Origin of the sequence: Planomonospora sp. ID91781 (assembly GCF_015711595.1) — a bacterium.
In the GTDB taxonomy this organism is placed as follows: domain Bacteria; phylum Actinomycetota; class Actinomycetes; order Streptosporangiales; family Streptosporangiaceae; genus Planomonospora; species Planomonospora parontospora.
In genome coordinates this window covers 616,985-1,270,000 of sequence record NZ_JABTEY010000002.1, presented here as the reverse complement: position 1 = coordinate 1,270,000, position 653,016 = coordinate 616,985, and the positions used below count along the sequence as shown (strand labels likewise).

General features: G+C 73.1%; 567 protein-coding genes, 2 rRNA genes, 14 pseudogenes and 3 riboswitches (2 of these 586 only partly in view). Of the genes and pseudogenes, 329 read left to right on the top strand and 254 right to left on the bottom strand.

From position 1 onward, the window contains the following. The 4 genes from HS048_RS24995 to HS048_RS24980 form a co-directional block, all read left to right on the top strand. Positions 1–2,988 (top strand): 23S ribosomal RNA (locus HS048_RS24995); it begins 136 nt to the left of the window's first position. Between the two features lie 136 nt (positions 2,989–3,124). Then, positions 3,125–3,241 (top strand): 5S ribosomal RNA (rrf, locus tag HS048_RS24990). A gap of 823 nt (positions 3,242–4,064) precedes the next feature. Continuing rightward, positions 4,065–5,318, top strand: coding sequence for a hypothetical protein (locus tag HS048_RS24985; RefSeq protein ID WP_196468845.1), 1,254 nt, complete (start codon positions 4,065–4,067; stop codon positions 5,316–5,318). 14 nt (positions 5,319–5,332) lie between these two features. Further along, the gene (locus HS048_RS24980) at positions 5,333–6,328 is read left to right on the top strand and encodes a hypothetical protein (protein ID WP_196468844.1); all 996 of its coding nucleotides are present in this window, start codon (positions 5,333–5,335) and stop codon (positions 6,326–6,328) included. A 57-nt stretch (positions 6,329–6,385) separates the two neighbouring features. On the opposite strand, the gene HS048_RS24975 is transcribed toward HS048_RS24980, so the two are convergent. Further along, positions 6,386–7,339: an MBL fold metallo-hydrolase gene (locus HS048_RS24975; RefSeq protein ID WP_068898979.1), complete on the bottom strand. Its 954-nt coding sequence runs from the start codon at positions 7,337–7,339 to the stop codon at positions 6,386–6,388. Positions 7,340–7,423: 84 nt separating this feature from the next. Here HS048_RS24975 and HS048_RS24970 point away from each other — a divergent pair, with 84 nt between their 5' ends. Continuing rightward, positions 7,424–7,801: a single-stranded DNA-binding protein gene (locus HS048_RS24970; RefSeq protein ID WP_196468843.1), complete on the top strand. Its 378-nt coding sequence runs from the start codon at positions 7,424–7,426 to the stop codon at positions 7,799–7,801. Between the two features lie 99 nt (positions 7,802–7,900). Here the strand turns inward: HS048_RS24970 and HS048_RS24965 are convergent, their stop codons facing one another. Further along, positions 7,901–9,253: a DUF1015 domain-containing protein gene (locus HS048_RS24965; RefSeq protein ID WP_196468842.1), complete on the bottom strand. Its 1,353-nt coding sequence runs from the start codon at positions 9,251–9,253 to the stop codon at positions 7,901–7,903. A gap of 110 nt (positions 9,254–9,363) precedes the next feature. Between HS048_RS24965 and HS048_RS24960 the strand changes: the two genes are divergently transcribed. After that, positions 9,364–9,804: a M48 family metallopeptidase gene (locus HS048_RS24960; protein WP_068898983.1), complete on the top strand. Its 441-nt coding sequence runs from the start codon at positions 9,364–9,366 to the stop codon at positions 9,802–9,804. 52 nt (positions 9,805–9,856) lie between these two features. Then, positions 9,857–10,891: an HAD-IIA family hydrolase gene (locus HS048_RS24955; RefSeq protein ID WP_196468841.1), complete on the top strand. Its 1,035-nt coding sequence runs from the start codon at positions 9,857–9,859 to the stop codon at positions 10,889–10,891. Positions 10,892–11,142: 251 nt separating this feature from the next. On the opposite strand, the gene HS048_RS24950 is transcribed toward HS048_RS24955, so the two are convergent. Then, complete coding sequence (locus HS048_RS24950; protein WP_068898988.1) at positions 11,143–11,490, bottom strand: SCP2 sterol-binding domain-containing protein; 348 nt, start codon at positions 11,488–11,490, stop codon at positions 11,143–11,145. Between the two features lie 460 nt (positions 11,491–11,950). On the opposite strand from HS048_RS24950, the gene HS048_RS24945 reads away from it, so the two are divergent. From HS048_RS24945 to pssA, 12 genes and pseudogenes are all read left to right on the top strand, one after another. Then, positions 11,951–12,133 (top strand): hypothetical protein, encoded by a 183-nt coding sequence (locus HS048_RS24945; protein ID WP_068898990.1) that lies wholly within the window; start codon positions 11,951–11,953, stop codon positions 12,131–12,133. Next, positions 12,130–12,948 carry a TlyA family RNA methyltransferase gene (locus tag HS048_RS24940; protein WP_196468840.1) on the top strand — a complete coding sequence of 273 codons (819 nt, stop codon included), beginning with the start codon at positions 12,130–12,132 and terminating at the stop codon, positions 12,946–12,948. The genes HS048_RS24945 and HS048_RS24940 overlap by 4 nt, the downstream gene beginning before the upstream one ends. 128 nt (positions 12,949–13,076) lie before the next feature. Further along, a pseudogene (locus HS048_RS24935) lies at positions 13,077–13,976 on the top strand (NAD kinase); the annotation flags it as partial. 134 nt (positions 13,977–14,110) lie between these two features. Next, on the top strand, positions 14,111–15,823 hold the full coding sequence (gene recN / locus HS048_RS24930) for a DNA repair protein RecN (protein ID WP_068898995.1): 1,713 nt from the start codon (positions 14,111–14,113) through the stop codon (positions 15,821–15,823). 115 nt (positions 15,824–15,938) lie between these two features. Beyond that, positions 15,939–17,150, top strand: coding sequence for a putative cytokinetic ring protein SteA (steA, locus tag HS048_RS24925; protein WP_068898997.1), 1,212 nt, complete (start codon positions 15,939–15,941; stop codon positions 17,148–17,150). Next, complete coding sequence (locus HS048_RS24920; RefSeq protein WP_196468839.1) at positions 17,147–18,184, top strand: copper transporter; 1,038 nt, start codon at positions 17,147–17,149, stop codon at positions 18,182–18,184. The genes steA and HS048_RS24920 overlap by 4 nt, the downstream gene beginning before the upstream one ends. A gap of 4 nt (positions 18,185–18,188) precedes the next feature. Continuing rightward, positions 18,189–19,055: a hypothetical protein gene (locus HS048_RS24915; RefSeq protein ID WP_196468838.1), complete on the top strand. Its 867-nt coding sequence runs from the start codon at positions 18,189–18,191 to the stop codon at positions 19,053–19,055. Next, positions 19,052–20,770 carry a murein biosynthesis integral membrane protein MurJ gene (murJ, locus tag HS048_RS24910; RefSeq protein WP_196468837.1) on the top strand — a complete coding sequence of 573 codons (1,719 nt, stop codon included), beginning with the start codon at positions 19,052–19,054 and terminating at the stop codon, positions 20,768–20,770. The genes HS048_RS24915 and murJ overlap by 4 nt, the downstream gene beginning before the upstream one ends. Beyond that, positions 20,763–21,857, top strand: a complete 1,095-nt coding sequence (locus HS048_RS24905; RefSeq protein WP_196468836.1) for a glycosyltransferase family 4 protein — start codon at positions 20,763–20,765, stop codon at positions 21,855–21,857. The genes murJ and HS048_RS24905 overlap by 8 nt, the downstream gene beginning before the upstream one ends. Before the next feature lie 405 nt (positions 21,858–22,262). Continuing rightward, positions 22,263–23,255 carry a TerC family protein gene (locus tag HS048_RS24900; RefSeq protein WP_068899003.1) on the top strand — a complete coding sequence of 331 codons (993 nt, stop codon included), beginning with the start codon at positions 22,263–22,265 and terminating at the stop codon, positions 23,253–23,255. A gap of 164 nt (positions 23,256–23,419) precedes the next feature. After that, positions 23,420–24,031, top strand: coding sequence for a phosphatidylserine decarboxylase (locus tag HS048_RS24895; RefSeq protein WP_068899004.1), 612 nt, complete (start codon positions 23,420–23,422; stop codon positions 24,029–24,031). After that, complete coding sequence (gene pssA / locus HS048_RS24890) at positions 24,018–24,848, top strand: CDP-diacylglycerol--serine O-phosphatidyltransferase (RefSeq protein ID WP_084008581.1); 831 nt, start codon at positions 24,018–24,020, stop codon at positions 24,846–24,848. Before HS048_RS24895 ends, pssA begins: the two co-directional genes overlap by 14 nt. Positions 24,849–24,938: 90 nt before the next feature. Here pssA and HS048_RS24885 read toward each other — a convergent pair whose 3' ends face one another. Together HS048_RS24885 and HS048_RS24880 are read right to left on the bottom strand one after the other, a co-directional pair. Further along, the gene (locus HS048_RS24885) at positions 24,939–25,580 is read right to left on the bottom strand and encodes an MBL fold metallo-hydrolase (protein WP_068899008.1); all 642 of its coding nucleotides are present in this window, start codon (positions 25,578–25,580) and stop codon (positions 24,939–24,941) included. After that, complete coding sequence (locus HS048_RS24880; RefSeq protein ID WP_196468835.1) at positions 25,577–26,380, bottom strand: maleylpyruvate isomerase family mycothiol-dependent enzyme; 804 nt, start codon at positions 26,378–26,380, stop codon at positions 25,577–25,579. Before HS048_RS24880 ends, HS048_RS24885 begins: the two co-directional genes overlap by 4 nt. A 270-nt stretch (positions 26,381–26,650) precedes the next feature. Here HS048_RS24880 and uvrA point away from each other — a divergent pair, with 270 nt between their 5' ends. From uvrA to whiA, 7 genes are all read left to right on the top strand, one after another. Next, positions 26,651–29,491, top strand: coding sequence for an excinuclease ABC subunit UvrA (gene uvrA / locus HS048_RS24875; protein WP_196468834.1), 2,841 nt, complete (start codon positions 26,651–26,653; stop codon positions 29,489–29,491). Between the two features lie 186 nt (positions 29,492–29,677). Then, a complete protein-coding gene (locus HS048_RS24870) occupies positions 29,678–30,103 on the top strand; it encodes a Rieske (2Fe-2S) protein (protein WP_084008582.1) in 426 nt (141 codons plus the stop codon). A gap of 173 nt (positions 30,104–30,276) precedes the next feature. After that, positions 30,277–30,756, top strand: coding sequence for a Rieske (2Fe-2S) protein (locus HS048_RS24865; protein ID WP_068899016.1), 480 nt, complete (start codon positions 30,277–30,279; stop codon positions 30,754–30,756). Between the two features lie 130 nt (positions 30,757–30,886). Next, positions 30,887–32,914 (top strand): excinuclease ABC subunit UvrC, encoded by a 2,028-nt coding sequence (gene uvrC / locus HS048_RS24860; RefSeq protein WP_068899018.1) that lies wholly within the window; start codon positions 30,887–30,889, stop codon positions 32,912–32,914. A gap of 112 nt (positions 32,915–33,026) precedes the next feature. Next, entirely contained in the window at positions 33,027–33,899 is an 873-nt protein-coding gene (rapZ, locus tag HS048_RS24855; protein WP_084008583.1) for an RNase adapter RapZ, read from the top strand. Next, entirely contained in the window at positions 33,896–34,864 is a 969-nt protein-coding gene (gene yvcK / locus HS048_RS24850) for a uridine diphosphate-N-acetylglucosamine-binding protein YvcK (RefSeq protein ID WP_084008584.1), read from the top strand. The genes rapZ and yvcK overlap by 4 nt, the downstream gene beginning before the upstream one ends. A gap of 93 nt (positions 34,865–34,957) precedes the next feature. Then, positions 34,958–35,938 (top strand): DNA-binding protein WhiA, encoded by a 981-nt coding sequence (gene whiA, locus HS048_RS24845; protein ID WP_068899020.1) that lies wholly within the window; start codon positions 34,958–34,960, stop codon positions 35,936–35,938. A 176-nt stretch (positions 35,939–36,114) separates the two neighbouring features. Here the strand turns inward: whiA and HS048_RS24840 are convergent, their stop codons facing one another. Next, positions 36,115–36,615, bottom strand: coding sequence for a hypothetical protein (locus tag HS048_RS24840; RefSeq protein WP_196468833.1), 501 nt, complete (start codon positions 36,613–36,615; stop codon positions 36,115–36,117). Between the two features lie 228 nt (positions 36,616–36,843). On the opposite strand from HS048_RS24840, the gene gap reads away from it, so the two are divergent. The 5 genes from gap (at position 36,844) to HS048_RS24815 (ending at position 40,692) form a co-directional block, all read left to right on the top strand. Next, positions 36,844–37,851, top strand: a complete 1,008-nt coding sequence (gene gap / locus HS048_RS24835) for a type I glyceraldehyde-3-phosphate dehydrogenase (RefSeq protein WP_068899024.1) — start codon at positions 36,844–36,846, stop codon at positions 37,849–37,851. Further along, positions 37,848–39,035: a phosphoglycerate kinase gene (gene pgk / locus HS048_RS24830; RefSeq protein ID WP_196468832.1), complete on the top strand. Its 1,188-nt coding sequence runs from the start codon at positions 37,848–37,850 to the stop codon at positions 39,033–39,035. Before gap ends, pgk begins: the two co-directional genes overlap by 4 nt. 79 nt (positions 39,036–39,114) lie before the next feature. Beyond that, positions 39,115–39,900, top strand: coding sequence for a triose-phosphate isomerase (gene tpiA, locus HS048_RS24825; protein WP_068899028.1), 786 nt, complete (start codon positions 39,115–39,117; stop codon positions 39,898–39,900). A gap of 132 nt (positions 39,901–40,032) precedes the next feature. Next, the gene (gene secG, locus HS048_RS24820) at positions 40,033–40,263 is read left to right on the top strand and encodes a preprotein translocase subunit SecG (RefSeq protein ID WP_068899030.1); all 231 of its coding nucleotides are present in this window, start codon (positions 40,033–40,035) and stop codon (positions 40,261–40,263) included. Between the two features lie 81 nt (positions 40,264–40,344). After that, positions 40,345–40,692, top strand: a complete 348-nt coding sequence (locus tag HS048_RS24815; RefSeq protein WP_084008585.1) for an RNA polymerase-binding protein RbpA — start codon at positions 40,345–40,347, stop codon at positions 40,690–40,692. Between the two features lie 154 nt (positions 40,693–40,846). Here the strand turns inward: HS048_RS24815 and HS048_RS24810 are convergent, their stop codons facing one another. The 3 genes from HS048_RS24810 to HS048_RS24800 form a co-directional block, all read right to left on the bottom strand. Next, positions 40,847–41,824: a sugar kinase gene (locus HS048_RS24810; protein ID WP_196468831.1), complete on the bottom strand. Its 978-nt coding sequence runs from the start codon at positions 41,822–41,824 to the stop codon at positions 40,847–40,849. Next, positions 41,821–42,666: an IclR family transcriptional regulator gene (locus HS048_RS24805; protein ID WP_307832624.1), complete on the bottom strand. Its 846-nt coding sequence runs from the start codon at positions 42,664–42,666 to the stop codon at positions 41,821–41,823. The genes HS048_RS24810 and HS048_RS24805 overlap by 4 nt, the downstream gene beginning before the upstream one ends. Positions 42,667–42,794: 128 nt before the next feature. Then, entirely contained in the window at positions 42,795–44,411 is a 1,617-nt protein-coding gene (locus tag HS048_RS24800) for an amidohydrolase family protein (protein ID WP_231647455.1), read from the bottom strand. Positions 44,412–44,762: 351 nt separating this feature from the next. Between HS048_RS24800 and HS048_RS24795 the strand changes: the two genes are divergently transcribed. Continuing rightward, positions 44,763–44,969 carry an EF-hand domain-containing protein gene (locus HS048_RS24795; RefSeq protein ID WP_068899038.1) on the top strand — a complete coding sequence of 69 codons (207 nt, stop codon included), beginning with the start codon at positions 44,763–44,765 and terminating at the stop codon, positions 44,967–44,969. Between the two features lie 232 nt (positions 44,970–45,201). On the opposite strand, the gene HS048_RS24790 is transcribed toward HS048_RS24795, so the two are convergent. Continuing rightward, positions 45,202–45,465 (bottom strand): dsRBD fold-containing protein, encoded by a 264-nt coding sequence (locus HS048_RS24790; RefSeq protein ID WP_068899040.1) that lies wholly within the window; start codon positions 45,463–45,465, stop codon positions 45,202–45,204. Between the two features lie 271 nt (positions 45,466–45,736). On the opposite strand from HS048_RS24790, the gene HS048_RS24785 reads away from it, so the two are divergent. The 3 genes from HS048_RS24785 (at position 45,737) to HS048_RS24775 (ending at position 47,637) form a co-directional block, all read left to right on the top strand. Beyond that, the gene (locus HS048_RS24785) at positions 45,737–46,906 is read left to right on the top strand and encodes a glycosyltransferase (protein ID WP_068899042.1); all 1,170 of its coding nucleotides are present in this window, start codon (positions 45,737–45,739) and stop codon (positions 46,904–46,906) included. Between the two features lie 142 nt (positions 46,907–47,048). After that, the gene (locus HS048_RS24780; RefSeq protein WP_196468829.1) at positions 47,049–47,309 is read left to right on the top strand and encodes a hypothetical protein; all 261 of its coding nucleotides are present in this window, start codon (positions 47,049–47,051) and stop codon (positions 47,307–47,309) included. A 100-nt stretch (positions 47,310–47,409) separates the two neighbouring features. Then, the gene (locus HS048_RS24775) at positions 47,410–47,637 is read left to right on the top strand and encodes a DUF2277 domain-containing protein (protein WP_068899046.1); all 228 of its coding nucleotides are present in this window, start codon (positions 47,410–47,412) and stop codon (positions 47,635–47,637) included. Between the two features lie 168 nt (positions 47,638–47,805). Here HS048_RS24775 and HS048_RS24770 read toward each other — a convergent pair whose 3' ends face one another. Next, the gene (locus tag HS048_RS24770; RefSeq protein ID WP_068899048.1) at positions 47,806–48,573 is read right to left on the bottom strand and encodes an ABC transporter permease; all 768 of its coding nucleotides are present in this window, start codon (positions 48,571–48,573) and stop codon (positions 47,806–47,808) included. An 83-nt stretch (positions 48,574–48,656) separates the two neighbouring features. Beyond that, positions 48,657–49,622: an ATP-binding cassette domain-containing protein gene (locus HS048_RS24765; protein ID WP_196468828.1), complete on the bottom strand. Its 966-nt coding sequence runs from the start codon at positions 49,620–49,622 to the stop codon at positions 48,657–48,659. A 565-nt stretch (positions 49,623–50,187) separates the two neighbouring features. On the opposite strand from HS048_RS24765, the gene HS048_RS24760 reads away from it, so the two are divergent. Both HS048_RS24760 and HS048_RS24755 read left to right on the top strand, forming a co-directional pair. Beyond that, positions 50,188–50,943 carry an ABC transporter ATP-binding protein gene (locus HS048_RS24760; protein WP_068899057.1) on the top strand — a complete coding sequence of 252 codons (756 nt, stop codon included), beginning with the start codon at positions 50,188–50,190 and terminating at the stop codon, positions 50,941–50,943. Continuing rightward, entirely contained in the window at positions 50,928–52,712 is a 1,785-nt protein-coding gene (locus HS048_RS24755; RefSeq protein ID WP_196468827.1) for a hypothetical protein, read from the top strand. The genes HS048_RS24760 and HS048_RS24755 overlap by 16 nt, the downstream gene beginning before the upstream one ends. A gap of 16 nt (positions 52,713–52,728) precedes the next feature. On the opposite strand, the gene HS048_RS24750 is transcribed toward HS048_RS24755, so the two are convergent. Both HS048_RS24750 and HS048_RS24745 read right to left on the bottom strand, forming a co-directional pair. Further along, on the bottom strand, positions 52,729–53,886 hold the full coding sequence (locus tag HS048_RS24750) for a lysozyme (protein WP_196468826.1): 1,158 nt from the start codon (positions 53,884–53,886) through the stop codon (positions 52,729–52,731). Positions 53,887–54,139: 253 nt separating this feature from the next. Further along, positions 54,140–55,135 carry an NAD(P)-dependent alcohol dehydrogenase gene (locus HS048_RS24745; protein WP_230882126.1) on the bottom strand — a complete coding sequence of 332 codons (996 nt, stop codon included), beginning with the start codon at positions 55,133–55,135 and terminating at the stop codon, positions 54,140–54,142. A gap of 203 nt (positions 55,136–55,338) precedes the next feature. Between HS048_RS24745 and HS048_RS24740 the strand changes: the two genes are divergently transcribed. Next, positions 55,339–56,337 (top strand): aldo/keto reductase, encoded by a 999-nt coding sequence (locus HS048_RS24740; protein WP_307832623.1) that lies wholly within the window; start codon positions 55,339–55,341, stop codon positions 56,335–56,337. A gap of 18 nt (positions 56,338–56,355) precedes the next feature. Then, on the top strand, positions 56,356–56,943 hold the full coding sequence (locus HS048_RS24735) for a TetR family transcriptional regulator (protein WP_196468825.1): 588 nt from the start codon (positions 56,356–56,358) through the stop codon (positions 56,941–56,943). Between the two features lie 134 nt (positions 56,944–57,077). On the opposite strand, the gene HS048_RS24730 is transcribed toward HS048_RS24735, so the two are convergent. The 5 genes from HS048_RS24730 to HS048_RS24710 form a co-directional block, all read right to left on the bottom strand. Then, positions 57,078–59,255, bottom strand: a complete 2,178-nt coding sequence (locus HS048_RS24730) for a hypothetical protein (RefSeq protein WP_196468824.1) — start codon at positions 59,253–59,255, stop codon at positions 57,078–57,080. A gap of 108 nt (positions 59,256–59,363) precedes the next feature. Continuing rightward, the gene (locus tag HS048_RS24725; RefSeq protein ID WP_196468823.1) at positions 59,364–60,620 is read right to left on the bottom strand and encodes an ADP-ribosylglycohydrolase family protein; all 1,257 of its coding nucleotides are present in this window, start codon (positions 60,618–60,620) and stop codon (positions 59,364–59,366) included. Between the two features lie 102 nt (positions 60,621–60,722). Beyond that, positions 60,723–61,130 (bottom strand): hypothetical protein, encoded by a 408-nt coding sequence (locus tag HS048_RS24720; protein ID WP_196468822.1) that lies wholly within the window; start codon positions 61,128–61,130, stop codon positions 60,723–60,725. Next, a complete protein-coding gene (locus tag HS048_RS24715) occupies positions 61,127–61,507 on the bottom strand; it encodes an SgcJ/EcaC family oxidoreductase (RefSeq protein WP_196468821.1) in 381 nt (126 codons plus the stop codon). The genes HS048_RS24720 and HS048_RS24715 overlap by 4 nt, the downstream gene beginning before the upstream one ends. Positions 61,508–61,623: 116 nt before the next feature. Next, entirely contained in the window at positions 61,624–62,226 is a 603-nt protein-coding gene (locus HS048_RS24710) for a PadR family transcriptional regulator (protein ID WP_068899076.1), read from the bottom strand. Positions 62,227–62,455: 229 nt separating this feature from the next. Between HS048_RS24710 and HS048_RS24705 the strand changes: the two genes are divergently transcribed. Both HS048_RS24705 and HS048_RS24700 read left to right on the top strand, forming a co-directional pair. Continuing rightward, positions 62,456–63,619, top strand: coding sequence for a DUF418 domain-containing protein (locus tag HS048_RS24705; RefSeq protein ID WP_196468820.1), 1,164 nt, complete (start codon positions 62,456–62,458; stop codon positions 63,617–63,619). A gap of 59 nt (positions 63,620–63,678) precedes the next feature. Continuing rightward, positions 63,679–64,086, top strand: coding sequence for a VOC family protein (locus HS048_RS24700; RefSeq protein WP_068899081.1), 408 nt, complete (start codon positions 63,679–63,681; stop codon positions 64,084–64,086). A 79-nt stretch (positions 64,087–64,165) separates the two neighbouring features. Here HS048_RS24700 and HS048_RS24695 read toward each other — a convergent pair whose 3' ends face one another. From HS048_RS24695 to HS048_RS24685, 3 genes are all read right to left on the bottom strand, one after another. Beyond that, entirely contained in the window at positions 64,166–64,714 is a 549-nt protein-coding gene (locus tag HS048_RS24695) for a hypothetical protein (protein ID WP_196468819.1), read from the bottom strand. A 136-nt stretch (positions 64,715–64,850) separates the two neighbouring features. Further along, complete coding sequence (locus HS048_RS24690; protein ID WP_196468818.1) at positions 64,851–66,632, bottom strand: PD-(D/E)XK nuclease family protein; 1,782 nt, start codon at positions 66,630–66,632, stop codon at positions 64,851–64,853. Positions 66,633–66,867: 235 nt separating this feature from the next. Next, the gene (locus HS048_RS24685; protein WP_196468817.1) at positions 66,868–67,689 is read right to left on the bottom strand and encodes an NAD(P)H-binding protein; all 822 of its coding nucleotides are present in this window, start codon (positions 67,687–67,689) and stop codon (positions 66,868–66,870) included. Positions 67,690–67,966: 277 nt separating this feature from the next. Here HS048_RS24685 and HS048_RS24680 point away from each other — a divergent pair, with 277 nt between their 5' ends. Continuing rightward, positions 67,967–68,431, top strand: a complete 465-nt coding sequence (locus HS048_RS24680; protein WP_307832622.1) for a MarR family transcriptional regulator — start codon at positions 67,967–67,969, stop codon at positions 68,429–68,431. Positions 68,432–68,630: 199 nt separating this feature from the next. On the opposite strand, the gene HS048_RS24675 is transcribed toward HS048_RS24680, so the two are convergent. Beyond that, positions 68,631–69,656, bottom strand: a complete 1,026-nt coding sequence (locus HS048_RS24675; RefSeq protein ID WP_196468816.1) for an endonuclease/exonuclease/phosphatase family protein — start codon at positions 69,654–69,656, stop codon at positions 68,631–68,633. A gap of 130 nt (positions 69,657–69,786) precedes the next feature. Here HS048_RS24675 and HS048_RS38960 point away from each other — a divergent pair, with 130 nt between their 5' ends. Next, positions 69,787–70,266: a TIGR00725 family protein gene (locus tag HS048_RS38960; protein ID WP_196468815.1), complete on the top strand. Its 480-nt coding sequence runs from the start codon at positions 69,787–69,789 to the stop codon at positions 70,264–70,266. A gap of 252 nt (positions 70,267–70,518) precedes the next feature. Here the strand turns inward: HS048_RS38960 and HS048_RS24665 are convergent, their stop codons facing one another. The 3 genes from HS048_RS24665 to HS048_RS24655 are packed head-to-tail and all read right to left on the bottom strand — an operon-like array spanning position 70,519 to position 71,947. Beyond that, positions 70,519–71,130 (bottom strand): TIGR03086 family metal-binding protein, encoded by a 612-nt coding sequence (locus HS048_RS24665; RefSeq protein ID WP_196468814.1) that lies wholly within the window; start codon positions 71,128–71,130, stop codon positions 70,519–70,521. Then, entirely contained in the window at positions 71,127–71,600 is a 474-nt protein-coding gene (locus tag HS048_RS24660; protein ID WP_196468813.1) for an SRPBCC domain-containing protein, read from the bottom strand. Before HS048_RS24660 ends, HS048_RS24665 begins: the two co-directional genes overlap by 4 nt. Next, a complete protein-coding gene (locus HS048_RS24655) occupies positions 71,597–71,947 on the bottom strand; it encodes a helix-turn-helix transcriptional regulator (RefSeq protein WP_196468812.1) in 351 nt (116 codons plus the stop codon). Before HS048_RS24655 ends, HS048_RS24660 begins: the two co-directional genes overlap by 4 nt. A gap of 263 nt (positions 71,948–72,210) precedes the next feature. Here HS048_RS24655 and HS048_RS24650 point away from each other — a divergent pair, with 263 nt between their 5' ends. Then, positions 72,211–73,143, top strand: coding sequence for an HNH endonuclease (locus tag HS048_RS24650; RefSeq protein ID WP_196468811.1), 933 nt, complete (start codon positions 72,211–72,213; stop codon positions 73,141–73,143). A gap of 341 nt (positions 73,144–73,484) precedes the next feature. Here the strand turns inward: HS048_RS24650 and HS048_RS24645 are convergent, their stop codons facing one another. Beyond that, a complete protein-coding gene (locus tag HS048_RS24645; protein ID WP_196468810.1) occupies positions 73,485–73,898 on the bottom strand; it encodes an SRPBCC family protein in 414 nt (137 codons plus the stop codon). Between the two features lie 601 nt (positions 73,899–74,499). Here HS048_RS24645 and HS048_RS24640 point away from each other — a divergent pair. The 3 genes from HS048_RS24640 (at position 74,500) to HS048_RS24630 (ending at position 78,546) form a co-directional block, all read left to right on the top strand. Continuing rightward, positions 74,500–74,955, top strand: coding sequence for a hypothetical protein (locus HS048_RS24640; RefSeq protein WP_196468809.1), 456 nt, complete (start codon positions 74,500–74,502; stop codon positions 74,953–74,955). A gap of 181 nt (positions 74,956–75,136) precedes the next feature. Further along, positions 75,137–77,323 carry an McrB family protein gene (locus HS048_RS24635; RefSeq protein WP_196468808.1) on the top strand — a complete coding sequence of 729 codons (2,187 nt, stop codon included), beginning with the start codon at positions 75,137–75,139 and terminating at the stop codon, positions 77,321–77,323. Continuing rightward, on the top strand, positions 77,320–78,546 hold the full coding sequence (locus HS048_RS24630) for an McrC family protein (protein WP_196468807.1): 1,227 nt from the start codon (positions 77,320–77,322) through the stop codon (positions 78,544–78,546). Before HS048_RS24635 ends, HS048_RS24630 begins: the two co-directional genes overlap by 4 nt. A 68-nt stretch (positions 78,547–78,614) precedes the next feature. On the opposite strand, the pseudogene HS048_RS39185 reads toward HS048_RS24630, so the two are convergent. After that, positions 78,615–78,695, bottom strand: a pseudogene (locus HS048_RS39185) (SEC-C metal-binding domain-containing protein); the annotation flags it as partial. 18 nt (positions 78,696–78,713) lie between these two features. Continuing rightward, positions 78,714–79,277, bottom strand: a complete 564-nt coding sequence (locus HS048_RS24620; protein ID WP_196468806.1) for a M48 family metallopeptidase — start codon at positions 79,275–79,277, stop codon at positions 78,714–78,716. A gap of 99 nt (positions 79,278–79,376) precedes the next feature. On the opposite strand from HS048_RS24620, the gene HS048_RS24615 reads away from it, so the two are divergent. After that, entirely contained in the window at positions 79,377–80,537 is a 1,161-nt protein-coding gene (locus HS048_RS24615) for a winged helix DNA-binding domain-containing protein (RefSeq protein WP_196468805.1), read from the top strand. Positions 80,538–80,676: 139 nt separating this feature from the next. Here the strand turns inward: HS048_RS24615 and HS048_RS24610 are convergent, their stop codons facing one another. After that, positions 80,677–81,000, bottom strand: coding sequence for a helix-turn-helix domain-containing protein (locus tag HS048_RS24610; protein ID WP_068899138.1), 324 nt, complete (start codon positions 80,998–81,000; stop codon positions 80,677–80,679). A 66-nt stretch (positions 81,001–81,066) separates the two neighbouring features. Between HS048_RS24610 and HS048_RS24605 the strand changes: the two genes are divergently transcribed. After that, entirely contained in the window at positions 81,067–81,954 is an 888-nt protein-coding gene (locus HS048_RS24605) for an SDR family oxidoreductase (RefSeq protein WP_196468804.1), read from the top strand. 24 nt (positions 81,955–81,978) lie between these two features. Here HS048_RS24605 and HS048_RS24600 read toward each other — a convergent pair whose 3' ends face one another. Then, entirely contained in the window at positions 81,979–82,998 is a 1,020-nt protein-coding gene (locus HS048_RS24600) for a YafY family protein (RefSeq protein ID WP_196468803.1), read from the bottom strand. Positions 82,999–83,125: 127 nt separating this feature from the next. On the opposite strand from HS048_RS24600, the gene HS048_RS24595 reads away from it, so the two are divergent. Continuing rightward, positions 83,126–83,812 (top strand): alpha/beta fold hydrolase, encoded by a 687-nt coding sequence (locus HS048_RS24595; protein ID WP_196468802.1) that lies wholly within the window; start codon positions 83,126–83,128, stop codon positions 83,810–83,812. On the opposite strand, the gene HS048_RS24590 is transcribed toward HS048_RS24595, so the two are convergent. Further along, positions 83,757–84,668: an MBL fold metallo-hydrolase gene (locus HS048_RS24590; RefSeq protein WP_196468801.1), complete on the bottom strand. Its 912-nt coding sequence runs from the start codon at positions 84,666–84,668 to the stop codon at positions 83,757–83,759. The two genes, HS048_RS24595 and HS048_RS24590, sit on opposite strands and share 56 nt — an antisense overlap. A 257-nt stretch (positions 84,669–84,925) precedes the next feature. Between HS048_RS24590 and HS048_RS24585 the strand changes: the two genes are divergently transcribed. Beyond that, on the top strand, positions 84,926–86,854 hold the full coding sequence (locus HS048_RS24585; protein ID WP_196468800.1) for a serine/threonine-protein kinase: 1,929 nt from the start codon (positions 84,926–84,928) through the stop codon (positions 86,852–86,854). Next, positions 86,854–88,833, top strand: coding sequence for a serine/threonine-protein kinase (locus HS048_RS24580; protein ID WP_196468799.1), 1,980 nt, complete (start codon positions 86,854–86,856; stop codon positions 88,831–88,833). The genes HS048_RS24585 and HS048_RS24580 overlap by 1 nt, the downstream gene beginning before the upstream one ends. A gap of 110 nt (positions 88,834–88,943) precedes the next feature. On the opposite strand, the gene HS048_RS24575 is transcribed toward HS048_RS24580, so the two are convergent. The 3 genes and pseudogenes from HS048_RS24575 to HS048_RS24565 all read right to left on the bottom strand — a co-directional run bounded on the left by HS048_RS24575 (position 88,944) and on the right by HS048_RS24565 (position 93,072). Beyond that, positions 88,944–90,539: a hypothetical protein gene (locus tag HS048_RS24575; protein ID WP_196468798.1), complete on the bottom strand. Its 1,596-nt coding sequence runs from the start codon at positions 90,537–90,539 to the stop codon at positions 88,944–88,946. Positions 90,540–90,776: 237 nt separating this feature from the next. After that, a pseudogene (locus HS048_RS24570) lies at positions 90,777–91,147 on the bottom strand (transposase family protein); the annotation flags it as partial. Between the two features lie 377 nt (positions 91,148–91,524). Further along, positions 91,525–93,072: a hypothetical protein gene (locus HS048_RS24565; RefSeq protein WP_196468797.1), complete on the bottom strand. Its 1,548-nt coding sequence runs from the start codon at positions 93,070–93,072 to the stop codon at positions 91,525–91,527. A gap of 881 nt (positions 93,073–93,953) precedes the next feature. On the opposite strand from HS048_RS24565, the gene HS048_RS24560 reads away from it, so the two are divergent. Beyond that, positions 93,954–94,811, top strand: coding sequence for an SAM-dependent methyltransferase (locus HS048_RS24560; RefSeq protein WP_196468796.1), 858 nt, complete (start codon positions 93,954–93,956; stop codon positions 94,809–94,811). A gap of 64 nt (positions 94,812–94,875) precedes the next feature. Here the strand turns inward: HS048_RS24560 and HS048_RS24555 are convergent, their stop codons facing one another. Continuing rightward, positions 94,876–96,483 (bottom strand): amidohydrolase, encoded by a 1,608-nt coding sequence (locus HS048_RS24555; RefSeq protein ID WP_196468795.1) that lies wholly within the window; start codon positions 96,481–96,483, stop codon positions 94,876–94,878. Positions 96,484–96,531: 48 nt separating this feature from the next. Continuing rightward, positions 96,532–97,932, bottom strand: coding sequence for an FAD-binding oxidoreductase (locus HS048_RS24550; RefSeq protein WP_196468794.1), 1,401 nt, complete (start codon positions 97,930–97,932; stop codon positions 96,532–96,534). 168 nt (positions 97,933–98,100) lie between these two features. Here HS048_RS24550 and HS048_RS24545 point away from each other — a divergent pair, with 168 nt between their 5' ends. Beyond that, complete coding sequence (locus tag HS048_RS24545; RefSeq protein WP_196468793.1) at positions 98,101–99,135, top strand: GNAT family N-acetyltransferase; 1,035 nt, start codon at positions 98,101–98,103, stop codon at positions 99,133–99,135. A 318-nt stretch (positions 99,136–99,453) separates the two neighbouring features. Here HS048_RS24545 and HS048_RS24540 read toward each other — a convergent pair. Together HS048_RS24540 and HS048_RS24535 are read right to left on the bottom strand one after the other, a co-directional pair. Then, positions 99,454–99,868, bottom strand: a pseudogene (locus tag HS048_RS24540) (Clp protease N-terminal domain-containing protein); the annotation flags it as partial. 194 nt (positions 99,869–100,062) lie between these two features. Further along, positions 100,063–100,644, bottom strand: coding sequence for a TIGR03086 family metal-binding protein (locus tag HS048_RS24535; protein ID WP_196468791.1), 582 nt, complete (start codon positions 100,642–100,644; stop codon positions 100,063–100,065). A 301-nt stretch (positions 100,645–100,945) separates the two neighbouring features. On the opposite strand from HS048_RS24535, the gene add reads away from it, so the two are divergent. Next, on the top strand, positions 100,946–101,956 hold the full coding sequence (gene add, locus HS048_RS24530; protein ID WP_196468790.1) for an adenosine deaminase: 1,011 nt from the start codon (positions 100,946–100,948) through the stop codon (positions 101,954–101,956). Between the two features lie 119 nt (positions 101,957–102,075). Here add and HS048_RS24525 read toward each other — a convergent pair whose 3' ends face one another. Continuing rightward, positions 102,076–102,483, bottom strand: coding sequence for a nuclear transport factor 2 family protein (locus HS048_RS24525; protein WP_196468789.1), 408 nt, complete (start codon positions 102,481–102,483; stop codon positions 102,076–102,078). A 60-nt stretch (positions 102,484–102,543) separates the two neighbouring features. On the opposite strand from HS048_RS24525, the gene HS048_RS24520 reads away from it, so the two are divergent. After that, a complete protein-coding gene (locus tag HS048_RS24520; RefSeq protein WP_068899164.1) occupies positions 102,544–103,140 on the top strand; it encodes a TetR/AcrR family transcriptional regulator in 597 nt (198 codons plus the stop codon). Positions 103,141–103,286: 146 nt separating this feature from the next. Here HS048_RS24520 and HS048_RS24515 read toward each other — a convergent pair whose 3' ends face one another. From HS048_RS24515 to tkt, 14 genes are all read right to left on the bottom strand, one after another. Further along, complete coding sequence (locus HS048_RS24515; protein WP_231647460.1) at positions 103,287–103,760, bottom strand: gamma-glutamylcyclotransferase family protein; 474 nt, start codon at positions 103,758–103,760, stop codon at positions 103,287–103,289. 65 nt (positions 103,761–103,825) lie between these two features. Next, positions 103,826–104,554 (bottom strand): ABC transporter permease, encoded by a 729-nt coding sequence (locus HS048_RS24510; protein ID WP_068899165.1) that lies wholly within the window; start codon positions 104,552–104,554, stop codon positions 103,826–103,828. Positions 104,555–104,556: 2 nt separating this feature from the next. After that, positions 104,557–105,447 (bottom strand): ABC transporter ATP-binding protein, encoded by an 891-nt coding sequence (locus HS048_RS24505; RefSeq protein WP_196468788.1) that lies wholly within the window; start codon positions 105,445–105,447, stop codon positions 104,557–104,559. Between the two features lie 522 nt (positions 105,448–105,969). Then, positions 105,970–106,851: an alpha/beta fold hydrolase gene (locus HS048_RS24500; protein WP_196468787.1), complete on the bottom strand. Its 882-nt coding sequence runs from the start codon at positions 106,849–106,851 to the stop codon at positions 105,970–105,972. 158 nt (positions 106,852–107,009) lie between these two features. Beyond that, a complete protein-coding gene (locus tag HS048_RS24495; RefSeq protein ID WP_196468786.1) occupies positions 107,010–108,194 on the bottom strand; it encodes an FAD-dependent monooxygenase in 1,185 nt (394 codons plus the stop codon). A gap of 78 nt (positions 108,195–108,272) precedes the next feature. Then, entirely contained in the window at positions 108,273–108,929 is a 657-nt protein-coding gene (locus HS048_RS37515; RefSeq protein ID WP_374058792.1) for a tetratricopeptide repeat protein, read from the bottom strand. A 198-nt stretch (positions 108,930–109,127) separates the two neighbouring features. Next, complete coding sequence (locus HS048_RS37510) at positions 109,128–109,988, bottom strand: hypothetical protein (RefSeq protein ID WP_230881866.1); 861 nt, start codon at positions 109,986–109,988, stop codon at positions 109,128–109,130. Further along, entirely contained in the window at positions 109,931–110,800 is an 870-nt protein-coding gene (locus tag HS048_RS37505) for an AfsR/SARP family transcriptional regulator (RefSeq protein ID WP_230881865.1), read from the bottom strand. The genes HS048_RS37510 and HS048_RS37505 overlap by 58 nt, the downstream gene beginning before the upstream one ends. Positions 110,801–110,870: 70 nt before the next feature. Next, positions 110,871–111,647, bottom strand: a complete 777-nt coding sequence (pgl, locus tag HS048_RS24485) for a 6-phosphogluconolactonase (protein WP_068899172.1) — start codon at positions 111,645–111,647, stop codon at positions 110,871–110,873. A gap of 151 nt (positions 111,648–111,798) precedes the next feature. Further along, a complete protein-coding gene (locus HS048_RS24480) occupies positions 111,799–112,710 on the bottom strand; it encodes a glucose-6-phosphate dehydrogenase assembly protein OpcA (protein ID WP_068899173.1) in 912 nt (303 codons plus the stop codon). A 1-nt stretch (position 112,711) separates the two neighbouring features. Then, on the bottom strand, positions 112,712–114,319 hold the full coding sequence (gene zwf / locus HS048_RS24475) for a glucose-6-phosphate dehydrogenase (protein WP_084008596.1): 1,608 nt from the start codon (positions 114,317–114,319) through the stop codon (positions 112,712–112,714). Next, a complete protein-coding gene (locus tag HS048_RS24470; protein WP_068899174.1) occupies positions 114,320–115,945 on the bottom strand; it encodes a glucose-6-phosphate isomerase in 1,626 nt (541 codons plus the stop codon). It abuts the gene before it with no gap. 5 nt (positions 115,946–115,950) lie between these two features. Continuing rightward, positions 115,951–117,054 (bottom strand): transaldolase, encoded by a 1,104-nt coding sequence (tal, locus tag HS048_RS24465; RefSeq protein WP_068899175.1) that lies wholly within the window; start codon positions 117,052–117,054, stop codon positions 115,951–115,953. Positions 117,055–117,056: 2 nt separating this feature from the next. Continuing rightward, entirely contained in the window at positions 117,057–119,090 is a 2,034-nt protein-coding gene (tkt, locus tag HS048_RS24460; RefSeq protein WP_230882118.1) for a transketolase, read from the bottom strand. Positions 119,091–119,488: 398 nt separating this feature from the next. On the opposite strand from tkt, the gene HS048_RS24455 reads away from it, so the two are divergent. Further along, positions 119,489–120,442 carry a heme o synthase gene (locus tag HS048_RS24455; RefSeq protein WP_068899179.1) on the top strand — a complete coding sequence of 318 codons (954 nt, stop codon included), beginning with the start codon at positions 119,489–119,491 and terminating at the stop codon, positions 120,440–120,442. Positions 120,443–120,540: 98 nt separating this feature from the next. Further along, complete coding sequence (locus HS048_RS24450; RefSeq protein WP_196468785.1) at positions 120,541–121,746, top strand: PrsW family intramembrane metalloprotease; 1,206 nt, start codon at positions 120,541–120,543, stop codon at positions 121,744–121,746. 21 nt (positions 121,747–121,767) lie between these two features. Here the strand turns inward: HS048_RS24450 and HS048_RS24445 are convergent, their stop codons facing one another. The 6 genes from HS048_RS24445 to HS048_RS24420 form a co-directional block, all read right to left on the bottom strand. Then, on the bottom strand, positions 121,768–122,466 hold the full coding sequence (locus tag HS048_RS24445; protein WP_196469480.1) for an ElyC/SanA/YdcF family protein: 699 nt from the start codon (positions 122,464–122,466) through the stop codon (positions 121,768–121,770). A 148-nt stretch (positions 122,467–122,614) separates the two neighbouring features. After that, positions 122,615–123,613 carry a heme A synthase gene (locus HS048_RS24440; protein ID WP_196468784.1) on the bottom strand — a complete coding sequence of 333 codons (999 nt, stop codon included), beginning with the start codon at positions 123,611–123,613 and terminating at the stop codon, positions 122,615–122,617. Between the two features lie 145 nt (positions 123,614–123,758). Continuing rightward, positions 123,759–124,664, bottom strand: a complete 906-nt coding sequence (locus tag HS048_RS24435; protein WP_068899185.1) for a DMT family transporter — start codon at positions 124,662–124,664, stop codon at positions 123,759–123,761. A 108-nt stretch (positions 124,665–124,772) separates the two neighbouring features. Then, a complete protein-coding gene (locus HS048_RS24430) occupies positions 124,773–125,546 on the bottom strand; it encodes a hypothetical protein (protein ID WP_196468783.1) in 774 nt (257 codons plus the stop codon). 202 nt (positions 125,547–125,748) lie between these two features. Continuing rightward, positions 125,749–126,534: an ABC transporter permease gene (locus HS048_RS24425; RefSeq protein ID WP_196468782.1), complete on the bottom strand. Its 786-nt coding sequence runs from the start codon at positions 126,532–126,534 to the stop codon at positions 125,749–125,751. Continuing rightward, on the bottom strand, positions 126,531–127,439 hold the full coding sequence (locus tag HS048_RS24420; protein ID WP_068899490.1) for an ABC transporter ATP-binding protein: 909 nt from the start codon (positions 127,437–127,439) through the stop codon (positions 126,531–126,533). The genes HS048_RS24425 and HS048_RS24420 overlap by 4 nt, the downstream gene beginning before the upstream one ends. A gap of 202 nt (positions 127,440–127,641) precedes the next feature. Between HS048_RS24420 and HS048_RS24415 the strand changes: the two genes are divergently transcribed. From HS048_RS24415 to HS048_RS24365, 11 genes are all read left to right on the top strand, one after another. Then, positions 127,642–128,415: a VOC family protein gene (locus tag HS048_RS24415; RefSeq protein WP_153054366.1), complete on the top strand. Its 774-nt coding sequence runs from the start codon at positions 127,642–127,644 to the stop codon at positions 128,413–128,415. A 197-nt stretch (positions 128,416–128,612) separates the two neighbouring features. Further along, complete coding sequence (locus HS048_RS24410; protein WP_196468781.1) at positions 128,613–129,887, top strand: multidrug effflux MFS transporter; 1,275 nt, start codon at positions 128,613–128,615, stop codon at positions 129,885–129,887. Between the two features lie 105 nt (positions 129,888–129,992). Then, complete coding sequence (locus HS048_RS24405) at positions 129,993–130,712, top strand: metalloregulator ArsR/SmtB family transcription factor (protein ID WP_068899193.1); 720 nt, start codon at positions 129,993–129,995, stop codon at positions 130,710–130,712. Further along, positions 130,709–132,121 (top strand): Fe-S cluster assembly protein SufB, encoded by a 1,413-nt coding sequence (gene sufB / locus HS048_RS24400; RefSeq protein ID WP_068899195.1) that lies wholly within the window; start codon positions 130,709–130,711, stop codon positions 132,119–132,121. The genes HS048_RS24405 and sufB overlap by 4 nt, the downstream gene beginning before the upstream one ends. Continuing rightward, positions 132,121–133,242 (top strand): Fe-S cluster assembly protein SufD, encoded by a 1,122-nt coding sequence (gene sufD / locus HS048_RS24395; protein WP_196468780.1) that lies wholly within the window; start codon positions 132,121–132,123, stop codon positions 133,240–133,242. Before sufB ends, sufD begins: the two co-directional genes overlap by 1 nt. Further along, positions 133,239–133,556: a non-heme iron oxygenase ferredoxin subunit gene (locus HS048_RS24390; RefSeq protein ID WP_196468779.1), complete on the top strand. Its 318-nt coding sequence runs from the start codon at positions 133,239–133,241 to the stop codon at positions 133,554–133,556. The genes sufD and HS048_RS24390 overlap by 4 nt, the downstream gene beginning before the upstream one ends. Beyond that, positions 133,557–134,303 carry a Fe-S cluster assembly ATPase SufC gene (gene sufC / locus HS048_RS24385; protein WP_068899211.1) on the top strand — a complete coding sequence of 249 codons (747 nt, stop codon included), beginning with the start codon at positions 133,557–133,559 and terminating at the stop codon, positions 134,301–134,303. A 40-nt stretch (positions 134,304–134,343) separates the two neighbouring features. Then, entirely contained in the window at positions 134,344–135,648 is a 1,305-nt protein-coding gene (locus HS048_RS24380; RefSeq protein WP_374058803.1) for a cysteine desulfurase, read from the top strand. Between the two features lie 73 nt (positions 135,649–135,721). Beyond that, positions 135,722–136,156 (top strand): Fe-S cluster assembly sulfur transfer protein SufU, encoded by a 435-nt coding sequence (gene sufU / locus HS048_RS24375; protein ID WP_068899213.1) that lies wholly within the window; start codon positions 135,722–135,724, stop codon positions 136,154–136,156. A gap of 64 nt (positions 136,157–136,220) precedes the next feature. Next, a complete protein-coding gene (locus HS048_RS24370; RefSeq protein ID WP_068899216.1) occupies positions 136,221–136,589 on the top strand; it encodes a metal-sulfur cluster assembly factor in 369 nt (122 codons plus the stop codon). A 373-nt stretch (positions 136,590–136,962) separates the two neighbouring features. After that, positions 136,963–138,765 carry a DEAD/DEAH box helicase gene (locus tag HS048_RS24365; RefSeq protein ID WP_196468778.1) on the top strand — a complete coding sequence of 601 codons (1,803 nt, stop codon included), beginning with the start codon at positions 136,963–136,965 and terminating at the stop codon, positions 138,763–138,765. A gap of 221 nt (positions 138,766–138,986) precedes the next feature. On the opposite strand, the gene HS048_RS24360 is transcribed toward HS048_RS24365, so the two are convergent. Then, positions 138,987–140,006 (bottom strand): LacI family DNA-binding transcriptional regulator, encoded by a 1,020-nt coding sequence (locus tag HS048_RS24360; protein ID WP_068899218.1) that lies wholly within the window; start codon positions 140,004–140,006, stop codon positions 138,987–138,989. 461 nt (positions 140,007–140,467) lie between these two features. Here HS048_RS24360 and HS048_RS24355 point away from each other — a divergent pair, with 461 nt between their 5' ends. From HS048_RS24355 to hisG, 8 genes are all read left to right on the top strand, one after another. Next, positions 140,468–142,219, top strand: a complete 1,752-nt coding sequence (locus HS048_RS24355) for an ABC transporter substrate-binding protein (RefSeq protein WP_196468777.1) — start codon at positions 140,468–140,470, stop codon at positions 142,217–142,219. A gap of 68 nt (positions 142,220–142,287) precedes the next feature. After that, positions 142,288–143,283, top strand: a complete 996-nt coding sequence (locus tag HS048_RS24350) for an ABC transporter permease (RefSeq protein WP_068899222.1) — start codon at positions 142,288–142,290, stop codon at positions 143,281–143,283. Beyond that, positions 143,280–144,176, top strand: a complete 897-nt coding sequence (locus tag HS048_RS24345; protein WP_191895048.1) for an ABC transporter permease — start codon at positions 143,280–143,282, stop codon at positions 144,174–144,176. The genes HS048_RS24350 and HS048_RS24345 overlap by 4 nt, the downstream gene beginning before the upstream one ends. Continuing rightward, positions 144,173–145,114 carry an ABC transporter ATP-binding protein gene (locus HS048_RS24340; RefSeq protein ID WP_196468776.1) on the top strand — a complete coding sequence of 314 codons (942 nt, stop codon included), beginning with the start codon at positions 144,173–144,175 and terminating at the stop codon, positions 145,112–145,114. Before HS048_RS24345 ends, HS048_RS24340 begins: the two co-directional genes overlap by 4 nt. After that, entirely contained in the window at positions 145,114–145,995 is an 882-nt protein-coding gene (locus HS048_RS24335) for an ABC transporter ATP-binding protein (protein WP_068899227.1), read from the top strand. Before HS048_RS24340 ends, HS048_RS24335 begins: the two co-directional genes overlap by 1 nt. Before the next feature lie 216 nt (positions 145,996–146,211). Further along, positions 146,212–148,707, top strand: a complete 2,496-nt coding sequence (locus HS048_RS24330) for a glycoside hydrolase family 2 protein (RefSeq protein WP_196468775.1) — start codon at positions 146,212–146,214, stop codon at positions 148,705–148,707. 122 nt (positions 148,708–148,829) lie between these two features. Further along, positions 148,830–149,093, top strand: coding sequence for a phosphoribosyl-ATP diphosphatase (locus HS048_RS24325; RefSeq protein ID WP_012892448.1), 264 nt, complete (start codon positions 148,830–148,832; stop codon positions 149,091–149,093). A 62-nt stretch (positions 149,094–149,155) separates the two neighbouring features. Next, positions 149,156–150,001 (top strand): ATP phosphoribosyltransferase, encoded by an 846-nt coding sequence (gene hisG, locus HS048_RS24320; RefSeq protein WP_068899238.1) that lies wholly within the window; start codon positions 149,156–149,158, stop codon positions 149,999–150,001. A 94-nt stretch (positions 150,002–150,095) separates the two neighbouring features. Here hisG and HS048_RS24315 read toward each other — a convergent pair whose 3' ends face one another. Together HS048_RS24315 and HS048_RS24310 are read right to left on the bottom strand one after the other, a co-directional pair. Then, a complete protein-coding gene (locus HS048_RS24315; protein WP_196468774.1) occupies positions 150,096–150,938 on the bottom strand; it encodes a siderophore-interacting protein in 843 nt (280 codons plus the stop codon). 131 nt (positions 150,939–151,069) lie between these two features. Next, positions 151,070–152,020 carry an AraC family transcriptional regulator gene (locus HS048_RS24310; protein WP_068899241.1) on the bottom strand — a complete coding sequence of 317 codons (951 nt, stop codon included), beginning with the start codon at positions 152,018–152,020 and terminating at the stop codon, positions 151,070–151,072. A gap of 129 nt (positions 152,021–152,149) precedes the next feature. Here HS048_RS24310 and HS048_RS24305 point away from each other — a divergent pair, with 129 nt between their 5' ends. From HS048_RS24305 to HS048_RS24275, 7 genes are all read left to right on the top strand, one after another. Further along, complete coding sequence (locus HS048_RS24305; protein ID WP_068899243.1) at positions 152,150–152,635, top strand: DUF1772 domain-containing protein; 486 nt, start codon at positions 152,150–152,152, stop codon at positions 152,633–152,635. 245 nt (positions 152,636–152,880) lie between these two features. Then, a complete protein-coding gene (locus HS048_RS24300) occupies positions 152,881–154,176 on the top strand; it encodes an EAL domain-containing protein (protein WP_307832620.1) in 1,296 nt (431 codons plus the stop codon). A gap of 126 nt (positions 154,177–154,302) precedes the next feature. Then, positions 154,303–154,959 (top strand): acVLRF1 family peptidyl-tRNA hydrolase, encoded by a 657-nt coding sequence (locus tag HS048_RS24295; RefSeq protein ID WP_196468773.1) that lies wholly within the window; start codon positions 154,303–154,305, stop codon positions 154,957–154,959. Between the two features lie 357 nt (positions 154,960–155,316). Continuing rightward, positions 155,317–156,915 carry an ABC-F family ATP-binding cassette domain-containing protein gene (locus tag HS048_RS24290; RefSeq protein ID WP_068899246.1) on the top strand — a complete coding sequence of 533 codons (1,599 nt, stop codon included), beginning with the start codon at positions 155,317–155,319 and terminating at the stop codon, positions 156,913–156,915. Between the two features lie 114 nt (positions 156,916–157,029). Next, positions 157,030–157,245 (top strand): helix-turn-helix domain-containing protein, encoded by a 216-nt coding sequence (locus HS048_RS24285; protein ID WP_068899248.1) that lies wholly within the window; start codon positions 157,030–157,032, stop codon positions 157,243–157,245. A gap of 130 nt (positions 157,246–157,375) precedes the next feature. Beyond that, complete coding sequence (locus HS048_RS24280) at positions 157,376–158,179, top strand: enoyl-CoA hydratase/isomerase family protein (RefSeq protein WP_068899250.1); 804 nt, start codon at positions 157,376–157,378, stop codon at positions 158,177–158,179. Between the two features lie 87 nt (positions 158,180–158,266). Next, complete coding sequence (locus HS048_RS24275; RefSeq protein WP_068899252.1) at positions 158,267–160,144, top strand: ABC transporter ATP-binding protein; 1,878 nt, start codon at positions 158,267–158,269, stop codon at positions 160,142–160,144. 109 nt (positions 160,145–160,253) lie between these two features. Here HS048_RS24275 and HS048_RS24270 read toward each other — a convergent pair whose 3' ends face one another. Further along, positions 160,254–161,135 carry a sulfotransferase gene (locus tag HS048_RS24270; protein ID WP_196468772.1) on the bottom strand — a complete coding sequence of 294 codons (882 nt, stop codon included), beginning with the start codon at positions 161,133–161,135 and terminating at the stop codon, positions 160,254–160,256. Between the two features lie 30 nt (positions 161,136–161,165). Here HS048_RS24270 and HS048_RS24265 point away from each other — a divergent pair, with 30 nt between their 5' ends. From HS048_RS24265 to HS048_RS24250, 4 genes are all read left to right on the top strand, one after another. Next, complete coding sequence (locus HS048_RS24265) at positions 161,166–162,134, top strand: LD-carboxypeptidase (protein WP_068899255.1); 969 nt, start codon at positions 161,166–161,168, stop codon at positions 162,132–162,134. A 40-nt stretch (positions 162,135–162,174) separates the two neighbouring features. Continuing rightward, positions 162,175–163,167, top strand: a complete 993-nt coding sequence (locus HS048_RS24260) for a hypothetical protein (RefSeq protein ID WP_084008600.1) — start codon at positions 162,175–162,177, stop codon at positions 163,165–163,167. Positions 163,168–163,424: 257 nt separating this feature from the next. Further along, positions 163,425–165,980, top strand: a complete 2,556-nt coding sequence (locus tag HS048_RS24255) for an Hsp70 family protein (RefSeq protein ID WP_196468771.1) — start codon at positions 163,425–163,427, stop codon at positions 165,978–165,980. A 315-nt stretch (positions 165,981–166,295) separates the two neighbouring features. After that, positions 166,296–167,099: a DUF2382 domain-containing protein gene (locus HS048_RS24250; protein ID WP_196468770.1), complete on the top strand. Its 804-nt coding sequence runs from the start codon at positions 166,296–166,298 to the stop codon at positions 167,097–167,099. A gap of 216 nt (positions 167,100–167,315) precedes the next feature. Here the strand turns inward: HS048_RS24250 and HS048_RS24245 are convergent, their stop codons facing one another. From HS048_RS24245 to HS048_RS24235, 3 genes are read right to left on the bottom strand one after another with little or no spacing between them, the layout of a single operon-like run. Continuing rightward, the gene (locus tag HS048_RS24245; protein WP_068899258.1) at positions 167,316–169,244 is read right to left on the bottom strand and encodes a dynamin family protein; all 1,929 of its coding nucleotides are present in this window, start codon (positions 169,242–169,244) and stop codon (positions 167,316–167,318) included. Between the two features lie 10 nt (positions 169,245–169,254). Then, positions 169,255–171,132, bottom strand: coding sequence for a dynamin family protein (locus HS048_RS24240; protein ID WP_196468769.1), 1,878 nt, complete (start codon positions 171,130–171,132; stop codon positions 169,255–169,257). Then, complete coding sequence (locus tag HS048_RS24235) at positions 171,129–171,455, bottom strand: hypothetical protein (protein ID WP_153054367.1); 327 nt, start codon at positions 171,453–171,455, stop codon at positions 171,129–171,131. Before HS048_RS24235 ends, HS048_RS24240 begins: the two co-directional genes overlap by 4 nt. A gap of 135 nt (positions 171,456–171,590) precedes the next feature. Between HS048_RS24235 and HS048_RS24230 the strand changes: the two genes are divergently transcribed. Further along, positions 171,591–172,139, top strand: coding sequence for an RNA polymerase sigma factor (locus HS048_RS24230; protein WP_068899263.1), 549 nt, complete (start codon positions 171,591–171,593; stop codon positions 172,137–172,139). Between the two features lie 26 nt (positions 172,140–172,165). Here HS048_RS24230 and HS048_RS24225 read toward each other — a convergent pair whose 3' ends face one another. The 4 genes from HS048_RS24225 to HS048_RS24210 form a co-directional block, all read right to left on the bottom strand. Beyond that, complete coding sequence (locus HS048_RS24225) at positions 172,166–173,338, bottom strand: nucleotide exchange factor GrpE (RefSeq protein ID WP_196468768.1); 1,173 nt, start codon at positions 173,336–173,338, stop codon at positions 172,166–172,168. Between the two features lie 128 nt (positions 173,339–173,466). Continuing rightward, complete coding sequence (locus tag HS048_RS24220; RefSeq protein WP_068899266.1) at positions 173,467–173,712, bottom strand: hypothetical protein; 246 nt, start codon at positions 173,710–173,712, stop codon at positions 173,467–173,469. A 145-nt stretch (positions 173,713–173,857) separates the two neighbouring features. Beyond that, positions 173,858–175,621 (bottom strand): glycoside hydrolase family 15 protein, encoded by a 1,764-nt coding sequence (locus HS048_RS24215; protein WP_196468767.1) that lies wholly within the window; start codon positions 175,619–175,621, stop codon positions 173,858–173,860. A gap of 186 nt (positions 175,622–175,807) precedes the next feature. Further along, the gene (locus HS048_RS24210) at positions 175,808–176,428 is read right to left on the bottom strand and encodes a YitT family protein (RefSeq protein WP_230881863.1); all 621 of its coding nucleotides are present in this window, start codon (positions 176,426–176,428) and stop codon (positions 175,808–175,810) included. Positions 176,429–176,503: 75 nt separating this feature from the next. Here HS048_RS24210 and HS048_RS24205 point away from each other — a divergent pair, with 75 nt between their 5' ends. Continuing rightward, on the top strand, positions 176,504–177,937 hold the full coding sequence (locus tag HS048_RS24205; protein WP_068899271.1) for a PLP-dependent aminotransferase family protein: 1,434 nt from the start codon (positions 176,504–176,506) through the stop codon (positions 177,935–177,937). A gap of 12 nt (positions 177,938–177,949) precedes the next feature. Here HS048_RS24205 and HS048_RS24200 read toward each other — a convergent pair whose 3' ends face one another. Then, a complete protein-coding gene (locus tag HS048_RS24200; protein WP_068899273.1) occupies positions 177,950–178,564 on the bottom strand; it encodes a trimeric intracellular cation channel family protein in 615 nt (204 codons plus the stop codon). A 209-nt stretch (positions 178,565–178,773) separates the two neighbouring features. On the opposite strand from HS048_RS24200, the gene HS048_RS24195 reads away from it, so the two are divergent. Next, entirely contained in the window at positions 178,774–180,612 is a 1,839-nt protein-coding gene (locus HS048_RS24195; protein ID WP_196468765.1) for a long-chain fatty acid--CoA ligase, read from the top strand. A gap of 121 nt (positions 180,613–180,733) precedes the next feature. After that, a complete protein-coding gene (locus HS048_RS24190) occupies positions 180,734–181,489 on the top strand; it encodes a hypothetical protein (RefSeq protein ID WP_196468764.1) in 756 nt (251 codons plus the stop codon). Positions 181,490–181,642: 153 nt separating this feature from the next. On the opposite strand, the gene HS048_RS24185 is transcribed toward HS048_RS24190, so the two are convergent. From HS048_RS24185 to HS048_RS24160, 6 genes are all read right to left on the bottom strand, one after another. Continuing rightward, a complete protein-coding gene (locus HS048_RS24185; protein ID WP_196469478.1) occupies positions 181,643–182,218 on the bottom strand; it encodes a TetR/AcrR family transcriptional regulator in 576 nt (191 codons plus the stop codon). A gap of 173 nt (positions 182,219–182,391) precedes the next feature. Continuing rightward, positions 182,392–183,726: an MFS transporter gene (locus tag HS048_RS24180; protein WP_196468763.1), complete on the bottom strand. Its 1,335-nt coding sequence runs from the start codon at positions 183,724–183,726 to the stop codon at positions 182,392–182,394. Positions 183,727–183,732: 6 nt separating this feature from the next. Next, entirely contained in the window at positions 183,733–184,206 is a 474-nt protein-coding gene (locus tag HS048_RS24175; protein ID WP_196468762.1) for a hypothetical protein, read from the bottom strand. 392 nt (positions 184,207–184,598) lie between these two features. Beyond that, on the bottom strand, positions 184,599–185,612 hold the full coding sequence (locus HS048_RS24170) for an NAD(P)/FAD-dependent oxidoreductase (RefSeq protein WP_068899279.1): 1,014 nt from the start codon (positions 185,610–185,612) through the stop codon (positions 184,599–184,601). Continuing rightward, positions 185,609–186,157: an isoprenylcysteine carboxyl methyltransferase family protein gene (locus HS048_RS24165; RefSeq protein WP_068899501.1), complete on the bottom strand. Its 549-nt coding sequence runs from the start codon at positions 186,155–186,157 to the stop codon at positions 185,609–185,611. The genes HS048_RS24170 and HS048_RS24165 overlap by 4 nt, the downstream gene beginning before the upstream one ends. Before the next feature lie 12 nt (positions 186,158–186,169). Continuing rightward, on the bottom strand, positions 186,170–187,234 hold the full coding sequence (locus tag HS048_RS24160; protein WP_307832618.1) for a 3-oxoacyl-[acyl-carrier-protein] synthase III C-terminal domain-containing protein: 1,065 nt from the start codon (positions 187,232–187,234) through the stop codon (positions 186,170–186,172). Between the two features lie 93 nt (positions 187,235–187,327). On the opposite strand from HS048_RS24160, the gene HS048_RS24155 reads away from it, so the two are divergent. The 3 genes from HS048_RS24155 (at position 187,328) to HS048_RS24145 (ending at position 190,904) form a co-directional block, all read left to right on the top strand. Continuing rightward, the gene (locus tag HS048_RS24155; protein WP_307832616.1) at positions 187,328–188,194 is read left to right on the top strand and encodes a UbiA family prenyltransferase; all 867 of its coding nucleotides are present in this window, start codon (positions 187,328–187,330) and stop codon (positions 188,192–188,194) included. 154 nt (positions 188,195–188,348) lie between these two features. Then, positions 188,349–189,536: an RtcB family protein gene (locus HS048_RS24150; protein ID WP_196468760.1), complete on the top strand. Its 1,188-nt coding sequence runs from the start codon at positions 188,349–188,351 to the stop codon at positions 189,534–189,536. A 261-nt stretch (positions 189,537–189,797) separates the two neighbouring features. Then, positions 189,798–190,904: a DUF4328 domain-containing protein gene (locus HS048_RS24145; RefSeq protein WP_196468759.1), complete on the top strand. Its 1,107-nt coding sequence runs from the start codon at positions 189,798–189,800 to the stop codon at positions 190,902–190,904. 92 nt (positions 190,905–190,996) lie between these two features. Here HS048_RS24145 and HS048_RS24140 read toward each other — a convergent pair whose 3' ends face one another. Further along, on the bottom strand, positions 190,997–191,404 hold the full coding sequence (locus HS048_RS24140) for a VOC family protein (RefSeq protein WP_068899286.1): 408 nt from the start codon (positions 191,402–191,404) through the stop codon (positions 190,997–190,999). A gap of 207 nt (positions 191,405–191,611) precedes the next feature. Here HS048_RS24140 and HS048_RS24135 point away from each other — a divergent pair, with 207 nt between their 5' ends. The 3 genes from HS048_RS24135 (at position 191,612) to moaA (ending at position 194,178) form a co-directional block, all read left to right on the top strand. Continuing rightward, positions 191,612–192,256, top strand: coding sequence for a hypothetical protein (locus tag HS048_RS24135; RefSeq protein WP_068899292.1), 645 nt, complete (start codon positions 191,612–191,614; stop codon positions 192,254–192,256). 102 nt (positions 192,257–192,358) lie between these two features. After that, the gene (locus HS048_RS24130; protein ID WP_196468758.1) at positions 192,359–192,925 is read left to right on the top strand and encodes an NADAR family protein; all 567 of its coding nucleotides are present in this window, start codon (positions 192,359–192,361) and stop codon (positions 192,923–192,925) included. A gap of 263 nt (positions 192,926–193,188) precedes the next feature. Next, positions 193,189–194,178 carry a GTP 3',8-cyclase MoaA gene (gene moaA / locus HS048_RS24125; RefSeq protein WP_084008603.1) on the top strand — a complete coding sequence of 330 codons (990 nt, stop codon included), beginning with the start codon at positions 193,189–193,191 and terminating at the stop codon, positions 194,176–194,178. Positions 194,179–194,255: 77 nt separating this feature from the next. Here the strand turns inward: moaA and HS048_RS24120 are convergent, their stop codons facing one another. Next, positions 194,256–194,456, bottom strand: a complete 201-nt coding sequence (locus HS048_RS24120; RefSeq protein ID WP_196468757.1) for a hypothetical protein — start codon at positions 194,454–194,456, stop codon at positions 194,256–194,258. Positions 194,457–194,605: 149 nt separating this feature from the next. Between HS048_RS24120 and HS048_RS24115 the strand changes: the two genes are divergently transcribed. Together HS048_RS24115 and HS048_RS24110 are read left to right on the top strand one after the other, a co-directional pair. After that, positions 194,606–195,661 (top strand): alpha/beta hydrolase, encoded by a 1,056-nt coding sequence (locus HS048_RS24115; RefSeq protein ID WP_196468756.1) that lies wholly within the window; start codon positions 194,606–194,608, stop codon positions 195,659–195,661. Continuing rightward, the gene (locus HS048_RS24110) at positions 195,658–196,527 is read left to right on the top strand and encodes an alpha/beta hydrolase (protein ID WP_196468755.1); all 870 of its coding nucleotides are present in this window, start codon (positions 195,658–195,660) and stop codon (positions 196,525–196,527) included. The genes HS048_RS24115 and HS048_RS24110 overlap by 4 nt, the downstream gene beginning before the upstream one ends. Here the strand turns inward: HS048_RS24110 and HS048_RS24105 are convergent. After that, positions 196,458–196,682: a hypothetical protein gene (locus HS048_RS24105; protein WP_196468754.1), complete on the bottom strand. Its 225-nt coding sequence runs from the start codon at positions 196,680–196,682 to the stop codon at positions 196,458–196,460. The genes HS048_RS24110 and HS048_RS24105 overlap by 70 nt on opposite strands. A 327-nt stretch (positions 196,683–197,009) precedes the next feature. On the opposite strand from HS048_RS24105, the gene HS048_RS24100 reads away from it, so the two are divergent. After that, positions 197,010–197,747, top strand: a complete 738-nt coding sequence (locus HS048_RS24100) for a hypothetical protein (RefSeq protein ID WP_196468753.1) — start codon at positions 197,010–197,012, stop codon at positions 197,745–197,747. Positions 197,748–197,934: 187 nt separating this feature from the next. Beyond that, positions 197,935–199,704 carry a hypothetical protein gene (locus HS048_RS24095; protein ID WP_196468752.1) on the top strand — a complete coding sequence of 590 codons (1,770 nt, stop codon included), beginning with the start codon at positions 197,935–197,937 and terminating at the stop codon, positions 199,702–199,704. A 197-nt stretch (positions 199,705–199,901) separates the two neighbouring features. Here HS048_RS24095 and HS048_RS24090 read toward each other — a convergent pair whose 3' ends face one another. Beyond that, positions 199,902–200,858: a TIGR01777 family oxidoreductase gene (locus tag HS048_RS24090; RefSeq protein ID WP_196468751.1), complete on the bottom strand. Its 957-nt coding sequence runs from the start codon at positions 200,856–200,858 to the stop codon at positions 199,902–199,904. 315 nt (positions 200,859–201,173) lie between these two features. Here HS048_RS24090 and HS048_RS24085 point away from each other — a divergent pair, with 315 nt between their 5' ends. The 4 genes from HS048_RS24085 (at position 201,174) to HS048_RS24070 (ending at position 205,017) form a co-directional block, all read left to right on the top strand. Beyond that, entirely contained in the window at positions 201,174–202,037 is an 864-nt protein-coding gene (locus HS048_RS24085; protein ID WP_196468750.1) for an LLM class flavin-dependent oxidoreductase, read from the top strand. A gap of 273 nt (positions 202,038–202,310) precedes the next feature. After that, on the top strand, positions 202,311–203,969 hold the full coding sequence (locus tag HS048_RS24080) for a methyl-accepting chemotaxis protein (RefSeq protein WP_196468749.1): 1,659 nt from the start codon (positions 202,311–202,313) through the stop codon (positions 203,967–203,969). Positions 203,970–204,181: 212 nt separating this feature from the next. Next, positions 204,182–204,763, top strand: a complete 582-nt coding sequence (locus HS048_RS24075; protein ID WP_196468748.1) for a molybdenum cofactor guanylyltransferase — start codon at positions 204,182–204,184, stop codon at positions 204,761–204,763. Further along, positions 204,760–205,017, top strand: coding sequence for a DUF6457 domain-containing protein (locus HS048_RS24070; RefSeq protein ID WP_196468747.1), 258 nt, complete (start codon positions 204,760–204,762; stop codon positions 205,015–205,017). The genes HS048_RS24075 and HS048_RS24070 overlap by 4 nt, the downstream gene beginning before the upstream one ends. 188 nt (positions 205,018–205,205) lie before the next feature. Here the strand turns inward: HS048_RS24070 and HS048_RS24065 are convergent, their stop codons facing one another. Beyond that, positions 205,206–205,481: a DUF3099 domain-containing protein gene (locus tag HS048_RS24065; protein ID WP_231647464.1), complete on the bottom strand. Its 276-nt coding sequence runs from the start codon at positions 205,479–205,481 to the stop codon at positions 205,206–205,208. 110 nt (positions 205,482–205,591) lie between these two features. Between HS048_RS24065 and HS048_RS24060 the strand changes: the two genes are divergently transcribed. Then, positions 205,592–205,804, top strand: coding sequence for a dodecin (locus HS048_RS24060; RefSeq protein WP_068899322.1), 213 nt, complete (start codon positions 205,592–205,594; stop codon positions 205,802–205,804). 90 nt (positions 205,805–205,894) lie between these two features. Here the strand turns inward: HS048_RS24060 and HS048_RS24055 are convergent, their stop codons facing one another. Further along, positions 205,895–207,286, bottom strand: coding sequence for a metallopeptidase TldD-related protein (locus tag HS048_RS24055; RefSeq protein ID WP_230881861.1), 1,392 nt, complete (start codon positions 207,284–207,286; stop codon positions 205,895–205,897). Further along, the gene (locus tag HS048_RS24050) at positions 207,286–208,785 is read right to left on the bottom strand and encodes a TldD/PmbA family protein (RefSeq protein ID WP_196468746.1); all 1,500 of its coding nucleotides are present in this window, start codon (positions 208,783–208,785) and stop codon (positions 207,286–207,288) included. The genes HS048_RS24055 and HS048_RS24050 overlap by 1 nt, the downstream gene beginning before the upstream one ends. A gap of 77 nt (positions 208,786–208,862) precedes the next feature. Between HS048_RS24050 and HS048_RS24045 the strand changes: the two genes are divergently transcribed. Both HS048_RS24045 and fabI read left to right on the top strand, forming a co-directional pair. Beyond that, positions 208,863–209,567 carry a beta-ketoacyl-ACP reductase gene (locus tag HS048_RS24045; protein WP_068899325.1) on the top strand — a complete coding sequence of 235 codons (705 nt, stop codon included), beginning with the start codon at positions 208,863–208,865 and terminating at the stop codon, positions 209,565–209,567. A 107-nt stretch (positions 209,568–209,674) separates the two neighbouring features. Continuing rightward, positions 209,675–210,439 carry an enoyl-ACP reductase FabI gene (gene fabI / locus HS048_RS24040; protein WP_068899326.1) on the top strand — a complete coding sequence of 255 codons (765 nt, stop codon included), beginning with the start codon at positions 209,675–209,677 and terminating at the stop codon, positions 210,437–210,439. Between the two features lie 115 nt (positions 210,440–210,554). Here fabI and HS048_RS24035 read toward each other — a convergent pair whose 3' ends face one another. Continuing rightward, positions 210,555–211,430, bottom strand: coding sequence for a hypothetical protein (locus HS048_RS24035; protein ID WP_196468745.1), 876 nt, complete (start codon positions 211,428–211,430; stop codon positions 210,555–210,557). A gap of 183 nt (positions 211,431–211,613) precedes the next feature. After that, the gene (locus HS048_RS24030) at positions 211,614–212,558 is read right to left on the bottom strand and encodes an aldo/keto reductase (RefSeq protein ID WP_068899330.1); all 945 of its coding nucleotides are present in this window, start codon (positions 212,556–212,558) and stop codon (positions 211,614–211,616) included. 65 nt (positions 212,559–212,623) lie between these two features. Between HS048_RS24030 and HS048_RS24025 the strand changes: the two genes are divergently transcribed. From HS048_RS24025 to mshC, 5 genes are all read left to right on the top strand, one after another. Next, complete coding sequence (locus HS048_RS24025) at positions 212,624–213,322, top strand: histidine phosphatase family protein (RefSeq protein WP_196468744.1); 699 nt, start codon at positions 212,624–212,626, stop codon at positions 213,320–213,322. Positions 213,323–213,331: 9 nt separating this feature from the next. After that, entirely contained in the window at positions 213,332–213,907 is a 576-nt protein-coding gene (locus HS048_RS24020; protein WP_068899333.1) for a DUF3090 domain-containing protein, read from the top strand. Further along, the gene (locus tag HS048_RS24015; protein ID WP_068899335.1) at positions 213,904–214,665 is read left to right on the top strand and encodes an SCO1664 family protein; all 762 of its coding nucleotides are present in this window, start codon (positions 213,904–213,906) and stop codon (positions 214,663–214,665) included. The genes HS048_RS24020 and HS048_RS24015 overlap by 4 nt, the downstream gene beginning before the upstream one ends. A 140-nt stretch (positions 214,666–214,805) precedes the next feature. Further along, entirely contained in the window at positions 214,806–215,522 is a 717-nt protein-coding gene (locus tag HS048_RS24010; RefSeq protein WP_196468743.1) for an NRDE family protein, read from the top strand. A gap of 89 nt (positions 215,523–215,611) precedes the next feature. Further along, positions 215,612–216,835: a cysteine--1-D-myo-inosityl 2-amino-2-deoxy-alpha-D-glucopyranoside ligase gene (gene mshC, locus HS048_RS24005; RefSeq protein WP_196468742.1), complete on the top strand. Its 1,224-nt coding sequence runs from the start codon at positions 215,612–215,614 to the stop codon at positions 216,833–216,835. A 235-nt stretch (positions 216,836–217,070) separates the two neighbouring features. Here the strand turns inward: mshC and HS048_RS24000 are convergent, their stop codons facing one another. Together HS048_RS24000 and HS048_RS23995 are read right to left on the bottom strand one after the other, a co-directional pair. Beyond that, entirely contained in the window at positions 217,071–217,274 is a 204-nt protein-coding gene (locus HS048_RS24000) for a cold-shock protein (RefSeq protein WP_068899339.1), read from the bottom strand. Between the two features lie 318 nt (positions 217,275–217,592). Next, positions 217,593–218,072, bottom strand: a complete 480-nt coding sequence (locus HS048_RS23995) for a peptide deformylase (RefSeq protein ID WP_196468741.1) — start codon at positions 218,070–218,072, stop codon at positions 217,593–217,595. A 240-nt stretch (positions 218,073–218,312) separates the two neighbouring features. Between HS048_RS23995 and HS048_RS23990 the strand changes: the two genes are divergently transcribed. The 7 genes from HS048_RS23990 (at position 218,313) to HS048_RS23960 (ending at position 228,125) form a co-directional block, all read left to right on the top strand. Next, positions 218,313–219,635, top strand: coding sequence for an MFS transporter (locus HS048_RS23990; RefSeq protein ID WP_196468740.1), 1,323 nt, complete (start codon positions 218,313–218,315; stop codon positions 219,633–219,635). 128 nt (positions 219,636–219,763) lie between these two features. Next, on the top strand, positions 219,764–221,878 hold the full coding sequence (locus HS048_RS23985; RefSeq protein ID WP_068899512.1) for a molybdopterin oxidoreductase family protein: 2,115 nt from the start codon (positions 219,764–219,766) through the stop codon (positions 221,876–221,878). Then, complete coding sequence (locus HS048_RS23980) at positions 221,875–223,287, top strand: FAD-dependent oxidoreductase (RefSeq protein ID WP_068899343.1); 1,413 nt, start codon at positions 221,875–221,877, stop codon at positions 223,285–223,287. The genes HS048_RS23985 and HS048_RS23980 overlap by 4 nt, the downstream gene beginning before the upstream one ends. Before the next feature lie 29 nt (positions 223,288–223,316). Continuing rightward, positions 223,317–225,764 (top strand): nitrite reductase large subunit NirB, encoded by a 2,448-nt coding sequence (gene nirB / locus HS048_RS23975; protein ID WP_068899344.1) that lies wholly within the window; start codon positions 223,317–223,319, stop codon positions 225,762–225,764. A 53-nt stretch (positions 225,765–225,817) separates the two neighbouring features. Then, positions 225,818–226,183 carry a nitrite reductase small subunit NirD gene (gene nirD, locus HS048_RS23970; RefSeq protein WP_068899346.1) on the top strand — a complete coding sequence of 122 codons (366 nt, stop codon included), beginning with the start codon at positions 225,818–225,820 and terminating at the stop codon, positions 226,181–226,183. Beyond that, on the top strand, positions 226,180–227,376 hold the full coding sequence (locus HS048_RS23965; RefSeq protein ID WP_230881860.1) for a uroporphyrinogen-III synthase: 1,197 nt from the start codon (positions 226,180–226,182) through the stop codon (positions 227,374–227,376). The genes nirD and HS048_RS23965 overlap by 4 nt, the downstream gene beginning before the upstream one ends. Beyond that, complete coding sequence (locus HS048_RS23960) at positions 227,373–228,125, top strand: sirohydrochlorin chelatase (RefSeq protein ID WP_196468739.1); 753 nt, start codon at positions 227,373–227,375, stop codon at positions 228,123–228,125. Before HS048_RS23965 ends, HS048_RS23960 begins: the two co-directional genes overlap by 4 nt. Here HS048_RS23960 and HS048_RS23955 read toward each other — a convergent pair. The 3 genes from HS048_RS23955 to HS048_RS23945 all read right to left on the bottom strand — a co-directional run bounded on the left by HS048_RS23955 (position 228,029) and on the right by HS048_RS23945 (position 230,293). Beyond that, positions 228,029–228,628 carry a hypothetical protein gene (locus HS048_RS23955; RefSeq protein WP_153054371.1) on the bottom strand — a complete coding sequence of 200 codons (600 nt, stop codon included), beginning with the start codon at positions 228,626–228,628 and terminating at the stop codon, positions 228,029–228,031. The two genes, HS048_RS23960 and HS048_RS23955, sit on opposite strands and share 97 nt — an antisense overlap. A 293-nt stretch (positions 228,629–228,921) precedes the next feature. Beyond that, positions 228,922–229,773, bottom strand: coding sequence for a PAC2 family protein (locus HS048_RS23950; protein WP_068899351.1), 852 nt, complete (start codon positions 229,771–229,773; stop codon positions 228,922–228,924). A gap of 64 nt (positions 229,774–229,837) precedes the next feature. After that, the gene (locus tag HS048_RS23945) at positions 229,838–230,293 is read right to left on the bottom strand and encodes a universal stress protein (protein ID WP_068899352.1); all 456 of its coding nucleotides are present in this window, start codon (positions 230,291–230,293) and stop codon (positions 229,838–229,840) included. Positions 230,294–230,394: 101 nt separating this feature from the next. Here HS048_RS23945 and metH point away from each other — a divergent pair, with 101 nt between their 5' ends. The 9 genes from metH (at position 230,395) to HS048_RS23900 (ending at position 243,468) form a co-directional block, all read left to right on the top strand. Then, positions 230,395–233,859, top strand: a complete 3,465-nt coding sequence (gene metH / locus HS048_RS23940) for a methionine synthase (protein WP_191895098.1) — start codon at positions 230,395–230,397, stop codon at positions 233,857–233,859. 50 nt (positions 233,860–233,909) lie between these two features. Continuing rightward, entirely contained in the window at positions 233,910–234,593 is a 684-nt protein-coding gene (locus HS048_RS23935; protein ID WP_068899356.1) for an HAD family phosphatase, read from the top strand. A gap of 92 nt (positions 234,594–234,685) precedes the next feature. After that, positions 234,686–235,222, top strand: coding sequence for a cellulose synthase (locus HS048_RS23930; RefSeq protein ID WP_196468738.1), 537 nt, complete (start codon positions 234,686–234,688; stop codon positions 235,220–235,222). A gap of 267 nt (positions 235,223–235,489) precedes the next feature. Continuing rightward, positions 235,490–236,491, top strand: a complete 1,002-nt coding sequence (locus HS048_RS23925) for an ABC transporter permease (protein ID WP_068899359.1) — start codon at positions 235,490–235,492, stop codon at positions 236,489–236,491. A 59-nt stretch (positions 236,492–236,550) separates the two neighbouring features. After that, entirely contained in the window at positions 236,551–238,326 is a 1,776-nt protein-coding gene (locus HS048_RS23920) for an ABC transporter substrate-binding protein (RefSeq protein WP_196468737.1), read from the top strand. Between the two features lie 82 nt (positions 238,327–238,408). After that, on the top strand, positions 238,409–239,422 hold the full coding sequence (locus tag HS048_RS23915; protein WP_068899361.1) for an ABC transporter permease: 1,014 nt from the start codon (positions 238,409–238,411) through the stop codon (positions 239,420–239,422). Continuing rightward, positions 239,419–240,456 (top strand): ABC transporter ATP-binding protein, encoded by a 1,038-nt coding sequence (locus HS048_RS23910; RefSeq protein ID WP_068899362.1) that lies wholly within the window; start codon positions 239,419–239,421, stop codon positions 240,454–240,456. Before HS048_RS23915 ends, HS048_RS23910 begins: the two co-directional genes overlap by 4 nt. Then, positions 240,453–241,511: an ABC transporter ATP-binding protein gene (locus HS048_RS23905; protein WP_196468736.1), complete on the top strand. Its 1,059-nt coding sequence runs from the start codon at positions 240,453–240,455 to the stop codon at positions 241,509–241,511. The genes HS048_RS23910 and HS048_RS23905 overlap by 4 nt, the downstream gene beginning before the upstream one ends. Positions 241,512–241,791: 280 nt before the next feature. Further along, positions 241,792–243,468, top strand: a complete 1,677-nt coding sequence (locus tag HS048_RS23900; protein ID WP_196468735.1) for an ABC transporter substrate-binding protein — start codon at positions 241,792–241,794, stop codon at positions 243,466–243,468. Between the two features lie 48 nt (positions 243,469–243,516). Here the strand turns inward: HS048_RS23900 and HS048_RS23895 are convergent, their stop codons facing one another. Continuing rightward, positions 243,517–244,341 (bottom strand): GNAT family N-acetyltransferase, encoded by an 825-nt coding sequence (locus HS048_RS23895; RefSeq protein ID WP_068899368.1) that lies wholly within the window; start codon positions 244,339–244,341, stop codon positions 243,517–243,519. 79 nt (positions 244,342–244,420) lie between these two features. On the opposite strand from HS048_RS23895, the gene HS048_RS23890 reads away from it, so the two are divergent. Continuing rightward, on the top strand, positions 244,421–245,275 hold the full coding sequence (locus HS048_RS23890; protein ID WP_196468734.1) for a LysR family transcriptional regulator: 855 nt from the start codon (positions 244,421–244,423) through the stop codon (positions 245,273–245,275). Positions 245,276–245,361: 86 nt separating this feature from the next. Here HS048_RS23890 and HS048_RS23885 read toward each other — a convergent pair whose 3' ends face one another. From HS048_RS23885 to HS048_RS23870, 3 genes are all read right to left on the bottom strand, one after another. After that, positions 245,362–246,045, bottom strand: a complete 684-nt coding sequence (locus tag HS048_RS23885; protein ID WP_068899371.1) for a response regulator transcription factor — start codon at positions 246,043–246,045, stop codon at positions 245,362–245,364. After that, positions 246,042–247,388, bottom strand: coding sequence for a sensor histidine kinase (locus tag HS048_RS37490; protein WP_307832614.1), 1,347 nt, complete (start codon positions 247,386–247,388; stop codon positions 246,042–246,044). Before HS048_RS37490 ends, HS048_RS23885 begins: the two co-directional genes overlap by 4 nt. Positions 247,389–247,597: 209 nt before the next feature. Further along, a complete protein-coding gene (locus HS048_RS23870; RefSeq protein ID WP_196468733.1) occupies positions 247,598–248,467 on the bottom strand; it encodes a RecB family exonuclease in 870 nt (289 codons plus the stop codon). A gap of 169 nt (positions 248,468–248,636) precedes the next feature. Between HS048_RS23870 and HS048_RS23865 the strand changes: the two genes are divergently transcribed. From HS048_RS23865 to HS048_RS23850, 4 genes are all read left to right on the top strand, one after another. Next, positions 248,637–249,728: a site-2 protease family protein gene (locus HS048_RS23865; protein ID WP_084008609.1), complete on the top strand. Its 1,092-nt coding sequence runs from the start codon at positions 248,637–248,639 to the stop codon at positions 249,726–249,728. A gap of 257 nt (positions 249,729–249,985) precedes the next feature. Next, the gene (locus HS048_RS38255; protein ID WP_196468732.1) at positions 249,986–251,521 is read left to right on the top strand and encodes an FHA domain-containing protein; all 1,536 of its coding nucleotides are present in this window, start codon (positions 249,986–249,988) and stop codon (positions 251,519–251,521) included. Positions 251,522–251,692: 171 nt separating this feature from the next. Continuing rightward, entirely contained in the window at positions 251,693–252,610 is a 918-nt protein-coding gene (locus tag HS048_RS23855; protein WP_196468731.1) for a carbohydrate kinase family protein, read from the top strand. Between the two features lie 21 nt (positions 252,611–252,631). Next, positions 252,632–253,867, top strand: coding sequence for an aminotransferase class III-fold pyridoxal phosphate-dependent enzyme (locus HS048_RS23850; protein ID WP_196468730.1), 1,236 nt, complete (start codon positions 252,632–252,634; stop codon positions 253,865–253,867). Between the two features lie 67 nt (positions 253,868–253,934). On the opposite strand, the gene HS048_RS23845 is transcribed toward HS048_RS23850, so the two are convergent. Both HS048_RS23845 and HS048_RS23840 read right to left on the bottom strand, forming a co-directional pair. Next, positions 253,935–254,519, bottom strand: a complete 585-nt coding sequence (locus tag HS048_RS23845; protein WP_068899381.1) for a hypothetical protein — start codon at positions 254,517–254,519, stop codon at positions 253,935–253,937. Positions 254,520–254,722: 203 nt separating this feature from the next. Then, positions 254,723–255,823, bottom strand: coding sequence for a GNAT family N-acetyltransferase (locus HS048_RS23840; protein WP_307832613.1), 1,101 nt, complete (start codon positions 255,821–255,823; stop codon positions 254,723–254,725). 102 nt (positions 255,824–255,925) lie between these two features. Here HS048_RS23840 and HS048_RS23835 point away from each other — a divergent pair, with 102 nt between their 5' ends. From HS048_RS23835 to HS048_RS23805, 7 genes are all read left to right on the top strand, one after another. After that, positions 255,926–256,792: a tRNA (adenine-N1)-methyltransferase gene (locus HS048_RS23835; protein ID WP_068899385.1), complete on the top strand. Its 867-nt coding sequence runs from the start codon at positions 255,926–255,928 to the stop codon at positions 256,790–256,792. 286 nt (positions 256,793–257,078) lie between these two features. Next, positions 257,079–258,842 (top strand): proteasome ATPase, encoded by a 1,764-nt coding sequence (gene arc / locus HS048_RS23830; protein ID WP_068899386.1) that lies wholly within the window; start codon positions 257,079–257,081, stop codon positions 258,840–258,842. Between the two features lie 176 nt (positions 258,843–259,018). Then, positions 259,019–260,179: an acyltransferase gene (locus HS048_RS23825; RefSeq protein ID WP_196468729.1), complete on the top strand. Its 1,161-nt coding sequence runs from the start codon at positions 259,019–259,021 to the stop codon at positions 260,177–260,179. A gap of 86 nt (positions 260,180–260,265) precedes the next feature. Then, on the top strand, positions 260,266–261,783 hold the full coding sequence (dop, locus tag HS048_RS23820) for a depupylase/deamidase Dop (RefSeq protein WP_068899390.1): 1,518 nt from the start codon (positions 260,266–260,268) through the stop codon (positions 261,781–261,783). A gap of 144 nt (positions 261,784–261,927) precedes the next feature. Next, positions 261,928–262,077, top strand: a riboswitch (cobalamin riboswitch). A gap of 469 nt (positions 262,078–262,546) precedes the next feature. Then, positions 262,547–264,790, top strand: a complete 2,244-nt coding sequence (locus HS048_RS23815; RefSeq protein WP_196468728.1) for a VWA domain-containing protein — start codon at positions 262,547–262,549, stop codon at positions 264,788–264,790. A gap of 190 nt (positions 264,791–264,980) precedes the next feature. After that, a complete protein-coding gene (cobO, locus tag HS048_RS23810; RefSeq protein ID WP_068899392.1) occupies positions 264,981–265,583 on the top strand; it encodes a cob(I)yrinic acid a,c-diamide adenosyltransferase in 603 nt (200 codons plus the stop codon). A 40-nt stretch (positions 265,584–265,623) separates the two neighbouring features. Continuing rightward, positions 265,624–267,132 (top strand): cobyrinate a,c-diamide synthase, encoded by a 1,509-nt coding sequence (locus HS048_RS23805; protein WP_230881858.1) that lies wholly within the window; start codon positions 265,624–265,626, stop codon positions 267,130–267,132. Between the two features lie 65 nt (positions 267,133–267,197). Here the strand turns inward: HS048_RS23805 and HS048_RS23800 are convergent, their stop codons facing one another. The 3 genes from HS048_RS23800 to HS048_RS23790 form a co-directional block, all read right to left on the bottom strand. Beyond that, positions 267,198–268,082, bottom strand: a complete 885-nt coding sequence (locus HS048_RS23800; RefSeq protein ID WP_068899396.1) for a serine/threonine-protein kinase — start codon at positions 268,080–268,082, stop codon at positions 267,198–267,200. 190 nt (positions 268,083–268,272) lie between these two features. Then, complete coding sequence (locus HS048_RS23795) at positions 268,273–269,067, bottom strand: serine/threonine-protein kinase (RefSeq protein ID WP_068899398.1); 795 nt, start codon at positions 269,065–269,067, stop codon at positions 268,273–268,275. A gap of 99 nt (positions 269,068–269,166) precedes the next feature. Continuing rightward, a complete protein-coding gene (locus HS048_RS23790; protein WP_196468727.1) occupies positions 269,167–269,571 on the bottom strand; it encodes a hypothetical protein in 405 nt (134 codons plus the stop codon). 216 nt (positions 269,572–269,787) lie between these two features. Between HS048_RS23790 and HS048_RS23785 the strand changes: the two genes are divergently transcribed. Further along, the gene (locus HS048_RS23785; RefSeq protein WP_068899400.1) at positions 269,788–269,997 is read left to right on the top strand and encodes a ubiquitin-like protein Pup; all 210 of its coding nucleotides are present in this window, start codon (positions 269,788–269,790) and stop codon (positions 269,995–269,997) included. Positions 269,998–270,111: 114 nt separating this feature from the next. Here the strand turns inward: HS048_RS23785 and HS048_RS23780 are convergent, their stop codons facing one another. Then, on the bottom strand, positions 270,112–273,084 hold the full coding sequence (locus HS048_RS23780; RefSeq protein ID WP_196468726.1) for a glycoside hydrolase family 38 C-terminal domain-containing protein: 2,973 nt from the start codon (positions 273,082–273,084) through the stop codon (positions 270,112–270,114). A 249-nt stretch (positions 273,085–273,333) separates the two neighbouring features. Between HS048_RS23780 and prcB the strand changes: the two genes are divergently transcribed. The 8 genes from prcB to HS048_RS23740 all read left to right on the top strand — a co-directional run bounded on the left by prcB (position 273,334) and on the right by HS048_RS23740 (position 281,031). Then, positions 273,334–274,182: a proteasome subunit beta gene (gene prcB, locus HS048_RS23775; RefSeq protein WP_084008610.1), complete on the top strand. Its 849-nt coding sequence runs from the start codon at positions 273,334–273,336 to the stop codon at positions 274,180–274,182. Between the two features lie 42 nt (positions 274,183–274,224). Then, positions 274,225–275,049: a proteasome subunit alpha gene (gene prcA, locus HS048_RS23770; RefSeq protein ID WP_084008611.1), complete on the top strand. Its 825-nt coding sequence runs from the start codon at positions 274,225–274,227 to the stop codon at positions 275,047–275,049. 134 nt (positions 275,050–275,183) lie between these two features. Then, positions 275,184–275,696, top strand: a complete 513-nt coding sequence (locus HS048_RS23765) for a hypothetical protein (RefSeq protein ID WP_196468725.1) — start codon at positions 275,184–275,186, stop codon at positions 275,694–275,696. Between the two features lie 247 nt (positions 275,697–275,943). Then, positions 275,944–277,302 (top strand): Pup--protein ligase, encoded by a 1,359-nt coding sequence (gene pafA / locus HS048_RS23760; protein ID WP_068899405.1) that lies wholly within the window; start codon positions 275,944–275,946, stop codon positions 277,300–277,302. A gap of 212 nt (positions 277,303–277,514) precedes the next feature. After that, positions 277,515–278,468, top strand: coding sequence for an FKBP-type peptidyl-prolyl cis-trans isomerase (locus HS048_RS23755; protein ID WP_068899406.1), 954 nt, complete (start codon positions 277,515–277,517; stop codon positions 278,466–278,468). Positions 278,469–278,634: 166 nt separating this feature from the next. Then, on the top strand, positions 278,635–279,537 hold the full coding sequence (locus HS048_RS23750; protein WP_196468724.1) for an FKBP-type peptidyl-prolyl cis-trans isomerase: 903 nt from the start codon (positions 278,635–278,637) through the stop codon (positions 279,535–279,537). Positions 279,538–279,691: 154 nt separating this feature from the next. After that, positions 279,692–280,468, top strand: a complete 777-nt coding sequence (locus HS048_RS23745; protein WP_196468723.1) for a metalloregulator ArsR/SmtB family transcription factor — start codon at positions 279,692–279,694, stop codon at positions 280,466–280,468. Positions 280,469–280,500: 32 nt separating this feature from the next. Further along, positions 280,501–281,031 (top strand): DUF3291 domain-containing protein, encoded by a 531-nt coding sequence (locus HS048_RS23740; RefSeq protein ID WP_068899411.1) that lies wholly within the window; start codon positions 280,501–280,503, stop codon positions 281,029–281,031. Here the strand turns inward: HS048_RS23740 and HS048_RS23735 are convergent. Then, complete coding sequence (locus HS048_RS23735) at positions 280,977–282,044, bottom strand: DUF3866 family protein (RefSeq protein WP_068899413.1); 1,068 nt, start codon at positions 282,042–282,044, stop codon at positions 280,977–280,979. The two genes, HS048_RS23740 and HS048_RS23735, sit on opposite strands and share 55 nt — an antisense overlap. Before the next feature lie 41 nt (positions 282,045–282,085). Between HS048_RS23735 and HS048_RS23730 the strand changes: the two genes are divergently transcribed. The 9 genes from HS048_RS23730 to HS048_RS23690 all read left to right on the top strand — a co-directional run bounded on the left by HS048_RS23730 (position 282,086) and on the right by HS048_RS23690 (position 289,912). Then, positions 282,086–283,045 carry a YafY family protein gene (locus HS048_RS23730; protein ID WP_068899415.1) on the top strand — a complete coding sequence of 320 codons (960 nt, stop codon included), beginning with the start codon at positions 282,086–282,088 and terminating at the stop codon, positions 283,043–283,045. Further along, complete coding sequence (locus HS048_RS23725; RefSeq protein WP_157237488.1) at positions 283,042–283,194, top strand: hypothetical protein; 153 nt, start codon at positions 283,042–283,044, stop codon at positions 283,192–283,194. Before HS048_RS23730 ends, HS048_RS23725 begins: the two co-directional genes overlap by 4 nt. Further along, positions 283,191–284,150: a YafY family protein gene (locus tag HS048_RS23720; protein WP_068899417.1), complete on the top strand. Its 960-nt coding sequence runs from the start codon at positions 283,191–283,193 to the stop codon at positions 284,148–284,150. Before HS048_RS23725 ends, HS048_RS23720 begins: the two co-directional genes overlap by 4 nt. Positions 284,151–284,255: 105 nt before the next feature. Continuing rightward, positions 284,256–284,444, top strand: coding sequence for a hypothetical protein (locus HS048_RS23715; protein WP_068899419.1), 189 nt, complete (start codon positions 284,256–284,258; stop codon positions 284,442–284,444). A 65-nt stretch (positions 284,445–284,509) separates the two neighbouring features. Beyond that, entirely contained in the window at positions 284,510–284,833 is a 324-nt protein-coding gene (gene tatA / locus HS048_RS23710; RefSeq protein WP_068899421.1) for a Sec-independent protein translocase subunit TatA, read from the top strand. Between the two features lie 54 nt (positions 284,834–284,887). Further along, complete coding sequence (tatC, locus tag HS048_RS23705) at positions 284,888–285,823, top strand: twin-arginine translocase subunit TatC (protein ID WP_084008612.1); 936 nt, start codon at positions 284,888–284,890, stop codon at positions 285,821–285,823. A gap of 17 nt (positions 285,824–285,840) precedes the next feature. After that, complete coding sequence (locus HS048_RS23700) at positions 285,841–286,719, top strand: diacylglycerol kinase (RefSeq protein ID WP_196468722.1); 879 nt, start codon at positions 285,841–285,843, stop codon at positions 286,717–286,719. A 116-nt stretch (positions 286,720–286,835) separates the two neighbouring features. Beyond that, complete coding sequence (locus tag HS048_RS23695) at positions 286,836–289,565, top strand: RNA helicase (protein ID WP_068899425.1); 2,730 nt, start codon at positions 286,836–286,838, stop codon at positions 289,563–289,565. Positions 289,566–289,744: 179 nt separating this feature from the next. Continuing rightward, the gene (locus tag HS048_RS23690) at positions 289,745–289,912 is read left to right on the top strand and encodes a hypothetical protein (protein WP_189236313.1); all 168 of its coding nucleotides are present in this window, start codon (positions 289,745–289,747) and stop codon (positions 289,910–289,912) included. A 194-nt stretch (positions 289,913–290,106) separates the two neighbouring features. Here the strand turns inward: HS048_RS23690 and HS048_RS23685 are convergent, their stop codons facing one another. Next, entirely contained in the window at positions 290,107–290,925 is an 819-nt protein-coding gene (locus HS048_RS23685; RefSeq protein WP_196468721.1) for a DUF4386 family protein, read from the bottom strand. 162 nt (positions 290,926–291,087) lie between these two features. On the opposite strand from HS048_RS23685, the gene HS048_RS23680 reads away from it, so the two are divergent. Further along, positions 291,088–291,720, top strand: coding sequence for a TetR/AcrR family transcriptional regulator (locus HS048_RS23680; protein ID WP_196468720.1), 633 nt, complete (start codon positions 291,088–291,090; stop codon positions 291,718–291,720). Positions 291,721–291,979: 259 nt separating this feature from the next. On the opposite strand, the gene HS048_RS23675 is transcribed toward HS048_RS23680, so the two are convergent. Then, complete coding sequence (locus HS048_RS23675) at positions 291,980–293,380, bottom strand: MFS transporter (RefSeq protein WP_196468719.1); 1,401 nt, start codon at positions 293,378–293,380, stop codon at positions 291,980–291,982. Between the two features lie 9 nt (positions 293,381–293,389). Between HS048_RS23675 and HS048_RS23670 the strand changes: the two genes are divergently transcribed. Next, a complete protein-coding gene (locus HS048_RS23670; protein ID WP_307832611.1) occupies positions 293,390–294,211 on the top strand; it encodes an SAM-dependent methyltransferase in 822 nt (273 codons plus the stop codon). Positions 294,212–294,356: 145 nt separating this feature from the next. Then, complete coding sequence (locus tag HS048_RS23665; protein WP_196468718.1) at positions 294,357–295,043, top strand: (2Fe-2S)-binding protein; 687 nt, start codon at positions 294,357–294,359, stop codon at positions 295,041–295,043. A 223-nt stretch (positions 295,044–295,266) separates the two neighbouring features. Here the strand turns inward: HS048_RS23665 and HS048_RS23660 are convergent, their stop codons facing one another. From HS048_RS23660 to HS048_RS23635, 6 genes are all read right to left on the bottom strand, one after another. Further along, the gene (locus HS048_RS23660; protein ID WP_196468717.1) at positions 295,267–296,484 is read right to left on the bottom strand and encodes a Dyp-type peroxidase; all 1,218 of its coding nucleotides are present in this window, start codon (positions 296,482–296,484) and stop codon (positions 295,267–295,269) included. Further along, entirely contained in the window at positions 296,481–297,122 is a 642-nt protein-coding gene (locus HS048_RS23655) for a copper chaperone PCu(A)C (RefSeq protein ID WP_196468716.1), read from the bottom strand. The genes HS048_RS23660 and HS048_RS23655 overlap by 4 nt, the downstream gene beginning before the upstream one ends. A 202-nt stretch (positions 297,123–297,324) precedes the next feature. Then, positions 297,325–297,924, bottom strand: a complete 600-nt coding sequence (locus HS048_RS23650; protein WP_230881856.1) for an MFS transporter — start codon at positions 297,922–297,924, stop codon at positions 297,325–297,327. Between the two features lie 101 nt (positions 297,925–298,025). Further along, a complete protein-coding gene (locus tag HS048_RS23645) occupies positions 298,026–299,417 on the bottom strand; it encodes a PepSY domain-containing protein (protein ID WP_196468715.1) in 1,392 nt (463 codons plus the stop codon). Between the two features lie 208 nt (positions 299,418–299,625). Then, positions 299,626–300,171 carry a hypothetical protein gene (locus tag HS048_RS23640; protein ID WP_153054374.1) on the bottom strand — a complete coding sequence of 182 codons (546 nt, stop codon included), beginning with the start codon at positions 300,169–300,171 and terminating at the stop codon, positions 299,626–299,628. Positions 300,172–300,403: 232 nt separating this feature from the next. After that, complete coding sequence (locus HS048_RS23635; RefSeq protein ID WP_196468714.1) at positions 300,404–300,835, bottom strand: sensor histidine kinase KdpD; 432 nt, start codon at positions 300,833–300,835, stop codon at positions 300,404–300,406. A 148-nt stretch (positions 300,836–300,983) separates the two neighbouring features. Here HS048_RS23635 and HS048_RS23630 point away from each other — a divergent pair, with 148 nt between their 5' ends. Beyond that, on the top strand, positions 300,984–303,353 hold the full coding sequence (locus HS048_RS23630) for a bifunctional diguanylate cyclase/phosphodiesterase (protein ID WP_196468713.1): 2,370 nt from the start codon (positions 300,984–300,986) through the stop codon (positions 303,351–303,353). A 247-nt stretch (positions 303,354–303,600) separates the two neighbouring features. Here the strand turns inward: HS048_RS23630 and HS048_RS23625 are convergent, their stop codons facing one another. From HS048_RS23625 to HS048_RS23610, 4 genes are all read right to left on the bottom strand, one after another. Further along, positions 303,601–304,389 carry an ABC transporter ATP-binding protein gene (locus HS048_RS23625; RefSeq protein ID WP_196468712.1) on the bottom strand — a complete coding sequence of 263 codons (789 nt, stop codon included), beginning with the start codon at positions 304,387–304,389 and terminating at the stop codon, positions 303,601–303,603. Then, the gene (locus HS048_RS23620; protein ID WP_307832610.1) at positions 304,386–305,474 is read right to left on the bottom strand and encodes an iron chelate uptake ABC transporter family permease subunit; all 1,089 of its coding nucleotides are present in this window, start codon (positions 305,472–305,474) and stop codon (positions 304,386–304,388) included. Before HS048_RS23620 ends, HS048_RS23625 begins: the two co-directional genes overlap by 4 nt. Beyond that, a complete protein-coding gene (locus tag HS048_RS23615) occupies positions 305,471–306,238 on the bottom strand; it encodes a trans-aconitate 2-methyltransferase (protein WP_196468711.1) in 768 nt (255 codons plus the stop codon). Before HS048_RS23615 ends, HS048_RS23620 begins: the two co-directional genes overlap by 4 nt. 114 nt (positions 306,239–306,352) lie before the next feature. Next, entirely contained in the window at positions 306,353–307,219 is an 867-nt protein-coding gene (locus HS048_RS23610) for an ABC transporter substrate-binding protein (protein ID WP_196468710.1), read from the bottom strand. 440 nt (positions 307,220–307,659) lie between these two features. On the opposite strand from HS048_RS23610, the gene HS048_RS23605 reads away from it, so the two are divergent. Genes HS048_RS23605 through HS048_RS23590 form a run of 4 tightly spaced genes read left to right on the top strand, consistent with a single transcriptional unit; the run spans position 307,660 to position 311,855 of the window. Then, positions 307,660–308,787, top strand: a complete 1,128-nt coding sequence (locus tag HS048_RS23605; RefSeq protein WP_307832608.1) for an iron ABC transporter permease — start codon at positions 307,660–307,662, stop codon at positions 308,785–308,787. Between the two features lie 2 nt (positions 308,788–308,789). Beyond that, positions 308,790–309,584, top strand: a complete 795-nt coding sequence (locus tag HS048_RS23600; protein WP_196468709.1) for an ABC transporter ATP-binding protein — start codon at positions 308,790–308,792, stop codon at positions 309,582–309,584. Positions 309,585–309,586: 2 nt separating this feature from the next. Continuing rightward, entirely contained in the window at positions 309,587–310,585 is a 999-nt protein-coding gene (locus tag HS048_RS23595; RefSeq protein ID WP_196469468.1) for an ABC transporter substrate-binding protein, read from the top strand. Positions 310,586–310,631: 46 nt separating this feature from the next. Continuing rightward, entirely contained in the window at positions 310,632–311,855 is a 1,224-nt protein-coding gene (locus HS048_RS23590; RefSeq protein ID WP_196468708.1) for an MFS transporter, read from the top strand. 124 nt (positions 311,856–311,979) lie between these two features. On the opposite strand, the gene HS048_RS23585 is transcribed toward HS048_RS23590, so the two are convergent. After that, the gene (locus tag HS048_RS23585; RefSeq protein ID WP_068899460.1) at positions 311,980–312,609 is read right to left on the bottom strand and encodes a TetR/AcrR family transcriptional regulator; all 630 of its coding nucleotides are present in this window, start codon (positions 312,607–312,609) and stop codon (positions 311,980–311,982) included. Positions 312,610–312,921: 312 nt separating this feature from the next. On the opposite strand from HS048_RS23585, the gene HS048_RS23580 reads away from it, so the two are divergent. From HS048_RS23580 to HS048_RS23560, 5 genes are read left to right on the top strand one after another with little or no spacing between them, the layout of a single operon-like run. Then, on the top strand, positions 312,922–314,688 hold the full coding sequence (locus HS048_RS23580; RefSeq protein ID WP_196468707.1) for an ABC transporter ATP-binding protein: 1,767 nt from the start codon (positions 312,922–312,924) through the stop codon (positions 314,686–314,688). Then, positions 314,688–316,445 carry an ABC transporter ATP-binding protein gene (locus HS048_RS23575; RefSeq protein ID WP_084008616.1) on the top strand — a complete coding sequence of 586 codons (1,758 nt, stop codon included), beginning with the start codon at positions 314,688–314,690 and terminating at the stop codon, positions 316,443–316,445. Before HS048_RS23580 ends, HS048_RS23575 begins: the two co-directional genes overlap by 1 nt. Beyond that, a complete protein-coding gene (locus HS048_RS23570) occupies positions 316,442–317,059 on the top strand; it encodes an MptD family putative ECF transporter S component (RefSeq protein ID WP_196468706.1) in 618 nt (205 codons plus the stop codon). The genes HS048_RS23575 and HS048_RS23570 overlap by 4 nt, the downstream gene beginning before the upstream one ends. Next, positions 317,056–317,793, top strand: coding sequence for an energy-coupling factor transporter transmembrane protein EcfT (locus tag HS048_RS23565; protein WP_196468705.1), 738 nt, complete (start codon positions 317,056–317,058; stop codon positions 317,791–317,793). Before HS048_RS23570 ends, HS048_RS23565 begins: the two co-directional genes overlap by 4 nt. Further along, the gene (locus tag HS048_RS23560) at positions 317,790–319,238 is read left to right on the top strand and encodes an ABC transporter ATP-binding protein (protein ID WP_196468704.1); all 1,449 of its coding nucleotides are present in this window, start codon (positions 317,790–317,792) and stop codon (positions 319,236–319,238) included. Before HS048_RS23565 ends, HS048_RS23560 begins: the two co-directional genes overlap by 4 nt. A 42-nt stretch (positions 319,239–319,280) precedes the next feature. Here HS048_RS23560 and HS048_RS23555 read toward each other — a convergent pair whose 3' ends face one another. From HS048_RS23555 to rpmG, 6 genes are all read right to left on the bottom strand, one after another. Further along, positions 319,281–319,697 carry a trans-aconitate 2-methyltransferase gene (locus HS048_RS23555; protein ID WP_196468703.1) on the bottom strand — a complete coding sequence of 139 codons (417 nt, stop codon included), beginning with the start codon at positions 319,695–319,697 and terminating at the stop codon, positions 319,281–319,283. A gap of 90 nt (positions 319,698–319,787) precedes the next feature. Then, positions 319,788–319,952, bottom strand: coding sequence for a 50S ribosomal protein L32 (rpmF, locus tag HS048_RS23550; protein ID WP_068899466.1), 165 nt, complete (start codon positions 319,950–319,952; stop codon positions 319,788–319,790). Position 319,953: 1 nt separating this feature from the next. Beyond that, positions 319,954–320,253: a 30S ribosomal protein S14 gene (gene rpsN / locus HS048_RS23545; protein ID WP_068904649.1), complete on the bottom strand. Its 300-nt coding sequence runs from the start codon at positions 320,251–320,253 to the stop codon at positions 319,954–319,956. Continuing rightward, complete coding sequence (gene rpmB, locus HS048_RS23540; RefSeq protein WP_196468702.1) at positions 320,253–320,489, bottom strand: 50S ribosomal protein L28; 237 nt, start codon at positions 320,487–320,489, stop codon at positions 320,253–320,255. The genes rpsN and rpmB overlap by 1 nt, the downstream gene beginning before the upstream one ends. After that, positions 320,489–320,734, bottom strand: a complete 246-nt coding sequence (locus tag HS048_RS23535) for a type B 50S ribosomal protein L31 (protein WP_196468701.1) — start codon at positions 320,732–320,734, stop codon at positions 320,489–320,491. Before HS048_RS23535 ends, rpmB begins: the two co-directional genes overlap by 1 nt. A 4-nt stretch (positions 320,735–320,738) precedes the next feature. Beyond that, positions 320,739–320,903: a 50S ribosomal protein L33 gene (gene rpmG / locus HS048_RS23530; protein WP_196468700.1), complete on the bottom strand. Its 165-nt coding sequence runs from the start codon at positions 320,901–320,903 to the stop codon at positions 320,739–320,741. A 122-nt stretch (positions 320,904–321,025) separates the two neighbouring features. Here rpmG and HS048_RS38955 point away from each other — a divergent pair, with 122 nt between their 5' ends. The 5 genes from HS048_RS38955 to HS048_RS23505 all read left to right on the top strand — a co-directional run bounded on the left by HS048_RS38955 (position 321,026) and on the right by HS048_RS23505 (position 324,165). Next, positions 321,026–321,760 carry a GTP-binding protein gene (locus HS048_RS38955; RefSeq protein WP_307832607.1) on the top strand — a complete coding sequence of 245 codons (735 nt, stop codon included), beginning with the start codon at positions 321,026–321,028 and terminating at the stop codon, positions 321,758–321,760. After that, a complete protein-coding gene (rpsR, locus tag HS048_RS23520; protein ID WP_196468698.1) occupies positions 321,757–321,984 on the top strand; it encodes a 30S ribosomal protein S18 in 228 nt (75 codons plus the stop codon). Before HS048_RS38955 ends, rpsR begins: the two co-directional genes overlap by 4 nt. An 81-nt stretch (positions 321,985–322,065) precedes the next feature. Next, entirely contained in the window at positions 322,066–322,416 is a 351-nt protein-coding gene (locus tag HS048_RS23515) for a Fur family transcriptional regulator (protein ID WP_230881855.1), read from the top strand. A gap of 107 nt (positions 322,417–322,523) precedes the next feature. Beyond that, positions 322,524–323,243 (top strand): class I SAM-dependent methyltransferase, encoded by a 720-nt coding sequence (locus HS048_RS23510; protein ID WP_307832606.1) that lies wholly within the window; start codon positions 322,524–322,526, stop codon positions 323,241–323,243. Continuing rightward, a complete protein-coding gene (locus HS048_RS23505) occupies positions 323,236–324,165 on the top strand; it encodes an NAD(P)/FAD-dependent oxidoreductase (protein ID WP_196468696.1) in 930 nt (309 codons plus the stop codon). The genes HS048_RS23510 and HS048_RS23505 overlap by 8 nt, the downstream gene beginning before the upstream one ends. A 51-nt stretch (positions 324,166–324,216) precedes the next feature. Here the strand turns inward: HS048_RS23505 and HS048_RS23500 are convergent, their stop codons facing one another. From HS048_RS23500 to HS048_RS23470, 7 genes are read right to left on the bottom strand one after another with little or no spacing between them, the layout of a single operon-like run. Beyond that, complete coding sequence (locus tag HS048_RS23500; protein ID WP_196468695.1) at positions 324,217–326,676, bottom strand: methyltransferase; 2,460 nt, start codon at positions 326,674–326,676, stop codon at positions 324,217–324,219. Beyond that, positions 326,666–328,099, bottom strand: coding sequence for an ATP-binding cassette domain-containing protein (locus HS048_RS23495; RefSeq protein ID WP_307832605.1), 1,434 nt, complete (start codon positions 328,097–328,099; stop codon positions 326,666–326,668). The genes HS048_RS23500 and HS048_RS23495 overlap by 11 nt, the downstream gene beginning before the upstream one ends. 11 nt (positions 328,100–328,110) lie before the next feature. Continuing rightward, positions 328,111–328,887: an ABC transporter permease subunit gene (locus HS048_RS23490; RefSeq protein WP_068897437.1), complete on the bottom strand. Its 777-nt coding sequence runs from the start codon at positions 328,885–328,887 to the stop codon at positions 328,111–328,113. Next, positions 328,884–329,846 (bottom strand): ABC transporter permease, encoded by a 963-nt coding sequence (locus HS048_RS23485; RefSeq protein ID WP_196468693.1) that lies wholly within the window; start codon positions 329,844–329,846, stop codon positions 328,884–328,886. The genes HS048_RS23490 and HS048_RS23485 overlap by 4 nt, the downstream gene beginning before the upstream one ends. Next, positions 329,836–331,401 (bottom strand): ABC transporter substrate-binding protein, encoded by a 1,566-nt coding sequence (locus tag HS048_RS23480; protein ID WP_230881854.1) that lies wholly within the window; start codon positions 331,399–331,401, stop codon positions 329,836–329,838. The genes HS048_RS23485 and HS048_RS23480 overlap by 11 nt, the downstream gene beginning before the upstream one ends. 8 nt (positions 331,402–331,409) lie before the next feature. After that, positions 331,410–337,862 carry a type I polyketide synthase gene (locus HS048_RS23475; protein WP_196468692.1) on the bottom strand — a complete coding sequence of 2,151 codons (6,453 nt, stop codon included), beginning with the start codon at positions 337,860–337,862 and terminating at the stop codon, positions 331,410–331,412. Next, on the bottom strand, positions 337,859–341,863 hold the full coding sequence (locus HS048_RS23470) for a non-ribosomal peptide synthetase (RefSeq protein ID WP_196468691.1): 4,005 nt from the start codon (positions 341,861–341,863) through the stop codon (positions 337,859–337,861). Before HS048_RS23470 ends, HS048_RS23475 begins: the two co-directional genes overlap by 4 nt. Positions 341,864–341,990: 127 nt before the next feature. On the opposite strand from HS048_RS23470, the gene HS048_RS23465 reads away from it, so the two are divergent. From HS048_RS23465 to HS048_RS23455, 3 genes are read left to right on the top strand one after another with little or no spacing between them, the layout of a single operon-like run. Further along, positions 341,991–343,133 (top strand): bifunctional 2-polyprenyl-6-hydroxyphenol methylase/3-demethylubiquinol 3-O-methyltransferase UbiG, encoded by a 1,143-nt coding sequence (locus HS048_RS23465; RefSeq protein WP_068897434.1) that lies wholly within the window; start codon positions 341,991–341,993, stop codon positions 343,131–343,133. Continuing rightward, positions 343,130–345,091, top strand: coding sequence for a phosphopantetheine-binding protein (locus HS048_RS23460; RefSeq protein WP_196468690.1), 1,962 nt, complete (start codon positions 343,130–343,132; stop codon positions 345,089–345,091). Before HS048_RS23465 ends, HS048_RS23460 begins: the two co-directional genes overlap by 4 nt. Next, positions 345,091–346,167, top strand: coding sequence for a saccharopine dehydrogenase NADP-binding domain-containing protein (locus HS048_RS23455; protein ID WP_196468689.1), 1,077 nt, complete (start codon positions 345,091–345,093; stop codon positions 346,165–346,167). The genes HS048_RS23460 and HS048_RS23455 overlap by 1 nt, the downstream gene beginning before the upstream one ends. A gap of 64 nt (positions 346,168–346,231) precedes the next feature. Here the strand turns inward: HS048_RS23455 and HS048_RS23450 are convergent, their stop codons facing one another. Next, positions 346,232–346,621, bottom strand: coding sequence for a metalloregulator ArsR/SmtB family transcription factor (locus HS048_RS23450; protein ID WP_068897431.1), 390 nt, complete (start codon positions 346,619–346,621; stop codon positions 346,232–346,234). A 65-nt stretch (positions 346,622–346,686) separates the two neighbouring features. Between HS048_RS23450 and HS048_RS23445 the strand changes: the two genes are divergently transcribed. Beyond that, complete coding sequence (locus HS048_RS23445; protein WP_307832604.1) at positions 346,687–348,699, top strand: heavy metal translocating P-type ATPase; 2,013 nt, start codon at positions 346,687–346,689, stop codon at positions 348,697–348,699. A 207-nt stretch (positions 348,700–348,906) separates the two neighbouring features. Here the strand turns inward: HS048_RS23445 and HS048_RS23440 are convergent, their stop codons facing one another. The 3 genes from HS048_RS23440 to HS048_RS23430 are packed head-to-tail and all read right to left on the bottom strand — an operon-like array spanning position 348,907 to position 351,043. Then, on the bottom strand, positions 348,907–349,725 hold the full coding sequence (locus tag HS048_RS23440; RefSeq protein ID WP_196468688.1) for a TIGR03943 family protein: 819 nt from the start codon (positions 349,723–349,725) through the stop codon (positions 348,907–348,909). After that, the gene (locus HS048_RS38950) at positions 349,722–350,021 is read right to left on the bottom strand and encodes a hypothetical protein (RefSeq protein WP_068897428.1); all 300 of its coding nucleotides are present in this window, start codon (positions 350,019–350,021) and stop codon (positions 349,722–349,724) included. The genes HS048_RS23440 and HS048_RS38950 overlap by 4 nt, the downstream gene beginning before the upstream one ends. Further along, positions 350,018–351,043: a permease gene (locus HS048_RS23430; RefSeq protein ID WP_196468687.1), complete on the bottom strand. Its 1,026-nt coding sequence runs from the start codon at positions 351,041–351,043 to the stop codon at positions 350,018–350,020. The genes HS048_RS38950 and HS048_RS23430 overlap by 4 nt, the downstream gene beginning before the upstream one ends. Before the next feature lie 363 nt (positions 351,044–351,406). Between HS048_RS23430 and HS048_RS23425 the strand changes: the two genes are divergently transcribed. Further along, positions 351,407–352,027: an AraC family transcriptional regulator gene (locus tag HS048_RS23425; protein ID WP_196468686.1), complete on the top strand. Its 621-nt coding sequence runs from the start codon at positions 351,407–351,409 to the stop codon at positions 352,025–352,027. 86 nt (positions 352,028–352,113) lie between these two features. Here HS048_RS23425 and HS048_RS23420 read toward each other — a convergent pair whose 3' ends face one another. Continuing rightward, entirely contained in the window at positions 352,114–353,592 is a 1,479-nt protein-coding gene (locus HS048_RS23420; protein WP_196468685.1) for a diguanylate cyclase, read from the bottom strand. A gap of 312 nt (positions 353,593–353,904) precedes the next feature. Between HS048_RS23420 and HS048_RS23415 the strand changes: the two genes are divergently transcribed. Next, positions 353,905–354,078 carry a hypothetical protein gene (locus HS048_RS23415; RefSeq protein ID WP_157237476.1) on the top strand — a complete coding sequence of 58 codons (174 nt, stop codon included), beginning with the start codon at positions 353,905–353,907 and terminating at the stop codon, positions 354,076–354,078. A gap of 449 nt (positions 354,079–354,527) precedes the next feature. Here HS048_RS23415 and HS048_RS23410 read toward each other — a convergent pair whose 3' ends face one another. Genes HS048_RS23410 through HS048_RS23400 form a run of 3 tightly spaced genes read right to left on the bottom strand, consistent with a single transcriptional unit; the run spans position 354,528 to position 356,991 of the window. Beyond that, the gene (locus HS048_RS23410) at positions 354,528–355,067 is read right to left on the bottom strand and encodes a hypothetical protein (RefSeq protein WP_196468684.1); all 540 of its coding nucleotides are present in this window, start codon (positions 355,065–355,067) and stop codon (positions 354,528–354,530) included. 56 nt (positions 355,068–355,123) lie between these two features. Further along, on the bottom strand, positions 355,124–355,810 hold the full coding sequence (locus HS048_RS23405) for a response regulator transcription factor (protein ID WP_196468683.1): 687 nt from the start codon (positions 355,808–355,810) through the stop codon (positions 355,124–355,126). Then, complete coding sequence (locus tag HS048_RS23400) at positions 355,807–356,991, bottom strand: HAMP domain-containing sensor histidine kinase (RefSeq protein ID WP_230881853.1); 1,185 nt, start codon at positions 356,989–356,991, stop codon at positions 355,807–355,809. Before HS048_RS23400 ends, HS048_RS23405 begins: the two co-directional genes overlap by 4 nt. A 121-nt stretch (positions 356,992–357,112) precedes the next feature. Between HS048_RS23400 and HS048_RS23395 the strand changes: the two genes are divergently transcribed. Both HS048_RS23395 and HS048_RS23390 read left to right on the top strand, forming a co-directional pair. Then, complete coding sequence (locus tag HS048_RS23395) at positions 357,113–357,295, top strand: hypothetical protein (protein ID WP_196468682.1); 183 nt, start codon at positions 357,113–357,115, stop codon at positions 357,293–357,295. Then, entirely contained in the window at positions 357,295–358,845 is a 1,551-nt protein-coding gene (locus tag HS048_RS23390) for a hypothetical protein (protein WP_196468681.1), read from the top strand. Before HS048_RS23395 ends, HS048_RS23390 begins: the two co-directional genes overlap by 1 nt. A gap of 271 nt (positions 358,846–359,116) precedes the next feature. On the opposite strand, the gene HS048_RS23385 is transcribed toward HS048_RS23390, so the two are convergent. Beyond that, the gene (locus HS048_RS23385; RefSeq protein WP_307832603.1) at positions 359,117–360,547 is read right to left on the bottom strand and encodes an RNB domain-containing ribonuclease; all 1,431 of its coding nucleotides are present in this window, start codon (positions 360,545–360,547) and stop codon (positions 359,117–359,119) included. 236 nt (positions 360,548–360,783) lie between these two features. After that, positions 360,784–362,097 (bottom strand): RNA-guided endonuclease TnpB family protein, encoded by a 1,314-nt coding sequence (locus tag HS048_RS23380; RefSeq protein ID WP_196468679.1) that lies wholly within the window; start codon positions 362,095–362,097, stop codon positions 360,784–360,786. A 72-nt stretch (positions 362,098–362,169) separates the two neighbouring features. Here HS048_RS23380 and tnpA point away from each other — a divergent pair, with 72 nt between their 5' ends. Then, on the top strand, positions 362,170–362,586 hold the full coding sequence (gene tnpA, locus HS048_RS23375) for an IS200/IS605 family transposase (RefSeq protein ID WP_196468678.1): 417 nt from the start codon (positions 362,170–362,172) through the stop codon (positions 362,584–362,586). A gap of 252 nt (positions 362,587–362,838) precedes the next feature. Here the strand turns inward: tnpA and HS048_RS23370 are convergent, their stop codons facing one another. The 3 genes from HS048_RS23370 to HS048_RS23360 all read right to left on the bottom strand — a co-directional run bounded on the left by HS048_RS23370 (position 362,839) and on the right by HS048_RS23360 (position 365,431). After that, positions 362,839–363,213: a hypothetical protein gene (locus HS048_RS23370; protein WP_196468677.1), complete on the bottom strand. Its 375-nt coding sequence runs from the start codon at positions 363,211–363,213 to the stop codon at positions 362,839–362,841. A 188-nt stretch (positions 363,214–363,401) separates the two neighbouring features. Continuing rightward, the gene (locus HS048_RS23365; protein ID WP_068897419.1) at positions 363,402–364,304 is read right to left on the bottom strand and encodes a 5'-3' exonuclease; all 903 of its coding nucleotides are present in this window, start codon (positions 364,302–364,304) and stop codon (positions 363,402–363,404) included. 125 nt (positions 364,305–364,429) lie between these two features. Continuing rightward, positions 364,430–365,431, bottom strand: coding sequence for a helix-turn-helix domain-containing protein (locus HS048_RS23360; protein WP_068897418.1), 1,002 nt, complete (start codon positions 365,429–365,431; stop codon positions 364,430–364,432). 99 nt (positions 365,432–365,530) lie between these two features. Between HS048_RS23360 and HS048_RS23355 the strand changes: the two genes are divergently transcribed. After that, positions 365,531–366,562: a saccharopine dehydrogenase NADP-binding domain-containing protein gene (locus tag HS048_RS23355; RefSeq protein ID WP_196468676.1), complete on the top strand. Its 1,032-nt coding sequence runs from the start codon at positions 365,531–365,533 to the stop codon at positions 366,560–366,562. Between the two features lie 474 nt (positions 366,563–367,036). Here HS048_RS23355 and HS048_RS23350 read toward each other — a convergent pair whose 3' ends face one another. Then, a complete protein-coding gene (locus HS048_RS23350; protein WP_196468675.1) occupies positions 367,037–367,372 on the bottom strand; it encodes an Lsr2 family protein in 336 nt (111 codons plus the stop codon). A 323-nt stretch (positions 367,373–367,695) separates the two neighbouring features. On the opposite strand from HS048_RS23350, the gene HS048_RS23345 reads away from it, so the two are divergent. Beyond that, a complete protein-coding gene (locus HS048_RS23345; RefSeq protein WP_196468674.1) occupies positions 367,696–369,744 on the top strand; it encodes a methyl-accepting chemotaxis protein in 2,049 nt (682 codons plus the stop codon). A 47-nt stretch (positions 369,745–369,791) separates the two neighbouring features. Here HS048_RS23345 and HS048_RS23340 read toward each other — a convergent pair whose 3' ends face one another. Then, entirely contained in the window at positions 369,792–370,997 is a 1,206-nt protein-coding gene (locus HS048_RS23340) for an MFS transporter (RefSeq protein WP_196468673.1), read from the bottom strand. 72 nt (positions 370,998–371,069) lie between these two features. Between HS048_RS23340 and HS048_RS23335 the strand changes: the two genes are divergently transcribed. The 7 genes from HS048_RS23335 to HS048_RS23305 all read left to right on the top strand — a co-directional run bounded on the left by HS048_RS23335 (position 371,070) and on the right by HS048_RS23305 (position 379,054). Then, entirely contained in the window at positions 371,070–372,041 is a 972-nt protein-coding gene (locus HS048_RS23335) for a GlxA family transcriptional regulator (RefSeq protein WP_196468672.1), read from the top strand. A gap of 252 nt (positions 372,042–372,293) precedes the next feature. Next, positions 372,294–373,904 carry a methyl-accepting chemotaxis protein gene (locus HS048_RS23330; protein ID WP_196468671.1) on the top strand — a complete coding sequence of 537 codons (1,611 nt, stop codon included), beginning with the start codon at positions 372,294–372,296 and terminating at the stop codon, positions 373,902–373,904. A 137-nt stretch (positions 373,905–374,041) separates the two neighbouring features. After that, positions 374,042–375,157, top strand: a complete 1,116-nt coding sequence (locus HS048_RS23325) for a Xaa-Pro peptidase family protein (protein ID WP_068897488.1) — start codon at positions 374,042–374,044, stop codon at positions 375,155–375,157. Positions 375,158–375,294: 137 nt separating this feature from the next. Beyond that, entirely contained in the window at positions 375,295–376,437 is a 1,143-nt protein-coding gene (locus tag HS048_RS23320; protein ID WP_196468670.1) for an acyl-CoA dehydrogenase family protein, read from the top strand. Positions 376,438–376,670: 233 nt separating this feature from the next. Further along, positions 376,671–377,021: a YciI family protein gene (locus HS048_RS23315; protein ID WP_068897408.1), complete on the top strand. Its 351-nt coding sequence runs from the start codon at positions 376,671–376,673 to the stop codon at positions 377,019–377,021. 4 nt (positions 377,022–377,025) lie between these two features. Next, positions 377,026–378,291, top strand: coding sequence for an RNA polymerase sigma factor (locus HS048_RS23310; RefSeq protein ID WP_196468669.1), 1,266 nt, complete (start codon positions 377,026–377,028; stop codon positions 378,289–378,291). A gap of 130 nt (positions 378,292–378,421) precedes the next feature. Continuing rightward, positions 378,422–379,054, top strand: coding sequence for a maleylpyruvate isomerase family mycothiol-dependent enzyme (locus tag HS048_RS23305; protein WP_068897487.1), 633 nt, complete (start codon positions 378,422–378,424; stop codon positions 379,052–379,054). A 148-nt stretch (positions 379,055–379,202) separates the two neighbouring features. Here HS048_RS23305 and HS048_RS23300 read toward each other — a convergent pair whose 3' ends face one another. Next, positions 379,203–379,688, bottom strand: a complete 486-nt coding sequence (locus tag HS048_RS23300; RefSeq protein WP_068897406.1) for an SRPBCC family protein — start codon at positions 379,686–379,688, stop codon at positions 379,203–379,205. Next, the gene (locus HS048_RS23295) at positions 379,685–380,023 is read right to left on the bottom strand and encodes a helix-turn-helix transcriptional regulator (RefSeq protein WP_068897405.1); all 339 of its coding nucleotides are present in this window, start codon (positions 380,021–380,023) and stop codon (positions 379,685–379,687) included. Before HS048_RS23295 ends, HS048_RS23300 begins: the two co-directional genes overlap by 4 nt. A gap of 227 nt (positions 380,024–380,250) precedes the next feature. Between HS048_RS23295 and HS048_RS23290 the strand changes: the two genes are divergently transcribed. After that, entirely contained in the window at positions 380,251–380,718 is a 468-nt protein-coding gene (locus HS048_RS23290; RefSeq protein ID WP_196468668.1) for an Lrp/AsnC family transcriptional regulator, read from the top strand. 117 nt (positions 380,719–380,835) lie between these two features. Here HS048_RS23290 and HS048_RS23285 read toward each other — a convergent pair whose 3' ends face one another. The 6 genes from HS048_RS23285 to HS048_RS23260 all read right to left on the bottom strand — a co-directional run bounded on the left by HS048_RS23285 (position 380,836) and on the right by HS048_RS23260 (position 387,670). Beyond that, the gene (locus tag HS048_RS23285) at positions 380,836–381,807 is read right to left on the bottom strand and encodes an N-acetylglucosamine kinase (protein ID WP_196468667.1); all 972 of its coding nucleotides are present in this window, start codon (positions 381,805–381,807) and stop codon (positions 380,836–380,838) included. Positions 381,808–381,887: 80 nt separating this feature from the next. After that, positions 381,888–383,150: a 6-phospho-beta-glucosidase gene (locus tag HS048_RS23280; RefSeq protein WP_068897403.1), complete on the bottom strand. Its 1,263-nt coding sequence runs from the start codon at positions 383,148–383,150 to the stop codon at positions 381,888–381,890. Continuing rightward, complete coding sequence (locus tag HS048_RS23275) at positions 383,147–384,043, bottom strand: carbohydrate ABC transporter permease (protein ID WP_068897402.1); 897 nt, start codon at positions 384,041–384,043, stop codon at positions 383,147–383,149. Before HS048_RS23275 ends, HS048_RS23280 begins: the two co-directional genes overlap by 4 nt. Then, positions 384,040–384,978 carry a carbohydrate ABC transporter permease gene (locus HS048_RS23270; protein ID WP_196468666.1) on the bottom strand — a complete coding sequence of 313 codons (939 nt, stop codon included), beginning with the start codon at positions 384,976–384,978 and terminating at the stop codon, positions 384,040–384,042. Before HS048_RS23270 ends, HS048_RS23275 begins: the two co-directional genes overlap by 4 nt. Before the next feature lie 6 nt (positions 384,979–384,984). Further along, a complete protein-coding gene (locus HS048_RS23265) occupies positions 384,985–386,328 on the bottom strand; it encodes an ABC transporter substrate-binding protein (protein WP_196468665.1) in 1,344 nt (447 codons plus the stop codon). A 121-nt stretch (positions 386,329–386,449) separates the two neighbouring features. Further along, entirely contained in the window at positions 386,450–387,670 is a 1,221-nt protein-coding gene (locus tag HS048_RS23260) for an ROK family transcriptional regulator (RefSeq protein ID WP_196468664.1), read from the bottom strand. Positions 387,671–387,889: 219 nt separating this feature from the next. On the opposite strand from HS048_RS23260, the gene HS048_RS23255 reads away from it, so the two are divergent. From HS048_RS23255 to HS048_RS38245, 6 genes are all read left to right on the top strand, one after another. Then, positions 387,890–390,220 carry an ATP-binding domain-containing protein gene (locus HS048_RS23255; protein ID WP_196468663.1) on the top strand — a complete coding sequence of 777 codons (2,331 nt, stop codon included), beginning with the start codon at positions 387,890–387,892 and terminating at the stop codon, positions 390,218–390,220. A gap of 682 nt (positions 390,221–390,902) precedes the next feature. After that, positions 390,903–392,636: an apolipoprotein N-acyltransferase gene (gene lnt, locus HS048_RS23250; protein ID WP_196468662.1), complete on the top strand. Its 1,734-nt coding sequence runs from the start codon at positions 390,903–390,905 to the stop codon at positions 392,634–392,636. Continuing rightward, positions 392,636–393,379: a polyprenol monophosphomannose synthase gene (locus HS048_RS23245; protein ID WP_068897398.1), complete on the top strand. Its 744-nt coding sequence runs from the start codon at positions 392,636–392,638 to the stop codon at positions 393,377–393,379. The genes lnt and HS048_RS23245 overlap by 1 nt, the downstream gene beginning before the upstream one ends. 184 nt (positions 393,380–393,563) lie before the next feature. Further along, positions 393,564–393,980, top strand: a complete 417-nt coding sequence (locus tag HS048_RS23240; protein WP_153054252.1) for a hypothetical protein — start codon at positions 393,564–393,566, stop codon at positions 393,978–393,980. Positions 393,981–394,068: 88 nt separating this feature from the next. Next, positions 394,069–398,748, top strand: coding sequence for a cation-translocating P-type ATPase (locus HS048_RS23235; protein ID WP_230881850.1), 4,680 nt, complete (start codon positions 394,069–394,071; stop codon positions 398,746–398,748). A gap of 106 nt (positions 398,749–398,854) precedes the next feature. Then, on the top strand, positions 398,855–398,980 hold the full coding sequence (locus tag HS048_RS38245) for a hypothetical protein (RefSeq protein WP_255529728.1): 126 nt from the start codon (positions 398,855–398,857) through the stop codon (positions 398,978–398,980). 34 nt (positions 398,981–399,014) lie between these two features. Here HS048_RS38245 and HS048_RS23230 read toward each other — a convergent pair whose 3' ends face one another. From HS048_RS23230 to HS048_RS23190, 9 genes are all read right to left on the bottom strand, one after another. Beyond that, positions 399,015–399,773: a cyclopropane-fatty-acyl-phospholipid synthase family protein gene (locus HS048_RS23230; RefSeq protein WP_068897395.1), complete on the bottom strand. Its 759-nt coding sequence runs from the start codon at positions 399,771–399,773 to the stop codon at positions 399,015–399,017. 296 nt (positions 399,774–400,069) lie between these two features. After that, positions 400,070–401,023 (bottom strand): cation diffusion facilitator family transporter, encoded by a 954-nt coding sequence (locus HS048_RS23225; protein WP_196468661.1) that lies wholly within the window; start codon positions 401,021–401,023, stop codon positions 400,070–400,072. Positions 401,024–401,055: 32 nt separating this feature from the next. Further along, the gene (locus tag HS048_RS23220) at positions 401,056–401,754 is read right to left on the bottom strand and encodes an isoprenylcysteine carboxylmethyltransferase family protein (RefSeq protein WP_196468660.1); all 699 of its coding nucleotides are present in this window, start codon (positions 401,752–401,754) and stop codon (positions 401,056–401,058) included. Positions 401,755–401,803: 49 nt separating this feature from the next. Then, positions 401,804–402,145, bottom strand: a complete 342-nt coding sequence (locus HS048_RS23215) for a helix-turn-helix transcriptional regulator (protein WP_068897392.1) — start codon at positions 402,143–402,145, stop codon at positions 401,804–401,806. Positions 402,146–402,451: 306 nt separating this feature from the next. Then, positions 402,452–402,904, bottom strand: a complete 453-nt coding sequence (locus tag HS048_RS23210; protein ID WP_068897391.1) for a DoxX family protein — start codon at positions 402,902–402,904, stop codon at positions 402,452–402,454. A 1-nt stretch (position 402,905) separates the two neighbouring features. Continuing rightward, complete coding sequence (locus tag HS048_RS23205; protein ID WP_068897390.1) at positions 402,906–403,640, bottom strand: lytic polysaccharide monooxygenase; 735 nt, start codon at positions 403,638–403,640, stop codon at positions 402,906–402,908. Between the two features lie 324 nt (positions 403,641–403,964). Beyond that, the gene (locus tag HS048_RS23200) at positions 403,965–407,216 is read right to left on the bottom strand and encodes a M20/M25/M40 family metallo-hydrolase (protein WP_196468659.1); all 3,252 of its coding nucleotides are present in this window, start codon (positions 407,214–407,216) and stop codon (positions 403,965–403,967) included. A gap of 209 nt (positions 407,217–407,425) precedes the next feature. Further along, positions 407,426–408,388 (bottom strand): LysR family transcriptional regulator, encoded by a 963-nt coding sequence (locus HS048_RS23195; protein ID WP_068897389.1) that lies wholly within the window; start codon positions 408,386–408,388, stop codon positions 407,426–407,428. A gap of 365 nt (positions 408,389–408,753) precedes the next feature. After that, entirely contained in the window at positions 408,754–408,927 is a 174-nt protein-coding gene (locus tag HS048_RS23190; RefSeq protein WP_196468658.1) for a hypothetical protein, read from the bottom strand. A gap of 206 nt (positions 408,928–409,133) precedes the next feature. Here HS048_RS23190 and HS048_RS23185 point away from each other — a divergent pair, with 206 nt between their 5' ends. The 3 genes and pseudogenes from HS048_RS23185 to HS048_RS23175 form a co-directional block, all read left to right on the top strand. Next, positions 409,134–409,733: a hypothetical protein gene (locus HS048_RS23185; RefSeq protein WP_196468657.1), complete on the top strand. Its 600-nt coding sequence runs from the start codon at positions 409,134–409,136 to the stop codon at positions 409,731–409,733. After that, positions 409,715–409,918 (top strand): hypothetical protein, encoded by a 204-nt coding sequence (locus tag HS048_RS23180; RefSeq protein ID WP_196468656.1) that lies wholly within the window; start codon positions 409,715–409,717, stop codon positions 409,916–409,918. The genes HS048_RS23185 and HS048_RS23180 overlap by 19 nt, the downstream gene beginning before the upstream one ends. A gap of 49 nt (positions 409,919–409,967) precedes the next feature. Further along, a pseudogene (locus HS048_RS23175) lies at positions 409,968–410,322 on the top strand (transposase); the annotation flags it as partial. Between the two features lie 233 nt (positions 410,323–410,555). Here the strand turns inward: HS048_RS23175 and HS048_RS23170 are convergent. Both HS048_RS23170 and HS048_RS23165 read right to left on the bottom strand, forming a co-directional pair. Then, a complete protein-coding gene (locus tag HS048_RS23170) occupies positions 410,556–411,410 on the bottom strand; it encodes a hypothetical protein (RefSeq protein ID WP_196468655.1) in 855 nt (284 codons plus the stop codon). Between the two features lie 390 nt (positions 411,411–411,800). Then, a complete protein-coding gene (locus tag HS048_RS23165) occupies positions 411,801–412,193 on the bottom strand; it encodes an ATP-binding protein (RefSeq protein ID WP_068897483.1) in 393 nt (130 codons plus the stop codon). 433 nt (positions 412,194–412,626) lie between these two features. On the opposite strand from HS048_RS23165, the gene HS048_RS23160 reads away from it, so the two are divergent. After that, positions 412,627–412,971, top strand: a complete 345-nt coding sequence (locus HS048_RS23160; RefSeq protein WP_196468654.1) for an STAS domain-containing protein — start codon at positions 412,627–412,629, stop codon at positions 412,969–412,971. A 242-nt stretch (positions 412,972–413,213) separates the two neighbouring features. On the opposite strand, the gene HS048_RS23155 is transcribed toward HS048_RS23160, so the two are convergent. Both HS048_RS23155 and HS048_RS39180 read right to left on the bottom strand, forming a co-directional pair. Further along, positions 413,214–413,642 (bottom strand): hypothetical protein, encoded by a 429-nt coding sequence (locus HS048_RS23155; RefSeq protein WP_196468653.1) that lies wholly within the window; start codon positions 413,640–413,642, stop codon positions 413,214–413,216. A gap of 74 nt (positions 413,643–413,716) precedes the next feature. Next, positions 413,717–415,003 (bottom strand): ATP-binding protein, encoded by a 1,287-nt coding sequence (locus tag HS048_RS39180; protein WP_374058791.1) that lies wholly within the window; start codon positions 415,001–415,003, stop codon positions 413,717–413,719. A gap of 536 nt (positions 415,004–415,539) precedes the next feature. Between HS048_RS39180 and HS048_RS23145 the strand changes: the two genes are divergently transcribed. Next, positions 415,540–415,785: a hypothetical protein gene (locus tag HS048_RS23145; protein WP_153054251.1), complete on the top strand. Its 246-nt coding sequence runs from the start codon at positions 415,540–415,542 to the stop codon at positions 415,783–415,785. 351 nt (positions 415,786–416,136) lie between these two features. Further along, positions 416,137–416,670: a DUF6817 domain-containing protein gene (locus HS048_RS23140; RefSeq protein WP_196468651.1), complete on the top strand. Its 534-nt coding sequence runs from the start codon at positions 416,137–416,139 to the stop codon at positions 416,668–416,670. A gap of 178 nt (positions 416,671–416,848) precedes the next feature. On the opposite strand, the gene HS048_RS23130 is transcribed toward HS048_RS23140, so the two are convergent. The 3 genes from HS048_RS23130 to HS048_RS23120 all read right to left on the bottom strand — a co-directional run bounded on the left by HS048_RS23130 (position 416,849) and on the right by HS048_RS23120 (position 419,198). Then, complete coding sequence (locus HS048_RS23130; protein WP_230881849.1) at positions 416,849–417,292, bottom strand: DUF4158 domain-containing protein; 444 nt, start codon at positions 417,290–417,292, stop codon at positions 416,849–416,851. Positions 417,293–417,781: 489 nt separating this feature from the next. Beyond that, positions 417,782–418,417 carry a CueP family metal-binding protein gene (locus HS048_RS23125; RefSeq protein ID WP_196468649.1) on the bottom strand — a complete coding sequence of 212 codons (636 nt, stop codon included), beginning with the start codon at positions 418,415–418,417 and terminating at the stop codon, positions 417,782–417,784. Between the two features lie 391 nt (positions 418,418–418,808). Continuing rightward, positions 418,809–419,198, bottom strand: coding sequence for a response regulator transcription factor (locus tag HS048_RS23120; protein ID WP_196468648.1), 390 nt, complete (start codon positions 419,196–419,198; stop codon positions 418,809–418,811). 407 nt (positions 419,199–419,605) lie between these two features. Here HS048_RS23120 and HS048_RS23115 point away from each other — a divergent pair, with 407 nt between their 5' ends. The 3 genes and pseudogenes from HS048_RS23115 to HS048_RS23110 form a co-directional block, all read left to right on the top strand. Beyond that, on the top strand, positions 419,606–421,255 hold the full coding sequence (locus HS048_RS23115) for a PAS domain S-box protein (RefSeq protein ID WP_196468647.1): 1,650 nt from the start codon (positions 419,606–419,608) through the stop codon (positions 421,253–421,255). A 458-nt stretch (positions 421,256–421,713) separates the two neighbouring features. Then, positions 421,714–421,992: pseudogene (locus HS048_RS37460) on the top strand (DUF4158 domain-containing protein); the annotation flags it as partial. Between the two features lie 18 nt (positions 421,993–422,010). Next, positions 422,011–422,877, top strand: a pseudogene (locus HS048_RS23110) (Tn3 family transposase); the annotation flags it as partial. 99 nt (positions 422,878–422,976) lie between these two features. On the opposite strand, the gene HS048_RS23105 reads toward HS048_RS23110, so the two are convergent. Then, a complete protein-coding gene (locus tag HS048_RS23105; RefSeq protein WP_196468645.1) occupies positions 422,977–423,162 on the bottom strand; it encodes a hypothetical protein in 186 nt (61 codons plus the stop codon). 80 nt (positions 423,163–423,242) lie between these two features. Beyond that, complete coding sequence (locus HS048_RS23100) at positions 423,243–423,473, bottom strand: hypothetical protein (RefSeq protein WP_196468644.1); 231 nt, start codon at positions 423,471–423,473, stop codon at positions 423,243–423,245. Between the two features lie 290 nt (positions 423,474–423,763). Between HS048_RS23100 and HS048_RS23095 the strand changes: the two genes are divergently transcribed. Beyond that, a complete protein-coding gene (locus HS048_RS23095; protein WP_196468643.1) occupies positions 423,764–424,408 on the top strand; it encodes a recombinase family protein in 645 nt (214 codons plus the stop codon). Positions 424,409–424,892: 484 nt separating this feature from the next. Here HS048_RS23095 and HS048_RS23090 read toward each other — a convergent pair whose 3' ends face one another. Both HS048_RS23090 and HS048_RS23085 read right to left on the bottom strand, forming a co-directional pair. Next, positions 424,893–425,924, bottom strand: a complete 1,032-nt coding sequence (locus HS048_RS23090) for a hypothetical protein (protein WP_196468642.1) — start codon at positions 425,922–425,924, stop codon at positions 424,893–424,895. Between the two features lie 197 nt (positions 425,925–426,121). After that, the gene (locus HS048_RS23085; RefSeq protein WP_196468641.1) at positions 426,122–426,277 is read right to left on the bottom strand and encodes a hypothetical protein; all 156 of its coding nucleotides are present in this window, start codon (positions 426,275–426,277) and stop codon (positions 426,122–426,124) included. A 79-nt stretch (positions 426,278–426,356) separates the two neighbouring features. Here HS048_RS23085 and HS048_RS23080 point away from each other — a divergent pair, with 79 nt between their 5' ends. Next, positions 426,357–426,731: a hypothetical protein gene (locus HS048_RS23080; RefSeq protein ID WP_196468640.1), complete on the top strand. Its 375-nt coding sequence runs from the start codon at positions 426,357–426,359 to the stop codon at positions 426,729–426,731. A gap of 451 nt (positions 426,732–427,182) precedes the next feature. Continuing rightward, positions 427,183–427,587: pseudogene (locus HS048_RS23075) on the top strand (transposase); the annotation flags it as partial. On the opposite strand, the gene HS048_RS23070 reads toward HS048_RS23075, so the two are convergent. Next, on the bottom strand, positions 427,553–429,091 hold the full coding sequence (locus HS048_RS23070) for a methyl-accepting chemotaxis protein (RefSeq protein WP_196468639.1): 1,539 nt from the start codon (positions 429,089–429,091) through the stop codon (positions 427,553–427,555). The pseudogene HS048_RS23075 and the gene HS048_RS23070 overlap by 35 nt on opposite strands. A gap of 276 nt (positions 429,092–429,367) precedes the next feature. On the opposite strand from HS048_RS23070, the gene HS048_RS23065 reads away from it, so the two are divergent. Continuing rightward, a complete protein-coding gene (locus HS048_RS23065; protein WP_196468638.1) occupies positions 429,368–430,327 on the top strand; it encodes a transposase in 960 nt (319 codons plus the stop codon). Between the two features lie 72 nt (positions 430,328–430,399). On the opposite strand, the gene HS048_RS23060 is transcribed toward HS048_RS23065, so the two are convergent. Continuing rightward, the gene (locus tag HS048_RS23060; RefSeq protein ID WP_068897482.1) at positions 430,400–431,263 is read right to left on the bottom strand and encodes an SDR family oxidoreductase; all 864 of its coding nucleotides are present in this window, start codon (positions 431,261–431,263) and stop codon (positions 430,400–430,402) included. A 183-nt stretch (positions 431,264–431,446) separates the two neighbouring features. Between HS048_RS23060 and HS048_RS23055 the strand changes: the two genes are divergently transcribed. Beyond that, a complete protein-coding gene (locus HS048_RS23055) occupies positions 431,447–431,821 on the top strand; it encodes a helix-turn-helix domain-containing protein (protein ID WP_202609808.1) in 375 nt (124 codons plus the stop codon). A gap of 161 nt (positions 431,822–431,982) precedes the next feature. Here HS048_RS23055 and HS048_RS23050 read toward each other — a convergent pair whose 3' ends face one another. Then, positions 431,983–432,846, bottom strand: a complete 864-nt coding sequence (locus HS048_RS23050; RefSeq protein ID WP_230882064.1) for an IS3 family transposase — start codon at positions 432,844–432,846, stop codon at positions 431,983–431,985. 86 nt (positions 432,847–432,932) lie between these two features. Then, a pseudogene (locus tag HS048_RS37455) lies at positions 432,933–433,148 on the bottom strand (transposase); the annotation flags it as partial. A 470-nt stretch (positions 433,149–433,618) separates the two neighbouring features. On the opposite strand from HS048_RS37455, the gene HS048_RS23040 reads away from it, so the two are divergent. After that, positions 433,619–435,022 (top strand): amidase, encoded by a 1,404-nt coding sequence (locus HS048_RS23040; protein ID WP_196468635.1) that lies wholly within the window; start codon positions 433,619–433,621, stop codon positions 435,020–435,022. A gap of 140 nt (positions 435,023–435,162) precedes the next feature. After that, positions 435,163–435,735 carry a hypothetical protein gene (locus HS048_RS23035; RefSeq protein ID WP_196468634.1) on the top strand — a complete coding sequence of 191 codons (573 nt, stop codon included), beginning with the start codon at positions 435,163–435,165 and terminating at the stop codon, positions 435,733–435,735. A gap of 7 nt (positions 435,736–435,742) precedes the next feature. Here HS048_RS23035 and HS048_RS23030 read toward each other — a convergent pair whose 3' ends face one another. Both HS048_RS23030 and HS048_RS23025 read right to left on the bottom strand, forming a co-directional pair. Next, on the bottom strand, positions 435,743–436,612 hold the full coding sequence (locus tag HS048_RS23030) for an alpha/beta hydrolase (RefSeq protein WP_230881847.1): 870 nt from the start codon (positions 436,610–436,612) through the stop codon (positions 435,743–435,745). A gap of 137 nt (positions 436,613–436,749) precedes the next feature. Next, positions 436,750–437,364, bottom strand: coding sequence for a DUF1707 domain-containing protein (locus tag HS048_RS23025; protein WP_068897481.1), 615 nt, complete (start codon positions 437,362–437,364; stop codon positions 436,750–436,752). A 175-nt stretch (positions 437,365–437,539) separates the two neighbouring features. Here HS048_RS23025 and HS048_RS23020 point away from each other — a divergent pair, with 175 nt between their 5' ends. Continuing rightward, positions 437,540–438,757 (top strand): GAF domain-containing sensor histidine kinase, encoded by a 1,218-nt coding sequence (locus HS048_RS23020; protein ID WP_196468633.1) that lies wholly within the window; start codon positions 437,540–437,542, stop codon positions 438,755–438,757. Positions 438,758–438,807: 50 nt separating this feature from the next. Here HS048_RS23020 and HS048_RS23015 read toward each other — a convergent pair whose 3' ends face one another. Beyond that, the gene (locus HS048_RS23015) at positions 438,808–440,238 is read right to left on the bottom strand and encodes a serine hydrolase (protein WP_196468632.1); all 1,431 of its coding nucleotides are present in this window, start codon (positions 440,236–440,238) and stop codon (positions 438,808–438,810) included. A 199-nt stretch (positions 440,239–440,437) separates the two neighbouring features. Between HS048_RS23015 and HS048_RS23010 the strand changes: the two genes are divergently transcribed. The 4 genes from HS048_RS23010 to HS048_RS22995 all read left to right on the top strand — a co-directional run bounded on the left by HS048_RS23010 (position 440,438) and on the right by HS048_RS22995 (position 442,860). Continuing rightward, positions 440,438–440,938, top strand: coding sequence for an NUDIX domain-containing protein (locus HS048_RS23010; RefSeq protein ID WP_068897370.1), 501 nt, complete (start codon positions 440,438–440,440; stop codon positions 440,936–440,938). A gap of 101 nt (positions 440,939–441,039) precedes the next feature. Beyond that, positions 441,040–441,384, top strand: a complete 345-nt coding sequence (locus tag HS048_RS23005; protein ID WP_068897369.1) for a helix-turn-helix domain-containing protein — start codon at positions 441,040–441,042, stop codon at positions 441,382–441,384. Positions 441,385–441,473: 89 nt separating this feature from the next. Continuing rightward, a complete protein-coding gene (locus tag HS048_RS23000; RefSeq protein ID WP_196468631.1) occupies positions 441,474–442,145 on the top strand; it encodes an NADPH-dependent F420 reductase in 672 nt (223 codons plus the stop codon). A 160-nt stretch (positions 442,146–442,305) separates the two neighbouring features. Then, a complete protein-coding gene (locus tag HS048_RS22995; protein ID WP_196468630.1) occupies positions 442,306–442,860 on the top strand; it encodes an FxsA family protein in 555 nt (184 codons plus the stop codon). A gap of 78 nt (positions 442,861–442,938) precedes the next feature. Here the strand turns inward: HS048_RS22995 and HS048_RS22990 are convergent, their stop codons facing one another. Together HS048_RS22990 and HS048_RS22985 are read right to left on the bottom strand one after the other, a co-directional pair. Continuing rightward, a complete protein-coding gene (locus tag HS048_RS22990; protein ID WP_196468629.1) occupies positions 442,939–443,382 on the bottom strand; it encodes an SRPBCC family protein in 444 nt (147 codons plus the stop codon). A gap of 160 nt (positions 443,383–443,542) precedes the next feature. Next, on the bottom strand, positions 443,543–444,139 hold the full coding sequence (locus HS048_RS22985; RefSeq protein WP_230881846.1) for a snapalysin family zinc-dependent metalloprotease: 597 nt from the start codon (positions 444,137–444,139) through the stop codon (positions 443,543–443,545). Positions 444,140–444,393: 254 nt separating this feature from the next. Here HS048_RS22985 and HS048_RS37450 point away from each other — a divergent pair, with 254 nt between their 5' ends. The 5 genes from HS048_RS37450 (at position 444,394) to rph (ending at position 449,120) form a co-directional block, all read left to right on the top strand. Beyond that, on the top strand, positions 444,394–444,588 hold the full coding sequence (locus HS048_RS37450; protein ID WP_230881845.1) for a hypothetical protein: 195 nt from the start codon (positions 444,394–444,396) through the stop codon (positions 444,586–444,588). Positions 444,589–444,715: 127 nt separating this feature from the next. Continuing rightward, positions 444,716–445,159 (top strand): sigma factor, encoded by a 444-nt coding sequence (locus HS048_RS37445; RefSeq protein ID WP_307832601.1) that lies wholly within the window; start codon positions 444,716–444,718, stop codon positions 445,157–445,159. Next, positions 445,156–445,323 (top strand): hypothetical protein, encoded by a 168-nt coding sequence (locus HS048_RS22975; protein ID WP_157237473.1) that lies wholly within the window; start codon positions 445,156–445,158, stop codon positions 445,321–445,323. The genes HS048_RS37445 and HS048_RS22975 overlap by 4 nt, the downstream gene beginning before the upstream one ends. Positions 445,324–445,396: 73 nt before the next feature. Continuing rightward, on the top strand, positions 445,397–446,332 hold the full coding sequence (locus HS048_RS22970; protein ID WP_196468627.1) for an FAD-dependent oxidoreductase: 936 nt from the start codon (positions 445,397–445,399) through the stop codon (positions 446,330–446,332). A 172-nt stretch (positions 446,333–446,504) separates the two neighbouring features. Continuing rightward, a complete protein-coding gene (gene rph, locus HS048_RS22965) occupies positions 446,505–449,120 on the top strand; it encodes a rifamycin-inactivating phosphotransferase (RefSeq protein WP_307832600.1) in 2,616 nt (871 codons plus the stop codon). 97 nt (positions 449,121–449,217) lie between these two features. Here rph and HS048_RS22960 read toward each other — a convergent pair whose 3' ends face one another. From HS048_RS22960 to HS048_RS22925, 8 genes are all read right to left on the bottom strand, one after another. Further along, the gene (locus HS048_RS22960; protein ID WP_084008338.1) at positions 449,218–450,300 is read right to left on the bottom strand and encodes a YihY/virulence factor BrkB family protein; all 1,083 of its coding nucleotides are present in this window, start codon (positions 450,298–450,300) and stop codon (positions 449,218–449,220) included. Between the two features lie 146 nt (positions 450,301–450,446). Next, positions 450,447–450,791, bottom strand: coding sequence for an RNA polymerase-binding protein RbpA (locus tag HS048_RS22955; RefSeq protein ID WP_068897362.1), 345 nt, complete (start codon positions 450,789–450,791; stop codon positions 450,447–450,449). Positions 450,792–450,938: 147 nt separating this feature from the next. Then, the gene (locus HS048_RS22950) at positions 450,939–452,294 is read right to left on the bottom strand and encodes an MFS transporter (protein WP_068897361.1); all 1,356 of its coding nucleotides are present in this window, start codon (positions 452,292–452,294) and stop codon (positions 450,939–450,941) included. Between the two features lie 162 nt (positions 452,295–452,456). Then, positions 452,457–453,254, bottom strand: a complete 798-nt coding sequence (locus HS048_RS22945; protein WP_068897360.1) for a glycerophosphodiester phosphodiesterase — start codon at positions 453,252–453,254, stop codon at positions 452,457–452,459. Between the two features lie 221 nt (positions 453,255–453,475). Beyond that, positions 453,476–454,651: a zinc-dependent alcohol dehydrogenase gene (locus tag HS048_RS22940; RefSeq protein WP_068897359.1), complete on the bottom strand. Its 1,176-nt coding sequence runs from the start codon at positions 454,649–454,651 to the stop codon at positions 453,476–453,478. Beyond that, on the bottom strand, positions 454,648–455,133 hold the full coding sequence (locus tag HS048_RS22935; protein ID WP_196468626.1) for a hypothetical protein: 486 nt from the start codon (positions 455,131–455,133) through the stop codon (positions 454,648–454,650). Before HS048_RS22935 ends, HS048_RS22940 begins: the two co-directional genes overlap by 4 nt. A 392-nt stretch (positions 455,134–455,525) precedes the next feature. After that, entirely contained in the window at positions 455,526–455,801 is a 276-nt protein-coding gene (locus HS048_RS22930; RefSeq protein WP_374058790.1) for a WhiB family transcriptional regulator, read from the bottom strand. Between the two features lie 127 nt (positions 455,802–455,928). Continuing rightward, positions 455,929–456,930, bottom strand: coding sequence for a DNA topoisomerase IB (locus HS048_RS22925; RefSeq protein ID WP_068897358.1), 1,002 nt, complete (start codon positions 456,928–456,930; stop codon positions 455,929–455,931). Between the two features lie 178 nt (positions 456,931–457,108). Between HS048_RS22925 and HS048_RS22920 the strand changes: the two genes are divergently transcribed. The 6 genes from HS048_RS22920 (at position 457,109) to HS048_RS22895 (ending at position 462,968) form a co-directional block, all read left to right on the top strand. After that, positions 457,109–457,507 (top strand): TIGR03618 family F420-dependent PPOX class oxidoreductase, encoded by a 399-nt coding sequence (locus HS048_RS22920; protein WP_196468625.1) that lies wholly within the window; start codon positions 457,109–457,111, stop codon positions 457,505–457,507. A 211-nt stretch (positions 457,508–457,718) separates the two neighbouring features. After that, positions 457,719–458,120 (top strand): pyridoxamine 5'-phosphate oxidase family protein, encoded by a 402-nt coding sequence (locus HS048_RS22915; protein ID WP_196468624.1) that lies wholly within the window; start codon positions 457,719–457,721, stop codon positions 458,118–458,120. Beyond that, complete coding sequence (gene cbiE / locus HS048_RS22910) at positions 458,113–459,366, top strand: precorrin-6y C5,15-methyltransferase (decarboxylating) subunit CbiE (RefSeq protein ID WP_196468623.1); 1,254 nt, start codon at positions 458,113–458,115, stop codon at positions 459,364–459,366. The genes HS048_RS22915 and cbiE overlap by 8 nt, the downstream gene beginning before the upstream one ends. Continuing rightward, positions 459,363–460,109 (top strand): precorrin-4 C(11)-methyltransferase, encoded by a 747-nt coding sequence (cobM, locus tag HS048_RS22905; RefSeq protein ID WP_191897442.1) that lies wholly within the window; start codon positions 459,363–459,365, stop codon positions 460,107–460,109. The genes cbiE and cobM overlap by 4 nt, the downstream gene beginning before the upstream one ends. A gap of 279 nt (positions 460,110–460,388) precedes the next feature. Beyond that, complete coding sequence (locus HS048_RS22900; RefSeq protein ID WP_196468622.1) at positions 460,389–462,743, top strand: bifunctional diguanylate cyclase/phosphodiesterase; 2,355 nt, start codon at positions 460,389–460,391, stop codon at positions 462,741–462,743. Positions 462,744–462,785: 42 nt separating this feature from the next. Beyond that, the gene (locus HS048_RS22895) at positions 462,786–462,968 is read left to right on the top strand and encodes a hypothetical protein (protein ID WP_196468621.1); all 183 of its coding nucleotides are present in this window, start codon (positions 462,786–462,788) and stop codon (positions 462,966–462,968) included. Between the two features lie 3 nt (positions 462,969–462,971). On the opposite strand, the gene HS048_RS22890 is transcribed toward HS048_RS22895, so the two are convergent. Beyond that, entirely contained in the window at positions 462,972–464,045 is a 1,074-nt protein-coding gene (locus HS048_RS22890) for a cobalt-precorrin-5B (C(1))-methyltransferase (RefSeq protein WP_196468620.1), read from the bottom strand. A gap of 116 nt (positions 464,046–464,161) precedes the next feature. On the opposite strand from HS048_RS22890, the gene HS048_RS22885 reads away from it, so the two are divergent. Beyond that, positions 464,162–464,911: a cobalt-precorrin-6A reductase gene (locus HS048_RS22885; protein ID WP_196469458.1), complete on the top strand. Its 750-nt coding sequence runs from the start codon at positions 464,162–464,164 to the stop codon at positions 464,909–464,911. A gap of 149 nt (positions 464,912–465,060) precedes the next feature. Here HS048_RS22885 and HS048_RS22880 read toward each other — a convergent pair whose 3' ends face one another. Genes HS048_RS22880 through HS048_RS22870 form a run of 3 tightly spaced genes read right to left on the bottom strand, consistent with a single transcriptional unit; the run spans position 465,061 to position 468,991 of the window. Further along, positions 465,061–466,722 carry a precorrin-2 C(20)-methyltransferase gene (locus tag HS048_RS22880; RefSeq protein WP_230881844.1) on the bottom strand — a complete coding sequence of 554 codons (1,662 nt, stop codon included), beginning with the start codon at positions 466,720–466,722 and terminating at the stop codon, positions 465,061–465,063. 5 nt (positions 466,723–466,727) lie between these two features. Beyond that, complete coding sequence (locus tag HS048_RS22875; protein WP_191897447.1) at positions 466,728–467,354, bottom strand: precorrin-8X methylmutase; 627 nt, start codon at positions 467,352–467,354, stop codon at positions 466,728–466,730. Further along, positions 467,351–468,991 carry a precorrin-3B synthase gene (locus HS048_RS22870; protein ID WP_307832599.1) on the bottom strand — a complete coding sequence of 547 codons (1,641 nt, stop codon included), beginning with the start codon at positions 468,989–468,991 and terminating at the stop codon, positions 467,351–467,353. The genes HS048_RS22875 and HS048_RS22870 overlap by 4 nt, the downstream gene beginning before the upstream one ends. 73 nt (positions 468,992–469,064) lie before the next feature. Beyond that, positions 469,065–469,189: riboswitch (cobalamin riboswitch) on the top strand. Between the two features lie 98 nt (positions 469,190–469,287). Here HS048_RS22870 and HS048_RS22865 point away from each other — a divergent pair. Continuing rightward, a complete protein-coding gene (locus HS048_RS22865) occupies positions 469,288–473,085 on the top strand; it encodes a cobaltochelatase subunit CobN (RefSeq protein ID WP_196468619.1) in 3,798 nt (1,265 codons plus the stop codon). A gap of 91 nt (positions 473,086–473,176) precedes the next feature. On the opposite strand, the gene HS048_RS22860 is transcribed toward HS048_RS22865, so the two are convergent. Then, positions 473,177–474,793 carry a methyl-accepting chemotaxis protein gene (locus HS048_RS22860; protein WP_196468618.1) on the bottom strand — a complete coding sequence of 539 codons (1,617 nt, stop codon included), beginning with the start codon at positions 474,791–474,793 and terminating at the stop codon, positions 473,177–473,179. Positions 474,794–475,135: 342 nt separating this feature from the next. Here HS048_RS22860 and HS048_RS22855 point away from each other — a divergent pair, with 342 nt between their 5' ends. The 4 genes from HS048_RS22855 to HS048_RS22840 all read left to right on the top strand — a co-directional run bounded on the left by HS048_RS22855 (position 475,136) and on the right by HS048_RS22840 (position 478,364). Beyond that, positions 475,136–475,729 carry a TetR/AcrR family transcriptional regulator gene (locus HS048_RS22855; protein WP_196468617.1) on the top strand — a complete coding sequence of 198 codons (594 nt, stop codon included), beginning with the start codon at positions 475,136–475,138 and terminating at the stop codon, positions 475,727–475,729. Further along, complete coding sequence (locus HS048_RS22850; RefSeq protein ID WP_230881843.1) at positions 475,726–476,592, top strand: alpha/beta fold hydrolase; 867 nt, start codon at positions 475,726–475,728, stop codon at positions 476,590–476,592. Before HS048_RS22855 ends, HS048_RS22850 begins: the two co-directional genes overlap by 4 nt. 120 nt (positions 476,593–476,712) lie before the next feature. After that, the gene (locus tag HS048_RS22845; protein WP_307832598.1) at positions 476,713–477,147 is read left to right on the top strand and encodes a MarR family transcriptional regulator; all 435 of its coding nucleotides are present in this window, start codon (positions 476,713–476,715) and stop codon (positions 477,145–477,147) included. Next, positions 477,144–478,364, top strand: coding sequence for an epoxide hydrolase family protein (locus HS048_RS22840; protein ID WP_196468616.1), 1,221 nt, complete (start codon positions 477,144–477,146; stop codon positions 478,362–478,364). Before HS048_RS22845 ends, HS048_RS22840 begins: the two co-directional genes overlap by 4 nt. Before the next feature lie 135 nt (positions 478,365–478,499). On the opposite strand, the gene HS048_RS22835 is transcribed toward HS048_RS22840, so the two are convergent. Beyond that, positions 478,500–479,393, bottom strand: coding sequence for a LysR family transcriptional regulator (locus HS048_RS22835; RefSeq protein ID WP_196468615.1), 894 nt, complete (start codon positions 479,391–479,393; stop codon positions 478,500–478,502). Between the two features lie 349 nt (positions 479,394–479,742). On the opposite strand from HS048_RS22835, the gene HS048_RS22830 reads away from it, so the two are divergent. The 3 genes from HS048_RS22830 to HS048_RS22820 are packed head-to-tail and all read left to right on the top strand — an operon-like array spanning position 479,743 to position 482,667. After that, positions 479,743–480,123, top strand: coding sequence for a hemerythrin domain-containing protein (locus tag HS048_RS22830; RefSeq protein ID WP_196469453.1), 381 nt, complete (start codon positions 479,743–479,745; stop codon positions 480,121–480,123). Continuing rightward, positions 480,120–481,085 carry an SDR family oxidoreductase gene (locus HS048_RS22825; protein ID WP_230881841.1) on the top strand — a complete coding sequence of 322 codons (966 nt, stop codon included), beginning with the start codon at positions 480,120–480,122 and terminating at the stop codon, positions 481,083–481,085. Before HS048_RS22830 ends, HS048_RS22825 begins: the two co-directional genes overlap by 4 nt. 46 nt (positions 481,086–481,131) lie before the next feature. Then, the gene (locus HS048_RS22820; RefSeq protein ID WP_196468614.1) at positions 481,132–482,667 is read left to right on the top strand and encodes an FAD-dependent monooxygenase; all 1,536 of its coding nucleotides are present in this window, start codon (positions 481,132–481,134) and stop codon (positions 482,665–482,667) included. 22 nt (positions 482,668–482,689) lie between these two features. Here the strand turns inward: HS048_RS22820 and HS048_RS39175 are convergent. From HS048_RS39175 to HS048_RS22805, 3 genes and pseudogenes are all read right to left on the bottom strand, one after another. Beyond that, positions 482,690–482,815, bottom strand: a pseudogene (locus tag HS048_RS39175) (helix-turn-helix transcriptional regulator); the annotation flags it as partial. Between the two features lie 627 nt (positions 482,816–483,442). After that, positions 483,443–484,969: an alpha/beta fold hydrolase gene (locus HS048_RS22810; protein ID WP_196468612.1), complete on the bottom strand. Its 1,527-nt coding sequence runs from the start codon at positions 484,967–484,969 to the stop codon at positions 483,443–483,445. A gap of 313 nt (positions 484,970–485,282) precedes the next feature. Then, on the bottom strand, positions 485,283–485,924 hold the full coding sequence (locus tag HS048_RS22805; protein WP_196468611.1) for a gamma carbonic anhydrase family protein: 642 nt from the start codon (positions 485,922–485,924) through the stop codon (positions 485,283–485,285). Between the two features lie 168 nt (positions 485,925–486,092). On the opposite strand from HS048_RS22805, the pseudogene HS048_RS22800 reads away from it, so the two are divergent. Then, positions 486,093–486,967, top strand: a pseudogene (locus HS048_RS22800) (IS5 family transposase). Between the two features lie 20 nt (positions 486,968–486,987). Here HS048_RS22800 and HS048_RS22795 read toward each other — a convergent pair. After that, positions 486,988–487,938: an NAD(P)-dependent alcohol dehydrogenase gene (locus tag HS048_RS22795; protein ID WP_230882051.1), complete on the bottom strand. Its 951-nt coding sequence runs from the start codon at positions 487,936–487,938 to the stop codon at positions 486,988–486,990. 158 nt (positions 487,939–488,096) lie between these two features. Here HS048_RS22795 and HS048_RS22790 point away from each other — a divergent pair, with 158 nt between their 5' ends. Continuing rightward, entirely contained in the window at positions 488,097–488,735 is a 639-nt protein-coding gene (locus HS048_RS22790) for a TetR/AcrR family transcriptional regulator (protein WP_230881840.1), read from the top strand. Between the two features lie 118 nt (positions 488,736–488,853). Here HS048_RS22790 and HS048_RS39170 read toward each other — a convergent pair. After that, a pseudogene (locus HS048_RS39170) lies at positions 488,854–489,219 on the bottom strand (IS5 family transposase); the annotation flags it as partial. A gap of 369 nt (positions 489,220–489,588) precedes the next feature. Here HS048_RS39170 and HS048_RS38940 point away from each other — a divergent pair. Both HS048_RS38940 and HS048_RS22775 read left to right on the top strand, forming a co-directional pair. After that, positions 489,589–490,359, top strand: coding sequence for an aminoglycoside phosphotransferase family protein (locus HS048_RS38940; RefSeq protein ID WP_196468609.1), 771 nt, complete (start codon positions 489,589–489,591; stop codon positions 490,357–490,359). Positions 490,360–491,190: 831 nt separating this feature from the next. After that, positions 491,191–491,376: a hypothetical protein gene (locus HS048_RS22775; RefSeq protein ID WP_196468608.1), complete on the top strand. Its 186-nt coding sequence runs from the start codon at positions 491,191–491,193 to the stop codon at positions 491,374–491,376. An 87-nt stretch (positions 491,377–491,463) separates the two neighbouring features. Here the strand turns inward: HS048_RS22775 and HS048_RS22770 are convergent, their stop codons facing one another. Continuing rightward, positions 491,464–492,888, bottom strand: a complete 1,425-nt coding sequence (locus tag HS048_RS22770; protein WP_196468607.1) for a VCBS repeat-containing protein — start codon at positions 492,886–492,888, stop codon at positions 491,464–491,466. A 162-nt stretch (positions 492,889–493,050) separates the two neighbouring features. On the opposite strand from HS048_RS22770, the gene HS048_RS22765 reads away from it, so the two are divergent. Together HS048_RS22765 and HS048_RS22760 are read left to right on the top strand one after the other, a co-directional pair. Further along, positions 493,051–493,233: a hypothetical protein gene (locus HS048_RS22765; protein WP_196468606.1), complete on the top strand. Its 183-nt coding sequence runs from the start codon at positions 493,051–493,053 to the stop codon at positions 493,231–493,233. A 187-nt stretch (positions 493,234–493,420) separates the two neighbouring features. Next, positions 493,421–495,052, top strand: coding sequence for a methyl-accepting chemotaxis protein (locus HS048_RS22760; RefSeq protein WP_196468605.1), 1,632 nt, complete (start codon positions 493,421–493,423; stop codon positions 495,050–495,052). On the opposite strand, the gene HS048_RS22755 is transcribed toward HS048_RS22760, so the two are convergent. From HS048_RS22755 to HS048_RS38240, 3 genes are all read right to left on the bottom strand, one after another. Continuing rightward, on the bottom strand, positions 495,033–495,935 hold the full coding sequence (locus tag HS048_RS22755; protein ID WP_230881839.1) for an IS30 family transposase: 903 nt from the start codon (positions 495,933–495,935) through the stop codon (positions 495,033–495,035). The genes HS048_RS22760 and HS048_RS22755 overlap by 20 nt on opposite strands. Positions 495,936–496,040: 105 nt before the next feature. After that, on the bottom strand, positions 496,041–496,487 hold the full coding sequence (locus HS048_RS22750) for a hypothetical protein (protein WP_196468604.1): 447 nt from the start codon (positions 496,485–496,487) through the stop codon (positions 496,041–496,043). Between the two features lie 393 nt (positions 496,488–496,880). Then, positions 496,881–497,006, bottom strand: a complete 126-nt coding sequence (locus HS048_RS38240; RefSeq protein ID WP_255529727.1) for a hypothetical protein — start codon at positions 497,004–497,006, stop codon at positions 496,881–496,883. 48 nt (positions 497,007–497,054) lie between these two features. Between HS048_RS38240 and HS048_RS22745 the strand changes: the two genes are divergently transcribed. From HS048_RS22745 to HS048_RS22725, 5 genes are all read left to right on the top strand, one after another. Next, complete coding sequence (locus HS048_RS22745; protein ID WP_196468603.1) at positions 497,055–498,761, top strand: diguanylate cyclase; 1,707 nt, start codon at positions 497,055–497,057, stop codon at positions 498,759–498,761. Between the two features lie 455 nt (positions 498,762–499,216). Next, the gene (locus HS048_RS22740) at positions 499,217–499,543 is read left to right on the top strand and encodes a hypothetical protein (protein WP_068897330.1); all 327 of its coding nucleotides are present in this window, start codon (positions 499,217–499,219) and stop codon (positions 499,541–499,543) included. Between the two features lie 129 nt (positions 499,544–499,672). After that, the gene (locus tag HS048_RS22735) at positions 499,673–499,954 is read left to right on the top strand and encodes a response regulator transcription factor (protein WP_196468602.1); all 282 of its coding nucleotides are present in this window, start codon (positions 499,673–499,675) and stop codon (positions 499,952–499,954) included. Between the two features lie 625 nt (positions 499,955–500,579). Further along, the gene (locus HS048_RS22730) at positions 500,580–503,054 is read left to right on the top strand and encodes a bifunctional diguanylate cyclase/phosphodiesterase (protein WP_196468601.1); all 2,475 of its coding nucleotides are present in this window, start codon (positions 500,580–500,582) and stop codon (positions 503,052–503,054) included. A gap of 12 nt (positions 503,055–503,066) precedes the next feature. After that, the gene (locus HS048_RS22725) at positions 503,067–503,474 is read left to right on the top strand and encodes a hypothetical protein (protein WP_196468600.1); all 408 of its coding nucleotides are present in this window, start codon (positions 503,067–503,069) and stop codon (positions 503,472–503,474) included. 523 nt (positions 503,475–503,997) lie between these two features. Here HS048_RS22725 and HS048_RS22720 read toward each other — a convergent pair. Further along, a complete protein-coding gene (locus HS048_RS22720; protein ID WP_196468599.1) occupies positions 503,998–504,528 on the bottom strand; it encodes a hypothetical protein in 531 nt (176 codons plus the stop codon). 63 nt (positions 504,529–504,591) lie between these two features. Between HS048_RS22720 and HS048_RS22715 the strand changes: the two genes are divergently transcribed. The 5 genes from HS048_RS22715 (at position 504,592) to HS048_RS22695 (ending at position 508,195) form a co-directional block, all read left to right on the top strand. After that, entirely contained in the window at positions 504,592–505,068 is a 477-nt protein-coding gene (locus HS048_RS22715; RefSeq protein WP_196468598.1) for a MarR family winged helix-turn-helix transcriptional regulator, read from the top strand. A 591-nt stretch (positions 505,069–505,659) separates the two neighbouring features. Continuing rightward, positions 505,660–505,845: a hypothetical protein gene (locus HS048_RS22710; protein WP_068897324.1), complete on the top strand. Its 186-nt coding sequence runs from the start codon at positions 505,660–505,662 to the stop codon at positions 505,843–505,845. Between the two features lie 284 nt (positions 505,846–506,129). After that, a complete protein-coding gene (locus HS048_RS22705; RefSeq protein ID WP_196468597.1) occupies positions 506,130–506,303 on the top strand; it encodes a hypothetical protein in 174 nt (57 codons plus the stop codon). 249 nt (positions 506,304–506,552) lie between these two features. Beyond that, a complete protein-coding gene (locus tag HS048_RS22700) occupies positions 506,553–507,026 on the top strand; it encodes a carboxymuconolactone decarboxylase family protein (protein ID WP_196468596.1) in 474 nt (157 codons plus the stop codon). A 128-nt stretch (positions 507,027–507,154) separates the two neighbouring features. Next, positions 507,155–508,195: an RNA polymerase sigma-70 factor gene (locus tag HS048_RS22695; protein ID WP_230881837.1), complete on the top strand. Its 1,041-nt coding sequence runs from the start codon at positions 507,155–507,157 to the stop codon at positions 508,193–508,195. 245 nt (positions 508,196–508,440) lie between these two features. Here HS048_RS22695 and HS048_RS22690 read toward each other — a convergent pair. Together HS048_RS22690 and HS048_RS22685 are read right to left on the bottom strand one after the other, a co-directional pair. Continuing rightward, positions 508,441–509,677: pseudogene (locus HS048_RS22690) on the bottom strand (IS256 family transposase). 132 nt (positions 509,678–509,809) lie between these two features. Further along, complete coding sequence (locus HS048_RS22685) at positions 509,810–510,142, bottom strand: YkvA family protein (RefSeq protein ID WP_230881836.1); 333 nt, start codon at positions 510,140–510,142, stop codon at positions 509,810–509,812. Positions 510,143–510,596: 454 nt separating this feature from the next. Here HS048_RS22685 and HS048_RS22680 point away from each other — a divergent pair, with 454 nt between their 5' ends. Both HS048_RS22680 and HS048_RS22675 read left to right on the top strand, forming a co-directional pair. Beyond that, positions 510,597–511,832, top strand: coding sequence for a GAF domain-containing sensor histidine kinase (locus HS048_RS22680; RefSeq protein WP_196468595.1), 1,236 nt, complete (start codon positions 510,597–510,599; stop codon positions 511,830–511,832). A 121-nt stretch (positions 511,833–511,953) separates the two neighbouring features. Then, positions 511,954–512,946 (top strand): tyrosine-type recombinase/integrase, encoded by a 993-nt coding sequence (locus HS048_RS22675; RefSeq protein WP_196468594.1) that lies wholly within the window; start codon positions 511,954–511,956, stop codon positions 512,944–512,946. Between the two features lie 492 nt (positions 512,947–513,438). Here the strand turns inward: HS048_RS22675 and HS048_RS22670 are convergent, their stop codons facing one another. Both HS048_RS22670 and HS048_RS22665 read right to left on the bottom strand, forming a co-directional pair. Further along, complete coding sequence (locus HS048_RS22670) at positions 513,439–513,813, bottom strand: hypothetical protein (protein WP_068897319.1); 375 nt, start codon at positions 513,811–513,813, stop codon at positions 513,439–513,441. A 335-nt stretch (positions 513,814–514,148) separates the two neighbouring features. Next, complete coding sequence (locus HS048_RS22665) at positions 514,149–514,355, bottom strand: hypothetical protein (protein ID WP_196468593.1); 207 nt, start codon at positions 514,353–514,355, stop codon at positions 514,149–514,151. A 238-nt stretch (positions 514,356–514,593) separates the two neighbouring features. On the opposite strand from HS048_RS22665, the gene HS048_RS22660 reads away from it, so the two are divergent. After that, positions 514,594–515,376 carry a tectonin domain-containing protein gene (locus HS048_RS22660; protein ID WP_196468592.1) on the top strand — a complete coding sequence of 261 codons (783 nt, stop codon included), beginning with the start codon at positions 514,594–514,596 and terminating at the stop codon, positions 515,374–515,376. A gap of 157 nt (positions 515,377–515,533) precedes the next feature. Here HS048_RS22660 and HS048_RS22655 read toward each other — a convergent pair whose 3' ends face one another. Beyond that, a complete protein-coding gene (locus tag HS048_RS22655; RefSeq protein ID WP_196468591.1) occupies positions 515,534–515,716 on the bottom strand; it encodes a hypothetical protein in 183 nt (60 codons plus the stop codon). A 184-nt stretch (positions 515,717–515,900) separates the two neighbouring features. Between HS048_RS22655 and HS048_RS37425 the strand changes: the two are divergent. Then, positions 515,901–516,635, top strand: a pseudogene (locus HS048_RS37425) (IS630 family transposase); the annotation flags it as partial. On the opposite strand, the gene HS048_RS22640 reads toward HS048_RS37425, so the two are convergent. From HS048_RS22640 to HS048_RS37420, 4 genes are all read right to left on the bottom strand, one after another. Beyond that, positions 516,601–517,020 carry a hypothetical protein gene (locus HS048_RS22640; protein WP_196468588.1) on the bottom strand — a complete coding sequence of 140 codons (420 nt, stop codon included), beginning with the start codon at positions 517,018–517,020 and terminating at the stop codon, positions 516,601–516,603. The pseudogene HS048_RS37425 and the gene HS048_RS22640 sit on opposite strands and share 35 nt — an antisense overlap. Before the next feature lie 53 nt (positions 517,021–517,073). Further along, positions 517,074–517,325 carry a transposase gene (locus HS048_RS39165; protein WP_196468587.1) on the bottom strand — a complete coding sequence of 84 codons (252 nt, stop codon included), beginning with the start codon at positions 517,323–517,325 and terminating at the stop codon, positions 517,074–517,076. A 129-nt stretch (positions 517,326–517,454) separates the two neighbouring features. Continuing rightward, complete coding sequence (locus tag HS048_RS22630) at positions 517,455–518,396, bottom strand: siderophore-interacting protein (RefSeq protein WP_196468586.1); 942 nt, start codon at positions 518,394–518,396, stop codon at positions 517,455–517,457. Positions 518,397–518,446: 50 nt separating this feature from the next. Then, entirely contained in the window at positions 518,447–519,193 is a 747-nt protein-coding gene (locus HS048_RS37420) for a CHAP domain-containing protein (protein WP_153054242.1), read from the bottom strand. Positions 519,194–519,424: 231 nt separating this feature from the next. On the opposite strand from HS048_RS37420, the gene HS048_RS22620 reads away from it, so the two are divergent. Further along, on the top strand, positions 519,425–519,874 hold the full coding sequence (locus HS048_RS22620) for a hypothetical protein (protein ID WP_196468585.1): 450 nt from the start codon (positions 519,425–519,427) through the stop codon (positions 519,872–519,874). A gap of 126 nt (positions 519,875–520,000) precedes the next feature. Here HS048_RS22620 and HS048_RS22615 read toward each other — a convergent pair whose 3' ends face one another. Further along, positions 520,001–521,539, bottom strand: coding sequence for an FAD-dependent oxidoreductase (locus HS048_RS22615; protein ID WP_196468584.1), 1,539 nt, complete (start codon positions 521,537–521,539; stop codon positions 520,001–520,003). A gap of 175 nt (positions 521,540–521,714) precedes the next feature. On the opposite strand from HS048_RS22615, the gene HS048_RS22610 reads away from it, so the two are divergent. Together HS048_RS22610 and HS048_RS22605 are read left to right on the top strand one after the other, a co-directional pair. Beyond that, positions 521,715–522,458 carry a TetR/AcrR family transcriptional regulator gene (locus tag HS048_RS22610; RefSeq protein WP_196468583.1) on the top strand — a complete coding sequence of 248 codons (744 nt, stop codon included), beginning with the start codon at positions 521,715–521,717 and terminating at the stop codon, positions 522,456–522,458. Positions 522,459–522,477: 19 nt separating this feature from the next. After that, positions 522,478–523,743, top strand: a complete 1,266-nt coding sequence (locus HS048_RS22605) for a cytochrome P450 (RefSeq protein WP_196468582.1) — start codon at positions 522,478–522,480, stop codon at positions 523,741–523,743. Between the two features lie 54 nt (positions 523,744–523,797). On the opposite strand, the gene HS048_RS22600 is transcribed toward HS048_RS22605, so the two are convergent. Beyond that, on the bottom strand, positions 523,798–525,174 hold the full coding sequence (locus HS048_RS22600; protein WP_196468581.1) for a glycoside hydrolase family 16 protein: 1,377 nt from the start codon (positions 525,172–525,174) through the stop codon (positions 523,798–523,800). A 322-nt stretch (positions 525,175–525,496) separates the two neighbouring features. Continuing rightward, positions 525,497–527,125, bottom strand: coding sequence for a family 16 glycoside hydrolase (locus HS048_RS38935; protein ID WP_307832597.1), 1,629 nt, complete (start codon positions 527,123–527,125; stop codon positions 525,497–525,499). 529 nt (positions 527,126–527,654) lie between these two features. On the opposite strand from HS048_RS38935, the gene HS048_RS22590 reads away from it, so the two are divergent. From HS048_RS22590 to HS048_RS22575, 4 genes are all read left to right on the top strand, one after another. After that, positions 527,655–528,710 carry a polysaccharide lyase family 1 protein gene (locus HS048_RS22590; RefSeq protein WP_196468580.1) on the top strand — a complete coding sequence of 352 codons (1,056 nt, stop codon included), beginning with the start codon at positions 527,655–527,657 and terminating at the stop codon, positions 528,708–528,710. Positions 528,711–528,775: 65 nt separating this feature from the next. Then, a complete protein-coding gene (locus HS048_RS22585; protein ID WP_196468579.1) occupies positions 528,776–529,819 on the top strand; it encodes a polysaccharide lyase family 1 protein in 1,044 nt (347 codons plus the stop codon). A 170-nt stretch (positions 529,820–529,989) separates the two neighbouring features. Further along, positions 529,990–530,610, top strand: coding sequence for an L-threonylcarbamoyladenylate synthase (locus HS048_RS22580; RefSeq protein ID WP_068897306.1), 621 nt, complete (start codon positions 529,990–529,992; stop codon positions 530,608–530,610). A gap of 188 nt (positions 530,611–530,798) precedes the next feature. After that, positions 530,799–532,034 (top strand): AI-2E family transporter, encoded by a 1,236-nt coding sequence (locus HS048_RS22575; protein ID WP_196468578.1) that lies wholly within the window; start codon positions 530,799–530,801, stop codon positions 532,032–532,034. A 271-nt stretch (positions 532,035–532,305) separates the two neighbouring features. On the opposite strand, the gene HS048_RS22570 is transcribed toward HS048_RS22575, so the two are convergent. After that, positions 532,306–533,877 (bottom strand): polysaccharide lyase family 1 protein, encoded by a 1,572-nt coding sequence (locus HS048_RS22570; RefSeq protein ID WP_196468577.1) that lies wholly within the window; start codon positions 533,875–533,877, stop codon positions 532,306–532,308. 115 nt (positions 533,878–533,992) lie between these two features. On the opposite strand from HS048_RS22570, the gene HS048_RS22565 reads away from it, so the two are divergent. The 5 genes from HS048_RS22565 to HS048_RS22545 all read left to right on the top strand — a co-directional run bounded on the left by HS048_RS22565 (position 533,993) and on the right by HS048_RS22545 (position 539,834). Then, the gene (locus HS048_RS22565) at positions 533,993–534,202 is read left to right on the top strand and encodes a hypothetical protein (protein ID WP_196468576.1); all 210 of its coding nucleotides are present in this window, start codon (positions 533,993–533,995) and stop codon (positions 534,200–534,202) included. Positions 534,203–534,643: 441 nt separating this feature from the next. Further along, a complete protein-coding gene (locus HS048_RS22560) occupies positions 534,644–535,177 on the top strand; it encodes a hypothetical protein (protein WP_196468575.1) in 534 nt (177 codons plus the stop codon). Between the two features lie 178 nt (positions 535,178–535,355). Continuing rightward, entirely contained in the window at positions 535,356–536,624 is a 1,269-nt protein-coding gene (locus HS048_RS22555) for a cytochrome P450 (protein WP_196468574.1), read from the top strand. A 305-nt stretch (positions 536,625–536,929) separates the two neighbouring features. Next, on the top strand, positions 536,930–538,336 hold the full coding sequence (locus tag HS048_RS22550) for an MFS transporter (protein WP_196468573.1): 1,407 nt from the start codon (positions 536,930–536,932) through the stop codon (positions 538,334–538,336). Between the two features lie 64 nt (positions 538,337–538,400). Further along, a complete protein-coding gene (locus HS048_RS22545; protein ID WP_196468572.1) occupies positions 538,401–539,834 on the top strand; it encodes a M20/M25/M40 family metallo-hydrolase in 1,434 nt (477 codons plus the stop codon). 39 nt (positions 539,835–539,873) lie between these two features. Here the strand turns inward: HS048_RS22545 and HS048_RS22540 are convergent, their stop codons facing one another. Together HS048_RS22540 and HS048_RS22535 are read right to left on the bottom strand one after the other, a co-directional pair. Then, positions 539,874–542,312, bottom strand: coding sequence for an N-6 DNA methylase (locus HS048_RS22540; RefSeq protein WP_230881835.1), 2,439 nt, complete (start codon positions 542,310–542,312; stop codon positions 539,874–539,876). 139 nt (positions 542,313–542,451) lie between these two features. Further along, positions 542,452–542,871 carry an STAS domain-containing protein gene (locus HS048_RS22535; protein ID WP_196468571.1) on the bottom strand — a complete coding sequence of 140 codons (420 nt, stop codon included), beginning with the start codon at positions 542,869–542,871 and terminating at the stop codon, positions 542,452–542,454. A 466-nt stretch (positions 542,872–543,337) separates the two neighbouring features. On the opposite strand from HS048_RS22535, the gene HS048_RS22530 reads away from it, so the two are divergent. The 5 genes from HS048_RS22530 (at position 543,338) to HS048_RS22510 (ending at position 549,117) form a co-directional block, all read left to right on the top strand. Continuing rightward, positions 543,338–544,600, top strand: a complete 1,263-nt coding sequence (locus HS048_RS22530; protein WP_231647343.1) for an extracellular solute-binding protein — start codon at positions 543,338–543,340, stop codon at positions 544,598–544,600. 99 nt (positions 544,601–544,699) lie between these two features. Then, the gene (locus HS048_RS22525) at positions 544,700–545,605 is read left to right on the top strand and encodes a carbohydrate ABC transporter permease (protein WP_068897298.1); all 906 of its coding nucleotides are present in this window, start codon (positions 544,700–544,702) and stop codon (positions 545,603–545,605) included. A gap of 64 nt (positions 545,606–545,669) precedes the next feature. Further along, on the top strand, positions 545,670–546,560 hold the full coding sequence (locus HS048_RS22520; RefSeq protein WP_084008326.1) for a carbohydrate ABC transporter permease: 891 nt from the start codon (positions 545,670–545,672) through the stop codon (positions 546,558–546,560). A gap of 204 nt (positions 546,561–546,764) precedes the next feature. Next, a complete protein-coding gene (locus HS048_RS22515; RefSeq protein WP_196468570.1) occupies positions 546,765–548,672 on the top strand; it encodes an N-6 DNA methylase in 1,908 nt (635 codons plus the stop codon). A 13-nt stretch (positions 548,673–548,685) separates the two neighbouring features. Then, a complete protein-coding gene (locus tag HS048_RS22510; protein ID WP_068897467.1) occupies positions 548,686–549,117 on the top strand; it encodes a GNAT family N-acetyltransferase in 432 nt (143 codons plus the stop codon). Between the two features lie 31 nt (positions 549,118–549,148). Here the strand turns inward: HS048_RS22510 and HS048_RS22505 are convergent, their stop codons facing one another. The 4 genes from HS048_RS22505 to HS048_RS22490 form a co-directional block, all read right to left on the bottom strand. Continuing rightward, on the bottom strand, positions 549,149–550,861 hold the full coding sequence (locus tag HS048_RS22505; RefSeq protein WP_196468569.1) for an HAD family hydrolase: 1,713 nt from the start codon (positions 550,859–550,861) through the stop codon (positions 549,149–549,151). A gap of 100 nt (positions 550,862–550,961) precedes the next feature. Beyond that, positions 550,962–551,963, bottom strand: a complete 1,002-nt coding sequence (locus tag HS048_RS22500; RefSeq protein WP_196468568.1) for a DUF418 domain-containing protein — start codon at positions 551,961–551,963, stop codon at positions 550,962–550,964. 168 nt (positions 551,964–552,131) lie between these two features. Continuing rightward, complete coding sequence (locus HS048_RS22495; protein WP_230881834.1) at positions 552,132–553,031, bottom strand: DUF3152 domain-containing protein; 900 nt, start codon at positions 553,029–553,031, stop codon at positions 552,132–552,134. A 169-nt stretch (positions 553,032–553,200) separates the two neighbouring features. After that, a complete protein-coding gene (locus HS048_RS22490; RefSeq protein ID WP_196468567.1) occupies positions 553,201–554,100 on the bottom strand; it encodes a dienelactone hydrolase family protein in 900 nt (299 codons plus the stop codon). Between the two features lie 307 nt (positions 554,101–554,407). Here HS048_RS22490 and HS048_RS22485 point away from each other — a divergent pair, with 307 nt between their 5' ends. Then, positions 554,408–556,822: a bifunctional diguanylate cyclase/phosphodiesterase gene (locus HS048_RS22485; protein WP_196468566.1), complete on the top strand. Its 2,415-nt coding sequence runs from the start codon at positions 554,408–554,410 to the stop codon at positions 556,820–556,822. A gap of 55 nt (positions 556,823–556,877) precedes the next feature. Here HS048_RS22485 and HS048_RS22480 read toward each other — a convergent pair whose 3' ends face one another. After that, entirely contained in the window at positions 556,878–557,465 is a 588-nt protein-coding gene (locus tag HS048_RS22480; RefSeq protein ID WP_196468565.1) for a DUF4328 domain-containing protein, read from the bottom strand. 20 nt (positions 557,466–557,485) lie between these two features. Here HS048_RS22480 and HS048_RS22475 point away from each other — a divergent pair, with 20 nt between their 5' ends. Next, positions 557,486–558,316, top strand: a complete 831-nt coding sequence (locus HS048_RS22475; RefSeq protein WP_196468564.1) for an ATP-binding cassette domain-containing protein — start codon at positions 557,486–557,488, stop codon at positions 558,314–558,316. A 53-nt stretch (positions 558,317–558,369) separates the two neighbouring features. Here the strand turns inward: HS048_RS22475 and HS048_RS22470 are convergent, their stop codons facing one another. The 8 genes from HS048_RS22470 to HS048_RS22435 form a co-directional block, all read right to left on the bottom strand. Beyond that, entirely contained in the window at positions 558,370–558,747 is a 378-nt protein-coding gene (locus tag HS048_RS22470) for a GntR family transcriptional regulator (protein ID WP_068897289.1), read from the bottom strand. Continuing rightward, a complete protein-coding gene (locus HS048_RS22465; protein ID WP_068897288.1) occupies positions 558,744–559,568 on the bottom strand; it encodes a hypothetical protein in 825 nt (274 codons plus the stop codon). The genes HS048_RS22470 and HS048_RS22465 overlap by 4 nt, the downstream gene beginning before the upstream one ends. Then, a complete protein-coding gene (locus HS048_RS22460) occupies positions 559,565–559,816 on the bottom strand; it encodes a hypothetical protein (RefSeq protein WP_196468563.1) in 252 nt (83 codons plus the stop codon). Before HS048_RS22460 ends, HS048_RS22465 begins: the two co-directional genes overlap by 4 nt. 51 nt (positions 559,817–559,867) lie before the next feature. Continuing rightward, positions 559,868–560,476: a dihydrofolate reductase family protein gene (locus tag HS048_RS22455; RefSeq protein ID WP_196468562.1), complete on the bottom strand. Its 609-nt coding sequence runs from the start codon at positions 560,474–560,476 to the stop codon at positions 559,868–559,870. A gap of 841 nt (positions 560,477–561,317) precedes the next feature. After that, entirely contained in the window at positions 561,318–561,854 is a 537-nt protein-coding gene (locus tag HS048_RS22450) for a S26 family signal peptidase (RefSeq protein ID WP_196468561.1), read from the bottom strand. Further along, complete coding sequence (locus HS048_RS22445; RefSeq protein WP_196468560.1) at positions 561,851–563,713, bottom strand: ABC transporter ATP-binding protein; 1,863 nt, start codon at positions 563,711–563,713, stop codon at positions 561,851–561,853. Before HS048_RS22445 ends, HS048_RS22450 begins: the two co-directional genes overlap by 4 nt. 4 nt (positions 563,714–563,717) lie before the next feature. After that, positions 563,718–564,281, bottom strand: coding sequence for a hypothetical protein (locus HS048_RS22440; RefSeq protein ID WP_196468559.1), 564 nt, complete (start codon positions 564,279–564,281; stop codon positions 563,718–563,720). Positions 564,282–564,596: 315 nt separating this feature from the next. Next, a complete protein-coding gene (locus HS048_RS22435; protein WP_196468558.1) occupies positions 564,597–564,821 on the bottom strand; it encodes a hypothetical protein in 225 nt (74 codons plus the stop codon). A gap of 194 nt (positions 564,822–565,015) precedes the next feature. After that, a riboswitch (cobalamin riboswitch) is annotated at positions 565,016–565,211 on the top strand. A 130-nt stretch (positions 565,212–565,341) separates the two neighbouring features. Between HS048_RS22435 and HS048_RS22430 the strand changes: the two genes are divergently transcribed. Genes HS048_RS22430 through HS048_RS22420 form a run of 3 tightly spaced genes read left to right on the top strand, consistent with a single transcriptional unit; the run spans position 565,342 to position 568,234 of the window. After that, complete coding sequence (locus tag HS048_RS22430; protein WP_196468557.1) at positions 565,342–566,337, top strand: ABC transporter substrate-binding protein; 996 nt, start codon at positions 565,342–565,344, stop codon at positions 566,335–566,337. A gap of 20 nt (positions 566,338–566,357) precedes the next feature. Then, on the top strand, positions 566,358–567,395 hold the full coding sequence (locus tag HS048_RS22425) for an iron ABC transporter permease (RefSeq protein ID WP_307832595.1): 1,038 nt from the start codon (positions 566,358–566,360) through the stop codon (positions 567,393–567,395). Then, entirely contained in the window at positions 567,392–568,234 is an 843-nt protein-coding gene (locus tag HS048_RS22420) for an ABC transporter ATP-binding protein (RefSeq protein ID WP_196468555.1), read from the top strand. The genes HS048_RS22425 and HS048_RS22420 overlap by 4 nt, the downstream gene beginning before the upstream one ends. On the opposite strand, the gene HS048_RS22415 is transcribed toward HS048_RS22420, so the two are convergent. After that, the gene (locus tag HS048_RS22415; RefSeq protein ID WP_196468554.1) at positions 568,176–568,517 is read right to left on the bottom strand and encodes a hypothetical protein; all 342 of its coding nucleotides are present in this window, start codon (positions 568,515–568,517) and stop codon (positions 568,176–568,178) included. The two genes, HS048_RS22420 and HS048_RS22415, sit on opposite strands and share 59 nt — an antisense overlap. A 333-nt stretch (positions 568,518–568,850) precedes the next feature. After that, complete coding sequence (locus HS048_RS22410; RefSeq protein WP_307832594.1) at positions 568,851–569,462, bottom strand: SDR family oxidoreductase; 612 nt, start codon at positions 569,460–569,462, stop codon at positions 568,851–568,853. A gap of 12 nt (positions 569,463–569,474) precedes the next feature. Between HS048_RS22410 and HS048_RS22405 the strand changes: the two genes are divergently transcribed. Further along, on the top strand, positions 569,475–569,774 hold the full coding sequence (locus tag HS048_RS22405; protein ID WP_374058802.1) for a hypothetical protein: 300 nt from the start codon (positions 569,475–569,477) through the stop codon (positions 569,772–569,774). A gap of 78 nt (positions 569,775–569,852) precedes the next feature. Here HS048_RS22405 and HS048_RS22400 read toward each other — a convergent pair whose 3' ends face one another. The 3 genes from HS048_RS22400 to HS048_RS22390 form a co-directional block, all read right to left on the bottom strand. Continuing rightward, entirely contained in the window at positions 569,853–570,677 is an 825-nt protein-coding gene (locus HS048_RS22400) for an ion transporter (RefSeq protein WP_307832593.1), read from the bottom strand. 543 nt (positions 570,678–571,220) lie between these two features. After that, on the bottom strand, positions 571,221–571,607 hold the full coding sequence (locus HS048_RS22395) for a VOC family protein (protein ID WP_196469447.1): 387 nt from the start codon (positions 571,605–571,607) through the stop codon (positions 571,221–571,223). Beyond that, positions 571,607–571,903, bottom strand: a complete 297-nt coding sequence (locus HS048_RS22390; RefSeq protein ID WP_196468552.1) for a helix-turn-helix transcriptional regulator — start codon at positions 571,901–571,903, stop codon at positions 571,607–571,609. Before HS048_RS22390 ends, HS048_RS22395 begins: the two co-directional genes overlap by 1 nt. 171 nt (positions 571,904–572,074) lie before the next feature. On the opposite strand from HS048_RS22390, the gene HS048_RS22385 reads away from it, so the two are divergent. Then, complete coding sequence (locus HS048_RS22385) at positions 572,075–572,851, top strand: Clp protease N-terminal domain-containing protein (protein ID WP_307832592.1); 777 nt, start codon at positions 572,075–572,077, stop codon at positions 572,849–572,851. A 284-nt stretch (positions 572,852–573,135) separates the two neighbouring features. Here HS048_RS22385 and HS048_RS22380 read toward each other — a convergent pair whose 3' ends face one another. The 3 genes from HS048_RS22380 to HS048_RS22370 all read right to left on the bottom strand — a co-directional run bounded on the left by HS048_RS22380 (position 573,136) and on the right by HS048_RS22370 (position 577,718). Then, positions 573,136–576,111, bottom strand: a complete 2,976-nt coding sequence (locus HS048_RS22380) for a LuxR family transcriptional regulator (RefSeq protein WP_196468551.1) — start codon at positions 576,109–576,111, stop codon at positions 573,136–573,138. Between the two features lie 86 nt (positions 576,112–576,197). Continuing rightward, positions 576,198–577,082, bottom strand: coding sequence for a hypothetical protein (locus HS048_RS22375; protein ID WP_196468550.1), 885 nt, complete (start codon positions 577,080–577,082; stop codon positions 576,198–576,200). Between the two features lie 318 nt (positions 577,083–577,400). Continuing rightward, the gene (locus HS048_RS22370) at positions 577,401–577,718 is read right to left on the bottom strand and encodes a hypothetical protein (protein WP_068897272.1); all 318 of its coding nucleotides are present in this window, start codon (positions 577,716–577,718) and stop codon (positions 577,401–577,403) included. Positions 577,719–578,121: 403 nt separating this feature from the next. Between HS048_RS22370 and HS048_RS22365 the strand changes: the two genes are divergently transcribed. From HS048_RS22365 to HS048_RS22355, 3 genes are all read left to right on the top strand, one after another. Beyond that, on the top strand, positions 578,122–579,855 hold the full coding sequence (locus HS048_RS22365; RefSeq protein WP_196468549.1) for a Calx-beta domain-containing protein: 1,734 nt from the start codon (positions 578,122–578,124) through the stop codon (positions 579,853–579,855). 306 nt (positions 579,856–580,161) lie between these two features. After that, complete coding sequence (locus HS048_RS22360) at positions 580,162–580,926, top strand: 4'-phosphopantetheinyl transferase superfamily protein (protein ID WP_196468548.1); 765 nt, start codon at positions 580,162–580,164, stop codon at positions 580,924–580,926. A gap of 23 nt (positions 580,927–580,949) precedes the next feature. Then, positions 580,950–581,825, top strand: a complete 876-nt coding sequence (locus HS048_RS22355; RefSeq protein ID WP_196468547.1) for an alpha/beta fold hydrolase — start codon at positions 580,950–580,952, stop codon at positions 581,823–581,825. A gap of 16 nt (positions 581,826–581,841) precedes the next feature. Here HS048_RS22355 and HS048_RS22350 read toward each other — a convergent pair whose 3' ends face one another. Continuing rightward, positions 581,842–582,993 (bottom strand): helix-turn-helix transcriptional regulator, encoded by a 1,152-nt coding sequence (locus HS048_RS22350; RefSeq protein WP_196468546.1) that lies wholly within the window; start codon positions 582,991–582,993, stop codon positions 581,842–581,844. A gap of 729 nt (positions 582,994–583,722) precedes the next feature. On the opposite strand from HS048_RS22350, the gene HS048_RS22345 reads away from it, so the two are divergent. Next, positions 583,723–584,601: a winged helix-turn-helix transcriptional regulator gene (locus HS048_RS22345; protein WP_230881832.1), complete on the top strand. Its 879-nt coding sequence runs from the start codon at positions 583,723–583,725 to the stop codon at positions 584,599–584,601. Between the two features lie 310 nt (positions 584,602–584,911). Here the strand turns inward: HS048_RS22345 and HS048_RS22340 are convergent, their stop codons facing one another. Then, entirely contained in the window at positions 584,912–586,318 is a 1,407-nt protein-coding gene (locus HS048_RS22340; protein WP_196468545.1) for an NAD(P)/FAD-dependent oxidoreductase, read from the bottom strand. A 259-nt stretch (positions 586,319–586,577) separates the two neighbouring features. Between HS048_RS22340 and HS048_RS22335 the strand changes: the two genes are divergently transcribed. Next, positions 586,578–587,933 carry an extracellular solute-binding protein gene (locus HS048_RS22335; RefSeq protein WP_196468544.1) on the top strand — a complete coding sequence of 452 codons (1,356 nt, stop codon included), beginning with the start codon at positions 586,578–586,580 and terminating at the stop codon, positions 587,931–587,933. 77 nt (positions 587,934–588,010) lie between these two features. Here the strand turns inward: HS048_RS22335 and HS048_RS22330 are convergent, their stop codons facing one another. Next, a complete protein-coding gene (locus tag HS048_RS22330; RefSeq protein WP_196468543.1) occupies positions 588,011–589,006 on the bottom strand; it encodes a hypothetical protein in 996 nt (331 codons plus the stop codon). A gap of 118 nt (positions 589,007–589,124) precedes the next feature. Beyond that, on the bottom strand, positions 589,125–590,666 hold the full coding sequence (locus tag HS048_RS22325; RefSeq protein ID WP_068897461.1) for an acyl-CoA carboxylase subunit beta: 1,542 nt from the start codon (positions 590,664–590,666) through the stop codon (positions 589,125–589,127). Between the two features lie 453 nt (positions 590,667–591,119). Between HS048_RS22325 and HS048_RS22320 the strand changes: the two genes are divergently transcribed. The 10 genes from HS048_RS22320 (at position 591,120) to HS048_RS22275 (ending at position 605,660) form a co-directional block, all read left to right on the top strand. Further along, on the top strand, positions 591,120–591,686 hold the full coding sequence (locus HS048_RS22320) for a hypothetical protein (protein ID WP_068897266.1): 567 nt from the start codon (positions 591,120–591,122) through the stop codon (positions 591,684–591,686). Then, on the top strand, positions 591,656–592,174 hold the full coding sequence (locus tag HS048_RS22315; RefSeq protein ID WP_196468542.1) for a hypothetical protein: 519 nt from the start codon (positions 591,656–591,658) through the stop codon (positions 592,172–592,174). The genes HS048_RS22320 and HS048_RS22315 overlap by 31 nt, the downstream gene beginning before the upstream one ends. A gap of 213 nt (positions 592,175–592,387) precedes the next feature. Further along, positions 592,388–593,380: a DUF1702 family protein gene (locus HS048_RS22310; RefSeq protein ID WP_068897265.1), complete on the top strand. Its 993-nt coding sequence runs from the start codon at positions 592,388–592,390 to the stop codon at positions 593,378–593,380. Between the two features lie 175 nt (positions 593,381–593,555). Next, the gene (locus tag HS048_RS22305) at positions 593,556–594,560 is read left to right on the top strand and encodes a DUF1702 family protein (protein WP_196468541.1); all 1,005 of its coding nucleotides are present in this window, start codon (positions 593,556–593,558) and stop codon (positions 594,558–594,560) included. A gap of 3 nt (positions 594,561–594,563) precedes the next feature. Next, positions 594,564–596,516, top strand: a complete 1,953-nt coding sequence (locus tag HS048_RS22300; protein WP_196468540.1) for a CRTAC1 family protein — start codon at positions 594,564–594,566, stop codon at positions 596,514–596,516. A gap of 2 nt (positions 596,517–596,518) precedes the next feature. Beyond that, entirely contained in the window at positions 596,519–597,523 is a 1,005-nt protein-coding gene (locus tag HS048_RS22295) for an enediyne biosynthesis protein (RefSeq protein ID WP_196468539.1), read from the top strand. Beyond that, positions 597,520–603,288 carry a type I polyketide synthase gene (locus HS048_RS22290; RefSeq protein ID WP_196468538.1) on the top strand — a complete coding sequence of 1,923 codons (5,769 nt, stop codon included), beginning with the start codon at positions 597,520–597,522 and terminating at the stop codon, positions 603,286–603,288. Before HS048_RS22295 ends, HS048_RS22290 begins: the two co-directional genes overlap by 4 nt. A 3-nt stretch (positions 603,289–603,291) precedes the next feature. Then, positions 603,292–603,738: a thioesterase family protein gene (locus HS048_RS22285; protein ID WP_196468537.1), complete on the top strand. Its 447-nt coding sequence runs from the start codon at positions 603,292–603,294 to the stop codon at positions 603,736–603,738. A 15-nt stretch (positions 603,739–603,753) separates the two neighbouring features. Further along, on the top strand, positions 603,754–604,305 hold the full coding sequence (locus HS048_RS22280; protein WP_084008319.1) for a flavin reductase family protein: 552 nt from the start codon (positions 603,754–603,756) through the stop codon (positions 604,303–604,305). Then, positions 604,302–605,660, top strand: coding sequence for a cytochrome P450 (locus HS048_RS22275; RefSeq protein WP_196468536.1), 1,359 nt, complete (start codon positions 604,302–604,304; stop codon positions 605,658–605,660). Before HS048_RS22280 ends, HS048_RS22275 begins: the two co-directional genes overlap by 4 nt. 222 nt (positions 605,661–605,882) lie before the next feature. Here HS048_RS22275 and HS048_RS22270 read toward each other — a convergent pair whose 3' ends face one another. Next, the gene (locus tag HS048_RS22270; protein WP_068897258.1) at positions 605,883–606,641 is read right to left on the bottom strand and encodes an AraC family transcriptional regulator; all 759 of its coding nucleotides are present in this window, start codon (positions 606,639–606,641) and stop codon (positions 605,883–605,885) included. 431 nt (positions 606,642–607,072) lie between these two features. Between HS048_RS22270 and HS048_RS22265 the strand changes: the two genes are divergently transcribed. The 10 genes from HS048_RS22265 (at position 607,073) to aroF (ending at position 620,294) form a co-directional block, all read left to right on the top strand. Then, on the top strand, positions 607,073–607,498 hold the full coding sequence (locus HS048_RS22265; protein ID WP_196468535.1) for a hypothetical protein: 426 nt from the start codon (positions 607,073–607,075) through the stop codon (positions 607,496–607,498). After that, complete coding sequence (locus HS048_RS22260; protein ID WP_307832591.1) at positions 607,495–609,789, top strand: TOMM precursor leader peptide-binding protein; 2,295 nt, start codon at positions 607,495–607,497, stop codon at positions 609,787–609,789. Before HS048_RS22265 ends, HS048_RS22260 begins: the two co-directional genes overlap by 4 nt. 56 nt (positions 609,790–609,845) lie before the next feature. Then, entirely contained in the window at positions 609,846–611,405 is a 1,560-nt protein-coding gene (locus HS048_RS22255; RefSeq protein WP_196468534.1) for a SagB family peptide dehydrogenase, read from the top strand. 73 nt (positions 611,406–611,478) lie between these two features. Then, positions 611,479–614,043: a sensor histidine kinase gene (locus tag HS048_RS22250; protein ID WP_196468533.1), complete on the top strand. Its 2,565-nt coding sequence runs from the start codon at positions 611,479–611,481 to the stop codon at positions 614,041–614,043. 235 nt (positions 614,044–614,278) lie between these two features. Continuing rightward, positions 614,279–614,893: a DNA-binding response regulator gene (locus HS048_RS22245; RefSeq protein WP_255529726.1), complete on the top strand. Its 615-nt coding sequence runs from the start codon at positions 614,279–614,281 to the stop codon at positions 614,891–614,893. Between the two features lie 131 nt (positions 614,894–615,024). After that, positions 615,025–615,588 (top strand): DUF5987 family protein, encoded by a 564-nt coding sequence (locus HS048_RS22240; RefSeq protein WP_068897254.1) that lies wholly within the window; start codon positions 615,025–615,027, stop codon positions 615,586–615,588. Further along, on the top strand, positions 615,585–617,243 hold the full coding sequence (locus HS048_RS22235) for an FAD-dependent oxidoreductase (protein WP_196468531.1): 1,659 nt from the start codon (positions 615,585–615,587) through the stop codon (positions 617,241–617,243). The genes HS048_RS22240 and HS048_RS22235 overlap by 4 nt, the downstream gene beginning before the upstream one ends. A gap of 5 nt (positions 617,244–617,248) precedes the next feature. Further along, positions 617,249–618,319, top strand: a complete 1,071-nt coding sequence (locus HS048_RS22230) for a carboxymuconolactone decarboxylase family protein (protein ID WP_196468530.1) — start codon at positions 617,249–617,251, stop codon at positions 618,317–618,319. A 46-nt stretch (positions 618,320–618,365) separates the two neighbouring features. After that, positions 618,366–619,169, top strand: a complete 804-nt coding sequence (locus tag HS048_RS22225; protein WP_196468529.1) for a TIGR03084 family metal-binding protein — start codon at positions 618,366–618,368, stop codon at positions 619,167–619,169. Between the two features lie 57 nt (positions 619,170–619,226). Next, complete coding sequence (gene aroF, locus HS048_RS22220; protein ID WP_196468528.1) at positions 619,227–620,294, top strand: 3-deoxy-7-phosphoheptulonate synthase; 1,068 nt, start codon at positions 619,227–619,229, stop codon at positions 620,292–620,294. Between the two features lie 287 nt (positions 620,295–620,581). Here aroF and HS048_RS22215 read toward each other — a convergent pair whose 3' ends face one another. Next, positions 620,582–620,890 (bottom strand): DUF6052 family protein, encoded by a 309-nt coding sequence (locus tag HS048_RS22215; protein ID WP_196468527.1) that lies wholly within the window; start codon positions 620,888–620,890, stop codon positions 620,582–620,584. Beyond that, entirely contained in the window at positions 620,874–622,199 is a 1,326-nt protein-coding gene (locus HS048_RS22210) for a phenylacetate--CoA ligase family protein (protein WP_196468526.1), read from the bottom strand. The genes HS048_RS22215 and HS048_RS22210 overlap by 17 nt, the downstream gene beginning before the upstream one ends. Before the next feature lie 293 nt (positions 622,200–622,492). Between HS048_RS22210 and HS048_RS22205 the strand changes: the two genes are divergently transcribed. The 14 genes from HS048_RS22205 (at position 622,493) to HS048_RS22140 (ending at position 640,134) form a co-directional block, all read left to right on the top strand. Beyond that, the gene (locus HS048_RS22205; protein WP_196468525.1) at positions 622,493–623,935 is read left to right on the top strand and encodes an acyltransferase; all 1,443 of its coding nucleotides are present in this window, start codon (positions 622,493–622,495) and stop codon (positions 623,933–623,935) included. A gap of 24 nt (positions 623,936–623,959) precedes the next feature. Then, positions 623,960–624,631, top strand: coding sequence for a flavodoxin family protein (locus HS048_RS22200; RefSeq protein WP_068897246.1), 672 nt, complete (start codon positions 623,960–623,962; stop codon positions 624,629–624,631). After that, positions 624,628–626,028 carry a phenylacetate--CoA ligase family protein gene (locus tag HS048_RS22195; RefSeq protein ID WP_196468524.1) on the top strand — a complete coding sequence of 467 codons (1,401 nt, stop codon included), beginning with the start codon at positions 624,628–624,630 and terminating at the stop codon, positions 626,026–626,028. The genes HS048_RS22200 and HS048_RS22195 overlap by 4 nt, the downstream gene beginning before the upstream one ends. Positions 626,029–626,046: 18 nt before the next feature. Next, positions 626,047–627,663, top strand: coding sequence for an anthranilate synthase component I family protein (locus HS048_RS22190; protein WP_196468523.1), 1,617 nt, complete (start codon positions 626,047–626,049; stop codon positions 627,661–627,663). Next, on the top strand, positions 627,656–628,285 hold the full coding sequence (locus HS048_RS22185; protein ID WP_307832590.1) for an aminodeoxychorismate/anthranilate synthase component II: 630 nt from the start codon (positions 627,656–627,658) through the stop codon (positions 628,283–628,285). The genes HS048_RS22190 and HS048_RS22185 overlap by 8 nt, the downstream gene beginning before the upstream one ends. Before the next feature lie 155 nt (positions 628,286–628,440). Beyond that, a complete protein-coding gene (locus tag HS048_RS22180; RefSeq protein ID WP_068897243.1) occupies positions 628,441–629,583 on the top strand; it encodes an epoxide hydrolase family protein in 1,143 nt (380 codons plus the stop codon). Beyond that, on the top strand, positions 629,580–630,584 hold the full coding sequence (locus HS048_RS22175) for an NAD(P)-dependent alcohol dehydrogenase (protein WP_068897242.1): 1,005 nt from the start codon (positions 629,580–629,582) through the stop codon (positions 630,582–630,584). Before HS048_RS22180 ends, HS048_RS22175 begins: the two co-directional genes overlap by 4 nt. A gap of 276 nt (positions 630,585–630,860) precedes the next feature. Next, the gene (locus tag HS048_RS22170; protein ID WP_068897241.1) at positions 630,861–632,174 is read left to right on the top strand and encodes an MFS transporter; all 1,314 of its coding nucleotides are present in this window, start codon (positions 630,861–630,863) and stop codon (positions 632,172–632,174) included. Positions 632,175–632,228: 54 nt separating this feature from the next. Then, positions 632,229–633,410, top strand: coding sequence for an acyl-CoA dehydrogenase family protein (locus tag HS048_RS22165; RefSeq protein ID WP_196468522.1), 1,182 nt, complete (start codon positions 632,229–632,231; stop codon positions 633,408–633,410). A gap of 52 nt (positions 633,411–633,462) precedes the next feature. Next, positions 633,463–633,876 (top strand): SgcJ/EcaC family oxidoreductase, encoded by a 414-nt coding sequence (locus tag HS048_RS22160; protein ID WP_068897239.1) that lies wholly within the window; start codon positions 633,463–633,465, stop codon positions 633,874–633,876. 174 nt (positions 633,877–634,050) lie between these two features. Then, positions 634,051–635,166, top strand: coding sequence for a serine hydrolase (locus HS048_RS22155; protein ID WP_068897238.1), 1,116 nt, complete (start codon positions 634,051–634,053; stop codon positions 635,164–635,166). A 127-nt stretch (positions 635,167–635,293) separates the two neighbouring features. Next, positions 635,294–636,433 carry a methyltransferase gene (locus tag HS048_RS22150; protein WP_307832589.1) on the top strand — a complete coding sequence of 380 codons (1,140 nt, stop codon included), beginning with the start codon at positions 635,294–635,296 and terminating at the stop codon, positions 636,431–636,433. 103 nt (positions 636,434–636,536) lie between these two features. Next, positions 636,537–638,810: an excinuclease ABC subunit UvrA gene (locus tag HS048_RS22145; protein WP_196468521.1), complete on the top strand. Its 2,274-nt coding sequence runs from the start codon at positions 636,537–636,539 to the stop codon at positions 638,808–638,810. Between the two features lie 91 nt (positions 638,811–638,901). Continuing rightward, the gene (locus tag HS048_RS22140) at positions 638,902–640,134 is read left to right on the top strand and encodes a cytochrome P450 (RefSeq protein WP_196468520.1); all 1,233 of its coding nucleotides are present in this window, start codon (positions 638,902–638,904) and stop codon (positions 640,132–640,134) included. A 113-nt stretch (positions 640,135–640,247) separates the two neighbouring features. Here HS048_RS22140 and HS048_RS22135 read toward each other — a convergent pair whose 3' ends face one another. The 3 genes from HS048_RS22135 to HS048_RS22125 all read right to left on the bottom strand — a co-directional run bounded on the left by HS048_RS22135 (position 640,248) and on the right by HS048_RS22125 (position 643,745). Further along, on the bottom strand, positions 640,248–640,778 hold the full coding sequence (locus HS048_RS22135; RefSeq protein WP_196468519.1) for a pyridoxamine 5'-phosphate oxidase family protein: 531 nt from the start codon (positions 640,776–640,778) through the stop codon (positions 640,248–640,250). A gap of 112 nt (positions 640,779–640,890) precedes the next feature. Next, entirely contained in the window at positions 640,891–641,955 is a 1,065-nt protein-coding gene (locus tag HS048_RS22130; RefSeq protein ID WP_196468518.1) for a glucose-1-phosphate thymidylyltransferase, read from the bottom strand. An 83-nt stretch (positions 641,956–642,038) separates the two neighbouring features. After that, complete coding sequence (locus HS048_RS22125) at positions 642,039–643,745, bottom strand: MFS transporter (protein WP_307832588.1); 1,707 nt, start codon at positions 643,743–643,745, stop codon at positions 642,039–642,041. Between the two features lie 353 nt (positions 643,746–644,098). Here HS048_RS22125 and HS048_RS22120 point away from each other — a divergent pair, with 353 nt between their 5' ends. After that, positions 644,099–645,505, top strand: coding sequence for a nucleotide disphospho-sugar-binding domain-containing protein (locus HS048_RS22120; protein WP_068897232.1), 1,407 nt, complete (start codon positions 644,099–644,101; stop codon positions 645,503–645,505). Between the two features lie 31 nt (positions 645,506–645,536). After that, positions 645,537–646,409, top strand: coding sequence for an alpha/beta fold hydrolase (locus HS048_RS22115; RefSeq protein WP_196468517.1), 873 nt, complete (start codon positions 645,537–645,539; stop codon positions 646,407–646,409). Here the strand turns inward: HS048_RS22115 and HS048_RS22110 are convergent. The 3 genes in view from HS048_RS22110 to HS048_RS22100 are tightly spaced (at most 1 nt apart) and all read right to left on the bottom strand, a layout consistent with a single transcriptional unit that may run on beyond the window. Continuing rightward, a complete protein-coding gene (locus tag HS048_RS22110) occupies positions 646,390–648,507 on the bottom strand; it encodes an FAD-dependent monooxygenase (RefSeq protein ID WP_196468516.1) in 2,118 nt (705 codons plus the stop codon). The genes HS048_RS22115 and HS048_RS22110 overlap by 20 nt on opposite strands. A 1-nt stretch (position 648,508) precedes the next feature. Then, a complete protein-coding gene (locus HS048_RS22105; RefSeq protein ID WP_196468515.1) occupies positions 648,509–650,152 on the bottom strand; it encodes a (2,3-dihydroxybenzoyl)adenylate synthase in 1,644 nt (547 codons plus the stop codon). Next, positions 650,149–653,016 carry the 3' portion of a type I polyketide synthase gene (locus HS048_RS22100; protein ID WP_196468514.1) on the bottom strand. Its footprint extends 2,418 nt past the window's final position, so the window shows 2,868 of its 5,286 coding nt (coding positions 2,419–5,286); the start codon falls outside the window, past its right edge — the gene reads right to left on this strand; its stop codon occupies positions 650,149–650,151. The genes HS048_RS22105 and HS048_RS22100 overlap by 4 nt, the downstream gene beginning before the upstream one ends.

Below are 653,016 nucleotides of genomic sequence, written 5' to 3'. Positions count from 1 at the left end.
CGTCATGGGGTGTTGCCTCCGCCTGAATGTATAGGGCGGTTGGTGGTAACGCGGGGAAGTGAAACATCTCAGTACCCGTAGGAAGAGAAAACAACATGTGATTCCGTGAGTAGTGGTGAGCGAAAGCGGATGAGGCTAAACCGTATGCGTGTGATAGCCGGCAGGCGTTGCGTGTGCGGGGTCGTGGGACCTTCCGGGAGGAGCTGCCGCTCCTTCGAGCAGTGAGAAATCCAGTGGGTAGTCGAAGTCTCTGGGAAGGGACGCCGTAGACCGTGAGAGCCGGGTAGGCGAAACCTGTTGGACTGCTGGAGGGGATCCCAAGTAGCACGGGGCCCGAGAAATCCTGTGTGAATCTGCCAGGACCACCTGGTAAGCCTAAATACTCCCTGATGACCGATAGTGCACTAGTACCGTGAGGGAAAGGTGAAAAGCACCCCGGTGAGGGGTCGTGAAATAGTACCTGAAACCGTGTGCCTACAAGCCGTAGGAGCGTGCACAGCTTGCTGTGCGTGATGTGACTGCGTGCCTTTTGAAGAATGAGCCTGCGAGTTATGGTGTGTGGCGAGGTTAACCCGTGTGGGGGAGCCGTAGGGAAACCGAGTCTGAATAGGGCGTTTGAGTCGCATGCTGTAGACCCGAAGCGGAGTGATCTAGGCATGGGCAGGTTGAAGCGTGGGTAAGACTGCGTGGAGGACCGAACCCACCAGGGTTGAAAACCTGGGGGATGACCTGTGTTTAGGGGTGAAAGGCCAATCAAACTCCGTGATAGCTGGTTCTCCCCGAAATGCATTTAGGTGCAGCGTCGCGTGTTTCTTGCCGGAGGTAGAGCACTGGATGGCCGATGGGCCCGACAAGGTTACTGACGTCAGCCAAACTCCGAATGCCGGTAAGTGAGAGCGTGGCAGTGAGACTGCGGGGGATAAGCTCCGTAGTCGAGAGGGAAACAGCCCAGACCACCGACTAAGGCCCCTAAGCGTGTGCTAAGTGGGAAAGGATGTGGAGTCGCAGTGACAACCAGGAGGTTGGCTTAGAAGCAGCCACCCTTGAAAGAGTGCGTAATAGCTCACTGGTCAAGTGATTCCGCGCCGACAATGTAGCGGGGCTCAAGTGCACCGCCGAAGTCGTGGCATTCACACATTGAGCCTGGCAGCGTGAGCTGTCTGGGTGTGTGGATGGGTAGGGGAGCGTCGTGCGGCCGGCGAAGCAGCCGAGTGATCGAGTTGTGGAGGCCGTGCGAGTGAGAATGCAGGCATGAGTAGCGAATCAGAAGTGAGAAACTTCTGCGCCGGATGACCAAGGGTTCCTGGGCCAGGCTAATCCGCCCAGGGTAAGTCGGGACCTAAGGCGAGGCCGACAGGCGTAGTCGATGGACAACGGGTTGATATTCCCGTACCCGTGGTGATGCGCCCATATCGAATCCAGTGATACTAAGGGTCCTTAACTCGATCGTCCCTTCGGGGATGGTGTCAGAGTGAACGCCTGGCCTGATCTGGTAGTAGGTAAGCGATGGGGTGACGCAGGAAGGTAGCCCATCCCAGGCGATGGTAGTCCTGGGGTAAGCAGGTAGGGAGAGAGGTAGGCAAATCCGCCTCTCATGTATCCTGAGATGTGATGCCGAGCCGATTGTGGCGAAGTGGGTGATCCTATGCTGCCGAGAAAAGCCTCTAGCGAGCATCAGTGCGGCCCGTACCCGAAACCGACTCAGGTGGTCAGGTAGAGAATACCAAGGCGATCGGGTGAACTGTGGTTAAGGAACTCGGCAAATTGCCCCCGTAACTTCGGGAGAAGGGGGGCCTTCGCTGGTGACGGGACTTGCTCCCCGAGCTGGTGGGGGCCGCAGTGGCCAGGGGGAAGCGACTGTTTACTAAAAACACAGGTCCGTGCGAAGTCGTAAGACGATGTATACGGACTGACGCCTGCCCGGTGCTGGAACGTTAAGGGGACCGGTTAGCGGGCGCAAGCCTGCGACGCTGAGAACTTAAGCGCCAGTAAACGGCGGTGGTAACTATAACCATCCTAAGGTAGCGAAATTCCTTGTCGGGTAAGTTCCGACCTGCACGAATGGCGTAACGACTTCCCCGCTGTCTCAACCGCAGACCCGGCGAAATTGCACTACGAGTAAAGATGCTCGTTACGCGCAGCAGGACGGAAAGACCCCGGGACCTTCACTACAGCTTGACATTGGCGTTTGGAGCGTCTTGTGTAGGATAGGTGGGAGACTATGAGGCTCGGACGCTAGTTCGGGTGGAGTCATTGGTGAAATACCACTCTGGTCGTTTTGAACGTCTAACTTCGGTCCGTGATCCGGATCAGGGACAGTGTCTGGTGGGTAGTTTAACTGGGGCGGTTGCCTCCTAAAGGGTAACGGAGGCGCCCAAAGGTTCCCTCAGCCTGGTTGGCAATCAGGTGTCGAGTGTAAGTGCACAAGGGAGCTTGACTGTGAGACCGACGGGTCGAGCAGGAGCGAAAGCTGGGACTAGTGATCCGGCGGTGGCATGTGGAAGCGCCGTCGCTCAACGGCTAAAAGGTACCCCGGGGATAACAGGCTGATCTTCCCCAAGAGTCCATATCGACGGGATGGTTTGGCACCTCGATGTCGGCTCGTCGCATCCTGGGGCTGGAGTAGGTCCCAAGGGTTGGGCTGTTCGCCCATTAAAGCGGTACGCGAGCTGGGTTTAGAACGTCGCGAGACAGTTCGGTCCCTATCCGCTGCGCGCGCAGGAGACTTGAAAGGGGCTGTCCCTAGTACGAGAGGACCGGGACGGACGAACCTCTGGTGTGCCAGTTGTTCCGCCAGGAGCACGGCTGGTTGGCTACGTTCGGAAGGGATAACCGCTGAAAGCATCTAAGCGGGAAGCTCGCCTTGAGATGAGGTCTCCCACCCGTGAGGGGTAAGGCTCCCGGTAGACGACCGGGTTGATAGGCCGGAGGTGGAAGCGCAGTAATGTGTGGAGCTGACCGGTACTAATAGGCCGAGGACTTGACCTCAAAGTTTATGCTTGGTTTCTGCAGCGCTCTGTATCCTCGCCGGGTCCGGAGCAGCGCGAAACCGGGGTTCTTGCTCGCGTCCACTAGGCAATTCTGAGACGGCAAACGGGTTTCCTGTTTGATTGTTTCATGGGGTTACGGCGGTTATGGCGAAGGGGAAACACCCGGTTACATTCCGAACCCGGAAGTTAAGCTCTTCAGCGCCGATGGTACTGCACTCGGGAGGGTGTGGGAGAGTAGGTCGCCGCCGGACATTTGTTGAGTGAGGGCCGCCCTTCGGGGCGGCCCTTTCTTGTTTTCTATGGTGCTGTTTCCGGGGTGGTGCGGGGCGGGCCGGGTCGTCCTTCAGGGGCGGTCGGTGATCGTTATCCGGTGTGCAGTGCGAAGGTCTCCGGTCACCGTGGTACGGCTGCGAGCCGGGCAACTCGCCCCAGGCGTACTGCCGAGGCCAGTGGAAGACCCCGGCGGTCTCGTAGAACTCGATGCGCCGGCTCTCGTAGCGGGCCAGACAGTGATCGAGTTCCTCAACAGGGTCTATAGGGTCTGGGGACTTTGGGTGACTTGCTAGGCTGGAGAGGCCGGGCCACCCCCACCGCGGGTGGCCTTCGTCGCGCCAGACCACGATAGGGCGGGGCAGCGATAGCGAACGGGGCGCACCCCGCGGCCGGAGACCGCCCGTACAACGATTCGTCCCGCGAAGCAAGACGGGACGCGCTCGCCAAATGAGCAAACGAATGGACCAGAAGTGAACAGTGACAACGGGCGTGACGGCGAGGGCCGCCGCGAGGAGAGCGAGAACCGCGGATCGGGCGGTCAGGGGGGCTACCGCGGTGATCGCATGAACCAGGGCGGACGCCCCGGCGACGGTCCGCGATACGGAGAGCGGCGAGAGGGCCGTTCCGGAGGAACATACGGTTCGCGGGATCGAGGTGACCGTCCGTTCAACCGTGATGATCGTGGTGGTCAGCGTTCGTACGGTGATCGGGATCAGGCGCGGGGTCAGTACGGTTCGCGGGACCGGGGGGATCGTCCGTCGTTCGGTCGTGAGGGCGGTCCGCGTCCCTATGGTGACAGGGGTGACCGTCCGGGGGGTCGCCCTTCGGGGGATCGTCCGTCGTTCGGTCGGGATGACCGGCCGCGTGGTGGTGGGTATCGGGATCGGGACGATCGTGGTGGGGAGCGTCGTCCGTTCAACCGGGACGACCGTCCCGGCGGTCGGCCTTACGGTGACCGGGACGGCGGCTTCCGCGGTCGTGATGATCGTGGTGGTCAGCGTTCGTACGGTGATCGGGATCAGGCGCGGGGTCAGTACGGTTCGCGGGACCGGGGGGATCGTCCGTCGTTCGGTCGGGATGACCGGCCGCGTGGTGGTGGGTATCGGGATCGGGACGATCGTGGTGGGGAGCGTCGTCCGTTCAACCGGGACGACCGTCCCGGCGGTCGGCCTTACGGTGACCGGGACGGCGGCTTCCGCGGTCGTGATGATCTTGGTGGTCAGCGTTCGTACGGTGATCGGGATCAGGCGCGGGGTCAGTACGGTTCGCGGGATCGCGGGGATCGTCCGTCGTTCGGTCGGGATGACCGGCCGCGTGGTGGTGGGTATCGGGATCGGGACGATCGTGGTGGGGAGCGTCGTCCGTTCAACCGGGACGACCGTCCCGGCGGTCGGCCTTACGGTGACCGGGACGGCGGCTTCCGCGGTCGTGATGATCGTGGTGGTCAGCGTTCGTACGGTGATCGGGATCAGGCGCGGGGTCAGTACGGTTCGCGGGATCGCGGGGATCGTCCGTCGTTCGGTCGGGATGACCGGCCGCGTGGTGGTGGGTATCGGGATCGGGACGATCGTGGTGGGGAGCGTCGTCCGTTCAACCGGGACGACCGTCCCGGCGGTCGGCCTTACGGTGACCGGGACGGCGGCTTCCGCGGTCGTGATGATCGTGGTGGTCAGCGTTCGTACGGTGATCGGGATCAGGCGCGGGGTCAGTACGGTTCGCGGGATCGCGGGGATCGTCCCTCGTTCGGTCGGGATGACCGGCCGCGTGGTGGTGGGTATCGGGATCGGGACGATCGTGGTGGGGAGCGTCGTCCGTTCAACCGGGACGACCGTCCCGGCGGTCGGCCTTACGGTGACCGGGACGGCGGCTTCCGCGGTGAAGGCGGCTCCCGCAGCCGTTACAGCCGTGATGAACCGAGCGGTCGCCGCAACGACGAGGCGCCGGCGCGAGAGCGTGAGGAGCTGCCTCCGCTCGCTCCGGACATCACCGCCGAGGAGCTCGACAAGGAGATTCGCGAGGAACTGCGCTCTCTCCCCCTCGACCTCGCCGATCTGATCTCCCGTCACCTGGTGGCGGCGGAGCGGGCTCTCGGGGAGGAGGACGCCGAGCAGGCGTACGAGCACACCAAGGTCGCCCGCCGCTTCGCCGCCAGGATCGGTGTGATCCGCGAGGCCGTCGGCATCGCCGCCTATCGGGCAGGGCATTTCGCGGAGGCGCTCAGTGATCTGCGTGCCGCTCGCCGGATGACGGGGTCGGAGTCGTTCCTACCGATCATGGCGGACTGCGAGCGCGGTCTCGGACGCCCGGAGCGGGCTCTCGATCTGGCCCGCTCCAAGGAGGCCGAGCGCCTCGACCGGGTGGGAAAGATCGAGATGGCCATCGTGGAGTCCGGTGCACGCCGGGATCTCGGCCAGAAGGACGCTGCGGTCATCACCCTTCAGCGGCTGCCCGAGCTGCGTGACGAGCGTCCTCAGCCCTGGTCGGCGCGGCTGGCCTTCGCCTACGCCGATGCCCTGGCGGACGCGGGACACGAGGGTGCGGCCACGGAGTGGTTCGGTCGCGCGATGGCCTTCGACGAGGACGGCGAGACCGACGCGGCCGAGCGTTACGCCGAGCTCACCGGTGCCGTCATCGAGGACCTCGAAGAGGACGGCGAAGAGGGCTCTGCGGATTCAGAGGACGCGGAGACCGACGTGACCCGTGACGGCGTGACCCGTGATGCGGACGCCGACGAGGCCCCCGAGGACGGTACGGACATCGGGCTCGAGAGCTTCAGCGTGCTGGACGAGCAGATCGAAGATGACGACGATCTCGACGGGGACGACGAGCGGGTCATCGACGAGATCGCGGAGGAAGAGTCCCCCACGGTCGAGGAGCCGACCCGTGAGGAGGACGTCACGGAGCGGAAAGCCGTGCAGAAGCCCGAGACCGGTGTCGGTCCGGCCTTCATCGAGCCTGATTTCGGTGACATCCTCGATGACTCCGTCGAGGCCGACGACGACCGAGGCGGCGAGCACGAGGCCGACGAGGACGCCGAGAAGGACGCCGAGGACGGGAAGAAGTAGTCCTTGATCGGTCGGGGGGCGAACCATCCCGGTTCGTCCCCCGACCGATTCGGCGTCTCAGGGCTGGACCCGGTCCAGCCAGTGCATGATGCCGGCGACGTTGGACGGGGCTCCGCTCAGCAGTTCGAACTGCTCGGCGGTCGCGTCGTCGCTCCTGAGCGCCGCGTAACGCTCCTGCGTGCGTTCCCTGACCATGGCCACCGCATGGTCCAGGTCCATGCCCTCCGAGCGGGCCTGCCGGGTCAGATCGACCCAGATCCGGAGTTCCTCCGCAGAGCGCCCCAGGGTCTCCGCCACGTCGGTGACCGGGCCGTAGTGGCTGAACAGCAGGCGCTGCGGGCGGAGGTCCTCGAACAGCGCGATGGAGTCCAGGGCGGTGTCCAGGTCGAAGTCCGGTGGAGGGGTGGCGGGACGCAGGTCGCCGGTCTGCGGGAGGTAGACGCCCGCGGCGTCTCCGACGTAGAGGTCCCCGGTGCCGGAGTCGATGAGCCCCACGTGATGCTTGGCGTGGCCGGGGGAGTAGTGGCTGTGCAAGGCCCGGCCGTTGCCGAGGTCGACGGATCCGCTGTCGCCGAGCGCGCGGATCCGGGAGGCGTCGGTGGCGGACAGCTCACCGAACAGGACGTCCAGCTTGTCCCCCCAGACCATCCGGGCGCTCGCCATGAGCCGTGACGGGTCGGCGAGGTGCCGCGCGCCTTTCTCGTGCACCACGATCTCCGCCTCGGGGTAGAACCCCGCGATGTCCCCGACACCGCCGGCGTGGTCCAGATGGATGTGCGTGACGACGACCGTCGCGAGATCGCGGGGACCGACCCCCAGTGAGGTCAGGGCGTCCCTGACCACCGGGGCCGAGGTGGAGGTCCCCGTCTCCACCAGGCAGGGACGATCCCCGAGGATCAGGTAACCCGCCGTTATGCCGGAGTATCCGGCCATTCTCGTATCGATCTCGTAGACGTCCCCGCCAAGATCGGTGATGTTGTCCACAGGCCACCTCGGAACTGGAACCGGCATCCCCAGAATGACCTTCCAGCCATCCCGGCACAGCTCTCATCGTAGAGAGTCGTCCTCGGTCAGCAGAGATCGAAGGAGGATCCGATGGATCGCAATGAGGTCGTCCTGGCGGGCCGTCTGCCCGAGACCGTTCAGGTCAGGTCGTTGCAGAGCGGCACCAGGTTCGGCACCTGGCGGCTGGTCGTCCGGAGACGGCAGCAGCAGGGGCGCGGCATCCGCGTGGACACCATCCCGTGCGTGGCGTTCGAGCCCGGTGTCGTCGAGACGGTGACCGGGTGGAGTCCCGACGACATGGTCGAGGTCGTCGGCTCCCTGCGTCGGCGGTGGTGGGGGAAGGACGGGGCGAAGGCATCCGGCTACGAGGTCGAGGTCCGTTCGGTGAGACGGCTCGAACATCGGCCCCCGGAGGCCTGCGACCAGCACGAGAGCGTCTCCGCCGGTGCTGCCCCCGCTCGCGGCTGAACCCTCCGGTCCCGTGACGGTGACACTCCGCCGACCGGCGGAGACCTGATCGCCGGGGCTCCGATACCGGTCGGCCGGTTCCTCCGATCCCGTGCCCCTCTACCGGGGCGGGCCGCCCGGCGAGGGAGACCCGTCCTCTCCGGAAGGCCTGGGCCTCCGGTCCGGCTGCACGGTGAGCAGGCGCAGGATCAGGCCGGTGCGGGGCTTGGGGCCGAAGGAGGTGGACTTGCGCGGGACCCGCTCGTTCTGCGCGGCGACCGCGAGCACGTCGTCGACCGCGAGGGGGTTCAGCAGCACGGCGGTCCCCCCGCTGTCACGGGCGAGCCGTACCGCGGCCTCGGGGTCGTGGTGCACGATGCGCACCGAGTGCTCGTCGTCCTGCATCCCCCAGACCTTCGGCAACAGGAACTCCGTGAGGACCGAGGTGTTCAGCGCACGCCACCGGGCGGAGCGGTCCGCGGGCATGGCGTGCTCGAGCTGGCAGGGGTCGGGATCGGTGAGCAGGTGCGTGGGGCCTCCGTCGGACAACAGGAAGGCGGGGCCGGTGGCCTCCTCCAGCGCGGCGAGGCCCTTGGCCAGGTCGGCGTGCTCGTGGACCTGCCAGGCGCCCCTCGCACGGGCGACGGCCTCGCCGAGCGGCAGGCCCGGGATGACCCGGTGGATGGCCTTCAGCTCCGGTGGGTAGGCCTCGACGTCCACCAGGAGGGCCAGGCCGAAGTCCCAGGGCCCGGGCTCGTCCCTCCCGGTGCGGGAGCCGGCCGCGTGGTGCTCCGCCTGCAGTGCGCGGTAGGTGGCGTAGCGGTGGTGACCGTCGGCGATGAGGGCGCTGCGGTCGCGCAGGTCGTCGTCGAGTTCGGAGAGCTCGGCGGGGTCGGTCACGGCCCAGAGCCGGTGGCGCACCCCGTCCCGTGTCTCGGCTTCGGTCAGCGGCGGGCGGGTGGCGGCGACCCGGTCGACGAGACGGGTGGCGGCGCCGCCCCGGCCCTCGTAGAGGAGGAAGATGGGTTCCAGGTTGGCCTCGGTCGTGCGCATGAGTGCGAGGCGGTCGGCCACCGGGCCGGGCATGACGTCCTCGTGAGGCAGGATCACCCGCTGCCCGGGGGCGGCCAGGCCCACGTCTCCGATGAGCCCTCGCTGGAGCACCCCCTGCCCGGCCTGCTCGTAGACGTACACCGCGGGTGCCGCGTCGACGACCAGCACCCCGGAGGAGAGCCAGGACCCGAGGATCTCACGGGCCTCGGCGTAGCGGTGGCGGTCGGCTCCGGGAAGGATCAACCGCACGACGTTGTTGGGGTGGGAGTCGAGAAGCTCGCGCACGTCGTTCTCCGCGATGAGATCGTAAGGCGGCGAGGTCACCTCGGCCAGATCGTCGACCGCGAACCGCACGCCGTGGAACGGACGCAGCACCAGTCCGTCGGGTATCGGCAGTTCAGGATTGGCCATACGGGGCATGCTGCCATAAGGCCTGGAACGTCCGGATATCGCCCTGCGGGTGTGGCGGTGCCGCTCCCACCAGGGAAATCGGTCGGATCTGCCGCCTGTCGATGAAGGAGGCCTTGGCAATGGTCGAAGGACGCGGTCCGTCTGATTCCCCCGATTCCGGCCTCGGATCCGAGGCCGGTGCGCCGGCGGGGAACGTCTACGAGTGGTTCCAGCGCGGGATGAGACTCCTGGCCGAGGGGAGCCCCGCGGCCGCCGCCGCGCTGCTGGAGCGCGCCGCCGACGCCGAGCCCGAGTCGCGGAGCATCCGCGAGGCGCTCGCCCGCGCCCAGTTCAACTCCAGGCGCTACGCCGAGGCCGTCGACAGTTTCCGCTGGATCGTCGATGCCAACCCGACCGAGGACTACGCCTACTTCGGACTGGGCCTGGCCCTGTGGCGGACCGGGGACATGGAGGCCGCCCAGGAGCCCCTGGCCATCGCCGTCGCGATGCGGCCCGACCAGCGCCATTACGTCTCGGCGCTGAAGAGCGTCCGCGCGACGCTGCGCGCCCGCCGGACGTGACCGGGAACGAACTCCTGAGGGGCGCGGCCGGGGCGGATGATGGAATGATCCGGTGGACTCACAGACGCTGATCGACGCCTATGACACCCTCCTGCTGGACCTGGACGGGGTCGTGTACCTCGGCCGGGGCGCAGTGCCCGGGGCCCCTGAGGCTCTGCGGCGGGCGGAGGAACGCGGCGTACGGCTCGCCTACGTCACCAACAACGCCTCCCGCACCCCCGCCGCGATCGCCGGTCATCTGAGCGAGCTCGGCGCCCCCGCGACGCCCGCCGACGTCGTCACCTCGGCGCAGGCGGCGGCGCGGCTGGTCGCCGAGCGGGTCGCCCCGGGGTCGGCGGTCCTGGTGGTGGGGGGCATGGGGCTGCGTGCCGCACTGCGCGCCCACGGCCTGCGCCCGGTCAGCACCGCCCTGGAGGAGCCGGCGGCGGTGGTGCAGGGCATCGCGCCCGACCTCTCCTACGGCCTGTTGTCGGAGGGCGCGCTGGCCGTACGGCGGGGGGCCCTGTTCGTCGCCGCGAACGCGGACTCGACCATGCCGACCGGCCGGGGAGAGCTGCCGGGCAACGGCGCGATGACGCGGGTGATCGCCGCCGCGACGGGGGTGGAGCCGATCGTTGCCGGGAAGCCGGAGCCGCCGCTGCACCGTGAATCGATGATCCGGACCGGTGCGGCCCGGCCGCTCGTGGTCGGAGACCGGCTCGACACCGACATCGAGGGGGCCCGCAACGCCGGGGTGGACAGCCTGCTGGTGCTGACCGGCGTCGCGGGCCCCCTCGACCTGCTGACCGCCGGGCCCGGGCAGCGGCCCACCTACCTCGCCGCCGACCTGTCCGCGCTGCACCGGCCGTACACCGCCCCGGGACGGGACGGCGGAGGATGGACCTGTGCGGGCTGGGCCGCCCGGTGGGCCGGGGGGAGGCTCCGGCTGGAGGGCGGGGGCGAGCCCTCCGACGGGCTGCGGGCGGCCTGTGCCGCCGCGTGGGAGGCCGCCGGGGACGAGCGGGCGGACGAGGACGCGGTGAAGGACGTGCTCGCCTCCCTGCTCCGGGGCGACGCGCTCTCCGGGGGGCCCGGTCTGCGCGGGTGACCCGGGATTCCGGGAGATCGACCCCGCGGTTCCGGGCGGCTCGGGTCTCCTGTGCACCCCGGGCCGCTCGGACCACCCGGGTCGGCCGGATCACCCGGGGCGCGCAGGGGACCGGCTGACCGGCCCACCGGGACCGGACCGTCCGAACCCCTGCCGACCGGACGGCCGGGGATCAGACCGTCCGGCCCCCGGGTGTCCGGACGATTCCCGGGTGCCCGGACGCTCCCCGGGCCGCCGTGCCGTACGGGCGCTCAGAGGAGTTTGCGGAGGCGCATGAGGTCGCCGAAGCTGGCGTCGATCTTGACCCGTCCGCCGAAGACGGCGCGTCCCATGTCGAGCTCGCCGTTGACGAGCGCGACCAGGTCGTCGCTGCCGATGGTCAGCTTCACCGCGGGGGAGGCGCCGTCGGCCGGAGGGCTGTCGTCGAAGGGGCCGAGGCCGCCGTGGTGGATGCGGCCGTGGAAGGTGACTCCCAGGTCGCTGACGTGGCAGCTGATGGTGCGCTCGACCACATGCTTCGCGCGGTCCTCCGGGGCGATCTCGTCGAACTGCTCGCCGAGCTTCCGAAGTGCCGCCCGGCACTCGTCGATGGTCGCCATCGAGTGGCGCTCCTTTCTCCTTGAGGACCGGCCCGGATCCCATTCCCTATGGACGGTAGCGTTCCACATGGACGCGGTGCGCGATCCGGTGCGGCGGGCGCGCCGGGGACCGGCCCGTCCCCGCCCGGGCCGTCGCAGGACGCGGGAGCGGCCGGCGGCTCCGTCGGGATGACAACGAGCGGGGCATGCGCGATAGTTCGCGGGCGGCTCGGTTCGGGTAGGCCCGATCCGCTCCGCCCGCACGGCGGAGCGCGGACGGAGCGGGTTCCGGCCGGGACCCGGGGGCGGGGTCCGGGGGCGGGGTCCGGCCTCCCGGGAACCGCCCGTGCCGCGGTGATCGAGGAGGTATGGTTGTGTCGATCGAACATGTGATCGATTACCGGCTCGCCGGCCGGATCCCCCCGTCCCGGTGTGCCCGGAAGGGCGCCGCGACGGCGAAGAGCACCTCCGGAGGGGGCGCATGACGGACCTGCGGGATCTCTCGGAGAAGACCGGGGACGAACGGGTGGACACCGCGCTGCGCGGCCTCGCCGTGCTCGGCGACGTGCCGGTGGCGGCGCACGTGGGCGTGTTCGAAGAGGTCCTCGCCGGGCTGGAGGACGCACTCGCCTCGGCGGACGACGCCCAGGGCGGTTCCCGATGAGCCGGCGGGCACGCCTCGACAGCGAGCTCGTCCGCCGGAAGCTGGCCCGCTCCCGTGAGCAGGCGGCCCAGCTCATCGAGGCGGGCCGGGTGACCATCGGAGGCCGGACGGCGGCCAAGCCCGCCACGCAGGTCGACACCGCCTCGGCGATCGTGGTCACCGAGGCGGAGGAGGGGCCCGACTACGTCTCGCGGGGCGCGCACAAGCTCGTCGGGGCGCTGGCGGCGTTCGGCCCGGAAGGGCTGAGCGTCCGGGGGCGGCGCTGCCTGGACGCCGGCGCGTCGACCGGCGGGTTCACCGACGTGCTGCTGCGCGAAGGCGCGGCGCACGTGCTCGCCGTCGACGTCGGGTACGGCCAGCTCGCCTGGTCGCTCAGGACCGACGAGCGGGTCACGGTCATGGAGCGGGTCAACGTCAGGGACCTGACTCCCGAGATGGTCGGCGAGGCCCCCACGCTGGTCGTCGGCGACCTGTCGTTCATCTCCCTGCGGCTGGTGCTGCCCGCCCTGGCCGCCTGCGCCGCCCCGGAGGCGGACTTCGCGATGCTGGTCAAGCCGCAGTTCGAGGTCGGCAGGGAGCGGGTCGGCGCGGGCGGCGTCGTCCGCGACCCGGTGCTGCGCGCGCAGGCCGTACGAGACGTCGCCGAGGCCGCGCAGGCGCTCGGCCTGGTCGTGCGGGGCGTCACCGCCAGCCCCCTCCCGGGCCCCTCGGGCAACGTCGAGTACGTGATCTGGCTGGGCAAGGGGGAGGGCGCTCCGCCGGTGGAGGACATCGACGCGGAGATCGCGCGCGCGGTGGCGGAGGGTCCGCAGTGACCGCGCGGCCCCATGCCGAGCCCCCGGCGACTCCCGGGACGGGCCCGTCGGCCGGTTCCCGGGCGGCGCAGGCGGCCGGGTCCTCGTCCGGGTCCTCGGCCGAACCCTCCGCAGGACGGGCCGCGGCGTCGAAGCGCACCGTGCTCGTCACCGCCCACACGGGGCGGGAGGCCGCCGTCGACAGCGCCCGGATGGTGATCGGCCGGCTCGTCGAGGAGGGCCTGACCGTGCGCGTGCTCGGCGCCGAGGCGGAGGCCGTCGCCTGCCCGGGGGTCGACGTGGTGCCCACGGGCCTGTCCGCGATCCAGGACGCCGAGATGATGATCGTCCTCGGCGGCGACGGCAGCCTCCTGCGGGCCGCCGAGCTGGCCCGCCCGGCCGGGGTCCCGCTGCTCGGGGTCAACCTCGGGCACGTGGGCTTCCTCGCCGAGGCCGAGGTGGAGGACCTGGCGGCGGCGGTGGACTGCGTGGTGCAGGGGCGCTACGACGTCGAGGAGCGGATGACGATCGAGGTCACCGCCCGCCTCAACGGGCAGGTGCTGGCCGACACGTGGGCGCTGAACGAGGCCACCGTGGAGAAGCGCGAGCGCATGCTCGAGGTGGTCGCCGAGATAGACGGGCGGCCGCTGTCGCGGTGGGGGTGCGACGGGGTCATCTGCGCCACGCCGACCGGTTCGACCGCGTACGCGTTCTCCGCCGGAGGGCCGGTCGTCTGGCCCGAGGTGGAGGCGTTGCTGCTGGTGCCGATCAGCGCGCACGCGCTGTTCGCCCGGCCGCTGGTGGTCTCGCCCCGCTCCGCCCTGGCGCTGGAGATCCAGCCGCAGACCGCGGGCGCGGTGCTGTGGTGCGACGGCCGCCGCCGGTTCGACCTGCCCGCCGGGGCCAGGGTCGAGGTCCGCCGGGGCGAGGTTCCGGTACGGCTCGCCCGGCTGCACGGCGTGGAGGACACCGGGGCGCCGTTCACCGACCGGCTGGTGGCCAAGTTCGACCTCCCCGTCCAGGGGTGGCGCGGCCGTACGAGGCCCTAGAGTCCGTCCGCGGACCCATGTTCTGCCGCGCGGCCCCGGGGTCGCGCGTCCGGGCGGTGGCAGGTGCGAGCGCGTAGGATCGTGCCCGCGCACCGCACTGATGTTCGGTCGATTCGATGTGACGGGAGGGACCAGTGCGACCCAGGGTCGAGGAGGTCCGCATCCAGGGGCTCGGCGTGATCGACGAGGCCGTCCTGGCGTTGTCGCCGGGATTCACCGTGGTCACCGGTGAGACCGGTGCGGGCAAGACCATGGTGGTGACCGGTCTCGGGCTGTTGTTCGGCGGCCGGGCCGACCCCGCCCGGGTCCGTCCCGGGGCCGACAAGGCCACCGTCGAGGGCACCCTCGTGGTCGACCCGCGGGGCCGGGTGGCCCAGCAGGTCGAGGACCTCGGCGGCGTGGTCGAGGACGGTGAGCTGATCGTCTCGCGCACGGTCTCCGCCGAGGGCCGCAGCCGGGCCTGGCTGGGCGGGCGCGGCGTCCCGGTGGGCACGCTCACCTACCTGGCCGAAGACCTGGTGGCCGTGCACGGGCAGATGGACCAGCAGCGGCTGCTGCAGCCGGGCCGCCAGCGCGCCGCGCTCGACCGCTACGCCGGTGACGAGCTGGTCAAGCCGTTGCGCGCCTACGAGCAGGCCTACAAGCGGCACCGGGAGGTCGCCGAGCAACTGGCCGAGCTCACCACCAGGGCCAGGGAGCGCAGCCAGGAGGCCGACCTGCTCAGGTTCGGGCTGGAGGAGGTCGAGAAGGCCGATCCCAAGCCGGGGGAGGACGCCGGCCTCCTGGAGGAGGAGGAGCGGCTCTCCCACGCCGACGCGCTCAGGACCGCCGCTGAGACGGCGCACACCGCGCTGCTCGGCGACCCCATGTCCGCCGAGCAGGCCGTGCAGGACGCCGCCTCGCTGGTCGGGCAGGCGCGCGCCGCGGTCGACGCGGTCCGCGACTTCGACCCGGCGCTGGCCGGGCTCGCCGACCGGCTCGCCGAGGCCGGCTACCTCATCTCCGACATCGCCACGGAACTGGCCGGCTACGCCGAGTCGATCGAGGCCGATCCGGCGCGGCTGGCGGCCGTCCAGGAGCGCCGGGCCGTCCTCACCCACCTGGTGCGCAAGTACGGCGAGGACACCGCGGCGGTGCTCGGCTGGGCCGAGCAGGCCGCGCGCCGCCTGGCCGAGCTGGAGGGCGACGACGACCGGATCGGCGACCTCACCCGCGAGCAGGAGGAGCTCACCGGCCGCCTCACCGAGCTGGCCGCCGAGCTGACCCGGATCCGCAGGGCCGCCGCCGAGCGGTTCGGACGGGCCGTCACCGAGGAGCTCACCGCCCTGGCCATGCCGCACGCGCGCGTCGTGGTCGAGATCGGCGAGGCGGCCGACTTCGGCCCGCAGGGCGTGGACGAGGTCGAGCTGCGCATGTCCCCGCATCCGGCGTCGCCGCCGCTGCCGCTCAACAAGGGGGCCTCGGGCGGTGAGCTGAGCCGTGTCATGCTGGCCATCGAGGTGGTGTTCGCCGGTGCCGACCCGGTGCCGACGTTCGTGTTCGACGAGGTCGACGCGGGGGTCGGCGGCAAGGCCGCGGTCGAGATCGGGCGGAGGCTGGCCCACCTCGCCCGCACCGCGCAGGTGATAGTGGTCACACACCTGCCGCAGGTCGCGGCCTTCGCCGACCAGCACCTGGTCGTGGAGAAGGCCGACGACGGCAGCGTGGTGCGCAGCGGCGTGGTGGCCCTGGACCGGGACGGCCGGATCCGCGAGCTCTCCCGCATGCTGGCGGGTCTGGAGGACTCCGAGCTCGGCCGGGCGCACGCCGAGGAGCTGCTGGCCGCGGCGGCCGCGGCCAAGGAATGAGCGGTCCGTCCGCACGTCCGGGCGGGCGCGTCCGGACGGCGGCGCGCGGCGCCGGGGTTGACACGCCGCCCGGTACGGGACTCTCCCGCTCTCTCCCTCTGGCAGGATGGACACGATGAAGGTTCCGACTGACGGGCTGCAACGCAGGCTCAACGGATACCTCCGCCGCAGGAAGGTCACGGACCTTCCCGGGGTGACGGCAGTGGCGAGGATCGACCGGCGGACCAAGAGGCTGACAAAACGCCTCCAGGCCGGGGAGATCGCAATCATCGATCACGTGGACGTCGACCGGGTGAGCGCGGAGGCGCTTGTCGCGTGCGGCGCGGCGGGCGTGGTCAACGTCGCCGCGGGCATCAGCGGCCGCTACCCCAACATGGGGCCGCAGATCATCATCGAGGCGGGCGTGCCGTTCGTCGACAACGCCACCTCCGAGCTGTTCGAGCGGATCAAGGACGGCGACCTGGTCCGCCTGCACGAGGGCGCGGTCTACCTCGACGACGAGCTCGTGGGCAAGGGCGAGGTGCAGACGGCCGAGTCCGTCGAGGCCGCGATGGCCGAGGCGCGGGCCGGCCTGACCGTCCAGATCGAGGCGTTCGCCGCGAACACCATGGAGTACGTCCGCCGTGAGCGGGACCTGCTCATCGACGGGGTCGGCGTGCCCGACATCCGGACCGACATGGAGGGGCGCCACGTCCTCATCGTGGTCCGCGGTTACCACTACAAGGAGGACATCGCGGCCCTGCGCCCCTACATCCGGGAGTACCGCCCCGTGATGATCGGCGTCGACGGCGGCGCCGACGCGCTGCTGGAGGCCGGATACATGCCGGACGTCATCGTCGGCGACTTCGACTCGGTCTCCGCCAAGGCGCTGTCGTGCGGCGCGGAGCTGGTCGTGCACGCCTACCGGGACGGCCGGGCGCCGGGCCTGGAGCGGGTCGAGCAGCTCGGGCGCGAGGCCGTGGTCTTTCCGGCGATCGGGACCAGCGAGGACATCGCGATGCTGATCGCCGACGACAAGGGCGCCGAGCTGCTCGTCGCCGTCGGCACGCACTGGACGCTGGAGGAGTTCCTGGACAAGGGACGGTCCGGCATGGCCAGCACCTTCCTCACCCGGTTGCGGGTGGGCAGCAAGCTCATCGACGCGAAGGGCGTCAGCCGGCTCTACCGCAGCCGGATCTCCACTCCGTCCCTGCTCCTGCTCGTCGCCACGACGCTGATCACCATGGGGGTCGCGATCTTCGTCTCCCCGGTGGGCAAGATCTGGATCGACAGCCTCCGCGACGTCTGGAGCAGCTTCACCTTCTGGCTGGTCGGACTCTTCTCGTGATCGATTTCCGCTATCACCTCGTCTCCATCGTCGCGATCTTCCTCGCGCTCTCGGTCGGCATCGTGCTGGGCACCACCCTGCTGGAGGAGCCGGCCATCAAGACGGCCGAGACCCTCGCCGACCAACTCAGCAAGGGCAACACCGAGCTCCGCGACCAGCTGGACGTCCTGCGCAAGCGCGAGGCCGGAAACGACGCCTTCGCCGCCGCCCGCACCCCCGAGCTGGTCCGGGGCGGGCTGGCCGGGCAGAGCGTCGTGATCGTCGAGGCCCCCGGCGCCACCGCGGCCGTCCGCGACGCGGTGCAGCAGACGATCTCCGACGCCGGGGCGACGGTGACCGGCCGGGTCACCCTCACCGAGAAGTACGTCGACGCCGAGCAGTCGGGCTTCATCGACCGGCTCGCCCTCGCGGTCAAGCCGGCGAGCGTGGTCTTCCCCGCGGAGGACACGCCGTACGACAAGGCCGCGGCGGTGCTGGCCAGCGCGATCGTGACCGCCGATCCCACCCAGACGGGCAAGGAGAACCCGGAGGCGGGAGGGATCCTCGACGCCTTCGAGCGCGCGGGGCTGCTCAGCGTCACCGGGACGGCCGCCACGCCCGCAGCCGACGGCCGGGAGGCCTCCGCGGCGCCGGAGGGGCGGCTCTTCCTGGCGGGCGCGGCGGTGCTGATCGCACCCGCGGAGCCGTACGCCGGGGAGAGCGCGGCCGCGCAGGCGGACGCGCTCGCGGCGACGGCGCTCGGCCTGGACGAGGGTTCCCGGGGGAGCGTGCTGACCGGCACCGCGGCCGCCACCGCGGCCGGCGGGGCCCTGGCCGCGCTGCGTGAGAACACCGTGGCCGCGGAGAAGGTCTCCAGCGTGGACACCGCCGATATGTCCGCGGGCCGGGTCGTGGTGGTCTACGCTCTGCGGGAGCAACTGGCCGGCGGCGTCGGCCAGTACGGCATCGGCACCGGCGCCTCGGCCTTCGAGCCCACCGCGCCGACCCCGGCGCCGTCGGCCTCCCCGCCCCCCACCGCCGATTCCGGAGGATGATCCGATGGCTCGTCGCGCTCTTCTCGGAGCCCTCGCCGGTGCCGTGCTCGGCGCCGCGGCGGCCCGGGCCGCCTATGCGGCGTTCACCCGCAGGCCGCCGGTCGGCGACGCGGAGACCTGGAACCGGACCAACCACCGGGGCGAGCCGATCACGCTGCTCGAAGGGCCCGCGTTCGTCGCGGGCGCGGGTACGGCGGCCGCGGTGCTCCCCGGCCTCCCGGTACGGCTGCGCGCGGCCGCGCTGCTGGCCGTCGCGGGCGGCGGCGGGTTCGGCGGCTACGACGACCTGTACGGGGTGACGTCCTCCAAGGGGTTCAAGGGCCACCTGACCGCCCTGTCCAAGGGCGAGGTCACCAGCGGCGCCGTGAAGATCATCGGGATCGGCGCGACCGGGCTGGCCGCCGCCGCGCTGACCTCCCGGGGCGTCGCCGACACGGTGGTCAACGGCGCGCTGGTCGCCGGGAGCGCGAACCTGGCCAACCTCTTCGACCTGCGCCCCGGCCGGGCGATCAAGGTCGGGCTGCTCTGCGGCGCGCCGCTGCTCGCGGCCGCGGTCCGGCGCGACGACCCCGTCCGGGCCGGACTGGCCGCGCTCTCGCTCGGCGCGGCCGCCGCGCTCCTGCCCGAGGACCTGGGCGAGCGGGCGATGCTGGGCGACGCCGGGGCCAACGCGCTGGGCGCGCTGCTCGGCCTGGCCGCCTCCGTCACCCTCGGCCGCCCGGGCCGCCTGGCCGTGCTCGGCACGGTCGTGGCGCTGACCGCCGCCTCGGAGAAGATCAGCTTCACCAGGGTGATCGCGGGCAACCCCGTGCTCCACAGGATCGACATGCTCGGCCGCCGCCCCGTGGAGCAGGCGCCCGGCCACCGATGACCACGAGGATCGGTCAGGGGGTCGCGGGAGCGGCGCTCCTCATCGGAGCGGTGACCGTCGCGGCCCGGATCGCCGGCTTCGGCAGGTACTACGTCCAGTCGCACACCGTCGGCAACGCGTGCCTGGGCACCGCCTACACCACCGCCAACTACGTGCCCAACATCGTCTTCGAACTGGTGGCGGGGGGCGCGCTGGCGGGCATGGTGGTGCCGGTGCTGGCCTCGGCGGCCGCCCGGTCCGGTGACGATCCCCGGGCCAGGGCGGAGGCCGGACGGATCACCTCGGTGCTGCTCACCTGGACGATGCTGGCCCTGGTGCCGCTGACCCTGCTGGTCGCGGTGCTCGCCGGGCCGGTCGTCGCCCTGCTGGTCAGGCTGCCGGAGGGCTGCGACGCCGTGCAGGTCGTCGAGGTCGGCACGCGCATGCTGGTCGTCTTCGCCCCCCGGGTGATCTTCTTCGGGCTCGCCGTCGTCCTGTACGGCGTGCTCCAGGCGCACCGGCGCTTCATGGGACCCGCCCTCGCGCCGCTGGTCTCCAGCCTGGTCATCGTCGCCTCGCACCTGCTGTTCGCCCGGCTCGACGGGGACGCGGCCGGGAACCTGGGCGCGCTGGACCCGGCCGGGGAGCTGACCCTCTCGCTCGGGGCGACGGCGGCGGCCGCCGTGATGGTGCTGACCGTGATCGGCCCGGTGGCCCGGCTCCGGCTCCGGCTGCGCCCGGCGCTCTCCTTCCCGCCGGGCGTGGCCGCCCAGGCCAGGCGGCTGGCCACGGCCGGTCTCGCGGTGCTCGTCGCCCAGCAGGTCGCGCTGACCGTCGTGGTCGTGCTCACCAACGAGTTCGGCGGAGAGGGCAGGATCACCTTCTACACCTACGCCTGGGCGCTGTACCAGCTGCCGTTCGCGGTGCTCGCCGTACCGGTGGCGACCAGTTCCTTCCCCACGCTGTCCGTGCGCGCGGCCGACGGGGACCGTTCGGGCTTCGACGCGCTGGCCGCCTCCACCACGCGGATCATCGTGCTGGCGATGGGGCTGTCGGCGGGCGTGATGGCCGCGGTCGCCCTGCCCGTCTCCCGGCTCTTCCTGGAGGACACCCCGGGCGGTGAGGGCGGGAGACCGGGGGAGATGGCGGAGGCCGTGGCGCTGTTCGCGCCGGGGCTGATCGGCTACGCGCTGGTGTTCCACCTGGCCCGGGTGCTGTACGCCTGCGGCCGGGGCCGTTCGGCGGCCCTCGCCTCGGTGGCGGGATGGGCCGTGGCGCTGGTCGCGCAGACCGTGCTCGCGAGCACGGCGGAGGACCCGGCCGACGTGGTGGGGCGGCTGGCGCTGGGCAGCACGATCGGGATGACCGCCGGCGGCGTGCTGCTGGCCGGCGCGGTGCTGCGGGCCCGGGGTGCCGCGGCGCTCGCCGGGACGTGGCGCGCGCTGCTCGCCGCGCTGGCGGGCGGGGGCGCGGGGTACGGCGCCGGGCTGGCCGTGGCGACGGCCTTCTCCGATGTGCCGAAGTGGATGTGCCCGGTCACCGGGACCGGGGCCGCGCTGGCCGCCGCGGCGGTGTTCGCCGCCGTGGCCGCGGCGGTCGACGGGCCGGACGCCAGGGCACTGCTCGCCCGGCTGCCCGGAGCCGGGAAGTCCCGCGGCGGCGAGCCGGGTGCGGCGGGTGGACGGTCCGCGGGCGGGGCGCCCCGCGGAGACGGGAGGGAACGGGCCGATGGCTGAGACGGGGACGCGGGTGGCGCTCGTGCTGGGGACCAGCGCGGGCGGGGTCGGGCGGCATGTGGCGATGCTGGCCGGCGGGCTGCTCGGCCGGGGCTGCCGGGTGGTGGTGGCCGGGCCGCCCGATACGGACGCGGTCTTCGGGTTCGCGCGGCTCGGTGCCAGGTTCGTGCCGGTGCCGATCTCCGACCGGCCGCGCCCGGGCGGGGACCTGCGGGCCGTACGGGCACTGCGGGGACTGCGGGGGGCGGACGCCGTGCACGCGCACGGGTTGCGGGCGGGCGCGCTGGCGGCGCTGGCCCTGAGCGGGACCGGCACGCCCCTGGCGGTGACCCTGCACAACGCCGCCACGGCCGGAGGCGCGATCGGCGCGGTCTACCGGGTGCTGGAGACGATCGTCGCCCGCCGCGCCGACCGGGTCCTGGCGGTCTCGCCCGACCTGGGGGAGCGGATGACCGCGCTGGGGGCACGGCGGGTCACGGCGGCCGTGGTCCCCGCACCGGTCCTGGCCGCCTCGGGACGGTCACCGGAGGAGGTCCGGGCGGGACTCGGCGCGGGGGACCTGCCGGTCTTCCTGACCGTCGCCAGGCTGGCCCAGCAGAAAGGGCTGGAGACGCTCCTCGACGCGGTGGCCCGCCTCGCCTCCGGTCCGTCGCCGCGGGCGCTGTTCCTCGTCGCGGGCGACGGGCCGCTCCGGGAGGGGCTGCAGCGGCGGATCGACCGGGAGGGGCTGCCGGTGCGGCTGCTGGGCAACCGGGACGACGTGGCCGACCTGCTCGGGGTGGCACGGGCGCTGGTCGTGCCCAGCAGGTGGGAGGGGCAGCCGCTGAGCGTGCAGGAGGCGTTGCGGTCGGGCACGCCGGTGATCGCCACCGCCGTCGGGGGGATCCCCGGGATGGTCGGTGAGGGCGGGCTGCTGGTGCCGTACGGCGACGCCGCCGCGCTCGCCGACGCGGTCGCCCGGGTGCTCGGCGACGACGGGCTCGCCCGCAGGCTGGCAGGGGAGGCCGTCCGGCGGGGCCGCGAACTGCCGGGGGAGCAGGAGGCGCTGGACGCTGCGCTGGAGGTCTACCGGGGGTCGTGGCGTTGACAGGAGGCGCTGGGAGTCTGCCGCGGGTCGCGGTGTCGACAGGAGGCGCTGGATGCGGCACCGGAGGTCTGCCGCGGCCGTGGTGTCGGTCGGAGCCCGGGCGGAGAAGCGGCCGGGGAGCAGGGACGGAGGCTCTCAAGAGTGGTGCTCGAAACGGGCGAATTTCAAGAAACCGGGAACAAGCGCCCCTGCTCATGGGTTGGATTAGGTGCCACCCAGCCGGATCCTTATACTGGCTTGGTTAGGGGGGGAGTATCCCTTCGTGACAGTCTCGTCATCACGGTGCCGCCTCGATCCACGAGGCCCCCGGGGCTGTCGGTCCACGCGTGATCCGCAGATGCGATCCGTGCCGGGCGGGAGAGACCTCCGGCATTCAGCCATGCGCGCCGGAGGGTTAACAAGAACATGACTGTACCCACGTGGGCCTGGATCGCCGTGATCGGCGGTCTTCTCCTGGTCCTCGCCTTCGACCTGTGGATCGTCGACCGGGGCGAGCCCCGGGAGTTCTCCATGCGGCAGGCGAGTTTCTGGGTCGGCTTCTACGTCACCCTCGCCGCCGTCTTCGGCGTCGTCCTGTGGATCTTCGCGGGGCCCACGCCCGCAGGGGAGTTCTTCGCCGGCTACCTCACCGAGTACAGCCTGAGCATCGACAACCTCTTCGTCTTCTACATCATCATGACCCGCTTCGCGGTGCCCAAGATCCACCAGCACAAGGTGCTGCTGGTCGGCATCCTGCTGGCGCTGGTCATGCGCGGCATCTTCATCGCCGTCGGCGCCGCCGCCCTGCAGAACTTCGGCTGGCTGTTCTACATCTTCGGCCTCTTCCTCATCTACACCGCGGTCCAGCTGGTCCGCCAGCACGGCCACGACGACGAGGAGTTCACCGAGAACGCGGTCCTGCGCTGGGCCCGCCGGGCGCTGCCGCACACCGACGACTACGTGGGCTCGAAGGTCTTCGTCAGGATCGACGGCAAGCGCCTGGTCACCCCGATGCTGATCGTCATGATCGCCATCGGCACGACCGACCTGCTGTTCGCGCTCGACTCCATCCCGGCGATCTTCGGTCTCACCACCGACGCGTTCATCGTCTTCACCGCCAACGCGTTCGCGCTGATGGGGCTGCGCCAGCTCTACTTCCTGCTGGGCGGCCTGCTGCAGCGGCTGGTCTACCTCAGCTACGGCCTGGCGTTCATCCTCGGGTTCATCGGGGTTAAGCTGATTCTCGAGGCGCTGCACTCCAGCGGCGTCTCGTGGGCACCCGAGGTGCCGATCTGGATGTCGCTGTCGGTCATCGGCGTCACCATGGTGATCACCACCGTGGCCAGCCTGGCCAAGTCGCGGCGTGATGTGCGCAAGGGCAACCAAATCGCCACCTCTGCGGAGAGCAAGCAGGTCTAGCGGATTGGTGCGGAAGGCGCTTTGCTTGTCTCGTCGCGCCGTAAAAGGGCTGAGAGATCGGTAGCATCCTCCCCCAGAGCGGGTAGACATACCGGTCTAACGCCGCAAGACATCACAAAAGGTTCCCTGTGTCCCACGATTCAGCAAGCCAACCGTCAGGCCGCATGCGGCTGGCGCGTGGCGTCTCTCCGTGGCTGCTCCCGACGGTGGCGGCCTCTGCCGTGACCTCGCTGCTCAGCCGCCGTGACAGGCGCTGGGCGCTGGCGGCGGTCCCGCTGACCGCGCTCACCGGCGGCATGCTCTGGTTCTTCCGAGACCCGGAGCGCACGCCCGGTCCCGGGCGGATCCTGTCGCCCGCGGACGGCGTGGTGCAGAGCATCGACCCGTGGCCGGACGGCCGCACCCGGGTGGCCATCTTCATGAGCCCGCTCAACGTGCACGTCAACCGCGCGCCGCTGGCCGGCACCGTCACCTCGGTGGAGCACGTGTCCGGCGGGTTCCTGCCCGCCTTCGACAAGGACAGCGACAAGAACGAGCGGGTCGTGTGGCACCTGGACACCGCGCTCGGCGACCTGGAGCTCGTCCAGATCGCGGGCGCGGTCGCGCGCCGCATCGTGCCCTACCTGGCGGCGGGAGCCAAGGTGGCCAGGGCCGAGCGCATCGGGCTGATCCGGTTCGGCTCGCGAGTGGACGTCTACCTCCCCGAGGGGATCGCTCCCGCGGTCTCCGTCGGGCAGAAGACCGTCGCAGGGGTGACCGGCCTTGACCGCGGCTGACGCGGGCTGGTCGATGGGCGGGGCGGACGACGAGCCCCAGGGTCCCGTCGGCAAGGCGTTCCGGCTCTCGGCGGCGGACTCGCTCTCGCTGGGCAACGCGCTCTGCGGCTTCCTCGCCGTCTGCGTGCTCGCCTGGTCGGCGATCACCTCCCTGCAGCAGACCAGCAAGTTCGAGGCCAACCCGCAGTTCTTCGGCACCGCGGTGGTGCTGCTGCTGCTCGGCGCCACCTGCGACCTGTTCGACGGCCTGGTGGCCCGGCGGTTCCGCGCCTCGGCGATGGGTGCCGAGCTCGACAACCTCGCGGATGTGATCAGTTTCGGCTTCGCCCCCGCGTTCATGGTGGTCATCTGGGGCGGGTTCAACCCGCGGGTGCCGTTCCTGATGGTGATGGCCGCCGCGGCGTCGGTGCTGCTGGCCGGTGTCATCCGGCTCGCGCGCTTCGCCTGCGTGAAGACCAAGAGCGGCGACTTCATGGGCCTGCCCATCCCGATGGGCGCCATGACCGTGATCGCGATCGTGCTGCTCTTCGAGCCGTCGGTCGGGGCCGTGCTGCCGATCTTCGGCATCGCCTACCTCATGGTGAGCCGGATCGAATACCCCAAGCCCAAGGGGAACGTGGCGGCCGTGGTGCTCGCCTGGATGATGATCAACGTTGCCTGCCTGACCATCTGGGCCGCGGGGCTGGCCGGAGGCGACACCCTCATCAAGGTCGGCGCCGTCATGCAGATAACGATCGTGGCGGCGATCCCGCTGCGCATCCTGATGTTCAAGCGGGAGCAGCGCAAGGAGCGCAAGGAGTCCGAGCGCGTCGGCTGACGCGCCTGCCGGTCCCGCGGCGCGCGCCGCGGGACCGGACCGCTCGTCCTACGTCCGGCCGGCCCCGCAGGCCGGGGCGGTACGGGTGTCCTACCAGCCGCGGGCGCGCCACTCCGGCAGGGAGGGGCGCTCGGCGCCGAGCGTGGTGTCCCTGCCGTGGCCCGGGTAGACCCAGGTCTCGTCCGGGAAGCGGTCGAAGATCCGCTCGGACACATCCGTGAAGAGCTGCTCGAAGCGCTCCGGGTCCTTGTTGGTGTTGCCGACCCCGCCGGGGAAGAGCGAGTCGCCGGTGAACAGGTGCCCGTTGTAGTGCAGGGCGATCGAGCCGGGCGTGTGACCGCGCAGGTGGATGACCTCCATGCTGACCACGCCGACGGTGACCCCGTCGCCGTGCTCGACCGTCAGGGTCGCCGGGACCGGCAGCGCCGGGGCGTCCAGCGGGTGGGCGATCACCATGGCGTCCGTGGCCGCGGCGACCTCCTCCAGGGCCTGCCAGTGGTCACCGTGCTGGTGCGTGGTGACGATCTTGCTGATGGGCATGCCGCCGATGAGCTCCAGCAGCCGGTCGGCCTCGGCCGCGGCGTCGATCAGCAGCCCGTCGCCGGTGTCGTTGCAGCGCACCAGGTAGGCGTTGTTGTCGAACGGGCCCACGGCGAGCTTCGAGATCGTCAGGGCGGGCAGCTCCCGCACGTCGGCGGGACCGCCCACGTGCACGTCGCCGGTGTAGGTCACGGGTACTCCTCGGGAGGCGTCCGGGGAAGACCGGGGGGCGCGGACTGGCCCGGCCATGGCGGCGGTGCGGGCACCGGCCCGGCCGAGGGCTGGTTGCCCGTGCTCCCCTCCGGCATCACCCTGAGCCCGCCCCCCTGCGTGCGGCCGGTGACCCAGCACAGCAGCGCCCACGGGTCGCCCTGGACCACCGGGCCGGAGCCCAGGTCGCGCCAGACCTGGTGGTGCAGGTAGTCGTCTATCGTCTCCTCCACCACGATCTCGCTGACCGGGCTCTGCTCCCTGGGCCAGCACACCATCGCGTCGTGCAGTTCCCGGCGCACGAACGCCTCGGGCCAGTCGGCCGCGGTGTAACCCGCGCCGAGGTCCACGTGGTGGACCTCCGTCTCGCGCAGCCGGCGGACCAGGACGTACCACGCCGGGTGCTCGGGCGGCCGGGTCCCGCTCACCATGGCGGACCAGGCTTCGGCGGGCAGGCCCCGGAAGGCGGCGGCCAACCTCGCCGAGCTCTCCTCCAGGTCGGCGAGCTGCTCCTTGGCGGAGCGGGCGGCGCCCGCCTCGATCTCGGCCTCCCGGCTCTGCGGGTCGGGGTACTGCGGGGTCTCGACGCCCGTCCTGGCCCACTCGGTCAGGTTGACCAGGCTGTCGGCGTTGCGGGCGAGATGGGTGAGCAGGTGGCCCCGGGTCCAGCCGGGAAGGCGGGAGGGCTGCGGGACGTCGGCGTCGGAGAAGGAGGCCGCGGTGCCGAGGAGGCGCTCCGTCGAGGCCGAGAGCTCGGCCTGAAGTTTCTCTAGCAGATCCATTCCCCTACTCCATCATTGCGGCGGCGGCCGCGCCAACATCCCCGGCGGCGCCATGCCCGGGCATAAAAGAACCGGTTCACGCGGTTGAAACGGGAAGCGGCCCGTCGGGCGCGGGCGGAGGCCGTACTCTGGGGCGAGCGGGGAGCCCCGGGTTCCGGGCGCCCGCGCCGGGAGACCGCCGGGCGAGATCGCCGGCGGGAAACTGTCGGACCCCGTCGCTAGTCTTCCCGCGACCGCTTCTCAACCCTCTACACCGATGTCGGGACTGCTGTGGCTGACCGCCTCATCGTGCGTGGCGCACGTGAACACAACCTCAAGGACGTCTCGCTGGAACTGCCGCGGGACTCGCTGATCGTCTTCACCGGGCTCTCCGGCTCGGGCAAGTCCAGCCTGGCCTTCGACACCATCTTCGCCGAGGGCCAGCGGCGCTACGTCGAGTCGCTCTCGGCGTACGCCCGCCAGTTCCTCGGGCAGATGGACAAGCCCGACGTCGACTTCATCGAGGGCCTCTCGCCCGCGGTGTCGATCGACCAGAAGTCGACGAGCCGCAACCCGCGCTCGACCGTCGGCACGATCACCGAGGTCTACGACTACCTGCGGCTGCTGTGGGCGCGGGTCGGCAAGCCGCACTGCCCGAAGTGCGGCCGGGCGATCGCCAGGCAGAGCCCCGAGCAGATCGTCGACCGGGTGATGGAGCTGGCGGAGGGCACCCGCTTCCAGGTGCTCGCCCCGGTGATCCGCGGACGCAAGGGGGAGTACACCGAGCTGTTCGGCCAGCTCCAGGCCAAGGGATACGCCCGGGCCCGGGTCGACGGCGCGGTGATCAGGCTCGACGAGCCGCCGAAGCTGAAGAAGTACGAGAAGCACGACATCGAGGTCATCGTCGACCGGCTCTCGGTGAAGGAGGGCTCGCGCAGCCGCCTCACCGGTTCGGTGGAGACCGCCCTGCAGCTGTCGGGCGGCACCATCACGCTGGAGTTCGTCGACCTGCCCGAGGACGACCCGAACCGGGAGCGCTTCTACTCCGAGCACCTCTACTGCCCCTACGACGACCTGTCGTTCGAGGAGATGGAGCCGCGCTCGTTCTCCTTCAACTCGCCGTTCGGCGCCTGCCCGGACTGCACCGGCCTGGGCGTCCGGATGGAGGTCGATCCCGACCTGGTCGTGCCCGACCCGGAGAAGACCCTGGGCGAGGGCGCGCTGGCCCCCTGGGCGGGCGGCCACACCAGCGACTACTTCGAGCGGCTGGTCGAGGCGCTCGGCAAGGCGACGGGCTTCAACCTCGACACCCCCTGGGAGCGCCTGTCGAAGAAGGCGCAGAAGGCGCTGCTGCACGGCCACGACGAGCAGGTGCACGTCCGCTACAGCAACCGCTACGGCCGCGAGCGCTCCTACTACACCACCTTCGAGGGCGTCATCCCCTGGGTGCAGCGCCGGCATGCCGAGTCCGAGAGCGACGGCATGCGGGAGAAGTACGAAGGCTACATGCGGGAGATCCCGTGTCCCGCCTGCAACGGCGCCCGGCTCAAGCCGGTCTCCCTGGCGGTCACGGTCGACGGCCGCTCCATCGCCGACGTGGCCTCCCTGTCGATCGCCGACTGCGCGGAGTTCCTGGCCGGCCTGAAGCTCTCCGACCGGGACATGCAGATCGCCGAGCGGGTGGTCAAGGAGATCAACGCCCGGATGGGCTTCCTGCTGGACGTCGGCCTCGACTACCTGACCATGGACCGCGCGGCCGGCACCCTCGCCGGCGGCGAGGCCCAGCGCATCCGGCTGGCCACCCAGATCGGCTCGGGACTGGTCGGCGTGCTCTACGTGCTCGACGAGCCCTCCATCGGCCTGCACCAGCGGGACAACCAGCGGCTGCTGGAGACGCTGATCCGGCTGCGCGACATGGGCAACACGCTGATCGTGGTCGAGCACGACGAGGACACCATCGCCGCCGCCGACTGGGTGGTGGACATCGGCCCCGGCGCGGGCGAGCACGGCGGGCAGGTCGTCGTCTCCGGGACGGTCTCCGAACTGCTGGCCTCCGAGGAGTCGCTGACCGGCGCCTACCTGTCGAGCCGCAGGAGCATCGCGGTCCCGTCCGCGCGCCGCAAGCGCGACCGCAAGCGGCAGATCACCGTCAAGGGCGCCCGGGAGCACAACCTCCAGGGCGTGGACGTGGAGTTCCCGCTCGGCGTGTTCACCGCGGTCACCGGCGTCTCCGGGTCCGGCAAGTCCACCCTGGTCAACGACATCCTCTACAGCGCCCTGGCCAAAGAGCTGAACGGCGCGCGCACGGTCCCCGGCCGGCACTCGCGGATCAACGGCATGGACCAGGTCGACAAGGTCGTGCACGTCGACCAGTCGCCGATCGGCCGCACCCCGCGCTCGAACCCGGCGACCTACACCGGCGTCTTCGACAAGGTGCGCGACCTGTTCGCCCAGACCACCGAGGCCAAGGTCCGCGGTTACGCCAAGGGCCGGTTCAGCTTCAACGTCAAGGGCGGCCGCTGCGAGGCCTGCTCGGGCGACGGCACCATCAAGATCGAGATGAACTTCCTGCCGGACGTGTACGTCCCGTGCGAGGTCTGCCACGGGGCGCGCTACAACCGGGAGACCCTGGAGGTCCACTACAAGGGCAAGACGATCTCCGAGGTGCTCGACATGCCGATCGAGGAGGCCCTCGGCTTCTTCGACGCGATCCCGTCGATCCGGCGCTACCTGCAGACGCTCAACGACGTCGGCCTCGGCTACGTCCGGCTGGGCCAGCCCGCCACCACCCTGTCCGGCGGCGAGGCGCAGCGCGTCAAGCTCGCCGCGGAGCTGCAGCGCCGCTCCACCGGCCGGACGATCTACGTGCTGGACGAGCCCACCACCGGCCTGCACTTCGAGGACATCCGCCGGCTGCTCGGCGTGCTCGGCAAGCTGGTGGACGGCGGGAACACGGTCATCGTCATCGAGCACAACCTGGACGTGATCAAGACCGCGGACTGGATCATCGACATGGGCCCCGAGGGCGGTTCCCGGGGCGGGACCGTGGTCGCCACCGGGACGCCGGAGGACGTCGCACTGGTCGAGGCCAGCCACACCGGCCGCTTCCTGCGCAAGATCCTCGGCGGCTGAGAGCGCCTGCGGACCGCCGAGGACCCCGGGCCCCGCTGGAGCCGCGGCTCCGGGTGCGGTGTCCGGGTGCGGGACGCGGTTCCCCTTCGCCGGACACCGCAAACCCGGATTCGGGACCGGGCTCCCGCCTCAATACCCTTGAGGCGGAGCCCGGTTTGGACGGGGGACGTTGCGAGAAGGGCCGCAATGAGCAGCAGTGATGGTTCCGCCATGCCCACGCGCAGGCACGTGATCGGCGCCGCGGGGGCCGTGGCGTGCGGTGCGGCGCTCGCCGGCTGCGCCGCCGGGCCGCCCGGCCCGGCCGTGGTACCGCCGGGCGTCAAGGGTCAGGTCGTCGCGAAGGTCGCCGACGTCCCGGTGGGCGGGGGCATGGTGCTCACCAAGTGGAAGATCGTGATCGCCCAGCCGACCGCGGGGGTGTTCAAGGCGTTCAGCGCGAGCTGCCCGCACCGGGGCTGCGCGGTCAGCCGCCCCGCCGAGGGCGTCATCCGCTGCCCCTGCCACGGCAGCGAGTTCGACGCCGTCTCCGGAAAATGCCTCAAGGGCCCGGCCGAGGCGCCCCTGGCCGAGTTCGCGCTGAGGGTCGAGGGCGACGGCATCGTCATGGTCTGAGACGGAGTCTCCGCAGGGCTGCGGCCAAGGTGTAAATCTTCACAGTCTCCTGATGCCCGGTACGGCATGCTGGCCCGCATCGGAGTGACGGCCGGGGACGGCCGGGGACGGCCATGGGCGCCCCCGGCCGGCCATGGGCGCGGATACGGATGCGGACCCCTGGGAGGGTGACCATGACGGACACGACACGGCGTGCGGTGATGCTGGGTGCGGGAGGGGCGGGGCTCGCCGCGGTGCTGACCGCGTGCTCCGGCTACGGCGAGCCGACGGCGGACGACGCGGGCTCCTCCAGCGCGGCCCCGTCGGCGGCCCCGTCAGCGGCGGAGACCGGCTCGGAGACGGCGGCCGGCTCCGGTGACTCCGCGGCGAACGCGCTGGCCAAGACCTCCGACATCCCCGTGGGCGGCGGCGAGGTGTTCAAGGACGCGAAGGTCGTCGTGACCCAGCCGAAGGCGGGGGAGTTCAAGTGCTTCAGCTCCGTCTGCACCCACCAGGGGTGCGACGTGGGCGGAGTCGAGGGGACCGACATCGTCTGCCCCTGCCACAACAGCAGGTTCAGCATCACCGACGGGTCCGTCACCAACGGCCCCGCCAACAAGCCCCTGGAGGAGAAGGCCATCAAGGTCGACGGAGACTCGATCACGCTGGCCTGACCGGTGCGGTCCGCCGTACCGGTGTCCCCGGCGAGGGGCGGCCGGGGTGCCGGTACGACGGGTCGCGGGCCCGGCGGGGCAGGACTCCCTGTCGGTGGGGCCCGATAGGCTTCGGGACGTGGCGAGATCTGTGCACGGTCCGGCGAGTTTCCGGCCGAAGCCGGGGTCGATCCCCGAGTCCCCGGGCGTCTACCGGTTCAGGGACGCCGGAGGCCGGGTCATCTACGTGGGCAAGGCCAAGAGCCTGCGCCAGCGGCTCAACTCCTACTTCGCCGACTTCGCGGGACTGCACCCGCGCACCCAGACCATGCTCACGACCGCGGCCGGCGTCGACTGGACGGTCGTGGGCACCGAGGTCGAGGCGCTCCAGCTCGAATACTCCTGGATCAAGGAGTACGACCCGCGGTTCAACGTCAAATACCGCGACGACAAGTCCTACCCCTACCTCGCGGTCACGATGGGCGAGGAGTTCCCCCGCGTCCAGGTGCTGCGCGGCGCCAAGCGCAAGGGCACCCGCTACTTCGGCCCCTACTCCCACGCCTGGGCGATCAGGGAGACGGTCGACCTGCTGCTGAGGGTCTTCCCGATCCGGAGCTGCTCGTCGGGGGTGTTCCGGCGCGCCGCCCAGATCGGCCGGCCCTGCCTGCTGGGTTACATCGACAAGTGCTCGGCGCCGTGCGTCTCCAGGGTCACGGCCGCGGAGCACCGCGCGCTCGCCGAGGACTTCTGCGACTTCATGGCGGGCAACACCGGCCGGTTCATCAGGCGGCTGGAGGGCGAGATGCGCCAGGCCGCCGCCGAGGAGGAGTTCGAACGGGCCGCCAGGCTCCGGGACGACGTCCAGGCGCTGCAGCGGGCGATGGAGAAGCAGGCCGTCGTGCTGGGCGAGAACATCGACTGCGACGTGGTCGCGCTGGCGGACGACCCGCTGGAGGCGGCCGTCCAGGTGTTCTACGTCCGGGCGGGGCGTGTGCGGGGCCAGCGGGGCTGGGTGGTCGACAAGGTCGAGGAGACCGGCCCCGGCGAGCTGGTCGAGAACTTCCTGCTGCAGATGTACGGCGAGGCCGCTCCCGAGGCGCTGCCCCGGGAGGTGCTGGTGCCCGCCCTGCCGCCGGACGCCGGGGCGCTCGCCGAGCTGCTGAGCGAGCGGCGCGGGGCCCGGGTGGAGATCCGCGTCCCGCAGCGGGGCGACAAGAAGTCGCTGATGGAGACCGTCGAGCGCAACGCCAAGGAGTCCCTGAACCAGCACCGGATCAGGCGCGCCAGCGATCTGACGACGCGGAGCAGGGCGCTGCAGGAGGTCGCCGACGCGCTCGACCTGGACCAGGCGCCGCTGCGCATCGAGTGCTACGACGTCTCCCATCTGCAGGGCACCAACGTGGTGGCCTCGATGGTGGTGTTCGAGGACGGCCTGGCCAGAAAGAGCGAATACCGCAGGTTCTCCGTCCGCTCCGCCGAGGGCGACGTCGCGTCCATCCACGAGGTGATCTCGCGCAGGTTCAAGCGCTACCTGGAGGAGCGCTCGGCCACCGGCGAGCTCGACCCCGGACCGGAGGCCGGGCCCGGTGACGGACCGGACGCCGGACCGGGCGGAGGACCCGCCCTCCCCGCAGCCGCGGACGGCGCCGGCACCGGGGCGCCCGCCGCTCCGGACGCCGGACCGGAGCCGGCGCCGGGCATCGACCCCGAGACGGGCCGGCCGCGGAGGTTCGCCTACCCGCCCAACCTGGTCGTGGTGGACGGCGGCCCGGCCCAGGCGGCGGCCGCCCAGCGGGCGCTCGACGAGCTCGGCGTGGACGACGTCGCGGTCTGCGGCCTGGCCAAGCGGCTGGAGGAGGTGTGGCTCCCCGGCGAGGACCTGCCGGTCATCCTGCCCCGGGCGAGCGAGGCCCTCTACCTGCTGCAGCGGGTCAGGGACGAGGCCCACCGGTTCGCCATCGCCTACCATCGGTCGAAGAGGTCGAAGAGCGTGCGGGAAAGCGCCCTGGACGAGGTCCCCGGGCTCGGTCCGGCGCGCAGGCAGGCTCTGATCAAGCATTTCGGATCGGTGAAACGGCTGCGGGAGGCGACCGCCGCCGAGATCCGCGAGGTTCCCGGGATCGGCCCTGCGACGGCTGAGGCGATCGTGTCGGCGTTGAAGGGGGAGAACCCAGCGTGAGAGCGGACCACGGGCGCGGCGGTGTCGTTCACGCGGCCGGCGGAGGAGGGCACGTGAACGAGCGAGCCATGGGCGCGGCGGTGTCGCGCCCGCGGCCGGCGGAGGAGGACGCGTGAGAGAGCGGGAGCCCGCGTTCGTCATCGTCACCGGCATGTCGGGGGCGGGACGGAGCACGGCGGCCAAGGCACTGGAGGACCTGGGCTGGTTCGTCATCGACAACCTGCCCCCGGGGCTGCTGTTCGCCATGGCCGAGGAGGCCGGGCGGGTCAAGCTGGCCGCAGACAAGGTGGCCGCGGTGGTCGACGTGCGCAGCCTCGCCTTCACCACCGACCTCAACGCCGCGATCGAGGAGCTGGACGGGCGCGGCGTCGCCGTACGGGTGGTGTTCCTGGAGGCCAGCGACGAGGGGCTGGTCCGCAGGTTCGAGAACGTCCGGCGTCCCCACCCGCTTCAGGGGGACGGCCGCCTGGTCGACGGGATCGCCCGCGAACGCGGCATCCTGCGCGACGTCCGGGCCAACGCCGACCTGGTCATCGACACCTCCAACCTCAACGTCCACGAGCTCCGCGGCAAGATCGTCGCCTTCTTCGGCGGCGAGGACCGGCCGGGCCTGCGGGTCAACGTGGTCTCGTTCGGGTTCAAGTACGGCCTGCCCGTGGACGCCGACCTGGTGGTGGACTGCCGCTTCCTGCCCAACCCGCACTGGGTGCCCGAGCTGCGCCCGATGAACGGGACCGACGCCGCCGTGCGGGATTACGTCCTGGAGCAGGCGGGCGCCAAGGAACTGCTCGACGCCTACGAGGAGGTGGTCGGCATCATCTCCGCCGGATACGCCCGCGAGGGCAAGAGCTACGCGACGCTGGCCGTCGGCTGCACCGGCGGCAAGCACCGCAGCGTGGCCATGGCGGAGCAGATCGGTGCGCGCCTGCGCGACCGGGGCGGCATGGACGTGCAGGTGAGCCACCGGGATGTGGGCCGCGAGTGACCGGAGGTCTCAACGGCGGGCCGGGCGGGCCGGGGGGCGGACCCGGGGCCGTGGCGCTGGGCGGGGGGCACGGGCTCTACGCCTCGCTCTCCGCGCTGCGCAGGGTCACCTCGCAGCTGACGGCCGTCGTCACCGTGGCCGACGACGGCGGGTCCAGCGGGCGGCTCCGCCGGGAGCTGGGCGTGCTGCCCCCGGGAGACCTGCGGATGGCCCTGGCGGCCCTGTGCGGAGACGACGAGTGGGGGCACACCTGGAGCGAGGTCGTCCAGCACCGGTTCCGCAGCGAGGGCGAGCTGCACGGCCACGCGGTCGGCAACCTGCTCATCGTGGCGCTGTGGGAGAAGCTCGGTGACACGGTCGCCGGGCTGGACTGGCTCGGGCGGCTGCTGGGCGCGCACGGCCGGGTGCTGCCGATGTGCTCGGTCCCGCTGGACATCGCCGCCGAGGTCGAGCTGGACGGCGAGATCAGCACGGTGCGCGGCCAGGTGGCCTGCGCCCTGACCCCCGGCCGGGTCCGGGCCATCTCGCTGGTCCCGGAGGACCCCCCGGCCTGCCCGGAGGCGGTCCGGGCGGTCCTGGACGCCGACTGGGTCGTCCTCGGCCCCGGCTCGTGGTTCACCAGCGTCCTGCCGCACCTGAAGGTGCCCGAGCTGGCCGACGCCCTGCACTCCACCCGGGCCCGGCGCCTGGTCACGCTGAACCTCGCGCCGCAGCCGGGGGAGACCGACGACTTCTCCCCCCAGCAGCACCTGGAGGTGCTGCGGCGGCACGCACCCGCCCTGGAGATCGACGTGGTGCTGGCCGACACCGGCGTGGTCGACGACCGGGACGAGCTGGAGAAGGCCGCCGCCGCGCTGGGCGGACGCCTCGTGCTGGCCGACGTGGCGGCCGCCGACGGCTCGCCGAGGCACGATGCACGACGTCTTGCCTCGGTCCTGGACGAGATTTTCCATGAGAAGCGTTGATCCTGGTAAGCCCGGCCCAGGAGTGCGAGAAACTTCTGTGAGCCTGATGTATCTCGGGCCGCAGGGGGTTCACATGGGGGAGGACGAACGCGCATGGCGATGACAGGTGTGGTGAAGGACGAGCTGAGCAGGCTGCCGGTCCTGAAACCCTGCTGCCGGAAGGCCGAGGTGTCGACGCTCCTGCGGTTCGCGAGCGGGCTGCACCTGGTGGGCGGGCGGATCGTGATCGAGGCGGAGCTGGACACCAACGTCACGGCGCGGCGGCTCATCAAGGACATCGGCGAGGTGTTCGGCCACAAGGCCGAGGTGCTGGTCCTGGCCCCCGCCGGACTGCGCAAGGGCTCCCGCTACGTCGTCCGGGTCTACCGCGACGGCGAGGCCCTGGCCCGTCAGACCGGGCTGATCGACAACCACGGCCGCCCGGTCCGCGGCCTGCCGCGCCAGGTGGTCGCCGGGGCCACCTGCGACGCCGAGGCCGCCTGGCGCGGCGCGTTCCTGGCCCACGGCTCCCTCACCGAGCCGGGCCGCTCGATGTCGCTGGAGATCACCTGCCCGGGACCGGAGGCGGCCCTCGCGCTGGTCGGGTCCGCCCGGCGGCTGAAGATCCACGCCAAGGCCCGCGAGGTGCGCGGCGTCGACCGGGTGGTGGTCCGCGACGGCGACGCGATCAGCGCGCTGCTGACCCGGCTGGGCGCCCACGACAGCGTGCTGGCCTGGGAGGAGCGGCGCATGCGCCGGGAGGTGCGCGCGACGGCCAACCGCCTGGCCAACTTCGACGACGCCAACCTGCGCCGTTCGGCCCGGGCCGCGGTCGCCGCGGGCGCGCGGGTCCAGCGGGCCCTGGAGATCCTGGGGGACGACGCGCCCGAGCACCTGGTGATCGCCGGCCGGCTGCGAGTGGAGCACAAGCAGGCGTCCCTGGAGGAGCTCGGCCAGCTCGCGGACCCGCCGCTGACCAAGGACGCCATCGCCGGCCGGATCCGGCGCCTGCTCGCCATGGCGGACAAGCGCGCCCAGGACATGGGCGTGCCCAGCACCGAGGCGAACCTCACGGTGGACATGCTGACCACCTGACCGCCCCGCGACGGCGGGCGCGCCGCCACCGCGGGACGACGGGCGGCCGGTGCGCGGGGCGGGCGGTGACGGCGGGCGCCGCCGCGTGACGGTCCCGGACATGACGAGAGCCGGGCCCGGGTCGGGGCGCCGGCTCTCGTCATGTCCGGGACCGGGGTCCGGAAGGCGCGGAAGGACTACGCCGGGTTGTGCGGCTTGAAGTAGTCCACCGGCGCCTCGTCCTGCTGCGGGGAGGACGGGGCGGCCAGGGACTCCCGGGCGGCCTTGACGCGGCTGTTCACGAAGCTGAAGCCCGCGGCGCCGGCGATCGCCCAGAAGAGCAGGGTCACCGGATCCTGGGCGACGAGGTCGGGGAACTCCTGGGCCATGGGCAGGAGCTCGCTGAGGGGCGATCCTCCGGGGTTGACGAAGGGCTCCCAGGCGTAGCCGATGAAGACGCCGAGACCGGCTCCGGCGAAGGAGAACACCGCGGCCAGGGCGGGCAGCACCGGGCTGGTCGGGCGGACGGCCATCATCGCCAGGCCGACCAGGACGCCGACGCCGATCGCGGCGATGCCGATCTCGTAGTTGGTGACGCCGATGACGGCGCCGTAGACGGCGGCGCCCACGAGCGCGGCGACCAGGCCGGCGACGGAGCCGAGGACGAGACCGCTTCCGGATCTGGAGGTGGAGGTCATTGCAGGTCCTTGCAGGGATGGGATGTGTTTACCGTGACGAGTCGGGCACTTTACTGCAAACGTGCGTGAAGGACTCGCGATTTACGGGAGAGTCCGAAGAAAGCGAACGGGGGACCGCAAGTGGTCTAAACCAATTGGGGTCCGATAGGGTTCGCTCTTGAGGTACAAGCCCGTCCCAAGTCGCCGGTCCACGCGGCCGGCGCAACGACGTACGAGGAGATCGGCACAGTGAGCATCCGCGTAGGCGTCAACGGATTCGGCCGCATCGGCCGCAACTTCTGGCGTGCGGTCGCTGCCAGCGGCAAGGACATCGAGATCGTTGCGGTCAACGACCTGACCGACAACGCCACGCTCGCCCACCTGCTCAAGTACGACAGCATCCTCGGCCGCCTGCCGTACGAGGTGAAGAGCAGCGCCGACGAGATCACCGTGGACGGCAAGGCGATCAAGGCCTTCGCCGAGCGCGACCCGGCCAAGCTGCCCTGGGGCGACCTGGGCGTGGACGTGGTCGTGGAGTCCACGGGCTTCTTCACCGACGCCGACAAGGCGCGCGTGCACGCCGAGAACGGCGCCAAGAAGGTCATCATCTCGGCCCCGGCCAAGAACGAGGACGTCACCGTCGTCATGGGCGTCAACCACGACACCTACGACCCGGCCAAGCACACGGTGATCTCCAACGCCTCCTGCACCACCAACTGCCTGGCCCCGATGGCCAAGGTCATCCACGACACCTTCGAGATCAAGAAGGGGCTGATGACCACCATCCACGCCTACACGCAGGACCAGAACCTGCAGGACGCCCCGCACAAGGACCTGCGCCGCGCCCGCGCCGCCGCGCTGAACATCGTGCCGACCTCCACCGGCGCCGCCAAGGCCATCGGCCTGGTGCTGCCGGAGCTCAAGGGCAAGCTCGACGGCTACGCGCTGCGCGTGCCGATCCCCACGGGCTCGGCCACCGACCTGACCGTCGAGGTCGGCCGCGACACCAGCGTCGACGAGGTCAACGCCGCGCTCAAGGCCGCCGCCGAGGGCGCGCTCAAGGGCTTCCTGACCTACACCGAGGACCCGATCGTCTCCTCGGACATCGTCACCGACCCGGCCTCCTGCATCTTCGACGCCGGCCTCACCAAGGTGACCGGCAACCAGGTCAAGGTCGTCGGCTGGTACGACAACGAGTGGGGCTACTCCAACCGCCTCGTCGACCTCATCGAGCTCGTGGGCGCCGACCTGCGATGAAGGACCTGTCTCAGCTCGACGTGAAGGGTCGGCGCGTGCTCGTGCGCGTCGACCTCAACGTCCCCCTGGACGGGGACGTCATCACCGACGACGGCCGCATCCGCGCCTCGCTGCCCACGATCCGGGACCTCGCCGGCCGGGGCGCCAAGGTCGTGGCCTGCGCCCACTTGGGCCGCCCCAAGGGCTCGCCGAACCCGAAGTACTCCCTGGCCCCCGTCGCGCGGCGGCTGGGCGAGCTGCTCGGCGCCGACGTGGCCTTCGCCTCCGACGTGGTCGGCGAGTCGGCCCGGGGCGTGGTGGAGGGTCTGCAGGACGGCCAGGTGGCCCTGCTGGAGAACCTGCGCTTCGAGCCGGGCGAGGAGTCCAAGGACGACGCGCAGCGGGCGGAGTTCGCCCGGAAGCTGGCCGATCTGGCCGAGCTCTACGTCGGCGACGGCTTCGGCGCGGTGCACCGCAGGCACGCCAGCGTCTACGACGTGCCCGGGCTCCTGCCGCACGCGGCGGGCGGACTGATCACGACCGAGGTCGACGTGCTCAGGCGCCTGACCGAGGACCCGGCCCGACCGTACGCCGTGGTGCTGGGCGGCGCGAAGGTCTCCGACAAGCTCGGCGTCATCGCCAACCTGCTGACCAAGGTCGACCGCCTGATCGTCGGCGGCGGCATGGCCTACACCTTCCTCAAGGCCCAGGGCTTCGAGGTCGGCAGGTCCCTGCTGCAGGAGGACCAGCTCGACAAGGTGCGCGGCTTCCTCCAGGAGGCGGCCGAGCGCGGGGTGGAGCTCGTGCTCCCGGTCGACGTGCTGGCCGCCACCCACTTCGCCGAGGACGCCGAGTACGAGGTGGTCGACGCCACCGCGATCCCGGCCGACCGGGAGGGTCTGGACATCGGTCCGCGCACCCGCGAGCTGTTCGCCGCCAAGCTGGCCGACGCCAGGACCGTCTTCTGGAACGGCCCGATGGGCGTCTTCGAGTTCGAGGAGTTCTCCGGGGGAACCCGCGCGGTCGCCGAGGCGTTGATCGGCTCGGAGGCCTTCACCGTCGTCGGCGGCGGCGACTCCGCCGCGGCCGTGCGCCGGCTGGGCCTGCCCGAGGACGGCTTCTCGCACATCTCCACCGGTGGCGGGGCCAGCCTCGAATACCTGGAGGGCAAGACCCTGCCCGGACTCGCCGCGCTGGAGGCGTGAGGGTGGGCCGAGGCAGCCGGCGGGGCACCCCGCACGGGACGAGCGCTCCGCGGAGCGGGCGAGGAGCGGTGGGAGACAGATGACTGCAGGACGCAAGCCTCTCATCGCCGGCAACTGGAAGATGAACCTCAACCACCTCGAGGCCATCGCCACCGTCCAGAAGCTGGCGTTCGCGCTGAACGACAAGGACTTCGACCGGGCCGACGTCGCCGTGCTGCCGCCGTACACCGACCTGCGCAGTGTGCAGACGCTGGTGGACGGCGACAAGCTGCGGATCCTGTACGGCGCGCAAGACCTGTCGCCGTACGACGGCGGGGCCTACACCGGGGAGATCTCCGGGGCGATGCTGGCCAAGCTGGGGTGCACCTTCGTCACGATCGGGCACTCCGAGCGGCGGCAGTACCACCGCGAGGACGACGAGCTGGTCAACGGCAAGGTGCTGGCGGCCCACCGGCACTCGCTCACGCCGATCCTGTGCGTGGGGGAGGGCCTGGAGGTCCGCCGGTCCGGAGGCCACGTGGCGCACAGCGTCGCCCAGCTCGAGGGGGCGCTGCGCAAGGTCCCCGCCGAGCAGGCGGCCTCGATCGTGCTGGCCTACGAGCCGGTCTGGGCCATCGGCACCGGTGAGGTGGCGACCCCGGCCGACGCGCAGGAGGTCTGCGGGGCGCTGCGCTCCAGGCTCGCCGAGCTGTACGACGGCGAGGTGGCCGCGGCCGTCCGCATCCTCTACGGAGGATCGGTCAAGTCCGACAATATCGCCGGCATCATGGCCCAGCCCGACGTGGACGGGGCCCTGGTCGGCGGGGCGAGTCTGGACGCGGCCGAGTTCGCCAGGATCTGCCGGTTCGGGGAAACATCCGGCTGAGTGAGCCGTTCGGAGGGTACGACTTGACAGCAGGTCGTACCCTCTTAGAGCAGGTTTGAATCGTCACGCCTCTGGCGTCATACAGGGATCGCGCCCGGACGCGGGTCGCGCACATTAGGAAACAGGTCAACGGTGACAATCGGAATCTCCATCGCCCTCATCCTGTCGAGCATGCTGATGATCTTGCTCGTGCTGCTCCACAAGGGCAAGGGCGGCGGTCTGTCGGATCTGTTCGGCGGCGGGTTCTCGTCGTCGTTCGGCGGCTCCTCCGTGGTGGAGCGCAACCTCGACCGGCTCACCATCATCACCGGGGTGGTCTGGTTCGTGTGCATCATCGCGCTGGGCCTGCTCCTGAAGCCCTGATTCGGCTTGCCGGAAGCATGACAGTGGTACAGCCCTTCCCCGTATCCCGAGCGGGAGGGCCATCGAGCGAGGAGTACATCCGTGGGTAGTGGCAACGCGATCCGTGGCAGCCGTGTCGGCGCCGGCCCGATGGGAGAGGCGGAGCGTGGCGAGGCGGCTCCCCGTGTAAGGGTCCCGTTCTGGTGCGCGAACATGCACGAGACGCGTCCCAGCTTCGCCAGCGACGCGGCCATCCCGGAGTTCTGGGACTGCCCCCGCTGCGGCCTCCCGGCGGGTCAGGACGAGGCCAACCCGCCGGCTCCTCCTCGTAACGAGCCGTACAAGACGCACCTCGCCTACGTGAAGGAGCGTCGCAGCGACAAGGACGGCGCGCAGATCCTGGCCGAGGCCCTGGAGCGCCTGCGCTCCTCCTCGCGTCCGATCTACTAGCCGTCGAGGCGGTCGCGTCCCGGCTCCGGCCGGGACGCACGCGCGCGGAAGGCCCCCGGGGGTGACACCCCCGGGGGCCTTCCGCGTCGTAGCCGTTCGCGCCGTACCGCGGCCGCGTCTCCGGCCGTTCGCGCCGCCGATCGGCGGCGCGGGGCTACCGGTCGACCGCGTCGGCCATGCCCGCCGTACCGGTCAGGCGGAGCAGTTCCAGGTCCGCACGGCGGGGCAGGCTCTCCCAGTCGCCCTGCGCGGTCACCGCGCACGCCCCGGCGGCGCAGGCGGTGGCCAGGCGTCGTTCGGGCGAGGCCCCGTCCAGCCAGTCGGTCAGCCAGCCCGCGGCGAAGGCGTCACCGGCCCCGACGGGGTCGAGCTCGGCGACCCGGTACGGCTCGGCGCGCCGTACCTGTCCGTCGGAGAACTCCAGCGCGCCGCGGGCCCCGAGCTTGACGAGCACGTGGCGCGGTCCCAGCGCGGCGAGGGCCCGGGCCGCTTCGGCGGGATCCCCGCCAGGGGCGGCCTGCCCGCCGGTGAACAGGCGGGCCTCGGCCTCGGTGGCGAACAGCACGTCGGCGGCCTCGACGGTCTCGCGCAGCACGGCGGCGGCCCGCTCCGGCGGCCAGAGGGCGCGGCGGTAGTTGACGTCCATCGAGACGGGCACCCCCGCCGCGCGCGCCTCCGCCACCGCGGCCCGGACCGCCTCGCGGGCCGACGCCGAGAGCGCGGGGGTGATCCCCGTGATGTGCAGGACGCGGGCCGAGCGGATCAGCTCCGGGTCGAGGTCGTCCGGGCAGAGCCGGGAACCCGCGCTCGCCGCCCGGTAGTAACGCACGTCCACCGCCTCGGAGGTGCGCCGTCCCTTGACCATCAGACCGGTGGGCGCGTCCGGGTCGACCACCGCCCGGGAGACGTCGACGTGCTCCCCGGCCAGGGCGGAGCGGACCATCTCGCCGAACTCGTCGGCGCCCACCCGGCCGATCCAGGCCGCCCGCAGGCCCAGCCGGGTGACGCCGATCGCCGCGTTCGACTCGGCGCCGCCCACACCGAGGTCGAAGTCGCGGGCGTGCCGGAGCAGGCCGATACGGCGGGCGGTGAACAGGGCCATGGTCTCGCCGAGGGTCACCAGGTCGGTCATCGGGGGGCTCCCAGCTTTCTGGAGATCACCAGGGCGGCCCGCGCCACCATCGGCCCCAGGTCGCGCACCCGCGCGGCGGTGATCCGCGAGGTCAGACCGGAGACGGAGACGGCGGAGACCGCGCTGTCGTCGTGGTTGAAGATCGGTGCGGCCACGCAGCGGACCTCGGGCTCGTTCTCCCGGTCGTCGACCGCGTAGCCGCGCTGCCGGATCCGGGCCAGCTCACCGCGGAGCCGGTCGGGGTCGGTGATCGTGTGGCGGGTCAGGGCGGGCAGCCCGGCGGCGACGACCCGCTCGACGCCCTCCTCAGGCTGCCAGGCGAGGATCGCCTTGCCGACCGCGGTGCAGTAGAGCGGGCTCCGGCTGCCGATCCGGGAGGCCATCCGGACCGTCGCCTCGTTCTCCACCTTGTCGATGTAGACGACGTACGGCGGGTCGTGGACGACCAGGTGGACGGTCTCGCGGACCTGGAGCATCAGCCGGCGCGTCTCCTCCGCGGCCACGGTCCTCAGGTCGAGCGTGGACAGGTAGGCCTGGCCGAGGCGAAGCGTGCCGTGGCCCAGCCGGTAGGCCCCGCTCCTGCGGTCGCGTTCCAGGAGCCCGGCCTCCAGCAGCGGGACGGTCAGGCGCAGCACGGTGCTCTTGGACAGGCCGAGCGCCTCCGCCAGCCGCGACAGCGAGAGCCCCTGGCCCGCGCCCGCGTGGTCGCGCACGTACTCCAGTACGGCCAGCGCCCGCCGGAGCGAGGCCGACTGGTTGCGCTCCCCGCCGCCCGTCCTGCCCTGACCCGGTCCCGCGCCGGGGCTCCGCTCGTGGTCCCGGGCGGGACTCTGCGCCTGCACCTGTTTCCGTTCCTGTTCTCGTTCCCGGTCGTGTTCGCGGCTCCGGGCGGGACTCTGCGCCTGCATCTGTTTCCGTTCTCGTTCTCGTTCCCGGTCGTGGTCGCGGCTCCGGCCGGGACCGGGGGCGTTCACCGCGGCCTCAGCGGGCGGCCGGGGCGGGCCCCGGTGAGGGCACCGCCCGCCAGCACCGGCACGCCGCCGACCAGTACGTCGTCGATTCCCTCGGCGAGGAGACGCGGCCGAGAGTAGTCGGCGGTGTCGGCCACCTTCCCGGGGTCGACCACCACCAGGTCCGCGGCCATGCCGGGACGGATCTCCCCCCGGTCCGGCAGCCGGAAGCGGCGGGCCGGACCGGAGGACAGGTGCGCGACCGCCTCCTCCCAGGTCCAGTCGCCGAGTTCGCGGACGTGGCGGCCGAGGAAGCGGGCGAAGGCGCCGAAGGCCCGGGGATGAGGGTGGCCGCCGATGTGGATGGCGTCGGATCCGCCGAGGTGGGCGGGGTGCCGCAGCAGCAGCCGCATGGAGGCGTCGTCGTTGCCGGGCGGCTGGGCGAACACGCAGCTGGCGGCCAGCCCGGTCGCGATCAGCAGGTCCGCGCAGAAGTCGGCCGGTCCGCGCCCGGCTTCGGCCGCGGCCTCGGCCAGCGTCCTGCCCTCGGTCCAGGCGAACTCGGCGGCGGGGACGTGCGCGAGCACGGCGCGCCGCCAGAGCGTGGGGTCGGTCTCACGGGCCAGGCGGCGCCGTACCGCGGGATCGTGCAGCAGCGCCACCGTGCGGTCCAGGTCGGGGCGCGCGGTCCCGTCTCCGGCCCCGCCGGGTGTCCCACCGGGGCCGTCGCCGGTCCGGCCGTCCGTCCCGGGGCCGGGGACGCCGGGGCCGTCGAGGTCGCGGGGAAGGGCGACCATCGCCAGGATGCTGAACCCGCTGAGATAGGGATAGCTGTCGAAGGTCACGTCCAGGCCCGCCGCGAGGGCGCGGTCGACCATCCCGGCGAGCCGTTCGCCGGGACCGTGGTAGTGGGAGACGTGCAGCGCGACCCCGGCCCGCTCGGCGATCGCCCGTGCCTCGGCCATGCCCGTGGCGGCGGCCTCCTCGTACCCCCGCATGTGGGTCACGTAGGGCAGACCGGCCCGGGCGACGGGCGCGCACAGCGCGGCGAGTTCGGCGGCGTCGCCGTACCGCCCGGGGACGTACTCCAGGCCGCTGGACAGGCCCGCGGCCCCGTCCTCCAGCCCCTGCTCCACCAGGCGGAGCATCGCCGACGGATCGCCGCAGGCCGCGTGGCGGACCGTCCCGTGCGGGACGAGGTAGACGGTGTTGAGGGCGGTCGCGCGGTCGTAGGACGCCAGCAGGTCCGCCACGCTCACCGGCCCGCCACCCAGGGCCGGATGCGCGCCGTTGATCGCGGCGAAGTAGCGGGTCACGAAGCGCAGCGTCTCGGGACCGGAGGGGGCGAAGGAGAGGCCGTCCTGCCCGAGCACGAACGTCGTGACGCCCTGCCGGAGCGCCGCCAGCTGCACACCGGGATCGAGCACGGTCGCGTCGCCGTGGACGTGGGCGTCGATGAAACCGGGGACCACCAGCCGTCCGGCGGCGTCGACCGTGGCCGCGGCGGGACGGGCACCCCCGGAGGACAGGTCGCCGACCGCTTCGATCCGGCCGTCGCGGACGCCGATGTCGGCGGGGTAGGGCGGGGCGCCGGTGCCGTCCACCACCCGGCCGCCCTCGATGAGCACGTCGAACACGGTGGACACGGTAGAGGGCCCGTGCGCGCGTTACCACATTCGCGGCACGGCGTTGTGCACTGCACAATATGCTGAGAGAAGCCTTCCGCTCACCGCCGCCCGCTCACCGCTGCCCGGTCGACGTCCGGGCGATGTCAGGTCGACGTCCGGCGGCCTGCGGGGCCGGACGGAGAAGAAGTCGCAGGGAGGACCGCGCTCCGGGGCCGGGGTGAAGGGGAGGGGACGGCGGGAGGCCCGCGTCCCGGAGTCGCGGGGAGGAGCACGCTTTCCGGACGGGCACCCGTCTTCTCTCCCGGCGGGGGCTCCCGTAGGTTGTCAGCCGGAACGGACACGAGGAAAAGGCGGGACACCATGTCGGCGGAGCGGTTGACCGAGCTCAGGAGCGAGTTCTCCGCCATCGACACCGATGGCGACGGTTTCATCACGGAAAGGGAGCTCGCGGGGCGCTTCCCGGACCTCCCCGCGGAGGCGATCGGTTCGCTGAACCGCGACGCCGACTCCGACGGCGACGGGCGGTTCTCCTTCGAGGAGTTCGTCAGGCTGATGTCCCGGGACTGACGACCGGCCGCGGACGCGGACCGGCCGGTCGGGACCGCCGACCGGCCGGTCCCCGATCGGATCGCAGGTCCCGGACCCGGACGGAGGTCCCGGACCCGGACGGAGGTCCCGGACCCGGACGGAGGTCCCGGACCCGGACGACGATCGTCCGGGCCGCGCCCTCCGGGAGACCCTGGAGTCCGGGAGGCCCGGCGTCGGAGCCGTCCGGGAGACCGGGGATCCGAGGCCGTCCTCACCTTCTCCTGAGCTCTGCCTCCTCCATCACATCGGCCGCCGCGTCGCCCATCAGCCTGCCGGACAGGTCGGCCAGCACGCGGCCGGCGGCCAGTTCGTCGCCGATGTCCGGCACCGGGCGGTCGGTCGGGTTGCGCCGTGCGTACTCGACGCTCTCGTACCTGCGGCCATCGGGGATGTCCAGCACGGCCTGGGCCGAGGTGACCCGGTCGTTGTCGTCCTCGACGATGGTGATCTCTACGTTCCACTGCTTGGTCTGCATGGTGCATCCCTCCTCGTGGGCGGTGCTTCTTCCGAGGTCCCGCTGGGACGGTGAATCCCCTCGCGCAGCCATTTACGCGAAATATGGCTTTCGTGCGGGTTTGTACCCGATTGCGGCATACTTCTACCTTGGCTTCCCGGTTCGGCGGGTGGTGGGCGGACTCGGAGCAATTGGATCTTTATCGGGACTCCCGGTAGCGTGCCCGAGGTCGCCCGGCACCTCGGCCGCGGCCGGGAGCCCGACGATCGCGATCTGTGGAGGAAACGCACGCATGAATGCCGGAAGCCGCCAGCCCCTGCGCATGCTCGTCACCGGGGGCGGGACCGGCGGTCACACCTACCCCGCGCTGACCACCGTCGCCACCGTCCGCGAGCAGGCCGCCGCGCACGGGTACGACCTGGACGTGCTCTGGGTGGGTACGGCGAGCGGCCTGGAGGCCCGCGTCGCCGCCGAGAACGGCATCCCCTTCCGCGCGATCAAGACGGGGAAGCTGCGGCGTTCGCCGAACCCCAGGGAACTGCTGGCCAACCTCGCCGACATGTTCCGCATCCCGGTGGGGATCCTCCAGGCCTTCGGCATCGCCGCCCGCTACCGGCCGGACGTGGTGCTGTCCACGGGAGGGTACGTCTGCGTGCCGCTGGGGCTGGCCTCCCGTATGCTCCGCCGCCCGCTCGTGATGCACGAGCAGATCACCGCGCTCGGTCTGGCCAACCGCATCCTGGCGCGCTTCGCCACCCGGATCGCGCTCACCCACCCCTCGTCGGTGGAGCACCTGCCCGCTCCGGCCCGGGAGCGGGCGGCCGTCACCGGCAACCCGGTCCGGCCCCACCTGCTGCGCGGGAACGCCCCGTCCGGCCGCTGGCACTTCGGCTTCTCGCCGGAGGTGCCCCTGGTGTACGTCACCGGAGGGGCGCAGGGCAGCCGCCAGATCAACACGCTGATCGAGGGGATCCTGCCCTCGCTGCTGGAGCGGGCACAGGTGCTCCACCAGTGCGGCCCCGACTGGATCGACCAGCTCACCCGGACCGCCGAGGGCCTCCCGGAGCACCTGCGGGAGCGTTACCGCCCCGTCCCCTACGTCGGCGAGGAACTGGCCGACGTGCTGGCCGCGGCCGACGTCGTGGTCTCCCGCAGCGGGGCCGGCGCCGTCGCGGAGCTGACCGCGGTGGGCAAGCCGTCCGTGCTCGTCCCCCTGGTGCCCTCCGCCGGGGACGAGCAGCGCCAGAACGCCCGCTACCTGGCGGAGTCCGGAGCGGCCCGGGCGCTCCTGGAGAACGGTCCCGAGCCGGAGCTGCTGCTCGCCGAGCTCGACGCCCTCCTGGCGGACCCGCGGCTGCGCGCCGACATGTCGAAGGCGGCCAAGTCGCTCGGCCGGGTCGACGCGGCCGGGGCTCTGGCCGGGATGGTCCTGGAGGAGGCGGGCGTCTTCGGGTTCAGGTGACTCGGGTTCAGGTGACCGGGTCGCGGCCGCCGGAAAATGTCGGTGGCGGGAGGCATGCTGGTGGTGTGAGCCCAAGCTGGACGATTCGAGGAGCCCGCGCGATCCCACCGGGTCCCGCGGCCTCCGGGGAGAGAGGCACACGATGCCCACCACCGTGATGAGCATGTCCGACCTGGCCGACGTCCTGTTCGCCTCCACGCTGCAGGCTTCGGACGACCCCTCGCCGGAGCAGGTGCGCGCCGCGATCGAGGACCGGTTGCGCGTCTGCCGGCGCGACATCGGCGACTGCGTGGCCTGCGTGGCGCAGGAGGCCGGAGACCACCCGGAGACCTACCGCGAGCGGATGCGCTGGGCGCTGCACGCGGTCGACCGGGTCGACCCGGCCACCCTCGTCGGAGCCTGACCGGTTCCCGGCGCCGATCCTTCCCGGTGGCCGCTCCGCGGGAGCGGTACTGACCACCGGGAGGCATGGGCGCCGGGCATGGATGAAGTGAGGTCCTGTCATGTGCCGGAGCATCAAGACCCTCCGGGAGCCCTACGCCAGCGACGTGACCGGTGAGGACGTGCACGCCGCCGCCCTCCAGTACGTCCGCAAGATCTCCGGGTTCCGTGCCCCGTCCGCGCGCAACGCCGAGGCGTTCGAGCGCGCGGTGGCCGCCGTGGCCGCCGCCACCCAGGCGCTCCTGGAGGACCTCGAGCTCAGACAGCCGCCCCGGAGCCGGCCGTCCTGACGCTCGCCGTGCCACCCGGTGTCGACCGCGGCCCTGACGTTCGCCGTACCCCGAGCCCGCGGTCGACGCGCTCCGGCGGAGGGACCGGGATCCTGGCGGGTCCCGGCATCGCGCCGGGACCCGGGACGGCGGGTGGGGTCGGACGCCGCAGGATCAGACGCCGCGGGATCAGACGCCGCGCCGCATCGACCGGGTGCCCAGCGCCAGACCCGCGGCGGCGACGGCGCAGGCCGAGAGCGCGCCGTACAGCACCGGCGCGTCGGCGAACCGGCCGGAGAACAGCGCCCGCTCGGCCTCCACGATGTAGGTGACGGGGTTGAACGCGGCGGCGGCCTGCAGCCACGCCGGGCCGAAGTCCATCGGCAGCAGCATGCCCGACAGCAGCAGCAGCGGGAACATCACCAGCTGGGTGACCCCGTAGAACAGCTCGCCGCCCGGCTGGGAGGCGATCGCCAGCGCGAACGAGAGCGCGCCCAGCCCGATCCCGAACACGGCCAGCAGCACCAGCCCGGCCAGCACCCCGGCGAAGTGGAGCCGGAAGCCCAGCGGCACCGCCAGGGCGATGATCAGTACGGCCTGCGCCAGCAGGATCGCGAACTCCTTCAGGGTCCGGCCGACCAGCATCGCCGTCCGGTTCAGCGGGGTGACCATCATCCGCTCCAACGAGCCGCCGATCAGCTCGACCAGGAGGTTGTATCCGGCCATCATCGGCCCGGACAGGCACATCATGACCAGGATGCCGGGCACGAACCACTGCCACGGGGAGTCCCCGCCCGTCCCGCCGAAACCCGGCGTGCCCGCCAGCAGCGGGCCGAACAGGAAGAGGAAGAGGAGGGGCTGGCCCATGGTGAACAGCAGGCCGAGGGGCTCGCGCGGCACGGGCGCGAACTCCCGGGAGAAGACGGTCGCGGTGTCGCGGGCGAATCGCAGGTCCATGTCAGGCCTTTCCTGAGCGGTGGGGGCGGGTGTCGGTTCTCCCCGGGGCGGGGAATGGGCGGCGGATCGTGGAGTCGGAAGGCTCACGCGGCGGCGCCTTCGCCCTCCCGCAGCGTGCGACCGGTGAGGGCGAGGAACACGTCGTCCAGCGTGGGGCGGGAGATCTCCGCGGTGGCGGCCTTCACCCCCGCCGCCTCCAGGGCCCGCAGGTACTCCGGCAGGGCGGCGTCCGCGCGGGGCACCCGGAGCCGCACGGTCACCCCTTCGGCGCTCACCCCGTCCGGCGCGGCGATCCGCCCGGCGACGGCGGCCGCCCGCGCGGTGTCGGCGGCGTCGTGGACGGTGATCGTGACCTGGTCGCCGGCCAGGTCGTTCTTGAGCCGGGCGGCGGTCCCGTCGGCGATGATCCGGCCGTGGTCGATGACCACCACCCGCTCGGCCATGGTGTCGGCCTCCTCCAGGTAGTGGGTGGTCAGCAGGATCGTCGTGCCGTACTCCGCGCGCAGCCGCAGGATGTGCTCCCAGACGTCGGCGCGGCTCTGCGGGTCCAGCCCGGTCGTCGGCTCGTCCAGGAAGAGCAGGCCGGGCCGGTGGACGAGTCCCAGGGCGATGTCGAGGCGGCGGCGCTGCCCGCCGGAGAGCGTGCCGGGCCTGCGCGCCGCCAGCGGCCGGAGCTCCAGACGGTCGAGTACCTCGTCGGCCCGCCGGTCGGCCTCGGCGCGGGTCAGGCCGTAGCAGCGGCCCTGGGTCACCAGTTCGTCGCGGACGCGGAAGTTCTCGCCGGCGCCGTTCTTCTGCCCGACGTAGCCGATGCGGGCGCGCACCCCGGCGGGATCCGCCACGATGTCGCGGCCCGCCACCGTGGCGGTCCCCGACGTGGGCGGCAGCAGGGTGGTCAGCATGCGCAGGGTGGTGGACTTCCCGGCCCCGTTCGGGCCGAGGACGGCGACGAGCCGGCCGGCCTCCACGTCGAGGTCGATGCCGCGCACGGCGTCGACGGTCTCCCGCTTGACTGCGAACTTCCGGGTGAGTCCTCGGGCATGGATCATGATCCCCTCCTCGGGGCGGAGCGCGGACGGTGCGGGCGGGATGCGGGCACGCCGAAGAGACCCCGGACGGGGGTTCGGCGGTGATGCGTTCATCTTCAGCCAGGGCATCCGGGCCTGGCAAACGTGAAAGGTGTGTTCATGTTTGCTCTGACCTGGGAAAACGTCTTCTCCTTGAAGGTCCCGGTAGGGGTGGGGGCGACGTTCTTCCGGGGCGCGGAGCCCGGCTGAAGTGGGGTTTCCCGCTCCGTTCGGGGAGGAGCCGGAAAAATGTCCCGGTCGCCGACCGCCGACCGCCGGTCGCCGGTCGGTGGAGGGGTGGAGGAGCGGCGGGACTGCGGAGAGGTGGAGAGAAGGGAGGTGGAGGAACGGGGGGAGCGGAGGGCGGAGGCCCGGGCAGGGCGGCGGTCACCGGTCCGCGGCGGAAGCGCGGAGGCCACCGTTCCCGTACCCGCCGGTGCCGGGCGGGAGCACTGGACAGAGAGTCGGCCTGCATGATCGAATTTCCCGGCCGCCGGATGAAAGCCTTTTCCCGGCCCCTCCCCGCCAGTGATCACGAGAGACCCCCATGACTCCAGCGCTAGAGATCGTCGGCCTGACCAAGACCTTCGGTGAGAAGGTCGCCGCCGACCACGTCGACCTGACCGTCCCACCGGGTTCCTTCTACGGGCTGGTCGGCCAGAACGGCGCCGGCAAGACCACCACGCTGTCCATGGCCACCGGCCTGCTCCGCCCCGACGGGGGCAGCGCCCGGATCTTCGGCGCGGACGTCTGGTCCGACCCCTCCCACGCTCTGGCGATGGTCGGCGTGCTGCCCGACGGCCTGGCGATGCCGGAGCGGCTGACCGGCCGGGAGGTGCTCACCTATCTCGGCCTGCTGCGAGGGCTGGCCAAGGACGTCGTCGCCGCCCGCGCGCAGGAGCTGCTGTCGGTGCTGGAACTCGACCGGGCCGAGAAGACCCTGGTGATCGAGTACTCCACGGGCATGCGCAAGAAGATCGGACTGGCGGCGGCGCTGCTGCACGCCCCGCGGCTGCTCGTGCTGGACGAGCCCTTCGAGGCCGTCGACCCCGTCTCGGCTGCCACGATCAAGACCATCCTGCGGGGGTTCGTCGCGGGGGGCGGGTCCATCGTGCTGTCCAGCCACGTCATGGCCCTGGTCGAACAGCTCTGCGACCACGTCGCGGTGATCGACCAGGGCAGGGTCGCCGCCGCCGGGCCGCTGGAGCAGGTCCGGGGCGACCGTTCCCTGGAGGACACCTTCGTCGGGCTCGTCGGCGCGTCCGACACCGGGTCGAGGGGGCTGTCGTGGCTGTCGCGCTGACCGTTCCCCGGACCATGGCCGCGATGAAGCTGGCCGTGCTGCGCAACTCGATGAGCGGGCAGAAGGCCGGTTCCATCGTGATGGGCGGGGTGCTCGGGCTCGTCCTGGCGGGCGGCACGCTGTACGCCGCGTTCCAGACCGGGGACCTGCTCGCCGCGGCCTACGCGGTCTGGATGCTCGGCTGGATCTTCGGCCCGGTCTTCGCCGGGGGCGGGGACGAGACGCTCCGCCCCGAGTACTTCACCTCGCTCGGCCTCCCGCCGCGCCGCCTGGCGGCGGGCCTGCTGGTCTCCGCCTTCGTCGGGGTCGCCCCCGTGATCAGCCTGCTCGCCCTGTCCGGGCTGGTCGTCTTCGGGGTACGGCAGGGCCCGGCGGCCGTGCCGGTCGCGCTGCCCGCGATGCTCCTGCAACTGGCGGTCTTCGTCCTGCTCTCGCGGGTCGCGGTCGCCGTGATGGGCCTGGCCCTGCGGTCGCGCGCGGGCGCGGTCGGCGCCGGCCTGGTCAACGGCGCGATCCTGGCGGCGCTCGGCCAGGGCTGGGTCTTCGCGGTCGCGCTGGGGCAGACCGGCGGGATCCCGGCCGGGGCGTCGGCGGCGGTGCGCTACCTGCCGTCCGGCTGGGGTCTGGCCGCGGTCGAGGCCGCCGGAACCGGGGCCTGGGGCCGCGCGGGCCTCACGCTGGGCGCGCTCGCGGTGCTCGTCGCGCTGCTGCTGGCCGCCTGGGCCGCGCTGCTGGCCCGGCGCGCCGGCTCGGTCAAGGCGTCCGCCCGGGGCCGGCGCCCGATGACCGCCGCCACCGCGACGGGCGCCGTGGTGGCCAAGGAACTGCGGACCTGGTCGCGCGACCTGGTCCGGACCCATCAGCTGACCTTCGCCGTCGCCTACGGCGTGTTCTTCGCCGCCGCCCCGCTGGTCCTGGGCTGGACCGCCATGCTGCCCTGGGCCGGGCCGATCTTCATCATCATGGCGGCCGCCATGTCGGCCAACCTCTACGGCGTCGACGGCACCGCGCTCTGGCTGACCCTGCTCTCCCCGGGCGCGGCCGACGTGCGGGGCAGGCAGCTGGCCTGGCTGCTGGTCGTCGGGCCGGTGGCCGCCGCGCTGACCCTGGGCCTCACCTCCGTGACCGGCGGACCCTGGCCCATGGTGCTCGCGCTCACCGCCGCCCTGCTCGGCGGCGCCGCCGGGATCGTGCCGCTGATCTCGGTCTACGCGCTCGTGCCCGGCATCGACCCGCACCGGCGGGGCAACAACCCGCTGCGCTCCAGCGAGGACGACGGCGCGATGACCGGCCTGGCCTACGCCGTACTGGTCCTGGTGGCGCTCACCGGGGCCCCGGCGGCGGTGACGGCCGCGCTGTACGGCTGGGCGGGCGTCGCCGTCGGCGTGGCGACCGGCGGCCTGTGCCTGTGGGGCTTCGGGCTGCTCGCCCAGCGGCGGCTGCACGCCCAGGGGCCCGAGCTGCTGCACACGATGCGGACGGGCAAGCGGCCCCCGGCCAAGCCGGGGAGCTGGGCGAAGTTCGACGACCTGCCGAAGCGCGAGCAGATCATCACGGCCCTCTGCTGGTCGGTCGGCGCGATCCCGCTGTTCCCGCAGGGCATCGTGGCGGGCTTCCTCAAGGCCAACGGGACCGAGGACCGGAGCTGGTTCCTCGCACTCCACATGCCCGAGGGGCTCCAGTGGCCGGTGATCGTCTTCATGGTCCTGCTCGGCCTCGGCGTCTACGGCCTGGGCCTGTGGATCCCCTACCGCCGCCGGACGCCCTGACGGGTCCTCCTCCCGGTCACCACCACCGGCCGGTGCGCACGTCGACGTAGTCGCTGCCGCTCCGGGCGGCCAGGCGCAGCGCGTCCCCGTTGTAGACCGCCTGCCAGGTGCCGTCCCCGGCGGCCCGGAACGTCCGGCGGAACGTCCCGCCGGAGGCGGTCACGGCGGTGCCCGCCGTCCGCCAGACGGTGGAGCCGCGCGGCCGGAACCTGATCAGGACCCGCTGCCCGGCGACGGCGCGCCGGGTGCCGGTGGCCAGCCGCAGGGTGCCGGAGACCGTCAGCTTCCGGCCCTTTCCGACCGGCTCGGGACCGGCGTTCAGCGAGGAGACGCGGGTGGCGGCCCTGACCGGCTTGCGCGCGGGCGCTTTCACGGAAACCTTCGGGGACGCGTCCACGGGCACGTTCACGGGCGCCTTCACCGGGGCCGCGGCGCTCCGGCCGGCGGCCAGCAGCTTCAGCTGCTCGTAGGTGCCGTTGAAGACGTTCTGGTCGCCGGGGAAGACGCCGGAGTCCGCGTGCTGCCAGATGGCGTGGGCCGTCCAGCCCGCCGGGAGGGCTCCGACGGCCGAGGCGTAGCGGGCGAGCCAGAGCGGGTGGTCGCCGAAGGCGGCGCTGCCGCCGGTGCAGGTCTGCCACCAGTAGGTGTTGGTGTAGACGGCGGGCCGCCGGCCGGCCAGGGCGAGGTAGCGATCGCTGAAGTCGCGGATCCAGCTCACCATCCGGGCGGGGGACAGGCCGTAGCAGATGTCCAGGCCGTTGGAGGACTGGTACGGGTTGAACTCGATGTCGAGCACGCCCGGCAGGGTCCAGCCGTCGGAGGTCCAGCCGCCGCCGTTGCGGAAGAAGTAGTCGGCCTGGGCGGCGCCGCCGGACTTGTGCGGCAGGGCGAAGTGGTAGGCGCCCCTGATCAGACCGGCCTGCCGGGCCCCCTGGTACTGCTCGGCGTAGCGGGGGTTGCGATAGGTGGTCGACTCGGTGGCCTTGACGTAGGCGAACCGTGCTCCGTCCCGGTACACCGCGGGCCAGGACACGCCGGGCTGGTGCGAGCTGACGTCCAGCCCCCGGACACCGGGCGGCACCGGCGCGGCGGCGGCCGCCGGGAGCGCGGTGGTGCAGGAGGCGAGGGCGACGGCCAGGCCGCCGCCGAGGAGGAGTCGGGGGAGGCGTTCCATTCGTCCTGTCCCTCACGGGACGCCGTACGCCGTCCCGGGTGGACGGACGCCTGCGGCGTCGGCTTCCTCCTGCCGATCGGCGGCCTGCGGGTCCGGGTGAGGGTTCGGTCGTGTGGTACAGGTCACTTCACGGCGCCGGGTCCGGTCTTTCCGACGCCGCACCGGGGAAGGCGTCCCTCCCTCCGTGGCGGCCGTTTCCGTGCCGGCCGGTCCTGCCGCCGTTCCTGCCCGCCGGCCGGTCTTCGTCCGCGCCTCACACGGTGACGACGACCTTGCCGGCCGCGCGGCCGCTCCTCAGGTGCAGGAGCGCCTCCGGGAGTTCGCCCAGCGGGTACGTCCGGTCGACGACCGGTGTGATCTTCCCGCTCTCGAGGAGCTCTCCCAGCAGCCGGAGGTCCTCCTCCCGCCCCGTCGACATCAGTCCGCGCAGGTGCTGGCCCACGAACGGCGAGAGCATCACCGCCCGGAGCTGGCGGCCCGCGCCCTGCGTCCACCGGCCGCCTCCCCGGCCGCTCCCGCCGGAGCCGACGATGACGAGGGTCCCCCGGGGGGTGAGGAGCCGCCGGAGGCGCGACAGCGAGCGGTGCCCGCCGGTGTCGAGGACGAGGTCGTAGCGACGCGACCCGTCCGCGACGTCCTCGCGGGTGTGGTCGACGACCTCGTCCGCGCCGATGGACCGGACCAGGCCCGTCTTGGCCGTGCTGCACACGCCGGTGACGTGCGCGCCGAACGCCCTGGCCAGCTGCACCGCGAACGTCCCCACGCCGCCGCCCGCCCCGATGACCAGCACCCGCTGCCCGGCCCGGATCCCCCCGGCGTCGCGGAGCCCCTGGAGGGCGGCGAAGGCGGAGGTCGGGACCGCAGCCGCCTGCTCGAACGTGAGGTTCGCGGGCTTGGGCGCGAGCCTGGCCTGCGGAGCGCACGCGTACTCGGCGAGGGCGCCGTCGCAGGTGCCGAACACCTCGTCGCCGGGGCGGAACCGGGTGACGCGCTCGCCGACCGCCTCGACGGTCCCCGCGACGTCCAGGCCCGGGACGGGGACCTTCGGCCGGAGCAGCCCGAAGCCCGCGAGGCGGATGAGATACGGCAGGCCCGTGACGAGCTGCCAGGTGCCCTGGTCGACGCCCGCCGCGCGGACCCGCACGAGCACGTCGCCGGGTCCGGCGACCGGCCTGCCGACGTCGCGGAGCTCGAGCCGGTCGGGCGGGCAGTAGGCGTCCCGGAACATCGCCCTCATGGTCGTCGTCATCGTCGTCACAGCGCCTCCGTGTAAAACAAAGTTGACATTCATAAAGGTAAAACACCGCGGACATGATGTCAAAGATTATTTACTCCACTTGATCGCGGGAATGTCGGGTCACTATGGACTGACAGATATTGAAATCTGTCAGTCCATAGTGCATAGTGATCGTGCAAGCGGATCCCGTACCGACCACCTCCAAGGAGCACACCGTGCACGACCGCACCCTCGGCGCCTCCGGTCCCGTCGTCTCCGCCCTCGGCCTGGGCTGCATGGGCATGTCCGCCCTCTACGGCGAGGCGGACCGGACCGAGTCCGTCGCCACCGTCCACGCCGCCCTCGACGCCGGCGTCACCCTGCTGGACACCGGCGACTTCTACGGGATGGGCCACAACGAGCTGCTCATCGGCGAGGCCCTGCGCACCGCCGGGGCCGGCGCCCGCGACCGGGTGGTCCTCAGCGTCAAGTTCGGCGCCCTGCGCGACGCCGGCGGCGGCTGGAACGGCTACGACGGCCGTCCCGCCGCGGTGAAGAACTTCCTGGCCTACACGCTGCAGCGGCTGGGCACCGATCACGTCGACGTCTACCGCCTCTCCCGCCTCGACCCGGCCGTGCCCGTCGAGGAGACCGTCGGCGCCATCGCCGAGGAGGTCGAGGCCGGCCGCGTGCGCCACATCGGCCTGTCCGAGGTCGGCGCGGAGACCATCCGGCGGGCCGCCGCCGTGGCCCCCATCTCCGACCTGCAGATCGAATACTCCCTGTTCTCCCGCGACATCGAGGCGGAGACCCTGCCCGTCTGCCGGGAGCTCGGCATCGGCGTCACCGCGTACGGCGTGCTCTCCCGCGGCCTGCTCGGCGGCCACTGGACCCGGGACCGCGCCCTCGCCCCCGGTGACTTCCGCGGTCTGAGCCCGCGCTTCTCCGGCGAGAACCTCGACCGCAACCTCGCCCTGGTCGAAGCCCTGCGCGCGACCGCCGAGCAGAAGGGTGTTACGGTGGCGCAGGCCGCCATCGCCTGGGTGCTCTCGCGCGGCGAGGACATCGTCCCCCTGGTCGGCGCCCGCCGCCGCGACCGCCTCGCCGAGGCCCTGGGAGCCGTCGACGTCGCCCTCGACGCCGCCGACCTGGCCGCGATCGAGGACGCGGTCCCGGCGGACGAGGTCGCCGGGACCCGCTACCCGGAGGCGCTGATGGCCCACCTGGACAGCTGACGGCGCTGAGAGGACACGATGGCCGCGGGTGCACTGACCGCCGAGGAGATCCTGGCCGCCACCGAGGGCGTCCTGCGCCGCTACGGCCCGGCCAAGGCCACCGTGGTCGACGTGGCCAGGGCCCTCGGGGTCAGCCACGGCAGCGTGTACCGGCACTTCCCCACCAAGGCGGCGCTGCGCGCCGCGGTCACCCGGCGCTGGCTCGACCGCAACCACGCAGGGCTGGCCGAGCTCGCCGCCGAGGACTCCCCGGCCCCCGAGCGGCTGCGCCGCTGGCTGGCGGCCCTGTTCGAGGCCAAGCGGCGCAAGGCCCTCGACGACCCGGAGCTCTTCGCCACCTACACCGTGCTCGCCGGTGAGAGCGACACCGTGGTCGCCGAGCACATCGACGCCCTGCTCGGCGAGATCGCCCTGATCATCGCCGACGGCGTCGCGCAGGGCGCGTTCGCCCCGTGCGATCCGCAGGTCACCGCGCGCGCGGTGCTGGACGCGACCGGCCGCTTCCACAACCCGCTCTACGCCGCCGAATGGTCCGCCCCGGAGATCGACACGGCCTTCGGCGCGGTCTGCTCACTGGTGCTCGCGGGCCTGCGGGCGACCGGCTGACGGTACGCGCCCGAGACCCGCGGACCCGCGGACCTCCGGCCTGTGGACCCGCAGGCTGCGGTCGTACGGGATGCCGCGGTCGTGCGGGGTGCCGCGGCGGTGCGGACGGGTGCGCGGGCGGGGTCCCGGGCGCCTCAGTTGGTTCGGGTGTTGGGGAGGTGGTCCCCGAGGTAGCCGATCCAGACCTTGCCGCTGGCGCCGCCGGAGTCGTCGTGGAAGTACATCCGCGGCGCCGGATAGCCGACGGGCCGCAGCTTCACGTGCGCCTCCATCAGGAGCCGTCCCGCCGGATGCACCTCCTGCGGCACGGCGAAGACCCTGGGCTCGCTGAACTTGGCGCTGCCCGTCACGCTCCTGGACTCGCGCATGGCCAGCATCCCGGTGGGGATGGTGCGGCGGCCGTCCGCACCGTTGGCGCACCAGTCGTAGAACCCGCCGGAGAACGCCCCCGAGGAGCGCGCCCCGGCGAAGTCGTCCAGCGCGCACAGGGCGTCCCACGCCTTGGCCGCCCAGGTGCGGCAGAGCGCCGGATGGTCCAGGTCCAGCCGGGCGGCCGGGCCGTCGGTGTCGCCGACCGAGACGTGCCGCAGCGTCGCCCGGGCCCTGACCAGCACGTCCACCAGACCGGTCGGCTCGAAGACGTCCTCCTCGGGGGCCGCGCCGTAGGCCGGGTGACCCGCCTCGGTCAGCATCCGCTCCAGCCGGCGCACCTGCCAGGCCAGCCTGCGGGCCTCTGCGGCGGAGTCGGCGTACTCCTTCTGGAGGAACAGGTGCTCGCGGCGGAGACGCCCGGCCCCACCCTCCACGCGTGTCTCCGCCGGTGCCCCGGGCTCGCCTTCCGCCCGCGTCCTCGTCCGTGCCCCGGGCTCGTCCTCCGCCCGTGTCCCCGCCCGTGTCTCCGCCGGTGCCCCCGCCTCCCCGGCCACCGGGGGAGGACCGTCCCGCCACCGCTCGGCGACGATGTCGCGGAGCCCGGCCACGTGCGCGCCGAGAATGCGGATCTCGCGGAGCAGCAGACCCGGCTCGTCGTCGGGGGAGGCGGACGACGCGGCCAGGTTCAGCGCACTCTCCAGCTCACCGCGCAGCTCCTTGACCACCGCGTCCGCCACCGCCCGGACGAGACCGGCCACGTCGAGCGCCGGAGCGCCGCCGACCGGCCCGGCCGCCGGAGAAGGGCCGGGGGAGGAGCCCTGCCCGGCGGCCGGTCGGGTTCCCGGGGCGGCGGTTCCGGAGGCGCCCGGACCCGCGGCCCCGGGCCGCGCGACGGCGGACTGCGCGGTGGAAAGCGGTGCGGCGGCGGACCGCGCCGAAGCCGTCTCCGAGGCCGTCTCCGGGGCGGCGGGCGGCACCGGCTGCCGGGTCAGGGCCATCATCCCGCGCCGCAGCTCCTCGCGGCTGAGGTCGACCGGGGCGGGCACCGGGGCCGCCGCGGCGGCGATCGCGCTCAGCTCGGCCGTGCCGGACAGGACCCGGCGCACGGCCCCCATCGTCCGCCGGACGTCGTCCGGGAGCTCGGCGCGGGCGGTCCTGCCGAGCGCCCCCTCGACGACCACACCGAGGGCGGCGGCGCCCTGGGCGCGGAGCCGGGGACCGCCCATGGTCAGGTGCCGCTCGGGGTAGCGCTCCCCGGCGGGGTCGAACGGCGTGACGTAGGTGCGGACGCCGCCGCCGTACACGCCGAGCCGTTCACCCAGCGTCTCGTTGAACCGGTCCTGGGCGCGCAGATCCGCCAGGCGCACCACCAGGGCCGCCCCGGTGAGGGCGGCGGCCAGGTGGTCGGCGCGGGCACGGCCCGCCTCGGGCCGCTGCGCGTCCACGGAGACGACCACGGCCGGAACCCGGCGGCGGGGATCGGCCAGCGTCCGGACGAACCGGTCCACCTCGGTCTCGTCGAGCACCACCGGCCCGTCCTCGACGTGCACGGCGCCGTCGGTGATCCGGGCGGTGCGCAGGTACGCCGGGAGGAAGCCGGGGGCGGTGACCGCCTCCGGTTCCCGGCCGCCGTGCTGCTCCACGGTGACGACGACCCACCCGGTCATGCCCGGCACGGACTCGGCGTAGGTCACCTGCGTGCGCAGGACCCCGCCCGCGACCGGCTCGCCGAGCGTGTAGCGGCCGCAGCCGCCGCCCCGGCGCTCCATGACCAGGCGGGCCCCGCCGGCCTCGTGCTCGGTCCGGGCCCGGGCCGCGCTCGCGGGAGGGAAGCCCTTCGCCTCGGTCCACTCGGAGAAGGTACGGCGCAGCCGGATCGAGATCGGCGGTTCCCGGTCACGCAGCACCGCCTGGTACAACCGCGTCACCTGAGATGCCATGGGCAGAAACCGCCTTCGAACGGGGGAACGTACGGCCGGCACTCCGCAAATCAGGGGTGAAGCGTATCCGACGAGGATCTGCAGCGTTCACATAAGCGTAGGGTTACCTCACCCTCTGTGTCGATCGCCTCTGCCGGGCCGGCCGGTCCATCGGTCCGCGGGGTAGCGGGCGGCGAGGTCCCGCGCCGGACCCTCGAAGGCGGTGACGAGGTCGTCGGCGATCCGCAGGACGGTGTCGCGGCCCTCGACGATCGCGGCCCAGTCGGCGGGCAGCGCGGCCTCGCCGTACGCCGCGCCGACGATGTTGCCGCAGACGGCGCCGGTGGAGTCGGCGTCACCCGAGTGGTTGACCGACAGCAGCAGGGCCCGGCGCGGGTCCGGCTCGGCCAAGGCGCAGTAGACGGCGATGGCCAGCGCCTCCTCGGCGATCCAGGCGCCGCCCAGGGCCTCCACCTTCTCCGGCGCGGGACCGCCCGCCTCCGCCAGCCGCCGGGCCGCGCGCAGCGCCTCGCGGGTCTCCCGGTGCTCTGGCCCGTGCCCGTCCAGGGCGGACAGCATCCGGTCGGTCGAGTCGACGGCCTCGGGCAGCGGTTCCCCGCCGACGAGCCGGCCGATGAGGTGGGCCAGAGCACCGGAGGCGATGGCGGCGGTGGGGTGGCCGTGGGTGATGCGGGCGGCGGCGGTGGCCAGGGCGACCGGATCGGCCGCGGCGGAGGAGATGGAAGAGGCGGAGGAGGTGGAGGAGGCGGAGGATGCGCGGCCGGGACCGGTGCCCGGGGCCGGGCCGACCGCGGTGGCGGAGGCGGGGTCGGCGGCCGCGGCGGGGGCGTCCGTGGGGAACGGAGCCTTCGTGCCGCGGACGAGACCGAAGGGGGCCGAGCGCATCACGGTGCCGCACCCCTTGGAACCGGGGTTGACGGGCCCATGGCCGAGGGGCGTCTCGGGCGGGGGAGGGGCGATCCCGGAGCGCAGGCCGGACAGGCAGGCGTTGCCGGGGGCGCGCCGGGCGTACAGCCACCGCTCGGTGCGCAGCCATCCGGTGCGGAAGCCGTCGTCCTCGGGACGCGGCGCGGTGTGGTTCTGGGTGTCGAGCCAGCGCAGGTAGGCGCCGTGCACGCCCGCCAGCGGATCGCCGCCGTGCAGCCGGGCGCGAATCAGGCCCTCGGCGGTGAACAGGGTCATCTGGGTGTCGTCGGTGATCTCGGTCTCGACCATGCCGGTGAGCCCGGCCGGGCCGAACCTCGCACGGATCTCCGCCAGGGACATGAACTCGACGGGGTTGCCGAGCGCGTCACCGACGGCGCCGCCGAGCAGGCAGCCCCGGACTCGGGAGGGGTACGGGACGGTGGTCGCGGAATCGTTCATGATCGGGTTCCTCGTCTGCGTCTGCGTCTGCGTCTGCGTCTGTGTCGGTGGCGGATGGGGGCCTGCGGTTCTCGTACTCCCGGCCGAGTGGAAGGCGCGGTCTCAACGGGGTGCCATCAGATGGACCGGACAACCCAGGCGATGCCCCATCTGGACGAGGTTGTCGGCGAACCCCCGTCGCGTGTCGGCGGCGAAGCCGACGAAGAAACGGTTGGCCAGCGGTACGCCCCACCGCATCCTCTGGGCGACGTTGAAGACCCGGTGCACGAGCAGCGCGCCCCGGGGATGCGGTTCGACGCTCCACTCGCCCCGATACCACCAGCCGCCCTGGACGGAGATGGTGTGGCCGGTGACCTCCACGGTGGAGGTGTGACCGGGCAGATCCTCGACGGTGAAGCGGCCGGTGCGCGTGCCGCCGGGCAGCAGCGCGCCGGCCAGGTCGTCGAAGACCGCGGTGGGCGGCGCTTCGACGATCCCGGTGACCTCGGCGATCGGCTTCTCCTTCCTCACCGTGCCACCCGCGTGTTCTGGAAGGAGGTGAACCGCCACCCTTCGGGCGTGCTGACCGCGGTGAAGGAGACGATCGACTCGCGGAACTCGCCCGCCACCGCGGTGCCGCCTTTCGAGATCACCAGGACCGCTCCGTCGGCGAGCGGTTTGACCTTGATCCGGCCGTTCGGGGCGGCCATGGCCGATCCCCGGAGCGGGCCGTCGAACAACCAGCGGTGCGAGGCCTCGATGGCCGCCCGCCCCTCGCTGTGCATGCCGTTGAAGGCGATGTAGTCGGCGTCCTCGGTGAAGAGGCCGCCGTAGGCGGTGGCGTCGCCCGCGTTCCATGCGTCGGCGAGGCGGGTGAGCAGACCGGTGATCTCCGTGTTCACGGACATGGCGCGATTCCTTCTGGTCGTGGCGCCTATCCTGGAGGTTGCGAGTCCAGGCAGGGCAGGCGCCTTGTTCGGATGTCCGGCTGCCAGGGTGTTGGCGCACTCTGGCAGCCGCTTGCTCATGGTTCGCCGAGCAGCTGCGACAGCAGGTCCTGCCGGACGGTGCCCGACCAGCCGAGCTCGCCCGATTCCAGGCGGGCGACGATGCGCTGCACCCAGGCCAGTTCGGCCTCGTTCAGCGTGCGCTCGTAGTCGACCTCGATCATCAGGATGTCGGGCAGGCCGTTGTCCTTCATGGCGCGCAGGTGGGCGTCCGTCCCGGCCAGCAGTCCTTCGAGCGCCGCGGCTCTGGTGCGCAGGGCGCGCAGCGCGTCGGGCACCGGCAGGGTGCCGATGAGGGAGACGGCGGCGGTGAACGTCCGGCGATCCGGGTGAGGGCTCTCGAGGAGCGCGCGGAGCCTGGTCGACAGTTCACTGCGGCCCTCGTCGGTGATCTCGTAGACGGTGCGCTCCGGCCGGCGCCCCTCTCTGCTGGTTTCGACCGGGGCGATCAAGTCCTCGCCCGCGAGTCTTTCGACCGCGTGGTAGAGGCTCCGAGGAAGCCCGGTGACGTAGTCCTTGTGGGTGTCGATGATGAAGCGGTGGAGCTCGTAGGGGTGGCTGGCGCGCACCGCGAGCATGGCCAGCACGGTCAAGCCGACCAGATCGGGACGTCGCGCCATAATGATGCCTCCTTCTATATTGCATTATGCACTATAGCGGAGCCGGGGGAAGGTTCCGAGGCTGACGGGCGGATGGTCGGTGATCGGCGCCGCGCCGCCGCTGCCGGGGGACCGGCCCGCACCGGGCCCGCGGCCGCCGTGCCGGTGGCCCGCCGCCGTCGACTTTGGTCGCGGAACCCCCGTCCGAAGTCCGATGTGCGCCGTACATCGGATTCCTAGCATCGAGGGCATGACCCAGACCGCAGCGCCGGCGTCCAGGCGCATCCACGAGATCGACGCCGTACGGGGCTTCGCGCTGGGCGGCATCCTGGTCGCCAACATCGGCTTCTTCGCCGACCCCGGATACGCCGTCGGCATCGGCACCCTGCCCATGAGCGAAGGCCCCGTCGCCCTCGTGGTCAGCACCCTGGTGCTGACCAAGTTCTACGTGATCTTCTCGTTCCTGTTCGGCTACTCCTTCACCCTGCAGATGCGCTCGTGGGGCGAGAAGGTCAAGTCCCGCATGGTCCGCCGCTGCCTGGGCCTGTTCGTCCTGGGCGTGGCGCACGGGTTCCTGCTCTGGATCGGCGACATCCTCACCCTCTACGCCGCACTCGGCCTCCTGCTGCTGACGATGCGCGACATCAGGCCCAGGACCGCCGTCAAGGCCGGCTGCTGGATCATCGGCGTGATGTCGGTGATCTGGCTCGCGCTGGCCGGGCTCGTCCTGCTCGACCCGGGCGGCGCGGTGGCCCCGGTCGCCGACACGGCCGCCGCGGCGCGGGCCGAGGCGCTGGTCACCGGCGGGCCGCTGGACTTCCTGCGGTTCCAGGTCGAGACCTACCCGATGCTCGCGGCGTTCGTGTGGCTCGGCCAGGGCCCGATGGCGATGGCGCTGTTCCTGTTCGGGCTGGCGGCCGGGAAGTCGCGCCTGCTGGAGGAGAGGGAGCGCTGGGCCCACCTGGTTCCCAGGATCCTGTGGCTGGGCTACGGCGTCGGCCTGCCCGCCGCGGTCTTCTTCACCTGGTCGTCGCAGACGGGCGGCGCCGCGGAACTGGTCGGCCTGGCGGTCAACAACGTGGCCTCCCCGCTGCTGTCGGCCGCCTACGTGGTCACCCTGCTGGCGCTGGTGAAGCGGTTCCCGGCGGTCGCCGGCGCGCTGGCCCCGGCCGGGCGGACGGCGGCCTCCAACTACATCGGCCAGTCGGTGCTGGCCTGCCTGGTCTTCACCGGGTACGGCCTGGCGCTGGCGGGGGAGCTGCCTCCGATCGCGGTGATGGGAGTGGCCGCGGTGATCTACGCGCTCCTGCTGGCACTGAGCGCCTGGTGGCTGCGCAGCCACCGGCAGGGCCCGGTCGAATGGGCGCTGAGACGCTTCACCCTGCTCTCCGCGGCTCCGCAGCGGTCCCGGTGATCTCATCGTCCTGGCGGTCCTGTCGGTCCTGTCGGTCCCGAGTGGCAGGATGACGCGCCATGGACTGGAAACTCGAAGTGGTACCCGTCCCGGTGACGGACGTCGACCGGGCGAAGGGCTTCTACGCCGAGGGACTCGGCTTCGCCGTCGACCTCGACATCCAGGTGGGCGACGGAGCACGCATGGTGCAGCTGACACCCCCCGGATCGGGCTGCTCGATCCATCTGAACACCGGGATCACCGGACCGCCGCCGGGCTCGCTGCAGGGCCTGCAGATCGTCGTGCCCGACATCGAGGCCGCCCGCGCCGAACTGGCCGGCCGCGGCGTGGAGGTCAGCGGGATCCGGCACTACGGCGAGGACGGCGCCCTGGCCGACGGGCCGGGCGGCAGGTGGAACTCGTTCGTCTTCTTCTCCGACCCCGACGGCAACGGCTGGGTCCTGCAGGAGCGGCCCGCCGGCGGGTGACGCCCGCGCTCCGGCGGGAGATCCCCGAAGCCTCGGCGCTCACAACCCGACGAGGGCGCTCACATCCCGACGAGGGTGCTCACGTTCCGACGAGGAAACCGACGACCATCACGACGAGGAGGGGGAGTCCCAGCGCCCCCGTCCAGACGGTCGCCTTCCTGGCGCGCATCATGAGGGCGGAGAGGAACGCGATGAGGACCAGCCCGAACGGGAGCGCGGCGAGCTGGAACAGCGCCCGCCACACGCCCCGTGCCCGAGTGGGCAGCACCCGGTCACCCTCGGGGGTCAGAACCGCCGGGAAGACCTCGCCCACCTCCACGTCCGGGACGGTGCCGGCGACGACCGACTGCCCCGGCTGCTCGTCGGGCACGAAGCGGGCCTCGCAGTCGCGGTTCGTGCGCTTCGACCGGCCCGTGCCCACGGTGTAGGACTCGCAGGACACGACGGTCGCGGTGCCGGGCGTGCCCGTGCGGCCGAGGGCGGCGCCCAGCTCCGGCGTGACGACCCCGACGATCGTGACCACCAGCCAGACGAGCAGCGCCCCCGGGACGAGCAGGCACAACGCCGTCCAGACGGCCATCCCCGTGCCGGACCGCGCCGCAGGCACCTGCTCCTGCTCACGAGGCATGGTCCTTCTCGGCGACCGGTCGACGGCTTCCCTGCGGGGACGCCGGGTCCGGCTCCTGGTCTTCTGCGTGCGGGTCACACCGGCCACTCTGCACACAGGCGCTTGGAAGCCACCTGCGACCGACTGGTGCCGGGTCTCAGAAGGGCGGCTCGTCGTCCTCCGCCCCGGCGAGCGCGCCGGTGACCGCCTCGACCCGGCTGGTCGTGCAGCCCGGCGACTCCAGGATCTCGCCGGTGACCGGGTCGATCACCAGGCCGTCGACCGTCATGAAGGGCCCCTCGTCCGCCCGGGAGGCGTCGCCGCACCAGCGGGAGACGGGGCAGAACCGGCACCAGGGCCCCGGGGTCGCCCGGAAGGCGGTGTCCCGGTGCCAGGGACCGGCCAGCTCCGCCAGGACGGCCCGCGCGGCAGTGACCACCCCGGGGTCGGCCGCGTCGAGTTCGATCACCGTGCCCGAGGCCGGGGTGAGCTGCTCCAGCTCGACGGTCCCGGCGGTGTCCCCGAAGACGCCGCCCGCGATCAGGCAGACCGCCAGGGCGAGCTGCGGGACCAGCTCCAGGGCGTTCTCCGCGGTGATGCCGCGGTCCGTCAGCGAGGTCTTCTGCTCCCGGTAGACCAGGCGGCCGTCCACCCGGCGCAGCAGGTCGGGGTTGGCGACGACCACGACGTCGGCGGTGGAGTCGTAGGCGGCCACCCTCGGCTCCGGCATGACGGCGGTGACCTCGCCGGGACCGCGCAGCGGGCACACGTCCACGTGCTGGATCAGGTAGGGCCAGATCTGCTGGTATTCGTCCCAGTTCATCATCCGCTCGGCCAGGCCGTGGAAACTCCCGGTGGGGTCGGGCAGGTCGTCGAGCGTGCACGGCCGCTTCCGCGGCCTGCCGTGGGCGGTCTCCAGCCACTGGTGCACCAGCAGCCCGCGCCGGACCGCCGAGCCCGCGGCCTCCTCCGCCGGCAGGTGCAGGTCGCGCAGGTGCGACTGCGCGGGGCAGACCTGGTACTGCCGGGCCGTGGTGACCGACCAGGTACGGCGGTGCGTCCCGGGACCGGGCAGCCCGAGCAGCCCCGGCGTCCGGGTGAGCGCCTCGCAGGAGCCGAACAGCCTGCACCCGGCGCAGTCGGAGCCCGGAGCCCGGCGGTCGTCGGTCAGCAGCCGCGCGGCCACCGGCCTGACGGAGTCCAGGTACGCCTGCCGTACCTCCTCGGGGGCCGCGTCGACGAGCACCCGGGCGTCGGCGTCGGTGAGGCCCATCTCGACCACCCGGATCCGCTGCGGCCGCACCCCGCCGTGCTCGACCGGGATGGGAACGGCCTGGTAGACGTCGCGGGGGTGGACGACCCGGTCCCCGGCCGCCGCGACGTACGCCATGGCGAGCGTGGAGTGGTCGCTCTTGCGCCCCGTCGGACGGCGCAGCCGCAGCCGGCGGAACTCGACGACCGAGCCGTCCGGCGAGGCGTACCAGCGGCCCCACGCGGTCAGCGCGCGCATCTCCACCGCCGAGGCGCCCCGCGTGCCGTGCTGCACGACGCGGGGCCGCCCGTCCAGGTGGAGCTCGACCCCCTCGGCGGCCAGCTCCGCGGCCAGGCTCTCCGACGTCTCCACGTAGGTGCGGCAGGCGTGCCGGATCCAGCGGGCCACGCCTCGGTGCACCGGATCGCGGCTCTCCTCGACCGCCATCTCGGCCGCGACGTCCGGGTCGTAGCCGTCGCACTCGACGAAGTCCAGCGCCGAGATGACCAGACCGAGCGGGAAGGAGGCCCACGGCGGATAGCGCCGCCGGTCGCGGACGACCGGCCGCATCGCGGGATAGGCCTTGGCGGCGGCGGACGCGGGGCAGTCCCGCTCACGGCGGTCGAGGGCGCTCGCCGAGAGCCGGACGACGTCCGGATTGCCGGTGAGCTCGGTGCGGAGGGGCATCGGGTCTCCTGTGGATGACGTTCCGTAAGATCTATAGCACCTCTTGTACTCGTGTCGGGGCTCCCCTGGGGATGACGTACGGGAAACGAGGGTGCAGCCGTGGGCCGTGCCGGGCCGGGCCGTTCCCGCCGGACGCGCCTTCCACGACGGCGGCGGTGACAGCGGTGGCCGGGGCGCGCACGACGGCGGCGGGTGACGGCGGTGGCCCGGGCGCATACGACCGCGGCCCGTCCGCTCAGGGAGTGAAGGCGGCCGCGTGCTCCTGCGCCCAGGTGGCGAACGTACGGCGGGGCCGTCCGATCAACCGCTCGACGTCCGCGGTGATCTCGGTCGGAACGCCGTCGTTCGACCGCTGCCAGTCCAGCAGCGCGTCGGCGATGGGCCCGGACAGGTATCCGGCCGTCTCCGCTTTCCACTCCTCGCGGGTGACGGTGCGGAAGGCGATGTGCCGGCCGGTCGCGCGACCGAGGATGTCGATCTGCTCGGCGCAGGTGAGCGATTCGGGGCCGGTCAGGGTGTACGCCCGGCCGCCCAGGGCGGGGTCGGCCAGGACGGCGGCGGCCGTTTCGGCGAGGTCGGCCTCGTGGATGGGATCGCTGTACGACCCCGGGTAGGGCAGGCTCACCGGAGCGCCGCTCTTGACGGGCCAGGACCACGCCAGGGCGTTGCCGGCGAAGGCGCCGGGACGGAGCAGCGTGCTGCGGACGGGGGCGTAGGCCAGGGCGTGCTCGACGTCCGCGTGGGTCTTGGCCAGGGGGTTGGCCTCGGCTTCGGGGGCGAGCACGGCGGAGGACGAGAGCAGCACGATGTGCTCGACTCCGGCGGTGACGGCCTCGTTCACGAAGGCGTCGATGTGCGACGGCTCGGCGTACAGGAAGACCGAATCGACACCCTCCAGGGCGGCGGGGAAGGTGGACGGGTCGGTGAGGTCGCACCTGACGGTCGCCGGTTCGCCCGGACTGCTCGAGGCCGGGCGGACGAGCAGGTCGCGCCGGCGCAGGAGGGAGATGAGCTCGGTGGCCACGGCGCCACGAGCGCCGGTGACGAGGATGGTCATGTCAGGACATGCCTTTCTGCTGATGGAACCCGGGCCGTGAAGGGCCGCGGACGGAGTGGTGCGGACGGAGTGGCTTGGCGCGCTGCGGCTTGGCGTGGCGCGGCGCGGACGGTGGGAGGGGCTTGGCGTTGCGCGGCGCGGACGGTGTGAGGCGGACGGGCGCCGGTATGCGGCCCCCTTCCAGGAGGCTGCGAAGGGTAAGATTCAGGCGCGACACGAAATCAGTGTCACGCAAAATTTGTGCGACGCAATAAAATGTGAGGGGTAGGACCGTCCGGTGTCAAATCGAGCCGAAACGCTGAAGCGGATCATGGACGAGAGCCGGCGGCACTATGCGGCGTACGTGTTGTTCAACCAGGCGCTGGCCGACCATCTGCAGATGCACTCCACCGACCTGCAGTGCGTGGCGCTACTGGATCAGGAGCCGGGGCCGGTCAGCACCGGTGACATCGCGCGGCTCACCGGTCTGACGCCCGGCTCCGCCACCCGCCTGGTGGACCGGCTCGAGAAGGCGGGTCTGGTGGAACGGCGCTCGGACCCCGCCGATCGCAGGCGGGCCCTGGTCGCTCTGGCGCCCTCGGCGCGGGAGAGGATCAGCGAGGTCTGGGATCTGCCGGGCAGGGCGTTCACCGAGGTGCTGGAGAGGTACGGGGACGCGGAACTGGCCGTCATCGCCGACTACCTGCACCGAGCCGCCGAAGTGGGCCGCGCCCAAGCCGAACGCCTCACCGGGGGGAGCTGAGGGCGCGACGCCGCCGTCGTCCCGGGGCCGAGCCGGCTTTCCCGTGACTCCCCGGAGGCGGCCTGTCGACGACGGTGTCACCAGGCGCAGCGGTACGTTCCCGGCGCACTCCGGTCGCCTCCGGGCAGGCGTGAGACGGCCGTGGTCCCCGATCCGGGGCAAGCGTGAGACGGCCGCGGTCCGCGATCACCGGTGGGTGTCAGAACTTGATGCGGGCGGCGACCGCCAGATGGTCGCTGCCGGTGGCGGGCAGGGTCCAGGTGGTGACGGGAGTCGCGGCCCGGGTCATGACGTGGTCGATCCGGGCCACGGGGAAGACTGCGGGCCAGCTGAAGCCGAAGCCCTCCTCCGCCGGGGTCAGCCGGGAGGTGACCGGCGCCAGTCCCCGGTCGTCGAGGGTGCCGTTGAGGTCGCCCAGCAGAACGATCCTGTCCTGCTTCTCCGCGGCGATGGCCGCGCCCAGTGCGGCGGCGCTCTCGTCCCGCCGGCCGGTGCCGAAGCCGTCCGGCAGCCGGATGCGGACCGAGGGCAGGTGGGCGACGTACACAGCCGCCTCGCCGTACGGCGTCCGCACGGTGGACCGCATCCCCCGGCTCCAGTCTCCGGTGACCTCCACGGGCTTGATGTCCACCGGCCGGGTGTCCGCGAGGGGATACCTGGACCAGAGTCCGACGGTGCCCACGACCGCGTGGTGGGGATGGCCGGAGGCGAGGGCGGACTCGTAGACGGGCAGGGCGCCGGGCGTCAGCTCCTCCAGGGCGATGAGGTCGGCTCCGGCCTGGGCCAGGGCTCGCGCGGTGCCTTCGGGATCGGGGTTCTCGTCATTGACGTTGTGCTGGAGCACGGTCAGGTCGTGAGCCGTTCCCCGATCACCGGGTAGCAACCGCTCACCGAAGAGGGCGGCCCAGACCGCCGCGGGCAGCACCAGGGACACCATCGCGGTGACCGAGCGACGCAGCAGGGCCAGGACCGTCAGCACGGGAACGGCCAGGCCGCCCCAGGGCAGGAAGGTCTCCAGCAGGCCACCGGGATTGCCCGCGGCGTCGGGCACGGCGCCGGGGAACGCCAGCAGCCCGGCCACCAGCACCGCGACCGCCGCGAGGACGCGCCCACGCGTCCAGGACCAGGACGTCCGGCCGGGCGCGCCCACCTCGCCCCGGTGCCACCGGCCGACGCGACGAGGGCGCTTCCCCGCAGCGCGAACCTTCCGATCTCCGATCTCCATACGCCCGACCGTACGGGTCACCGGTTGTCCTCGTGCACCGCCCGGCCAGGGGCAGGGGCCAGGAGGCGGGGCAGGGGGCGGAGGGCCGGGGGCAGGGGCGGTGATCGCCGTTCGCTGGCAGGATCTCGATGTGGCGATCCAGGTGTCGGTGTGCGGTCCGCGCGACTGCACGAGCGAGGACGAGTCCAATGCCCGCGAGGTCGGCCGGTTGCTGGCGGAGCGCGGCGCGGTGGTGATCTGCGGCGGTTACACCGGGGTCATGGCCGCCGTGGCGGCCGGGGCCCGGTCGGCGGGCGGGACGGTGGTGGGCATCCTGTCCCGAGCGGACAGACAGGACGCGAACCCGGACCTCTCCATCGTGATCCCGACCGGTGTCGGGGAGGCGCGCAACGGCATCATCGTCAACTCGGCTGACGCCGTGATCGTCATCGGCGGATCGTGGGGCACGCTGTCGGAGCTGGCGCTCGCGATGCGCCGCGGCCGCACGCCCGTGGTCCAGCTCGGCGGCTGGCGGATCCTGGACCGGGACGGGCGCCCGCTCCCCGGTGTCGAGCACGCTTCGACGCCGGAGGAGGCGCTGGCGCGCACCGGGCTCTGGCCCAGTCGCTGACCTCCAGGACGGGCCTGTCAGGTAGGACAGGCCCGTCAGGAGCCGGTGCCGCCGACCTTTGGGACAGGGTCGGTCGGGAGCCGGTGCCGATGACCGGGACGGGTCCGTTGGGAGCCGGTGCCGCCGGCCTTCGGGACGGGTCGGTCGGGAGCCGGTGCCGATGACCGGGACGGGTCCGTTGGGAGCCGGTGCCGCCGGCCTTCGGGGCAGGCCGGTCGGGAGGCGGTGCCGCCGGCCTTGGGGACAGGCCGGTCAGGAGCCGCTGCCGCCTGGTCGCCAGTGGGGATCGCGGCCGGTGAGCCCGAGCAGCCGGTCCAGCGGCGGCGCGTCACCGGGCACGGGCACCGGCGGTCCGAACAGTCCGGGGCTGCCCTCCGGGCTCTGCTCGACGACGGATCCGGCCCACCGGTACGCGATGGTGATGGACTCGGCCAGGGCGGGGTCGGAGCCGGGGTAGGGCCGGCCTGTCGCGACGGCGAGGTCCCAGCCGTGCACGATGACCTCGTCGAGCGCGGCCGCCCCGGCGGCCTCGGCCGGCAGCCGGATGCCGCCGGCCTCGGTGGTGCCGGTCCACGCCGACGCCTGCCGCCACGCCCGGGCGAGCTCGTCGAGGCGGGCCGGGATGCGGTGGCGCCAGTCGCCGCCCAGCCGGGACGCGTCGGGCACCGGGGCGCGGCCGCCGCCGTCGAGGGGCGTCTTGGCGGCGGCCGCGGTGAACGCGACGCAGAGGCTGTCGACGTGGTCGAGCAGCTCGCCGACGGTGATGCCGCCGCAGGGCGTGGGCGCGGTGAGCTGATCGTCGCGGACCTGCCCGATGAGGGCGGCGAGCACGTCGGTCGCGGGGAGCAGGTCGGCCGCCGTCATCGGACCGTCTCCGCGAGCCGGTCGAGGACGCCGTCCCAGCCGTCGCCGACCTGCTCGGCGACCTGGGGCAGGGTGGCGGCCAGCGCGCCGAGCCGCTCGTGCACCAGGGTCAGGCGGGTGCCGCCCTCCGGTGCCTCGTCGAGGGTGACGGTGAGCAGCGAGTCGAACACCGGACCGGCGTCGCGGTCGGGGCCGATGAAACTCCAGCGCCACACGATGCGCCGGTCCGGCACGAGCTCGAGCAGCTGCGCGTCGAAACCACCGACGGGCTGGTCGGAGTCGGTCTGCCGGATGAGGTACCGGCCGCCTGGGCGCTCGTCGACCTCCGCGCGCACGCCTTCCAGGGATCCGGGCGCCAGCCACCGCTGCAGGATCGCGGGGTCCAGCCAGGCCCGGTAGACGGCGTGCACGGACGCGGACAGGACGCGCTCGCGCCGTACGGCGGGAAAGGCTGCGAGGTCGGTCGTCATGGTGCCTCCTCATGGACGGACGGGTGCGGCGGGTCGAGGACGTGCTGCAGCGCGTCGAGCCGGGCGTCCCAGAACCCCTCGTAGAAGCGCAGCCAGGCCACCGCGTCGGACAGCGGACGGGGCCGGAGCCGGCAGACGTGCCGGCGCCCGGTGACGGTGCGTTCCACCAGCCCCGCCTGCTCGAGCACCTTCACGTGCTTGGACGCCGCGGCCAGGGACATGCGCAGCGGTTCGGCCAGCTCGCCGACCGAGAGCTCCCCGGCGGCGAGACGGCGCAGCATGCCGCGCCGCGCGTCGTGAGCCAGGGCGTGGAACACCGCGTCCAGCGCCCCGTTTCCCTCAACCATATGGTTGAGGATAGAGGTCACTCTTCTGATATACAACCAAAAGGTTGATAATTAGCTGTCCCGACTTGGTGGCCGTCGGTCGGATGCCGCCGTGGTCCGGCGCGCACGCTCTCCCGGAAGGGCCGGATTCCGGCCCTTCCGGGTGGCGGGTACGGCCTCGGCCGTCCACCGCGTGAGAAGGGCCGGGGGATGGGACCGCTCATCGGCGGCGAACTTCGGGATCGCCTGGCGCGGGTGATCTTCAGGGGTGCACAATCACCGGTGTGAAGGCATATGTCGGGGTGACCGACGCCGCGTGGCACCGCTTCCTGGCGGCCCGCCCCGAGGTGGGCGAGGTCAACTTCTGGCGCCCGTCGAGCGCACGGGAGTTCAAGGTCCTCAGCCATGGCGAGCCGTTCTTCTTCAAGAGCCACTACCCGCACAACCGCGTGGTGGGCGGCGGCTTCTACAGCGGCTTCGCCCAGCTCCGGGTCTCGGAGGCGTGGGAGTTCTTCGGCGAGGGCAACGGCGCGGCGAGCCTGGCGGAGCTGCGCGACCGTGTCGGCCGCTACCGCAAGGAGCCGATGGGACCCGGCGACGACCCGGTGATCGGCTGCGTCATCGTCCGCGATGTCTGCTTCTTCCCCGAGGGGGCGGACGCGGGAGCGCCGCCGGACTTCGCCTCCAACATCGTCCAGGGCAAGGGCTACGACCTGGCTGTCCACCCCGAAGCCGCCTACTTCCACGGATTGCTCGACCGCATGGGCATCGGGGTGGAGGTCGACCTGTCGGAACCGTGGCACCTCGACGGTCCGGTCTACGGCGATCCGCGGCTGGCCCCCCGGCGGCTCGGCCAGCGGGCGTTCCAGGCCGTCGTCCTGCAGGCCTACGAGCGGCGCTGCGCCGTCACCGGGGACAAGATCCGGCCGGTCCTGCAGGCGGCCCACATCCGTCCCGTCGCCGCGGGAGGCCAGCACTGTCTGGACAACGGGCTGCTGCTCCGCTCGGATGTGCACACCCTGTTCGACCGGGGCTACCTGGCGGTGGATCCGAAGTACCGGCTCCGGGTCAGCCCCCGGCTGCGGGAGGAGTTCGGCAACGGCGAGGAGTTCTATCGGCGGGCGGGAACGCAGATCGCACTCCCGCGCCAGCGACGCGACCGGCCCAGCACCGAGGTGCTCGAATGGCACCTCGACGAGGTCTTCCTGGCCTCCTGAGGAGCCGGCCGCGCCGAGTCGACTTCGCCGTCTCACTGACCGATCGTGGTCGACCTGGCGGAGTCCGAGCTGGCCGGAGAGCCGGAACCGGACGCCGAGTCCGTGGGGAGCGGGAATGGCATTTCCTGCGGTAGCTCAACGAGCAGGGCGGCCCGCAGGCCACCGGCGCGGTCCAGCACGTGCTGGACCACTGGCGCGCACAGCGCGGAGAGGTGCAGTACGGCACCGCGGCGGGGGCCTCGTGTGCTCCCGTCATCAGGGTCAGCGGCCTTCGCGGCCTGATCACCACACCGAAGGCGTCCGCCGAAGCGGAGCAAGCTCATCAGTACGCCGACCCGGGTTCACCCACATGCCGCAGCCTCGATCGCCTGCTTCATCTCCTTCGCGCCGCGCTCGACGCGAATCCGGATCTCGGCGGCGAGCGCGTGCGGCAGGACGTCGGTGGTCCAGATCAGCCGGCCCGCCCGGTCGCCTTCAGAGCGGACTTCGAACGAGGCGTGGTGGTGCTCGATCGCCGGCCGCGCGCCCTCGACGACGGAGTAGGCCAGGCGGCGGGCGTCGTCGTCGATCGCGACGATCAGCTCACGGATCACGTGCCCATCGGGAAAGGTCAGGAAGCGCTGGTCGCCCTCGAGCCGGGTGCCGGTGACGCGGCCGGGCAGCAGTCGTTGGTGTACGGCGCCGACGTCGCGCAGCGCGTCCCAGATGTGCTCGGGGGACGCGTCGATCACGATTTCGTGGCGGATGGAGGCCATGGTGCTGGGGATTCCTCTCAAGAGAAGTCGATGATCGACATACGTGGAGTATCTCCGAGTCCAGCGCCCGGTCGCACCATGGTGTTTCGCGGCAGCGGCGGAACGACAGTGCTCCGTGAGGGGCCACGGTGACCCGGGGCGGTCGCTTGTGGCGGAGTCTGTGCGGCTTCTCGGGATGAACGGAGCTCGTTGAGCGCTCCGAGAGGCGACCGGCAGCCGAGCACCGAGTGCGGGCGCCACCGGTTGCGGACCTCTCGATACAGCGGATGACCTGCCGTTTCGCTCTGTCCCCGGTGGCGAGGACGAACTGGCCGGACCATTCGTTCTTGATCGCGGTGAAGAAGGACTCCGCCGTTGCGTTGCCGAGGAGACCCCGGTACGGCCGACCGAACGGCGGATGCCCGGGACGCTCGGGGAACGGCCGAATTCCGCTGAGGTGTGGTTCTTGGTGTCAAGGAGTGCACGGCGCGACGGATGACGATCGGGGGCGCTGAAGGGTCTGCCGTGACGTTCCCGGATGTCTGCTCCCGCCGCCATTCGTGGTGGCCGGATCCTGCGCCCCGGATCTTCAAGGAGATCACACGGATGAGAAGATCACCGCATGACTGTTCGGACCGGGCGTTGGATCGCCTGGGCGGCGATCGGCTGGACGTCGCTCTACGTCGTGTCCAAGGTCCACTTCGCTCTCGAAGGGCGCCTCGGCGTCACCGGCGGTCCCCGTGTGGCCCCGGAGGAGTACCTCGGCTACGGGCCCGGACAGGTCGCACTGGCCCAGTGGGGCAACGCCGCGTCCGGCCTGATCATCATCTCCCTGCTGGCGGTCTCCCTGGCGCCGGTCCGACGGCGGCTGTGGCGGCGGATGCTGCTGGTGCTGCTGTGGGTGTGCGCGGCGATGGCCGCCGCGGGGGCGGTCGGCATGACGGGCGGCGCCCTGCTCTCGGACCGCGGCGGTGCGCTCTTCGGCGCGTACTGCGTCGTGTGGGCCGTCCTCCTCGGCCTGGCCGCTCTCGCCTTCCAGCGCCGTGGACAGGTGCCGTCGGCACAGGAACCGGAGTGAGCGGACGCGGCCCGACAGGGGGCCTCCTCCGCGGCACGGCAGCCTGTGCCGACCGGGCACCCGGTCGGTACAGCCGCCCCCGCTGACCGACGCCCGGTTCGGACCGTTCCTTGGTGTGTCGCCTGCGTTCTCGTAGGGTGCTCATGACCGGACGCTGAGTGATCGACGAGATGGAGGTCTGATGAGCGCCGAACGGCACGCGATCGTCTGCACCGCCGCGCAGCAGGTGTTCAGGACCGGCATCCTCACCGGCCGGTCGGCCTTCGCGCCGGGGCTGGAGGCCTGGACGCTCCCGGCCGCGCGGGAGCTGCTCCACCGGTTCGTCGAGAACTACGACGGCTCGGCGGACGAGTTCCTGGTCAAGCTCAAACGCCAGATCTCGGATGCCTCGGACGAGGCCGTCGTGCTCGCGGCCGAACTGCTGTACGTCAACCTGGTGCCGCTGAACGCCGGGACGGTCGGCCCGGACCGCAAGTTCGAGATCATCGAGACCGTCCTGTCGTGGACGCCCCGCCGGGCCGCGATCCCCGCCGACCTCGCCGAGGCCGCCTCCACCGGCTCCATCAAGGGAGGGCAGGCGTTCCTCAACTACCGGTGGGCGCAGTTCGCCTTCCTCATCCGGGTCACCGTACGGCTGCTGGAGTCGCCGGCCGCGGAGCGGGAGCGTCTGCTGGGCGACCCGTGGGCCTTCCGCGACCTGGCCCGGGAGGTGTTCGCCGACCACGACGGCAAGTACCGCGCCCGGTCCCAGCTGCACATCCTGCTCTTCCTGCTCTTCCCCGACACCTACGAGCCCATCGCCAGCGAGCGGCACAAACAACTGATCCGCGACGCCTTCGCCGACCGTCTCGCCGGGCCCGCTGGGGACGTCGACCGCGACCTCGCCGAGATCCGCAGGAGGCTGGAGCAGGAGAGCGGCCGCCCGGTCGGCTTCTACGCCGAACCCTGGCGGTCGAAGTGGCACCCTCCGGAGCAGCCCCGTCCGCAGAAGGGCTGGCTGGTGCGGGGCGCCAACGTGAAGGATGTCAACGTCATCCCCCGCTGGCTGGAGGAGGGGTTCTGCTCCGTCGCCTGGGCCGAGGCCGACGAGATCGCCGCCGGGGCCTCCCGGGAGGAGATCGGGGCCGTGGTCACCACGGCGTACCCGGACGCCGTGAACGAGAGCAGGTCCGCCCACGTGCGCCAGCTCTCGCGGTTCCTCACCGAGATGCAGCCCGGTGACCTCGTCGCCACCGTGGACGGGGACACCGTCTATGTCGGGAAGGTCACCGGCGACGCCTTCTACGACGACACCGACGGCCGTGACCTGGCACGGCGGCGGCCGGTCGAGTGGAGCACCGAGAGCCCACTGAGCCGGCGCCGGTTGTCCGAGGCGGCCCAGGCGCGGCTGCGCGACCGCCGCACGGTCGTCGATCTCACCCGGGTGATGGCCGAGCTGGCGGCCGAGGCCGGCCTGGACGACGAGGTCACCGACGACGTCAAGATCGTCGATGAGACGCAGGCACTGGTGATCCCCATGCTCACCGAGGCGTTCGCGGACGACCTGCTGATGCCGCCGGACTGGCTGCGGGAGACCGCCGACCTGCTGGTGGCCAAGCGCCAGCTCATCCTCTACGGCCCGCCCGGCACCGGCAAGACCTTCCTCGCCATCCGCCTCGCCGAGGAGCTGGCCGGTCCCGAGCGCACCGACCTGGTCCAGTTCCACCCCTCCTACGGCTACGAGGACTTCGTCGAGGGCTTCCGGCCCCGCCCGGCGGCGAACGGCACGATCGGCTTCGAGCTGGTCCCGGGCCCGTTCAAGCGGGCCGTCGAGGCGGCCGAGGCCGAACCGGGCAAGCCGTTCGTGCTGGTGATCGACGAGATCAACCGGGCCGACCTGGCGAAGGTCTTCGGCGAGCTGTACTTCCTGCTGGAGTACCGCAACCGGGAGATCAGCCTGCAGTACTCCCCGCACGACAAGTTCAAGCTGCCGGAGAACGTGTTCGTCATCGGCACGATGAACACCGTCGACCGCTCGGTGGCGCTCGTCGACGCTGCCATGCGCCGCCGCTTCGCGTTCCGCGCGCTCGCCCCCGACCGGCCGCCCGTCGACGGCCTGCTCCGCCGCTGGCTGACCCGCGAGAACCTCCCCGACGCCCCCGCCCGCCTGCTCGACGAGGTCAACCGCCGCCTCGCCGACCCCGACCGGGCGGTCGGCCCGTCCTACCTGATGACCCGCCAGGCGGCGCACCGGCGCGGGCTGGAGCGGATCTGGGCGACCGAGATCCTCCCGCTCCTGGAGGACCAGCTCTACGGGAGCGGCATCGACGTCGAGCAGGAGTACGGCCTGGCCGCGCTCCTGGAGGCGCTGGGGATCGACCTGCCGTGAACGCCGCCGGGACACCCGTCGAGACCGTCCCCGTCGTCGAGCTGACCGAGACGTCGGCGGCGGTGCTCCCGCTGACCCCGGCTCAGGTGGCGACGCTGGTCGCGGTCCCCGAGCTCGTCGCCGTCACCCCGGACCGCTCCGGACGGTGGCGGGCGGCCGGGCGGCAGCGAGTCGGGACGGTACGGATCGGCGTCGGCGACGGCGCGCTGGAACTGCGCCTCCACCCCAAGATCCCGGTCGGCCACCTGCTGGGGCTGATCGGCCACGCGGGCGGCGCCCCGGTCTGGCGGCGGGGCCTGGTCCAGGTCGCCGAGGCCGAGACGCTGGTGGCCGCCGTCGCGGACGCCTTCGCGCACCTGGCGGAGCAGGCCCTGAACGGCGGGGTGCTGCACGGTTACGTCCACCGGGAGGAGGCGCTCACCGTCGTGCGCGGCCGCGTCCGCACCGGCGCCCAGCTCGGCCGCAGGCTCGGCATGCCCGTGCCGCTGGAGGTGGCCTTCGACGACCACACCGCCGACATCGCGGAGAACCGCATCCTGCTCGGCGCCCTGGAGCGGCTGCGGAGCGTCCCCGGTGTCACCGCCGGCACGGCCGGGCTGCTGCGCCACCTGTCGGCACGCCTCGTCGGCGTCGTCCCGGTCCGGCCCGGCGCCCCGCTGCCGAGCTGGCGGGCCACCCGGCTCAACGAGCGGTACGTGCCCGCCCTGCGCCTCGCGGAGCTGATCCTCGCCGGCTCGTCACTCCGGCAGGCCGGGTCGCCCGCCGTACGGATCGACGGGTTCGTCCTCGACCTGGCGCAGGTCTTCGAACGCTTCCTCACCGCCCGGCTGCGCGACCTGCTGACACCGTACGGCGTGCGCTGCGAGGCCCAGCAGGGGAGCCACCGCCTGGACCGGGACGGCCGGGTGCGGTTCCGGCCCGACGTCACCGCCCACCGCCGCGGCCGGCCGGTGACGGTGGTCGACGCCAAGTACCAGGTGCTGGAAGGGGACCCGCCCGCCGGGCACCTGTTCCAGCTGATCTCCTACTGCACCGCCCTCGGCCTGGAGCACGGGCACCTGGTCTACGCCGCGGGGAGGGCGCCCGCCGGGCCGTACCGCATCACCGGCTCCGGCATCACCGTCACCGCGCACGTCCTCGACCTCGGACTGCCGCCCGACCGGCTCGACAGGAGAACACGGGAGCTCGCGGAGCGGATCGCTCTCACCACGCCGAGCGGGTGAACGGCGATTGCGTCGAGGTGCTGCCACCACGGTGGAACACTGCTCACGCCTCCCCTCCTGCCTGGAGCTCAGGCGGGGGAGGCGAAACCGCGGGGGCGGCAGCACTGCTTGTACTTGCGGCCGGAGCCGCACCAGCAGGGGGCGTTGCGCTCGGGCGGCCAGGGGGATCAGCTCGCCGGCGGTCCCGGCGGGAGAGTGGTGTCGGGGAAGCCCATGGCCCGCCGTACCCGGTTGACCGCCGCGGCCAGCTGCTCGGTGCCGAAGCCGTCTCCGGCGTCGCGGGACCGGGCCTCGCCGGAGGCGAAGAGCTTCAGCGCGCCCGCGAGGTCGCCGGTCTCCTCGACGGCCTCACCGTAGATCTCGTAGGCGCTCCAGTCGTCCCGGCCGGCCTGCCGTACCTCATGGAAGACCTCGGCGGCCTCGTCGGTCCGGCCGAGCTTGACCAGCAGCGCCGCGATCCAGACCTTCGGCTCGGTCGTGTCGTCGCGAACGCCCTCGGCGTCGGCCCGCTTCAGGGTGGCCAGCGCCTCCTCCAGGCGGCCGAAATCCTCCAGGACCCCGCTCACCGCGACCATGGCGAAGGCGGGTTCGAAGTCGTCGTCGCGGAGGGCGGGATCGTCCACGGCCGCGAGCAGGCGGGCGACCACCGGGTCGGGGGAACCCGCCTTGAGGGCGTCGGGCAGGGCGAACTCGATGTCACCGAGTGATACGAGGTCGTTCTTCGCGGGCATGCGGAGACCTTACGCCCCGGCCGGAGCTCAGGGCGGCCGTATCGGGGTATCCGCCCGTACCTGCCGTGGGCTGTCAGGCACGGGCGGCACGATGGGGGCATGGAGACCCTCACGACACGGCGGCTGAACCGTGCGACGCTGGCCCGGCAGATGCTGCTCGCCCGGGAGAAGAGCGACGTCGTCGCGGCGGTGGAGCGGCTCTGCGGCATGCAGGCGCAGGAGCCCCGGCACCCCTTCACCGGGCTGTGGACGCGGCTGGAGGACTTCCGCCGCGAGGATCTGCACCGGGCGCTGCACGAGCGCTCCGTGGTCCGCGCGACGATGATGCGGGCCACGCTCCACCTGGTGAGCGCGGCCGACCACGCGAGGTTCCGGCCGGTCCTCGCGCCGTCGCTCGCCGCCGCCCTGCGCGGGCGCGGCGAGCTCACCGCCGGGCTGGACCTCGACGCGCTGCTCCCGGTCGCCCGCGCAGTCCTCGCCGAGGGGCCGCGGGACTTCACCGAGCTGCGCGCCCTGCTCCAGCCGCACTTCCCCGACGTCAACGAGCGCGCGCTGGGCTACGCCGTACGGATGAGCCTCCCGCTGGTCATGGTCCCCACCGAGGACCGCTGGGCCTTCCCGCCCGCAGCGAAGTTCGCCCTGCCCGAGGCCCTGCCGGGCGCCCCGTCCGAGACCTCGCCGGGCGCCCCGTCCGGTGCGGGGGCCGGGCAGGTGGAGGAGCCGGGGGAACCGGGAGGGCCGGAGGGCCCGGCGGGAGAGCTGGTGCTGCGCTATCTGGCGGCCTTCGGCCCGGCCACCGCCGCCGACGCGCAGACCTGGACCGGGCTGAAGGGGCTGCGCGCCGTACTGGACGGGCTCCGTCCCCGGCTGGCCGTCTTCCGCGACGAGAAGGGCAGGGAGCTGTTCGACCTGCCCGGCGCCCCGCGGCCGGACGAGGACACGCCCGCCCCGGCGCGGTTCCTGCCCGACTTCGACAGCCTGGTGCTCGCCCACGCCGACCGCACCCGGCTGATGGCCGAGGAGTACCGCGGGCGCGTCACCACCAAGAACCTCCGGGTGCGGGCCGTGTTCCTGTGGGACGGCACCGTCCGCGGCACCTGGCAGGCGGAGGTCAAACGGAAGGCGGCCGTCCTGCGGCTGACCCCCTTCGAGCCGCTGCCGGGGGAGGCGTTCGCCGAGCTGACCGCGGAGGGCGAGGCGCTCCTGCGCTTCCTGGAGCCGGACGCCGCCGCCTTCGAGGTGCGGACCGAGGGGGCGTGACACCAGGAGGAGACCTGACGCCGGGAGGAGACCCGGCCGTGGGGGAGGGCCGAGGTGGGAAGACCCGGCTCCGAGGGGAGGGCCGGTGCGGGGAGGAGAGCCGCCGCCGGAGGACCTGTGCCGGGCGCGCGGCGGGACGTCAGGACTCGGCCCAGGCGGCGATCGAGTCGAGGATCTCGCCCAGCTCGCGGCCGCGCCGGGTCAGCGCGTACTCCACCCGCGGCGGTTTGTCGGGATGGACGGTCCGGGTGAGCAGTCCTTCGCCTTCGAGGGTCTGGAGCCGGTCGGCGAGCGTCTTGGGGCTGATGCCGGGCAGCAGGTGCTGCAGCTCGCCGTACCGCTTCGCGCCGGGCAGCAGATGGAAGATCACCAGCGGCGTCCACTTGCTGCCGACGAACGAGAGCGTCCGGGTCACCGAGCACGTCTCCGGCGTCACGGGGGAGTCGACCTGTGTGCTTCCCATGCTTGAAGTTCCTACAGGAAAAGTGCGTACTTCACAATATGAAGTAGCTTCCCTAACGTCATCGGCATGACATCACTCTCCGCTGCACCGTCCGCCCCGCCCTCCGCGTCGCTCTCCGTCGCGGTCCACGGCGCCACGGGCACCCAGGGCTCGCACATCGCCCGCCGCCTCCGCGCGGCCGGGCACGACGTCCGGCCGCTGGACTCCCGCTCCCTCGACCTGGCCGACGCCGACTCGATCGTCCGGGCGTACGGCTCGGCGGACGCGGCGGTGGTGCAGCTGCCGCTGGTGTTCGGCCCGGCGGCCCTCACCCACGCCGAGACCCTGCTGACCGCGCTGGCCAAGGCGGGCCCGTCCCGGGTGGTGTTCAATCCCGGCATGGCGCTGCCGCCGGAGCCGGTCGGCGTGCCGTACGTCGACGCACGCGTCCTGCTGGCCCGCCGGCTGCCCGGAGCGGTCGAGACGGCGTCGGTGATCGGCCCGGCCGGGATGTACCTGGAGAACCTCCTGATGCCCTGGTCGGTACGGAGGGTCGCGCAGGAGGGCGAACTGGCCTATCCGCTGCCCGCGGCGGCTCCCGCGTCGTGGACGGCCCTCGACGACCTCGGCGACGCCGTCGCCGCCCTGCTGCGCGAGGACGCCCCCGCGGCCGTGGGCCTGCTGTCCGCCCCGCCGCTCACCGGTGACCAGGTCGCCGCGGAGGTCGCCGCCGCCGCGGGCCGGGACGTGCGCTGGATCCACCTGGATCCCGCGGAGTACGGGCGGTTGATCGCACCGGTGATCGGAGACGCCGCCGCGGCGGGCGTCGCCGCCGTCTACGAGCAGGCCGCCGCCGCGGCGCCCCCGCCTCCTCCGCCCGCCGGGATCCTGCGGCCCGCCCCCACCGGCGTGCGGGAGTGGGCCGCCCGGCAGCGCTGGGTCGTCACTGAGTCGGGCGGGGCCGTCACCGGATAGGGCGGGGTCGCCGCCGAGCCGGGCTCAGAAGACGTCGGATGATCGATCTGTACCGCTCTGCGGCCACCGGGTGACGTCGTCCACGGGCCGGACCGCCAGGGCGGCGGCGAGACGTGAAGCGAGTGCCGCGACCGCGGCGCGCAGTTCCGGCCCGCCCTCGACGCGGAAGGGGAACGGCACGTTCGGCAGCCACTCCTGCGCGTACATCGCCGGGTTGCTCGTGCTGCCGATGAGCACGCACCCGTCCTCCGACGGTTCGAGCCGTCCCATGGGCGGCCGGATCCAGGGCGCCACCTCGGAGAAGGGGGCACCGAACACGACGCGCGTGGCGAACTCCCACCCGGTGCCCAGGTTCTCCTCCAGCGCGGCCACCGGGTCGAGGCCGGCGGGCGGCTCGAACGCGTGCGTGCTCCGCCGGACCCGGCGGACGCGGTCGACCCGGTAGGTGCGGACGGCATCCGCGCGGTGGGAGTGGCACAGCAGGTACCAGCGCCCGTGGCGGACGACGACCGCCCAGGGGTCCACCTCGGCCTCCCACTCGTTGCCGGACTCGCTGCGGTAGGCGACCACCACGCGCCGCCGGTCCGCGATGGCCGCCACGAGCGCGCCGGTGGTGGCGGGATCCGGACGGGCCGAGAACCGGTCGGGCGCCGCCGACGCATGCTCGCGCAGCGCGGCGGCCTGCCGGCCGACGTTCTCGGGCAGGGCCCGGATGACCTTCTCCAGAGCGGTTCCGACGAGATCGCCGACGTCGGTGGACGCAGGGTGGCCGTTGAGCACCGCCATGACCAGGCCGAGCGCCTCGGGCTCGGTGAAGGCGACCGGAGGCAGCCGAGTCCCGCGCCCGAGCCGGTATCCCCCGTAGGGGCCGCGGGCCGACTCGACGGGGATGCCCGCCTCGCGAAGGATCCCGACGTACCGGCGCGCGGCCCGCTCCGTGACGCCCAGGCAGGCGGCGAGCTCGCCGGCCGTCACGCCGGGGCGGGCCCGCAGGATCTCCATCGCGCGCAGGGCCCGCGCGGTGGGGCTGGGTTCGGCCGGCACACGAGCACATTAGGAGGTTGCGGGACGAACAGGAAGTAGAACGTCCGGAATCGGTCCTAGCCTGGCGTCCTGCCCGAGGCTCGCGGGCAGGACGCCGCCGTGACACGCTGAGGAAAGAGAACCGATCATGGACATCCTGCTCATCGCCGGACTGTGGCTCGACGGGTCCGCGTGGAACGGCGTCGTGCCCGCACTCGAGGCGCTCGGCCACCGCCCCGTACCCGTCACCTTGCCCGGGCAGGGCGACGGGTCCGCCTCGGCCACACTGGACGACCAGGTGGCGGCCGTTCTGTCCGCCGTGGACGCGGCGTCCGGAAGGCCCATGGTGGTGGGGCATTCCGCCGCCTGCACCCTGGCCTGGCTGGCCGCCGACGCGCGCCCGGAGCGGGTCGCCAAGGTCGCGCTCGTCGGCGGCTTCCCGGCCGCCGACGGCCGGCCCTACGCCGACTTCTTCGAACTGGAGGACGGCGCCATGCCCTTCCCCGGCTGGGCTCCGTTCGAAGGGCCGGACTCGGCCGACCTCGGCGAGGAGGCCCGCCGGGACTTCGCGGCCGCGGCGATCCCCGTCCCCGCGGGGGTGGCCGAGGGCGTGGTGCGCCTGACGGACGAGCGGCGGTTCGACGTCCCCGTCCTCGTCGTGTGCCCCGAGTTCACCCCCGCCCAGGCTCGGGAGTGGATCGCCGCCGGCGACGTGCCCGAGCTGGCCAGGGCCGGGCACGTCGACTTCGCGGACATCGACTCGGGCCACTGGCCCATGATCACTCAGCCGGCCGGGCTCGCCCGGCTGCTGGCCGCGGCGACCCCTGAGCCCTGACCTGCGGCCCCCCGGTCCCGCCGTCGTCCGGGGAGGAGCCGCCGGGGGAGGAGTCGTCCAGGGCGAAGGAGAGGTAGCGGTCGGCGGAGCGGCGGACGGCCTCGGTGCCGTCGGTGCGCACGACCCGCTTCCACCAGCCGCCGTAGACGCGCTCGAACGGGTACGGCTCCAGCAGCGACAGGGCGCGGCGGACCGTCCGGGGGCGCTCGGGGATGAGGTTCGGATAGCTGTACATGAAGCTCACCCAGCGGCGGTCGGCGACCACCTGGAGGATGTCGCCGGACAGCAGCGCGCCCCCGCCGTCCCCGCCGTCGCGCCAGTGCAGCACCTGGCCGCCGGCGAAGTGCACGCCCGCGTTGACCAGCGTCAACCCGTCGAGGATCTCGCAGGTGTCGCCCTCCCAGAACACCACCGAGTCGTCCGGCCGGGCCACCCACTCCCGGTCGGCGGCGTGGATGTGGACCGGCGCGTCGAAGGCGTGCGCCCACTCGACCATCGAGCCGTAGAAGTGCGGGTGGCTGACCGCGATCGCGTCGATCCCGCCGAGCTCGCGGACCTCCCGGATCACGTCGTCGTCGAGGTGGCTGACCATGTCCCACAGCACGTTCCCGGCGGGCGTGCGGACCAGCAGGGCCCGCTGGCCGATGGCGGTGGCGGGGTCGGTGCCGATGCCGACCACCCCGGGGCCCTCCTCGGCGGCCTTCAGCCGGTGCCCGGCGGCGCGCAGCCCGTTCAGGGAGGTCCAGCGCTGGCCCTCCCAGCCGACGTACTGCCGCTCGTCCTCGCAGATCGGGCAGTTCTCGCGCGGGGCGCCGTACTGGACCCCGCAGGTCACGCAGATGGGCAGATCGTTCACGGCGCCTCCCCGGCGAGGTCGTTCTCCTGCGGGGAGCGTACGGCACGGCCACGGCTTCCGGCGGACCCACCGGGCGGGCCACCGTGGTGAACGGCCGGTCGTGGGGTGGCGGCGTGGGGCGGCGCGGTGAGCGGTCCGCCATCGGACGAGCGGAGGTGTTCTTGGATGTTCGAGAGCATCGGTGAAAAATCCACCGGCTTGTCGGTCATGATCTCCATAATTGTGATCCGCCGCCAAGTCGCCAGGGGAGATCCACCATGCCGGACATCAGGCCGATCGGCCCGCAGGACCCCGGCCGCGTGGGCGGTCACCGGATCACCGGCCGGTTGGGCGGTGCGGTCTACCTCGCGGAATCCCCGGCCGGGGAGCGGGTCGTCGTCCGGCTGCTGCCGACCGGCCTCGACGGGGAACGTCTCCTGGCCGCGGTGGAGCCGCTCCGGCAGGTCTCGGCGTTCTGCACCGCCGAGATCCTGGACACCGGGACGGCGGACGGACGGCCGTACATCGTGAGCGAGTACATCGACGGCCCCACGCTGAAAGAGGCGGTCGTCGCCGACGGGACCCTGCACGGGGCCGCGCTGCACCGGCTCGCCGTCGGTACGGTGACCGCGCTGGTCGCCGGCCACCAGGCGGGCGTGACGCACGGCGGCATCCGGCCGGAGAACGTGATCCTCGGCCCGGACGGGCCGCGCGTGATCGACTTCGGGGTGGCCGGGGCGTTCCCGGACTCCGGCTCCGGCGCCACCCGCCCGGTCGGCGTCCCCGCGTTCACCGCCCCCGAACTGCTCCACGGCGCCGACCCCGCGCCGCCGTCCGACCTGTTCGCCTGGGCCGCGACCCTGGTCTACGCCGCGACCGGCCGCTCCCCCTTCGACGGCGGGTCGACGGCCGTGACCGTCAACCGCGTCGTCCACGACGAGCCCGTCCTGGAGGCGGTCCCCGACGACCTGCGCGGCGTCGTCGCGTCCTGCCTGGCCAAGGACCCCGCCGCCCGTCCGGCCGCGAGCGACGTCCTGCTCAAGCTGATCGGCGAGCTCCTCACCGCCGACCTCGGTCCCGCCCCGTCCCCGGCTCCCGCCGCGCGGCGGAGCCGCGGACTGCTCCTGGGCGCCGGCGCGGTGGCGATCGCGCTCGTCTCGGCGGGCGCCGTGTACCTGACCGTCCCGGAGCGGGCGATCCCGGCGGCGGCCTCGCCGCCCGCGGAACGGTCGGCCTCCCCGGCGGGGGAACCGCTGCCCGCCGCCACCGCCACCGCCACCCGCGAGACGGTGCTCTACCCGCTGGAGGAGGTGGCGAAGGCGTCGAAGGACGTCACGCTGCCCGGCGTCGGCGTCACCCTGCACGAGCACCCCGAGGACCCGGTACGGCTCGGCGCCTACGTCCGCCTCACCCGGCCGGCCGCCACCTTCGCCAGGGAGAAGGGCAAGGACACCTTCCGGGAGGTGGACCCCGGGACGCTGCCGGTGCTCTCCCCGGACGAGCGGTTCGCGGCGCTCAACCCGTCGGAGAAGTTCACCCAGTCGGACATCGACTACCTCAAGATCACAGAAGTGGCGACCGGGGAGGCCTTCACGGTGCCGACGGTGAAGCAGCCGTTCGAGGGCTTCTCCCAGCCCATGTGGTCCGCGGACGGTTCCACGGTCCTGCTGTCGATCCGCGAGTCGGCCAAGAGGGTGATAGCCGGTTTCGCGATCGTGGACGTGCGGGCGCGCAAGTCCACCTTCGTCGTCACGGAGCACATCGGCGGAGAGAACGACCTGTTCACCTTCGCTCCGGGCGGCCTCGTCGCCCGGCGCTACTTCGACGGGAAGAAGACCGGCGCCGACTTCTTCGACCTCGAGGGCCAGGTCGTCCGGACCATGCACTGGGTGGGGGACCCCCGCGGGATCGACTGGTTCTCCCCCTCCGGGAAGCTCTTCTACACCGTCTGCCCGAAACGGGAGCAGGGCCTGTGCGTGTGGGACACGGCGACCGGCAACCGCCGCCAAACCGTCCCCCTCGGCCACGAAGGGCTCCGCGTCCTCGGCTGGTTCAACGAGAACCACCTGCTGGTGCAACGGCCCGCAGGGAAGAACCGGCAGGTCCAGGTGGTCGACTTCACCGGCGGCGTGCAGCGGGTGCTCGCCGGTCTGGAGGCCGGTGAGGAGAAGGCGTACCTGCGCTTCACCCGAAGGCAGGCGTCCTGATGGCCGCCGGTCCGCTGCTGACCGGCGACCCCGAGCGGATCGGCGCCCACCGGCTCGTCGGCAGGCTCGGCACGGGCGGGCAGGGCGTCGTCTACCTGGCCGAGACCGCCTCGGGGGAGAAAGTGGCGGTGAAGCTCCTGCGCTCCGGGGCGGACGAGGACTCCTCGGCCGCGTTCGGCCGGGAGATCGAACTGGTCCTCCGGGTCAAGGACTTCTGCACGGCGCGAGTGCTGGAGCACGGTGAGTTCGGCGGCGCGCCGTACCTCGTGAGCGAGTACGTCGACGGCCCCAGCCTGGCGCAGGCGATCTCCGGGCGGGGCCCGCTGCGCGGCGCGGAGCTGCGCAGGCTGGCGACCGGCATGCTGACCGCGCTGGCCGCGATCCACCGGGCGGGGGTGGTCCACCGCGATCTCAAACCGGCCAATGTGCTGCTGGGCCGCGACGGCCCCAGAGTGATCGACTTCGGGATCGCCCGGGCGGCCGACGCGGCGGACACGGTGACCGGACGTCTCGTCGGCACCCCGCCGTACATGGCGCCCGAGCAGTTCAGCGGAGTGCGGGCCGGACCGGCCTCCGACATGTTCGCCTGGGCGGCCACCGTGACCTGCGCGGCGACCGGGACGCCGCCCTTCGGGACCGGGCCGGTGCCGGTGACGGTCCACCGGATCCTGTCCGCCGAGCCGGATCTGGGGGAACTCGACGGCGAACTGCGGGACCTGGTCCTGCAATGCCTGTCCAAGGATCCGGCCGCGCGGCCGACCGCCACGGCCGCGCTGCTGCGGCTGCTCGGGCACGCCGAGGCGTCGCGGCGCCTCCCGGCCGAGAGGCCCGATCCGGCGGCTCCGCCGGACGCGGGCGGCACGCGCCCGGTCCCCCGGACGCGGAACCGGCGCCGGATCGCCGCGGCCATGGCGGCGGCGGCGCTCGTCCCGGTCTGCTGGGCCGCGGTCCAGCCGGCGCGGACGGCGGACGGGCCGCCGCGGGGCGATCCGGCGACGGCCCGGCGGACGGCGGGCGGCCCGGCGCGGCCCGGGGCGACGGGACCGACCGGCCGGGGGAGGGCCGAGGGGACCATGGCTCCGGCGTCGACGGCCACCGTGCGGATCCCCGGGACCGAGGTCTTCCTCCACGAGGATCCGGGGGACTCCTGGCACGTCGCCTCCTACCAGTCGTACCGGGAGGACCGCACGTGGGGGCCCTCGTACCTCCGGGCCCGCGGCGGGACCTCCTTCGAGCGGATCGGCGGCCTCCAGGAGGTCGTGGTCTCCTCCACGGGCGCCCACGCCGTGGTCAGCCCGCACGTCAAGACGGACCTGGGGACGTTCGACCAGGTCCGGATCCTGGACCGGGCCACCGGGAAGGAGATCACGGTGCAGACGGCCGAGCGGCCGACGCAGACCCGCTATCCCCGCTGGTCGCCCGACGGCGCCAGGGTGCTTCTCACCGCCTTCCGGACGGAGGGGCAGGTGCGGATGGGGCGCAGCGAGGGTTTCGTGATCGTTGACGCGGCGGCGGGCAGCGCGCGGATCGTCCGGGTCGCCGACGACAACGACGGCCCGCACCCGTACGCCTGGGGGCCCGACGGGACGACCGTGATCCAGCGGGCCCCCGGCGGGGCGGTCCGGGTCCGGAACCTGGACGGGACACTCGTCCGCACGCTGAGCGCGGTCGGTGAGGCGACCGGGGACGACGTCGCGGTCTCCCCGCTGGGTCCCGTGGTCACCACCGTCTGCCCCGGCGAGCCGGGACGGATCTGTCTGTGGGACTACACCACCGGGGCGCGCAGGGCCGCGGTGCGGCTCCCCGGGGGAGCGGTGTTCGGCGGCTGGCTGGGCGGGCGGAACCTCCTGGCCACCAGGACCAGGCGGGGAACCGGGGAGGTGGTCATGCTCGGCCTGGACGGCGCGGTGGTGCGCGTCCTGGCGCGGGGGCCCGCCGCCGAACTCCGCAGGACCGCCCTCTCGTTCGCCTCCGTCTGACGGCCCGGTCCCCGCCGGCCGGACGGGTCACGACCGCTCCCGGCGTGCGAGGGCCGCCGCTCCCGGCGCGCGCCGGGAGCTCGGCGTGCGCGAAGCCCGCCGCGTCGCGGTCAGGAGCCGTTCAGCCGCCCGGACACGCCGCGGATCGCGTTCTGCAGCCCGGCGTCGCCCGGCACCTCCTGGACGAAGTACCACCAGAAGCCGCCGCCCAGGCTCCACTCGTAGCCGAGTGCGGCCGCGTAGTAGTGCCCGGCCAGCGCCCGCCGGGCCGCCGCGGTGTCGGCGGCGTCGAACGCCCAGTACGCCTTGGTGGTGTCCGCGCTCCAGTACCCGAGCTCCCCGAGCGCGACCTTCTGCTCCGGGAACTCGGCGTGCAGGGCGTTCATCACCTGGTCGAAGGCGAGCCCCAGCGGCGCGTCCTCGGCGTAGACCGAGAGCGCCACCACGTCGACGTCCTTCCGCACCGAGGCGGGCAGGTTCTCCCGGGCCCAGGTGAAGACGGACCACCGGGCGGCGTCGGTGCCCAGCTGCCAGTAGAGCGTCACGACGACCTTCGCCTGCGGCCGGGCCGCGCGCACGTAGGCGGCCGCGTCGGCGACCTTGTTCGTGATCCGGTCGTCGTCCGCCACCGGCCGCTGGCCCCGGCAGCCGCCGTCCACCCAGCAGCCGTTGACCTCGTTCCCCACCTCCCACGCCTCGATCTCCGGGTAGGCGTCGACGTAGGCCTTCATCCGGGCCAGGTAGGCGGCGCGGGTGTTCTCCCGGGCGAAGGCCGAGTCCAGCGGCTGGCCGAGCACCCTCAGCCCGGCGGCGCGAGCGGCCTGCACCGCGGCCCGGTAGTGCTCGGGGTCGCCCCGGTCCTCGTCCGGCTCGAAGACGATCCGCACCCAGCCGTCCGGCCCGGTCAGCCAGCGCGCCAGCTCCGGCCGCCCGCGGTGCCCGGCGACCTCGGTCACGGTCAGGCCCGTCCAGGTCTCGGCGCCGCGCGCCGCCGCGGAAGCGGGGCCGTACTCGCTGAGCATCAGGTCGTTCGCGGTGTGCAGGGCGTCCAGTGCGCGCTGGCCGTACCGGCCCCGCTCGGCGTCGGAGGCGGCGGCGCGGGCCCGGTCCAGTTCGGCGGCGGCCGCGGCGTAGGCGCGCTCGAACTCCGCCGAGCGCCGGTAGCCGCCCCGTACGGCCAGCGCCGCGTCGAGCCTGCGCCGGGCGTCCAGCGCCGCCTGGAGGTTGAAGACGACGGTCCCGCGGCCGGTGAAACCGGTCCCGCCGTTGTCCACGACCACGGTGGAGTAGCCGCGCGAGGTCGGCCAGTTGACGGCGAAGGCCACCGCCCGGCCCGGGACGTCGAACCGCCAGCGGCCGGGCGGGCCCTCGGCGTACAGCGGCCACTCCCGCACGACCTCGAGGGTCGCCGGGTCGAGCAGCGCGTCGCTGTCGGAGCCGCCGCTGCCGTGCATCACCTTCTTGACGGCCTCGCCGGTCAGCTCGGTGCCCTTGCCTGCCGCGTCGTAGAACTTCAGGACGACGGCGTCGTCACCGGCGCGGGTGAACACCACCACCCCCGCGAGAAGGAGCAGGGCGAGCAGGGGCGGGCGCGGCCCGGACCGCCGCGCGCCTCCGCCCGCACGGCGGCGGTGCCGGGGCGCACGGGAGGCCTCCGGGGCCTGCTCGCAGCGGGCGGCGGGATGCGGGGAGCGGTGTTCGCACATGCACTTCTGTTCCAGGATCGGCGGTTACCGCTGCATGCTATGCGCCCATGGCGTTTCATCCTATTTATCACCTTTATCGCATTCGACGGATCTTGACGGCGCGGCCGTCGGTGTGAGGCGGGAGAGGTTGCGGCGGCCTTCGGTGTCGGTGTCGGGGGTTGCGCGCCGGAGCCGGGTGGAACGAACCTGATGAGAGCTGACGGGCCTGCCTCGGGCAGACTCGAACCTGGAGCGTTTTCATCCTGAGTAGCGGTCCTCTTCGATGAGCTGTAGGACGAGGACGGCCTGGGCGATCGCGGTGGCGCGGTGCGGGCAGCAGCGGAGCCGGACCAGCACCTTCCATGCCTTCAGGGGGTCGCGGCGGCGCGTTCCCCGATCGCCCGGATACGGGCATGGGAGCGGTTGACGGCCCTCTGGTTGCGCGGCCGGTGCCGATGGTGCTTGAACGGGGTCCGGATCGTGCCGCCCGCACCCTGGCACCCCCGATCGGCGAAGACCTGGACGTCGGCATTGCCGAAGGCGTCGATCAGGTCGACGCTCTCCTGCACGTAGCGCCAGGCGGTGGTGGTGCCGATGGCGAACCCGCCGGCCAGGCGGGCGTAGGTGTCGCGGCACGGTATGACAGCGACGAGGCTCCCGGTCGGGGCATCGGATCTTGGTCGACTGCTGTCTTACCGGGGGCCTCATCTCACCTCAACCCGGCTCCCCCTGCACCCACGTTGACCGGCGCCGTCAGGTTGAAAAGGGCTCGAGGTACCGCCAGAGCAAGAATAACGAGAGTTTTCCGGCCTGTCATCGCAGCTAGGCAGAGTGATCTCCCCGTTGAGGAGGCCACTCCATGAAAAGGTATTTCTGCATCTCCGTTCGATCTGCCTCTTGTTGATCAGGGTTAGGGCTGCAGGCCTGTCAACTATCATTATTCTCTGGAATGGGAGGCGTCCTGCCGGCCGCCTCCCGGGAGAAATCCACTGCTTTCGGTGTTGCCCTAGTAGACGTTGACGTATCCTACGCAATTAGTGTCAGGCTGACCAATGACCTTCCATTTGAAGCCAATTTTCACATATGGCTTATGTGATTTGTGGATGTATATCCTGCCGATGTAGTCCTCGATGTTCCAGTATGCGTAGTGATAGTTCACCCTCCTCCAGAAGTAGGTGGATTTACCTCCGTCCCCGCGCCAGGCCGCGTACTGCGTCTCCTTGGTGCCGAGTTTCTCGTCATACCCGTTGACCTTGACCCAGCGGAGACGCGTCTTACCGTTGTTGTAACGCCTGAAGTTCACCCAGAAGGGTGCCGGCTGAACGTGGAGCGTGTTGTAGCAGTAGATGGGACCGCGGGTGTAGTCCTTGTACGTGCGACGGGCGGCGGCGCCGACCTGGCCGTCTTCCGGGGGCACCAGTTCCTCTCCCTCGCCGTCGAGTGTCTCCGGGACGTCGGGGATGACCTCCGGGTCCTTGTGGATGTAGAACCCGCGCGCGGTGACCTGCAGGTGGACCGTTCCGCTGCTGTGGTTGGTGATGTGGATTCTTCCGTCGGAGGACGGGATCGCCAGGTCGAACCCGTTGGTGCTCTCCCCGGCCTCGTCGAAGTTGACGCTGGAGATGCCCGGATCGTCCTCGTCGGCGGGATAGACCGACAGCCAGCCCTGGTGGGTGGGGCGGCGGGCGTTGATGTTCAGCGCGACCGCCGACACCGCGTCGCTGGGAGCGCCGGAGGCGGTGGTGGCGTCGAACGCCAGTGTGGCGCCCGCCGCGAGCGGTTGCGTGCTGCCGTTCTCGGTTCCGAGTCCGGTGAGGGTTTCGACGAGCTTGATGTACTCCACCGACCTGTACGGCAGGCCTCCGTCCCCCGTCGCGGCACTGAAGAAGCCGCGCGCGGTGACCGAGATGTGCACAGGGCTGGTCCCGTGGTTGTCCACCGTGATCTGACCGGTGCCGGTCAGCCGGACGACCTCGAAGCTGCTGTCGGTCTCTCCTGGAACGTAGTCGACGCTGGAGATCAGGGGGTCGGGTTCGTCGGAGGGGTGGAGCGACAGCCAGCCTCGCGCGGTCTGCCCCGTGGCGATCATGTTGACGGCCACCGCTGTCACGTCGGTGGCGGGAATGTTGTTTCGACCGGCGACCTGGAAGGTGACCGAACCGTTGGCGGGGACGGGCGTCGTGCGAGCGGGGCTCCCCGCACTCAGGGAGGGCCGGGTGTCGTAGATGTACGTGGTGGACAGCGGGTAGTACTCATCACCCGCGCCGGTGCCGGTCGTGTCGGAGAAGTAACCGTCGACGGCCACGGAGATATGCACGTCCCCGTCGCTGTTGTTCACGACGGTTATCTCGCCGGTGGACGTGAGGCGCGTGAAGTCCTCACCGGCCGCGCTCTCCCCGGCGTGGAAGGTCAGGGTCGACACCGTCGTCGGAGCGTCGGACGGATGGACGGTGAACCACCCGAACGCGACCGGGTTGATCGCGATGAGGTTGAGCGCGACGGCCGAGACTCCCGAGGCGGGGACACCGCCCCGGCCGGCGACCCGGAACGTCACCGATCCGTGTGCCGCAACTCGCCCCGGGCCCGAAGTGCCAGTGCCGTTGCGGGTGTCGAGCAGAGAGGCCGGTGGCAGGGGGATGAAGCGGCTCTCGCCTCCGGCGTCCGCGTGTGCCGATCCCACCGGTGGCACCACGATGAGGGCGGTCGGCGCCAATACCAGCGCCGCCGTCAGGATAGCGATCCGTCTAAGCCGACCGGGCCATTTCCACATGATGCGAGATAGCATTCCGTCCTCGATCTCCGCATTCCTTGGGCATGTCGGGACGAAGACTATTTTCGGCGAGTTCCAGTGACGTCAATTAAAGGTTCGATCTCCAGGTAAACTCTGGCGGTACGGAACCCGGCAGTTGCAACTGCCGCAGTACGCGGAGACCGGATCTGTTGTGACGCAGCACCGGATCCGCAGCTATGTGAAGCACGAGAACAAGACCATGAGCGTTTTCCATCTCGAGGGGCGGTCCGCCCCGACGGCTTCCAGACGAGGAGGGCCCGTACGATCGCGGAGGCGCGATGAGGGCGACGACGCGGCCGGGTCGGGATGTTTCGGGCTTTCCGGGCCGCCGCGACGCGTCCGCCGATCGCTCGGATGCGGGCACGGGCGCGCTTGACGGACTTCTGAACGAAGCTCCCGGCCGGGGCGTCGGATCTCGGTCGGCTGCTGCCCCGCCGGGGACCTCGTCTCATCTCCTACCGCCTTCTGCAGGCCCGCCACGACCTGGGCCATCAGGACGAAAAAGCGTCAATGGGCGAGAATATGTTACTGATTCCTTATTCATAAGATATATGGAAGTTATTTATATATGATATGATTGACGAGACAGATATTATTTTTGTTTACCATTGTCGTTCCCAGCGCCGAGAGAGGAACGACGGTTCATGTACGAAGCACAGCCGAGCCAGACCGCGATCATGGCGGCGGCCGCCCGCGCGGCCCACCTCGTGGTGGACCAGGAGCCCTTCATCTTCCGCGACACCGAGGCCGCGCCCCTGCTCGGCCCGCTCGCCGAGGAGATCATCGGCTACCACCGGGCGTACGGCGACCACCTCATCCTGGCGGGCACCCGCGCCCAGGTGACGGCGCGCAGCCACTACACCGAACGCCGCCTGGCCGAGCTGGCCCGCGGCGGCCTGGAGCAGTACGTGGTGCTCGGCGCCGGCCTCGACACCTTCGCTCGGCGCTCCGGGCCGGCGGGCCGGGTCGAGGTCTTCGAGGTGGACCACCCCGCCACGCAGCAGTGGAAGCGGGAGCTGTTCTCGGCCGCGGGGATCGACCGTCCGGAGGGAACGTTCGTGCCGGTGGACTTCGAGACCGGTGATCCGGTGACCGGTCTGGTCTCCGCGGGGTTCGATCCGTCCAGGCCGGCTCTGGTGAGCTGGCTGGGAGTGTCCATGTACCTCACCCGGGACGCGATCGAGGCCACCCTGGCCGCCGTCGGCCGCTTCGCCCCCGGCACGGAGCTGGTCATGGAGTACGCCCTGCCCCCGGACCTGCGCGACGAGCGGGGCGGCGCCTACGCGGACTTCGCCCTCCCCGCCGCCGCCGAGCGCGGCGAGCCCTGGCTGTCCTTCTTCGCCCCCGGCGACCTGTCGGCCGTACTGGACCGGCACGGTCTCGCGACGGCCGGGCACGTACGGCAGGCCGACAGCGTCGACCCCGCGCTCTGGCGCCGCTCCGACGCCCTGCGCCCGGCCGACCTGTGCCGGCTGGTCCGGGCGACCGTGCCCGCCCGCTGAGTCGTCGGCGTCCCCTGACCGGCCGCGGCGCGGGTCAGGGGACGCCGGAGCGCCGGGCCGCGGGTCAGTGCACCTGCTCGCCGCCCACGAAGGTCATGGCGGCCCTCGTGCGCCAGATGTCCTCCTGCGGCCCGGCGAACGGGTCGCGGTCCAGCACCACGAGGTCGGCGCGGTTGCCGGCCGTGATCGTGCCCGCGTCGTCGTCGTGGTTGATCCACGCCGACCCGGCCGTGTAGGCGGTCAGCACGGTGGCCAGGTCGATCGCCTGCCCCGGCAGGAACGGCGTCTGCGCCGTAGGGTAGTCCGCGTGCACCGAGCCGCCCGGCTCGGTGCGGTTGACCGCCACGTGCATGCCCTGGAGCGGGTCGGCGTTGGAGACCGGCCAGTCGCTGCCCGCGCAGAACCGGGTGCCCGCGCGCAGCAGGTCGGCGAAGGGGTACTGCCAGGACGAGCGCTCCTCGCCCAGGAACGGGATGGTCAGCTCGTCCATCTGCGCGTGGTGGGTGGCCCACAGCGGCTGCAGGTTGGCCGTGACGCCGAGCCGGGCGAAGCGCGGCACGTCGGCCGGGGTGACGATCTGCAGGTGCGCGATGTGGTGGCGGTTGACCGGGTCGGTGCCCTCCAGCGCGTCCAGCGCCTCGCGCACGGCCCGCTCGCCGATCGCGTGGAAGTGCACCTGGAAGCCGTGCCGGTCCAGCTCGGCGACGTACCCCTTCAGCGCCTCGGGGTCGACGTAGGACAGGCCCGTCCCGCCGCAGCGGCAGTAGGGCTCGATCACCGCGGCGGTGAAGTTCTCGGTGATGCCGTCCTGCATGATCTTCACCGAGCCGGCCCGGAACGTCTCCAGGCCCTCGGCGGCCTTACGGCGCTCCAGCAGCTCGTCGATCTGCTCGGCGCCGCGTGCCCGGTCCCACCAGAGCGCGCCGGTCACGCGGGCCTTGAGCCTCCCGGAGGACGCGGCGGAGACGTAGGTGGGCAGCTGGTCGTCCGAACCGGCGTAGGAGCCGACGATGGCGTCCTGCCAGCCGGTGATCCCCAGGGAGAACAGGTGGGACTGGGCGTCCAGCAGCGCCTCCAGCAGGTCCTGCCCGGTCGGCCGCGGGGCGAGCAGCCCCACCAGGTCCATCGCGCCCTCGTGCAGCACGCCGCTCGGCGCGCCGTCGGCGTCGCGCTCGATCCGGCCGTCGGCCGGGTCGGGGGTGTCGCGGGTGATCCCGGCGATCTCCAGGGCTCGGCCGTTCACCCAGGCGGCGTGGTGGTCGCGCTGGATCAGGTAGACGGGCCGGTCGAGGAAGTCGAGCTGCGAGCGGTGCGGCAGGCCGCCGGGGAAGGCCGACATGTCCCAGCCGCCGCCGTCGATCCACTCCCGGTCCGGATGGGCGGCGGCGTAGCCGACGATCTTCTCCAGGTACTCCGGCAGCCCGTAGACCGCCGACAGGTCGCACCTGGCCCGCTCCAGCCCGGCCTGGACCGGGTGCATGTGGGCGTCGGTGATCCCCGGGACCAGCAGGCCGCCGCCCAGGTCGACGGTCTCGCAGCGGGGGGCGGCCAGCCGCGCCAGCTCGGCCTCGGCGCCGACGGCGGCGATCCGCCCGTCGCGGACCAGTACGGCCTCGGCGAAGGAGCCGGCGGCCAGGAAGGCGCGCCCGCCCCGGAAGAGCAGGTCCGTCATGCGTTGATCCTCTCTGGATCTGCGGTCGTCGTGTCAGCGGTGGTCGTGTCAGCGGCCGGTGATGGAGTCGGCCAGCCGGGCCAGCACGGAGGTGCGGCCGAGCCCGGCCCGCTCCCGGGCGTCGGCCCGGCGGTACAGGTCGTACATGGCGTGCACCCCGATCCAGCGCAGCGGTTCGATCTCCCAGCTTCGCACCTTGCGGTCCACCCAGGGCAGGGAGACCAGCTCGGTCTCCTCGCGCAGGACCAGATCCCGCAGGGTACGGCCGGCGAGGTTGGCCGCGGACACCCCGTGGCCGGTGTAGCCGCCCGCCCAGCCGATCCCGGTGGCGTGGTCCACGTGCACGGTCGCGCACCAGTCGCGCGGCACGCCCAGCACCCCCGACCAGGCGTGGGCCACGCGCGAGGCCCGCACCGCGGGGAACATCTGCGTCAGCAGCTCCCACAGGGCCTCGACCGTCCAGGCGTGCGTGCGCCCCCGGTCGTCCACCCGCGAGCCGTACAGGTAGGGCTTGCCGCGACCGCCGAACGCGATCCGCCCGTCGGCGGTCCGCTGCGCGTACATGTAGTAGTGGGCCAGGTCGCCGAGGAGCTCGCAGCCCTCCCAGCCGATCTCGTCCCACAGCCCGCCCAACGGCTCGGTGACGATCATCGAGCTGTTCATCGGCAGCCAGGCCCGGTGGTACTGCCGCATCTCCGCGGTGAACCCCTCGGTGGCCCGGATGACGTAGTCGGCGCGGACCGTCCCGTACGGCGTGCGCGCCGTGCGCGGCGCGATCCCGGTCACCGGGGTGCGTTCGAAGACCTCCACCCCGAGCCCCCGGACGGTCTCCGCCAGGCCGCGGACCAGCTTGGCCGGCTGGACCCTGGCGCAGTGCGGGCTCCAGACCGCGCCGACCGCCCCGCCGACCCGCAGGCGGCGCTCCCTCTCCTCCGGCTCCAGCAGCCGCAGGTCGTCCTCGGTCCAGCCCCAGTGGCGCGCGTGGGCGACCAGCTCGTGCAGGCGCCGCTCCTGGGCGGCGTTGGTGGCGACGGTGGTGACGCCGCCCTTGACGACGTCGGCGTCGATCCGCTCGTCCCGGGCCACGGCGACGACCTCGTCGACCGTCTCGAACATCACCCGCTGGAAGCGCCGGGCCGCGTCGTCCCCGTGCGTGCGCGCGTAGCGCTCGGGGGTCCCGGCCAGCTCGCCGACCAGCCAGCCGCCGTTGCGCCCGGACGCGCCGTACCCGGCGAACTCCTTCTCCAGCACGACGACGCGCAGGGCCGGGTCGGCCTTCTTCAGGTAGTACGCGGTCCACAGCCCGGTGTAGCCGCCGCCGACGATCACCACGTCGGCGTCGCGGTCGCCGTCGAGGGGCGTTCCCGCCTCGGGGGCGCCGAGGGAGCGGAACCAGAAAGAGACGTCACCGTTGACGAAGTCATCCGAAAGAGGGACACGCGTACTCATGGCCCAATATCCTGCTATATCCGTCAGTCGAGCCGCGCGTTCCGACGGAAACCGTTGCGCAACCGCGTCATGAGTGATCTTTGTCGATGTAACGGGCACCTCACCCGCGCGTAGCAGCGCTGTAACGGGACTCCGTCAGGCTCTGTGCCAGACGGAGGGAGCGTTCCGATGGGGTTCTTGCGGATTCGTACGACGGTGGACGAGCGGCCGGGACGGCTGGCGTCGCTGGCCACCGCGCTCGCGGAGAAGGGCGGCAACATCCTCGGCCTGAGCGTCCACCCCGACGCCGACGGCACGGTGGACGAGTTCGTCGCCGAGATCCCGGCGGCCCCCGAGGCGGTTCGGGAGGCGCTGGAGGCGGTCGGCGGGCGGCGGGTCCAGGTCGTGCCCGCCGGCGCCCACGAGCTGACCGACGAGCCCACCCGGGCCCTGCTGCTCGCCTCCCGGCTGCGGACCACGCCCTGGCGCCTGCCGGAGCTGCTCAAGGAGCTGCTGCGCGCGGACGACGCCCGCTGGGTCTACGGTTCCGATATGAGTGACCTGCCCGATCCGACCCTCCTCACCCTGCCCGTGGCCGACCGCCGGGCGATCCGGGTGCGCCGCGGCGACCTGCCGTTCACGCTGACCGAGGCGGCCCGCGCCGCCTCGTTCGTCCGGCTGGCCCAGCCCCCGGCCGAGGAGATCGACCCGGCCGAGCGGTCCGTCAAGCTGGCCGACGGCACCGAGACCGAGGTGCGGCCGCTCACCCGCGTCTACCGGGAGGCCGTGCGCGACCTGCACGACCGCTGCTCGCCGGAGAGCCGCCGCTTCCGCTACTTCACGGCGATGCCCACGCTGCCCGAGCGCGTCTTCGACCGGCTCTGCGACCGGGAGCGCGGCCACTCGATCGTCGCCGGGCGCGACGGGCAGGTGGTCGCGCTGGCCAGCCTGGTGTTCACCCCCGACCCGGGGATCGCCGAGCTGGCCTTCCTGGTCGAGGACCGCTGGCAGGGCAGGGGACTGGGCGCCGCCCTGGCCCGGATGCTCGTCGCGGAGGCCCGCGACCTGGGCTTCGCCGAGGTGAAGGCGACGCTGCTCTCCGACAACGTGCGGATGCGCAGGCTCCTGGTCTCGCTCGGCGCGACGCTCGGCTACACCGACGACCCCGGCGTGGTGGAAGCCAGGCTGGCCCTAGGCGTGATGGCGACGGCGTCCCCGAGCTGAACCCATCACCCGGTCCTCCTGGTTCGAAGGGAGCTCAGGGCCCTTCGAACCGGGGGGATCACCCCTCCCGCCCGGCGGCCCCGGCCTCCGGCGGCTCCGCCGCCGGCCGTGCCGCCGCCGTGCCGTCCGGCGCCTGCCGGGCGCCCGGAGCATCGGGTGCCTGCGGGGCGCCCAGGGCGTCCAGCCGGCGCTCGATCCGGTCCAGGCTCTCCTGGATCCGGTCCAGCTTCCCGCCCAGCGACGGCCCCAGCCCGGTGAGCACCTCCTCGGCGGTGACCAGCCGGCCCCGGTCCCCGCCCCGGCCGTCGAGCACCGCGACCACATGGGCGCGCACGGCCTCCAGCCGCGCTCCCCGCTTGGTCAGCACCTGCGCGGCGAGCCCCTCGCCCTCGCGGATCAGGCCCAGCAGGATGTGCTCGGTGCCGATGTAGGTGTGGCGCAGGTCGAGCGCCTCCCGCAGCGACAGCTCCAGCACCTTCTTGGCGCGGGGGGTGAACGGGACGTGCCCGGGCGGCGGGGCCGAACCCTGACCGATGATCTTCTCGATGTCGCTGCGGACCTGCTCCAGGCCGATGCCGAAGGACTGCAGCGCGCGGGCCGCGACGCCGTCCTCCTCCCCGAGCAGGCCGAGCAGGACGTGCTCGGTGCCGATGTGGTCGTGGCTGAGCCGCCGGGCCTCCTCCTGGGCCAGGACCACGACGCGGCGGGCACGGTCGGTGAAGCGCTCGAACACGAAGGGCCTCCGATGGGGCGTCGAGTTGCTCTTGACCCCACTATGCGCCAGGCCCTCCGGTCAGCGGGAGGACATATCTCCACAGATCTCCGGCGGACTCCGCGAGCCGGCCGGGCCCCCGAAGCCACACCGGGTCGCGGAGCGGCTCCCCTCGGTCGCACACGGGATGCGCCGGAGATCCCTGCCGGCCGTCCTCAGGGGGTCCAGTGCGGGTCGCGGCCCAGGTGGCGCAGCAGGGCCGCGACCTCGTCGTCGCCGGGCTCGGGGGCCAGCGCGGCGGCGTAGGCGAAGCCGCGCACCGGCTCGGCGGTCTCCCGTGCCACCACCAGCAGCTCCCGCGCCAGCTGCGGGGTGAGCGGGGACGGCCGGCCCGTGGCGACCGCGATGTCCCAGGCGTGCACGGCCGCGTCGAGCGCGCACGCGCCCGCGCCCAGCCAGGGCGCCATCTTGTTCGGCGGCATCGGCACGGGCACCTCGGCGGCGTCCCTGTCGACCGCCGCCCACGCCTTGGCCGAGCGCTCCATGGCGGCCTCCACGTGGGCCAGCGGCTCGCCGCTCAGCGAGCCGGACGGAGCGAAGGGGTTCTCCTCCGGGCCGGGCTCTCCGGTCAGGAAGGCGGCGTAGGCGACCTGGTCGCCCGCGGCGTGCTGGATCACCTGGGTGACGTTCCAGTCGGTGCAGGGGGTGGGCAGCTCCATGGCGTCGGCGGGGAGGCCGGCCACGACCGTGCGGAGGGCGTCGTGCGAGGCGTCGAGCAGAATCCAGCCGGAGTTCATCTCATGTCCTTTCGTCTCCTCCAGTATAGCGGAATGGAATGCTTTATTCCACTATTTGGGCGGATGGACAGGAGGGTGGACCGGGCAAGCCGGCAAGGGCGACGCTCTGGAGTGAGACTCGTTCCGGTGCCGGAGCGGAAGTTCCGGCACAGGTCCTCCGGCGACCGGCAGTCGAAGCCGTCTCGCCGCTCTCCGCGGGGCGGAGGATCCCGGGCCGACGAAGAATAGAATTTGACATTCTCATGTGAGATTCATGCCCGATCTCTACCCGGCACCGCCCCGGCTGCCTAAGGTCGGCCGCATGACGATCCACGACTTCATCGACGCGCTGCCCAAGGCCGAGCTCCACGTCCACCTCGTCGGCTCGGCCTCGGTGCCCACGGTCCTCGAACTGTCCCGCCGCCACCCCGGCGGCGGGGTGCCGACCACCGAGGAGGAGCTGCGGGCGTTCTACCGGTTCCGGGACTTCGCCGAGTTCGCCGTCGCCTATGGCGCGGTCAACGCCCTGGTCCGCGAGCCCGAGGACGTGGCCACCCTGGTCACGGGCCTGGCGCGGGACCTGGCCGCGCAGAACGGGCGCTACGCGGAGGTGACCGTCACGCCGTACGCCCACCACGTCGTCGGGATGCCGCCGAGGGAGGTCACCGAGGCGCTGGACCTCGCCGCCCGGCGGTCCCTGGACGAGCACGGCGTCCGGGTCGGCTACATCTTCGACATCCCCGGCGAGTACGGTGCCGAGGCCGCCCGGATCACCCTGGACCACGCTCTGCAGGAACCTCCCCAGGGATTGGTAGCTTTCGGCCTGGCCGGGATCGAGCAGGAGAGGATCCACCACCGCGACGCCTTCCGGGACGCCTTCCGCGCGGCCACGGCCGCCGGTCTGCGCAGCGTGCCGCACGCGGGGGAGATGACCGGCCCCGAGACGATCTGGGAGGTCGTCGACCACCTCGGCGCCGAGCGGATCGGGCACGGCATCTCCTGCCTGGACGACCCCCGCCTCGTCGACCGGCTGCGGGACGAGCGCATCTGGCTGGACGTCTGCCCCACCTCCAACGTCCGTACCGGCCAGGTCACCCGGATCGAGGACCACCCGCTCCCGCGCCTGCTGGCCGAGGGGCTGTCCGTCACGCTGGGCAGCGACGACCCGCCGATGTTCGCCACCACGCTGACGAACGAGTACCGCGTCGCCGCCGACGTCTTCGGCCTCGACCGCCCGGCCCTGGCGGCCCTGGCCCGCAACGCCGTCACCGCCTCCTGCCTCGACCCCGCCGCCAAGCGCTCCCTGACCGCCGAGATCGACGCCCTGCTCTGAGAGCGCCCGGCGGGACGGTCTCCGCCGCGCGTCCGGGCTCGGGCTCCGGCCTCACCGGCGGACCCAGGGCCTGCCGGGGCGCTGCGGACCCGGCCGGCTCCGCGGGGTCGCCGGAGCCGTCAGCCGCCGAGCGCGGCCAGGACGGCGTGCAGGTCCCAGTAGGCGCGCAGCGAGACGATCCGCCCGTCGCCGCCTGCCCGGTAGACGAAGACGCCGTCGTAGGCGGCGGAGCCGCCGGTGGGGAAGCGGGCGGAGACCGAGGCCACGACCGCCGCCTCGTCGCCCGCCGGATGCACCGCGGCGATCTCGAAACGCACCTCGTTGGCGGCGACGGTGAGATCCCAGAAGCGTTCGAGGGCGTCCGTCCCCCGCAGCCCGGTGCCGTCGGGGTCCAGCGGAGAGCCGCCGACCGGGTCGTGGAGCACGGCGTCCGGCGCGTAGCAGGCGAGCCAGGCGTCCCGGTCGCCGGCGCCGACCGCGCCCATCGCGGTGAGCGCGGCGGCGACCGCCGGGTGGGTGGTGTCCATCGGGTGTCTCCTCGGGACTCTTCTGCTTGACGCGTGTCAAGCTAGAGCTATGCTTGACGCGTGTCAAGCACGCGATCGCGCATCCTGGAGACCGCCCGGCGGCTCATCACCGAGCAGGGCCCCCGGGCCTCGATGGCCGACGTGGCCCGCGCGGCCGGGATCTCCCGGCAGGCGGTCTACCTCCACTTCGCCTCCCGGGCGAGCCTGCTCGTGGCCGTCGTGCGGGACATGGACGAGCGCGACGGGATCCGCGCGCACTGCGAGAAGGCGCTGACCGGGGAGGAGCCCGTCGAGGCGTTCCGCGCCTTCCTGCGCGTCTGGCTGCGCTACGCGGCGGTGATCCATCCGGTGGCCTCGGTGCTGCTGGCCTCCCGCCGTGACGACCCCGACGCCGCCGCGGCCTGGAACGACCGGATGGGCGAGCTCCACGAGGGGTTCCTCCTCGCCGCGCGCCGGCTGGGGACCGCCGGGCGGCTGAGGCCCGGCCTGGCCCCGGACGTCGCCGCCGACCTGGCGTGGGCGATGACCTCGGTCCCCGTCTGGGAGCAGCTGACGGCCGACCGGGGCAGGAGCGCCGGCGAAGTCGAGGAGCACCTGGTCGGCGCCGTGATCGCCGCCCTCACCGGCGACCCGCCGCCGGAGGCCGCCCGCGCGTGAGCGCCGCTGATGTCCGAGGGCCGTTCATGTCTGGGGGCCGTTCATGCCTGAGCGCCGCCGGCGCCTGGGGGCCGCCCGTGCCTGAGGCCATCCATGCCTGGGGCCATCCGGGCCTGAGCGCCGCCCAGGCCCGGCAGCACCCGGCGCTACCCGGCCCGTCCGTCCTCGGTCGCCCAGCCGGCGCACTCGCCCAGATAGGCGCTCAGGTGCTCGGCCGCGAAGCGGCCGGCGTCCCAGTCCTCGGCGGACGCCGCCGACGGGTCGGCGCTGATGTAGGCCCGGCCCCGGCGTCCGTCCGTCAGCACGACCGGCCGCAGGTCGTACAGCGGCCCCTCGTACTCGTCCAGGACGCGCCACTCGCCGGCGGTCAGGCCGGTGAGCAGCAGCCCGCGCGCCGTACCCGTCTCGGCGGGCACGAGCACCGGGTAGACGTGACCGGGCAGGCGGGCGGCCCGCCACCCGGCGACGGCGGCCGGGGCGCTTTCCGGAACCCGGCCGAGCAGCGCCCGCAGCACCTCGGGGAACATCAGCGTCCCGTAGACGAACAGCGCCCCCTCCTCCGCCGGCGACGGACCGTCCGGGAGCACCCGCCGTACGGTCCCCGCGCCGCCCACGTCCACACGTGCCTCCCGGGTCCGACTCCGACCGGCATTCTAGGCCCCGTACGCCGCCCCCGGACCCCCGCCTACACCCTGGCCGCGTCGCGGCGGTAGAGGCCGATCACCAGGGCCAGGGCGACCAGGAACCACGCCGCCATCACCCCGGCGCCCAGCAGGTCGAACGCCGCCCCGGTGAGCCGGTCACGGGTGATCTCCGCGAGCCAGTAGCTCGGCAGCGCCTTGGCCAGCGAGGCCATGAAGCCCGGCAGGATGTCCACCGGCATCCACAGTCCGCCGAGCATGGCCATCGGCAGATAGACCGCGAGGCCGATCGGCTGCGCCGAATCCGGCTTGACGGCCATCCCGATGAGCAGACCGAGTACGGCGAACGGCAGCGAGCTGATCCAGCAGGAGAGGACGACCGCCAGCCACTGCCCGGCGGTGAGCTCGATGCCCTTGATCAGCAGTCCGGCCAGGAAGACGAGCAGCACGGCCGGAAGCGCGAGGATCATCGCCACCGAGATCTTGACGGCGACGTATCCCCAGCCCGGCAGGGGGGTGAGCCGCAGTTGCCTGTTCCATCCGGCCTGTCGCTCCAGGCCGACCCGGGGGCCCACGGCGAACGCCACCGACATGGCGCCGAACGCCGCCATGCTGATCATCATGTAGGTGTCCATGTCCAGTCCGCCGGCCCGATCCGAGCCGAAGACCTCCGACATGACGAGGAAGAACACCATCGGGAACGCGATGGTGACGACGAGGAACTCGATCGACCTGGAAAGGACCTTGAGCTCGGTCCAGATCAGCGCGCCCATGGTCAGACCTCTTCCACGACAGGTTCGTCGGCGGTCAGCGCCACGAACGCGTCCTCCAGCGACATCGCCGTCACCGAGATGTCACGCGCGCGGGGATGCTCCGCCAGCAGCGCGCGCAGCGCGGCGTCGGAGTCGGAGCAGTGCAGCTCGGCCTGCCCGCCGCGGAGCCGGGCGGTGCCCACCCCCGGCAGGGCGGCCAGCAGTTCGGCGCTGGTCCCCTCGACCGTCGCCCTGATGGTGCGCCCGTCGACCTTGGCGACGATCGCGTCCACCGAGCCGTCGGCGACGATCCTTCCGTGCCGCATCAGCACCACGCGGTCGGCGAAGTCCTGCGCCTCGGCCAGATAGTGGGTGGCGAACACCACGGTGCGTCCCGTGGTCGTGTAGTCGCGCATCGCCGCCCAGAACTCCTGGCGGCTCTGCACGTCCATCGCCACGGTCGGCTCGTCCAGCACCAGCAGGTCGGGGTCGCACACCAGGGCCGCGGCGAACCGCGTCCGCTGCTTCTGGCCGCCGGACAGCCCGCCGTACTTGAGCCTGGCGTACTTCGTCACCCCCGCCCGGGCGATGGCGTCGTCCACCTTCATCGCCTTGGGGTACTGCGCGGCCATCACCTGGACGATCTCCCGGCTGGTCATCTCGCTCAGGAAACCGCCCGACTGGAGCATCGCGCCGACCAGCCCGTCGGCCGCGGCCCGGCGGGAGGGCCTGCCGAACAGCTCGACCTCCCCGCTGTCCGGGGTGGTCAGGCCGAGCAGCATCTCCATCGTGGTGGTCTTGCCCGCCGCGTTCGGTCCCAGCAGGGCGACCACCTCGCCCGCCGCGATGCGCAGGCTCAGATCATCGACCGCCCGCACTTCACCGAAGGTCTTACGCAAGCCCTTCAGGCTCACCGCCGCATCCGTTGTCGCCGTATCAGCCATGACTTCGACTATCGCAAAGACAACGGATCATGTCTGTTTTCATATGTCTCGATAAAGAAACACTGGGGCTTTTCGTGCGCCCTGCGGAACGGAAAGGCGAAGCCTTGGCGCGGCGATGGACCTCGTTGTTCGTACACCCGTCGTCGCCTGCCGGTGAAAGCCCGGTCGAGGCGATCGTCGGGAGGCCCGGCGGCAGACCGGGGGCTTCGCCGGGAAACGGACCGGTCCGGAGCCCCACGGCAAAGGCCCTTTCAAGGGGGACCGGATATTCGGTCGTCAGTATGAAGCGAAATCTGCGGCGCTGTTATTCGGTCGCGCTTCGGGGCGGGGGATTTCCGATTCTCCCGGAATCGCGTGAAGCCGTACCGGAGGTGGCCGTACCCCTCGGCGTCGACCGGCTGGGTGCTGCCGGCCGGAAGGTCATCGACGCTCCGGCCGGCGGTGTATGCGTTTCGCCTGCACTTCGCTCCGTGACGTCCCGGCTTCGTAGGACTAGGCCCCGGTGGCGCCTCGGAGCAGTGAGCGGAGGATCTCCGCCGAGTGGGTCCACAGCAGCGAGCCGCCCGCCTCGGGGACGACGCGGCGGCGGGCGGTGGGGATGCGGCGGGCCAGGGTGGCGCCGAGGTCGGGGGAGTGGACCGGGCTGGTGTCGTGCGGGCCGTACCAGAGGTCGACCGGGACGGTGACGTCCGCGGGATCGAACGGCCAGCGGCCCGAGGCCAGGACGGTGTCGCGGGCGTACCCGGCGGGTCCCTGGGAGAACGCCTCGGCCATGGCCCGGCGGTAGGCCCGCTCGAACGGCGGCTGCAGGTAGACCTCGCGGTCGACGGAGGAGGCGCCCGCGATGGCGATCTGCCACATCGTCTCGGGGTTACCGAAGCCGGCGAAGGACGCCTCCGCTGCGGCGGGATCGCTCGCCACGGCGTCCACCATGCCCCGGACCTGGGGGACCAGCGCGTCGGCGAACCCGGGCGCGGCCAGCTCGTCGGTGCCGGAGACGATCGCCGCGGACGTGGCGAGCCCCGCCGCCGCGCACGCCAGGGCGAAGGGCGCGCCCTGCGAGTAGCCGACGACCGCCAGACCGTCCAGCCTGCGGTCCACGGCGAGGTGGCGCACGTCGTCCGCCCAGTCCTGCAGCGTCCGGCCGGGGGCGGGATCGGAGGCGCCGAGGCCGGGACGGTCCACCGAGACGAGGCGGACCCCGAGGTCGTCCAGGACGTCCGCGCCGAACCCCAGCCACCGGCTCGTGGCCGCGCCCGGGCAGAGCAGCACCGGTGCCCCGCCCGTCGGCCCCCACTCGGCCCAGCCCAGCGACCGGCCGTCGGGAAGCCTGCTCCGTCCCAGCCGCTCCGGCTCCGTGATTCTCGCATCCATGACCGAAATGATGCCTAAATCAACAGATAGTGCGCATCCGAATTTCCGTCCCGAGGTCGGTCCCGCGCCCCGCCGTCGATCCAGCGGCGGCTACAGTGCCGAGACCGCCTACGCCCGGCTGACCGCCTACACCCCGGACGTGCGGGCTCCGGCCGGGTTCAGGCCGTGACGGAGGATCCGGGTGCCGCGGTGTAGTCGGGCAGCTCGACGTCCGTGGCGAACCCGTCTGCCGCCCTCAGCATCATGCGCAGCAGGAACCGGTGCCGGAACATGAGGTTGCGCATGCCGATCCCCCGGCGCGTCGCCGGGGCGAGGAAGGAACCGGCGCTGGCGCTCCGGGCCACCTTGGCGTAGCGGTGGAGCACCTCCTCGTACCGCCGGAACGCCGTGCGGTGGTCACCGCCCGCCGCGACCAGCTCGCCGGCCAGCACGTACGCCCCCACGACGGCCAGTCCGGTGCCGAAGCCGCCCAGGGTGTTGCCGTAGGCGGCGTCGCCGAGCAGCACCACCCGCCCCTCGGCGTAGCGGTCGATCTCGACCTTGCTGATCGAGTCGAGATAGAGGTCGCGGGCGCCCGGCAGCGCGGCGAGCAGTTCCGGGACCCGCCAGCCCGCGCCCCGGTAGACCTCGGCCAGGATCCGCTTCTGCGCCTCGGTGTCGTAGCGGTCGTAGTCGAGCGGCCCGGAGGCGAAGACGAAGAACGCGGGAGACTCGGGGCCGCCGAGAGCGGCCATCCGGCCCGGCTCGTTGTACATCGCGCCGCCGGAACCGGTACCGGGATCGAGGCCGGCGCCGAGGTCGGCCAGCGCGTAATAGTGGCCGAGGAAGCGCACGTGGTCCGATTCGGGGCCGAAGGCCAGCCGCCGCACGTTGGAGTGGATGCCGTCCGCGCCGACGACGAGGTCGAAGGTGCGCGGCGCGCCCCGCTCGAAGGTCACGTGCACGCCGCCGGCCGCCTCGGTCAGTGACGTGATGGAGTCGCCGAAGACGTACTCGCAGTCCGCCGCGGTCCGCTCGTACAGCAGGGCGGCGAGGTCGCCGCGGAGGATCTCGACGTCGCCGCCGGTGAACTCGCCCGGGATGACCGCCAGCGTACGGCCGTCGGCGTCGACGACGGTCTGGTCGGTGCCGCCGGTCTGGCGCCGCCGCACCTCCGCCAGGATGCCCATGCGCTCCAGCACGGCCAGGTGGGCCGACCCCTTGAAGTCGACGGCCTGGCCGCCCGCCCGGAGTGCGGGCGCCTTCTCGACGACGGTGACGGCGCAGCCGTGACGGCTCAGCCAGTGGGCGAGCGCGGGGCCGGCGATGCTCGCGCCGGAGATGAGGACGTTGCTGTTCTTCATGCCCCGAAGCATCGCCGGGACCATCGACAACCCGTCGACGGCCCGCTGACACCCGCCGGCCCGCACCGCCGGGCGCTGTCAGCCGGCCGGGCCGCCGGCCTTCTGGTACGGCAGAGCCTCCTCCGCCGCGGTCGGCGCTTCCTCCTTCAGCACGCTCAGCGCCGCCTCGTGGCTCAGCGCGGCCCCGCGGGAGAACTCCGCCGCGAACGCCTCCGCACCGGTGAGGCGGCGCGCGGCCTCGGCGGTCCGGGCGGCGTCGCGGTCACCGGCGGCGACCGTCCCGCGCAACGCCACCGCCACGCCCAGCAGCAGCGCCGCCCGCCCGCCCGCGTCCTCCAGCAGCGCGGCCCCGGCCAACCCTTCGGCGGCGTCGGCGAGGTCCACCGGCAGCGACGAGTCCAGCGCGCAGGCCACCGCCCACCGGTGGCGGAGCCGGGCCTCGGCGGGCCTGCCTTCGGCCGAGGCCAGCCGCCCCAGCGCGGTGAGCACCCGCGCCCGCGTCCCCTCGGCGCCGAACAGCCCGGTCTCCGCGCTCCGCAGCGCCGCTTCGAGCAGGCGGCGGGCCTCCGCCAGGTCACCCTCGAACCGTGCGATCTCCCCCAGTCCCAGCAGGATCGCGGCGGGCACGTCCGGCCGGCCCGCCGCGCGGGCGAGCTCCGCGGCCCGCCGGTAGTCGGCGGCGGCGCCGGCCAGATCACCCGAACGGACCAGGGCCTCGGCCCGGTGCCCCAGCACGTCGGCGCTCTCCTCGCCGGCGCCGAGCTGCTCCAGCAGCTCCAGGGACTCCCGCCACAGGTCGCCGGCGCGGGCCCACTCGCCGCGCCGGCCCGCGCACAGGGCGAGCGAGTCCAGGCACTGGGCCGTCCCCCAGCGTTCTCCCAGGGAGCGAAGACCGCCGCCGTCTCCTCCAGTTCCCGCTCGCCCCGGTCCGGATCACCGCCCAGCAGCGCCAGCAGGGCCCGGCCCAGCCGTCCCAGGGCCGGCCCAGCGGAGCGCGGCCGCCAGGTCGGCGTGGTCCGCGGAGAGCCGGGCCAGCCACCGCAGCTGCCCGGCCCCGCGCAGGTGCGGGTCGGCGCGCTGCGCCAGACCGAGGAAGAAGCGGGCGTGGGCGCCGCGCAGCCGCTCCGGTTCCCCGGCCTCGTCCAGCCGCTCGGCGCAGAACAACCGGATCGTGCTCAGCATCCGGTAGCGGTCGCCGTCCCGCTCGACCAGCGACCTGTCCACCAGGTCGGCCAGCGTCCCGGCGGCGTCGGCCACCCCGCACACCGCCTCGACCGCCTCCAGGGACACGCCTCCCGCGAACACGGCGAACCGCCTGGCCACGACCTGCTCCTCCGGCGTGAGCAGGTCCCAGCTCCACTCCACCGCCGCGCGCAGCGTGCGGTGCCGGACCGCCGCCGTACGGTCGCCCCGCGACAGCAACCGGAACCTCCCGTGCTCGGCCAGGCGGGCGGCGACCTCCTCGGCGGTGAACGACCGCAGCCGCGCCGCCGCCAGCTCCAGGGCCAGGGGCAACCCGTCCAGCGCGGCGCAGATCCGCACGACCGCCTCCACGGTGTCCGGGCCGATCTCGAAGCCGGGCCGCACGGCCGCCGCCCGGTCGGCGAAGAGCCGCACCGCGGGATGGGCCGCCGCGACGGCCGGCGAGGACCCGGGCGGTGGTACGGCCAGCGGTGCCAGCGGCACCAGCACCTCACCGGTGAGGCCGAGAGGCTCGCGGCCGGTGGCCAGGACGCTCACCCCGGGGCAGGCGTCCAGCAGCCTGCGGACCAGCCCGGCGGCGGAGGCGACCACGTGCTCGCAGTTGTCCAGGACGAGCAGGAGCTCCTGCCCGGTGAGCGCCGTGACCAGGCGCTCGGCCCCCGCCGCGCCGCAGGTGCGGGCTCCTCGGCGCGCAGCACGGCCAGATGCGCCGCGGCCAGCTCGGGGGAGGGGTCGGCGCCGAGCTCCTCGGCGAGCACCCGCCGGGTCTCGGCGAACGCCGCCAGCGCCTCGCCCCGCCGCCCCTCCGCGTGCAGGGCCCGCACCAGCTGCCCGGCGAACCGCTCCCGCAGCGGGTGCCCGGCCACCAGCCGGCGCAGCTCCGCCACGGACGTGCCCCCGGGGAGGGCGAGCTCCGCTTCGACGAGGTCCTCGGTCGCCGCCAGCCGGAGCTCTTCCAGCAGGGCCGCCCGCGCCCGCCCGGAGGGCAGGTCGGCCAGGGCCGGTCCGCGCCACAGGCCGAGCGCCTCCCGCAGCGGGCCGGTCGCGGCCTCGGGCCGCCCGGCCGTCAGCGCTCGCCGCCCCGCGCGGGCGAGGTCCTGGAACCGGTGGGCGTCGACGTCGCCGGGATCGACCGCGAGCCGGTAGCCGCCGCTGCCGTGGAACTCCAGCAGCCCGGCGGGCAGGGCGCGGCGCAGCCGGGAGACCTGGGCCTGCACCGCGCCCACCGCGTCGGCCGGAGGGGTCTCGCCGTACTGGCCGTCGACCAGCTCGTCCAGCCCGACCGCCCGGCCCGCGTCGAGCAGCAGCATCACGAGCAGCGCCCGCGACCGGGGCCCGCCCACGGAGACCGCCGCACCGTCGGGAGAGCGCACCTCGAGGGGGCCGAGAATGGCGAACCGCATACCGCGATCATCCCGCACCTCCCCGGTGGAGCGGGACCCGCCGGCTCCTCCGGGTCCGCCCCAGGGTCCCTCAGGGGGAGGAGATCCGGCTCAGGGAGGCGGGGATCTTCGACGCGGAGGCGCGGTCCAGCAGGAACAGGGTGCGCCGCCGCCCCCGGGCCCCGGCCGCCGGGACCTGCACCGGTCCCGAGTCGTCCGACAGCGCCAGCCGTACGGCCCCCGCCTTGTCCGCGCCCGCCGCGACCACCCACACCTCGCGTGCGCCCTGGATGACCGGCATCGTCAGCGAGATCCGGGTGGGCGGCGGCTTGGGGGAGCCGTGCACGGCGACCGCCGGCCGGGTGTCGTACAGCGCGGGCATCCCGGGGAACAGCGACGCCACGTGCGAGTCCGGGCCCATGCCCAGCAGCAGCACGTCGAAGGAGGGCGCCGGGCCGTGGTCCTCGTGCCGGGCGGCGCCGCGCAGCTCCTCGGCGTAGGCGTCCGCGGACTCCTCGGCGGTCATGCCGGAGTCGGGGCCGCGCATCACGTGCACGCGCGCCGGGTCGAGATCGACGTGGTCCAGCAGCGCCTTGCGGGCGCCGGTCTCGTTGCGGTCGGGGTCACCGGAGGGCAGGAAGCGCTCGTCGCCCCACCAGATGTCCAGGTTGCGCCAGTCGACGGCGTCGCGGGCCGGGCTGGCGGCGATCTCGGCCAGGGTGGCGATGCCCACGGTGCCGCCGGTCAGGACCAGGGAGGCCGAGCCCTTGGCCGACTGCGCGTCGACCAGGCGGGTGATCACCCGGGCGGCGACGGCCTTGGCCAGCATGTCGGCGTCGCGGTGGACGACGACGTTGGGAACACTCACAGCGCGCTCTCTCTGACTCGTGGAATCGGAAGACCCGCGGAGTCCCGGCGGGACCGGAAGACCCACGGGAGCCTCGGAGGACTCGAAGGATCCGGGGCCGGAACGCCCCGGCGGGAGGGCGCCCCGCGGACCCGCCGCGGGACGCCCTCCGTCAGGACTTGCTCGTGCGGGCGACCCGCCGGACCGCGGCCTCGTAGACCTCGTCCGGGTCCAGGCGGCGCAGCTCCTCGGCGAGCAGCTCCGCCGTCGGACGCCGGGTCAGGGCCACCTGGCGGTCCGGCTGCCCCGGGCGGGACAGCGTGGCCAGCCGCGCGTCGGAGCGGGTGATGACGATGTCGCCCTCGACGGTGGTCAGCTTGACCGTGGTCAGGCCGGGGCCGCCGGACTCCGCCACCTTCACCGGGACGCCCAGCCGCTCACCGAGCCAGGCGGCCAGCAGCGGGGCGCTGGAGTGGTCGGGCGAGGCCTCCACCACGCCCTTCCTGACCCTGCCCACCGGCTGGTCGAACGCGGCGGCCAGCAGGCTCCGCCAGGGCGTCAGCCGGGTCCACGCCAGGTCGGTGTCGCCCGGCACGTAGCTCCGGGCCCGGCTCGCGATCGCCCGCACCGACGGCGTCGCCGCGCGGGCGTCGACGATCCGGCGCTGGGCGAGCGCCCCCACCGGGTCCTCGGCCGGGACCTCCGGGGACTCCTTCGGCCACCAGGCGACCACCGGTGTGTCGGTGAGCAGCAGGGGGCTGACCACCGAGTCGGCGTGCCGGGTCAGCTCGCCGTACAGCCGGAGCAGTATCACCTCGCCCGGCGTGCTCTCCCCGACCCGCAGCTCCGCGTCCAGCCGGTTCGGCTCGGTCTCGTCGCGGGTGATGACGACCAGGATCCGCGAGGGGTGCTCGCGGGCGGCCTCGGTCGCGGCGCGCACCGCGTCGTACTGGCTGCCCTCGTCGCAGACCACCACCAGGGTCAGCACCATGCCGACCGCCGGGCTGCCCAGCTGGTGGCGGAGGTGGGTGAGCTGGGAGGAGATCTTCGACGCGGTCGTGTCGGTGAGCATGAAGCTCGTCATCTCAGAGTCTCCTCCAGACGCGCCCGTCGCGGGCCATCATCTCGTCGGCCGAGGCCGGGCCCCAGCTGCCCGCCGGGTAGTCCTCCGGCGGCCCCTGCGAGGCCCAGAACTCCTCGATCGGGTCGAGGATCTTCCACGACAGCTCCACCTCGCGCTGGTGCGGGAAGAGCGGCGGGTCGCCGATCAGCACGTCCAGCAGCAGCCGCTCGTAGGCCTCGGGGGAGGACTCCATGAACGACTCGCCGTAGGCGAAGTCCATCGAGACGTCCCGGACCTCCATCGCGGTGCCCGGCACCTTGGAGCCGAACCGCACCGTGATGCCCTCGTCCGGCTGGACCCGGATGACCAGGGCGTTGTGCCCCAGGATCTCGGTGTCGTCCTTGCTGAACGGCAGGTGCGGCGCCTTCTGGAACACCACGGCGACCTCGGTCGTCCGGCGGCCCAGCCGCTTGCCGGTGCGCAGGTAGAACGGGACCCCCGCCCAGCGGCGGTTGGCGATCTCCAGCTTGATCGCGGCGTAGGTCTCGGTGATCGAGTCGGCGGGGATGCCCTCCTCCTCGGTGTAGCCCACGACCGGCTCACCGCCCTGCCAGCCCGCGGCGTACCGCCCGCGGGCGGTGGACAGCGACAGGTCCTGCGGGAGCTGCACCGCCTTGAGCACCTTCTCCTTCTCCCGGCGCAGCGAGTCGGCGTCGAAGGAGGTCGGATCCTCCATCGCGACCAGCGCCAGCAGCTGGAGCAGGTGGTTCTGGATCACGTCGCGGGCCGCGCCGATGCCGTCGTAGTAACCCGCCCGGCCGCCGATGCCGATGTCCTCGGCCATCGTGATCTGGACGTGGTCGACGTAACCGCGGTTCCAGATCGGCTCGAACAGGTTGTTGGCGAAGCGCAGCGCCATGACGTTCTGGACGGTCTCCTTGCCCAGGTAGTGGTCGATGCGGAACACCGAGCTCTCCGGGAAGACCGCGCTGGTGATCGCGTTGAGCTCGTGGGCGCTCTTCAGGTCGTGCCCGAACGGCTTCTCGATGACCACCCGGCGCCAGGCCCCCGCGGGGCCGTGCGCCAGGTCGGTCCGCTTGAGCTGCTCGACCACGACCGGGAAGAACCTCGGCGGCACCGACAGGTAGAACCCGTAGTTGCCGCCGGTGCCCCGGGTCTCGTCGATCTCCTTGAGCATCATCGCCAGCGCGTCGAACGCGCCGTCGTCGGTGAACTCGCCGGGGCAGAAGAAGATGCCCTCCGACAGCTGCCTCCAGACCTCCTCGCGGAACGGCGTGCGCGCGTGCTGCTTGACCGCGTCGTACGTCAGCTTCGCGAAGTCCTGGTCGGCCCAGTCGCGGCGGGCGAAACCGACCAGGGAGAAGCCCGGGGGCAGCAGCCCCCGGTTCGCCAGGTCGTAGATCGCCGGGAGCAGTTTCTTGCGCGCCAGGTCACCCGTCACGCCGAACAGGACCAGCACGCACGGTCCCGCCACACGCGGCAGGCGCTTGTCGCGGGGGTCGCGCAGCGGGTTGGCCGCCACGACCTCCTCGGTGGTGCCGGTGACCGCGGCCGCCGAGGCGGCGGCCACGGACTCCTCGGGACGGGTCGGCTGCTCCTGCTCGGCCATTCAGACCTCCCGCGCTGCCGCGAGCAGGCGCGCGACCCCGGCCGCGCGGTCGGTCAGGTGCAGCCGCACGGTCGGGCGGGCCCGGCCGGTCAGCGCGCCCTGGTCGCCCAGCGCCTGCGCCATCTGGAGCCGGCCCAGGGTGTACGGCTTGCCCGGCACCTCCAGGTCGGCCTCGACCGCCCCGGTGATCTGCAGGAACACGCCGTTCTGCGGGCCGCCCTTGTGGTACTGGCCGGTGGAGTGCAGGAACCGGGGCCCCCACCCGAAGGTGACGGGCCGGTCGGTCCGCACGGCGAGCAGGCCGCGCAGCGTGGCCGGGTCGGCCGCGCTCCACGCGTCGGTCATGGCCTCGAACGAGGCGTCCTCGGCCACGGGGACGTCGAAGGCCGCCTCCCGGTCGAGGTAGGCCATGACCGCCAGGTAGCCGTCGTCGTCCGGGATGTCCTGCAGCAGCCGGGTGAACACCTCGGACAGGTCCTTGGCGTCCTCCAGGCCCTCGCCGTACACCTCGACGGGGCCGTCGACCAGCGCCGGCGCGCCGACCGGCAGCTCGCCGGCCGCCAGCAGCCGGTTGGTGTTCTCCTTGGACTCGGTCACGTTCGGCTGGTTGAACGGGTCGATGCCGAGGACCCGGCCGGCGACCGCGGTGGCGTACTCCCAGACGAGGAACTGCGCGCCCAGCGGGCCGGCGACGGTCACCGAGCCGTCGGAGTCGATTCCGGCGACGAGCTCGTCGTCGGAGTCGTTCGGGTCGGCGCCGACGACCGGCAGGATGCCCTTGCCGGACTTGCCGGTGGACTCGGCGACCAGCTGCTCGATCCAGTCGGGCAGGCCGTTGATCTCCGACATGCTGTCCTCGAGGACCAGCTTGTCGCGCCCGGCCAGCGCGGCGGCGCCCAGGGCGGCGCCGAGCTCCAGGCCGGGGTTGCCCTCGGCCTGCGCGAGCAGCGGCTGCACCGCGGCGGCGTCGTCGAGCAGCTTCAGCACGTCGGCCCCGGCCAGCGCGCTGGGCACCAGGCCGAACGCCGACAGGGCGCTGTAGCGCCCGCCCACGTTGGGGTCGGCGAGGATGACCGGGTAGCCCGCCTCGATGGCGGCCTGCTCCAGCGGCGAACCCGGGTCGGTGACCACGACGATCCGCTCGGCCGGGTCGATCCCGGCGTCGCGGAAGGCCTGCTCGTAGATGCGGCGGTGGCTGTCGGTCTCGACCGTGCCGCCGCTCTTGCTGGCCACCACGACGATGGTGCGCTCCAGCCGGTCGGCCAGGGCGCGGCGGACCTGGGCCGGGTCGGTGGTGTCGAGCACCGTCAGCGGCACGTCGGCGGTGGTGCAGATGACCTCGGGGGCGAGCGAGGAGCCGCCCATGCCGGCCAGGACCACGTGGTCCAGGCCCTGCGCCCGGGCCCGCTCGACCAGGATGCCGATCTCGGGGAGCAGCTCCCGGCTGGTGAGCGGGAGGGTGAGCCAGCCCAGCCGGACGGCCGCCTCGGCCCGGGCCTCCTCGCCCCACAGCGCGGCGTCGCCCGCGGCCAGGCGCTCGTGCACCCCGTCGGCGACGAGCGCCCGGACCGTCTCGGCGGCCTGCTCGGCCAGGCGATCCTCGTTGAACGTCACGGAGACTGCCATGGGGCTCACGCCTTCCGCAGCTCGGCGGTGACGGTGGCCAGGAGCTCGTTCCAGGAGGCCTCGAACTTCTCCACGCCCTCCTCCTCCAGCACCCGCACGACGTCGTCGTAGTCGATGCCGGCCTCCTTGAGCGCGGCCATGGTGTTCCAGGCCTGCTCGTAGAAGGGGCGGATCGTGTCGCCGGTGATCCGGCCGTGGTCGGCGGCGGCGTCGAGGGTCTTCTCCGGCAGGGTGTTGACCGTCCCGGCGGTGACCAGCTCGTCGACGTAGAGGGTGTCGGGGTAGCTCGGGTCCTTGGTGCCGGTGGAGGCCCACAGCGGGCGCTGGGGACGCGCCCCGGCGGCCTGCAGCGCCTGCCAGCGCGGCGAGTTCATGACCTCCTCGAAGGCGGCGAAGGCCAGGCGGGCGTTGGCGACCGCCGCCTTGCCCTTGAGCGCCTTCGCCTCGGGGGTGCCGGCCGCCTCCAGGCGCTTGTCGATCTCGGTGTCGACGCGGCTGACGAAGAAGGAGGCGACGGACTCGATGCCGGCCAGGTTCAGCCCGGCGGCCTTGGCCTGCTCCAGACCGGTCAGCCAGGCGTCCATCACGGCGCGGTAGCGCTCCAGGGAGAAGATCAGCGTGACGTTGACGCTGATGCCCTCCGCGATGGCCTGGGTGATCGCGGGCAGGCCCTCGAGCGTCGCCGGGATCTTGATGAACAGGTTGGGCCGGTCGACCATCCACCACAGCGCGCGCGCCTCGGCGATCGTCTTGTCGGTGCTCCTGGCCAGGCGCGGGTCCACCTCGATGGAGACCCGGCCGTCCACGCCACCGGTGACGTCGTAGACCGGGCGCAGCACGTCGGCGGCCCAGCGGATGTCGTAGGTGGTGATGGCGCGCACCGCCTCCTCCACGTCCACGCCGCGCACGGCCAGGTCGTGCAGCTGCGTGTCGTAGGCGTCGCCCTTGCTCAGCGCCGAGGCGAAGATCGTCGGGTTGGAGGTGACTCCGACCACGCCCTTGTCCCGGATGAGGGACTCCAGGTTGCCGGTGCGCAGGCGCTCGCGGCTGATGTCGTCCAGCCAGATGGAAACGCCGTGGCCGGAGAGGCTCTTCAGGATCTCGCTCATGATCAGTTTCCCGTCGTCTCGCCCTTGTCGGCCCCGGTCTTCGCGAGGCTTCCCTTCGCTGCGGCCACCACGCGCTCGGCGGTGAGGCCGAACTGCTGGAAGAGGGTGCGGTAGGGGGCCGACGCGCCGAAGTGCTCCAGGCTCACCACTACCCCGTCGTCCCCGACGAACTCCCGCCAGCCCAGCGCGATGCCCGCCTCCACGGCGACGCGCGCGCGCACCGCCGGCGGCAGCACGGTCTGCCGGTAGGCGGCGTCCTGGGCGTGGAACCACTCGACGCACGGCATCGACACGACCCGCGTCGGCACGCCCTCGGCCTCCAGGACCTTGCGCGCCTCGACGGCCAGCTCGACCTCCGAGCCGGTGGCGATCAGGATCACCCGGGGCTGGCCGTCGGAGGCGTCCTGCAGGACGTAGCCGCCCTTGGCGACCTTGCAGGAGTCGGCGGTGCCCTCGTAGACCGGCAGGTTCTGCCGGGTCAGCGCCAGCGCGGCCGGGCGGTCGGTGTGCTCCAGCACGACCCGCCAGGCGGCGGCGGTCTCGTTGGCGTCCGCCGGGCGGACCACGTCCAGGCCCGGGATCGCGCGCAGCGCCCACAGGTGCTCGACCGGCTGGTGGGTCGGGCCGTCCTCGCCCAGGCCGATGGAGTCGTGCGTCCACACGTAGGTGACCGGCAGCTTCATCAGCGCCGCGAGCCGTACGGCGGGGCGCATGTAGTCGCTGAAGACCAGGAACGTGCCGCCGTAGGGGCGGGTGCCGCCGTGCAGCGCGATGCCGTTGAGGATCGCGCCCATGCCGTGCTCGCGGATGCCGAAGTGCAGCGTCCGGCCGTACGGGCCGCCCGGGAAGGCCTTGGTCTGGTGCTCCTCGGGGATGAAGGACGGCTCGCCCTTCATCGTGGTGTTGTTGGACTCGGCCAGGTCGGCCGAGCCGCCCCACAGCTCGGGCAGGACCGGTGCGAGGGCGCTGAGCACCTCGCCGGAGGCCTTGCGGGTGGCCACCGAGGAGCCGGTCTCGAAGGTCGGCAGCGCCTTGTACCAGCCGTCCGGGAGCTCCTTCCGGGAGATCCGGTCGAACAGCTCGGCGCGCTCGGGGGCGGACTCCCGCCAGGAGGCGTAGGCCTTGTCCCACTCGGCGCGGGCGGCGCGGCCGCGCTGGACGACCCGCCGGGCGTGCTCCAGCACCTCGGCCGGGACGTCGAAGGACTTCTCCGGGTCCATGCCCATGATCTTCTTGGTCGCGGCGATCTCCTCGTCGCCGAGCGCCGCGCCGTGGATCTTGCCGGTGTTCTGCTTGCCGGGCGAGGGCCAGCCGATGATGGTCCGCAGCCGGATGAAGGACGGCTTGTCGGTGACGGCGCGGGCCGCCTCCAGCGCGTCGTACAGCTCCTGGACGTCCTCGACGTAGTCGCCCGTCCGGGTCCAGTCGACGGTCTGCACGTGCCAGCCGTACGCCTCGTAGCGCGCCAGGACGTCCTCGCTCAGCGCGATCTGGGTGTCGTCCTCGATGGAGATGTGGTTGCTGTCGAAGACGACGACCAGGTTGCCCAGCTTCTGGTGGCCGGCCAGCGCGCTGACCTCGTGGCTGATGCCCTCCTCGATGTCGCCCTCGGAGGCGAAGCACCAGACCATGTGGTCGAACGGCGAGGCGCCCGGCGCGGTGTCCGGGTCGAACAGGCCGCGCTCGCGGCGGGCGGCCATGGCCATGCCGACCGCGTTGCCGATGCCCTGGCCGAGCGGGCCGGTGGTGGTCTCCACACCGGCGGTGTGGCCGTGCTCGGGGTGGCCCGGGGTGAGGCTCTCCCACTGGCGCAGCATCTCCAGGTCGTGCAGGGTGAGCCCGTAACCCGACAGGTAGAGCTGGATGTACAGGGTCAGGCTGGAGTGGCCGCAGGACAGCACGAAGCGGTCCCGGCCGACCCATGCCGGGTCGGAGGGATCGTGTCGCATCACGTGCTGGAAAAGCAGGTATGCGGCGGGGGCCAGGCTCATCGCGGTGCCGGGGTGGCCCGACCCCGCCTTCTCTACCGCGTCCATCGCCAGGGCCCGGACGACGTCGACCGCACGGCGGTCCAGGTCGCTCCATTCGAGGGCTGGCACGAGTTCGCTGCTCAAGTGCTCGATCTCCGGATCTAGTCGTGTTGGTGGCGCCGGTTGGCATTTCCCGCCCACAACGGACCCTAACGGTTCGACCTTGCTACCGTGGCGTAGGCCCAGCCGGAGCGCGGTCGCGGGAGTCGTGAGCGGCACCGGTGACCTACCCAGCGGAAGGGATCCCATCGCGGCACCCCGGCGGGCTTCGCACCCCCGTGCCGGGACCGCCCCCTGCTGCAACTACAGTGAGTCCACAAGCTGGCTGGTGCCCGCATTCACGGACCCGCGTCGTCGATCACGAGGTTGAGCAGTTGACCCCGCACGTGCTGGAAGCGCCCTAGATGGTGCTGACCGACAAGCAACCGACGGCCCCGCTCCAGGAGAGCGCGGCACCGGGCGCCGCGCCGCGCTCGCTCGGCGACGTGGTCAAGGCCTACGTTGCGCTGACCAAGCCGCGGATCATCGAGCTGCTGCTGATCACGACGCTGCCGGTGATGTTCCTGGCGGCCAAGGGCCTGCCGCCGCTGTGGACCGCCGTCAACACGCTGGTGTTCGGCACCCTCTCGGCGGGCAGCGCGAACGCGCTGAACTGCTACATCGACCGCGACATCGACGCCGCGATGCGCCGCACCCGCCGCCGCCCCCTGGCCCGCGACCAGGTGCCGCCCGGCAACGCGCTGGTCTTCGGCGTCGTCCTCGGCGTCGTGTCGACCCTCGGCCTCGGCCTGACGGTGAACTGGCTGGCGGCCGGGCTCTCGCTCGCCGCGAACCTCTTCTACGTCCTCGTCTACTCGATGATCCTCAAGCGGCGCACCGCCCAGAACGTGGTGTGGGGCGGCATCGCCGGCTGCATGCCGGTGCTGATCGGCTGGGCCGGGGTCACCGGCCGCCTGGACTGGGCGCCCGTGGTGCTGTTCGGCGTGGTGTTCTTCTGGACGCCCCCGCACACCTGGACCCTGGCCATGCGCTACAAGGAGGACTACGCCGCGGCGAAGGTCCCGATGCTCCCGGTGGTCGCCACCGAGCGCCGCGTGGTGCTGGAGAGCATCGTCTACACCTGGGCGACTGTGCTCTGCTCGCTGCTGCTGTGGCCGCTCGCGGGCACCACCCCGCTCTACCCCGCGGTGGCCGCCGTGCTCGGCGCCGCCTGCCTGTGGGAGGTCCACAGCCTGCTGGGCCGGGTCAACGCCGGCAAGACCGGGGTGGACCTGCGCCCGATGCGCTTCTTCCACTGGTCCAACGCCTACCTGGCGCTGCTCTTCCTCGCCGTCGCGATCGACTCGATGCTCGTCTGAGCCGGCCGCGCCCCGCCGAGGGCCCCCGCCGGCGGCAGGGCCGCAGGTGAACGGGCGGGCGGGGGGACAGCCTCCGGCTGATCGGTTACCGTTGCCCCATGGCGAGCCGCGATCCCCGATGGGTGTTCAAGGACCGCCCGTCCGTCGGGCTGATCGCCGGGCTCGTCGCGACCGGGCTGTGCGCGCTGGTCTCGTTCTCCTTCGACCTGCGCGACGGCGACCCGGTGCACTTCCTCATCGCCCTGGCCCTGGCGCTGGCCCCGGTCCCGGTGCTGCTGGCGGCGGTGCTCGCGCTGGACCGGATGGAGCCCGAGCCGCGCGGCAACCTGGTCTTCGCCTTCGCCTGGGGCGCGGGCGTGGCCGTCCTGGTGGCGGGCGTGGTCAACTCCCTGAACCTGCTCTACCTGTGGCAGTCGGCGATGCTGGAGCAGACCGAGGCGCGCAACCTCGCCGCGACGTTCGGCGCCCCGGTGGTCGAGGAGACCATGAAGGGCCTGGTCCTGCTGGGCCTGCTCAGGTTCAGGCGGGCGGAGCTGGACGGGCCCACCGACGGCGTCATCTACGCCAGCATGGTCGGCCTCGGCTTCGCCATGAGCGAGAACGTCAGCTACTACGTGACCGCCCTCGGCGAAACCGGCGCGCGCGGCCTGGCGGTGACCGCCGTGCTGCGCGGCGTGCTCTCGCCGTTCGCGCACCCGCTGTTCACCTCGATGATCGGCGTCGCGGTGGCCTACGCCGCCCAGCGCAACCGTCCGGGGCAGGTGAGCGTCATCGCGGCGGGCTGGGTCGGCGCGATGCTGCTGCACGGCATCTGGAACGGCTTCACGCTCTACGCCGGGCTCACCGGGCTGGCCGGCGCCTACCTGCTGCTGATGGTCGTGCTGCTGGTGCTCATCGGCGTGGTGGTGCGCGACCGCAGGCGCATCGTCGGCCTGATCCAGAACTACCTGCCCGCCTACCAGGCGACCGGGCTGGTCGCCCCGCAGGACGTCTACATGCTCTCCTCGCTGCCCGGCCGCCGCCAGGCCCGGCACTGGGCCAGGACGAACGGCGGGCGCGCGGGGCTGCGGGCGATGACCGACTACCAGCTCGCCGCCACCGAGCTCGGCCTGCTGCACGAGCGGGCCGCGCACCGGACGATCGGCGAGCAGACCTTCAACGAGGAGCAGTACGCGCTGCTGCAGTGCATGGCCGAGGCCCGCCGCAACTTCCCGGTGGCGGCGGCGCCGGTCCCGGCCCGGGGGCAGGCGCCCGAGGCGACCCCCTGGAGCCGCCCGCCCGGCGGGCAGGCCCCCTCCCCGTAAGGCTCCGCAGGGCTCCGCAGATCAGCCCCCCGCGCGGAGCGCGGCGTCCAGGGTGGTCTCCCGGGGACCGGGGAAGACCGGCTCGGAGCGCAGGACCACGGCGTCCAGGAAGCCCTTCGCCGCCGCCCCGAACTCGCGGACCGCGTAGGCGTAGGTGGTCGAGGCCCACCGCCGGGCGGAGTCGTCCCCGGCGCCGGAGGCCTCCAGGCCCGCCGCGCGGCACAGCGCCACGGCCCGGGGCAGATGGAAGACCTGGGTGACCACGGTCAGCCGGGTGGCGCCGAACACGTCGCGGGCGCGCACGCAGGAGTCCCAGGTGTCGAAGCCCGCGTAGTCGAGCACCAGGGCGCGGCCGGGCACCCCGCGGGCGAGCAGGTAGTCGCGCATCGCGGTCGGCTCGTCGTAGCCGCGGCGGCCGTTGTCGCCGGAGAGCAGCAGCGCCCGCACCCGGCCCGCCCGGTACAGCTCGGCGGCGATGTCCAGCCGCCTGGCCAGCATGGGGGAGGGGTGGCCGCCGTGCACGGCCGCGCCCAGCACCAGCGCGACGGGCGCCTGCGGCACCTCGGCGGTCCAGCCGGAGGAGGAGCCGGCCACCACCCGGTGGCCGGAACTGGTCAGCCACGCCCAGGTGAGCGGGGCGACCGCCAGCACGCTCAGCGCCACCGCCGCCTGGTAGCAGCGGCGCAGCGCCGTGCGGGACACCCGGACGGACGCGGGCAGGGACGTCGGCAGGGACGTCGGCAGGGACGTCGGCAGGGACGCGGCGCGCGCGGCCGTACGGCGCAGCCACCGGACCGGGGCGCCGGACCGGGGCGCAGAAGGGGGTGCAGAAGGGGGCGCGGGCCGGGGCACGGGTCCGTCTCCGGGGTCACGCACGTACGGCGTCCGGCGCGGACGCCCCGGCGGGCGCGGCGGCGGGCGCGTCCGCCGGGCCCCGGGAGCGGAGCGCGAAGACCACCCGCAGGGTGCAGATCCACACCAGGGTCGAGCCGAGCACGTGCAGGCCGACCAGGAACGCGGGCACCGCCAGGAAGTACTGGACGTAGCCGACGACCCCCTGGGCCAGTTCCACGGCCAGCAGCGTCAGCGCCGCCCGCCGCGCGGGGCCGGGCGCGCCGGTCACATGCAGCGCGAAGGTCAGCGCGAAGGTCAGGCCCACCACGAGGTAGGCGGCGTCGGCGTGGATCCTGGCCACGGTCTCGATGTCGAAGGGGAACCGGGAGGCCAGCTCGTCCCCGGAGTGGGGGCCGGTGCCGGTCACCACCATGCCCGCGACGATCAGCGTGAGCACGGCGCCGACCAGGACGGAGCCGAGCGTGCGGATGCGGGGGTGGACCAGCGGCTCCGGCGGGGCGTCGCCCTCCCCGGCGCGGGCGTACAGCAGGCAGGCCGCGGCCATCATCCCGACGGAGAACAGGAAGTGCACGTTCACGGTGACCGGGTTGAGCGCGCTGTGCACCACCACGCCGCCCCAGAAGGCCTGGACGGCCACGCCGAACGGCTGGATCCAGGCCAGCCGGACCAGGCCGCTCCGGCGCTCCGGCAGGCGGCGCGCGGCGATCACGCAGGCCACCGCCACGACCAGCACCAGGAAGGTCAGCAGCCGGTTGCCGAACTCGATCGCCGTGTTGAGCGGCGAGATCCCGTCGTGGGCGGCCGGGACGAAGCTGTCCGGGGTGCAGCGGGGCCAGGTGGGGCAGCCCAGCCCCGACCCGGTCACCCGCACCACCGCGCCCGTCACCGTGATGCCCGCGTTGACGGCCACCGCGGCCAGGGCCCACAGGCGCATGGTGGCGGCCGTGGGCGACCACAGGCTCAGGAAGGGGTGCACGGCACGCCGGGCGGGCCGGTCGGGGAGCTCTTTCACGGGTCACATGGTAGGCGGCGGGTGCGGTGGTCCCGCCTCTGGCCCTGCCGGGCCGCCCGGCCGCGGTACGGCTGCGCGGGACCACGACCGGGACCGGCGGGACCGCCGCGTGCGGGGGCCGGACCGGACCGTCCGCTCCCCGGGGTCAGCGTGCGGCGCGGGTGGCGCCCACGCTGGCGATGACCACGCAGCCGATGGCGGCCCACTCGCGCACGTCGAGGATCTCGCCCAGGACGAGCAGCCCGACCAGGGCGGCCATGGCCGGCTCCAGGCTCATCAGGATGCCGAACACCCGCTTGGGCATCCGGCGCAGCGCCTCCAGCTCGATCGAGTAGGGGATGACCGACGACAGCAGCCCGACGCCCAGGCCGATCAGCAGCAGCTCCGGCTGGAGCAGGTCGGCGCCGCCGGCGGCGACGCCGAAGGGGGCGGACAGCAGGAAGGCGACGAGCATGGCGAAGGACACCCCGCCGGTGCCCGGGAAGCGCTGCCCCACCGCGGCCGAGAGCAGGATGTAGGCGGCCCAGCAGGCCCCGGCTGCCAGGGCGAAACCGATCCCGACCCAGTCCAGCCCGGACGCCTGGCCCCACGGGGCCAGCAGCGCGATGCCCGAGGCGGCCAGCGCCACCCAGAACAGGTCCAGGCGGCGCCGCGAGGCGGCCACCGCCACGCCGAGCGGGCCGAGGAACTCGACGGCCACCGCGATCCCCATCGGCAGCCGGGCCAGCGCCTCGTAGAACGTCATGTTCATCAGACCCAGCGCCGCGCCGAACGCGACCCCGACCCCCAGGTCGGCCCGGGTGAGCCCGCGCAGCCGGGGCCGGGCCACCACGCACAGGACCAGCGCGCCCATCCCGATCCGCAGCAGCACCACGGCGCTGGGCGGCAGGTGCGCGAAGAGCTCCTTGGCGAAGCCCGCGCCGGTCTGGACCGACAGGATGGCCAGCAGCACCAGACCGGAGGGCGGGACGGCGTCGGAGGCGGCCCGCAGCAGGGCTCCCGGGCCGCGCCGGCCCGGCTCGGCGGCTCCTGGCAGGGCTTCGGCGGTCATCGCACTCCTCAGGGGCTATATGGCTGTATGCACCTTACTGGTCCGGGAGGTGCGCCGTCCCGCCGGTTTCCGCGACCCGGCCGGGAGCCCGCCGACGGACGGCCGCGCTCAGCCGCCGGAGGGCGGCCGCCTGGCGTACAGCGCCACGGTCATCCCGGGCACCCGGCCGGTGCGCCAGGCCTTGACCCGGGTGAATCCGGCCCCGACCAGCGCGTCGACCCTCCCGGCCCGCGCGGTGGCCTCGGGGCCTCCGGGCCAGACGACCCATACGCGCCGCCGTTCCCCGACCGCCGCGGCGACGTCGTCCCGCTCCGGGTAGCCGAAGGAGTCCGGCAGGGGTGCGGTACCGCTGAGCAGCACGTCGTCGGGGAGGCGCTCCCCGCCGTAGTAGAGGAACCCCTCCCGCAGCCGGGAGCGCCCGTAGACGATCGCGTCGCCGGGCCGCGCCCCCTGCTCGACGATCCGCACCGCCCGGGGGAAGTTCTCGTGGCGCCCGTCCGGCCTGCGGAGGTCCAGGTGTCCCAGGTGCCCGGGGACGGCGCCCGCGACGAGGCCCGCCGGGGCGAGCAGCGCGGCGGCCCGGGGGAGCGAGGCGAGCGCGAGACCGGCCAGCAGCGCGTACGCGGGCACGGTCGCGAACAGGTAGCGGTCGACGTAGACCGCGGCGGCCGGCAGTCCCGCGGGCAGGGAGTGCAGCCGGCGGCCCAGGTCGGCCACGAGCACCGCGGCCGCGCCGGTGGCGAGAGCCGACGGCAGGCGCATCCACCACTCGGCCTGCCCGAACTCCAGCCACAGGTGCATGAACGCGTAGTAGGGCAGGAAGTGCCCGTCGATGTGCTGGGCCAGCTCCCACAGACCGGCCGCGCCCCCGGCGGGCGGCACTGTGGGTGGCCAGTTCGTCCGATGACAGGGAGGCCGTCGATGAGCCGACGACGGCGACGACCGTTGCAATGATCCCCACGGCCGCGTACGGCCGGAAAACTCGTCCCGTGTGTCGTGCCGCCGGAGCGGCCGCGCGCCGCGTTCCGGTGATCACCACTGAGGGATGATGAAAGGTCTTTCCTGCCCCCGCGGAGTGATCACGCTATTCCCAGCGGAACGTCCGCGAGGCGAGACCCAGGGTGAGGGCCGCCCAGACCGCCAGGACGGCCGCCGCGGCGACGGGCGGGCCCGAGCCGTCGGCCAGCGCCGAGCGGAGCCCGCCGGCCAGCGCGGAGATGGGCAGCAGCTCCAGCGCCGGCTCGACCGCGTCGGGGAAGGCCGAGAGCGGGAAGATCACCCCGCCGCAGCCGAGCAGGAGCAGGTAGACCAGGTTCGCCCCGGCGAGGGTCGCCTCCGCGCGCAGCGTGCCGGCCATCAGCAGGCCGAGCCCGCTGAACGCGGCGGTGCCCAGCGCGATCAGCGCCAGCGCCGCCAGGGGGGAGCCGCCGGGCCGCCAGCCCAGCGCGAACGCCACCCCGGCGATGACCGCGACCTGCACGGCCTCGACCGCCACCACCGCGAGCGTCTTGGCCAGTAGCAGACCGGTCCGGGACAGCGGGGTCGCGCCCAGCCGCTTGAGCACGCCGTACCGGCGCTCGAAACCGGTGGCGATGGCCTGGCCGGTGAAGGCGGTGGACATCACCGCCAGCGCGAGCACGCCGGGGGTGGTGAAGTCCACCCGGGAGCCGCCGCCGACGTCCACCAGCGGCGCGCTGGAGAAGCCGACGAGCAGCAGCACCGGAATGATCATCGTGAGCAGCAGCTGCTCGCCGTTGCGCAGCATGGCCCGGATCTCCGCGCCCGCCTGGGCCAGCACCATGGCGGGCAGCGGCGCGGCGGCGCCGGCGGGCGTCAGGTCCAGCCCCGGCGCGGGGGTGTTCGTGGTCATCGCAGCTCCCGGCCGGTCAGTTCGAGGAAGACGTCCTCCAGGGTGCGGCGCTCGATGCTGAGGTCGTCGGCGGTGACGCCCTCGGCGGCGCACCAGGCCGTCACGGTGGCCAGCAGCTCGGGGCCGACCTGCCCTTCGATGATGTAGTGCCCCGCCGGGGACTCCTTGGCCGCGCTGCCCGCGGGCAGCGCGGTGAGCAGCTCGTCCAGGGCGAGCCCGGGGCGGGCGCGGAAGCGCAGCTGCCGCTCGGCGCCGGTGAGCGAGGCGGGCGTGCCCTCGGCCACCACGCGGCCGTGGTCGATGATCACCACGTGGTCGGAGAGCTTCTCGGCCTCGTCCATGTGGTGGGTGGTGAGCACCACCGACACCCCCGCGGCCCGCAGGTCGCCGACCAGCTCCCAGCAGGCGTGGCGGGCCTGGGGGTCCAGCCCGGCGGTCGGCTCGTCGAGGAAGACCAGCTCGGGGCGGCCGATCACGGCCGCGGCCAGCGAGACGCGCTGCTGCTGCCCCCCCGACAGCCTCCGGTACGGCGTGCGGGCGTGCTCGGTCAGCCCGAGCCGGTCCAGCAGCGCCGCGGGGTCGAGCGGGTTCGCGTAGAAGCGGGCCGTCAGCCGCAGCCACTCGCCGCAGCGAATGGCCGGGGGCACGCCCCCGGACTGGAGCATCACGCCGACCCGGGCCCGCAGCTCGGGCCGGGCCGGGTCGAGGCCGAGCACGCTGACCGTGCCGCCGTCCGGGCGCCGGAACCCCTCGCAGATCTCGACGGTGGAGGTCTTGCCCGCGCCGTTGGGGCCGAGGACGGCGGTGACCGCGCCGCGGCCGGCGCGCAGGCTCAGGCCGTCGATCGCGGTCGTTCGGCCGTACCGTTTGACCAGATCGATGATCTCGACGGCTGGGGAGTCCATGGCCACGAGTTTAGGGACTCCTCCGGGCGGTCCTGTTCGCGCCCTGTCCGCCCCGGGCGGTGCGCGCCCGGCGGGCGGTGGGCCGCCACGCCCGGTAAAAGGCTTCGGGCGGATCCCGCCAAGTCCCCCGGCGGCCCGCCGGGCCGTCCTCGCGCGCATGTCAGGCTGGGCGCGTCCGAGTCATGACCGACGGGGGGTCGGAGTGTCCGAGCGGAGCGGCTACCGGTCCGGCGTCCCGTGCTGGGTCGACCTGTCGAGCACCGACGTCGCCCTGTCGGCGCGGTTCTACCGGGAGGTCTTCGGCTGGGAGGTGGTCTTCGACCCGCGCCCGGACTCCGGCGGCTACGGGCGGTTCACGCTCGGCGGCAGGGCGGTGGCGGGGGTGGGGCCGAGCTTCGGCGAGGGCGCGCCCTCGATGTGGAACGTCCACGTGGCCGTCGACGACGTCGCCGCCACGGCCGCGAAGGTGCGCGCCGCGGGCGGCGGGGTCGTGCTGGAGCCCGTCCAGGTCTTCGAGCACGGCTGGACCGCCGCCTTCCGGGATCCCTCGGGCGCCTTCTTCATGGCCTGGCAGGCGCTGGAGATGCAGGGCGCCGAGCTCGCCGGCGAACCGGGCGCGTTCGCCTGGAGCGAGCTGGCCACCCGCGACACCGCGGCGGCCAAGGTCTTCTACCCGGCGGTCTTCGGCTGGGAGGTCCGGGACGGCGGCCCGGGCGCCGTGGAGTACACCGAGTGGCGGGCGGGCGGCCGGTCCGTGGCCGGGATGGCGCCGATGGACCCGCAGGCGCCGCCGGACGTGCCGCCGCACTGGCTGACCTACTTCATGGTCGCCGACCTCGGCGCCACCGTGGCGAAGGTCCGAGAGCTGGGCGGTTCGGTCCTCACCGAGCACGTGAGCACGCCCCGGGGGCCGGTCGCGGTGGTGGCGGACCCGGAGTTCGCCCCCTTCGCGCTGATCGCCCCCGACCGGCGCTGATCGCTCCCGACCGCTCCCGGCCCTCCCCGGCCGCCCCGACCGCCTGACCTGCCCGGACGACGTCTGTGCGACGCCCGGGTGACGCAGCGCACTTCCCTTAAGAAAATCCGATATGTGGAATATCGGATGACCTGATCTCGTTGGGGACTTCCGGCCCCTATGGGCCCACTGTGGCCTGTAAGGGAACGGAGAACAGGATGACCACGGCCGACGTCGCACCGGAGGAGTCCGCACGCCCGGAGGCGGGACGGGAGGCCGCGCGCCCGGCGGCGGGGCGGCGCGGGGGGCTGCTCCTGCTGCTGGTCCTGGGCGCCCTCTCGGCGATCGGGCCGCTCTCCATCGACATGTACCTGCCCGCGCTGCCCGCCATCACCGCCGAGCTCGGCACCGGTCAGGCGCAGGTGCAGCTCACCCTCACCGCCTGCCTCATCGGCGTCTCCGCCGGTCAGATCGTGGCCGGTCCGCTCAGCGACATGTTCGGGCGGCGCAGGCCGCTGGCGATCGGCGTCGCCGCCTACGCCGCGGCCTCGCTGCTGTGCGCCTTCGCCCCGTCGGTCGAGGGGCTGATCGGCTCCCGCCTGCTCCAGGGGATCGCGGGCGGCGCCGCGCTGGTGATCGTGCGCGCCGTCGTCCGCGACCTGTACGAGGGCGCCGCCATCGCGCGCATCTTCGCCACCCTCCTGCTGGTCAGCGGGCTCGCCCCGATCCTGGCCCCGATCCTCGGCGCGCAGCTGATCGCGCACACCTCCTGGCGGGGCATCTTCGCCGTGCTGAGCGTCGCGGGGCTCGTGCTGCTGGCCGCGGCGCTCCTCGGCGTGCGCGAGACGCTCCCGGCCGGCAGCCGGGAGCGCGGCGGGCTGCGGCAGACCCTGGTCACCTTCGGCCACCTGCTGCGCGACCGCTCCTTCATGGCCTGCGCGCTCGCCGGCGGCCTGGGGTTCGGCGCCCTGTTCGCCTACATCTCCGGTTCCCCGTTCGTGATCCAGGAGGTGTACGGGGCCTCGCCGCAGACCTACTCGCTGGTGTTCGCGCTCAACGCGCTGGCCCTGACCGCCGCGGCGCAGGCCGGCGGGCGGCTCGCCGGGCGCCGGGCGACCCCCGTCCGGCTGATCCTGGCGGGGCTGTTCCTCTACGTGGCCGGAGGCGCGGCGCTGGTCGTCGTGGCCGTCGCCGGACTGCCGCTCGGCGCGCTGGTGGCGGGCCTGTTCACGATGATGTGCGGCGCCGGCCTGGTGCTGCCGGGCACCGGTGCGCTGGCGCTGGCCGACCAGCCCCAGCAGGTCGCCGGGAGCGCCTCGGCGCTGCTGGGCGTCCTGCAGTTCGCGCTCGGCGGCCTCGCGGCCCCGCTGGTGGGCATCGGCGGCGGCGGATCGGCGCTGCCGATGGCCCTCGTGCTGGCGGTGTTCGCCGTCGCGGCGCTGGCCTCCTTCACCGGCCTGCGGAGGCCCGGCCGGAGCGTTTCCGCAGCTTAGGTAAGGCTTGCCTGAGTGATGCATGCCATTGGCAAGGAATGTCCCTCCGGTTTGGCAGGGGGGAAGTAATTACGCCACACTGATGTTGTGAAATACGTGAACCGGATGCCGGACACTCGGGAGGCCGCCGAAGCGCGGCATTCCGGCGTGCCCGCCGAGAGCGGCACGCGGGCGCGCGTCGCCCGGCTCATCCTGGAACACGGACCCATCACCGCCGCCGCCCTCGGCGAACGGCTCGGGCTCACCCCCGCCGCCGTCCGCCGCCACCTGGACGCGCTGCTCGCCGACGGGATGATCGAACCCCGTACGGCGCGGCCCCGCGGACAGCGTGGCAGGGGACGGCCGGCGAAACTGTTCGCCATCACCGACGCCGGGCGCAGCGCCTTCGAGCACGCCTACGACGGCCTGGCGGGGAGCGCGCTGCGCTTCCTCGCCGACCGCCTGGGCGAGGAGGCCGTGGCCGACTTCGCGCGGTCGCAGGTGTCCGGCCTGGTCGGCCGCCTGCGCCCCGGGATGGACGAGGTCCCCGCCGACCAGCGGGTCCGCGTCCTGGCCGAGGCGCTCTCGGCCGACGGCTACGCCGCCTCGGCGAGCAAGGCCGAGGTCGGCGGCGAGCAGCTGTGCCAGCACCACTGCCCGGTGGCGCACGTGGCCGCGGAGTTCCCGCAGCTGTGCGAGGCCGAGACGGAGGCGTTCGCGCAGATCCTCGGCACTCCCGTGCAGCGGCTCGCGACCATCGCCCACGGCGACGGAGTGTGCACCACCCACGTGAGTCCGCCCCGTCATAGAACGATCGACGAATCGAGCAAGGAGACCGGAAGGTGACTGTCACCGACCGCCCGGAGCTGGAAGGCCTCGGGAATTACAAGTTCGGCTGGGCCGACTCTGATGTGGCCGGCGCCGCCGCGAAGCGAGGCCTGTCGGAGGAGGTCGTCCGCAACATCTCCGCGCTCAAGAACGAGCCGGAGTGGATGCTGGACCTCCGTCTGAAGGGGCTGCGCCTCTTCGGCAAGAAGCCCATGCCGACCTGGGGCTCCGACCTCTCGGGCATCGACTTCGACAACATCAAGTACTTCGTGCGCTCCACCGAGAAGCAGGCGGCCTCCTGGGACGAGCTGCCCGAGGACATCAAGAACACCTACGACAAGCTCGGCATCCCGGAGGCGGAGAAGCAGCGCCTCATCGCCGGCGTCGCCGCCCAGTACGAATCCGAGGTCGTCTACCACAAGATCCGTGAGGACCTCGAGGAGAAGGGCGTCATCTTCGTCGACACCGACACGGGCCTGCGCGAGCACGAGGAGCTCTTCAAGGAGTACTTCGGCTCGGTCATCCCGGTCGGCGACAACAAGTTCGCCGCGCTGAACACCGCGACCTGGTCCGGCGGCTCCTTCATCTACGTGCCGCCGAACGTCAACGTCGAGATCCCGCTCCAGGCCTACTTCCGGATCAACACCGAGAACATGGGCCAGTTCGAGCGGACCCTGATCATCGTGGACGAGAACTCCTACGTCCACTACGTCGAGGGCTGCACCGCGCCGATCTACTCCTCCGACTCGCTGCACAGCGCGGTCGTGGAGATCGTCGTGAAGAAGGGCGCCCGCTGCCGCTACACGACCATCCAGAACTGGTCGAACAACGTCTACAACCTGGTCACCAAGCGCGCCGTGGCCTACGAGGGCGCGACCATGGAGTGGATCGACGGCAACATCGGCTCCAAGGTCACCATGAAGTACCCGGCCGTCTACCTGATGGGCGAGCACGCCAAGGGCGAGACGCTGAGCGTCGCCTTCGCCGGCGAGGGCCAGCACCAGGACGCCGGCGCCAAGATGGTGCACCTGGCTCCGCACACCTCCTCCACCGTCATCTCCAAGTCCGTCGCCCGCGGCGGCGGCCGCACCTCCTACCGGGGCCTGGTCCAGATCGAGGAGGGCGCGCACGGCAGCGCCAGCACGGTCAAGTGCGACGCGCTCCTGGTCGACCAGATCAGCCGCTCCGACACCTACCCCTACGTCGACGTCCGCGAGGACGACGTGTCGATGGGGCACGAGGCGACCGTCTCCAAGGTCTCCGAGGACCAGCTGTTCTACCTGATGAGCCGCGGCCTGGACGAGGACGAGGCGATGGCGATGATCGTGCGCGGCTTCGTCGAGCCGATCGCGCGCGAGCTGCCGATGGAGTACGCGCTGGAACTGAACCGCCTGATCGAGCTGCAGATGGAAGGGGCCGTCGGCTGATGGGCCTGGAAACCAAACCCCTGTCGAGCCTGCACGCGAAGTCGTCCTACGACCCGGCCGACTTCGAGGTTCCGACCGGCCGCGAGGAGGAGTGGCGCTTCACCCCGCTCTCGCGGCTGAAGGGCCTGCACGACGGCACCGCCGCCGCCTCCGGCAACGTGCTGGTGACCGTGGACGCGGCCCCCGAGGCCGCGGTGGAGACCGCCGGCCGCGGCGACGCCCGCATCGGTACGGCCTACGTGCCGGCCGACCGGGTCAGCGCGCAGGCCTACGCCTCCTTCGAGAAGGCGACCGTGGTCACCTTCCCGCGCGAGGCGGTGGCCTCCGAGCCGACCGTGATCACCTTCACCGGCTCGGGCGAGGGGGCGGCCTTCGGCCACACCGTCGTCGTGCTGGAGCCGATGGCCGAGGCCGTCGTCGTGCTGGAGCACACCGGCAGCGCGGTCTACGCCGACAACGTCGAGTTCGTCGTCGGCGACGGCGCCACGCTGAAGGTCGTCAGCCTGCAGGACTGGGCCGACGACGCGGTGCACGTCTCCCACCACCACGCCCGGCTGGGCAGGGACGCGACCTTCCGCAGCTTCGTGGTCACGCTCGGCGGCGACCTGGTGCGGCTCTCGCCGTCGGTCGCCTACACCGCCCCCGGCGGCGACGCCGACCTGACCGGCCTGTACTTCGCGGACGCCGGCCAGCACCTGGAGCACCGCCTGCTGGTGGACCACTCGCAGCCCAACTGCAAGAGCAACGTGGTCTACAAGGGCGCGCTGCAGGGCGAGGGCGCCCACGCGGTCTGGATCGGCGACGTGATCATCCGGGTCGAGGCCGAGGGCACCGACACCTACGAGCTCAACCGCAACCTGCTGCTCACCGACGGCGCCCGCGCCGACTCGGTGCCGAATCTGGAGATCCTCACCGGCGAGGTCGCCGGGGCGGGCCACGCCAGCGCCTCCGGCCGCCTGGACGACGAGCACATCTTCTACCTGCAGGCCCGCGGCATCCCGTTCGACGAGGCCCGGCGCCTGGTCATCCGGGGCTTCTTCGCGCAGCTGCTGGAGAAGATCGAGCTCCCCGAGCTCCGCGAGCGCGTGTTCGCCAGGGTCGAGGCGGAGCTCGAGCGGTGACGTTCGAGACCGTCTGCAAGCTCGCCGACATCCCCGACGGGGGAGTGCTCGGCGTCGAGGTCGGCGACACCCCCGTCGCCCTGGTCCGCCAGGGCGGCGAGGTCCACGCGCTGCACGACGTGTGCTCCCACGCCGAGGTCAAGCTCAGCGAGGGAGAGGTCTACGACGGCAGCCTGGAGTGCTGGCTGCACGGCTCGTGCTTCGACCTGCGCTCGGGCAAGCCCACCGGCCCGCCCGCCAACAAGCCCGTTCCCGTTTACCGAGTCAAGATCGACGGCGACGACGTCCTCGTCTCGCTCTCGAAGGAGTCATAAGTGTCCACTCTTGAGATCCGTGACCTCCAGGTCGCCGTCGAGGACAAGCAGATCCTGCGCGGCGTCAACCTGACCGTGAAGGCCGGCGAGACCCACGCCATCATGGGCCCCAACGGCTCCGGCAAGTCCACGCTCGCCTACGCGATCGCCGGGCACCCGAAGTACACCATCACCGGCGGCCAGGTCCTGCTGGACGGCGTCGACCTGCTCGAGCTCTCGGTGGACGAGCGCGCCCGCGCCGGCCTGTTCCTCGCCATGCAGTACCCCGTCGAGGTCCCCGGCGTCTCCGTCTCCAACTTCCTGCGCTCGGCGGTCACCGCCGTGAACGGCGAGGCCCCCAAGCTCCGCCAGTTCGCCAAGGACCTGAAGGCCGGCATGGACGCCCTGTCCATCGACGCCGCCTTCGCCCAGCGCAACCTGAACGAGGGCTTCTCCGGCGGTGAGAAGAAGCGCCACGAGATCCTCCAGCTCGAGCTGCTCAAGCCGAAGATCGCCGTCCTCGACGAGACCGACTCCGGCCTGGACGTCGACGCCCTGCGCGTCGTCTCCGAGGGCATCAACCGCTTCCGCGCCTCCGGCGAGACCGGCGTGCTGCTGATCACCCACTACACCCGCATCCTGCGCTACGTGAAGCCGGACTTCGTCCACGTCTTCGCCGCCGGCCGGGTCGTCGAGGAGGGCGGTCCCGAGCTCGCCGACAAGCTCGAGGCGGAGGGCTACGAGGCGTACACCAAGGCCTCTGCGTGAGCGGATCGACAGGACGGGCGGGGACGCGGCGGTGACCGACGTGACGACGGCGACGACCAGGACAGGGGGCGGTGAGCGGCCGGTGAGCACTCCTGCGTTCGACGTGGACAGGATCAGGAAGGACTTCCCGATCCTCTCCCGCGAGCTGCCCGGCGGCAGGCCGCTGGTCTACCTCGACTCGGGCAACTCCTCGCAGAAGCCCGTCCAGGTGATCGAGGCCATGCGCGAGCACCTGTCGATGCACTACGGCAACGTCGGCCGTGCCATGCACGCGCTGGGAGCCGAGTCCACCGAGGCCTACGAGGACGCCCGGGACAAGGTCGCCGCCTTCGTCGGCGCGCCGGACCGCGACGAGATCATCTTCACCAAGAACGCCTCCGAGGCGCTCAACCTGGTGGCCCACGCTTTCGGCAACCCCACCAACTCCGACCCCAGGTTCACCCTGGGGCCCGGTGACGAGATCGTCATCTCGGAGATGGAGCACCACTCCAACATCGTGCCCTGGCAGATGCTGGCGGCGCGCACCGGCGCGACCCTGAAGTGGTTCCCCGTCACCGACGAGGGCCGCCTGGACCTGTCGGGCATCGAGGAGCTGGTCACGGAGCGCACGAAGATCGTTTCGGTTGCGCACCAGTCGAACGTGCTCGGCACGGTCAACCCCGTCGACCGGATCCTCGCCCGGGTCCGGCAGGTCGGCGCCCTGCTCATGCTGGACGCTTCCCAGTCGGTCCCGCACAAGCCGGTCGACGTGGCCGCGCTGGGCGTCGACTTCCTGGCGTTCACCGGGCACAAGGCCGTCGGTCCCTCCGGGATCGGCGTGCTGTGGGCCCGCGCGGAACTGCTGGAGGCCATGCCCCCGTTCCTGGGCGGCGGCGAGATGATCGAGGCGGTCTGGATGGACCGCTCGACCTACGCGCCCGCGCCGCACAAGTTCGAGGCGGGCACCCCGCCGATCGTCGAGGCCGTCGGCCTCGGCGCCGCGGTGGACTACCTGTCCGCGGTCGGTCTGGACGCGGTGGCCCGCCACGAGCGCGAGCTGACGGCCTACGCCCTCCAGGCGCTGCGCGAGCTGCCCGGCCTGAAGGTGATCGGGCCGGAGGACCTGGAGGACCGGGGAGGCACGGTCTCCTTCACCCTGCAGGGCGTCCACCCGCACGACGTCGGCCAGATCCTGGACGACGAGTTCGGCGTGGCCGTGCGGGTGGGGCACCACTGCGCCCGCCCCCTCCACCTGAGGTTCGGGATCCCCGCCACCACGCGGGCGTCCTTCTACCTGTACAACACAACGGCCGAGATCGACGCCCTGGTCCGCGGCCTCCACCACGTGCAGAAGGTGTTCGCCTAGTCATGCCGGTGCAGCCGAACCGGTGGGCCGGCGGCCTGTCGTGCGCAGCGAACGAGAAGGTGAGCGCGACTCCATGATCGCCGAGTCCATGTACCAGGAGCTGATCCTGGAGCACTACAAGCACCCGCAGGGGCGCGGTCTGCGCGACCCCTTCGACGCCGAGGTCCACCACGTGAACCCGACCTGCGGCGACGAGATCACCATGCGGGTCAAGCTGGGCGACGGGGGCAAGGTCGAGGACGTCTCCTACGACGGCCAGGGCTGCTCGATCAGCCAGGCCGCCGCCTCGGTCCTGCACGAGCTGGCCACCGGGTCGACCGTGGAGGAGACGCTGGCGGTGGTGGACGAGTTCACCCGGCTGATGCAGGGCAGGGGCAAGGTGGAGGCCGACGAGGACGTGCTGGGCGACGCGGTGGCGTTCGCCGGGGTCGCCAAGTTCCCGGCCCGGGTGAAGTGCGCGCTGCTGGCCTGGATGGCCTACAAGGACGCGGTCGCGAGGAGCGCGTGACCATGAGCGAGCCAGTCACGAACAGGGGAGTCCGTCTCTTTCGGACACCGGAGAAGGAGGCCCGATGAGCAGGCCCGTGGAGACGCCCACCGGGGCGTCGTACGACGGGGAGACGACCCTTGACGAGGTCATGGAGGCCCTCAAGGACGTCGTGGACCCCGAGCTCGGGATCAACGTGGTGGACCTCGGCCTGATCTACGGGGTCAACCTCGACCCCGCGGAGGCCGGGGCGCCGCCGGTCGCGACCATCGACATGACGCTGACCAGCGCGGCCTGCCCGCTGACCGACGTCATCGAGGAGCAGGCGCACTCGGCGCTGGACGGCATGGTCTCCGACGTGAAGATCAACTGGGTCTGGCTCCCGCCGTGGGGACCCGACAAGATCACCGACGAGGGCCGTGACCAGCTCCGGATGCTCGGTTTCAACGTCTGAGCGACCTCGTCTCCGGTACGGCTCGCGGCTTCCGGGTTGCGGGCCGTACCGAAATGTGTGAGAGAATGCCATGCGCCGGGAAGAAACGCCCGGTGCGGAGCGTTGTCTCCACCGACGGACAAGCGCTCGCCCCCAATGGCGGGCGCCCCGACCGCCCCGGCACTGCGAACGCCGGGAATGCTTGATCGTGGTTTGACTGCGTGCGGGTAAGCTACACCCGCCCCGTGCGGTGCGCCTCGACTTGCACCGCACCACCGCCCCTCCGAAGCGGGCGTCGATCGAGCGCGGCCTCACGGCCGCGCGCTCCAGGCTCGTCCTTTCGCAGAAGTGACGTGCCCCGTTCTTCTACCGAAAGGCACGAATCTTCGTGACCATGCTTGACGCTGCCCTGCCCGAGAACATCGATGTCCTCGAGGTCCCCGAGATCCCCGACGGCGTCTCCGAGTTCACCCTCCTCGGTCTGCCGAAGCCCCTGGTGACCGGCCTGTCCCGGCAGGGCATCCACAGCCCCTTCCCGATCCAGCGCGCCACCATCCCCGACATCCTGTCCGGGATCGACGTGCTCGGCCGCGGTCAGACCGGATCCGGCAAGACGCTGGCCTTCGGCCTGCCCATGATGGCCCGCATCGCCGGGCGCAAGGCCCGCCCGGGCCACCCGCTCGCCGTCGTCCTGGTGCCGACCCGCGAGCTGGCCATGCAGGTCACCGACGCGCTCGAGCCCCTCGGCCGCGGCCTGTCCCTGCGGATGAAGACCGTCGTCGGCGGCATGTCCATGGGCCGCCAGATCGAGGCGCTGCGCCGCGGCGTCGAGGTCGTCGTGGCGACGCCCGGCCGGCTGACCGACCTGATCCAGCAGGGCGAGTGCACCCTGGACGAGGTCCAGGTGAGCATCCTGGACGAGGCCGACCACATGTGCGACCTCGGCTTCTTCCCGGTGGTCAGCGCGATCCTGCAGCAGACCCCGGCCGACAGCCAGCGCCTGCTGTTCTCCGCCACCCTCGACGGCGACGTGGACAAGCTCGTCCGGCGCTTCCTGACCGACCCGGTCACCCACTCGATGGCCCCCGCGGCCTCCTCGGTGGACACCATGGAGCACCACGTCCTGGAGGTGCACCGCGACGACAAGTTCCCGGTGACCGCCGAGATCGCCAACCGCGAGGGCCGGACGATCATCTTCGTCCGCACCCAGCACGGCGTGGACCGCCTGTGCAAGCAGCTCGCCCAGGTCGGCATCAAGGCCGGCGGCCTGCACGGCGGCAAGCGCCAGAACCAGCGCACCCGCATCCTGGCGGAGTTCAAGGAAGGTGCGATCAACGTCCTGGTCTGCACCGACGTCGCGGCCCGCGGCATCCACGTCGACAACATCAGCCTCGTGCTGCACGTCGACCCGCCGCAGGACCACAAGAGCTACCTGCACCGCGGCGGCCGTACGGCCCGCGCCGGGGAGAAGGGCACCGTCATGACGCTGGTGCTCCCCAACGAGCGCCGCTCCACCGACGCGATGACCCGTCGCGCGGGCATCAAGCCGTTCCGCCTCAAGGCCACCCCCGGCCACCCGCGCCTGGAGGAGATCGCCGGGGCCCGGCAGCCCAGCGGCGAGCCGATCCCGGTCTGGGAGCCCTCGGCCCCCGCCGCCAAGCAGCGCCAGCGCCGTGAGGGCTTCGGCGGTGGCGGCGGCCGCGGCCCGCGCCGGTTCCGCGACCGGTCCGAGGGCGAGGGCCGTCCGGCCCGCGAGCGCTCCTTCGGCGACGACAACCGCGGCGGCGAGCGCGGCGGCGACCGTCCTTCCGGCGGCTACCGCTCCGACCGTCCTTCCGGCGGCTACCGGGGTGGCGACCGCCCCTCCGGCGGCGGCTACCGTTCCGAGCGTCCGGCGGGCGAGCGTGACTCCTTCCGCGGCGACCGCCCCTCGGGCGGCTACCGGGGCGGCGAGCGGCGTGAGCCGTTCCGCTCCGACCGCCCGGCCGAGGGCGGCTACCGCAGCGAGCCGTTCCGGGGGGACCGTCCCTCCGGCGGCGGTTACCGCGGTGAGCCGTTCCGTTCGGACCGTCCCGCGGGCCAGGGCGAGTTCCGCGGCGGCGAGCGCCGCTCGGAGCGTTCCGGCGGCGGCCCGCGCGGCGGAGGCTTCCGCGGCGGGCGCGGCGACCACTCCGGCGGATCGCGCTACGGCCGCTGATCACCGCATGACCCCGTGAAGGGCCGGTACGGCATCGCCGTACCGGCCCTTCCGCATGTCCGGAGGCCCGCGTCCGCCCGCCGCGCGGTGACCGTGCGGCGGGCCGGCCCGCCCGGTGCCGGGGTTCGCGCCGGGTGCCCCTCCCGGTCCTCGGCCCGGGGGCGGGGGAATCGTTCAGGGGGGCTCGCCGACCGGGACCGGGGAGACGGCCGGGGCGGGGCTCAGCCGGCCGGGGGCGGGGCGGTGCTGCCCCGGGGGACGAGCCGGGCCGCCTCGTCCTCGAAGGCCTCGGCCTCCTCGCCGGCGATCAGCGCCAGCAGGGTCCGCGCGGCCTGGGCGCCGTAGGAGGGGATGTCGCGGGTCAGCGCGGTCAGGGCGGGCCGTACGACCTGGGAGAGCGGCGAGTCGTCCCATGCCACGACGGACAGGTCCCCCGGCACGTCGAGCCGCATCTCCTGGGCCACCGACAGGCCGGCCACGGCCATGATGTCGTTGTCGTAGACGATCGCGGTCGGCCGGGAGGGGGAGCTGACCAGGCGCCGGGTGGCCCGCGCGCCCTCCTCCCCGGTGTAGTCGGTGTGCGTGATGGTGTACGCGGTCAAGCCGAGATCCTCGCAGGCGGCGATGAACGCCTGGTCGCGCAGGACGGTGTGGACCAGCTCGGGCAGCCCGGCGACCCGGGCGATCCTGCGGTGCCCGAGCGCCACGAGGTACTCGACGGCCTCGCGGACGGCGGCGGTGTCGTCGGACCAGACGGGCACCAGCGAGCCGGCCTCCGATGGGTGGCCGACCACCACGGCGGGCAGGCCGAGGTCCTCCAGCTCGGTGATGCGCGGGTCGGAGAAGCGCAGGTCGACCAGGATCGCCCCGTCCACCCGGCGCTCGCCCCACCAGCGGCGGTAGACCTCCATCTCCTGCCCGGGGTCGGCCACCACCTGGAGCATCAGCGCGTACGACCGGGCGGAGAGCTCGCCCTCGATCCCGCTGATCAGCTCCATGTAGAACGGCTCCACGCCCAGGATGCGGGCCGGGCGGCAGACGGTCAGGCCGACGCTGTTGGCGCGCGCGCCGTTGAGCGCCCGCGCCGCGCTGTTGGGCCGCCAGCCGATCTCCTCGGCGATGGCCTTGATGAGGGCGCGCTTGGCGTCGGAGACCCCCGGGCGGCCGTTGAGCGCGTAGGAGACCGCCACCTTGGAGACGCCCGCCTGACGGGCGATGTCGGCGATCGTCGGTCGCTTCACCGAGCCCCCTGATTGAACCGGTTAGCCACTGTGTCGAGCTGACCTTACCGCCTGGGCGCACCCCCGGACGCCGGTCCGTGACAGCGGCGGGTTCCCCGGGTCGCCCTGCCGGTACCTGCGGGTTCGGCCGCCCTTCGGAGGAGGAGGTCATATCGTGCGGACGCCGCAGAGCCGTACGTATCGAACGCGTCACGACTATTGACGTCGGGGTTACCCGGAATTTACGTTCGCCGTACTTATCCGGTTCAGTTAAGTCTGGCGGAGCGGGGCGCGGACGGCCGGTCGGCACGGCGCGCCGCGGCACGCCGGCGGTGGCGGCCGGCTCGAGAGCGGGGTGCGTCTGCCCCGCAACGAATGGGAGCGCTCCCAGGTCCGGAGGGACACATCCCTCCGGACCTCTCTATCGGGGTCTGTGACGACGTTCGGACCTCCGCCGCACCGGCGGGGGAAGGAGAAACGCAATGCGAAACCGGATGCGGATCGTTGTTCCGCTCCTGGCGGTCGGCCTGGCCGCCGCGTGTTCGAGCGGTGGGTCCACGCCGGCCCCGCAGGGCTCCCAGGCGGGGAGCGCCCCCGCGGCCGCCCCGGGCGACGGCGGCGCGCTGCCCCGCAACGAGACGCTGTACACCAGCGGCACGCAGTGGGGCCCGCCGGCGAACTTCAACCCCCTGCGCGAGTGGGACTACGCGACCGGCACCGAGGGCCTCGTCTATGAGTCGCTGTTCCACTTCGACGGCAGCGCCGGGAAGATGGTCCCGTGGCTGGCCCAGAGCGGCACCTGGGCCGACGACAAGACCTACGAGCTGAAGCTCCGCCAGGGCGTCACCTGGTCGGACGGCAAGCCGTTCACGGCCAAGGACGTCGTCTTCACCTTCGAGCTCGGCAAGATGGAGACGGTCCCCTACCACAACATCTGGGAGTGGCTGGAGAAGGCCGAGGCGGTCGACGACCAGACGGTGAAGTTCACCTTCTCCAAGGCCAACTACCAGGAGTGGGACTTCCAGATGTACAGCCGGGCGATCGTCCCGCAGCACGTCTGGCAGGGCCGCTCCGAGCAGGAGGTGCTGGACGGCAAGAACGAGAACCCGGTCGGCACCGGCGCCTACACCTACAAGAGCCACGACCAGGACCGCGTCGTCTGGCAGCGCCGCGACGACTGGTGGGGCAAGACCGGGCTGAACATGGAGCCCAAGCCGAAGTACATCGTCGACATCGTCAACTCCAGCAACGAGGTGGCGATGGGCCTGCTGCTGCAGAAGGGCATGGACCTCAGCAACAACTTCCTGCCCGGCGCGGCCAACCTGGTCAAGGGCAACTTCGGCATCACCACCTACTACCCCGAGCCGCCGTACATGCTCTCGGCCAACACCGCCTTCCTGGTGCTGAACACCACCAAGAAGCCGATGGACGACCCGGCGTTCCGCAAGGCGCTCGCCAGCTCGATCGACACCAAGAAGATCGTCGAGGGCGTCTACGGCAACCTGGTCAAGGCGGCCAGCCCCACCGGCCTGCTGCCCCAGTGGGAGCAGTACATCGACCAGCAGGTCGTCGCAGACAAGGGCTTCTCCTTCGACACCGCCAAGGCCAAGAAGCTGCTGGCCGACGCCGGCTACAAGGACTCCGACGGCGACGGGTTCGTGGAGAACAAGGACGGCTCGAAGATCGAGCTGGACATCATCGTCCCGTCGGGCTGGACCGACTGGATGGAGTCGATCCGGGTCATCGCCGCCAGCGCCAAGGAGTCGGGGATCAACATCACCCCCGACTTCCCGGACTTCAACGCCCTGGTGGACAAGCGCAGCAAGGGCGACTTCGACATGCTGATCAACAACGAGCGGCAGCTGTCGAACACCCCCTGGACGTACTACGACTACATGTTCCAGCTCCCGGTGCGGAAGACGCAGAACACCGTCAACTTCGGCCGGTACGAGAACAAGGAGATCTGGAAGCTCGTCCAGGAGCTCGACCAGGTCAAGACCGACGACGCCGAGGGCATGAAGCAGGTCATGTCCAAGATCCAGGCGATCCACCTGGACGAGATGCCGATCATCCCGCTCTGGTACAACGGCCTGTGGTCCCAGGTGAGCAACGCCTCCTGGACCAACTGGCCCTCCTCGGTCGGGGACACGCCCAAGACACCGCCGACGATGTGGCGCAACTGGCTGGAGCTGGGCGGCTTCGAGACGCTCACGCAGATCAAGCCGGCCTCCTGACCGGATGAGCACCGGCCCCCTCCCCCCGCCGGGCGGCGGGGGGAGGGGGCCCTCTGGGAGGGTTCCCCTTGCGTCAATACTTCGGTCGGAAACTGCTGGTCTACGGCCTGACGTTCTTCGTCGCCGTCACGATCAACTGGATGGTCCCGCGCTTCATGCCCGGCGACCCGGTCTCGAGCATGGTGGCCCGGGCGGGTGTGAGCAACCCCGGCGCCGTGGAGACCATGCGCACCTACTACACCAACCTCTTCGGCTTCGACCAGCCGCTGTGGAAGCAGTACGCGAACTTCTGGGCGGCCCTGTTCCAGGGCGACTTCGGCATCAGCATCTGGGTGTTCCCCACCCCGGTGAGCGAGGTCATCATGGGCGCGGTGCCGTACACGCTGGGGCTGATGATCCCCTCGGTGCTGCTGAGCTGGGTGGTGGGCAACTGGGCCGGCGCCTTCGCCGCGCGGCGCAGGCTGCTGGACAACACGGTGCTGCCGGTCGGCTACGTCCTGACGGCCATGCCGTACATGTGGCTGGCGGTGCTGCTGGCCTGGGGCCTGGGGGTCGTGGCGGGGATCTTCCCGGTCGCCGGCGGCTACAGCTTCTCGCTGCAGCCCAGCCTGTCGGTGGAGTTCGTCGCCGACCTGCTGCACCACTGGGTGCTGCCGTTCCTCTCGCTCTTCCTCGTCGCGCTGGGCGGGTGGGCGATCGGCATGCGCAACATGATCATCTATGAGCTGGAGTCGGACTACTCCAACTACCTGTCCGCGCTGGGGGCCCCGCAGCGGCTGATCCGCCGCTACGCCTTCCGCAACGCGGTGCTGCCCCAGATCACCGGCCTGGCCCTGCAACTGGGCGTGCTGGTGGCCGGAGCCCTGGTCACCGAGATCGTCTTCTCCTATCCGGGGCTGGGCAGCCTCATCCTCAAGGCCATCCAGAACCAGGACTTCTTCCTGCTCCAGGGCACCTTCATGTTCATCGTCCTCGGCGTGCTGATCGCCAACTTCATCATCGACATCGTCTACGTCGTGGTCGATCCGCGGACGCGGGCCGGAATGGCGGGTGCGCAGGCATGACGGCGATCCAGGAGACCCCCGCCCAGGACGTCGCCGCCGGCGCCGGGGTGCGCCGCGAGGCGCTGTACTTCGCGGTGCGCAACGGCAAGCTGCTGGTCGGCTTCGGCATCGCGTTCCTGCTCTTCCTGCTCGGCTTCGCCGGCCCGCTGGTGCTGGACGCCGTCGACCCCAACGCGTACGGCACCAAGCCCATGTCGCCGCCCTCGGGCGAGCACTGGTTCGGCACGACGACGTTCGGCCAGGACGTGTTCTCGCAGTTCGTGTACGGCCTGCAGACCACCTTCATCGTGGGCGCGCTCGGCGGCGGCATCGCGGCGGTCATCGCGATGGCGGTCGGCTTCACCGCCGGCTACCGGGGCGGTCTGGTCGACGAGATCCTCAACATGTTCACCAACATCGTCCTGGTCATCCCGACGCTGGCCGTGCTGCTGATCATCAACGCCTACCTGGGCGTGCGCAGCGTCCCCGCCCAGGCCCTGTTCATCGGCCTCACCTCGTGGCCGTGGGCGGCGCGGGCGATCCGGGCGCAGACGTTCTCGCTGCGCACCCGGGACTTCGTGGCGCTGGCCAGGCTCAGCGGCTCGAGCACGCGGAAGATCATCATGCGCGAGATCGCGCCGAACATGAGCTCCTACCTGTTCATGATGTTCATCCTGCTCTTCGGCGGCTCGATCCTGATCGCGTCCTCGCTCGACTTCATCGGGCTCGGCCCCACCGAGGGCATCTCGCTCGGGCTGATGCTGCAGAACGCCAACCAGTGGAGCGCGATGCAGCTGGGCATGTGGTGGTGGTTCCTGCCCCCGGGCGCCGGGATCACCGCGATCGTCGGGGCCCTGTACGTGGCCAACGTCGGGCTCGACGAGGTCTTCAACCCGAAACTGAGGGAGACATGAGTCTGCGGGTCAGCGAGCTGAGGGTGTACTACCGGACCCTCAAGGGCGACGTGAAGGCGCTCGACGACGTCTCCTTCGCGATGCGGGACGGGGAGATCCTCGGCCTGGCGGGGGAGTCGGGCTGCGGCAAGACGACGCTGGGCAAGAGCCTCATCCGGATGGACGGCCGGATGCGGCACATGGGCGGCACGGTGGAGCTCGACGGCCGCGAGCTGCCCATCGGCGACGACCGGCGGATGAACGAGTTCCGCTTCCACGAGGTCTCCCTCATCCCGCAGTACTCGATGAGCGCGATGAACCCGACCCGCAAGATCGGGAAGATGGTGGGCGAGCTGCTCGGGTCCCGGGGCGTGGCCCTGGACCGGGCCGAGCTGGAGTCCCGTCTCGACCTGGTCGAGCTGCCGCGCAAGGTGCTGGACAACTACCCCATCGAGCTGTCCGGCGGCATGAAGCAGCGGATGGTCATGGTCATCTCCACGCTGCTCAACCCGTCGCTGCTCATCGCCGACGAGGTCACCTCCGCGCTCGACGTGTCCACGCAGAAGGCGGTCGCCAAGGCCCTGATCGGCTTCCGCGACGCCGGGTTCGTCAAGAGCATGATCTTCGTCACCCACGACCTCGCGCTCACGTCGCACATCGCGGACACGATCATGGTCATGTACGCGGGGAAACTCGCCGAGAAGGCGCCCGCCAAGGTCATGGTCACGGCGCCGCGCCACCCGTACACCAAGCTCCTGATCAATTCGCTGCCCGAGGTCGGCGTGCGCCACGCCGACAAGAGGCTGTCCGGCATCGCCGGCAGTCCGCCCTCGCTGCTCGACCCGCCGGCCGGCTGCCGCTTCCGGGCCCGCTGCCCGGTGGCCGGCGACGAGTGCGGGCAGGAACCGCCCGTGGTCGAGGTCGAGCCCGACCACTTCGTCGCGTGCTGGAAGGCATGATGCTGCAACTCGACAACGTCACGAAGGTCTACAAGGTCGGCGCGTTCGGCGGGAAGACCTTCGCGGCCGTGGACGGCGTGAGCTTCGACGTGCGCTCCGGCGAGGTCGTCTCCCTCATCGGGGAGAGCGGCAGCGGCAAGAGCACGATCGGCAAGATGATCCTCGGCCTCACCTCGATCACCGCCGGCTCGATCACCGTCGACGGCGTGCCGGTCAAGGCCGCCAAGGAGTACTACCGGCACGTGCAGGGCGTCTTCCAGGACCCCTTCAGCTGCTACAACCCGGTGTTCAAGGCCGACCGCGTCTTCCAGCTGATCAAGGAGTCCTATTACCCGCAGGTCTCCGCCGCCGAGTGGGACGGGCGCGTGCGCTCCGCCATCGAGGACGTCCGGCTCGACCCCGGCCAGGTCCTCGGCCGCTACCCCCACCAGCTCAGCGGCGGCCAGCTCCAGCGCCTGCTCATCGCGCGGGCGCTGCTGCTGGACATCAAGCTGCTGGTCGCCGACGAGATCACCAGCATGCTCGACGCCTCGACCCGCATCGACGTGCTCAACCTGCTGGCCGAACTCAAGGAGCGCGGCCTCGGCGTGCTGTACGTGACCCACGACCTGTCGCTCGGCAACTACCTGGCCGAGCGCACCGTCGTGCTGCGCAACGGCACGGTGGTCGAGATGGGGCTGACAGACAAGGTCTTCGGCGACCCGCTGCACCCCTACACCCGCAAGCTGCTGGCCGCCGTGCCCCGGCTGAACGCCCCCTGGGAGGACGCCGAGCCGACGGACACCTGCCACTACCACGCCGGCGGGGCGTCCGGCGCGCTGTTCGAGGCGGACGCGGGCCACTTCGTGGCGTGCGCCCGGTTCGACGGCTGCCCCCGATGACGGTCCCCGTGCCGGTCCAGGCGACGTGACGGTCCCCGAGACGGTCCGGGCGACGGACGATCCGGGTGACGTGACGGTCCCTGTGACGATCCGGGTGACGTGACGGTCCCTGAGACGGTCCGGACGACGGTTCACGGGACGCCTCGCCCGGCGTTCCACGAGACACCGCGCGGGGCGTCCCCCGACACCCCGCGCGGCCGCTAAGGAGAGATCTACTTGAGTTCGTACCGTCCGCTGCACGACGGCTGGACCCTCACGGCCGTCCCGCAGGACACCGGGGTGGCGGGCGTGACCGCGACCGTCCCCGGCTGCGTGCACACCGACCTGCTCGCCGCCGGGATCATCGACGATCCCTACCTGGACGACAACGAGACCCGGCTGGCCTGGATCGGCCGGACCGACTGGGTCTACCAGACCACCTTCGACTGGGCCGGCGACGACCACGAGCGGACCGACCTGGTCTGCGAGGGCCTCGACACGGTCGCCACGGTGATCCTCAACGGCGTCCAGGTCGCGACCACCGCCAACCAGCACCGCTCCTACCGCTTCGCCGTGCGGCACCTGTTGCGGCCGGGCGCCAACACCCTGACCGTGCGCTTCGACTCGGCCTACGCCTACGCCGAGGCCCAGCGGGCGGCCCTCGGCGAGCGGCCGAGCCCGTACGACGAGCCGTACCAGTTCATCCGGAAGACGGCCTGCAACTTCGGCTGGGACTGGGGGCCGACCGTGGTCACCGCGGGGATCTGGCGGCCGATCGGGCTGGAGTCCTGGAGCGGCGCCCGGCTGGCCGAGGTGCGCCCGCTGGTGACGATGGACGGCGCCGACGGCAGGGTGCGGGTGCACGTCCGCGTCGAGCGCACCACCGAGGCGCCGCTGTCGGTGCGCGCCGCCGTCGCGGGCGTCTCCGCACGGGCGGAGCTGGCGCCGGGCGAGCGCGAGGCCGTACTGGAGCTGACCGTGCCGGAACCGGAGCGCTGGTGGCCGCGCGGGTACGGCGCGCAGCCGCTGCACGAGCTGACCGTCACCCTGGACGGCGGAGGGCCCGGGCACGGTGCGGGAGACGGCGCGGGCGGCGGTGCGCGGCACGGCGCGGGCGGAGACGACGGGCGGCACGGCGGGGACGACGGGTCCCGCGGGCGGCGCTGGAGCGGGAGGATCGGCTTCCGCACGGTCGAGCTGGAGCGCGACGGCGGAGCCTTCACCCTGGTCGTCAACGGCGTGCCGGTGTTCGTGCGCGGCGTCAACTGGATCCCCGACGACTGCTTCCCCAACCGGGTCACCCCCGACCGGCTGGCCGCCCGGTTCGCCCAGGCGGCCGAAGCCGGCGTCAACCTGCTGCGGGTGTGGGGCGGCGGGCTGTACGAGAGCGACGACTTCTACGGCCTGGCCGACGAGATGGGCCTGCTGGTCTGGCAGGACTTCCCGTTCGCGTGCGCGGCCTACCCGGAGGAGGAGCCGTTCCGGTCGGAGGTGGAGGCCGAGGCGCGCCAGAACGTCACCCGGCTGGCCGGCCACGCGAGCCTGGTGCTGTGGTGCGGCAACAACGAGAACCTGGAGGGCCACGCCGACTGGGGCTGGCAGGAGAAGCTGGCCGGGCGGAGCTGGGGTGCGGGCTTCTACTACGACCTGCTGCCCTCGGTCCTGGCCGAGCTCGACCCGACCCGCCCCTACTGGCCGGGCAGCCCCTACTCCGGCGCGCCGGACCTGCCGCCCAACGACCCCGCGCGCGGCACCGTCCACATCTGGGACGTGTGGAACCGCGAGGACTACACCCGCTACGGCGCCTACACCCCCCGGTTCGTGGCCGAGTTCGGCTTCCAGGGCCCGCCGGCGTACGCCACCATGCGCCGCGCGATCAGCGGCGAGCTGGCCGCCGACGCCCCCCTGGTGCTGCACCACCAGAAGGCGATCGACGGCAACGCCAAGCTCCTGGCCGGTCTGGGCGACCACCTGCCGCGGCCGGAGACCTTCGACGACTGGCACTACCTGACCCAGCTCAACCAGGCCCGTGCGATGGCCTTCGGCATCGAGCGGTTCCGGTCGCTCGCGCCGCACTGCATGGGCACGGTCGTCTGGCAGCTCAACGACTGCTGGCCGGTCACCTCCTGGGCCGCCGTCGACGGCGACGGCCGGCGCAAACCGCTCTGGTACGCGCTGCGCCGCGTCTACGCCGACCGGCTGCTGACCGTGCAGGACGGGGAGGTCGCGGTGGTCAACGACGCCCCCGAGCCGTGGCGCGGCGAGCTGTCGCTGGTCCGGTGCGGCCTGGACGGCGAGCCGCTGGCCGAGGAGGTCGCCCGGGTCGAGGCGGGGCCGCGCTCGGTGGTCCGGATGCCGCTGCCGGAGGCGGTCGCGGTGCCCGGTGATCCCGCCTCGGAGGTGCTGGTGGCCGGCCTGGGCGGGAGCCGTGCGGTCTCCTTCTTCGCCGAGGACACGGCGGTGGCCCTGCCCGAGGCGGCCTACGACGCCTGCGCCGAGCCCGTCGAGGGCGGTTACCGGGTGACGGTGACCGCGCGCACGCTCCTGCGCGAGCTGGCGCTGTTCCCGGACCGGCTGGACCCGGACGCCTCGGTCGACGACATGCTGGTGACGCTGCTGCCGGGGGAGAGCGCGGTCTTCCACGTCGCGACCGGACGGGAGCTCGATCCGGCGGCGCTGCTCGCCCTCCCGGTGCTGCGCTGCGTGAACGAGGCCCGGCCGGGACGCGGATGAGGCTCGCGGCCCCGCGGAGGCCGGGGCCCGTGCGGGCGGTTCCGGTGGGTGGACGGGCGCGCGGTCACGTCGGCCGGGCCGTTAGGCTGGGTGCGCATATCCGGACGACGCCGAGAGAGACGATGAAGACCTTCGAAGAGCTGTACGCCGAGCTGTCCGACAAGGCGCGCACCCGCCCCGAGGGGTCGGGGACCGTGGCCGCGCTGGACGCCGGAGTCCATGCCATCGGCAAGAAGGTCGTGGAGGAGGCCGCCGAGAGCTGGATGGCGGCCGAGCACGAGTCGAACGAGCGGGCCGCGGAGGAGATCTCCCAGCTCCTCTACCACGTGCAGGTCCTCATGATCGCCAAGGGGATCGGGCTGGACGAGGTCTACAAGCATCTCTGAGCCGGCGTGCCCGGCTCCCGTGCGAAGGCCCTCCCCGCCCGAGAAGAAGGACTCCTCCCGCCATGCTCCGTCTCGCCGTACCCAACAAGGGCGCCCTCGCCGAGGGCGCCCAGACGATCCTCAAAGAGGCCGGATACCGCGTCCGCAAGGACAGCAAGGAGCTCGTGGTCATCGACCCCGACAACTCCTGCGAGCTGTTCTTCCTGCGGCCCAAGGACATCGCCGTCTACGTCGGCGAGGGCACCCTGGACGCCGGGATCACCGGCCGCGACATGCTCCACGACTCGGGCGCGCGGGTGGAGGAGATCCTGCCGCTCGGCTTCGGCCGCTCCACCTTCCGCTTCGCGGCCAACCCGGGCGAGTTCGCCTCCGTCGCCGACCTGAAGGGCCGGCGGATCGCCACCGCGTACGCCGGGCTGCTGGAGGGCTACCTCACCGAGCAGGGCGTCGAGGCGAGGGTGATCAAGCTGGACGGCGCGGTGGAGACCGCGATCCGGCTGGGCGTGGCCGACGCCGTCGCCGACGTCGTGGAGACCGGCACCACGCTGCGCAACATCGGGCTGGAGGTGTTCGGCGAGCCGATCGCCCGCTCCGAGGCCGTGCTGATCCAGCGCCCGGACGCGGTGGAGAGCCAGGGGCTCGACCAGCTGGTGCGCCGGCTGCAGGGCGTGCTGGTGGCCCGCGACTACGTGATGATGGACTACGACATCCGCGCCGAGCGGATCGAGGAGGCCATCGCGCTCACCCCCGGCATGGAGGGGCCCACCGTCTCGCCGCTGCACCGGGAGGGCTGGGTCGCGGTCCGCGCGATGGTGCCGCGCAAGGGGCACCAGCAGGTGATGGACCAGCTCTGGGAGCTCGGTGCGAAGGCCATCCTGGTCACCGCCATCTACGCCTGCCGCCTCTGACGCCTCCCGTCCGCCGGCGGCGCCCCTCCCGGGATGAGCGCCGCGTCGCCGCCCGAACGCCCCGGTCGCGACGGGCGGCCGGGGGCGCCGCGGGTCACGAGGCGAGGGAGGCGGCCTCCTCCTCCTCGATCTGCCGGTTCCACTCGCGCTTGGAGGACTGCCAGCCGTCCTCGTCGCGGCCGATCCGCCAGTAGCCGGAGATGGACAGCGCCGAGAGCGGGACGCCGCGCTCGGTGCGCAGGTGGCGGCGGAGCTCCTTGACGAACCCGGCCTCGCCGTGGACGAAGGCGTGCAGGACGCCCTCGGGGAAGTCCAGCTCGCGGACGGCGGTGACCAGGCGCTCGCCGATCGGCGCCCCGCCCCGGTGCAGCCAGACGATCTTCGCCTCGCCGGGGGAGTCGAGCGGCTGCTCCTCCTCGGGGCCGGCCACCTCGACGAGGACGTGGGCCGGGGCCCCGGCGGGCAGGCGCTCCAGGGAGGCCGCGATGGCCGGCAGCGCGCTCTCGTCGCCCGCAAGCAGGTGCCAGTCCGCCTCGGCGGAGGGTGCGTAGGCCCCGCCGGGGCCGAGGAACCAGATCTCCTCGCCCGGCTGCGCCCGGGCCGCCCACGGGCCGGCCAGGCCGCTGTCGCCGTGGTGCACGAAGTCGAGGGTGAGCTCGCCCGCCTCGGCGTCCCAGGCCCGGACCGTGTAGGTCCGGGTGGTGGGCTGCTGCTCGCGGGGCAGGTCGCGGCGGACCGCCTCCAGGTCGAGCGGCTGCGGGTACGTCACCCCGGGGGGAGCGAACAGCAGCTTCACGTAGTGGTCGGTGAACTCGCCCACGGGCAGGTCGCGCAGGCCCTCGCCGCCGAGCACCACCCGGATCATGTGCGGGGTGAGCCGCTCGGTGCGCACCACCTCGCCGCGTCTTGCCCTGCGCACGGGCCTGCCTTCTGCCATGAGCCGCTCCCGATGTGATCAACTTAGGTATACCTAAGTAATAGCATACGCGCAGGCCGGGAGCCGCCGTTCCGGGTCCGGTCGGGCGACCAGTGAATCTACGTTGTAAAGCAGTAGGCCGGGGACGCGGATCAGTCCCGGAGGGGGGCGGAGAGCGCGGAGCGGTGGTCGCGGGGGCTGACGCCGTACACGCGCTTGAAGGCGGCGCTGAGCGCGAAGGGGCTGCCGTAGCCGACCTGCCCGGCCACCGCCTCGACCGTCGCGCCCGGGTCGCGCAGCAGGTCGGCGGCGAGGGCGAGCCGCCGGTTCGTGAGGTACGTCATGGGCGGCTCGCCCACCAGCTCGGTGAAGCGGCGGGCCAGCGCCGCGCGGGAGGCGCCCGTCCTGGCGGCCAGCCCGGCCACCGTCCAGGGATGGGCCGGGTGCTCGTGGAGCAGGCGCAGCGCCGGGCCCACGACGGGGTCGCCGTGCGCCCGGTACCAGCCGGGGGCCTCGCCCCCGGGACGGGAGAACCAGGCGCGCAGGACGGCGACCAGCAGCAGGTCCAGCAGGCGGTCCAGCACGGCCTCCTGGCCGGGCGCGTCCCTGGCGATCTCCTCGTGGAGCAGGGGGACGAGCGGGGAGTCCCAGGAGTCCGCGGGGAGGACGAGCAGCCGGGGCAACGTGGCCAGCAGCCGCCGGTCGACCTCGCTGCGCATCCGGTACGTCCCGGTGAGCAGCGTCGTGGAGCCGTCCGCCGCGCCGCCCCAGGTGCGCACGCCCAGGTCCAGCGCGTCGCACAGGTCCTCGCCCTCCGGCGTCGTGGCGCAGCCCCCGGAGCGGACGACGGCCCGGGGCGGCGTGGCCGGGTCGTCGGCGACGGTGTAGGGATCGGGACCGCGCACCACCGCGACATCCCCGGTGCGGAGCCGCGCCTCCCCGGCGTCACCGGGCACGATCCACGCCTCGCCGCGGACCGCGGCGACCAGGGTGAGCGGTGCCCGGTCCTCGATCCGCAGCGACCAGGGCGGCTCCAGGATGCTGCGGAGGAGGAACGCCCCCCGGGCCCTCGGCCCGTCCAGCAGGTCCGCGAACGCGCTCATCGATCACCTCCGGTGTGGGACTCCGGCCTCCCGGCCGGGATCCCCGGCGCCGCCGATTCTAGACAGCCGCGCATGGAACGGAGATCGTCGCACATGGCCCGGTGCACCGGACGCCGGTTGACTGGAGGCATGACGGAGAGCACGCAGTTGTTGCGGGTCGCGGTCCTGATCGGGGCCACGGTGTCGACAGGGCTGATGGCGGGCCTGTTCTACGCCTTCGCGGTGGCGGTCATGCCGGGGCTGGGCCGCGCCGGCGACCGGACGTTCGTGGAGGCGATGCAGCGGATCAACGTGGCGATCCTCAACGGCTGGTTCGCCGCCGCCTTCGCCGGGGCCGCGCTGCTGACCGCCGCGGCGGGCCTGCTCCACCTGGGGCGCCCCGAGCTGCCGTGGATCGCGGCGGCCTTCGTGGCGTACGGCGCGGCGCTGGTCGTGACGTTCCGGATGAACATCCCGCTCAACGACGCGCTCGACGCGGCCGGGGAGCCCGGCCGCATCCCCGACCTCGCGGCGGTGCGCGGGCGGTTCGAGGCGGCGTGGGTGCGCTGGAACGTGGTCCGCGCGCTGGTCTGCACGGCCGCGCTGGCCCTGCTGTCCTGGGCGCTGGCCGTGTAGCCGGCCGTACAGGAGGGTGGGCGCGGGGACCGGCCGGTCCCCGGCCCCTCGCCGTGCCGGTCCTCCGGTGATGCGGCCGTTCTCCTCCGTATCCTGAGGTGAAATCATGTTTCGTGCAGAGGAGTGATCGGAAGGTCGGCGCGGTGGGCGCCGTGCCGTACCGGCCGCTCAACGAACGGCGAAATGTCGGTGAACATCACCGCGCATCGCTCATGTGGCGGTCAGGGGGGAGTCATCCTCGATACGTGCCGACCAACACGCACCTCCTGCCGCCGGCCGCCGCGGCGCCCGCGGGCGCCCCGGCCGCGTCGTTCACCGCACCGGCCGCCGCCTCCTTCCCGGGGGCGGTTCCGGGGGCCGCGCCGGGTCCCATGCCGGGGCCCATGTCGGGTTCCGCTCCGGGGAGCGTCCCGGGTGTCGCCCCGATCGTCGACCTCGACACCGGGGGCGTCATCGCACTCCAGGCCGCCGCCGGTGACCTGGGGGAGGGCGGCTCGGGCCACGGGGACGTCGTCGTCCTGGCCAGGACCGTCCTGGAGGTGTCGCGGAGCGAGGCGCTGCTGCCCCTGGTCCTCGCCATGCCCGCCCGGGCGGTGGTCAGCGGTTCGGCCGCCCTGGCGCCGCTCCACGAGGCACTGCGGGTCTCCGGGCGGCGGCCCCGGGAGATCATCCTCGTGCTCCGGGGCGGTTTCGCCGAGGGGGACCGCCGGGCCCTGCTCGCCGGGCTGGAGGGACTGCGCGCCATCGGTTACCTGATCGCGGTGGGAGACCTGGGCACCGCGCACGTCCCGCCGGACCTGCTGGCCGACGCCTCGCCGTACCTGGTGGTGCTCTCGGCCGGGCTGATGGCGCGGGTGGGGCGCGACCCCCGCCGGACGGCGCTGGCCGAGTCGCTGGCGGAGCTGGCCCGGAACGCGGGCGCCCACGTGCTGGCCCCGGGCGTGGCGGAGGAGGCCCAGCTCGCCGCGGTCCGCAGGTGGGGGGTGCGGCTGGCGCAGGGCCCGCTGCTGGTGCCCGGTCCCTCCGGCCGGGTCCGCGTGCCGCTGCCGGTCGCCGAACCGGAGCCGGCCTGGCTCCTGCTCGGCCCGAGGGTCCAGGAGTTCCTGCTGCCCGCGGTGACGCTCCCCTACGAGGCGACCGCGGAGGAGGCCGTGGAGACCTTCAGCGGCGAACCCTCGATCACCAGCGTGATCCTGGTCGACGAGTACCAGCGCCCCAAGGGCAGCCTGGACCGCAGCCGCTTCCTGCTCGCCATCGCCAGCCGGTACGGCCACGCGCTGCACGGCAGGAAGCCCGCCGCCCGCCTGGCCGACCCCGTCCGCGCGGTCCCGAAGACCACCCCCGCGATCGCCGCCATGCAGGTCGCGGGCCGCGACGCCGAACGGGTCTACGACGACCTGGTGGTCACCGACGAGGTGGGCCGGTGCATGGGCATCGTGCGGGTCTCGGACCTGATCCGCCAGGTCGCGGGCATGCAGGGGACGCCCGGTGCGCAGGGGCCTCGGACGGCCCCGGTGACGCACGGGACGCGGCTGCCCTGAGCCGGCCGACCGGGGCGGGCGGTCCTGCCGCCGGAGCGGGCGCCGCCGGTGCTCCCGGACCGGGCCGGGCGGGGATCGCACGCCCTCCCGGGCCGACGCGGGCCCGGTCCGGGTAGGGTCCCGGGCATGACGTCACGACCGGCCGCCGGCGGGGGCCGCTGGGTCTCGGTTGGGCCGGAGCGGCTCGGCCGCTGGATCGACGGCTTCGCCGACCGGCACGGCCCCCTGGAGGCCGCCGCCTCCGACGAGGTCGTCCGGATCGAGGCCGCCGACGGGGCGGTGGCCGAGTGCCGGGTGCCCTTCCCCCCGCTGACGGCAGGCGGCGGCGGCCCGCTGGCCCGGCTGACCACCCACGTGCGCCGGGAGCGCAGGGTGGGCGTGCTGCTGGTACGGCTCGGCGGCCACGCGGCCGGGATCTTCCAGGGGGACGAGCTGGTCTCCTCCAAGGTCGGCTCGCGGCAGGTGCACGGCCGCAGCGCGGCGGGCGGCTGGTCGCAGCGGCGCTTCGCCCGGCGCAGGGAGAAGCAGGTGGACCAGGCGCACGAGGCGGCGGCAGAGGTGGCGCTGCGGATCCTGGGCCCGCACACGGACGGGCTGGAGGCGGTCGTCCTGGGCGGCGACCGGCGGGCGGTGGACGCGCTGCGGGCCGACCGCAGGCTCGCTCCGGTCTTCGCGCTGGAGACCGAACCCTTCCTGACGGTCCCCGACCCCCGCCTGGCGGTGCTCACCGCGACCCCGGCCCAGTTCCGCGCGGTCAGGATCAGGGTCGTCGACCCCGCCTGACCCGCTTGACCGATCCGGCCGGCCTGAGACCGCCCGGCCCCGCCGGCCCTGTGGCCCCGCCCGGCCTCGGGCGCTCTCGGTGCGGGCCAGGGTGGTCTCGGTGCGGCCCCGGGACGGGAACCGGACGGGAGCCGGACGGCGTCCGCGACGGGTGCGGACCGGGTGCGGTGCCGGGAACAGGGCGGGCGCAGGTGCGCGCGAGCCGTACACTGATCCGTATGCGCACTCCCGACTGACGCCGCCCGCGACGGGGCGGGACGGCCGAGCCGAGAGCCGGGAGACACAGGGCGCGGCGGGTTCGGCCACAGCGCCATGGTGAGCCCGTGTATCCCCCAGCCTGGGAGTGTTCCCCCAAACATGATCATCGCTTCTGACATCGAACTCCGCGCCGGAGCCCGGCTGCTCATCGAGGGCGCGTCGTTCCGGGTGAACCCCGGTGACAAGATCGGTCTCGTCGGGCGCAACGGCGCCGGGAAGACGACGCTGACCAAGGTGCTCGCGGGCGAGGCGCTGCCGGCGTCGGGCACGGTCACCACCACGGGCGCGGTGGGCTACCTGCCGCAGGACCCCCGCACCGGCGACCTGCAGGTGATCGCCCGCGACCGCATCCTGTCGGCGCGTGGGCTGGACGAGGTCCTGCGCGAGCTGCGCGAGGCCGAGCTGGGCATGTCCTCGGCCGACGAGCGCACCCGCGACCGCGCGGTGCGCGCCTACGGACGCCTGGAGGACCGGCTGCACGTCCTGGGCGGATACGCCGCGGAGTCGGAGGCGGCCTCGATCGCCTCCAGCCTGGGGCTGCCCGACCGGGTGCTCGGCCAGCCGCTGGAGACCCTCTCCGGCGGTCAGCGCCGGCGCGTGGAGCTGGCGCGGATCCTGTTCAGCGGGGCGGAGACTCTCCTGCTCGACGAGCCCACAAACCACCTCGACGCGGATTCGATCGCGTGGCTCCGTGACTTTTTGCGATCCCATCAAGGTGGTTTGATCATTATCAGCCACGACGTGACGCTCCTTGAAGCGACGGTAAACCGGGTCCTGCACCTGGACGCCAACCGCGCGGTGATCGACACCTACAACGTCGGCTGGAAGGCCTACCTGACCCAGCGGGAGACCGACGAGAAGCGCCGCAGGCGCGAGCGCGCCAACGCCGAGAAGCAGGCCTCGGCGCTGATGTCGCAGGCCGACAAGATGCGCGCCAAGGCGACCAAGGCCAAGGCGGCGCAGGACATGCAGCGCCGCGCCGAGCGGCTGCTGTCCGGCCTGGAGGTGGAGCGGCGCAGCGACAAGGTCGCCAAGCTGCGCTTCCCCCAGCCGGCCCCCTGCGGGCGCACCCCGATCACGGCGACGGACCTGTCCAAGTCCTACGGCTCGCTGGAGGTCTTCACCGACGTCAACGCGGCCGTGGACCGGGGTTCCCGGGTCGTCATCCTGGGCCTGAACGGCGCGGGCAAGACCACGCTGCTGCGCATCCTGGGCGGCATCGAGAAGCCCGACACCGGCGAGGTCCGGCCGGGGCACGGGCTCAAGCTGGGCTACTACGCCCAGGAGCACGAGACGATCGACCCGGAGCGCACGGTGCTGGAGAACATGCGCTCGGCCGCGGGCGACCTGGCCGACGTCGAGCTGCGCAAGGTCCTGGGCTCGTTCCTGTTCACCGGCGACGACGTGGACAAGCCCGCCGGGGTGCTCTCCGGCGGTGAGAAGACCCGGCTGGCCCTGGCCACCCTGGTGCTGTCGGCGGCCAACGTCCTGCTCCTGGACGAGCCCACGAACAACCTCGACCCGGCCAGCCGGGAGCAGGTGCTCACGGCCCTGAGGTCCTATTCTGGGGCGATTGTCCTCGTAACGCACGATGAGGGTGCTGTGGACGCTCTGCAACCGGATAGGGTGATCTTGCTGCCGGACGGAGTTGAAGACGCGTGGAGCGACGAATTTTCCGATCTTGTGGCACTTGCCTGATCTCAATTTGAGCGGGTACGGATCTTTTCCCTGGGAGTAGGTAGCCGATCCCGCAGAAATGACTGATCATGGCGGAGTAACGCTGCGGAAGTCTGGCACTACAGGAGGTAGCTCGTGGCCGAGACTCTCAAGAAGGGCACCCGGGTGACCGGGGCCGACCGTGAAAAACTGGCCGCCGATCTCAAGAAGCGCTACAGCTCGGGTGAGAGCATCCGTGCGCTCGCCGCTTCGACCGGCCGGTCGTACGGGTTCATCCACCGCATCCTGAGCGAGTCCGGTGTGACTCTGCGCGGGCGCGGCGGCGCCACCCGGGGCAAGACCAAGCGCTGAGCCGCCTCGGAACGCGCGACCGCAGCCGCTCGTCCTCAGCTCGTCCGTCCGCCCGGGTCTGCCGAACCTCATTCTAGAAGAGTCGGTAGGCTCGGGCGTGACAGACGGCGAACGCAGGGGAGAGCGAGCGATGGCGGAAGTGGTGCACGGGGGGAGTGCGGAGGAGATCTCTCTTGCGGAGGTCGGACTGCGCTTCGAGGTGGACGGCGAGATCGCGACGATCACGCTGGCGCGGCCGGAAAAGCGGAACGCTCAGACGTTCGCCACCTGGTCGGCGCTGGCTCGAATCGGTGACGACCTGCCGCAGCAGGTGAGGGTCGTCGTGGTCCGAGGTGAGGGGCCGTCCTTCTCGGCGGGCATCGACCTGCGGATGTTCACTCCGGAGGGGGTTCCGGGGCAGGGATCGTTCGCGAGCACCGCCACGCTCCGGGGCGAGGCCTTCGACGAGCGGATCGCGCAGGCCCAGCAGGGCTTCATGTGGCTGCGGCGGCCGGACATCGTCTCGATCGCGGCGGTCCAGGGCCACGCCGTCGGCGCCGGCTTCCAGCTGGCGCTCGCCTGCGACCTGCGGATCCTGGCCGACGACGCCAAGCTGTGCATGAAGGAGCCCGCGCTCGGCCTGGTCCCCGACCTGACCGGGACCAAGCCGCTGGTCGACCTCGTCGGCCTGTCGCGGGCCGTGGAGATCTGCCTCACGGCCCGGACCGTGGGCGCCGAGGAGGCGGCCAGGATCGGCCTGGCCGAGCTGGTCGTCGCCCCCGGCGACCTGACGCAGGCCGTACGGGACTTGGCGGCCGCGCTGCTGGCCACGAACCGCGACGCCGCCACGGCGACCAAGCGGCTGCTCCAGGGCGCCTCGGGGCGCACGCTGGAGGAGCAGTGCGCGGCCGAGCGGCAGGAGCAGATGGCGCGCATCAAGGCCCTGTTCGGCTGAGAGAGCAGGTCGGATGCGGTGTTCGCCCGGAGCTGATCCGGGAATCACCCCGCCTCTCCCGGCGCTCGGATCGGGAGAGGAGGCCAGATGGCGATGATGGGCGGGGGCTTCGGCCCCCAGGCGATGCGCTCGCTGCGGCGCGACAGCTCGGTGACCAAGGAGCGGCTCGCGCCGGGCACGGTCAAGCGGATCGTGCGCTACTCGAGGCCGTTCTCCCGGCAGATCGCCGCCTTCCTCGCCCTGGTCGTCCTCGGTTCGGTCATCGTGGTGGTCAACCCGCTGCTGATGCGGGCGATCATCGACGACGGCATCGAGGGGCGCGACGCCGGGCTCGTCGTCGGGCTCGCGCTGGCCATCGCCGGACTGGCGGTGCTGGACGCCGGCCTCGGGCTGGCCCAGCGCTGGTTCTCCGCCCGCGTCGGCGAGGGCCTGATCTACAACCTGCGCACCGAGGTCTTCGACCACGTGCAGCGCATGCCGGTCGCGTTCTTCATGCGGACGCAGACCGGCGCCCTGGTCTCCCGGCTGAACACCGACGTGATCGGCGCGCAGCGGGCGCTGACCAGCACGCTGTCGTCGGTCGTGTCCAACGTGGTCATGCTGGTGCTGGTGCTCGGCACCATGGTCGTGCTGTCCTGGCAGATCACCCTGGTGGCACTGGTGCTGCTGCCGGTCTTCGTCCTCCCGGCCAAGTGGGTCGGGCGGAAGATGTCGGGGCTCACCCGCGAGCAGATGGAGCTCGACGCCGAGATGAGCTCCATGATGACCGAGCGCTTCAACGTGGCGGGCGCCATGGTCGCCAAGCTGTACGGCCGGCCGGGCGAGGAGGCGGACGCCTTCGCCGCCCGCGCCGGGCGGGTGCGCGACGTGGGCGTCACCGTCGGCATGTACGGGACGGTCTTCCGGGTCGCCCTCGGCCTGGTCGCCTCGCTGGCCACCGCGCTGGTGTACGGCGTGGGCGGCGTGCTGGCCGTCGACGGCGCCTTCCAGGTCGGCACCCTGGTCGCGCTCACCGCCCTGCTGATGCGCCTGTACGGCCCGCTGACCAGCCTGTCCAACGTGCACGTGGACGTGATGACCGCGCTGGTCAGCTTCGACCGGGTCTTCGAGGTGCTCGACCTGGAGCCGATGGTGGCCGAGCGGCCCGGCGCGCGGCCCGTCCCGGCCGGGCCGGTGACGGTCGAGTTCGACGACGTGCGCTTCCACTATCCGGCGGCCTCGGAGGTGTCGCTGGCGTCGCTGGAGTCGGTGGCCCGCCCCGACACCGGGCAGAGCGGCGAGGTGCTGCGCGGGATCGGCTTCACCGCCCGCCCGGGCGAGCTGGTCGCGCTGGTCGGGCCCTCGGGCGCGGGCAAGACGACGATCACCTCGCTGGTCTCCCGGCTGTACGACGTGAGCGAGGGCGCGGTCCGCGTCAACGGGCTCGACGTGCGCGAGGCCACCCTGGAGTCCCTGCGCGACACCGTCGGCGTCGTCATGCAGGACGCACACCTGTTCCACGACACCATCGGGGCCAACCTGCGCTACGCCCGGCCCGGCGCGACCGACGAGGAGATCTGGGAGGCCCTGCGCGCCGCGCAGATCGCCGAGCTGGTCGAGTCCCTGCCCGAAGGGCTGGAGACCGTGGTGGGCGACCGGGGCTACCGGCTGTCCGGCGGGGAGAAGCAGCGCCTGGCGCTGGCCAGGCTGCTGCTCAAGGCGCCCCGGGTGGTCGTCCTGGACGAGGCCACCGCGCACCTGGACTCCGAGTCGGAGGCCGCCGTGCAGCGGGCGCTGAAGAGCGCGCTGGCCGGGCGGACCTCCCTGGTCATCGCGCACCGCCTGTCCACGATCCGGGAGGCCGACCAGATCCTGGTGATCGCCGACGGCCGCGTCGCCGAGCGGGGCCGTCACGAGGACCTGCTGGCCGCCGGGGGCGTCTACGCCGAGCTCTACCGCACGCAGTTCAGCGCGCAGTCACGGTGACGGGCCCGGCCGCGACGCACGCGGTTCAGCGCGCGGTCACGGTGGCGGGCCCGGTCGCGATGCGCATGGTTCAGCGCGCGGTCACGGTGGCGGCCGGCGGGGCGGGCGGTCACCGGTAGCCCAGGCGGGCGAGCTCCTCGCGGGCGACCTTCTCCACGAGCTCGACGTCCTCGCGGCGCAGGCGGGTGCGCCAGGCGCCGACCTTCGGGGCGTTCCTGCCGTACAGGGCGACCTTGGAGACGCGGGTCTCCAGGAAGCGGGAGAGGATCTCCACCGTCTCGGTGGGCGAGGCCGCGAGCTCCTCGTAGCGCAGGGTCAGCAGCTGCTCGCGCGGGAGCTCGCGGTGCAGCTCCGCGGCCAGGCGCACGGCCCCGCGCCAGCGCAGCGCGCACTTGCCCGCCGTGGACATCGCCTTCCACCGGTCGATGTGCTCGGCGGACTTGACGCCGAGGAAGGGGTTGGGGAACTCGGTGTCGTCGCTCACCCGGACCGGCTTGAACCACGACAGGGCCGCCGGGTCGGCCATCATGTCGGCGGCCACGTCCCGGCCGTCGCGGATCAGCTGGACGAACCTGGCGTCGGGGAAGGCCTGGAGCAGCACCGGGGCGCTGTAGAGCAGGTCGGGGCTGGCGTCGCCGAACCGGGCGACCGCCCCGGCGGTCGCGCACGGGCCCGTACCGGTCACGCCGCCCGCCTCCCGGCAGACGTCCGGGCACTCGCGGCACGCTCCCGGGAGGATCTGCCAGGACTCGGCCATGGCGTCCCGGAGCACGCGGATGGCGCCCAGGCCCCGGCGGGCGATGGAGGGCCGCCGGGCGAAGGCGTGCACGACGTGGGTCACGGCGGCCCGGCCCATCGTGACGTGGAAGCCGGGCGAGCGTTTGAGGGCGCGGCCCAGCAGGTCCGCGCCGGAGTGCGGGGCGGCGAGCACGAACACCGGCCGACGGACCTTGATGCCGTTGACCACGAGGATGTGGGGCGGAGGTCGCATGTCTGACCCCAGTGTGGCACCGTTTGCGGAGTGAACGAACCGGCCACGCCCAGGCACGCCGGGACGGGTTCCGCCGTCCCGCGCCCGCTGCGTCCGGGCGACACGGTGGCCGTCGTGGCCCCGTCCGGGCCGGTCGACCCGGTACGGCTGGCCCGCGGCACCGCCGTGCTCGCCGGGCTGGGGCTGAAGGTCGTCACGGGCGCCCACGTGCTCGACCGCGACGGCTACCTGGCCGGGTCCGACGCGGCGCGGGCGGCCGACCTCCAGCGGGCCTGGTGCGATCCGGCGGTCGCCGCGGTGCTGTGCGCGCGGGGCGGTTACGGCGCGACGCGGATCCTGGACCTGCTCGACTGGGAGGCCATGCGGGCGGCGGGGCCGAAGACCCTGGTCGGCTCCAGCGACGTCACCGCCCTGCACCGGGCGCTGGAGGTCCGGCTCGGCCTGGTCTCCTGGTTCGGCCCCATGCCCGCCTGCCCGCTGCTCGCCGATCCGGGCGGGCCCGAGCCCCGGAGCCTGGAGCGGCTCTCGGCCGCCCTGTTCGGCGGCGCCGGGTCCGCCATCGGGCCCGTCGCCGGATCCGTCGCCGGGGACCGGGCGATCGTCGCCGGGAGCGCCGCGGGCCCGATCACCGGGGGGAACCTGTCACTGCTGGCGGCGCTGTGCGGCACGCCGTACCGGCTGCGGGCGGAGGGGCGGATCGTCCTGCTGGAGGACGTCGGGGAGGCTCCCTACCGGATCGACCGGATGCTCACGCAGTTGCTGGGAGCCGGGGCGCTGGACGGGGCGGCGGGGTTCGCGCTGGGCTCGTGGACGGGCTGCGGCGACCCCTGGCCGGTGCTGGAGGAGCGGCTCGGGGCGCTCGGAGTGCCGGTGGTCGCCGGGCTCCCGGTCGGCCACGGAACGCCGCAGTTCAGTGTGCCTATGGGGGCACTTGGTGGTATTGATGCTGAATCGTGCTCCCTGACCTGGTCGATCCGCTATCCCGACGGGGCACTCTAAGGAGACCAGAGAGAGGAAACCCGGCAGAGGGGACGCACGCGTGAGGCTGAGGCTCTTCCGGCTCCGGCGGCATCGTGACCGGCGGGCAGACCGGCGGGCGGGGCCGCCGCCGCGCCCGGTGGAGGATGTCGACCTCGACTCCCTGCTCGGCCTGGTCGCCGGTTCCCTCGGCTACACCTGCTCCTTCGCCCCCGACGGCGGCACGCTGACGCTGTCCTGGACGCCGTCCGGGGCGCCGTCCGAAGCGCCGCCCGGCCCGGACACCGTCACGGTCCGGCTGGCGGGGCTGCGCGCCGAGGCCGGGCGCCACTCGCGTGAGGACTGGCCGACGCTGGTCTCCGAGCACCTGGCCCACACCCTGGCCACGCTGGACGAGCCGCTGGACGCCTGCGACCTCGCCCAGATCCGTCCCCTGCTGCGCACCCGGATCCGGCTCGACGACGACCTGGGCCCGGCCCGCGTGGTCGGCCGCCACCTCACCGCGGACCTGGTCGAGGTGCTCACGATCGGATACGGGCGCGAGGGCCGGCCGGTCCGCCCGGAGGAGGTCGGCTGCTGGCCGATCACCCCCGCCCAGGCGCTGGAGCTGGCCGCCGACAACACCCGCAAGGACGAGCGCCTCTCGGCGACCCGGGAGGACCTCGGCGGCGTGGCCGTCCGGCGGCTGACCGGCTCGACCGCCTGCGCCGCCACCCACCTGCGCCATCTGGAGGACTACTTCCCGGTGCCCGCGGACGGGGCGCTGGTCGTCCTGCCGGACCCGGCGACGCTGGTCGTCCACCTGGTGGAGGGCCTGGACGTGGTGCGTGCGATCGAGCGGCTGCGCACGTTCGCCCAGCGGGAGTTCGAGCGCGCGGCCGATCCGCTGAGCCCGCAGGTCCACTGGTGGCACCGGGGCCGTCTCAGCCTGATCAGGGCCGACCTGGTCAACCAGGACGGGCAGACCCGGCTCGTGGTGGCTCCGCCGCAGGAGTTCGCCCGCGTCCTGGCCTCCCTGGCCGGGCGGTCCGGCGGCGGGACCGGCGGAGCCTGAGGACGGCCCGGGGCCGGTCGTGGCGGGAACCTGAGGGCCGCACCGGGGGGCGGACGGTGAAACCGGTGCGAACAGTACGCTCCTTCGGCAAACCAAACGTCATGCGGCCACGACAAACCATAGGAAGATGATTTCTGTCCCGCGCTCGGCCCGATGATCCTCAGGTGCGTCCTGGACCGTTCCCCGCGTGCCCGTCGCGACCGGGCCGCGGCCGGCGGAGGCGGGCTGATCGGGTTCGTGCTGACGAGGAGTGAGAAATGGCGCAGTGGTGCCTCGGTGTCGATCTCGGGACGAGTTTCTCCGCCGGGGTGATAGCCGCCGAAGGCCGCTTCGACGTCCTGGAGGTCGAGGGGGAGCGGCGCATCCCCTCCGCCGTCATGCTGGACGAGCGCGGGACGCTGGTGGCCGGCCGGATCGCCCAGCGGGGCATCGGCGTCAGCCCCGAGCGCGTCGAGCGCAACCCCAAGCGCTACGTCGGCCGGGGCCGGATGCTGCTCGGCGGGGTCCCGGTGGACGTCACCGACGCCATGGCGGCGCTGCTGGAGCTGTTCGTCAGCGAGGGGCGGCGCCGGTTCGACGGGGCCGACCCCGACTGCATCGCGCTGACCCACCCGGTGGCCTGGAGCGCCGAGCGCAAGGCGGTGCTGCTGGCGGCGGCGAAGAAGGTGGTGCGCGGCGTGCGGATCGCCTTCGTCGACGAGCCGGTCGCCTCGGCCCGCTACTTCGCCTCCTCCGGGCGCGTGCCGAGCGGGTCCCACCTGGCCGTCTACGACCTCGGCGGCGGCACGTTCGACGCGGCCGTGCTCACCGCCGACGGGAGCGACTTCAAGGTCGTGGGGGAGCCGGGCGGCAGCGACGAGATCGGCGGCGAGGGCTTCGACGAGCAGGTCTTCGCCTTCTTCGGCACGCAGCTGGAGCGCATCGACCCCGAGTGGTGGACGCAGGTGACCACCAACCCGGAGCGCCGCTACGTCAGCTACGCCGCCGACCTGCTGAAGACGGCCAGGGAGGCGAAGGAGACCCTGTCGAAGTTCGAGACCTCCTCCCACTACGTGGTCGGCGTCAACGAGGACGTGCAGATCGACCGGGCCGAACTGGGCGGTCTCATCGGTGAGGAGATCACCAGGACGGCCGACATCCTGGAGGAGACGATCCGCGGCGCGGGGATCGGCCCGGACGAGCTGGCCGCGGTGTTCATGACCGGCGGCGGCAGCCGGATGCCCTCGGTCCAGCAGGCCGTGCGCGACCGCTTCGGGGACAAGGTGCGCACCTACGACGACCCGAAGATCGTCGTCGCGTACGGCGCCGCGCAGCTCGCCTGGAAGCTCAAGGTCGAGCACCGCGAGCCCGGCCGGACGACCGGCCCCCACCTGGCCGGCGGGCCCTCCCTGCGGCCCGCCGGCACGACCGGCGGGCACCCCGTCCCCGTCCTCCCCGTCGCGCCCGCCCCTGCCCCGGCTCCCGCCGCTCCCGGGGCGGCCGGGGACCCGGCCGCAGGGCACCGGTCCTCCACCGGGCCGATGCACGTGCCCGCCGGGCACCGGGCGGCCTCCGGCGGCGCCCCGGCCGTGGACGGCCCCACGGTCAAGGGCGTGGAGAAGGTGATGGACCACGTGCTGGAGGCGCGGGCCGCGGGCGGCCGCGTCCTCGTCCACCAGGCGTTCGAGGGCGGCCACTTCCTGCGCAGGCTCGACGGTGTGGAGGGCCGCCACGACCGCGAGCTCCACTTCGGCCGGCTGGTGGAGTGGGCCGCCTCGGGCGAGGGCGTCGTCACGACGGAGCAGGTCGGACCGGCGCAGCTCCTGGTGCGCGCGCTCACCCCTGAGCTGGGCATCCGCTCCACCCATCCGCTGCAGACCTGGGGCAACCCGACCGTGCTGGCGCACGGCCGCACCGGGTGGGTGTTCTACCAGTCCCGGCAGACCGTCGCGGTCGACGCCGCGGTGGGCCTGCCGTGGGGGGAGACCGGGCAGCTGGCGATGATCGAGCTCGATCTGGGAGGCGGCTTCTTCTTCCAGGAGCCCCAGCCGCGCGACCTCGGACCCTACGCCCAGTGGTTCGTGAACGAGGACAACAGGGTGCGCCGGCTGGTCGACCAGGACTCGCCCAGCGGCACCGACCCGGCGCTCTCGGTCGGGGCCCCCGGCTGCACGGTGGTCCTCGGGCAGTTCAGCAGCAACAAGCCGCTGTTCGCCAACCGGCACCAGGACTTCCGGCCGTGGCAGGTGCTGTGCCTGGTCGATCCCGGCGGCGTGGTCCGGCCGACGATGCGCGAGCCGGGCCGGAGCTGGCTCCACCAGGTCGTCCTGCACAACGGCAGGTGGTTCACGGCCAGCTCGGCGGGACTGGAGGCGGACACCGCCGCCGGCCGCCCCGCGCTGGTCGCGCCGCGTCCCCCGGCCGGGGCGCTGCGCTGGGTGCCTGCGGGCGGCAGCCTCTACGCGGTCGGTGCGGACCAGGTGAGCCCCGCCAGGGGCTGGTCGGTCAGCATCCTCGACGAGCGGTCCGGCGCGCTGCGGTTCCTGATGGGCAAGAAGTCGGCGGCCCTGGCGGGCCACCTCACCTCCCGGTACCGCTGGGAGCGCCCGCGCCTGGTGGCCGACGGCGACTCGCTCTGGCTGACCATGCTCGACGCGGGCCGGAGCAGGCTCGTGCACGTCACCCCCGAGGGGGCGCGGGAGGTCCACCGCGCGGCGGGCACGTTCGAGCCGGTCGTCCGGGTCCCCACGGGCCTGCTCTGCCTGCACCGCCCCGCCGACCCGGCCGGGGCCACCCGCGACCATCCCGCCACCCTGGTGCACCTGCCCCTCTGACCCTCCACGCCTCCGCTCCGGCCTCCCCCTCGGTACGGTCACCCGGTTAGGTCCTTGTCACCCGAAAGTTAGGGTCAGGTGAGAATCCCCAGGTCGAAGGGCATTTCCCGGCACGGCGGGGCCGTGCCGCCCGAAGACGGCTTTTCCGCGTCCGACCTGGGGAAGAGGGGCCGTTCGCGTGACCTCGGGGTGACCTACCGTGATCTCCGCAGTCGGGACGGATTTCGGTCTGCAGGTTTCCATCGCAGCGAGGCGGTTATTCATCGGTCACGAAAGGAACAAGAAGAACGAACGGATTAAAGGGGGATAAACCGGATGATCACTCAGGAGCAGATCCGTACGGTGCTCGACCAGGACGTCTACGACGCCAACGGCGAGAAGATCGGCGAGGTGAAGCACGTCTACCTCGACGACGCCACCGGCCGGCCCGAGTGGCTGTGCGTCAAGACCGGCCTGTTCGGCATGCGGGAGACCTTCGTCCCCGTCCAGGCGGCCGACGTGGTCGCCGACCACGTCGAGGTCGCCTACGACAAGGACCGGGTCAAGGCGGCCCCCAACGTGGACGTGGACGCCGGCGGCCACCTGTCGGCGGAGGAGGAGCGCGAGCTGTACCGCTACTACGGCATCGACTGGGCGGACTCCTGGCGGCAGGCCAACCAGCCCGGGGAGAGCGGCTGGGCGCACAGCGGCGGTGCGCGCGAGCGCGAGCGGCTGGGCCGCGGCGACGAGGCGATGACCCGCTCCGAGGAGCAGCTGACCGTCGGCACCGAGGCGCACGAGGCGGGCCGGGCCCGGCTGCGCAAGTACGTGGTCACCGAGGAGCAGCAGGTCAGCGTGCCGGTGACCCGCGAGGAGGTGCGCGTCGAGCGCGAGCCCATCACGGACGCCAACCGGGACGCGGCCCTGGCCGGTCCGGAGATCAGCGAGGCCGAGCACGAGGTCGTCCTGCACGAGGAGCGGCCGGTGGTGGACAAGCAGGCCGTACCGGTCGAGCGGGTGCGCCTGGGCAAGGAGCGGGTCACCGAGCAGGAGACCGTCTCCGGGCAGGTCCGCAAGGAGCGCATCGACGTCGACGGGGGCACCGACGGCGACATGGACGACTCCCGCCGCGCCTTCTGACCGCCCACCGGCGCGTACGGTCCCGCGTCCCGCCGCCTCCGGGTTCACGCCCGGGGCGGCGGGACGCGGGCTTTTCGGGGCACCGGTCCCCGGGGCACCGGCTCTCAGGATGCCGGTCCTCAGGATGCCGGCTTTCGGGAGGACGGCGCTCCGGGACGCCGTCTCCCGCGGGAGCCGGGCCCTCCGGGAGCCGGGCCTTCCGGAGCGCGGGTCATCTCACGGTGCGGCCGGGGACGCCTCCTGCCCGGCGCCCAGGGCGGCGACCGCGGTCGCGAGTTCCCGGCGCAGCTCCTGGCCGCGCCTGGTGAGGGTCTCGATCGCGGCGATCCGGTCCTGACCGGACTCCCGCGCCTTGCGGCGGTCGGCGGCCGAACGGGCGGAGGCGGCCTTCAGCTCGGCGCGCCTGCCCTCCAGTTCCTTGCGCCGCTTCATCAGACTCTCGTCGGCGGCCTGCTCGACGCCGACCCGCCAGGTCGCCACCATGCGCTCCAGGTCGAGCGTCATCTCCCGGGAGACCGCCGCGAACTGGTCGCGGAGCGCCCCCCGGATCGCCGCCTGGTTGCGCTGCACCTTCTCCATCGAGCGCCGTCCCATGAAGATGGCCGCCCCGATGGCCGGGGCGACCAGCAGGAAGCCGACCGGCCCGAGCAGGGATGCGGCGAAGCCGCCCAGGGAGAGCCCGATCGAAGCCGACGGCAGCACGTCCCGGACCATGTCCACCTCGCCGGGGACGTCCGCGGAGGCGTCCTTCCTGACCTGGACCTGCGAGAGGTTGGGCATGGCGCTCGGGTCGGCGGCGAACTCGACGGGGTCGAGGCCGAGGTCGCGGGCGAAGGCGTCGAGCGTCCGGCGGGCCAGGCTCTCCACGTCGTAGACGATCTGCGACCAGGCCGCCTCCAGCGAGCGCTGCACGCTCATCGGCAGCTCCGCCATGTACCGGTCGACCTGCTCCTGCTTCTTCAGCGTGGCGATCGCGTTCTCGTACGGCTGGCGGATCTCGGCCACCCGGGCCGCCACGATCCCCGCGACCTCGCGCCCGAGGAAGGTGTTGGCCACCGCGCCCGCCCGGCGGCGGGCGGCCAGCTCGGTGAGGCCCTCCAGGTCGGCCTCGACCTGGGCGAGCCGGGCGGTCACGTCGCCCTCGTCGTCCGAGCCCGCGGCCACGTCGTCCTGCGCGGTGGTCGACAGTGAACTCAGCACCGACAGCGCGGCGGCCACCACGGTGGCGCCCCGCGCCGACTCCCTGCCCTCGGCGAAGGCGCGCAGGTGCCGCTCCAACGCGTCCATGCCGCTGCGCGCCCGCAGCGCGTCCGCCCGCTCCAGGCGGCCCTCCCGCCGCTTGGCCTCGGCGGCCTCGGCGAGCTTGGAGCTCACCGGGATCCAGGGGGCCGACAGCAGCGGGGTGAGGGTCACCGCCCGGGCCGGGTTCTCCGCGACGGCCTCGGTGACGAAGGTCCTCAGCCGGGCCTGGTTCTCCTCCATCAGGGTCCGCCAGTTGGCGGAGTCCTCCACCTTGGTCAGCACGAACGCGATCGCCTGCACCCGCTCGGCCGCCTCGGCGAGGAACTCCAGTTCGTGCCGGAGCACGGGCTGGTCCTGTGCGCTGAGCGTGAACAGCAGCGCGTCGGCCCGCTGGAGCATGGCCACCGTCACCTGCCGGTGCCCCACGGTGAGGCTGTCCACGCCGGGCGTGTCGAGCAGCCGCAGGCCGTCCAGGAGCGGGTTGTCCAGGGTGATGTCCACGCTGACGACGTCGCGCCGCTTGCCGGCGTCGCCGCGCATCGAGGCGTAGTCGGGGATCGACTCGACGGTGATCGGGAGCTGCACGGGCCCGGCGTCGGTGCTGCGGTGCACGACGGCGGTCAGCTTGGGGCCGCGCCGCAGGGACAGGAAGCAGTTGGTGGCGACGTCGGCGTCGACCGGGACCAGGTCGGGGTGGCCGACGAGCGTGTTGAGCAGGCGGCTCTTGCCCCGTTTCTGCGCTCCGGCGACCACGATGTCGGTGCACTCGTCCTTCCAGCGGGCGGCGCAGGCGGCCAGCACCTCCGCCAGGTCCTTCCTGCCGCACCGGCCCGCCAGCGCGTGGACCTCGTTGGCGTAGCGCAGCAGCCGCGCCACGGGGCCGTTCGGGTCGGGGGTCGTCATTGTTCTCCTCTCACGCGCCGTGGTGGCGCGCCCAGATGTCCTCGTAGGCGTCGCAGATCCGCTCCGCGGCCCGGCGCTGCCGCAGGGTGAGCGGCCGGTGGGTCAGGACGCGGAACCGGGCACCGAGGGCGGCGGCGTAACCGGCGAGCTCGGCGTGCGGGCTGCCGGGCGGCGCGCCCAGCTGGACCGCGAGCTCGGTCCCGGTGAGCAGCAGCTCCAGCGCCCGCCGGTCGTCGGCCGGCACCGCCGGGCAGGCGCGCAGGGTCTCGACCGCTGCGGCGTCCACCCGGACCGGGGGGAGCGGGGTCCCGCCCCCGGAGCCGCCCCCGGCTCCAGTACCGGATCCGGCCTGGGCGTCCAGAGCCGCGATGACCAGGTCCTCCAGGACGGTCAGCACGTCCCGGGCCCGGTGCCCGGCGGTGCGCCCCTCGTTCATCATGGCCAGGGCGCGCCAGCGCGTCGACGCGGCGGTGGCGGCGGCGGCGATCTCCTCCGGCGGCGCCCCGGCGGGCAGGCCGAGCTGCTCGGCGGGGTCGTCGTGGCGGGCCAGGCGGAGCAGCTCACCGGCCATCTCCTCGCCCAGCACCAGGGTGCCGCGGCCGAGCGCCTCGGCCGCGGCGAAGATGCGCAGGCCCGCCAGGGCGGCGGCGATCGGCCGGTTCTCGTCGAGCTGCGCGGCCAGCGCGTCCAGGGTCGCGCGGTCCGAGCCCAGGGCGGGCGTCCGGGCGATCCGGCGGAGCCGGGTCAGCGCGTCGAGCGCCTTCAGCTGGTCGGCGCGGCGGGCGAAGTGGGCGATGCCCGCGGCCACCGAACCCGTCGAGGCGCGGCCCGCGGAGGCGTACCCCGAGCGCTGGAGCAGCCAGGCCGTGAGCGTCGAGGGGTCGGCCGCCTCGCCCCGGCGCAGCGCGTCCACCGCCGTGCGGATGCCGTACCGGTGCAGCCGCTCCACCAGGCGGTGCCGTACCCCGGTGGGGACGGGCAGGTCGGGCGCGGTGCGGAAGTCCTCCAGGTCGAGGAGGTAGTCCTCCAGGTCGTCGGGGTCCAGACCGGCCAGGGCCGACAGGGCCGCGAACTCCTCGGCGTCCAGCGGGCGGGCCCGCGCGGTCTCGGCGAGCAGGCCGATCACCGGGACCACGTCGAAGACGGAGGTCCGCAGGTCGGCGTAGCCGCCGGCGGCCAGTCGGCGGGCGGTCGGCCAGGGGTCCTCCTCGTCGCCGCGCCGGTCGATCTGACCGAGCACGGCGAGGGTGTTGACGCAGCTCAGGCCGCACGCGCCGGTAAGGCCGCGGAACTCGGCGAGGGTGGTGTCGTCGAATTTCTGCACGTAACGCAGTACGTAGATCATCGCCTGCGCGCGGTCGTCCTCCTCGCCGGAGCCGAACAGCATGCTGCGGGCGGCCCGCTCGTTGACCGCCGTCACCGTGTTCATGCCGGGGGTGTCGACGATGGTGACCGTGCGCAGCGACGGCAGGTCCAGCGAGACGCGCAGACGGCGGATCCGGGCCGTGTCCACCCCGAGGTCGGCGGGGAGCCGGTGACCGGGCAGCAGCCGGGAACGGGCCGTGGTGCCGTCGGTCAGCTCGATGGTGATGAGCCCGTCGTCGGGGCCGTACTCGTACTGGGTGACGACGAAGGTGCACTCGCCCGCGTCCACCGGGGCGACCGGAAGTCCCAGCAGCGCGTTGACCAGCGTGGACTTCCCGCTGCTCACCGCGCCCGCCACCGCGACCCGCAGCGGCGAGTCGAGGCCGGCGCGCACCTGCGCCACCAGCTCGCGCAGCTCCGCCCCGGCGAGCCTGGCCGCGGTGGTGTCGCACAGGCGGCGCAGCAGGTCCGCGGGGGAGGCGGGAGCGGCGGGGGAGACGGGGGGAGCGGAGGAGGCCGTCACACGTCACCGCCGAAGAGCGGGTCCCAGCCGTCGTGGGAGTCGTCGTGGAGGTCGTGGCCGTCGTCCGGGTGGTGGCCGCCGGGATCGTCGGCGCCGGAGAGGTCCCAGGGGTCGTCCTCCGGCCCGGTCGCGCCGAACGGCCCGGAGCCGGCGTCGTCCGGAGCCGGATCGCCGTCTCCGCCGCCCGGCCCGAAGACGTCCGGTCCCGGCAGCAGGGACAGGTCGGCCTCCGCCGAGGAGAAGGTCTGCGCGAACATGTCCAGGGACTCCTCCTCCGTGGGTCCCGGGACCGTCCCGAAGAGGAGTTGACGCAGCTCAGCCAAGTCCTCTGACTCGTTTCCGGATGATCCGGCTTCCGTATTGTTACGGTCCAATATCATGGCTTGCTACCTCATACCCGGACGATCGTGCGGCGTGCTGTCATGGGGTGGTTTCCATCTCGGGAGAAAGCGTGACCGATGACGAGCGGGTCCCTGAGCAGGGTCGTCGAGGACGAAGGTCTTCTCCTGGCCGCGGCGCGGGCGGGTGACGAGCACGCCTTCGCCGCGCTGTGGGCGACCGCCCAGCGCCAGGCCTTCGGGGTCTGCTACCACCTGACCGGCAACCGCGCCGACGCGCTGGACGCGCTGCAGGAGACGCAGCTGGCCGCGTGGAAGGGGCTGGACTCCTTCGCGGGCCGGGCCCCCTTCCGCGCCTGGGTCCTCGCGATCGCGCGCAACGCCGCCCACACGGTGGTCCGGCGCCGCGCTCCCGGCGGGGCGCTCTTCTCCGAGGTGGAGGAGGAGACGGTGGTCACCGGGCCGTTCGAGGACACCGTGGCCGAGCTGGCCGACCTGCGCCGGGCGCTGACCGCGCTGCCGGAGTCCCACCGGGAGGCGCTGCTGCTGTGGGCGGGCGGGCTCACCTACGAGCAGACGGCGGCCGCGCTCGCGGTGCCGCTCAACACCGTGCGGGTCTGGATCCACCGGGCCAGGAAGCGCCTGCAGACCGAGCTCGCCGGGGATTGAGGGCACCGCCGGGAACGCACGGGTGCTCATCGCGGCGTCCCGTCTCCGGGCCGCTCGTGGCGGTAGACGGCGACCTGCGGCACGCGGATGACGTGCTCGCCCTCGGCGTAGCCCTGCTTGACGGTCTCGGCGACGACGTCGTGCAGCTCCGGCCGATCGGTCGGCTCGGTGCCGAACGCCTCGTGCAGGCGCGGGTCGAAGCGCTGCCCGTCCGCGAGGATCTCCCGGACGCCGGCCCGGTTCAGCCCGTCCAGCAGCATGCCGGACAGCCGGGGATGCCGTTCGTCGATCTGGTCCCGGCAGTCGATGCAGGCGTCGAGCAGCGCCTGCCGCCCCGGATGGCCGTCGGCGAACAGGCGCTCCACCCGCTGGGCGAGAGCCGGGCTGATCCCGCTCCGCGCGACCTCGGTCAGCGCGTCCGCCAGCGGATCGGACTCCGCGGGCCCGGGGAGGGGACCGGGGCCGGACGCGGCGAAGCCCGGCTGCGGCGGCGGACCTTCCGGTCCTCCGGGCGGCGCGGGCGGTACGGGTGACGCTCCGGTGGGTACGGCGGGCGGCGCCGGAGAGGCCGCGGGCGGTGACCCGGGCGGTGCGGCGGGTGGTGTGGCGGGCGGCATGGGGGAGGTCATGGTCGGTGCTCCGGTCGGTGCTCCGGTCGGTGCTCCGGTCGGTGCTCCGGTCGGCATGGTCGGTGCTCCGGTCGGTGCGGCGGGCGAGGGGGACCCGCCCGGAGCCGGGGACGGCGGCGCGGTGGGCGGAGGGCCCGCGGCGACCGGGAACTCCGCCGGTCCGGGGCCGCCCTGCCAGGCGGCGGGGGCGGTCCGGCCGCGCTGCCGCAGGTAGAGCGCGGCGGCCACCGCGAGGAGGGCGCCGGCGGCCGGCACGAGCAGCAGCGGCAGGGGGAAGGGCAGGCCGAGACCGCTCACCGGTCCCGTCTCCCCCACCTCCGCGGGGCCGTCGCCGCCGCCTCCCTCCCGGCCGGGCTCGCCCTCGCGGGCCGGGGGCTTCAGCGGAGCGTCGCCGTCCTGGCCGCCGCCGGAGGCCGGCAGCGGGGAGGCGATGACCGCCCCGTCCGAACCCGCGGCCACCCTGCCGAGGCCCGGCGACTCCCCGGCGGAGCCGGCCGTCACCGGGGCGCAGCCGGTCAGCGCGAGGAAGGCCGCGAGCAGCAGGGCGGGGAGAGCCCGTGCGTCTTTCATGATCACCTTTCGTCGGCGGCCCGGGCGGTCCGGAGCCCGCGCGGGCCCGGGCCCGCCGGAAGGCGGGCGCGGGCTCACGGGTGTGCTCCCGGGCCCGAGGTCGTCCGGGCGCGTGCCGGACCCTGGGGTCAGGCCGAGAAGGGGCCCGAGGTCTCGGTGTAGTCGGACACGCCGTCACCGTCGAGGTCGACGCGGGTCTCGTCGATGACGCCGTCGCCGTTGTGGTCGTAGTCGACGACGTCGGTGACGCCGTCGCCGTCGACGTCGTAACGCGCCTCGTCGGCGTAGCCGTCGCCGGTGGTGTCGATCAGTTCGGCGTCGGTGTAGCCGTCGCCGTTGCTGTCGACGAACTCGGTGGTGACGAAGTCGCTCATTTTCCCGATCCTCTCGTTGTGCCGTTCGCCAGATGAGAGTCGGGTCCGAGGCGTTTTGTTACAGCGGGACCGGAAGTTTTTCCGCGGGCTCTGCGGGAGGGGCCGGGAAGGGCGGCCCCGGCCCCTCCCGGCCCGGCCGGGTGGGTCAGCTGAGCGCGCTGGCCACGTGGATCAGCGGGACGTGGCTGAACGCCTGCGGGAAGTTGCCGACCAGGCGGCCGTACCGGGGGTCGTACTCTTCGGCGAGCAGCCCGACGTCGTTGCGGAGGGCCAGCAGCCGCTCGAACAGCTCGACCGCCTCGTCCCTGCGCCCCACCATCGCGAGGGCCTCGGCCAGCCAGAAGCTGCACGCCAGGAAGGCGCCCTCGCCGCCGGGCAGGCCGTCCACGTCGTTGTCCTTGGCCACCGGGTAGCGCAGCACGAACCCGTCCACCAGCAGCTCGCGCTCGATGGCCTCGATGGTGCCGATCACGCGCGGGTCGGTCGCGGGCAGGAAGCCGACGATCGGGATGAGCAGCAGGGCGGCGTCCAGCTCGTGCGAGCCGTACGACTGCGTGAAGGTGTTGCGCGTGCTGTCGAAGGCCTTGGCGCAGATCTCGGCGTGGATGCGGTCGCGCAGCGCCTTCCACCGCTCCACCGGGCCGGTGCGGCCGAACTCCTCCACGGCCCTGATCACCCGGTCCAGCGCCACCCAGCACATCACCTTGGAGTGGGTGAAGTGGCGCCGGGGGCCGCGGACCTCCCACAGCCCCTCGTCGGGCTCGTCCCAGTGCGCCTCGAGGTAGTCGATCAGCTGCCGCTGGATGGTCCAGGCGCGGTTGTCCGGCGACAGCCCGGAGGCGCGGGCCAGGTAGAGGGAGTTCGAGACCTCGCCGTAGACGTCGAGCTGGAGCTGGTTGACCGCACCGTTGCCGATGCGGACCGGCCGGGAGTCCTCGTAGCCGGGCAGCCAGTCCAGCTCCATCTCCGGCAGGCGGCGCTCTCCCGCGACGCCGTACATGATCTGCAGGTCCTCGGCGCGGCCCGCGATGGCGCGCAGCAGCCACGCGCGCCAGTCGGCGGCCTCCTCCAGGTAACCCGAACCGATGAGGGCGTCCAGGATCATGGTGGCGTCGCGCAGCCAGCAGTAGCGGTAGTCCCAGTTGCGCACGCCGCCCAGGTCCTCCGGGAGCGAGGTGGTGGGGGCGGCGACGATGCCCCCGGTGGGGGAGTAGGTCAGGGCCTTGAGCGTGATGAGCGAGCGGACCACGGCGTCCCGCCACGGGCCGGTGTGGGTGCACCTGTTCGCCCATTCGGTCCACAGCGCCTCGGTCTCGGCCAGCTGCTCGAAGGGGTCGATCTCGGTCGGGCGCGGCTCGTGGGAGGGGTGCCAGGTGAAGACGAACGGCAGGCGGTCGCCCGCCGAGACGCGGAAGGCCCCGTGGTGCGTGTAGCCGCGGCTGCGCAGCGGCACCGGGGAGTGCAGCCAGATCGAGTCGGGGCCGCCGACCGCGTGGAGCAGGCCGCCGTCGGTGCGGCGCACCCACGGCACGATCCGCCCGTAGTCGAAGCGGATGCGGATCTCGGTGGACATCTCCACCGAGCCCGAGACGCCTTCGACGATCCGGACCAGGTCCGGGTTGGCCTGCCGGGGCGGCATGAAGTCGATCACGCGGACCGTGCCGCCCGGCAGGTCCCACTCGCTCTCCAGCACCAGGGTGTCGCCCCGGTAGCGGCGCCGGGTGGCGGAGGGCCGCTCGCCGCCGGCCGGGCCGATCCACCACTGGCCGTGGTCGGTGTCGCCGAGCAGCGCGCCGAAGCACGACGGCGAGTCGAAGCGGGGCAGGCAGAGCCAGTCGATGGAGCCGTCCCGGCCGACGAGGGCGGCCGACTGCATGTCGCCGATGAGGGCGTAGTCCTCGATGCGCATGGATCCGACGCTAATACCTCGGCCGCGTCCGGGCGGCACCCGGGACCGGTCCGGTTCCGCGCGGCGGTCCGCTCCGCGGTCCCGGACGGTGCGGGGCGGGGCTCCGGGCGGCGCCGGGGCCGGGGCCGGGGCCGGGGCTTCGGGCGGCGCCGGGGCGGGCCTCCGGGTACCCGCCCGGAGACCCGGTCAGCTCCGGGCGGCCGGGCGGGTGAAGCTCATCCGCGGCATGAAGAACTGGGTGAGGAACCCCACGGCCAGGGCGAAGACCACCGTGCCGACGCCCACGGTGCCGCCGAGCAGCCAGCCGGCCGCCAGCACGGTCAGCTCGATGAGCGTGCGGGCGGCGCGGACCGAGAGCCCCAGGCGGACCAGGCCGGTCATCAGCCCGTCCCGCGGGCCGGGGCCCAGGCCGGCGCCGATGTACAGGGCCGTCGCGGCGGCGGTGGCCACCACGCCGGACAGCAGGAAGGCCCACCGGGCGGCGAGGGGGTCGGGCGCGGGCGCCAGCCACATCGCGGCGTCGGCGAACAGGCCGAGGAAGACGACGTTGCTGATCGTGCCGACGCCGGGCCGCTGCCGCAGCGGGATCCACAGCAGCATCACCAGTGCGCCCACCAGGATGATCCAGGTCCCGACGGACAGGCCCAGGTGGATGGAGAGCCCCTGGTGGAAGACGTCCCAGGGGCTGCCGCCGAGGCCGGACTCGATCTGCAGGGCGACGCCGACGCCGTAGAGCGCCAGGCCCGCGTAGAGGCGGACCAGGCGGTTGGGGAGGGAGCCGAGGGCGGTCAGGGAGAGTTCGCTCATGATGTCCTGAATCATCCTGGCCGTAACCACCCCGGCAAAGGGCCAATCACTGAAAGTGGTCTTATAGTGGCCTGCATGGACCGGTATCTGAGCGGACCCCAGCTCGCCCGCCTCGTGGTGATCGACCCCGGCACCAGGCCCTACTACCGGGCCCTGGCCGGCCGGATGCGCGCGCTGATCCTCGACGGGCGCCTCCCGGTGCGCGTGCGCGTCCCGGCCGAGCGGCACTTGGCCGAGGCCCTGGGCGTCAGCCGCACCACCGTGACCGCCGCCTACGACCGCCTCCGCGAGCAGGGCTACCTGGACAGCAGGCAGGGCGCCGGGAGCTGGACCGCGCTGCCCGACGTCGGCGCGCTCGGCGCGGAGAACCCGTGGATCGCCTCGGGCGACGACGGCCTGCTGCCGATGCACTGCGCCGCACCGCACGCCACCTCGGCGCTGCCCGCGGCGATCGCCCACGCGGGCGAGCACTACCCGCGCTACGCGCTCGGCATGGGCTACGACCCGACCGGGATCGCCCCGCTCCGCGAGGCGATCGCCGCCCGCTACACCGCCCGGGGACTGGCCACCCGGCCCGAGCAGATCCTCGTCACCACCGGCGCCCAGCACGCGCTCCACCTGCTGGTCATGACGCTGCTGTCGCCGGGCGACCCGATGATGGTTGAGTCGCCCACCTACCCGCACATCCTCGACGCGGCCAGGCTGCGCGGCGCCAGGATCGTCCCGGTCGGCGTCCCCTCCGGCGGCTGGCACCTGGACCTGCTCACCTCCGCGATGCGCCAGTCGGCCGCCCGCCTGGCCTACGTGATCCCGGACTTCCAGAACCCCACCGGCCACCTGATGGACGACGCCACCAGGGCCGGGCTGGTCGGCGCGGCCCGGGACTGCGGCACCACGCTGGTCGTGGACGAGACCTGGAGCGAGCTGGCGATCGACGAGGTGCCGCCGATCGCGCCCCTGGCCGCGTTCGACACCGACAGCCGGGTGATCTCCGTCGGGTCGGCCTCCAAACTCTGGTGGGGCGGCCTGCGCATCGGCTGGATCCGCACCACCGCGGCCATGGTCCGCCGCCTGGCCGCGTTCCGCTCGGCGGTGGAAATCGCCAGCCCGCTCCTCGAGCAGCTGGTCGTGGCCCGGTTGTTCGAGGACATCGAGGAGACGAGGGCCGAGCGCCGCCGTACCTTCGGAGCCTCCCGGGACGCCCTGGCGGCCGCGCTGGAGCGGCGCATGCCCGACTGGTCCTTCGCCGTCCCCAAGGGCGGCGGGTCGCTCTGGATCCGGCTGGAGGGCGCGTCGGCCACCGCGCTGGCCGACGCCGCCGCCTGCCACGGCGTACGGCTCGCCCCCGGCGCCTGGTTCGGCCTGGACGGCACCCTGGAGGGCCGCCTCCGCCTGCCCTTCACCCAGCCGCCCCAGGTCGTCACCGAGGCGGTGGAGCGCATCGCCGAGGCCCGCGTCAGGGGCCCGTACGGCGTCCGCCGCCCGGCCGGGCCGCTCACCAGGGTCTGAGACCGGCGGGGGTCAGTCCGGCGCCGTGACGCCCCGGGCGAGCGGGGCGCGGAGCCGGAAGCGCACGGCGGCGATCCGCAGCCCGAAGGCCAGGACGGCCGCGGCGAGGGTGGCGGTCCAGCCGTGCAGGTCGAGGACGTAGAGCACGGCCATCACCGCCGAGCCGAGCATGGCCGGCACCGCGTAGAACTGGCGGTCGTAGAGCAGCACGGGGATCTGGCCGGAGAGCATGTCGCGCAGCACGCCGCCGCCGACCGCCGTGGTCACCCCGAGCAGGACGGAGTGCAGCGGGCTGAGACCGGCCACCAGCGCCTTCTCCGTGCCGACGGCGCAGAACAGTCCCAGGCCCGCCGCGTCGAACACGTTCACCACCGGCATCACCCGCTGGACGTGCGGGTGCCAGAAGAACACGATCACCGTGGCGGCCAGGGGCACCACCACGTAACCGACGCTGAAGAAGGCGGCGGGCCGTACGTTGAGGATCAGGTCCCGCAGGATCCCGCCGCCCAGCGCGGTCACCGAGGCGAGGACGGCCATGCCGACCACGTCCAGCCGTCTGCGCACGCCGACGAGCGCTCCGGAGAGCGCGAAGACGAAGATTCCGACGAGGTCGAGCACCTGGGTCACCGGGAAATGATCCCATGACCGGCCCTATGCCCTCCTGGGCCGGGGCCCGCCCGGGTCCGCGTCGCCGGGGCGGCGGGAGGCCGCGCGGGCGGGCGGCGCGCCTGCGGGGAACGGTCCGGTTCCTTATTCCGGCAAGGTCTTGTCTGCGCCGACCCGGTGTGGTGCGATGCATCCCAATCGTGCAAGTGAGCACTTTCTGGAGGCGCGTCATGGGTGAGGTCCTTGAGGTGCGCGCCGCGATCGAGCGGGAGATCGCGGGCCGTACCGTTTGCGCACAGCTGAAGGAGACGGCGGAGCAGAACCCCGACGCGCCCGCCTATTCCGACCCGGTCGAGGGCGGCTGGTCCACCCTCACCTACGCCGAGGCCCGGCAGCGGGTCCTGGAGATCGCGGCCGGGTTCGCCGCCCTCGGGGTGGAGCCCGGCGACACCGTCGCGCTGATGATGATCAACCGCAGCGAGCACGTGCTGGCCGACCTGGGCGCCGTGCACGCCGGGGCGGCGTCGTGCTCGGTCTACTCCACCTTCGCCCCCGACCAGGTCGCCTTCGTCGCGGACAACGTCGGCGCGAAGGTCGCCGTGCTGGGCGGCGCGGCCGAGCTGGCCCGCTGGGAGCCGATCCTCGGCGAGCTGCCGCGCCTGAGCCGGATCGTGATGCTGGGCGACGTCCCCGCCGACGACGACCGCTTCCTCGGCTGGGACGCCTTCCTGGAGCTGGGCCGCGAGCGCCTGGCCGCCGACCCGGCCGCGGTCGACGCCCGCTGGCAGGCGGTCCGGCCCGACGACGTCCTGACGGTCCTCTACACCTCCGGGACGACCGGCAACCCCAAGGGCGTGCCGCTCACCCACGCCAACGTGCTCTACGAGGTCGGCGCCACCGACCGGATGACCTCGCTGCCCACCCACGGCACGCAGATCTCCTACCTGACCTACGCGCACATCGCCGAGCGGGTGCTCAGCCTGTACCTCCCGCTGTTCAAGGTCTCGCACGTGCACTTCTGCACCGACCTGGCGAACCTGGGCGCGACGCTCGGGCAGGTCAAGCCGGTGATGTTCTTCGGCGTCCCCCGTGTGTGGGAGAAGATGATGGCCCGCCTGCAGTCGCTGCTGGCGACCCAGCCGGAGGAGCAGCAGGAGAACGTGCGCAAGGCCATGGCCGCCGGACTGGCCTTCGTCGAGGCGGGCCAGCACGGGCGGACGGTCACGCCGGAGGTCCGGCAGGCCTACGACGCCGCCGACGCCGCGCTGCTCTCGATCATCCGCTCCATGATCGGCTTCGACAACGCCGGCTGGCTGGCCACCGCCGCGGCCCCGATGCCGATCGAGGTCCAGCGGTTCTTCGCCGGCCTCGGCCTGAAGATCCTCGACGTGTACGGCATGACCGAGACGACGGGGGCGTTCACCGCCAACAGCCCCGAGAGCTACAAGCTCGGCACCGTCGGCCGCGCCGAGCCCGGCGTCGAGGTCCGCATCGCCGAGGACGGCGAGATCCTCACCCGCAGCCCGCTCAACACCCGCGGCTACCTGAACCGCCCCGAGGCCACCGCCGAACTGATCGACCCCGACGGCTGGCTGCACACCGGGGACGTGGGCTCCGTCGACGAGGACGGCTTCGTCAGGATCGTCGACCGGAAGAAGGAGCTCATCATCACCGCCGGCGGGGAGAACATCTCCCCGGCCAACATCGAGAACCACCTCAAGGAGCACCCCCTCATCGGGCAGGCCCTCGCCTACGGCGACGGCAGGCCGTACCCGGTGGCGATCCTCACCCTCGACGGGGAGGCCGCCCCCGGCTGGGCGCAGGCGCACGGGATCGGGCCCGCGACCCTCGCCGAGCTCGCCGAGCACCCCGACGTCCTCAAGGCCGTCGAGGCCGCCGTCGCCGCGGCCAACGAGAAGCTGGCCCGGGTCCAGCAGGTCAAGCGCTGGCGCCTGCTGCCGGTGGAGTGGACGCCGGAGACCGAGGAGCTCACCCCGAGCCTGAAGCTGAAGCGCCGCGTCGTGCACGCCAAGTACGCCGCGATCATCGACGAGATGTACGCCGGCTGACGGCACCGGAACCGGAAGGCGTCCGTCCTCGGGAGGGGGGCGGGCGCTTTCCCGCCTCTTGCCCGTTCGCGGGCCTGTCGCCGCCACGTCCATTGCCAGGCGATATCTAGCGTTCCTGGTCATGACCTTCAGAGCTTTTCTCATCTCCCTGACGGCCGGGGCGTGCGCCCTGCCGATGCTGGTGGCCACGGCCGCGCCCGTCGCCGCGGACGACCACGTGGCGATCCGCTCGATCACCCTGCGCCCCGCCTCCCCGGTGGTCCACCCGGACCGGCCGGTGCGCCTGATCATCGAGGTGGTCGCCCGCGGGGTCTCCGGCCGGGACGGCGTGACGATCAAGGTCGAGCCCGGCGCGCCGCCCGTCTCCTCGCCGTCGGCCGGTTCCCCGCAGGACCGCCGGCCCGGGCAGGAGGGCGCGCAGCGCCTGCCGGAGCCGGGCTGGCGGACCTGGCGGTTCCTGCCGGAGCGGCGGCTGAACCGCTGGTACCCCACCGGGCTCTGGACCGTCACCGCCACCGCGAAGGGCGAGGACGGCTCCCGGGTCGTCCGGCACGCCGGGTTCCGGCTCCGGCACGCCACCGACTTCAGCGCGCTCCAGCTCCGCCGGGCGGACAGGGGCGTGCAGGTCAGAGGCGTGCTGAACCGGATCGACCCGGAGGGCTACCTGGACTACGCCCCCTTCCCCCGCCAGCGGGTGGAGATCCTGCACCGGCCGGAGCAGGGGGAGGAGTGGACGAGGGTGGCCACGGCCACGACGGACCGCGGCGGGCGCTTCATCCGCAAGGTGCGGGGGTACCGCGGCGGGGAGTGGCGGGTCCGCTTCCCCGGAACGAACCGGCACGCCCCGGAGGCGGAGACCGTCCGCCGGGCCGCCTGACCTCGGACACGGTTCCCGCCGGCGTCCGCCATGCGGTTCCCGGCGGGGATCTCCCGCCGTGGTTCCCGGTCGGATGCGGCCCTCGCCGCGGCGGGAACCACGGCTGGAGGCTGACGGCGGGGCAGCCGGCCGACGCCGGATGCCGTCGCACCGTCAGCGCCCGGTACGGCCGTCTCCCGTGGGGTCGAGGATGAGGTCGCCGGCGCGGGCCATGACCTGCTGGCGGGTCCGTCCGGCGTGATCGGCTGCGAGGAGATGGCTGCCGATGGCCATGCAGAAGGCGAGCAGGCTCCATGCCTCGACCTCGTCGGGGTCCGTGCGGATCGTGCCGATGGCGTCGCGCAGTAACTGCATTCGCCGGTTGTCCACCCTGCGCAGGCGCTCGGCCACGGCCGGGTCGCGGCGGGCCCAGTCGCGGACGGCCAGGTCGATGGGGAGCAGCCGGTCGCTGGAGAAGGTGAGCTGCCCGGCGAGCCGGGCCTTCCGCAGCACGTCGTCGCCCTCCTGCTCGATCCGGTCGAGGACGTCGTCGACGCTCTCGCGCTCCCAGGCGTCCAGGATCGCCTCCAGTAACGCGGCACGGTCGGCGAAGTAGCCGTAGAACCCGCCCTTGGTCACCCCCAGCGCCTTGGCGAGCGCTTCCACCCGAACGGCGTCCACGCCACCGGCACCCAGCACCCGCAGTCCTTCTTCGACCCACTTCTCGCGTGGTGTGCGCAACGCGCCCATGATCCTGGACAACCTCATTTCGTCCAAGGGCTTGTACGGTGCCGTACAACATGCTCGGTTCTGTCTATACGTCATCGTATAAGGCGAGTGGGGCCACGATGCCGAACAGGCTCCCGGAAACTGAGCACACCAGCCGCCCAGGGCGGATCCACGGGGCCGTCCCCGGCTCCCGGTCAGGGCGAGCTGCCCTGGGCGGACCGGCCGCCGGGCCTCCACCGGCCATCGGGCTGCTTCGCCGGGTGCTCGGGCCGAAGGGGAGCCGCCCTCAAGGCGCGCACCTGGGGGGCGCAGACTGTGAACGCGGCGGCCGTGCAGACGAGCACGGCACACCCCGCGAGGGTGGGCCGCAGACCGAGTTCGCGCGCCCCGATCCCGGCCGCCGCCGCCGTCATCGGAGCGAGCGCCAGCGATCCGAACCAGTCGTAGGCGCTCACCCTCGACACTGTGTGAGCGGGAACGTGCTGCTGGATGACCGTATCCGCGAGGACCATCAGCAGGCCGTTGCCGACACCGGAGACGACGGCGCCGGCGACCGCGACGGGCACCGGTGATGCGGCCGCCAGCAGCGCGATGGGGACGGCTCCGGCGGGTAGGAGCAGCGCCGCGACGAGGGCGGGACGGCGGGGCCGGATCCAGCGGGCGATGACCGCACCGGCCAGGGCGCCGACGGCCTGACCGGCCAGGATCGCGGACCAGGCCCGGGGCCCGCCCAGATAGGACTGGGCGGCCGACGGCCCGAGGACTCCGGTGACGGCGGCGGCGACGGCGTAGCCGACTGAGTGGCCCGTGACGAGGACCCAGAGCCACTGGCGGCCGGTGAACTCCCGCCACCCTGCGGCGAGCTCCCTGCCGACACCGGCCCTCGGCGCCGGCGCCGCGGCGGGGGCGGCCGGCCGCAGAGCGGCCAGGAGCACGGCCGCCAGCAGGTACGTGGCGGCGTCGATCGCCAGCGCCCAGCCGGCGCCGGCCCACGCCACCGCCGGACCGGCGAGAGTGAGGCCCGCGGTCCGCGCCGTGTACGTGGCGGACCGCAGCACGGAGTTCGCCCGGGGACGCTCGGATGCGGGCACGACGTGCACCACCATCCCGGTCAGCGCCGGCCCCACCGGGGCGGCCGCCGCACCGGTGACGACCGCGCAAGCCGATAGCAGGAGCAGGGGTGCGGCGCCGGTGCCCACCATGGCCGCCATGGCGCCCCACGCGAGGCCGGCGGTCACTTCGGAGGCGGCCAGCAGGACGGCTCGCGGGAGACGATCGGCGAATACCCCGCCGAGGAGGACCAGGAGCAGCTGAGGAAGCGTCTGGCAGGCCACGACCAGCGACAGCGTGCCGGCGTCGGCTCCGGGTAGGCCGAGGACGCCGAACCCGAGCGCGATCGGGCCGAAGCCGGTGCCCGCGGAGGAGACGATCCGCGCGGCGAGCAGCAACCGGAAGTCGCGCCGCCACCTCTCCGCATCCGGCCGCCGTGGCGGCTGCCCGCCGAAGTCATCGTGTTGGTGTCGCCTCACGACGGTTCAGATCGCCACCCGGGCCGCGGCGTCGCGGAGCACCCGGGGCGCCAGCCTGCGGTGAATGACGGCCAGCGGGGGCCATACGACGTGGCCCAGGCGCCGGTCGTAGTGCAGGAAGGTCGTCAGCGACACCTGTCCGCCGGCTGCCTGGATCAGGAGGTTGCAGGTCAGAAACCAGGATGCGGCCTCAAGCCGGATCCAGCCGCCGCCACGGCCGCCGATCCGCCATCCGGCCACGGTGGCCGGTGATCGTCCCGAGCTGAGTCGCAGACCGAGGAAACCGCGCCAGATCAGTAGTTCCGCGGCACTGGGGACGTCGCCGAACATCGCCCGAGCCCACGCCTCCGGGGACGCGTCCGCGTCGGTGGAGAGGGTGAACCGGTCGGCGTAGTCGATGGCGGGCAAGGAGCTGAGCGCGCGGACGGGCTCGGGGATGTCGGACGTCCCTATCGTGCTGCCGATGAAGCCGACGGGCATGTCACTGCCTCCACTCGTGTATACGGTGCCGTATAGAGTGAGGTTAACTCATTTATACGGTGGCGTATACACGAGAGTGGCCGCATGGCGGGTGCGATTCGTACGCCGCGGGACAGGTGGATGGGCAAGGGCCGCAGGCACTGACCGGTTCCCGCCCGCCCTCTCAGAGCGGCGTGCAGGTCAGGTCGAGCAGCGGGCCGAACGGCACGCACGACGGCCCGTCCGCGTGCGCCTGGTCGATGCCGACCGTCCACTGGGCGTCGGTCAAGGACGTGTCGTAGGCGGGCTTACATGCGCAGACACACGTACCGGTGATCCTGGCGCAGCCGTAATCCGCAAGGATCACCACCCGATGGATACAGTCCGAATCCGGTCGATTACCCAACACTTTCTCAGGCCAGTGCCTGCACCGCCGCGCCGAACACGGCGGGCAGGCGCCGCGCCGCCGGGACGATCAGCCGGGCCGACGCCCGGTGCCGCCGGGCCGCCAGGAGGGCGCCGGTGAGCAGCCGGTGCCGCCGCGACAGCCGCAGCCAGGCGGACTCGTAGGCCTGCGGCGTTCCCGCGCGCAGGCAGCGCACCAGCGCCTGCGCCGACAGCAGCGCGAGCGACACGCCCTCGCCGGTCAGCGCGTCGGTGTAGCCGGCCGCGTCGCCGACCAGCAGCACCCGCCCGGCGACCCGGGCGCGGACCCGCTGGCGCAGCGGCCCGGCGCCGCGCACCGGCGTCGCGGCAGGGCAGTCCAGCCGCTCCAGCAGCGCGGGGAACTCGCTCAGCCGCTCGGCGTAGCCGCCGCGCCGGGAGGTCAGCACCGCCACGCCCACCAGCCCGTCGCCCACCGGGGTCACGTACGCCTCGCCGCCCGCCGCCCAGTGCACCTCGACGAAGTCCGACCAGGGCGCGGTCGCGTAGTGCCGCCGCAGGCCGTACCGGCGCGGTCCCGCACCGGGCAGCTCCAGCCCGAGCGCGGCCCGCAGCGGCGAGTGCAGGCCGTCGGCGGCGACCAGCCAGCGGGCCCGGAACCCGGCCGCCTCGACGCCGTCGTCGTGCTGGCGCAGCTGCGACACCCGCCCGGGGACGACCCGCACGCCCAGTTCGGCCGCGCGCCGTGAGAGCGCCGCGTGCAGCGCGGTGCGCCGCACTCCCAGCCCGGTCCCGCCGCGGAAGGCGGCCTGCGCCTGGTGGCGCCCGTCCAGGTAGCGGATCCCGCGCAGCGGCCGACCGGCCGGCTCGACGCCCATGGACCGCAGGACGGCGGCGCCGGTGGGCATCAGGCCCTCGCCGCACGCCTTGTCCACCGGTCCGGGCCGGGGCTCGACCACCACCGCCTCCATCCCGGCCCGCGCCGCGTGGATGGCGGTCGCCAGACCGGCCGGTCCGCCGCCCGCGACCAGTACGTCGATCATGCCGGCGCCCGTCCCGGCGCCGGGGCGAGCGCCGCCAGGGCGGCGTCCTCGCACCGGATCCGGACCGCCATCAGCACGGCGTTGCAGGCCGTGAAGACCGCGGCGGTGACCCACGCCCCGTGCACCAGGGGGAGCGCCGCCCCCTCCACCGCCACCGCGACGTAGTTGGGGTGGCGCAGGAACCGGTAGGGGCCGCCGGTGACCGCCGTCAGGCCCGGCACCACGACCACCTGGGTGTTCCACTGCGGCCCCAGGGTGGTGATGCACCACCAGCGCAGCGCCTGCGCGGCGAGCACCAGGGCCAGCATCGGCCAGCCGAGCGCCGGGACGAAGGGCCGGCCGGACAGGCCCGCCTCCGCCAGGCAGGCGGCCAGCAGGCCCGTGTGCAGGAGCACCATCCACGGGTAGTGGCCGCGCCCGGAGACCACTCCGCCGCGGGCCAGGCTCCACCGCAGGTTGCGGCGGGCGACGACCAGCTCCGCGAGCCGCTCGACGGCGACCAGCAGCACCAGCAGCAGGTACCACGACGACAGCTGCCACGACATCACGGCCACCCCCTACCAGCGCAGCAGGACGAGTTCGGAGCAGAAACCGGGGCCCATCGCGATGACCAGGCCCGGCGTGCCCGGCGGCGGCCGCAGCGCGATCGTGTCGCGCAGGACGTGCAGCACCGAGGAGGAGGATAGGTTCCCGACGTCGGCCAGGGAGCGCCGGGTGACGTCGAGCGCGCCGGGCGGGAGCCGGAGCGCCTCGGAGACCGCCTCCAGGACCTTGGGTCCTCCGGGATGGCACACCCACGCCGTGACGTCGCCGGCGGTCAGGCCGTGGTCGGCCAGGAAGCCGTGCACGTCGTCGGCCAGATGGGTCCTGACCACGTCGGGGACGCTCGCGTCGAGCACCACCCGGAAGCCGGTGTCGCCGACCTCCCAGCCCATCACCCGCTCGGAGCCGGGGTACAGGCGGCTGCGGGTGGCGACCACCTCGGGTCCCCGCGCCGGAGGTTCGTGCCCGTCGCCGCAGAGCACCACCGCCGCCGCGCCGTCGCCGAACAGCGCCGAGGCCACCAGGTTGGCGACCGAGGCGTCCCCGCGCTGCAGGGTCAGGGAGCACAGTTCGACCGAGAGCAGCACGGCCACGTGGTCGGGCCAGCCGCGCAGGTAGTCGTGGACGCGGGCGATCCCGGCCGCCCCGGCGACGCACCCGAGGCCGAAGACCGGCACCCGCTTGACGTCGGGGCGCAACCCCAGCCGGCCCGCCAGACGGGCCTCGATCGAGGGCGCGGCGACGCCCGTCACGGACGTGCACATGATCATGTCGACGTCCTCCGGAGCGAGCCCCGCCTCCTCCAGCGCGCCGCCCACCGCCTGGGTGCCCAGCTCGAGGGCGGTGTCGATGAAGACGTCGTTGGCCGCCCCGAAACCGTCGAGCTTGTCGTACCGGTCGAGCGGCAGGCTCAGGTGGCGGTGGCCGACCCCCGCGCTCGCGTGGAACCGGTTCAGGAGCAGGCGGTCGGTCCCCTCCGGCAGGCACAGCCGCGCGAACGCGTCCGTGATCTCGTCCTGGGAGTGGCGGTTCGGGGGCAGCACGCCATGGACGGCGGTGATACGGCTCAATCTGGACACTCCCGGCTCGCGGAGGGGGACTACCCGATCTCTGCCCGCGGGGGCGGGCGCCATGCTTCGCCGAGCCGATCACCGGCGTCTAGGATCGCGTCCGTGACGACGAGCGGGACACCGCGCAGTGAGAGCCGCCCCCGCCTTGCGGCGCTCCTGGCCGGGCTGGTGCGGGCCTGCCACCCCGGGCCGACCGTCGCGGTCACCGCGCTGACGACCGCGCTGGCCGCGGCGAGCGGGCGCGACGCGGCCGGCTGCGCCCTGGTGGCCGCGGCCGTGCTGGCCGGGCAGCTCTCGATCGGCTGGTGCAACGACGCGGTGGACGCCGGGAGAGACCGCGCCGCCGGGCGTACCGGCAAGCCGGTCGCCGACGGCGCCGTGGGCGCCCGGACGGTGTGGACCGCCGCGTTCACCGCGCTGGCGGCGTGCGTGCCGCTCTCCCTGGCCTCCGGTACGGCGGCCGGCGCCGTCCACCTCGCCGGCGTCGCCGCCGCCTGGGGGTACGACCTCGGGCTGAAGGCCACGGTGCTGTCCTGGGTCCCCTACGCCGTGGGGTTCGGCTCGCTGCCCGCCTTCGTCGCGCTCGGCCTGCCCGGGCGGCCGTGGCCCGCCTGGTGGGCGGTGCTCGCGGCGGCGCTGCTCGGCTGCGGGGCGCACCTGGCCAACGTGCTGCCGGACATCCCCGGCGACCTGGCCACCGGGGTCCGCGGCTGGCCGCAGCGGCTGGGTCCGGACCGGGTCCGCGCCCTGGTCCCGGTGCCGCTCCTGGCGGCCACCTGCCTGCTCGTCCTGGCCCCTCCGGAGCCGCCCGGGCCCGGAGGCTGGGCCGGTCTCGCCGGAGCCGCCGTGCTCGCGGGCGCCGGCCTGCTGCTGGGCCGCCGTTCGCCGCGCGCGCCGTTCGCCGCGGCCGTCGCCGTCGCGGCGGTCGACGTCCTGCTCCTGCTGTCCCAGGGCACCGCGATCACGTAGGTCACGCGGATCGCGGGAAGATTGCGCGTCGTTCCGGCCGTTCATCCGAGTGAGAGCCGTTAATTGGGTTGCGGCGGATGATCCGGTTCTGGCGTCATTGACCTTGTTCGCAATGGGGTTCGCAAGCGACTCGCCGGAGGGAGGCGACGTGGGGATGACGTACAGAGAGGTGCCCGGAGGCCGTGCGCCGATCCGCATGTGGGCCGACCCCGATGAGGTCGAGACGAACGTCATGCAGCAGCTGCGCAACGTGGCGAACCTGCCGTGGGTGCAGGGGGTCGCGGTGATGCCGGACGTGCACCACGGCAAGGGGGCCACCGTGGGTTCGGTCATCGCCATGCGGGACGCGGTCTCGCCGGCGGCGGTGGGCGTCGACATCGGGTGCGGGATGACCGCGGTGAAGACCTCCTACACGGCGAGCGGCCTGCCCGACAACCTGGCCTACCTGCGCTCGAAGCTGGAGCAGGCGGTGCCCGTGGGGTTCGGGCACCACAAGCGTCCGGTCGACCCGACGAAGCTGCACGGCCTCAAGACCGCCGACTGGGCGGACTTCTGGAAGGACTTCGACCGCCTCGCCCCGTCCGTGCGGGGCAAGCGGGAGCGCGCCGAGGTCCAGATGGGCACCCTCGGGGGAGGGAACCACTTCCTGGAGGTCTGCGCCGACGACGAGGGCGCGGTCTGGATCGTGCTGCACTCCGGGTCGCGCAACATCGGCAAGGAACTGGCCGAGCACCACATCGGCGAGGCGCGGAGCCTGCCGCACAACCAGGACCTGCCGGACCGGGACCTCGCGGTGTTCGTCGGGGGCACGCCGCAGATGGACGCCTATCGGCGGGACCTGTTCTGGGCGCAGGACTACGCGCGCCGCAACCGGGCGGTCATGATGGCCCTGGCCTGCGACGTGCTCCGGCGCCACCTTCCGAACATCACCTTCGAACAGCCGATCTCCTGCCACCACAACTACGTGGCGGAGGAGCGGTACGACGGCGTGGATGTGCTCGTCACCCGCAAGGGCGCGATCCGCGCGGGATCCGGCGAGTTCGGCATCATCCCCGGCTCGATGGCGACCGGCACCTACATCGTGAAGGGCCTGGGGAACGCCTCGGCGTTCAACTCGGCCTCGCACGGTGCCGGTCGCCGGATGAGCCGGAACAAGGCCAAGCGGACGTTCACGCTGGCGGACTTCAAGGCCCAGACCGAGGGCGTGGAGTGCCGCAAGGACACCGGGGTGATCGACGAGATCCCGGCCGCCTACAAGGACATCGAGTCGGTCATGGCCGCCCAGTCCGACCTGGTGGAGGTCGTCGCCCACCTGCGCCAGCTCATCTGCATCAAGGGTTGACCCGGTCCGGGAGCCCGCACCGCGCGACGGCGGGACCCTCGCCGGCCTGCGGTGCGGGCTCCCGAGGGGCCCCCTCACCTCGAGTGCGCGTGGGTGATGGCCGGTACCGGAGCGGCACCGTCACCGGAGCCGGGCATGCCGGAGAGCCGGTATGTCGTATGCGGCGGCGGACCGCGCAGCGTTCCGTACCGTCGCGCCGTGATCACCGTCACGTCGTGATCCGCGATACTGGCAGGTGTCGTCCCCCGGCGAAAGACCCTCATGACTTCGAGCACGTCCCCCACGCCCGTCCGCTCCCTGCGCCCGATCCGTCCGTTCGCGATGGTCGCCGTCGCGTTGATCGCCGCGGTCACCGTCGCGTCCGCCGTCGGCTCGGTCCTCCACCTCGGCGGCTGGTCGTGGCCGGATACCGACGGGTGGGTCGCTCTGAACTCGGCCGCCCGCCTCCTGCTCCTGTACACGGCCGTTCACCTCCTGGCGGGGATCGCCTTCGTGTGCTGGCTGTTCCGTGCCCGGTCCAACGCGTACGCGATCTCTCCCGGGGTGGCGCACTCGTACGCCGCGCCGTTCCTGGTGCTCGGATGGTTCGTCCCCATCGTCAACCTGTTCGTCCCGAAGGGGATCGTCGACGACGTCTGGGCCACCTCGCGGCCCGGTGGCCTCCGCCCGGGGACGAACCTCCTCCAGATGCGCCGTCCGGGCCTGGTCTGGGCATGGTGGCTGACCTGGATCGGGGCGGGGTGCGCCGACACGCTCGCCGCGGTTCTGACGGCCGTGGGCACGGAGATGGACGCGGAGGAAGAGGAGAGGGCGGCCGAGCTGGCGTCCGGGCTGGGAGCCGCGGCCGCGGTGGCGGGCGTCCTGCTCGCGCTCGCCGCGGGCCTGCTCGCCATCCGGATCGTCCTGGTGATCACCCGGCTCCAGGAGGCCGTCCGCGCCGCCGGTGGTCCCGCGCCCTCCCGGCACCGGACGTCGTACCTCGGGCTCGTCTCCCTCGTCGTGCGCGACCACGACGAGGCCGTCGGGTTCTACACCGGAGTCCTGGGGTTCGAGCTGCTGGAGGACACGGACCTGGAGGACGGGGGGCGCCGGGTGGTCGTCCGTCCTCCCGGCGCCGAGGAGGCGGCGCTGCTGCTCGAGCGCGCCGCCACCCCCGAGGAGGCCCGTGCCGGGGACCGGACCGGCGGCGGGCCCGGCCTGTTCCTGTACACCGACGACTTCCCCCGCGACTACGAGCGGATGAGGTCGGCGGGCGTCGTCTTCGAGGAGACCCCGAGGCGGGAGCCGTACGGTGCGGTAGCGGTCTTCCACGACCTGTACGGCAACCGCTGGGGCCTGCTCCAGCCCTCCTCGGCGGAGGGCGTCTGAACGGAGCCGCGCTCCGTTCCGCCCGCGCCGCCGCTCCTCCCGGCGGTCCGGTCCGAGAGGCGCTCCGGCCGGGCGAACGCGACGGCAGGGCTCTAACCCTTCCCCGGAACGGGACCGGAACGCCGCCCTTCGACGCAGAACCGGTTGCCCTCGGGGTCGGCGAGCACGACGTACGCCGGTTCCCCGGGCCGGGGAGCCTTCGGATAGTGGGGCCAGTCGACGCGCCGCGCACCGAGCGCCACCAGCCGGTCGACCTCCTCGTCGAGGTCGCGGTCCCCCGCCTTGAGATCGAGATGCGTCCGGGGGAACTCCTCGGCGGGGCTCTCGCTCACGTCCATGGCGATCGCGACTCCGGGCGTCCCCGGCGGAGGCTCCAGGACGATCCACTCGTCGCCCTCGTAACGCGGCGGCCGCCGTACGTATCCGAGGGCCCGGCGCCAGAATTCCGCCGCCCGCACGTCGTCCGTCACGCCCAGCGAGATCTGCCCGATCGTCGTCATCCGGCGAGGCTACCAAGATCCTGACCGGCCGGAGGGCCGCCGCCGGGCGGCCCGGCGGGGGAGCGCGCAGCACGGTGAAGCCCGCGCAGGGCGACGTTGCGGGGCGGTGCAGAGGAAACCCGAGAGCAGTGCTCTTTAAATCGCTGATCTGGTATGAGATCATCGCTCTCGAAATGGAGCATAGATTCTTCCTCTCTGGAGCCCTCCGTGAACCGTGCCCGGCTGACCGCCCTGTCCCTCGCCGTCGGCGGCGTCCTGTTCCTCCTCTATCAGGCCGTCAGGCCCTACGCCGACGAGACCGCCCTGGAGGGGGCGGCGGCGATGGCCTCTCCTGCCTGGGTCGCCGCCCACCTGTCCGCCGTCGCCGGGTTCGTCCTCGTCGCATCGGGTCTGCTCGGCCTGCACCTCGCGCCCGGCGTGCGCCTCGGCCTGCCTCCGGTCGTGACGTTCTGGATCGGCACCGGCCTGGTCCTGCCCTACTACGGCGCCGAGACGTTCGGGCTCCAGGTGATCGGTGCGCGTGCCGTACACGATCGGGACGCCACCCTGCTGGAGCTGGTCGATCAGTTCCGCTTCGCGCCCGTGCCCGCGGCGATGTTCCTGGCCGGTCTCGTGCTGCTCGCGGCGGGCGCCGTCGCGGTCGCGGTCCGCGTCCGGCGCTCCGGTGCCGGACGGCGGTGGAGCGGCGTCCCGCTGGCGGCCGGGTTCGTCCTGTTCGTTCCGCAGTTCTACGGCACCCCCGCGATGCGCGTCGCCCACGGCGCGCTGCTGGCCGCAGGCGGGCTCTGGCTGGCGTACGACCTGTGGCGGGCGGGCGACGGGACCGCACCCGCCCGCCGGGCAGGAGCATGACGACCTCGCTGCCGAGGATCTGTTCGTAGAACCCGGACGGGCCTTGCCGGGGCGCGGAAACCGGCTGGCGGCCCGCCGCGGGGATCTGGAAGGGTGCACGGCATGGCTGAGGCGAGGGACGTGCGCGACGTGGCGGCGCTGACGGCGGCGGTGGAGCGGGGCGAACAGGTCAGGTACCTGATGTTCTGGGGGCACCGGCCGCCGCGCTCCGGCGGGGTCGGGGCCGGGTGCCTGTCGCAGTGGTGGCCGGCGGACTTCACCGTGGACGGGGTGGTCTACCGCACCGCGGAGCACTTCATGATGGCGGGCAAGGCGCGGCTGTTCGGCGACGGGGAGACCGCGGCGGAGATCGTGGCGGCCGGGCACCCGAAGCAGGCCAAGGACTTGGGGCGCAGGGTGCGCGGCTTCGACGAGCGGGCATGGGAGGCGGCCCGCTTCGACCTGGTCGTCCGCGGCAACCTCGCCAAGTTCGACCAGCACCCGGAGCTGGCGGAGTTCCTGCTGGGGACGGGGGAACGGGTGCTGGTCGAGGCGAGCCCGCTGGACCGGGTCTGGGGGATCGGGCTCGCGGCCGACGACGAGCGGGCCGCGCGCCCCGGGTCGTGGCGGGGGCTGAACCTCCTCGGGTTCGCCCTGATGGAGGTACGGCAGGCGCTGCGGGAGCGGTGACGGCCGGTCGCCCCCGCGGGCGGCGACGGGCCCGGCGGGACGGACCGCCACCCGCGCGGGGCGGAGCCGGGGCGGGACGTCGAGACGCTCCACCGTCGGCTGACCGCCACCCGCGCGCGGGGCGGCGCCGGGACGTCCCCGGGAGGGGAATCATCCGTACGGCGCGGCTGTTGTCAGGCGATGGAGCCCGTTTTTGGGCGGAGGAGGGGGGCGGCCTTAGGCTGGCCCCCTGCTCGAATGACGACGGATGAGGGGTGACGCCCGTGTTGCGCGACTCGTTCGGCCGAGTGGCGACCGATCTTCGGGTGTCCCTGACGGACCGCTGCAACCTGCGCTGCTCGTATTGCATGCCGCCCGAGGGCCTGGACTGGCTTCCCAAGCCCGAGCTGCTGACCGCAGAGGAGATCGTCCGGCTGGTCGCCATCGGGGTGGAGCGGCTCGGCATCACCGAGGTCCGCTACACCGGCGGCGAGCCGCTGCTCCGCCGCGAGCTGGTCGACATCGTGGCCCGCACCACCGCGCTCGCCCCCCGGCCGCAGGTCTCGCTGACCACCAACGGCATCGGGCTGGCCCGGCTCGCCGGGCCGCTCGCCGCGGCCGGCCTCGACCGGGTCAACGTCTCCCTGGACACCCTGGACCGCGAGACGTTCGTCAAGCTCGCCCACCGCGACCGGCTGGCCGACGTGCTGGCGGGCCTGGCCGCGGCCGAGGCCGCCGGACTGCGCCCGGTGAAGATCAACGCGGTGCTGATGCGCGGCGTCAACGACCACGAGGCGGTCCCGCTCCTGCGCTACTGCCTCGACAAGGGCTACGAGCTCCGCTTCATCGAGCAGATGCCGCTGGACGCCCAGCACGGCTGGCGCCGGGAGAACATGATCACGGCCGACGAGATCCTCGCGACGCTGCAGGCCTCCTTCGACCTGACCGACGCCGACCCGGCGGAGCGGGGCAGCGCCCCCGCCGAGCTGTTCCTCGTCGACGGCGGGCCCGCGAGGGTGGGCGTGATCGGTTCGGTCACCCGCCCGTTCTGCGGCGCCTGCGACCGGGTACGGCTCACCGCCGACGGCCAGATCCGCAACTGCCTGTTCGCGACGGACGAGTCCGATCTGCGGGCGGCGATGCGCTCCGGGGCCTCCGACGACGAACTGGCCGAGCGCTGGCTGGCGGCGGTCCGGATCAAGAAGGCCGGGCACGGCATCGACGACCCCGCCTTCCTGCAGCCGTCCCGCCCGATGTCGGCCATCGGCGGTTAGCGCGACAACGACGGGTCGTGATCTGAGGCCGTGCGGTAGACGATCCGGTCATGCAGGCGGGGACGGCGGCCGGGTGGTCACCAGGCGGCGTACGGCTCACCCTCGCCCGGGGGCTCACCGCCCTCGATCCGCACCGTCCCGGTGGAGCCGTCGGTGAGGTCGACCCGGTAGCCCTGCCACCGGTACAGGTGGAGCAGTGGGCTTGGTCCGGTCTGACGGGCATCCGAGGTCAGGGGCTGGTCCCCGGCGGGATGTCCGCCGAACCGGATCGGGCCCACCGGCGCAGGATGCCCCACCCGCGGGGTCCGGAGACGACGCCGCCGAAGACGGTGTCGCCGAAGACGGTGTCGCCGGCCGACATGCGGCGGAGAAAGGTGTGTCGCCGGACCACACTGCCGGACGGAGCCCTCCTTGGCAGGATTCATGCATGGAACTCACTGTTCGTGGTCTGCGGCACAACCTCCTGGTCCGCGGACCCGTCGACGGCCCGCCCGTGCTGCTGATCCACGGCAACTGCTCCTCCGCGGCGTTCTGGGAGCCGCTGGTACGGCTGCTGCCCGAGCACTGGCGGATCGTCGCGCCCGACCTGCGCGGTTACGGAAGCACCGACGCCGCTCCGGTCGACGCCACTCGCGGGCTGCGTGACTTCGCCGACGACCTGGCCGCGCTGCTGGACGCGCAGGAGGTCTTCCCGGCCGGCACCCGTCCGGTCGTGGTGGCTCACTCCATGGGCGGCGGCGTGGCGATGCAGCTTCTGATCGACGCCCCCGAGCGGATCGCCGCACTGCTGCTGGAGGCGCCGCTGTCGCCGTACGGCTTCGGCCTGGGCGGGGCGGGCGCCGCCAACCCCGACTTCGTGGCCCGCCTGGAGGCCGGTGACCGCGGCGACGACTCGCCCGCCTGCCCCCGGACGATCCTGCGCACGTACTACGTGGCCGATCCGGCGAGCCTGGGCGCGGACGAGGAACTGCTGCTCGACACGGTCCTGTCCACCGCGACCGGCGAGGGCAACTACCCGGGCGACGCGGTCGCCTGCGACGACTGGCCGGGCATGGGAGCCGGCCGGCGCGGCGTGCTCAACGCCATGGCACCGCAGTGGTTCGACGTCGCCGACGACCTGGTCGCGGTTCCCGGCAAGCCGCATGTGACCTGGGTGCGGGGTGCCGCCGACCAGATCGTCTCGGACACGTCCCTGTTCGACCTGGCCTACCTCGGTAAGCTCGGCGCGGTTCCCGGCTGGCCGGGTGAGGAGCTCTGCCCGCCCCAGCCGATGGTCACCGAGACCAGGGCGGTCCTCGACCGCTACACCGAGGCCGGGGGATCCTACGAGGAGATCGTCTACGAAGGGGTGGGGCACAGCCCGCACATCGAGCGCACCGCCGACTTCGCCGCGATCGTGACCCGCGTCGTGGCGGATACGGCGGCGGGCAGCGTGACGGTGGGCAGCGTGATGGGCGCCGCGGCCGACGCGCCGGGCCGGTGAGCGGGCCGGCCTACCGCCGGGAGCGGATACCCGTCCGGGGCGGCGCGTTGCGGGCGGGGGTGTGGGGCGAGCGGGGGCCGCTGGTCGTCGCCGCCCACGGCATCACCTCCTCCCACCTGGCGTGGACGCTGCTCGGCCCGGACCTGGGGCGCGACCACCGCTTCGTCGCGGTGGACCTGCGCGGCCGGGGCGGCAGCCGGGACCTGCCGGAGCCGTACGGCATGGCCGCGCACGCCGACGACCTCGCCGCCGTGATCGAGCACCACGGCGGCGGGCCGGCCCTGCTGGCCGGGCACTCGATGGGCGGGTTCGTCGTGGCCGAGACCGCCCGCCGCCACCGGGACCTGGTGGACCGGCTCGTCCTGGTGGACGGGGGAGCGCCGCTCCCCCTGCCCGCGGGCGCGGGCACCGTACGGGAGGCGATCGAACGCACGGTGGGGCCGATCGTGGCGCGGCTGGAGCGGACGTTCGCGACCCGTCAGGAGGGCCGGGACCTGTGGCGCGCGCATCCGGCCTTCGCCGACTGGACCGGGGCGTGCGCCGCGTACGCCGACTACGACCTGGTGGACCTGGGCGACCGGTTCGAGGCCGCGTGCCGGATGGAGGCCGCGCTCGCCGACGCGCCCGAGGTGTACGCCCTGCCCGGCGCGGTCCCCGAGCCGCTGCCGGTGCCCGCCGTGTTCCTTCGGGCGGCCCGCGGCATGCTGGACGAGCCGGACCTGCCGCTGTACTCACCCGGCCGGGCCACCGAGTGGCTGCCCGGCGTCGCGGAGTCCACCGTGGAGGGCGTCAACCACTACACGATCACCCTGTCCCCCCGGGGCAGCGCGGCGGTCGCCACCGCCGCACGCGCTCTCGCGCACTGACCCGCGGGACTCCGTACGGCCGGCAGGGTCTCTTCAGCGGCACCGGTGACGAAGAAGACGTAGACGTCCCCGAACTCCTCGCCGTCGTCGAGCTCCTCGGCCCGGCCCTGCTCCTGCAGGTGCCCGAGCAGCGCCGTCTCGTCCCTGCAGCGCACGAGACGGACCGGCGGGCGCCCCCTGAAGCGGTGCCGACCGGAACGACGGCCGGCACCATCTCGCCTTCCCCGCCTCTCCGAAGCGAGTCGCCAGGGCTCGGTACGGCGCACCTGCCGTCCCGTGGCGGGGCTCACACCGTCCTGCGAACCCGGCCCGGCTCAGGGCGACACCGAGCCGGTGCGGCTCGGGTGGTTCGGGCGGTAGGGTTCACGCGTGCGTTGATCTTCCGGGCGGCGGCCACGTGCCGCCGCGGACGGTGCGGGCGGTCCCCGGCAGGCGGGACCGCCCCGACAGGCATATCCGTCACCATCCCCCGGGAGAACACGATGCCCGCTCCACAGTCCCTCACCTACCATGCGTTCGTCGAGCTCGCCGCCGCCGACCCCGCCGTCGTCGGCCTCATCCTCAAAGGCTCCCGCGCCCACGACGGCATGACCACCGAGCACTCCGACCACGACCTGTACGTCGTCCTCGCCGACGACGCGGCAACGGATCTCATCCGGTTCACCGGACACCGCACCCCGCAGCTCGACCTCGCCGTCATCACCTTGACCGAGTTCCGCACGGCCGGCATGCCCGGGTTCGAGCGCTACGCCCTCGCCCGCGCCAAGGTCGTGCTGGACCGGCTGGACGGAGGCATCGCCCGCATCCTGGCCGCCAAGGCACGGCTCGACACGGGCGAAGCCTTCCGGAGCTCCGCTGAATGGCTCGACGCCTACGCCAACTCCCTGTACCGCTCCGTCAAGAACGACCGGGACGGACATGCGCTCGCCGCTCGCCTCGACGCCGCCGACAGCGTCCGGTTCCTGCTGGAACTGCTCTTCGCGCTCGACCGCCGCCCCCGTCCCTACAACAAGTACCTGCAATGGGAGCTCGCCCGATACCCGCTGCCGGGCTGGGACACCGGCAGGCTGCTGGAGGTCGTGGACCGCATCTCGGCAACCGGCGACGTGCCCCTGCAGCGGCGCCTGTTCGCCCGTATCGAGACAGCCGCCCGGCGCGCCGGTCACGGCGCGGTGCTGGACGCCTGGGGCGAGGACCTCGACCTGATGCGTCCGCGCTAGCTGATCACGTGCAGGACAGGCCCGCATGGTGCGGCACTTCCTGCCACCCGCGTGCGAACCGCTGCGGGCCCGATCGTCGCCAGCGGTCATGCGCCCCGCCGGCGCCGGTGAGCGGAGGCCGGGTGCCGTCACTCCCGGCCGGGCTCCTGGAAGCGCTGACAGTCGCACCGCACTAAGATCACACTCCGTGTTTTCGGATGGCTTGTGGCGGATCATCAGGATCGGATCAGTAGGTCTGGTCCTTGCGGCGACGGCTGCGGGCCTGGTGCTCGGCGACGCCTGGCTCTGGATCGCCGTCGAATGGTCTCCGCCGACCTGGTTCCGCCCGCACGACGGGTTCGACACCCCGACGACCGTGGCGCTGCTCGTGGCCGCCCTGGTGAAGGCCGCGTTCCTGTGGCTGATCCTGCGCACCCCCGCGCCGGGACCGCTGGACCGCCGGGCCAGGGCGCTGCGTCGGCTGCTGTATCTGGCGGCGGCGTACACCCTCGTGCTGTGGTACCCGATCGCGATGCTCCCCGACGCGGTCGACGCGGTGATCTGGCTCGTGCTGTGGACCGCGATCGACGTCCTGTACCTGCTTGTCATCCGCTGGCGGTCCCGCGTGCTGCGCGCGGCGGCCGGAGCGGTGTTCGCGGTCGAACTGGCCGGGATGGCCAACGAACTGCTCGACGAACTCGACCTCCCCGAGCTCGGTCCGGGCGGCGTCGTCGGGCCGGTCCTGATGCTGGCCGGAGTGGCGGCGACCGTCCTCACGGTCGTCGGGCAGCGGCGCGACGGCCGGTGGAGCCGCGGCACGCAGATCGCCGGGTGGTCGTCGGTGGGCGTCTACGCGCTGGCGATCCCGCTCAACGTTCTTCTCTTCGGAAGGATCCCCGGCGGAGGTCTGGCGATATCGGTCGTGATGGACGCGGCAGGGCTCGTCAGCACCGTGTGGATCGCGGCTACCGCCCGCGAACTGCCTGTCGGTGGGCACCGGGCGGACCCTCCGCCCGCGCGGCGGCGCGTGATCCGCGTCGCGGTGGCGACCGCGGCCGTGCTGCCGGTCATCGCACTGATCCACCCGGAGCAGACCCCGCACCTCACCTACACCGGCTGGTCGATGGGCTGCTATGACCGGCCCGACTTCGGCGACCTGAAACCCGCCGAACGCGACGCCGCGTTCCTGTGCCGGGCGCGGGGCACGGACGGCGGAGTCCCGCCGATGTTCCCCGACAGCCTGTCGGACCAGCAGATCCTCGCGTACGGGCGGATGCTGTGCCGGGCGAAGGACCGCACCGAGCAGGAGGCGCTCCTGAAGCGGGCGGGGAGCGCGCGGTCCGGCTGGAGCGTGGACCCGTGGGACCTCGTCTACGTCTGTCCGGAGGTCGTCGGCGCGACCCACCCCGAGCTGCTGTGGTCGGCCGAGCAACGGGAGGCGGCGAACACCTCCTACATCACCGAGGCGAACGCGAGGTGCCGCGACCCGTGGCCCCGGACGAAGGGCGTCGCCCAGGCCACGGCCAACTACTTCCTGTTCGCCGACGGCGACCACGGCTATCTGGTCCACGACCCCCGGGACGAAGCGGGCGAGGAGGCGGCGGAGCGTGCGATCGACGAGCTCTACGACGACAACGCCCTAATCGGGACGGCCGGCAGCGCGGTGCTCGTCGGGCACATCGAGGACGTCGCCGATCTGTGCCTCACCGTGAAGGCCTTCCGCACCGCGCCGCCACCGCGGACGGCCGGGTGGGACCAGGTCACCGAGGTGCCGGTCGTCAGCCGCAGCGGCCTGCTCACCGTGCCGGAGATGGACGGCGGAGACGTGGGCGCGGGCGCCCCGATGCCGAACCTGGCGATCGCGGGCAAGGGCCGCTACCGGGTCCGGGTCTACGTGCGGGTCGGCGACGCGGGGGAGGAGCACTTGGTCGTCGTGTTCCCGGGCGAGTCGAGGAGAAGGCTCAAGCTGAAACGGTGAGCGGCGGCGGGGTGCAGCACGGTGGTGGTGCGCCACTCGTCGAACGGCCGCCCGTCCTCGAGAACCGGCAGCACCTCGCCGCAAGGCGCTCGGCCAGGAGCGGCTCCAGGAACGCCCGCACCCGGGGTGGGACCGGCAGACGGTCGGTGCGGAATGCGAAACGGCGAGGTCGTTGACGATCGGCAGGAGCCGAAGGCTCACCCGGTGAAGTCAGACCCGCCGCGCACACGCCGCACGAGATCCCTGGCGGCCTCCGGCCACTGGACATAGCCGAAGGAGAAACCCGCTTCGAGCAGGCGGCCGGGGACGACCCGGCGGCTTTTCAACAGGAGTTCGGTGTCGGAGCGCAGCGCGAACGCGCCGAGCTCGGCCATCCACTTCGTTGCCGGCAGGCCCACCGGAACACCCCACGCGGCGCGCAGCACGCGCATGAACATGCGCTGCGGCAGAGGAACGGGAGCGGCGAGGTTCACCGGCCCGGCGAGGTCGTCCCGGCCGATCAGGAACTCGACGGCGCGGACGAAATCGCGGTCGTGGATCCAGGACACGTATTGCGCACCGCCCGCGACCGGGCCGCCGAGGCCGAGCCGCGCCAGCCGCAGCAAGACGTCGAAGACGCCGCCGCGATCGGGGCTCATCACCATGGCGGAGCGCATGGCGACCTTGCGCGTGTGTGGGGTTTCGGCTCGCTCCTGCGCCTGCTCCCATGCTTTTGCGATCTCGACACTGTAGGCCCAGTAGCCCGGGACGCCGGGTTCGGTGCCGCCGAGCACGCCGGTCGCCTCGTCGTTGGGCGCGTCGAAGCGGTGAGAGTAGACGGTGGCGGTGCTCATCTGCAACCAGACCCGGGGAGGCCGCGCGGCGGCTGCGATCGCCTCACCCACGATCCGGGTGGAGTGCACCCGCGAATCCATCATGGCCTGCAGATTGGCCGGAGTGTAGCGACAGCTGACGCTGCGTCCGGCCAAGTTGATCACGATGTCGCTGCCGTCGATCTCCTCCGCCCACGGACCCAGGGTCTCGCCGTCCCAGCGGACTTCACGACCGCGTACCGGCCCTCTGGTCAGGACCACGACTTCATGGCCTGCGGCGGTCAGTGTGTGATTCAGGATCGTGCCTACCTGCCCGGCTCCCCCGGGTATCACTATCTTCATCGGGCTTCCCCCAGGCGTGTGGGAAGAGCCTAGCGCAGGGAGTTGAACGCATTCAAAAAGGGGTCGGTGCTGGAAGCGGGCGCGTCCGGCTTCGCGCCGGCCTCATCCATGATCGCCCGCCGGCTGACTCGGGAGCAGGCCTGGGCGGCGGGGCACTCGAGCCGCAGGCGGCCGCTGAGCCCACCTCGCACCCGGCCCCTCCGGCCGGCCGCGGACAGCGCGCAGTACCGTGTCCGGCAGCCTCCCCAGACCACGTGTCGCGGCCGGGCCGGAGTGCGGCCGGGTCCGTGACGCCAGATGAGAACGGTGATCGTCGTGAACCTTGATGTGATCATGTGGCCGGACTCGCCATGGCCGGCGATGCGGCAGGAATGGCTCAGAGCGGAGGAGTTCGGCCTCGGCCGGGGCTGGTTGTACGACCATCTGAATCTGAACGGCCGCCCGATATGGCATGAGGCCTATACCACGCTCGCCGCCGTCGCGGCGGCCACCTCGCGCATCGGTGTGGGCACCATGGTGACCGCCCCGAACTTCCGTCATCCCGTCACCTCCGCCAAGACCGCGCTGAGCCTCCACGCCCTCTGCGAGGGCCGGTTCGTGATGGGCGTCGGCGCCGGAGGGCCAGGAGGAGACTCCGACGCCTTGGGGGGCGGTCCGCTCAGCCGCGCCGACCGCACGGCGAGGTTCGCCGAATGGGTCCAGCTCGTCGACCTGCTGCTGACCCGGGCCGACACCGACTTCAGCGGCCGCTACTTCACCGCTCGCCAGGTCGCCCTCGGCGGCGGCGAGCCCCGCACGCCGCCACTGGCGATCGCCGCCACCGCCGAACGCGGCATGGAACTGGCCGCGCGCTTCGCCGACTTGTGGATCACCCAGGACGTCGGCCAGAACCCGGCCGTCTACGCCGGTACGCCCCACGCCGAGGTGCGGCGGCAGATCACCCTGCTGGACGAGATCTGCGCGGAGCAGGGACGCGACCCCGGCACGCTGCCCCGTCTGGCGGTGCTGGGATACGGCGGTGAGTGCCCACTGGACTCGATCGAGGCGTTCCGCGACTGCCTGGGTCGGTACGCGCAACTCGGCATCACGACGCTGGCGGTCCTGTGGCCCCGCGGGGACCGGTCCCGTGCCCGGCTGGCGGTGTTGGAACAGGCCGCCGCCGAGTGCCTCCGGTCGTGAACGGGCACTGAGCGCACGCCCTCACCCGGCCGAGGTGCTCCAGACGCGATCGGGAAAGCCGGTGGTCCCGGGCCGAAGACGACCGGATTCCCGATGGCGGCGATGTGCCGTCCCGCCCGGGATCGTCGCGGGCGCCCGTCCACGGCTCAGCGGATCCAGGCGGAGCGAGCCGTCCATCGGCTCATGTACCGGCCTCGGGTGCCGATGGACAGACGCAGCCTCACGGGCTGCCTAGCTCTCGCGGCCACCGGTCGCTCTGGAAAGGATCTGATCGTGACCGAGTCATCTGCCGGTATCGTGCGTCCTGCGGTGACTGTGCGCCGCAGCCGGGTGCTCGGCTGGTTCGCCGACCGCCGTATCAGCACCAAGATCCTCATCGTCGTGCTGCTCATGGCCGGGATGGGCGCAGGCGTCGGTACGGTGGCGCTCACCCGCATGAGCGGGCTGAACGACGACCTGAACACCGTCAAGGACGGCAACGTCGAGCGTCTCGTCCATCTCGGCAACATGCGCGGCCACATGACGGACATGATGGACGCCACCCTGGGCTACAGCACCATCCCCGATCCGCAGATCAAGGCCGGTGCCAAGAAGAACATCCAGGACTACACCGCGGCGGTGACCCGCGAGTTCGAGGCCTACCGGGCCGCCGCGGTAGCGGATCCCGTCTGGGAGAAGGCCGTGGCGGACTTCGACGAGGCATGGAAGCGGTATCGGTCTCTGCGGGATGCCTCCATGACCGAGTCGAACGCGGCGATGGCGGACGCCGCCCCCGCCGACCTCGAGAAGATGCTCGCCGAGTTCGGTGAGGTGACCACCGCGTTCAAGGAGACGCTCAAGCGGCTGGTCGACTACGAGCAGACGGCCACCGAGACGGTCACCGCCGCGGCGTCCGGCCGATACGACAGCGCCCGTACCCTGATCTTCGTGCTGCTCGGCGCGGGCCTGCTGTTCGCCGTTGTGCTGGCGCGGGTCTTCTCCCGCCAGATGGCACGGTCGGTGGACGCGCTCTCCCGGGCGCTGGAGGCCTCGGCCCGGGGTGACCTGACGCAGAGTGCCGAGGTGACCTCCCGCGACGAGATCGGCCAGATGGCGGCAGCGGTCAACCGGGCCAACGCCTCCACCCGGCAGACCATCGCGGAGCTGGCGAGCAGCGCCGACAGGCTGGCGGCCAGCTCCGGTGAGCTGTCGGGCGTCAGCGACCGGATCGCCGCCTCGGCCGACGAGGCCTCCACCCAGGCCCACAACGTCGCCTCGGCCGCGGGCGAGGTCTCGCAGAGCGTGCAGACCGTGGCCGCGGGCTCGGAGGAGATGGGCGCCTCGATCCGGGAGATCGCGCACAACGCCAACGAGGGCGCCACCGTGGCCTCCCAGGCGGTGGCCGTGGCCACCTCCACCAACGAGACCGTCGCCAAGCTCGGCGCCTCGTCGGCGGAGATCGGCAGCGTGATCAAGACCATCACCTCGATCGCCGAGCAGACCAACCTGCTGGCCCTCAACGCCACCATCGAGGCGGCGCGCGCGGGAGACGCGGGCAAGGGCTTCGCGGTGGTGGCCGGCGAGGTCAAGGACCTGGCGCAGGAGACGGCCAAGGCGACCGAGGACATCTCCAAGCGGGTCGAGGCGATCCAGGCCGACACCGAGAGCGCGGTGGCGGCCATCGCGGAGATCTCGACGATCATCGGGAAGATCAACGACTACCAGCTGACCATCGCCGGCGCGGTGGAGGAGCAGAGCGCGACCACCAACGAGATGAACCGCAGCGTGGCCGAGGCCGCGCAGGGCAGCGCGGACATCGCCACCACCATCTCGGTGCTGGCCGACGCCGCCCACGTGACCGCGGAGGGGGTGGGCGAGAGCCGGCGAGCCGCGGCCGACCTGGCCGAGCTGTCGACCCGGCTGCACCAGCTGGTCTCCGGCTTCCGCTACTGAGGGACCCGGTGAACCGCTGGCTCAGGAGCCGCCCCTGGTGAAGCGACCGTCGTGACGCCCCCGATCGGACAGGCGGCGTCACGACGGTCGCTTCGACCAAGCGGTCCTGCGGAGTCGGCCGATCAGGCGGGTGAGGGCCACGCCCCCGGGAAGGTCGCCGGAGGCGGCGTCCGGATCCGGGCACCACACCGATGTGAGCTAGCCTCATCTCCATGAGCGGTTACGACGCGCTGATCCTCGCCGGGGGACGGGCCTCCCGGCTCGGCGGGCGGGACAAGCCCGGCCTGGAGGTGGGCGGTGTGCCGCTCATCGAGCGCGTGGCCGCCGCCGTGCCCGGCGCGGGCCGCCTCGTCGTGGTGGGGCCCGCCCGGCCGGGACTCGGCCGGGCGGTCTTCCGTACCGAGGACCCGCCGGGCGGAGGACCGGTCCCGGCGCTGCGGGCCGGGCTGGCGGAGGTGACCGCCCCCCGCACGGTCCTGCTCGCCGCCGACCTGCCGTTCCTGCGCGCCCGGCACGTCGAGGCGCTCCTCGACGCGGTGGGCGGCGGAGAGGAGGGGTGCGAGAAGGGCACGCCGGGCGCGGGCGCCCTGCTCGTCGACGACGACGGCCGTGAGCAGTGGCTGGTGGGAGCCTGGCGTACGGCGGTGCTCGCCGAGGCGCTCTCCGCCTACGGGGGAGGGTCCCTCCGGGGGCTGCTGGCCCCGCTGGACCCGGTCAGGCTCCACCTGCCCGGGGAACCGTGGTTCGATTGCGACACGCTGGACGATCTGACGCATGTGAGGAGCAGGACGTGAACGTGCTGGAGGAGTGGACCGCCCTGGTCTGCAGGGAACTCGGCGTCGACCCCGCGCAGGTGGACCGGGACGCGCTGCTCGACCTCACCAAGGACGTGGCCCACGGCGTGGCCCGCCCGGCCGCACCGCTGACGGCCTACGTGCTGGGCCTGGCCCAGGGGGCGGGAACGGCGCCGGCCGACGCGGTGGAGCGGGTGACGGAACTGGCCCGCAACTGGGAGCGGGCGACCACGGAGATGCTGGGCGACGCGTAGGGAACCCGGCGCGACGCAGGGGATCCGGGAAAAGGGCGACGCCGGGTGGTTACGGGGGCAAACCACCCGGCGTCGCTTCATCGGCGTTCCGACGGGGGCCCGGAACGCCGGCACCAGTGCCCCGACGGGGGACCAGGGCACTTGGTTAAAGCGTACACCTCCAACCCGGAGGATGCGTCAAGACTTCGTCACGACCCGATCTCGCGTCGGTGCCTCGGGATCTCGTTCTGTCCCGGGTCGGTAAAGCCCGGGTCGGCGGGCGCCCCGCCCCGGGGGGCGTTGGCCCCCACCACGGCGATGTACGGCAGGAAGATCGCTCCGGCGAAGAGCAGGATCTTGATCGCCATGGGTGCGGGCACGGTGAAGGCGAGGACCAGGCAGACCAGCCGGATCCCCATCTTGATCAGGTAGTTTCGCTCACGCCGCCCGATGTCCTCGCTCAGCGAGGGCCGGGCGTCGGTCACCTGATGAACCGTCTCGCGCCTGCGCCATCCCCTCACGCCTTCCAACGTAGACCTCGGATCGATCGGATGCGAACGGTCATGTGATCATGACTTCCGGGTAGGACGGGGGCATGACGGATCGAACGTACCGGGTGACCGAGATAGTCGGCACGTCGGGGGAGAGCATCGAGGCGGCGGTCCGCAACGGCGTCCGCCGCGCCGCACAGACCCTGCGGCACCTCGACTGGTTCGAGGTGACCGAGGTCCGCGGGCACATCGTCGACGGGGAGATCGCCCACTTCCAGGTCGGCATGAAAGTGGGCTTCCGCCTGGAGGACGGCTGACCGGCAGGAGACCCGCCCCCGGCCCGCACGGCGGCGGACCGGCGCCGTGCGGGCCTGCGCGCTCGCCCGGCGCCGGTCCGCCGTGCCGGATCAGCTGGCCTGGCTGACCGTCGACATGTTGAAGTCCGGCACTCGGACCGGGGGCATCACCGTGCGGGTGAAGTAGTCGTTCCACTCGCGCGGCAGCGTCTGCTCGCTCGCCCCGATCTCGGTGACGCGGCCGAGGAGGTCGACCGGGCTCTCGTTGAAGCGGAAGTTGTTGACCTCGCCCACCACCTCGCCGTTCTCCACGAGGTAGACGCCGTCGCGGGTCAGCCCGGTGAGCAGCAGGGTCTGCGGGTCCACCTCGCGGATGTACCACAGGCAGGTGAGCAGCAGGCCCCGCTCGGTCGAGGCGATCATCTCCTCCAGCGACCTGCCCCCCGCCGGTCCCTCCATGATCAGGTTGTCGATCGCGGGGGTGGCGGCCAGGTTCGTCAGCTCGGCCGAGTGCCGCGTCTGGATCAGGTTCGCCAGCGCGCCGTCGGCGATCCAGTCGGTCGGCGCCAGCGGCAGGCCGTTGTCGAACACCGAGCTCTGCCGGCTGGAGGCGTGCGCGACCACGAACGGGGCGGACTCCAGGCCCGCCGCGGCCGGGTCGCTGCGCAGCCGTACCGGGAGGGAGGCGAGGGTCTCTCCGACGCGGGTGCCGCCGCCGGGCCTGGAGAAGACCGTGCGGCCCTCGAAGGCGTCGCGGGCTCCGGCCGTCCAGTACAGGTAGATCATCAGGTCGGCGACGGCTCCCGGCGGGAGCAGCGTCTCGTACCGGCCCGCGGGCAGGTCGATCCGGTTCTTGGCCCATTCCAGCCGTCGGGCCAGCGAGGCGTCCAGCGCCGCCACGTCCACGTCGGAGAAGTCGCGGGTGGCCACGCCGGTCCAGGCCGAGCGCTTCATGTCCGGGGACTTGGCGTTGAGCTCCAGGCGCCCGGTGGGCTGGACGTGCCGGAGGCGGGCGCCGGTGGAGGTGCCCACGAACGTCGTGGTGACGCTGTGCTCGGCGAAGCCGTACAACCTGCGCCCGCCCGCCTCGGCGGCGGCGAAGGCCTCGCCCAGCGCGGGGGCGAAGGCGCCGAACACGCCGATCGAGGTGGGCTCGGCGGGGGCGTCCCAGTCGGCGGAGACGGCGCCCCCGACCAGCGGCCGGGCGTCCTCGGAGGGGCGCGCGTCCTCCGCGGCGCGGTCGGCCGCGGCGACGACGTCGGCCAGCTCCTCGGGCCGGACCGCCGCCCGGGACACCACGCCCACACCCTGCCCGGCGATCGAGATCACGGTCAGCTGGGCGGAGCGGGAGACGCCGTTGGTGGTGAGGGTGTTGCCCGCGAACCGCAGGTTGGCGCTGGAGCCGGAGTCGGCGATGACGACGGTGTCGTCGGCCGTCGACAGCTCCAGGGCCCGCTCGACCATCTCCTGCGGGCTCATCCGGGGACTCGGCTGAGAGGTCATCACTTGCCGCCTTCCTGCACGGTGTTGAGGACGCGCACGCCCCGGAAGAGCGCCGAGGGGCAGCCGTGGCTGACCGGCGCGACCTGGCCGGGCTGGCCCTTGCCGCAGTTGAACGCGCCGCCCAGCACGTAGGTCTGCTCGCCGCCGACGGCCTCCATCGAGCGCCAGAAGTCGGTCGTCGTGGCCTGGTAGGCGACGTCGCGGAGCTGACCGGCCAACCGGCCGTTCTCGATGCGGTAGAACCGCTGCCCGGTGAACTGGAAGTTGTAGCGCTGCATGTCGATCGACCAGCTCTTGTCTCCGACGACGTAGACGCCCCGCTCGACGCCCGCGATGAGCTCGTCGGTGGAGGGGCCGCCGGGCGCCGGCCGCAGCGAGACGTTGGCCATGCGCTGGATCGGCATGTGCCCGGGGGAGTCGGCGAAGGCGCAGCCGTTGGACGCGCCCAGGTCCTTCATCCGCGCCATCCGCCGGTCGAGCTGGTAGCCGACCAGGACGCCGCCGGAGACGATGTCGAACTCCCTGGTGGCCACGCCCTCGTCGTCGTAGCCGATGGTGGACAGGCCGTGCACGGCCGTGCGGTCGCCGGTCACGTTCATCGCCGGCGAGCCGTACACCAGGCTGCCGAGCTGGTCGAAGGTGGCGAAGCTGGTCCCGGCGTAGGCCGCCTCGTAGCCGAGCGCGCGGTCCAGCTCGGTGGCGTGCCCGATCGACTCGTGGATGGTCAGCCACAGGTTGGACGGGTCGATGACCAGGTCGTAGACGCCGGCCTCGACGGAGGGGGCCCTGAGCTTCTCCTCCAGCAGCTCGGGGAGGACGGCGAGCTCGGCGGGGAAGTCCCAGCCGGTGCCGGTGAGGTACTCGTAGCCGCGGCCGACGGGCGGGGCCAGGGTGCGCATCTCCTCGAAGCGGCCCTCGCCGACCTTCATGGCGTCCAGCACCGGGTGCACGCGCACCCGCTGCTGGGTGGTGCGGGTGCCCGCCGTGTCGGCGTAGAACTTCTGCTCCTTGACCTGCATCAGGGAGGCCTGGACGTGGTCCACGCGCGGGTCCTTCAGCAGGCCGCCCGACCAGTCGGCCAGCAGCTCCACCTTGTCGCGCAGCGGGACGTCGAACGGGTCGACGTCGTAGGCCGAGACCCAGGTGACGTCCGCGTGGACCGGCTCGGGGGCCAGCTCGATGGGCTCGCGGTTGACCGCGGCGGAGACGACGGCCACCTCGACGGCCTGCTCGGCCACGGCGGCCGCGGCCTCGGGCGTGAGCTCGATGCCGGAGGCGAAGCCCCAGGTGCCGTTCTTGACGACCCGTACGGCGTAGCCGAGGTCGTCGGCGTCGATGGAGCCCTCCAGCCGGGCGTCCGACAGACGCAGGGTCTCCGCGCGGACGCGTTCGAGCCGGAAGTCGGCGTGCTCGGCACCGAGGTCACGGGCACGCTGCAGGGCCGCGTCCGCCATCCGCCTCATGGGCAGGGCGAGGAAGTCGGGATCGATCTGGCGCATGTCCACGATCCTAGACCTGCGATCTTGTCCCACACGGATAACCGGTCTACTGGCAAGTAACGGATACCGTCGGCTTCATGGCTCGATCTGTTCTCGTAACCGGCGGCAATCGCGGCATCGGCCTCGCGATCGCCCGCGAACTCGCCAGGGCCGGCGACGCCGTCGCCGTCACCTACCGCTCCGGAGAGCCCCCCGAGGGGCTCTTCGGCGTGCAGTGCGATGTGACCAGCACGGCCGATGTCGAAGCGGCGTTCGGGAAGGTCGAGGCCGAGCAGGGCCCGGTCGAGGTGCTCGTCGCCAACGCGGGCATCACCAGGGACACGCTCCTGCCGATGATGAAGGAGGAGACCTTCACCGACGTCATCGACGCCAACCTGACCGGCGCCTACCGCGTGGCCAAGCGGGCCACCCGCGGGATGCTGCGGCTCAAGCGCGGCCGGATCGTGCTCATCTCCTCGGTCGTGGCGATGCTCGGCTCGGCCGGGCAGACCAACTACGCCGCCTCCAAGGCCGGCATGATCGGCTTCGCCCGGTCGGCCGCCCGCGAGCTGGGCTCGCGCGGCATCACCGTGAACGTCGTCGCCCCGGGTTTCGTGGAGACCGACATGACGGCCGCGCTGGACGAGTCCTACCAGGAGCAGATCCGCAAGAACATCCCGCTGGGACGGCAGGCCCGGCCCGAGGAGATCGCCAAGGTCGTCGCCTTCCTGGCGGGCGAGGACGCCGCCTACATCACCGGGGCCGTGATCCCCGTCGACGGCGGCCTGGGCATGGGGCACTGAGCCCCTCCCCGCAACCACCGCAAGAGCCGGAACGGCCGGACGCGCCGGGCACCCGGGCGCGAGCCCTCGGACTCGTCCGCGGGAGCACTTCACAAAGGACGGTATTCATGGGAATCCTCGACGGCAAGCGGATCCTGGTCACCGGCGTCCTGACCGACGCCTCGATCGCCTTCTCCGTGGCCAGGCTGGCCCAGGAGGAGGGTGCCACCGTCGTGCTGACCGGTTTCGGCCGGCTCAGCCTGGTCGAGCGCATCGCCCGGCGGCTCCCCGAGCCGCCGCCGGTGATCGAGCTGGACGTGCAGAACACCGAGCACCTCGACTCGCTGGCCGAGCGGGTGGGCGAGCACGTGGGCGGGCTCGACGGCGTGGTGCACTCCATCGGCTTCGCCCCGCAGAGCTGCCTCGGCGGCAACTTCCTGAACACCCCGTGGGAGGACGTCGCGACCGCGGTGCACATCTCGACATACTCGTTCAAGTCGCTGGCGGTCGCCTGCCTGCCCCTGATGAAGCAGGGCAGCTCGGTCGTCGGCCTCGACTTCGACGCCACCAAGGCCTGGCCGGTCTACGACTGGATGGGCGTCGCCAAGGCGGGGCTGGAGTCCTGCTCCCGCTACCTGGCCCGCGACCTCGGCAGGCACGGCATCCGGGTGAACCTGGTGGCGGCCGGGCCGCTGCGCACGATGGCGGCCAAGAGCATCCCGGGGTTCAAGGAGTTCGAGGACAGCTGGCCGGAGAAGGCCCCGCTCGGCTGGGACCTGTCCGACACCGTCCCGGCGGCCAAGGCGTGCCTGGCGCTGCTGTCGGACTGGTTCCCCGCCACGACCGGAGAGATCGTGCACGTCGACGGAGGGGTGCACGCCATCGGCGCCTGACCGCCGGTCTCCCGGGCCCGGACGACCGCGGGGTCCGTACCCGGCCCGGACGACCGCGGGGTCCGTACGGTCGGCCCGGCGCCCCGCACGGTCCCCGGAGGACTCCGGGCGGTCTCTAGGCGACGCGGTGCCGTCCCATCCGGAACGGCTCGAACGGGATGGATTCTTCCTCGGCCCGCCTGGCGTGCACCAGCCGGACGGCGAGGACCGCGGCGGCCAGCAGGGCCGCGGTGAGGGCGGTGCCCAGCGGGTCGGACGAGCGGGTGGGGGTGACGGCCCGCTCGCCGGGCATCCGCTGCTGCAGCTCCTGGGTGAGGGGCCCGGGCCAGAGAGGGTCCACCCGCGGAGCCTCGACGTCGACGGCGAACGGCTCGGGAAGCACCGGGTCCCGCACCTCGGTGGTGTGCGTCCGCGTCTCCGGCGGGCGCGGAGAGACCGGCCGGAACGGGATCCCCTCCTCCCGGTCCTCCTTCTGCGGCCTGGCCGGCCTGCGGCTCTCGGCGGGGGAGGGGGTGGCGGTCGGCCGTACGGCCCGGTCGGGTACGGAGGCCGTCGCGGCGGAGGCCGCACACTCGGGGGAGCGCACCAGCGGGAGGCAGACGTCGCTGAGGACCTCGGGCAGCAGTCCTTCGTCCTTCTTCTCACCCGAGCCGCCCGAACCGTGCGGCGGGGCGTCGGAGGAGGAGCCTCCACCGGTTCTCGGCCGCTCCGCCGGCGCGAGCTCGCCGACGGGCTCCAGCGCCTTCTCCGCGGTGGCGTCGAGCCCTCCGGTCACCGGTGTCAGGGAGGAGCCGGTCAGGCCGTCCACGGCGTCGGTGACGCCGTCCACCGTCTGGCAGAGCCCGCTCGTGACCCCGCCGAGCAGCCCGCCGCCCTGAGGGCAGTCCGCCGCCCGGGCGACGCTTCCGGATGCGGCCGCGACCACGGGGACCAGGGGGATCCCGCCGCCCAGCGCCAGCGCCAGCGCGCCGGCCGAGATCGCAGATCGCATCGTTCCCCCCTCGTGTGCCGGCGGCGAAGCCTCGCCGACGCCTGCCTGAACCCCGTCTGCCACGCGAATGACAGTTTTGTGCGAAGGCCGTGTTTTTCCACGGAAAGTTGCGATTCGGTATCGACTAGTGACATGCGAGAAAGACTCTCGTTCTATATGGGCGCCCCGTGCAGATCCGGGTTCTCAGTCCGCCGACACGTCGTCGAGAGCCTCCCTGATCTCCACCGGGAGTGCCAGGTCCTCGGCCTCCAGGACCCCGGTCAGCTGGGAGCAGGTGCGGGCGCCGACGATGGCCGCGGCCACCCCCGGCTGGTCGCGGACCCACGACAGGGCCACCGACAGGGGGGAGACGCCCAGTCCCTCGGCGGCGGTCGCCACCGACTCCACGACCCGGCGGCACCGCTCGTCGAGGTAGGGCGTGACGAATTCGGCCAGGTGGGGGGTGGCCGCCCGGGAGTCGGCGGGGATGCCCGTGCGGTACTTGCCGGTGAGCACCCCGCGCCCGAGCGGGGACCAGGCCAGCACCCCGGCGCCGACGTGCTCGGCGGCGGGCAGCAGGTCGCGCTCGGGCTCCCTGGCCAGCAGGGAGTATTCGACCTGGGCGGCGACGACCGGCGTCCGGCCGGGAACCGCCTGCTGGGTGACGGCGGCCGCGGCGAGCTGCCAGCCGGTGTAGTCGCACACCCCGGCGTAGGCCGCCCGGCCCGAGGAGACGATGGCGTCCACCGCCGCCAGGGTCTCCTCCAGGGGCACCTCGGGGTCGAAGGCGTGCAACTGCCACAGGTCGACCTCGTTGACGCCCAGACGGGTGAGGGAGGCGTCGACGGCGGCGATCAGGTGCCTCCGGGAGGCGTCGCGCGGCCGCCGCCCCGAAGGGGTCAGCACGGCCTTGGTGGAGAGCACCAGCTCCGAGCGGGGCACCGTGTCGCGGATCAGCCGCCCGAGCAGCCGCTCGGCCTCCCCGCCCGTGTAGACGTCGGCGGTGTCGATCAGGGTGCCCCCGGCGTCGGCGAAGGCGCGGAGCTGCGCCGCGGCGTCCTCGGCGCCGGTGTCGCGCCCCCATGTCATCGTCCCGAGCCCGAGACGGGACACCGACAGGCCGCTCCGGCCGACATAGCGCTGCTCCATGATCCGGCCAGGTTACCGCCCGGACAGGTGAAAACGAGGGAACGACTGCTGCAAGACTTGGAGCCGTGACGACGCTGTTGCTGGCAAGACACGGCCTTACCCCTCTCACCGGCCCGGTGCTGGCCGGGTGGACCCCGGAGGTGCATCTCAGCGACGCCGGCCGGGCCCAGGCGGAAGCCCTGGCCCTGCGGCTGGCCCCCCTGGAACTGGACGCCATCGTCTCCAGCCCGCTGGAGCGCTGCCGGGAGACCGCGCAGGCGATCGCCGGCGGCCGCGGCGCGCAGGTGCTGACCGACGAGCGGTTCGGCGAGTGCCGCTACGGCGACTGGACCGGCCGGCCGCTCGCCGAGCTCGCCGAGGACCCGCTCTGGCCCGTGGTGCAGACCCATCCGAGCGCGGTGACCTTCCCCGGGGGGGAGTCCCTGCCCTCGGTCCAGCACCGCGCGGTGACCGCGGTCAGGGAGTGGAACGCCCGCCTGGGACCCCGGGCCGTCTACCTCGTCTGCAGCCACGGCGACGTGATCAAGTCCATCGTGGCCGACGCCATGGGCCTGCACCTGGACCAGTTCCAGCGGATAGCGGCCGACCCCGCCTCCCTCACAGTGATCCGCTACACCCCCATGCGTCCCTTCGTCCTCAGGCTCAACGACGTGGGCGGAGATGTGACCGGATTGCGACCCCGGGAGGGTTCGGAGGAAGAAGACGGGGGAGAAAATCCCACCGGGAGCGATGCCGCAGTCGGCGGCGGATCCGGGACCACGTAAGGTCGGGCTATGCCGGTGTTCGACTACGACCCACCTGAGAGGTTCGTGGCTGGTGCGGTGGGACAGCCGGGTTCGCGGGCCTTCTTCCTGCAGGCCCGGGGCGAGGGGCGGCTGACCACCGTCGGGCTGGAGAAGTTCCAGGTGGCCGCGCTCGCGGACCGCCTCGAGGAGCTGCTCGACGAGGTGCTGCGCCGCAGCGGCGGCACCGCCCACGTGCCGGCCGTCGCCCCCGAGGCCCTGACCGACAACGACCCCCTCGACATGCCGATCAGCGAGGACTTCCGGGTCGGCACGATGGCCCTCGCCTGGGACCCCGAGGCGTCCCAGGTGGTGATCGAGGCACAGGAGGTCGTCGCGGAGGACGAGGAGTTCGAACCGTCCCTCCTCGACGAGCCCGCCGTGCTCCGGGTCCGCATCAGCCCCGCCGCGGCCAGGGCCTTCACCCGGCGCGCGATGGCCCTCGTCGCCGCGGGCCGCCCGCCCTGCCCGCTGTGCGCCCAGCCGCTCGACGCGGAGGGGCACGTGTGCGTACGGCTCAACGGTTACCGAGGCAGTGCGACTGCATCCGGTGGAGGAGGCGAATGAGTGCCGAAAGCGAGCCCACGCTGAGTGCGCCGCCCGCGACCGGGCTGGACGACGAGGCCGCTCTGCGACTGCTCCGCGAAGGTCACCTCGAGGTCGCCGGCCGGCTGGTCGAGGCGACGAACATGACGCTCTACTGCTCGGTCCGGCTGGGCGGTCTCGCCGCCGCCTGCGTCTACAAGCCGGTGCGCGGTGAACGGCCTCTCTGGGACTTCCCGGACGGGACCCTGGCCGCGCGCGAGGTCGCCGCGTTCGAGCTCTCGGCCGCGACCGGCTGGCGCATCGTCCCCCCGACGGTCTACCGGGACGGGCCCTTCGGCCCCGGCATGTGCCAGCTGTGGGTCGACACCGACCCCGAGGCCGACCTGATGGCGCTGATCCGCAGCCGTCAGCCCGCCCTGCGGCGGATGGCCGTGTTCGACGCCGTCGTCAACAACGCCGACCGCAAGGGCGGACACCTGCTCCCGCTCGCCGACGGGCACGTCCACGGGGTGGACCACGGGGTCTGCTTCTCCACCGAGGACAAGCTCCGCACCGTGCTCTGGCAGTGGCGCGGCAAACCTCTGCCCCGGGAGGCGATGAACGTCCTGGCCCGTCTGGAGCGGGAGCTGGAACGGGGCCGCCTGGGCCGCCGCCTCCGGGAGCTCCTCACCCTCGCCGAGGTGGAGGCCACCTGGGCGCGGGTCCGCAAGCTCCTGGACACCGGCCTGCACCCCCGCCCCTCACAGGACTGGCCCGCCATCCCCTGGCCCCCGATCTGAGGCCCCCGATCTGAAGCTCTGATCCGGATCCCGGCCTGAGGCCCCCGGTGCGCCCCGCCGGTCCTCCGGCTTGCGGTCCGGCGTGCCCGGCCGTCGGCCCACCCCGTCGGCTCCGCCGGATCTGCCGTAGTCTGCCGGACATGTGCACGGCTGTCGTCAGCGTCGCCCCCGGCGCCGAGATCCCCCTGATCCTGATCGGTGTCCGGGACGAGTTCACCGGCCGCCCCTGGGCCGCCCCGGCGGAGCACTGGCCCGGCCTGGTCGGCGGCAGGGACCTGCTCGCCGGCGGGACCTGGCTGGCCGTCGACCCCGGAGGCGGCCGGGCCTGCGCGCTGCTCAACGGCCACGGTGTGCCCGCACCGGAGCCGATCCGCCGCTCCCGCGGCGAGCTGCCGCTGCTGGTCGCGGCGGGAGACGGCCCCGCGGACCTGGAGCTGGCCGGCTACGACCCCTTCCACCTCGTGCTGGCCGATGCCGCGGGCGCCCGCCTGTGGAGCTGGGACGGCGCCGCCCTGGACGGTACGGAGCTCCCGGCCGGGACCCACATGATCGTCAACAGCGGATGGGAGCGTGGCGCGGACAACGAGCGCGTCGCGTTCTTCCGCCCCCTGTTCGACGGGGCCCGGCGGCCCACCGCGCTGGACGGCCCCTGGGACGAGTGGGCGTTCCTGGCCACCGGGGCGGGCCTGCCGACAGACGATCCCCGCGCGCTGATCATCCGGCACGAACTCCCCGACGGCCGGGTCTTCGCCTCGCTCTCGGTCACCCTGCTCGCCTTCTCCGCCGACGGGATCCGCTACGACTTCACCGGTGACCCCGGTGACCCCCGGGCGTTCCACCGGGTCCTGCCGGAATGAGCCGGCCGGTCCCGGTGGTTGTGATGGACGCCCCGAATCCACCGCCCCGGGGTGATCGGGGCGGTCCGTCCCCTGGATAGGCTCACTACATGAGATCGTGGTCTGCGCCGAAGGTTCCTCGGCTCCCTGGTGCTGGTGCTCCGCTGCGGTTGTTCGACACCGCCGCCGGAGAGGTCGTCCCCACGCAGCCGGGGCCCGTCGCGCGGATGTACGTCTGCGGCATCACGCCCTACGACGCCACCCATCTGGGCCATGCCAACACCTACCTCGCCTTCGACCTGGTCAACCGGGCCTGGCGGGACGCCGGCCACGAGGTCCACTACACCCAGAACGCCACCGACGTCGACGACCCGCTCCTGGAGCGCGCCGAGCAGACCGGTCAGGACTGGCAGGAGCTCGCCGAGCGCGAGATCGAGCTGTTCCGCACCGACATGGAGGCGCTGCGCATCCTCCCGCCCCGGGAGTACGTCGGCGTCACCGAGTCGATCGACCAGGTCGCCGAGCTCATCGTGAACCTGCGCGACAAGGGCGCCACCTACGAGCTCGACGGCGACGTCTACTTCGACGTCGCCGCGGCGCCCAAGTTCGGCGCGGTCTCCGGCTACCCCGAGGAGCTGATGCTCACCCTGTTCGGCGAGCGCGGCGGCGACCCCGGGCGGGACGGCAAGAAGCATCCGCTCGACTGGCTGCTGTGGCGCGCCGAGCGTCCGGGTGAGCCGTCCTGGCCCTCCCCGTTCGGCCGGGGGCGGCCCGGCTGGCACATCGAGTGCACCGCGATCGCGCTGGCCAACCTCGGCACCGGCTTCGACGTCGCGGGCGGCGGCTCCGACCTGATCTTCCCGCACCACGAGTGCGGCGCCCACGAGGGCCACGTCGGGGCGGGGGAGTGGCCCTTCGCCAGGGCCTACGTCCATGCGGGCATGGTCGCCCTCGACGGCGAGAAGATGTCCAAGTCCCGGGGCAACCTCGTCTTCGTCTCCCGGCTCCGCCAGGAGATCGACCCCATGGCCGTCAGGCTGGCCCTGCTGGCGCACCACTACCGGGACGACTGGGAGTGGACCGCCGACCAGTCGGCCTCCGCCGAGGTACGGCTGGCACGCTGGCGCTCGGCCGCAGGCCTGGAGACGGGGCCCCGGGCGGACGCGGTGCTCGCGGACGTCCGCGCCCGGATCTCCGACGACCTGGACGCCCCCGGGGCGCTGGCCGCCATCGACGGCTGGGCGGAGCGGGCGCTCTCGGAGGGCGGCACCGACCCGCAGGCGCCCGCGCTCGTCAGGGACGTGGCGGACGCGCTGCTCGGGGTCCGGCTCTAGCCCGCACCGGAGGCCGGCCGGGGGCGCCCGTCGCAGGCGGGCCGCCCCCGCTGCTCCGCCCGTGCCGGAGGTCCGGAGCGCGGGCGGAAGCCCGGGAAGGCACCGGATGGAAGCCCGGGAGAGCAAAGCTCGCTAAGGCACCAGGAAGCTCGGGAAAGCACCAGGAGGCCTGGGAAAGCACTGAGCCCCGTACCGCTGGTGCGGTACGGGGCTCAGGTGGAGCTGCTAACCGACGTCAGAGGGGCTGAACCTGCTCAGCCTGGGGGCCCTTCTGGCCCTGGGTCGTGACGAAGCTGACCCGCTGGTTCTCCTCCAGGCTGCGGTAGCCGCTGGAGTTGATAGCCGAGTAGTGCACGAAAACATCGGCGCTACCGTCGTCCGGAGCGATGAATCCGAAACCCTTTTCGGCGTTGAACCACTTAACGGTGCCTTCAGACAAAACTACTTCTCCTCATTGGGAGCCTCACCGAAACGCCAGGTCGGCGCACCGGGGCTGCACTGCGGACCCTACCATGCATCCGCGGAGACCATCCGGAGAAAGCTGGAACGCCCGCTGTCGACGGACTTCTCAAACACTTGCGGTGACAAGCTACCTGAAAACTGCGACGGCAACTTCTTCAAGCTACCGGATGCCGGGGCGCCTGGCAAACATCCGCAGGCGCGCCCCTTTTCGCGCCGCCCGCCGTATCGAGGGCCGTGCGCCGCGGAGAGGGAGCGAACGGTATGCGGACTTTGCCTGCTAATTGGGATAAAACACTCAAAATGGGACATTCTTCAGGAAGTGTTCACGATCCTCCGCGGGGAGCCGGTCGGCGAAGAGCATGCCGTCGAGGTGGTCGGCCTCGTGCTGGAGCACGCGGGCGAGCATGCCGAGGGCGCGGACGGTGACGGGCTTGCCGAACATGTCGCGGCCCCGCGCGGTCACCATGTAGGAGCGCTCCAGCGGCCACCACAGGCCGGGTGCGGACAGGCAGGCCTCGTCGGCCGTGACCTTCCGCTCGGACAGCTCCAGCCGCGGGTTGACGAGGTGACCGGAACGGCCGTCGAGCTCGTAGACGAGGACCCGGAGCGGGACGCCGATCTGGGGGGCGGCCAGGCCCGCGCGGCCCGCGCCGGCCCGCAGGGTCAGCTGGAGGGTCCTGACGAGCCTGCGCAGCTCGCGGTCGAACGTGGTCACCGGATCGGTCACGGTCCGTAGCACAGGGTCGCTGAACATGCGGATCGGCTGGACGGTCACGCGTACTCCCCGAGGCGGCGGGCTGATGTGCCTACGATTCCCGGCGGTACGGATTTCCAATCCAACCTGGAAATCCGGTCATGTTTCCGCAATGTTGCGGACGTGCGACGTGTGCATTGCACATTTCAGCGGTTAGCCACACGTAACCGGTGCACCATCACACAACGTGAATGTGCGTAACGCCTCACTCCTAGATTTTCCGGGACCGGATCCCCGAAGAACCGAGCAGGAGGAGGAACGATGGCGAAGCGCTGGATCACCGAATGGCGGCCCGACGACCCCGGTTTCTGGGAGCAGAGTGGAAAGAGGGTCGCCCGGCGGAACCTGCTCTTCTCCGTCTTCGCCGAGCACCTCGGCTTCACCGTCTGGACGGTGTGGAGCATCGTGGCGGTCAAGCTCGGCTCCTACGAGTTCTCCACCGACCAGCTCTTCTGGATCGTCTCCCTGCCGAACCTGGTCGGCTCGGCGCTGCGCATCCCCTACACCTTCGGCCCGGCGAAGTTCGGCGGCCGGAACTTCACGGTGGTGAGCGCGCTGCTCCTGCTCGTCCCGGCGGCGCTGCTGGCCGTCGCGGTCAGCGACCCCGCCACGCCGTACTGGGTGTTCCTGGCCATCGCGGCCACCGCGGGTCTGGGCGGCGGGAACTTCGCCTCCAGCATGGCCAACATCACCTACTTCTACCCGCAGGCCAAGCAGGGCTCGGCGCTCGGCCTCAACGCCGCGGGCGGCAACATCGGCGTCAGCTCCGTGCAGCTGTTCATGCCGCTGGTCATCGGCGCGTTCGGGCTGGCCGCCGCCGGGTTGTTCTGGATCCCGTTCATCCTGGCCGCCGCGGCCGGCGCCTACTTCTTCATGGACAACCTGACCGTCGCCAAGGCCGACCCGAAGGCACAGCTGAAGATCGCCGGACGGGCCCAGACCTGGATCATGGCGCTCCTCTACATCGGCACCTTCGGTTCCTTCATCGGCTACTCCACCGCCTTCCCCCTCCTCATCAACAGCCAGTTCCCCGAGCAGGCCTCCCTGGTCACGCTGGCCTTCCTCGGCCCGCTGGTGGGCTCGCTGATCCGCCCCGCGGGCGGCTGGCTCGCCGACCGGATCGGCGGCTCGCGGGTGACGCTGGTCAACTTCGGCGCGATGGCCGGCGCGGTGGCACTGGTCTGGCAGGGACTCGTCCAGCAGAGCTTCGCCCTGTTCTTCTGCTCCTACATGCTGCTGATCGCCACCACCGGCGTCGGCAACGGCTCCACCTACCGGATGATCCCGGCGATCTTCCGGGCCAAGGCCACGGCCGGGATCCCGGCGGGCACGCCCGCCTACGAGGCGGCGCTGGCCGTCGGCAAGCGCGACGCCTCGGCCGCGGTCGGGCTCATCTCCGCGATCGGCGCGTTCGGCGGGTTCTTCATCAACCGCGGGTTCGGCAGCTCCATCGCCGCCACCGGGGGAGCGGGCGCCGCGCTGGCGTCCTTCGCCGGCTTCTACGTGCTGTGCGCGTTCATCACCTGGGCCTGCTACCTGCGGACCGCCGGCCGGGTGCCGAGCCTGGCGGCCGCCCGCGTCTGACCGCGCCCGTCCATCCCGGCCCGCCTCACGTCCGGGTGAGGGCGAACGTGAACACGGTTAGAGGCTTGTAGCACAGCGGTAACAGGAGGGACCCAGCGGTGAAACCGCTCGAAAGCACCATCGGACGCATGCCGCTCTCACTTCCCGTCGCAGCGCCTGTGAAGGCGCCGGTGGCGACGCACTGCCCCTACTGCGCCCTGCAGTGCGGCATGAACGTCGCCGCAGGCGCCGACGCCGGGACCGGCACGGTGGCGATCACCCCGCGGCAGGACATCCCGGCCAACGCCGGGGGACTCTGCCAGAAGGGCTGGACCGCCGGGGAGCTCCTCACCGGAGGTGCGCGGCTCACCACCCCGCTCCTGCACGGCGAGCCGGTCGAATGGGACGAGGCGCTCGACTTCGTCGCCGACCGGATCCGCGCGCTGCAGGCAGAGCACGGCCCCGACGGCGTGGCCGTGTTCGGCGGGGGCGGCCTCACCAACGAGAAGGCCTACCTGCTGGGCAAGTTCGCCCGGGTGGCGCTGCGGACCAGCCAGATCGACTACAACGGCCGGTTCTGCATGTCCTCGGCCGCCGCCGCGTCGAACCGGGCCTTCGGCATGGACCGTGGGCTGCCCTTCCCGATCACCGACCTGGCCGCGGCCGACGCGGTGCTGCTGGCGGGCGGCAACATGGCCGAGACCATGCCGCCGTTCGTCCGCCACCTGACCGCGATGCGGGACCGGGGCGGCCGCCTGATCGTCATCGACCCCCGCCTCACCGCGACCGCCCGCCTGGCCGACCTGCACCTGCAGCCCACCCCCGGCACGGACCTGGCGCTCGCCCTCGGCCTGCTCCACCTCGTGGTCGCCGAGGGCCGCGTGGACGAGGACTACGTGGCCGCGCGGACGAACGGCTTCGCGGCGGCGGCCACCTCCGTGGCGGCCTGGTGGCCGGAGCGGGTGGAGCGGATCACCGGCGTCCCCGTCGCGCAGATGCGCCTGGCCGTGGAGATCCTCGCGGACGCGTCCCGCGCCGCGATCCTCACCGGGCGCGGCGCCGAGCAGCACGCCAAGGGCACCGACACCGTGACCGCCTTCATCAACCTGGCCCTGGCCCTGGGGCTGCCCGGCCGGCCCGGCTCGGGCTACGGCTGCGTGACCGGCCAGGGCAACGGGCAGGGCGGCCGCGAGCACGGCCAGAAGGCCGACCAGCTCCCCGGCTACCGGAAGATCGACGACCCCGCCGCCCGCGCGCACGTCGCCCGCGTCTGGGGCGTCGACCCGGACGAGATCCCCGGCCCCGGCCGCTCGGCCTACGAGCTGCTCGACGCCCTCGGCACGGCCGGCGGCCCCCGCGCGCTGCTGCTGTTCGGCTCCAACCCGGTGGTCTCCGCGCCCCGCTCCGGACACGTCACCGAACGGCTGAAGGGCCTGGACCTGCTGGTGGTCTCCGACCTCGTCATGTCGGAGACCGCCGCCCTGGCCGACGTGGTGCTCCCGACCACCCAGTGGGCCGAGGAGGAGGGCACGATGACCAACCTGGAGGGACGGGTCCTGCTCCGCCGCAGGGCGGTCGCCGCGCCCGAGGGGGTCCGCAGCGACCTGGAGGTCCTGCGCGGCCTGGCCGTACGGCTGGCCGGGCCGGACGCGGACGGGCCGCGCGGCGCCGCCGGGTTCCCGACCGACCCCCGCGAGGTCTTCGAGGAGCTGCGCCGGGCGAGCGCCGGCGGGACCGCCGACTACGCGGGCATCACCTACGAGCGGATCGCCGCCGAGACCGGCGTCTTCTGGCCCTGCCCCGCCGAGGACCACCCCGGCACGCCGCGGCCCTTCCTGGACGGCTTCGCCACCCCCGACGGCCGCGCCCGGTTCGTCCCGGTCGAGCACCGCCCGCCGGGGGAGGACGTCGACGCCGACTACCCGCTGTACCTGACGACCGGCCGCGTGCTGGCCCACTACCAGAGCGGCGCCCAGACCCGCAGGATCGCGGCCCTCAACGCGGTCGTCTCCGAGACGTTCGTGGAGATCCACCCCGACCTGGCCGAGCGCCTGGAGGTGTCACCGGGCCAGCGGCTCCGGGTGGTCAGCCGCCGGGGCGAGACCGAGGGCGCGGCCAGGGTCAACCCGGCGATCCGCGCCGACACCGTGTTCATGCCGTTCCACTGGATCGGAGCCAACGTGCTGACCAATCCCGAACTCGACCCGGTGTCGAGGATGCCGGAGTTCAAAGTGTGCGCAGTGAGAGTGGAGCGTGTCGGATGACCCGGCTGGTGGTGGTGGGCAACGGGATGGCGGGCTCCCGCCTGGTGAACGAGGTCCGCGCCCGGGACAAGGACATGAAGGTGACCGTCTTCGGCGCCGAGGACTGGCAGCCGTACAACCGGGTGCTGCTGTCGAACGTGGTGGCCGGGACCATGCTCCCGGACCAGGTGCGGCTGCTGGACCCGTCCTGGTACGCCGACCACGGGGTGACGGCCATGCCGGGCGTCGCGGTGACGGCGATCGACCGGGAGGCGCAGGCGGTCGTCACCGCCGACGGCGGGCGGGAGCCGTACGACGTCCTGGTGCTGGCGACCGGGAGCGAGGCCGTGGTGCCGCCGGTGCCCGGCGCGGAGCGGGCCGTCACCTTCCGGACGCTGGACGACTGCCAGGCGATCCTGGAGGCCGCCGCCACGGCGCGCGGTGCGGTGGTGGTCGGCGGCGGGCTGCTGGGCATCGAGGCGGCCCGGGGGCTGGCCGGCCGCGGACTGCCGGTGACGCTGCTCCACCTGGCGGGACACCTGATGGAGCGCCAGCTCGACGCCGAGGCGGGGCTGGTGCTCCAGGAGACGCTGACGGAGCTGGGCGTGCGCATCCGGACCGGCGTCGTGGTGGAGGAGATCGAGGAGCACGGCGTACGGCTGGCCGGCGGCGAGACGGTCGACGGCGACCTGGTGGTGCTCGCCTGCGGGGTCCGCCCGGTGACCTCCCTGGCCAGGGACGCGGGCCTGGAGGTGGCGCGCGGGATCGTGGTGGACGCCGAGATGCGCACCGACGACCCGTCGATCTTCGCGATCGGCGAGTGCGCCGAGCACGAGGGCATGGTCTACGGTCTCGTCGCCCCCGCCTGGGAGCAGGCGGCGGTCGTCGCCGACCTGGTGACCGGCGCCGACAAGACGGCCCGCTACCGCGGGTCGCGGCTGGTGACCCGGCTGAAGGCCAAGAGCGTCGAGCTGGCGGCGATGGGCGAGACCCACGTGGACGAGGACGCCGACCGCTCGACGGAGGTGGTGCGGTTCAGCCACCGGGCCCGCGGCACCTACCGCAAGCTCGTCATCCGCGACGGCCGGCTGGTCGGGGCGATCCTGCTCGGCGAGACGGCGGCGGTGGGCACCCTCACCCAGCTCTTCGACCGGGGCGCCCCGGTCCCCGGCGACCGGGCGGGGCTGCTCTTCCCCGGCCTGAGCGGCACGCCGGTGGCCGACAGCCCGGTGCGGATGCCGGACGCGGCCAAGGTGTGCCAGTGCAACAACGTGACCAAGGGCCAGATCCGGGCCTGCTGGGAGTCCGGGGCCCGCGACGTGGAGGCCGTGGCGGCCGCCACGCGTGCCACGACCGGCTGCGGCGGCTGCCGCGACGCGGTCGAGGGCATCGTCGGCTGGCTGTGCGAGCAGGAAGGGGTCTCGGCGTGACGGACGTGGCGGAAGGAAGGGGCGCGCAGATGACGCGGCTGGTAGTGGTGGGACACGGGCCGACGGCCTACCGGCTGGTCGAGACGCTGACCGACCGCGGCTTCGGGGGGCGGATCACGATCCTGGGGGAGGAGCCCCGGCCCGCCTACGACCGGGTGGCGCTGACCTCCTACCTGGCCGGCAAGAGCGCCGAGGACCTCACCTACCCGGTGCCCGACGGCGTCGTGCTCCGGCTCGGCTCGGCGGTCACCGCGATCGACCGGGACGGCCGGACCGTGACGACGGCCGACGGGCACGCCGAGCCGTACGACGTGCTGGTGCTGGCCACCGGCTCCAGCCCGTTCGTGCCGCCGGTGCCCGGCAAGGACCTGGACGGCTGCTTCGTCTACCGCACCATCGACGACCTGGACGCGATCCGGGAGGCGTCGGCGGGCGCCACGGCCGGCGTGGTGATCGGCGGCGGGCTGCTCGGCCTGGAGGCCGCCGACGCGCTGCGCGGGCTGGGCCTCGAGACGCACGTCGTGGAGATGGGCGGCTGGCTCATGCCCCGCCAGGTCGACGAGGGCGGCGGCGCGGTGCTGCGCGGCCACATCGAGTCGCTCGGCCTGGGCGTGCACACCGGCGCCGGGGTCAAGGAGATCGCCGCCGACGACGCCGGGCGCGCGTCGGGCCTGGTCAAGCCGGACGGCGAGACGATCGAGGCGCAGGTCGTGGTCTTCTCGGCCGGCGTGCGCCCCCGCGACGAGCTGGCCCGCACCTGCGGCCTGGCGGTCGGCGAGCGCGGCGGCATCGCCGTCGACGACGGCATGCGCACCAGCGACCCGGCGATCTACGCGATCGGCGAGTGCGCGCTGCACCAGGGCATGGTCTACGGCCTGGTCGGGCCGTGCTTCACCATGGCCGAGGTCGCCGCGGACCGCATCCTCGGCGGCGAGGCGGCCTTCACCCCCGCGGACATGTCGACCAAGCTCAAGCTGCTCGGCGTGGAGGTCGCCCAGTTCGGCGCGATGGACGGCGCGCTCGACGTGACCTTCATGGACCCGGTCACCGGCGTCTACCAGAAGCTGTTCGTCAGCGACGACGCCCGCACCCTGCTCGGCGGGATCTGCGTCGGCGACGCCACGCCGTACAACACGCTCAAGCCCTTCGTCGGCCGCGAGCTGCCGGGCTCGCCGAGCGAGCTGCTGTTCACCGGCGGCCCGGCGAACATGGAACTGCCCGCCGAGGCGGTGGTCTGCTCCTGCAACAACGTCACCCACGGCCAGATCTGCTCCGCCATCGCGGACAAGGGCCTGACCGACGTGGCGGAGATCAAGGCCTGCACCCGCGCCGGCACCACCTGCGGCAGCTGCGTCCCGATGCTCAAGCAGATCCTGGTGAAGTCCGGCGTCGAGGTCTCCAAGGCCCTGTGCGAGCACTTCACCTACAGCCGGGCCGAGCTGTTCGACATCGTCCGGGTGCGCGGCATCACGACGTTCTCCCAGCTCATCGCCGAGCACGGCACCGGGCGCGGCTGCGACATCTGCAAGCCCGTCGTCGCCTCCATCCTCGCCTCGCTCGGCAACGGCCACATCCTCGACGGCGAGCAGGCCGCGCTGCAGGACACCAACGACCGCTACCTGGCCAACATCCAGCGCAACGGCACCTACTCGGTCGTGCCGCGCATCCCCGGCGGGGAGATCACCCCCGACAAGCTCATCGTGATCGGCGAGGTCGCCCGCGACTTCGGCCTCTACACGAAGATCACCGGCGGGCAGCGGATCGACCTGTTCGGCGCGCGCGTCGAGCAGCTCCCGCTGATCTGGAAGCGCCTGGTCGACGCCGGCTTCGAGTCCGGCCACGCGTACGGCAAGGCGCTGCGCACGGTCAAGTCCTGCGTCGGCTCCACCTGGTGCCGGTACGGCGTGCAGGACTCCGTCGGCCTGGCCATCGCGCTGGAGCTGCGCTACCGGGGGCTGCGCTCGCCGCACAAGCTGAAGTCGGCCGTCTCCGGCTGCGCCCGCGAGTGCGCCGAGGCGCGCGGCAAGGACTTCGGCATCATCGCCACCGAGCTGGGCTGGAACCTCTACGTCGGCGGCAACGGCGGCTTCACCCCGCGGCACGCCGACCTGTTCGCCTCGGACCTGTCCACCGACGAGCTGATCCGGGTCATCGACCGCTTCCTGATGTTCTACATCCGCACCGCCGACCGGCTCCAGCGCACCTCGGTCTGGCTGGAGAACCAGGGCCTCGACTACGTCAAGGAGGTCGTGCTGGAGGACTCGCTGGGCATCTGCGCCGAACTGGACGCGCAGATGGAGCGGCACGTCGCCGGCTACGCCGACGAGTGGCGCGCGGTCCTGGACGACCCCGAGCGGATGCGGCGCTTCGTCTCCTTCGTCAACGCGCCCGGCACCCCGGACCCGTCGATCGCCTTCGCCCCGGAGCGGGACCAGGTCAAGCCGGTCCTGATCCCGCTCGAGGCGGTCCGATCCTGACCACCGCGACCCTCGACCTCACACCGACCGGAGAAGAAGGAGGGGTTTCCCCGATGACCATCCTGCGCGAGAACCTGGACACCGCCCTGGAGACCGCCGGCTGGACCGCGGTCTGCGCCTACACCGACCTGCTGCCCGAGGAGGGGGTGTGCGTCCTGGTGGACGGGCACCAGATCGCGGTGTTCCGCACCTTCGACGGCGACCTGTACGCGACCGGCAACCTCGACCCGTTCAGCGGGGCCTGGGTCCTGTCGCGGGGCATCGTCGGGACGCGCGGCGCGGAGCCGACCGTGGCCTCCCCCATGCACAAGCAGGTCTTCTCGCTGGTGACCGGCCGCTGCCTGGACGACCCGGCGACGGCCGTGCCGACCTATCCGGTCCGCCTGTCCGGCGGCGCGGTGGAGGTGAGGGTCCCTTGAGCTCCCCGGCCCCCCTGATCCCGTCGCAGGCCCCCTCGCGGGGGCCCTCTCCGGGGTCCCCGGAGACGGAGCCCGACGCGCTGGCCGGGTTCACCATCGGGGTCACCGCCACCCGGCGGCGCGAGGAGTTCTGCGCGCTGCTGGAACGGCGGGGCGCCCGGGTCGTGCAGGCCCCGGCGATCCGGCTGGTGCCGCTGGCCGAGGACGCGGACCTGCTGGCCGCGACCCGGGACGTCCTGGCGGGCCCGATCGACGACGTGGTGATCACCACGGGGGTCGGCTTCCGCGGCTGGACGGCCGCCGCCGAGGGGTGGGGGCTGTCGGGGGAGCTGTCGGCGCACCTGGCCGCCGCCCGGCTGCTGACCCGGGGCCCCAAGGCCCGCGGCGCGGTCCGGGCGGCGGGGCTGAACGACCACTGGACGCCGGCCACCGAGTCGTGCGAGGAGGTCAAGCAGCACCTGCTCGCCCAGGACCTGCGGGGCCGGCGCATCGCGGTGCAGCTGCACGGGGAGCCGCTGACCGGCTTCACGGCGGCGCTGCGCGAGGCGGGGGCCGAGGTCATCGAGGTGCCGGTCTACCGGTGGCTGCCCTACCGCGATCCGTCGCCGCTGCGCCGCCTGATCAGCCAGGCGGTCTCCGGCGGGGTGGACGCGGTGGCCTTCACCAGCGCCCCGGCGGTCCTGGCCATGCTCGGCGCGGCCCGCGCGGACGGGCTGGAGGAGGCTCTGCTGGCGGCGTTCGCCGGTCAGGTCGTCGCCGCCTGCGTGGGGCCGGTGACCGCCGCGCCGCTGGAGGAGCGCGGGGTGCCCGTGGTGCAGCCCGAGCGCGCCCGCCTGGGCGCGCTGGCCCGCACGCTCGCCACGCACCTGCCCGCCCGCGGCGTCACCCGGCTGGTCGCGGGCGGCCACGCACTGGAGATCCGCGGCCACGCCGTCGTCGTCGACGGCGAGCTCAAGCCGCTGCCGCCCGCCCCGATGGCGGTGCTCAAGCGCCTGGCCGACAAGCCCGGCCACGTGGTGGCCCGCTCGGAGCTGCGGACCGTGCTGCCCGGCGGCCCGTCCCGCGACTCGGCCGAGCACGCCGTGGAGATGGCGATCACCCGCCTGCGGCGGGCCCTCGGGCCGGCGGGCATCGTCGAGACGGTCGTCAAGCGCGGCTACCGCCTGGCGTGCGAACGCGGCGAGGGCGCGTGACGACGCTCGTCCTGGCCGCGCACGGGACGCGCAGCGCCGCGGGGGAGGAGACGCTCGCGGGCCTGCGCGACCTGGTACGGCGGGCCCGCCCCGGACGGCGAGTGGAGCTCGCCTTCCTGGAGATCAGCTCGCCCCTGCTGGCCGACGTGCTGCCCGGTCTGCCCGGCCCCGTGGTGGTGGTCCCCCTGCTGCTGGCCGGCGGCTACCACGTGCACATCGACCTGCCGGCGGTGGTCGCCGCCGCGCGCCCGGACGCGACGGTGGCCGCCCCGCTCGGGCCGCACCCGCTGCTGACCGCGGTGCTGGCCAGGAGGCTGGCCGCTGCGGGCCTGCGGCACACCGACGCAGTGGTGCTGGGCGCGGCGGGGTCCTCCGACCCGGCGGCGCTGGACGACGTGCGCGCGGCGGCGAGGCTGCTGTCGGCCCGGCTGTCGCGCCCGGTGCGGGCCGCGTTCGCCTCGGCGGGCAGCCCGACGGCGGCCGAGGCGGTGGAGGGGCTCAGGTCGGCGCCCGCACCGCGGATCGCGGTCGCCTCGTATCTCCTGGCCCCCGGCTTCTTCCAGAGCCGCCTGGAGGCCCTCGGCGCCGACCTGGTCGGCGCCCCCCTGGGGGTGGACCCCGATCTGGCGGAGCTGGTGTGGCGCCGCTTCGATCAGGCCGCGTGGGACTCCAGCCTCAGCTCCCGGATGATCTCCTCGGCGCTCTCGTCCCGGGAGGGCACGAAGTCGGTGCCGACGAAGAGCTCGTAGTAGGCGTGCCGGAAGCACCCGGCCAGCAGCAGCCGGGCGGTGGCCACCGGGTCCACCCGGGGTGAGACGCGGCCCGCGCGCTGCTCCGCCGCGAGGTAGTCCGTCAGCGGCACGACCTCCGACATCGGGCTGAGCCGGGTGTCCTTCATGGCCTCGCGGAACCGTACGGTGACCGAGGGGGAGGTGAAGGCGGGCAGCGCCACCGACTGGACCTCCGCGTAGTAGTCGATGCCCGCCCGGGCGATGGGCAGCAGGTTGTCGGCGACGCTGCCCTTGCCGACCAGGTGCATCAGGTCGTCGAGGATCTTCAGCCAGACCGGGAGCCTGTCCTGGAGCAGGGCGAGGAACAGGTCCACCGACTGCCCGGGAGCGGCGGAGCCCCGCATCTCCGGGTGGAGGAGGGCGTTCTCGCCGTCCTGGCGTTTCATGAACATGCCCATCTCGAGAACGCGGCGCCGCGTGTCCTGTGCTTTCTGGTACGGGTCGAGCCGGGGAGTCGCCATGGTTGCCCTTACGTGCGCAGTCACAGGGACAAGGTTCGGCGTGGGGGTGACGCCATCGGCCGGTGTTTGCCGAGCCGTGTTTCTCCTGGGTGTGCAATCGTTGCGAGTCCGCGATCTCCGCCGGGTGCGTTCCGGTGGAAATCCGGTGAGGACTGATTATTACCCGAAATCAGTGAGAAATGGGGTAAATAACGGTAACTCTGCGCTGTGTGTCTCAGCCGTCTCCGTCACGGCCGTGCGCCTCGGCCGTGACGGTCACGACCGTGCGCCTGTCTCCGTCACGGCCGTGCGTCTCAGTCCCCGTCGCGGTCGCGGCGGCGCAGGTAGCGCTCGAACTCCGCGGCGATGGCGTCGCCGCTCGCCTCCGGCAGCTCGGTGGCGTCCTTGCGCTCCTCCAGCTCCCGGACGTACTCGGCGACCTCGGTGTCCTGGGCGGCCAGCTCGTCCACGCCGTGCTCCCAGGCCCTGGCCTCCTCGGCCAGCTCGCCCAGGGGGATCGGGACGTCGAGCAGGTCCTCCATCCGGCTCAGCAGCGCCAGGGTCGCCTTGGGGTTGGGCGGCTGGGCGACGTAGTGCGGGACCGAGGCCCACAGGGAGACCGCGGGCAGCCCCGCGGCGCCGAGGGCGTGCTGCAGGACGCCGACGATGCCGGTCGGGCCCTCGTAGCGGCTCAGCTCCAGGTTGATCGCCCGGGCCAGCCCCTCGTCGGTGGCCGAGCCGACGATCGGCACCGGCCGGGTGTGCGGCGAGTCGTTGAGCAGCGCGCCGAGCAGCACCGCCAGCTCCACGCCCACCGCGCGGCAGACGCCGACGATCTCGTCGCAGAACGAGCGCCAGCGCATGTTGGGCTCGATGCCCCGCAGCAGGACCACGTCACGGGCGGAGCCGGGCGGCCGGGCCACCGACAGCTTGGTGGTGGGCCAGGTGAGCGACCTGGTCAGGCCCTCGCCCATCTCGACGATGGGCCGGGTGACCTGGAAGTCGTAGTAGTCCTCGGGGTCGAAGGAGACCAGCTCGGTGGCCTTCCACTCGGTCTCGAGGTGGGCGATCACTCCGCTCGAGGCCTCGCCCGCGTCGTTCCACCCCTCGAACGCGGCGATCAGCACCGGGTCGACGAGCTCGGGCAACCCCTCGAGTTCGATCACGCGCCGCCTCCTTGTCCCGCCTCTTTGCCTCCGGCTAAGCCTATGCGCTCGAGGCGGTCCCGCGTCACCTCCCGGAGGTGGTGCGGACGATCAGCACGTCGCACTCCGCCCGCTGCGAGACGCTCGACGGGACCGAGCCGAGCAGCCGCCCGGTGAGGCTGTTGAGCCCCCGGTTGCCGACCACCAGCAGGTCGGCGCGGAACCGGCCGGCCAGGGAGACCAGCACGTCGACCGGGTCGCCCTCCTCGGCGGCCAGCTCGATCGCCGGGGCGCCCGCGGCGACGGCGTGCCCGCGGGCGGCCCGCAGCGCGTCCTCGGCCGGGGTGGAGCCGCTCACCTTGTAGGACAGCTCGCCGAGCAGGTCGGCGGCCGCGCTGCGGTCGCGCTCGCGCATGGGGAGGTAGGCGCAGGCCAGCACGAGGGTGGCGCCGGTCGCGGCGGCCAGGGAGGCGGCGGCGGAGACGGCGCGGAAGGAGGAGGGGGAGCCGTCGGTGCCGACGACGACGGTGCGGTAGGCCATCGGGATGACACCTCTCGTAACGGGACGGGAATAATTGGACGGAAAGTGCAATTGCCACCGTGAACGATAGCCGCCGCGCGGTTCCCAGTAAGCTTCCGCCTATGACAAACGCACCGTCTTTCCGTGACGTCCTGGCCGAGCGCGTGATGGTCGCCGACGGGGCCATGGGAACGATGCTGCAGGCCCACGACGTCACCCTCGACGACTTCGAGGGCCACGAGGGCTGCAACGAGGTGCTCAACGCCACCCGCCCCGACATCGTCCGGGCCGTGCACGACGCCTACTTCGAGGTCGGCGTCGACTGCGTGGAGACCAACACCTTCGGCGCCAACCTCGCCGCGCTCGGCGAGTACGACATCGCCGACCGCGTCTTCGCCTACTCCGAGGCCGGCGCCCGCGTCGCCCGCGAGGCCGCCGACCACTGGTCCACCCCGGACCACCCCCGCTTCGTGCTCGGCTCCATCGGACCCGGCACCAAGCTGCCCACCCTCGGGCACAAGCCGTACGGCGAGCTCCGCGACGCCTACTACGACAACGCCGCCGGCCTGGTCTCCGGCGGCGCCGACGCGCTGATCATCGAGACCTCCCAGGACCTGCTCCAGGTCAAGGCCGCCGTCACCGGCGCCAGGAGGGCCATCGCCGACGCGGGCCGCGACGTGCCGATCATCGCCCAGGTCACCATCGAGACCAACGGCGCGATGCTGCTCGGCTCGGAGATCGGCGCGGCGCTCACCGCGATCGAGCCCCTCGGCGTCGACGTCATCGGCCTCAACTGCGCCACCGGCCCCGCCGAGATGAGCGAGCATCTGCGCTACCTGGCCCGCCACGCCCGGGTGCGCCTGTCGTGCATGCCCAACGCCGGGCTGCCCGTGCTGACCTCCGACGGCGCCTACTACCCGCTCAGCCCGGACGAGCTGGCCGACGCGCACGACACCTTCACCCGCACCTACGGCCTGTCGATCGTCGGCGGCTGCTGCGGCACCACCCCCGAGCACCTGCGCAAGGTCGTCGAGCGCGTCCGGGGCCGCGAGACCGCCGCCCGCCGCCCGCACCCCGAGGCCGGCGCCTCCTCGCTCTACCAGCACGTCCCCTTCCGGCAGGACACCTCCTACCTGGCGGTCGGCGAGCGGACCAACGCCAACGGCTCCAAGGCGTTCCGCGAGGCGATGCTCGCCGGCAACTGGGAGGAGTGCGTCGAGATCGCCCGGGCCCAGGCCCGCGACGGCGCGCACATGCTCGACCTGTGCGTCGACTACGTCGGCCGCGACGGCACCCAGGACATGCGGGAGCTGGCCTTCCGCTTCGCCACCGCCTCCACGCTGCCGATCATGCTCGACTCCACCGAGCCCGCCGTGCTGGAGGCCGGCCTGGAGATGCTCGGCGGCCGGGCGATCCTCAACTCGGTCAACTACGAGGACGGCGACGGCCCCAACTCCCGCTTCACCAGGATCATGAAGCTGGCCCGGGAGCACGGCGCCGCCGTGGTCGCCCTGACCATCGACGAGGAGGGCCAGGCCCGCACCGCCGCGGACAAGGTGCGCATCGCCACCCGCCTCATCGAGGACCTGACGGGCAACTGGGGGATGAGGGTCGAGGACATCGTCGTCGACGCCCTCACCTTCCCGATCGCCACCGGCCAGGAGGAGACGCGGCGCGACGGCCTGGAGACCATCGAGGCCATCGCCGAGCTCAAGCGGCGCTACCCGGCCGTGCAGACGATCCTGGGCCTGTCCAACATCTCCTTCGGCCTCAACCCGGCCGCCCGCGTGGTGCTCAACTCGGTCTTCCTCAACGAGTGCGTCAACGCCGGGCTGGACTCGGCCATCGTGCACGCCTCCAAGATCCTGCCGATGGCCCGCATCCCCGAGGAGCAGCGCCAGGTCGCGCTGGACATGGTCTACGACCGCCGCCGCGAGGGCTACGACCCGCTGCAGCGCTTCATGGAGCTGTTCGAGGGCGTCGACAGCGCCGCCACCGCCCTGTCCCGGGCCGAGGAGCTGGCCGCGCTGCCGCTGTGGGAGCGGCTCAAGCGGCGCATCATCGACGGCGAGAAGAAGGGCCTGGAGGCCGACCTGGACGAGGCGCTCGCCCAGCGCCCGGCCCTGGAGATCGTCAACGACGTGCTGCTGGACGGCATGAAGACGGTCGGCGAGCTGTTCGGCTCCGGCCAGATGCAGCTGCCCTTCGTGCTCCAGTCGGCCGAGGTCATGAAGGCCGCCGTGGCCTACCTGGAGCCGCACATGGAGCGGGTCGAGGGCGAGACCAAGGGCCGCATCGTGCTGGCGACCGTCAAGGGCGACGTGCACGACATCGGCAAGAACCTGGTGGACATCATCCTGTCCAACAACGGCTACGAGGTCGTCAACCTCGGCATCAAGCAGCCGGTCTCGGCGATCCTGGAGGCCGCCGAGGAGTCCGGGGCCGACGTCGTCGGCATGTCCGGCCTCCTGGTGAAGTCCACGGTCATCATGAAGGAGAACCTCGAGGAGATGAACTCCCGGGGCATCGCCGGAAAGTACCCCGTGCTGCTCGGCGGCGCCGCGCTGACCCGCGCCTACGTCGAGCAGGACCTCGCCGAGCTGTTCGAGGGCGAGGTCCGCTACGCCCGCGACGCCTTCGAGGGCCTGCGTCTGATGGACGCCTTCATGGCGGTCAAGCGCGGGGTGGAGGGCGCCAGCCTGCCGCCGCTGCGCGAGCGCCGGGTCAAGACCGGGGCGACGCTGACCCGCACCCCGGTGGAGGAGCTGCCCGCCCGCTCCGACGTGGCCGCCGACAACCCCGTCCCGGCCGCGCCGTTCCTCGGCGACCGCGTGGTCAAGGGCATCCCGCTCGCCGACTACGCCGCCTTCCTCGACGAGCGGGCGACGTTCATGGGCCAGTGGGGCCTCAAGGCCGCCCGCGGCGGCGACGGGCCGTCCTACGAGGAGCTGGTCGAGACGCAGGGCCGCCCCCGGCTGCGGATGTGGCTGGAGCGGATGCAGACCGAGGGGCTGCTGGAGGCGGCCGTGGCCTACGGCTACTTCCCGTGCGTCAGCGACGGCGACTCGCTGATCATCCTCGACGACGCCGGCAACGAGCGGACCCGGTTCACCTTCCCGCGCCAGCGCCGCGACCGGCACCTGTGCCTGTCCGACTTCTTCCGCTCCAAGGACTCCGGCGAGGTCGACGTGGTCGCCTTCCAGGTCGCCACCATGGGCGGCCGGATCTCCGAGGCCACCGCCGAACTCTTCGCGAAGGACGCCTACCGCGACTACCTGGAGCTGCACGGCCTGTCGGTCCAGCTCACCGAGGCGCTCGCCGAATACTGGCACGCCCGGGTCCGCTCGGAGCTGGGGATCGGCGGCGACGAGTCGCTGGAGGACATGCTCAAGGTCAACGTCACCGGCTGCCGCTACTCGTTCGGCTACCCGGCCTGCCCCAACCTGGAGGACCAGGTCCAGCTCGTGGAGCTGCTCGACCCCGCGCGGATCGGCGTGAAGCTGTCGGAGGAGTTCCAGCTCCACCCCGAGCAGTCGACGTCCGCGCTGATCGTCCACCACCCCGAGGCCGGCTACTTCAACGTCTGAGAACGGCTGAAAACGTCTGGGAACGGCTGAGGCGGAGGGGGCACCCGGGGATGGACGCGGTCCTGTTCGACATGGACGGGCTTCTCGTGGACAGCGAGAAGGTCTGGTTCGAGGTCGAGACCGAGGTGATGGCGCGGCTGGGCGGCGACTGGGGACCGCAGGACCAGGAGCACCTGGTGGGCGGCTCCATGCCGGCCACCGTCGCCTACATGCTCAAGGTCTCCGGGTCGCCGGCCGACCCCGCGGACGTGGCGGCCTGGATGCTCGAGGGCATGATCGGCCGCCTGTCCGGCGGGGTGGAGCTCATGCCGGGCGCCGCCGAACTGCTGGCGGCCGTACGGCGGGCGGGGCTGCCCGCCGCCCTGGTCACCTCCTCCTCACGGAAGATCGCCGACGCCTGCCTGCAGAGCATCGGCAGGCACCACTTCGACCAGGTGGTGACCTGCGACGACGTGGAGCGGACCAAGCCCGACCCCGAGCCCTACCTGACCGCGGCCCGGCTGCTCGGCGCGGACCCGGCCCGCTGCGTCGCGCTGGAGGACTCCCCCAACGGCGTGACCGCGGCCACCGCCGCGGGCTGCCGGGTGGTGGCGGTGCCGAGCGTGCTGCCGATCCCGCACGCGCCCGGCCGCCTGGTCGTGGGGTCCCTGCGCGAGGTCGGCGTCGAGCTCCTGCGGGCGCTGTCCGAGGGCGACGCGGAGGCCCTCCCCGAGGCGCGGAGCTTCGACCCCTAAGGGATGATCCCTCCCTGAGAAGGAGGATCGCCCGCGGATTCGCGTGCCAGGATGGAAATCCGGGTACACGACGACGAGGGGGACGATCCGCCATGACATTCGACCAGATCGCATGGTTGCCGGTCTGCGCCGGGCTGACCGGTGCGGGACTGGTGCTGAGCTTCCTGCTGCTGCGCCGCAGAGGGGCCGCGGCGGGGCTGCGCGCCGCGGCCTGGGCGCTGCTGCCGCTCGCCGCCTACCTGACCGGCGCGCTGCCGACCCTGTGGCAGATCGGCACGGCGGTCACCGGGTTCGTGACCGGCCTGGTGCTCAACCCCACCGTGTGGGCCGGGGTGGCGGTGGCCGGGGTCTCGGTGCTGCTCTTCCTCGTCTCGGGCTTCATGCGGGGACGGCGCCTGGCGGCCGCGCGCGGGGCGGCCCCGGCCGCGACGGCGGCCCCCGGGGCTCCCGCGGTCCAGAGCGCCGCCGCGGGACAGGGCGCCGCCGCGGTCACCCAGCCGCTGCCGAAGCGCACGCCCGCGACGGCCAGGCCGGCTCAGAAGCCCGCCGCGAAGCCCGCCGCCCAGCCCGTGGCCGACGACGACTTCTCCGACATCGAGGACATCCTCAAGCGCCGAGGGATCGGGTGAGGCCGTGGATCGGTCCTGGTTGTGTCACAAAACCAAGACATAACCGGAACGCCACTCAGACATCCACGTCAAGATCAGAACGAATGAATTTCACGTAAATCACAGTTAAGCCACATAGCCCCCCAACGGACTAGTCACCGCAGATCAGCCCATAGATTCTGCGAGGCGGGACCGCGGAAAACGGGCCCGTAGACTTCAGGGCGCGACACCCCGGACCGGGGCACGCGCCCGTCGGACAACGTCGTCTGGGACCCAGGGGGCCACTGTATGACCGCACCGCTCGACGCGCCCGGCAAGGCTGCCGAGGCCGAGCCGGAGGCCGTAGTCGCGGGCGTGAGCGGGAAGGCCATCCAGGGCCGCTCGCTCGGCCAGATCGCGTGGATGCGTCTCAAGCGCGACAAGGTCGCGCTCACCGGCGCCGGTGTCGTCGTCTTCCTGATCCTCGTCGCGACCTTCGCGCCACTGATCGTGGGCTGGTTCGGCCATCCGCCGAACGAGTTCCACCAGGAGATGATCGACCCCTCCACGATGACGCCCAAGGGCGGCTCCGGCATCAGCGGGGAGTTCCTGTTCGGCGTGGAGCCGCTCAACGGCCGCGACCTGTTCAGCCGCGTCGTCTACGGCGCGCGGATCTCCCTGCTCATCGCCTTCCTCGCCACCGTGCTCTCGGTGGTCATCGGCACCGTCATGGGAGTCATGGCCGGCTACTTCGGCGGCTGGGTCGACACCGTGATCAGCCGGCTGATGGACATCTTCCTGGCCTTCCCGCTGCTCGTCTTCGCGATCGCCCTGGTCGGCGTGCTCGGCCAGTTCGAGCAGCAGCTCGGGGTGCAGGGCGACACGCTCCGCATCCTGCTCCTGATCTTCGTGATCGGCTTCTTCAACTGGCCCTACATCGGCCGGATCATCCGGGGGCAGACGCTCTCGCTGCGTGAGCGCGAGTTCGTCGACGCCGCCCGCAGCCTCGGCGCGCGCGGGCCGTACATCCTGTTCAGGGAGATCCTGCCGAACCTGATCGCGCCGATCCTGGTCTACGCCACGCTGCTGATCCCGACGAACGTGCTGTTCGAGGCGGCGCTGTCGTTCCTCGGCGTCGGCATCCAGGCGCCCACGGCGACCTGGGGCGGCATGCTCGCGCAGGCGGTGAAGTTCTACACCGTCCCGCACTTCATGTTCTTCCCGGGCATGGCGATCTTCATCACGGTGCTGGCGTTCAACCTCTTCGGCGACGGGCTGCGCGACGCGCTCGACCCGAAGTCCTCGCGCTGACCCGGCTCACACACCGACCGCTCCTGTTCCATCTCCCTATCCATCAAGGGGTGCAAGCAATGAAAAAGGGATCCGCACTGGGCCTCACGGCCGCGGGCGTCGTTCTCACCGTGGGCCTCGCCGCCTGCGGCGGCGGCAGCAGCGAGGGCAACAAGGCCGGCCAGACCGGCGGCGACAAGGCGAGCGCCCCGGCCGCGCAGGAGGCGTTCAACGCCGGCGTGGACAAGGTGTTCAACCCGTCCGACGCCAAGGGCGGCACGCTGAAGTTCGCCATCTCCGAGGACTGGGACTCCGTCGACCCGGGCGACACCTATTACGCCCTGTCGTGGAACCTCGTCCGGATCTACGGACGCTCGCTGGTGACCTACACCCCGGCGCCCGGCGCCGAGGGCCGCAAGCTCTCCCCGGACCTGGCCGAGAGCCTGGGCGAGTCGAGCGACGGCGGCAAGACCTGGACCTACAAGCTCCGCGCCGGCGTGAAGTTCGAGGACGGCACGCCGGTCACGTCCAAGGACGTGAAGTACGCGGTGCTGCGCTCCATGGACAAGGAGACCTACCCCAACGGCCCGACGTACTTCAACGACTGGCTGGACCTGCCGAAGGACTTCAAGAGCGTCTACAAGACCCCGGACGTCAACACCGACTCCGCGATCGAGACGCCGGACGACCAGACGATCGTCTTCCACCTGAAGGAGCCCTACGCCGGCTTCGACAACTTCGCCGCCCTGCCCGGCACCATCCCGGTGCCCCAGGCCAAGGACACCGGCGTCAAGTACCGCGAGCACGTGATCGCCACCGGCCCCTACAAGTTCGAGAAGGTCGAGGCCGGCAAGCAGTACACGCTGGTCCGCAATGAGAACTGGGACCAGGCGACCGACCCGGTCCGCAAGGCCCTGCCGGACCGCTACGAGATCACCCTCGGCGTCAACGCCGACGACCTCGACAACCGGATCATCTCCGGCGACCTGCACGTCGACCTGGCCGGCTCCGGCGTGCAGCCGGCCGCGCTCGGCCGCGTGCTGAGCGACCCGGCGATGAAGGCGCGGGTGGACAACCCCACCGGCGCCCGCACGTGGTACACCTCGATCATCGGCGACGTGGCCCCGCTGGACAACGTCGACTGCCGCAAGGCCGTCATCTACGCGGCCGACCGGGTCGGCCTGCAGAACGCCTACGGCGGCGAGTTCGCCGGCGGCGAGATCGCGACCGGCCTGATGCCCCCGTCGATCGGCGGCTGGAAGAAGCTCGACCTCTACCCGACCGGCACCGGCGACGCGGCGAAGGCCAAGGAGGCCCTGGCCGCGTGCGGCAAGCCCGAGGGCTTCGAGACCACCATGGCCTACCGCGCCGACCGCCCGAAGGAGAAGGCGACCGCCGAGTCGCTCCAGCAGGCGCTGGCCAAGGTCGGCATCAAGCTGACCCTCAAGGGCTACCCGACCAGTGACTACTTCACCCTGTACGCCGGCAAGCCGGAGTTCGTGAAGAAGAACGGCATCGGCCTGGCCACCAACGGCTGGGGCGCCGACTGGAACGACGGCTTCGGCTTCATGTCCCAGATCGTCGACAGCCGCACGATCCGCGCCTCGGGCAACTACAACCTGAGCGTCAAGGACAAGGAGGTCGACGCGCTGGTCGACAAGGCCAAGCTGGAGACCGACACCGCCAAGCGCGACGCGATCTGGGCCCAGATCGACCAGCTGGTCATGGAGCGGGCCTACGTGCTGCCCTCCGTGTGGTCCAAGAGCGTGCTGGTCCGCCCGCAGGGCGCGAGCAACGTGTTCGTCACCGGCGCGTTCGACATGTACGACTACCTGGGCATGGGCGTCCAGCAGTAAGTCCTGCCGGAAACCCGTTCAGACGAAAGCCAAGGCGTAAGGGGGCCGGCCCACAAGGCCGGCCCCCGGAGCCGGGGGGACTGTGGTCACATACATCATCAGGCGCCTGATCGGCGCCCTGCTCATGCTCGTCATCGTGAGCATGGTCACATTCTCGATCTTCTTCGTGGTTCCCCGGATGGCGGGCGCCACGTCGGAGGACTTCGCCAACCGCTACCTGGGCAAGGCCGCGACGGCGGAGATGGCCGCGGTGGCGGCGGAGAAGCTCGGGTTCAACGACCCGGTCCCGGTGCAGTACGGGCGCTGGATCAAGGGTGTCTTCGCCGGCGCCGAGTACGACACCGGCGCCTCGGTCGAGCAGTGCCCCGCTCCCTGCTTCGGCTACTCCTTCGTCAAGCGGCAGCCGGTCTGGCCGGAACTGGTCGACCGGATCCCGGTGACGCTCTCGCTCGCCGTCGGCGCGTCGGTCATCTGGCTGATCGGCGGCGTCGCGGTCGGCGTGCTCTCCGCCCTCAAGCGCGGCTCGTTCTTCGACCGCGCCGCGATGAGCGTCGCGCTCGCGGGCGTCTCCCTGCCGATCTTCTTCACCGGCATCGTCTCCCTGGTGGTCTTCAGCTACGGGATGGGCATCACCGCTCCCGGCGGCGCCTACACGCCGTTCGAGGAGAACCCGGCGGAGTGGGCCTACAACCTCCTGCTGCCCTGGATCACCCTGGCCTTCCTCTACGCGGCCTCCTACGCCCGGCTCACCCGCGCGGGCATGCTGGAGACCATGGGCGAGGACTACATCCGCACCGCCCGGGCCAAGGGCCTGCCCGAGTCCACCGTGATCTCCAGGCACGGCCTGCGCGCCGCGCTCACCCCGATCGTGACGATCTTCGGTCTGGACCTGGGGCTGCTGCTCGGCGGCGCGGTGCTCACCGAGAGCACCTTCTCGCTGAAGGGCATCGGCGACTACGCCGTCCAGGCGATCATGACGAACGACCTTCCGAAGATCATGGGCGTCACCATGGTCGCGGCGCTCTTCGTCGTGGTGGCGAGTCTGATCGTCGACCTGCTGTACGCGGTGGTCGACCCGAGGGTGAGGCTGGGATGAGCACTCCGACGAGCTTCCTCGAACTGAGGGACCTGCGCATCCACTTCCCGACCGACGACGGTCTGGTGAAGTCCGTGGACGGGCTCTCCTACAAGCTCGAGCGCGGCAAGACCCTCGGCATCGTGGGCGAGTCCGGCTCCGGCAAGAGCGTGACCTCGCTGGGCATCCTGGGCCTGCACAAGGGCACCCGGGCGAAGATCTCCGGCGAGATCTGGCTGGACGGCGAGGAACTGGTCAGCGCCTCCGCCGAGCACGTGCGGCGGCTGCGCGGCAAGAAGATGGCGATGATCTTCCAGGATCCGCTGTCGGCGATGCACCCCTTCTACACCGTCGGCCAGCAGATCATCGAGGCGTACCGGATCCACCACAAGGTCAGCAAGAAGGTCGCGCGCAAGCACGCGATCGACATGCTCGGCCGGGTGGGGATCCCGCAGCCGGAGCGGCGCGTCGACAGCTACCCGCACGAGTTCTCCGGCGGCATGCGTCAGCGCGCCATGATCGCGATGGCCCTGTCGTGCGACCCCGAGCTGCTGATCGCCGACGAGCCGACCACCGCGCTCGACGTGACCGTGCAGGCGCAGATCCTCGACCTCATGCGGGACCTGCAGCGCGACTTCAACGCGGCGCTCATCATCATCACCCACGACCTGGGCGTCGTGGCCGAGCTCTCCGACGACATCCTGGTGATGTACGGCGGCAAGTGCATCGAGTACGGCACCGCCGAGGACATCTTCGAGCGTCCCGAGCACCCCTACACCTGGGGTCTACTGGGATCGATGCCCCGCCTGGACCGCGAGCCGACCGAGCGGCTGCTGCCGATCAAGGGCAACCCCCCGTCGCTGATCAACGTGCCCTCGGGCTGCGCCTTCCATCCGCGCTGCGCCTTCGAGGGCCGCACCGGCGGCAAGGCGAAGACCGAGGTGCCGGCGCTGCTGGAGTCCTCGGGCGGCCACCTGGTCCGGTGCCACATGCCGCCGGAGCTCAGGCGGGACATCTGGGAGAACGAGATCAAGCCGAGTCTGGAGTCCTCATGAGCGAGCCGCTGCTGTCGGTGCAGGGGCTGGAGAAGCACTTCCCGGTCACCAAGGGCCTCTTCAAGCGCCAGGTCGGCGCGGTCAGGGCGGTGGACGGCGTCAGCTTCGACGTCTTCAAAGGCGAGACGATCGGCCTGGTGGGCGAGTCCGGCTGCGGCAAGACCACGACGGGCCGGCTGATCACCAGGCTCATCGAGCCGACGGGCGGGAAGGTCGTCTTCGAGGGCAACGACATCACCCACATGTCGCAGTCGAGGATCCGGCCGCTCCGCCGCGACATGCAGCTGATCTTCCAGGACCCGTACTCCTCGCTGAACCCGCGGCACACGGTCGGCGCCATCGTCGGCGCGCCCTTCCGCATCCAGGGGGTCAAGACCGAGCAGGGGATCAAGAAGGAGGTCCAGGACATCCTCGCCCTGGTCGGCCTGAACCCCGAGCACTACAACCGCTACCCGCACGAGTTCTCCGGCGGCCAGCGCCAGCGCATCGGCATCGCGCGGACCCTCGCGCTCAAGCCCAAGCTGATCATCGCCGACGAGCCGGTCTCCGCGCTGGACGTGTCGATCCAGGCCCAGGTCGTCAACCTGCTGGAGGACCTGCAGAACGAGCTGGACCTGACCTACGTGGTCATCGCGCACGACCTGTCGGTGGTCCGGCACATCAGCGACCGGGTCGCGGTGATGTACCTCGGTAAGATCGTCGAGCTCGCGGACCGCAAGAGCCTGTACGACGCGCCGATGCACCCGTACACCAACGCGCTGCTGTCGGCGGTCCCCATCCCCGACGTCAAGCACCGGGGCGACCGCGAGCGGATCCGGCTGCAGGGCGACGTGCCCAGCCCGCTCAACCCGCCGCCCGCCTGCCGCTTCCACACCCGGTGCTGGAAGGCCCAGGTGGTCTGCAAGACGGAGGAGCCGCCGCTGGTGGAGCTGGCCCCCGGCCACCAGGTGGCCTGCCACTTCCCGGAGAACGCCGACAAGATCTCGGCTCCGGCGGCCGCGAAGGTCGCACAGAACGTGCAGGACGCGCAGCACCCGAAGGGCACGATCGCCTGAGCGCGGCCCGGCCGCCCGAGGGACGCCCGGCGGGGCACGGCTCGCACGAGCCGTGCCCCGCCGGGCGTTCCCGTACCGCGGGCCGGACGCTCCCCGCCGGGAACGCCGGGAACGCCAGGAGGGCCCGGCGGTGCCATCCGGCGACCCACTGTCACATTTCTGCCACATCCTCTCACCGAGGGTGGTCAGCCGCGCCGCCCCCGGTGGATCCTTCGATCACCGGAGAGCCGGTCCGCGCGGGCGGTCGCGATCCGGCGGTGAGACGGCTATGAGGTGCAGCATGCGACGAGACGGTGTGCCCCTGCGCAGGACGGCGGCGGTGATCGCGGGTTCGGCCCTGGTCCTGGCCGCCGCGGCGTGCGGGGACGATCCGGCCCCGGGGACCCCCCGGGCGGCGACCGCGGAGGAGCCGGTCCTGGTCTTCGCCTCCTCGGCCGACCCCGCCATCCTCGACCCGGCCTTCCACAGCGACGGCGAGTCCTCCCGGGTGACCAGCCAGATCTTCGAGACGCTCGTGATCACCGAGCCGGGCGGCACCGGGGTGGCGCCCGGCCTCGCGGAGAGCTGGAAGGTCAGCGAGGACGCCGACACCTACACGTTCACGCTCCGCCCGGGCGTGCGGTTCCACGACGGCGAGCCGCTGACCGCCGCGGCGGTCTGCGCCAACTTCGAGCGCTGGTACAACTTCACCGGCCTGGCCCAGTCGGACTCGGTCTCCTACTACTGGGTGACGGTCTTCCGGGGCTTCGCGAAGAACGAGTCCGGCACCCTCCGCAAGAGCCTGTACGGCGGCTGCGCGGCACCGGACGACAGGACCGTCGAGCTGCGGCTCACCGAGCCGTCCGCCGCCGTGCTGTCGGCGTTGACGCTGTCGTCGTTCGGCATCGCCAGCCCCAGGGCGCTCAAGGCGTACCGGGCCGACGAGGTCGCCGGGACCGCGGACTCGCCTCGGTTCACCGGGACCTTCGGCACCCGGCACCCGATCGGCACCGGCCCGTTCAGGTTCGCCCGCTGGATCCGCGGCGACCGGCTGGAACTGGTGCGCAACGACGACTACTGGGGCGAGAAGGCCAAACTCAGCAAGATCGTGTTCCGGCCGATCGAGAAGGCCGCCGACCGGGCCCGGGCGCTGCTGGCCGGCTCGGTGCACGCCTTCGACTACGCCGACCCGGCCGACCTGGAGGCGCTCAAGCGAGCCGGCGCGCAGGTGCTGGAGCGGGCGTCGTTCAACATGGGGTACCTCGGCTTCAGCCAGAAGACCGAGATCATGCGCAACCGGAGGATCCGCCAGGCCATCGCCCACGCGATCGACCGCGACAGGATCGTCGGCACGCGGTACGGCCCGGGCGCGAAGGTCGCCCAGGCGTTCATGCCGGACAGCATGTGGGGCCACAGCGAGGACTTCGCCGGATACGGCCACGACGTGGCCGAGGCCCGGCGGCTCGTCGCCGAGTCCGGGGTCTCGGAGCCGACCCTGGAGTTCTGCTACCCCAGCGGGGTCAGCCGCGCCTACATGGTGGACCCGGAGGGCAATTTCCGGTTGATGAAGGCCGACCTGGAGGCCGCGGGCTTCACGGTGAGGCCGAGGACCCTGCCGTGGAGCCCCGGCTACCTCGACGCCGCCCGGGCCGGTGACTGCCCGCTGTACCTCCTGGGCTGGAACAGCGACTTCGGCGACCCGGACAACTTCCTCGGCACGTTCTTCCAGTCGTTCTCCAACCAGTGGTCGTTCCGGAACGAGAAGATCTTCGAGGTGCTGGACCGGGCCGAGAAGGAGCCCGAGCAGGCCGTGCGGGAGAAGCTGTACAGGCGGGCGAACGCGCTGCTGGCCGACTTCGTGCCGGGCGTGCCGTACGCGCAGAGCCCCTCGTTCTCGGCCGCGGCCAGGAACGTGACCGGCTGGACGCCGAGCCCGGTGCTGCCCAGCGACTCCTTCGCCAGGGTCGCGCTGAGGTGACCGGCCGCGCTCCCGGCGCCCTCTGCGCCGGAGTCGGGATCCTCACCGTCAGCCCAGGGCGGACATGACGGGAGCGAAGAACCGGCTCCGGTCCCCGGGGAGCGGCCCGGCGCCGAGGACCATGTCCGAGGTCCGCATCCCCGCCGCCACGCCCCGGGCCTCCAGCCACGCGGCCAACTCCGGGCGGTCGTCGGCGACCTCGACGCGGACCGGCCCCGGCGTCCGGGCGGCGAGGTCGGCGATCAGCGCCCGGGCGGTGCCGGGGTCCGCCGCGATCACCGGCCCGACGACGGTGTTGGCCACGTTGCGCCACCGCCCGGCGTAGCCGGCGATCCCCCCGCGCCCGTCCTCGACCACCCGCAGCTCCTCGGCGAAGTCCGCGTACCTCTCCAGCATCGCCGACCTGTCGGCGCCGGCGACCTCCGCGTCCAGGTCGGCGATCGCCTTCAGGTCCTCCGGCGCGGCCGCGCGGGAGGACCCCGCCGCCTCCCCGCCGAAGACGCCGACGTGCATGGCCGCCGCACCCGTCACCCGGAAACCGAGGCGTTCGTACAGGGGGCGGCCCATCGCGGTCGCGTTCAGGAACACCGTCGCGCCGCCCGCCCGCTCCACCGCGTGCCGGACCAGGCGGCCGGCCAGTCCCCGGCGCTCGCGCCGCTCGGCCACCAGCACCATGCTGACCGCCGCGGTGCGGGAGCCGTACCGGGTCAGGACCGTCGTGGCGACGAGCGTGCCGTCCGGATCGGTGATCCCGTAACCCTCGCCGCCCTCCAGCAGGAAGCGCCACTTGCGCTCCTCGCGCCCCCACCGCCGGCTCTCGGCCAGGTCCAGGCAGGCGTCCAGGTCGTCGGAGGTCAGTTCACGGATCAGCATGAACCGATCATGCACGCCGCGGGCCGCGGCGGTCCGATAGTTTCCGGGCATGCCGATAGCCGATGGCTATTGTGGCTGTATGAGCGTGACACTGCCCGCCGTACGGGCGTTCGTCGAGGTCGCCAGGGCCGGTTCCTTCCGGGAGGCGGCGGCCTGCCTCGGCGTCAGCCAGCCCACCGTGAGCGCCGCCGTCAGACGCCTGGAGGCGGCGGCGGGGGAGCGGCTGCTGGTGCGGGACCGCGACGGGGTGCGGTTGACCGAGCACGGCGTCAGGGTGCTGGCGCACGCGGCGAGTGTGGTCAGCGCCGCCGACGGGCTGGAGGCGGAGCTGGCCGGGCGCTCGCCGGGGCTGACCGTGGGCTTCATGGGAGAGGCGGCGGGCGCGCTCACCGCCGGGCTGCTCGACGAGGTGCGCCGCGTCTCCGGCCGCGAGGTACGGCTGCGCCGCTTCGACTTCGACGACCCGTCCTGCGGCCTGCTGACCGGGGTCAGCGACCTGGCCGTGGTGTGGCCGCCGCTGACCACCGGGGACGCCCTGGAGGTCCGGCCGCTGGGCACCGACCGGCGGGCGGTCGCGGTGCCGGCCGGCGACCCGCTGGCCCGGCGGGCGGAGGTGGACCCCGCCGAGCTCGGCGGGCGCGTCTGGGTGGTGCCGAGCAGTCCCGACCCCGTCTGGCGGGCCTTCCGCCACCCCGGCTCCATCGGGGTGCCCGACGTGGTGGGAGAGGTCGGCTCCGGCGCGATCGAGGAGACGCTGGAGCTGGTCGCGGCGGGCCGGGGCGTCGCCCTGCTCTCGGAGAGCACCGACGAGCACTACGCCCGCACCGGGGTGGTCTTCGTCCCGCTCCCGACCGACCACCGGTGCGCCACCGCCGTCGCCTGGCGGCGCGGCGACACCCGCCCGGTGCTGACCGGCGTCGTCGCGGGGCTCTGACGCCCGAGGTGCGGGCGGGTCCGGGACCCCCGAGGCGAGTCGCGGCGGGGCTCTGACGGTGTCCGGGACCCGCCGAGGGGTGCGGCCTAGGAGAGGGCGCCCGGTGTGATCAGGCCGGTCTCGTAGGCCAGGACCACGGCCTGGACGCGGTCGCGCAGGCCGAGCTTGGTGAGCACGTTGCCGACGTGGGTCTTGACGGTCGTCTCGCTCACCACCAGCTCGGCGGCGATCTCCGCGTTGGACATGCCGCGCGCGATCAGCTTCAGCACCTCCAGCTCGCGGTCGGTGAGCCGGTCCAGACGGGCGGGGGTGGACTGCTGGTGGACCGAGGGCAGGCGGGCGCCGAACCTGTCCAGCAGCCTCCGGGTGACGCTCGGCGCGACGATGGCGTCCCCCGCCGCGATCACCCGGATGGCCTGCACGAGCTCGTCCGGCGGGACGTCCTTCAGCAGGAAGCCGCTGGCCCCGGCGCGGAGCGCCTCCACGATGTACTCGTCCAGGTCGAAGGTGGTCAGCACCAGGACCCTCGGCACGTGCGCGCCGCCGGTGGCCTCGCGCACGATCCGGCGGGTCGCCTCGATGCCGTCCACGCCCGGCATGCGGATGTCCATCAGCACCACGTCGGGCAGCAGCGCCCGCGCCTGGTCCTGGGCGACCTTGCCGTCACCGGCCTCGCCGACCACCGTGATGTCCGGCTCGGCCTCCAGGATGAGGCGGAAACCGGTGCGCAGCAGCGGCTGGTCGTCCACGAGCAGCACCCTGATCGTCATCGTGCATCCTTGAGGGGGAAACGGGCGTCGACCTCGAATCCGCCCTCCGAACGCGGGCCGATCCTCAGGATTCCACCATAGAGTGCGACGCGTTCGCGAATGCCGACCAGCCCGTGGCCGCTCCGCTCCCCTTCGGGGACGGGCACGGGGCCCCGGCCGTCGTCCTCGACCCGGACGGTCAGCTCACCGGGGCCGCGCCGTACGGTCACCCAGGCGCGGGCGCCCGGTCCCGCGTGCCGCAGGGAGTTGGTGAGCGCCTCCTGGACCAGCCGGTAGGCGGCCAGGTCCACCCCCGGCGGCAGCGGGGGCGCATGCTCCTCCCCGTCCCCGTGCCTGTCCCCGCTCCCGACCCCGACCCCGTCGGGGCCCGCGTCCCCGTCCCCGCTCCTGACCCCGTCGGGGCCCGCGTCCCCGTCCTCCTCCGCATCCACGCCCGTGCAGGAGCGGACCCGCCCCGCCCCGTCGACCTCCTCGAACCGCAGCCGCGTGCGCAGGCCCGCCTCGGACATCTGGGCGGCCAGGGCGGGGATCGAGCGGACCCCCGGTCGCGGCTCCCGCTCGGCGGGGGTCGACTCGGTCCTCAGCACGCCCACGATGCCGCGCATCTCGGCCATCGCGGCCCGGCCCGTGTGCTCGATGGCCGACAGCGCCTCGCGGGCCCCGTCGGGGTTGTTCGCCAGCACCCGCCGGGCCGCGGCGGCCTGCACGGTCATCACGCTCACGTGGTGGGCGACCACGTCGTGCAGCTCCCGGGCGATCCGGGAGCGCTCCTCGGCCCTGGCGGCCCGGGTGTCGGCCTCCCTGGCGCGCTCCAGCCGGTCCGCGCGGTCGCGCAGCTCCGCCAGGTAGGCGTGGCGCAGCCGGAGGCTCCGTCCCACCAGCCAGCACGTCACGGTGAGGACGACCTCGAACAGCTGGGAGGTCCAGTCGGCGAGGTCGCCCCGCGCCGCCGCGGCGACCAGCCGGCCCGCGAAAGCCGCCGTCAGCGCGCCCAGGCTGAGCGCCAGGCCGCGCCGGGCGGCGACGGTGTAGACCAGCCAGAGGGCGGCGAACCCGAGCACCGGGCCGTCCTCGCCGAGCAGGGCCAGCGTCAGGTCGGCGGTGAGGACCAGGCCGAGCGCCGGCAGCGGGCGGGAACCGCGCAGCACCGTGGCCAGGCATCCCAGCACGAGCAGGGTCAGGGCCGGCCAGCCGGGCGCCCCCGCCCCGGTGGGACCGTCCTGCGCGAGGGGGAGGTGGACGGAGGAGACCGCGGCGGCCGCCAGCAGCACCGCGACGACCGCGTCCGCGAGCAGCGGCCGGTCGTGGAGCCAGGGCCGCAGGCCGCCCAGGGTGTTGCGCACACAATCAATCTAGGCGTCCTGCCCGGAGCTCCACCCTGCTGGAGGGGGAGATCGGCCTCATCCCTGCGGACGAGCCCGCGGGGCGCCGCCCGGGAGCGGACCCGGCGGCCGCGCGCCCGCGCGGCGTGCGGCCGGTGCCGTACGGACGGGGACGAGTCCGCGGGGCGCGCCGCCCGTACGGCGTGCGCCCGTGCCGGGCCGTACGGCGCTCAGACCTCGTCGGTGGCCTCCTTGACCGCGCGGCGGGTGCTGCGCACGGTGTCGCCGGGCTGGCGGGTCGGCAGGGGCGGGGGAGTGCCGCCGAACTCGGGGCACAGCTCCTTGTAACTGCACCAGTCGCACAGGCGGCTGGGCCGGGCGACCCACTCGCCGCTGTCCAGCGCCCGCTCGATGGCCGTCCACAGGGCCTGGACCTTGCGCTCGGTGGCCCGCAGGTCCGCCTCGTCGGGGGAGTAGCGCAGGATCTCGCCGCCGCCTCCGAGGTACATCAGCTGGAGCAGGCGGGGCACCGAACCGTGCAGCCGCCACAGCACCAGCGCGTAGAACTTCATCTGGAACAGAGCCCTGCCTTCGAAGGCGGGGCCCGGCGCGCTCCCGGTCTTGTAGTCGACGACCCGGACCTCGCCGGTGGGCGCGACGTCCAGCCGGTCGATGTAGCCCCGCAGCATCAGGCCGCTGTCGAGCACCGCCTCGACGTACAGCTCCCGCTCGGCGGGCTCCAGCCGGCTGGGGTCCTCCAGGGTGAAGTAGCGCTCCAGCAGGGCGCGGGCCTGGGCCAGCCAGCGCGCCTGCTCCTCCTCCCCGTCGAACATGCCGGCGTAGGCGGGCTCCCGCTCCAGCAGCCGCCGCCACTGGGGCTCCAGCAGGTCCAGGGCCGCGGCGACGGTGCGCGCGGGCGCCGGCAGGTCGTAGAGCCGCTCCAGCACCGCGTGGACCACCGTGCCGCGCACGGCGGCGGGCGACGGCGGCTCGGGCAGCTGGTCGATCACCCGGAACCGGTAGAGCAGCGGGCACGTCATGAAGTCACCGGCACGGGACGGCGACAGCGCTCCGACGATCGTGGGCTCGGTCAGTGACATGTCCGCACTGTAGGCCACCCCGGTGACAGTTCGCGCTCGAGACGGCCGCTCGGAGCCGACGGACCCGCCGCCGGCGCGTAGCATCGAGGCCGGGAAGCGGTGTGCGACGAGGAGTGGTGAGCCAGCGGTGAGCAGCGACAGCCCGCGCCAGGACAGTCCGGGTCTGCGGATGGGGCGCCCGTTCGGCGTCCCGGTCTACGTCTCGCCGACCTGGTTCCTGGTGGCGGCGTTCATCACCTTCACCTTCCAGCCCGTCGTGGTGTCGCGCCTGCCGGAGCTGAGCACCGGGCTCTCCTATCTGGTGGCGCTCGCCTTCGCGGTGCTGCTGTACGTCTCGGTCCTGCTGCACGAGCTGGCGCACTGCGTGGTCGCCAAGGCGTACGGCCTGCCGGTCCGCCGCATCACGCTCTACCTGCTGGGCGGCGTCTCGGAGATCGAGCGCGAGCCGGAGACCCCCGGCCGGGAGTTCATGGTCTCCTTCGCCGGGCCGCTGCTCTCGCTGGGCCTCGGCGGCGCGGGTTACGCCCTCGAGCGGTTCCTGGACCCCGGCACCGTGCTGAGCGTCCTGACCTTCCAGCTCTGGTTCGCGAACCTGATCGTCGGAGTCTTCAACCTGCTGCCCGGCCTGCCGCTGGACGGCGGCCGGATGCTCCGCGCCGGAGTGTGGAAGCTCACCCGCAACCCGGGTTCCGGGACGGTCGCGGCGGCCTGGGCCGGCCGCGTGCTGGCCGTGCTGCTGGTGGTCTGGCCCGCGGGCCTGTCGCTGATGAGCGGGCAGGAGCCGAGCTGGAGCATGCTCATCTGGTCGGTCCTGCTGGCCTCCTTCATCTGGTTCGGCGCCACCCAGGCGCTGCGCGGAGCCCGGATGCGGGCCCGCATCCCGAAGGTCAGCGCCCGGGCCCTGGCCAGGCGGGCCGTCCCGGTCACCGCCGACGTGCCGCTGGCCGAGGCGCTGCGCCGGGCGGCGGAGGCGCAGGCCGGCGCCCTGGTCGTGGTGGACCACGAGGGCGGCCCGACCGGGATCGTCAGCGAGGTGGCGGTGGAGGCGACCCCGGAGGCCCGCCGCCCCTGGGTGACGGCCGGCTCGCTGGCGCGCAGCCTGGAGCCGTCCCTGGTGCTGGCCGCCGACCTGGAGGGGGAGCCGCTGATCGAGGCGATGCGCGGCGCCCCCGCCGGGGAGTACCTCCTGGTCGAGCGCGGCGGGGAGATCTTCGGCGTGCTCGCCACCGCGGACGTGAACCGGATGTTCACCGGGGTCTGAGCGCGGGCCGCGGGCGGGCTCCGCCAGTTCCGGCGGGTGAAGGACTGGCCTACCCTGTTCGGACTGCTCACCCTCGTTCCCGAGGGCTGGGTGCTGTACTTTTTACTACGGTCTGGTGCGATCGATGTCATCGGGCCGATTCCAGCGGGCACCTTCTGGACGCACTTCACCGTGGTCTGGGTATGCATGTGGCTGGTGGCGAACGGGCCGATGCGTGTGCCGTTCATCCGGTGGGGTTTCCGGGGAGGGAGAGTTCTGTGACCGACCAGGGCTTCGGGGCGGTGCGTCCGCTGCCGGGCAACGGGCTGGTCGCCCATGTGGGCGGGCTGCTGCTGGTGTGCGACGCGGCCGAGGCCGTCATGGAGGACCTGCTGGGGGCGCTGCGGGAGACCGCCGCCTCGGGCGGTGACGGGCGGGCGCTGGCCCGCCGGGTCGCCCAGGTGCTGGCCGCCATGATGGGCGAGCCCGTGGCGTGCGCCGTGGCCGGGCCCGTGCCCGAGGGCGTGGCCGTGCTGGTCAGCGGCCCGGCGTCGGCGTCGGTCACCGGTTCGGCCGGTGAGGTGCGGCTCGCCGGGCGCGACGCGCTCACCTGGTCCGACCGGCTGGTGCCGGGCCCGGTCACCCGGGTGGAACTGCGCCTGCCCGAGGCGGGCGCGGCGCAGCGCCTCACCCGGCTGGACGGCGGTGTGGTCGTCGGCGGCGGCGTCGAGTGCGACCCGTCGGCGGAGGGCGGGGCGCCGCCGCCCGCGCCGCAGGCCCGCTCCGCCCAGCCGGAGCCGGAGATCCGCACGCCCGCGCCGGCCCCGATGGCGCAGCCTCCGGTGGAGGCGCCCGTCGCGCTCCCCGCCGCGCAGTCCGACTGGTCGCCGTTCTCCTCGGAGCCCTCAGCGCCCGCAGAGCCCTCCGGGCCCGCCGCGGCGCCCATGGCCCCCGCGCACTCCGAGTGGTCCGCCCCGCCGGTCGAGCCCGTGCAGCCCGCGCCGCCGTACCCGATGGGTCCTCCCATGAGCCCGGCGGGCCCGCCGGACCACTACGCGCAGCCTCCCGTGCCGCCGATGGAGCCGCAGGCCCCCGTCCCGCACCCGTGGGACTCCGGGCCGATGCCGGCGGTCCCCGCGCAGGGGCAGGGCCCGCTCTCCGGCCCGGCCTTCACCTCGCAGGAGGACGCGGAGACCGCCCGGGCGAACGGGATGGGCGGCGACCCCCTCGGCCCCGGCGACCTGCGCAACGAGTCGTTCGAGTACGAACTGCCGGTCCCCGGCGGCCCGCCGAGCTCGCCGGACCTCATGCCGCCCGCGGCGGCCGAGCCGGAGTCGCGGCCGCTGGTCCACGGCGTGGACTGCAAGAACGACCACTTCAACGACCCGCGGGTGCCCTACTGCGCGGTCTGCGGCATCGCCCTGGTGCAGCGCACGCTCGTCCCCTACAAGGGGCCGCGCCCGCCGCTGGGCGTGCTCCTGCTGGACGACGGCGTGACGCTCCGCCTCGACGCCGACTACCTGCTCGGCCGCGACCCGGAGCGGGCCCCGGAGGTCGCCGACGGCTCGGTCCGCCCGGCCAAGGTCACCAGCCCGGACGGCTCGGTCTCCCGCCGCCACCTGCGGGTGGCACTGGACGGCTGGGACGTCAACCTGATCGACCTGGGCTCGGTCAACGGCACCCAGATCCAGCCGCCCGGCGACCCGAACTTCTACGACATCCCGCCGAACGAGCCGGTCACGATCATGCCCGGCACGACCGTGCGGATCGGCGTCTCGCGCACCATGCGCTACGAGTCGCACCGCAACCGGTAGGCGCGGCACCCGCTCTCGGTCCTGCGCCGCCGGAGGGGTGACCGGCCGCCTCCACGCCCTGCTCCCCAACGCCCGCGCCGTCCCGGATCCGGGACGGCGCGGGCGTTGACAGCGTGTCCGTGGGGCCGTCTATCATCCGCTCAGGCGCGCAAAACATGAGGAGGGCTCGCCATGGCCGTCGTCGCTCTCGGAGTGCACATCGTGGACGTGCTGGCCCGGCCGGTGGAGTCCATCCCCGCGGGGCAGGACACCCACCTGCTGGAGCAGATCCGCATCACCGCGGCCGGCGCGGCGGCCGGCACCGCCGTCGATCTGGCGAAGCTGGGCGTCCCGGTCGCCTCCGCCGGCGCGGTCGGCGACGACGAGCTGGGCGACTTCCTGCTGATGGTGATGGGGCGGCACGGGGTGGACGTGACCGGGGTCGTCCGCAGGCCCGGTGAGCAGACCGCCGCCTCGATCCTGCCGATCCGCCCGGACGGCGGGCGCCCGTCCTTCCACGTGCCCGGCGCCAACCTGGGCCTGTCGGCGGCCGACCTGGACCCGGAGCGGCTGCGGGCGGCCCGGGTCCTGCACCTGGGCGGCATGGACGTCACCTGGGGCCTGCACGACCCCGCCTTCTTCGCGCTGCTGGACGAGGTGCGGGCGGCGGGGACGGTCGTCACCATGGACCTGCTGTCCAACATGCCCGACCTGGTACTCGGCGCGAAGGCCTTCCTGCCGCACGTCGACTACGTCCTGCCCAACGAGGAGCAGGCGCTGATGATGAGCGGCCGGGGCGGGGCGGACGAGGCCGCCGCCGCGCTGCTGGCCGAGGGGCCGCGCGGGGTGGTGGTCACACTGGGCGGAGAGGGCAGCCTGGTCGCCACCGCCTCGGAGACCGTACGGCTGCCCGCGCTCGACGTCGCGGTGGTCGACACCACCGGCTGCGGTGACGCCTACTGCGCCGGGTTCATCGCGGGACTGGCCGGCGGGCGCGGAGTCCTCGACGCCGCCCGGCTCGGCACCGAGGTCGCCGGCCGGGTCGCCGGCGGCCTGGGCTCCGACGCGGGCCTCGACGACCTCGCCGGCCTCGACCTGCCCCGGTTCTGACGCGGAAGGATGTTCCCTGAGATGTCGATCGACGCGAGACTTCGTGAACGGGCCGCCCGGGTCGTGCCCGGCGGCATGTACGGCCACCTCAACGCCGCCCTGCACGGGTCCGGATACCCGCAGTTCTTCGTGCGCGGCGAGGGCTGCCGCCAGTTCGACGCCGACGGCCGCGAGTACGTCGACCTGATGTGCTCCTGGGGGCCCATCATCCTCGGCCACCGCCACCCGGCCGTGGAGGCCGCCGTGTCGGCCAGGCTCGCCGAGGGCGACTGCCTCAACGGCCCCGGCCCGGTCTACGTGGAGCTCGCCGAGCTGATGGTGGAGACCATCCCGCAGGCCGACTGGGTGATGTTCTCCAAGAACGGCACCGACGCCACCACCCAGGCCCTGATGGTCGCCCGCGCGGCCACCGGCCGGGCCAAGGTCCTCGTCGCCCACGGCTCCTACCACGGAGCCGACCCCTGGTGCACGCCGAGCACGGCGGGCACCACCCCCGCCGACCGGGCCGACCTGGTCGAGTACACCTACAACGACCTGGCCAGCGCCGAGGCCGCCGCGGCCCGGGCCGAGGGGCCGGCCGGCTCCGACGTCGCCGCGATCATCGTCACGCCGTTCAAGCACGACTCCTTCGAGGACCAGGAGCTCGCCGCGCCGGAGTTCGCCCGCGGGCTGCGGGCGCTGGCCGACCGGCTCGGCGCCGCCCTGGTCATCGACGACGTGCGCGGCGGCTGGCGGCTGGACCTCGGAGGCTCCTGGGAGCCCCTGGGCGTCCGGCCCGACCTGTACGCCTTCAGCAAGGCCATGGCCAACGGCCACCCGATCGCGGCCGTCACCGGGGTGGACGCCCTGCGCGACGCCGCCCAGACGATCTACTCCACCGGCTCGTTCTGGTTCAACGCCGCCCCGATGGCCGCCGCGAAGGCGACGATCGAGACCCTGCACGCCGTGGACGGCGTCGCGCTCATGGAGCGGGCCGGCACCCGGCTGCGGGAAGGGCTGGCCGCGCAGGCCGCCGCCCACGGCTTCACGGTCAACCAGACCGGTCCGGTCCAGATCCCGTGGCTCTCCTTCGCAGGCGACGCGACCCTGGAGAAGGGCATGTTCTGGTCCTCGGCCTGTCTGGAGGAGGGCGTCTACCTCCACCCCTGGCACAACTGGTTCGTCTCGGCCGCCCACACCGACGCCGACATCGACCGGGCCCTGCAGGGCACCGACGCGGCGTTCGCCAGGCTCAGGGCCAGGTTCGGCGCGGACTGACCGCCGGTCCCGGAAGGAGCCCCGCCGGGCCGGGCGGCGCCTCCCCGCGGCGGCGCCCGGCCGGAGGTCAGCCCTCCAGCACGCGAGCCTGCGCCGCCGCCTCCCGGCCGGAGGGGAACCGGGCGAACGCGTGCACCGAACGGAGCATCCGGGTGGCGGCCTCGAATCCCTGGGCCGCCTCCAGCGCGCGCCCGGCGGCGGTCGCGAAGCGGACCAGCAGGTCCTCGTCCCGGTGGTCGAAGCGCCGCCCGGCCACCCACAGGTACGCCTGGCCGCGGGAGGCCAGGGGCACCGGGACGGCCAGGAACCCGGGCTGTCCCGTCCGCTCCTCCCGGGGCAGCCGCAGCGGGTCGGAGCAGGCCGCCAGAGTCGTGAGCACCGTGCCGTCGCGCAACCACCGCAGGACCGCCAGCGGATCACCGGGCGGCGCGTGCATGTGGACCGGCCGGGCGTTCTCCGCCACCGGGCCGACCTCGACCAGGCCGGCGTAACCGGCCGAGCACACCGCCGCCGCGGCCGCCACCACCTGTTCGACGAGGTGGTCGGCGCCGGGTCCGGCGAAGGTCTCGATCAGGCCGCGCAGGCGGTCTCCGGACCCGCCGTCCGGGAGGACGGAGCCGGAGGCCGGCCCGATCTGCTGGATGGTGCTCATCCCTTTCCCCTCTCTTCGTGGAGCCGGGTGCCCGCGCCGAGGTGGCGGGCGGGGTAGCGATTCGGAGTATTACCTCCAGAACCCTGCTTGACCAGCCCTCGGTGTCTCATATGGGGTGAATGGGACGGGCGAATCCCCGGTGTCGCCAGGGGAGCGGGTGAAACCCGGTGGTCGCGAGGGGACCGCCGGAGGACTACCGGGGACTACCGGGGACGCAGCCGGTACCACTGGAGGTCGTCGTGGCGGCTGCCGTCCGGGGCGGGCAGCAGCCCGTGCAGCAGGGCCTCCCGCGCGAAGCCCGCCTTCTCCAGCACCCGCTGCGAGGCGGTGTTGTCCAGCGCGGTGCCCGCCACGACGCGGGCCACCGGGGTGTGCGCGAAGGCCCAGCCGACCAGCAGCTCCACCGCGCGCGGGGCGAACCCCCGGCCGCGGAACTCCGGCAGCATGCTGTAGCCGACCATGGCCTGGCCCAGCGGCGGGACGATGTTGCCGAGCTGGACGTGCCCGGCGAACGCGCCGTCGGCGGCGTCGCGGATCGCGGCCTCCACCCGGGTGCCCGCGAGCCAGTGCATGCCCGCGTCGCGGCAGAACGCCTCGCTCTCCTCCGGGTCGAGGGGCTCCGGCGGGACGCTGCGCGCCACGGTGTCGGGCAGGTTCCGCAGCGCGTGGTAGTCGTCGGCGTCCTCGGCGGTCAGCGGCGTCAGCCGTACCGTGCCGTCGGTCAGCGACCCGCCGGGGAAGGGCGGCAGGTACGGGGAGGTCCGCTCGCCGGAGTCGGTGCTCAGCCGGGCGAACGACACCAGGTCGCCGCGGGTGCCGTCGCGCCGGGGCTCGGCCGCGCGCTGGACGCCCTCGCGCCGGAACCCGGAGGCGAGCGCCACCCGCTGGCTGGCCAGGTTCTCCACGTCGGCCAGGAGCTCCATGCGGCCCACCCCGCGGGCGAAGGCCCACTCGGTCAGCGCCCTGGTGGCGGCCGTGGCCACGCCGCGGCCCCGGGCCCAGGGCGCGATCAGGTAGCCGATCTCGCCGTTGCCGCGCGGGTCGAGCGCCTTGAGGCCGATGTTGCCCAGCCACTCGCCCGTGGCGGGGTCGGCGACGGCGAAGGAGGCGCCGCCCGCCTCCCAGAGCCGTTCGGCCAGATTGAGGTACTGGACGGCGTCGTCCCTGCCGTACGGGACGGGCACGGTGGGGATGAACCGTATGATCTCGGGGTCGGCGCAGGCGCGGACCATCGGCTCGACGTCGGAGCCGGCGAGCCCGCGCAGGACGACGGGCCCGGCGGGGATCACGTCTCGGGTGAACACCCTCCAGTGCTATCAGGTGGCGGCGGAGGGGGGCCAATCCGCTCCGCCGGCGGGCCAAGGACCGGAACCGGCCACGGCTCGCGCGCCGATACCCTTGCGGGCATGGGTTTTCGCAGGCATGGGCCGTTTCAGGCCGGGGATCAGGTTCAGCTCACCGACCCCAAGAACAAGCGCCACACGGTGACGCTGAAGGAGGACGGGGTCTTCCACACGCACAAGGGGTTCATCCCGCACAGTGACCTGATCGGGCAGCCCGAGGGCTCGGTGGTCCGCTCCTCCGGCGGCACGCAGTACCTCGCCTTCCGCCACCTGCTGTCGGATTACACGCTCTCCATGCCGCGCGGCGCGGCGGTCATCTACCCCAAGGACTCCGCGCAGATCGTCGCGATGGCCGACGTGTTCCCGGGCGCCCGCGTGGTCGAGGCGGGCGTCGGCTCCGGCGCCCTGACCTGCTTCCTGCTGCGCGCCGTCGGCCCGGAGGGGAAGGTCACCTCCTACGAGCGCCGCGAGGACTTCGCCGAGGTCGCCACGAAGAACGTGGAGAAGTTCTACGGCGGGCCGATGGACCAGTGGCGCCTGGTCGTGGGCGACTTCGTGGGCTCACTCGACGAGAGCGACGTCGACCGGGTCATCCTGGACATGCTCGCCCCGTGGGAGTGCGTGGACGCGGCCGCCAAGGCCCTCACGCCGGGCGGTGTGATCTGCTGCTACGTGGCGACGACCACCCAGCTCTCCCGCACGGTCGAAACTTTGCGGGAACATGGAAGTTTCACCGAGCCCCATGCGTGGGAGACCCTGGTTCGCGACTGGCACGTCGAAGGGCTCGCCGTACGGCCCGACCACCGGATGGTCGGCCACACCGGCTTCCTCGTCACGGCCCGTCGCATGGCGGACGGGGTGACACCACCACCCCGGCGCAGGCGTCCGGCGAAGGGGGCATATGGCGAGGAGTCCACGACCACACCGTGACCCTCACCGCGATCCTCACTGTGACCTTCGTTGCGAGCCCCTCCGAGACGCCCTCCGCGGCTCTCGGCGTGATCTCCGCCACATGACGATTAGGCCACGACGGACGTCGGGCATGACACGGGAACAGAGTGTCGTGTTCTTATGCTGACAGTGCTAAACGCGATATAAGGGATTAATCACTGCGCACTTAATGTAGTCATACGAATACCGCCCGGCCAGGTAACGGACAGCCCCCAGATGGGTAGGGTCTTGAGTAGTCGGTCTCGACTGGGAAGGAGGTGACGGCGTGGCAGCTCGCGACGACGCTGAGGCTCGAGCCGCGCAGCGCGAACGGGAGGTCGCCGACCTCACAACACAGGTCGCCTTCCTGCAGGAGGAGATCACCGCGCTGCGTCGGAAGCTGACGGAGTCTCCCCGGCAGGCCAGGGTCCTCGAAGAGCATCTCCACGAGGCACAGGCGAAACTAGCGGCCGTCACCGGCCACAACGAGCGTCTGGTCGCGACCATCAAGGAAGCCAGGGACCAGATCGTCGCGCTCAAGGAGGAGGTCGACCGGCTGGCGCAGCCGCCGTCCGGGTTCGGCGTCTTCCTGGAGGCCAGGGACGACGGCACGGTGGAGGTCTTCACCGGCGGGCGCAAGCTCCGCGTGAACGTCAGCCCGGCGGTGGACGCCGAGCAGCTGAAGCGCGGCCAGGAGGTCATGCTCAACGAGGCGCTCAACGTCGTCGAGGCCCTGGGCTTCGAGGACGTCGGCGAGATCGTGATGCTCAAGGAGCTCCTGGAGGACGGCCAGCGCGCGCTGGTCATCTCGCACGCCGACGAGGAGCGGGTGGTGAAGCTGGCCGAGTCGCTGCTCGACCAGCCGATCCGGGCCGGCGACTCCCTGCTGCTGGAGCCGCGCTCGGGCTACGTCTACGAGCGCATCCCCAAGTCCGAGGTCGAGGAGCTCGTCCTGGAGGAGGTGCCCGACATCTCCTACGAGGAGATCGGCGGGCTCATGCGGCAGATCGAGCAGATCCGGGACGCGATCGAGCTGCCCTACCTGCACGCCGACCTCTTCCGCGAGCACAAGCTCCGCCCGCCCAAGGGCGTGCTGCTGTACGGCCCGCCCGGCTGCGGCAAGACGCTCATCGCCAAGGCCGTCGCCAACTCCCTCGCCAAGCAGGTGGCGGAGAAGACCGGCCAGTCCGGCAAGAGCTTCTTCCTCAACATCAAGGGTCCCGAGCTTCTCAACAAGTACGTCGGCGAGACCGAGCGGCACATCCGCCTGGTCTTCCAGCGGGCCCGCGAGAAGGCCTCCGAGGGCACCCCGGTGATCGTGTTCTTCGACGAGATGGACTCGATCTTCCGGACCCGCGGCTCGGGCGTCTCCTCCGACGTCGAGAACACGATCGTCCCCCAGCTCCTCTCCGAGATCGACGGAGTCGAGGGCCTGGAGAACGTCATCGTCATCGGCGCCTCCAACCGCGAGGACATGATCGACCCGGCGATCCTGCGGCCCGGCCGCCTGGACGTCAAGATCAAGATCGAGCGGCCGGACGCCGAGGCGGCCAAGGACATCTTCTCGAAGTACCTCACGGCGGAGCTCCCGCTCCACCCCGAGGACCTCGCCGAGCACGGCGACAGCCGGGAGGGCACCATCGCGGGCATGATCCAGCGGGTGGTCGAGCGGATGTACACCGAGAGCGAGGAGAACCGCTTCCTGGAGGTCACCTACGCCAACGGTGACAAGGAGGTCCTGTACTTCAAGGACTTCAACTCAGGCGCGATGATCCAGAACATCGTCGACCGGGCCAAGAAGATGGCGATCAAGCAGTTCCTCGACTCCGGTCAGAAGGGCCTGCGGATCAGCCACCTGCTGGCCGCCTGCGTGGACGAGTTCTCCGAGAACGAGGACCTGCCCAACACCACCAACCCCGACGACTGGGCCCGCATCTCCGGAAAGAAGGGCGAGCGGATCGTCTACATCCGCACCCTGGTCTCCGGAAAGCAGGGCACCGAGGCCGGCCGGTCCATCGACACGGTGGCCAACACCGGTCAGTACCTCTAACCGGCACCCGCGGACGGCGCGGCTCCCCACCCCGGGGGCCGCGCCGTTCCGCGTCCGGCCGCCTGCCCGGGTCCCTCTTCTCGCAATCGTCACAGAAGCAAAACCCGCCCCGGGGAACCCAAAGGAGTGATCTACCGTCCAAGGGGCGTGCGTGAACATTCCGGACCGGTCGTCCGTTGACCGGAGCGGGGTCCCGCGAAGCGGCACGGGGAAGCGGCCGCCTCGCCGAGCTGGACCTCCTGCGTTTCGTCGCCGCCTTGGCGGTGCTGGCCTTCCACTACTTCATCGCGTTCCGCTCGGTGTGGGGGGAGACGCCGGCCGAGCTCTTCCCGGCGATCTCCACGGTCTCCGGGCTCGGCATCCTGGGCGTCGAGCTGTTCTTCATGATCAGCGGATTCGTCATCCTGATGAGCATCTGGGGCCGCGGACTCGGCGCGTTCGCGCTCTCCCGGTTCGTGCGGCTCTACCCGGCCTACTGGATCAGCGTCGGCGTCACCGCCGCACTGTACGGCCTGACCGCCGCCGAGGCGCTGGACCCCAAGCTGGAGGCGGGGGAGTACCTGGCGAACCTGACCATGCTCCAGCGCCTGTTCGAGGTCCAGGACGCCACCGGCGTCTACTGGTCGCTCTGGGTCGAGCTCCGCTTCTACCTGCTCATCTCCGTGCTGGTGGTCTTCGGGGCGACGCTGGGCCGCTGCCTGGTCTTCATGGGCGTCTGGCTGGCCGCCGCGGGCCTCTCCGCTTTCACGGGCGTCGAGAACCACTGGGTCGACCTGATCGTGATGCCCAAGTACGCGGCCTACTTCGTCGGCGGCATGTCCTTCTACCTCATGACCCGTTACGGCCCCCGCCTCGTCCTGTGGTGCACGGCCGGCATCAGCGGCGGCCTGGCCGTCGACGCCGCACTGAACCGCGTGCACGGCCGGATCGACCTGGTCGGCTACGCCGCGATGCCCGTGCCCGACTGGGCGATCGTCGCCACCGTGGTGGCCTTCTACGCGCTCATGGCCATGGTGGCGCTGGGCTGGCTGGGGTGGCTGCGCTGGCGCGGCCTGGTCGTCCTGGGTGCGATCACCTACCCGGTCTACCTGTTCCACACCGCGGGGGCCGTCCTGATCGTCCCCGCGCTGCACGACACGCTGCCGCCCTGGCTGACCGCCCTGGTCACGGTCCTGGCCACGATGGCCTTCTCCTACGCCGTCTACCGGGTGGCCGAGCGGCCCGTCCAGGAGTTCGTGAAGGCACGCCGGCGGCGCCGTACCGCCGGCCCCCTCCCGGTCCCCGCCGAACCCTCGCCGGAGGTGCCGCCGCTGGACCGGAAGGCCTCGGTGCCATAACTGTCCAAGCACTGGGCATAGTGAAGGGTCTAGGCTCGGGGATATATACGGCGGACAAGACAGCCCCGGATGAACAGAGGGTGCGCATGACGGTACGGCGGGTGATGGGCATCGAGACCGAGTACGGCATCTCCGTGCCCGGACAGCCGGGGGCCAACGCGATGGTGACCTCCTCCCAGGTCGTCAACGCCTATCTGGCCGCCTCGGCGGCCCGGGCGCGGCGGGCGCGGTGGGACTTCGAGGAGGAGAACCCCCTGCGCGACGCGCGGGGTTTCGACCTCGCCAGGGAGGTGGCCGACGCGAGCCAGCTCACCGACGAGGACCTCGGGCTGGCCAACGTGATCCTCACCAACGGAGCGCGGCTGTACGTCGACCACGCCCATCCCGAATACTCCACGCCGGAGTGCACCAACCCCAGGGCCGCGGTGCTCTGGGACAAGGCGGGTGAGCGGGTCATGCACGACGCCGCCCTGCGCGCCTCGGCGATCCCGACCAACGCGCCGATCCAGCTCTACAAGAACAACACCGACAACAAGGGCGCCTCCTACGGCTGCCACGAGAACTACCTGATGCGGCGGGCCACGCCGTTCGCCGACATCGTCAGGCACCTGACCCCGTTCTTCGTCTCCCGGCAGGTGGTCACCGGCGCCGGCCGCGTCGGCATCGGCCAGGACTCGCGCGGCGAGGGCTTCCAGATCAGCCAGCGGGCCGACTTCTTCGAGGTCGAGGTCGGCCTGGAGACCACGCTCAAGCGGCCGATCATCAACACCCGCGACGAGCCGCACGCCGACCCGGAGAAGTACCGGCGCCTGCACGTCATCATCGGCGACGCCAACATGTCGGAGATCTCCACCTACCTGAAGCTGGGCTCCACCGCGCTGGTCCTCGCCATGATCGAGGACGGCTACTTCACGCGCGACCTCGCCGTGGAGAACCCCGTCCAGGCGCTGCGCGCGGTCTCCCACGACCCCACGCTGAAGTACGAGATCAAGATGCGCGACGGCCGGAGGCTGACGGCCGTCCAGCTCCAGATGGAATACCTCGAGCTGGCCAGAAAGTACGCCGAGACCCGCAGCGGCAACGGCATGGACGAGCCCACCAAGGACGTCCTGGACCGCTGGGAGTCCGTGCTGACCCGCCTGGCCGAGGACCCGATGCAGCTGTCCGGGGAGCTCGACTGGGTCGCCAAGCTGGAGCTCCTGGAGGGCTACCGGACCCGCGACGGGCTGCCCTGGTCGCACCCGCGCCTGCAGCTCGTCGACCTGCAGTACTCCGACATCCGCCCCGACCGGGGCCTGTACAACCGCCTGGTCGCCCGGGGCCGGATGCAGCGGCTGGTGACCGAGGAGGAGGTGCAGCGCGCCGTCGAGGTGCCGCCCAGCGACACCCGCGCCTACTTCCGCGGCCGCTGCCTGAGCCAGTACAGCGAGGCGGTCGCCGCCGCCTCCTGGGACTCGGTCATCTTCGACATCCCCGGCCGCGAGTCCCTGCAGCGCGTCCCGACCCTGGAGCCGCTGCGCGGCACCAAGGCCCACGTGGGCGAGCTGTTCGACCGCTGCCGCACCGCCGCCGAGCTGGTCACCGCCCTCACCGGCGAGAAGTGAGGAACCGGAGCCGGAGGACGACCGCACGCGACCGCCCCGGGGCCTCGAGGTCACGGGGCGGTTCCGCGTACCCGGATGTGCGCCCGGACGCGGACGCGGGCGCCGCGCAGATCCGCCCCGCCCGGCGAGGGGCGTGATCTTACGAGATTGACGGGAGCGGCGGCCCCGGGATACGTTCCGGGTGTTTTGTGGCGGCGCGGGGGAAATCCGGTGAGATTCCGGTGCGGTCGCGCCACTGTAACCGGCCCTGTGGGGACGGAAGCCAGGTCACCCGGCCGCCACCGACCTACGAAAAGGGACGCGCAATCCCTGAAGGAGGTGCCCGTGAGCCGGATTCCGCCACGCCTCGACACCGGCGACGGCACGGGCCGCGTCCCCGGAGGACGAACCACTCGACGAGCGGGGACCGCGCCGCGCCGGCCTGCGGCTGCTGCCCAGGCTGGAACGGCCCGGCCGCCGTGCGGGCGCCCGGACGGCGGCGCCTGCGGACGGCCGAGGCGCTCGGCCTGCGGACCGGGCCCGGCCCGCTCCTCGCCGACCGGGACCACGGCCGCCGACGCGGCATGACGCCCGCCGAGGCCGGGACTGCCGGACCGCGGAGCTCGCCGCCCGGCTCACCGACCCGGCGGAGGCGCCCCACGGGGGCGAATCCGTGCTCGGCTTCCCCCGCCGGGTGGCCGGTCGGCTCTCCGCGGCGACGCCGGGCAGAACCGTCGCCGTCACCCGCTCCGCCCGACCCACCCGCGTGACTCACCCCGAGGAGATGCCGACGGTGCGCGACTCGCACTACCCCTTCACCGCGATCGTGGGCCTGGAGGACCTCAAACTCGCCCTGGTCCTCAACGCCGTCTCCCCGCGCGTCGGCGGCGTGCTGGTCCGGGGGGAGAAGGGCACCGCCAAGTCCACGATCGTGCGGGCGCTGGCCGCGCTGCTGCCGCCCGTCGAGGTCGTGCGCGGCTGCCGCTTCTCCTGCGACCCAGCCGCCCCCGACCCCCGCTGCCCCGACGGGCCCCACGATTCCCGTGGGCCGTCCGGGCCGGAGCCCGATGCGGCGGCCGTCCGCCCCGGTCCTCACCGGTCGTCAGGGCCGGAGCCGGGCGATGCGGCGGTCCGCCCCGCCCGGCTGGTGGAGCTGCCCGTCGGCGCCGCCGAGGACCGCCTCGCCGGCTCCCTCGACCTCGAACGCGCCCTCACCGAGGGAGTGAAGGCCTTCGAACCGGGCCTGCTGGCCGCCGCCCACCGCGGCGTGCTCTACGTCGACGAGGTCAACCTGCTCCACGACCACCTGGTCGACCTGCTCCTCGACGCGGCCGCGCTCGGCACCTGCTACGTCGAGCGCGAGGGCGTGTCGGTACGGCACGCCGCCCGCTTCCTGCTGGTGGGGACCATGAACCCCGAGGAGGGCGAGCTGCGCCCGCAGCTCCTCGACCGGTTCGGCCTCACCGTCGAGGTCAGGGCGTCGCGGGAGGTGGACGAGCGGGCCGAGGTGGTGCGCCGCCGCCTGGCCTACGACGCGGACCCGGAGGCCTTCGCCGCGGCCTGGACCGGGCAGGAGGCGGCCCTGGCCGCGCGGATCGCCGAGGCGCGGGCCCGGGTCGCCCGGGTGGCGCTGCCGGACTCCGCGCTGCGGCGGATCGCCGCCGTCTGCGCGGGCTTCGAGGTGGACGGCCTGCGCGCCGACCTCGTCACGGCGAGCGCCGCCATCGCGCACGCCGCCTGGCAGGGCCGTACCGAGGTCACCGCGGCCGACGTCCGCGAGGCGGCCCGGCTCGCTCTCCCGCACCGTCGCCGCCGCGACCCCTTCGACGCACCCGGCCTGGACGAGTCCAGGCTCGACGACCTCCTCGACGCGATCTCCGACGACGAACCGGACGGCGGACCCGGCGACGGGCCTGATGGCGGACCGGGCGGGGGGCCGGGCGGCGGACCTGCCGACGAACCGGACGGCGGCGCAGGAGGGGGCGGCCGGGACTCCGGCGGTCCCGACGGCTCCGGACCCTCCGGCGGGGCGGACGGGAGCCGGGCCTCCGGTCCCGGCGCGGACGGAGCACCGTCCGGCGGCGCGTCCGCGGACCCGCCCGGCGGGCCCGACTGCGGCACCCCGCCGCCCGGCGGACCCGGCACGCCGCGGTCCGGTACGGCGGACCCCGGCCCGGCGGCCGGGTCCTCCTCCGGAGCGGGGAGCGGCGACGCGGCACCGGAGCAGGTGGCCGAGGCCGGCCCGGCCCGCAGGGCCCGGCTGTTCACCGTGCCCGGCGTCGGAGCCGGAGCACCGGGACGGCGGTCGCGGGCCAGGACGCCCCTCGGGCGGACCACCGGTGCCCGCGCCCCCGAGGGGCGCCCCGCCTCCCTCCACCTGCCGGCGACCGTCCTGGCCGCCGCGCCGTACCAGCGGGAGCGCGGCCGGACCGGTCCGGGCCTGCTGGTGCGCCGCGGCGACCTGCGCGAGGCCGTACGGGAGGGCCGCGAGGGCAACCTGGTGCTGTTCGCCGTCGACGCCAGCGGCTCCATGGCCGCCCGCCGCCGGATGCAGGCGGTCAAGGCGGTCGTGCTCGGACTGCTGCTCGACGCCTACCAGCGCCGCGACAAGGTCGGCCTGATCACCTTCCGGGGCGCCCGCGCGGACCTCGTCCTGCCGCCCACCTCCTCCGTCGAGGCGGGCGCGGCCCGGCTGCGCGAACTCCCCACCGGCGGGCGCACCCCGCTGGCCGCCGGGCTCGTCCGGGCGGCCGAGGTGCTCCGCGTCGAACGGCTCCGCGACCCGGCCAGGCGGCCGCTGCTGATCCTGGTGACCGACGGCCGGGCCACCTCCGGCACGCTGGAGCAGGCCCACCGCGCGGCGGCGCTGCTGGCGGGGACGGCCGCGGTGGTGGTGGACTGCGAGGACGGGTACGTCCGGCTCGGTCTGGCCCGGTCGCTGGCCGCCAGGATGGGCGCCGAGACCGTGCGCCTGGACGATCTGGCCGACCTCACCGACCTGGTCCGCCGGCGGCGGACCGCCGCCTGAGCCCGGCCGCGAGCCGCAGACGGCCAGAGGCGTCCAGAGACGGCCAGAGGCTCCAGAGGAGGCCGCGGACGGCCACGGACACGGCCTCCGGACGTGACCACTCCGGACGTGACCACTCCGGACGTGACCACTCCGGACGTGACCACTCCGGACGTGACCACATAGAAGTCGACCTGCAGAAAGGCGTGACATGCCACAGGGCAGACCTGCCAGCGTGCCCGACGACGGCCTGACCACCCGGCAGCGCCGTACCCGGCCGCTGCTGATCGTGCACACCGGACCCGGCAAGGGCAAGTCCACCGCGGCCTTCGGCCTGGCCCTGCGCGCCTGGAACCAGGGCTGGCCGATCGGGGTGTTCCAGTTCGTCAAGTCCGCCAAGTGGCGCATCGGCGAGGAGCGGGCGCTGCGGGTCCTCGGCGACTCCGGCGAGGGCGGGCCGGTCTCCTGGCACAAGATGGGGGAGGGCTGGTCCTGGATCCAGCGTCCCGGCAGCGAGGCCGACCACGCCGCCGACGCCCGCGAGGGCTGGGAGCAGATCAAACGCGACCTGGCCGCGGAGACCTTCCGCCTCTACGTGCTGGACGAGTTCACCTATCCGATCAAGTGGGGCTGGATCGACGTCGAGGACGTGCTGGCCGCCCTGGCGGGCCGCCCCGGCAGCCAGCACGTCGTCATCACCGGCCGCGACGCCGACCCGCGCCTGGTCGACGCCGCCGACCTCGTCACCGAGATGGGCAAGGTCAAACACCCCATGGACGCGGGGCAGAAGGGGCAGAAGGGCATCGAATGGTGACCGCGGTCCGGGCGGCCGGCCGTACCGGGGCGGGGCGGGCATGAGCGTTCCCGCGCCCAGGCTGGTGATCGCCGCCCCCGCCTCCGGGGCCGGGAAGACCACCGTCGCCACCGGCCTCATGGCCGCGCTGACCCGCCGCGGCCTGGCGGTCTCCCCGCACAAGGTCGGACCCGACTACATCGACCCCGGCTACCACGCCCTGGCCACCGGCAGGCCCGGTCGCAACCTCGACCCGTGGCTGGTCGGGGAGGAACTCGTCGTGCCGCTGTTCCTGCACGGCGCCGCGGGGGCCGGCGTCGCGGTGATCGAGGGGGTGATGGGCCTCTACGACGGCGCGGGGTCCGGTGAGTTCGCCTCCACCGCGCACGTCGCGCGCCTGCTGGACGCCCCGGTCGTCCTCGTCGTCGACGCGGCCCGGCAGAGCAGGTCCGTGGCCGCGCTGGTGCACGGCTTCGCCTCCTACGACACCCGGCTCAGGTTCGGCGGGGTGATCCTCAACCGGGTCGGCTCGGAACGGCACGAGAGCCTGCTGCGCGAGGCCCTCGCCGAGAGCGGCGTCCCGGTCCTCGGCGCGATCCGCCGCAGCGACGCCGTCGCCGTGCCCTCCCGCCACCTCGGCCTCGTCACCGCGGCCGAGCACGGCTCCGGGGCGGCCGGGGCGATGGACGCCGCCGAGGCGCTCGTCGCGGGCTCCTGCGACCTGGACGCGCTCGTACGGCTCGCGCGCACCGCCCCGCCGCTGCCCGGCGACCCGTGGAGCCCGGACCTCGCCGTGCGCGCCGCCGCACTCACCGGCGCGTCTGCAGCGGCCACCCGTACATCCGCCGCGGTCACCGGCGCGTCCGCCGCACCGGCCGGCGCGCCCCCCGTGCGCTCCGGCGCGTCCACCGCCGCGCGGGGCGTGCCGGACCCGCGGGGCGTGCCGCAGCTGCCGGAGGGCGTCCGGATCGCCGTCGCCGGGGGCAGGGCCTTCACCTTCGGATACACCGAGCAGGCCGAACTGCTGGCCGCGGCCGGGGCAGAGCTCGCCGTGTTCGACCCGCTCACCGACGAGGACCTGCCCGAGGGCAGCCGGGGCGTCGTCATCGGCGGAGGCTTCCCCGAGGTCTACGCCGACGAGCTGTCCGCCAACGAGCCGCTCCGCCGGCGGATCGCCGCGTTCGGCGGGCCGATCGCCGCCGAGTGCGCGGGCCTGCTCTACCTCGCGCGGTCGCTGGACGGCAGGCCCATGTGCGGGGTCGTCGGCGCCGAGGCCGGGATGACCGGCAGGCTCACCCTCGGCTACCGCGACGCGGTCGCCGTCCGCGACTCGGTGCTGACCAGGGAGGGCGAGCGCTACCGGGGGCACGAGTTCCACCGCACCGCCGTCGAGCCCGCCCCGGACCGCCCGCTGTTCCGCTGGCGGGGAGGAGCCGACGGGTTCGCCGACGGCCGGGTCACCGCCTCCTACCTGCACCTGCACTGGGCAGGCCACCCCCACCTGGCCGCACGGTTCGCCGCGGAGTGCGCCCGGCCGGAGGACCGCGCGGCCGTCCGCCGAGCCGGCTGACCTCCGGGACGGGCCCGTCCCGGGGGTCCGGGGGTCGGCCGAATCCCGGACCGGGACCGTCCGGGCTACCTCGCGAACGAGTCGGGAGGCAGCCGCGCGGCCGGGAGACGGGGCGGATCCACCGCCACCCCCTCCATCCGGAGGATCGCCGAGAGCAGGCGCGCGGCGTGGTCGGCGGTGATCCGGTCCGAGGGGTCCCGCCGGAGCAGCCCTTCCAGCACCCGGCGGAGTGGGCCCGCCTTCACCGGCGGATCGGGGTCGCGGTTGACGGCCTCGCCCAGCACCGCCAGGGAGTCCGAGCCCGGGTACGGCGGGCGGCCCTCCACCGCGAAGTACAGGCTCGCGCCGAACGACCACAGGTCGGCCGCGGGGCTCGCGGTGAGGCCGCGGAGCCGCTCGGGCGCGACGTAGGCCGGCGCGCAGTGCAGCGGCACCGTGGTCGACGCGCTCGGATCCCCGTTCAGCGCCGCGATGCCGAAGTCCGCCAGCACCACCCGGTCACCCGTCAGCAGGATGTTCCCGGGGTTGATGTCCCGGTGCAGCACCCCCGCCCCGTGCGCGTGCCGCAGCCCTCCCAGCAGCTGGAAACCGATCCACGCCGTCCAGTGCACGGGCAGGTGGCCCAGGTGGGCCACCGTCTCCTTGAGGGTCAGCGCCTCCAGCAGCTCCATCACGATCCAGAGCCGCCCGCCCTCCTCCAGCAGGTCGTGCACCGCGACCACCGCCGGGTGGCTCAGCCGCGCGGCCGAGCGGGCCTCGCGCATCGCCCGCCGCCGTGCGCCGTCCAGGTCCGCGCCGTCCGCGCGGAACAGCGGCTGAATCTCCTTGATCGCCACGTCGCGGCGGAGCCGCAGGTCGTGGGCGCGCCAGATGATGCCCGGACCGTCCCGCCCGGTCGGCGAGATCAGTTGATAGCGATCCCCCAGCGGTCGCCGCTTTCCCGTTCCCATGGACCACCTGCTGCACGTAGAAACCGGGCCCCTCCGTGCATCGATGTTTTCATCTGGAACGGTGCATGACCGGGTGACGACATGTATCGCATATAACGATTAAGTTGCACGAATGGCATGGAATGCCATTCGTGCCTTTTTCCGATTTCGGTGCTGACCGGAAGCGTATTTCCGGGATGACCGGGACGGCTCAGGCCGCGCTGTGGCGGCGCAGGTTCACCAGCATCGCGTACGTCTGCTCGGACGTCAGGCGGGCCGCCGGGTCCTTGCGGAGCAGGCCCCGCAGCACCGGCTCCAGGGCCCCCGCCCGCTTCGGCGCACGCGGCGGCTCCTGCAGGGCCGCCATCAGCGCGGCCATGGAGTCCACCGTGCGGAACGGCGTCCTGCCCTCCACCGCCATGTACAGGGTCGCGCCGAACGACCACATGTCGGCCTCGCGCGTGCCGCCCCTGCCCTGCAGGGTCTCCGGCGCGATGAACGCCGGAGTGCCGCGCATCGAGGTCGTCGCCGTGCTCTCGAAGCCCGCGAATCCGAAGTCCGCCAGCACCACCCGGTCACCGGTCAGCATGATGTTGGCGGGCTTGATGTCCCGGTGGACCACCCCGCCGTCGTGCGCGTGCCGCAGCGCCTCCAGCAGCCGCCGCCCCATCTTCGCCACGAGCTCTGCGGGGAGCGGACCCGCCTGCACCACGGTGTCGTGCAGGGTCAGCGCCTCCAGGAACTCCATGACGATCCAGAGCCGCTCGGCCTCCTCGGCCAGGTTGTGCACCGTCACGATGCCCCGGTGGCTCAGGCGGGCGGCCATCCGGGCCTCCTTGACCACCCGCCGCCGCCGTTCGGCCGCGCCGGGTCCCGGAGGCAGGGCGATCTCCTTGAGCGCGACGTCCCTCTCCAGCAGCAGGTCGTAGGCCCGCCACACGACGCCTGTCGCCCCCTGTCCGACGGGGGCGACGAGCTGGTACCGGCCGGCGACGATGGTGCTCACGGGACAATGATCCCAGGGATCGGAGGCGAAGACCTAATTGGACCGCTCCAGAAGCGATCGATCGCTCCGAAAAGGCATGAATCTACGCCGTAAAGGGCATCACACGAGACCGATTCCGAGGCTGAGGGTGCCGGCTCCCAGGGAGATCCCGCCGAGCGCCACCAGCCAGATGAGCTTGCTGGGCCTGGTGTCCGAGGGGCGCACCACCGACAGGAAGAAGCCGAGGGGCATCAGGATCGGCGCGGCCACGATCAGTGTCCGCGTCAGGCTCTTCATGCCCTCGGACAGGTCGGTCTGGTCGATGTAGAGCAGGGCGACCAGGGCGAAGAGCACCAGGACGCCCGCGTGGGCGTGACCCGCCCGCCACAGGCCGCGCCGGACCGGATTGTCCAGGTAGCCGGGGATGTCGCGCATGATGTGCGCGAGCAGCGAGAGGCCGCCGAAGGCCACGGCGGGAACGGTGATGAGCAGCACTCCGGCGGTGCTCAGGGATGACGGCGACATGCGAAGGGTCTCCTTGGCTGGATAGTAGCGCTGCCCAATTATTGGGTAGTTGCACTATCCGGTCAAGCGGTGGATTTGCCCCGGAGGTGGAGGGGGAGGTTGTCTGGCGGACACGACCCGGGCGGCGGGCAAAGATCGCGGGCTGATCCGCGCGAAATGTCTGCCGGTTCGGGGAAGATACGGAGTACAGACGTCCCCCAGGCGGAGGTGCCACAGATGGCTAGCAAGGACACCGGCGGCCAGAAGCAGACCGGCCGGACCGACCGTGAGGTGGAGGAGGTCGAGGCCTCCTCGACCTCCGACGTTCAGGAGCGCCAGGAGAAGCTCTCGGACGATGTCGACTCGATCCTGGACGAGATCGACGAAGTCCTCGAAGAGAACGCAGAGGAGTTCGTGCGCAGTTACGTACAGAAGGGCGGTCAGTAATAAGAAATGTGCGAATCCACCACTCGGGCAGACCTGGGGAGGGATCGCGGACGAGGAGGCGGCCGGCATCGCCGCCGCCGGGGACGAGGCGGCGGCAGCGGCTGTCCGGCACCGTCAGCCGATCAGATGAACGGTCGCGATCTCGAAGGGGCGCAGCGGTAGCCGTACGGCGCCGCCGGTGACCTCCAGCCGTTCGCCCGCCGCGCCGAGCAGGTCGGCGCGGCGGGCGGCGGTGAAGGAGCCGCGGATCACCGCCTCGGTGGCGGCCGGATGCTCGGCGACCAGGCGGATCTCCAGTGCGTGGCCGCGCTCGCGCAGCGCCGTCAGCACCACGCCCCGGCCCTCGACGCAGAGCCGCCCGCCGGGGCCCGCCGTGGGCCCGGCCGCCGGAGAGGCGCAGGCATCGCCTCCCGAGCCCGGTACGGCCAGCAGCTCGTGGCGATACTCCTCGGCCAGGCGGGGCAGGCCCGCCTCGTCCCAGGTGCCCGCGTGCGGGAGCACGGCGAAGCGCATCGCGGTGGGGCCGGGGCACTGGGCGGCGGGGGTGGGCAGCTGTGGACCGGCGGGCCGTTCGCGGTGGGCGTTGCGGTCGCGCGACAGGTGGCCCACGGAGCGGAGCAGGGTCAGGGCGAGCTCCCCGCCGGTCAGCTCGTACTCGGTGACCTGGTCGAGCAGGACGGCGAGACCGCCCGCGGCGACGAAGCCCTCGGCGGGGAAGGTGGGCAGGGGGTGCTCGCCGCAGCCGCCCTCGGCGGTCAGGCCGCGCCGGACGACGGCCAGCTGCCCCTCGGCGAAGGACTCGGCGGCGGGCCGGGGGAGCGGGGCGTGCCAGCGGACCCGGTGGTCGCGGGCGCGGTTGTCGAAGGAGGTCTCCAGCCGCAGGTACGGCTCGCCGGCGCGGAGCTCGGCACGGGTGGTGACCGTGACGGGCTCGGTGTCCTCGGAGCGGCCGTGCTCCCAGGACTCGACGGGCCACCGGTAGGTGCGCCGGATCTCCAGCACCGACACCAGCGGCCCGGCGCAGACGCTCTCGACCTCGACGGAGACGGGGGTGTCGACCTGGAGGTCGTGGCGGGGCGGCGCGTGGTCGTAGGTGTCCCCGGCGTCGCCGCCGTCGACGATGCGGCCGACGCCGTGGGTCTGCGCGTCGCGGGAGGCGAGGGAGAGGGTGCCGTCGGGGGCGACGGCGACGCGGAGCAGCCCGTTGTCGAGGACGCCCTCGGCGGGGCGGCTCCAGCGGGGGCCGTCCGGGGCGGAAGCGGGGGAACGGGACGCGGCGGCCCCGTCCGGACGGACCGGCGTCTCCACGGCGGGGGGTCCCTGGACGGAGAGTTCCGCGGAGGGGGATTCCACGATGGAGGGTTCCGGGGTGGAGGGTTCCGGAGCGGGCCCGGACTCCGTGGTGGCGCCGGCGACGGGCGCCGCGGTCAGGACGGTGCGGCCGAGTGGCGGGACGGTGACGAGGGCTGCGACGGTGACGACGGGCTCGGCGAGGGTGCGCACGCGCCAGGGGCCGGGGCGGGCCGCCGCGCCGTCGAGGACGGCGCGGCGCAGGTCGGCGTAGTCGTACCCGGAGGAGCCGTGGCGGCCGACGACGACGGTGAAGAGATCCTCCTCGGCGCTCCAGGAGACGATCTCCTGGCCGGACGTCTCGCGGTCGTGGATCCGGCCGAGGAGCCGGGTGAGGTCGTCCACGACGGTCTCGCCGAGCAGGGTGGGGGCGAGCTCGAGCCGCTGCAGCGGCACCGGCTCCCCGCCGGGGCCGAGCAGCCGGGAGCGGGCCTCGGGGAGGTCGGCCAGGACCAGGGCGGTCCGGGTGAAGGGGGAGGGGTTGACGGCCACGAGCCGGTCGCGGCCGGCCCGGTCGGCGAGGGAGGCGCCGACCAGGTCGACGACGGCCTGGGCGGTCTGCTCGGCCTCGGCGATGCGGGCGGCGACCTGCTGGGCGGTCTCGTCGGATCCGCAGCCGGTGACGGAGTCGTGCCCGCTGCAGGCGATGAGGCGGCGCCAGGCCGCGTCGAGAAGCAGCCGCGCGGCGGAACCGGCGCCGTCCGGCCGGGCGGCACCGGAGACGTCGTCCGGGCCGGCGTCGGAGGTGCTCTGAGGACCATGGACGCCGTCGGAGGTGCCGTGGGGGCCACGGACGCCCTCGGCGGCGCCGCCGGGCAGCCAGAGGGCGGCCAGCGGTTCGGCGTAGCGGATGAGGACGCGTTCGGCGCGTGCCATGGCCCGCTTGACGGGGACCCGGGCGGAGACGACGCCGGGCAGGAGGTGGGCGCGGGCGTGGGAGCGCAGCTCGCCCTCCACGACGGGCAGGCCGTCGACGGACGGGCCGCGGGCGGCGAGGTACTCGCCGAGGGTGGCCAGGCGCAGCCCGGCCGCGGTGACTCCCGGGTCGGGGGTGGTGTGGTCGTTGCCGTACATGGCCAGCACGGGGCCGTCCGGGTGCCAGGGGCGCAGGGTCTCGGTGAGGGCGGCCAGCCGGTCGGCCAGCGCCTCGGCGGGGCCGCTGAGCAGGTGGGCGGCGTTGCCGTACCCGCCGGGGAGGTACTGGGTCCGGACGGCGGTGCCGTCCGCTCCGGTCCACGCGAAGGCGGCGCGGTCGACGCGGGCGGGCACGCCGCGCCAGAGGCAGGCGTGCTCGAACCCGGCCAGCCGGAGGATCTGCGGCATCTGGGCGCAGTGGCCGAACTGGTCGGGGAGGTAGCCGACGCGCATCGCGCCGCCGAGCTCCTCGGCGCCGCGCACGCCGTACTCGAGGTTGCGGATGAGGGTCTCGCCCGCGCACAGGAACTCGTCGGCGAGGACGAGCCACGGGCCGGCGGCGAGGCGGCCCCCGGCGACGAGGGCCTCGACCAGCGGGCGGCGCTCGGGCCGCACCTCCAGGTAGTCCTCCAGCGCGGCGAGCTGGCCGTCCATGGTGAAGCGGTGGGCGGGGTCGGCGGCCAGGGCGTCGAGGACCCGGTCGAGCATGCGGACCAGCCCGGCGCGGAAGCGCTGGAAGGGCAGGTACCACTCGCGGTCCCAGTGGGTGTGCGGGACGACGGTGATCTCGTCGATGCCGGTGACGTCGGTGTCAGGCGCCATGGGCTCCCCCGGGTGAGTCCGCTCCGATGATTCCCCGCGCGGCCACGATAGCGGCGGACCACGCGGCGGGCGCGGGGTGCGGGGATTCGGGAACCCGGGCGGACCGGGTTCGCGCTGAGCTGATCGAGGGGAGTGCATGGGGGACGGATGGGTGAGTAGGGTCAGGCGTTAGGCGAGCACACCGGTAGGGCTGTCGGCCTTGCCCTCCGGCGTCGCTCGAACATGTACGGAAGTCTTGGAGGGAGTCGCGTGGCATCGCACAGGGACCTGCCCGCCGGCATGGTGAACCACATCTTCACGAACACCGGCAACTCCTCGTTCACCGAGTTCGTCGGGTCCTACGCGCCGGAGCTGCTGCCCGGCCGCAACGACAACCTGGCGGCGCCGGTCGGCGACCAGATCGCGCACGCGACCACGATCGTCGCGGCCACCTGCGCCGGAGGCGTGGTGATGGCCGGAGACCGCCGGGCCACCTCCGGCAACATCATCGCCCAGCGGGAGATCGAGAAGGTCTTCCGGACCGACGACCACTCGTGCATGGGCATCGCCGGGGCGGCGAGCACCGGCATCGAGATGGCCCGCCTCTACCGGGTGGAGCTGGAGCACTACGAGAAGATGGAGGGCCGGACGCTCTCGGTGGCGGGCAAGGCCAACCGGCTCGCCACGATGATCCGGGGCAACCTGGCGATGGCGATGCAGGGCCTGGTGGTGGTGCCGCTGTTCGCGGCCTACGACCCCGACATCGACGGCGGCCGGATCTTCAGCTACGACGTGGGCGGCGGGCCGTACGAGCAGTTCCACCACCACGCGATCGGCTCCGGTTCGATCTTCGCGCGGGGCTCGCTGAAGAAGCTCTACCGGGAGGGGGCCTCTCCCGAGGACACCGTGATGGCGCTCATCCAGTCGCTCTACGACGCGGCCGACGACGACTCGGCGACCGGCGGGCCCGACGTGACCCGCAGGATCTGGCCGGTGGTCGCCACGATCACCGCCGACGGGTTCCGCAGGCTGCCCGACGACGAGGTCGCCGAGTACGTCCAGGCGACCGTGGCCGGCCGCATGACCAACCCCGACGGTCCCGTCGCCCCGCTGCGCTGACACGAGCCGCGCTGACACGAGAGGAAGAGCACCACGGTGTCCATGCCCTTTGGATATGCGTCCCCTGAGCAGATCATGCGGGACAAGGCGGACTACGCGCGCAAGGGCATCGCGCGCGGCCGCAGTGTGGTCGTGCTCCAGTACGAGCACGGCATCCTGTTCGTCGCCCCCAACCCCTCCCGGGCGCTGCACAAGATCAGCGAGATCTACGACCGGATCGGGTTCGCCGCGGTCGGCCGCTACAACGAGTTCGAGGCGCTGCGGCTGGGCGGCATCCGCTACGCCGACATCAACGGCTACACCTACGACCGCTCGGACGTGACCGCGCGCGGGCTGGCCAACCTGTACGCGCAGAACCTCGGGCAGATCTTCACCGAGTCGATCAAGTCGTTCGAGGTGGAGGTGGTGGTCGCCGAGGTCGGCGACACCCCGGAGACCGACGCGATCTACCGGCTGACCTTCGACGGCTCGGTCTTCGACGAGCACGGCATGGCCGTGATGGGCGGCCAGGCGGAGGCGGTGACCACCCGGCTCAAGGAGCACTACCGGGAGGGCATGACGCTGGCGCAGGCGCTGGAGGCGGCGCTGGCCGCGCTGACCGAGCCGGGCGGCGAGCGTCCGCCGGTGGGGCAGCTGGAGGTGGCGGTGCTCGACCGCAACCGCGAGCACCGCAAGTTCCAGCGGCTCGTCGGCTCCCGGCTCGAGACGCTGCTCGCCGAGGCCGCGGCGGGGCGTGCCGCGCAGGCGCCGCCCGCGGAGTCGGAGTCCGCGCCCGGGGCCGTCTCGGCTCCGGAGAGCGGCGCCGGCCCGGCGGACGGTCCGGCGACCGGCCCTGAGGGCGACATCGACACCGGCTCCGGCGGCTGACCCCTCTGGGCCGGGGGATACGGCGGGTTCCAGGCGAGGGGTACGGCGGGCCCGCCGTACCCCTCGCCGGGGGTGTGACGCGGATCACCGGCCCCTCGCCCAACCGATCACCGGGAGGCGCCGTCGTAACGGACATGAAGCGATCTCTTGCAGCGGCCTCCGCGGTGTTCGCCCTCGCCCTGGCCGGAACGACCGCGGCGGAGGCGGCGGCGGTCCCGGACCTCCCGAACCCCAAGATCTTCGGCACCTCGTTCCAGCGCGACCCCGGCCACGACTTCACCAAGCGCATCAGCCCCCGCAGGGACGGCGTCCTGCGCGGCTGGATCACCCACGTCGGCTCCCGGCACGTCGAGTACGAGCCGATCAAGTGGAAGCGCGCCAAGTACGCCGAGGGCTACTTCGTGGGCCCGCCGGAGGGCGACGTCACCGCCTACGCCTCGCCGATCGCCGGGGACGTCGTCTATCTGAGCGCCTTCGGCTGCGGAAAGGCCAGGGCCGGCACGACCGTGAGCCCGAAGACCGGTCTGGGCGTCAAGCGCTGCTCCCGCAAGGCGCTGCTGGCCAACGCCAAGAAGAGCAGGATGCCCGGACTCATCACCGTCTACAAGGGCAAGATCGTCAAGTTCCAGGAAATCTACACGCCCTGAGTCCGCTTACGCCCCCGGGCCGGGGGGCATAAGCCCCCCGACCGAAAACCCCGACGGATCCTTCCCGCTCGAGGTGCCTGGCGAATAGTGTGAGGAAGCGACCCCTCCGCTCCTTGCCGGAGCGGCTTCTCGCTTCCCTCTGCCGAGGCAGGCGACGGCCAACCCCTGACCGTTTCGAACACAAGGACCACAACAGGGAAGTGACCCCCTGCCGGGTGAACCCGACAGTCCCCTCGCTAGGAGAACGATGGACCGCCGCATCTTCGGGCTTGAGAACGAATACGGTGTCACCTGCACGTTCCGGGGGCAGCGGCGGCTGTCACCCGACGAGGTCGCCCGCTACCTCTTCCGCCGGGTCGTCTCGTGGGGCCGGTCGAGCAACGTCTTCCTCCGCAACGGCGCGCGCCTCTACCTGGACGTCGGCAGCCACCCGGAATACGCCACCCCCGAGTGCGACAACGTCATCGAGCTGGTGACGCACGACAAGGCGGGCGAGCGCATCCTCGAGGGCCTGCTCCTGGACGCCGAGAAGCGGCTCCGGGAGGAGGGCATCGCCGGAGACATCTACCTGTTCAAGAACAACACCGACTCGGCCGGCAACTCCTACGGCTGCCACGAGAACTACCTGGTCGGACGGCACGGCGAGTTCGGCCGCCTGGCCGACGTGCTGATCCCCTTCCTGGTCACCCGGCAGATCATCTGCGGCGCCGGCAAGGTGCTGCAGACGCCGCGCGGCGCGGTCTACTGCGTCTCCCAGCGGGCCGAGCACATCTGGGAGGGCGTGTCCTCGGCGACCACCCGGTCGCGGCCGATCATCAACACCCGCGACGAGCCGCACGCCGACGCCGAGCGCTTCCGCCGCCTGCACGTCATCGTCGGCGACTCGAACATGAGCGAGACGACCATGCTGCTCAAGGTCGGCGCGACCGACCTGGTGCTGCGCATGATCGAGGCGGGCACGGTGATGCGCGACCTGTCGCTGGAGAACCCGATCCGGGCCATCCGCGAGGTGTCCCACGACATGACCGGCCGCCGGCGGGTGCGCCTGGCCAACGGCCGGGAGGCGTCCTCGCTGGAGATCCAGCAGGAATACCTGGCCAAGGCCCGCGACTTCGTCGACCGGCGCGGCGGCGACGAGATCAGCCACCGGGTGCTGGAGCTGTGGGAGCGCACGCTCAACGCCGTCGAGACGGGCAACCTGGACCTGGTCGCGCGGGAGATCGACTGGGTGACCAAATACCAGCTGATCGAGCGCTACCGAGCCAAGTACGACCTGCCGCTCTCCAGCCCGAGGGTCGCCCAGCTCGACCTGGCCTACCACGACGTGCACCGCCGCCGGGGGCTGTTCTACCTGCTGCAGAAGCGCGGGGCGGTGGAGCGGGTGGCCTCCGACCTGAAGATCTTCGAGGCCAAGTCGGTGCCGCCGCAGACCACCCGGGCGAAGCTGCGCGGCGAGTTCATCCGGCGGGCGCAGGAGAAGCGGCGCGACTTCACCGTCGACTGGGTGCACCTGAAGCTCAACGACCAGGCGCAGCGGACCGTGCTGTGCAAGGACCCGTTCCGCAGCGTGGACGAGCGGGTGGACAAGCTGATCGCGGGCATGTGACGGCGGCCCGGGCGGCGGGCGGTCCGCCGTCCGCCGTCCGGGGACGGCAGGAGCGGCCGGGCGGTCCGCCGCCCGCGACGGGCACCCGGCGGGCGGTCCGTCGCGGTCGGGCGGTGCGTGTTCGCGGGGATGAACGTTTCACCGCTTATCCCTGCCGTATACGGCAGTCGGATAGTGTGGCGCGAACCTGACGTCTGCTTGAGGGATATCGAATGCGCCGCCGCAGCCTGGCCGTACTGGCCGCAGTGCCTCTGTTGTTCGCCGCAGCCTGCGGCACCGATCAGAGCGGCACCAAGCCCGCCGCCGGCAGCGGCATCAAGGTGACGGGCGACGTCGGCAAGAAGCCGACGGTGACCTTCCCGACGGGCGCGCCCGCGAAGAAGTCCGTCGAGGAGACGGTCAAGGACGGCTCCGGCACGGAGTTCAAGGTCGGCGACAACGTCATCGTCAACTACACGGTCTACACGTGGGACGGCAAGACCAACGCCGCGGCCATGTCCACCTACGACACGGGTTCCCCGGAGACCATCCCGGTCAGCGACCAGCTGCCGTCGGTCCTGAAGGAGGCGTTCGTCGGGGCCAAGCCCGGGGGCCGCCACGTCGCCGTGGTGGCCCCCGACAGCCTGTCCCCGCAGCAGCTGGAGCAGGCCAAGCAGCAGGGCCAGGCCGAGGTGACCCAGGTGCTGGTGCTGGACATGGTGGGCCTGGAGCCGCCGGCGCCGAAGCCCGTCACCGTGGACGGCAAGGCCACGGACCCCGGCGTCAAGGGCGTCAAGGTCGAGAACCCGGGCCCCGGCAAGACGCCCAAGCTGACCACGAAGACCGGTGAGAAGGCGCCCAAGGAGCTGATCTCCAAGGTCGTCATCAAGGGCACCGGCCCCGAGGTGAAGTCCGGCCAGAAGCTCATGGCCCACTACATCGGCAAGATCTGGGGCACCGACAAGGAGTTCGACAGCAGCTGGGGCCGGGGCGAGCCGGCGACCTTCCCGATCGGCGTCGGCCAGGTCGTCAAGGGCTGGGACCAGACGCTGGTCGGCCAGACGGTCGGCAGCCGCGTGCTGGTCACCATCCCGCCGGACCTCGGCTACGGTCCCGAGGGTCGCGCCCCGAACATCAAGGGCACCGACACCATGGTCTTCCTGGTGGACATCGTCGGCGCCTACTAGGCGCCGGTCCGGCCGGTCGCGACGCTCCCCCCGGGCGGGCGTCGCGGCCGGCAGGGCAGGGGCAGGCCCGGTCGCGCACGCGCGCGACCGGGCCTGCCGCATGTTACTGACATCTCCCCCAATAGCGGGTTAGGGTGGGCGCATCCACCGATCCAGGGGGAGCCGGATGCGTCCTCGGGCCCTGCTCGTCGTGCTCTCGCTCGCGCTGGCCTGCGGCTGCACCGCGGGCGGGCAGGCGGGCCCGGACATCGCCGTCGGCGGCGACTTCGGCGCCGAGCCGGAGATCGGCTTCCCCGCCGGCGGTCCTTCCGAGGACCTGCGGGTCCGCGAGCAGATGGCCGGGACCGGAGCCGTGGTGGAGCCGGGCGACCTCGTCGTCGCCCACTACACCGCGCACGTGTGGGACGGCCGGGACAACCGCCTGCTGGCTTCCAGCTTCGACCAGGGGGTGCCCGCCTCCTTCCCGCTGAACGGGGCGGTCACCGGGGTGGGCAAGGCGCTCCAGGGCCACCGGGTCGGCAGCCGCGTCGTCGCGGCGATCCCGCCGGAGGAGGGCTACGGGCCCAATCCGCCCGGCGGGATGAGCGCCGGGGAGACGCTGTTCTACGTGATCGACGTGCTCGGCGCGTTCCCGGCGGGCGCCGCCGCGCAGGGGTCCGGCGGCCCGGGGGAGCTCGCCGGAGTGAAGATCACCGGCGGTCCCGGGGAGCGGCCGGCCCTCACCCTGCCGGACGGCCGTCCCCCCGCCGGCCTGGAGACCGAGGTGCTCTTCCGGGGCAGGGGGGCGAGGACCCAGGCGGGCCGGCTCCTCGTCGTCCAGTACGAGGGCAGGGTCTGGGGGTCGGACGCCGTGCTGGACTCCACCTGGCGGACCGGGCGGCCCAAGGCCTTCCGGATCGGCAAGGGCGCCGTCATCCCCGGCTGGGACCGCGCCCTGACCGGCGTCCCGGTCGGCAGCCGCGTCGCGATGGTCGTGCCCCCGGCCCTCGGCTACCGGCAGGGGCTGCCGCCTCTGGTCAAGCCCTCCGACACCCTCGTCTTCGTCGTGGACGTGCTCGCCGCCTACTGAGGCGCCCGGTGGACCCCGGTGGACCCTGTTGGGCCGTCCGGCGGACCACCGGACGGGGCCCGCGCGCCGCCGCCTGCCGCGGCCCTGCCGTGGCCCGGGCCGGTCCGGGCGAGCGGGGCGATGGGGCGGTGGCCGGGCGGACTAGACTCCGGCCGTGAACGGCGACGATCTGAGCGCGGTGGCGGTCCTGAACGATCCCGTACGGCGGGCGGTCTACGAGTACGTGGTCGCCCAGGGACGCGAGGTGGGGCGCAACGAGGCGGCCGAGGCGGCGGGGGTGCAGCGCACGCTCGCCGCGTTCCACCTGGACAAGCTGGTCGAGGCCGGGTTGCTGGAGTCCGGGTTCAAACGGCTGGGGGAGCGGACCGGGCCGGGGAGTGGCCGGCCGGCCAAGGTCTACCGCCGGGCGCCGGGGGAGTGGCAGGTGAGCGTCCCGTCCCGCGACTACCGCACGCTAGCCCTGGTGCTGGCCGAGGCGGTCGACCTGCTCGGCGGGGACGAGCGGGCCGAGGAGGCCGCCCGGCGGGCGGGGCGCAGGCTCGCGGGCGGACGGGGCGAGCCGGGGCCGGGCGGATCGGGCGGATCGGGTGGACCGGGCGGATCGGGTGGACCGGGCGGTCAGGACCCGTCGCGCGGCCGGGAGGGGGCGGCCGGAGGGCCGGACGCGGCCGGAGTGCTCGGCGACTCCGGTGATCTCGATGACCTGCTGCGGCGGCGCGGTTACGAGCCCTACGAGGAGGACGGCCGCCTGCGGCTGCGCAACTGCCCGTTCCACGTCCTGGCCGAGGAGCACCCGCTGCTGGTCTGCTCGATGAACCTGGCCCTGTGCCGGGGACTGCTGGAGGGACTCGGACGCGACCCCGGGCGGGCCCGGTCGGATCCGCGGCCGGGGGAGTGCTGTGTGAGCCTCTCTATAGATAATGACAATTGACATAGAAGGCGCGGGGATGGTCTGCTGAGGTCATGCATCTGGCACAGTTGAACGTCGCTCGCCTCCGCGCGCCCCTGGACTCGCCCGAGATCGCTGATTTCGTCGCGCTCCTCGAACCGGTCAACAAGATCTCCGACGAGTCCCCCGGCTTCGTCTGGCGGCTCAAGGAGAGCGAGGACGACCCGCAGGCCACGGTCCAGCACGACTACGGCGACGACCTGGTGATCAACTTCTCCGTCTGGGAGTCGCGCGAGGCGCTGTGGAACTTCGTCTACCGCAGCGCCCACCTGCCGGTGCTGCAGCGGCGCCGGGAGTGGTTTCTGAGCATGGCGGAGCCGTACTCGGTGATGTGGTGGATCCCCGAAGGGCACATCCCCTCGCTGGCGGAGGGGATGGAGCGGCTGGAACTGCTCCGGCGCGAGGGCCCCGGCCCGCGGGCCTTCACGTTCAGGGACTTCCACGACGGCGGGGCGGCCGGTGACGGCGAGGGCCCCGGCGGCGCGGGCTCCTACGGCAGCAGCGAGGCCGCCAGCCTGCCCGCGGCGGCCGAGGCCAGGAAGTAGGCCCGGTCCTCCTCCAGCCCCCGCCCCATGGTGGACAGCCGCACCGGCGACGCCTCCAGCGCCTCGTGCAGCCCGTCCACGGGCACGGGCACCAGCTCGTGCCGCTCGCCCAGCGGCCGGGCCTGCTCGGCCACCCGGGCGCCGAACCCGCCCGGCAGCTCGGGCAGCGCCACCCGGGCGGGGGCCAGGGCGACCCGCCCGTAGGCGGTCAGCGAGTGGTGCGAGAGGCCGAGGTGCCGCTCGCGGGGGTCGCCCTCGCTCACCCGCAGCGCCGCGACCGGGCGGCCCGCCAGGACCGCGGCGGCGTTGACCGCCTCCCCGGCCGAGACGCCGGAGAAGCCCCACCGGGTCCCGCCGCCCAGGTTGCCCGGCCCCTGGGTGACGACCGCGACGTCGGCCGACAGGACGTGCCGGGCCGCCAGCAGGCCGGTGTGCACCGTCACCGCCTCCACGTCCCCGCCGAAGGACTGGCCCGTGGTCACCGTCCCGCACAGCCAGCCGACCTCCCGCAGCCGCGCGCACGACATGGAGAACCAGGCGGGCAGCGCGCCCCCGTCGAGCATCACGTAGGCGACCCGGACGCCGGGGCGGGAGCCGTACAGGCCGCACAGGACCGCCGGGAGGGCCGAGTGCAGGTCGGCGACGACCACCGGCATCCCGTCCAGGGAATCGGCCTCGCGCAGGACCTCGTGGTGCGGGGAGCCCTGCTCGTCGGCGCCGGGCACGGTGGCCTGCAGCGGGGTGTAGCGTGCCTTCACCAGATGTCCCGGTCCGTGTGGATCTTCCGGCAAACGGTCGGGAAGCGCCACCACCATGGCGTAACCTCCCGTACCGAGACCCATCGCGAGCGCGGTCGTGTTGAGCAGGACCGCGTCGCCGGGCTCGGGGCGTCCCACGAGGGCGGGATAGGCGAGTGCGCGCGCCTGGCCCTCCTCGGTGGCGACGTCCAGCTCCACCGCCCCCGGCCACTCGCGCCGGATCCGTACGACCTCGCCCCTGCGCCATCTGATCACGCGGGGAAGGGTAGCGTCATTTGAACAGGGAGGGAGGCCGGATGTCACGCCGGAAGACCGAGCGGCTGCTGAACCTCGTGATCTGCCTGCTCGCCACGCGGCGGCCGCTGAGCGCCGAGCACATCCGCCAGGCCGTGCCCGGCTACGACTCGGCCAACGACGAGGCCTTCCAGCGGATGTTCGAGCGCGACAAGAACGAACTGCGCGAGATCGGCATCCCGATCGAGGTCCAGAAGGACCCCTGGGAGGAGGATCCGGGCTACCGGATCGTCCGGCAGGCCTACGAGCTGCCCGAGATCACCCTGGAGCCCGACGAGGCCGCCGTCGTGGGCCTGGCGGCCCGGGTGTGGCAGCGGGCCAGCCTGGCCGAGGCGGCCAGCGGGGCGCTGCTGAAGCTGCGCGCCGGGGGAGTGGAGACCGACGAGACCGGCGGCATGCTCGGCGGCGCGCTGGAGCTGCGGGTCGACACCAGCGACCCGGCCTTCCCGGCATTGTGGGAGGCCGTGCGCGACCGGCGCCCGGTCCGCTTCCCTTACCGCGTCGCGGCCGGGGAGAGCGTGCTGACCCGGACCGTCGAGCCGTGGGGCGTGGTCAGCCGCCGCGGCCGGTGGTACGTCGTCGGCCACGACCGCGACCGCGACGCCCCCCGGGTCTTCCGGCTCAGCCGGATCACCGGGCCGGTGGTCCCGGCCGGCCGCCCCGGCACCGTGACGGTCCCCGAGGGCGTCGACATCAAGTCGATGGTGGGCTACCGCGACGACGGGCCCCTGACCCCGCGCACCGCGGTCATCAGGGCCCGCGAGGGCGCCTGCCAGGGCCTGCGCCAGGTGGCGAAGGCCGTACGGCCCGCCGGCGAGGGCTGGGACGAGCTGGAGGTCGACTTCACCGACCCCGAGAGGCTGGCCGGCTGGGTCGCCGGGTTCGCCGCCGACGCCGAGGTGGTCGGGCCGCCCGACGCCCGCGAGGCCGTCATCTGCCGCCTGAAGGGAGCGCTGGCATGATCGTCCGGACTGGACCCGGTACGGCGGGCACGGTGAGCGGGGCGGCCCCCGCGGGCCGCCCGTACGGCGAGCGGGGAGAGGCGACCCGGCGGCGCCCCGGGTGCGCCGGCGCCCTTCCGGCCACCGACGAGGGGATGGTGCACCAGTGAGCGGGACGGCCGACCGGTTGCCGAGGCTGCTGGCCCTCGTGCCCTACCTGATGTCCCACCCCGGGGCGGAGGTGCCCGAGGTCGCGAAGGTCTTCGGGCTGACCGAGAAGCAGCTCATCGACGACCTGCAGCTGGTGTGGATGTGCGGGCTGCCCGGCCACACCCCCGGCGACCTGATCGACGTCTCCTGGGACGGCGGTGAGATCGTCATCGACAACGCCGAGACCATCGCCCGCCCGCTCCGCCTGGGCGTGGACGAGGCCAGCGCGCTGCTGGTGGCGCTGCGCATGCTCGCCGAGATGCCGGAGTTCGGCGAGCGCGACGCGCTGGCCCGGGTCATTGCCAAGTTCGAGCAGGCCGCGGGGGAGGGCGCCGCCGCGGTCAGCAGCCAGGTCGCCGTCGAGGTGGACGCCACGCCCGACGCGCTGCCGGCCGTCAACGAGGCGCTGCGCCGCCGCAGGCGGCTCTCGCTCCGCTACTACGTGCCGGGCCGCGACGAGATCACCCCGCGTGAGGTCGACCCGATGCGGCTGGTCGTGGTGGACGGCCGCTCCTACCTGTCGGGCTGGTGCTACCGGGCCGAGGCGGTGCGCCTGTTCCGGCTGGACCGCATGCTCGACGTGGACCTGCTGGACGTGGCCGCCGACCCGCCCGCCGACGCGGTGCCCGACGAGGTGACGCCCGGGGTGTTCCGCCCCTCGCCCACCGACGAGCTGGTGGAGCTGGAGCTGACCGCGGCGGGCCGCTGGGTGGCCGAGTACTACCCGTGCGAGAGCGTCGAGGAACTCGGCGAGGGCCGCCTGCGGGTGGCCCTGCGGGCCCGCGACCAGAGCTGGCTGCTCCGGCTGGCGCTGCGCCTGGGCGGCACCGGCCGGGTCGTCTCCCCGGCTTCGCTCGCCGAGAGCGTGCGGGCCGCGGCCACGGCGGCGCTGGCGCGCTACGAGTCGGTCCGCTGAACCGGTGGCGGACAGGCGGCGGACGTACGGCGGGCACGCGGTCAGGGGTCGGCCTCCTGAATCGGTGGCGGACGTACGGCGGACAGGCGGTTAGGATCCGGTGACATGAGCTGGATCCTCGCCGCGGTCGGACTGGGCTTCGCGGGAGTGGCGGTCCTGGGCCTGATGGGGGCCCGGGTGCTGCTCGCCACCCGTGAGCTGGGCCGGGAGGTGGACCGGACGCGGCGGCGGCTGGAGGCCGTCCGGGACTCCTCCGGCGGACGGCCGGACGAGGACCGGGGCACGGAGGGATGAGTCTGCGCCCCGGGCAGCGTACGATCGGCACAGAGACTGCACGTCGCTCGGCTTAAGGATGTGTCATGCCCAACCTGGGACCCACTGAGCTGATCATCATCGGGTTGATCCTGGTGCTGCTGTTCGGTGCCAAGAAGCTCCCCGAGGCCGCTCGCGGGCTCGGCCGGTCGCTGCGCATTTTCAAGGCGGAGACCTCCAAGCTCCGCGAGGACGACGAGACCGCCGCGCCGACCGCCACGGTGGTGCAGGCGCAGCCCGTCGCCCCGGCCCCGCAGCAGATCGCCACGCCGGCTCCGGCCGCCGCGCCGACGGCCGAGGAGCAGGCCCGCGCCCTGGAGGAGCAGGCGGCCCGGCTGCGCGCCCAGTCGGGGGCTCCCAAGCAGCAGTAGGCTGCACGCCGTCCTCCTTCCTGAACACCTCACTCCTCGGACCGGGATTCGCGAATGGCACTGCTGAAGTGGCCCAAGCCGGGCCGTAACGGGTCCGTGCCGTCCGAGGAGGCGGCGGACGGGCGCATGCCGCTCATGGAGCACCTGCGCGAGCTGCGCAACCGCCTGGTCGTCGCGCTGCTGGGGCTGGTCGCCGGCATCATCCTCGGGTTCGTCTTCTTCGACCCGGTCTGGAACTTCGTCTCCGCGCCCTACTGCAGCCTCCAGCAGTCGCATCAGCTGCGCGGCGAGTGCACCTTCCTCGTCCTCGGCGTCTTCGAGTCCTTCTTCGTGAACCTCAAGGTCGCCGCGATGTTCGGGCTGGTCGTCACGTCCCCGATCTGGCTCTACCAGATCTGGGCCTTCGTGACGCCGGGCCTGTACCGCAACGAGAAGCGCTACTCGCTGGCCTTCCTGGGGATGGCGGTCCCGCTCTTCCTCGCAGGCGCGGCCCTGGCCTACTTCGTGATGGACACCGGCCTGGCCATCCTGCTCGGCTTCGCGCCGGAGAACGCGATCCCGACCATCACCCTCGACGAGTACCTCGGATACGCCCTGGTGCTCCTCATCGTCTTCGGCGTCTCCTTCGAGCTGCCGCTGCTGATGGTCTTCCTCAACGTCATCGGCGTGCTGCCGCGGGCCACGGTGGCAAAGCACCGCCGCATGGTCATCTTCCTGATGTTCGTCTTCGGGGCGATCGCCACCCCGGGCGGCGACCCGTTCACGATGATCGCGCTGGCGCTGCCGATGGTGATCCTGTTCGCCCTCGCCGAGGGGGTCATGTTCCTGCGGGAGCGCAGGGCCGCGGGCGGGGACGACTTCTCGCACCTGTCCGACGACGAGGCGTCGCCGCTCGCCGCCGACGACTCCCCGGTGGAGAGGGCCGCCCCGCTCGGGGACGACGATTCTGCTCTCGATTCGAGAACGACCGATACTGATTCCGCCAAATAGGCGATAAGTTCCGGTTCGTGCCCGGAGAGATCGCCGTACTCGTCAACCCCGCCGCCCGCGGCGGCCGCTCGCGCGGCCTGCTCGCGCCCGTCCTGGACCGCCTCCGGCGGACCGGCGCGGAGGTCTCGGTGATCCTCGGCGACTCCGCCGAGGACGCGCTGGAGCGCGCGTGCACCGCCGTGGCCGAGGGCCCGGACGCGCTGGTGGCCTTCGGCGGGGACGGCCTGGTCCACCTCGCCGTGCAGGCGGTGGCCGGGACCGACGTGCCGCTGGGCGTCATCCCCGCCGGGACCGGCAACGACATCGCCACCGCCCTCGGCCTGCCCGCCAAGGACGCGCTCGCCGCCGCCGATGTCGTGCTCGGCGGCCGGGTCCGCACGGTCGACGCCGTCAGGATCGGCGAGGACCACTGGTTCGCCGGCGTGCTCTGCTGCGGTTTCGACTCCCGCGTCAACGAGCGGGCCAACCGGCTCACCTGGCCGCCCGGCATGGCCAAGTACCTCGTCGCGCTGGTGGAGGAGCTGCGCGACTTCACGCCCATCCCGTTCAGGATCGAGCTGGACGGAGAGGTCGTCGAGGTCGAGGCCATGCTGGTCGCGGTCGGCAACACCCGCTCCTACGGCGCCGGGATGAAGGTCTGCCCCGGCGCGCTCCCCGACGACGGCCTGCTGGACGTGACGATCCTCGGCGCCGTGCCCAAGAGCAGGTTCCTGCGCGCCTTCCCCAGCGTCTACCGGGGCACCCACGTCGACCATCCCGCCGTCACGATCAGGCGGGCCCGCCGGGTGGCGCTGGAGGCCCCCGGGGTGGTCGCCTACGCCGACGGCGAGCGGATCGGCCCGGTCCCCCTCGTCTGCGAGGCCGTCCCCGGCGCGCTGCGCGTGCTGGTGCCGTAGGGCGGGTGCGCCGGTGCCCCGATGGCCCGGCGCGGCGGGGCGGGCCCGGCGGCCGGGGCGCAGGCCGTCCCCGGCGGAGGGCGGACCGGAATTGCGATATCGGTAGGCTGAAGATTATGACGACCCCTGCGGAACGCTACGCCGCCTTCCGTCAGAGCCAGACCGAGAGCGGACCGGCCCTGACCTCGTTCCGCGGTCTGTACGACTTCGAGCTGGACGAGTTCCAGCTGGACGCCTGCCGCGCGCTGGAGGCGGGCGACGGAGTCCTCGTGGCCGCCCCCACCGGATCGGGCAAGACCGTGGTGGGCGAGTTCGCCGTCCACCTGGCCCTGGCGCAGGGCCGCAAGTGCTTCTACACCACCCCCATCAAGGCCCTGTCCAACCAGAAGTACAACGACCTGGTCAAGCGGTACGGCGCCGCCAAGGTCGGCCTGCTCACCGGCGACAACAGCGTCAACGGCGAGGCCCCGATCGTCATCATGACGACCGAGGTGCTGCGCAACATGCTCTACGCCGGGTCGGGCACCCTGGCCGGGCTCGGCTTCGTGGTCATGGACGAGGTGCACTACCTGGCCGACCGGTTCCGCGGCGCGGTCTGGGAAGAGGTGATCATCCACCTGCCCGAGTCGGTGCGGCTGGTCGCCCTGTCGGCCACGGTCAGCAACGCCGAGGAGTTCGGCGAGTGGATGGGCACCGTCCGCGGCGACACCTCCGTCATCGTCGACGAGCACCGCCCGGTCCCGCTCTGGCAGCACATGCTCGTCGGCCACCGCATCTACGACCTGTTCGTCACCGAGGAGAACGGCGGGCGGCCGCTGGTCAACCCCGACCTGCTGCGCCTGTCCCGCGACGAGGAGCGCCAGGCGTACGGCAGGGGCCGCCGCGGCTACTCCCGCCCGCGCAGACCGGGACCGCCCAACCGGGCGGAGGCCATCGAGCGGCTCGACGCCGAGGGCCTGCTGCCCGCGATCACCTTCATCTTCTCCCGGGCCGGCTGCGACGCCGCGGTCCAGCAGTGCGTGTTCGCCGGACTCCGGCTCACCACCGAGGCCGAGCGCCACGAGATCCGGCAGATCGTCGACGAGCGCACCGCGCACCTGCCCGACGAGGACCTGGCCGTGCTCGGCTTCCTGGAGTGGCGCGACTGCCTGGAGCGAGGCCTGGCCGCCCACCACGCGGGCATGCTCCCCACCTTCAAGGAGGTCGTGGAGGAGCTGTTCACCCGCAACCTGGTCAAGGCGGTGTTCGCCACCGAGACCCTCGCACTGGGCATCAACATGCCCGCCCGCTCCGTGGTGATCGAGAAGCTCGACAAGTGGAACGGCGAGACCCACGCCGACCTCACCCCGGGGGAGTACACCCAGCTGACCGGGCGGGCCGGGCGGCGCGGCATCGACGTGGAGGGCCACGCGGTGGTCCACTGGCAGCCGGGCACGGACCCGTTGCACGTCGCCGGGCTGGCCAGCACCCGCACCTACCCGCTGCGCTCCAGCTTCCGCCCCTCCTACAACATGGCGGTCAACCTCGTCGGCCAGGTCGGCCGGGAGCGCGCCCGGTCGCTGCTGGAGTCCTCCTTCGCGCAGTTCCAGGCGGACCGCGCGGTGGTCGGCATCGCCAAGCAACTGCGCCGCCACGAGGAGGCGCTGGCGGGCTACCGCGAGGCGATGACCTGCCATCTGGGCGACTTCACCGAGTACGCCGCGATGCGCAGGGCGCTGTCGGACCGCGAGTCGGAGCTGTCGCGCCAGCGCGGCGCCGCCCGCCGCCTGCAGGCGGTGCGCTCGCTGGAGGCGCTACGGCCCGGCGACATCATCCGGGTGCCGGGCGGCCGCCGCGCGGGCCTGGCCGTCGTGCTGGACCCGGGCCTCAACTCCCGGGGCGAGGGGCCGTCCCCGCTGGTGCTGACCATCGGCAAGCAGGTCAAGAAGCTGTCGGCAGCCGACTTCCCGGTCCCGGTGGAGCCGGTCGAGCACCTGCGCATCCCGAAGAACTTCAACGCCCGCTCCCCGAAGGAGCGCGCCAACCTCGTCTCCTCCATGCACGCCAAGATCGGCCACCTCGACCTGGGCAGGCCCGACCGGGCCCGCGACCACGCCGGTGAGGACGAGGAGATCCTCCGCCTGCGGCGGGAGATCCGGCAGCACCCCTGCCACGGCTGCGACGAGCGGGAGGACCACGCCCGCTGGGCCGAGCGCTACCACAAGCTGCTGCGCGAGACCGAGGGCCTGCGCCGCCGGGTCGAGGGCCGCTCGCACGTCATCGCCCGCACCTTCGACCGGGTCTGCGGGGTGCTCGACCGGCTCGGCTACCTCGACGGGGAGGACGTCACCGCCGAGGGCCGCCGCCTGGCCCAGCTCTACACCGAGCTGGACCTGCTCACCGCCGAGTGCCTGCGGGCCGGGATCTGGGACGAGCTCGACCCGGCCGAGCTGGCCGCGTGTGTGTCGTCGCTGGTGTTCGAGTCCCGGCAGGCCGACGAGGCCCGCCAGCCCCGCATCCCCGCGGGCGGCGCGCAGCAGGCGATGGCGGAGATGATCCGGCTCTGGGGGGACCTGGAGGCGATCGAGAGCGACCACGGCCTGGCGTTCATCCGCGAGCCCGACTTCGGCTTCGCCTGGGCGGCCTTCCGCTGGGCCAAGGGGCACACCCTGGACGCCGTGCTCGGCGACGGGATCAACGGCTCGGAGCTGGCCGCGGGCGACTTCGTGCGCTGGACCAAGCAGCTGCTGGACCTGCTCGGCCAGGTCTCCGACGCGGCGCCCCGGGACAGCAGGGTCAGGAAGAGTGCGGGCAAGGCGATGGACGCGCTCCGGCGCGGCGTGGTGGCGTACTCCTCCGTCGGCTGACCGGCGTCCCCGCCCGCCTCGCGCGGGCCGATCGGCACCCACCCGCCGGTTGGCTGACCGCCCGGTCAATACCTTGTGACGGCCGGTGCGCGCAACGTAACCCCGGGGTCCGTTTTCAGAGGGATCCCACCGGAGATCCCCATACAGGAACCTGTTGGCCCGCCCCCCAGGAGGTAGGGATGTTCGCCCTCGCCGCCGCACTGCTGTTCCTGCTCGCCCTCATCTTCGAGATCGCCGGTGTCGCCGTCGGCAGCGTCGTCACCGTCACCACGCTCGGCACCGCCGGACTCCTGTGCGTCGCGCTGCACCTGATGGGCGTCGGCGCGGGCTGGAGCCTGAAGAGGTAGTCGGCACCCGCAGCGCCGCTCCCGCGGCTCCGAGGCCGCGCCCGTGCCCCCGGGCGCGGCTTCGGCCGTCCTTCGGTTCAGGAGGTCGCCCGGGGATTCCGGTGGTCTGATGGCGGCCCCCCGGCGTCCTCGGGCCGGTCGGGGGGTGCGTGTCATCGTGCCGGATGTGGCCTCTCGGCTGCCCTGACGAATTCTCAGTGATCTGGCGAGAGAAGCGGCGAGTTCTCATGCGATGTGGCGACAGCCTCCACGGCCGGTAACCATCCGGCCTGCCGCCTGGAGTCGCGCAGCAGGCCGACCCCGAACACCACCAGCCACAGGCTCCAGGCCACGTACCCGATGAAGTTCGCCAGATCGGCGCCAGGCGCTCCGAGGGGCACCAGCAGCCCGGTCAGGATCAGCGGGACGGAGAGCAGCGCCAGTCCCGCCGAGAACCGGCCGAGGACGAAGCGGTGGGGCGCGGGACGCCCGGCGCCGCCGCGGCGCAGCGCCACCACGATCAGCACCGTCCAGGCGGCGGTGAGCAGGTACCCGAACGCCTCCCCCACGATCTGGCCGAGCACGGTGTGCAGGGTGTGGAAACGATCGACCGCCGCCGCTCGGGCGGCGGCGGTGGCACCGGGATCGGCCGCGGTGGTGGCCAGGGGCGGCACCAGCAGCGGCCAGCGCAGCAGCCCCACCACTTGCACCGCGGCGGCGGCCACCCCGACCGCGGCGGAGGTTCGGGGCAGTAGGCCCGCGCCGGCCAGCCGGGCGATCCGCACCGCGATCGGGGCGAGCAGCGCAGCGCCCGTCGCCAGCAGGAGGAACAGCCCGGTGATCCGCGCCCGGTCGGCGTGGAAGCGGCGCAGCACCTCCTCGGCCGGGTACTGGAGCACGTCCGGGTAGTCGAACGCCGTCCCGAGCAGGGCGAACGCGGCGTTGACCACGACCGCCCCGACGATGAGCAGGATCGCCGTGCGGGTGCGGGCCGTGCGGGTGACCGTCGCGGGGGCACGGGTCGCGGAGTTCATACGGGCCTCCAAAGTCTGTACGCCGTATAATTTGTACACCGTACAGACTTTGCACGACGTACAGTATCTCCGTCAATGGGAGGCGACATGGAATCCGATCAGCGGGCATCAGCGCCCCGGCGCCGGCCGGGGCCCCGGCGTATCCTCTCCGAGGAGGTGATCGTGACGGCGGCGCTGCGGCTGCTGGACGAGCGGGGGGCCGAGGCCGTCTCGATCCGGGGCATCGCGGCCGAATTGGGCGTGGCGCCCAACGCCCTGTACACCTACTTCCCCGACAAGGCGGCGGTGCTGCGCACGCTGGTCGACCGGCTGATCGGCGAGCACGACGCCGAGGTGCTGGCCGACGTCGGGCGCCCGTGGCGGGAGCGCGTGCACGAGCTCGCGCTCGGCCTGCGCACCCGCCTGCTCGCCCACCCAGGCGCCGCCGCGTTGCTGCTCGGGGCGCCGATGGACGGCCCGCAGGCGCTGCTGTTGGGCGAGCGCCTGTTCGCCCTGCTCGCCGAGGCCGGGCTCGATGACGACGTCGCGATCCATGCGGGCTATGTCCTCATCGTGTACATTCTGGGCGCGATCGCACTGGAGGCGGCCGAACTGGACCCGGCCCGGCCGGCCCCCCCGGAGGCGGAGCGAATCGCCGCCCGGCGAGCCGGGTTCGCCGCCCTGCCGGCCGACCGGTACCCCCGCACGGCCGCCGGCGCCGACACGATCGCCGCCTACATCGGCACCGGCCAGTTCCGCTGGGGGCTGGACCGGGTCCTTGACGGGCTCATCCGCCCCGGCCCCGCCGGACGCTGACCCGCCGCCGACCCGGTCGACCCGCGGGCCAGGGGGCGGGCGCCCTGCGATGATCCCCGAATCGGTGCAGGCCGGTTGGGTACGTGCGGCCCGGGGCGGTTTCGGGGGCAGTCGGCACTATATTCATAGGTTCGCTTGCGGTTCTGAGAGGCGGACAGGACGCCGTCGGTCGGACAACGGTCGACGAATCCGCCGATGCAGATGTTCCCGGAGGGCGAGGGGTCCTCCGTACGCGGCGCGCTGGAAGGCACCGCCTCGATCACGGCGGTGCCGGGCGGAGGGCGGGAGCCTGTCGTGGGGCGGGCGGTTCCCCGAGGGGCGTGACGCGGCGCCGTACCAGCAGGCCGAAGGCGACGACCAGCAGCCCGGCCACGCCCGCGACCACGAACGGCGCGGCGGGACGCCACGCGTCGTAGAGGTGGCCGCCGAGACCGGAGACGACCAGGATGCCGACCGCCCCGCAGAGGGTCTGCACACCGTAGGCCGAGCCGCGCACGGCGGCGGGTGCCTGCTGGGCCAGGAGCGGCCCCGCGGTGGTGATCACGGCGATCTCGCCCAGGCCGATGAGCACGGCGACGACCATCATGCCGGAGCCGAGCGGGTCGGCGACCAGCAAGGTGGACAGGTAGGCGACAGCGGCGAGGGCCTGGGCGAGGATCACCACGTCCTGGCGGCGCATCCGGTCGCCGAGCCAGCCGACGAGGGGGGCGCCGAGCATGGCCACGGTCTGGGCGACGCCGACCACGGCCCCGGCGCGGGCGAGCGCCTCGGCGCCGGACAGGCCGCCCTCGGCGAGAGCGTGCTCGGTCACCCACAGGGACATGAACCCGGCGACCACGGCCAGGTCGGCGCGGGCGACGAACGCCGCGGCGTACGACAGGGCGATGCCGGGGTCGCGGGCGAGGGCGACGCCTTCGGCGATCAGCCGGGCCAGCGGGACCCGCTCGGCGGCGGGGGCGACCCGCGTCCTCGACAGGGTGAACCACATCAGCGCGCCGACCGCCAGCACGGCCGCGGCGATGGCCAGGAACGACAGGCGGGCGGCGGTGACCGGGGCGGTGCCGCCGCTCTCCAGGATCTGGGGCAGCCGCACCAGGGCGAGCACCGCCACCATGGCGCCGAGCCCGCTGAACAGCCCCACGAACCCGTAGGACCGGCCGCGGGAGCCGTCGCGGACGTAGTCGGCGGCGACCGTGGAGAGCATCCCGTTGAGGGCGGCGACACCGAGGGCGAAGACGACCCGGAGCGCGACGAGCACGGCGGTGGAGTCGGCGAAGGGGAACAGCGCGGTGCCGAGCGCGCACAGGACGAAACCCGCCACCGCGATGGGGCGCCTGCCGTACCGGTCGGCGAGAGCCCCGTACCAGGCCAGGCTGGCGATCATCGCGATCTCCGCGGCGACGCCGAGCAGGCCGACGGCTTTTCCCTGGTCGTAGGCGGGAACGCCGAGGACTCCGCTCAGGATGTACGGCTGCGCGGCCGGGAGGAAGGAGATGACCATGGTCGAGGCGAACGCCATGGACAGGCAGGCCCGCATGTTGCCCCGGGTGACGCCGTCGGCGAGGCGCAGGCCGAGGAGGCGGCGCGAGGGGGAGACGACCATGGCGTGATCTTGCCAGCCGTCCGGCCGCTTCTCCAGAGGTTCGGTGACTATGATCACGGTATTTCCGTGAACACCGTGATCGTGGAGCGGCCCGTGACCGACCAGACGCCTCCCGGCATCCAGACGCACGTCCCCAACGCCGCTCGGATGTACGACTACTACCTGGGCGGCAAGGACAACTTCCCCGCCGACCGCGAGGCCGCGGAGAAGGCGCTGTCGTTCGTCCCGGAGATCCGCCACAGCGTCCGGGCCAACCGCGCCTTCCTCGGCCGCGCCGTGGACTTCCTCACCCGGCGGGGCATCCGCCAGTTCATCGACATCGGCGCCGGGCTGCCCACGCAGAACAACGTCCACCAGGTCGCCGCCCCTGACGCCCGCGTCGTCTACGTCGACAACGACACCACGGTCCTGGTGCACGGCCGGGCGATCCTCGGCAAGCACGAGAACGTGTCCATCGTCGAGGGCGACGTGCGCCGCCCCCGCGAGATCCTGGAGCACCCCGAGGTCCGGGCGGCGATCGACTTCGGGCGGCCGGTCGCGGTCCTGCTGCTGGCGATCCTGCACTTCATCCCCGACGAGGAGAAGCCGGAGCGCATCGTCGCCGAACTGCGGGAGGCGCTGCCGTCCGGCAGCTACCTGGCCCTGTCGCACGTCGCGATCGATGCCCGCCCGGAGGCCGCCGAGGGCGTCACGGACGTCTACCGGCGATCATCCTCCCCGTTCGTGGCGCGGACCGGCACGGAGATCGCCCGTCTGCTCGACGGTGTCTCCCTGGTCGAGCCCGGCCTGGTGAACCTGCCGGAATGGCGGCCGGAGCCGGGCACGGTGGTCCCCTACCTGGGCATCGGCGACTACTTCCTCGGCGCGGTCGGGCATGTCGGCGGATGACCACCCGCCTCACCCGGCCAGACCCTGCCAGGGTCGCGACGCGGTAACGGTCCGTATCACCATGCTTCGGGGGTGAGCCTCCTGCTCACCAGCCGGGGCGGATCTCCCCGAGAGAGGACGGGCGTCCGTGCCTGCGTGCCCGCGCGTGCGTGAACTGGACGCTCTGGGAGGCTACTTCGCCCTCGATGAGGGGCCCGTTGGGCAGGAATGGCGGCCCGTCGCCGAGCTGATCCAGAGCGCCGATCTGATCACCGCCCGCGTCGCCGATGTCGCTGAACGGCTCGGCACTGAAGATCGCCGAGTGGCGGCCTCCATCCTGTTCCAGGGATTGGCCGCGCGGTTCGTGTCCCCGCCTGCCGGCCTGCTGGTGCTCCACGATGTCGCCGGAGGCTTCGATCCGTCACGGGTCCACTGGCGTCCGGTGCCGCACGGACCGCTGCCGTTGCGGCTGCAGGAATGGCCTTTCCTGCCCGTCCGCGGAGACGGTGCCGACCGGCTGCACCAGGAGGTCGTGGCGGGCTTTCTGGAACCGCTCGCGGATACGGTCGGCCGGGTCGTCTCGATCGCGCCGGCGATCCTGTGGGGCAACGCCGCCTCGGCACTCGCCGGGAGCATCCAGGCTCTGACCCGGCACCGGCCACAGCGCACTGCGGCAGCCCTGGCGCTGGGGCGTGAGCTGCTGGCCATGGGACATCTGCGCGGTCAGGGGATGTTCGCCGGGCAACCGTTCTACCTCCGGCGCAACTGCTGCCTCTACTACCGGGTGCCCGGAGGCGGCACATGTGGTGACTGCGTGCTGGGCCACCGGTCCGCCCGGGGAAGGAATACGTGAAAAGGATCACCGTGTGCCGGGACCGCTGCTGCGGGAGCTCCCGGAAAGCACCCGCCCTCGACCACGACGAGCAGATCCGCCGGCCGGCTCAGGTCGCCGACGTCCGGGTGACCGACTCCGCCCCTGTTGTGTGGATTCCGTGAGAGGAGCACTTCACGACGGGCAGGCGTGGCTCCCGCGCATCCCGGCCACCAGGCAGGCAGCCGGAATGCGCGGGCGAAGGTCACGACAGCAAGGTCTGGCCGATCCATCCCCCCGGCGCGCAGCCCGGCGGGATGGCGAACACGGCAGAGCCGATCGGCGTCGTCCACTCGTTCAGCAGATCGGCTTCGGCCAGGCGTTTCTGGACCGGGGTGAACTGCCGGGCGATGTCGGCCTGGTAGGAGGCGAACAGCAGCCCCGCATCGGCGTGCCCGTCGGTGGACAGGCCCTCGTCGTAGTTGTAGACCCGGCGGAAGATCCGCAGGCCCGGGTCGGCGACGTGGGCCCTGCGGATGTGTGCTTGTTCGGCGATGACGGGGAAACCCACCGGGGTGAGCCGTGCGTAGTCCGGCTCGTCGTGCTCTGTCCTCCCGGTGAGCGGGGAGCCGTCCTGGAGCCGGCGGCCCACGGTGAACTCCTTGCCCGTGCGGTCGACGGCGTCCCAGGTCTCCAGCTCCGCGCGGATGCGCCGCAGTACCAGCGTGGTGCCGCCGCGCATCCCGTCCGGGCCCTCGGATATCCATACGGCCCTGTCGAAGTCGGCGGTGCCGGGCCGGGGGTTGACGGTCCCGTCGAGCTGACCCATGACGTTGCGCTGGGTCAGGCCCGGCGCCTGCACGTGCGGCGGGCGCCGGAACCCGCGCTGGACCCACCGCACCGTCGCAAAGGCGCGGGCGTCCTTGACCGTCATGCGCAACGCGTGCGCCACGGTCAGGGCGTCGTCGGCGCAGATCTGCAGCAGCAGATCCCCGCCGCTCCACCGCTTCTGGAGCTTGTCGACGGAGAAGGCGGGCAGGGGAGCCACCGCTTCGGGCCGCAGATGCTCGGCCTTGGCGGCGGTGAACAGGCCGGGGCCGAAACCGAAGGTGATGGTCAACCGGGCCGGGAGGGTGGCCAGCTCCGGTTCGGTGTCGGCGAGCGCGGGGGTGCCCGCGGTGAGGCGGCGCGCGTCGTCGGTGAGCAGCCGCATCATCCGCACGATCGCTTCGCGGTCGGTGCCGGGCCGCAGGTCCAGGCCGACGAAGGCGGCGTGGGTCTGCGGCGCCGTGGCGATACCCGCCTGGTGGACGCCGTGGAAGGGCTCGACGGTGGTACCGGCGGACACCGCGGTGGGCCCGGTCGCGGCGACGGCTCCGGGAGCGGAGGCGGGTTCGGCCGCGCACGCCGCCACGGCGCCGACGGCCGCGGCGGCACCGCCGGTGAGCAGTCCGCGCCGGGTGAGGCGGGATCCGGCGGTCACTGGCCGTCTCCGCCCGTGTGCGCGTCCTTGCCCTTGTCGTCGTGGCCGCCCATGCCCATGCCACCGCCCATGTCACCGTCCATGTCACCGTCCATGTCACCGCCGGGCCGGTAGTCCTCCTCGCCGCCGGCGAAGTCCTTGCCGACGGCGGTGAACTCCAGGGCCGAGCCGTCGGAGAGGGTGAGGGTGAAGGCGATCTGCGCGCCGGGCTCCACCTTCTCGGTGACGCCCATCAGCATGATGTGGTCGCCGCCGGGCTGCAGGGGGTGGGTGCCGCGGGCGGGGACGGTGAAGCCGCCGGCCTTGGGACGCATGACCATCTTGCCGCCCGACTCGACGACCTCGTGCAGCTCGATCTCCGGCGACAGCGGGGAGGCGCCGGAGACGACGGTCACGTCGGTGTCGGTGTTGTTGACCAGGGTGCCGAAGGCGGCGGTCATGCCCTCCTCGGTGGTCTTCACCCACGGGTCGGTGATCGTCAGCGGGGACGGGGCGGAGGAGGAGGCGGACGGGACAGCCGATGACGCGGCCGCGGCGGGCGCCGGGACGGCCGAGGTGGTGCTCTGGGAGGCGCACGCGGTGAGAGCCACCGCGGCGGCGAGCAGAGCGGCGGCGGAACGGGTACGGCGAACGAGCATGGTGAAAGGCCTTTCTGGCACATGCGGCAGGCCGCCACGGGCGCGGAGCCGTGTTCGGAAGAACACCGGCATGAGGCCGTGCCGCAAGAGTGAGGTCACACGGATCGGGTCCGCCGGACCGCCGGTGACGGCGGTCTCGGCGCGGGCACGCACGCGCGGGCCCGTAAGCGGTGCCGAACCGCCGTGCGGTGACGCGGGAAGGTCAGCGCAAGGCGGCTGTGACCTGCCGGGGAGGACCGCGCCGGTGGACGGCGTGGCGCAGCAGCGTCGTCCGGCGCGGCGCCACCGGCTCGGCTGAGGTGGCGGTGAGGAACGGCACCGGGTCCGGGAGCCGGAACACCCGCAGGAGGCGACGCAACCGCAGCGGCAGCCGCCGCAGCAGCGCCCACAGCGCCGCCTCGCCGCGGGCCAGCCACAGCGCGGTCAGGGCCACTGCCCAGCCGTGCGCGATCAGCATGCCCAGGCTCGGTGCGAGTCCGGTGTGGGCGTGCCCGGTGATCCCGGCCACCTCGGCCGCAGGGGCGGCGTGGGTCAAGGAGGCGTGAGTCAGGGAGGCGTGGGTCAGGGAGAACAGCACGTGCAGCGCGACCTGTACCCCGGCCAGCAGCGGCAGGATCACCGCCAGCGGGCGCTCCCGCCCGGCGGCCGCCAGGCCCGCGGTGAACGCCAGCACCAGCCCGCCCGCCGCGCTCTGCGCGCAGATCGCTCCCCCGGCCAGCAGGTGTGCGGCCGTGCTCAGCCCGATGCACACCGCGGCGAAGGCCGCGGCGCGGGTGATGCGCAGGAGAGGAGAGGCGGTCATGGCGTGATCATCATGGCATGGGGTGCCGGTGCCCTGACATCGGCATCGTGCGGTGCTCGTCAGCCGGTCGCCGTCCGGGGCCAGGGAGAGGGCGGTGGTTTTCAGGCAGGGGGATCACTCTGCCGCGCCGGTGCGGTCGCCGCGCGGGCGGCGCGGACCCGGCCGAGCACCGCGTCGACGGCCAGGAAGGCGAGCAGGGAGATGCCGAGCAGCGGGATGAACACCCCCACCGCGATCGCCACGAGCCCGACCGGCAGCAGCACCGGCAGGGGCACCGCCCTCCAGGCGCCGCGCGCGTACGGGGCGGCGAAGCCCCGGGTGGGGCGGCGCTGCCACCACATCCGGTACCCCCAGACGATCATGCAGATGAGACCGGCGGCGAGCGCCATCAGCAGGATCTGGTTGGGCAGGCCGAACAGCACGCCCATGTGCCCGTCGATGCCCCACCGGACCAGCTTGGCCACCAGCGGGAAGTCGTCGAAGCGCAGTTCACCGGTGACCCGGCCGGTCGCCGCATCGACCGCGACCTGGTCGTTGCGCTGGGGCCACTCGCGGTCCATCTCCTTGACGGTGAAGGCCGCACCGGGCTCGGCCGGCCAGGCCACCTCCAGCGGCCCGGACAGCCCTGCGCCCGCCGCGGCCGCCACGATCCGGTCGGTGTCCGCCTCGGTGGTGGTGCCGCCGCCGTGCCCGGCGTGGCCGGAGTGGTCCCCGGCGGTCCCTGGCAGGGCGGGGGTGGTCCAGCCGAGCGCGGTCTGGACCTTGTCGACGTTCGCGCCCGCGTACGCCGACCAGGTCAGCCCGGTCGCCGACAAGAACAGCAGGCCGGCCGTGATCCACAGGCCGACCGAGCCGTGCCATGACAGGGTCCGCCGCAGGCCGCGGGCCTTGAGATCGGGCTTCAGCGCGCGGCGGCGGTGGCTCAGCCACAGCACGACGCCGCCGAGCGCGACCGCCCACAGCCAGCTGGCGGCCAGCTCGCTGTAGAGGCGGCCCGGCTCGCCCAGCTGCAGGTGGCGGTGGAAGGTGGAGATCCAGGCACGCACCGGGAGGGCACCCGAGCTGCCGTAGCTCTCCAGCGAGCCTCGCACCTCGCCCGTGTACGGGTCGACGAAGACCGCCAGCCGGGTGCTCTCCGGCAGGTCCGGCGCGTCCAGCAGGACCTGGGTGGTCGCACCGGGTTCGGCGGCGGGCCGTACCGCGCCGACCGTCCCTTCCGGGTGCGCGGTGCGGGCGGCGGCGATCTGCCGGGCCAGCGGGAGCATCGTCTGCCCGGCCGGGACGGGGGCGGTGAGCTCGTGGGAGTAGACGATCTTCTCGATCTGGAAGGAGGCGGCGTACAGCAGGCCGGTAGTGGCGGCCACCAGGAGGAAGGGGGCCACCAGGACGCCCGCGTAGAAGTGCAGGCGCAGCAGCAGTGCGCGCACCGCGGGCCAGGTGGCGGGGCGGGGACGTTCGGGAGCGGGTGAGAGTTCGCGCACGTCAGAGGTCATGGAAAAGGTCTCCGTTCACGGGGGCGCGCACAGCGAGGTACGCACCCCGGCGGGGGTTCGTCAGGATCGGCGCAGCCGCGATACCCCGGGGCGGCGAGCGCGGCCGTCACGACGGCGACCGGCTCGCAGCAGGGGTGTGCGGCAGTGCGGTGCGGACTCAGGCGGCCCGCACCAGCGGCGAAGGGGTGTCACGGGTCTATGGCCCGGATCAGAAGACGAACGCCCCGGCCGGCGGCCCGCGCCGGGAAACGGCCGCATCCAGCAGCCGGGCGACGAACCGGGTCCCGCCCTCCTCGACATGCGGTGGGAGGAGACGCCGTACGGCGGGTGCGGCCCGCCACACCAGCAGGGTGACCACCGCGGCGACGAGCAGGTGCAGCAGCGTGGCCAGAGCGGTCTCACCGCGCTCCAACCAGTAGGCCGACAGCAGCGCCGTCACGGCGTGAGCCAGCAGCATGCCCAGGTCCGCGGCCAGGCCGCCGTGGCCGTGCCCGGGGACCGGCGGCGGCTGCACCGCGGCCGCCGTGAACAGGTGGTGCAGGCCGTACTGGACGGCGAAGGCCGCGGTGAGCAGGGTGCCCAGCCCGCGCTGCCGCCGAGCCAGGACGAACGCCCCGCCCGTGATCAGCGGGACCACCGCGGTCGGCGTCGCCGGATCGACGGCGGCGCCTCCGGCCAGCACGTGCATGCCCAGCGACACCGTCACGCACGCCACCGCGAACACGGTGGCGCGCAGCAGGCGCAGAACGGGCATGCCCATATCGTGACAGAGATCGCGGCTCCTGCCGAGTCCGTTGAGCCGCTGTCAAGGCTGCTTTGAGGGTGGGCTTCTTCTGGTCGGGCATCAGGGAGAGTGCGAACCGGACCGGTCGGCCGAGCTCGCTGAGCAGCCATGGGCATCATCGAGATGATCGACTGGGTGGCGGCTCACCGTGGTCGCCGGAGTTCTGGGCCGATCAGGTCCGGGCGGTGTTTGCGGGCCGGTTTCAGGAGGCCGGTCCTGCGGTGGGCAGGCGGACGGTGAAGACGGTGCCGTCGCCCTCGCGCGGTGCGGCGGTGATCGCGCCGCCGTGCGCCTCCACGATCGCCTTGGTGATCGCCAAGCCCAGGCCGGTCCCCGGGATACCGGCCTCGCGGGCGGTGGAGGCACGGAAGAACCGGGAGAACAGCTGCCCGTGCTGCTCGGCCGGGATCATGCGGGCGTCGATGCTCACCCGGCCGGCTTCCAGGCGGGCCGGCTCCAAAAGATCGTCGACCAGGCGTTCCAAGTGGCCGCTCTTGCGGTCGATGATGTCGATGACCGAGCGGTGCTCATCGGCCAGGCCCGGGGCTTCGCGCAGCATCTCGGCGTACCCGCGGATGACGCCGATGGGGTTGCGCAGCTCGTGGCTGACCATGGCCACCGGTTCGTCTTTCAACGCGTCCGACTGCCGCAGCCGGGCGTCTCTGCCGAGGGGCCGCGTACGCTGCAAAAGGCCGGGAGCGCTGGAAGTCCTCATGACCGGCGGGAACGCGCCGATGGTGCGCTGTGGCCGATCCTCGGCATGTCGGTGAAACGAGGGAGAGATGAACCGCATCGCGCCCGCGGCGCTCGTCTCCGCCTGTTCGCGGCGGGTCCGCGATCCCCACGCCTGGCTGGTCTATCTTCTGGCCGGGGGCATCGTGGCCGCGGCCGCCCCGTTCGCGTTCGGCGTCTCTCCGGTCGTGGGCGCGCTGCCGTGGGTGGTGCTCCCGGGAGTCTCCGCCGCCGTCCTCATCCTCGGTGCCCACCGGTACGGCCTGGCAGGGTTGTGGCCGTGGCGGCTGCTGTGCGCCGGCGTCCTGATCGCCTGGCTGGTGACGGCGGTGGGCTGGAGCGTCGGCTGGATCTGGCTGCAGATCCCCTTCCTCCTGGACTTCTACCAGGCCGGCACCCTTGTCGCCTACCCGTTGTCGTTGATCGCCCTGGCCGGGCTTAGTCTGCGCGCCGCAGGACCGCGCGGGGTGGCGCTGCTGGATGCCGCCATCATCACCGTCGGCGTGTCCATGCCTCTGTGGGGGTTCTTCCTGCATCCGGTGATCGACCGGATCGGGCCCATCAGCGTCGATCTCGCCTTCGCGCTGTCCTTGCCCGTCATCGATGTGTTCATCGTCGGACTCGCGGTGCGGCTGGCCCTGGACAACGGCCGCGCTCCCTGGCTGGTGCTGCTGAGCGCCTCCTTCATCGCCCTGTTCTTCGCTGACAGCGCCTACCTGCTGGACCAGGCGGCCGGTCGGCCGTACGGCGTCGTCTCCACGGTCGGCTGGCTGGGCTGGTCGGTCCTGGTCGGCGGTGCGGCGCTGCACCCTTCCATGGCCGACGCCGCCCACCTGCGGGCTCCGGTGGTCTCCAACCGGGCGCGGGTGAGCGTTTTCCTGGCCCTGGCGCTGCTCAGCCCGCTGGTCTCCGGCCTGGGGCAGGCACTCACGGGCCCCGGCGCGACCGTGCAGATCCACGACAGCATGGTGATCATCGCGTTGACCGTGCTGTTGACCGTGCTGCTGGTCCTGCGCCTGGCCGTCGTCGCCCGCCTGGCCGAAGACCGCGCCGGCGACCTGGACGCCGCCCTGCACCGGCAAGAAGCCCTCCAGCGCAGCCTGTCGCACAACGCCCTGCACGACCCGCTGACCGGCCTGGCCAACCGCACCCTGCTGGGTGAGGCGCTGCAGCACGCCATCACCGCCGCCACCGCTCCCGGTGCGCGGCCGCCCGCGCTGCTGCTGCTGGATCTGGACGGTTTCAAGGACGTCAACGACACCTTGGGCCATCCGGTCGGCGACGCGCTCCTCACCCAGGTCGCCGCACGGCTGCAGGCGATCATCGACGGTGACCGCCTGCTGGCGCGGCTCGGCGGGGACGAGTTCGCCGTCGTGCTGCCCGCAGCCGACTCCGGTGACGCGCTCGCCCTGGCCCGGCGCATCCTGGCCGCCGTGCAGGCGCCGTACCACTTGGACGGCCTGCACCTGTACGTGACCACCAGCATCGGCGTGCTGGCCGGCCTGGCCGTCGCGACGCCGTCTGAGGCGCTGCGCGATGCGGACCTGGCGCTGTACGCGGCCAAGCACGCCGGAAAGAACCAGGTCTCCCTCTTCACGCCGGAGCTGCGCCGGGCCCGCCTGCAGCGTGCCGAGCTCACCGCCGGCCTGCGCCGGGCACTGGCCGACGGCGAGTTCAACTTGAACTACCAGCCGGTCGTCGATCTGGTCTCCGGTGAGATCCGCAAGATGGAGGCGTTGCTGCGCTGGAGTCCTCCGGGCGAGCGGCCGGTGCCGCCGGATGTGTTCATCCCCGTCGCTGAGGAGACGGGCCTGATCGTCGACATCGGCCGGTGGGTGCTGGACCAGGCCGTCGCCGACGCCCGCCGCTGGCATGACCGGTACGGGACCGCCGTCACCGTCAACGTCTCCGGCCGCCAGCTGCGCGAGGAGGATTTCGTCGACGTCGTGCTGGACACGCTGGCCCGGCACGGCCTGCCCGCGCGGGCACTGGTCCTGGAGATCACCGAGAGCATGCTGCTGGCCACCACCCCGGCCGAGACGACCCGCATCATCGCCTGCCTGACCCGGCTGCGCGAGCACGGAGTGCGCATCGCCCTGGACGACTTCGGCACCGGCTACTCCTCGCTGTCGTACCTGAGCACCCTGCCCGTCGACATCCTCAAGATCGACAAGTCGTTCGTCCCGGTGTCCGATCACATCGATCACCTGCGGATGCGCGCCTTCACCAAGGCCATCGTGGAACTGTCGGCGACGCTGGGCCTGGAGACCGTCGCCGAGGGCGTCGAAACGCGCGAGCAGGCGGCGCTGCTGCAGCAGCTGGGCTGCCCGCTGGCGCAGGGATATCTGTTCTCGCCTCCCGCCGCCGCCCACCGGATCGACGGCCTGCTGCACACCGCGCCCTGGGGGAACGCCGCCTGAGCACGGCGGCACACCGTTGATCCGCTCAGGACGGCGGCGGCTACCGCCTGTCCCTTCGAAAGAGCCCTTCACGGACCTGCCCACCGTGATCGTCGGCCGCAACTGCAGCCGCGTCCTGCTCGTCAACGACACACGCGGGTACGCCCCCGGGCCCCCGATCGGTGCGGGGACCGTCCTCACGCGCGTGCGCGTGAGGACGGTGCGGCAGATGTCATCTCCTTGCGCCCCGGTCGGTGTCTGTTGCGGATCATCGCGTGGGGGTGGGAATCAGCGGGGTGTAGCGCAGGTGAGGGCGTCCGTCCGGCGACAGGCTCACCGTTGCGCGGACACGGTAGACGCGTTCCATCCATTCTTCGGTCAGCACCTCGGCCGGAGGACCGGAGGCGACCAGACGTCCCGCCTCCATCAGGAGCAGGTGATCGCAGTACTGCGCTGCCAGGTTCAGGTCGTGCAGCGAGGCGACGACCGTGGTCGGAGCGTCGGCCAGCATCCGCAGCAGGTCGAGCTGATGGTGGATGTCGAGGTGGTTGGTGGGTTCGTCCAGGAGGAGCTCGGTGGGGTTCTGGGCCAGTGCGCGGGCGATGTTGACGCGCTGGCGCTCGCCGCCCGACAGCGTCGACCATCGGCGGCTTCCCCAGCCGGCCAGGCCGCATCGGGCCAGGGCCCTCTCGGTCTCCAGCACGTCGTGCGGATCGTCGTGGCTGACCATGGCGAGCCCTCTGCGGTGCGGGATGCGGCCCAGCATCACGACGTCGGCCACGGTCATGTCGATGTCGGTGGACGTCTCCTGGGCGACCACGGCCAGACGGCGGGCGACCTCGCGTCGCGGCAGCTCATCGAGGCGGCGTCCGTCCAGCAGGATCGCTCCCCTCTGTGGGGGGAGCAGTCCGGCCAGGAGCCGCAGCAGGGTCGACTTCCCGCTGCCGTTGGGCCCCAGCAGCCCGGTGAGGCGGCCCCGGGGTACCGAGACCGTGATCCCGTCGATGATGGGCGTGCCGTCGGCGCTCCAGGTGACGTCGTGGGCGTCCAGGCTCATCTCGTGGCGCTCCTTCGGCGCATGACGGCTGCGAAGACGGGCACACCGATCAGCGCGGTGAGCACGCCGACGGGTATCTCCCGCGGGGCGAACAGCGCCCGCGCGGCGGTGTCGGCCCACAGCAGGAAGACCGCTCCGTACAGGGCGCAGACCGGCAGCAGCAGGCGGTGGCGGGAGCCGGCCAGGAAACGGGCGGCGTGCGGTACGACCAGACCCACGAACCCGATGGCTCCGCTCGCGGACACCAGGGCCGAGGTGCTCAGCGCGGTGGTGACCAGCAGCGTCAGCTGCGTCCTGACCGGAGAGACGCCCAGGGAGGCCGCGGTCTCGCGCCCGAAGGCGAAGGCGTCCAGGGCGGGGGCGGCGCACCAGCAGACGGCCAGGGCGATTCCCGCGGCCGCCGCGCACAGGACGACACCGCTCCAGGAGGCCGAAGCCAGCGAGCCCAGCAGCCAGAACGTCACACTGCGGGTGCTGTGCGCGTCACCGGCCCAGATGACGATCAAACTGGTCACCGCGCTGAACAACTGCGACACCGCGACCCCGGCGAGGACGACGCGGACGGCACCCGCCGTCCCCGTGCCGGCCAGTGCGAGGACGCAGCAGAATGCCGCGATGCTTCCCGCGAAGGCCCCCGTGGTCACGGTGGCGGCGGACCCGAGGCCGAGAATCAGGACCGCCACCGCTCCGGTCGAGGCGCCGGAGGAGATCCCGAGCAGGTAGGGGTCGGCCAGGGGATTGCGCGTCAGCGCCTGGAGAACCGCCCCGCACACGGCGAGGCCGCCGCCGACCAGCGCCGCAAGCAGCACGCGCGGCAGGCGCAGCTCCCAGACGATCGCGTCCTGCAGCGGAGGGAGCGGTGACACCGGCAGACCCAGATGAGCCGCGAAACTCTGGAACACCTCACCGACCGACAGGCCCGCCGCACCGACGGTCACCGCGAGCGCCACGGACAGCGGAAGCGCCACCAGACCGGCGCCGCCCATCGAGACCGCGCCCGGCCACCGTCGGCCGCGGGCGGCGGCGGTGCCGGGCGTCGCCGGGCCGGCGGGTCCCGTCGTCCGCGGCGGTGCGTGGGAGGTCATCGCCGGGCGAAGACGACGTAGTCGTCCAGGTACTGCCAGACGGTGCCCACCTCCGTGAAACCGGCGGTCCGCAGAGCCGCGAGGTGGAACTCGAGCGACGCCAGCGGCTGCGGCGGGCGGTCGGCGAAGCGCCGCTCACGCTCGGGCAGCAAAGGAGCGAGCTCGGGGTGGCGAGCGGCCAGATCCCACCACTGCTGCCAGGTCGCGGCGCCGTCGGTGAACGCCTCCTGCTGGACGGCGGTGTCGTGCTCGGCCGACAACCGCTGCAGGGCCGGTCGGTCGTCACCGAACCGCAGGTGGTCGGCGTTGAGCAGTACGGCTCCCGGAGGCAGCAGCCGCGCCAGCTCGGTGTAGACGGCCAGCAGCTGTCCGGGAGACAACCAGTGCAGTGCCGTGGAACTGAGCACCGCGTCGAAGGCGCACGCGGGCAGGGCCGAGGACCAGTCGGCGCTCACCAGGTCGGCGTCGACCACGGTCGCGCGGTCGCCGTGTCGCGCGAGGACGGATCGGGCGATCCGCGCCAGGACCGGGTCGTAGTCGGCGGCCACCGCACGCGCCCCCGGGAAGCGGTGCAGCACCAGGTCGGCGATCGACCCGGGTCCGCAGGCCAGGTCGAGCACCGTGGGGCCGGTGGGGCAGTGCAGGCCGAGCACGTCGAGCATCACCTGGAAGCGGTTCTGCCGGTGTGCCACGTAGGCGGCCTGCTGTCGCTCCCATTGGGAGAACAGATCGTCGAAGGTCGGTGAGGTGAGGGAAACGGTCATCAGGGGTCTCCTGGGGACGGGGGCCGGAAGGCGGGAGGCTGCGGATCGGGGTAGCGAAGGTCCCGCGGTCATCGGCCCGGGCTGTACGGGCCGGGCCGGCGGCTCGGCGGCGGATCAGCCGTCGAGGTCCTGCAGGCCCTTGCTGACCTGCTCCACAGCGCTGACGCTTCTGATCGAGGGATCCATGGCCGAGCCGGGCACGATGATGAAGCGGTCGTTCTTGACGGCGGTGAGCTTGGAGGCGACGGGATCGGAGCGCAGGAACGCCTTCTTGGCCTCGGCGCTGTCGCCGTCACCGCCGCGGGTGAGGTCGGCCAGCACGATCACGTCGGGGTCGCGCTCGGCGATCGTCTCCCAGTCGCCCTCCGCCCACTGCTGGGTGATGTCGGAGAAGGCGTTGCCGGCGCCGAGGAGCGTGCTGATGGTGTCGGGGAGTCCTCCGCGACCGGCGATGGCCGGGGTCTTGGTGCCGGAGTAGTACCACATCAGCTTCACCTCCTTGCCGGTGTCGGCCGCGGTCTTGGCGGCATCCAAGCGCCGGCGCAGGTCGGCCGCCACGCTGCGGCCGCGCTCCTCGACGCCGAAGATCTTCGCGATGTCGCCGATCTCGGCGAAGATGGCGTCGAACGACACCGAGGCGGGGATCAGCGCGCGGTCCTCGCAGTCGTTGAAGGACAGGTAGGCCGGCACGCCGAGCTTGGCCAGGTCCTGGCGCGTGCCGCCGGCGTCGGGGGCGTAGGCGGAGGCGCGCATCGAGTAGACGAAGTCGGGACTGGCGGCCAGCAGGGCCTCACGGCCGGGGTACTGGGCGGCCAGGACGGGGACCTTGTCGTAGTCGCTCTTGAGCGCGTCGAGCACCGGGTCCGTCCGGTAGGCGGTGCCGGCCATCCGGTCCGCCAGGCCCAGCGTCAACATGATCTCCGTCGCGTTCTGCTCCATGGAGACCGCCCGGCGCGGCGGCGAGGTGACGCGAAGAGGCATGCCGCAGCTGGTCAGCTCGACGGCGGCATGCGTGCCGGGTGACGGAGTGCCGGTGGTACCGCTGGAGGACGCGCCACCGGGACTCGCGCAGGCGGTGAGAACCACAAGCAGGCACCCGGCCAACCCGATGGGAATGATTTTCATGTCCGGGGACTATACATGAGGAAGGCAGGAACAGAAGCGACTAAATTCCCCACGTGCCACCTTGACGGGCGAAATGGATCATCCGTTGCATATCGGTAAGGCGGCACGCACGGCGCGAGCACACGACGGCGGTGGTCGACCGCGAACCATGCCCGCCCGGCGGGACGCGCCGTCGAAACGAGCGCGCCGGGAACCTCCGGGCGCCCGCTGCGGGATCCCGGGCGGACCCCGTGAACCCGGCTCCTCCGATCACTGCTACCGTCCTGTGAAAACGGTTCTCATTATCGGAGTGTTTCGTGGGCTCGTCCCCCGCCCCGCAGCGCCCGGACCTCGACGGGCGCTCCACCTCTTCTCCTGCCCCGCCGGAGGAGACCCCCCGGCCACCGGCGCGAGCGCTGCCGATGCCCGCGGCCGTCACCCTGCTGGTCTGCGCCCTCGCCGTCTCGGTGCTGCTGGCGATCGGCCTGGGCGCGGCGGCCGTGCCACCCGGCGAGACGCTCCGCTACCTGTGGGCGGCTCTCACCGGAGGGCGGATCACCGCCGAGGAGGTGACGTCGTACCAGATCATCTGGCAGGTGCGGACCCCGCGTGTGCTCCTGGCGGCCGTGGTGGGGGCCGGGCTCAGCGCGGTCGGCGTGGCCATCCAGGCCATGGTCCGCAACGCGCTGGCCGACCCGTTCGTCCTGGGTGTGTCCTCGGGGGCCTCGGCGGGCGCGGTGCTGGTCACCGTCTCCGGTTCCCTCGCCGCGCTGGGGATCTACGCGGTGTCGGCCGGCGCGTTCCTCGGGGCGCTGCTCGTCTCGGTCCTGGTCTACCTGGTCTCGCGGGGTGCCGGGGGCCTGGCGCCGCTGCGGCTGGTGCTCACCGGTGTGGCGATGGCGTTCGGTTTCCAGGCCGTGATGAGCGTGATCGTGTACTTCGTGCCGGACGGTGAGGCGACCAGCACAGTGCTGTTCTGGTCGATGGGCGGTTTCGGAGCGGCGACGTGGGGAGCCCTGCCCGTCGTGACCGCCGCCGTGGCCGTCGCGGTCATCGTCCTGCACAGGCTCGGCCGGGGCCTGGACGTGCTCGCCCTGGGCGACGAGACCTCCGCGAGCCTGGGGGTGGACGCCCGCCGGCTGCGCAGGGGACTGTTCGTGCTGACCTCGCTGGCGACGGGGGCGATGGTGGCCGTCAGCGGCGCGATCGGGTTCGTCGGGCTGGTGCTGCCGCACATGGTCCGCCTGTGGACCGGTGCGGCGCACGCGCGGGTGCTCGTGATCACCCCGCTGGCCGGCGCGGTCTTCATGGTCTGGGCCGACCTGCTGGCCCGGACCGTGGTCGCCCCGCGGGAACTCCCCATCGGTGTGCTCACCGCACTGGTGGGCGTCCCGGTCTTCCTCGTCCTGCTGCGCCGCCGCGGCTACCTGTTCGGAGGTCGCTGACGATGACCCTTCTGCTCGATGAGATCTCGGTCTCCGTCGACGGGACCGCCCTGCTGCGCGACCTGGCGCTCACCGTCGGGCCCCGGCAGATCGTCGGCCTGATCGGCCCGAACGGCTCGGGCAAGACCACGGCCCTGAGATGCGTGTACCGGGCCCTGCGGCCGACCGGCGGCGTGGTGCGCATCGACGGCAGGGACCTGGACCGGATCCCCCTGCGTGAGAGCGCCCGGATGATCGCGGCACTCACCCAGGAGGGGGGATCCGACCTCGACTTCACCGTCGAGGAGGTCGTCGCGCTCGGCCGCACCCCGCACCTGCGCGGCAACCAGGCGCTCAGCGCGGCCGAACGCGAGCTGTGCCGCCGGGCGATGGCGCAGACGGAGGTCTCGCACCTGGCCGGCCGCGGCGTGCTGTCGCTGTCCGGCGGCGAACGCCAGCGGGTCCTGGTGGCCCGCGCGCTCGTGCAGGAGCCCCAGGTGCTGATCCTGGACGAGCCGACCAACCACCTCGACCTGCACCACCAGCTCCGGCTGCTGTCGATGCTCAAGGGCTCCGGCCTCACCGTGCTGGTCACCCTGCACGACCTCAACCTCGCCGCCTCCGCGTGCGACCGGCTGGCGGTGCTGTCCCGGGGGGGTCTCGTGACCTGCGGGCCTCCCGCCGAGGTCCTCACCGAAGCACTCCTGCGCGACGTCTTCGGCGTCGCGGCGAGCATCGTCCCCCACCCCCTCACCGGCGTCCCCCAGGTGCTCTACGACCTGGGCTCGACCCCGGCCGCGAAAGGAAACCCCGCGTGACCATGCGCTCCCCGCTCGCATCCCGCCCGCTGCGCCGCGCCGTGCCCGCCCTGGTGGGCGTCCTCCTGCTGACCGGCTGCGGAGCCCAGGTGGACGGCCCCGCAACCGCCCGGAAGGTGACGGTCAACCGGTGCGGCCAGCCGGTCGAGTACACCACTCCGCACCGCGCCGTCGTCTACGAAGGCGGCAGCGCCGACAAGATGTTCGCCCTCGGGCTCACCGAGCACGTCCACGGCTACGTCATGCCGCCCGCCAACCCGCCCGTCACCGAGTCGCCCTGGGCGGCGGAGTACGCCAAGGTGAAGTTCCTCAGCGACGACCTGCTCAACCGCGAGCTGGTCGTGGAGGCCAAGGCCGACTTCGTGGTCGCCGGCTGGCGCTCGGGCTTCAGCGACCAGCGCGGCATCACCCCGGCCATCCTCGACGGCCTGAGGATCCAGAGCTTCATGCACGCCGAATCGTGCTTCAACTACCCCGGGCATCCGGAGCGGGTGACGCCGTTCGAAGGCCTCTACACGGACCTGGAGCGCCTCGGGAAGATCTTCGGCGTCGAGGACCGGGCGCGCTCCCTGGTCGAGGGGTACCGCAAGCGCGTCGAGGCGGTGCAGGCGCAGGCGCCCAAGGACGAGCAGGTCCCCGTCTTCCTGTACGACTCGGGCACCGACAAGCCCTTCACCGCCGGCAGCCAGGTGCCGCCCAACGACATCATCCGCTTCGCCGGCGGCCGCAACGTCTTCGCCGGCCTCGACGCCCGATGGACCGAGGTGACCTGGGAAGCCGTCGTGAAGGCCAAGCCGGAGGTCATCGTCATCCTCGACTACGGGGACAAGCCCGCCCAGGAGAAGATCAAGTTCCTGAAGGAGTTCCCCGCCACCAGCAAGCTGCCCGCCGTCGTCGACGACCGCTTCTTCGTCCTCGACTACAACGAGGGCATCAGCGGGCCGCGTAACATCGACGGTTTGGAGAAGTTCGCCGTCTACCTCCGCGAGCTGGACAGATGAGCGGTCACGGCGAGACGGGCCACGCCCCGTGACCGTGCCGGCGACGATGCCCCCGGAGTCCCCCGGCGGTCGGCCGGTCTGGCGCGAACCGTCGTTCCTGCGGCTGTGGTCCGGCACCACCGCCTCGGGTCTGGCGACCTGGGCGCTGCCGTTCGTCCTCGGCCTGGCGGTGCTGGACCACGCCCTGAGCGCCACCGGGCTCGGCGTCGTCCTGGCCGCCCGCACCGCGGGCTTCCTCCTCGCGGTGCCCGTCGCCGGGGTCCTGGCCGACCGGTACTCGCGCCGGGCCGTCGTGCTGTGGGCAGGGCTGGCCGCCGCCCTGGCCACCCCGCTCATCGCGCTGGGCCTCGGCCGCTCGGTCCTGCTCATGAGCGCCGCGGCGGTGGTCGTCGGCGCCGGTCAGGGCGCGTGCAGGCCGGCCTTCCAGGCGCTGACCGCCGAAGTGGTCGACGCCGGGCGGCGCCGGCAGGCGAACGCCGCGATCACGCTGGCCGTCCGCGTCACCACCCTGGTCGCACCGGCGGCGACCGCGCTGCTGGCGACCGTGCTGAGCAGCTGGACGTTGATCGTCGGCACCGGCCTGCTCTGGCTGCTGGCCGCGATCCTGCCCCCGCCCGGACGGAGAACTCCCGCCGCCGAGCGGGCGGGGACGCTGATGCTGGCGGAGTTCGGTGAAGGCGTTCGTGAGGCGCGGCGGCATCCGTGGTTCCTCGCCGGTCTGGCCGCCCTGGCCGCCGTCATCTTCACCGGCTACTCCGCCACGGCGGTGGCGCTGCCCCTGGTCGGCCGGGACCGCTACGGGACGGAGGCGGTCCTCGCCGGAGCCCTCACCGCCTACACCGTCGGCGCGCTCGCCGGGGCCGCGCTCACGGCCCGCTGGCAGCCGCGCGCACAGGGCTGGACGGCGCTGGCCGGCCTGGCCCTGTACGGCTTCGCCCCGCTCAGCCTGCTGCTGCCGGTGCACCCGGCGGTGGTGTTCGCCGCTTACGCGGTCGCCGGGCTGGGGATCGAGCTGTTCAACGTGCCCTGGTTCACCGCCACGCAGCGCGAGGTGGACCCGCGCCTGCTGGCGCGGGTGTCCTCGCTGGACTTCCTCGTCTCCTACGGCCTGGCCCCCGTCGGCCTGGCGTTCCTGGCTCCCGCCGTGGACGCCTTCGGCTGGCAACCGGTACTGGCTCTCTGCGCTCTGGTGTGCTTCTCGGCGCCGGCCGCGGCCGCTCTGGTCCCCACCAGCCGGCACTTCTCCCGCAGCGAGAGGATTCGAGTATGAGCCGGGCGTGCTCCAGCTCTGGCAGGCCGTCTCGTCTCCCGCCGTAGTACTCATCGCCGTTTCTGCTGTTCAGATAGGTGTGCCGGATCTTCGACGGATGGATTTCCTGCATCCGTAGCAGTGCTCAGCGGGCCGCAAGCGCATCCACCAGGATTCGGAGACCGTTGACGAAGACGGCCTCGTGGTCGAAGGAACCGACGGCCCGGCGAGCGCGTCCGGGGTCGGCGACGGAGGAGGCCAGGATTTCCTCGCGGGCGGCGCGTCGTTCGGGGGCGACGCTGGGCAGGTAGCACAGGTGGCCGAGGATGTACCACCACAGCTGAGCGTACGCGTCGGCCCCCTGGTGGTCGTCCAGTCCGAGTTCGCCGAACCGGTCCAGGGTCCACATGAACAGGGCGGAGGCGCGCGGCGCGAACAGTTCGCCCTGCCGCAGGATCTCCACGACCCACACGTGCCGTGCGAGGTAGGCGTCCACCCCGGCGAACGCGGTCACGAGGCGCTCCTGTGGCGTCCCCTCCCCACCGGGCAGGGGCGGCAATCCTTTGGCCACATCGTCGAGTATCTCGATGATGAGCGCCTGCTTGTCCTCGACGTGCCGGTAGATCGCCATGGGGGCCGCACCCAGCTCGGCGGCGACTCGTCGGATGGTCAGCCCGCCGACGCCCTCGGACTCGGCGACCCGTCGCCCGGCGGCCACGACGGCCGCGCGGGTGAGGAACTGGCGACGTCTGCCGGAACTCGTAGGGGTGGCCACTCCTCAACTGTAGTGGCCTGCGCCTTCCTGCAAAGTCGGTCACCTTCGCACGCTGTGGCGCCGTCGCCGCGGGTGCCCGGCGGGAACCGGCCCGGATCGGCTCACACCGCTGCCCTGCACCGGTCGGCGTTCCGTCTTCGAACAAAGATTCGACTAAGGTTACCCTTGCTTGAGCGTACTTAGTACGCAAGAGTGTGAGTGGCGAGTTCCAGGCGAAGGCGGGGCCCGCCTGTACTTGATGATAATGATTATCGTTATTAACCTTGGCGGGTTTGCCGAACCTGCTCTGATTTCCGTCGTGAAGGGTGGAACATGTCCACGTCCACGGTGTTACCGGCACGGCGGGCGCCTTCGGTGCTGGCTCCCGCCCGTGTCACCCTGATCTCCTGCGGCATCGTGACCGGTATCAGCGCGCTCGCCGGGATGGCCCCGCTGATCGCCGCGGTGGAGATCAGCCGGCGGCTGCTGCACGGTGATGCGGATGTATGGCCGATCGTCGTCGTCGCGCTCGTGGCGCTGGCGGTCAAGCAGTTCGGCACCTTCGCCACGGGGGTGCTGACGCATCTGGCCGACATCCGGGTGTCGTTCGGCATCCGCCGGGACCTGCTGGGCAAGCTGCGCAGGCTTCCGCTGGGCTGGTTCACCGACCGCAATTCCGGCACCGTGAAGAAGATCGTCGAGGATGACGTCGCGGCGCTCCACCAGCTCATCGCCCACTCCGTGGTGGAGATCACGGCGGCTGCGGTCCCGCCGGTCGCGGCGATCGTGTACCTCCTGGTCATCGACTGGCGGATGGCGCTGGTCAGCCTGCTTCCGCTGGTCACCGGCCTGGTCATGTACCAGCGGGCGATGGCCGGCGCGGGGACGAAGTATCCGGAGTTCATGCGGTGGCTGACCCGGCTGAGCGGCGCCGCGGTCGAGTTCGTCAACGGCATCGCCGTCGTCAAGGCGTTCGGGACTCCCGGGGCCGCGAGCCGCCGCTTCCAGGAGGTGTCACGCAGCTTCGCGCACTTCTTCCTGGACTGGGCGCGGGCGACGAGCACGGCGACCGTCATTGCGGAGATCCTCCTTTCGCCGCCGAGCATGCTGGTCGTGACGGCGACCGCGGGAGGTGTACTCACCGCGGCGGGCCGGCTGCCGGTGACGAGCCTCATCGCGTTCCTGGTGTTCGGAACGGTCATCACCGCGGGTCTGATGACGGTCATGATGTCGGTGCACCCGCTGGTCACGGCCCTGAGCACGGCCCGCGGCATCCACGAGGTGCTCGCCGCTCCGGAGCTGCCCGTCCCGGCCGAGCCGGTGGTGCCCGATACGGGCACCCCGGGTCCGGTGATCCGGATGCGCGGGGTCCGCTTCGCCTACGGCGAGACGGTGGTGCTGGACGGCGTCGACCTCGACCTCGGACGGGGCACGATCACCGCGCTGGTCGGTCCGTCCGGGTCCGGCAAGTCCACCCTGGCCAAGCTGCTGCCCCGGTTCGACGACCCCCAGCAGGGCTCGGTGGAGTTGTACGGCGTGGATCTGCGCGACATCGACCCCGCCGAGCTGTACCGGCATGTGGCCTTCGTGTTCCAGGATCCGGCGCTGCTGCGCATGAGCATCCGGGACAACATCCGGCTCGCGCGGCCCGACGCCGGTGACGAAGCCGTCCGCGCGGCGGCGGCCAAGGCGCAGATCCTGGACCGGCTGGAGGAGCTGCCGCGCGGACTGGACTCCGTGGTGGGCGAGGATGCAGAGCTGTCCGGAGGCGAGCGGCAGCGGGTGTGCATCGCCCGGGCGATCCTCGCCGACCGGCCGGTGCTCGTGCTGGACGAGGCGACCGCGAGCGCCGATCCGGAGAACGAGGCACGCATCCAGGACGCGCTCAGCGAGGTCGTGCGTGAGCGCACCGTACTGGTGATCGCGCACCGGCTGAGCACGATCCGCGGCGCGGACCGGATCGTCGTGCTGGACGCCGGCCGCGTGGTCGAGCGGGGACGGCACGAGGAACTACTCGCCCGGCAGGGCCTCTACGCGCGGTTGTGGGAGCACGACGAGCGTGCCCGCGAGGGCGCTGCGGACAGGCTGGAGACCCGCTGATGATCACTATGATCCGATACCTGTCCGAACTCCTCGACGAGCGCGGCCGTCGGCATCTGCACAGCATGCTCCTCGCCCAGGCGGCGCAGGGTGTTCTGCAAGGGCTGGGATTCCTGCTGGTGGCCCCGCTCGTGGCCACTCTCACGAGCCCGCCCGTCGACTGGGGCCGGCTCTGGTTCTGGCTGGCGGCGATTGCCGCCGCGGTCGCCGCTCACCACGTGCTGCTGGCCTGGAGCACGTCGCTGGGTTACCTCGTCGGAACGGACGTCCTCACGGGCTTCCACGAGCGGATCGGCAATCATCTGGCCACGCTGCCGATCGGCTGGTTCCGCGGCGACCGGACCGGACCGATCGGGCGGATGCTCGGCAAGGGCACGATGGACGTCGCCAACATCCCCGCGCACCTGCTGCGACACGTGGTGGTCGGGGTGACCACGCCGATCACCATGATCGGCGGTAGTTTCCTGCTCGACCGGCGGATCGGTCTGGCCTTCACCGCCGGAGCGCTGCTGTGCGCGCTGGCTCTGCGGCTGCTCATGGTGATCGTGCGCCGCAACGACGACGACTACGAGTACGACATCGGCGCGACCGCGTCCCGCATCGTCGAGTACGCCCGGCAGCAACCGACGCTGCGCGCCTACGGCGTGCTCGACCGGCCGGATCTCGGCACGCTGGAGGAGTCCCTGGTCCGCCAGCAGGGATCACAGTCGCGCCTGACGATCCGCGGGGCCTGGGGGCTGATCGCGTTCTTCGGCACCCTGCAACTGGTCGTCACGGCCGTCATCGCGCTCGCGGTCGCCTTCACCCTGCAGGGCACCATGACCCTCCCGGTCATGATCGGCGTATTGATCGTCACCCTGCGCATGCTCGATCCGATCTCGCAGCTCGGTGAGCTGGCCGGGCTCGTACAGATCAACGCCGACGCCATCGGCCGGGTGCGGGCGCTGCTCGCGACTCCGCCGCTGCCCGAACCGGCTCGCTCCGCCGAACCCTCCGGCGCCGACATCGAGCTGCGCGGGGTGCGCTTCGGCTACGACGGAGGCCCCGCCGTCGTCGACGGGGTCGACGCGACGATTCCGGCCGGCTGCTTCACCGCCATCGTGGGCCCGTCTGGTGCGGGCAAGAGCACCCTGCTCAAGATCATCGCACGGTTCTTCGACGTCGACGAAGGCGCGGTCCTCATCGGCGGCCGCGACGTCCGCGAACTCGGCAGCGCGGGGGTCTCACGGCTGACGGCGCAGGTGTTCCAGGACGTCTACCTCTTCGAGGGCACGATCGCCGACAACCTGCGCATGGCCGCTCCGGGGGCGAGTCAGGCCGATCTCGATCGGGTGGCCCGCACCGCCCGGCTCGACGAGGTCGTCGAGCGGCTTCCCGACGGCTGGGACACCCGCGTCGGCGAGGCGGGCTCCACCCTGTCCGGCGGAGAGAAGCAGCGGGTCTCGATCGCGCGCGCCCTGCTCAAGGACGCCCCCATCGTGCTGCTGGACGAGGCCACCGCCGCACTCGACGCGGCCAACGAGGCCGCCGTCGCCGATGCGATCACCGAACTCGCCCGCGACCGCACCGTCATCGTCGTCGCCCACCGGCTGTCCACCGTGGTCGCCGCCGACCGCATCCTCGTCCTGGACCGGGGGCGGATCACCGAACAGGGCGACCACGACGCCCTGCTCACCGCGCAGGGCACGTACGCGCGCTTCTGGACCGAGCGGGTCCGCGCCCGCGGCTGGCAACTGGCCATGAAAGGAAACCCGTGACCGCCCTCACCCCGGCCCGGCGCCGCTTCGACGTGCGCATGAGCCCGAAGGACCTCATCGACATCGGCGTCTTCGGCGCCCTTTACCTCGTCGTCGTCTTCGGAATCAACATGCTCGGTTTCCTCAACCCGGCCGTCATGCTCGCCGCCCTCGTCGCGAGCATCGTGGCGGGAGGGGTCCCGTTCATGCTGTTCCTCACCCGGGTGTCCCACGCGGGCATGGTCACGGTCTTCGCGATCATCACCGCGGGGATCCTCATGCTCACCGGGCATCCACTGATCAGCTTCCTGATCAGTGTCGGGTGCGCACTGGTCGCGGAGGTGATCGTCCGGGTGGGCCGGTACCGCTCCCGCCGCCTGAGCGTGCTCGCCTATGCCGTGTACTCCGCCTGGTACGCCGGGCCGATGATGCCGATCTTCTATGACCGTGAGGCCTACTTCTCCGGCCCCTCGGTGCAGATGATGGGAGCCGACTACGTCAGCCAGATGCAGGCGCTGTTGTCTCCGCCGGTGCTCGTCGCGTTCGACGTGTCCACGATCGTCTTCGGTCTGCTCGGCGGGCTCCTCGGCCTGCGGCTGATGCGCAAGCACTTCGAGAAGGCAGGGCTGGCGTGAGCGCCGCCCCGGTGGCGGCCGGGGCGCGGATCACCACGGCCCGAGCCCTCCCACTGCTCCGGCTGGACCCGCGCACGAAGGTACTGCTCGTGCTCGCGACGAGCCTGGTCGTCATGGCGCCGGACGGTGCGTCGTTCATCCCCGCGGCGCTCGTCCTCGGAGTGCTGCTCGCACTCAGCGAAGGCGCCTGGGTGCGAGCCGTCGCGCTGCCGGTCGGTGCCGCCGGCATCGCGGCCGTCGCCTACCTGCTGCCGGCGGCCGTGCCGCATCCCGCCGTCGGCGTCGTCACCACCATGGCGGCCTACACGGTCCGCTTCGTCGCCGTCGGCGGCGTCGCCCTGCACCTGGTGTCCACCACCTCGCCCACCGAGCTCACCGCCGCCCTGCGCGCCGCCCGCTTCCCCCGCGCCGTCACCGTCTCCGCGGCCGTCATGCTCAGATTCCTGCCCACGATCACCACCGAGGCCCGCGCCGTGTACGACGCCATGCGGCTGCGCGGGATAGGAGGGTGGGGCGGCATGCTCCGCCACCCGGTGCTGAGCATCGAGCGCTTCACGGTTCCGCTCATCGCCTCAAGCCTGCGTGCCGCCGAGGACCTCTCGGCGGCGGCCCTGCTGCGCGGGCTCGGCTCGGTGACGCGCCCTACCGCCATGCGCCCGCCCCGTTTCGGCCCCGCCGACCTCGCAGCCGCGCTCGTCGCGGTGGTCCTGGGCGCGGCCACGGTGCTGTGGTGATCCGGATCGAGGGCGTGCGCTGGACCTACGCCGGCGCGGACGCCCCGACTCTGGACGATCTGTCGCTGCACGTGCGGCCCGGGGAAACGGTCGTGCTGTGCGGACCCAGCGGATCCGGCAAGAGCACCGCGCTCAGGCTCATGAACGGGCTCATCCCACACTTCCACGAGGGTCGGCTCGACGGCTCCGTCCACCTCGACGGGCAACCTGTCGCAGACCTGCCCCTCGATCGGCTCGGCCGCTGCACCGGCACCGTACTGCAGCATCCGCGCCGTCAGTTCTTCACCGACAGGATCGAGACCGAGCTCGCCTTCGCACTGGAGAACTTCGGTGAACCCGCCGAGCACATCCGGGAACGCGTCACCGCCGTCATCGACGAGCACGGACTGGGAGGCCTCACCGACCGGCGGCTGCACGAGCTGTCCGGCGGCCAGCAACAGCAGGTCGCCTGCGCGGCCGCCGCTGCCCACCGCCCGCCCTTGCTGCTGTTCGACGAGCCCACCTCCAACCTCTCCGTCGCCGCCGTCGAACGCTTCACCGCCGCGCTCGCCCGGCTGCGGGCCGGTGGCGCGACCATCGTCGTCGCTGAGCACCGCCTGCATTTCCTGCGCGGTCTCGCCGACCGCGTCATCTATCTGCGTGAGGGCCGGGTCGGCGCTGAATGGACAGGGGAGGAGTTCGCCGCCCTGAACGACGACACCCTGCGCGCCGAGGGGCTGCGCGGCCTCAGCCCGGTCTCCCGTCCGGCCACTGCCCGGATTCACGCGCAGGGGCCCAGCATCGATGGTGACGTCCGTCCGGCGAAAGCTCCCACGGGCTCCAGGGCCGGTGTGACCCTGCGCGGTGTCCGCTGCGCCTTCCACGGCCGCCGCGTGCTCGACGTCGAGGAGGCGTGCCTGCCCGCCGGGGCGATCACCGCGATCACCGGCCCGAACGGTGCAGGCAAGAGCACCCTCGCCCGCATTCTCACCGGCCTGCAACGGCACGACGGCGAGGTGCTCCTCGACGGCCGCCGGCTCAGCCGCGCACAGCGGCAGCGCTCCAGCGCCGTCGTCATGCAGGACGTGCAACGGCAGCTGTTCACCGACAGCGTCGAGGCCGAGCTCCAACTGGACGCATCCCGCGGCACCGCCCTCGGCGAGCGTTCCCGGGCCCTCCTGCACGACCTCGGCCTCGAGCCCTTCAGCGACCGTCACCCGCTGTCCCTGTCCGGCGGGCAGCAGCAACGCCTCGTCGTCGCCGCGGCCCGGCTCAGTGCCCGCCGGATCGTCGTGTTCGACGAGCCCAGCTCCGGCGTCGATCGCCGTCACCTTTACTCCATCACCCGGGTCATGCGCGACCTCGCCGCCGAGGGTCTCGTCGTGCTGCTCATCAGCCACGATGACGAACTCCTCGAACTCGCCGCCGATCGGGAACTCAGGCTGCGGCTCCTCGGCGGAAAGTGAGGGACCTCGTGCTCGGCAGACCGCCGTGTACCGCGTCAGAACTCATCGCACAGGGCTTGAGACGCATGTTCTCCGAAGCATCCGTGCGGCTCGGCGATACCCGCGGACGAGCAGGGCCGACCAGCCCGGCAGACGCAGGTCCGCCTCGACGAACCGCACGGCCCTCGGGCAGGCGCCGCGGGCCAGGGCCAGGAGCAGCGGATCGCTGTCGACCCCGACGACCTGCGCCGACGGCAGCCGCCCGGCCACCCGCACCGACAGTGAGCCCGGGCCGCAGCCCAGGTCCAGTACGAATGGCCGGGCGCATCCGGCAAGGGCGTGGACGAGCACGTCACCGATCACGGTGAACCGTCCCTCCCGGTCGGCGACGTACCGTTCCTGCCGGGCGTCCCACCGCCGCAGCCATGCCCGGGCGAGTTCTGCTTCCAGGGGCGGCGCGCTGACCGGGTCGGATGTCATGGGATGCCTTCCGTGTCCGTGTCGTCTGGATGTCCGTGTCGCCCCGGCGCCCGGGCTTCCGGGTCCGTCACCGGATCTAGGCGGGTCTCATCAGGGGGTGATCAGGCCGCGCCGGTAGGCGCGGACCAGGCGGCGGGGCACCAGGACCTCCCGGCCGCCTGCGATGATCGGGACCAGGTCGGGAGCCGTGGCCTTCCACCGGGAGCGGCGGTGGCGGGTGTTGCTGCGCGAGGTCCTGCGCTTGGGGACGGCCACGTCACCAGCTCGCCTTCGTGATGCCGGGCAGCTCGCCGCGGTGGGCCATCTCGCGGAAGCGGATGCGCGACAGGCCGAACTTGCTCAGGTGGCCGCGGGGGCGGCCGTCGACGGAGTCGCGGTTGCGGATGCGGGTGGCCGAGGCGTCGCGGGGCTGGCGGGCCAGCGCCCGCACGGCCCGCTCCCGCTCCTCGGCGGTGCCGGTGCGGATGATCTCCTTGAGCGCGGCGCGGCGCTCGGCGTGGCGGGCCACGACGGCCTTGCGGCGCTCGTTGGCGGCGATCTTGCTCTTCTTGGCCATCAGACCTTTCCTCCCCGGGCGCGGATGCGGGCCACGGCGGCCTCGATGCCGATCGCATCGACGGTCTTGATCGCTCTGGCGCTGAGTGTGAGCCGCACGGACCGGCCCTCGCTGGGCAGCCAGTAGCGGCGGTTGTGGATGTTGGGGTTCCAGCGGCGGCGGGTGCGCCGGTGGGAGTGGGAGACGCGGTTGCCGGAGACCGGTGCGGTCCCGGTGAGCTGGCAGTGGGCGGACATCAGGTCCTCCCGTAGCGCTGGTTGAAGCGCTGGAGGCGGCCGGCGGTGTCGAGCACGCGGGTGCGGCCGGTGTAGAAGGGGTGGCTGGCCGAGGAGACGTCGACGTCGACGAGCGGGTAGGTGTTGCCGTCCTCCCAGGTGATCGTCTTGGTGCTGGTGATGGTGGAGCGGGTGAGGAACGCGAAGTCCGCGCTCGGGTCGCGGAAGACGACGGGATGGTAGTCGGGGTGGATGCCCTTCTTCACGGGGTCATCGCTCCTCTCGGAAGAGCACGTGCTGGCGGATGGTGGGGTCGTATTTGCGCAGGGTGAGCCGGTCGGGGTGGTTGCGCCGGTTCTTGCGGGTGACGTAGGTGTGGCCGGTGCCCGCGGTCGATTTGAGTTTGATCGCGGGGCGGAGGTCGTTTCGGGCCATGGGGTTCCTTCCGTGTGGCCGACCCGTGTAATGATAATGGGAACGGTTTTCATTTCGTCAATCGATGTCCGGTCGCGGCGCCGGGAGCGTCACCGCGCCCGCGCCCGCAAAGGAGAAGTCCCGTGTCCACCCCTGTCGTCCTCATCGCGGGCCTGCACGCCACCGCCCGCACCGCCGCCGTCGAGGTGCTGGCCCGGCAGATCGAGTACGCCACCGGCCTGGTGCTGCACGGCGGCGACGCCGAGGACGACGAGCTGTCCCGCGCCGTGCTCGCGCACCTGGCCCCGCTCACTCCGGTCCACCGGGCCGCCGAGCCGCCCGAGGTCCGCGGCGGCGCGGTGTGCACCGCCGAGCTGGCCGAGCGCGTCGACCCGGCGACCGCGCGGCTGCCCGTCGACGCCCGCACCGAGGAGATCACCACGGTGGTCTGGCACCGGCTGCGCCCGCTGCATCCGGCGCGCCTGTTCGACGCCGTCGACGAGCTGGTCACCACCTCGGTCCGCTCGCGCGGCCGGTTCTGGCTGGCCACCCGGCACGAGCGCCTGCTGGCCTGGGACGCGGTCGCCGGCATCGTCTCGGTGGAGGACGCCGGCCCGTGGCTGGCCGCCCTCCCCGGAGCGGCCTGGGAGATGGTCTCCCCGGCCCGCCGTACGGCCGCCGCTCTGGAGTGGAACGAGATCACCGGTGACCGCGTGCAGCACCTGGTCTTCACCGGCCCCGACCTCGACCCCGGCCGCATCACCGCGCTGCTCGACTCCTGCCTGCTCACCGAAGCGGAACAGCAGGCAGGACCCGCGGCCTGGGCCGCCTACCCCGACCCCTTCGACCCCTTCCTCGCTCTCCGGGAGATCGCATGAAGCCCCGCCGTACCCCCCGCAAGAAGATCAACCCGCTGCACGGAGTGGACCACGTCGACTACAAGGACACCGACCTGCTGCGCAGGTTCATCTCCGACCGCGGCAAGATCCGCAGCCGCCGGGTCACCGGCGTCACCGTCCAGCAGCAGCGGCGGCTCGCCTGGGCGATCAAGAACGCCCGGGAGATGGCCCTGTTGCCCTACGCCTCCCGCCCCCGCGGCTGACACCACCCCTCACCTCCGGCGCAGCCCGCACAGGGATGATCGATGGACCACCGCGACGCCCGCGACCTCCGATCGCGGGGAATGACCGCAACCAGCAGCCGGCTGCTGGTTCTGCGCTGCCTGCGCACGCAGCGGGAGCCCAGGAGTGCCGGAGAGATCCACGCCCACCTGCGCTCCCGCGGTGACCGCGTCGGCTTGACGACCGTCTACCGTACGCTCGCCGCCCTGGTCCGCGCCGACCTCGTGCACGCCTTCGAGCGCAACGGCGAGACCGCCTACCGGATCTGCGACGAGGGCGAGCACTGCCACGTGGTGTGCCGCGCCTGCGGAGCGGTCACCGAGATCGCGGCGTCCGCTCTGCAGTCCGCCCTCGCGCACGGTTTCCGGATCGAGGAGATCCACGGGACCTGTGCGGGCTGCCTGGGGAGGTGAGCCGCCGGCCGCCCGGCGCGGCGGCGCCCGCCCTGGACCTCCCTTGACGCTGTGCCCACCGCCAATTGAAAATAGAAACCATTATCGATTCCAGTAGGACGGTGCGAGTGACTGATCCATACGAACGGTCGGCCGAGTTCGTCGACGTCATGATGGCCCCGCACTGGGAGGCCCTAGGCCCCCCGTTGGCGAAGGCGCTGCAGGCTTTCGAACCCGGCCCGGTGGTCGACCTCGGCGCGGGCGGCGGACTGGGCACCCTGGTGATCGCCGAAGCACTGCCGGACGCCGAGATCATCGCCATCGAACCCTCCCTCGCACTCCGGTCGGTGCTCACGGCCCGCATGTCCGAACGCCCCGCGCTCCGCGACCGGGTGACCGTGCTGCCCGAAGGCCTGCTTCAGGCCGCGCTTCCGCCCAGGGTGGGCGGAGTGATCGCGATGAACGTCATCGGCCACCTCACCCCCGAAGAACGGCACCGGCTGTGGGACCTCCTGGCGCCCGGCGGCCGCGCGGTGCTGAACCTGCAGCCTCCCGCCGAGCCGGTCGAGGTGCCGATGGCCCGCTTCGCCGACCTGCGGCTGGGCCGGCACCGCTATGAGGGGTGGGGCAGGGCCGAGCCCGCGGGCCCTGGCAGCGTCACCTGGCACATGGCCTACCGGGTCTACGAAGGGGAGCGGCTCATCCGCGAGATCACGACGGCCTACGCCTGGCGGGTGCTCGGAGAGCGGGCGCTGCGCGAGGAGCTCGCCGAGCACGGCCTGGCCCTGACCCCTACCGGACCGGAGGACCTCGGAATGTACATGATCGAGGAGGACGCGCATGTATGAGGTGATCGTGGCAGGCGGCGGCCCCGCCGGGTTGAGCGCCGCCCTTGTGCTCGGACGGCAGCGCCGCAGGGTCCTGGTGATCGACGCCGGCCGTCCGCGCAACGCGCCGGCCGCGGAGATGCACATGTACCTGGGACGCGACGGCGGCTCGCCGGCCCGGCTGCTGGCGGACGGCCGCGCCGAACTGTCCGCCTATCCGACGGTGGAGCTCTGGCAGGGGCGCGCCAGTACGGCGGGCGGGCAGGCCGGCGCCTTCACGGTCGCATTGGAGGACGGCAGGAGCGCGCAGGCGGCCCGGCTCATGCTGGCGAGCGGCCAGGTGGACGTGCCGCTCGACATCCCGGGGCTGGCGGAGCGGTGGGGCGCGAGCGTCTTCCACTGCCCGTTCTGCCACGGCTACGAGACCAACGGCAAAGTTCTGGCGGTCATCGGCAACGGGTTCGACGCGATGCTCGCCGCCTACGTGGCCGACCGGTACAGCACCGACGTCGTCCTGTGCACGCACGGACCCAGCGCCCTGCCCGAGCCGGTGGCCGCGGTGCTCAAGGCCAGGAGCATCCCGGTGATCGAGACTCCCGTGGCCGCGATCGAGGGGGAACCGGACGGGTTGACGATCCGGTTCGCCGACGGCACGGCCCTGGAGCGGCAGGCGGTTTACCACCGCGCACCCACCCGGCCGAACAACGACCTGGCCGTCCAGCTCGGGTGCGAGCTGCTGCCCGACGGATGCGTCAAGGTCAACGAGTACGGCCGGACCACCGTCGCGGGCGTCTACGCGGCCGGTGACCTCGCCCATCTCGAAGCCGTGCCGGAGCCGGTGACCCTGGTGGGCCCGAGCGCGGCCGACGGGGTGCGCGCGGCGGTCTGGCTGGAGCAGGAGCTGTTCCGGGCCGGGCTTCCGGTCGATCTCACCGCGAGCTGAGCGCCGGTGGGAGGGAGGCCCGGCAACGTGCCTCCCTCCCACCGGGCGGACTCAGATGCCGGTGGCCACGAACAGATGCTGCGCCGGCGCCGCCAGCGGCGACTGCGCGCCCGGCAGTTCGAGCAGCACGCGGAACCCCGCCTCCGCCAGTTCGGCGGGCAGTTCCCGGCCGGTGAGGAAGACCCGGCCGGTGCCGCCGCGCCTGTCGCCGCTGCCGAGATCCGGTGTCCCGTCCCGGGGCGAGAGCAGGAACTGCATGGTCGCCAGCACCAGGTAGTGCTCCCGTACCGCCTCGGTCGCGATCAGCAGCCCGCCGGGCGCCAGCAGTTCCCGGATCCACCGCAGCGACTGCCCGACGTTGCGGGCGCAGTGCAGGACGTTCGCGGCGAGCACCACGTCCGCGCCGCCGCCCGGGGCGCCCTGCTGCACCAGATCGGCGTCGACGTCCAGGAGCCCGTAGCGGAGCCGGTCACCGAAGCGGTCCTCGGCGGCCATGGTGAAGAACCGGGACACGTCGGTGAACAGGTAGTCCGCCTCCTCCCCGGCCAGCCCGTGCAGAGCGGCGGCGGTGCTGCCCCCGGCCCCCGCGCCCAGCTCGACCACGCGCAGCGGTACCGCACGGGTCCGGGCGGCCTGCCGCAGCACGGATCCGAAAGCGGCGTTCAGGTAGGTGTTGCTGACGTTGTTCTGATCCTTGCTCAGCGAGGTGAGCAGGTCGCCGTCGGGGAAGAGCAGCGCCTGGGCCGGGATCTCGTCGCGCAGCAGCTCCGGCAGCAGGGTGAGCGCCTCGCGGAAGAACGCCGTCATCTGAGCCGGGTAGCCCAGTGCGGCGCAGGCCTGCGCCAGGAGCGGGCCGGACGGTTCCAGTTCGGGGCGGTCGGCGACCGGCGGGAACCGGTAGCGCCCGTCCGCATCGCGTTCGGCACGCCCTTCGGCGTGCAGGACGTGCAACCACCTGCGCACGATCCACGCGTGCCGGGGTGCCGTACCCAGCCCGGCTGCGACCTGTTCGGCGGTGTGCCGGCCGTCGAACTCCCCGGCCATCAGCCGGCCCAGCGCGTGCAGCGCGACCTCGTCGAACCGGGCGACCGCGGCGGGGATCCCGTCCAGGGCGCCCGCGCCGCCGAGGGCGAGCAGGCCGGCCCGGTCGGCGGCCGCGGAGTCCCGGGCGAGGGCGACGGCGTCGTGGCCGGGCCCGTTCGGCAGCAGCGCGGTCATCTCGGCGGGTACCGGCAGTCCCGCCTTGCGCAGGGTACGGCGGGCCACCTCCACCAGGCGGGTCCTGGCGAACGCGCCGAGCGGCTCGTGCGGGCGGCTCACGCCGGCCAGGGCGTCGAGCGGGGTCGCGCCCGCCGCGGCGGGCGCGGCGACCTGGAGCAGGGCCGGGTCATCGGGGTCGATCAGGACCGCGGCGTCGTGGCCGACGAGTGCGGCACGGAGTTCGGCTCCGGTGGCCGCGTGCCGGACCTCGGGCCCGGTCAGCAGCCGGTTGGGGATGCCGCGCACGCGGACGGGGCCGCTCAGCAGACCGGTGAGTCCGGCGAGCGGGTCGGCGCCGAGGGCGTCCCACTCGTGCACGGCGGACTCGGGCACGTCCGCGGGCTCGACGTGCAGCACGGCGTCGAACCGGTAGCGGGTCAGCTCGCTGTCGGAGGTCAGGGTCTTGGCGAGCAGGCTCACCGTGATCCGTCTGCCCGAACTCGCCGCGACGGCGGCCAGGGTGGCGGGGTCCAGCAGCAGCTCGGTGTCGGATGCCGCGCGCCGCTCCGCCCGCAGGGTCAGCTCCGGTTCGGTGACGCCGGGGTCGGCCGCCTGCTCCAGCCGTCGGCAGTGGGCGCCGAGCAGCCCGGAGTGGCGGATGTCCCCGACGATCACCGTCCCTCCCGGCGTGACGAGCCGGATCGCGTCGTGCAGTACGGCCGCCAGGTACTCCACGCTCGGGAAGCACTGGGTCACCGAGTTGAGCAGCACGCAGTCCGGCCGCTCACCGAGAGCCTCGCGCACGACCGCGCCGCTCGTCTCGTGGGCGGCGGCCCGCACCACGCGCACGTTCGGCAGGCCGAGCCCGGACAACCGCTCGACCACGTGCTCGGCGATGTCGGTCCCGACGTAGCCGTCGAGGTGCGGGTGCAGGCGGTGCAGCAGCAGACCGGTGCCGCAGCCCAGCTCCAGCAGATTGCGCGGCCGGGTGCGCAGGACGAGTTCCACCGTGCGGTCCACCCATTCGGCCATGTGCTCGGCGGGCAGCGGATCGCCGGTGTCGGTCGCCCGCCAGCCGGACAGGTCGAGCAGGGGGTCCTGCGCGCCCTGGCCGGAACGGTAGGTCCAGTCGTAGACCTCGCCCCAGTGCTCCAGGTGTTCGGTCACGAGCTCGCCCAGGACGGGCGGTCCCGCCGGTCCGCGCCGAACGGTCAGCGCCTGCGGGGATGCTGTGACGACGGTGCCGTCGCGGTCCACGCGGGCGATCCACGGGTGGGCGAGCAGCGTCTGCTCGATCTGTTCACCGGACATCGGTGGTCTTCCTCCGCTCATTGATCATGGAGTGGTCGATCCGCAGGACGCGGTCGGCTCGGGCGGCCACCGTCTTGTCGTGGGTGACCGCCAGGACGGCCAGTGCCGTGTCACGGCGCAGCCTGTCGAGCAGGTCGAGGACCCGCTCGGCGGTCCCGGTGTCGAGGGCGGCGGTGATCTCGTCGGCCAGCAGCACTGCCGGGTCGGCCGCCAGCGCTCTGGCCAGGGCGACCCGTTGCCGCTGCCCGCCGGACAGGGCCGCGGGGTAGCGGTGCGCCGTGTCCGCGGGCAGGCCCACGGCGGCGAGCAGGCGGTCCGCCTCGGTGGTGGCCGCCGCGCGGCCGAGTCCCCGCAGCAGGCGCAGGGGACGCCGCAGCGCGGCCGAGACCGGGCGCGCCGGGTTGAGCGCGGCCAGCGGGTCCTGCCCGACCAGGGCCAGCGCGCGCAGGGCGCGGACGCTTCTGTCCCGCACGGGCCAGGGCAGCGGTTCGCCCAGCAGCGTGGCGCCGCCCGCTCGAACCGGGTGGAGACCGGCCAGAGCGCGCAGGAGCGTGCTCTTGCCGCACCCGGAGGGGCCGAGGACGGCGACGAATTCGCCGGGTGCGATCGTCACCTGGACTCCGCTGAGCAGGGGGGCGCCGTCCGGCCGGTCGAGGCTCAGGCCGCCCACCGCGAGCACCGCATCGGCTGGCCGCGTTCCGCACGCGCCGCCAGCGGTCACCGGGGACGTCGGCGCGGGGAACGCGGGGAGCGCGCCCAGCCGTACGACCCGGTCGGCCAGCCCGGTCACCACGGAGTCGTCGTGCGAGACGATCAGCGTCACCGAACGGCCTTCCGCCCGGCGGCGGCGTATCAGGGTGACGGCGGTCTCCAGCGCCGCCGGGTCGAGCGCGCTGGTGGGCTCGTCGAGGACGAGCAGGTCGGGGTCTGCGGCGAGTGCTCTGGCCAGGGCGACCCGTTGCGCCTGCCCGCCGGAGAGCTGGTGCGGCAGCCGGTCGGCGAACTCCGCCGGATCCAGCCCGGCCTCGGTGAGCATCCGCTCGGCACGCGCCAGTCGTGCCGGGCGGGGCCACCCGAGTGCCCGCAGGGGTTCGAGTACCGCGGCCCGCGCGGTCAGCAGCGGATGCAGGGCGGAGGAGGGGTCCTGGCCGAGGTAGCCGACGTGCCGGCGCCGCCAGCGCCGGGTGGCGTGCAGGCGCGCGCGGTCCCATTCGATGCGGCCCGCGACCCGGGTCAGACCGGGCGGGAGCTCTCCCAGGACGGCGCGCAGAACCGTCGTCTTGCCCGCGCCGGAGGGACCCGTCAGGGCGAGCACCTCGCCGCGCGCGGCGCTCAGGTCGAGATCCCGGACCACGGGGGTCCCGTCCGGGCCGGTGACGGTCAGCCCGCTCACCGTGAGCCCGTCCACGGCCCGTCCGTTCACGGCCGGCCCGCTCATGAGCGTCCCGCCAGGACGTGGGAGAGCCCTGCCACGGTACCGGCCAGCAGGGCCAGCGCCACGGCGGGGGCGAGCAGCGCGGCCGGGTTGAGGCCGATGCCCGGCAGGTTCTCCCGGAGCATCGCCGCCCAGTCGGGGGCCGGTGGAGGAGACCCGAAGCCGAGGACGTTCAGCGCGGCGGTCAGCTGCACGGCGAGCACCATCCGCTGGCCGAGATCGGCGCCGATCAGTCCGGCGTGCGCGGGGAGCACCTCCCGGCACAGCACGGACAGGCCGCGTTCACCTCTGGACAACGCGACTTCGACGTAGCCGGCGTGCCGGGTCTGGGCGGTGGCGTCGGCCACCACCCGCAAGGTCAGCGGAGTTCCGCCGAGCACCGTCCCGGCGATGACCGCGGGCGGGCCGGGCAGCACCACCACCGCCAGCATCGCCACCAGCAGCAGGGGGAGCACCAGCAGGAGATCCGACAGGGCGGCGAGCACGCGGACGGCACGGCTCCGGCTCCACCCCGCCCACAGCCCGCCCGCCACTCCCAGGGCGCAGGCGGCGGCCGCCGCGGCCAGGGCGACCAGGGTCAGCTCGCGGCCGCCGGCCAGCACTCTGGCCAGGACGTCGCGGCCCAGCGCGTCGGCGCCCAGCGGCAGGTCCGGTCCCGGAGCCGCCCACGGCATGGCGACGGTGCGGATCGGGTCCTGGCCGGCCAGTGCCTCTCCGCCCAGGGCGATCAGCAGCACGCAGCCGGCGGCGGCCGCGACCGCGCGGAGAGCTCTCACCGGGCCGCTCCGCCTCGGGGGTCCACGGCCCAGGCGACGGTGTCGGCGGCCGTCAGACCGGCTCCGACCACGGCCGTCGCGAGCATGGCCACCGCCTGCACCACGGGCAGGTCCCGGCCGCCGATCGCCGAGACCAGCAGTTCCCCCAGTCCGGCCAGGCCGAAGAGCGTCTCCACCACCGCCGTCCCGGCGACCAGCCCGCCCCCGACCACGGCGAGCAGCCGGGCGGCGGCGGGTGCGACGGCGGGAAGCGCGTACCGCAGCGCGACGGCGGCCGCCGACATCCCCCGCAGTTCGGCGTCCCGCACGAAGGGCCGGGAGACGGCGTCGGCGATCGCGCCGCGCAGCAGGGCGGCGCCGTAGGCGGCGGCGGGCAGCGCGAGGGTCAGCACCGGCAGCACCAGCAGGTCGGGACGGCTCCATGCGGGCTCGCCGACGGGGAGCAGCGAGACGGGCGGCACGAGCTTCCACGCCGCGGAGAGCACCGCCACCAGCAGTGCCGCCAGCGCGACCTGGGGCAGCGCCGCTCCGGCCACGACGAGCCCGGTGATCACCGGGCGCAGTGGTCGCGGCCCGCGCACCGCCGACCAGGCGAGAAGCGCCATGAGCGGTACGGCGAGGGCCAGCGCGGCCGCGGCCAGCATGAGGGTCACCGGGATCCGCCGGCCGATCAGCTCGGCGACCGACCGGCCGGTGAGGAGCGAGTGCCCCGGCTCGCCGGACAGCATCCCGGCGAGCCAGCTCGCGTACCGTTCGGTGAGCGGCCGGTCCAGTCCGGCGGCGGCACGCAACTGCGCCAGCTGCTCGTCCGTGGCCCGGCCGCCGCTCAGCACGACGGCGGAGTCCCCCGGCAGAGCCTCGGTGAGCAGGAAGATCACGATGGAGGCGCAGGTCAGCAGCGCCCCGGCCCGTGCGATCAGCCGGGGGACGCCGCTGAGCCGCGCCGGGTCAGCCGCCAAGAGCCACCTGGTCGATGAAGCCCGCGGAAAAGCCGATCCCCTCGGGTACCCCGGTCAGGCCGGGCTTGGCCAGGTCGAGCCTGTCGCTGAGCGCCCACACGGCGTATCCGCCCTCGTCGCGCAGCCGGGCCTGCAGCTCACCGAGCCGGGTACGGCGCTCGGCCTCGTCCGCTTCGGCCAGGGCCGCCTCCAGGCCGGCGTGCCAGGTCTTGTCCTCCCAGGCCGTCTCGTTGGTCGCAGAGCCCGGCTTCAGCGCGACGCGGACCACGTCGAGGAAGGGGATGCCGCCCAGATAACCGAGGTAGAACGGTTCCTTGCCCCACACCGTCGAGAAGTAGGTGTCGGCGGGGGCGAGTTTCACCTTCGCCCGGATGCCGATCTCCGCCAGCTGCTGAGCGATCAGCGTCGCCGCGGAGTCCATACCCGGGTAGGCGGTGGTGCTGTGGAGGGTGAGGTCGACGCCGTCGGCGTAGCCCGCCTCGGCCATCAGCTTCCTGGCGCGCTCGACGTCGCGGGTGCGCTGCGGCAGCCCGGCGGGGCTGGTGGGGTCCTTGGGGGTGAGCAGGTCGTTGCCCACCTCGCCGAACCCGAGGAAGGCGACCTGCAGCAGCTGCTCGCGGTCGAGCGTCAGCCGTACCGCCTCGCGGACGCGCCGGTCGTCGAAGGGCTTGCTGTCGGTCCGCATGACCAGCGGGTAGAGGGTCGCTCCGGGCCTGCGGACCAGCTTCACCGAGGGGTTTTCGGTGTGCTGCTTCACCAGCGCGGCCGGCACCGCCGCGGCCAGGTCCACCTGGCCGGACAGCAGCGCCTCACCCCGCGCCTGGGGGTCGGGGACCGCCCGGACCTCGATGCGGCGGCTCGGCGGCTTCGGCCCCCACCAGTCGTCGTTGCGCTCGAACGTCGCCGCCTGCGCGTCGCCGCCGGCGGGACGGAACGGCCCGGAACCGGGGACGGGCCGGGTGAAGTCGGTGCTGCCTTCGGGAACGACGAAGGTCGCGCCCTCCAGGGCCTTGCCGACCTCGGCGTAGGGCTTCTTGGTGACCAGTTCGAAGACGGTGTCGCCGAGCACCTTGGAGGCGTCCAGGTCGAACATCTCCATCCGGCCGAAGTTCTCCGCGGCCTTCTCGCTCATCCTCCGCAGGGAGAACAGCGCGTCCGCCGCCTTGACGGCCCGGCCGTCGGAGAACGTCGCGTCACCACGGATCGTGATCTTCCAGCGGGTGAGGGACTTGTCGGGTTCCCAGGCGGTCGCGAGCCTGGGCAGCGTACGCCCGTCGGGCCCGGGCAGGGTCAGCACGTCGTAGGTGAGGGCCATCCGCACCAGGTCGCTCTCTCCCGGCAGCAGGCCGTGCGGGTCGCCTGTGGCGTTGGACGGGGAGCCGGGGGCGGCGTAGCGGACCGTGTCCGACGCGGCGTGCGACGTGGTGTCCGGTGCCGTGCCGGACGCGGCGGACGGGGATGCGGCCGTGTCCGCACCGCCGGAGGAGCAACCGGTCAGCAGCGTCGCGGCCGCGACCGCCGCAGTGATCCGGCGGGAGAGTCGGAGGAACATCATGACCTTTCTCAAGGAAGCACTCGGTCGAGCTCGTTGTTGATCAGTTGGGCGATCTGCTGCAGGACGGGCGGATGCAGCAGGCTGTAGTGGTGCGCGCCGACGCCGACGACCTGAACGGGCCCGGCGAGGTACCGGCCCCAGCCGAGGTCCGCCTGGCCTGGCGGGGTGTCGTCGACGCCCATCCCGATCCCCGAGTTACGCGGGGAGGGCTTGTCCGCGCGGACGAGCAGGGTGCGCATCGCCGGGTCGGTCCCCTGGGCGGGGGTGTGCGCGGCCAGTGCCCGCAGGTGCCTGGCGAACACGCGCAGGCGTGCCCTCAGGCCTTCACCCCGTCCCAGGAGCCGGTGCGCGCGCAGCCGGTCCTCGATGGCGGCCAGGCGCTGGTCCCGCGGCAGGGCGGCGAGTGCGTCACCGGCGTCCAGGTCGATGCCGAGGAAGGCTTCCAGCGCGTGCACGTGCCGCAGCGCCACGGCCAGCTCGACCTCGTCGGCGTGCCGCCCGGGCACCGCCCGGATGAGGGCGGGATCGTTGGAGTCGAGCATCACCAGGAGCGAGACCTGCTCACCGTCCTGATGCAGCTGCCTGGCCATCTCCTGGGCGACCGAGCCGCCCATGGACCAGCCGCCCAGCAGCCACGGCCCGCGGCCGGTGGTCCTGATGGCCTGGACGTAGCGCCCGGCGATGGCGGAGATCGTCTCAGGGCCTGCGGACCCGTCTCCGGACAGCTCGGGATCGGCCACCGCCACGACGTCCACACGCGGGTCGATGAGCTTGGACAGCTCCACGTAGCACAGCACGTCGCCCCCTGAGGGGTGGGCGAGGAACAGGGTGGGGCGGGCCGCGGGCGCCGGATCCGTCCGCAGCGGGAGCAGGACGTCCTGGACCGCCGGCTGCACGTGCTCACCGGTCCACGCGCGGGGGTCGGTGGCCAGCTCGCGCACCTGGGCCACGTGGTCGGCGATCGCCGTTTCGAGTTCGTCCGCGGGGAGCACGCCTTCCAGCGCGTCCCACTGCAGGCGCAGTTCGCCGTCGTGTTCCAGCACCTGGTGGTCGAGCCACGTCTGCGGGGTCTGCGAGAGCGCGTACACCTGCTCGCCCGCCCATTCCAGTGCCCCGGGCTCCTCCAGCAGGCCGTCCATGCCCAGGGCACTGGTGAACACCACCGGTACCGACCGCACCTCGCCGGTGCGGGCGCCCTGCTCGGCGAGCACGTCCAGGGCGGAGAACCCGCGGTGGTCCAGCTCCTCGAACAGCCGGGCCTGCGTGGCCGCGACCCGTTCGGCGAAACCCGCGGCCGGAGCCGCGGGAACCTCGTGGAGCACCAGCGAGGTGAAGTCCCCGACCACCCGGTTGACGTGGGGGTGGATGGGCGGCCGGTCGAACAGGGTGAGCGTCAGGCTGAAGCCGGCCGATCCCGACCATCGGGTCAGCGCGTCGGCGTAGACGGTCAGCAGTACCGCCGTCGGCGTGACCCGGTGCTCGGCGGCCAGCTCTCGCAGGCCCGCCCATTCCGTGCGGCTCAGCCGCGCGGAACGGCGGACGAACCGTGGCCGGCCTTGCGGCTGTCCATCGGTCGGCAGCGCGGGCGGCCCGGGCAGGACGGGCAGCCGGGCGCGCCAGTACTGCGCTGCGGTGCCGTCCGTCCGGCTGTCCATCGCGTGGGCGCATTCGGCGGGGTGCACGTCGATCGGCGGCAGCTGCGCGTGCGGGTCCTGGTAGAGGGCGCGCAGCTCGGCCTCGACGATCCACCAGCTCGCCGCGTCGCAGACGAGCACGTCCACGCCGATGAACAACCGCACCTTCTCGTCCGGCAGCCGGGCGGCCTGGATCTGCACCAGCGGCCAGCGGTCCGGTGGGCCGGGCTGGGTGGAGAGGCGTTCGCGCAGCGCGGCCAGTTTGGCGGTCCGGCGCTCTTCGGGCGCCTCTGTCAGGTCGTGCGCTCTGATCCGGTAGCGGGGCAGGTCGTCGAGGACGCGGAAGCGCCCTTCGGGGGTGGTCACCGCGCGGAGCATCGGATGGCGGGCGAGCACGTTGTTCCAGGCGTCCTCGTAGCGGGCCAGGTCGAGGCCGGGGCAGTCGTACTCCAGGTAGAAGTGGCAGGGCACCTCACCCCACTGGTAGCCGCCGCCCCGGCCGACCCAGTAGGCGTGCTGCACGCGGGTCATGGCGAAGGTGCCGTCACCGTCGGGCCCCGCGGCCGGCCGGTACGGCGTGGGCGCGTCCGGTCCGGTGTGCGCCGCCGCGGAACCGCTCCTCGCCTCCACGAGCTTGGCCAGCGCCGCGACGGTCGGAGCGTCCAGCAGATCCCGCAGTCCCAGCTGCACGCCGTACCGGTCGCGCAACGCGCCGAGCATGCGCACCGCCAGCAGCGAGTGCCCGCCGAGGGCGAAGAAGTCGGCGTCCGAGGCGCCGACCTCGGCGCCGAACAGGTCGGACCACAGTCCGGCGACCGCCTCCTCCACCGCGCTCGCGGGCTCGGCGCCCTCACCGGTGACGGGTTTCCTCGGCTGTCCGCTGGCGGTGATCCGCGGGTTCAGGTCGGTCGCCGCGACGGCCACGGCGGGCGGCAGGACCCCGCGGGCGCCCGCCTCCAGCAGCCGGTCCAGTGCGCGGGTGCCGGTGGCGGCGTCCAGGGCTTCGGCGAGTACCACCGCCTCCTCGCCGACGCGCCAGCCGTCCCAGACCGCGCTGCACCACGTATCGGGCGTACCCGAGACGGCCGAAGCGGCGAAGGCGTCCATCGCGGCGTTGGCGGCGGCGTAGGCACCCATTCCGATCCCGCCCACCAGGGTGGTCACCGACGACATCAGCACCACGGTGCGCGGACGGCGATCCTCGGCAAGCGCCTCGATCGCCGTGCGGAGCGCCAGCGCACCGCCCAGCTTGGCCCGTACCTGGCCGGCGGTCCGCTCGGGATCGAGCGCGCGCACCGGGTCGAGTTCGGCGCCCGCCACGACGCCGGCCGCGTGCACGACGAGTTCCACGGGCCCGTCCTGCGACAGCTCCCGCAGCAGCTCGGTGGTGGCGCCGGGGTCGGTGGCGTCGCAGCGGCGGACCTGCACGCCCGCCTGCGTGAGCGCGGCGCCGGTTCTGGCGCCGGTCCGCGAGGTGACGACGACCCGGTGACCGCGCTCGGCGAGGTGCTCGGCGAACAACCGCCCGACCGCGCCGAGTCCACCGGTGATCAGCACGGTGCCGGTCACCGGCTCGCTGCCGGCCCCGAGACCGTTCTCCGTGGGCCGCCAGGAGACCAGCCGGCGCTGCCACCGCGTCCCGCCGCGCAGAACGGACTCCGCTCCGGCGCCGTCCCCGGCGGTGAGCGCGGTGAGTTCGCGCAGCACCGAGGACGCCTCCGCGGCGGGAGCACCGGGCGCACCGAGGTCGACGGTGGCCCACCGCAGGCCGGGGTGTTCCTGGCCGAGCACGCGCGGCAGGGTCCGGAGCGCGGCCTGCCGCGGGTCGGGAGCCGGGTCGCCGCCCACCCGCTCGCCGCGGCGGGTCACCAGGAGCACGGCGGGTGCGGTGCTCCCGGCCAGCGCGGCGGCGTGGGCGCCGAACTCCAGCAGCCCGTCGACGACCGCGCCGACGAGATCCGCGTCGGGGGAGCGGTCCGTGCCGTCCGGTTCGGCGGCGACGATCACCAGTCCGGCGAGCGGTGCCTCCTCCCGGTCGCCTGCGGCCAGGGCCGTGCGGATCGCGTCCGGCAGTTCACCCCTTCCCGCCACGAGCCAGCGGCCGGCGGGCACGTGACCGGGTTCAAGGGGCGGTACCTGCCGCCAGACGGGAAGCTGCAGCGGCTGGTCGGCGCCGACGCCGGTGTCTGCGCTCAGCGCGGCCGGTTCCTGCGGCTCGATCCACAGCCGCCGCCTCTGGAAGGCGTAGCCGGGTGCCGCCACCCGCCGCCGTCCCGCACCGGCGGGTACCGCCGGGTCCACCGGCACACCGTGCGACCACAACACGCCGAGCGCCTGCCGTACGGTGACCGATTCGGGCTCGCCGGCGGCCAGAGCGGTCACCGTGGCCCGGAGTCCGGGGAAGGTGTGCTTCCTGGCCAGCGTGGACAGCGTCGTGCCCGGCCCCGCCTCGACGAGCAGCGCGGGATCCTCGCCGAGCGCGGCGCGCAGCGCGTCGGAGTAGCGCACCGGGCTGCGCAACTGCCGCACCCAGTGCTCCGGGTCGGCCAGTTCGGCGCCGATCGGGCCGCCGGTGACCGTGCTGAAGACGGCGAGCCGCGGCACGCCGCCGGTCATGCCCGCCAGCGCGGAGCGCAGGGCGGGCAGCTCGCCTTCCATCAGCCGCGAGTGCATCGCCGCGTCCACGTGCAACGGCACGCCCCCGCCGCGCAGGCCGGCGGCGAACGCCCGGACGGCCGCCGCCGGTCCCGACACCACGCAGGCCCCGGGGGCGTTCACCGCCGCGAGATCGACGTCGGGATGACGGCGCAGCAGCTCCAGCACCGCCTCCTCGTCCAGGGGGACGGCGAGCATGGCTCCGCCGCCGGCGGCGCGGGCGGCGGCGGTGCAGCGCGCCGCGACCAGCCGGGCGGCCTCCGGCAGTGGCAACGCCCCGCTCACGGCGGCGGCGGTGCACTCGCCGAGGCTGTGCCCGACCAGTGCCTGCGGCTGCACGCCCCAGGAGGTGAGCAGCCGTGACAGCGCGAAGGAGACGGCGAACAGCGCGGGCAGCCCGAAGGCCGCGTCACGCACCCGCTCCGGGGCCAGGCCCGGGTCGAGGACGTCGCGCACATCGGCGCCGAGCAGGGGGCGCAGGAGGTCGGCGCACTCGTCGAAGGCCGCGGTGAACACCGGCTCGTCGCGGTAGAGGCCGCCGCCCATTCCCGGGTAAGGGCTGCCCGCCCCGGGGAAGGCCAGCACGACTCGCGGTGCGGGCACCAGCGCCTGGACCGGGACGGCGCGGGCCAGCCGTTCCGATCCCACGGCGGCGATGCGGTAGGGCAGCCCGGCCCGCCCGGCGGCCAGGGTGTAGGCGAGGTCGGCGGCCTGGCCCGGGGTCTCGGCGCCCGCGACGGCGGCGGCGCCCGCGGACGCGGCCTGCGGGGTGGCGGCCGAGACGACCAGGAGCTGCGGACGTGCGTCGGCGGAGCTCTGCGGGAGGTCGGGTGCGGGGCCGAGGACGGCGTGGCAGTTGGTGCCGCCGATGCCGAAGGAGCTGACACCGGCGTAGGGCGGCGTGTCCCACCCCCGCGTCTCCGTGATCACCTCGAACGGCGAGTCCGCCAGGCCGAGGTGGGGGTTGAGCGGGCGGGCGTGCAGGGAGGCGGGCAGCACCCGGTGGTGTACGGCCAGCACCGCCTTGATGAACGAGGCGATGCCCGCCGCGGTGTTGGCGTGACCGATGTTGCCCTTCACCGAGCCCAGGCCGCACCAGGCGGGACCGCTCTGGCCGAACGCCCGCCGCAACGCGGTCACCTCGATGGGATCCCCGAGCCTGGTCGCCGTGCCGTGCGCCTCGATCAGGCCGATCTCGCGCGGGGTGAGGCCGGCGACGGCCAGCGCCTCGGCCAGCACTTTGACCTGACCGCCGACCGAGGGCGCGGTGAACCCGGCCTTGTCGGCGCCGTCGTTGTTCACCGCCGAGCCGTGCAGGAGGGCCAGGATCGGGTCGCGGTCGGCCAGGGCGTCCGACAGGCGGCGCAGCGCCACCACGCCGGCGCCCTGCGTGTAGACGATCCCGGTGCCCCGCTCGCTGAACGGGCGGACCGCGCCGTCGGCGGAGAACATGCCGTCGGGCACGTGGAGGTAGCCGCGGCCCTGCGGCACGATCAGCGAGACGCCGCCGGCCAGGGCCGTGTCGCATTCCCCTGCGAGCAGGGACTGGGCGGCCAGGTGCACGGCGACGAGCGAGGTCGAGCAGGTCGAGGCCACCGCGACCGCGGGCCCGGTGAGATCGAGCCGGTAGGCGGTCTGCAGCGGCAGGTAGTCGGCCTGGGTGGCCATCGCGGTCTGGAAGCTGCCGAGCGGGTCGGCGCCGCCGCCGGTCGGGTCCCAGCGCCCGGTGAGGTTGCTGGCCAGGTAGGCGCTCTGGGCCGCGCCGGCGAACACGCCGACCGAGCCGGCGTCGCGGCCGCCCCCGTGCCCGGCGTGTTCCAGGGCGTGCCAGGCGCACTCCAGGAACAGCCGGTGCTGCGGGTCGAGCAGGGCGGCCTCGGCATCGGTGAATCCGAAGGGTGCCGGATCGAAGTCGGCCTGGCCCTCGATCAGGCCCCCGACGGGAACGAAGTGGGGGTGGCCGCGCAGTCCGGCGGGCACGCCCCGGTCGATCAGCTCCCCGTCGGTGAACCTGGTCAGGCCTTCGCGGCCGTCACGCAGCAGTCGCCAGTAGGCGTCGGCGTCGGCCGCGCCGGGGAATCGGCAGGCCAGGCCGACGACCGCGATCGGTTCTGCGGCCTCCTGGCCCGGCTGCACCGGGTTCAGCGGAATCTGCGGGCTCCGCGGGCTCATCGTGCGAGCTCCGTGGCTCGGGCCCGGGCCGCTCTGCGGGATGCGGCCCGGCCGGGGGACCCGCCGGGCGGCGCGGGAGCCGTGTCGGAGGCGGGGTCCGCGTTCGCCGCAGAGGCGGAGGCCGTGTCCGCGGCGGCCTGCTCCTGCGTCCCGCCTTCCCGGAGGGTCGTGATGAACGTGGCGAGCTCGCGGACGGTGGGGCGGGCGAACAGGTCCACCACGGTGAGATCGGCCTCCAGTTCGGCGCGGAGTCTGCGGTGCGCGAGCACGACGGTCAGCGACGAGGCGCCGAGCCGGAAGAAGGGGGTCGTCACGTCCACCGGGGCGTTGAGAAGTTCGCTGAACACCCGGGCCACGGCGCGTTCCACCTGCGGGTCCGGTCCCGCCTCGGCCTCCGGTGCGGGCGCGGGCACGGCGACCGCTCGGTGTGCGGGGGGACGGGGAGAGGTATCGGATACGGGAGCGTCGTGCGCGGGCACGGCGCCGCCCATCCCCCCGCTGGAGCCACCGGTCGTTTCGGCCGCCACGGCGAGCTCGATCAGGCCGTCGGCGGGAAGGCGCTCGGTCACGGTGAGGCCGTGCCAGGCCAGCGCCTCCTTGACCCGCCGCGCCCAGTCTCCCGCGGCCGTCAGTGAATCGCTCACCGGCAGCGTCCCGCGGGACACGGTCAGGCGGACCTCCAGCCCGGGGGCGTCGAGCAGGCCGATGAGTCCCGGATCGGAGGCGGTGGGCGTGGAGACACCGTGCGCGGGAACCGGCGGAGCCGGGCTCGTCTGCGGGATCTGCAGGGTGTCCGGGGCGGGCTCGGTCGTGCGCCGGTACGGATTGGGCAGCGCCGCATAGTCGATCTTGCCGTTGGCGGTGATCGGGAACGCGTCCATCACCAGGAACCGGTTCGGCACCATGAACGACGGCAGGTTCGCCCGCAGCGCCTCGATCAGTGTGTCGTCCGTCGGCGGGAAGCCCGGATCGGCGGGCACGTAGTAGCACACCAGCCGGGGCCGGTCGTCGGGCCCGGACACCGCGCGCGCCACGGCCTGCCGTACCGCCGGCAGCCGGTCCAGCGTGGACTCGATCTCGCCGAGTTCGATGCGGTGGCCGCGGATCTTGACCTGACGGTCCAGCCGGCCGAGGAACTCGATCGTCCCGTCGTGCCGCCACCGGCCGAGGTCTCCGGTCCGGTAGAGCCTGCGCCTGAGCACCGGATGGGTGATGAACCGCTCCGCGGTCTGCACGGGGTCGCCCACGTACCCGCGGGCCAGGCCGTCGCCGCCGATGTGCAGCTCTCCGGGGACGCCGACCGGGCATGGTCGCCCCTGCGGGTCGAGTATCTGGAAGGACTGGCCGCGCAGTGCCCGGCCGTACGGAATGCTCGGCCAGGCCGGGTCCACCTCGCCGATGGGGTGGCAGATGGACCAGATGGAGGCCTCGGTCGCGCCGCCGAGGCTCACCACCTCGGCGTGGGGGGCCAGGGCGCGCAGGCGGTCGGGCAGGGTGACCGGGATCCAGTCGGCGGACAGGAACACCAGGCGCAACGTCGACAGTGCGCGCCGGACCGTCTCCGGTTCCAGCTCGGCGTATTCGACCAGCATCTCCAGCAGCGCCGGCGCGGTGTTCCACACCGTGACCCGGTGGCGGGCCATCAGCTCCAGCCAGTGTCCGGGGTCGCGCTGGCGGTGGGCGTCGGGCAGGACGACGGCGCCTCCCTCGCCGAGCACCGAGAAGATGTCGTACACCGACAGGTCGAAGCTGAAGGCCGACAGGGCGAGCACCCGGTCGTCGCAGGACAGCGGGAACCGGTGGGCGAGGTCGTCGAGGGTGGTGCGGGCGGCGCGATGCTCGATCGCCACGCCCTTGGGCTTGCCGGTGGAGCCCGACGTGAAGATCACGTAGGCGAGGTCGTCCGGTGCGGGGCGGCGCGGTTCGGCCTCCGCGGGGAGAGTGAGGGTGCCGTCGGCGTCCAGCCGGTGCACGGTCACCTCCTGCGGCCAGACGGAGGTGTCGGTGCCGGCGGCGGCGAGCGCGTGCCGTATGCCCGCCTGCCGGCACAGGGCGGTGACGCGTGCCTGAGGCCAGGACGGCTCGACGGGCACGTATCCGGCGCCGCTGGCGAGCACCCCGAGAAGCGCGGTGACCTGCGCGTTCCCCTTGTCTGCCACCACGGCCACCAGGTCGCCGGGTCCGATACCGGCTCCGGCGAGCGCGCGGCCGGTGCGTGCGGTGCGCTCGGCGAGGGAGCCGGCGTCCACCCGGGTCGTCGCGTCGATCAGCGCCGGTGCGGCGGGGGCCCGTACGGCGGAGGCCCGCAGCGGGTCGTCCAGCAGCGGGCCCGCGCCGTCGAACGCGCCACCCGGCAGGCTCTCGTCCCGGCGGAAGGACGGGTCCCAGCCCAGTGTGGGGTCGGTCCACGCCCCGGGTTCGGTGGCGAGCAACCGCAGCAGCCGGGCGTGGGCGGTGAGCATCCCGTCCACGAAGCCGTCGGGAAGCGCACCGTCCACCGCGTCCCAGGCGATCCGGAGCCCGCCGCCCTCCTCGCGGACGATGTGGTCGAGCAGGACCTGCGGCGTCTGGGAGACGCCGAACACCTCCGTGCCGAGCCAGGCGGTGGGGGCCTCGCCTTCGCCCGCGAGTCCGATCCCGCTGGTGAAGACGACGGGATGCACCGGGACGGGCAGGCCGGTGGCCGCATCGACGGTTCGGGCGCGCTGCCCTGATTCGGTGGCGGCGCGCAGTGCCTCCATGCCCGAGACCGCGCGGTGGTCCATGTCCGCCCAGAACCGGCGGTTGACCGCGGCGGCGTAGCTCGCGAAGCCGTACCAGCCGCCGGGGTCGGCGACCGGGATCTCCACCAGCACGGTGCTGGTGAAGTCGCCGACGACGGTGTCGAGCCCCGGGGTGTCGTCGCCGACCGCGAAGTCGTCGCGGTCGAAGAGCGTGGTGTTCAGGCAGAAGGAGTCGTGGCCGCCCCATCGCTGGAGCACCAGGCCGAACGCGGCCAGCAGCAGGCCGGTGGGACTCAGGCCGTGGGAGGCGGCCTGCTTGCGCAGCTGTGCCCACTGCTCGGCGTCGATGTCGGCTTCGTGCCGGGTGAAGTGCGGCACGCCCAGCTCCGCCGGTCCGCGGGTCCAGGGCAGCCTGGGGCCGTCGGGCAGTGCGGGCGCGCGGCGCTCCCAGTACGCGGCGGCCGTCTCCCGGCGGTGCTGCTGCGCCGGGTCGTCGAGGCGGCGCCGGACGAGATCGGCGAAGGTCAGCGGCGGAGCGGGCAGATTCAGGCCGGGGTCGGCGACGAGGGCGCCCCATTCGCGCATCAACCGCATCCAGCTCATCAGGTCCAGAGCGAGCACGTCGACACCGATGAACAGCCGGGTGCGCCCGTCCGGCAGCAGCGCGGCCCGCAGGTCGAACAGCGGCCACCGGTCGGTGGGCCGCAGCTGGTGCGAGCACTCGGCCCGCAGCGCACCCAGCGCCTCCTCCACCGCCTCCGGTGCGGCGAGCCGCAGGTCGGTCACGGCGATGGTGTAGTCGGGCGCCTCGGCGAGCACACGCTGCTGAGCGTCGGGTCCGATGACCATGCGCAGCATCGGGTGCCTGCGCACCAGCCGGTTCCAGGCGGCGGTGAGACCGGCCAGGTCGACCTCGGGGTCGCCGTCGGGGGTCCGGTCGAACTCCTGGTAGAAGAAGGTGGCCACACCGCCGAGCGGGAAGGCCGGGTCGCGGCCCACCAGGTAGGCGGCCTGGATGGGGGTGAGGGGGAACGCGCCGCCGTCCGGGACCGTCCCGGCCGCGACGGTGCGCGCGGTGGCCGAGTCGAGGAACGCGGTCAGCGGGAGGTCCAGTCCGACGTCCTCGCGGAGCCGGCGGCGCAGCCGTACGGCCGTGAAGGAGTCCAGGCCGAGGGCGATGAGGTCGGTGTCCGGGTCGATCTCCTCCGGCCTGCGTTCCAGCACGTCGGCCAGGCAGGCGAGCACGTCGTCGACGGGTACGGGCTGGCTTTCACCCAACGCTGAGTCCTTCCCGAGTACGAAAACGGTTTTCATTTTTGCATCATGTTTCGGACATGTCTAGATCTTGAAAACGATTACCGTTTTGTCTAGCGTGTGCCCGTCCGCCGTCCGCAGAAGGGTTCCCATGCCAGCCGACCTGTCCGCCCGTGCGCACGCAGCGGGTTCGGCCGCGATCGCCACGTTCGACGCCTCCGTCGTCGCCGCCGCGGTCGAGGATCTCGACCGGCTCGTCCTCCTCGGGATCGCGGCCGAGCTCCACCGCGCCACCCGGCTGGGGGCCCCCGGTGCGCACCCGCCCGATCGGGTCGCCGACGACCTGGGAGCCGTGGCGCGGCACCGCTGGGTCGTCGGTCACTGGCTCGCCGCGCTGCACGAGGCGGGATTGGCGCGCCGGGACGCAGCAGGCCGCTATCACGGCCTGCGTCGCCCTTCCAGGGCCGAACTGGCCGCCGCCCGCACCCGCATGGAGAACGCCAGGGTCGTCCTCGGCTACCCTCCCGAGCTGGCCGAGCTGATGCTCCGCTCGCTGCGCCTGATTCCCGAGCTGCTGCGCGACGAGGTCGGGGTGCAGGCCCTGCTCTACCCCGACGGGGAACCGGCCACGGCCGAGGCCGTCTACCGGGACAACGCGATCAGCCGCTATCTCAATCTCGCCGCGGCCGAAGCGGTCCGCGATCTGGCCGAGCGTTCACCGCGACCGCTGCGGGCACTGGAGCTGGGCGCCGGGATCGGCGCGACCACGGCGGACCTGCTGCCCGCGCTCGCCGGAAGGCCGGTCGAGTCCTACCTGTTCACCGACCTGTCCCCGTTCTTCGTCGACGTCGCCCGGCGCCGGTTCGACGCCCCCTTCCTGCGCTACGGGCTGCTGGACATCACCGAAGAGCTCCCGGGCCGGCCGGGCGGGCTGGACCTGGTGGTGGCGGCGACCATGGCGCACAACGCACCTCACGCCGGCCGTCTGCTGGAGCAGGTGGCCCGGCTGCTCGCACCGGGCGGGCGGGTGCTGCTCATCGAAACCGTCGAAGAGCACGCGCAGTCCCTGACCACGATGCCGCCCGCCCTGTCCCCGCGCGAGGGCTCCGGCCCGCCGCCGCGGCACGACGAGCGGGCCGGCACCACCCGCACCTACCTGTCCCGCGCGGAGTGGCTGGGCTGGTTCGCCCGCGCCGGGCTGCGCGTCGAGGCGGACCTGCCCCCTGACGGTGATCCGCTCACCGCGCTCTCCCAACGCCTGTTCGTCGCCACCCCACCCATGGAGTCGTCATGACCACTGCCCCGCACAGCGTGAACCTGGAAGAGGAGCTGGCCGCCATCTGGGCGGAGTTGCTCGGCCTCACCCCCGATGCCGTACCCGCCGACGTCAGCTTCCTGCGGCTGGGCGGCGACTCCGTGCTGACGGTGCGGATGTCGGCGCTGGTGCGCCGGCGCCTCAACGTGGTGCTCGCGTTGTCGGACGTGCGGGTGGAGATCACGCTGAACCAGCTGGCCGATCTGGTGCGGCGACGCGCCTCGGACGAGCCGATGACCCGTACCCTGCCCCTGCAGGTGACCAGGCGCCCCGACCCGCATGCCGAGTTCCCCCTGCTTCCCCTGCAGCAGGGCTACTTCGTGGGCCAGCAGGACGGCTGGGAGCTGTCCTACGACTCGGCCCACTACTACCTGGACTACGCGCTTCGCGGCGTGGACGGCGACGAGGCCGGTGACGCCCTGTCCGACGCGATCGAACGGCTCGCCGTCCACCAGCCCACCCTGCGGGCCAGGGTCACTCCCGAGGGCCGGCAGCGGGTGCTGGCCGACGGGGCTCCCCTGCTGAAGGTGTACGACCTGCGCGCGTCCACCCCCCAGGACGCGGCGGCCGCGCTGGCCGAGGTACGGCAGGAGATGAGCACCCGCGGTCCCGATCCCACCAGCGGACCCGGTCTCGACATCCGCCTGACCCTGCTGCCCGAGGGCGAAGGACGGCTCCACCTCGGGTTCAGCCTGCTGACCTTCGACGGCTGGTCGTCGGGAGTGCTGAGCAGGGACCTGCTCGCCTACGCGACGGACTGGAACGCCGTGCTGCCGCCGTTGGAGGTGCACTTCGGCGACTACGTCACGGCCCTGGCCGACCTGCCGAAGACCGAGGCATGGCAGGCCGACCGCGACTGGTGGTTCTCCCGGCTGGACGAACTGCCGCTTCCGCCCGCCCTGCCGCTCGCCGCCGATCCGAAGGACGTGCGGCCCGTCACCATGGGCAACCGCGAGCACCGCTGGAGCGCCGAACGCTGGAGCGCGCTGCGCCGGGAGTGCGCCCGCCGGGAGGTGACCCCTTCCACGGCCATGCTCACCGCGTTCGCGATCGTGCTCGCCCGCTGGTCGGGACACCGCCGGATGCTGCTCAACTCCCTCCAGCTCAACCGGCTCCCCCTGCACCCCGACCTCCACCGGGTGGTCGGCGCCTTCGCCTCGACGATGCTGCTCCCCGTCGAACTCGCCCACGGCGCCACCTTCGCCGAACTGGCCGCCGCCGCCCAGAAGACCTCCGGTGAGCACGCCGCGCACAACCTCATCACCGGCGTCGAGGTGGGCCGCGAGCTGGCCCGCCGCCGCGGCACGTGGCGGCCGGTGGGCCCGGTGGTCTTCCAGAGCGTGCTGGGCGTGGACGCGGCCATGGGCAGCCGCCCCCCGGAGGAGGCCGGACCGCTCGGCCGCATCATCGCGGGCGACTACTTCCACCAACTGCGCACACCGCAGGTGGCGCTGGAAGTGCGCTGCTTCGAGATCGGCGACGAGGCGGTCGCCGTGTTCTCCCTCGTCGACGAGCTGTTCGAGGCGACGCAGGTGACCGCGGCGTTCACCGAGTTCGTCGCCCTGGTGGACGACCTCGCCGACGGCTCCGGCTGGGACCTGGTACCGCAGCTGCCGGAGACCACCGATCTCCCCGATGGGGAGGACGGACCGCGGCTGGGCCGGCTGCCCGAAACCGCATCAGGGCAGTACAGCGGCCCACCGGCGGACGACCTGGAGCAGACCGTCGCGGAGGTGTTCGAAGAACTGCTGGAAGTGCCCGTGCTGGACCGCGGCGCGGACTTCTTCGCGCTCGGCGGCGACTCCCTGCTCGCGGTGCGGACGGTGGTCCGGCTGGCCAAGGAGATCGGCGTGACCGTTCCCGTGCGCGAGTTCCTGTCCGACCCGACGGTGGCCGGCGTGGCCCACACCGCCCGCTCCAGGATGGGAGGCTCCTGATGATCGGAGTGCTGGGCGCGACCGGGGCGGTGGGCCGCACGGCCGCCGAGCGCCTGGCCGCCTCCGGGCTGGGCGGGCTGCGGCTCGGCGGACGCGATGCGGCGCGGGCCGCGGACGTGGCACGGGCGTTGCCTGCACCTGCCGAGGTCATGCGGGTGGACCTGACCGACCCGGACGAGCTCGCCCGGTTCTGTACGGGCTGCACGATCGTGGTGAACTGCGCGGGCCCCACCTACCGGGTGCTGGACACCGTGGCCCGGGCCGCGTTCGCGGCCGGCGCCGACTACGTCGACATCGGGGGTGAACTGGCTGCCAAGGACGCGCTCGCCGACGCCGCCGTACCCGGAGGGCGGACCGCGGTGTTCTCCGCCGGAGTCATGCCGGGGCTGTCCGGCCTGCTGCCCCGGCTGCTCGCCAAGGGGCGTCCACCGCGCCGGCTGGACGTCTACGTCGGAGGCGCGGCGGTGTTCACCCCGCTGTCCGCCGTGGACGCGCTCCTGACCCGCGGGCCGAGATTCGGCGTGCCGATGGCCGCCTGGCGGGAGGGCGCCGTCACACCGCTGGCGCCGCTCCACGGCGTGCGGCTGCCGGGGTTCCCGGTGCCCGTGCACGCCTGGCCGTACCTCACCACCGAGGCGCAGGCCCTGGCCGCGGAGTGCGGCGCGGACGAGGTGCGCTGCTACAACGTGTTCGTCTCCGACAGGATCCCCCAGGCGCTCTCCGCCGCGTGGGCGGACGTCCCCGACGTCCACGCCGTCCCACTCGAGACGCTCCAGCCGCATGCCTCGGAGGTGGTGAACGCCTCCCTCCTGGACAACGCCGACTTCGGGGCGTTCTACGTGATGCTGTTCACCGCCCGCCCCCATCGCGGCGCACCCGCCGGCCCCGCCCGGATGCTCCTGACCGCGGCAGACTCCTATGCCCTGAGCGGGGTGGTGATGGCGCTGGCCGCACGGGCCGTGCTCGCCGGCCGGGTCCCTGCCGGGGCCCACCTCGCGGCGGAGGCTCTCGACCCGGACGAGACGGTGACCGCGCTCAGGGACGATCCGCTGGTCACGCAGCTCACTCTGAGCTGACGGGCCCGGCCGTCTTGTCCGCCTGCCCGACCGGCACCGCCTCCCCGGGCGGGTCCGCGGACGGTCAGGAGGCGCCGGGAACCGGTCGGGCGCCGCCCGTCCCGGTGGGGGCGGCGGCCGAAGGGGACGCCTCGCCCCGGTCGATGTGGTCGGCGTGGAACAGGCCCTGGGTCAGCAGGCGGCGCACGTGCTCGTCGGCGGCGCTGTAGTAGACGAAGGTGCCTTCGCGGCGGCCCTTGACCAGTCCCGCGAGACGGAGTTTGGCCAGGTGCTGGCTGACCGCGGTGGGGGAGGCGTCGGCGAGTTCGGCCAGGCAGGCGACGGACGACTCGCCCTGCAGCAGCGCCCAGAGGACCTTGATGCGGGTGGGGTCGGACAGCAGCCGGAACGACTCGGCGGCCAGGTGCACCTGCTCCTCGCTGGGCATCTCGAAGTCGGGCAGCGAGCTGTGCATGACCCCACCATAACCCTCATCTTGTTATTTGCGTATCTGCGTGACTGCGCATATACGATGCTTCGGTGACCGAGCTGAGAACCCCTCCCCGTATCGCAGCCGCTCCGCCGGCGCCGGACGCGACGTCGTGGCGGTCCGGCGTGTGGTCGCTGCCCGAGGTACGCTGGGCGACCGCCGCCGCCGGGCTGTTCACCGCCGGCGGTCTGTGCCAGCCGGCCGGAGCCCCGCCGTGGCTGTGGTGGGGCCTGTACCTGGCCTGTTATGCCGTCGGCGGGTGGGAGCCGGGCCTGGCCGGACTGCGGGCGCTGCGCGAGCGCACCCTGGACGTGGACCTGCTGATGGTCGCCGCCGCGATCGGCGCCGCCGCGATCGGGCAGATCCTCGACGGCGCACTGCTGATCGTCATCTTCGCCGCTTCCGGTGCGCTGGAGGCCGTGGCCACCAAGCGCACCGCGGATTCGGTGCGCGGCCTGCTGGACCTGGCTCCTGAGCGGGCCACTCGGCTCACCTCCGGCGAGGACGGCCGGACGGCGGAGGAAGAGGTGGAGGCGTCTGAGCTGCGGGCCGGTGAGGTGATCCTGGTCCGGCCCGGCGAGCGGATCGGCGCCGACGGTCTGGTCGTCGCCGGGCACAGCGACGTCGACCAGGCGAGCATCACCGGTGAGGGCCTGCCGGTCGACAAGCAGGCCGGTGACGAGGTGTTCGCCGGAACCCTGAACGGCACCGGCGTGCTGCGCGTGCGGGTGACCCACCCGGCCGCCGAGAGCGTGATCGCCCGAGTCGTCGCCCTGGTGGAGCAGGCCAGTGCCACCAAGGCGCGCACCCAGCTGTTCATCGAAAAAGTCGAGCAGCGCTATTCGGTGGCCATGGTCGCCACCACGCTGGCGCTGTTCGCGCTGCCGCTGCTGTGGGGAGTCGACGTGCGGGACAGCCTGCTGCGCGCGATGACCTTCATGATCGTCGCCTCACCGTGCGCGCTGGTGCTGGCCACCATGCCGCCGCTGCTGGCCGCGATCGCCACCGCCGGCCGACACGGGGCGCTGGTCAAGTCCGCGGTCGTGATGGAACGGCTCGGCACCGCCACCCGGGTGGCGTTCGACAAGACCGGAACGCTGACCGAGGGACGTCCGTACCTGTCCGAGGTCCGCCTGCTGCCCGGCGCCGCCGCAGGCCGTACCGGGGACCTGACCGAGCAACGACTGCTGGCGCTGGCGGCCGCCGCCGAACAGCCCTCGGAGCACCCCCTGGGCCGCGCCGTGGTGAAGGCCGCCAGCGCGGCCGGCCTGCCGATCGCACCGGCGGAGGAGTTCGCTTCCGAGCCCGGCCGGGGCGTGCGCGCCCGCGTCGGCGGCCTGATCGTCGAGGTCGCCGGACCCGCCTGCCTGCCTGCCGGCGACCGCGACCAGGCCGCACGCGACGTGGTCGACGGCCTGCAGCGCGGCGGCCACACCGCCGTCGTGGTCCGCATCGACGGCACGGCGGCCGGCGTGCTGGCGCTGGCCGACCGGATCCGCCCCGGCGCCGCTGACACCGTCACCCGCCTGACCGCCCTGACCGGCACCGCGCCCGTGCTGCTGACCGGCGACAACGCACCGGCCGCCGCCCGGCTGGCCGAGCAGGCGGGCATCGGCGACGTGCGCGCCGGGCTGCTGCCCGAGGACAAGGTGAGCGCCGTGGCCGGACTGCAGGACCGCGGCGCCCGGGTGGCATTGGTCGGCGACGGCGTCAACGACGCCCCTGCCCTGGCGGCCGCGCACGTCGGCATCGCGATGGGCCGCGCCGGATCCGACCTGGCCCTGGAAACCGCCGATGCGGTCATCACCCGCGACGAGCTGACGGCCGTTCCCGCCGTCCTCGCGCTGGCCCGGCGCGCCCGCCGCATCATGATCGCCAACCTTGCCATCGCGGCCGCCTTCATCACCGTCCTGGTCGTCTGGGACCTGTTCGGCGAGTTGCCGCTGCCGCTCGGCGTGGCCGGCCACGAGGGCTCCACCGTGATCGTCGCCCTCAACGGGCTGCGCCTGCTGCGCGACGCGGCCTGGCACCGCGCCGCCGACCCCGCCCGTCCCCAGAAGTGAGCGCTCTTGGAACGGCCGTGCCCGACCGCCTCGCCGCCTATCTCCTGCGCCCGCAGCCTGGCTTCCTCCGCTTCGCCGCACCGCAGACCTGAAAGCCGGCCACGCGGAAGGGCTGTGTCGCGTCGCCGGACCGGGCAGCACCCCCGTCAGGTGGGTGGTCGGGTAGTCGGCGGATGAGCCGAACCCGGCGAACAGCAGCCCTCGGGCTCATTCGTACGGTTCGTCGGGCGCGGCTATCGGCTCGACGCGGGAAGCGGTCATCTCCGGCAGGGTGTAGGCGCCCGTTCTCCCGGTCTTCCGCGGGATCCAGGTGCCGGTGACGCGTACCCACGAGTCCGTCTCGGGCACGGGAGCGCCTTTCACCACGACCTGCATCGTGAGGGCGTCGGCGGCGCAGCAACCGATCCGCATGCGCGTGAGATGCCACGCGTCGTCCCGGCCGGACGGCACGACGAAGCCGGTCAGCCGGATGGTCTTGCCCCGCAGGGAACCGCTGGGATCGTCCCAGGCCAGGTTGGCGAACTCGAGCATGCTCAGCACGTTCACCCGGCCGTTCTTCAGCACGGTGGGGCGGGCCTCGACGATGGTGGGCGGGGGCACGTGCGAGCTCTGCTCGTCCTGCCGGACGGCGAACGAGCCGAGGGCCGGAGGAGCGACCAGGAAGATCACTACGAGCGGGATCAGCAGCAGCCACGCCACCCGGTGCCCTCCCGCATGCTCGTGTTCGTGCTCGCGTGAATGGACTGGCGCGAGGGCGATCGGATCGCGGGCGACCATTTGTGCCAGATGCGCCTCCTCGGCCGCGCGAGCGCGCAGGAGCTCTCTCTGGCGCGCCGCGTTCGTACTCCTGCGGCGGTCGAAAACCAGCGCGGCCACGGCGAGGGCGACCAGCATCGCGCCCGCCGCGATCAGCAGCGGCCGAAAGCCCGGCTTGACGTAGTTGGCGAAGTCCGCGGAGAAGACGGAGATCTTCAACAGGGCCCCGCCGAGCAGGAGGATCAGCAGGTTCTGCGTGACCCGGTTCACCGGCACACCCCTATTCGGCGGATCTGCATCCGGGGCTGATGCGAGTTCCTGCCGCCCTTGGCCGAGGCGGCCAAGCCGATCATCCTGGCCTTCCTGCCGGCGGGCGACGGCCCTGGCGGCGCGTGGGCGCACCCGATGAACCCGCCCCATGTCGGCTCCGCCACCGCGCTCTCGGTCGATGCGCTGCAAGCCGCGGTCCGGGCGAGCGTCAGCGGACTGTCGCCGTGCCCGGCGGTGAAGGCGCCGAGCGCGGGCGGGAGGATCAGCGGCATGGCGTCCCGCGCCCGGCGGCTCACAGCAGCACCCAGCCCGCCACGAAGCTGACCGCTATCGCGAGGATCAGCGTCAGCGGTGCGAACCGCCAGGCGAAGGCGCGGCCGAAGGTGCCCGCCTGCAGGGCGATGAGCTTCAGGTCGACCATCGGCCCGACCACCAGGAACGCCAGCTTGGCCGTGGGGGAGAACGCCGTGAACGACGCCGCCACGAAGGCGTCGGCCTCCGAGCAGATCGACAGCAGCACCGCCAGCAGGGCCAGGACCAGTACGGACACGACCGGCACCCCGGCCGCCGCGGTCAGCCAGTCGCGGGGGATCATCACGTTGAGGCTCGCCGCGGCCAGCGCGCCGACCACCAGGAACCCGCCGGCGTGCAGCAGGTCATGGCGCATCGCGTCCAGGAAGACGCCCGCCCTGGCCTGGCCGGCCTCGGCGGTCCGGCGAGGCGCCGGCAGCCACGCGGCACGCCCGAACCGGGCCCAGATCCAGCCGGCCAGCACGGCCACCGTCAGCGAGGCGGCGAACCTGGCGAGCACCATCGACGGGTCGTCGGGGAAGGCCACCGCGGTGGCCACCAGCACCACCGGATTGATCGCCGGAGAAGCCAGCAGGAACGCCAGCGCCGCCGGAGGCGCCACCCCGCGCGCCATCAGCCCGGAGGCCACCGGCACCGACGCGCACTCGCAGCCGGGCAGCACCGCTCCCGCCACGCCCGCCACCGGCACCGCCGCGTAGGTCCGCCGGGGCAGCGCCCGGGTCCAGAACGAGGCGGGCACGAACGCGGTGATGGCGGCCGACAGCGCCACCCCCAGGGTGAGGAACGGCAGCGCCTGCACGCACACCGCCGCGAACACGGTCGCCCAGGTCTGCAGTGCCGGATGCGTCAGGTACGGCGCGAGCAGGAGGCGTCCCGCCGCCAGCAGGGCCACCAGGACGATCAACGCCCAAGGCAGCCGGAATCCACCGGGATCCCGGCGCGTCCGGGCTTTCGGCGGCAGGTCGCTCTCCGGGACCGGCCGATCCGCGATGCTCGGCTGCGCCATCACCCTCCTCGCTCGCACGTGGACACGCGGCAGCAGACTAACCCTTCAGCCGGAGATCGGCGGTGCCGCGGTCACACGCCGACCTCAAGAGCGGATAGCAGTCAGGGAGCACCTCGACCTCGACGTGTGCGTCGATCTTCTCGAGCCCTCCGCGACGGTGATGTGCAGCAAGGACCGGCGCCGTACCGGGCGTCGGCCTCGGCCGACATCAACGCCTCGGCCATGGTCTTCACCATGGAGCGCAACAGATCCGGGTCGCTGGTCTGAATCTGCTCCGCCAGCCACGCCATCGGGTCCACACTGTTGTTCACGGCCATCGCTTTCTTCCTTCGATCTTGGTTTCGCAACCCGAAGGATCACGCGATGGCCGTCTTCATGTCCGGCGGCACGCCTGACGGATCCGGACCGCATCCGCTCCTGAACGACCTGCCCGAAGTCATCCACCTACCGACGCGGGTAGGGCGCCACAGGGAACTCCGCGCCGCGGTCGAACTCCTCGGCGTGGAACTGGACAGCGACGCCCGACCGGGCTCCGACACCGTTCTGCTCACCCTGCTGGATCTTCTCCTGCTCTACATCCTGCGCGCATGGTTCGAAGAACAGCGTGTCTCCGGTCACTCCGCCGCCGGCTGGGCCGCGGCCCTGCACGACCCCGCCGTCGCCGCCGCCCTCCGCGCCATCCACGAAGACCCCGGCCGGCCATGGACCGTCGAGGAGCTGGGTGCGCAGGCACGCCTGTCTCGCGCCGCCTTCGCCCGGCGGTTCACCCATCTGGTCGGCCAGCCACCGCTCACCTACCTGACATGGTGGCGGATGACCACAGCAGCCCGGCTCCTGCGCGCCTCCGACGCTCCCGTCAACACGATCGCCCAGCAGGTGGGCTACAGCTCGCAGTACACCTTCAGCCATGCCTTCAAGCGCCAGTACGGGTCACCGCCCGGCAGTTACCGGCACCACGCCGGCCGGAGCACAGCGCCCGCGTAGGGAGCTTCGAGGTCTGGCGGGCTGAGCGGTCACCGCGGAATCAGCGTCACCCCCGACCCCCGGCGCCGGGCGGGTAGCGGCCCGGTTCAGGCGGCCGCCGTGACCACCGCGGTATCGGACGTGGTCACGACCCGGTTGCGGCCCGATTCCTTGGCCCGGTAGAGCATCTGGTCGGCGAGGAGGGTGAGCTCGCCCGGCACGCTCACGTCCGCGGGCAGGCAAGCCACGCCGATCGACACGGTGACGGTGATGGTGACATCCCCGCCGACCGTGATCGGCTCGCTGCGAACCGCCGTGAGAATCCGGTCTGCGATCACCCGCGCGTCGTCGGGCGCCGTGTCGGGCAGCAGGACGACGAACTCCTCGCCGCCGTACCGGGCCGACACGTCGCCCCGCCGGACCGCCTGGGACAGCCGCTGCGCTACCTCGCGCAGAACCCGGTCGCCCCCGTCGTGGCCGTAGGTGTCGTTGACCCGCTTGAAATGGTCGATGTCCAGCAGGAGCACGGCGGCCCGCCGGTTGCGTCGCCCTGCCAGGCCGGACAATGCTCCGTCCAGGTAGCGCCGGGACCACAGGCCGGTCAGCGCGTCGGTCACCGCCATCCGGCGCTGAATCGCGACCAGGCCCGCCAGTCGGCCGATGACCAGCAAGAACAGCAAACCACAGGACGCGCAGATCAGCGGAACGTACAGCGGGGCGCCGCGTAGGTACTGGACCAGCAGCGCCGCCGGGGCCAGCAGCGAGGCCAGAGCGAGCATGGTCAGCCGCGCCGGTCCGAGGTCGGGGGCGGCTACGGCGCTCGGCGCGTCAACGTCCCGCATCGAGGGATGCGTGCCACACAGGCCGAGCAGAAGGCCGCCGGCCATCCACAACACGGAGACCAGGAACGTCCACCGGGTTTCCCCGGCGAGCGCGTCCAACGTGTTGAGCGTGTCCGGAATGACGGTCAGCATCACGTACCCGGCGAGGCTGTAGGCCGCTACCCCCTTGGGCCCGCCGTCCAGGAGATGCCGCGCGCAGAAAGCGGCCAGTAGGAGATCACCCAGGGGATACGCGGCCGCGACCAGTCGCGTCGGCAGTCCTGCATCGGTGTCACTGAGAATGGGGTCGATCACATAGATCCAGGACAGCAACGCGGCGGACACCGTGATGATGCCGGCGTCCAGCAGCCCGGGCAGGCTCCAGGCCGGCGTACGGCTACGCACGATGGTCATCTGCGTCCACACACCGACCGCGTAGGACAGCAGATAGAACACGTCCGCGGCACTGGGCGGCGACGCGGTGCCGGCCAGTACACCGGACGGGAAGAACCCGCCGACGACCACCAGCAGCATCCCGAGGATCAGCAGCCACGGCCATCGTGTCGCGGGCCGGTAGCGCCGGGCGCCGATGGCGACGGCGGCGAGACTGACCATCAGGGCGACCTGGCCGAGTACGATGCCCACGACCGCCGGAGCGCCGGCCAGGGTCGTGAACACGTACGCCGCCAGCAGAGCCGCGCCGGTGGCGAGGTACCACACCATGACTTCTCCGGTTCCGCCGACAACGAGGCCCGACTTGCTCAAGGTTCATCGGCCGTCTGTGAACGGACATGAGGAACTCCGGGTACACGGTCATGGGCACCCTGTTCCGTGGACAGCACTTCTCCAGGTACACGGCCATGTACTTCTTGGTCTTGCGGACATCGCAGAGGCCATCCTTGCGGCAAGGGCTCGGAGCGGCCGGGGCCTCACGATCGCCTGCGGGTGGCCGGCCATCACTCGGGGTCGGGGGCGGTCGACGGACCGGTCCCTCCTTCATTTTTTTTCAAGGCGGTCGTCGGTGGCCGTCGCGGACGATTGCCGGAAGAATCCCGGTCCTGTGGGTACACCGAGGACATGAGCAAGCAGAAGCCGACTCCATGGGACGCGAACGCCAAGAAGCGCATCCAGTCCAAGGTGGCCACGGACCCGAACAGCCCTAGCGGCAAGAACCGCTTGGACCGCAAGGCGCAGTCAGGGGCGGACAAGAACGAGTACCGGCGACGGAGCAGCAAGCGCCACGGTCACTGATGTCGGGTCTCACTTGATGCTTGACGCAACGGCATCGGATGATGCTTGACACTCCTAGCTGCTCTTTCGCTGCTTAGTATGCGCCCTGGACTTGATCCGAGTGATTTCCTGGGTCGTGGTCCGGGGCAGACCAGAGTCTCCATCGAAGCCGGAGCGGTTCACCCCACCGACTTCGAGTGCTTCTGGATCTCCCTGGGAGCCGCTCATGTGCTTCAGTCCGGCCAGGGTGTGTCACTCGGGACGCTCTTCGACCGACCGCACGCGACTACCGTCCGAATCGCCGACCCCGAGATCGAGCAAGATCCGTTGACGGAACCTGCCCTGCCCGACAGACACATGTCTGCCCCTCACGGGCACGCTTCGCCACTTGAAATTCCTCATCCCAGGTCACAGTCTCGGACCTGAGGCCGATCCCCTGACACAGGACGACTCACACCGGGCGTCTCGGGTCAGCCGAGGGTGCGTCCGGTCGCGCCGAGCGCCTCGCGAAGAATGCGGACGGCCTTCGGACCGACCCCGTGCATCGCCAGCAGTTCGGCCTCGGTCAGTTCGGCGACCCGGGCGAGAGTGGTCAGGCCGGCGCCGGCGAGCGCCTGCGTGGCGGGTCTTCCGATGGCCCTGGGCAGGTCGCCGTCCTCACCGGGAACCGCGGCGTCCGCGGCGTCCGCCTGTTCCACGGGCCGCTCCGGTGCGCAGGAGAGCCAGGCGCGGCGCACCCAGTGGTCGAGCCGCCGGCCGTCGACGTCCCCGAGCGGGACGTGTACGCCGATCGGCGTCGCGCCGCGGGTCAGCCGCTCGGCGGTGGGATGGGCCGCGAGGAACTCGTCCGCCTCCGCCGCGGGGAGGTGGAGCCGCACCTGGCCGTCCTCGCCCAGCGAGGCGAACCGCTCGCCGCGCACGGTGAACGCGGCCGTGCCGGAACGGGCGTCCTGCTCGGCCGTCCCGGGGAGGGAGAGGGCGGTCCTGCGAAGCTGGGCGGGGGTCGTCATGGCCACCTCGGCGTACCGGCTCGACGTCGGAATCCTTGATCCGGGAAGTATACGACTCAGCCGGGAGGCGCACCCCGGTCCGGCGGGCCCGCGATGCGGTAGCCCACGCCGGGGGAGGTGGTGACGACCGGGGGATCGCCGAGTTTGCGGCGCAGGCGGCCGATCGTGACGGCGACCGTGTTCGTGAACGGGTCGGCGTGCTCGTCCCACACCTGCTCGAGCAGGCTCTCGGCGCTGAGGAAGGCGGGGGAGGCGCGCAGGAGGGCTTCGAGGAGGGCGAACTCCTTGACCGACAGATCCAGCGGGCGGCCGTCGCGGGTGACCGTACGGCGCAGCGGGTCGAGCTCGAGGCCGGCCGCGCGCAGGGTGCGGGCACGGGCGGCGGGCCGGCGGCGGGCCAGGGAGCGCACACGCAGGACCAGCTCGGGGAAGTGGAAGGGCTTGGCGAGGTAGTCGTCGGCGCCCAGCGTCAGGCCGCTGACCCGGTCACCGGGGGAGCCGGCCGCGGTCAGCATCAGGACCATGGCGCGGTCGTCGCGGTCGGTGATCATCTGGCAGAGGGCGTCACCGTGGATCCCCGGCAGATCGCGGTCGAGGACGACCACGTCGTAGGGATTGAGGCTGAGCTTGGCCGCGGCCTCCAGCCCGTCGTACGCCACGTCCACCGCCAATCCCTGGTCGCGCAGGCCCTCGGCCAGGACGGCCGCCAGGGCGCGCGCGTCCTCGACCACCAGCACCCTCATGCCGGGACGTCCTCGGACGCGTCCGTCCGGGGCAGCGAGACGGCGGCCCGGAGGCCGCCCTCGGGCCGGGCGTACAGCTCCAGCCGCCCGCCGTGCGCCGAGACGACGGCGTCGACGATCGACAGGCCGAGCCCGGAACCGTCGCCGGAGCCGGTCCGGTCAGGTCCGAGCCGCTGGAACGGCCGTGCCAGCCGTGCCACCTCCTCCCGGTCGAGGACCCGGCCGCCCGTCTCCACGACGAGCAGCGCGTTCGCGTCGTCCGCGGTGGCGGCGACCCGGATCCAGCCGCCGTCGTGGTTGTGGACGATCGCGTTGTCGACCAGGTTGCCGGCCATCCGGGCCAGGAGCGTCGGGCTCCCCAGCGTCCACGCGCCGTCCCGGACGCCGCCGTCGTGGAGGGTCAGGCCCTTGGCGGCGATGTCGGCGGTCCGGGCGTCCAGGGCCGCCGACACCGTGCGGCCGAGCGAGACCCCCTCCCGGTCGGGCAGGACGCCGTGCTGGGCCCGGGCGAGCGCCAGGAGGCCCTCCAGCAGACGGTCGACCTGGTCGAGTTCGGTGCGGAGCCGGTCGGCCAGCGCGAGCGTCTGCTGCGGCACGGGCTCCGGCTTGGCCACGGCCACATCCAGCGACGCCCGCATGGTCGCCAGCGGGGTGCGCAGCTCGTGGGAGGCGTCGGCGACGAACCGGCGCTGCGCGGCGAAGGCGCCCTCCAGCCGCTCCAGCAGCTCGTCGACGGTGTCGGCCAGGTCCTTCACCTCGTCGGCGGGGCCGGGTACGGCCAGCCGCTCGTGCAGGTTGTCGGCGGAGATCCGCCGGGTGGCCGCGGTGATCGTCCGGAGCGGGCGCAGCACCCGGCCCGCGACGACCCGGCCCAGCACGACCGAGAGCACGGCCATGACGGCGAACGCGACCGCCGAGCCCGCCAGCAGCTGACGCGACTGGGTCGCCTCCGTCTCCGACAACCGCGCCTGGAGCAGCCCGATGTGCTCGAGGGCGGTCGCGAGCGTGGGCTGTGGGGGACCCGGGTCCCCGGCGGGCGCGGTCACCCGGACCCCGAGGGCCATGAGATTGACGATGGCCAGCAGTCCGGCGCCGGACAGCAGGAACAGGGCACCGTACAGGGCGGTGAAGCGCCACCGTACGGTGCGGGTCGGCAGCGCCGGGCGTCGCGGCATCCTCATCGGTCCTCTCCCGTCCCGTGCGGGACTCGCGTGGGGACTCCAGGATGCCGCCCGGGACCTAACAGCGGTATGACGGCCTCCGTTCGGCCCGCGTCACGGTCGGGTCCGTACAACCGGACGCATGACAGCAACCATCGAAGTCTCCGGGCCGCGTGAACGGTCCGGGCGGATCCCGGCGCCGGACGGCGTGTCCTTCGCCGCCGGGGCGGTGCCGTTCTCCGAAGCGGCCGCACACGGCGTGACGCCGGAGCAGACGCACCCGGACCCCACCGGGGACGCGGTCGGGTTCCGGGGCGCGGCGTGATGACAGGCGCCTCGACCCGCTCCGGGACCGGGGACCCGGTCCGTTCGCTGCGCACCGCGTGGACCGGGTTCAGGAGGGCGCGCGGCCGGGTGGCCGCCACGGCGGCGGGAGCGCTGGCCGTCGTGCTGCTCGGTCTGGCGTCGGCCGCGGGCAGTCACACGTCGTGCAGTGCCGGTGCCGTCGAGGTCGCCTGTCCCGCGCTCCCCGTGGGGCCGGGTGGCGAGGCCGTGGAGGACGAGTTCTTCTTCGTGCACCGGGCACTGACCGGGGACGGCGGCATCACCGCCCGGGTGACCTCCCTGACAGGTGTGATCCGCAAGCCCGACGCCGTCCCCGGGGTCCGGAACGTCGTCGCCGGGGTCGTGCCGTGGGCCAAGGCCGGAGTCATGGTCAAGGAGAGCACCGAACAGGGGTCGTCCTACGCAGCGGTGATGGTCACCGGCGCGCACGGGGTGCGGATGCAGCACGACTTCACCCACGACGTGGCGGGCCGTCCGGGGGGCGTGTCCGAGGAGTCTCCGCGCTGGCTGCGGCTGGTCCGCTCCGGCGACACGCTCATCGGGTACGAGTCCGCCGACGGCGCGCACTGGAGCGAGGTCGGCACCGCCCGTCTGCCCGGCCTGCAGGCCACGGTCGAGATCGGGCTCTTCGCCGCCTCTCCGGGTGATCTGACGGTGACACCGGGAGCTCTCGGCGGGTCCGCGTCACGCTTCTCCGAGGCCACCGCCGCCTTCGACCGGGTGACCCTGGAGGGCGGGACGGCCGGCGGCGAATGGCGCGAGGACGACGTCGGCGTCACCAGGGAACCCGGGGGATCGCCCCACCACCCGGGCCGCGCGAGTGAATCCGGCGGCGCGTTCAGCGTCACCGGGAACGGTGACATCGCACCGTCCACCGCGGGCCAGACCCTCGAGCGCACCCTCGTGGGCCTGCCGGCCGGACTGATCGCGGTGATCGTGGTGGCGGTGATGTCCGCCACCGCCGAATACCGGTACGGGCTCGGCCGCACCGCGCCGCTCGCCCGCCCGCGGCGCGGCCGGATGCCGGCGGCCGGGGCCGCGGTGATCGCCGCGGTGGCCTTCGCCGCCGGGCTCGCCGCCACCGCGGTCACGCTCACGGCCGGTTCCCGGATCCTGCGCGCCAACGGCAACCAGGTCCTGCCGGTGTCCTGGCTCACCGAGGTGCGCGTCGTCGTCGGTACGGCGGCGCTGTTCGCCGTCGCCGCCGTGCTCTCCTTCGCTCTCGGCGTCCTGTTCCGGCACGGCGCCGGGGCGATTCCGGCCGCCGTCGCGCTGATCGTGCTCCCGCACCTCCTGGCGACCGTCTCCGTCCTGCCCGACAGCGCGGCGCAATGGCTGCTGCGCGTCACCCCGGCGGCGGGTTTCGCGATCCAGCAGAGCATCCCGCAGTACACGCACGTGCTCGGCCACTACGCGCCGAGCGCCGGCTTCTACCCGCTGGCGCCGTGGGCCGGCCTGGGCGTGCTCGCCGCCTGGGCCGCCGTCGCGCTCCTGGGCTGCGGGTGGCTGCTGCGACGGCGCGACGCCTGAACGGCACCACCCCTGTCACGACGGCACAGCCCTCCGGCGCCTTCCGGGCTCCAGGGGCTCCGGGGGCTCCGGGCGGGCGATCGCGGCCCGGCCGGCGGCGAAGGGGGCAGCGGTCATCGTGCGCTTCGGCACGGACGAGGAAGGTGCGAGGGCGACGGTCGGCTGCCGGGGCGCCGCGGTGCGCAAGGAGGTGCGGCGCACCAGGGTCCGAGCGCGGATGCACGCATCCGGACCTGAGCGCGGATGCACGCATCCGCCGGATCGGTGGTGGTCAGGCCAGGCCGAAGCGGACCTCCCGGGTGGCCGGGTCGGCGCGAGTCAGCCGCACCCGGACCGGCTCGCCCAGCGGGAGGCGCTCGCCGTCGCAGCGGGCCACCACCGGGGGGTCGAGGAGCTGGACCTCGCCGCCGGAGCCGTCCTCGTCGGCGCCGATCACCACGGCGTCGAACGTCTGGGCGACCCGATCGCGCAGCACGAACGCCTCCACCAGGTTCACGCACTCGCGCTCCGCCGCGCCCGCGCGCCGCCCGGTGGCCCGCATGACGTCCGGCAGTTCGGGCAGGACCCGCCGGACCTCCTCGGGCACCGGCTCGCCCGCCGCGACCGCCAGGCAGATCTCGGTGGCGTAGCGGTCGACGAGGCGGCGCAGGGGAGCGGTCACGTGGGCGTACGGCGCCGCCACCGCGGCGTGGCCCGCCTCCGCCGGCGGCTCTCCGTCGAAGGCCGTGTAGCCGGCGCCGCGCAGCAGCACCGTCGACTCCTCCAGGAACGCGGCCTGCTGCGGGATCCGCGGGTCGAGGGAGTGCACGACGTCGCCGTAGGAGGCGTCCTCGGGCCACGGCACGTTCAGCGCCGCGGCCGCCCGCCGTACCCGGGCGACCGCGTCGGCCGGGGCGGGCGGCAACACCCGCAGCAGGCCGATCTCGGCGTCCAGCATCATCGTGGCGGCGGCCATGCCGGTCATCAGGGAGATCTGCGCGTTCCACGCCTCGGCGTCCAGCGGGGCGCGCAGCTCCACCCGGTAGCAGCCGTCCGCGCCGGCGACCACCTCCTGCTCCGGGACGGGCAGCGTGACGCCGTCCCTGGCCCGCTCCAGCGCCAGGCGGAGCCTGCCGATCTCGGCCAGCAGGCGCAGCGTGCCGTCGGCGGTGCCGGTGTCGACCGCCGCCTGGACGTAGTCGTAGTCGAGCCGCTCGCGGCTGCGCACCCGGGCCCGGGTGACGTCGGCGCCCACGACCTGCCCGTCGGCGTCCAGGTCCAGGCACCACAGCGCGGCCGGGCGGACCGCGCCGGGCAGCAGGCTCGCGGCGCCCTCCGACAGCACCGGCGGATGGAGCGGGACCCGTCCGTCGGGCAGGTAGACGGTCTCGCCCCGGAGCCGGGCCTCGGCGTCGATCCTCCCGCCCGGCCGGACGAACGCCCCCACGTCGGCGATGGCGTACCAGACGCGGTAGCCGCCGGGACGCTCCTCCAGGTGCAGGGCCTGGTCCAGGTCCGTCGCGCCGGGCGGGTCGATCGTGATGAGCGGCAGGTCGGTCCGGTCGAGCGCGGGCAGCCGGGGCACCTCGGCGACCCACTCCGCCTCGTCGACCACGGCGCGCGGGAACTCCTCCGGCAGCTTCAGCTCCCGGCGGATCCGCTCGAAACCCTCCTCGAGGCGAGGATGGCACTCGCCGGGCACCCGGATGCTCCTGTACGGCACGGCGATCAACCTACCGTTCCCGGCCGCGCGGGCCGTACCGGACACTCCACGCGGCGCGGTGACCGTCCGGTCATCGGCCGCGAACCCGGTCTGAGGTCATGAGTCGTGATCAATGCTGATCGATCCCTCCAGGTCGGCATCCTCTGCGCCCGGCTGCGGGAATACTGCGTCGACACCGCTGCTTCTCCAGCCTTGACCTGCTCCCCGCCCTGAAGGGACGGGGATTCCCGTGCCGCTCACGCGGCAACGCGGGGCGCGCCGCGCGCTGTGGAACGGGTGCTTGACGCTTCACCGACCCGGGCACCCCCGCAGTCTCCACGCCCTGAGACGACCGGCCCGGCCGCCTGTCCTCTGATTTTGACGCATTTGGCCGCGTTCACATCGGCGTGCTCGACCTGCCCGCAGGCGGTGCAGCGGAAGAGCGCTTGGCTCTCGCGGCTCTTCGCATCCACCCGCCCGCAGGCCGGCACCGAGCACGTCTGGGACGTGTACGCGGCCGGAACCGTACTGACGACACTGCCGGTGTAGCGGGCCTTGGCGCGCACCGCGACCTCCAGCCCGTACCAGCCCTTGTCCAGGATCGCCTTGTTCAGCCCCGACTTCTGCGCCACCCGGGTGCCCGGCGCCTCGGCCGTGCCGGATGCCGACGCGGTCATTGCCCGCACCCTCAGATCCTCGAAGACGACGTGCGCGTAGTCGCGGGTCAGCCGGTGCGCGGCCTGGGCGGTGAAATCCGCGCGCCGCCGCCGGACCCGCCCCATGATCGCCCCCAGGGCGCGCACCACCCGCCTGCGCCGGGCCGAGCCCTTCGTCGCGCGGGCCAGACGCCGCTGCAACCGCACATACCGTTCGGTCTCGCCGGGCGTCAGGTAGCCCTGCTCGGCCGCCCGCTCGGCTTTGCCCTCCTTCGGCGGCTCGGGGCAGGACACGCCGGTGGCGGTGGCGTGGCGGCGGTCGAAGAACTCCCCGTCGGAGGTGACGGCGGCGGTGATCACGCCCCGGTCCACCCCGACCGCCGTCTCGGGGCGGGCATGGACCTGCGGGGTGCACTGCCCGTCCTCGACGAGGAACGCGATGAACCAGTGGGCGCCGTCGCGGGAGACGGTCGCCGACTTCACGGTCCCGCCCAGGGGCCGCGACAGCCGGAACCGCACCCAGCCGATCTTCGGCAGGAACACCCGCGCCCACCGGCGGTTGATCGTCTGGACCGGGATGTGCTTGGGGGTGGGGAACCGGAACGACGGCCGCCAGCGGGTCCGGGTCTTCCAGCGGACCGTCCAGGTGCCGTGCCGCCGGCACGCGGCGTCCAGGTTCTTGAGCGTCTGCTGCAGCGCCTGCGCGGGCGCTTCGGCCAGCCAGGGGAAGTCCTTTTTGGCGTCGGCGAGTTGCCGGCACTGCTCGGCGTAGCCGATGAACGCGCCCCGGCGGCGGTAGGCGCGGCGCTGCTCCAGGGCGGTGTTCCACGCCGACCGGCACACGGCGGCGATCCGCTCGGCGGTCAGCTGCTGCCCGGCGTCGAACTCCAGCCGGTACTTGCGTCCGGTCAGCACGCGAAACACCTCCCCTGCCCTGCCGATGGCCCGTCTGCCACTCGCGGACTCGAACACACTAACATCCGGTCTATGACTCAGGAGGCCGAATACCGACGTGGTAGGCATGTGGTTTCCGCGCTGCATGTCCATCTGGTCTTCGTGACCAAATATCGCAGGAACGTCTTCGATGACGTGATGCTGCGCCGCTGCGAAGAGATCATGATCGAGGTATGTGACGGCTTCGAGGCCGAGCTACGTGAGTTCAACGGCGAAGACGATCACGTCCACCTACTGGTCCATTACCCGCCCAAGGTCGCCATCAGCAAACTGGTCAACTCGCTGAAGGGCGTCTCCTCGCATTACCTGCGCAAGGAGTTCACCGGCCGGATCAACCGCGCCATCATGCATGGCCACTTCTGGTCGCCCAGCTACTTGGCTGCCTCCTGCGGCGGAGTTCCACTGACCGTCGTCAAGGCCTACATCGAGCAGCAGCGCCGCCCGGCCTGACGCATGCAGGTCCGCGTTTCACGCTCCGGGATGTCCCGCCTGGCGGCGGGCCATCCCCTGACGGGGACCGCGTTCATCCCCGGCCTGAAGGCCGAGGCCTTCTGCGGACCTTCGGTAACCGGTATGAGCTGCTCATCCGCTCGATCGTTAAACCGGTAGGCCGTCTGCGGGTCGTCAGGCGCGGAACCGGGTCGTCGCGGGGCCGCATCGGAGGTCTTCCCCGTCCGCTTCCCTCCGCCTGTGCGGCCGCCGTCACCAGGCAGGGCAGTTCCGTCTCCAGCCACCGCACCGCGGCGGCGAGGCCCTGCGGGTCCGCACCGGGCTCGCGGCCTCCCCTCCGGAAGGCACCAGATACGGTTGCAGCAGACCCCGGAGCCGGCGGCAGCGGCCGAGGTACCGGTTCAGGACCCGCCCGACCGCCCGGGCGCGCTCCTCCGGCGTGTCGTGGACGGCGGCCAGCTCCGCGGCGAAGAGCCGCAGCAGATCGTGCATGCGGAACCGGCCGTCGCCGACCGGTTCGAGCAGCCGCGCCTCGGTCAGCTCGTCGAGCGCGGCCTCCGCCGCCGTCTCGTCGGCGTCGGTCAGCGCGGCGGTGGTCTCCACCCCGGCCTCGGGCACCTCCAGCACGCCGAACGGGCGGAAGGCCGCTCCCCGGCGGCATCGGGGGATCGCGGACGGGCTCCGCGGTCCGGCGGGGGAGGGCTCCGCCGGACCGCGGCCGCCGGGGAGGGCCGGGCGTCACCCGGTGACCGCGTGCGGCACCGGACGGGCCACGCGGTGACCGGGTCCGGGAGGGACCGCCGGTGACGGCGGGATCAGGCCTGCCAGCCCAGGGCGGCCGCCAGGCGCTTGAGCGGGCTCGCCAGGCCGTACCGCTCGCCGAGGGAGGCGAGGGCGTCCGGGTCTCGGGGCGCGGCGGGCAGGGACAGGTCCGTCTCCGGGACCGGCGCGTCGGGGGCCACCCGGACCACCGCCGGGGCGACGGCCAGGTAGTCGCGGGCGGCGGCGAGCCTGGCGCGCTGGGCCCTGGTCAGCGCGGGGTCGTCCCCGTCGGCGGCCTCGAGCAGCGCCGGCAGCGAGCCGAACCGGGTGATCAGTGCGGCGGCGGTCTTGTCGCCGACACCGGGGACGCCCGGCAGGCCGTCGCTGGGGTCGCCGCGCAGGACGGCGAAGTCGGCGTAGCAGCGGCCGGGGATGCCGTATCTGCCGGTGACGGCCGCCTCGTCGACGGGCTGGATGTTCTTGATTCCCCTTACTGTGTAAAGGACGCGGACCGGGCGCGCGTCGTCCACCAGCTGGAACAGGTCCCGGTCACCGGTGACGATGTCGACCGGCCCGGCGGAGCGGGCGGTGAACGTGCCGATGACGTCGTCGGCCTCGTAACCGGCGACCCCGATCCGGGCGATGCCCGCCGCGTCGAGCACCTGCTCGATCACGGTGATCTGCGGGACGAGGGTCTCCGGGGTCTCCTCCCCGCCGTCAGCGGCGAGGCGGTGGGTCTTGTAGGACGGGATGGCCGCCACCCGGAAGGCGGGCCGCCAGTCGGCGTCCATGCAGGCGGCCAGCCCGCCGGGGGAGTGCTCCCGGACCAGCGTGGCGATCATGTCGAGGAGGCCGCGGACCGCGTTGACGGGTGTGCCGTCCGGGGCGGTCACCGACTCCGGAACCCCGTAGAAGGCGCGGTAGTAGAGGGACGGGGTGTCGAGCAGAAGCAACATGGCGGCTCCACGGCGGCGGGGTAGGGGACCAGCGACACGGTAGCGCCGATGGCACGCCGGGGCGCGGCGGGCCTGTCGGTGCCGTGCTCATCGACGGGCGTGGGGACCGCCACCGCTCGGCCGGATCATCCTTCCTGCGGGCCGGGCGGGAGACCGGTGGCGCCGCCCGCCGCCGTCCGGGCGAGGCGGCTCCGTGAGCGGAAGGTGCGGCGGTAGGTGTCCGGAGGCACGCCGACCGTGCGGCCGAAGTGCCGGCGCAGTGTCGTGGCGGTGCCCATGCCGGTGGCCGCCGCGATGGCCTCGACGCCGTCGTCGGTGGTCTCCAGCAGTTCCTGGGCACGGCGGATCCGCTGGGTCAGCAGCCACCGCAGCGGGGTGGTGCCGGTCACCGACCTGAAGTGGCGGCCCAGGTTGCGCGAGCTCATGTTCGCCCGGCGGGCCATGTCCTCCACGGTCAGCGGACGGTCGAGCCGTTCGGCCACCCAGGGGAGCAGGTCCGCCAGCGGGTGGTTGTCCGGGGCGGGCACCGGGGTGGTGACGAACTGCGCCTGGCCGCCGTCCCGGTGCGGCGGCACGACGAGGCGGCGGGCGACCGTGTTCGCCACCGAGGAGCCGTGGTCGAGGCGGACCAGGTGCAGGCACAGGTCCATGGCCGCGGCCTTGCCCGCGGAGGTGAGCACGCTGCCGCCGTCCACGTACAGGACGTCCGGGTCCACGTCCACCTCGGGGTGGCGGGCGGCCAGGGCGCGGGTGTGCGCCCAGTGCGTGGTCGCGCGCCTTCCGTCCAGCAGGCCGGCGGCGGCCAGCACGAACGCGCCCGTGCAGAGGGAGGCCACGCGTGCGCCCGCCTCATGGGCCGCGCGCACCGCGTCGACCAGCTCGGCGGGCGGCTCCACGTCGACGTCGGCCCATCCCGGGACGATCACGGTGCGGGCGCGGGGGAGCCGGTCGAGGCCGTGGTCGGGTTCCAGCCGGAACCGGCCGACGCGTACGGCGCCCGGCCCGCAGACGGTGACGTCGTACCAGGGGACCGTCACGCCGTCCGGGGCGGCGGCGAAGACCTCGTACGCCAGGGAGAGCTCGAAGTGCAGCATGCCGTCGGTGGCGGCCAGCGCGACGGTGTTCATGTCCGGAATTGTATGCATGATGGCGTTCCAGACGCTCACGGTGGGACGCCGGTCCCCGACAGGATGATCGTGATGGATCACTTGAGCACGGGAGGACCCATGGGATCGGGGCAGACGGTGGCGGTGTTCGGCGCGTACGGGCACACCGGGCGGTTCGTGGTGGCGGAGCTGCAGGAGCGCGGGTTCGTCCCGGTGGCCTCCGGCCGCGACGCCGGCAGGCTGAAGGCGCTGGCGGCGTCCGCACCCGGACTGGAGACCCGCACGGCGTCGGTCGGCGACGCGGCCTCGCTCGACCGCGCACTGGCCGGTGCGGCGGCTGTGATCAACTGCGCCGGGCCCTTCGCCACGACGGCCGCCCCCGTGATCGAGGCGGCACTGCGTGCCGGGATCCCGTATGTGGACGTGGCGGCCGAGATCGAGGCCAACGCCGACACCTTCACGCACTTCGCCGGCCGCGCCCGCGCCGCGGGGGCGGTGGTCGTCCCCGCGATGGCCTTCTACGGCGGCCTCGGCGACCTGCTGACCACCGTCGCCATGGGCGACTGGAGCGCGGCGGACGAGGCGCACGTCGCCTACGGGCTGAGCAGCTGGCACCCCACCGCCGGGACGCGCGCCGCCGGCGCGGTCTCCCGGGAGCGGCGGGACGGCCGGCGCGTCGTGTACACGAACGGCCGGCTGGAGTACCGCCAGGACGACCCGCCGGTCCTGGAGTGGTCCTTCCCCGGCCCGATCGGTCCCCGGACCGTCATCGGGGAGTTCACGATGGCCGACGTCGTCACCGTTCCCAGCCACCTGTCCATCCCCGAAGTGCGCACCTACATGACGGTCGAGGCCGCCAGGGACCTCTCCGCCCCGGACACGCCGGCCCCGGTCCCGGCCGACGAGCACGGGCGGTCGGACCAGACCTTCCTCGTCGACGTCGTCGTGCGCTTCCGTGGCGACGAACGGGGCGCAGTGGCGAGCGGCCGGGACATCTACGCCGTCACCGCCCCGCTCGTCGTGGAAGCGGTCGAGCGGATCCTGACCGGACGCACCAGGACCGTCGGCGTCGCCTCCGCCGGCGAGATCTTCGACGCCGCCGACTTCCTCCGCGCGCTGTCCCCGCACGTTTCCGTGGAACCCCGGCCCTAGGGTCGGCCGCTTTCCCCCAGGAGCCGGCCAGCGGGACGGGGCCTGCGGGGCACAGAGTGGTGATCTCCTTCCGCGGGACCGGTGCGGCCTACCGGGATCCGGCCGGGGGAGTGAGGCAGGTCCGTGTTGAACCACCGTTGAAAGCGGACTTCTCCGGCAGCGGTGTGAGGCTCTCCGCCGTCAGGCGGAGGAACGCTTGATTACCCGGGCAGGAGATCGGCTCTCACGGGCGGACCGCCGTACCCGAGCGGTGATGCGGTCGGCGGAGGACGCACAGGTGTGTTCGCTCCGGCTTTTCCCCGGCGGTGCGCGGCGGTGCCCGCCGGCAAGCGCCGACGGGCACGGTTCGGTCGAAGCCGCGCAACTCCTGGCGCGGTCTCCCGCATTGCGGTGAGAACGCCAGGAAGGCCTTCATGCGGTGCCGGCCTCCCTTTGCGGGGAAACGAAGCCGGCACCGGCCTTTCCCGCGGTGGGTCAGTGCGCGGCCTCGTACTTCTCCACGATCTCGCGGGCGATGCGGCCCCGCTCGCTGACGCCGTATCCCTGCCGCTTGGCCCAGGCGCGGATGTCGGCGCTCTTTTCCCGGCTGAGTGCCCGGGTGGCGCCACCACGCCGGCGCTTGGGTGCGGCGGCGCTCAGATCCCGGCGGGCGCCGGCCACGAAGGGCGCCAGATTCTCGCGGAGCTTCTTGGCGTTGACGTCGCTCAGGTCGATTTCATAGCTGCTGCCGTCAATTGCGAAGGAGACCGTCTGGGTAGCCTCACCTCCGTCGAGGTCGTCGATGAGGATTTCCTGGATCTGCTTTGCCATGATGGGCTCCTTTAATCAAACCGAACGTGATTCACGATAGTGGGTCGACGGCGTCGATGGTGTAACGACCGCCCGGTGTTTCGCCGGCCGGGATGTGATGACGCCGTATCACGGCGAACGGGAAAGGGGGCTGACCGGCTGCGGGGCTGTTAAACCGCGATGAAGAAGCAGCCGCAGGACGCCCTCCGCCGGGCGGTGCCGGTGACGGTCCTGCCACGCCCGGCGACGGCGGTGTGCAGCGGAAACCTCCGCGACCGCCGTCGGTGATCATCCCTGCCCGGGTCGCTTCTCATGATGAGGCGGCACCGTCCGATAGGACGGGCATGAAGTCTGGTCGTCTCCATCCCGGCACCCCCCTGGCCGGTCTCGTCGTGCTGCTGGTCGTCGCACTCGGTTTCCTGGCGCAGCGGCAGATCACCGTCTCCGCGTTCGACCGCATCGAGGCCGACGAGGTGGCTCAGGACGCACGGCGCATACGCATCGCACTGGACTACGAGATCCGCTTGCTCGCCGACTACGGTGCGACCAACTCGATCTGGGACGGCTCGTTCACCGACGTGCGCACGGCCGACCGGGCCGCCTTCGAGGAGGACTTCCCGCCCCGCGACATCCAGCGCATCTACGGCGTGGACGGCGTCGTGGGCACCGGGCCGGACGGCCGGCCGCGCGTCGGCGGACTGGCCGGCCCGCAGACGGGCTTCGTCCCGCTTCCGGCCGAGCTCGCCCGGCCGGAGCTGCTGCGGCAGCTGTTCGACATCGACGGCGGCGCGGGAGCGGCCCGCTGCGGCGTCGTCCGGACCACCGGCTCGCCCTTGCTGTACTGCGGATTCGCCAGCCACCGCGGTGACGGCGGCGGCGCCCCCGCCGGCGGGCTGATCTACTTCAAGACCCTGGGCGCGACCCGTCTGGCCATGCTGGGTGAGCAGATCGGCCTGCCGGTGGAGCTGGCCGACCACGCCACCCCGGCCAACGGACGCTCACTCGTGCTGTCCGGCCGGCTGGGCGAGCTGAAGGTCACCACGGGCACCGTCGATGAGGACCACATCGGTCTGAGCGTCACCGTTCCCACCACCGCGGGACCACCGGTCCTGATCGGCGCCGTGCGCGAGCGCCCGATCCACGCGACCGCCACAGCGACACTGCGCACGGTCTTCCTCCTGACCGCTGCGGCGGCCGTGCTGCTGTTCGGCGCGGTCCTGGTCCTGGTGCGCCGCGGCGTGCGGCGGCGGGTCGGACCGCTGCTGCGCACCGCCGAGGCCGTCATCACCTCCGGCGATCGCAGCCTGCGGGTGCGTTCGGACGACCGCGGGGAGATCGGAGCGCTCGGCCGCGCCATCGACACCATGCTGGAGACGATCGCCGGCCAGGACGCGGAGCTGGAGCGCGCCGCCACCGCGCGCGAAGAGCAACTGCGCGCCGCCTACGTCGAACGGCGGCTCAACGAGCAGCAGGCCCGCCGGCGCGCCCAGGAGATGATCAACAGCAGCATCGCCACCATCATGGACGAACTCCAGGTCGTGGTCGACAAGACCGGGGAGGTGCGCGGCACCGCCGGCACCATCGACGAGCAGGTGGGCGTGACCGACACCGTCGCCCATCGCGTCGTCGAGCAGGCGCACCGGGCCAACGGCGCCATCGAGCAGCTGGAGGAGAGCCTGCACAAGGTGGACGGGATCGCCCACATCATTTCGAACGTGGCCGCGCAGACCCACCTGCTCGCGCTGAACGCCACCATCGAGGCCGTCCACGCCGGTGAGGCCGGCCAGGGCTTCGCCGTGGTGGCCGGTGAGGTCAAGGACCTGGCCGCGGCGACGACCCGGTCGACCGAGGAGATCACCGCCATCATCCGCTCGCTGGAGGACAACGCGACCGCCGTGACGGGCGCGCTGGCCGCGATGAGCGGAGGGATCGGCAGCCTCGACGAGGCGACCTCACAGGTCGGCATGATGACCCGCCGGCAGCACACCAGTGTCGACCTGCTCAACGAGTACCTGGAGCGGGCGATCGGCCGGATCTCGGCCATGGCGCGTCTGAGCGAGCAACTGGAGCGGCGCGACTCCCCCCGTGCGGCGATCAGCGCCAAGGCGTGGATCCGCGCGGCCGGACACCGCCACCCCGCCCAGCTGCTCGACCTGAGCGCCGCCGGCGCGCACCTGTCCGGCAGCCGCGGCATCCCGCTCACCACAGGTGACCACGTCGAGATCGACATCCCTCTGGAGGGGGGAGCGCCCATGAAGCTGAAGGCGGAGATCGTCCACCACATGACACGCGAGGACACCGCCGAACTCGGCCTGCGCTTCACCGAGGTCCCTCCCGCCGCGGCCGGTCGCATCCGCCACTACGTCATGGGCACCCTGGCCGGCCGGGACTGAGGCCGCAGCCCGTCCGCCGCCTGCACCGGGCCGCAGCCGGCGACCGGCTACGTCGGCGAACCGGCCGAGACCGGGATCGGCGGGACTCCGGGCACCCGGGGTTCCCGGCCCAGCCGCCGGACCGGCCTGATCGACAGCAGCGCCGCCACCACCCCGACCGTCACCAGGGCCGACCCCAGCATGAAGACACGCGGTTCGACCAGCGTGGCGACCGGGCCGGCCAGCGCCTGTCCGACCGCCATGCCCGCGACCGACCCGGCCACCTGATAGGCGTTGACCCGGTTCACCACGTCGGGTGCGACCTGCGTCTGCACGCTGGTCGACCACATCACCGACCAGAACGCCGACGCGCACCCCCCGAGCAGGTGCCCGGCCATCAGCAGCGGCAGCGGCAGCCCGAGCGCGACCGTCAGCGGCACCGCCGCGTACCCGCTCAGCGCCACCGCCCCGGCCGCCAGCGGCCTGCCCGGTCTGAGCCTGATCGCCACCAGCCCGCCCAGTACGGTGCCGAGGCCGAGCGCCGCCATCACCCAGCCGTAGTCGGCTCCGATGACCTGCGACGACAGCGGTACGGACGGCCCGATCACCAGAACGCCCCAGAACACCCAGACCAGGATCACCGACCACATCCAGCTCATGGCCTTGAACTCCCTCCAGCCCCTGCGCAGGTCGCTCAGCACGTCGGAGGGCTCCGTCCTGGGCGCGGCGACCCGGACCAGCAGCAGGCACGCCCCGCTGACCAGGAACGTCGCGGCGTCCACCGTGTAGACGACGACCGGCCCGGCGACGACGACGAGGACTCCGGCCAGTGCGGGACCCGCCAGCTGGGTGACCGCCTCGGCGATCTTCAGTGTCGCGTTGGCCCGCTGCGGATCCCCGGCGACCAGGGGGACCATGCCGTTGACGCCCGGTTCGAACATCCCGGCGGCCATGCCCGACACGGACGCCGCCACCAGCAGCAGGGCGTACGGCGGAGCGCCGTCCAGGAAGGCGACGGCCACGGCCCCCTGGGTGACGACCCTGACCGCGTCCGCGCCGATCATCAGGCGCCGGGCGCCGATCCGGTCGGCGACGATCCCGCCGAACAGCATGACCAGCACGGCCGACGCGGTCCAGAGCGCCAGCACGTAGCCGACGCCCGCGATCCCATGGACCTTCCCGATGGCCAGTGCCGAGGCGACGGGCATCATCGCGTCGCCGAGCAGCGAGATCGTGCGGGCCCCGAAGTAGAGGGTGAAGTTCTTCGTCCACATGGGCCCCAATTCTGGATTTCTCCAGATCAGAGCACCGGTGTCTCAAATGACATCATTGAGTACATTTACGCCATGCCTCTGGACTGCCCGGAAACGCCCCCGACGCCCTCCGGCCCGCATCGCGTGGTCGCCGTGGTCGCCCCGAACCAGGAGCTCTACCCGGTCACCTCCGCCTCGGCCGTGTTCGGCTACCACGGCCCCGACATCCCCCAGTACTACAGCTTCAGCCTGTGCACCGAACACCCCGGTTCCCTCCCCACCACCATCGGTGTCCCCATCCAGGTGGACCGCGGCCTCGAAGCCCTCGACGCCGCCGACACCGTGGTCATCGCGAGCTGGACCCTCACCCCCTCACCCGCCGTCCTGCAGGCGGTCTCCCACGCCCACGCCCGCGGCGCCCGCATCGTCGCCGTGTGCGCCGGCATCTTCGTCCCCGCCGCGCTCGGTCTCCTGGACGGCCGCCGCGCCTCCGTCCACTGGGAGCTCTCCGGCGAGCTCGCCGCCCGGCACCCGCGCGTCATCCCCGACGACACCGTCATCTACGTCGACCACGGCGACGTCGCCACCGCCGGAGCCTCGGCCGCCACCCTCGACCTCTGCCTGCACCAGGTCCTCCAGGAGTACGGCGCGGCCCACGCCATGCGCATCGGCCGCCAGCTCGCCGCCGGCCCGCACCGCGAGGGCTGCCAGCGCCAGTACCCTCCCCTCCCCACCACCGGTCCCATGCCGGACTCCCTGGCGCCCCTGCTCGAATGGCTCCTGTCGCGGCTGTCCGACCAGATCACCGTCGAGGACATGGCCGCCTACTCGGGCGTCTCCTCCCGCACCCTGACCCGCCAGTTCACCGACCAGCTCGGTGTCCCGCCCGCCCGCTGGCTGCTGGAACGCCGTCTGGCCGCCACCCGCGCCCTGCTGGAGGAGACCGACCTGCCCGTCGAGACCATCGCCACCCGCGTCGGTCTCTCCTCGGCGGTCAACCTCCGCCGCCGCTTCCACACCGCCCTGCGCACCACCCCGGCCGCCTACCGCCGCTCCTTCCGCTGAGCTCGAACGGGCGGCCACCGTCGACGGTCCGGGCCGGGCGGCGCCGGTCCCCGTGCTGAGTCCGGATGGCGGAGGAGCAGGGGCGGCAGGAGGCCCTGCGCCGGGAGCCGGTGCGTCCGAGGCGCGGCGGAGACCGGTGTCCATCCGGCGGGGCGATTCACTCACCCGGCGGAGGATGCGGCCGATGGTCGGAGTGCGAGCGCCGACGGCGCCCGGTGAACGGTACGGACATGACAGCGCGGGGAACCGGACATGAGCAAGATCAACGATTTGAAGGTCGGCGTGCGCCTGGGCGGCGCCTTCGCCGTGGTGGGCGTCCTGCTGTGCGGCGCCGTCGGGGTGGGAGCCGCCGGCATCTCCTCGGCACGGGACGCGGCCGCCCGGATGGACACCAGCGCGGCGGTGCGCGGTGCGGCGCTGACGGCCAAGTTCCGCACCGCCGACTTCGCCGGCTGGCAGACCGGTTACGCCTTCGACGCCCTGCGCGGCGTACCGGGCGCCGCCGATGACGCCGTCGGCCAGCGCAAGAACTTCGTGGCCTCCACCGCCGCCTTCCGCGGCGACCTGGACAAGCTGAAGAGCCTGGAGCTGACCGCCACCCAGCGCGAGGACCTGCAGCACGCCGAAGCGGCGTTCGAGGACTTCATGCGTGTCGACGGCCGCATCGTCGCCGCCTACCGCGACGGCACGCCCGCCCAGACCCGGCAGGCAGGCGACCTGGTGGCCGGCGAGGCGCTGGAGCACTTCGAGCGGGCCGCCACCGCCGTGGACGAGCTGGCCGCCGAATCCGTCGCCAACCTCACCGCCGCGGCCGCCGACGCGCGCGCCACCAGCGACCGCTCCCTCCGCATGATGCTGGGTGCGGGCGCCCTGTGCCTGCTGCTGGCCGCCGGACTGGCCGTAGCCGTGACCCGGACCATCACCCGGCCGCTGGCCGCGACCGTGCAGACCCTGCGCACCATCGCCGCCAAAGACCTGACCGTCTCCGTCGACACCGGCCGCCGCGACGAACTCGGGGACATGGCCCGCGCCCTGGCTCAGACCGTGGGCGTGCTGCGGGACGCCTTCGGCGTGATCGCCCGCCACAGCGCGGCCCTGTCCGGCGCCTCGCGCGAGCTGACCGCCGTCTCCGGGCGGATGGACACCGCCGCCACCGGCACCGCGGCCCGCTCCGACCAGGTCGCCGCCACCGCCGAACAGGTCTCGGCCAACGTGCAGACCATCGCCGCGGCCAGCGAGGAGATGAGCACCACCATCGCCGAGATCGCCGGCAGCGTCTCGGAGGCGGCCCGGGTGGCCGACACCGGCGTGCGGACGGTACGGGACGCCGGTGCCACCGTCGCGAAGCTGGGCGCCTCCAGCGCGGAGATCGGCTCGGTCATCAAGACCATCACGTCCATCGCCGAGCAGACCAACCTGCTGGCGTTGAACGCGACCATCGAGGCCGCCCGCGCCGGCGAGCAGGGCAAGGGCTTCGCCGTGGTGGCCGGGGAGGTCAAGGACCTGGCGCAGGAGACGGCCAAGGCCACCGAGGACATCGCCCGCCGGATCGAGGCGATCCAGGCCGACACCGATGCGGCGATCGCGGCCATCGGCGGGATCAGCGCGGTCATCACGACCGTCAGCGAGCACTCCACCACCATCGCCGCCGCGGTGGAGGAGCAGAGCGCCACCTCCGGGGAGATGAGCCGCAACATCTCCCAGGCCGCGGTCGGCGCCGACGACATCGCCGCCGGCATCACCGCGGTCGCCGACGCGGCGCAGACCACCACCGCCGGGGTGGCAGAGGCCCGCCGGACCGCCGGTCAGCTCGATGAGGTCGCCGCCGAACTGCACGGCATCGTGGACCAGTTCACCGTCTGAAGGTCCGGCCACCGGCGCGGGTGGCGGCCCCGTACAGGGCTGTCCCCCGCGCCGGCGGTCCTCGAGCGGGGCGCGTGAGCCGGCTCCACCGAAGCCGGGGCGGCTCACGGGAGGGGACACCCCTTAGATTGGTCGGCGTGACAACGGAGTCCTACGACCTTTATCCCGTCGCCCGCCTGGCCGCCGCGCAGGAGGCGACCGCCGCCGCCGGGCTCGACGCCCTGCTGCTCACCCCCGGCCCCGACCTGCGCTACGTGACCGGCTACCAGGCGCTGCCGCTGGAGCGGCTCACCTGCCTGGTGCTGCCCGCCGAGGGCGACGCCTTCCTGATGGTGCCGCGGCTGGAGCTGCCCGCGGCCGAGCACTCTCCGGCCGCGCGGCTCGGCATCGAGTTCGTGGCCTGGGACGAGACCGACGACCCCTACGCGGCCGTCGGCGCCCGCCTGGGCGCGGCGGCCAGGGTCGGCCTGGCCGACCGGATGTGGGCGATGCAGTCGCTGCGCTTCCGCGACGCGCTGCCCGGAGCCGAGCAGGTGCTCGCCGGGACGGTCCTGCGGGGCCTGCGGATGCGCAAGAGCGCCGCCGAGGCCGCCGCGCTGCGCGAGGCCGGAGCCGCGATCGACGCGGTCCACGCGCAGGTGCCCGGCTTCCTGAAGGCCGGGCGGACCGAGCGCGAGGTGGGCCGGGACATCGCCGAGGCGATCATCGCCGCCGGCCACGAGACGGTCGACTTCGTCATCGTCGGCTCCGGGCCCAACGGCGCGAGCCCGCACCACGAGCTGTCCGACCGGGTCATCCGGGCCGGCGAGCCGGTGGTGGTCGACATCGGCGGGCAGATGCCCAGCGGCTACTGCTCCGACTCCACCCGCGTCTACTCGGTCGGGGAGCCCCCGGCGGACTTCCTGCGCTACTACGACGTGCTCCAGCGCGCCCAGGAGGCGGCCTGCGCCGCCGTACGGCCCGGCGTGCCGTGCGAGGCGATCGACGCCGCGGCCCGCGAGGTGATCGCGGCCGAGGGCTACGGCGAGCACTTCATCCACCGCACCGGTCACGGCATCGGCCTGGAGACCCACGAGGAGCCCTACATCGTCGCGGGCAACGCCGAGCCGCTGGCCCCGGGCTTCGCCTTCTCCGTCGAGCCGGGCGTCTACCTGCCCGGGACGCACGGCGCCCGGATCGAGGACATCGTGATCTGCACCGAGGACGGCGGAGAGCGGGTCAACCACCGCCCCCGAGAGCTGGTCGTCGTCTAGGCCCGCACTCCCGCCCGGACCCCCGCCCGGGCCGGGCGGGGGTCCGCCGGCGTTCGGCTGATGCCAGAATCGGGGTGGCCGGTGATCCCTGCCACCCTTTTCCACTGTTCCACGCCCATGATCTGGAGTGTGCGGAGATGTCCGTCGAGCGCGTCCTTCCCAGCCCCGAGGCCCACGACCTGCTGGACCTGGTCCGCGACCTGGTCGGCAAGGAGGTCGCGCCCCGGGCCTCCGCCGACGAGTCCGCCGGGCGCTTCCCGCGCGAGGTGTTCACCGTCCTCGGCCGCGCCGGGCTGCTCGGCCTGCCCTACCCCGAGGAGCACGGCGGGGCCGCGCAGCCGTACGAGGTGTACCTCCAGGTGATCGAGGAGCTGGCCGCCGGCTGGCTGGCGGTCGGGCTGGGCCTGTCGGTGCACACGCTCTCGTGCTTCCCGGTCGCGGCCTACGGCACCGCCGCGCAGCGGGCCGAGCTGCTGCCGGACATGCTCGGCGGCGGGCTGCTGGGCGCCTACTGCCTGTCGGAACCGCACTCCGGCTCCGACGCGGCGGCCCTGACCACCCGCGCGGTGCCGGACGCCGGCGGCTACACCGTGGACGGGGTCAAGGCCTGGATCACCCACGGCGGGGTCGCGGACTTCTACACCCTGATGGCCCGCACGTCCGACGACGGGTCGCGCGGGATCTCCTGCTTCCACGTCCCGGCCTCCACCGCCGGGGTCTCGTCCGCCGCCCCGGAGAAGAAGATGGGCATGCGCTCCTCGCCGACCGCGCAGGTCCGCTTCGACGGGGTGCGGCTCGAGCCGGGCGCGCTGCTCGGTGCGGAGGGGGAGGGCTTCCGCATCGCGATGGCCGCGCTGGACGGCGGCAGGCTCGGCATCGCCGCCTGCGCCGTCGGGGTGGCCCAGGCGGCCTTCGAGGCCGCCACCGCCTACGCCAGGGAGCGCCGCCAGTTCGGGTCGCGCATCGTCGACTTCCAGGGCGTCTCCTTCATGCTGGCCGACATGGCCACCCAGATCGCCGCGGCCCGCGCCCTCTACCTCGACGCGGCCAGGGCGCGCGACGCGGGCCGGGCGTACGGCACGCAGGCGGCGATGGCCAAGCTGTTCGCCACCGACATGTGCATGAAGGTCACCACCGACGCCGTCCAGGTCCTCGGCGGCTACGGCTACGTGGAGGACTTCCCGGTCGAGCGGTACATGCGCGAGGCGAAGGTCCTGCAGATCGTCGAGGGCACCAACCAGGTGCAGCGCCTCGTGATCGGCCGCGCGCTGGCCGGGTGACGGGAGGCGGGTCGCCTCTCCGGCGGTCGCCTCTCCGGCTCTCCGGCGGGGGCGGGGACCGCCGGGCGGGCGCGGACCCGCCACCCGGCGGCCCTGGCCGGGAGGACCGCTCCGGCGGCCCCGTCCCGGAGAAGAAATCCCGGGGCGCTGTCGATCCGGTCGTCCCCCGTTCGTCGTCATGATGTACGGCGACCGCCGTACGGGGAACACGACAGGATCGGAACGAGACCACCATGAAGTACATGCTGCTCATCCACGCGGGTGCCGTCGACGAGAACGGCGCGGCCGCCGAGTGCACCGTCGAGGACTGGATGTCCTACGACAAGGCGGTGCGGGACGCCGGGATCCACGTCTCGGGCGAGTCGCTGGCCGACCTGGTCACCGCCACGACGGTCCGGGTCGGCCCGTCCGGCGAGCGGACCGTCACCGACGGGCCGTTCGCCGAGACCCGGGAGGTCCTGGGCGGCTTCTACGTCATCGACGTCCCCGACCTCGACGTCGCGCTCGACTGGGCGGCCCGCTGCCCCGGCTCGTGGGGCAGCGGGGCGGTCGTGGTGCGGCCGGTCGCCGACTTCGGGGCCTGACGCGATGCGGGACGACGGCCGGGGAGCCGGAGCGGACGCGGCGGTGGAGGCGCTGTTCCGCGAGGAGTACGGCCGGCTGCTGGCCTCCCTCGTGCGCCGCTTCGGCGACCTCGACCTGGCCGAGGAGGTCGCCTCCGAGGCGATCGAGGCGGCGCTGGCGCACTGGCCGGTGGGCGGCGTGCCGGACAGGCCCGGTGCCTGGCTGCTGACGACGGCGCGGCGCAAGGCCGTCGACCGGCTGCGCCGGGACAAGGCCTACGCCGCCCGGCTGGCCGTCCTGCAGATCGAGGCGGAGCGGGCCGGGCCCGTTCCGCCCCCGGAGGCCGACGGCGGCCTGCCCGACGAGCGGCTGCAGCTCTTCTTCACCTGCGCCCACCCGGCCCTGGCCGCCGACGACCGCGCGGCGCTGGTGCTGCGCTGCCTGGCCGGGCTGACGACGCCCGAGGTCGCGCGGGCCTTCCTCGTCCCGTCCGCGACGATGGCCCAGCGGATCGTGCGGGCCAAGAAGAAGATCCGCCAGGCCCGGATCCCGTTCCGCGTGCCCGGCGCAGACGAGCTGCCCGAACGCCTCCCCGGTGTGCTCCAGGTCCTGTACTCGATCTTCACCGAGGGGTACGCGGCCAGTTCGGGCGCGGACCTGCAGCGGCTCGGCCTCGCCGAGGAGGCGATCCGGCTGGCGCGGATCCTGCGCCGGCTGATGCCCACCGAACGGGAGGTCGCCGGACTGCTCGCGCTGATGCTGCTGGTCCACGCGCGGCGCGAGGCCCGGACCGGCCCGGACGGTGGACTCGTGCTCCTGGAGGACCAGGACCGGAGCCGCTGGGACCGCACGATGATCGAGGAGGGCCGGGAGCTGGTGCTCGCCGCGCTGAGCGGCGGCCCGCCGGGCGCGTACGGCGTGCAGGCCGCGATCGCCGCGCTGCACGACGAGGCGGCGGACGTCGCGACCACCGACTGGCCGCAGATCGTGGCGCTCTACGACGTGCTGCTCGCGCTCGCGCCCTCCCCGGTCGTCGCGCTCAACCGGGCCGTGGCGGTGGCGATGCGCGACGGCCCCGAGGCCGGTCTGAGGCTGCTCGACGGCCTGGCCGGTGAGCCGCGCCTGCGCGACCACCACCCGTACGCGGCGGCCCGCGCCGACCTGCTGCAGCGGCTCGGCCGGTTCCCCGAGGCCGCGGACGCCTACCGCGAGGCGCTCGGCCTGGCCGGCACCGAGCCCGAGCGAGCCCACCTGCGCCGCCGCCTGGCCGCCGTCGAGCCATCCTGCTGAGACGGCGCCTGGCCGCCGTCGAGCCATCCGGTCCGGGCGGCGCCCGGTCGCCCCGCCTCATCCCCGGCGCGCCACCGGATGGCCACGGAGAGCGACATTCGATCCACATGACGTGACCAAGGAGCCGGACATGCAACCTGATGAGATCCTCGCGATGACCGAGGCCGAATGGCTCGGTCTCGCCGACTTCCTCGACGACCTCACCGACCGGGAGTGGCGGACGGACTCCCTCTGCCCGGGCTGGACCGTGCACGAGGTCGCCGCCCACGTGAGCATGTCGGCCCGCTCGACGCTCCTGGGCACGCTCGGCGGCGTGATCCGGGCACGGGGCGACTTCAACAGGATGGTCGCCACCGAGGCCCGGGAGCGGGCGGCCCGGTTCGCGCCGGCGGCGCTCGTCGCACAGATCCGCGAGACCGCCGGATCGTCCCACCGCATGCCGGGCTCCAGCCCGTTCGACCCGCTCGTCGACGCGCTCGTCCACGGGCAGGACATCGCCCGCCCGCTCGGACGCGTACGGCGGATGCCCGCCGCACCGGTCGTGGCGGCGCTCGAGCACGCCCGCGTCAGCCGCTTCTACGGTTCCCGCAAGCGGTTCCGCGGCATGCGGCTGATCGCCACCGATCTGGACTGGTCGGCCGGTGAGGGGCCTGACGAGCTGCGCGGCCCGGCGGGAGACCTGCTCCTGGTGGCCACCGGCCGGCCTGCGGGCCTCGCGGCCCTGTCCGGCTCCGGCGTCGGGCGCCTGGCGGCCGCACTGTGACGGCTCCGGGGCCGACGGGCGAAGCATCCGGACCACGGCGAGGAACCCGGCCGGGCCCCGGGCAGGTGGCCGGTCAGAGGGACGGGGCCTCCCGGATCCGCGGCGCCGGAGCCGCCGCCCTGACGCGCCGCGGATCGGGCGCAGGGCGTCAGAGGGTCTTGGCCAGGGCGACGAGCTGGTCGAGGGCGGCGCCCCAGCCCTCGATGAAGCCCATGTCGGCGTGCTTCTTGTTGTCCTCGGGGGTCTGGTGCATGGCGATGGCCCGGTAGCGGGTGCCGCCGGAGGCGGTCGGCTGGAGCTCGATGATCGCGGTGAAGGCCATCTCGCCGGGCTGCGGGCGGTAGCCGGGGGCCAGGGCGCTGGTCCACACCAGCCGCTCTTCGGGGAGCACCTCCAGGTAGCAGCCTGCCCCGTCGAACTCCTCGCCCTCGGGGGAGCGCATCACGGTGCGGAAGATCCCGCCGGGGCGCAGGTCGATCTCGCAGTGCGGCGTCTCGTAGGGCTTGGGGGCGAACCACTGGGTGAGGAGGTCGGGGGTGGTCCAGGCCTTCCAGACGAGCGCGGGGGGCACGTCGACCTCCCGCTCGAGCTGGATGTCGAGGTCGGGGTCGAGGGTGTAAGGGGTGAACGTCATTTCTGCTCCTTGAGGGTGGTGAGGAAGTGGTCGAGCTGGTCGAGGCGGCGCTGCCAGAGGTGGCGTCGGCGGGCCAGCCAGCCGTCGGCGATCTCGAGGGTGTCAGGGGTGAGCCGGTAGGTGCGGGTCCGGCCCTGTTTGGCCGAGGTGACCAGGCCGGCCCGCTCCAGCACGGCCAGATGCTGGGTGAACGACGGGAGCGCCATGGCGAAGGGCCGGGCCAGCTCCGAGGTGGTGGCGGGACCGGTGGCGAGCCGTTCGATCACCTTGCGTCGTGTCGGGTCGGCCAGGGCCTGGAAGACCTGGTCGAGCCGGGCCTGTTCGTTTGGGCACACATCCGAGTATGGCTCCGATCGATACTTAGGTCAATACCTAAGTATCGATCGGCGGCGGTGACGGCTCCGGACGGAGGAGCGGTGATCGGGCTCCCGGTCCGCCTGCGGCGGCCGGCTTCCATCGGGTGAGCGCCCGCACCCGCCGGCGTCTCGAGGGGTGGACGGCGGGTCCGGATCGTGACCGGAGGTTGGTCATGGTCCGGGTGGGATCGCGCTACCTTGGGCGGGTGGAGGAGATCGACCGCCGGATCGTGACGTTGCTGGCCGAGGACGGCCGGATGAGCTTCACCGACCTCGCCCGCGAGACGGGCCTGTCGGTCTCGGCGGTGCACCAGCGGGTGCGCCGGCTGGAGAAGCGCGGGGTGGTGCGCGGTTACGCGGCGCTGGTGGACTACGACGAGATCGGCCTGCCGCTCACCGCGTTCGTCTCCATCAAGCCGATCGACCCGGCCGCCGCCGACGACGCCCCCGACCGGCTGTCGCACCTGAGCGCCATCGAGGCCTGCCACAGCGTCGCGGGCGACGAGAGCTACATCCTCAAGGTGCGGGTGGCCTCGCCCGTCGCGCTGGAGGAGCTGCTCAACCAGATCCGCACCGCGGCCAACGTCTCCACCCGGACCACCGTCGTGCTCAGCACGCCGTACGAGCACCGCGCGCCCGAGCTGATGGGGAAGCCTGCGGAGGAGCCCTCGTAGGTCCCGCTCGCCCGCCGCGCCCCGGCGGGTCCCGGCGGCGACGCGGGCCCCGGGTCCGGACACCCGGCCGGGACGCTCAAGCCGGGACGTCCAGGCCGGGAAGCTCAACCGGGACGCTCAGACCGGGACGCGGAACCGGTCGCGCAGGCGCGCCTTGGCCTCCTCGCTCGCGCCGAGGGCGTCCAGGCCCAGCAGGGCGGCGCCCACGACGGGCGGGAGGGCGGCGACGACCAGTTCGGCCCTGGGCGCCCGCTCGGCGAAGCGCCGCCGGATCATGGCGTCCAGCAGCGGGTCGCGGGCGGTCAGCACACCGCCGCCCAGCACCACCTCGGCGGGGGAGTCCAGCAGGCCGAGGCGGCGCAGCGCGACGACCGCGAGCACGACGACCTCGTCGGCCATGCGCGCCAGCACCGAGCGCGCCACCGCGTCGCCCGCCGCGGCCGCCGACATCAGCACCGGCACCAGCTCGTGCAGCCGGGCGTGGGGCAGGTCGCCGAAGTGCAAGCCGAGCGTCACCTCCTCGACGGTGCGGGTGCCGAAGTGCTCGCGCACGGCGCGTTCCAGCGCGGTGGCCGGGCCGCGCCCGTCCTCGGCGCGTACGGCGTGCCAGAGGGCCTCCTCGCCGAGGACGAGGCCGCCACCCCAGTCGCCGCTGATCCTGCCGAGCGCGGGGAAGCGGGCGACCTCGCCGGTGGGGGAGACGCCGACCGCGTTGACGCCCGCCCCGCAGACCACCGCCACGCCCGAGGGGCCGGAGGCCCCGGCCCGCAGCAGGGCGAAGGTGTCGTTGCCGACCACCGCCTCCCGTCCGTAGCCGCGGGCGAGGATCTCGTCGCGGAGCGTCTCCTCCTCCACCGGCAGGTCCGCGCCCGCCACGTAGGCGGCCACGTGGTCGGCGAACGGCGGGGCCGCCTGCGGGCCGAGCGCGTGCCGCACCGCGTCGCGGAGCACGTCGATCGCGGCGCCCACGCCCTCGCTCTGCGGCCGGAAGCCGTCGCCGCGGCCGGTGGCCAGGACGGTGCCGTCCTCGGCCACCAGCGCGACGTCGGTCTTGCTGTTGCCGCCGTCCACGGCCAGCACGGTCCTCACGCGCCCGCCGCCCGCGGCCGACACGGTCCCTGTGCGCCTGCCGCTCCCGGTGCGCCCGCCGTCTCCGGCCGGTACGGTCCTCACGCGCCCGCCGCCCAGGGCAGGTGCGGGCGGTTGGCCTCGACCAGGCGGCGGGCCAGGTCGCCGGAGAGGGAGGCCTGCCCGATGAGCGGGTGGGCCAGGAGCGCGTCGGCGACCCGCTCCTCGCCGCCGTGCAGCGCCGCCTCCAGGGCCAGCGTCTCGTACGCGGTGACGTGCGCGATGAGACCCGCGTGGAGCGGCTCCACGGGGTCGACCGGCAGGGCCTCGGCCCCGGCGGCGGTGATCGTCGCGGGCACCTCGACGACCGCCTCGGGCGGCAGGAACGGCAGCGCGCCGTCGTTGCGCAGGTTGACCACCTGGACGTCGCCGCGGTCGCCGAGCAGCGAGGAGATCAGCGCGACGGCGGCCTCGGAGTAGAACGCGCCGCCGCGCTCGCCCAGCAGCTCGGGCTTGGTGTCCACCGCCGGGTCGGCGTACAGCTCCAGCAGCCGGGCCTCCATCGCCGCGACCTCGGCCGCGCGCGACGGCCTGGCCCGCTGCTCGGCGACGACGCGGTCGTGCTCGTAGAAGTAACGCAGGTAGTAGGAGGGCACCACGCCGAGGCGGCGGAGCAGCGCGGCGTCCAGGCCGACGTCCCGGGCGATCCGCTCGCCGTGCTCGTCCAGCAGCCGGGGCAGCACGTCCACGCCGTCGAGCAGGACGGAGCGCTCCCAGGTCAGGTGGTTCAGCCCGACGTGGCCCAGGGAGATCCGCTCGGGCGCGACGCCCAGCGCGGCGGCGAAGCGGCGCTGGAAGCCGATGGCCACGTTGCACAGGCCGATGGCGCGGTGCCCGGCCTCCAGCAGCGCCCGGGTGACGATGCCGACCGGGTTGGTGAAGTCGACGATCCAGGCGCCGGGCGCGTGCCGGCGGACCTGCTCGGCGATGTCCAGCACCACCGGGACGGTGCGCAGCGCCTTGGCCAGACCGCCCGCGCCGGTCGTCTCCTGGCCGACGCAGCCGCACTCCAGCGGGAGCGTCTCGTCGACGTCGCGCGCGGCCTGCCCGCCGACGCGCAGCTGCAGGAGCACGGCCTGCGCCCCGGCGACCCCCTCGGGGACCGAGGCGGTCGCGGTGACCCTCGCCGGATGGCCGGCGCGGGCCAGCATCCGGCGGGCCATCCCGCCGACCAGCTCGAGGCGGGAGCCGTCCGGGTCGACCAGCGCGACCTCGGTGACGGGAAGCTCCTCCCGCAGCCGCGCGAACCCGTCGATCAGCTCGGGCGTGTACGTCGAGCCGCCCCCGACAACGGCGAGTTTCAACCCTTCACTCCTGTCAAGGTGACGCCCTCGATGAAGACTCTCTGGGCGAGGAAGAACACGATTATCACAGGTGCCATGACGAGCAGCGTGGCCGCCATGGTGAGGTTCCACTGCACGCTGTGCAGGGCCTTGAAGGACGCCAGCCCGATGGACAGCGTCCAGTTGTCCACGTTCGTGGAGGCGTACAGCAGCGGGCCGTAGTAGTCGTTCCAGCAGTAGAAGAACTGGAACAGCGCCACCGCGGCGACGGCGGGCCGGGCCATGGGCAGGACGATCCGCAGCAGCGTCGCCAGGTCCGAGCAGCCGTCGACCCGGGCCGCCTCGGTGTACTCCCTGGGGATCGTCAGCAGGAACTGGCGGAGCAGGAAGACCGAGAAGGCGTCGCCGAGCAGCATGGGCAGGACCAGCGGCCAGAGCGTGCCGGTCAGTTCCGCGCGGGCCCAGATCAGGTAGACGGGTACGGCGACCACCTGCGGCGGCAGCATCATCATCGTGATGACGGCCAGGAAGGCGGCCCGGCGGCCGGGGAAGCGGAAGCGGGCCAGCGCGTAGGCCACCGGGACCGACGACAGCAGCATGAACGCGGTGCCCAGGCCCGCGTACAGCATCGTGTTGCCGATCCAGAGCAGCAGGGGCGAGCGGGCGAACACCTCGGCGAAGTTGCCCCAGTTCCACGAGCGCGGCCACAGTTCGCTGGTCAGCGCCTGCTGGTCGGTCATGAGCGCGGTGAGCGCGATGAACACCAGCGGGGCGACGAACATGATCGCGAGCGCGATCGCGATGGAGTGGACGGCGATCCAGTGCAGGGTCCGCCGCCTGCGGAGGCTCCGGGCGGTCGGGCGGCGGGCGGCGGAGGCCGGAGCCCGGCCGAGGGTGGCGGGTGCGGTGCTCACGAGACCTCCTCGAGTCCGCGGAACCGGCGCAGCAGGACCAGGGTGAGCAGCATCGACGCGGCGAACAGCAGCAGCGCGAGCACGCACGCGTACCCCATGGAGAAGTCGCGGAAGCCCATCTGGAACAGCCACTGGGGCAGGGTCAGGGTGGACATCTCCGGGTAGCCGGGGGTGAAGCTGCTGCCGGGGGAGTCGGTGGAGCCGGAGGCGACCCGGGCGGCGATCATCGCCTGGGTGAAGTACTGCAGGGCGTAGATGACGCCGGTGACCGCCGAGAAGAGCAGCACCGGGGAGATCGTCGGCAGGGTGACGCTGCGGAACCGCCGCCAGGCTCCCGCCCCGTCGAGCGCGGCCGCCTCGTACAGGTGCCTGGGCACGTCCAGCAGGGCCGCCAGGAAGATGACCATGGTGTTCCCGGTGCCCCACATGCCGAGCAGGGTCAGGCTCGGCTTGGACCAGTCCCTGTCGCCGAACCAGTCCGGGCCGGTGATCCCGAACAGCTCCAGGAACTGGTTCATCGGGCCGGTGGCCGGGTTGAGCAGGAACACGAACGCGACCGTGCCCGCCACCGTCGGGATCAGCGAGGGCAGGTAGAAGACGGTCCGGAAGAACCCGGCCCCCGCCTTCAGCCGGGTGACCAGCCAGGCCACCCCCAGGGCGAAGAGCAGCTGGGCGGGGACCATGAAGACGACCAGCCACAGGGTGTTGCCGATCGAGGTGAGGGCCCGGTCGTCGGTCAGCAGGTAGCGGTAGTTGTCCAGGCCGACGAACTCCAGCGTGAACAGGTCGTAGCGGTGGAAGGAGAAGTAGACGGTCGCGGCGAGCGGGTAGAGGAAGAAGGCCGCGAACCCGATCAGCCAGGGCGACAGCCACACGAGGGCCCGCAGGCCCTCGCGGCGCCGCCGGGCGGGCGGCGCCGCAGGGGTGGGACTCATCGGAGATCAGCCCCCGGAGAGCTTGTGCTTGTCGTTGATGCGCTTGTCGACCCCGGCCAGGCCGGCGTCGAGGTCCTTGACGGCGCCCTTCTCCCACTCGACGAGGAAGGCGGTGAAGGCCTCCTGGTTGAAGACGCTGTTGACGTTCGGCGGGAGCGTGCTCGTCTTCGGGTGGTTGAAGATGTCGAGGAAGGTCTGGAAGTTCGCGTCCTTCTTCAGGTCGGGCGAGTCCATCGCGGCCTTGGTCGTCGGCACGTTGCGCAGCGCGTTGGAGAGCGTCACCAGGCTGCCGGTGTCGGTGGTCAGGTGCTTGACGAGCTCCCAGGCGTGCTGCGGGTGCTTCGCGCCCTTCGGCACGCCGATCACGGTGCCCGCGGTGAAGCCGCTGCCGTACAGCTCGGGCCGGTCGTCGGCGACGGGGATCGGGGCGGTGCCGTAGTCGAGGTCCGCCGCGTTGTTGGCGATCATGGCGTTGCGCCACTCGCCGTCGACCGCCATCGCGACCTTGCCCTCGTGGAAGGGGTGCTCGGCGCCCCACTCGTCGCCCAGGCCCTTGCGGAACCTGTCGAGCTTGTCGTGGCCGTACCAGTCGACGAGCTCCTTCTGCCAGGTGAGGAGCTTCTTCCAGGCCGGGTCGGAGCCGATGGCCGAGGTGCCGTCCTCGTTGTACCACTTGGCCCCGACCATCGGGCCCAGGTGGGAGGGGGAGTTCTCGTAGTACTGGAAGCTGGGGATGAAGCCGGCGACCTCGATGTTCCCGTCGGCGTCGCGGACGGTGAGCTTCTTGGCCAGCGCGGTCAGCTCCGAGAGGGTCTTCGGCGGCTGCTCGCCCTTCATCAGGGCCTTGTTGTAGTAGAGGCCGTAGGCGTCGGCGAGCATCGGCAGCGTGCAGCGCCGGCCCTCGAACTCGGTGTAGGAGCGCGCGGCCGCCGGGAGCACCGACAGGTCGACGCCGTCCTGCTCGATCACCGGGGTCAGGTCCTGGAAGACCCCGCTCCGGCACCACTGGGCCACGTTGTCGGTGGTGAAGGAGGCCGCCACGTCGGGGGCCGTGCCGCCCCGGACGGCCTGGGTGATCTGGTCGTCCTGGACGCCCTTGGTGAGTTTGACGGTGATCTGCGGGAACTTCTTCCGGAATCCGGCGACGGCGTCCTCGAACGCCTTGACCTCGCTGTCGGCGCTGAACCCGTGCCAGAGCTCGATGGTCGCCGCGGGCAGCGCCGCGGCGGCGCTCCCGGAGGGTTTCGGCTGGGATCCGAGCGCCGGCGCGCTCCGGTCGCCCGCGGTGCAGGCGGTCAGGGCCGCGGCCGCGACGGCGGCCGTGGCGAGGGTGAGAAACCGTCGGTTCACGACAGTGGCCTCCTCGATCGGGGGGTGGGATGACCGGATGAATCAGGAGAGCTGAGGGTTCCGTGGAAAGCGGAAACAGGCAGGCAGAGACAGGTGGTGACAGGTGGCGGCAGGAAGAGGGCTATGAGGGCAAGGTGGAGCTGAAGACCTCGTCGCGGGCGGCGGCGAGGGCGAGGTCGAGGGCGCCGGCCAGGACCGGGTTGCCCTCGACGGCCGAGAGCAGCAGCGGGGGCCGGGGGATGGTCAGCGCGTGCAGTTCCTCCTCCACCAGGCCGCGCAGCAGCTCGCCGCCGGCCAGGAGGGTGCCGCCGGTCAGCACGACGATCTCCGGGTCGACGACCGCGGTGATCGAGGCCAGGCCGACGGCCAGGCGGCCGGCGACGTCGCGCAGGCCCGCCAGGGCCGCCGGGGCCTCCCGCCCGCCGGATCCGGCGGCCCGCACGGCCTCGCCCACGGCGGAGGCGGGCCCGTCGCCGCGCACGCCGTACGAGCGCAGGATCCTGAGCACCGCGGAGCCGCCGCCGAGCGCCTGGTAGCCGTGGTCGCCGTAGCGCCCGGTCTGGCGGGCGGTGGGCGCGCCGGGAGCGGGCATGTATCCGATCTCGCCCGCGCCGCCGGTGGCGCCGCGGTGCAGCCGCCCACCGAGCACCAGCGCCGCGCCGAGGCCCTCGTCGGCCCAGAGCAGCACGAAGTCGCGGTGCCCGCGGGCCGAGCCGTGCGCCTGCTCGGCCTGGGCGACCAGGTTGACGTTGTTCTCCACCGAGAGCCGGACGCCCAGCCGCCGGCCGAGGGTGGCGACGAGGCCGGGCGCCAGCCAGCCGGGCAGGTCCTCGGCGGTGGCGTAGCCGAGTGTGCCGGTGCCGGGGTCCGGCGCGCCCTGCACGCCGACGACCACGTGCCGCAGGGCGGCGGGGGCGTGCGCGCCGTCGAGGGCGGCGCGCACGTTGCGCACGGCGTCCTCGGTGGCCTCTTCGGTGTCCCGGGGGCCGCGGGGGGCCGGGGTGGGCTGCCGGTACTCGCCGACCACCGCGCCGGTGATGTCGGCGACCCTGGCGTCGATGTGGGTGCGGGTGACGTCCAGCGCGGCGACGTACGCGGCGGACGGGTTGAGCCGGTAGATCTCAGCGGTGCGGCCCGGCAGCCCCTCCCGGACGCCGCCCGGCACGACGAGCCCCGCCTCCTGCAACCGGAGGAGGAGCTGTGAGGCGGTGGGCTTGGACAGGCCGGTGAGGGCGCCGATCTCCGGGCGGGTCAGCGGGCCGCGCTCCAGGAGCGCCTGGAGCGCGGCCCGGTCGTTGATGGCGCGCAGCAGGCTAGGGGTGCCCGGTGTCGGCTGAGGCACGGACCCTCCAGGACGTCGTCTTCAAGTTAGGAAAGTTTCCTAACTTGAAGGGAATCTAAGGAGGCCGGAGGCGGGCGTCAAGGAGGGCGGGCGCGCCGAGACCAAGCCGTGACGGTGACGGGGCGGAGGGCGCCCGGCGGCCGGAAAGGAGGCGGCCCGGGGAATGTGAACATCTCAACGGACCTGCTAGGGTGATGGTTTGTCATAACAACCAGCACAATGCATTTATATGGCCCGGAGTATCCTATTAGCGGCAAAGATAATGGAGCGACGGCAACCCGTCAAATCGAGCTCGCCAGGGAACAGGAGTATGTCACCTCGCTCTACGAGCGGCTCGACCTGTTGCGCGACCGCACCCAGCGGCAGCTCGACGGGGTGCTGGCCCAGGGCGGCGGCGGCACCCACCAGAACCGCTCGGAGCGCGACAGCTTCGCCGGGATGTACGCCGAGCGGCTGGCGCGGCTGTGGGCGGTGGAGAACGGCCTGTGCTTCGGCCGGCTCGACAACGCCGACCACACCTCCCTCTACATCGGCCGCATCGGCCTGGCCGACGACGACCAGCGCCGCCTGCTGATCGACTGGCGGGCACCGGTGGCGCAGCCGTTCTACCGGGCCACCCCCGCCTCGCCGATGGGCGTCACCCGCCGCCGCCACCTGCAGACCAAGGGCCGCAAGGTGATCGGCGTCGACGACGACCTGCTCGACCTCGACACCCTCAGCGACGAGGACGTGGCCACGCTCAACGGCGAGGCCGCGCTGCTGGCCTCGCTCGGCGCCCACCGCACCGGCCGGATGCGCGACATCGTGGCCACCATCCAGGCCGAGCAGGACCGCATCATCCGCTCGGACCTGTCCGGCGTGCTCGTCGTGCAGGGCGGGCCGGGCACCGGCAAGACCGTCGTGGCCCTGCACCGGGCGGCCTACCTGCTCTACACCCACCGGGAGAAGCTGGCCCGCCGGGGCGTGCTCATCCTCGGGCCCAACCTGACCTTCCTGCGCTACATCGAGCAGGTCCTGCCCTCCCTGGGCGAGACCGACGTGCTGCTGTCCACGGTCGCCGAGCTGTACCCCGGGATCGCCGCGACCGCCGCCGAGCGGCCCGAGACGGCCGCGGTCAAGGGCGACGAGCGGATGGTCCAGGTCGTGGCGCGCGCCGTACGGGAGCGGCAGCGGGTGCCCCGGCGGCCGATCGAGATCAAGCTGGACCGCTACACCCTCAGCCTCGACGGCCGCACCCTGGAGGCCGCGCGCAACCGGGCCGCCCGCTCGCGCCGCCCCCACAACGAGGCCCGCGCGGTCTTCGTCCGCCACCTGCTCAACGCCCTCGCCCGGCAGGCGGCCAAGCTGCTGGGCAAGGGCGTCATCGACGACGACGAGCTGGCCGACCTGCGCGAGGAGCTCCGCACCGAGCAGCCGGTGAAGGCCGCCCTGAACCGGCTGTGGCCCTACACCACCCCGCAGCAGCTCCTGCTGGGGCTGTTCACCTCCCGCGAGCGGCTCGAGTACGCCGCGGCCGAGCTGAGCCCGGCCGAGCGCGCGCTGCTGCTGCGCGAGCCGCCCCGCAAGGGGGAGGGCTGGTGGTCGCCCGCCGACGTGGCCCTGCTGGACGAGGCCGCCGAGCTGCTCGGCGAGATCGATCCCGGGGTGCTGCGGGCCGGGGCGTGGATGGCCGAGGAGGAGCAGGCCGCCGCCCGCGCCGCCGCGCGCGAGGAGGACAGCATGCAGCTCGCCTACGCCAAGGAGGTGCTGGAGCTGACCGGCCTGTCGGAGATCATGGACGCGGAGAAGTTCGCCGCCCGGCACCTGGGCGACGAGTTCTACCTCACCACCGCCGAGCGGGCCGCGGGCGACCGCACCTGGGCCTTCGGCCACATCATCGTGGACGAGGCGCAGGAGCTGTCGCCGATGGACTGGCGGATGGTCATGCGCCGGTGCCCCACCCGGTCGATGACGATCGTCGGCGACCTGGCGCAGACCGCATCGGCGGCCGGGGCCCGCTCCTGGGAGCGGGTGCTCGACTCCTACGTGGGCGGGCGCTGGCGGGTCGAGAACCTCAGCGTCAACTACCGCACCCCCACCGAGCTGATGGCCGTGGCCGCCGCCGTGCTCCCGCTGGTCGGTCCCGGGCTCACCGCGCCCGCCTCGGTCCGGGAGACCGGCGAGCGGCCCTGGGCGGCCTCCCCGCTGGAGTCCCTGCCCGAGGTGGTCAAGGCCGAGATCGTCGAGGGCGGCCGCCTGGCGGTGCTCGTCCCCGAGTCCCTCCGGGCCGAGCTGGGGGAGGCGGTGACCCGGGCCGTCGACGGCGCGGTCGCCGGGCCCGGCACGGCGGCCCTGGACGCCCCCGCGGCGGTCCTGAGCGTCGCCGAGGCCAAGGGCCTGGAGTTCGACACCGTCATCGTGGTCGAGCCGGACCGCATCCTGGACGAGTCCCCCCGCGGGGCGAGCGACCTGTACGTCGCACTGACCCGGGCGACGCGACGGCTCGGCGTGGTCCACGGCGCCCCGCTCCCCGCACCGCTCGCCGGGCTCGAGCGGCGCGGAGACGGCTGAGCCGCCGGGCCGCGGGGACTCCCCGCCCGGGACCGGCCCACCCGGGACCGGCCCACCCGGGACCGGCCCGGACGGTGCCGGGCCGGCCGATCGGAGGGCGTCCGCGCCCCGGAAGCCGGGCCGGGAGACCGTCCGCGCTCCGGAAGCCGGGCGGCCGCCCGCGGCGGGCGGCCGCCCGGATCCGGAGCAAGGCCGAAGGCTCCTCGGCCGGACTGCGCTAGCTGCGGAAACGGGATGTTTCCGCAGTTGGTGACGAGGTTGACATCTGAGCTGAGGCCGGTAGTTTTGCTGCCCAGTCCAGTACGGGACTGGCCGGTTGGCCGCCTCCGACATCACCGGTTCCTCGCCCCGCGGCGGAGCGTGACTCCGCCCGTACAGCCAGGCGCAGGACCGCTGGTCAGTCGGGTCGGGGCACCCCAACCGGGCGGGGGGAACGGACCCGGGAGGGGCCTGGGCACCCAGTAGACAACGGCAATCCGCGCCCGCCGCCGACGGGACGGAACCGGTCCGAAGGGTTCGTCCGGGCACTCTTTCCGCTCCCGTGCCGGCGACTGCAAGTGTCGGGGTGATCCCCAGGGCATCCGTCCGCCCTGGAGGTCACCCCGCTGCCGTGTCGGGGGTAGCGTTCGCCTAGCAGGTCCAACCAGGTCCGGCCAGGTCCGACGTCCGCAAGGAGCCCCCCGTGGTGCAGGAGAAGACGGCCCCTCCGCCGGGGGCTCCCCCGGCGGCGTCGCGTGAGGACGCCCCGGGCGGTCCCCGGTGGCGGGACCCGCTCGGCCGGACGGCCGCGGTGGCCGCCGGCGGCCTGCTGCTCTTCCTCGCCTTCCCTCCCCTCGGGTTCTGGTTCCTGGCTCCGCTCGGCGCGGCCCTCGTGATCCGGGCCGTGCACGGCGCCCGCCCCCGCCGTGCCGCCTGGCTGGGCTTCGCCGGGGGGCTCGCCTTCCTCGGCCCCGGTCTGCACTGGGTCACACCCATCGGGGTGGACGCCTGGCTGGGCCTGATCGCCCTGGAGAGCCTCTTCTACGCCGCCTGGGCCGCCGGCACCGCCCTGGTCGTCCGGCTGCCCCTGTGGCCGTTGTGGAGCGCCGCGCTCTGGGTGGCCATGGAGTGGGCGCGGGGGACCTTCCCCTTCGGCGGGTTCCCCTGGGCGCGGGTCGCCTTCAGCCAGGGCGGGTCGGTCTTCACGCCGTACGCGGCGCTGGGCGGAGCGCCGCTGGTCAGCTTCGCGGTGGTGCTCTGCGGAGGGCTGCTCGCCCTCGCCTCGCTGCGTGCGCCCGGTCCTCCGGGACGCCGCGACCGGGCGGGCGCCCCGCCGGCGGTCCCGGCGGCCGCTCCGGCTCCCGTCCCGCCCGCCGAGCGGCTCCCCGTCCGGTCCTCCGCCCGCTCCGCGGCGCTGCCCATCGCCCTGCCCATCGCTCTGCCGCTCGCCGGGGCCCTGGCCGTCCCGGCCGCGGCCTTCGCCGTGCCCCGCCCCGGCGACGAGGGCAGGAGCGTGACCGTCGGGGTGATCCAGGGCAACGTGCCCGGCCGGGGGATGACCCCGCTGGGCGACGAGCCCGCCGTGGTCCTGCGCAACCACACCGGCAAGCTCCACGAGATGGCGCGGGCCGTACGGGAGGGCGCGATGGCCCGGCCGGACGTGGTGGTGCTGCCGGAGAACTCCACCGACATCGACCCCTACCGCAGCGAGACGGCCCGCGCCGAGATCGACGCCGCGGTCAGGGACGTCGGCGTGCCCGTCCTGGTCGGAGCCGTGGTGGGCGTCGGCGAGAAGCACCGGGCCACCCGCAGCCTGGTGTGGGACCCGGTCACCGGCCCCGGTGCCTACTACGACAAGCAGAAGCTGGTGCCGTTCGGCGAGTTCACCCCGATGCAGGACCTCGTGCTCGCCCTGTTCGAGCGGGCCGGCCTGGTCGGCAAGCAGTCGGTGCCCGGCACCCGCGACGGCGACCTGAGGCTCGGGCCGGTCACCGTCGGAGCGGTCAACTGCTACGAGGTGGCCTTCGACGGCGTCGTCCGCGGCACCGTCCGGACCGGCGCCAGCCCGCTGGTGGTGCAGACCAACAACGCGACCTACGCGCTGACCGGCCTGCCCGCCCAGCAGCTGGCCATGTCCCGGTTGCGCGCCGTGGAGCACAACCGGGCGGTGGTCACCGCCGCGATCACCGGCATCTCCGCCTCCGTGACCCCGGAGGGCGAGGTGGTCTGGCGGACCCGCGAGCTGGTCCAGGACATGGCGGTGCTGAAGATACCGGTCCGCACGCGGGAGACGGTGGCCACCAGGGTTGGCGCGCTACCCGAGTGGGCCCTGATACTGGTGGGTACGGCCGCGCTGGCCGCGGTTCCGGTCCTCCGGCGACGCGTCCCGGCGCGTCCGGTGACACGCAGTGGCGATCAGCAGGTGGGAGACGTGTGATGGAGCGGATGGTCGGCCGGGTGCTCGTCATCGTCCCGACGTACAACGAGCGGGAGAACCTCCCCGTGATCGTCGAGCGGATCCGCGCGGCGGTGCCCGAGGCGCACCTGCTGGTCGCCGACGACGCCAGCCCCGACGGCACCGGTGAGATCGCCGACGCGCTGGCGGCCGAGGACGACCACGTCCACGTGCTCCACCGGCCCGGCAAGCAGGGGCTCGGCGCCGCCTACATCGCGGGGTTCCGCTGGGGCCTGGCCGAGGGCTACGACGTGCTCGTGGAGATGGACGCCGACGGCTCCCACCAGCCGGAAGAGCTGCCCAAGCTGCTGCACGCGCTGGCCGACGGGGCCGACCTGTCCATCGGGTCCCGCTGGGTGCCCGGCGGCAAGGTGGTCAACTGGCCCGGTTCGCGGGAGTTCCTGTCCCGCGGCGCGAACGTCTACACCCGGATGATGCTCGGCATGCCGGTCCGCGACGCCACCGCGGGCTTCCGCGCCTACCGGGCCTCCACCCTGGAGAAGATCGGCTTGGACGACGTCGAGTCGCAGGGCTACTGCTTCCAGGTGGACCTGACCCTGCGCACGGTCCGCCACGGGCTGCGCGTCGCCGAGGTGCCGATCACCTTCGTGGAGCGCACCGTCGGCGCCAGCAAGATGAGCCGGGACGTCATCGCCGAGGCGCTGTGGCGGGTCACCCTGTGGGGCGTGACCGGCCTGCCGCGGAGGCTGCGCCGCTCCCGCTAGTCCGCGCGCCCGCCAGTGCGTGCGCCGGCCGGTCCGCGGCCGGATCTGGCGCGCACGTTTCGGTGGGCCGGACCGGCGGAAGATACAGGAACGACCTCAGGGTCACGTACCGGCGGCCGGAGGACCTTCCGCCCTCCGGCCCACACCATGGAGAGCGCCCCCCGACTCTTTGAGAGAAGGGGCCATGACGGATACCGCTCAGACCACCCGGCGGCCGCGCGAGCGCGCACGGTCCGGAGCCGGTACGGCCGGGCGAAAGCCCGCGGCGAAGCCGATGGAAACCGTGCAGTGCGTGGACCCCGTGGGGCTCACGGGGGAGCGGCGCGCCGCCGGGGCGCTCACCCTGACCCTGCCCATGATCACGCTGGAGTTCCGGCCGCCGCGGGTCGGCGGGCGGGAGGTCGGCCGCGTCGTCGGGGCCGCCAGGGCGTTCCTGCCCGCGCTCCCGCCGCGGGAACGCCTCGCCTACTACGGGGGGCTCGGCGCGCTCGCCGCGTTCGGCCTGATCGAGTGGCCCGTGGCGGCCGCCATCGGCGTCGGAACGGTGATCGCCCGGCGCTCCCGGAACGGCGGTGGGGAGAACCTCCGCGCGCCGGTGTGACCACGGCGCCGTGACGACGCGCTCGCCGGGCCGCGACGCCGCGGCCCGGCCTTTCCCGCCCGCAGAATCCAGGTCCGCTGGAGAGTGAATGTTCCTGTCACGGTTGCTCGCCGTCCCCGCCGACGTCCTCCGGGACGTCGTACCGGACGTGCTCTCGGGCGTCCTGCCCCGCTCCCGCCGCGTGCGCGCCTGCCCCGGCGGGGTCCGGATCGACCTGCACGTGATCGGCGGACCGGGCACGGAGACGGCCGCGCGGCGGCTCGAAGCACGGCTGCGCGCGGTGGACGGAGTCGAGCGGGCGGAGGTCAACGGCGCCCTCGGCTGCGTCTTCGTCGGCACCGGTGCGGACCGGTCCGGCCACGAGGAACTGCTGTCGATCGTCACCGAACTGGACGGGGACCCGGCCGTCACCGGACCGGACGGGGACCCGGCCGTCACCGGACCGGACGGGGACCCGGCCGTCACCGGACCGGACGCGGACCCGGAGCCGGACACCGGCGGCGGAGGCCCGCACCGGCCCCGGGTCCGGGTGGCGGAGCGGCACGCACGCGCCGCGGCCCGCCTCTGCGCGGAGCTGACCGGGGCCGGGCTGGCGCTCGCCGGGAAGGCGGTGCGGCTGCCGAGGCTGTCCCCGGCGGTGCCGGCCCTGCTGCACCTGGCGGACTCCACCCCGGTCGTCCGGGAGGAGCTGAACCGCCGGATCGGCCGTCCGGCCACCGACACGCTGTTCACCGTAGGCCACCTCGTCGGCCAGACGCTCGCCCTGAGCCCGTCGGCACTGCTCGTCCACGCGGCGGGGTCGGTCGTCCACTACGCCGAGGCGCGCGCCGCGCGGTGCGCCTGGCGGAGGCTGGAACAGGACCTGGCCCGCGTCGGGGGCGCCTACCGCCACATCGCGAAGCCGTCGCTCCCGCGCCCGGCCCCCCTGCCCCGGGGCCCGATCGAGCGGTACGCGGACGTCGCGGCCCCGGTGACGCTGGGAGCCTACGCCGCGACGAGACTCCTCAGCCGCAGCGGCCGCCGGAGCCACGCCATGATGGTCGCGGCCACGCCCAAGCAGGCGAAGCTGGGCCGCCACGCCTTCGCGGGCGCGGTCGCCCGCGCCCTGGGCAGACGCGGCGCGGTGGTGCTCGACCGCCACGCCCTGCGCCGCATGGACCGCGTCGACACGGTCGTCCTCGACGCGGCGGTCCTGCTGACCGGCGCGTGGACGGTCGAGCGCGTCCTGCGGATCGCGGACCCGGCCGGTGACCCGTACGGCGCGGCGGGCGGGAGGAACCGCGCGGACGGGGCCGACCGAGCCGGCGGGGACGGCGTGAGCAGGGAAGACGGAACCGGCGGGGACGGCGCGGGCGGGGAAGACGGAACCGGCGGGGACGGCGCGGGCCGGGTGGACGACGGCACGCTGCACGCGCGGTTGCACGCCCTGCTCGACCCGGGCGATCCCGGCGCGCGCCGGGAGGACGGGGAGTGGGCCGTCCGACCGGCGACCGGCACGGGCGGGCCGGCCGCCCGGGAGATCCAGGCCTGGCGCGCCCGGGGGCTGAGGCCCGTGACCGTGACCCTGCGGGGCGAGCCGGTCGCCGTCGCCGCGCTGGCGCGGGAGCTCCACCCGCTGGCCGAGGCGCTCGTCGCCGCCGCCGGGGCCGCGGGCACCGTACTGCTGGCGGGAGGGGACCGCGGTCTCGCCGCGCGCTTCCCGGCCCGCCGGATCGCTCCCGGCGGAGCGCGGACGGCGGCCGCGATCCGCGCGCTCCAGGCCGGGGGGCACGCCGTCGCCGTGGTGTCGCGGGGCGGGTCCCGGGACCTGCGCGACGCGCTGGCCCGGGCCGACCTCGGCATCGGGGTGGCGGACCGGCCCGGCCGCGTGCCCTGGGACGCGGACGTGCTCGGCGATCTCGAGGGAGCCCACCTGCTGCTGAGCTGCCTGCCGGAGGCCGCCAGGACGAGCCGGCGGAGCGTACGGCTCGGCGTCGCCGGAGCGGGCGTCGGCGCGTTGCTGGCCGTCGCCGGACCCGAGGCGGCGTCCTCCCGCCGGGCGCACCTGGTGAGCCACTGCGTCTCGCTGGCCGCGCTCGCCCTGGGAGAGCTGTCGGGCCGCGCCGCCGGGCGGACGCCGGTCCCGGTCCGCGCCGACGGCACGCCCTGGTACGCCATGTCGGCCGCCGACGTCCTCACCCGGCTCGGCTCCTCGTCCGACGGCATCGCCGAGGAGGACGCCGCCGGGCGCAGGACGGAGGCGGCGGGGGAGGAGGAGCGGCCCGGAGGGGGGCCGCGCTCGCTGGTCCGCGCGTCCGCACAGGAACTGGCCAACCCCATGACGCCGGTCCTGGCGGCCGGGGCGGGCATGTCCGCGCTGATCGGCTCGGTACTAGACGCGCTGCTGATCGGCGGGGTGACGGTCGTCAGCGCGTTCGTGGGCGGGGCGCAGCGGGTCAGCGCCGACCGGGCGCTGCGCCGCCTCACCGAGGACTCCTCCGTCCCCGTGCGGCTGCGCCGGCCCGGCGGGCACACGCGGACCTCCGCGGCGGCGCTGGTCCCGGGCGACGTGATCGAGCTGCGCGCCGGCGACGCCGTACCGGCCGACTGCCGGGTGCTGGACGCGACGGGCCTGGAGGTCGACGAGTCGCCGCTCACCGGGGAGTCGCAGCTGGTCGCCAAGACCGCGGCGCCCACGGTGGCGTCCGCCGTCGCCGAACGCAGCTGCATGCTCTACCAGGGCACGACGGTGGCCGCGGGCGGGGGGCACGCGGTGGTCGTCGCGACGGGCGGGGCGACCGAGGCGGGCCGGGGGGCCAGGCTGGCCGCGGGGCCGCGCCCGCCGACCGGGGTGGAGCTCCGGCTGCGTGAGCTGGGCAGGAGGATCCTGCCGCTCTCCGCCGGTTCCGGTCTCGCCCTGCTCGCCGTCGACCTGCTCCGCGGGCGCCCGCTGGCGGCGGGGCTCGCGCCCGCGGTGAGCCTGGCCGTGGCGGCCGTTCCCGAAGGGCTGCCCTTCATCGCCACGGTCGCGGAGCTGGCCGCCGCGCGGCGGCTGTCGAAGCGCGCCGCGCTGGTGCGCAACCCTTCGACGATCGAGGCGCTGGGCCGGGTGAACGTCCTGTGCTTCGACAAGACGGGAACGCTCACCGAGGGGCGCATCACGCTGCGGCGCGTCTCCGACGGGCGCACCGGGTACTCCGTCGAGGAGCCGCAGGCCGGGCTGCGGCCGATCGTCGCCGCGGCGCTGCGGGCGAGCCCCCGCGCGGGCGAGGGGAGGGTCATCGCCCATCCCACCGACCGCGCCGTCGTCGACGGTGCCCATCGGCTGGGGGTGACCCCGGAGGAGGGGCTGACCGCCTGGCGGCGGGTCGACGAGCTGCCCTTCGAACCGGAACGCGGCTACCACGCCGTGCTCGGCGTGAGCGGCTCCGGGCACCTGCTGAGCGTCAAGGGCGCCCCGGAGATCGTGCTCGACCGGTGCACGACGGTGCTCCGGGGCGCGAGGGCCGTCCCCCTCGGCGAGGAGCTCAGGCTGGAGCTGGAGCGGGAGGTCGACGCGCTCGCCCGGCAGGGCCACCGGGTGCTCGCGGTGGCCCAGCGGCCCGCCTCCGACCGGCGCGACCTCGACGGGTCCCGGGTCGGCGGGCTGTGCTTCCTCGGCTTCCTGGGCCTGGCCGACCCGGTGCGGCCCGCCGCCGCCGAGAGCGTCGGGCACCTGACCCGGGCCGGCGTCCGGGTCGTCATGGTCACCGGGGACCACCCGAGCACCGCCGAGGCGATCGCCGCCGAGCTCGGCGTGCTGAACGGCCTGCGCGTCATGACCGGCCCCGAGATGGACGACGTCGACGACGAGATCCTGACGAAGGCGCTGCCCGAGGTCGCGGTGTTCGCCCGCGCCACCCCGGCGCACAAGACACGGATCGTCTCCTGCCTGCGCCAGGCGGGCGAGACCGTGGCGGTCACCGGCGACGGGGCCAACGACGCCCCCGCGATCCGCGCGGCGGACGTCGGGATCGCCCTCGGCTCCCGCGCCACGCCGGCCGCCCGGACGGCGGCGGACGTCGTGGTGACCGACGACCGCATCGAGACGATCGTCGACGCGATCATCGAGGGCAGGTCCATGTGGAGCTCGGTCCGCGACTCCCTGAGCATCCTGCTCGGCGGCAACATCGGCGAGATCGCCTTCACGGTCGGCTCCAACCTGCTCACCGGCCGCAGCGCGCTGAACGCCCGGCAGCTGCTGCTGGTCAACCTGCTGACCGACATGCTGCCCGCCCTGGTGGTGGCCGTACGGCCTTCCGCCGCGGCGAGCCCGGAGCGGCTGATGGCCGAGGGGCCGGAGGGCTCGCTCGGCGCCTCCCTGACCCGCGACATCCACCTGCGGGCCGTCACCACCGCGGCCGCCGCGGCGGCGGCCTGGCTGGCCGGCCGGCTGACCGGAACCCGCGGGCGGGCGGACACGATCGGGCTGGTCGCCCTGGTCGCGGCGCAGCTGCTGCAGACCCTCGCCAAAGGAGGGCGGGACCCGGTGGTCGTACTCGCCGCGCTGGCCTCCCTCGCCGTCCTGGGCCTCGTCGTCTCGACCCCGGGGGTCAGCCGGTTCTTCGGTTCACGCCCTCTCGGGCCCCTCGGGTGGTCCATCGGCCTCGGCGGCGCCGCCGTCGCCACGGTCCTGGGGGCGGCGGCCGAGCGGCTGCTGCGCGGCGGTCAGCCCGCGGCCCGGCGGCGGGAGGACGCCGCCGCCGGGCCGGTCGGCCCGGCGGCGCCCGCCATCGGCCGGGAGGAATGAGAAAGCACGCGCGGGCCGGTTCCACGCCGCGGACCCGGCTGCGAACCCGGCCGGGAACGCGGTCCGCGGACCCGGCCCCGAGCGGCTCCGACCCCTGGGGGTTCCCATGAGCGACTTCCTGTCATCCCTTCTCGCCAAGGCGGCGGTCATCGTGATCGAGGTGCTGACCATGCGGCTGGTCGAGGCGCTCGTCGCCTTCGTGGCGCGCCGCTTCGCCGCGCGGGCGGCCTGAGCGCCTCGCCGTTCCCCGATCCGCGGTCGCCGCCCTACGGCCGCCGCGCGACCAGGAGCAGCCGGGGACTGCCGAGCCGGAACGGCGCGCCGTCGGCGTCGCCGTACAGCCCGACGCCGGCGAACCCGGCCGCGGAGACCAGCCGGACGACCTCCGCCGCGGTGTAGACGTGCTGCACGGAGGTCCCGCGGTGCTCCTGGGCGCCCCGGCGGAAGGTGAAGGAGGTGATCCAGCGGCCGCCGGCCGCGTCGTACTCGTTGACCGAGACGGCCTCGATCCCGCCGAGCGTCATCGGCGGCTCCTCCAGGGCCAGGCCGGGCAGCAGCGACTCGGCCACGAACCCGTAGTCCAGGACCAGCGTGCCTCCCGGGACGACGAGACCGGCGAGGCCGGCGAGGAACCCCTGCGTTCCGGCGTGCTCCAGGTAGCCGAAGGCGTTGCCCATGCAGATCGCCGCATCGGCGCGGACGTCGGAGGGCAGGGCCCGCATGTCGCCCAGGCGCAGGTCGACGTCGAGTCCTTCCCGCTCGGCGGCGTGACGGGCGTACCCGACGGCCTCGGCCGAGACGTCCAGGCCGGTGACCCGGAAACCGCGCCGGGCGAGTTCGAGGGCGTGCCGTCCGCTGCCGCAGGCCACGTCCAGCACCCGCGCGCCGGGACGCAGCCCGGCCAGGCGGGTGACGAAGTCGACCTCGGCCGCGGTCGCCTGCTGCGGTACGGCCGCCCGCCAGAAGGCGTTGGGCAGCTCGGTGAAGAAGTCCGCGTACCACGCGGACAGGGAGTCGTGCGACATTCCGTGTGCTCCAGATCAGGTGCGCGGCGACCGGCGCCGCGCGGGCGAGAGGATCTCTGCATGACCGGGGCACGACGGGCGGACGCGTGTCGGCACGCACCGCACTGGCCGATGGAACGGCCGGATCGTCATCCGCCCCGGGGTGACCGGGCGGTGACCATGGCATCGCCTTCTCATGATCGGCCGGACGGGGCCGGCGGGAACGAGTACGGCCAGCGTACGATCCGCCCGGCGGCTTTTCAACGGGATAACCGGCCGCAGGGGCGGGGCCGCCGGCGCCGTGAGCGGAGCGGACGTCAGGCGTGGGCGGGTCGTTCGTGCCGGGCGTGGGCCGGCGACTCCAGCTGCAGGGTGGCGTGGTGCAGGTCGAAACGGTCCTTGAGGCACTCCTGCAGGACGTCCAGCAGCCGCGGGGCGTGGCCGTCGGTGAAGCACTCGTCGTCGATGACGATGTGCGCGCTGAGCGCGGCCAGGCCCGAGGTGACGGTCCAGGCGTGCAGGTCGTGCACGGCCCGTACGTGCGGCACCGCCAGCAGCTGCGCGCGGACCTGGTCCAGGTCCAGATGGGCGGGGGTGGCCTCCAGGAGCACGTTGACGGCCGCGTGCAGCAGCTTGAGCGCGCGCGGCACGATGAGCAGGCCGATCAGCACCGCGACGACGGCGTCGGCGCGGGTGAACCCGGTCAGGTGGGCCACGATCGCGGCGGCGATGACGCCCACGGAGGTGAGCGCGTCGGTGGCCACCTCCAGGAAGGCGCCGCGCAGGTTGAGACTCTCGCCCTGCACGCCGATCAGCACCAGCATCGAGGCCAGGTTGCCGACCAGGCCGACGACGCCGAAGAGCAGCATGGAGCCGGTGGCGAGGTGCGGAGCCTCCGCCGAGACCAGGCGGGAGACCGCCTCGTACAGCACGTACGCCCCGAGGCCGAAGAGCACCGCGGCGTTGACGGCCGCGGCCAGGATCTCGGCCCGGGCCAGGCCGAAGGTGCGCCTCGAGGTGGCCGGGCGGGCGGCCAGGACGATGGCCGCCAGGGCCAGGGCGATGCCGGCGCTGTCGGTGAGCATGTGCCCGGCGTCGGCCAGCAGCGCGATGCTGCCCGAGGCCAGTGCCCCGGCCACCTGCACGAGCATGACGGTGCCGGTGATGGCCAGCACGCCGACCAGGCGCCCGCGGTGGCGGCCGGTCGGACTCAGCTGCCCGTGGCCGTGGCCGTGGCCGTGGCCGTGGCCGGGCGCGTGGTCGGTCCCCACGAACGGTCCTCCTTCTGATCCGGGGGACGGCTTCAACGGCCGCGTGCCGGGGACGATCCGCGTGCCGGAGCGGTGGCGTCCGGGGCGGTGGCGTCCGGGGCGGTGGCGTCCGGGGCGGTGGCGTCCGGGGCGGGCAGGCGGCCCAGGCCGGGCACGAAGCGGCCCACCCGTGCGGCGTACCCCTGGTAGGCGCGGCCGTGAGCGGCCAGCAGGTAGGGCTCCTCCACCGCGCGCACCTGCAGTTCGACCGCGGCCACCAGCACGGCCAGGGCGAGTACGGCGACCGGGTTGGGCACCATCAGCGTCAGCCCGGCACTGGTGGTGACCATCGCGGTGAAGATCGGGTTGCGGGCGAGCGCGAACGGGCCGCCGGTGACCAGATCGGTGCGCTCGCCGGCGTTCACGCCGATCCGCCAGGAGGCGCCCATGGCCAGCTGGGCGGCCAGCGTGGCCGCGGTGCCGGAAAGGGCGATCACCAGTCCGGCGGCCGCCACCGCCGGGTGGTCGAGGACGGCCAGACCGGCCATGCCGGCTGTGGCTGCGACCGGCCCGGCCAGGCCCAGCGCGATCGCGGCCACGAACGCCGTCTTGGCCCACCAGGCCACCGATCCGGCCGGACCGGCGTCCAGACGCAGGCCGGTGTCGCCGGTGCGGCGCCGGTGCACCGCGGTGCGCCAGCCGAAGGCCAGGCCCATGGCCACTACATACACGATGAGCGCGGTAACGGCCATGGTCAGTCCTCGTCGTCGGTGCGGCGGGCAGGGGCGGAGAGGGCGGCCATCAGCAGCAGCCCTCGGTCTCGGCGGTGGTGCAGCTGCGTTCGGCGTCGGCGGCGACCGCGACCACGGCGGTGCGCAGGTCGTCCAGGGCGTGGCCGAGCCGGGCGTCGGCCAGTTCGTAGCGGGTGCGCCGGCCCACGGGCGCGGACACGACCAGGCCGCAGTCGCGCAGGCACGCCAGATGGTTGGACAGGCGGGTGCGGGAGATGCCCAGGGTCTCGGCCAGCTCGGCCGGATGGGCGGGTGCCTCGCGCAGCGCGAGGAGGATGCGGCAGCGGATCGGGTCGGCCAGCGCGCGGCCGAACCGGGCCAGGACCTCGATCTCGGGGGCGATCGTCAACATACCGCGATAGTACAGGAAATCCTGAATTCAGGAAATTGTGTATATTTGGACGGGGTTCGGCGGCCCGGTCATCCGCCTGCCGCGGCGGAGGGTGCGCCGTCGTGCCGCCGGCGCCTCCGCAGGCGGCGGCCGGGGCGGCGCCGCGAGCGGTCCCGGGATTCGTCCGTTCGACATCACTCTGATCATGTCGAACGGACGAGTCCCGGAAAGGCGAGGTCTCCCCATGTGCGGCGAGGGCCGGGTCCTCCATCGGGGGAGGACCCGGCCCTCGGAAGGGGACGCGGGGTCTCCGTCACCCGGAGATCCTCACCCCTCCCGGATGAGGGATGCGTCCGGGAGGGGTGGGAGCCCGTCGTTCCGGCCGGAGGCGCGGTACCTGGCGGCGAGGGCGTCCAGCGACCAGGAGCCGCCGCCGGTCACGGCCAGCAGGAGGAAGGACCAGGAGAAGAGGGCGGCGGCCTCGCCTCCGTTGACCATGGGGAACAGCCCGCCGGGCTGGTGCACGACGAAGTAGGCGTAGGCCATGGTCCCCGAGCAGAGCAGCGCGGCGGCGCGGGTGGCCAGGCCGAGCATCACCAGGCCGCCCGCACCGAGTTCGATCACCGCCGCCCACCATCCGGGCCATTCGGCGAACTCCGGGGCCCGCCCGCCGTGCGGGCCGCCGAGGACGCCGAACAGGGTGGCCGCCCCGTGACAGGCGAACAGCAACCCGATCGCCGTCCGGGCCAGCGACAGCGCCATGTCGCGGATCAGGTCCATGTCAGACCCGCTGCCAGAGCGCGGGGACGTTCGGCGGTTCCCAGCCCGCGATGGCGGTGTGCGCCTGGAGGCACCGGTAGGTCGCGCCGCCGTAGGTGACCTGGGAGCCCGCCGTGTAGGCGGTGCCCGCCTTCCAGGTCCCGCCCGGCGTCACGGTCGGTGTCGGGGTGGGCGTGGGGCTCTGCGTCGGGGTGGGCGTCGGGGTGGGCGTGGGGGTGGTCCCACCGCCACCGATCTGCAGGTCGATGCAGGCGTAGAAGGCGTTGGCGGTGTCGGCGATGTTCCAGATGGCCAGGACCTTCTGCCGGCCGCTGAACCCGGCCAGGTTCACCGCGTGCGACACGGTCGCGCCGGGCTGCCTGCCGCCGTCGTTGAAGGTGGCGATCCGGGTGTTGCCGATGTAGTACTCCCACGTGCTGGTGGCGTGGCGGGCGGTCAGCACCCAGTTGAAGGTGACGCCGGTGCCGACGGGGGTCGCGGGCCATGCCTTGCTCTCGTCGCTGAGCTGGGCGAACCGGGCGACACCGCCGTGGCAGTTGCGCTGGCCCTTGGGGCCCTCCACGCTCTGCGGCTCGTAGACGATGGGGCCGCAGCCGGTGACGCGGCCCTGGGCGCACATGGCCTGGCGGCTGGGCGGGGACGACACGTAACCGTGGGCCAGTGCCGGTGCGGCGGTGAGGACGGTGGCTCCGAAGGTGACGAACGCCGTTGCGACGATCATCGCTGTTCTTCGCATGGTTGCTCCTTGGCTGGGGGGCTGCCAGGAACATAAAGGAAAGTTTCCTAACAGTAAACCGATAGCTGACTTTTCCTGATATTTAATGTCATGAACGAACTTCGTCCCAGGTGTCCGCGCCGCCCGGAGGAAGGAAGCCCGCAGCCGGGCTGCGACGGCTTCGCCCGGGCGGGCCGCGCCCGGGGAAGCGGTGACCGCGAGGTGGAGCCGCGCTCGGGTCGCGGCGGGCGGCCGTGGCCGCCCGCCGCGGGGGTTCCCCTCTCTCGTCGTCCGGTGGATGCGGCGGGCGGCCCCGGTCTCGCCCGCCGCGAAGGACCTGTCCGGTCAGACCCGCTGCCAGAGCGCCGGGACGTTCGGCGGCTCCCAGCCGGGCAGCGAGGTGTGCGCCTGCAGGCAGCGGTAGCTCACGCCGTCGTAGGTGACCGTGTCGCCGGCGGCGTAGCTCTTCCACGTCTCCCATGAGGTCCCACCCGGCCCGCCGCCGTTCACGGTCAGGCTGAGGGTGGCGGAGCGGTCGGCGGAGGCGCCGTCCGCCCGCAGGGAGACGGTGTAGGTGTTGGGCGGAGTGCTGGCAGAGGTGGTGACGGTCACCGTGGAGGACTGGCCCGCGGTGATGGTCGGCGGGCTGAAGACCGCGGTCGCGCCGGAGGGCAGGCCGGTGGCGCTCAACGTGATGCTCTGCGCGTCACCGGAGGTGACCGTGGTGCTCAGTACGGCGGTGGCGGACCCTCCCGCGTCGATCGAGACCGAGGACGGGCTCACCGAGACCAGGTAGTCGTCCGCCGGCGTCCCGGTCCCGCCGACGGCCAGCTTCCAGATGCCGTACGCCGCGGCGTCGGCGGCCCGGTCCAGGATCGTGTCGTTGATGTTGGCGGCGGTGTCGCAGGAGGCGTGGTAGCAGGGGTCGTACGCGCGGCCCGCCGTACCGCCCCACTTGGTGGCTTGAGCCGAGGTCTTGACGGCGCTGGCCCCGGCCGCCACGCCGGAGGTGGGGATGCCCGCGTTGCGGAAGGGCGCGTCGTCGGACCGGTTGGCGCCCTCGGTGTTCTCCTCGGGCCGGAGGTTCAGTTTGTCGTAGAACTCCTTGAGCGGGGCGGCCGCCGGGGTGGTGATGTTGTTGATGAAGTAGCCGCCGTTGGGCGAGCCCACCATGTCGTAGTTGTGGTAAGCCTTGATCTTGCTCCGCTCGGTGGCGCCGATCGCGTTGACGTAGAACTCCGAGCCGTTGAGGCCCTGCTCCTCGTCGGTCCACCAGGCGAATCGCACGTGCTTGGCCATGGACGGGTTCTTCTCCGCCAGGGTGAGGGCGACCTCCAGCAGGGCCGACGAGCCCGAGGCGTTGTCGTTGATACCCGGTCCGGCCGAGACGCCGTCCAGGTGGGCTCCGGCCATGACGACCTGGTTCGGGTCGCCGCCCGGCCAGTCGGCGATCAGGTTCGGTCCCGCACCGCCGGTGCAGCCGGAGGTGCAGGTCTGACGCGTCACGGTGTAGCCGGCGGCCCGGAGCCTGCCCTCGACGTAGGACACCGAGGCGGTGTAGCCCGGTCCCGTCGCCCGGCGGTTACCGCCGTTGGACGCGGCGATGCTCTGGAACTGCTGCAGGTGGGCCTTGACGTCGGCGAGGCTGATGTCCGGCGCGTCGGTGCCCGGCTGGCCGCTGCCGACTCCCAGGGTGAAGCCGACCCGCTTGTCGGCGCTGGCGCCGTCGAGGGTGACGGTGAGCGGGTAGGACCCGGCCGGGGTGTCCGCCGAGGTCGTGAGGGTCAGCCGCGAGGTCTGCCCGGCGGAGATGACGGCCGGGCTGAAGGCGGCGGTCACGCCCGAGGGCAGGGAGTCGGTGCGCAGCGTGATGGATTGGGCGTTCCCGCTGGTCACCGTGGTGCTGATGGTGGCGGTGGCGGACTGGCCCGGTTGGACGTCCGCAGCGGCCGGATCGATCGAGGCCGAGTAGTCGTCGTTGCCGCCCTGCGGGGTGCAGGTCGGCTCGCCGGAGACCGCGGGGACGTTGACGGCGTTCCACGAGGCCTTGGTCGCCTCGAACCAGGCGCAGGTGGGGTCGAGCGCCTTGGCCGCGGAAAGGGTCTGGGAGCGCGACTGGGCGTGGGTCCGGTTGCCGGTGGTCTTCATGTTCAGCGCGGCGAGGTAGATCCGGCCGGCGTTCTGGATGCCGATGCCGCCGAACGTCCGCGGGTTCGCGCCGGAGCACACCGGGGTGGCGGGTTTGCCGCCGGTCGGGTCGGTCCCCTCGGCGAGCAGGTAGAACCAGTGGTTCTGCGGCCCGGCTGCGGCGTGCACCTCGGTGCTGGGGATGGAAGAGCTGTAGCAGTCCGGGTCGCCGTTGGTGCTCGGCCGGTACATGTACCGGATCGGGCCCTGCCCGACCAGGTTGACCTCCTCGCCGACCTGGTAGTCGGGCGGGTCGTTGGGGTTGTTCGCGTAGTGCTCCAGCAGGGCGCCGAAGATGTCACCGGTGGACTCGTTCAGGCCGCCGCTCTCGTTGCTGCTGCCCGCGCCGCCGCTGCCGGCGAACTGGTAGATCGCGTGGCCGTACTCGTGGCCGACCACGTCCATCGGCGTCGCCTGCTGGGTGCCGGCCTGGTTCTTGCCGAAGTTGGTGTAGGAGCCGTTCCAGTAGGCGTTGACCTGGTTCAGGCCGACGCGGGCGGGGAAGCCGCCGCCCTCGCCGGTGAAGCCGTTGTAGCCGAACCAGTCCCGGAGCATGTCCCATTCCTTCTGCGCCGCCCAGAGGGCGTCCACGCAGGCGGTCTCCAGGTTGGTCCCCTGGCCGTTGCCCCAGGTGTCACCGGACTTGGTGTAGGGGGAGCCGTTCTGGCCGCCGCAGGCCAGGTTGTTGCGGGTGGTGTCGCGCATCGTGTACGACGATCCGGAGCCGGAGGTGCTGATGTCCAGGCCGCCGCCGTTGTAGAAGCCGTGGCCGGTGCCCGCCCGGACGGCGTCCCACGAGCTCAGGATCCTGGCGTTGAGGGCGTCGACGTAGACGTGCTGAACGCTCGGGGCGTCCTTCGCCCGGCCGGTGACGACGACCTCCCACGCCATGCGCGGGGTGTCGGACAGCGCGTGCACGACCAGCGCCGGGGTGCTCACGCTCTCCACCTCGGTGAGCAGGGAGCGGGCCTTGAGCGCCGCCCGGTCCGCGGTCACGGTGGTCCTGGTGTCCAGCTTCAGCTCGGCGGTCTGCGCCGTGTCGACGCCGGCCACGGTGAACCCGGTGCGGTCGGTGGCGACGACCACGTCGCCGCCGTAGACGGGCACGCCCTGGTAGGCGCGCGAATAGGTGAGGAACTGCATGCCGGAGACCGAGACCGCCTTCTTCAGTGAGAAGACGTCGTCCCGGCCTCTGGCGAGGTCTCGGCGTTCGGCGGCGAGGGCGCTCTCGGCGTTGGCGATGGCACGCCGGCGCGCCTCGGGGTCCGGGGGTGCGAAGGAGGGCGGGGCGGTGGCACCGGCGGCGTTCGGCGCGTTCGCAGCCGAGGCCGAGGCGGGGACCACCGAGGTCGTGGTCAGGGCGACGGCCGCCAGCGCGGCGGTGACGCCCAGCATGAACCGGGGATTCACTGGGGGGTGACTCCTCTCGATACCCCTTGTGGGGGTGGGGGGTAAGGAGCCCTGCAGGGTGTCCGGCGCGCCGGCCCCGCTCGTGGCGGGCGGCGTCTCCGGGCGTGTCCTCGCTTCGGGCTGGACCAAAGCTGACATCGCGGGCGTGGAGCGGAGTACCCTACGAAATTCCATAACGGCGCGATATGGCGAGGCGCGGCGGCCGGGGCTCACCCGAGGGAGGGGAGAGGGCCGTGCAGCGCCAGCCAGGCGGCGTAGACCGGAGTCCTCCGCGCCTTGGCCCAGTAGTCCGCCCTGACCCCCGCGGCCAGATCGGACGCGTACGGCGCGACCGGCCCGTGTTCCGGCCAGCCGAGCAGGTGCCGGAAGCGCAGCGGGGTGCCGGCCAGCGGACGGATGGTGATACCCGGATATCCCGTGCTGAGCGCCTGGAACATGCCCACGCACCTGCCGGAGGAGATCAGGCCGACGGCGAGGCTGAGATCGGCGGCATAGGCGATGCGCGGGGTGAAGCCCGCCTCGGCGCAGGCAGTCCAGAAGTGCTCACGGTGCCCGGCCTCCGCCAGGGCGTGCAGGCCCCAGTCCTCTCCGGCGAGGTCCCGCAGTTCGATCTCGTCCGATCGGGCGAGGGGGTGCGAGGAGGCCAGTCCGACGAAGATCGGCTCGGTGGCCACACTCACATAGGTCACGCCCGTCGGCGGGAGGATCTCGTGTCCGGGATAGTCGCCGAGGGTGGCCAGCTCCAGCCGCCCGGACTCCAGCAGGCCGGGTAGCAGGTCCATGGCCTCTTCGGTCCGCGCCGTGATCTCGGCGTCGGGGATCAGCTCGCCCAGGCGGGTGATGGCGCTGATGCCCAGGTGGCTGACCATGCAGCCGACCCTGATGGCGGGTCGCGGGCAGCTCTGCCCGATGTAGCGCATGCCGTCCCGGCGCAGCTCGTCGAAGGCGGGCAGCAACGACCGCGCCCTCACCAGCACCCATGCGCCGAACGAGGTGGGACGGGTGCCGCCGCGGTCCCGGTCGAACAGCGGCCCGCCGAACATGCGCTCGATACGCCGCAGCTGGGCGGTGAGGGCGGGCTGGGACATGCCGAGCGCGACCGCGGCCCGTGAGATGCTGCCGTGTTCGGCGACCGCGCAGATCACCCGGAGATGGCGAACCTCTAGCTCCATACGACGAAGCTAATAGTAAAGTTTCTTTCCGATGAAGACCCAAAAAGGCGGCCCGCCCGGATCGCGCCCGTAGCCGCACCCGGCGTCTCCCGGGACCGGAGAACGTGAGTCCGTCCCATCGTGAAAAGTCCTTGCGCGTCGTCCCGGCTCGGCGGCTCACGGGAGTCTTCCGCTCCAGACGTGACGGCTCCAGACGTGACGGCTTCTCGGGATCGCGCACGTGGTATGCGCCGGTGACGTAGCCGCTCTCGACCCGCACCGCCGGCCGGGTGACGATCCGTACCGGGTAGGTGCGCCGTTCGCGCACGGTGGCCAGATCGACTCCCCGGCCTGCGTGCCGAACTCACCCAGCGCAGTGTGGACCGCTACCTGGCGCTCATGCTCGAGGGCTTGCGCGCCCGCCCGGACATCCGGCGACTGCCCGACAGCGCGGCTAAGGTCATGAAGATCACGCGGTCGATCACGCCGTCCTTGACGCGGTAGGAGACCAGCAGGTCGAAGTCGCCGCGGGCGGTGCCGACCGCGTGCTCGTGGTCCACCGCCCAGTCGCCCTCGGCCGTCCGGCCCAGCAGGTCGGCGTGGCAGGACTTGGCGTCGAACTGCGCCGAGTACCGTTCGCGCAGGTAGCCGGATCCCGCCGCCGCACGCCGGAGCGGCTGAGGGGACTCTCAGCGTCCCTCAGCGAAATCAAAGGTCCGGCGGAGCAGACTTCCGAAGTCTTCTTCTCCAGACCGCGGAGGCCCGCATGAGGAGCCGTTCCGGCGACCACCCGGTCGTGTCATCGGTCGGATGGTGGCGGCGGTGGGCCTCATGGGCGGGTCACGCCGAGAGGGGAGCGGCCGCCGCGTACGGCTGCGTGCTGCTGGTGGCCGCGCTCACGGGGTACCGCTCGTTCCTCGGCGTCACCGACCTCGGCCTGCCCGACGTCACGTGGCCGGGCGCGGCCGTGCTGCTCGTCGGATCCGTGGTCGCGGCCGCCACGGTACGCCCCTGGGGCGCACGGGTGCCGCCCCGTGTCGTGTCGGGCCGGAAGCATCCCGCGCCGCACGCGGCGCCCCGGGTGGTGCGGCGGATCGCCTACGCCGGCTGCTGGGTGTTCCTTCCCTACCTCGCCCTGCACGCGCTCGGCGCGGCGGGCGTCCCCGGCATCGAGCCCGGCGGATTCCGGCCGACCTGGCCCATGGTGCTGGCGGGGGTCGGCGGCGTCGGGCTCGCCGTGTTCCTGCTGCTGGACTGGTCCGGCCGTGGGGCATGGTCTTCCCCCGCTGGACGCCGTGGCTGGCGGGCCGGCGGGTGCCCCGGTTCCTGCCGCTGGCACCGGTCTGGGTGCTCGCGCCGACCCTAGCCCTGTACGGCACGGGCAGCGGGATCCTCGCCGGCGTCGGCGTCCTGGGCGACGGCCTGTTCGGCATCGGCGGAGCGGCGTCGCTGGCGTTCGGCGGGTACGGCTGGGCGCTGGCCGTCGCCGCCGTCTCCTACCAGCACCGGAGCCGGCCCCTGTGCGTGGTGACGAAAGCAGCCGCTTCCTGATACGACAACGACAGTTGTGATCTAGGGTCACGTGGTAAACGATCTGGTCATGCTGGCGGAGACGGTGGCTGAATGGCCGGCGGGGTTCACGGCGTTCGTCGGCCGGTTCGCGGGCCGGTTCCCGCGGGTGGAGGCGCGTCGCCAGATGCGCGCCTACGTGCGTGGCCTGCTGGGTGAGAGTGAGCGCAAGAGCGGCTGGACCTTGGCCGAGGCCGCCGGACAGTCCGGCCCGGAGCGCATGCGGCGGCTGCTGAACTTCTACGCCTGGGACAGCGACGGACCACGCGATGACGTGCGCCGGAGCGTGGTCGAGATCCTGGGTGATGCCCGCAGCGGGGTGCTGGTGGTCGATGAGACCGGCTTCTTCGAAGAAGGGCGTGCGCTCGGCCGGAGTGGCCCGCCAGCGCGGCGAAGCCGACGGGCCTCCGGGGAGAAGCGGACCGGGTTTTGGCGGTAGGGATCGGTCCCCGATGACGACTCGGCAACAGCGGCACGGGGTGTCGGAAGTGTTCAGCCGAGAGGTTTCCCGGCATTGATCGTCGACACGGGTCTCCGACAGCGCCCATCAGGAACAATGTGGTCGATCTGGTCGGTGTCGTCAGAGGGTCGTTTGCCGACGCTCCAAGCGACAGCGTGCTCAGCTGAGGTTGAAGGCGACATCCGTGACACGGATGCTCCGCACCCGGGAGTCGTCAAGCAGCGCGCGCAGGTCGCCCACCCGCCAGGATTCGGCGACGAAGGCGTACGCCAGGCCGTTGCCGGCCGCCTCGACCAATCGCGCGCGGCTCAGCGACAGGTCGCGCAGGCCGGCGTCGTCCTCGGGGCGCAGTTTGGCCGCCCAGGAGCGGAATGCGGCCAGGGCCTCATCCGGCTCCTTCGTACACTCCGGCTCGACAGTGTGCTCTTTCGGGCGATCTTCGAAGGGAGCCATGCGGGTGTTCCGGCTGATCGCGTTCTCATTGGTGCCGCCGAAGGGCTGATAGACGTAGGTGGTCATGCCGCAGTAGTCATCGCGGCCGGTGAAGTCGGCAACTTGGGTCGCGGTCAGCGGGTGGTCGAACTCCACCAGCGCGACCGCGTTCATGCCCGCGGGCAGGGCCTCCAGGCGCTTGCGGGTCTGGCGGCGGGCCGCGTCCTGGCTCTGGTCGCGCTCGCCGATGGCCATGAGGCTGTGGTCCAGTGCCGAGTCGCCGATGGGTGCGGCACCGATGGCGTCGATCGCGCCGAAGGGGTTCTTGGTGATCTCGTAGGTGAGGCGCTGGCTGGGGACGTCTTCGGTGATACCGTCGCTTGCCGTAAGCGGCTCGCCCACCAGGGTCAGGTGCTCGGTCCACCCGTCGCTGTCGTGGGCGAGTCCGTGGAAGTGGTGGTCGGGATTTGCGATCTTCGCGGCGGTTCCTATGACCACGGCGAAACGTTCATCAGCCTGATTCGGCCTGCGGGCATAGGCGATCATGGAGAGGGCGACACCGCCGGCCATGAACAGCAGCACGGTTACGACGATGACCTGGGCTAGGGACCGGATGGCCAGCGTCCAGTCAGGCTCCCCGGGCGCGTGGGGAGAAGGAAGTCTGGCCATGGACATGTCGCGCTCGCAGGGCACCTAGAAACGGACGAATACCCACAAAGAGTATGTTAAATTCCATCTCTCACACCCGCGATCTCACCCCGGAGAGCGTTCAGCAGCCGGGGTGCTACCGCCAAAACCCGGACCGATTCTCCCCAGATGCCGAGACCGCGACGGCCGCGACCGGGTAGGCGACGCGAGCCGTTGCGGGCAGACGAACAGAGGAAGACCGGCACCTCCAGCGGATGCGAACGCCTGGCTGCGCCCGTCAGTACCGCCGTGCTGCAGGGCCGCTCGCCGGTGCTGCGGCGCTGCTCACGGCAGCGGCAACTGCATGGCCATCCGGATCCGGGAGCCGCCCGGCTGCCGCTCGACGCTCACCTGGTCGCATACCTGACCGATGACCCACAGGCCCGCACCGCGACCGGCGCGAGGATCGGGCGGCGCGAAGGGCAGGTGCGCGGCGTCCAGCGCGCCACGCCTGTCGACGACGTCGACGATCAGGTGGCCGCTGTCTCGGCTGATGCTCACCGTGCCGGTCCCGCCGCCGTGATCCAACACGTTGGCGACGGCCTCGTAGACCGCCAGGACCAGCTCGCCCACGCGCTGGGCCTCGAGACCGGCCGCGGCCGCGTGCTCGCGCACACACCGGCGCAGCAGGCTCAGGTCGTCGTTGATCGGCCAGCGCCACTGCTGCTGAGTGGCCATGAAGTGCCTCCCGGGCACCGTGCCGGGCAGCGCCTGCAAAGGACGGGGCGTCCGCGGGTCAAGCGCGCCGGTGGTGTCCTCACCGTAGTACACGCGACCAGGTGCTGCGGTGGCACCGCAGCCGCGCCGGGACCACGGCCCGCCGTTGGCGCCTCATGGTGGGGACCGAGGCCGGGCCACGGTCCCGGACGGCCGGGCTGAGCCCGCCGCGCGCCTGGAAGGAGTGCATCCGGTCACCGCGCGCTCGTCCCCGGCGGGCGCAGGGGAAAAAGGCAGACCGTTTCCGCAGGCCAGCGGAGGAGTGGGGAAGTGTTCACGGCGCAGGGCTTGCGTGATGGCACGGTGGGAGGCATACGGTGGACGAAGCGGTCACCGCTCGTGCGTGATCCGCCCACGGGCGCAGTTCCCATCCGCTGTGAATTGAGACGCCCCGATGACCGATCTGTCGATCACCGTCACCGACCATCCCGCGTTCACGCTGATCACCTTGGACGGTGAACTCGACCGGCTGTCGGCCGGCCGTTTGGGTGAGAGCCTGGATCAGGTGCTGGCCTGCGGCCGGGTGCATCTGGTGATCGATGTGGGCGCGCTGACGTTCTGCGACTCGAGTGGCCTGTGGACGCTGATCAGCTGCCAGCGCCGGGCCACCGCTGTCGGCGGGTCGGTGCGCCTGGCGGGCGCGCACGGAGTCGTCCGGCGGCTGCTGGAGATCACCCGGCTGACCGACCTGTTCCCCCACGACGATGTCGTCCCGGCGCTCCGGCCGACGGCGCCGTAACCGGTCTCCATACCCCGGTGACGGGCGGGACAGCTCAGCCGGTGTCCAGCGCGGCGGCGGCCGCCGCCCGCGCCACCGCCTTGCTCGCCCCGGTCCCGCTCGTCATGACGACCTGCTTGCCGCCGGTGGGGCGGGTGACCACCGTGGCGGTGAACGCCGGAGCGTGCGACGGACCCGTCCGCGATGCGGGCCGCCTCCCGCTCGCCGGCCGCAGCCCCGATGCGGATCCCGGCCTCCTTCAGTCAGGTCTTCAGCGTGAACGTCGGCACGTGCAGGGAGTCGGCGGCCTGGCGGACGCTCATCCCGCCGCCCAGGAGCGTCTGGGCGACGTCGACGACGCGTTGGTGCTCCCGGCGCCGGTCCTCCTCGTTCGGCAGGTTCATCCGTTGCGCGTGCGCGGCCGCGCCGTCGGCCGGCATCTGCCCGGCGGCCACGAGGCAGGCGACGCTGCAGTACAGCCCGGGCCGGACGTGGCGGCCGCGGCCGCCGGGCGCCCGCTCCAGCGCGTACCAGCCGGCCGGCACCCACAAGCCGCGCTCGGTGCGCTGGCAGACGCGGCAGAAGAACGACCGTTCGGTTTTCTGGTGGCCGGAGCGGGTGGCGGCCAGGCCGCCGCGGCGGCGCGACGCCGGAACCTGATCGACCTGCGGGGATGGCTCGTCGATGCTCACAGCCCTCCACCCTGCCAGGTCGCAACCGATCCGGTCGCGGGAATCGGCGGCCGCACCACCCCGAGCGGGCCTTATCACCGCTGCGGGAGATCGGAGGCGGCGGGCAGGGTGAAGGTGAAGCGGGCACCGCCGCCGGGATTGTCGTCGGCGGTGATGGTGCCGCCGTGGCGCTCGATGACCCGCTGGCAGATGGCCAGCCCCAGCCCGGTCCCGGTGTAGGTGCTGGCGACGCGGTGGAACCCGGTGAAGATCGCCTCGTGCTCACCCGGCGGGATGCCGATGCCGCGGTCGGCGACCGTGATCTGTACCCAGCCGCTGCCGGCCGGCTCGCCGGTGACGTCGACGCGGGCGGCCTGACCGGCCGGGGTGTACTTGATCGCGTTGCCGATCAGGTTGTCGAACAGCTGACGCAGCAGGGGAGGGTTGCCGCGCACGGGTGGCAGCGCTCCGAGGTACACCTGCGGCACCGCCTCGGCCGTCTCGGCCGCGGCCAGGTGATCGTCGACGATCTGGCGCACCAGACGGGCCACGTCGACGTCGACGAGGGGCAACGCGGCGTCCCGGGCGGTGGCGTAGATGAGCAGGTCGTCGATCAGCCGGCTCATCTGGCCGGCGGCGGCCAGCACCCGCTGCAGGTGGCCGAGGTCCTCCCGGCGGACGCGCTGGCCGGCGAGGCTCTCCAGGGTGATCTCGGTGAAACCGCGCATCACGCTGATCGGGCGTTTGAGGTCGTGGGCGACGACGCCGGCGAACACGTGCAGTTCGGCCTCGCGCCGCCGGGTCTCCTCATACAGGCGGGCGTTGGCGATCGCCACGCCCGCCGCGGTGGCCAGCGCGGTGACCACGGCCTGGTCCTCTTCCCCGAACGGCCCGCCGCTGCGTTTCTCGGTCAGGTACAGGTTGCCGAACACCTCCTCACGCACCCGGATCGGCACGCCCAGGAAGCTGCGCATCGGCGGGTGGCCCGCGGGGAAGCCGTGGGAGGCGGGATGGTCGGCCATATCGGCCAGGCGCAGGGTCTGCGGTTTGCGCACCAGCAGGCCGAGCAGGCCCTCACCGCGCGGCCAGTGGTCGATCGCCGTGATCTGCTGCTCGCTCATGCCCACCGGGATGAACCGCTTGAGCGTGCCGCCCTCGCCGATCACGCCCAAGGCTCCGTAGCGGGCGTCGGCCAGCCGGGTGGCCGCTTCGATGATGCGGCGCAGCACGGTCTCCAAATCCAGGTCGCCGCCAATCGAGATCACGGCCTCCAGCAGGGTGTGGATACGCTCTTGGGCCGCCGCCAGCACCTGCAGGCGCTCCTGCAGCTCGGCGAGCAGCTCATCGGTCCGCATCCGCGGCAGCAACGGCTCGTCGCTCACATCCCCGCCTCCCCCAGTTCGTATACCCATTCGTTTGGGTCGTCCACTTCACTTGATTCGGGCGTCCGTTAATGGGCCGCCAGCTCGTGCTGGCCGTGGAAACCGGATGCGTGTTCGCGGGTGCTCAAGGGCCGTCCGGGCGGCGCTGTACGGTCCGCACAGCGCATAAGACGGACCGGGGGACCAGGCTTCCTCGTGAAGCAGTCCGACCTGGTGGTGCCTGCCTGCTCCCCTTCCCCGGAGGGACGGGTGGGCGCCCAAGGCGATGTCGGCCGAGACGATCGGCATCGCCCACCCGGTGAATCTACTGGCCGACCTCCTGATCCACCAGACGCGCACCGCTCCTGTGGCACCGCAACGCCGCCCTGCCCTGCCCGCCCGCACCGGTGCGCAGGCCGACGCGACGCTGGAGCGGCGGCATGCTCGCCGTCGGTGTGATCTTCCCGGGCCCGCCGGTGGGATGCCGATCCGAGAGGCCCGATGATCTCCTGGGCCGATCCGGCCCCGTCTTTCAAGGACGGTGACGATGATGAGCCATGAGTCACGACGTATCCGACCTGTCTGGTGAGCAGGCGGCTGTCTTCCCGGCCGTCTCCCGGTTGGAGAGTAATGCTGATGGGCCCAGGCACCTGCGGCAGGTCGCTCAGGAGGCCCGATTGGAGCCGGAGCGCACCGTTCAGGCGCTGGATCAGCTCACCGGCGAGCTGGGCCTGGTCGTCGCGATGGACGGTCCGTGGCATCCGGACTTCGGCCCGTTCTACCGGGTGCAGTCGCTGCGATGAACCCTCGCCCGGGACGGCTCGACGGACTACGGCGTACCCGGCTTATCCGGTGTGCGATCGTTCGGTAAAATGGCAGGCGTCCTCTGCGGTATCGGTCGAGCCGAATGCCGAGGGCGCTGCTGGACACCCGGCCCGGCTGTCCAGCAGGCTTCCGAGCCTCTGACCAGCGCTATTAGTCCTTTCCGATGTACTTGGTCTGCCACCCACCACTGGCTCCCGGGATGTGCCGTGGTGAGCACGCCGGTCCCCGCCAGTAATCAACTGGAGGCGTCCTGAGCTGGCGGTACCGCTGTGACGAATCGTGCATGCTCATGATCGGACGGCGCCCGACTCCGGTGTTACGGTGTGATCATGGACGCTGATATCGATGTGCGGACATGGTTGCGCAGTCGCGGAGCCGAGACGGTGGCGCATCCGGGCGGCACCCTGTATGCCCACCTGTGTCGAGTGCAGGAGCGCCTCGCTGAGGTCGGACATGGTGCTGTTGTGCAGTCAGCTGGCCTGACACATGCGGTCTACGGCACGGACGGCTTCGACATCGCTCTGCTCGACTGGACGGATCGAGCGCCGCTGCGTCACCTTGTCGGCGCAGACGCCGAGGCCCTGGTGTACTTGTACGGGGCCTGCGACCGGGGGCGCACCTGGCGACGGCTTGCAACGAGCGCTGAGGTCGTCGACCGCTTCACCGGCGAGGTTCACAAGCTGCGCCCCGAGCAGCTCGGATGGCTGATTGACCTGAGCATCGTCAACGAACTGGACGTCATCGACCAGGACCCATTGGTGGCCGACAGGCACCGTGCCTACTTTCGGGAGATATTCTCCGCTTGGGCGCCGTTCACGTCCGCGCCGGTCGACGCCGCAGTGCAGCGGGTCCTCAGACGGTAGGACGCCAAACCGGAACCGGCCCGCCAGCGGGCCAACATCGCGTACACCTGCCGCCGCGACACCCCCAACTCCGCCGCGGCCGTGCCGGCGGCTGCATGCCCGACCGTGGCGCTGGTGGCCAGCCGGCTGATCACCTCGGCCCGGCGCGTTGCCAGACCCCAGATCTCCGGCGGTGCAGTCAGCACACCCCGCTCAAGTAGCGCCGGCTCATCGATCCCAGCCAGTGTGCGGTGCGCGCCGGGCCCGGATCTGATTGCGGTGCCGTGATCTGATTGCGGTGCCGTTTGGCGGTGCGCCCAGGCCCCAGATCCGGCCCCACCTCTTCTCCCAGGCCCAGACAGCGCCGCGCGTGGTCGACGACGACCTCGGGAACCTCCTGCCAGGAGGAGAAACGCGCCATCTTCTGGAAGCACTTCAACGCCACGACCACGGCCGGCAGCGCCTGCGGCTCGGTGACCCGCTCCTGGGCCCAGTCGACCTCATCGGCTGTCGGAGTGAAGAACACATGCAGTGCCCGCGCCGAGGTCAAGCGCTTGAACTGCGGGTAGGCGGTCCACTCGATCGACGTCAGGCGAGCCCTTCCCGGCCGATCACTTCTAGAACCCGCACACCGTAGCGACAAGTGATCACGATGCGCCCCATTGTTCGCCGAACCGTAACCAAATCAGCGCAAATGGTCATGTTGAGACACCGTTAGGGCTGCTGACCTGCGATTGACCCCTTTCCGGCTTACTTGGTCTGCCCGCTTGGTAGGGGCGGTCGGCGAGCGATCGGGTCCCCGCGCGGAAAGCCCGTGAAGATCTCGGATTCGCCCTCACCAGGCAGGTCGCCGCTAGGGTGGATGCGAGCTGCCGGAACACCGCCGATGGGTGCCTCGATGCTGAATACGCGGCCGATCGTGATCATCCGCTGGAGTGCCATTATCAGGAGTCAGGCGCAGGAAAGCCGGCGTCGGCCGACCGAAACAGACGCGGGCCGGCTGCCTCCCGGTCCGGCGCCGCGCCCTCCTTGCGCCTGCGCGTAGGCGGCTCACGTAACTCGCAGGGCACCGTGTGGCCCAGGCGACAAACGACTTTCCTCGCCCTCATGCAAGGGAGACGGGATAGCGGGCTCAAGCGAGCCGGAGGGTCGTCAGGCAGGTCGGCGCGTCCTGGCCGGTGGAGATCTCCGCCTGGCCGGTCCTGCCGCCGTAGGCGACCGTCACGGTGCCGTCGATGCCCCGCGGCAGCCAGAACCCGGTGAACCCGTTGGCGAAGGTGGTGCGCGTCTCGTCGACCAGCACCTCGCCGCTGGCCGCATCGGTGATCGTCACCTGCATGTCCTTACCGGCCAGCTCACCGGCGCACGTGGTCAGCGAGTGGTGGAAGCACTCGTGGGTCCGGTCGGTGTAGGGCGCCACCGACAGGTAGAAGCGGTCAGCGGGCAGGGGGAGGACGACCTCCTGCCCACCGCCGGAGAGCGCCAGCTCGCCGGGGCGGACCGACGCCTTCAGGTCGGCCGGGCGCTCGGCGCCGCCCAGCCGGTCGAGGTGGTCGATGATCTGCACCGCGTCCTTGCCGGTCAGGCCGTAGGCGGACAGCAGCGTCCGGGCTGCGGCAGACGTCTGCGGTGCGGCGGAGGCCGGGGCGGACGGCGCCGGCGATGCGGTGCTCGGTGCGGTGGAGGTCGTGCCGCCGCTCTGACCTGCGCATCCGGTCAGCACCAGCGCGGAGACCGCGGCCGCGAAGAGGGTTCGTTTCCTGTTCATGTTCCTCGTATCGGCTGCCGGAAGGGCCGTTTGACGGGACTTCCGTCACAGGTCTCCGACCGCCGCGCCGCAGCCTGGTGAGAGGCCGCCCGCCGCTGCGGCCTTTCCCGCAAGAAAAGGGTTATTTCGGTTGCATCGACTGTTTTGTGCTGCTCGTGGTGGGCATCCGAAAAAGGGAGGGGACCCCGATCTGCGCCGGTCGCCGGGCAGGCGCCGCAGGCGCCGCAGGAACCGCTGGCCCGCCGACCGCCCGCACCACGGCGAGCCCGAGTCAGTCCTTGCATCGGCAAAGGAGTCCTTCCGACGGCGGCCGCGCAGGTTCCCCGGCAGGACACCGCACCCGCCCCCGCTGGTCCCGCCGCCCGCTCCCGGGGAGCGGATCAATGATCACTCATGGGCGGGGCGGGAATCGCTTGAGCAGGGCCAGGACCCGTGCGTGGAACTCCCGGTTGTTGATCGGTTTGAGGACGAAGTCGTCGGCTCCCGCCCGGGTGGCCTCCTGTGCGGCGTTGTCGACGCCGTCGTCCACCCAGGCGGTCACCATCAGCACCGCCACCTCGGCCGTCTCGGGCGCGGCGCGCAGCTGCCGGCAGACCTCCGTGCCCGGCAGGCTGGGCAGCCGCCAGTCCAGCACCACCAGGTCCGGGCGCACCTGCCGGGCCATCGGCAGGACCTGGGCGCCGTCCGCGACGGCGTGCACCCGGCAGCCGGCCTGCTTCAGCAGCAGGGCCAGGATCTCCTGGTGATCGGGATCGTCTTCGACGAGCAACGCGGCCGGCATGTCCCCTCCCGGGCCCTCCGCTCGCTCCTACCCCCTGCGGACCTCCTCATGAGTCCCGGGTCGGGGATTGCCGCGTCCCCGGCCGCTGCGGGCCGTACGGTGCGGGGGTTTCGGGGACGCTCGCCCGCTCCTTGACCCGGAGGGACGGGCGAGCGCTCCCGTGGCGGTGCCGGCCGGGGCGGCGATCGGCACCGCCACCCGGTGAATCTACAAGGTAAAGCCGTCGTCTGTGATCATTCCAGATCCCATCGGCCCGCGCGGGCGGCGATCTCGCCGCCGCCCGGTTGAACGGTAGCTCCCGGCATCCAGAGAACGCCTGTGAGCAACCATTCGGTTACCCTCGGTTGGATCACGGGGGTGGCCGTGCCGGTTCTGCGGGCACAGCTCACGACGGGGAGGTGAGGCCGGTGGCGGGCACGCAACGGGAAGCGGCGCTGGTGGCGCTGCTGGAGACCATCACGGCCGTGGCCAACACCAGCGACGACCTCGAGGACGCGGCCCGCGCGGTGCTGAGCGCGGTGTGCGAGGCGACCGGCTGGCCGCTCGGTCACCTGTGCGTGCCGGCCGACATCGGCGAGGACTTCGTCTCGGCCGACATCTGGAGCGGGCCGATCGGCGACTTCCCGGCGCTGCGCGAGATCAGCCAGGCCGTGCGTTTCTCGCCCGGCACCGGCACGATCGGCCGGGCCGCGGCCACCGGGCAGCCGGTCTGGTCGCGCGACATCGCCGTCGATCCGTTGTTCTTCCGCGCGCAGCAGGGCCGCGACCTGGGGGTGCGGGCGGCGTTCGCGTTCCCGATCGTGGCCGCCGACGGGGTCGCGGCGGTGCTGGAGTTCTTCTCCGTTCAACCGGCCGAGCCCGATGAGCCGCTGCTGCGGGTGATGGCCAGCCTCGGTCACCAGCTGGGGCGCATCGTCGACCGGCGCACGGCCCAGACGGCCGTCCAGGCGGGCCGCGACCGGCTGCGCCAGGTCATCGACACCTCGGTGGAGGGGTTCGTCTCCACCGACGCGGCCGGGCGCATCACCGAGTGGAACGCCGCGGCGACGCGCATGTTCGGCCGCTCCCGCCAGGAGGTGCTGGGCCGGATGGTGCACGAGACGATCGTGCCGGAGCGCTACCGCGGGGCCGACCAGGCCGGCCGGGCCCGGTTTTTGGCCACGGGGCAGTCGAACGTGCTCGGCCGCAGATTGGAGCTGGCCGGCGCGCGGCCCGACGGCAGCGAGTTCCCCATCGAGATCGTGGTGTGGGCCACCCGCGAGGACGGCGCGTGGGCCTTTCACGCGTTCATCCACGACATCACCGACCGGCGCCGCGCCGAGCAGGCGCTGCGCCAGGCCTATGAGGCCGAGCAGGCCACGGTGACGCGCCTGAGAGAGCTGGATGCGGCCAAGGACGCCTTCATCGCCGCCGTCTCCCACGAGCTGCGCACCCCGCTGACCTCGCTGATCGGTTATCTGGAGGTCGTGGCCGACGCCGAAGCCGGAGTGGTGGAGGCCTCGCCGCCGGGCCGGCGGATGCTGGAGGCGATGACCCGCAACGCCGCCCGGCTGCAGAACCTGGTCGAGGACCTGCTGGCGATCAGCACGCTCAACGCCGACCACCTGGAGATCGAGGCGGTGCCCGTGCCGGCCGGCGAGGTCATCGAGGCGGCGCTACGGGTGACCGGCGCCGCGGCCCGCGACAGCGGGCACGTCTTCCGGGTGCGCGTGGACGACGGCGTCGACCGCGTCGCCGGCGACCGGGATCTGCTGGTGCGGGCGGTGGGCGCGCTGCTGTCGAACGCGGTCAAGTTCTCGGCCGCCGGCACGCCGATCAGCGTGCACGCCTCCGCGACCGGGCAGCAGGTGGCGGTCGCGGTCACCGACCGCGGGGCCGGGATCGGCGCCGATGAGCTGCCGCACGTGTTCGAGCGCTTCTCCCGGACCCGGTACGCCGACGAGCACGCCATCCAGGGCGTGGGGCTGGGGCTGGCCATCGCCAAGGCGATGCCGAGGCGCACGGCGGCGCCGTCACCGCGACCAGCACCCCGGGCGAGGGGTCGACCTTCACCCTGACCCTGCCTGCCGCTGCGTCCTCCTCCTGAGCCGACATCGCCCTCCTGACCCGCCGGCCCCCACCCCCCGGAGAGCGAGGGGAGGCCGCACCGAGATCGGCGTCGACGCCCCGGAAAGTTGTTGATCTTGAATGGGTGGCCGTCGTCGACCGCCCCGGTCGGTCCTGGTCGGCCGACGTCGGTCCCTGTGCTGGTTCCTGATAACGCACCCTGCGCGGGGTAGAGGCCCGGCAGGGTGCGGATGCGACGTCAGCACACCATGATCGTTTCCGTATCGGCCCGCGAGGAGGATGAGTGCAGGAATTAGCGGTAGTTAGCTGATCTTCGTTTCGGTTCGGTGACGAGGTGGGTTTGCCCGGATGAGGGGTCGTACGTTCCGGGGTCATGCCTTTCGAATTTCTCTCTGATGAGCAGGTCGCCCGGTATGGGCGGTTCCGGTAGGAGCCGTCGGCGGCGGAGCTGGAGCAGTTCTTCCGGTTGGACCGGGTCGCGCTGGAGCAAACGGACAAACGGCGGCGCCCGGCGACGAAGCTGGGCAGGGCGGTGCAGTGGGGGACGGTGCGAATGCTGGGGGTGTTCCTGACCGAGGACCCCACGGCGGTGCCGGCCAGGGTGGCGGCGTTCGTCGCTGAGCAGCTCGGTGTGGCTCCGGAGGAGTTTGCCGAGTACGGACAGCGTCAGCAGACGGTGTACGAACACGCGTGGGAGATCCGTGAATTGCTGGGCTACCGCGACTTCGCCGAAGGAGAGGACGAATTCGGCCGCCAGCGCGGCGCGACCTGGCTGAACGTCGTCAACGACCAGGTGATGGGCATCGGCGGCCTGATCGTGCCCGGCACCCTGCGCGACTCGCTGTTCATCCTGGACGCCATCCACACCCTTGACGGCGGCCTGCGGCCGGAGACCGTGGTGACGGACACGGCCTCGTACTCCGACATCGTGTTCGGGCTGTTCGCGATCTGCGGCTACCAGTTCTCCCCGCGCATCGCCGACCTGGGCGACACCCGCCTGTGGCGCACCAACACCCGCGCCACCTACGGGCCCCTCGACGCCATGTCCCGGCACACCATCCGCCTGGACAAGGTCCGCAGCCACTGGGCCGACATGCTCCGCGTCGCTGGATCGTTGACGACGGGGGCGGTGCGGGCCTACGACCTGATCCGGATGCTCCAGGCAGGCGGACGCCCCACGGGGCTGGGTGAGGCGTTTGCACACTACGGGCGGATCTTCAAGACCCTGCACCTTCTCCAGTTCATCAGCGACGACGCCTACCGGAGGATGATCGGCACCCAGCTCAACGTCCAGGAAGCCCGCCACCGGCTCGCCCGCCGCATCGCCTTCGGTAACCGCGGACAGCTCCGCCAGCGCTACCGCGAAGGGATGGAGGACCGGCTCGGTGCCCTCGGCCTCGCCCTCAACGCCGTCGTGTGGTGGAACACCCTCTACCTGGACGCCGCCGTCAAGCAGATCCGCGCCGACGGGTTCCCGGTGACCGGCGAGATGTGTTCGCGCCTGTCACCGATCGCGTTCGAGCACATCAACTTCCTCGGCCGCTACTCCTTCACCCGCGCCGACCCCGCCGCCGGACTGCGACCGTTCCACGACCCGGCCACCGCGCCGTGACGGCCCTCCGCTCCCGAACATGTCCCCAGCCGCCAGGTAGCGGAGTGAAGGATCAAGCCTGGGTTCGGGCCGTGTGCGCGCCGGGGGCTCCGGTGGTTCTCACTGCGGCCGAACGGCGACCGAATCGGCGGAGAGCGTGACCTCGACGGTGATGTGCGGATTGTCCGGCTGAGGGAGCTGAAGCCCGCGCTTGAACTCCTCGGCATCGTCCGGCATCACCTTCGGCTGAACCGTGACCTTGACCTGGCCGGTCTCCTCATCTGAGTGCGCCATCATCGTGGCCACCTCAGGACGGGATCGGAGCCGGGAGACGGCTGTGTCCTGGGCCCGCCGGAGCTCCGAGGCCGAGAATCCCTTGCCGCCGATCAGGGTGACGAGGTAGCAGCCACCCGGGTCGCGTACCGCTTGACGACCTCCTCCAGGGATCGGCCCGACGACGCCGCCTCTCGCTTGAGCCGCTCCAGGGTGGGCCGATGCGCTTTGGGTTGATCGGCCCGCGGCAACACGATCGTCTCGGTCCCGGCCACAGTGGGCACCGGGCCAGCACCAGACTGGCCGCAGGCGCACAACGACGCGAGCAGCGCGATGACGGTCAAACGCGATCTCTTCACACCAAAGGGACGCGCCACCGGCCTGGAGGGTTCATCCAGACACCCCATCCAGCACGGCGAAGCCCGTTCATCAAAGTGCGCCTCCCACGCGGGCCTTCTCGAGGCGTCGGAATTAGAAGGTTTCCCGACATCCCGTCGAAGCCGCCCTGCACCGCCCAGGAAACCGGATATCAGAGATGAAAGCGCACCCCGAGCAGTCGCTTTCAAGCTCGGATTGACGTCAGGATTTCCCGACAGATAGAGGAGCTCATCGCCCTATTCTCGAGGAGCCTCTGGTGCGGATCGTCTACTCGCGGGTATCCACCGCGGCCCAGTCCCTGCTGCGCCAGCGCCGCATCCTCACCGAGGCCGGCCTCCTCGTGCGGACCGAAGGCGTCGCCGAGGGGTTCCGCCCGGCCGACGGGGTGCTGCTGTTTGAGGACCCGGCCACCACCTCGAAGATCCCCGCGCTGGAACGCCCCGCGTTCGGACACCTCGCCGCTGCAGCGCACCCGCGCGACGTGCTGACGGTCTCGGAGCTGTTCCGGCTATGCCGTGACCTCGTCGACATCCACAACGTCCGCAACTGGTGCGCCGCGCGCGGCGTCGCCCTGCGCGTCCTGTCCGGGCCCCTGTCGAGCTTCCACGACCTCGCCGCGAACGACGCCACCACCGCGCTGATCATCAACGTGCTCACCGCCGTCGGCCAGTTCCAGCGCGACCTGCAGAACGAACTCACCGCCGAGGGGATCGCCGCGGCCGAGGCCGAGGGGCGCTACCGCGGTCGACCTCCCGCGCTGGACGGCACCCGGCGCGAGGAGGTACGAGCGGCGTTCCGCGAGGAGGGAACCTCCATCGCGGCCCTCGCACGCACCCACGGGGTGAGCCGGGCCGCCGTGCGCACCGCGCTGGCCGGCCTCCTGCCCGGCCAGCCGGCCTGACTGGGCTCGTCACCGAACCGACACCGGGCTCAGCATTCCTGTACCAATCCTCCTCGCGGGCCCGCACCGGGCTTGTGGGTTGGCGCCGCAGCCGGTGCGCCGACCTTATGGGACGGCGCACCAGCGGCGGCTTACGACGCGCTCGGAGCCGTCCAGCCCATGCGCTCGCGCAGCTCGTCACCTCGGGGTGCCGCCGTCGCTTCGTCACGTATCGCCGGAGCGGCGGGAAGTGTGGGGTCTGCTGTCCTGCGTGATGGCCCGGGCGCTCTCACCGGTCCGGCCGGGAGCCGGGGCGCCTGTGGCGGGCAGGAGCTGCTGGGCCGCGCCTCCCCGGTCACCACCCAGGGCTACAACCGGGGACGGCGCAGACTCGACTCCCACGCCGCCTACCGGATGGCCGCCCTGCTCGGCGGCGGCACCTGGCCGGCCGGCACCGCGGCCGGCGCCCCGGTCGGGCCGCACGCACGGCCGCCGCGCCCGGCCCTCACGGCCGCGAATCTTGCTCGGGTTCGCTACCGAGGAGCTTCTCGAAGTGACCAGGGCCCGAGTCGGGCAGGACGTCTGCCGCGGCGCGGTAGCGCGCCGTCTCGGTCTCCCAGAGGTGGTAGCCGCTCATCCAGGCGGTCATGACCTCGACGTAAGCCTCCACGGCGGCGCATTGCGGGCCGGTGAGGCCGACCTGCCGGCACATGTCCGGCACCTCGGCGGCCAGCTGCCGGAATCGGGTGACGTGCCGGTGGACCTCGTCGCGGGCCGCGGCCACCGCCTCCTGGCGGGAGCAGCCGCGGGCGTGCTGGATGACCAGGACCAGGTTGTCCATGTCCCCGCGGGCTTCCTCCTTCTCCAGGGAGTACACGTCGTTGCACATCAGCGTCACGTCGACGGTGATCTCTCGCATGATTCGCAGGTGCGGGCTGTGGAAGGCCACGGCGGGCACGGTGATCGCCGCCGCGCGTTCCCCCAGCGACACCGGCAGCGCGGTGCCGGCCACGCCCCGGCGCACCTGCAGATATCGTTCCATGTCCGAGGGCACCGCCCGGCACCGGTTGACCGCCTCATGGGCGTGGGCGGCGAAGTAGTACTCCCATTCGTGCGCGGTCCGCGCCGCCCACCCGGGAGGTGCCCCGTCGGTGCTGCGCCGCCACAGGTCGGCGAACGCGGCCGAGCAGGGGTCGGCCTGGCGGCGTGGTCCGGTGCCGTGGACGATGTCGATCATGCTCTGGCACAGGCGGGCGACGTCGCGGGGAGCGCGGCTCAGGGGGCCGTCGAACTGGTCGTCGAAGAGGAAGAAGAACGCCATGGCGTCGGTGCACAGGCCGAGCTCGGGTCCCTGCGCGTAGGGGAAGCCGCAGGCGGCCAGGCGCGGCATGTCCCAGGAGCGGTACCAGGCCAGGGCCTGGTCGCCGGTCACCAGCCGGTGCTGTTGTACCCAGCGGAGATTGCGCCGCCGGGCGCCTTCCGCATCCGGACTCGTCCGCACCGGGAAAGGCAGGTCGAACGCGATGTCCTGCGGCATGGGCCCTCCGTACGGCACTTGGCCCCGTGCGCGGCGCAGGGAGCGAAGCTACCGGCTGACCAACAACGTACCGCCGGGGCGGTACACCGCACCGTCCGTGGGACCGGCTCGGCGTACGGCCGGCCCGCAGCACCTGGTCGTCACCTGTATCGGGGCTCCGCCTGGCAGGCGACCTGGCTCAAGGCGTCGGAATACCGTCAGAGCCCGTGCTTGGCCCCCTCGTCGGTGTCGGTGCCGGTGCCGGTGCAGGCCGGCGGAACGGCGCCCCTGTCGTGCCCGCTCTCGATGGCAAGCCCACCTGGGTGCTCGCTGAGCTCCCGCCATTCTGTACGTAGCTGATAGTGACACTTCATCTCGTTTGATTACATAAAGTGACATATGGGTATGAAGCCGGTGACCGAAATCATCTATTTCATGACATGGAGGACAATCATGTCCGGTACCCGTCGTCTCGTCGCCCTGGCGGCGCTGACCGTTCCCCTGGCCCTGACCGCGGTGCCTGCTTCGGCCGCGCCCACGGCCGATCCGGCGGCCACCTACACCTGCCAGCGGGAACTGCCGGCACCGCGCGTCTACCCGCCGTGGGCGCACGGCGAAGGCTGCACCGCCTCGGCGGGCGCGCCCACCCGGGAGGGGGAGGTCTCGGGGCCGGTCGACGTGGTCTTCCAGGACGCCCGCTACTCCGGCCAGGCCCGCTACCGCTGCCAGGCGGTCGCCGTCTACCCCGAGGACGACTCCACGCGTCTGAGGGTCTTGGGCAAGAGCTGCCTGCCCCCCGATCAGTACGCGCAGCACCTGGCATCGTAGGCCCGATCTTCGACCTTTCCCCGCGAGCCGCGGTCACTCGGCTGCCGGGCACCTGGCCGTCGAAGTCGACCCCGGCGACTGACCGACCCCTGTGGCGCCCCGCCCGGCGCGAGCTTGGGTTCTAATGATCGTCGCAACACCCGAACCCCGGGAACGCGATGGTTTTCAGAACAGCACCAGGTCGACCTCTGGTTGAGGCGCGACGAAAGTTCCTTGAGCTCGTTCGCGAGGGTGTGAGCTTCAGGGAAGCCAGTCGCTTTGTCGGCGCTAACCGACGAGCCGGACAAAAGCGGATGAATGGGCGCGGTGAGCGCTCGAAGACCTCGAAGGGGGCAGGCAAGAGAACGCGGCCGGCCGTCCGGCCCCTCACAGCAGATGCTCGCAGCTACCTTCCCCGCCCCCTCGGTGCAGAGGGGGCGGGGTCGCCCTCTTCGACGCGCTATCCGAGGAAGAGCGCATCCGCATCGCAGACCTGCGGCGGGAGAAGAGATCCGTTCGGTCGATCGCGGCCGAGCTGGGCCGCAGCCCGTCGACCATCAGTCGGGAGATCAGGCGGAACTGCAACTCCAACGTCAAGCCAAGCCACCCGTCGTATTACCGCCCGTTCGCCGCTCAGAAGCGGGCGGAGATGCGTCGGCCGCGGCCCAAGCCCAGGCGAATCGACCAGTGCGAGGTACTGCGCGACTTCATCCAGGCGCGATTGGAGGAGCGCTGGAGCCCGGAACAGATCGCGAACGTCCGTCGCATCGGCGTGTCGGGGATGTGGCCGCATCGGCAGCTCGCCCCCGGGTCCGGCGGGTGCCGGGCCCGGGGGCGGCTGATCAGTTCAGACGGAAGCGGGCGACCAGCTCGGTGAGGTCGGCCGACATCCGCGCCAGTTCTTCGGCGGCCTGGCGGGAGGCCACCACGCCCTCGGTGGTCTGCTGGGCGGCGTCGGCGACGGCCGTCATGCCGCCGGCGATGTCGCCGACGCCCAGCGCCGCGTCGGACACGCTGCGGCTGATCTCTCCGGTGGTGGCGGTCTGCTCCTCCACCGCGGCCGCGATCGTGGTCTGGTAGGTGCTGATCGTGCCGATGATGGCCGAGATCTTGCCGATCGCGGTCACCGCGGCGGCGGTGTCGCCCTGGATGGCGTCGATGCGCTCGGCGATGTCCTCGGTGGCCTTGGCGGTCTCCTGGGCCAGTTCCTTGACCTCGGCGGCGACCACGGCGAAGCCCTTGCCTGCATCCCCGGCGCGGGCGGCCTCGATGGTCGCGTTGAGGGCGAGCAGGTTGGTCTGCTCGGCGATCGAGGTGATCACTTTGAGGATGTCGCCGATCTCGGCCGAGGAGGTGCCCAGCTTGCCGACCACGGCGGTCGTCTCCTGGGCGGAGGTGACCGCCTCGGCGGCGACGGTCGCCGCGTCGGAGGCGCCGGCGGAGATCTCCCGGATGGAGGCGCCCATCTGCTCGGAGGCCGCGGCCAGGGTGTTGACGCTCTCGGTGACCTCGCGGGCGGCCCCGCGGGCCTGGGCCGCCTGGGCGGCGGTGCCCGAGGCGGTGCCGGCCAGCTGGTCGCTGACGGCCTCCAGTTCCTGGGAGGAGGCGCCCAGCGCGGTCGCGTTGGCGTGGATGACACCGATGGTGTGGTGCATGCTGTCGGTGGCGCGGGCCAGCGCGGCGGCCATGGTGCCGACCTCGTCGCGGCGCTCCAGCGCGGCCCGCTGGGTCAGGTCCCCGCGCGAGACCGCGTCCAGCACGGCGGTGACCCGGCGCAGCGGGCCGGCGATGCCGCGGGCGACCAGCCAGGCCAGGGCGAGCCCGGCGGCCAGGCCGAGGGCGCCGATGACGCCCACCCGGGTGACGACCTGGCCGACGGTGTCGTGGGAGGCCGCGGCGTTGGCCACGGCCGTCTCGGCCTGGGCGGCGCGCAGCTCGGCGAACCCCTCATCGAGGCGCTCGGTGATCGGCTCGGCCTCGTTGAAGCCGTCCCAGAAGGCGTCCAGGTCGCCCTTGTCGGCGGCGGGCATGATCTTCTCGTCGCGGATGGCCTTGTAGGCGGCCCAGTCGGCGTACAGGCGCTCGGAGGCGGCGGCGTCGGCCGTCATCGGGACGAACGCTTCGGCGTTCTTGTCGATGTTGGCATCCAGCTTGTGCATGTCGGCCGCGTTGGCTTTGCGGTACTCGGCGTCCGACAGGTAGTAGTTGAGCACCAGGTTGCGCACCTGCAACACGTCGCTGTGCAGCTCCGCCAGCGTCTGGATCGGCCGCACACCACCGGTGTAGATGGCCGAGGCCTTCTCATCGGCGGTGTTGAGCCCGGTGACACTGACAGTGATCACCAGCAGGCACGCGGTCGCCATCGCAGCGACAGCAGACATGATCTTTACGGTGAGCGGCAGGTCCCGGCCACGAGCGGTCAGCGACCGCCGCGCAGACGCGCCCGGCACAGGGGCGGCAGCAGACGACATGACGTTCCTTCACGGTGAAGAGGAGCCGATGGTGGCGGTCTTCACATCGGCTGCGGTCCGTCGGTTCTGAGCGGTTGGCAGCCGGCGCTGCGCCACGTGGGTGTGAGGGAAGACGGAGCCGGCCGGCTCCGGCGCAAGCCGACGCGCGGCTTATGCAGCAGCCGGTGCCCGGCCGCCATCTGGCGAGTGCTCGCCCGCCGCACCCTGACCGTCGGCTCGGTGGCCATGGACGCCGGGCACACGGTGATCGTGTTCCGGCGCAAGGGCGGCCGCACCGACCGGCTGCCCGTCCCGCCCCGGATGCGCGCGCTGCTGGAGCCGCTGCTGGACGACCGGGCTCCCGGCGAGCCGCTGCTGGTGCGGGAGGGTGGGGGGCCGTTCGACCGGTGGCGCACCACCACCGCGCTGCGCCGCGCCGCCACCGCCGGCGTCGACCCCGCGAAGCTCACCCCGCACACCGCGCGGGCCACCGCCGCCACGCTCGCCCTGGACGCCGGGGTACCACTCGCCGGCGTCCAGGAACTCCTCGGCCACGCCTCCCCGGTCACCACCCAGCGCTACAACCGCAGCCGCCGCAAACTCGACTCCCACGCCGCCTACCGGATGGGGCGGCGGCGCCTGACCAGGCGGCTCCCCTTCGAGGACGAAGCCGGATTCTCCATGACGCCGCCGCACGCGAAGACCTGGTCACAGCGCGGCCGGACCCCGGTGGTGCGGGTCCGCGGCCGCTCCCGCAGACGGATCTCCATCGCCGCGCTGACCTGCTACAAACCCGGTCGCCGCTCCAGGCTCATCTACCGGCCCCGCCATGACGACGGCCGCCGCGATGGGCGCAAGAGCTTCTCCTGGCGCGACTACCGGGACCTGTTGATCGCAGCACACCAGCAGCTCGGTGGCCCGATCGTTCTCGTCTGGGACAACCTCAACGTCCACAAGGCCGCCGACCTGCAAAAGTTCACCGAGGCCCGGGAATGGCTGACCATCTACTATCCGCCGCCCTACGCACCCGGCCTCAACCCAGTCGAGGAGATCTGGTCCCTCCTGCGACGCGGCTGGCTCTCCAACGTCGCTTCAGTAGCCCTGAACACCTCGTCCAGCGCATCCGGCGCGGCCTACGGCACATCCAGTACCGCAGCGAACTCATAGACGGCTGCCTCGCCGAGACCGGCCTGGCAATCAGACCTACCTGAGCAACCCGGCCACATCACGGGTTCAACCTCAGGAATGCAGGGCGGCCGCGAGTGCCTCGGCCAGGGTCACGGGCGGGCGGCCGATCAGGCGGCGCAAGTCGCCAGAGTCGGTGTACATCTCGCCGCGGTTCATACCGCGGTCAGCGTCAGCGAGGACCTCCGCCAGCTCGGCGGGTAGGCCCGCGGCGTCCAGTACCTGGGCGAAGTCGGCCACCGGGAGGTCAGCGTAGGTAACCTGCTTTCCGGCCGCAGCGGAGATCGCGGCGGCGAGCTCAGTCAGGGTGAAGGATTCGTCGCCGCCGAGCTCGTACACGGCGCCGGTGTGGCCTTCAGTGGTGAGGACGACCGCTGCGGCCTCGGCGTAGTCGGCGCGGGACGCGGCGCTGATCCGCCCCTCGCCTGCGGCGCCGACGACCGCGCCGTTCTGCAGGATCTGCGGCAGTTGGCTGGTGTAGTTCTCCAAGTACCAGCCGTTGCGCAGCAGCACGCTGGGGATTCCGCGGTCCCGCAGATACGCCTCGGTCTCGCTGTGCGTGGCGCCGATGACGGTGGTGGCCGTGTCCGCGTGCGTCGTGCTCGTGTACGCCACTAGCGACACGCCTGCGGATGCCGCGGCGTCGATCACGCGGCGGTGGTTGGCGACCCGCTCGCCCACGGGGACCGAGGCCGAGATCAGCAGCAGCCTGTCCGCCCCCGCGAATGCCTCAGCCAGGCCGTCCGTGTCCGCGAAGTCGGCGCGGCGTACCGTGATGCCTCGGTCGGCCAAATCCTTGATCCCGGCGATGTCCCGGCCGGTCGCGATGATGTCCGCGGCCGGGATCCCGCTCCGCAGCAGTGCCTCGACGGTGAGTCTGCCCAGCTGGCCGGTGGCTCCGGTGACGACGATCGGCATGATGGTCATTCCTTTCTTCCGCGCGTGCCTCGCACGCCTGCCGCGGTCCGTCCGCCGCGGGATGGAACACAGAATGACCTGAACACTCTCTGTTGGGGAGTAGCCACTTTTTGGTACGGTACTTACCGTAGCGAAAGCATTGAGGTGAGCCGTATGGCTGCTGTCGAGAATGCGACCGGGCCCATGCCGTCATTCGATCCGTACGAGCGCGGCTGTCCGTCGCGGGACCTGCTCGACCAGATCGGCAGCAAGTGGGCGGTCCTCGTGCTGGGCGAACTCGGCCGGAACGGGACCTCCCGGTTCGGTCATCTCCGACAGGCGCTGGCGGGCGTGAGCGAGAAGATGCTCACCCAGACGCTGCGCACCCTCGAACGCGACGGGCTGGTCAGCCGGACCGTCTACCCAGAGGTGCCGCCGCACGTGGAGTATGAGCTGACCGCGCTCGGCCAGACGCTACGGGAGCCGCTGAAGGCGCTCACGGAGTGGTCCGTGCTGCACATCGAAGAAGTCATCACCGCCCGCGAAGAGTACGACGACCGCACTGAGCGCACCAGGTAATCAGCGGCGGCCAGCGGTCTGGTCATAGACGGCCGCCTCGCCGAGACCGGCCCGACAATCAGACCCACCTAAGCCACCCGGCGACATCACGAGTTCAACCACAGTAGTGCTATTAAGTCGAGCCTGAGGTTCCCCCCGTTGCACGGACACCTGAGGTGGGGTCACTCGGCGGTGTCTGAGGGCCGGTAGAGGCTCTCGTACGTGGCGGGGCTGTACATTCCAATGCTGGAATGGCGCCTGTATGGATTATACCAGCATTCGATCCATTCGAAGATGGCGTTGGCGAGTTCTTCGCGGGTATTCCAGATCCTGGTGTCGAGGAGTTCGAGCTGCATCGTTCCCCAGAGCGATTCCATCATCGCGTTGTCATAACAATCACCCACCGTTCCCATGGAACCGAGCAGGCCGACGTCTCGTAGGCGTTTCCCGAAGGTCCAGGACGTATATTGCGTTCCGTGGTCCGAGTGCAGGATTGTCGATCGCTTTTCCGGTGCGCGCCGGGCCACGGCCATCGCGAGCGCATTAGTGACCAACTCGGTATTTTGGCTGGCGTCGATGGACCAGCCGATGATGCGTCGAGAGTAGGCGTCCATGAAGGCGGCGCAGTACACCTTCCCTTCGCCGGTGGGATGTTCGGTGATGTCGGTCAGCCGCAGCCGATCGGGCGCCTGGACGTCGAACCGCCGCTGTACCAGGTCCTCCTCGGTGGCCTGGTTGACCAGGTTGCGGCGGCCCTTGCGCCGGTAGATGCCCTGCAGGCCGGCCGCGCGCATGAGCCGCTCGACGCGCTTGCGGTTGACCGTCTCGCCCAGCCCCAGCCGCAGTTCGGCATGGACGCGCGGCGATCCATAACCACCGCGCGACTCGGCGTGGATCTCGTGGATCATTTTGGTGAGTTCTTTGTTACGCAATTCCCGCGGTGGCTCGGGCCGGCCGAGCCAGTCGTAATATCCCGATGTGGACACTTCGAGGACTCGGCAGGCCACCGCGACCGGGATATGGTCGCCGGCGAGTTCACGGACCAGCGAGTAGATTGCTTTGGGAGGACGTTCTCGCGGGCGAAATAGGCCGCCGCCCGCTTGAGGATGTCGTTCTCCATCTCCAACTGCTTATTACGGCGGCGCAGCTCGGCGAGTTCCTTCTTTTCCGCACTGGTCAGCCGGTCCCCAGTGCCGGCGTTTTCATCGGCGTCGGCCTGGTTGAGCCAGTTCTGCAGGCATGACCGGCTGATGCCCAGGTCTTTGGCGAGTTGGAGGAGCGGTTTGTCACCTTGGCGCGCGAGCTCGACCGCGCGACGCCGGAACTCTGGCGGGTGTGGTGCGGGCATGAAGGACATCCTTCCTGATGATCAAGGGTGACCTCAGGTCAAGTGTCCGGAGAGCAGGGGGAAGCTCAAGGGAAGTCAGGTTCCCGGTCGTTCTCCAGTCTTTTCCTCTGCACGCAGGCCTCCCAGGTGCTCTCCCGCCGGCCGAGGTCGAAGATCTCGTTGTAGGTGTCCTCACCATCGAGGGACGCGCTTAAAGCGGTGACCTGGCCGGAGGTGAAAGGAATTGGTCCGACCCGGGTCCTATCGGTTCAGTCGTAGTAAGCGAACCGGGGCAGACCAGGTTCCGCGGGCATCGGCACAGCCGGGTGAGCGACCGGCACGAGCCGTACGGCGGAGCGTTCGCCTACCCGCCCTGGGACGCAGCGGCCGTCCCGCGGGAGGGCGGCTGATGCCGCCGAGGAAGACAAGACTGCTCTTTTCCGGCGTTCCTCCCTAGATTTCCCGGCACGGCCGACAAGGAGGAGGACGCCATGGCGGAGCTGTGGACGTTGGGCGCGTGGGAGCTGGCGGAGCTGATCCGCGCCGGAGAGGTCTCGTGCCGGGAGGTGATCGAGGCGCATCTACGGCGGATCGACGCGGTGAACTCCCGGGTGAATGCGATCACGGCCACGCTGGAGGGGGACTCGCTCGCGGCGGCGGACGCGGCCGACAGAGCCCGCGCACGCGGGGACGCGGTCGGTCCCCTGTGCGGCGTACCGATGACGGTGAAGGAGAACATCGACGTCAGGGGGTCGGCGACGACGCTGGGGATCGTCGCCCTGCGGGAGGCGGCGGCGACCGCCGACGCGCCCCCCGTCGCCGAACTGCGCGCGGTGGGGGCGATCCCGATCGGCCGCACGAACATGCCCGAGTTCGGCATGCGCTGGCACACCGACAACGCGTTGCACGGCGCGACGGTGAACCCTTGGTCCGCCGCGCACACGCCGGGTGGATCGAGCGGCGGGGAGGCGGCCGCGGTGGCGACGGGGATGTCCCCGCTCGGAATCGGCAACGACGGTGCGGGTTCGCTGCGATGGCCCGCCCAGTGCTGCGGCGTCAGCGCGCTGAAGCCCTCGCTGGGCAGGGTGGCGCAGGCCGGGCACGGGGCGGGGCCGGTTCCCTTCGCGTTCCAGCTGCTCGCCGTCCACGGTCCGGTAGCCCGGCGCGTGCGGGATCTGCGGCTGGCGTTCGAGCACATGTGCGGGCGCTCCGGCGGGGACCCGTGGCACGCGCCGGTGCCCGTGCACGGCCCGCCCCTGCCCGTGCCGGTACGGGTCCGCGTGGTGACCGATCTCGACGGGACCGAGATGGACCCGCAGGTGGCCGGCGCGCTGCAGCGCGCGGCCGCGGCCCTGGCCGACGCGGGCTATCTCGTCGAGGAAGGCCGGGCTCCGGCCCTCACCCGGGCGAGCGAGATCTTCACGCAGATCATGTCGGACCACGGCCGGACCCACCGGGAGCGACCTCCTGCGGACGCGATCGCCTCTCCCGGGTTCGTGCGCTTCTGGCAGGCGTACGAGCCGATCTGGACGCGGGCCGCAGGAGAGCGGGCGTTCGACCCGATGATGGAGCGGGCCTCCATCGCGCGGCTGTGGAGCGCGCAGCTGAGCCGTACCCCGTTGATGCTCGCGCCGATCCGCACGCGTCCGGCCTTCCGCGTCGGGTCCGATCTCGACCCCCGGTGGCTGGACGATTGGCCGGACACGATGCGTACGGTCGTGGCGGTCAACCTTCTCGGGCTGCCCGCGGTCGCCGTACCGGTCGCCTCGGCCGATGCGCCGCTGCCGCAGGCCGTGCAGATCATCGGCCCGAGGTTTCGCGAGGATCTGTGTCTGGAGGCCGCCGCGGTGGTGGAGGCCGCGGCCGGGACGCCGACGCCGATCGACCCCCGCTGACCGTCGGCTCCGGGCAGAGGGCCGCGCCGCGTCGGGCGACACGCCTGCCCGGTGCCCTGGCCCACCGGACCGAGCGGCACGAACCGGCTGCCGCCGCCCGGCGCCGAACTTTCTTCACAGCCGTCGCGTCGAAATCGAACATGAACGAGATGCGAAAGCTCGCCGTCCTGTCCGTGCTGCCCGTCGCCGCGGCGCTGATAGCGCTCCCCGCCCAGGCCGTGGAGCGTCCCGCCTGTCCCGTCCCGACCGGAGCAGAGGCGAAGCGGTCGTCCGGCGCTGAGATCGACATGCCTCCCAGAGGCGCCGCCGCCGTCGAGGGGATCCGTGTCGGCCACATTCCGAAGGGCTTCACCTACGGCCAGGTCGTCGTCAACGAGCACGATGGGATCACCGAGTACGGTTACCAGTGGGGGGACGACCGCTCCGAGGTGGACCCCGAGCACCGGTCGCTGTGGGTGAGGGTGGTGTGCTGGCCGAAGGCGAGCGGGCCGGCGCAGCTGAAGAACGCTCCGTTCGACCTCGGGACGTTCTCCGGTGACACGGAGACCGTGCGGATCGGCGCTCGCCAGGTGCTCACCCAGGAGGGGGACGGCGCGCTGGGCCACGGCCGGTACGCGGGCTGGGTCGAGCGTAAGGGCGTCGTCGTCACCGTGATGGCCAGCCGGCCCCTCGCGCCGGAGCTAACGAAGATCATCAAGGGCATCCGGCTCTGAACCGTCGCTAGACGGCTGACTTGTCGAGGACGGCCGCCACTTCCGCTGCCCTGAACACGAACCCCGCGTGTGTGGTGTCCAGGGTGTGGACCTCGTAGGGGTTGCCCGGAGTCAGCGCATCCGCTTCGGCGATCAGTCTGTCCTGCATGGCCAGCGGAATGGACCGGTCGCCGGTGAGGCGGATGTACGTGCGGGCGACCGTGCCCCAGGTGTCGGCGTGACCACGGGCGTCGGCCGTCATCACCGCGATCGACTCGTCGGGCTGCAGGATGTTGAGGAACGCCCTGAACCGTTCGTCGGTGACGTCGGCCATGGTCGCCGCCTTGAGGCCGGCCAGCAGCGCCGGATCGGCGGTGCGGTAGTTGGCCCGGCCGACGCCGAGCCGAGCCGGGTCCCCGATGTTGAACGCGCCCAGGGACGGCATCAGGCTGTCCGCGAACTCGGGCTCCTGCATGTACTCGATCGGGTTCGCCCGTTGCACGCACGCCCACGCGGAGATGTACACCAGCCGATCCACCAGGCCGGGGATCGTGTTGGCGACTCCGGTGACGGTCGTCCCTCCGAGGCTGGCGCCCACCAGCACCACCGGTCCGTGCCCGGCCACGCGGCGGACGACGTCGACGACCGCGTCGACGTTGTCCTGGAGGGTGGTCCCGGCCAGCGTCGACGGTTCGGCAGCCCACGCGTCGAGATCCTGCGGCGCCTGGTAGGCGACGGGGTACTGCGCGTCGAGGCCGTGCCCCGGCAGGTCGACGGCGAGGCTGCGGTGGCCGAGCAGGGCGAGTTCGCGCTGGACGGAGGACCACATGAACGAGTTGGAGCCGGAACCGTGGACCAGCACGAACGTGGGAGCGGTGCCGGACGACATGTAGACCATGATCGAGGACCGTATCAGGTGGTGGATCTTGGGCGCGAGGGGGAATCGGGAGCCGCGGCCGGGGGGTGAGCCTCCGGACGGGGACCGATCCGGGAGCCGGGCGGGGCCGGCTCAAGCCGTCCGCCGATGAGCAGGGCTCAGGCGGTGGTCCTGCGGTAGCGCACCCAGACGTCGCCGGTCTGCACATGGCCGGTGAGCCGTACGCTGACGCCGTCGGGCGCGAGCGGCACCGGCGGGCGGTTGTGGACGGCGCCCATCCGGCGCCGGACGACCTCCTCGTCGTGGACCCACCAGCCGCGGGGCACCACGACGACGATGTCGCCGAACCAGGAGGTGATCTCGACGTCGAGCAGCACCTCCCGGTGCGGGCAGTCGGCCAGGGTGAAATCGATCCGTACCCTGCCCCATCTGCCGGCCTCGGCGCTCATGTGCCGGGGCACCGTCCAGCGGCCCGCCTGCGTGATCCTGCCGCTGCCCGTGTGGAGCCGCAGTACGTCGCCCCCGGCCGGCGTGCGGGACGGAGGGCCGGCCGACGTGGGAGAAGGGGTGGCGGCCGGGGAGAGTGCGCCGTACCCCGGCAGGTCCGACACGACCTCGTCCAGCTCGCCCAGAGTGCGGGCGGCGTAGGCGCGGTCGATCCGCCCGGTCAGCTCCTCCAGGCTGATGCGCCCCTCGCCGGCGGCGACGCGGAGGATCTCCGCCACCTTGTCGCGATCCTGATCACTCGCCCGGAACTTCCGGTGATCGGTCATGATGCCCACCCTTCGCCCCAGCCCGGCTGTCGATGATGACCAAAACATCACCTGAAATCCGCTATTCCGTGCTTTGTCGAGGGTAGGCAGGAAGTGGTCCGGCGACCAGCTGCGCCGCGGTGCGGTGCCCCTGGGCCGGCACATTTCTGGTGACCCCGGAAGCGGGTGGAGTGCGATGACGTCCTGGCCGCGGCCGGACGACGAGGCCGAGCGGGTGCGCGAACTGGAGGAGCTGCACGCCCTCGACGCCGTCCCCGAGCCGCAGTTCTCCTCCATCGCGACCCTGGCCGCGCACGTGTGCGGCACACCGATCGGACTGGTCAACCTGGTCGGGCACGACACGCAGTATCTCAAGGGCCGCCACGGCATCACCTGGACCGAGATGGACCGGCGCGATTCGTTCTGCCAGTACACCATCTGCGGCGACCGGATCATGGAGATCCCCGACGCCCAGGCCGATCCCCGCTTCCACGACAACTCGGTCGTGGTGGGGGAGCCGTACGTGCGCTTCTACGCGGGAGCGCCGGTGGTCAGCGGTCACGGCCACGCACTGGGCACGGTGTGCGTGGCCGACACCCGGCCGCGCCTGCTCTCGGACGACCAGCGCCAGGCGCTGACGACCCTGGCGGGCAACACCGCCGGGCTGCTGCAGCTGCACCACCACGCCCTGCGGTCCGAGCAGATGCTGGCCCGGATGCGGGAGGTCGAGGAGCTGAAGAACCAGTTCCTGCGCACCGTCAACCACGAGCTGCGCACCCCGCTCACGGCGATCAGCTCCTACCTGCAGATCATCTGTGACGGTGACCTGGACGAGGCCACCGAGCAGAGGTTCCTGCGCGTCATCAAGCGCAACAGCGACCGGCTCCGTGACCTGCTGGACGAGCTGCTGCTGATGGCCAGCCTCAACGCCGGCACCGCCGCCTTCGCCCCGGACCAGGCCGACCTGGCCGCCCTGGTCCACCGTACGGTGGCCGCCCTGGCCGAGCGCGTCCGCACCGGACAGCTGACCATGACCGTGCACGCCCCGCGGGCGGTGATGGCGTGCGCCGACGCCGGGCGGGTCCAGCACGCCCTGACCCAGCTGCTGGACAACGCGATCAAGTTCACCCCGCCCGGCGGCCGCATCGAGGTGGCCGCGTGGAGCGATCCGGCCCCGACCGTGGAGGTGTGCGACACCGGCATCGGTATCGGTGCGGCCGACATCGAGCACGTCTTCGACGACTTCTACCGCGCGCCCGAGGCGGAGGAGCGCGCCATCGGCGGCACCGGCATCGGCCTGTCCATCACCCGCAAGATCGTCGAGTTGCACGACGGCACCGTGCAGATCGACAGCCGCCCCGACAAGGGCACCAGGGTCCGCCTGATCCTGCCCGCCCCGCTGCCGTGCGGGTAGGGCGCCGACCGGTCCGGCCGCACGCGCGGACCGTCCCAGGGCGGCACCGCCTACGCGACGTCGGGCCGGGTCATCAGCGGCGACCGCAGATGCAACGCCAGATCGGGACCGGTCAGCGGCACGACGTTCCACGTCGCCACCGCCGTGCCCGCGGCGGCGTCGACCACCAGCCGGACCCGGTGCGGGGTGGTGATGACGTACAGGTCGGCGACGAACGCCCCGCCCTGCCAGGCGCCGGTCGCGACGACCGGGCGGCCCAGCGGAGAGCTCTCCCTCCACCGGCCGTGGCCGACCGCCACCTCCAGGGAGGCCCCGAGCCGCAGGAGCCATCCGCCGTCCACCGGATCGACGGCCACCGCGGTCCCGCCGGGCAGCGGCGAGTCCTCGCCGCAGGCGTCGATCCGGGCCTTGGCGGAGCGCTCCGGGGCGGCCCGGCCCGGCACCGGCGCGAGGGACAGCCGCCGCAGCCGCTCGGCGAGGATCTCGTCGTCCCGGGTGCTCGCGGCGTGGTCCAGGCCGGGCAGCAGGCACTCCCACAAGGGGTCGAGAACGGCCTCGATCTGCGTTTCGGCGCCGGTCACGGCGACCACGAGGTCGTGCGACGGGACGACCACGCACAGCTGGCCGAAGGCGCCCTGGCCGCGGTAACCGTGACGCGACATCCAGAACTGGTAGCCGTATCCGCAGAGCGCGTCGGGGCTCTCCGACCAGCCCTCGACCTGCAGGGTCTCGATGTGCCGCCTGGTGGCGAGCTCCACCCATCCGCGCGGGACGAGCCGCCGGTCGCCCCAGAGGCCGCCGCGCAGCAGCAGCTCACCGAAGGCGGCGACGGCCTCGGTCGTCAGGTGCAGCCCGTGGAATCCGAAGGCGGCGCCACTCGCCACCCGGTCCCATTCGGCGTGCTCGACGCCCATCGGCGCGAAGAGGCGCTCGTCGAGCAATTCCGGCAGGGTGCGTCCGGTCACCCGTTCGACCATCCGGGCCAGGACGAAGGTGGTCGCGTTGTCGTAGGCGTGCCGGGTCCCCTCGGCCTCGGGGAACGGGACGCGCAGGAAGCCCTTGACCAGGTCGCCCGGTTCCAGCCGCCAGGCCTCGTCGAGGCTGTCGGCGCGGTGCCCGGTCGTCATGGACAGCAGATGGTGGACGGTGAGGCGGCGCCCCTGCTCCGAGATGTCGGCCGGGACGTGGTCGGGCAGCACGTCCACCACCCGGTCGTCCGGCGAGAGCAGCCCGTCGGCGATCGCGAGCCCCACGGCGATCGAGGTGAAGGACTTGGTCAGCGAGTAGAGCAGGTGCGGGCGTCCGGCCGAGTACGGCGCCCACCAGCCTTCGGCGAGGACGTGGCCGTGGCGCACGACCATGATGGAGTGGCACTCGACGGATCGCGCTTCGAGCCGGTCCAGCAGTGCGGTGATCGAGCGGGACGACACCCCTGAGGCGGCCGGTGTCGAGCGCGGCAGCAGGGCGCGTTGAGAGGGCATGCGGGGAACCTAACAAACCCACCGAACACGCCCAATCGATTTATGCGGCCCGGTCCGCCGTCCAGGAGTGCTCCGGTGATCACCGCCGGCGGTCGCGAGGCGGTCCGCGGCCGCCGGCTCCGGGGCGGCGGCACCCGTCCCGCCGCCCCGGAGCCGGTACCGCCGTGCCGGAGGAGCGGGGGTTGCTAGTCTCACCGCCGTGACGGTCAGAAACTCCCACTGCTCCTTCTGCGGTACGGCCTACACCCCGGACCAGGCCTGGCCGCGGACCTGCTCCGCGTGCGGGAACACCTCCTACCTCAACCCTCTCCCGGTCGCGGTGATGGTGCTGCCGGTGGACGAGGGCCTGCTGGTGGTCCGCCGTGACGTCGAGCCGCACCGGGGCGCGCTCGCCCTGCCCGGCGGCTTCATCGACCTGGGTGAGTCCTGGCAGCAGGCGGCCGTGCGGGAACTGCGGGAGGAGACGGGCATCGTCGCCGACGTCGCCGACGTCCGGCTGTTCGACGTGCTCAGCGCCCCCGACGGCACCGTTCTGGTCTTCGCCCTGGGCCCGCGGACCGCCGCGTCCGCGCTCCCGCCGGTCGCTCCCACGGCCGAGACGTCGGAGTGGCTGGTGATCGACCGGCCTCGGGAACTGGCCTTCCCCCTGCACACCCGGGTCGCGGCGGCCTACTTCGGCACGCGGCGCGGAGCGGCCTGAGTGCGGCGCGAAGAGGCGGCCTGCGGGAACGCCGTGCGGTGGACCGGCCCGGTGAGACGGGAGCAGGGCGGACAGGCCGCCGGGCCCGTCGGTCGGTGCGCATGAGCGACCACGATGTGTTCCTCGCCGACTGTCCCGCCCGCAGCACGCTGAACCTGATCGCCGACACCTGGTCGGTGGTCGTGGTGTTCGGGCTGGGCGGCGGCCCCCGGCGCTACAGCGACCTGCGCGACCGGATCGGCGGGATCAGCAACAAGATGCTCACCCAGACGCTGCGCAAGCTGGAGCGCAACGGCCTCGTCGAGCGGCGGGATCTGGCCACCGCGCCCGCAGGCGTGGAGTACCGGTTGACCGAGCTCGGCCGCAGCCTGCTCGGACCGGTGACGGTACTGGCCCGATGGGCCGAGGACCACGCCGAGGAACTGGCCGGAGAGGACGGTCCCTGATCGGAGAGGACCGCGCCTGACCGGAGAGGACGGCGCCTGACCGCGCAGGGAACCAGGAGGTTCCCTGCGCCTCCCTAGCGTTACCGCCCATGAGAATCGGAATCTTCGGCGCCGGGGCGATGGCCGGCGCGCTCGGCACGCGGTGGACCGCGGCGGGGCACGAGTTGATGATCACCGGTCGCACGGCGGCCAAGGCGCGCGCCCTGGCCGCCGGGTGGGGCGCCCGCACCGGCGGCTTCGGGGAAGTGGCCGAGTTCGCGGACGTCGCCCTCATCGCGGTGCTCCACCAGGGGATGGCGGCCACGCTGGACCGGATCGGTGACGCGCTGCGCGGCAAGGTGATCATCGACTGCAACAACCCGGTCGAGGTCGAGCACTTCACCCTGGTCACCCCGCCCGGCCGGTCGATGGCCCAGGAGATCGAGCGGGCGACCGGCGGCCATGTCGTCAAGGCGTTCAACCTCTGCCACGCGCGGGTCTGGCGGCTGGACCCGCCGGTGTTCGACGGCCGCCGCCTCACCGTGCCCTACTGCGGTGACGATCCCGCCGCGCTGGACGTCGCGCGCCGGCTGATCACCGACCTCGGCTGCGAACCGCTGCCGGTGGGCGGTCTCCGGCACGCCCACCACCTCGAGGCGACGGCCGCGATCGTGATCTCGTTGCTGTTCGGCGGGCACGACCCGCACACGGTCTTCAACCTCGTCGACCGCACCACCGTCACCACGAGTGCGCAGCCGACTTCGCCGGATCGCCGCCCGTGACCGCTCCGCGGAGTCCGAGCCGGAGCCCGCCCTCACCCGCGGATCCGACCGGCGGCCCGCTCCCGTGACGTCGATGGAACGCCGATGGAACACCGATGGAACGCGGAGGACCCCGCCGGCGTTGTCACTGTCGTACGGCGTCCGCACGAGTGAGGAAACGATGCGCCTTCTACTCTTCCTGGCCTTCCTGGTGGTCCCGGTCCTGGAGATCTGGGCGCTGATCCAGGTGGGGCAGGTCATCGGCGGCCCGCTGACGGTCGCCCTGCTGCTCGCGGACAGCCTCCTCGGCGCCTGGATCGTCCGCCGTGAGGGCCGCAGGGCCTGGCAGAGCCTGCAGACCGCGCTGCAGGGCGGCCGGATGCCCGACCGGGAGCTCGCCGACGGCGCCATGATCGTCGCGGGCGGGGCGCTGCTGCTCACCCCGGGCTTCCTCACCGACGTCGCCGGGTTCCTGCTCGTGCTGCCGTTCACCCGGCCGCTGATGCGCAGGCTCGGCACCTGGTTCTTCGCCCGCAGGATCCGCACGCTGGCCGCGCGGGCCGCCGGTCCCGGTCTCGCCTTCGGCACGCCGTTCGGCCCGATGGGAGCGTCCTTCGACGAGGCGGCGCGCGGCCGGGCCGGCGGGTCCGGCCCGGTGATCCACGGTCAGGTGATCCACGACGAGCCGGCGGGACCGGCCCCGCGAGACTCCGGCCGCGACCTCACCGGTCGCTGACCGGCGGTCGCGCTCCGGGAGGGAGCCGGCCGCCGGCCGGTCGTGCGATCCGGATCGCCGGCCGGCGTCCGGCGGCTCTCACGACGAGCTGAGTTCGGCCAGGCGGCGCAGGGAGAGCCGGAACAGCGCCTCGTTCAGCGGGCGCAGCAGCGGCCAGCCGAGCCGCCCTGCGGCGCCGAACGGCAGATCGAGTTCCTCCTCCCAGACGATCGTGCTGCCGCCGCCCTCGCGGGGCAGCACCCGAAAGGCGCCCCTGCCGCGCACCAGCCGTCCGGTGTGCCGGACCTCGACCACCGCCGGCGGATCCCAGCGGGTGATCTCCATGGTGTCCAGGAAACCGAGCGGGCCCACGCCGGTGAAGGCCGCCAGCCTGCTTCCGGCGCTGCGCCCGTCGCCGGCCGCGACGTGCGCGCGGGTCAGGACCATCCACTCGTCGTGCCGCGGCCAGTCGGTCAGGACGGCGAACACCCGCTCGGGGCCGGCCGCCGCGTCACAGGAGACGCTGATACGGGTCTTGGTCACGACCACGTCCTGCCCGGGAACCGGCCCGCTCTCACCGGACGTCCCCGGGCCCTTCCCGGCCCGGGGACGTCCGGCGTCCCGCCCGCGCCCGGCGGCCCCGCCTCGCCGGGGCCGCCGCCGTACGCCGGGAGAGCGCGGACGGGACGGGGAGGCCGCTCGGCTACGGGGCCGCGTCGGCGGGGGCGTCGACGTAGATCTCGCCGAACTGCACCGCCGGGGGAGTGAGGCCCGCGAAGTTCCGGTCGACCGCGGCCCTCTCGGCGGTGTTCGGGTAGGGGTTGGTGCAGCCGGTGCCCGCGCTCGACCCCGACATCAGGTCGGTGCACCGGCCGGTGCGCCGGTCGGGCAGGCCCAGGATGTGGCCGATCTCGTGGGTGGCGATGCGCAGCGGGGCGTAGCCCTGACTCGTGGCCTGCCGGCCCATCCAGACCGTGCCCCGGCCCCGCCCGACGGGCTGGGCGCGGGGCCAGCCGTTGTCCGCGAGGACGACGAAGTCGGCGGGGCTTCCCGCGACGAGGCGGACGTTGCTCACGCTGTCGTTCCAGATCTGGGCCGCCTGGTCCACGGCCGAGCGGAACTCGGCGGCCCGGCTCGCGTCGTAGCGGACGACGCGGACCGCCGCCTGGGCGGTCCGGTCCGTCTGGACCGCGGGGGCGGGGGAGAGGGGAGCCGCCTGGGCGGGGGGCGCGGTCGCGAGGAAGGCGAGTCCGAGGGCGAACGCGAGGGCGGAACGGGGGATCCTTGACATCCTTGACATCTCTGTCGGGCCTCCTCGGCCGATGGGGGGTGGTCAGGCGAGGTGCCGTCACGATATTGACCGAGGAGTTCGCCGGGAATCTGGCAAAAATTCCCTATCACGGTGCTATGGGGGCCTGGTGGGAGGTCCCCGGCCGGCTCTCTGACAATGATCAGCATAAAAGAGTCAAAAGGCAGTTATGGGTCATATGCGGACGATTCTGTAGGATTTCCAGCCCACGGCCACGGCCGATCCGCCAATGGTTGGAGCACTCGATGCCGGATGGGCACTACGGCGTCCTCGGAGGCGCCCTGGACGGCCGCCCCGGATCATCCGCCGCGCAGGCGAGGCTGCCGCGCCGGGAGGCGGCCCTCCGCTGCACGCAGGAGAACGCGCATCGCCGCTGCATCCTGCCGCCCGGCCACGTGCTGGACCACGTCTACCCTCCCCGCGGGCTCGGCGCCTCCTGACGAGGCGGGCTCCGGCCTGCCGCGGCGCGTCCGGGCCCCGAGACCGTGCGGCCGGCCCGGCGCCACGGATCTCCGACCGCCGAGGCCTCCTGCGGCAGGGAGATCGCGGACGTCTAACATCGGGCGGGTGGATCTCCTGGGGACGGACGCGGGTGAGCGGCCGCGGACGCCGGTGGAGGTGTTCGAGGAGCAGCGGCCCCGGTTGCTCGGTCTGGCCTACCGGCTGCTCGGCTCGGCCGCCGAAGCCGAGGACCTGGTGCAGGAGACGTTCCTGCGCTGGAGCCGAGCCGGCCGTGTCGATGTTCCGGCCGCCTGGCTGACCAAGGTAATCACCAATCTGTGCCTGAACCAGCTCGCTTCGGCGCGGCGGCGCCGGGAGAGCTACGCGGGCCCGTGGCTGCCCGAGCCGGTACTCACCGGGGACGGCGTGCTCGGTCCGCTGGAGACCGCCGAGCAACGCGAATCGGTGTCACTGGGCCTGCTGGTCCTGCTGGAGCGCCTGAGCCCGGCCGAGCGGGCCGTCTTCGTTATCTGCGCGGTCTCAGCGTCCGGCCGGAGGCGTCCGCGGTGACGGCGGCGGTCGCGGAGGTCAACGGCGAGTTCGCCGTGCTCCTGCGGCACGCGGGCGAACTGCGCGCGGTCATGGCCGTGGAGATCGGCGATGGCCGGGTCGACACGGTGCGGACGCTGATGAATCCCGCCGAGCTCGCGTTCGCCGCCGCTCAGCTCGTGTGAGGACGCTCACACCCGGGCGGTGTCACGAATCGAGCGGCCTGCCGGTTCAAATGGGGACTCGATCGGAGGAACCATGGCAGAGCGCGTTGTGGTACTGGGCGCCGGTTACGCCGGGCTGGCCGCCGCCAAGCGGGCGGCCCGGCGGTTGCGCGGCACCGATGCCCGGGTGACGCTGGTGAACGTGAGCGACCGGTTCGTGGAGCGGGTGCGACTCCACCAGCTGGCGGCCGGGCAGGTGCTCGCAGACCTGCCCTTGCGCGGCCTGCTCGACGGCACCGGTGTGGAGCTGGTGGTGGCCGGGGTGACGGGACTCGACCTCGGCGCGCGGGTCGTGCGGCTGGACACCGTCCCGTACGAGGTGGGCTACGACGTGCTGGTCTACGCTCTCGGCAGCGGCGCCGACCTGGACGCGGTGCCCGGGGCGGCCGAGCACGCGTTCACCCTCGCCGTCGCGGGCGAGGCGGTCCGGCTGCGGTCACGCCTGACCGAGGCCCGTACGGTCGCCGAGGTCGGCCCGGGCGGATTGTTCCTGGAGAACGGCCGCGAGGCACCCGCCGACACCGTGGTGTGGGCCGCCGGCTTCCGCGTCGCCGGCCTGGCGGCGGCTTCGGGACTGGCCGTGGACGAGCAGGACCGCATGCTGGTCGACGCGACCCTCCGCTCGCTCTCGCACCCCGGGGTGTTCGGCATCGGGGACGCCGCGAACGCGCAGGCCGCGGGCGGGCGATCGCGGATGTCCTGCCAGACCGGCCTGCCGATGGGACTGCAGGCGGGCGACGCGGTGGCCGGCCTGGTGACGGGACGAGACCTGCGCCCGGCCAGGATCCGTCATCTCTGGCAGAACATCAGCCTGGGCCGCCGCGACGGCGTCACCCAGTTCACCCGCGCCGACGACAGCCCGCTCGGCGCCGTCCTGACCGGCTGGGCATCGGCACGCCACAAGGAGGCCGTCATCCGCGGCACCGTGTGGAGGCTGCGCCATCCCGGGCCCTGCGGTCCGGGCGCGTGATCCGTCACCGTCCGGTCCCCGCCCGGGGTCGGCGGAGGCAGGTGCAGGGTAAGGAGATCCCACTCCCCGCCACTTTCAACGTACAGCGCACAGGGGGGCTTGCGGCAAGACCCGGGTCCTGCCGCAGAATCGGCGGCCGGACGCGGTACCGACGAGGAAGCGGGGGCACGGCGTGGATGCGTTGACCGAGCGGTACGTGGTGGATCTTCAAGAGGTGGACGAGACGCAGGTCGCGGTCGTCGGCGGCAAAGCCGCGCAACTGGGCGGGCTGTCGCGGATCGAAGGCGTCCGCGTGCCGGCCGGGTTCTGCGTGACGACGGCCGCCTTCCGGCGGATCATGACGGAAGCGCCGTCGGTCGGCGACCGGCTCGACCGGCTGTCACGCCTGGACCCGGACGACCGGGAGTCGATCCGCACGCTCAGCGCGGAGATCCGCCGGACCATGGAAGGGATCGCCGTCCCGGACGACCTGGCGGCGGCGATCACCCGCGCGCTCGCCCGGCTCGGCGGGCGGACCGCCTGCGCCGTGCGGTCCAGCGCGACGGCGGAGGACCTGCCGACGGCCTCCTTCGCGGGCCAGCAGGACACGTACCTGAACGTCGTGGGGCCGGCGGCGGTCCTCCGGCACGTCAGCCGGTGCTGGGCGTCGCTGTTCACCGAGCGGGCCGTGACCTACCGCCTGCGGAACGGCTTCGACCACCGGAAGGTCCGCATGGCCGTGGTCGTGCAGCAGATGGTCTTCCCGGATGCGGCCGGCGTCCTGTTCACGGCCGACCCCGTCACGGGCGACCGGAAGGCCGCCACCGTGGAAGCCGGCTTCGGCCTCGGCGAGGCCCTGGTCTCCGGCCTGGTGAACCCGGACGTCTTCAGGGTGCGCGACGGTGAGGTCGTCGCCCGGGCGGTCGCGGCCGGACGGCGTGCCGGCCACGCCCCGCCGGCCGGGGGAACGCGGGAGGCGGAGGCCGACCCGGAGCGGCAGGGGCGGCCGGCGCTGACGGATGCGCAGGTCGTGCGGCTCGTCCGGCTCGGGCGGCGGATCGAAGCGCATTTCGGCCGCCCGCAGGACATCGAGTGGTGCCTGGCCGGCGACGACTTCCAGATCGTGCAGAGCCGGCCGATCACCACGTTGTTCCCCGTCCCCGCGGCCCGCGACCGGGAGAACCACGTCTACGTCTCCGTCGGCCATCAGCAGATGATGACCGACCCCATGAAACCCCTGGGGCTCTCCATGTGGCGGCTGACGGCCATGGTGCCGATGCACGAGGCCGGCGGGAGGCTGTTCGTCGACGTCACCCGGCGCCTGGCCTCGCCCGCGAGCCGCGCCGGCCTCCTGGACGTCATGGGGAGAGGCGACCCGCTGGTCAGGGACGCGCTGGAGACCGTACTCGACCGCCACGGCTTCGTCCCGACGCTCCCGGACGGCGATCCGGGCGGTCCCGGCGGGCCGCCGGCCGGCGGCCCGCCCGCCCCGATCGAGACCGATCCGGCCATCGTCGCCGAGCTGATCGAACGCAGCCAGGCCTCCCTCGCCGCCCTGCGGCGCGACATCCGGACGAAGACCGGACCGGCGCTGTTCGACTTCCTGCTGGAGGCGTTCCAGGAGCACAAGCGGGTCCTCGGTGACCCGTTGAGCATGCAGGTGATCATGGCGGGGATGGAGGCCACCTGGTGGCTCAACGACCGGCTGCGGGAATGGCTGGGCGAGAAGAACGCGGCCGACACCCTCACGCTGTCCGCCCCCGGCAACGTCACGTCGGAGATGGGACTCGCGCTGCTTGACGTCGCCGACGTGATCCGCCCGCATCCGGAGGTGGTGGCGTTCCTGCGGGGCGTCGAGGACGACGGCTTCCTGGACGGGCTGCCGGAGCTCCCGGGCGGGGCCGAGGCGCGCCGCGCCATCGAGTCCTACCTCGACCGGTACGGCATGCGCTGCGTCGGCGAGATCGACGTCACGAGACCGCGCTGGCGCGAACGCCCCGCCACGCTAGTGCCCGCCATCCTCGACAACGTCAGGAACTTCGAGCCGGGCGCCGCCGGACGGCGCTTCGAGCGAGGACGGCAGGAGGCGCGGAAGAAGGCGCAGGAGGTGCTCGAACGCCTGCGGGCCCTGCCGGACGGGGAGCGCAGGGCCGACGAGACCGAGAGGATGATCGACCGGGTCCGGACCTTCATCGGCTACCGGGAGTACCCGAAGTACGGCATCGTCAGCCGCTACCTCGTCTACAAGGAGGCCCTGCTGGAGGAGGCCGGGCGTCTCGTCCGGGCCGGCGTGCTCCCTGAGCGGGAGGACGTCTTCTACCTCACGTTCCAGGAGTTCCACGACGCCGTGCGCTCGAACCGGGTGGACGAGGAGCTGATCCGCCGGCGCAAGGAGGAGTTCCGGTCGTACCACGCGCTCACGCCGCCCCGGGTGCTCACGTCCGACGGCGAGGCCGTCACCGGGGCCCACCGGCGCGACGACGTGCCGGCCGGCGCCCTGATCGGCCTGCCGGTCTCCGCCGGGACCGTCGAGGGGCGCGCCCGCGTCGTCCTGGACATGGCCCGGGCCGATCTCGAACCGGGTGACATCCTCGTCACGGCCCACACGGACCCGAGCTGGACGCCCCTCTTCGTCGCCGTCGCAGGCCTGGTGACGGAGGTCGGCGGACTGATGACGCACGGCGCGGTGATCGCCCGGGAGTACGGCCTGCCGACCGTCGTCGGCGTGCCGGACGCCACCCGGCTGATTCGCGAGGGGCAGCGGATCCGCGTGCACGGAAGCGACGGGTACGTCGAGATCCTGCCTTGACCGGCGTCCCGGAGGGCCGGCCCCGGCGGGGGGAGCGCCGCACCGCTGACCGGCCCGCCGCGCCGGTCCTGGGCGGTCGGCCGGTTCCACACCCGCCCTAACCGGCCGGTCTGTTCCGCCGCCAGAACCGGAGCGCGGCCCGCACCGCCCTGACACCGGCCCGCACGGCCGCGATGGCCGCCGAGCCGACCGCTCCCACCAGGGGTTCGCGCTCCTCCTCGGCGGTGGGACCGGGGTCGGGCCCGCAGGGCGTGGAGTCCCCTGCGCGGCAGGCCTCCAGCTGGGCGGCGAAGGCCAGCCCGAGGAAGAGGGCCATCGAGCTGAGGAAGGACCACAGCAGCAGGGCCATCACGGCGGTGAGCGGGCCGTAGGTGGCGCCGAAGGTGCCGCTGCTCTCGATGTACAGGGCCAGGAGCAGGGTGAAGGCCGTCCACAGGACGAGGGCGACCAGCGCCCCGAAGGCCAGCCAGGTGTGGCCGGGCTGCCGGCGCCGCGGGGAGGCGCGGAACAGCACGGAGGTCGACAGGAGCGCGAGCAGGAAACCCAGCGGCCAGCGCACCAGCGCGAAGGCGTCCTGGGCGCCCTCCCCCCAGTCGTACACCTCCGCCAGAGCGCGGCCGATCGCGCCGCCGCCGACCATCGCCGTGAAACCGGCCGTCATGAAGGCACCCGCGGTCAGCGCCATCACCAGGGCCCTGGCGTATTTGCGGTGGAAGGGGCGGTCCCGTTCGACGCCGTAGATGCGGTTCGCGCCCCGCTCGACCTGGGCCATCGCGCTGGTCAGCGAGACCAGCGCGGTGAGCAGGCCGAACGAGAGGGCGAGGGTGCCGCCGGTCCGGCTCGCCTGCCGGTGGCTGTCGTCCAGCACGTCCCTGACCGCCTCGACGCCCGGGCCGGGGGCCAGGTGGCCCAGCGTCAGCTCCAGGGCCTGGCCGAGGCGCTCCTGGTCGATCACCGAGCTCAGCCCGACCAGGGCGATGGCGCCGGGGATGATGGACAGGCAGATCTGGAAGGCCAGCGCGCGGGAGTTGGTCAGGCCGTCGCCGTACCGGAAGCGGGTGTAGGAGTCGCGGGCCAGATGCCAGCGGCCGTACCTGCGGAGTGTGGCCCACGCGTGGTCGGCGGAGAGCTCCTCGCCGTCCATGCTGCGGGTCTGCGGCACTCGTGTTGCGGTTCCCATGTCGGTGAGAAGAATGCCGGAAAAGTCAGCCGGTGAACAGCGGAGGACGGCACGGGACCGCCTCCGGACGGCGCGGGACCCCGGCACCCGAGAGGTGCCGGGGTCCCGCCGCGGTCCGCGGCCCCGCCGGTCGGCGAGCGTCCCGGTCAGGCGCTCTTGCGGCGCTGGGCCCGGAGGATCGCCAGACGCTCGTTGAGGACCTCCTCGAGGTCCTCGATCGTGCGCCGCTCCAGCAGCATGTCCCAGTGCGTCCTGGGGGGTTTGGCCTTCTTGGCCTCCGGTAGCTCGCCGTCCACCCGGATCGCGGTGACACCGCACATGCGGCACTCCCACGTCGCGGGGATCTCGGCCTCGGCCGCGAACGGGACGTCGAACCGATGGCCCTTCGGGCAGGTGTAGGAAACCTCCTGACGCGGGGCCAGATCGGTGTTGCGGTCGTTCTCGTAGCTGGTCGCCCCGAGTCGGGTACCGCGCAGCGCACGCTCGCCCATGTCTCAATGCCTCCTGAAGGGCCCCGTCGTGAGGGGTTGAACTCCCACGGCGTACAACGCTTGATACCGTGTGTGGATTCCCACACACGGCGTGATCCAATCGCGCTTTTCGCCGCCGTCCTCGGCGAAGTGCCCCCGGAGGGACCCTCAGAGGCGTTCGGGGACCGGGTTGCCGGCCGCGCGGATGGCCTTGGGCAGGTTGAGCGCGGCGAGCCCGGCCAGGCCGACCAGGAAGAAGACCACCAGCGAGAGGATGCCGAGCCGGTAGCTGTCGGTCAGCTGGAGCGCCAGACCCAGGGTGAAGGAGCCGAGGAACGTCGAACCCTTGTCGCTGATCTCGTACAGGCTGTAGTACTCCGCCTCCTTGCCCCTGGGGATCACGTGGGAGAACAGCGAGCGCGACAGGGCCTGGGTGCCGCCCATCACGATCGCGATGGCGAACCCGAGGGCGAAGAACGCCGCCGCCGACCCCTTGGGCAGGAAGTACGCCACGGCGACCACGGCGGTCCAGGCCACCAGCGCGTACATCACGATCCGCTTGGCGCCGAAGGAGGCCGCCAGCCTGCCGAGCAGCAGCGCGCCGCCGAACGCCACGAACTGCACCATCAGGATCGCGCCGATCTGCACCTGCTGGCCCAGCCCGAGCTCCTGGTCGGCGTAGGTGGCGGAGAAGGAGATGACCGTCTGCACGCCGTCGTTGTAGATGAGGTAGGTGACCAGGAAGCCCAGCGTCAGCGGGTAGTTGCGCAGGTCCTTGAGCGTACGGCCGAGCTGCCGGAAGCTGCCGGTCACGGCTTGCCCCGCGGTCTCCCCGCTCCGCGCCGCGGCCCGCCGGTTGCGCAGCCGCAGCATCGGGATGACCGTGAACCCGCCCCACCACAGGCCGGCGGAGGCCAGCGCCAGGCGCACCGCGTCACCCTCGGCGACGCCGAGGGACTCGTGGCCGAGGAACAACCCCAGATGGATCGCGAGCAGCAGGCCGCCGCCGAGATAGCCGAAGCCCCAGCCCCGCGCCGAGACCCCGTCGCGTTCGTCGGCCGTGGCGATCTGGGGCAGGAACGAGTTGTAGACGACGAACGCGGCGGCGAAGCTGACGCTGGAGACGATGAACAGGAGACCGCCCAGCAGGTAGCGGTCACCGGACAGGAACCAGAAGCAGACCGTCGCGCCCGCGCCCAGGTAGGCGAAGGCCCCCATGATCTCCTTCTTCCGGCCGGTGTGGTCGGCCAGGGCTCCCACCATGGGCATCAGGATGATCTGCAGGATGGCGGCGACGCCGACCACGAAGGAGTAGTAGGCGCTGGGCCGGATGTCGAACCAGAGCACGGGGACGTACTCGGCTCCGGCTGCGGCGGTATCGGCGATCTTCTTCAGGTACGGCCCGAGGAAGACGGTCAGGACCGTGGTGGGGAAAGCCGAGTTGGCCCAGTCGTACCAGTACCAGCCGCGCTGCTCGCGGCGGCGGGACTGCGGGGTCTCTTCGACGGCCGGTTCGGCGGTCATGGCGTCCTCGGTTCGCTGGGGGAGGAGGGGATCGGGGAGTCGCGCCGGGTGGTCGGGGAGCCGCCGGGGAGCGGCCGGGGGACTGCGGGGAGCCGCGGGGGAGCGGCCGGAGGGGAGACCGCGGGGGCGGCCGGAGGGGGACCGCGGGGGCGCCGCGCCGGGTCAGGCGGCGAGCCTGCCGGGGTGCCACTGTCCACGGGCCTCGAGCACCCCGCGCAGCCCGGAGATGTTGTCCGTCATCACGCCGTCCACGCCGAGGTCGAGCAGGCGCTCCATCTCCACGGGGTTGTTGACCGTCCACACGTGCAGCTGCATGCCCAGGGCGTGCGCCGTGCGGACGAGGGACGGGGTGGTGACCCGCAGGCCGCGGAAGCCCACCGGGACCTGCGCGCACGGCACCCCGGCGCGGGCCAGCCGGGAGAGCAGTCGGCCGTAGGCGGCGGTGCTGGCGGCGGCGCGCAGGGTGGCGACGCCGCGTGGGCCGAGGGAGGAGCACACGTCGCGGCCGATGGCGGCGCGGGCGCGCAGCAGGCGCTCGTCGGAGAAGGAGGTGAGGCAGATCCGGTCGTAGGCGTTGGTCCGCCGGACCACCTCGGCCAGCGGCGCGATGGCCGTCGACTCCTTGACGTCGATGTTGAAGCGCGCCTCCGGCCAGGAGCCCAGCAGGTCCTCCATCAGCGGGATCTCGTCCACGCCGCCGATCCGCGCCTCGCGCACCACCCGGTACGGCAGGGCGGCGATCCGGCCGCGCCGGTCGGTCACCCGGTCCAGGGTGTGGTCGTGGAAGGCCAGCAGCACGCCGTCGACGGTGGCGTGGGCGTCGGTCTCCAGGTAGGTGTAGCCGAGTTCCACCGCGCGGGCGAAGGCGGCGTGGGTGTTCTCCCGGTTCTCCGAAGCCCCGCCGCGGTGGGCGAAGGCGAGCGGTCCGGGATGGTCGAGAAACGGATAACGACGCTGCACGTGCAGGAGTATGCCCGGTATGAGCGGAGCCCGTCATCGACCGCGGGTGAACGTTTGGGTCACGGCCCTCAAAACCCTCCCCACCGGACCGTCCCGCGGCGCCCGGCCACCCGGAGCCGGGCCCGCCCGCCGTACCGGGACGGACGGACGGCGGGTCCGGTACGGCGGGCGGACGGGCGGCGGGCGCGGGCCGTGCGGTACGGCCTGCGCCCGCCGCGCCACTACGTCCCGGGGTGGAACACCGCCCGGACGCAGCCGTCCTTCTTGTTCTTGAACAGGTCGTACCCCTTCGGCGCCTCGTCCAGGGGCATCGGGTGCGTGGCGAGGTGGGAGGTCTTCAGCTCGCCCTTGGCCATCCGCTCCAGCAGCATCGGGATGTAGCGCTGCCCGTGCTGCTGCGCGCCCCTGACGGTCAGCCCCTTGTTCATCATCGCGCCGAGCGGGAACTTGTCCACGGTCCCGCCGAAGACGCCGAGGACGAAGACCGATCCGCCCTTGCGGCAGGCGTAGATCGCCTCCCGGACCGCGGACGGACGGTCCGTCTCCAGCCTCAGCTGCTGCTTGACCTGGTCGTAGACGCCCTGCACGCCGGTGTCGTGCGCCTCCATGCCGACCGCCTCGATGCAGACGTCGGGCCCCCTGCCGCCGGTCCGCTCCCGCAGCTCGGCCCCGACGTCGGTGGCGGAGTAGTCGATCGTCTCGGCGCCGACGTGCCGCTCGGTCATCGCCAGCCGCTCGGGGTGGCGGTCGATCGAGATCACCCGCTCGGCGCCGAGGAGCATCGCCGCGCGCGCCGCCATCTGGCCGACCGCGCCGCATCCCCACACGGCGACCACGTCACCGGGCTTCACCCCGCCCAGGTGGGCGCCCATCCAGCCGGTGGGCACGGAGTCGGAGGCGAACAGGGCGCTGGTGTCGTCCACGCCCTCGGGCACGGGGAAGGCGCCGTAGTCGGCGAACGGGACCCGGACGTACTCGGCGTGGCTGCCCTTGAACCCGCCCATGGCGTGGGAGTAGCCGAAGACGCCGCCGGGCTCGTACCCGAACAGGGCCTGTCCGATGCCGGGGTTGGTGTTGGCGTTGTCGCACAGCGACCACAGGTCGTTCTCGCAGTACCAGCACCGGCCGCAGGAGATGAACGAGCAGACCACCACCCGGTCGCCCATCTTGTGCCTGCGGACCTCCGATCCGACCGCGACGACCTCGCCGATGAACTCGTGGCCGATGACGTCGCCGGCCCGCATCGCCGGGATGTAGCCGCCCAGCAGGTGCAGGTCGGAGCCGCACGTCGTGGTCAGCCGGACCTTCACGATCACATCCTGGGCGTTGAGGATCTGCGGGTCGGGGACCTCCTCGACCGAGAGCTCGTTCACGCCCTGCCAGCACAGCGCCTTCACAGCCGTCCCTCCCCGCTCGCCCGGCGGATCGCCAGGTCCAGCACCTTCCCGGTCGCCGTGGGCCGGTTCGTGGACGGTTCGTCGGGACGGAGGACCTCCCCGGTCTCGAGGAGGGACTTGGCCTCGCGAAGGGCCCTGCGCACCTCCTGGCGGGGGTCGTCACCGCTGATCCGGGCGACCGCCCCGCGGGCGCCCCGGGGGGGCGGTTCGAGCAGCCGCGCGGCGAGCTCCGTACCGCGGCCGCCGGGAGCCTTGCGGACCCGCACCTCGACGGTGTCGCCGAGCCGCACCAGGGGTTCCGGCAACCGGCCCTCCGGCATGACCTCCTCGGGGGAGCGGTTGACCGTCACCGGCAACCACCTGTTCGCCTCCCGGGGATCACCGCCCGGGTCCGCGGCGCGGCGCGAGGACAGCCACCGCGCCATCCCCGCTCCGGCGCCCGCCAGGGCCACCGCGGCCGCCATCGTGGCCGTACGTCTCATGATCTCCACCTCTCAACGAAAGGGCTTCGAGGGTCGTCCGATCCCGCCGCGGCTACCCGGCCGGGCGGCCGCCAATCCGGGCCGCCCGGATCGGCGGCGCGAGAGGCCGTGCGGCGCGGCGGCCGCGCTGAGGGGAGGGACGGCGGGAGAGACCGCGACGGAGGGGACGCGGTGGACGCGGACGCGGCCAAGGGACGCGGTGGTCGCGGTGAAGGGATACGGCAAAGGGCCGCGATGCGGGGCGCGCTGGAAGGGTGCGGCGTGGCCGGAGGCCGCGTGGAAGGACGTGCGGTGCGAGAGGTCGTGGCCGCCCGGGCCGATACGGGTACCGGGCGGTCCGTACGGTCAGGCGGGCCGGCGCGGTGACCGCGGGGCGGCTGCGGGGCCCGGCGTCACATGCTGGCGCCCTGCCGGGAGCCGGCCAGGGCCGCGGCCCGTTCGTCCGGGCTGGTACCACCCCAGACACCGTGCATCTGGTGCGTGCTGAGCGCGTACTCCAGGCACTGGGTGCGCACCGGGCAGCGCCGGCAGACGGCCTTGGCGTGCTCGTGCTGCATGTGGCCCGGCCCCTGGAGCGAGATGGGGAAGAACAGTTCCGGATCCTCGCTGAGGCAGGCCGCGAGGCGGGACCAGTGCGTGATGAAGGCGATGTCATTCCGAGAAGTCACATCAAATCCAATGAATGTGGGATAAATCCGACCGATGTCGGCTCAACTTGTTCACTCGGATGCCCGCGCCTGTCGGGTTCATACGGGTTCGGGAGAGAAAAGGTCGGCAAAATCGGCGTCGGAGAATTCACGATCGGCGCAGCAGGGAGATGACGGCCCGCTCCACGCCGCCGTGGGTGGACAGCTGCCCGAAGCCGGCCTCGGCGCCGAGCTCGGTGAGCGCCCGGGCGATGGTCCGGCCCTTCTCGTAGGCCTCGACGACACGGGGATCGACGTAGGACGCGCGGGCGACGGCGGGTGTGTTGCCGAGGTAACGGGCCACCTCGGTCATCACCCTGCTGACCGCCCGCCTCCTGCCGGTCCGGGACCGGGCCCGGGTGGAGACCGCCAGGCCCACCGCGGCGAGCACGGTCGCGTGCCAGGTCCGGAAGTCCTTGGCCGACACCTCGCACTCGAACGCCTCGCGCAGGTAGGCGTTGATGTCGTCGCTGCGCACGTCCACCCAGCGGGAGCCGTCCCGGTAGCGCAGCAGCTCTCCGTCCTCGCCGGTCCGGTGCAGGGCGGTGACCACTTCGCACACGTCCGCGTCGACGATCTCCATCTCGCGGTGCTTGCCGCCCTTGGCCGGGTAGGCGCAGGTGACCCGGCCCGCCGCGCAGGTGACGTGCTCCATCCGCAGCGTCGCCAGGCCGAACGACTCGTACGACTCGCCGCCCACCCGGAAGAAACCGATGTCGAGCATCCGGGCTGCCGCGGCGAGCACCCGCTCGCGGGTCAGCTCGCGCTGCTCCAGGTGCTCGGCGACGCGGTCGCGGAACTTCGGCAGCCGGTCGGCCATCTCCAGCACCCGGTCGAACTTGATCCGGTCCTGCTCGACGCGCCAGACGTCGTGGTACCGGTACTGCCGCCGCCCGGCCGAGTCGGTGCCGACCGCCTGGATGTGACCGTCCGCCGACCGGCAGATCCACACGTCGGTCCAGGCCGGGGGGAGGGCCAGCGACCTGATCCGCGCGATGGTGCGGCGGTCGCGGACCGGCCGGCCGTCGGGGTGGTGGTAGCTGAAACCGCGGCCCCTGCGGCGGCGCCGGATACCCGGCTCCGCGGGGTCGCTCTGGCGAAGTTCGGTCATGGGCGGCCCCTACCCGCGCGGGCGCGGCATATGAACGGAGGGCGGGCGGGGGCCTGCGTAAACGGGAGGTCGGGAACGGGAACGCGGATTCCGGGAGCGCGTGGCGGAACGGAACGGATCACCGCGGGGACCTCCATGATCGGTCCGTGGGCATACCGAACCGATCATGGAGGTCCCCGTGGGGAAGCTGAACGACGACGCCAAGGAACTGTTCCGCCGGCCGGTGCACGGATGGGTGACCACCCTGCGGCCGGACGGCTCGCTGCACAGCACCGTGGTCTGGGTGGACGTCGACGGTGACGACGTCGTCTTCAACACGGCCGTCGGCCGGGCCAAGGAACGGCACCTGCGCGCCGATCCCCGGGTGTCGGTGAGCGTCCTGGACCCGCAGGACGCCTTCCACCTGGTGAGCGTCTCGGGCACGGCACGGCTGGAACCGGAGGGCGCCGACGCGGTCATCGACCGGCTGGCGAAGAAGTACCTGAACGTGGACTCCTATCCGTACCGCCAGCCGGGTGAGCAGCGCATCACGGTCCGGGTCGCCCCGGAGCAGGTGATCTACAGCGCGGGAAGCTGACCCGCCCCTGCGCCCCGCGTCCGCGCGCTCCAGACCTCGACACCTCGACGCCTCGACGTCCCGCCGTACCACCGTCCCGCCGGGCCGGGTCCCGCCGGGCCACCGTCCCGCCGGGCCGCCGGGCGGTCGCTCCGCCGTGCCCGGCCGGGCACGGCCCGGCGGACACCCCCTAACATGTCGCCCTGAACCATGACGATCGGGGAAGGGCGGGGTGTTGAAGGATCTCGGGGAAGGGTTCCGCGCCTTCTGGCGGGAGCGCCACCTGTGCACGCTGACCACCCTGCGGCCCGACGGCACCCCGCACGTGGTCCCGGTGGGGGTGACGCTGGACGCCGACGCGGGCGTCGCGCGGGTGATCACCTCGGGTTCCTCGCGCAAGGCCCGCCACGTCCCGGACGCGGGGGAGGCGGCCGGCGAGGGCGTGCCCGTCGCGGTCTGCCAGGTGGACGGGCGGCGCTGGTCGACCCTGGAGGGCCGGGCGGTGGTCCGCCGGGACCCCGGGTCGGTCGCCGACGCCGAGCGCCGCTACGCCGAGCGCTACCGGACGCCCCGGGAGAACCCGGCCCGCGTCGTGATCGAGATCCGCGTCACCCGGGTCATGGGCAATGTCTGACACTCCCGCGGACCCCGGCGCGGGCCCCGTCACCGTCGCGGTCGTCGGGATCGGCGCCGACGGCTGGGCCGGGTTGCCGGCGGCCGCGCGCCGTGAGCTGCACACCGCCGAGGTGCTCATGGGCAGTGCGCGGCAGCTCGCCCTGATCCCCGAGCCCACCGCCGAGCGGGTCGTGTGGCCCTCACCGCTGCTGCCCGCGCTGCCCGGCCTGATCGCCGCCCACTCCGGCCGCCGCATCTGCGTGCTGGCCAGCGGTGACCCCATGTTCCACGGCATCGGCACGACGCTGGCCCGCCTGCTGGGGTCGGACCGGATCCGGGTGGTCCCGCACCCGTCGTCGGTCTCGCTGGCCTGCGCCCGCCTCGGCTGGGCCGCCGACCGGACCGAGGTCGTCAGCCTGGTGACCCGCCCGGTCGAGTCGCTGCGCGCCGCCGTCCACCCCGGCCGCCGGATCCTGGTCCTGGCCGCCGACGGCCGCTCCGCCGCGCAGGTCGCCGCGCTGCTCGCCGCCGACGGGTACGGCGGCAGCCCGATGACCGTCCTGGAACGGCTCGGCGGCCCCGAGGAGCGCGTGCTCTCCGGGACGGCGGCCCACTGGGCGCTGCCCGTGACACACGATCTGAACGTGGTCGCGGTCGAGTGCCGGGCCGACCCCGGGACCGTGCCGCTGCCGTGCGTCCCCGGCCTGCCCGACGACGCCTTCGCGCACGACGGCCAGCTCACCAAGAGGGAGGTGCGCGCGGTGACCCTGTCCCGCCTCGCGCCCGTCCCCGGCGAGCTGCTGTGGGACGTCGGCGCGGGGGCCGGGAGCATCGCGATCGAGTGGATGCGCGGGCATCGGGCCAACCGGGCCGTCGCGGTGGAGCGCGATCCCGCCCGCGCCGCCGGGATCGCCGGGAACGCGGCCCGGCTCGGCGTCCCGGAGCTGAACGTGGTGACCGGGCCCGCCCCCGCCGCGCTCGCCGGCCTCCCGGCCCCCGACGCCGTCTTCGTCGGCGGCGGGGTCACCGTGCCCGGCGTGGTGGAGGCCTGCTGGGCGGCGCTGCGGCCCGGCGGCCGGCTGGTGGCCAACGCGGTGACCGTCGAGTCCGAGGCCGTCGTGGCCTCCTGGTACGGCGAGCTCGGCGGCGACCTGGTACGGCTGGCGGTCAGCCGGGCGGCCCCGGTCGGCGGTTTCACCGGCTGGCGGCCCCTGATGCCCGTGACCGTCTGGACGGCGGTCAAATCGACGGAGGAGCAGAGATGACGGTCCGGTTCATCGGGGCGGGGCCGGGTGCCGCGGATCTGATCACCGTGCGGGGGCAGCGGGCGATCGCGTCCTCGCCCGTGTGCCTGTACGCCGGGTCGCTGGTCCCGGCGGAGCTCCTGGCCGACTGCCCGCCCGGGGCGAGACTGGTGGACACCGCGCGGATGACGCTGGACGAGATCGTCGCCGAGATGCTCGCCGCCCACGCGGCCGGGCACGACGTGGCCCGGCTGCACTCCGGGGACCCGTCGGTGTTCAGCGCGGTGGCCGAGCAGATGCGGCGGCTCGACGCCGCGGCGGTGCCGTACGAGGTGATCCCCGGCGTGCCGGCGTTCGCGGCGGCGGCGGCCTCGCTGAAGCGGGAGCTGACCGTGCCGGGGGTGGGGCAGACGATCGTGCTGACCCGGACCTCCGCGCGGGCCACCCCCATGCCCGAGGGCGAGGACCTGGACACGCTCGGCCGGAGCCGGGCCACGATGGTGCTGCACCTGGCGGTGCAGCGGATCGAGCAGGTCGTCGGCGAGCTGGTCCCCAACTACGGCGCCGACTGCCCGGTGGCCGTGGTGGCCAGAGCCAGTCGTGACGACGAGGTGGTCCTGCGCGGCACCCTCGCCGACATCGCGGAGCAGGTCGGGGCCGCCGGGATCGTGCGCACCGCCGTGATCGTCGTGGGCCGCGTCCTGACCGCCTCGGAGTTCCCCGACAGCCACCTCTACTCCGCCGCCCGCTGCCGGGACGCGTGACCGGGAGCCGCCTCGGAGTCTCCTGAGCCTCCGCTCCGCCGCCCGCTGCCGGGACGCGCGGAGGGGAGCCGGGCCGGCGTCGGTTCCGCCGGCCCGGCGGGTTTCCTCAGCTCTCCGGGCCGCCGGCCGATGGAAGGGCGCCGGAGTCCACGGCGGGAGCGCGCGGTCTCGGCTGCGCCCGCTCCCGTCCGACTGCGGCGCAGGCCGTCGCCCGCCGACCGACGGCCACCCCCTTCGCGGGCCGATCGGCGGCCGGGACACACGGCGAGGAGAACCCTGATGAACCCGTCCTCACCTGAGGCGCCGGTCCGCCGGGCCGTCCACCCCCGTGCCTGGCTGGGCTTCCTGCTGCTGGGAGGCGTGCTGACGGCGGTCGCCTCGATCGCCACCGACCGGTCGCCGAGGTTGGAGGCGCTGCTCTGGGGGCTGGGGCAGGGCGCCTCGGCGCTGGCCCTCTTCGAGGGTATCCGCCGCCACGGCCTGGGGCGGTCGCGGCCGTGGCAGCTGATGCGCGCCGCCGTCGTGGTGCTCTGGGTGGCCACCACGCTGGGCTGGGGCGTCGGCGGCGTGTGGCTGGGCAACTCCGAGCTGCTGGAGCTGTACCGGATCGGCACCCTGGCGGCTTACGGCCTGTCGCTGACCGCCCTGATCTCGCTGAACCTGCAGACCAACGGCTCCCGCTGGGCGGCCCTGCTGGACGGCGGCATCATCAGCGTCGGGGTGGCCATGCCGCTGTGGACCTTCCTGATCGCCCCGGCGCTCGCCCAGAGCGGCCGGCTGAGCACCGCGCTCGTCCTCGCGCTCATCCCGCCGGTCATCGACCTGTTCGCCTTCGGCGTCATCACCCGCATGACCCTCGACAGCAGCCGTGCGCCGTGGCTGCGCCTGATGAGCGTCTCCTACCTCGCCCTGTTCGCCGCCGACGGCGCCTACCTGCTCGACCAGGTCGCCGGTCGCCCGGCCGGCTTCATCACCACGGCCGGCTGGATGAGCTGGTCGGTGCTGATCGGAGCCGCGGCGCTGCACCCCAGCATGACCGGCGCCGGACGGGTCCGGCCCGCGGCCGCCTCCGGCCGGAACCGCGTCCTGGTCTTCCTGGCGCTGGCCCTGCTCAGCCCGGCGGCCTCCATCCTGGGCGGTTGGCTGCGCAGCGACGCCTCCTCGTACGGCGACCCTGCGGTCACGGTGCTGACCCTGCTCCTGGCCGTCCTGCTGGTGCTGCGGCTGAGCGTGGTGGCCGGGATCGCCGAGACCCGGGCCGCCGACCTGCGCGACGCCCTGCGCCGGCAGGACGTCCTGCAGCGCAGCCTGGCCCACCGCGCCTCCCATGATCCGCTGACCGGTCTGGGCAACCGCTCCCTGCTGGGCGAGGTCCTGCAGGGGACCATCGCCGACCACGCCGCCCACCCCGGCGGGCCCGCGCCCGCCCTGCTGCTGCTGGACCTGGACGGGTTCAAGGACGTCAACGACACCTACGGCCATCCCGTCGGCGACGAGTTGCTGACCGCCGTGGTCCGCCGCCTGCGCGGCCTGATCACCGGCGACCAGGTCCTGGCCCGGCTCGGCGGTGACGAGTTCGCCATCGTGCTGCCCGGCGCCGGTCTGGAGACCGCCACGGCCATGGCCGAGCGGGTGCTGTCCGCGGTGCGCGGCACCCCCTACGCCCTCGACGGCCGCGAGCTGTACGTGACCACCAGCGTCGGCGTCCTGGCCGAGGCCTCCCTGACCACCGCCAGCGACGCCCTGCGCGACGTCGATCTGGCCCTGTACGCGGCCAAGGCCGCGGGCAAGAACCAGATCGCGGTCTTCGACTACACCCTGCGCGCCGAGCGCCTGCACCACGCCGAGATCGCCGCCGGTCTGCGCAGGGCCCTGGCCGCGGGCGAGCTCAGCCTGGCCTACCAGCCCGTCGTCGACCTCGCCTCGGGCGGCATCTACGCGGTCGAGGCGCTGCTGCGCTGGACCCCGGCCGGCGGCCGGCCCGTCCCGCCGGACGTGTTCATCCCCGTGGCCGAGGACACCGGGCTGATCGTCGAGATCGGCGGGTGGGTGCTGGAGCAGGCCTGCGCCGACGCCAAGCGGTGGCACGAGCGGTACGGCATCGCCGTGACGGTCAACGTCTCCGGGCGGCAGCTGCGCGAGCGCACCTTCCGGGACACGGCCCTGGAGGTGCTGAGCCGTTACGCGCTGCCGCGCAACGCGCTGACCATCGAGGTGACCGAGAGCATGCTGCTGGCCACCGGCCCGGCCGAGACCCGGCGCGTCGTGGACGTCCTGGCCGACCTGCGCGCCCACGGGGTGCGCATCGCGCTGGACGACTTCGGCACCGGCTACTCCTCGCTGGCCTACCTGCGCACCCTTCCGGTGGACATCCTCAAGATCGACCGCTCGTTCACCGCCCCGCTCACCGGCGCGGACCACCGCCGGGCCCGGGCGTTCACCAAGGCGATCGTGGAGCTGGCGGCCAGCCTGGACCTGTCCACCGTCGTGGAGGGCGTCGAATCCCGCGAGCAGGCCGCGGTCCTGCAGCAGATGGGCTGCCCGCTGGCGCAGGGCTACCTGTTCTCCCCGCCCGTCTCCCCGGAGCAGGTCGACGACCTGCTCCGGGTGACCCCGTGGCGGCACGCCGCCTGAGCGGCGCCGGTCACCTGCGGGCGCGCCGTGGTGCGCGGCCGGATGTCCGACCGGGAAGTCGCCGCCGTACTCCCGGCCCGCCCGCGTCCGCACCCGTACGCCGCCGGCATCGACGCGCAGGTCCGCGACCTGCTCGCCGAAGCGAGTGAACCGTTCGACCGGTGGGGCCGGGCGCGGCGGACGGCGGGCACGGTGGTCACCCGGCGCGGCGGGCGGCGGGCATGATGGTCATCCGGCGCGGCCGACGATCACCCCCGCGCGGTCGATGACCACCACGTCCACCTCCACCGGCGCCCCGCGCAGCACTCCGGCGGCGGTGGTGCGGGCCCGCCCGGCGACCAGGTCGCCCAGGGGCAGGCCCTCCTCCTGGCACAGGCGCAGGGCGTGCAGGGCGGTGTTGGCCGACAGGACCCGCCCGGCCAGGGCGTCGTCCCCGCCCGCCGCGCGGGCCAGCTCGGCGAGCAGGCCCGGGTTGACCTGGGAGCGGCCGGAGTGGAGGTCGAGGTGGCCGTCGGCGAGCTTTGAGAGCTTGCCGATCCCCCCGGCGATCGTCAGCCGGGGCACGGGATGCCGCCGCAGGTACTTCAGCACCGCCCCGGCGAAGTCGCCCATGTCCAGCAGCGCGTCCTCCGGCAGGCCGTACAGCTCGGCGGCGACCCGCTCCGAGGTGCTGCCGGTGCACCCGGCGACGTGCGCGTGCCCGGCGGCGCGGGCCACGTCGATCCCGCGCCGGATGCTGTCGATCCACGCCGAGCACGAGTACGGCACGACGACGCCGGTGGTGCCGAGGATGGACAGGCCGCCCAGGATGCCCAGGCGGGGGTTCCAGGTTTTGCGGGCCAGCTCCTCGCCGTGCTCCACGGAGATCTCCACGACCACGTCCCCGGTCCCGCCGCAGCGGGCGGCCACCTCGGCGACGTGCTCGCGCATCATCCGCCGGGGGACCGGGTTGATCGCCGGCTCGCCCACCTCCAGCGGCAGGCCCGGCTTGGTGACCGTGCCGACGCCCGGGCCGGCGGTGAACACCACGCCGCCGCCCGGGGCGCCGTGCCGCACCGTCGCCGAGATCAGCGCGCCGTGCGTCACATCGGGGTCGTCGCCCGCGTCCTTGACCACCCAGGCCGTCGCCGCGCCCGCGGTGAGGGACTCCCTCGCGAGTGCGAAGGCCGGGCGCCGCCCCTTCGGCAGGGCGATCTCCACCGGGTCGGGGAACTCACCGGTCAGCAGCGCCGTGTAGGCGGCGGCGGTCGCCGCCGTCGCGCACGCGCCGGTGGTCCAGCCGTGGCGCAGGGGCCCGCTCACCGTCCGACCGCCTGCCGGTACGGTGTCCCGGTGATCGGGCACGTGAGGGGGAGGACCCCGGGGACCCGGCACCGGAGAACGCGGACGCTCCGCGAGGGGAGAGGGGTGACGGGGTGCTGAACGTCCTGGTGCTGGGCGGCACCGACGAGGCGAGGAGGCTGGCCGCGGCGCTCGCCGGGCGGGCCGGGACGCATGTGGTGTCCTCCCTGGCCGGCCGGGTGCACGACCCGAAACTGCCGGTGGGGGAGGTGCACGAGGGCGGGTTCGGCGGCCCCGCCGGGCTCGCCGCCTGGCTGGCGGAGCGCCGGATCGGCGCCGTGGTGGACGCCACGCATCCGTTCGCCGCCCGGATGACCGCCTCGGCGGTCGAGGCGGCCCGCCGTACCGGGCTCCCGCTGCTGATCCTGCGCCGGCCCGGCTGGCAGGCCGGGCCGGGCGACGACTGGCGCCGGGTGCCGTCGCTGGAGGCCGCGGCCGCGCTGCTGCCCGCCCTCGGGGAGCGGGTCTTCCTCACCACCGGCCGCCGCAGCCTGCCGGTCTTCGCGGACCTGGACGGACTGTGGTTCCTGGCCCGTTCGGTGGACCCGCCCGAGCCGCCGCTGCCGCGCCGGGTGGAGGTGCTGCTCAGCCGGGGCCCCTTCACCCGCGAGGGCGAACTCGCCCTCATGCGGGGGCACCGGATCGACGTGCTGGTCACCAAGGACAGCGGCGGCGAGATGACGACCGCCAAGCTGCACGCCGCCCGTGAGCTGGGCCTGCCGGTCGTGGTCGTGCGGCGCCCGCCCGCGCCCGGCGGCGTGCCCGCGGTGCCGACCGTCGAGGAGGCGGTCGCCTGGCTGGAGACCGTCGCCGGTGCGGCCCGGTAGGGCCGGGGACGGCGGGGCGGGACGACCGGGCGGGACCGCGGACGCCCTCACGGGACGGCCGGGCGGGACCGCAGGCGCCCTCGCGGGACGGCCGGGCAGGGCCGGGGACGGCGGGGCCGGGCGGCCCCGCCGTACGCCCGCCGGGCACGTCATGCCGGGTAGCGGCGGGGGGTGAAGACCACGCGGCGGCCGTCGCCGCGGTCGGCCACCCGCGTCGTCGAGGACCCGACCAGCAGCAGGCAGCGCATGTCCACCGCCGCCGGGTCCAGCTCGGCCAGGGTGGTCACCGTCACGCTCTCGCCCGCCCCGCCGACGTCCCGGCCGACGACCACCGGCGTCTCCGGCGCGCGGTGCTCCAGCAGCAGGTCGCGGGCCGCGGCCACCTGCCAGGTCCGGCTCCGGGAGGCGGGGTTGTAGATCGCCAGCACCAGGTCCGCCCGCGCCGCCGCGCTGATCCGCTCCGCCACGACCTCCCACGGCTTGAGCAGGTCCGACAGCGACAGCACGCAGTAGTCGTGCCCGAGCGGCGCCCCCGCCCGGCTCGCGACCGCGTGCGCCGCGGTCAGGCCCGGCAGCACCCGCACCGGCACGCCGGAGAAGCGCGGCTCGCAGGCCACCTCCAGCACCGCGCTCGCCATCGCGAACACCCCGGGGTCGCCGGAGGAGACGACGGCCACCCGGGACCCGGCCCTGGCCAGCTCCAGCGCGTGCGCGGCCCGCTCGGCCTCCACCCGGTTGTCGGTGGCGTGCCGGCGCTGGCGCGGGTTGGGCGGGACCCGGTCCAGGTAGGGGCCGTACCCGACGAGCTCGTCGGCGGCGGCCAGGGCCTCCTGCGCCTCCGGCGTCAGCCAGGGCCGGCCGGCCGGGCCGAGCCCGACGACCACGACCTCGCCGGTCCTGCCCGCGGTGCCCGTCCCGGTCGCGGTCCCGGTCGAGGTGCCGGTCGTGGTCCCGGTCGAGGGCCGGACGCCCGCCGCCGCCTCCGCCGTACGGGCCGGACCGGCGGGGGCCGGTCCGGCGTTCACCGGGCTGGGGATCAGGGCCAGCGAGAAGTACGGCACGCTCTCCGGGTCGACCTCCGCCAGCGGGGCCAGGCGCTGCCCGCCGGTGGTGGCGCGCTCCACGTACCAGGCCTCCTCCAGACGGCCCGCCTTCTCCAGCGCGTCGCGGACCTTGGTGAACGTCCGGCCCAGCTTGAGCACCGCGGCGGAGTCGGCGGCCGCGAGCCGCTCGGCCAGCACCTCGGCGGGCAGGGTGCCGGGCAGCACCGTCAGCGTCTCGTCGCGCTCCACCAGCGGCCGGCCGAGGACCGCCGCGGCCCCGCTCACCGAGGTGACGCCCGGGACGACCTCGGTGGTGTAGCGGTGCGCCAGGCGCTTGTGCATGTGCATGTAGGAGCCGTAGAAGAGCGGGTCGCCCTCGCACAGCACCACCACGTCGCGCCCCGCGTCCAGGTGCGCGGCCAGCCGGAGCGCGCACTCGGCGTAGAAGTCGTCGATCGCCCCCTGGTAGCCGCCCGGATGGTCGGTCGTCTCCGTGGTGAGCGGGTAGATGAGGGCCTCCTCGATCTGGCCCTCCCGCAGGTACGGCGCGGCGACCGAGCGGGCGATGCTCCGGCCGTGCCGGGCGCTGTGGTAGGCGATCACGTCCGCCGCACCGAGGAGGCGGGCGGCCTTGACGGTCACCAGCTCCGGATCACCCGGTCCCAGCCCCACCCCCCAGAGCCGTCCCGCGGCGGCGGGCCCGTCGTGCCCGGTGCGCCCGTCGTGTCCTGCGGCCGCACCGGTCGCACCGGTCGGGTCGTCGGTCATGGCGCTCACTCCTGTTCGCTGGCGATCGCGTTGACGGCGGCGGCGGCCATCGCGCTGCCGCCCCTGCGGCCGTGCACGACCAGGTACGGCAGGCCCGCCGGGTGTCCGGCGAGGGCCTGCTTGGACTCGGCGGCGCCGATGAAACCTACGGGGACGCCGAGTACGGCCGCGGGCCGTCCCGCGCCCTCCTCGACCATCTCCAGCAGCCGGAACAGCGCGGTGGGCGCGTTGCCCACCGCGACCACGGCGCCCTCCAGCCGGTCGCGCCAGAGCTCCAGCGCGGCGGCGCTGCGGGTGGTGCCCAGGCGCTCGGCGAGCTCCGGCACCCGCGGGTCGCCGAGGGTGCAGACGACGTCGTTGCCGGCCGGGAGACGGTGGCGGGTCACTCCGGAGGCGACCATCATCGCGTCGCACAGCACCGGGGCCCCGGCCAGCAGTGCGGCCCGCGCCGAGGCCACGACGCCGGGAGACCAGCCGAGGTCGTCGACCAGGTCCACCATGCCGCAGGCGTGGACCATGCGGACCGCGACCCGCGCGACGTCCTCGGGCAGCCCGCTCAGGTCGGTCTCGGCGCGGATGGTGGCGAAGGAACGGCGGTAGATCTCCGCGCCGTCGCGGACGTAGTCGATCACGTTTCCCCTCTGGCGGCCGCCACCGCGGCCGCGGTCTGTCCGATGTCCGCACAGGACAGGCTGAGGCCGTCCGCGTCCACCCGGTAGCCGTCGCCGGTCGCGACCACGTCCACGACCCGCCCGGCCGGACGGCCGCAGCGGCGCCCGCAGCCCGCCCAGTGCACGGGGAGCGTACCGGTGCCCGGCGATCTCATCGAACGCGAGGCGGCGTCCGCCTCCACGAGGCCGATGACGGAGGCCGCGTCGGCCCGGACGTCGGCGAGGGACTTGGCGCAGCCCGGGCGGCCGGTGCAGGCGCTCACGCCGGTCCACGGCGAGTCCGGGTCCGTGACCAGCCCGGCGTCCGCCAGCCGGACGGCCGCCTCCGCCGCCTCCGCGCGGGTCAGACCGGGCACGACCACCCCCCGCCACGGCGTGAGCCGTACCTCGTCGGCCAGCCCGGCGAGCAGTTCCGCCTGCGCCGCGGTCAGCCGCCCCAGCGGCACCGCGACGCCGAGGGCCACCCGGTCACCGGGATCCCCGCCCCCGTCTCCGTCTCCGGCCTCCTTCCGGTCCCCGCGCCCGCGGACCGGCTCGATGACGCCCACCGGTCCGTGCGTGACCGGGTGCGGCGCCACCGGCCGGCCGAGCCCGGAGCCCACGCCGGCGTCCGTCGCGGGAGGCGGCGCCGCGGCGTCCGCGGGGGTCTCCACCGGGGCGGCCGCGGAAGCGCCCGCGAGGGCGACGGCCGAGCCGGCCGCCTCGGCGCGGAGGCGTGCCACGACCCGGCCGGGACCGCCGGGCAGTTCCCCGATCCGCCAGGCGGCGGTCCCCGAACCCGCGAGCTCCGCCAGGAACGCCCCGGCCACCGCGAGCAGCGCGGGAACCGCCTCGGACACCGGGACGCGCAGGCCGCTGTCGGCGCCCGCGACGAGGACCGCGACCAGGTCGGGAGCGAGCGGCAGGATCCCCGCGTCGGCGCCGAGCCCGGCGACGTCGCCGCGGCCGTCGTCGACGGCGAACAGGAACCGGCCGGGCAGGGCGGCCAGCTCCGGGCGGGCGCACAGCGACCGGTCCAGTTCGGCGACCAGCGGGCCCGCGTCGAGCAGCCCGCGGCCGTCGCAGCCGGTCAGCGGGGAGGCCAGGATGTTGCGGACCCGCTCGTGGGTCGGCGAGGGCAGCAGGCCCGCCTCGCCCATCCGCGCCGCGAAGCCGGACTCCTCGCCCAGCCCGCGGACCTGGACGTTCGCCCGGGAGGTCAGCTCGATGACGCCGGTGCCGCACTCGGCGGCGGCCCGGGCCAGCTCGCGCAGCCGGGTCGAGGGCAGGCGGCCGCCGGGAACCCGGATCCGGGCCAGCCCGCCGTCGGCGGCGGCGTGCGTCTGCAGCGCTCCGGGACACGCGTCGGACCGGGACCGGCCCGGAAGGCCGGACACGCCGGAGGAGCCGGGACCGTCGGAGGCGCGGGAGGAGCCGGGTGCGCCGGACGCGTCAGGGGGTCCGGGACGGCCGGGCGCGCCGGAGGAGCCGGACAGGCCGGGAGTTCCGGAGGGCCCCGGTCCGCCGGGTGCGCCGGAAGGGGCGGGAAGCCCGAGTCCGCCGGGCACATCGGGGGAGCCGGACATGCCGGGATTTCCGGAGAGGTCGGGAACGGTCACGCCGAGGATGCTAACGCCGGGTTCCTCCGGACGACCGAACTGCCGTACGCTCATGGTCGAGCGAAGGCAATGGGAGGAAGCCGGTGCGAATCCGGCGCGGTCCCGCCACTGTGACCGGGGAGCGACCCCCAACCAGGCCACTGTCCGCGTGCGGACGGGAAGGCCGGGGGGAGCGTCGATCCGGGAGCCAGGAGACTCCGGCCCTCGCGTCCGCCGACGACCCGGGGCGAGGACCCCGAGGGAGGAAGAGTCTCCGTGCGCCCTTCGCCGTGCCCCCGTCCCGAGGGACGTGCCGCGTGATCCTGCTGCTCTCCACCTCCGACACCGACCTGCTCAGCGCCCGGGCGAGCGGCGCCGCCTACCGGCTGGGCAACCCCGCCCGGCTCGCCGCCGCGGACCTGCCGCCGCTGCTGGAGGGCGCCGACCTGGTCGTGGTCCGGCTGCTCGGCGGGCGCCGCGCCTGGGAGGAGGGCCTGGACGCCCTGCTCGCCGGGCCCCGGCCCGTCGTCGTGCTCGGCGGCGAGCAGGCGCCCGACGCCGAGCTGATGGAGTTGTCCCGCCAGTGGGGGGTCCCCGGCGGCGTCTGCGCCGAGGCGCACGCCTACCTCGCCCACGGCGGCCCGGCCAACCTCGCCGAGCTGCACCGGTTCCTGTCCGACACCGTGCTGCTCACCGGCCACGGCTTCGCACCCCCCCGGCCCACCCCGGCCTGGGGGGTGCTGGAGCGCGAGGCCCGCCGGGACACCGCCGGGGACGCCGCCGGGGACGCCGTCGGGAACGCCCCGGTCGTGGGGGTGCTGTACTACCGGGCCCACCACGTCGCCGGGAACACCGCGTTCGTCGAGACGCTCTGCGCGGCGGTCGAGGACGCGGGCGCGCGGGCGCTGCCCGTCTACTGCGCCTCCCTGCGCGCCGCCGAGCCCGCCCTGATCGAGACCCTGCGCCAGGTCGACGCCCTGGTGGTGACGGTGCTCGCGGCCGGAGGCACCCGCCCGGCGACCGCGTCGGCCGGCGGCGACGACGAGGCGTGGGACGTCGGGGCGCTGGCCGAGCTGGACGTGCCGATCCTGCAGGGACTCTGCCTGACGAGCAGCCGGGAGACCTGGGAGGGCAGCGACGACGGCCTGTCGCCGCTGGACGCCGCCACCCAGGTGGCCATCCCCGAGTTCGACGGCCGGATCATCACCGTGCCGTTCTCGTTCAAGGAGACCGACGCCGACGGGCTCACCGTCTACGCCGCCGACCCCGAGCGGGCCGCGCGGGTGGCCGGCATCGCCGTACGGCACGCCGCGCTGCGGCACGTCCCGCCCGCGGAGCGGCGGATCGTGCTGATGCTCTCGGCCTACCCGACCAAGCACTCCCGGATCGGCAACGCCGTCGGCCTGGACACCCCCGCGAGCCTGGTGCGGCTGCTGGCCGCGCTGCGCGGGCACGGCTACGACATCGGCGCCGAGGACGAGCTGCCCGGCGTGGCCGCCCAGGACGGCGACGCGCTGATCCACGCGCTGATCGCGGCGGGCGGGCAGGACCCCGACTGGCTCACCGAGGAGCGGCTGGCCGGCAACCCGGTGCGCATCGCCGCGCGCACCTACGCCGAGTGGTACGGCACGCTCCCGGCGGACCTGCGCGAGCGGGTCGAGGCGCACTGGGGGCCGCCGCCCGGCGAGCTGTTCGTCGACCGGTCCCGCGACCCGGAGGGCGAGATCGTGCTGGCCGCGCTGCGCGCCGGGAACGTCGTGGTGATGGTCCAGCCGCCGCGCGGCTTCGGCGAGAACCCGATCGCCATCTACCACGACCCGGACCTGCCGCCGAGCCACCACTACCTGGCGGCCTACCGGTGGCTGGCCGACGGGTTCGGTGCGCACGCGGTCGTGCACGTCGGCAAGCACGGCAACCTGGAGTGGCTGCCCGGCAAGTCCGCGGGCCTGTCGGCCTCCTGCGGCCCGGACGCCGCCCTGGGCGACCTGCCGCTGGTCTACCCGTTCCTGGTCAACGACCCCGGAGAGGGCACCCAGGCCAAGCGCCGCGCCCACGCCACCCTGGTCGACCACCTGGTGCCGCCGATGGCCCGCGCCGACACCTACGGGGACATGGCGCGGCTGGAGCAGCTCCTCGACGAGCACGCCTCGATCGCGGCCATGGACCCGGCCAAGCTCCCGGCGATCCGCGCCCAGATCTGGACGCTGATCCAGGCGGCCCGGCTCGACCACGACCTGGGGGTCGGGGACCGCCCGCACGACGCGGAGTTCGACGACTTCCTGCTCCACCTGGACGGGTGGCTCTGCGAGGTCAAGGACGTGCAGATCCGCGACGGCCTGCACGTGCTGGGCGCCGCCCCGCAGGGGGAGGTCCGCGTCGACCTGGTGCTCGCCATGCTCCGGGCCCGCCAGATGTGGGCGGGGAGCGAGGCGCTGCCCGGCCTGCGGGAGGCCCTGGGCCTGGCGGAGGACGGCAGCGCGGACCGGGCGGGCGTCGACGGGGCCGAGACGCTGGCCCGCTCCCTGGTCGAGGCCATGGAGGGCGGCGGCTGGGACCCGGCCGCGGCGGCCGGTGCGGTCGCCGCCGTCCTCGGACCGGTCGGCGGTGCCGTACCCGGATCGGATAACGGTGCCGTACCCGGATCGAGTGGCGGTGCCGTACCCGGATCGAGTGGCGGTGCCGTATCCGGACCGGGTGGCGGTGCCGTATCCGGACCGGGTGGGTCGGGCGGCGCGGCCGTTCCGCCGGGGGCCGCCGCCTCCGGAGCGGACCTCGCGCTGGTGGAGCGGATCCTGCGGTTCGCGGCGACCGAGATCGTGCCCCGGCTGGCGCGGACCACCGACGAGATCGGCGCGATCCTGCACGCCCTCGACGGCGGGTACGTGCCCGCCGGGCCGAGCGGGTCGCCGCTGCGCGGGCTGGTCAACGTGCTGCCGACCGGGCGCAACTTCTACTCGGTCGATCCCAAGGCGGTGCCGAGCCGGCTGGCCTGGGAGACCGGGCAGGCCATGGCGGACTCACTGCTGGCCCGCTACCGGGAGGAGACCGGCGGCTGGCCCCGCTCGGTCGGGCTCTCGGTCTGGGGGACCAGCGCCATGCGCACCGCCGGGGACGACGTGGCCGAGGTGCTCGCGCTGCTCGGCGTCCGGCCCGTGTGGGACGAGGCGTCGCGCCGGGTCACCGGCCTGGAGGCGATCCCGCTGCCCGAGCTGGGCCGGCCCCGGGTGGACGTCACCGTCCGCATCAGCGGGTTCTTCCGGGACGCCTTCCCGCACGTCGTGGCCATGCTCGACGACGCCGTACGGCTGGTCGCGGCCCTGGACGAGCCGGAGGAGGACAACTACGTCCGGGCCCACGTGCTGGCCGACTCCGGCCGCGGCGACCGGGCCACGATGCGGATCTTCGGTTCCCGCCCGGGCGCCTACGGGGCGGGGCTGCTGCCGCTGATCGACAGCCGCAACTGGCGCGACGACGCCGACCTGGCCGAGGTGTACGCGGTCTGGGGCGGGTTCGCCTACGGCCGGGGCGTCGACGGCGTCCCGGCGCGCGAGGACATGGAGACGGCCTACCGGCGGATCGCGGTGGCGGCCAAGAACGTCGACACCCGCGAGCACGACATCGCCGACTCCGACGACTACTTCCAGTACCACGGCGGCATGGTCGCCACCGTCCGCGCCCTCACCGGCCGGGCCCCGGCCGCCTACATCGGCGACAGCACCCGTCCGGACGCGGTCCGCACCCGGACGCTGTCGGAGGAGACCTCCAGGATCTTCCGGGCCCGCGTGGTCAACCCGCGCTGGCTGGCCGCGATGCGCCGGCACGGCTACAAGGGCGCCTTCGAGCTGGCCGCCACCGTCGACTACCTGTTCGGCTACGACGCCACCACCGGGGTCGTCGCCGACTGGATGTACGACCGGCTCGCCGCGGCCTACGTCCTGGACCCGGAGAACCAGGCGTTCCTGGCGGAGTCCAACCCGTGGGCGCTGCACGGCATCGCCGAGCGGCTGCTCGAGGCCGCCGACCGGGGCATGTGGGAGCACCCGGACCCGGAGATCCTGGCCGGGGTGCAGGAGGTCTACCTCAAGGCGGAGGGCGACCTGGAGGGCCGGGGATAGCGCGGCCCCGCCCCGCGGGGAGCCCCCGCGGGGCGGCACGACGATCGGCCGGGCGGCTTCTCCCGCGGTCCGTCTGCGCGGATGCGCCGTCTCAGACGGTGAAGCGGTTCACCAGTTCGCGCAGTGACGTGCTCATCTCCGCCAGTTCCGCCGCCGCCTGACGCGACTGCTCCACCCCCTCGGTGGTCACCGCCGCGGCCTCGGCGACGCCGGCGATGTTGGCGGCGATCTCGTTGCTGAAGGTCGCCGCATCGGCGACGTTGCGGTTCATCTCCCCGGTGGTGGCGGTCTGCTCCTCCACCGCCGCGGCGATCGCGGCCTGGTGGTCGTTGATCCGGCCGGTGATCTCGCTGATCCGGCTGATCGCCTCCATCGCGGCCGTCGTGTCGGCCTGGATCGCGGTGACCCGCCGGGCGATGTCCTCGGTGGCCTTGGCCGTCTCCTGCGCCAGGTCCTTGACCTCGCCCGCGACGACCGCGAAGCCCTTGCCGGCCTCCCCGGCCCGCGCGGCCTCGATGGTGGCGTTCAGCGCCAGCAGGTTGGTCTGCCCGGCGATGGCCGTGATCGTCTTGACGACGTCGCCGATCTCGGCCGAGGAGGTCTCCAGCTGGGCCATCATCGTGTTGGTGGTCTCGGCCACGCGCACGGCCTCGGCGGTCACGGAGGCGGCCGCGGAGGTGCTGCGGGAGATCTCCTCGATGGCCGAGCCCATCTCCTCCCCGCCCGCTGCCACGACCTCCACGTTGCGCGAGACGTCCGCTGCGGCGGCGGCGACCACGCCGGACTGGACGCTGGACTCCTCGGCCGAGGCCGCGATCTGCTCGGCGACCTGGGACAGCTGCACCGAGGAGGCGGCCAGCGAGGCGCTGTGGTCCGCCAGCACCGTCACCGTGGTGTGCAGGGATTCGGCGGTGACGTCCACGGCGTCGCCCAGCCGGCCGAGTTCGTCGCGGCGCGTCATCCGCAGCCGCACGGTCAGGTCGCCGTGGGCCAGCCGGCCGAGGGCGGACACGACCCCGCGGAGCGGGCGCACCACCGACCGGGTGGCGGTGATGCTCAGGCCGGCCGCCACGATCAGTGCCGCGACCAGCGTGCCGAGCAGGATCCGCTCGCTGTCGCTCCTGACTTCGGCCGCCTCCTTCTGCAGTGCGACCACACGTCCGGCCAGGGCATCGGTCAGCGCCGCGTTGATCTCCAGGCTGGCGGAGTAGGCCTCGGCGGCCTCACCGCCGTTGATGCTGTTCATGGCCTCGGCGCGGGCTTCGCGGGTGTCCTGGGCCAGCAGCTCCATGATCTTGTCGTCCCAGGCGAAGAAGTCGTCCCAGGCGGGGCGGAGCTTGTCGAACCGCGCTCGCTCAGCCGGTGTCAGGTATTCGACGTGCGTGGCGTCGATCGTGTCGTAGAGGGCCTGCTTGCTCTCCAGCTCGCCCTTGCGGTTGTAGGCGTCGGGCCCGGTGGCCACCTTGCCGCCGAAGGCGCCGGCGTCGGCCACGACCAGCCCCTGCCAGCCGGTGATGTCGGCGGCGTAGTAGCTGAGCTTCTGGACGTCGTCTTCGACCTGCTTCAGCTGATCCATGCGCATGCTGATGTCGTGCTGGCTGCCCATCCCGGAGCGGCCCACGGCGACCGAGACGATGATCAGCAGCGTGACCAGGAGGAACGAGAGCCCGAGTCGTTTTCCGACTTCCAGGTTCTGCAGGCGGGACATGTGAGACCTCCAGGAGGTTGGAGCCGCGGGGCGGCGGCAGGCGACCGATCGGCGCGATCCGGACGCACCAAAGAGGAACCCGGATAACGAAACGCTCAGGAACCCGTTTCTTTCAGCAGGTCCTGCTCTGGCCGCCTCCTACAGGTTCGGGCCTCGGTACCGGGCTGAGTCCTCCGGCCGCGGTGGAGGCGTGCCGCCGACGGGCGCGGGCCGCGTCCTCCTCGACCCCGGTCCGGCAGGGGTGGCGGGGCCTCGCTGCCCGCTTTGCCGTCCTCGGATTCCAAGGGTTACCCTAATCAATCTAGTTTCTTCCTAATCTTATTAGGGAAAGGTGGAGTGCGCATGGCACGGGCCGGGTTGACGGCGGACCGGGTGACGCTTGCGGGCGCCGAGCTGGCGGACGAGGTCGGGCTCGAGCACGTGACGATGTCGGCGGTGGCGCGGCGGCTCGGTGTGAAGGACGCGAGCCTGTATGTGCACGTGCGCGGCTTGGAGGACCTGCGGGGGCGGATCGCGCTGCTGGCGGCGGACGAGAAGACCGTCCGCGTCGCCGAGGCCACCGCCGGGCGGGCGGGGAAGGACGCGCTGGTGGCGTTCGCGAACGCCTGGCGGACCTACGCCCGCGCCCACCCGGGCCGATATTCGGCGACACAGATCCCGATGCGGATCGATCCCGAGCTCGCCGCCCGGGCGCCCGGACCGCGCCGCGCGGTCGAGCTGACCTACAGCATGCTGCGCGCCTACGCGCTGGCCGAGCCCGACCTGACCGACGCGGCCCGGCTGGTGCGCAGCACGCTTCACGGCTTCGTCAGCATCGAGGCCGCCGGCGGGTTCGCGCACGCGCGCCCGGCGGAGTCCTCCTGGACCCGCTGCCTCGACGCCCTGCACGCCCTCCTGGAGCGCTGGCCCGCATCCTGTGAAGGAGACTCCTCATGACCGGCCTGACCATCGGCCGCCTGCGCGTGGACGGCGCCACGCTGCACTACGAGGTGCGCGGAAGCGGGCCGCTCCTGCTGCTGATCCCCGGCGGAGCCGGCGACGCGGCCTCCTACGACGGCATCGCCGACGACCTGGCCGTCGACCACACGGTCGCGTCCTACGATCCGCGCGGCATGTCCCGCAGCCCGCTGGACGACCCGCAGGCTCCGCAGCGGGTCGCGCAGCATGCCGGCGACGCGTTCCGGTTACTGGAGCTGCTGTCGCCGGACGCGCCCGCCCGCGTGGTCGGCTGCAGCTCAGGTGCGATCGTCGCGCTGCACCTGCTCACGACCCATCCCGAGCGGATCGAACGCGCCGTGGTGCACGAGCCGCCGGTGGTGGAGGTGCTGCCGGACGCCGCCGAGCACCGCGCGCTGCTCGCCCGCGTCCAGGACACGTTCCGCAGGGAAGGGCTGATGCCCGCGGTGGCCGAGTTCGCGGCGGGCCTGCGGCGGCCGGGTGCCGGGGAGCCCGTCGCCGCCGAGGCGGCCATCCGGCTGCCGCCGCAGGCGGCGGCCCGATCCGAGCGGACGATGGCGAACATGCCCTACTTCCTCGGGTGCATCGTGCCGAGCTTCATGGCCTACGTCCCGGACGTTGACCGTCTGGCGGCCCTGTCGGACCGGCTCGTGCTCGCGGGCGGAGCGGACTCGCGCGGTGAACTGCCCTACCGCCCCGCCGCTTTCCTGGCCGAGCGATGCGGTACGGAGCTCACCCACTTCCCCGGCGGGCACACGGGTCTCAGCACGCACCCCGCCGAGTTCGCCGGACTGCTCCGCGGACTGCTCCACAAGGATGCCGAGCGCCCAGAAGACCGGTGAAGGCCTCGGGCTCCCGGCTCGCCGTTCACGCGGCGAGCCGGACCTGCTCGGTGCGAACTTCGTTACGGGGCGAACGGGACACGGGATTCGAGATCGAGACGCGTGGCAGGGGCGGCGGCCGTGCTGGATGTCACCGAACTGACCGCGGTCCTGGAGGACCTGACCCGGATGCACATCCGCCTGCCCGTGAGGCAGCGCCTGAGCTTCACGACGCTGTCCGTGCTGCACACGCTCGAAGGCCGCGGTCCGATGCGGTTGACCGAGCTCACCGCCGCCGAGCAGGTCACGCAGCCCGCGATCACCCAGCTGGTCGCCAAACTGGAACGCGACGGGCTGGTCGAACGCCGCCCCGACCCCTCCGACGGCCGCGCGGTCCTCGTCCACGTCACCAACGCCGGCGCGGCGGTCGTGAGGAGCCGGCGGGCCGAACGCGTCGCCGGCCTCGAACGCCTCGCCGCCGCACTCACCCCCGCCGAACGCGACGCGATCGCCGCCGCCCTCCCGGCCCTGGCCCGCATCGCCCGGTCAGGGGACGAACCAGGAGGACATCCGTGATCGACCCGACCCCCATCCACGTCCCCGACGACGTGCTCACCGACCTGCGTGCACGTCTGGCACTCACCCGCTGGCCGGAGGACGCGGGCAACCAGGACTGGTACTACGGCGTGAACCGCGCCTACCTGCAGGAACTCGTCGAGTACTGGCGCACGGGCTACGACTGGCGCAGGGCGGAAGCCGCGATCAACGCCTACGAGCACTACCTCGTCGACGTCGACGGCGTCCCGGTGCACTTCATGCGCCGGCCCGGCGTCGGCCCAGAGGGCGGACCGGCCCCCACCCCGCTGATCCTCACCCACGGCTGGCCGTGGACGTTCTGGCACTGGGCCAAGGTCGTCGACCCGCTCGCCGACCCGGCCGCGTACGGCGGCGACCCCGCGGACGCGTTCGACGTCATCGTCCCCTCGCTGCCCGGCTTCGGGTTCTCCGGCCCGCTGCCGGACCACCCCGACCTGAACTTCTGGAAGATCGCCGACATATGGCACAGCCTGATGACCCGCACCCTGGGGCACGCGAGGTACGCCGCCGCGGGCTGTGACGTCGGCGCGCTGGTCACCGGCCAGCTGGGCCACAAGTACGCCGACGAGCTGTACGGCATCCACATCGGATCCGGCCAGAAGCTCACCTTGTTCAACGGCGACCGGGCCTGGGACCTCTCCGCCGGGCGGCCCATCCCGGAGAACCTGCCCGCCGACGTCCACGCGCAGGTCATCGCCATGGAGAAACGGTTCGCGGTCCACCTGGCCGCGCACGTGCTCGGGCCGAGCACGCTCGCGTACGGGCTGTCGGACTCCCCGGCCGGCATGCTCGCCTGGATCCTCGAACGCTGGGTGAACTGGAGCGACAACCACGGTGACGTCGAGACCGTCTTCAGCAAGGACGACCTGCTCACGCATGCGATGATCTTCTGGGTGACGAACTCGATCGGGACGTCGATCCGCACCTACGCCAACAACAACCGGTACCCGTGGCGGCCGTCCCACGACCGGCAGCCGGCGATCGAGGCGCCCACCGGCATCACGTTCGTCGGCTACGAGAACCCGCCGGGCGTCGGCACCGGCCAGCGCGTCCGGCACTTCCTCGGCACCGACCGCGCGGCGTGGTACAACCACGTCAACCTCACCGCGCACGACCGCGGCGGCCACTTCATCCCCTGGGAGGCCCCCGACGAGTGGATCGACGACCTGCGCCGGACGTTCCGCGGCCGCCGCTAGGCCCTGTTCCAGAAGCCGGCTGAGGACTGGTTCCGCCCGAGAGCTCTATGCGCCGTACGCCGGAAAGGGCTCACCTGCAGGCCGGGACAAGTCCCTGGGCGCAGCACGCGCATCCGCGGCTCATGGTGTGCCGGGTCAGGGGATGGTGAGGCGGGAGCCGAGATCGCGGACGGTCCGGGCAAGCGCGCGGATGAGGTCGTTCTCGGTGTCTGACCGCCATACCAGCGCGTACGGCAGGGGCTCCACGTCGTGGACCGGTAGGTAGACGATGTCCTGCCGCACCCAGTACCGCGTCATGTGGCTGGGGAAGAGCGCCACGGCCTCGCCCATGCCGGTCCAGGTGAGGATCTCGGCGGTGTTCCGCACAAGCGGGCCGCGCTCGATGACGCGGCCCCTGCGGGTGTGCGACGGTACATAGCTTTCGAACCAGTAGTCCGGTTTGGTTTCGATGTCGACATGCTGAAAGTCGCCCACCGTTTCCAGCGAGACGGACGTGCGCTCGGCGAGCTCGTGCCCGGCGGCGATGGCCAGCACCCGCGATTCGGCGAAGAGAATCGGGCCGACGGTGAGGTCGGGCTCCTCGACGGGCAGCCACGCGACCAGGACGTCGATCTCACCGCAACGCAGACCGCCGAACAGGTCGGCAAAGGTGGGATGGCTGATGCGCAGATCCCAGGCGGGGTGGCGGGAGCGGAAGGTGTCCCAGTAGGGGCGCAGGTCGTGAACGTTGATCGGCAGCATGCCGATGCGGAGCACGGCGGTGATGCCCTGGGCGGCCAGGCGGGCGCGTTCGAGACTGTCACGCAGACCGGCGTAGACGGGCCGCAGGTCGTCGCGGAGCTGACGGCCGAGCGAGGTGAGCCGCACCCGGCGGCTGGTGCGGTCGAACAGTGGGGCACCGATGCGGCGCTCCTGCGCTTTGATCGCCTGGCTGACCCGGGCTTGGGAAACGCGCAACCTCGCAGCGGTCCGGCCGAAGTGGAGCTCCTCGGCGAGCACCAGAAAGATCTCGATGTCCCGTAGCTCCATTTGTGTCCCTTTCCTCCGATAACCCGCATGTTATCGATCGGCTCACGAAGTCGGCGTTGATCCAGATCGCGGGGCAGGGCAGTCTGGATCCGTCCGCAACCGGCCGAATCCATGCGCCCATGTCGACGCCGGGCCGTTCACTCATTGGCTGTAGGAGCATTCTGTGCGAGGCCGTAGGACCGACCATGCCTTCGGCAGGGCACCCACCGGCACCGGCTGCCGGGCTTGACCGCCGCGATGAGCGAGCTTGACATGAGGGCGCTGCACAGCATGCACGACGTGTTGCGCCGCGAGGTGATCCGGCTGACTCGCTTTCACCTTCCGGGCCGGCCAGGATCCTCGCTGCGTCCTGGGCTGGCGGCCGTTCAAACAGTCGCTCCGTCTGCACTTCGCCGCCGAGGACCGGGCCTTGCGGCCGCCGCTGCGCCGGAGCCTGGCCCACCGGCTGGACCTGCTGACGCCACTGGAGGTGATGGAGGCCGAGCACGCCGCCCTGGAGGAGCTCATCGACGTCATCGACGAACTGCCCGCCCACCCCGACGTCGACGCCGCCATCGGTGGCCTCGGTGATCTCACCAACTCGCTGGTCACAGGCCTGACCGGGCATCTCAAGCATGAGGATGCGGCACTGCCTCTGATCAGGCAGGTGCTCACCGCGCGCCAGTGGGCGCGTTTCACGCGCCTGCACACCTGGCCGACCGGCCTCGGCCACGGGGCCGCAGCACTATGACCACCATCCCGCCGCCGACGGCCGACCGCCACGCCGAAGTCAAGGTCCCAGGCGAACTGCCCGGCCCGCTTGACCTGCAATACGACAGATCGGAGTTTCCGCATATGCCCATCCCCGCCACTGCCTGCCGCACCTGGTTCATCACCGGAGCCAGCCGCGGTCTTGGCCGTGCATTCGCCCTCGCCGCGCTGGAGCGCGGAGACCGGGTGGCCGCCGCTGCCCGTACCATCGCGCGGCAGGACTTCGACGACCGCTACGGCGATCGGCTGCTCGCCCTGCCCTTGGACGTGACCGCCCGCGGCGATGTCTTCGCCGCCGTGAACACCGCCATCGAGCACTTCGGCCGGCTTGACATCGTGGTGAACAACGCCGGGACCATGTCCTCAGGCATGATCGAGGAATTCGGTGAAACCGAGGCACGCGCTCAGCTGGAGGTCAATTTCTTCGGGGCGATGTGGGTCTGCCAGGCCGTCCTGCCGCACCTGCGCGCCCAGCGATCCGGCCACATCGTGCAGGTCTCCAGCATCGCCGCACTCGGCGGCTTCCCCAGCACCGGAATGTACAGCGCGAGCAAGTTCGCGCTGGAGGGCATGAGCGAGGCCCTGGCGATGGAGGCCGCGGGCTTCGGCGTCAAGCTCAGCATCGTCCAACCCGGCGGCTACTGGACCGACCTCTACACCAGCATGACCATGACTACCCCCGAGGAGGAGTACGCCCCTTTGCGCGCCGAGCTGGAGAAGCAGTGGGCCGAGGGCTCGGTCGACAGCGATCCGCGGCTGGCCGCCGATGCGCTGCTCAAGCTGGTCGACAGCGACGACCCGCCGCTGCGGCTGCTGCTCGGCAGCATGGTCTATGACCTGGCCTTCGACATCTCCCGACGGCGGATGGAGACCTGGGCCGCCTGGGAGCAGGTCAGCCGCGCTGCCGAAAAGGCCGTACCCGCCCCCGGGAGCGCCGGTTGACGAGCCGACCTGACCTGACCACCGAAATCCAGGAGAGGAACATCCGATGACGGATGCCGATGTGATCATTGTGGGTGCCGGCCCGACCGGTCTGATGCTGGCCAACGAACTGCGGCTGGCCGGGGTGCGACCGGTGGTGCTGGAGAAGCAGCCACGGCGCCGGGACACCCCCAAAGCCGGTGGCCTCGGCGGGCAGATCCTGGAACTGCTGCGTTACCGGGGCCTGCTGGAACGGTTCCGAGCAGCCTGCACCGACCCTGTCCCGGCCCCCCGCTTCCCGTTCGGCGGTGTGCATCTGGACTTCACCCAGCTGGCCGATCCCCCGATGCACGCCCTGCCGCTCCCGCAGCAGCTGCTCGAGCGGCTACTGGACGAACGCGCCGGCGAGCTCGATGCCGACATCCGCCGCGGACACCAGGTGATCGGGATGACACAGGACGATGCCGCGGTGACCTTGGAGGTGCGCGGCCCGGACGGGCCGTACCAGGTGCGCGCCCGGCATCTGGTGGGGTGCGACGGCGCGCGCAGCCGGGTCCGCGACTGGGCCGGCATCGGCTTTCCCGGTACCACCTATCCGGAGGTCAACCGGCTGGCCCAGGTCACCTTGCCCGAAACGGTGAGGGTGCTCGACGGCGGCGACCTCGACGTCCCCGGCTTCGGCACGATCCGCGCCGGGTTCACCCGGACGGATCACGGTCTGCTCGGGGTCGCCGCCTCACCCTCCTCCAAGATCGTGTCGCTCTACACCGTCGAGGATGAGTCCACGGAATACGACGACGACACCCCCATGACCGTGACCGAACTCCAAGACAGCCTCCACCGGGTGCTCGGCGGGCGAGTGCCGGTGGGGGAGCCGATCCGGCTGTCGCGATTCACCTTCAAGGCGCGGCAGGCCGAGCGCTACCGCCGCGGGCGGGTCTTGCTGGCCGGTGATGCGGCGCATCTGTTCCCCGCCACCGGGGTGGCGCTCAACGCCGGCATGCTGGACGCGGTCAACCTGGCCTGGAAGCTGGCGGCCGACGTCCACGGCTGGGCACCGGACGGCCTGCTGGACACCTACCACGACGAGCGCCACCTCGCCGGCGCCCGCACCATGCTGCACACCCGAGCGCAGGTGGCGCTGCGGCGTGGGCACGACCCGGCCGCCGAAGCACTGCGAGAGCTCTTCCAGGAACTGCTCGCCGACGAGCAGCCGCTGCGCCGGATGGGAGCGCTGCTGTCCGGCAGCGACATCCGCTATCCGGTGCCCGGTTTCCCCGGGCACCCGTTGGTCGGCGCCTTCGCCCCCGACCTCACCCTGCACACCGACCAGGGCATCACCAGCGTCGCCGCGCTCATGCACACCGCCCAGCCTGTCCTGCTCGACCTGGCCGACCGCCCGGACCTCCGCGAGACCGCCCGGAACTGGTGCCATCGCGTCGACATCCTGACCGCCAAGACCGACGTTCGGCCCGCCGACGCGCTGCTGATCCGTCCGGACGGCCACGTCGCCTGGGCCGCCGACCTCGACGGATCCGCAGACAGCGCCGCGCCCCCGCTGCATGAGGCATTGTCCATATGGTTCGGAACGCCAACCATCTGACAAAGCTATCTGGGAGGACGGCTCAGCCGAGCGCGGCGAGTTCGCCGCGGGAGGCGACGCCCAGCTTGGGACAGGCCTTGTAGAGGTGGTAGCCGACGGTGCGGGGGCTGAGGAAGAGCTGAGCGGCGATGTCGTTGTCGGACGATCCTGCGTCGTGGCCGTGCCGGACGGCGGTGCGGTCGGGATCGTGCTTGCCGCACGGGCCGCATAGCGCGGTGACGTCCTCGTCCAGCGGGGCGAACATCATCGCCAGGCCGGACTGCACGGCCAAGGCGAGCAGGCCGTCCTTCATCGAGGCGGCGACGTGCTCCATGGCCAGGCCCACGCCGGTCGGCACGGCCACGTCTTCGGTGGCTTGGCGGGCGCGGTGGCGCTTGGTCTGGTAGGTCTTGCTCACGGTCCCCGTCTCCTTGCTCGGAGTGATTTGGCGATTGCCCGAGACCTACCACCAGGTAGGCCCCGAGGCGGGGACCGCCACTTCAAGTTCTACGAGCCACGGGACAACCTCCTGGGCGGCCTTCGGCGCTGATCTGCTGCTGGGGTATGAGTACCGGGCGTGCATCAGACTCGGCACCGCCGCCCTGGTCCTTCCCGGCGCCGGCGGCGTTTCGGGCGTGGCCGGTGCGTGGGCCGCGACCCCGGACCAGGTGATCGGCGAGGCGTTCCCCCGGGTGTGCGTGGACCTGCGGACCCTGACCGAGGCCGGCCTCTACGGCTACCACCGCATCCCGCCCGCGCAGCGGACGGTTGAGAGGGGGTGTGCTGGGCGGCGGGGTCAGCAGGCGGTGTCGGCGGCCGGCAGTTCACCGGTGGTGAGGTAGTGGGTGACCGTGGCGTTGAGGCAGGCGTTCCCGTAGTGCGGGAACGGGGCGTGGGTGTGGGCGTCGATCGTGACCAGGCGTGACCCGCGGATGCGCGCGGCCACGGCCCTGCTCACGGACGGCGGCACCGCCACGTCCCGCAGGGCCGCGACGACCAGGGCGGCCGGCGCGCGGTTGCCGTCGAGCCGCACCGGTTCGTCCCTTGCGGGCGGCCAGAAGGCGCAGGGGTTGATGTTGGCGTTGACCGGGCCGAACAGCGGGTGGCGGTCCCGCTGGGAGGCGATGTCGCGCAGGTAGACGCGCGGGTCGCGCGGCCAGGGGGCGTCGGCGCAGCGGTAGGCGATGTTGGTGGCGGTGTGGTGGTCGGCGGGCACGCCGGGCACGCCCTCGGGCCGCGGAGGGCGGATGGGGAACGGCAGGGACGGCTCCCGTCCGGCCGCGACGGCGGCGAAGGCCGCGGCGACGACGCCGAAGGCGCGCTCGTCGTAGATCCCGGCCACCAGCAGGGCACCCAGCTCGCCGGCGGTCCAGGCGTGACCGCCGATGACGATGGGCGCCCGGGCGGCCCGGTCGAGGATCTCGATGAGCATGGCGCGCACCTGTGCGGGGGTCTCCCCCAGACCGTATTCGGAGTGCCGCCCGGCGGCCCAGGCGGCGAGGGCCACCGTTCCCTCCTCGAACGCAGGGGTGCGGCCCATCTCGTAGGGCCGCCAGATCGTGTCGGCGTTCACCGGGCTGTCCAGGACGAACCGGTCCACGCGGTGCGGGAACAGCGTGCCGTAGACGGTGCCGAGCAGTCCCGCGTACGAGCCGCCCAGGTAGGAGATCTTCTCCTCGCCGAGGGCCGCGCGGATGAGGTCCATGTCGCGGGCGGCGTTCGCGGTGGTGGCGTGCGGCAGGGCCCAGCCGGAGGCCCGTACGCAGGCTTCGGCGTAGCGCCGGGCTTCGGCGGCTTCGGCGGGGAAGCGTCCGGGGGCCGCGGGGCGTACCCAGAATCCGCCGGGCTCCTCCTCGGGCTGCCCGCAGCCGATGGGCGTGCTGCGTTCGACGAATCTCATGTCGAACCCGACCAGGTCATAGCGGGCGCGGACCTCGGCGGACAGCGCCGGGGCGAGGCTCGCGGGCAGCGGGACGCCCGGCCCGCCGGGTCCGCCGCCGGTGGTGAGCAGAACGCCCCGGCGCCGCGCCGGGTCGGTGGCGGCCAATCGGGAGATGACGACGGAGATGGTGCGGCCACGCGGGCGGCGGTGGTCGAGGGGGACGGTGACCCGGGCGCATCGCAGGTCCGGCGTGCTCACCCCGGCGCACGCCTCCCACCGCAGTCCCTTGCCCCCGGTGGCGCTACCGGGTGCGGCGACCGCGGGGGCGGCCAGGGGCGGCGCCTGCCGCGCCGCGGCGGCACCGGTCCCTCCAGACCAGGCCGGCGCCACGGCGACGGCGAACGCGGCCGGCAAGGCGAGGAGGGCTTTCCGTACGGGCATGGGTCTCCCTGCCGTGAAGGGCGGTTCGCGAGCGACCTGAGGGGAGGCCGGGCCCTGACGATCACCTGGCGCGCGGGCCGTGTCAAGCCGGCAGAGCCGGTCCGATCAGGCCGGCCTGGTCAGGCGGATCGCCACCCATGATCGTTTTCATGGTGTTTTCATGGCTCCCCCAGAGGACGGCCTGAACCGCCCCGGCTCATCCGTCCATCGAGAACCGCGATGAAGCGCTGCTCGATCTCATCCAGATCCGGCTGCTCATCGCCGTTCATGGGCTGACCGTACTCCAGCAGGGCAAACGTTGCCTGATACGGCACTAGCCGAGATTCAGAACCTCATCGTCCGCGTGCGCGCCGAACTCGGCGACGCGCACCTCCGCGATGTGCTCGTACCGGCTGATCCGGTCGGTCCACTCCGCATCGACACCGAACGCCACCTGCGCGAAGCCCACCCGGCCGACGGCCTCGGCCAAGCCCGGATCGCCAGGGGCCAGCAGCCGCACCGGCGCGTCAAGCGCCACGGTGTGCGGCGGCACGAAGTACTCGTCCGGGAGAACGGTGCGCGCATGGACGAGCGCGCCAACAGCGACAACCGAGCCAGCCCCCAACCGCGCGCACTGCAGGACCGTCGCCGTGGTCGCCACATAGGCGCACCTGCCGACCTCGCAACCCAGCAGCGTGGCGTGCGGCCCCACGAAGACATGGTCGTCGACAAGCACCGGCTGATCGCCGGCGACCGCAGACCCGCGCAACACCGCGTTCTCGCAGATCACCGCCGCCTCCCCGACCTCGATCCGAGACCCCTCGGCATCGAGCACCGCACCGTACATCACCCGCACCCTCGGCCCCACACGGACATCACCGACCAGTGTGGCCGTCGGGGCGATGTAGGCGGTGGGATGGACCTGTGGTTCACGCCCGCGATGCCGGATGCGGATTCCCTGCGGTTCAGCGATCACGAACGGATTCTCGCCCGACCGACCGCGAGCATGCTGGCGGGTTTCGGACGTCGCGTTCGTCGAGACCTGTGGCATCCGCGATCTGAGGCACTACAGGGCGAACGTTCGCTGATGCGGCACCAGGCCGTGTATCGAAAGCGGATCCTGGGCTGTGAATGATCACGGTTCATGGGTCGGGGAGATCTCACGGACGGGCAGTGGGCGGTGCTGGAGCCGTTGTTGCGGAAGGGTGCCAGGACGGGGCGGCCACCCATCTGGCCTCGGCGGCAGCTGATCGACGGCATACGGTTTCGTGTCCGGACTGGAGTTCCATGGCGGGACGTCCCCGTCGAATACGGTCCGTGGAACCGGGTCTACGACCTGTTCCGCCGATGGCAGCGGAACGGCACCTGGCACCGGATACTCACCCAGCTCCAGTCCCTGGCCAACGCGAGAGGCGCGATCACATGGGACCTGAGCGTCGACTCCACGGTATGCCGCGCCCATCAGCACGGGGCCGGGGCCCGCAAGCAGGGTGACTCACAGAAGGAACCGCCAGGCGGCATCTTCACCGCCTGGTGATCACGGGTTGGGACGCTCGCACGGCGGGTTCACCACCAAACTGCACCTGGCCGTCGAGCAGGGCCAAAAGCCCATGTCGATCGTGGTGACCGCTGGGCAGCGCAGAGACTCGCCGCAGTTCGAACCCGTCTTGGAGAAGATCCGCGTGCCCCGGATCGGGCCGGGGCGGCCACGCGTCCGTCCCCATCGGGTCCGCGCCGGCAAGGCATACGCCTCCCGCAGAAACCGCGCCTACCTGCGCCGCCGCGGAATCCGCTGCACCATCCCTGACAAAGCCGACCAGACGCGCAACGGCCAGAAGCTCGGCTCCCGCGGCGGCCGACCACCGCATTTCGACCCAGCCGACTACCGCAAGCGTCACGCGGTCGAGTGCGGGATCAAACCGCCTCAAGAGGCACCGCGCCGTCGCCACGCGATACGACAAACTGGCGGTCCGCTACGAGGCGACCGTCCTCATCGCTGCCATCAACGAGTGGCTGTGATCAGCGCCCCCACAGGGACCCTACGCGACCCTGACCACGTACTTGCCCTGGACACCGCCCGCCTCCAGCGCCCGGTGTGCCGCTGCTGTCTCCTCCAGGGGGAAGACCGTGTCCACCGCGGGGCTCAGCTTGCCCTCGACCACATGGCGGGCGAGGTCGTCGAAGTCCGCCCGCGTGGGGTTGCCGCTGAAGAAGCGCACCCGGCTGTGTCCGTGGACCGTGCTGGCCGCGAGGTAGCCGAGCGACGCGGCGGGCCGTTCAAGGTCGAAGGCGATGGTGACCATGCGCCCGCCGGAATTCAGTAGGTGCCGGAAGGCCCGCAGATCGGTCCCCACGGTGTCCAGGACCACGTCGAAGCGGCCCAGTTCCGCCGGCCGCACAGTCCGGTGGTCGACAGCCTTGTGCGCGCCGAGCCCGCGGACGAAGTCGAGGTTGGCTGCGCGGGCGAGGGCCGTGACCTCGGCGCCGTACGCCCGTCCGAGCTGGACGGCGGCGTTGCCGACACCGCCCGCCGCGCCCCGGACGAGGAGCCGTTCGCCGGGGCGCAGCCCGGCTTTGTCCCGCAGCGCGGTGACGGCCGTGGTGGCCACCGGCAGCGCGGCGGCGTCCACCAGGTCAAGGCCGTCGGGGAGCCGGCCGACCCGCTCGGCGGGCACGGTCACGTACTCGGCGGCGCTGCCGAACCCGGAGGTGCGGCCCAAGACCCCCCATACGCGGTCGCCGGCCGCGAACCGTGTGACTCCGGCACCCGGTGCGGCGACCTCGCCGGTGAAGTCCAAGCCGATGCGCTTGGGAAATTTCCGGCCGGTCAGGAGACGGAGACGGCCGGCACGGGCTGCCAGTTCGCCGCCGTTGACGCTGAACGCGCGCACCTTCACAAGGACCTCGCCGTGGGCCGGCTCGGGGCGTGGCACGCGGCCTGCGTAGAGCACATCGGGGCCACCGTAGCGGTCGTAGAGCACTGCCTTCATCATGCGGTCGTTCATCGTTCTGCCTTTGCCGCCGGGGGCCGTACAGGGGTCTGGCATCGACCGTAAGCTCTTAAGTGGACGCAATCGTCCGTTTCGACCGGAAGCGAGAGACAGTGATAGCGGAATCCTCTCGGATCACAGCCCGGGACAGGGTGCGGATGGACGCCCGGCGCAACCGGGAGCGCATCCTCGTCGCCGCCCGTGCGGTCTTTGCGGAGCACGGGATCGACGCCCCGATGGCGACCGTGGCCCGTCGGGCCGGAGTCGGCGTGGCGACGCTGTACCGGCATTTCCCGACCCGGGACGCTGTGGTGCGGGGCGCGTTCGCGCAACAGATGGAGACCTGCGCGCGGGCGCTCACCGAGGCTCTGGCCGCCCCTGACCCGTGGCAGGGCTTCCAGCAGCTGGTTGAGACGGTCTGCACTCTGCAACGGGAGGAACGCGGGTTCCCAGCTGCGTTCGTCGCGGCCTTCCCGGAAAGCCCGTCGGAACACGCGCAGTCCTGGCAACGAGCCGAGCGGGACTTCACGACCTTGGTACGCAGGGCCCAGGCGTCGGGCGCGCTGCGGGCCGATTTTCACCCTTCCGACCTCGCCGTGGCCCTGTTGGCACACTGCGGTCTGGTGACCGCCCTACCGGATGACGGTGCAGCGTCCCGGCGCCTGGTGGCCTATCTGCTCCAGTCGTTCCGGGCCGGCACGGCCAACAAACCGCTGCCTCCGCCGACTGCGCTGACACTACGCAGCCTCCCGATTGCGACTGACAGTTCCCAGGGGCAGCGGCCCCCCAGAGCCTGACATGAAACGGTACCTGCCGCAGGGCACGTCCGGTCCGACAACTCCACAGCGGTCCATCCGCCGCGGGAGCGCCCCAGCCCGTGATCGGCCGGCTCGTCACCGCCCCGGCCGCCCGGCGGCCCGGCCTGCAGATCCCCCTTTTGCGCGCGCCCGCGGCATGCTGATGCGCGCGAGCGATCGTGGAGTCCACGCTGACGTCCCAGGTGATCTGCCCGGCCGCGTCCGCCCGTGCCTGCAACGCCCTCACGATCCGGGCCCAGGTGCCGTCGCGCTGACAGCGCCGGAACAGGGCGTAGACCGTCGGCCAGGACCCGTAGCAGTCGGGCACGTCGCGCCAGGGGGCGCCGACCCGGACTCGCCAGCGGATCCCGTCGGTCAACTGCCGCTTGCTGAACGATGACGGTCGCCCTGATCGCTTCGGCGCAGGCAGCAGCGGTTCCAGCACCGCCCACTGCGCATCGGTCAGGTCGAACCGCCTCGTCACCGCTAAGGTGGCCACGAGGTCTCCGGTATTCAGGTTGTTCCTGGTCGATCAACCCTCTTACCGGAGACCTCGTTCGTTGTCGATCTCCTGCGCGCACACGGGTTTCAGGGCGGCGGGGCCGCCACAGCAGGCTTTGATACAGGCCCCGGCTCCGGCTGAGTACGCGTACTCATCTCCACGCCCGGGTTCTCCTCTGTGGGACCGACGAGTGCGACCATGCCGCCGGGCGCCCGCTCCAGCGCGTACCAGCCGCCCGGTACCCAGAAACGGCCCTTGAGCAGCAACCGAACGGCCAATGGTGTTCAGTGCCCAAGGCCGCAAGCGGGCCAAAGGGAACCGTCGTAGCCGCCAGAGGGTAGCGTCATCCGGGTGCCAGAGGAGGAAGTGCTGCAGGAAGGCGCCCATCGCCGGGTCGTTCGGATCGGTGACACCGTCCGCAGACCTGTTCAGCCCTGGACGCCCGCTGTCCACGCGCTGCTGCGCCACCTAGCGCAGGTGGGGTTTCCGTACGCGCCGCGGCCCTTGGGCATCGACGGCCAAGGCCGCGAGGTCCTCACCCACATCGAGGGCGAGGCCGGACCGGCGGGCTGGGCCAAGGTCGTGGACGAGCGCGGCCTGGCCGCCTTCGCCCGACTGCTGCGCGACTATCACGACGCCTGCACCGGCTTCTCGCCCGCGCCGGGGATGATCTGGTCCGCTGAACCCACCGGTCCGGTCGAGGACGCGGTCGTGTGCCACGGGGACTTCGGCCCCTGGAACGTCGTCTGGCAGGGCATACGGCCGGTGGGGATCATCGATTGGGACTTCGTCCGGCCGGCACCGCGCATGCACGATGTCGCCTACGCCCTGGAGTACACGACCCCCTTCCGCGCTGACGCCGAGTGCCTGCGGTGGCTGCGCTATCCGGCACCGCCCGACCGGCGTCGCCGCCTGGAGATCTTCTGCGACGCCTATGGGCTGGACGTCCCCCAGGGCGTGGTCGGGGCCGTCATCGACCGCCAGCGCGGCACCGCCGATCTGGTGCGCCGCCTGGCGGAGCAGGGTCACGAACCCCAAGCCACATGGGCCGCGGATGGATTCCTGACTGAGCTGGAGGGGCGGATCGCCTGGAGCCAGGAGCACCTGCACCTGTTCGAGTGACCGTCCACACCGACCACTTCGGCCTCGTTGACTGCATCGGAACGGCCCATGGCGGTAAGCCGAGCCCTGACGACTCATTAACGTCACCGGCCGTTCGGTTGCTGCTCCGACCCCCGCGTCGGACCGATAGTTACCGGAGACGCGCTCACAGACGCTCAGGACCGCACGCGCGCGATCACGACCGTGCTCTCGGATCAGCTCTCACCCGAGAAGCATGTGCGGTCGCTTCCCGCTCTCCAGCAGCTCCTGAGCGACGTCGACCACGTCCCCCAGGAGGAGTGCGGCGGTGCGCCGCCCCACAAGGTCGGCGCACCGCCGCAGTGGCAAACCACAAGTCGAGTACGCGAGGACGTCGCCGACGGCCGCAGGGCGGGGCGGGTGCGGCGGGTCGCGCTCGGGCCACTCTACCTTCTTGACGAAGGCATGACGGACTCATAGCAGTCACTTGTCTACTCATAGTTACCATATTCGCCTGATGACAGGAGAGGTTTCCGCAGGCCGTCCATCCAGAGAGGGCCGGCGCCCTGATGTGCGAGGCTCCCGGCCCGCAGTGCGACCGGCGGCGACCGCATCGGGAAGGTGGCCGAGCGCGGACTCGCCCCACTCTGCCACCTGGCGGTTTACTGCGTAAAGCGCGCTGCTGTGGTCACCGGACAGAGGCAACGGGGAATGCGCCTTCCCGGAGCCCGTCCACGACGGGGTCGCTGTTTCCTCACCCGGAGGTCTGCAGGGGGTCCCGGTAGCAATGAAGAAATTTCCAACGAAGTAGCTCTTGATCTGCGGTGATGCTGCCCCTTCGGCTAAGGTCTCGATTCGCTTACGGTGTGGAGCATGAGCGACAAGCCGGAGTTCGGGTACGGCGCCGGCCTGCGGCCGTTGTGGACGGCGCGGGACCGGGACGCCGAGGCGATCCGGGCGGTGCTGCGCACGGCGGGGCGGCGGGAGTTCAGCCAGCGCCACGGCGGGTTCGTCGTGGAGGGCGGCGGCGATGGACAGCCGTTCCTCACGGGTGGATAGGCCGCCACCGGGCCGGCGCAAAGGGACGCGCTCTTCTTCCCCGCGCGGGGAAGAAGAGCGCGTGTCGCGCGGGCGCGGACGCGAGTCTCAGCCCGCGCCGGGGCCCCGCCGCTTCTTGGCCTTCGTCACCTTCTTCTTCGCCTTGGCCGCGGCCTTCGCCTTTGCGGCCGCTTTGGCCTTCGCGGCGGCCTTGGCCTTGTCCGCGGCGGTCGGCTTGACCGCAGGCTTGGGCTTGGCAGCGGGAGCCGGCTTCGGCAGGACCGGGACCGTCGGCAGGGTGGGGTTCGTCGGCAGCGTGGGCAGGGTCGGCACGATAGAGACGGGCGTGCAGGTGTTCAGCAGCACCGAGACCGAGTCGGTGTCGTAGCTCGTCGTCACCAGATCGGGCTTGCCGTCACCGTTGAAGTCACCCGTCATGGGCTCGGACGGGGCGTAGCCGACCGGGTGGGCGACACCCGCGGCGAAGGTGCCGTCGCCGTTGCCCGCCAGCACGGAGATGGAACCGTCCCAGTCGGACACCAGCAGGTCGGCCTTGCCGTCGCCGTTGACGTCGGCGACCGTGGTGCCGCCGGGTTCGCCGGCCTCCTGGACGAGAGGGGGCTGGAAACCCCCGCCGGCGGCGCCCAGCAGCACCGCGATCTGGGTGCCCGGGTACGACGCCGCGACCAGGTCGGTGCGGCCGTCGCCGTTGAACTCACCGGTGACGATGAGGGCGGGGTTGGCTCCGGCGGGGATCGGGCCGGCCGGGGTGAAGGTGCCGTCGCCGTCACCGGTCAGCAGTTCGACGGTGGAGCTGCCGCTGTCGAGGTAGACGACGTCGAGGCGGCCGTCGTTGTCGAAGTCACCGGGTACGGCCGTGTACACCTCCCCGGGGGTGGTGTGGGCCGCGGCCGGGGCGAGGGCGCCGTCGCCGTCGTTGAGCAGCACCCTGACGCTGCCGTCGCCGATGCTGCCGGAGGCGGTGAACAGCACGTCCGGGGCGCCGTCGCCGTTGAAGTCGCCCACGGCGACGCGGTGGACCCGGTAGCCCAGGCCGTTGTAGGCGACGGGCGCGGCGAAGGTGCCGTCGCCGTTGCCCCGCAGGGTCGCCACCCCGCCGGAGCTGTTGTTGGCCACGACCAGGTCGATGTTGCCGTCGTCGTCGAGGTCGGCCGATTCGATGTGGATGGGGAATTCGCCCCCGGCGGGGATGTGGGCGGCGGCGGCGAAGGTGCCGTCGCCGTTGCCCCGCAGGACCGACAGCGTGTCGGCCTCGGAGTTGGCTGCGACCACGTCCGGTCTGCCGTCGTCGTCGAGGTCGGCCACCGTCACCGACTGCGGCTGGTCACCGACGGGGTGACTGGCGTAGGGGGCGAAGTTCGCGCCCATGCAGAAGGGGCCGCCGGGGGCGGCGGCCTGGGCGGGTGCGGCCACGGCGGCCAGGCCGCCGCCGGTCAGGGCGACCGCGGCCAGCAGGGCGGCGCCGCGGCGGCGGACGGCCGGGCCGGTCAAAGCGCGATGGGGCGCGTTCACGAGAGCTCCTCCATGAGCCGGTGGGGACACCTGGCGCGGGCCCTTCCTGGGCACGACGGGCGCAGCAGGCGCAGATGAACCTCCCATCGGAGGCAAGAGGCCCTTTATGAGGAGTCAGAGCGAGGTAATGCCTTCGGTCCCGATGCTTGCGGGACCGTCGGCATGGCCCGCCCGGCGGTGAGCGAGGCGGCCACGCCGGACGCCGATCTGGTGCCCTGGTCTGCCGAGCCGGTCGACGTCGAGCGGCTGCTGCCGCCCTTCAAGTCGCCGTCGCGGCAGGGATCGCGGACGTCGGGCGAGCAGGTCGTCAGGGCCCAGTACTCCCGAGACATCTCACGGTGCTGAGCGTCAAGCCGGTAGCACCGCGCTGCGGTTCACGGTGGGGAGTATCACGGTTGCCCGTGAGGAGCGATTTCCTCATCTTCTCTCGCGGACAGGCGATGGGAACTGCGTCCTGACCTGAGCGTGTGTGCCAGCGTGTGCTGCCGGTGCGTCAGGTCGCCTCAGCCTTCCCGCGGAGACGAACCCCACCATGTCCCCCACACCTTCCACCCCGCAGCAGCCGTCGCGTTCCGGCCTGTCCCTCCTGCGCGACCTCGGCGTCCGCACCAAGATCCTGGCGTCCATCGCCGTGGCCGCCGTGGCGGCAGCGGTGATCGGTCTGCTCGGCATCAGCGCGCTGAGCGCCTCCAACGACAACGCCCAGGCCATGTACACCGAGAACGTCACCGGCCTGGACACCGCGTCCCAGCTGCGGCGCTACACCCTGCAGATGCGCCTGGACGTGGCCAACCACGCCTTGGCCGCGGACACGGCCAAGAGCACCTACGAGACCGCGATCGACGACAGCGAAACCCAGGTGCGCGAGCTGCTGGACACCTACCGCACCCGCCATCTGACCGCCGAGCAGGACGCCGCGCTGGCCGACTTGCGTCCCCTGCTGGAGTCCTTCACCACCTTGACGGAGACCAAGCTGCTGCCCGCCAGCCGGGCCGGTGACGTGAAGACCTGGACCGCGATCCGTGAGGGCGAGGTCAAGCCGCTCATCGAGCCGATGAGCACCGCTCTGCAGGAACTGGTGCGCAGCGAGCGGGCCGAGGCCGAGCAGGCGGCAAAGGACACCGAGGCCGCTTATGCGAGCAACCGCACCACCGTGCTGGCCGCCCTGGTCATCGGCATGCTGGCCGCGCTCGGCCTGGGCTGGGCCACCGCCCGCGCCATCATGGACGGCCTGCATCGGGTGCAGACCGTCTCCGAGGCGCTCGCCGACGGCGACCTGACCCGCACCACCGGCCTGGCCACCGCCGACGAGGTCGGCCGCACCGGCCGGGCGCTGGACGCCGCCGTCGGCAATCTGCGCACCCTGGTGGGCACGATCGACGGCGCCGCCTCCGGCGTGTCGGCCACCGCCCAGCAGGTCTCGGCGGTGGCCGCGCAGGTGGCCGCGGGCGCCGAGGAGACCTCCGCCCAGGCGGGCGTGGTCTCGGCCGCCGCCGAGCAGGTCTCGGCCAACGTGCAGACGGTCGCGGCGGGCTCGGAGGAGATGGGCGCCTCCATCGCCGAGATCGCCACAGGCGCCTCCGAGGCCGCCCGCGTCGCGGCCCAGGCCGTTGCGGTGGCCGAGGCCACCAACCGCTCCATCGCCACGCTGGGCGAGTCCTCCCGGGAGATCGGCCAGGTCGTCAAGACCATCACGAGCATCGCCGAGCAGACCAACCTGCTCGCGCTGAACGCGACCATCGAGGCGGCGCGCGCCGGGGACGCCGGCAAGGGCTTCGCGGTCGTGGCCGGCGAGGTCAAGGACCTGGCACAGGAGACCGCCAAGGCCACCGAGGACATCGCCCGCCGGGTGCAGGCCATCCAGCACGGCACCGACGCCGCGGTGGCGGCCATCGCCGAGATCGCCGAGGTGATCGGCCGGATCAACGACTACCAGACCACCATCGCCTCGGCGGTCGAGGAGCAGTCCGCCACCACCGACGAGATGAACCGCAACGTCAGTGCCGCGGCGAGCTCGTCGGAGGAGATCTCGGCCAACATCACCGGGGTCGCCGACGCCGCCCGGTCCACCGCGCACGCGATCACCGAGGCTCAGGACGCCACTGCATCACTGGCGACGATGTCGGGCGAGCTCAGCGACCTGGTCACCCGCTTCCGCTTCTGACCCTGTCGGCTCGCCCGCGACCGCCAGGCGCCCGCTCCAGCGCATACCAGCCGGCAGGCATCCGGTCCCGGTGGCCGGAGCGGGTGGCGGCCAGGCGGGTGTAGCGGCTGGTGCGCTCGACCAGCGTGGCGATGGCCGACGGGCGGCTGCCCATCACCAGGTCCCCCTCCCCGTGGCCGGGCACCGTGCGGTCGTCGGCCTCGGCCGGGCGGGCGCTGAGCGGGACCATGTCGCGCAGGACGCCGCGGCCGCTGGGCCGGCGGGCCGCTTTCGGCTGGCGGATCGGGCGGGCGGTGCGCAGCCGCCGGGTCAGGGTGCGGTCGATCGCGTGGCGGCGGCGCGGGTCGAACAGTGACAGGTAGATGGCCTCGTGCGAGATCCGCATGCCGGGTTCGTGCGGGTGGTGCCGGCGCAGCCAGCCGGAGATCTGCTCCGGTGACCAGCACAGAGCCGGTTTCGCCTCCACCGCCGCCCGCAGTGCCGGATGCCGGGCCGGCTTGGCGGGTTTCGGCCGCCGCGCTCGGGCATAAGCCTGCGCGTCGGCAGGACCGGCCCGGTAGTGCTCGCGGCCGCCGTTGCGGGCGATCTCCCGGGAGATCGTCGAGGAGGCCCTGCCCAGCCGTGTGGCCGGCTGCCGAGCGGGCATCCCGGCGGCGATGCCCGGGGAGATCTCCTCGCGTTCGACGGCGGTCAGGTGCCGTGTGGAACGTCGCTGCGGGGCCTGGCGTACGCCTCCGCTCTGCGCGAGGAAACGCCGGACGTGATGTATGGGGGCGCCCAGCGTGCGGCCCATCGCGTTGAACGACTCCCCGTCGCGCCAGCGCCGCCAGATCTCGTCTTGCTGAGCAGGGGAGAACCCGTAGCCCCGCACACGCACCTCCATGGCTTACATGATCATCCATGGGTGATGCATGGATCCCTTGAGGGTGCCATCGATTTCGCACAAGATCAGAGCGGGCTTCGGGCTGGCGAGCCGCCCGTTTGGGGCTCATGACACGTTTCTTACCGGCACCCCGAAGAGGACGACCCGCTGACCGAGCGCATCGTCATCGGCCGCGGCAAGGCCGGCGACCGCTACCTGCTGGTCATTCCCGACGCCTACCGCGCCCACGTCGCCTGGCGACGCTGGCGCGGCGGCCGCATCGACACCGTCCGCCCCGCCCTGCACCACCTCGGCGCGACCACCGCCCTCGTCTATGAGGCCCTGTCGACCGCGCCGACCGGCAGCTCCGAACTCGCCCGCCTGGCCCTGGTCTCCCGAGCAAGCGTCACCCGGGCCCTGCGGACCCTGGGCGCGCTGCAGCTGGCCGTGCGCGAAGAGACCGGGTGGGTACGCGGCGAGCGCGACCTGGACGACGTCGCGGCCGAGACCGGCGCCGACGTTGAGCAGGCCGAGCGCCTGGCCGCGATCCGCGCCGAACGCAAGATCTGGCACGCCCTGGTCGACTCCTGGGACCTGCCCGCCGGCGGTCGCCGCGCCCCCATCGAGCGCCAGGCCACCAGCGATGCGGGCGCGGCGGCCGCCGACCTCGTGCCCCGGCCCACCGGGCCAAGCGACGCGAACCGGCTGCTGCCGCCCGATGACGAACGCGTCCCGACCCCCCCGAGCTGGCCGGCCTGCTGGGCATGGACGACGCCGTGGCGCTGCTGGAACAGATGCTGGGCGCCGAAGTCCTCCCCGCACCGAAACAGCCCTCCAGAACCCGCAAACCCGGGCCAGGAGGTTCGGCAGCGGCCTGGCCTACCGAGGTCCCGGGGCGGACCGCCGACCGCTCGACCACCGCGGCGGCCGCGAGCGTCGGCGTCGCGACCCGCGCGATCGGGCCGCCTACAGCTTCCTGAGGGCGCGTGAGCGGGTCGTCTTCCCGGGAAACCACCCGACACCCAGCATGACCTCGTCGGTGACCGGGCCGGTGATCTGCGGATGGGAATGGCCCTCATATCTGAGATCCATCAGCCGATGGGGTGAAGTATCGGATGGCGTGCGATGAGGGGGTGCGGGGTGTCGGGGCGGCCGGTGCTGGTGGTGGTGTTCGTGCTGTCGGCGGTGGTGGCCGCCGTGGTGGCCGCCACCGGGTGGCGGCGTCGGCGCTCGGCGTCGGCGGTCGGTGCGCTGGCGTTCCTGGCGGCCGGGATCGCCGGCTGGTGCCTGGCGGACGCGTTCGTCGCCCTGGCCGCTGATGCGGGCAGTGCCCGGATCCTGCAGTCGGTGAAGTTCCTGGCCGTGGGCCTGGTCCCGGCCGGCCTGTTCTGCCTGGCGCTGGCCGTGGTCGATCGCCGGTGGCGGCCCGGGCGCCGCGTCGTGGTGCTGCTGGGCATCGAGCCGGTCCTGCTCGTGGCCTCGGTCGTCACCAACCCGTGGCACCACGCGTTCTTCCTGGCGACCGGCACGGTCGACCCGCAGGGCGTCCACACCCCCGAGGTCGGTCCGCTGTTTTGGGCGCACACCGGCTACAGCTACCTGCTGCTGGCCGTTGCGGTGGCCCGGCTGGTGCAGGCCTGGGTCAAGGGCCCGCCTGCCCAGCGCGGGCTGTACGCCGCGATCCTGGCGGGCGCCCTTGCGCCGATTGCGGCCAACGTCGCCAGCCTGGCCGGGTGGGTGCCGGTCACCGGACTGACCTCGGTCGGGTTCTGCGTCACCGCGGTCATCATCTACTGGGCGCTGGTGCGCCGCTCGCTGCCCGAGCTGGTGCCGGTGGCGCGCGAGCGCGTCTTCGACATGATCGGCGATGCGGTCGTCACCATGGACGCCGCGGGGCGGATCCTCGACCTCAACGCCGCGGCCGAGCGCATGCTCTGTCAGCTCAGGTCCGGCCTTCCCGACCGGCTGGTCGGGCGATCGCTGACCGAGGTCCTCGGCGGGCCGCCTCCCGAGCAGAGCGGAGAGACGGAGCTGACCCTCACCGACGACGCCGGTCGCGCGTTCGACCTGAACGTGCACACCAGCGTGCTGTACGACAGCCGCGGTGGCCCGGCCGGCTGGGCCGTGGTCACCCGGGACGTGACCGCCCTCAACCGGCAGCGGCGTGAGCTGGAGCAGGCCAATACGCGGCTGCACGACAAGCAGGGGGAGCTGGAGCGGGTCAATGCGCACCTGCGCGAGCAGCAGGAGGAGCTGGAGCGGGGCAACGCCCGGCTGTGCGAGCAGCTGCGCACCATCGAGGTGCTCCGCGCCGACCTGGCCGAACAGGCCGCCCGGGACGCGCTGACCGGCCTGCACAACCGCCGCCACCTGATGGAGGAACTGCGGCGGGCGATGGCCGCGGCCATCGCGGGCGATCAGCCGCTCAGCCTGGCCCTGCTGGACATCGACCATTTCAAGCAGGTCAACGACCGCTACGGCCACCGCGCCGGTGATGAGGTGCTGATCGGCTTCGCCGGTCTGCTCGGCGGCGGGGTCCGCCACAGCGACATCGTGGCCCGTCACGGTGGCGAGGAGTTCGTCGTGGTGTTTCCCGGCGCGACCGCCGAGCAGGCCCGGGCCCGGGTGGACGCGCTGCGCGAACGCATCGCCGGCGAACCCGTCCAGGCCGACGGGCACACGCTGAGCGTGACCTTCAGCGCCGGTGTGGCCGCCCTGGTACCCGGCCACAGCGCCGATGACCTGCTGCACGCCGCCGATGAGGCGCTGTATGCGGCCAAACGCGCCGGCCGCAACCGAGTACACGTGGCGGGCCCGCGGCCGGAGGCGTCCGACACCGCGGCATGAGACGCCCCCCGAGCATCCCGGAGCGCGCTTTGCCGCCACGACGGCAACCGGACATCGGCCGCCGGCCCGGACACCGCAGCCGGGGAGCTTGACTCTGCCCGCGCCCCGCCCTACGGCACCGGCAGCGGGCATCGGAGCCGTTGACCGCCTCGCCGGGACGTGGAGTCAGCGTCCGAGGGGTGTGTGACGCCTCGGACCGGCCCGCGGGCCGTCCGGCCGGTGCGCGATGCGGCCGCTCGCAGCAGAGCACCGTGATCCCATCGGGGGAAGTTCTCATATGACCTGCCGGGCTGTCGATGAGTCAGGCACGAGATGCATGCGACGCCCCGCCCGGATGGCCCAGGCGGGGCGTCGCTTTTTCCCATCGGCGCCCGCCGCCTCCGCGTCCGAGCGATCTTGGCCGGTGGTCCGGGCAGGTCGCCGCAGATCCCGTCATCGGCCGTTACCGTAAAGGTGTGGACGCCCCCGACCCCGCCGCCCACGCCGATGCCGCCCTGGCGGCGCGCATGCACGCCCTGCTGGCCGAGGCCGGGTTCCTCGACGCCCACCCCACCGCGGCCGCCGACGCCGGCGGCGTCCACGTCCGCCCCGACCCCGACGGCGGCGTGGAGGTGCTCTGGGACCCCGGCACTCACGACGCCGCGGTGATCGCCGGGGCGGTCAGCCGCTATCCGGGCATCCGCACCGCGGTGCACCTGGCGGTGGTCAGCGTGCTGACCGGCGCCGGCTACCGCGCGGTGTGCGAGCCCGGTGCCGCGCGGGTGCGCGTCCTTCCGGCGTAGAGCGGTGGGCTGCCGCGATCGTTCGCCGCCGGGGTGAGTGATCGGCTACGGCGTCGGGGCGGGCGGAGGTCCGGCGGTGGGGTGTGCGGACCGGGTGGCGGCTGCCCGCAACGCGTCGCTGAGACCGGGGTGTATATCGAAACAGCTGCGCAGACCGGTCAGGTACAGCAGCCGGGCCGGCTGGGCGGTGACGCCGCTGAGCTCAACCGGGTCGCGCGCCCCTGGCTGCGCTGCAGGACCGCGATCAGCACGCTCAGGGTGATGCTGAGGTTCACCGCCAAGGCCGCAGAAGCCGACGTCGAGAAAGGATTCCGTGCGGGCGCCGATGCCTACATGACCAAACCGTTCAACCCGCGCGAGCTCGCCGTACGGGTGCAGACGCTGCTGGCACGCACCGGCGTCCGCATCTGAGCGTTCCTTCCCCGCAGGCCGGAAAGCCGAGCCGTCCAGCAGGCCGTCAGGTGATCCTGCACACGGTGATGACGGTCCTGGGATGGTGCCGCCGCCTGCCCCTGGCGACTTCATCGCCATACCCTCTAGTGCGGACCACCGGGCGCATCGCCTGCCGGATGACCTGGGGAATTCCGCTGAGACGAGGACGTTGTCCTCGCTGTTCGCGCATCGGTTCGTTAACGGCCGCGGCGGGCGTTCGTCCGAGAACCGCGCTGGTGAAATCCTCAGCGCCAGGCTCCATGCACCGATGGATATCACTATGAACCGTCGAAGGCTTTCGGGAAGTAGCACCACGCTGAGCGACAGACGAGGCACCGAGCCGTTCCACGGCCTTGTGGACCGCACGCTGAAGCGGCCGGTTTCGTCTGCCCTCGGTGTGCTCGCGGTCCTCAGCATCGGGTGGTTCACCGCCGGTGTCGCCCACGTGCCGGTGTCGCCTTCGCCGGCGTGGTCGGTGACGGTCCTGTCCGCAGTACTGGCTGCTTTGGCGTGCAGGGATACGGCGCGGTCAGAGTCTTTGACCGCGCGGGTCCGATCGTTCTGGCAGGCCTTTGCCGCGGCCGTGGGCCTCATCGCGGTAGGAGTGATCAGTAACGCCTACGACGCGCTCAGCGGCCCCGGTACGCCGTCGCAGCAGATCGGGCCGGTCACCTTGGGCATCTATCTGTGCGGAGTGCTGATCGCCCTGGGGGCGCTGCTGCGCCTGCCCATCGGGCGGCGCTCCCGTACGGAGTGGCTGACCCTGGGGCTGGACGCGGGCATCGTCATGCTGTCGGCGGGGCTGTTCGCCTGGTATTTCGTGATCCACGGCTCACCGGAGATGACCGTGGTCACCGGTTCCTCGTTGCCGGGACTGATCGTCATCATGCTGGGCTTTGTCGCGGTGCTCGCCGCCGTCAAGCTGGCCCTGATCGGTACGGGTCCCCTGGATCGCCACGCGCTGTCGTTGCTGGGAGTGGCGGTGCTCGTGGCGGCGACGGGTGGTGCGCTCATGCCGCTGCTGTCCTCCATGCCCTGGCTCAGCAGCGCTCACGTAGCCGTTCCTGCCGCCTGCTCCGTGCTGGCCCTGGCCGCCGAACGACAGCGGCAGGCCGCTGGGCTGCCTGCCCTCGCGCCGCGGAGGCGGCCGTTCAGCCTGCTGCCGTACAGCGCGATCACCGCGACCGGCGCCCTGCTGCTGGTCTCCGCCTGGGAGCCGGGCGACGAGACCCGCGTGATCGCGGTCGGCACGCTCGCCATCGTGGCCCTGGTGGTGGTCCGCCAGATCATGGCGTTCTACGACAACGCCGGCCTGCTGCGCCGGTTGGACGCCAGCATGCTGGAGCTGAGCCGACACGAGCAGCGGTTGCGGTCGCTCGTGCAGAACTCCTCCGACATGATCGCGATCACCGACAAGGACATGACCCTCGTCTACGTCAGCCCGAGCTCCGAGCGTGTCCTCGGCATACCGGCCGAGCAGGGGGCGGGGCAGCCCGTGACGCGGCGCGTCCACCCCGACGACCTGCCGGTCTTCGACGAGCTGGCCAGGAAGCTTCTGAACGTCCCCGACGCCAGCGCCGTCTGCCAGGTCCGCATGCTCCACGCCGACGGCAGCTGGCGCTGGCTGGAGATCGTGGCCACGAACCGGATGGACGACCCCAGCGTCGCCGGCATCGTCAGCAACTCCCGCGACATCACCGAGACCAGGCGCGTCCAAGATCAGCTGGTGCACCAGGCCAGCCACGACGGGCTGACCGGGCTCGCCAACCGTACCCTGTTCGCCGAGCGGGCCACGGAAGCGCTCGACGGAGCCGAAGGCCATGCCGTCGCACTGGCCCTGGTCGACCTCGACGACTTCAAGGGCGTCAACGACCGCCTCGGACACGCGGTCGGCGACGCCCTGCTGGTGGCCGTCGCCGACCGGCTGCGCGCATGCGTACGGCCGCACGACACGGTCGCCCGGCTGGGCGGCGACGAGTTCGCCGTCCTGATGCCGGACGTCTCCGCGGACGAGGCCGGCGCCATCGCCGGACGCATCATCACGGAGCTCGGCGCGCCCGTCGGCGCCGCCGGCCACAACCTGCTCGTGCGCGCCAGCGTCGGCCTGGCCGGCGGCCGCCCGGACGACGACGCTCCCGGCGACGCCCCGCGGATGGACGCCAGCGAGCTGCTGCGCCGCGCCGATGTGGCCATGTACGCCGCCAAGGAGCAGGGCAAGAGCCGCTACGCCCGCTACGCCGAGACCATGGACACCTGCGCCGTCGAGCACGCCCGGCTGGGCGCCGAACTGCAGCGCGCCCTGACCTCCGATGAGCTGTTCCTGCTCTACCAGCCCGTGGTCACCCTGCCCGACGGCGAGCTGTCCGGGGTGGAGGCGCTGGTGCGCTGGCGCCACCCGGAGCGCGGTCTGGTCTCCCCCGCGGAGTTCATCCCGGTCGCGGAACGCAACGGCATGATCGTCCAGCTCGGTGCCCAGGTGCTGCGGGAGGCCTGCCGGCAGATGGCCGACTGGCGGCGGCGGTACGGCGACGCGGCGCCCGCACGGATCGGCGTGAACGTCTCCGCCCGCCAGCTACGGGAGCCGACGTTCCCGCAGACCGTCGCCGACGTGCTGACCGAGACCGGGCTGGAGCCCGGCGACCTGCTGCTGGAGATCACCGAGACGGCCGTGTTCGACGGCGGCCCCGCCCTGCAGGCGGTGCGCGCCGTGCGGGAGCTCGGCGTCCACGTCGCCCTCGACGACTTCGGCACCGGTCACTCCTCCCTGGGCCTGCTGCGCACCTGCCCCGTCGACGTGCTCAAGGTGGACAAGTCGTTCGTCGACGGGGTGACCGGTACAGCCGAGCAGTCGGCGATCGCCACCTCGCTGGCGCAGATCGCCCGGGCGCTGCGGCTGCGGACCGTGGCCGAGGGCGTGGAGACCGAGGCCCAGGCCAGGAGGCTGTACCAGCTGGGCTACCGCCTGGCGCAGGGATTCCATTTCGCCCGGCCGCTGCCGGCTGAGGAGATCGACGACCTGCTGGCCGTACGAGAGGCTGCCAACGCCGAACCGCTCGACCGGCCCGCCCTGGCCGGCTGAACCGGGACGTCAATGAGAACGGCTGTCACCGTCGCCTCCGCCCAAGGTCTCACCTGCGTGCGCTCGCTGACGGCCCGCCTGCCCCCACCCGAGCGCGACCGGTCGGCCACAGACCCGATCGAGCCGCCACTTGTGTCCACGAACCCGGGGCAACTCCAACTCCAACACCTCGCTCAGGCCGCCGGGAAACTGGCCCTCGACCTACACGCGGAAGACCTCGCGCCGCCCATTCAGCAGACCGGCTGGAAACCCGGCCCCATCGCCAGCTACACCACCGCCGCGCTGCCCCTGCTCGCCCAGGCCCGCGCCGTCCTGGCCGCAGCCGCCACCGCCGACCGAGCGGCCGGCGCCACCTGGGACGAGATCGCCGCCGTGCTGGATGTCAGTCCTGACACCGCCGCCCGCCGCTACCGCACCTGACGGCGAGCCAGTCCCGCGGCTCAGCCTTCGGAAAGGAACGAGTCACCAAGGATGACCTCCGGCTGAGACCCGGCCCTCCCGTCCTCCACGAACGCGCTTGCGATCGTGATGGCGCTCTCGCTCGTGGGGTCGTCCGGCTCCAGCGGATCGAGGTTCTCGTCATAGGCGAACGCCGCGGAGCCGGCTGATCGGCCAGCTCCGCGCTTTGCAGGTTCAGCACCAGGCGGCGGACTCGCCTGCGAAGGGCAGACTCGTTCCAGCCAGGGTGAGGGGGTTGGCCTCAGCTGAGGCATCGATGCTGACCAGGACCGACACCGGCACTTGGAAGTGCACCCACCCTGGTCAGAATCCTCTCAAAATGTCGAGAGCCGACCGTAGCCTGGCGGCGTCGACGTCTCTACCGTGCGCGATGTCGTTGCGGACGCTCCTGACGAGGTCCACTTGGGATTCGGGTGCTGGCCCGTACACGGGGTGACGCGCGAACCCGGTGGCGAGGGCTCGCCGGGTTGTGGGTATACGCGCGTCAGGCCGGCGCTGGGCTGGCCGGTGCCGCCGGGTGCTCGGGATCGTCGCGGTGGAAAATCGCCAGGAGGGCGAACCAGACCAGGATCATGATTCCGGCCGGGCGCAGGAATTCCTCGGCGAGAAGGGTCCCGACGAAGGAGTAGCCGGCGAGCCAGGCGCCGGTGATGACGCCGACCACGCGGACCGGCCAGGAACGGCTGACCAGGGAACTCGCCACAATCCAGACGCCGGCGAGGACGTGGCCGCCGAGCCGGACCGCCCAAGCTGTGTCGTACTCGACTGCGTTGATCATGAGGATGCCGGTGAGGACGTCGAGCGCCACCCAGGCGTAGCCCGCGGCTTTGGCCCAGGGCGCCGCCTCCAGGCGCGATACCAGAAAGAGGATCGAGAGGTGGAAGAAGACGCCCAGGTATTCTCCCCACGCTACGTCTGGGTCCGCGAAGAAGGCGATCACGACAGGGAGGAACAGTAGGAGGGGGAGTAGCGCCACCAGGCGCAGGCTGGCGTAGTGCCGTCGAGGATCGAGCATCGGAGAAGTCCTTGCACATCGAGCTATGTGGTCGGGACGAACACTAGAAAGTATGGTGTTGATATGTCAACGCTCAGGCCGGGTAAGGCGACCGAGCTGTGGCTGCGGTGGAAACGCGCCCATGAGATGGTCCGTGCCGCCGTCGTCGCCGAAACCACTGCGGCGTCCGGTGTCTCCGAGGCGGAACTGGGTGTCTTGGTCTGCCTGCACGAGTCCGGCGGGAGTCTGCGGCAGAACGCCCTCGCCGCCGCCCTCGGCTGGGATCGGACGCGGCTGTCGCACCTGCTGACCCGGATGGCCGACCGCGGCTACGTGGCCCGCGACAAAGTTAAGAACGGGGTGGAGATCGCACTATGCCCGGCAGGCAGCAACGTGATCGACGCGACGTTGCCGACATTGGAGACGGCCACCCGGCGTCACCTCCTGGACCGGCTCGGCCCGGACGACGCCAAGACGCTCAAGGCCCTTATCGATCGCCTCCTTCCGGGCGAAGGGGTGGCAGCTGAGGCCAAGACCGGGGCGCCCGATGCGAGACCATGAGGAGCCGGCACCCCTCCCCGGCCACCGTCACGCGCATGCTCCGCGACCACGACACCAGCGTCATCGAGCTGGACGAAGGAGCCGACAACGCGAGCAACGGTTGTAGTCCCTCGCCGGTACCCGAGCCGCAAACTGTCCTTGGTCGTGATCCAATAGCGCGATTCAAGATCACTTGTAGGGGATCGAAAACAGCCTCTTAGCCCTGGGGATGCCTTCGCACCTACCGGACCGTCAGCGGGCGCCCGGCGTGCCCGGCAGCGCGGGCGGGGCGCCCGCGCTGCGGTTCGTGGTGGGGAGCATCACGGTTGCCCGTAAGGAGTGATTTCCTCATCTTCTCTCGCGGGCAGGCGATGGGAACTGTGTCCTGACTGCGCGTGTGTGCCAGCGTGTGCTGCCGGTGCGGCAGGTCGCCTCAGCCTTCCCGCGGAGACGAACCCCACCATGTCCCCCACACCTTCCACTCCCTGGTCGGCGTGCCCGTCGAGCGCTGAGCATCCCTCCCCTCCGGGTTCCCTGCCGCCGTTCGGGCAGGGGACCCGGAACACAGCGAATTCCCGCAGAGCGGCAATCACCCGACACCGAGGAACGGTCATGGAACGTCAAAAGCGAAAGAGCCTGGAAGAGCGGATCGCCGACCGCCAGGCGCAGCGCCCTCCCATCAAGGAGGACAAGCACTTCGAACACGGCCCTGCCAAGTGGCTGTTCGTCGGCGTGCTGGTGTTCATCGTGCTGATCCACCTCGTCGGCCTCGTCATCGTCATGATGACGGAGATCTGACAGCCCCGCCGTCCGGCCGCCACACGTACATGGTTAAGGGCCTTCGACGCCTCACCTTCCTGTCTCGTACCTGAGAGCGCCCGCGACGGGGCGGCTGCGGCCAGCGAAGCGGTGCCCTGCCCTTCAATTAACCATCGTTATTTGAAGCCCGAGACGATCGCAGAGCGTGAAGATGATTACTCTCAGTTGCTTTGCGGCTCGGCGCAGCTTCGGGAGTACTGGGCCATACAGGTGTGGTGGCGGGCATGACAGCGAACGTCTCTCTCCCACGATCGGAGTCCTCTGTGAGCCCCCTGCCGAACCTTGGTGATCTCGTCCGCGTCGACCCCGAATGGCGCTACCCGATCAACAAACGCGCCATGCCCTCCAACGCCGTGCACCTGTCTGTGTGGGAGACCATCGACGACGAGCCCGCCGGGCCCGTCCGGTCCTTGCTCCGCCGCGACCGGCTCCGCTGAAGATCCGGACTCCGGGCGGCCTGGGAATCGTTCAGGGGGCGGATCCAGGTGTGGCCCGGTGTGGGCGCCTTCAGGTCGCGGGCGATGACGCCGGCGAACATCTGCAGTTCGGCCTCGCGCCGCCGGGTCTGCTCATACAGCCGGTCGTCTCCGCCCTGCCGCCGTCAGTGCTCGTCCGCTCATGTCACAGGGGACCGGGTCACACCGTCTTAGGGGGTGTAGCCACTGACGACCACACAGGAGCACACCATGGATGCACGGCTGGACTACTTCGCCTCCCCGACCGCCGGCAAGGTCCTCAAGCACTTCATGTCGGCGGGCCGGGCGCTCAAGGAATCACCGCTGCCGGCCGCGACGCAGGAGCTGGTGGCGCTTCGCGTCAGCCAGATCAACGGCTGCGCCGTCTGCATCGACATGCACACCAAGGAGGCCGCCTCGGCCGGTGAGACCCCGGTGCGACTGAACCTGGTGGCGGCCTGGCGGGAGGCCGCCGTCTTCACCGAGGCCGAGCGCGCCGCGCTGGCGCTGGCGGAAGAGGGGACCCGGGTCGCGGACGCGGCCGGCGGGGTCAGCGACGAGGTGTGGGCGCACGCCGCCGAGCACTACGACGAGGAGCAGCTCACCGCCCTGGTGGTCCTGGTCTCCTTCATGAACACGGCGAACCGGCTGAACATCATCACCCGGCAGCCGGCCGGCGACTACGAGCCCGGGCGGTTCCGCTGAACGGCATGAGCGACCGTCCCGGGGGCCCGGCTGCGGGTCCCCGGGACGCGAGGGCACCGCTCCGTCCACCCGGTGGCCCGGATGACCGTCAGAAGACGCCCGCGGCGGCGAGCACGGCAGGAGGGAAGATGCCGGAGGGGATGACCGGCGTGAACAAGGTCGAGGAGTTCGAGGAGTTGCGGCCGCTGCTGTTCTCGATCGCCTACCGGATTCTGGGCGGTGTGGCCGAGGCCGAGGACGCGGTGCAGGAGACATGGCTGCGTTTTGACGGCTCGGCGACCCGCCCCGTGTCGGCCAAGGCATTTCTGTCGTCCGTGGTGACGCGGATCTCGCTCGACGTGCTGCGTTCCGCGCGGGTGCGGCGGGAGGAGTACGTGGGCCCGTGGCTTCCCGAGCCGCTGCTGAGTGATCCGTACCAGGATCCGGCGCGGTCGGTGGAGCTGGCCGACTCGGTGTCGATGGCGGCGCTGCTGCTGCTGGAGCGGCTCAGCCCGCTGGAGCGGGCGGTGTTCGTGCTGCGGGAGGTGTTCGGATTCGGGTTCGGCGAGGTCGCCGCGGCGGTGGGCCGCTCGGAGGCGGCGTGCCGGCAGCTGCTGGTGCGGGCACGGCGGCACATGGAGGCCGGGCGGCCACGCTTCGAAGCGGTCCGCGAAGAGCGGGAGGAACTGGCGTCGCGGTTCTTCGACGCCCTGCGCGAAGGCGACGTCACCGGCCTGCGGGACCTGCTCGCCGCCGACGTGTCGATGGTCGGCGACGGCGGCGGCAAGGCCCCGCAGCTGGCCAGGGCCGTCAGCGGCGCCGGGAACGTGGCCCGGCTGCTCGCCTCCGTCTTCCCCCTGATGGCCCGGATCGGCGTGACGTTCGAGCCGCACGAGGTCAACGGCCGGCCGGGCGCGGTCTTCCGCGACCGGGACGGCAAGGTGCTCTACATCCTGGCGCTCGATGTCCTCGGCGGGCGGATCCAGACGATCCGCTCGGTGATCAACCCCGACAAGCTCGGGCACCTGGGCCCGGTGGCGGACGCCTGGGCGATCGGCCGTGAAGTACGGCGGGTACGCCGGCCCGAGCAACAGCCGGCCGCACCCCGGATCCCCTCTGCGGCACTCGCACCTCCGCCGGCGGCGGAGGGGCGGCTTCCCGTTCTCCCTCACGATCTTCCGCGCGGGTGAACACCGCTCCCTGCCCCGGCTCCAGCGAGTGACCGTCCGCCTGCGGACCTCATGGTCTTCGAGCCGGGAGAAACCGTGGGAATGAGGTCAGGCCGCGAGGCTGAGTGTCTGGTCTGAACTGGGATACCAGCGGGCGAAGTCGGCTTCGGGGTCGTGTTTGAGGGCGCGGGTGGGGATCTGCAGGAACGGTCACGTCCAGCGAAGTGGTGTATGAACCGGCCTTCGCGTGATCCTGTTTCTGCAGGTTAAGCGGTAAGTGTCTGCGGCAGCGGATTCTGCCCCGGTGTGTCGCCGCAGATCAGGCGCAGCCGGACCTTGGCCAGCACATCCAACCCCATGTAGCGGCGGGCCTCGGTCCACTCATCGGTCTGCTCGGTCAGCACCGCACCCACCAGACGCACGATCGCGGCCCGGTCGGGGAAGACGCCGACCACGTCGGTGCGGCGGCGGATCTCCTTGTTCAACCGCTCCTGCGGATTGTTCGACCAGACCTGCCGCCAGACCTCGCGCGGGAAGGCGGCGAACGCCGGCAACTCCTCCCGGGCCGCATTCAGGTGCTCGGCCGCGGCCGGATACTTGCCCTCCAGCGCTCGACGACCCACGTGTGCTGGGCCCGCACGGCCTCGGCCGTCGGCTGGTCGAAGATCGTGCGCACCAGGGTCGCCACCCACGGCTGCGCCGACTTGGGCACGGTCGTCAAAAGGTTGCGCAGGTAATGGGTGCGGCAGCGCTGCCAGGCCGCACCCGCCAGCACCGCACCGACCGCCTCCACCAGACCCCGGTGGGCGTCGGAGACCACCGGCTGCACCCCCGACAGGCCCCGCGCCACCAGGGAGCGCAGGAAACCCAGCCCGCGCCGTCCTCGGCCGAGGTCACCTCCAGCCCCAGGATCTCCCGGCGGCCGTCGGCATTGACCGCCGTGGCGACCAGCACGTGCACGTTCACCGTCCGCCCGCCCTCGCGGACCTTCTGCGTCAGCGCGTCCAGCCACACGAACGCATACGGGCCGCCGTCCAAAGGCCGGGTGCGGAAGGCTTCCACCTGCCCGTCGAGCATCTTGGCCATCTCCGAGACCTGGCTTTTCGAGACGTGCTGCACGCCGGGCTGCTCGATCGGCTTGTCCACCCGGCGGGTCGAGACGCCCAGCAGGTAGCCGGTGGCCATCACGCTGATCAGGGCCTGTTCAGCGCGGCGGCGGCGCTGCAGCAGCCAGACCGGGAAGTAGGTGCCCGAGCGCAGTTTCGGAATGGCGAGCTCGACGGTGCCGGCGCGGATGTCCCAGTCCCGCTTCCGGTAGCCGTTGCGCCGGTTGGCCCGCTCGCTGCTGCGCTCGCCGTAGGCGGCGCCGCACGGGGCGTCGGCCTCGGCCGACACAGGCGCCTCGGCCATGGTCTTCACCATGGAGCGCAACAGATCCGGGTCGTTGGTCTGAATCTGCTCCGCCAGCCACGCCATCGGGTCCACACTGTTGTTCACGGCCATCGCTTTCTTCCTTCGATCTTGATGTCGCAATCACGAAGGATCACGCGATGGCCGTTCTCATGTCCGGCGGCACACCTGTGTGCTGGGGAAACTCTTACACCACTTCCATGGACGCAACCCGCGGAATCGATGTCAGTGGCTTCTGCCGGCCAGGCGGCGTACGGCGGCGAGCCCGTCGCCGGTCCCAGGCCAATGGCGCTCCAGCGCCTGGGGCCCGGCGACTCGGACAACCGAGCGCAAGACCACGGCGACCACGATGGCGTCGTCGGCGTAGCCGAGAACCGGAATGAAGTCGGGGACCAGGTCGATCGGCAGGGCCAGGTACCCCAGCAGCAGCCACAACCGGATGCGGACCCCGCGCGGCAGGGTGCGGTCGCGAGCCAGCCGGGAGGTGAGCCGCAGCAGGTCGGGCAGCAACCGGATCGCCTCGGTGAGCAGGCCGGCGCGCGGCCGGGCGATCGCCAAAGCGGCCAGGGCCGCCAGCTACAGCACCACCAGCCCGCCGACGGCGGAAAGAGCGGTGGTGAGCCAGATGTTCACAAGTTGTCCTCAGTCGTCACCCGCGGATGCCGACAGCGATCGTCCCATCTCGAAGCCGTAACCGCTCGGTTGTTGAGCGTCCGGTTGGTGTCAGTGATCGTGCGCCCGGTCGTTGCCAGCGAGGCAGGCCGTGACCGGTGAGTCCGCCCCTGTCCATCGGATGGCCGGGCAATGCCGGTCGTTGCCCGATCCTGCCCGGAAGGAGAAGGGAGACGCCCGTTCGGTGGCGTAGCGTGTAATAGCCGGGTTACCGCAGGACCGCTTCGGTGCTGCCGGTCGTCCGGTGCCGCGGTCACGGCCCGGCGGGGAGACGGCCATGACCGGCGGGGGCGGGCCGCATCCGGTCCGCCGACCCCCCGCGGAAAGCCGGTGACCGGCGATGACGGAACGAACCGCAGACCACGACCGCAGCGAGAGCGCGCGGCTGCGCGAACTCGCCGACCTCGACGCCCTGGACGTCCTGGTCGAACCGGCCTTCCAGGCGATCGCCGAGTTGGCCGCGCACATCTGCCGGGCCCCGATCGCGCTGGTCAACCTGATCGGCGCCAGGCGGCAGTACTTCAAAGGCCACACCGGCACCACCGCGGCCCACATGAGCCGGCGGGTGGAGTTCTGCCCGCACACCCTGGAGGCCCGCCAGGTGGTGCAGGTCGCCGACGCGCTGGCCGAGCCGCGCTTCCGCGACGACCCGGCGGTGACCGGCGAGCCGTACGTGCGCTCCTACCTCGGCGCCCCCATGATCACCAGCCACGACGTGCCGGTCGGCATGGTGTGCGTCTTCGACCACCGGCCCCGCCACTGGGACCCCTCCTGCCACCGGGCCATGACCACCCTGGCGGGGTGCGCCACCGGCCTGCTGGAACTGCGCCACCACCACCACCGCTCCGCAGAGGTCACCACACGGCTGCGTGAGGCCGAGGAACTGAAGAACGCCTTCCTGCGCACCGTCAACCACGAGCTGCGCACCCCGCTGACCTCCATCACCAGCTACCTGGAACTGATGGAGGGCGGTGACCTGCCGCCCGCCGTCGAACAGCAGTTCATGCAGGTCATCACCCGCAACAGCCGGCGCCTGCACGTCCTGCTGGACGAGCTGCTGCTGCTGGCCAGCCTGAACGCCGACACCGTCGCCTTCACCCCGCATGGTGAGGACCTGGTGGCCATCGCCCGCGCCGCCGTCGACGACATCGCCGCCACCGCCTGCGCCGCCGGCCAGCACCTGACCCTGCACACCCCGGCCCGCGCGCCGATCCGGGCCGACGCCGGACGGCTGCAGCACGCGCTGTGGCAGGTCCTGGACAACGCGGTCAAGTTCACCCCGCCCGGCGGGAGCATCGACGTCACCGTCACCACCGACCCCGCCCCGGCGGTGGAGGTCCGCGACGACGGCCTCGGCATGGAGGAGGATGACCTGCGGCGTGTCTTCGACGACTTCTACCGCGTCAGCGGCGTCGAAGAACGCGGCATCGGCGGCATCGGCGTGGGCCTGCCCATCGTGGACAAGATCGTGCGCATGCACGGCGGCAAGGTGGACATCGACAGCCGCCCAGGGGCGGGCACCCGGGTCCGCCTGACCCTGCCCGGACCGGCACCGGCCGGGGAACCGGAACCCTGACCGCACCGTCGTCCTCGCCCTGGGCGACTCGAAGGGGCTGAGCGCTCGGTCCGGCCGTCCAGGTGAGGCGGTAGCGGGCAACTTCCTGCTGACAACAGCCAGGCGCGCACCACCGCTCGCCATGTCGGTTGAGAACTCGCCAGCTTCTCGCCGCCGAGGTGGGCCCGCTCGCCACCTCACCAGCGAAGCGACGCGCTCCCGCCGATCGGCCCGCCGCCGCGGTGGCGATCCCCGCGCCGCGACCACCCGCCGCGCCCGCCTGGCCGACACCGCCGCCCTCCTGCGCTGGCCCCATGCGGAGGCGCGCGGCACCGGTCTGCTGGCGGCGGGTGAGGACCACCTGGCGCACTACCGCGACACCCTCGCCACCGGCACCGCGACGGCCGGCCTGGCCCGCCCGGGCACGCCGCTCGCCCCGTCCACGATCGCGCGGCGCCTGTCGAACCTGTCGTCGCTGTTCGCCTACACGGTGCGCCGCCGGGCCCTGTCCGCCAACCCGGCCGAGCCGGTCGAACGCCCCGAGGTCTCCGCGATCGGCACCACCCCGGCCCGCACCCAGGAGGAGGCCGCCGCCCTGCTGGACGGCGCCGAGGCCATCGCCGCGGCGCACCCGGCCGACGCCGCCGCGGTGGCGCTGCTGGGGGTGTGCGCGGTCCGGGTCGGCGAACTGGTGGCCCTGACCGTCGGCTCCGTCGCGCTCGACGCCGGGCACACCGTGATCGTGTTCCGCCGCAAGGGCGGCCGCACCGACCGGCTGCCGGTCCCGCCCCGGGTCCGGGCGCTCCTGGAGCCGCTGCTGGACGGCCGGGATGGCGGGGAGCCGCTGCTCACGCGGGAGGACGGGCGACCGTTCGACCGGTGGCGCACCACCACCGCGCTGCGCCGCGCCGCCACCGCCGCCGGCGTCGACCCCGCCCGCCTGACCCCGCACACCGCACGGGTCACCGCCGCCACCCTCGCCCTGGACGCCGGGGCGCCCCTCGCCGACGTCCAGGAACTCCTCGGCCACGCCTCCCCGGTCACCACCCAGCGCTACAACCGCAACCGCGGCCGCCGCAAGCTCGACTCCCACGCCGCCTACCGGATGGCCGCCCTGCTCGGCGGCGGCACCTGATGGCCCGATCCGTGGCCCCGGGCCGCTTCGCGCCGCCTCCGGGCGCGTGGCAGGGTCGATCCGTATGAGCGACGTGCACGAGGCCCTGGCCGTCATCGCGACCGCCGCCCGCGCGGCCTACGCCGACGGCGCGCACCTGCGGGTCCGCTCTTCGGGCATCGTGCACCAGGTGGCGATGACGCGGTGGCTGGGTCGGAATCGCCGTCGACGCCAGCGGTGGCCGGCTGCGGCGAAGGCGTGTGCGGAGTTGAGATCAGAGGGATTCGCCTGCGCATCGGCCTCCGGTCCTGATAGGCCATCGTTATTGTGCGTTGTAGGTCTGCTTCATGGTTGCTGAGCTGGGGAGAAGCGTTCTCGCGGTCGCGCCGGGGCGGATGTGGGACCACGGGCCGCCCGTGGTCCCGCGCCGGTTCCCGCCCACTGGATGCGGACGGGAACCGGGGCCGTTACCGGCTCATCGTGGATCGTGACCGTGATCGCGGACGTCCGGCCTCACGACCCGCCGTAGATCGCCGTGTAGTGGTCGCGGGGGTGGCAGTCCCTGCCCACGACGCCGAGTTTGCCCTCGTCCAGGGTGGCGACGACGCTACGGCACCGCTGGTGCTTCAGCTCGTCCACGCCGTCGAGGCGGTTGGGGAAGAGGATGTCGACCGGTCCGGTGCGCTCCCCCTGAGCGGGCGCGCCCTTGGCGGCGGTGCAGTCGACGCCGATCGCCCACGGCGGGTAGACGCGCGGGGCAGGTACATCCCGCTGGCAGGTGTAGGTGGGGACATCGTCGGCCGATGCGGCGGCCGGAGAGGCCGGGACGGCGGCCAGGGACAGCGGGAGCGCCAGCGCCACGAGGGCGAGACGGCCGATACCGAACATAGGAGTCCTCCAGTGATGAACTAGATGAATTCGGGCATTACGGTGCTACCCGTTCATCACGTTAAGTAATCAAACCGCGCGAAATGTCACTCTGAGCGACAAGCATGGTCGGAGCGACGCGGACGCACTGCTGCGCTCTCAAATCGGGGCGTCAGGGAGCGGGATCGCGGGTTCCCGGAACCTGCGCTCAGTCCAGTCCGGTCATGTCGAGGATCGCCGGGGTCAACCCGGCGGGCAGGTCCGCGAGCCTGACATGGCGGATGACCGCCTGCCATGCCGCCGGGACGGCCGACCCGTGATGCCGTGCTCGTCGGCGGCCCGATCTCGTGCCCCGGCTACTTCTCCCGGCGGCCCTTCCATATCCGCTCCAGCTCGGTGATCTTCTGGCGGCGCCGCTGCAGCGCCTGCCCGATGGCGTCCATCACGCGCTCGTACAGCCATGGCGGCGGCGGGTCCTCGGGGTCGACCAGGCGGTCCGCCGAGCAGGAGGGCACCCAGTCCGGATCGGCCGCCGGACCATCGCAGCGCGGGCGTGCGGACACCGGGGCCTCCTTCGGGCAGTTGCCGGATCGCTCTTACCGGGGATCAGGGCTGAGCAGCCGCACACGTCGCCGAAGCCGCGCCCGACGGCCTCGGGGGTGGAATCGGATGGCGGACCGGCCGGGTCCCGGGTAGACCGAGGTAGATAACTCACTGTAAAACTTTGACCACTCATGGTTGTATCGGCTGGTGTCGGCAGGCAGCTGCTGTGCCCGCGTCCCCTCGTCCAGGAGGTTCACCTTGCCCGGTCTCTCCCACGCCCTGTCCACCGGCATGGCCGTCCTGACCCTCGGCACCACCGCCTTCACCCCGTCGGCCCCGGCCTTCGCCACCTCGGCCATGAAAGCACCATCCTCTGCCCGCGCGGCCGAAGCCGTCAGAGCCGCGGAGTGGCAGCAGCTTCCGGGCCTGGCCTCCCGCCTGGCCGCCGGCCCCACCACCCTGTGGAGCATCAACCGCTCGGGAGCCGTCCAGCGGTGGACCGGAAGCGGCTGGGCCCTTGAGGGCGGTCAGGCCTCCCGGATCTCCGTCAGCACCGACGACAGCCTGCCCTGGATCCTGCGCTCCAACGGAACCATCTGGCGCCGCACATCGGCCGGCGCGTGGCAGCAGGTGACGGGCACCGGCGCCGACATCGCCGCCGGCGGCACCGACAACACCTGGGTGCTCGGCAACGCCGGTGCCATCTTCCGCTGGAACGGAAGCGGCTGGACCCGCGCCGACGGATCCGCCGCCCGCATCGCGGCAGGCAGCAGAGGCGAGGCGTGGATCACCGATCCCAGCAGGCGGGTCTACCGGCGATCGAGCAACCAGTGGCAGCAGATGCCCGGAGGGGACGTCCTCGACATCGCCGTCGCCGGCCCCACTCGCGTGGCCATCACCACCGCCGATCACGATGCCTACCTGTGGACCGGCTCGGACTGGCAGCAATTGCCCGGCGTCGCCGCGGCCGGCATCGCGATCGACAACCAGCACGTCTACGCCCTGGACCCGAACGGCAAGATCTGGAAGCTCTACGCCTGACCGCCCCGGGCGCGCCCCGGAGGGGGCGCTGCGCCTCGGCCAGAGTGGTCAACCGGGCGGCGCCAGTCCCGGCGCGATCAAACGGCCGCGCCTCGGCGGGGTGCAGGCTACCGGCACGGCTCCCTCCCGTCGCCGTGTCGGCCTCATCGTCACAGACCTACTCGACGCGGTGCCGGCGGTTTCCGGTCACGTCGAGCCGGATCAGACCGGTGAAGTCGTCGAACGATTCGGGCAGGGCCTCAAGATCCATGCCGGACAGGTCGAGCACGGTCGACCCGCTGCGCCGGCATTCGTCGATGCGTGCCCGCACGTCCGGCTGGTCGTTCCCGGGTCCTGCCATGATCTTTCCTCCGCGTCGCCTGGTGCGCGGCCCGGTCCCGTCGGCGCGGCGGGCGGGGGCAGGGGCAGGGGCAGGGAGGAGTCCAGGAGCTGTCGGGGGTCCGGATCTAGTCTTCTGAGTCGGGAATCCTGTTCATATGTAGGCTTGTCGTGTGGCGCGTACAGGGCGGCCGAAGGCCGAGTTGATGCTGACCAAGGAGGAACGGGCCGCACTTGAGGAATGGGTACGGCGCCGTTCCACGCCGCAGTCATGGGCGCTGCGCTGCCGGATCATCCTGGCCTGCGCGAGCGGGATGACCAACAAGGCCGTGGCCGCTCAGCTCGGCTCGACCCCGCACGCGGTGGGGCGCTGGCGGGCCCGGTTCATCGAGCACCGGATCGCGGGGCTGGGCGACCTGCCACGCCCCGGCGGTCCGCGGACCGTGACCGATGAACAGGTCACCGTGCTCATCACCACGACCCTGGAGCGCAAACCCAAAGACGCCACGCACTGGTCGACGCGGTCGATGGCCCGTGAGATGGGTCTGTCGCAGTAGACCGTCTCCCGGATCTGGCGGGCCTTCGGGCTCCAGCCGCACCGCAGCCAGACCTCCAAGCTGTCCACCGACCCGTACTTCATCGACAAGGTCTGCGATGTGGTCGGCCTGTACCTCGATCCGCCCGAGCGGGCGCTGGTCTTCTGCGTGGATGAGAAATCCCAGATCCAGGCCCTGAACCGGTCTCAGCCGGTACTGCCGATGATGCCGGGGGTGCCCGAGCGGCAGACCTATGACTACATCCGGCACGGCACCACCACGCTGTTTGCCGCGCTGGAGGTGGCCACCGGCAAGGTCATCGGCTCACTGCACCGCCGGCACCGGGCCCAGGAGTTCAAAGCGTTCCTGATCACCCTGGACAAGGAGGTCCCCGACGACTGCGATCGGTCTCGGCGGTGAGCCGGTGCTCATGGCGGAGGGCGTCGCGGTACTCCACCTCGTAACTCGACCGCGTGCCGGGCCTTGTCCGCGCGGATGCGGTCCGGGCGGGTGCGGGGACGGCCGGGTCCTGGCCGGGGACGCGGATGCGCTCCAGCACGGCGCGAAACTGCGGCGCGTCCCCGCGCCGGTCCGCGGTGAGCACCACGGCCAGCGGTTTCTGCCGCTGCTCGCAGGCCAGGTGAACCTTGGTGGTCGACCCGCCCCGGGAACGGCCCAGCGCGTGATCGTCCGGCTCGCAGGTCAGTCCGCCGGGCGACTCGAGTTGCGCGGCGCCATCGCGGCGAGCTCCGGCCGCGTGCTGGTGGGCCCGGCAGACAGTGGAGTCCACGCTGACTTCCCAGGTGACCAGCCCGGCGGCATCGGCCCGGATTTGCCGCGCGGTCACGATACGCGCCCACACTCCGGCCCGCTGCCAGCGCCGGAACAGTCCGTAGGCCGCCGGCAGGGCCCATACCGCGGCACGTCGCGCCAGGGGGCGCCGGTCCGTACCCGCCAGCGGATGCCGTCAATCAGGCGACGTTTGGACCACGCCACCGGACGGCCGGACCTCACGCCCTCCGGCAGCAGAGGTTCCAGAGTCACCCGCTGCGCACCGGTCGGGCCGAACCGTCCCGTCACCGCCGAGGTGGCCATGAGGTCTCCGGCATTCAGGTCGTTCCCGGTCGATCGACCCTCTTACCGGAGACCTCGTCCGTTGCCGGTCTCCTGCGCGCGCACGGGTCTCGGAACGGTGGGGACGCCGCAGCGGACTTCGGACAGGGTTCAGTCGCCCTCGGTGCGTCCCAGCCGCCAATAGCCCATGAAGGCCACCGAGGAGCGGTCGATCCCGGCCTCCTGCACCAGGTGGCGGCGGAGCAGCTTGACCGCCCCGGCCTCGCCGGCCAGCCAGGCGTAGAACCCGCCCGCGGCGGGGCCGGTGGACTGGGGGACCTCCCAGAGGATGTCGGCGTCCACGTCGACGTCCTCCAGCGCGGTCTCGGCGCCGGGGGAGACCTCCGGCGCGGCGAGCTCGCGGACCGCCTCGCGCACCGCGGGGATCAGCAGATCGCCGTGGCGGGCACCGTCGCGGGGGAGCCAGGTGACCCGCACGCCCGGTGGGACGTCGAGCGGGAGCGCGTCGGCGGCCTGGGGGACCTCGAGCAGGATCCGGGCCCGCACCGCGGGGGACAGGGTCTCGGCGATCGAGCAGATCGCGGGGACCGCGGTCTCGTCGCCGGCCAGCAGCAGCCGGTCCGCACCGGGCGGGGGCGCCCACTCCTGCCCGCCGACCGGACCGGGGCACTCCGCGTTGGGGCCGAGCACCACGAGCCGGTGGCCGGGGGCGGCGTAGGTGGCCCACCGGGAGGCGGGGCTGGTGTCGCCGTGCAGGACGAAGTCGATGTCGAGCTCGCGCAGCGTCGGCCGTACGGCGCGCACGGTGTAGGTGCGGATCGGGTTGCGCAGCGCTTCGGGGAGCATCCGCCAGCGCCCGTACCAGGAGTCGTCGTCGCCGAGCGGGGTGAAGGTGCCGTCGGGCAGCGGAAGGACCACCTTGACCCGCTGGTCGAAACCGCACTGGGCGAAGGCGGCCAGATCGTCACCGGTGAGGGTGATCCGCACGAAGCTCGGGCTGAGCCGGTGCGAGCGCAGGACTCGCACGTGGAAGAAGCGGTAGGCCGGGATCTCCCCGGCCTGCTCGGGAGCCGGGGCGCTGTTCACGGTCATGGGGTCGCCTTCTGTCAGGAGGTTGCATGACCAACTTAGCTTTGCCTAACCTAATCGATCAAATCCTGGCGGTGTTCCGCTCCGGCGCGGCGGCGTCCGGAGCGCCGGTGCCGCCCGCCCGGAGCGGGGCGCGGCCGCCACCGGGCCACGAGGAAGGTCCAGCCGAGCACCAGGCAGGCCAGCACCGTCAGCGGGGCGGGCTCCAGGAGCACCGGAAGCGCGCCCCCGGCATCGGACAGGGTCAGGGCGGTGGTGTCCGCGGCGGGCGCGGGGCGCACCTCGACCGGTCTGCCCGCCGGCGCCGCCTCGCCCTCCACGGCGCTCCGGGCGAGGTTCTCCTTGACCTTGCGCGGCAGTCCGTAGCCGACGACCTTCTCCTGGTCGCGGACCTTGCGCTTCAGCCAGATCCGGTCGACGTTGGCCTCGATCGTGTGGATCGTTCCACCGTCGACGCGCTCCACGATGCCGACGTGGTCGACGCCCTTGATGTCGTCGCCGCCGGACCAGTCGAAGAAGACCAGGGCGCCGGGTTCCGGCTCGGCGCTCCAGGCGCCGTTGGTCTCGAACCAGCGGGCGTGCGAGGGGGTCCAGGCGAACCGGCCCACGTAGTCCGCCACGTCCGCCTTCTCCGCGGCCCAGGCGATGAACATGTCGCACCAGGGGGCCGTGCGGTACTGGGGATCCCGGACCACGGCGGTCGAGTACCACTCGCCGAACTTGGTGTGCTGCCCGGGGCGCTCCCGGTACCCGAGCTCCGCCACCACGACTTCCAGCAGTTCATCGCCTATCGGATCCACGCCCGCCCGTCACCTTCGTCCCCCGCCCTCCGAAAAGGGGTCATCAATCGACAAGGCTGGACTTTAACCCGGTAAACCTGGACAAGGGGGACGATCTGCTGAGCGATACCGGATTCGACGGACGGGGAGAAGTACGGCGCTCCACCGTCTACCATCAGCCGTCCCCGGTCACCGCCGCGTCCCGGTCGAATAGCATTTGCGCGACACCACGCGACGGGAACGGGTTCCTCCATGTTCGACGACAAGACGCAGGAGACCCTGCGCCGCCTGCTGGACCTCGCCGAGCATCCCGCCACCCCGCAGGCCGAGCGGGCCCTGGCCCTGGCCCGGGTCCGGGCGCTGGTCATGGTCCCGGACGGCGACGCCCGCCGCACCCCGGTGACCCCGGGGATGGAGGCGGGCATCCTCAAAGGGATCGCGCCGCTGACCCGCCGGGTGGACGAGGACCTGGTCGACGAGGTCCACGGCGACCTCTACGCCTTCGGCACCCGCTACCGGGTGATCGGCGAGGTCGCCGACGAGATGGCCCGCGTGCTCGAACGCTGGGCCGCGACCGTCCCGGCCAAGCGCCACCGCCACGAGGAGGCGGTCCGCGTCACCGCCGCCAAGCTCGCCTACCTCCTGCAGCGCAGGGACCTGTTCCGCGGCTCCGGGCGAGGCGGCCGCCCCAGGGCGAGGTGAGCGGGCGGGACCGGCCGCCCGGCGCCGGGCCGGGTCCCCGCCCGGGCCCGCCGCCCCGACGCGCGCCTCCCCGCCAGGCTCCGGCGCCCGGAGGTCCGGGCGGGGAGGCCCTGCGGCGTCAGCCGGTCACCCGGCCGCCTCGTGCTCCGGCTCGGCGTCCGGCAGCTCCATCCGGTCGAGGGGCTCGGTGGCCGGCCCCTGCAGGACCGAGCCGTCCACGCCGAACCGCGAACCGTGGCAGGGGCACTCCCACGTGCGCTCGGCGTCGTTGAAGCCCACCACGCACCCCAGGTGGGTGCAGACCGCCGAGACCGCGTGGACCTGCCCGTCCTCGTCGCGGTAGACCGCGCAGCGCTTCCCGCCCACCTTGAGCACCGCACCCTGCCCCGGGCCCAGTTCCTCCAGCGCGTCGGCCGGTCCGGTGCCCAGCCGGTCCCCGACGAAGTGGGCGGCGACGGCCGCCTGCATCTTCAGCGCCGGTCCCGCCTCCCGGAGCGGGTGCAGCCGCCGGGGATCGTAGAGCCGGGTCCACGACCGCTGCCGGCCGCGGATCAGGTCCGTCAGCAGCAGGCCCGACATGACGCCGTTGCTCATGCCCCAGCCGCCGAACCCGGTGGCGACGTAGACGTGGCGGGCGCCGGGGTGGAGCGGCCCGATGAAGGGCAGCCCGTCGGTGGTGTGGTTGTCCTGGGCCGCCCACCGGTAGGCGACCTCGGTGGCGCCGAACCGCTCGGCCGTCCACGCGGCCAGCCGGTCGAACCGCTCGCCCACCCCGCCGGCGCCCGGTTCGAACTGCTCGCCGGTGACGATCAGCAGCCGCCGGCCCTCGCCGTACGGCGCCGTCCGGACGGAGCGGGTGTTCTGCTCGGTGGTGATGAACGTGCCGCCGGGATCGGCTCCGGCCGGGATGGCGGCGGCGACGACCAACTCGCGGTGCGGCTTCATCCGGGTGAACAGCATGGCGCGGTCGAACACCGGGTAGTGGGTGGCCACCACGACGTCGCGGGCCGTGACGACGGCCCCGCCCTCGGTCCGGAGGCTGCACGGCTCGCCCTCGTCGAGCGCCACGACGCGGGTGCCCTCGAAGATCCGCACACCGCGGGCGGTCATCGCCTCGGCGAGGCCGAGCAGGTACCGGCGGGGGTGGAACTGCGCCTGCCCGTCCACCCGCACCGCCCCGGCGACCGGGAAGGGCAGGGGGGAGGAGGTGGTGAACTCCGCGGCCAGTCCCGCCTCCGCCGCGGCCTCGGCCTCCCGGCGGAGCTCCTCGACGCCGTCCTCGGACTCCACGTAGGTGTAGGAGGGGAGGCGCTCCAGTTCGCAGTCGACGCCCAGCTGGGCGGCGGTCCGCGCCACGTGCTCGACCGCCTCCGTCTGGGAGGTGGCGTACAACCGGGCGGTCTCCGCCCCGGCGGACTTGGCCAGCCTGGCGTAGATCATCGTGTGCTGGGCCGAGAGCTTGGCCGTGGTGTTCCCGGTGACGCCCTCCGCGACCCTCCCGGCTTCCAGCACCGCCACCGACAGGCCCTCCTTCACCAGCTCCCAGGCCGTGCTCAGCCCGGCGATCCCGGCGCCGACCACGGCGACGTCGACCTCGAGGTCCTGGGTGAGCACCGGGTACGGCCGGCCCGCCGCGGATTCGATCCAGAAGGATTGCGTAGTCATGCGCGGCTCCTGCCCGCCAGACGGCGCCTCTCACGTCCGGCCGGCCCCCGCGGGGCGGCGGTGAGGCCTTCCCGGCGGTCCGGCGGGGCATGACTAGGGTTGGCCGGGCAACCGGATCTCCGTCCGGCCGACCGGCCGGGCACCGCCGACGAACGCACCAGGAAGACTCCGCGACGTGACACCACTCGACACGCCCCCCGGCACGACCTCCATGACCCCGGCCGAGGCCGGGCGCGACCGGCGGGCCGAACGGATCCTGGACGCCGCCGCCGACCTGCTGGCCGCCCGGGGATACCGGCGGGTCACCGTCGAGGACGTGGCCCGCCGCACGGGCGTGGGCAGGGGAACCGTCCACCTGCACTTCGCCACGAAGGAGGCACTGTTCCTGACGGTGCTGATGCGCTCCCAGCGGCGGATGACCGGGCGCCTCATCGAGGACATGCGGGCGGACCCCGCCGCGGTCCTGCCCGGTGAGCTGGCCCGGTCGGCCTACCTCCTGATCCACCACGACCCCGTCGCCCGGGCGGTCCTCACCGCCGACTCCGAGAGCCTGGACTCGCTGGGCAGGAGCGCCCCGATGCTGGCCGGGGGCCTCGTCGAGACCCGCGAGCGGGTCGCCGACGGCTACTTCGAGGTGCTCCGCGCGCACGGTCTGGTGCGCGCGGACTCCCCGCTCCGGCTGCAGCGCCACGCGTTCGCCGCGGTCCTGACCGGCTTCCTGCTGAGCGGGCCGGCGGCCCCGGGGGAGGAGCCGGGCGTCGAGGCGAGGGCGGGCATGCTCGCCGGGGTCGTGCGCTCGGCCTTCGAGACGCCCGCCGGCCCCGAGGCGGTGCGCGCGGCGGCGCCCGAGGTCATCGCCCTCTGCCGGAGCCTGCACGACCGGCTGCACGAGGAGATCGGCCGCCAGAAACTCACCTGACATCCATGAGGGGGAGCCCATGAGCACTCCGCAAGGCCCTGCCGCGAACGGCGCGTTCGACCTGACGGACCCCGCGCTGCTGGACGATCCGCACGGCGGGTTCGCGCGGATGCGGGAGCGGGCGCCGATGGTGCGCGGCACCGTCCCCGGCGCCGGCACCCCCGTCTGGCTCGTCACCCGCTACGACGACGTCAAGATGGTCCTGGGCGACACCCGGTTCGTCAACGACCCGGCGCACGTCCCCGGGCGGGGCGTGGAGAACATCCGCGAGCAGGTGATCCGGGCGCGCGGCATCCCCCCGGAGTACGCGCGGTACGTGCTGGACGGCATCCTGGACGCCGACGGCGAGGACCACATCCGGCTGCGCAGGCTCGTCTCCCGGGCCTTCACCGCGCGCCGGGTCGCCGAACTGCGCCCGCGGGTCGCCGAGATCGCCGAGGACCTCCTCGACCGGCTCCCCGCCGCGGCCGAGGACGGCGTCGCCGACCTGATGGAGCACTTCGCCTACCCGCTGCCGATCACCGTCATCTGCGAGCTGGTCGGCATCCCCGAGGAGGACCGCCCGCGGTGGCGGGAGTGGGGCGCCGCGCTGTTCGCCCCGGATCCGGCGGGGTTCGGCGCGGTGCTGCGCGACATGGTCGGGCACATCGAGGAGCTGATCGTACGGCGCCGCGCCGCCCCCGGCGACGACCTGCTCACCGGGCTGGTCCACGTCCACGACGAGGACGGCGACCGGCTCGGCGACGCCGAGCTGGTCACGATGGTCCTGACGCTGGTCCTGGCCGGGCACGAGACCACCGCCCACCTGATCGGCAACGGGACCGCGGCCCTGCTCGCCCATCCCGGGCAGCTGGCCCTGCTCCGCCGCGAACCGGAGCTGATGCCCCGCGCCGTCCACGAGCTGATGCGCTGGTGCGGCCCGGTCCACCTGACCCGGACGCGCTACGCCGCCGAGGACGTCGAGATCGGCGGCATGACGGTCCGCCGGGGCGAGGCGGTGGTGGCCGTCCTGGCCGGGGCCAACCGCGACCCGCGCGTGTTCGACGACCCCGACCGTCTCGACATCACCCGTGAGCCGGACGGGCGGCGGGAGGACCACGTCGGCTTCGGCCACGGGCTGCACTACTGCCTGGGCGCCGCACTGGCCCGGCAGGAGGGCGAGGTGGCGCTGGCGGCCCTGCTGCGCCGTTTCCCGCACCTCGCCCTGGCCGTGCCGCCCGGGGACCTCCCGCGGCAGCCGCTGCCGGGCATGTGGCGCCTGGCCCGGCTGCCCCTGAGGCTCTGAGTCTCCGGGGCGGCCGGGCCACCGCGGGCGGCGACCCGGCCGGCCCGGCCGGGATCAATTGCCGAACGAGAACCAGTTGAGGTTGACGAAGTCGGCGGGCTGCCCGCTGCCGAAGGTGATGTAGACCGTGTGGGTCCCGGTCACCGGGGTGATGTTGGCGGGGACCGTGCGCCAGCTCTGCCAGCCTCCGGTGTTGGCGATGGCGAAGTCGCCGATCGGCGCGGCGGTCGGGCTGCCCAGGCGCACCTGGACCAGCCCGCTGACCCCGCCCGCCGCCCCGGACGCGACCCGGGCCTTGAACTGGGTGGCCGCCGTGCTCCCGAACCGCACGTTGTCGAAGCGCAGCCAGTTGCCGTTACCGATCCCGCCGACGTTCTGCCCGCCGCCCGCGTCCGTGGTGGACTCGACCATGACGCCCGACTGCGCCTGGTGGGCTTCGGCCTGGATGGTCGAGCGGGCGTCCACCCCGCCGGGGTCGCCGGTGGGGGTGACCGTCGGGGTGGGTTCGGGTCCGGAGCCGCTCTGCCAGACGGCCACGTAGTCGACGAGCATCGGCCGCCCGGAGACCGTGGCCGCGGTCGGCGTCTGCCCGCCCAGCGCGTTGGGGAACGCCCCGCCCATCGCCACGTTGAGCAGCAGGAAGTATCCCTGGTGGGAGGTCATGTTGTTCCAGGTCGTGGCGTCGAACTGGTTCTGGCTGAGACTGTGGAACAGCTGCCCGTCGACGTACCAGCGCAGCTGGTCGGGGGAGACGGAGCGGTCCCACTCGAAGCGGTAGGTGTGGAACGCCGACTGGCAGGACGCCCCGGGGCAGGTACGGCTGGCGCCCAGGCCGGTGGTCTCGTTGCAGGGGCCTCCGGGGTTCACCCCGCAGTGGAGCACGGCCCAGACGGAGTTGATCCCGTTGACGTTCTCCATGATGTCGAACTCGCCGATGGCGGGCCAGTTCCAGTAGTTGCCGCGGTACGGGCCGCCCAGCGCCCAGAAGGCGGGCCAGTAGCCCAGCGCGGCGTCACCGGTGACGTTGGGCATCTGGATCCGGCCCTCGATGCGCAGGATGCGGCCGTCGGCGGGTTTGAAGTCGGCGCGCCGCGTCTCGATGCGGCCCGAGGTCCACTCGCTCCCGTTCTTGATCGGAGTGATGCGCAGGTTGCCGCCGCCGTCGAGGCTCAGGTTGGCGGGATCGGAGGTGTAGCGCTGGATCTCACCGGTACCCCAGTTGGCGGGGCCTCCGGGGTAGGAGTGGCCGGTGTCGATGATCCAGTCGGTGGAGGATGGGAGGGATCCGGCACCGCCGTTGAAGTCGTCGCTCCAGACCAGGGACCAGCCGGAGGGGGTGGGCGGGACGGCGGCGTTGGCGGCGACGGCGGCCATCGGCAGCGTCAGTGCCGCGACGATGACCGGGATCCATCTCAGAGAGCGATTTCTCATGCGTGGACGGCTCATTCGAGGCCTCTCTCGGTGGGGGGACGAGGGGCGGTCGATCGTCGCTGCAGCATGAAGACCGATTAACGCTACTGTTGCGCGTAGGTTAATTCCGGTCAACATCTACGGTAAAAATTTAGAGAGCGCTCTCCAATCCGGTCGCCGTGCCGTACGGCTGCCTGGAGGCGTCGGTGGCGCCGGTGGTGCGGTGAGGCCGGGTCCCGTTCCGTCTCCGGGCGGGTGTCGGAGCGGTGTCCCGCCCGGAAAAAGGAAGGGGTCCCGGCGGGGCGCCGGAGCGTGCCGCCCGCCGGGACCCCTCATCGGAGGGTCAGCCGCCGATCTTCCCGACCCCGGCCCCCGCGGTGACGATCGCCTTCACTGAGGCCGGATCGTCCAGGGTGTAGCGGTAGTAGGCGCTCGCCTCCTGCACCGTCCCGCTGCAGTCGGGCCGGCCCGAGTCGTCGGCGAACACGTTGTCGCGGGCGACGCACCTGCCCGACGGCCCGGCGTAGTGGTTCGTCACCGGTTCCTCGACCCGCTCGAAGTAGTTGCCCTCGACCAGGCAGCCGGCGTCCGCCTGGCAGGCCACCCCGGTGTCGGTGTTGTAGACGTAGTAGTTGTTGAACACGTGGACCGGCTCGCCGAACCGGACCCGGGGGTTGCGCTGCGGCGTGCGGTCGAACCAGTTGTGGTGGTAGGTGACCTTCAGCCGCCCGGTGTCCTGCGCGCCGTTGTCGTCGTCATGGCCGAGCAGCATGTTCTTGGTGTGGTCGTGCGTGCGGTTCCACGACACGGTGACGTAGGACGAGCCGCGCTTGATGTCGACCAGCCCGTCGTAGCCGCAGCACAGGTCGTTGTGGTCGATCCAGACGTGGTGGGAGAACATCTGCACGTTGATCGCGTCGTCGGTGGCGCCGCGGAACGTCAGGTTGCGGACGACGACGTTGTGCACGGCGTCCGCGGGCGGCGAGGTGACCGCGTCGTCGGCGGGCAGGCCGATGTTGAACCCGCCGCCGCTGATGCCCGCACCGGAGCCGATGCCCACGATGGTCTTGTCCGAGGCGACGTCGTGCATCCCCGCCGGAACGGTGATCATCCCGCGCACGCAGATGTTCAGTGGGCCGCTCCGCCCGATCGCGGCGAGCAGCTCACCGGCCGTGTCGACCTCGACGGTGGGCCCGCCGGCGCCTCCCGTGGTGCCGTTCTGGCCCCAGGCGTTCACCGAGGCGAACCCGGCGGGCGCGCCCGAGGTGGGGCAGGACCCCGGAGGCGGCGTGTCCGTGACCGTGGGGGTGGGCGTGGGGCTGGCCGACGGCCCGCCCGGACCGGGGACGTCGGTCACCAGCACGTCGTCGAACGCGGCGCTCGCGTAGTGGCCCGCGAGGCCCGCCCTGCCGGAGGGGAAGGCGGAGTCCGTCGCCGAGACGACCTCCACGCCGTCGACGAAGCCGCGCAGCGTCGTGCCGAACGCCTCCAGCCTGAGCGTGTACCACCTGCCCGCGGTCACCGCCGCCGGGGCCGAGTCGAGGGTCGCGGGCGCGCCGCCGCTCCGCTTGCCGAGGACGACCGAGCCCGTGTCGCTCAACCCGAGGAAGTAGTGGGAGCCGGTGCCCTGCGCTCTGGCCAGCACCGCGACGTACCTGCCGCCGCCGTTGAACGCGATCGGCTTCACCCGCGCCTGCACGGACTGGTCCGACCAGCCGGCGCCGGTCACGGCCCTGGCGTCCGCGCCGGTGCCGCCCTGCCGGTACACGCGGGAGCCGTCGGCGACCACCGACCAGCTCCCGCCGGACTTCGACCACCCGGCGGCGTCGCCGTCCTCGAAGTCGTCGCCGAGCAGCGTCGCGGCGGACGCGCCGGGCACCGCCACCAGGGTCAGTACCCCGAGCAGCGTGGCGGTGACGGCCGCGAGCGCGGTCAGCAGCGGACCGGCGCTGCGCTCTTTCCTGATTCGCACTGTGGAACCTCCAGTTCCGAGACGCCGCCCGGGCGTGCCTCGGCCCGGCCGGACGAGCTGGTACGGAGTCAGGGAAAGCGCTATCCGGTATCTCCGCACTTGTACGCCCCGCAGCGGGACAGGTCAAGGGGTTGTGGTCCGCCGGGATCCCGTCGCTCTGTCGGACGGGACGGCGGTCCGCTGCGGCGGAGTCCGCCGGGCACGTCGGTGAACCGGCTGTGAACTGGGGGGCCGGGTGGCGGGGAGAGGCCGATCGGTGGGCGGCGACGCCTCGAGGTGACGGTGCGGAGCACAGGGATGGGCCACTCGGAGCGAGGGATATGCGGCGTTTAACCATTGACTGGCCGGTGTTGTTAACGTACGTTCATCGTAGTCAAGGAAAGCGCTTTCCTTTCTCCCTCCTCTCGTCGCGGCTGACATACCGCTCATGCCCGGGAACGGGTGCGGACGAGCCGGCCGCTCGCGACGCCCCCTTCCGCCGAGGCACCGCAGGCCGTGCCGGCGGCGCATGCAGAAAGCAGAGCGATCCATGACATCCAGACCGTCCGTCTCCCACCAGTCCCCGGGTCCCGCTAGGAGGGCACACGCCCGCTACCGCGACCGGATGGCGGCACTCGCCGCCGCGGCGGCCACCGCCCTGACCGCGCTCCCGGCGAGTGCCGCCTCCCCGGCCCCGTCGGCCGCCCCGTACGGCGCCGCCGACACCCCGACGGGCTTCGCCTCTATCGACGCCCTCGGCCGGAACGGCACTACCGGAGGTGCCGGCGGCCCCACGGTGACCGTCACCACGGCGGCGGAGCTGAAGGACTACGCGGGGCGGCGCGGCCCCTACGTCATCCGGGTCTCCGGCAGCATCCGGCTCAGCGGCATGATCACCGTCATCGCCGACAAGAGCATCCTGGGCCTGGGCTCGACCGCGGAGATCACCGGCGGCGGCCTCCAGCTCGGCTCGACCACCCGGCCAGGCAACAACGTGATCATCCGGAACATCCGGTTCACCGGCGCCTCGGACGACTCCGTCAGCGTCACCAACAAGGCCCACCACGTGTGGATCGACCACAACGACTTCTCCGGCGGCTACGACGGCCTGCTCGACATCAAGCGGGAGTCGGACCTCGTCACGGTCTCGTGGAATCGCTTCCACCACCACAGCAAGGCGGCGCTGCTCGGCCACTCCGACACCTACACCGCCGACGTCGGCAAGCTCCGGGTGACCTACCACCACAACTTCTTCGACGGCACCGACCAGCGCCATCCCCGGGTGCGCTTCGCCGAACCCGTCCACGTCCTCAACAACTACTACCGGAACAACGCTCTGTACGGCGTGGCCTCGACGCAGAACGCCGGCGTGCTGGTGGAGGGCAACCACTTCGAGAACGTCGCCCACCCCGTGCACGTCGGCTACGACAAGAGCGGGCCGGGCCGGGTGGTCGAGCGCGACAACGTCTACGTGAACTCGGGCGTGCCCGAGACGGCGGGCACGGTCGTCGAGCCGCGCACCTACTACCCCTACACGGTCGACGACCCCGCGGCCGTCCCGGCGATCGTCACCGCGGGCGCCGGCGTCGGGAAGATCGGCCTCTAGCCCGCGGCGCCTCCGCCCGCCCACCGCCCGCTGGCGGGCGACGTCCCCAACCGAAAGGCAGACCCGTGATCCGGACCTCCACCGCCCGCACGAACCGCCCCGGCCACCGCACGGCGGCCGGGGCGGTCGCGGCCGCCGCCCTCGCCGCGCTGCTCGGCTCCGGCGGCGTCCCGGCACCCGCGCTCGCCGCCGTGCACGTCCCGGTCCCCGCGGCGGCGGCCGACGGCCCCGTCGGCTTCGCCGCCGTCGACGCCCTCGGCCGGAACGGCACCACCGGAGGCGCCGGAGGCCGCACGGTCACCGCCACCGACGCCGAGCAGTTCCTGGAGTACATCGACAGCAGGGAGACCCTCGTCATCCGGGTGGCGGGCACCATCGCCATCACCAGCAAGCAGGGGGTGCGGCCCAACAAGACCATCATCGGGGTCGGCACCTCGGGCCACATCACCGGCGGCGGCCTGGACTTCTACCGGTCGTACAACGTGATCGTGCGCAACCTGCGCTTCACCGCCGCCGAGGACGACGCGATCAACATCGGCCGCGAGTCGCACCACATCTGGATCGACCACAACACCTTCTCCGGCGCGGTGGACGGCTCCATCGACGTGGTGCGCGGCGCCGACTACGTCACCGTCTCGTGGAACCACTTCGACCACTCCGACAAGAGCATGCTGATCAGCCACTCCGACGGCGCCGCGGGCACCGACGTGGGCCGCCTCAAGGTGACCATCCACCACAACTTCTTCGACAACAGCCGCCAGCGCCATCCGCGCGTCCGGTTCGGCGAGCCGGTGCACGTCTTCAACAACTACTTCCTGGGCAACGAGCTGTACGGCGTGGCCTCCACCGAGAACGCCGGCGTGCTGGTGGAGGGCAACTACTTCCAGGATGTCCCGCACCCGCTCGTCTCGGCGAGCGGCTACGCCGACAGCGGGCCGGGCAGGGCCGTACAGCGCAATAACGTCTACGTGAACTCGGGCGTGCCCGAGACGGCGGGCACGGTCGTCGAACCGCGCACCTACTACCCCTACACGGTCGACGACCCCTCGACCGTGCCCGCGAAGGTGCGCTCCGGTGCCGGTGTCGGGGCGCAGTGGGGCCCGGCCTGACCGGCGGATCCGCATCCGGCCCGCACGGGACGGCCCGCGCGGCGCGGCCCTCCCCACGGCCTCCCGCGGGGAGGGCCCGCCGGTGGAACGGCCCGGCGGGCGGGGCGCGGGGTGGAGCGGACGCGTGGGGCCGGGCGATCGCGCCCGCGACTGTCTCTAAGCTCTGGGGTGTGGCGAAATACTTCGACGTGCATCCGGACAGCCCGCAGCCCCGGCTGATCGGCCAGGTGGCCGATCTCCTGCGGGCGGACGGACTGATCGCGTATCCGACGGACTCCGGCTACGCGCTGGGGTGCCGAATGGGAAACAAGGAGGGGATCGACCGGATCAGGGAGATCCGCGATCTCGGTAGCGACCACCACTTCACCCTGGTGTGCCGGGATTTCGCGCAGTTCGGCCAGTTCGTTCATGTGAGCAATGCGCAGTTCCGCTCGGTCAAGGCGGCGACCCCCGGCGGTTACACGTTCATCCTGCCCGGGACCAAGGAGGTGCCGCGGCGGTTGCTGCACCCCCGGAAGAAGACGGTCGGCGTCCGGATCCCCGATCACGTCGTCGTGCAGGCGCTGCTGGCCGAGCTCGGCGAGCCGCTGGTGTCGAGCACCCTGCTGCTGCCCGACGAGGCCGAGTCCCTGACCCAGGGCTGGGAGATCAAGGAGCGGCTCGACCACGTGGTGGACGCCGTCGTCGACTCCGGTGAGTGCGGTGCCACCCCGACGACGGTCGTCGACCTCTCGCAGGACGAGCCGGAGATCCTCCGCCGAGGCACCGGGGACCCGTCCCTCTTCGAGTAGGATCCCGGCGCCGTCCACGTGGTGGCGGGCGCCCGGTGACGGCGCCCGGGGCCGGCCGCCGCGCTGCGGCCGCCGCCTCCTCGGCCGGTGCCCGAGGGCGGCGGATCCCGCCGCCGGTCGGGTGATTCCGGCTCCGCCGAGCCGCCTGCGACGAGCGGTCCGCTCATCGGGCGCTTTAAGGTGATCTCATGCCTGCCACGCTGAGTTCCACGAAGACCCGAACGGCACTGCGTTCCTCGGCCCGCATCTCCCTGGAACTGCTCCTGGTCCTGCTGATGGCCGCCGTGGTGCTGTGGGCGCTGGGCTGGACGTGGTCGGTGACGTGGCCGGTGATCGTCGCGCTGCTGATGACCACGCTGACCTGGCCGCCCACCCGCTTCCTGCGCCGGCGCGGATGGCGCCCGGCCCTGGCCGCGTCGGTCGTGACCGTGCTCTTCCTCATCGTGGCGGCGGGCATCGCGGTGCTGATCGCCGTGCCGGTCGCGTCCCAGTCCGGCGAACTCACCAAGGGCGTGGTCGACGGCATCCAGCAGCTGCGGCAATGGGCCGCCGGTCCGCCGTTGAACATCGGCGAGGACCAGCTCGCCAAGGGACTCGACACGGCGGTGGCCCGCATCCAGGACAGCGTCGGTGGCATCGTCAACGCCGCCGTCACCGGCGTGGGCACGGTGCTCAACGGCGTCGTCACCACGGTCCTGGCCCTCTTCCTGATGTTCTTCTTCCTGAAGGACGGTCCCAGGTTCCTGCCCTGGCTGGCCCGCCAGCTGCCCGGCCGGCTCGCAGCCGATGTGCCGGCCGTCGCCGCGCGCGGCTGGGACACCCTGGGGGCGTTCGTCCGGTCGCAGGCCTTCGTCGGCCTGCTGGACGCCGTCTTCATCGGACTGGGCCTGTGGATCGTCGGCGTGCCCCTGGTGCTTCCGCTGGCCGTGCTGACGTTCGTGGCGGCGTTCGTGCCGATCGTCGGAGCCCTCTTCGCCGGCTTCGTGGCCGTGCTCATCGCCCTGGTGTCCAACGGCCTGACCGACGCGCTCATCGTGCTGGCGATCATCGTCGTGGTGCAGCAGCTCGAGGGCAACGTCTTCCAGCCCATGGTGCAGAGCCGCGGCCTGGGCCTGCACGCGGCCGTGGTCCTGCTCGCCGTCACGCTCGGCGGCAGCCTGGCGGGCATCGTCGGCAGCCTGCTCGCGGTTCCGGCCGCCGCGCTGGTCGCCGTGCTCTGGGGCTACCTGCGCGAGCAGCTCGCCGAGCCGGAAGTGGATGAGCGGGGCCGGGAGCCCGGAGCGGATGAGCCGGGCCGGGAGCCGGAGGCGGGCGAGCAGCTCGCCGAGCCGGAAGTGGATGAGCGGGGTCGGAAGCCCGGAGCGGATGAGCCGGGCCGGGAGCCGGGAGCGGGCGAACCGGGCAGCGGCTCGGCGCCGGCATAGGGCGCGCGGGTGGTGATCCTGTGCTGCGGGGCGCGCGAGCACGTGTGACCGGGTTCACCGGCATCGCGGTCCGGGACCGGTGACGGTCCGAGACCGGGGGCCGTCGGGTCCGGCGGCCCCCGGTCCGGGTGTTCGGCGGCGGGCGGCGCTCACGGCGCCGATGCCGGGTGCGCCGCCCGCCGGGTCCGGCGATGCCGGTTCCTGACGGACGGCGGGAGCGCGCTGCCACGGGATTCGGGCCGGTGCTCCGGTCTCCGCCCCGGAGAGCCCGTCAGCCGGCGTAGGTCTCGAACTCGGCGACCTTCGGCGCGCCGGTCGAGCCGGTGATCTCGAAGGTGAGCTTGCGCACCGAGGTCCGGGCGAAGGAGATGACGCCCGCTCCGCTGCCGGAGGTCAGGACGGCGCCGGTGTCGCCGTTGAGGACCCTCCAGGTCTTGATGCCGCCCGCGGAGCCCGAGGCCTCGCGAATGTTGATCTTGGAAACCGAGGTGGCGGAGCCCCACTTGATCGAGATGGAACCGGTCGAACCGGCCGGCGACCAGTAGGTGCTCATGGAGCCGTCCCGCACGTTGCCGTAGCTCGTCCCGTCGGCCTTGCTGGAGCCGTCGGAGCCGGCCCCGATGCTGAGGTTGGTCCCGCTGGGCTGGGTGGGCGTCGGAGTGGCGGAGGTGGTCGGGGTCGGGGTCGGCGTCGGGGTGGTGGAGGTGGTCGGAGTCGGCGTCGGGGTCGGGGACTGCGGCGAGCAGCTGCCGTTCGACACCTTCAGCCCCTTGTTGGCGCCCGCCGTCTGGCTCACGATGCTCGGCACGCAGCCGGCCGCGTCGAGGCTGTAGGAGTAGGGGATGCTGACGGTGGTGTTGGACTGGGGGTCGGGACCGGCGGGCTTGTTGTCCCCGCTGGGGCTGGACCAGGTCACGTTGTCGAAGATGTTGCCGCTGACCTGCCAGTAACCGGCCGCGTCGGTGTAGAAGGTGCCCAGGACGTCCTTGGAATTCTTGAAGTAGTTGTTGTCCACCTTGGCGCGGGCCCCGGCCCGGGAGTTGATGCCGGACTCGTTGAGGCTCACGTAGTGGTTGTTGTAGATGTGGGCGATGCCGCCGCGGAGCAGGGGCGTACGGGAGTCGATGTTCTCGTACAGGTTGTGGTGGTACGTGATGAAGCCGTTCGACAGGTCGCTCTCACTGGACCCGACGAGGCCGCCGCGGCCGGAGTTGCGCAGGGTGCTGTAGGACAGGGTCACGTACTGGGTGTTGCCCTTCATGTCGAAGAGGCCGTCGAAGCCCTCCGACTCCCCGCCCGACGCCTCCAGGCTGACGTGGTCGACCCAGACGTTGCGGACCGTGCTCTCCATGCCGATGGCGTCGCCGCCGTTGGACGTGGGCGAGCCCGACTTCTTGACGTTCCGGACGGTCACGTTCTGGATGATGATGTTGCTGGAGTCGCGAATGTGGATGCCCACCTGGTCGAAGACGGCTCCGCTGCCGACCCCGACGATCGTGACGTTGCTGATCTGCTTGAGCTCGATCACGCCGGCGGCGGTGCTGCAGCTGTCACCCGACACCTTGGCGGTGTTGCCGTGGTTGATGGTCCCCTCGACCTGGATGATGATCGGGGTGCTGCTGCTGGCCCGGTTGCACAGGGCCGCGTGGATCGCGGTCCCCGTGGTGGCCCGCACCGTCTGCCCGCCCGCGCCGCCGGTGGTCCCGCCGTTCTGGGACGCGTAACCGGTGGCGCCGCCGGCCGCCGCCGACGCCGCGGGTGCGGACAGGGCCACACCGGTCGTGGCCGCGACGGCCGTCGTGGCCAGTGCAGCGTAGAGTCGCAGTGCGACTGGTCGCCTCATTCTCATCGTGCCTTTCGTCTTCGGATATCGGGTGCCACAGCTGAATTCCGTTGAATTCCGTGGTCGTGCCGGGGCCGGCGACCTGTCGCCGGGCAGGTCGTCGGCGGGCAGGGATGTGAGTGCTCTTCTCGACGGGGACCGGGCCGGTGGTTCCACCGGGACCCGGACCTCCGGGGTCGCCGGTGCCGGTCGCGGGATCGCCGCGACCGTGTTCCGCCGCCGTGAGGCCGTGCCGCCGACCGGCGTCGGCGGCACCACCTGCGCGGCGGCCGCCGGGACCGGCGGCGTGACGGTCGTTCGTTACAGGGAGTCGTCGTCGTTGTAACCGCGACGGATGGCGCGATACGTCTTCGTCATGGCGTGCATCCTTCGTTCCCTGGTGCGTCGGCATCCCGGGGAGGCCTCCGCGCCGGATCGATTGCGGTTCATGCGCGAAGCCGCCGCGGGTGCCGCGGCATCGCCTTCACCGGAACGATCCCTGCAAGTTAGGAAAGCGTTTTCCGTCCGCGAGAATAGGCGGGCATCCGTCGCGTTGGCAAGACTGCGGACACCGGAAGTTCATCCGTCCAGCTCGAGCGGCATGCCGATGTTCCCTGAGGATGAAACCAGGCCGTTCACGTGCCGGTCGCCGCTCGCACGGGCGGTGACCGGCGGCGGAACCGGACCGTCTGTCCCCGCCGTCTCCCGCCTAGCACGCGGCGGCACGGACGGGAAGAGCGGCGACCGGCATGAGCGGGACCGCAATGGGGATCGAACGGGGATGTGGATGCGAGCAGTGGCACAGGGCCTGATGGCAGGAGCCGCGGGAGCGGCCGCCATGACGCTGGCCGAGAAGCTGGAGCAACGCCTGACCGGCCGTCCCGACTCCTACGTTCCGGCCAGGGTCCTGGAACGGCTGGCCGGCCTGCCGGAGTCCCGGGGGCGGCGACCGCGCACGCTGAACTGGATGATGCACGCCGGACAGGGCTGCCTGCTGGGCGCGCTGCGCGGAGTGATGGCGAACGCCGGGCTACGCGGGCCGTGGGCGTCGGGGATGTTCTTCACCGTACGGCTCACCAACGACCAGATCCTGGAGAACGCCACCGGAGTCGGCGCTCCGCCGTGGACCTGGCCGCGCCGGGAACTCCTGGTCGACCTGGCGCACAAGGCCGTCTACGCCTTCGCCACCGGAGCCGTCGCCGACCGGCTGGCCGCCCGGCGGGGCCCGGGACCGGGACAGGTGCACGCCGGTCAGCGGCCGGGACGGGTCGGTGACGTGGCACCACCGCCCCGCACCGTGACGTCGGCGACGGCGCGGTGAGGGCCGCCGGATGACGGGACCGACGTGGAACTCCTCCTCGGCGCCGACGGTGATCGGTCTCCCGAGATCCGCCGTCTCACCCGCTCCACGGGTCTTCTCGATCAGCGGGTATCCGGCGGGGACTCCGGCCGGACGGCCGGATGGTTTCGTGCCGGGGGTCGCGGGCAGGCGACAGGCCATGCCCATCGCGGATCACACACTCCTGCTGCTGTTCGAAGGCTACGGCTGGCTGCCCGACCAGCGGCGGCGCGCCTCCGGCGAGGTCGTGCACACCCGGGTGGCGGGTCAGCGCGCCGTGGGGCTGTGCGGGCCGGACGCGGCGCGGTTCTTCTACGACGAGGACCACGTCGAGCGGCGCACGGCCCTGCCCGGCCCCGTCAAGAGCACCCTGTTCGGCCACGGGGCGGTCCACACCCTGGACGGCTCCGACCACCGGGTGCGCAAGGCGATGTTCATGTCGCTGATGACCGACGAGGGCATCGCCGACCTCGTCGGCCGCACCACGACGGCCTGGGACGAGGCGGTCGCCTCCTGGGCCGACGGGCGGCGGATCGTGCTCTTCGACGAGGCCGCCCGCGTCATCACCCGGGCGGTGTGCCGGTGGGCCGGCGTCCCCCTGGACGACACCGACGTGCCGGCCGCGGCATCGGACCTGGTGGCGCTGGTCGACGGGTTCGGCACCGCGGGGCCCCGGCACTGGCGGGCCCGGCGGGCCCGCGCGCGCCGCGAGGCGTGGCTGGGCGGCCTCGTGCGGGACGTGCGCGGCGGTGCGGCCACCGCGCCGCCGGACTCGGCGCTCGACGTCGTCGCCCGCCACCGTGACACCGGCGGTGAGCTGCTCGACCCCCGCGTGGCGGCGGTGGAACTGCTCAACATCGTGCGCCCGACGGTCGCCGTGTCCTGGTTCGTCGCGTTCGCCGCCCACGCCCTGCACCGGTGGCCGCGGCACCGCGCGCCGCTGCGCGAGGGCGACGAGGTCTTCACCGAGGCCTTCGTGCACGAGGTCCGCCGCTTCTACCCGTTCGCCCCGCTGGTGGGCGGCCGGGCGGTCGGAGACCTGTCCTGGCGGGGGGAGCGCATCCCCGCCGGCGCGCTGGTGCTGCTCGACGTCTACGGCCAGAACCACGACCCCCGGCTCTGGGAGGACCCCTACGCCTTCGACCCGGGGCGCTTCATCGGCCGGGAGATCGGCGAGTTCGACCTGATCCCGCAGGGCGGCGGGGACCCGCGCACCGGCCACCGCTGCCCCGGCGAGGCCATCACCGTCGCGCTGCTCAAGGCCCTGGTGGTGCGACTGGCCCGGCTGGACTACGACGTCCCCGGCCAGGACCTGAGCATCTCCCTGCGGCGCATCCCCGCCCGCCCGGCCAGCGGCTTCGTCATGGCCTCCGTACGGCCCTCCGTACGGCCCGCTGTGCGCAGGCCCGTGCCCTCCCCGCAGCGCTGACGTACCGTTCAGGCGTCCGGTACGGCGTGGCCGGGACCGGAGAAGGCGGCCTGGCCGCAGCGCTCCGGGGCGCGCCGCCTCCTCCGCCGGGCGCCGGCGGAAAGGAAGCCGAATCCTCGACTCCAAGGTGCTCAGGGCGCGCGTCCGCCCGCCGATGGACCCCGCGGAGGACACCCCGATGCGTGCCCGGCGGCGACGCCCGGCGCACCGGGCGCGCCGTCCGCCCCTGCCGGGTCCGATGCCGGGCGGAGACGGCCGCGGCGATGCCTCCCACCCCGTGAGAATCCGAGTGAGGAAGCGTCACCGTGCTGCGAGACCCCGACATGCTGCGTGCGCTGCGGCACCACAACTACCGCATGTGGGCCGGCGCGAACTTCATGTCGATGATCGGAGGCTGGACCCAGGTCATGGGAGTCAACTGGCTCCTGCTGTCGGCCTCCGGCTCGGCCACCAGCCTGGGCCTCGGCCTGTTCCTGCAGTCGGCGCCGGGCCTGCTGCTCACCTTCGCCGGCGGGTCCCTGGCCGACCGCCTGCCCGCCCGGCCGCTGGTGGCGGCCGGGCACACCCTGCACGGACTGCTCGCCGTGGCGCTGGCGGTGCTGGTCTTCACCGGCGTGGACAGCCTCTGGCCCGTCTACGCGATGGCCCTCCTCGGCGGGACGCTGTCCTACCTGTACTTCCCCGCGCTGGGGCGCTTCGGCGCGGAGACGGTCGGCCCCGGCGACCTGCCGGGCGCGCTGGCCCTCGGCGCGGTGGTCACCTCCGTCGGGCGCGTCCTGGGCATGGGCCTGGCCGGCGTCCTCATCCCGCTCGCCGGCACCGGCGGGCTGTTCGTGATCGACGCGCTGAGCTTCGCCGCGGTCGTGACGGCGATCTGCCTCATGCGCGGGGACGAGCTGCATCCGCTGCCGCGCGCCGCCGCACAGGACTCCGGCACCGCGGCCGGGCTGCGCTACATCGGCCGGACCCGGTGGCTGCTCGTCCTGCTCGTCTTCACGTTCGTGCTGGGTGCCTTGAGCCGTAACTACCAGGTCACCATGACCGCGATGAGCCAGGGGCCGCTGCAGGCCGGCGCCGCCGGGTACGGGATCCTGTCCGTCGTCTTCGGCGCCGGCGCCGTCCTGGGCGGTCTGTACGTCGTCTCCCGGCACCGGTCCACGTTCCCCGTCGTGTTCGCCGCCGCGGCGCTCACCGCGGTCGGCCAGGCGGTCGGCGGCGTCATGCCGGGCCTGCCGTCCTTCGCCGCGGTGCTGCTGCCCGTCGCCGCGACCGCGGTGGTCCTCGACACCGCGGTGGGCGCCCGCCTCCAGCTCGGCACCGACCCGCAGATGCGGGGCCGCGTGCTGGCCGCGCAGTCACTGGTCACGGGGGCGGCCGCAATGGTCGGGGGGCCGCTGCTGGGCGCGCTGTGCGACGCCCTGGGTCCGCGCACGGCCCTCCTCGGAGCGGGACTGGCCGCCACGGCGGCGGTGGGCCTGGCCGCGGTGGCGCTGGCCCGCGCACTCGGTCACCGGCTCGGCGTCCCCGCCGTCACGGCGCTCACCGCCGGGTTCATCCCGCGGGGAGGTCCCCGGCGGCCGCGGCGGACGGCGCCGGTACGGCCCGCCCGGTCGCGTGCGGCCCGCCGCGTCCGGGCCCCGGGACCGTCGCGCCACCGGATGCGCAGGGCGGGGGCCGGCACCGCGAGGACGCGATCCCGCCGCATTTCCTGATCGTCTGGTAAAGCGGCGGATCGTCGCGGTGAGGACCGGCGCGTGCGTGCCTAGCATCGCCGCCATGACGGTGGACGACGATCACGGTGATCAGCGCGGTGACGAGGCGGTGCACCGGTTCCTGCGCGAGTACCGCGAGGAGTTCCTGCGCGAGCTCGGCGACTGGGTGCGCATCGCCTCGGTCTCCTCGATGCCCGAGCACGGGATGGACCTGCTGCGCTCGGCCAACTGGCTGACCGGCCGGCTGCGCGAGATCGGTTTCCCCTCCGTGGAGCTGTGGCAGACCCGGGACGGCCTGCCCGCGGTCCACGCCGCCTGGTGCGCCGCGCCCGGCGCGCCGACCGTGCTCGTCTACAGCCACCACGACGTGCGCGCCGTGCACGCCGACACCTGGGGCGAGTCGCTGCCGTTCGAGCCGCAGGTGCGCGACGGCAGGATCTACGGCCGCGGCGCCTCCGACGCCAAGGGGCAGGTGCTGGCCCACCTGTGGGGGCTGCGCGCCTACCTGGCGGCGAGCGGCCGTGACGCGCCGCCGGTCAACCTCAAACTGCTCGTCGAGGGCGAGGAGGAGATCGGCTCCCCGCACCTGGCCGAGCTGCTGGACGACCACCGCGACGAGCTCGCCGCCGACCTGGTCGTGCTGTCGGACACGCTGCTGTGGTCGCTGGAGGCCCCGGCGCTGTGCACCGGACTGCGCGGCATGCTCAGCGCCAAGCTGCAGGTGTTCGGGCCCTACCGGGACGTGCACAGCGGTGCCGTCTCCGGGGCCGCGCCCAACCCGTGCGCCGAGCTGTGCAAGCTGGTGGCGCAGCTCTACGACGAGCGGGGGAGGGTGACGCTGCCCGGCTTCTACGACCGGGTGGCGGAGCTGCCGCCCGACGAGCGGGAGCAGATCAACGCCCTGCCCTACAGCGACGCCGACTGGCTGGAGCGCACCGAGACCCGCTCGGTCGGCGGCGAGGACGGCTACAGCGTGCTGGAGCGGGTCTGGACCCGTCCGGCGGTGGAGATCCTCGCCTTCATCGGCGGCGACCCGGTGGGCGCCTCCCGCGGCGCGATCCCGTCGGTGGCCTCGGTGGACATGAACCTGCGCCTGGTGCCGGAACAGAAGGTCGCCGAGGCCGCCGAGCAGCTGAAGGCCTGGGTGGCCGAGCGCATCAGTGACAAGGTCGACTACGAGCTGAGCATCTCGCTGGAGGCCGCCCAGGAGCCGTACCGCACCCCGCCGGAGCACCCGGCGCTGGAGGCGCTGGGCCGGGCGATGGAACGGGGGTTCGGCGTCCCGGTGGCCGGGCAGATGCGCAACGGCGGCGGCGGTCCCGCCGAGCTGCTCTCCACGGCACTGGACGCGCCGGTCGTCCTCTTCGGGACCGGTCTGCCGACCGACCGCTGGCACGACAGCGACGAGCGGGCCGAGATCGACGCGCTGCTCAAGGGCGCGGCCACGCTGGCGTTCCTCTGGCCCGAGCTCGCCGGAGCCCTGCCGCAGCCATCGTGACCGCCGCGCAGGCGCGCTCCGGCACCGTGGCGGCGGGCATCACAGGTCCGGCGACGACCGGGCCCGCGGGGCGCGGAAGAGCGCGAGGGTCTCGGGGAGCTGCGAGTGGAGCGGGCCGGGCAGGGCGTCCGGGGCGAACCAGCCGAGCCCGTCGAACTTGTGCGGTTCCCCGATCGCGACGGCCGAGGGGTCGACGCGGACCGCGAAGACGACCGCCACCCAGTGGGAGGGCGGGTCCCGCCGGACGACGTTGCGGACCCCGATCTGCTCCACCTCCAGCGCCTCGGCGGAGTACTCCTCGCGGACCTCACGGGCGACGGCGGCCTCGAAGGACTCGCCGTACTCCAGCGCGCCCGCCCCGCAGTCCCAGGCACCGGGCTCGTCCCGCGCACCGGGACCCCGGCGGGCCAGCAGGATCCGGCCGCGGCCGTCGTGGCAGACGAACACGCAGGAGACGGAGGGACCCGCAGGCCGTCCGGCGCCGCGCGCCGGTCCCGCCGCGGCGCTTCCATCCGCGGCGCTTCCGGAGGTGGGACGGACGGCGTCCGCGGGGGCGTGCGAGGGCGGGGCGAGGGCCCCCCTGACGAGGCCGCGGGCGATCGCGGCCGCGGCCAGGCCGCCGTCCAGGACGAGCCGCCGCAGCTCCGCCTCGAACGCGAAGACCCGGCGGAAGAGGTCGCCGTAGCGGCGCTGCTCGTCCGGGGCCAGGCGCGGCACCTGGGCCCGGCGCGGGTCGAAGCGGGCCGCACCCGACTGCGTGCCGGACGCCGAGGGGGCGGGCAGGGTCCGCAGGAAGCCCGCCAGGAAGAACGGGTCGAGCCGGTCGGGATCCGGGCGCAGGAGGGTGAGCCGCGGACCGAGGAGCAGCCCGGACTCCTCGACCACCCGGGCCGCCAGGCCGCCGCTCCGGGCGGCGACCACCACGTCCCCCGGTTCGATCCTGGTTCGCTCCGCGGGCTGCGTGAGCGCTTCGGCCCGGCCGCCGTCGAACACCTGCCGGTCGGTCAGGACGGGGTCTCCCGAGCCGTCGATCTCGAAGCGCCCGGCCTGGTGCAGCGAGAGCGCCCCGATCCGCTCCAGCTCCGACAAGGTGACGGCCGGCATCTCCCGGCCCGGGCCGGGGACGGCCTCGGGGACCGATGCGGCGAGCCGTTCGAACCGCGCGGTGAGGCGTTCGCGGAAGGCGGGGTAGCCCTCCGCCGAGACCTGGTCCGCCGCTCCCAGACGGCGGGAGGGGGTGACGTCGACGTCCTCGTCGATCAGGTCGATGATCGGCACCGTACGGCTCTCGCCGGGCCGGTCGAGCTCGGCGTCCGGGTCCGCCCGGAACGCGTGCCACGACTCGGCGACCGCGTCGAAGTTCCCCGGGTCGGCCTCGGCCAGCAGCACGCGTGACGGGGTACGGCCCTCGCCCGCGGGTCTGCGCAGCACCCAGACGTGCACGGGCAGCCCGGTGCCGGTGGCCATCCTCGGCGGCAGGCCGATCACGGCCTGCAGCGCCCCGCGCCGCAGCAGGTTGCTGCGGATGCGGCGGCCGGAGCGGCGGGAGGCGGCGATCGCGGGCATCAGCAGCACCGCGACGCCGCCCGGTTCCAGGTGGGCGAGCGCGTGCTGCACCCAGGCGAGTTCGGACTCGGTCTTGGGGGGCAGGCCGTACTCCCAGCGCGGGTCGCCCGTCAGCTCCTCGTATCCCCAGTTGCGCTCGTTGAACGGCGGATGGCACACGACGGCGTCGACGGCCACGCCGGGCCAGGCGTCCCGCCGGAGGGAGTCGCCCGCCCTGACCTCGCCGTCCGCCCCGGTCAGGGCCAGGCGCGACTGCGCCAGCCGGGCGAGGGCGGGGTCGCTCTCCTGGCCGTAGGCGCGCTCCACCCCGGATGTTCCCGACACCCCGGACGTTCCCGACGCCCCGGACGTCGCCGTCGCCCCGGACCCCTCCGGCGGTCCGCACACCGCGGCCAGGAGGACGCCGAGGCCGCAGGCCGGATCGAGGACCGAGCGCGGTCCCGGACCGGCCAGCCGGGCCATGAACTCCGCGACCTCGGCCGGGGTCTCGACCAGGCGCCGGGAGTGCACGTCGGCGTAACGGTCGAGGAGGAACCGGACGGCGTGGTCGGCGCCCTGCTCCGCGGCGTACCGCCCGATGAGCCTCCACGCGACGGGCGGGACGAGACGGGCCTCTCCCTCGCCGCGCAGGATCTCCGTGACCTCCGCGACGACCTCGCCGAGGCGCAGGTCGTCGGCGGCGGTCCGGATCTGCTGCCAGGCGCGCTCGCGCAGCGGCAGCTCCTGGACCTTGCCCTGCGCGAGCAGCCACGCCTCGACGGCCTGGAGGGAGAAGGCCGGGCTGGTCGCCGTACCTCCCACGGGTTCGGGGAAGTCCTCGTGCCGCCGCCGCCAGTTGCTCACGGCCGCGCGGCCGACCCCTGCCATCCGTGCGATGTCGGCCGCGGTGACGGTCGCCTCATCGCCTGGCATCGCCGACCCCCATCGTCTCTTCCCAGCACGCCGCACATGTGGACGCCAACGTATCCCACGACGTGAAACCCGGTCGATCTGTGACGGGGTCCGAGTGTACTGCGTTCACAGTAATGCGGCCGGGAGGGGTGAACCGGTGTCAGGGCGCCGGGCAGGGGTCTCCGTCGGCGGGCCGGCCGGCGGGCCGGTCGGCGTCGGCCCGCCGGAGGGCCGCGCCCGGCTCGTCGTGGATCTCGAAGGCCTTGCGCAGACCCGTGATCGACAGCACCCGGGACAGGACGCCGTGCACGCCGCTGAGCATCAGCCGCACGCCCGCGGCCTCACTGCGCTGCAGCGCGTCGACCAGTTCGCTGAGGCCGACCGAGTCGCAGAAGGCGACCTCGGACAGGTCCACCACGAGGGCCGCCATCCCGGGCGTGGCCCAGACCGGGCCCAGGTGCTCGCGCAGCACCGGTGCGGAGCGGTAGTCGAGCTCTCCGGCGGCGCGGACGACGATCGCATCCCCGTACGTCTCGGACGAGAGGGTGAACGCCGAGCCTCGATCGGGCTCGAACAGCATGGTCGGCTCCTCACGCCTGCGGGTTCAGGGCAGGTAGCCACTCTTTCTACCAGTGCGCGGAACGCCGCGTGGCGGAGGGGTCGTGACACGTGCGGCCACCCCGTGCCCCGGTGCCGGGCCCGGAGGGTCCCGCCGGTCCGGGCTCCCGTCGAGCGTTGATCGTTCCTGATCGGTGCCGCACAATAAACGTCACAAACGAGCATTCCGGCGGGTTCGTCGAATCCGCACTGCTGGTATAGACCAGTACGGTGCCGGGAGGGCCGGTGTTGTGAAACCGATATCGGCCGGTATGGACCGGAGCATGGCTGCCACCTAACGTGGTCCGCATCACGAAGGCCTCGGACCGGCCCGGCCTGACGGCCGGAGGTGGTCCGGAGCCGGAAAAGCGGTGCACTGAGGTGCTCCTCGGTATCCCCCACTGGTACGGACCAGTTCGGGCCGTATGACGACCAAGGTGGTAATGCACGTGAACAAGAGGCTCGTTGGCGCGGTCACGCTCGGCCTGGCCGCCGCACTGGTAATGACCGCCTGCGGCTCCGAGGACCCCGCCGCGGGCGGGGACAAGGCGGCCGACGGCGGGGTGACGCTGAAGCTGGTCGCCGCCGACTACGGCGACGGGCCCACCGCCGAGAACAGCGGCGAGAAGTTCTGGAAGGGCGTCGTCGACGAGTTCCAGGCGGCCAACCCCGGCATCAAGGTCGACGTCCAGGTGATCAACTGGAACGACATCGACAAGCAGGTCGCCACCATGGTCCAGAACGGCCAGGTGCCCGACATCCTGCAGACCGGCGACTACTCGGGCTTCGTCAAGGACGGGCTGCTCTACAAGACCGACGAGGTCCTGTCGCCGCAGACCTCCGCCGACATGCTGGAGAAGTTCGCCGAGTTCGGCAAGGTCGAAGGCGTCGGCTACGGCATCCCGTTCGTCTCCTCCGCCCGCGCCCTGTTCTACAACAAGGCCCTGTTCGACAAGGCCGGCATCGCCGAGGCGCCCAAGACCTGGGACGAGCTCAAGGCCGCCGCCGAGAAGCTGAAGGCCTCCGGCGTCTCCCAGCCGTTCGGCCTGCCGCTGGGCAACGAGGAGGCCCAGGCCGAGTCGTTCCTGTGGTTCATGGGCAACGGCGGCGGCTACAAGGACGCCTCCGGCGCCTGGACGGTCGACTCCCCGGCCAACGTCGAGGCCTTCGAGTACCTCAAGGGCCTGGTGAAGGCGGGCCTGACCACCCCCAACCCCGGCACCAAGAACCGCAAGGACGTCTGGGCCGACTTCGCCGCGGGCAAGGTCGGCATGGTCAACGGCGGACCCATGTCGATCCCGATCTTCGAGAAGGGCGGCCTGACCGACTTCGGCGTCGCCCCCATCGCGGGCAAGACCGGCCCGCTCGACACCACGCTCGGCGTCCAGGATTGGATCATGGCCTTCAACAAGAACGGCCGCAAGGAGGAGATCAAGAAGTTCTTCGACTTCTTCTACGGCGGCACCGCGGCGCAGAAGATCAGCGACACCTACAAGCTGCTCCCGGTGACCAAGTCCGGCATCGAGAGGCTGTCGTCGGACGAGAAGCTCAAGCCGTTCCTGGACGCGCTGCCCAACGCGACCTTCTACCCCTTCCAGGACCCGAAGTGGTCCGAGGTGAACACCCAGATCAAGCAGACCATCGGCAGCGCGATCGACGGTGACCCCAAGGCGGTCCTCGGGGCGATCCAGAAGACGGCCACCGCGAACTAGCCCCTCGCGGGATCCCGACTCCGATCACCGGTGACCGGGTGCGGCGGGCACGCAGGAAGGCGCCCGCCGCATCCGGCGCCACGTTCGAAAGCAGGACGCATGCAGCAGACATTCACCCCGGGCAGGGTGGTGCGCGCGCTGGCCCCGCTGGCCTGGATCGGCCCGGCGGTGGTCCTGATCGCCGTCGTGGTCGTCTGGCCGGTCGTGGTGATGGTCCAGTCGTCGTTCCTGAAGATCAGCCGGTTCGGCGTGGTCCAGGGATCGAACGGGCTCGACAACTACACCAAGCTGTTCGCCGAGCCCGACTTCGGCGGGGTCATGACCAGGAGCCTGGTGTGGGTGGTCGCCGTGGTGGTCCTCACCGTGGCGCTCTCCCTGGGCCTGGCGCAGCTGTTCAACCAGCGCTTCCCGGGCCGCCGGTTCGCCCGCTGGGCGCTGATCGCGCCGTGGGCGGCCTCGGTCCTGATGACGGCGATCATCTTCAAGTGGATGCTCGACCCCGAGGTCGGCCTGATCAACATGATCCGGCGGAACCTCGGCCTGCTGGACGCGCTCGGCGGCGCCGACGCCGACCCGCTGGGCAACGCGGCGACCGCGATGCCGTGGCTCGTCTTCGTCGCGGTCTTCGTCTCCCTGCCGTTCACCACCTACGCGCTGCTCGCGGGGCTGTCGGCGATCCCCTCCGACGTCTACGAGGCCGCCAAGATGGACGGCGCCTCCAGGTTCCGCACCTACTGGTCGATCACGCTGCCGCTGCTGCGGCCGGCCCTGGTCGTGGCGACGCTCATCAACGTGATGAACGTCTTCAACAGCTTCCCGATCATCTGGGCCATGACCCACGGTCAGCCCGGCTACTCCACCGCGACCTCGACCATCTTCATGTACATCCTCAAGGGCTCCGACATCGGCGAGTCGGCGGCCATGTCCGTCGTCAACTTCGGAATGGTGATCGTGCTGACGATCATCTTCCTCAAGGTCAGCAAGTGGAGGACGGAGGTCTCATGACCGAACAACGTGAGGTCGCCGATGAGTGCCGCCCCCGGGGCATTGGGCCGACGAAGGAGGTCTCATGACCGTCACCGAAAGCGCCCCGGCCGCGCCTGCGCGGCGGCCGGCGGCGGCTCCGGCCCCCGCGCGGGCCCGCAGGCTCCCGTCGGTCAAGACCGTGATCGTCGCGGCGAGCGCCTACCTCGTCGCGTTCGTCTTCCTCTTCCCCTACCTGGTGATGATCCTCACCGCGCTCCGGCCGCAGGAGGAGCTGCGCGAGGCGACCTTCCTGCCGACGACGTTCGCGTGGTCGAACTTCACGAACTTCTGGACCGGCGGGCTGGCGCAGAACCTGGGCGTCACCCTGCAGGTGGCGGCGGGGTCGACCGTCCTGGTGCTGCTGGTGGCGCTGCCCGCGGCGTACTACACGGCCCGGCACGAGTTCCGGGGCCGGACGGCGTTCCTGGTCCTGGTGCTGATCACGCAGATGTTCCAGCCCACCGCCATGCTGGTCGGCATCTACCGGGAGTTCTTCCAGTTCGGCCTGGTGGACACGGTCTGGTCGCTGATCCTCGTCAACGGGGGGTTCAACCTGGCGTTCGCGGTGTGGATCCTCAACGCCTACTTCTCCTCCATCCCGCGGGAACTGGAGGAGGCCGCCTTCATCGACGGCAACGGCCGGTTCGGAGCCCTGTTCCGGGTGACGCTGCCGCTGGCGATGCCCGGTGTGGTGACCGCGCTGATCTTCACCTTCATCGCGGCCTGGAACGAGTTCGTCGTGGCCCTGACGCTCACCACGACCCCGTCCAACCAGCCGCTGACGGTGGCGCTGAACTCCTTCATCGGGCAGTACCAGGTGGACTGGCAGAACCTGTTCGCGGGCTCGGTGATCGCCACCATCCCGGTGATCATCCTGTTCGCGCTCATCGAGCGGAAGGTCGTCGGCGGCCTGACCGCGGGTTCGATCAAGTAGTGGCGAATCCACCGGGTGAGAAATAGCGGAATTCCGTATCTCACACCGCAACATGGGTGATTCTGGACCGGTACATTCCGGATGTGGGACGGACCGGAAAGCGCGCGAAGCCGCGTGTCCGGCCGTCTCCGCCGGCCGGACACGCCGGTGGCACCGCAGGGCGCCGCCGGTCCGGGAGGCGGGTGACCCAGCGGGAGGTGGGAAGTGGCCACGCAGGAAGGTCCGACGGTGACCTCGGGGGACATCGCCAGGCTCGCGGGGGTCGGCCGGGCCGCGGTGAGCAACTGGCGCCGCCGTTTCGGCGACTTCCCCGGGCCGGTCGGCGGCACCGCGTCGAGCCCGCTGTTCTCCCTGGCGGAGGTCGAGGCCTGGCTGCGGGCGCAGGGCAAGCTGGAGGAGCTTCCGGAGGACGAGCTGCTCTGGCAGCAGGTGCGCAACTCGGCCGACGACCTGCGGCTGCTCTCCCTCGTCAGCCGGCTCGCGGCGGCCGTCGCGCACCGCAGGCTCAGGACGCTCCTGGAGGCCGGGGACGCCGAGATCGCCGACGCGCTGCCCGACCTGGTCGTGGGCGACGAGGACGTCCCGCTGATCCGCGCCGCCGCCGCGCTCGCCGAGGTCCGCGGCCCCGAGGAGACCGTGGAGTTCCTCTACACCCGCTACGCCCAGGCCCACGCGCGCCGCGTCCAGGCGGTCTCCCCGGAGGTCGCCGACCTCATGGCGGCGTTCGTCGAGCCCCGGGCCGCCGAGGTGTTCGATCCGTCGTGCGGGCACGGAGGACTGCTGATGGCCGCCGGCGACCCCGGAGCGGTCCGGGCGGTGGGGCAGGAACGCGACGGCGACGCCGCCCGGCTGGCGGGCGCCCGGCTGGCGGTGCGCGGCATCACCGCCGACATCAGGCGGGGCGACGCCCTGACCGGTGACGCCTTCCCGCTGCTGCAGGCCGACGCCGTACTGTGCAGCCCGCCGTTCAGCGAGCGCGGCTGGGGATACGAGGAACTGGCGGGTGACCCGCGCTGGCAGTACGGCCTGCCCCCGCGGGGGGAGTCCGAGCTGGCCTGGGTCCAGCACTGCCTGGCCCACGCCCGGCCGGGCGGGCAGGTCATCGTCCTGATGCCGCCCGCCGCGGCCGGCCGCAGGTCCGGCCGCCGGATCCGCTCCCGGTTCATCCGGACGGGCGCACTGCGCGCGATCGTGGCCCTGCCGCCGGGGTCGGCCCCCCAGTCCGCGATGCCGCCCCATCTGTGGCTGCTCCGCCGGCCCGACGACGGCGACCCGATCCCGACGCACGTGCTGATGATCGACGCCACCGAGTCGCGGGACTCGGCGGTGCCGGCCTGGCGGTCCTTCGTGGAGGACCCGCGGCGCGAGACGGCCGGCAGCCGCGCGGTCCCGGTCATCGACCTGCTCGACGAGGACGTCGACCTCACCCCGGCCCGCCACCTGGCCCGCCCCGCCGCGGTCGCCGGCGGCGTCGGCAGGACCGTGGACGAGCTGCTGGCGGCCGTCGCCGAACTGACCCGGCTGCTCCCCTCGGTCACGGAGACGCCGCACAGGCCTCTTGTGGCCGTCCCACTGAGCGAGCTGGCGAGGACGGGCGCGCTGAGCGTCGTCCAGACGCCGGGACGGATGGAGACCGGCCGGGGCGAACTGGCGCTGCTGACCGCGGAGGACCTGATCCTGGGACGGGCCGCCACGGGCAGGGGAGCGGACGGGCCCGGCCTGGTCGTCGCCGGCCCCGGCGACGTCGTCGTCCCCGTCACGGGACGCGCCCCGGCCGCCGCGGTGGTCGAGGAGGAGACGGCGCTCGGCCCCCATCTGCTCCTCATCCGGCCGGACCCCGGTTCCTTCGATCCCCACTTCGTCGCCGGGTTCCTGCGGGCCTCGGCCGCCCGGGCGGCGGGCTCCGCCCCGTCCGCCTCCCGCCCGGACGCGCGGCGGATGCGGCTGCCCCGGCTGCCCCTCGCCGAGCAGCGGCGCTACGGGCAGGTCTTCCGCGAGCTGGACCTCTTCGCCGACGCGCTCCGCCGCACCGGCGAGGCGGGTGAGCTGCTCCGCGGGCTCGTCCTGGACGGCCTGGTCGACGGCGACCTGCGGCCGGACCAGAACGGCTGACTACGATGTGGCCGTGATCATCGAAGAACGGCCCCTGTCGGACGAGGGCCTGTCCGCCCTGGTCGCGGCGGCTTTCGCGGAGCTGGTCGCCAAGTACGGCCCCGAGGGCCGGTCCGGGGTGCACCCCCGGGCGCGCTTCCTCGTCGCGGTGAGCGGCGACCACGCCGTCGGCTGCGGCGCGGTGCAGCCGGTGGACGAGGCGACGGGCGAGGTCAAGCGGATGTACGTCGCCCCCGGCCACCGCAGGCGCGGCGTCGCCCGCTCGCTGCTGGAGGCGCTGGAGGACCTGGCCCGGTCGCAGGGGCACACGGTGCTCCGCCTGGCGACCGGGCACCTGCAGCCGGAGGCCCTCGCGCTCTACCGGAGCTGCGGTTACCGGCCGATCCCGCCCTACGGGAAGTACGTCGAGGAGCCCACCACGCACTGCCTGGCCAAGCGGCTGTGACCGCCGGCGGGGCCCGGGCGGGGCGGGCGGCTCAGCCCGGGCCGGTGGCGGCGGCGGTGTAGCGGTCCTCGACGAGATCCCGCACGCGCCTCCTGGCCTCGGCCGCGGAGTCGCCGGGCTCCCGCTCGACCTCGGCCACCTCCGCCGCCAGCTCCTCGTCCTTGACCTGCTCGGCGATCCACCGCGAGTAGTCGCCCCGGCGCAGGTGATGGTTCCAGGTGTCGTCGTCGACGCCGTCGGCGAGCCTGCAGAACACGGCGAGGTTCTCGGCACGCAGGTTCAGCGCCCCGTGCGGACCCCGGAAGTAGAAGCTCTTGGCCTCCCCGAGGTCCCCGATCGCGTACTTGCGGCGGTGCCTCTGGCGCTCCCGCCGGGGCGGGGTCAGCTCCACCCGGAGCGGACCGGCCGGCGGCTGCCAGAGCAGCAGGTGCCCCGTCGGCAGGTCCGGGAAGTCCTCCGGGGGCAGGATCTGACCGGTGGCGGCGGCGAAGGTGCCGAGCGCGTCGCCGGGGGACTCGCCCACCACGGCGATCGCGTTCAGGGTCTGCAGCACCGGTCCGCTGACCGCCGCCGGATGCACGGTGACCATCAGCAGCGCGCCCGCCTCCCGCAGCAGGCCCACGGACTCCAGGCCGAACCCGTCGGGCATCATGTGGTGGGCCTCGTCGACCACCAGCCAGTGCGGGTGCCCGTGGCGGGCCCGGAGAGCCGACAGGCGGGGCAGGAATCCCTCGAAGAATCCCGGCCGGTCGTCGAGGGACACCCCCAGCAGGTTGACCACCACGCTCTCCCCGGGCTCCTTCAGCACCTGGATGATCTCGTCCTCGGTGGGCGCGCGGCGGCCGTCGCCGAGCACGACCGCGCCCTCGATCCCCTCGATGTAGTCGCCCTCCGGGTCGATCAGGCAGAACTGGTACCCGGCCTCGGCGATGCGTTCCAGCAGCGCGGCGGTGACGGTGGACTTGCCGCTGTGCGAGGGGCCGGCGATCAGCAGCCGCAGGCCGTACGGGGAGAACCGGAGCTCGCCGTCCTCGACGGTGCCCAGCAGCAGGTGGTGCCGGTCCACGTCGACCTCGGACAGGTCGGTCTCGACGATCCGGCCGGCCAGCTCGGCCACCCCGGCGCCCCGCTCGCCCTCGGTCACCAGGTCGCAGCGCTCCTTGACGGCGGGGAGCGCGTTGGCCACCGCCGCGGCGCACTCGCAGGCGACCAGGAACGCGTGGTCGTTCTCCGCGTCGCCCACCCCCACCGTGCTGTGCGCCGAGAGGCCGAGCTCCGCCAGTGCGGCGGCCAGGCCGCTGGCCTTGTTGACACCCGAGGGCAGGACCATGACCGCGCCCTTGTTGAAGATCATCTGCATCTCCAGGCCGAGCTCCTGGATCGCGTGCAGGACGGTGTCGCCGTGCGGCTCCCGGGTGGCCACGATCACCGAGCCGACGCTGAGCGGCTCCACGTCCCGCTCGCGCAGGAGCTCGACGAGGCTCGCCGGAGGGGCCTCCGCCAGGGGCGTGCTCGTCTGGTCGGCGGGGCGGTAGAGCACGGCCCCGTTCTCGGCGACGACCCGGTCGAACAGGTCCAGCCGGGGGAAGACCCGCAGGAGGTCCTCCAACTCCCGCCCGGTGACCATGATCAGCTGCCGTCCGGAGCGTACGAGGCGCTCGAGCGCGGCCACGGTGCCGTCGTCGACGCGGCCCTCGGCGGCCAGGGTCTCGTCGTAGTCGCAAGCCAGGGCGTGATAGCGCATGTCGGATCGGGTACCCGGATCCGGCGGCGGCATCGTCTGGAACGGGTGAATTCCTGAGCCGGAAGACTTGAACGTCGCCGGTCCCGCTGCGGCGGGAGGCTCAGGCCGGCACGGGGGACCTGCGGTTCGGGACCCGTTCCAGCCAGGTCAGGCACCGCCACAGCCACTCCACCGGGCCGTACCGGAACCGCGCCAGCCACCACCGGCTGAAGGCGACCTGGGCGGCCAGCACCGCCACCGCCAGCGCCGGCACCGACAACCGGGTCGGATCGGCGACCAGCAGCGGCAGCGCGCCCAGGATGGCCGCCGTGCTGAGCAGGTAGTTCGTCAGGGCCATCCGGCCGAGCGGGGTGAGGGCCCGCATCAGCAGGTCGCGCAGGCGGGTGCGCAGGAGCAGCAGCAGCCCGGTGCCGTAGGCCGCCGAGCAGGCCACCCCGCTCGCGGTGTACGCGCTCCGGAAGAACAGCAGACCCCCCGTGGAGGAGGCGATCCACAGGTAGACGAGCCCTCCCGCCAGCACCGTGCTGACCACGAAGGCGGGCGCCAGCAGACGCTCGGAGAGCGGGAACTCCATCGCGGCCATGCCCAGCAGGAACAGTCCGCTGACCAGGGCCCCGCCACCGCCGTGGCCGACCCCCCAGACGGTGGCGCCGACCCCGGCCAGCAGCACCATCAGGTCCGGCAGGAACGACGCGGGCAGCAGCACCATCGCGCCGAACCCCGCGTACGGCAGGAGCACCTCGTCCGGGTTCACCAGCCGGTGCGCCGCGCCGAAGCAGGCCAGCACGGCCAGTCTGCGCAGCAGGACCAGGCGGGGGTGCCCCGACCGGTCCTCGGCGGAGCGGAGGAACAGCACGAGGCTCATCCCGAACAGGAACGAGAAGATCGGGAAGAACTTGGCCTGGAAGAGGCTGTCGACGACCCAGTCGACGGAGTTGCGCGCCGGGTGCTCCAACCGGTCGCACGTGTGCTGCCAGGTGTTGACCACCATGATCCCGCACAGCGCGAAACCGCGGAGCGCGTCCAGCTCGTGGAGTCTGCGGGGCGCCGAGGGACCCCGCTCACCGGCCATACGACGGAGACCGTTACGGAATGCAGTCACGCGAGCACCGTATAGCCGACGATCGCCGGGAAACGGGGAAGCACGCCGTGCCTTGCCTGACTCTGTGCCGACCACCGGCGGTCCGGTGCGGAGGCTTCCCTCGGTCGTCCGTGCCCTCCCGTGCCCTCCCGTGCTCCCCCCTGCGGGGACCGGCCGCCGGGGGCGCGGTCATCGCTTGGGGAAGGGCCAGGCGTTGGGGCGGCAGCCGTACAGGGACTTGGTCTGCTGGAGCATGACCGGGGCGCGCCGGCCCGGTCCGGGGCAGGGCACGTGGCCGTGCCCCAGCCCGTGGCCGACCTCGTGGTTGACGACGTACTCGCGGTAGGAGGCGACATCGCCGCGGTAACCCGGCACGCCCCGGTTCCACCGGACCGCGTTGATCACCGCCTGCCTGCCGTTCCAGCAGGACAGCGTGCCCTGGGTGCGCAGCGGCAGGCAGCGGCGGTCGGTCAGGGCCGGGCTGGACAGCGAGACGCGGAGCTTCGCCGGGCCGCGGGACACCCGCTTGAACCGGAAGCCCCAGCTCCGCGGGTCGTTGAGGATCCGGTGCACCTCGTCGGCGAACTCCTGCGGATCGAACGGGAGCCCGCGCTCCACCTCGACGACGTACCGGACGACCTTCCCCTTGCGCCGCGACGGAGGCGCGGCCCCACCGGGCACGACCGCGTAACGGCCGCTCGCGGCCCTGGGCACCCGAACCTTCTCCGGCTGCAGCCGCCCGTTGGCCAGCAGGCGGGTCCGCTGCGCCTCGGGGGCGGGCTCGGGCGGGGGAGTGGGCGTGACGACCGCCGGGGGCGTCGCGGTCGGCGTCGCAGTCGGGGTCGCAGCCGGCAGGGCCGTCCGTGAGGCCGCCGGCGGTGTCGTTGGTAGGGGCGTCACCGCGGCCGGGGGCACCGGCGTCCCCGGAGGTGGGGGAGGAGGTCCGAGCAGGGCCCCCGGGGAGGGGGCGGGCTCGGGGAGGGGCAGGGCCGCGACCGCGCTTCCACCGGCCAGGAGCATGGACAGGCAGCCGAAAACGAGCAGCCACGAACGAGGCCTGCGCAGCTGATTATCTATGTTCCCGGGCATAGGGCACAAACCCTATTGCCCCTCGGGTACCACCGAAAACACTGGTAACGGGCGTGTCGGAAATGGTCCCGTAGAACGGGGACGGCGGCCGCCCGGAGAGGGGCGGCCGCCGTCGTCGTGCGTCCCGCTCGGCGCGGGCGGAGACCTCGGTGGCAGGTCTCGGGAGTGCCTAGTGCGGGCAGGAGGAGCGGTACTCCTCGATCTGCGTGCTGCGTCCCGGTGCGGGGCACAGGAACTGGTCGTAGCGGAGGTCGTCGTCGACGAAGCGCTTCATCCACGCGATGCTGTACTTGGCGAGCGTGCTGTTGGAGCTGTTCGGCGCGAAGTGGCTGGCGCCGTTGAGCTCCAGGTAGGCCTTCTCCGGAGCGGAGGACAGGCTGTTGTAGAACGGCTCGGAGTGCGAGCCCACCGGGGCGACCGAGTCGTTCTCGGCGCCGATGATCATCGTCGGGACCCGGACGTTCCCCCAGGACTTGTCCGTGTGCCACGGGGTGAGCGGGATGGCCGCCTGCAGGGACGGGCGGCTCTCGGCCGCCGCGAGGGTGCCGCCGCCGCCCATGGAGTGGCCCGTGACGCCGATGCGGCCGGCGTCGAGCCGGCTGCGGACCGTGAGACTGCTCTCCTCCGCCAGGTGGTCGGCCGCGGCCAGGATCTGCCGGCCCCGGCTGTCGGGCTGGTCGTAGCGGGTGATGGTGTCGATGTTGAAGACCACGAAGCCGTGCGAGGCGAGCCGCTCGGCGAGCCAGGCCATGGTGGACCTGCTCGCGGTGTAGCCCGGCGCGACGATGACGCCGCCGAAGGTGCCCTGGCTGGTGTCGGTCGGGTAGTAGATCGTCCCGCCGCCGAAGCCGCTCGCGGCGAGGGAGGAGACGGTGGTGCTGGAGACCGTGAACGGGCCGCGGGAGGACTCGAGGCTGGAGCTGGTGGGGTCCGGGCCGCGCTCGTAACCGGCGGCGGCGTGGGCGGTGGGGGCGACCGCGCCGGCGCCGCCGACGAGGGCCAGCGCCAGCGCCAGCTTGGTGAGGGTCCGGGTCCGGCGGTTCACGGGGGTCGGGGGGTGTGACTGCACGTCGGTTGCTCCCTGCTCGTAGGAGGGGAACCGGGTGACGGCGTCCGCGCCGGCAGCCGTCCGGTACGGAGCCGCCGGGGGCGGCCGCTCCGTGCCGTGGGGGGTTCCGCTGTTCCCCTCGAAACGTTGACAGGAAGTACTGTCGCGCTGTCAGGCGCCGTGATGCATCGGTGAAATCACCTATCCAGTCCGAAACCGGGGAGATCGCCCTCTTTTTCCGAGTCTTCGATTCGTTCGCCCGCTTTGGTCAACTGCCGGACCGCGGTGCCGATAGGGAGGAGCCAGATCTCACGGAAGGACCACCTCCATGCGCCAGCCACCGCGCTCGACGCTCCGGCGATCCCCGCACCGGGGCGGTGCCGAAAGCCGGGCCACGCGAGGCTGGCTGGTGTACCTCCTGGCCGGCGGCCTGCTGGCCGTGGCTTCCCCGTTGCTGCCCGCCCTGCCGGCCGTACTGGCCCAGGCGGGGGTGCAGGGGGCGACGGTGCTGGTCATGGTCGTCATGATCCGGCGGCACGGGCTGAGCCGCCTGTGGCCGTGGCGGATGGTCATCGTCGCCGCCCTCTCCGCCTGGCTGGCGACCGCGCTGGGCTGGGCGGTCGGCTGGACGTGGCTGAAGATCCCCCAGCTGCTGCACTTCTACAACCTCTTCACCCTCTTCGCCTACCTGCTCGGGCTCGCCGCGCTGGTGCTGCTGAGCCGGCGCGGCGGCGGATCGCCCAGATCGGCGCTGCTGGACGCGGGCATCATCACCGTGGGCGCCGCCATGCCCGCGTGGACCTTCCTGCTCCACCCCCTGCTGCACGGCGTCCACCGGGTGGACACCGATCTGGTGTTCACCGTCTCCACGCCGGTCATCGACCTGTTCATGCTGGGACTGGCGGCGCGGCTGGCGCTCGGCAAGGGGCGGGCGGCCTGGCTGGTCCTGATGAGCCTGGCCTACGGCATGGTGTTCGTCTCGGACAGCAGCCACCTGCTCAACCTGGCCGCGGGCCGCCCGGACGGCGCGCTGACCCTGGTCGCCTGGATGGCGTGGCCGGTCCTGATCGGCAGCGCGGCGCTCCATCCCAGCCTCCGGGGAGCCGCGGAGATCGTGACGCCCGAGGTCGGCAACCGGGTGCGGGTGACCACGTTCCTGGCGCTGACCGTGATCAGCCCGCTGGTCTCGGTGGCGGGCCTCAGCCTGGCCGGAGAGGGCTTCCCCGGCCGGTTCCACGCCGAGCTGGTGATCACCGGGCTGACCGTCCTGCTCGCGGTCCTGCTGGTGGTGCGCCTCAACCTCGTCGCCCGGCTGGCCGAGGCACGCGCCGTCGAGCTGGACCGCCAGGCCGAGCAGCTCACCGCCCAGGCGGACGAGCTGTCGGCCGCGCTGCGCCGCCAGGACGTGCTCCAGCGCCGCCTGGCCCACCGCGCCGCGCACGACCCGCTCACCGGGCTGGCCAACCGCACCCTGCTCGGCGAGGTCCTGCAGGACGCGATCACCGCCCACGCCGCCCGGCCGGACACGCCCCCGCCCGCGCTGCTCCTGCTCGACCTGGACGGTTTCAAGGACGTCAACGACACCTACGGCCACCCGGTCGGCGACAGGCTCCTGACCATCGTGGCCCGCCGCCTGCGTGGTCTGATCACCGGCGACCAGGTCCTGGCCCGGCCCGGCGGCGACGAGTTCGCCGTCGTGCTGCCGGGCGCCACCGTCGAGGAGGCCCTCTCCACGGCGCAGCAGGTGCTGACCGCCGTGCAGGCCCCCTACCGCCTGGGCGAGCGCGAGCTGTACCTGACGACCAGCATCGGCGTGCTGGCCGAGGTCCCGATGGAGGGCGCCTCGGAGGCGCTGCGCGACGCCGACCTGGCCCTGTACGCGGCCAAGTCCGCGGGCAAGAACCAGGTCACCGTGTTCGACAGCGCGCTGCGCGCCGCCCGGCTGGAGCACACCCGGCTCGCCACCGGCCTGCGGCACGCCCTGGCCCGGGAGGAGCTCGCCCTGGTCTACCAGCCGGTCGTCGACCTGGCCACCGGTGACATCCGCAAGGTGGAGGCCCTGCTGCGCTGGACCCCGGCGGGCGGGCCCCCGGTCCGCCCGGACGTGTTCATCCCCATCGCCGAGGAGACGGGCCTCATCATCGACATCGGCCTGTGGGTCCTGGAGCAGGCCTGCGCCGACGCCCGCCGCTGGCACGAGGACCACGGCATCACGGTGGCCGTCAACGTCTCGGGCCGCCAGCTGCGCGACGAGTCCTTCAGCGACGCCGTGCTGGAACTGCTCGACCGGCACGAGCTGCCCGAGCACGCGCTGACCCTGGAGATCACCGAGAGCATGCTGCTGGCCACCACCGCCGCCGAGACCCGGCGCATCGTCGAGGTCCTGGCGGGGCTGCGCGCCCACGGGGTGCGCATCGCGCTGGACGACTTCGGCACCGGCTACTCCTCGCTGGCCTACCTGCGCACCCTCCCGGTGGACATCCTCAAGATCGACCGGTCGTTCACCACCCCGCTGACCGAGGCCGACCACCACCGGACCCGCGCCTTCACCAAGGCGATCCTGGAGCTCTCGGCCAGCCTGGGGCTCAGTACCGTCGTGGAGGGCGTCGAGTCGCGCGACCAGGCCGACGTGCTGCAGCAGATGGGCTCTCCGCTGGCCCAGGGCTACCTGTTCTCCCCGCCCGTGCCGCCCGAGCGGATCGACGACATGCTGCGGGTCACGCCGTGGAAGAACGCGGCCTGACCGCGGCGGCCCGCGCGGCCGGGGTCCGCGCGGCGGGCGGGGGCACGGCGTCCGCCTACGGGATCGGCGCGACCCGGGCCGTCTCCCCGCCCCGGGCGCCCCGGGTCTGGAAAGAGGTGATCTTCAGGACCACCGCGGCGGCCAGGGCGGCGCAGATCAGGGTCGGGGCGGCGAAACCGATCTCGATCCTGGTCGCCACGAGGTAGGCCTCCAGGTCGTCGCCGTCCGCGAAGGTCCGGTGGGCGAAGCCGGACATCACGATGCCGACCAGCCGGAACAGCCACCACGCCCGGACCGGCCCCGCACGCCGGGCGGTGTGCAGGGTGGCGTGGCCCGGTCCGCGGAAGCCCGCCGCGCCCAGCCGGGACGTCGTCCAGACGTCGTCGACGATCTGCTTGGGATACCACAGGTGGACGATCGGCACGACCCACCCGAAGACGGCCCAGGCGGCGTGGCGGCGATGCGGGACCGGCAGCATGGCCTCGGCGTTGGAGCAGGCCCGCAGCAGCCAGAGCACGAACAGGACCGCGGTGACGACGTGGGAGAGGGTCTGCGCCAGTCCGGACATCCCGTAGAGGCGGTCGTTGGCGTCCACCGCGCCCATGTCGGCGGTGTCGGGGGAGTCGATGAGGGCGGAGAGCACGTTCTCCTCGAGGAGGAGCGATGGAAAAGGGCCTCCCACCCGACTGCCGCCCCGGTCCACCGATACGCGCGGCCGGAGGGGGCGGCACGGCCCATCTGCTGATGATCGAGAGCTGGGTGGGGGCGATGAGCACGCTGCTGCCCCGCGCCATCCGCGATGCGGGGCACCGGTTCACCTTCCTCACCCGCGACCTGCACCATTACCTGCGCGCCGCGCCGAACGCGCGCTCGCATCCGCTGCTGGCCGCCGACAACGTACTGACCGCGGAGACCAACGACCTGCCCGCGCTGCTGTCCCAGGTGGAGCGGTTACACGACGCGCTCGGCTTCGACGGCGTCCTGTCCTCCTGCGACTACTACCTGCCCGCCGTGGCCGTGGCCGTGGCCGAGGTCGCGGCGCGCCTGGGGCTGCCCGGTCCCTCCCCGGAGGCCGGGCGGCGGGCCTGCCGCAAGGACCTCACCCGCGCCGCCCTGCAGGACGCGCTGTCCGGGGGAGAGCTCCAGCGCGCCGCCCTGGCCCGCGCCCTGCTCGCCCGTCCCGATGTGCTGATCTGCGACGAGATCGCCTCCGGGCTGGACCCCGTCACCCAGGCGGAGGCCCTCGACCTGCTCACCGTCCTCGACCTGACCCTGATCGTCATCAGCCACGACCTGCCCGTGGCCGCGCGGATCGCCGACCGGGTCGCGGTCGTCCACGAGGGGCGCCTGATCGAGCACGGCCCGGCCGGCCAGGTGCTCCATCACCCCTCCCACCCCGTCACCCGTGCCCTCACCGGCCTGACTGGGGAGTCCTCCCGCGCCGCCGGTGATCCGCTCCGCCTCCGGACCGTCCACTCCGAGATCCCCCGTTGAGCCGGTCCTGAGAGGCGCGGCGGACTCCTGCGGCTCCCGCGGCCGGGGCGCGGTCACGACGAGGCCGGTGCCGCCGCGCCGGCCGCCAGGGCCGCCTGCACGATGCGGAGCGCCTCACCCGCGTCGAGGCCGACGCTGGCGATCACGGCCGCGTAGTCGGCGGCGGCCCGGCGGGCCCGCTCCCGGCCCTCCTCGCCGGCGGCCGACACGAACGAGCCCGCCCGTCCGCGCGTCTCGATCAGCCCCGCCTCCTCCAGCTCCCGGTAGGCCCGGCCGACCGTGTTGACGGCCAGGCCGAGGTCGGCCGCCAGGTGGCGGATGGTCGGCAGCCGGGCGCCCACGGCCAGCGTGCGGTCCTGGATCTGCCGGGCGAGCTGGGCCCGCAGCTGCTCGAACGGCGGGACCGGAGAGGCCGCATCGATGACGATCATCGGACGCTCACGACCCGCTGTGCCACCGTCGCGCTCGACGGCGTCCGGGCATGGAGCGCGACGAACACGGCCAGGCTCAGGAGCAGGTAGGCGATCGCGGAGGCGCCCCACCAGCCGGGCGCGGTGCCGAACAGCAGCACCATGGGCAGCGACCACTGCACGTTCGGCGTGGTGAGGACGCGGGCGTCCTCGACGCGCATGATGACGTCGGCGGTCAGCGACTCCTCGTCCTCCGCCACGACCGGGAACCTGAGCAGGTGGCGCAGCTGCAGGGCGGTGATGGCGGTCGCACCGATCAGGCCGATCAGCAGGATGACGGCCAGCTGCCGCACGGTGGGGTCGGGAACGGCCAGGGCGCTCGCGGCCAGAGCCATCGCCCCGGCGGACGTGGCGAGTGCGAAGACGGCGTACGGCAGGCCGAGCAGGGCCCGCCAGCCGGGCTGGATCGCATGGGCGGCCCGGCGCGACAGCGTCGCGCCCGCCCGCTGGTCGACGCGTCGCACCCACCGGTCGAGCAGCGACTGCGCCAGCAGCAGTCCGGCCACGAGCGCGGTCAGGGCCGGCAGCGAGGTCGGGTAGGGCGGCGGGAAGCCGCCGAAGCCGCCGAAGGCGGAAGTCGCGGCGAGCGCGCTCGCGAGGATCAGTACGGCCAGGATGACGTGAGCGGCGAGCCGGGCGCGATCCCGGACCGCCAGCCGGCTGGCCAGCAGCGGGGTCGGGCGGGCGTCGGCCAGGCCGTGCCGGGCCAGCCACGCGCCCGCCGACCGCAGATCGGCCGCCCGTGCCGGCGGGGGAGCGTCCGGTGAGGATTCACGGGTCATGGAGCCTCCTTTGTCGCAAGGTTTGTAGCAACATGGTGCGTCATACCTTGCGACAAAGTCAACGCCTCGCGGGCTCCCGTCGCCCGGGTGGCGCGAGCTCCGGCCGGGTGGCGGCCGACGAAGGCCGCGAGCCGGTCGTACGGCGGTGCGTCGCCGGCCGCCGGGACCTCGCCGCCCGGGTGGCGGTGCGTGCGCTCCAGCGCGCGCGACAGCAGCGTGATGAGCGTTCGCGGTGAGGTCGTGGTCATCTCGTTCTCCTGACGGAACAGGGCGGCCGGTGGGGGTCCGTGGCGCAGGGGTCAGGCGTGCCGGCCGCCGGTCACGTCGTAGACCAGGTGGGTGACGGCGGTGCCGGTGACGACGCGCGGGTCACCGAGGTGGACGGGGGCGGCGCCGAGCCGGTCGAACATGCGGGTGCCGCCGCCGAGGAGTACCGGCACCAGGTCGATGCGCACCTGGTCGACCAGGCCGGCGTCGAGCGCCTGCCAGGCCACGCTGCCCGGACCGACCCCGACCGCCTTGTCCCCCGCGGCCCGCCGGGCCAGCTCGACGGCGGCGGCGAGCCCGTCGGTGACGAACGTGAACGGTGTCCCTTCCGCCTTCCAGTCCTCGGGCGCGGTGTGGGTCACCACGAAGGTCGGCACCCCCATCGGGTGGGTGCCGTCCCAGCCGTTGGTCGTGTCGAACAGCCGGCGTCCGACGACCAGGGTGCCGGTGATGTCGTTCAGCTCCCGCACGTGGGCGGCGCTGGCCGCCGAGGTGCGGTAGGCGACCCGCGTGGAGTTCGCGGTCGACGTCGGCACGTCCCCGTTGCGGCACCAGGCGAACAGGTGCTCGAAACCGCTGTTGGACGGGCCGGCGATGAAGCCGTCCAGAGACATCGACGCCTCGATGTACACCGTCGCCATGGGATCACTCCGTTCCCCGGAGCCGTCCGGGTGCCGTGGTGTGCGCGTGCCCGCTGCCCACGCCGGTCGGTCATCGAGACGCATCCGGCCCGCGGAACTGATCGGCCCGCCCGGATGGGGACAGCGCGCGGCAGGAGCGGTCACGCCGGACACGGGGAGACCAGCGGTCATGGCATCGGCCGGGCACTGATCGCTGGCGGGACGTGGCGGGGAGTGGGTTAATGCGTAACGCCAGATGATGTGACGTTACGGGGGCGTTGTGATGCGATGCCACAGTTGCGGTGGGGCGCTGCCGCCGCGCACGGGGCGGCAGCGCCGGTCCTCGGTGTACTGCCGCGGGCGACGCTGCGCGAGCATCTGCCCCGGCACCGGGCGCAGTGGACGGCCCCGGCGGCGCCGAGCCGGGACGAGCGGGTGATCCTGCAGCGGTACATGGACGCGGCCGACCGGGCCGACGACGCCGCCGTGGCCGAGCTGCTGCGCCAGGACGCGCTGGTGACGATGCCGCCGGGCCCGCTCTGGGTCGCGGGCCGGGATGCGATCGAGGACGCGCTGGCGCGGACGTACGGCCCGGCCTCGCCGGCCTACTTCGGGCGCTGGCGGCACCTGCCCACCCGGGCGAACGGCCGGCCGGCCGCGGCGGGGTACGTGCAGCGGCCGGGCACCGCGGTGTACCGCGCAGGTGCTGGACGTGCTGCGGATCGAGAACGGGATGATCGCCGAGATCACCGCGTTCGAGTCGCACCTGTTCCCCGCGTTCGGCCTGCCGCTGACGTTGTCGGCGGCGACCGGGGACTGAGCGGCGACCGGACGGGCGGAGGCGCCGGCGAGCCGCGATCTGCTACCGCCGCGGCTCCGGGGCCCCAAGGAGGCGCACGACCCTGCCGACGACGCTCCCGGCGGGAGCGTAGCCGAAATGGCGGGAGTCCAGGCTGTGGCCGGCGTTGTCACCGAGCAGGACCAGGCATCCGTCGGGGACCGCCGTCTCGCCCGCCCGGGCGGGCACCGAGACCGGGCGGGGGTCGCCGGGCACGGCGGCGACCCGCTTGATCATCCAGTCCGCCCGCGTGCCGGGACCGGACGCCTGACTCCGGACGGCGCCCGGGCCCGGCGCGGGCGCCGCGTGCCGTCCGGACGGAGTGCCGGAGTGAACGCCGGGGAAAGTGAAGGCGTCGGCCACGACGACGTCACCGGTGCGCAACCGGCCGGCGGCGACCCGCCGCACCAGCACCCTGTCGCCCTCCCGGTAGGAGGGGCGCATGCTGCCGCCGCGGACGTGCACCGCCAGCAGGTTCCGGCGCACCCAGACCAGGACGGCCACCACGGCCGCCGGTGCCGTGAGCAGCGGCACCAGCACCGGCCAGGACAGGCCGCTCACAGCCCCGCCTTCCTGCGCAGCAGCTCCAGGATGTCCGTGGCCGGGTCCTGCGGTTCGGCATAGCCCTCGGCCTGCATGCGGAACAGGTCCGCGTAGATGCCGCCCAGCGCCATCAGCTCGCCGTGACCGCCGCGCTCGGCGACCACCCCGTCCTCCAGCACGATCAGGACGTCGGCCTCCCGCACGGTGTTGAGCCGGTGGGAGATGAGCACGTTGGTGCGGCCCGCCCGGCGCTCCCGCAGGGTCCGGTGGATCCGGTACTCGGCCTCGGCGTCCAGGCCGGAGCTGGGCTCGTCCAGGATCATCAGGTCGTGTTCCGCCCGCAGGTGCGCCCGGGCCAGCGCCAGGCGCTGCCACTGGCCTCCCGACAGGGCGACCCCGGCCTCCTCGCCGCTCCCGTCGGCGGCGCCCTCGGCGTCGTCGCCCTGGAAGAAGATCCGCGAGAGCAGGGTGTCGTAGGAGCGGGGCAGCGCGGTGACGAAGCCGTGGGCTCCGGCGTCCCTGGCCGCCGCGGTGATGCGGTCGGGGTCGCGCAACCGGGACAGGTCCCCCAGGCCGATGTTCTCGGCGGCCGTCAGGTCGTACTCCATGTAGTCCTGGAAGACCGCGCCGATGCGGGCGCGCAGCTCGGCCGGGTCCAGGTCCCGCAGGTCGGTCCCGTCCCACAGGATGGCACCGCGCTCCGGGTCGTACATCCGGCAGAGCAGCTTGATCAGGGTGCTCTTGCCGGCGCCGTTGCGGCCGATCAGGCCCACCGTGCGGCCGTGCGGGATGGTCAGGTCGACGCCGCGCAGCACCCACGGCCGGTCCGGGCCGTAGCGGAACCACACGTCCCGGAAGACGATGCCCTGCCGCAGCGGCACGACCGGCCGGGGACGCGCGACGACGGGCAGATCGGGCCCGGCGGACATGACCTGCCGGTAGTGATCGAACAGCAGCAGTTGCTGATGGGACTGGGCGACGCCCTGAACCAGCATCAGCCCCGCCGCCTGTACCCCGACCACCGCGGCCACCAGCAGGGAGACGTCGCCCAGGGTGATGCGGCCCGCGACCGCGTCCAGCACCGCCCAGACCAGCGCTCCGCCCGCCACCGCCGCGCCCAGCAGCCCGGTCAGCCCCTGCGCTCTCAGCTGGCGCAGGTCCATCCGCCGGTTCTCCCCGTCGGACCTGCGCCGCTGGTCCGACATGCGCCCGCGCAGGTACGCGCCGATCCCGAACAGCCGGATCTCCTTGGCCGCCTGGGGGTCGGTGAGCAGGTTCCGGTAGAACATCTCCCGGCGTTCCACCGGGCTCAGCCGCCAGTGGAGGGAGGCCCTGCGGCGGGCCAGCCACATCTCGGTGGACAGCACCGGTACGGCGGAGACCAGCACCAGCACCGGCATCCACGGTGAGACGACCAGCAGAGAACCGAGGAATCCCAGGCCGGTGATGACGGCTCCGGCGACGGACAACACGCCGGAGACCACCACCCCGGGCGTGGCTCCGCCGTGCTGCAGCGCCATCCGCATCCGGTCCAGGAAGACCGGGTCCTCGAACCTGGCCATCCCCACGAACCGCTCGGCCACGGTGAACAGCCGCTCCTGCGCCAGCAGACCGATCCTGCGCTCGTTCTCCGCCGAGGCGAACCGGGTGACGTGCGGCACCAGACCGGTGAGCAGTCCGGCGACGGCGAGCGCGACACCCAGCCTGAGCGCCCGGCCGGAGTCCGCACCGGTGGTGATGGCGTCCAGGAGCAGTTTGGTCAGCCACGCCGTCACCACCGGCACCAGGGCGGTCAGCAGCGTGAGGGCCGCGAACACAGCCGTGTAAAGGCGGCTCGCCTCCCGGCTCAGCCGCAGGGCCTCGATGATCCCGCGCACCGCCTCAGACCCCCGCCCCGGCGGTCATCACGTCTCGCACAGTGGTCCCGGAGACGCGCACCAGACCGCCGGAGTCGACGAGCGCCATCGCCGGGTAGCCGGTGACGCCGAACGCCCTGCCGACAGGCCCACCGGGCATCTCCTCGATCACCACCGTGGCCACCGGCTCCAGCGCCGCGCGCTTGGCCTCGAGGTCGCGCTCGGCTCCGACCAGCAGGACCAGCACCCCTGCCCCGCTACCGGGGTAGACCTTGGCGAGCTCCAGGAACTCGGGCAGCCGCTCCTCGCACGCCCGGCAGCCCTGAGCGAAGGCGCCGAACAGCACCGTGCCGTCGGCGAGGAACTCCTGGCCGACCGGTCCGCCCCAGGTGGTGCGGGCACGGAAGGCGCCCACCTGCTCCCCGGCCGCGCGCATCACCTGGAAGACGTTCTCGGCACCCGGCCCCGCGGGTACGGCTGACAGCCCCCCGTACCCGCGCAACCGGCGGATCACCGCCACGGTCAGCAGCAGGTTCAGCACGCTCAACGCGCCGGCGGCTCCGGCGCACACCATCATGAGACTGGGCATGGGAGGACACTCCTGTGGTGAGTGGATTCGATCGATGACGGGAAGCCGTGTCCGATGGGCGGCGCCGGTGCCCGGCGCCGTCCGTCTCCGGTGACTCCGGCGAGGGGCCGCACCCGTTTTACGGGTGCGGCCCCTCGCCGCGCCTCCCGATGCGCCCCGCCGTGCCGGTCACCGGCACGGCGGAGCGCGCGTACGCCGCCGGGACGCCGCTCAGGCTGGTCGGCCCCCGGCTGCCCGGTCATCGGAGGGACCCGGCCGGGGCCTCTGGAGCGCGCCCTCCTCGAGCCCGGTCACCCTCCGGTGCGGCATGGCGTGCTAGCAGCTCGACTTCGTGGTCGACCAGAACTTCTCGGTGGCGAAGTCGACGCAGATCTCGGTGATGATCGACCGCTTGGGGCCGCTCGGCGGGATGCTGAAGTTGCACCACTCCTCCGTCGGCCGGGAAATGGAGATGCACTGCTTGGCCATGGCCCGCGCCTCCCCTGCAGGAAGCACGGTGCCCAGCAGCCGGCCGGTGAGCGACTCGATGATGTGAGCCATCCGTTTACCCTCTCTCGGGACCGCCCCTCCCGTCCGGGAGGAGCAGGATTTTCTGACACCGGCAACCGTAGGGAGGCTCTGCATGGAGGCTGCATGGTAACGACATGGTAACGACAGTGTCGATCTCACATCCCGGGCAGGAGCGTGATCCCGCAGTCCGGCGGGCATGTGGGGGCAAGGACAGTCCGGATCGTGCGCATCGGTCCGTTTCGTGTGATGATGGCGCGAAGGCGAGCGCGGACTGAGGAAGCCGGTGTGAATCCGGCGCGGTCCCGCCACTGTGATCGGCGAGCGGATCCCCACCACGCCACCGCCCCTGCCCGGGGTGGGAAGGCGGGGACGAGCAGCGACCCGAGAGCCAGGAGACTCACGCGGTCGCCTCCTCGACGAACTGGGGCGGATCTCCCCGGAGAGGAGCGGGCTCTGGTGTCCGTCGGGCCGGTGGCCACGCCGAGAGGCTTCTCGGCGTTCCCTCTCCCAGATCCGCCCCGTCGTGCAGATCCCGTGAGAGGAACACTTCATGACGGGCAGACGTCCCGCGTCCCTCCTGCTCGCACTCCTGGTGTCCGGAGTGCTGGCCGCCTGCGGCGGCACCCCGGCCGGTGACACCCGGGCCGCCGTTCCGGCGGCCTCCGCGCCCGCGGGTTTCCCGGTCACCCTGGACAACTGCGGCGTGCGGACCACCTACGAGCGGCCGCCGCGGCGGGCGGTCTCGATGAACCAGCACGCCACCGAGGTGATGCTGGCCCTCGGGCTGGAGAAGTCGATGATCGGCACCGCCTATCTCGACGACAAGGTGCTGCCGGAGTACCAGGCGGCCTACGGCGCGATCAAGGTGGTCGCGAAGGAGTATCCCGCTTATGAGGCCCTGCTGGCCGAAGAGCCGGACTTCGTCTACGGCGGTTTCGCCAGCACCTTCGACGAGAAGGAGGGACGCGGCCGGGACGCCCTGCGAAAGGCCGGGATCAAGACGTACCTGAACGTCGAGGAGTGCGCCGAGGGCCCGGTGACCATGGAGCTGATGGACACCGAGATCCGCAACGTCGCGAAGATCTTCGGCGTGCCCGGCCGGGCCGATCAGCTGCTCACCGAGCTGCACACCACCCTGTCCGGAGTACGGGAGAAGCTGGCGGGGGTGGCGCCGGTGAAGCTGTTCGTCTACGACAGCGGGGACAAGACCGCCTTCACCGCCGGCGGCAAGGGCATCGGCAACGAGATCATCACGCTGGCCGGCGCGGAGAACGTCTTCGCCGACCTCGACAAGGTGTGGGGCGACGTCTCCTTCGAGCAGGTCGCCGAGCGCGCTCCCGACTGGATCGTCATCTACGACTACGGCGACCGGTCGGCGGCCGACAAGGAGGAGTTCCTCCTCTCCAACCCGGCGCTCAGGGACGTGCCGGCGATCAAGCACAAGCGGTTCGCGGTGCTGCCGCTGTCGTCGGTGGTGCTCGGGGTCCGGGTGCCGGGGGCGGTCGAGGCGCTGGCCGGGCAGCTGCACGCCGACCGGTTCCGGTGAGCGGGCCGGCTGCAGGCGCCGTGCTCCCCGCTCGGCGCCCGGGACTGCCGTACCCGGTCGTGATCGGCCTGCTGCTCGCGCTGCTGGGCGCGGCGGCCACGGCCGCCATCGCGGCCGGGTCGGTCACGCTCCCGGCGGGGCAGGTCTGGGGCGTCCTGCTGCACCGGGTGCATCCGGCGCTGGCCGAGCCGACCTGGACGGCCGTGCGGGAGACCATCGTGATGGACGTGCGGCTGCCGCGCGTCCTGCTGGCGGCGGTGATCGGCGCAGGCCTGTCGGTGTGCGGCATGGCGCTGCAGGCCCTGGTCCGCAATCCACTGGCCGACCCCATGCTGCTGGGCGTGTCCTCCGGAGCCGGCGTCGGCGCGGTCAGCGTGGTGGTGTTCGGCCTGACCGCGTTCGGCGCGTTCTCCCTGCCCGTCGCCGCGTTCCTCGGAGCCCTGGCAGCCCTGGTGGCGGTGTACCTCCTGGCGCGATCCGGCGGCCGGATGACCACGGTCCGGCTGGTGCTGGCCGGAGTCGCGACGGCCGAGGTGCTCTCGGCCGTGGCCAGCTTCCTGCTGGTCACCTCCAACGACCCGCACAAGACCCAGTCGGCGGTGCGCTGGATGCTGGGCGGCCTGGCCGGGACGACCTGGGCGGTGGTGTGGATCCCGGCCGCCGCCGTGCTGGCCGGCACGGCCGTGCTGGTCGGGGTGTCGCGGCCGCTGAACCTGCTGCTGGCCGGGGAGGAGGCGGCGGCCTCACTCGGGCTGGACGTGCACCGCTTCCGGGCGGCGCTGTTCGTGCTGGTCGCCATGATGATCGGCGCGATCGTCGCGGTCAGCGGGGCCATCGGGTTCGTCGGGCTGATCATGCCGCACGTCGTCCGGCTGCTGATCGGCGCCGACCACCGGCGGGCGCTGCCGGCGACGGCGCTGCTCGGGGCGGCCTTCCTGGTGGCGGCCGACCTGGTGGCCCGGACCCTGATCGCGCCGGAGGAGATCCCGGTGGGGATCATCACCGCGCTGGTCGGCGGGCCGTTCTTCCTGTGGCTGATGCGGAGGCGCTCCAAGTGAGGTTGACCGTGGAGAACGTGTCGGTCCGCGCCGACGGCCGGGACCTGGTCCGCGGGATCTCCCTGGAGGTCGCCGGGGGAGAGGTGCTGGGGCTGGCCGGGCCCAACGGCGCGGGCAAGTCCACGCTGCTGCGCACCCTCTACCGGGCCCGCAGACCCACCTCCGGCCGGGTGCTGCTGGACGGCGAGGACGTCTGGAGGACGCCGCCCGCCTGGCTGGCCCGGCGGCTGGCCGCCGTGCTCCAGGAGAGCGGCGGCGACTTCGAACTCACCGTGTACGACGTCGTCGCCATGGGCCGCACCCCGCACAAACGCGCGTTCGACGGCGACGACGCCTCCGACCGGGAGATCATCGCCGACGCCCTGAACCGGCTCGACGTGGCCGACCTGGCGTACGCGCCGTTCGACCGGCTGTCGGGCGGCGAGAAGCAGCGGGTGCTGATCGCGCGGGCGCTGGCCCAGCAACCGGCCGTGATGGTGCTGGACGAACCGACCAACCACCTCGACCTGCGCCACCAGCTCGACGTGCTGAGCCTGGTGCGCGGGCTCGGCGTCACCTCCGTGATCGCCCTGCACGACCTCAACCTGGCCGCCGCGTTCTGCGACCGCATCTGCGTCATGGACGCCGGCCGCGTCGTGGCCCTCGGCACGCCCGGCGAAGTGCTGACCCCCGCCCTGCTGGCCGGCGTCTACCGGGTCGACGCCGAGGTGGCCGTCCATCCCGAAACGGGGATCCCGCAGGTGACCTTGCGCACCGGGGGGCGCCGCGACGGCCCGGGCCTCAGTCCAGCCCGGTCGGATCGAGCGTCTCCGGCGCCAGCCCAGCGGGCAGGCCCGTGATCCTGGCGTGGCGGACGACCGCCTCGTGCACCGCCAGGTGCAGGTGCAGCAGGGCCCGCTCGGACTCCTCGGCCGGAGGCGGGACCGGCAGCGGACTGCCGGCCACCTCGTGCCACCGCTCGTCACCGGAACGCTGCACGAACACCCGCAGACGCCCTGCGGCCAGCTGGGTGGCCAGGTGCATCGAGCCCGTCACGACGCCGGCCGCTTGCGTCAGCACGCCCTCCGGCCCGACCACCACTTCACCGATCTGCCGGGCGGCGCCGGCCGCAGGCTCGGTCACGGCCGCCGTCCTGGCGGCCGGGAACGGGCCCGCAGGCGATCAGCGGGTATCGTCCGCCGCCGACGGCGGCTGCGGCCCCGGCAGCGAGGCAACGGCCTGGAACGTCGCACCTGTCTCACCCCGGCACGTCTACCCGGATGAATCGGCGCCACACCGGCCGACCGGCGACGATGTGCGGTGGCCGGTCATGCGTCGCCGGCGTCCGGGGACGCGGCCCGCACGGCCGTGCTGGCGCCGTCGCAGATCTCGCACGCCCGGCGCCGGCCGACGGTGGTCAGGAGCCGGGCCGGGCGGTGCGTCCGCACGGCCGGCGCTCCCCGCCCGAGAAGGGCATCACAGGCCGGCGCCGCCGGTCGCGTCGATCACTCTGCCGGTCACCCAGCGGGCGTCGTCGGAGGCGAGGAAGGCGACGATGTCGGCGATGTCCTCGGGCTGTCCGATCCGGCCGAGGGCCGCCAGGGACGCGGCGCGGGCCTGGGCTTCTGCGTTGCCGCGCAGCCATCCCGCGTTGACGTCGGTGTCGACGATTCCGGGCGCCACCGAGTTGACCGTGATGCCCCGCGGACCCAGTTGCTTGGCCAGGTTGAGGGTGAAGGTGTCCAAAGCGCCCTTCGTGGAGCCGTAGGCGATGATCTCCGGCATGGCCAGGCGGGCCGCGCCGCTGGAGATGTTGATGATGCGCCCGCCGTCGCGCAGCCGCTCGAGTCCGTGCTGCACGATGAAGAACGGCGCCCGGACGTTCACGGCGAAGAGCTCGTCGAATCCTTCCTCGGTGAGTGAGACCAGGTCCGCGCTACGACCGATGCCGGCCGCCGTCTCCGAGCCGGTCTCCGCCGCTGACGGGGCTGCCGACGGGGCCGCGCTGGAGGAGCCCGCGTCGTCCGTCGTCGGTTCGCCGTAGCCGGAGCACGCGGTCAGCACCGCGGCGAGCCCCGTCCCTCCCACCCGGCCGGTTGCCTGACCATCAGCGCCGCCACCAACGTCACGGTCCAGGACGCCGAGGTGGCGGTGTTCCTGCGCGACCTGCGCAACGCCAACCTCATGGTCTTCCGCGACCGCCTGCATGCCGCCCAGCAGCAGGGCGAACTCCCTCCCGGCGCCGACCCGCGCGCCCTGGCCGGCTATTTCGCCGTCGTCATCCAGGGGATGTCGCAGCGCGCCCGCGACGGGGCCGACGCGACCGAACTCGCCGGGGTCGCCGACACGGCGATGACCGCCTGGCCGGGGGCCGCGCCGGGCCGGGGCTCACCGAGCTGAGCCCGGCCGGACGTGGCCGGCCGCCGGGCGTCCACGGTGCCCGCCGTGACGGTGACGGCCGCCACCGGGCACGGGGCGTCAAGGGCTGAGCCCGGCCTCCACGTGGCCCTCGGGGCGGTCCCGGTCGGAGCCGGCCGGGACCGCCTGCGCGGCCAGCACGGCGTCGATCTTGGCATGCAGGCGGACGATCTCGGACAGCATCACGGTGAGCCGGTCGTCGGTGTGCTGCTCCTCGGTGGAGGTGGTCTGCTCGTCCATGGCGTTGACCACGACGGCGATGAACAGGTTCAGGACCACGAAGGTGGACGTCAGGATGTAGCCGATGAAGAACACCCACGCCCACGGGCGTTCGGCCATCACCTGGCGGGTGATGTCCGCCCAGGAGTCGCCGGTCATCATCTGGAACAAGGTGAACAGCGAGATCGGCAGTTCGGCGAAGTGGCCGGGGGCGGTCTCGCCGAACAACTCGGTCGCCAGGACGGCCGAGACGTACATGACCAGTGCCAGCAGGCCGATGATGGAAACCATGCCGGGGATGGCTTCCAGCAGTGCCGATACCACTCTGCGCATGCTCGGCACCGCCGATATCAGGCGCAGCGCCCGTAATATCCTCAGTGCCCGCAATATCGATGCCGGACCGGCGGCGGGAACCAGCGCGATGACCACGACGACCGTGTCGAAATGGTTCCACGGATCCTTGAAGAACGCGCCCCTGTGGACGTACAGGCGCAGCCCGATCTCCACTGCGAAGACCGCCAGCGTGATCCGGTCGACGGCGTGCAGGAGTCCGCCGACGTGGCCGGTCAGCACCGAGGAGGTCTCCGCGCCCAGGGTGGCGGCGTTGACCACGATGACCGCGACGATGGCCCACTGGAAACACCTCGTCTCCAGGAGGGAACGCACATGTTCACGACGTGACACGAAGCCGGCCCCCGAAAAGAGATGAACGCTAGGCGACGATGGTAGGCAGAAAGGGGCGAGAATTCATCGCGAACGGTAATATAACCCTTTTAATGGCTCTGTTCGGCTCCGTCCTTTTCGTTATTCGCTGTGAAGATTTATGAACGGAGGGCGCCCGGGGATTCGCACCCGCTGCTTCCCGGGGTCGCGGAGGCCGTACGCGGCCCGCCTGGAGCGCGGACCCGTGGGACCTCGTCCGCCCGGAGGTCGTCGGCGCGGCTCATCCGAGCTGCTGCGGTGGGCCGCGGAGACGGAGGCGGCGCGCACCTCCCGCCTCCCGAGGAGAACGCGAAGTGCCGCGACCCGCGGCCCGGACGGAGGGCGTCGTCCAGGCCGGGACCGGGCACTTCCCGTCCGTCGACGGGGGTCCCGGCCGTCCGGTCCGCGGTCCCGGGGACGAGGTGGCCTGCGAGGTGGCGGGGCGGGCGACGGGTGAGGTCCGCGACGACGGGGCCCCGCCGGGGATGTCCGGCCGCGCGCTCTCCGCTACTTCATGGCGGCGATCTGGATCAGGTTGCCGCAGGTGTCGTCGAAGACGGCGGTGACCACCGGGCCGAGGTCGGTCGCTTCCTGGGTGAACTCGACGCCCAGCCCCTTGAGCCGCTCGACCTCGGCGTACACGTCGTCGACGGCGAACTGGGTGAACGGGATGCCGTCGGTGACCAGGGCCCTCTTGAACGGCCCCGCCGCCGGGTGGCCGTCCGGCTCCAGCAGCAACTCGACGCCGTCCGGGTCGGCGGGGGAGACCACGGTGAGCCAGCGGGCCTCGCCGGCGGGCACGTCGGTCTTCTTGGTGAACCCCAGCTTCTCGGTGTAGAAGGCCAGGGCCTTGGCCTGATCGTCGACGAGCACGCTGGTGATGTTTATGCGGATCATGGGTTCGGTTCCTCTCGGTCGATGGGCCACCGCTCGACGATCGAGCGCAGCGGGCTCGTGTCGATGTGGTGGAACTTGTACCGGCCCTGTCGCCGGGTGTGCACCAGGCCGGCCTGCTCGAGCACCGCCAGGTGCTGCGAGATGGCCTGGCGCGAGGAGGCCAGATCGTGCTTCATGGCCAGTCGGCTGCAGATCTCGAACAGCGTCTGACCGTCCTTGTCGGTCAGTTCGTCCAGGATGATGCGTCGCGTCGCGTCTCCGATCGCCTTGAACAGGCCGGGGTCGGCGTCCATGGCCACAGTTATATGCAAGTCGCCACTTGCCTGTCAAGGAGTCGACGGGGCTCCGTGCCCCACCGTGGCCGGCGCCGACCGTGCCGGACCATGTGAGGGGTTAGGGGGTATGGCCTTCATAACCCCATAGGGGTTATGGTTACTTCGTAACCCCATGGATAACCCCATTGAGTGACAGGCGTCGCCATGCCGAAGATCAACGTGTACCTGCCCGACGAACTGGCCGAAGCGATCAAGAAGGCCGGGGTGCCGATCTCAGCGGTCTGCCAACGCGCCCTGGAGCAGGCGGTGCGCCGGATCACCGCCATCCGGCAGACCGCCCTGAGCGAGCTGAAGGCCGACGACCTGAGTGAACGGCTGCCGTCGTTCACCGCCCGTGCCCGCACCGTCGTCGGGCTGGCGATCGACCGGGCCCGCGCCGACGCCGCGCCGGCCGTCGGGACCGGGCACCTGCTCGCCGCCATGGTGGCCGAAGGAGAGAACCTGGCGCTGCACGTGCTCCGGGCGATCGACATCGACCCCGCGCAGGTGCAGCGCGACCTGGAACGGCGGGAGGCTTCCGAGGCGGGCGCCGAGGGGGAAGCCGCCGGCGAGGGCTCCTCGACGCACTTCAGCCGTGCGGCCGCCGGCGCGCTGGAGCTGGCGGTGACGGAGGCGACCGCCCTGGGGCACAACTACGTGGGCTGCGAGCACCTGCTGCTCGGTCTGGTCGCCGAACCCGACGGCACCGCCGGGCAGGTGCTGCGCGCCCTGGGGGCCGAACCCCGCCTGACCCGCCGGGCCGTCACGGCCGCCCTGGCCGGTTACGTCCACCTGCGTGCCCAGACCTCCGCCGCCGCGGCCAACCCCATGCAGGCTCTCACCGCGGCCGTGCGCGAACAACTGCAACCGCTCGTCGCCCGCATCGAACGCCTGGAGCAGCGTCTCGGCCCGGCCCGCGACAAGTGAGCCCGGCGATGCGCACGCCGGCTCGCCCCGACGACGCCGGCGACCCGTCTGCGGCCTCCGGCCGCAGCGGGTCCCGCCGACGCCCGCCGGCGATCACCATCCGCGCCGGCCGCGTCCTCCTCCGCGCGGCCGCCGCGGTGCTTCTGTGGCTGCTGCTGTTGCTGCCGCTCCTGTCGGAAGCGCGATGACCCCGCCACCTGCCCGCCGGGTGCCGTCGCCGGTCGTCCGCCCCGATGCCCGCATCGCGTGCCGCTCGTGAACCGCCGCAGGTGAGAGGCGGGCGGTCATGAGAGCAGCCGCACCAGCTCGACGCGGGAGCGGATGCCGAGCCGGGCGAAGATGTTCCTGAGGTGGTGCTCGACGGTGCGCGGGCTCAGGAAGAGCTGGGCGGCCACCTCCCGGTTGGTCGCGCCGTCGGCGACCAGCCGGGCGATCTGGAACTGCTGAGCCGTCAGCGCCTGGGCCGCGGGCGCCTCCTCGGCCTGCGCCCGCGCCTCGGCCGACCGGAGCCGGGCGCGCCGGGACGGCAGGGCCTCCCCCGAGGCGCGCAGTTCGCCCCGGGCCTGCTCGGCCCAGAGCCGCGCGCCGTACCGCTCGAAGGTCTCCAGCGCGCCGTGCAGGTGCTCTCGGGCCGCGCCGGGCCGCCGGTTGCGGCGCAGCACGCTGCCGAACAGCAACTGCGTGCGGGCCGTCTCGAACGCGCAGGAGCCCCGCCCGTGCAGGTCGAGCGCCTCGCGGAAGCGCTCCTCGGCCTCGCCCCGGCCGGCCAGGAGCGCGTGGCAGCGCGCCGCCAGCGCCAGCCGGTCGGGACTGCGCGTGCTGCCCACCCAGCGGTCGAGCACCTCCAGCGCCGCCCGCGCGTGCTCGACGTCGCCGGTGCGCACGGCCGCCTCGACGAAGTGGGGGGTCGCCATGACCCGGATGACCAGGTGGCCGCCCGTTCCGCCGGAACCGGCCGTGGCCCGCAGCCGCGCGGTGGCGCCCGCGTGGCGGCCCGCGGCGACGTCCAGGTGGGCCAGCGCCCAGTTGCCGAGCGCCCCGGCGACGCCCAGGCCGTGGGCGTCGGCCAGCTCGATCGCGCTCCCGGCCCTGATCCGGCACGTCTCCTCGTCGCCCTGCACCGCGGCGGTCAGGGCGAGCCAGGCGAGGTGCTGGGCGGCGCTGTTGAGCCTGCCCGTCTCCTGGGCCAGCCGCAGGCCCTCCATCGCGTTGGCCGCGACGGAGGCGTAGCGTCCCATCCAGATCTCGGCCTGGATCAGGAACTCCAGCACCTGCGGCACCGTGGAGACGGCCCCCTGGGCGCGCGCGATGTCGATCGCCCGGGTGGACAGCTTCAGCGCCTGGGCGTCCTCGCCCAGCATGAGGCTGGAGACGCAGGCCCAGACCAGTACCGAGGGGTTGTCCACCGAGGGGGCCAGGTCCAGGACGCGGCGCAGCGGGGCCGCCGCCTCCCGGTGCCGGCCGCGGAAGGTCGCCGCCATGCCCGCGAGGTACTCGAACATCAGTTGCGTGGTGGGCGGGTCGTCCGGCCGCCGCAGCGCGGCGGCGCGCCGCGCGATGGCCATGAACCGGTGGTTGTCCCCGGCGAGGTAGGTCGCCTCGCTCGCGCGGATCAGCGCCCGGACGGCCTGCTCCCGGTCGCGGTCGAGCAGCCAGTCGGCCGCCGCCAGCAGCTCGTCGCAGGCGTTGCCGGTCTTGCCGCTGCGCAGCTCCAGACTGCCCCGGACCAGTTCGGCCCGTCCCCGCACCTCCTCGGTGACCGCCAGGGAGTTGAGGCGGGCCAGCAGCGACCGGGCGCGCTGCGGCAGGCCCGCGTGCCAGGCGTGGCGTGCGGCGGCGGCCAGGCGGGCCGCCCTGACGTCCCCGCGGAGCGTGAGCTCCGCGGCCCGTTCGAAGGCGCGGAACGCCTCGGGGAAGCCGCCCCGGCCCGCGGCCCCGCCGGCCGTGCCGTCCGGTGCCTCGGCGAGTTCCTCCACCAGCGCGTCGGCCAGCCGCTCGGCGGGACCGTCCAGCGCGGCGGCCCGGTGCCAGGCCCGCCGCAGGCGCTGGTGCTCGGCGTCCAGGACGCCGGCCAGCAGGCGGTGCGCCTCTCGCCGCCGGGCCGGGGATGCTCCGGCGTAGACCACCGGGCCCATCGCCGGATCGCGGAAGCCGTAGAGGTCGCCGGCCGTGCGGACGACGACGCCCGCCCTCTCGGCGGGCTCCAGCGCGGTGAGCGCGCAGCGGGGCTCGGCGGCGCGCAGCAGGGTGGCCGTGTCCAGGTGCGGGTCGGCGGCGAGCAGCAGCAGCAGGTCAGCGGTCTCACCGGGCAGCCGCGAGAGCCGGTCGGCGTACGCGCGCCACAGCCGCCCGCCCGGCGGCAGGGTCTCGGGGGGAGCGGCTAGACCGCTCATCTGGTCGGGGGTGAGCGAGCCGACGAGCTCGCGGAGCGCGAGCGGGTTGCCGCGGGCGACCTCGGCCACCGACACCCGCAGGTCCTCGGGGAGACCGGGCGGCGCCAGGTCGTCGATCACCTGCCGGGCGGCCTCCTCGGCCAGGCGGCCGAGGACCAGCCGGGGGATGTCACCGGGAGCGCCACCGGCACCCCCGGCTCCGTCGCCGCATCCGCCCGCCCCGCCGGAGGCGCCCTCGCCGTCGGCCGCCAGGAGCAGGGCGATCCGCTCCCCGGCCAGCCGCCGGGCGACGAAGAACAGCGCCTCGCGGCTCGGCGCGTCGAGGTGGTGCATGTCGTCGACGCAGGCCAGGACCGGGCGTCCCACGGCGAGCAGGAGGTTGAGGACGGCGGCGGGAAGTGCCAGGCCGCGGCCTGCCGTACCGAGTTCCAGTGCCTCGGCGAGCACCGCCGCCTGCGCCGGGGGCAGCGCCGGCATCCGGTCCGCGACCGGGCGGAGCAGGGCGTGCAGCCCGGCGTACGGCAGGTGCGACTCCGCTTCGGCGCCGCGCGTCCGGAGCACGACGAAGCGGTCCCCGTCCGGGCGGCCGGCGGCATCGGCGTCCGGGCCGGGACCGGCGTCCGGGCCGGCGCCGGCGGCGCGGGTGGAGGCCGGACCGGCCCCGGCGGCGCGGGCGGAGGCCGGGGCGTCCGCGCGGGCGGCGGCGTCGTCGAGGAGCGCGGACTTGCCCGCTCCCGGGGCACCCAGCAGGAGCACGGCGCCGCCCGCCCCGTGACGGGCGTCGTCGAGCAGGCGGCGCAGTGCGGCCAGTTCCGCGTCCCTGCCGCGGAGGGGCGCGGCCGGGGGGACGGGGGAGGGGGAGAGCATGCCCCAGTGTTACGCGCGGATGTCACGGATGAGAAGAGCGGATGTCCGGTTCCCCGGAGCCGCGCGGCACGCCGCCCCGGGCCCTGTCAGGCGCCCATGGTGCGCCAGGACTCGTAGTGGTGGACCGCGATGCCGTTGAACGCCGCGTACGCGCCGACGGCCGCGTCCACCTCGGCCAGCACCGCGGTCACGCGCGCCGGTTCCTCCCCGGCGAAGGTGCAGTGGGGGCAGTCCTCCAGGGGGCCGGTCTCGGCGCCCAGCCGGACCGGCCTGCCCGCGGCGGCTCCGCGGGTGAGCATGTCGGCGGCGATGTCGGTCATCGAGTTGGGGCCGGTGGCGGTGTCGCGGTAGCTCATGACGGTGACGCCGTTCACCTGCGCCAGCACCTGGTCGGCCAGCGTGGTGCCGGTGCCCGTGGGGATCTCGCCGTACCAGAACGGCACGTCGGCCTCCAGCGGCCGGGTGCTGTCGGCCTGCAGCGTCTGCAGCATCTGCACGAAGGACTGCGCCAGCGCGGCCTGGTCGCTCTGCCACGCGGGCAGCGCGTAGGGCTCCACGTCGACGTGGCTGCCGGCGAACAGCCCGGTGCCCAGCACCGCGCGCTGCCAGGTGCGGGCCGCGGTGTGGTCGGTGGCCCACTCCGGTTCTCCGCCCAGGGCGGTCAGCCGGATGCCGGCGGTGTCGGCGCCGCGCTTGAGCTCGCGCATCCGGGTCAGCAGGGCGGAGTTGGTGGGCAGATTGGCGGGGGCGTAGGCGAAGATCTCCGTCACGCCCTGGTCGCGGGCCCAGGCCAGCACCTCGGCCGGGACCGCGGTGGCGGAGTTCCACAGCCACATCGCCCGGGTGCCCGCCGGCGCGGGCGCCGCGCGCGTCCCGGCCGACGGCGGTACGGCGACGGCGGGAGCGGGGGCGGGAGCCTGGAGCCGCCGGGGGGCGGAGGCCGCGGCGGCGCCGACGGAGGGAGTGGTCATTACGGTGAGTGACATGGCAGCGATGACTATTCGGATAGTTTTACGCATAGTTCCTATATGTCCACTCTATGCACACGGCGCGCTGGCGCATCATCCACGGATCGGCCAAATGCGCGGCTGATCGCATGGTTGCTCCGTGTGACGAAGCGGGGCGGTGATCGGTGCGGCCCGCGATGGGGTGGCGGCATGCCGGGGCCGGAAGCGAAACCGTCCGGCGGCCGACCCGCCGGGCGCACCGCGACCCCGGGCCTGCGGGGAGGGGCCGTCCGGGCCGGAGGCGATGCGGTCGCCGCGCCCGCCCGGACGGCCGTCAGCCTGTCATCCCGTGTATCCGGGGATGTCGATGCCCGCGGCCTCGCATATCCGGGCCAGCGGCCGGGAGGCCACGATCAACCGGCCCGTCTCGCCGAGCGGGGCGACGGTCTCGGCCACGGCCGGGATCGCCGACTGGCGGGCCTGCTGCGCGGCCGCGACCAGTCCGTTGAAGACGGCCTGGCCGTTGTTCGAGTTGCTGACGCCCGCCAGGATCCGGCAGGCCCGCTCGGCGGGCGCGTCCAGCGGCTGGGCCCCCGCGGCGGCAGGTCCGGCCGCGACCCCCGCCGCGATGAGCCCGGCCGCGATCGTCGCTCCTATCATCGCTTCCCCCTGTTTTCCGGTGATTCCTTTCCAGGTCGGGGACGTACCCGGTCGGTGGGAGGTCATCCGGCCGCCCGCCGTCCCCCGGGTGGCTCGTGCCCGCTGCGGCATCCTGCGGGGCGCGGCGGGCCGAAGCCGGCCGCCGTCGTCCCCGGCGGTGCCGGCGGCGGTGACGGGGCGGGCGGGCCGCGGGATGCCGCGGCGGTGACGGGGCGGGCCGCAGGCCGGCCGCCGACGAATGATCTGGGGAGCAGGTTTCAATTTCAAGCTGCTTTACACCCCTTTTTTGGCATATTTCCTATATTGCGCGCCTTCTGTGCAATGAAGGAGATGACCCCGGCCTTCGACCGGTGTTGAGGACCGGTGCCGTTTCTGCCCGCGATGCGGAGGAGGAGGACGGTCGATGAGGGCTTCACCGGCGGCTCCGGTACCTGCCGGAACCCTGCGGGGACCTGCTCCCGGACCGGTTCTGGCACTGCTGACGGCCGCCCTGACGGCCGTCGCGGCCTTCCTGGCCGTTCCGGACCGAGCGCAGGCCGCGGTGGACGGCGCCGTCACGGCGTGGGGTTACAACGGTGACGGCCAGGCCGGGGTGCCCGAGGGGCTGACCGGTGTGACCCAGGTCGCCGGCGGTTACTACCACAGTCTGGCGCTGAGGTCCGACGGCACCGTGACGGCGTGGGGTTACAACGGTGACGGCCAGGCCGGGGTGCCCGAGGGGCTGACCGGTGTGACCCAGGTCGCCGCCGGTTACCACCACAGTCTGGCGCTGAGGTCCGACGGCACCGTCACCGCCTGGGGTGGAAACGACCTCGGCCAGGCCGAGGTGCCCGCCGGGCTGACCGGCGTGACCCAGGTCGCCGCCGGCGCCTTCTACAGTCTGGCGCTGAGGTCCGACGGCACCGTCACCGCCTGGGGCGACGACGCCCGGGACCTGATCGACGGGGCCGCCGGGCTGACCGGCGTGACCCGGATCGCCGCCGCCCCCTACCACAGCCTGGCGTTGAAGTCCGACGGCACCGTCACCGCCTGGGGCATGAACATGGAAGGCGAGACCGACGTGCCCGCGGGGCTGATCGGCGTGACCCGGATCGCCGCCGGCTACCACCACAGCCTGGCGTTGAAGTCCGACGGCACCGTCACCGCCTGGGGCGGAAACGACTTCGGTCAGGCCGGGGTGCCCGCGGGGCTGATCGGCGTGACCCAGATCGCCGCCGGAGACGCCCACAGCCTGGCGCTGAGGTCCGACGGCACCGTCACCGCCTGGGGCCGCGACGACCTCGGCCAGACCGGGGTGCCCGCCGGGCTGGCCAACGTGGCCCAGATCGCCGCCGGGAGCCACCACAGCCTGGCGCTGAGCAGGTCGGCGGTCGCTTTCCAGCAGACGGCGAGGACGGTCACCGAGAACGCCGGCGCCGTTCCCCTGACGGTCGCCCGTACCGGTGTCACGTCCTCCGCGGAGGTCCGCTACGCCCACACCGGCGGACGGGCCACCTCCGGATCCGACTTCGTCCTCACCCCCGGGACGCTGACCTTCGCTCCCGGTCAGGCCACCAAGGCCATCACGCTGACCATCCGCGACGACACCGTCCCGGAGACCGCGGAGACCCTCACCGTCACGCTCTCCTCACCCGGGCCCGGCACCGAGTTGAGGTCACCGGCGACCATGACCGTGACCATCGCCGTCAGCGACCAGCGCCCGGACGCCCTGATCAGCGCCTCCGCGAGCTCCGGTTACGTGGGGAACAACGTCTACACCGCCGGAGCGGCGGCGGCGCAGACCAAGGCGGTGACGATGCGCCGGACCGGGCGGACGCTCAAGCCGCGCAGCTTCTACGTCCGCGTCTACAACGACGGCACCGACACCGCCGTCATCACGATCAAGGGCGGTCGCGCGGCCGCCGGATCGGCGGTCCGCTACTTCTCCGGCAGCGCCGACGTCACCGCCAGGATGCACTCGGCCTCCGGTCTGCGCGTCGCCCTGGCGCGCGGCGCCTACCGGCTGATCCGCGTACAGCTGCAGCTGTCCGCCGCGGTCCCGGCGGGTTCGGCCCGATACGCCACCGTCTGGGGGACCTGGAGCGGCGACGGAACCCGGAGCGACGTGGTCAGGGCAGCGGTCAAAGTCTCCCGCTGAGCCGCGGGACGGTCTGTGCGAACCGGCTGCGGCGGCCGTCCCGCCCGCATGGTGTCCGGCCCGGTGCGCCGCGCCCTCTGACATGATCGTGCCAATGCCTAGCAACTTGCTGACGGCGGGCTTTGTGGATCGCGTGCCGGGTAATGCACAGAATCGATTGTGCGGGAAACAGGCACACGGATCAAGAACGGGGCTGGAAATGAAGAACGGGGACATCGCACCGGCGGGGCCGGGCGGCGACGGCACCACGTGGGACTGACCGCCGCCCGGATTCCGCGCTCCGATCGACCGGCCTGGGAGGTGAAATTGAGCATTCCGGTTCTGCGGCGTTCCGAATGTCATGTCTGGTGGGCCGACACCGGACCGCAGCCGGTAGGGGAACTCGCCGCCGTGCTCGGCGCCGTCGAGGCGGAGCGGGCCGCGCGGCTGCACCGCGAGGAGGACCGGCGCCGCTTCGTCACGGCGTGCTGGCTGCTGAGGACCGTGGTGGGCGCCCAGCTCGGCGTCGCCGCCGCCGCCGTCCGCGTCCACCGCCGCTGCCCGGACTGCGGCGGGCCGCACGGCCGGCCCCGCATCCTCGACGCGGAGGAGGCGGCGGACCGGCTGCACGTCTCGGTCTCCCACGCCGGCGACCGCGTCGCCGTCGCCGTCTGCCCCTCCGCCCCGGTCGGGGTGGACGTGGAACCGGTCGCCTCGGCCCCGGTCACCCGGGCGGCCACCTCGCCTGCGGAGTGGGCCGCCCTGCGGGTGCTTCCGCCGTACGGCCGCAGGGCGGGGTTCGCGCGGTTGTGGGTGCGCAAGGAGGCGGCGCTCAAGGCGACCGGGCACGGGCTGCGGATCCCCCCGGACCGGGTCACCGTCAGCGGCCCCCTGGAGCCGCCCGCCCTGGTCGACTGGCCGATCGAGGTCTCGCCAGCGGAGGTGGAACTCCATACGCTTGACCCCGGCGACGGGTACGTCGGCGCGCTGGCGGTTCTGCCGGGCGGCCGGGCGATCACGGTGTCGGAGTCCGACGCGACCGATCTCCACCGGACCGCCGGCCCGGCGCCGGTGGGCCGGGGCGCCCGATGACCGGCGCCGTCCGCCGACAGGAGGTGATCGACACCGTGAAGAGGGACTTCGTGCTGATTCCCGGCCTGTGGGCGGGCGCCTGGATCTGGGATCGGGTCACCGGCCTGCTGCGCGGCCTCGGCCACCGGGTCCGCCCCGTCACCCTGTCCGGGCTCGCTCCGGGGGAGGGCGACCCCGCCGGCACCGGCCCGGCGGACCACGTCGACGACGTGGTGCGCGTCCTCAAGGACGGCGGGCTGCGCGACGCCGTCCTGGTGGCCCACTGCTACGGCGGCGTCGTCGCCGGGCAGGTCGCCGACCGCGAGCCGGGGCTGGTGGCCCACACCGTGTTCGTGGAGGCGTTCCTGCCCCACGACGGCCGGTCGGTGCTGCACGCCTTCCCCGAGCGCGTCAGGGCGGAGGAACTGCGCCTCATCGCGGAGAGCGGGGGGCTCTGGCCGCCTCCCCACGTCTCCGAGGTGGCCGAAGGGCAGGACCTGTCCGAGGAGGACGCACGCCGGCTGGCCGGGCGCCTCGTCGGACATCCCGGGCGTACGGTGTCCGAGCCCGTGACGCTGCGGAGTCCCCTCTCCGCGCGGCGGGCCACCTACGTGGTGTGCGCCCGGGACCACTTCGGCGAGCGGCTCCCACCGGACGTCGAAGCCATGCGGGACGCGCCCGCGTGGTCCTTCCGGACCCTCGACACCGGGCACTGGCCCATGCTCTCGGCGCCCGCCGAACTGGTCGCGGTCCTCACCGAGGTCGCCGCGGAGGCGGCCGGCGAGACGCCCGGTGCGGCGGCGGGGGCGCCGCCGGGCGATCCGGTGGCGTCCGGCGAGGCACCCGGTGCGGTGGCGGGGACGCCGGGTGATCCGGTGGCGTCCGGCCGCGCCGCCCGGCCCGCCGCGGAGGAGCGCTGAGGCGCGGGGCCCGGGTCTAGATCCAGTTCTGCTCCTTGGCCCGCAGCGCCGCCTGGAACCGGTTGGCCGCGCCGAGACGGGCCATCAGGTCGGCGACGTAGCGGCGGTAGGTGCGGACGGACACGTCCAGCCGGCGGGCCGCGACCTCGTCCTTGTCGGCGGTGGCGAGCGCGGACAGCACGCGCCGCTCCAGGTCCGAGAGCGCGGGGGGCTCCCGGTGCGGTCCGGCGAGGCCGCGGGGCTCCTCGCTGGCCTGCCAGAGGCCGTCGAAGTAGGTGGCCAGCTGGGAGACCAGCCCCGGCTCGCGCACGAGCAGCGCGCCCCGGGCGGTCTCCCGGGGGTCCACGGGCACGACCGCCACGCTCCGGTCGAAGATCACCATGCGGTCCATGGGTTCCTTCGTGACGTGGACCTGCCCGCCGAGGTCGATGACGTCCCGCACGTACGCGGCCATCGGCGGATGGCGGAGCGCCCCGTGGTGGTAGATCGACTTCACCGTCACGCCGCGCCGCAGAGACCGGGCGTCCAGCGTCCGCGCCGTCTCGATGGCCGCGTCCGACAGCGGTCCGCCCGGATGCAGGCAGAGCGTCTCCTCGTGGGTGAAGAAGGACAGGTCGTCCAGCTTCTGGCGGACCCGTTCCAGCCCCTCGACCCGTTCGATGAGCGTGGACGCCGACGCCTCGCCCCGCCGGCGGTCCTCGAAGAACGAGGCGATGGAGTCGCGTGTCGCCAGGACGCGGCGGATCTCCGCGTTGAGCTCGTCGAGGCGCGCCTCTATCAGCCGCTCGATCCCGATCTGCGGGGCCGTGGCGACCACCCGGCGCCGGTCCGACACGTCGAGCAGGGAGAGCCCGCGCAAGGTCTCGACGGCGGCCTCGACCGCCTCCGGGCTCAGCGGGAGCGACCGCGCGGCCGCGCCGAGGTCCTCGCCGGGATGCCGCAGGAAGTAGCGGTAGACCTCCTCCGCCTCGGGGGTGATGCCGAGAGCCGAGAAGCCCGGTGCCCACCTGGCGGCCCTGCCCCCGTCCGGCCGGGCGGGGGAGGACGGGCCGGGCCGGTCGCGGAGCCCGCCCGGCGCCGTGTCGCCCGGAGCGGTCCGGTCGCGGAGCCCGCCCGGCGTCGGCTCGCCCGGGGCGGTCCGAGGGCCGGTGCGGCGATGCTCGCGCACCGCCGGCCGGTGCCGGGGGGATCCGGTGCGGTCGCGGTCTTCACGCGTGAGGCGGCTCATGGCGCGGTCCCGGAGCCCGGTCGCCGGTTCACGCGAGGCCCGGGCGTCGCACGCGGCGCCGGGGGAGCCGCTTCCACGGCCGTGCCGCCCGGTCGCGCGCGGTGCCGTTCCGGACGGGTGCGGAGCCATCGGGCAGACGCTCGGTCATGGAGGTTCCTCCTTTCACGGACGGGCGCCTCGCGGCGGGGACGGCCGTGCGCGCACCCGGCGGGCCGGTGCGCCGTCCGCGCTCCCACCGGTCCCCCCGGCCGATTCCCCGCGGCGGGCGGGGAATCGGCGTCGGGGAATCGCGGCGCCTGATTTCGCGGATCAGTTCTCCGCCGTCACGATGATGATTGCGCCGGATGCCGCTGAACCATTACAGCACGCCTGCCCGGCCGGACGTCAATGCGGTGAACCGTTCCGGCAATCCAGGAGAAACGCGTGTTCGGGCGGGTCGACGCGGCAACTCAGGAGATGCCCGCGGGAATGCGCCTCAATGACGATGAAGCGGAAATCCGGAAACCGCACGGAAGCTTCTCCGGACAATCTCGTGACGAAGACGACAAGAATGACCGGAAGGTGCTCCGGCCCCGCCGGGAAAGGCGCCGGCCGGTCGGCTCCACGCGTCACCGGATCGAAAATGCGGCCGCGTGCACCGGTGCGAGGACGGAAGGTTGGAGGGTGGGAATGAACGAGGCCAGATGGAGGATGGTCGTCGACCGTGAAGGCGTGACGATAGCGGGGGACCGCTTCCGGCTCACCGCGGCGCGGCCCTCCCGGGAGGAGGCGGGCGTCGTCCCGGACGAGGCGGACGCGCTGTTCGCGGAGATCGGGCCGCTCGAGTCGATCGTCGACATGGAGAGCATCCTGTCCGAGCTGCAGACCGTGACCAGGGGTTCCTACGGGCAGTTCTGCGGGCTCTCCCGCGCGCTGGAGATGGTGGGCGAGCGCTGGGTGCTGCTGATCGTCCGCGACCTGTTCACCGGCCCCAAGAGCCTGCCGGAGCTGCGCCGGGGCCTGCCGCGGATACCGGCCGCCACCCTGGACGTCCGGCTGCGGGAGCTCGAGCGCACGGGGGTCGTCCGGCGCCTGCCCGCGGGGACGGAGGACGGAGGCGCCGCGCAGCCGGCGGTCTACGAGCTCACCGAGTACGGCAGGCAGCTGGAGCGGGCCGTCATCGAGCTCAGCCGGTGGGGCGCCCGGTCGCTCGGCGAGCCCCGGCCGGAGGACGTCGTGACGGTGAACTCGATGATCATGGCGCTGCGGACGACGTTCCGCCCCGAGGCGGCCCGCGGCCTCACGGCCGGGTACGAGCTGCGCCTCGGCGGGATGGTGCTGCACGCGCGCGTCGAGGACGGCGTCCTCAGCGTCGGCGAGGGCGCCCTCCCCGGCGCCGACCTCGTCATCGAGCCCGGTCCGGTGCTCCGGGCGCTGATGGCCGGTGAGCTCGATCCGGCTGAGGCGATCGAGAGCGGAAGCCTCCGGATCGTCGGAGATCCCGCATTGATGACCCGCTTCGTGGAGATCTTCACCTTCCGTCCTGAGCCCTCCCTCGTCGGGTCCTGACCCGCACGCCCCCGGGCACCGCCGGAGACCTTCCGGCGGTGCCCGTCGTCGTTCTCCACGCCGCCTTCCACGTCCGCGGGAACCCGCCCACGCCCGCGAGGGCCTTCTCGCGCCGCGGCAGCGGAGCACGGACGGTACGCGACGGCCCGGGGCACGGACGGTTCGAAGCATGGACGGCATGGGGCACGGACGCCACGGAGCACGGACGGTTCGAAGCATGGACGGCGCACCCGCCCACCCGGACCCCCGGGCGGGCGGGTGCGCCCGTGCGCACCGCGGCCGGTGCCGTGCGTCTCCCGTCCGGCGCGGGTCACCCGGCGGCGCCGCCCGAGGAGGCCACCCCGCCCGGCATCCGGCCGCCGTCGCCGGCGCGGCCGGTCCGCGCCGGGCGGTCCCCGGAGTTGCGCAGCACCCGCAGGGCCAGTCCGGGCCGGAACAGCGCCTGCGGGGGGTCGACCAGGCCGGCCACCCGGAAGAACGCCTCCGTGACCCCGGCGTCGCGGGCCGCGGCGGCGTGCAGGCGGCTCATGTAGACGTTGCCCAGCCGGGTCTTGAGGCTCCGCCGTCCCTCCACACCGGGGAAGGCCAGGTCCCCGCCCGCGGAGATCTCCCAGGGCACGTCGATGACGGGGGCGATGTCGCGGAAGAACCGCCGCGGCCGCGGCACGCCGCGGCGCAGGTGCTCGCGCAGGACCACGGCCTCGAGCGCCGCCACGGTCATGCCCTGGCCGTACACCGGGTTGAAGCTGCACACCCCGTCGCCCATCACCAGCAGGCCCTCGGGGAAGCTCCGCAGCCGCTCGTAGCGGCGGCGCACGCTCGCCGGGAAGCGGAAGGTCACCGGGTCGTCGAGCGGCTCGGCGTCCCGGACCGCCTCGTAGATCTCGGGCGCCGACAGCGACCGGACGAAGGCCAGGAAGCCCTCGGGGTCGGTCGGCGGGTGGTCGCCCAGGAGACCGGTGAGGGAGAGCATGGAGCTGCCGTCGTGGAGCTTGGGGAAGAACGCGCCGCGGGGGTTCGCCGGCGAGGCGACGGGGTTGATGGACAGGTCGCCGCCGTAGGGGTCGGACGACAGCCGGTAGTGGCGGGTCGTGTAGGCCAGGCCGACCTTGATCCGCTCCTCCTCGGGGCGGCCGTGGCCGAGCTCCTCCAGCCAGGCCGGGGTCCGCGAGCCCCTCCCGGTGGCGTCCACCACCAGGTCGGCCTCCAGCGTCCTGCCGGGACCGGCGCCGTCCTCGGCGGCCGCCACGCGCACGCCGGTGATCCGCTTCCCGCCGGGGGTGCTGCGCAGGGAGAGCACGGCGTGCCGCTCCAGGAAGCCGACGTTGGGCAGGGCGGCCACCCGGGCGCGGACGCGGGCCTCCAGGACGGGCCGGGTGGCCGAGACGCTCACCAGGCCGCTCCGCGCCGGCCGCAGCCGCCGGCCGTTGAAGTACCAGCGCAGGTCGCCCGCGAGGTCGCCGGCGGGCACCCCGGCCGCCGCGAACTCGTCGCCGAGCCCGGGGAAGAGCTCCTCCAGGATCTGCTGGCCGCGCGCGAGCAGCGCGTGGGCGTGGCGCCCCTGGGGGACGCCGCGGCGCGGGCCCGCCACCCCGGACAGGGTGTCGCGGTCCACCACGAGCACGTCGGCGTACGCCTCGGAGAGCACGCGCGCGGCCAGCAGCCCCGCCATTCCTCCACCGAGCACCACCGCGCGGTTCCCGACATGATCACTCATCGCTGTCGCCTCCGATGACGCAGGGATTGTGGGCACACAGAGTTGGACGCCGGCGTGGGCAGGGGGCGGCGAGACCCCGGCGAAGGCATCGTCACACCGGGCCCGGGCGGGCCGCATCTCCTGACGTGCCGGCGTCCGGGCGGTACGGCAACGCGGAAGTTGAACGGCGGCGCGCGCCGGTGTGGCCTGGACCGGCAGGGCCCGGCACGACGGACGGATCGGGCCCGTACCCGAATGAGGCCGGTCGAGTGGAGGACCCATGCCCGAGTCCCGCGCATTGGCGGACAAGATCGTGATCGATGTATGGCTCGCCGACTACCCGTTCCCCACCTACGACGGGGAGGACTTCCTGGCGCCCGTGCGCAGGAGGGCGGAGGAGTTCGGCAGGGCGCACCCGGAGTACCGCATCGACATCCGCGCGGTGCCGTTCCCGGAGATGGCCCGGGAGGTCGCCAGGGCGGCCGGGCGCGGCACCCCGCCGGACGTCGCCGGCTACTACGCGAGCGCGGGCCGGCTGGCACTGGACACGCTCGGCGCGGACGGCCGGCCGCTGTTCACCCCCGTGGGCCGGGCCGTCGGCGGGCGTACGGAGATCCTGGGCGAGCCGGTCGTGACCGGTGACCTCGTCCCCGCCGTCCGCGCCCACCACTCGCTGGGCGGCGAGCTGCTCTCCATGCCGGTGAGCGCCACGACGTTCCTGCTCTACGCCAACCGCACGCTGCTGGCCGAGGCCGGAGTGACCGCGATCCCGCGGACCTGGGCGGAGGTCGAGGACGCGTGCGCGGCGGTCGCCCGGCTGCGCGGCGGCCCGGCCGCCGCGTGGGCCAACCACGGCTGGCTGTTCCAGCAGGCGCTCGCGGCGCAGGGCGGCCTGCTCGCCGACAACGACAACGGCCGGTCCGGCCGGGCGGAGACCGTCGACCTCGCCTCCAAGGAGATGCTGGCCTGGGTGGAGTGGTGGCGCGGGATGCACGCCCGGGGGCACTACCTGCACACGGGGACCGCCGGGGACTGGATGGGCGCCTTCGAGGCGTTCGCCGGCGGGCGGGTCGCGTTCCTCCTCGACTCCTCCAAGTCCGCCGAGGAGATCGTCCGGGCCGGCGCGGCGGCCGGGTTCGAGGTGGCGGTGGGCCGCATGCCGTACAACGGGGACGTCCCGTACGCCGGCAGCGCGGTCTCGGGCGACTCCCTGTGGCTGGCCGACGGCCTCGACGAGGCCCGGCGGGACGGCGCGCTGGCGTTCATGCAGTACCTCGCCGGCCCCGGCTGCGCCGCCGCCTGGCACCGGGCCACCGGCTTCGTCCCGGTCACCGGCGCCTCGGCCGAGCTGCTGGAGCGGGAGGGCTGGTTCGGCGAGCACCCGCACCAGCGCGTGGCGGTCGAGCAGCTGCGGGCGTCGGACTGCTCACCGGCGGCGCTGGGCCCGCTGGTCGGCGGCATCGCCGCGATCCACGGCGCTCTGACGCGGGCCATGGAGGACGTGCTCGGCCACGGCGCGGACCCGGCCGCCCGCTTCGCCCGCGCCACCGGCGAGGCGCAGCGGGCGCTCGACGACTACAACGCGGACTGCGCCGGGCCCGCCCCCCGCACGCCGCGGAGCCTGGCCGTCGACTGACGCCGGCGGGAACGCCGCACGGCTCCGCCCGGCCCTCGCGGAGGGCCGGGCGGAGCCGTCCGGCACGCTCCCGTCCGTCACGCCCAGGGCGCCGTCGGGTACCACGGGATGATCTCCCGCCGGGCGAGGATCCGCACGTCCCAGTAGAGGACGGTGAAGACGCCCGCGACGATGAACGCCGCCCCGGTGACCACCGCGGCCCGGCCGGGCCGGGCGGTGAGCCAGCGGTGCACGCGACCGCCCGTGCCGAGCGCCAGGACGAGGAAGAGCACCGCCACGACCACGACGTTGCCGGCCGACTGGAGCATGAAGGCCAGCGCGCCGTAGAGCGGGTCGTGGCTCTCGGCGGTGTCGCGGAACAGGTGCCGGAACAGCCCGAACGGCCGGCCGACGAGGAACGCCCCGATCAGCGCGCCCATGACGACCATGCGGGCGTGCGGGAACCGGCGCGAGATCCGCTCCAGCGGGTCGCGGACGATGCCCAGCGCGGCGAGCCCCTGGTAGAGCAGGATCAGTCCGATCACGCCGAAGACCACCATCGCCTGGACCGTCCGCGGGGACAGCCCCGGGCCCGAGGGGGCGGTGGAGAACTGCGGCATGCCGGTGCCGGCCAGCGCGGCCACCACCCCGTAGATCCCCGAGACGGTCAGCATGCCGGCCGCCAGCCAGCCCAGCGGGCGCAGCGTCCCGAGCAGCCGGGCCCTCAGCGGGCGCTCGGCGCCCAGCAGCGGCGCGACCGCTCCCAGCGCGGCGATGTTGCAGGCGGTGAACGTGCCGGCCAGGCCGGTGACGAACGAGAAGGCGATCCCGGACAGCAGGCCCGTGATCGGGGCGGTGTCGGCGTCGCGGCCGAGGACGGCGTCGGCGACGGTCCCGCCGATCGTGCGGTCGACGAACTCGGCCGACCAGACGACGGTGAGCAGGAACCCCGCCAGCGCGCTGAGCAGGACGACCCGCCACGGGCGGCGGACGGCGGGCTCCCCGGCGGACTCCCCGGAGGGACGGACGCGGGCGGCGGCCGCGGGCTCGGTCGCGCCCGGAGGGGTGGACGGGGGCGGGGTGGACACGGTCATGTTCGCGCTCCCTTCGAGGAGGTCGGTGGGGGTGGGACGGGCCGCGCGGCCCGCCCGCGCGGGGGAGGGGAAGCCGGCCGGGCTCGCGGGGCGGGGCGCCGCGCCGGGCCCGGCGGGGTCAGAGGGGGATGTTGCCGTGCTTGCGCTGCGGCTGGGCCGCGCGCTTGTCGGCCAGGGCGGCCAGCCACCGGGCGACCGCGGCACGGGTCTCCACGGGGTCGATGACGTCGTCGACCAGCCCCCGCTCGGCGGCGTAGTGCGGGTGGACGAGCCGCTCGGTGTACTCGCGCACCAGCCTGGCGCGCAGCGCCGCGGGGTCCTCGGCGGCGGCCAGCTCCCTGCGGTGGACGACGTTCACCGCGCCCTCGGCGCCCATGACCGCTATCTCGTTGGTCGGCCAGGCGAGGGAGACGTCGGTGCCGATCGAGCGCGAGTCCATCACGATGTAGGCGCCGCCGTACGCTTTGCGCACGATGACCTGGATGCGCGGCACGGTGGCCTCGCAGTAGGCGTACAGCAGCTTGGCGCCGTGGCGGATGATCCCGGAGTGCTCCTGGTCGGTGCCGGGCAGGAAGCCGGGTACGTCGACGAGGGTGACCAGCGGGATGCCGAAGGCATCGCAGAACCGGACGAAGCGGGCGGCTTTCTGTGCGGCGGCGGCGTCGAGCGCGCCGGCGAGCACCATGGGCTGGTTGCCGACCAGGCCGACCACCCGGCCGTCGATCCGGGCCAGGGCGCACACGACGTTCCGCGCCCAGCCCTCGCCGATCTCCAGGAACTCGCCGTCGTCCACGAGCTCGGCGACGACCTCCCCCATGTCGTACGGCCTGTTCGGCTCCACCGGGACGATCTCCGCCAGGCGGGGCCGCAGGTCCCCGGCGGCGCCGCGGGGCGGCCCGTCGGGCGGGGGCTCGAGGTTGTTGCCGGGCAGCAGGGACAGCAGGTACCGCAGGTCGGCGAAGCAGCTCTCCTCGTCGTCGTGGACGAACGTGGCCACCCCCGAGCGGCTGCCGTGCACCTCGGCGCCACCGAGCTCGGCGTGGGTGACGCGCTGGCCGCTGACCGCGGCGACGACGTCCGGCCCGGTGAGGTACATCTGCGCGGTGCCGTGGACCATGAAGGTGAAGTCGGTCAGCGCCGGCGAGTAGGCGGCGCCGCCCGCGCACGGGCCCAGCACCACGCTGATCTGGGGGATCACGCCGGAGGCCGCGACGTTGCGGCGGAAGATGCCCCCGTAGCCGTCGAGGGCCGTGACGCCCTCCTGGATGCGGGCGCCGCCGCTGTCGTTGAGCGCGATGAGCGGCGACCCGGTGGCCAGCGCCAGGTCCATCACCTTGTGGATCTTCGCGGCGTGCGACTCGCCGAGCGAGCCCCCGAAGATCGTGAAGTCCTGGGCGTAGACGAACACCCGGCGGCCGTCCACCGTGCCGGACCCCGCCACGACCCCGTCGGTGTACGGCCGCTCGTCCCGTGCGGTCAGGTCCTGCCCCCGGTGGCGGCGGTACATCTCGATCTCGGTGAAGGAGTCCTCGTCCAGCAGCAGGTCGAGCCGCTCGCGCGCGGTCCGCTTGCCGAGCCGGTGCTGCCGCGCGACGGCCTCGCTCCGGCCGGCGACGATGCCGTCGCGCAGCTCCCGGTGGCGCAGGCGGAGCAGTGCCATCGAGCGCGCGGGCGCGGCCGGGGACGACGGCGTGCGGGGGGAGGACGGCGCGGCCGGAGGCGGCGCGGCCGAGGCGGGTGGCGCGGCCGCGGGTACGGCTCCGCCGTCGCCGGTCACCCGCCCGGAGCGGTGCCCGCCGGCCGGCGTCCCGGGCGGCCGCGCGGCGGGTGCGCGGCCGGAACCGCCCGGCCGTGCGGCGGGCGCGCGATCGACCTCGGAAACGGTCATCGGGGACACTCCTTCCTCGGTTGCCGGCAGGTCTCCCAGAATCGGCCGCACTCCGCGGGTCCGGCATCTCCGGGCATGCTCACGCGCCGCGCGCGGCCCCGGCTCGGCACGCGGGAAGTTGTCGGCGTCCCGCGGGGCGATCCACAATCCGGCGGGAGATCGGCAGCTGCGCCGCGGCGGCGGATCGGCCGGACCGCCCGGCGCGACACGGACGGAGGTTGACGCATGACATCCCATCCGGTTTCCGCGGGCCGCCCCGCGAGCTGGGCAGCGGGCCTCAACACCGACCACCACCGGACGGCGCTCGGCCTGTTCCTGGTCGTGGTCGTGGCCCACTGGGCCGAGCACCTCGCCCAGGCGGCCCAGGTCTACGTGCTGGGCTGGCCGCTCGCCGAGGCCCGCGGGGTGCTCGGCATGCCGTTCCCCTGGCTGGTCACCTCCGAGTGGATGCACTACGGCTACGCGCTGGTGATGCTGGCGGGCTTCCTCCTGCTGCGGCAGGGCTTCACCGGCAGGGCCCGGACGTGGTGGAACGTGGCGCTCGGCATCCAGGTCTGGCACCACTTCGAGCACCTGCTCCTGCTCCTGCAGGCGCTGACCGGCAACCACCTGCTGGGCCGCCCCGTCCCGGTGAGCATCCTCCAGCTCGCCTTCCCCCGCATGGAGCTCCACCTGTTCTACAACGCGGTGGTCTTCGCGCCCATGGTGGTCGCGATGATCATGCATCGCCGGCCCCGCCCCGCCGAGCGCTCCCTGATGCGGTGCGCCTGCGCGCCGCAGGCCGGGTGGTGAGCGCCGGCGCCCGCGGGCGCCCCTCGGCGTTCGGCGTGCTCGCGGCGCTGGCCGGGGTGTTCCTGCTCTGCCTGGCGGTGCCCGGCGTCGGCCCGAGCCTGCGGGCCGCGCGGGCCGACGGGGTGCCGGGCCTGTTCACCGCCCGGGAGCTCACCTGCGTGCGGCACCCCGGGCACGAGTCGTGCACGTGGACGGGGGAGTTCCGCTCCGGTGACGGCGCGGTCCGGCGGCAGGGGGTCGCGCTGTACGGCAGCGACCGGGAGTCGCTGCGCCCCGGGCAGGAGACCGCGGCCGTCGACGTCGGGCGGCCGCACCGGGTGTACGGTCCCGGCGGCTCACGCGAGTGGGTCTTCACCGCGCTGCTGCTGGCGGCCGGGCTGGGACTGGTCGGCCACCCGTTCCTGCGGATCCGGCGTGCCCGCCGCCCGGCCGCGCCGGATGCGCCGGACGTGCCCGGTGTTCCCGCGGCACCGGCGCGCCGGGCGTGACCTCGGTACCGCCGCGCCGGGCGTGGCCGGTGTTCCCGCGGTACCGCCGCGCCGGATGCGCCCGGCCGTGCCCGGCGTGTCCGTGGCGCCGTCGCGCCGGGCGTGGCCTGCGCAGTTTCCGAGATGCGCGCCGGCGGGACGGCGCCCGACGATCGGTGGGTCGCCACCGGCGATCCGCCCGGTGGCGGGCCGTCCGGTCGTGAAGGAGGCATGATGCCGACCGCTCTCGGATCCCTGCGCAGGCTGCTGCTGGCACCGTCGCTCAGCGACGTGACGTTCGAAAGACGCGGTTTCCCCGTCACCCCCTCGGAGGCCGTCCGGCGGCTCGAGGCGATCCCGCAGAGCGTCGTCTGCGGGTTCGAGTGGGGCATCGAGGCCCGGGGGCGGTGGGAGGTCGAGCGCCGGGTGGACCTCGTCGCCCCGGAGCTGCGCGGCTTCGCCTACGAGGGGGTGACGATGGCCTTCACCGTCCTCGACGCCGCGGGTCCCGGGCGCGGGACCCGCACCCGGGACCTGCTGCTCGGGGCGGGCGGGCCGCACATCTTCCTGGCGTACATCGGGATCGGCTTCGCCATGGCCCGGCTCCCCAGGCCGCTGTGGCGGAAGGTGGTCCCCGATCTGGGCGACTCGCCGTACCACCCGACGATGACCTGGCTGGCGGTCGACGGCTACGGGTTCGACCGGGCGTACTTCGACACGCGGCGCTGGATCGGCGAGCAGCGGGTGCCCGAGCCGTACCCGTGGGCGGGGGCGCCGGACTACTTCCTCCGCGCGGTCGACCAGGGGATCGGCCGCGCGCTCTGGTTCGTGCACGGGGCGCGGCCCGAGGCGGTCGCGTCGGCGGTGGCCCGGTTCGCCTCCCACCGCCGGGCCGACCTGTGGAGCGGCGCCGGGCTGGCGGCGGCCTTCGCCGGCGGCTGCGACGCCGAGGGGCTGGCGGCGCTGCGCCACGCGGCCGGCGAGTACCGGGCGGAGCTGGCCCAGGGCGCGGTGTTCGCGGTCAAGGCCCGCCACCACGCGGGTCTCGTGCCCGCGCACACCGAGGCGGCCGCGGCGGTGCTGGCGGACCTCTCGGTCGAGTCGGCCGTGGCGCTCGCCGACGCGGGCGCCGTCGGGCCGGGCGAGGCGGGCGGGGAGCCTCCCTACGAGCTGTGGCGGCGGCGCGTGCGCGCCCGCTTCCAGGAGGCGGACCGCGTCCCGCGGTGAGGCGGACGGGGCGAGCCGCGGGACGCGGTCCGCGGTGCGGCGGGAGGAGTAAGCCGGCGCGGGCGCCGTTCGCCGGCTCCGCAATCATGCGCCCTTTATGTGGCTTCTCCGCTCAGCACATCCGAAGTAGACGGAATATCCCTACAAACGCATAGATTCGCCGTGGGATTGCTCAATGCGACATGAAAGGTCGGGGAGCACATTGGCCGGTTCATGGCGCGCGCTGAGGCGAAGGATAATCACCCCGAACGCCTCCGCCGCATCACCAGAAGTCCGGGGATTCCACCGGAAGAACGCCGACGCCCAGGAATTGCTGGAGACGATCGGCCGCACTTTCCTGGCCGGTTACGGATACGCGGTCGAGGCCCGCACACCGGCCGAGGCGGAGAAGGAACTGGAGGAGGTCCCCACCCGTTTCCGGGGTTTCGCCTACGAGGGCGCCGCGATGGGCCTGGCCGTCCTCGACGGCCTGTCGCCCGGACGCGGGGGCCGCTTCGCCCGGTTCCTGGAGGGCCGGGGCCGCGACCACGTCTACATGGCCTACGTCGGGGCCGGCTGGGCGATGGCCCGGCTGCCCCGGTTGCGCTGGTCCCGGCTCGGCCCGTTCGACCCCCTGCTGCAGTGGCTCGTGCTGGACGGCTACGGCTTCCACCAGGCCTACTTCCGCACCCGCCGGTACGTGCACGAGCAGTACCGGCCCGCCCGCTTCCCGTGGCCGGCCGGCGGCCCCGAGTGGTACGCGCTCCGCGCCATCGACCAGGGCATCGGGCGGGCCATGTGGTTCGTCGGCGGCGCCGACGCCGGCCTCGTCGCCACGATGATCGACGGGTTCCCGGAATCCCGCCGCGCCGACCTGTACAGCGGCGCCGGGCTGGCCGCCACCTACGCCGGCGGCGCCGGTGAGGAGGAACTCGCCGAGTTCCTGCGCCGGGCCGGGACCCACCGCCCCCAGGTCGCGCAGGCCTGCGCGTTCGCGGCGGAGGCCCGCGTCCGCGCCGGCCTCGTCGTACCGCACACCCGGGTCGCGACCGAGGTCTTCTGCGGCATGACGCCGGAGCGGGCCGCGCAGGTGAGCCGCGACGTCCGGCCCGACGGGCCCTCCTCGCCCGGGGAGCCGCCCGCCTACGAACTCTGGCGGCAGCGCGTCGCCGACCGGTTCCTGTCCGCAGGGAGGTGCTAACACGTGACCGCGACAACCGGCCTGCTCCGCAGGCACGCGGCCAGCGTCGTCGCAGTCGTGCTCGCGGCGACCATGTTCGTCCTGGCCCGCCAGCCCGAGCCGTCCGCGGCCGAGACCGCGGCCATGACGGGCAGGTACGGGTTCACGCCCATGTCCGTCTCCATGCCCGGCGGCTTCCCGCAGAAGACGATCCGCAAGGTCAACAAGGCCTACAAGGACATCAACGCGTGGATCTCCTCGGTGGGCGCGGGGATCGCCATGAACGACCTCGACGGCGACGGCCTCTCCAACGACCTGTGCGTCACCGACCCGCGCATCGACCAGGTCGTGGTGACGCCCGCCCCGGGGCGCGGGGCCGAGCGGTACGCGCCCTTCGCGCTGGACGCCGCCCCGCTGCCGATGAACGACGTCATCGCCCCCATGGGCTGCGCCCCCGGCGACTTCAACGAGGACGGCCGGACCGACCTGCTCGTCTACTACTGGGGCCGCACCCCGGTCATCCACCTGGCCGAGGCGGCGCGGGACGCGCGGGGCCCGCTCGGCAAGGGCTCCTACCGGCCGGTCGAGGCCGTGCCCGGCGCGAACTCCACCGCCGGCCGGTACTCCGGGCCGCAGTGGAACTCCAACGCCGTCGCGATCGCGGACTTCGACGGCGACGGGCACGAGGACATCTACGTCGGCAACTACTTCCCGCACGGCCCGGTCCTGGACGAGACCAAGGACGGCGGGGTGATGAACCGGTCGCTGTCCAACGCCTCCAACGGCGGCGAGGACTACATCCTGCGCCGGTCGGCCGCCGGTCCCGGCGGCGCGCCCGTCTACCAGGTGCTCGGCGACGTCCTGCCGCGGGACGTCTCCGGGGGCTGGGTGCTGGCCTCCACCGCGGGGGACCTCGACGGCGACATGCTCCCCGAGCTGTACATCGCCCAGGACCACGGGCCCGACGCGCTGCTGCACAACCGCTCCACCGCGGGCAAGGTGGCCTTCGCCCCGGTGCGCGCCCCGCGCGACGGCACGGTGCCCAAGTCCAAGCGGGTCGGCGCCGACTCCTTCAAGGGCATGGGCGTCGACTTCGGCGACCTCGACGGCGACGGCGTGTACGACATGTTCGTCAGCAACATCACCACGCCGTTCGGCATCCAGGAGAGCAACTTCCACTTCCTGTCCACGGCCGGGGACCGCGACGCGCTGCGCCGGGCGCTGGCCCGCGGCGAGGCGCCGTGGGAGGACCGCAGCACCGAGGCCGGGACCGCGTGGTCCGGCTGGGCCTGGGACGTCAAGCTGGCCGACTTCGACAACGACCGCGAGCTGGAGATCGCCCAGACGACCGGGTTCGTGAAGGGCGAGGTCAACCGCTGGCCGCAGCTGCAGGAGCTGGCGGCGGCCAACGACGTGGTGGTGGAGAACCCGCGCTCGTGGCCGAACGTCCGGGAGGGCGACGACATCGCAGGCGGCCAGCGGCTGGCCTTCTTCGCCAAGGGCGGGGACGGCCGGTACGCCAACCTGTCCGAGGGGCTCGGCCTCGCCGTCCCGGTGCCCACCCGCGGCATCGCGGTGGGCGACGCCGACGGCGACGGCCGGCTCGACCTCGCCGTCGCGCGGCAGTGGGACGCCCCCGTCTTCTACCACAACCAGAGCCCGTCGCCCGGGGCCTTCCTCGGCCTCCGGCTGACTCACGACGGGCCGGAGCAGGCACCGGGCTCCCCGGTGGTCGGCGCGCAGGTGACCGTGACCATGCCGGACGGCCGCGAACTCCTCGGCCGGGTCGACGGCGGCAGCGGGCACTCCGGAAAGCGCAGCCACGACGTCCACATCGGCCTGGGCGAGAACGTCACCGGGCCGGTCCAGGTGCACCTGCGCTGGCGCGACCGGAGCGGACAGGTGCGCGAGCAGGTTCTCCGGCTGAGCCCCGGGTGGCACTCCCTGCGGCTCGGCGAGCAGGCAAGGGAGAGGTGAACATGACCCGGACAAGTCCCGCCGCGCCGCCGCGGCACGATCCGAAGGTCACGACCGCGCTGCGCAGGTTCGCGATCTCGATCACGATCTTCAACGTCTTCGGCTACACGCTCCTGGGCTTCGAGCAGCCCTGGACCTGGCCCTTCGTCGCCCTGGCCACCGGCTACGCCGTGGAGATCGGGCTGGAGTACATCGGCGCGCGCGGCGAGGGGCGGGCGCCGCGCTACCGGGGCGGCGGGCTGAAGGGCCTGATGGAGTTCCTCTACCCGGCCCACATCACCTCCCTCGCCATGAACATGCTGATCTACGTCAACGACGAGATCCTCACGATGATGTTCGGCGTGGTCGTGGCGGTCGGCGCCAAGTGGGTGCTGCGCGCCCCGGTCAAGGGCCGCCTCCGGCACTACATGAACCCGTCGAACTTCGGCATCACGGTGCTGCTGCTGCTGTTCCCCTGGGTCAGCATCGCCCCGCCGTACCACTTCACCGAGAACGTCGGGAACCCGGTCGACTGGCTGGTCCCCGCGATCATCATCGTCACCGGCACCCTGCTCAACGCCAAGCTGACCGGCCGGATGTGGCTGATCGCCGCCTGGCTGGGCGGCTTCGTGCTGCAGGCGGTCGTGCGCGGCGTCGTCCTCGACAACTCGATCACCGGGACGCTGGCCACCATGACCGGCGTCGCCTTCATCCTGTTCACCAACTACATGATCACCGATCCGGGGACGACGCCGTCCAAGCCGCTGTCCCAGGTCGCCTTCGGCGCCGGCGTCGCGGTGCTGTACGGCTGCTTCACCGGGGCGGGCATCGCCTACGGCCTGTTCTTCGCCACCGCGACGACCTGCCTGATCCGGGGCGTGTTCCTGTGGGCGCTGCACTTCGTCGAGCGGGCCCGCGAGCAGCACCCGGCGCAGGCGCCCGGCCTGGTCCGCGACCTGCCCGTCACGGCGGACGCCGCGGGCGGCCGGGGCTCGGTGAACGGTCACCGGGAGGTCGTGTCGGCATGACGCGGATCGCGGTCGTTGGAATGGCGTGCCGGTACCCGGACGCCACATCGCCCCGGCAGCTCTGGGAGAACGCGCTGGCGGGCCGGCGCGCCTTCCGCCGGCTGCCCGACGAGCGCATGCGGCTCGACGACTACTGGGACGCCGACCCGTCCGCGCCCGACCGGTTCTACGCCCGCCACGCGGCGGTCATCGAGGGCTACGAGTTCGACCGGGTCGCCTACAAGATCCCGGGGAGCACGTACCGCTCGACCGACCTGACGCACTGGCTGGCGCTGGACATGGCGGCGCAGGCCCTCGCGGACGCCGGGTTCACCGCCGGCGAGGGCCTGCCCCGGGAGCGGACCGGCGTGGTCGTGGGCAACACCCTCACCGGGGAGTTCACCCGCGCCAACCTGATGCGGCTGCGCTGGCCGTACGTGCGGCGCGTCGTCGGCGCCGCGCTGCGGGAGGCCGGCTGGGAGGACGAGCGCACGGCGGCCTTCCTCGCGGACGTCGAGGAGGCCTACAAGCGGCCGTTCCCGCCGGTGGACGAGGACACCCTCGCGGGCGGCCTGTCCAACACCATCGCCGGGCGCATCTGCAACCACTTCGACCTGGGCGGCGGCGGGTTCACCGTCGACGGGGCGTGCTCGTCGTCGCTGCTGTCGGTGTCGACCGCGTGCCGGATGCTGGCCGACGGGGAGCTGGACGTCGCGGTCGCCGGAGGGGTCGACCTGTCCATCGACCCCTTCGAGATCATCGGGTTCGCCAAGACCGGCGCGCTGGCCAGAGGGGAGATGCGGGTCTACGACCGCGGCTCCAACGGCTTCTGGCCGGGCGAGGGCTGCGGGATGCTCGTGCTGATGCGCGAGGCGGACGCCGCCGACCGCCGGGTCTACGCCTCCATCGCCGGCTGGGGCATCTCCTCCGACGGCAGCGGCGGCATCACCCGGCCCGAGGCCGAGGGGTACCGGCGCGCGCTGCGGCGGGCCTACGACAGGGCCGGCTTCGGCATCGGCACCGTGGAGCTGTTCGAGGGCCACGGCACCGGCACCCCGGTCGGCGACGCCAACGAGCTCACGGCCCTGTCGGAGGCGGTGCGGGACAGCCGGTCCGGCGGCCCGGACCGGCGGCCGGTGATCGGCTCGATCAAGGGGATGATCGGGCACACCAAGGCCGCGGCCGGGGTGGCGGGCCTGATCAAGGCGGTGATGGCCGTGCACGAGGAGGTGCTGCCCCCCGCCGTCGGCTGCGTCGAGCCCCACGCCCTGCTGGCGGAGGAGCCGGCGGCGCTGCGCGTGCTGCGCAAGGCCGAGCCGTGGCCGGAGGGCGCCCCGGTGCGGGCGGGCGTCACCGCGATGGGCTTCGGCGGCATCAACACCCACGTCGTCGTGGAGAAGGCCGGCCCGCGGCGCCGCGGCGCCATGTCCGCCCGGACCAGGGAGCTGGCCTCGTCGGTGCAGGACGCCGAGCTGCTGCTGGTCGACGCGGCCTCCCCGGCGGAGCTGCGCGACCGGCTCGCACGGCTGGCCGGGTTCGTGCCGCGGCTGTCCTACGCGGAACTGGCCGACCTGGCCGCCGCCCTCCAGCGGGACCTGCGCGACCTGCCCCACCGGGCGGCCGTGGTCGTCTCCTCCCCGGAGGACGCCGAGGCCCGGCTGGGCGAGGTGCTGGCGGCGCTCGACGCGGGCGAGACCGCCCTGTTCGAGCCGGACGGCCGGGCGTTCCTCGGCAAGGCCGCCGGCACGGGCCGGGTCGGCTACCTCTTCCCGGGCCAGGGCTCGGGCCGCGGCACCGGCGGCGGGATGCTGCGGCGGCGCTTCACCGAGGTCGAGGAGGTCTACGCCAAGGCGGCCCTGCCCTCCGGCGGCGACACGGTGGCGACCGCGGTCGCCCAGCCCCGGATCGTCACCGGCTCGCTGGCCGGGCTGCGGGCCCTGTCGCTGCTCGGCGTCGACGCCGCCGTCGCCGTCGGGCACAGCCTCGGGGAGATCTCCGCCCTGCACTGGGCCGGGGCGATGGACGAGGACGCGCTGCTGCGCGTGGCGGGCCTGCGCGGCCGCCTGATGACCGAGCACAGCGCCCCGGGGGCGATGGCCGGCATCGCCGCGGCACCGGACACGGTGACGGCGCTGACCGCGGACCTGCCCGTCGTGATCGCCGGGTACAACGGCCCCGCCCAGACGGTGGTGGCGGGACCGGCCGACGCGGTCGAGGCCGTCGGCCGCCGGGCCGGCAACGCGGGCCTGCGGTGGACCCGGCTGGCGGTCTCGCACGCCTTCCACTCACCGCTGGTGGCGCCCGCGGCCGACGCCCTGGGCGCCGCCCTGGCCGGTGAGGCCTTCGGCCCGGTCGGGCGGCGGGTCGTCTCGACCGTGACCGAGCGGGAGCTGCCGGCCGACACCGACGTCGCGGCGCTGCTGCGGCGGCAGATCACCGAACCGGTCCGGTTCGTCCAGGCGGTGGAGATCGCCGCCAAGGACGTCGACCTGTTCGTCGAGGTGGGCCCGGGGCGGGTGCTCGCCGGACTGGCGTCCTCGGTCACCGACGTGCCCGCGGTGGCGCTGGACACCGACGACGAGTCGGCCCGCGGGCTGCTCAGGGTGGCCGCGGCCGCCTACGTCACCGGCGTCCCCCTCGACCACGGGGCCCTCTTCCACGGCCGGCCGAACCGGCCGCTGGAGGTCGGCGCCGAGCTGACGTTCTTCGCCGGCCCGTGCGAGCAGGCGCCGCAGGTGACCCTCGGCGCCGCCGCCCCGGCGGCCTCGGCGGCACCCGAGGCCGCGACGGAGCACCCGCGCGACGACGAGGGGCTCTCGCCGCTCGAGCTGCTGCGCCGCCTGGCGGCCGAACGGGCCGAGCTGCCGCTGGAGATGGTCCGCGACGACAGCCGGCTCCTGGACGACCTGCACCTGAGCTCCATCACCGTGGGGAAGATCGTGGAGGAGGTCGTCCAGCGGCTCGGCGGGGCCGCCGGCACGATGCCCGGCAACTACGCCACCGCCACCGTAGGGGAGCTGGCCGAGGCCGTCGGCGAGCTGGCCGGGAACGGCCAGGGCGCCGGGGACGGCCCGGTGCGGCAGGTGGAGGGGGCCGCGCCGTGGGCCCGGGCCTTCGCCGTGGAGCTCGCCGAGGCCGCGCCGCCGCCGCGCACCGGGCACCGGGAGCGGGGCAGGTGGCGGGTGCACGCGGACGCCGGCCACCCGTTCGCCGAGGAGCTGCGCCGCGCCCTGGAGGAGGCGGGCACCGGCGACGGGACCCTCGTCTGCCTGCCCCGCGACTGCGCCGAGCACGAGCTGCACGCGGCGCTCCAGGGGGCGAAGGCGGCGCTCGGCGGGGAGCCGGGCAGCCGGTTCGTCCTGGTCCAGCAGGGCAGGGGAGCGGCGGGCCTGGCCAAGACGCTCCGCCAGGAGGCGCCCCACCTGCGGGTGACCATCGTGCACCTGCCGGAATCGGACCCGCCCGCGCGGACGGCCGTGCAGCGGGTGGTCGAGGAGGTGGCGGCGACCTCGTCCTACGCCGAGGTGCACTACGGCGCCGACGGCGTGCGGCGGGTGCCGCGGCTGCGCGTCCTGCCGGTACGGCCGGCCGGCCCGCGGCCGCCGCTCGACGGCACGGACGTGCTGCTGGTGACCGGGGGCGGCAAGGGCATCACCGCCGAGTGCGCGCTGGCCGCGGCCTCCGCCTACGGCGCGAAGCTGGCCGTGCTGGGCCGTTCGGACCCCGCCCGGGACGAGGAGCTGGCCGCCAACCTGCGCCGGATGGCCGACGCCGGCGTGACCGTGCGGTACCTGCGGGCCGACGTGACCGACGCCGCCCAGGTGCGCGCGGCGGTCGCCGAGGCGGTCCGGGAGCTGGGGCCGGTCACCGCCGTCGTGCACGGCTCCGGCCGCAACGAGCCCGGCGCGCTCGTCAACCTCGACATGGAGGCGTTCCGGCGCACCTTCGCCCCCAAGGTCGGCGGCCTGCGGGCCGTGCTGGACGCGGTCGACCCGCAGGCCCTGCGGCTGCTCGTCACGTTCGGCAGCATCATCGGCCGGGCCGGGCTGCGCGGCGAGGCGCACTACGCGACCGCCAACGAGTGGCTGGCCGAGCTCACCGAGGAGTGGGGCCGGCGGTACCCGCACTGCCGCACGCTGTGCATGGAGTGGTCGGTCTGGTCGGACGTCGGGATGGGCGAGCGGCTGTCGGTGATCGAACCGCTGGTCCGCGAGGGCATCACGCCGATCTCCCCCGAGCAGGGGGTGGAGATCATGCGCCGCCTCCTGGAGGACCCCGGGGCGCCCGCCACGGTGGTGGTCAGCGGCCGCACCGGGACGATCGACACGATCGGCCACGACGGCCGGGAACTGCCCCTGCTGCGCTTCACCGAGCGGCCGCTGGTCCACTACCCCGGCGTCGAGCTGGTCACCGAGGTGGAGCTCAACCCCGGCACCGACCTGTACCTCGCCGACCACGGCCTCGACGGGAACCTGCTGTTCCCCGCGGTGTTCGGCATGGAGGCCATGGCGCAGGCGGCGGCGGCGGTGACCGGCCGCGACACGCTCCCGGTGATCGAGGACGCCGAGTTCCTGCGGCCCATCGTCGTCTCGCCGGACGCGACCACCGCGATCCGCGTCGCGGTGGTCGTCACCGGCGACGACACCGTCCAGGCGGCCGTCCGCAGCGCGGAGACCGTGTTCGCCGCCGACCACTTCCGGGCCCGGCTGCGCTTCGGCGACGCCGCCGTGCCGGAGGGCCCGCCCGAGCAGGCCGGCGACGACCTGCCGGACGTGCCGCTGGACCCGGCGGCCGACCTGTACGGGGGCCTGCTGTTCCAGGGGCGGCGGTTCCAGCGCCTGGAGCGCTACCACCGGGCCGCCGCGCGGCACGTCGACGCCGACGTCGCGGCGGCGGACGGCACGGACTGGTTCGCCGGCTTCCTCCCCGCGGGGCTGCTCCTCGGCGATCCGGGAGCCCGCGACGTGTTCATGCACGGCAACCAGGTCTGCGTGCCGGACGCGACGCTCCTGCCGACCGGGATCGAGCGGCTCCACCCCGGCGGCGCCGCGCTGGCCGGGGCCGGGACGGTGCGCTACTGCGCCACCGAGCGGTGGCACGAGGGTGACACCTACGTCTACGACATCGCGGTGCGCACCCCCGGCGGCCGGGTCGTCGAGCGCTGGGAGGGACTGCGCCTGCAGGCCGTACGCAAGCAGGACGGCCGGGGCCCCTGGCCCGCACCGCTCCTGGGCCCCTACCTGGAGCGGACGGTCGAGGGCCTGCTCGGCGCCCGGGTGGCCGTCGCCGTCGAGCCCTGCGGGCAGGAGGACCCGGACGCCGCGGCGGCGCTGGCCGTACGGCGCGCACTCGGCCGCGACGTGCCGCGCGGGCCGGACGGCGGGTTCGCCCCCGGCGGCGGCGCGTCGGCCGCGGTCTCCTGCGGGGCGGGGGTCGCCCTGGCGGCCGTCGCGGCCGGCCGGGTCGCCTGCCGCGTGGAGCCGGTGGCCGAGCGGCCGGAACGGGAGTGGTCCGGGCTGCTCGGACCGCACGCGGCGGCGCTGGAACGGCTGGCCGGCGAGACGGGGGAGTCGGCCGACTCCACCGGCGCCCGGCTGCTGGCGGCCCTGCGCTGCCTGCGGGACGCCGGCGTCTCCCCGGAGGCCCCGCTCGCCGCGGCCCCGGACCGGCGCGGCGCGTGGGTGGTCCTCACCTGCGGCTCCCTCTCGGTGGCGACGCTCGTCACGACGCTGCGGGACCGGCCGGGGCCGGTCGCGTTCGCGGTTCTCACCGGAGGAGGGGTGTAGCCCGTGTCGAAATACTTCGAATATCTGCACACGGTCGGCTTCGAGGAGACCAATCTCGTCGGCAACGTGTACTACGTCAACTACCTGCGCTGGCAGGGACGTTGCCGGGAGATGTTCCTCAAGACGTGCGCCCCCGATGTGCTCGCCGAGCTGCAGGACGACCTGAAGCTGTTCACGCTCCACGTGGACTGCGAGTTCTTCGCCGAGGTGACCGCGTTCGACGAGCTGTCGATCCGGATGCGCCTGGTGGAGATGACGCAGACGCAGCTGGAGTTCAGCTTCGACTACGTCCGGCTCGGCGCGGACGGCGGGGAGACGCTGGTCGGCCGGGGGCGGCAGCGGGTGGCGTGCATGCGCGGGCCCAACAACCGCACGGTGCCGGCCCGCGTCCCGGAGTCGCTCGTCAGAGCCCTCGGGCCCTACACGCCGCAGACCGTGCCCAGCCGATGACGCGGGAGGCCAGAGATGAACGTCGAAGTGACATCCCCGCCGGCGGTGGACCGCCCGTCTCCGCCGGCGGTGGACCGCGACGAGATGCGCCGCGCGTGCGGCGCGTTCGCCACCGGCGTCACGGTCGTGACGACCGGCGGCGACGCGGTGCACGGCATGACCGCCAACTCCTTCACGTCGGTCTCCCTCGACCCGCCGCTGCTGCTGGTGTGCATCGGCCGGGACGCGGTCATGCACCGCAGGCTCGGGGAGAGCGCCCACTTCGGAGTGTCGGTGCTCGCCGGCCACCAGGAGGGCGTGGCCCGCTATTTCGCGCACCGGTGGCGGAAGCTGGGGGCGGCCCAGTTCGAGGCGGTGGACTGGACGCCCGGAAGGCTGACCGGGGTGCCGCTGATCGAGGGGGCGCTGGCCCATTTCGAGTGCGAGGTGCGGTACGTCTACGGCGGCGGAGACCACACCATCTTCGTCGGCGGCGTCCTGGCGCTGGAGCGCCACCCGGGCGCGGACGCGCTGGTCTTCGCCGACGGGCGGTTCCGGACACTCGACGGAGGGAGGATGACGGCATGAGCCTCGCGACGCCGCCCGCGGCGGCCCGGGTGCGGCCGGAGCCGCCGGGGCCGCCGCGGCGGGAGATGCCGGGCCTGTTCGTGAAGCTGGTCCGCGACCGGCTGGGGATGCTGACCTCGGCCGCGGAGCGGTACGGCGACGCGGTCCGCATCTCCGTCGGGCCGCGGACCCTGTACTTCTTCAACCACCCCGACCACGCCAAGCACGTGCTGGCCGACAACGCCGAGAACTACCGCAAGGGGATCGGCCTCGTCCAGGCCCGGCGCGCCCTCGGCGAAGGGCTGCTGACCAGCGACGGCGAGCTGTGGCGGGCCCAGCGCAGGGTCGTCCAGCCGGTGTTCCAGCACCGGCGGATCGCCGGCTACGCCGGGGTGGTCGCCGAGGAGGCCGGGAAGCTGGTGGCCCGGCTGCGGGAGCACGGCGGCGGCGAGCCCGTCGACGTGCTGAAGGAGATGACCGGCCTGACCCTCGGCGTGCTCGGGCGCACGCTGCTCGACGCCGACCTGACCGCGTTCGCCTCGATCGCGCACTCGTTCGAGGCGGTGCAGGACCAGGCGATGTTCGAGATGGTGACCCTGAGCAAGGTCCCGCTCTGGCTGCCCCTGCCCAGGCAGCTCCGCTTCCGGCGCGCCCGCCGCGACCTGCAGCGCGTCGTCGACGCGCTGGTCGCCGGGCGCGCCGGGGGGGACGGGGAGGACGCGGTGTCCCGGCTGATCGCCGCGACCCGGGGGGAGGCCGACGCCGGGCGCAGGCTCCGCGACGAGCTGGTCACCCTGCTGCTCGCCGGGCACGAGACGACGGCGAGCACGCTGTCCTGGACCTTCCACCTCCTCGACCGGCATCCCGAGGTCTTCGAGCGGGTGCACGCCGAGGCGGTCGGGGTGCTCGGCGACCGGGCACCGGCCTTCGAGGACCTGCGCCGCCTGAGGTACACCACCGCGGTCGTGAACGAGGCGATGCGGCTGTACCCCCCGGTGTGGATCCTGACCCGCCAGGCCAAGGAGGAGGACGAGGTCGGCGGGTACCGCGTGCCGGCCGGGTCGGACGTCCTGATCTGCCCCTACACCCTGCACCGGCATCCGGCCTTCTGGGACCGGCCCGGCCGCTTCGACCCCGGCCGGTTCGAGCCGGACCGCTCGTCGGGCCGGCCGCGCTACGCCTACATCCCGTTCGGCGCCGGACCGCGGGTCTGCGTCGGCAGCAACCTCGGGATGATGGAGGCGGTCTTCGTGACCGCCGCGGTCGCCCGGGAGCTGCGGCTGGCCGGTGTGCCGGGCCGCCGGGCGGTCGCCGAGCCCATGCTCTCGCTGCGCGTGCGGGGCGGGCTGCCGATGACGGTGCACCGCCTCGGCTGAGGCCGGCCGGGTGGCCGCCCCCCGCGGCACGACGGTCCGCCGCCGAGATCGTGATCCTCGGCGGCGGACCGTCGTGTTGCGGGTCTGTCGTGTTGCGGACCCGTCGTGCCGTGGGGGGTCTGTCGTGCTGCGGGCCCGTCGTCTCGCGGTGGGCCACCGCGCGGGCCGCCCCGGTACGGGCGGCGCCGGACCGCGGGGCCGCGGGCCGCCCGGGGCCGCGGGTCAGCTCGCGACCAGGTCCATGGCCTCGTCGGCGGGCCGGGCGTCGAACACCGCGGGCAGCACGGGCGGGTCGAACACGCGCCTCGGCCGCAGCGGCAGATCCACCGTGCGGGCGACGCCGGGCCGTACGGTGACCGGACCGCGCACGCACAGGAGGGCGGAGTCAGGCTCGCCGCGTCCCGGCGCCGGGTCGTGGCGGACCAGGGAGTGCGCCACGAGATACCACGAGCCCGGGGGCACGCGGTCCAGCGTGTACGCCCCGGAGGAGCGGACGACGACGGAGCGCACCGGCCACCCCTCCGGAACCGGGTCGGGGAACAGACCGACGCAGACGAGACCGGGGGGCTCGTCCGGCGGCGCGAGCAGAGCGCCCCGGATGACCGCCCCCGCCGCCGCGGCGTCCTCGCGCGCCGGGGCGCGCATCCCGGCGCCGCGATCCCTGCGGTAGCGGGTGGGGGCGACGCCGACGCTGTGCTTGAACCGGGTGCTGAAGGTGCCGACCGCGGAGTAGCCGACCTGGGTGCAGACGTCGGCGACGCACAGCGGGGTCGACAGCAGCAGCGTCTTCGCCTCCTGCAGGCGTATCGCCGACAGGAAGCGACCCGGCGGCACTCCGGTGAGCCGCCGGAAGATACGGGAGAAATGGAACTTGCTGAACATGGCGACGCGCGCCAGGTCATCAATGGTGAGTTGCTCACCGGGATTCTCCCGCATCGTCTCGATGACCCGCATCACAGCCCGCTCGATCTCGTCTTCCATCTCTTTTCCGTTTCCGTGAAGAGGTGGCCGGTCGATTCGGACGGTGCCGTGCGACCGGCTCGCCGGGATTCCTTCCTTGTCGGTTGCCGGGCCGGGAAGGCCGCGCCGTCCTGGCGGCCGGGTACGGCCCGCCGCCGGTATCCCGTGCCGGCCGGGCGGCATTCCCGAGGAGCCTTCAGGACGATGGGACTGAACGTACGCTTTCTCTTCGCGCTCCAATGTCGCAAACGGTATTGGAACGCGATTCGGATGAGCTTTTCACGGTGTTCGACACGATAGGTCGGCCTTTTCGGGCAAGCTACTCGCGGCATCACTTTCCCTATGTGAATAATTCACATGCAGGACGTGATCCGGAAACTGTCCGGCCGGGGGCCTTTGCGGCATCCTCTGCCTGGGCCTGATGGTTCCGCCGCACGAGAACAGGAGGAGACATGACCGTTGTGGACGCTGTCGAGGTCCCCCCGGCCGGTCCCGCCCTCGAGGGCGACTGGCGGTTCACCGAGTTCGTGATGAGGACCTGGACGGAGCCGGAGCTGGCCGCCCGTTACCGGCGGGACCCCGTGGCGACCCTCGCGGAGTTCGGCATCGGCCTGCGCGGCGCCGGCGAGGCGCCCCGCCTGGACACCGGCGCCGGGGACGAGGTGGTCGTCGAACGGTTCGCCCACCCCTCGGCGGGCGCGGTGTGGCCGTGCTGCATCGAAGATCCTCAGCGTCCGTCGGTGGAGGCGGCGGTGTGGCCGTGCTGCATCGAAGATCCTCAGCGTCCGTCGGCGGAGGCGGCGGTGTGGCCGTGCTGCATCGAAGACCCCCGGAGCCCCCTCGCGGACGCCGCCGACCGGTCCGGCCGCGCGGGGTGACCACCGCCATGGAGGCGACGGGCCGCCCGCTGATCGGTTTCAGGCGCCACCTGCGCGCCGAGACGGTCCCCGGGGAGGGGGTGTACCTCACCTCCGCCCGCGGCGCCACCGTGCTCTCGGGACCGCTGGTGCAGCAGGTCGCGCCGCTGCTCGACGGGACCCGGGACCTGGCCCAGGTGCAGCGGGCGGCGCCGGGCCTGCCGGCCGGGCGGCTCGGCGAGCTGCTCGGCCGGCTGGCCCGGGAGAACCTCATCGGCTACCGCCGCCCGGACCCCGGTCCCGCGGCGGGCCCGGCGGCCGACCCCGCGGCCCTGGCGTACTGGGAGCTCGCCGGCCTGGACGGGGACGCCGCGGCGGACCGCCTCACCGCGGCACGGGTGCGGGTCACGGCCCTGGGCGGCCTCGACACCGGCCCCGCCGCGGCGGCCTGCCGTGCCGCCGGCCTCACCCTCGCCGAGGACCCGGACGGTCCGGCGGACCTCACCATCGTGCTCTGCGACGACTACCTCGACCCGGCGCTGCGCGAGGTCAACCGCGACCGGCTGCGCGCCGCGGGCCCCTGGCTGCCGGTCAGGCCCGGCGGCGCCGACGTCTGGGTGGGCCCGGTGTTCCGCCCGGGGCAGGGACCCTGCTGGGCCTGCCTGGAGGTGAGGCTCCGCGGGCACCTGCGGGTCGAGTCGTGCCTGCGGGACGCGCCGGGCGGGTCCGGCCGGGCCCCGTTCCCGGACACGTCGCTGGCCCCGGCCCGGGCGATCGGCCTGCAGAGCGCGGTCCTGGAAGCGGCCAAATGGCTGGCCGGGAGCCGCCACCCGGGACAGGACGCCGTGTGGATCCTCGACACGCTGACCCTGGAGAGCCGCCGCCACCCGGTGGCCCGGCGCCCGCAGTGCCCCGAGTGCGGTGACCCCGGCCTGGTCGCCGAGCGCGTGCGGAGCCCGATCACGGTCTCCTCCCGCCGCAAGGCCGTCGCCGACGGCACCGGGCACCGGGCGCTCACCCCCGAGCAGATGTGGGAGAGGTACGGTCATCTGGCCGACCCCGTCACGGGGGTGACGGACACCGTGCGGCGCGACCCGCGCAGCCCGTCCTTCCTGCACAGCTACCTGTCGGGGCCGAACCTCGCGCTGCGGCCGCACGGGCTCTCGGCGGTCCGCGCGGGCCTGCGCCGGCAGAGCGGCGGCAAGGGGACGACCGAGGCGGAGGCGAGGGTGAGCGCGCTCTGCGAGGCGGTCGAGCGCTACTGCGCCTCGCGTTTCGGCGACGAGCCGGTCGTGCGCGACAGCTTCCGCGGGCTCGGCGGGCAGGCGGTGCACCCCGACGCCTGCCAGCTGTTCCACCCGCGCCAGTTCGCCGGGCGCGCCCGGTGGAACGCGGCGAACGCGCCCTTCCACCACGTCCCGGAGCCCTTCGACGAGGAGGCGGTCGTCGAGTGGACCCCCGTGCGGTCGCTCGTCACGGGGCTGCAGCGCCTGCTGCCCACCGCGTACCTGTACTTCCACGACGCCGGCGCGCTCCCGTCGGTGCGGGCCAACTCCAACGGCAACGCCGCGGGCTCCAGCATCGAGGACGCGATCCTGCAGGGCTTCCTGGAGCTGGTGGAGCGGGACGCGGTCGGCATCTGGTGGTACAACCGGACCCGGCACCCCGCGGTCCGGCTGGACTCGCTCGGCGACCCCTGGATCGCCGGGGTGCCCGAGCACTACCGGCGCCTGAACCGGGAGGTGTGGCTCCTCGACGTCACCTCCGACCTGGAGATCCCCGCCATGGCGGCGGTCTCCCGCCGGGTGGACAAACCGGCGCAGGACATCATGCTCGGCTTCGGGGCGCACTTCGACCCCCGCGTCGCCGCGCGCCGCGCGCTGGCCGAGCTGTCGCAGCTGCTGCCGGCCGTCGCCGGCGCCCGGCCCGACGGCACCGGGTACGGGGAGTCCGACCCCCACCTGCGGCGCTGGTGGCACCGCGCCACCGTGGAGGACCAGCCCTACCTGGCGCCCGATCCGGGGCTGCGCCCCCGGGTGCTCACCGACTACGCTTACACCCCCCGGGCCGACCTGGGCCAGGAGGTCGGCCACGTCCGCGCCCTGGCGCGCCGGAAGGGACTGGACGTCCTCGTCCTCGACCAGACGCGTCCCGACGTCGGCATGCCGGTGGTGAAGGTCGTGGTCCCCGGCCTCCGCCACTTCTGGGCCCGGTTCGCCCCCGGACGGCTGTACGACGTCCCGGTCCTGCTGGGACGCCTCGCCGAGCCGACGGGCTACGAACAACTGAATCCGGTTCCGCTGTTCATGTGAGGGAGGCGGGGAGCCGACCCGCCTCCGTGCCGTACGTTCCGATCGGGAGTCCCCTGATGTCCGCATCTGGCGACGGCGGCGCCCAGGCGCCCCGGAGAGTCGACCTGTGGTCGCTGCGGGAGGACGTCCACGTCGAGGCGGGCGACGGGGGCGTGATCCTGCGCGGCCGCTGGGGCGACACGACCGTCCCGGCTCCCGGCCGGGCCGTCCTCGAAGCCCTCAGGCGCATGGGCTTCGGCCCGGTGTCCCTGGAGAACATCGCCTACGGCGAGGGCGAGCGGCGGGAGCTGGACCGGCTCCTCGACGGGATCCAGCCGATGGTCATCCGCTCCTTCGCGGTCGACCCGGAGCAACCGCTGATCTCCATCGTCCCGCTGGCGCAGCAGGCGCGCTTCGCGCCCGCCGCCCTGCCCGCCGGCACCCCGATCCGCCTGTCGAGGTTCGCGGTCCTGCGGACCGACGGCGAGGGCTACTTCCTGGAGTCCCCCCTCTCCCTGCACCGAGTCGACCTGCACCACGCCGACGCGGTGCGGCTGATCGGGGCGCTGGGCCGGGCCGTCCGGCCGGAGGAGGCGGCGGCGGCGCTGCCGTACCCCGACGATCTCGTGCTCGACCTGCTCGGCCACCTGGCGGGGACGGGGATGGTGGTGACGGCCGAGGCGGGGGACCGGCCGCGGGCCGCCGTGTTCGCCGAGGACACCGTGCCGGCGCTGGCCGCGTGGACCCCCCTCGACCTGATGTTCCACACGCGCTCCACGCTGGGGCGGCACGACAACGACTTCGGGGCGACCTACCCCATGGGGGACCGCTGGGACGTCGAGCCCGCGGTGAAGCGCGCACCGGACCTGCCGGGCATCGCCCTCCCCCGGCCGCGCTGGGCGGAACTGGTGGCGGCGGACCCTCCGCTGACCGTGGCGGTCGAGGCCGGCGAGCCGGCGACGCGCTTCGCCGACGCGCCGCTGACCGGAGGGGAGATCGGGCAGCTGCTCTACCGGGCCGCGCGGGTCCGCACCCTCGTCCCGCCGCCGGAGGGGGACTCCTCGGCGGCCGAGACGAGCGACCGGCCCTACCTCAACCTCGGCGGCTGCTACGAGTTCGAGTTCTACCTGGCGGTCGGCAACTGCACCGGGATCCCCCGGGGGGTGTACCACTACGATCCGCTGGGACACCGGCTGGAACGGGTCAACCCCGATCCCGAGGCCGTGGCGGAGTTGCTGGAGGGCGGCCGGCTGGCCGCGAACCTCGCCGACGTGCCGCCCGTGCTCATCGCCGTCACGGCGCGCTTCCGCCGGCTGTCGCGCAAGTACAGCGGGCTGAGCTACGCGCTGGTGCTCAAGAACGTGGGGGCGCTGCTGCACACCCTGCACCTGGTCGGCACGGCCATGGGCCTGGCCGCCTGCTGGGCGGAGATCATCGACATCGACGTCTCCGCGCGCGTGCTCGGGCTCGACTGGCGCGTCGAGTCGGGGGTGGGCGGGTTCATGGTCGGGCGGCCCGTCGACGGCGCCCCGCCCGCCCGGCCGGCCGGGCAGGAGGCCAACGACGCGGACTGGGGCGACCTGGCCAGGGTCGGCCTCGCCCAGGGACCCGCCCGGAAACCATTCATGTCCGGATAAGGCTGATATAGAGTGCGTTGAGCCTTCGAGCGTCGGCGAGCCGGCACGGTCTGCACTTGGGAGGCGATGGTCGATGGCGGGGATCGCGCCGGACCGCCGCGGGCCGGATCCGCGCAGGCTCATCGGCCTACTGCCCTGGCACCGCGGGATGTTCCAGGGCGCGGCCGCCGACGTGTGGGCGCCGACGACGGGCCTGTCGATCTCCGTGGCGGTCCTGTGCGGGTACGCCCTGATGACGCTGATCAATCTGCTGGGCGGGCTGTGGAGGTTCCCCGAGGGGGTCGAGGCCCTGGGGTTCGCCCTGTTCGGCGGGGTCTTCGCCCTGCAACTGGCGCACTCCTCGCAGGAGCCGAGGCGGTGGCCGCCGCGCCGCCGCCTGCTGACCCTCTCGGCGCAGGCGCTCGCCACCTACCTGCCGTACCTGTGGTTCGGCCCGGCCTGGTCGGCCCTGGGCGGCTTCCTGGCCGGGGCGGTGCTGCTGGCCGTGGGGCCGGTGCGGCTGCGCTGGCTGCTGTACCTCCTGGTCGGAGGGACGTTCCCGCTGGTCGCGCTGGCGCAGGGGCTGCCGCTGCCCGAAGCGGCGCAGCTGGCCGGGGTGACGCTGCAGACCGGCCTGGTGATCTACGGGGTGAGCTCGCTGGCCGGCGTGGTGGCGGAGGTGCACGCGGCGCGCAGGGAGGTCGCGCGCATGGCGGTGGTGCGGGAGCGGTTGCGGGTGGCGCGCGACCTGCACGACCTGTTCGGGTACCACCTGTCGGCGATGGCGCTCAAGAGCGAGCTGGCCTACCGGCTGCTGCCGCGGTGCGCCGACCGCGCGCGGACCGAACTGGAGGAGGTGCTGGAGATCGCCCGGCGCGCGCTGGCCGACGTGCGGGGCGTGGCGGGGGAGTACCGGGACATCTCGTTGCGGGAGGAGGCGGGGACGGCGGCCTCGACGCTGTCGTCGGCCGGGATCGACGCCCGGGTGGACGTCCCTCCGCATCCCCTGGACAAGGGGATCGACTCGGTGATGGCGATCGTGCTGCGCGAGGCGGTCACCAACGTGCTGCGGCACAGCAGGGCGCGGCGGTGCGTCATCGAGGTCTCCCGCGGAGGGAGCGGCCCCCGGGACGCCGGGGCCGCCGGCACCACCGGGGACACCGCCGGAGACACCGGCGCCGCGGCGGGCGCCGCCGGGGGCGCGGTGCGGCTGCGGGTGGCCAACGACGGGGTCGAGGAGGCACCCGAGGCCGCCTCCCGCGGCAGCGGCCTGGGGAACCTCGCCTGCCGCCTGGAGGGCGTCGGCGGCGGGTTGACCGTGTCGGCGGCAGGGGAGTGGTTCGAGCTGGTGGCCGAGACCCCCGCCGTACCGGCGGCGCCGGCGGGGGACGCCGGTACGGCGGGGGCCCGGCCGGGCCCCCGCGGGCCGGTGTGGCCGCTGCGCCGGCACGGGACCGAGGAGGACCGGACCGAGACGCAGGCGCTGCGGATGGCGACGCTGCTCACCTTCGGGGTGCTCGGCGGCTACGCGCTGCTGACCGCGGCCGGCGTCCTGAGGCTGGCGCCGGACCCGGGGACGCTGCTGGGCTGCGCGCTGTGCCTGCTCGTCGTCCTGGCCGTGCAGGCCGCCCACTCGTTCTACCGGCCGCGGCGCTGGCCGCGGCGGGTCAGGGCGCTGACGCTGGGGGTGCAGGCGCTGGCGACGGCCCTGTCCTTCCTGTGGCTCGGCGCCCCGTGGGGGTCGATGGCGGGCTTCCTGGCGGGTTCGGCCCTGCTGGTGGTGACCGGGTGGACGCGCTGGGCGCTGTACGCCGCCGTGGGCGCGGGAGTCCTCGAGGCCTCCGCGCTCTGGCGGCACGACCCCGTCCTGACCGGGTACGTGACCATCTCCAGTCTGCTGACCGGCCTGGTGGTCTTCGGGGTGAGCTCGCTGTCGGGACTGGTCGACCAGGTGTACGCGGCACGCGGGCAGGTGGCGCGCATGGCGGTGGAGCGCGAGCGGCTGCGGGTGGCACGCGACCTGCACGAGGTGCTCGGCCGCAACCTGTCCGAGGTGACGATGAAGAGCGAGCTGGCCCGCCGGCTCCTGCCGGAGAGCCCGGACCGGGCGCGGGAGGAGGTGCGCGAGGTCGTGGACATCGCCCGGCGGGCACTCGCCGACGTGCGGGCGACGGCCAGCGGGTACCACGACATGTCCCTGGCCGCCGAGGCGGAGACGGCGGCGGCGGCGCTGTCGTCGGCGGGCATCGACGTCGAACTGGACATCGGCTGCGGAACGCCGCCCAGGGAGCTGGACACGATGATGGCGATCGTGCTGCACGAGGCGGTCACCAACGTGCTGCGGCACAGCAGGGCGCGGCGATGCGCCATCGAGGCCTCCCTCGGCGGGGGCGCGCTGCGGCTGCGGGTGGCCAACGACAGGGCGCAGCCTGACTGGTCGCCGCCCGACCTCACCGACGCCGACAGCGGGCTGGGGGGCCTGCGGGCGCGGCTGGAGGGGATCGGCGGACGGCTGACGGCCCTGGTGCGGGACGGCAGGTTCGAGGTGGCGGCGGAGGTCCCGGTGCCCGCGCGGGACGCGGAGACGGGACGGCGGGAGCGGCCGTTCTCGCCCGCCGCGGCCCGCACCCTCCCCGCGGTCGTTGATGACGGGACCTGACTGCGCCGACCCTTATCTGTCAGGTATTGCCTCATGTCAGGCGATAAGTAACCTTCGTAGCAGTCGCATCCCGGAGTCGGCGCACCGGGCCCGGGCCCGCCCGCCGGCCCGCTCCGCGGACCGGCCGCACCGCGCCGCGGAGGCGACCGGGATGGGACGGCCGGGCCGTACGCGTCGGACGGGCGCCGTCGGCCGGGCCCGCGGTGACGCTCACGGAAGAGCTGGGACTGGGAGTTTGCGGAATCTGAAGGTCCTCCTGGCGGAGGACGTGCGCATGGTGCGCGGGGCGCTGGCCGCCCTGCTCGAGCTCGAGGACGACCTGACCGTCGTGGCCCAGGTGGAGCGCGGTGACATGATCGTGCCCACCGCGCTCGAGTCCCGGCCCGACGTCGCGGTCATCGACATCGACCTGCCCGGGCTCGACGGCCTGGCCGCGGCGGAGATCCTGCACGGCAGGCTGCCCTCCTGCCGCACGCTCATCCTGACCGGCCTGGGCCGGCCGGGCACCCTGCGCCGCGCGCTGTCGGCCTCGGTCTCCGGCTTCATCCTCAAGGACGCCCCCTTCGAGGACCTGGCCGCGGCGATCCGCGGAGTGGCCGCGGGGCGGCGGGTCATCGACCCGCAGCTCGCCCTGACCGCCTGGGACGTCGGGGAGAACCCGCTCTCCGGGCGGGAGATCCAGATCCTGAAACTGGCCGCCGGAGGCGCCGAGCCCCCGGAGATCGCCGCCGCCCTGCACCTGTCGGTCGGCACCGTGCGCAACTACCTGACCAGGATCCTGACCAAGCTGAACGCGCGCAACCGGGTCGACGCCATCCGGATCGCCACCGAGGCGGGCTGGGTGTCGTAGTGCCCGGAGCGGTCCGGCGCCCGCGCCGATCGCATGCCAGAAGATGCCCCGGTGTCCGGGCCGTCCCATGATGGGGACGTCGGCAGGCCGCCCTGCCCCCCGTACCCGCGCATCTCCCGGGAGGCGACACCGTGCGACCCGGTAACCAGTCCCCAGAGCGGACCGCGACGCTGGAGGCGTTCGCGGACACGCTGATCCCAGGGGAGAAGAGATCCCCCGAGGACCGCGCGATCGCCGGCGCCGCAGCCGGCGGCGGCGCGGTCGCCGCCGGCGCCATCGAGCTGCTGGAGTGGCCGGCCACCGGCGTGAGCGACGCCCTGGACGACTTCGCCCGCGACCTGAACGCGCACGCCCGCGCGTACGCGGCCGAGCACGGCCTGGTGCTCGACGCGTCTGCGCCGCCGTTCGTCGCGCTCTCCTTCGAGCACCGGACCGCCCTGGTGGAGCGGCTGACCGCGGCCGGCCACCCGGAGCGGGAACTGTGGGTGCTGCTCTCGATCTTCAGCTACATGGCCTTCGACTCCGCCGCCCACCTGCACACCCGCGACGCGCTCGCCGCCGGCCACCCCGGGCTGACCGCGATGGGGCTGGTCCCGCCGGACCCCGACGGCCTGTGGCGGTACCCGGAGAACTCCTACGGCCGGGAGCTGGCGTCCCCCCACCCGGCCACGACCGCCTCAGGGAGCCCGGCATGAACGGCACCGAACGCACCGACGTCCTCGTGGTGGGAAGCGGCTTCGGCGGCGCGATCACCGCGTACCACCTGGCCGCGGGCGGCGCGAAGGTGGTGGTCCTGGAGCGCGGGCCGTGGCTGCGGGAGGAGGAGGTCGAGCACGACTACAAGCTCGGGTCCTCCTACACCCGGATCTTCGACTTCGTCGTGGGCGACGGCATGAACGTGCTGGGCGGCAACTGCGTCGGCGGCGGCAGCATGGTGTACTTCGCCGCGCTGCCCCGGGCGCCGCGCTTCGTGTTCGAGCGGCACGGCTCCATCGGCAGGCGCATGTGGCCGGCCGCCATCAGCCGCGACACCCTCGACCCCTGGTACGACCGGGTCGCCGAGGCGATCCCCGTCAGCACGCAGGACTGGAAGGACGTCACGTACGCGGGCGGGCTGTGGGCCGCGGCCTGCGCCCACGCGGGCCGTACGGCCAACCCGGTCCCGGTCGGCGTCGACAACGCCTCCTGCACCCGGTGCAACTGGATGATGGCCGGGTGCCGCTTCGGGGCCAAGCGGTCGCTGCTGACCAACTACCTGCCGGCGGCCCTGGCCCACGGGGCGCAGATCCGCCCGCTGCACGAGGTGCAGCGGATCTCCCGGACCGGTGACGACCGCTACCGCGTGCACTACGACGTCATCGACGGCGAGGACTACCGGGTGCGGACCGGGAGCGGGGAGATCGACGCGAAGATCGTGGTGCTGGCGGCGGGCGCCGGGGCCACGCCGGTCATCCTGCAGCGCAGCGAGGCGGCCCTGGGCCGGATGCCGCACGCGGTGGGCCGCTACTTCTCCGGGAACGGCGAGCGGCTCTGCACCGCCGTGATGAACGAGGACCGGGTGCGCGAGGTGCTCGGCCTGACCCGCGGCGACGGCGCCGCCTACGAGGCCTTCCACATCGGCAAGGGGCCGTGCGTGGCCAACTGGGACCGGCTCGACGCCTCCCGGCCGGAGTACACCCGCTACTCGCTGGAGCAGCTGTACTTCCCGCCCGGCCTCGGCACCATCCTCGCCCAGGCGCCCCGCGCGAGCGGCCCGGGCGCCTGGTTCGGCCCGGAGAAGAAGGAGATGCTCCGGCGCTGGCGCTCCTGGCTGATCATCTTCGAGATGGTGGAGGACGACAACGAGGGGGTGTTCGGGCCGCCGCCCCCCGCGGGCAACGCGGTGCGCATCTCGCAGCAGCTGCTGGGGCGCGGCACGCTCCGCTACCGGCCGTCGCCGAGCACGCTGCGCGCCTGGGAGGCGGCGGACGCCGACGTCAGGGACATCCTGGAGCGCGACGGGCTGGCCGAGGTGGCGCCGTGGACGGGCGACCTCGTCGGCGCCTACACCGTCCACCCGCTGGCCTCGTGCCGCATCGGCGACGACCCGGCCACCTCGGCGCTCGACGACCGCCACGAGCTGCGCGGCCATCCGGGCATCTTCGTCACCGACGGCTCGGCCGTCCCCGGAGCGCTGACCGTCAACCCCGCCATGACCATCGCCGCGCTCGCCGAGCGCGCCGTCCCCGGCATCGTGCGGGCCGCCCGGGAGCGGGGCGTGCCGGTGACGTACGGCGCGCCGGCCCCGGACGGGGCGACCGCCGGACGGCGCGGTACGGCGGCGCAGGTCCCGCTGCTCGCGAAGGGCTGAGCGCGATGGCGGCCCCGCTCGACCTCCTCGTCCGCCGCGGTGCGCGCAGGCACATCCGCCACCTCTCCCCGGCCCAGCCGGGCGAGGCGGTCCCCGCCCCGGTCGCCCGGGTCTACGCGCAGGTGGAACGGGACTTCGGCGTGCTCGCCCCGCCGGTGGCCCTGCACGCACCCGCGCCGGAGACGCTGGCGGCCTGCTGGGCGGTCCTCCGCGAGACCCTGGTCGTCCCCGGGACGCTCGGCCGGGCGGCCAAAGAGGTCGTCGCCACCGCGGTGTCGCTCGGCAACGCGTGCCCCTACTGCGTGCAGGTCCACGGGGCGGTGCTGCACGGACTGATCGGCGCCGGCGACGCGCTCGCCGTCGCCGCCGGGCACGACGGGCAGGTCGCGGACCCGGGCCACCGCGCGCTCGCCGCCTGGGCGCGGGCGGCCGGGACGGCGGAGGGCGCGGCCCGGCACGGCCGGCCCTTCCCGCGGGAGTGGTTCCCGGAGCTGGCCGGCGTCGTGGTGGCGTTCGAGTACCTCAACCGCATGGTGAACGTGTTCCTGACGGAGGAGCCCATCCCGCGCGCGCTGCCCGCCGCGCTCCGCGGCGGCCTGACGCGCCTGGCCGGCCGGGCCCTGCGGCCGGTGGTCCTCAGGGAGCGGGCGCCGGGCGCCTCGCTGGCCCTGCTGCCGGCGGCCCCGCTGCCCGGGGACCTGTCCTGGGCCGCGCCCTCCCCGGCGATCGCCGGCGCCCTGGCGCGCGCCTCGGCCGCGATCGAGGAGGCGGGCCGCCGTTCGGTGCCCGGCCGGGTGCGCGGGCTGGTCCTGGCCGAGCTGGCCGCCTGGGGCGGGGAACGGCGCGGCCTGAGCCGCGCCTGGGTCCGGGAGGCGGTGTCCGGGCTGCCGGAGGCCGAGCGCCCCGCCGGGCGGTTCGCCCTGCTGACGGCGTTCGCCTCCCACCAGGTGGACGCGGCCGTGATCGGGGAGCTCCGCCGGTGCGGTGCCGGGGACCGGGTGCTCGTGGAGACCGCCGCGTGGGCGAGTCTGGCGGCGGCGCGGCGGGTGGCCGGGTGGACGTGGCGGTGCGGCTGACCGGCCGCGCCCGACTGCAAGTGTCGTCAACGTGGAGGACGGAGACATGACCCAGCTGAAGGAAGTGATCGCGGACCTGACCGCGGAGTGCGACGAGCTCGACGGCCTGGTGGCCGGCCTCGACGGCTCCCGGTGGGCCCTGGAGACCCCGGCCCCCGGCTGGACGGTCGCGCACCAGATCGGCCACCTGTCGTTCGTGTTCCGGATCGCCGGCCTGGCGGCCTCGGACCCCGAGGCGTTCAAGGCGGTCGCGGCGGGCGCGGGGTCCGACTTCGACGGCGCCGTCAACGCCGCGCTCGCGGACTACCTGCGCCACCCGCCGGCGGAACTGCTCGGCCGGTGGCGCGAGGAGCGCACGGCCTGCATCGAGGCGCTGGCCGCGGCGCCGCCGGACCGGCCGGTGCCGTGGCTGGTGCGCCCGCTGCCGCCCGCCGTGCTGGCGTGCGCGGGGCTGATGGAGACGTTCGCGCACGGCCAGGACATCCGGGACGCGCTGGGCGTGGCCCGCACGGCGGACGACCGGCTCCGGCACGTGTGCGGATTCGCGGTGCTGACCTGGGAGTTCGGTTACCAGTCCCGGGGCCTGACCCCTCCGGGCACCGCGTTCCGCTACGAGCTCACCGCCCCCTCGGGCGGGCTGTGGACCTTCGGTCCCGAGGACGCGCAGCAGCGGATCACCGGGCCCGCGCTGGACTTCTGCCTGCTCGTGACCAGGCGGCGGCACCGCGACGACCTCGCGCTCACCGCGGTCGGCGCCGACGCCGACGCGTGGCTGGACATCGCGCAGGCCTACCGCGGTCCGGCCGGTCCGGGACGCCGGCCCGGCCAGTTCGCGCCCGTGCCGGCCTGACGGCCCGCCGCCGCGCAGGACGGACAGGGACGGAGAGGGACGGGAGGGCCCAGGGAGATGCTGGTCGTCATGTCCGGTGACGCCACGCAGGCGGACGCCCGGGAGATCGTCGCGCTGGTGGAGTCGGCGGGAGGAGAGGCGTTCGTCAGCCGCGGCGGGAACCGGACCGTCGTCGGCCTGGTCGGCGAGGCGGAGCGCCTCGACGCGATCGGCCTGCACCGGATGCGCGGGGTGGAGCGCGTCGCCCGGACCTCGGAGAGGTACCGGCTGGTCAGCCGGGTGCCCGGGACGGACCGGTCGGTGGTGGAGGTAGCGGGGGTGCCGATCGGCCCGGGGACGGTGACGCTGATCGCCGGGCCGTGCGCGGTGGAGACCCCGGAGCAGACGCTGGAGGCGGCCAGGCTGGCCCGGGCGGCCGGCGCCGGACTGCTGCGGGGCGGCGCCTACAAGCCGCGCACGTCGCCCTACGCGTTCCAGGGCCTGGGGGAGCGGGGCCTGCGGATCCTCGCCGACGTGCGGGAGGAGACGGGGCTGCCGGTCGTCACCGAGGTGCTGTCGGTGCGCGACGTCGAGACGGTGGCCGGATACGCCGACATGCTGCAGATCGGGACCCGCAACATGCAGAACTTCCCGCTGCTGCAGGCGGTGGGGGAGGCGGGCCGGCCGGTGCTGCTCAAGCGGGGGATGCACGCGACGGTCGAGGAGTGGCTGATGGCCGCCGAGTACATCGCCCAGCGCGGCAACCTGGACATCGTGCTGTGCGAGCGCGGGATCCGCACCTTCGAGACCGCCACCCGCAACACCCTGGACATCTCCGCGGTGCCGGTGGTCCAGCGCCTGTCCCAGCTACCGGTCATCGTCGACCCGTCGCACTCCGCCGGCCGGCGCGACCTCGTGGTGCCGCTGAGCCGGGCGGCCGTCGCGGCGGGCGCCGACGGCGTCATCGCCGACCTGCACCCCCGGCCCGAGGCCGCCCTCTGCGACGGCCCGCAGGCGCTGAGCGGGGAGGACGTCCCCGAACTGGCCCGCGCGATCGGGGACGCGGCCCGCCTGATGGGCCGCCGGACGCCCGGCGGCCTCGCGGGCCGCGGGACGCCGGGGGACCGGAGGCTGGTGGCCGTCTGAGCGGCCGTCTGAGGCGCCGGCCGTACGGACCGTGGAGGCGCGCGGACGGGCGGCGGCCGCGGGCGCGGCGGAGAAGGAGGATGACCGAAAGGGGAGAAGGGGAGAGGCCGGGCCGCCTGTCGCGGCCCGGCCTCTTCATGCTCACCCGGCTTCTCGTGCTCACCCGGCTTCGTGCTCGCCCGGCTCCTCCACGTTGACCCGGCTGAGCTGACCTGGCCCTGTGGTCAACCGGCCCGGCTGGGTTCACCTGGCTCTGTGGTCAACCGGCCGCGTGAACCCGCCTGGGTTCACGCGGCTCCGGCGTGCTCGGCGACCCTGGGTGCGCCGTCCGCGCCGTCGATGTCGTCAGCGCCGTTCGCGCCGTCCGGTCCCGGCCGGAGGCCGTCCGCCTCCTCGGGGAGGGGGAAGAAGGGGAAGTCCACCGCCTGGGAGTCGAGGGCGGCGCGCAGCTCCGCCAGCGCCGTCCGCACCGCCGCCCGTACGGCGGGCACCTCGCAGGACTCCTCCAGGCGCCCGAGCACCGCGTGGCACTCCAGCAGCTGCCGCTCCTGCGCGGCGGACAGCCCCGCGCCGGACGACTCACTTCGCACGTTCATCGTGGAACCTCGCAGCCTTGATCTCGAAACGGGGGAGGCCTCCGGGAGCGACGAGCTCCACGTCGGGCCGGATGCCGATCTGGCGCTTCACCTCGGCGCCGATGCGCTCGCGCAGGCCGGCGGGGTCGGTGGCGGCGCCGGCGCGCGGCTCCACCCGCAGGACGATCGTGTCGAGCCCGCGGACCGTCCGCAGCACCGTCTGGAACTCGCTCACCTCGCCGAAGCCGCGCATCACGTCCTCGACCATCACGGGGGTGACCGAGACGCCGCGGATCTTCCGCATGTCGTCGGTCCGCCCGAGGATGCCCCCGTCGTACCAGTCCCACGTCCGGCCGCAGTCGCACTCGTGCCACGGCCGCCGCACGACCAGGTCCTCGGTCCAGTGCCGGAACAGCTGCATGCTCTCGCGACCCAGGCCCGTGCTGACGCGGACGCCCCGCTCGCCGTAGCCCACCGGGCGGCCGGTGTCCGGATCGAGGACCTCGTCGACCACGCCCCGTTCGATGATGTGGCAGCTGCCCGACCGGCACTGGAACATGTTGACGGCGCCGAGCTCGGTGGTCCCGGCGGCGTTGAACACCTGCGCGCCGAACCCGGCCGCGATCGCCCGGGTCGTCGACTCGGGCCTTGGTTCCGCCCCCGCCAGGATGATCTGGACGTTGCCCTCCTCGGCCAGGTCCACGCCCATCTCGCGGGCCGTCTCCAGCAGCCGCATCGCGTAGCTCGGGGTGCAGCCCAGGACCTCGATCCGGTGCTCCAGGAGGAACCGGATGCGGGTCTTGGAGTCCAGCCCGCCCGACGGCACCACCAGGCACCCCATCCGCTCCAGCGCGTAGTGCATGGCCCAGAAGCCCATGAACAGGCTGTAGCCGAAGGCGACCATGCCGCGGTGCCCGGGGCGGACCCCCATGCCGTGGAGCGCGGTGCAGAACAGGTCGACCGACCACGCCCAGTCGCGCGCGGTGTCGAAGGTCCGCAGCGGCGGGTTGCCGCTCGTGCCGCTGGTCTGGTGGTACCGGACGCCCAGCGCCGGGTCGGCCGACGGCCAGGTGCCGTACGGCGGCGCCTGCCGCTGCGCGGCCATCAGGTCCGCCTTGTGCAGCAGCGGGACGCGTTCGGTGTACTCCCGCAGGGACCGCATGCCGTCGGGGAGCCGGTCGCGCCAGAACGGCGAGTTCCGCCGGGCGTGCTCCACGGCATGCCGCAACCGCCGCCACTGCCAGTCGGCCAGTTCCTCCCGCGGCATGGTCTCCATTCGCGGGCTCCAGTACTCCGCCTGGCCGGCGCGGATTCGTTCGAGCGTTCTCATCTCGTCTCCTGCATCGCGGCGTGCCGCCCGCAGGCGGGCAGCACGCGCACTGGCCATGACATGTGCTGCCACATGCGTTCTCCCGCAATGGTTCCAGCCGGCGGGGCCTCCTTCTTCTTCATGAATGCCTTTTCGGGTTTACCGCTCGAAGTGCGTTTTCGGCGGCATTTCAGAAGATGCCGGTAAAGAAGGACGGAGTAAGGATTCTGTGCTGATGATCGGCGAGGGGCGCGCCGGGGCGACGACCCGGCGCGCGAGCCGACCGGACGGACCGAATCACTGAGGGAGCACCTATGGTGGCTACAGACGGCCTCAACGGTGTGGGCACCGGCAGCGGCAAGCGCATCCCCCGGCTCGAAGGACTGCGCGGGCTCCTGGCGGCGGGCGTGCTCGTCTACCACGTCGCCTTCATGGCCGGGATCACCAGTTTCGTCCAGCAGCCCGGCGACGGCGTCTGGGGAGTGCTGGCCGACGGCCTGGGGGTCATGCTGCCCCCGTTCTTCGTGCTGTCGGGACTGTTCCTCTACCGCCCGTTCGCCCGCGCGACCCTCACACGGGAGGCCCGGCCGGCGGTGGGGCGGTTCTTGCTCCGGCGCGCGCTGCGGATCCTGCCGCTGTACTGGCTGATCGCCGTGGTGGGACTGCTGACGATCAACCTCTTCAACATCGACTCGATCGGCGACGTACTCCGCCCGCTCCTGCTGGTGCACTTCTTCTGGGCGGCCGGCCAGCCGATGTTCGGCCTCGAGCACACCTGGACGGTGACCGCGGAGATCTCCTTCTACCTCGCCATCCCCGTCCTGGCCTGGCTGGGGCACCGGTACGCGCGGCGGGCGGACGACCCGGCCCGGCGCGCCCGCAGGATGCTGCTCCCGGTGGCCCTCTTCGCGCTCGCCGGGCTCGCCTGGGTGGTCTACACGCGCATACCGTCCCTGGTCGGGTCCTTCTCCTTCGAGCAGTACTTCTGGCCGCTGCACTACCTGCACTACTTCGCCGCCGGCATGGCGCTGGCGGTGGCGTCCGCCTACGCGGAGGCGACCTCCCGGCAGCCGTCGATCCACCGGCTGACCGCCCGGTGGCCGGGCCTGCTCTGGCTGGTGGCCCTGGCGACGTACGCCGTGTACGGCCTCAAGCCGTTCGGCGCGCCCGTCCCCGGCGCCTGGTCGGGCTTCGTCTACGAGATGAGCGGGATCGTCGCGGCCTCCCTCTTCGGCGTGGCGATCGTGCTGCTGACCACCGTGGCGAACTCCGGGACCCGGGCGCTGGACGCGGTGCTGGGCAACCGGCCGCTGCGCTACCTCGGGCGCATCTCCTACGGCGTCTACCTGTGGCACGTCCTCGTCATCGAGTACTGGTTCTCCAACGGCGCGCTCTTCGGCGGCCCCGCCGTCGCGAGCGTGCAGTGGCGCGGGACGGCGGGCTTCTGGGAGCTGCTGGCGTTCACGGCGGTGCTCACGTTCGTGGCGGCGGCGGCCGGCTACCACCTGCTGGAGCGCCCGGTGGCCCGGCTGGCGGGCCGCCGCACCTCCGGCTCGGCGCCCGCTCCCGTGACTCCCGCCCCGGTGGCGGCCGCGGACGGCGGCGCACCGGTCACCTCCACCGCACCGGTCACCTCCACGGCACCGGTCACCTCCGCCGCACCGGCCACCTCCACGGCACCGGCCACCTCCACCGCGCCGGCCGCCGGAGCCGCCGTCCCCGCCATCACGGACACCGCCCCCAGCGCGCCGCGCTGAACCCCTACCGAGGAGGTCACCGAAGTGTCGACCAGAGCGAGGATCGTGGCGATCAACGGATCCGAGCGCGACGGGAACACCGCGGACGTCCTGCGGCACGCCGCGCGCGTGGCCGCCGGCCGGCAGGCCGAGCTGGAGGTCGTCGACCTCAGGAACATCCGGATGACCCGGTGCGGCCCCTGCGGGGACTGCAACGACCGGCCCGTGCCCTGCGCGGTGCAGGACGACGTCCCCGCCGTGGTGGAGAAGATGGTCGCCGCCGACGGCATCATCTACGCCGCCCCGGTGCACGGGTTCGGCACCGCGGGCCTGATGCAGACGTTCATCGAGCGCTCGGGCGTCGGCTACCTGCGGTTCGACCGCCCGCTCAGCAACAAGGTGGCCGGTGTCATCGCGGTCGCCCGGCGCTACAGCGCGGGAGAGGTCTGGGCCCAGCTGACGGTCAACGCCCTGCTCAACCGGATGATCCTCGTCGGCAGCGGGTTCCCCGCCCAGGTGCACGCGCTGCACAGGGGCGACGCCTGGAAGGACGAGGAGGGCCTGACCAACGTGGCCCGGATGGTCGAGCGCATGATCGACATGATCCACATGATCAAGGAGTACCGGGCGCTGACCGGGCGGCAGGAGATCCTCGCCGTCACCGAGCGCAACGAACGCGTCGGCCTGGCCCTGGACGAGCTGCGGGAGCGCGTGTGAACGGCCTGGAGGACTTCCGGCGCGAGTACGAGGAGGTCCTGCACCGGTTCCGCGGCGGCACGATGACGCGCCGGGACTGGGACCGCTGGTACGGCCGTCGCCTGACGGCCGTACTGCGGCACGTCACCGAGCGCTCGCCCTTCTACCGGCGCCACCTCGCCGGTGTGGACGTCGGGAGCGTCACCCCGCGGACGCTGCACACGCTGCCCTTCACCACCAAGGAGGACCTGCGGCGGGAGAAGTACGACGTGCTGTCGGGCAGTCCGGCCGAGGCGTCCGTCTTCTACGAGACGACGGGCACGACCGGCCCGCCCACGCCCTGCCCGCGCGGGGTGAAGGACGTCCTCACCAGCAACGCCGCCGTCGAGGAGTCCTGGCGCCGGCTGTTCCGCGCCCGGTTCGGCGACCGCATGCCCGTCGTCGGCCTGATGGGCCCCTCCGAGCTCTACGCCTTCGGCGACGTGTTCGGCTCGGTCGCCGCGGCACTGGGCGCCTGCCACGTCAAGATCTGGCCCGAGTCGCCGCGGGTCGGGTTCCGTACGGCGCTGCGGCTCATCGAGGAGCTGGGGGTCGAGGTCGTCGTCTGCGCCCCGGCCATGTGCCTGAGCCTGGCCAAGGCCGCCCTGCACCACGGGTACGACCCGGCGCGGCTGCCGATAGCGGCGTTCCTGGTGCTCGGCGAGGTGTGCACCCCGCAGTTCGCCGCCAACGCGGCCTCGGTGTGGCCCGGTGCGACGGTCTACCCGGCGCTCTACGGCTCCCAGGAGGCCTTGTGCATCGCCACCGGCGCGGTCACCGGCGAGCTGCACCTGTCGCAGCCCAACTACCTGGTGGAGCTCGTCGACCCGGACACCGGCCGGCTCCTCGGCGACACCGGGACCGGTGAACTCGTCCTCACCATGCTGGTCGACGGGATCAAGCCGCTCATCCGCTACCGCACCGGGGACCTCGTCCGGATCACCCCCGCGCCGGCGGACGCCGCGCTGCCGGGACCGGTGGTGCGGGTGCTCGGCCGGGTGGGCGACCGGATCCCGCTGGGCTCGGCCACGCTGCTCCCGGCCGAGCTGGAGGCGACGGTGCTCGACGGGGTCCGCGGCTGCCTCGGGTACCAGATCGTCATCGACGGACGCGACGGCGCCGACGAGGTGACGGTCCGCATGGACCTGCTCCCGCAGGCCGGGGACCCGCGCGCGCTCGGCGAGGGCGTGGCCGCCCGGCTGCGCGAGCGCGCCGGCGTCCGCGCCCGGGTCGTCGCCGAACCCGACCTGGACCCGGTGACCGCGACGGGCTCGTACGTGAGCTGGAAGGCGGCGCGCATCCTCGACAACCGGTCCGAGGCGGACGGCGCGTCGCTGGCCGCGCGCCGGGTCGCCCACCGCTACGCGGTCACCACCTGAGGCGCCGGGATGGCCGCCATGACCGACTCGAGGACGGCGCCGGAGGGCGGGGCGCGGCGGGTGCGCGTGCACACCGTACGGCGGACCCTGCCGCCGACGGAGGCGCTCCCGGCCTACCTGGCGCTGGCCGGGAGGTTCGGACGGGACCAGGTGTACCTCCTGGAGTCCGGGGACGGACCGGAGAACGACTGCCGCTACCACGTCACCGGGTTCGGAACCCTGCTCACGTTCTCGGTGACGCGGTGCCGGGTGCGGCTCGGCGGGGTGCCCGCGCTGCGCGAGGCGGTGCTGCGCCGGATCGGGCCCCTGCTGGCGGGCGGAGGAGACCGGCTGGCCCTGCGCCGGCCCCGCGACCTGTGGCCGGTGCTGCGGGCGCTGCAGTCGGCGTTCCTGGCGGAGGGTTCGGCGTCGCGGTTCCGGTTCGGCTTCCTGGCCTACTTCGGCTACGACACCGCCCGCTACGTCGAGGAGCTGCCCCACCTGATCGAACGGGGTCCGGACCTGCCCGACGTCCACCTGGTGCTGCACCAGGGCTGCCTGGTGACGGACCGGGCGACCGGCCGCTCCGAGCTCCTGCTGCACGAGAGCGACGCCTGGCCCCGCCTGGACCCGGAGCCGCTGCTCGGCCTGCTGGGCGGGGCCGTACGGCCGCTGCCGGTGCGCTCCGACGGCGACCTGCCGGCGGCGGCCGTCCGGGGGGACACCGGCCGCGACCGCTACCTGCGCAACGTCCGCCGCTGCCTGGAGCACATCGCCGTGGGCGACGTCTACCAGGTGCAGATCGGCCACGAGCTGAGGATCCGGAGCCAGGCCGACCCGGTCGACGTCTACGGCCGGCTGCGCGCCCGCAACCCGTCGCCCTACATGTACCTGACGACGCTCGGCCCGCACACCGTGATCGGCGCCAGCCCCGAGGTGTTCGTGCGGGTCGAGGAGGGCCGTGTGCTCATGCGGCCGATCGCCGGGACGGCCCCGCGGGGCGCCGCCGCCGACGACGACGTCGCCGGGCGGCTCCGCTCGGACCCCAAGGAGATCGCCGAGCACACGATGCTGGTCGACCTGTGCCGGAACGACATCGGCCGGATCTGCCGGGCGGACACGCTGGACGTGCCCGACCTGATGGCGGTCGAACGCTACTCGCACGTGCTGCACCTGGTGTCCACCGTGGCCGGGCGCGCGGAGGAGGGCGAGGACGCCTTCACGGTCATCCCCGCCCTGTTCCCCGCCGGCACCGTGACCGGCGCCCCGAAGATACGCGCGATGGAGATCATCGAGGAGGTCGAGAGCAGCCGCCGGGGACTGTACGCCGGAGCGCTGGGCCTGATCGACGTCGGCGGCTACGTCAATCTCGCGCTGTGCATCCGCACCCTCCTGCACCGGGACGGGACCTACCGGATCCGGGCCTCGGCGGGCGTCGTCGCCGACTCGGTCCCCGAGCGGGAGTGGGCCGAGACCCTCGCCAAGTCCACCGCCGCCTACTGGGCGGTGACCGGCGGGGAACCGCCGCGGGCCGGACCGGGCGGCGCCCGGGGCGGCCCGCGCGGCCACCGGCGCGGGCACCCGGTCCGCGCCGCATCCGTGAAGCCGCCACCACACCTTGAGGACCCTTGGGCAGAGCGGGGGCGCCGTGAGTGATTCGACGCGGATCCTGGTCGTCGACGCGTTCGACAGTTTCGTCTACATCATCCGCCAGTACCTGATGTCCGCCGGGGCCGACCCGGTGGTGGTGCGCGCCCACGAGCTGCGCCCCGACGACGTGCGGCGGATGCGGCCCGGCGGCATCCTGCTGGGACCCGGACCCGGCCATCCGGCGGAGTCCGGCCACGTGGAGCTCGTGCGGGCCCTCGCCGGGCAGGTGCCGATGCTCGGCGTCTGCCTCGGGCACCAGGCGATCGGCCTGGCCTACGGCGCGGACGTGGTGCCGGCGCGGCACCTGATGCACGGCAAGACCAGCCGTATCGCGCACGACGGCAGAGGAGTGTTCGCCGGGATGCGCGACGGCTTCCGCGCGACCCGGTACCACTCCCTGATCGTGGTCGAGGACACCGTCCCGGACTGCCTGCAGGTCAGCGCCCGCTCGCGCGACGACGGCTACGTCATGGGGCTGCGGCACCGCAGCCTCCCGATCGAGTCCGTGCAGTTCCATCCGGAGAGCGTCCACACCGAGGACGGCATGCGGATGATCGGTGCCTTCACCGCCGCCTGCGCGGTCTACCCCGCCTGGAACCGGCACGCGGCCGCCTCCGAGGCCGCGTGACGGCCGCCGCCCGCGCCGCCGGGGCGGGCCGGAACCGCGCAACCCCGGAGATGCGGCGCACCGCCACCGGTGGGACCGTCCGAGTGATCGGCCGATCTCGCCGCCCGACCCGAACGGCCACCGTCGCGGCCGCGGTGGAGAAAGACAGGTGACCCATGCGCCCCTTCCGCATCGACATCCCGCAAGCCGACCTCGACGACCTGCACCGGAGGCTGAGCACGGCCCGCTGGCCGAGTGAGGCGCCGGCCGCCGGCTGGGAGCGCGGCGTGCCGCTCGACTACCTCAGGGAACTGGCCGAATACTGGCGGACCGGCTACGACTGGCGGGCGGCCGAGGCCCGCCTCAACCGGTACCCGCAGTTCACCACCGAGATCGACGGCGCGAACGTGCACTTCCTGCACGTGCGGTCGCCGCACCCCGGGGCCGTGCCGCTGATCATCACGCACGGCTGGCCCGGCTCCTTCGCCGAGTTCCTCGACGTGATCGAGCCGCTGACCACCGGTGATCCCGACTGCGCGTTCCACGTGGTCATCCCGTCGATCCCGGGGTTCGGGTTCTCCGGCCCGGCCCGGGAGCCCGGCTGGGACGTCCCCCGCGTCGCGCGGGCGTGGGCCGAGCTCATGCGCCGCCTCGGCTACGACCGGTACATCGCCCAGGGCGGGGACTGGGGCAAGGTGATCTCCCTGCACCTCGGCCTGGCCGACCCGGAGCACGTCGCGGGGGTCCACCTCAACATGCTGGTGACGTTCCCGCCCGACGACCCCGCCGCCCTCGCCGACCTCGACGAGGCCGACCGGGCCCGGCTGGCGCACGCCCAGTGGTTCGCCGACGACGGCCTCGGCTGGCAGAAGATCCAGTCGACCCGGCCGCAGACCCTGTCCTACGGCCTGACCGACTCCCCGATCGGCCAGCTCGCCTGGATCGTGGAGAAGTTCAAGGAGTGGACCGACTCGGAGAAGTCGCCCGAGGACGCGGTGGACCGGGACCGGCTGCTGACGAACGTCATGATCTACTGGCTCACCGCCACCGCGGGGTCGAGCGCGCAGCTCTACTACGAGACGACCCACCTCACCGCCGACTTCGTGCGGACCTGGGGCGGCCCCTGGCCCCTGACGATGCCGGTCGGGGTGGCGGTCTTCCCCGCCGACGCCTCGCGGCCGGTCCGGCGCTTCGCCGAACGGATCCTGCCGACGCTCTCGCACTGGACCGAGTTCGACCGCGGCGGGCACTTCGCCGCCATGGAGCAGCCCGAGCTGTTCGTCGGCGACGTGCGCGCGTTCGCCCGCTCCCTGCGGTGAGGTACTACCACCTGCCCGAGTTCGGCGGCGTGGACGCGCTCCGGCTCGGCGAGCGCGACGAACCCCGGCCGGGCCCGCGCCAGGTGCTGGTCCGCATGCGCGCGTGGTCGCTGAACCACCGGGACCTGCTGATCGCCCGCGCCGCCTACGGGCGCGACGTCCGGCCCGGGGTGGTCCCGCTCTCCGACGGCGCGGGCGAGGTCGCCGCGACCGGTGACGGGGTGACGCGCTGGCGGCCGGGGGACCGGGTGGCCGGCACCGTCATACCGCGCTGGACCGCGGGCCCGCCGACCGCGGAGAAGGTCGCCGGCATGCTCGGCGGATCGCTGGACGGGGTCCTCGCCGAGTACGTGGTCTTCGACGAGGAGGCCCTGGTCGCGGTCCCCGCGCACCTGAGCCTCCTCGAGGCCGCGACGCTGCCCTGCGCCGCGGTGACCGCCTGGCACGCGCTGGTCGAGGTGGGCGGCCTGCGGCCGGGGCAGCGGCTGCTGACGCTGGGCAGCGGCGGGGTCTCGCTCTTCGCGCTGCAGCTCGCCGCGGCCGGCGGCGCCCACGTGACCGCGACCTCCGGCAGCGCGGACAAGCTCGACCGGCTCCGCGGGCTCGGTGCCGCCGACGTGGTCGACCACGCGGCCGACCCCGGCTGGGGGGCGACGGTGCACGAGCGGACGGGCGGCGTGGACCACGTCATCGAGGTCGGCGGGGCCGGCACGCTGCGCCAGTCGATCACGGCCGCCCGGACCGGGGGCCGGATCAGCGTCATCGGGGTCCTGAGCCGGGGGGAGGGCGTCGGCCCGGTCCCCCTGCTGCGCAAGGCCCTCACCGTCCAGGGGGTCCTGGTGGGCAGCCGGGAGATGTTCGAGGAGCTGAACCGGGCGCTGGAACGGCACCGCATCCACCCCGTCGTCGACAGCGTGTTCCCGTTCTCCGACGCCGCCGCGGCCTACCGCCGCCTCGCCTCCGGCCGGCACGTCGGCAAGGTCGTGATAGGCGCGGACTGACCGACGCGGACTGACCGGCGCACCGCACGACGGGGACCGGACGGCGCGGACCGGCCGGACCGGGAACGCCGCGGGGGTGCGGCCGGGACCCCGGCCGCGCCGGGCGGATCCCGGCAATCGAGAAGTAGTCCGGCGGACGCGGCCGGTGTGATCCTGGAAGCAGAATCCGCACGGAGGAGAACCGCGGAGAACCGCGGAGAAGAAAGAAGAAAGGCGCCGAGGGAAAGGCGCCGTGAGAAATCCATCCGCCCTCTCGGACAAAAGGACGTATGAAGCATGACGGGTTCCGCCGTGCCGGAGCCACGGCTTCGCCGTTCCGTCGCGGCGACCGTGGTCGGCAACTTCGTCGAATACTTCGACTGGCTGGCCTACGGCCTCTTCGCCCCCCTGTTCGCCGCGCAGTTCTTCCCGGCCGCCGACCCGGTCACGTCGCTGCTCGGCGCGTTCGCGGTCTTCGCCGCCGGCATGCTGTTCCGGCCGCTCGGCGGCATCCTGTTCGGCCGGCTGGCCGACCGGCGCGGGCGCCGGCCCGCCCTGCTGCTCTCGATCGCCCTGATGGCCGCCGGATCCACGCTCATCGGGGTCGCCCCGACGTACGAGCAGATCGGCGTGTCCGCGGCGCTGCTCCTGCTGCTGGCCAGAGCCGCCCAGGGACTGTCCTCCGGCGGGGAGTGGCCCGCCGCGGTCACCTACCTGATGGAGCTGGCCGCGGAGAACCGCAAGTGCTTCTACGGCGGCCTGTTCTCGATGACCGCCTCGGCGGGCGCGTTCCTCGCCGCGTTGCTCGGCGGCGGGCTCTCGGAGTGGCTGGGCCCGGCGGCCATGACCGAGTGGGGCTGGCGGGTGCCGTTCCTGCTCGGCGGGGTGTTCGGCGTCATCCTGCTGCTGGCGCGCAACCGCCTGGCCGAGACCGCCGTGTTCGAGCGCGAGGTGCGGCCCCGGCCCGCCCGCGGCTCCTTCCGCCGGGTCCTGGTCGGCCACCGGCGCCAGGTCCTGCTGGTGGTGCTGTTCGTGGCCGGGCTCACCACCGTCATCGGCACCTGGTCGACGGTGGTGCCGGCGATCGGGCACCGCATCGCCCCGCCGGGGACGATGTTCTGGGCCGTGGTCCTGGTCAACCTGGCCTCGATGGCGGTGATGCCGTTCCTCGGCCGCCTCGCCGACCGGGTCGGGGAACGGCGCTTCCTCACCGCCGTCACCCTCGTCTTCGCGGTCGCCGGGCCGTACACCTACCTCGGCATGGCGCCCGACCTCGCGGCCCTGACGGCCGCCTACGGCAGCGGCGTCCTGTACATGGGGTGCGTGACGGCCGTCATGCCGAAGATGCTCGCCGCGGTCTTCCCGCCCGACGTGCGCGGCCTGGGGATCGGCCTGCCGCACGGGCTCACCACGGCGGTCCTCGGCGGCCTCACCCCGTCGATCGCCACCTACCTGGACGGGCGCGGCCTGTCCGGCTGGTACGTCGCCGGGGTGATGGCGACGGTGCTGCTGGGCTGGCTCGCCGCCGTCGTCGCGACCCGCCGGCCCGCCGCGGAACCGTACGGCGGGCCCGCCCCGCGGCGGCACGAGCCCGCCGGCCTGGCCGGGTGACCGCTCCACCGGCCGCGCCGGCGCTTCCCGACCGATCCTGCTCTGGAGGAGAAATTGCTCACCATCGATGTCCCGACGCGGGACGAACTCGTACGGCGCGCGGCCCAGTCGGTGCCCGCGCTGCGCTCGAAGGCCGCCTGGTCCGAGGAGAACCGGCGGCTGCACGAGGAGTCGATCGCCGTGCTGGCCGAGGCCGGGATCTTCCGGCTGAGGACGCCGCGGCGCCACGGCGGCTACGAGTGCGACACCCGGACCCTGGTGGAGGTGGCCGCCGAACTGGCCCGCGCCGACGGCTCCACCGCGTGGACCGCCTCGGTCTACTGGATCCCCACCTGGATGGCGTGCCTGTTCCCGGACGAGGTGCAGGACGAGGTGTTCGCCACGCCGGACGTCCGGGTGTGCGGGACGCTGAGCCCGACGGCGACGGCCGCCCCCGTGGACGGCGGCGTCGTGGTCAACGGCAGGTGGGGGTTCGTCAGCGGCGCGCTGCACAGCCACTGGCAGGAGATCGTGGCGGTCCGGATCGAGCCCGGCGCCGAGCCCGTGCCGATCGTCGCGCTGGTCCCCATGTCGGACCTGCAGATCGTCGACGACTGGCACACCGCCGGGCTGAGGGGCACCGGGAGCGTCACCACGGTGGCGCAGGACGTGTTCGTACCGGCCGCGCGGGTGCTCCCGCTCGGCGCGGTCCTGTCCGGGCAGCCCGCCTCCGAGCGGAGCGCCGCCTCGGCGATCTACCGGGCGCCCCTGCTCCCGGTCGCCTCCGCCTCCTCCGTCGGGACCGCGATCGGGCTGGCCAGGGCCGCCCGCGAGGCGTTCCTCGAGCGGCTCCCGGACCGGAGGATCACCTACACCGACTACGAGAGCCAGCGGGTCGCGCCGCTGACCCACCTGCAGGTCGCCGAGGCGACCATGAAGATCGACGAAGCGGAGTTCCACGCCCACCGGCTGGCCGCGACCGTGGACGCCAAGGCGGCCGCGGGCGAGCCGTGGACCATCGAGGAGCGCGCCAGGGCGCGCGCGGACATGGGCGCGGCCTGCAGGCTGGCCAAGGAGGCGGTGGACGTCCTCAACAACGCCAGCGGCGGATCGTCGATCTACAGCCACGTGCCCATCCAGCGGATCGAGCGCGACGTGCAGGCGCTGAACCTGCACGCCCTGATGCACCCCGACACCAACGCCGAGCTGTACGGCCGGGTCCTGTGCGGCCTGGAGCCCAACACCCACTACATCTGACCGCCGACGGTCGCGGTGCCCCGGCCCGGGCACCGCGGAGGAAGGGACGAACATGACCACCACCGCGACCACGACCGCCGTCGAGCAGGCGGCCGCGGTTCCCCAGCGCATCATCGAGGCCTGGGCCGACCAGGACGCCGACGCCTTCGCCGGGGTGTTCACCGAGGACGGGACCATGATCCTGCCCGGGGTCTACCGCAAGGGACGTGAGGAGATCCGCTCGTTCATGGCGGAGGCGTTCGCCGGCCCCTACCGCGGGACCCGGGTGACCGGCGCCCCGGTGGACGTCAGGCTCGTCGGCGACCGCACCGCCGTGCTGATCACCCAGGGGGGAGTGCTGGCGCCCGGCGAGAGCGAGGTCTCCGCCGAGCGGGCCGTACGGGCCTGCTGGGTGCTCGTCGAGCAGGACGGGCAGTGGCGCCTGGCGGCCTACCAGAACAGCCCGCGCGACGCGGCCGGGAGCTGACCCGCGCCGGGGCCGGCGCGACCGCGCCGGCCCCGGCGGAAGTCCGCAATCCAGAAGATGCCGCACCGGGCGGCCGGGGCCACGATTCGGCAGGGGCGCCGAGCGCCCGCGTTCCGGAGGACACGCCCGTCGGAGGTCCTGGCACGGACCCGAGAAAGGAGAAACTTCCCCACCATGAGCGACATCCAGAAGCTAGTCCAGGAGGCCCTCGACCAGCTCGTCGAGTCCGGTGCCGAGACGGGCCTGCAGGCCGCCGTCTACCACGACGGCGCCCTGGTGGCCGACGCCGTGGCAGGCGTCGCCGACCCGGAGACGGGCCGCCGGCTCGCCTCCGACACCCCGATCTTCAGCACCTCCATGGGCAAGGGCGTGGCCGCCACCGTCGTGCACGTGCTCGTCGAGCGCGGCGTGCTGGGCTACGACACCCGCGTCGCCGAGCTGTGGCCCGAGTTCGCCGCGCACGGCAAGGACGCGGCGACGGTCCGCCACGTGCTGACCCACTCGGCCGGCGTGCCCGGCGTGCCGGCGGACCTCAAGCCGGAGGACCTGTCCGACTGGCAGAAGATGGTCTCCGACATCGAGGACGCCGAGCCGTGGTGGGAGCCGGGCACCAAGACCGGCTACCACACGCTGACGTTCGGCTACCTCGTCGGCGAGATCGTCCGGCGGGCCACCGGCAAGCCCATCTCGCAGGTGCTGCGCGAGGAGGTCGCCGCTCCGCTCGGCATCGCCGACGAGCTGTACTTCGCGGTGCCCGAGTCCCGCCTCGCCGACGTGGCCAGGCTGGAGGACATGCCGGGCGCCGCGGAGATGGCGGCCTCGATGCCGGCGGACCTGCCGATGTTCAAGACGGCGCCGCTGTCCGTGGCGCCCTCGGCCGAGCTGTACAACCGCCCGTCCTTCCTCACCGCCGACGTCCCGGCGGGGGGCACCATGACCGCGCGGGCGGTGGCGCGCATGTACGCCGCCCTCCTGGGCGAGGTGGACGGGGTCCGGCTGATCTCGCCCGAGCGGCTCCGGGAGGTCACCGCCCCGGCCGAGACCGGTCAGGACCAGATCTTCGGGTTCCCCGCCACGCGGACGCTGGGCTACGACTTCGGCCAGCCGATCAAGCAGGCGGGGGAGACCCCGACCGCCTTCGGCTTCGCGGGCACCAACGGGGCCGCGGTGTCCGCGGACACCGCCACCGGGACGGTGGTCGCCGTGACGAAGACCCGGATCGCGATGGGGCAGTTCACCGCCTACGAGAAGGTCGCGGAGATCGTCGCCTCGTCGGCGCTCTCCGGCTGAGGGACGGCGCGCGGCGGCCTCGTCCGCGCCGCCGCCGCGCGCCGCGCCGGAGTCGTACGGCCCGTCGGCCGCAAAGGGCCGGACCGGGCCGCGACCGGCGCTCCGCAACGGGATCGAGGAGGACGCGTTGCCGGACAGGACCGACATGAGCGCCAGGCTGTGGTCGCTCGCGCACCTGGCCACCCCGATGGCGATCCGGGTGGCCGCCACGCTGCGCATCGCCGACCGGGTCGCCGGACGGCCCCGGAGCGCGCCGGAGCTCGCCGAGGAGGCCGGCGCGGACGCCGACGCGCTGGAGCGGGTGCTGCGGCACCTGGCGGCCAAGGGCGTGCTCGCCCGGGACGACGCCGGGCGGTACTCGCTGACCCCGCTGGGCGAGCCGCTGCGCGACGACCATCCCGGCCACCTGCGCGCCATGCTGGACATCGACGGCGCGGTCGGCCGCGCCGAGCTCTGCTTCGCCCGGCTCCTGCACAGCGTGCGGACCGGCGAGGCCGCCTACCCCGTGCAGTTCGGCCGCCCCTTCTGGGACGACCTGGCGGACGACCCGCGCCTGGCCGCCTCCTTCGACGCCCGGATGGGGGCCGACGCCGTCGAGCGGGCCGCGGAGATCGTGTCGGCCTACGACTGGGGGGCGCTGGGCCACGTCGTCGATGTCGGCGGCGGCGACGGCACGCTCATGATCGCTCTGCTGACCCGGTTCCCCGCGCTGCGGGGCACCGTGGTGGACCTGCCCGGCACCGCGGAGACCGCGCGCAGGGCCCTGGCCGGGGCCGGGCTCGCCGACCGGGGTGACGTCGTGCCCGGCAGCTTCTTCGACCCGCTGCCGGGCGGCGGCGGGGGCTACCTGCTCTCGTCGGTCGTCCACGACTGGGACGACGAGGCGGCGCGGGCGATCCTGCGCCGCTGCGCGCAGGCGGCCGGCGACGGCGGCTCCGTCTTCGTCATCGAGCGGATCGGCCCGGACGGCGAGTCGCCGCACACCGCCATGGACCTGCGGATGCTCGCCTACTACGGCGGCAGGGAGCGCCGGGCCGCCGAACTGGCCGGGCTGGCGGCGGACGCCGGGCTGACGGCGGTGGCGGTGCACCCCGCCGGGCGGCTGTCGGTCGTCGAGTTCACCGCCGCGCGCCGCCCCCCGGACCGGCAGGAGGAGAGCGCCGGGGACGCGGGGCACGCCGTACGGGACGGCGCGGCCGACCGGGCCGCAAGAGCCGGAAGGGCCGGGACGGCGGCCGCGGCCGGAGCCGGAGCCGGAGCCGGATGACGGCAGGGCGACCGGACGGCGGCGGCCGGAGCCGGATGACGGCAGGGCGGCCGGGCGGCGGTCGCGCGGAACGGCAGGAACGACAGGAAGGAGAGGGCCGCCGATGGCGGAGCAGGACGGCATCCGGATCACCGGGGCACGGGTGCACAATCTCAAGGACGTCTCCCTGACGATCCCGAAGAACAAGATCACCGTGTTCACGGGGGTGTCGGGTTCGGGCAAGTCGTCTCTCGTCTTCGACACCGTGGGCGTCGAGGCGCAGCGCCAGCTCAACGCGGCGTTCCCCTGGTTCATCCGCAACCAGCTGCCGAAGTACGAGCGGCCGCAGGCCGACGCCGTCGAGAACCTGACCACCCCGGTGATCGTCGACCAGAAGCCGGTGGGCGGCGACGCCCGGTCCACCGTGGGGACGATGACCGACATCTACTCCATGGTCCGCGCCCTGTTCGCGCGGCAGGAGGGGCCCGGCGGGCGGGTCTCGACGTACTCCTTCAACGACCCGGCGGGCATGTGCCCGGAGTGCGAGGGGCTGGGCCGCGCGGTCCAGGTCGACCTCGAGCTGTTCTTCGACCGCACCAGGTCCCTCGAGGACGGGGCGATCCGGTACCCCGAGTACAAGGTGGGCAGCCCCGACTGGCAGATCTGGGTCAACTCCGGCCGCTTCGACCCGGCCAAGCCGCTGCAGGACTTCACCGACGAGGAGTGGCACGACCTGCTCCACGGCACGGGCGGCCCCAAGATCCAGGTCAAGACGAAGAACGTCTCCTTCCAGACGAACTACGAGGGGGTCATCGACCGCTTCACCCGGCTCAACCTCAAGCGCGACCTGTCCGCGCTGAGCGCCAAGCGGCGCGAGACCGTCGAGCGGTTCATGACCACCGGCGTCTGCCACGCGTGCGGGGGCGCCCGGCTGAACGCCACCGCGCTGGCCACCCGGGTCGGCGGCCGGAACATCGCCGAGTGGTGCGCCATGCAGATCACCGACCTGCGCGAGGCGCTGAACGGGACCGACGACCCGCTGGCCGCCCCGATCGCCGCCGCCCTGGACCGCGTCATCGCGATCGGGCTCGGCTACCTCAGCCTGGACCGCCCCACGCCGACGCTCTCCGGCGGGGAGGGGCAGCGGCTGAAGATGGTCCGGCACCTGGGCAGCGAGCTGACCGGCCTGACGTACATCTTCGACGAGCCGAGCGTCGGCCTGCACCCGCGCGACGTGGAGCGGCTCACCGAGCAGCTGCGGGCCCTGCGCGACCGGGGCAACACGGTGCTGGTCGTCGAGCACGACCCCGACGTGATCGCCGTCGCCGACCACGTCGTCGACGTCGGCCCGGGCGCGGGCTCCCACGGGGGCGAGATCGTCTTCTCGGGCGACCTGGACGGCCTGCGCGGGTCCGGCACCGCCACCGGCCGCGCGCTGGGCGCCCCGGCCGAGGTCAAGGAGGACGTCCGCCGGCCGCGGGGCGAGCTGCGGATCGAGCACGCCGGCCTGCACAACCTGAAGGACGTGTCGGTGGCCGTCCCCACCGGGGTGCTGACGGCCGTCACCGGCGTGGCCGGAGCGGGCAAGAGCACCCTGATCGGCGAGGTGTTCCGCGCCCGCCACCCGGAGGCGGTCTTCGTCGACCAGTCCCCGATCGCCGCGTCCTCCCGGTCCACGCCCGCCACCTACCTCGGCATGATGGACCCGATCCGCAAGCTGTTCGCCAAGGCCGGCGGCGTCGACGCGGGGCTGTTCAGCTTCAACTCCAAGGGCGCCTGCGAGGAGTGCCAGGGGCGCGGCGCCATCATCACCGAGCTGGCCTTCGCCGACCCGGTCACGGTCCACTGCCAGGCCTGCGGGGGCCGGCGGTTCAAGGAGGAGGTGCTCGCCCACCGGCTGCGCGGCGCCTCCATCGCCGACGTGCTGGAGCTGCCGGCCGAGGCCGCCGCCGGGTTCTTCACCGAGAAGGCCCTGCGCGCCAAGGCGCAGGCCCTCATCGACGTCGGCCTGGGATACCTCACCCTCGGGCAGCCGCTCAGCTCGCTGTCCGGAGGCGAACTGCAGCGCATCAAGCTCGCCGACCGGCTCGGCCGCAGCGGAGAGGTCTACGTCCTCGACGAGCCCACCACGGGGCTGCACCTGTCCGACGTCGACACCCTCATGGCCCTGCTGGACCGCATGGTGGACGAGGGGAACACGGTCGTGGTCGTCGAGCACCACCTCGACGTCGTCCGGCGGGCCGACTGGGTGATCGACCTGGGGCCCGGGGGCGGTCACGACGGAGGACGGGTCGTCTTCACCGGCACCCCCCGCGAGCTCGCCGGGTCCGAGGACTCGATCACGGCCGAGTACCTCCGGCGCCACCTGCGCTCCCGGGCCGCCGCGCCCGCGGGCTGAGGCCCCGCCGGGCCGCCGCGCCCGCGGGCCGAGACCCCGCCGGGACGGCCCGGACCACCGAGAACGAGACACCCCGAGGAAAGGAGAGACGATGGCCGGGCGGGCGGCGGTCTCCCCCGAGGAGGCGATGGCGGCGCTCCTGTCCCCGGAGGGCCGCCGCGACCCCTACCCCCGTTACGAGGCGCTGCGCGCCCACGGGGACCTGGTGCGGATCAGGCCCGGCCTGATGGCCGCGGTCGGCTACGCGGTGTGCGCGCGCGCCCTGCGGGAGACGCGGCTGCAGGTCCAGGACGCCGGGAGCTACGACCGCGCCCTGCCGGGATGGCGCTCCCACTCCTCCCTGCGGGGGTGGACCGACTCCATGCTGTACACCAACCCGCCGGACCACACGCGGCTGCGGCGCCTGGTCAGCGGCGCGTTCACGTTCCGGCGGGTGACGGCGCTGCGGCCGGCGATCGAGCGCATGACCGGCCGGCTGCTCGACCGCATGGCGGAGCTCGGCGCGGGCGGAGCCCCGGTGGACTTCATGCAGGAGTTCGCCTTTCGCCTGCCCGTCGGGGTGATCGGCGCGTTGCTCGGCGTCCCCGAGGACGACCAGGGCTGGTTCCGCACCGCGGCGGCCGACGTGACGCTCGCGCTGGAGGGCACCACCGACGCGTCCGTGCTCGGTACGGCGGACAAGGCGATGGACGAGCTGTCGGCGTACTTCGCCGGGCTGATCGCCCGCCGGCGCCGGCACCCGGCCGACGACCTGATCAGCGACCTGGTCCGGGTGCACGACACCGACGGGAGCCGGCTCGGCGAGCACGAGCTGACGGGCAACCTCGTCCTGCTGCTGTCGGCCGGGTTCGACACCACGACCCACCTGCTGGGCCACGGGCTGAAGCTGGCGCTGGAGCACCCGGCCTGCGCCGCCCGGCTCGCCGCGGAGCCGGGGTTCGCCGAGGGCCACGTGGAGGAGAGCCTGCGGTTCGAGCCGCCCGTCCAGGCCACCACCCGCTGGGCCGCCGCGGACCTCGACCTGCTGGGCACCCATGTGTCGGCGGGGACCAAGGTGGTGATCCTGCTGGCCGCCGGGAACCGGGATCCGCGCCGTTTCGACCGGCCGGACGTCTTCGACCCGGAGAGACCGGACAACCAGCCGCTGAGCTTCGGCGGCGGCGCCCACTTCTGCCTGGGGGCGGCGCTGGCCCGGCTCGAGGCGCGGATCGCGCTGCCCATGCTGCTGCGCCGCTTCCCGGGCCTCGCCGCGGCCGGACCCGCCGTCCACCGCGACCGCTGGCTGGTGCGGGGGCACGACGCGTTCCCCGTCACGGTCGGCTGAGCGTCCCCCGCGACCGCCCCCGACGCGGGGACGCGGCGTCTCACCCGTGACGGTCGGGGTGAAGCGCCGGCGTCACGGTCGGGGTGAGGCGCCGGCCGCGGGCGGCGGAACCGTCAGAAGCGCCACCCCGTCGCGCCGTACGGCGCCTCGGTGCCCAGGGCGAACACCTTGACCGGGGCCACCTCGTACACGTACCACGGGGGCGGTCCCGCGCTCGGGGCGCTGTGCTCGGCGTGCAGGGCGTCGTCGCGGACGGACGGCCGCCAGCCCTGCGCCGCGTACCCCTCGGCGACCCGGTGCAGCCTCTCGCCGGTCACCCGCTCCGCCCGGCCCTCCACGACGAGGTCGAACTCCTGCGTGGCGAACGTGATGACGCAGTGCGGGTCGTGCGCGAGGTTCCTGCCCTTGCGGGTGCCCGGTCCGGTGTTGAAGTAGAGGGCGCCGTCCAGCCAGAGCACCCCCAGCGGCATGACGTGCGGCCTGCCGTCCGGGCGGACCGTCGTCAGCCAGCACGTGTGCCGGCCGGGCCCGCCTGAGCCCGGGACCTGCGGGAAGCCCTTCTCCAGCCGCTCCAGCACCCGCGACCAGGAGATCGGCGGCGCGCCGTACCCGTCGAGGTTCCGCTCGGCGACAGGTTTCCTCATGGCCATCCTTCCTGTCCGTCCTCTCCTTCTCACCGTCCGTGTCCGGGGCGGGGCGGCGCCGTGCGCCGGAGCGGGGCGCCCCCGCCCGGGACGGGACGTCCGACGACTCCTGTCACGCCGCGATCTCGACGCGCGTGTGATCGCCGACGACGAGGCGGTGCCGGACGTCACCGGGGCCGGGGGCGATGACGGCGGCCCGGCCGATCAGGGAGTCGTGCAGCCGGTCGATCCCCGAGATGGAGGCCTCGTCCATGACGATGGAGCCGGCCAGGCCCGTGCCGCGGAGCACGCAGTCACGGCCGAGGGAGACGTCCGGCCCGATCCGGCTGTCCTCGACGAGGGTGCCCGGGCCGATGATCACCGGGCCGGTGACCAGCGAACGCACCACGCGGGCCCCCGGCGCCACCATCACCGGTCCGGACAGGCGGCTGAGGGGGTCGACCTCGCCGGCGATCTCGGTGCGGAGCCCGCGCAGCAGGTGGCGGTTGCACTCCAGCACGTCGTCGATCCGCCCGGTGTCCTTCCAGTAGCCGCCGTACTCGGCGGCCCTGACCGTGGCGCCGCGGTCGATCAGCAGCTGGATCGCGTCGGTGATCTCCAGTTCACCCCGGCGGCCGGGGGTGACGGCCGCGACCGCCGCGTGGACGGCCGCGGTGAAGAAGTAGACGCCGACCAGGGCCAGGTCGCTGCGCGGATGGCGGGGCTTCTCGACCAGGCGCCGCACGGTGCCGTCCGCCGCCACCTCCGCGACGCCGAACGCCCGGGGGTCGGCCACCTTCTGCACCACCACGTGCGCGGCCGGGCGTTCCGCCCGGAAGGACGCGGCGATGTCGGCGACCCCGTCGGGCAGCATGTTGTCGCCCAGGTACATCACGAAGTCGTCGTCGCCGAGGAACGGGCGGCCGAGCCTGACGCAGTGCGCCAGGCCCAGCGGCCGCTCCTGCCGGATGTAGGTGACGCGCACCCCGAGGCGGGAGCCGTCGCCGACCACCCGCTCGATCTCGGGCGACCACGCGCCCACCACGATGCCGACCTCCGTCACCCCCAGGTCCCGGACGCCGTGCAGGACGTGCTCCAGGACCGGCCGGCCGGCGACGGGGATGAGCTGTTTGGGCATGGAGTAGCTGAAGGGGCGCAGGCGTGTTCCCGAACCGCCCGACAGAACAAGAGCTTTCATGATCGACTCCGAGGTTTCCCTGCGAGCAGCTTGCGGAGGCGTGCGGTCGCGGGCGGCCGCACGGCGGCCCGCGTGCCGGGGTCTCAGCGCACGGAGACCCCGCCGGAGCCCTCGGACGCCCGCGCGGGCCCGGGCCCGCCGGTCCCCGCCGGGCCGGTCTCCGTCGGGCCGGTCTCCACCCGGCCGGTCTTCTCCGGGCCGGTCCCCGCCGGCCCGCCGGCCGGGTGCGCGTCCGCCTCCTGCGGCCCGGCGGCCTGCGCCGCACCGGTGGGCGGGACGTGCCGGAGGCCGGCCAGCGCGACGGCGGCCAGACCGAGGAAGACGACCGCCGCGATGAGCGCGGTGACGTGCAGCCCGCCGGTGAAGGCGTCCCGGGCGGAGGCGAGCAGCTCGGCGCCGGCCCGCCCCGGCACCTGCTGCGCGGTGAGCACCGCCCCGCTGAGGCTCTCGCGAGCCGTGGCGGCGGTCCCGGCGGGCAGCCCGGCGGGGACGGTGACGTGGGCGCGGTAGACCGCGGTGGCCGCCAGGCCCAGCACGGCCACCCCCAGCGCTGTGCCGAACTCGCTCCCGGTGGACTGCAGCGACCCGGCCGACCCGGCGCGCTCCGGCGGCGCGGACGTCATGACCAGCAGAGGGCTCAGCACGGTGATCGGGCTGCCCCCGGCGTAGACCATGACCAGGCCGGCGATCAGGACCGGCAGGCCGCCGACGGCGTCCACCCGCGTGAGCACCACCATGCCGGCCGCCGCGAGCACGGCCCCTCCGGCGATCAGGTAGGCGGGGCGGACGGCCCGCGCGGCGGCGCCGGCCGCGTTGCCCACCACGATCATGGTGAGGGCCGGGACCACCATCCACAGCGCGACGTCGAACGGCGTGAGCCCCTGCACGAGCTGCAGGAACAACGTGGCCACCAGGCCGGTCCCGCCCATGACGAACGCGAACATCAAGGACAGCGACATGGTGCCGGAGAGCGCGCGGACGCCGAACAGGCGCAGGTCGAGCAGCGGGTCGGCCAGGGCGCGCTGCCGCCGTACGAAGACCGGGGCGCAGACCGCCCCCAGGAGGATCGCGGCGACCGGCGGCAGCGCCCAGCCGTTGCGGGCCAGCTCCTTGAGCCCGTAGACGAGCGGCAGCACGGCGCCCAGGGAGAGCAGCACGCTCACCCAGTCGAGCCGCCCCGCGCCGGGGTCGCGGGACTCGGGCACCAGGAACGGCGCGGTCAGCAGCAGCAGGCCCATGACGGGCACGGCCATCAGGAAGATCGACCCCCACGGGAAGGCGCCCAGCAGCAGGCCGCCGACCACCGGGCCGAGGATCACGCCCGCCATGATGGACGAGCCCCACACGCCCATGGCCGTGCCCATCTGCCGGGGGTCGGGGAACATGTCCCGGATCAGCGCCAGGACCGAGGGCGCCACCGTCGCCCCGGCCACGCCGAGCAGCGCCCGGGCGCCGATCAGCATCGCCGTCGAGGTCGACCAGGCGGCCAGCAGCGAGGCGGCGACGAACACCGCCGCCCCGGCCAGCAGCACCCTGCGCCGGCCGATCCGGTCGCCCAGCGTGCCCATCGTGACCAGGAACCCGGCGATCATGAAGCCGTAGACGTCCGATATCCAGAGCTGCTCGACCCCGCTCGCGCCCAGATCCGCGCTCACGTGCGGCAGCGCCAGGAACATCACGGTGATGTCCACGGTCGTGAGCATGGTCGGCAGGCACATCACGGCCAGACCCGCCCACTGGCGCCACCCGGCCCGCGCCGGGGCGCCGGAGGAAACGTCCGCTGTAGTCACCCACCAGTCCTCTCGTCGTCGGGCCGCGCCCTCGCGGACCCGGTTCCGGCCGACACCTGTCCCGCCCACGATCGCAGGCCGCGCAGCCCCGGGGCATCTTCCGGCGTGCGCTCCCACCGGCCGCTCCCGCTCCCGCACCGGTACGGCGGCGCGGAGCCGTACGGTGTGGAGCCGTACGGCGCGGGAGCGCACGCCGGAAGATGCCCCGGACGGGCGGCGGTGGGATCGTCATGGCGGTATCAGCCGGGCGGCGCCGCCGGGCGGCCGACCGGACCGCCCGCCCGCCCGCGGGAACGCGGTCCCGGCCCGGCCCAGCCCGGCTCCACGGCCTTCACATCCTCAGGGGAAGCCCCATGCGCGTCCTGTTCACTTCGTACCCGTCGCACGCCCACCTGTGGCCGGTGGTGCCGTGCGCGTGGGCGCTGCAGAGCGCGGGACACGAGGTCCGCGTCGCCACCCACGCGAGCTTCGCCGGCGCCGTCACCGCGGCGGGCCTCACCCCCGTGCCGCTGGGGGACCCGCACGGCGTCGAGCCGCGCATCAGGTCCGACGCCAAGCCCCCGGAGCACCCTCGCGAGGTGCTCCGCTTCGCCGACGTCCTCGGTCTGCAGGGGGAGGAGCGCGAGCACTGGATCGTCTTCCACCAGTGGCTGCTCTGCGCGATCTCCGACTACGTGCGGACCGATCTGCCGGAGGCCGGGGAACTGGTCGACTTCGCCCGGGCCTGGCGGCCGGACCTGGTGATCTGGGATCCGACGTTCGCCTCCGGCCCGGTGGCCGCGCGCGCCTGCGGTGCCGCGCACGCCCGTTTCCTGCTGGGCCCCGACTACCCGGGATGGAGTTTCGACCGGCTCGCCGCGCGCCGCGACGCGCTGCGGGCGGCCGGCCTGTCCGAGAACCCGCAGGCCGACATGGTCGGGCCGCTGGCCGAGCGGTACGGGATCGAGGTCGACGACGAACTGCTGTACGGGCAGTGGTCCATCGACCCGATGCCGCCCGGCATGACGCTGCCGACCGGCACGGTCAGGGTGCCGATGCGGTACGTGCCGTACACCGGTGCCGTGCCCTTCCCCGAATGGCTCCGCGAGCGGCCGCGGGTGCCCAGGGTGGCCCTGACCCTGGGGGAGTCGACCCGCCGGTTCATCAAGGGCGACTGGGGCCGCTCGCCGATGATCATCGAAGCGGCGGGGGGCCTGGACGTGGAGCTGGTCGCCACGCTCAACCCCCTGCAGCTGGAGGGCGTCGAGCACGTCCCCGGCAACGTGCGCACGATCGAGTGGGTCTCGCTGACCCAGCTGCTGCCGACCTGCTCGGCGGTCATCCACCACGGCGGCATCGGCACGTTCGGCGCGGCGTGCGCGGCCAAGGTCCCGCAGATCGTCTGCGACACCGGGGAGTCCGTCCTGGTCCGCCCCTCCGAGGTGGACCCGCGCAGCATCGAGGACGGCACCTTCCGCAACGGCTTCGAGTTCGGCGTCAGCGAAGAGGTCACCGAGACCGTCACCACGTGGGAGCTGCCGGCCAAGAAGCTGGAGGCGACCCCCACCTCGGAGTACGTGATCGGCCGCGGCGCCGGCACCCGGCTGGACCACCGGACGCAGTCGGTCGACGAGATCCGCAAGATGATCGACCAGGTGGTGAACGACGCCTCGTACGCGCGGGGCGCGCAGGCCGTCTTCGACGACTGGCTGTCCATGCCGAGCCCGGCCGGGGTGGTCCCCGTGCTGGAGCGGCTGACCGCGGAGCACCGGCGCCGGTGAGCACCCCGCGCCGCCGCCCTCTGGAGGACCGATGCGCACGATGACGACCGGCACGCTGGCGGTGCCCGGCGCGACCCTCTACTACGAGGTCCGCGGGAGCGGTCCCGCCCTGCTGCTCATCCCCACCGGCAACGGCGACGCCGGGCCCTACGAGCCGCTGGCGGAGGCGCTGGCGGGCCGCCACACGGTCATCACCTACGACCGGCGGGGCTTCTCCCGCAGCCGGGCGGACGAGCCGGTGGACGACGCGCGGCGGGTGGACACCGACGCCGGCGACGCCCACCGGCTGCTCACCCGCCTGGCCGGCGGGCCCGCGCACGTGATGGGCGGCAGCTCCGGGGCCATCACCGCGCTCCACCTGCTCGCGCGGTACCCGCGGAGCGTCCGGACGCTGGTCGCCCACGAGCCGCCGCTGGCCTCCGTGCTGCCGGACGCCGGGCGGTGGCTGCGGTTCTACGCCGACCTGTACGACGTGTACCGCCGCGACGGCGCCCAGGTGGCGATGCGGTTCTTCCGCGAACGGGCCGGCATGGCCGAGCCCACGCGGCCGCCGCAGGACCTCCAGCCCCCACCGGAGCGGCTGGAGGCGATGCTGGCCCGGATCCGCCGCAACCAGGTCTTCTGGTTCGAGCACGAGATCCTGCCGTACCCGGCCTTCGACCTCGACGTCGCGGCGCTGGAAGGGGTCTCGGACCGGCTGGTGCTTGCCGGGGGGAGCGCCTCCCGCGAGCACTTCCCGTACCGGCCCAACACCGTGCTGGCCGAGCGGCTGGGCCTCCCGGTCGTCGACTTCCCGGGCGGGCACGTCGGGTACGTGACGCATCCGGTCGAGTTCGCCGACGCGCTCGCCCGCGTGCTCGGCGAACGGCAGGGCGCCCACCAGGTCATGTCCCGCGGATCCTGACCGCGCAGCACCGGGCCGGCGGGCGGGCCACGACCACGTCGGCCCGCCCGCTGACCACGGTCACGTGCAGCCGGGAGGCCCAGTCGTCCCCGTCCCCGATCGCGGTCCCGGCTCCGACGGCGTTCCCGGCCCCGGCGTCGTCCCCCGCCCCGTCCCCGCACGGCGCCCAGCCGTCCGGCCCGTCCAGGAGGACCGGCAGCCCGGTCTCGGTCCGGATCCGGTCGGCCCAGCCGACCAGCCGCTCCCAGTGCGCCCCGGCGGAGCCGGCGCAGGGCGGGGCGTCGTGCAGGTGCAGGCAGGCCGCACCCAGCGCGCGCAGTTCCCGGCACCGGTCGAGCAGCCGCCCGGCCCGGCCGGACCAGGCGTCCTCCGCCGGGCAGCGCAGCCCCGCGCACACCGCCGCGACCCGTCCCACCCGGTCCAGCAGCGCGGCGACCACCGCGGGGTCGGTGACGCCCTCGGCCGGCACGACCTCGACGAACCGGACACCGCCGACGTGCACGGCCCGGCCGACGGCGCCGGGGTCCGCGTCCGGGCCGAGGACGACACCCGGCACAGCGCCCGGCATCGTGGCCGCCCTCGCCGCCACGCCGCGGACGGCCCTCTCCAGGCTCTCCGAGCTCCCCGCCGCCGTGCCGCGCAGGTCGGCGAGGACCAGCGAGACGCCGGCCCGGGGGACGGGGGAGTCCCGCGGGTCCGCGCCGCCCGGCAGCCACGCGGCCACCCGGGTGGGCAGCCGGAGCGGTCCCAGGTCGACCGGGAGACCCAGCGCGCCGCCGTCCCGGATCGGAGGCGGCCCGCCGCCCGGCGGGACGGCGGCGGGCGGACGCGTGCCAGGACGCCTCCCATCCGGCGGGCCGGCGGGCCCCGGGGACGTGCCCCGGTGCCTCCCGTCCGGCGGGACGGAGGACACCGGAGACGTGCCCGGAGGCCCCCCGGCGCGGGCCAGCGCGGCGAACTCGGCCTCGGCCTCGGCGATCCGGTCGCCGTGTCGCCGGCGCAGCCCGGCGTAGGCGATCGCCCCGGTGCGGGTGATGAAGTGCATGCCGAACCGGTGCGGCGGCAGGTGCATCCGGCGGCCGAAGCTCTCCCACCAGCGCATGCTCCGCTCGGCCAGGGCCTGGGTCCGGGCCACCGGCCCCCGGCGCGCGGCCTCGTAGGCGGCGAACGCCTCGTCCGGCCGCCCGGCCCGGCGCAGGGCGTCGGCGAGCGCGATGGCGTCCTCCATGGCGAGCTTCGTGCCCGAGCCGACCGAGAAGTGCGCGGTGTGCGCGGCGTCGCCCAGCAGCACGGCGTTCCCGGCCGACCAGCGGGCGTTGCGCACCACCCGGAAGGCGTGCCACCTGCTGGCGTTGCCGATCAGCGGCCGCCCGCCGAGGTGCTCGGCGAACACCCCGGCCAGCATCTCCCGGGAGCGGTGGTCGGTCAGGCCCGCCCGCACCGGGGCGTCCAGGCCGGCGTTGCGCCAGGTCCGCTCGTCGGCCTCCACGATGAAGGTGCTCAGGCCCTCGCCGTACGGGTAGGCGTGCGCGGCGAAGACGCCGTACCCGGTGGGCACGAACGGGAAGGTCACCGCGTCGAACGGGGCCTCGGTCCCGAACCAGACGTACCTGGCCGCGCCGGTCTCGACGGCGGTGCCGAACCGCCCGGCCCACCGGCCGCGGTTGGCCGACCCGGCGCCGTCCGCCAGGACGGTCACGTGCCCGGGCCCGTCGTCCGGGCCGAGCCGCAGCTCCCGGTGGAAGCGGACCTCGGCGCCGGCCCGGACGGCCTGGCGCCGCAGGATGCTCAGCAGGACGCGCCGGGAGACGGCGGTGAAGCCGTACCCGCCGTAGCGCAGGGACGCGCCGGGCAGCCGCACCTCCATGTCGGACCACGAGACGCTGGCCCGGCGGATCAGCTCGTGGGTCTCCGGGTCGGCCGCCCGGATCGAGGACATCGTGCGGTCGGAGAAGACCACGCCGAACCCGAAGGTGTCGTCCGGGCCGTTGCGCTCGTGCACCCGGACCGAGGACGACGGGTCCGCCAGCCTCAGGAGCCGGGCGAGGAACAACCCGCCGGGCCCGCCGCCCGCCACGTCGACGCGGAGCCGGCGCATCTCACCTCCCGCCCGCCGCGACCAGGTCGAGCAGCCGCTTCTTGTCGGGCTTGCCGATCGGGGTGTGCGGCAGCTCGTCCAGCACCTCGAGCCGTTCGGGGATCTTGAACGCGGCGACGCCCCGGGCCGCCAGGGCGCCCGCCACGTCGTCGAGCGTCAGCGTGCGGCCCGGACGGACGCGGACGAACAGGCACACCCGCTCGCCGACCTCCGGGTCGGGCACCGCGACCGCGGCGGCCTCCGCCACCTCCGGCATCTCCTGGACCAGGGTCTCGATCTCCCCGGCGGAGATCTTCTCCCCGGCCCGGTTGATCAGGTCCTTGACCCGCCCGCAGACCACCACGTCGCCCCCGGGGGTGATCCGCACCAGGTCGCCGGTGCGGTACCAGCCGTCGGGGGTGAACGAGACGGCGTTCTGGGCGGGCACCCCGAAGTAGCCGCGCGGCGTGTACGGGCCGCGGGTGAGCAGCTCGCCCGGCTCGCCGGGAGGCACCGGGCGCCCGTCCGGGCCGACCACCAGCAGCTCGTCGTACGCGCTGATCGGCGAGCCCTGGGTGGCGTGGGCCACCTCGTCGGGCGCGTCGGCCGGGGTGTAGCAGATGAGGCCCTCGGCCATGCCGTACACCTGCTGCAGCCGGCAGCCCAGCGCCGGGCCGATGCGCGCGGCGACCTCCGGCGAGAGCACGGACCCGCCGACGTGGACGTGGCGCAGGCTGGACAGGTCGCGGCCGCAGCTCCCGGCCGCCTCCACCCATTTGAGCACCACGGCCGGGACCGCGGAGGTGGCGGTGACGCCCTCGGCCTCGACGGCCGCGAACACCGCCTCCGGCCGGGGGGTCGGCAGCAGCACGACCCGGCCGCCGGCGTGCAGCGCGCCCAGGACGCCGGGGCTGGCCAGCGCGAAGTTGTGCGCGACCGGGAGCACCGCCAGGTACACGGTGTCCGGGCCGAACCCGCAGACCTCGGCGCAGCGCCGGAAGTTGTACTCGTAGTCGTTGTGCGTGCGGCCGATCACCTTGGGCACGCCCGTCGTCCCCCCCGACAGCAGGAACACCGCGACGTCGGAGGGGTCGGGCGCCCGCTCGTCCAGCCGGCGGCGCCGCCGCCCGGGGTCGCCGCCGCGCCGCATCAGGGCGCGCACGTCCACGCAGCCCGGCCGCACCTCGTCGCCCACGACCAGCACCCGCGCCGGGCCGGGCAGCGCGTCCGCCACCCGGCAGGCCAGCTCTTGGTGGTCGCAGCCGCGCCAGCCGTCCGGCACGACCAGGGCCTTGGCCCCGACGTGCGCGCCGATCGAGGCCAGCTCGTGCTCGCGGTGCGCCGGCAGCATCATCACCGGCACCACGCCCAGCCGCAGGCAGGCCAGGGTGACCACGACGAACTCCCAGCGGTTCGGGAGCTGCAGCAGGAGCGTGTCGCCGGCGGCGAGCCCCAGCCCGGCGAGGCCCTCGGCCAGGGCGTCGGAGCGCAGCGCCAGGTCGAGGTAGGTCAGGCGGTGGCCGCCGTCGACCACCGCGACCCGGTCGCCCCGCCGCTCCGCCCACTCCCACACCAGGGAGCCCAGCGGGCGGTCGCGCCAGCAGCCCGCCGCGCGGTAGACGCGGGCCAGGTCCTCGGGCCAGGGCACGGCCCCCTCGGGTCTCATCTCGCACTCCTCTCACTGAGCAGGGCGCTCCCCTCGACCCTCTCGGCCAGCAGGGAGGCGATCGCGTCGATCGTGGGCCGGTCCCAGAACAGCGTCGCCGGCAGCGGGATGCGGAAGCGCCGCTCGAGCCCCCGGCGGATCCGGGCCGTCATGACGGACTCGAGCCCCATCTCCACCAGCGGGCGGCGCGGGTCCAGCTCGGCGGCGGACAGTTTCGTCTCCGCGGCCACCTGCAGGCGGATCTCCTCGACGAGGACCTCGTGCAGCTCCGCCCCCTCCAGACCGGCCCAGCGCGGGGCCCCCGCCTCGGCCGCGGGCTCCCCGCCGGGCGTCTCCGGCGGCAGCTCCGCCAGCAGCGCCGGCCTGCGCGCGCCGCCGTCGGCCGGGACGGTCCGCAGCACGGCCGCGTACGCCAGGCCGTGCCGCTCCGCCAGCTCCCAGGCGTCGAACGCCTCCGCGGCGGTGATGTCGCCCGTGCCGCACGCGGCCAGCTCGGCGTCCGTCACCGCCGAGGAGGTGGACATGCCCAGCCCCCGCCAGGACGTCCACCCGAAGCCGATCGTCCCGGCGTCCCCGGCGGCCCGGCGGCGGGCGGCGAGCGCGTCCAGGAACGCGTTGCCCGCCGCGTAGGCGCCCTGCCCGGGGAGACCGAGCAGCTGGCCGCAGGAGGAGAACAGCACGAAGAAGTCCACGCTCCCCGGCGGGAACAGGGCGTCCAGCACCAGCGCGCCGTCCACCTTGGGCCGCAGGACCGTACGGAGCGACGCCTCGTCCAGGGCCCGGACCACGCGGTCGTCGACGACGCCCGCGGCGTGCACGACGCCGCGGATCGGCGGCAGCCCGAGCGCGGCGGGGGAGAGCGCCGCCGCCGCGGCCCGCGCGTCGGCCACGTCCAGCGCGACCGTGACCACGGTGACGCCGCGCCGTTCGAGCGCCCGGACCGCCGCGACCTTCGCCGCGAGCCCGGCATCGGCCGGGTCGTCCCAGCGGTCGCGGGGCGGCAGGGCCGTACGGCCGGCCAGGACGATCCGGCGCGCGCCCCGGTCCGCCAGCCACCGGGCGACCTCCAGACCGAGGGCGCCCAGGCCCCCGGTGACCAGGTAGGTGCCGTCCGGGCGGCAGGCCGCCGGGGCCCCGCCGGGCTCGCCGTCCGGGCGGCGCAGCCGCGGCACCGAGGGCTCGCCGTCGCGCACCGCGACGACGTCCTCGCCGCGTACGGCGCGCAGGACGCCTGCGAAGCCGTCCGGGTCCCGCGGGGAGCGCCCGAGGTCCACGACGCCGCCCCAGAGCTCGGGGTGCTCACCGCCGATGATCCGTCCCAGGCCCCACAGCGCGCTCTGCGCGAGCGCCCCGGGGGTCGCCCCCTCTCGCGCGCCCTCGGTCGCGCACCACAGCCGGGCGGGACGGGCGCCGCCGGTGCCGGCCAGCCGCTGCGCGGTCCGGGCCAGCAGCCACGCGGCGCGGGCCGCCGTCTCGCCCACCTCACCGGGACCGCAGTCCGGCGGCACCACGACGACGGCGCGGCGGCCGGTCAGCTCGGTCTCGCGCAGCTCCTCAGGTCCGGCGGCGACGCGGTACGGGACGCCCGCGCCGCCGAGGGCGCCGGCCAGCCGGTCGCGCAGGGCGCCGTCCGGGCCCACGAGGACCGCCTCCTCGAGATCTCCTGCGTCCCCGGCGTCCCCGCCGGGCCGGGGGGCGGTGCGCTCCACCGGCCGCCAGACGATCTCGTGGACCAGCCGGCGGGGACCGGCGGAGGTCCCGGCGTCGCCGTCGGGCAGGCCGTACCGCAGGCCGGTGAGCCGGCCGGCCACGGCGCCGCCGAGGTCGGCGATCTCCACGTCGACGGTGTCGTCGCCGGTCACGCGGACGGTGACGCGCGCCCGCGCCGGCGGCTCGTCCGCCAGGGTGACGCGCCGGATGCGCGCGGGCATGCGCAGGACCGGCGGGCCGGAGAAGGCCACCGAGGCGGTCGACAGGACGGCGTCGATCAGCGGAGCCCACGTGGCGGGCGGCGCCCCGGCTCCGGGTCCGGCTCCGGCTCCGGCTCCGGGTGCGGCTCCGGCATCGGCCCCGGTGCCGATCACGGCCACCAGGCCGCCGTCGCCGCGCCGGAGCCGTTCGACGGTCCAGGGGAAGCCCATCTCGGCCACCTCCAGGGAGGCGAGCCTGGCGACCACGTGGTCGGGCGGCAGCTCCTCGGCGGCCGCCACGCGCAGGGCGGGGCCGTCCGGGAGCGCGGACCGGGGTTCCACGACCGCCGTGGTGTGCGTGACCCAGCCGGCGTCGTCGTCCGCGCCGTCCGCACCGGAGGCTTCGTCCGCGATCCGGGAGGAGAGCCGGACGACGCCGTCCTGCAGGACGACCTGGAGGTCGCGCGGGCCGGTGAGGCTGACCGGCACCCGCAGGGCCACGTCGGCCAGGTCCGGCGGGGACCCCGCGGACGACGCGGCCGCCAGGAACGTGTTCAGCAGCACGGCGGCGGGGACGATCTCCACTCCGCGCACCGGGTGCCGGCCGGGGTAGGGGCGCGAGCCGCGGTCCAGGCGGGTCAGCCACGCCCGTGCCGGGGTCGTGCCGTTCAGGCGGGTCCTGCCGCCGAGCAGCGTGTGGCTCGACGGGTCGTGCCGCGCGGGCGGCTCGGCGCGGCCGGCCGGTTCCCCGGCCCAGTGGGGCCTGCGCTGCCAGGCCGGCCCCGGCAGGTCGGCGAGCGCGCCGCCCGGCCAGGCGCGCGACCAGTCGACGTCCGCGCCGTGGCAGTACAGCAGGCCCAGGTTGGTCAGCAGGGTCTCCGACTCGGGCCGGCCGCGGCGCAGGGAGTGGGTCACGTAGGCGTCGTCGACGCCGAGCTCGTCGAGCGTCTCACC

Bases quoted from the DNA above. Each gene is read 5' to 3' on its own strand.
- HS048_RS24975 (WP_068898979.1), bottom strand. From the start codon at position 7,339: ATGCCGGTTCCAGTTCCGAGGTGGCCTGTGGACAACATCACCGATCTT.
- HS048_RS24970 (WP_196468843.1), top strand. From the start codon at position 7,424: ATGGATCGCAATGAGGTCGTCCTGGCGGGCCGTCTGCCCGAGACCGTT.
- HS048_RS24965 (WP_196468842.1), bottom strand. From the start codon at position 9,253: ATGCCCCGTATGGCCAATCCTGAACTGCCGATACCCGACGGACTGGTG.
- HS048_RS24960 (WP_068898983.1), top strand. From the start codon at position 9,364: ATGGTCGAAGGACGCGGTCCGTCTGATTCCCCCGATTCCGGCCTCGGA.
- HS048_RS24950 (WP_068898988.1), bottom strand. From the start codon at position 11,490: ATGGCGACCATCGACGAGTGCCGGGCGGCACTTCGGAAGCTCGGCGAG.
- HS048_RS24945 (WP_068898990.1), top strand. From the start codon at position 11,951: ATGACGGACCTGCGGGATCTCTCGGAGAAGACCGGGGACGAACGGGTG.
- HS048_RS24940 (WP_196468840.1), top strand. From the start codon at position 12,130: ATGAGCCGGCGGGCACGCCTCGACAGCGAGCTCGTCCGCCGGAAGCTG.
- steA (WP_068898997.1), top strand. From the start codon at position 15,939: ATGAAGGTTCCGACTGACGGGCTGCAACGCAGGCTCAACGGATACCTC.
- HS048_RS24915 (WP_196468838.1), top strand. From the start codon at position 18,189: ATGGCTCGTCGCGCTCTTCTCGGAGCCCTCGCCGGTGCCGTGCTCGGC.
- murJ (WP_196468837.1), top strand. From the start codon at position 19,052: ATGACCACGAGGATCGGTCAGGGGGTCGCGGGAGCGGCGCTCCTCATC.
- HS048_RS24905 (WP_196468836.1), top strand. From the start codon at position 20,763: ATGGCTGAGACGGGGACGCGGGTGGCGCTCGTGCTGGGGACCAGCGCG.
- HS048_RS24900 (WP_068899003.1), top strand. From the start codon at position 22,263: ATGACTGTACCCACGTGGGCCTGGATCGCCGTGATCGGCGGTCTTCTC.
- HS048_RS24895 (WP_068899004.1), top strand. From the start codon at position 23,420: ATGCGGCTGGCGCGTGGCGTCTCTCCGTGGCTGCTCCCGACGGTGGCG.
- HS048_RS24880 (WP_196468835.1), bottom strand. From the start codon at position 26,380: ATGGATCTGCTAGAGAAACTTCAGGCCGAGCTCTCGGCCTCGACGGAG.
- HS048_RS24870 (WP_084008582.1), top strand. From the start codon at position 29,678: ATGAGCAGCAGTGATGGTTCCGCCATGCCCACGCGCAGGCACGTGATC.
- HS048_RS24865 (WP_068899016.1), top strand. From the start codon at position 30,277: ATGACGGACACGACACGGCGTGCGGTGATGCTGGGTGCGGGAGGGGCG.
- whiA (WP_068899020.1), top strand. From the start codon at position 34,958: ATGGCGATGACAGGTGTGGTGAAGGACGAGCTGAGCAGGCTGCCGGTC.
- HS048_RS24840 (WP_196468833.1), bottom strand. From the start codon at position 36,615: ATGACCTCCACCTCCAGATCCGGAAGCGGTCTCGTCCTCGGCTCCGTC.
- pgk (WP_196468832.1), top strand. From the start codon at position 37,848: ATGAAGGACCTGTCTCAGCTCGACGTGAAGGGTCGGCGCGTGCTCGTG.
- tpiA (WP_068899028.1), top strand. From the start codon at position 39,115: ATGACTGCAGGACGCAAGCCTCTCATCGCCGGCAACTGGAAGATGAAC.
- HS048_RS24810 (WP_196468831.1), bottom strand. From the start codon at position 41,824: ATGACCGACCTGGTGACCCTCGGCGAGACCATGGCCCTGTTCACCGCC.
- HS048_RS24795 (WP_068899038.1), top strand. From the start codon at position 44,763: ATGTCGGCGGAGCGGTTGACCGAGCTCAGGAGCGAGTTCTCCGCCATC.
- HS048_RS24790 (WP_068899040.1), bottom strand. From the start codon at position 45,465: ATGCAGACCAAGCAGTGGAACGTAGAGATCACCATCGTCGAGGACGAC.
- HS048_RS24785 (WP_068899042.1), top strand. From the start codon at position 45,737: ATGAATGCCGGAAGCCGCCAGCCCCTGCGCATGCTCGTCACCGGGGGC.
- HS048_RS24780 (WP_196468829.1), top strand. From the start codon at position 47,049: ATGCCCACCACCGTGATGAGCATGTCCGACCTGGCCGACGTCCTGTTC.
- HS048_RS24775 (WP_068899046.1), top strand. From the start codon at position 47,410: ATGTGCCGGAGCATCAAGACCCTCCGGGAGCCCTACGCCAGCGACGTG.
- HS048_RS24770 (WP_068899048.1), bottom strand. From the start codon at position 48,573: ATGGACCTGCGATTCGCCCGCGACACCGCGACCGTCTTCTCCCGGGAG.
- HS048_RS24765 (WP_196468828.1), bottom strand. From the start codon at position 49,622: ATGATCCATGCCCGAGGACTCACCCGGAAGTTCGCAGTCAAGCGGGAG.
- HS048_RS24760 (WP_068899057.1), top strand. From the start codon at position 50,188: ATGACTCCAGCGCTAGAGATCGTCGGCCTGACCAAGACCTTCGGTGAG.
- HS048_RS24750 (WP_196468826.1), bottom strand. From the start codon at position 53,886: ATGGAACGCCTCCCCCGACTCCTCCTCGGCGGCGGCCTGGCCGTCGCC.
- HS048_RS24745 (WP_230882126.1), bottom strand. From the start codon at position 55,135: ATGACGACGACCATGAGGGCGATGTTCCGGGACGCCTACTGCCCGCCC.
- HS048_RS24735 (WP_196468825.1), top strand. From the start codon at position 56,356: ATGGCCGCGGGTGCACTGACCGCCGAGGAGATCCTGGCCGCCACCGAG.
- HS048_RS24730 (WP_196468824.1), bottom strand. From the start codon at position 59,255: ATGGCATCTCAGGTGACGCGGTTGTACCAGGCGGTGCTGCGTGACCGG.
- HS048_RS24725 (WP_196468823.1), bottom strand. From the start codon at position 60,620: ATGAACGATTCCGCGACCACCGTCCCGTACCCCTCCCGAGTCCGGGGC.
- HS048_RS24715 (WP_196468821.1), bottom strand. From the start codon at position 61,507: ATGTCCGTGAACACGGAGATCACCGGTCTGCTCACCCGCCTCGCCGAC.
- HS048_RS24710 (WP_068899076.1), bottom strand. From the start codon at position 62,226: ATGGCGCGACGTCCCGATCTGGTCGGCTTGACCGTGCTGGCCATGCTC.
- HS048_RS24705 (WP_196468820.1), top strand. From the start codon at position 62,456: ATGACCCAGACCGCAGCGCCGGCGTCCAGGCGCATCCACGAGATCGAC.
- HS048_RS24700 (WP_068899081.1), top strand. From the start codon at position 63,679: ATGGACTGGAAACTCGAAGTGGTACCCGTCCCGGTGACGGACGTCGAC.
- HS048_RS24695 (WP_196468819.1), bottom strand. From the start codon at position 64,714: ATGCCTCGTGAGCAGGAGCAGGTGCCTGCGGCGCGGTCCGGCACGGGG.
- HS048_RS24690 (WP_196468818.1), bottom strand. From the start codon at position 66,632: ATGCCCCTCCGCACCGAGCTCACCGGCAATCCGGACGTCGTCCGGCTC.
- HS048_RS24685 (WP_196468817.1), bottom strand. From the start codon at position 67,689: ATGACCATCCTCGTCACCGGCGCTCGTGGCGCCGTGGCCACCGAGCTC.
- HS048_RS24675 (WP_196468816.1), bottom strand. From the start codon at position 69,656: ATGGAGATCGGAGATCGGAAGGTTCGCGCTGCGGGGAAGCGCCCTCGT.
- HS048_RS24665 (WP_196468814.1), bottom strand. From the start codon at position 71,130: ATGACGGCGGCCGACCTGCTCCCCGCGACCGACGTGCTCGCCGCCCTC.
- HS048_RS24660 (WP_196468813.1), bottom strand. From the start codon at position 71,600: ATGACGACCGACCTCGCAGCCTTTCCCGCCGTACGGCGCGAGCGCGTC.
- HS048_RS24655 (WP_196468812.1), bottom strand. From the start codon at position 71,947: ATGGTTGAGGGAAACGGGGCGCTGGACGCGGTGTTCCACGCCCTGGCT.
- HS048_RS24645 (WP_196468810.1), bottom strand. From the start codon at position 73,898: ATGGCCTCCATCCGCCACGAAATCGTGATCGACGCGTCCCCCGAGCAC.
- HS048_RS24640 (WP_196468809.1), top strand. From the start codon at position 74,500: ATGACTGTTCGGACCGGGCGTTGGATCGCCTGGGCGGCGATCGGCTGG.
- HS048_RS24635 (WP_196468808.1), top strand. From the start codon at position 75,137: ATGAGCGCCGAACGGCACGCGATCGTCTGCACCGCCGCGCAGCAGGTG.
- HS048_RS24620 (WP_196468806.1), bottom strand. From the start codon at position 79,277: ATGCCCGCGAAGAACGACCTCGTATCACTCGGTGACATCGAGTTCGCC.
- HS048_RS24615 (WP_196468805.1), top strand. From the start codon at position 79,377: ATGGAGACCCTCACGACACGGCGGCTGAACCGTGCGACGCTGGCCCGG.
- HS048_RS24610 (WP_068899138.1), bottom strand. From the start codon at position 81,000: ATGGGAAGCACACAGGTCGACTCCCCCGTGACGCCGGAGACGTGCTCG.
- HS048_RS24605 (WP_196468804.1), top strand. From the start codon at position 81,067: ATGACATCACTCTCCGCTGCACCGTCCGCCCCGCCCTCCGCGTCGCTC.
- HS048_RS24595 (WP_196468802.1), top strand. From the start codon at position 83,126: ATGGACATCCTGCTCATCGCCGGACTGTGGCTCGACGGGTCCGCGTGG.
- HS048_RS24585 (WP_196468800.1), top strand. From the start codon at position 84,926: ATGCCGGACATCAGGCCGATCGGCCCGCAGGACCCCGGCCGCGTGGGC.
- HS048_RS24580 (WP_196468799.1), top strand. From the start codon at position 86,854: ATGGCCGCCGGTCCGCTGCTGACCGGCGACCCCGAGCGGATCGGCGCC.
- HS048_RS24575 (WP_196468798.1), bottom strand. From the start codon at position 90,539: ATGTGCGAACACCGCTCCCCGCATCCCGCCGCCCGCTGCGAGCAGGCC.
- HS048_RS24560 (WP_196468796.1), top strand. From the start codon at position 93,954: ATGTACGAAGCACAGCCGAGCCAGACCGCGATCATGGCGGCGGCCGCC.
- HS048_RS24555 (WP_196468795.1), bottom strand. From the start codon at position 96,483: ATGACGGACCTGCTCTTCCGGGGCGGGCGCGCCTTCCTGGCCGCCGGC.
- HS048_RS24550 (WP_196468794.1), bottom strand. From the start codon at position 97,932: ATGAGTACGCGTGTCCCTCTTTCGGATGACTTCGTCAACGGTGACGTC.
- HS048_RS24545 (WP_196468793.1), top strand. From the start codon at position 98,101: ATGGGGTTCTTGCGGATTCGTACGACGGTGGACGAGCGGCCGGGACGG.
- HS048_RS24535 (WP_196468791.1), bottom strand. From the start codon at position 100,644: ATGAACTCCGGCTGGATTCTGCTCGACGCCTCGCACGACGCCCTCCGC.
- add (WP_196468790.1), top strand. From the start codon at position 100,946: ATGACGATCCACGACTTCATCGACGCGCTGCCCAAGGCCGAGCTCCAC.
- HS048_RS24525 (WP_196468789.1), bottom strand. From the start codon at position 102,483: ATGGACACCACCCACCCGGCGGTCGCCGCCGCGCTCACCGCGATGGGC.
- HS048_RS24510 (WP_068899165.1), bottom strand. From the start codon at position 104,554: ATGGGCGCGCTGATCTGGACCGAGCTCAAGGTCCTTTCCAGGTCGATC.
- HS048_RS24500 (WP_196468787.1), bottom strand. From the start codon at position 106,851: ATGGATGCGAGAATCACGGAGCCGGAGCGGCTGGGACGGAGCAGGCTT.
- HS048_RS24495 (WP_196468786.1), bottom strand. From the start codon at position 108,194: ATGAAGAACAGCAACGTCCTCATCTCCGGCGCGAGCATCGCCGGCCCC.
- HS048_RS37505 (WP_230881865.1), bottom strand. From the start codon at position 110,800: ATGCGGTTCGCCATTCTCGGCCCCCTCGAGGTGCGCTCTCCCGACGGT.
- HS048_RS24480 (WP_068899173.1), bottom strand. From the start codon at position 112,710: ATGACGAGCTTCATGCTCACCGACACGACCGCGTCGAAGATCTCCTCC.
- zwf (WP_084008596.1), bottom strand. From the start codon at position 114,319: ATGGCCGAGCAGGAGCAGCCGACCCGTCCCGAGGAGTCCGTGGCCGCC.
- HS048_RS24470 (WP_068899174.1), bottom strand. From the start codon at position 115,945: ATGGCAGTCTCCGTGACGTTCAACGAGGATCGCCTGGCCGAGCAGGCC.
- tal (WP_068899175.1), bottom strand. From the start codon at position 117,054: ATGAGCGAGATCCTGAAGAGCCTCTCCGGCCACGGCGTTTCCATCTGG.
- tkt (WP_230882118.1), bottom strand. From the start codon at position 119,090: ATGGACGCGGTAGAGAAGGCGGGGTCGGGCCACCCCGGCACCGCGATG.
- HS048_RS24455 (WP_068899179.1), top strand. From the start codon at position 119,489: ATGGTGCTGACCGACAAGCAACCGACGGCCCCGCTCCAGGAGAGCGCG.
- HS048_RS24450 (WP_196468785.1), top strand. From the start codon at position 120,541: ATGGCGAGCCGCGATCCCCGATGGGTGTTCAAGGACCGCCCGTCCGTC.
- HS048_RS24435 (WP_068899185.1), bottom strand. From the start codon at position 124,664: ATGACCGCCGAAGCCCTGCCAGGAGCCGCCGAGCCGGGCCGGCGCGGC.
- HS048_RS24425 (WP_196468782.1), bottom strand. From the start codon at position 126,534: ATGACCACGAACACCCCCGCGCCGGGGCTGGACCTGACGCCCGCCGGC.
- HS048_RS24420 (WP_068899490.1), bottom strand. From the start codon at position 127,439: ATGGACTCCCCAGCCGTCGAGATCATCGATCTGGTCAAACGGTACGGC.
- HS048_RS24410 (WP_196468781.1), top strand. From the start codon at position 128,613: ATGACCACGGCCGACGTCGCACCGGAGGAGTCCGCACGCCCGGAGGCG.
- HS048_RS24405 (WP_068899193.1), top strand. From the start codon at position 129,993: ATGCCGGACACTCGGGAGGCCGCCGAAGCGCGGCATTCCGGCGTGCCC.
- sufD (WP_196468780.1), top strand. From the start codon at position 132,121: ATGGGCCTGGAAACCAAACCCCTGTCGAGCCTGCACGCGAAGTCGTCC.
- sufU (WP_068899213.1), top strand. From the start codon at position 135,722: ATGATCGCCGAGTCCATGTACCAGGAGCTGATCCTGGAGCACTACAAG.
- HS048_RS24370 (WP_068899216.1), top strand. From the start codon at position 136,221: ATGAGCAGGCCCGTGGAGACGCCCACCGGGGCGTCGTACGACGGGGAG.
- HS048_RS24365 (WP_196468778.1), top strand. From the start codon at position 136,963: ATGCTTGACGCTGCCCTGCCCGAGAACATCGATGTCCTCGAGGTCCCC.
- HS048_RS24355 (WP_196468777.1), top strand. From the start codon at position 140,468: ATGCGAAACCGGATGCGGATCGTTGTTCCGCTCCTGGCGGTCGGCCTG.
- HS048_RS24345 (WP_191895048.1), top strand. From the start codon at position 143,280: ATGACGGCGATCCAGGAGACCCCCGCCCAGGACGTCGCCGCCGGCGCC.
- HS048_RS24340 (WP_196468776.1), top strand. From the start codon at position 144,173: ATGAGTCTGCGGGTCAGCGAGCTGAGGGTGTACTACCGGACCCTCAAG.
- HS048_RS24335 (WP_068899227.1), top strand. From the start codon at position 145,114: ATGCTGCAACTCGACAACGTCACGAAGGTCTACAAGGTCGGCGCGTTC.
- HS048_RS24325 (WP_012892448.1), top strand. From the start codon at position 148,830: ATGAAGACCTTCGAAGAGCTGTACGCCGAGCTGTCCGACAAGGCGCGC.
- hisG (WP_068899238.1), top strand. From the start codon at position 149,156: ATGCTCCGTCTCGCCGTACCCAACAAGGGCGCCCTCGCCGAGGGCGCC.
- HS048_RS24315 (WP_196468774.1), bottom strand. From the start codon at position 150,938: ATGGCAGAAGGCAGGCCCGTGCGCAGGGCAAGACGCGGCGAGGTGGTG.
- HS048_RS24310 (WP_068899241.1), bottom strand. From the start codon at position 152,020: ATGAGCGCGTTCGCGGACCTGCTGGACGGGCCGAGGGCCCGGGGGGCG.
- HS048_RS24305 (WP_068899243.1), top strand. From the start codon at position 152,150: ATGACGGAGAGCACGCAGTTGTTGCGGGTCGCGGTCCTGATCGGGGCC.
- HS048_RS24295 (WP_196468773.1), top strand. From the start codon at position 154,303: ATGACGTCACGACCGGCCGCCGGCGGGGGCCGCTGGGTCTCGGTTGGG.
- HS048_RS24290 (WP_068899246.1), top strand. From the start codon at position 155,317: ATGATCATCGCTTCTGACATCGAACTCCGCGCCGGAGCCCGGCTGCTC.
- HS048_RS24280 (WP_068899250.1), top strand. From the start codon at position 157,376: ATGGCGGAAGTGGTGCACGGGGGGAGTGCGGAGGAGATCTCTCTTGCG.
- HS048_RS24275 (WP_068899252.1), top strand. From the start codon at position 158,267: ATGGCGATGATGGGCGGGGGCTTCGGCCCCCAGGCGATGCGCTCGCTG.
- HS048_RS24270 (WP_196468772.1), bottom strand. From the start codon at position 161,135: ATGCGACCTCCGCCCCACATCCTCGTGGTCAACGGCATCAAGGTCCGT.
- HS048_RS24255 (WP_196468771.1), top strand. From the start codon at position 163,425: ATGGCGCAGTGGTGCCTCGGTGTCGATCTCGGGACGAGTTTCTCCGCC.
- HS048_RS24250 (WP_196468770.1), top strand. From the start codon at position 166,296: ATGATCACTCAGGAGCAGATCCGTACGGTGCTCGACCAGGACGTCTAC.
- HS048_RS24245 (WP_068899258.1), bottom strand. From the start codon at position 169,244: ATGACGACCCCCGACCCGAACGGCCCCGTGGCGCGGCTGCTGCGCTAC.
- HS048_RS24230 (WP_068899263.1), top strand. From the start codon at position 171,591: ATGACGAGCGGGTCCCTGAGCAGGGTCGTCGAGGACGAAGGTCTTCTC.
- HS048_RS24225 (WP_196468768.1), bottom strand. From the start codon at position 173,338: ATGAAAGACGCACGGGCTCTCCCCGCCCTGCTGCTCGCGGCCTTCCTC.
- HS048_RS24220 (WP_068899266.1), bottom strand. From the start codon at position 173,712: ATGAGCGACTTCGTCACCACCGAGTTCGTCGACAGCAACGGCGACGGC.
- HS048_RS24215 (WP_196468767.1), bottom strand. From the start codon at position 175,621: ATGCGCATCGAGGACTACGCCCTCATCGGCGACATGCAGTCGGCCGCC.
- HS048_RS24210 (WP_230881863.1), bottom strand. From the start codon at position 176,428: ATGAGCGAACTCTCCCTGACCGCCCTCGGCTCCCTCCCCAACCGCCTG.
- HS048_RS24205 (WP_068899271.1), top strand. From the start codon at position 176,504: ATGGACCGGTATCTGAGCGGACCCCAGCTCGCCCGCCTCGTGGTGATC.
- HS048_RS24195 (WP_196468765.1), top strand. From the start codon at position 178,774: ATGGGTGAGGTCCTTGAGGTGCGCGCCGCGATCGAGCGGGAGATCGCG.
- HS048_RS24190 (WP_196468764.1), top strand. From the start codon at position 180,734: ATGACCTTCAGAGCTTTTCTCATCTCCCTGACGGCCGGGGCGTGCGCC.
- HS048_RS24185 (WP_196469478.1), bottom strand. From the start codon at position 182,218: ATGGGCGCGTTGCGCACACCACGCGAGAAGTGGGTCGAAGAAGGACTG.
- HS048_RS24175 (WP_196468762.1), bottom strand. From the start codon at position 184,206: ATGCCCGTCGGCTTCATCGGCAGCACGATAGGGACGTCCGACATCCCC.
- HS048_RS24170 (WP_068899279.1), bottom strand. From the start codon at position 185,612: ATGATCGACGTACTGGTCGCGGGCGGCGGACCGGCCGGTCTGGCGACC.
- HS048_RS24165 (WP_068899501.1), bottom strand. From the start codon at position 186,157: ATGTCGTGGCAGCTGTCGTCGTGGTACCTGCTGCTGGTGCTGCTGGTC.
- HS048_RS24150 (WP_196468760.1), top strand. From the start codon at position 188,349: ATGACGTACAGAGAGGTGCCCGGAGGCCGTGCGCCGATCCGCATGTGG.
- HS048_RS24145 (WP_196468759.1), top strand. From the start codon at position 189,798: ATGACTTCGAGCACGTCCCCCACGCCCGTCCGCTCCCTGCGCCCGATC.
- HS048_RS24140 (WP_068899286.1), bottom strand. From the start codon at position 191,404: ATGACGACGATCGGGCAGATCTCGCTGGGCGTGACGGACGACGTGCGG.
- HS048_RS24130 (WP_196468758.1), top strand. From the start codon at position 192,359: ATGGCTGAGGCGAGGGACGTGCGCGACGTGGCGGCGCTGACGGCGGCG.
- HS048_RS24115 (WP_196468756.1), top strand. From the start codon at position 194,606: ATGGAACTCACTGTTCGTGGTCTGCGGCACAACCTCCTGGTCCGCGGA.
- HS048_RS24100 (WP_196468753.1), top strand. From the start codon at position 197,010: ATGCCCGCTCCACAGTCCCTCACCTACCATGCGTTCGTCGAGCTCGCC.
- HS048_RS24090 (WP_196468751.1), bottom strand. From the start codon at position 200,858: ATGAAGATAGTGATACCCGGGGGAGCCGGGCAGGTAGGCACGATCCTG.
- HS048_RS24075 (WP_196468748.1), top strand. From the start codon at position 204,182: ATGAGCGGTTACGACGCGCTGATCCTCGCCGGGGGACGGGCCTCCCGG.
- HS048_RS24060 (WP_068899322.1), top strand. From the start codon at position 205,592: ATGACGGATCGAACGTACCGGGTGACCGAGATAGTCGGCACGTCGGGG.
- HS048_RS24055 (WP_230881861.1), bottom strand. From the start codon at position 207,286: ATGACCTCTCAGCCGAGTCCCCGGATGAGCCCGCAGGAGATGGTCGAG.
- HS048_RS24050 (WP_196468746.1), bottom strand. From the start codon at position 208,785: ATGCGCCAGATCGATCCCGACTTCCTCGCCCTGCCCATGAGGCGGATG.
- HS048_RS24045 (WP_068899325.1), top strand. From the start codon at position 208,863: ATGGCTCGATCTGTTCTCGTAACCGGCGGCAATCGCGGCATCGGCCTC.
- fabI (WP_068899326.1), top strand. From the start codon at position 209,675: ATGGGAATCCTCGACGGCAAGCGGATCCTGGTCACCGGCGTCCTGACC.
- HS048_RS24035 (WP_196468745.1), bottom strand. From the start codon at position 211,430: ATGCGATCTGCGATCTCGGCCGGCGCGCTGGCGCTGGCGCTGGGCGGC.
- HS048_RS24030 (WP_068899330.1), bottom strand. From the start codon at position 212,558: ATGGAGCAGCGCTATGTCGGCCGGAGCGGCCTGTCGGTGTCCCGTCTC.
- HS048_RS24020 (WP_068899333.1), top strand. From the start codon at position 213,332: ATGCCGGTGTTCGACTACGACCCACCTGAGAGGTTCGTGGCTGGTGCG.
- HS048_RS24015 (WP_068899335.1), top strand. From the start codon at position 213,904: ATGAGTGCCGAAAGCGAGCCCACGCTGAGTGCGCCGCCCGCGACCGGG.
- HS048_RS24010 (WP_196468743.1), top strand. From the start codon at position 214,806: ATGTGCACGGCTGTCGTCAGCGTCGCCCCCGGCGCCGAGATCCCCCTG.
- mshC (WP_196468742.1), top strand. From the start codon at position 215,612: ATGAGATCGTGGTCTGCGCCGAAGGTTCCTCGGCTCCCTGGTGCTGGT.
- HS048_RS23990 (WP_196468740.1), top strand. From the start codon at position 218,313: ATGGCGAAGCGCTGGATCACCGAATGGCGGCCCGACGACCCCGGTTTC.
- HS048_RS23985 (WP_068899512.1), top strand. From the start codon at position 219,764: ATGCCGCTCTCACTTCCCGTCGCAGCGCCTGTGAAGGCGCCGGTGGCG.
- HS048_RS23980 (WP_068899343.1), top strand. From the start codon at position 221,875: ATGACCCGGCTGGTGGTGGTGGGCAACGGGATGGCGGGCTCCCGCCTG.
- nirB (WP_068899344.1), top strand. From the start codon at position 223,317: ATGACGCGGCTGGTAGTGGTGGGACACGGGCCGACGGCCTACCGGCTG.
- nirD (WP_068899346.1), top strand. From the start codon at position 225,818: ATGACCATCCTGCGCGAGAACCTGGACACCGCCCTGGAGACCGCCGGC.
- HS048_RS23955 (WP_153054371.1), bottom strand. From the start codon at position 228,628: ATGGCGACTCCCCGGCTCGACCCGTACCAGAAAGCACAGGACACGCGG.
- HS048_RS23945 (WP_068899352.1), bottom strand. From the start codon at position 230,293: ATGGCCTACCGCACCGTCGTCGTCGGCACCGACGGCTCCCCCTCCTCC.
- metH (WP_191895098.1), top strand. From the start codon at position 230,395: ATGACAAACGCACCGTCTTTCCGTGACGTCCTGGCCGAGCGCGTGATG.
- HS048_RS23935 (WP_068899356.1), top strand. From the start codon at position 233,910: ATGGACGCGGTCCTGTTCGACATGGACGGGCTTCTCGTGGACAGCGAG.
- HS048_RS23930 (WP_196468738.1), top strand. From the start codon at position 234,686: ATGACATTCGACCAGATCGCATGGTTGCCGGTCTGCGCCGGGCTGACC.
- HS048_RS23925 (WP_068899359.1), top strand. From the start codon at position 235,490: ATGACCGCACCGCTCGACGCGCCCGGCAAGGCTGCCGAGGCCGAGCCG.
- HS048_RS23920 (WP_196468737.1), top strand. From the start codon at position 236,551: ATGAAAAAGGGATCCGCACTGGGCCTCACGGCCGCGGGCGTCGTTCTC.
- HS048_RS23910 (WP_068899362.1), top strand. From the start codon at position 239,419: ATGAGCACTCCGACGAGCTTCCTCGAACTGAGGGACCTGCGCATCCAC.
- HS048_RS23905 (WP_196468736.1), top strand. From the start codon at position 240,453: ATGAGCGAGCCGCTGCTGTCGGTGCAGGGGCTGGAGAAGCACTTCCCG.
- HS048_RS23900 (WP_196468735.1), top strand. From the start codon at position 241,792: ATGCGACGAGACGGTGTGCCCCTGCGCAGGACGGCGGCGGTGATCGCG.
- HS048_RS23895 (WP_068899368.1), bottom strand. From the start codon at position 244,341: ATGCTGATCCGTGAACTGACCTCCGACGACCTGGACGCCTGCCTGGAC.
- HS048_RS23890 (WP_196468734.1), top strand. From the start codon at position 244,421: ATGAGCGTGACACTGCCCGCCGTACGGGCGTTCGTCGAGGTCGCCAGG.
- HS048_RS23885 (WP_068899371.1), bottom strand. From the start codon at position 246,045: ATGACGATCAGGGTGCTGCTCGTGGACGACCAGCCGCTGCTGCGCACC.
- HS048_RS23870 (WP_196468733.1), bottom strand. From the start codon at position 248,467: ATGTCACTGACCGAGCCCACGATCGTCGGAGCGCTGTCGCCGTCCCGT.
- HS048_RS23865 (WP_084008609.1), top strand. From the start codon at position 248,637: ATGGGGCGCCCGTTCGGCGTCCCGGTCTACGTCTCGCCGACCTGGTTC.
- HS048_RS23855 (WP_196468731.1), top strand. From the start codon at position 251,693: ATGGCCGTCGTCGCTCTCGGAGTGCACATCGTGGACGTGCTGGCCCGG.
- HS048_RS23850 (WP_196468730.1), top strand. From the start codon at position 252,632: ATGTCGATCGACGCGAGACTTCGTGAACGGGCCGCCCGGGTCGTGCCC.
- HS048_RS23845 (WP_068899381.1), bottom strand. From the start codon at position 254,519: ATGAGCACCATCCAGCAGATCGGGCCGGCCTCCGGCTCCGTCCTCCCG.
- HS048_RS23835 (WP_068899385.1), top strand. From the start codon at position 255,926: ATGGGTTTTCGCAGGCATGGGCCGTTTCAGGCCGGGGATCAGGTTCAG.
- dop (WP_068899390.1), top strand. From the start codon at position 260,266: ATGACGGTACGGCGGGTGATGGGCATCGAGACCGAGTACGGCATCTCC.
- HS048_RS23815 (WP_196468728.1), top strand. From the start codon at position 262,547: ATGCCGACGGTGCGCGACTCGCACTACCCCTTCACCGCGATCGTGGGC.
- cobO (WP_068899392.1), top strand. From the start codon at position 264,981: ATGCCACAGGGCAGACCTGCCAGCGTGCCCGACGACGGCCTGACCACC.
- HS048_RS23805 (WP_230881858.1), top strand. From the start codon at position 265,624: ATGAGCGTTCCCGCGCCCAGGCTGGTGATCGCCGCCCCCGCCTCCGGG.
- HS048_RS23800 (WP_068899396.1), bottom strand. From the start codon at position 268,082: ATGGGAACGGGAAAGCGGCGACCGCTGGGGGATCGCTATCAACTGATC.
- HS048_RS23790 (WP_196468727.1), bottom strand. From the start codon at position 269,571: ATGTCGCCGTCATCCCTGAGCACCGCCGGAGTGCTGCTCATCACCGTT.
- HS048_RS23785 (WP_068899400.1), top strand. From the start codon at position 269,788: ATGGCTAGCAAGGACACCGGCGGCCAGAAGCAGACCGGCCGGACCGAC.
- HS048_RS23780 (WP_196468726.1), bottom strand. From the start codon at position 273,084: ATGGCGCCTGACACCGACGTCACCGGCATCGACGAGATCACCGTCGTC.
- prcA (WP_084008611.1), top strand. From the start codon at position 274,225: ATGCCCTTTGGATATGCGTCCCCTGAGCAGATCATGCGGGACAAGGCG.
- HS048_RS23765 (WP_196468725.1), top strand. From the start codon at position 275,184: ATGAAGCGATCTCTTGCAGCGGCCTCCGCGGTGTTCGCCCTCGCCCTG.
- pafA (WP_068899405.1), top strand. From the start codon at position 275,944: ATGGACCGCCGCATCTTCGGGCTTGAGAACGAATACGGTGTCACCTGC.
- HS048_RS23755 (WP_068899406.1), top strand. From the start codon at position 277,515: ATGCGCCGCCGCAGCCTGGCCGTACTGGCCGCAGTGCCTCTGTTGTTC.
- HS048_RS23750 (WP_196468724.1), top strand. From the start codon at position 278,635: ATGCGTCCTCGGGCCCTGCTCGTCGTGCTCTCGCTCGCGCTGGCCTGC.
- HS048_RS23740 (WP_068899411.1), top strand. From the start codon at position 280,501: ATGCATCTGGCACAGTTGAACGTCGCTCGCCTCCGCGCGCCCCTGGAC.
- HS048_RS23730 (WP_068899415.1), top strand. From the start codon at position 282,086: ATGTCACGCCGGAAGACCGAGCGGCTGCTGAACCTCGTGATCTGCCTG.
- HS048_RS23725 (WP_157237488.1), top strand. From the start codon at position 283,042: ATGATCGTCCGGACTGGACCCGGTACGGCGGGCACGGTGAGCGGGGCG.
- HS048_RS23715 (WP_068899419.1), top strand. From the start codon at position 284,256: ATGAGCTGGATCCTCGCCGCGGTCGGACTGGGCTTCGCGGGAGTGGCG.
- tatA (WP_068899421.1), top strand. From the start codon at position 284,510: ATGCCCAACCTGGGACCCACTGAGCTGATCATCATCGGGTTGATCCTG.
- tatC (WP_084008612.1), top strand. From the start codon at position 284,888: ATGGCACTGCTGAAGTGGCCCAAGCCGGGCCGTAACGGGTCCGTGCCG.
- HS048_RS23695 (WP_068899425.1), top strand. From the start codon at position 286,836: ATGACGACCCCTGCGGAACGCTACGCCGCCTTCCGTCAGAGCCAGACC.
- HS048_RS23690 (WP_189236313.1), top strand. From the start codon at position 289,745: ATGTTCGCCCTCGCCGCCGCACTGCTGTTCCTGCTCGCCCTCATCTTC.
- HS048_RS23685 (WP_196468721.1), bottom strand. From the start codon at position 290,925: ATGAACTCCGCGACCCGTGCCCCCGCGACGGTCACCCGCACGGCCCGC.
- HS048_RS23655 (WP_196468716.1), bottom strand. From the start codon at position 297,122: ATGCTCGTTCGCCGTACCCGTTCCGCCGCCGCTCTGCTCGCCGCCGCG.
- HS048_RS23650 (WP_230881856.1), bottom strand. From the start codon at position 297,924: ATGACCGCCTCTCCTCTCCTGCGCATCACCCGCGCCGCGGCCTTCGCC.
- HS048_RS23645 (WP_196468715.1), bottom strand. From the start codon at position 299,417: ATGACCTCTGACGTGCGCGAACTCTCACCCGCTCCCGAACGTCCCCGC.
- HS048_RS23640 (WP_153054374.1), bottom strand. From the start codon at position 300,171: ATGCCCGTTCTGCGCCTGCTGCGCGCCACCGTGTTCGCGGTGGCGTGC.
- HS048_RS23630 (WP_196468713.1), top strand. From the start codon at position 300,984: ATGAACCGCATCGCGCCCGCGGCGCTCGTCTCCGCCTGTTCGCGGCGG.
- HS048_RS23625 (WP_196468712.1), bottom strand. From the start codon at position 304,389: ATGAGCCTGGACGCCCACGACGTCACCTGGAGCGCCGACGGCACGCCC.
- HS048_RS23620 (WP_307832610.1), bottom strand. From the start codon at position 305,474: ATGACCTCCCACGCACCGCCGCGGACGACGGGACCCGCCGGCCCGGCG.
- HS048_RS23615 (WP_196468711.1), bottom strand. From the start codon at position 306,238: ATGACCGTTTCCCTCACCTCACCGACCTTCGACGATCTGTTCTCCCAA.
- HS048_RS23610 (WP_196468710.1), bottom strand. From the start codon at position 307,219: ATGCCTCTTCGCGTCACCTCGCCGCCGCGCCGGGCGGTCTCCATGGAG.
- HS048_RS23600 (WP_196468709.1), top strand. From the start codon at position 308,790: ATGACCCTTCTGCTCGATGAGATCTCGGTCTCCGTCGACGGGACCGCC.
- HS048_RS23595 (WP_196469468.1), top strand. From the start codon at position 309,587: ATGCGCTCCCCGCTCGCATCCCGCCCGCTGCGCCGCGCCGTGCCCGCC.
- HS048_RS23590 (WP_196468708.1), top strand. From the start codon at position 310,632: ATGCCCCCGGAGTCCCCCGGCGGTCGGCCGGTCTGGCGCGAACCGTCG.
- HS048_RS23580 (WP_196468707.1), top strand. From the start codon at position 312,922: ATGTCCACGTCCACGGTGTTACCGGCACGGCGGGCGCCTTCGGTGCTG.
- HS048_RS23575 (WP_084008616.1), top strand. From the start codon at position 314,688: ATGATCACTATGATCCGATACCTGTCCGAACTCCTCGACGAGCGCGGC.
- HS048_RS23555 (WP_196468703.1), bottom strand. From the start codon at position 319,697: ATGACATCCGACCCGGTCAGCGCGCCGCCCCTGGAAGCAGAACTCGCC.
- rpsN (WP_068904649.1), bottom strand. From the start codon at position 320,253: ATGGCCAAGAAGAGCAAGATCGCCGCCAACGAGCGCCGCAAGGCCGTC.
- rpmB (WP_196468702.1), bottom strand. From the start codon at position 320,489: ATGTCCGCCCACTGCCAGCTCACCGGGACCGCACCGGTCTCCGGCAAC.
- rpmG (WP_196468700.1), bottom strand. From the start codon at position 320,903: ATGGCCCGAAACGACCTCCGCCCCGCGATCAAACTCAAATCGACCGCG.
- rpsR (WP_196468698.1), top strand. From the start codon at position 321,757: ATGAAGCCCCGCCGTACCCCCCGCAAGAAGATCAACCCGCTGCACGGA.
- HS048_RS23515 (WP_230881855.1), top strand. From the start codon at position 322,066: ATGACCGCAACCAGCAGCCGGCTGCTGGTTCTGCGCTGCCTGCGCACG.
- HS048_RS23505 (WP_196468696.1), top strand. From the start codon at position 323,236: ATGTATGAGGTGATCGTGGCAGGCGGCGGCCCCGCCGGGTTGAGCGCC.
- HS048_RS23500 (WP_196468695.1), bottom strand. From the start codon at position 326,676: ATGTCCGGTGAACAGATCGAGCAGACGCTGCTCGCCCACCCGTGGATC.
- HS048_RS23480 (WP_230881854.1), bottom strand. From the start codon at position 331,401: ATGATGTTCCTCCGACTCTCCCGCCGGATCACTGCGGCGGTCGCGGCC.
- HS048_RS23475 (WP_196468692.1), bottom strand. From the start codon at position 337,862: ATGAGCCCGCGGAGCCCGCAGATTCCGCTGAACCCGGTGCAGCCGGGC.
- HS048_RS23465 (WP_068897434.1), top strand. From the start codon at position 341,991: ATGCCAGCCGACCTGTCCGCCCGTGCGCACGCAGCGGGTTCGGCCGCG.
- HS048_RS23460 (WP_196468690.1), top strand. From the start codon at position 343,130: ATGACCACTGCCCCGCACAGCGTGAACCTGGAAGAGGAGCTGGCCGCC.
- HS048_RS23455 (WP_196468689.1), top strand. From the start codon at position 345,091: ATGATCGGAGTGCTGGGCGCGACCGGGGCGGTGGGCCGCACGGCCGCC.
- HS048_RS23450 (WP_068897431.1), bottom strand. From the start codon at position 346,621: ATGCACAGCTCGCTGCCCGACTTCGAGATGCCCAGCGAGGAGCAGGTG.
- HS048_RS23430 (WP_196468687.1), bottom strand. From the start codon at position 351,043: ATGGCGCAGCCGAGCATCGCGGATCGGCCGGTCCCGGAGAGCGACCTG.
- HS048_RS23425 (WP_196468686.1), top strand. From the start codon at position 351,407: ATGGCCGTCTTCATGTCCGGCGGCACGCCTGACGGATCCGGACCGCAT.
- HS048_RS23415 (WP_157237476.1), top strand. From the start codon at position 353,905: ATGAGCAAGCAGAAGCCGACTCCATGGGACGCGAACGCCAAGAAGCGC.
- HS048_RS23410 (WP_196468684.1), bottom strand. From the start codon at position 355,067: ATGACGACCCCCGCCCAGCTTCGCAGGACCGCCCTCTCCCTCCCCGGG.
- HS048_RS23405 (WP_196468683.1), bottom strand. From the start codon at position 355,810: ATGAGGGTGCTGGTGGTCGAGGACGCGCGCGCCCTGGCGGCCGTCCTG.
- HS048_RS23400 (WP_230881853.1), bottom strand. From the start codon at position 356,991: ATGAGGATGCCGCGACGCCCGGCGCTGCCGACCCGCACCGTACGGTGG.
- HS048_RS23395 (WP_196468682.1), top strand. From the start codon at position 357,113: ATGACAGCAACCATCGAAGTCTCCGGGCCGCGTGAACGGTCCGGGCGG.
- HS048_RS23390 (WP_196468681.1), top strand. From the start codon at position 357,295: ATGACAGGCGCCTCGACCCGCTCCGGGACCGGGGACCCGGTCCGTTCG.
- tnpA (WP_196468678.1), top strand. From the start codon at position 362,170: ATGACTCAGGAGGCCGAATACCGACGTGGTAGGCATGTGGTTTCCGCG.
- HS048_RS23365 (WP_068897419.1), bottom strand. From the start codon at position 364,304: ATGTTGCTTCTGCTCGACACCCCGTCCCTCTACTACCGCGCCTTCTAC.
- HS048_RS23360 (WP_068897418.1), bottom strand. From the start codon at position 365,431: ATGAACACCGTCGCGCTGGCCGCCACCGACGGCATGCTGCACTTCGAG.
- HS048_RS23355 (WP_196468676.1), top strand. From the start codon at position 365,531: ATGGGATCGGGGCAGACGGTGGCGGTGTTCGGCGCGTACGGGCACACC.
- HS048_RS23350 (WP_196468675.1), bottom strand. From the start codon at position 367,372: ATGGCAAAGCAGATCCAGGAAATCCTCATCGACGACCTCGACGGAGGT.
- HS048_RS23345 (WP_196468674.1), top strand. From the start codon at position 367,696: ATGAAGTCTGGTCGTCTCCATCCCGGCACCCCCCTGGCCGGTCTCGTC.
- HS048_RS23340 (WP_196468673.1), bottom strand. From the start codon at position 370,997: ATGTGGACGAAGAACTTCACCCTCTACTTCGGGGCCCGCACGATCTCG.
- HS048_RS23335 (WP_196468672.1), top strand. From the start codon at position 371,070: ATGCCTCTGGACTGCCCGGAAACGCCCCCGACGCCCTCCGGCCCGCAT.
- HS048_RS23330 (WP_196468671.1), top strand. From the start codon at position 372,294: ATGAGCAAGATCAACGATTTGAAGGTCGGCGTGCGCCTGGGCGGCGCC.
- HS048_RS23320 (WP_196468670.1), top strand. From the start codon at position 375,295: ATGTCCGTCGAGCGCGTCCTTCCCAGCCCCGAGGCCCACGACCTGCTG.
- HS048_RS23315 (WP_068897408.1), top strand. From the start codon at position 376,671: ATGAAGTACATGCTGCTCATCCACGCGGGTGCCGTCGACGAGAACGGC.
- HS048_RS23310 (WP_196468669.1), top strand. From the start codon at position 377,026: ATGCGGGACGACGGCCGGGGAGCCGGAGCGGACGCGGCGGTGGAGGCG.
- HS048_RS23305 (WP_068897487.1), top strand. From the start codon at position 378,422: ATGCAACCTGATGAGATCCTCGCGATGACCGAGGCCGAATGGCTCGGT.
- HS048_RS23300 (WP_068897406.1), bottom strand. From the start codon at position 379,688: ATGACGTTCACCCCTTACACCCTCGACCCCGACCTCGACATCCAGCTC.
- HS048_RS23270 (WP_196468666.1), bottom strand. From the start codon at position 384,978: ATGAGTCCCACCCCTGCGGCGCCGCCCGCCCGGCGGCGCCGCGAGGGC.
- HS048_RS23255 (WP_196468663.1), top strand. From the start codon at position 387,890: ATGCATTTATATGGCCCGGAGTATCCTATTAGCGGCAAAGATAATGGA.
- HS048_RS23245 (WP_068897398.1), top strand. From the start codon at position 392,636: ATGGAGCGGATGGTCGGCCGGGTGCTCGTCATCGTCCCGACGTACAAC.
- HS048_RS23240 (WP_153054252.1), top strand. From the start codon at position 393,564: ATGACGGATACCGCTCAGACCACCCGGCGGCCGCGCGAGCGCGCACGG.
- HS048_RS23235 (WP_230881850.1), top strand. From the start codon at position 394,069: ATGTTCCTGTCACGGTTGCTCGCCGTCCCCGCCGACGTCCTCCGGGAC.
- HS048_RS38245 (WP_255529728.1), top strand. From the start codon at position 398,855: ATGAGCGACTTCCTGTCATCCCTTCTCGCCAAGGCGGCGGTCATCGTG.
- HS048_RS23230 (WP_068897395.1), bottom strand. From the start codon at position 399,773: ATGTCGCACGACTCCCTGTCCGCGTGGTACGCGGACTTCTTCACCGAG.
- HS048_RS23220 (WP_196468660.1), bottom strand. From the start codon at position 401,754: ATGGCCGTTACCGCGCTCATCGTGTATGTAGTGGCCATGGGCCTGGCC.
- HS048_RS23215 (WP_068897392.1), bottom strand. From the start codon at position 402,145: ATGTTGACGATCGCCCCCGAGATCGAGGTCCTGGCCCGGTTCGGCCGC.
- HS048_RS23210 (WP_068897391.1), bottom strand. From the start codon at position 402,904: ATGGACCTGATCCGCGACATGGCGCTGTCGCTGGCCCGGACGGCGATC.
- HS048_RS23205 (WP_068897390.1), bottom strand. From the start codon at position 403,640: ATGCGAAGAACAGCGATGATCGTCGCAACGGCGTTCGTCACCTTCGGA.
- HS048_RS23195 (WP_068897389.1), bottom strand. From the start codon at position 408,388: ATGGAGCTAGAGGTTCGCCATCTCCGGGTGATCTGCGCGGTCGCCGAA.
- HS048_RS23185 (WP_196468657.1), top strand. From the start codon at position 409,134: ATGAGGAGCCGTTCCGGCGACCACCCGGTCGTGTCATCGGTCGGATGG.
- HS048_RS23165 (WP_068897483.1), bottom strand. From the start codon at position 412,193: ATGGCCACTCAGCAGCAGTGGCGCTGGCCGATCAACGACGACCTGAGC.
- HS048_RS23160 (WP_196468654.1), top strand. From the start codon at position 412,627: ATGACCGATCTGTCGATCACCGTCACCGACCATCCCGCGTTCACGCTG.
- HS048_RS23145 (WP_153054251.1), top strand. From the start codon at position 415,540: ATGAGTCACGACGTATCCGACCTGTCTGGTGAGCAGGCGGCTGTCTTC.
- HS048_RS23140 (WP_196468651.1), top strand. From the start codon at position 416,137: ATGGACGCTGATATCGATGTGCGGACATGGTTGCGCAGTCGCGGAGCC.
- HS048_RS23125 (WP_196468649.1), bottom strand. From the start codon at position 418,417: ATGAACAGGAAACGAACCCTCTTCGCGGCCGCGGTCTCCGCGCTGGTG.
- HS048_RS23120 (WP_196468648.1), bottom strand. From the start codon at position 419,198: ATGCCGGCCGCGTTGCTCGTCGAAGACGATCCCGATCACCAGGAGATC.
- HS048_RS23090 (WP_196468642.1), bottom strand. From the start codon at position 425,924: ATGCCGCAGGACATCGCGTTCGACCTGCCTTTCCCGGTGCGGACGAGT.
- HS048_RS23085 (WP_196468641.1), bottom strand. From the start codon at position 426,277: ATGAAGTGTCACTATCAGCTACGTACAGAATGGCGGGAGCTCAGCGAG.
- HS048_RS23080 (WP_196468640.1), top strand. From the start codon at position 426,357: ATGTCCGGTACCCGTCGTCTCGTCGCCCTGGCGGCGCTGACCGTTCCC.
- HS048_RS23070 (WP_196468639.1), bottom strand. From the start codon at position 429,091: ATGTCTGCTGTCGCTGCGATGGCGACCGCGTGCCTGCTGGTGATCACT.
- HS048_RS23060 (WP_068897482.1), bottom strand. From the start codon at position 431,263: ATGCCGATCGTCGTCACCGGAGCCACCGGCCAGCTGGGCAGACTCACC.
- HS048_RS23055 (WP_202609808.1), top strand. From the start codon at position 431,447: ATGCCGTCATTCGATCCGTACGAGCGCGGCTGTCCGTCGCGGGACCTG.
- HS048_RS23040 (WP_196468635.1), top strand. From the start codon at position 433,619: ATGGCGGAGCTGTGGACGTTGGGCGCGTGGGAGCTGGCGGAGCTGATC.
- HS048_RS23035 (WP_196468634.1), top strand. From the start codon at position 435,163: ATGAACGAGATGCGAAAGCTCGCCGTCCTGTCCGTGCTGCCCGTCGCC.
- HS048_RS23030 (WP_230881847.1), bottom strand. From the start codon at position 436,612: ATGGTCTACATGTCGTCCGGCACCGCTCCCACGTTCGTGCTGGTCCAC.
- HS048_RS23025 (WP_068897481.1), bottom strand. From the start codon at position 437,364: ATGACCGATCACCGGAAGTTCCGGGCGAGTGATCAGGATCGCGACAAG.
- HS048_RS23020 (WP_196468633.1), top strand. From the start codon at position 437,540: ATGACGTCCTGGCCGCGGCCGGACGACGAGGCCGAGCGGGTGCGCGAA.
- HS048_RS23015 (WP_196468632.1), bottom strand. From the start codon at position 440,238: ATGCCCTCTCAACGCGCCCTGCTGCCGCGCTCGACACCGGCCGCCTCA.
- HS048_RS23005 (WP_068897369.1), top strand. From the start codon at position 441,040: ATGAGCGACCACGATGTGTTCCTCGCCGACTGTCCCGCCCGCAGCACG.
- HS048_RS23000 (WP_196468631.1), top strand. From the start codon at position 441,474: ATGAGAATCGGAATCTTCGGCGCCGGGGCGATGGCCGGCGCGCTCGGC.
- HS048_RS22995 (WP_196468630.1), top strand. From the start codon at position 442,306: ATGCGCCTTCTACTCTTCCTGGCCTTCCTGGTGGTCCCGGTCCTGGAG.
- HS048_RS22985 (WP_230881846.1), bottom strand. From the start codon at position 444,139: ATGTCAAGGATGTCAAGGATCCCCCGTTCCGCCCTCGCGTTCGCCCTC.
- HS048_RS37450 (WP_230881845.1), top strand. From the start codon at position 444,394: ATGCCGGATGGGCACTACGGCGTCCTCGGAGGCGCCCTGGACGGCCGC.
- HS048_RS22970 (WP_196468627.1), top strand. From the start codon at position 445,397: ATGGCAGAGCGCGTTGTGGTACTGGGCGCCGGTTACGCCGGGCTGGCC.
- HS048_RS22960 (WP_084008338.1), bottom strand. From the start codon at position 450,300: ATGGGAACCGCAACACGAGTGCCGCAGACCCGCAGCATGGACGGCGAG.
- HS048_RS22955 (WP_068897362.1), bottom strand. From the start codon at position 450,791: ATGGGCGAGCGTGCGCTGCGCGGTACCCGACTCGGGGCGACCAGCTAC.
- HS048_RS22950 (WP_068897361.1), bottom strand. From the start codon at position 452,294: ATGACCGCCGAACCGGCCGTCGAAGAGACCCCGCAGTCCCGCCGCCGC.
- HS048_RS22935 (WP_196468626.1), bottom strand. From the start codon at position 455,133: ATGAGACGTACGGCCACGATGGCGGCCGCGGTGGCCCTGGCGGGCGCC.
- HS048_RS22925 (WP_068897358.1), bottom strand. From the start codon at position 456,930: ATGACCGAACTTCGCCAGAGCGACCCCGCGGAGCCGGGTATCCGGCGC.
- cbiE (WP_196468623.1), top strand. From the start codon at position 458,113: ATGTCTGACACTCCCGCGGACCCCGGCGCGGGCCCCGTCACCGTCGCG.
- cobM (WP_191897442.1), top strand. From the start codon at position 459,363: ATGACGGTCCGGTTCATCGGGGCGGGGCCGGGTGCCGCGGATCTGATC.
- HS048_RS22900 (WP_196468622.1), top strand. From the start codon at position 460,389: ATGAACCCGTCCTCACCTGAGGCGCCGGTCCGCCGGGCCGTCCACCCC.
- HS048_RS22895 (WP_196468621.1), top strand. From the start codon at position 462,786: ATGTCCGACCGGGAAGTCGCCGCCGTACTCCCGGCCCGCCCGCGTCCG.
- HS048_RS22880 (WP_230881844.1), bottom strand. From the start codon at position 466,722: ATGACCGACGACCCGACCGGTGCGACCGGTGCGGCCGCAGGACACGAC.
- HS048_RS22860 (WP_196468618.1), bottom strand. From the start codon at position 474,793: ATGTCCCGCCTGCAGAACCTGGAAGTCGGAAAACGACTCGGGCTCTCG.
- HS048_RS22855 (WP_196468617.1), top strand. From the start codon at position 475,136: ATGGCACGGGCCGGGTTGACGGCGGACCGGGTGACGCTTGCGGGCGCC.
- HS048_RS22850 (WP_230881843.1), top strand. From the start codon at position 475,726: ATGACCGGCCTGACCATCGGCCGCCTGCGCGTGGACGGCGCCACGCTG.
- HS048_RS22835 (WP_196468615.1), bottom strand. From the start codon at position 479,393: ATGGAGCTACGGGACATCGAGATCTTTCTGGTGCTCGCCGAGGAGCTC.
- HS048_RS22825 (WP_230881841.1), top strand. From the start codon at position 480,120: ATGACCACCATCCCGCCGCCGACGGCCGACCGCCACGCCGAAGTCAAG.
- HS048_RS22820 (WP_196468614.1), top strand. From the start codon at position 481,132: ATGACGGATGCCGATGTGATCATTGTGGGTGCCGGCCCGACCGGTCTG.
- HS048_RS22810 (WP_196468612.1), bottom strand. From the start codon at position 484,969: ATGCCCGTACGGAAAGCCCTCCTCGCCTTGCCGGCCGCGTTCGCCGTC.
- HS048_RS22795 (WP_230882051.1), bottom strand. From the start codon at position 487,938: ATGAAGGCAGTGCTCTACGACCGCTACGGTGGCCCCGATGTGCTCTAC.
- HS048_RS22790 (WP_230881840.1), top strand. From the start codon at position 488,097: ATGGACGCCCGGCGCAACCGGGAGCGCATCCTCGTCGCCGCCCGTGCG.
- HS048_RS22775 (WP_196468608.1), top strand. From the start codon at position 491,191: ATGAGCGACAAGCCGGAGTTCGGGTACGGCGCCGGCCTGCGGCCGTTG.
- HS048_RS22765 (WP_196468606.1), top strand. From the start codon at position 493,051: ATGGCCCGCCCGGCGGTGAGCGAGGCGGCCACGCCGGACGCCGATCTG.
- HS048_RS22760 (WP_196468605.1), top strand. From the start codon at position 493,421: ATGTCCCCCACACCTTCCACCCCGCAGCAGCCGTCGCGTTCCGGCCTG.
- HS048_RS22755 (WP_230881839.1), bottom strand. From the start codon at position 495,935: ATGGAGGTGCGTGTGCGGGGCTACGGGTTCTCCCCTGCTCAGCAAGAC.
- HS048_RS38240 (WP_255529727.1), bottom strand. From the start codon at position 497,006: ATGGATCTCAGATATGAGGGCCATTCCCATCCGCAGATCACCGGCCCG.
- HS048_RS22725 (WP_196468600.1), top strand. From the start codon at position 503,067: ATGAGAACGGCTGTCACCGTCGCCTCCGCCCAAGGTCTCACCTGCGTG.
- HS048_RS22720 (WP_196468599.1), bottom strand. From the start codon at position 504,528: ATGCTCGATCCTCGACGGCACTACGCCAGCCTGCGCCTGGTGGCGCTA.
- HS048_RS22715 (WP_196468598.1), top strand. From the start codon at position 504,592: ATGTCAACGCTCAGGCCGGGTAAGGCGACCGAGCTGTGGCTGCGGTGG.
- HS048_RS22710 (WP_068897324.1), top strand. From the start codon at position 505,660: ATGGAACGTCAAAAGCGAAAGAGCCTGGAAGAGCGGATCGCCGACCGC.
- HS048_RS22700 (WP_196468596.1), top strand. From the start codon at position 506,553: ATGGATGCACGGCTGGACTACTTCGCCTCCCCGACCGCCGGCAAGGTC.
- HS048_RS22695 (WP_230881837.1), top strand. From the start codon at position 507,155: ATGCCGGAGGGGATGACCGGCGTGAACAAGGTCGAGGAGTTCGAGGAG.
- HS048_RS22680 (WP_196468595.1), top strand. From the start codon at position 510,597: ATGACGGAACGAACCGCAGACCACGACCGCAGCGAGAGCGCGCGGCTG.
- HS048_RS22675 (WP_196468594.1), top strand. From the start codon at position 511,954: ATGTCGGTTGAGAACTCGCCAGCTTCTCGCCGCCGAGGTGGGCCCGCT.
- HS048_RS22670 (WP_068897319.1), bottom strand. From the start codon at position 513,813: ATGTTCGGTATCGGCCGTCTCGCCCTCGTGGCGCTGGCGCTCCCGCTG.
- HS048_RS22655 (WP_196468591.1), bottom strand. From the start codon at position 515,716: ATGGCAGGACCCGGGAACGACCAGCCGGACGTGCGGGCACGCATCGAC.
- HS048_RS39165 (WP_196468587.1), bottom strand. From the start codon at position 517,325: ATGGCCACCTCGGCGGTGACGGGACGGTTCGGCCCGACCGGTGCGCAG.
- HS048_RS22630 (WP_196468586.1), bottom strand. From the start codon at position 518,396: ATGACCGTGAACAGCGCCCCGGCTCCCGAGCAGGCCGGGGAGATCCCG.
- HS048_RS22620 (WP_196468585.1), top strand. From the start codon at position 519,425: ATGTTCGACGACAAGACGCAGGAGACCCTGCGCCGCCTGCTGGACCTC.
- HS048_RS22615 (WP_196468584.1), bottom strand. From the start codon at position 521,539: ATGACTACGCAATCCTTCTGGATCGAATCCGCGGCGGGCCGGCCGTAC.
- HS048_RS22605 (WP_196468582.1), top strand. From the start codon at position 522,478: ATGAGCACTCCGCAAGGCCCTGCCGCGAACGGCGCGTTCGACCTGACG.
- HS048_RS22600 (WP_196468581.1), bottom strand. From the start codon at position 525,174: ATGAGAAATCGCTCTCTGAGATGGATCCCGGTCATCGTCGCGGCACTG.
- HS048_RS22590 (WP_196468580.1), top strand. From the start codon at position 527,655: ATGACATCCAGACCGTCCGTCTCCCACCAGTCCCCGGGTCCCGCTAGG.
- HS048_RS22575 (WP_196468578.1), top strand. From the start codon at position 530,799: ATGCCTGCCACGCTGAGTTCCACGAAGACCCGAACGGCACTGCGTTCC.
- HS048_RS22570 (WP_196468577.1), bottom strand. From the start codon at position 533,877: ATGAGGCGACCAGTCGCACTGCGACTCTACGCTGCACTGGCCACGACG.
- HS048_RS22560 (WP_196468575.1), top strand. From the start codon at position 534,644: ATGCGAGCAGTGGCACAGGGCCTGATGGCAGGAGCCGCGGGAGCGGCC.
- HS048_RS22555 (WP_196468574.1), top strand. From the start codon at position 535,356: ATGCCCATCGCGGATCACACACTCCTGCTGCTGTTCGAAGGCTACGGC.
- HS048_RS22545 (WP_196468572.1), top strand. From the start codon at position 538,401: ATGACGGTGGACGACGATCACGGTGATCAGCGCGGTGACGAGGCGGTG.
- HS048_RS22540 (WP_230881835.1), bottom strand. From the start codon at position 542,312: ATGCCAGGCGATGAGGCGACCGTCACCGCGGCCGACATCGCACGGATG.
- HS048_RS22535 (WP_196468571.1), bottom strand. From the start codon at position 542,871: ATGCTGTTCGAGCCCGATCGAGGCTCGGCGTTCACCCTCTCGTCCGAG.
- HS048_RS22525 (WP_068897298.1), top strand. From the start codon at position 544,700: ATGCAGCAGACATTCACCCCGGGCAGGGTGGTGCGCGCGCTGGCCCCG.
- HS048_RS22520 (WP_084008326.1), top strand. From the start codon at position 545,670: ATGACCGTCACCGAAAGCGCCCCGGCCGCGCCTGCGCGGCGGCCGGCG.
- HS048_RS22505 (WP_196468569.1), bottom strand. From the start codon at position 550,861: ATGCGCTATCACGCCCTGGCTTGCGACTACGACGAGACCCTGGCCGCC.
- HS048_RS22495 (WP_230881834.1), bottom strand. From the start codon at position 553,031: ATGCCCGGGAACATAGATAATCAGCTGCGCAGGCCTCGTTCGTGGCTG.
- HS048_RS22485 (WP_196468566.1), top strand. From the start codon at position 554,408: ATGCGCCAGCCACCGCGCTCGACGCTCCGGCGATCCCCGCACCGGGGC.
- HS048_RS22475 (WP_196468564.1), top strand. From the start codon at position 557,486: ATGGAAAAGGGCCTCCCACCCGACTGCCGCCCCGGTCCACCGATACGC.
- HS048_RS22470 (WP_068897289.1), bottom strand. From the start codon at position 558,747: ATGATCGTCATCGATGCGGCCTCTCCGGTCCCGCCGTTCGAGCAGCTG.
- HS048_RS22465 (WP_068897288.1), bottom strand. From the start codon at position 559,568: ATGACCCGTGAATCCTCACCGGACGCTCCCCCGCCGGCACGGGCGGCC.
- HS048_RS22460 (WP_196468563.1), bottom strand. From the start codon at position 559,816: ATGACCACGACCTCACCGCGAACGCTCATCACGCTGCTGTCGCGCGCG.
- HS048_RS22455 (WP_196468562.1), bottom strand. From the start codon at position 560,476: ATGGCGACGGTGTACATCGAGGCGTCGATGTCTCTGGACGGCTTCATC.
- HS048_RS22440 (WP_196468559.1), bottom strand. From the start codon at position 564,281: ATGCCCAGTCTCATGATGGTGTGCGCCGGAGCCGCCGGCGCGTTGAGC.
- HS048_RS22435 (WP_196468558.1), bottom strand. From the start codon at position 564,821: ATGGCTCACATCATCGAGTCGCTCACCGGCCGGCTGCTGGGCACCGTG.
- HS048_RS22430 (WP_196468557.1), top strand. From the start codon at position 565,342: ATGACGGGCAGACGTCCCGCGTCCCTCCTGCTCGCACTCCTGGTGTCC.
- HS048_RS22390 (WP_196468552.1), bottom strand. From the start codon at position 571,903: ATGGACGCCGACCCCGGCCTGTTCAAGGCGATCGGAGACGCGACGCGA.
- HS048_RS22380 (WP_196468551.1), bottom strand. From the start codon at position 576,111: ATGCTCTCCCCCTCCCCCGTCCCCCCGGCCGCGCCCCTCCGCGGCAGG.
- HS048_RS22375 (WP_196468550.1), bottom strand. From the start codon at position 577,082: ATGACCACTCCCTCCGTCGGCGCCGCCGCGGCCTCCGCCCCCCGGCGG.
- HS048_RS22370 (WP_068897272.1), bottom strand. From the start codon at position 577,718: ATGATAGGAGCGACGATCGCGGCCGGGCTCATCGCGGCGGGGGTCGCG.
- HS048_RS22365 (WP_196468549.1), top strand. From the start codon at position 578,122: ATGAGGGCTTCACCGGCGGCTCCGGTACCTGCCGGAACCCTGCGGGGA.
- HS048_RS22345 (WP_230881832.1), top strand. From the start codon at position 583,723: ATGAACGAGGCCAGATGGAGGATGGTCGTCGACCGTGAAGGCGTGACG.
- HS048_RS22340 (WP_196468545.1), bottom strand. From the start codon at position 586,318: ATGAGTGATCATGTCGGGAACCGCGCGGTGGTGCTCGGTGGAGGAATG.
- HS048_RS22335 (WP_196468544.1), top strand. From the start codon at position 586,578: ATGCCCGAGTCCCGCGCATTGGCGGACAAGATCGTGATCGATGTATGG.
- HS048_RS22330 (WP_196468543.1), bottom strand. From the start codon at position 589,006: ATGACCGTGTCCACCCCGCCCCCGTCCACCCCTCCGGGCGCGACCGAG.
- HS048_RS22325 (WP_068897461.1), bottom strand. From the start codon at position 590,666: ATGGCACTGCTCCGCCTGCGCCACCGGGAGCTGCGCGACGGCATCGTC.
- HS048_RS22320 (WP_068897266.1), top strand. From the start codon at position 591,120: ATGACATCCCATCCGGTTTCCGCGGGCCGCCCCGCGAGCTGGGCAGCG.
- HS048_RS22310 (WP_068897265.1), top strand. From the start codon at position 592,388: ATGCCGACCGCTCTCGGATCCCTGCGCAGGCTGCTGCTGGCACCGTCG.
- HS048_RS22305 (WP_196468541.1), top strand. From the start codon at position 593,556: ATGCGACATGAAAGGTCGGGGAGCACATTGGCCGGTTCATGGCGCGCG.
- HS048_RS22295 (WP_196468539.1), top strand. From the start codon at position 596,519: ATGACCCGGACAAGTCCCGCCGCGCCGCCGCGGCACGATCCGAAGGTC.
- HS048_RS22290 (WP_196468538.1), top strand. From the start codon at position 597,520: ATGACGCGGATCGCGGTCGTTGGAATGGCGTGCCGGTACCCGGACGCC.
- HS048_RS22280 (WP_084008319.1), top strand. From the start codon at position 603,754: ATGAACGTCGAAGTGACATCCCCGCCGGCGGTGGACCGCCCGTCTCCG.
- HS048_RS22275 (WP_196468536.1), top strand. From the start codon at position 604,302: ATGAGCCTCGCGACGCCGCCCGCGGCGGCCCGGGTGCGGCCGGAGCCG.
- HS048_RS22270 (WP_068897258.1), bottom strand. From the start codon at position 606,641: ATGGAAGACGAGATCGAGCGGGCTGTGATGCGGGTCATCGAGACGATG.
- HS048_RS22265 (WP_196468535.1), top strand. From the start codon at position 607,073: ATGACCGTTGTGGACGCTGTCGAGGTCCCCCCGGCCGGTCCCGCCCTC.
- HS048_RS22255 (WP_196468534.1), top strand. From the start codon at position 609,846: ATGTCCGCATCTGGCGACGGCGGCGCCCAGGCGCCCCGGAGAGTCGAC.
- HS048_RS22250 (WP_196468533.1), top strand. From the start codon at position 611,479: ATGGCGGGGATCGCGCCGGACCGCCGCGGGCCGGATCCGCGCAGGCTC.
- HS048_RS22235 (WP_196468531.1), top strand. From the start codon at position 615,585: ATGAACGGCACCGAACGCACCGACGTCCTCGTGGTGGGAAGCGGCTTC.
- HS048_RS22230 (WP_196468530.1), top strand. From the start codon at position 617,249: ATGGCGGCCCCGCTCGACCTCCTCGTCCGCCGCGGTGCGCGCAGGCAC.
- HS048_RS22225 (WP_196468529.1), top strand. From the start codon at position 618,366: ATGACCCAGCTGAAGGAAGTGATCGCGGACCTGACCGCGGAGTGCGAC.
- aroF (WP_196468528.1), top strand. From the start codon at position 619,227: ATGCTGGTCGTCATGTCCGGTGACGCCACGCAGGCGGACGCCCGGGAG.
- HS048_RS22215 (WP_196468527.1), bottom strand. From the start codon at position 620,890: ATGAACGTGCGAAGTGAGTCGTCCGGCGCGGGGCTGTCCGCCGCGCAG.
- HS048_RS22210 (WP_196468526.1), bottom strand. From the start codon at position 622,199: ATGAGAACGCTCGAACGAATCCGCGCCGGCCAGGCGGAGTACTGGAGC.
- HS048_RS22205 (WP_196468525.1), top strand. From the start codon at position 622,493: ATGGTGGCTACAGACGGCCTCAACGGTGTGGGCACCGGCAGCGGCAAG.
- HS048_RS22190 (WP_196468523.1), top strand. From the start codon at position 626,047: ATGACCGACTCGAGGACGGCGCCGGAGGGCGGGGCGCGGCGGGTGCGC.
- HS048_RS22180 (WP_068897243.1), top strand. From the start codon at position 628,441: ATGCGCCCCTTCCGCATCGACATCCCGCAAGCCGACCTCGACGACCTG.
- HS048_RS22170 (WP_068897241.1), top strand. From the start codon at position 630,861: ATGACGGGTTCCGCCGTGCCGGAGCCACGGCTTCGCCGTTCCGTCGCG.
- HS048_RS22160 (WP_068897239.1), top strand. From the start codon at position 633,463: ATGACCACCACCGCGACCACGACCGCCGTCGAGCAGGCGGCCGCGGTT.
- HS048_RS22155 (WP_068897238.1), top strand. From the start codon at position 634,051: ATGAGCGACATCCAGAAGCTAGTCCAGGAGGCCCTCGACCAGCTCGTC.
- HS048_RS22145 (WP_196468521.1), top strand. From the start codon at position 636,537: ATGGCGGAGCAGGACGGCATCCGGATCACCGGGGCACGGGTGCACAAT.
- HS048_RS22140 (WP_196468520.1), top strand. From the start codon at position 638,902: ATGGCCGGGCGGGCGGCGGTCTCCCCCGAGGAGGCGATGGCGGCGCTC.
- HS048_RS22135 (WP_196468519.1), bottom strand. From the start codon at position 640,778: ATGAGGAAACCTGTCGCCGAGCGGAACCTCGACGGGTACGGCGCGCCG.
- HS048_RS22130 (WP_196468518.1), bottom strand. From the start codon at position 641,955: ATGAAAGCTCTTGTTCTGTCGGGCGGTTCGGGAACACGCCTGCGCCCC.
- HS048_RS22120 (WP_068897232.1), top strand. From the start codon at position 644,099: ATGCGCGTCCTGTTCACTTCGTACCCGTCGCACGCCCACCTGTGGCCG.
- HS048_RS22115 (WP_196468517.1), top strand. From the start codon at position 645,537: ATGCGCACGATGACGACCGGCACGCTGGCGGTGCCCGGCGCGACCCTC.
- HS048_RS22110 (WP_196468516.1), bottom strand. From the start codon at position 648,507: ATGCGCCGGCTCCGCGTCGACGTGGCGGGCGGCGGGCCCGGCGGGTTG.
- HS048_RS22105 (WP_196468515.1), bottom strand. From the start codon at position 650,152: ATGAGACCCGAGGGGGCCGTGCCCTGGCCCGAGGACCTGGCCCGCGTC.